Origin of the sequence: Leucobacter aridicollis, from assembly GCF_024399335.1 — a bacterium.
GTDB classification, from domain to species: domain Bacteria; phylum Actinomycetota; class Actinomycetes; order Actinomycetales; family Microbacteriaceae; genus Leucobacter; species Leucobacter aridicollis_A.
On sequence record NZ_CP075339.1, the window covers coordinates 2,924,768 to 3,604,182 of the forward strand.

General features: G+C 64.3%; 599 protein-coding genes, 9 tRNA genes, 3 rRNA genes, 6 pseudogenes and 1 riboswitch. Of the genes and pseudogenes, 227 read left to right on the forward strand and 390 right to left on the reverse strand.

The genetic code is table 11. The features are described from left to right. Window positions 1–17: 17 nt before the first annotated feature. Window positions 18–707, reverse strand: a complete 690-nt coding sequence (locus KI794_RS13145) for a metal-dependent transcriptional regulator (protein WP_119284945.1) — start codon at window positions 705–707, stop codon at window positions 18–20. Window positions 708–868: 161 nt separating this feature from the next. Between KI794_RS13145 and serC the strand changes: the two genes are divergently transcribed. After that, window positions 869–1,993 carry a phosphoserine transaminase gene (serC, locus tag KI794_RS13150; protein WP_119284946.1) on the forward strand — a complete coding sequence of 375 codons (1,125 nt, stop codon included), beginning with the start codon at window positions 869–871 and terminating at the stop codon, window positions 1,991–1,993. Window positions 1,994–2,089: 96 nt separating this feature from the next. Here serC and rlmB read toward each other — a convergent pair whose 3' ends face one another. From rlmB to phoU, 3 genes are read right to left on the reverse strand one after another with little or no spacing between them, the layout of a single operon-like run. Beyond that, the gene (rlmB, locus tag KI794_RS13155; RefSeq protein ID WP_255808359.1) at window positions 2,090–3,103 is read right to left on the reverse strand and encodes a 23S rRNA (guanosine(2251)-2'-O)-methyltransferase RlmB; all 1,014 of its coding nucleotides are present in this window, start codon (window positions 3,101–3,103) and stop codon (window positions 2,090–2,092) included. After that, a complete protein-coding gene (cysS, locus tag KI794_RS13160) occupies window positions 3,100–4,584 on the reverse strand; it encodes a cysteine--tRNA ligase (protein ID WP_255808360.1) in 1,485 nt (494 codons plus the stop codon). Before cysS ends, rlmB begins: the two co-directional genes overlap by 4 nt. 56 nt (window positions 4,585–4,640) lie before the next feature. Then, on the reverse strand, window positions 4,641–5,294 hold the full coding sequence (gene phoU, locus KI794_RS13165) for a phosphate signaling complex protein PhoU (RefSeq protein WP_119284949.1): 654 nt from the start codon (window positions 5,292–5,294) through the stop codon (window positions 4,641–4,643). 137 nt (window positions 5,295–5,431) lie between these two features. Here phoU and KI794_RS13170 point away from each other — a divergent pair, with 137 nt between their 5' ends. Further along, window positions 5,432–6,544 (forward strand): sensor histidine kinase, encoded by a 1,113-nt coding sequence (locus tag KI794_RS13170; RefSeq protein ID WP_119284950.1) that lies wholly within the window; start codon window positions 5,432–5,434, stop codon window positions 6,542–6,544. Beyond that, the gene (locus tag KI794_RS13175; protein WP_119284951.1) at window positions 6,544–7,236 is read left to right on the forward strand and encodes a response regulator transcription factor; all 693 of its coding nucleotides are present in this window, start codon (window positions 6,544–6,546) and stop codon (window positions 7,234–7,236) included. Before KI794_RS13170 ends, KI794_RS13175 begins: the two co-directional genes overlap by 1 nt. Before the next feature lie 89 nt (window positions 7,237–7,325). Here KI794_RS13175 and KI794_RS13180 read toward each other — a convergent pair whose 3' ends face one another. Next, window positions 7,326–7,961, reverse strand: coding sequence for a DNA modification methylase (locus KI794_RS13180; protein WP_255808361.1), 636 nt, complete (start codon window positions 7,959–7,961; stop codon window positions 7,326–7,328). A gap of 181 nt (window positions 7,962–8,142) precedes the next feature. Here KI794_RS13180 and KI794_RS13185 point away from each other — a divergent pair, with 181 nt between their 5' ends. Further along, window positions 8,143–8,628: a CarD family transcriptional regulator gene (locus KI794_RS13185; protein ID WP_042544077.1), complete on the forward strand. Its 486-nt coding sequence runs from the start codon at window positions 8,143–8,145 to the stop codon at window positions 8,626–8,628. A gap of 250 nt (window positions 8,629–8,878) precedes the next feature. Here KI794_RS13185 and KI794_RS13190 read toward each other — a convergent pair whose 3' ends face one another. Continuing rightward, a complete protein-coding gene (locus tag KI794_RS13190) occupies window positions 8,879–10,642 on the reverse strand; it encodes a proline--tRNA ligase (protein ID WP_119284952.1) in 1,764 nt (587 codons plus the stop codon). A gap of 28 nt (window positions 10,643–10,670) precedes the next feature. Between KI794_RS13190 and KI794_RS13195 the strand changes: the two genes are divergently transcribed. After that, window positions 10,671–12,188: a dolichyl-phosphate-mannose--protein mannosyltransferase gene (locus KI794_RS13195; RefSeq protein ID WP_255808362.1), complete on the forward strand. Its 1,518-nt coding sequence runs from the start codon at window positions 10,671–10,673 to the stop codon at window positions 12,186–12,188. A gap of 6 nt (window positions 12,189–12,194) precedes the next feature. Here the strand turns inward: KI794_RS13195 and KI794_RS13200 are convergent, their stop codons facing one another. Beyond that, window positions 12,195–13,166, reverse strand: a complete 972-nt coding sequence (locus tag KI794_RS13200) for an NAD(P)-dependent oxidoreductase (RefSeq protein ID WP_255808363.1) — start codon at window positions 13,164–13,166, stop codon at window positions 12,195–12,197. Window positions 13,167–13,233: 67 nt separating this feature from the next. Here KI794_RS13200 and KI794_RS13205 point away from each other — a divergent pair, with 67 nt between their 5' ends. After that, window positions 13,234–14,142 carry a LysR family transcriptional regulator gene (locus KI794_RS13205; protein ID WP_255808364.1) on the forward strand — a complete coding sequence of 303 codons (909 nt, stop codon included), beginning with the start codon at window positions 13,234–13,236 and terminating at the stop codon, window positions 14,140–14,142. A gap of 73 nt (window positions 14,143–14,215) precedes the next feature. Here KI794_RS13205 and KI794_RS13210 read toward each other — a convergent pair whose 3' ends face one another. From KI794_RS13210 to KI794_RS13220, 3 genes are all read right to left on the reverse strand, one after another. Then, the gene (locus KI794_RS13210) at window positions 14,216–15,565 is read right to left on the reverse strand and encodes an MFS transporter (RefSeq protein WP_255808365.1); all 1,350 of its coding nucleotides are present in this window, start codon (window positions 15,563–15,565) and stop codon (window positions 14,216–14,218) included. Between the two features lie 179 nt (window positions 15,566–15,744). Continuing rightward, a complete protein-coding gene (locus tag KI794_RS13215; protein ID WP_255808366.1) occupies window positions 15,745–17,085 on the reverse strand; it encodes an MFS transporter in 1,341 nt (446 codons plus the stop codon). 121 nt (window positions 17,086–17,206) lie between these two features. After that, window positions 17,207–18,859 carry a class I adenylate-forming enzyme family protein gene (locus tag KI794_RS13220; protein WP_255808367.1) on the reverse strand — a complete coding sequence of 551 codons (1,653 nt, stop codon included), beginning with the start codon at window positions 18,857–18,859 and terminating at the stop codon, window positions 17,207–17,209. A 179-nt stretch (window positions 18,860–19,038) separates the two neighbouring features. On the opposite strand from KI794_RS13220, the gene KI794_RS13225 reads away from it, so the two are divergent. Continuing rightward, the gene (locus KI794_RS13225; RefSeq protein WP_119284957.1) at window positions 19,039–19,632 is read left to right on the forward strand and encodes a TetR/AcrR family transcriptional regulator; all 594 of its coding nucleotides are present in this window, start codon (window positions 19,039–19,041) and stop codon (window positions 19,630–19,632) included. A gap of 49 nt (window positions 19,633–19,681) precedes the next feature. On the opposite strand, the gene KI794_RS13230 is transcribed toward KI794_RS13225, so the two are convergent. The 5 genes from KI794_RS13230 to KI794_RS13250 all read right to left on the reverse strand — a co-directional run bounded on the left by KI794_RS13230 (window position 19,682) and on the right by KI794_RS13250 (window position 25,066). Next, window positions 19,682–20,758 carry a phosphotransferase family protein gene (locus KI794_RS13230; RefSeq protein WP_255808368.1) on the reverse strand — a complete coding sequence of 359 codons (1,077 nt, stop codon included), beginning with the start codon at window positions 20,756–20,758 and terminating at the stop codon, window positions 19,682–19,684. Continuing rightward, complete coding sequence (locus KI794_RS13235) at window positions 20,755–21,996, reverse strand: acyl-CoA dehydrogenase family protein (RefSeq protein WP_255809769.1); 1,242 nt, start codon at window positions 21,994–21,996, stop codon at window positions 20,755–20,757. Before KI794_RS13235 ends, KI794_RS13230 begins: the two co-directional genes overlap by 4 nt. A gap of 5 nt (window positions 21,997–22,001) precedes the next feature. Next, window positions 22,002–22,778 carry an SDR family oxidoreductase gene (locus KI794_RS13240; protein ID WP_255808369.1) on the reverse strand — a complete coding sequence of 259 codons (777 nt, stop codon included), beginning with the start codon at window positions 22,776–22,778 and terminating at the stop codon, window positions 22,002–22,004. 144 nt (window positions 22,779–22,922) lie between these two features. Continuing rightward, window positions 22,923–23,597, reverse strand: coding sequence for a response regulator (locus KI794_RS13245; RefSeq protein WP_119284960.1), 675 nt, complete (start codon window positions 23,595–23,597; stop codon window positions 22,923–22,925). Further along, complete coding sequence (locus KI794_RS13250; protein ID WP_255808370.1) at window positions 23,594–25,066, reverse strand: ATP-binding protein; 1,473 nt, start codon at window positions 25,064–25,066, stop codon at window positions 23,594–23,596. The genes KI794_RS13245 and KI794_RS13250 overlap by 4 nt, the downstream gene beginning before the upstream one ends. A gap of 114 nt (window positions 25,067–25,180) precedes the next feature. Between KI794_RS13250 and KI794_RS13255 the strand changes: the two genes are divergently transcribed. Then, the gene (locus KI794_RS13255; protein ID WP_255808371.1) at window positions 25,181–26,905 is read left to right on the forward strand and encodes a PspC domain-containing protein; all 1,725 of its coding nucleotides are present in this window, start codon (window positions 25,181–25,183) and stop codon (window positions 26,903–26,905) included. Next, window positions 26,902–27,405 carry a hypothetical protein gene (locus tag KI794_RS13260; protein WP_255808372.1) on the forward strand — a complete coding sequence of 168 codons (504 nt, stop codon included), beginning with the start codon at window positions 26,902–26,904 and terminating at the stop codon, window positions 27,403–27,405. The genes KI794_RS13255 and KI794_RS13260 overlap by 4 nt, the downstream gene beginning before the upstream one ends. A gap of 156 nt (window positions 27,406–27,561) precedes the next feature. Here KI794_RS13260 and KI794_RS13265 read toward each other — a convergent pair. Further along, window positions 27,562–28,286: pseudogene (locus KI794_RS13265) on the reverse strand (IS5 family transposase); the annotation flags it as partial. A 122-nt stretch (window positions 28,287–28,408) separates the two neighbouring features. Then, window positions 28,409–29,917, reverse strand: coding sequence for a sensor histidine kinase (locus tag KI794_RS13270; RefSeq protein ID WP_119284966.1), 1,509 nt, complete (start codon window positions 29,915–29,917; stop codon window positions 28,409–28,411). A gap of 206 nt (window positions 29,918–30,123) precedes the next feature. On the opposite strand from KI794_RS13270, the gene KI794_RS13275 reads away from it, so the two are divergent. The 4 genes from KI794_RS13275 (at window position 30,124) to KI794_RS13290 (ending at window position 32,676) form a co-directional block, all read left to right on the forward strand. Continuing rightward, the gene (locus KI794_RS13275; RefSeq protein ID WP_255808373.1) at window positions 30,124–30,591 is read left to right on the forward strand and encodes an Rv3235 family protein; all 468 of its coding nucleotides are present in this window, start codon (window positions 30,124–30,126) and stop codon (window positions 30,589–30,591) included. A 163-nt stretch (window positions 30,592–30,754) separates the two neighbouring features. Continuing rightward, window positions 30,755–31,486, forward strand: coding sequence for a VIT1/CCC1 transporter family protein (locus KI794_RS13280; RefSeq protein WP_255808374.1), 732 nt, complete (start codon window positions 30,755–30,757; stop codon window positions 31,484–31,486). Between the two features lie 36 nt (window positions 31,487–31,522). Beyond that, window positions 31,523–31,861, forward strand: a complete 339-nt coding sequence (locus tag KI794_RS13285; protein WP_119285081.1) for an MGMT family protein — start codon at window positions 31,523–31,525, stop codon at window positions 31,859–31,861. After that, a complete protein-coding gene (locus tag KI794_RS13290) occupies window positions 31,858–32,676 on the forward strand; it encodes a LysR substrate-binding domain-containing protein (protein ID WP_119284969.1) in 819 nt (272 codons plus the stop codon). Before KI794_RS13285 ends, KI794_RS13290 begins: the two co-directional genes overlap by 4 nt. 60 nt (window positions 32,677–32,736) lie before the next feature. Here KI794_RS13290 and KI794_RS13295 read toward each other — a convergent pair whose 3' ends face one another. Beyond that, the gene (locus tag KI794_RS13295) at window positions 32,737–33,645 is read right to left on the reverse strand and encodes a DMT family transporter (protein ID WP_119284970.1); all 909 of its coding nucleotides are present in this window, start codon (window positions 33,643–33,645) and stop codon (window positions 32,737–32,739) included. 68 nt (window positions 33,646–33,713) lie between these two features. Between KI794_RS13295 and KI794_RS13300 the strand changes: the two genes are divergently transcribed. Further along, window positions 33,714–34,295, forward strand: a complete 582-nt coding sequence (locus tag KI794_RS13300) for a TetR/AcrR family transcriptional regulator (protein WP_119284971.1) — start codon at window positions 33,714–33,716, stop codon at window positions 34,293–34,295. Between the two features lie 27 nt (window positions 34,296–34,322). On the opposite strand, the gene KI794_RS13305 is transcribed toward KI794_RS13300, so the two are convergent. Both KI794_RS13305 and tdh read right to left on the reverse strand, forming a co-directional pair. Further along, window positions 34,323–35,510 (reverse strand): glycine C-acetyltransferase, encoded by a 1,188-nt coding sequence (locus KI794_RS13305; RefSeq protein ID WP_255808375.1) that lies wholly within the window; start codon window positions 35,508–35,510, stop codon window positions 34,323–34,325. Then, window positions 35,510–36,553 (reverse strand): L-threonine 3-dehydrogenase, encoded by a 1,044-nt coding sequence (gene tdh, locus KI794_RS13310; protein WP_255808376.1) that lies wholly within the window; start codon window positions 36,551–36,553, stop codon window positions 35,510–35,512. The genes KI794_RS13305 and tdh overlap by 1 nt, the downstream gene beginning before the upstream one ends. 86 nt (window positions 36,554–36,639) lie before the next feature. Here tdh and KI794_RS13315 point away from each other — a divergent pair, with 86 nt between their 5' ends. Continuing rightward, window positions 36,640–37,563 carry a LysR family transcriptional regulator gene (locus KI794_RS13315; protein WP_119284974.1) on the forward strand — a complete coding sequence of 308 codons (924 nt, stop codon included), beginning with the start codon at window positions 36,640–36,642 and terminating at the stop codon, window positions 37,561–37,563. Here KI794_RS13315 and ypfJ read toward each other — a convergent pair. After that, window positions 37,560–38,450, reverse strand: coding sequence for a KPN_02809 family neutral zinc metallopeptidase (ypfJ, locus tag KI794_RS13320; protein WP_255808377.1), 891 nt, complete (start codon window positions 38,448–38,450; stop codon window positions 37,560–37,562). The genes KI794_RS13315 and ypfJ overlap by 4 nt on opposite strands. Window positions 38,451–38,467: 17 nt before the next feature. Continuing rightward, window positions 38,468–40,159 (reverse strand): DUF885 domain-containing protein, encoded by a 1,692-nt coding sequence (locus KI794_RS13325; RefSeq protein WP_255808378.1) that lies wholly within the window; start codon window positions 40,157–40,159, stop codon window positions 38,468–38,470. Between the two features lie 64 nt (window positions 40,160–40,223). Between KI794_RS13325 and KI794_RS13330 the strand changes: the two genes are divergently transcribed. Next, window positions 40,224–40,817: a cupin domain-containing protein gene (locus KI794_RS13330; RefSeq protein WP_119284977.1), complete on the forward strand. Its 594-nt coding sequence runs from the start codon at window positions 40,224–40,226 to the stop codon at window positions 40,815–40,817. A 14-nt stretch (window positions 40,818–40,831) separates the two neighbouring features. On the opposite strand, the gene KI794_RS13335 is transcribed toward KI794_RS13330, so the two are convergent. After that, window positions 40,832–41,581, reverse strand: a complete 750-nt coding sequence (locus KI794_RS13335) for a DUF1028 domain-containing protein (protein WP_255808379.1) — start codon at window positions 41,579–41,581, stop codon at window positions 40,832–40,834. A 113-nt stretch (window positions 41,582–41,694) separates the two neighbouring features. Between KI794_RS13335 and KI794_RS13340 the strand changes: the two genes are divergently transcribed. Genes KI794_RS13340 through KI794_RS13355 form a run of 4 tightly spaced genes read left to right on the forward strand, consistent with a single transcriptional unit; the run spans window position 41,695 to window position 46,737 of the window. Next, complete coding sequence (locus KI794_RS13340; protein WP_255808380.1) at window positions 41,695–43,233, forward strand: ABC transporter substrate-binding protein; 1,539 nt, start codon at window positions 41,695–41,697, stop codon at window positions 43,231–43,233. Next, complete coding sequence (locus KI794_RS13345; RefSeq protein WP_255808381.1) at window positions 43,230–44,213, forward strand: ABC transporter permease; 984 nt, start codon at window positions 43,230–43,232, stop codon at window positions 44,211–44,213. The genes KI794_RS13340 and KI794_RS13345 overlap by 4 nt, the downstream gene beginning before the upstream one ends. Further along, window positions 44,210–45,124, forward strand: a complete 915-nt coding sequence (locus KI794_RS13350) for an ABC transporter permease (RefSeq protein WP_255808382.1) — start codon at window positions 44,210–44,212, stop codon at window positions 45,122–45,124. The genes KI794_RS13345 and KI794_RS13350 overlap by 4 nt, the downstream gene beginning before the upstream one ends. Beyond that, window positions 45,121–46,737, forward strand: a complete 1,617-nt coding sequence (locus KI794_RS13355; RefSeq protein ID WP_255808383.1) for an ABC transporter ATP-binding protein — start codon at window positions 45,121–45,123, stop codon at window positions 46,735–46,737. The genes KI794_RS13350 and KI794_RS13355 overlap by 4 nt, the downstream gene beginning before the upstream one ends. Here the strand turns inward: KI794_RS13355 and KI794_RS13360 are convergent. Both KI794_RS13360 and pip read right to left on the reverse strand, forming a co-directional pair. Continuing rightward, window positions 46,734–47,651: a glutaminase gene (locus KI794_RS13360; protein ID WP_119284983.1), complete on the reverse strand. Its 918-nt coding sequence runs from the start codon at window positions 47,649–47,651 to the stop codon at window positions 46,734–46,736. The genes KI794_RS13355 and KI794_RS13360 overlap by 4 nt on opposite strands. A gap of 30 nt (window positions 47,652–47,681) precedes the next feature. Further along, complete coding sequence (pip, locus tag KI794_RS13365; protein ID WP_255808384.1) at window positions 47,682–48,659, reverse strand: prolyl aminopeptidase; 978 nt, start codon at window positions 48,657–48,659, stop codon at window positions 47,682–47,684. Window positions 48,660–48,774: 115 nt separating this feature from the next. Between pip and KI794_RS13370 the strand changes: the two genes are divergently transcribed. The 4 genes from KI794_RS13370 to KI794_RS13385 are packed head-to-tail and all read left to right on the forward strand — an operon-like array spanning window position 48,775 to window position 51,089. After that, a complete protein-coding gene (locus tag KI794_RS13370) occupies window positions 48,775–49,101 on the forward strand; it encodes a PadR family transcriptional regulator (RefSeq protein ID WP_304941395.1) in 327 nt (108 codons plus the stop codon). A 49-nt stretch (window positions 49,102–49,150) separates the two neighbouring features. Further along, the gene (locus KI794_RS13375; RefSeq protein ID WP_119284985.1) at window positions 49,151–49,531 is read left to right on the forward strand and encodes a DUF1048 domain-containing protein; all 381 of its coding nucleotides are present in this window, start codon (window positions 49,151–49,153) and stop codon (window positions 49,529–49,531) included. Then, window positions 49,528–50,328, forward strand: coding sequence for an ABC transporter ATP-binding protein (locus KI794_RS13380; RefSeq protein ID WP_255808385.1), 801 nt, complete (start codon window positions 49,528–49,530; stop codon window positions 50,326–50,328). Before KI794_RS13375 ends, KI794_RS13380 begins: the two co-directional genes overlap by 4 nt. Next, on the forward strand, window positions 50,325–51,089 hold the full coding sequence (locus KI794_RS13385; protein WP_255808386.1) for an ABC transporter permease: 765 nt from the start codon (window positions 50,325–50,327) through the stop codon (window positions 51,087–51,089). The genes KI794_RS13380 and KI794_RS13385 overlap by 4 nt, the downstream gene beginning before the upstream one ends. A 72-nt stretch (window positions 51,090–51,161) precedes the next feature. Here KI794_RS13385 and KI794_RS13390 read toward each other — a convergent pair whose 3' ends face one another. The 3 genes from KI794_RS13390 to KI794_RS13400 form a co-directional block, all read right to left on the reverse strand. Next, complete coding sequence (locus KI794_RS13390) at window positions 51,162–53,240, reverse strand: acyl-CoA dehydrogenase family protein (protein ID WP_255808387.1); 2,079 nt, start codon at window positions 53,238–53,240, stop codon at window positions 51,162–51,164. A gap of 216 nt (window positions 53,241–53,456) precedes the next feature. Beyond that, on the reverse strand, window positions 53,457–55,157 hold the full coding sequence (locus tag KI794_RS13395; RefSeq protein WP_255808388.1) for a DEAD/DEAH box helicase: 1,701 nt from the start codon (window positions 55,155–55,157) through the stop codon (window positions 53,457–53,459). Window positions 55,158–55,160: 3 nt separating this feature from the next. After that, window positions 55,161–58,658 (reverse strand): efflux RND transporter permease subunit, encoded by a 3,498-nt coding sequence (locus KI794_RS13400; RefSeq protein ID WP_255808389.1) that lies wholly within the window; start codon window positions 58,656–58,658, stop codon window positions 55,161–55,163. 65 nt (window positions 58,659–58,723) lie between these two features. Between KI794_RS13400 and KI794_RS13405 the strand changes: the two genes are divergently transcribed. Next, complete coding sequence (locus KI794_RS13405; protein WP_370647820.1) at window positions 58,724–60,019, forward strand: DUF445 domain-containing protein; 1,296 nt, start codon at window positions 58,724–58,726, stop codon at window positions 60,017–60,019. 48 nt (window positions 60,020–60,067) lie between these two features. Here KI794_RS13405 and KI794_RS13410 read toward each other — a convergent pair whose 3' ends face one another. After that, the gene (locus tag KI794_RS13410) at window positions 60,068–60,712 is read right to left on the reverse strand and encodes a hypothetical protein (protein WP_119284992.1); all 645 of its coding nucleotides are present in this window, start codon (window positions 60,710–60,712) and stop codon (window positions 60,068–60,070) included. Window positions 60,713–60,840: 128 nt separating this feature from the next. Here KI794_RS13410 and KI794_RS13415 point away from each other — a divergent pair, with 128 nt between their 5' ends. Next, window positions 60,841–61,032, forward strand: a complete 192-nt coding sequence (locus KI794_RS13415; protein WP_119284993.1) for a DUF3073 domain-containing protein — start codon at window positions 60,841–60,843, stop codon at window positions 61,030–61,032. A 75-nt stretch (window positions 61,033–61,107) separates the two neighbouring features. Here KI794_RS13415 and KI794_RS13420 read toward each other — a convergent pair whose 3' ends face one another. From KI794_RS13420 to KI794_RS13430, 3 genes are all read right to left on the reverse strand, one after another. Beyond that, entirely contained in the window at window positions 61,108–61,848 is a 741-nt protein-coding gene (locus KI794_RS13420; protein WP_119284994.1) for a phosphoglyceromutase, read from the reverse strand. Between the two features lie 62 nt (window positions 61,849–61,910). Further along, complete coding sequence (ygfZ, locus tag KI794_RS13425) at window positions 61,911–63,023, reverse strand: CAF17-like 4Fe-4S cluster assembly/insertion protein YgfZ (protein ID WP_255808390.1); 1,113 nt, start codon at window positions 63,021–63,023, stop codon at window positions 61,911–61,913. 152 nt (window positions 63,024–63,175) lie between these two features. Then, complete coding sequence (locus KI794_RS13430; protein WP_255808391.1) at window positions 63,176–63,541, reverse strand: hypothetical protein; 366 nt, start codon at window positions 63,539–63,541, stop codon at window positions 63,176–63,178. Between KI794_RS13430 and KI794_RS13435 the strand changes: the two genes are divergently transcribed. The 9 genes from KI794_RS13435 to pstB all read left to right on the forward strand — a co-directional run bounded on the left by KI794_RS13435 (window position 63,540) and on the right by pstB (window position 73,491). Further along, window positions 63,540–64,283, forward strand: coding sequence for a winged helix-turn-helix domain-containing protein (locus tag KI794_RS13435; RefSeq protein ID WP_255808392.1), 744 nt, complete (start codon window positions 63,540–63,542; stop codon window positions 64,281–64,283). The two genes, KI794_RS13430 and KI794_RS13435, sit on opposite strands and share 2 nt — an antisense overlap. A gap of 19 nt (window positions 64,284–64,302) precedes the next feature. Further along, window positions 64,303–65,262, forward strand: coding sequence for a mycothiol synthase (gene mshD, locus KI794_RS13440; RefSeq protein ID WP_119284998.1), 960 nt, complete (start codon window positions 64,303–64,305; stop codon window positions 65,260–65,262). A 4-nt stretch (window positions 65,263–65,266) separates the two neighbouring features. After that, on the forward strand, window positions 65,267–67,390 hold the full coding sequence (locus tag KI794_RS13445) for an RNA degradosome polyphosphate kinase (protein ID WP_119284999.1): 2,124 nt from the start codon (window positions 65,267–65,269) through the stop codon (window positions 67,388–67,390). 4 nt (window positions 67,391–67,394) lie between these two features. Continuing rightward, window positions 67,395–68,348 (forward strand): NUDIX hydrolase, encoded by a 954-nt coding sequence (locus KI794_RS13450; RefSeq protein ID WP_255808393.1) that lies wholly within the window; start codon window positions 67,395–67,397, stop codon window positions 68,346–68,348. Between the two features lie 13 nt (window positions 68,349–68,361). Continuing rightward, window positions 68,362–69,258, forward strand: coding sequence for a diacylglycerol/lipid kinase family protein (locus KI794_RS13455; RefSeq protein WP_119285001.1), 897 nt, complete (start codon window positions 68,362–68,364; stop codon window positions 69,256–69,258). 397 nt (window positions 69,259–69,655) lie between these two features. Beyond that, window positions 69,656–70,759 (forward strand): phosphate ABC transporter substrate-binding protein PstS, encoded by a 1,104-nt coding sequence (gene pstS, locus KI794_RS13460; RefSeq protein WP_370647893.1) that lies wholly within the window; start codon window positions 69,656–69,658, stop codon window positions 70,757–70,759. Between the two features lie 100 nt (window positions 70,760–70,859). Beyond that, window positions 70,860–71,795 carry a phosphate ABC transporter permease subunit PstC gene (pstC, locus tag KI794_RS13465; protein ID WP_119285002.1) on the forward strand — a complete coding sequence of 312 codons (936 nt, stop codon included), beginning with the start codon at window positions 70,860–70,862 and terminating at the stop codon, window positions 71,793–71,795. Between the two features lie 2 nt (window positions 71,796–71,797). After that, window positions 71,798–72,682: a phosphate ABC transporter permease PstA gene (gene pstA, locus KI794_RS13470; protein WP_119285003.1), complete on the forward strand. Its 885-nt coding sequence runs from the start codon at window positions 71,798–71,800 to the stop codon at window positions 72,680–72,682. Window positions 72,683–72,711: 29 nt separating this feature from the next. Beyond that, window positions 72,712–73,491: a phosphate ABC transporter ATP-binding protein PstB gene (gene pstB / locus KI794_RS13475; protein ID WP_119285004.1), complete on the forward strand. Its 780-nt coding sequence runs from the start codon at window positions 72,712–72,714 to the stop codon at window positions 73,489–73,491. 378 nt (window positions 73,492–73,869) lie between these two features. Here pstB and KI794_RS13480 read toward each other — a convergent pair whose 3' ends face one another. Together KI794_RS13480 and KI794_RS13485 are read right to left on the reverse strand one after the other, a co-directional pair. Next, on the reverse strand, window positions 73,870–74,499 hold the full coding sequence (locus KI794_RS13480) for a hypothetical protein (RefSeq protein ID WP_255808395.1): 630 nt from the start codon (window positions 74,497–74,499) through the stop codon (window positions 73,870–73,872). 13 nt (window positions 74,500–74,512) lie between these two features. Further along, a complete protein-coding gene (locus tag KI794_RS13485) occupies window positions 74,513–75,064 on the reverse strand; it encodes a DUF308 domain-containing protein (RefSeq protein ID WP_255808396.1) in 552 nt (183 codons plus the stop codon). A gap of 208 nt (window positions 75,065–75,272) precedes the next feature. On the opposite strand from KI794_RS13485, the gene KI794_RS13490 reads away from it, so the two are divergent. Further along, a complete protein-coding gene (locus KI794_RS13490; protein WP_119285007.1) occupies window positions 75,273–75,536 on the forward strand; it encodes a GlsB/YeaQ/YmgE family stress response membrane protein in 264 nt (87 codons plus the stop codon). 68 nt (window positions 75,537–75,604) lie between these two features. On the opposite strand, the gene KI794_RS13495 is transcribed toward KI794_RS13490, so the two are convergent. From KI794_RS13495 to pdxS, 5 genes are all read right to left on the reverse strand, one after another. Beyond that, a tRNA-Lys gene (locus tag KI794_RS13495) sits at window positions 75,605–75,676 on the reverse strand. Window positions 75,677–75,713: 37 nt separating this feature from the next. Beyond that, the gene (locus KI794_RS13500) at window positions 75,714–76,664 is read right to left on the reverse strand and encodes an oxygenase MpaB family protein (RefSeq protein WP_255808397.1); all 951 of its coding nucleotides are present in this window, start codon (window positions 76,662–76,664) and stop codon (window positions 75,714–75,716) included. Window positions 76,665–76,765: 101 nt separating this feature from the next. Next, window positions 76,766–78,928, reverse strand: a complete 2,163-nt coding sequence (locus KI794_RS13505; RefSeq protein ID WP_255808398.1) for a helix-turn-helix transcriptional regulator — start codon at window positions 78,926–78,928, stop codon at window positions 76,766–76,768. 81 nt (window positions 78,929–79,009) lie between these two features. Continuing rightward, complete coding sequence (locus tag KI794_RS13510; protein ID WP_119285009.1) at window positions 79,010–79,636, reverse strand: LysE family transporter; 627 nt, start codon at window positions 79,634–79,636, stop codon at window positions 79,010–79,012. Window positions 79,637–79,675: 39 nt separating this feature from the next. Beyond that, window positions 79,676–80,584 (reverse strand): pyridoxal 5'-phosphate synthase lyase subunit PdxS, encoded by a 909-nt coding sequence (gene pdxS, locus KI794_RS13515; protein WP_119285010.1) that lies wholly within the window; start codon window positions 80,582–80,584, stop codon window positions 79,676–79,678. 143 nt (window positions 80,585–80,727) lie between these two features. Here pdxS and KI794_RS13520 point away from each other — a divergent pair, with 143 nt between their 5' ends. After that, on the forward strand, window positions 80,728–81,993 hold the full coding sequence (locus tag KI794_RS13520) for a glycoside hydrolase family 3 N-terminal domain-containing protein (protein WP_255808399.1): 1,266 nt from the start codon (window positions 80,728–80,730) through the stop codon (window positions 81,991–81,993). 74 nt (window positions 81,994–82,067) lie between these two features. Here KI794_RS13520 and KI794_RS13525 read toward each other — a convergent pair. From KI794_RS13525 to KI794_RS13535, 3 genes are all read right to left on the reverse strand, one after another. Continuing rightward, a tRNA-Ala gene (locus tag KI794_RS13525) sits at window positions 82,068–82,140 on the reverse strand. An 82-nt stretch (window positions 82,141–82,222) separates the two neighbouring features. Beyond that, the gene (locus tag KI794_RS13530; RefSeq protein WP_255808400.1) at window positions 82,223–83,041 is read right to left on the reverse strand and encodes a heme ABC transporter ATP-binding protein; all 819 of its coding nucleotides are present in this window, start codon (window positions 83,039–83,041) and stop codon (window positions 82,223–82,225) included. After that, entirely contained in the window at window positions 83,041–84,108 is a 1,068-nt protein-coding gene (locus tag KI794_RS13535) for a FecCD family ABC transporter permease (RefSeq protein WP_119285013.1), read from the reverse strand. Before KI794_RS13535 ends, KI794_RS13530 begins: the two co-directional genes overlap by 1 nt. 136 nt (window positions 84,109–84,244) lie before the next feature. Here KI794_RS13535 and KI794_RS13540 point away from each other — a divergent pair, with 136 nt between their 5' ends. The 3 genes from KI794_RS13540 to groL all read left to right on the forward strand — a co-directional run bounded on the left by KI794_RS13540 (window position 84,245) and on the right by groL (window position 88,022). Beyond that, a complete protein-coding gene (locus KI794_RS13540; RefSeq protein WP_119285014.1) occupies window positions 84,245–85,363 on the forward strand; it encodes a heme/hemin ABC transporter substrate-binding protein in 1,119 nt (372 codons plus the stop codon). 279 nt (window positions 85,364–85,642) lie between these two features. Next, window positions 85,643–86,242: a LytR C-terminal domain-containing protein gene (locus tag KI794_RS13545; protein ID WP_119285017.1), complete on the forward strand. Its 600-nt coding sequence runs from the start codon at window positions 85,643–85,645 to the stop codon at window positions 86,240–86,242. A 160-nt stretch (window positions 86,243–86,402) separates the two neighbouring features. After that, complete coding sequence (gene groL / locus KI794_RS13550; RefSeq protein WP_119285019.1) at window positions 86,403–88,022, forward strand: chaperonin GroEL; 1,620 nt, start codon at window positions 86,403–86,405, stop codon at window positions 88,020–88,022. Between the two features lie 113 nt (window positions 88,023–88,135). On the opposite strand, the gene KI794_RS13555 is transcribed toward groL, so the two are convergent. The 4 genes from KI794_RS13555 to KI794_RS13570 all read right to left on the reverse strand — a co-directional run bounded on the left by KI794_RS13555 (window position 88,136) and on the right by KI794_RS13570 (window position 96,281). Further along, entirely contained in the window at window positions 88,136–88,984 is an 849-nt protein-coding gene (locus tag KI794_RS13555; RefSeq protein ID WP_119285021.1) for an HtaA domain-containing protein, read from the reverse strand. Window positions 88,985–89,110: 126 nt separating this feature from the next. Then, a complete protein-coding gene (locus KI794_RS13560; RefSeq protein ID WP_255808401.1) occupies window positions 89,111–90,010 on the reverse strand; it encodes an HtaA domain-containing protein in 900 nt (299 codons plus the stop codon). Between the two features lie 66 nt (window positions 90,011–90,076). Beyond that, entirely contained in the window at window positions 90,077–93,154 is a 3,078-nt protein-coding gene (locus KI794_RS13565; protein ID WP_255808402.1) for an HtaA domain-containing protein, read from the reverse strand. A gap of 181 nt (window positions 93,155–93,335) precedes the next feature. Then, a complete protein-coding gene (locus KI794_RS13570; RefSeq protein ID WP_255808403.1) occupies window positions 93,336–96,281 on the reverse strand; it encodes an HtaA domain-containing protein in 2,946 nt (981 codons plus the stop codon). A 220-nt stretch (window positions 96,282–96,501) separates the two neighbouring features. Here KI794_RS13570 and msrB point away from each other — a divergent pair, with 220 nt between their 5' ends. Then, the gene (gene msrB, locus KI794_RS13575) at window positions 96,502–96,924 is read left to right on the forward strand and encodes a peptide-methionine (R)-S-oxide reductase MsrB (protein WP_255808404.1); all 423 of its coding nucleotides are present in this window, start codon (window positions 96,502–96,504) and stop codon (window positions 96,922–96,924) included. On the opposite strand, the gene KI794_RS13580 is transcribed toward msrB, so the two are convergent. From KI794_RS13580 to secA, 4 genes are all read right to left on the reverse strand, one after another. Then, on the reverse strand, window positions 96,921–97,862 hold the full coding sequence (locus KI794_RS13580) for a DMT family transporter (RefSeq protein WP_255808405.1): 942 nt from the start codon (window positions 97,860–97,862) through the stop codon (window positions 96,921–96,923). The genes msrB and KI794_RS13580 overlap by 4 nt on opposite strands. 97 nt (window positions 97,863–97,959) lie before the next feature. Continuing rightward, a tRNA-Thr gene (locus KI794_RS13585) sits at window positions 97,960–98,032 on the reverse strand. A 47-nt stretch (window positions 98,033–98,079) separates the two neighbouring features. Continuing rightward, window positions 98,080–99,033, reverse strand: a complete 954-nt coding sequence (locus KI794_RS13590) for a DsbA family protein (protein WP_119282837.1) — start codon at window positions 99,031–99,033, stop codon at window positions 98,080–98,082. A gap of 68 nt (window positions 99,034–99,101) precedes the next feature. Continuing rightward, on the reverse strand, window positions 99,102–101,861 hold the full coding sequence (gene secA / locus KI794_RS13595) for a preprotein translocase subunit SecA (RefSeq protein WP_255808406.1): 2,760 nt from the start codon (window positions 101,859–101,861) through the stop codon (window positions 99,102–99,104). Between the two features lie 157 nt (window positions 101,862–102,018). Between secA and KI794_RS13600 the strand changes: the two genes are divergently transcribed. The 3 genes from KI794_RS13600 (at window position 102,019) to KI794_RS13610 (ending at window position 104,832) form a co-directional block, all read left to right on the forward strand. Then, window positions 102,019–102,453, forward strand: coding sequence for a Fur family transcriptional regulator (locus KI794_RS13600; RefSeq protein WP_119282835.1), 435 nt, complete (start codon window positions 102,019–102,021; stop codon window positions 102,451–102,453). Between the two features lie 61 nt (window positions 102,454–102,514). Beyond that, window positions 102,515–103,975 carry a catalase gene (locus KI794_RS13605; protein ID WP_119282834.1) on the forward strand — a complete coding sequence of 487 codons (1,461 nt, stop codon included), beginning with the start codon at window positions 102,515–102,517 and terminating at the stop codon, window positions 103,973–103,975. Between the two features lie 83 nt (window positions 103,976–104,058). Then, window positions 104,059–104,832: a polyprenol monophosphomannose synthase gene (locus tag KI794_RS13610; RefSeq protein ID WP_255808407.1), complete on the forward strand. Its 774-nt coding sequence runs from the start codon at window positions 104,059–104,061 to the stop codon at window positions 104,830–104,832. 201 nt (window positions 104,833–105,033) lie between these two features. On the opposite strand, the gene hpf is transcribed toward KI794_RS13610, so the two are convergent. The 9 genes from hpf to KI794_RS13655 all read right to left on the reverse strand — a co-directional run bounded on the left by hpf (window position 105,034) and on the right by KI794_RS13655 (window position 116,454). Continuing rightward, entirely contained in the window at window positions 105,034–105,660 is a 627-nt protein-coding gene (hpf, locus tag KI794_RS13615; RefSeq protein WP_119282833.1) for a ribosome hibernation-promoting factor, HPF/YfiA family, read from the reverse strand. A 65-nt stretch (window positions 105,661–105,725) separates the two neighbouring features. Then, complete coding sequence (locus tag KI794_RS13620; protein ID WP_255808408.1) at window positions 105,726–106,580, reverse strand: ComF family protein; 855 nt, start codon at window positions 106,578–106,580, stop codon at window positions 105,726–105,728. Window positions 106,581–106,679: 99 nt separating this feature from the next. Continuing rightward, window positions 106,680–108,365, reverse strand: coding sequence for a GerMN domain-containing protein (locus KI794_RS13625; protein ID WP_119282831.1), 1,686 nt, complete (start codon window positions 108,363–108,365; stop codon window positions 106,680–106,682). Then, window positions 108,362–110,074, reverse strand: a complete 1,713-nt coding sequence (gene mtrB, locus KI794_RS13630) for an MtrAB system histidine kinase MtrB (protein ID WP_255808409.1) — start codon at window positions 110,072–110,074, stop codon at window positions 108,362–108,364. The genes KI794_RS13625 and mtrB overlap by 4 nt, the downstream gene beginning before the upstream one ends. 8 nt (window positions 110,075–110,082) lie before the next feature. Continuing rightward, window positions 110,083–110,766, reverse strand: a complete 684-nt coding sequence (gene mtrA / locus KI794_RS13635) for an MtrAB system response regulator MtrA (protein WP_121076900.1) — start codon at window positions 110,764–110,766, stop codon at window positions 110,083–110,085. A gap of 64 nt (window positions 110,767–110,830) precedes the next feature. After that, window positions 110,831–111,259, reverse strand: coding sequence for a metallopeptidase family protein (locus KI794_RS13640; RefSeq protein ID WP_255808410.1), 429 nt, complete (start codon window positions 111,257–111,259; stop codon window positions 110,831–110,833). 22 nt (window positions 111,260–111,281) lie between these two features. Further along, window positions 111,282–112,673, reverse strand: coding sequence for a DUF5719 family protein (locus KI794_RS13645; RefSeq protein WP_119282828.1), 1,392 nt, complete (start codon window positions 112,671–112,673; stop codon window positions 111,282–111,284). Then, window positions 112,674–116,075, reverse strand: a complete 3,402-nt coding sequence (locus tag KI794_RS13650; protein ID WP_255808411.1) for a glycosyltransferase — start codon at window positions 116,073–116,075, stop codon at window positions 112,674–112,676. A gap of 64 nt (window positions 116,076–116,139) precedes the next feature. After that, window positions 116,140–116,454 (reverse strand): WhiB family transcriptional regulator, encoded by a 315-nt coding sequence (locus tag KI794_RS13655; protein WP_119282826.1) that lies wholly within the window; start codon window positions 116,452–116,454, stop codon window positions 116,140–116,142. A gap of 168 nt (window positions 116,455–116,622) precedes the next feature. On the opposite strand from KI794_RS13655, the gene KI794_RS13660 reads away from it, so the two are divergent. From KI794_RS13660 to KI794_RS13730, 15 genes and pseudogenes are all read left to right on the forward strand, one after another. Next, window positions 116,623–117,483: an exodeoxyribonuclease III gene (locus KI794_RS13660; RefSeq protein WP_255808412.1), complete on the forward strand. Its 861-nt coding sequence runs from the start codon at window positions 116,623–116,625 to the stop codon at window positions 117,481–117,483. A gap of 56 nt (window positions 117,484–117,539) precedes the next feature. Beyond that, on the forward strand, window positions 117,540–118,544 hold the full coding sequence (gene trpS / locus KI794_RS13665; RefSeq protein ID WP_119282824.1) for a tryptophan--tRNA ligase: 1,005 nt from the start codon (window positions 117,540–117,542) through the stop codon (window positions 118,542–118,544). Between the two features lie 32 nt (window positions 118,545–118,576). After that, window positions 118,577–119,611 (forward strand): response regulator, encoded by a 1,035-nt coding sequence (locus tag KI794_RS13670; RefSeq protein WP_119282823.1) that lies wholly within the window; start codon window positions 118,577–118,579, stop codon window positions 119,609–119,611. After that, window positions 119,611–120,600, forward strand: coding sequence for an ATP-grasp domain-containing protein (locus KI794_RS13675; protein ID WP_255808413.1), 990 nt, complete (start codon window positions 119,611–119,613; stop codon window positions 120,598–120,600). The genes KI794_RS13670 and KI794_RS13675 overlap by 1 nt, the downstream gene beginning before the upstream one ends. Further along, on the forward strand, window positions 120,597–121,328 hold the full coding sequence (locus KI794_RS13680) for a PHP domain-containing protein (protein ID WP_255808414.1): 732 nt from the start codon (window positions 120,597–120,599) through the stop codon (window positions 121,326–121,328). Before KI794_RS13675 ends, KI794_RS13680 begins: the two co-directional genes overlap by 4 nt. Beyond that, window positions 121,325–122,803: a glycosyltransferase family 2 protein gene (locus KI794_RS13685; protein ID WP_119282820.1), complete on the forward strand. Its 1,479-nt coding sequence runs from the start codon at window positions 121,325–121,327 to the stop codon at window positions 122,801–122,803. The genes KI794_RS13680 and KI794_RS13685 overlap by 4 nt, the downstream gene beginning before the upstream one ends. Further along, window positions 122,800–122,931: a hypothetical protein gene (locus tag KI794_RS13690; protein ID WP_255808415.1), complete on the forward strand. Its 132-nt coding sequence runs from the start codon at window positions 122,800–122,802 to the stop codon at window positions 122,929–122,931. The genes KI794_RS13685 and KI794_RS13690 overlap by 4 nt, the downstream gene beginning before the upstream one ends. Further along, a complete protein-coding gene (locus tag KI794_RS13695; protein WP_119282819.1) occupies window positions 122,928–123,275 on the forward strand; it encodes a response regulator in 348 nt (115 codons plus the stop codon). Before KI794_RS13690 ends, KI794_RS13695 begins: the two co-directional genes overlap by 4 nt. After that, the gene (locus tag KI794_RS13700) at window positions 123,272–125,038 is read left to right on the forward strand and encodes a sensor histidine kinase (protein WP_255808416.1); all 1,767 of its coding nucleotides are present in this window, start codon (window positions 123,272–123,274) and stop codon (window positions 125,036–125,038) included. The genes KI794_RS13695 and KI794_RS13700 overlap by 4 nt, the downstream gene beginning before the upstream one ends. A 132-nt stretch (window positions 125,039–125,170) precedes the next feature. After that, window positions 125,171–125,317: riboswitch (FMN riboswitch) on the forward strand. Window positions 125,318–125,370: 53 nt separating this feature from the next. Beyond that, window positions 125,371–126,460: pseudogene (ribD, locus tag KI794_RS13705) on the forward strand (bifunctional diaminohydroxyphosphoribosylaminopyrimidine deaminase/5-amino-6-(5-phosphoribosylamino)uracil reductase RibD). Further along, complete coding sequence (locus KI794_RS13710) at window positions 126,460–127,089, forward strand: riboflavin synthase (protein WP_119282817.1); 630 nt, start codon at window positions 126,460–126,462, stop codon at window positions 127,087–127,089. The pseudogene ribD and the gene KI794_RS13710 overlap by 1 nt, the downstream one beginning before the upstream one ends. Window positions 127,090–127,131: 42 nt before the next feature. Further along, window positions 127,132–128,400 carry a GTP cyclohydrolase II gene (gene ribA, locus KI794_RS13715; RefSeq protein WP_119282816.1) on the forward strand — a complete coding sequence of 423 codons (1,269 nt, stop codon included), beginning with the start codon at window positions 127,132–127,134 and terminating at the stop codon, window positions 128,398–128,400. A gap of 55 nt (window positions 128,401–128,455) precedes the next feature. Continuing rightward, a complete protein-coding gene (ribH, locus tag KI794_RS13720) occupies window positions 128,456–128,959 on the forward strand; it encodes a 6,7-dimethyl-8-ribityllumazine synthase (RefSeq protein ID WP_255808417.1) in 504 nt (167 codons plus the stop codon). A gap of 154 nt (window positions 128,960–129,113) precedes the next feature. After that, complete coding sequence (locus KI794_RS13725; protein ID WP_255808418.1) at window positions 129,114–131,105, forward strand: ABC transporter ATP-binding protein; 1,992 nt, start codon at window positions 129,114–129,116, stop codon at window positions 131,103–131,105. Window positions 131,106–131,202: 97 nt separating this feature from the next. After that, window positions 131,203–131,970, forward strand: a complete 768-nt coding sequence (locus KI794_RS13730) for a helix-turn-helix transcriptional regulator (protein ID WP_119282813.1) — start codon at window positions 131,203–131,205, stop codon at window positions 131,968–131,970. 31 nt (window positions 131,971–132,001) lie between these two features. Here KI794_RS13730 and KI794_RS13735 read toward each other — a convergent pair whose 3' ends face one another. Further along, window positions 132,002–134,596 (reverse strand): collagenase, encoded by a 2,595-nt coding sequence (locus tag KI794_RS13735; RefSeq protein ID WP_255808419.1) that lies wholly within the window; start codon window positions 134,594–134,596, stop codon window positions 132,002–132,004. Between the two features lie 296 nt (window positions 134,597–134,892). Between KI794_RS13735 and KI794_RS13740 the strand changes: the two genes are divergently transcribed. Beyond that, window positions 134,893–135,603, forward strand: a complete 711-nt coding sequence (locus tag KI794_RS13740) for a helix-turn-helix transcriptional regulator (RefSeq protein ID WP_255808420.1) — start codon at window positions 134,893–134,895, stop codon at window positions 135,601–135,603. Here the strand turns inward: KI794_RS13740 and KI794_RS13745 are convergent. The 4 genes from KI794_RS13745 to KI794_RS13760 all read right to left on the reverse strand — a co-directional run bounded on the left by KI794_RS13745 (window position 135,600) and on the right by KI794_RS13760 (window position 137,973). Further along, window positions 135,600–136,724 (reverse strand): acyltransferase family protein, encoded by a 1,125-nt coding sequence (locus tag KI794_RS13745; RefSeq protein ID WP_370647894.1) that lies wholly within the window; start codon window positions 136,722–136,724, stop codon window positions 135,600–135,602. The genes KI794_RS13740 and KI794_RS13745 overlap by 4 nt on opposite strands. Window positions 136,725–136,726: 2 nt before the next feature. Next, window positions 136,727–137,539: a transcription termination/antitermination protein NusG gene (gene nusG / locus KI794_RS13750; protein WP_119282809.1), complete on the reverse strand. Its 813-nt coding sequence runs from the start codon at window positions 137,537–137,539 to the stop codon at window positions 136,727–136,729. A gap of 48 nt (window positions 137,540–137,587) precedes the next feature. Next, complete coding sequence (secE, locus tag KI794_RS13755) at window positions 137,588–137,857, reverse strand: preprotein translocase subunit SecE (protein ID WP_255808422.1); 270 nt, start codon at window positions 137,855–137,857, stop codon at window positions 137,588–137,590. A 40-nt stretch (window positions 137,858–137,897) separates the two neighbouring features. Further along, window positions 137,898–137,973 (reverse strand) — tRNA-Trp (locus KI794_RS13760). Between the two features lie 198 nt (window positions 137,974–138,171). Here KI794_RS13760 and KI794_RS13765 point away from each other — a divergent pair. Both KI794_RS13765 and KI794_RS13770 read left to right on the forward strand, forming a co-directional pair. Next, on the forward strand, window positions 138,172–139,374 hold the full coding sequence (locus tag KI794_RS13765; protein ID WP_255808423.1) for a pyridoxal phosphate-dependent aminotransferase: 1,203 nt from the start codon (window positions 138,172–138,174) through the stop codon (window positions 139,372–139,374). Between the two features lie 216 nt (window positions 139,375–139,590). Beyond that, window positions 139,591–140,637, forward strand: coding sequence for a helix-turn-helix domain-containing protein (locus KI794_RS13770; protein ID WP_255808424.1), 1,047 nt, complete (start codon window positions 139,591–139,593; stop codon window positions 140,635–140,637). Here KI794_RS13770 and manA read toward each other — a convergent pair. After that, the gene (gene manA, locus KI794_RS13775) at window positions 140,627–141,916 is read right to left on the reverse strand and encodes a mannose-6-phosphate isomerase, class I (protein ID WP_255808425.1); all 1,290 of its coding nucleotides are present in this window, start codon (window positions 141,914–141,916) and stop codon (window positions 140,627–140,629) included. The two genes, KI794_RS13770 and manA, sit on opposite strands and share 11 nt — an antisense overlap. Window positions 141,917–141,956: 40 nt before the next feature. Here manA and KI794_RS13780 point away from each other — a divergent pair, with 40 nt between their 5' ends. The 4 genes from KI794_RS13780 (at window position 141,957) to KI794_RS13795 (ending at window position 147,429) form a co-directional block, all read left to right on the forward strand. Then, window positions 141,957–143,342 (forward strand): O-antigen ligase family protein, encoded by a 1,386-nt coding sequence (locus KI794_RS13780; RefSeq protein WP_255808426.1) that lies wholly within the window; start codon window positions 141,957–141,959, stop codon window positions 143,340–143,342. A 50-nt stretch (window positions 143,343–143,392) separates the two neighbouring features. Continuing rightward, the gene (locus tag KI794_RS13785; protein ID WP_255808427.1) at window positions 143,393–143,749 is read left to right on the forward strand and encodes a hypothetical protein; all 357 of its coding nucleotides are present in this window, start codon (window positions 143,393–143,395) and stop codon (window positions 143,747–143,749) included. A gap of 139 nt (window positions 143,750–143,888) precedes the next feature. Next, the gene (locus KI794_RS13790) at window positions 143,889–145,790 is read left to right on the forward strand and encodes a glycosyltransferase (RefSeq protein WP_255808428.1); all 1,902 of its coding nucleotides are present in this window, start codon (window positions 143,889–143,891) and stop codon (window positions 145,788–145,790) included. Between the two features lie 109 nt (window positions 145,791–145,899). Then, the gene (locus tag KI794_RS13795) at window positions 145,900–147,429 is read left to right on the forward strand and encodes an alanine/glycine:cation symporter family protein (protein WP_255808429.1); all 1,530 of its coding nucleotides are present in this window, start codon (window positions 145,900–145,902) and stop codon (window positions 147,427–147,429) included. Between the two features lie 84 nt (window positions 147,430–147,513). On the opposite strand, the gene glf is transcribed toward KI794_RS13795, so the two are convergent. From glf to wecB, 4 genes are all read right to left on the reverse strand, one after another. Further along, complete coding sequence (gene glf / locus KI794_RS13800; protein WP_255808430.1) at window positions 147,514–148,653, reverse strand: UDP-galactopyranose mutase; 1,140 nt, start codon at window positions 148,651–148,653, stop codon at window positions 147,514–147,516. An 84-nt stretch (window positions 148,654–148,737) separates the two neighbouring features. Beyond that, window positions 148,738–150,033: a nucleotide sugar dehydrogenase gene (locus KI794_RS13805; protein WP_255808431.1), complete on the reverse strand. Its 1,296-nt coding sequence runs from the start codon at window positions 150,031–150,033 to the stop codon at window positions 148,738–148,740. A gap of 28 nt (window positions 150,034–150,061) precedes the next feature. Next, window positions 150,062–151,237, reverse strand: coding sequence for a hypothetical protein (locus KI794_RS13810; protein ID WP_255808432.1), 1,176 nt, complete (start codon window positions 151,235–151,237; stop codon window positions 150,062–150,064). Beyond that, on the reverse strand, window positions 151,234–152,304 hold the full coding sequence (gene wecB / locus KI794_RS13815) for a non-hydrolyzing UDP-N-acetylglucosamine 2-epimerase (protein ID WP_119282874.1): 1,071 nt from the start codon (window positions 152,302–152,304) through the stop codon (window positions 151,234–151,236). The genes KI794_RS13810 and wecB overlap by 4 nt, the downstream gene beginning before the upstream one ends. 114 nt (window positions 152,305–152,418) lie before the next feature. On the opposite strand from wecB, the gene KI794_RS13820 reads away from it, so the two are divergent. Further along, window positions 152,419–154,638 (forward strand): glycosyltransferase, encoded by a 2,220-nt coding sequence (locus KI794_RS13820; protein ID WP_255808433.1) that lies wholly within the window; start codon window positions 152,419–152,421, stop codon window positions 154,636–154,638. Window positions 154,639–154,656: 18 nt separating this feature from the next. On the opposite strand, the gene KI794_RS13825 is transcribed toward KI794_RS13820, so the two are convergent. From KI794_RS13825 to KI794_RS13865, 9 genes are all read right to left on the reverse strand, one after another. After that, window positions 154,657–156,573, reverse strand: coding sequence for a DUF6056 family protein (locus KI794_RS13825; protein WP_370647824.1), 1,917 nt, complete (start codon window positions 156,571–156,573; stop codon window positions 154,657–154,659). After that, window positions 156,570–157,559: a glycosyltransferase family 2 protein gene (locus KI794_RS13830; protein WP_255808434.1), complete on the reverse strand. Its 990-nt coding sequence runs from the start codon at window positions 157,557–157,559 to the stop codon at window positions 156,570–156,572. The genes KI794_RS13825 and KI794_RS13830 overlap by 4 nt, the downstream gene beginning before the upstream one ends. 27 nt (window positions 157,560–157,586) lie before the next feature. Further along, a complete protein-coding gene (locus tag KI794_RS13835) occupies window positions 157,587–158,759 on the reverse strand; it encodes a glycosyltransferase family 4 protein (protein WP_255808435.1) in 1,173 nt (390 codons plus the stop codon). A 162-nt stretch (window positions 158,760–158,921) separates the two neighbouring features. Continuing rightward, window positions 158,922–160,064: a glycosyltransferase family 1 protein gene (locus KI794_RS13840; protein ID WP_119282795.1), complete on the reverse strand. Its 1,143-nt coding sequence runs from the start codon at window positions 160,062–160,064 to the stop codon at window positions 158,922–158,924. Then, window positions 160,061–161,845 (reverse strand): ABC transporter ATP-binding protein, encoded by a 1,785-nt coding sequence (locus KI794_RS13845; protein ID WP_119282794.1) that lies wholly within the window; start codon window positions 161,843–161,845, stop codon window positions 160,061–160,063. Before KI794_RS13845 ends, KI794_RS13840 begins: the two co-directional genes overlap by 4 nt. Then, window positions 161,842–163,002: a glycosyltransferase family 4 protein gene (locus KI794_RS13850; protein ID WP_162921145.1), complete on the reverse strand. Its 1,161-nt coding sequence runs from the start codon at window positions 163,000–163,002 to the stop codon at window positions 161,842–161,844. Before KI794_RS13850 ends, KI794_RS13845 begins: the two co-directional genes overlap by 4 nt. Window positions 163,003–163,011: 9 nt before the next feature. After that, a complete protein-coding gene (locus KI794_RS13855; protein WP_119282792.1) occupies window positions 163,012–164,118 on the reverse strand; it encodes a DegT/DnrJ/EryC1/StrS family aminotransferase in 1,107 nt (368 codons plus the stop codon). A 124-nt stretch (window positions 164,119–164,242) separates the two neighbouring features. After that, a complete protein-coding gene (locus KI794_RS13860) occupies window positions 164,243–165,922 on the reverse strand; it encodes a cell wall-binding repeat-containing protein (RefSeq protein WP_119282791.1) in 1,680 nt (559 codons plus the stop codon). Next, window positions 165,919–167,670: an LGFP repeat-containing protein gene (locus KI794_RS13865; protein WP_255808436.1), complete on the reverse strand. Its 1,752-nt coding sequence runs from the start codon at window positions 167,668–167,670 to the stop codon at window positions 165,919–165,921. Before KI794_RS13865 ends, KI794_RS13860 begins: the two co-directional genes overlap by 4 nt. 106 nt (window positions 167,671–167,776) lie before the next feature. Between KI794_RS13865 and KI794_RS13870 the strand changes: the two genes are divergently transcribed. The 3 genes from KI794_RS13870 to KI794_RS13880 are packed head-to-tail and all read left to right on the forward strand — an operon-like array spanning window position 167,777 to window position 170,789. Continuing rightward, complete coding sequence (locus KI794_RS13870; RefSeq protein WP_119282789.1) at window positions 167,777–168,481, forward strand: glycosyltransferase family 2 protein; 705 nt, start codon at window positions 167,777–167,779, stop codon at window positions 168,479–168,481. 5 nt (window positions 168,482–168,486) lie between these two features. Further along, window positions 168,487–168,840 (forward strand): DUF2304 domain-containing protein, encoded by a 354-nt coding sequence (locus KI794_RS13875; RefSeq protein ID WP_119282788.1) that lies wholly within the window; start codon window positions 168,487–168,489, stop codon window positions 168,838–168,840. Continuing rightward, entirely contained in the window at window positions 168,837–170,789 is a 1,953-nt protein-coding gene (locus KI794_RS13880) for a DUF6541 family protein (protein ID WP_119282787.1), read from the forward strand. The genes KI794_RS13875 and KI794_RS13880 overlap by 4 nt, the downstream gene beginning before the upstream one ends. A 63-nt stretch (window positions 170,790–170,852) precedes the next feature. Here the strand turns inward: KI794_RS13880 and KI794_RS13885 are convergent, their stop codons facing one another. Genes KI794_RS13885 through KI794_RS13895 form a run of 3 tightly spaced genes read right to left on the reverse strand, consistent with a single transcriptional unit; the run spans window position 170,853 to window position 173,597 of the window. Beyond that, window positions 170,853–171,836, reverse strand: a complete 984-nt coding sequence (locus tag KI794_RS13885) for a glycosyltransferase family 2 protein (protein WP_255808437.1) — start codon at window positions 171,834–171,836, stop codon at window positions 170,853–170,855. Window positions 171,837–171,867: 31 nt separating this feature from the next. Further along, on the reverse strand, window positions 171,868–172,053 hold the full coding sequence (locus KI794_RS13890; RefSeq protein WP_255808438.1) for a DUF6752 domain-containing protein: 186 nt from the start codon (window positions 172,051–172,053) through the stop codon (window positions 171,868–171,870). Next, window positions 172,050–173,597 (reverse strand): class I SAM-dependent methyltransferase, encoded by a 1,548-nt coding sequence (locus KI794_RS13895; protein ID WP_255808439.1) that lies wholly within the window; start codon window positions 173,595–173,597, stop codon window positions 172,050–172,052. Before KI794_RS13895 ends, KI794_RS13890 begins: the two co-directional genes overlap by 4 nt. A gap of 96 nt (window positions 173,598–173,693) precedes the next feature. On the opposite strand from KI794_RS13895, the gene KI794_RS13900 reads away from it, so the two are divergent. Then, on the forward strand, window positions 173,694–174,560 hold the full coding sequence (locus KI794_RS13900; RefSeq protein ID WP_255808440.1) for an ABC transporter permease: 867 nt from the start codon (window positions 173,694–173,696) through the stop codon (window positions 174,558–174,560). Continuing rightward, window positions 174,544–175,671, forward strand: a complete 1,128-nt coding sequence (locus KI794_RS13905; RefSeq protein ID WP_119282784.1) for an ABC transporter ATP-binding protein — start codon at window positions 174,544–174,546, stop codon at window positions 175,669–175,671. Before KI794_RS13900 ends, KI794_RS13905 begins: the two co-directional genes overlap by 17 nt. On the opposite strand, the gene KI794_RS13910 is transcribed toward KI794_RS13905, so the two are convergent. Then, complete coding sequence (locus KI794_RS13910) at window positions 175,668–178,958, reverse strand: glycosyltransferase (RefSeq protein WP_255808441.1); 3,291 nt, start codon at window positions 178,956–178,958, stop codon at window positions 175,668–175,670. The genes KI794_RS13905 and KI794_RS13910 overlap by 4 nt on opposite strands. A gap of 604 nt (window positions 178,959–179,562) precedes the next feature. On the opposite strand from KI794_RS13910, the gene KI794_RS13915 reads away from it, so the two are divergent. Both KI794_RS13915 and KI794_RS13920 read left to right on the forward strand, forming a co-directional pair. After that, complete coding sequence (locus KI794_RS13915; protein ID WP_255808442.1) at window positions 179,563–180,552, forward strand: Gfo/Idh/MocA family protein; 990 nt, start codon at window positions 179,563–179,565, stop codon at window positions 180,550–180,552. Window positions 180,553–180,555: 3 nt separating this feature from the next. Continuing rightward, complete coding sequence (locus KI794_RS13920; protein WP_255808443.1) at window positions 180,556–181,290, forward strand: acyl-ACP--UDP-N- acetylglucosamine O-acyltransferase; 735 nt, start codon at window positions 180,556–180,558, stop codon at window positions 181,288–181,290. An 88-nt stretch (window positions 181,291–181,378) separates the two neighbouring features. Here the strand turns inward: KI794_RS13920 and KI794_RS13925 are convergent, their stop codons facing one another. The 3 genes from KI794_RS13925 to KI794_RS13935 all read right to left on the reverse strand — a co-directional run bounded on the left by KI794_RS13925 (window position 181,379) and on the right by KI794_RS13935 (window position 184,023). Next, the gene (locus tag KI794_RS13925; protein ID WP_119282780.1) at window positions 181,379–182,221 is read right to left on the reverse strand and encodes a glycosyltransferase; all 843 of its coding nucleotides are present in this window, start codon (window positions 182,219–182,221) and stop codon (window positions 181,379–181,381) included. Window positions 182,222–182,288: 67 nt separating this feature from the next. Beyond that, complete coding sequence (locus tag KI794_RS13930; protein ID WP_255808444.1) at window positions 182,289–182,789, reverse strand: helix-turn-helix domain-containing protein; 501 nt, start codon at window positions 182,787–182,789, stop codon at window positions 182,289–182,291. A 229-nt stretch (window positions 182,790–183,018) separates the two neighbouring features. Continuing rightward, window positions 183,019–184,023 carry an SDR family NAD(P)-dependent oxidoreductase gene (locus KI794_RS13935; protein ID WP_255808445.1) on the reverse strand — a complete coding sequence of 335 codons (1,005 nt, stop codon included), beginning with the start codon at window positions 184,021–184,023 and terminating at the stop codon, window positions 183,019–183,021. A 131-nt stretch (window positions 184,024–184,154) separates the two neighbouring features. Here KI794_RS13935 and KI794_RS13940 point away from each other — a divergent pair, with 131 nt between their 5' ends. Continuing rightward, complete coding sequence (locus KI794_RS13940) at window positions 184,155–184,712, forward strand: TetR/AcrR family transcriptional regulator (RefSeq protein WP_119282777.1); 558 nt, start codon at window positions 184,155–184,157, stop codon at window positions 184,710–184,712. A 15-nt stretch (window positions 184,713–184,727) separates the two neighbouring features. Here KI794_RS13940 and KI794_RS13945 read toward each other — a convergent pair whose 3' ends face one another. From KI794_RS13945 to galE, 3 genes are read right to left on the reverse strand one after another with little or no spacing between them, the layout of a single operon-like run. Further along, window positions 184,728–185,708 carry a glycosyltransferase gene (locus KI794_RS13945; protein ID WP_119282776.1) on the reverse strand — a complete coding sequence of 327 codons (981 nt, stop codon included), beginning with the start codon at window positions 185,706–185,708 and terminating at the stop codon, window positions 184,728–184,730. 48 nt (window positions 185,709–185,756) lie between these two features. Then, window positions 185,757–187,187 carry an LCP family protein gene (locus tag KI794_RS13950; RefSeq protein ID WP_119282775.1) on the reverse strand — a complete coding sequence of 477 codons (1,431 nt, stop codon included), beginning with the start codon at window positions 187,185–187,187 and terminating at the stop codon, window positions 185,757–185,759. Continuing rightward, entirely contained in the window at window positions 187,184–188,197 is a 1,014-nt protein-coding gene (galE, locus tag KI794_RS13955) for a UDP-glucose 4-epimerase GalE (RefSeq protein ID WP_255808446.1), read from the reverse strand. Before galE ends, KI794_RS13950 begins: the two co-directional genes overlap by 4 nt. A gap of 142 nt (window positions 188,198–188,339) precedes the next feature. Between galE and KI794_RS13960 the strand changes: the two genes are divergently transcribed. Continuing rightward, on the forward strand, window positions 188,340–189,473 hold the full coding sequence (locus KI794_RS13960; RefSeq protein ID WP_255808447.1) for a mannosyltransferase: 1,134 nt from the start codon (window positions 188,340–188,342) through the stop codon (window positions 189,471–189,473). Window positions 189,474–189,505: 32 nt separating this feature from the next. On the opposite strand, the gene purE is transcribed toward KI794_RS13960, so the two are convergent. The 4 genes from purE to KI794_RS13980 are packed head-to-tail and all read right to left on the reverse strand — an operon-like array spanning window position 189,506 to window position 198,538. Continuing rightward, window positions 189,506–190,018, reverse strand: coding sequence for a 5-(carboxyamino)imidazole ribonucleotide mutase (gene purE, locus KI794_RS13965; RefSeq protein WP_119282772.1), 513 nt, complete (start codon window positions 190,016–190,018; stop codon window positions 189,506–189,508). 36 nt (window positions 190,019–190,054) lie between these two features. Continuing rightward, complete coding sequence (locus KI794_RS13970) at window positions 190,055–191,236, reverse strand: 5-(carboxyamino)imidazole ribonucleotide synthase (protein WP_370647826.1); 1,182 nt, start codon at window positions 191,234–191,236, stop codon at window positions 190,055–190,057. 24 nt (window positions 191,237–191,260) lie between these two features. Next, complete coding sequence (locus KI794_RS13975) at window positions 191,261–192,211, reverse strand: YihY/virulence factor BrkB family protein (RefSeq protein WP_119282770.1); 951 nt, start codon at window positions 192,209–192,211, stop codon at window positions 191,261–191,263. 60 nt (window positions 192,212–192,271) lie between these two features. Continuing rightward, window positions 192,272–198,538 (reverse strand): DUF5979 domain-containing protein, encoded by a 6,267-nt coding sequence (locus tag KI794_RS13980; protein WP_255808449.1) that lies wholly within the window; start codon window positions 198,536–198,538, stop codon window positions 192,272–192,274. A 326-nt stretch (window positions 198,539–198,864) separates the two neighbouring features. On the opposite strand from KI794_RS13980, the gene KI794_RS13985 reads away from it, so the two are divergent. Together KI794_RS13985 and KI794_RS13990 are read left to right on the forward strand one after the other, a co-directional pair. After that, window positions 198,865–200,220 (forward strand): sigma-70 family RNA polymerase sigma factor, encoded by a 1,356-nt coding sequence (locus KI794_RS13985; protein ID WP_255808450.1) that lies wholly within the window; start codon window positions 198,865–198,867, stop codon window positions 200,218–200,220. Beyond that, complete coding sequence (locus KI794_RS13990; RefSeq protein WP_255808451.1) at window positions 200,217–200,513, forward strand: hypothetical protein; 297 nt, start codon at window positions 200,217–200,219, stop codon at window positions 200,511–200,513. Before KI794_RS13985 ends, KI794_RS13990 begins: the two co-directional genes overlap by 4 nt. 109 nt (window positions 200,514–200,622) lie before the next feature. Here KI794_RS13990 and KI794_RS13995 read toward each other — a convergent pair whose 3' ends face one another. Genes KI794_RS13995 through sdhC form a run of 4 tightly spaced genes read right to left on the reverse strand, consistent with a single transcriptional unit; the run spans window position 200,623 to window position 204,152 of the window. Continuing rightward, window positions 200,623–201,390: a succinate dehydrogenase iron-sulfur subunit gene (locus KI794_RS13995; RefSeq protein WP_119282767.1), complete on the reverse strand. Its 768-nt coding sequence runs from the start codon at window positions 201,388–201,390 to the stop codon at window positions 200,623–200,625. Window positions 201,391–201,393: 3 nt separating this feature from the next. Then, a complete protein-coding gene (gene sdhA / locus KI794_RS14000; protein ID WP_119282766.1) occupies window positions 201,394–203,226 on the reverse strand; it encodes a succinate dehydrogenase flavoprotein subunit in 1,833 nt (610 codons plus the stop codon). Window positions 203,227–203,272: 46 nt separating this feature from the next. Continuing rightward, window positions 203,273–203,716 (reverse strand): succinate dehydrogenase hydrophobic membrane anchor subunit, encoded by a 444-nt coding sequence (locus KI794_RS14005; RefSeq protein ID WP_119282765.1) that lies wholly within the window; start codon window positions 203,714–203,716, stop codon window positions 203,273–203,275. Between the two features lie 19 nt (window positions 203,717–203,735). Further along, window positions 203,736–204,152 carry a succinate dehydrogenase, cytochrome b556 subunit gene (gene sdhC / locus KI794_RS14010; RefSeq protein WP_119282764.1) on the reverse strand — a complete coding sequence of 139 codons (417 nt, stop codon included), beginning with the start codon at window positions 204,150–204,152 and terminating at the stop codon, window positions 203,736–203,738. Window positions 204,153–204,338: 186 nt separating this feature from the next. Here sdhC and KI794_RS14015 point away from each other — a divergent pair, with 186 nt between their 5' ends. Both KI794_RS14015 and aspS read left to right on the forward strand, forming a co-directional pair. Then, window positions 204,339–205,460 carry a mannose-1-phosphate guanylyltransferase gene (locus KI794_RS14015; RefSeq protein ID WP_119282763.1) on the forward strand — a complete coding sequence of 374 codons (1,122 nt, stop codon included), beginning with the start codon at window positions 204,339–204,341 and terminating at the stop codon, window positions 205,458–205,460. A gap of 327 nt (window positions 205,461–205,787) precedes the next feature. Further along, window positions 205,788–207,131, forward strand: a complete 1,344-nt coding sequence (aspS, locus tag KI794_RS14020) for an aspartate--tRNA(Asn) ligase (RefSeq protein WP_255808452.1) — start codon at window positions 205,788–205,790, stop codon at window positions 207,129–207,131. 43 nt (window positions 207,132–207,174) lie between these two features. Here the strand turns inward: aspS and KI794_RS14025 are convergent, their stop codons facing one another. The 7 genes from KI794_RS14025 to KI794_RS14055 are packed head-to-tail and all read right to left on the reverse strand — an operon-like array spanning window position 207,175 to window position 212,036. After that, complete coding sequence (locus tag KI794_RS14025) at window positions 207,175–207,711, reverse strand: hypothetical protein (protein ID WP_255808453.1); 537 nt, start codon at window positions 207,709–207,711, stop codon at window positions 207,175–207,177. Continuing rightward, window positions 207,708–208,946, reverse strand: coding sequence for a signal peptidase I (locus tag KI794_RS14030; RefSeq protein WP_255808454.1), 1,239 nt, complete (start codon window positions 208,944–208,946; stop codon window positions 207,708–207,710). The genes KI794_RS14025 and KI794_RS14030 overlap by 4 nt, the downstream gene beginning before the upstream one ends. Window positions 208,947–208,992: 46 nt before the next feature. Beyond that, the gene (locus KI794_RS14035) at window positions 208,993–209,637 is read right to left on the reverse strand and encodes a SipW-dependent-type signal peptide-containing protein (RefSeq protein WP_119282759.1); all 645 of its coding nucleotides are present in this window, start codon (window positions 209,635–209,637) and stop codon (window positions 208,993–208,995) included. A 5-nt stretch (window positions 209,638–209,642) separates the two neighbouring features. Beyond that, on the reverse strand, window positions 209,643–209,894 hold the full coding sequence (locus KI794_RS14040) for a hypothetical protein (protein WP_255808455.1): 252 nt from the start codon (window positions 209,892–209,894) through the stop codon (window positions 209,643–209,645). Beyond that, window positions 209,869–210,252: a SipW-dependent-type signal peptide-containing protein gene (locus KI794_RS14045; protein ID WP_255808456.1), complete on the reverse strand. Its 384-nt coding sequence runs from the start codon at window positions 210,250–210,252 to the stop codon at window positions 209,869–209,871. The genes KI794_RS14040 and KI794_RS14045 overlap by 26 nt, the downstream gene beginning before the upstream one ends. Before the next feature lie 60 nt (window positions 210,253–210,312). After that, the gene (locus tag KI794_RS14050; protein WP_119282757.1) at window positions 210,313–211,056 is read right to left on the reverse strand and encodes a class I SAM-dependent methyltransferase; all 744 of its coding nucleotides are present in this window, start codon (window positions 211,054–211,056) and stop codon (window positions 210,313–210,315) included. Further along, window positions 211,053–212,036 carry an NAD(P)/FAD-dependent oxidoreductase gene (locus tag KI794_RS14055; protein WP_255808457.1) on the reverse strand — a complete coding sequence of 328 codons (984 nt, stop codon included), beginning with the start codon at window positions 212,034–212,036 and terminating at the stop codon, window positions 211,053–211,055. The genes KI794_RS14050 and KI794_RS14055 overlap by 4 nt, the downstream gene beginning before the upstream one ends. Window positions 212,037–212,123: 87 nt before the next feature. Here KI794_RS14055 and KI794_RS14060 point away from each other — a divergent pair, with 87 nt between their 5' ends. Together KI794_RS14060 and KI794_RS14065 are read left to right on the forward strand one after the other, a co-directional pair. Further along, window positions 212,124–212,723 (forward strand): helix-turn-helix domain-containing protein, encoded by a 600-nt coding sequence (locus tag KI794_RS14060; RefSeq protein ID WP_255808458.1) that lies wholly within the window; start codon window positions 212,124–212,126, stop codon window positions 212,721–212,723. Next, window positions 212,707–213,867 (forward strand): FAD-dependent oxidoreductase, encoded by a 1,161-nt coding sequence (locus tag KI794_RS14065; RefSeq protein ID WP_255808459.1) that lies wholly within the window; start codon window positions 212,707–212,709, stop codon window positions 213,865–213,867. Before KI794_RS14060 ends, KI794_RS14065 begins: the two co-directional genes overlap by 17 nt. On the opposite strand, the gene KI794_RS14070 is transcribed toward KI794_RS14065, so the two are convergent. After that, window positions 213,809–214,015 (reverse strand): helix-turn-helix domain-containing protein, encoded by a 207-nt coding sequence (locus KI794_RS14070; RefSeq protein WP_255808460.1) that lies wholly within the window; start codon window positions 214,013–214,015, stop codon window positions 213,809–213,811. The two genes, KI794_RS14065 and KI794_RS14070, sit on opposite strands and share 59 nt — an antisense overlap. Before the next feature lie 46 nt (window positions 214,016–214,061). Here KI794_RS14070 and KI794_RS14075 point away from each other — a divergent pair. Further along, window positions 214,062–214,292 (forward strand): annotated as a pseudogene (locus tag KI794_RS14075) (VOC family protein); the annotation flags it as partial. A gap of 58 nt (window positions 214,293–214,350) precedes the next feature. Here the strand turns inward: KI794_RS14075 and KI794_RS14080 are convergent. The 8 genes from KI794_RS14080 to KI794_RS14115 form a co-directional block, all read right to left on the reverse strand. Continuing rightward, window positions 214,351–214,959 (reverse strand): hypothetical protein, encoded by a 609-nt coding sequence (locus tag KI794_RS14080; protein ID WP_255808461.1) that lies wholly within the window; start codon window positions 214,957–214,959, stop codon window positions 214,351–214,353. A gap of 135 nt (window positions 214,960–215,094) precedes the next feature. Next, on the reverse strand, window positions 215,095–215,694 hold the full coding sequence (locus KI794_RS14085; RefSeq protein ID WP_255808462.1) for a hypothetical protein: 600 nt from the start codon (window positions 215,692–215,694) through the stop codon (window positions 215,095–215,097). A gap of 140 nt (window positions 215,695–215,834) precedes the next feature. Further along, on the reverse strand, window positions 215,835–217,772 hold the full coding sequence (locus KI794_RS14090; RefSeq protein WP_255808463.1) for an alpha/beta hydrolase: 1,938 nt from the start codon (window positions 217,770–217,772) through the stop codon (window positions 215,835–215,837). A gap of 243 nt (window positions 217,773–218,015) precedes the next feature. Then, window positions 218,016–219,371, reverse strand: a complete 1,356-nt coding sequence (locus tag KI794_RS14095) for a GntP family permease (protein WP_119282749.1) — start codon at window positions 219,369–219,371, stop codon at window positions 218,016–218,018. Window positions 219,372–219,430: 59 nt separating this feature from the next. Then, window positions 219,431–220,600, reverse strand: a complete 1,170-nt coding sequence (locus tag KI794_RS14100) for a glycerate kinase (RefSeq protein WP_255808464.1) — start codon at window positions 220,598–220,600, stop codon at window positions 219,431–219,433. A 114-nt stretch (window positions 220,601–220,714) separates the two neighbouring features. Beyond that, window positions 220,715–221,881 (reverse strand): CdaR family transcriptional regulator, encoded by a 1,167-nt coding sequence (locus KI794_RS14105; RefSeq protein WP_255808465.1) that lies wholly within the window; start codon window positions 221,879–221,881, stop codon window positions 220,715–220,717. A 3-nt stretch (window positions 221,882–221,884) separates the two neighbouring features. Then, the gene (locus tag KI794_RS14110) at window positions 221,885–222,187 is read right to left on the reverse strand and encodes a Dabb family protein (RefSeq protein ID WP_255808466.1); all 303 of its coding nucleotides are present in this window, start codon (window positions 222,185–222,187) and stop codon (window positions 221,885–221,887) included. Between the two features lie 84 nt (window positions 222,188–222,271). Continuing rightward, complete coding sequence (locus tag KI794_RS14115; RefSeq protein ID WP_119282745.1) at window positions 222,272–222,562, reverse strand: glutaredoxin family protein; 291 nt, start codon at window positions 222,560–222,562, stop codon at window positions 222,272–222,274. Between the two features lie 91 nt (window positions 222,563–222,653). On the opposite strand from KI794_RS14115, the gene KI794_RS14120 reads away from it, so the two are divergent. Next, the gene (locus tag KI794_RS14120; protein ID WP_255808467.1) at window positions 222,654–223,247 is read left to right on the forward strand and encodes a hypothetical protein; all 594 of its coding nucleotides are present in this window, start codon (window positions 222,654–222,656) and stop codon (window positions 223,245–223,247) included. Between the two features lie 68 nt (window positions 223,248–223,315). Here the strand turns inward: KI794_RS14120 and KI794_RS14125 are convergent, their stop codons facing one another. Beyond that, window positions 223,316–223,414 carry a 30S ribosomal protein bS22 gene (locus tag KI794_RS14125; RefSeq protein WP_005504750.1) on the reverse strand — a complete coding sequence of 33 codons (99 nt, stop codon included), beginning with the start codon at window positions 223,412–223,414 and terminating at the stop codon, window positions 223,316–223,318. Window positions 223,415–223,514: 100 nt separating this feature from the next. Next, complete coding sequence (locus KI794_RS14130; RefSeq protein ID WP_119282743.1) at window positions 223,515–223,979, reverse strand: ArsR/SmtB family transcription factor; 465 nt, start codon at window positions 223,977–223,979, stop codon at window positions 223,515–223,517. 141 nt (window positions 223,980–224,120) lie between these two features. Between KI794_RS14130 and KI794_RS14135 the strand changes: the two genes are divergently transcribed. Both KI794_RS14135 and KI794_RS14140 read left to right on the forward strand, forming a co-directional pair. Beyond that, window positions 224,121–225,488: a TrkH family potassium uptake protein gene (locus tag KI794_RS14135; RefSeq protein ID WP_255808468.1), complete on the forward strand. Its 1,368-nt coding sequence runs from the start codon at window positions 224,121–224,123 to the stop codon at window positions 225,486–225,488. After that, window positions 225,481–226,146, forward strand: coding sequence for a potassium channel family protein (locus KI794_RS14140; RefSeq protein ID WP_119282741.1), 666 nt, complete (start codon window positions 225,481–225,483; stop codon window positions 226,144–226,146). The genes KI794_RS14135 and KI794_RS14140 overlap by 8 nt, the downstream gene beginning before the upstream one ends. A gap of 224 nt (window positions 226,147–226,370) precedes the next feature. On the opposite strand, the gene proC is transcribed toward KI794_RS14140, so the two are convergent. Beyond that, window positions 226,371–227,222, reverse strand: a complete 852-nt coding sequence (proC, locus tag KI794_RS14145) for a pyrroline-5-carboxylate reductase (RefSeq protein WP_255808469.1) — start codon at window positions 227,220–227,222, stop codon at window positions 226,371–226,373. Between the two features lie 206 nt (window positions 227,223–227,428). On the opposite strand from proC, the gene KI794_RS14150 reads away from it, so the two are divergent. The 6 genes from KI794_RS14150 to KI794_RS14175 all read left to right on the forward strand — a co-directional run bounded on the left by KI794_RS14150 (window position 227,429) and on the right by KI794_RS14175 (window position 232,867). Continuing rightward, window positions 227,429–228,391, forward strand: coding sequence for a cation diffusion facilitator family transporter (locus KI794_RS14150; protein ID WP_119282740.1), 963 nt, complete (start codon window positions 227,429–227,431; stop codon window positions 228,389–228,391). 4 nt (window positions 228,392–228,395) lie between these two features. Next, entirely contained in the window at window positions 228,396–228,665 is a 270-nt protein-coding gene (locus tag KI794_RS14155) for a DUF4031 domain-containing protein (protein WP_119282739.1), read from the forward strand. Between the two features lie 181 nt (window positions 228,666–228,846). Further along, window positions 228,847–229,989, forward strand: coding sequence for an ABC transporter substrate-binding protein (locus KI794_RS14160; protein ID WP_255808470.1), 1,143 nt, complete (start codon window positions 228,847–228,849; stop codon window positions 229,987–229,989). Window positions 229,990–230,050: 61 nt separating this feature from the next. Beyond that, a complete protein-coding gene (locus KI794_RS14165) occupies window positions 230,051–230,896 on the forward strand; it encodes an ABC transporter permease (protein ID WP_255808471.1) in 846 nt (281 codons plus the stop codon). After that, window positions 230,893–231,771, forward strand: a complete 879-nt coding sequence (locus tag KI794_RS14170) for an ABC transporter permease (RefSeq protein ID WP_255808472.1) — start codon at window positions 230,893–230,895, stop codon at window positions 231,769–231,771. The genes KI794_RS14165 and KI794_RS14170 overlap by 4 nt, the downstream gene beginning before the upstream one ends. Continuing rightward, entirely contained in the window at window positions 231,761–232,867 is a 1,107-nt protein-coding gene (locus tag KI794_RS14175; RefSeq protein WP_255808473.1) for an ABC transporter ATP-binding protein, read from the forward strand. The genes KI794_RS14170 and KI794_RS14175 overlap by 11 nt, the downstream gene beginning before the upstream one ends. A gap of 112 nt (window positions 232,868–232,979) precedes the next feature. On the opposite strand, the gene KI794_RS14180 is transcribed toward KI794_RS14175, so the two are convergent. Further along, a complete protein-coding gene (locus tag KI794_RS14180) occupies window positions 232,980–233,453 on the reverse strand; it encodes a nucleoside deaminase (protein WP_391504215.1) in 474 nt (157 codons plus the stop codon). A gap of 17 nt (window positions 233,454–233,470) precedes the next feature. Between KI794_RS14180 and upp the strand changes: the two genes are divergently transcribed. Further along, the gene (gene upp, locus KI794_RS14185; RefSeq protein WP_119282733.1) at window positions 233,471–234,106 is read left to right on the forward strand and encodes a uracil phosphoribosyltransferase; all 636 of its coding nucleotides are present in this window, start codon (window positions 233,471–233,473) and stop codon (window positions 234,104–234,106) included. Window positions 234,107–234,206: 100 nt separating this feature from the next. On the opposite strand, the gene KI794_RS14190 is transcribed toward upp, so the two are convergent. The 4 genes from KI794_RS14190 to KI794_RS14205 all read right to left on the reverse strand — a co-directional run bounded on the left by KI794_RS14190 (window position 234,207) and on the right by KI794_RS14205 (window position 239,323). Next, complete coding sequence (locus tag KI794_RS14190; protein WP_119282732.1) at window positions 234,207–235,160, reverse strand: aldo/keto reductase; 954 nt, start codon at window positions 235,158–235,160, stop codon at window positions 234,207–234,209. 43 nt (window positions 235,161–235,203) lie between these two features. After that, entirely contained in the window at window positions 235,204–236,121 is a 918-nt protein-coding gene (locus tag KI794_RS14195; RefSeq protein ID WP_119282871.1) for a glycerophosphodiester phosphodiesterase, read from the reverse strand. Window positions 236,122–236,295: 174 nt separating this feature from the next. Continuing rightward, entirely contained in the window at window positions 236,296–238,470 is a 2,175-nt protein-coding gene (locus tag KI794_RS14200) for an ATP-dependent Clp protease ATP-binding subunit (protein ID WP_255808474.1), read from the reverse strand. 127 nt (window positions 238,471–238,597) lie between these two features. Continuing rightward, window positions 238,598–239,323, reverse strand: coding sequence for an AAA family ATPase (locus tag KI794_RS14205; protein WP_255808475.1), 726 nt, complete (start codon window positions 239,321–239,323; stop codon window positions 238,598–238,600). A 220-nt stretch (window positions 239,324–239,543) separates the two neighbouring features. Here KI794_RS14205 and KI794_RS14210 point away from each other — a divergent pair, with 220 nt between their 5' ends. Then, window positions 239,544–240,587, forward strand: coding sequence for a threonine aldolase family protein (locus KI794_RS14210; protein WP_119282729.1), 1,044 nt, complete (start codon window positions 239,544–239,546; stop codon window positions 240,585–240,587). A gap of 57 nt (window positions 240,588–240,644) precedes the next feature. On the opposite strand, the gene KI794_RS14215 is transcribed toward KI794_RS14210, so the two are convergent. Beyond that, window positions 240,645–241,256, reverse strand: a complete 612-nt coding sequence (locus KI794_RS14215) for a LysE/ArgO family amino acid transporter (RefSeq protein ID WP_119282728.1) — start codon at window positions 241,254–241,256, stop codon at window positions 240,645–240,647. 91 nt (window positions 241,257–241,347) lie between these two features. On the opposite strand from KI794_RS14215, the gene KI794_RS14220 reads away from it, so the two are divergent. Together KI794_RS14220 and KI794_RS14225 are read left to right on the forward strand one after the other, a co-directional pair. Continuing rightward, window positions 241,348–242,253 (forward strand): LysR family transcriptional regulator ArgP, encoded by a 906-nt coding sequence (locus KI794_RS14220; RefSeq protein WP_119282727.1) that lies wholly within the window; start codon window positions 241,348–241,350, stop codon window positions 242,251–242,253. 65 nt (window positions 242,254–242,318) lie between these two features. Beyond that, window positions 242,319–242,894, forward strand: a complete 576-nt coding sequence (locus KI794_RS14225; protein WP_119282726.1) for a nitroreductase family protein — start codon at window positions 242,319–242,321, stop codon at window positions 242,892–242,894. A gap of 42 nt (window positions 242,895–242,936) precedes the next feature. Here KI794_RS14225 and KI794_RS14230 read toward each other — a convergent pair whose 3' ends face one another. The 10 genes from KI794_RS14230 to KI794_RS14275 all read right to left on the reverse strand — a co-directional run bounded on the left by KI794_RS14230 (window position 242,937) and on the right by KI794_RS14275 (window position 251,674). After that, window positions 242,937–243,356: a hypothetical protein gene (locus KI794_RS14230; RefSeq protein ID WP_119282725.1), complete on the reverse strand. Its 420-nt coding sequence runs from the start codon at window positions 243,354–243,356 to the stop codon at window positions 242,937–242,939. Between the two features lie 2 nt (window positions 243,357–243,358). Next, a complete protein-coding gene (locus KI794_RS14235; protein WP_119282724.1) occupies window positions 243,359–244,141 on the reverse strand; it encodes a uroporphyrinogen-III synthase in 783 nt (260 codons plus the stop codon). Window positions 244,142–244,344: 203 nt separating this feature from the next. Further along, entirely contained in the window at window positions 244,345–244,611 is a 267-nt protein-coding gene (locus KI794_RS14240; protein WP_119282723.1) for a DUF3618 domain-containing protein, read from the reverse strand. After that, on the reverse strand, window positions 244,608–245,069 hold the full coding sequence (locus KI794_RS14245; RefSeq protein ID WP_119282722.1) for a phage holin family protein: 462 nt from the start codon (window positions 245,067–245,069) through the stop codon (window positions 244,608–244,610). Before KI794_RS14245 ends, KI794_RS14240 begins: the two co-directional genes overlap by 4 nt. After that, window positions 245,066–245,371 (reverse strand): YtxH domain-containing protein, encoded by a 306-nt coding sequence (locus tag KI794_RS14250; RefSeq protein ID WP_162921139.1) that lies wholly within the window; start codon window positions 245,369–245,371, stop codon window positions 245,066–245,068. The genes KI794_RS14245 and KI794_RS14250 overlap by 4 nt, the downstream gene beginning before the upstream one ends. A gap of 112 nt (window positions 245,372–245,483) precedes the next feature. After that, on the reverse strand, window positions 245,484–246,860 hold the full coding sequence (locus tag KI794_RS14255) for a hypothetical protein (RefSeq protein WP_255808476.1): 1,377 nt from the start codon (window positions 246,858–246,860) through the stop codon (window positions 245,484–245,486). Next, a complete protein-coding gene (locus tag KI794_RS14260; protein WP_255808477.1) occupies window positions 246,857–248,083 on the reverse strand; it encodes a CPBP family intramembrane glutamic endopeptidase in 1,227 nt (408 codons plus the stop codon). Before KI794_RS14260 ends, KI794_RS14255 begins: the two co-directional genes overlap by 4 nt. Window positions 248,084–248,094: 11 nt before the next feature. Beyond that, window positions 248,095–249,480 (reverse strand): glycine--tRNA ligase, encoded by a 1,386-nt coding sequence (locus KI794_RS14265; RefSeq protein ID WP_119282718.1) that lies wholly within the window; start codon window positions 249,478–249,480, stop codon window positions 248,095–248,097. 231 nt (window positions 249,481–249,711) lie between these two features. After that, window positions 249,712–250,647 carry a 2-hydroxyacid dehydrogenase gene (locus tag KI794_RS14270; RefSeq protein WP_119282717.1) on the reverse strand — a complete coding sequence of 312 codons (936 nt, stop codon included), beginning with the start codon at window positions 250,645–250,647 and terminating at the stop codon, window positions 249,712–249,714. Window positions 250,648–250,717: 70 nt separating this feature from the next. Next, the gene (locus KI794_RS14275) at window positions 250,718–251,674 is read right to left on the reverse strand and encodes an alpha/beta hydrolase (protein WP_255808478.1); all 957 of its coding nucleotides are present in this window, start codon (window positions 251,672–251,674) and stop codon (window positions 250,718–250,720) included. 40 nt (window positions 251,675–251,714) lie between these two features. Here KI794_RS14275 and KI794_RS14280 point away from each other — a divergent pair, with 40 nt between their 5' ends. Next, the gene (locus tag KI794_RS14280; RefSeq protein WP_255808479.1) at window positions 251,715–252,599 is read left to right on the forward strand and encodes an alpha/beta fold hydrolase; all 885 of its coding nucleotides are present in this window, start codon (window positions 251,715–251,717) and stop codon (window positions 252,597–252,599) included. A gap of 39 nt (window positions 252,600–252,638) precedes the next feature. On the opposite strand, the gene KI794_RS14285 is transcribed toward KI794_RS14280, so the two are convergent. Further along, a complete protein-coding gene (locus KI794_RS14285; RefSeq protein ID WP_255808480.1) occupies window positions 252,639–253,325 on the reverse strand; it encodes a GntR family transcriptional regulator in 687 nt (228 codons plus the stop codon). A 147-nt stretch (window positions 253,326–253,472) separates the two neighbouring features. Here KI794_RS14285 and KI794_RS14290 point away from each other — a divergent pair, with 147 nt between their 5' ends. The 6 genes from KI794_RS14290 (at window position 253,473) to KI794_RS14315 (ending at window position 260,579) form a co-directional block, all read left to right on the forward strand. Continuing rightward, the gene (locus KI794_RS14290; protein ID WP_119282714.1) at window positions 253,473–254,765 is read left to right on the forward strand and encodes an NRAMP family divalent metal transporter; all 1,293 of its coding nucleotides are present in this window, start codon (window positions 253,473–253,475) and stop codon (window positions 254,763–254,765) included. A gap of 25 nt (window positions 254,766–254,790) precedes the next feature. Continuing rightward, on the forward strand, window positions 254,791–255,564 hold the full coding sequence (locus KI794_RS14295) for a LamB/YcsF family protein (protein WP_255808481.1): 774 nt from the start codon (window positions 254,791–254,793) through the stop codon (window positions 255,562–255,564). After that, on the forward strand, window positions 255,561–257,195 hold the full coding sequence (locus tag KI794_RS14300; protein ID WP_255808482.1) for a carboxyltransferase domain-containing protein: 1,635 nt from the start codon (window positions 255,561–255,563) through the stop codon (window positions 257,193–257,195). Before KI794_RS14295 ends, KI794_RS14300 begins: the two co-directional genes overlap by 4 nt. After that, complete coding sequence (locus KI794_RS14305) at window positions 257,192–258,934, forward strand: acetyl/propionyl/methylcrotonyl-CoA carboxylase subunit alpha (RefSeq protein ID WP_255808483.1); 1,743 nt, start codon at window positions 257,192–257,194, stop codon at window positions 258,932–258,934. The genes KI794_RS14300 and KI794_RS14305 overlap by 4 nt, the downstream gene beginning before the upstream one ends. Window positions 258,935–258,985: 51 nt before the next feature. Then, window positions 258,986–259,789 carry a putative hydro-lyase gene (locus KI794_RS14310; RefSeq protein WP_255808484.1) on the forward strand — a complete coding sequence of 268 codons (804 nt, stop codon included), beginning with the start codon at window positions 258,986–258,988 and terminating at the stop codon, window positions 259,787–259,789. A gap of 211 nt (window positions 259,790–260,000) precedes the next feature. Beyond that, window positions 260,001–260,579 (forward strand): hypothetical protein, encoded by a 579-nt coding sequence (locus tag KI794_RS14315; RefSeq protein ID WP_255808485.1) that lies wholly within the window; start codon window positions 260,001–260,003, stop codon window positions 260,577–260,579. Window positions 260,580–260,730: 151 nt separating this feature from the next. Here the strand turns inward: KI794_RS14315 and KI794_RS14320 are convergent, their stop codons facing one another. After that, entirely contained in the window at window positions 260,731–261,939 is a 1,209-nt protein-coding gene (locus tag KI794_RS14320) for an MFS transporter (protein WP_255809777.1), read from the reverse strand. Between the two features lie 156 nt (window positions 261,940–262,095). Between KI794_RS14320 and KI794_RS14325 the strand changes: the two genes are divergently transcribed. After that, window positions 262,096–263,145 (forward strand): lipoyl protein ligase domain-containing protein, encoded by a 1,050-nt coding sequence (locus KI794_RS14325; RefSeq protein WP_255808486.1) that lies wholly within the window; start codon window positions 262,096–262,098, stop codon window positions 263,143–263,145. A gap of 29 nt (window positions 263,146–263,174) precedes the next feature. Next, entirely contained in the window at window positions 263,175–263,531 is a 357-nt protein-coding gene (locus KI794_RS14330; RefSeq protein ID WP_119282707.1) for a VOC family protein, read from the forward strand. A gap of 215 nt (window positions 263,532–263,746) precedes the next feature. On the opposite strand, the gene KI794_RS14335 is transcribed toward KI794_RS14330, so the two are convergent. Together KI794_RS14335 and KI794_RS14340 are read right to left on the reverse strand one after the other, a co-directional pair. Beyond that, window positions 263,747–264,949 carry a cobalamin-independent methionine synthase II family protein gene (locus KI794_RS14335; RefSeq protein WP_119282706.1) on the reverse strand — a complete coding sequence of 401 codons (1,203 nt, stop codon included), beginning with the start codon at window positions 264,947–264,949 and terminating at the stop codon, window positions 263,747–263,749. Between the two features lie 78 nt (window positions 264,950–265,027). Further along, a complete protein-coding gene (locus tag KI794_RS14340) occupies window positions 265,028–266,002 on the reverse strand; it encodes a quinone oxidoreductase family protein (RefSeq protein WP_119282705.1) in 975 nt (324 codons plus the stop codon). A gap of 90 nt (window positions 266,003–266,092) precedes the next feature. Here KI794_RS14340 and KI794_RS14345 point away from each other — a divergent pair, with 90 nt between their 5' ends. Continuing rightward, the gene (locus KI794_RS14345; RefSeq protein WP_119282704.1) at window positions 266,093–267,379 is read left to right on the forward strand and encodes an MFS transporter; all 1,287 of its coding nucleotides are present in this window, start codon (window positions 266,093–266,095) and stop codon (window positions 267,377–267,379) included. On the opposite strand, the gene KI794_RS14350 is transcribed toward KI794_RS14345, so the two are convergent. Continuing rightward, entirely contained in the window at window positions 267,369–267,698 is a 330-nt protein-coding gene (locus tag KI794_RS14350; protein WP_119282703.1) for a hypothetical protein, read from the reverse strand. The two genes, KI794_RS14345 and KI794_RS14350, sit on opposite strands and share 11 nt — an antisense overlap. 60 nt (window positions 267,699–267,758) lie before the next feature. Here KI794_RS14350 and KI794_RS14355 point away from each other — a divergent pair, with 60 nt between their 5' ends. Beyond that, on the forward strand, window positions 267,759–268,970 hold the full coding sequence (locus tag KI794_RS14355) for an MFS transporter (protein ID WP_162921137.1): 1,212 nt from the start codon (window positions 267,759–267,761) through the stop codon (window positions 268,968–268,970). Between the two features lie 71 nt (window positions 268,971–269,041). Here KI794_RS14355 and KI794_RS14360 read toward each other — a convergent pair whose 3' ends face one another. Beyond that, the gene (locus KI794_RS14360; RefSeq protein WP_119282701.1) at window positions 269,042–270,211 is read right to left on the reverse strand and encodes an acetyl-CoA C-acyltransferase; all 1,170 of its coding nucleotides are present in this window, start codon (window positions 270,209–270,211) and stop codon (window positions 269,042–269,044) included. A gap of 241 nt (window positions 270,212–270,452) precedes the next feature. Here KI794_RS14360 and KI794_RS14365 point away from each other — a divergent pair, with 241 nt between their 5' ends. Then, window positions 270,453–271,673 carry a D-alanyl-D-alanine carboxypeptidase family protein gene (locus tag KI794_RS14365; protein WP_119282700.1) on the forward strand — a complete coding sequence of 407 codons (1,221 nt, stop codon included), beginning with the start codon at window positions 270,453–270,455 and terminating at the stop codon, window positions 271,671–271,673. Here the strand turns inward: KI794_RS14365 and KI794_RS14370 are convergent. The 6 genes from KI794_RS14370 to KI794_RS14395 all read right to left on the reverse strand — a co-directional run bounded on the left by KI794_RS14370 (window position 271,666) and on the right by KI794_RS14395 (window position 278,318). Next, window positions 271,666–272,727 carry an FUSC family protein gene (locus tag KI794_RS14370; protein WP_119282699.1) on the reverse strand — a complete coding sequence of 354 codons (1,062 nt, stop codon included), beginning with the start codon at window positions 272,725–272,727 and terminating at the stop codon, window positions 271,666–271,668. The genes KI794_RS14365 and KI794_RS14370 overlap by 8 nt on opposite strands. A gap of 171 nt (window positions 272,728–272,898) precedes the next feature. Next, window positions 272,899–274,149, reverse strand: a complete 1,251-nt coding sequence (locus KI794_RS14375; protein ID WP_119282698.1) for a M20 family metallo-hydrolase — start codon at window positions 274,147–274,149, stop codon at window positions 272,899–272,901. 20 nt (window positions 274,150–274,169) lie between these two features. Further along, window positions 274,170–275,864: a thiamine pyrophosphate-dependent enzyme gene (locus KI794_RS14380; protein WP_119282697.1), complete on the reverse strand. Its 1,695-nt coding sequence runs from the start codon at window positions 275,862–275,864 to the stop codon at window positions 274,170–274,172. 76 nt (window positions 275,865–275,940) lie between these two features. Beyond that, complete coding sequence (locus KI794_RS14385; protein ID WP_119282696.1) at window positions 275,941–276,585, reverse strand: RraA family protein; 645 nt, start codon at window positions 276,583–276,585, stop codon at window positions 275,941–275,943. A 3-nt stretch (window positions 276,586–276,588) separates the two neighbouring features. Further along, a complete protein-coding gene (locus KI794_RS14390; protein WP_119282695.1) occupies window positions 276,589–276,969 on the reverse strand; it encodes a RidA family protein in 381 nt (126 codons plus the stop codon). Then, window positions 276,966–278,318 (reverse strand): MFS transporter, encoded by a 1,353-nt coding sequence (locus KI794_RS14395; protein WP_255808487.1) that lies wholly within the window; start codon window positions 278,316–278,318, stop codon window positions 276,966–276,968. Before KI794_RS14395 ends, KI794_RS14390 begins: the two co-directional genes overlap by 4 nt. A 180-nt stretch (window positions 278,319–278,498) precedes the next feature. Here KI794_RS14395 and KI794_RS14400 point away from each other — a divergent pair, with 180 nt between their 5' ends. Both KI794_RS14400 and KI794_RS14405 read left to right on the forward strand, forming a co-directional pair. Next, window positions 278,499–279,695: a PucR family transcriptional regulator gene (locus KI794_RS14400; protein WP_119282694.1), complete on the forward strand. Its 1,197-nt coding sequence runs from the start codon at window positions 278,499–278,501 to the stop codon at window positions 279,693–279,695. Window positions 279,696–279,757: 62 nt separating this feature from the next. Next, window positions 279,758–280,213 (forward strand): TFIIB-type zinc ribbon-containing protein, encoded by a 456-nt coding sequence (locus KI794_RS14405; RefSeq protein ID WP_119282693.1) that lies wholly within the window; start codon window positions 279,758–279,760, stop codon window positions 280,211–280,213. Window positions 280,214–280,431: 218 nt separating this feature from the next. Here the strand turns inward: KI794_RS14405 and KI794_RS14410 are convergent, their stop codons facing one another. Next, window positions 280,432–281,313 (reverse strand): SDR family oxidoreductase, encoded by an 882-nt coding sequence (locus tag KI794_RS14410; protein ID WP_255808488.1) that lies wholly within the window; start codon window positions 281,311–281,313, stop codon window positions 280,432–280,434. Between the two features lie 212 nt (window positions 281,314–281,525). On the opposite strand from KI794_RS14410, the gene KI794_RS14415 reads away from it, so the two are divergent. After that, a complete protein-coding gene (locus KI794_RS14415; protein WP_119282691.1) occupies window positions 281,526–281,795 on the forward strand; it encodes a GlsB/YeaQ/YmgE family stress response membrane protein in 270 nt (89 codons plus the stop codon). 2 nt (window positions 281,796–281,797) lie between these two features. Further along, a complete protein-coding gene (locus tag KI794_RS14420) occupies window positions 281,798–282,049 on the forward strand; it encodes a hypothetical protein (protein ID WP_255808489.1) in 252 nt (83 codons plus the stop codon). Between the two features lie 121 nt (window positions 282,050–282,170). Here the strand turns inward: KI794_RS14420 and KI794_RS14425 are convergent, their stop codons facing one another. Further along, window positions 282,171–283,892, reverse strand: a complete 1,722-nt coding sequence (locus KI794_RS14425) for an AMP-binding protein (RefSeq protein ID WP_255808490.1) — start codon at window positions 283,890–283,892, stop codon at window positions 282,171–282,173. Between the two features lie 81 nt (window positions 283,893–283,973). Between KI794_RS14425 and KI794_RS14430 the strand changes: the two genes are divergently transcribed. Beyond that, window positions 283,974–286,745, forward strand: coding sequence for an RCC1 domain-containing protein (locus KI794_RS14430; protein ID WP_255809778.1), 2,772 nt, complete (start codon window positions 283,974–283,976; stop codon window positions 286,743–286,745). Between the two features lie 72 nt (window positions 286,746–286,817). Here the strand turns inward: KI794_RS14430 and KI794_RS14435 are convergent, their stop codons facing one another. Then, window positions 286,818–287,588 (reverse strand): IclR family transcriptional regulator, encoded by a 771-nt coding sequence (locus KI794_RS14435; RefSeq protein ID WP_119282687.1) that lies wholly within the window; start codon window positions 287,586–287,588, stop codon window positions 286,818–286,820. Window positions 287,589–287,700: 112 nt separating this feature from the next. On the opposite strand from KI794_RS14435, the gene KI794_RS14440 reads away from it, so the two are divergent. Next, complete coding sequence (locus KI794_RS14440) at window positions 287,701–288,378, forward strand: SDR family NAD(P)-dependent oxidoreductase (RefSeq protein WP_255808491.1); 678 nt, start codon at window positions 287,701–287,703, stop codon at window positions 288,376–288,378. Between the two features lie 55 nt (window positions 288,379–288,433). Here KI794_RS14440 and KI794_RS14445 read toward each other — a convergent pair whose 3' ends face one another. The 11 genes from KI794_RS14445 to KI794_RS14495 form a co-directional block, all read right to left on the reverse strand. Further along, window positions 288,434–289,654 carry a mandelate racemase/muconate lactonizing enzyme family protein gene (locus tag KI794_RS14445; RefSeq protein WP_255808492.1) on the reverse strand — a complete coding sequence of 407 codons (1,221 nt, stop codon included), beginning with the start codon at window positions 289,652–289,654 and terminating at the stop codon, window positions 288,434–288,436. Window positions 289,655–289,667: 13 nt separating this feature from the next. Continuing rightward, the gene (locus tag KI794_RS14450) at window positions 289,668–290,558 is read right to left on the reverse strand and encodes a hypothetical protein (protein WP_162921135.1); all 891 of its coding nucleotides are present in this window, start codon (window positions 290,556–290,558) and stop codon (window positions 289,668–289,670) included. Between the two features lie 65 nt (window positions 290,559–290,623). Then, complete coding sequence (locus tag KI794_RS14455) at window positions 290,624–291,475, reverse strand: SMP-30/gluconolactonase/LRE family protein (RefSeq protein WP_255808493.1); 852 nt, start codon at window positions 291,473–291,475, stop codon at window positions 290,624–290,626. Beyond that, complete coding sequence (locus KI794_RS14460; RefSeq protein ID WP_162921134.1) at window positions 291,472–292,254, reverse strand: SDR family NAD(P)-dependent oxidoreductase; 783 nt, start codon at window positions 292,252–292,254, stop codon at window positions 291,472–291,474. The genes KI794_RS14455 and KI794_RS14460 overlap by 4 nt, the downstream gene beginning before the upstream one ends. After that, complete coding sequence (locus KI794_RS14465) at window positions 292,247–292,948, reverse strand: GntR family transcriptional regulator (protein WP_162921133.1); 702 nt, start codon at window positions 292,946–292,948, stop codon at window positions 292,247–292,249. The genes KI794_RS14460 and KI794_RS14465 overlap by 8 nt, the downstream gene beginning before the upstream one ends. After that, window positions 292,948–293,664, reverse strand: coding sequence for a PIG-L deacetylase family protein (locus KI794_RS14470; protein WP_119282866.1), 717 nt, complete (start codon window positions 293,662–293,664; stop codon window positions 292,948–292,950). Before KI794_RS14470 ends, KI794_RS14465 begins: the two co-directional genes overlap by 1 nt. Window positions 293,665–293,689: 25 nt before the next feature. After that, entirely contained in the window at window positions 293,690–294,484 is a 795-nt protein-coding gene (locus KI794_RS14475; RefSeq protein ID WP_119282681.1) for an ABC transporter ATP-binding protein, read from the reverse strand. Continuing rightward, window positions 294,477–295,433, reverse strand: coding sequence for an ABC transporter ATP-binding protein (locus tag KI794_RS14480; protein ID WP_119282680.1), 957 nt, complete (start codon window positions 295,431–295,433; stop codon window positions 294,477–294,479). The genes KI794_RS14475 and KI794_RS14480 overlap by 8 nt, the downstream gene beginning before the upstream one ends. Next, window positions 295,430–296,380: an ABC transporter permease gene (locus tag KI794_RS14485; RefSeq protein WP_119282679.1), complete on the reverse strand. Its 951-nt coding sequence runs from the start codon at window positions 296,378–296,380 to the stop codon at window positions 295,430–295,432. Before KI794_RS14485 ends, KI794_RS14480 begins: the two co-directional genes overlap by 4 nt. Then, window positions 296,377–297,303 (reverse strand): ABC transporter permease, encoded by a 927-nt coding sequence (locus KI794_RS14490; RefSeq protein WP_119282678.1) that lies wholly within the window; start codon window positions 297,301–297,303, stop codon window positions 296,377–296,379. The genes KI794_RS14485 and KI794_RS14490 overlap by 4 nt, the downstream gene beginning before the upstream one ends. Before the next feature lie 55 nt (window positions 297,304–297,358). Next, entirely contained in the window at window positions 297,359–298,900 is a 1,542-nt protein-coding gene (locus KI794_RS14495) for an ABC transporter substrate-binding protein (protein ID WP_255808494.1), read from the reverse strand. Window positions 298,901–299,085: 185 nt separating this feature from the next. On the opposite strand from KI794_RS14495, the gene KI794_RS14500 reads away from it, so the two are divergent. After that, window positions 299,086–300,222: a mandelate racemase/muconate lactonizing enzyme family protein gene (locus tag KI794_RS14500; protein ID WP_119282676.1), complete on the forward strand. Its 1,137-nt coding sequence runs from the start codon at window positions 299,086–299,088 to the stop codon at window positions 300,220–300,222. A gap of 45 nt (window positions 300,223–300,267) precedes the next feature. On the opposite strand, the gene KI794_RS14505 is transcribed toward KI794_RS14500, so the two are convergent. Both KI794_RS14505 and KI794_RS14510 read right to left on the reverse strand, forming a co-directional pair. Further along, complete coding sequence (locus KI794_RS14505) at window positions 300,268–301,227, reverse strand: alpha/beta hydrolase (protein WP_255808495.1); 960 nt, start codon at window positions 301,225–301,227, stop codon at window positions 300,268–300,270. Between the two features lie 44 nt (window positions 301,228–301,271). Then, complete coding sequence (locus KI794_RS14510) at window positions 301,272–304,118, reverse strand: FAD-binding and (Fe-S)-binding domain-containing protein (RefSeq protein ID WP_255808496.1); 2,847 nt, start codon at window positions 304,116–304,118, stop codon at window positions 301,272–301,274. A gap of 135 nt (window positions 304,119–304,253) precedes the next feature. Here KI794_RS14510 and KI794_RS14515 point away from each other — a divergent pair, with 135 nt between their 5' ends. Then, window positions 304,254–304,937 carry a GntR family transcriptional regulator gene (locus KI794_RS14515; protein WP_119282865.1) on the forward strand — a complete coding sequence of 228 codons (684 nt, stop codon included), beginning with the start codon at window positions 304,254–304,256 and terminating at the stop codon, window positions 304,935–304,937. A 73-nt stretch (window positions 304,938–305,010) separates the two neighbouring features. Here KI794_RS14515 and KI794_RS14520 read toward each other — a convergent pair whose 3' ends face one another. From KI794_RS14520 to KI794_RS14565, 11 genes are all read right to left on the reverse strand, one after another. Further along, a complete protein-coding gene (locus KI794_RS14520) occupies window positions 305,011–305,787 on the reverse strand; it encodes an isocitrate lyase/PEP mutase family protein (protein ID WP_255808497.1) in 777 nt (258 codons plus the stop codon). A 284-nt stretch (window positions 305,788–306,071) separates the two neighbouring features. Next, on the reverse strand, window positions 306,072–308,399 hold the full coding sequence (locus tag KI794_RS14525) for an AAA family ATPase (RefSeq protein ID WP_255808498.1): 2,328 nt from the start codon (window positions 308,397–308,399) through the stop codon (window positions 306,072–306,074). Window positions 308,400–308,544: 145 nt separating this feature from the next. Continuing rightward, the gene (gene mobF, locus KI794_RS14530) at window positions 308,545–312,111 is read right to left on the reverse strand and encodes a MobF family relaxase (protein WP_255808499.1); all 3,567 of its coding nucleotides are present in this window, start codon (window positions 312,109–312,111) and stop codon (window positions 308,545–308,547) included. Window positions 312,112–312,296: 185 nt separating this feature from the next. After that, window positions 312,297–313,760, reverse strand: a complete 1,464-nt coding sequence (locus KI794_RS14535; RefSeq protein WP_255809779.1) for an McrC family protein — start codon at window positions 313,758–313,760, stop codon at window positions 312,297–312,299. Then, entirely contained in the window at window positions 313,741–315,324 is a 1,584-nt protein-coding gene (locus tag KI794_RS14540; RefSeq protein ID WP_255808500.1) for an McrB family protein, read from the reverse strand. The genes KI794_RS14535 and KI794_RS14540 overlap by 20 nt, the downstream gene beginning before the upstream one ends. A gap of 8 nt (window positions 315,325–315,332) precedes the next feature. Next, window positions 315,333–318,422 carry an Eco57I restriction-modification methylase domain-containing protein gene (locus KI794_RS14545; RefSeq protein ID WP_255808501.1) on the reverse strand — a complete coding sequence of 1,030 codons (3,090 nt, stop codon included), beginning with the start codon at window positions 318,420–318,422 and terminating at the stop codon, window positions 315,333–315,335. 164 nt (window positions 318,423–318,586) lie between these two features. Beyond that, complete coding sequence (locus tag KI794_RS14550; protein WP_255808502.1) at window positions 318,587–321,253, reverse strand: helicase-related protein; 2,667 nt, start codon at window positions 321,251–321,253, stop codon at window positions 318,587–318,589. Window positions 321,254–321,330: 77 nt separating this feature from the next. Continuing rightward, window positions 321,331–322,320, reverse strand: coding sequence for an IS481-like element IS5564 family transposase (locus KI794_RS14555; protein WP_167380529.1), 990 nt, complete (start codon window positions 322,318–322,320; stop codon window positions 321,331–321,333). Then, a complete protein-coding gene (gene cmx / locus KI794_RS14560) occupies window positions 322,320–323,495 on the reverse strand; it encodes a chloramphenicol efflux MFS transporter Cmx (RefSeq protein ID WP_047217927.1) in 1,176 nt (391 codons plus the stop codon). The genes KI794_RS14555 and cmx (KI794_RS14560) overlap by 1 nt, the downstream gene beginning before the upstream one ends. Window positions 323,496–323,516: 21 nt before the next feature. Next, the gene (locus KI794_RS16295; protein ID WP_011113070.1) at window positions 323,517–323,570 is read right to left on the reverse strand and encodes a chloramphenicol resistance leader peptide; all 54 of its coding nucleotides are present in this window, start codon (window positions 323,568–323,570) and stop codon (window positions 323,517–323,519) included. A 285-nt stretch (window positions 323,571–323,855) separates the two neighbouring features. Then, on the reverse strand, window positions 323,856–324,437 hold the full coding sequence (locus tag KI794_RS14565; protein WP_255808503.1) for a hypothetical protein: 582 nt from the start codon (window positions 324,435–324,437) through the stop codon (window positions 323,856–323,858). Between the two features lie 431 nt (window positions 324,438–324,868). Here KI794_RS14565 and KI794_RS14570 point away from each other — a divergent pair, with 431 nt between their 5' ends. The 10 genes and pseudogenes from KI794_RS14570 (at window position 324,869) to erm (ending at window position 332,386) form a co-directional block, all read left to right on the forward strand. After that, window positions 324,869–325,534, forward strand: a complete 666-nt coding sequence (locus KI794_RS14570; protein ID WP_190265262.1) for a DNA-processing protein DprA — start codon at window positions 324,869–324,871, stop codon at window positions 325,532–325,534. Between the two features lie 276 nt (window positions 325,535–325,810). Next, window positions 325,811–326,575 carry an IS6-like element IS6100 family transposase gene (locus tag KI794_RS14575; RefSeq protein WP_001389365.1) on the forward strand — a complete coding sequence of 255 codons (765 nt, stop codon included), beginning with the start codon at window positions 325,811–325,813 and terminating at the stop codon, window positions 326,573–326,575. A 321-nt stretch (window positions 326,576–326,896) separates the two neighbouring features. Then, a complete protein-coding gene (locus tag KI794_RS14585; RefSeq protein WP_001206356.1) occupies window positions 326,897–327,688 on the forward strand; it encodes an ANT(3'')-Ia family aminoglycoside nucleotidyltransferase AadA2 in 792 nt (263 codons plus the stop codon). Between the two features lie 75 nt (window positions 327,689–327,763). Continuing rightward, window positions 327,764–328,237 (forward strand): trimethoprim-resistant dihydrofolate reductase DfrA1, encoded by a 474-nt coding sequence (gene dfrA1, locus KI794_RS14590; protein WP_071846295.1) that lies wholly within the window; start codon window positions 327,764–327,766, stop codon window positions 328,235–328,237. Between the two features lie 191 nt (window positions 328,238–328,428). Then, window positions 328,429–328,776, forward strand: a complete 348-nt coding sequence (locus tag KI794_RS14595; protein WP_000679427.1) for a quaternary ammonium compound efflux SMR transporter QacE delta 1 — start codon at window positions 328,429–328,431, stop codon at window positions 328,774–328,776. After that, window positions 328,770–329,609: a sulfonamide-resistant dihydropteroate synthase Sul1 gene (sul1, locus tag KI794_RS14600; protein ID WP_000259031.1), complete on the forward strand. Its 840-nt coding sequence runs from the start codon at window positions 328,770–328,772 to the stop codon at window positions 329,607–329,609. The genes KI794_RS14595 and sul1 overlap by 7 nt, the downstream gene beginning before the upstream one ends. 127 nt (window positions 329,610–329,736) lie before the next feature. Next, window positions 329,737–330,237, forward strand: coding sequence for a GNAT family N-acetyltransferase (locus tag KI794_RS14605; RefSeq protein ID WP_000376623.1), 501 nt, complete (start codon window positions 329,737–329,739; stop codon window positions 330,235–330,237). 407 nt (window positions 330,238–330,644) lie between these two features. Next, window positions 330,645–331,022: pseudogene (locus KI794_RS14610) on the forward strand (transposase family protein); the annotation flags it as partial. A gap of 41 nt (window positions 331,023–331,063) precedes the next feature. Continuing rightward, window positions 331,064–331,357 (forward strand): hypothetical protein, encoded by a 294-nt coding sequence (locus KI794_RS14615; protein WP_255809806.1) that lies wholly within the window; start codon window positions 331,064–331,066, stop codon window positions 331,355–331,357. A gap of 267 nt (window positions 331,358–331,624) precedes the next feature. After that, the gene (gene erm / locus KI794_RS14620) at window positions 331,625–332,386 is read left to right on the forward strand and encodes a 23S ribosomal RNA methyltransferase Erm (protein WP_130108831.1); all 762 of its coding nucleotides are present in this window, start codon (window positions 331,625–331,627) and stop codon (window positions 332,384–332,386) included. A gap of 157 nt (window positions 332,387–332,543) precedes the next feature. Here erm and mobF (KI794_RS14625) read toward each other — a convergent pair whose 3' ends face one another. Continuing rightward, entirely contained in the window at window positions 332,544–335,093 is a 2,550-nt protein-coding gene (mobF, locus tag KI794_RS14625) for a MobF family relaxase (RefSeq protein WP_182815971.1), read from the reverse strand. On the opposite strand from mobF (KI794_RS14625), the gene KI794_RS14630 reads away from it, so the two are divergent. Beyond that, complete coding sequence (locus tag KI794_RS14630) at window positions 335,071–335,415, forward strand: hypothetical protein (protein ID WP_064846259.1); 345 nt, start codon at window positions 335,071–335,073, stop codon at window positions 335,413–335,415. The two genes, mobF (KI794_RS14625) and KI794_RS14630, sit on opposite strands and share 23 nt — an antisense overlap. A 320-nt stretch (window positions 335,416–335,735) precedes the next feature. On the opposite strand, the gene KI794_RS14635 is transcribed toward KI794_RS14630, so the two are convergent. Beyond that, the gene (locus KI794_RS14635; protein WP_010154754.1) at window positions 335,736–336,305 is read right to left on the reverse strand and encodes a TetR/AcrR family transcriptional regulator C-terminal domain-containing protein; all 570 of its coding nucleotides are present in this window, start codon (window positions 336,303–336,305) and stop codon (window positions 335,736–335,738) included. Between the two features lie 38 nt (window positions 336,306–336,343). Here KI794_RS14635 and tet(33) point away from each other — a divergent pair, with 38 nt between their 5' ends. After that, window positions 336,344–337,567 (forward strand): tetracycline efflux MFS transporter Tet(33), encoded by a 1,224-nt coding sequence (tet(33), locus tag KI794_RS14640; protein WP_255809780.1) that lies wholly within the window; start codon window positions 336,344–336,346, stop codon window positions 337,565–337,567. Window positions 337,568–338,385: 818 nt separating this feature from the next. On the opposite strand, the gene KI794_RS14645 is transcribed toward tet(33), so the two are convergent. The 11 genes from KI794_RS14645 to KI794_RS14690 form a co-directional block, all read right to left on the reverse strand. After that, the gene (locus KI794_RS14645) at window positions 338,386–339,375 is read right to left on the reverse strand and encodes an IS481-like element IS5564 family transposase (RefSeq protein ID WP_011273866.1); all 990 of its coding nucleotides are present in this window, start codon (window positions 339,373–339,375) and stop codon (window positions 338,386–338,388) included. Then, window positions 339,375–340,550: a chloramphenicol efflux MFS transporter Cmx gene (gene cmx / locus KI794_RS14650; RefSeq protein ID WP_047217927.1), complete on the reverse strand. Its 1,176-nt coding sequence runs from the start codon at window positions 340,548–340,550 to the stop codon at window positions 339,375–339,377. Before cmx (KI794_RS14650) ends, KI794_RS14645 begins: the two co-directional genes overlap by 1 nt. A gap of 21 nt (window positions 340,551–340,571) precedes the next feature. Beyond that, on the reverse strand, window positions 340,572–340,625 hold the full coding sequence (locus KI794_RS16300) for a chloramphenicol resistance leader peptide (protein WP_011113070.1): 54 nt from the start codon (window positions 340,623–340,625) through the stop codon (window positions 340,572–340,574). Between the two features lie 115 nt (window positions 340,626–340,740). Beyond that, window positions 340,741–341,454 carry a phospholipase D-like domain-containing protein gene (locus tag KI794_RS14655; RefSeq protein WP_255808504.1) on the reverse strand — a complete coding sequence of 238 codons (714 nt, stop codon included), beginning with the start codon at window positions 341,452–341,454 and terminating at the stop codon, window positions 340,741–340,743. A gap of 25 nt (window positions 341,455–341,479) precedes the next feature. After that, window positions 341,480–342,553 (reverse strand): hypothetical protein, encoded by a 1,074-nt coding sequence (locus KI794_RS14660; RefSeq protein ID WP_255808505.1) that lies wholly within the window; start codon window positions 342,551–342,553, stop codon window positions 341,480–341,482. Further along, window positions 342,550–343,143 (reverse strand): hypothetical protein, encoded by a 594-nt coding sequence (locus KI794_RS14665; RefSeq protein WP_255808506.1) that lies wholly within the window; start codon window positions 343,141–343,143, stop codon window positions 342,550–342,552. Before KI794_RS14665 ends, KI794_RS14660 begins: the two co-directional genes overlap by 4 nt. Window positions 343,144–343,230: 87 nt before the next feature. Beyond that, on the reverse strand, window positions 343,231–343,428 hold the full coding sequence (locus KI794_RS14670; protein WP_255808507.1) for a helix-turn-helix domain-containing protein: 198 nt from the start codon (window positions 343,426–343,428) through the stop codon (window positions 343,231–343,233). 113 nt (window positions 343,429–343,541) lie between these two features. Next, on the reverse strand, window positions 343,542–344,678 hold the full coding sequence (locus KI794_RS14675; protein ID WP_255808508.1) for an alpha/beta hydrolase: 1,137 nt from the start codon (window positions 344,676–344,678) through the stop codon (window positions 343,542–343,544). Beyond that, window positions 344,675–345,694, reverse strand: coding sequence for a DUF6545 domain-containing protein (locus KI794_RS14680; protein WP_255808509.1), 1,020 nt, complete (start codon window positions 345,692–345,694; stop codon window positions 344,675–344,677). The genes KI794_RS14675 and KI794_RS14680 overlap by 4 nt, the downstream gene beginning before the upstream one ends. After that, window positions 345,691–346,155 carry a hypothetical protein gene (locus tag KI794_RS14685; RefSeq protein ID WP_255808510.1) on the reverse strand — a complete coding sequence of 155 codons (465 nt, stop codon included), beginning with the start codon at window positions 346,153–346,155 and terminating at the stop codon, window positions 345,691–345,693. Before KI794_RS14685 ends, KI794_RS14680 begins: the two co-directional genes overlap by 4 nt. Before the next feature lie 61 nt (window positions 346,156–346,216). Next, window positions 346,217–346,648, reverse strand: a complete 432-nt coding sequence (locus tag KI794_RS14690) for a hypothetical protein (protein WP_188034668.1) — start codon at window positions 346,646–346,648, stop codon at window positions 346,217–346,219. A 387-nt stretch (window positions 346,649–347,035) separates the two neighbouring features. Here KI794_RS14690 and KI794_RS14695 point away from each other — a divergent pair, with 387 nt between their 5' ends. The 19 genes and pseudogenes from KI794_RS14695 (at window position 347,036) to KI794_RS14785 (ending at window position 365,207) form a co-directional block, all read left to right on the forward strand. Beyond that, window positions 347,036–348,118, forward strand: coding sequence for an ArdC-like ssDNA-binding domain-containing protein (locus tag KI794_RS14695; protein WP_255162119.1), 1,083 nt, complete (start codon window positions 347,036–347,038; stop codon window positions 348,116–348,118). After that, window positions 348,118–349,041: a bifunctional DNA primase/polymerase gene (locus tag KI794_RS14700; protein ID WP_255162121.1), complete on the forward strand. Its 924-nt coding sequence runs from the start codon at window positions 348,118–348,120 to the stop codon at window positions 349,039–349,041. Before KI794_RS14695 ends, KI794_RS14700 begins: the two co-directional genes overlap by 1 nt. Beyond that, complete coding sequence (locus KI794_RS14705; RefSeq protein WP_255162123.1) at window positions 349,038–349,643, forward strand: DUF2637 domain-containing protein; 606 nt, start codon at window positions 349,038–349,040, stop codon at window positions 349,641–349,643. Before KI794_RS14700 ends, KI794_RS14705 begins: the two co-directional genes overlap by 4 nt. Beyond that, window positions 349,640–350,011, forward strand: coding sequence for a hypothetical protein (locus KI794_RS14710; RefSeq protein ID WP_255808511.1), 372 nt, complete (start codon window positions 349,640–349,642; stop codon window positions 350,009–350,011). Before KI794_RS14705 ends, KI794_RS14710 begins: the two co-directional genes overlap by 4 nt. 96 nt (window positions 350,012–350,107) lie before the next feature. Then, window positions 350,108–350,962, forward strand: coding sequence for a hypothetical protein (locus KI794_RS14715; RefSeq protein ID WP_255162126.1), 855 nt, complete (start codon window positions 350,108–350,110; stop codon window positions 350,960–350,962). Continuing rightward, window positions 350,959–351,975, forward strand: a complete 1,017-nt coding sequence (locus tag KI794_RS14720) for a ParB N-terminal domain-containing protein (RefSeq protein WP_255162128.1) — start codon at window positions 350,959–350,961, stop codon at window positions 351,973–351,975. Before KI794_RS14715 ends, KI794_RS14720 begins: the two co-directional genes overlap by 4 nt. Before the next feature lie 30 nt (window positions 351,976–352,005). Beyond that, the gene (locus KI794_RS14725) at window positions 352,006–352,686 is read left to right on the forward strand and encodes a hypothetical protein (RefSeq protein WP_255162130.1); all 681 of its coding nucleotides are present in this window, start codon (window positions 352,006–352,008) and stop codon (window positions 352,684–352,686) included. A 12-nt stretch (window positions 352,687–352,698) separates the two neighbouring features. Continuing rightward, a pseudogene (locus tag KI794_RS14730) lies at window positions 352,699–353,865 on the forward strand (M23 family metallopeptidase); the annotation flags it as partial. A gap of 23 nt (window positions 353,866–353,888) precedes the next feature. Then, window positions 353,889–354,155, forward strand: coding sequence for a DUF6112 family protein (locus KI794_RS14735; protein WP_255162132.1), 267 nt, complete (start codon window positions 353,889–353,891; stop codon window positions 354,153–354,155). A gap of 171 nt (window positions 354,156–354,326) precedes the next feature. Next, window positions 354,327–354,599, forward strand: coding sequence for a DUF6112 family protein (locus KI794_RS14740; protein ID WP_223160667.1), 273 nt, complete (start codon window positions 354,327–354,329; stop codon window positions 354,597–354,599). A gap of 34 nt (window positions 354,600–354,633) precedes the next feature. Beyond that, the gene (locus tag KI794_RS14745) at window positions 354,634–356,043 is read left to right on the forward strand and encodes a conjugal transfer protein TrbL (RefSeq protein ID WP_255162134.1); all 1,410 of its coding nucleotides are present in this window, start codon (window positions 354,634–354,636) and stop codon (window positions 356,041–356,043) included. Between the two features lie 6 nt (window positions 356,044–356,049). Beyond that, window positions 356,050–357,516: an SCO6880 family protein gene (locus tag KI794_RS14750; protein WP_255162136.1), complete on the forward strand. Its 1,467-nt coding sequence runs from the start codon at window positions 356,050–356,052 to the stop codon at window positions 357,514–357,516. Between the two features lie 364 nt (window positions 357,517–357,880). Beyond that, window positions 357,881–359,248 carry an MFS transporter gene (locus KI794_RS14755; protein ID WP_255162138.1) on the forward strand — a complete coding sequence of 456 codons (1,368 nt, stop codon included), beginning with the start codon at window positions 357,881–357,883 and terminating at the stop codon, window positions 359,246–359,248. A gap of 238 nt (window positions 359,249–359,486) precedes the next feature. Then, window positions 359,487–360,260 (forward strand): hypothetical protein, encoded by a 774-nt coding sequence (locus KI794_RS14760; protein WP_255162140.1) that lies wholly within the window; start codon window positions 359,487–359,489, stop codon window positions 360,258–360,260. Continuing rightward, a complete protein-coding gene (locus KI794_RS14765; protein WP_255162143.1) occupies window positions 360,257–361,741 on the forward strand; it encodes an ATP-binding protein in 1,485 nt (494 codons plus the stop codon). Before KI794_RS14760 ends, KI794_RS14765 begins: the two co-directional genes overlap by 4 nt. A 33-nt stretch (window positions 361,742–361,774) precedes the next feature. After that, on the forward strand, window positions 361,775–362,308 hold the full coding sequence (locus KI794_RS14770) for a hypothetical protein (protein ID WP_188034653.1): 534 nt from the start codon (window positions 361,775–361,777) through the stop codon (window positions 362,306–362,308). Next, entirely contained in the window at window positions 362,305–364,083 is a 1,779-nt protein-coding gene (locus KI794_RS14775; RefSeq protein ID WP_255162147.1) for a type IV secretory system conjugative DNA transfer family protein, read from the forward strand. Before KI794_RS14770 ends, KI794_RS14775 begins: the two co-directional genes overlap by 4 nt. Window positions 364,084–364,163: 80 nt before the next feature. Then, entirely contained in the window at window positions 364,164–364,622 is a 459-nt protein-coding gene (locus KI794_RS14780; protein WP_255162149.1) for a single-stranded DNA-binding protein, read from the forward strand. An 18-nt stretch (window positions 364,623–364,640) separates the two neighbouring features. Beyond that, window positions 364,641–365,207 (forward strand): DUF4913 domain-containing protein, encoded by a 567-nt coding sequence (locus KI794_RS14785; RefSeq protein WP_255162151.1) that lies wholly within the window; start codon window positions 364,641–364,643, stop codon window positions 365,205–365,207. Between the two features lie 125 nt (window positions 365,208–365,332). Here KI794_RS14785 and KI794_RS14790 read toward each other — a convergent pair whose 3' ends face one another. The 3 genes from KI794_RS14790 to KI794_RS14800 all read right to left on the reverse strand — a co-directional run bounded on the left by KI794_RS14790 (window position 365,333) and on the right by KI794_RS14800 (window position 368,882). After that, complete coding sequence (locus KI794_RS14790) at window positions 365,333–366,601, reverse strand: MFS transporter (RefSeq protein ID WP_188034649.1); 1,269 nt, start codon at window positions 366,599–366,601, stop codon at window positions 365,333–365,335. Then, window positions 366,598–368,253 (reverse strand): ABC-F family ATP-binding cassette domain-containing protein, encoded by a 1,656-nt coding sequence (locus tag KI794_RS14795; protein WP_255162155.1) that lies wholly within the window; start codon window positions 368,251–368,253, stop codon window positions 366,598–366,600. The genes KI794_RS14790 and KI794_RS14795 overlap by 4 nt, the downstream gene beginning before the upstream one ends. Window positions 368,254–368,507: 254 nt before the next feature. Then, complete coding sequence (locus KI794_RS14800) at window positions 368,508–368,882, reverse strand: sulfate permease (RefSeq protein ID WP_255162158.1); 375 nt, start codon at window positions 368,880–368,882, stop codon at window positions 368,508–368,510. A 199-nt stretch (window positions 368,883–369,081) separates the two neighbouring features. On the opposite strand from KI794_RS14800, the gene KI794_RS14805 reads away from it, so the two are divergent. Continuing rightward, window positions 369,082–370,104, forward strand: a complete 1,023-nt coding sequence (locus KI794_RS14805; protein ID WP_255162161.1) for a DNA-processing protein DprA — start codon at window positions 369,082–369,084, stop codon at window positions 370,102–370,104. Here the strand turns inward: KI794_RS14805 and KI794_RS14810 are convergent. The 19 genes from KI794_RS14810 to rpmB form a co-directional block, all read right to left on the reverse strand. Then, window positions 370,043–370,249 carry an excisionase family DNA-binding protein gene (locus tag KI794_RS14810; RefSeq protein WP_255162163.1) on the reverse strand — a complete coding sequence of 69 codons (207 nt, stop codon included), beginning with the start codon at window positions 370,247–370,249 and terminating at the stop codon, window positions 370,043–370,045. The genes KI794_RS14805 and KI794_RS14810 overlap by 62 nt on opposite strands. Window positions 370,250–370,307: 58 nt before the next feature. Then, on the reverse strand, window positions 370,308–371,579 hold the full coding sequence (locus KI794_RS14815) for a tyrosine-type recombinase/integrase (protein WP_255162165.1): 1,272 nt from the start codon (window positions 371,577–371,579) through the stop codon (window positions 370,308–370,310). Window positions 371,580–371,941: 362 nt separating this feature from the next. Then, complete coding sequence (gene nrdF, locus KI794_RS14820; protein ID WP_119282672.1) at window positions 371,942–372,910, reverse strand: class 1b ribonucleoside-diphosphate reductase subunit beta; 969 nt, start codon at window positions 372,908–372,910, stop codon at window positions 371,942–371,944. Window positions 372,911–373,127: 217 nt separating this feature from the next. Next, window positions 373,128–374,702, reverse strand: a complete 1,575-nt coding sequence (locus KI794_RS14825; protein WP_255808512.1) for a tail fiber protein — start codon at window positions 374,700–374,702, stop codon at window positions 373,128–373,130. Window positions 374,703–374,959: 257 nt separating this feature from the next. Then, complete coding sequence (gene nrdE / locus KI794_RS14830) at window positions 374,960–377,101, reverse strand: class 1b ribonucleoside-diphosphate reductase subunit alpha (protein ID WP_162921150.1); 2,142 nt, start codon at window positions 377,099–377,101, stop codon at window positions 374,960–374,962. Next, a complete protein-coding gene (gene nrdI / locus KI794_RS14835) occupies window positions 377,101–377,502 on the reverse strand; it encodes a class Ib ribonucleoside-diphosphate reductase assembly flavoprotein NrdI (RefSeq protein ID WP_119282669.1) in 402 nt (133 codons plus the stop codon). Before nrdI ends, nrdE begins: the two co-directional genes overlap by 1 nt. Window positions 377,503–377,522: 20 nt before the next feature. Next, complete coding sequence (gene nrdH, locus KI794_RS14840; RefSeq protein WP_119282668.1) at window positions 377,523–377,756, reverse strand: glutaredoxin-like protein NrdH; 234 nt, start codon at window positions 377,754–377,756, stop codon at window positions 377,523–377,525. Between the two features lie 384 nt (window positions 377,757–378,140). Further along, window positions 378,141–378,554 (reverse strand): hypothetical protein, encoded by a 414-nt coding sequence (locus KI794_RS14845; RefSeq protein WP_255808513.1) that lies wholly within the window; start codon window positions 378,552–378,554, stop codon window positions 378,141–378,143. 55 nt (window positions 378,555–378,609) lie between these two features. Beyond that, window positions 378,610–379,068 (reverse strand): 23S rRNA (pseudouridine(1915)-N(3))-methyltransferase RlmH, encoded by a 459-nt coding sequence (rlmH, locus tag KI794_RS14850; RefSeq protein WP_255808514.1) that lies wholly within the window; start codon window positions 379,066–379,068, stop codon window positions 378,610–378,612. Next, window positions 379,065–380,294, reverse strand: a complete 1,230-nt coding sequence (locus KI794_RS14855; protein WP_119282666.1) for a pyridoxal phosphate-dependent aminotransferase — start codon at window positions 380,292–380,294, stop codon at window positions 379,065–379,067. The genes rlmH and KI794_RS14855 overlap by 4 nt, the downstream gene beginning before the upstream one ends. 29 nt (window positions 380,295–380,323) lie before the next feature. Next, the gene (locus tag KI794_RS14860; protein WP_119282665.1) at window positions 380,324–381,184 is read right to left on the reverse strand and encodes a hypothetical protein; all 861 of its coding nucleotides are present in this window, start codon (window positions 381,182–381,184) and stop codon (window positions 380,324–380,326) included. Continuing rightward, complete coding sequence (locus KI794_RS14865; protein ID WP_119282664.1) at window positions 381,181–381,879, reverse strand: response regulator; 699 nt, start codon at window positions 381,877–381,879, stop codon at window positions 381,181–381,183. Before KI794_RS14865 ends, KI794_RS14860 begins: the two co-directional genes overlap by 4 nt. Beyond that, window positions 381,867–383,201 (reverse strand): sensor histidine kinase, encoded by a 1,335-nt coding sequence (locus KI794_RS14870; RefSeq protein ID WP_255808515.1) that lies wholly within the window; start codon window positions 383,199–383,201, stop codon window positions 381,867–381,869. The genes KI794_RS14865 and KI794_RS14870 overlap by 13 nt, the downstream gene beginning before the upstream one ends. Before the next feature lie 141 nt (window positions 383,202–383,342). Beyond that, window positions 383,343–385,211 carry an ABC transporter ATP-binding protein gene (locus tag KI794_RS14875; protein WP_255809781.1) on the reverse strand — a complete coding sequence of 623 codons (1,869 nt, stop codon included), beginning with the start codon at window positions 385,209–385,211 and terminating at the stop codon, window positions 383,343–383,345. 115 nt (window positions 385,212–385,326) lie between these two features. Beyond that, window positions 385,327–386,823, reverse strand: coding sequence for a DHA2 family efflux MFS transporter permease subunit (locus tag KI794_RS14880; protein ID WP_255808516.1), 1,497 nt, complete (start codon window positions 386,821–386,823; stop codon window positions 385,327–385,329). Window positions 386,824–386,900: 77 nt separating this feature from the next. Further along, window positions 386,901–387,179, reverse strand: coding sequence for an HU family DNA-binding protein (locus KI794_RS14885; protein ID WP_042544305.1), 279 nt, complete (start codon window positions 387,177–387,179; stop codon window positions 386,901–386,903). 273 nt (window positions 387,180–387,452) lie between these two features. After that, complete coding sequence (rpsN, locus tag KI794_RS14890; RefSeq protein WP_042544304.1) at window positions 387,453–387,758, reverse strand: 30S ribosomal protein S14; 306 nt, start codon at window positions 387,756–387,758, stop codon at window positions 387,453–387,455. Between the two features lie 2 nt (window positions 387,759–387,760). Next, window positions 387,761–387,928, reverse strand: a complete 168-nt coding sequence (gene rpmG / locus KI794_RS14895; protein WP_119282662.1) for a 50S ribosomal protein L33 — start codon at window positions 387,926–387,928, stop codon at window positions 387,761–387,763. Continuing rightward, complete coding sequence (rpmB, locus tag KI794_RS14900) at window positions 387,928–388,164, reverse strand: 50S ribosomal protein L28 (RefSeq protein WP_119282661.1); 237 nt, start codon at window positions 388,162–388,164, stop codon at window positions 387,928–387,930. The genes rpmG and rpmB overlap by 1 nt, the downstream gene beginning before the upstream one ends. 205 nt (window positions 388,165–388,369) lie before the next feature. On the opposite strand from rpmB, the gene KI794_RS14905 reads away from it, so the two are divergent. After that, the gene (locus KI794_RS14905; RefSeq protein WP_255808517.1) at window positions 388,370–389,311 is read left to right on the forward strand and encodes a tRNA uridine(34) hydroxylase; all 942 of its coding nucleotides are present in this window, start codon (window positions 388,370–388,372) and stop codon (window positions 389,309–389,311) included. Window positions 389,312–389,395: 84 nt separating this feature from the next. Here KI794_RS14905 and KI794_RS14910 read toward each other — a convergent pair whose 3' ends face one another. Continuing rightward, entirely contained in the window at window positions 389,396–390,526 is a 1,131-nt protein-coding gene (locus KI794_RS14910) for an ABC transporter permease (RefSeq protein ID WP_255808518.1), read from the reverse strand. Further along, window positions 390,523–391,422 (reverse strand): ABC transporter ATP-binding protein, encoded by a 900-nt coding sequence (locus KI794_RS14915; protein ID WP_119282659.1) that lies wholly within the window; start codon window positions 391,420–391,422, stop codon window positions 390,523–390,525. Before KI794_RS14915 ends, KI794_RS14910 begins: the two co-directional genes overlap by 4 nt. Before the next feature lie 143 nt (window positions 391,423–391,565). Here KI794_RS14915 and KI794_RS14920 point away from each other — a divergent pair, with 143 nt between their 5' ends. Both KI794_RS14920 and KI794_RS14925 read left to right on the forward strand, forming a co-directional pair. Next, window positions 391,566–392,876, forward strand: a complete 1,311-nt coding sequence (locus tag KI794_RS14920; protein ID WP_255808519.1) for a sensor histidine kinase — start codon at window positions 391,566–391,568, stop codon at window positions 392,874–392,876. Then, window positions 392,873–393,583 (forward strand): response regulator, encoded by a 711-nt coding sequence (locus KI794_RS14925; protein WP_255808520.1) that lies wholly within the window; start codon window positions 392,873–392,875, stop codon window positions 393,581–393,583. The genes KI794_RS14920 and KI794_RS14925 overlap by 4 nt, the downstream gene beginning before the upstream one ends. A 73-nt stretch (window positions 393,584–393,656) precedes the next feature. On the opposite strand, the gene KI794_RS14930 is transcribed toward KI794_RS14925, so the two are convergent. Continuing rightward, a complete protein-coding gene (locus KI794_RS14930) occupies window positions 393,657–394,721 on the reverse strand; it encodes a biliverdin-producing heme oxygenase (protein ID WP_255809782.1) in 1,065 nt (354 codons plus the stop codon). A 175-nt stretch (window positions 394,722–394,896) separates the two neighbouring features. Here KI794_RS14930 and KI794_RS14935 point away from each other — a divergent pair, with 175 nt between their 5' ends. The 3 genes from KI794_RS14935 to KI794_RS14945 all read left to right on the forward strand — a co-directional run bounded on the left by KI794_RS14935 (window position 394,897) and on the right by KI794_RS14945 (window position 397,014). Then, window positions 394,897–396,120, forward strand: a complete 1,224-nt coding sequence (locus KI794_RS14935; RefSeq protein WP_255808521.1) for a serine hydrolase domain-containing protein — start codon at window positions 394,897–394,899, stop codon at window positions 396,118–396,120. Window positions 396,121–396,213: 93 nt separating this feature from the next. Then, window positions 396,214–396,287: transfer RNA gene (locus KI794_RS14940), tRNA-Gly, on the forward strand. Window positions 396,288–396,498: 211 nt separating this feature from the next. Continuing rightward, window positions 396,499–397,014, forward strand: a complete 516-nt coding sequence (locus KI794_RS14945; RefSeq protein WP_255808522.1) for a methylated-DNA--[protein]-cysteine S-methyltransferase — start codon at window positions 396,499–396,501, stop codon at window positions 397,012–397,014. On the opposite strand, the gene KI794_RS14950 is transcribed toward KI794_RS14945, so the two are convergent. Next, window positions 397,011–397,679 (reverse strand): TrmH family RNA methyltransferase, encoded by a 669-nt coding sequence (locus tag KI794_RS14950; RefSeq protein WP_255808523.1) that lies wholly within the window; start codon window positions 397,677–397,679, stop codon window positions 397,011–397,013. The genes KI794_RS14945 and KI794_RS14950 overlap by 4 nt on opposite strands. 60 nt (window positions 397,680–397,739) lie before the next feature. Continuing rightward, window positions 397,740–398,909 (reverse strand): MalY/PatB family protein, encoded by a 1,170-nt coding sequence (locus KI794_RS14955; protein ID WP_255808526.1) that lies wholly within the window; start codon window positions 398,907–398,909, stop codon window positions 397,740–397,742. A 429-nt stretch (window positions 398,910–399,338) separates the two neighbouring features. Here KI794_RS14955 and KI794_RS14960 point away from each other — a divergent pair, with 429 nt between their 5' ends. Together KI794_RS14960 and KI794_RS14965 are read left to right on the forward strand one after the other, a co-directional pair. Further along, window positions 399,339–400,007, forward strand: coding sequence for a winged helix-turn-helix domain-containing protein (locus KI794_RS14960; protein ID WP_255808527.1), 669 nt, complete (start codon window positions 399,339–399,341; stop codon window positions 400,005–400,007). A 104-nt stretch (window positions 400,008–400,111) separates the two neighbouring features. Further along, complete coding sequence (locus tag KI794_RS14965; protein WP_255808528.1) at window positions 400,112–400,786, forward strand: DUF4870 domain-containing protein; 675 nt, start codon at window positions 400,112–400,114, stop codon at window positions 400,784–400,786. Window positions 400,787–400,845: 59 nt separating this feature from the next. On the opposite strand, the gene KI794_RS14970 is transcribed toward KI794_RS14965, so the two are convergent. The 3 genes from KI794_RS14970 to KI794_RS14980 all read right to left on the reverse strand — a co-directional run bounded on the left by KI794_RS14970 (window position 400,846) and on the right by KI794_RS14980 (window position 402,850). After that, window positions 400,846–401,214: a TIGR02611 family protein gene (locus KI794_RS14970; RefSeq protein WP_255808529.1), complete on the reverse strand. Its 369-nt coding sequence runs from the start codon at window positions 401,212–401,214 to the stop codon at window positions 400,846–400,848. A gap of 105 nt (window positions 401,215–401,319) precedes the next feature. Then, window positions 401,320–402,030 carry a cache domain-containing protein gene (locus KI794_RS14975; RefSeq protein WP_255808530.1) on the reverse strand — a complete coding sequence of 237 codons (711 nt, stop codon included), beginning with the start codon at window positions 402,028–402,030 and terminating at the stop codon, window positions 401,320–401,322. Further along, a complete protein-coding gene (locus KI794_RS14980) occupies window positions 402,020–402,850 on the reverse strand; it encodes a FadR/GntR family transcriptional regulator (protein ID WP_255808532.1) in 831 nt (276 codons plus the stop codon). Before KI794_RS14980 ends, KI794_RS14975 begins: the two co-directional genes overlap by 11 nt. A gap of 155 nt (window positions 402,851–403,005) precedes the next feature. On the opposite strand from KI794_RS14980, the gene KI794_RS14985 reads away from it, so the two are divergent. From KI794_RS14985 to KI794_RS15010, 6 genes are all read left to right on the forward strand, one after another. Next, a complete protein-coding gene (locus KI794_RS14985; protein ID WP_119282651.1) occupies window positions 403,006–404,091 on the forward strand; it encodes an ABC transporter ATP-binding protein in 1,086 nt (361 codons plus the stop codon). An 83-nt stretch (window positions 404,092–404,174) separates the two neighbouring features. Further along, the gene (locus KI794_RS14990; protein ID WP_119282650.1) at window positions 404,175–405,356 is read left to right on the forward strand and encodes an ABC transporter substrate-binding protein; all 1,182 of its coding nucleotides are present in this window, start codon (window positions 404,175–404,177) and stop codon (window positions 405,354–405,356) included. A gap of 73 nt (window positions 405,357–405,429) precedes the next feature. Continuing rightward, window positions 405,430–406,314, forward strand: a complete 885-nt coding sequence (locus KI794_RS14995) for an ABC transporter permease (RefSeq protein ID WP_119282649.1) — start codon at window positions 405,430–405,432, stop codon at window positions 406,312–406,314. A gap of 17 nt (window positions 406,315–406,331) precedes the next feature. Then, window positions 406,332–407,135, forward strand: coding sequence for an ABC transporter permease (locus KI794_RS15000; RefSeq protein ID WP_119282648.1), 804 nt, complete (start codon window positions 406,332–406,334; stop codon window positions 407,133–407,135). A gap of 146 nt (window positions 407,136–407,281) precedes the next feature. Further along, on the forward strand, window positions 407,282–409,003 hold the full coding sequence (locus KI794_RS15005; RefSeq protein WP_119282647.1) for a DHA2 family efflux MFS transporter permease subunit: 1,722 nt from the start codon (window positions 407,282–407,284) through the stop codon (window positions 409,001–409,003). 8 nt (window positions 409,004–409,011) lie between these two features. Beyond that, window positions 409,012–409,524, forward strand: a complete 513-nt coding sequence (locus tag KI794_RS15010) for a MarR family winged helix-turn-helix transcriptional regulator (protein WP_119282646.1) — start codon at window positions 409,012–409,014, stop codon at window positions 409,522–409,524. A gap of 240 nt (window positions 409,525–409,764) precedes the next feature. On the opposite strand, the gene phnE is transcribed toward KI794_RS15010, so the two are convergent. Genes phnE through KI794_RS15030 form a run of 4 tightly spaced genes read right to left on the reverse strand, consistent with a single transcriptional unit; the run spans window position 409,765 to window position 413,455 of the window. Continuing rightward, on the reverse strand, window positions 409,765–410,583 hold the full coding sequence (gene phnE / locus KI794_RS15015; protein WP_119282645.1) for a phosphonate ABC transporter, permease protein PhnE: 819 nt from the start codon (window positions 410,581–410,583) through the stop codon (window positions 409,765–409,767). Between the two features lie 9 nt (window positions 410,584–410,592). Next, window positions 410,593–411,381: a phosphonate ABC transporter ATP-binding protein gene (locus KI794_RS15020; protein WP_255808533.1), complete on the reverse strand. Its 789-nt coding sequence runs from the start codon at window positions 411,379–411,381 to the stop codon at window positions 410,593–410,595. A 5-nt stretch (window positions 411,382–411,386) separates the two neighbouring features. Then, complete coding sequence (locus tag KI794_RS15025) at window positions 411,387–412,307, reverse strand: phosphate/phosphite/phosphonate ABC transporter substrate-binding protein (protein ID WP_119282643.1); 921 nt, start codon at window positions 412,305–412,307, stop codon at window positions 411,387–411,389. 38 nt (window positions 412,308–412,345) lie between these two features. Further along, window positions 412,346–413,455 (reverse strand): TIGR03364 family FAD-dependent oxidoreductase, encoded by a 1,110-nt coding sequence (locus tag KI794_RS15030; protein WP_119282642.1) that lies wholly within the window; start codon window positions 413,453–413,455, stop codon window positions 412,346–412,348. A gap of 164 nt (window positions 413,456–413,619) precedes the next feature. Here KI794_RS15030 and KI794_RS15035 point away from each other — a divergent pair, with 164 nt between their 5' ends. Then, window positions 413,620–414,396: a GntR family transcriptional regulator gene (locus tag KI794_RS15035; RefSeq protein ID WP_119282641.1), complete on the forward strand. Its 777-nt coding sequence runs from the start codon at window positions 413,620–413,622 to the stop codon at window positions 414,394–414,396. Then, complete coding sequence (locus KI794_RS15040; RefSeq protein WP_119282640.1) at window positions 414,393–415,109, forward strand: phosphonatase-like hydrolase; 717 nt, start codon at window positions 414,393–414,395, stop codon at window positions 415,107–415,109. Before KI794_RS15035 ends, KI794_RS15040 begins: the two co-directional genes overlap by 4 nt. 50 nt (window positions 415,110–415,159) lie before the next feature. Here the strand turns inward: KI794_RS15040 and KI794_RS15045 are convergent, their stop codons facing one another. From KI794_RS15045 to KI794_RS15080, 8 genes are all read right to left on the reverse strand, one after another. Beyond that, entirely contained in the window at window positions 415,160–416,350 is a 1,191-nt protein-coding gene (locus KI794_RS15045) for an MFS transporter (RefSeq protein WP_119282639.1), read from the reverse strand. 91 nt (window positions 416,351–416,441) lie between these two features. Continuing rightward, entirely contained in the window at window positions 416,442–417,551 is a 1,110-nt protein-coding gene (locus tag KI794_RS15050) for an ABC transporter substrate-binding protein (protein WP_119282638.1), read from the reverse strand. Between the two features lie 49 nt (window positions 417,552–417,600). Next, window positions 417,601–419,223, reverse strand: coding sequence for an ABC transporter permease (locus tag KI794_RS15055; protein WP_255808534.1), 1,623 nt, complete (start codon window positions 419,221–419,223; stop codon window positions 417,601–417,603). A gap of 152 nt (window positions 419,224–419,375) precedes the next feature. Next, window positions 419,376–420,491 (reverse strand): ABC transporter ATP-binding protein, encoded by a 1,116-nt coding sequence (locus KI794_RS15060; RefSeq protein ID WP_119282637.1) that lies wholly within the window; start codon window positions 420,489–420,491, stop codon window positions 419,376–419,378. Beyond that, window positions 420,488–421,291, reverse strand: coding sequence for an NAD(P)-dependent oxidoreductase (locus KI794_RS15065; protein ID WP_119282636.1), 804 nt, complete (start codon window positions 421,289–421,291; stop codon window positions 420,488–420,490). Before KI794_RS15065 ends, KI794_RS15060 begins: the two co-directional genes overlap by 4 nt. Before the next feature lie 112 nt (window positions 421,292–421,403). After that, entirely contained in the window at window positions 421,404–422,495 is a 1,092-nt protein-coding gene (locus KI794_RS15070; protein ID WP_119282635.1) for a PrpF domain-containing protein, read from the reverse strand. Continuing rightward, complete coding sequence (locus tag KI794_RS15075; protein ID WP_119282634.1) at window positions 422,461–423,162, reverse strand: 4-carboxy-4-hydroxy-2-oxoadipate aldolase/oxaloacetate decarboxylase; 702 nt, start codon at window positions 423,160–423,162, stop codon at window positions 422,461–422,463. Before KI794_RS15075 ends, KI794_RS15070 begins: the two co-directional genes overlap by 35 nt. Beyond that, complete coding sequence (locus tag KI794_RS15080; protein WP_119282633.1) at window positions 423,159–423,914, reverse strand: PIG-L deacetylase family protein; 756 nt, start codon at window positions 423,912–423,914, stop codon at window positions 423,159–423,161. The genes KI794_RS15075 and KI794_RS15080 overlap by 4 nt, the downstream gene beginning before the upstream one ends. A 210-nt stretch (window positions 423,915–424,124) precedes the next feature. On the opposite strand from KI794_RS15080, the gene KI794_RS15085 reads away from it, so the two are divergent. Then, entirely contained in the window at window positions 424,125–424,775 is a 651-nt protein-coding gene (locus KI794_RS15085; RefSeq protein ID WP_255808535.1) for a GntR family transcriptional regulator, read from the forward strand. 89 nt (window positions 424,776–424,864) lie between these two features. Here the strand turns inward: KI794_RS15085 and KI794_RS15090 are convergent, their stop codons facing one another. Both KI794_RS15090 and KI794_RS15095 read right to left on the reverse strand, forming a co-directional pair. Continuing rightward, on the reverse strand, window positions 424,865–425,557 hold the full coding sequence (locus KI794_RS15090; RefSeq protein ID WP_119282853.1) for an endonuclease/exonuclease/phosphatase family protein: 693 nt from the start codon (window positions 425,555–425,557) through the stop codon (window positions 424,865–424,867). 24 nt (window positions 425,558–425,581) lie between these two features. After that, on the reverse strand, window positions 425,582–426,517 hold the full coding sequence (locus tag KI794_RS15095; protein ID WP_119282632.1) for a LysR family transcriptional regulator: 936 nt from the start codon (window positions 426,515–426,517) through the stop codon (window positions 425,582–425,584). Between the two features lie 138 nt (window positions 426,518–426,655). On the opposite strand from KI794_RS15095, the gene KI794_RS15100 reads away from it, so the two are divergent. The 4 genes from KI794_RS15100 to KI794_RS15115 all read left to right on the forward strand — a co-directional run bounded on the left by KI794_RS15100 (window position 426,656) and on the right by KI794_RS15115 (window position 433,817). Continuing rightward, window positions 426,656–430,228, forward strand: a complete 3,573-nt coding sequence (locus tag KI794_RS15100) for a bifunctional proline dehydrogenase/L-glutamate gamma-semialdehyde dehydrogenase (RefSeq protein ID WP_255808536.1) — start codon at window positions 426,656–426,658, stop codon at window positions 430,226–430,228. Between the two features lie 157 nt (window positions 430,229–430,385). Beyond that, window positions 430,386–431,891, forward strand: coding sequence for a sodium/proline symporter PutP (putP, locus tag KI794_RS15105; RefSeq protein WP_119282631.1), 1,506 nt, complete (start codon window positions 430,386–430,388; stop codon window positions 431,889–431,891). Window positions 431,892–431,951: 60 nt separating this feature from the next. After that, window positions 431,952–432,989, forward strand: coding sequence for a proline racemase family protein (locus KI794_RS15110; RefSeq protein ID WP_119282630.1), 1,038 nt, complete (start codon window positions 431,952–431,954; stop codon window positions 432,987–432,989). Window positions 432,990–433,115: 126 nt separating this feature from the next. Continuing rightward, window positions 433,116–433,817, forward strand: coding sequence for a GntR family transcriptional regulator (locus tag KI794_RS15115; protein ID WP_119282851.1), 702 nt, complete (start codon window positions 433,116–433,118; stop codon window positions 433,815–433,817). Here KI794_RS15115 and KI794_RS15120 read toward each other — a convergent pair. From KI794_RS15120 to KI794_RS15150, 7 genes are all read right to left on the reverse strand, one after another. Beyond that, a complete protein-coding gene (locus tag KI794_RS15120; RefSeq protein ID WP_119282629.1) occupies window positions 433,814–434,998 on the reverse strand; it encodes a metal-dependent hydrolase family protein in 1,185 nt (394 codons plus the stop codon). The two genes, KI794_RS15115 and KI794_RS15120, sit on opposite strands and share 4 nt — an antisense overlap. Window positions 434,999–435,095: 97 nt before the next feature. Next, entirely contained in the window at window positions 435,096–436,802 is a 1,707-nt protein-coding gene (locus tag KI794_RS15125) for a hydantoinase B/oxoprolinase family protein (protein WP_255808537.1), read from the reverse strand. A 1-nt stretch (window position 436,803) separates the two neighbouring features. Further along, window positions 436,804–438,843, reverse strand: coding sequence for a hydantoinase/oxoprolinase family protein (locus KI794_RS15130; RefSeq protein ID WP_119282627.1), 2,040 nt, complete (start codon window positions 438,841–438,843; stop codon window positions 436,804–436,806). A gap of 34 nt (window positions 438,844–438,877) precedes the next feature. Then, complete coding sequence (locus tag KI794_RS15135; RefSeq protein WP_119282626.1) at window positions 438,878–439,861, reverse strand: ABC transporter permease; 984 nt, start codon at window positions 439,859–439,861, stop codon at window positions 438,878–438,880. Continuing rightward, window positions 439,858–441,387 (reverse strand): sugar ABC transporter ATP-binding protein, encoded by a 1,530-nt coding sequence (locus tag KI794_RS15140; protein WP_119282625.1) that lies wholly within the window; start codon window positions 441,385–441,387, stop codon window positions 439,858–439,860. The genes KI794_RS15135 and KI794_RS15140 overlap by 4 nt, the downstream gene beginning before the upstream one ends. A gap of 6 nt (window positions 441,388–441,393) precedes the next feature. Further along, window positions 441,394–442,422: a sugar ABC transporter substrate-binding protein gene (locus KI794_RS15145; protein ID WP_162921125.1), complete on the reverse strand. Its 1,029-nt coding sequence runs from the start codon at window positions 442,420–442,422 to the stop codon at window positions 441,394–441,396. A 46-nt stretch (window positions 442,423–442,468) separates the two neighbouring features. Beyond that, window positions 442,469–442,792 carry a hypothetical protein gene (locus KI794_RS15150; RefSeq protein ID WP_162921124.1) on the reverse strand — a complete coding sequence of 108 codons (324 nt, stop codon included), beginning with the start codon at window positions 442,790–442,792 and terminating at the stop codon, window positions 442,469–442,471. A 124-nt stretch (window positions 442,793–442,916) separates the two neighbouring features. On the opposite strand from KI794_RS15150, the gene KI794_RS15155 reads away from it, so the two are divergent. The 10 genes from KI794_RS15155 to KI794_RS15200 all read left to right on the forward strand — a co-directional run bounded on the left by KI794_RS15155 (window position 442,917) and on the right by KI794_RS15200 (window position 453,745). After that, entirely contained in the window at window positions 442,917–444,191 is a 1,275-nt protein-coding gene (locus KI794_RS15155; RefSeq protein WP_119282623.1) for a hypothetical protein, read from the forward strand. Then, complete coding sequence (locus KI794_RS15160) at window positions 444,188–445,273, forward strand: DUF917 domain-containing protein (protein WP_119282622.1); 1,086 nt, start codon at window positions 444,188–444,190, stop codon at window positions 445,271–445,273. Before KI794_RS15155 ends, KI794_RS15160 begins: the two co-directional genes overlap by 4 nt. Beyond that, window positions 445,270–446,760: a helix-turn-helix domain-containing protein gene (locus KI794_RS15165; protein WP_255808538.1), complete on the forward strand. Its 1,491-nt coding sequence runs from the start codon at window positions 445,270–445,272 to the stop codon at window positions 446,758–446,760. The genes KI794_RS15160 and KI794_RS15165 overlap by 4 nt, the downstream gene beginning before the upstream one ends. A gap of 147 nt (window positions 446,761–446,907) precedes the next feature. Then, window positions 446,908–447,813 (forward strand): dihydrodipicolinate synthase family protein, encoded by a 906-nt coding sequence (locus KI794_RS15170; RefSeq protein ID WP_119282620.1) that lies wholly within the window; start codon window positions 446,908–446,910, stop codon window positions 447,811–447,813. Between the two features lie 143 nt (window positions 447,814–447,956). Continuing rightward, window positions 447,957–448,964 (forward strand): proline racemase family protein, encoded by a 1,008-nt coding sequence (locus KI794_RS15175; protein ID WP_119282619.1) that lies wholly within the window; start codon window positions 447,957–447,959, stop codon window positions 448,962–448,964. Between the two features lie 5 nt (window positions 448,965–448,969). Beyond that, entirely contained in the window at window positions 448,970–449,941 is a 972-nt protein-coding gene (locus tag KI794_RS15180) for an ornithine cyclodeaminase family protein (RefSeq protein WP_255809783.1), read from the forward strand. An 18-nt stretch (window positions 449,942–449,959) separates the two neighbouring features. Continuing rightward, the gene (locus tag KI794_RS15185; protein WP_119282617.1) at window positions 449,960–450,670 is read left to right on the forward strand and encodes a GntR family transcriptional regulator; all 711 of its coding nucleotides are present in this window, start codon (window positions 449,960–449,962) and stop codon (window positions 450,668–450,670) included. After that, window positions 450,667–451,848, forward strand: a complete 1,182-nt coding sequence (locus KI794_RS15190; protein WP_255808539.1) for an NAD(P)/FAD-dependent oxidoreductase — start codon at window positions 450,667–450,669, stop codon at window positions 451,846–451,848. The genes KI794_RS15185 and KI794_RS15190 overlap by 4 nt, the downstream gene beginning before the upstream one ends. Then, a complete protein-coding gene (locus tag KI794_RS15195; RefSeq protein WP_255808540.1) occupies window positions 451,845–452,180 on the forward strand; it encodes a (2Fe-2S)-binding protein in 336 nt (111 codons plus the stop codon). The genes KI794_RS15190 and KI794_RS15195 overlap by 4 nt, the downstream gene beginning before the upstream one ends. Continuing rightward, a complete protein-coding gene (locus KI794_RS15200) occupies window positions 452,177–453,745 on the forward strand; it encodes an FAD/NAD(P)-dependent oxidoreductase (RefSeq protein ID WP_255808541.1) in 1,569 nt (522 codons plus the stop codon). The genes KI794_RS15195 and KI794_RS15200 overlap by 4 nt, the downstream gene beginning before the upstream one ends. Here the strand turns inward: KI794_RS15200 and KI794_RS15205 are convergent. The 7 genes from KI794_RS15205 to KI794_RS15235 form a co-directional block, all read right to left on the reverse strand. Further along, window positions 453,742–454,287 carry a ClbS/DfsB family four-helix bundle protein gene (locus KI794_RS15205; protein ID WP_255808542.1) on the reverse strand — a complete coding sequence of 182 codons (546 nt, stop codon included), beginning with the start codon at window positions 454,285–454,287 and terminating at the stop codon, window positions 453,742–453,744. The genes KI794_RS15200 and KI794_RS15205 overlap by 4 nt on opposite strands. 145 nt (window positions 454,288–454,432) lie before the next feature. Further along, window positions 454,433–455,362, reverse strand: coding sequence for a carbohydrate ABC transporter permease (locus KI794_RS15210; RefSeq protein ID WP_255808543.1), 930 nt, complete (start codon window positions 455,360–455,362; stop codon window positions 454,433–454,435). Next, window positions 455,359–456,300 (reverse strand): carbohydrate ABC transporter permease, encoded by a 942-nt coding sequence (locus KI794_RS15215; protein WP_119282611.1) that lies wholly within the window; start codon window positions 456,298–456,300, stop codon window positions 455,359–455,361. The genes KI794_RS15210 and KI794_RS15215 overlap by 4 nt, the downstream gene beginning before the upstream one ends. Before the next feature lie 46 nt (window positions 456,301–456,346). Then, window positions 456,347–457,675 (reverse strand): extracellular solute-binding protein, encoded by a 1,329-nt coding sequence (locus KI794_RS15220; protein ID WP_255808544.1) that lies wholly within the window; start codon window positions 457,673–457,675, stop codon window positions 456,347–456,349. Between the two features lie 126 nt (window positions 457,676–457,801). Continuing rightward, window positions 457,802–458,521 (reverse strand): PIG-L deacetylase family protein, encoded by a 720-nt coding sequence (locus KI794_RS15225; protein ID WP_119282610.1) that lies wholly within the window; start codon window positions 458,519–458,521, stop codon window positions 457,802–457,804. Next, window positions 458,518–459,519, reverse strand: a complete 1,002-nt coding sequence (locus KI794_RS15230) for a GNAT family N-acetyltransferase (protein WP_255808545.1) — start codon at window positions 459,517–459,519, stop codon at window positions 458,518–458,520. The genes KI794_RS15225 and KI794_RS15230 overlap by 4 nt, the downstream gene beginning before the upstream one ends. A gap of 105 nt (window positions 459,520–459,624) precedes the next feature. After that, window positions 459,625–460,503, reverse strand: coding sequence for a MurR/RpiR family transcriptional regulator (locus KI794_RS15235; RefSeq protein ID WP_119282609.1), 879 nt, complete (start codon window positions 460,501–460,503; stop codon window positions 459,625–459,627). A 158-nt stretch (window positions 460,504–460,661) separates the two neighbouring features. Between KI794_RS15235 and KI794_RS15240 the strand changes: the two genes are divergently transcribed. Next, on the forward strand, window positions 460,662–461,633 hold the full coding sequence (locus tag KI794_RS15240; protein WP_162921123.1) for an N-acetylglucosamine kinase: 972 nt from the start codon (window positions 460,662–460,664) through the stop codon (window positions 461,631–461,633). Further along, the gene (gene murQ / locus KI794_RS15245) at window positions 461,614–462,570 is read left to right on the forward strand and encodes an N-acetylmuramic acid 6-phosphate etherase (RefSeq protein WP_119282607.1); all 957 of its coding nucleotides are present in this window, start codon (window positions 461,614–461,616) and stop codon (window positions 462,568–462,570) included. The genes KI794_RS15240 and murQ overlap by 20 nt, the downstream gene beginning before the upstream one ends. A gap of 74 nt (window positions 462,571–462,644) precedes the next feature. Here the strand turns inward: murQ and KI794_RS15250 are convergent, their stop codons facing one another. The 19 genes from KI794_RS15250 to KI794_RS15340 all read right to left on the reverse strand — a co-directional run bounded on the left by KI794_RS15250 (window position 462,645) and on the right by KI794_RS15340 (window position 488,436). Next, window positions 462,645–463,355: an ABC transporter ATP-binding protein gene (locus tag KI794_RS15250; protein ID WP_255808546.1), complete on the reverse strand. Its 711-nt coding sequence runs from the start codon at window positions 463,353–463,355 to the stop codon at window positions 462,645–462,647. After that, window positions 463,348–464,187, reverse strand: coding sequence for an ABC transporter ATP-binding protein (locus KI794_RS15255; RefSeq protein ID WP_255808547.1), 840 nt, complete (start codon window positions 464,185–464,187; stop codon window positions 463,348–463,350). The genes KI794_RS15250 and KI794_RS15255 overlap by 8 nt, the downstream gene beginning before the upstream one ends. Continuing rightward, complete coding sequence (locus KI794_RS15260) at window positions 464,184–465,365, reverse strand: branched-chain amino acid ABC transporter permease (RefSeq protein ID WP_255808548.1); 1,182 nt, start codon at window positions 465,363–465,365, stop codon at window positions 464,184–464,186. Before KI794_RS15260 ends, KI794_RS15255 begins: the two co-directional genes overlap by 4 nt. 6 nt (window positions 465,366–465,371) lie before the next feature. Next, window positions 465,372–466,265 (reverse strand): branched-chain amino acid ABC transporter permease, encoded by an 894-nt coding sequence (locus KI794_RS15265; RefSeq protein WP_119282604.1) that lies wholly within the window; start codon window positions 466,263–466,265, stop codon window positions 465,372–465,374. Between the two features lie 84 nt (window positions 466,266–466,349). Beyond that, window positions 466,350–467,516, reverse strand: coding sequence for a branched-chain amino acid ABC transporter substrate-binding protein (locus tag KI794_RS15270; protein ID WP_119282603.1), 1,167 nt, complete (start codon window positions 467,514–467,516; stop codon window positions 466,350–466,352). A gap of 185 nt (window positions 467,517–467,701) precedes the next feature. After that, window positions 467,702–469,576, reverse strand: coding sequence for a DUF5684 domain-containing protein (locus tag KI794_RS15275; protein ID WP_255808549.1), 1,875 nt, complete (start codon window positions 469,574–469,576; stop codon window positions 467,702–467,704). A gap of 93 nt (window positions 469,577–469,669) precedes the next feature. Then, on the reverse strand, window positions 469,670–470,170 hold the full coding sequence (locus tag KI794_RS15280; RefSeq protein ID WP_119282601.1) for a hypothetical protein: 501 nt from the start codon (window positions 470,168–470,170) through the stop codon (window positions 469,670–469,672). Then, complete coding sequence (locus KI794_RS15285) at window positions 470,167–471,054, reverse strand: PP2C family protein-serine/threonine phosphatase (protein WP_255808550.1); 888 nt, start codon at window positions 471,052–471,054, stop codon at window positions 470,167–470,169. Before KI794_RS15285 ends, KI794_RS15280 begins: the two co-directional genes overlap by 4 nt. Continuing rightward, window positions 471,051–473,570, reverse strand: a complete 2,520-nt coding sequence (locus KI794_RS15290) for a DUF3488 domain-containing protein (protein ID WP_255808551.1) — start codon at window positions 473,568–473,570, stop codon at window positions 471,051–471,053. Before KI794_RS15290 ends, KI794_RS15285 begins: the two co-directional genes overlap by 4 nt. Continuing rightward, on the reverse strand, window positions 473,567–474,952 hold the full coding sequence (locus KI794_RS15295; protein ID WP_255808552.1) for a DUF58 domain-containing protein: 1,386 nt from the start codon (window positions 474,950–474,952) through the stop codon (window positions 473,567–473,569). Before KI794_RS15295 ends, KI794_RS15290 begins: the two co-directional genes overlap by 4 nt. Further along, on the reverse strand, window positions 474,949–475,953 hold the full coding sequence (locus tag KI794_RS15300; RefSeq protein WP_255808553.1) for an AAA family ATPase: 1,005 nt from the start codon (window positions 475,951–475,953) through the stop codon (window positions 474,949–474,951). The genes KI794_RS15295 and KI794_RS15300 overlap by 4 nt, the downstream gene beginning before the upstream one ends. Before the next feature lie 59 nt (window positions 475,954–476,012). Next, a complete protein-coding gene (locus KI794_RS15305) occupies window positions 476,013–481,967 on the reverse strand; it encodes an Ig-like domain-containing protein (protein WP_255808554.1) in 5,955 nt (1,984 codons plus the stop codon). Further along, on the reverse strand, window positions 481,964–483,100 hold the full coding sequence (locus KI794_RS15310; RefSeq protein ID WP_119282596.1) for a serine/threonine-protein kinase: 1,137 nt from the start codon (window positions 483,098–483,100) through the stop codon (window positions 481,964–481,966). Before KI794_RS15310 ends, KI794_RS15305 begins: the two co-directional genes overlap by 4 nt. 242 nt (window positions 483,101–483,342) lie before the next feature. After that, window positions 483,343–484,032, reverse strand: coding sequence for a 50S ribosomal protein L1 (rplA, locus tag KI794_RS15315; protein WP_119282595.1), 690 nt, complete (start codon window positions 484,030–484,032; stop codon window positions 483,343–483,345). A 10-nt stretch (window positions 484,033–484,042) separates the two neighbouring features. Next, window positions 484,043–484,471 (reverse strand): 50S ribosomal protein L11, encoded by a 429-nt coding sequence (gene rplK / locus KI794_RS15320; protein ID WP_119282594.1) that lies wholly within the window; start codon window positions 484,469–484,471, stop codon window positions 484,043–484,045. Window positions 484,472–484,678: 207 nt separating this feature from the next. After that, window positions 484,679–484,750: transfer RNA gene (locus KI794_RS15325), tRNA-Thr, on the reverse strand. Window positions 484,751–484,815: 65 nt separating this feature from the next. Further along, window positions 484,816–486,417 carry an alpha/beta hydrolase gene (locus tag KI794_RS15330; RefSeq protein ID WP_255808555.1) on the reverse strand — a complete coding sequence of 534 codons (1,602 nt, stop codon included), beginning with the start codon at window positions 486,415–486,417 and terminating at the stop codon, window positions 484,816–484,818. Beyond that, window positions 486,414–487,613, reverse strand: coding sequence for a DNA polymerase III subunit delta' (locus tag KI794_RS15335; RefSeq protein ID WP_255808556.1), 1,200 nt, complete (start codon window positions 487,611–487,613; stop codon window positions 486,414–486,416). The genes KI794_RS15330 and KI794_RS15335 overlap by 4 nt, the downstream gene beginning before the upstream one ends. Before the next feature lie 196 nt (window positions 487,614–487,809). Next, entirely contained in the window at window positions 487,810–488,436 is a 627-nt protein-coding gene (locus tag KI794_RS15340; RefSeq protein WP_255808557.1) for a YigZ family protein, read from the reverse strand. A gap of 102 nt (window positions 488,437–488,538) precedes the next feature. Between KI794_RS15340 and KI794_RS15345 the strand changes: the two genes are divergently transcribed. Then, window positions 488,539–488,928 (forward strand): RNA-binding S4 domain-containing protein, encoded by a 390-nt coding sequence (locus KI794_RS15345; RefSeq protein ID WP_119282590.1) that lies wholly within the window; start codon window positions 488,539–488,541, stop codon window positions 488,926–488,928. Next, entirely contained in the window at window positions 488,925–489,842 is a 918-nt protein-coding gene (locus KI794_RS15350; protein ID WP_119282589.1) for a 3-methyladenine DNA glycosylase, read from the forward strand. Before KI794_RS15345 ends, KI794_RS15350 begins: the two co-directional genes overlap by 4 nt. A 19-nt stretch (window positions 489,843–489,861) precedes the next feature. Here the strand turns inward: KI794_RS15350 and KI794_RS15355 are convergent, their stop codons facing one another. Together KI794_RS15355 and KI794_RS15360 are read right to left on the reverse strand one after the other, a co-directional pair. Then, window positions 489,862–491,583, reverse strand: a complete 1,722-nt coding sequence (locus KI794_RS15355) for an acyl-CoA dehydrogenase family protein (protein WP_255808558.1) — start codon at window positions 491,581–491,583, stop codon at window positions 489,862–489,864. A 72-nt stretch (window positions 491,584–491,655) separates the two neighbouring features. Next, window positions 491,656–492,339: a TetR/AcrR family transcriptional regulator gene (locus KI794_RS15360; protein ID WP_119282587.1), complete on the reverse strand. Its 684-nt coding sequence runs from the start codon at window positions 492,337–492,339 to the stop codon at window positions 491,656–491,658. A 183-nt stretch (window positions 492,340–492,522) separates the two neighbouring features. Here KI794_RS15360 and KI794_RS15365 point away from each other — a divergent pair, with 183 nt between their 5' ends. Then, window positions 492,523–494,073 carry a class I adenylate-forming enzyme family protein gene (locus KI794_RS15365; protein WP_255808559.1) on the forward strand — a complete coding sequence of 517 codons (1,551 nt, stop codon included), beginning with the start codon at window positions 492,523–492,525 and terminating at the stop codon, window positions 494,071–494,073. Window positions 494,074–494,177: 104 nt separating this feature from the next. Here KI794_RS15365 and KI794_RS15370 read toward each other — a convergent pair whose 3' ends face one another. The 10 genes from KI794_RS15370 to KI794_RS15415 form a co-directional block, all read right to left on the reverse strand. Continuing rightward, window positions 494,178–495,377 carry an Rv2578c family radical SAM protein gene (locus KI794_RS15370; RefSeq protein WP_255808560.1) on the reverse strand — a complete coding sequence of 400 codons (1,200 nt, stop codon included), beginning with the start codon at window positions 495,375–495,377 and terminating at the stop codon, window positions 494,178–494,180. A 40-nt stretch (window positions 495,378–495,417) separates the two neighbouring features. Next, on the reverse strand, window positions 495,418–497,328 hold the full coding sequence (locus KI794_RS15375; RefSeq protein ID WP_255808561.1) for a heavy metal translocating P-type ATPase: 1,911 nt from the start codon (window positions 497,326–497,328) through the stop codon (window positions 495,418–495,420). A gap of 214 nt (window positions 497,329–497,542) precedes the next feature. Further along, window positions 497,543–498,778: an alpha-hydroxy acid oxidase gene (locus tag KI794_RS15380; RefSeq protein WP_119282583.1), complete on the reverse strand. Its 1,236-nt coding sequence runs from the start codon at window positions 498,776–498,778 to the stop codon at window positions 497,543–497,545. Between the two features lie 36 nt (window positions 498,779–498,814). Then, window positions 498,815–500,128 carry an enolase C-terminal domain-like protein gene (locus tag KI794_RS15385; RefSeq protein WP_255808562.1) on the reverse strand — a complete coding sequence of 438 codons (1,314 nt, stop codon included), beginning with the start codon at window positions 500,126–500,128 and terminating at the stop codon, window positions 498,815–498,817. A 59-nt stretch (window positions 500,129–500,187) separates the two neighbouring features. Further along, window positions 500,188–500,994, reverse strand: a complete 807-nt coding sequence (locus tag KI794_RS15390) for an enoyl-CoA hydratase/isomerase family protein (protein ID WP_255808563.1) — start codon at window positions 500,992–500,994, stop codon at window positions 500,188–500,190. A gap of 10 nt (window positions 500,995–501,004) precedes the next feature. After that, entirely contained in the window at window positions 501,005–502,135 is a 1,131-nt protein-coding gene (locus KI794_RS15395) for a hypothetical protein (protein WP_255808564.1), read from the reverse strand. After that, window positions 502,132–503,358 carry a CaiB/BaiF CoA transferase family protein gene (locus KI794_RS15400; protein WP_255808565.1) on the reverse strand — a complete coding sequence of 409 codons (1,227 nt, stop codon included), beginning with the start codon at window positions 503,356–503,358 and terminating at the stop codon, window positions 502,132–502,134. The genes KI794_RS15395 and KI794_RS15400 overlap by 4 nt, the downstream gene beginning before the upstream one ends. After that, window positions 503,355–504,470, reverse strand: coding sequence for a Gfo/Idh/MocA family protein (locus KI794_RS15405; RefSeq protein ID WP_255808566.1), 1,116 nt, complete (start codon window positions 504,468–504,470; stop codon window positions 503,355–503,357). The genes KI794_RS15400 and KI794_RS15405 overlap by 4 nt, the downstream gene beginning before the upstream one ends. After that, window positions 504,467–505,429, reverse strand: a complete 963-nt coding sequence (locus KI794_RS15410) for an MBL fold metallo-hydrolase (protein WP_119282577.1) — start codon at window positions 505,427–505,429, stop codon at window positions 504,467–504,469. The genes KI794_RS15405 and KI794_RS15410 overlap by 4 nt, the downstream gene beginning before the upstream one ends. Window positions 505,430–505,431: 2 nt before the next feature. Continuing rightward, a complete protein-coding gene (locus tag KI794_RS15415; protein ID WP_119282576.1) occupies window positions 505,432–506,583 on the reverse strand; it encodes a mandelate racemase/muconate lactonizing enzyme family protein in 1,152 nt (383 codons plus the stop codon). Window positions 506,584–506,699: 116 nt separating this feature from the next. On the opposite strand from KI794_RS15415, the gene KI794_RS15420 reads away from it, so the two are divergent. Then, entirely contained in the window at window positions 506,700–507,443 is a 744-nt protein-coding gene (locus tag KI794_RS15420) for a FadR/GntR family transcriptional regulator (RefSeq protein WP_255808567.1), read from the forward strand. 26 nt (window positions 507,444–507,469) lie between these two features. Here KI794_RS15420 and KI794_RS15425 read toward each other — a convergent pair whose 3' ends face one another. The 10 genes from KI794_RS15425 to KI794_RS15470 form a co-directional block, all read right to left on the reverse strand. Next, window positions 507,470–508,465, reverse strand: coding sequence for an aldo/keto reductase (locus KI794_RS15425; RefSeq protein WP_255808568.1), 996 nt, complete (start codon window positions 508,463–508,465; stop codon window positions 507,470–507,472). Continuing rightward, the gene (locus tag KI794_RS15430) at window positions 508,462–509,322 is read right to left on the reverse strand and encodes an amidohydrolase family protein (protein WP_255808569.1); all 861 of its coding nucleotides are present in this window, start codon (window positions 509,320–509,322) and stop codon (window positions 508,462–508,464) included. The genes KI794_RS15425 and KI794_RS15430 overlap by 4 nt, the downstream gene beginning before the upstream one ends. Next, window positions 509,307–509,660 (reverse strand): L-rhamnose mutarotase, encoded by a 354-nt coding sequence (locus KI794_RS15435; protein ID WP_119282572.1) that lies wholly within the window; start codon window positions 509,658–509,660, stop codon window positions 509,307–509,309. The genes KI794_RS15430 and KI794_RS15435 overlap by 16 nt, the downstream gene beginning before the upstream one ends. Beyond that, window positions 509,657–510,574 (reverse strand): carbohydrate ABC transporter permease, encoded by a 918-nt coding sequence (locus KI794_RS15440; protein WP_255808570.1) that lies wholly within the window; start codon window positions 510,572–510,574, stop codon window positions 509,657–509,659. The genes KI794_RS15435 and KI794_RS15440 overlap by 4 nt, the downstream gene beginning before the upstream one ends. Next, a complete protein-coding gene (locus KI794_RS15445; RefSeq protein WP_255808571.1) occupies window positions 510,567–511,517 on the reverse strand; it encodes a carbohydrate ABC transporter permease in 951 nt (316 codons plus the stop codon). Before KI794_RS15445 ends, KI794_RS15440 begins: the two co-directional genes overlap by 8 nt. After that, window positions 511,518–512,879, reverse strand: coding sequence for an ABC transporter substrate-binding protein (locus tag KI794_RS15450; protein ID WP_119282571.1), 1,362 nt, complete (start codon window positions 512,877–512,879; stop codon window positions 511,518–511,520). It abuts the gene before it with no gap. Between the two features lie 202 nt (window positions 512,880–513,081). Then, window positions 513,082–514,242: a fumarylacetoacetate hydrolase family protein gene (locus KI794_RS15455; RefSeq protein WP_370647895.1), complete on the reverse strand. Its 1,161-nt coding sequence runs from the start codon at window positions 514,240–514,242 to the stop codon at window positions 513,082–513,084. 87 nt (window positions 514,243–514,329) lie between these two features. Then, window positions 514,330–515,085, reverse strand: coding sequence for an SDR family NAD(P)-dependent oxidoreductase (locus KI794_RS15460; protein ID WP_255808573.1), 756 nt, complete (start codon window positions 515,083–515,085; stop codon window positions 514,330–514,332). Further along, complete coding sequence (locus KI794_RS15465) at window positions 515,085–515,942, reverse strand: fumarylacetoacetate hydrolase family protein (RefSeq protein WP_255808574.1); 858 nt, start codon at window positions 515,940–515,942, stop codon at window positions 515,085–515,087. Before KI794_RS15465 ends, KI794_RS15460 begins: the two co-directional genes overlap by 1 nt. 126 nt (window positions 515,943–516,068) lie before the next feature. Continuing rightward, window positions 516,069–516,767 carry a FadR/GntR family transcriptional regulator gene (locus KI794_RS15470; protein WP_255808575.1) on the reverse strand — a complete coding sequence of 233 codons (699 nt, stop codon included), beginning with the start codon at window positions 516,765–516,767 and terminating at the stop codon, window positions 516,069–516,071. Between the two features lie 103 nt (window positions 516,768–516,870). Between KI794_RS15470 and KI794_RS15475 the strand changes: the two genes are divergently transcribed. Next, window positions 516,871–517,608: a GntR family transcriptional regulator gene (locus tag KI794_RS15475; protein ID WP_255808576.1), complete on the forward strand. Its 738-nt coding sequence runs from the start codon at window positions 516,871–516,873 to the stop codon at window positions 517,606–517,608. 9 nt (window positions 517,609–517,617) lie between these two features. Here KI794_RS15475 and KI794_RS15480 read toward each other — a convergent pair whose 3' ends face one another. The 8 genes from KI794_RS15480 to KI794_RS15515 are packed head-to-tail and all read right to left on the reverse strand — an operon-like array spanning window position 517,618 to window position 525,691. Next, window positions 517,618–517,941 carry an L-rhamnose mutarotase gene (locus tag KI794_RS15480; RefSeq protein ID WP_255808578.1) on the reverse strand — a complete coding sequence of 108 codons (324 nt, stop codon included), beginning with the start codon at window positions 517,939–517,941 and terminating at the stop codon, window positions 517,618–517,620. After that, window positions 517,938–518,660 carry a copper homeostasis protein CutC gene (locus KI794_RS15485; RefSeq protein ID WP_255808580.1) on the reverse strand — a complete coding sequence of 241 codons (723 nt, stop codon included), beginning with the start codon at window positions 518,658–518,660 and terminating at the stop codon, window positions 517,938–517,940. Before KI794_RS15485 ends, KI794_RS15480 begins: the two co-directional genes overlap by 4 nt. Window positions 518,661–518,670: 10 nt before the next feature. Continuing rightward, the gene (locus KI794_RS15490) at window positions 518,671–520,017 is read right to left on the reverse strand and encodes an alpha-L-fucosidase (protein ID WP_255808582.1); all 1,347 of its coding nucleotides are present in this window, start codon (window positions 520,015–520,017) and stop codon (window positions 518,671–518,673) included. 14 nt (window positions 520,018–520,031) lie between these two features. After that, a complete protein-coding gene (locus KI794_RS15495; protein ID WP_255809784.1) occupies window positions 520,032–521,564 on the reverse strand; it encodes a M81 family metallopeptidase in 1,533 nt (510 codons plus the stop codon). A gap of 29 nt (window positions 521,565–521,593) precedes the next feature. Continuing rightward, on the reverse strand, window positions 521,594–522,577 hold the full coding sequence (locus KI794_RS15500; protein ID WP_255808583.1) for an ROK family protein: 984 nt from the start codon (window positions 522,575–522,577) through the stop codon (window positions 521,594–521,596). Further along, window positions 522,574–523,503 (reverse strand): carbohydrate ABC transporter permease, encoded by a 930-nt coding sequence (locus KI794_RS15505; RefSeq protein WP_220663722.1) that lies wholly within the window; start codon window positions 523,501–523,503, stop codon window positions 522,574–522,576. Before KI794_RS15505 ends, KI794_RS15500 begins: the two co-directional genes overlap by 4 nt. After that, window positions 523,493–524,404, reverse strand: coding sequence for a carbohydrate ABC transporter permease (locus tag KI794_RS15510; protein WP_119282560.1), 912 nt, complete (start codon window positions 524,402–524,404; stop codon window positions 523,493–523,495). Before KI794_RS15510 ends, KI794_RS15505 begins: the two co-directional genes overlap by 11 nt. Before the next feature lie 30 nt (window positions 524,405–524,434). Further along, window positions 524,435–525,691 carry an ABC transporter substrate-binding protein gene (locus KI794_RS15515; protein ID WP_255808587.1) on the reverse strand — a complete coding sequence of 419 codons (1,257 nt, stop codon included), beginning with the start codon at window positions 525,689–525,691 and terminating at the stop codon, window positions 524,435–524,437. Window positions 525,692–525,899: 208 nt separating this feature from the next. Between KI794_RS15515 and KI794_RS15520 the strand changes: the two genes are divergently transcribed. Then, the gene (locus tag KI794_RS15520; RefSeq protein WP_255808588.1) at window positions 525,900–527,036 is read left to right on the forward strand and encodes an ROK family transcriptional regulator; all 1,137 of its coding nucleotides are present in this window, start codon (window positions 525,900–525,902) and stop codon (window positions 527,034–527,036) included. On the opposite strand, the gene KI794_RS15525 is transcribed toward KI794_RS15520, so the two are convergent. From KI794_RS15525 to KI794_RS15540, 4 genes are all read right to left on the reverse strand, one after another. Beyond that, a complete protein-coding gene (locus tag KI794_RS15525; protein ID WP_119282843.1) occupies window positions 527,037–528,317 on the reverse strand; it encodes an alpha-L-fucosidase in 1,281 nt (426 codons plus the stop codon). It abuts the gene before it with no gap. Window positions 528,318–528,543: 226 nt separating this feature from the next. Further along, on the reverse strand, window positions 528,544–528,852 hold the full coding sequence (locus KI794_RS15530) for a chorismate mutase (protein ID WP_255808591.1): 309 nt from the start codon (window positions 528,850–528,852) through the stop codon (window positions 528,544–528,546). A gap of 11 nt (window positions 528,853–528,863) precedes the next feature. Then, complete coding sequence (locus KI794_RS15535) at window positions 528,864–530,150, reverse strand: adenylosuccinate synthase (RefSeq protein ID WP_119282556.1); 1,287 nt, start codon at window positions 530,148–530,150, stop codon at window positions 528,864–528,866. 154 nt (window positions 530,151–530,304) lie between these two features. Then, complete coding sequence (locus tag KI794_RS15540) at window positions 530,305–530,790, reverse strand: Dps family protein (protein WP_370647896.1); 486 nt, start codon at window positions 530,788–530,790, stop codon at window positions 530,305–530,307. A gap of 169 nt (window positions 530,791–530,959) precedes the next feature. On the opposite strand from KI794_RS15540, the gene KI794_RS15545 reads away from it, so the two are divergent. Together KI794_RS15545 and KI794_RS15550 are read left to right on the forward strand one after the other, a co-directional pair. Then, window positions 530,960–531,940 carry an epimerase gene (locus tag KI794_RS15545; protein ID WP_255808592.1) on the forward strand — a complete coding sequence of 327 codons (981 nt, stop codon included), beginning with the start codon at window positions 530,960–530,962 and terminating at the stop codon, window positions 531,938–531,940. A gap of 206 nt (window positions 531,941–532,146) precedes the next feature. Then, on the forward strand, window positions 532,147–532,698 hold the full coding sequence (locus tag KI794_RS15550; RefSeq protein ID WP_370647832.1) for an HNH endonuclease: 552 nt from the start codon (window positions 532,147–532,149) through the stop codon (window positions 532,696–532,698). Window positions 532,699–532,722: 24 nt separating this feature from the next. On the opposite strand, the gene KI794_RS15555 is transcribed toward KI794_RS15550, so the two are convergent. The 4 genes from KI794_RS15555 to KI794_RS15570 form a co-directional block, all read right to left on the reverse strand. After that, window positions 532,723–533,493, reverse strand: a complete 771-nt coding sequence (locus KI794_RS15555) for a hypothetical protein (RefSeq protein WP_255808593.1) — start codon at window positions 533,491–533,493, stop codon at window positions 532,723–532,725. 74 nt (window positions 533,494–533,567) lie between these two features. Beyond that, window positions 533,568–533,981 carry a DUF3151 domain-containing protein gene (locus KI794_RS15560; RefSeq protein WP_255808594.1) on the reverse strand — a complete coding sequence of 138 codons (414 nt, stop codon included), beginning with the start codon at window positions 533,979–533,981 and terminating at the stop codon, window positions 533,568–533,570. Window positions 533,982–534,017: 36 nt separating this feature from the next. Further along, a complete protein-coding gene (locus KI794_RS15565; RefSeq protein WP_255808595.1) occupies window positions 534,018–534,758 on the reverse strand; it encodes a hypothetical protein in 741 nt (246 codons plus the stop codon). A 42-nt stretch (window positions 534,759–534,800) separates the two neighbouring features. Then, window positions 534,801–535,289, reverse strand: coding sequence for a YajQ family cyclic di-GMP-binding protein (locus tag KI794_RS15570; protein WP_119282538.1), 489 nt, complete (start codon window positions 535,287–535,289; stop codon window positions 534,801–534,803). 149 nt (window positions 535,290–535,438) lie between these two features. On the opposite strand from KI794_RS15570, the gene KI794_RS15575 reads away from it, so the two are divergent. The 7 genes from KI794_RS15575 to KI794_RS15605 all read left to right on the forward strand — a co-directional run bounded on the left by KI794_RS15575 (window position 535,439) and on the right by KI794_RS15605 (window position 543,156). Next, window positions 535,439–536,890: a dicarboxylate/amino acid:cation symporter gene (locus tag KI794_RS15575; protein WP_119282537.1), complete on the forward strand. Its 1,452-nt coding sequence runs from the start codon at window positions 535,439–535,441 to the stop codon at window positions 536,888–536,890. A gap of 99 nt (window positions 536,891–536,989) precedes the next feature. Next, window positions 536,990–537,538, forward strand: a complete 549-nt coding sequence (locus KI794_RS15580; protein ID WP_119282536.1) for a septum formation family protein — start codon at window positions 536,990–536,992, stop codon at window positions 537,536–537,538. A 47-nt stretch (window positions 537,539–537,585) separates the two neighbouring features. Continuing rightward, complete coding sequence (gene glsA / locus KI794_RS15585) at window positions 537,586–539,391, forward strand: glutaminase A (RefSeq protein WP_119282535.1); 1,806 nt, start codon at window positions 537,586–537,588, stop codon at window positions 539,389–539,391. Between the two features lie 210 nt (window positions 539,392–539,601). Then, window positions 539,602–540,207 carry an ABC transporter permease gene (locus KI794_RS15590; RefSeq protein WP_255808596.1) on the forward strand — a complete coding sequence of 202 codons (606 nt, stop codon included), beginning with the start codon at window positions 539,602–539,604 and terminating at the stop codon, window positions 540,205–540,207. Beyond that, the gene (locus tag KI794_RS15595) at window positions 540,204–541,394 is read left to right on the forward strand and encodes an ABC transporter ATP-binding protein (RefSeq protein ID WP_119282533.1); all 1,191 of its coding nucleotides are present in this window, start codon (window positions 540,204–540,206) and stop codon (window positions 541,392–541,394) included. The genes KI794_RS15590 and KI794_RS15595 overlap by 4 nt, the downstream gene beginning before the upstream one ends. Continuing rightward, window positions 541,391–542,188, forward strand: coding sequence for an ABC transporter permease (locus KI794_RS15600; RefSeq protein ID WP_119282532.1), 798 nt, complete (start codon window positions 541,391–541,393; stop codon window positions 542,186–542,188). The genes KI794_RS15595 and KI794_RS15600 overlap by 4 nt, the downstream gene beginning before the upstream one ends. 32 nt (window positions 542,189–542,220) lie before the next feature. Next, window positions 542,221–543,156: an ABC transporter substrate-binding protein gene (locus tag KI794_RS15605; protein WP_119282531.1), complete on the forward strand. Its 936-nt coding sequence runs from the start codon at window positions 542,221–542,223 to the stop codon at window positions 543,154–543,156. A gap of 76 nt (window positions 543,157–543,232) precedes the next feature. Here the strand turns inward: KI794_RS15605 and KI794_RS15610 are convergent, their stop codons facing one another. Continuing rightward, window positions 543,233–544,768, reverse strand: a complete 1,536-nt coding sequence (locus KI794_RS15610; protein ID WP_255809785.1) for an asparagine synthase-related protein — start codon at window positions 544,766–544,768, stop codon at window positions 543,233–543,235. A gap of 93 nt (window positions 544,769–544,861) precedes the next feature. Then, window positions 544,862–550,603 carry a CshA/CshB family fibrillar adhesin-related protein gene (locus KI794_RS15615; protein WP_255808598.1) on the reverse strand — a complete coding sequence of 1,914 codons (5,742 nt, stop codon included), beginning with the start codon at window positions 550,601–550,603 and terminating at the stop codon, window positions 544,862–544,864. 387 nt (window positions 550,604–550,990) lie between these two features. Here KI794_RS15615 and KI794_RS15620 point away from each other — a divergent pair, with 387 nt between their 5' ends. The 3 genes from KI794_RS15620 to KI794_RS15630 all read left to right on the forward strand — a co-directional run bounded on the left by KI794_RS15620 (window position 550,991) and on the right by KI794_RS15630 (window position 554,290). Further along, window positions 550,991–553,588 carry a helix-turn-helix transcriptional regulator gene (locus tag KI794_RS15620; protein WP_255808600.1) on the forward strand — a complete coding sequence of 866 codons (2,598 nt, stop codon included), beginning with the start codon at window positions 550,991–550,993 and terminating at the stop codon, window positions 553,586–553,588. A gap of 211 nt (window positions 553,589–553,799) precedes the next feature. Next, window positions 553,800–553,979 carry a hypothetical protein gene (locus KI794_RS15625; RefSeq protein WP_119282527.1) on the forward strand — a complete coding sequence of 60 codons (180 nt, stop codon included), beginning with the start codon at window positions 553,800–553,802 and terminating at the stop codon, window positions 553,977–553,979. Window positions 553,980–554,023: 44 nt separating this feature from the next. Beyond that, window positions 554,024–554,290 carry a DUF7218 family protein gene (locus KI794_RS15630; RefSeq protein WP_119282526.1) on the forward strand — a complete coding sequence of 89 codons (267 nt, stop codon included), beginning with the start codon at window positions 554,024–554,026 and terminating at the stop codon, window positions 554,288–554,290. On the opposite strand, the gene KI794_RS15635 is transcribed toward KI794_RS15630, so the two are convergent. From KI794_RS15635 to KI794_RS15675, 9 genes are all read right to left on the reverse strand, one after another. Continuing rightward, the gene (locus tag KI794_RS15635) at window positions 554,287–554,904 is read right to left on the reverse strand and encodes a mismatch-specific DNA-glycosylase (RefSeq protein WP_255808603.1); all 618 of its coding nucleotides are present in this window, start codon (window positions 554,902–554,904) and stop codon (window positions 554,287–554,289) included. The two genes, KI794_RS15630 and KI794_RS15635, sit on opposite strands and share 4 nt — an antisense overlap. Before the next feature lie 9 nt (window positions 554,905–554,913). Next, on the reverse strand, window positions 554,914–555,588 hold the full coding sequence (locus tag KI794_RS15640) for an esterase/lipase family protein (RefSeq protein WP_255808604.1): 675 nt from the start codon (window positions 555,586–555,588) through the stop codon (window positions 554,914–554,916). 143 nt (window positions 555,589–555,731) lie between these two features. Continuing rightward, window positions 555,732–555,848: ribosomal RNA gene (gene rrf / locus KI794_RS15645) — 5S ribosomal RNA — on the reverse strand. Window positions 555,849–555,980: 132 nt separating this feature from the next. Then, window positions 555,981–559,093 (reverse strand): 23S ribosomal RNA (locus tag KI794_RS15650). A gap of 441 nt (window positions 559,094–559,534) precedes the next feature. Continuing rightward, window positions 559,535–561,057: ribosomal RNA gene (locus KI794_RS15655) — 16S ribosomal RNA — on the reverse strand. The 16S, 23S and 5S rRNA genes sit together here, the layout of an rRNA operon. Window positions 561,058–561,635: 578 nt before the next feature. Then, window positions 561,636–562,475, reverse strand: a complete 840-nt coding sequence (locus KI794_RS15660) for a class C sortase (protein WP_255808606.1) — start codon at window positions 562,473–562,475, stop codon at window positions 561,636–561,638. Between the two features lie 235 nt (window positions 562,476–562,710). Beyond that, window positions 562,711–564,243: a SpaH/EbpB family LPXTG-anchored major pilin gene (locus KI794_RS15665; RefSeq protein WP_255808607.1), complete on the reverse strand. Its 1,533-nt coding sequence runs from the start codon at window positions 564,241–564,243 to the stop codon at window positions 562,711–562,713. Window positions 564,244–564,320: 77 nt separating this feature from the next. Then, on the reverse strand, window positions 564,321–568,187 hold the full coding sequence (locus KI794_RS15670; protein WP_255808608.1) for an MSCRAMM family protein: 3,867 nt from the start codon (window positions 568,185–568,187) through the stop codon (window positions 564,321–564,323). 163 nt (window positions 568,188–568,350) lie between these two features. Then, window positions 568,351–570,075, reverse strand: a complete 1,725-nt coding sequence (locus tag KI794_RS15675) for a sigma-70 family RNA polymerase sigma factor (RefSeq protein WP_255808609.1) — start codon at window positions 570,073–570,075, stop codon at window positions 568,351–568,353. 226 nt (window positions 570,076–570,301) lie between these two features. On the opposite strand from KI794_RS15675, the gene KI794_RS15680 reads away from it, so the two are divergent. Continuing rightward, entirely contained in the window at window positions 570,302–571,246 is a 945-nt protein-coding gene (locus KI794_RS15680; RefSeq protein WP_255808610.1) for an alpha/beta fold hydrolase, read from the forward strand. A gap of 55 nt (window positions 571,247–571,301) precedes the next feature. On the opposite strand, the gene KI794_RS15685 is transcribed toward KI794_RS15680, so the two are convergent. Then, window positions 571,302–572,360: a LacI family DNA-binding transcriptional regulator gene (locus KI794_RS15685; protein WP_119285503.1), complete on the reverse strand. Its 1,059-nt coding sequence runs from the start codon at window positions 572,358–572,360 to the stop codon at window positions 571,302–571,304. A 132-nt stretch (window positions 572,361–572,492) separates the two neighbouring features. Between KI794_RS15685 and uriH the strand changes: the two genes are divergently transcribed. From uriH to KI794_RS15700, 3 genes are all read left to right on the forward strand, one after another. After that, window positions 572,493–573,440 (forward strand): uridine-preferring nucleoside hydrolase UriH, encoded by a 948-nt coding sequence (uriH, locus tag KI794_RS15690; RefSeq protein ID WP_119285502.1) that lies wholly within the window; start codon window positions 572,493–572,495, stop codon window positions 573,438–573,440. After that, complete coding sequence (gene uriT, locus KI794_RS15695; RefSeq protein WP_255808611.1) at window positions 573,441–574,868, forward strand: uridine transporter UriT; 1,428 nt, start codon at window positions 573,441–573,443, stop codon at window positions 574,866–574,868. Window positions 574,869–574,984: 116 nt separating this feature from the next. After that, on the forward strand, window positions 574,985–575,932 hold the full coding sequence (locus KI794_RS15700) for a ribokinase (protein ID WP_119285500.1): 948 nt from the start codon (window positions 574,985–574,987) through the stop codon (window positions 575,930–575,932). 50 nt (window positions 575,933–575,982) lie between these two features. On the opposite strand, the gene KI794_RS15705 is transcribed toward KI794_RS15700, so the two are convergent. The 5 genes from KI794_RS15705 to KI794_RS15725 form a co-directional block, all read right to left on the reverse strand. After that, complete coding sequence (locus KI794_RS15705; RefSeq protein WP_255808612.1) at window positions 575,983–576,501, reverse strand: hypothetical protein; 519 nt, start codon at window positions 576,499–576,501, stop codon at window positions 575,983–575,985. A 187-nt stretch (window positions 576,502–576,688) separates the two neighbouring features. Then, window positions 576,689–577,207, reverse strand: a complete 519-nt coding sequence (locus KI794_RS15710) for a hypothetical protein (RefSeq protein ID WP_255808613.1) — start codon at window positions 577,205–577,207, stop codon at window positions 576,689–576,691. A 91-nt stretch (window positions 577,208–577,298) separates the two neighbouring features. Next, on the reverse strand, window positions 577,299–579,302 hold the full coding sequence (locus KI794_RS15715) for an alpha/beta hydrolase (RefSeq protein ID WP_255808614.1): 2,004 nt from the start codon (window positions 579,300–579,302) through the stop codon (window positions 577,299–577,301). A 256-nt stretch (window positions 579,303–579,558) separates the two neighbouring features. Further along, window positions 579,559–579,632: transfer RNA gene (locus KI794_RS15720), tRNA-Met, on the reverse strand. A 35-nt stretch (window positions 579,633–579,667) separates the two neighbouring features. Next, window positions 579,668–579,739, reverse strand: a tRNA-Thr gene (locus KI794_RS15725). Between the two features lie 208 nt (window positions 579,740–579,947). On the opposite strand from KI794_RS15725, the gene KI794_RS15730 reads away from it, so the two are divergent. Next, window positions 579,948–580,475: a hypothetical protein gene (locus KI794_RS15730; RefSeq protein WP_255808615.1), complete on the forward strand. Its 528-nt coding sequence runs from the start codon at window positions 579,948–579,950 to the stop codon at window positions 580,473–580,475. Here the strand turns inward: KI794_RS15730 and KI794_RS15735 are convergent, their stop codons facing one another. Both KI794_RS15735 and KI794_RS15740 read right to left on the reverse strand, forming a co-directional pair. Continuing rightward, window positions 580,476–582,536: a YhgE/Pip domain-containing protein gene (locus KI794_RS15735; protein WP_255808616.1), complete on the reverse strand. Its 2,061-nt coding sequence runs from the start codon at window positions 582,534–582,536 to the stop codon at window positions 580,476–580,478. Then, window positions 582,533–585,301 (reverse strand): MMPL family transporter, encoded by a 2,769-nt coding sequence (locus tag KI794_RS15740; protein WP_255808617.1) that lies wholly within the window; start codon window positions 585,299–585,301, stop codon window positions 582,533–582,535. The genes KI794_RS15735 and KI794_RS15740 overlap by 4 nt, the downstream gene beginning before the upstream one ends. Window positions 585,302–585,396: 95 nt before the next feature. Between KI794_RS15740 and KI794_RS15745 the strand changes: the two genes are divergently transcribed. Beyond that, complete coding sequence (locus KI794_RS15745; protein WP_119285495.1) at window positions 585,397–586,059, forward strand: TetR/AcrR family transcriptional regulator; 663 nt, start codon at window positions 585,397–585,399, stop codon at window positions 586,057–586,059. Window positions 586,060–586,128: 69 nt separating this feature from the next. Then, on the forward strand, window positions 586,129–586,734 hold the full coding sequence (dcd, locus tag KI794_RS15750; RefSeq protein WP_119285494.1) for a dCTP deaminase: 606 nt from the start codon (window positions 586,129–586,131) through the stop codon (window positions 586,732–586,734). 356 nt (window positions 586,735–587,090) lie between these two features. On the opposite strand, the gene KI794_RS15755 is transcribed toward dcd, so the two are convergent. From KI794_RS15755 to KI794_RS15780, 6 genes are all read right to left on the reverse strand, one after another. Then, window positions 587,091–587,597 (reverse strand): SRPBCC family protein, encoded by a 507-nt coding sequence (locus tag KI794_RS15755; RefSeq protein WP_119285493.1) that lies wholly within the window; start codon window positions 587,595–587,597, stop codon window positions 587,091–587,093. A gap of 143 nt (window positions 587,598–587,740) precedes the next feature. Continuing rightward, window positions 587,741–588,121 (reverse strand): RidA family protein, encoded by a 381-nt coding sequence (locus KI794_RS15760; protein ID WP_255808618.1) that lies wholly within the window; start codon window positions 588,119–588,121, stop codon window positions 587,741–587,743. Further along, the gene (locus KI794_RS15765) at window positions 588,118–589,287 is read right to left on the reverse strand and encodes an alpha-hydroxy acid oxidase (RefSeq protein ID WP_255808619.1); all 1,170 of its coding nucleotides are present in this window, start codon (window positions 589,285–589,287) and stop codon (window positions 588,118–588,120) included. The genes KI794_RS15760 and KI794_RS15765 overlap by 4 nt, the downstream gene beginning before the upstream one ends. Window positions 589,288–589,374: 87 nt before the next feature. After that, complete coding sequence (locus tag KI794_RS15770; RefSeq protein ID WP_119285517.1) at window positions 589,375–590,127, reverse strand: amino acid ABC transporter ATP-binding protein; 753 nt, start codon at window positions 590,125–590,127, stop codon at window positions 589,375–589,377. Window positions 590,128–590,156: 29 nt separating this feature from the next. Next, window positions 590,157–591,122 carry an amino acid ABC transporter permease gene (locus tag KI794_RS15775; RefSeq protein WP_119285490.1) on the reverse strand — a complete coding sequence of 322 codons (966 nt, stop codon included), beginning with the start codon at window positions 591,120–591,122 and terminating at the stop codon, window positions 590,157–590,159. Continuing rightward, complete coding sequence (locus KI794_RS15780; protein WP_255808620.1) at window positions 591,122–592,042, reverse strand: ABC transporter substrate-binding protein; 921 nt, start codon at window positions 592,040–592,042, stop codon at window positions 591,122–591,124. The genes KI794_RS15775 and KI794_RS15780 overlap by 1 nt, the downstream gene beginning before the upstream one ends. A gap of 245 nt (window positions 592,043–592,287) precedes the next feature. Between KI794_RS15780 and KI794_RS15785 the strand changes: the two genes are divergently transcribed. Further along, window positions 592,288–593,226 (forward strand): LysR family transcriptional regulator, encoded by a 939-nt coding sequence (locus KI794_RS15785; RefSeq protein WP_119285488.1) that lies wholly within the window; start codon window positions 592,288–592,290, stop codon window positions 593,224–593,226. Here the strand turns inward: KI794_RS15785 and KI794_RS15790 are convergent. Together KI794_RS15790 and KI794_RS15795 are read right to left on the reverse strand one after the other, a co-directional pair. After that, window positions 593,207–594,814 carry an aminotransferase class I/II-fold pyridoxal phosphate-dependent enzyme gene (locus tag KI794_RS15790; protein ID WP_304941396.1) on the reverse strand — a complete coding sequence of 536 codons (1,608 nt, stop codon included), beginning with the start codon at window positions 594,812–594,814 and terminating at the stop codon, window positions 593,207–593,209. The genes KI794_RS15785 and KI794_RS15790 overlap by 20 nt on opposite strands. A 27-nt stretch (window positions 594,815–594,841) precedes the next feature. Then, window positions 594,842–596,848: a cytochrome c oxidase assembly protein gene (locus KI794_RS15795; protein ID WP_255808621.1), complete on the reverse strand. Its 2,007-nt coding sequence runs from the start codon at window positions 596,846–596,848 to the stop codon at window positions 594,842–594,844. 50 nt (window positions 596,849–596,898) lie between these two features. On the opposite strand from KI794_RS15795, the gene KI794_RS15800 reads away from it, so the two are divergent. Then, window positions 596,899–597,606: a DUF1361 domain-containing protein gene (locus KI794_RS15800; protein WP_255808622.1), complete on the forward strand. Its 708-nt coding sequence runs from the start codon at window positions 596,899–596,901 to the stop codon at window positions 597,604–597,606. A 39-nt stretch (window positions 597,607–597,645) separates the two neighbouring features. On the opposite strand, the gene KI794_RS15805 is transcribed toward KI794_RS15800, so the two are convergent. Continuing rightward, window positions 597,646–599,166, reverse strand: a complete 1,521-nt coding sequence (locus KI794_RS15805) for an APC family permease (RefSeq protein ID WP_119285484.1) — start codon at window positions 599,164–599,166, stop codon at window positions 597,646–597,648. Between the two features lie 172 nt (window positions 599,167–599,338). Further along, the gene (locus KI794_RS15810; RefSeq protein ID WP_255808623.1) at window positions 599,339–600,352 is read right to left on the reverse strand and encodes a DUF2804 domain-containing protein; all 1,014 of its coding nucleotides are present in this window, start codon (window positions 600,350–600,352) and stop codon (window positions 599,339–599,341) included. A 223-nt stretch (window positions 600,353–600,575) separates the two neighbouring features. Between KI794_RS15810 and KI794_RS15815 the strand changes: the two genes are divergently transcribed. Further along, on the forward strand, window positions 600,576–601,529 hold the full coding sequence (locus KI794_RS15815; RefSeq protein ID WP_255808624.1) for an endo alpha-1,4 polygalactosaminidase: 954 nt from the start codon (window positions 600,576–600,578) through the stop codon (window positions 601,527–601,529). Here the strand turns inward: KI794_RS15815 and KI794_RS15820 are convergent. Together KI794_RS15820 and KI794_RS15825 are read right to left on the reverse strand one after the other, a co-directional pair. Beyond that, window positions 601,526–602,398 carry a VOC family protein gene (locus KI794_RS15820; RefSeq protein ID WP_255809786.1) on the reverse strand — a complete coding sequence of 291 codons (873 nt, stop codon included), beginning with the start codon at window positions 602,396–602,398 and terminating at the stop codon, window positions 601,526–601,528. The genes KI794_RS15815 and KI794_RS15820 overlap by 4 nt on opposite strands. A 134-nt stretch (window positions 602,399–602,532) precedes the next feature. Then, window positions 602,533–603,108, reverse strand: a complete 576-nt coding sequence (locus KI794_RS15825) for an NADPH-dependent F420 reductase (RefSeq protein ID WP_255808625.1) — start codon at window positions 603,106–603,108, stop codon at window positions 602,533–602,535. A 129-nt stretch (window positions 603,109–603,237) separates the two neighbouring features. Between KI794_RS15825 and KI794_RS15830 the strand changes: the two genes are divergently transcribed. Together KI794_RS15830 and KI794_RS15835 are read left to right on the forward strand one after the other, a co-directional pair. Then, a complete protein-coding gene (locus tag KI794_RS15830; protein ID WP_255808626.1) occupies window positions 603,238–603,807 on the forward strand; it encodes a MarR family winged helix-turn-helix transcriptional regulator in 570 nt (189 codons plus the stop codon). Next, window positions 603,804–604,640: a class I SAM-dependent methyltransferase gene (locus KI794_RS15835; RefSeq protein ID WP_255808627.1), complete on the forward strand. Its 837-nt coding sequence runs from the start codon at window positions 603,804–603,806 to the stop codon at window positions 604,638–604,640. Before KI794_RS15830 ends, KI794_RS15835 begins: the two co-directional genes overlap by 4 nt. Window positions 604,641–604,788: 148 nt before the next feature. Here KI794_RS15835 and KI794_RS15840 read toward each other — a convergent pair whose 3' ends face one another. Beyond that, window positions 604,789–605,367, reverse strand: coding sequence for a thymidine kinase (locus KI794_RS15840; protein WP_255808628.1), 579 nt, complete (start codon window positions 605,365–605,367; stop codon window positions 604,789–604,791). Window positions 605,368–606,156: 789 nt separating this feature from the next. Then, window positions 606,157–606,240: transfer RNA gene (locus tag KI794_RS15845), tRNA-Tyr, on the reverse strand. A gap of 93 nt (window positions 606,241–606,333) precedes the next feature. Between KI794_RS15845 and KI794_RS15850 the strand changes: the two genes are divergently transcribed. After that, window positions 606,334–606,846 carry a GNAT family N-acetyltransferase gene (locus KI794_RS15850; RefSeq protein ID WP_255808629.1) on the forward strand — a complete coding sequence of 171 codons (513 nt, stop codon included), beginning with the start codon at window positions 606,334–606,336 and terminating at the stop codon, window positions 606,844–606,846. Window positions 606,847–607,017: 171 nt separating this feature from the next. Here KI794_RS15850 and KI794_RS15855 read toward each other — a convergent pair whose 3' ends face one another. From KI794_RS15855 to KI794_RS15885, 7 genes are all read right to left on the reverse strand, one after another. After that, window positions 607,018–607,608, reverse strand: coding sequence for a hypothetical protein (locus KI794_RS15855; RefSeq protein ID WP_255808630.1), 591 nt, complete (start codon window positions 607,606–607,608; stop codon window positions 607,018–607,020). 50 nt (window positions 607,609–607,658) lie between these two features. Further along, entirely contained in the window at window positions 607,659–611,300 is a 3,642-nt protein-coding gene (locus KI794_RS15860; protein ID WP_255808631.1) for a proline dehydrogenase family protein, read from the reverse strand. Window positions 611,301–611,403: 103 nt separating this feature from the next. Next, window positions 611,404–612,396, reverse strand: a complete 993-nt coding sequence (locus KI794_RS15865; RefSeq protein ID WP_119285474.1) for an ABC transporter substrate-binding protein — start codon at window positions 612,394–612,396, stop codon at window positions 611,404–611,406. Window positions 612,397–612,561: 165 nt separating this feature from the next. After that, on the reverse strand, window positions 612,562–613,353 hold the full coding sequence (locus KI794_RS15870) for an ABC transporter ATP-binding protein (protein WP_119285473.1): 792 nt from the start codon (window positions 613,351–613,353) through the stop codon (window positions 612,562–612,564). 2 nt (window positions 613,354–613,355) lie between these two features. Beyond that, window positions 613,356–614,288 (reverse strand): ABC transporter permease, encoded by a 933-nt coding sequence (locus KI794_RS15875; protein WP_119285472.1) that lies wholly within the window; start codon window positions 614,286–614,288, stop codon window positions 613,356–613,358. A 64-nt stretch (window positions 614,289–614,352) separates the two neighbouring features. Beyond that, a complete protein-coding gene (hisC, locus tag KI794_RS15880) occupies window positions 614,353–615,429 on the reverse strand; it encodes a histidinol-phosphate transaminase (RefSeq protein WP_255808633.1) in 1,077 nt (358 codons plus the stop codon). A gap of 361 nt (window positions 615,430–615,790) precedes the next feature. After that, on the reverse strand, window positions 615,791–616,345 hold the full coding sequence (locus tag KI794_RS15885) for a YbhB/YbcL family Raf kinase inhibitor-like protein (protein ID WP_119285470.1): 555 nt from the start codon (window positions 616,343–616,345) through the stop codon (window positions 615,791–615,793). Window positions 616,346–616,445: 100 nt separating this feature from the next. Between KI794_RS15885 and KI794_RS15890 the strand changes: the two genes are divergently transcribed. Then, the gene (locus KI794_RS15890; protein WP_119285469.1) at window positions 616,446–617,222 is read left to right on the forward strand and encodes a FadR/GntR family transcriptional regulator; all 777 of its coding nucleotides are present in this window, start codon (window positions 616,446–616,448) and stop codon (window positions 617,220–617,222) included. On the opposite strand, the gene KI794_RS15895 is transcribed toward KI794_RS15890, so the two are convergent. Further along, entirely contained in the window at window positions 617,219–618,040 is an 822-nt protein-coding gene (locus KI794_RS15895) for a MerR family transcriptional regulator (RefSeq protein WP_255809787.1), read from the reverse strand. The genes KI794_RS15890 and KI794_RS15895 overlap by 4 nt on opposite strands. Window positions 618,041–618,188: 148 nt before the next feature. Between KI794_RS15895 and KI794_RS15900 the strand changes: the two genes are divergently transcribed. Beyond that, entirely contained in the window at window positions 618,189–618,947 is a 759-nt protein-coding gene (locus tag KI794_RS15900) for an SGNH/GDSL hydrolase family protein (protein ID WP_119285467.1), read from the forward strand. Between the two features lie 57 nt (window positions 618,948–619,004). On the opposite strand, the gene KI794_RS15905 is transcribed toward KI794_RS15900, so the two are convergent. The 11 genes from KI794_RS15905 to KI794_RS15955 form a co-directional block, all read right to left on the reverse strand. Beyond that, window positions 619,005–620,483 (reverse strand): peptide MFS transporter, encoded by a 1,479-nt coding sequence (locus tag KI794_RS15905; RefSeq protein WP_119285466.1) that lies wholly within the window; start codon window positions 620,481–620,483, stop codon window positions 619,005–619,007. Continuing rightward, on the reverse strand, window positions 620,480–621,922 hold the full coding sequence (locus KI794_RS15910; RefSeq protein WP_255808634.1) for an NAD(P)/FAD-dependent oxidoreductase: 1,443 nt from the start codon (window positions 621,920–621,922) through the stop codon (window positions 620,480–620,482). The genes KI794_RS15905 and KI794_RS15910 overlap by 4 nt, the downstream gene beginning before the upstream one ends. A gap of 121 nt (window positions 621,923–622,043) precedes the next feature. Further along, window positions 622,044–622,652 carry a helix-turn-helix domain-containing protein gene (locus KI794_RS15915; protein WP_255808635.1) on the reverse strand — a complete coding sequence of 203 codons (609 nt, stop codon included), beginning with the start codon at window positions 622,650–622,652 and terminating at the stop codon, window positions 622,044–622,046. 64 nt (window positions 622,653–622,716) lie between these two features. Next, window positions 622,717–623,115 carry a Fur family transcriptional regulator gene (locus KI794_RS15920; protein WP_255808636.1) on the reverse strand — a complete coding sequence of 133 codons (399 nt, stop codon included), beginning with the start codon at window positions 623,113–623,115 and terminating at the stop codon, window positions 622,717–622,719. Then, window positions 623,115–623,969 (reverse strand): metal ABC transporter permease, encoded by an 855-nt coding sequence (locus tag KI794_RS15925; protein ID WP_119285515.1) that lies wholly within the window; start codon window positions 623,967–623,969, stop codon window positions 623,115–623,117. The genes KI794_RS15920 and KI794_RS15925 overlap by 1 nt, the downstream gene beginning before the upstream one ends. Next, complete coding sequence (locus KI794_RS15930; RefSeq protein WP_255808637.1) at window positions 623,966–624,922, reverse strand: metal ABC transporter permease; 957 nt, start codon at window positions 624,920–624,922, stop codon at window positions 623,966–623,968. Before KI794_RS15930 ends, KI794_RS15925 begins: the two co-directional genes overlap by 4 nt. Beyond that, on the reverse strand, window positions 624,919–625,719 hold the full coding sequence (locus KI794_RS15935) for a metal ABC transporter ATP-binding protein (protein WP_119285462.1): 801 nt from the start codon (window positions 625,717–625,719) through the stop codon (window positions 624,919–624,921). The genes KI794_RS15930 and KI794_RS15935 overlap by 4 nt, the downstream gene beginning before the upstream one ends. Next, window positions 625,716–626,873: a metal ABC transporter substrate-binding protein gene (locus KI794_RS15940; protein WP_119285461.1), complete on the reverse strand. Its 1,158-nt coding sequence runs from the start codon at window positions 626,871–626,873 to the stop codon at window positions 625,716–625,718. The genes KI794_RS15935 and KI794_RS15940 overlap by 4 nt, the downstream gene beginning before the upstream one ends. Before the next feature lie 150 nt (window positions 626,874–627,023). Further along, the gene (locus KI794_RS15945; RefSeq protein ID WP_255808638.1) at window positions 627,024–627,638 is read right to left on the reverse strand and encodes a hypothetical protein; all 615 of its coding nucleotides are present in this window, start codon (window positions 627,636–627,638) and stop codon (window positions 627,024–627,026) included. Window positions 627,639–627,751: 113 nt separating this feature from the next. Then, window positions 627,752–628,360, reverse strand: coding sequence for a hypothetical protein (locus KI794_RS15950; RefSeq protein WP_255808639.1), 609 nt, complete (start codon window positions 628,358–628,360; stop codon window positions 627,752–627,754). Between the two features lie 95 nt (window positions 628,361–628,455). Beyond that, window positions 628,456–630,357, reverse strand: a complete 1,902-nt coding sequence (locus KI794_RS15955) for an alpha/beta hydrolase (protein WP_255808640.1) — start codon at window positions 630,355–630,357, stop codon at window positions 628,456–628,458. A gap of 397 nt (window positions 630,358–630,754) precedes the next feature. Between KI794_RS15955 and KI794_RS15960 the strand changes: the two genes are divergently transcribed. From KI794_RS15960 to KI794_RS15970, 3 genes are read left to right on the forward strand one after another with little or no spacing between them, the layout of a single operon-like run. Beyond that, complete coding sequence (locus KI794_RS15960) at window positions 630,755–631,171, forward strand: hypothetical protein (RefSeq protein ID WP_119285458.1); 417 nt, start codon at window positions 630,755–630,757, stop codon at window positions 631,169–631,171. Window positions 631,172–631,184: 13 nt separating this feature from the next. After that, a complete protein-coding gene (locus KI794_RS15965) occupies window positions 631,185–631,649 on the forward strand; it encodes a hypothetical protein (RefSeq protein WP_162921440.1) in 465 nt (154 codons plus the stop codon). A gap of 26 nt (window positions 631,650–631,675) precedes the next feature. After that, window positions 631,676–633,100, forward strand: coding sequence for an amidase (locus tag KI794_RS15970; RefSeq protein WP_255808642.1), 1,425 nt, complete (start codon window positions 631,676–631,678; stop codon window positions 633,098–633,100). 18 nt (window positions 633,101–633,118) lie between these two features. Here KI794_RS15970 and KI794_RS15975 read toward each other — a convergent pair whose 3' ends face one another. The 5 genes from KI794_RS15975 to KI794_RS15995 form a co-directional block, all read right to left on the reverse strand. After that, on the reverse strand, window positions 633,119–633,847 hold the full coding sequence (locus KI794_RS15975; protein ID WP_119285455.1) for a FadR/GntR family transcriptional regulator: 729 nt from the start codon (window positions 633,845–633,847) through the stop codon (window positions 633,119–633,121). 136 nt (window positions 633,848–633,983) lie between these two features. Next, window positions 633,984–634,763: an HpcH/HpaI aldolase family protein gene (locus KI794_RS15980; RefSeq protein WP_162921439.1), complete on the reverse strand. Its 780-nt coding sequence runs from the start codon at window positions 634,761–634,763 to the stop codon at window positions 633,984–633,986. Beyond that, window positions 634,760–635,854, reverse strand: coding sequence for a 2-keto-3-deoxygluconate permease (locus KI794_RS15985; protein WP_255808643.1), 1,095 nt, complete (start codon window positions 635,852–635,854; stop codon window positions 634,760–634,762). Before KI794_RS15985 ends, KI794_RS15980 begins: the two co-directional genes overlap by 4 nt. Before the next feature lie 32 nt (window positions 635,855–635,886). Next, on the reverse strand, window positions 635,887–637,248 hold the full coding sequence (locus tag KI794_RS15990; protein ID WP_119285453.1) for an NAD(P)H-dependent oxidoreductase: 1,362 nt from the start codon (window positions 637,246–637,248) through the stop codon (window positions 635,887–635,889). After that, entirely contained in the window at window positions 637,245–637,637 is a 393-nt protein-coding gene (locus tag KI794_RS15995; protein ID WP_255808644.1) for an NIPSNAP family protein, read from the reverse strand. The genes KI794_RS15990 and KI794_RS15995 overlap by 4 nt, the downstream gene beginning before the upstream one ends. A 178-nt stretch (window positions 637,638–637,815) precedes the next feature. Here KI794_RS15995 and KI794_RS16000 point away from each other — a divergent pair, with 178 nt between their 5' ends. From KI794_RS16000 to KI794_RS16010, 3 genes are read left to right on the forward strand one after another with little or no spacing between them, the layout of a single operon-like run. Beyond that, window positions 637,816–638,580 (forward strand): sulfite exporter TauE/SafE family protein, encoded by a 765-nt coding sequence (locus KI794_RS16000; RefSeq protein WP_255808645.1) that lies wholly within the window; start codon window positions 637,816–637,818, stop codon window positions 638,578–638,580. A gap of 55 nt (window positions 638,581–638,635) precedes the next feature. After that, complete coding sequence (locus KI794_RS16005) at window positions 638,636–638,845, forward strand: heavy-metal-associated domain-containing protein (protein WP_119285452.1); 210 nt, start codon at window positions 638,636–638,638, stop codon at window positions 638,843–638,845. Window positions 638,846–638,900: 55 nt separating this feature from the next. Next, entirely contained in the window at window positions 638,901–639,902 is a 1,002-nt protein-coding gene (locus KI794_RS16010) for a cation diffusion facilitator family transporter (protein WP_119285451.1), read from the forward strand. 13 nt (window positions 639,903–639,915) lie between these two features. On the opposite strand, the gene KI794_RS16015 is transcribed toward KI794_RS16010, so the two are convergent. The 16 genes from KI794_RS16015 to KI794_RS16090 form a co-directional block, all read right to left on the reverse strand. Then, on the reverse strand, window positions 639,916–640,938 hold the full coding sequence (locus KI794_RS16015; RefSeq protein WP_255808646.1) for an MBL fold metallo-hydrolase: 1,023 nt from the start codon (window positions 640,936–640,938) through the stop codon (window positions 639,916–639,918). 47 nt (window positions 640,939–640,985) lie between these two features. Then, a complete protein-coding gene (locus tag KI794_RS16020; RefSeq protein WP_119285449.1) occupies window positions 640,986–642,815 on the reverse strand; it encodes a cytochrome b/b6 domain-containing protein in 1,830 nt (609 codons plus the stop codon). Between the two features lie 5 nt (window positions 642,816–642,820). Beyond that, window positions 642,821–643,789, reverse strand: coding sequence for an electron transfer flavoprotein subunit alpha/FixB family protein (locus tag KI794_RS16025; RefSeq protein ID WP_255808647.1), 969 nt, complete (start codon window positions 643,787–643,789; stop codon window positions 642,821–642,823). Between the two features lie 19 nt (window positions 643,790–643,808). Continuing rightward, on the reverse strand, window positions 643,809–644,585 hold the full coding sequence (locus KI794_RS16030; protein ID WP_119285447.1) for an electron transfer flavoprotein subunit beta/FixA family protein: 777 nt from the start codon (window positions 644,583–644,585) through the stop codon (window positions 643,809–643,811). Between the two features lie 185 nt (window positions 644,586–644,770). Next, window positions 644,771–645,967, reverse strand: coding sequence for a bifunctional 2-methylcitrate synthase/citrate synthase (locus KI794_RS16035; RefSeq protein WP_119285446.1), 1,197 nt, complete (start codon window positions 645,965–645,967; stop codon window positions 644,771–644,773). Window positions 645,968–646,011: 44 nt separating this feature from the next. Then, a complete protein-coding gene (gene prpB, locus KI794_RS16040) occupies window positions 646,012–646,923 on the reverse strand; it encodes a methylisocitrate lyase (RefSeq protein ID WP_255808648.1) in 912 nt (303 codons plus the stop codon). Further along, the gene (locus tag KI794_RS16045) at window positions 646,923–648,446 is read right to left on the reverse strand and encodes an MmgE/PrpD family protein (protein WP_119285444.1); all 1,524 of its coding nucleotides are present in this window, start codon (window positions 648,444–648,446) and stop codon (window positions 646,923–646,925) included. Before KI794_RS16045 ends, prpB begins: the two co-directional genes overlap by 1 nt. After that, window positions 648,443–649,132, reverse strand: coding sequence for a GntR family transcriptional regulator (locus KI794_RS16050; RefSeq protein WP_119285443.1), 690 nt, complete (start codon window positions 649,130–649,132; stop codon window positions 648,443–648,445). Before KI794_RS16050 ends, KI794_RS16045 begins: the two co-directional genes overlap by 4 nt. Window positions 649,133–649,364: 232 nt before the next feature. Further along, complete coding sequence (locus KI794_RS16055; RefSeq protein WP_255808649.1) at window positions 649,365–650,312, reverse strand: ABC transporter substrate-binding protein; 948 nt, start codon at window positions 650,310–650,312, stop codon at window positions 649,365–649,367. Window positions 650,313–650,364: 52 nt separating this feature from the next. Continuing rightward, window positions 650,365–651,108: an ABC transporter permease gene (locus tag KI794_RS16060; protein ID WP_255808650.1), complete on the reverse strand. Its 744-nt coding sequence runs from the start codon at window positions 651,106–651,108 to the stop codon at window positions 650,365–650,367. Continuing rightward, on the reverse strand, window positions 651,105–651,731 hold the full coding sequence (locus KI794_RS16065; protein WP_255808651.1) for an ABC transporter permease: 627 nt from the start codon (window positions 651,729–651,731) through the stop codon (window positions 651,105–651,107). Before KI794_RS16065 ends, KI794_RS16060 begins: the two co-directional genes overlap by 4 nt. Window positions 651,732–651,739: 8 nt before the next feature. After that, a complete protein-coding gene (locus KI794_RS16070) occupies window positions 651,740–652,567 on the reverse strand; it encodes an ABC transporter ATP-binding protein (protein ID WP_119285439.1) in 828 nt (275 codons plus the stop codon). Between the two features lie 106 nt (window positions 652,568–652,673). Next, window positions 652,674–653,435, reverse strand: coding sequence for an SDR family NAD(P)-dependent oxidoreductase (locus tag KI794_RS16075; RefSeq protein WP_119285438.1), 762 nt, complete (start codon window positions 653,433–653,435; stop codon window positions 652,674–652,676). Between the two features lie 143 nt (window positions 653,436–653,578). Beyond that, entirely contained in the window at window positions 653,579–654,922 is a 1,344-nt protein-coding gene (locus tag KI794_RS16080; protein ID WP_255808652.1) for a dihydrolipoamide acetyltransferase family protein, read from the reverse strand. Between the two features lie 81 nt (window positions 654,923–655,003). Beyond that, on the reverse strand, window positions 655,004–656,032 hold the full coding sequence (locus KI794_RS16085; RefSeq protein WP_119285436.1) for an alpha-ketoacid dehydrogenase subunit beta: 1,029 nt from the start codon (window positions 656,030–656,032) through the stop codon (window positions 655,004–655,006). Beyond that, on the reverse strand, window positions 656,029–657,216 hold the full coding sequence (locus KI794_RS16090; protein ID WP_255808653.1) for a thiamine pyrophosphate-dependent enzyme: 1,188 nt from the start codon (window positions 657,214–657,216) through the stop codon (window positions 656,029–656,031). The genes KI794_RS16085 and KI794_RS16090 overlap by 4 nt, the downstream gene beginning before the upstream one ends. A gap of 95 nt (window positions 657,217–657,311) precedes the next feature. Between KI794_RS16090 and KI794_RS16095 the strand changes: the two genes are divergently transcribed. From KI794_RS16095 to KI794_RS16105, 3 genes are all read left to right on the forward strand, one after another. Beyond that, on the forward strand, window positions 657,312–657,719 hold the full coding sequence (locus KI794_RS16095) for a phage holin family protein (protein ID WP_119285434.1): 408 nt from the start codon (window positions 657,312–657,314) through the stop codon (window positions 657,717–657,719). Window positions 657,720–658,052: 333 nt separating this feature from the next. After that, a complete protein-coding gene (gene purB, locus KI794_RS16100; RefSeq protein WP_255808654.1) occupies window positions 658,053–659,432 on the forward strand; it encodes an adenylosuccinate lyase in 1,380 nt (459 codons plus the stop codon). A 46-nt stretch (window positions 659,433–659,478) separates the two neighbouring features. Next, complete coding sequence (locus tag KI794_RS16105) at window positions 659,479–660,324, forward strand: siderophore-interacting protein (RefSeq protein ID WP_119285432.1); 846 nt, start codon at window positions 659,479–659,481, stop codon at window positions 660,322–660,324. Window positions 660,325–660,400: 76 nt separating this feature from the next. Here KI794_RS16105 and KI794_RS16110 read toward each other — a convergent pair whose 3' ends face one another. From KI794_RS16110 to rpsF, 7 genes are all read right to left on the reverse strand, one after another. Further along, complete coding sequence (locus KI794_RS16110) at window positions 660,401–660,685, reverse strand: ABC transporter ATP-binding protein (protein ID WP_119285431.1); 285 nt, start codon at window positions 660,683–660,685, stop codon at window positions 660,401–660,403. Between the two features lie 49 nt (window positions 660,686–660,734). After that, a complete protein-coding gene (locus tag KI794_RS16115) occupies window positions 660,735–661,325 on the reverse strand; it encodes a hypothetical protein (RefSeq protein ID WP_255808655.1) in 591 nt (196 codons plus the stop codon). A 66-nt stretch (window positions 661,326–661,391) separates the two neighbouring features. After that, window positions 661,392–662,768 carry a replicative DNA helicase gene (dnaB, locus tag KI794_RS16120; RefSeq protein ID WP_119285429.1) on the reverse strand — a complete coding sequence of 459 codons (1,377 nt, stop codon included), beginning with the start codon at window positions 662,766–662,768 and terminating at the stop codon, window positions 661,392–661,394. A 575-nt stretch (window positions 662,769–663,343) separates the two neighbouring features. Continuing rightward, the gene (rplI, locus tag KI794_RS16125; RefSeq protein ID WP_121074850.1) at window positions 663,344–663,793 is read right to left on the reverse strand and encodes a 50S ribosomal protein L9; all 450 of its coding nucleotides are present in this window, start codon (window positions 663,791–663,793) and stop codon (window positions 663,344–663,346) included. A gap of 12 nt (window positions 663,794–663,805) precedes the next feature. Continuing rightward, window positions 663,806–664,066 carry a 30S ribosomal protein S18 gene (gene rpsR, locus KI794_RS16130; RefSeq protein WP_042545452.1) on the reverse strand — a complete coding sequence of 87 codons (261 nt, stop codon included), beginning with the start codon at window positions 664,064–664,066 and terminating at the stop codon, window positions 663,806–663,808. 54 nt (window positions 664,067–664,120) lie between these two features. Beyond that, window positions 664,121–664,663: a single-stranded DNA-binding protein gene (gene ssb / locus KI794_RS16135; protein ID WP_119285426.1), complete on the reverse strand. Its 543-nt coding sequence runs from the start codon at window positions 664,661–664,663 to the stop codon at window positions 664,121–664,123. A gap of 3 nt (window positions 664,664–664,666) precedes the next feature. Beyond that, window positions 664,667–665,029 (reverse strand): 30S ribosomal protein S6, encoded by a 363-nt coding sequence (gene rpsF / locus KI794_RS16140; RefSeq protein ID WP_119285425.1) that lies wholly within the window; start codon window positions 665,027–665,029, stop codon window positions 664,667–664,669. A 143-nt stretch (window positions 665,030–665,172) separates the two neighbouring features. Between rpsF and KI794_RS16145 the strand changes: the two genes are divergently transcribed. Then, window positions 665,173–666,423, forward strand: a complete 1,251-nt coding sequence (locus KI794_RS16145; RefSeq protein ID WP_119285424.1) for a glycosyltransferase — start codon at window positions 665,173–665,175, stop codon at window positions 666,421–666,423. Window positions 666,424–666,621: 198 nt separating this feature from the next. Here the strand turns inward: KI794_RS16145 and KI794_RS16150 are convergent, their stop codons facing one another. From KI794_RS16150 to KI794_RS16160, 3 genes are all read right to left on the reverse strand, one after another. Continuing rightward, window positions 666,622–667,689, reverse strand: a complete 1,068-nt coding sequence (locus KI794_RS16150) for an inositol-3-phosphate synthase (RefSeq protein WP_119285423.1) — start codon at window positions 667,687–667,689, stop codon at window positions 666,622–666,624. Window positions 667,690–667,789: 100 nt separating this feature from the next. After that, the gene (locus tag KI794_RS16155; protein WP_255808656.1) at window positions 667,790–668,578 is read right to left on the reverse strand and encodes a PIG-L family deacetylase; all 789 of its coding nucleotides are present in this window, start codon (window positions 668,576–668,578) and stop codon (window positions 667,790–667,792) included. Window positions 668,579–668,585: 7 nt separating this feature from the next. After that, entirely contained in the window at window positions 668,586–670,019 is a 1,434-nt protein-coding gene (locus KI794_RS16160; protein ID WP_119285421.1) for a CCA tRNA nucleotidyltransferase, read from the reverse strand. Window positions 670,020–670,083: 64 nt separating this feature from the next. Here KI794_RS16160 and KI794_RS16165 point away from each other — a divergent pair, with 64 nt between their 5' ends. The 3 genes from KI794_RS16165 to trxA are packed head-to-tail and all read left to right on the forward strand — an operon-like array spanning window position 670,084 to window position 673,705. Beyond that, window positions 670,084–672,339: a DUF6049 family protein gene (locus tag KI794_RS16165; RefSeq protein ID WP_255808657.1), complete on the forward strand. Its 2,256-nt coding sequence runs from the start codon at window positions 670,084–670,086 to the stop codon at window positions 672,337–672,339. 59 nt (window positions 672,340–672,398) lie between these two features. After that, window positions 672,399–673,352 (forward strand): thioredoxin-disulfide reductase, encoded by a 954-nt coding sequence (trxB, locus tag KI794_RS16170; protein ID WP_119285419.1) that lies wholly within the window; start codon window positions 672,399–672,401, stop codon window positions 673,350–673,352. A 29-nt stretch (window positions 673,353–673,381) separates the two neighbouring features. Next, on the forward strand, window positions 673,382–673,705 hold the full coding sequence (gene trxA / locus KI794_RS16175) for a thioredoxin (protein ID WP_119285418.1): 324 nt from the start codon (window positions 673,382–673,384) through the stop codon (window positions 673,703–673,705). A gap of 84 nt (window positions 673,706–673,789) precedes the next feature. Here the strand turns inward: trxA and KI794_RS16180 are convergent, their stop codons facing one another. From KI794_RS16180 to rpmH, 9 genes and pseudogenes are all read right to left on the reverse strand, one after another. Next, a complete protein-coding gene (locus tag KI794_RS16180; protein WP_119285417.1) occupies window positions 673,790–674,251 on the reverse strand; it encodes an SRPBCC family protein in 462 nt (153 codons plus the stop codon). Window positions 674,252–674,313: 62 nt separating this feature from the next. Then, entirely contained in the window at window positions 674,314–675,297 is a 984-nt protein-coding gene (locus KI794_RS16185) for a ParB/RepB/Spo0J family partition protein (protein WP_119285416.1), read from the reverse strand. Further along, window positions 675,294–676,196, reverse strand: a complete 903-nt coding sequence (locus KI794_RS16190; protein ID WP_119285415.1) for a ParA family protein — start codon at window positions 676,194–676,196, stop codon at window positions 675,294–675,296. Before KI794_RS16190 ends, KI794_RS16185 begins: the two co-directional genes overlap by 4 nt. Beyond that, window positions 676,189–676,790, reverse strand: a pseudogene (rsmG, locus tag KI794_RS16195) (16S rRNA (guanine(527)-N(7))-methyltransferase RsmG). Before rsmG ends, KI794_RS16190 begins: the two are co-directional and overlap by 8 nt. A 74-nt stretch (window positions 676,791–676,864) precedes the next feature. Continuing rightward, on the reverse strand, window positions 676,865–677,362 hold the full coding sequence (locus KI794_RS16200; RefSeq protein WP_119285413.1) for a Jag family protein: 498 nt from the start codon (window positions 677,360–677,362) through the stop codon (window positions 676,865–676,867). Window positions 677,363–677,370: 8 nt separating this feature from the next. Beyond that, complete coding sequence (yidC, locus tag KI794_RS16205; protein ID WP_119285412.1) at window positions 677,371–678,312, reverse strand: membrane protein insertase YidC; 942 nt, start codon at window positions 678,310–678,312, stop codon at window positions 677,371–677,373. A 4-nt stretch (window positions 678,313–678,316) separates the two neighbouring features. Further along, a complete protein-coding gene (gene yidD, locus KI794_RS16210) occupies window positions 678,317–678,625 on the reverse strand; it encodes a membrane protein insertion efficiency factor YidD (RefSeq protein WP_370647897.1) in 309 nt (102 codons plus the stop codon). Then, window positions 678,625–678,978, reverse strand: coding sequence for a ribonuclease P protein component (gene rnpA, locus KI794_RS16215; RefSeq protein WP_119285410.1), 354 nt, complete (start codon window positions 678,976–678,978; stop codon window positions 678,625–678,627). The genes yidD and rnpA overlap by 1 nt, the downstream gene beginning before the upstream one ends. 20 nt (window positions 678,979–678,998) lie before the next feature. Next, the gene (gene rpmH, locus KI794_RS16220; RefSeq protein WP_119285409.1) at window positions 678,999–679,136 is read right to left on the reverse strand and encodes a 50S ribosomal protein L34; all 138 of its coding nucleotides are present in this window, start codon (window positions 679,134–679,136) and stop codon (window positions 678,999–679,001) included. Between the last annotated feature and the right edge of the window lie 279 nt (window positions 679,137–679,415).

A 679,415-nucleotide genomic window follows, 5' to 3' on the forward strand; every position in this document is an offset into this window, starting at 1 on the left:
CGTAGACGCCGCCTCATCTATGAGACGAAAATGTGTGCCGCCACCTCCACAGGAATGTCGATGGCATCACTGTTTCCTTCCACCTGAACGCGCACGAGGTCGCCGGTGCGGGTGAAAGAAGCCTTGTTTCCGGGAAGGACGCCAGCGGCAGCGAGCTGAGACAGCAGCTCAGGCTCGTACTGCGCGGGCTCAGCGAGGCGCCGGATCGTCGCCTCGGAAGGGTTGTGCGGCTCGGCGAGCCAATCAAGCATGCCAAGCTCGCTCGCGCTCGCTGGCGGTGCGGGACGCGCGCCAAGCTCCTCGAGGCCCGGAATGCGGTTTCCGTAAGGTGACACAGTGGGGCGGTCGAGGATGCTGAGGAGCTTCCGTTCAACCTGCTCACTCATCACGTGCTCCCAGCGGCACGCCTCTTCGTGAACGAATTCCCACTCAAGCCCGATCACGTCGGCGAGCAGCCGCTCGGCGAGGCGGTGCTTACGCATGACGCGGATCGCGCGGGCGTGCCCTTCCTCCGTGAATGCGAGCTGCCGATCGTCGGTAACGACGACGAGCCCGAGGCGCTCCATGCGTGCAACCGTCTGCGAAACTGTCGGGCCGGAATGGCCGAGTCGCTCGGAAATCCGCGCGCGCAGCGGGACGATACCTTCTTCTTCGAGTTCGAGAATCGTTCGAAGGTACATCTCGGTAGTGTCAATCAGATCCGTCAATGTATATACCCCACCAGCCGTCTGCGTAGCCCCAGCTTACGACATGTTCGTGGCGGGCTCACGCAAGAGTTCAGCCACAGGGCCGCAGTATTCGGCCAGCTGAACCAAATCGCGAGCCCGTAGATGCCGAGCAAACGCGCATTAGTCCATACAATTAGGGCATGCCCGCGATTGAACTCCCATCCTCACTCATTCCCGCAGACGGACGTTTCGGTTGCGGCCCGTCGAAGATTCGGGACGAACAGCTGTCGTTCCTCGCAAGTCTGCAGCCAACGGTGCTCGGCACCTCGCATCGCCAGGCTCCCGTGAAGAACCTCGTCGGCTCGGTCCGTGAGGGCCTGTCGTCGCTCTTCCGTGCGCCCGAGGGCTACGAGATCCTTCTCGCCAACGGTGGCGCTACAACGTTCTGGGACTCGGCAGTGCATTCGCTCATCTCCCGCCGCAGCCAGCACCTCACCTTCGGCGAGTTCGGCGCAAAGTTCGGCGCGGCCGCTGCAGCCGCGCCGTTCCTCGAGGAGCCGATCATTCGCAAGGCCGACGCTGGCTCACGCTCCGAGCTCGCGCCGCAGGCTGGCGTCGATGTCTACGCGTACCCGCACAACGAAACCTCGACGGGCGTCATGGCCGAGGTCCGCCGCGCGGCTGGCCCCGATGTCGATCCCGGCGCGCTCACAGTCGTCGACGCGACGAGCGCCGCCGGCGGAATCGATTTCGACGCCGCCGAGACCGACGTCTACTATTTCTCGCCGCAGAAGAACTTCGCGTCTGACGGTGGACTATGGTTCGCGCTCGTTTCACCCGCCGCCATCGAGCGAATCGAGCAGCAGACAAACGGCGACCGCTACATCCCCGAGTCACTCAACCTGGCAGGCGCCCTGTCAAACTCTCGCCTGAACCAGACGCTCAACACTCCTGCGCTTGCGACGCTCGCGCTCATGGACGAGCAGGTGCGATGGATCAACGAGAACGGCGGCCTGAGCTGGGCCTCAGCGCGTACCGCCGAGTCCTCGGGCGTGCTCTACGAGTGGGCCGAGCGGTCCGAGGTTGCGACGCCGTTCGTGACGGACCCGGCGCACCGGTCGCAGGTCGTCGCGACGATCGACTTTGACGATTCGATCGACGCATCGGCAATCTCGACGGCGCTCCGTGAGAACGGCATCGTCGACACCGAGCCGTATCGCAAGCTTGGTCGCAATCAGCTTCGCATTGCGACATTCACGGCGATCGAACCCGACGATGTGCGCACCCTCACGGGCGCGATCGATTACATCCTCGAGCGCCTGTAACTGGCGCCTCGCCGCTGCCCACGCACACGGGCAACACGAGAAAGCCCCCGCCATATGGCGGGGGCTTTCTCGTCTCGCTACTTGAGCCGCGTGAAACTACTCGGTCGCCGCCTCTGCTGCGCGGAGCTTCGAAACCTCGTAGAGCGCCACAGACGCGGCGATGCCAGCGTTCAGCGACTCAGTGACCGCGGAGATCGGGATCGACACGATCGCATCGCACGTCTCAGTGACGAGGCGGGACACACCCTTGCCCTCACTTCCGACAACGATCACGAGCGGGCGTCCCGCGAGGTCGAGATTGGGAAGGCTCACGTCGCCGTCGCCGTCCAGCCCGACGACGAAGAGGCCCTGCTTCTTCAGCTCTTTCAGCGTCTGCGTCAGGTTCGATGCGCGAGCTACCGGGATACGCGCTGCGGCGCCTGCGGAGGTCTTCCACGAGGCCGAGTTCAAGCTCGCAGTGCGACGCTGAGGAACGATGACTCCCTGTCCGCCGAACGCGCCCACTGACCGAATGATCGCGCCGAGGTTGCGGGGATCGGTCACGCCATCGAGCGCCACGAAGAGCGGAGTCTCGTCGCGGTCGAGCACCTCCTCGAGGAGGTCCATCGGGTGCGCGTACTCCATCGGGGGAACCTTCAGCACAACGCCCTGGTGAACGGTGTCGCGGTCGGTCATCCGGTCGAGCTCTTGGCGCATCACTTCAAGCACGGCGACGCCGCGGTTTGTCGCGATGCGCATGATCTCGCGCATCCTGTCGTCCATGTCAACGCGCGCGGCTATGTAGAGCGTGGTTGCGGGGATCTTTGTACGCAGCGCCTCGAGCACTGCGTTGCGGCCGGTGACGAGTTCTGACTCGTCACTCTTGCGCTTGTTCTGCCCTTGGCCACCGCTTCCCCCGGCGCCGGATCCACCGCGCTGGTGGCGTGCCTTCGCGGCCTCATAGCGCTCGCGAGCGGCTTTCGCCTTCGCTGCGGGGTGGTACTCGCGGTCGGTCGCCTTCGGCGTGGGGCCTCGGCCCTCGAGCGCCTGGCGGCCCTGGCCACCCGATCCGACGCCCTTACCGAGCCCCTTCTTGCGTACGGCGCCTGTGCGCCCCTTCTTATTGGTCATGCGTGACTCCAGCGGGTTCCGGTCGGACTGTCTTCAAGGATGATTCCGGCTCCGGCAAGACGATCCCTGATCGCGTCGCTGGTGGCGAAGTCTTTGTTCGCGCGCGCTTCGGCACGCTGTTCGATAAGGCCGACTACGAGCGCGTCGAGCGCTGTATCGGCAGCGGCGTTCCCAGAAGCCGCGCCCCACAGACTATCGCGTGGATCGAGTCCAAGCACATCGAGCATCGCAACTACCTCGATCGCGCGGTGCAGCAGGGTATCGCCGTCGCCCGCGTCGATCGCAGAATTTCCGACACGAACCGCGTCGTGCAGCACCGCGAGCGCCTGCGGAATGGCGAAGTCGTCAAACATCGCGGCAGTGAACTCGGCGGGAAGTGACTCGGTCGTTGCCTTCCCAGCGAGCGGCGCCAGGTACAGCTGCGCGGCGGCCTCACCGGCTGCCCGATCCTCGGCGGCTCCGACAATGTACTCCTCGGCGCGCTCAAGGAACCCCTCGATGCGGTCGAAGGCGGCAGCCGCCTCGGCGAGGGAGCCGTCAGAGTATTCGAGTGTGGAGCGGTAGTGCGCAGCGCCAAGGAAGTAGCGAAGCACAACCGGGCGGGCCTCCGCGAGCAGGTCAGCCGCGAACAGCGAGTTGCCGAGCGATTTTGACATCTTCTGGCCGCCCGTGTTCACGAGGCCGTTGTGCACCCAGTGGTTCGCAAAGCCCTGCCCCGCTGCGCGCGACTGCGCAAGCTCGTTTTCGTGGTGCGGGAAGCGCAGGTCGAGGCCGCCGCCGTGAATGTCGAAGGAGTCGCCGAGGTAGCGTGCCGCCATCGCGGAGCATTCGATGTGCCACCCGGGTCGGCCGTCGCCCCACGGCGACGACCACGACGCGGTCTCGGGCTCGGTGTCGCGGTGGGCCTTCCAGAGCGCGAAGTCACGCGGATCCCGCTTTCCGACGGGCTCGGAGTCGGCGGCGTCTTCCATCTGGTCGCGCCGCTGCCTCGTAAGCGAGCCGTAATCCTCCCAGCTTGCGGTGTCGAAGTACACGCTCGCCGAGCCGTCGTTCGCCTGATAGGCGTGTCCGCGCTCAATGAGTTCGCTAATCAGCGCGACCATCTCACGGATGTTCGCTGTAGCGCGCGGCTCGTAGGTTGGGGCGAGCACGCCGAGCGCATCGTAGGCGGCGGTGAACTCTCGCTCGACGCGGTAGGCGAGCGCCCACCATTCCTCGGTGCCCCCGGCTTCGCGTGCAGCCCGCGCATTGTCGAGGATCTTGTCGTCAATGTCGGTGACGTTGCGGATCAGCGTCACATCGTGACCCGTCGCACGGAACCACCTGTACATCTGGTCATACACGAGCACACTACGCAGGTGGCCAATATGCGGCGCTGACTGCACGGTGGGACCGCAGACGTAGATGCCAACTTTGCCCGCCTGTTGCGGAACGAAGTCAACAATTGCCTGCTTGTGCGTGTCGTAGATGCGTTGTGTCACGCCACAAGCCTACCGTTTGCTGGTTCGCAGCCCACCGAATGTTTCGCCCGGGAGGGCTAGTCGAAGTCTGCTGCGATCTCGCCCGAGAAGAAGAACTGCATCTGCTTCGCGACACCGACGGCGTGATCGCCGAAGCGCTCGTGGTAGCGGCTCGCGAGTGTGGCGTCGACGAGCCCGAGCGCGTCGGCGTTCACCTTGTCGCTCAGCATCTTCGTGAAGACCTTCGCGTGCAGCTTGTCGAGATCATCTTCAAGGTCACGGATCTCAAGAATGATCGCGGGATTCTGCTCGCGGAGCAGCCTCACGACTGCCTCGGCCATCTCGACATCAAGGGCGCCCATGCGTGTAAAGACCTTGCGCAGTCCCTTCGGGATCGCACTGTCCGGGTAGCGGTAGCGCGCGAGCTCCGCGATGTGCTCTGCGAGGTCAGACATGCGCTCGAGCTCGGAGCTCATGCGCAGCGACGCGACGACGAGGCGCAGGTCGGAGGCGACGGGCTGCTGCCGCAGGAGAATGTCGAACGCGAGCTCGTCAAGGGCGAGCGCAAGCGCGTTCACCTCTTCCGAACGCTCGATAACGTTCTCGGCGAGCTCCGCATCTGAGTCGCCGAAGGCAGTCGTCGCCTCGCCGATCGATGTCTCAACGAGCTCTGCCATCAGAGCGAGTCGCTCCTGCAACTCACTCAGCGACTGCTGAAATACTGCGCGCATGATGTCCTTTCGTGGCCAACCTCTTGCGTTCTTACTTTCCCTGTCTCCGGTGAACTGTCCGTCACTACAAGGTAAACAGTGAGCGAACTCTTCACTACCCAGTGCGCGGATGGTTCGCTCCCGTTTACGATGAAGACATGCTCCAGCTTGCTGAGCTCCCCCAGAGCCATGGCCTTCCCGAGACTGCAACCGCAATCCTCGACGGACTCGACGTCTTCGCTGTCATTCTCGACCGTTCACTCACAGCTGTCTATGCGAACGACGTCGCGCGCCGGAGCGAAAGTCCCACCGAGCTCGGCCTGTTGCGCACGCTTGAGTTCCGCAAGCGCGCGACGAGCGTCTTCGAGAGCGGGATCCCGTCGCATCGCGACCCCAAGCCTGCGGACCCGGGTGCCCCAGTGCGCACGCACGTCGTTCGTATCGAGGGCGACTTCATCGCCGTCATCGCAGAGGATCTCGCGGAGGAGCAGCGGCTCACAGCCATGCGACGCGACTTCATTGCGAACGTTTCGCACGAGCTGAAGACCCCGATCGCCGCTGTCGGACTCCTCGCTGAGGCGGTGAAGGAGGCTGCCGACGATCCGGATCTGGTGCGCGAGTTCGCGGCGAGCCTCGTGAAGGAATCGAAGCGTCTCGCCGATCTCTCTCGCGACATCATTCAGTTGTCAGAGGCGCAGTCGACGCTGCGTCCCGAGCTCCTCGAGCCTGTCGACTTGCGCGCCGTAGTCGATGAGGAGATCGACGCGCACGAGAGCTTCGCGGAGCGCCGCGGCGTCGACCTGTTCTTCACTGACAGCTCAAACCCGAAGCGAACCTCCGTAATTCAGGGGCGCGCAAGCGCGATCGAGAGCTCGATCGCGAACATTCTGAGCAACGCGATCAGGCATTCACCTCCCGGCGCGACGGTCAGGATCAGGATCGCCCACAAGAAGCGTCACTTCACTGTCACCATCACCGACTCGGGCCCCGGAATCGCCGAGGAACACCTTGAGCGGATCTTCGAACGGTTCTACCGCGTCGACGGCGCGCGCAGTCGCGAGGACGGCGGTACTGGGCTTGGCCTGAGCATTGCCAGGCACTCGCTGCGCGCGCATGGCGGCGACGTGACTGTGCGCTCCACGCCGGGCGAGGGGGCCCGGTTCACGCTCTCATTCCCACTCAACGACATCCCGAAGAAGAAACGCGCAAAGCGTGTGAAGCGCACGCGCAAAGCCCTCAAGCAGCTCACAGACACGAAAGGACGCGTCTAGTGTCCCCAAGCATCCTCCTCGTCGAAGACGAAGAGTCAATCTCGAAGCCGCTCGCGTTCTTGCTCGAACGCGAGGGGTACAGCGTGACGGTCGTTGCCGACGGCAACGACGCTGTGCGTGCGTTCACCACGGACGGCGCCGACCTCGTGCTTCTCGATCTCATGCTGCCGGGGCTGCCCGGCACCGAGGTCTGCCGCGAGATCCGGCTCCGGTCTCAGGTGCCGATCATCATGCTCACCGCGAAGGACAGCGAAATCGATATCGTTGTCGGCCTCGAGCTCGGCGCCGACGACTACGTCACGAAGCCATATTCAACCCGCGAACTGCTCGCCCGCGTGCGAGCTGCGCTGCGCAGGGCCGTGCCAGCTGAAGAAGCTGCGGAAGAGGAAGACGGGGGTGCGCTCGAATCGCACGGCATCCGCCTGGACACTGACCGCCACACGGTGACGGTTCGGGGCAGTGAGATCGCAATGCCGCTGCGGGAGTTTGAGCTCCTCGAGCTCCTCATGCGCCACAGCGGACGCGTGCTCACCCGCGGTCAGCTCATTGACCGCGTCTGGGGCAGTGACTACTACGGCGACACGAAAACTCTCGATGTCCACGTGAAGCGGGTCAGGTCACGCATCGAGGAGGAGCCGGCGCAGCCAAAGCTCATCTCGACTGTCCGAGGCGTCGGCTACCGCTTCGGGTAGCCGACACACAGCAGCCACAAAGAAAGGCGCCCCGCGAGATTCACTCGCGGGGCGCCTGTCGTTCGCGCAGTCTTCGCGCTACAGCCGTGTTAGCCGGCCTTGCTCGTGAGCGCCTCGGCCGCCTCAGCGGCGACGCGGGTGGTGAACTCCTCGACGGTCTCGCCGGCTTCCTTCGCCGCGGCAGCAAGCTCGTCCTCGGTCATCTTCGCGAGGTCGGCAACGGAGATCGCGGGAACGGCGCCAGCGCCCTCGGGCAGCACGTAAGCCTGGTACTCCTTGAGCGTGCCATCGAGCAGCGGCACGTACTCGACGAGGTCGCCCGTTCCGTTGATCGTGAAGTACGTCTTCACGGTCTGGCCAGCCTGCAGCCCGTCGAGCGGGGTGACGAGCAACTCGTCGTCGCTGTCGGGGTTACCGAACGAGGTTGTTCCCTCGGGGGCAACGAAGTCGATAGTCGCGTCAGCGGTGTCGCTCGTCATGTTGAGCGACACGTTGGCCGGAGCGCCGGTCTCGTTGACCGCAGTGAAGACGAGGTTGAAGTTCTCGCCGGTCTCGTCAGCGACGAGCATGATGTTGCGCAGCGCAACTCCGTCTGAGGTGACCTGCACGCCATCGCTCGGGGCGTACTCGACGCCGGTAGCGTTGTGCGCGATCAGGCTGCACCCGCTCATGCCGAGCGTGAGCGCTGCTGCAAGTGCGAGTGAAGCGGCGATCCGATTCTTCAAGAGGGCCTCCGAGCCGTGTATGAACTGAAACGTGCGCGCCCGAAGCACGCAGACCTGCTTCAATACTATCCCTCGCGGGGAGTGCTTGCGACCTGCTCCGCGACGAGTCGCAAGATACACCAGCTTCCGGAGGGAGAGCTGTGGTATTCTAGTGGTTGGATTTACACCAAGGAGCAACTCGATGCAATTTGAGGTCGGAGAGACCGTCGTCTACCCCCACCACGGCGCAGCCAAGATCATCGAGGTGAAGAAGCGCAAACTCGGTGGCGAGGAGAAACTCTTCCTGAAGCTTCAGGTCGACCAGGGCGACCTGACAATCGAGGTCCCCGCAGAGAACTGCGATCTCGTCGGCGTTCGTGATGTGATCGATCAGGAGGGCCTCAAGGAGGTCTTCGAGGTGCTGCGCACCCCCTTCACCGAGGAGCCAACGAACTGGTCACGCCGGTTCAAGGCGAACACTGAGAAGCTCGCTTCGGGCGACGTCATCAAGGTATCTGAGGTCGTTCGTGATCTGTGGCGCCGCGACCAGGAAGTTCGTTCGCTGTCCGCTGGCGAGAAGCGCATGCTCGCGAAGGCTCGTCAGATCCTTGTCTCCGAGCTCGCACTCGCCGAGAAGACTGACGAAGAGAAGGCTGGCCTGATCCTCGACGAGGTTCTCGCCTCGTAACCCAGGTTTCGCGCTCCCGCGCTGATAAGGCCCCGACGTGCTCTGCACGCCGGGGCCTTGTCATGTGTTGGGCGGGGTGAGCTGCAGGCTCGTCCCGCTCACTCAATCAATACACACAGAGATCTGCAGTCCGTATGCGACCTCCGCGGGCGGAAGGCATACGAACTGCAGATTTCTAGTGGGACGGCCGACTGGTCAGTGGCGTTGGTTCGGCAGCGTTGGACCAGAAGTGTTGGCCCAGTGGCCGGCCCTAGGCGAACAGGCCAGGAACCTCCGCGAGCGCGACCTTGTCCTTCGTCCCAGCGGCGCGATCCCAGACCTCGGCGAAGCCCTCGGCCGCGTCTCGACCAACCACAACCACGCGCGGCACGCCGAGCAGCTCGGCGTCGCCGAACTTCACGCCAGGCGACACCTTGGGTCGATCGTCGAACAGCACATCGACTCGAGCGTCGGCGAGCGTCGCAACGAGATCCTCGGCGATTGCAAGCACCTCTGGGTCCTTGCCAGTCGCGACGACGTGCACGTCAAACGGTGCAATGGCCCGCGGCCACACGAGCCCGCGCTCGTCGTTGTTCAGTTCAGCGAGCGCAGCCATGATGCGCGTGACGCCAATGCCGTAGGAGCCCATAGTGACAGTGACAAGCTTGCCATTCTCGTCGAGTACCTTCAGGCCAAGCGCCTCAGCGTACTTGCGCCCGAGCTGGAACACGTGTCCAATTTCCATGCCGCGCGCGGTCTCAATCGGACCTGAGCCGTCGGGTGCGGGGTCACCCTCGCGCACCGTAGCGATCTCTGCGACGCCGTCAGCGGTGAAGTCACGCCCGGCGACGAGATGCGCGACGTGCTTCTCGTCCTCGTTCGCGCCCGTCACCCACGAGGTGCCGGCAACGACGCGGGGGTCGAGCAGGTACTTCACCCCAGTCGATCCCTCGAGGCCGAGCACGGGTGCATCAGCGAAGCCGGGGCCGATGTAGCCCTTCACGAGGCCCGGGTGCTTCGCGAAGTCAGCAGCCGTTGCGGGCTCGACCTCGCAGTTCGGGAACGCGACCTCGACACGCTTCATGTCCGCATCTCGGTCCCCCGGGATGCCGATGACGACGAGCGAGCGCTCGCCTTCGAGGTCGGTCACTGCGAGCACAACGTTCTTCAGGGTGTCCGCGGCGGTCCATTCGCGGCCGTCCTCGCGGGGCATCGTCGCGTTCACGTGTGCGACGAGCGTCTCAATTGTCGGGGTATTCGGCGAATCAAAAACGACAGCGGCAGGCTGGCCCTCGATTGGCAGTGCCTCGGGAACGGGGGTCTCGTAGGCCTCGACGTTTGCAGCGTATCCCCCTGCCGAACGCACGAACGTGTCTTCACCGATTGCGATCGGCAGCAGGAACTCCTCAGAGCGCGAGCCACCCATCGCCCCAGCGTCGGCCGAGACGATGACGTACTCGAGGCCGAGCCGCGTGAAGATGCGCTCGTATGCGTCGCGCTGCTTCTGGTAAGCGGCGTTCAGCCCCTCGTCGGAGACGTCGAAGGAGTACGCGTCCTTCATTGTGAACTCACGGCCGCGCAGCAGCCCCGCGCGGGGACGCGCCTCGTCACGGTACTTGTCCTGGATCTGGAACAACTGCAGGGGCAGGTCCTTGTAGGAGGTGACGATGTCCTTCACGAGCAGTGTGAAGGCCTCCTCGTGTGTGGGGGCGAGCAGGTGGTCGGCACCGTGCCTGTCTTTCAGACGGAACATGTTGTCGCCGTACTCTTCCCAACGGCCAGTGAGCTCGTAGGGTTCGCGCGGCAGCATTGCCGGGAAGTGAACCTCGTGAGCGCCGGCCGCGGCCATCTCCTCGCGAACGATCTGTTCGATCTTCGCCTTCACCCGGAGGCCGAGTGGCAGCCACGCGAACACGCCCGGTGATTGGCGGCGGATGTAGCCCGCACGCAGCAGCAGTTTGTGGCTCCGCGCTTCCTCGTCAGAGGGGTCTTCGCGCAGAGTCTTGAGAAAGTATGAGCTGAGCCGTGTGATCACTCTCCCATGCTAGCCGTAGGCTGAGCGTATGCCCGTCAGTTTGCGCAGGCGTCCACGCGTATTCGCCGCCGTTGGCGTCTTCGCTGTGCTCGCCGTCGCCGCGGTACTGCGGTTCTGGGCGCTGGGACGGCCTGGCACGCTCGTCTTCGACGAGCTGTACTACGTACGCGACGCGATCACGCAGCTCGCACACGGTTATCCGACCACTTGGCCCGACGATGACCCGGCGATGGCTGTTCGTTTCACTGACGAGCCATCGTTCGCGGTGCACCCGCCGCTCGGCAAGTGGATCATCGCGCTTGGCGTTGCGCTCTTCGGCGATGCATCAGGGTGGGGCTGGAGATCAGCGGTCGCGCTGACGGGGGTCGCGACTGTTGGCCTCACGATGCGCCTCGGGTGGCGGATCAGCAGAAGCGTCGGCGTCGCGCTCTTCGCGGGCCTGTTCCTCGCGATTGACGGCGTGCACGTTGTGCTCAGCCGGGTAGGCCTCCTCGATGGGATCTTGACGTTTTTCGTCGTGCTTGGGGCCCTCTTCATGTGGCGCGATCACGAGTGGGTGAGTGACCGGAGTAGGCTCACCCGCGGCGGACTGCCGGTGCTCTGGGCTCGACCGTGGCTCATCGCAGCCGCCGCCGCGTTCGGCTGTGCGGCCGCGGTGAAGTGGTCCGGACTCTATCCGCTTGCCGCGCTTCTGCTCCTCACCGCGGCACGCGACGCAACCGTGCGGTTCTCGGTCGCACGCGAGGCGCGTCGCCGACTCGGCTTGACGGCTGACCTCAGCGCACAGCAGCACGCGAACTACGCCAGGGCAACCGGAACCGCGCTCCTCCAGGCGCTCGCCACTGGCCTGCTCGCGATCCCTATCGCCGTTGCCGTCTACGTCGCGAACTGGTTCGGTTGGATCTTTACGTCGGGCGGCTGGGGCCGGGACTCGGGGTGGCTGACTGGCCTGTGGCAGTACCACGTCGATATGTTCGCCTGGCACTCCACTCTGTCGGCTCCACACCCCTACCAGGCACACCCACTCACCTGGCCTCTCGGTCTTCGCCCAACGGCGATGTACTTTGAAGCCCTCGACAGCGGTCTCGTGCAGTCGATCACGCCGATCCCGAATGCACTCATCACGTGGGGCGGCGTCGCCGCGCTTGTCGTACTCACCTGGTGGGTGCTCCGCGCACTCCGCACCCCAACGACCCTCGTTCGCTATCGGCCCATCGCGGCCCGCGGCGCTTACGCTGCCGCCTTCGTCGTCGTCTGCTACCTGTCGGGCTGGCTGCCCTGGGTGCTGACGTTCTCCCGGTCGGCGGTCTTCCAGTTCTACGCGGTCGTGCTCACACCCTTCTCAGCGCTCGCACTCGCCCTCGTCGTTGGCGTGATCTGCAAGCGTCGCGGCTCGCACGAGGAAACCTCGGGCCGCCGAATGGCTGTCGCGCTCTTCGTCGCGACAGCCATCATCTTCGCGGCACTGTTCTTCCCTGTCTGGTCAGGGATGCCGATCCCTGAGGGGTTCTGGCGTTGGCACCTGTGGATCCCGAGCTGGGGGTAGCACCCGCTACCTCTCGTCTGGGGTGTAGCCAGCTACCGCGCCGTCGGGCGAGGAGTACTTCACCACGAGACTCGAGTCTTTATGCCCGAGGCCCTCGGCGATGAGGCGGTCAAATTGAGCCATGGCAACCTGCGCGCCGGGAAGCGCGACACCCAAGTCTGCGCCGGCCTGCACCGCGAGCCCGATATCCTTCCTCGCGAGCTCGGCGCTGAACGTCGCGTCGAAATTCTGGTTTGCTGCCGCGCGTTCGACGATGCCAGGCACCGGGTACCACGTCTGCTGCGCCCACGACCTGCCTGAGGAGGCCGAGACGACGTCCCAGAAGACCTGTGGGTCGAGGCCGAGCTGGAGGGCAAGCTGTGAGCCCTCTGCGCACGCCTGCTGAGCGATGAAAAGCATCATGTTGTTCGCGATCTTCGCCGCAATGCCGGTCGTCGGCCCGCCCGTCGCGAAGATGTTGCCCGCCATCGGCTCGATGAGATCGCTCACGCGCGCGACGTGGCCCGGGTCACCGCCGAGCATGAACGCGAGCGTGCCGTCTGCAGCGCCCGCAGTGCCGCCCGAGACGGGCGCGTCGACGAACGCGAATCCGCACTCCCGCGAGCCCGCGTGGCACCATGTCGACGTCTCAATGTCAACTGTCGAGGAATCAAACAGCACAGCGCCCTCCTGCGCGTTCTCCCAGACGCCCTCGGCGCCCGCATACACGTGCCTGACGTGTTCGCCCTTCGGCAGCATCGTGATCACCGCATCGGCGGAGGCGACGGCCTCGGCGACTGTGGCCGCCGGCGTCACGCCCGCCGCCACAGCCTGCTCAAGCGCGGCCGGGCTCGGGTCTACCCCGACCACAGTGTGTCCCGCCGAAATGAGGTGCGCGCTCATTCGCGACCCCATGTTTCCCAACCCAATCCAGGCGATTGTTGCCATCGTGTCCTCCTTGACGTCTCTGGTGCTGGCTTCAGCCTGCCCAAGGACCAAGTGAGAATCAATACACAGAGACGACCCTTTCTTGCAATCGCTCCGTGCACTGACGCACAATGGCGGCATGCGACATCTTCGACCCGACCTCCAGCCAGAGGCGCTCATGACGTTCCTCGCGGTCGCCCGCCTTGGACGGTACACCGCGGCCGCAGACTCGCTTGGCATCAATCACTCCACCGTCTCCCGCCGGCTCGCGGCGCTCGAGGAGAGCCTCGGCGAGCGCGTTCTCGTTCGCACCCCGACCGGCTGGGAGCTGACCGATCTGGGGCATCAGGCAATGCTCGCTGCGGAAGAGATGGAGGCGGCCATCGGACGACTTGCCGCGCATGACAGCCCAAGCACAATCTCGGGCCTCGTTCGGATTGCCACCCCCGACGCGTTCGGCTCCGCCTGCGCGATTCCCGCCCTCGCACGGGTGCAAGAGAACCACCCAGACGTCGCGTTCGAGGTCATTGCCGCAACGCAACGCGTGCGGCAGCACAGGTCAGGCGTCGACATCGAGATAGTGGTGGGCAAGCCCGAGGTCTACAAGGCGTCGGCGCTGCGACTCTCCGGGTACACACTCGCGCTCTACGCGACCGATGACTACCTCGGGACATACGGCGAACCGCTCGCGCTCAAGGACCTCTCGGAGCACCGGCTGATCTACTACGTGGAGTCTGCGCTCCAGGTCGACGAACTCGATGCAGCACACCAGCGGCTCCCCCTCGGCAAGCCAAGCATCAGCTCGACGAGTGTCTTCGCCCATGTGTCGGCGACGCTCGAGTCCGCAGGAATCGGGATCCTCCCTGACTACCTCGCCGAACAGCACGGCGCGCTTCGACGGGTGCTCCCCACCGACTATGAGCATCGGGTGGACTACTGGGCAGTCGTGCGAGAAGAAGGATTTCGCAAGCCGGCAGTCGCACTCACGATTCAGGCGCTCGTTGACTACGCCGCCCCGAATCGGCCGGCGTCTGCCCAGAACGGGTGACCTTGGGTGTCAGCTGAGGCCCATCCTCAGCTGACACCACCTGGCAGTGCGCAGCTCGCGCTAGGCTGCCACGTCAGGCGAACCGCGCGCGGTCGGCGTTGTCGAGCTGCTTCAGGTCAATACCCTTGGTCTCCCGCAGCGACACCACCGCAACCAGCGTCACGACGCATGCCGCCGCGAGGTAGACAGCGACCGGTACGCTCGACCCTGTCCTCTTGAGCAGCTCGGCTGCGATGATCGGGGCGATAGAACCAGCCACGATCGAAGTCACCTGGTAGCCGAGCGAGACCCCTGAGTAGCGCATGCGCGTCGGGAACATTTCGGCCATGAGCGCCGGCTGCCCGGCGTACATCATGCCGTGACACAGAAGGCCAATGACGATCGCAATGACGATGGTCACCGTGTTTTGTGTGTCAAACATCGGGAAGGCGATGAACCCCCACCCCGCGGAGAGCACGGCGCCGATCCCGTACACCACACGCCTGCCGAGCGAATCTGCGAGGCGCCCGATCAGCGGAATCGCGATGAACTGCACGGCGTGCGCGATGAGCAGGAACCCGAGGATCGGGGTCGTCTCCATTCCAACGTGAATCGAGAGGTAGGTGATCGAAAAGGTGACGACGAGGTAGTACATGATGTTCTCGGCGAACCGAAGACCCATCGCCGTGAACACCTGGCGGGGGTAGTACCGAAACACCTCGACGAGTCCGTTCGTGCGCTTCTCGGCGACGACCTCGATCGCCTGCGACTCGGTGAAGATCGGCGCGTCTGTGACCTTCGTTCGCACGTAGTAGCCGACGGCGACAATAACGACAGAGAGCCAGAATCCGATGCGCCAACCCCAGGACAGGAACTGGTCAGCACTCAAGACACCCGAAAGCACCCACAACACGATTGTCGCGAGCAGGTTGCCAAGTGGCAGCGCTGCCTGCGGCCAGCTCGCCCAGAAGCCACGGTGATCCTTCGGCGCATGTTCGGCGACGAGCAACACGGCGCCGCCCCACTCCCCGCCGACGGCGAACCCCTGGAGAAATCTCAGGGTGACGAGCAGCGCCGGGGCCCAGTAACCGATCGTCTGGAATGTCGGCAAGCACCCCATGAGAAACGTGCTGAGTCCGACCAGAATGATGGCGACCTGCAGCAGCTTCTTACGACCGTACTTGTCACCGAAGTAGCCGAACACGACACCGCCGAGCGGGCGGGCGACGAAACCGACGGCGTAGGTTACGAACGCGGCAATTACCCCGTCGAGCGGCTCGTCGGTCTGCGGAAAGAAGATGAGGTTGAAGACGAGCGTCGCCGCTGACGTGTAGAGAAAGAACTCGTACCATTCGACGACGGTTCCCGCCATCGAGGCAACGACGACTCTGCGCAGCGCCCCGAGTTTCCCGGTGGGTTCGGTGCGTGAAGAATCCGCTGACATTGCTACCTCCTTGTAGCTCAGACACTGACTAACTTGATGCGTCCCCCGGGATGTCAATGCTGCTCGTTCCGCCACGCCCCTGCAACGGCTCTTCCCGCACCACTCATGCGCAAATTTGCACAGTGATAGGCAAGGCGCAGCTGACACCGGTACAGTGCTCGCCAGACGCCGCGTTCGCCCTACACCTTGCTGAGATCGATTCCTCTCGTCTCCGGCAACCGGGTCAGCGCCAAGAACGTGACTCCGCACAACACAATCACGTAGACGCTTGAGAGCCACCCGAGATCCATGCTGTTGAACAGTTGATTAAGGTACGGGGCAGAACCGCCAAACACCGCAACCGAGAATCCATACGCGATCCCGATGTTGCGCGTGCGTGTGGTTGTGGGGAAGATCTCAGACATGTAGCTCGAGAGCAGCGCGCCCGCTGACCCAACGATGAGCAACGCAACAGTCGATGCAACAAATAGTGTCCACGCCTTGTCCGAGATAAGGTTCATGAGCGGGAACTGCGCCAGTGCCATGGCAATCGTGAATCCGTACAGCACGGGCTTTCGCCCGATCCGATCTGACAGCCTGCCCCAGAATGGCAGCGCGATGCACGCGATGATCTGTGCAAGCACAATCGCCCAGTACGCGGACTGCGTGGCCATGCCGCGTTCAACTATCGCGTACGTTGAGACGTACGAGCTCCAGGTGTAGTGCGCCGACGTGATGCCTGTAACCATGCCGATCAGCAGCAATACTGAAACGAGTTGCCCACGAGGGCGCCCAGCGATCGCTGCGGCAGTGACCCGGGTCGCGGGCTCGCCGTCGTCCTTAAGGAGCTCTTCGACAGCTTCCTCCGCGAACACCTCGGACTCGATCATGCCGCGACGCAGCCACAATGCGACGAGCGCGAGGACCGCCCCCAGGAGGAACGGAATGCGCCACCCCCAAGCTGCAACTGCGCCTTCGTCAAGCACATTGGTGATCGCCCCTCCAAGGGAGTACGCAATGATTGTCCCTCCGAAGATTGCGACAAACACAACGCTTCCCCATTGACCCCGCTTGTGCCTGGGCGCGATCTCTGCGACGTACGAGTTCGCCGTCGCTGACTCGCCACCGTGTGCGAAACCCTGCACCATACGGGCAAGGAGCAACCCTACCGATGCCCAGATTCCCACTTGCGCGTAAGACGGCATCACGCCGATAGCGACAGAGGCGACGGCCATCGCAAGCATCGTGGTGATCAGGACAAATTTGCGACCCTTACGATCGGCCACAATGCCAAAGACGAGCCCCCCGAGCGGGCGCATGAGAAACCCTACGGCGAACACCGCAAACGTTGCAAGCAGGGCCGAGACAGGGTTCTCCGGGTTGAACATCATGCCAGCGATGAACGGCGCGAAGACCGCGTACGCGCTCCACTCGTACCACTCAAGTATCTGCCCCACACTGCTCGCGATCATCGAGCGGCGTTGCCCCGATGATACGCGCTGCCCCTGTTCTCTCTGGATATCGACTGTCTGAGTTGTCATGTCAGTGCTCCTTTGCATTGAGGTAGGTACTCGAATGGATCGTGGTCCTGTGAGGCGTTCGCGATCGTCTACACGTGGCCTTGAGCGGGTGCAGGCGCACCTGCACGAAGCCTCACCCTGCTCAGTCGCGCAGCGCTCGTCTCTGAATCTTGCCTGTCGCTGTCTTCGGGAGGTCAGGCAAAATGACAACTGTCTTCGGCGTTTTGTATGCAGCCAGACGAGCCTTCACATGGGCGCGGATCGCCTCGCTTGGCACCGCAAAGCCAGAGCGCAACGAGACGAATGCAACGACTTCTTCGCCGCTGTATGAGTTGGGTCGGCCCACGACTGCGGCTTCGCGCACAGCTTCGTGCTCGTACAACACGTCCTCGATTTCCCGGGGCCAGACTTTGTAGCCCGAGATGTTGATTTGGTCCTTCTTGCGATCGACGAGGTACACCCAGCCTTCTGCGTCGAGGATCGCAATGTCTCCAGTGCGCAACCAGCCGTTGACGATGGTTGCGGCGGTTGCTTCTGGCTTGTTCAGGTACCCCAAAGTCACGCTTGGCCCTGATATTTCGAGCTCGCCTTGGGCTCCAGCGGGGGCGAGCATTCCGGCTGCCTCACGTACTCGCACCCGCACTCCCGGCATCGGCACACCGATCGCGAGGGTTCCTGTTTCGCGCTCGATCGGCGCCTCTGAGCCGAGTGGTACCGCGATGCATGCTGACGCTGTCTCGGTCATGCCGTAGACATTTCGAATGTAGTGGCCGAAACGGGCTTTGAACCGTGCGACAGTCTCTGGCGGAACTGGCGCTCCACCGGAGAACACCGTGCGTAGCGAGCGGAAGTCGTCCACTCCCCCGGTCGGCAAGTCGAGCAGCGCGTTGTAGGCAGTGATCGACCCGCACACGTGCTCGATCCGGTAGTCGGCGACTGCCTCAAGGAAATGCTCTGGCGTGAGCCTGCCGATGAACACCAACTCAGCACCCGACACCAATGCAGTGACTGCAACTGCAACTGCAACTGCCCCGGTGATATGGAAGAGGGGCGCGATTGCAAGCACCCGCTCACTCGGACAGATGTTGAACCACTGGCGGGTCGCCTCTGCGGTCGCGAGGAGGTTGGCATGCGAAGCGATGGCGCCCTTGGGATCTCCTGTGGTGCCCGATGTGTAGGTTAGCAACGCAGGAGTTTCAGGAGACAATTCCACCTCACCGGGCGACTCCCCGCGATGCCGCGCAATGAGGTTGTATAGATCCGTCGCGGGAAGGTCACTGCCCGCAGGCCTCCCGAGTTCGCCCGGTACACGCTCAGTGCGCGCGTGAACCTCGTACTCCCGCGTTGTGAGCATCCACCCCGGAGCGAGGTCTCCGAGGTATGCGACGGCCGCCTCGATCGCTCCTTCGACGCCGACTATCCCAACAGGGCGAGCGTCAGCAACTATCGTCTTGAGTTCTCGCTGCTTGTACATCGGGTTCAGCACCAACGCCACTGCCCCCAGGCGCCAGAGTGCGAGCTTGAGCAGCACAAACTCAGGTACGTTTTGCAGTTGAATGCCGACGACATCGCCCCGTGCGACTCCGAGCTTCTGGAGTCCCACCGCGATCGCAGCCGAAGCGATGTTAACCGAGCGCGCAGAGTACTCGGAGTCGAAGTAGCGCAGCGCTGTCTCGTCAGGCGCTTCGGCCACTCGCCTGGCCCACGCGGTGGGCAGTGTATGAGCTGGTGGGACGTACTCGTGGCTGACGTGTTCGGGATACCACTGATGCCAGCGTTCCAAAGTGTCGATCATCGTTGATCCTTACCTGTGAAAGCAGTTTTTGTGCAGCAACTCAAATATTGCGTGCCGACCGATCACTCGCTCGGTCAACTATTCGTCCAAGTGTAACCAGGTAACTCACACAGATTCAACCCTTGGCGTGGTGCACGCCCCAGTTGCGCAGACTGCCCAAGCGTGGAAGTCTGACACCCATGACCGGGTCCCACTTTCCGCAGGCCATCGTCTTTGACGCGTGCTGCACTGCGGCGCTGTCATGCTTCGAGCAAAACGGCTTCCATGGCACGTCGATTCGACAGATAGCAAGCGCTGCGGGGCTCTCGGTGCCTGGCCTGTACCATCATTACCCATCGAAGGCTGCGCTCCTTGAGAAGCTCTGCGAGGTCTCGATGGGCGAGCTGCACACCGCGCTCGTACAGGCGCGCGACAGCGCCAAATCGACAATCGACCGCTTCAATCGTCTCGTTGCATGCCTGCTCGAGTTCCATGCCGAGTTCGGCGCGGTCGCGTTCGTGACCTACAGTGAGATCCGCGCGCTCGAGCCTGGTCCGCGAGCACAGCACATCGAGTCACGCCGCCGTGTTGAGCAATACATCACCGACGTCGTGACGGCTGGCGTCTCTGAGGGCATCTTCGAGACGTCCGAGCCCCGCCACGTTGCACGGGCGATCACTCATATCTGCCTCGGAGTGGCTCAGTGGTACAGGCCAGGCGGCCCGAGCTCAGTCGAAGAGATCATCGAGATCTACACGGGTATCTGCCAAGACGCTGCGCGCCACGTACGCTGAGTGCGTGCGTGGCGCGCCCCGGAACGCTCGCCCCGGAACCGACGCAAGCTCAGCGGGTCAGCTTCTGCGCCTGCTCCAAGACCTCTGGCACCGCGAGCTCAAGCGTGTGCGCGAAGGTGTCGCCTGGCCGTTCGCCCCTGCACCAGCGCGTGTAGATCGCTTCGAGAAAGACTGAAGCCTTCCAGAGCGCGAGCGCTTGGTACCAGCGCAGATCGCTGATGTCGAGGCCGGTACCCGACGCGTATCTCTCTGCAAGCTGATCGCGCGTCAGGTAGCCGGGTTCGCGCGTCGCGCTCGTGAGTTCCATCACCGTTCGCGGCGATGCGGGATCGCTGTATGTTGCGGTGAGGTAGCCGAGGTCGGCGAGCGGGTCGCCGAGCGTCGCCATCTCCCAGTCGAGCACGGCGAGCACGCTCGGCGGGCCTTCGGGTCGAAACATCACGTTGCCGAACCTGTAGTCACCGTGCACGAGCGCCGTGCGTTGCGTGGCTGGCCTGTGCCGTTCAAGCCACGCGCCAATCTCGGCGACGAGCGGGAGCTCGCGCTGCGACACCTGGGTTGCGAGACCTGTAAAGGTCTTCACCTGCCGTTCGAGATACCCGTCCGGCCTGCCGAACCCTGAGAGCCCGGCACGTTCGAGATCGACAGTGTGTATCTCGACGAGCGTGTCGACAAGCGCCTCCGATGCACCGCGCCTGCCTGCGGGCGAGTCGAACATTGCGGGCGTCTCGTCGAGCAGGATCGCGCCGTCGAGATACTCCATCACGTAGAAGGGCACCCCAAGCACCGCCGGGTCGGTGCAGACCGCGAGGATGTTGGGAGCTGGCGTACCTACGCGCCCCAGCCCCTGTTGCACGGTCGCCTCGCGGATCATGTCGTGCGTCGACTTTGGTAGCGGTGGCCGCGGGCCGCGGCGCAGCACGACTCGCGTGTCTCCCCTGTCGATGAGGTATGTGATGTTTGACTGCCCGTCGCCGATGCGCCGCCAGGCGATTTCACCCTCACCGATGCCGTGCTCGTCGAGGAACGCCGCAACGCGGTCAAGGACGAGAAGGGGTGGCATGGTGAAGCCTGCGGCGTCGGCGAGCGTCGCGACGACCTCGGAGTCCATCTCAGCGCAAGTCACAGCACACCCCAGGTGTCGGCGCCATGCTCGTCGACGCCGTCAAGGCGCGGCGCGCCCGCCTCAACCTCACGGCGCCTGCGCGATGATGCGCGCTTCGCGATCGCCCACTTATGGGTTTCGTTCGAGCCGTCGTAGATACGGAACGGGCGGACCTCGTTCGCGTAGGAGGCGAGCGGCAGCGCGTCTGTCACCCCGTCGCCACCGCAGATCTGGATCGCGCGGTCGATGATCCTGCCGATCGCGTCTGAGCAGTGCACCTTCGCGACGCCCGAGAGCGCCGCACCTGCCTCGGGGTCTCGTTCAAGCAGGGCGGCAGTGCGATCGATAATCGCCTCCGCGGTTGCGATGTCGATCTCCGACTGCGCAAGCATGTCTTGTGCGATACCGAGGCTTCGCAGCGGCGACCCAAACAGCTCTCGACTTGCCGCCCGGTCAAGGGCGATGTCCTGTGCTCGCTTGGCAAGGCCAAGCCACCGCATGCAGTGTGTGAGTCGCGCTGGGCCCAGCCTGACCTGCGCGTAGGTGAACCCCTCTCCAGGGGCCCCGAGAACGGCGTCGTCGGCGACAACGCAGTCCTCGAAATAGACGTGCGGGTGCCCGCCAGCGATCGCGGTATCGATCGCATTGATCGGGTTCCCCACGCGCACGCCTGGGTGATCCATGTCAACGAGAAACATCGTGGCGCCCTCGGGGAACCCCTCCTCTGGAACTGCTGGGGTGCGCACCATGAGAATGCAGTATGCAGCCCCCTCCGCGCCGCTGATGAAGCGTTTGTGGGCGTTGATCCGCCAGCCGCCCGCGACGCGTTCGGCAGTAGATCGGAGCGCGCGCGGATCGGACCCGGCGCCCGGGTGCGGTTCTGTCATTCCAAAACACGACCGCACCGCCCCCTCCCCGAGTGGGCGCAGGTAGCGCTCTTTCTGCGCGTCGGTGGCGATGAGCTCGAGCATGTGCATGTTGCCCTCATCGGGTGCCATGCAGTTCAGCACAGCTGGCCCGATCGGCGAGTAGCCCGCCTCCGTGAAGATCGCGGGCCAGTGTTCGAGGGGCACGCCCTGCCCGCCGTACTCTGTCGCGAGATGGGGCGCGAACACTCCAGCCTCACGTGCCTGCCGCATGAGCGACAGCCTCGTCTCGTCAGGCAACGTCGTTCCGGGCTTGGGTTCGGCAGGGACAACGACAGTGCGAATGAACTCCCGTGTGCGCAGCCGAATCGCCTCGTAGGGCTCGGGGAGCATGCCGGTCACGCTGCACCCCCGACCGAGAGCAGCCCGCCGTCAAGCACGAGCGTCTGCCCCGAAACCCAGGCCGCTTCGGGCGAAACGAGGTACGCGACGGCCCCGGCGATGTCTTCAGGGGTGCCGAGGCGTTTCAGCGGGTAGGCGGCCGCGACGTCGTCCTCGCGACCTTCGTAGAGCGCCTTGGCGAAGTCGGTCTTCACGACTGCCGGGGCGACCGCGTTCACGCGAACCTCTGGGCCGAGCTCAGCTGCGAGCGTCGTCGTCAGGTGGCAGACCGCGGCCTTGGTGACCCCGTACATGCCGATTCCGGGCGACGGGATGTAGCCCGTCACCGACGACAGGTTCACGATCGACCCGCCGTGCTGCGCGAAACCGAGGCTCTCGTGTCTGTAGGCGGCCTGCGACCAGGCGAGGGTCGAGACGATGTTCACCTCAATAATCTTGCGCGCAGCGTCGAGGTCAACCTCGATGAGCTTGCCGTAGATGGGGTTGATGCCAGCGTTGTTGACGAGAATGTCGAGGCGACCCCAGGCCGCGGCGACGCGGTCCATAACTTCCGCACGATGCTCTGGGTCATCTGCTTTGCCCGCGACTGCCAGTACTTGCCCCTCAGGGAGCGTTGCTGCGGCAGCAAGCAACGCATCCTCGGTCCGCGCGGTGATACACACATTTGCGCCGTCGGCAGCGAGCCTGGCGGCGATGGCGAGGCCGATCCCCCGGCTCGCGCCTGTCACGATTGCGGTCTTCCCCGCGAGCGGGAGGGTTTTCGTTTCCGTCATGTCAAACTCCATCGTTCAGTGAGAGCGCAGGGACGAACACCTCGTGCCGACCGATCAATCGCTCGGTACCGACTGTAGCCTGAGTGTGATTTCCCCCACAACTCCCATCGCCTGCCGCTCGAAAGCGCAGCATCGACTGCCGGGCTAGAGGAGGCGTTTGGATAGCGCCCACGCGGTGAGCTCGTGCCGGTTCGAGAGCTGCAGCTTGCGCAGCACGCTCGACACGTGCGTCTCGACAGTCTTCACCGACAAAAAGAGCTCGGCTGCAACCTCTTTGTAGGCGTATCCGCGCGCGATCATGCGCATGACCTCCTGCTCGCGGGCGGTGAGCCTATCGAGCTCGTCATCGGCGGCAGCAGTCTCACCGAGGCCCGTGCCGAACGCGTCAAGCACGAAACCCGCCAGGCGAGGTGAGAACACCGCGTCGCCGCCCCGAACGCGGAGCGCGGCGGCAGTCACCTCGGACCCCGAGGCCGTCTTCGTGAGGTACCCCCGAGCGCCGGCTCTGATGACACTGACGACATCGTCCGCAGCGTCCGAGACACTCAACGCGAGAAACCGGGTATTCGCGCTCACGCCAGCCAGGCGCTGCAACACTTCCGCGCCGCCGCCGCCAGCGCCGCCAGGCAAATGCACGTCGAGCAACACGACGTCGGGCGCGAGCCCGGGAATGAGCGCGACGGCCTCGTCGACAGTCGCGGCCTCCCCAACAACCTCGATCTCAGGGCCGAGCTCGGCCCTGAGCCCGGTGCGAAAGATCTGGTGGTCATCAACAATCACGACCGTGATCGCGGTCACGTCGTTCGTGGTCTCACTCACGAAACAACTCCTGTCCCTGCGTCGCCCGCAGCGTCCGTTTTCTGTTCCCGTGGCATCTCAAGGCGCACCGATGTGCCGCTGCCGCCGGGCCCTGGAACAATCTTCGCAGTCCCGCCCGCACGCGCCATCCGGCCAACGATGGAATCGCGCACACCCATGCGCCCCTCGGGGAGGCGATCAGGATCGAGTCCCGGCCCTCTGTCAGTGACATCGATCGAGACGCGCGCGGGGCTGACCTCCGCATACACCGTCACGTCCCCGCCCGCGTGCTGCGCGGCGTTCAGCATCGCCTCTCGCGCCGCAGCGACGATCGGCTCCGGCACGACAACCTCTGCTCCAACGCCGACGATCTCAAACCGCACCGGGTGCGCGTCCTCGAGCGCGGCCGAGTGCGCCCGCAGCTCCTCGAGGGCCGTCTCCTTCGGTGCAGTTACCCCACCGTCGGCGGCGCGGAACAGCCACTCACGCAGCTCCCGCTCCTGGCCGCGCGCGATTCGCGCGACCTCGCTCCCTGGGGCCGACCGCTGCTGAATCAGCGCAAGGGTCTGGAGGACCGAGTCGTGCAGGTGCGCGGCGATCTCAGACCGCTCAGCCTCACGTTCGCGGCCTGCCCGCTCCGCAATGAGCTCTCGGTTCAAGCGCAACAGCCACGGGGCGATTGCGAGCGCGACGCCCGCTAGCGCAGCAAGGGCAGCGGCGATCACTGTCCACACGCTCGGGCTCTCGGCTGTCACGAAGAACATGAGCACCCCAACCGCAACGAGGGAAAGCGCACCGAGCACGCGGGGAACGGGGTTCGACTCCGGCCGGTTTCGATCGGCGATCTGCCACCAGGTCAGGCCCACACCGACAAGCACGGCGAGTCCAGGGAGAATGATCGACAGGCGCAGCTCGATCCCGAATCGTTGGACGACAAGCAGCACCCCAACGACGAGCAGACAGGTGCCGAAGAGAAGCTCAGCAACCGGCCACCGCGTGCGTTGGCGTGTTGGGTCGGCGGGCCTGGCCGGTGCCCCAGCGACCTGGGGATGCATCTCTGCGTGCTGCGCGCGAGGCGACACGTGCTCCGTAGCAGCGCTCATCACCGCTCGTGACGCAGCCTCAGGGTCCGCCTGCGGCGTCGACGCAGGCCAGTCCTGTTTCTCGTGCGCAGACGGAGCTTGTCGCTTCGGAGGGTGTGGCGCGGAGGGTAGCTGGACCCCTGCCGCGCCCGGCCACAACGTTCCGCGCGTGAGCGCGCTCCGCATGGGCGCGACCCGCGTGTCCTGCTCGGCGAGCGGAACAGTTGCCCACAACCAGAGGTACAAGATGCCGCCCGCGCCGCCGGCAAGCAACGCCAGCAGCATGCCGATCCGCACGGCAAGCACCGGAACCCTCAGGTGCTCAGCAAGCCCACCGCACACGCCGGCGAGCAGCCGCTCGGACGGCGAGCGCGTGAGGAGTCGCGGGGTCGGGTTCGAACTTGCCATGCACCTATCAAAGCACTGAGTACCCCCGGACGGGGGCCTCAGGGCTACAAACCAGGGTGGGCTCAGGGTGAACCCTCATAGCCCCGAGGCGCCTGCCCGGGGCACACTCGAAGTATGAACCAGACACCCCTTCCTCACGGCAGCGCCCCGGGCGGCGCACCCCAGAACGCGCCGTTCGGCGCCGGCTTCTTCGCTTGGATCCGTGGCCTCGGCATCGGCCGGGGAGGCGACCGCTGGTTTGCCGGCGTCGCGGGCGGCATTGCGATGCGCGCCGGAATCGATCCGATCATCGTGCGCGGCATCTTCGTCGTACTCGCTGTGCTCGGCGGCCCAGGTATCGTGCTCTACCTCGCGGGCTGGCTATTGCTTCCAGATCAGGGCGGCAAGATCCACCTCGAGGAGGTATTCCGGGGGCGAGCAGGGACCGCGGCGGTCGTAGCAACTGTCGCGGTCGGCGTCTTCGTCGTCCTTCCGGTCTTCTTCAGGATCCTCGGCTTCACAACGATCGGCGGCTGGAACCTGTGGAACGCCTTCGGTCTGCCACACTGGCTTGTCACGACAATCTCGGTCCTCGTGTGGATCGGTGTCATCGCAGTCGCAGGGTTCTTGATCAGCAGGCTCTTCCTGGAACGCGGCCGCCGGGTGCGCGACGAATCACAGGCTCAATCGCCGAACGGGCAGCAGTCATTTGGTGAGGGAGCCTCGTGGTCGGCCGCCCCGGGTCAGTCCTGGGCCACCCCGCCAACGACAGGGGGCGCGGCCGACGCGCAGGCTACCCACGCGTTCGCATCTCCTCCCAGTGCGGCATCAACTGACGCGCCGTTTGCGGGAGCGGCACCGCAGCAGGATCAGCCCCCGACGACGCAGCTCCCCCAGCCTGCACCAGATTGGACGCAGCGCATCGCGGACAGCGCCGAGCGCGCAAGCGAGAAGGCAACGAAGTGGAGCGAGGACGTCGGCCGTCAGGCGGATGAGTGGAGTGCACGCTACGCAGCACAGCACGATCTCATGAAACTTGGCGCCGCACACGTCGTCATCACTCTCGCCATCGCGTTGCTTGCAGCGGGCGGCGCGGCATACATCGCGTTCGACATGCAGTTGAACCAGAATCTGGTACTCACCGCAGCTCTGCTCGGGGCCACCGGAGTCCTCGCGGTCTCGCTCATCGTCGCTGGTATTCGGGGCCGCCACACCGGCTGGGTGGGCTTCCTCGCGGCCTGCGGCGTGATCGCGCTCCTGTTCACGTCAATCATTCCCGACGGCTCACGCTTCCAGCCGTTTGGCACTGCGCTCGTGACGGCAGACGATCCAGGATCCGTGCTCATCGCTGGCACAACCGATGTCGACCTCACGACGCTCGACGACGTGAACGGTGCGAGCGACATGGAAGTGTGGCAGCTCGCTGGCCGCTCGGTAATCACGCTCCCCGAGGACGAGCCTGTACTCCTCACCATCCGACTGCTCGCGGGCTCGCTCGACGCGTCCGAGCTCAGCACAGGATCCTCATCGGCAGCCGGACCGTTCCTCTCTCGCACGATTGACACCCGTGTCGATCGCGATGACGACGCCGCACGGGTGACTGTCTACCTTCTCGCCGGTAGCGTGCGAGTGGAAGAAGCGCCAGCTTCAAACGAGAGCTTGAAACGCGCGGCCGACAGCGCGACGGCGAACCGCGCGGATCTGCGCGAGGAGCTGACCGACCTTCGCGAGGAAGAGAGCACTTTGCGCTCTGAACTTGATGAGCCGGGCCTCAGCGAGGTGCGCCAGGAGCGGCTCGAAAATACGCTTGACTTCACCCGCGACGAGATCGCAAAGCTAGAGAAGGAGCTCGCACGATGAGCACCGAGACGACCCCAGTACCCGAGCCGGCGCCGGGCGACGCAGAACAGACAGGTACCCCGGGTCTCGCGGCTGAGCAGCCTGGCGGCACGGCTCCGGCCGCGCAACTCGCGGACGACTCAGCGCCAGCCACTGAGCTCCCACCGATTCCTCCGGTGCCGCCAGTTCCGCCAGTCCCGCCCGTATCGACGACAGGTCAGTTCACGCCTGGCGCCGGGTACGCCCACACGTATCCTTCGGGCCAGCCCACACCGCCTCAGGTCCACACGACAGCGGCCCCAGCCCCCGTCCAGACGGCCGCGCGCAAGCCGAGACCGCGAACAAGCCCGATCGTCTGGGGCGCACTCATCCTTGTGTTCTGCGCCTACGTCGCGGTGCGCGCGGCTGGAGGGTCGATCGACGTGACCACGTGGCTCATCACCACGATTCTTGGGCTCGGGACACTGCTCCTCGTCGTCGGCGTAGCTGTGCTCGTGCGCACGTCGCGCGACAAGAACTAGGGTATGTCTCGTAGATGAGGTCTGCCCCAAGCGGGGCGCGACGGCAAGCTCAATTGCGAGACATGCCCTAGGCGCCGGCTGGCGACCTTGCGTGTCGTGGCTTGGGCCCCCTTCGGCCCGGCGAGGGCACCGCACCAGGCTCGAGACCGCCTACGACCACCGAGACCGCGCACCCTGCCACGACAGGGGATGCGGTCTCGGAGGCGAGATGCGGCCTCGGCCGGCGCCGGCGCCAACTCACTGGCCGGAGCCGGCGCAAAGGGCTAGGGCGCGTCTGTTCCCGCGGTTCAGGGATCACAGCCTCGATGCCACGCTTACGCAGGTGTGAACGATTCACTTGCGACGAGTACGCCTGATCGCCAAGCACCGCGTCGGGACGGCACCGGCGCCCGACCCGCAAATGCTCCAGCAACGGAATGAGTATCGGTGTATCGCCATCCTGCCCCGCCGAGCAGATCGTCACACGCGGCAGGCCTCTCTCAACAACCAGCTGATGCGTCTTCGTCGACAAGCCACCCCGGGAGCGGCCGATCGCGTGATCAGCTGGCTCGGTCAGAAGATTCTTGTAATTCGACGAAGCCCCTGTTGAGGCGCGTAATATTCGTCGCGTGTTGGTGCGCCCCGGCGATCGTGGAGTCCACGGAGATATCCCAGTCGATCAAACCGGCCCGGTCAGCATGCCCGAGCAGGCGGGCCTGTACTCGATCCCAGACGCCGTCATCGGCCATGCGCTTGTGCCACTGCCACACCGTCTGGTGCGGCCCGAACACTTCGGGGAGGTCACGCCACGCGATCCCGCACCGATACCGGCAGATGATTGCCTCGATCATCGTGCGGGCATCAGCGAACGGGCGCCCTTTCTTCCCGGTCAGGCCGGGCATCAGGTCTGCAATCAATGCCCATTGACCGTCTGAGACGAGCTGGAAACGTGACCCGGTTCCAGGTTCCCAGCCCTACCCAGAAACACTAAACCGACACACCCTAGCCCCGTCGTGCTGGCTCGCTAGCGCTCGACCTTCGCAATCGGCCGGGTCTGCGCGGCGAGCCAGTGCAGCGGAATATCAATCGCCACGCGGGTTCCGCCAGCAACGTCTGCGCCCCACTGGATCGTCCCGCCGAGCTCACCCTCGATGAGGGTACGCACGATCTGCGTGCCGAGCCCGTCGCCCACGGTGCCGCCTGGTAGCCCCGTTCCTGTGTCAATGACCTCAACGGCCAGCCGCTCCGGCGTACGGTCGGCCCGAATGAACACTTCGCCCTCGCGCCCGGCGAGCCCGTGCTCGACAGCGTTCGTGACGATCTCGGTGAGCGCGAGCGCGAGCGGTGTGGCGTACTCTGACGGCAGCTCGCCGAACTCGCCTTCCTTCCGCGGATGAACCGTGGTCCCGTGCAGGCTTGCAACCTCGGCTGCGAGCCCGAGCACTCGCTCAAACACGACGTCGAAGTCGACGATCTGCGCGAGCCCCGTCGACAGGGTGTCGTGCACCACTGCGATCGCGGCGACGCGGCGCATCGCCTGGCCGAGTACCTGCTTTGCTTCTTCACTCCGGGCCCTCCGGGCCTGCACACGGAGTAGTGAAGCGACAGTCTGGAGGTTGTTCTTCACCCGGTGGTGGATCTCGCGAATTGTCGCATCCTTGGTGATGAGCTCCTGGGCTTGCTGCCTGAGCTCGCTCACGTCGCGGGTGAGCACGACCCCACCGATCCGCTCGCCATCGCGGAACACGGGAATTGATCGCATCGCAACCGACAGCCCTCGGGCGAAGATCTCCGTTCGCTTGGCGACCTTGCCCTGGCTGATGAGCGGTAGCGACTCGTTCGTATCGAACTGCCCCTTCAGCACCTCAGAGAGCACCTCTGAGAAGTTCTGATCTTCGATCTCATCGCGGTAGCCGAGCATCGTGAAGGTTGTCTGCGTATTCGGGCTCACAAACGTCGCAATGCCCTCAAGATTCACCCGAACGAGCCCATCAGTTGCACGCGGAGCGCCCTGCTGTCCGCCGACTCCACCGGGGTTGGGAAACGCGCCGGTCTGAATCATTCCGAGGAGGTCGTTCGCAACCTCCCTAAAGGCGGCCGCGATACGTGACGCATGCTGCGTGTCGTGGGCGCTCGTGTGCACCGTCGCGACGGCGAACGGGCCGAAGACCTTGCCCTGGCTGTCGCGGCGGCTGATCGAGTACGCCGTCAGCTTCATCGGGTTCTCTTCGTACCACGCGGGAGAAGTCGAAGCAGCCGGCTTGCCGGTCTCGAGCGCCTGCTCGACGACCTCACGCCACTCGGGCCGAAGGAAATCACCGATCACGTCGCGGTAGAACAGCGTGATGTACCCGGCAGGTCGGCTGTGCGCGACGGCCAAGTAGTCGCCGTTCTCAGACGGGACCCACAGCACAATATCGCTGAGCGCGACGTCGGCGAGCAGTGGAAGGTCGAGCGCGAGCAGCTCAAGCCACTCGAGTTCCTCTTCCGTGAGATCCGAGTACTTTGTTGCAAGGTTTCGAAGGGTCGCCACGGTCTAAGCCTAGGGCACGCGACACAGTTTTCCCCGCTGCTCGCAACTCGCTTTCGCAGTCACCAGGCACGCAATTGCCAGGAAGCAAAGCACCACATCGAAGCACGCACTTGACCCGTTCGTACGCACCGCCCGTACCGTAAGGTTCACAGTTCAGCCGCCGAGGGGACAGCGGGTCATTTCGCCCGAGCCAGGGAGTCCCTTTCATGAGCATGCCGCTTTCCAGCGAACCACTCGAGCACGGCGATGGAGAAGCGCCCCCGCGACCGCTCCGTGCACTTGATGTAGACCCACCAAGGGCGGCCGCATTGCCTGATCCGCCGCAGATCGGCGTGCTTGCCCAGCTTGAGGCGCGAGTGATCGGCGCGATCGCAGTCTTCGCATTCGAGGCAGTCGAGGGAACACGCCAGGTCGCCCAGCTCGGCAAGTGGGTCACGACACGGGTCGCCGATGAACTGGATGAGGTGCGGCGCCTCAACGTTGAACGCAGGTCGCTTTATCACGATACCCGTCGCATCGTGCCAGTCGTCGGGCGCGTCCGCGCTACGAGCCCGACGGCCTGGGTGACGGAGGCGGCAGTGGTCCTCCTCACCCCCAGCAGATCCCGAGCCGTCGCCATGCGCTTCGAGGCGATTCGAGGGCGGTGGCAAGCGACCTCGATAACGGTGCTCTAAGAAAGCGTCGCACCGCGAGCGAAAGTTCGTTCAGCCGAACTCAAAATCGCAGGTTTACCGAGGTCGCAAACGGACTATTCCCTCAGGCAAAATCCCTGTTAACGTTGCACTTTGCGCCGCAGGCCAGCGCTATGCGGCAGTCGTTTTACTCAGAGAGCTCATCGTGAACCTTCCCACCGAATCGGATGACATTTCCCGCCCACACGACTACGACCATCGCCATGCCGATGTCTCATCGGGCTGGCTCCGCGCGACGGTGTTCGGCGCCATGGACGGCCTCGTCTCGAACATTGGTCTCATCGCCGGCATCGCCGCGGCTGGCGCGTCAAACACGATCGTCGCAATTACAGGAATCTCGGGCCTCATCGCTGGTGCGATCTCCATGGCCCTCGGCGAGTACACCTCGGTTCGCACCGCCAACGAGCAGCTCGACGCCGAGGTCGTCACCGAGCGCGAAGCGCACACCCGCAACCCGATCGGCGAGCAGGCTGAGCTCACGGTGCTGTTCTCGAATCTCGGGATGGAGCGAGAGACAGCAGAGATCGCGGCGTCGCAGGTGCACGCGAACAGCGAGAGCGCTGTGCGCGTGCACCTGGCCCACGAGCTCGGCCTCAGCCTCGATGACCGCCCATCCCCGTGGGTCGCGGCGTTCTCATCGCTACTCTCGTTCGGCATCGGCGCATTCATTCCGATCATCCCGTTTGTCTTCGGATTTGGAAATCTGTGGCTCGGCCTCGCATTCGGTGGCGCCGGCCTCCTGCTCGCTGGTGGTCTCGCCGCAACGACAACGAAGCGCAACTGGCTTGCAGGCGCCAGCCGCCAGCTCCTCTTCGGAGGCATCGCTGTCGCGGCGACCTACACGATCGGAAAGCTGCTGGGAGTCTCGGGTATCTAACCCTCAGCGGGGCCTCGCGGGCGTAGGCTAGTGCTCGTGCCCGATCCTGATTTCACCGAAGCGGTGCTTGCGATTGTCGAGCGGATCCCCGCTGGCAGAGTGATGACGTACGGTGATGTAGGGATCGCGGTTGGCTCTGAGGCCCCGCGCGCCGTAGGCCGCGTGATGGCCCTGTACGGCCACTCGGTGAGCTGGTGGCGAGTCGTTTCCGCGAGCGGCATGCCGCCCCAAGGGCACGAACGGCTCGCACTTCCGCACTATCGCGAGGAGGGCACGCCACTCAGGCGGGTCGAGTCACCCGACGAGTACCGCATCGCGCTCTCGGCAGCGCGGCTGCCCTATTCCCATGAAATCTATGCAGAGGTAGTGCTGTGACCGATACTCCCGAACCCACCGCCGCAGCCGAGATCCAACTTGGCTTCACGCGCGGGGTCGCCCCCAGCAAGTGGGTCAGGCGCTGGAACGCGATCTCGCCGGAGCAGCCGCTCAGCATTGTGCCGTTTCCGAAGCCATACGGCAGGCCCGAACATGCCGCCGACTTCGACATGATCCTCGAACGAACCGCGCCGGGCGGGACTCCGGTCGGGGCCGACGACGGCGCAGCACGCACCCACCATGCGCTCCGGCTGTACGACGAAGCCGTTGCGCTCGTGCTCCCAAAGGGACACGATTTCACGGGCAGGGAGTCAGTATCGATCGCTGATCTTGCCGAGGTGAGACTCCTCGACCACCCCGACCACGCGCCCGACTGGCCCGCCGCCGAGGCGTGGGAGGACCCAGCGTGGATGCCTGTCGACGTGCACGCCGCGCTCGACATCGTCGCGACTGGGCTGGGTGGCATCCTCATGCCTGCGCCGCTCGCCAGGCACATTGTCGATAAGCACGCCCACCTGACCGTGAGGCTTGAGGAGCCGATCGTCGGTGGTTCGATCTGGGCGAGCTGGCCTGTCGAGCGAGACGCCCCCGATATGCAGCACCTCGCCGGGGTCATGCGCGGCCGCACTGCGCGGTCCTCGCGCGGCGCGCAGGCCGACGCGCAGACGGCTCCGAAGGAGCCCAAGCGCAGGCAACAGCCGAAAGCGAAGGCGAAACCCAAGCTCAAACCGAACTCTCGTGGCGCTCAACTGCAGGCGGCCGCCGAGAAGCGTGAGCGTGAGAAGGCCGAGCGCCGGCGGGCGAAGCGCAAGTAGCGACGCCAGAAGCGGTGAGCTCCGCCGCACGATCGAACCCCCGTGAGAACGCTGCTGCGTTCAGCTGAGGCGCCTGCGCGCGGGCAGAGCGAACAGCACCAGGCTCGCACCGATGAGCACGACGCCCGCAATACCTCCTGCGGCGAGACGCTCACCGACGATCACCGCGGCGAACCCTGCCGCAATCACAGGCTCCGACAGGGTCAGCACTGTCGCCGAGGTCGCATCGATGTGTCTGAGCGCGAGTCCGAACAGCACATAGCCGAGAAACATCGGCACGAGCGCCATGTACGTGCCGACCCCAAACGCTTGCCACGAGCTCACAAGTGGGCCTCCCGTTGCGAAGAGCACAGGCATGAGCAGCACCCCGCCGAATCCGAACACCGCACCCATCGCGACGCGGGAGTCGACGCCGGGCCCGATCAGCCTATGAGCAGCCCATGCGTAGCCGGCGTAGCTCACGCCAGCGACTAGGCCGAGTCCGACGCCGAGACCTACCTGACCCGTGCCACCCGAATTCCCGTGACCGCCAAACACGCTGAGAACGGCCATACCCGCAAGGCCGAGCACTGCGGCCACGAGCCAGCGGCGCGATGGCCGCTTCCGATCAGTCGCCCAGTCGAGCAGCGCAGCAAACACTGGCGCGGAGCCAAGCGAGACGACAGTGCCAATCGTCACCCCGGCGGTGTGCATGCTGCTGTAGAACGCGAGTGGGTACGCGAAAACACCGAGCCCGCCAAAGAGTACGAGCGGCCATCGCGCTCGCAACTGTGGGAGCGCACGCACAAGGCCGCGCCCGGCGACCACCGCCTGCAGCAACCCGCCGACGCCGAGCGCAACGGCGCCGATCGCCAGCGGTCCAACCTCGGGCGCGAACGTCGCCGCCGTGCCCGTTGTTCCCCAGAGAACCGACGCCGCGAGGACAAGCACCACCCCGAGCCCGGGGCGGGTGTGAGTGGAATTGCGCATTCGTCAAGCATAGTAGACAGATCGGTCTACCTTGGTACACTTGTCGCGACACCGATCTTGGAGAGAGCGTGAACGGCAGAAGCACAGCCCGCACGAAACGCGAACCGGCGCGCGACAAACTGCTTCGTGCCGCAGCCGAGGAGTTCTACGCCAAGGGAGTGAGTGGAACCGGCATCGATACGATCATCGCGACCGCCGGCGTCGCGAAGAAGAGTCTCTACAACAACTTCGAGTCAAAAGAGACACTGATCGCCGCCTATCTCGAGGAGCGACACCGCGAGTGGCTCGCCTTGTTCTCCACGCGTCTCGCGCACGCCGACACCCCCGCAGACAGGGTACTCGCGGTGTTCGACGCGTACGCAGACCACGCGAACGCTGGGTACCGCGACGGCTGGCGGGGCTGTGGTCTACTCAACGCAGCGGCCGAGCTCCCCGTCGGTCACCCGGGGCGGGCCGCCGTGCGCGCACACAAGGACGAGGTCGAGCAGATACTGCGGCTGCACCTCGCCGAGATTTCTGACGCACCCGACGAGCTTGCCGCTCACCTGGCGCTCCTCCTCGAAGGCTCAATGGCGAAGTCCGGCCTCGAAGGCACTGACGCCTGGGTACTCACAGCACGCGGGCTCGCGGAGCGGCTGCTGCGCCCCTGAAAGCGCAGCTGCCGCCTCCTGGCCAGATCACTCGCCCGGTTGCACCGCGCGTGCCGCCTCGATGAACGCGGTCACGCAGGCCTTGATCTGCGACTCGGTGTGGGCCGCAGAGAGTTGCACGCGGATCCGCGCCTCGCCCCTGGGGACCACGGGGAAGCTGAAGGCCGTCACAAACACCCCTCGACGCTGCAGCTCAGTCGCGATCTGGGCGGTCACCGCAGCATCCCCGAACATCACAGGCACGATCGGATGGTTGCCTGGGAGCAGCTCAAAGCCCGCTTCCGTCATCAGCGCCCGGAAGAGCTCAGCGTTGTGCTGGAGCCGCACCCGCGCGTCACCGGCCCCCTCGACGAGATCGAGCGCGGCGAGCGATCCAGCGACAATCGCTGGAGCGAGGGTGTTCGAGAAGAGGTACGGCCTCGCGCGCTGGCGCAACAGCTGGACGATCTCGCTGTGCCCCGACACGTAGCCGCCAGAGGCCCCGCCGAGGGCCTTGCCGAGCGTGCCCGTGACGATGTCGACGCGGTCGGCAACTCCACAGAGCTCGGGGGTGCCTGCGCCAGTCTCCCCCATAAAGCCGACGGCGTGGGAGTCGTCTACGAGCACGAGCGCGTCATACTTGTCGGCGAGGTCGCAGATCGCCTCGAGCGGCGCGACAAAACCGTCCATCGAGAACACGCCGTCAGTCACGATCACTCGGAACCGGGCATCCGCAGCCTCCTGCAGGCGCGCTTCAAGCTCTGCCATGTCGCAGTTCGCGTACCGGTAGCGGCGGGCCTTGGATAGCCTGATGCCATCAATCAGCGACGCGTGGTTGAGCGCATCCGAGATGATCGCGTCCTCCGCACCAAACAGGGTCTCGAACACGCCGCCGTTCGCGTCGAAGCACGATGCGAAGAGGATCGTCTCTTGGGTCCCGAGAAACGTCGAGAGCCGCGTCTCAAGCTCAAGGTGCTGATCCTGCGTCCCGCAGATGAATCGCACGCTCGCCAGGCCGTATCCCCACTCGTCAAGCGCGGTGTGCGCCGCGGCGACGATGCTCGGATGGTCGGCAAGACCGAGGTAGTTGTTCGCACAGAAGTTCAGCACCTGGGTGTCGCCGACGGTGATCTCGGGACCCTGGGGCCCCGCTATCCCGCGCTCGCGCTTGAACAGGCCGGCGTCTTCGATCTCGGTGAGCTCTGTCGCGAGGTGTGCTTTGAATGCTCCGTACATTACAGTTCCGTCCAGTCGAGGATGATTTTTCCGGTTGTCGCCGAGCCTGCGGCCGCAAAGCCACGCTCCCAATCGCGCGCGGGGATCGTGTCGGCAATCACCGACGTGATGCGCGCCCGCAGCTGCTCGCTCGTCTCAAGCATCGCGGCCATTGCGTTCCACGTCTCAAACATCTCGCGCCCGTAGATGCCCTTCAGCGTGATCATGTGGGTCACCACCTTGGCCCAGTCGATGGCGAACTCGGCAGTTGGCAGCCCCAGCATCGCGATCCTGCCGCCGTGGTTCATGTTCTCGAGCATGCCTGGAAGCGCCGGGCTCGCGCCGCTCATCTCGAACCCGATGTCGAAGCCCTCACGCATACCAAGCTGCGTCTGCGCGTCACGAATCGACTCGGTCGCGACGTTGACTGTCGCGTGGGCGCCAAGGCCGCGCGCGAGCTCGAGGCGGGCGTCGCTGATGTCGGTCGCGACGACGTAGCGCGCGCCAACGTGCCTGGCGACGGCGACCGACATGAGCCCGATCGGGCCGCAGCCACTCACAAGCACGTCCTCGCCAACGAGCGGGAACGCGAGCGCCGTGTGCACCGCGTTTCCGAGCGGGTCAAAGATCGCGCCGAGCTCAGGCGAGATTGTGTCCGAGTGCACCCAGACGTTGCTTGCTGGCAACGACAGGTACTCTGCGAACGCACCGTCGCGGTGCAGGCCGAGCCCCTTCGTTCGGATGCACATCTGGCGGCGGCCAGCCCGACAGTTGCGGCACGTGCCGCAGACGATGTGCCCCTCGCCTGACACACGGTCACCGACGCGCACGTCGCACACTCCCGCACCGATCTCGACGACCTCGCCATAGAACTCGTGGCCTGGGATGAGCGGGGCTGCGATGTTGTTCGCCGCCCACGCGTCCCATTCAAGGATGTGCAAATCGGTACCGCAGATGCCGGTTCGCAAGACGCGGATGACGACATCGCCAGGGCCACACACAGGATCAGGGACCTCGCTCAGAACGAGGCCTGGCCCCGCCTCCGGTTTCATGAGTGCTCGCATACAGCTATTTCGCCATGGAACACAGTTCAGAACAAGATTGTCTTTCTTCAGATTTGATTAAGCTAGAGCTAAATAAAGGAGGCGCTGTGGAGATCTACCAACTCGAGATTCTGCGCGAACTCGGCACCCTCGGCAGCGTCACTGCGGTCGCCGACAGCCTGCGTGTGACCCCCTCCGCGGTCTCGCAACAGCTCAGCGCACTCCAGCGCGGCTTCAGGGCCCCACTCACCCGCCGGGACGGACGCACCCTCGTGCTCACCGAGGCCGGCTATGCGCTCGCCCGGGCCGGCACCGGCGTCATCGAGGCGATGGCAGCCGCGGCGGGCGCAGTCGAGGCCTTTGAACAAGAGCCCTCGGGAGTCGTCACAGTCAGTGGCTTCCACAGTGCCTCGCAGGCAATCTTCGGCGGACTGCTGAGCGAGCTGCGGGACATCGCCGCCGCCCCCGATCTCAGGCTGTCTGACGAGGACGTGGCGCAGGAGGAGTTTCCGCTGCTTACCGCAAGCTACGATCTGGTGATCGCGCACCGCCTTGAGCACAGCCCGCCGTGGCCCGAAACCGGGCTCAAGGTCATCCGGCTCGCGCAGGAGCCCCTCGACATTGCGCTCCCAGAGGGGCACCCACTCGCCGACCGCGAGCAGCTCACTCCAGCCGACGTCGCTGGCGAGGCCTGGGTCACAAGCCGCGCGGGCTACTCCCCTGACGACCTGCTCGGCGCCATCGCTGCCGTCGCAGACCAATCAGTCAAGGTCGTGCACCGTATCAACGACTACGGCTCAGTCGCCGCAATTGTCGCCACGGGCGATGCTATCGGCATGGTGCCGCGCTACACCGTCGGCTCAGCCCTTGCAGGGCTGGTGCTCCGACCGCTCGCTGGCGTCAACGCGACCCGCGCAATCGACATGCTGACACGCCCGGAGACACTGCACCGCCGCTCAGTGCAGGTCACGGTCACGGCGCTGCGCACCGCGATGAACAGACTCGTACAGGCGGGCGAAGCGAGGCGCTAGAGCTGGCTCGCTGGCACGTCGAACGTGCCACACGATGTCGGCCCCTGCTCGTAGCCGGTCATGAACCAACGCTGTCGCTGCTCGGAGGTGCCGTGCGTGAACCGCTCGGGATCAACGCGCATACCCGAGGACTGCATGATGTGGTCGTCGCCAACCGCGGCAGCAGCGCTCAGGGCATCGTTGATTTCAGACTGGGTGACGGGCTTCAAAAACGGAACGCCACTGTCGTCGGTGACGGTCTGAGCCGCCCCGACCCACGCACCCGCGAAGCAGTCGGCCTGCAGCTCAAGCCGCACCGAGCCCGACGTCGCGCCGGATTCGCGGCCCGCCTGGTTGAGCGAACCGGTGATGTTCGAGATGTGGTGGCCCCATTCGTGCGCGAGCACATACATCTCGGCAAGCGGTCCGCTCGAGGCGCCGTAGTCCGCGCGCAGGGTGTCAAAGAAGGCGGTGTCGACGTAGATTCGCTCCTCGGGCGGGCAGTAGAACGGACCAGTCGCGGCAGACGCGGTGCCGCACTGCGACTGGGTCTGGCCGCTGAAGAGCGCGACGGGCTGCGGACTGCGATAGTTGCCGACCTGAGTGTTCCAGTAGCGGTTGAGAGAATCGCTCGTCGCGGTCATGCGGCACTCAACGTTTGCGTTCGCGTCGGCACCCGTGTTGCAGTTCTCGACCGCAACGATCTCTTCGCTCGACGAGCTGCCACCGCCCGAGCTCAGCGCCGGCGCGAAGCCAGTGAGGTCAATTCCGAGCAGCTGTGACCCGAGAAACAGCACGAGCATGAGCCCAATGCCGCCACCGCCGACAGCCAGGCCGGTTCGGCGTCCGCTGCCGCTGCGCTTCTGCACCTGACTCGTGTCGATGCGAACGTTCTCGTTGAATGTCATGCTCGAATATTATCCCGTCAGCGGCGCATCGCCCACTGCAGGGTGTCGAGACCAAGCGTGCCAAGTGAGAGCGCTCGATCGTGAAACGATGCAAGCGTGAATCCCGGCTCTCGTTCTGCCTCCGCCCGCAGCCCGAGCCACAACCGTTCACCCAGCTTGTAGGAGCTCGCCTGGCCGGGCCAACCGAGGTACCGGAGCACCTCGAACCGCAGCGCCTCGGGGCGCATCGTCACGTTGTTCGCCATGAACTCGTACACGCGCTCAGCCGTCCAGACGCCGCCGTCTGGTGCGCGCTTACCAAGATGCAGGCCGATGTCGACGACCACCCGAGCGGCACGCATCCGTTGCGCATCGAGCATGCCGAGGCGGGCCCCGGGATCCTCGAGAAACCCAAGCTCGACCATGAGCCGCTCGGCATAGAGCGCCCAGCCCTCGAGGTGACCGGATGATCCCGCCCGGGTGCGCCGCCAGGCGTTCAACGTGTCCCTGCGGGCGACGGCGCCGCCGAGCTGCAGGTGATGTCCGGGCACGCCCTCGTGGTAGACCGTTGTAAGCTCGCGCCAGGTTCGAAATTCAGTCACTCCTGCTGGCACGGTCCACCACATGCTGCCCGGCCGACCGAAATCATCGCTGGGTGCCGTGTAGTAGATCCCGCCCTCCCGCGTCGGAGCGATGCGGCAGTCCAGCCTGCGGAGCTCGCTCGGGATCGCGAAGACCGGGCCGTCGAGAGCCTCAATGGCCTCGTCGCTCCGCTCCTGCAGCCACCGCTGCAAGGCGGCCTCCCCGTGAACGATTCTCCCGGGGTCTTCGTCGAGCAGAGCGATCGCCTGGGCCGGAGACGCTCCCGGCGAGATCTCAGCGGCCACCAATCGTTGCTCACCGGCTATCCGGTGGATCTCGGCGAGTGCCCACTCGTAGCACTCGTCGGCGTCGATCTCGGTGCCGAGGAAGTCTCGGGCGGCAAGAGCGTAGTTGTCGCGGCCGACGGCATCGCCTGTGTGAGTCTTGGGTGCGAGCCGCTCCCGCAGGTACCTCGCGAACGACGCGTAGGCGCGCGCGGCGCCAGCGGCTGCCGCACCGACCTCGGTTGCCAGAGCGCGGCCCGCCGCCGGCCAGGTGCGGGCTTCATAGGCGGCGGCCTCACCAAACCCTGGGAAGTACTCGGCCGCAAACCGATCTGCCTGAGCCGCGACGGCGAGCACCTGCCGCCGGGCGGGGCCGTTGCCGCGGGTCGCGCCGAGCTCCAGGGACTGCACATACCCAGCCAGCGCCGCAGGCACCGCAGCGAGTCGCGTGGCGATCGCGGTCCAGTCACCCTCCGTCGCCCGTGGCATGAGGTCGAACGCCTGACGAATGAGTTGTGCGGGCGTCTCGAGCACGGTCAGGTCTCGGAGCACGTGGCCTGCCTCGTATCGTGCGACCTGGATATCGAGCCGATCGCGCAGCTCGCGCGCCGTCACGGCGTCAGTACGATCGAGCGGGGTCGCACGCTCAAGTTCGATGAGCACCGCCCGGGCCTCGGCTGCCGCATGCGCAGCACCCTCAGGCGAGTAATCTCCAAAGGTCGTCGCCGATTCTGATCGACCGAGCTTCGTTCCGAGCACCGGATCGAGCGCGACCTCGGTGTCGAGCCAGCGCTCGGCGACAGCGTCGATTTCCGTGACGTGTCTGGAGCCAGAGGCCGCTCCGACTCGCTGCTGAATACTCATGGTCCGGTCACCTTTCTGCGGCGCCGGTGTGGGAGTGACCCGGCTGGGAGATTAGTCTGAGGGTGTGAGCAAGGAACGAGACGCCCCGAACGCAGAGGTCGCCGCACTGGGTCGCGAGCTGCGCGACGAGCGCCAACGGCAGGGATTGAGCCTGAATGCGTTGAGCCAACGCTCGGGAGTGAGCTTCGGCCTGATCAGCCAGCTCGAACGCGGCCTCGGCAACCCGTCGTTTCTCGCGCTGAAGCGGCTGACCGAGGCGCTCGGAATCCCGATCTCGCGCTTTCTTGACGGGGGCGCAGACCGCGACGACCTCGTGGTGCGCGCGGACGAGCGCACGCTGCTTCCGGTGCTCGAGAGCGAACCCAAAAGCCAGCTCGTCGTTCGCGAGTTGCTCACACCGGGCCGACGATCGTCGCTGCAGGTCATTCGCAGCACGCTGCCGCCGGGCTTTACCAACGAGGGCAAGGCGTTCAGACATCTCGGAACAGAGTGCGTTGTCGTCGAGTCCGGGACGCTCACGGTTGTTCATGGTGAGCGACGCGTTGTGCTGGAGCCGGGAGATGCCATGACGTACCCATGCTCGGTTCCGCACTGGTGGGCGAACACGACCGCAGAGCCGTGCGTCGTGCTCGGTGCAGTGACCCCGTTCGAGCAATAGCACCAGCCTGCGAGTCATCTGCCTGCCGCTCGGCGCTCGGCAAGGGCGAGCTCGAGCAGCCTCGCCAGCTCGTCGATCGGTCGCTCGTGATCATCAGCGCGTAGGTCGATCGCGAGCGGCTCGTCGTCCACCTCTACCGCATTCCAGGTCGCGGTTCTGCCCGGGCTGGACTGCCCGGTAGGTGTCGCCCCGGAAGGTACTGGTGAGACGCCGACAAGGATCGCTGCCGATTGCCTGCCACGAAGGTCTCCCCCTGCGGCGTCACCTGCGGCGAGCGCCGCGAGTACCCGTCGCGAGAAGTTCGCGAGTGCGCGGTCCCCCTCGGAAACGTCGAGCGCCGACGCATTCGTGCCTTCCGGGTAGCGTTCAAACGCGACGCACATTGCCTCGACAACCTCTGGCCCGGGAAGCAGATTGCCGAGCACGACGAAGCCTGCACCAGATTCACTTCCCGCCCACGCGGTACAGGCCTCGCCGGTGTGCGCCGCCGCGGCACCGTCCGCCGCCACGACCGCTGCCTGTCGCCATGCAGCGCCTGCATCCCACTCGGGGATTCGCGCGACGGCGCTCGATGGGGAGTCCCCCGCGGCGAGCGCGTCGAGCAGTCGTGAGCGAAGAGAACGGTTTGTGTATGCCTGGCTCGCTGCGGCGCCAATGCCGACTCTTACCGCCGGCACGCCAGCACCCACCGCGAGCGAACGACTCGCCGTTGCCGCGGCGAGGAGGCCCTTCGTTGGATCACTCGCCAGGATTGTAAATGTCATGTCGCTGCTTTCTCAGGTTGACGCGAGCCCGTTTTCGATGTTGACTATCGCAATAATGATGATTCCATCATAAAAATGATAATTCCGCCCACTCACGCAGAGGATCAGTGCCGATGAAGTCACGCACACTACTCCCAGGAGTCGCCCTACTGGGCGCCCTCGTTCTCGCAGGTTGCTCGACAGGCACCGCTGTCGACCTCGACGGTGGGAGCGCTGGCAGCACGCCAGGATCCGTGCTGTCGGCGGCAATCGCGGGCGAACCTGACCAACTCGACCCACACAAGACCACCGCCTACTTCTCGTTCGAGGTGCTCGAGAACGTCTTCGACACGCTCGTGCAACCCGACGAGAACCTCGAAATGCAGCCGGCGCTTGCCGAAAGCTGGGACCTCAGCGACGATCAGCTCACGTGGACCTTCCACCTCCGCGAGGGTGTGACATTCCACGACGGCTCACCGTTCACCTCAGCCGACGTCGCATACTCGCTCAGCCGCATCATCGACGAGGAGCTCGCAAATGCTTGGCGTCTCAGCGCCATCACAGGGATCGAGACCCCCGATGACGCCACAGTCGTCATCACAGTTGCCCAGCCGACCCCGAACCTCCTCTCAAGCCTTGGCGGGTTCAAGGGCATGGCGATTGTGCAGCAGGAGAACGTCGAGAGCGGCGACATCACCACGAAGCCGATCGGCACCGGGCCGTTCTCACTCACGAGCTACACCCAGGGCGACAGCATCAAACTCGCCGCGAACCCGGACTACTGGGACGGGGCACCCGAGATCGGCGGCGTGACGTTCTCGTTCCTCTCGGAAGGGAACACCGCCATCGCCGCGCTGAAGAGCGGAGAGATTGACTGGACTGACTCGATCCCCGCCCAGCAGATCGAGCAGCTTGGCGGCGACTCTGCCCTTGAAATCGGAGTTGAGCCGAGCACCGACTATTGGTATCTCGCACTGAACGAAGAGCACGAACCGTACGGCGATGTCCGTGTGCGCCAGGCAATCGCCTACGCCATCGACAGAGACGCGATCGCCCAGGTCACCAGCTACGGCACCGCGGCGACGAACCAGCTCGCCATCCCCAAGCAGAGCGCCTGGTACACCGAATTCGACGAGTTCAGCACAAACGTCGAGGAGTCCAAGAAGCTGCTCGCCGAGGCAGGAGTCGACGGGTCGTCACTCACCCTCGACCTACTCGCCTCCTCGGACTACCCAGAGACCGTCACCGCCGCGCAGGTCATCGCCGATAATCTCGCCCCACTCGGAATCGACGTCTCGATCCGGCAGCCCGACTTCGCGACGTGGCTCGACGAGCAAAACAGCGGCAACTTCGACATGCTCATGATGGCTTGGCTCGGCAACATCGACCCGGACGACTTCTACTACGCGCAGCACCACTCGAAGGGCGCGAGTAACGCACAGGGATACAGCAACCCCAAGGTAGACGAGCTGCTCGATGCCGGTCGGACCGAGACGAACGTCGACGCCCGCAAGAAGCTCTACGACGAGGCGGCGACACTCATCGCCCAAGAGGCAAGCTACATTTACCTTTACAACCCCTCGGTTGTGCAGGCCTGGCTCCCCGCAGTTGAGGGGTACGAAGTGCGCAGCGACAGGGCAGTCCGATTCAAGGATGTGAGCCTCGCCGAATGACGTCCACGCTGACGAGCCGAATCACAGGCTCGGCGACCCTGCGCTTCCTCGGGAAGCGGCTGCTCCACACATTCGTCGTGCTGCTCGGCGTACTCGTGCTCGTGTTTACGCTCATTCACCTGGTGCCGGGCGACCCTGTTCGAATCGCGCTCGGAACCCGGTACACGCAGGAATCGTATGACGCGCTTCGGGCCGCCTCGGGACTCGATAGGCCGCTCATCGAGCAGTTCTTCGCGTACGTCGGTCACGCCATCACAGGTGATCTCGGCGTCAGTTTCAGAAATGGTCAGCCGGTCACCGAGATCCTGCTCGAGCGGCTCCCGGCAACGCTGTCGCTCGCCGGCGTCGGGATGCTCATCGCGCTCCTCATCTCGATTCCTGCCGGAACGTTCTCGGCGCTGAAGGAGGGCACCGTTGGCGACGGCATCGTCCGAGTCTTCAGCCAGTTCGGTGTCTCGATTCCCGACTTCTGGATGGGCATGCTGCTCATCACGCTGTTTTCGACAATCCTCGGCTGGCTGCCGCCGTCTGGCTACGTCGCGTTCGGCGAGGATCCTGGCGAGTGGCTCAGGCGTGTGTTTACTCCCGCGCTGACAGTTGGCCTCGTCGCAGGTTCGATCATGACCCGCTATGTTCGGGGCGCGGTGCTCGAGGTCGCGGAGGCGGCGTACGTGCGCACGGCACGCTCGAAGGGTCTGCGACCCGCGGTCGTGACTGGCGTCCATATCGCCCGCAACGCCTTCATCCCGATTCTCACGATCACCGGCATCCAGCTTGCAACGATGCTCGGGGGTGTGCTCGTCGTCGAGGTCGTGTTCGCCTGGCCCGGGCTCGGCCGGCTCGTCTACGACTCGGTCGCCTCCCGCGACTACCCAGTCGTGCAAGGAGCGGTGCTGCTCATCGCCATCGCTTTCCTCGTCGTCAACCTCATTGTCGACGCACTGTATGCCCTCATCGACCCGAGGATCCGACTGTCATGACCGCTCCAGACACCGTCGCAATCGCGACCGCGCCCGCACTCGCTGATGGCAGTCGTCCGTCGGCCTTCCGACTGTTCCTCCGAAGCCCGGTGAGCCTCGTCGGTAGCATCGTGCTCCTCGTGATGATCGCTGCGGCGATCCTCGGGCCGGCACTGGCGCCCTACGGCGTGAACGAGACCGATATCGCCGGAGCGCTGAGGCCGCCGAGCGCCGAACACTGGTTTGGAACCGATGACCTCGGGCGAGACGTATTCTCGCGCGTCGTCATCGCCGCCCAGGTGTCGCTCCGTGTCGCGGTCGTGAGCGTCGCGATCGCGCTCGTCGTCGGGGTGCTCCTCGGCATCATCTCGGGCTATGCGGGCGGCTGGGCCGACGGTGTTCTCATGCGAATCGTTGACGTGATGTTCGCGTTCCCGATGCTCATCCTCGCGCTCGCGATTGTCGCGGTGCTCGGCCCCGGCGCAAACACCGCAACAATCGCGATCGGCGTGGTCTACGTGCCGATCTTCGCCCGCGTCGCCCGCGCCAGCACGCTGAGCGTGCGCTCAGAGCCGTTCGTTCGGGCGTCACAGACGATGGGAACGGGAGCCGGCAGGATCCTCGCGAAACATATCCTCCCGAACATCTCGGGTCCGATCATCGTGCAGACCTCACTTTCGCTCGCCTTCGCGATCCTGTCCGAGGCTGCACTCTCGTTCCTGGGTCTCGGCGTACAGCCGCCGCAGCCGTCGTGGGGCCGCATGCTCTTCGAGGCACAGTCCTTTCTCGGTTCTGCATGGTGGCTCGCTGTCTTCCCCGGCCTCGCGATCTTTCTCACCGTACTGTCATGCAACCTCGTCGGCGACGGCCTCCGTGACGTCCTCGACCCCAAGCAGCGCAGCGTTATCGAATCAAGGAGTGCTCGCCGATGAGCCAGACAAACACCCCGGTACTCTCCGTCCAAGACCTGTGCGTCACCATCGGCGGGACCGAGCTCGTGCACGGTATCTCGTTCGACGTCCACGACGGCCAGACCACCGGCATCGTCGGCGAGTCAGGTTCCGGCAAATCACTGAGCGTCCTCAGCGCCACCCGGCTGCTCGATCTCCCGCACCAGCGGGTGACCGGGCGGTCGCTGCTCCGCGGCGACGACCTTGTCACCGCCCCGAAGGCGCAGCTCAGGCGCGTGCACGGGCCGGAGGTGGGGTTCGTGTTCCAGGATCCAAGCACCTCCCTCAACCCGCTCCTCACGCTCGAACGGCAGCTCACGGAGGGCCCAGAGGCGCACCTCAGGCTCAGCCATCGCGCGGCACGCACCCGCGCGATCGAGCTACTTGAAGCCGTCGGACTCCCCGACCCAGAACGCAAACTGCAGGCGTATCCACACCAGCTCTCCGGCGGGCAGCGCCAGCGCGTGATGATCGCAATCGCGCTCGCCTGCGACCCCTCGCTACTCATCGCGGATGAGCCGACGACGGCGCTTGACGTCACGACGCAGGCGCAGATCATCGACCTCATCCGGGAGATGCAGCGCGAGCGCGGCATGGCGGTGGTGTGGATCAGCCACGACCTCGGGGTGATCGGGCAGGTCGCGACCGACGTCACCGTGCTGTACCGGGGCGACGCCGTCGAGCAGCAGCCGGTGCTCGATCTCTTCGACCGACCCGAGCACGACTACACGAAGCGGCTGCTCGCGAGCCGCCCCTCGCTGTCGAGTCCGCCACCCGAGCCAGCGCCCGTCGACGCCCAACCCGTACTCGAGGTTGCAGGCCTCAACGTCAAGTTTCCGGTGAAGTCCAAGACGGGCACAACCTGGGTGCACGCGGTGCGCGACGTGAGCTTCACGATCGCCCGCGGCACCACGCTCGGCCTCGTCGGCGAGTCAGGGTCTGGCAAGTCAACGATTGCCGGTGCGCTCACCGGGCAGGTAACTCCCGAGAGCGGGTCGGTCTCCCTCGGAGGCGCCGATGTCCTGACCGCCCGCGGAAAAGATTTGCGCAGCATCCGACGACGGCTCGCCATGGTCTTCCAAGACCCGTTCTCGGCACTGAACCCCCGAACGACGGTCTCAGAGGCGATCTCCGAGCCGCTCATCGTGCACGGCCTGCGCGAGGGCAAGCGCGCCCGCGCGGCCCGCGTCGCCGAGCTCCTCGAACAGGTCAACCTGCCTGCATCGTTCGCATCGCGCTACCCGCACGAGATGTCTGGCGGGCAACGGCAGCGGGTGTGCATTGCGCGCGCGCTCGCCTGCGAGCCTGAGCTCCTGGTCCTCGACGAGTCGACCGCATCTCTTGACGTTTCGATCCAGGCCGACGTCATGGATCTCCTGGGGCAGCTCCAACGCGAGCTCGGCTTGGCCTATCTCTTCATTGCACACGACCTCGCCGTCGTGCACGAGATGAGCCACGAGGTCATGGTGATGCGCCGTGGCGAGATCGTCGAGGCTGGCCCAAGCGAGGAGCTCTATGGGGCACCCCAGCACGAGTACACGCGATCGCTCCTCGCCGCGATCCCACCCACCAGGCCGGCCGCCGCGCTGAGCTAGAAGATCGACCAGTCGGTGCGCGCCGTGAGCTCGGCGAGCGCCGTCATGCCAGTCAGCGAGTTCCCCGAACCGTCGAGGCCCGGCCCCCACACGCAGATTGAGCACACGTCGGGGACGATCGCGAGGATGCCGCCGCCGACTCCGGACTTCCCTGGCAGGCCAACGCGGTAGGCAAACTCACCAGCCGCGTCGTAAAACCCTGAGGTCAGCATCACGGCGTTCACGCGCCGGGCCTGGTTCGAGCTCAGCAGCCGAGAGCCGTCAGCGCGCACGCCGCGCCGGGCGAGGAACGCACCGGCCGCGGCGAGATCCTCGCAGGTCATCGCGATCGCGCACTGATCGACGTAGCGTGCGAGCACAGCGTCGACGTCGTTGGTCAGATTCCCGAAGCTGCGCAACAGGTGCGCGATCGACGAGTTCCTGTCTGAATGGCTGAGCTCGGAGGCGGCCGTCAATGCGTCGACGGAGATGGCCGGGTTTCCTGACTCGGCCCTGACAAACTCGAGCACGGGCGAATCCTCGCCGGGGGTCAGGCCCAGCAGGTGATCCGCGACGACGAGGGCGCCCGCGTTCATGAACGGGTTCCGAGGGATGCCGCGCTTGTACTCGAGCTGCGCGAGCGAGTTAAACGCGGCGCCCGAAGGCTCGCGATTCACGCGCTGCCAGATCTCATCGCCATCCGCAGCCATGACGAGCGCGAGCGAGAAGACCTTCGAAATACTCTGGATCGAGAAGTCGACCGCGGCGTCACCAGCGGCGAATCGCTCGCCGTCCGTCGTCATGACGGCAATCCCGAACTGGTCGGGGTTCACTGCCGCGAGTCGCGGGATATAGTCGGCGACGCTTCCGCCGCCCATGACCGGCCGAACGGCCTCGTGCACCTCGTCAAGTACGCCCTGCAGATCACTCGCCATAGTGCCCCCAGTTTAGCGAAAAGCCCCAGCTCACTCCAGGTTTTTTGCGAAGCGATCCGTCGCGCGCACGAGCGCATCGACGATGCCAGGCTCGCTTGCGGCGTGCCCCGCATCGGCGACAATGTCGAACGAGGCCTCGGGCCAGGCGCGGTGGAGATCCCACGCGGTGCGCGCCGGCGTGCAGACGTCGTAGCGCCCCTGCACGATCGCGCCGGGGATGCCTGCAAGCTTGGCCGCGTTCGCGATGAGCTGCCCGTCTTCGAACCACCCGTTGTTCGAGAAGAAGTGGTTCTCGATGCGAGCGAACGCGACCGCGCCGGCGACGTCGGCGCGAGCTTCCGCGATGACCTCGGCGTCCGGGAGCAGGCGCACGGTCGCGTTCTCCCAGACCGTCCAGGCGACGCCGGCGGGCACGTGCACTGCAGGGTCAGGATCGGTGAGCCTGCGGCGATAGGCTGCGACAAGGTCGTCGCGCTCCTCCTCGGGGATCGCTGCAAGGTATTCCTCCCAGAAGTCGGGGAAGAGGTGCGAGGCGCCATCCTGATAGAACCAGTCGATCTCGCTCTTTCGCAGCGTGAAGATACCCCGCACGACGAGCTCGGTAACCCGCTCAGGGTGCGCCTCCGCATAGGCGAGCGAGAGCGTCGAGCCCCAGGAGCCGCCAAACACGAGCCACTTGTCGATACCAAGGTGGCCGCGCAGCCGCTCGATATCGGCGACGAAGTGCCAGGTGGTGATCGCCGACATGTCGGCGTCAGGCGCGCTCACGTGCGGAGTGGAGCGACCGCTTCCCCGCTGCTGCAGGAGCACGATGCGGTAGCGCTCAGGGTCGAAGTAGCGTCGGTAGTCCGCCGAGAGCACGCCGCCTGGTCCGCCGTGCAGGAAGATGGCTGGCTTCCCCTCGGGGTTCCCGCAGACTTCCCAGTACACCTCGTGGCCATCGCCGACGGGAAGCATCCCGTGATCGTATGGCTCAATGGGCGGGTACAGCGTGCGCAGTTCAGTCATTCCCCCAGCCTAGGGTGCCCCGCAAGCACCGGCTTGGTACTCGGTCTTGCTAAGTAGCGGTACTTAGTGTTACTTTATAGCGGTAGTCATTCACGCTAAGTAGAGGAGGTTGAGGTTGGCAAACCAACTCACCGAAATGCTGAAGGGCACCCTCGAGGGGATCGTTCTCGCGTTTCTTGCCACAGACCCCGCGTACGGGTACGAGATCACCACGCGCCTGCGCGACGAGGGGTTCGAAGACATCGCCGAGGGCACGGTGTACGCGCTGCTCGTGCGCATCGAGCAGCGCGGGCTCGTCGACGTTGCAAAGGTTCCGTCCGAGAAGGGGCCGCCCCGCAAGGTCTATTCGATTAATGAAACCGGACGCGCACAGCTCGCGGAGTTCTGGCAGACCTGGGACTTCCTAGCCGACCGCATCGCCCGGCTCCGCCCTCCGGCCTAGCCAGGCACCACCATCGAACACACACAAACACATTTTCAAGGAGACAATCATGGCCGCAAAGTGGATTGAAATGCTCACAGGCTCGCTCGAGCAGAAGAAGCAGTACCGGGAGCACATGGCGCGCCTCGACGCGCTTCCCGCCCCATACGGGGAGGCCGCGAAGGCAGTACAGCGCTACCTCACCTACGCTGGCGCCGCAGAAGACGGCGACACCCTCGTCACGATGATCGGCGATCACGTCGACCTCTGGGAACGGGCGGCGGTCGACGGCACCCCGGTCCGAGCGATCGTCGGAGACAACCCAGTCGAGTTTGCGGAGGAGTTCGCCAGGGCCTACGCGGGCAAGCAGTGGATCGACCGCGAGCGCAACCGGCTGACGCAGGCGATCGATGCCGCCGAGAAGAAACAACAGGAAGGTCAGGACTCATGACCGTCACGCACGCGGCCGCCATCAGCGTCGCGGGGGTCACAAAGTCATTCGGCGAACTCGCCGTGCTCCGAGGCGTCGACTTCGAGGTGAAGCCCGGCAGCATCTTCGCGCTGCTCGGCTCGAACGGTGCCGGGAAGACGACGCTCGTTCGCACCCTCGCCACGCTCACCGCGGCCGACGCGGGCAGCGCCATGGTCGCGGGCCACAGCGTCGCCGGGGCGCCGGCTGAGGTGCGCCGGGCGATCAGTCTGACCGGGCAGTTCGCCGCGGTCGACGAGATCCTCACAGGCCGTGAGAACCTCGCACTCATCGCGCGGCTGCGCCACCTCAACCGCCCCACCGAAATCGCCGACACGATGCTTGACAGGTTCGCGCTCACAGAGGCGGGCGACCGCAGGGCAGGGACCTACTCGGGCGGAATGCGACGCAGACTCGACATCGCGATGAGCCTCATCGGCGACCCGCAGGTGATCTTCCTCGATGAGCCGACCACGGGCCTCGACCCGCAATCGCGCATCGAAGTCTGGCAGACGATCCGAGAGCTCGCCCGAGGCGGCACCACGGTGATGTTGACAACTCAGTACCTCGACGAGGCGGAGCATCTCGCCGACCAGATCGCGATCCTGCACGAGGGCAAGATCATCCAGAACGGCACCTTGACCGAGCTCAAGGCCCTCCTGCCCGCCGCGAAAGTCGAGTACGTCGAGAAGCAGCCCTCCCTTGAGGACGTGTTTCTCACTCTTGTAGGCGAGGCCCCCGGGACGCCCGGAACAACCCGAGGAAAGGAACGGCCATGAGCTCGCATGCGCTCACGGATACAGGCGCGCTCACCGCGCGCTCGCTGAAGCACATCCTCCGAAGCCCCGACACGATCATCACGACGGCGGTCACCCCCGTGGCGCTCATGCTGCTCTTCGTCTTCGTACTCGGTGGCGCGATCAACACGGGCTCCAGCGACTCGTACATCAACTACATGTTGCCAGGCATTCTGCTCATCACGATTGCCTCAGGGATTGCGTACACCGCCTACAGACTGTTCCTCGACATGCAGGGCGGAATCTTCGAGCGGTTCCAGTCGATGCCAATCGCACGGTCGAGCGTGCTGTGGGCGCACGTATTCACGTCGCTCGCAGCCAACCTCGTTTCGATTGGGCTCGTGATCGGGGTGGCTTGCCTCCTCGGGTTCCGCACGAACGCGTCGTCTGTCGCGTGGCTCGCCGTCATCGGGATTCTCACCCTGTTCACGCTCGCGCTCACCTGGGTTGCGGTCATCGCCGGCCTGTCCGCGAAGACTGTCGACGGCGCGAGTGCGTTCAGCTACCCGCTCATCTTCCTGCCGTTCATCAGTTCCGCCTTCGTCCCGACAGCGAGCATGCCCGGACCGGTCGCCTGGTTCGCCGAGCACCAGCCAGTCACGGCAATCGTCGATTCGATCCGCAACCTGTTCGCAGGCGATCCCGTCGGGAGCGAGCTCTGGGTCGCCCTCGCCTGGCTCGTCGGCATCCTCGCGGTCGCGTACGGCACGGCGATCCTGATCTACCGGCGAAAGATCAGGTAGCCCCCAGCCATACGACAGCGCCCCGCAGCCAAACCGGCTGCGGGGCGCTGTCTGTACTGCGTCGTGCGGGAGTCAGCTCGCCGTCGCGGCGGCCTTCTCCGCTGCTTTCTCAGCAGCCTTCGCCTGTGCGCGAAGCTCCTTCTCGTGGACAGGCCAGAGACCGGCTGCCCGCTGCTCGTCGACGTAGTTCTGCGCCTCCTGCTGGCGCTCCTCCTCTATGCCAGTCGCGATCTCCGCGCGCAGTAGGGCGTCGTCAAGGCCGAAGGCGTCCACAAGGTCGAGCGCGTGCTCGCGGATACGGCCAAGCAGCCTATCGATGTACGCAGTGACCGACTCGGCGCGCTTGCCCGACATGCGTCCGTGCACGAGGTACCACGTCATGTTGCGCTCGATGACCGTGAGCCCGAACAGGTCGCGCAGCCAGGTCATCACCTGCTTCGTGCCCGGATCGCTGAGCTTGTCGACTTCCTCGGTGAACGCCTCCCACTGGAGCAGTTCAGCATGGGCGCGAGCGGCCTCGATGAGCTTGTGCTGCTGGGCATTGAACGCGTCTTCGCTGCGCGCGGCACGCTCAGCCTTCGGCACGTCCTTCGTTGCGTCGCGCAGCGCGCTCGCGACCTCGGCGACCATCGTCTCGACGCGGTCCGTGAGCAGCTCTCGCTGCGACTCCGCGCTGCGGAAGCTCTCGACCGAGCGAGCAGTCTGCCCGAAGTCGACGATGCTCTGGCCAAGCTGACGGAGCCCGAACCGGCTCACGCGGTCGCCGATCTGGCTCGCAGCAGCTCGGGCGAGCGCGGCCTTGTCGCCGCCCTTGAACTGCGCGGCGTAGTCAGTGAGCAGGCGCTTGCCGACGAGCTGCAGTAGCACAGTGTTGTCGCCCTCGAACGTGACGTAAATGTCGAGGTCGGCGCGCAAACCAGTCAGACGGTTCTTGGCCATGAAGCCCGCGCCGCCGCACGCCTCGCGCGCTTCCTGCAGCGTGTCGAGCGCGGCCCACGTCGAGAGCGATTTCAGCCCGGCGGCGAGGGTCTCGAGATCCTCACGGTTCTCATCAGTGTCCTTCACACCAGAGAACACCTCATCGAACACGGTGAGCAGCCGCTCGTGCGCGAACGCCATCGCGTAGGTCTCAGCAAGCCGCGGAAGCAGCCGCCGCTGGTGCTGGCCGTAGTCCATGAGCACCGTCTCGCGTCCCGATGCGCCAGGGAACTGGCGGCGCTGCGTGCCATAGCGGATCGCGATGGAAAGCGCCGCCTGCATCGCGCGCACGGCCGAGCCGTCGAGCGAGACGCGGCCCTGCACAAGCGTGCCAATCATCGTGAAGAAGCGCCGACCCGGGCTCTCGATATGCGAAGAGTAGGTGCCGTCAGCAGTGACATCACCGTAGCGGTTGAGCAGGTTCTCGCGCGGAATCCTGACATTCGTGAAGTGCAGGCGGCCGTTGTCGATGCCGTTCAGGCCGCCCTTCACGCCGTCGTCTTCGCTGCCGACACCGGGCAGCAGCTTGCCGTCAGGTGTGCGGATCGGAACGAAGAACGCGTGCACGCCGTGGTTGACGCCGCGCGTGATGAGCTGCGCGAAGACCACGGCGGCCTGACCGTGAAGCGCCGCGTTGCCGAGATAATCTTTCCACGCGCCCTTGAAAGGGGTGTGGATCTCGAACTCCTCGGATTCCGGATCGTAGGTCGCAGTCGTGCCAATGGAGGCGACATCCGAGCCGTGCCCGATCTCGGTCATCGCGAAGGCGCCGGGGAGCTTCAAACTCATCACGTCGGGCAGCCACTTCTCGTGGTGCGAGCGATTGCCGAGGTGCAGGATCGCTGAGCCAAACAGCCCCCACTGCACGCCACCCTTGATCTGCATCGAGGGGTCCGCGAGCACGAGCTCCTGGAACGCTGCGACGTTTCCACCGTGATTATCGCCGCCGCCAAGATACTTCGGGAAGGCGCGCTGAATCGCTCCCGCCTCGACAAGCTCATGGAGCTGGCTGAGCACCCGGATCCGGTGCTCATCCATCGGCTGCCCGGGAATCGTGTGCAGGCTCGGCCGTGAGCGCACGAGCTCCCTGGCTTCGAGGCGCTCGGTCTTCCACTTTCCGAGGAGCGCGTCGCTCACCTGCTGGACGTTGATGCGAGGGGCGTTGTCGGCCATCGATATCTCCAATTCGACCTGACGGCAGAGCCAGCCGGGAGCGAACGTCCACTGAGGTCGCCCGAGGGCCCGCCTGCCCTGATTATGGAGACAGGTTATGTCGACGTCGAGAAACCATCAACCGGCTCCGGGGCAGTCAACAACGAGTCCCAACAAGCCGAAGTTTGGACTTGTGCCAAATCTACAAATCCGGAATACGTTCCCTGTGCGGTATCTCTACTTGCGTCCGCTCGACTTTGGCCGCTTCTTAGGCTCGTACGCCTCGAAAACAAGCGGCTCAATGCCCGCTTCGTCGAGCATCTCCCGCGTCCGCTTCTGCCATGTCCGCGGGATAAGCGTTACCACCTGGCCCCCACGGCCTGCCCTGCCAGTTCGACCGGACCTGTGCACAAAAGTCTTCGCCTCCTGCGGAGGATCGAGCTGCACGACTGCGTCCACGTCGTCGATGTGAATACCTCGGGCCGCAACATCAGTCGCGACAAGCACGCGCGCCTTGCCAGTTGAGAACTCTTTCAGGTTGATCTCCCGGCGGGCCTGGCTGAGGTTGCCGTGCAGCGATGTCGCAGACACCCCCGCGGCGAGCAGCTCTTCCGTGATGCGCTCTGCATCCGCACGGGTCCGCGAGAACAACATCACTCGCCCAGGGATCTTCGCGAACTCAAGCACCGCCGCATCCTTGTCCTCGCGCATCACCATGTACACGCGGTGCGGCACCGTCGACACCGTTCGCGCGATCTCGTGCGCCGCGGGGTCTACGAGAAACTCGCCAACGAGCTCTTCGACGTCGCGGTCGAGTGTCGCCGAGAAGAGCAGCCGTTGGCCACCTCGTTCGGTCTGCCGCAGGGTCCACTGTGTCTCTTCGAGAAACCCGAGCTCGCAGAGATGATCTGCCTCGTCCACGATCGAGATCTGCACCTCGCGCAGGTCAAGCTTGCGCCGCTCGACGAGGTCACGGATGCGCCCCGGCGTGCCAATGACGATGTCGACGCCGCGCTCGAGGGCGTGCACCTGCGGCTCGCTCGGCGCTCCACCGACGAGCTGCGCGGTGTAGAACCCGACGGAGCGCGCGAGCGGCTGCACCGTGCGGTCGATCTGCAACGCAAGTTCACGCGTGGGGGCGAGGATCAGTGCCTTCGGCTTCCTGGTGGCGCCAGCCGATCCGCGCGAGACGCGCTCGCCACGCTTGGCCTGCTTGGGCTTCTTCGCTGCAGGCTCACCAAGCTTGCCCTCTGCTTTGAGCACGAGAAGCCGCTCGACAAGCGCTGCGCCGAATGCGATCGTCTTACCCGATCCTGTTTCGGCCCTGCCGAGCACATCGCGGCCTGCAATCGTGTCGGGAATCGTCGCAACCTGAATCGGGAACGGCGAATCGGCGCCGAGCTCGCCAAGTGTGCGCACGAGGTTCTGACCAAGGCCGAGATCTCGGAAGCTCCGGCCAGATGCGTCTTCGGCAGTCCAGACTTTCGGCGTGAAGTTTTGCAGGTTCTCTCCTGCCGGGCGTAGCCGCTTTGAGCCACGCTCGGACCCGCCGGGCCGCTGGGCGCGATCCTGCTGGGCTGCACCACGGCCGGCCTGGCCGCCCCTGCCGGCCTTGCCGCCGCTGCTGCTCTGTCCGCCGCGGGCGTCCCCGCCGCCTCTCGCGCTCTGGGCGTCCCTGCCGCCGCGGGCGTCCCCGCCGCCAGCAGAAGACCTGCGATCTGCCCTATCAATGCCCGAACCCCTGGAGGTCGGCATACCTTCTGCAGATTCAATATCTTGTGCGCCACGACGCCCACGATCCGAGCCACCCGAACCGCCGTGAGCTTTCTTGCCACCAGCGGCCGCTGCGGCGCCACCGTACTTGCGCTTCGGAGCCCTGGAGCGGTTCGGATCGTAGTTTGCCGGGGCCTTAAACCCTCTGCGCTTCTTCTGTGCCATGAGTTAGCTATCCCGCCCGTCTGTGGTGGCCGGGCGTTCATCGTCAGTGTCGGAGCCGGACGCAGATTCGGCCTCGGGCTGCGGCGGCTCGACGGCAGCGGGCGCGGCTGGATCCGAGTGTTCCGACGCAGCCAGTGCCGCGTGGTCAGACACCGCTGAAACCGCATTGTGCTCAGGAATCCCGTGCTCAGGCACGCCCGCCGCATCCGGAAGCGCCCCGAGGTCAGCCTCGATCGCTCCCCCGTGCGCACCAGCCACAGCGAGCTTCGCGGCGCGCCTGGTTGCCCGGCGCTCACGCGATTCCTCGCGCTTGCGCTCAACGAGGTAGTAGAGCGTCGGCAGTACGACGAGCGTCAGCACTGTCGATGAGAGCAGGCCACCGATGACGACAACTGCCAGCGGCTGCGAGATGAACCCGCCCTTGCCCGTGATGCCAAGCGCCATCGGCGTCAGCGCGAGGATTGTCGCGAGTGCGGTCATGACGATCGGCCTGAGACGCTGCAGCGAACCGTGGAGCACTGCGTCGCGCAGACTGTCGCCACGGTCGCGATACTGGTTCACGAGGTCGATCAGCACAATCGCGTTCGTCACGACAATGCCCACAAGCATCAGCACGCCGATGAGCGATGCGACGCCAAGTGGAATACCAGTCGCGATGAGCAGCAGCATCGCACCGGTCGCGGCGAATGGCACCGAGACGAGCAGCAGGAGTGGCTGTAGCAGGCTGCGGAACGTCGCAACCATCACCACGTAGACGATCAGGATCGCGGCGAGCAGCGCGATGCCGAGCTGCTGGAACGCTTCCTCCTGCTGTGACATCACGCCGCCGATGCTGGCGGACGCGCCGACGGGAAGATCAACGCTCTCGAGCGCGGCGGTGACCTGCACACCGGCGGCTCCGAGGTCGTCGCCCTTCGGAAGCGCAGACACCGTCACCATTCGAACGTTGTTCTCCGTGCGCACGGTCACGGGGCCGTCGGCGATCTCCACCGTCGCGAGCTCGTCGAGCCGCTTTTCACCGGCCCCAGTCTGAAGCTCCAGCGCTTTCACTCCTTCGACATCAGTCGGGGCTGTACCGAGGTCGAGGTATACGTTCACTGTTGAGTCGTCGATCGTGATGCGTCCGACCTGGCTCGGCTGCATGCTCTTCGCCGCCATGCCGCCCACCGCAGCCTCACTGAGCCCGGCCTCGGCGGCCTTCTCACGGTCAACCGAGACGCGAACGTAAGGCCGCGACATCGCGAGGTCACTCTCGACCTGCTGCAGCCCGTCCTGCTTCTTGAGGGCGGCGACGATGTCGTCGCTCGCCTCGGCGAGGGTTTCTTGGTCTTGCGCGGTCACGTTCACCTCGATCGCGCTCGACATTGACATGCCGCCGCCCGATTGACCGATCGCGAAGTCGCCAGCGTCCGAGATCTTATCGACGGCCGCGCGAATGTCGTCCTTGGCCTTCGCCTGGTCCGCGTCAGGGTCGAGCGTGAGCGAGTAGTTAATCGCTCCGTCGCCACCACCGCCGAACATCGCCATCATGCCGCCGGCCGAGCCGATCGTCACCTGGACGGTCTCGACCTCGTCGAGGGCTGAGAGTGCGTCTTCGACGCGTTCAGCCTGGGCGAGCTGCTCGTCGAGGCTCGCGCCTGGCGCCAGCGTCTGCGTGAGCCCGACCGAGTTCTGTTCGTCCTCGCTCATGAATGTCGTCTTCATGAGCGGTGTCGCGAGCACGGTGCCAGCGAGCACGAGCACCGAGAGGATCAGGGTGATGCCAGGCTTGCCGAGCGTCCACTCGATGATCGGGCGGTAGCCGCGCGCGAGCCAGTTGCCGCGGTGCTCGTTGTTCGTCGAATCAGCTGCGTCGGAGCCAGCAGCGGGGGCGGGCTTCGCCTCCGGCTTCAGGAACCAGTATGCGAGCACGGGAACGATTGTCAGCGACACGAGCAGCGACGCGGCGAGCGCAATCGTCACGGTGAATGCGAACGGCCTGAACAGCTCGCCGACCATGCCGCTGACGAAGGCCATCGGCAGGAATACGGCAACTGTCGTGATGGTCGCGGCCGTAATCGCACCAGCGACTTCGCGAACCGCGCGGAGGATCGCTGTCGCCCGATCCTCCCCTTCGACGAGGTCTCGTTTGATGTTCTCGATGACGACGATCGAGTCGTCGACGACGCGGCCAATCGAGATCGTGAGCGCGCCAAGCGTAAGCATGTTCAGCGTGTAGTCGGCGAAATTCAGTCCGACGAATGCGAGCAGCACCGAGGTGGGGATCGAGATGGCCGTCACGAGCGTCGCACGGACCGACATCAGGAAGACGAGGATCACGAGCACGGCAAACACGAGACCGAGCAGGCCCTCCGTCGTGAGCGACTCGATGGACTGCTCCACGTAGGGGGCCTGATCGAAGATCACGTTCAGCTTCACATCGCCGAGCTGCGTTGAGAGCTCGTCGAGCTTCTCCTGCACGACGTGCGAGACCTCGACTGTGTTCGCCTGTGACATCTTCGTCACTGCAATCGTGAGCGCGGGTTCGCCGTTGATACGCGAAATGCTCGTCACTGGGTTCGCTTCAAGCTTCACGTCGGCGACGTCGCCGATGGTGACGACATCGGGTAGCTTCGGCGCGGCGACGGCTTGGTCTGCGTCGGGCGCCTCGGTCGGCGGGAGTTGTGTACCTGGCTGCGCCTGTGCCTGTGCGGCCTGTTCAGCGAGCTGCTGCTGTGCCTGCAGCGCTTGCTGGTACGCCATGAAATCTTCGGTGCTGCGTGGCACCGGGATCGACGCGATGTCCTCAGCCGAGGTGAGCTCGGAACCGAGCTGCACGGCGAGCGTGTTCGTTTCGTCGTCGACAGTGCCGCCAGCGATGAGCACGCCGCTCTGCTGCAGCGCGTCCGTGATCCGCTGCTGGCTCATGCCAGCTTTGGCGAGCATGTCGGCGTTCGGAACGATGGTCACGCGGTCGCCGCGTGCACCCGACAGCTGCGCCTCTCGAACACCGTCGAGGTCGCCGATCTCCGGGACGACGACGCGCTCGATGAGCTTCGCGGTTTCTTCAGGATCCTCGCCGCTCGGGGGCGTGACAGCGATCTGAATCACGGGCAGGTCGTCGACGCTGCCGGCCACGACCTGCGTGTCCGCGGTCTCCGGAAGCATCTGCGAGATCCGGCTGACGGCGCGTTCGACCTTCTGCTCGGTGGCGGCGATGTCCACGCCGTAGGTGAACTGCGCGAGCACTACTGACATGCCTGTGCTCGATGTGGCCGTCGTGCTCTCGAGCTTCGGTACGCCGCGCAGCGCGGTCTCGACGGGACCCGACACATCGTTATTCACAACGTCTGGCGAGGCCCCGGGGTACGTCGTGATGACGGCGATAGCGGGGAACTCCACCGATGGCATGAGCTCCTGTTTGAGGGATGACATTCCGAGAAACCCGAAAACGGCGGCCACGATCGTCACGAGCGCAATGAGTGCCCGGTTTTTTAGGCTGAGCACTGTAAGAAACTGCATGTAGGAAATTATCCCACGGCTGACTGATAGCTTCGCGGAGATACAAGAAGTCGCATAATGGAGGGGTGCCACTGTTGAACCGACGTACGCTCGGAGCCGTCACCCCCGCCGACTTCGACCGTTTGCACGCGCTGAGACGGATGCAGGGCATCGCTGTCGGCCTGCTGATCCTCATGGCCGTCGTGTTCGTCTTCGCCTTTGCCTTCCAGGAGCGAATCCCCTGGCTCGGGTATGTCAGGGCCGCGAGTGAAGGCGGCATGGTTGGTGCGCTCGCGGACTGGTTCGCTGTGACGGCGCTGTTCAGACACCCGCTCGGCGTGCCTATCCCGCACACCAACCTCATCGCGAACAAAAAGGACGAGATCGGTGAGGGGCTCGGGGCGTTCATTGAGGAGAACTTCCTCGCCGACGACGTTGTGCACGACAAACTCTCCCAGATCAGCGGCGCGCGAATGGCTGGAGCCTGGCTTCGCGAAGCGGGGAACGCGAGGCGCGTGAGCGACATGGCTGCGGGCATCGGCCTCGGCGCGCTCACCGTGCTCGACGATCGCGACGTGCAGGATCTGGTTGAGTCGCTCGTGCGACGCCACATTGTTGACCCTGAATGGGGGCCGCTTCTCGGTCGGGCAACGGAGTCGTTCGTGACTGGCGGCCACCATGAGTCCCTCGTGGACCTCGCCGCGAGCCGACTCGAGTTGTGGCTCGTGCAGCACCCGCAGGCGTTTGACAAGGTCATCTCGTCACGGCTCCCCCAGTGGGTGCCGAGCATCGTCGACAAGTTCGTCGACCAGCGGTTGCACGCCGAGGCAGTGAAGTTCCTGCAGAACGTTTCAGCGGATGCGAACCATCCTGCACGCGCAGCAATCACCAAGTTTCTGCACGATCTCTCACGAGACCTCCAAGAGCAGGAGTCGCTGCAGCAGCAACTCGAATCGTTCAAACGCGAGGTCTTTGATAGCCCGCGAATTCGAGATCTCGCGGCGAGCACGTGGCAGACAGCGCGCGCGGCGATCGTCGACATGCTCGAGGACCCCGAAAGCGAGCTGCGCAGCCGCATCACTGCCGCAGTCTGCGATTTCGGGCGCAAGCTTGAAGAAGATGCAACGCTGCAATACAAGATCGATGTCTGGGTGATGAAGGTCGTCGAGTACCTCGTGCGAACATACAGGCACGATCTCGCGCAGGTCGTCACTGATACGGTCCAACGCTGGGACGCAAATGAGGCGGCTGAGAAGATCGAGCTGCAGGTCGGCAAAGATCTGCAGTTCATCCGCATCAACGGCACCGTGATCGGATCGCTCGCGGGCCTCGGTATCTTCACGATCGCGGAGCTCATCATCGCCCCTCTTGCGGGCCACTAGCCTCGCAGGAACGCCCGGAGAGGCCGCAGCGGCGCTGCGAACACCCGGCTACTCTGTGTAGGCGAACGGCAGGAGCATGTCCTGCACCCGCTCTTTCATCGCGGTGTGGTCGCTCCGCGTAGAAATCGCGCACCGCGACACGGTGCAGTCAAGGCCCTCTACGGTCGGCTCAGGCACAGTGAGCAACACCTCGAACGTACCCGTCGCCGCATCATCGTAGCCCTGCGTCGCAAAGGCGCGCCACGCCCAGTCGTTGGTGATCCAGGCGCTCGAGAGCGCCTCCTTCGCGGCGGCCTCGCCCTGTTCGGCGCCCTCGGGAATTCCCCCGAGGCAGGGGCCAGGCTTCACGTCGGGCGACGGCGGAATCGCACAGAAACCGACGTATATGCCGAGTCCGGCATCGAAGCCGCTCCCTGAGACGACAATCTGGTCGCCAGGCGCAAGCCCTTCGAGGTTCGCCGGTTCCCCGTCTGTCGTTGCGACCGAAATCGCCCGGGTTTTTCCGTCGGCGCCAGTTGCGCTCGACTCTGATTCGAAGCCCGTCGGGATTGTTTGCCCCGAGCTGCCGGTGTTCGAGTGCGTGAGAATTGGCACAAGAATCGCTGCAACGACGCCAAGAATCACGAGAAACAGCGCGAGAACTGAGAACAGAACGATGCGCTTTACCGAGCGGCGAGGTGCGGGCGAAGTCATGACCTCATGTTAGCGCCGCTGAGCGCGCTTCCCAACGTGCTAAGATCATGCCCATACGTCCATGATTGATTGAGTACTGCCTCGCGGGAGAAATCCTGTGGGGCCCGAAATGTGTAAGGGGGTCACGCATGGGGCGCGGCCGTCAGAAGGCAAAACACACTAAGGTAGCTCGGGAGCTGAAGTACTTCAGCCCAGCCACCAACTACTCGGAGCTTGAGCGCGAGCTCGCTTCGGGGCACCTCTCTGAAGAGGACCGTTGGGCTGATCTTGCCGACAAGTACAACGTAGAAGACGACGAGCCGGAAGACGACGACAAGTAGTCGCTTCCGACTCCCGCAGTGCGCTGGTTCTGGCCGCCTCATCGTAGTGAGGCGGCCAGAACCTTTCGCGTGGAGTTACTTGCCCTGAGCCGCGACGGCTGCTGCGCCTGCCGCTGCTGCCTCGGGGTCGAGGTAGCGGCCAGCGCCGGTCGGCGTGCCGTCTTCGTTGATCTCGTAGACGAGCGGCATGCCTGTCGGAATGTTGAGCGCCGCGATGTCCTCATCCGAGATTCCCTCGAGGTGCTTCACGAGCGCGCGGAGCGAGTTGCCGTGCGCCGTAACGAGCACTGTCTTGCCTGAGTTCAGCTCTGGGAGGATGCTGCTCTCCCAGTAGGGCACGAGACGAGTGACGACATCGGATAGGCACTCGGTGCGAGGAGCGTCACCGTCGATGCCCGCGTAGCGCGGGTCGTTTGCCTGCGACCACTCGTTCGAATCGTCGAGCACCGGCGGCGGCGTGTTGTACGAGCGACGCCACTCCATGAACTGCTCCTCGCCGTACTTCTGGAGCGTCTCAGCTTTGTCGAGCCCCTGCAGCGCACCGTAGTGGCGCTCGTTCAGCCGCCACGAGCGCTCGACAGGGATCCACATGCGATCGGCGGCCTCAAGCGCAAGGTTCGAGGTCTGAATCGCGCGGCTCAGCAGCGAGGTGAACAGCACGTCTGGGAGCATCCCTGACTCGGCGAGTAGCTTGCCAGCGGCTGCAGCCTCACCTCGCCCGCGCTCAGTGAGTCGCACATCGACCCATCCGGTGAACAGATTCTTTTCGTTCCACTCGCTCTGGCCGTGACGGAGCAGGATCAACGTGTTGGTCATGTTCCCAGCTTAGCGAGGTTCCTCAGGGCAGAGTGAGCGACATCGGGATTCGTGAGGGCGGGCTACAGTCGCTTCAGCTTTGGGATCGTGCGGGTAGCTCCCGCGTCGGTCGGCACAATCATCTCCTGCGCAGCAGAGATGACGCCCTCGACGGGTACCGATGGATCTGCGGCTTCGGTTCCCGCTCGCACCGCGAGGGTGACATCGCCTGGAACCGAACGCTTGAGCAATGCGAATGCAATCGCACCCCACTCGTAGTGGAGCGCAGCCCGAGTGATCCTGCCGACTGGCCGCGCCTCGGGGCTCGCAGCTTCGCCCTCGCGAAACACGAGCGCGCCTGCAACTGGCAACTCCCCCTCCGAACCGTCGAGGTGCAGCATGACGAGACGTCTGGGCGGGTGACCAAGGTTGTGGACCTTCGCGACCGTCTCCTGGCCGCGGTAGCACCCCTTCGTGAGGTGCACGGCGCTGCGGAGCCAGTCAAACTCGTGCGGGATCGCACGCTCGTCGACATCTGAAACGCGAGACGGGCGCCACGCTCTGATCTCGAGTGCGTCAAGGGACATGAGTCCAGCCGGTGCCACGGCACGAGACACCGCGGCGAGCCTGTCGACGGGCAACACGAACTGGATCGCACTCCAGTTCGCGCCCGCATGCTCCCCGTGCGCGTACTGGGCTCCACCCCGTGTCACCTCAGCCCAAGGGTCAACCCAGGCAACTGTTGGCTCAAAACCTTGCAGAACCTCGACGGCTGTTCCGCCTGCGAACGCGAGCACGGCTGCATAGTCGGCCGACACGTCTGCGACCTCGACTCGGAGCGCAAACCGCATTCTGTTGAGAAACGTGAAGAGCGGCTCAGCAGAACCTTCATCCACGAGCAGCCACGTGGTCTCGCCGTCATCGACCACACGCATCGCATGCTCGATCCGGCCGTTCGGGTCAAGCAGCAGCGTCTCGGTGCTCTCGCCGGGTGCAAGGTTCAGCAGCTGTTGGCTCGTCATCGAGTTCAACCAGCTCAACCGATCGGGGCCGCTCACCGTCACGATGCCGCGATGGGATAGATCGACCAGCGCATTGCCCTCGGCGAGCGCGCGCTGTTCTTGGAGGGGAGCGCCGTAGTGAAGAGCTACGGCCTCACCTACCGCTCCTGGAAGTGAAAGGAACGGGCTCGTCATCAGGGGACGCGCCTAGCGCTGGCCCTTGAAGAGGTTGTAGATAACCGTGCCGGAAACCCAAGCGATCGCGACGCCTGCGAGACCCAGCAGGCCGAGGAAGAAGAGTTCAAGAGCCAAAAGCATGGCCCCAGTCTAGCAAGTTATTGCGCGGGCTACGCGATGAGCGTACTCACGATGTCGATGACGGCGATTATCACCACGGACCCCGCAATACTGAAAGACAGCCTGCTAATAAAGCCTTCGCGCTGGGCAGTGCCGAGCTGTAGCGCAAACGTCACAAGCGTCGACACCCCGACGGCGAGCGCGAGCCACTGAAAGCGTGCCTCATCGACGAAGACCGTCACCAGCACACCGAAGACAGCTGCGACTGCCCACGCAATGATGAGTCGCGGCAGGTGCCACGACACCTGGGTCACCTGCTCGGCGTCGCTCGGAGTCATGCCCTCATCTTCCCACACCGGTGCCCGGACTGTCCGAGATAGGATGTTTCTCAAGTCACACTCGGGGAGGTCAGTCATGGAACTGCTCCTGCTCACCGCGGGCGATTCCCCATCGACCAGCGCCGTTCGCTCACGGGGCGGAAGGATCGACAGCACTCAGGGTGAGGCAGCCGGGCCACTTCCGGCGCTCGAACTTCTCGCGCACAAGGTCGCTATCGCGAGCCTCCAGGCGCCGCTTCAGGCCGCGCTCGCCTACGAGAACACCCCGCACAGGATCAACGCGATCCTGATCGACGGCACCGGCGACCCACGCGCCGCCCGCGCGGCAGCGGTCGCGCTCAGCGGGCGAACGCGGCTGCCTCGAATCGCGGTCCTTCGCGATGCGGCGCTCGCTGCGTTGTCGCCAGAATGGGACCTCGCCGACTTCATTACGCCTGAGGCGAGTCCAGCCGAGCTCGAAGCGCGATTGAGGCTTGTTTCCGCAGCCGAGGCCACCACTGCCAATAGCAGTGGCGCGTCGGCGGTCGAGGTATCGGGCGTCGAGATCGACGAGTCCAACTTCGTCGCGACGGTCCACGGACGCAAGCTCGACCTCACCTACAAGGAGTTCGAGCTGCTGCACTTTCTCGCGCTGCACCCGGCGCGGGTGTTCACCCGCGAGCAACTGCTCTCCGAGGTGTGGGGCACTGACTATTTCGGAGGCGCGCGTACTGTCGACGTCCACGTGCGGCGCCTCCGAGCAAAGCTCGGCGATCACGAGTCGCTTATCAGCACCGTCAGAGGAGTCGGGTATGGTTTCGCGCGAGGGCGTGGGGCCTAGAACGCGAGAGGAGCACGGCATGCGGGCAAGTAGTCTCAGAGCCAGACCAGGATCGGTTGACGACGCGCAGCCGCTCCTCGACCGCGCGGAGCAGGCCGACAGAAACTCACCTGTCTCTGACCAGGCGCTGCTTTCTGCAGTTCAAGAGCAGCGCGAACTGCGTGTGTTCACGCGGGTTGGCGACGCAGAGCCCCTCGCCGTCGGCATCGTCGGGCAGGGAGAACTCGACCTTGTCGTCGATCCTCCCGTGAGGGGTAATGGAGTCGGCACCGAGGCGCTCCGCATCCTCCTCGACTCACCGGCCGCGCGCGAACCAGCGCCCGGCGGCTCAACAGGGCCGCTCGCATGGGCGCACGGTGAGAACCCGGCAGCAACGGCGTTGCTCCGCGGGGCAGGGTTCGAGCCAGTCCGCTCCCTGTATCGCATGGCGCTCGATCCTGCGCGCCTCCCTGCCGGCGAGATAGACCCGTTCGCTGTCGAACTACCCTCTGGTTTCGAACTCCGCACGTTCGATGCGACGCCCAACGCCACGGGCGACGCGCATCCAGCTGACGCGCACGCCTGGGTGCACGTGAACTCGCGTGCCTTCGCATCACACCCCGAGCAGGGCAGGGTATCCCTCGAAGACTTCGCGCTGATGCGCGCCGAACCGTGGTTCGACCCTGAAGACCTGTTTCTCGTCGCAACTGCAGACACGAACCATACCGCCGGTTTCACCTGGGTGAAGACGCTGCGTGGCGAAGATGGCCTTGTCGAGACGGAACTCTACGTGATCGGCGTCGACCCTGACTTTGCTGGCACCGGGCTCGGCAAGGCGCTGCTCAAGGTCACGCTTGCCCGCATGGCGCACCACACGCCCAAGCGAATCACCCTCTACGTCGACGGCGACAACACGCGCGCGGTGGGCATGTACGAGGGCGCAGGGTTCACCATTGATTCACGAAGCACACAATGGCGCGGGCCACAGGTGTCAGAATAGAGCCATGAGCGAAGAGACCCGCGAGATCCCACTCATCGATGACGGGGTGCTGCCCGCAGATCGCTACATCGATCGCGAGCTGAGCTGGCTCGCGTTCAACCAGCGCGTGCTCGAACTCGCCGAAGACGAGACAGTGCCGCTGCTCGAACGTGCGAATTTCCTCGCGATCTTCGCGGCGAACCTCGACGAGTTCTTCATGGTGCGCGTCGCAGGCCTGAAACGCCGCATCCTCACCGGCCTCGCGGTGCCCACAAACGTCGGCACCGCACCAACCGACGTGCTCGCCGAGATCAACCGGCGGGCGTACGAGCTGCAACGGCGGCACGCACGCTGCTTCGCCGAGCAGGTGAAGCCCCAGCTCGCTGAGGCTGGCGTCCACATCGTTGAGTGGGAGGCCCTCGACGACGCTGACCGCGAGATCCTCACCGAGTACTACGAGCAGCGCATCTACCCGGTGCTCATGCCACTCGCTGTGGACCCTGCGCACCCGTTCCCGTACATCTCAGGCCGGGCACTGAACCTGTCTATTCGGGTTCACAACCCGAATACCGACAAGGTCGAGTTCGCGCGCCTGAAGGTGCCGCAGATGATCCCCAGGTACGTTCGTGTCGATCGCCGCGAGAGCGACGACAATGTGCGCTTCATCGCGCTCGAGGAGCTCATTGCGAACCAGCTCGACGGCCTGTTCCCAGGTATGAAGGTCATCGACGACCATGTCTTCCGTGTGACACGCAACGAAGACGTCGAGATCGAGGAAGACGAGACTGAGAACCTCATCCAGGCGCTCGAGAAGGAACTGTTGCGGCGCCGTTTTGGCCCGCCAATCCGGCTCGAGATCTCCGACGACCTCGACGACGCGACGCTTGAGCTGCTCGTGCGCGAGTTCGACATTGACGAGGAGCAGGTGTACACCCTGCCCGCCCCACTCGACCTCTCGGGGCTCTTCGCGCTGAGCGGACTGCGCCGGCCAGACTTGAAGTTCACACCGCACATTCCGGTGACTCACCCCGCCTTCCGCACGAGTTCGACGAGCGACAAGCCCGACATGTTCGCCGCGATCGCTCGTCGCGAAGTGCTCGTGCACCACCCGTACGAGTCGTTCGCCACGAGCGTGCAAGCGTTCATCGAGCAGGCGGCGACCGACCCAGACGTGCTCGCTATCAAGCAGACGCTGTACCGCACGTCTGGCGACAGCCCGATTGTCGCCGCGCTCATCAAGGCGGCTGAGGCGGGCAAGCAGGTACTCGCGCTCGTGGAGGTGAAGGCACGCTTCGATGAAGAAGCAAACATCACGTGGGCGCGCAAGCTTGAGCAAGCAGGCGTGCACGTCGTCTACGGCATTGTCGGGCTGAAGACGCACTGCAAGCTCGTCCAGGTGATTCGTGAGGAGAGCGGCAGGCTCACCCACTACTCCCACATTGGCACTGGCAACTACAACCCGAAGACGAGCCGCATATACGAAGACTTCGGCCTGTTCACTACGTCCCCCGACATCGGGCGTGACGCGACGAAGCTGTTCAACGTGCTGTCGGGCTATGCGATTGAGACTGACTACGACAGGCTGCTCGTCGCGCCTCTGCAGCTGCGAACCGGGCTCCTCGAACGCATCGAACGCGAGGCAGAGCACGCGCGAGCTGGGCGCCCAAGCGGTATCAGGCTGAAGGCGAACTCGATGGTTGACGAGGCGATCATCGACGCGCTCTATCGTGCAAGCCAGGCCGGTGTCCCTGTCGACGTGTGGGTTCGCGGCATCTGCTCGATCCGCGCTGGTGTGCCCGGACTCTCCGAGAACATCAGAGTGCGCTCGGTGCTTGGACGCTACCTCGAGCACTCACGCATCTACTGGTTCGAAAACGGCGGCGAGCGTGACGTTTTCATTGGCAGCGCTGACCTCATGCATCGCAATCTGGATCGCCGCATCGAGGTGCTCGTGAGCATCGTCGAACGCGACCACCTCGCCCGCATCGACCGCTTCTTCGGCTTCGCGTTCAGCGACGATGTCTCGTCGTGGCGCATGCTCCCCGACGGCACCTGGCAACGTCGCGTGGTGAGCGAAGAAGGCGAGCCCCTCCCAGACCTGCAGGATCTCGTGATGATCGATCGCACCCAAGCGAGGAGAGCGCGGTAACAGCGTGGCGAAACAGGTATTTGCGGCGGGCACGGTCCCGTGGCGGCGCGTGAAGAATGCTTCAGGCAAAGACGAGCTCATGGTGCTCCTCATCCACCGTCGCAAGCAGCGCGACGTGTCATTCCCAAAGGGAAAGCTCGACCCCGGTGAGAGCATGCCGCAGGCAGCTGTGCGCGAGACCCACGAAGAGACTGGGCTGCGGATCTCGCTCGGCGCGACGCTCGGCACGATCCACTACGACCTGCCTGGCGGCGGCACAAAGATTGTGCAGTATTGGGCTGCCGAGGTCACCCCAAAGACTGCTCTCGCCTCCACGTTTAAACCGAACTCTGAGGTGCAGGCGCTCGAGTGGGTTGCGGCGAGCGCCGCCCGCGACCTCCTGAGTTATCAGGCTGACCGCGAGCTGTTCGACGTGTTCACGCGTCTCGCCGCCCCCGGCCTGCTCGACACGTTCTCGGTGACCCTGCTGCGGCACGCAAAAGCGCAGGCACTCGGTGAGGAGTATCCGGCCGATCGCCTCCGACAGCTCACGCAGGGTGGCGAACGGCAGGCGCATACACTTGCCCCGATCCTCCGCTCGTTCGCGCCGAAACGCATCTACTCGTCAACTGCGACCCGCTGCCTCGAGACAGTCGCTCCCCTCGCCGAACTCATCAAGAAGGATGTGCGTGAACAGGAATGTCTGAGCCAAGACTTCGGGGACGAGGGCGATTTGACGCTCACGCGCAGGCTCATCGGCAAGATCGTGACGCGTGGCAAAAGTGCCGTCATCTGCAGCCATCTGCCTGTACTGCCAGACCTTGCTCGCGAGCTCGTGCTTGCGAGTGGTAGCCTTCCGGGCGAGTACGTCGAGGACGCTGCGCGGCTGCCACCTGCGGGGTTCTCCGTGTTCCACTTCTCCCGGTCCCGGCCAGGCGCCGGAATCCTCGGGGTAGAAACGTATCCGCTGAAACACTAGTCAGGGGTGAACAATGCGCGACGAAGCGCCATTCGGAGTCGTGGTGAATCCGCGGTCCGCGTTCGGTCGCGGCGCTCGCGTAGCTGGGCGGGTGCTGGCCGAGTTCGCCGCCGCCGGGGTTGCCGCCATCGAGATCTCTGGCAGTGACGGCGAGGACTGCCAAGCGAAGGTGCGACAGGCGTGCCGCGACGGACTCCGGGGCCTGGTGCTTGTCGGAGGGGATGGGCTCATTGGGCTCGTACTCCAGGTCGCAGAGGCCCGGGCGCTCCCGATTGGGGTGGTTCCCGCGGGCAGCGGCAACGACTTCGCCCGCCAGTTCGCGCTCGCGCACTCGCCTGAGGCCGCAGTCGCGCGGGTTCTTGCCGCAGAGGCTGCGCCCCTCGCTGTCGACCTTGGCGTAGTCGAACGCCCGGGCGCAGCCGAGCACTGGTTCGCCGGAGGGCTCTCGATCGGGCTTGACGCCGCAATCAACAGGAGAGCGAACTCGATCCGCGTGCCGCTTGGGCCGTTCAGGTACCACCTCGCGCTCATCGTCGAGATCCTCACGTTGAAGCACCGGCGATTCTCCGTGCGGATCGGCTCCTCAGCCCGCTCGTTCACCGGCGTCCTCGCGACCGTGATGAACACTCGAGCAATCGGCGGCGGCATCCCGCTCGCCCCCGGCGCCTCAGTGCACGACGGCAAGCTCGATCTCGTTGAGGTCACGTACGGCACGAAGCTTCGGCTGTTGAGCGTGCTCGGGCTGCTGGCCCGGGCACGCCACGAGCACCTCCCGGAGGTGACCATCACGCGGGCCGAGACTGTCTCAATCGACGCGGGCGATGAGATCGCCTACTCTGACGGCGAGCTCGTGGGCACCGGCCCGTTTGAGGTGCGAGTCGCACCGGGCGCCCTACGACTCCTGGCATAAGGGAGGCGGCCCGGCCCCTCGGCCCCTCCCCTGGCCCGGGCCCTGGGCCACCCCGCACCTGGGCCCGGGTCTGGGTCTGGGCCACCCCACCCCATCCCAACCCATCCCAACCCAACCCACCCCATCCCATCCCATCCCGCCCCTCGGAGAGTTGGCAGTTGTTGTCGTTCTGAGCGCGGTGTACCGACAACAACTGCCAACTCCTCCGCCGAGGGGCGCAGCTGTTGGCGCGCCCGACGGAGGGTGCCCTGGTTGGCGGTTTCCCCGACATCACTTCGAGTTCACCTCATGTTTACCTTCCTGTCGGCCGCCGGTCACACCCGATCCTTAGCGTTGACACCGTCAGGCACTCGCCCGGCATTCAGGATCACACCACATCAGAATGGACACGACGCTCGTGAAGTTCTCATCCACGATGAAGGCAGCCGCCGTCGGCGGCGCCGCCCTGCTTATCCTCACCGGCTGCGCGGCAAACGAAGCCGCTCCCGATACCGGCGAAGAGACAACCCCTTCGTCGCTCTCCGGCACCCTCTCGGGCGCTGGCGCATCGTCGCAGGACGCGGCGCAGCAGCAGGGCTGGATCGCCGGCTTCCAGACTGCAAACGCCGACGTCACGATCAACTACGATCCCTCGGGCTCGGGCGCTGGCCGCGAGTCGTTCCAGAAGGGCGCAGTCGCGTTCGCTGGCTCCGACCGTGCGTTTAAGGCCGAGGAAATCACGGCTGGTCCGTTTGACGCTTGCACCACGAGCGACATCGTTGAGATTCCCGCGTACATTTCGCCGATCGCCCTCGTGTTCAACGTCGACGGTGTCGACAACCTGAACCTCGACGCAGACACCATCGCGAAGATCTTCACGGGCGAGATCACGAAGTGGAACGACCCGGCAATCGCTTCGGCCAACGCCGACGCTACGCTGCCGGACCAGGCAATCGTGCCCGTGCACCGCTCCGACAAGTCGGGCACGACAGGCAACTTCACCGACTACCTCGCAGCAGCCGCGCCGTCCGCGTGGACCGCTGGCTCGGTCGAGGAGTGGCCGGCAGAGATCACCGGTGGCGAGGCAGCCCAGGGCACCTCGGGCGTCGTCGAGGCAGTCAAGGGCGGCGTGGGCACCATCGGCTACGCCGACGCTTCGAAGGCCGGCGACCTCGGCACCGTCTCTGTGAAGGTCGGCGACGAGTACGTCGCGTTCACCCCTGAGGCCGCTGCAGCTATCGTCGACGCGTCGCCGCTCGAGGAGGGTCGCACCGACCACGACCTCGCGATCGCCCTCGACCGCACAAGCACCGAGGAGGGCGTCTACCCGCTCGTTCTCGTGAGCTACCTCGTTGGCTGCGAGAAGTACGAGGACCCGGCAAACGCCGAGCTCGTGAAGTCGTACTTCGAGTACATCGTGAGCGCTGAGGGCCAGGACGTCGCGGCTGAGGCCGCCGGGTCGGCACCCATCTCGGACACGCTCCGTGAGAAGGCCAGCGCAGCGGTCGCGTCGATCAGCTAAGCCCCTCCTGGTGGATCCGGCGCCCGCGAGCGAAACGCCGGATCCACCAGGTTCCACCCGCTCTCAGCCTCACCCACTTCCACCGGAAGGCACTCCTCAAGTGACTGCATCCACGGCCACGCCGCGTCAAGTTCTTAGCCGCGGCGACCGAGTGTTCTCGCGCACGGCCATCGCCTCCGGCAGCATGATCCTCATCATCCTCGCCGCCGTCGCGATCTTCCTTATCGTGCAGAGCCTGCCCGCGTTCGTCGCTACGAGCGAAACCGCGTCGGTGCTCACAACAGACTTCTGGGGCTACGTCGGCCCCCTCGTGTTCGGCACCGTCTGGGCGGCCGTCCTCGCACTCATCATCGCGCTGCCGCTCTCGATCGGCATCGCACTCTTCATCTCGCACTACGCCCCTCGGAAGCTGTCCCAGTTTCTCGGCTACCTCATCGATCTGCTCTCGGCAGTGCCGAGCGTCGTGTACGGCCTCTGGGGCATCCTGGTGCTCGCGCCGGCCGTGCGGCCCGTCTACGTCTGGCTCAACGAGCACATGGGCTGGTTCCCGCTGTTCGGCGGCACCGCGAGCGGCACCGGGCGCACGATCCTCACCGCGGCCATCGTGCTCGCCGTGATGATCCTCCCGGTCATGACCGCGATCTCGCGCGAGGTCTTCCTGCAGGCGCCGAAGCTCAATGAGGAGGCCGCGCTCGCCCTCGGCGCGACGCGCTGGGAGATGATCCGCCTCTCGGTCCTCCCGTTTGCGAAGCCGGGTATCATCTCGGGCGCCATGCTCGGCCTCGGCCGCGCTCTCGGCGAGACCATGGCCGTCGCGATGGTGCTCTCCGCGAGCGGCATCGTCTCCTTCAAGCTGCTCACCTCCGACAACCCGTCCACGATCGCCGCAAACATCGCGCTCACGTTCCCCGAGGCGTACGGCGAAAACGTGAACGTGCTCATCGCGACGGGCCTCATCCTGTTCATCGTCACCTTCCTCGTGAACGCGCTCGCGCGGTGGATCGTGAGCCGTCAGACCGCGAAGACCGGAGCGTAATCATGTCCCTGACTGCAGCAGCAACGGCGGCCACCAAGCGTCGCAAGCTCACCGACAGGTTCGTCACCGTCCTCGTCACGGCCGCGTTCCTCGTCGCACTGATCCCCCTCATCTCGCTCGCGATCACCGTCGTCTCGAACGGCATCGCGCGCTTCGACCCCGAGTTCTTCTCGTCGTCGATGCGCAACGTCACCGGCGAGGGCGGCGGCGCGCTCCACGCGATGATCGGCACGCTCCTCATTACTCTCGCGGCCACCGTCATCTCGGTCCCGCTCGGGCTCATGACCTCGATCTACCTCGTCGAGTACGGCCGCGGCCGCCTCGCGAAGACAATCACCTTCCTCGTGGATGTCATGACGGGCATCCCCTCGATCGTCGCCGGCCTCTTCGCCTACGCGGCCTTCGTGCTCATCTTCGGGCCCGGCGTGCGCATGGGCATCATCGGCGCCGTGGCGCTGTCCGTGCTCATGATCCCGGTCGTCGTCCGTTCGAGCGAAGAGATGCTCAGGCTCGTGCCCGGCGAGCTCCGCGAGGCGTCGTACGCACTGGGCGTGCCGAAGTGGCGCACGATTCTGAAGGTGGTGCTCCCCACCTCGATGGCAGGCATCATGACGGGTGTCATGCTCGCGATCGCTCGCGTCATCGGCGAGACCGCTCCCCTACTCATCACCGCGGGCTTCACGGCAAGCATGAACTACAACCTGTTCAGCGACCGGATGCAGTCGCTCCCCGTGTACGTCTACACGCAGTTCGCGAACCAGGGCAACCCGGCATCCGCGTTCATCGAGCGCGCCTGGGCCGCCGCGCTCCTCCTCATCCTCATCGTGATGGCGCTCAACCTGTTAGCCCGCCTCATCGCTCGACGGTTCTCGGCCGTCGCACGCTGATCACAGACCACACCCACAGAAAGCAGCACATGTCGAAGCGCATCGAAGTTGAAGACCTCAACGTCTACTACTCGAAGTTCCTTGCAGTTGAAGACGTCTCGCTCACGATCGAGCCCCGCTCGGTCACCGCGTTCATCGGCCCCTCGGGCTGCGGCAAGTCGACCTTCCTCCGGACGCTGAACCGGATGCACGAGACGATCCCCGGCGCTCGAGTCGAGGGCAAGGTCATGCTGAACGACGAGGATCTCTACGCGCCAGGCGTCGACCCCGTGCTCGTTCGCCGCCAGGTTGGCATGGTGTTCCAGCGGCCGAACCCGTTCCCGACGATGTCGATCCGCGACAACGTGCTCGCGGGTGTGAAGCTCAACAACAAGCGCATCTCGAAGAGCGATGCTGACGAGCTTGTCGAGAAGTCGCTGCGCGGCGCGAACCTGTGGAACGAGGTGAAGGATCGCCTGGAGAAGCCCGGCGCGGGCCTGTCCGGCGGCCAGCAGCAGCGGCTCTGCATCGCGCGTGCGATCGCAGTCTCCCCCGAGGTGCTGCTGATGGATGAGCCCTGCTCGGCCCTCGACCCGATCTCAACGCTCGCGATCGAGGATCTCATCGCTGAACTCAAGCAGGAGTACACGATCGTCATCGTGACTCACAACATGCAGCAGGCGTCGCGCGTCTCGGACCGCACTGCCTTCTTCAACATCGCAGGTACCGGCAAGCCAGGCAAGCTCATCGAGTACAACGACACTGCGACGATCTTCGGCGCCCCGTCAGTCCAGGCGACTGAGGACTACGTCTCAGGTCGCTTCGGGTAGCCACGCCGGGCCTAGCGCCCGTAAGCGGTGCTGCTCGACCGCCTAATCGCCCGCCTGCACGCTCTGTGCGGGCGGGCGTTGTGCTTCCACCCGGCCGCGCGGCCATAACCCTGGGATCTGCAGCAGATATGCCAGCTTCGCAGCATCGGGGCATTTCTGCTGCATTTCCCATAGGCATGCACCGCGCGGCACAGTGGGCAGGCGCATACTTGCCAGTTCCAGAGCTACCCCCAGCCCCAGAACTACCCAATGGCACAAAAAGACCGAGCCGCAGAACGCCTCTCGGCGGAAGGCCGCTCGAAGCGGCGAATTTTGGAGCCCGGGGAACTGCGGCCCGGCACCACTAAGTGTACCCGCAGTTCAGTGTGAGCCAACGACTTAGCCGAGAGTACCGTCACGCCACCGCCTGGCGGCGCCGTCGAGCTCCCGAGCAATCGTCGAATACCTGAGCGCGCGAGTGGTGAGTTCTGTCCCGTGCGCTTCGTCGTGAACGTCCCGGTCATCGGCGAGTTCTGCTGCGCCCGCAGCCATCACACGGGAATATGCCGCAGCACGGTCAAGCGTCACCCCGAGATCACCGACGAAGGCGCCGCGGAGGATCCGGTCGCACAGCTCAGAAATCGTTTCGGGCGTGGCGGGCTCGACGGCGCCGACAACGATCGGGTCAATCGTACCGATCCTTCCCGAGCCCCTCGCGAACAGGTCGGCTGTGCCTTCAGCATCCGCGACGGTAATGCGCCGAAGCAGGTACAGGCGCCAGAGCACGCCCGCGAGCGAGTGCGGGCTTTCTCGCGCCCAGAGCTCAGCAATATCGTTGATTCCATCGCCCGCGGCGACGTCAACCACGCGGCGCACGATCTCGGGGTCTGCGACCTGCCGCACCCGGTGGAGCAAAGCCCACGAGGTCTCTTGCGCGAGCCTGTGGGCCGCTTCTGGATCGTCTGAGCCGATAATGCCGTCGAAAGCTGCTGACGGCTGCAGTATTGGTCGCTGGTGTTCTCGTGTCATACGGTGAGCCAGGTTACGCGCTTCCGCGCCGAAGCGCGACCGCCGCCCAGATCAGCGATCCCCCAATGAGGGTTGTCACCAGGCCCGCGGCGAACGCGGCAAGCACGAGCGCAAGCGACGGCCAGATGAGGGCGGCGACGCCGAGTGCAACAAGCACGGCTGGTATTGCAATGAATGCCCAGTGGAGCGACTGCCGCATGCGGATCGCAATCGCGAGCCAGACCGTCCCGACGAACAGCATCATCGCCGCGACGAACCCGACAAGCATGCTCACCGTCAGCTCGGGGAACGCGAGCGCGATGACTCCAAGCACGATGAAGAGAATCGCGGCGGGAGTACCAAACCCTCGGGCACGTGAGCCAACGAGCGTGGCAATGCCGTTACCGATCAGGGCCGCTCCAATCAGGAACGCGAGGATCCTGCTGGCGGCGAAGAACGGCCAGATGAGCAAGCTCAGGCCAATAAGCACTGTCACGATACCGACAGCGAGCGGCACGCCCCACGGGAAGTTGCGGGATGGTCGTCGGCCGGGCTGCGACCCTTCGGGGATAAGCTCCCAACTCATGCGGTGTCCCTTCGCTTCGGTGTCGCCACTCGGTCGGCGGTCAACTCGCCAGGCGCTACCTCAACTGTAAACGCCACAAGCTGAGGAGTGGGCTGCGTGCGCTTTCGGCGCAATCCAGGTCAACCAGGGCGGCTGTGAAAATCACAGACACCCTTGACTGACATTGGGAACGGAGAATAATTGGGAATCAAAGAGAAAGGGGAAACTCATGGGATTCTTAGCTTTCATCGTGCTCGGGCTCATCGCGGGGGCAATTGCCAAGGCGATCATGCCTGGCAAGAGTAGCGGCGGTTGGTTCGCCACACTGATACTCGGCGTTGTTGGCGCCGTTGTTGGCGGCTGGCTCGGCTCGCTCCTCTTCAACGCTCCGCTCCAGGAGTTCTGGTCATTGCAGACCTGGGCCCTCGCAATTGGCGGCGCGCTCGTCGTGTTGCTCATTTGGGGCATGATCACCGGACGCCGCAAGGAATAGTCCACGAAACGCGAAAAGGCCCGGCCAGGAAAATTATCCTGACCGGGCCTTTTCTTCAGTTTGCGTTGTGCCCCCAGTAGGGATCGAACCTACGACCTGCGGATTAAAAGTCCGTAGCTCTACCGCTGAGCTATAGGGGCCAACTCAAGTAGCTTAGCGGATTCGCGCGGCAGAAAATCACTTCACCCCATCGGCCCCGCGCACTTTTCGATACGGGTGAGTCTCGACCCTCGACGTAACTTCTGCGATCATGTCTGCCGCGGAAGCGTTCTGCCTCGCCGAATCGACGATTTTGCGCGTCGTCTTCGCTGCGGCGCTCAGGTTCATCGGGCGCCCCTCGATTCCAAACAGCAGCAGCGCCCAGTCGGGAAGCAGCGAAAGAATCCCGTCTTGGACGTTCACAGTGACCCAGGTCGCGACGGGGTTGCCGCTGAGCGACGGCTTGCGCAGGGAGCGCGAGAGCTCGGCTGCAGGCAGTGTCAGCGCCATCCAATCCTTGTTTGTCTCGATGTAGGCGTCGAGCTCAGCGCGAGTGCTCGGCAGGTAGCTCTCGTCTTCAATCTCCACGAGGCACGCTGCGACGTGCTGTTCAACGACGAAGCGATCCTGGTCTGCGCCCGAGAGCCCTGGGCCGAATGCGTCTGCGGCACGCAGCAGCCCGTATACAAGGGTGTTGTGGGTCCATGCGAGCCATTCCTCGTTGTCGGCACGAAGGATCTGACCGGTTCGCGGGTCGGTCCATGTGCTCGCAGCGTGCAGCCTGTTCACTGACTCTGCCGCCGCTTCCGCGTGAGCTCGGTCGCCGTAGACGATCGTGTCGAGGTACCTGCCAGTCCGCTCCCCGCGCCCCTCAACGTCCGCTAGGTAGTCACTGGTTTCGGCGAAGAGGCGCATCATCATGGGGTTGAGCGATTGCAGCAGGATCGCGGCGACGCCCCCGAGCTTTGAGGCAGGGTCTGCGAAGACCTTCCAGCTCACGCTGTCGGGCCCGAAGTATCCATTGTCTGACCGGTCCACAATGTCGTGTACTGACCCAGGTCCGTGCGCAACGGGGCACCCGCGGGTGGGAACCTGCGAAGTGTGGTCTGTTGGCAGTGGCGTGTCGGGGAGCGTTGCGTGGTCGGTCACGGGATGTCTTTCTCGGGTGTTTTTGCGCACGATTGTGTGCGCGCTTCACCACTATGGTCGAGAAGTCGACCTGACACACCGAACTGCGTAGGCCACGCGCCCTAATCGCGTAGGGGCATCTCGTCGACGAGCGGAAGCAATTGCCGCCTGTCGCTTACTCCGAGCTTCGCGTATGCCCGCTGCAGGTGTCCCTCGACCGTGCGCTGGGAGAGGAAGAGTTCTTCGGCGATCAACACGTTCGTGAGCCCGGCGGCCGCGCGCACGCACACGTCGATCTCGCGCGCAGTCAAAAGTGTCGGGTCGACTCGCACGCGGGCAAGCCGGGGAGTGTTGACGCCGGGCAACTGATCCGCGAGCTCCGCCGCCTGGGTGAGGAGCGCCTGCGCGCGCATCTTGTTTCCGTTCGCTCGTTCTATCCGAGACGCTTCCGACAGGAACTCTGCCGCGTATAGCGTGCGCCCGTCTGCGTACTGCGAGCTCGCGATGTCCTCGATGAGCGCCCCGTCGGGAAGCCGCCGGAGTGCGTCCGCAAGCTGCCCTTCGATGTCTTCGGCAGCGACTGCGAGGGCCTCGAAGCCGTCGAGCAGGCCAAGGCGCCACGCTTCGTGCGTGAGCCGCATCGTCACGAACGGCTGGCATTCTTTGCTCGCCCGGCCAAGCAGCGTGTCGAGCTCGACGCGGGCTGCGGCCGCGCCGTCGACAAGCAGGATCGCGCCGAGCGCCAGCCGTTCGGCCTCTGGGCGCAGCATCTGCCCGCTGCGAGCGGAGCCTGCCCGGTACATGGCGAGCATCTCGCCCGCCCCCGCTACGTCCTCGAGCATCGTCGCAGATGCGGCGCCGATCGCGGCGACGAACCCTGCAATCCCGAACGGGTCCCCGATCTCTGTGAGCGCGAGGACCTGGTGCGCGAGGTCGAGTGCTTCGACTGCACGCCCGCACTCGATGAGGGCGTGGGCGCGCGACGCGATGAAAAGCCCGTGGTCGAGGCCGAGCCTGTCCCAGTCGATTCCCACCACTCGAAAGGCATGGACGAGCTCGTGCGCGCCCTCGCAGACCAGGGCGAGGTGGAGCGAGTACAGCAGCGCGCCGCTGTCGGGGCCGCTCACCTGCTTCCAGAGGTCGCTTTCCAGCGCCGCGAAACCGCGCTCGAGTGCGGCGACGGGCTTCCCTGCGTAGCACTCGTGCGCCATAACGGCGGCGAGGAGCCCGAACCGGAGCGACGGCGAGAAGTCTTCGTTCGCCGCCCACTCCTCGAACTGGCCAGGGTCGATCTGTTCGCCGGCGTGGGCCCGCCACAGCGCCGCGGACGCCCGAAAATACTCGGTGTCCCCCGCCTGCGGTGTCAGGAGCCGCATCCCATGACCGTAATCGCCGGTTATCGCTTCGAGACGGCCGGCGAACAGTCTCGCCTCAGGGTCACCAGAAGCGATGAGCGGGGCAAGCAGCGCGGGAAGCTGCGTCTGATCGCCTTCGGGCACTCCTGTCGCCGCGCGTTCCCACCAATCGATGACCCGCTGCTGTGCCTCTGACGAGTCTTCGGCGACGTGTTCCCTCACGTAGACAAGGTAGCCGCGTGCGCTCACGAAGCTGCCTGCGCTCATCGCGGCGTCCGCGAGTCGAGAGAGCTCCCGTGGCACCCCGGCGACGGCGACGAGCAGGTGGGTGAGGGAGCTCGCGTTCACGAGCTGACCGAGCTGTGCCTCGAGCATCACCTTCGCGTCACCCTCGTTAATTGCGTGAAGCGTGAACTTCGCAGTTCCCGCGTGCGCGAGGAAGGCGCGAAATGCACTCGGCAGACTCGCCTCATCGCGAACCGCGATCACGAGCTGCACGGTGCCGACGCCAGCGAGCTGAGTGAGGATCGCGGCGGATGTCGGGTCGACGTACTCGGAATCATCGACAAAGACTCTGAGTGGCCGACCGGGGAATCGGTCGGCGAGCGCCTGCGACGTGCGGAGCGGGTCGGCCGCATACCCCGCGATCTCGGGCACTCGGGTCGCGAGAGGCGCGAGGTGCGAAAATGGGATTGGTGTAAGGGCTTCACTCCCGAGGACGGTGAGTGATTCGACGCCGAACTTCCTTGAGTCTGCGGCGAAGCGCCAGAGCAACGTCGAGCGACCGAATCCCTCGTCGCTGAGCACCGCGATCGCTGAGCCGGCGCGAAGCGCAGCGAACGCTCCCGTCTCGGCATCGATTCGAGACGGCAGGGGAGGCAGTGTAGCCGGTACCTGTGAACCACCTCCCTGTGGATTCACTTGGTGCATCTTGTCAGATTACAAGCCAAATAGAATGATTGACCCGAATCTGTAGTTCTGTGACGGGTGAAGATTCGGGGGTAGATACCCCTAGTGCATGAGCAGCAGCACCCCGGCGACGACAACAAACAGCGCGCCAAACACGATGTTCAGCACCCGCTGTCCTCTCACAGTCGACGCGAATCGCCCAAACGGCTTCGCTGCCGCTGCGAAGAAGAACCACATGACAAGCACATCTACCGCTACCGCCGTGGCACCCAAAATGACGTACTGCGGCAGCTGAGGCTGGTCGAGCCGCACGAACTGCGGGATGAACGCGAGGAAAAACACGATCGCTTTCGGGTTCAGCAGGTTCACCCACAGTCCCCGCAGCAGCATTGCGCGGTTGGTCACGTGTGGCACGACAGTGACATCGCCAGCGTCCGCCTGCCTCGGCCGAGTGAGCGCCATCCGTACACCGAGATAGACAAGGTATGCGGCTCCCGCATACCTGATGCCAGCGAACAGCGCCGGTGACTTCGCGACAAACACCCCAACGCCTGCGGCCACGATGACGATGTGCACGATGAGCGCGATCACCTGCCCGACGATTCCCCAGATCGACCGCCTCCAGCCGCTCGCAAGCGCGTTCGACATTGTGTTGATCGCACCGGCCCCCGGGGTGAGGCTAATAACGAGGCACGCGGTCAGCAGTGAGAGCCAGAGGGAAAACGACACCCGACAAGTGTATTCTCGTCGGGGGCCGCTCCCCCGCCGCTACCAGCCGCGTTCAGCGAGGCGGTGAGGCGCTGGAAGGTCGCTCACGTTAATGCCGACCATCGCCTCCCCCAGCCCGCGGGAGACCTCGGCGATGATGTCAGGATCGCGGAAGTTCTGTGTTGCCCGCACGATGGCGACTGCACGTTTTTCAGGGGCGTTCGACTTAAAGATCCCAGAGCCCACAAACACCCCGTCCGCCCCGAGCTGCATCATCATTGCCGCATCAGCCGGTGTCGCGATACCACCAGCGGTGAAGAGCGGCACCGGGAGCTTTCCTGTTGCGGCGACGTTGGCGACGAGTTCGTACGGCGCCTGCAGCTCCTTCGCCGCGACAAACAGCTCGTCGGCTCCGAGTGACACAAGCCCGCCTATTTCTGCCCGGATGGTGCGAATATGGCGCGTCGCTTCTGACACGTCACCGGTGCCAGCCTCACCCTTTGAGCGGATCATCGCCGCCCCCTCGGTGATGCGCCGCAGCGCCTCTCCGAGGTTCGTCGCTCCACACACAAACGGAACGTCGAACTCACGCTTGTTGATGTGATGGGTGTAGTCGGCGGGCGACAGCACCTCGCTCTCGTCGACGTAGTCAACTCCAAGGGCGGCGAGCACCTCGGCCTCGACGAAGTGGCCGATACGGGCCTTTGCCATCACCGGAATTGATACGGCTGCGCGAATCCCGTCGATGAGGTCAGGATCACTCATGCGGGCGACCCCGCCCTGCGCACGGATGTCCGCGGGCACCCGCTCGAGAGCCATCACCGCGACCGCTCCGGAGGCCTCCGCGATCTTCGCCTGCTCCGCGGTCACGACGTCCATGATGACGCCGCCGCGGAAACTGTTGGTGAGTGTTGCATGCTCGGCGTTGTGCGGTGTGAAAGTTGGCCTTGGGAGTGTCTGTTCGTTCATGGTGTCCACCCTCTCGAGCTTTTTGGTTTATCTCAAGGCCCACTTTCAGTGTGTTGGAACGAACCACTTGCTCGAGGTGAGCGGCGATCCTGACCAGCTATGCGTTCGCCCCGATGACGCTACGGCGCCCCTAGAATCTGGGTATGCGCCTCTCCCCTCACGACCTCCGCGCCAGGGCTGACGCCCGAGCGCGCGAGGTTGGCGTCCAGCTCCGGCCCAGACCCGTGTCGCCGCCGGTCCCCGCCCGCAGGACCCTCCGCTGGGCAGCCGTCGGCGCCCTCAGCGTCGCGCTATCGGCGGGCCTCATCGGGTGCGCCCCGGAACCCGCGGCGCCAGCGCCCTCGACCCCGACGACGGCCGCTCCCCCGCCTCCGCCCACTCCCGAGGAGCTCCGTGAGGCCGAAGCCGCACAGTGGGTCGCGGCGGCTTCGACGCGCGAGCTCGCGGGCAGCGTGATCATGGCCTCGATCCCGACGACAGACCCGGCCCAGCTCCGGGAGCTCATGACGAGCTCCGGTATCGGCGGCTTCATCATCATGGGAGCGAACGTTCCCGGCTCCCCCGAAGAGCTTGCCGCGCTCACTGCGGGGCTCACCGTTGACGCCACGATCCCTCCGCTCGTCGCAATCGACGAAGAAGGTGGGCTCGTCACCAGGCTTCCGTGGGACACGCTGCCAGGTGCAGACGAGCTGCGATCCGAACAGCAACAGGCGACGACCGACGCGTTCCGCGGCCGCGCGAACCTCCTTCGGTCGGCGGGCGTCAACGTCAACTTTGGCGTCGTCGCCGACGCCACCGCCGACGTTGCAAGCTTCATCTACCCCCGCTCCCTCGGCGACACCGGGAAGGACGCCGCCACACGCGTCACCGCGGCCGTCGCCGGCGAACGAGGGCTTGTCGCTTCAACGCTCAAGCACTTCCCCGGGCACGGGGCCACTCCGGCGGACTCGCACCAGGCGATCCCTGAGACCGCGCTCACGCTCACTGAGTGGCGCGCCGACACTGCAGTTCCGTTCGCCTCCGGCATCAACGCAGGCGCAGAACTTCTCATGTTCGGGCACCTCGCCTACACCGACGTCTCGCCGAAACCGGCGTCGCTCGCACCCGAATGGTATGCGCTCGCGCGCACCGAGCTCGGGTTCACAGGCGTCGCCGTCACCGACGATCTCGGCATGCTGCGCGCCAGTGGGATCCCCGAGTACCAGGATCCCGTAGCCACCACCGTCGCCGCCATTGCCGCCGGCGCCGACCTCGCACTCACCGTTATCGGAATGGATGCCCCGGGCGTTGCTGCTCTCGTCGACGGTGTCACTGCTGCGGCAGACACAGGTACCCTCCCCGAGGAACGGCTCCGCGAGGCGGCAACCAGAGTGACGCAGCTGCGGCTTGAACTCGCGGCGGCTGAATAGTCGGCCGGGCTCGGCCCGGGCGGCACCGGCCCCAGACAGGCAAGGAACACCCGCGAAATATGCACAGTGAATTGTGGATCCTAGGGGAATTGAACCCCTGACCTCGTCATTGCGAACGACGCGCTCTACCAACTGAGCTAAGGACCCGTGCGGGCATCGTGCCCGTACAGCGAACAACTTTATCAGCGCGCGACTGGGTGCGTAAAATTCGACGCGCGGCGGGCCGTGGCTACCCGGCGCGGTTGGGGAGCACGATCCGCTGGCCCGTCACCGGGTGGCGAATCACCTCGACAGGGGTGCGGTAGACGTCGGTCAGCACCTCAGCCTCAAGCACCTCGTCAGGCGCACCGTTCGCGACGATCTTGCCGTTTCGGAGCAGCGCGATCCTGTCGGAGTAGGCGCTCGCAAGGTTGAGGTCGTGCAACACGATGAGCACCGCATCCCCGGCTGCGGCGCGTTCGCGCGCGAGCGTCAGCACTGCCTCCTGGTGGCCGAGGTCGAGCGCCGCAGTCGGCTCGTCGAGCATGAGCACGCCGGTGCGTCCGGCGATGACGCGTGCGAACGCCGTGCGTGCACGCTCGCCTCCCGACAGCGACGGGACCCTACGGTGCCCGAGGTGACCGATGTCAGTCGCCGAGATCGCCTCACCGATCGCCTCATTGTCGTCATCTTCGAGCGGGGTGCGGCGCCACGGCGCTCGCCCCATCTCGACGACCTGGTGCACCGTGAACGGGAACAGCAGCTGGTTCTCCTGCAGCAGCACTGAGCGGCGGCGGGACAGGTCAACGAGAGACCATTCGTCGAGGGACTTGCCGCCGAACTCGACGCGGCCATCGTCTGGCTCAACATCACCAGAGAGCAGGCTCAGCAGGGTCGACTTGCCCGCACCGTTCGGGCCAAGAAGTGAGAGGACCTCGCCAGCGCGGAGGTCGAGCGAGACGCTGTCGAGCAGTTTCTTGCGGCCGCGTTCGATTGTGACAGAGGCGGCGGCGCAGACGACGGTGCCGCTGTCGGCGACCGTCGGAAGTGCGATGTGGCGAGCGTTCATTATCCCCACCCTCCCGAGCGCTTCCGTGTTCGTCTGAGCAGCCAGAAGAAGAACGGGCCACCGACGAGCGCCGTGAGAATGCCAATGGGGAGCTCGGCCATCGGCACGAGCGTACGCGCGGCAAGGTCGGCGAGCGTCATGAGGAGTGCGCCGGCGAGCGCGGTCGCTGTCACGAGCGGCAAATGTGCGGGGCCGAGGATCATGCGCATGAGGTGCGGGATGACGAGACCGACGAACGAGATGATGCCGGCGAACGCGACGGCTGCGCCGACGAGGAGCGAGACGACGAGGATCATGCCGATCCGCAGCAGCTCAACGTTGACGCCGAGGTGGCGAGCGTTTCGCTCGCCGAGCGCGAGAAGGTCAAGCTTTCGCGACGAAACGTAGGCGGCGAACAGGCCGATCGCGATGATCGGTGCGACGACGAGCACCTGCGACCAGCTCATTCCTTTCAGGCTTCCGAGCTGCCAGAAAACGATCGCCTCACGCGACTGGGTATCGCCCATGAACGTGAGCGCTGCAATCGCGGCACCGCCGATTGCGTTGACCGCGATACCTGTGAGCACAAGTGTGACGACCTCGGTGCGCCCTTCGGCCCGGCTCATCGAATAGACAATGAGCGTGGCGATGAGGCCAGTGAGGAAGGCGAGGATTGCCGTGGTCCACTGTCCAAAGACAGTGAGACCGAACACGATCGAGATGCCGGCGCCGACCGCGGCACCAGACGAGATGCCGATGACACCGGGTTCAGCGAGCGGGTTCCCGAAGATCGCCTGCATGATGAGGCCTGAAACCGAGAGGCCGACTCCGATGAGTACTGCCATTGCGACGCGCGGGAATCGGATCGCCCACAGTGCTTCGTCACCCGCGGGAACCGAGGGAAGCGGCAGCCAGTCGATGCCAATCCTGTGCAGGATCGAGCCGAGCACCTCCTGCGGCGGGATCGCGAGCTGACCCGTCCCGGCCGAGACGAGAACGCTCAACACGAGCAGCACTCCGAGGACGGCGAAGAGAATGGGTGCGCGACTACTCCGTCGTGTAGGCGAAGTGCGGCCTGTGTTATTCATGCTCGCGCGTGACGCTTTCTAGGAGATCCGGGCGCGTTGAAGCACCGTGTACATGCGAGTCTTCGAGAGAACTCACACTTCATCATATCTTCGTGAGGTTAAGCTTGCTCACGTCATACATACGAAAAGGGGATCGATGCTCAAGGCTCGCACTTCTCGCACCCGGGCGGCAGTCGCGCTCGCACTGGGTCTCGCCCTTGCCCTGACGGGCTGCCAAACGGCCGGGCCGAACTCGTCAACTGACGAAACTGAGACAGTCGAGCTGCCGCCACTCGCGTCGCTCACCCCGCTTGAGAACCCTCTCGATTACGAGGGCCCGACGACAGCGATTGTGGGGGCACCGTCAGTCACGCCCCTTGCCGACAAGCCGAAGGCGACACTTCCGGTGACCGTGCAGTCGCACGACCGCACCGGCGACGTGCCAGTCGAGGTGACCGACACGTCTCGGGTGCTCGCCATCTCGCTCACAGGGACCCTCGCTGACATCGTCTACAACCTTGGCCTCGGTGATCAGCTCATCGGACGCGACGCGACGACAACGTTCCCCGGCTCTGAAGATCTCCCACTCGTCGTGACTGGCGGCCACGATATCGAGGCAGAGTCCGTGCTTGGCCTCGAGCCCACAGTGATCTTCACGGACCTCAGCGTCGGCGGCATCGACTTCGTGAACGTCATGCGCAACGCAGGCGTGCCCGTCGTTGTCGTCAAGCGCTCGATCGATCCCGCTTCGGCGGCCGAGGCAACTCAGCAGCTCGCTGAAGGCCTCGGCGTCTCAGCGGCAGCGACCGAGCTGAACGCCAAGGTCGCCGACGCGATCGCTGCGAAAGAGGAAGAGGTCGCCCGCCTCATTCCCGCTGACGAGGCCAACCGGCCGCGGGTCGCGTTCCTGTACGTTCGCGGTGGCGCCGGGATCTACTACCTGTTCGGTGAAGGGAGCGGGGTCGATACGCTCCTGCAATCGCTCGGCGTCATCGACGTTGCCGAAGAGGCAGGCTGGAAGGGTGAGCGCCCGATGACAGACGAGGCGCTCGTGAAGATGGACCCTGACATCATCCTCGTGATGTCGAAGGGACTCACGAGCACTGAGGGCGTGGACGGCCTGATCGAGGCTCAGCCAAGCATCGCGCTCACGACAGCAGGCAAGAAGCGCAGGATCATCGACATCAACGACTCGATGCTGTTTGCGAGCGCTGGGCGCACCCCCGACGTTATCGACGCCCTCGCCCGTGCGATATATGCGCCGGACTCGCTCTAACGGGCGCACCGCGCTCGGCGGTCCGGCGCTGCCGACGCCCCCGGCGGCAGCCGACGTGCGAAGCACGGAGGAAGACTCGCTCTAGCGGGCGCACCGCGCTCGGCGGTCCGGCGCTGCCGACGCCCCGGGCGGCAGCCGACGTCGTGCGGGATTGGGCGGGGTGTGGGCCGCTCCGAAGACGTTCAGGATGCACGGTGTCAAGGCACTGTATTCTTGAGCGTTGAAACTCTCGGACGCCTGTTGGCGATCGAGTTTGGGTAGGGGACCTTGGAGACACGGGTGACAAAGGAACACGAGGCGGCGCACGGCGCACGTTCGCGACGCACCGCGGCTTCCGACTACCCGGCCGACAGGTTTGATGAGATCCCGGTCGGCGGCCGCATTGGCGCCCACCGCGTGACGGCTCAACCACGCGTGACCTGGCACTTCGTGCTCGGCGGACTGATTGGCGCTGCCTTGCTGACGACTATCGGCATTGTTGGTGTCACGATCGCGGGTTCGAGTGGCTCGCTGCCGCTGCCCTCTTCGCAGGGTCCGGCCGCCGCGGATACGAAAGTGAAACCTCAGCTCACGCCTGAGGCAACTGTCGCGGTGCTCGACGGAACGACCGCCGAAGGCGACATGGCCCAGGCGCTCGCGACGATCATCACCGACGAGAAGTGGGGAACGATTGTGCTTGCTGGCCCCGCCGCAGACACCGACAAAGAGATTTCAGCGGTCTTCTACTCAGATCCAGCGAACGAGCCCGCGGCGCTCGGGCTCGCCGAGAAGCTCGGCGGCGTTTCCACGTATCTCAACACCGAGTACGCCGAGGGCAACTCTGACCTCGTCGTGCTGATTGGCGCCGACTACGCCGGCCCCGGCAAGTCCGCGAAGTAGTTCGTATCTCCGTTCGCTGCAGGCGAGCGCCCCTCCTTGCACTCTCAGCACCTGAGTGCCAAAATTGGTGTTAGCAGTCGGATCGACTGAGTGCTAAACCTGGCGCAGAACCCCTACGGTTTCTGCAGCTTTCCCTAGACGTCCGGGAGGGGCGAATTACATGGCAAAGATGATTGCGTTTGACGAAGAGGCACGTCGCGGCCTTGAGCGGGGTCTCAACATCCTCGCTGACACTGTCAAGGTGACGCTGGGCCCGCGTGGCCGCAACGTCGTTCTTGAGAAGAAGTGGGGCGCCCCGACGATCACTAACGACGGCGTTTCGATCGCGAAGGAGATCGAGCTCGACGATCCGTACGAGAAGATCGGCGCTGAACTCGTCAAGGAGGTCGCAAAGAAGACCGACGACGTCGCAGGCGACGGCACCACCACCGCTACCGTGCTCGCACAGGCGCTCGTCCGTGAGGGCCTCCGCAACGTTGCTGCAGGCAGCGACCCCATCGCTCTGAAGAAGGGCATCGAGAAGGCTGTCGCGGCTGTCATCACCGAGCTGCACGCGCACTCGAAGGAGATCGAGACCACCGCCGAGATCGCTGCAACCGCTTCGATCTCCGCAGCTGACGAGCAGATCGGCGCGCTGATCGCCGAAGCTATCGACAAGGTCGGCAAGGAAGGCGTCGTCACCGTCGAGGAGTCGAACACGTTCGGCACCGAGCTCGAGCTCACCGAGGGCATGCGCTTCGACAAGGGCTACCTGTCGGCGTACTTCGTCACTGACGCTGACCGCCAGGAGGTCGTCTTCGAGGATCCGTACATCCTCGTCGTCAACAGCAAGGTCTCGAACATCAAGGACCTGCTCCCCGTCGTCGATCCGGTCATCCAGTCGGGCAAGCAGCTCCTCATCATTGCTGAGGACGTCGAGGGCGAAGCACTCGCGACCCTCGTGCTGAACAAGATCCGTGGCATCTTCAAGTCGGCAGCCGTGAAGGCTCCGGGCTTCGGCGATCGCCGCAAGGCAATGCTGCAGGACATCGCGATCCTCACCGGCGGCCAGGTCATCTCGGAAGAGGTCGGCCTGAAGCTCGAGAACGCAACGCTCGACATGCTCGGCACCGCTCGCAAGGTCATCATCACTAAGGATGAGACCACCATCGTTCAGGGTGGCGGCGAGAAGGAAGCAGTCGAGGGCCGCGTGCAGCAGATCCGCCGCGAGATCGACAACACCGATAGCGACTACGACCGTGAGAAGCTCCAGGAGCGCCTTGCGAAGCTCGCTGGTGGCGTTGCAGTCATCAAGGCTGGCGCTGCGACTGAGGTTGAGCTCAAGGAGCGCAAGCACCGTATCGAGGATGCAGTCCGTAACGCAAAGGCAGCTGTCGAGGAGGGCATCGTCCCCGGCGGCGGCGTCGCACTCATTCAGGCCGGCGCAAAGGCGTTCGCAAACCTCGAGCTCACCGGCGAAGAGGCTACCGGCGCGGCTATCGTGCAGGTAGCTATCGAGGCACCGCTCAAGCAGATCGCCCTCAACGCTGGCCTCGAGCCCGGCGTTGTCGCGCACAAGGTCTCTGAGCTGCCCGTTGGCCAGGGCCTGAACGCAGCTACCGGCGAGTACGTCGACATGCTCGCAGCCGGCATCAACGACCCGGTAAAGGTCACTCGTTCGGCTCTGCAGAACGCAGCGTCGATCGCAGGCCTGTTCCTCACCACTGAGGCAGTCGTTGCAGACAAGCCCGAGCCCGCTGCTCCCATGGCAGCTGACCCGGGTGCAGGCATGGACTTCTAAGTCCCGCTAGGCACAGGGCCGGTCACACCTTCTGGTGTGGCCGGCCCTTCGTCGTTCTCCCCCTTTTGGCCCGGCAACGGCAACACGCCTGGCGCCGTGGGTGAGCCGGCGGACTACTTCTCGGGCTTGCGCCCGCGCAGCAACAGCACTGTTGTTACCCCGATGCCGACGAGAGCAACGCCGCCGAGGGCAACGATCACCCATGGGATCTCGGGTCCGGCCTGACCAGCGGGATCGCCCGGCAGCACTTCTTCCTCGGGCGGTGCGGCAGTTCCTGTCGACACGGTGATGGCGCATCCGGGGAGCGTCAGCGAGACCGCGAGCGCGTCGAATGTTTCCCCTGGAGAGTAGTCGCCGTACTTGTTGTTGAAGGCCGCCGCACCAGCCTCGGTGAGATGGACGGGAGCCGCCTCAATCGAATAGCTCGAGCCGTCTCCTGTGTGCGCGCCAGCGATGTCAATATTTGCCGCGGTCACGGGTTCGAATACAAGCTCGCCGCCCTCAACGTCAGAGGCGGCCATCTCGAGCACGAGCTCTGCGGTTTTGGGGCTTGTGAATACGATCTGCGGGTTCCTGAGGTCCAACTGCATGAGTCCGCCGTGGCCCGTGAAGTGAATGCTCCCGGGGAACGTTACTGCTCCGCCCGAAAGGTCCTCGCGCACACCTCCGGTGCCGCTCGGCCAGGTGAACTGTGGGGTTTCGTAGGTCACGCCGCCCTCTGTGACCCACTCACCGCCCGCAATCGAGCCGCTGATGTAGTTACGGAAGCGCTCTTTGACGCCCCAGCGCAGCTCCGCCTCGCCCACAGCACACTCCCCCGCGGTAGCTGCAGTCGTATGCAGCGCGCCGCCCTCAGTGGGCCGCGCGAGGGCTGGCATGGCCGAGGCGGAGGCGAGGGCGCCTCCGAGAAGCGCGGCAGTCAGTCCGGCGGTGAGCGCGCGACATGCAGTGCGTCGGGTCAAGAGGTGCTCCTAGTGTTGCGGGCCGCGAGCGCAGCCTGAAACGAGAGTAGCAGCAGCCTCCTGCATACTTTCAGGGGCGGGGCGTAGCCCCCACGACTACACCCCGCCCCTTGCCTCCGGAGACCGCTACTCGGGGTCGCCGCCTGGCTGCGCCTCGGCCGATCCTTCGCCGCCTTCCTGAGGCTTCTTCTTTCGCCCGCCGATGAGCATTCCCGTCGTGAGCGCAATCACAACAAGCGCTGCGCCGCCGACGATGATCGGAAGCCATGGAATGCGGGCCTCAGCCGTAACTGGAGTCGCTTCCTCGGCAGGCTGCGCGGGCGTAGGCTCCGCAGTCGGCTCTGTGGCGGTTGTGGCGGTCGCCTCGCACCCGGTGGTCTCAAGGCTGAGCGTCACGGGGTCGAGTTCGGCTCCGGCCTCGTAGAAGCCGGCGAAGGCGGCGGCGCCAGAGTTTGTGAGGGATGCCTGCATTGCGCTGATCTCGAGCTTCTCGCCTTGCAGTGCGACTGCTGCCGGTGCGACGAGCTCGCCAACCCACTCTTGAGCCGTGTCGACGGTGACCTTGCCCTCCATATCTGTGCTCTTCGCGTCGAGCATGAGCGCAGCGTTCCCATCACCCTCGAACTCGATCGTCGGGTTCGCGAGGGTGAGGTCGAGAACTCCGTCGTGCCCGGTGAAGTGCACCGATCCTGCGAACGACACCTCACCGACGCCTGTCGCAGGGTCGAGCTCGCCGGCCCCACCCGTCCAGGTGAACTCGGGCGTCTCGTAGGTCACACCGTCGCCTGGCTCCCAGGAGCCGTTCGCGATCGAGCCGCTGATGTATGAGCGAAAGCTCGCTTTGACTCCCCACTTCAGCGTGCCACCGGTGATCTCGCAGCTGCCGGTGCCCGCTGGGGCGGCAGTTGACTGCGCAATGCTCGAGGGTGCCAGCGCCTGTGCGGCCGCAGGTGCGACGAGCATGGCTGCGACGACTGCCGCGCCCGAAACGGCCGCGCTAAGTCGAGAGGCTGCGCGTGATTTCACTGTGATTCTCCTTCGTCGGCGACCGCGATCCCGCAAGCCGCGCCACATCGTTTGAAGCCGTAGGGGCTATCGGTTGGCTGCCCGCTGTCGGACGGCGAGGGTCGTGGTGCAGCCGGCGATTGCGACGAGCGAGAGCGCGACGACCCACCACTCCCAGAGAGCCATTCCGGATCCGCCGGCGCCGAGCACAGGTCCCGCGCCCGTCGCCGCGGCGAGCGGCTGGGTGGTGACCTCCACAAGTTCTTCAGCCGACTTCTTCGCTTTCGCGTCCTTCGGGAGGATCGTGATCTTCGCTCCCACATCAGTGCTTCCCTGCAGCGTGAGCACGTGTGCGCCCGGCTGAATGTCGTCGGGAAGCTTGCCAGTCCAGTGCACGACGCCAAACTTGTCTGCAGTCGCCTCCTCGTCAAGCACGATCGGATCCGAGTAGAGCACCACGAGCACTCCCTCGTCTTCAGGGTCAAACCCTGCGGCCTGGATCTCGATGCGTGCGCCGGGAACGAGCTTGTCCTTGTCGGTGACAATCGTCAGGCCCTCGGTCGTGGGAGGCGTCGCTGCCGCGACACGCTTTTCCTTGGCGTCCTTACCTGCGACTGTCGAGCCGTAACTCACCTTGCTCGCCGCACCGACGGTGAAGGAGAGCGCGTCAAAAGCGATCGACTGGCTCGCGGACAAACCCATCAAACTTCCAACCACGGGAACATTTGACCAGGTGACCTCACCGCCAGACCCGACGGTCTTCGTGGCCCTGGACAGGTCGAGCTGCACAGAGCTGGGCCCGTACGAGCCCGAGTACCCTGTGGTCAGAGTGGCTGTTGCGGGCCCTGTTACAGTGATCGTCGGGTTGATGACGCTGAACATTGTCGTCCCATAGCCCTTGAAGGAGACCGACCCGGTGTAGTTCACCGTCCCTGTGTGGTTTTTCGCGTTCCAGGTACTCCCCGCCTGCGGGAAGAGGTACCCCGAGCCGACACCGCTGGTTGCTATCTCGCCGCCAGCACAGTGTTTGCCCGCTGTTGGGCAGGCGGCAGTATTTGACCTTGCCGTCGTGTAGCCGGCGAACTGCGACGAGATACCCCACTTCAAGGAGCCTGCACCCGGTGCAGCTGGCGGAGCGGTTGGCTTTGGAGTCACCGGCTTTGCTGCTGAGTCAATTGTCAGTTTGACGGAGTTCGAGTTTGAGTGGGAGTAGTTCTCACTGTCGGCAGGTTCAAACAGCGCCTGCGCTGTGTAGACGCCCTCCGGCAATTTGGTAGTAGCAAGCTTTGCGACACCGTTCGAAACGCTGACCGGCGAGCCAAGCTTGGTCGTGCCGTAGCTAAACGTCACCTTCCCGTCGATCCGCGGATTCACGGTTGCGGTGAACGTAACAGTTGCACCAACCTTCGCAGAGGCAGGGGTTGCCGAGAGCGTGACACTCGTTGGCTGCCTGTCAATAACAGTGAAGTCCCCTGGCAGCGAGAAGTTCAGCGGATCGAGCTCTGAGCCCTTCTCGTAAAAGCCCCCGAACGCAATCTCGCCCTCCGCGGTGAGACGAGCGCCCACGTTCGACCAGGAGAGCAGCCCGGAGTCGGTGTCAAGCTTCGGTACGCTCAACGACAGCTGCGCCATCGGGGTGTCGCGCAGAGTGAACTTCTTGCCGACGCTCTCCATCCCCTCAAAGGTGTAGCCATCGACATCCATGTGGAGCCGGCCGCTAGTGGGGGAAAGGATCTCGATACGCGGGTTCGTAAACTTCAGATCGAGAGCGTAGACGGTCTTCCCACCTACAGTCATTGGGTGCGACTGGAAATGTACACCGTTGCCTGAGCCGAATCCGACATTCGCCCGGGTTCCATCGTCTGCCGCAGTTCCGGTACCACCCGACCACAAATATGCACCCTTGGATTGCGGCTGCTTGGTCGTGCCAAGGAGCTGAGCACGTCCCTTGAACGCCGTGAAGTCGTAGATGTACTTGCGGAATGATTCGCGAACGCCCCACTCAAGTGTCGCATTCTCGATCTTGCTCGTTCCCCCAGACGCCGCAGTGACGCGCACCGAGTGCGCGGTCGACTCGGACGGGGCAAAAGCCTTCGGGTCCGCCGGAACGAAACGAGCCGTAATTGTGTGGGTTCCTGACTTGAGTTCAGCAGTCTGCAGCGTCGAACGGCCCTTTTGCGCTTCGACCGGCGCACCAAGTGGCTTGCCGTCCACCAAGAACTGGATTGAGCCCGAGGCGTTCTCGGGGCTGACATCCGCAATAAATGTCGCGGGCTTTCCGGCGGAAACGAGTGTCGTACTCGCCTCGTTCATTTTGACGCCGGTCTGCACGACCTCGGGGTTCTCACCGCCTGGGTTCTCACCGCCTGGGTTCTCACCGCCTGGGTTCTCACCGCCTGGGTTCTCACCACCTGGGTTCTCACCACCTGGATTCTCACCGCCGGTGTTCGGGCCCGCCTCAACGGGAAGTGTGAAGGTTACCGGATCCAGAGCCTCGCCCGGGGCGTAGAACGCCCCGCCACCGAAGGCCACAGATCCTTCCTCGGTCAGCACAGCCGAGGCATCCGTCCACGTCAATGTGGAACCGTCGACCGTTGGCTGTGGAAGCGTGAGTGACGCAATTGGAGCGTCAATCAACGAGAACGGCTCTCCGAGTTCAGTCGTGCTCTTAAACTCGAAGCCTTGTACGTCCATGCGCACCTCGCCCGTTGTGGGCGAGGTGACAACCACGCGCGGATTGGTAAATTCGGCGTCGAGCACGGCGACGCTCTGACCGTCAATCTGCATCGAGTGCCCGCGGAATTGAACACCGTTGCCCACGCCGAAGCTGACGTTGGCTTCAGAGCCATCGACGGCGCTCTCCCCCGACCCTTCACCCCAGTGATAGCTGCCCGAGGCCGTCGGGGCCGTTGACCCGAGCATCACGATGCTGCCCTGGGCGATTGGACCGCCAATGTACTTTCGAAACGACTCTTTAATGCCCCAGTCGAGTGATGCCCCGGCTACCGCACCTCGAGGCGCTGCCGCCTGAGCTGCATCAGCTACGACAGCGCTCAGGGAAGCCCCAAGAGCGAGCGCGATCGCAAGCGCGCCGCCCAGCACACGGCGTACGCGATCCCGGGCGGTGGCACGGCCAGATAGTGTTTCGGTGTGGTGGGTAGACACGCTAAATCCCTCCGGAAGCGCGAGCCATGGACCTCGAAGTGTCCGAGCCGCAATGCGCCCGATGCAGTGGTGGATAGAAGACTGTTTGGGTCGGGCGGCTGTTCCCGAACCGAAGGCGTGTGGCCCCTCCCGTCGATATCCGACGGGGTGGACCACACGCCTGCAGAGCCAACGAGAGACGCTACTCTGCGGTTTCGCCCTGGCGTCGACGGAGAACAATGACTCCAGCGCCGAGCAGCAGGAGCGCGCCAGCTGCGACGAACGCTGCGGTTGCCGGAGCAGAGCCACTGTTTGCAAGAGCCTTGCCCGTGTCTCCACCGGTCGCGCCCTTGCCTGGGTCAGTTCCAGGAGTGGTCGTGCCGGTATTGCCGCCCTCTGTCTCGCCACCCGTGACACTCTTTGCGACAACCTCAAAGGCGTTCTCAAAAGCGAACACTCGACCAGACTCATTGTCGGTTACGACGATGTCATGCGTTCCGACTTCGAAGTCGGCGGGCACGGTCCAGGTCGCCGTCACAAAGCCGTCAGCGTCCGTGGCGATGGGCTCCGGGAGCTCGACGACGTCCGAATGGATCTCGATCTTGAACTCGGTATCGGTCACAAACGGACCGATCTTGAGCTCGAGAGCCTCGCCAGGATTGATCTTCGCCTTGCCACTCGGTGCGCCGTTGATCAGCGCCACCGGCTGCGCGGCGAGCGTGATGCTCACTGGCTCGGAGGTTGAGGCGGCGAACACGTCCGTGTTGCTCGGCACAAACTTCGCCGTCACGGCGTTCGAGCCTGCGCCCAGTGCTGTGGTCTTGAGCGTTGCCTTACCCGCAGCTGCTTCTACCGCATCTCCGAGTACGACGCCGTTGTTCAGGAACTGCACGGCACCGGGGACCTCAGTCGGCACGGTGGCAGTGAATTCAATGGAATCACCTGCGTAAAGGGCACCGGCGGACGCCTCAACCTCAACAGTGGTCTCGTGCGCCGGAGCAAACTCAACCGCAGTCTTCGTCTCGAACGGAGCGTACTTCACGCCACCACCCGCGTACGTGTACACGCCATACGTGCCATCGGCAAGCGCCTTCGCGCTGTCCTTGCTCAGCTTCAGCGTCGTCTCAAACGAACCGTCAGCCTTCAACTCAACGCCACCCATCGCAGCGATAGTCGGCAGCTCAGCAGCCTGCACAGCCCACTTCGTGTCGAACGTCTTACGTGCCGACGACGGAGCGTTTGTTGACGGAGCCCACTGATCAGCGAACGAACCGAACACCACGTAAACGCCGCTGAACTTCCCAGCGAACGGCGGGTACTGCCCGTTCGTCACTGGAGCCTTCGGCAAGAACCCCGTACCGGTCACGGTCACGGTCTCGCCAGCCGGATCAATCCCGGAAGTCTTGGCAACAGTCACCTTCGGAGTCGGACGCTCAGTCACAGCAACAGACACCGCAGCAGACGTCGACGCGTTGTACGCATCAGTGTTCGCGGGAGTGAACTCAGCAGTCACATCGTTCGCGCCGACCTCAACAAGATCGTTCGTCTTCAGCACAGCCGAATCGTTCTGCACCTCGACGGGCTCACCAATCGCCTTGCCGTTGCTCTTGAACTGCACCGAACCAGCAACGCCCTTCGAAACCGCAGCAGTCAGCGTGACCTGGTCACCCGACACCAGCGACGCAGCGGACGCTTCAACCTCAACAGTGGTGTCCTGGGCTGGGACGGCAAATGTGATCTCGGTGTACGACTCGAACGGAGCGTACTTCACGCCACCACCAGCGTAGGTGTAGATGCCGTAGCGGCCGCCCTCTAGCTCCTTCGCCTCATCCTTTGTCAGCTTCAGGGTCGTCGAGAACGTTCCGTCAGCTTTCAGTTCGATACCGCCGCGGGCTGCGCCGCCAATCGTTGCGACGTCGGCTGCGTGCACTCCCCACTTGGTGTCAAGCGCCACGCGTGCGCTCGCAGGGGCATCCTTCGAGGGCTCCCAGTTCTCAGCGAACGAGCCGAATACGATGTAGGCGCCTGCGAACTTGCCAGCGAGCGGCTGACGAGTGCCGTTGGTCGCGGGAGCATCGGGGAGGAACCCTGTACCCGTTACGGTTACTGTCTCGCCATCCGGGTCGATCCCGGTTGCCTTTGAAACAGACACTGTAATCGGGTCGCGCTTTACCTTGACGTCGACGGTGACCTCTGCGGAGGCCGAGCCTGTAAATGCATCAGCGTCGGTCGGCACAAAGTTCGCCGTGATCTTCGCCGACCCGACGGGGAGGGTCTTGACGTCGAGCGAAGCAACGCCGTTGGTTACAGCAACAGGGGCTCCGAGCTGCGAACCGTTCGCCGCAAACGCCACGGTTCCTGCGGCGGCCACAGGAGCGACAGTCGCGGTGAGCTTTACGCTGTCCCCTTCGGTAACCGAGGATGCCGAAGCGGTGAGTGAGGTCGTGGTCTCCTCGGCTGGGACCTTCACGGTCACCGGCAGCGAGAACGTGACGGGGTCGAGCGCATCGCCAGCTTTGTAGAACGCGCCTCCGCCGAATGCGATCGCGCCATCAGCCGTGAGCTTCGCCGGGGCGTTCGTCCAGGTGCGCACGTCGCCTGCGACAGTCGGGGCGGGCAGTTCCAACGTCGCGATCGCCGCATCGCTCAGGCTGTATGGAGCACCGATCTCCGTGGTGCTCTTGAACTCGTAGCCTTCGACGTCCATGCGGAGCTCAGCAGTGGTCGCTGAAGTGACGACAATGTGCGGCGCGGAGAATGCCGCGTCGAGGACGTACCGGTCCTCTCCCTCGACCTTCAGACTGTGCCCCTGGAAGTGAACACCGTCTCCGGCTGCGAAGGCCACGTCTGCCGCGCTTCCGTCGGCGGCAGCCGTTCCTGAACCACCAGCCCAGCTAAACGTGCCGGAGCCGGTCTTCTGGGCGCCGCCGAGCATCGTGACCTGCCCCTTGGCGATCACGCTGGCAATGTAGTTGCGGAACGACTCCTTGACTCCCCATTCGAGGGTGGCGCCGGATACGGTGCCCTCTCCTGCTGCGGGGGCCGCGGTGGCCACCGTCGGGGCAAGAGCGAGGCCACTTGCGACGAGCAGTGCCGAGGTCAACGTCGCGATGAGCGACTTACCCTTTCGGCGCTCAGTGACTTTCATGCGTAAGCACTCCTTGTTCAGAACCTGGGCACGGCAAAACGCCGACGCCTGATACATCGGATCGAACTAAGGATGCCCTAAGCTCAATCTCCGGTGAATAGTCTGACGAATATCGTCTGATGATGCAAGCTGCAGATCAGACCTGAGCGAGTTTTCGTGCAAATTGCGCACAGTTCACGACGCGTATGCTTGAACCACACGAAGATCCTCGGAGGTCACCATGACTGCCATTGGCGAAGGCAACTACCCGTTCCAGCTCAGCGAGAGCGAGTGGCGCGAGCGCCTCACTCCCGACGAGTACGCGATCCTGCGCGAAGCAGCTACCGAGCGGGCCGGCACCGGCGAACTCCTCGGACAGTGGGGCGACGGACTCTACTCGTGCCGCGCGTGCGGCGCCGAACTCTTCCAGAGCGGCACCAAGTTTGAGTCGCACTGTGGGTGGCCGAGCTTTTACGAAAGCATCAACCCCGACGCCGTCGAGCTCCTCGAAGACACCTCGCTCGGGCAGGTTCGCACAGAGGTGCGCTGCGCCAACTGCGGGTCGCACCTCGGCCACGTGTTCCCCGACGGGTTCGGCACCCCGACAGGCAATCGGTTCTGCATGAACTCGCTTGCCCTCGGATTCGACGGCCCAGCAGCCTAGTTTCGGCCGAGCGGCTTGCTCGGCAACGCCGCGACGATCACCGCGACGAATGCGATCGCGGTTCCGAGCACTAGGGCTGGGGTGAGGCCTCCCGCAAGCGGGAAACCGATCTCAAACAGCATCGCAGCGATGAGCTGACCCGCCACGTTTGACATGCTCAAAAGCAGCACTCCTGCCCTGCGAACGAGCATCGCCGCGACTGCGATGAAGATCACGCCGACGACGCCGCCGCAATACATCCAGAACTCCGACGGCCACCTCGTGGGCCAGCCGTTAACGAGCACGGACACGAGCGCCACGGTTCCGAGCACTGCCGTACCGACAACGAAGTTCATGAACGTCGCAGTCACTGCGCTCTCTGCCGCAGCCCTGACGAGCCCGTTCACCATTGACTGGGCAGCCATGCCTGCACCGACAATCACAGGGACGAGCACGAGCAGCACGAGCCCTCCGTCGAGGCTCGCGGCGACCGTCACAATGACGGCGACGATCGCGAGCGTGGTACCGATGAGGCGCGTGGGCGTCGCGTTGATCCGACCGCCAGGCCCGAGCCCCAACCTGTCCATGAGCAGCCCGCCAGAGACCTGCCCGGCCACGATGCCCACGGTGAAGAGCGCAACGCCTGTGAGCGGCGCTATGAGGCCCTGCATCAGCACAAACGCTGCGCCACCAATGCCGCCAAGAAGCGCCCACACCGGAAGCCTGCCTGCAGATACCTCGTCACGCATCTTTCCAAGTCCCTCGCGGCCTCGCCGCGAGAAGATCAGCACGACCCCGATGAGCACGAGGCCGCCTCCGAAGGAGATCGCGGCCGCAAGGTAGCCGCTGCCGATCTCCTGGGCGAATCCGCCGTTGATCCTCGACTGCAGGGCGACGAGCATGCCTGCAAGGCCGGAGCCAAGAAGGGCTGCTGCGAGCTGATACTTGGAACGAGCCATTTTCCCAAGTCTACTCCCGCCGTACGCATGCGACGCCCGGCCCACACATAGGCCGCCAAACGCAGAATGGCCCCGCCGAAGCGGAGCCATTCATCTGAGCCCCCTATCGGACTCGAACCGATCACCTGCAGTTTACAAGGCTGCTGCTCTACCAGATGAGCTAAGGAGGCGTCTGGGGCGGCTACTGCCGCCCCTACCGATCATAGTCGGAATTTTGTTAGTCCGTTGCCACCTCGGCGGCACCGGCCTGCTCAATCTCACCCTTGATCTTCAACATGAAGGTCTCGAGCGAACCGTCGCGGCCCTCGCTCCACTGCTGCCCGTTCACGAGCACGAGCGGGGTCGACACGAGGCGCTGCGGCTTACCCTCAGGCTGGAGCTCGGTTGCACTCTGCGGCTGCAGCAGGCGCTGCCCCTCGGCGAGGCCCCAGATTCCCTCGCTTGCGGCGGTGTAATTCTCACTGAAGAACCCTCCGAATGGGCGCTCCTGGATGCAGCGCTGCAGCTCCTGGGTCGGCTCCGCACCGGCCGCTTCAGCCTGCTTCAGCAGTTCCTTGTCGTCGAGACCAGGGGTGCCCTCGGAGGGCTGAACCTCGGGGCTGAGGAGACGCTTGTGCAGCTCAAATGCAACATCTGGCTGCTGCTCAACAACGCAGCCAAATGCGTTCGCCGCGCGTGTCGAGTACTTCGTTCCAAGCGACTGTCCGTCGAGGAAGTTGATCGGGTACACCGCGAGATTCGCGTCGCCAGAGCCGACGTAGTTCTCGAGCATGACGCCGTTCTGCGCCTCGAAGTTGCCACACGCGGGGCACATGTAGTCGACATAGACGGTCACGTCGAGCGGCAGCTCGTCACGGTTGGTCTCTGGTGCGACGCGTTCTGCCTTCGGGTCCGAGAGCGCCGCAGACGGTACAACCTTCAGATCCTTAGTGAACACGGCCGCACCAGAAGCCATGTTCTTCGGGCCGGGTCCTGCGGGCTTCAGCGACTGCGTGAGCACGAGACCGACAATCGCGAGGATCGCGATAACGCCGAGCACGACGCCTCCCTGAACGTACAGGCGACGGCGCTTCTCGCGCTTCTTCTCGGCCTCGCGAGCGATCCGGGCCTGCTCGCGGGCCTGCGTGCGACGCTCGTTCTTCGATAGTCGCGACGTTGTGTCATTCGACATGGGTGTATTTCCTCCAGAGAAGCATCGAAAATCGATGCGTGGTCACAGTGAGCGCGGGTACGCGGCCGTTACTTCTTCTTGGCGCGACGCTGGGCGCGGTTCGCGGGGCCAGCCTCATCGGCGGGAACTTGCTGGCCAAACGCGCCTCGCGCGGTGGGCTGCGCCGGCTGCTTGGAGCCGCGCTTCTTGGCCTGCGAGTCATTGACTCCAGCGCCACTCACCTCGGGGGTGCCGTCAACATCGGGTGACGTGTAGCTCAGCTGGGTCTCGTCGGGCTTTGTCTGCTCGTCGAGTCCGCCACCCTCGAGGTGCACATGCCCCTCGTGGCCAGGCTCGTTCGGACGCACCTGGACTTCGAGGTTGTAGAGGAGGCCGGTCGACTCTTCCTTGATCTGGCCCATCATGCCCTCGAACATCGTGAAGCCCTCACGCTGGTATTCAACGAGCGGGTCTCGCTGCGCCATCGCGCGGAGGCCGATTCCCTCCTTGAGGTAGTCCATCTCGTAGAGGTGGTCGCGCCAGCGGCGATCAATTGTCGTCAGCACAACCCGTCGCTCAAGCTCGCGCATCGCCTCAGAGCCGAGCGACTCCTCGCGGGCGGCGTAGGCGACCTCTGCGTCGGACAGGATCTCGCGACGGAGGAACGCCTTGTCGACGCGCCCGTTCGGCGCCTCGGCGACGACCTCGTCAACGGTGAGAGCAATCGGGTACAGCTGCTTGAGATCTGACCAAAGCGCGTCAAAGTCCCAGTTCTCGTCGGCACCGTGTGAGTCAAGGATCGCGTCGATCGTCTGCTCGCGGAACGCGACCACCCGCTCCTCGATCGCCTCACCGTCGAGGATCTGGGCACGGTCGCCGTAGATTGCCTGGCGCTGACGGTTCAAGACGTCGTCATATTTCAGAACGTTTTTACGAATCTCAGCGTTGCGCGCCTCGACCTGGCTCTGCGCGCTCTGAATCGAGCGGGTCACCATCTTCGACTCGATTGCGAGATCGTCGGGGAAGCCGTCACGGTTCATGAGGGCGGCTGCCGCGCCCGAGTTGAACAGACGCATGAGGTCGTCGGCGAGCGAGAGGTAGAAGCGGCTTTCACCGGGATCGCCTTGACGGCCAGAGCGGCCGCGAAGCTGGTTGTCGATGCGGCGTGACTCGTGGCGCTCAGTGCCGAGCACATAGAGGCCGCCAGCCTCAAGAACCTTCTCAGCCTCGGTCGAGACGGCTTCCTTCACTGCCTCGAAGACTTCGTCCCAAGCTCCCTCGTAGGCTTCCGGATCCTCCTCAGTCGAGAACCCGCGCGCAGTCATCTCCTGCACAGCGAGGAACTCGGCGTTGCCGCCGAGCATAATGTCGGTACCGCGGCCTGCCATGTTTGTGGCGACAGTGACGGCACCGTATCGACCCGCCTGGGCGATAATCGCGGCCTCGCGTGCGTGGTTCTTCGCGTTCAGTACCTCGTGGCGGACGCCCTGCTTCGCGAGCTGGCGCGAGAGGTATTCGCTCTTCTCGACGCTCGTGGTACCGACGAGCACCGGCTGGCCCTTAGCGTGCCGCTCCGCGATGTCGTCGACGACCGCAGCGAACTTTGCTTCCTCGTTCTTGTAGACGAGGTCGGGTTGGTCGATGCGCTGCATCTTCTTGTTCGTGGGAATCGGAACGACGCCGAGCTTGTAGGTCGACATGAATTCGCCGGCCTCAGTCTCAGCGGTACCCGTCATGCCCGAGAGCTTGTCGTAGAGGCGGAAGAAGTTCTGCAGGGTGACTGTCGCGAGCATCTGGTTCTCTGCCTTGACCTGCACCCCTTCCTTCGCCTCGATAGCCTGGTGCATTCCTTCGTTGTAGCGACGCCCTGCAAGGATGCGACCCGTGTGCTCGTCAACGATCAGCACCTCACCGTTCAGTACGACGTAATCCTTGTCGCGCGTGAACAGGGCCTTCGCCTTGATCGAGTTGTTGAGGAACGAGATGAGTGGGGTGTTCACCGACTCGTAGAGGTTGGTGATACCAAGGTGATCCTCAACTTTTTCAATGCCAGGCTCGAGCACACCGACGGTGCGCTTCTTCTCGTCAACCTCGTAGTCGACGCCGGCCTCAAGGGTCTTCGCGATCCGGGCGAACTCGCCGAACCAGCGGTTGCCTTCTCCGGAAGACGGGCCCGAGATGATGAGCGGGGTACGCGCCTCGTCGATCAGGATCGAGTCGACCTCATCGATGATGGCGAAGAAGTGACCACGCTGGACCCGCTCGGCCGAGGTGCTCGCCATGTTGTCGCGGAGGTAGTCAAAGCCGAACTCGTTGTTCGTGCCATAGGTGATGTCCGCGTCGTACTGCTTGCGGCGCTCGACTGGGTCCTGGCCCGAAATGATGCAACCGGTTGTCATACCGAGCGCGCGGAAGACGCGGCCCATAAGCTCAGACTGGTAGCTCGCGAGGTAGTCGTTGACTGTAACGACGTGCACGCCCTTGCCTGCAAGCGCGTTGAGGTATGACGGCATTGTTGCGACGAGGGTCTTACCCTCACCAGTCTTCATCTCGGAGATGTTGCCGAGGTGCAGGTTCGCGCCACCCATTACCTGGACGTCGAATGGGCGAAGTCCAATTGTGCGCTTCGCGGCCTCGCGGACGGCGGCGAATGCCTCTGGCAGGAGGTCGTCGAGCGTCTCGCCAGCCTCAAGTCGCTTCCTGAACTCAGTTGTCTCCTCGCGCAGCTCCTCGTCGGTGAGGGCCTCAAACGAGGGTTCGAGATCATTGACCGTCTTGGCCAACCGCTCGAGCTTCTTGAGCGTGCGTCCTTCGCCGACGCGAAGGATCTTCTCGAGGACTGTCGCCACGTTGTGTCTCCTGTACGGTAGTGCGCGATGAGCTGCTGGGCAGGGCATCGTCGTTGCCCAATTGTGACAACTCCTCAGCTTAGCAACGGCTGTGTGCATTGCGCTGGGAATTCCTCCCTTCATTTGAATGATTCAAAATAAGGGCTACACTGGAAACATGCCCGCAACCGCCCCCGCCACCGAATCGGCGGCACGACTGAACGCCGTTGGCCTGCGCTCAACCGCGCCGCGTCGAGCCGTTCTTGAGGCGCTGCAGCCGGGCGGTCATCTTGACGCGAGCGAACTCTACGACCGCCTGAAGGACGATCTGCCAGGGACATCCTTGCAAGCCATTTACGGCGTTCTCACGGCCCTCGTTGAGGCAAACCTTGTGCGGCGCGTCACGCCAGCAGGCGGTTCCGCTAGGTACGAAGCACGAGTTGGCGATAACCATCACCACCTTCTTTGCCGGTCGTGCGGACGCCTTGAAGACGTCCCATGCGCAGTTGGCGCGGCTCCGTGCCTGACCCCTTCAGAAGACCATGGCTTCCAGATCGAAGCGGCCGAGGTCACCTTTCACGGCCTGTGTTCCGACTGTGTGCCCGTGGACTAGCACCTAGCTGTTCACCACATCCAGACTTCCATCCGACTCAACCCCCACGAAATGAGGCATCATGGCTGAGAACAAAACCCTGACGACCCAGACGGGTACCCCCGTCGCAGACAACGAGCACTCGCTCACCGTTGGGCCCGACGGCCCCACGGTACTGCACGATCACTACCTCCTCGAGAAGCTCGCATCGTTCAACCGTGAGCGCGTGCCTGAGCGCAACCCGCACGCAAAGGGCGGCGGCGCGTTCGGCGAGTTCGTCGTGACCGAGGACGTCTCGAAGTACACTCGCGCTGCAGTGTTCCAGCCCGGCGCCAAGGCAGAGACGCTCATCCGTTTCTCCTCCGTCGCTGGTGAGCAGGGCTCCCCTGACACCTGGCGCGACGTACGTGGCTTCTCGCTGCGTTTCTACACGCCCGAGGGCAACCTCGACATCGTCGGCAACAACACGCCGACGTTCTTCATCCGCGACGGCATCAAGTTCCCCGACTTCATCCACTCGCAGAAGCGCCTCGGCGCGTCTGGCCTGCGCGACGCAGACATGCAGTGGGACTTCTGGACGCTGTCGCCCGAGTCGGCTCACCAGGTCACCTACCTCATGGGTGACCGCGGCCTCTCGAAGAGCTGGCGCCACCTCAACGGCTACGGCTCACACACCTACCAGTGGATCAACGCCGAGGGCGAGCGCTTCTGGGTGAAGTATCACTTCATCTCCCAGCAGGGCGTCGAGCGCCTCTCGCCCGAAGAGGCAGAGAAGCTCGCAGGGTCGGATGCCGACTACTACCGCCGCGACCTGTTTGAGTCCATCGAACGAGGCGAGTTCCCGTCGTGGGACGTCTACGTGCAGGTCATGCCCTATGAAGAGGCAAAGACCTACCGTTTCAACCCGTTCGACCTCACGAAGGTGTGGCCAAAGGCTGACTACCCGCGCATCAAGGTCGGAACGTTCACACTGAACCGCAACCCTGAGAACTTCTTCGCTCAGATCGAGCAGGCCGCGTTCACGCCCGGTAACCAGGTTCCCGGCACAGGCATCTCGCCCGACAAGATGCTGATGGCTCGTGTCTTCTCGTACGCAGACGCCCACCGCCACCGCATCGGTGCAAACTTCAACCAGCTGCCTGTCAACCAGCCGCATGCCGGAGAGGTGAACAACTACCAGCACGAGGGCAGCATGCGCTACCACTTCAACAGCGCAGAGCACCGCACCTACTCGCCGAACTCGTACGGCCAGGCTGGCGGCCCGGTTGCCGATCCGGTTGCAGGTGTCGAGGCGAGCTGGGAGGCCGACGGCAGCCTCGTTCGCTCGGCTCACACGCTGCGCGCTGACGACGACGATTTCGGCCAGGCAGGCACGCTCTACCGCGACGTCTACTCGGCAGAAGAGAAGGCACGCTTCCACGAGGTGCTCGGCGGCCAGGCACAGGCAATTACCGTTGATCGCATCCGCGAGGCGTTCTTCCAGTACTGGACAAACGTCGACGCAGAGCTCGGCGCGATCCTGCGCGCGAACTACGCAGCCTAACCACGTCTGAGGGGCCGGGGCCAGCCGCAGTGGCTGGCCCCGGCCCCTCGCGTTTTCTAAACTCGGTCTGAAATGATTGGCACGTGCAGCATCCAATCGTCCCAGAGAGCGTGACTCACACGAGCGTCCTCGTCGTGCTGCCAACGTTCAATGAGCGGGACTCGCTTCGCGGAGTCGTTGCGACAGTGCTCGACGCCGTGCCCGGCGCCAACGTGCTCATTATTGACGACAACAGCCCTGACGGTACCGGCGAGATCGCAGACGACATCGCACACGTAGAGCCTCGTGTGACCGTGATGCACCGCGATGGCAAGCGTGGCCTTGGTACCGCGTATATTGCCGGGTTTCGCCTCGCAATCGACCTCGGCTACGACTATGTCGTCGAGATGGATTCCGACGGCTCACACCAACCTGGCGAGCTCCCGGCGCTTCTCGACGCCGCAGCCGCGGGGGCCGGCCTCGCAATCGGCACCAGGTGGATGCCCGGCGGCAAGATCGTGAACTGGCCGCGCCACCGCCGACTGCTGTCGCGCGGAGGGACCGCGTTCGCCCGCCTTGCGCTGCGGTCGCGGCTGCGGGACCTCACGAGCGGTTACCGCGTGCTCTCACACGAGTGCATTGAGCGGCTCGGACTGGAGACCATCGACTCCGAGGGCTACGCCTTCCAGGTCGAGACCGCGTGGCGCATCGAGCAGCTCGGCATTCCCGTCGCTGAGGTTCCCATCACCTTCGTGGAACGCACCACAGGCCGGTCGAAGATGTCGACGCGAATCATGTGGGAGGCGTTCTCAAACGTCACTCGCTGGGGTATCGAGACCCGCCGAGCGCGCTCGGGCAAGCCTGCCTTCCAGCACTAGGTCAAGCGCCCGCAGAGGCACGCCCTTCGCATGCAATCGACACTAGAACTGCAGAAATCCTCGGAAATCGACATTGAGACTGTAGATCCCAGGCTGTGTGGATGTGGCGACCGGCGCAAACGCGGCGGCCGCCCCCGAATGGGGACGGCCGCCTAGTAGCTCCTGCTGAATAGCTGTCTGCGTGACTAGCTGTCGGGGTGCCTAGCTGTCTGCGAGCGACAGCACGCCGTAGTTCCAACCCTTGCGGCGGTAGACAACGCTCGGCTTGTCAGTCTCGGCATCGATGAAGAGGAAGAAGTCGTGGCCGACAAGCTCCATCTGATCGACTGCATCTTCAACCGGAAGTCGCTCCGCCGGGAATTCCTTCGAGCGGATAACGACAGGCGAGTACGCCTCTTCGGCCTCAGCCACGACGGGTACCGAACCTGTCGCGACAGCGTCAATGATCTCGGCTGAAGCGGGCTGCAGGTCGACCACAGCAAAGTCATTCGCTGCCGCGTCGCCGAGCGAAGTCCGACCCCGGCCGCGGCGGTCCTGCGCACGATCCTTCGAGCGGCGGATGCGCTCGAGCACGCGACCGTAGGCGATGTCATAAGCGGCGTACTTGTCTGGCCCCACTGACTCGGCTCGAATCACCGGGCCCGGGCCGATCAGCGTAATCTCAACCCGGTCACCATGCTTTGGGCTCTTGTCACTGAGGCGCGATACACGTACCTCGAAGGCCTGTGCCTTCGGGAGCAACCCTGCTACCTTCTCGGTTTTTGACTCAACGTACTGTTCAAAGCGATCAGTAATCTCGACATTTCGTCCGTGGATGCTGACGTCCATGACGACCTCCCAGGTGACTCAGGCGGGTGGGCCGGTGTGGCGCACCACTACGCCTTTCTCGAACATTACCCCCTTTCGCCTGTGAGGTTCCACTCTGTTTTTTGTGGCGCGTCGCGACGCTCCGCCGAGCAGAGTGTCACAGCGCCGACGACAGGGACGCCTTCGGCTTCGAACACGGCGATCGCCGCCCGAAGCGTCGCGCCGGTCGTGGCAATGTCGTCAACAAGAATCACGCCCCGCCCGTTGAGTCTTCGCTCCGCATCGCGGCGAACCCTGATGAGCCTTGCATTTCGCTCTCGCGCAGCAGAGTCGAGCCCAACCTGCCCGACGCGGCCACGTCTCGGCACTAACAAGCGAAGGCGTTCACCTGGCAGCCGCCCCGACAGCAGCCCGGCACGCAGCATCACGTCGACGTGCCTGTACCCTCGTTCACGCTCGCGTCGCTTTCGAGACGGGAGGGGAACCCAGACTGGTGCCCGCGGGAGTGCGTCGCCAGCGCCGCGATCCAGCGCACGCTGCCTGTGGTGTTCTGCGGCGAGCGCGGCGCGAAGCGGCACAGCCAATCGGGGTCCCAGCATTGGCCCGAAACTGTATGCGCCGCGATGCTTATAGGCGAGCAGAACCGCCCGGAGAATCCCTTCATACGCTCCAGCGGCGAAGCCTGGCACCCCGAGTGCTGGGATCGCATGAACTTCGTCAGGTGGGGCGTCTGCTACCTCCACGGCACATGTAGAACAGAGCTCTCGATCCTGCCTGCCGCATCCGACGCACAAACTCGGCCAGACAAGCGCGAGGAGGTCGAGCCCAAGCTCTCGCAGCCACTCCAGGGCTCCCGTCAAGCGCGAGCCCCTGGCAGGAGCAATGTTCTGGGCCTCAGTTTCGGCCGGAGCCCCACGGGCGGCAACTTCTCGTTTCGGCATGAGCCAAGTTTCGTCTGGCAAGTGGTTGCGAGGCGGGCTCCCCGTCAGATTGTGGACAACCTCGGCCGCCGCCTGCCCCAACTCCTCCTGTGGAGCGAACTAGCCGCGCTTTGCGATCACTTCAACGTCGGCTGCGACGCGTTGCCAGCCGCTCGCTCCCTGGGGCGCAAACAGTTCCCCATTCTGGGTGAGCACTCTAATCTGGGCCCTGTTGCCGCCACCGAAGATTTCCTCCGCCTCGGGCACTGATCCCTGTTCGCTTGGAAAAGTTCCCGGCCCACCGACTGTGACCTTCCCTGCGCTCCCCTGCAAGGTGACTGCCACGAACCGGTTCTGATCGATCCAGTCGAAGTCGAGCGCCTCGCCACTCGCCCACAGCTCGATGTCTGCCTTCGGAGTGACCGCCGTCGGCATTCCGCCATCGGTTTCCCTGAGGATCCCGCCGACAAGCACGTAGCTCTTGCCACCGTCGTCAACGAGCGCGCCGATCATGCTGCCACCCGGCGCGATACCCACAGCCCGCACGTCGAGCCCTTCGAGCCAGGGAATGACGATGTCGTGTTGCTCCCCCGAGGCGTTCGCGACGTGCATCTTTGTTGGCGCTGATGCTGAGAGCGACCAGGTCCACAGGTCGTCGTCGACGTTTGGCGCCAGCGCGTCCTTCCGGCTGTCGACGACAGCTGTGAACCCTTGCGAGACGATGTGTACTCCCGCCTTGGTGCGCACGGCAGCGACGGTCTTGGAACGCGAGAGCGCAATCGCGTCGCCAGCGAGCTCTTCAACGACCGGGCTAATCCCGATCACTGGCTCGATCCCTGACGCCGTAAAGACGCCAAATTTTCCGTTCTGCACGCCCGCGAGCTTGGCTCCCACCTGCGACGGAGTCATGGGCGCGACTGCCTGCGGCTTTCCCTTGACCGGTGTCCCGTCGATGAGCAGCTCGACCCGGTTCACGCCCGAGACGCTCTGCAAGCTGGTCTGGAGTTGGAGCAGCATCTCTTCTTGCGCCTTGGGGTTATTCAATCCCTCGCCCTTGATATCGACCCGCGCAAGCCCGTCTTCGACGGTGACCGCATTCTTGGTGAGTGAGGTCCCTTCGGGGAAGCCTGAGCGAGCGACAAGCTCAAACCGTTCACTCGGGCCAGCGAGCAACGCGTTCACGATCTCCGTCGAGAGCGCAGCCCGCGACAGGAACCATCTGGTGTCGGGCACCAGCCGGTCGCCGGCACCAAGGAAGTTCACTTGGTGTTGCGACCAGATCGCGTCGAAGGTCGCGCGGTCAAGGATGACGCCAGCGGGGGCAGACGAAATCCTCCATTCATCGCCGACACGTGTGAACTCGAATCGGAGCTCGGTGCTCTCGCCGGCTTCAGTCAGCAGCAGCCGGCCCTCAGGGTCGACTTCGGCGACGACAGAGAGCATCAGCATGCCTGCCGCGTCGCCGTCTTGTCTGAACGGACGCGACCCCTCCCAGACGAGCACACCGAAGTATGGATCCCACTGATCGGCGTACTCGGGTGTGAGGTACTCGCGTGCGACAGAGTAGTCGTCAATCGGTGAGCGTGCCGCTGTGATGAACCCGCGAACCAGCTCCTCGGGTGTCGCGCCGGCCGACGGCCCAAACGCGCTGAACTGGAGGGCCTGCTCAGCTTGATTGATGTCAGTGAGTCCCGGCTGCACCGCACCGGAGCCTGGGATCGCAGCGCACGCGCTGAGCGTCAGGGTTGCGACGAGGGCGAATCCGAGGCCGGCACGCGACATGCGTCTGATCCTGCGCTTGGTCATGAGCGGCCCTCCTTTGGCGTCTTGATGCTCCGACGGAATGGGCGTTTCAACCAACCACCTGTTGTCTCACGCACGTCTGCTCCGCCCGCGACGTCCTCGGGGATGAGCGGTATCGGCGACACAAAGTCTGTCACGTCGTCACCGCGCGGCAGGGTGAGCCGGAAGCTCGTTCCAACGCCCTTCGCCGACCACACTTCTAGGAATCCGCCGTGGACCGCGGCGTCCTCTCGAGCAATCGCGAGGCCGAGTCCGGTCCCGCCGAGCGTGCGCTTGCGTGAGGGATCAGCGCGCCAAAACCTGTCAAAGACGTGGTCGACGTCGTCAGCGTCCATGCCCACTCCCCAGTCGCGCACCGCAACGGCAATTGCGTGGGCGTTCGAGTCGACTGTAACGACGATTGGCCGATCCTCACCGTGCTCGATCGCGTTGCCGACGAGGTTCGACACGATACGTCTGATGCGCCTCGCGTCGACGTCAACGGGCGTGTAGCCGCCGAGCGGCCGTACCTCGATCAGGCTCGATGAGAGCGGCCTGAGCGACGTCACGACCTCGTCGACAAGGTGGACGAGGTTCGTGGGCTCAGTCTCAAGCGTCACCCGCCCGGCGTCGTAGCGCGAGATCTCGAGCAGGTCGGTGAGGAGCGACTCGAACCGTCCAACCTGCGTGCTCAGCACTTCGACGGCACGCTGTTGGCCCGGCGCTAGGGAGTTCTGCTGCCCGCTGAGTACCTCGCTCGCGAGCCGGATAGTAGTGAGCGGCGTGCGCAACTCGTGCGACACGTCAGACACGAAACGCTGCTGCATCTCTGAGAGGTCGTCGAGCTCTTGAATGCGGGCTTGGAGCGTGTCGGCCATGTCGTTGAATCCCTCAGACAACACATCAAAATGCTCGTCGTGCTGCAGTGGCATGCGCGCATCCGCTTCACCTGCTGCGAGCCGCCGGCTCGTGTCTGCTGCCACGCGAATCGGGCGGAAGACAATCCGAGAAATCACCCAAACGAGCAGTCCGATGAACAGCATCATCCCTACCGCCGTGACAAACAGCGTGCGCTGAACGAACGAGAGCGTTTCCGCTGTCGCCGAGAGCTCGTATCCGATAAACAGGTCGAACACCCCGGCGCCCGCCGGGAACTTCAGGGACGAGCCAACGACTATGCCAGGTGCGTCTTTCGCCTCGCCGTCGCGAAACGTCACTGCCTGCCAATACTGGGGTTCCTCAGCAACAAGCACAGCCTCCGCGAGTTCCTCGCTCACTGCCTGACCGAGCGCCGATGGGGTACTCGCCACCGGGGATAGCTCGGGAAATGGCGCCTGGTTTTCTTGGCGCCTGATGTAGATCATCTGGCTCGACGACGTGTCCTGCACCGTTCGAAGCACAGAGGTTTGCAGTGACTGCAGGCCGCCCCTGTCGGCGGGATCGAACGAGTCGATCATGCGCTGCGCCTGCACCGTTGCGCGCGCTGAGTCCTGCAACGATTGTTCGAGGCGCGACGAGAACAGGTCGTTGCTCACGCTCGTGAGCAGGAACACACCGGCGATCGCGATCATCGCGCCAGTCACGAGACCCGTGATCGTCATCGTGCGGAGCATGAGCGACCGGCCCCACCGTGCGCGGAAGGGCCCGAGCACGGGTTGAGTCGCCTTGATCCACCGCAGCCTCAGGCGACGCCAAGTCCGCTGCATTCGACCGCGCGACCTTGGCTCAGTCATGCGAGCGACTATTCTGCGCGGGCACCAGCACGGTACCCAACCCCGCGCACGGTCGTCACGATCGCCGGGCGATCAGGATCGATCTCGATTTTCGCGCGCAGCCGCTGGACGTGAACATTCACGAGACGAGTATCGGCCTTGTACTGGTAGCCCCACACCTTCTCGAGCAGTACCTCACGAGTGAACACCTGCTGAGGCTTCCGCGCGAGAATCGCGAGGAGATCGAACTCGAGCGGTGTGAGGGCGATAACCTCGTCGCCGCGCTTCACCTCGTGGCCGGCGACGTCGATGTGCAGGTCGCCGATCATGAGGGTTTCGTTCGTATCTTCCTGCGGTTCGCGGAGGCGAGCGCGGATCCGAGCGATGAGCTCTGCAGGGTTGAACGGCTTGACGACATAGTCGTCTGCACCGACCTCGAGCCCGCGCACGACGTCGCGGGTGTCGGTGCGGGCCGTAAGCATGATGATGGGCACCCCGGATTCTGCACGAATCTGTTCGCAGACACCGATCCCATCGAGTCCTGGCAGCATCACATCGAGGAGTACAAGATCAGGGCGCGTCGCACGGAACTGCTCAACGGCTTCGAACCCGTCGTAGGCATGCTCGACAAGGAATCCTTCTCCTTGCAGCACCATGCTCAGCATCTCAGCGAGTGCTCTGTCATCATCCACTACGAGGATTCGTGCGCTCATGAGCCTATTATGACCGGTCGGCCTGGTAATCGTGCAACCAGCCCCCTCGGAAGGGGTGGAAAGCCTAGAAGTGGTCAAACCTGCCGGGTAGCAGTTCCCAAGGTTCACGTCCCAGGTACTCACACACAGCACGGTACACACAGTGCTCAATGAAGTAGCGACGGTGCTCGTCGTCATCAACGTGCAGCCCCTTGCTGCGTTGAATCGGCATTCGATAGAGCATGATGCTTGCTGCGTCTCGGTCGATCGAGTAAAGCATCGGCATTGAGCTCTCGCCTGCGGCAGCAGGCACGGTTTGGAAGCCGATCTGCACGCCGTGGAGTTCCTCGGGGAACGCTCGCTGCAAGAACTCGACCGCGCCGCGAGCGTCAGACTCGAACTTCTTCACCCTGCTCTGCGGATTCGCGAGCGCTGGTCCAGTGATTGACGAGCGGATCGGGCGACGCCCATGCCGTGTCTGGCGCCCGTGCGTACGCGGGGTCCTGGAAGTCATACCGTCCAGTCTACGGCCACCGCTAGCGCGTGTAGACCGTCAGCTGGCCCGTGTGCTCGGCGCGCGGCATGATTGGGTATCCGGCGATCGAGCCGCTCCCGACCATGCGAACTCCCGCGTGTACGGGCTCGGTGCTCGTGAGTGTGCGGCTGCCTGCCCCTGGCACGACAACGGCGGCTCCCGGCGCGACAGTGACCTGCTGCTCTTTGCCGCCTGCGACGGTGACCTCGGCGGGTACATCACCGGGGTTTGCGACGATGAGTTCGCCTCCTGGCGTCACCGGGGCTGCAGTTGGCGTATTCGCCGGAATCGTCGGGGCCGGCGCGAACCACTGGAAGTCGTGAGTCTCACCCGAGTTCGCGGCACCCTCGGCTCCCGCGAAGACAGGCACATCGGCGTCTACAACAATTGCGGTTGCGTCGTGCGGCCACGACTCAATCGCAAGCGCCCCCACGACGCGGGGTTCAAGCTCGATGACGCCGAGCTGCGTGCGAACACCCTTGGCGTCGATTGCTGAGACCGTACCGCTGCCTGCGACATCTCCTGGGGTGATCGCGTGCACGAGTACCGGGAAGCGGTCAGCTGGCCCAGTGTCAGTTGGTACCTCTTCGTGGTCGTGCGAGTCTTCGTTCGCGACTCCTGGAATGACGAGTAGCTGCTCGGGGCGAAGCTGCCGAGTGACTACGGAGGTTCCGACAGGGACGATGCCGTCCACTCGTGCGACCCCGAGGCTTGCCGAGACAGGTGCCCCCGTGCTTGTCACTCGCACTGCGAGGCGCTCTCGGTTGGGCGCATACCCGTTGAGCGAAACGATCTGTTCGGAGTTCGGGGCGACGATCACTCCCGAGGTTTGCACTGCGTCGATCTCGCCGTTCTCGTCAAACACGGTGATCTGCACGGTTGCGGGAACCTCGCTCGCGTTGCCTAGGCTGAGCGTCGTCGAGAGTCCGAGCGTGCTTGCTCCGCCGACGAGCCACTGCTCGTTGACGGGTTCGACGCACGCACTCGCGGTTGCGCCGCGGAGTGATGCTGAGGCGAGTTTCTGGCTTTGGGCGGCAGCAAGCGAGGCCTGCGCGGCGCCGGTGAGCACTCGAGCTCCACTCGCGGCTGCGCCCTCCCCTCCCCCGAGCGTGCCGAGTTCACCGTCTCCGCTCACGACCACAGTTGCCTCGCCTACCGGCACGGCGACGTCGGGGCGAGAAGGATCAGCGCCGAGCTCTGCGAATGCGCCAGCACACACAATACTGCGCTCGCCTGTCTGTGTCGTGCTCACCGTGACTGCGTGCGGGGCGCGCTCGACGCTCGGAAGCTGAACCGTTCCGAGGAGTAACACCCCGGCTGCGGCAGCTCCGGTGATGATGAGCCCTGTGAGCGCACGGGCGCCGCCGCGAACAAACCTCTCGCTTGTGCTCATCTACTTGCCCTCCCCGAGCTGCTCGTCTGCGTCTCGCGATTCTGCGTCTGTCGCTTCCTCGACGCCCGCATTCGGCGCGTCGACCGCTGCGGCCTGCGACGTCACGGCGAGGTGGGAATCCCCGTCAGGATCGGTCGAGCGCGCATCTTCCGCTGATCCAGCCGGTTCGGTGTCCCCCGCAGGATCAGCCGGGTCGATGTCCGTCGCTGGATCAGCCGGGTCGATGTCTTCGTCAGCTTCAGCTAGGACCTCGGCCGGTGACTCGTCGTCGGATTCTGCACCATCGCCAGCGTCGGAGAAGCCCTCAGCAGCCTCGGGCACCTCAGGTTCGGCAGGCCCCTGAGGTGCGTCAGGCCTCTCAACCGCCTCAGCCGCCTCGGACACGTCAGGTACCTCGGACACCTCAGACGCGGCAGGCGCGGCAGGCGCGGCAGATGCCTGCGGCTCGTCGCCCATATCCACGGCGGGGGCAGCCGTCTCAGTGACCTCGGCCCCGGCAACCGCGGGAACAGCCCCTTCCGCGACAGCGGAAGGTAGGGCTGCGCCTGCACCGGCGGTCACAGCGGCAGCGGCGCGGCGCTCTGCTCGCTTACTCGCGCGCTTGCGCACCCGCTTCGGACGCTTGCGTCGCTCAGGGCGCTCAACAACCTCGCCCGTGGGCAGCGCGAGCAGCAGCATTGCGAACAGCAGGACAAGCTGCGCGGTCCAGACAGTCTGCCCGCCGAACGAAGTCCCGACGAGCGCGGCAGACTCGTCCCCCTCAGCTTCATGGCCTGTTGCGGCATCTGAGACGCGCCAGAGGAGTCCCTGCTCGGTCGTACCGACGCTCGCGAGTTCGGGGTGCTGGTCGAGCGTGCGCTGGAGCTCGGTCTCCGCGCTCGGCTCATTCCCTGACCGCAGCAGCACGTAGGTGATGCGCTCGGCGTTCAGCGCGTCGGCGACGCTGCCGCCACCGATGCTCGCGAGCGAGCCGACGAGTTCGGCGAGTTGCTTGTCGTCGTCGGTCGGGTCAGAGAGGCGCGCGGAGGTGCGGAAATCGTCAAGCTCGATACCCTCGCCTGTCACAATTTCGGCGCGCATGGCTCCCTCACCTGACGCACTGAGTACGAGTGTGCGGGTGTTTGGGTTTTGTTCTCCAGCGACCTGGACGAGCGCGGGCATCCGAGACTCCCCTGGGCCCATCGGCACGTTGCCTGTGACAAGGCGCACCGCGATCGGCCCTGCAGCAACGACCGCTGCGACGAGCGCGACTGCGACGACCGCAGGCGCAGCACGTCGCGCCGTTTCGGCGCCGAGAGCTGCGAGCCCGAGTACGGCGAGCCAGTAGAGCACGAGGCCAGAACCCGTCCAGACCGCAATCGGGGTGTCACCCGACGTGGTGGGCATGAGCTGGGTTGATCCGACCGCCGCGACTATTCCGAGCCCACCGAACAGGGCATGCAGCAGCGTTGCAGCTACCTTGCCGGTGTAGAGGCCGAGCAGGGCCAGGAGTGCGATCGGAAGCATCAGCACGCCGACGAGGAGTGTCGCGGGTAGGTTACCGAGCCCGGCTGTCTCGAAGATGCGTCCCCAGCCGTCGAGGGCGAACTCTGGGAACCCGAGCAGCAGGTGCCAGGTCGTACCCGGTGTGTACGGCAGTGGGATCCCTGGGTCAGCGAGAAGGTCGAACGGTCGCCCGCCGAACACTGTCGCGATGATCTTCGGGCCGAAGAGCACGAGTGGAGCGATGGCGATCGACAGCACGCGCAGCGCGCCGCGCAGACTGGAGAATACGCCGACGACGAGGAAAACGAGCGCGACCGGGATGAGCACGGGGGCGCTCGCGAGGGCAACCGCAGCGAGCAGCGACGCAGTGCCAGCCCAGCTCCAGGACTCGCGACAGCGGGTGGCGGCGAGAAGCAACCACGGCATTACGACGGCCAGGATCAGCGTGGTGATTCGGCCCGAGGCGATCGAACCGAGCAGCACGGGGCTCAGAGCGAACCCGATGGCGACAACTGCCCGCGCCGCCCCCGACTCTGCAATCTGCGCCGCCCAGATCCAGGCGCCGAGCGCCGAGAGCGGAATTGCGATGATGAGCAGGATGACGAGCGCGTGCGAGGGGTTCCAGAACGTGACAGACCCGAGCACTGCGAGCACCCAGGCGAACGGGTCGGCGGGAACGCCGTCGAGTGTGCGGGTGTGATGCCAGAGCTCGCCGATAGGGCTGAGCGGCGCAAGGCCACCCCCGAACAGGCTCGTTTGGGCGATTGCCCACCAGGTAAGCGCGATCGCAGCCACCGCAGTAACCACGAGCACGGCGAGGCCGCCCGTCGAGACAAACCCGAGCTCTCGTGGAACACGCCCCTGGGCGGCAAGTATCGCCTCGCGGTCGATCATTCGCGCGGTGCGCACCGTCTTTCTGTCGGTGCGCAGTGGGCGCACCGCTGCCCAGCCGACGCGTGACGCCCGCTTCACTCGTTTGCGTGACGCGAGAAGCGCTTTCGGGCGGAAGAAGACTGTCAGCGCGGCGACGAACTCGCCGATCATGTTTCCTGGTTGCTCGCGAATCAGCGCCCAGAAGACGCGAACGATTGCGAGAAGTGGCAATCCGAGCCACATGAGAAACGCAGGGAGTGCTGACGCGTAGGCAATGCGCCGGTGCAGGTGTGCGGTTCGAGCTTGCCTGTGGGCGGTGCGGAGCACTCCGCGGGACCTGTCGATGTGCGGCCCGGCGACGCCGCTTCTGGCGAAGCGCACCCGCGACTCTGGCGACACTTCGACCCTGTAGCCGGCGAGACGGGTGCGCACACAGAAGTCGAGCGCGTCGTCATAACTCGTGAAGGCTGGGTCGAAGCCGCCGAGCTCGTCCCACACGTCGCGGCGAACGAGCATGCCGACAGGGCCGACGCCGAGCACGTCCTCAAGGTGGTCGTACTGTTGTTGGTCGAGCTCTTGCCTCCTCAGCAGCCAGCGAGAGCCAGTCGTCGTGAGACTCTGTCCGAGCTCAATGATGCGCTCGGGGTGATCCCAGTCCACGAGTTTCGGGCCGGCGACGGCAACTGACTGCGCGCGCTGCACGCTCGATAGGATCCGCTCGAGCGCCTCGGGCTCTGGGCAGGAGTCTTCACTCAGCAGCCAGATCCACTCTTCAGCCGGGTTTGATCCGGGAAGCACGGCGGAAAGCGCCGCGGCAACGGCGCGCCCGAATGACACGCGCGACGGGATGCCGATGACCCGCGACGCCTCGGCACCACCGAGGTTCGCGTGTACGAGCTGGGTGCCGACCCGCTCGGCGCCGCCGTTGTTGATGGCGACGATGGCGTTTGGGCGCCGCGTTTGAGAGGCGATCCCTGCGATCGTCTCATCGAGCCACTCCCCACCTTGAGAAGCGACAATGACTGCGGTAACTGTGCTGCGCATAACGCCGTCAGTCTAGAAGGGGTGGCATGGTTTCAAACTGGGGGCATGCCGAGGAGCGCAAAGCTCAGCCGGCCTCGCGGCGCAGCTTGCGGCGTTCGCGCTCTGAAAGCCCGCCCCAAATGCCGAACCGCTCGTCGTTCTCGAGCGCGTAGTCGAGGCACTCCGAGCGCACCTCGCATGTCTCACAGATTCGCTTCGCTTCGCGGGTCGACCCTCCCTTTTCTGGGAAGAACGATTCTGGGTCGGTCTGCGCGCAGAGCGCGTCAGACTGCCATGCAAGAGCCTCATCTTCTGCCTGACGGCGAATTCCTGGGGTGCCGAGAAATACCGGATCGACAAACCAGTCGCCGGGAACGCCTGGCCCTGAAGCTTGTTCCATGGGTGCGCTCCTTTCTCGAAATCTCTGCGTTTGCGACGCTGACACGCCGCATTACCTAAATAATTACACCCTTGTCATTCGTTGAATGTCAAGCCGGAGAGTCTAAACCCTCAAGTACTCGTTGAGGGTCAGTGGAGTGTCGCGTGTCGCACCTCTACACTTGATGCCATGTCTGAATCTCTTCGCGTCGCGTCGGTTAACGTCAACGGCATCCGGGCCGCCTACCGCAAAGGCATGGGCGACTGGCTCGCTGAACGGGACGTCGACGTGTTGGCGCTGCAGGAGGTGCGCGCGCAGGATGAGCACCTCGAGGAGTTCCTCGGTGCTGCGGGCTGGCACTGGCTGCACGACCCGTGCGAGATCAAGGGCCGCGCGGGCGTTGCGATCGCGAGCCGAGTTCCCGCGTTTGCGCACCGCGTCGGCCTGGGTGGAGCAGACGATCAGGATCGCGTGCAGTCATCAGGCCGCTGGCTCGAGGCCGACTTCGCGTTCGGCGACTCCCAGCTCACCATCGTCAGCAACTACACGCACTCGGGCGAAGTAGACACGCCGCGCCAGGAGGCAAAGTGGGCGTTTCTTGACGCCATGGGGGCGCGAATGATCGAGCTTGCAAGCGAGCGCGACTTCGCTGCGATCGTTGGGGATTTCAATGTCGGGCACCGCGAGCTCGACATCAAGAATTGGAAGGGCAACGTGAAGAAGAGCGGCTTCCTGCCCAGGGAGCGAGCATATTTCGACCGTTTCTTCGGCCCGCGCGGCGAGCTCGTCACCGGCGTCGACGGCTCTGAAGGTGAGGGATACGGCTGGGTCGACGTTGGGCGCACGTTTGCTGGCGAGGTCGATGGACCGTACTCGTGGTGGTCAAACCGCGGCCAGGCATTCGACAACGACACCGGCTGGCGCATCGACTACCACGTCGTGACCCCGCAGCTCGGCGAGCGGGTAGTCGATTACAAGATCGACCGCGCCGCGGCCTACGACGAGCGATGGTCGGATCACGCTCCAGTCGTCGTTGATTACCGCATCTGACCGCGTCGCCGCGGCCACGCGATCCATACTTCACACAGAAACACGTTAGATCTCACATGAGCGATTCAAAGCCAGTCATCTTTTCGGGCATGCAGCCCTCGAGCGATTCCCTCCAGCTCGGCAACTACATTGGCGCCCTGAGCCAGTGGACGAAAATGCAAGAGGACTACGACGCGATCTTCTGCGTCGTGAACCTGCACGCGATCACCGTGCCGCAGGACCCAGCAGAGCTTGCCATGCGCACCCGCCGCACCGCGGCACAGTACATCGCGGCAGGCATCGACCCCGCGAAGTCGACGCTGTTCATCCAGTCGCACGTTCCAGCGCACGCCGAGCTCGCGTGGGTGCTGAACACACTGACAGGGTTCGGTGAGGCCGGGCGTATGACGCAGTTCAAGGACAAGTCGCAGCGCCACGGCGCTGATGCAGCCTCTGTCGGACTGTTCACCTACCCGATTCTGATGGCGGCAGACATCCTGCTTTATCAGGCGGAGTCGGTGCCAGTCGGCGAAGACCAGCGCCAGCACGTCGAACTCACCCGCGATCTCGCAAACCGCTTCAACTCGCGCTTCGGCGACACCTTTGTGCTGCCAGAGGCACAGATTCCGAAGACGGTCGCAAAAATCTACGACCTGCAAAACCCAGCAGCAAAGATGTCGAAGTCGGCCGAGACCGAGGCAGGCCTCATCAAGGTGCTTGACCCTGCGAACGTCACCAAGAAGAAGATCATGCGCGCGGTCACCGACGACGGCGACGAGATTCGGTTCGACCGCGCGACTAAGCCGGGCGTCTCAAACCTGCTCACAATCTTCTCGGTGCTCGCCGAGCGCTCAATCGAGTCGATCGAGGAGGAGTTTGCGGGGCTCGGGTACGGTCACCTGAAGAAGGCCGTGGCCGAGGTCGTGGAAGACTCCCTCGCGCCAGTACGCGAGCGCACAACCGAGCTCATGGCCGATCCGGCTGAGCTCGATAGGCTGCTCGCACGCGGCGCTGAACGCGCGAACGAGATCGCAAACTCAACCCTCAATCTGGTCTATGACCGGGTCGGTCTGATGCGCTAAAGTCGAGCTAATTCGCTAGAGGGGGACGCGAGATGGCCGGGCTACACATACTCGTTGTCGACGACGATCCAGACGTCGCGCTCCTCGTAAAAACTGTGCTCGAGCGCCGGGCAGGAGCAACTGTCGCTGTCGCACACGACGCGGCTCGGGCGCTCGAGCAAGCGCGTGCGTCGCGCCCCGACATCGTCGTGACTGACATTGAGATGCCCGGCGCGAGCGGCATTGACCTCCTCACTGACATTCGCCGTGAGTTTCCCGGAGTTCCGGTACTCGTTATGACCGCGCACGTCTCCGTTGACTACGCCGTCTCGGCGCTCCGGGCACAGGCGGACGAGTTTCTGACGAAGCCGCTCGACAACACCCAACTCGTTGACGCAGTCACCCGCCTCGTCGAGGAGGCGCGCAGGCGCGGGCCTGGGCGTCGCCCCAATACCGTGCTCGCAGTTGGCGCGCACCCTGACGACGTCGAGATCGGAGTTGGCGGAATCCTCGCAGCTCACGCCGCCGCCGGCGACAGCATCACGATCCTGACCCTGTCGCGTGGCGCCCGCGGCGGAGACGCCGACAGCCGGCAGTTCGAGTCGCTCGCGGCTGCCGAATTGCTCGGCGCGCGCCTGTTTCTGAAAGACCTCGTCGACACCGAGATTCCGAACAGCGGGCAGACAGTGCGCCTGATCGAGGATGTCGTGCGAGAGGTCCAACCGACTGTCGTGTACACGCACTCGGGGAACGACAGGCATCAAGACCATCGCGCCGTGAGCGAGGCAACGATCGTCGCGACACGGAGCGTCGCTACCGTTGCCTGCTACCAGAGCCCGTCGGCGACGATCGATTTCAGACCGACACGGTTCGTGCGCATTGACGACTTCCTTGAGCGCAAGTTTGACTTACTCGCCTGTTTTGACTCGCAGGTGGCGAGCCGCGACTACCTCACACGCGACTTCGTCACAGCTACAGCGCGATACTGGACCAGGTTCGGCGGCGGCAGGGCGGTAGAACCCCTCGAAATTGTGCGTGAAAGCACTGAACTTGCGCACAGCTACGAACGCCTCAGGTTGGAGAACTAATGCCCACTCGCGTACTCGTCACCGGCGCGGGCGGGCCCGCCGGAGTCGCGGTGATTCGCTCGCTGCTTCGTAGGCCTGACCTCGAAGTCTTCGCAGCCGATATGGATGGCTGGGCGAGCGGGCTCTATCTCGTGCCAGCTGAACGGCGACGGCTAGTGCCGCCTGGGCGTGACGACTCGTTCGTCCCAGCGCTCGCGCAGCTCGTGTCCAGCGATGCGCTCGACCTCGTGATCTCGACAGTCGATGTTGAGCTCGTTGCTGTCGCTGACCGCAGGGATGAACTCGCGCCCGCAGTCCTCGCGGCGCCGAGCTCAGACACGCTGCGCGTGTGCCTCGACAAGCTGGCCCTCGCAGAGCGGTGCGCGTCGACGGGCAGATCGCCGCGAACCGTCGCTGCCGGCCCGGAAGCGCTCGCGATCGACTGGGAGTTCCCCGCCTTTGCAAAACCGCGCCAGGGTGCTGGCAGCCGCGGAATTCGCGTGGTGGCCGGCAGAGAGGCGCTTGAGGCGCTCCCGCTCGACGAGGGCCTCATTGTGCAGGATCTCCTCCCCGGAGACGAGTACTCGGTGGACGTCATTGCAGACGCAGCGGGGAACGTGGTCGCCGCCGTGCCGCGCACCCGCGCCCGCGTAGACTCGGGCGTCGCTATCGCCGGGCAAACCGTGCACGACTCTGAGCTTGAGGAAACCGCCGCAGCGATCGCTCGCGCGATCGGTCTGACCGGTGTGGCGAACGTCCAGCTGCGCCGAGACCGCGCCGGGCGCGCGATGCTGCTTGAAGTGAACCCCCGCTTCCCGGGTGCGCTCCCACTCACAATCTCAGCGGGTGTCGACATTCCATCGCTCGTTGTTGACTTGTTCCTCGGTAGGGATGTTCCGGCGAGCGTCGAATTCCGCGAGGTCGCGGCAGTGAGATTCCTCGAGGACATCGTCGTCGAGGTGTCAGACGTACTCGAGTCGGCGCACGCCGGCCACCAGGACGACGCATGAGCGAACCCACCGCAGACTCAGGGATTCTCGGCGGCGATTTCCACGTGCACTCAACGTTCTCGGATGACGCTCGCTCGTCTCTCGCCGAGAACGTCGCGGCAGCCGCAGCCGCGGGCCTCCACACGGTGCGCCTCGTCGACCACGTGCGGCAATCTACCTCCTGGGTCCCCGAATACCTCGCTGCCGTCGCGGCTCTCGAAGTTCCCGACGGCCTCACTGTTCTCACCGGTGTCGAAGCGAAGATGCTGACCACCGAAGGCGAGCTCGACATTCCTGCGTTGCCCGCCGGGATCGACAGGATCCTCATCGCCGACCACCAGTTCCCGACAGCTGCGGGCCCTGTCGGCCCCTCCGAGATCATCGAGCGCATCTCTGCGGGGTTGTCCCCCACTGACGCCCTCGACGACTGCATCGCCGCACTCATCGCCGCGATGGAGCGCTACCCAGGCAACCAGCTCGCCCACTGCTTCTCGATCCTGCCGAAAGTTGGACTCAGCGAGGATGACCTCTCGCGAGAGCACCTCGAAGCGTGGGCGCTGACCGCCGCGCGCACCGACACGTACGTTGAAGTCAACGAGAAGTGGGGCTGCCCTGGCCCGCGCGCGATCGCGGCTCTCCGGGCGGCCGGCGCGACGCTCATCGCCTCGACAGACAGCCACGACGCAGCGACTGTTGGCAGCTATTCCCGCGTGCGTGAGCTCCTGCTGAACGCCGAGGCCACGCCGTGAACGGGTTTCAGATCGCCCTCGCGGTCCTTCTGCTCGTGTGCGTGCTCGTTGGTACGCTGCCAGTGTTCAACACCGCGTTCCAGTTTCTCGTGCTCCCGTTCCACGCCGTTAAGAATCACTACCGGCGCGCGGCTCCGTTCACGCCAAACGTTGCGGTCATCGTTCCCGCTTGGAACGAGGGGCTCGTCATCGGAGCGTCGATCGACAGGCTCCTCACCCTCGACTACCCAGAAGACAAGCTGCGCATCTTCGTTGTCGACGACGCCTCAACCGACGACACTCCCGACGTTGTGCTCGCCCGCGCAGCACAGCATCCCGGTCGCGTCGTGCACCTCCGGCGCGAGGTTGGCGGAGAGGGCAAGGCGCACACCCTGAACCACGGGATCTCGAAGGTACTTGCGGAGCCGTGGGCCGAGGCTGTACTGATCATGGATGCCGACGTCATCTTCGCCCACGACTCGCTTGGCAAGCTCACGCGGCACCTCGCCGACGAACGCGTCGGAGCTGTCACCGCGTACATCGCCGAGGGATCTGCTGACCGCAACTACCTCACGCGGTTCATCGGCATCGAGTACGTCATCGCCCAGCTCGCTGCGCGCCGCGCACAGAACGTGCTCGGCGCCGTCGCCTGCCTCGCGGGAGGCGCCCAGTTGCACTCACGCGCGAATCTCGAAGCGATCGGCGGCCGGATTCCAACTGGCACGCTCGCTGAGGACACAATGACAACGTTCGAAAGCCAACTCACTGGCCGGAAGATGGTGTTCGAGCCGCACGCAGTCGTGCTCGCGGAAGAGCCCCGCACCGTCGACGCGTTGTGGAAGCAGCGTCTTCGCTGGGCCCGCGGAAACGTGCAGCTCACGTCGATCTACAAGCGGCTCTGGTTCCGCCCGAGCCGAACCCACAAGCTCGGGAGCATTCCGTTCGGCGTCGCCTGGTTCAGCATTCTGCTGCTGCCGGCGTTTCTCGTGCTCTCGGCCGCCGCACTGTTCGCGCTGCTGCTCCTGCACAGCGACATCGCCGAATCAGTCTTCAGGTTCATGTGGATCGTGGCCGCCTGCACCTACATGTACTCGATCCTCTTCGCTGTGCAACTCGACCCGCGCACCGCTCGCCACTCCTGGCGCGAGGCGCTCCTGTTTCCAGGCCTCGGGGCCATGGTCATCATGGCAGTCGCGTTGTTCCCCGGGGTGACAGACGCGGCACTCACCGAGTGGTTCGGCAGGCTCACCCCTGGCGACCGGTTCGTGACTTCGAGCATCCTGTACCTGTGGGGGCCGCTGTCGCTTCTCGGGGCGTGGCTCGCGCGCTGGGTCGAGCGGTTCACGGGCGGAAAGTTTGTCGCTGGTCTACTGATTTACGTGTGCGGCTATGGTTCACTCCTGTGTGCCATTACTGTTGATTCCTACATCAAGGAATGGCGCCGAGCAGACGCTTCTTGGGTGAAGACCGAGAAGGTTGGAAGGGTCGTTTCATGAGTACACGCGAATCAGATGAAGAGATTCGGCGCGACGCCAGGCGCGAGCTGCGGCTCGTACCGCAGGCGCTGATTGCACTCATCATCGTTGCCGCGGTAGCCATCGCGCGAGAGCTGTTGCTCCGATGAGCCCGAGCTTGCTTGCCCTCACCGTCGAGGACAACGCCGAGCAGACAGAGCTGCTGCGGCGCATGCTTGAGCGCGAGGGATACGAGGTCTTTTCAGCACCCGACGCTGAGACCGCGATCGCCGCCTTCCCTGATATCCAGCCGTCGCTCGCGATCGTTGACCTCAGGCTCCCCGGCGTCACCGGGAGCGAATGCATCGACATCTTGCGCTCCCGGTTTCCGAGCTGCCGCATCATCGTAAGCTCAGTGCTCGACGAAGACGAGTACCCGCGCGCAGACGCGTCGCTTCCCAAACCGTTTACAGGCGCAATGTTGCACGACCTACTTGCGGAGCTCACCCAGTGATCGACAGTCGAGAAGTCAGGTGGTACCGCAACTTCGATCAGCCGAGTCCGCTGCTCAAGCAGGCTCCGTCGGCTGTCGCGTTCTTGCTCGCCCTCACCACCGTGTTCCTCGTGCCAGGGCTTGCGCCCGTCGATGCCACGCTCATGCTGCTCTCCGGCGCGCTCATCGCCGGGGCCACAGTTTTCGCAGTGCTCCTGAGAGCGCGCGGGCATTTTCAGGGCCCAATCGTGCTCCTCATACCACTCGTCGACTTCCTCGGATTCGCCTTTTTCCGCGCGGCGACCGGCGCGGGTCAGTCGCTGTTCGCGACGCTCGTGCTCATCCCGATCGCATGGCTCGCGACCGCACCCGGTATTCGCCAGGTTGCAGTCGTTTTTGTGCTGAGTGCCGCGATGGTTTTCATCCCCTACATCACGCACCCGCCCGAGAACAGCACCGACCTGCTCCGCGGCATCATCGTCCCGCTCATCTACGCCACAGTGGCGGCGGTGATCAACGAGCTCGCCCGCCAGCAACGCGCGCGCGTGGAGCAGGCCGAGCGACTCGCCTCCGAGCGCACCCGCGCCCTCCGCGCGAACGAGCAGGCGCTCGCACAGCTCCGCGAGAGCGAAACCCGCTACCGAACCCTGCTCGAATCTCACGAGAGCCTCTGGGCAGCAATCACCGCCCAGGCCGTCATCGCGACGGACTGCAACGGCCTCGTCAGCGCCTGGAATCCAGGGGCTGAACGCATGTTGGGCCTCAGCGAAGCCGAGGCCCTCGATGACGTCAGTATCGACAGGTTCTTCTCCCCCGCAGTGCTCGCGGCGCTCGCGGGCACGCGCCCAGGCGATCCGCCAAGCACCCCAGCCGAGCCGAGTGTTCGCGCGCTTTTCGAGCTCGCAAACGCCGGCTCAACGCTCGACGAAGAACTCGAAATTCAGACGGCCGCCGGGAGCAGGATCCCGGCCAGGGTCACGGTCACGCGCAGAAACGACGGCGCAGGCAACCAACAGGGGTATCTACTCGTCGTCACTGACGAAACTCGCCAGGCTGAGGTCGCCCGGATGAAGGATGAGTTCGTCGGGATGATCTCGCACGAGCTTCGCACCCCGCTCAGCGCCATCATTGGGTTCCTCGACCTGCTGCGCAACGACCCCGAGCAGCCACTCGCAGACCAGCAGATCGAGTTCGTCGACATCATCGAGCGAAACGCAAAGCGCCTGCTCGCGCTCGTTGGCGACCTGCTCTTCACCGCGCAGGTTGAGTCGGGGAGATTCCCAATCACACCGCACCACGTCGATATCTACGACGCCCTCCGGCTTGCAACCGAATCGGCCCGGCCGCACGCTGAGGGCGAAGGCGTTGAGCTAAAGATCGACACTCCGGCGGAGCCGCTCTTCGTCATGGCGGACGGCGGCCGGCTCGGGCAGGCGATCGACAACCTCATCTCGAACGCGATCAAATTCACGCCACGCGGCGGTCGGGTGACGGTGGCGGGGATGCAACGCGATGGCGCAGTTGCGATCTCCGTGAGCGACACGGGCATCGGTATTCCGAAGGCCGAACAGGCAGACCTCTTCAACAGGTTCTTTCGGGCGTCCACCGCGACGCAGAACGCGATTCCCGGAGTTGGCCTCGGCCTCAACATCACGCACGCGATCGCGGTCGCTCACGGTGGCGACATCACAGTGGTGAGCGACGAGGGTGCCGGAACGACATTCGAGATGCGGCTGCCGCTCGCTCCACCCACACAAGCGATCCCGGTGGTACAGCGCGGCTGAGCCAGCTCAGCCGCGCCGCGAGCCTCTGTGGTCGAGCGAGCCGTCGCCAGAGTCATGTGCCTGCAGGGCGTCCCGCAGTGTTCGCCCGTAGCAATCCTGCACACATGGTGAGCGGGAGAGCGCTATGCTGAGGGGGTGTTCCGGGGTCGGTGGGATTCCGAACCGGCGGTGAAAGTCCGCGACCTCCGCATCCGCGGGGCTGAATCGGTGAAATTCCGATACCGACGGTGATGTGTGGGGCTTTGGCTCACGCACAAGTCCGGATAGGAGGAACGCGGGTGACTGAGGCGACGCCTTGAGCACCCCATACCCGGGCACCCGAAAGGGATGACATGCCTGCAGCGCACGCACTCTCACCACAGGTGATCGAGGCAGCAATGCGTCGTGGGCTTGCGCTTGCCGAGCGCGGCCCCGAGCGGGACGAGAACCCACAGGTTGGCTGCGTCATCCTCGACGACGCTGGCGCAACCGTTGCTGAGGGCTGGCATGAGGGAGCTGGCACCCCACACGCGGAGGTTATGGCGCTCGCATCGCTCCCCCATGACATCGACGCTGCTCGGCTGACAGCGGTCGTCACGCTCGAACCGTGCAATCACACGGGTCGTACGGGCCCGTGCGCTGAGGCGCTGCTTGCGCGCGGCATTGGAGCCGTCGCATTCGGGCTGTCTGACCCCGGGGCGGCGTCGAGCGGGGGCGGCGAGACGCTCCGCGCTGCCGGTGTCGCCGTCACCGGTGGTGTGCTCGCGGCAGAGGTCGGCGCATTCCTCGCTCCCTGGCTCGCACGGCAGGCGGGAGTGAACGATGACCGCTAGACCCACAGTGACCGTGAAGTGGGCGCAAACGATCGACGGCCGCGCAGCCGCCGCCGACGGCACAAGCCAGTGGATCAGTGGCCCAGCCGCCCGCGCCGACGTCCACGCGCGCCGTGCCGCGGCGGACGCGATCCTCATCGGCACAGGCACACTCCTCGCCGATGACCCGTCGCTCACGGCCCGAACACCAACCGGTGACTTGCTCGTCGAAGCCGCTGACCAACCGATTCCGGTCGTTGTCGGCGCGCGCGAGATTCCCTCTGGCGCGAAGGTGCTGCGCCACCCGGCGCTCGCTTCGAGCGGGTCGCTCCCCATTCGGCTCGCGGGTGCAGACCTTGCCGCCGACCTCGCGACGCTTCACGAGCGCGGGATCCGCTCCCTCTTCGTTGAGGGCGGACCGCATATCGTGAGCTCCCTACTCAGGCTCGGCCTCGTCGACGAACTGCTCATCTACGTCGCCCCCGCGCTGCTTGGCGGGCCACGGCTCGCGGTGAGCGACCTCGGCATCGACACGATGGCAGGCATCGCCAGGCTCTCGTTTTCGAGCGTCGAGCGCCTGGGTCCAGACCTCTTGATTGTTGCAACGCCCGAACCGAAGGAGACCCGCTAGTGTTCACCGGACTTATCGAAGAGATCGGCGAGATCGTCGCCATCGAGCCACTCGGCGACTCCCTCAGGCTCACAGTCGCTGGCCCGCTCGTCACGAGCGACGCAACCCACGGGGCCTCTATCGCCGTCTCTGGTGTCTGCCTGACGGTCATCGAACAGGGCGCGGACGAGACGGGCCGCGGCACTTTCAGCGCCGACGTCATGGCGCAGTCGATCAAGATGTCGACGCTCGGAGACCTCAGCGTCGGCAGCAAGGTCAACCTTGAGCGCGCGGCACGCCTCGATACCCGGCTCGGCGGCCACATCGTTCAGGGGCATGTTGACGGCACCGCGACGCTGCTCACCGTCGCAGACGGCGACGCCTGGCGTACGCTCCGTTTCGCGCTCTCCCGCGACCTCGCCCCGCTGCTCGTCGACAAGGGATCAGTGACGCTTTCAGGTACCTCACTCACGGTGTCGGCGATCTCGCCGGCAGCAGAGACTGAGCAGTGGTTCGAGGTCTCACTCATTCCCGAGACGCTCGAAGCGACAACACTCGGCGCGCTCAGCCCAGGCGATCGCGTCAACGTCGAAACCGATCTCATTGCCCGCCACGTCGAGCGCATGCTCAGCTTCACGCCGCAGGCGTAGCAAGCTGCTCCCACGATTCACACACACGCTAAAGGACATCGAATGACTACTGAACGTACCGAGGGTATCGCCTCGATCGACGAGGCCATCGCCGCGATCAAGGCCGGCCGCCCGGTCATCGTCGCAGACAACGAGAACCGTGAGAACGAGGGCGACGTGATCATCTCGGCCGAGCTCGCCTCAGCCGAGTGGATCGCGTGGACCGTGCACCGCTCGTCGGGGCTGCTCTGCGCCCCAATGACGAACGAGATCGCCGACAAGCTCGACCTCCCCATGATGGTTGAGCGCAACGAAGACGTGCGCGGCACTGCGTACACAGTCACCGTTGATGCAGCGCATGGCGTCACCACCGGCATCAGCGCGAGCGACCGCGCGACGACAGCGCGCGTACTTGCAAACCCCGACGCTGTTCCGACAGACGTGAATCGGCCCGGCCACATCCTGCCGCTCCGCGCCGTCGACGGCGGCGTGCGCGCCCGCGATGGCCACACTGAGGCCGCCGTGGAGCTCATGCGGCTCGCTGGGCTGCGCGAGGTAGCGATCATCGCCGAGATCGTCGCCGACGACGGTGAGATGATGCGTCTGCCGGGCCTCATCGAGCTTGGCGGCGCTGAAGGCGTTCCAGTCATCACGATCGAGCAGCTCATCGCGTACCTCAACGAGCACGACCCTGCAGGCACGCCCGCGGTGCAGGGACACTCGCGCCGCGTGAGCCTCCGGGCAGACACCCTGCTTCCCACCGAGCACGGAGACTTCCGCGCCCTCGCGTACCGTGACCGCCGTGCCGGGGTCGACCACGTCGCGCTCGTCGCTGCTGGACCAGACGGTGCGATGCCAGGCAAGGGCGCACTTGTCCGCGTTCACTCCGAGTGCATCACTGGTGAGGCATTCGGATCGCTCAAGTGCGAGTGCGGGCCGCAGCTCGACGCTGCGCTCGATCTCATTCACGAGCGCGGGGGCGTCGTCGTGTACCTCCGTGGCCAGGAGGGACGCGGGATCGGGCTCGCAAACAAGCTTCGCGCCTACCAGCTGCAGGAGAGCGGCGTCGACACTCTCGACGCGAACCTGCAGCTCGGACTCCCAGCTGACGCGCGCGACTACACGGCAGCTGCCGAGATCCTTTCCGACCTCGGCATCAGCGACGTGCGGCTGCTCACGAACAATCCCGATAAGGTTGCCCAGCTTGAGGCACACGGGCTTGCAGTGGCCGACAGGGTGCCGCTGTTCGTCGGAGTGACCGACGAGAACCGAGGCTACCTGCAGGCCAAGCGTGACCGAATGGGACACGCGCTGCCTGCGGGCGAACTCTAAACCGGCGCATTCGATACGCACGATCCACACGAGTTAAGAACAGAGGACACCAGAAATGAGTGGAGCAGGAGCCCCAACGCTCGCCGTCGACGCGACAGGGATGCGCGTCGCAATCATCGCAGGAAGCTGGCACACGGAGATCATGACAGGTCTCATCGCTGGCGCAGAGGCGTCAGTTGCCGCTTCGGGCGCCACGCACTCGCTCTTCAGGGTCGCGGGCGCGTTTGAATTGCCCGCAGCCGCTCAGGCAGCGCTCACTCCGGTGGCGCAGGGGGGCGGCGGGTTCGACGCGGCAGTCTGCCTCGGCGTCATCATTCGCGGCGGCACACCGCACTTCGAGTACGTCTCGAGCGCCGTGACCGACGGACTCACTCGCGTGCAGCTCGACACGAGCCGCCCCGTTGGCTTCGGCGTTCTCACGACAGACAATGAGCAGCAGGCGCTCGATCGTTCGGGCCTGCCAGGCTCCATCGAGTCGAAGGGTGTTGAGGCAGCCGAGGCTGCCCTGCACCTCGCTGACGCGATGCGGACGATCCGTGAGGCCGGCGCGGCCGCCTAGTCGCTTGCACCGAGCCAGGTGCGCGCTGCTCCGGGAGACCCCGGCTTCCCTGCAGCAGGGAAGCCGGGGTTTTGCGTCGTGGGCGCGTTCTGGCGGGGACAACTCCGCGACTTTCTCACAGCGCCCATGCACCACCGCTGGATAGAGTGAACGGGTGCCAGAATCTAACGCGCGACAGTCTGCTCAGCCAACCGACACCGTCTCGTCGGAGGCTCCCGGAGAGGCTCGCACGAGCGGGAAACGTCGCGGGCGCAGCGCACAGGCAAAGGGGCCTCGCGCATCGTTCAAGCAGCTCCTGCCGTACCTCTTCGAGCAGCGAGGCCTCCTCGCCTTCATCATCGCACTGAGCCTCGTGAGCGCGCTCGTATCGCTCTCTCAGCCACTCCTCGTCGGCCAGGTTATCGAGCGTGTCCAAGACTCTCGGCCGCTTGGCGTGCTCGTCGGCGTGCTTGTCGCCGTCGTCATCGTTGGCGCGCTACTCGACGGCTACCAGCACTACTTACTGCAGCGTATGGGCGAGGGAGTCGTGCTCCGCTCGCGGCGCAGGCTCATCGCGAAGATCCTGCACCTGCCGATCTCGGAGTTTGATCGCCGACGCACGGGCGACCTCGTGTCACGTGTCGGGTCAGACACGACACTTCTTCGAGCCGTGCTCACGCAGGGCCTTGTCGAAGCCGTCGGCGGCTCATTGCTCTTCGTGGGCGCGCTCATCGGCATGCTCGTCATCGATCCAGTGCTGTTCCTCATCACCTTCGGCATCATCGGGGTATCGCTCGTTGTCGTCGTCGCGCTTTCGAGCCGCATCCGGCCCGCGGTCGCGCAGGCGCAGGAGAAGGTGGGCGACCTCGCCGCGTCGGTCGACCGCGCGATCGGGTCGATGCGCACAATTCGTGCGGCGGGCGCCGCAGACCGCGAGCAGGTCGCAATCGTGCAGCAGGCGGAGGAGGCGTACGGCTTCGGCCTCAAGATCGCCCGGATCTCAGCTCTCATTGTTCCGATCTCGTTCATCGCGCTGCAGGTGTCGCTCCTCTCAGTGCTCGGCTTCGGCGGGTACCGCGTCGCATCTGGCGCAATCGAGATCAGCCAGCTCGTGACGTTCATCATCTTCCTCTTCATGATGGTGACCCCGCTGGGGCAGGCGTTCGGCGCCTTCTCCGCTGTGAACCAGGCGCTCGGCGCGCTCGGCCGCATCCAAGAGATCGACTCGCTCACTACAGAGACCGCAGGCGACGCCGACCTCTCCCCCTCAGGTGACCTCCTGCCCCTCGCAGAATCGCGGAGTGACGCGGCGCCGGCTATCCGGTTTGAGAACGTACGGTTCACGTATCGATCGGCTGCGCCCGACAGGGTCGACGCACGCGAGCTCGTGCGGAGACGCTCTGGCCGCGACGCCGCCGCGGTTCCCGCCGAGATTGTTGAGACGCCGGTGCTCCACGGGGTGTCATTCGATGTTCCACGTGGCACACGTGTCGCACTCGTCGGGCCATCGGGCGCAGGTAAGTCGACAGTGCTCGGGCTGATCGAGCGCTTCTACGATCCTGACTCGGGCGCCATCGAGCTGTTTGGCGTCGACCTGCGTTCGCTCGACCGCGGAGAGCTTCGTTCACAGCTCGGCTACGTCGAACAAGATGCGCCCGTGCTCGCCGGCACCCTCAGAGACAACCTCCTCCTCGCCTCCCCCACAGCGAGCGACGCCGCCTGTGAACGCGTGCTCAGGGCTGTCAATCTTGGTGGTCTTCTCGACCGGTCGGCAGCGACCGGTGGCCTCGAGAGCGGCCTCGACGCGCAGGTCGGCGAAAACGGCCTCATGCTCTCGGGCGGCGAGAAGCAGCGACTCGCGATTGCACGCGCACTGCTCACTGCCCCGCCGATCCTGCTGCTCGATGAATCAACTGCGTCGCTTGACGGAGTCAACGAGCGTCTGATGCGCGAGGCGCTCGACTCCGTTGCGACCGGCAGAACACTCGTCGTCATCGCGCATAGACTCTCGACAGTTGTCGACTCAGACAAGATCATCGTCGTGAACGATGGCGTCGTCATTGGTGAAGGCACACACGCCGAACTTGTCGCATCAGTGCCGCTGTACCGCGAGCTCGCCCAGCATCAGCTGCTGGTACCGAGGGGCCCAGAAGGTCCAACGAAGTAGCTGGCAGGTCCTTTCCCCGGCAGCCGTGTGTCATGTCACGTACCACGCGCCAAAACTGGGGATAATCGTCTGAGATTGCCCAGACGAGGACGTACAGATGGACGCTGCAGAGCTCACCGCACGGATCAAAGATCTCATCACGCTCGCCCGCGGCGACGGCGGCACACACGAGGGCGGGGATATCGGGCGCCCGGTGAGCTCACGCGACGAGGGAACCGCGCTCTTCTCTTCGCTGCAGCTCAACGCGCGCGAATCAGTGAGCGCCCTCGACAACGGAGACTACTGCGGCGACACAAACGGGCAGAGCCCCTCACAAGCAATCGCGCTCTCTGCCGGCATTCGGTACCGCGTGGTGTATTCGACAAGCATCTTCGAGCACGACGCACACCTCGAGGCGACGCTCGACGCCATCGCGCAGGGGGAGGAAGCCCGCGTCTCCGACCTCGTACCCTCCCGGCTAGTCATCCGCGACCGCTGTGAGGCCCTCGTCATCGCGAAAGGCTACCCCAACGTCAGTCCCCTCGGTTTTCACACGACGCACCCGGCGACAGTCGAATACCTGTGCGACCTGTTCGACGCGGTGTGGACCCGCGCTCTTCCGGTCTCGCCACCGCAGCTTGACGCTCAGGCAGCCCTGTCACCCGAGCAAGTCCAGTTGCTCCAGTATCTCGTGCTCGGACGCACGGATGCGAGCATCGCGCGCTCCCTCGGCGTCAGCGAGCGCACTGTGCAACGACAAGTCCAGGCGATCCAACATGCGCTCGGTGCGAAGGGTCGTTTTCACCTTGGTGTCTGTATCGGAGAGTATCTCGCCGGCCACGAGAACGTCCCGGTGCAGCTGGGCGCGGTGCCCGTGATCCCGTAGGCTCACGAGCACCGCGCCCAGTCAGCGGTTCTTAGAAGTGCGCGACAACGCTAACGTTGTCAAACGATTCAGCGCCGTAGAGAGTGACGTAGTTCCACCCCGAGGCTGGCCAATCGAGCACAACCTGCTCGTTGTTGCCCGCATTGGTCGAGCGTCCCTGGTGATTGTTCTGGCTCGCCCAGCCTCCACTGCCGACGTAGAGATCGGCGTTGCCTGTGCCGCCACCAGCAGTGATCGTGAGACGCGGCGTACCCTCGGGAACCCAAACCATGAGGTAGTCAGAGTCGCCCGCGCCGCCCGAGCGCTTCATCCGGCCGCACACCTGGCCGAGCGACCGGGTATCGGGGTCGTCGCAGACGGGGATCTCCCAGGTGTTCTCGCCGCCGGTTCCCGGGCCGGTCTCCTCATCGCCGACGACGGTCACCTTGCGGGTCGCCGATGCCGTCGCACCCTTGTTGTCGGTCACGGTGAGCTTCACCGTGAACTCACCAGCCGCGGCGTAGGTCACGACCGGGCTCTGCTCGGTCGAGGTCTCGCCGTTGCCGAACTCCCACGCCCAGCTTGCGATCGAGCCGTCGGCGTCCGTCGACCCGTCAGTCAGCGTCACCTGCAGGCCTTCAATAGCCGCGGTGAACGCCGCGGTCGGGGGCGTGTTGGTCGTCGGTTGCTCGCCGCCGAGCTCGACCCCGCAGTTGCCAGCGGCACACTCGGCGAGGTACCCGGCGAACTCGGCGTCGTACGACGTGCCGATGCTGTTCTTCAGGTACGCGCGGGCCGCGTTCCAGTCGCCCGAGCGGTAGTGTCCGAGCACGGTCTGCATCTCTGCCGGGTGCTTGTTCAGCATGAAACTCACCGCGAGGTAGCCCCACCGGTAGATGCGGTCGGTGCCGTGGTCGTACGTCGTGTCGAACAGCTCGCTGAGCTTGTACGTGCCTGCGGCCGCAAGATTCTGCGCCTCAGTGTAAGCAAGGCCACGGTAGTGGTACGAGATGTACTCGGCGAAGCCCTCAACCCACCAGATCGTCGGGGTAAGCATGTTCTCGCCGAAGTCACCGTGCATGTTGAAGCGGCCGTCGAGGTAGTGGGTGTACTCGTGGTTGAGGTTCCAGATCGCGAACGCAGGGCGCAGCCACTCGGCTTCGTACGCGATGAATCGCGCCTGGTTGTTCGCCTGTGACGGGTCGCCCTCGAGGTACATGCCACCATTGTTGGTGTCGATGTCGAACAGGGTGCCTGCGTACGACTGGTAGTCGTCGCTCGAGTCGAAGACAACGACTTCGATGTTCGTGTTGATGTCGCCGGGTACCGGGCCCGGGTCCTTCGCGACGGCGTGGAAGTACGCGTCCTGCGCGAGCAGACTGTTGCAGCTCTCGGTGAGCTGGCCCTGCGTCATCTCCTGCGCACGGATGGTGATGCTTGAGCTGCAGACGTGCGTAGCGGGAAGCACGAAGGCCTCGATCTGCTCTTGCAGGTCGCAGATGCCGTAGTAGCTGCAGTTGTCGCGATCGTACCAGTCGGCCATCGTGGCGACGGCAACCCACAGCGCCGAACCGGACCCTTCGAGGGTGTTCTCATCGAGAATCGCCTTGACGTGCGGCTTCGCGGCGGCTTTCACCTGCGGATCGCCGAGGAACCGGCCGAGTTCGCGGCCCGCGTTCGTCACGAGGTACGCGCGCGGCGTCTGCAGGAGGCCTGCGTTCGTGACGGTGAAGTTACGAAGCGTCTGCAGGATCGACGGGTCAGCCGCGACCGCGCTCACGAACGCAGGAACCTGGTGCCCGCGGAACAGCACGGTGTAGCTCGCATTCACGGCGTTCAGCATCCACCACGACGAGTCGTAGCTCGCGTTGTAATCGGTGAGCAGGTGCTTGACCACAAACAGGTACCGGTCGTTGAGCTCTGCGCTGTCGATCAGCGTCACGGCCTCGGAGAGCGTCTCGCCGTTCGCGTCAGAGACATCCTTCGAGTGCGGATTCGCAAAGAACGTGTCGAGCGCACCCGTCATTGCGGTGCGAAGCGCGTTCCCGTACGCTGGCACGCTTGCCGAGTTGTAGTACTGCACGTAGTAGCCCGCGCGTAGGAACAGCACGAACTGCGCCGCTGAGGTCGAGTTGTTGCCCGGGTAGGTCTCCGAGATCGTGCGCAGCGCGTTCGCGGCGCTCACCATCTTGGCCTCGGAGAAAACCTGAGCTGCCTGGCTGCCCGTTACCGAGAACAGCGTGTTGATACAGTCGGTGCTGCTTGCCGCGATGAGGTCCGTGAGCGCCCTGCCCGACGCAGCGGCGAAGTCAGCCTTCGTGCACTCTGCCTTCGCCGCACGCGCGCCCTGCGCCCGCTGCTTCTCGGAGCCCGCCTGCATGGAGGGGCGCTTGGGCGCCTCGAGTTCGTCGGTCGCTTCAACTCGCAGCGCTTCTGTATTCGCTGAAAGGGGCGGGAGTGCCGAGTCTTCTCCATCACTGTTTGGATTCAGCAGGCCTGAAATATACGCCGGCGCAGTTTCGTCCGCCGGCACTTCCGCCTCCCCCGTGGTGCCGAGCGCGGCTGCCGGTGCCGTAAAGGCGAGCCCCGCGCAGACCGCGATGCCGAGGAGCATCGTCGCTCCCCGCCGCATCGTTCGTGCTGTCATTATGTCCTTCTTCCTATCGTTCTGCGCACGATTGCGCGCGACCAGGCCGCCGCACTCCTGCCTCGATTCGGGCGCACCAAAACACCGCCCCCGCAGTACGCAGAAGCAGAGATGACTTGCCCTGCGGTCAGTGTGACACACGGCCGGAAGACCCGCCAAGGTCGGGAACACGTCACCTGGTGTCGGAGGTGCGCCACGAGCAGGTTGGGTCAGCGCTACCTAGAATGAACTATGAAGGCCACCCCGAAGTTGCGGGACGCAGCGCTCATCGCCCTCGGCTGGAAGGACAGCACACTGTGAATGTTGCACAACTCACAAGTCGCCTTGAGGCGTTGCTTCGAGAGGCAAGTGAAGCGCCGGAGCAGAGGGACGAGGATCCTCTGCTGCTCGGCAGCGAGGTTCGCACAGCGGGCGAGCTCCGCACCCGGTTTCTCGCGCTCGGAGCACAGGCGACGCAGACGCTCGATGTGTTGAGGGCAGCGCCAATGGCCGCGTTCGCGCACTGGGAGGCGTTGCCACCGCAGCGTCCCGCGAGCACTGTGCGTGTCCGGAGAGTACTTTCACCGACCGAAACCGGCTCCGCCGGAGAAGACTCGGTGCGCTTCTCGGAACTCGCTTCGATGCACCTGGTCATGCGCGACGGTGCCGAAGCGCTGCTAGCCGTGCCCGTGGAGGGGACCGCACACGGCGACGTTGTCCTCGCAATCCATGCAACGCACCCGGCCCTCGTCGACTATCTCATGGTGGTGTTCGAGAGCGCTTGGGCGCACGCCCTCCCGCAGGCGCACTCCCTCCCCGGACGGCTCGGCGACGGCTTCTCACAGGACGAGCTTGAGCTACTAGACCAGCTGCTCCTGGGACTCACGGATTCAAGCATCGCCCGCGAGCTTGGCCTCAGCGTTCGAACCGTGCAACGACGCGCGGGAGCCCTGCAGCGGCGCTTGGGTGTGAGCCGGAGGTTTCAGCTGGGTATGCGTGTCGGACTCGACGGCTTCCCGGCCCGCTAGCGAGTTTGGGCTTCGCCGCGGCCGAACATCCAGGCGAGGTTCGGCTCAACGATTGGTCTGAAGAGCGCCGAGACGGGCTTCGTCGACAGCAGGGCCGCGATCGCTATGGCTATGCCCGAGAGCGCCACGATGCCCAGCCAGCCGAGTTCGCCGACCGCACCTACGAAGCCAGACTCGCGCAGTGCCCACACGACGACTCCGTGCAGTAAGTAGACGTAGAGCGTGCGCGCGCCCCACACGGTGGCGATTGAGTGTGAACGCGACACAACAATGAGCAGTGCGAGCGTCATCGCGGCCGCAAGGAGCATGAGCAGGCCGACGACGAGCATTCCACCCGCTGCGAGCCCGAACCAGCCCGCCAGGCCGGAGCCGTTGGCGTTCCAACCACCGACCGGTGCGTGCTCGAACATCCACGAGTAACTGTCTCGGTGGGTCAACCACCTGTCGATACGCCAGAAACCCCTGACCCCACCGGGAAGCAGTGCAAACACGGCAAGCACCGCTGCCACTGCGCCCAGAAGCGCCCATGCGCCAGCGCGAAGAGACCTGCTTGGTGTCATGAACCAACTGCCCGAGAGCCAGCCGCGCTCACGAGCAAGCCAAGCGCCGACGAAGAATGGCAAGAACGCGAGCGTGCGCGCTGCAGAAAAGTTCACCCCAATTGCGGGCAGCAGCGGGGCAACGAGTGCGAGCGCGGTCGCGAGCAGAAGCGGATGCTTGAATCTTGCGATGTACGGCAGCAGGATGCGCATCGTGGCGAGGGTCACAAGGAACCACAGTGTCCACGCCGGACTCACCAAGAAGCTCTGACTGAGCTGTTTGCCTTCGACGAGCCCGCGCAGTACCGCCCAGATTCCCTCCCAGGCAAGCCAAACAACGACGAGCTGCACTGTCGACACGATCGCCTTCGGTGTGACCTCAGGCTTCGAAAACAGCCCCGACAGCACGATCATCGCAGGCATGTGGAACAGGTAGATGTACGCGTACAGCGCGAATCCGAGCTCGGTGTCAGTGCGAACTGTCGAGATCAAGTGCCCGATCACGACGAGCACAATAAGCGCAAAACGCGCGTTGTCCCAAAGGGCGACGCGCGTTTTAGCGGGTGAAGCTTGAGTAGCCAGGGCTAGACCATCTTCGTGACCTGGTCGAAGCCGAGCTCGACAGGGGTTTCGCGCTCGAAGAGCGACACCAGAACCGTGAGCTTCCCAGCAGCCGGGTTGATCTCGCTGATCGTGCCTGGGAGCCCCTCGAAGGAGCCCGACTTGATGGTGATTGTCTCGCCGATCTCGAAATCGATCTCGACCTGGCCCTGAGCCACCGCGTTTGCGGGAGCCTTGCCCTTTGCAGTCGCTGCAGGCTCGAGCTCGACGGTGCTCTTGAGCATCTCGAACGCCTCGTTGATGCGAAGCGGCACAGGATTGTGCGCGTTTCCGACGAAGCCTGTCACGCCGGGAGTGTGGCGCACGACGGACCAGGTGCTCTCAGTGAGGTTCATGCGAACGAGCACGTAGCCGGGGATGCGCACGCGGGTGACCATCTTGCGCTGGCCGTTCTTGACCTCCATGACCTCTTCCATCGGGACCTGGATTTCGTAGATGTCATCTACTGCACCCATGACCTCGCGACGGTTCCAGAGGTTGGACTTCACCTTGCGCTCGTAGCCGGCGTAGGTGTGAATCACGAACCACTTGCCCGGCCTGCGACGCAGGTCCTTCTTAAAAGCCTTGTACGGGTCTTCAGCGGACGCTTCCGCTTCGCCCGCTTCTGTCGACTCCTCGTCGACGATTGCGGTTGCGGCGGCCTCTGCCTCGTCGACCGAGTCGATATCGAGTGCGTCTTCGACTGCCGCGTCGACCTCTGGGTCGGCCACGTTCGCCAGCGCGTCAAGCGCCGCGTCGAGCTCTGACTCAGGTGTGGAGCTGTTCTCGGGCGTCATCTCAGTGGTGCCTTCTCGTTCGTTACGTGTGTGGTGGTCGTCTGGGCTCTAGCGAAGCGGAGTGCCGAAGACGAAGAGGGTGACCCAGCCGAAGGCCTGGTCGAGCACCCACACGAGCGCCATCATCACGACCACAAAGGCGAGCACGACGAGGGTGTACCTAACGAGCTCCTTGCGGGTCGGGGTAACGACCTTCTTCAGCTCCGAAAACACTTGCTGGATAAACAGGATGATTCGCCCGAAGAAGCCGCGTTTACGGTCATCCTTCTTCGCCGGCTCGACGTTGCCGCCGTTCTCAGCGAGTTCAATGCTGCTCATCGGGTTTGTCCTTTCAGTGCCCTGATCTAACGATCAGGCGTGGCAGGGCGGACAGGACTCGAACCTGCAACCTACGGTTTTGGAGACCGTTGCGCTACCAATTGCGCCACCACCCTAAAAGGGAGACTCCCGCTTTACGACTGCGTTTTGGGCACAACCGATAATGGCAGAAGTCAATGCCTAGGTACAAGACTACGCGATCCTGTGCTGCTTGTCGAACTGGGATTGTTTTCGGCCGCACGCCGGGTGCGCCGCGCCCTACACGCCACCACGCAGGATCCCACGGGCATGCGCTGAGGAGTAGTCTTAATCTCGTGACCGAAACCAACCGTTTGTCAAAGAAGATCGCCGCCATCGCAGAGTCAGCCACGCTCAAGGTTGATTCAAAGGCAAAAGCCCTCCAGGCCGAAGGCCGCCCAGTCATTAGCTTTGCCGCAGGCGAGCCTGACTTTGCGACCCCGGAACACATTGTTGACGCGGCACGCAAGGCCCTCGACGACCCCAAGAACTTCCGTTACACCCCCGCAGTCGGCCTTCCCGTGCTGCGCGAAGCAATCGTGCGGAAGACCAAGCGTGACTCGGGCCTCGACATCACGCCGGCTCAGGTCATCGTGACAAACGGCGGCAAGCACGCCGTCTACTCGGCCTTCCAGACAATCCTCGACCCGGGCGACGAAGTTATCCTTCCCGCCCCGTACTGGACGAGCTACTCCGAGGAGATCAAGCTCGCCGACGGTACAGCGGTTGAGGTCTTCGCTGGCGCCGACCAGGGCTACAAGGTCACTGTCGACCAGCTTGAGGCCGCTCGCACCGATCGCACCAAGGCACTGCTGTTCTGCTCGCCGTCGAACCCGACGGGCGCCGTGTACACGGCTGAGGAAACAACCGCTATCGGCGAGTGGGCGCTCGCAAACAACCTGCTCGTCGTCACCGACGAGATCTATCAGAACCTCACCTACGACGGCGTCCGCGCGATCTCGATCGTCGAGGCAGTCCCTGCGCTCGCAGACAACACCATCCTCGTGAACGGCGTTGCAAAGACCTACGCGATGACTGGCTGGCGCATCGGCTGGTTCATCGGCCCGGCAGATCTTGTCAAGGGTGCGGCGAACCTGCAGTCGCACATGACATCGAACATCAACAACATCGCGCAGATCGCCGCGGCAGCTGCTCTCGATGGCCCGCAGGAGCCGATTGAGGAGATGCGGCAGGCGTTCGATCGGCGTCGCGGTCTGATTGTTGAAGAGCTCAACAAGGTCCCAGGCTTCCACTGCCCCACCCCGGAGGGCGCGTTCTACGCCTATGTCGATGTGACCGCGGCGCTTGGCCGCGAGATCCGCGGGGTCACCCCAACGACATCGCTCGAACTTGCCGACCTGATTCTCTCTGAGGCAGAGGTCGCGGCAGTACCCGGTGAGGCCTTCGGCCCGTCGGGCTACCTGCGCTTCAGCTACGCACTCGGCGACGATGCAATTCTCGAGGGCGTTCGCCGCATCCAGGCGCTGCTCTCCGAGTAGCAGGCCGCGCTCTAGCGCACCTGACGCGCGAACGAGGGGTCCGGGACAATCGTCCCGGACCCTTCGTCGTCTGTGGAGCGATCTCGGAGACCGCGAGCGCGGATTCGTACCGGCACCCGGCGAGCGGTGCCGGATGGCACTGCGGCCTCAGCCAATCGTCCACGATGCCTGTGCACTCCTGACAGCAACAGGTGTCGCCGTGTTACCGTGTGCCGCATGGCGGGCATAACCGACGCAGTTCAATTCTTCGACGGACTCCTCACCGAGGCGCGCTCGCGCGAGGCAATCCTGTCTCAGGCGGCAGTTGCAATCCGTGGAACTGTCGCAGTGCGGTTCCCGGGCGGCAACCGTATCGTGAGAGTCAGCCCGGCAGCCGAGCCGCAGTTCACGAGGCAGCCAAACAGGGTGAACTACCACGGCCCAGACGGGATCCACGTCTGGCATCAGGACGCTGCAGACGGTGTGCCAGACGACTTTCTGCCGAGGCTCGCGGTCGCGCTGCGGATCGCAGCCCACTGGGACCGGGCACCCGGCGACGCCAACCACGCAATCCAGACGCTGTTTCGCCCAGAGACCGCCGCGGGCGCGAAGACCGCTGCCTTGGCGGAGCTCTCCCTGCTTGCGGAGCAGCCGATTCGGGTCCTCGCGATCGGGGGAAACGAGAAGCTCGCCGAGCACTTCGCCGAGCAGGGGGCTCGATCGAGCGAACTCTATGCCCGAATGCGGTACCCAAAGTACGAAGCTCTGCTCGTCTCAGCCTCGTTCACGCCCGAACGAGTTGGCCCGCCCCCGCAAGGAGTTCTCGCAGCCTTCAGCGGCGTATTTCCCGCTGACCGGGCGGATTGGGCGCTCCGCAACGCGCAGGACGCGTTGCGCTTCACATCGCTGTCGCGGCAACGAAGCCCGCTCCACCTTTCACGAGACGAGGGCTGGCGCAACGGCGGGGAGCTTCACAGCATCGCGGCGCTCACGAGCCTCCCGCGAGCGAAGCTTAGAACTCTTGAGGACGTGCAAATCCTCGAGCGTCTCAGGAAGGCCCACGGCGATCGCGTGCTGCACGTGCTCGAGGCGTTCGCCACCACTACCTCGGTACGAGGCGCGGGTTCAGAGCTCTACATGCACAGAAACACGGTGGCGCACTGGGTTCGCAAAGCCGAGCAGGCGTTCGGTTACTCGCTGTCGCAGCCGTACGCTCGGGCCGTACTGTTCGTGAGCCTGTGTATGCACCACCTCGTCTACCGCAGCCCCGAGATTACGGCGTAACTGCTGATCCGACAGTTGCGAGAAACACCTCGCCGCTTCCTGTCAGGTGGATGGGCTCGCCAGCAGAGACATACAGGGACTGCCCGCGAGCGGCGTTTGCCATCTCGGCCAGCTCCGCCTCCGGCCTCGAAACGAGTACCCGGCCTGCAGTCACGATGAGCACGAGCGGGGCGTGGGCCTCAACGACAACCTCTGTCGCAGCCCCCTCAAGGCGGGCGCCGCCGAGCGACGCAGCATCGCCAAACGCACCGACAGAACTGCCGTCGCTGTCGTGGGTAACGCGGGCCCTGAACAGGCGGAAGTCTGGCACCCCCGGGTCCCACTCGCAGAGACCGGCCGCGGCACGCCTGCCGAGCATTCGTGGCTCGCTCAACTCACCAAAGTCGAGGACGCGAAGCATCTCAGGAATGTCGACGTGTTTCTCGGTCAGGCCTGCGCGCAACACGTTGTCAGAAGCCGCCATCACCTCGACCGCGATCCCACCGAGGTATGCATGGAGCTGCCTGGCACCAAGGTAGACGGCTTCCCCGGGGGCGAGCCTCACGTGATGCAGCAGCAGCGATACGAGCGCCCCAGGGTCGTCAGGGTAGTGATCTGCGAGGCTCCGCAGGCACTCGAGCCGATCCGGATGGATTGCAGGTCGCGACCCAGCGCCGATTGCGTCCACAACTGCCCGCATCGCGTCACGCACCTCATCGGTGTCGGAGAACGCCCACCAAAGAAACTCCTCCCGCCCACGATCCGGGTCAGCGCCCACAAGTCTGTCGGCCACTGCCCAGAGCGCAGCCGCGCCGTGGGGCGCAGCTGCGGCGAGCGCACGGAGATCCATGATCGTGTCGCCGAGAGGCCTAAAACCGCTGAGAGCGGTGACCTCGCTGAGCGCGACAAGTAACTCGGGTTTGTGGTTCGGATCGCGGTAATTGCGAACCGGCGAATCAATTGGCACTCCCGCCGCGTTTTCCGCGGCGAAGCCAGCGCGCGCCTGGCGCTCGTCAGGGTGCGCCTGCAGCGACAGCGGCGCCCCGATAGCGAGCACCTTCAGGAGGAAGGGCAGCGGTCCGCCATTCACCCCATAGCGTTCCGGATCCTGCGAAATCAGCTCGATCAGCGTGTGCGGCACGGGGGTCGCCTTCGCGACGCTCGCCGGGCTCCCCGGATGATCCCCAAGCCACAGCTCGGCCTGCGGTTCACCTGTCGGCGCGTGGCCCAGCATCGCCGGAAGTGCATCGGTTGAGCCCCACGCATATGCGCGCGGAGTGTTCTCGATGAAGATCAGCACAATGCTCCCAGCGGTATCCCGATGCTCTACCATACCGGGTATGGCCAACAGCAAGACAAGACTCGGGGTGAGCGCGTACGCGATCGTCGTGTTTGTCTTCACACTCGCCAGCAACGGCGCACGAAACCTTCTCGGTTGGCCCGGCTTCATCGCTGCGGCAATCGTGCTCGCAGCCATCGGCGGCATCATGTTCCTGAAGATGCGACCAGAACGCTTTCGCTGGTACAGGCTACCCTCGCCGATCTACCTATTTCTCGCGCTCGCCGTGCTTTCGATCCTGTGGTCGCAGTACCGTCTTGAAAGCCTGCTTGGTGTCGTCGCGCAGCTCCTCACGACGCTCGTCGCCGTGGCCCTCGCGTTCATCCTCACCTGGCACGAGACCCTGCGCACCCTCGGCACCGCGCTTCGCTACGTGATCGGCCTCTCGTTCCTGTTCGAACTGTTCGTCGCCGTATTCGTGAAGCACCCGGTGCTGCCCTGGTGGCTCGAACTGACCGCGGAGCAGGAGGAGAAGACACCGAAGCTGCTCTACTGGAGCCGCGACCTGCTCTTCGAGGGCGGCCCCATCCAGGGGCTCGTCGGCAGCTCGACACTGTTCGGCTTCATCGGCCTCATCGGCCTCATCATCTTCGCAATCCAGCTGCGCGCGCGACTCATCACCCGGTTCGCCGGATGGTTCTGGGTCGCCATGTCGCTCGCCACGCTCGCGCTCACGCGCTCTGCGACCGTGACAGTCGCGCTCGTCGCCGTCGTCATCGCGCTCGCGTTCGCGCTGTGGGCGCGCCGCTCCGGGCCCGTCGGCAGGCTCCCGGTCTACATCACCGGGGCCGTCGTGCTCGCCGCGATCGCCGGCGTCGCATTGTTCGCGCGGACGTGGGTATTCTCGCTGCTCGGCAAGAGCAGCGACCTCACCGGCCGCGTCGACACCTGGGAAGGCGTCATCTCGCTCGCGCAGCAGCGTCCGTGGTTCGGGTGGGGCTGGATCAGCTACTGGGCCCCCTGGGTAGAGCCTTTCAAGTCACTCGACGTCCAGGGCGGCATCCAGGTCATGAGCGCCCACAATGCGTGGCTTGACGTCTGGCTACAACTCGGCATCGCCGGCCTCCTGCTGTTCGTTCCGCTCGTCGCCCTCACGCTCTGGCGCGTGTGGTTCCGTGCGGTCGACCAGCCGCGTCGAGGCTACGGCCCCCCGCTTCCATACGCGACGAGCGCCCTTTGGCCGTTCCTGCTCATGGTCGCGCTCGTCGTCCAGTCGTTTGCGGAGAGCCGGATCCTGATCGAAAGCGGCTGGCTCCTGCTCATCATGCTTGCGGCGAAGAGCCGCTTCGATTTCGAGCTGCCCTCGCTCGACGCCGAACCGCAGCGGGTGCCCTGGCGCCAAGTACCCATCCCGCGCGAGATCGCGCCCGCGACAACGGCTCGCTAGCGTTACCGCTCCGCGGCCGCCCGCGAGCCACGCTTGGTAGAATCGGGCACGTGAACCTCCCCTCCGAGCGCCTGCAGAAACTGCGGGACGACGCGCGCATCGAACGCGAGACTATCCTCGAGTATCGCGTGCGCGGAGGGCAGGACCCGGCTGTCGCATACGAAGAGACACCTGAGCTCGACGACTTTGTGGTCGCCGCCCTGCGCGACGAGCTCCTCGAAGACCGCGGGCAGCTTGCCGAGTACGGACTCGCCCGCCTCGCCGCGCAGTCATCGAGCCCAGACGCCGACACACACCGAGTAAACGCGGATCGGGTTGAGTTCGAGCTGCTTCGCGAGATCGCCGACTCAGTGCCAGAGCTCGCCATCGCCGTCTGGCGCGCCGCCGGCAAACTGAACGTGGAGTAGCCTGCGCGGGGCAGGGTGTGGCGCCGGCGTGAACATTTCACACCTCGCGCCCCGAGTTCCGCAGGCTCTCAGCCGGTCGAATTCCGCGAGGATAGAATAAGCCGGTCAGTACCCTGATCCGGAAGAGAGACGCCCCTAGATGCCGACTACGCTGCAGTCAATCGTGTTCCCGGTGTCACAGGACCCCGACGTCCTGCCGCTCTACGCCGATTCCGAGACCTGGACGAAGGTCGGCACCCGGCCCATCAGGCTGAGCAACAACGCGAGCATTGACAACGTCCTCTCGCGCTCGAGCGCCAGAGTGCGCGCGGGCCAGCGCGTTTCGTTCGCGAGCTACTTCAACGCGTTCCCCGCCGCATACTGGCAGCGGTGGACCGTCGTCACGAGCGTCACACTGTCGCTTCGCACAGTTGGCCGCGGCACCATCATCGTCTACCGGTCGAACGCGAACGGCGTGCCGCAGCGCGTCGCTTCCCACCAGGTCTCAGACTCGGCGTCGACGACCTTCGAGCTCCCCCTCACCTCGTTCAGCGACGGCGGTTGGTACTGGTTCGACCTCATCGCCAGCACCGAGGACCTCGTGCTCGACGGCGGCGACTGGTCAACCTCGGCTGAGCCCGTGCAGACGGGCAAGCTGAGCCTCGGCATGACAACGTACAACAAGCCCGACTACTGTGTCGCGACGCTCGCGAATATCGCCGAAAACCCTGCGCTTCTTGAGGGGATCGATCGCATCTTCCTCGTCGACCAGGGCACGCAGAAAGTACGCGACGAGGCAGGCTTCGATGAGGTCCAGGCGTCGCTCGGCGAACACCTGCAGGTCATCGAGCAGGGCAACCTTGGCGGCTCGGGCGGGTTCTCCCGCTCGATGTCCGAGACGCTCGAGCGCGAAGACACAGACTTCCTGCTGCTGCTCGATGACGATATCGAGTTCGAGACCGAAAGCGCCCTGCGCGCGCTGCAGTTCGGCAGGTTCAGCCGAGAGCCGGTCATCGTCGGCGGCCACATGTTTGATCTGCTCGACAAGCCTGTCATGCACGCATGGGCCGAGGTCGTACGTCCCGACCCGTTCATGTGGGGGCCATCGTTTGAAGAGCAGCACCGCCACGACTTCCGCAACCGCAACCTGCGCCAGACGAAGTGGATGCACGCGCGGCTCGACTCCGACTACAACGGCTGGTGGATGTGCATGATCCCGAAGCAGGTCATCGCCGAGATCGGACTCTCCCTGCCGGTCTTCATCAAGTGGGACGACGCCGAATATGGCCTGCGCGCAAAGGCAGCCGGATACCGGACAGTCTCGCTCCCCGGCGTCGCCCTGTGGCACGTGTCGTGGCTCGACAAAGACGACTCGCAAGACTGGCAGGCGTTCTTCCACACCCGCAACAGGCTCATCGCGGGCCTCTTGCACTCCGACCGCCCGAAGAGCGGGAAGCTGCTCCAAAACAGCGGCCGCCAAGACATTAAGAAGCTGCTGAACATGCAGTACTACGCGACCCAGCTCGCGGTCGACGGCATGCGTGCCGTGCTGCAGGGCCCGGCGTCGCTGCACGACGACATCTCGCGCGACATGCCTGCGGCCCGAGGACGGGCGAAGGACTTCCCCGAGACCCGCGTGTACCGCCCGGGCGACCCAGAGACCCCGGTGTCTCGCGGCGGCCGCGCGCTCCCCGAGCTGGCCGAGAAGCCGAAGGGGCCCGGCGGTCTCGGACTCGCACTGTTCACTCTTCGTATGGTGCCCCAGCACTGGCGGCGCGCGACGGTTCCCGAGGGCGAGCAGCCTGACCTCGAGTACGCGAAGCAGGGCGCACACTGGTGGCAGATCCCGCACCACGCGAACGTGATCGTCGGCGCCGCCGACGGTAGCGGCAAGATGTGGTACCGCCACGACCGGGCGAAGTTCCGCAGGCTGCTGCGCGAATCCCGCAGCCTGAGCAAGCAAATCGCGAAGAACTGGGACAGACTGGCGGCCGAGTACCGCGCTGCCCTCCCCCAGATGACCTCGGTCGAGGAGTGGCGGAAGACGTTCGACGGCCGCTAGCCTCTTCGCGCGGCTGCTTGCGCGCGACTGACGCTGCGTTGCTATGTTGGTTGTGACGCCCTTGGCGTCCGGCTCAACCACGCAACGACGCGAAAGACGGTGATGCACCTTGACCGAAAAGCTGCAGGAGATACTTGACACCATCGGCGGGGTGATTTGGGGGCCGTTCGTCCTTATCCCACTCCTGTTCCTCACCGGCCTGTATTTGACAGTCAGGCTCGGAGGTATCCAGTTTCTGCGGCTCGGGGCAGCGCTGAACCTCGGCCTGCTTCGGCGTAAGGACCCTGGAGCACAGGGCGACATCTCACAGTTCCAGGCGCTCACGACGGCCCTCGCGGCCACCGTCGGCACCGGCAACATCGTCGGCGTTGCGACAGCCATTGGGATCGGTGGCCCTGGCGCGTTGTTCTGGATGTGGATCACCGGCCTGCTCGGCATGGCCTCGAAGTACACCGAGGCATTCCTGGGCGTGCGCTACCGGCAGGCAGACGCGAAGGGCGAGCGCAACGGCGGACCACAGTACTACCTCGAGAAGGGCATCCGCGGGCCACTCGGCAAGATCCTCGGCTGGTCATTCACCATCTTCGCGGTGTTCGCCTGCTTCGGCATCGGTAACCTCACCCAGTCGAACTCGATCGCGGCCAACGTCGAGCACAGCTTCAACGTCCCCGTCTGGGTGACGGGCCTGATCCTGACCGCCTTCGCTTTCGTCGTGCTCGTCGGCGGCATCAAGTCGATCGGCAAGGTTACCGCCGGGTTCGTGCCGATCATGATCGTGTTCTACGTCGTCGCCGCGCTCTACATTCTCGGCGCGAACGTCGGCGAGGTGCCCGCCGCCCTCGCGACGATCTTCCACGACGCATTCACTGGCACAGCTGCTGCGGGCGGGTTCGCCGGTTCAGTGTTCATCATCGCCGTCCAGTACGGTTTCGCGCGCGGCATCTTCTCGAACGAGTCCGGCATGGGTTCGGCAGCGATCGCGGCCGCGGCCGCGCAGACGAGCCACCCAGTGCGCCAGGGCCTCGTGTCGATGACGCAGACCTTCATCGACACGATCATCGTCGTCACGATGACGGGCCTCGTGATCGTCACGACAGGCACGTACTCGCAAATCGATCCCGACACCAACGAGCAACTCTCCCCCGCCCTCATGACCGGCCAGGCGTTCTCGCATGGCCTTCCAGGCGAGTGGGGCCACTGGGTCGTGACCATCGGGCTCGTGATGTTCGCATTCTCGACAATCCTCGGGTGGGCCTACTACGGCGAGCGCAACATCGTACGAATCTTTGGTCGCAAGATCGCGATCCCGTTCCGGGTGGTGTTCTCGCTGATCGTATTCGTCGGCGCGACGACCCAGCTCGACATCGCGTGGTCGTTCTCGGACATGATGAACGGGCTCATGGCGATCCCGAACCTCATCGGCCTACTCATCCTCTCGGGCCTCGTCGCCCGCGAGACGCGTGCATACCTGAAGTTCGACCCGAAGCTCACGGCGACGCCCGAAGAGATCCAACAGGCCTTGGCAGACGAACCCGGCTACCAGGCGTGGCGCACTAGGGAGGCCGAGCTTGATCTCGAGGGCGGCAGAGAGCCGCAGACGCCCGCGACACGGAGCGTGCCGGTGCGGCAGGAGGAGTAACCGGAACACGAAACGGCCGGCCCCAGCGAGTAGTGGGGCCGGCCGTTCTCCGGTCGCTCGATGCGAGGCGACACACGATTAGGGTCAGATGACGCCGTCGAGCTTGTTGTTCCACATCGAAAGTGCCGAACCGATCGCCATGTGCATGTCGAGGTACTGGTAGGTGCCGAGACGCCCACCGAAGAACACCTGCGGCTCCTTGTCGGTGAGCTCACGGTACTTCAGCAGCCGCTCGCGATCCTCAGGCGTGTTCACCGGGTAATACGGCTCGTCCTCGCGCTCAGCGAAGCGCGAGTATTCGTGCATGATGACGGTCTTGTCGGTCGGGTAGTCGCGCTCCGGGTGGAAGTGACGGAACTCGTGAATGCGCGTGTACGGAACATCGGAGCCCGCGTAATTCATCACGCTCGTGCCCTGGAAATCACCGACAGGGAGCACCTGCTGCTCGAAATCGAGCGTGCGCCACCCGAGCTCACCCTCCGCATAGTCGAAGTAACGGTCAACGGGACCGGTGTACACGACGGGTACCTTACCGAGAACGGCAGCCTTGTTCAGCGGCTGTGACTCGTCGAAGAAATCAGTGTTCAGACGCACCTCAATGTTCGGGTGGTCAGCCATCTTCTCGAGCCATGCCGTGTAACCGTTGACAGGCAGGCCCTCATGGGTGTCATTGAAGTAGCGGTTGTCGTAGTTGTAGCGAACCGGGAGACGGCTGATGATCTCCGCGGGAAGCTCGGTAGTGGGTGTCTGCCACTGCTTCGACGTGTAATCGCGGATGAACGCTTCGTAGAGCGGGCGCCCGATGAGCGAGATGCCCTTCTCCTCGAGGTTCTGAGCGCTCTTCGTGTCGAACTCGCCCGCCTGTTCAGCGATCAGCGCGCGAGCCTCGTCCGGGCTGTAGGCGGCGCGGAAGAACTGGTTAATGGTGCCGAGGTTGATCGGCAGCGGGTAGACCTCGCCCTTGAAGTTCGAATACACCTTGTGCACGTAGCTCGTGAACTCAGTGAAGCGGTTCACGTACTCCCAGACAGTCTCGTTCGAGGTGTGGAAGAGGTGGGCGCCGTAGCGGTGCACCTCGATACCGGTCTCGGGCTCGGCCTCGGAGTAGGCGTTCCCTCCGATGTGATTGCGGCGGTCGATCACGACCACCTTCTTGCCGGCGCTTGCGGCGCGCTCGGCGATGGTGAGGCCAAAGAAACCAGAGCCAACTACGAGAAGATCCATGGGGTCTATTCTAAGGGGACTTTCACTTTGACCCCCTGGACGTGGCTGAAGCCAGCACCTGGCGGTGCTGGCTTCAGCAGAGACTTACGCGGATGCGCCAATCACGATCCTCGGCACGCCCTTCCATGCTGCCGGATCGGTGAAGTTGCGGCCATCTGCAAAGAGCTTGATTCCTGGGAAGCTCGCGGGCCCAAGTTCGCGATACTCGGCATGATCCGCCTGCAAGATGGCAACGTCAACTGCGTCGCCGATCTTGTGGGGCGTAAAGCCGAAAGCGGCAAGCTCATCATCCGAGAAGACAGGGTCGTGCACAGTCACGACTGCTCCTCGCCGTGTCAGTTCATCGACGGTTGGGAAGACCCCGGACACCGCCGTCTCCTTCACCCCACCGCGGTAGGACGCACCGAGCACGACCACACGCTGGCCGGCCAGCTCTCCAATGGTCTGCTCGACACGGTCCACAACGTAGGTTGGCATCGTCGCGTTGTAGTTGCGCGCGGTGCGCACGATATCAGCATCGGGATCTGTTGAGAGGTAGAGGCGGGGGTACACCGGGATACAGTGGCCTCCGACAGCGATTCCGGGCCGGTGAATGTGGCTAAATGGCTGCGAGTTGCAGGCCTCGATAACCTTGTAGACGTCGATACCGATTGTGTCCGCGTATCGTGCGAACTGGTTAGCAAGCCCGATGTTTACGTCGCGGTACGTTGTCTCAGCGAGCTTCGCCATCTCGGCTGCTTCAGCCGTGCCCATGTCCCAGACGCCGTTGGGCTGGCGCAGTTCCGGCCGCTCGTCAAACGTGAGGACCGACTCGTAAAACTCGATTGCTTTCTTCGTCCCGGCGTCGTTGAGCCCACCGACGAGCTTCGGGTATTTCTTCAGATCCTCGTAGACTCGGCCGGTGAGCACGCGCTCAGGAGAAAACACGAGGTGGAAGTCTTCACCCTCGGTCAGTCCAGAAACCTCTTCAATAAGTGGCTTCCAGCGGTTGCGAGTGGTGCCAACGGGGAGCGTCGTTTCGTACGAAATTAGCGTTCCCGGTGTGAGGTGCTCTGCGAGCGACGTGGTCGCAGCATCCATCCACTTGAAGTCAGGCTCCCAGGTCTCCTCATCGACGAGCAACGGTACGACGAGGACGACCGCATCGGCTCCAGGGATCGCGTCAGCATAGTCCGTGGTCGCGCGGAGCTTCCCAGAGGGCACCTGCTCGGCGAGCTTCTCTGCCAGGCCGGCTTCGCCCGGGAAGGGTTCAATACCCGAGTTGATGACGTCAACGAGCGCCTGGTTGACGTCAACGCCGACAACCTCGTGCCCCATCGATGCGAACTGGGTCGCGAGAGGAAGGCCAATTTTTCCGGTGGCTACGACTGCAATCTTCACACTCACAGTGTAGTCGCCACGCGACCTGCTACCCGTGAAGCAGCTCCGACACTCTCGCGCGGACCGGCGCAGATTGCGCCTCGAAACTCAACGGGCGGGCCGCGCGTTCCGCTGCACGCTTAAACTCAGCCAGCTGCGCGCTGTCAATCGACTCAATCGACCGCACGAGGTCTGCGACCTCGAACGTGTCACTGACGACGCCCAACCGGTATGCCTGCAGCTCTCGGACCATCTCCTCGCTCGGTCCGATGGCGAGCCCGAGGCGCGCTTGAACGTAGTCGAAGAATTTGTTCGGAAGGGTGAGCCGTGCATTCGTATGGGTCGGCGGAATCCAAAACACCCCGAGATCATAGGAGGCGAGGGTGTTGGGCAGTTCATGCGGCCGAACCGGATCGTTGAACGTGATGCGGGGGTCGCCGGCGGCGAGGGCTTGCAACTGGCGCAGGTGCTCCCCACCGTCACCCGCGGACACCAAATAGAGGTCGAGCGTGAATCTCTCCGGCAGTTCCAGGAACGCCCGAATCATCGACTCGAGCCCGCGCCCACTGATGGCAGCACCGCTGTGAACGCACCTGACAATTTCCGAGCCTTCGTGGTCACGCGCCTCGATGTCACGGAACGGGCCCGCATTCGTCATGAGCTGAGCGTCAACACCGAACCTGTCTCGGTACAACTCAACGATTCCCTCGGAGACCGTCGTTACGAGCGCAGCCCGGGGAAGATAAGTGTCGCAGAGGTGCACCATGAACGGAGCAACGAGCAGCCGCCACGAGGCGATATGGGTCCGTTCCTCCGGCGCCCACTCGTGCATGTCAGCCCACACGGGCGCCCCATCGGCGAGAGCAAACGCGAGATCGAGCACACGCGCGTCGTTGGCGACAACCAGGTCCCAGCCCGTTGCAGGGGCTGCAAGCGAGTCCCGCCCCACTTCGAGCACCCACCGCGCTGCGGGCGCCCCACATTCGGCCGCACGGTGCGCTCGCAGGGCAAGCTTTGCTACACCGGCGGGTGTTTGCGGGAGCGTCGCAAGCCCGTCCGGCACCCGCAGGTGATATGCCGCGCCGGCGGGCGTCGCCCCGAAACCGATCGAAGTCACCTCGCCAAGTTCGGCGAGCAACGAAATCTGGCGCAGCACACGGGCATCACGCTCAATCGGAGTCAGCGAGATGCACAAGATCCTCGCTGGCAAAGCTGGGGCGTTCATTTGCCGAAGTGGTCGAAGAGAGTCGCCACCGCGCGTTGCGAAGCATCGCCCGCCCCATACGGAGTAGCCTCAGAGGGCGCGGGGCGCTGCCTACTCACACCGGCACGAATTTCCTCCGCGGAGTTCGCTAGCACGTTCCAACCGAGGTCAACGGTCTCCACCCATTCGGTCTCTGTGCGCACAGTCGTACAGGGCACCCGCAGTAGGAAAGCTTCCTTTTGAAGGCCGCCCGAGTCGGTGATGATTCCCGCGCTCCCGAGCGCCGCGGCGATGAGCTCTGGGTATCCTAGAGAACCGTAGGCGGTGAGTGTTCCGGTGGTGAGCTCGATTCCGTGCTTCGCCGCCCGCGCCTGCACCCGAGGGTGTGCCAGCAGCAACACGGGCTTGTCGACGTGGGCTAGCGCCGCAACAATCTCGCTCAGTCGGCTGGGGTCGTCGGTGTTTTCAGCACGGTGGATCGTCGCGACGTAGTAGGAACCAGGCTCGCGGCCAACGAGAATATCGACCTCGGGCGGCGTTTTAGTCACCGTGTCGCGGACACGGAGCAGCACATCGGTCATCACGTCTCCCACGAGCGTTGAGCGCGACGCGAGACCTTCGGCTGCTAGGTGAGCCATCGCTCCCTCGGTGGGGGCGAGGCAGAGATCCGCAACGTGGTCAGTCAAGACCCGGTTGTGCTCTTCAGGCATCGCCCTGTTGAAGGACCGCAGCCCCGCTTCGAGATGCGCAACCGGGAGATGCAGCTTCGCCGCGCTGAGCGCAGCGGCCAAAGTCGAGTTCGTGTCGCCATAAACGAGCACGCAGTCTGGGGCGGCTTCGGTGAGGACGTCATCCATCTTCGCGAGCATCGCCCCGGTCTGCACGCCGTGGCTGCCCGAGCCGACCCCCAGATGGACGTCGGGGTCGGGAATACCAAGGTCCCGGAAAAAGACGTCGGACAGCATCGGATCGTAGTGCTGCCCGGTGTGGACGATGATGTGCTCGTGCCCTGCGGCCCGAATCGCTTCGTTGACCGGGGCGAGCTTGACGAACTGCGGTCGCGCACCCACTACGCTGAGAATCTTCACAGTGCGAGTGTACCGCTCCACAGGCTGAGCTTCCCGAGCCCGCTTGGCCTACCACGACTGGCTCACACAGAAGAGGTACTCGGATGCACCGGCTCTCGGTATCGTTGAACCACGATGGTTGACACGACTTCCGCGCCCGCTGGGCCAACGCTGCTACTCATCACCAGTTTCTTCCCGTTCGAATCTGGCGAAGAGTTCATTGAGGGTGAGATCGGCCGCCTGGCTGCGGAGTTCTCGGAGGTCCTCATCGCCCCCCTCTCTTACCGTTCAGGGATGACCCAGACACGCGATCTGCCCGCGAACGTCGGGGTTCTCCGGATCCCTCCGGGGCACCGGAGCGGCTCTGATGCTGCAGACGCCATCCGGTTCGCAGTTCGGCACCCGTGGCGCGCTCTGCGCTCGCTGTCCCGCGCTGTCGCGGATGGCGGGCTGCGCCCCTCACGAACCTGGGCAAATCTGCAGTTCGACCTTCTCAGCTCGCTCTTGGCCAGTGAACTCGCGCAACTACTTCCGGAGGGCTTTCTTCGTTCGCAGGACGCCGTCATCTACAGCTATTGGATGCACACGCAGGCGCGGACCGCGGTCGAACTGCGCGGCCTCATCAGACGTCCAAAGATCCCTCTCGTCACCCGCGGCCACGGCGGCGACATCTACACCGAGGCTCATCGGAGCGGGTTCCTCCCCCAGCGCGCCAGGATCGCCGCAGCGATGGCACGAATCTACCCGGTGTCGCGTAACGGCGCCGACTACCTGCGACGGCGCTTCCCATCAGCAAGGAACCGTATCTCCCCGCGCCGTCTCGGAGTCGCTGCCGCCCACAACCCGGGCAACCCCCAGCAAGCTGCCCAGCTGGTCATCACCTGCTCCTGGGTTCGCCCACTCAAACGTCTCGATCTGTTCGTCGACGCGCTGGCGCTCGCGCAGCAGTCCTTTCCACAGGCCCGCTGGGTGCATTTCGGGGGCGGCCCAGCCGAGGCGATGGCAGCGCTGCATGACCTCGCGACTGAACAACTCGCCCCTGGAAGCTTCGAGTTCGCAGGCGCCCTGACAAACTCCGAACTGCGCGCTCGCTATGGCGCGCAGCCGGCGACCGTGTTCGTCAATGTATCGGAGACCGAGGGCGTGCCCGTGTCTATCATGGAGGCGCTCGCCCAGGGGCTCCCGGTCATCGCCACAGACGTCGGAGGGAGCGCGGAGCTCATCGACGCTGACGCGGGCATGTTCGACGGGCTCCTCCCTGCACGGCCCAGTGCGCGCATTGTCGCCGACCGCCTCGAGACTTTGCTGAGCAGCCCGCCAGAGAGATTCGCTGACTACGTCAGCGCGAGCCTCACACACTGGCAATCCGAGTGGTCGAGCGAAACCAATTACACGGCTTTTGCGCGCGAGCTCGCCTCGCTGCCCAGGGGGTCGGCCGACACAGGTATCACCACCAACGCTCCCGCCGCTGCGCCGAGGCCTGACGTTGCGGCCCCAGCCCTACCCCACTGCAGCGTCGTTATCCCGTGCTACAACGGTGAGCAGACGCTGCCACGGCAGCTCGACGCGCTGCTGCGCCAGGACCCCAAGGTTGTTCGCGAGATCATCGTGGCTGACAACATGTCCACCGACGGCACCAAAGACGTCGTAGCCAGCTACGCCGCGCGAGATCCACGCGTAAAATACCACCACTCAGATCGTGGCCAGGGCCCCGTCTTCGCCCAGAACGATGGCGTTCGGGCGAGCACGCAACCGTTCGTCATGCTGTGCGGGGCCGACGATGAGGTTCAGCCCGGGTGGGCTGAGGGCTTCGCTGCGGAGTTTCGCGCGGGCGCCAAGATCGTCGGCTGCACCATTGTGCGAACTGCTGAGAACGGCGAAACGCTCGAGGAAATCTCGCAGCTCAGTGACGCATCGTGGCCCGGGTATCTCACGCTCGGCGGCGGTCAAGCAGGGTTCGCCAGACACGTGTTCGACGAGCTTGACGGGCTCGACGAGTCCTTCGCCGGTGCTGCCGAGGATGTCGATTTCTTCTGGCGTGCCCAGCTTGCGGGCTACGGGATCTCCTTCGCTCCGGACGCGAGATTCAACTATTACTCTCGCCCGACCGGTTCGGAGGTGTTGGCGCAGCGCCGTGGCTGGGGCCGCAGCCGCGCCCAGCTCTACGCGAAATACCGCAGTCTTGGGATGCCCCGGCGGAGCAGGTTCCTCGCGATCCCGATGATTCCCTGGTGTTTGCTCAGGTTGGCCCTCGCCGGAACCAACGAACACCGCCGCACCCAAGCACTCGCGGGTCTCGGCACCAACATTGGGGTGCTCGAGGGGTCGTTGAAATACCGCTGCTGGTACCTGTAGCGAAGTCTCTACTGCAGGCTAACTGCCAGCGCCACAAACGAATTCAGGTTTCACGATCACGAAGTCAGGCAGGCAGTAGCCGGGAGGTGTGTGCACGGGAACGACGCGGGTCCCCTGGTCGACCCCGTGCCATGCCCGGAAGCTGTTGAGTAGCCAATCGGTCTGCTTCCTCGGCGGGTTCTCCACTTCGACTGCCTGACTCACTACCAGCACCGGGGCCGCCAGCACCGAGATACTTGCCGTGGCGACGCTTACAGAGTCGAGCTGCGCCGCCCGCTCCGCGAGCATTGATTCGCGCAATGCGAGGCCCTGAAGCTGCACGTTTGCGGTTGCGAACGCAAACGGAGCGGCGACGCACACCGCAACCACACTGCCGGCAACCGCGACGACGCTGAGCCTCGCGCCGCGGGTTGCACTCCGCAGCACAGTAGCTGCCACCACCGCGACGATGTAGGCGCTGATGACCACCCCGAATCCCGGGACGGTGAAGTTGCGCAACGGCACAATGGGCGAGGCCACAGCGCTCACAGCGAACACTCCATACGTGCTCCCACAGAATATGGCGGCGGCAAGCGCGAGCCCGCGCAGCGCGAACCGCCGTACGGAGCTCGGCTCCGACAAGTTCATTGCGGTGATGACCCCGGCCACGAGCACGAGCAGCAGGATCCACCAGGTCAGCTGCGCTGTGAGCGTTTCATAGTGTTCGAAGGGGCCGAACAGTACCGCGCGCAGGCCGACCTCGTTGTCCACCGCGGCGCGACGCGCCATCGTCCCGGGCGACAGGAACACGACAAGAAATCCGCCGATTAGAGCGATGCAGGCGAGCAAGCTCAGCCGCAGGCGCGACCAATCGCGTCGGATGAACTCCCACACGAGCCAGAGCCCTGCAGCCGCTATCGCCAGCAGCGCAACCGGTTCGCTGAAAGCCTGCCCGGCCGCCAACACGAGCGCATAGCCACCAAGCACAAGCGGCCCTCTGCGTTCCCGCCGCGCCAGCGTGATCGTGAGGCCAAGGCTCACCAGGAATGCGACGAGCCCCCCAAGGTAGACGGTGCTCGAAGTGAGCCACAGGTAGCTGTCAAAGAGACTGGGCAGCGCGAGGAACGCCACCGCGGTGAGCACGCTGCCGAGCGCGACACTCAGCGTCACGATTCTGCGGGCGAGGGGCAGCAGCAATGCGAGAACCCATGCGAGTGCGACCGACAGAGACACGAAGAACAGGAAGGGAAATACCTGCAGCACGCGCTCGCCGAACAGCAGGAAGCCGACCGTGACGAGCGTGTTCTGCGATATCCTCCCGTTGTGTCCGCTGTAGTGTTCGCCGATGTACTGCAGTGCATTACCGGTATTGCGGATGCTGGCGAGGTAGGAGTAGTCATCGGCTACGAATGTCGCAGACAAGGAAAGCAGCATAAACACCGTCGCAAACCCCACAGAGAGGACGCCGAGTACCGCAGCGCCACGGTCTGCTCGGAGCACAGCGGCGGCCGTTCCAAACCTACGCGCGACAGCAGCCCCTACCCGGTCAGACGCAGTTCCGAAGATGACCGTACGGTAGAGGAAGAAGTTCCAGATGGTGGTGATTGCAAGCGCGATCGTCCGGGACCAGAACACCCCAATGGCGGGCGCAGCCCAGGCAGCGACAACGAGAGTGAACCCGTAGTTCAGGAACACCAGCAGAAGGTAGAACCCTGCCTGCGCGCCGAGAACGCCGCTGCTGCGCTCACGGTTTCCAAACGCCAGCAGTTTTTGCAGCACGAAGCTAAACGCGAGCCCGAGCCAGTAGCTCACCGTCACCGACGTCGCTGCGCCCTGTGACAGCAGCACCGCAGCCACGAACAGTACGGTCATTTCAAAGAGATAGCCGATACCCCCAACTAACACGTACCTCAGTGCCGTCGACCGTTCTAGCAGCGACCGGAGCCTGCCGATCACAGAGTGTCCTCCATCGGCCCCAAGCCCCGCGACCCAACACGGTCAACGACGTACAGGGGCCGGTTCTGCGCTTGGGCGTGGATATGCGCGAGGTACACCGCCATCATGCCCTGGGCAGTAAGCACAATCCCGACCATGAATGTCACGAAGATACCGAGTAGCGCCGCACCGCTGAAGCGCAGATGCAGCGGGTCGCCAAGCAAGAACTGCTCGACCCCGATAAAGACTCCGGCGAGCAGCGCGAGCAGCGTGCACGCAACACCGACATAACCAAAGAAGAATAGTGGCCGCAGGCTCATCGTAGTGAAGCTGTTGACCGCGAGGCCGAAAAGCTTGCCGACCGTGTAACTCGCATCGCCTGCGATCCGCGCTGGGGCGTCGAACTCGACGTACGCCCGCCGAAAGCCGAGCCAGTCGATGAGCCCCCGGGTGATTCGGTTCCGTTCCGTAAACCGAAGGAACTCGCGGCGCACGTCGCTGTCGATGAGCCGATAGTCCGTGGACCTCGGCACGGTCTGCATCTCGGAAATCGCGTTAAGGAGGCGGTAAAAAGACCGGGATCCGATGCGCTTCATCATGCCCTCGCGCTGGTTGCTTTGGCGCACCCCGACTACGACCTGCGCTCCGGCGCGCCACCGCGCAACAAACTCGCCAATGAGCGCCGGCGGGTGCTGCCCGTCCGCGTCCATGATCACTGTCGCTCCCCCGCGGGATTGTGCAATACCCGCGGTAACGGCGACCTCCTTGCCGAAATTGCGTGACAGATTGATTACTCGAACCCGACTGTCAGCGTCCGCGATCTCAGTCAGGAGTTCGAGCGTGGCGTCGGTGCTGCCGTCATTTACGTACACCACTTCGAAGGGAGCGTCGAGCTGTGTCTCCAATGCTGGCACGAGTACCTCTGCATGGAAGTACGCTATTCCGTCTTGCTCGTTATGCGCGGGCAGCACGACCGAAATCTCGGGGGGGCGCGGTCCGCGCGACATCGTTACTCGGCATGTTCGTCTCCCTAATTACCTCACTCGCTCGATCGCTGCCACGGCCCGCGAAGCAACACCACGCAGCGATACCTCACGGGCCGCCCACTTAGTGACAGCACGCCTGCGTTCGGGCAACACCGGTGCGTCGGCCGCGGCGATCATCGCTTCCGCGACCGCGACAGGATCGTAGGCTGCTGTCGTACCGATCGCGGCGCCGCAGACCTCCGAAGCGACAAACTCGACGCCGGGGCCGACACCCGCATACACCATCGGAGCGCCACACACCGCCGCGGTATAGAGCTTCGTCGGGAAGGCAAAATCGTACCCTTCACCCGGTCGTACACTCGCGAGTGCTGCCGTCGCCGTCTGTATGCGCGGCGCGAGTTCGGGGGCGGTCACCGTCGCTTCGAACGATACCGACCCTGCAACGCCAAGCCGTTCTGCGAGGCGCTGCAGGTTTTCCTGCTCGATCCCGCCACCCACAAATTCGAGCTTCGTGGAGGGGTGCGCTCGCAACACTGCCGGCAGTGCCTCGATAAACACGGCGGCCCCGTGAAGCTCGGATGCTGTCCCCGCATAGATAAACGTTGGCCGCGACGCGCCCGTGAAGTCGGGGGCGGCTGTGAGCGAAGCGCTGAGCAACTCCGCGTCCACGCCGTTGCCGACCGTCGTGACCGATGAACGAACGCCAAGCTCCGCGATGCGTTCTGTCACCCCGGCCGACACCGAGAGCACCAGCGCCGCCCCGTTGAGCGCGAACTTCTCCATTAGCCGCACAGCGGTGATGACAAGCTTCGACGCCCCCGTCTGTTGGGCAGCGTCAGACCACACATCAGCCGCATAGTACGCGTACGGCGTCCGGCGCAACGCGGCGGCGAGCCGAACAAAGACCCCCGTAGTAGGGGGCGGTTCCGTTATGATCATGTCCGCACGTCGCCCGAACAGAATTCGGAAGAACAGAGGCACATCAAAGCTTAGGTATTGCAGGTAGCCACGAACATATCCGCTACTATCTCGGAGCACGGGGAACCTAGACACGCTGTACGGACGGGCCACATCGTTTGCGTCCGCCGCGGCGCCGGGGCTCACCGTGAGCACGGTAACGTCGTGGCCGCCTTCGACGAACCCAGAGGCCAAAGCGCGCAACCGGTACGTGGCTGCGCTCGGCTCGGGATCGAAAATCCTGCTCGTAATTGTGATGCGCATGTGGGCTACCACTGCTCCCCTTCGCGTCGGAAGGACGCGCGGGCCAGCCGATCAGCGTGACATGCCTTCCTGGTCGAAGAAGGACCCACCACCATACGCGCTGTGTTCACCCTCAGAGTGTATCTCGCGACCCGTGGATACAGCCGTGGCAGTGACTCCGAGTTAGACAAGGATTCCCTCGACTGCACGCAGCCACACCCCGTGTTGCTGATCTGCGCTCAACTCTGCAGCGGCTTCTGCCGCGTTCGCCTTCCAACGCTTTATATCAGCCTCGTCGAGCCCGTCGAACACCGCGGTAACAGCGGCCTCGTCGAAGCCATCTGCCACCGCGCCGAGGTCGTAGCTGCGCAGCAGCTTCGCCATGTCAGCGGTGGGCCCGATGATCATGCCGAGGCGTGCCTGCACAAAATCAAAGAACTTATTCGGAAGCGCAAGCTCATTGTTCGTATTTGTCGGGGCCAAAATATGCACACCGACGTCATACGCATTCAGCGTTTCGACGAGTTCTGCGTTGGGCACGGGTGGGTGGATAGTGACCCGCGGGCCGAGCTCGGTTGCAAGCGCGAGGAGCTTCTGACCGAACTCACTGTGCTGCTGCGTGAGATACATATCGAGGGTGACGTTCGCGCGCGTGCGTGCAGCTGCGCGCATCATTACTTCGGGGCGCCGATTCTCGGCGGCGACCCCCGAGTGCACGAGCCGGATTGGGGTGTGTGCCGGCTGTGTCGTGAGTTCTGGCCGCAGCGGGGCCGCGTTCCACACCACACCGCAGGACAGCCCAAATTCCGCCTCGTATCGTTCTGCAATCGTGCCTGACACGGTGGTCACCGCACCGGCACGCGAGGCGCGGTTGCGCAGCAGCCACTGCTGGTAGGGCTTCCGCACCCGCACCCATACAGGTAAGTCGTCGCGGAGGCCAGGGTAGTACTCGTGGAGGTCGAGCAGCACCCGCCCCGGGTCGCTGACCGCGTAGGCGACGGAAAGCGTTTCGAGTTCATTTGCAACCACCGCGTCGAACTGCCTCCCGGCGAGGGCTGCGATGGCGTGCTGGGCTCGGAGGTCTGAGTGAAAGGCGAGCCGATACGCGTGGCTGCGAACCCAAAATGGCTCAAGGTAGCGCCGCGCCCCAGCTGCCGCAGCAACGCCGGTGCTCAACTGGATGTGCTCGATATCGTCGCGAACAGCCTCGCCGTAACCGCACGTGACGACACGGTATTCGTCGGCAAACAACAATGCCTGCTTCTTCACTCGTGCGTCTGCTGCTATGTCCGTGAAGCTGAGAATAAGTAGTGTCCGCTGAGTCATTCTGCAATCAATCCTGCGAGTTGTGCTTGAACTTTGAACTCTGGCACGCGCGCAACGACCTCATCGAACGTGCCGACAGCGAGCATCTCGCCGTCATGAATGTAGCAAACCTGGTCGTAGTCTCTGATCGTCGCGAGGCGGTGCGCGACAGTGATGAATGTGACGGCACCGTGGAGCTCGCGCATCGACTCGGTAATGCGGTTCTCGGTCGCAGTGTCGAGCGAGCTCGTGGCTTCGTCCATGACCATTACAAATGGGTCAGCGTACAGCGCGCGGGCAATCCCTAGGCGCTGTTGTTGGCCGCCAGAGATCGCGGCGCCGCGCTCGCCGATTCGCTCACGGATCCCGTCACCCCGAGTCACGAGCCCCTCGAGGTTGGCCCGGTGAAGCGCGGCAACGACTCGGTCCTCGTCATAGTCCATCTCCCAGGTCAGCGCCACATTCTGCGCGATCGAGGCATCGAATAGCGCGACGCGCTGCGGGACATAGCCCACGCGACGGCGCCACTGCAACATGACCGTGTCGAGGTCAACGGTGTCGATGGCAATCTCGCCGGATGTCGGGCTACTGAGGCCGAGCATCAAGTCAATGAGCGTAGATTTCCCTGACCCTGACGGGCCGACAATTGCGAGCGACGATCCGAACGGGATCCGCAGACTAATCCCGCGCAGCGCGTCCTGTTCCCCTCCCGGGTAGCGAAACGACACGTTCGAGAAGCAAAGCTCCCCGGGAGCTGCGGGCAGCAACTCGCGGTCCTCGCGCTCCTCGGTACGGATGCGCGGGTCTTCAATCGCCGTGAGTTCGCGGATGACGTCTCGGGCATAGGGCAAGTTTGCTGACGCCGTCGTGAAGCTCGACTGCACCGCGTTCATCGCCGGAATCATACGGAAGCCGGTGGCCGCGAACAGCGAGATCGCGACAACCGCGCCAGACACACCGCCCGTGAGGTACGCGCTCACCCCCACCACGACAAATCCTCCGATGAGGGCAGCTTCGAACCCGTATTTTGGCACGACGCTCAGGAATGACACGTTTGCACGCGCCCGGGTAGCGATGCGTCGATTCTTCGAGATCACGCGGCCAACCTCATCAAGCTTGTCGCGCAGAACCACTTCCTTGAGCGCGTCGACCATCTCCGTCATGATCGTTGCCACGCGGTACGCCGAATCACGGTTCACTCTGCCTGCCTGCTGCGATTTTCGAGTCACGACTACGAGCATGAGGAAGGAGATCGTACCGAGGTACACGAACGCCACGAGTGCGGTAACGGGCTGGGCAAGCACGAGAACCACGAGCACCGAGATAAACGTCAGCGCATTTCCGGGGACAAGTGACAGCGGCAGGATGAAACCCATCGTGGTATTCGCCATCGAGCTATCGACGATTCGGGTGACCTCGGCGGTACTGAGTTCCGAGCGCTTCTCCCAACTCGACCGGGTGTACCCGCGAAACAACGCGTCACCAACCTCGAGTTCATAGCGGGCGAATCGCCTCGTCGCGAACCAGTGCAGCGTCACGGCGAACACGCCCTTCAGGATGAATAGCACGCACACAAGCGCGACGATCCACACAGTGGCGCTTTCGGGCACCTCACCGTAGAAGGGAAGCTTGATCGGTTGCGCACTCGCAAGCGGCGTAATGATCAACACGATGAGCCCAAGCGCCGCCGTATCCAGGACGGCAAGTAACCCCGTCGCGATCGAATACCAGACGTAGTAGCGCCCGGCGCCCTTCGGCAGGAACCGGAACAGCTGCACCAGTGTCCCTACTAGGTTCTTCATGCCGTTTTCCCTTCATCAAGCCAGTCGGCGAGCACTCGCCCACTCCAGCTGCCGTCGTGAATCCGCCGGACGTAGTCCGGCCCTAAGGCGGCGACGCGCTGGGCCTCCACCGGGTCACTCAACGTCTGCCCCAACACTGTCACCAGCGTCTCATGGGTAGCCTCAATGATCGGCAGCTCCGCCCCGGTGAGTTCCAGCAGCCGGTGACGGTCCGGCACGTGCGAGATGAGGATTCGTCCCGCCGCCATTGCCTCGCACGCAGCGACCCCGTATGGCCCGCCACGGAATTGGTCGAGCACGACATCGGCGCCGCGGTAGAGGTCGACCATGGCCTCGTGGGAGACCCCACGCACACTGACGAAGTCGATGATGCCTTGCTCATGCAGCGCCCGCAGCTTCGGCTCGATGAGGTCGGTCCCCTTAATGACTGAACTCGACGGGACATGCACGACGCGAGGGACCCCACCGTGAGCGAGCGGAGGCGTCGTCGTGGCCCAAACCTCGGGCGAGATCACCACTGGCAGCCAGGTCGCGTTGGGGATATCGCTGAGCAGGTCGACCGTCGAGACAAAAACCCGACAGTTCGTACGTGCGAGGGTACGCCGGCTCCGAGCCGTGGTTTCAACGAGTGCAGCGGTGAGGTCGGAGTCGACAGCGAAAAACGAATCCGGTTCCGTGCGCATGTGCGCTGCCGGGTCTCGGATGTCGCTGCCGTGGAACACCAGGCCGACCTGCACTCCCTGCGCTGTCAGGCGTTCGACTTCCGCAGGTACGGTGTTGCTGCCGCTGCCAGCTAACACGCTCCGGTTCGACTCGATAAGCACTGCGCGATATCCACCAAGCGCCGCGAGCTGGCGTTGCTGCCAGGTAAGCGAGGCCGCCGCGTAGCCAAGGTGGGTGTGCATGTCCACAGGAAACGCGAACGGGTTCGTTGTCCCGAACTGCGCGCTCGTGACCGTGAATTCGGGGTGGGCTTCCTCAAGCGCCCTGGCCCACCGGTACGCCTGACCGGCGCTGTTCGCCGGGCCGATGAACACTCGTGACCGCGCGGAATCGGGCGGCGCGACGTCAGGAAAACCGACTCCACGCTGCCGCAGCCGAGCGAGAACGAGCCAGTTCCGCAAGCGTCCCCACACCGAGGCTCTGGCAGTGCCCATACCCAGTAGTCAGCCGCCGATCAGAGTGGATACGGCGTCGACAATTCGTGCAATGTCGGCTTCGGCCAACGAAGGGTGCACCGGCAGCGACAACACCTCGCGTGCCGCACGCTCGGTTTCGGGGAGGTCGAGTCCCGGGGCAAACTGCGCGAGCGATGGCAGTCGGTGATTCGGGATCGGGTAGTAAACGCCGCTCCCAATCGAGTACTCGTCTTTCAGCGCGGTGTGCAACCGATCACGTTCTCCAGCGTCAACGCGGATCGTGTACTGGTGGTACACGTGAACAGCTCCCGGAGCGACCGTCGGCGTCGTCACCCCAGAGATTTCAGCGAGCCCAGCGTCGAGCAAGGCAGCGTTACGCTGGCGCTGCGCCGTCCACGCATCAACTTTGGTGAGCTGGACCCGGCCGATCGCCGCATGAATGTCAGTCATTCGAGCGTTGAAGCCGATGGCCTCGTTCTCATATTGCTTCTCCATGCCCTGGTTCCGGAGCACTCGGACGTTGCGCGCAATCTCGCCAGTTGCGCAGCTCACCATGCCACCCTCACCCGATGTCATGTTCTTGGTCGGGTAGAGGCTGAACATTGCAAAGTCGCCGATGGTACCCACCGGACGGCCCTTCCAGCTGGCTCCGTGGGCCTGCGCGGCATCCTCGAAGATCGCGATGCCGTGCTCGTTCGCGATGGCTTCGATTTCGTCAACAAGGAAGGGGTGCCCATAGAGGTGCACGGGCATGATGCCTTTAGTCCGCGGCGTGATCGCGGCGCGCACAGCGGCGGGATCCAGCGTGAAGTACGTGGGCTCAATGTCGACGAACACCGGGGTAGCCCCCGACAACGCGACAGAGTTACCCGTCGCAGCGAACGTGAACGAGGGCACGATGACTTCGTCACCGGGTCCTACTCCGGCGGCGAGCAGGCCCAGGTGTTGGCCACTGGTACCAGAATTCACGGCAACCGTTTCTCGCCCTGAGACGAAGTGGTCAGCAAACTCGCGTTCGAAAGCGACAACTTCGGGGCCCTGGGCGATCATCCCGGACCGCAGCACGCGGTCGACGGCTTCGCGCTCTTCATCACCAATCAGTGGTTTGGCCGCGGGAATGAACTCCAAAGTCATGAGTCACCTTTCAAAGCATGAACGGCGTCCACCGTCCCTCCAACCAGGATAGCGCGGCGGCCCCTCGACAGTCGCCGAATACCGCAGTATGAAGCTCACTCACGGCCATGCGGGGCCTCGGCAGCTACTTGTTCAGCCCAGCACCAAGAAACACGACCGCTGCGGTTTTGCCGCCGGTAGTCTTCATCCCGATACTCACGTAGCCTCGAGCGCCGCCGTTCGGCAGGGTGAGCCAGCGGGTGCCCGCCCCAGTCGTCTGCATGAGTGCGAGCGCCCGGTCGGCCCGGTTACCGGAGCCGCTCACTACCGCTGTAGTCTGGTAGCGCACCCATGGCTGCTTGGCCCAGAGACCGGGCTGCTGCTTGGCCGGACCTGTACCGAGCTGACCAGCCCAGGACTGAGCTGGAGCGCCACGGTAACTGTCCGCGACACGGAGCGCCCCCAACTTTTCGGAGTACCTCGACGCGTTGATCTTCGCGTACATACGTTCGACAAGCTCCCAGTCGGCGGCCGAGACACCGCTCGGCTTCGTCATACACTCATTGCCGTTGCGCACCGTGTCTGCCAGCACCCCTGGCCCTCCGAGCAGGTAGGTGTCCGCCGGGGCAACGGCATCGTTCGCGGCGTAGCTTATGGTCGGCACACAGTCCGCGCGGGTGAGCAAGAGTACGCTCCCCCTCGCGCCGGCAGCAGCAGCCCCCGCGAGCGCGTCAGCAAAGCCCAATCCGTTCGCCCAATACGTCGATGACACCCCGGGCGCGTAAACACCTCGAGCAATCTTCGCCGCGGTGTCGTACCGGTCGATTCCGGCATAGCGGGTGACCGACCCAGAGCCGGCAAGTGACCGTTGCATCGCGGTGCTTACCGCCCCCGTGCCGCCGGCGATTCGCATCGAAGTGGCACCCAACCGTTTCAGTTCAGCGATCACGCTCGCGGGTGCCGACGCCGCGTTTCCGGGGACGAGCAGCACCGGCACCCTCAGCTTGCCAGCCGCAGCGGCTGCGGCGAGCGCGTCAGCGAAATCCGTTCCGGTGGCAACGAAGACATCCTTCGACGTCCGCCAGCCGTGCTTAGACACGGCGACTGCCGTCGTGTAGCGGTCTGTGCCCCCAAGCCTCACTGCGCTTCCAGCAAGATTGCGGGCCTGGTTGAAGACCGCGGCGGACACGACACCGTCACCGCCGACGACGATGACTTCCTTGGGCCGCAAGCGCTTCAGCTCGGCAAGGGTCTCCTGTGGCAAATGTGCATGGTCCGTGAGCAGCATCGGCGCCCCCAGTCTGGCCGAGAGCGCGCCAGCCGCCAACGAGTCAGGAAAATCCATGCCGTTGACGAGAATCACCGTGTCGGCGGTCTTCGGATAGGCGTGGCGCGATACCGCTGCTGCTGTGGCGTACCGGTTCGCGCCCGAGAGGCGAGTGTTGCGCGTCTCTGTGAACGGGGTCGCCGCGAGCGGCGCGGCACGCAACAGCTGGGGTGCGTCAGCAGTTGGCACGTCAGCCGTGCCAACCTCGTCGTCAGGGAGCGGCTCGCTGAGTTCCGGGTCCGCGGCTTCACCGTCAACCTCTACATCGGTTTCGGGGCCTGTCAGATCTTCGTCGCCCGGGGCGGGCAGGTTGGGGTCGAGACCATCGTTTGGTTCCCCTGACTCTGCCGGGAGCTTCGGATCCGACGGCACTTCAGGGGCCGCGTTGGTCATCGCTTGCGCGGGGGCATCGCCGGCCGGACCGCCGATCGCCGTTCCGAGGAGCCCTGCGAGCACGACCACGCCAAGGGCGGCACGGCTGAACTTCTTCGATGTCATACCGTGCCCCCTACTACCGATTCGCCAGCGCCGGGTTTCGTTCCCGGTGACGCGGGTGCACTTCCCTCGGTGAATACGACGCCGCGCGCGTTCGTCCAGACCCCGACACCCGAGCTAAAACTCATGCTGCATTCGGTTCCGGCGGCGTTGCAGATGTACCTCCCGTTCGGCCAGCCCCACGCGCTTGCCGGACCCCCGAGGCGAAGATACTCATCACCTAACGCCCCCGCCCTAAGCGACGCAACGCCGTGGGACGAGGAGAACATCGATCCGCGCTGGAAGTCAAGGCGCTTACCGCCCCCGTTTGCCGAGATACTCGTGACCTTGCCCGTCGGTGCACCGAGCGCATGCCCAACGCCCCCCTCTTCGATCCAGCGCGGCCCGAATGGGTGCGCAACGAGGAAAGTCTTGCCGTCACCACCGAGCCCAACGGTCCCCTTCTGGAACGCCTGGTAGTTTGCCCCACCTACGGGCTTTGCGGCGGCCGTGGGATAGCCCCAGCTTCCAGAGAAGCCGCCCGAGCTGTTCCAGGCGGCAACAAGTACCGTTGGGATAAGGAACACTCCCGAAGCTTTGGACTCTACGACCGAACCAGACTGGAACCGCATCACGTTATTGCCGGACGTCCCCTGGTTCGCCGCAGCCTCGAGCGGCCAGCCCCAAGACCCGGAAACGCCGCCGGCCTTGTTGAAGGCAGCGAGGATTGGGCTCGCCTTGGTCATCCCTGAGACCTTTGCGCCAGATGCGCGCGGTTCAAAGACGATCCCTCCCGCAAACTGTTGGCTCCTGCCACCGCCGTTTGCATTCGAGGTCACCGCGTTTGCGGTCGGCTTCCCGAGCCACTGCTGGTGCACAGTCCAATAGTCGAGAATCTTTCCGGTCGCCTCGAACTGGCCGTTGGGAGTACCGAACCATGCCTTGAACAGATTGAAAAAGTTGCGATTGCCATAGCTCGAACACTCGTCGCCCTCGCCCCAACCGGCGTCGAGCGAAGCCTTGTTCGGCTGATAGGGCGTGTAGATGTACAGCGCTGCGGTCGCACGGTTCTCGAGGTATACGTCTTTGCCTCCGCACGACACTTCGGTGTCCCATCGAATGAAACTAGTCGCATATGGCTTGTAGTTGTAGTTGTTCGGGAAAGCCTCGTAGACCTTCAGCTGCCACGCGGCACCGTACACCTGCTCGAAGAAGCCACCCTTCTTTGGGTCGCAGTTTGCGGTGCCCCCCGGCCCACTATCGGGGCAGGCATATCCCATAGCACTGGAGTATTGCGCGTTGTTCGGCCAAGGATCAGTGATGAGGCCCTGCTCTTTCTCAAGCATTACCAGCAGCGCTTGCTGACTGACCCCACAGGCTTTGCCGACCTTCGCAATGATCTGCGCCACGGTCTCGTTGCCTCCGCCAGCGTACGCGGCGCAGTACGCGTTCGAGGCGCGGGTCTGTGTCTTCGCGACGTAGTCCTTCGTACACTTGGACGCGAGCGTCGTTGGGCCGCCCCACATGACCTGTTTGCCGACCTCGTACCCAGGTCGGCCAAGCCAACACTCCGGTACCCGTTTATTCAGAAACGTTTGCACCTGCGCAGCTGTCATCGCGTTACCGTCATAAAACAGCGTGTCTGAGATAATGTTGCCAGCTTCGAAACCTGTCACTGGCGCGGCCTCAGCCGGCGCGGCGGAGGCGTTGGGCAGGAGCAGCGCGACCATCGCCACGAGTGCGAGTATGGCGTTTCGGGCTGACGAATTCACGGTTTCTCCCCTGCGCATCACCCCACCCTAATCTTCAACCGTAGGTTGAAACAAGCCATGTGTTGCTCACGATACGAAGAACCTCCCTATCTGCAAGAATAGAGGCATGAACCCAGGTGCCTCGGGCAGCCCAGCGCGCGCTCATGACGACACAGATGTCTGGGTCGTTATCCCGCTTTACAACGAAGCTGCGGTCATCGCGGAGGTGGTTGAGGGCTTGCTGCCCACATTCCCGAATGTCGTGTGTGTCGACGACGGCTCCACCGATGGTTCCGGAGTCATTGCAGCGGGTGCCGGGGCGCGCCTTGTTTCGCACCCCATCAACCTTGGTCAGGGTGCCGCGCTCCAAACCGGGTTCGACTTCGCTCTTGAACGGGACGCGCGATTCGTTGTCACGTTCGACGCTGACGGCCAGCATCGCGCCGAAGACGCCGTCGCCATGGTTGAGCGCGCGAGAACAGAGGACGTTGCGATTGTCTTCGGCTCCCGGTTTTTGGATGACAGAACTAATCCAGGTGTCCTCAAGAAGATTGTCCTTAAGACCGCGGTGTGGGTCACAAACGTCACGACCCGAACAAAACTCACTGACGCCCACAACGGCTTGCGGGTCATTCGAGAAGATGCACTACGGCAAATCAAGCTACGGCAAGACCGCATGGCACACGGTACCGAGATTGTCGTTCAGCTCGGGCGGACTGGGCTCCCGTTCGTCGAGCAGCCCGTTGAAGTCCTGTACACGGACTACTCCAAGGCCAAGGGCCAATCCTTACTTAACTCCGTCAACATTCTCGTTGACCTTCTGATTCGGTAGGCGACATGCTTTTCCAAGCGCTCCTCATTGCCCTTGTCATAATCATTACCGTGTTTGCAGTCCGGAGTTTGCCGGGCGAAAAGTCACTGGCGGTCAAGCGTCTCATCGCGCTTCTGTTCGTCGCCGCCGCGATTCTAGCGATCCTATTCCCCCAGTTGCTCTCCGCTGTTGCGAATTTCTTTGGAATCGGACGCGGCACCGATCTCCTGTTATACCTCTTTGTGGTTGCGGGTCTCGTCTTCGCAGTTCTCACGATTCGGGCGAAAGCAAGGAGCGACGCTCGCGTCACTGAGCTCGCTCGAGCCGTCGCACTCATGGAGGCTCGTCTCACTGAGCCGGAAGGCACACCCCGCCCGTGACCGAGTGGCTCGCCCTGCTGTTTCCGCTGACCTGCTCGCTCGCGCTGGTCGCGACCCTTGGGCTCCCCGCGGCCCTTGCTCTCGGGGCCCGGGGGTTCACACTCGCATTACTCACAATCCCGGCTGCGTTCGCGGTGATCTCCGTTGCGAGCATCGCGCTCCCGCTCGCGGGCCTCACGTGGACCCCCGTGACAGTCTGTGCTTCCGGTGTCGGGCTCGCACTGTTGCTGCTCATTGCGCGTCGCTGGCTCGGTTCTCAGAACGAGCCGCCAAGCCGGGCGGCCCGGTTCTGGCCTGTGTCAGCGGCGGCAGCCATCGGCGGGGCAGCAATCGCTGTGTCACTCGTGCTCGGAATCAAGGGGCCAAGCCACGTTTCACAGTCCTACGACGCGATCTTCCATCTCAACGCTGTCCGCTTCATCCTCGACACAGGCTCCGCTTCGCCGTTTGATATGACGTTGGCCACTTCGCCGGATGCTGCGGTGTACTACCCAACTCCTTGGCATGGCTTCGTCGCGCTCATCGTGCAACTATCTGGTGCCTCGATCCCGCTCGCCACAAACGCAGCGGTGTTCACAGTTGCCTGCGTCGTGTGGCCTATCGGCGCCGTCGCCCTCGGGCGTGCCGTCGCGGGGCCATCCATGCGTGTAACACTCGTGTCGGGAATACTCGCAGCGGCATTTCCGTCGTTTCCGCTTCTCCTCGTGCGATACGGGGTGCTCTATCCCAACCTCCTCGCGACCGCGCTCATCCCGTTCGCCTTCGTCGCTCTCCTCGCTCTGCTGAATCTCGGACCGGCGAGGACTTCATTTGCCGCGAGCAATGGCACGCGGATTGTTCTCTTTCTCGGAGCGCTCGGAGCAGCCTCAACAGCCCACCCCAACGCGTTCTTCGCGCTCGTAGTCGTCAGTCTCCCAGCTGTGTTCGTTTCCGCGTATCGTGGTTGGCGACGTCCTGGCCAAGAGCAGCTTGGGACAAGAGTGGCCATCGCGCTGGGCCTATTGGCATTATGTGGCGCGATCGGCTTCCTCTGGCTGCGCGCCACAACTTCCGATAACGGGTGGGAGGGCACCAAGAGTTTCCCAGCGGCCGTTTGGGACGCATTCGGCTCGAGCCCGCGTCTCGAAGGGCACGCCTGGGTGCTTACGGCGCTCGTTGTAATTGGCGCCATTATCGCCATCGGCCAACGGCGTCACCGGTGGCTTATTATCAGTTACGCCGCGCTGTTGCTGTTGTTTGGCGTAGCCAACGGCCTTCCCGCGAGTGCTTTGCGAACCGCACTCATTGGCCTGTGGTACAACGATGCCTGGCGGCTTGCAGCGATCCTGCCGCTCGCCGCAATTCCCCTTGCCGTCCTCGGGCTCTCCACGCTCGCCGCCCTCATCCATGTCGGATGGCTGCGTTGGCGCGCCCTGCTCGGCAGGGATCCTGCCACCGGCCGGGCCGCCGCCGCCGGCGCAGCAGTACTGCTAGCCCTCGCGGCTACTCAGGGCTCCGGGATCTACGCCGCAGTCCAGGCTGTGAGTTCACGTTACGATCCCGTCGGCAACCCCATCCTCCTCTCTGAAGACGAGGAGACATTGCTCAAGCGTTTGGATGAGCATGTGCCGGCCGACACCGTACTCGCGGCGAACCCGTGGAACGGCGGCTCGCTTGCTTACGCGATTAGTGACCGAGAGGTTCTAGTCGCGCATACGGGAGGCTTGTTGACCCCCGAGGTTGCGGAGCTGACTTCCAATCTCGCAGACGGTGGGGCCCGAGTCTGCGAACTCGCCGCAGATCTTAATGTGGAGTTCGTCCTTGACTTTGGTGAACGCTACGTGTTCCCGGGCACTCCTCGTGCTGAGCCCTTTGCGGGCATCAGCGGCGTCGAAGACAGCAGCATCCTCACGGAGGTCGACCGTGAGGGCGACGCCGTGCTCTTCGAAATCACCGGCTGCTCGCAGTAGCCGCCAGCCGTAGCGCTCAGCCTGGGGGCTCGCACTGGCAGCGAACGCTCGGGGTGCCCTGTCTTACTGGTAGATCGGGTTGTCAGGGAATCGAGGCTGAGGGTTAAACGAGCGCGCGTTGTTGAGCGCAGCCTTTATCCGTTTCTTGACGCCAGTAGCTACCTCTCCCTCACGCATTTCGGTAATGACGCGACGGTAGTACAGCAGATACGAAAGCCGACCCTCATTCCGAAGCCTGTATGAAGCCTGGTTGCGGGTGCCCTTCTCGAACTTCCACACATTTGACTCGTCAACCTGGCGGTAGTTCACGCCTGCATTGACCCCCATGTCGTGCACGACGACGCTGTCGAGGGCGATGATTCCGGCACCGTAGTGCCGCTCCAAGCGCTTCGTGTATTCCTTGTCATCGAACCAGATGAAGTACTCCCCCAGCGGGAGACCCTGTTCTTCGATCGCCCACCGGGGTACGAGCACCGAGACGAATGTGCACTCGGTCACCAACAACGAGTTCACACCCATGAGATACGCTCGGGGCCAATCCCAGGTCGTAATTGGGTTGTTCATCTCGCAGAGTGAGCCGTCAATGAACTTCACGAGTGAACACGCAAACGGGACCTCGTATCTGAGCGCCTGCGACGACTTGTGTCGCTGACGCAGCAGTACCTCAAGCGCTTCGGCCTCCGGATAGCAGTCATCGTCCATGATCCAGACGTAGTCAGCGCCAAGGTTGTACCCGTGCGCCATGCCGTATTCGAAACCGCCGGCACCGCCGAGGTTCTCGTCAAGGTGAAGGACTTTGAGTTTTGGCTCGTCGAGGCTATCGAGGTACTCTCTGGTTCCGTCCGTTGAGTTATTGTTCACGACAACAACCCACTCGCAAGCATGGCTTTGCGCGAGCACCGCAGCAAGCGTCTTGGGTAGCTTCTCGATCCGGTTGTACGTCACCACCACCGCGGCGACCTGACCAAGCTCGCCTGGAGCACTCCGGTTAGTGACGACGGGCACGGGTCGCGTGTTCGTTGGCTGCTCTGAAAATGATTCCGCCACGACTGGCCTTCCTATTTTGTTTGACCGTAGCTCAGTCTGCGGACTGAGCGGTTCCCGCGCCCGGCGTGAGGTGTTCCTCGATGAGATCGAGAATCTCGGCGACTCTGAGGCTGTCGCGACGGTACTCATCGAGTTCACGTTCGAGTTCATCGATGCGGGCAGCAAGACGCCGGTGTGCGGAGAATACGTTCAGCACCCGCTTGATTTGTTGCTTCACGAGGACTCCTTTTTCAGTGATTTGTCATACGAGAACCGAACGCCATAGGGTGCACGTGCCAGTTCCGTGCCCTGAGCTTGCAGTGCCACAATCTCAGCTCGAAGCCCGAACTCCGCAGCTCGATCGCGCAGCCAGCCTGGTTCAATTGCCCAGCTGGTTGGCTCATGCTGTGGACCGCTGAGGTCGCGTGCGCCGTAGAGCGTAGCGAGGGCTACGCCACCTGAGCGGAGGGCCATCCTCACGAAACGAAAGGCTTGCGGCATCCCGTGAGGCCCGAGGCCCTCAATGAGGTGGTTCGCGACGAGGTCAAACGCCCCGGTGATCCCTACGGTACGCGGCAGTGTCAGCGACCTGTTGCGGTACAGGTTGACGTGAGTTGGCTCCACTCCAGCCGCACCGCGGCCGGCGACAAGTTCCAAGGCCGCGGGCGAGTAGTCAGCAGCGATCACCGTACGATTGGTGTCTTCGCCGTACAGATCTGCGCTCAGCGCCCCAGCTCCTGCCCCGAGATCGATCACCCAGCGTGAACGAAGCTTGTCGTGTTGTTCGAGCAACCAGGCTCTGCCCGCTTGCCACCGCTCATCGGCTTCTAGCCCGCCCGTCTGATAGTGCTCGTTCCAAAAGTCTCGGGTGTAGTGGAAAGATCCGAACCAGTTTTGAAAGCGGCGGATCGTCGGTCGGGGCGTATGCAGCCGGTACCCAGGGATCGGGGTACGCCAGTTCTCGTCGTAATTGAGGACAAGCCACGCTTCCGGGTCTGCGGGTGCAGGGTATTCGCGACCTTGAATTGTCGTTGTTCCAAACGGCAGCATCTGGTCTTCACGCATCTTGCCGCGTACATGGAACGGCTGGTTAATACACCCGTCGTCAGTAAAGAAGGCTGCGAAGACGTCAACGTAGTGATCAAGCTGACCTTCAGGTCCGCGGAAGTACAGTTGCATATGCGTCGCGCTGTGGCGGACCAGTTCGTACCCCAGCGCTTCAAGCCGATGCCCGATGGCGAACCCTTCGGCGGCAACGTCGACGGGATTCGTGTGCGTTGAAAGATATGCGACGTCAGCGTCATCGTCGTGGGGCAGCAGTGCCCCGTCGCGCACGCCTCCCAGCAGCGTGCCGCCGACAACGAAAGGGCGTAGGCCCATGTGGGCGAGGTTGGCGATGACCTCTGCCGTACGGTCAAGGATCCGTTCCTGCACGCCAACGTTGCCGGCTTCTAAGGTCTTACCGAGCCTGCCCCACTTATTGAGCGCCAACGGGATCCCGTCTGCATCGGTAACTCGAGTATGCACTTGATCGTCGGTGAAGCTGACATCTACGGCGCCAAGCTCTAACTCACTGCCGGACTTCGCAAGACGAACGCGCGTGCTCCCAACGAGGTATGGAAGCAGCGGCTGCGGCCACTCGTGCTCGTCCCCGCGCGGGCGCCGACCCTCGCTGAGATCGATGGACCAGACGCGTTCCTCACCAAAGAAGATGTCAACCGAACGAACATCAGAGCCGAGCGCGGGTAGCGTGACTCCCGTGAGGTTTGCCGAAAACGTCATAACACCTCAATCCTGCTCATGAAATCGAAAACTGGCCGCGTACCATGGTAGCTGTCCTACGTCTGAACACAGGTATCAGCCAGTAGACTCTAGCCTGTGAGCGGAAACGAGATCTTGGACGACCCCGATTTTCAGAAGCCTGGGTCAAACCGTGGTCTTCTTGCGGTGTTCCGTCATCGGTACCTACTTTCGCTGCTCCTCAAAAAGGGAGTTGCAACGCGCTACCACGGCTCAGTGCTTGGTTGGGTGTGGTCGTATATTCGGCCGGCCGCGCAGTTCCTCATGTACTTTCTCGTTATCGGCGTGCTGCTCAACCAGAACCGCGGGGTCGAGCTGTTTCCGATCTACCTTTTTTCGGGCATCGTGGCGGTGAACCTATTCAGCGAGGCGCTGCGCAACACTACGAGTGCCATCATCGACAATAAGTCGCTGGTGAAGAAGATCTACCTTCCCAGAGCGCTGTTTCCCGTCGCCGCGCTCGGCGTTGGATTGATTCATTTCCTACCCCAGGTCGCGTTGCTACTTGTCGTCGCGATTATCTTCGGCTGGACGCTCGGCTGGATCCCGATCGTGGCCTTCCTCATCGGTGTTCTACTGATTCTCACGTTCTCGCTCGGGCTCGGTCTGTTTTTCGGCGCGATCAACGTCTCCTACAGGGACGCGAAAAACGTCGTCGACCTGATTCTGATGTTTGCGACTTGGGCCTCGCCCGTACTCTACAGCTGGGAGATGGTCCACGAGCGCGCCCCCGAATGGCTATACCACATCTACATGTCGAACCCGATGACGGCCGCTGTCGAGATGTTCCATACTGCGTTCTGGCTGCCGATGGCAGCCAGTGCTAATAGGCCGCCAGAGATGATCCTGCACACGCTCATCGCAGCTGGCGTTGCACTCGCCACTCTTCTCATCGGCCAATTTACGTTCAAGAAGCTGGAGGGTTCCTTTGCCCAAAACCTCTGATTCCCAGCAGAAGCCGGTCATTGTCTTTAAGGATGTCACAAAGACGTTCAAGATCAAGCACTCGCACTCGTTCAAACAGGCGTTCATCTTCGCGATCCAGGGCAAAGAGCTCTCGACTGATTTTCACGCTGTTGACGGCGTGAGCTTCGAGGTTACCGAAGGCGAGTCGGTAGCGCTTATGGGGCGAAACGGCTCTGGGAAGTCAACGACACTCAAGCTACTCTCGGGGGTTATGAATCCCGATGCCGGGCAGATCCGGACCCGTGGTCGGATCGCAGGGCTCCTTGAGGTCGGGGCTGGCTTCCACCCCGATCTCACTGGGCGCGAAAACGTGTACCTCAACGCCGCAATTCTCGGAATGAGTAAGGAGGAAACTGACGCACGCTTCCAAGACATTCTGGAGTTCTCCGAAATCGGAGATTTCATCGATACCGAGGTGAAACGATACTCGTCCGGCATGTACTCGCGGCTCGGTTTCTCGGTTGCTGTCCATACAGAGCTCGACACATTGCTCGTCGACGAGGTCCTGTCTGTTGGTGACGCCGAGTTTCGCAAGAAGTGCGAGCGCAAGATGCTCGAGCTCACAGCTCAGGGCAAGACGATGTTCATCGTCAGCCACAATGCGGGCCAAGTTCGCAAACTGTGCAAGCGAGGCATCGTCCTGGAACACGGGAAGATTGTCTTTGATGGACCCATTGAAGAAGCCATCGTGCGGCTCCAGTCCAATCCCGATGCACTGCTCACGGACTACCCCGTCGTCGGCGAGATCTATGAACTTTACTCTCATGATCCGAAGAAGTACGGCATGCCCCTCGGACCGCAGCAGGAGATTGAAGGCGATGCGCCTGGGTCCTATCAGCTCTTTGACACCGGTGTGATCACGAGCTACGTGGACCCCGCCACCGGTGAAGCCGTCACTCACGGACTATCCCGCGGCCATTTCCTCCCCGTGTATCTCAAGAACGGGGGCCCAGCCGGCCCGTGGGGTCTCATCGTGGCACCCCCTGCAGGCAGGCTCGAGGACTACGAAGAGCGCGTGATGCGTTTCACTCGCGGCGATGCAGTGTTCACACTGGACACCGGTATACATTTCAGGCCGACCCAGGTCTAGCGCGGCCCGTCTATAACAGCCTCGAGCGCAGCTCGTGCCGTATCGAGGTAGGCCTCTGCGTCGAAGTCTTCGGCTCCAACAATCGTTCCGCTCACAATTCGAGTGAGCCCCGTTACCATCCCCTCCACTGTCGGTGGAACGAGAAGCCCGAGCTTGCCCCCCTGCAGGACAGACGCGGGGCCTGGGATATCAGTCGAAACTACGGGAGTTCCCAGAGTCATGGCCTCGAGTGCCACGAGTGACTGACCCTCGTGCGTGGATGAGACGAACAGTACGTCTGCTTTGCTGATCACCGGGTACGGGTTTGCCCGGTATCCAGCAAACATTACACGGTCTCTGAGGCCGAGCTTCGATGCGAGAGCCTTCAACTCACTGCTCTTAGGTCCGTCTCCAAGGAACGTGGCAAACACCGCCGAGGTGTTCGAACTTGAGAACTCAGCGAGCGCGCGCAGGAATCCCTGATGGTTCTTTTCAGTCGAGAGTCGCCCCGCAACAACGACGTGTATTCCGGATCGCTGCATCCAATCAGCGACGTCAGTGTCTAGCTGCTCGGTGCCAAGCTCACGAATCAATGCAGGATTGATGGTGTTCGGTAGCTCGACATGACGTTCACGCGGGACACCGTACTGCAGCGCCAATGCTTCACGGTTGGCCTGCATCACTGACTCGCTGACTGACGGCAAGCTATCGAAGTGATCGAGGAGTTGACCAGTTGCGGCGAGCACAGGGAAGCGCACACTGCGTTCCATCTCGAATTCGTTGTGGAGTACCGAAACGGTTCTCGTCTCCTCGGGGAATCCTAGCCCGACAAGTGCAGTCTGGTAGAGGCCGTACCCGTCAAAATCTACGGCAGTCGCAAACCGGACGCCAGCAAAATGACGCCTTCGCTCACGCTGCATGAGTGAAGTTACCTGCCGTAGCGCGTGCTCGGTGAGCGGTTCCCGAAAGACCCTCAGCCTGTACCAGGCGTAGTTCTCGCGCCGGGTTGCAATCGTGGCGGACATCAACATCGTGAAATCGACGCGCTCGTGCACTTCTTCCGCGATCGGCGCGTTCGACGTGTTTCGGAGGGCGGCGTGCGGCAGGACTAGACGCGCCCTAGCGCTGATGTTTGGCGCGGTCGCTAGGAGGTTCCTGAGCGATCGTGTGATTCCGTTGGGGTTCAGGCTAACAACGTTGAGCGCGATACGATCAGACGGCGCAAATTCAGGTTCCCCAGCGCTGGAAAGCATAGCTTCAAGCACCCGAGCTGTCGCATGTCCATCCTCTTGTGCCCACAGCTCAACCGTCGGGGACCCGGCCCAATCCACCATCCTTGGGGCATCATTCAGCGCCGCAAGCAAGTCGTCCTCTGTACGCACGCTGATGCCCGGAACGTCATCAAGGTTGAAATACAAGCCACGCGTCCTGGCATACTCTTCAAAGTCGTAGACATACTTGATAATCGGACGATTCAGCGGTGCATAGTCGAAAATCAAACTTGAGTAGTCGGAGACCAAGACATCAGCCATCCCGAGAAGTTCATTCGTGTCGACCTCCTCAGGAGCAATGCTGACATTCTCTGGCAATTCGTCACCCGCAAGCTCCGCAGACAGGAAGTGGTGCACGCGCACGACCACGTGCACCCCCGGTGCTGACGCGAGACGCCTAACAGCGCCCGTAAAGGCTGCAGTGTCTTCGCGCACGGTGTCACTGGCGCCGCGCCAGGTCGGCGCATAGAACACGACCCGCGAGCCATCACCTACGCCTAGCCTGCTTCGGAGTTCGTCACGCTCGGCATCCGTCATGTTCATCGAGACATCGATGCGGGGCTGCCCAGTAATGTGGACTCGCGCTGCAACTACGTCCGCAACATCTTGTGTTTCGAGGAGGACGCGGGCCGTGTGCTGATTTGGAACAACCAGGTCAGTCGCCTGCAAGAGGTTGCGAGCGACGTTGCCGAACGCGAACGCGTCGCCGGGCACTTCGCGACCTAAGCGCTTCCACGGCACGCCGTGCCATGTGTTTATGTAGCGCTGCCCCTCGCGCCTCACATACCCAGGGGGGAAAGTGGTGTTGTTCACCAGAGTCGCGGCGGTCGCCAGGTGGCGGTAGTAGCCGTCGGAGTGGATGCGCACGAAACTCACGCGGGGATCACGGAGAAGGTCAGGATGGATCGTCGCCCCATCCCGGATTGCCCAGACATGGTGCAGGTCAGGTCGAGTCCGGCGAAGGGACTGGCACAACGCGAGTGGATTGCATGCAGTCTTCGCTCCATGGAACGATTCGTAGAGCACGACACTGGTGTCGAGGCTCAGTGTTTCTCGACGTTCAGCATAGAGTTCTGCGCGGGATGCTCGCGGCGGAGTGTCACGCGCCTCGAGTGGGTGCGGCAGGGGCATCTCCGTGCCACGCGCGAATGCCTCAAGGGCGTCGTCCTCACGCCCCACCCGTGCAAGAGCCACGCCGAGATTCCACTGAACTCGTGAATTGTTTACCCTTGTTGAGCTCGAGACTGCGAGTCGCTCGAGAACAGGAACGGCCGCTCCGAAGTCGCCTGCGCTCAACAAAGCTGCCGCATCCTTCGCAAGCTCAGTGTAGTGCGGGCTTGCTTCGGCTTCGAGTCCCGTGAGCTTGAAGTGTCTTGAATCTGCTTCACTCCAAATGCGAAGCGCAGTCGCGTTGTCACCGAGCGCCCGCGCAGTGCGCGCGTATTGTCGCCGCAGTGCAAGTTCCCGGAGCTGGGCAGTGCGTCTCGGCTTCACTTGACTGAGCGCCTCGGCATAAGAACTCGCGGCTGCAACCAGGTCACCGCTCAGTTCATGCGCAAGTCCGGTTAGTCCGGCATGTGACGCGGCTCCCCCGAGCGCCGCACCCACGGCGTCATCGGGTCTCTCGAGTCGTAGCAGGCTCTCAACGAGCAACCTGCGCCGCTCTCCCTCAACCTTGACTGAAGAGGCCATCGTGGCTGTCAGTGAGGCAACAGCCCTCGTCACGTCGCCCGCCGCAGCGTGAAGCTCCGACACCGCAAGCTCTGCCGAAAGCTCCAAGGGTCCGCGCCGAGCGGCCTGTTGATATGATCGTTCAGCACCCTCCCGGTCTCCGACTTCTTCGAGCGTCACCGCCAGGTGGTAATGATCTAGCCAGCTATTGCTTCCAACGACGAGCCTGGAGAGGTACGGAAGGGCTTCGCTAAACTGCCGAGCCTCGTAAAACTGGATGCCTACAACCTCGTCCCACTCCCGGTCTTTGCGGGCTGCCGGATCCAGCTCAAGGATACGGGATGCAGCCTCAATCGAGGGTGCCATGTTCCCACGTTCTCGCCTATTGCGAGCGACTTCTTTGAAAAGATCTACGGACTCAGGATCGAGCGCAAATCCCTGTGCGAGCGCCTGGTCCCCTCGCCAGTTTTGCCCGAAATCATACCAGACCTGCGCGCATGCAAGGCACCATGCTGCAGAGTTCGGCGCGTGCTTTGCCCAGAGCTCGTCGACGGCTGCAAGCACCTCAGCTCCGCGGCCCACTCTTCGAAGTTGACGCGCTGCAGGTCGCGCTGCAGGTGGAGTCTCGCGCAGCGCGGTAAGGAGGTTGTCGCCTAGGCGCACTGTCGCGCTAGAGAATCCAGCCCGCTTATCCAGCCCTTGATCTACAAGTTTCCGGAATGTAAAGAGGTGACGGCGCCATCGCTGGTCAGGCCTCGCAATTTGCAATGCGCGCTGGACACGGTTAACCAACATCTACCTCCGTTACAGGCGCGCATTATCATTACCGGGCCCCGTCGATTCTTGGACGCGGCCGCTATCGAACTCTAAATCACCCATGGCAGGGCTTCATGTGGAACGACATTCAACATACGCGCACTAAACTGTAAATAATACCTAAAATCTAACTGCACAATACGGGGAGAACGCCATGACGCTCCGCTTCGGCCTCATCGGCCTCGGAATGATGGGACGACACCATGCTCGTGTCGCCCGCGAAGTTGAGGGCGTCGAGCTCGTCGCCGTTGCAGACGCGATGGGCGACCCGCACGGTGTCGCTGGGAGTCTCCCGCTGTACGACTCGGTAGACGCGCTCATCGAGCACGGCGTCGATGCGGTCGTCGTCGCAGTTCCGACGCAGTTCCACGAGGAAGTCGGGTTGAAGCTCGCTGACGCTGGCGTGCACGCGCTCATCGAGAAGCCTGTGGCTCACTCGCTTGAGGCTGGAACTCGCCTCGTCGACGCTTTCGAGGCGAAGGGACTTGTTGGCGCTGTCGGGCACATCGAGCGGTTCAATCCTGCGCTCGTTAGCCTGCGCAAGCGGCTCGAGAACGGCGATCTCGGCGAGGTGTACCAGATCCACACGCGCCGCCAGGGACCATTCCCCGCGCGTATCGCCGACGTCGGCGTGATGAAAGATCTTGGTAGCCACGACGTCGATCTGACGGCCTGGCTCGCACGCTCCGATTACACCCAGGTAGCAGCGCAGACTGCGTTCCGTTCCGGCCGCGCCCACGAAGACATGGTGAGCATCTCCGCGAAGCTCGCGAACGGCATCATCACCGATCATGTTGTGAACTGGCTCACGCCGTTCAAGGAGCGCCTCACGCTCGTCACGGGCGAGCGCGGATCCTTCATCGCAGATACACTCACCGCCGACCTCACCTTCTATGAGAATGGCACGCACACCACGGAGTGGGAGGCTGTCACGTCGTTCCGCGGCGTGAGTGAAGGCACAGTTACTCGATTCCAGCTTGAGAAGCGCGAGCCGTTGAAGGCCGAGCATGAGGCATTCCGTGACAGGATTCTCGGCACCGCGACCGAGATCGTCACGCTTCGCGAGGGCCTGCAGGTGCTGCGCGTCTGTGAAGCCGCGCTCGAGTCCTCGAAGACTGGCGCGACAGTCACCCTCGAGGCGTAGCCCGTGGCTGACTCGCAGATTAGCCCCCTTGCAATTGTTGGGCCGGGCGTCGTACTCGGCGCCAATGTGACGATCGGTCCGGGTGCTGTGATCCTCGGTCCCTGCACCATTGAGGACAACGTGTGGATCGGTCCCGGTGCTCAGATCGGCGCACCCCCGGAAATGACTGATCAGCCGCAGAACGCCGCCTGGACTGGTGACCTCGCGCACGCGGGCGTTCGCATCAGCGCTGGCGCCGTCATCCGTGAGGGCGCCGTCATCCATCAGGGGAGCTACCGCGAGACGACGGTTGGCGCGGGCTCCTGGGTTCTCAACCGCGCATACCTCGCGCACGACGTGCTGCTTGGTGCTGGCACCACGGTTTCGGCGGGTGTCTCGATTGGCGGGCACTGCGTTATCGGCGACAGGGTCAACATCGGTATGAACGCGAGCGTTCACCAGCGTCGCTTCATTGGCGCTGGCAGCATGATTGGTATGGGAACCCCCGTTGCTCGCGACGTGCCACCCCATGCGAAGGCGTTTGGCGTGCCGGCTCGGGTGCGGGGAGTCAACACCGTCGGAATGTCCAGGCAGGGCATCCCCACTGCAGAAATTGACGCTCTCGTCGCCGCGTACACCGCGGGGGATCTTCTGCTCGCGCAGCTCGATTTCGGGCCATTCAGCCCTGCCCTCACGGCTGATCTCACCCAGTGGATCAATCAGCCGGACCGAAAGATGATGAACGCGGAGCTCAACTAGCCGATGTGGGTGGCGCCACCCACGGCTGCTGCCGAGTTGGCCGGGCGCCATCACTCCGTCGGGAATAGCACCGCGTACACCTCATTTACTATTTGTCGCCGGGTAGCCCCGAACCGACAAACTTGCGGAATAAGACCCGCTTGAGCGACGCTGGCATCAGGCGGTAGACGCCCTTGACGACAACGTTGCGGACGTACTGGGAGCGTGTAACGAAGCCGATCCGCAACATCTCTCGCTGCAGCGCCCATTCGGTCTTCGCCTCTTGCCAACCTCCGCGACGCGCGAACGCGCCAGCGCCGACGCGGTACTTCACGAGCGGCTCTGCGATGTTCTCCACCCTGGCCCCTGAGGCGATAAGTCGCACTCCAAGCCAGTAATCCTCCATCTTTCCGAGCGGTTGATAGCGGCCGATGGCGTCGAGCGCAGACACTCGATACATCATTGTCGGGTGGTTGAAGGGATTGTGTGTGCGAGCATGCTCTCGAATGCGGTCTGACCCGGTGGGCGGCACCCGGACGGCCGCGACCACGTTCGGGTCGGACTCAAATTCCACCATGCCGGTTCCAACAAGATCGAAGCCCTGTTCAATGAGTAGCCACTGCTTTTGAAAGCGCTGAGGGTCTGAGACGTCGTCGGCATCCATGCGGGCGACCACAGGATAGCCGCAGGCGTCGAGACCGGTGTTCAGAGCCTCGGTAAGTCCACGGTTCTCCGGGAGTCTCACGACCCTGACCGGGATCGGGCTGTCACGTTCGATGCGTTCAAGCTCCATCTGCAGCGGCGCAGGCACTGGCCCGTCTTGCACGATCACTGCCTCTGTGGGCCGCGCTGACTGTTCGTCGACACTGCTCGTAAAGGCGAGGCGCAGGAACGATGGATTGTCGCCGGCGTACACGGGCAGCAGGAGTGAGAATTCGGGGGCAGTCACCATAGCCTCACCAGCTTAGCTCGGCGAGCAATACAAGTCGCCAGAGCCGCCACCACCAAACCGTCGCGTGCTACTCGAGCGAGATCACGACGAAGCCGCCCTCGCCAGTCTCGACGCGCATGACCTCCCCAACGAGCCCACGCGTGATGTGATCCATGAGCGCCTCCGTGTCGATTGCCGGCGCATTGGCAAGGGCGGGGATACTCTCCCACAAGCTCAAGCCAAACTTCAGCAGTCCGACCGGCACGGTGACGACGATCGGCTTGGGCTCACTTGGATCCTCAATGCGCACGACGACTTTGGTCGCCGCGTGCGCTGCAGAGGTGACCCGTGCCCCGGGCAGCTCGTTCGACGTTCGCGAAAGCACCGCGGGGTCGCCCCCAAGCAGGTCGTCGACGGTACAATCAAGGGCCTCGGCGAGCGGCCGGAGCAGTCCAACGTCTGGCATCGACTGATCGGTCTCCCATTTCGATACCGCCTGCGCGGAGACCCCAAGCCTTCCCGCGAGCTCTTCCTGGGTCCACCCGCGTTGGCGTCGCGCTTCGGCGACGATCGCTCCGATTCCGGCCATGATCCGCTCCTTCGTCAATATTCACCATGTGTAGTGAGCGTATCGACTAGGAGTGACGGGTCGCCTAGAGAGCTACTTGTGCCGACGCACTCGCCGGTTGGACGAGTGAAGTCGAACAACCAGGGGTTGCGCCGCCTCAGCGAGACGCAACCTCGGGTTGGGCCGGGCCCGCCACAATGGGAACGGGGCCGGGCACCACGTCCCGGCCCGCAGCCCCGCCGCAGGCTCCCTACTGCACCGACCAGCCGCCGTCAGAGGTCAGGATCGCGCCGTTGATGTTCACGCCGTCGTCGCTGAGAAGGAACGTGATTGACGCAGCGAGCTGTTCTGCCGTTGCGACCGACGGGATCGCGTCTTGGAACGGCTTCAGTCTGGCGCTGCCGAACTCTGAGACGTTTGCAGGGAAGGGGATGCCGGTTGCAACGCCGCCGGGTGCGACGGCGTTGACGCGCAGTCCCTCGGTTGCGTACATGAACGCCGCGCTCTTGGTCAGGCCGATGACGCCGTGTTTGGAGGCTGTGTAGGCGTTACCTGATGCGTTGCCGCGGATGCCTGCCTCCGAGGAGATGTTGACGATTGAGCCAGCCCCGGCCACGCGCATCGCGGGCACGACGGCGCGGGTGAGCTTGAAGACTCCGGTGAGGTTGATACCGATGACGCGGTCCCAGATCTCGTCGCTCGTCTCATGGATCGGAGAGAAGTCGTCGTTCACTCCGGCGATGTTCGCGAGCCCGTCGATGCGCTCGCCGGCCGCCGCAAGGATCTTGTCGATGTCGGCTTGCTTGGTGACGTCGCCTGCGACGGGGACAACGCTCCCCTCCGGCGCATCGTTCGCGAGGTCGGCGAGCTTCTCGGCCGAGATATCGACGGCGACGACGCGGCCGCCCTCTCGCGCGATACGTGAGGCGGTCGCGCGGCCGATCCCGCTCGCGGCTCCAGTGACGATGACTGTCTTGCCGTCGAAGCGGCCACCGGTGACGCGCTCACGCCACGCCCCGCCCTCGGTGTCGTCAGGCAGTTCGCCGTCGTTGACTGAACGTACAAGATCGTCGACGACTGACTGGGGCATCTGCCCCTGGCTGAGGGCGACGAGCTGCTGCAAGGGGAGTGCGCGGACTGGGGTGAGTGACTCGGCGTCGCCTCCGGACTGCGAGAGCATCGCGCGAATTGCCGCGCCGCCCTCCGGGTGATCGAGCCACTCCCCGATTGTGCTGTTGGCGGTGAGCGTGGACATAGGGCCTCCCTCGTTGGGTGTCCCTGCCCTGCGCAGGGACGAACACACTCAGACTACTCCAACACGTGTCGGAGATGCCATGCGTTCGTTCGCGGCGTACAGGCGCCAGATTTCCTGCGAGAATCGAAGTCATGGATCCACGCGCGGCACACACCCAATCGCTTCTGCGCTCGGCAATCGTGACGCTCGCGTCAGATCGCCCGATCACCGAGATCACCGTCAAAGACATCATCGAGCTCGCGGGCGTGAACCGCTCGAGCTTCTATCAGCACTTTGAGAGCCGTGAGGAGCTCCTCGCCGTCGCGCTGGAGCATCTCGAGACCGAGATGGCGCGCGCCGACGAGCCTGTGATCATCACCGACGTTTCGAGACCGCCCGCAGAGCTTGTACGCTTCATGCACCACTTCGCAGACAACGCAGGCCTCTACCGGGGCGTCTTCGGCCCGAACGGCTCCGCGCTTGTCGTTGCTCGGGTACGCGCACGGATCCTTGAGCTCGTGCGCGCCGGGATCCTCATCTCACCGGAGTATCGCCGCCTCACCGACCTTCCGGTCGACATCGAGGCCGCAGGCACCTCGGGGGCGCTGCTCGGCGTGATCGAGGCCTGGCTCGCGCAGGATCCGCTGCCGGCGCCCGAGACGGCCGCAGACTGGATGTGGAGCGTCCTCACCCGGACGCGGCCGCTTTAGGCCTCTGCACGGCGACTAGGAGCGACGCTCGACCTTCTCGAGCCGCTCAATCTCGATCATCACGTCGACTGGCACGCCTGTGTCTCGGAGCACGTCACGCGTCGACCGTGGGTTCGTGCGCATGCCCTCGCGCCACCCCCGCTTCAAGCAGTCACGCAACTGGGGGCGGTCACTCGATGCCTTGAACGTGCGAACCCAGCGTCGCACGCTCGCACCGAAGTACAGGAACTTTTCCCAGCCGTACAGCGCATCTGAGCGGCGGAACACCCACAGCTTGTTGCGCACCTCGAAGAAGAAGCGGGGGCCAGGGTCGGCGTCGCTCGACCCTCGCTTCGCTGTCTTGTGCGTGACGACGGAGGCTGGCGTGTACACACCTCGGGCGCCACGAAGCAACCGTGCCGAGTATTCGAAGTCGTCGTTCCACAGGAAGTAGTCGGCGATCGGCAGCCCCAGCTCACGTACCCTGGCGGCGCGCAGAAACGCTGACACGAACGAGATGGATCGAATCTCCATGCCCCCCGCGGCCGCGGCACGCTCGCGCTCAGCCTGGCCTGCGCGGATCTTTGCCTTCGGCGTGTTCATCGGGTGGTCCTCGCCGTCGGTCCACACCACGCGCGAGCCCATCACGGCGAGGTCATCGCGGCCAGAGGCTCGGTAGCGCTCGTGCGTCTCAAGGGCGCCAGCGAGCGCGTCTGGCCCGGGCACGGTGTCGTCGTCCATGACCCAGACCCAGTCGGTCTCCTCGTCGACAACGGCGGCGGCGATACCGACGGCGAAGCCGCCCGCCCCGCCCGTGTTCTTGTCGAGCTTGATGAGCCGAGCGCACTCGCCCCATTCGGCGAGCCGCTCCTCAGCGAACTCGGTCGAGCCGTCTGTCGAGGCGTTGTCGACAACGACAAGCCTGTCGACGGGTCGCGACTGCGCCGCGAGCGCGTCGAGCGCCTCGCCGAGCAAATCGCGTCGGTTAAAGGCGACCAGTACTGCAGTGACCCGCATGACCACCCTTTCGTTGCACGTGAAACCCGACCTAGTCTAGGGGATCGATCACTGAGCATCACCCTCAGGCTGCGGGCTTGCTGCCGCGACGCCTTGCGCAACGAGGTCACGAATCACCGCATAGTCGGGCGCCTCGGGGTCAACCGTCGGCGGCACGAGCTCGACGTTCACGATCTCGTGACCGCGCGCCTTTCCAGCGAGGTCGACAAATCTGCCAAGCATCGAATCGGGAATATCAGTCTTCACGAGCTGGGTTCCTGCCGCGGCGATCTCTTGGAAGCGCAGCAGCACGTTCGCCGGGTTCATCTGGGCGAGGATCGCAGCCTGCAGGTCCCGCTGCCGCTGCATCCGGTCGTAGTCGCCGTTCGTCGATCCGTAGCGAGACCGGGCGAACCACTGGGCGTAGTAGCCGTTGAGGTGCTGCTCGCCAGGCTCGATCCACTCGTCGACGTTCACGAGCTCGCCAGTGTACTCGTCGATCCCGCCGCCGATGGGCAGCGGCTCGGGAACGTTCACGGTGACACCACCGAGTGCGTCGATGATGCTCGAGAATGCGTCCATGTTCAGCAGCACGAAGAACTGCGGGTCGAGTCCTGTGGCGCCCTGCACAGCGTCTTTCGTCGCCTCGATACCAGGTTCGGACCCCTGCTTCACAGCTTCGGGGTAGAGGCCCCCATACATGTCTGGGAAATCTTCAACCTCGGTATAGACGGCGTTGAGGTAGCACGTCGTGTAACAGCCTCCCCAGTCGCCGAACGAGTTGGGCGCGACGCCGAAACCGTAGGGGTGGATCGCCGCCATCGGAGACTCCTCAGGGAATGGCATCTCGATAAGCTCACGCGGCAGCCCAATGATCACCGACTGGCCGGTCTTCGCGTCGACACTCACGAGCGAGATCGAGTCAGGGCGCATACCCTCCCGGTCAGAGCCAGCGTCGGTTCCGAGCAGCAGGATGTTGTAGCGCCCGTCGATTGGGGCCACGGCGGGTGCGCCGATGAAGATACTCCCGATCGCGCCGCGACCAGAGTTAATGAGCGTCGCGGCCCACGCCGCGCCGGCGACGGGCACCAGGGTGAGGATCACCGAGAGCATGGCGACAGGCACCCGCCATTTCGGCTTCACTTTGACGAGCCGCGTGAGGCGGAGGGTGTCAATGCCGAGAACGAGCCACATGATGCCGACACCGACGACAAGCCACTGGAGCACGAGCAAGAACAGGCCGTTCGTGAGCACGGAGAGCGTCGCGGCGCGCGCGAACAGCAGCCCGAGGAGCGTGATCGCCGCGAACAGCAGCGCCCCGACAGTCACTCCGATGCCAAACCTGCCGAGCTTGCGATTGCCGGCGAGCAGCTGCGCGCTGCCAGGCAGCAAGAACCCGAGCACCACGAGCCACCGCGCGCGCTTGGTCATGAGCGGCGGCGACGACAGATCCGGGGTGCGGATCGGCCGTTCTAGGTCATAGTCAAGACTTACGCTCATACACCGTACCCGTCGGGGTTCGCAGACTGCCAGGCCCACGAATCCCTGCAGGCATCGGCGAGCGAGCGGCTCGTCTGCCACTCCAACTCGCGGTTCGCCTTCGCCGGGTTCGCAACCGTTTCGGCGACGTCGCCGTCGCGCCCTGGAACAACGACATATGGGATCTCCCGCCCCGCCGCCTCCCCGAAAGCACGAACGACGTCGAGCACGCTCGAGCCGGTGCCAGATCCGAGGTTGTAAGCAGTGACGCCTGCGGTCATCCGCTCAAGCGCCGCAACGTGCCCCTCGGCGAGGTCCATGACGTGAATGTAATCGCGGACGCCTGTTCCGTCGGGGGTCGGGTAGGTGTCTCCGAACACGCTGAGCTTCTCGCGTTTACCAACCGCGACCTGCGCAATGAATGGCATGAGATTGTTCGGAATCCCTGACGGGTCCTCTCCGATACGCCCAGAAGGGTGGGCCCCCACTGGGTTGAAGTAACGCAGCAGGACCGCCTCAAGTTCTGGCCACGACACCTGCGCGTCGCGAATGATCTGCTCGATCATCGCCTTCGACCAGCCATACGGGTTCGTGAGGCCAACCCCGGCAGGGTGTTCCTCATCCTGAGGAACGTACTGCGGGTCTCCGTACACAGTGGCGCTCGAGCTAAACACGAGCCTCGTGATTCCGCACTCGCGCATGAGGTCAAGCAAGTTGAGCGTCGAGTCGATGTTGACACGGTAGTAGCGTGTCGGCTGAGCAACTGACTCGCCAACGGCTTTGAGCCCAGCAAAATGCACGACGGCGTCGACTTCGAGCCCTGCGAACGCCGCCTCGGCGGCGGCGCGATCGGCGAGGTCGGCCTCGATCACCGGAATCTCGCGACCAGTGAGTTCCTCGACCCTGCGAACCGCCTCGCGGCTACTGTTCGAGAAATCGTCGAGCACGACGACCTCGTGGCCGCGCTCAAGGAGCACAAGGGCAGTGTGGGAGCCGATGTAGCCGGCCCCTCCGGTGAGCAGAACACGCATAGCAAGAGGCTACTTCACGTGATTGTGGAGAACCATGAGGCACTCCGTGAACTCTCAGGGCGCGCCGCACAGAAACTGCAATGGCAGCCCCGTAGAATAGCTCAAGGCAAGCAGTAAGTTAAGGTGCGTTTCGGAGGTGGGCATGGCGACTCTCAGCCTCATCGCCGAGCCCTTTCCCGATTGGGAAGCCCGCGTGCACTTCGCCGCAGCCGAAGATCTCGCGAACGCACTCGCTGCGACCGCGCCACGCAGCTGCAGCGCGCGCTTCCTCTCAGCCCGCGGCACGGTTCCGCCCGAGTTCAACTCACCACGGATCTCCGCGGAGCACCTGCCAATGGGCGCGAACGCACTGCCCATCCTGTGGCAGTCAAGCACGACCGCCCGCCCGCTCGACGGCGAGATGACCCACTCGGTGACACCGATGATCCCGCTGCGCTCCCGCGCAGAAGACGACGGCACGCAGACCACGGTGACTGTTCCGAACGGGCTCGCATGGGAAGCCCCAGATCTCCTGACCCCTGCGCAGGCACGGCTGACTCGGTCGTTCGTGAAGCGCGCTGCGCGCTACGCAGACGTGCTCATTACGACTTCGCACTCGACCGCGTCACTGCTCCAGGAACACTACGGGCACGACCTGCCAGTGCAGGTCATTCCGCCAGTTGCCCCCTCAGCATTTCTCGCGGCAGCCGACTCGGAATCGCGCCGCGAGCGTCTCGGTCTGCCCGAACGCTACCTCGTGACGACTGCGAATCTCGACGACCACGGCCGCCTGCAGTGGGTCCTTGACGCATACGAGTCAGACCCCTCGCTCCCCCACCTTGTTGTGGTCTCTGGTCTCGACCCTGTACAGCACGTGAAGGGCGCACCGCAGCCCGGCGACGTCGTCAGCAAGCTCCCAGCGAGCATTCGTGACAGAGTCACAGTTGTGCCTGGCGAGGACCTCTCCGACGTCGGGGCGATCCTCTCGGGCGCCGCGATGCTCCTCCAGCCCCAGTCGTTCGCAGGCACGGGATACACGATCGCCGCAGCCCTCATGGCTGGCGTTCCTGTGCTTCACGCGGGCTCAACAGCGTTCGACGAGCAGGTACTCGACGCCGGAATCGCCGAGCCAGAAGCTCCCGGTTTCATCACCGCACTCTCGCGCCTGTTTATCGCGAGTGCGGGTGACGGCACAAGCGAGCTGGAGCGGTTGACAGTCCATGCCGCAGACCGCGGTCGGAGCTACTCCTGGAACTCGGTCGCGTGGCAGCTCTGGGAGACGCACGCCCTCATCTAGGTCGCGTGTCGCTTTGGCCCTTGTCGCGCGGGTTACGCCGTGCCAGCGACCCGTGCCTGCAGGGCAGCGTTCTTCTCAGCGACCATGTCGGTGAGGCCCTGGGCGTACTCATCGAGCTTGGCGCGGAGCGCGTCGTCGCTCGTCGCAAGAATTCGGGCTGCAAGGATTCCAGCGTTCTTCGCGCCACCAATCGAGACCGTCGCGACGGGAATGCCACCTGGCATTTGCACGATTGAGAGCAGCGAATCCATACCGTCGAGCCGCGCGAGCGGCACAGGAACCCCGACGACTGGCAGCGAGGTCATCGAAGCGACCATGCCCGGAAGGTGGGCGGCGCCGCCTGCACCGGCGATGATGACACGCACGCCACGACCGGCTGCCTCGCGAGCGTAGCTCACCATCTTGTCGGGCGTCCGGTGCGCGCTCACGACCTCGACCTCGTGCGAGATTCCGAACTCGCGGAGCATGAGCACCGCGTCTTCCATCACGTTGAAGTCTGAGTCGGAGCCCATAATGACGCCGACGAGTGGTGCAGATTCGCTCATGCCCCTATCGTACCGGGCGGCCCGGGCTCCCTGATGCTACGCGAACCCGTCTGCCGCCGCGCGCGCCTCGGCGAGCGCGGTTTCGAGCGAGTCACCGACGACAGTCACGTGCCCCACCTTGCGTCCGGGGCGAGGCAGTTTCCCGTAGCTGTGAATCTTCGCGGCCGGGTGCGCTGCAAGCACCGCCGGGTACCGAACTGGCATTGGACCCTCGGCTGGCCCACCGAGCACATTCACCATCACCGCGAACGGCGCGGCCATTGCAGGGTCGCCGAGCGGCAGATCGGTGACGGCGCGAAGGTGCTGCTCGAACTGGCTCGTGACAGATCCCTCGATCGAGAAGTGACCGGAGTTGTGGGGGCGCATCGCGAGCTCGTTGACGAGCACGCGTCCGTCGCGAGTTTCGAACATCTCGACGGCGAGCACTCCGGTTGCGTCGACGCCCTCAGCGACGATCGCCCCGATTCGCGCGGCCTCCGCAGCGGTCGCCGGGTCAGACACCGGGGCGGGTGCGAGCACAACATCGCACACGCCATCGCGCTGGATCGTCTCGACGAGCGGCCACGCGCGGGTCTCCCCGGTGGGCCTACGGGCGATGAGCTGCGCGAGCTCTCGGGTGAAGTCAACGAGCTCCTCAGCGAGCAGGAATCCGCCGCGCGCGTCTTCGGCGAGCGCCGCGAACCAGTCGCGCACTTCGTCGGCCTGCGACACGACGCGTACGCCCTTCCCGTCGTAGCCGCCGCGGGCGGTCTTCACAACGGCGCGGCCCCCGTTCGCATCGATGAACGCCTGCAGCGACGATTCGTCGGCGACAGCGGCCCACGCGGGGATCGGAACGCCAAGTTCGGCAAGCTTCTCACGCATCAGGATCTTGTCTTGCGCATATTGCAGCGCGTGCGGGCGCGGGTGCACCTGCTTGCCGCGGCGCTCAAGCTCGGTGAGGATCTCGTGAGGCACGTGCTCGTGATCGAAGGTGATGACGTCGACGGTTTCGGCGAACGCGTACACAGTCTCTGGGTCGCGATAGTCGCCAACCATGTCGGCCGCCCGCTGGGCGCTCATGCCTTCGGTTTCGGCGAGCACTGAGATCTCGAGCCCCAGGTGGATTGCCGGCGGCACCATCATTCGGGCGAGCTGGCCACCGCCGATGACGCCGACGCGGATTGAGGTCTTCGCAGCAGGTTCCTGGTTCTCGCTCACCACACCATTCTGCCGCATTCGCGTCGGGCGCGGAGCCATAAGCTACTCGAAGAGCCTGAAGGCGTCGCTCGGCTCGCCTGACTCCGGAGTCCCGAGCCTTGGATCGAGACCTGTCGCGATCCAAGCGGAGGTGAGCAGTAGCGCCCGACAGATGAAGTTGAACCACAAGAGCAGACCAACGAAGATCGCGAACGGCGCAAGGAGCGGATTACTCGTCGCGCCTCCGAGCAGCGCGGTGCCGAGAAGCTTCAGGCCGAAAAGGGCTGCAGCGCCGACCATGCACCCGGTGATGAGGTTCCACCAGCCGATACGCACCTCGGCGAGGTAGCGGTGAATCGCGACGAGCACGAGCACGTCGAAGACGTACATCGCCCCGTAGCGAACGAATGTGCCGATACCGCCGAAGAACCAGTTGTCGGCGCTGACGCCGAGCCACGACAGCAGGAGGTCCGTGAGGTTCGAGCTCACGAGCACAAGCGCCGCCGACACGATGATCGCGATGAAGAATGCAACGGCAAGCGCAAAGTCGCGCACCTTGAGCAGCACCGCGTTGCGGTACTCCTTCACTTCAAGGCCGAAGATGATGCGGATCGACCGGCGGGTTCCAGTGAACCAGTTGATCGCGACCCAAACGAGCGACAGGCCGGCGATCACCGAAGTCCAGTCGAGCGCGCGAGTCTCGAGGAGCGATTGCACAGGCACCGCCGCGTCTGCACTGCCCTCTCCAAGCAGCCCTGGCACGAAGACGTTGATTTGTTCAATGATCGTGGCAAGCAGTTCTGGTTGGCCGCGCAGCATGATGCTGAAGACGCTGAACCCGACGACGAGGCCGGCAAACACGGCGAACAGCGCTTGATAGCTCATGCCCCCGGAGAGCACGCTTCCCCCGACGTCGGTAAAGTGCGAGAACGTTCGGTACGGCCGGGTGCGCTGAATGCGCTGCCAGATACTCATCCCGCGGGCGATCACACCTGGCCGCGGGCTTGCATTCATGTGAGCGAGTGTAGCGCGGGCGGGAGCACGTTTCATGTCCCCGCCCGCGCGTCACTTCAGCTACTGGCTGTGTCGCGCAGATCGTCGGGCCCGCGCCAAGCCTGCGAACGCCGTGCCCGCTCCAGCAAGCAACACGAGCATCGCAGCAGTTGCGAATGCCCAGACTCCGGCGCTGCCAGTCTCGGAGAGCGGCTCAGGTGTCACAGGCGGCTCCGGAGTGACAGGCGGCTCGGGATCAACAGGCGGCTCTGGATCTACAGGCGGCTCGGGGTCGACGGGCGGCTCGGGGTCGATGGGCGTGTACCCATTCACGAACTGCACTCGCGTCGGCGCAGCGTTGGCGCCCTCACGGATGTGAACCTCAGCCGTCGAGCCGTCAGCAGAAGGGAATACCCCTTCGCCAACGTCAATCGCCCGCACGTTCTCGCCGAATGCGCCGAGCGACCCGGCCTCCACGACCGAACAGTTGGCGCCAATCGGGATGCCGTCGACGGCCACAGCGCCATCGCGTGGCACCCAGACACGCGACTTCTCCCCCAGATCGAGTGCGACTCGCTCGGGCCCGGCGGCCAGACCGCTCGGTACTGTGCAGGCGAGGTCAATCGCGAACCGTTCTGGTGCACGGTCAGCGCCGAGCCCTGTGACTACCTTCGAGATCTCGAGCGTTCCGGTCTTCAGGGTGACTCCCGCGCGCTGCGGCGCGGCGGGGAGGTTCACGCGCACCCCGTTCGTTCCCCACCCGACGACACCGTGCTGGTTCCAGGCGAACTGGCGCTCAGTGAACTGCTCGAGTGTGGGGCGCAGCGCGTCGTCGGTGCCGCCGACGACGTTGACTGTCTCAAACTCGACAAGCACACTCTTGCCAGGCATGAGCGGTGATGCTTCCATGTCAACGCTGATCCGCAGGCCGGCAACCTCGGCAGCGTCGCCAGTGAAGTTCTCAAGTGGCGTCCACTCGTTCGCTGGGTTCGCGATTGTGTCGGCACACTCTGGGTCGTTGCCCCACTGGGACGTCCCCGGAGTGCCTCCCACACATGCTGCTGCATTCGTGGTGACTTCCGTGGTGTAGCTCGCCCCAGCTGGCAGGCCCGTCACCCGAATACCCGAGAGGTCTGCGAGGACGGGAGCGAATGTGCTGCCGCGCGACCCGCCGCCCGCGAGCATCGCGTCACCCGGCGCGCTGAGCATATCGACGATTGTCATGCGCGACAGCGCGTTCGTGCCTGAGTTGATGCTCTCGAGTTTCCAGGAGTCAGTCGCGCCGACCGCGGTATACGACGCGCATGGGCTGCGCGTGTAGTCGGAACCGACTGGCACGTAGTTGCCCGAAGCACACTCAGCTCCAGTGGCTGTGTCAAGCGCTCCGGATACGAGCTGTTCGCCAAGCGTCGGCACTGACTCGCCGCTGACTGTCTTTCGCGCTCCAACGACGGTACCGACTCGCGGCTGCACGTAGTTCGTGTTCGAACACCGGTTCGGTGCGTCGCTCGCGGCCGGAGCCTGCCCGTGTGCTGTGGGTTGTTCACAGACCGCGAGGGGCACGCCTGTCTCGACGACAACCTGATTGATCGCGCGGTCGCCCGCGGCGAGCGGCTCCATGATGAGACCGAGGGAGATCTCGACCTTCTCGCCGGGTTGCATGCGGGCATGCTTGCCCCAGTCGAAGACAAGGCTGCGTCCATCGTCCGAGAGGGTCACGGCTGGCGCGCCGCTCACACCGCTGACCCCGTTTGGCCCCGGCGTACTCGTCGCGGTCGGCGCAACGCCATCCCACGAGAGCGATTCGGGCAGCTCATCGGTCACCTTCGTGATCGGCAAGATACTGGTTCCGACGTTCGTGAACACGAGTTTCCACGGCGCGCTCGCGAGCGCTTCGACGCGGTGGGTCGACGTATCGTTCGGAGCCCGCTTTTCAACTCGAATGCCGTTCTCCCCCGGCGAGAACCTGACGTCGTCCACGTCGTTCGCGTCCGCCTCACCAAACGTCGTATTCGTCGCGGTCACCGTCGCGCGATTCACCACGCTGTCGGAGCGCCAGTTCACCTCGGCCCCGGGGCGCAGCTTCACACCAAACATCAACTTCGTGCTGCCCCACGAGGCATTCCAGGATTGCGCGCCTGCTGGGAAGACCGTCCCGTCCGCGCGATCAAACACGGCCGCGACGCCGCGCACCTCGCTGAGATCACCCGTGAAGTTCTCAAGGTTCAGCCACTCGTCAGCAACCCTCACCTGCAGGCGTACCCTGTCGGCGCCAGTCGGAAGCGCAGGGGTGTCAAGCGACACGAGCTGGAAACGTTCCCAGAAGGCTGGCGTCGCATCCTGAATCTTCAGCGTGTTGATGGGGGCCGTCGACCCGCGCGGATCTGCGGTGAGCTCCACCCGCACGGTGGCGCCGGGGTCGCTCTCGTAGACGGTGTCGTTCGTCCGGTCTGCGTGGACGACGGACACTGTCTTTTTCAGTCCAACGTTGACGGCTGCCTGGACGAGGGCGACGTTCGCGTCGTCACGCTTCGTTGGCTGCGCAGCTGGCGCCACGACCGCGTCCCAGCCGCGCGCGACGGCTTCGTTCGGCACGTTGACGACGCTGCCGAGCTCGCCGCCACGCACGGGTTCTCCGGAGAGCCGCTCGGTCGCCCTGAGCTGCACGTCAAGACGCATCACCAGATCGTCTCCGACCTCGATGCGGTTGCCGTTCGCTGCTGGATCGGTGCCCGAATACGTTGCCGCGATCCCGATAGCGTCCGGGAGCTTGGCGAGGAACTCGGCGTCTCCATCGAGCACCTGCTGCAGGGTCCACACGGAGGTTGTGCCCGCTGGGGTGCCGTCGTAGAGCCAGAGCTCGACTGTGCTCTCGTCGGAGTTGATCGCCGCGGGCAATTTCCCGAAGCTCACCCCTGTCAACGTGAACTCGTTGAAGTGGTTGCCGGATTGCGAGCCAACCTCTGCCTCGAAGTCTCGTCCCGTGAAGGGGCTCGCGTCGATTGTGAGCTCGTCTCCTGAGGCTGGATTCGCCGTGTCGGTCACTCGAATCTTGCCGAGGCGCATACCGCCGTTGGATTCGGCGGGGGCCGTCGACGAGTTCCGGGCAGTGAGCGTGAAACGGGCGCGAGGGTAATCGGCCTGGTCGATCTCGCCCGGGTTCGGGGTCACGAGGCGCACACTCTTGCTGGCATCTCCCCCGGGCAACGGTTCCACCCGCTTGGTGAGTGTCACGTTCGTCGCGCCGTCAAGGATCTGAATCGTGTCGTTTGCCCGCTCCGACACCGGCTGGCCGGTCTCGGGAACCGCGGTCACGCTGAAGACGTTGTCTACGCACCCGTCGCCGCCGCCCTCACAGTTGAACGAGGTGCCCGCCTCCTTCACCCACTTCACGGACCCATTGGCCGTGCGGGCGCGGTCGCGCAGTTGCCACTCAAGGGCGTACTCGCGAATTTCACCTGACGTACTCACGCCTGTCCCCGGCGCGGGCGCGGTGAGATCAGGATCAGCGCCCGCGTGCGCGGCCTCGCGTGCTTCGCGGTTCTCGCCGAGCACGAGTCGGACGCCGAGCGTTGTCGCCCGCTCGTCGGCGGTGAGCGTGTAGCCAACGAAGCCCTTCTCGTTCATCCAGCCGCTGCCAGGGGCGGGCACTGCGAGCCACTCGCTCCCGTTCCACAGCTCGACCGCGGTGACGGCGTCCCAGCGCAGCATCGCGTCATGGGCGACGCCGGCGGCATTTCCGGCGAAGTGGATTGGGCGAACGCGCGTCAGGTCGAAGGCCTCGAACACCGTGCCAGCGCCGGAAGCTGTTGGACTCGCTGGATCCTGTAGCAGAACTGTCGGGTAGGTTCCCGCAGTCAGCGCCCACGACTGGGTCGTAAAGGTTATCGCGCCTGACTGCGAGGTGAGGGCGCCGTGACCCCACGTCTTCTGCGCCCACAGCGCACCGTCATTGCCTGGCCCCGTGCCGGGGCGTGGGCGGACGCCAACCTGTACCTTGCTCGTCTCCGTGCCAGTGACGACGCGGTCGTCGAGCTTACCCTCAGCCGTCACGGTCGCGACGTTCTCGTATTTGACTGCCCGCTCGAAGTCTGTCGCCGTCGGAGTCGTCGCTTCGCTCCGCAGCGTCTGCCGCGCGGTGAAGGAGATGTTCGGTTTCACGAGCGTCGTCTGTGAGAAGCCCTCGGCGTTCGTGTACACGAATCTGATGCCCGTCGCACCCGACGGCACATCGATCGGTGTCGCCTCGTCGGGGTTGTGCGCGAGCGTCTTCCATGCGCCGTCCGCGTCCATGTAGCGGATCTCGAGGTCTGCCTGGGTGATCGGGTCGCCGCTGTTCGCTGGGCGTGTGATCGGGGGGAGAATCTGCTTCGCGTCGAAGGCGTCCCAGAAGGTGCCGTCGACAGTGAGCGCGTCCTCGACAACGATCTCGGTCGGCTTCGTCCGCCCTCCCTCAGTTTTCACTTCGGTGTCGAGTTGGACGACGACGTCCTGGCCCGCAGAGACGACCCCGGGGCCGACACGCTTCGTGATGCTCGTGTCGATGCGGGGCGCGACATACCCGACAGTTGCGCTTGCGATCGAGGTGTCCGGTTCGAGCCCCTCGCGCCCTCCGGTCACGGCGATAACGTTCTTGAGCTTCGCAGTCTGCCCCCCTGGGGCGACAAACGACTCGGCCGAGCTCGAGCCGAGTTCGTACCGCAGCTCGCTCGAGGCGCCTGGCTTGATCGCTCCTGTGAAGGTGAGTTCGAAGCCAGCGACGGTCTTGCCGGCAGCGGGGCCTGGCAATGCGGCTCCGGCGACGAGGTTGACAGGATCTTTCGTCCCGTCTGAATAGGACCAGGTGAGCGTCGCACCGGTCGCTCCGGCCGGCCACGCGGCCGCGGCGTCAGTCTGACCGAATCCTTCGAAACGGAGCTGGTCCCCGAAGAAGTCCTCGTGTGACCCTTCCGCAGGTTCTGCGATCGTGAGCGAGTCGAGCACAGTGCTCGCGGGCATGTCGCTGTTGATTGCACGCAGCACCACGCCAACGCTATCGCCGGCGGTCACGCCAGTCAGTTCATCGGTTTCGGCGCCACCAGGAGCTGCGAAGAATCGCTTTTGCGCGTCAACTCCGATGACCTGGGGAGACACGGCGAACGGCGCCTCGGCGTCTTTCGAGACAGGATCCTGACCATCGGCAGCCACTGTCGCCCGCACGTCGTTCGCGATCGCATAGCCATCGGAGAGTTCAGCGCCACTTGTGCGATGGGCGGCACGCTGCGTCGCAGCGAACTGCTGCGAGGCGACAGCCCCTGGCGCGATCGTTCCTTCGTAGTTCAGGCGCACGCCCCCGATGTCTGCGTTCGGGATCGATGCGTCCCATGCAACCCAGTTCCACGTGCCGTTGGCGAATCTGTACACGTCGACGGTGGCCGAAGTGGCACCCGTCGGAAGCTGCGTGGTGGGGTCAGCTGGGCTGACGAACCCAGCGAAGTCAATGTAGTTGAACGGATTGCCTTCCGGGAGCTCGGTGGCTCCCTCGGGGGCAAGCTCGGGCCTCGCCGGGTCCTGCAGACTCAACCGTGTCGCGGCGACGTTGGAGGCCTGTGTCGCCCGGATATCGAGTGTCGATTGGGCGCCTGGCTGGTAGCCCTGCGCGGCCGGCGCCCAGGTCTTCGCCGGGGCAACGTCGATGGCGATCGGATTGTCGACGGCGATCACTGCGCTGTCGGCCGCCTGGAGCTCCTGTGCCCCAGCCTTGGCCGTGAACGTAGCCGTGTTTGTCAGATCGCGCCTGAGCAGCGGGTCATCGGCTGCGAGTCCCTCTGGCACTGTCAGCGTGTATTCGAGGACGCCGGTGTCGCGGGTCGACATGCCGAGCCCCTCCGGGTTCGTTGCCCCGGCCTGCACTGGCCGCTCAACGCCGACGCTGATCACCCGCTCCGCCTGGGTCTGTCCAACGATTCCACCGACTGCCCCCTCCGGTGCAGCGCCGTCGGTGACCCCTGGAAGTGAGAGCGTGACGCCTGTGGTGCTTCCGCCGACGAGCGCCGTCAGGCCGCTGAGCTGCCAGCCTGCGAACTCCTCAGGAAGGACGTCGGTGACACGCACCGGGCCATCAGCGTCAGCGTCGTTCACTCGGAACTCGACCCAGTACGTTACCGAGTCGCCCGGCCGGAGATCGCGCACAGCGTCGACGTAGTCGCCATCGCCCTGTTTAATCTTCTTCGCAAGCATGATCGACGCGCCCTCGCTGGCCGCTGCCGGAGCTGCGCCGCTGCTTGCGACAACCGCAGTGCCAACGAGCATGGCGGTCAGCCCACCCGCGAGCAGTTTCGCCAGGGTGCGCCGCGCTTGTTGCCTCACGCGACGCCCCCTGAGATTCCCCAAATTCATGCGTTTCTCCCCTGTGTTCACCGTGTGTCCCCACACACGGAAGTACCCGGCTCCTGGCACTCGGATGCTCCTTGGGGGGATTCCTGACAGGAGCCGGGCAATAAGTAACACGGCGAAACCGCTGAATCGTGACGCTCGGTTGCAAATTAATAAATTTGCGGCGTCTCAACTCGCACATTCCCAGCCGCGTCAGGGATACTGTCAGCGGGGATTCACTCGCGCCTTCGGTTTTGGGAGATCGGATGCGCGGCACTCACGCGCGTGAGCGTGTTACGGGTGCGTAAAAGGGGGACTACTTGCGCAAGGAAGCACTCCGGCAGCGCGACGCGATGTCGGATGAGGAATTACTCGGTGTGTGCCGAGCAGGGGATGCCGAGGCGTTTGCCGCGCTCTGGGAACGGCACAGGAAAGCCGGCCTCACGGCGGCGCGCAACATCGCTCCCACGCTTGATCCCGAGGACCTCGTGTCGGATTCATACCTGCGCATCTTCGAGCTCGTGCGCGCAGGCCGCGGGCCAACCGGGGCCTTCAGGCCGTACCTGTATCAAGTCATCAGGTCAGCAGCAGCTGATCGCTTCAGGTCCGGCGAGCAGACGGGCGTCGAACTACCCGACATTCCCGATCTGCACGAGGCTGCCCCGTGGGAAGACAATGCCTTTGACCTGAACGCTGTCTCTGAGGCGTTCGCCACGCTCGGGCCGCGGTGGCAGGCAGTGCTCTGGTACACGGAGGTCGAGGGGATGCCTCCCCGTGAGGCGGCAAAACTGCTCGGCCTCTCAGCGAACAGCACCTCGGTGCTCGCGGGCCGCGCACGCGACGCACTGAAGTCGGCCTGGGTCGAAGCGCACGTGAACCGGGAGATCGCCGAGGGCGCGTGCAGGTTCACGCTCGAGCACTTGCAGCGGTTCCAGCGGGACAAGCTCACCGCGGGGCTCACGAGGCAAGTCGCGGCGCACCTCGACGACTGCGAGTCTTGCTCGCGGGCCGCGGGTGAGTATTCGACGCTGAACCGCCAGCTCGGCCTCGTGCTCGCATGGGTGAGTCTCGGCGGTGCCGGTACAGCGGCGCTCGCGAGCCAGCTTGACCTTGCAGGCAAGCTGGGTGCCGGTGGCGCGGGCATGTCAGGAGCTGCCTTTGGCCAGGGTGGCGGAGCAGGCGGCGCAGCAGGCGGAACCGGGCCTGCGGCATTCGCCTCGAGCCTCGGCAGCGTCGTCGGGTCGATCGGAGTTCCCGCGGCCGTGGGCGGCGCGACTCTGCTCACCGTGGCCGCAGTCGGCGTTGGCGTCGCCGCGTTTGCGCTTCCGAACGTGCTGAGTGCTGCGCCTGAGGCGACGCCACAGTCCGAGGTCAACCCTGTCGGCACGGCCTCAGAGCCAGGAGGCTCAAGCCATACGGGCGGCGCTGCGAGCTCCGGTTCAAAGCCCAAAACTACCCCCCCCCCCAAGCGGCGTCCGAGCCCGGAGCCGCGCGAATCGACGAGCTTTCGAACGGGCAAGCAGTGGAGCCACTCGCCGACGCGTCACCTGCTGAGACTAGCCTTGCTGAGAATCCTGCGCCGGCCCTCCCGCCAGCGCCTCAGCCCGACCCTGCGGCTCCCTCGACCCCAAGCAAGCCGCCAGTCACGCTGCCACCGACTCCAAAGCCACCAGTGACGGTTCCGCCAGAGGTCGACCCACCCGAAGTCGACCCACCCGAAGTCGACCCACCAGAAGTCGACCCACCCGAGGTCGACCCACCAGAAGTCGACCCGCCCGAGGTGGACCCTCCAGAGGTGGACCCACCCGAAGTCGACCCACCCGAGACTGGCCCGCCCGTCACTGAGTGCCCTGCGGGCTGGTGGCACCCCTGCAACTGGCCGCCGATCTCATGGCCGCCGCATTCGAAGCCGGCAATCGAGGTGTCGACGCTGCCAGCTGCGCCACACGACTCGACGTCGGCCAGCTGAGCCGCCCGCGTTTCGCCGGCGCTCCACGGTGCCGCCACTGGCACCAACGCAAAACGTCCCTCCTGCCAGAAGGCAGGGAGGGACGTTTTGCGTTGGCCGGAGCCGGGAGCTAGACAGTCACGCCGGTGCGGATCGCGGCCTTGACCTCGGCGATTGCCTTGGTGACCTGAATGCCGCGGGGGCATGCCTCGGAACAGTTGAAGGTGGTGCGGCAGCGCCACACGCCTTCCTTGTCGTTGAGGATGTCGAGACGGACCTGCGCGTTGTCGTCGCGCGAGTCGAAGATGAAGCGGTGCGCATTCACGATCGCCGCGGGGCCGAAGTACTGGCCGTCGGTCCAGAAGACAGGGCACGACGTGGTGCACGCTGCGCACAGAATGCACTTCGTGGTGTCGTCGAAGCGCTCGCGCGAAGCGATGTCCTGGATACGCTCCTTGCCGGGCTCGGCGGCAGTGTTCGCAACGAGGAACGGCTGCACCTCACGGAACGACGCGAAGAAGGGCTCCATGTCAACGATGAGGTCCTTCTCGAGGGGCAGGCCCTTGATCGCCTCGACGTAGATGGGCTTCGTGACGTCGAGATCCTTCACGAGCGTCTTGCAGGCGAGGCGGTTGCGGCCGTTGATGCGCATCGCATCCGAGCCGCAGATGCCGTGCGCGCAGGATCGACGGAACGACAGGGTTCCGTCCATGTCCCACTTGATCTTATGGAGCGCATCGAGGATACGGTCCGTCGGATACATCTCGACGTCGAAGTCTTCCCAGTAGGCGTCGCGGCCCGATTCAGGGTCAAAGCGGCGGATCAGGAGCGTAACGTTGAACGGCTTGATTTCTTCCACGGCGTTCTGGCCGGGTGCCTCAGTCGTGACAGCACTCATGGTTTAGTACTTCCTCTCCAGCGGCGGGTAACGCAACTCGCCCTGCTCGTCCTTCACCACGGTGACCGGCTTCCAATCCAGGCGGATGTGGTCCTCGGGGTTCGCCGAATGCGGGTCGCCCGTGAGGTAGGCCATCGTGTGCTTCATGTAGTTCTCGTCATCGCGGTCCGGATAGTCGTCGCGCATGTGTCCGCCACGGCTCTCCTTACGGTTACGTGCCGTGTAAGTGAGCACCTCTGCGAGGTCGAGAAGGAACCCGAGCTCGATCGCCTCAAGGAGGTCGGTGTTGTACCGCATGCCGCGATCCTGCACGCCGACGTTCTTGTAGCGCTCGCGCAGATCGTGAATCACGCCGAGCACCTCGGTGAGCGAATCCTCGGTGCGGAACACCTGGGCGCCACGGTCCATGGCTTCCTGCAGTTCACGCCGGATGTCTGAGACCCGCTCGGTACCGGTTCCGGTGCGGAAGCCCTCGACGAGCTCGCGGATCTCCTTCGCGGGATCAGCAGGCAGGTCGACAAACGGCGCGGTCTGAGCGTAGTCGGCGGCCGCGTTACCCGAACGCTTGCCGAACACGTTGATGTCGAGCAGCGAGTTCGTGCCGAGACGGTTCGAGCCGTGCACCGAAACGCAGGCGCACTCGCCGGCCGCGTAGAGGCCCGGAACAACCGTGTCGTTGTCCATCAGTACCTCTGCATCGACGTTCGTCGGAATGCCGCCCATTGCGTAGTGCGCCGTCGGGAAGACCGGAACCGGCTCGACGACGGGGTCCACGCCGAGGTAGGTGCGTGCGAACTCCGTGATGTCCGGGAGCTTCGTCTCGAGCACCTCTGCGCCCAGGTGGGTGCAGTCGAGGTAAACGTAGTCCTTGTTCGGGCCGGCGCCGCGGCCGTCAAGCACCTCCTGCACCATCGAGCGGGCGACGATGTCACGCGGAGCGAGATCCTTAATCGTCGGCGCGTAACGCTCCATGAAGCGCTCGCCGCTCGCGTTACGCAGGATCGCGCCCTCACCGCGCGCACCCTCTGTGAGGAGAATGCCGAGGCCAGCGAGGCCGGTCGGGTGGAACTGGTAGAACTCCATGTCCTCGAGCGGCAGACCCTTGCGCCAGATGATGCCAACGCCGTCACCCGTCAGAGTGTGCGCGTTCGACGTGGTCTTGAAGATCTTGCCGAAGCCGCCTGTCGCAAACACGATCGACTTCGCCTGGAACACGTGCAGCTGGCCGGTCGCGAGCTCGTAGGCCACGACACCTGCGGGCTTGCGATCCTTGCCCTCGCCCGTCATGACCAGGTCGAGCACGTAGAACTCGTTGTAGAAGTTGATGCCGAGCTTCACGCAGTTCTGGAACAGCGTCTGGAGAATCATGTGGCCGGTGCGGTCTGCCGCGTAGCACGCACGGCGCACAGCAGCCTTGCCGTGATCGCGGGTGTGCCCGCCGAAGCGGCGCTGGTCGATCTTGCCGTCAGCCGTACGGTTGAAGGGCAGACCCATGTTCTCGAGGTCGATGACCGCGTCGATCGCTTCCTTCGCGAGGATCTCAGCCGCGTCCTGGTCAACGAGGTAGTCGCCGCCCTTGACGGTGTCAAAGGTGTGCCACTCCCAGTTGTCTTCCTCAACGTTTGCGAGCGCTGCAGCCATGCCGCCCTGGGCTGCGCCGGTGTGCGAACGCGTCGGGTAGAGCTTCGAGATGACCGCGGTCTTCGCCTTCGGCCCCGCCTCGATCGCCGCTCGCATGCCCGCGCCGCCAGCCCCGACGATTACTACGTCGAACTGGTGGTAGGTCACGCCGTCCTTCACGGTGACGTCTTCGCCCTCATGAGTGTTCGTGGTCACTGGATTCCTAACTTTTCCGAATTCTGTACGTCTCGCTGCGGGCCGATTACTGGGCCGAGCAGAAGGAGGCTACGAGCGCGGGATCAGCCCCGGCCGGGCACGGATCGAAGGTGAAGATCACAAGCGTGCCGAGGAGGATGAGGAGTGCAGCCGACAGCCACACGAGCGTACGGAGCACCTTATTCAGGCGCGGGCGGACAACGTAGTCGTTGACGATCGTCCGCATGCCGTTCGCGCCGTGAATGAGTGCCAGCCACAGAAGCAGCAGGTCCCAGACCTTCCAGAACGGGTTCGCGAGCTTGCCGCCGACGAAGCCGAAATCGATTGCGCTGATGCCGTCGCCGATCATCAGGTTCGAGAACAGGTGTCCGAATACGAGCACGACGAGCAGAACGCCCGACACGCGCATGTAGATCCAGCCCCACTTTTCCCAGTTGGTGTTCTTCTTCGCCGGGGTCTTCGCGCGGGGCGCGTCAATTGTCATAGCCATGATTATTCTCCGCCCTCGCTTAGTGGCTGAACACGTTCATCAGGTGGCGCGGCAGGAAGCCGGCCATCGTTACGGCCCACATTGCAATGACTACCCAGAACATCACCTTGTGGTACTTGGCGCCCTTGCTCCAGTAGTCAACGAGGATGATGCGCAGGCCGTTGAACGCGTGGAACACGATCGCTGCGACGAGCACCGACTCTCCAAGCCCCATGATGGGTGTCTTGTACGCGCTCATGACGGCGTTGTATGCCTCCGGGCTGACACGAATGAGCGCCGTGTCGAGCACATGCACAAGCAGGAAGAAGAAGATCGCAACACCGGTGATGCGGTGCAAGACCCAGGACCACATGCCCTCGTTGCCGCGGTAGAGCGTACCGCCGCGTTGGGTTTTCTTCTTGGCCGCTGGAGCGGCTTCAGCGGGTAGGGCTGACACGAGCTTCCTCCTTGGTCGTCACGCTGCAAAGTCCAGATTCTTTGAGGAAGCGCCCGATATGCGGGCACGCCACATTGCTGAGAATTCTCTGCGACTTCCATTATGGCACTCTCTCGGGGTGTCTCGAACACCTCGGCGCGCGTCGGCGATACACGATCCCCTATGTGCGGTGATTAGGCTGGCTTCATGACCTCTCCAAACCCCGCGCTCGACAGGCTCACCTGCGTCATCCCCGCAGGCGGAGTTGGTTCGCGCCTGTGGCCCCTCTCCCGCGCGAACGCGCCAAAGTTTCTGCTCGACCTCACCGGTGCGGGCGACTCGCTGCTGTCCGCGACGTGGTCTCGCCTGACGCCCCTCGCGCCCTCCGAGCGCATCATGGTTGTCACCGGAAACGCGCATCGCGAATCTGTACTCGCGCAATTGCCAGACATCCTCCCCGAGAACCTCGTCACCGAAAGCGAGCCGAAGGACTCGTCGGCCGCAATCGGTCTCGCGGCCGCGATCCTTGAGCTGCGCGATCCCGACGCGATCCTGGGTTCGTTCGCAGCTGACCACGTGATTCGCGGTGACGTGCTGTTCCGTCGGGCGGTCGCGACCGCGGTTCGCGCGGCCGACCAGGGTTACATCGCCACGATCGGCATCCACCCGACGCACGCGGCGACTGGCTTCGGCTACATCTCGTGCGGCGAGGCCCGTACTGACCTTTCGCCGTTTGACCTGTACGACGTCACCGAGTTCGTCGAGAAGCCCGACGCAGCAACGGCCGAGGGCTACCTCAAAGCCGGCGGCTACCTGTGGAACGCGGGCATGTTCATCGCGAAAGCGTCTGTGCTGCTCGAACAGATGGCCCTCTCCGAGCCCGAGCTCGTCGACGCGCTGCGCGAGATCGCAGCGTCGTGGGGCAAAAAGCGCGGCGCGGAGGTGCGCGAACGCCTGTGGCCGACACTGCCGAAGATCGCCATTGACTACTCGGTCGCCGAACCGGCCGCCGCTGCCGGCAAGATGGTCTGCGTCGCCGCCCACTTTGAGTGGGACGACGTCGGCGACTTCGCCTCGGTCGCGAACCTGCTCACGCGCGGCAGGCCCTCCGACCTCGCCGTGCTCGGCGACGGCGCGCAGGTACTCTCTGACGCTTCGAGCGGAATCGTCGTCTCGGAGAGCGACCGTCTGGTCGCTCTCGTCGGAATGGAGGACGTCGTCGTCGTCGATACCGCGGACGTGCTCCTCGTCACGACGAAGGATCGCGCGCAAGACGTGAAACGCCTTGTCGAGCGGATGAAGGTCTCGGGGGGCGGCCACCTGCTCTAGGGCAGGCCCCCTGCCCTCCTTTTCTCGCTCCTGCCCGTACCTTTACGCCCTACCCCTACCTCTGCCCCTCCCCCCCCCTCCCCTTCTCCCAACCTCCACCTTCACCCCGACCCAACCCCCGCGCCACAGAGACTTTTCCTCGCAGAATGACCCGATTCCATCGGTAAGAAAGGGATGCTTTTGCAGGGTTGGGGCTGTTCCGCGGCCGACGGACGGGTGGAGCCGGGCCGGCCGGATGACGCCGGGCCGGGCCGACGCCATTGGCACGCGGAACCCCTGCAGAACGGTGCACACTGCACGCCTCCGCCGACCGAGTAGACTGTCGGGGTGACTGAGCGTGTATTGATTAAGGACCTGGCCGCACGCGTTGACGGCCCCGTACGCGTATCCGGCTGGGTTGAGAAGGTACGCGACCAGCGGTACGTGCAGTTTGTCGTGCTCCGCGACGAGTCGGGCGCAGTGCAGCTCGTCAACGGCGGCGTGCTTCGTGAGCCCGACCCCGAGAACCCGCGCTCCGACATCCTGGTGCCCCGCACGGCGACGATCTCCGAGCTCACACACGGCACCTTCGTGACCGTCGAGGGCGAGCTGCAGCACAACGAGCGTGTGAAGCTTGGCGGCGTCGAGATTCAGATCGAGACCATTGAGGTCGTCACCAAGGCACTCCCCGACAACCCTGTCGCAGACGACTCGAACATCGACGTGCGCCTCGACTGGCGCTTCCTCGACCTCCGCCGCCCCGAGCAGAACCTCGTGTTCCGCGTGCAGACAACCTTCTTGCACGCGCTGCGAAACGTCTGGGTTGAGCGCGGTTTCATCGAGATTCAGACCCCGAAGCTCATGGCATCGGCGTCGGAGTCACGCGCAGAACTCTTCGAGGTCGAGTACTTCGAGGGCAAGGCGTTCCTCGCGCAGAGCCCCCAGTTCTTCAAGCAGATGGCGCAGGCCGCTGGCTTCGGGGGCATCTTCGAGGTCGGCCCGGCGTTCCGCGCCGACCACTCGTTCACCTCGCGCCACGCGACCGAGTTCACTTCAATCGACACCGAGCTCAGCTGGATCGACTCCCACGAGGATGTCATGGAGATCCACGAGGAGCTCATTGTCGCGGGTCTTACCGCGGTGAAGGAGAAGCACGGCGAGGAGATCCAGAAGCTCTTCAATGTTGACCTGCAGGTTCCGGCTCGCCCCTTCCCCCGCATTCCCCTCGCTGAGGCGAAGGAGATCGTGAAGGCCCGCGGCTACGAGATCCCCCGCGCCGACGCCGATATGGACCCCGAAGGCGAGCGACAGATCGCCGCACACGTGAAGGAAGCCTTCGGGTCAGACTTCGTGTTCGTCACCGACTACGACGTCTCGATCCGCCCGTTCTACCACATGCGCAACGAAGAGAACCCCGAGCTCACCAAGAGCTACGACCTCATCTACCGCGGCACCGAGATCTCGACAGGCGCGCAGCGCGAGCACCGCATCGAGGTGCTCGAAGCGCAGGCGCGCGACAAGGGGATGGACCCAGCCGAGCTCAGCTTCTACCTCGACTTCTTCCGCTACGGCATGCCGTCGCACGGCGGGTTCGGCATGGGCCTGAACCGTGTGCTGATGCTCATGCTCGAGCAGCCCTCGATCCGCGAGACGACGTACCTGTTCCGCGGACCGAACCGCCTGCTTCCGTAGTAGATACAGCAGCAGTAACACCACTGAGTGAGGCCCCCAGGCGCTATGCGCTGGGGGCCTCACTCAGTGTGCAGGTCGGGTTCGCGCCAGCGAGTCCCATCGTCGCGGTGGCAACGAGCCACGAGGATCGCCACCCACCCGGACCAATGAACCGTACGGCAACGGTGGAGCTGCCACCAAGCAGGCCGCCAAGGAGCCCGCCGCTCGCGACTGTGGAGTATGCACTTGGCGTCCCCGTGGTCGACACGTTGCCGAGAAGAGCTGCGGTGAGTGGAAGCAAGAGCCCACCCGTCGAGTAGCCAAACTCAGCCTGCGCGAGGGTGTATCCGGTTGCTGTGGCGGGAGCCCTCCAGTTGACGGTGACCGTCGGTGACAGCCCGAGCAGGCCCGGCGTAGTGACGCAGGCGGCCGTACTGACTGGCGCGGGAACCGTGAGTGCGGTGAACACCCCTCGCGCAGCCTCTGCATCCGCCCAGGCGGCATCGGTGTCGCGCGCACCCGGGGCAAGTCCGACGAGCAGCACGAGCGGCAGCGCCGCTGCAAGCGCCCGCCGGCGCCCCCTCCGAGCTAGCGGGCTCACGACTCTCCCCTTCGTTCTCTGAATGCCGTCACGCCCGACGCTGTCGCGGCGGCGGCGAGACCAATCGCGACCGCCCCGCCTGCGAGGAGCCACGCCGGCTGGACCCCGCCGGTTGCCGGCAGCGCCGCGATAGGCCCCGGCTCCGCTGTCACGACCTCGCTGCCGCCGGCAGCGCGCAGGGTGAGTGTGACTGTCCCCGCGGCGACCTGCGGCACTGTTGCTGAGATCAGGTACCACCGCTCGCTGTCATTCGGGAGCACCGTCACGAGGCGCGGTGCCGCAACGATGTCGATCGTGCCGTCGCCGGAGACTTGCGTCTCAGCGCCCGGGCACTCGCCTGCCAGCCACTCAGTGTCGCACTCGCGGACGTCAAGCCGAAGCCCCAACGAGGCCGCCCCGGCGGCTTCGAGGGTGACCGATACTTCACCGGGCTCGGGCGAGTGTACCCGCACCCCCACTTGCCACAGCACCGGCACTGTCGGCCGCATCGTTCGCATCGCGACAGGATCGCCGATCGAGGTCAGCGTGATGTTTTTCCCCGCCGAAACGGCCCGCACCATGGTCTCGCCACGTTCATGGTCCGGCCCTGCTCCGAGCGCGGGGGCAGCACCGAGCGGCCCGGCCGCGCCTCCGAGAGCGAGCGCTGCGGTGAGGATGGCGAGGCTCGCCACCGGAGCGGCGTGCCGCGGGCCCGAACGCTCGTCGTCACGCTCGGTGGCCGAGGCGCCACTCCCCCGCTGATCCCGCCCTTTCGGCCAGAAGGCCCACGTGACGAGTGTCGCGGTTGCGACAGTCAGGATCCCGAGGACCATGGGGTTCGAGAACCAGACGATCAGCCGCGCGAGGTGCGGGACCGAGAACACGACGAGGCGTGCGGAGTCAATTGTGTACGGCGCAGGATCATCCGCCTCGTTCGCGTCGCCTCGCATGGTGATCGTCCGCGTTGGGCCGTCCCCCACGATACTCGTCACCCTGTGTGTCACGGGTAGCTGGCCCGGGCGATCAACAGTGATCACATCTCCCACCCTGATATCGGTCGCCGGGATCTCGCGGACGAGCGCGGCGGAGCCTGCCGGGATCGTGGGCGACATCGACCCTGTCTTGAACATGATGATCGAGACGTTCATGAGCGCCCCGAGCAAGACGAGCAGCACACAGAGCGCCCCGCCAAGCGCCGCGACGTTCAGCAGCGCGTTAGCTGCGATGGCGCGGACGCGCCGCCCGTCTCTCGTCATCCTGTGCCTGCCCCTTTCCGCCTGCCGGCGCTCCCCGCCTCGTCGGCTAACTCGACGAGGTTCCCGTGAATGTCCAGGTCGCGGTCGCGGTCAGTCCTTGGGCCGCGTTGGGGGTGCCGTCCGGCAGAGTCACCGCGAAGCAGTAGGTCACCGGTGAGCCCCCGGCGGCTGCAAGCGGCTGCGTGGTGCCCGATGCTGTCGACAGTGCGCTGTCGGAGGCCACGACGACCGTCCCGGCTGCGTATGTGGTCGACGTGCACTGGCTCCCAGCGGGAATGGTTCGCACCCCGTACCTCAGGTACGCCCCGAGCCCGGTGCCGGCGACCGTCGCGCCGCCGAGGGCAACGCTGCCTGGCACCGTGGTGTCGGTGGTCGTTCGCACGACGAATCGTGCGAACGTTGTCGTGCCAGGCGACATCGCGGTCGGCGAGATCGCGAACGAGAGCGCCGCGGGCGCAGATGCCGGATGGTCGGCGAACGCCGTCGCATCAGTGGACCCCTGGATCCCGAACTTGCTTGCGGCAAAGGTGCCTTGGGCGGTCTCAGTGTCGGTCCAGGCAGCAAGCGTCATGCTCCCGCCTATCCCCAGTACGAGCGCGCCCGCGAGGAGCGCGCGCACCTTGGTGAACGTTCCGGTCGTGTCTGGTCGACGTCCTCTCCGATGCGACCGCGGGCCGTCTCGCAGAGCCATGATCGCTAGAGTGTCGCGCCAGACTCAGCGCTGAACGTCCAGGTGATCGACCCGTCCGCGCCCTGTGCAAGGGTGTCGTCCGCGACTACTCGGAAGCAGAGGAACGCAGGTGCGGCAAGCGACGTGAGCTCGAACGTGGCCCCGTTGGCGTTGGTGCCTGCCCCGAAGGCTGCAGCGTCACAGGTCGTGCTCGTCGTGTACACGTAGCTCGCGGTGGTGCCCGGGATCGCGTCACTCACGTCCTGCGCGACTGTCACTTCGGCTTCGTAAGTCGATCCAGGCGAGAGGCGCACCGCGTAGCCGGCGTAGACCTGCGAGCCTGGCGCGAGGTTGTCTGCCCCCCACGGCAAAGCTCAACTGCGCGGGATCCCCAGAGGTCGGATTGTCGCTAAACACCGACCCGTCCTTCGACCCCTCGATGCCAAACGTGCCCGTCCCGAAGACGCCACGCACCCACTCGTTGTCGGTCCACGCGGCGAGCGTAACTGCCGCGCCGACGCCAAGCACGAGCCCACCCGCAAGAAGCGCGCGGGCCTTGGTCCAGCCGCGCCGCGACCGGATAGAAACTTCATTGTTGGTAGCAACCATGAGCAATACCCCCTTTGTATCAATCACCCAGCCATCCCCATGATGGATTGGCCACATGCTACGTCAATCCATCGGATTTCAACAGGTTCAGTCTGATGCTTCTCCGGTCAGACGCCGCGCGACAGTCACGATGTCGGTGGCAGCTACGCGCTCACCGCGGCTTGTCACTCCATCCCGAGCCCAAGATTCATTCACGACAACGTCCCAGTCAGTCGGGTCGAGCGCGAGGCCCGCAAGCTCGCTGGCGGGCGTTGGGAACGAGTCAGGGGCATGGTGGCAGTGGCCCGAGTCTTCGCCCGCTGCGGCTGCCGGCGGTGCCCCATGGGAGATCACAACGAGGTAGCCGCCTGGCACCACATGACGCGTTGCGGCGCGCAAGACATCAGTGCGGGGCAAGCGCACGGGCGACTGCAGAAAGCTTGCGGTGACGAGCTCGTACGCGTCACTGGCGCCAGCCGCGAATGTCTGCTCAGCCCATTCCGAGAGGTCGGTCACGAAAAAGTGTGGGCGCAGACCGCGAGCCTGTGCCTCGTCCTTGGCGCGCGCGACGGCCGTCGGAGACAGGTCAAGACCGGATGCGTCCCATCCTCGCTCAGCAAGCCAAAGTACGTCACCACCCTCCCCGCAGCCAAGGTCAAGGGAGCGAGGTTGCCAGCCTGCATCCCGCCCCCGAGGCCCGTCGTCGACGCAAGCCAGTGCCGATCCTGATGGGTCGACGTGCTCCGTGACAACTGCGGCGAGCGCGGCGTTCACGCTCCCCGACCAGACCCTCTCCACTCCGCCGTAGCGCTGCTCCCAGAACGCCGCGGGATCCTGCTCGTGCCCGCTCATGCGCGACCCGCTTCCGAGGCGGCGACTGCGTCGGAAAAGTCCTCTTCGACAAGCGCAAAGTTCACGGCTCCACCGGCCCCCGCCCCGGCCCCCATAGCCATCGGGACAGTCGCCATCGGTGCGACGACGTTTCCGGCCGCCCAGATGCGCGGGTGGCTTGTGCGGCCCATTGGGTCGACTGTGAGAAAGCTGCCGAATGGCGACTCCGCGCGGTCGAGTTCCAGCCCCGAGAGGAAGTCATCGTGTGCCTGCAGGCGACTCGCCGTAAAAATTGCGTCGATGCTGTGCGAGGCGCCGCCCGTTGTCGTCACGAGCATCTCGGCTGCGGCGCCCGAGGTCACGCTTGCCACAGGATCAGGCTCGACGCGTATTCCCCGTGCACGAAGCGCACGCTCGTCGGCGGCGTCAAGCTCGCCCAGCTCTGCACCGAACACGGTGACGTCGTCGCTCCACTGCCTGATGAGCTTCGCCTGGTGCATCGAGGCCGGAGAGGTCGCGAGCACCCCGAGACGGGCGCCGCGAACCTCCCAACCGTGGCAGTAGGGGCAATGCAGGACCGTGCGCCCCCAGCGCTCGGCGAGGCCAGGAATGCCCGGGAGCCTGTCGGTCACGCCCGTCGCCACCACAAGAGCGCGGGCGGTGAGTGCAGTGGCTCGGGGTGCGAGGTCACCATCGGCGCTTCCCCCGTCCGCTGATGTCGTAACGGCAAGCCTGTCCCCCGAGTCCCGCACTGTCGCGACGCGCGCCGCGAGAAACTCGACCCCGTACGTGCGTGCCTCACGGCGGCCGCGCTCGAGGAGTTCCAGCGGTGGGGTGCCGTCGAGCCCAAGGACGTTGTGCATGTGAGACGCGAACCGGTTGCGCGGCTGACCGGCGTCGATCACGAGGGTACGTCGAATCGAGCGTCCGAGAGCCTGCGCGGCGCTCAACCCGGCGGCGCCTGCGCCAATAACGATTGCGTCGAAGTCTGTGGTTTCCATACGTTCATGGTTCAGGATCGCATGCGATAATGGCAATTGGCATTGCGGTATTGGCAAGAAGTGGCACGCTGGACCCGGGAGGCACGCATGGACGAACTCACACAGCTCGGCCCGCGCCTGCGCGCTGCGCGCCAGCGCCGCGGCATGACGCTGGAGAACCTCGCCGGTCGTGCAGGCATGTCGGTGTCGACCCTGTCACGCCTCGAGTCAGGTAAACGCCAGGCCAGTCTCGAGCTGCTCCTTCCGTTGACAAGGCAGCTCGGCATCCGGGTCGACGACCTACTCGCGCCGCCCACCCGCGACCCGCGAGTTCACCGCACCCCGGTCACACGGGGCGGGATGACGATAGCCCCACTCACCAGGGCTGAGTCAGACGTTCGCGCATTCAAAATCACATACAGGCCAGACGCGCCGGTGCGAGAGCCTCAGGTTCACGACGGACACGAGTGGCTCTACGTGCTCTCGGGCAAACTCAGTCTTGAGCTTGGAGAACAGCACCTCACGCTCGAGCCTGGTGAGGCCGCCGAGTTCGACACCACTGTGCCGCACCGGATGCGAGCGGCGGGCGCACACCCTGTCGAGGTCATCAGCATCTTCAACGCCGCCGGCGAACGGGTCCACGTGCACTCACCGGCGAGCGCGCAACAGTCGGGCGAGATACGCTCGGAGCATGGGCACACAGACTGACCACATCATTGTCGGCGGCGGCATCATGGGGCTTTCGGCCGCCTGGCAGTTGGCCGAGCGCGGGGCGCGCGTCCACCTCATCGAGCAGTTCGACCCGCACCACGCGCGCGGCGCCTCGCACGGCTCGACGCGCAACATCAACAATGCGTATCACGAGGAGTTCTACCTCGACCTGTTCGACGAGGCGTTCGCGCTCTGGCGCGAGCTCGAAGCTGGTGTGTCATTTCCCCTCCTTGGCCTCCACGGCCTCGTTACGCAGGGCGACGAGACTGTCGTGCTTGCTGCGCACGATGCACTCGTCGCTCGCGGCGCCGACGTCGCTCTCCTCACGCCTGCCGAGGCTAGCGAGCACTGGGCTGGCATGCGATTCGCTGGGCCGGTCCTGCTCAGCCGACAGGCCGGAATCGGTTACGCTGCCCGGGCCCTCGACGCCCTCGAAGCGGCCGCGGTAAGCGCCGGAGTGACGATCGAGCGGCATGCGAGGGTGCGCGGCATCGACCCATCGACAGAACGCGTGCGCATCGAGGTCGAGGGAGCTGACGGCGCCGTACGAACAGTCGATGCCGAAGGCGCGATCGTTGCCGCCGGCGCGTGGTCCAAGCCACTGCTCGCGGGCCTCGTCGAGCTCCCGGAGCTCACCGTCACCGAGGAGCACCCGGCGCACTTCACCCCGCGCGACCCTGCCGTGCTGTGGCCATCGTTCAACCACATGTTCACCCCCGCGGAGCTCGATGTGCGGGGAGGCAACGTCTACGGCATGCCGAGCCCTGGCGAGGGCGTCAAGGTAGGCCTGCACGCGGTCGGCCACGTCGTCGATCCGGATCAGCGCACCTTCGCCGCAACGCCCGAAGTGCGTGCGGCGGTGCGCGAGCACGTCGCCGAGTGGTTCCCTGGGCTCGACCCCGACACCGGCGTCGAGATCAGCTGCACCTATACATCGACGCCGTCGGGGCGCTTCGTGCTCGACCGCGTCGGGCGCCTCACCGTCGCCGCCGGCTTCTCCGGCCACGGCTACAAGTTTGCCCCCGCGATCGGGCGGATCCTCGCGGACTCCGCTACCGGTGTCGCGCTCCCTCCGGAGGAGTTCAGGCTCCCCGCGCACGGGACCGGTACTCCCGAGGGGTCATCCCCAGAACAGCCTTGAAGTCGCGCGTGAAGTGTGCGTGATCGGCGTAGCCAGTCGCCGCGGCGATCTCGGCGATGCTTGCCGCACCGCCTGTGGCTGCGTCCTTGCCCGAACCGCCCCCGCGTAAGCACTCGGCAGCCTCCTGCAGCCGCCGCCGCTGAATCATTGAATGCAGCGAGAGCCCAAACGACCGCGCCGCGATCCGTTGCAGCTGCTACTCCCTCGGGCTCTACGTCAGCGATGCAGACGCCGTCGTTGCCCGAGCGCTCGCGGCCGGGGCAACGCTACACGAACCGCTCGCAAACTTCGTGTCTGGCGACCGCTTCGCAAGCATTCGCGACCCGTTTGGCGTGCGGTGGTCAGTCATGACCCGTATCGAAGACCTCTCAGAAGAAGAAAGCGCGGCGCGGGTGCGCGAATGGAGCAAGAGTTTCGGGGCATAGGCCTCGCGGCGAGGCTGCACGACCAAGGCCGGGCTGGTGCACACATGCATGGTCAAGTCTAACGAGCTTCGACGCTTTGCCCCCAGAGCTTAGGGCTATCCCATTTGGGGAACTCGACATACACGCCAGGCACAGACTCCTCACCCGGCGGGAAGAACGAATCCCGTGGTATTCGATGCCTGATGTCACTCGAAAGCTCATGACGGTCTGCCCAGAAGAGGCCACTCAGCACCTTGAGGTTGTACTGCCCGTTGTCCTGCACCTGATATACCAAGCTGAAGCCGTCATCAGTCACCCCACGGGCCTCAAACCGGTGTACGCCCAACCCAGTCCGGTTCTCCACATCGACAAGCTCGGCATCCCACCCCTTCGACTCGAAATACGCGACCATCGGCTCAGCGTCCTCACGGGCACCTTCCGCGCCCTCCGGCTCGATCCAACGACCAAGATCAATAAAGTAGGTGTTTCGGCTATCAGCACCAGGAAGCGGAATATCAGCACGCGGCCCTCCCCATGGGCCACCGGCGCCACCTGTGTGCCACCCCCAAACTCCGTCACTGACCTGCAACTGCGCCTCGGTCAAGAGCACGCGCGCACGCTCGTACCGCGCACCATACAAATCAAACCGCTGCTCGGCCGACAACCCAGCCACCTCAGCCCGAGTCATCCCCGACGAATCCTGAACACCCCAACTCGCCAGCCCCGACGAACACCCGACAAGACTCAGCGCCAACAGAGCCACCAGCGCTCCTGGGCGACAACCGCGGCGGGTAGCAGGAGAAGACATAGATTGAGTCACGGTCTACTTTTCATGCTCTTCCAGCTTCGGGTCACTCCACTTGGGAAACTCGACATACACGCCAGGGACCGACTCATCGTCTGGCGGGAAGAACGAATCCAGAGGTATCCGGTGGTTGATCTCTATGAGGAGCTCATGACGGTCCGCCCAGAAGAGGCCACTCATCACCGACAAGTTGTACTGCCCGTTGTCCTGCACCTGATACACCACGTTGAAGCCATCCTGAGTCACCGCACGAGCCTCAAACCTGTGAGGGCCGAGCCCGGTCTGGCTCTCAATATCGGCAAGCTCGGCATCCCACCCCTTCGACTCGAAATACGCGACCATCGGCTCAGCATCCTCACGAGCACCAACCGCCCCCTCCGGATGAATCGTGCGCGTCAAATCAATGTAATACGTGTTCCGGCTATCAGAACCCGGGAACGGGTATGCAGCATGAGGACCGCCCCGCGGTCCGCCAACACCGCCAGTCAGCCACCGCCACGGTCCAGGGGACAGCTGCAACTGTGCCTCGGTCAACAACTCGCGCGCACGCTCGTACCGCACACCATACAAATCAAACCGCTCCTCAGCAGACAACCCAGCCGCCTCAGCCCGAGTCATCCCTGACGAATCCTGAACACCCATACTCACCACTCCACCAATCCCTTCCGAACACCCAACCACGCCCAGCGCGAGGCCGGCAGCCGCCAGCGCAATCGAGAGCCGCGCGAACGCTCGCTTTAAGCCTGTCGTGTTTCGCATCACTTCTCCATCGTTCCGGCGAGCACAGCGCCACTCTCGCTGAGCGCGGTGGAGCCTACTGAGAGGTACCCAACCGTCCCGCTTAGGTTCAACGGACTCCACGAGTCCTCCTCAACGTACAGATTGTGCATCGTCGTGGCCTTAAGCGGAATGCCCCCTGGCCCCTCCGAGGCCTCCGCGCTGAGCGTGTCGAAGCCTGCGATATCGCCAGGGTCCAGGCCCTTCCCCCCGCCCTTGCCCATCCACGCGAGGTTGTCTCCCGAGGCGTGCACCGCGTACTTCTGAGTGGCGTTGATCTGGCCAGCCGTCGTGCCGTCAGCGACCCCGGCGGAGCCGAGCGTGACGAGCGCACCGACCTCAAAACTCGTCTGCTTCAGCGCCTGCACGGCGACAGTGGAGCCGTAGGAGTGGGCGAAGACCGCGAGCTGCTCGGGAGGGTTGCCATACTCGCCCCGGCTCGCGCTGATGCCGTTGAGGAACGAGGCGAGCTCCCTGGCGCCCGAATCGGCGTGACCGAGGTCTCGCACCTGGCCGACTGTTTTCGGAGAGCGATACCCGATCCAGTTCACCACGGCGAATGAGGCCGTGTCACTTTTGCGGAATGCATCCTCGTACAGCGCCTGGGCGGCCTTGTTGCCGTTGAACATGTCGCCGACGTCGGAGCCCATGCCCGAGGCGAGCACGCCGACGTTTGAAGCCACGTCGAGGTTGCCGAGAGAGATTCCCGCGACAAGTGCGCCGTCGTGGCTGCCCAGGCCGACCAACTGCACAACGGGATGACCGGGAGCGCCCTTGGCATCCTCATCAGCCTCACCCAGCGCGTCATTGATCGCTTTGAGCTGGCTGACGAACTCACTGTATGACACGTTCGCGAAGCCATCCGCCGCGCCGTTAAGCGAGGGGTGGCGGGAGTTCGCCGTACGCAACGGGTCGGTGAACCCCATCAGTTCGTAGGCGATCTTCCGGTTCTCGAGGGCGTACTCCAAGAACTCCCGCGAAGCGGCGTCTTGCGCCCAGGCAGGCAGCCCGCTCAGACTCGCAAGCGCGAGGAGCGCTTCGGGCGGCAGCAACCGCACGTCGGCTGGAGAAAGTCCGAGCGAGTTCCAGTACTCGGCCGCTTCTGCTGGCGAGAGCGCGCCGTCGAGCAGTTGCTTGAAGCGTGCACTCTCTGCGACGTCAAGCGCTGTCGCGCGTGCGAGAAGGTCGAGCCGCGCGTCGCTCAGGCTGCCCCCGCCCGCGCGCGCGAACTGGTCAGCGATACGGCCGATCCAGGTGGCGTCTGCGGTATTCTCGCTCACCATCCTCGGAAACCCGGAAACGAAAGACATCGTTCCGAACCGCAACCACGAACACGATGCGACGAAGCTGGCCCAGGCGTTCTGAACGGCCACGACGTGCTGTTCAAGGCGGGCGTCAAGCGAGCGCGAGCGGGAGACGAACGCGCGGAGTCGCGATGGATCAGCCGAGCTTCGCCCGCCGCGCCCGCCCCGACGAGCTGACCGGTCTCGCACCCCGGGCGCAAATGCCCCAGAGATCTCGGGAGGCGCGATCGCATACTCGGAAGGCTTGGGGTCGAGGGCCGCGGCGCTGTCGTAAGCCGCCCCGGTCGGGTCCGCCGCTCGTTCTGCCTGGCGCTGATCCTCACGGGCCTGCCATTCGGCGGTCTCCTGAAGCCGACGTCGCTCGTTCTCGGCACGACGCTTCGCTTCCCGAATCGCCAAAGTGAGATCCTCAAGCACACCAGCCAGTCGCAGCCTGTCTTCCAACTCCGCCGTTCGCGTCAACGCGAAAGCCTTCGAGTAGGCGCCCGCGAAGTTCACCATCGCAATTTCGGCCGCGGTGCTTCGCTCACCAGACTGGCCCCTAAGTGTGGATTCAGCACTGGTCAGCGCGTGAATCACGGCATCGGCCGCGGCATCATTGAACTCGATATTCAAGTCGCACGCTCCATATTCCCCGATCTACCGACATTTTCGACTCGACAGTATCCTCATTCCAGACATTCGATGCGTTTGTGTGTCAGTAATCAGCGCCAGTTTCCTACAGGCGTCAATAATAGCAACAAACAGAACAACTATTCGATTCTGTCCACAGGCGCACTGCAATGACGAAGCCCGGGCCCGCAGGCAGCAACGTGTGATCTGCCTGCGGGCCCGGGCTGAGCGCTCGGGGAAGGTGGACTACAGCATGATGAGGCTGATCACCCAGACCGCAACGAACGCGGAGACGCCCTGAATGAGCGTCGCCGGCGTCAGCGTGCGGTACGCGGTTGCGGTCGGGATTCGGCTGAACTGCGACACCACCCAGAAGTACGAGTCGTTTGCGTGCGAGACAACCATCGCACCCGCGCCGATCGCGAGTACCGAGAGCACGGCACCGATGTCGCTGCCGAGCCCGAGCGCTGGCAGCAGCGGCAGCATCATCGCAGACGTTGTCACCATCGCGACTGTCGACGATCCCTGCGCGGTCTTCAACGCCGCAGACACGATGAACGGCACCGCAATGCCGATGCCGAGCGTCGCGAGGTTGTCGGCGAGGAACGTGGTGATGCTGCTCTTGCCGAGCACGCCACCAAAGGCAGCGCCGGCCGCGGTGATCATAAGGATCGGTGCCGAGATCGTGATGCCGTCAGCGATCTGCGCGTTGAAGCGTTCGAGCTTGCCGTTGCCTCGCAGCAGGAAGATCGCGGCGATGAGTCCGAGCGCGAGCGCCACGACGGGGGTTCCGACGAAGTTCAGTGTGGCCGCGAAGCCGCCCTCGCCAAACGGGAGCCCGGGAAGCTTCGCGATCGACGCGAGGCAGATAAGCAGGATAGGAATCAGGATCGGCAGGAACGCGACAAAGCCGTTCGGGAGCTTGCCGTACGCGGCCCTGAGGTCCTCGTAGCTTTCCTCAACCTCGCCCTCGGCGAGCGGCAGCAGTTCAACGTCGCGCTTCAGGAAGGTGTTCGCGTAGAAGAGCGCCGCAAGGGCGGACACGGCGGCAACGATGAGGCCGAGGCCGATGAGCAGGCCGAGGTGAGAGTCGACTTCGAGGTTCGCGGCGGCAGCAAGCGGGCCGGGCGTCGGCGGCACGAGGGTGTGCGTTGCGTAGAGACCGGTCATCAGCGCGATCGACATCGCGACGAGCGATACCCCTGTTCGCTTCGCGATCGCTTTGCGCAGCGAGTTCAGGATCACGAACCCCGAGTCGCAGAACACCGGGATCGAGACGATGTACCCGATGACCGACATCGTGAGCGTCGGGAAGCGTGTTCCGATGAGCTTAATGAGCGCGTCAGCCATCGCGATCGCCGCACCCGAGCGTTCGAGGATCACACCGATCATCGTGCCGAAGAGGATCACGAGGCCGATGTTGCCAAGGGTCTTCCCGAACGACTCGGTGATTGTCGGAATGATCTCTTCAACCGGGAGTCCGAAGGCGAATGCCCCGATGAAGGCGGCGCCGAGCAGCGCGAGGAACGGGGATATCTTGAACTTGGCCGTGACCAGCACGATACTGGCGACGAGCACCAGGAGCACGATGAGATCGAGCACGGTTTCTCTCTTTCTTGAATGACGACTGTGTCAGTGTGTTGAGCCGCCCGACGGCTGTGTCAGGCGGTGGTCTCCTGCGAGATCGCGAGCGCGACAACATTCGCTGACGTCTCTGAGATCCGGGGCTCAGCGGCTGCGACGAGGTCGGCGAGACCAGTCGGGCCTGCGGCGATCGAGAACGCGGCGGTGATGCCCGCGGCCCGGCTCTCGGCTGCGGTGAGCGCGACAGAGCCGGCGATCACGACGAGCGGCACACCGGCGGGCCGGGTGCGCGCGACAAGGTCGACGACCTTGCCGTTCACCGACTGGGCGTCAAGTTGCCCTTCGCCAGTGAGCACGAGGGTCGCCCGCGCAAGAAGTTCGGGGAGCCCGATCGCTTCGGACACCAGGTCAGCCCCGGCAACCGTCTCCGCGCCGAGAAGCGCGACCGCGGTGAGGGCGATGCCGCCCGCTGCGCCGAAGCCTGGCCTATTTGTGTAATTCTCCGCTGGCAGGTCGTTGCGTTCTGCAAGCACGGTCGCGAGCCTCGCAAGCCCGGCATCGATCACGTCGATGTCCCCGGTGCTCGCGCCCTTCTGCGGGCCAAAGACCGCGGCGGCCCCGTCGGGCCCGCAGAGCGGAAATCCGACATCGACAGCAATCTTCCACGTCGCAGCCTGGGCCCGCGGGTCGAGCCCCGTCGCGTCGACCGCTGCGATCGAGCTGAGTCCCGCCGCGCCCGGCTTCACGTCGTTGCCACCGGCGTCGAGAAACCGGACGCCGAGCGCCCGCAGGATGCCGGTGCCCCCCTCGCTCGTCGCCGAGCCGCCAACCGAGAGCAGGATCTCGGTCACTCCGTGATCGAGCGCGTCGAGCACGAGCTGCCCGACGCCGAACGTGTCGGCCTCGAGTGGTCGAAGCGCCTCGTCGCTCACCCACGGCAAGCCGTTCGCCTCTGCCGCCTCGATGATCGCTGTCGCGCCGTCCGCACTCACGCCGTAGCGTGCCGTGCGCGGCCGGCCGAGCGCGTCGAGCACACGCGCATCGCGCGCTTCGACCCCCCACGCTGCGAGCAGGCCGTCGAGTGTGCCTTCCCCGCCATCTGCGAGCGGAATCTCGATGTACTCTGCCGCGTCGCCAAGCACCTCGCGAGCCCCCGCGATCATCGCGCGCGCTGCCGCATCGGCGGTGCAGCTGCCCTTGAACGAGTCGGGGGCTGCAACAATCACTGGGCGTTCTTTGCCTGGCATGCGTTTCAGCCTAGGAGCGCCGAGGGCTCCCGAACAGGTGCATAGCGCACCAATGATTACCTAAAGTGCGCACGCGACTGGTGCACTATGCACCACTTCGCGTGGGGTAGTGAGTCAGCGCGTGCGTGCGCTCGTCTCCCCAGCGGCCCGCTGAGCGGCGAGCGCAAGTGCGAGCACTGCCGCCTGCTCTGGAACTCGCACGTCAAAGCCGGTCCGCTCGGTGACAGTCAGAAGGTGACGCCGAACTGTGTTGCGGTGGGTATACCCAGAGCGCGAGAGTTCCGCAGCGGTCCCTGTCGCGAGGTAGGCCCCAAGCGTTTCGCGCTCGCCCGCGCTCAGATCCTGCAGCAAGCCGACAAGACTTTCTGTAAGCGTCGCCGGCAGCTGTGCTGCCGCGAGGTGCAGCAGGTGAGAGCTCGCAGCGCGCACGCCTGGCTTCAGCCACGTCGTGCGCTGAGCTGAGAGAGCGGCAAGCTGGTTTGCCTCGACCGCAAGTTTGGTCTCGCTGTGACACACACTGCCGTAGACAACGGCGGCCCCAGGCAGGAGCGCGCTGACTCGCTCGGCGAGCGCAGCGCCCGCCCCTGAACCCGCGGCGCTCCGACCATCGGTGGCGCGCTCGACACCACTCGCCAGCACCCACAGCACGCCACGTAGCGCGCCAACGACAACGTACGGCCCGAGGGCCCCGCGCAGTCGCGCGACCCTCGCCGAGTCGAATACCGCGGCGCCCGGCACTCCGCCGACTGCCGCGGCTGGAACCATGCCCGCGACAAGCACCCACGGGCCAGCCAGCGCAGGCGCGCGCTGACCGAGCGAGCCGATCGCGTCGAGCGGCCGCGAACCGTACACGAGCCGCGCGAGCACGTCGCGGTCGGCTGCATCTCGACGAGACTCCCCGGCGAGCTCAGATTCACGCTCAAACAAGAGCGCGATGGTGAGCACGAGCACAGGAGCCAGCGACTGCACCTTTTCGGGGGTGCCAGTGACGCCAACAACCCCGATCACCGTGCCGCGGTATTCGAGCGGAAGGTTCACTCCCGGCCGCTCACCCGACCGCACCGTCTCGGCGTACACGCTGACGGCCACGTTCGTTGCCGCGGCCTCCCGGGCGCCGGGATGCATCGTTCCCACACGCGTCGCATCACTTGAGGCGATGATGAACCCTTGGGCATCCATGAGGTTCAGATTCTCTTGAATAGCCGGCGCGAGCTCGTCAACGATCCGCTGCGCGAGCGCCGAGCTCAGGTGAATCTGCTGCGGCCGCGGCTCCGCGCTCATGAGTTAGACCTCGAAGTCGACCCCGGCACGACCTGCAGCGCGCTCCTTGACAAGAGCGACGACGGCGAGGTGGTCGGGATGGGTCGCGTACACGTCGAGTGCGGCCAGATCCTCGTGGTCGCTGGCAAGCACGAGGTCCCAGTTCGCGTCAGCGTTGTAGGCGTTGAGGTGCACCTCGAGCGACAGAATGCCTGGCACGGTCTGTGGCAGCGGGCGGAGCGCCTCAGCGATCTCCGCAGCCTGGCGCGCCCGGTCTTCCTGGGTCTCGCCATTCATTTTCCAGCTCACAATGTGGCGTACAGTCACGGGGTCTCCTTCAATCAGTGGGGGGCGCGCGACCCGAGTGGTCGAGCGCGACATGTGGTGCTGGGCTAGGGTGCGCCCGGCCGGTCAGCGCCGCCAGAACAGTTTCTTGTTCCCGGCGGCACGCCTGACCGCAGTCTCGAACTTCTCAGCGTCAACGTGCCAGATCGCGTGGCGCCTGTCGCCGATGCGTACCACGGGGATGTCTTCCGAGTGCAGGCGCGCCAACTCGGCGTCCTCAAGAATGTTCAGTTCTGCAAGCTCGGTGGCGACGCCGTCAGCAGCAAGCTCGGTGCGCACCCGCTCGACGACGTCCCGTGCGTCGTCACAGAGGTGACAGCCTGGCTTACCGATGAGGGTGATGCGAACTGGTTCCACGCTGCAAGTCTAGGCCGAGGAGCCGGGCCCCGTCGTCGCGCTCCACTCCAGGGCTCGCATCGGCACGACCGTGTTGGCTAGCCTGGGTGACATGCGCAGACCTATCCAGCTCTCCGTGACCGCGGCCGCGCTCGTGCTCCTCACCGGCTGCGGTGCCGCAGTCGGCGCAGGCGGAACTCCCGGCACTGACTCTGGCACCCCAGCAGGCCCAGGCCCGTCTGAGCCGCCCGAGCCGCAGTTCAGCTTCGAGCACGTATCGTCGTGCTCCCAGGTTGAGGCCGCGGTTCAGCCTTACATCGAAGGACTCGTCCCCAACGAGGCAAACGTCGTTGATGAATGGGGCGTCAGCTGTTCATGGGAGACGGCCGATGGCGAACTCGACCCAGCGAACATTAGATCGGTATCCGTGCAACTCGCGCCCGTTGAACGTGACGCAGAAGCGCCGGACCCGAGCCTGGTCGCACAGACCGAGGGAGGCGTCGTGATCGACGACACCTGGGTCACTTCGACAGGGGGCGTCGCCTTTTCGCTCACGCTCGGCACCGCGGTCGCCGGGGCCACCGCAACAACCGTGTGGGTGCCTGGTGTCGAGGCGACTATCGGCGGCGGCACATGGGATGGCTACCCGGCGCTGGACGGCCCAGCGGCGGTCGAGGTCGTGCGTGGGTTGATCACGCAGACCTGAGAAGCCGCCCGCGACGAAACAGCGGCCGGCAACGAAGTAATTCGTTGCCGGCCGCTGTTCAGTAGAAACTACTTCTTGTTGCGACGCTGGTGGCGAGTCTTCCGAAGCAGTTTGCGGTGCTTCTTCTTGGACATACGCTTGCGGCGCTTCTTGATTACTGAACCCATCAGTTACCTCACGTCTCTCGGGCCGTACGGGGCCTAACCGTAACGTGGCCCACAAGATCAACAGTCTACAACGCCAAGCTCGCTCGCGCGAACTGGCAGGTTACTCTCGCAGCTTAAACCGCGCGACGAGCTCCTTCACTCGGTGCTCGGCGACAGCCGCCGCGCGCCCGATGCGCTCCGCCGCGCTCGCCGCCTCCTCTGGCAGCACAGGCTCGTCGTCTTGCAGCCCGGCGGGACCCGTGAGCGAAGAACCATTGCCATCGAGGTACTCGACGGTTACCTCAGTCTCGAATCCGGCCGACAGGAACGGGATCACGAAGTCCTCGACCATTTCGAGCGGTTCGGCATTCAGCGAGTAGAACCGGTGCTGCCCCTCCTCGCGAACCGTGACGAGTTCGGCGTCGCGGAGCACCTTCAGGTGCTTCGAAACTGTAGGCTGGCTGATCTCAAGCTGGTTGACAATCTCGGAGACGCTCATCTCGGCATCGTCGACATGACGATCGAGCAGCACCTGCAAGATGTCACGTCTGGTCGCGTCTGCGATCACTCCGAAAATGTCTGGCATAGACACCAGGGTATCCCGACCAGTGTGTAGCATGACAACATTGACCCCAACCGTTCGCTGAAAGAAGGAGAAGTGAGCTCAAGCGCACTGACGAACAGGGCTCCCTTTCAGGGGAATAGGCCGTCGTGGTTTCATGCGCTCGTGCACACCACCCCTGCCCGGTTCGCGATCCTCGTCTTTACGAGCCTCGTAGCTATCTGGACGGCGCTGCTCGCACTCCCTATCTCAAGCGCGTCAGGCGAACTCACACCGCTCGCTGATGCGCTGTTCACCGCGGTATCTGCGATCTGCGTCACGGGCCTTTCTACGATTGACATGGCGACGCACTGGTCACTCTTCGGCGAGATCGTCATTCTGCTCGGCATTCAGATCGGCGGCGTCGGCGTTCTCACCATCGCAAGCCTGCTCGGCCTGACTGTCACCCGCCGACTCGGTCTGCGGCAGCGGCTCCTCGTCGCGAGCGACACGAACCCGAACCGCACTGCTCGCGGCGCCTCCGAGAGCCAGGCAGTTGGTCTCGGCGATATCGGCGGGCTCCTCTCGGCTGTCGCAATCAGCCTCCTCGTGATCGAGGCCGGTCTGACGCTGCTCATCACCCCCAGGCTGATGGCCGACGGCATGGACCTCTGGCATGCGCTGTGGAACGGGTTCTACCTCGCTGCCTCCGCCTTCACGAACACGGGCTTCGTCCCACTCGCGGGTGGGCTCGAGCCGTACCTTGGCGACTACTACCTACTCACAGTGCTCGCGCTCGGCGTCTTCCTCGGCAGCATCGGCTTCCCAGTGATCTTCGCGCTGTACAGGTATGTGGTGAAGGGGTCAGAGAAGCGCCGCCACATCGGCCTGCACGCGAAGCTCACGCTCGCGACAACACTCGTGTTCGTCATTCTTGGCTGGCTGCTCATCACCTCGCTCGAGTGGAATAACCCGGCGACGCTCGGCGCTGAGCCAGTCGGCCGCACCCTGTACGACGCGTGGTACATGTCGATCATGACGCGGTCGGGCGGCCTCGGCATCATCGACCCCATGGAGATGAACGGCTCAACGCGGCTCGTTATCGACATGCTGATGTTCGTCGGGGGCGGCTCCGCCTCGACCGCCGGCGGAATCAAGGTGACCACAATCGCCGTGCTGTTCCTCGCCGCCTACGCGGAGGCCCGCGGCTACCAAGACATGCAGGCGTTTGGCAGGAGGATCCCGACAGAGGTGCTCCGAGTGGCCGTGTCCGTGCTCATCTGGGGCGCGACCATCGTGCTCATTTCGACAACAGCCATCATGCACATCGCAGGCACGACCCTCGACGAGACGCTGTTCGAGGTGATCTCTGCGTTCGGCACGTGTGGGCTGAGCACCGGCCTCTCCGAGGCATTGCCAGACGCCGGCAAGTACGTTCTTGCGGCGACGATGTGGGCGGGCCGTGTCGGCACCGTTACCCTCGCTGCCGCCGTCGCTGCGACAAGCAGGTCGCGGCTCTTCAGGTTCCCAGAGGAAAGGCCGATCGTTGGTTGATATTCGAAGTGATGCGCCCGTCATCGTGATCGGGCTTGGGCGCTTTGGCGCCTCAACTGCTGGCCAGCTCGACAGGCAGGACCGCGAGGTCCTTGTCGTCGACAGCAATGCAGAGCTCGTGCAGAAGTGGTCCGATCGCGTGACCCACGCGGTGCAGGCCGACGCACGATCAATGGAGGCGCTGCAGCAAATCGGCGCCGACGAGTTTCAGATCGCGGTTGTCGCGACCGGCGCCTCAATCGAGTCGAGCGTGCTCATCGCCGCGAACCTCGTCGATCTCGGGGTGCCGCAGATCTGGGCGAAGGCGATTTCGCACTCGCACGGCAAGATTCTCGAGCGCATCGGCGTAAACCACGTCATTTACCCGGAGCGCGAGGCTGGCGAGCGAGTCGCGCACCTGCTCTCGGGGGCGATGCTCGACTTCATCCAGTTCGACGACAACTACGTCATCGCGAAAATGTACCCTCCGCGGTCAGTCCGCGGCCGCACGCTGCGCGAGAGCGGCGTGCGCACCCGGTACAGGGTGACGGTCGTCGGAGTAAAGACCCCGGGCGAGCCATTCACCCACGCGACGCAAGACACCATGATCTCGCGACACGACCTCATTATCGTGTCGGGAACCGCCGCTGACGTCGAGCGATTCGCGACGATCGGTTAGGGGCGCCCACCCGCCCGCACACCACCTGTCATCTGCACAAGAAATGCCAGAACACGACCGGACTGGCATATCGTGTGCAGATCCCACAGGAACCGGCGAACAACACGACGGAGGTCGGGCCTGAGGTCGGGTCGGAGGTCGGGTCGGAGATCGGACCTGAGGTCGGGCCGGAGGCAGCGGGAGACAGCGCCGGCGACACAGCCGGCGCCCACCCGCCTGACCCGCTACTCGCCCCGCTGCAGCTCCTCCGAGCGGCGAACGTTTGCGGCGAGCGCCCTGTCGAACAGTTCGCCCCAGTTCGCGTCCTGCAGCACGAACACTGCTTGCTCAGTCGTTCCCTTCGGGCTCGTCACGTTGCGGCGCAGCTGTGCGGGATCCTCACCGCTCTGCACGAGAAGCTCGGCCGCGCCCGACACTGTTCCGTTCACGAGTACTCGCGCCTGCTCGGGGGTGAATCCGCGACGGATTGCCGCCGCCGTCATCTCCTCGACGTACAGGAAGACGTAGGCGGGTCCAGATCCCGACACCGCAGCGACATCGTTGATCTGATCCTCGCGCACGACAATCACGTCGCCGACAGTCTCGAACAACTGCCTGACGGTCTCGACGGCCTCATCCGACGCTGATTCTCCTCCGGCGACGCCGGTGACGCCTCGTCCGAGGTGCGAGGGAGTGTTCGGCATCGCACGCACGACCTGCGCGCCTGGAAGCTCTGCCTCTATCTGTTCGCATGACACCCCGGCAGCGACGCTCACCACGATTGTTCCTGGAGCGATCTCGGAGGCGATGTCTTTCGCAACGCCCGCGATCATCCAGGGCTTGACCGCGAGCATCACGAGCTCGGCGTCTCGCACTGCAATCCGGTTCGCGTCAGCGTCTGTCTCAGCCGCGTATGCAACCACGTCGGCGGCGCCATCGAACTCGGAGGCACTCGCCGCCGAGTTCGTTGTCACGGTGATGGGAAGCTCGATGTCCACGTCGGGATTGCGGAGGCCCGAAAGGATCGCTCCGCCCATCGAGCCGACTCCGATCATTGCTGTGCGGGGAAGCGTTGCGGTCTCTGGCTGCGTCGTCATATGTCCAGTCTGCCCGACATCACGCTCCGCTTGTTCAGCGAGTCTCAAGAAATCGCACGCACGCCGATCTCATTGGCCGCTGACAGGTGGCGAATGAAGTACTGAAGATCGAGGGCAACGTTCCTGGGGCTTGCCGAGTGACTCCTGGCAAAGCATGTGGCTCCGCATACACTTGAGGCCGAAGGGCATTCAACCCAGGAGGCACAATGAGCAGTGAAGGTGGCAAGCGCGCGATCATCGCGGCGCTCCTCGCGAATGTTGGTATCGCCATTACGAAGTTCATCGCGTGGGCGCTTTCGGGCTCATCGGCGATGCTCGCGGAGGGCGTGCACTCGCTCGCCGACTCAGGCAACCAGCTCCTTCTCCTCATCGGCGGCCGCAAGGCGAAGCGCGCGCCCGACCGCGAGCACCCGTTCGGGTACGGCCGCGAGCGCTACGTCTACGCCTTCATCGTCGCTGTCGTGCTGTTCTCGGTCGGCGGTCTCTTCTCAATCTGGGAGGGCATCTCAAAGATCAGGGATCCGCACACCCTCGAGATGTGGTGGTTGCCCCTCGCCGTGCTCGCGATCGCGATCGTGCTCGAGAGCCTCTCGCTGCGCACCGCGATCAAGGAGAGCAGGCCGCTGAAGGGCAAGTCGACCTGGCTCTCGTTCATTCGCCGCTCGAAGTCGCCAGAGCTTCCGGTGATCCTGCTCGAGGACTTCGCCGCTCTCACCGGCCTGACGTTCGCTTTCATCGGCGTCGGCCTCACGGTCATCACGGGGAACACATTCTTCGACGCTGCAGCGACGATCCTCATCGGTCTGCTCCTCATCGCGGTCGCCGTCATCATCGGGCTCGAGACCAAGAGCCTGCTCGTCGGCGAAGGCGCAACCGAAGAGGACGTGAAGAAGATCCAACTCGCTCTCGCGGACGCGAAAGAGATCGACAGGATCATCCACATGAAGACCCTGTATCTCGGCCCCGATGAGATCATGGTCGCCGCGAAGGTCTCGCTCCCTGCGAGCACAACGATGTCTGAAGTTTCAGTCATCATCAACATGGCGGAGCGTCGTGTCCGCGAAGCGGTTCCAGCGGCGCGCGTGATCTATATCGAACCCGATGTGTGGCTCGACCCCAATCTGCCGACACCGACGACGAGCTCGATCGTCATGCTGTCCTCCGACTAGCACCATGGTGCTCATTGACGACCCCAGTTGGCCGGCACACGGCACGCTGTGGGCCCACCTCGTGAGCGACGACAATCTCGCAGAACTGCACGCGTTCGCCGCGGCCAACGGTATCCCCAAGCGAGGGTTCGACCACGACCACTACGACGTACCAGTGGAGCGGCACGCCGAGCTCGTTGCTGCCGGCGCCACACACGTCAGCGGGCACGAACTCGTGAGGCGTCTCATCGGTTCGGGCCTCCGGGTGACGATGCGGGAGCGGCGCGGACGCTAGCAACGCCTCGACTACGAGGAGTTTCGAGAACGCTTGCCGACCGTTTACCGAGCGTCAACGAACTCGTGAGCCCGCGTTCGCTGCGCCTTTCTATCGTTGACGCGTCAGATCGGGAAGTTCAGGATCGGGACGGCACACGCGCCGCCCGGGAGCATCCCGCGACGCTAACGAAAGGCTCACTGTGACTTCACGTGTCTTCTACCGCCGCGCCGCGCTCGCTGCCGGCGTTCTCGCGCTCACCGGCAGCCTCGCGGCGTGCTCGACGGGCGCTTCGGCTGAGGGCGGTGACGCGGCCGGTTCAGTCGACGCTGCCACCGCCACAAGCGCAGCCGACTTCGGCGGCATGGACGGGCTCATTGAGGCTGCGAAGGCCGAGGGTGAACTCAACGTCGTCGCGCTGCCGGAGGACTGGGCGAACTACGGCAAGATCATCGCCGGTTTCGAGGAGGCGTACGGGATCACCGTGAATTCCGCCTCGCCCGACGCGTCGAGCGCTGAGGAGATTCAGGCCGCCGAGAACCTCAAGGGTCAGGACACCGCACCCGATGTCTTCGATCTCGGAGCCGCGGTCGCGCTCGCGAACACCGACAAGTTCGCCGCCTACAAGGTCGAGAAGTGGGACGAGATCCCTGCGGAAAACAAGGAAGCTACCGGCCTCTGGGTGAACAACTACTCGGGCATCATGTCGATCGGCTACGACGCGGACAAGCTCTCGGAGCCCAAGAAGCTCGACGACCTGCTCGGGTCAGGGTTCAAGGGTGCGGTCGCGCTCAACGGCGACCCGACGCAGGCGGGTGCGGCGTTTGCCGCGGTGGGATCGATCTCTGCGCTGAACGGCGGGGGCGTCGACGACTTCGGCCCGGGCATCGACTTCGCACAGCAGCTCCGTGACGCTGGCAACTTCCTGACAGTCGACCCGACCCCCGCGACGATCGCCTCCGGCGAGACCCCGGTGGTCTTCGACTGGTCGTTCAATAACATCGCGGCCGCCGACGGCAAGCCGAGCTGGAAAACCACCGTGCTCGACGGCCCCGTCTATGTCTCGTTCTACAACGAGGCGATCAACGCCGACGCACCGCACCCCGCCGCTGCCCGCCTGTGGCAGGAGTGGATCTTCTCGGACGAGGCGCAGGCGCTGTTTCTTGAGGGCAACGCGGTACCTGTCAGGATCGACGCGCTCAAGGAAAGCGGCTCGGTCGACGAGTCACTCATCGAACAGGTGAGCTTCGGAACGAGCTCCGAGGACTGGGTCTCGCCCGATCAGGCGCAGACCGACGCCGCGAACGCGCTGCTCGCCGAGCGCTGGGCCGCGGTCGTCAAGTAGTGCATTGGCCTGTCCGCCGCGCTCGGCACGGCGGACAGGCCCTCGCGTTTCCGCCCTCCTCATGCGCAACTTCCTCGCGGCGCTCGGCCTCCTTCCGTTCGGCGCCTACGTTCTGCTGTTCCTCCTCGTTCCGACGGTCGTCGCCGTCGGATCAGGGTTCGTGTCAGACGGCAACCTCTCCCTCGCGAACCTGCCCGTACTGTTCGCGCCCGAGACCCTGTCAGCCTTCTGGGCGAGCATCTGGCTGAGCGCGGTCACCGCTATCGCCGGCGCCGTCGTTGGCGCGGTCCTCTGCTGGGCGCTCGCAGCGCTCCCCGAGCAGGGCCCCCTGCGGCGCGTCGTCGACTCCGCAAGCTCCGTCCTCGCACAGTTTGGCGGTGTGATGCTCGCCTTCGCCTTCATCGCGACGATCGGGAGCCAGGGCCTCATTACCGTGCTCCTCCGCGACCGGCTCGGAACCGACATCTACGCCGACGGGGTCTGGCTCTACGAGTTGCCGGGCCTCGTGCTCCCGTACCTGTACTTCCAGGTGCCGCTCATGGTCATCACGTTCCTCCCGGCGGTACTCGCGCTCCGCCAAGGCTGGGCTGAGGCCGTCGCGACCCTCGGCGGTCGCGGCGTGAGCTACTGGCTACGTGTCGGGATCCCGATCCTCACCCCCGCGTTCCTCGGCTCGCTGCTGCTGCTCTTCGCGAACGCCTTCTCGTCGTACGCGACGGCCGCGGCCCTCATCAGCCAGGGCTCGCAGATCGTGCCACTGAAGATTCGCGCCGCGCTCATCGGCGAGACTGGCGCCTCGCTCGCGTCGAACGCGGGCGTGCTTGCACTCGGCATGATCGTCATCATGACGATCGTGATGCTCGGCTACGGCCGCCTCATGGCCCGCACGGCGAGTTGGCAGGGATGAGCGCGGGCATCCCCGGGCGCCCCTCGCCCACCGTTGCGCGGCTTGTCGTCGCCGCCATCGGCCTTGTGTTTCTCATCCCGCTTGTCGCGATGCTCGAGTTCACCCTGCGCAACACCGCCGGTGGACACGACCTCTCGCACTGGGCGGCCCTCGTCGATCCTGACAAGGCCCGCGGCTACCGCATGCTCGCGCAGGGGATTCAGAACTCGCTGCTGCTCGCTGTGATCTCGCTCGGGATCGTGCTCGTGCTGTTCTTTCCGACAATCGTGCTCGTGCACCTCAGGTTCCCGCGGCTGCAGCGCGCGCTCGACCTGCTCACAGTGCTGCCGATCGCGATCCCGGCCATCGTGCTCGTCGTCGGCATCGCGCCGATCTACAGGGTCATCGGTCAGGCCGTCGGATCGGGGGTGTGGACGCTCGCCCTCGCCTACGGCGTGCTCGTGCTGCCGTTCGCATACCGGGCAATCGCCTCCGACCTCACCGGGATGGACGCGCGAGTCCGCGCCGAGGCAGCGCGCTCCCTCGGTGCGGGCTGGACGACAGTGCTCGTTCGCGTCATCGCCCCCGGGGTGCGGCGGGGGCTCCTCGCCGCCTCGCTCATCACGATCGCGATCGTGCTCGGGGAGTTCACAGTGTCGTCGCTGCTGAACCGGGTCACCCTGCAGACCGCGCTCCTGCAGATCTCAAAGTCAGACCCCTTCGTCGCGGTGGCGGTCGCACTCATCTCGCTCGTCGGGGCGTTCGTGCTGCTGCTCATCGTGAGCGCGACGGGCGGCCCGCCCCGGCGTCGACGCCCGCGCAGCATCCCCGGTCCCACCCGCGCGCACGCCGCAACGCGTGCGCCCCATCTCAAGGAGTCTGGCCGTGGCCGCTAACCCCACCGCTACCCCGTCACCAGTCCGCCTCGCGGGGGTGACAAAGTCTTACGGCTCGACCACAGTGCTGCACGGTGTCGACCTCGCCCTCGACCCTGGCGAGCTCGTCTGCCTGCTCGGCCCGTCGGGCTGTGGAAAGACGACGGCGCTGCGATGCATCGCCGGGCTCGAGCAGGTCTCGGGCGGACGGATCATGCTCGGCGACGACGACGTGACCAACGTTCCCGTCAGCCGTCGCGACATCGGCATGGTGTTTCAGCAGTACTCCCTGTTCCCGCACCTCTCAGTCGCGCGAAACGTCGAGTTTGGGCTGCGAATGCGGCGCGTCAACCGGGCCGAACGCGCGCGACGCGTTGGGGAAGTCCTCGAGATCGTCGGCCTCGATCATCTCGCCGAGCGGTTTCCGCACGAGCTGTCCGGCGGCCAGCAGCAGCGCGTCGCGCTCGCTCGGGCGCTCGTGACGCGACCACGCGCCTTGCTGCTCGACGAACCGCTCTCGGCCCTCGACGCGAAGGTTCGCGTTCGGCTGCGCGAGCAGATCCGGGCGATCCAGACCGAGCTCGGCATCAGCACCGTCTTCGTCACCCACGATCAGGAGGAAGCGCTCGCGATCTCAGACAGAGTCGCGGTGATGGAGTCGGGCAGGATCGCGCAGCTCGGTTCCCCGGAGGAGCTCTACCGGCGGCCAGCGTCTCCGTTCGTCGCCGACTTCGTTGGCCTCTCGAACCGGGTGACGGGTGTGCTCGACGTACGCCCAGACGGTGCGGTCGTGCGTGTGCAGGGCGCGGTGATCCCTGTGCTCGGGCAGGCGGGTTCGATTCCCGACGCAGGCACTGCAGTGACGGCGTACGTCCGGCCGGAGCACGTGCGGTTGACGGTCACGCGGCCGGGGGCGGACTCCGGTGGTGGTGCCGGTGGTGGTGCCGGTGCTGGCGGCACAGTCGTGTCGAGCGGGTTCCTCGGATCGATCAGGCGCACGGTTGTCGAACTCCACGACGGCACGACGATCGCGGCCCAGCACGGCGCAGACACGGCATACGCTGCGGGTGATCCCGTCTCAGTGTCGTTCGCGGACGAGCCTGTCGCCATCTCGTAGGCCCGCAGCTTTCGACACATCAACTTCGCGAACCCACATCCTCGATATGGGTTTCAAGGTGTGCACTCGAGAGATTGATGTGCTCGGGCGCAGGGGTGGCGCGGCAGCCCCGCTAGCGACGCTCCGAGAAGAACGCCTCGAGGAGGGCAGCGCACTCGTCCGCCCGCACACCGGCAGTAACCTCCGGGACAGGGTGCGGTAGCCTGCCGTCGCGCAGCAGGTCGTACACGCTCCCGACAGCGCCGGCCTTCACGTCCCACGCCCCGAACACGACCCGCGGCACCCGAGCGGCGAGGATGACCCCGGCGCACATCACGCACGGTTCAAGAGTGACGACGAGCGTGCACCCGTCGAGGATCCTGTCGCCGAGCGCGGCGGCCGCGGCACGGATGGCGATCACCTCAGCGTGACCCGTCGGGTCTGTGTTCGCTTCGCGGTCGTTCCGACCTGCCGCGATCACTGTCCCGTCAGGGCCAAGGATCACCGCCCCTACAGGGATCTCCCCCGCCGCTGCGGCCTCGCGAGCTGACTCGAGCGCGCGTTCCATCGCTGCAAGCTCGTCTGGTGATGGAGGGATGGTGGTCACGGCAATAGAATAGGCGTATGCGAGTCTTCGTTGCAGATCATCCACTGATCACACACAAACTGACGGTGCTGCGCGACGCGAAAACGCCGCAGCCCACGTTCCGCCTTCTCGTCGAAGAAATCATGACGCTGCTTGCCTACGAGGCAACCCGTGAGGTGCGCGTCGATCCCCTCGAGATCCAAACCCCTGTCGCCAAGACGACCGGGGTGCGACTCAGCGAGCCGCTCCCGCTCATCGTCCCGATTCTGCGCGCGGGCCTCGGCATGCTCGAGGGCATGGTGAAGCTCGTGCCGACGGCAGAGGTCGGGTTCCTTGGCATGGTCCGCGACGAGCAGACCCTTGAGCCGACGACCTACGCCGAGCGCCTGCCCGACTCGCTCGCTGGCCGCCAGTGCTTCGTGCTCGACCCGATGCTCGCGACAGGCGGCTCGCTCGCCGCAGCGATTGACTTCTTGTTCGCGCGCGGCGCCGACGACATCACCGCGATCTGCATCCTGGGAACGCCCGAGGGCGTCGAGGCGATGCGCAAGGCCGCGGGCGACCGCAACGTCACACTCGTGCTTGGCGCGCTCGACGAGGGTCTCGACGAGAACGCGTACATCGTTCCGGGTCTCGGCGACGCGGGTGACCGTCTCTACGGCACCGCAGAATAGCACCGGGCCAGCCCCGGTAGGTTTCCGAACCAAGCGAAGAGCCGCCAGCACCCCACTCGGGTGCTGGCGGCTCTTCGCGTTCAGGGGGCGGGAGACGCCTCTACGCAGCGGCTGCGCTCAGCGCGCGCAGATCCTCATCGCTCAGTTCGAGGTTCATCGACGCGAGGAGCGCGGCCAACTGACCCGTTGTGCGGGCGCTCGCGATCGGCCCTCCAACCGTCGGCTGCTGCCGCAACCATGCGAGCGACACACTCGCGACTTCAACGCCTTCGCGCTCCGCAATCGCGTCGAGCGCCTGGAGCACACTGCGCCCGCGGTCGTCGAGATAGCCGACGGCCTGCCCCGCACGGGGGCTCGCCCCTGCCTGCTCAGCGGCGGCGGCGTCCCTATACTTGCCCGCAAGAAACCCTTTGGCGAGCCCGAAGTACGGGAACACTGTGAGATTCTCGTCCGTTGCAACGTCGCGGAGCCCGTTCCTCTCGAAGTCGCGCTCAAGCAGGTTGTAGTGCGGCTGCAACGCGACGGGAAGGTGATAGCCACCAGCCCTGGCAATCTCGAACCACTCGGTGACGCGCTCGGCTGTGTAGTTCGAGACACCGATCGCGCGCACCTTGCCAGCGTCAACGAGCTCTGAAAACGCGGCGACGGTTTCTTCGAGCGGCGTGTCGGCGTCGTCAAAATGAGCGTAGTAGAGATCGATCATGTCTGTCCGTAGGCGAGCAAGCGACGCGTCTGCCGCCGCTCGAACGTTCGCGGCCGCGAGACCTGAGAACTCTGGATGCGTCGAGACCTTCGTTGCGATGGTCACGCGGTCACGGGTGCCGCGAGCCTGCAGCCACTCCCCGATGAGCGTCTCCGACTCGCCACCAGTGTTCCCGGGAACCCAGGCGGAGTAGCCGTCAGCCGTGTCAATGAAGTCTCCGCCACCCCGTACGAAGCCGTCGAGCACCTCGAACGACGCGTCGCGGTCTGCCGTCCAGCCGAACACATTCGCACCGAGGGCGAGCGGCGCGACCTCGAGTGCCGATTGACCGATGGGGACTCTCGTAACCATGTTGCTCCTTCGTCAGTGGCGCATGTGTGCACCCTCTGTGACGCTACACCGTTTCGCTCTGAGAGCGCCGCCAGCTGTCGAGCGCGACCGGGTCGTCGGTGATCATCAGGTCGATCCCGTGCGAGCGCGCCTGTTTCCACTGTTTCGCGGTATTGAGCGTGTACACCATGGTTCCGATCCCGAGCACTCGGGCTTCATCAACGAGCCCGAAGTCGGCTTCGAACACGCTCACGCGAGCGCCGATCGCCGAGATATTCAGAGACGCAGCGAGGTCGAGCGTCGGCCGATCCCATTCCCGGGTGAGCATCACCCGGGCGTAGTCAGGTGCAAGCGCGGCGAGGCGCTCGAGATTATCAACCTCGAACGACTCAAAAGCGACTCTATTCATCAGGTATCGAGCGTCGAGCATCGCCACCGCCCCAGCAACCTGCTCGTCGTTCCACGTTCCCTTCAATTCGATGAGGGCACGACTGTTCGTTGGAGCGAGCTCGTCGAGGAACGCCTCGAGCGTTGGTACCCGTTCGCCAGCAAATGCGCCGTCAAACCAAGATCCGGCGTCGAGTCCCTGGATCTGTGCCAGTGTGAGGTTCGCGACGGCTCCGGTGCCCGTCGTTGTCCTGTCAACCGTCGGGTCGTGCATGAGCACCGGGACGCCGTCAGCCGTGAGGTGCAAGTCGGCTTCGACAAAGTCGACGCCCTGCTCAAACGCGATCCGCATCGCCGCTAGCGTGTTCTCTGGCGCGAGTGCTGCCGCGCCACGGTGCGAGATGATCCCGAAGTCTTCCACCCTGCTGAGCGCGCCGTGGAGCTGCAGCACGCTGGCGCTCGCCGCATATGGGTTGGTTCCTAGGCCGGTGACGAGCATCACGACGAAGACGGCGGCGAGCAGCGCCGTCCGCGCCCCGCGCCGGCTGACGGGCCCTGTCTGTGCTGAGATCAGGCCGCCCGAAGTGCTAAACATGCGATACAAGTGGGGCTCCTGTCTCCGCGCTGCGTTGCGCGTGCCACTCACCCTATCGAATCCCGTTACCGTTTTGTGATTTTTCACTCGCGGTTGTCGCGCCGACCTCCCCCAGACGACGCAGAGCAAGAGGCCTGCCACAACTTCGCGTTGTGACAGGCCTCTGACTGACTGCTACGCCGCCGTGCCTGGCAGCAGCTCGAGACCCTCGCCGCCCGGTGCGACGTCAATCCTTGCGACATCGCCATCGCGGATCTCCCCGCCCAGAATCCCCCGAGCGAGCCGATCGTCGATTTCACGCTGCACGAGCCGCCGGAGCGGGCGCGCACCGTAGATCGGGTCGTAACCACGCTCCGCAAGCCAAGCTCGGGCGTCGGGAGTGACCGCGAGCGTGAGGCGGCGCTCAGCGAGCCTCGCCTGCAACCTGTCGATGGTGATCTCGACGATCTGCCCCAACGCGTCGACGGAGAGCGGATGGAAGATCACCATCTCGTCGAGTCTATTGACGAACTCTGGCTTGAACGCACGTCGCACCGTCTCCTGCACGGCCGCAACCTTCTCGGTCCAGGCCATGTCTGGATCAACAAGGTACTGGCTCCCCAGGTTCGAAGTGAGAATAAGGATCGTGTTGCGGAAGTCAACCGTGCGCCCCTGTCCGTCAGTGAGGCGGCCGTCATCGAGCACCTGCAAGAGCACGTCGAAGACCTCGGGGTGTGCCTTCTCAACCTCGTCGAGGAGCACCACGGAGTAGGGGCGCCGCCTGACGGCCTCGGTAAGCTGACCCCCCTGCTCGTAGCCAACGTAGCCTGGAGGGGCACCGACGAGGCGGGACACCGAATGCTTCTCGCCGTACTCGCTCATGTCGATGCGCACCATCGCGTGCTCATCGTCAAACAGGAACTCGGCAAGAGCCTTCGCAAGCTCAGTCTTGCCGACGCCAGTTGGTCCAAGGAACAAGAACGAGCCCGTTGGGCGGTTGGGGTCGGCGATGCCCGCACGCGTCCTGCGGACAGCGTCAGCGACGGCCCGCGAGGCCTCCTCCTGGCCGACGACCCGCTTCGAGAGTTCGTGCTCGAGCGCGAGCAGTTTCTCGGTCTCGCCCTGCATCAGACGCCCGACGGGGATACCGGTCCAGGCCGCGACAACTCCGGCGATGTCCTCGTCAGTCACCTGCTCGTTCACCATGCGCGGCTCACCGTCCGGTCCAGACGCCCCCTGCAGCTCCTCGCGCTCCGCTTCAGCAAGCTCCTTCTCAATGACCGGGATCTCGCCGTAGAGGAGCTTCGAGGCGCGCTCAAGGTTGCCCTCACGCTGCGCGCGCTCCGCGTCCATTCGCTTGTGATCGAGCTTCTCGCGGAGCTCACCAACCCGGTTCAGAGTGGCACGCTCGCGCTCCCACCGCGCTTCGAGCCCAGCAAGCTCGTTCTGTTTCTCAGTGAGGTCGGCCCGAAGCTTCGCGAGGCGCTCCTTCGACGCGTCGTCCTTTTCTTTCTTGAGCGCGAGCTCCTCGAGCTTCAGGCGATCAACCGCGCGCCGTAGCTCGTCGATTTCGAGCGGCGCAGAGTCGATTTCCATGCGTAGCCGAGACGCCGCCTCATCGATGAGGTCGATAGCCTTATCGGGCAGCTGTCGCGCTGTGATGTAGCGGTTCGAGAGCGACGCGGCAGCGACGAGGGCCGAGTCGGCGATCGTCACCTTGTGATGCGCCTCGTAGCGCTCCTTCAAACCGCGCAGAATAGCCACAGTGTCTTCGACAGATGGCTCGCCAACGTAGACCTGCTGGAAGCGCCGCTCAAGCGCTGCATCCTTCTCGATGTACTCACGGTACTCATCGAGCGTTGTCGCGCCGATCAGCCGCAGCTCGCCACGCGCCAGCATGGGTTTGAGCATCTGCGACGCTGCGACTGACGACTCCCCGCCACCGGCCCCCATGAGAGTGTGGAGCTCGTCAATGAAGGTGATGATCTGGCCGTTAGACTCCTTGATCTCGGCGAGCACGGCCTTCATGCGCTCCTCAAACTCGCCACGGTACTTCGCGCCAGCGATGAGCGCGGAGATATCGAGCGAGATGAGCTCTTTGCCCTTCAATGACTCGGCCACGTCGCCGGCGACGATGCGCTGGGCGAGCCCCTCGACGACGGCGGTCTTCCCAACGCCTGGTTCGCCAATAAGTACTGGGTTGTTCTTGGTGCGCCTGGTGAGCACCTGGCTGACGCGACGAATCTCACTGTCGCGTCCAATGACAGGGTCAAGCTTCCCTGAGCGCGCCACCTCGGTGAGGTTCACGCCGAACTGCTCGAGCGCGCTTTCCTTGCCTTCGCCTTCGGCTGGCTGCCAATTTGCCTGCATGATGTCCTTTCGTGATGAGCGGCACGACCGGCACCCGCGGCCGGCCAGAAAACCTGAGTCGATATGACTCAAGTTTAATCGCTGTCGCCATTTCACGCCAGTCCATCACCTGAGACTCTGCTGAGCGCTACTCGAGATGCCGCAGGTACCTGTCTGGCGCTGCCATGAACCTGCGCCAGGCGTCGACGATCTCAAGGTCGTCATAGCTCGACCGCCGCATTCCCCACTCACCGAGCTCATAAATGTCTGCCCCCGGCACAGCCGCGAGTACCGGCGAGTGCGTGGACAGAATGACCTGCGACCCGTTCGCCGCAAGCTCACTCATACGCGCAAGCAGCCCGAGCGAGTTCGTGAAGGAGAGCGCCGACTCAGGCTCGTCGAACACCCACAAGCCACGCACGCGCTCACGAGCTCCCAGATACTCAAGAAAGGACTCGCCATGGCTCTGATAGTTGTGGCGACCAAGTGGGCCGCTGTCTGCCGACTCAATCTCATACAGGTACCCAAAATGGCTGTGCATCGTCTCCGCCCGCAGAAACACCCCTTTACGCGATGCCCCAGCGCCTCGCGCAAGCTGCAGGTGAGACTCAAGCGGAGACTCACTCGCGAACGTTGAGTGCCTCGCGTTGTGTGTGCCACCCTCGGGGTTCAGTCCGTACGCCGCGGCGATGGCCTCAACTATTGTCGACTTGCCCGCACCGTTCTCGCCAACAAAGACAGTGATGGGTCCAAACTCAATGCCGACCTCAAGCAGCTGCCGCACCGCCGGGACCTGAGCGAACCACGCCTCACGGTCTGCCGGCGCTTGCGGATGCTCTTCGACCCAGCGCACAGGGAGTGAGTTCAGCGCCAAATGAGCCTCCTTGATATCTCGCGTCGCTCTGACCCTACGGTGCGGGTCGGACATCGGCGAGTGCTCACGGGCTCGGCAGGTCCGACCGCCACGCCTTGTATCTGCAGAAGATCTGTCCGGATCGCCGGGGAGCGGCATACCTACAGCCGATTGCATTCGGTGGGTTCTGCGCGGTTCGCGGAAGCCGGCCTCGACGTCTCCATGGGTTTAGGGTGAAAGGGTGACCGATTCCTTCGCAGCCCACCCACACGCATTCGCCTCAGACAACTGGGCAGGCGTTCACCCCGAGGTCATGGAGGCGATCGCAGCCGCCAACGTCGGACACGCAGTCGCCTACGGCGGGGACCCGTGGACGTCCGAGCTGCAGGGCCACGCCCGCAGGCTGTTCGGTCCGGAGGCCGAGATCTTCCCTGTGTTTAACGGCTCGGGAGCCAACGTCCTCGCACTCCAATCGGCGATCCCACGATGGGGCGCAGTCATCTGCGCCACAACGGCACACGTGAATACCGACGAGACAGGAGCACCCGAGAAGACGGGTGGGCTGAAGCTTCTGCAGGTCGACACCCCTGACGGCAAGCTCACTCCCCAGCTCGTGGATCGCGAGGCCTGGGGGTGGGGGTCGCAGCACCGCGCGCAGCCCCTTGCGGTGACGATCTCACAGACCACAGAGCTTGGCACGAGCTACACGCCTCAAGAGATCCGGGAGCTCGCCGATCACGCCCACGAGCACGGCATGCTGCTGCACATCGACGGCTCCAGGATCGGCGCTGCCGCCGCGCACCTCGGCACGAGCCTCGCCTCGATCTCCAGCGACGCCGGTGCCGACTTGCTCAGCCTCGGTGCGACGAAGAGTGGCGGGCTGGGGGCCGAAGCCGTCGTGCTCCTCCGGCAGGGAACAGGAGCTGGTATCGACTACCTGCGCAAGATCAACCTCCAGCTCGCATCGAAGATGCGCTTCGCTTCGGCCCAGCTCAATGCCCTCTATGGCGGCGACCTGTGGCTCCGGTCGGCAACTCATTCGAACGCGATGGCAGCTCGCCTCGCTGCTGGCATCGAGCAGTCTGCGGCAGCGGGAGTGCGGATCGCGTTCCCGGTCCAGTCAAACGCCGTGTTCGTTGAGCTTCCCGAGGCCGTCGCCGAGCGCGCTCAGCGCCGGTTCACCTTCGGCGCCTGGCCAACACAGCGCGGCCTGTACAGGTTGATGTGTGCGTGGGACACGACCGAGGCAGACGTCGATGAGCTGATCGGGTTGCTCGCGGAATAGCTTGCTGAGCCGCACACCGCGGCAGTGCTCGCGGCGCACAGGGACTTCGAGTCGACGCTAGATCCCACCGAACGCCAACCTCGCAGCAATAACAAGCATGATTGCGGCCACAACACCATCGAGAATCTGCCACGAGCGAGGGGTCGCGAAGAAGCGCGTGAGGGCGCGGGCGCCATAGCCGAGCGTAAAGAACCAGCCGATGCTCGCGACAGCACCACCGAGTGCGAACCACCACTTGCCTGGGTCCCCCTGAGCGTTGCCGATTGACCCCATGAGCACCATAGTGTCGAGGTACACGTGCGGGTTGAGGTAGGTGATCGCGAGGCAGGCGAGCACGACGCTCTTCAGCGACCGCGGCTCTCCTTGGCCGCCCGCAACCAGCACCTCAGGTTTCAGGGATCTCCGCGCCGCAGAATACGCGTACCAGAGCAAGAACGCGACACCGCCCCAGCGAACGATCTCAAGCACGAGCGGGGCCCGCTCGACGACAAGCCCGATTCCCGCGATGCCGAGGGTCTCGAGAAGTGCGTCGGTCAGGCCGCAGATCAGCACGACGGGGAGCACGTGTTCCCGCCGAATACCCTGACGCAGCACGAAGGCATTCTGCGCACCAATCGCCACGATGAGAGAGAGCCCGCTGCCGATACCTGTAAGAAAGGGAAGAATCACGAAGACGACGCTACGGGTCCGCGCAGGCGCCGCGCTAGTTCAGCGGAGTGAAAGATTCTGAAGTTACATAAGCTGTACTTAATATAGGGGTGTGGACCTTCCGATCGAACACCTCCGCACCCTCGCAGCCGTCATCGACGAGGGCTCTCTCGAGGGCGCGGCGCGGGCGCTGCACGTTTCACCCTCAGCGGTGAGCCAACGGGTTCGCAGCATGGAGGAGCGGGTTGGCACCGTCCTGCTCCTACGCACACGACCCGTCACCACGACAGCCGCTGGGGCAACCCTGCTTCGGGCAGCACGCCAGGTCTCCCGGGTCATCGACGACGCAGCTACGGAGCTCGACGAGAGCAGCACCCGAGGGTCGCTCGTCAAGCTCGTCATCAACGCAGATTCGCTCGCGACCTGGTTCGTCCCAGCGCTCGCCAGGGCAGCCGCGGCTACTGGGGCGCGCTTCGAGGTGCTGCGGGCAGACGAAACCGTCTCGACCGAGAAGCTCCGAAGCGGCGAGGTCATGGCTGCGCTCACGTCGACGGCTGAAGCGGTGCCCGGGTGCGTCTCTGAGCTCATCGGCGTCGATAGGTATTACGCGGTCGCTTCGCCCGGGTTCATTGCAGCTCACCTTCCGAACGGCCTCACCAAAGCCGCGCTCGAGCGCGCACCGATGGTGGAGTTCGACAGGCACGACATGTTCCAACAGCGGTTCCTCTCGAACCTCGGTCACGTCGAAATCGCGCCTCCGCGCCACTACGTGCCTTCCTCCGCCGAGTTTGCGACCGCCGTCGAACTCGGTATGGGGTGGGGCATGCTGCCGCGCCTCCAGTGCGCCCCGCAGCTCGCAACGGGAGCGCTCGTTGAGCTCGCACCAGACGAGCCGCTCGACCTCCCGCTGTACTGGCAGCGGTGGAACCTCAGATCGCCCGTCCTCGACGAGCTCTCGGCGATCATTGCCGACGAGGCCAAGCAGGCACTGAACTTCGCGAAGCCGGAATACAGCTAACGCCTTGGGCGTTCATTCAATCTGGCGAGGGAATACCCCCGCGATTCGTTTCACCCAGGAGATTCATGTCTGCGAAGCACGCAACTACAAGCGCACCGATTCTGAGCACCCTCACGGAGCGTTGGAGCCCTCGCGCGTTCGATAGCGACCACTCGCTACCCGAGAACGCACTGTTGAGCGCATTCGAGGCCGCTCGTTGGTCGCCAAGCGCGAACAACTCTCAGCCCTGGCGATTCATCGTTGCTCGCCGCGGCACCGAGTCCTTCGCCAAGATCGAGGCCACCCTCGCAGGGTTCAACTCAGCGTGGGCCGGCGCGGCATCTGCCCTCGTTGTGAACCTTGCTGTTGTCAAGAATGAGGCTGGCGAACCGCAGCGTTGGGCCGAGTACGACCTCGGTCAGGCAGTCGCGCACCTCTCGGTGCAGGCGCACAGCGAAGGTCTCTATGTGCACCAGATGGGTGGCTTTGATGCCGCGAAGATCAGCGAGGTGTTCGGCCTCGGTGACGACCTGCACGCGGTTTCGGTCATGACGATCGGCAAGCTCGGGCTGCCCGAGCAGCTCGCAGAGCCCCTCAAGGAGCGCGAACTCGCGCCGCGTTCGCGCCTAGAGGTCGATGATCTCATCATCGTGAACGACTAACACGCTCACGCCGCTTCACACGGCGCTAGAGGCCGGGGCCACCTACTCGGTGGTCTCCGCCTCGTAGGCCTCGCCGTCGAGCCGCAGCGCCCGCACGAGGTCGGCCGCGTGCACCGTCGAAATTATGACACGCGAGAAGGTATCAAACTCTCCGACCCAGCCACGGTTCTCGTCGGCCCCCTCAGGCACGTCGAGATCGATCACGACTGCCTCGCGTCCCCTCCGGGCAAGCAGAAAATCCCTACCTCCGCGCGTGCGCCAGGTCCCGTACGCCAGGCCGCGTGGAAGTCCCGCGCCGGGCGAGCGGATTCCGCGGATCCACACCCAGGGATCCTCAGTGATCACTGCCGAGCGGATCGCAGCGCGGTCGAGCACGACATCGCGCCTACGCAGAGCAACTGTCTTCTCAGCGGCAGTCAGCCGGATGATGACCCGGTCTGCGTGAACCTCAACCCGAGCCATCGCTAGTCCAGCATGTCGCTGTGGTCGATTGCAGACTCAACGGCTTCGATGATCGCATCGATCTCTGCCTGGCGATCTCCACGAGCGCCCGCGAGTTCAAGCTCCGCAGCGGCAGCGACGGTACTCTCGCCGACGCAGACAACGAGCGTGTCTGCAGGAAGCTGCGGGAACTGCTTGCGCACTTCCTCAGCGATCTTCGCGGAGGCGACGAGGATCGCGTTGATGCGCCCCGAGTCGATATCTTCGCGGATGTGCACCGAAGCCGGGACCCCGATGGTGCGGAATGCGAGAACCTGAGTGACGTCGTGGCCACGCTCGATGAGCCCAGTGGTGAGCACCGGCGTCGCAACGTCTGACCGGAGGGTGAGCACGCGCAACACCTCGCCCGAGTCGATCTCAGTCCATTCCTTCAGCAGCTGAAACGTTGTGTTGTTGTCTTCGTCTGGTGTGAGCGTGACGGGATAACCGGCCTCACGGAAGGCGACGGCAGTTGCCTCTCCAACGATGGCGACTTTCGTCCGCTCATGGAACACCGCACTGTGGTGCTTGAGCACGTCAGCGACCGTCGCACTCGTCGCCGTCATCCAATCAAATTCACCGGCTTCGAGGTCCTTCAGAGCCTCGACAAGCTTGTCTTCTTCGCTCGTATGCGAGAAGTCCACGAGCGGGGCGATAACCGTCTGAGCGCCACGATCACGCAGCGCCTGCGAGACAAGGTCACCCCAGATCCCACCGCGTGGAACAAGCACACGGAGGCCGCCGAGCAGCTTAGCCTGATCCGACATACACCCCACATCACTCGAAACGAACAAGAATCGCGCAATGGCGACTTCTTAAAAACACGACCCCGGCAGAGTCGTGTGTTCACCTATTCTCGCTCTGCGCCGGGCAAGACGCAAAACCGAGGGCCTGATCCAGCCGATTGCAACCGAGCTGTTACGCACGCATTCGCGCGGGCCGGTAACATTCGACCCGCCCCTGGCGGCGGTTACGACCTGAAATTGCGCCCCGCTCGCTTCGCTATCGCCCACACAATAACTCCAGCTGTGGCCGCAACCGCAACAACTCCAGCAACGAATACGAGCGGCCGCTCCCTCCGTTCTTCGCGAACGCGCAGACTGACTCGCTCGGTCGCATCGTCGATGCGCTTTGCGTAGTTCAACCTGTCACTGAGCTGCCCCAGCGTGTCGTAGAGCTCGGCGCGGGCTGCGTCGGCCTCCGCGATGCCGAGTTGCCTGCGTTCCTGCGGATTCATCGCTGGCCTCCCTGGGGATTCGCACCGTAGGCGGTGTCAGTTGTGTGCCCCGGCTTCGCGTCGGCGTTGAAGCGCACGTCGGAGAGCGCCGCCACGTCGTTTCCGACACGATCAAGTGTCTGCTCGGGAACCGGGTTTCCCCGCTGGATGAGCTTGAACCCGGCGAAGAGCGCTGCGGCCGCGAGCAACAACAGCCCGGCTGCCACCACAAGCGCGGCGAGCCACCACGGCCAGACGAGCGCGAGCGCCGCAATCGCCGCAATCACGAGCGCCTGCAGCATGAAGAAGATGAAGAACAGCGCCACAGCAACACCAGCCGCACCGATTCCCGCCTTCTTCGCGGCGCCAATCGCTTCCTGCTTCGCGTTGTTGTACTCAATCTTGGCGAGCGAGACTATCTGCTGCGGCAGGCGCGCAAGGAGCTCAAACGTCCCGGCCTCATCGCGTTTGCGACTCATGCCGGTGTCTCCCCCTGGGCGTCAACTGCGCGGGGCCCCCGCGACTCTGGTGAAGGCGCGTCACGATTTGGCTGGGTAGCCGCGACGAACGCAGACTTCGCTGCGCGCGATGCGGCGGCCTTGACGCTCTGGACTTGGTCATTGACCGAACCCTTCACTGCTGTCACGCCCTGTTGCACGAGCGGCGTCTCCCAGACCGCGATCGCTCCGCGCTTGATCTGCTCGTAGCGGGCGCGACCAGCGCGGGTGCCCAACACGTAACCGACTGCGGCTCCGATAACGAAACCTACTTTGCCTCTCATGCACTGCCTCCCGAGCGTCGTGTCCCCAGCCTACTCTTCACCGCCGGGTCCAAATACATTCCTGTTTCGAGATATACAGCCTACGCTGCGAGCATCTCAAAGACCACAGGCGTTATTCAGCGATACCTGTCAGCTTCCTCCGCAGGTGTACTGCCGCAGGCCTGAGTTCGGAGAGCGCGGCACCAAGTGAGCCTCCGTGGAGGTCCTCGCCTGCGAGGAGCAGAGTTGGATACTCTCGGTTCACTGCCTCGCGCGCCTCGCGACGTGCATCCCGCTCCGCATCAGTAGCGAACGGAGCTGCAAGCGTTGTGTGCGAGACGCTCGCCTCGGGCATCAATTGCACACCAAGCTTCTCGACAGCTTCCGCGATAGGGGGCTGACCGGTGCCACCGAGAGGCTCGGCGGGCCCGGTGAGCCGCAGCACCGATTCCCCCTCAGCGTCGGAGGTCAGTCGGGCTGCCCAGGGGTCGCCGGCAGCCGAAACGATCACCGCCAGGGCGTCCGTTCCCGCAACGACCCCGGATGGGAGCCCCTGAATGCGGGTTTCGGCATATTGACGTGTCGTCGTTGGCCGGGCTTCCGCGAGGAGAGAGTGCAGGGAAGTGCGGGGGGCATCAGTGACGATCTGCTCATCACGTGGCCACGCGACAGCGGCCTCCTGAGCACCGACCGAAGCAGTTGCCTCGACAGCGTCGAGCTCACCGATCACCGCATCGAACCGCTGAGTCGTGCCGCTATCGTCAGTGACGGCCCATCGACCATCTGATTCGCGCACACAGGCCGCCACCTCGCCAGCGAAGTGCTCCGCTCCAAACAGCCGGAGTCGCTCAACAAGGAGTTCCCCGAACCGTGGCCAGCCGCCATGAGGCTCAACGATCTGTTCACGTGAAGTGTGCTCGTCGAACTGGAGTTCGGCAGCGCCGCTCAGCGATCCTGCCCGGGTGAGCGCCTCGTTGAGGCCAGGCTCGACGAGTGCCGGCTCGGACCGGTGCGACTGCACCCCGAACCCCTCAACGACGAATGGCTCCACGAGAATCTCGCGCGCATTGCTCCCGAGACGCGAGTCAACAAGCGCACCGAAGTTGTGCTCCTTGCCGATGGTGAGGACAGGCTTCAGCCTGTCGAGATATGCCCGCAACGCGCCGCCAGTGCCAAGCAGCGCCATGCACGCCTTCGCGAGAGGCACCGGGGGTATTCCCCAGACTGAGCGCGCCGGGCTCGCGGCCCAGCCTCCTCCACGCGTGCGAAGCATCACGTTGGCGGCCTCGATCAGTCGCGGCGCTGCCTCAGGATTCGCTGCTCCATCTGCAGCGAGTGGCGCAGCGACCACGTCGAGCAACGCAGAAACCTCGCCGCCGGCGTGCCGCACCGGGATCTCGGGCAGCCTGACTACCGAGTCGACAATCACTACCGTGACGCCGACCTCGGCGAGGTCGAGCGCGGCGGCAAATGCTGAGATGCCGCCGCCGAGCAAGAGCACCCGACTCACGCGGCGCCCGCCCCACCATTCGCGACCGGCGCCGCGCGCCAGACACGGTCAATCCGCTCGCGACCGTAGCCGCGCTTCTTGAAGATGCGCACGACGAGCCAGGCGAACAGGGCGAGGCCCGCGATCTCGCCGATGACTGATTCGATGCCGCCCGAGCTCTCGACCTGCCCAGTGCTGCCGCTCAGACCCGCCGACATGAAGCCAAACGCCGCAATATTGTTGATGATGTGAATCGCGATGGCGGCCTCGAGGCCGCCAGTCTTCCACGTCAACCAGGCGGCAGTCAGACCCATCAGACCAACTGCCAGTAGGCCCCAGATGTCGTAGATGTGCATCGCAGCGAAGGCGAACGTTGAGAGCCCAATTGCGAGCCACGGCGATCGCATCCATGAACCGAGTACCTGCAGGAAAAGCCCCCTGAAGACGACTTCTTCGGCCGCGGCCTGGAACGGCACAAGAAGCAACACGAGGGCGAACGAGATCAGTGCAGCCGTCGCGTTAAACTCTGGCGCCTCGGCGGCGATAGGCTCAGCCGTCGGGTTGGCGACAAAGCTCTCAATCGCAAGTCCAAACAGGATTCCGACGCCGTTCATCACGATCACGCCGAGTACCGCTGCGGCAGTCGTGCGCCACAGGAGCCCCCACCGGATCCGCCCGGCAACAGACCACACCCTGCCGACGGGCCTGACCCCAAGCGCAAGCATCGCGAGCAGCACAGCCGGGATCATGAGCGCGACGGTGCCGAGGTTCAGCAGGATCGACAGTGGGTGCTGCGTGTCAAGGATCGGCGCGATCTGCATGAAGAGCGCATCGTTCACGTAGTCGGGGTCGAATGCAAGAAGCAGTGGCATCAGCGCGAGCGAGTACGCGATGTTCATCGCGAAGTAGATGCTCGCTGCAAGGACAAGCACGACCAGCGGTTTCCACCAGGCGTAGCGCGGGGCGCCGCGATAGAGCCGGTGGTACTCAAGCGGCTCGGTCTCAACCTCGACAAACTGCGGCTGCTGTTGCGCCCACGCCCACTGTGGGGAGACCGCAGGAGTACCAGCCGGCGGGTACTGCCCCTGTTGCGGGTACTGGGCCTGTTGCGGGTACGGCGCGTATTGAGGGTGCGGCACGTGAACGTCAGGGTGAGTCGGCGCCGGGACTGGCGTCGACTCACCCTGGGGCTCAGCCCCTCCGGTGCTTGGCGTGTGACCGTCGATCGGTGGGGGTTGCGTCATGGTTATCCCTGTTACGCGCCGCGAAGACGCTCTGCGAGGTAGGCGTGGAGCTCGGCGCGGGGCACGCGCTCCTGCTGCATGGTGTCGCGCTCGCGCACGGTCACAGCGTCGTCGTCGAGCGAGTCGAAGTCGACAGTGACGCAGAACGGAGTACCGATCTCGTCCTGGCGACGGTAGCGGCGACCGATCGCCCCCGAATCGTCGAAGTCGATGTTCCAGTCCTCGCGAAGATCCTGTGCGATCTCACGCGCGAGCGGCGACAGCTTCTCGTTTCGGCTGAGGGGCAGCACGGCCGCCTTCACGGGCGCGAGGCGCGGATCGAGCGCGAGCATCGTGCGGGTGTCGGTGCCACCCTTCGCGTTCGGCACCTCCTCTTCGCGGTAGGCGTCGACGAGGAAGGCCATGAGCGAGCGGGTGAGGCCCGCGGCAGGCTCGATAACGTACGGGGTGTAGCGCTCGTTCTTCGTCTGGTCAAAGAAGCTGAGGTCCTTGCCCGAGTGCTCCGAGTGCGTCGTGAGGTCGAAGTTCGTGCGGTTTGCGATGCCCTCGAGCTCGCCCCACTCGCTGCCCTGGAAACCGAAGCGGTACTCGATGTCAGCTGTGCGCTTTGAGTAGTGCGACAGCTTTTCTTTCGGGTGATCGTAGAAGCGCAGGTTCTCGGCATCGATGCCGAGGTCGACGTACCAGTTCATCCGCTCATTCATCCAGTACTCCTGCCACTCGTCATCAGTGCCAGGCTCGACGAAGAACTCCATCTCCATCTGCTCGAACTCGCGAGTGCGGAAGATGAAGTTTCCGGGGGTGATCTCGTTGCGGAAGCTCTTGCCGATCTGACCGATGCCGAAGGGAGGCTTCATGCGTGCCGACTGCAGCACGTTCGCGAAGTTCACGAAGATGCCCTGAGCGGTCTCGGGGCGCAGGTAGTGCAGCCCGGCCTCATCGTCGACGGGCCCGAGGTAGGTCTTCAGGAGGCCCGAGAATGCTCGGGGCTCAGTGAACTGACCGCGCGTGCCGCAGGCGACACAGACGACCTCAGAGAGGCCGTCCTTGGGTTCGCGGCCCTTCTTCTCCTCGAACTCCTCGATGAGGTGATCCTCGCGGTAGCGCTTGTGGCAGTTCAGGCACTCGACGAGCGGGTCGCTGAAGACCTCGACGTGACCCGACGCCTCCCAGACGCGCTTCGGAAGGATGACGCTTGAGTCGATGCCGACGACGTCGTCGCGGCGCTGAACCATCGCCTTCCACCACTGGCGCTTGATGTTCTCCTTGAGAGCGGTTCCCAGCGGGCCGTAGTCCCACGCTGAGCGCGACCCACCGTAGATCTCACCTGCTTGGAAGACGAAGCCGCGGTGGCGGGCGAGAGAGATGACCTTATCGAGGCGGGACTGTTCAGCCATGTGTGTATTCACTCCAAGGGGCAGACGGGGATCTTGGTTCGTGTCGGGCGCCGACTGGCGCGCACGGACCCCTCCATCCTAGCCCTCGACGTGTGAGTTCGACTGGGCATCACGCTTTCCCTGACGTGCCTGCCGGAGCGCCCCTCGTACCGTAGCCGGAATGCACGTGCAGCCCCACGGTCGAGACTGTCGGCGACGTGGGGCTGCACCGGAAAAGCGATTCAGTGCCTGTCAGCCACCCAAAACGATGTTCTCGGGGCGTTCCCCGGCACGAAGCTTTGAGATCTGCCTTGAGATCAGGGAGACCATGCGAGGCATCATCGCAGTCGAATCCCCTCCCGCGTGCGGCGTGATGAGGGCGTTCGGTAGTGACCACAGCGGGTGGTCGGCCGGGAGTGGCTCAGGGTCGGTGACGTCAAGCGCAGCTCGAAGGCGGCCCTTGGTGAGTTCTGCGACGAGATCGTCAGTCACGACGAGGGGCCCGCGGCCGACGTTCACGATGAGCGCGTCATCGGGCAGCGCCGCGAGAGCGGCGGCGTCGAACAGCCCTCGTGTCTCGTCGCTGAGCGGCAGACCCAGGATCAGCACCTCGGTCTGTGGCAGGAGTGTGTGCAACTCGTCGAGGCCGTGAACGTGCACGGTCTCCCCAGCAAGGTTTTGCTCGTCACGTGCGGACCGCGCGAGCCGTGTGATCTTCGTCTCGAACCCGGCAAGACGGGCTTCGATCGCCTTGCCGACACCGCCGTAGCCCACGATGAGCACGTTGCGATCTGCGAGGCTCGGGAAGGTCTGCAGCTCCCACTTGCCTTCAAGCCCGTCGCGAATGAATCGTGGCAGCCCGCGCTGTGAGGCGATCGCGAGCCCGACAGCGAGCTCAGCCGTGGCCGCCTCGTGCACCGAGGTCGCGTTCGCGAGCGTGTAGCCGCTCGGCAAGAACTTCTCGATGCCGTTGTAACCGATCGACTGCCACTGGATCAGCTGAGTCGAGACTTCCGCGACGTTGGCGAGCCTGCGAATGCCACCCCAGTATGGCGGCACAATGATGTCGATATGGGGTCGGGGAGCCGGGCCTTCAAGGTCCCATTCGACGATGTCGACGCCGTCGATCTCTCCAATCGCCTCACGCAGTCCCGGATCAGTCGGCAGTGACACAACGAAATCGCTCATTTCCCCAGTCTAGGGGCGCGGTGTGCTTCCCCGCTGCTCGGGTCTCGCGTGATCCGAATCGTGGCCGCGGCTAGGGCCCCAGGGTCGCCCGCAGCTCGCTCACGAAGTGCGCCATCGTTGCGGCCGCCTGCTCTCTTGCGCTGGCGGATTCTTCCGGCCGATTCAGGTAGCCGTGCACGGTGCCGGCTTCGATCGTCTCCGTCACGGTAACTCCCGCGGCCCGCAGTTGATCGGCGAATTCTTCGCCAGACGCGCGCAGCTCGTCGGCGTCGGCGTTGACAATGATTGTTGGAGGGAGAAGCGCGAGCCTCGCTGCGGGCAGCTCACCCGCGACAAGGGCGCCAGCGTCCCTCCCCTCACTTCCGAGGTAGAAGTCGTACATCTCGGCGATGCGATCCGCGCGGAACCGCCGCGCCTCAGGCAATGCTGCGACGGCGTCGGCAAGCTGCGGATCGACGCGCTGCGTGCGGTGCAGTGTCGGATACTCAAGGAGCAGGGCCGCCGCCGCGCGCTCGGGGGCCGTCTCAGCCTGCGCAAGCGTCGCGAGGGTCGCGAGATGGGCGCCGGCGCTCGCCCCTCCGACGACGAGCGGGCCGCCGTATTCCGCCCCAGCCCAGGCAACGACGGCGGCGACGTCGTTCGCCGGTGCTGGCGCCTTCACTGTTTCGCTCGCGAGCACGTAATCGACAGAGATGACTCGCAGACCAGCCGCCGCGAAACTGCGCGCCACCCAGTCGGCCTCTGGCCAGTCGAGCGTGCCCCGGATAAACGAGCCGCCGTGCGCCCAGACAAGCGTCGCCCAGGGCTCGGCGTCGCCCGCGGGCTCATAGCCGCGTACCGGAACCCGATCAGAACCGATGCGATTGATTCCACCGTCGGGGGCGGGCCCCGGCCCCGCGACTTCGAAGGACGTGACGCTCACACGACTCACAAGTTCATCTCCTTCAGCTTCGCTCGGCACGCACGCCGACAGCATGAGCATCGCCGCAAGCACGAGCGGTGCAGCCCGGAGCAACGATCGCCGCATTCCCACAGTATATTTGCGCCCGGTGCGCAAGAATGGAGCCATGAACGACCAGCACTCCCCCGGACGCCGCGACTTCACCTACACCGATGAACACGGCATCGAGATCAGCGCATACGCGTGGCTGCCCGATCCCGAACGGCAGCCTGAGCCTGTCGGCGCCGTGCAGATCTCACACGGCATTGGCGAGCACGCCCTGCGCTACGACAGCTTCGCGCGTTTCCTCGCGCGAGCGGGGCTTGCCGTGTACGCGAACGACCACCGCGGTCACGGCGAGACCGGCCGCCGCCAGCATGACGGCGACCTCGCGCTTCTCGGCAAGCTCGGACCGGGCGGCCTTCGCGCAGCAGAGGGGGTCATTCGGCAGCTCACTGGCATCATTCGGTCCGAGCACCCCGGACTGCGAGTCGCTCAGTTCGGTCATTCGTGGGGCTCGCTCATGACCCAGCGAATTCTCAACGATGCGCCCCGGCAGTGGGACGCCGTCGTGCTCTCGGGGAGCGCCTATCGGACGCCGCGGTTCATGGAGAGCGGGAATCTCAATGCCATGTGGGCGGACGCAGACGGGGCGAACGGCTTCGAGTGGTTGAGCCGCGACCCAGAAACGGCCGCCGCGTTCATCGCGGATCCCCTGTGCTTCGAGGCGAACGTCTTGAAGCTGTTCGGAGTCAGCGACGGACTGAGGCTATTCGGCACCCCTGGCGCCGGCCTCGCCGTCGACGTCCCGCTGCTCATCGTCTCTGGAAGTGACGACCCGCTCAGTCGCGCCGACGGGTTGCGTCGCCTCGCCGACGCCTACCGCGCCCGAGGCGTGCGCGACGTGGCACTCAAGGTGTACCCGGGCGCCCGTCACGAACTCCTCAACGAGACGAACCGCGAGGCGGTCTACACAGACCTCGCGACCTGGCTGCTCGAACACCTCGAATAGTCCTTCGAGTCCGCACGTGCCGCTATGCGCAAGCGCGTGTCAGCCAAGATCGAGGCGCTCGTAGCCCGCGAGCAGGATCCGCTCCGCGAGAAACAGATAGTCCTTCAGCTGCGCGGCCGCCTGCTCAGTCTGACCCGCCTCAAGCATCTCGACGATCTCAAGGTTTCGTTCGAGGAACGGGGCGTGGAGGTACTCGGGGTCGTCGATGAGTCCGAATGCGAGCCGGAGCTCGGCCGTCAGCTGGCCGTAGAGCCGGTTCAGGCGCGGGCTGTCGGCGAGCTCGAAGATTGCCTGGTGAAAGCGGATGTTCGCGCCAGCGATTGCCGGCCAATCGTCGCGCAGGCGAAACTCGAGCGCTTCCTCGACCGCGGCGCGCATCTTCGCGAGTGCTGGGTGGCGCGGTAGCGCCTCTGAGACGGCCTGGCATTCGATGAGCCGCCGCACTCGATACACGTCAATGATCGTGTTGATGTTGGGAATCGCGACGCACGCGCCGCGGTGAGGTACCTGGGTGATGAGGCCCTCTTGACTGAGGGTTCTGAAGGCCTCGCGCAGCGTGTTGCGCGAGATGCCCAGGGACTCGGCAAGCTTTGCCTCGGGGACGCGGTCGCCGGGTTTGAGTTCGCCGTCTGCGATCCGTCCACGGATCTCAGCTGCGGCTTCCATCGCCCTCGACACTGCCGCGGTTTCACCATCAGCCGGCGACGATTGGCGTGGGGACGACATGCGTGCAGTGTAGCAAGCACACCGCCTAGACCAGAGATTGTTGAGCAATCGTTCTTGCATTGTTCAAACAAACGTGTACGCTGATGGAACGGATTAGTCCACACTTCTGTCAAGCACGTGACGCAACGACGCGAAAGGCCCTCAGCGATGAGCACCTCACACTCCCCCGACCACGACGAGCCCGGCGGCACCCAGACCACCGTCCCCGGCCCAGCCACCGTCGCAAGCGGGGCGGTCGGCTTCGCGAAGGCCCGGCGATCCTCACTGCTCGGTGCAATCTTCCTGATGGCGACATCGGCCATCGGCCCCGGCTTCATCACCCAGACCGCGACTTTCACCGCGACGCTCGGCGCAGCATTCGCGTTCGGCATCCTCGTCTCGATCGTCATCGACTTCATCGTCCAGGCGAACATCTGGCAGATCATCACCCTCTCCGGCAAGCGCGCTGCTGAACTCGCGAACGCCGCCATTCCGTATTCCGGGTACCTCCTCTCGGTGCTCGTGATCCTCGGCGGCCTTGTGTTTAACATCGGGAACATCGCTGGCGCGGGGCTCGGACTGAACGCGCTGTTCGGGCTCGACCCGCGCATCGGTGGCGCGATCAGCGCCGCACTTGCGATCGCCATCTTCCTCTCGCACCGTGCGGGCCTCATCATGGACCGCACGATCATCGTCCTCGGCATCATGATGGTTGGCCTGACGATCGCCGTCGCGATCGTCGCAAACCCACCCGTCGGCGACGCGCTTCGGCAGACCGTACTGCCCGACAGCATCGACTTCGCCGCGATCACCACGATCGTCGGCGGCACAGTCGGCGGCTACATCACCTACGCCGGCGCACACAAACTGCTCGACTCGGGCACGACTGGCCCCGAGCACATCACACAGGTCACCCGTTCAGCATTCTTCGGCATCGCGGTGACCGGCGTCATGCGTTACGTGCTATTCCTTGCCTTCCTCGGGGTCACCGCAAGTGGCGTGATGCTTGATCTCGCCGCAAACCCCGCCGCACAGGCCTTTGAGGCCGCCGCTGGAACGTGGGGCATGCGCGCATTCGGCCTGGTCCTGTGGGCAGCCGCAATCTCGAGCGTGATCGGCGCAGCGTTCACCTCCGTATCGTTCATGACGGTGTTCAGCGCAAAGCTCGACATGCGCGCCCGGAACTGGGCGACAGTAATCTTCATCGCGGTCGGCCTGACCGTGTTCCTCATCATGGGAACGACCCCCGTCGCTCTCCTTGTCTTTGCTGGCGGCTTCAACGGCCTCATCCTGCCGATCGGTTTCACAGTGTTCATGTACATCGGGTGGTTCAGGCGCGACCTGCTCGGTGGGCACCGCATTCGGCTCTGGCTGCTCGTGCTCGGTACGCTCATGACAGCGCTCACCTGGTACATGGGGGCTGTCTCCTTCAGCTCCATCTTCAAGTTCCTCGGCGCATAGCCGCGCCACAGAGAAAGGGGCATCGATGTTACGCATCGATCTCAACAGCGACCTCGGCGAACACTACGGGCCGTGGCGCATGGGTGACGACGAAAGCATGCTTGAGACCGTCACCAGCGCGAACATCGCCTGCGGTTTCCATGCCGGCGACCCCAAAACTGCGCTCGCGACAGTGACGACCGCGTCCGCACGCGGGGTCTCAGTCGGGGCGCACGTCGCCTACCCGGATCTCGTTGGCTTCGGGCGGCGCCCGATGACGCTGCCAGCGGACGAGCTCGAGGCCGACATTATTTACCAGATAGGCGCGCTCAAAGCGATCGCCCACGCAGCAGGCACGCGGGTAAGCTACGTCAAGCCGCACGGCGCCCTCTATAACAGCATCGCCTTCAACGAAGCGGAGGCCGCAACAGTCATCTCGGCGATCAAGCGGGTCAGCCCTGAGCTCGCGCTTGTGTGCCTCGCGGGTTCGCCGCTCGTTGAGCAAGCGCGCGCCGCCGGACTTCGCGCCGTGCCCGAGGCATTCGCCGACCGCGCCTACGAACCGAGCGGGGCGCTCGTGTCGCGCGCCGAGCCGGGGGCTGTCATGCATGACCCGGAACTCGTTGCGGAGCGCATGCTGCGGCTCGTACAGCACGGCACCCTGGCGGCACGAGACGGCAGCACCGTCGCCGTCGAGGCCGAGTCGATCTGTGTGCACGGCGACAGCCCCGATGCCGTCGATATGGCGCGGGCAGTGCGCGCACGACTCCTCAACGCGGGCGTCGAACTCGCGGCCTTCAGCGGGCCGGCACACGCATGACGGTCGCTCGGCCTAGCGTCAAGCCGGCCGGAACCACTGCCGCGCTCATCGACTGCGGATCCCTGGAGAGTGCACTCCGCGTGTTCGCCGCGCTTGCGGTCGCGCGTGAGCACGGCGAGCTTCACGCGGACGAGCTCGTGCCCGCGGCCGAGACAGTACTGGTGCTCGGCGGCGCCGGCCACGACCCGCGAGCACTCGCCGCCGCCCTTCCCGCGCTGCTCGATCGCTCTGACACCGCAGCACGCACGCAGCACGCAGGCCCCGAGGTCGTCATCCCAGTGCACTACACGGGGCCAGACCTCGCTGAAGTTGCGTCCCTCACCGGCATGAGCGAGGACGCCGTCATCGCACGGCACACCGCCGCCAGCTATGTGGTCGCGTTCACCGGTTTCGCACCGGGCTTCGCCTACCTCTCCGGCGGCGACCCCGCCCTCGTCGTCCCCAGACGCGAGACGCCGAGACCGCGCATCCAGCCGGGAGCCGTCGGCCTCGCAGGCCAATTCTCCGGCGTCTACCCGCGTGAGAGCCCCGGCGGCTGGCAGATCATCGGCGCTACGAGCGCGCGGATGTGGGACACCGAGCGGGAACAGCCCGCGGTGCTTGTAGCGGGCGGCCGAGTCCGATTCACGGCGGTTCGCGAGGAGGCAAAGATCGCCGCTGTCCAGGCTTCGGCCCCGACGGCGCGCCGCGCCCCCGATGAGAATCTCCCAGCCGCGACTCTCCGCGTCGTAGACGCCGGGCTCCAGACCCTCGTACAAGACGCGGGCCGTCTCGGCGCCGCCGCAATGGGTGTGGGCCGCGCGGGAACCGCGATCCGCCGTTCCTATCGGCTTGGGAACGCGCTCGTCGGCAACGCCCCCGGCGCGGCAGCCCTTGAACTCAGTCACGGCGGCTTTGCTGCCGACGCCCTCGCAACCACAGTGCTCGCTCTCACCGGTGCGACGCGGGCGGGCCGCGTCACCGGTCCCTTTGGTGCACGGAATGTGCCCCACGGCGCCCCCTTCCGGCTCAGCGCAGGCGAGCGGCTCACACTTGGCGCCGCGGAGCGCGGGCTGCGCTCGATCCTCTCTTTGCGAGGGGGTATCGGTGGCGATGCCTTCCTCGGCAGCCGCGCGCGCGACACCCTCGCTGAACTCGGCCCCGCGCCGGTCGCCGTCGGCGACGAAATCCGTCCGGCGGGCGCGGCAACGTATGCGGTCGGCGCACCCACGGGGCAGGATCCTGACCTTCCCGCGCCGGGCGACGTCACGACGCTCCGGGTCATACTCGGCCCACGCGATGACTGGTTCGACGCCGAAGCCGTCGCTCGCCTCACAGGTCAATCCTGGATGGTCGCGCCGCAGAGCGACCGCGTCGGCGTGCGGCTCGCTGGCGAACCGCTCCGCCGAGACGAGGCTCACGCAGGCGTTGAGCTCCCGAGCGAGGGCGTCGTGCTCGGCGCTCTCCAGGTTCCACCCGACGGCCAGCCGGTGCTCTTCCTCGCAGACCACCCGCTTACCGGCGGCTACCCCGTCATCGCCGTCGTCCACGACGACGACGTCGACCTCGCCGCGCAGCTCACCCCGGGCAGCGCCGTGCGATTCACTCTCATCGCGGACGCGCCGCGCACACGAACGGAGACACGACAGTGACACTCACCAAGATCCTCATCGCGAACCGCGGGGAGATCGCCGTCCGCATCATCCGCGCAGCGAACGACGCCGGCATCGCGAGTGTCGCCGTGTACTCCGACGATGACGCAGACGCCCTGCACGTTCGCCTCGCTGACGAGGCCTACGCGCTGAACGGGGCCACCCCGGGTGAGAGCTACCTCAGCATCGAGAAACTCCTCGCCGTCGCGGCCCGGGCGGGCGTAGACGCTGTACACCCTGGGTACGGGTTCCTGTCCGAGCGCGCCGACTTCGCGACCGCAGTGCTCGATGCCGGTCTCACATGGATCGGACCAGACCCCCAAACCATCGAGACGCTCGGCGACAAAGCGCGCGCCCGCGCGCTCGCCGCGGAGGTTGGGGCACCCCTCGTTCCCGGCACGCCCGGTGCGGTTTCGGGCGTGGACGACGTCTTTGCGTTCGCCGACGAGCACGGCCTCCCGCTTGCAATCAAGGCGGTCTTCGGCGGCGGCGGTCGCGGCATGCGCGTCGTGCGGGAACGCGCGGACATCGCTGACGCCTACGACGCTGCGGTGCGCGAGGCAACCGCGGCCTTCGGCAAGGGCGACTGTCTCGTCGAACGTTTCCTCGACAGGCCCCGCCATATCGAGGCGCAAGTGCTCGGCGACCGGCACGGACGGATCGAAGTGCTCGGCACTCGCGACTGCTCGCTGCAGCGTCGCAATCAGAAGCTCGTAGAGGAGGCCCCAGCCCCCTTCATCTCAGACGAGCTTCGCGCACGGATCCACGACGCTGCCGCCGCGGTGTGCGCTGCAGCGAACTACGTCGGCGCTGGCACCGTCGAATTTCTCCTCGGCGACGACGGCACGCTGTCGTTTCTCGAGGTGAACACGCGCCTCCAGGTCGAACACCCCATCACCGAGGCAGTGACAGGCGTCGACCTCGTGCAGCAGCAGTTCATCATCGCCGCGGGCAACCCGATGACCGTGCCCGCCACGGTCCCTGCATTCGGGCACGCGTTCGAGTTCCGCATCAACGCGGAAGACCCCGGCCTCGGCTACCTCCCGACGCCGGGCACCATTGCGCGGCTCGAGCTACCCGCCGGCCCCGGCGTTCGCGTGGACTCCGGCGTATACCAGGGATACTCGGTGCCGGGTAGCTTCGACTCGATGCTCGCGAAACTCGTCGTATGGGGCGCAGACCGCGAGGAGGCGCTCCGGAGGTCACGGCGCGCGCTCGCCGAGTTCGTGGTCGATGGTGTCGCGACAGTGCTGCCCTTCCACAGGTCCGTCGTCGCTGACGACGCATTCACTGCGCCGGGCGGCGCGTTCGGGGTTCACACCCGCTGGATCGAGGAGGAATCCACGGCCGTGTTCGAGCCCGCGGCCGCCGTCCCAGCCCCAGGAGTGCCGCGACTCACACGCCTGCCGATCGAGCTCGACGGCAAGATCGTCGAGCTCGGGCTGCCCGAGAGCCTGCTCGCCCGGCTCGAGACTGGGGCCGTGACGCAGGGCGCCGGTGAAGCCGGTGAGGGCGCCGGAGAAGCCTCTGCCGGGGCGCTCACCGCCCCCTTCGCGTCCACCCTCGCGTCGTGGTCGGTCGCAGACGGCGCCGTCGTTCAGGCTGGCGACACGGTAGCGCTGCTTGAAGCGATGAAGATGGAGGTGCCCGTCAAGGCGCCTATCTCTGGCACGCTTCGATACGGCGCCGTCAGTGGCGTTGCGCTTGCGGCGGGCGCCTCGATCGGAAGCATTGACTAGCGGCCGTACCCGACCAACGTACGACTCACCAACGACGGTAGGAGGAACACCGTGCCCAACTCACTCGCAACCCCCGCTCAGCTGGCCGCAGCACGAGAGGCTCGGGCGGGCTATCGGGCGGGCCTCGTCGCGCCGACGAGCGGAGTCGCCCACGGCCTCGTCCAGGCAAACCTCATCTCGGTGCCGGCTGACTGGGCGTACGACGTGCTGCTGTACGCGCAGCGCAACCCCCAAGCGTGTCCGGTGCTCGAAGTACTGGATGCAGGCGCAACCGAGTCGCTGCTTGCTCCCGGCTCAGACCTTCGCACCGACATCCCGAAGTACCGGGTGTGGCGCAACGGTGAGCTTGCGGAGGAGCCGACCGACGCCTCTGCCGCCTGGGAGGAGCATCCCGACCTCGTTTCGTTTCTCATCGGCTGCAGCTTCACGTTCGAGGCCGGGCTCGTCGATGCGGGCATCGAGATCAGGCACCAAACCCTCGAGCGCAACGTGCCGATGTACCGCACGAATCGGCAGTGCGCGCCGGCGGGCAGGCTCGCCGGCGAGCTCGTCGTCTCGATGCGCCCCGTCCCTGGCGACCGCGTGGCGGACGCGGTGCGGATCTCGGGCCGTTACCCCGCCGTGCACGGCGCTCCCGTGCACGTTGGTGACGCCGCCGGTCTCGGTATCGCCGATGTGCAGGCGCCCGACTTCGGAGATTCCCCCGAGATTCGCGCCGGCGAGGTGCCTGTCTTCTGGGCCTGCGGCGTGACTCCTCAGGCAGCCATCATGGCGTCGAAGCCACCGTTCGCGCTCACGCACGCCCCCGGCTACATGTTCGTGACCGACGTGCCCGACGCGAACTACATGGTGTGAGGCGCGGGCGGTAGCGGCGGTCAGACCAGGCCGCCCTTCCCGCGGTTGCCGCCAAGTCCCAAGAAAAGCGACTCATGTATCTGATTTAGAATACGTAAGCAGCTAGGGTCGAGTCATGCCTCGCAAACGATACTCTTCGTCGGCCGCTCTGAGCAGGGCCGCCATCCTCACCTTGCTTGCCGCGGGTGTCTCTCTCACTGGCTGCAGCCCCGTGGCCGAGGTCTCGGCTCCAGAAGCCGACCCAGCAGAAGAACTCTTTGACAGTGAAGAGCTCGACCTGACTGCGAAGATCATCGCTGACGAGGCCCCAGATGATCTCTTCTGGAGCATTCCACAGCCGCTCCCTGACGGTTGGGAGGTTGAGGACTTCCCTGAGGAGCGAGTCGCTCAAGTGACGGTTTCACCGCACTGCATCATTCAGTTTCATCAGTCGGTTGGACATGCGGATCCGGATTCACCGGATTCGGCGGAAGTCGCCAGAGACTTCACGTTGGAACTCGGCCAGGAGGCGTTCCACACGGAAGTCACTGTGGAGGGGGAGCAGCCGGTGATGCTGGGGGCGTTCGTCAACGACGGAGCGTTGGAAGCCCAGTTTTCTTTCGCGAAGGCCAGTTTTGCTGCTGAAGCAGAACCGCAGCTCGGTGGAACGACATACGCCTATCGTGCTGGTACTTACGCGTTAATTGCATTCGCGGCCTGCGGTGATCACGAATACCCGAAGCAAGGCGAAGACATGCGCGCGTTCATCGAGAATTCTCGCGCAAGCGTCACCTTCGCTTCGGAAGAGTGAGCTCTACCAATCAGGAGCGCCGGTGTTCGCGAGATTCGCACCGGGGATGGGTGACAAGGTGTCCGTGAAGCACCATCTCTTACCGCATCCTTCATCCGCTCCGACCGGATGGCTCATTCCGTAAGGGCTCCATCTCACGAGAAGTCTCGGGTCAGGTCCGACCGTCCTTCCGCGGCATCCAGCGGAGGAACGCCCAGGTACCGAACAGCCCGATCACGCCCATCGCCGCAGTTGCGACCCCGATTGGGGCGACGGCAGCCATGCCCGAGAACAGCAAAGGCGCTGCGGCGGCGCCCGCGCTGGTGAGCGTGCGCCACGAGCCGAGGAAGGGCGCCGGGTTCTGCTTGGGAGCGAGGTCGGCGCCGAGCGTGAGCAGCAGTCCGCTTGATAGGCCGTTTGCAACTCCGATAGCGGCGGCGAGCGCAACGAACCACGAGGCTGCCGAGTCCCAGCCGCTCGTGAGCGAGAGCGTGAGAAACGCAACACTCATGATGAGCATCGACGGCACCACGGCCCACAGCCTGCCGAAGCGATCCATGACCTGGCCACTCGCGTAAAACAGCGCAAAGTCGAGTGCTCCCGAGATGCCGACAACGAGTGAGATCGTCTGGGCGTCGAGGCCGATCGCGACGCCCCAGATCGGCAGCACGACCTGGCGGGCTGCACGCAGCGCGGAGAGCGTGGACGCTGCGAGGCCGAGCCGGGCGAGCACGGCGCGGAACCTGATCATGGTGCTGAACACCCCGTCTTTTACGCCAGGGCTGTCTGGCAAGCTCACACCAGCGGTCGCTTCGCCGGTGACTGGCTCGCGCGCGCCTGCTTCGAACTCGCGCTCCGGGTCTGGGCCGAACCACACGAGCAACACTGTCGCGGCGAGGCACGCAATGAGGAACCAAATGACGGCGCTCTCGTGTCCGTTCGCCCCCAGCAGCAGCGCTCCGACAAACGGCCCGAGGAACATCCCGAAGCGGTAGCTCCCGCCAAGGAGCGCAAGCGCCCTGGCGCGGAAGTGGAACGGCACGTGCGTCGCCATGAACGAGTGCCTGGCGAGCCCGAACGCCGCGGCACAGAACCCATTGATAAAGATCGCGAGGGCAAGCACGCCGACATTCGAGGCGAACGGGAGCATCAGCGCGCCTGCGAGCGCGAGAAAACCTGAGACCACCATCGCCATGCGCTCGCCGACCTTCGCGACAAGCCACCCTGCCGGGATGTTTCCGCAGAGCTGCCCGACGACGAGCGCGGACGCGACAAGACCGGAGGTCGCGAGATCGGCCCCGGCGCGGGTCGCCATCGTGGGAATGAGCGGGATCAGCGCGCCTTGCCCGAGGGCGAACAGCAGTGTCGGCCCGTAGATCATTGGGGCGAGCCGCAGCAGAAACTTCGCGATCGGTTCAGCCACGACGGTTCCTGTTCATTCTCTTCACCTTACTCCTGCGGAACCCGCACGCCGCGCCAGCATGGCCCTCGCGAGCGCCGAGGAGTACCCTTGGGGGTACGGCACAAGGAGGGTGACATGCACGGCGAATACAAGGTTCCCGGGGGCAAGCTCGTTGTCGTCGACTTCGAAGTCGACGAGGGCAAGATCGTTGATTTCAGGCTCTCCGGAGACTTCTTCCTCGAACCCGACGAGGCCCTCCTCGACATCAACGCTGCGGTCGAAGGGATGAACCCGAACTCAACGATCGAGGAGTTTGCGAACGCCATCAGGCAGGCGCTCCCGAGCGAGGTGCATCTGCTCGGGTTCACCCCAGACTCTGTCGGCGTCGCCATCCGCCGCGGTGTCACCGGCGCCGCCCACTGGCGCGACTACGACTGGCAGATCGTCCGCGAGCCGGCAGTCGCACCCATGCTCAACGCTGCGCTTGACGAAGTGCTCACGACCGCAGTCGGCGAGGGGCTTCGCGGCCCGACGCTACGCATCTGGGAGTGGAACGAACCCGCAGTCATCATCGGCTCCTTCCAGTCGGTGAAAAACGAGGTCGACGAGGAGGCCGCTGCCGAGCATAACGCGACACTGGTGCGACGTATCTCGGGCGGTGGGGCCATGTATATGGAGCCCGAGGCGAGCATCACGTATGCGCTCTACATTCCCGGCGAGCTTGTGCGGGGGATGTCGTTCGCCGACTCATACGCGTACCTCGACGACTGGGTGCTCGAGGCACTGAAATCGCTCGGCATCGACGCCGTTTACAAGCCACTCAATGACATCACGAGCCCGCTTGGCAAGATCGGTGGGGCCGCACAGAAGCGGCTTGGCTCGGGGGCGATCCTGCACCACGTGACGATGGCGTATGACATGGATCCAACGGCGATGACGTCTGTTCTCAGGATCGGACGCGAGAAGCTCTCTGACAAGGGCACCGCGAGCGCGCAGAAGCGAGTCGACCCGCTGAAGAGCCAGACCGGCAAGACGCGCGAGGAGATCGTCGAGCGCATGATTGAGGTCTTCCAGCGTCGCCACGGCGGCGTGATGGGCGAGGTCACTGAGGGCGAGTGGGACGCAGCTGAGCGGCTCGTCGAGCAGAAGTTCTCAACCGAGGAGTGGCTGCGGCGCGTGCCGTAGCCTTCGACACACAATAAGGAGCAGCGCACATGATCCGACTCGGCATGGTCACCGTTGATACCGAAGACCCCCGGCCACTCGCGGCATGGTGGGCTGAGCGTCTCGGTGGCGAGATCGTGCACGATGCAGACGGCTGGTTTTGCATGGTGCGCGCCCCAGAGGCTGCAGTCGCGCTCGGCTTCCAGAAGGTCGAGGATCCGACCCCGGGCAAGAACCGCATGCACCTTGACTTCGACCGCACCCCTGACGTCGACCGCGATGTGATGGTCGCCGAGTGGGTCGCCGCAGGTGCGACCCATCTCGGGCGCCGCGGCGAGTCAGACTTCTCGTGGGACACGTTCGCCGACCCCGACGGCAACGAGTTCTGCATCGGCGACCCCCACTAGGGGCACCCGGGCACCGGGCACCGGGCACCGGGCACCGGGCTAACGCAACCACACGCCTCGCCTCCGTGGCGCGCTCCGTCACAGCGTATGGGATCTGCAGTTTCTATGCCGGACCCGCCGGGCGACCGGCATAGAAACTGCAGATCCCATGCGGTGTGAGTCAGCACGGCCCAGCCGGCGTGAGCACAGCTCAGGCGGCCAGGCCGCGAGGGCGCCTAAACGCGTGCTCGGCGCGCGCCCTCACCAAGCGCCTCGAGCTTCGCCCAAGCGATCTGGGGGTGCACGCGGCCACCGAGTCCGCAGTCTGTCGCCGCGATCACACGCTCCGGGCCGACAATCTTCGCGAAGCGCTCGATACGCTGCGCGACGAGGTCAGGGTGCTCGACGAGGTTCGTCGCGTGGCTCACAACGCCAGGCACGAGGATCAGGTCATCGGGGATGAGGTCTCGCTGCTCCTCCCAGACTGCCCACTCGTGCTCGTGACGCGCGTTCGCCGCCTCGAACGAGATCTGCCCGACGTTCGCGCCAAGCACTGTCTTCAGGATGTGCTTCAACTCGATGTCGGTCGTGTGCGGGCCGTGCCACGAACCCCAGCACAGGTGCAGTCTGATCTGCTCCTTCGGAAGCCCCTCGATGGCGCGGTTGATCGCGTCGACACGGATCTGCGTGAACGCGAGGTAGTCCTCGACGCTGGGCTCGGGGTTGATCTGATCCCAGTTCTCGGCGAGTGAAGGATCGTCGAGCTGCAGGATAAGGCCCGCGTCGGTCACTGCGCGGTACTCCTCACGCAGTGCAGAAGTCCATGCGTCAATGTGATCCTGCTCAGTTGCGTAGAACTCGTTCTCGATGCGCGCCGCCGAGCCAGGGGCGATCGCCGTGAGAAAGCCGCGTTCGCCTGGCTGCAACGCGGCGACGAGGTTGCGGGTGTCAGCTGCGATTGCGTCCTGACCGGTGTAGCTGATCGGGCCCGTCGTCGCGGGAAAGGCAGTCGCGTTTTTGCCAACGCTGATGCCGCCCTCAGGGTCCTGATATGCGGCGGCGAACGCCGTCCAGTCGCGGCGGTCGGGGAACGTTGTGAGACGCACGTTGCCAGGCTCGGACCGCACTGGCTCCTGACTGAAGATGTCTTTGCCAGTGATCTCGAGTCCCGCGGTGCGCTGGAACGAGTACGTCCACCATGCGCCGTAGTCGACAGCGTTCGACATCGCCTTACCAAACTCGCCGTCGCCTGGCTGGGTGATGCCCGCTTCGCGCTGCCTGTCGACGACGTCGCGGGTCGCTTCAGCTACGAGCGCCTCAAATTCGGGGGTCGACTTGAGCGTGAACCCGTCGTCTTCAAACGTGCGCGCGGCGTTCGCGGCAATGAGCGCTTCGGTGCGGGGAAGGCTACCTGCGGTGGTTGTCTCGATCCGTGTCATACCTCGAAGCTAGCCGGGGTTCGGTTGGGAGACCAGTTGCGTGACGCCAGATGACATTGCACAGGCGGCCGCGCCTGGCTACACCGTCAGAACGACCTTGCCAGTCGTTGCACGCCCCTCGAGCGCGCGATGCGCGTCGGCGGCCTCCGCGAGCGGGAACGAGGCTCCCACGCGCAGGTCGAGCGTGCCGGCTTTGAGCGCACCAAACAACTCGCCGTAGCGCCACGCGCGCTCTTCCTGACTGCGGAGGAAGTATGCGAGCGACGGCCGGGTCACGCTGAGCGCGCCACCGGCGTTCAACCGTTGGAGGTCGAACGGCGGTACCGGGCCGCTCGCTCCGCCGAAGAGCACCATGTTGCCGCGGACCTTCAGCGCGCGCAGTGAGTCGTCGAACGTGTCTTTACCGACACCGTCGTACACGACCGAGACCCCGTTGCCTTCAGTGAGCTCGCGGGCCCGCTCTGCGAACCCCTCATACGGGATCGCCTCGAATGCCCCCGCGGCGCGGCTCAGCTCGCGCTTGTCCTCGCTCGACGCCGTAGTGATGACGCGCACGTCGCGCGCGGCGAGCAGCTGGGTGAGCAGCAGGCCGACACCACCCGCGCCGGCGTGCAGCAGCACAGTCTCGCCCGCTTCGGGCCGTGATGACGACGTGCCAAGGTAGTGGGCGGTGAGGCCCTGCAGCGGTAGCGCCGCAGCCCGATCGTCGGTAAGCACTTCGGACAGTGAGTCGGGCACCCGAACGGCGGCTTCGGCGGCGACGATGAACTGCTCAGCGTAGGTCGCGCGGGCTTCGGCCGTGACAATCCGGTCGCCAACCTCAAAGCCCTCGACGCCCTCGCCGATCGCCGAGACCCTGCCCGTCGCCTCCGCGCCAGGGGTGAAGGGGAACTGCACGGGGTAGAGCCCGGATCGCTGGTAGGTCTCGATGAAGTTCACGCCGATCGCGGCGGTGTCGACGAGCAGTTCGCCCTCCCCCGCTTGCGGCGCCGCCGCATCAGCAATCTCGAGCACTTCTGGTCCGCCTGGCTGGTTCGCAACGATCGCACGCATGCTCCCAGCCTACGCGTGGAGAGGACTAAACTGCATCAAGCAAACTTAGCCCGGCACAATGCTCGCGGCCACACTGCACAAAGGATAAAGATGTCCGAAACACAGAATGCGCGCCCCAAGGTCGGCCGCGCATGGTTCACGCTCTTCACGCTCGGGTGGATCGTACTCTGGACCGCTCAGCTCACACCACTGCAGCTCCTACTGCCACTCCAGCTGGACACCCCCGACAGCGAGGCCGGCTGGGTGCGCGGCGTGATTTCGTCGGGCATCGTGCTCGGTGTCGGCGGCCTCGCAGGCGTGCTCGCAGGCCCGATCGCAGGGGCACTATCTGACAGACAATCAGGAGCGCGCCCCAAGCGCCGCCCCTGGGCGCTTGCCGGAGTGTGGATTGCGGCCGCGTGTCTCCTCCTCACCGGAGCGAGCACGAACGCGCTCGGAATTGGCGCAGCGTGGGTCGGCGTGTGTGTCGGCACAGCCGTCGCCTCGGCCGCGTTCGCCGCGATGATTGCCGACCAGCTCCCTCCCGAGCAGCGCGGCGCCGCATCCTCCGCAGCTTCCTCTGCGCAGGCACTCGGCATTGTCCTTGGGGTCGGCGCCGTCGTGCTGCTCGGGCTCAGCATCGCCGCGGGCTACGTCATGCTCGCGGTCGGTGTCGCGCTCATCGGCACGCTCACCGCGATCCTGCTGCCCGACCCGCCTGGTTCAGCGGCTGCGCCGCACGACGTGGCGAATCCACAAGCGCAGGGGCCGGCCTCACTTGGCGGTCGCAGCCTCGACTTCTTGCGCAACCGCGACTTCCGCCTCGTGCTCATCGGCAGGCTTGTGGTGAATGTCGGCAACGCGCTTGGAACCTCACTCTTCCTGTTCTTCCTGCTGTATGGGCTTCGGCAGGGGCACGCAGATGCTGAGGACAACCTGCTCATCGTCGTTGTCGTGTACACAGTGTTTGTCGTCGTCGCGTCGATCGCCGCGGGCCTTATCTCGGACAGGCTCGGGCGGAGGCGGGGTCTCGCACTTGCCGCAACTATCGTGCAAGCGTTCTCAGGAGTGATCCTTGTGCTCTCCCCCACGTTCAGCACGACGATCGTCGCGGCCGGCGTCATGGGCGTCGGCTACGGCGCGTTCTCAACGGTCGGCCTCGCATTCGCGACCGACGTGCTCCCGAGCGAGCGCGACCACGGCCGCGACCTCGGGCTTGTGAACACCGCGGCGGCACTCGGGCAGCTCCTCGGCCCAGTGATCGGGGCGCTGCTCGTCGCGCTCGTCGGAGGTTTCTGGCTTGTGTTCTCAGTCGCGGCGGTGCTTTCGGTCGCTGGCGGCTCGATCACCGTGCTCGCGCGCGAACGGCGCACGCCGATCCCTCACGCTACGGGATGAGCTCCCACCGCTCGCCGCTCAGCTCGCCCGTCGCGAGGTCGGTCATGGCGGCGAGCGCCTCCTCGCGCGTGAGTGCGTATTCCCAGGGGTAGTCGATGCCCTGGCCGCCGACGGTCAGGTCGACGGTCTCCTCGTCGTCGATGTCCTCGCGCAGTGTGCGCGCGTTCGCGATGCGCGACCCGCCGCCCGCCGAAGCCGTCACGACGAAGAGGTCTGGGCCGCCCCCAATCATCGCGTCCCACTCCCCCAGAGAGAACGTAAGCAGGGTGTGCTCCCGACCGTCGAGCGCGTCGATCTTCCAGTCGTGAGAGTGATTCATACTGACAGTATCGCCGATAAGGCGACGAAATACGCGCCCGGGAGCGGATAGCATCGGGGAGTGAGTAGCCCATCGAAACGCCTCGTGTGGCAGTTCGTCGCCGTCTTCCTCGTCGCACTCAATATGCGCATGACGATCGCCGGCGTCGGTCCGCTGCTGAACGATATCGCGGAGAGCCGCGGGGTGAGCGCAGGGTCCCTCGGTCTGCTCGCGTCGATCCCGCTGCTCACCTGGGCTGTGGTCTCGCCCCTCGCGCAGACAGTCGCGGCCAAGATCGGCATGGATCGCACAATCACCGTGTCGCTTGGCGCCCTCGCTCTCGGAACGCTGTGGCGCTCCCTCGATTTCTCGGGCGCGAACCTGTGGCTCGGCACCGTGCTCATCGGGGCGGCGCTTGCTGTTGCGAACGTGCTCATGCCCGCAATCGTGAAGCGTGATTTCGGGTCGCGCACGCCCGCTGTGATGGGGGTGTACTCCGCCGCGCTTGGCGGAGCTGCAGGGATCGGCACTGCAATCGCGATCCCTGTGTCGCGGGCCGAGATCGCGGGTGAGCCCCTCGGGTGGCAGGCCGGGCTCCTTGCCACTGGGTGTACGATCCCGATCGCGCTCATCGCCTGGATTCTCATCGTGGAGCGAGATTCCCGCCGCGCTGCCCTCGCCGCGCCAGCATCGCCCGACCCCGCGCCGCGCGTTGGCCGCGCAGTGTGGCGGTCAAGAACCGCCTGGGTACTTGCGTGTTACATGGGGGCGCAGTCGACGTCGTTCTACATCTTCGCCACGTGGATCGCCCCGATCATGTTCTCCCGAGGCGCGACAGCGGCGGTCACTAGCACCGGGATCACACTCTTCCACCTCTGCGGAATGCTTGGGTCGCTTGCTGCGCCGCTCGTTTTGCGTTTCGACGGCAGGTCGCTGCTGCAAGTTGCCCTCCCGGTGATCCAGCTTGTCGGCGTGCTCGGATTGATCCTCGCCCCGTCCGCGACATTTGTGTGGATCGTTGCACTCGGGCTGTGCTGCGGCGCCGCGCTGAGCGTGTCGCTCACGCTCATCGCGCAGCGTTCGCCCGATGCGCACACCGCCGCCGCAGTCTCTGGCATGTCTCAGGCAGTTGGATACAGCATCGCCGCGCTCGGTCCCGTACTCTTCGGGCTGGCACACGATCTCAGTGGTGGCTGGGCGCTGCCCTTCGTCGTCGCGATGGCGGGGCTTGCGCTGTTGTTCACCGCGGGCTGGATCCTCCGCGACGGGCGCACGGTGCAGCTACCGACGTAGCGCACCCACATAGCGAGCGGGGAGGGAGCCCGGTGTGGGCTCCCTCCCCGCTCGCGTGGTGCGCGGTCGCGTTACAGTGCTCGAAGCACGACAGCCGATCCCTGGCCTCCACCGCCGCAGATGCCGACGGCGCCGAGCGAGCCTGAACCCGCCTCGGCGAGCTGGCGCGCGAGCGTGCCGACGATGCGGGCGCCTGAGGCGCCGATCGGGTGGCCGAGCGCGATCGCGCCGCCGTGCTGATTCACGATCGCGGGATCGATGCCGAGCTCGCGGGTCGACTGGATGCCGACGGCAGCAAACGCCTCGTTGATCTCGACGGCGGCGAGCTCGCTGGCTTCGTGACCGGCCTTCGCGAGCGCCGCGGCGATCGCACGCGACGGCTGCGAGTGCAGCTGCGAGTCTGGGCCGGCGACGAACGCGGTAGCTTCGACGCTTGCGATTGGCGTGAGCCCAAGCCGCTCGGCCGCGGCCTCACTGACGATGACGAGCGCAGCTGCGCCGTCGGTGATCTGCGACGCGTTGCCAGCAGTGATCGTGCCGTCTTTCGCGAACGCCGGGCGCAGACCTGCGAGACCTTCTGCGGTCGTGTCGGCGCGGACGCCGTCGTCCGCGGAGACGACTGTCTCTCCGCGACGAGTCTTGACAGTGTATGGAGCGATCTCTTCCGCGAGGAACTCTGCCGAGGCGGCGGCGCGCTGGTGTGATGCGGCCGAGAACGCGTCCTGCTCCTCACGGGTGAGCTGCAGCGGGGCGTTGCCGGTCTCAGTGAGCGCGCCCATCGCGACCTGGTCAAACGCGTCAGTCAGGCCGTCGTGCTCGACGGTGTCAATGAGCGTCGCAGGCCCATACTTCGTGCCGGCGCGCAGCGGCATGACGTGGGGGGCAAGCGTCATCGATTCCTGGCCGACGGCGAGCACGACGTCGGCCTCGCCCGAATTGATGAGCCTGACGGCCTGCGAAACAGCTTCGGTACCCGAGAGGCATACAGCGTTCAGGGTGATTGCAGGAACCCCCATCGGCACGCCTGCGGCGACGGCGGTCTGACGAGCCGGGTTCTGACCGGCACCGCCCTGCAATACCTGCCCGGCGACAACCGTGTCGACTTTGTCCGCGGCGACACCTGCGCGCTCGAGCGCAGCCTTCGCCGCGTGCGCTCCAAGCGCGACCGCCGTCTCCCCGGCGAACTGCCCGGTAAACTTCGTGAACGGCGTACGTGCGTAGCCCGCGATGAGTGCGGTCATGGAAATCCTCCTCGATTACGACGGTCGTCTCTTCTTTCATTGTGCCTGCTCTGCACTGAAGATGCACGCATTCCTTGCCCAGGAAAGGCGAGGAAGACTGGGCAAAAGTGAACAATTCGCGCCGCTTTGTTCGGGCCCACATCTGAGCCCGCTGAAGGCTAGGCTATTCGACATGCGAACGAACCGGCCGGAACTTCGGTCGCGGGCCGTGCGCCACACCACACCTCTCGGATAGCGAGTTATGCAAACGCCACACCCCACCCGCACGACCCGCATTCGCCGCGCCTCAATTGCCGTACTCGCCACCGTCGTCGCGCTCTGCGGTGGCTACGTCGCCGCCTGCGCGCTCGTGCCCGTACCCGCGCCGACGGTGCAACTTGAGGCTCAGTCTCCCCGGGTCTTCACTGTCGACGAGTCGGCAGTGCAAGACGCAGTTGACGGGTACGGCCGGCCGAGCGCGGTCGGGTGGCTCGACGGCGAGGAGGTGTGGGCGAACGACGACGAGGCGCAGCCGCTCGCGAGCATCACGAAGCTCATCACCGTGCTCGTCGGGCAGGAGGCCGAGCCGCTCGGACAAGGCGAAGACGGGCCAACGCACACCTGGAGCGCTGCCGACGTCGAGCTCCAAGACGAGCTGCAGGAAATCGACGGCATCGCCTTCCCCATCCCAGAGGGCACCGAGGTCACCCGCAAGCAGATGCTCATGCTCGCGCTCATCCCCTCGGCGAACGACTTCGCGACTGCCTATGCCCACTCGATTTTTGGTGACAACGCCGGGTTCGTTTCTGCGGTGGCCGACTGGGCGGAACGAAACGGCCTTGACTCGCTCGCGGTGCGGGAGCCAAGCGGCATGGACGATGGCAACGTCGCGAGCCCAGCAGACGTCGTGCGGATCGCGCGGCTCGCGCTGAAAGACCCTGTGCTCGCCGAGATCGTGTCGACCGAGCGAGCGACGATGCCGTGGGGTATCGGCGAGGTCGAGAACACGAACCCGTTGCTCGGCGCGATGACGGGCGCCGTCGGTGTCAAGACTGGACACACCGACGTCGCTGGCTACAACCTTGCCGCGGCTGCTTCGGGCTCCTACGCTGACAGGGAGCTGACCCGCATCGCCGTCGTGCTCGGCCGAGACACCCAGGACGAGCGCGCGCGTGACGCCCGCGCCCTGCTCAATAGGCTTGGGGACACCCCGGAACGACTAGCTGTCGCAAGCACCGGCGAGTACCTCGGCCAAATCACCTCAATCGACGGGCAGCTCATCGAGTTGAGCGCAGACGAGACAGTCGACGCCGTGCTCGTTCCCGGCGAGGAGCTCACCCGAACGATCGACGCAACTGGCGCGAACATCACAATCGCTGGGCCCACCGGCGACATGAGCGTCGCCGTGCGGCGGGATGGCTCGATCGAGGATCCCACGCTGCTGTGGCGTCTCACTCACCCGCGCGAGCTGTTCTTCAGGTAGCGCGCCGCTCTCGGAGCACCCCCGAGGCCATCGCGAGCGCTGACCCGAACGCAGTATCGACGAAGCGCTCGACGGCAGCCGATGCATGGTCGGCGCTACCTGTCGCGGCACCGACAATGAACAGCACGAGCGGCGTGATGAAGATGAGCGCGAGTCCGTAGTTACGCACGACGACGAGTTCGATCACGAACTGCAGCGCGGGCAGCACAAGCACGAACGCCCACGGCAGCTCGGCAAGCGGGGCAATGACGAGGTAGACGGCGGCCCCAACAAGCGTGCCAAGCGTGCGATGCAACCCGCGGGCGAACGAGTGGTTTGGCACGGTGCTCAGGCCGATGACGGCGACGCCCGACGCAACCGTCCAGTACGCACGCGCAGGATCGAGCCACAGCACACTCACAACGGCGCCGATCGCAGCCACGAGAAAGACGCGCAGCACCAGAAACCACTCGCCACGACCGAGCCATGGGCCCGGCATGATCTCGCGTAGCGGACGCGCGTGCACCAGACGTTTCCGCTCGCGTGCGAGCGGAACAAGCGCGACGAGGTACGAGAACGCGAGACCGCAGGCGAGCGCGGCAAGAAGCGCGACCGGCTCGACGCTTCGCGCGCCCTCGCGCACCGCAGTGATCTGGCCGGCGAGCCCGTACACGAGCACGAAGAACACCGGGCCGGGCGGGCCGACGCGGTACGCAAACGCGAACGCACTCGCGAGCACAGCGACGACTACGAGTCCTACCGCGCTCAGCCACGGCACCGGCGCCAGCACAGACCCGGCGGCGGCGCACGCGAGCAGCACCGCCCCGATCACCGGCAGCGCCCGCGCACGCTCGGTCGCCGGGTTGCCCGCAAAGAACAGCGCGAGGAACGCGCCAGCGCTCACCTGCAGGCCCAGATCGGGCCGACCGACGAGCGTGAGCAGCGCGAGGGGAACGCCCATCGACAGTGCAGCGCGCAGTGCGATCCAGTGTCGCTTCCCCGGCCCGGGCGCGAGCTCTACGAGGCTGCGCAGGGCAGCGACAAGCACTTGCACTGCGCCACGCGGCTCGCCCATTCGTCCCTCTCAGAAGCGCCAACCGCGGGCGCGATCGCTGCCGAAAACGTTGAAACGCGGAAGGGGGACGGCGCCCAGCATGCAGACGCGGCCCGGATCCCGAGGTCTCTCACCTCAGTGTATCCGGGCCGCGCAGCGCCGAGCCGGGAACGCCTAAGCTCGGCGCCCCGATCAGGCGACGAGTGCGCCCGACGCGAGCCTGCCGATCACGCCCGTGAGGTGGTCGACGCCAGCGACGAGGTCTTCGTCGCGCGTGTACTCGTTGAGGTTGTGCGAGACGCCGTCGACGCTCGGCACGAACAGCATCACTGTCGGCACGAGATCCTTCATGTTTGTCGAATCGTGGCCAGCCACGGTCATCACGCGGTCGTGCGTGAGCCCGAGCTCCTCCGCGACCTCACGGGCGAGTGAGACGCCGTCCTCCGGGTACGGGTTCTGATCCCAGCTGTGCTCGGCGACGATCTCGATCTCGACTCGATCCTCACGCTGCACGCGCTCGATGACGGCCATGAGCCGCTCGTGCGCCGCGCGGATGACCTCGGCGCTCGGCGAGCGGAGGTCGAGCAGCAGCCGCACGTCGCTCGCAACGACGACGGGCGAGTTCGGGTATACCGTGAGTTCACCGCACGCGGTGTGCAGCGCCTCGGGCTCGAACTCGTCGACGAGCTCGCGCGCGGCGACGACGAGCCGCGCCGCGCCGAGCAGCGCGTCGCGGCGGTCGGCCATGAGCGTCGAGCCCGAGTGCGCCTGCTCGCCCTTCACGCGGAAGTCGTATTTGTGCGCGGCCCAGGTGGCGTTGACGAGGCCAATGGTGACCCCGTCCTCTTCCATGCTGCGGCCCTGCTGCACGTGGATCTCAGCGTATGAGGCAACGTCGAGGCCCGCGAGGTCGCCGCGCTCCCCGATCGCATCGAGCGCGTCGCGCACGGTGATCCCCTTCGGGTCCTCCGTCGCGAGCGCCTCATCGATCGTCAGCTTGTCCGTGAAGACGCTCGAGCCCATCATCGAGGGCTTAAAGCGCGAGCCCTCCTCGTTGAACCAGTTCACGACCGCGAGGTTGAAGCGCGCCTGCTCGGGGTTCGCGCGCAGCTCGTCGGCGACGCGGAAGCAGGCGTGGGCCGAGGCCATCACGCCGTACGCGCCGTCGAAACGGCCCGCGGTCGGCTGCGAGTCCATGTGCGAGCCCGTGAGCACGTAGGGCGCGCCTGGCACGAGCTCGAGGAGCCCGAACTGGTTGCCGATCGCGTCCCGCTTCACCGTGAAGCCGCGCGACTCGAGCAGCTCGGCGAACCACTTGCGCTGTTCTCCGTCGGCGGCACTCGCGGCCTGCCTCTCGACGCCGTTCGTGCCCGCTACCGCGCCGAAGCGCGAGTGGATCGCCCAGTCGGCGAGGAACGATTCGCTTGCAGTCTGATCAGTCACTGTCTGTCCTTTCGAATCGCTCAGTCGCGAGAGATGCCGGTTGCAGGGACGTCGCTCGAGGCCGGCGGCATCACGGTGTCGGGGATCAGCACGTGGATGAGCGCGGGAGCGTCAGCGGCGAGTGCGCGATCGAGAGCGGGGCCGAACTCCTCAGTGCGCTCGACGCGCTCACCGTGCCCGCCGAAGGAGCGCATCCAGTCGGCGAAATCGGGGTTCGCCATGCGGGTGCCCGAGCGGCGGCCGGGGTAGTGGTTCTCCTGGTGCTGCACAATCGTGCCGTAGATCTCGTTGTCGATGACGATGACGAGGGGCTTCGCGCCGTGCGCGACGGCTGTCGCGATCTCCTGGCCGTTCATGAGGAAGTCGCCGTCGCCGCAGACCGCGACGACGTTCCGCTCGGGGAAGATGAGTGAGCCTGCGACGGCAGCCGGAACTGCGAGTCCCATCGCGCCGTTGCGGGCCCCAACGAGGCTCGCCGGGGTGAGGTGCTTCACGAATCGGTGGGCCCAGATCGTCGCGTTACCCGCGCCGAACGTGAGTACCGCCTGGCCCTGCAGGCGGTCGTCGAGCTCGCCAAAGGCGACGCCCAAGTCCATCTGCTGCGCGACGCCATCGATCGAGGCGTCGGCGCGGTGCGCCTCGGTCGCGAGCTGCGCCTGGGCGCGGCCTGCCATCCAAGCGTCGTCGCGGCCACCGCGGGCTGCGCTCGCGTCAACGCCCGAGAGCGCTTCAACGAACGTCGCGGGGGTTGCGAGCACGTGCTTGTCGGTGCGGCCGGAGTGCATCGTCGCGTCTGGGTCGGCGGTCACGAGCACAGTCTCGGCGTCGAAGCCCTGCGTGTAGCCGTCGCTCAGCACGTCGGCGCGGCCGCAGCCGACGAAAATGAGCATGTCGGCGTTGATGTAGCCCTCGGCGACAGCATCGGTGCGCCCGTAACCGAGCCAACCGGCCCAGGCCCCGCCAACGTGCGGCACCGCATCGTAGGCGCGCCAATCGCAAAACACGGGGACGCCTGCAGCTTCAGCGAACGCCATGAGCACGGCGCCCTGGCCCTCGTGCCAGCCATCGCCGCCAACGACGATCGCGGGACGCTCAGCCTTCGCGAGCCGCCCGACGAGCGCGTCAATCTCCGCGGGGTGCGGAGCCGGTGCGGGGGGAGCGACCGGAAGGGCTACGGCGGGGGCCGCGGGGAGCACGAGCACGTCTTCGGGGAGCCCGATCACGACGGGCCCGGGGCGGCCCGACGCAGCGATCCGCATCGCCTCAGCAACGAGCTCGCCTGCGCGGTCGGGGTTGTCGATCGTCATGACGCGCTTCGCTGTCGAGCCGAACCACCCGGTGAGCGAGAACTCCTGGAACGCGTCGCGCTCGCGGTCGTTCACAGGCACGAGCCCAACGAACAGCACGAGCGGAGTCGCGTCCTGGTACGCCGTGTGCACGGCAATCATTGCGTTCGCGGCGCCGGGCCCGCGCGTGACCATTGCGATGCCGGGGCGGCCCGTCAGGCGGCCCTCGGCGAGCGCCATGAAGCCGGCGCCACCCTCCTGGCGGCAGACCACGGTCTCGACGCCCGAGTCGTGCAGGCCATCGAGCACGTCGAGGTAGCTCTCGCCGGGCACCGCGTACACGCGCTCGATGCCGTGCGCCTCGAGCGTGCGGACGATGAGGTGCCCTGCCGAGTGCTGTGCTGCGTCAGGTGCGTGCTGCGTGGTCATGGTCTCTCCTTGTGAAGCGGTGCGACGCGTCGTCGCGGAATTCGAAGTATCGGTCGGCGGTGCCAAGCGGGCGCGGTCAGGCGTCGCCGGTGGCGAGGATCGCCGACAGGGGCTCGCCCGAGCTGATGCGCGCAACGAGCGCGGGCTCCGCCGCGTCAGACGCGAGGGCAGCGTCAAGCACGTCGTCGCCTGGGCCCTCAGGCGGCAGGATCAGGATCCCCTGGGCGTCGCCCAGCACGAGGTCCCCAGGGCGCACTGTCACGCCGGCAACCTCGATCACCCGATCCAGCGCGCCGTCGACTTCGCCCGCGAGGGCGCCCGAGCGCTTGGTCGTGCGCGCAGTGAGGCCCGTCGCGAATACGGGGAGCCGATCCTGCAGCTCGCGCAGCGCCGCCTGGTCAGTGACCGGGCCGTCGACGACGATACCCGCCGCACCCTGCGCGATCGCGGCGTGGGCGGTGACCGCGCCGACCGGGGCGTGCCCGCGACCGGCAACGCGGATCACGAGCACATCGCCCGGTTCAAGCGCGAGCAGCGCGCGGTTCACCGCGAACGCGTCAGGCTCGGTGAGATCGAGCGTGCGGGCGCGCCCCACGAGCTGGGGGCCGCGGTTCATCGGGCGGAGATCTTGATCGCAGAATCCATCCTCGAGGAAGTGCCCGAGCGTCGGAATCTCGACGCTTGTGAGCGCCGCGATCAGTTCATCGGTGGATCGACTCATTGGTTAGGCCTCCTCACGTACGACGGCGACGCACTCAATCTCGAACGGAATGTCCCAGATGTCTACGCACACCGTCGTGCGCGCAGGCTTCGCGTCGCCGAAGTACTCGGCGTAGATCCGGTTGAACGGGTCCCGCTGCTCGGGCGCCGTGAGGTAGGCGTTCACCTTCACCACGAGATCGAGGCCCGAGCCAGCGGTCTCGAGGACGGAGCGGAGGTTTTCGATGCAGACACGCACCTGATCCTCGAACTCCGCGGGCGCGGTGCCGTCTGCGTGAAACGGCACCTGCCCCGTCGTGAACACCAACCCGTTCGCGACGACAGCCTGCGAGTAGGGTCCGATCGCCGGGGCGAGCCCCGGCGCCGAGTCGATCCGCCGAATCAATGGTCGACCGAGATTGCAGTCGTAGCGCCCACGCGGTCGATGTCGCGCTTGTGGTTATCGCTCAGCAGGAACAGCGCAACGAACGACAGTACTGCCGCGGCGGCGATGTACCAGGCGATCGAGTCGCTCTGGCCGGTAAGGTCGAGCAGCCACACGGTGATCGCGGGGGTGATTGCCGAGCCGAGCAGGCCCGAGAGCATGTAAGAGATCGAGAGCCCCGAGTAGCGCACCTTCGAGCCAAAGAGCTCGGCGAGGAACGTCGCGATCGGGCCGTAGTTCGCTGAGAACGCGACCATCATCAGACCGTACGCAAGGAACACTGCACCGGTGTTGCCGGTGTTGATGAGCCAGAAGAACGGGAATGCGAGGAGCGCCTCGGCTGCGATACCCGCCGCGATGATCGGCTTGCGACCGTACTTGTCCGAGAGCTTGCCGAAGAACGGGATGAGGAACAGGCCGAGGAGGCAGGAGACGAGCACAACCCAGAGCATGAGGTTCGCCGAGAAGCCCTTCTCGCTCGTGCCGTAGTTCATGCCTGAGGCGACCATAAGCGTGAACGTCGAACCAGTCGAGAGGGTCGCGATACCACCGAGCACAACCTGCTTCCAGTAGTGCTTCATGAGGTACGCAAACGGCAGCTTCGCCTTCGCGCCCTGCTCGCGGACCTGCTGGAAGCTCGGGGTCTCCTCGATGTTCAGGCGGATGTAGATGCCGACCGCAACGAGCAGGATCGAGGCGATGAACGGAACACGCCAGCCCCACGAGATGAGCGCCTCCTGCGACACCGAGGCGGTGACGATGAGGAACGCGACGTTCGCGAGCAGCGTGCCGAACGGAACGCCGACCTGCACGAGCGAGCCATACCAGCCGCGCTTGTTCTCGGGCGCGTGCTCAACGGTCATGAGCACCGCGCCGCCCCACTCGCCGCCAAGGGCGAGGCCCTGGATGATGCGGAGTGTCAGCAGGATGAACGGCGCGGCAATGCCGATCGTGTTGTAGTCGGGAACGAGGCCGATCGCGAGGGTCGCCGCGCCCATCGTGAGCAGCGAGACGAGCAGCATCGACTTGCGGCCGAGGCGGTCGCCGAAGTGGCCGAACAGGATCGCGCCGACGGTACGCGCGACGTAGGCCGCTGCGAACGTCAGGAACGACAGGATCGTGCCGACGGCCGGGGGCAGGTCGGGGAAGAAGACCTGGTTGAAGACGAGGGCCGAGGCGGTTCCGAATAGGAACAGGTCGTACCATTCAACAGTCGTTCCGATGACGCTCGCCGTGGCGATCTTTCGCATCTTGGACTGGTCAAGGCGTGCGTTTGGGACAGCCTCGTCCGTAGCTAGCTGTGCAGTCATTGTTTCCTCCATGGAATACGTGTTGGGCACGTCGCTGGCCCACCTATCAACGTTCGCCTGTTCTCGCGAAAGCGGCAATCGACATTCGCACACGGTTGACCCCGCAGATTATGCATCTGCACATCCTCGTTCAAGTTTGCGCCCCAAAGTGACGTTTGGAGTGTGTAAAGATTCAATATTATGGAAGCGACGGCCGGCGAGGGAGATGCGACAGTGACACGCACAGTGACGAGCGAGGCACCCCAGGATCAGTGGTGGATCACGACCCTCGCCGACCTCCGCGACGACATGGACGCGCTCGTCGACGATTTCGTTGCACGCCTCCAGGCCGTCGGGAGCGGCTACGAGGATATCTCAGCCAGCGATATCCGCGCGACCGCGCGCGAGACGCTGACGCTACTCATCACCGAACTCCGCGGCGAACCGCTCCCCGAGCACCTGCAAGATCTCCCCCAGCGACTTGGCGTGCGGCGCGCTCGTCAGGGGGTCGATCGCGACAGGCTCCTCGAGGCCGTGCGCCTCGACTACCGCGTGCTGTGGGCGGGACTCACCCGAGTCGTCTCAGCCGAAGACGCCGCCCTCCTCGTCGCGCACGCAGAGGTCGTGCTCTCCACGGTTGAGGACTACATCAGCGAGGTCCAGGTCGCATTTCTCAACGAGCTCGACACACTCGCGCTCGACTCCCGGGCCGCCGAGACGCGGGCGATCGCGAGGCTCCTCGCTGCCGAACGCCCCGAGGATGTTGCCGCCGAGGTCGCGGAAGAGCTCGGCACTCCGCTCGACGCCGAGTACGAGGTGGTGCTCGTGCCATCTGCCGACGCAGCCAGCGCCCACAGGCTCGTCGCCGACCTACAGCACACGCGCGCCCGTTTCCTCGTCTGGGACTTCGACGACGGCGTGCTCTTTGTCAGGCCGCGTGCCGACGTCCTCGGGCGACACCCGCTCGCCGCCACGCGGGGGGTCGTCGTCGACGAGATCGCGGGTCTCGCCGGGGTGGCTGAGGCGGCTCGCCTCGCCCATCTGCTGGCGCCCTACGCCCCCGATGGGCGGCTCAGCGACGAGCACGAACTCTGGCCACCTGTCGCCGCTGACGCCCTCGCGCCCATCCTTCCCGGGCTCAGCCCCGCGGCCGTCGCCGGACTCGGGTCGGTCTCCCCTGGCGATCGCGGTCGACTCATTGACACATTCCTCGCGTACTGCGAAACAGGATCGGTGAAGCTCACCGCTGAGGCCGGGTTCGTGCACCGCAACACCGTCGTCAACAGGCTTCGCGCGTTCCATGACCTCACAGGCATGGACCCGACAGTGCCTCGCGACGCAGCCAGGGCGCTGATCGCGCTGTCGGGCGCGCGCGATCCTGATCTCGAGTCCCTTTGAATCCGCCCTGAGAGTGGCCCCGTCCCAGGTATTTCGCGGCCCGCTTTCTCTACGCTGAAGCCATGAACTGCCCTAGCGACGGAACAACCCTGCTCATGAGTGAGCGTCAGGGAATCGAGATCGACTACTGCCCCCAGTGCCGCGGCATCTGGCTCGACCGCGGCGAGCTCGACAAGATCCTTGAGCGCGCGCAGGCCGAGGCCGAGGCCTTCGCCGGGCAGCAGGCCCCGCAACACCAGGCCCCACAGCCGCCCGCAGCCCCGGCGGCTCCCGCCGCACCCAGTCCCGCGCCGCCGCTCGGCGACCACTACTCACAGCCGGTGCCGCCGCAGCCCACAGGGTATGGCGACCGCGGCTACGGCGAGCGTGAGTACGATCGGCGCGACCGAGGCTACGACCGCGACCGCGACGACCGGAAGCCCCGCTACGACGACCGCAGCCGTGGCGGCTACGGTGACCCGCGCTACCGCAAGAAGAAGAGCCCGTTCGAGTTCCTCGGCGATATCTTCGACTCCTAGGCGCTCGCGCCACTGGGGCGGTGGCCCAGGGTTCGGGGCACACCGGCTCTTGAGTGCCGAGCCCCCCGAACGCTGAGCCCGGGCTTGCGTGCCGTCGCCCCACGGGGAAGCCCCTTTCATGCAAGACACCCCCTTCTCCTCAGTTGGTAAGGGGGTGTCTTGCATGAAAGGGGCTCTGCGGCGAGGCTACGCGGTCGCGAGCCGCCAGCCTGCTCCCACTAGGGGTGCCGCCCGCCCGTGACTGGCAGCACCGCCCCGGACACGTAAGACGCCTCTTCCGACGCGAGATACACGTACGCACCTGCGAGCTCCGCGGGCTGTGCGGGTCGCCCCAGCGGCGTGTTGTCGCCGAAGTGCTCCTGCTTCTCGTCCCACCCCGTCGCGGGAATCAGCGGCGTCCAGACCGGGCCGGGCGCCACGGCGTTCACCCGCACGCCGCGCTCGCCCTGCTGCTCCGCGAGGGCGCGCGTGAACCCCACGAGCGCGGCCTTCGTCATTGCATAGTCGAGCAGGTCCGGGCTCGGCTCAAACGACTGGATCGATGCGGTCACAATGATGCTCGCACCGGGCGTGAGGCGCGGCGCCGCCTCGCGGACGAGCAGCAGCGGCGCAACAAGGTTGGTCTCAAACACCGTGAGCACCGCCTCCCGGTCGATCTGCGCGTCCGCGTCGCGTCGGCGTTGCGTGCCCGCGTTCAGCACAAGAACGTCCAGGCCGCCAAGCTCGACGACGGTGTCGCGCACCGTCTCCACGCAGGTCGACTCGTCGCGCAGATCGCCGGGGAGCAGCACGCACCGGGAGCCCTCTGCTTCAACGAGCCGCCGCGTCTCGAGCGCATCGGCCTCCTCCTCGGGCAGGTACCCGATCGCGACGTCGGCACCCTCACGGGCGTACGCGAGCGCGACCGCCCGGCCGATGCCGGAGTCTCCGCCAGTGATGAGCGCTCGCGCCCCCGTAAGCCGGGCACTGCCCCGGTAGCTATGTTCGCCGTGGTCGGGCTGCGGAATCATCGGTCCCGTCAAGCCGGGCTGCGACTCCTGTGGCTGCTTCGCCCACGGTGGCCTCGGGTACTTCGTTCGCGGGTCCACGTGCGGTGTCATGATTGCCTCCCTCGCTCTCGATAACGTGTGGTTCGAGCTTCCCTTTCACAGCGCGACTCCCCAACCCCTTGAATTCCCAGCATTCAGCCGCGACCACGCACGAAATACCACAGGCGTATCGCGAAACACAACCCCCTCGCCGCCGCCCTTGCCCGGGCGTACCGTATCTTTCACGCCTCAACGAAAGTCGTTCGGCGGGAAGGAGCAGCACCATGAGCTTCATCGCATTTCTTATTCTCGGCCTCATCGCGGGTGCTATCGCAAAGGCGCTACTGCCAGGCGAACACGGCGGAGGCTGGTTCATGACGCTACTGCTCGGCGTTGTCGGAGCGATGGTCGGCGGCTGGCTCGGCGGCATGCTGTTCGGTGCCAACCTCGGCGAGTTCTGGTCGATTGAATCCTGGCTGGTCGCAATCGGCGGCTCGGTCGTCGTACTACTCGTCTTCGGCATGATCACGGGCGGCCGCAGGCGGGAGGCGTAACCATGACACAGTCTGATTCCACGACGCACACGGACTCCACTCAGCGGACGGCCGACGAACCCAGCACCGTCACCGTTGAGACTGGCAAGGGGTCAGCTCACGCCCTGAACGACGTCGCGAGCGACCCTGCCCACGACACCCACCTCGGTTCAGACTGGACCGCCGAGGGCGGCGCGGTCCCGTCTGGCCCCGCAACGGCAGCACCCGAGCACGGACGCGAAGCTGACCGCGGCGACGAGACCAGCGGAGGGTAACCCCGCCCGTCACCCCAGCGGGTCCCCCTAGGCGTTCAGTTCTCCGCTGGCCAGTATGCCCCGCCCGACACGGGCGGGGCATACTCATGCGCGCTGGGTCCGGTGCGGACTAGGGCCCGGGCTATACCTCAGGATCGACCTTGGCGCGCACGGCGTTGCGGTCGGCAACGAGCGTATCCCGGACGGTCCGACGGAGCACCTTGCCGATCAGTGACTTCGGCAGCTCCTCCCACACAACGTACGTGCTCGGACGCTTGAACTCGGCGAGGTGCTCGCGGGCGGCTTCACGAGCGGCGCCCTCATCGAAGGTTGCACCCTCTTCGAGCACCACAACCGCGGTAACGATCTCGGCTCCGCTGCCACGCGCGACACCGACGACAGCGCTCTCAGCGACGCCGGGCACCGTGTTCACGACGCGCTCGACCTCGCTCGGAGAGACGTTGAAACCTCCAGTAATGATGAGCTCTTTCTTGCGGTCGACGACGGTGACGAAGCCGTCCTCATCCTGCACCACAAGATCCCCGGTACGGAGCCAGCCACCTTCAAGTAGGGTTGCTGCCGTCTCCTCTGGCCGGTTCCAGTACCCCTGGAAGACCTGCGGCCCGGCAATGAGCAGCTCTCCGACCTCGCCGAGTTCGACCTGCTCGGTCGGCTCGTCGGGATTCACGACACGAATATCGGTCGAAGGGAATGGGATGCCGATGGCTCCGATCCTGCGCGCGTCGCTGAAGGGGTTCGCAAGCGCGACCGGACTTGTCTCAGTGAGCCCGTAGCCCTCGTTCAGCATGCTGCCAGCGAGCGCCTCCCACCGGTTCACTACCGCGGGAGTAAGCGTCATCGCGCCAGAGATCGCGTAAACAACGCCTGAGAGGTCGAGCTTGCCGTCGCGCGCAACGCGGGCGAGGCGGTCAAACATTGGCGGCACCGCTGGCACGAAGGTCGGCGGGAAGCGCTTCGCTGCCTGTGAGACAAGCTCGGGGTCAAAGGTCGGAAACAGCACCGCGCGCGAGCCAGTCTCGATCGAATAGATGATCGACAGCAGCACGCCAAAAGAGTGGAACATCGGGAGGAGGCCGTAGATCGACCCCTCGCCGCGGGTGAAGTCAGGCATCCACGCCGCCCCCTGACGGGCATTCGCCCACAGGTTGCCGTGCGAGATCATCGCGCCCTTCGGTGTGCCCGTCGTGCCCGAAGTGTACTGCAGGCAGGCAATGTCATCGCGGCCTGGCCGGGGGTGGCTTGCCGGGAGAAGCTGGGCGCGCTCGAGATCCACGAACGCCACGGTTCCCGTCGTCTCCGCCCAGAGCTTCGCCCGCCCCTCGCGCGCCTTGGCGATCGGCAGGCGAAGCGCTGCCCGGGTCGCAAACGGCATCGCCCGGGTAACGTCGACCGCGACGACGGTCTCGATGCCAAGATCCTTGGGCAGCGACTGCACGGTCCCGACGACGTTCGTCCAGGCGATGACAACGCTCGCGCGGTGGTCGCGGAACTGCGTTTCGAGCTCGTCGCGGGTGTACAGCGGGTTGTGCTCGACGACGATCGCGCCGAGCCTAAGCACAGCGTAGAACGCGATGACGTGCTGAGGGGCGTTCGGCATGATGAGCGCAACACGATCGCCCGTGCCAACGCCGAGGTCCGCGAGGCCTTGCGCCACCCGGGAGACCCGCTCTCCGAGCTCGCGGTAGGTAACAGTCCGGCCAAAGAAGCTGATCGCGTCGCGGTCCGCCCACTGCGCGCAGCGCTCGTCGAGCAAGTCGGCGAGGGATCCTGTGACTGGCTCGATGTCAATCGGCGTGCCCGTGGCATAGAACCGATTCCACTCGCGCGTTTCATTCAGATGCATGAATACTAGGGTACCCATGGCCGACACCAACGTTGTACGATGACCGGAAGCTATGCATTTACTAGGAATTGGGGCGTGGGGATGCGGCAGCTGAAATTCGTGCAGGCCATGGCAGGGGCGGCCCTATCGGCTGTGCTTGCTGTAACTCCGGCAGCGGGGGCGGCTTCACTGACCCCTGCGGAGGGGCCACTTCTCGGCGGCCAAACAGTGAGCATCGACGTCCCATCTCCCCCTGCGCCACCCAAGATTGTGCGCATCAGCGGGGGCAACCACTCGTCACTTGCGATCGGTGAGGACGGGCGCGTGTACGGCTGGGGTGGCAACGGAGCCGACGAGATTGGCGCCGAAGAATCAGGGTCCAAGACCGTTCCGGTACGGTCCCAGACCCCCGCAGGCGTCACCTTTGACGACGTCGCTGTCGGAACCTTCACGTCCTATGCAGTCGGGAGCGACGGCAAGTCGTACGCCTGGGGCAGAGGCGAGTACGGCGCCCTTGGTGACGGGTCCACACAAGGGCGACGATCGCTTCCAGCAGAGCTTGCTCCTCCAGGCGGTGTTCAATTTGCCAAAATCATCGCCGGAAACGACCACGCGTTCGGCATCGACTCTGCCGGGAACGCATACGGGTGGGGTTTGAACCTCAACCACCAGCTCGGCGACGGCACCTACAACTATCTGCAGCCCACCCCGGTCCCGGTAATGATGCCAACGGGCGTCACGTTCACCGACCTGAGCGCCCTCGCAGACCACACACTGGCGGTCGGCAGCGATGGCAACACCTACGCTTGGGGCACGAACTCCTACGGACTCCTCGGAACATCCGCGTTCCCGCGCCCGCTCAACAAGCCGACCAAGGTCACCACTCCCAGAGGCGTGAGCTATACGCAGGTGGCAGCCGGGTGGGACTTCTCAGTCGCACTCGGCGACGACAAACAGCTCTACTCGTGGGGCTCCAACTACAACGGTGTGCTGGGAACTGGAGCCAACACCGCGGATAGTCGCGTGCCTGTCAAAGTGGCGACACCTGCTGGCGTGCTCTTCGAACGCGTCGTCTCAGGCGGCGATCACACACTCGCGCTCACAGTCGACGGCGACATCTACGCCTGGGGTTCGAACGCCTCGGGCGAACTCGGCAACGGCGCAACGTCGTCTGCAGGCAATTCGACCCCAACGCTCGTACGCGCTCCAGCCGGCGTCAGCTTCATCGGCATCTCCGCGGGCGCAGGCACTTCGTTCGCGCGCGGCAGTGACGGACTCTCGTACAGCTGGGGAAGTAATTCGTTCGGTCAACTCGGAGACGGTACCCGAGACGACCTCCCAACTCCGTCACCTGTGCTCCCACCCGAGATGAAGGCGAAAGTCACGGGTGTCACGTTCGGGGCGCATCCCGGGACCCACATCACGCACGATGCCACCGGAAGCGCCACTGTGCAAACGCCAGCTGGCGACGAGTATGGCGCGGTGGATGTGGAGGTCGATTGGGCTGTCAACGGCGAGCCGCAAGACTCGATCACGCTCCCACGGGGATACCTATACGGTGACCTTCCAACGGTGACGGCGCCCGCTTCCCAGGACTCCCGTCTTGGCGCCGAGGCCACGTTCTCGACCCAGGCGACTGGAAGTCCCGCGCCGCAACTCACTTGGGAGTACTTGGTGGACGACGGGGCAGGCTGGCGGTCAGTCGAGGCCGACCCAGCAGTCAGCGTTTCAAACGACTCGCAATCGATTACCGTCCTTGTCGGCCCCGAACACGTGAACGTCGACTACCGCGTCGTCGCAACAAACGCGCTTGGCACCGAGATCACGCAGCCGGCCGGGCTGCGAGTTCCCACACGAACAGTCACGTTCGACGCAGCGGGCGGATCAGAAGTTCAATCACAGGCTGTCCTCGCAGGTGGAGCAGTGGCCGAGCCCGACACGACGCCCGTGCGTGACGGATTCACTTTCACAGGGTGGACCCTCGACGGCGCAATCTACGACTTCGGCGCCCCCGTCGACAGGGACATCACGCTCATTGCCGGATGGCAAGAAGACATTATTGAAATGCACAGCGTGACGTTTGACCCGGCAAACGGCAACGACGCGTTTACGACCCAAGTACCCCACGGTGAGTCAGTCTCAGCGCCGGCAGACCCCGTTCGCGAAGCGTTCGAGTTTACTGGCTGGCTGCTTGACGGCGCCCCGTACGACTTTGCGACGCCCATCGTCGCAGACGTCACCCTGACGGCGGGATGGCAAGCAGCACCTCTCCCCATTTACACGGTGAGGTTCGACCCGGGAAACGGTGAAGCTCCGACCACCCAGGAGATCGTCTCAGGTGAGCCAGTCCTGCAGCCGCAGCCCCCAGCTCGTGATGGCTACATCTTCGCAGGCTGGCTGCTTGACGGCACAGAGTACGACTTCGACCTGCCAGTGACGACCGATCTCAACCTGTCGGCGCAGTGGGAAAAAGCACCTGCTACGCACTTCACAGTCACCTTTGACCCTGCAAACGGCAGCGATGCGTTCACTCAGCACGTGCAAAGCGGCGCCCCCGTGGTGAAACCAGACGCTCCCGCCCGAGCTGGCTTCACGTTCACGGCGTGGCTCGCTGACGGCGACGTCTACGACTTCGCGTCGCCCGTGATAGGCGACCTGCAGCTCACGGCCGGGTGGGAGCCTGCCGTCGTGCCGCCGATAACCAAGCCGCCGGTGACCCCGGCGCTAGCGCCTCAACCTCCAGTGACCTCGCCCAAACCCGGCATCGCTGAGTCCGGCAGCGAGGCCGCAGGCATGCTCACGAGCGCTGCCCTATTGTTCGGGCTCGGTCTTGCCTGCTTGGCCGTCGCCAACCGCAGACGGCAGGCGCGGTAGCGCCTCGCAGCGGGGGTCCCGGAAAGCCACGGTTGAGCTGCCACTCCCCGTAGACCCGGCTGGGGCTGTCTGCTACGTACGCGAGAAATCGACCGCGAGGCTCCCCAATTCGTCACGGATCTCGTCAATCCGGCGAATAAGCGAACTGACCGATGTGCGCACCGCGATAGCACTCACGCTCACTGCGCCGTCGATTCGGCCCGGGACGTGAAGCGCAATGGGAACAGCGATGCACTCAACACCGACCTCGCTCTCTTGCTCGTCGAGCGCGTATCCACGAGCTCTGCACAGCTCGAGCTCGCGCCAGAGCGCATCCGCGTTTGTGACGGTGGCCTGCGTACGGGCGGTCAACGACCTGGCCCCTACCCAGTCGTCGAAGCCCCCGCGGTCACGGTATCGCTCGGCGAGGAGCACTTTACCCACCCCCGTGGCGTGAGCGGGGTTACGCCCTCCGATCACTGACGTTAGTCTCATACTTCCGCCCGGAGGGTCGGCTTTTGCGCGGTAGACAACCTCGCCGCCGTCGAGAACCGCGAAGTGAGTTGTCTCTCCAAACCTCTCAGCAAGACGCGTGAGAACCGGGTTGATCCTCGCACCTTCGGGGCGCTGCTCGTGAACTGAAAAAGCAAGGCGCAGGAGCTCGTCGCCAAGCTCATAGCCCCCAGAGGGGTTCTGAAGCGCAAACCCGCGTTTTCTCAGCGTCGATAGCGCACGGTGCACGCTTGACTTTGGCTCGCCCAAGACAGACGCGAGTTCTTCGAGCGTCGCCCCACGAGGATGTCGGCCCAGCTCACTCAGAACCACCAAGACTCGGTCTGCACCAACCGCTCGTTCTTCAGGCATGTGTCCTCCAGGATGATCAGCCTACTAGCTCGCGGAGTTCAAATAATTGGCATCCGATTCTATCTATTGGAATATAATCACATCACAGTGCCCACAACAGGAAAGGACAACGATGTCTCTGACAGCAGTAGTGACCGGAGGACTGAGCGGCCTCGGAGCGGCGACAGCCGCCAGGCTCGGCGCCGATGGCGTGGACGTCATCACCATGGACATATCGCCGCTCGCCGACGTCCAAGTCGACGTGAGCGACCCGAACGCGGTCGCTCAAGCTGCCAGGCAGGTTGGGCCAATTAGCATCCTCATCAACAGCGCGGGAATCGTGGGTGACAGCGCGCCGACATGGGAGATCACCGACGAAAACTGGACGCGAACCCTCGCGGTCAATCTCACAGGCACATTCAACATGTGCCGGGCATTTGCACCGGGCATGATCGAGGCAGGCTGGGGCCGCATCGTCAACATCGCAAGCATGGCTGGCAAAGATGGCAACCCAAACATGGCCCCGTATTCTGCGTCGAAGGCCGCAGTGATCGGGCTCACCAAAACCCTTGGCAAAGAGCTGGCTCCCCACGGCGTCCTCGCGAACGTGGTCGCCCCCGCCGTGGTCGCGACCTCCATGAATGACCACACCGCGCCAGAAGTGCTCGCACACATCACAAGCCTCATCCCGATGGGACGCATCGGGAAGGCCGAGGAAGTCGCCGAACTCATCGCATGGCTGAGCTCTGACAAATGCAGCTTCTCGACGGGCGCTGTTTACGACATCAGCGGCGGTCGGGCAACCTACTAGCTGGCGAGCGCACCGGGTCCGTCGCCGCGGGCGCGCGACCCGGCGCACTCCAAGTTCACACCGCCACTGCGGTCAATAGCTCCCCACCAACCCGGATCTCGACGTCGCGCAGGTACTGTCCCACCCCCGCAAGATCAACCGAGACCCCAAGACCCGGCCCCCCGGGCGCGCTGACCCGCCGCTCAGCGTCGGGTTCGAGCGCGACAGTCGTAACTGCACGAGCGAGCGGACTCAACGCCAGCGGGAACTCGCACAGCGCGCTGCTCGCCTGGCCGGCAAAGGCGTGGAGCGATGCGGCGAGCGCGAGGTGCGACGTGAACGAGTGGTTCACGTACGTCACCCCTTCAGCTGCAGCAAAGTCCGCAACCTCCTTCGAAGCCCCGATTCCACCAACGCGGCCCGTGTCGATCTGCACGAACCGGACGCCACCGAAGCGGATGAGGTTCTTCGCCATCTCCGGGTTATGCGATGCTTCCCCACCCGCAAGCGAAACGTTCGGTGATCGCCGTGCGAGCTCGGCGTGCGCGCGATAATCGTATGGACTGAATGGCTCCTCGAGCCAGAGCACCCCCGACTCTTCGAGTAGCGGGATCCGCAAGGACGCTGCGTCAACATCGTCATCCCAGATCTGGCCGGCGTCGACCATTAATTGGGCCCCGCCGATGCCATCACGCGCGGCACGCAGTTGATCCCGGTCTGCCTCAAGGGCCCCGCCACCGAAGCCACCCCAGCCGAACTTCACCGCGGTGTAGCCCGCGGCGACTGCGTCGTTACCTCGCTTATACGTTTCTTCGGGGGTCGCGCCAAAAAGCAGCGAGGCATACGGCTGCTTCGAAAGGTTCTGCTCGTAACCAAGCAGCTGCCACACAGGGAGCCCGTGGTGTTTGCCAAGCAAGTCCCAGAGCGCCATCTCTACTCCAGACCAAGTGTGCGCGGCCTGCAGGAGATCCATGCTGTTGCGTCGAAGGTTGGCGCTGAGCCGCGCAATATCCGCGGGCTGCTCGATGGTTTCCCCGAGTACAGACGCGGCAACCGGCTGGCACACGCCGTGCGAACGGGGGGTCACGAAGGCGGCGATAGAAACGAGCGGCGAGGCTTCGCACTCCCCCCACCCCTCAAGGCCGGAGTCTGAGCGCACCCGCACGAGAAGCGCGTCCTGGCTCCCATCAGCGTCGAGCGTTACCTCCGGCATTGCCGCATAAAAAAAGTCGACCGCGTTGATCTGCACGCCGTCCTCCGTTCCCTCACCTTTGAGCATCGAATCAACAACAATCACATATTGTTAACAGTTAACTATATGCCGAAATGGGGCGCACATCCCACGACACTGCGAGGTACCACTTCACCGTTTCTCCCTGCCGCACAACGCGCAGGGCGTCCGCCGCACGAGCGTCATCACGTGTCCGCCCCGGAGTCGACATCATCTCTATCCCGAAGACGTCGCCTCGCCATGGCGATGCGGGCGGGCGAAAGTGTCGCCAAAAAAGCAAGTTCGGCGTCGCCCCCATGTCCGAGCGCACGCTCACCTTGCCGCCCAACCGTGGAACCGAGATCTCGACACACGGGTCTGCAAGCCTGACGCACAAGTGATCGTGCGAAGCGTCTGGCTCCACAGGAACGAGGTCGACTCGCGCGACACCGCCACCGACGACCTCCGCGTGCGGCCACACGAATTCCTGTCCGGCTGCGAAACGGTTCGCGCCAGGCTCGGAGACCTCGTTCGTCGTGTGGGCGCCGTCAGCCTCCACCAACACCGTGCCTCCGCCGAACACCTCCCTGGAAAAACAGGGATGCTCACCGAAGCTCACCTCGCGATCCCCCGCGCGGACATTTGTGACCTCGGTGTCAACACGCACTGTGTTCTCAGTGAGGCGCAGTGTTCGCACCGCCTCAAAGCCGTCGGTTTCCAGGGTGCACGACAGGGTGGCGTCGCCCTGGTGCACGACCTTCCAGGCTTCGCGGGGGAAGCTTCCATGCATCTGTTCGCCCGAATCTAAGACGCCAGGGATGCCTGCGTTCGGAAACATCCCGAACCAGCCTCCAGCGAACACCTGCTCATCAAACGGGTCTGCCTCGCTCGTCGCGGTGGCCGGGCGATCGAAGTCGTGGAGGGGCCCGTCCTGGCGCTGCCACAGGAGATTTGCCCCGTGACTTTGGGGAACTATTTCAGTGATGAGCATCCCGTGCCCCGGCAGGCACACAACGCGTAAGTCTGCGTTCTGAAGCACAATGCGGCGGCCCACTGTCACGTCTCCGCGATGGCAGCGCGGATAACGAACATGCAGCCCGCAAGAGGCTCGCGTTCCCAGTCGTCGTCGCCGAAGCCCTCAGCGGCCGTGGTCACGTACAGGTTGCTGCCAACAAATTCGCACGCGGTGACCTGAGACACAGGGAGGGAAAACTCACCCAACTTGTCGCCAGAAAGCGAGAACCTGTCCACTCTGCCGGCCCCGTAGCACGCGACCCAGAGGTTGCCGTCTGGGCCAATTGCAAGTCCATCTGGCAGTTCCGAGGCGTATTCGATGAGCACCTCCCGTTCGCTCCATCGTTCGCCCGCAGCGCTCGTCGGCACACGGTAGACGCGCTGCTCGATGCTCTCAGCGAAAAAGAGCCACGCCCCGTCTGGGCTCCATGCAAGCCCGTTCGGAATCGTCAGGCCGGTTGCGACGACTCGCTGCTCACCCCCGCCTTCAATCGCGACGAGCGAACCGGCCCCCACAGATTCGTCAGCCGCCATCCTTCCGACGTACAGCCTCCCCCACGGATCGCGTCGCGCGTCGTTCGAGATGAGCCCCCGCTCTCCGCCGCCAAACAAAGCTTCGGGTGCGCCCACGCTCTGCGCATCAGTCCGCCACAGGTACACCCCCTCGCCACCGATGAGCGAAAACTCGCCGCCGAGTCGCGGGAGCGCGGCGCCGAGTGGCGCAACGCCAGTCTCGTAGGTCGTCACGCTTCCGAGCACCGGATCAAGCAGGAACAGGCGCCCTGATTGAATATCGACCCACGAAAGCGTGCCAGTGTCCGGTGACCATATCGGCGCTTCGAGTAGCGTGCCGCGAGGCGCGCCAAGTACACGTTCAGCTCGTGCCGCACTCATACCGCGGTCAATCCGCCGTCAACAGTGAAGACCCCGCCGGTGCAGTAGCCAGCCTGATCACTCAGCAAGAAGAGACCCATCGCGGCGATTTCAGCTGATCGCCCGACTCGGCGCTGCGGAATCGCCTGAACTTCTTGCTCGAGCTTTGCCTCGTCGCGCATCACGAAATCGTTAATCGGAGTATCGATGAGCCCAGGCCAGACAACATTCACACGAATGCCGTGAGCCGCATACTCGTTCGCCATGACTCGGCCGAGCCCTGTTACGGCTGCCTTGCTCGCGCTGTACGCGTGGTGTCCGAGTTCCATTCCGAAATGGCCTGTCGGCGAGCCAATAAGTACGATGCTTGCCGATCCCGGCGTCGCACGGAGCATCGCGCCGACGGCGGCGCGGGAGACACGCATCGTGCCGCCTGCGTTCACGTCGACGACCCTGTGCCACACGGCATCAGCGAGACTGTCTACGGCGGCGTCAGTCTCAGGCTCGATTCCCGCAGAGACAACGAGCCCGTTCGGCGCACCGAACTCTTCGCAGGCGGCCAACACCCAGGCGTCAACGCTCGCAGTATCGGTGACATCCACACGTGAGGCGCTCAGACGGTCACTATTTACCCCGTCGCGGAGCGCCTCAACAGCGTCGAGTGCCACATCGGCAACCGAGACTCGGCACCCCTGAGCGAGCAGCGCGCTCACGGTGGCGAGACCAATGCCGCTGCCGCCACCGCTCACGAGCACGTGCGTATCGTGGAGGCTGCGGTAGATGACTGTCGGCTCAGTCACTGCGGACCTCACTGCCTTGTTTTCGCCCAAGCAGCCGAATCGGCGATGCCAGAACATGCTCATCAAGCATCTCGAGCGCGGCCGTCAGGTCTCCACCGCGGATCACCGCAAGCAGTTGAACATGCTCGTCCACAATGATTCCCGGATGCTCGTGAAGCGACCCAAGCTGGTAAAACCCCGCTCGAATGCGCGGCTCGATCGTCGACCACAACTGCTCGGCGTGGTAGTCATCAGACATCTTGATGATGTATGAGTGGAACTCGACGTCCAGATCGACAAGCTTCTGCAGTTGCTCTGGGCCGCCCGCCTCCACGGTTTCTGTCATCTGATCGATGATGTGCTGCAGCGCATCGATGTCGCGTTGCTGCAGCACCCTGAGCGCGCCCTCGAGCGCGAACTTCTCGAGTACGTACCGCACGGGAAGTAGGATCCCCCGCAAGTCGGCGTCTGAGATCTCGACGACGATCGCCCCCTTGAACGCCTCAACGACGATCAACCCGTCCTTCTCGAGCTGCCGCAACGCCTCGCGCACGGGGCCGCGGCTGATCCCAAATTCCTTGGCAATCGATTCCTCCGCGATGCGTGCCCCCGGGCTAATCTCGCCTCGGATCACTCTGCCTCGCAGAATGTCAGTCAGCTCTTGCGAGATCGTCAGGCGGTCACGCAGCACGCGCGCTTCCTGCTCTTTGGCCATCAGTTCACTCCGATCACATTCGGCAACATTTCCCATCCACCAACCCTCGGATGGTCACCCAGAAGTTGGAAACCCTCTGCAAACTGCACGCCGGCCTCGCGCCCGCGCTGCTGCGCCATACGGGTCGAGTCGTCGTCCATGTCAGTTTCGAAGATCCGTTCCATCCACGCTACCTGGCTCACGTGCTGCGCGAGCATCTCCTTGCGCCGTTCAATCACTGAAGTGATGTCGACGTAGCCTTCGGGCACAAAGTTTTGACCCTGGTAGGTGTCCATGATGAATGTTGTGGGGACTTCTGCGGGCGGGAACGCGGTTTCGATGAGCGGCACGCTCGCCGGGATCCTCGCGTCGCGAGCAATCGTTCCAGCGATCCGGTGATCGGGGTGATAGTCCTGCTCGCTCAGAATGAACATCAGGTCCGGCTGCGCCTCGCGGATCGCGTCTATGAAGCTCAGTCGGGTTTCCCTGTTACTGAACAAGAATTCGTCGTCGTAGCCCATCCAGATGAGCTTCGCCCCGATGAGCTCGCATGCCGCGAGCGCCTCAGCGTGCCGCATCTCGGCGATCTCCTCCTTCGTGCCGGTCGGGTGCCCGATCTCCCCTTTCGTGGCGATCGCGACAAACACCTCGTGCCCGGCGTCAGCGAGCAGGATCAAGGTGCCCGCGCAGAAGTTCTCGATGTCATCGGGGTGGGCCCCAATTGCTAGTACCTTCATCGTCTTCACTCTTTCTTTCTCAGTGTTAGAGAACGTCTACTGATCCACGAGCTGGATCGAAATGTGGAACCGCCGCGATGAGGTCCCGCGTGTATTGCGCTGTGGGGGCCGCGAAGATCTTGTCAACGTTTCCTTCTTCGACGATCTGTCCCTGCTTCATCACAATGATCCGGTCAGAGAGATACTTCACCACGCGAAGGTCGTGCGACACGAAGATGTAAGCAACGTCGAGCCTGTCGCGAAGCTCGAGCAGCAAGTTCAGGATCTGCGCCTGTACCGACACGTCGAGCCCGGAGGTGATCTCGTCACAAATAATCAGGCGCGGCTGCATAATTAACGCACGAGCGAGGCTAATGCGCTGGCGCTGGCCACCGCTGAACACAGCCGGATAGCTCTGTGCGTCTGCAGCACGAAGCCCCACCTCTTCGAGAACCTGAGCAACTCGAGCGTCGCGATCCTTCGGGCTTCCCTCTCCCCTCAGGTCGAGCGAGTCTCCAACAGTCTGGCGCACTGTGAGGTGCGGCGCGAGCGATCCGTACGGATCCTGAAACACGTACTGGACGTCGTCTCTCAGCGTTCGGAAATCACCGCGAGTGCGCACTTGGGTCCCGTTGAAGTAGAGCTCGCCTGAGGTCACGTGCTCGATGCCAACGAGCATGCGTGAGACTGTGCTCTTACCCGACCCGCTCTCTCCGACGAGCCCGACGATCTCGCCAGACGCCACAGTCAACGTCACGTCGTCGACTGCCACAAGCGGAGCCCGCTGGCCGGGGATCCGGTACTCTCGCCGCAGGTGCTCGCCTCGCAAAATCTCAACCATCTGAGGCCCCTCTCGTCTCTGTCGGCACTCTGACGACGTGCTCGACGCTTCCGTCAACCGACTTCATGGTGCTCGCCTGGCGGGTTGCAGACATCCGTGGCCGCACTGCCGTGTATGGCTTGAGCGGTTCAGCCTTGGTGCTGTTGAGCGTCGGTGCGGCGTCGATGAGACCTCGTGTGTACGGATGCTGTGGATTATTCAGAATGCTCTCAACCGGGCCCGACTCGACGATTTGGCCCGCATACATGACCATCACCCTGTCTGCGACGGCGCCAATGACGCCAAGGTCGTGGCTCACGAAGAGACAGCCAAAGCCATCGCTTTCGATCCGTGAACGAATCAGGTTGAGAATCCCCTCCTGCACACTCACATCGAGGTTCGTTGTCGGCTCATCTGCAACGACAAAGCGGGGCTTGCATGCGAGCGCCATAGCGATGCACACACGCTGCTTGAGCCCGCCTGAAAGTTGGAACGGGAACGAGTTGAATCGTTCGCGAGGGTTTGGAAACCCGACGTCGTTGAGCGCCTCGATCGCACGCTCCTCCGCCGTCTTCTTCGTCATCGTCCCGTGCGCCCGCAAGACGTCGACGAGCTGCTTCTTGACTGTGCGAGTCGGGTTCAGCGCTGCTGACGGATCTTGAAAAATCATCGACAGCTCCGCACCGCGAAGCCTGCGCAGTTCAGCGTCGGTGAGCGCGGTCAGGTCATCTCCCATGAACCGAACCTCACCCGAGCGAACATGGAGCCCCTCGGGGAGCAGGCCCATCGTCGTGAGCCCAGTGAGGGACTTGCCTGATCCTGACTCGCCAACGAGCCCGACACATTCGCCGGGTCGCACTTGCAGGTCGAGTTCGTGCACGAGCGCGGGCGCATCGGGCGACACAGACCCGAGCGAAACCGAGAGGCCCTGCACGTCAATAATGGGGACGGCGCCCTGGATATTGGTCACAGCGAGGACATCCCTTCAATCACGCGATTTGCCGAGGTCAGCGGGCCGTCGGGCGCCGCGTTCTGCTCCGCATTCAGTGGGTCTTCAGCTCCGCTATCGACCGCGCGGAGCTTCTGGCGTTTGCGAACGATCGCCTCGAGTGAAGTGCCGAGCCCAATCATTGCTGCGCAGGTAATCGCGATCATGATGCCTGGGAGCGTAGTTAGCCACCAGGCGTCGGCCATGTACGACTTGCCTTCGAGGAGCACGCCACCCCACGAAGCGGTTGGCGGCTGGATACCAAGTCCGAGGAACGACAGTGTCGACTCCATCACAATCATCGCGGAGGCCTGGAGTGGTGCGATCGTCAGTACGACGGGAAGCACAGTCGGTCCGATGTAGCGAAACAGCACTCTCCCGCCGCCGGCGCCGACCATCTCGGCCGCCCGCACGTAGTCTTTCGCTCGCTCACCAACTGCGACCGAACGCACAACGCGTGCGGCAGAGGCCCAGCCTGCGAGCATCATGAGGACAATGAGCACGCCGAGCGAGGTCCCGACCGCGCTCACAATGACGATCGCGAGGATCACGTAGGGCAGCGCCATCTGCACGTCAATGAGTCGCTCAACCGTCCAGCGCACTCCTGGCTGCGACGAGCTTGCAAGCAGGCCAGCCAAGACGCCTATGACGATCGACCCTGTCATGCCGATGAGCGCAACAGGCAGCGAAATTCGGCCGCCATTGACGATCCGGCTCAGCAGGTCACGCCCGAGGCTATCGGTTCCGAGCAGATGCCCGTCGCTGAGCGGCGGGAGTAGCCGCGACGCAAGTTCTTGCGCGTTCGGGTCAGGCAAGAAAAACGGCCAAACGAACGACATGAGGATGATGGCGACAAGCACGCTTGAGCTGACCCAAAACAGCGGGGTTGTCAGGGCAACCGCTGATGCCCGGTTCTTCGTCTTCATCATGCAGCCTTTCCGAGCCGGACACGGGGGTTCACCACGGTGTACAGCAGATCAACAATGAGGTTGATGAGCACGAACGTAATTGCCGCGATGATCGTCACTCCCTGGATCAGGGGATAGTCACGGGCGTTCATCGCGTTGAGCGCCACGCTTCCGAGGCCTGGATAGTTAAAGACCATCTCAGCGACGATGACACCACCGAGAACGGTTCCCATGTCGACACCGATTACAGTCATGAGCGGCAGGACTGCGTTTCGGTAGACATACACGAACCCAATCTTTGTCTCGGAGAGACCGAAGGCCCGGGCGGATCGCACGTAGTCTTCACCGAGCTCCTTGCGCACCCCGCTGATGAGCACGCGCATCTGGGAGGGGAGGATGCTCAACGTGAGCGCTGTGACTGGGAGCACGAGACTCTTCCAGTTGTCGAGCCCGCCGGGAGGAAGCCAGGCAAAATTCATCGCGAACACCGAGATCAAGAGCAGCGATACCCAGAAGAGAGGCGCGCTCTGACCGATAATCGCAAGCAGCGAGCTGAAGCGCGCGACGAGGCTGCCTGGGTTTCGAGCCGACAGCGTACCCAGGACTGTCGCGAGAACGAACGAAATTGCGAGCGCGATACCGCCGAGCAGCAGCGTGTTGCTCAGTGCTGGGAGCAGGATCTCAAGCACTGGAACTTCGTAGCGAAAGCTTGTGCCAAAGTCACCCCGGAACATGCCACCGATCGTCGTGAAGAGCTGCGTGATGATGGGTTTGTCAGTGCCGAACTGTTCGCGATAGGCCTGCAGCACTGACTCCTGCGTGAAGACTTGCCCGCGGATGCGGGCCGGGTCACCGGCAGTCAGCCGGAGCGCGAAGAAGGCTCCCACCGAGATCACGCAGACAACGATTGCGGCCTGTCCGATACGTGAAAGTACATATCTCAAAGTGGGTGCCTCCTTCGGCTCCTGGCAAAACCCCCGGCACCTTCCGGGGAGGGCACTACTTGGCTACTGACGCGTTACGGAGAAGCGGCTCCCCAATGAGGGGATTGCGCTCGTACCCGGTGACTCGATTGTTGACGAGCGTCGTCCACGTCTCGTCGCTCAGCCACAGCGTCAGCTGGTTGTCCCACATGTACGTCGCCGCAGCGTTGATTGCCGCGTTACGCGCGTCGCCCACCGTGGAGTTCTGCGCGCCCACAAGCTCGTCAACCTCCGGGTCGGCCATGTTGAACACTGCCTCACCAGTCGCCCCGGTGAACGTTGCAAGGATGAAGCTTGGGTCGTTGTTGAACGATGCAAGCGTGTTCATGCTGAGGTCATACTGCGGGTAGCTCGTGCGGAACTCACCCACCTCAAGCTGCGTCACTTCAACCTCGATACCAACATCCTTGAGGTTCTGCGCGATCGCCTGGTCAATCTCAAGCTGGCCGGGGACGAGGGTGCTCGTCGCCATCGTCAGCTTTAGCCCCTCGGCCTTACCTGCCTCAGCAAGCAGGCTCTTCGCCTTTTCTGGGTTGAACTCGAACTTCTCATTCGCCGGCTCGTAGCTGTCGAGTGTCGTCGGGATCGCGTTGAAACCGACAGGGTTGACACCGTGCATGATGCTTGCAGCGATGCCTTCTCGATCCACGGCATAGGCAAGCGCCTGCCTTACCTTGACGTCCGCAAGCGGCCCATTGTGCTGGTAAATCATCACGATCTGCGACGGGGGCGACACCGATTCAACAGTGATGTCGCTGTTGTCCTTGACAGCGTTGACGTAGTTCGGGCCGGTTCGCGTGGTGATGTCTACCTGGCCTGCGAGCAGCGCGTTTTGTCGCGCGTCAGCATCGGCGATGTAGCGAAGTACGACACCGTCGTTCTTCGGAGCCCCACCCCAGTAGTCAGCATTCGCTTCGAGCGTGATGTCGTCGTTCGAGTACGAGACAAACTTGTACGGGCCACTCCCGTTTGCCGTGCTCTTGAAGTTCTCTGGCGATTCGATGTCGGCCTTCGCAAGGATCGACACGGCTGCAAGGGAGTTCTCGAGCGGGCCAAACGGCTGCTCCGTGCGCACAGTCACAACGTCGCCCTCTGCGCTCGCTTCGCCCGCAGTAAGCAAGATTGATTTCGCGAGGGGCTCGCTCCCTGGGACCATGAGGCGGTTCAGGGAGGCGACGACATCGTCTACGGTAACCGGGGTACCGTCGTGGAACTTAGCGTCCGTACGCACAGTGAGCTTCATCTCAGTGTCACTGACCCACTCCCACTCGGTCGCCAGGTTTGGGCCGATCTTGCCCTGTGCGTCCATCGAAAGCAGCGTGTCATAGACGAGCGATGCAACCTGCTCGTCGACAAGCCCGAACGAGGCAGCCGGGTCCCAGTAGGCAGCCGTCGGAGGCTCAGCGTTGGCGACGATGATCTGACCGCCACGGCTTTCACCGGTGTCTCCTCCCTCGGTGGCGGGCGAGCTGCATGCGCTCAGCGTCAGGGCCGCCGATGCGAGCACCGCGATTCCCGCGAGCTTCCACCGCCCCCGCATTACTCGTTCTAGCCTCATTGCAAAACTCCTGTTCGTCATTGAACTTTTGGACGTTGGCAGGCGTGAAACGGCTGCCGAGTACCGATCATAGCGTAGACTGTCGACTGTTAACAATCACGTTTTAAAACTGTTATCCTGCATCAAGTACTGCGACTTCCCAGCTCTCGACGATGAGAGCGCGACGAGAGAAAGTGTTCCTATCAATGAAGATTCGTAACGTAGTAAGCGCGGGGCTTATCGGCGCAACCCCCAAAGGCGGGTGGGCAAACGAGCTCAATCCAAATGACTCACTGCACACGCTTATTGCAGTTCACACGGATGACGGTCTCACGGGGCTCGGAAGTGTATTCACTCACCAGGACCTCGTCGCAGGATCCCTCTCAGTGCTGCGAGATCTGCTCGTTGGCGAGGAGCTTGACTCTCCGTCGGCGATGACCGAAAGGCTCCACCAGGCAACGTTCTGGATGGGCCGCGGCGGCTCCATCACGCACACGATAAGCGGCATCAACATGGCGCTCTGGGACGTGTTCGGTCAACATGCCGGCCTCCCTGTCAGCCGCCTGCTCGGCGGCGATCACCGGAGCAAGGTTCGCCCGTACGCCTCGTTGCTCATGGATGAACCGAGCGTCATGGTGCCACGACTCGAGGGATACGCTTCAGAGGGGTTTCGCGCATTCAAGATCGGCTGGGGCAGCTTCGGCAGAGACAGCGCGGCGACAGACGAGCGCATCGTCGCCGCAGCCCGCGAAGCAGTTGGCCCTGACGCCTTACTCGCCGTCGACGCGGGCGGCAGCGACGGATTCTGGCCCCACGGCTACAAGTGGGCACTCAACACTTCACACATGCTCCACGATTACGGCGTTGCCTGGTTCGAGGAGGCGCTCTCACCCGATGATCTCGCCGGTTTCACTGAGCTCACCAAACACTCAAGGGTGCCCATAAGCGGCGCGGAGACGCTGACGCGCCGCCAGAGCTTCACGCCATTCATTGACGCCCGCGCTTTCGACATCATCCAACCAGACGTCACCAAAGTGGGCGGCCTCGACGAGTCCCTCGCGGTCGGCAGGCGAGCCGAGGAGGCGGGGATGCGCCTCATTCCACACGGTTGGAATACGGCGGTTGGCCTCGCTGCAGACCTGCACACTGCAGCCGCGCTGCCGCGCACAGACCTCGTGGAGTACTGCACAGGCTCCGCATACATCGACGACATCGTCGAAGACGGCTGGCGCCTCGACGAGAATGGGCTCCTCGACATTCCTTCCGGTCCGGGACTCGGCATTTCGTGGGATCGCGACGAGATCAAGAAGTACACGGGTGGCGCTTCACTGTTTCTCGAGTAGCGAGATGTGAGCACGGGACACACTCGGCGCGCAAAGCGCCAAGGCTCAGGCCTCGGCGCGCAGTGACGCAACAAGCGCGCCGAGTGCGTCTGAGATCTCGTCGATCGTGGTGTCGACCTCTGGCACGACACTCATCATGTCGTAGCTACCGTGTACGAGCCCGGCGAACTCCAGGTAGTCGACCTCGACCCCGGCTGCGGCGAGTCGCGCCGCATACGCACGGTTCTCGTCGCGAAGAGGGTCGTACTCTGCGGCGGCAATGATTGCAGGCGCCGCAGTTGCAAGGCGACTTGAAGCGATGGGGCTGATCAGCGGGTTATCCGGGGAAGTACCGTCTGGGAGATACTGCTCGATTGCCCAGACGATGTCAGCCCACTCAACAAAACACCCGACACCGTTCTCAACGCGAGACGGATAGCGCCCCGGCGAGACGTCGAGGTCGACAACTGGGTACAGCAACACCTGCCCCTCGGCACTCTCACGCTCCGTCACGGCGAGAATCGCGGCGAGGTTTCCTCCAGCACTGTCTCCGCCGACGATCACCGGGCCCTCGCCGCCGAGCTCAGCGCGGTGTTCGCACGCCCAGTGGAGGGCAGCTGTCGCGTCATTCAGGGCTGCGGGCCACGGATGTTCCGGGGCGAGGGCGTAGTCAACGACAAGCACCGCAACGCGTGCCCTCGCGCACAGCGCTCGGACGAGAGCGTCAGCGGTTGCAATGCTGCCTGTCACCCACCCACCACCGTGGTACCAGACGAGCGTCGCCTGGCTCACGGCGTTCACTGGCCGGTACAGGCGAGCAGGGATCAGGCCGAACGGGCCAGGAATCTGAGCTGGGGTCGGAGCTGCAACAGCATCACGCGACGCCATGGGCGCAAAGGCTTCAATGTCGGCCTCGTGAAACCGTCTCGCGTCTTCGATCGCAACCGGCGCAGCGCCCGGTCGCGCGTAGTCGACATCAGCCTCCTTCAGCTCAATCAGTCTGACAATGGCTGACACAATCGGCATCCAGCTTTCCCTTCTTCGTCTGCGGTCACCACGGCGGGCGGCCGCTAGCGCGTTGCCTCTTCGAGTAGCTCAATCACGTGCCTGTACCGTTTGCCGGTTGCCCGAGACATGCCGATCTCGCAGGTGCGGTTCGCAGACACGTAGGCATCAAACTCGCCGAGTTGCGTGTGCACCTCACGGAGTTCTTCGGCTTCACGCATAGTGGCGCTCTCAGTGAGCTCTGGATGCAGCATGCCGCGGTCGCCGGCGAACGCACAGCACCCCCACTCATCGGGGACAAAGACCTCGTCAGCTGCAAACTCCGCAATCGCAGTGAGTGATGACGTTGCGCCAAGTGCTGTCGTCGAACACGTCGGATGCACCGCGATGCGAGCGAAGCTCAGTGTCCGGGTCAGCTTCGGGAGCGCCTCACGGGCGACGAACGTCGTTGCGTCTTCGACGCGCAGCCGCCGAAACTCCGGGTGATCCTCGAGCGCCGCACGCAACATGACTTCCACGCCCTCGGTGCACGAGGCCGCATCGCAGATGACGGGCAGCTCCCCCTCGCGACTCGCCTGCCAGAGGGCTGAGAGCGTGCGCTCCGACATCAGGCCATAGCCCTCCACTTGCCCTTTCGACTTCCACGGGGTGCCACAGCACAGGCCGCTGTCTGCCAAAGGCACCGCGTATGGGATCCCCGCCCGGTCGAGCACTGAACGAAGCGCGCTCCTGGACCCCGGATGGTCTGCGGCGGGCCCGAACATCTCACCGATACAGGCCGCGAAGAACACGACCTCGGCAGGAGCGTCGGTGCTCCCCAGCCCGAGATCCTTCTTGGCCGAGCTTCCGCCTCTCGGGAGGCCCGCATCGTAGAGTGGCACTCGGTCGCTGCCAAGCAGCGCACGCCCGACTTGCGTCACCCCGCGAACAATCGGCGCAGGCGTGGCTTTCGCCACAGTGAGCGCCGCGCCGCCAATCGAGGTGACTACGCCCCAGTGTTTTGCAGCAGCGCCCCACGCTGCGGATTCGACTCTGCCGGCTGACTCTGATCGCAGTCGCCGAACGAGATCTCCCGTATTGATGCCGACTGGGCAGGCGACACCGCACATGCCGTCAACCGCGCAGGTCTGCACGCCGTCGTACTCGTACGAGTCCTTCAGCTCTGCGGCGAGCGCCGCGTCACCGCGCTCCTCAGCGGCCGCGATATCGCGCCGCAGAACGATCCGCTGGCGCGGCGTCAGCGTGAGATCCTTACTCGGGCATGTTGGTTCGCAGTATCCGCATTCAACACAGCGATCGACCTCCGGTTCAACCTTGGGCGACAGCTTGAGGTGCTGCAGGTACGAGTCAGCTTCTTCTGAGAGCACGACACCCGGGTTCAGTAACCCGCTCGGGTCAATGAGTCGCTTGATCGCCCACATGAGATCTGTGAGCTCGTCGCCGTATTGCCTCCGAACGAAGGGTGCCATCACCCTGCCAGTCCCATGCTCTGCTTTGAGGGAGCCCCCCTGCGAGAGAATCAGCTCGACCATGTCTTCGACGAACCCTTTGTGGCGGGCAACCCCGCCTTCGGTATCGAAACGTTCGGTCAGCATGAAGTGGATGTTGCCGTCCTTCGCGTGTCCGAAAATGACGGCATCGTCGTAACCGTGCGTAGCGAACAACTCGGCGAGCCCTTCGCACGTCGCGAACAGGCGATCGACAGGCACGACAACATCCTCGAGGAGCGCCGTCGTCCCTGAGGGCCTGGCCCCCGCAACAGCCGTATAGAGCCCCTTCCGCACATGCCAGAGTGACGCACGCTCTCCTGGGTCTTCCGTGAGCGTGGCGGGCGTGAGCAACTCGAGATCCTGAAGCGCACGAACCGCTCGCTCGCTGCGGCGGCGCAACTCGTCAGCGTCACCGGCGTGAATCTCCACGAGGTATGCCGCCTGCTGCTCGACACAAATGTCAGTGATGGTTGTCGGCACATCCGGCAGTCCCTGCGCCACACGAAGCGATGTAGAGTCAAGAAGCTCGATCGTCGCGAACCCAACTTCAACGAGGCGCGGCAGCGCGGCTGTAGCCACTGCGAGCGAGGGGAAGACGAGCAGTCCTGTTGCGACAGCGGGCAGGATCGGAACCGTCGCAAACCGCGCTTCCGCGACGAACGCGAGGGTCCCTTCGCTTCCGATTACGAGGTGCTCAAGGATACGCACCGGGTCATCGAAATCGAGCAGCGCGTTGATGCCATATCCCATCGTGTTCTTCATCGCAAAGAATGCCTGAACTCTGGCGGTGAGCTCGGGTTTCGCGCGCAACTCATCACGAAGCTCGGCGAGCCCTGTAAAGATCTCAGGCTCCTGCTCACGCAAGTGCTCTGACGCGTGCGGGTCGCCGGTGTCGAGAATCGTGCCACTCGGCAGCACAAGCAGGAGCGACTCGACGGTCTGATAGCTATTGGCTTCGATGCCGCACGCCATTCCGCTGGAGTTGTTCGCGATGACCCCGCCAATCGTGCAGGCAATCTCGCTCGCCGGGTCTGGCCCGAGCTTGCGGCCATGCCGAAGGAGCCTGGTGTTCACCTGGCGAACGGTCGCGCCAGGTTCGGCGGCAACTCGCACTCCGCCGTCAGCGACTCGGATGCCCCTGAAATTGCGCCTTGTATCGACGAGAATCTCACCGCTCACCCCCTGCCCAGACAGGCTCGTGCCCCCGGAGCGGAACGTCACGCTCACCCCGGCTTCACTCGCCGCCTGAAATATCTCCGCAACCCCATCGGCGTCGTGTGGAACGAGCACTTCGTGTGGGACCAGCAGATAATGCGAGGCGTCGTGCGCGTACGAAAAACGATCGATTGACCGAGTCAACTTCTCGGTTGCCCCACTCGTCAAGCGGCGCAACGGGGAATCGATTCGTACCGTTGAAGTCATGTGGTGAACCCCTTCGTTCCAGACGCGTCGTCGCCGTGCGAGGCAAAGCGCATCCGTGGCTCGAACCCGAACCAACCCCCGCCTCAAGGATTGTCTGACAACTATACCTGGATGACGATGCGATACGCTACTGACATGACCGCCCCACCACCACAGCTCCCCGGGTTCGGCAGCGCGCTTCAGATCCGCGGCGTGGTCGATGCAGTCGCGGCTCAGTTAAGAGAAGCGATCTTTGCGGGCACACTCCCGCCGGGTGCCGCTGTCACTGAGGCGCTCGTCGCTTCGGAATTTGGCATCGCAAGGCCAAGCGCGAAGGCCGCAATCGAGAAGGTCACTGCCGAGGGCCTCCTCCAACGGACTGCGAACAGAAGCGCCCGCGTGCTGACAATCGACACCGAAGACGTGCACGACATCTACCAGACCAGGAGAAGACTCGAATCGGCGGCGCTGCGGGACCTCGCCTCGACACTTCACGCGCCAGAGCGAGCGAGAATCGCGAACGAACACATCCGGGCGCTACGGGCCGAACACCCAAGTGAAATCATCGACCACGATCTCGAGTTCCATCTCGCGATCATCGACGCCCTCGATAGCGCTCGCATGAGCGCATCGTACCGACGCATCCTGTCAGAGGTTCGACTCTGCATGGCGCAGGTCCAGGGCAGGCAGCTGCTGCACCCCGACCTGATCGGGGATGAGCACTCCCGAATCCTCGCCGCGCTTCAGCTCGGCGACGCAGAATCTGCCTGCGAGCACCTCACAACACACCTAGGGCGCGCGGAGTCGCTTCTTGTGGAGTCCCTCACCCACGAAGAGTGACGAGTAGCCCACCACCGCGGGCCTCTCATACGCACCCTCAAGCGATGCCTGGATCCAGGGCTCGAACGCCAGCTCAGTTGAGCGGACGCACCGAGGCCGGAATTGCTCCGTCAGCGTAGAGATCGATCGCGAGATCCTGATACGCCGTGAGCGCAACCCGCTGGGTCATCGGCCCGTAGGAGATGCGGGCGACCCCGAGCTCCTCGTACTCGCCCGCAGTGAGCGCGCCCGGCAGCCCAATGACGCTGATCTTCCGCTCTCCGATGCCATCAACGAGCTTGCGAGTTGTGTCGGCGTCGAGCACGCCGGGGACGAACACGACGTCTGCGCCGGCAGCGAGGTACGCGCGGCCGCGCTCGATTGCGTCGGCGATGGATTCCTCGAGCGGGCGTCCGCCCGCGCGCACGAACGCGTCGGTGCGCGCATTGAGAGCAAACGGCACGCCTTCGACTGCCCCAGCCGCGACGACCGCCTCGATCTCCGAGACAAACTCCGACAGCGGCCGCAGTCGATCCTCGATATTTGCGCCGACAGCACCAACGCCAATGGCGCGGCGTGCGACCTCACCCGCGTCGCCGTAGCCCGCATCAAGGTCTGCACTCACGGGCAGGTCACCGGCAGCCTCAACGATGCGCCCAACCATGTCAAGGGTGAGTTCGAGGGGAATCTCCCCGTCGGCGTAGCCGAACGTGGCCGCAATCGAGTGCCCGGCGGTCGCGATCGCACGCGTCTCGGGCAGAGCCGCGACGGCCTTCGCCGAGATCGCGTCCCAGACATTGACGACGCGAAGAATCTCGGGTGCTGCGTGCAGTTCAGAGAGGCGCTGAGCCTTGGATGCCTGGGTAGTCATGTGGCCACGCTACCAATCGACGCGGTGCGGCGAAACCCCCCGCGCTGGGGGCTTGCTGGCAATGCAGTGAGCCCCACTCACGATAGATCGCGAGCGGGGCTCAAATCCCAAAGCCGACGTCCGGGTTTTAGAAGTCCCAGTACTCGTCATGGGCCGCGTGATCACGCGGAACTTCGGAGGTTGCAGCGGGGCCGTGCCCTCTGCGTGCCACTCTGAAATAGGCTCTGTGTCCACCGGTGTCCAGCAGTTCGTGGCACGCCTCGATTCTACCTCGCACGGGCCAGTCAGGCCTCTAGCGCACCCTGGTATTCAAGTTTCTCAAGGTGTTTGAGGCTCCTCAGCTGTTCCAGGAAGGAGTTGTAGTCGTCCACATTCTTAAGTGGATCGCTCGTCAATTTGAAGTCACGCCGCAACCTAGTGGTCCTCGCATGGACTACGTCTCCAGCAAAGGTGTCGTCAACTGCGGCATCAATTCGTTTGAGCGTTGAAAGTGCACGATCCCGAGTACAGCCGCCAGCAAAATCGATCGAGAACGTCTCGATGATGCGTTGGAGCCGCTGGTCTCGACGCGCATCTGCTTCCCGCTCGCGAGCGAGGGCAAGTGTGTCCGCGAGCACCTGGATCAATGCCGCAAAGTTCTTCTGCAACGCGGGTGCACCGTTTGGCATCGCCCCACCGGCACTATCAGCATCGGCGAGCAGGGCAAGCAACTCCTTCGCGAAGCCAGCTTTGGCAATCCCAGTGTCGAATACCGCCTGAAACGCATCGGCAAGTGCGTCCCAGTGGCTGCCGTCGTGTGTACTCAGGCGACCTCTCACTCCCTCTTCTGTCAGGGCCTTAGTTGACTCTTCGTCAGCCCCAAGGAACGAGCGCGCGTATCGCCTGGCTGCAGCTACAGCAATGTTCGTGGGGATGATGTCTTCCGGCTCTCGCACCGTAACGCCATCCGCAATAGTGAGGTCTGCATCGCGTGCCCAATCGGCAAGATTGATTACGAGGTCATCGGAAACCGTGGGCCTGCCATGTGCACCGCCTCGCTGAATCTGCCTCTGCATCGTCTCGCCAGACGTGTCGCCGTCAATGAGGACTGCGCACGCAGGCTTAATCTGGTCCCGACCACGCGCGAGATAGAGCATGTAGGGCACGTTCGATCCTCCGTGGACGATAGTGACCTGGTTTAGGTCGAGGCACTGACTCGGTGGCATTCCTCCACGAAGCAGACGCGCATTCATCCCTGCGAGCAACACCTGATCTGAAATTCCTTCGACGAAGAGATTGTCACCACCTATGAAGGCAGTCTCGGCGACAAAGGCACCTAGTGACGTTCGCAACGGCTCATAGTGGTTACGAGTTGCATCTTTCACGAGGCGAGTACCCTCATCACGGACACCCTTGTCCACAACACGGACGCGATGACCAGCGTTTCTGTTGATCAGGAACGGAGAGTGTGTGACATAGACCACTTGATCCTCGCGATCAGAGTCATCAGGACGTGCATGGTGTTCGAGAACTCTGAGCAGATCCTGCTGTCCCAGTGCCGAAAGGTATGCATCGGGTTCGTCCATGAGAAGAACCTCAGGAACCCCGGCAGGCCTATCGTGTGCCAGTAGCTGGACATAGTAGCTAAGGAAGTATCGAAGTCCTCGGCTCCGCTCGGTAAATGAATAGTCTGTGCCTGTCCGATCGCGAATCGTGAATACGAGTTCGTGTTCGCGTGGGGAGACACGGAGCTGAAACTCCGGATCCTGGGTCCACCAACGTGAGATGTTCAAATGCCTGGCGATGGAGTTATTCATCTCCTGGATCAATCCGTTCACCAGCCCTTCGCGCTCCTCGGCGATAGCCTTCTGCAGTTCGACGAAGCTCGACCGTTCAATGCGAGCGACATGAACTAGCAGGTCTACGCCAAGCTTCTGGGCGGCAGCTTCATGCACTTCTACCTGACGCGGGATGAGACTTGCGGCCTGCGCCTGCACATCAGTCTCAGACGTCAGGGCAGAAAGAATCTGCATCAAGCGTGAACGCTCCTTGCGACTGCGCACATCCGCTTCATCCTGAGCGAGCGCTGCGATAGAGACTGAGTCGGGGAGCGCAATCTCAGTCTCTAGCTCATGCGGATGCGGAAGCATCGCTTGGATAATGTCCGATTGTTCCGATGAAAGTGTGACGCGCTGATCCTCTCCATCGACCACAACATTTACGCCTGGCTCCTGGCGCAAGAGAAGCAAGTTTCCGCTTTTCTGAAGTGGAATCTCATGTTCCGCTAGAGTTGCGGACTCCTCATTCGTCGGAGTCACAGTGAGTCCAACCTCAGGAAAGAGGCGTGATCCGTTCTCGACGGAGAAGAGTGATGACGAGCGGCAGAAGTCCCTCTGAAGTAGTCCGTCTCCGGTGAGTGCGATCTTGACTGCGTCGAGTAAGTGCGTCTTGCCGGATTCGTTTGCACCAACAACCGCAGTGACATCGGGTTCGATTGGTACCCGAACGTGAGGCATCCACCCGTCATTCTCCATCAGCTGCCAATCTTTGGCCGCGCCACCGGGCGTGGCCTTAAGTTCGTAGTCAAAGTTGAATGACTTGTAGAACCTAATCCACACCTCTCGAATCCTCATTTATGCGCCTCCGCTCGCTTCCTGCGCGACCCCGTCGGTGCGCTTACATTCCACGATAGGGCCGACCACCGACATTCGAACGAAGTATCGGATCTCTCACCTGATTCGGTTAACCGCGTAGGCCGATATCTGCCGAGGACAGGCATCAGATAGTTCCACGAGACTCGCGAGTCTGAACCGGCCGCCGCCGATCCGATTCTCGACGTCGTTGGATCGCATCCACCTGGGACGAGCGACATGCTGATACCGCTACCTCTGCCCGAGCGCGGTCTAGAGCTTGAATCGCGGTTTCTGGAAGGGGGCCAAGTGCAGTCAAGGTCGTTACCTTGTATCGATCACGGTACGCGGCCACACTACGCGCTGCTTGTCGCCACGTTGCGGCCCGCCGCTGGTCCGAAGGCTCGGCACCGAGAGATACAGTCCAGGGCTCTGAATTGGCGACGGCGGCAGCGAGCACTGCGTCTGCCCGCTCTTTGATCAACTCCGCCCGCTCCATGAGTGCACGTTGCATCTCCTCACTCATCGCGCCAGCTACTTCGGGAATGAGTCCAGCGATGAGCCGCGCGGGCTTCTTGCCACGCGGCGACCCGGCGGGTTGCGCGGTTGCCGCGGCGACTCGATGTCTGAGCACCGCGGCGATGTCGTCGGCGTCACCGAAGTCTCGGGCACGGACCAGACGTGCCAACAGCACATCTACGTCATGGTGATTGGCCTCAGCCCGGCGCAGCTCAGCGGAAAGTGGCCCGAACGCATCAGAATCGACCACACTCTCCGCTTGCTCAGGGCTCAGCCCAGAGGCCCGGACCAGCGATGCCCACCGGTCGCGCTGCGCGGCAGCGGCGATCGTCTCGTACTCGGCGGCGAGCTGGGCGATGGTTCCCCAGGTCTCTTGCTCGGCGGTGAGGGTCTCGTGCGCGGACAACTCGGCACCCACGTGTTGGAGCACGCCACTCATAACGCTCTCCGCGGTGGCCTCCCCGCTATCGCCGGGGTGTGGACCTGAGTGGGAGTCATCGGGCTTATCGAGTGCGACGTAGGCGACGTTGGCGTCGCGGCCTCGGGTCATTGCGACGTACAGGCTCTCGCGCGTCAGGGAAGCATCCACAAGTACGTGCGCAGTGTCGGTCGTAAGGCCCTGGGCGCGGAAGGAGGTGACGGCGTACCCGAGGTCGACGTGCTCAGCGACGTAGTCTGCCGGGAGCAGCAGGTTGGCTCCTCGCGAGCGCCCTTCGCGTCGTATGAGCATCGAACCGTCCGTGCGGACATCGAGAACGCGCCACCGGTCACCATTGCGTACCCAGCTCCCACCTGACCGGAGCCGCCGATCGTTCTTACGCGTGATCACGACGTCGCCGTTCGCCGCTTGGGTGCCGTCATGCAGGTCGGCCTCGCGCGGGCCACGCACAACACCATCGAGGATCAGGTCTGTCCGTGCCCGCACGTTGAGCGCAGTGACCGACTCGTTCGAGTCCGAGACGAGCACGGTCACCCGCCCGGCGAGTTGGTCCGTCCGCCACGCCGCGTACGCGGCCTCAATCATGGTTTCGGTACCACCCTCAACGATGCGATCGTGCTTAGCGTAGATATCGAGCACTTCGACGTGACCGTGGCGGAGGTCGAGGGAGGCGCGCTTCTCCCACTCGTGTGTGAAGCGGTGCACGTCGACAAGTTCGGCGACGTCGTCACGGTCGTGAGCGAGGAGCCCGAACGCACCGCCCGCGTCCACGGCTTGGAGCTGGGCGTAGTCACCGACGAGCAGCACTTTCGCCCCGGCATCCGCGGCGAGCTGGGTGATGCGGTCGAGTGACAGTGTTCCGGCGAGGGATGCTTCGTCGATGATGACAAGCTGGTTCGCGTTGAACGTCTCACCGGTTTGGAGGTGTGTCTGCCACCACTTCACGGTGTTCTCCGTCGCGATTTCAAGGTCTTCACCGAGCACCTGCGCCGCGCCGGATGATGGCGCGAGACCAACAACCGAGCCTGGGCCGTGTTCCTTTTCCCACGCCTGCCGGAGCACGCTCATCGCTGTCGTCTTTCCTGCTCCGGCAGGTCCGACCAGCACGTCGATCGCGCGTCCAGATACGGCGATCCTCACCAGTGCGGATGCTTGATCAGCCCCGAGCATCCGTCGCTCATTGTCAGGCTTCCGCGCGGCTCGTTCGATGGTCGCCAGCGGAATCGTCGGTCCCGACATTGTGCGCGACAGCTGGAGCAATCGGTCCTCTGCGTCGAGCAGTTCCCCGGAGGAGAAGACCGTGGAGTTCTTCGGGCGGAACACCGACGACTCATCGGCTCGACGGAACACTGCGGGGCTGGAGGCCAGCTCAGGTGGCGTCAGCCGGAACGATGCACCCTCGGCAGCATCCACAACCATCCCGATCACCGCCTCACGATCGCGCATGCTCGCAAAGCGGTACCCCATCGTCTGCCGTGCCGCCTCGGCGGTGAGGTTCCAGCGTCGCCAGGTCGAGCGCTTCTCCCCCACTGTTGCGACCACGCTCGAACCGAGGTTCGCGATGACGTCCAGTGGCATGTCGTCAGCGCGCAACAGCAGCGGCGCATCGTTGGTCACGACCGTTCGTGCCCAGCTCGTCGCGTCGTCGTCCAGGATCGCCCCGGCGCGTTGCCTCCACCGGTCGGTGAGGTCAGCGAGCGAATGGATCTCTTTCTCCGGCCGCGTCGTGAGTGTCGCCTGGGCACGCAGCTTGATGATCGTCGCGCAGGACGGTTGCCTGCCATGCTTCTCGACATACGCCGCGATGAGACGATCCTTCTCCTCATCAATGTGTCTCGAACGAGACGAAAACGCATCGATTAGAGCCTGGGGCACTGACGCAATACTCCACGCCGGGTTTCGGTCGCGACCACGCTCGCGGGATTCCCATTCGACCCCCAGCGTGCGTGTGAGGTGATCGGCGAACACCGCCTCGTGCAGCTCAGAGAGCGCCACCGTCGCTGCGTGCATCGGTCGGCTGTCCAAGCTACGCCACTTATTGTCGAGCACGGTCTGGACCTTGTTGCTGATCACGACGTGGGTGTGCAGGTGAGGATCGCCCGCCCGCGAGTCGTAGTGGTCGTACACCGTCGCGATCAGACCCTGCACGTCGACCTGCGCAACGGCACCGTCGCCCGGGGTTGCACCGGCGCGCGTCGCTGCAACTTCGCGCTCCATGAACGCAACCACCTCTGCAACCGCCGCATGGTGCGCATCAACGATGAGCGATTGCGTACCCGCGTCGGCCACGGCCCACAGCACCGAAGCGGACTTCGGGATTGAAAACGTGTAGTCGTACCCCGCGACCGCTCGACGTGTCCCTCGCGCTGACTCCTCAGCTTCGATCGCCGCCACTTCTCTGCCGCGTGCCGCCGCGCTGAGGTCCGGCGCGAGTGCGGCGACACGTTCGGCGATCCGCTCATTCTTTGGCTTGTACTGCGGATACGCCCGCCCCAGCGGCTCGCCTGTGATGGGGTCGCGGCCCATGCCAATGAGGAGCTGGAGCTGTGCCTCGGAGACCTCTTCGCCCACTGCGAGCCGTCCGTCTCCAAGCGCAGCAAGGCCGTCGCCCATCCATCTGCCGGGTGGCGTGCCGTCGGCGTTGTAGTAGCGCGTCAGGGGTGTTGAGAGGTCGCGGTCACCGTCCCCGGCGGCGACGGTGCGCAGCAGGTACTTGTAGCCATCGCCCGCCGACATGAGCCTCATCGACACCGTCATTCGTGCCCACCTTTCCTCCGTCATGGAGGAGGTGAACATGCGGCATCTTAGGCGTCGCGCACTCGTCGCGGAAGGCGGCGTTCCTCGATCTGCCAGACGCGTGGTGCCTGCTGATCTGGCAGATCAAGGTCGGAAGCCTTCTCTGGCCTTCGCAAATCCTCAAGAGGGCTGCCTTGCGAGGTGATTCAAGCGACAACCGAGTTATCGACTGCAGCACTGGCCCGAATTGAAGAAGCGATCAGCGACGCGAGGCGTTCGAGATACGAGCGCCAGGTCAGGTCCGTTATCACGTCGTAACGACTCGGGAAGGGGAGCTCGATGAGGCGGAGGTGGAAAACAGGCTCCGTCGCCCTGAGCAGCACCGAACGAGTACCTCCCGCCGCCGCACCGCGCACTGGATAGAAGACCGCGGCGCCTTCCGGCTTGCCGATTCGTGGCGCATCCGCCGTGTGGCTGTAAGCGAAGAGCTGGTAGGCGTCGGCGGCTCCGATTCCGGACTCATCCAACTTGTACTTCGCGTCGGCGAGGATCGTCCTACCGTCGAGGTCGAAGTAAAAGTCAGCGTTCCCGCGCTCTCCGCCTATCCACGGCGACTCCACCGAGAGCTGTTCGGAAACCGTGCCCCGATCCGCGCACATCCGGAGCGCGTCAGCAAGCACCTGCTCCCACCACTTGTCCATGTAGAGGCTGATGCTGATCGCGTGCGCAGTCGAAGATTCCTGGCCCTTCGGCATGATCGCCTTGCGACCAAGGACCTCGGCACTGAGGTCGAGGGCGGGCTTCCAGGAGCGATCGAGCGAAGATATGGCGAGGCGACCGTATGCCAGAAGCGCCCGCTCCCGGTCAAGAATGCTGACGGAGTCCAGCCGCCGTGCGAAGTCGATGGCGCGCGACCGAAGCGGGGTAGCAATCGTTGAGAAGACAGTCGGGGCGGGATCGGTGGCGACGACTCGAAGCGCGGCGAGGACGATTCTCAGGACGTCCGTGTCGGTCGACAGCTCATCAAAGGTCGATTCGACCGCGGGTTGTCCGGTGAGGATCGACAGCGCGATGCCCTGAGCTGACAGTTTCCCGCGCGGCGTACTCAGCGTCTCAGTGTGGGTCCGGTACCGCGGCCTGGCCCGATCGATAACTCGACCAACCTCCTCAAGGAACATCTGCTGAGTGACGATCCTCAGCAGTGATGCTTCCGGAGTCCCCTGGTACCCGGCATCGCCGACCGAAGAGCGCTGCCGTCTCGCCAGCAACATCAGCCGGACGGCATCCTCAAGACTCCCGGCTGCAGTCGACCTCTTGGAGCCCTCAATGGCATTCACCTGACGAACGCGTTCCAGGAGGTAGCCGTCGCGAGCGGCACTTTCCCCTCCCAACCCACCGGTGGTCTCGAGCAACCCCTGCGCGATCCGCTCCCGTGCGGTTGGTTGGGTGACGATCTCAACGACGTCGAGTTCGAAGAGGGTAACGTGGGTCGACGTTCCCGGGGTGTGCAGCATCACGGAGGCGATGCCACGCCCGTCAGCCCAAGGCTTTGGCAGCACCGTGAACGTCACCGCACCCCCCGAGCCATCGTCTAGGACCGCGAATCCCGCGCGCGCGCCACGGGGGCTCGCCTTGATAGCGATGCGAACGTTACCCGCCCGCGCTCGCATAAGCAGCACCACTCTCTGTCCCGTCCTCGACATCGCCCGTTATCGGAGTAGTCGGCGCGTACTCCTCGATTGTCAGACCGCTCGTGAGACCGAAGCCGGCCTTCACGATCTGCAGGCCGAGCTGTGCATGCATGAACCGTTCGAACGCCGCAAGACCGTCGAGCACCACTGCCTCGACTTCGGTAGGCAAGTTCTCGCGCACCCAAGCCTCACGGAGCCGCGCGACCAAGAGTTGTGGAACGAACGCCTGCGTCACCGTGTCGATGAGCTGCGGGAGGATCGAGTAGCGCCAAACGACGCGCTCTCCACCATCGCCCCGACCTGGCTCCGTCGTACGGAAGGCGCCGAAGCTCCTTCCGGAACTGTCAGCTTTCGAAGTTCCGGAATAGAATGACCGATCAACGAATGACTTGAGAACGGAATCCTTCGCACCAGCGAATGGCGTGTATTCGAGGCGAAGTCGCCGAACGCCAAGTGGGCTGAGCACCATCACGCCGTCGTTAAAGCCCTGCACGGGTAGCCTGCCGCCAGCATCGTCGAGAGTGTCCAGGCGGGAGTTGCCGGGTCGACACAACTTCACCTGCGTATACGTATGTCCGAGGTATTCGACCTCGATCGGCACGACGTTCGCGCCGTTGTCGAGCTGATCTGCAGTGAGGGGAGCGGCAATCGCGGTGAGTAGCAGGTCCACCCAGTCCTTTTTCGGTAGCTGAACCTGCGTCGCACCTCCACCAGCACCCGCAGTGTCGCGAGTTTCCGTCCAATAGCCCGCCAGCCCGGGTACCCGCACATCCAGCTCGAAAAGGTAGCTGTGACCCAGTGTGCTGTCTGGCCCAAGAGCAGCCCGCAGCGCCGTATTGAGCTGATCTAGTGCGTCCACCGATCGCGAGATGACCTCCTCTCCGACCTCAGGCAATGCGGAAACAAGGCGGTCTCTGAGAGCGTCTCCTGCCAACGGCTCAGCGCGAACGAACGCAAAACGACGTCGGAGCGCTGAGTCGAGCGGTGCGATCGAGCGATCCGAAGAGTTCATCGTTCCGAGGATGTAGAGGTTGTCCGGTACACCTAGCGTCAGGTTCGAGTATGCAAGTTGGGTGGCGGCACCACCCAACCAGCAGTCATCGTGGTTTGGTTCTGACTTGGTGCACTTTGGGTCATGCGAGAAACGCTTGGACGCCTCTAGCCCGAGCAGAAGGTCGCCGAGAACCTTTGAAACGTTCGCCCGATTAATCTCATCGATCAGCACGAGAAAGTCGCGATCTGGCTGCGATCGCGCCTCACGTATCCACTCACGGAAGACGCCAGGGAGGAGCTCAAAACCCTTAGGCGAACCATCCGCGTTGTAGCGAATGCCTTCAACAAACTCTTCGTATCCGGTGCTCGGATGAAACGTGATCGCCCAGTGCCCGCTACCATCGGCAGTTCGACCGTTGCCGTCAACACCCTTCATTCGCGGCCAGGCCGCGGCGATCTCCGCAATCGAAAATGACTTTCCCGTACCGGGTGGTCCTTCAAGAATTACATTCTTGAAGACTTGAAGCGCGCTGATCGCTTCGTCAATCATCCCGCCTGTCATCCTTCATGCTCTCCCTGTGGTTTAGGAAATTCACGACTGGCGACACCCGCGTCGAGGAACGGGTCGCGACGGAGCGTGCCCGGGCGGTCCCCCGTCGGCTTATAAACGCAAGCGTAGGCGTGTTCCAAGGCCGGGAGAAGCTCCTCGAACCCAAGCTCCTCGGCGATGACCTGGTCGATCTCGTCTGTTATGTCACGCATCTCGGAGAGCACATAGTTCCCCATATACTTCCCCGCATACGGAGTAAAAAGCATGTGGTTCGGGAAGTCACCAACCAGTCTCGTAGCCGCAGCCGACAGTCGGGATTTTCCAGCCTCGCTGAAGCGCGACGGATCAACAGGGATTTTGCCCAGCACTATGTTCGTGAGATGAAAATCATCGCCGGTCGAGTACCACCAGACGAAGGCAAACTTAGACGCCGCAATCGCGAGGAAAAGCAGAGCCGCCGCATCGTTGTCCACAGACACTCGTGAACCGCCAGTCTGCTCGGCGGTACGGCCGTCCCGCTCGTATGCGGGCGGCTCCTTAAGGTAGACCGATAGCCAGTAGAGCGGGACCTGCTTAAACCCGACCGAGGCTGAGCCCGACTTACGGCGCACCAGACCACCGAGCGCACCCGGTACCGCGTCGGCCCGTTTCACCAACTCAAGGTAGCCCTCACTCGTCACGCGTAGCCACCCGAACTTGGACCTGACCCCTGCCGGAAGCGCGAAATACTGTAGCGTTTCGAAGAGTGCCGGTCGGTAAGCCTCGTACCAGCGGTGCGTCTTGGTGACGTAGAGCTCCTTCTCGCCGTCTCCACGGTGTCCAACGACGACCGTGCTCCGCACACCGAGACCGGCGCTAAAGAGCGCCGCGGGATTCCGAGAGAAGTTGCTCACCCAGAGCCGACCGAAGCGGGTCTCGAGGACGTCACGCAGCTTCGCGTAATCGTCACTGAAGCTCGCCGAGATCGGAATGATGAGCGCCATCCGACCGTCCGGCCCGGTGATCTGCGCGGCTCGCTCGGTGCACGGGGCATAGATGTCCGGGAGAGCATCCGTCTTGAAGCCTTTATAGGAGTATTCTGTGATGTCCTTCTTTTTTATGTAGGGCGGGTTACCGATGACCACGTCGAATCCATCGCGGTCGAAGACTTCGGGGAACTCGATAAACCAGTGGAACGGGCGCGTGCCGAGGACCCAATCGTCGAAACTGCTCTTTCGCTTCTCGATGGCATAATACTGTTGGTTGGTCTCGGCACGAGCCTTCTCCAGCACCGACCTCAGGCGGGCCCTGCACGCCTTGACGGCCGCCGCGTCATCGGCTTCCTGCGCCTGACGAAAGGCGCTGTACGCAGCCTTGACCAGCTCCGAGGACTCGCGCGCCTGCGAGGAATTGTCGTCTACGACGAGTAGCCCGTCGCTCGCGATGTCAATCTCGTCCGGAGTGCGAGCGCCGACGAGCATGTTCCCTGCCTTGATGTTGAAATCAAGGTCTGGGAGCGGCTCGATCTTCTTCGGGTCCGAGATCGCTGAAGCGAGCTTGAGGAAGAGGCGCAGGCGCGCCACTTCAACCGCTTCGGGCATGATATCGACGCCGTACAGGTTCGCCAAACAGGCGTGCTTGAGTAGAAAGTAGCCTCGTCCGCCTTTGTGCCCGTCCACGTCGTCGCGGAGCGCGTCGAGCTCGGGGTCAACACCACGCTCGGCGAGATCCATGGTTTCGAGCAGAGCCTCGTACACCGGCATAAGCAGGTTCAGCGCCGCGAAGAGAAACGCGCCCGAGCCGCAGGTCGGGTCGATGATGTGCAGTTCGGTCAGCGCAACCCAGATCGCCCGCAGCTTCGCCGGGTCAGAGATCCGCTTGATCGCATCGACCGCAAGCGCCTCGATGTTTATATTCGCCGATACAGCGGCATCGACGGTTGAGATTTCCCCAGCAGCCAGCCGATCACGGGTAACAGAGAGGTAGTCGCGCCGTGCATCGATCTCCCACCAGCTCTCTCCAGGCAGGGCGTACTGAGCATCGACTTCACCAAGCCACGACGGGCGTCGGTTAGAAACACGCTCAGCCTCGATCTTTGCCGGGATCGGATACTCAGTTCCATGACGCAGCGAGTCCCAAATGTACCGCTCAGGGTCGGACGCTAAGAGGTCCCACACTGGAACGCCGATCTTCTCCAAGTGTGACACGATCACCGGGAGGAGCGTCGACCGGGTCATGAAGTGGGTGACATCGTCCTTCGTGTAGTACGCACCCATCTGTTTCGAGTTGACGAACTGCTCGAAGATGTATCCGAGGACATCCGGGTTGATCTCGTCGTTCGCTGCCGGAGCGGTATCGAGGTGCCAGGTGTACTCGGAGAAGAACCCTAGGATACGCTCGAACGCAGTATCGGGGATCGTGATCTCCCCGCCGAATTCCTCCTCGATTGACGTCGGCCCGAACAAGCCACCGTTCACGTAGGGGACTTCGCCGAGGATACGCTCGATCTCCGGGTCGGAGATAGTCTGGTCCTTCTCATTGAGCTTCTCGAAGAACAGCGGTAGAAGCGCGTCACGGTAGAAACCGTAGTATTGGTCGCGTCCACGGAGCTGCTGCACCCCCTGGAGGGTGTGCTCCAAGTACCAGAGGTCGCCGTTCAGGAACTCCTTCTTCTGCATGAAGTAGAGGAACATGAGCCGGTTGAGAAGAGTGGTCGAGTATGCCTTTGCAAAGCCTTCGGTAAGACCGGCGATCTCCTTCGCAAGGTTCTGATGCTCCTTCGCAAAGCGGTCGTAGAACTTCTTCGTGACGTTCGACGCATCAAAATGGCCGTGGATGCGGTCGAGGACGTCGGTCAGGTGGAAGCCCTTCTGGTGGTCCTCCTGCGTGAATATCAGCCCGGCGAGACGTTGCGCCATGAACGCGGGAAGCACGCCCGGCGTGGTTGCCACTCGCTCGAACGTAGTCGTACCGGCGGCGGTGGTCCGAGGCCAGTGCCAGTACCAGTAGTCGGAAGCTTGGAAGAGCTCCATGCACTCCGCAGAGAGCGGTGTCAGGGCGTTGTGGACTGCCTTCATTTCCTTCGGCGTCGGCTTCGTGTCGCAGGCGACGGTGTACACACGGAAGCCTTTCAGCTGCGCCGCCACCTCCGGAACGAAAGTCACCTCTTCGATCTCGACAGGTGCAACCGTGCCGCTCGGTGCATCCCAGAAGAGCTCTGAAACGAAGACGCCGGTCAGGCCCTCGGTCGTGAAGCGCTTCTGCATCGCCGCGGTTTTCGTCGTTACTGCCCCCACTGGTCGACCTCTTCAGCGATCCCGACCGGGTTGAACCCCATCGAGGTGATGACCTGGACGCGATCGGCGCCTAGGTCTCGGATATCGAGCAGCAAATTGTCGTCATTCATCATGAGTAGCCGATCTATTAAGTCGTCTGGATCACCGAGAATGCGAGCGGCTCGGAGGACGCCGACGACATCCTTCTTCGCGGACTCTCGGATCGGGCTAGCGTTGACCGCGTCAATGAGTTCGCTCACCCTGGCACGGGTAATGGTGGCGATATCGACGCGATCGACCTGCCGTTTGAGGAAGTCGTAGAGTTGCTTCCGCAGGCCATGGTTCAGTAACACGGTGTTCTGCTTCACCTGTTCCGTCATGTTGTCGGCGGCGCGTTGCATGAAGTCAAATTGCGCACTCAACGCTTCAGCGGCGACTTCAGCGTAGGCACTCTCGGTCAGCTTGAGCGCCTCCATCGGGGTCAACAGCTTCATCTCTGAGCTTGTTGTATGGATCAGTAGGTCAGTGCCAGCGTCAGTGCGCCCGTATGTGATCGCGCTCGGTGATCCGTCGACCTCGATCGCCTTGGTCGAGAACACAAGATCTTTGAGGGTCTTGGCGATCTCTCGATCCTGTGGCGCTGCCTTCTCCCAGATACCAAGCGCGTAGGACGAGGCGTCGACTTCGCCTTCGTCCTCTCCGAGATTAGCCTTGCCGTTGAAAAGCCCCGAGACGTCGATAGTGAAGTCGTCATCCTCGAAAAACTGCTCGCCTCCGCCGAGGATCTGGTGCGCGTTCTTGAGGCGCTTCTGCAGCCGCTCCCGCAGCCTAATGACAGCCTCAACACCGTCCTGCGGCAGGAAGGAAATGACGCGAATCGTGTCCGCTTTTTGCCCGACGCGATCAACACGACCAGCTCGCTGGATGACCTTGATGATCGTCCATGGCAAGTCCCAGTTCACAACGATCGCTGAATCCTGCAAGTTCTGCCCCTCGCTAAGAACATCGGTCGTGAGGAGCACGTCAACCTCGGTCTCACCCTTCGGCAACCCGCCCAGGTGCTCGTTCGCCTTCGGCGCGAACCTGCGTGCCACCTTCACCGCATCGCCCGACTGACCACTGACCGATGCGATCGACCGCTTCGTCCACCGTGGCAAATGCGCGGCAATGTAGTCGACCGTGTCCTTGTACTCGCTGAAGACCAGTACCTTCTCGTCTTCTGACAGTCCGTTGATAAGATCGGCGAGCGCTCTCAGCTTAGTGTCGTCTTCAGGCTTCCAAACACCGAAGGCATCGAGGAGATCCTGCAGAATGTCTGAGTCCTCACGGAGGTCCTCCAGGAGCTTCGTCTTGTCGAAGAGCTGCGGGCGGGCCCACTTGATTCCGGCAGGCTTCTTCGCCGTGAGCTCCTTGTAAGCACCCTCGGCATAGTCGAGCCATTGTTGCCTGGCCCACTTGATGCCCCAGGCTGCGGATGCAGCATCCGATAGCTCGTCGTCAGCATCGGCGTCGTAGTCTACGTCGTCGAGGTCGAAGTACTTGTCGGAGAAATTGCCGAGTGGGATCTTGAGGTCGTTGGACAGTGCGTGGTCGAGCATCGCGTTCCGAGCAACCATTCGCTTCACTGTGAGGATAAACGCATGCGCACTGGAGGTGAGACGCTTGAGTGCCGTGGTACGAATGAAGCCCGCGGCCGCCTGAATAGACTTCTCCAAGTCGGCGATGAGCTCCTTTTCGGCCTTGTCTCTGCCCTCGATATCCTCCTTAAGGTACTTGCCGAGCTGGTACCGGGCGTAGGTTAGATGCTCGACTGCGTCGAAGGTGTCCTCTGTCGCGAGCGCGTCATTCGGGTCTGTCGCGCCACCGGGGTACTTGAGGCCCTCGGGGATGCGCTTAGGGAAGCGGAAGGTCGTCCCATCCGGGAACTTCAGGATAATGTCGCCAGTCTTCTCGTCTTTCTCGCCGTAATTCGTCTCCAGGAACTTCCGCGTGCGTCGAACGAGAAACTCGCTGAGGAGACGCTGCCAGTCCTCGTTTTGTTCCGACTGGTCGAACGCGGCCAGGCTGTCGAGGCGCCCTCCAGTCTTCTTGGCAATCTCTTGGGCGCCCTTTCCTGGTCCCTTGATTGCGTCGAGTTCCGCGATGTGTTTGTCAGGGCGGATGCCTAGTGGCTCGTCCCAATCGAGCTTCAGACCAAGCTGGCCGCCGATGTCCTTGTGGCGGGCGTTGAACATCGTCGCTGTGAGCAACACAACCTTGCTGTCGTTATCGGCGACGTAGGTGTGGATCGCATCCCATGCCTTGCGGAGTCGGTTCCGCAGGTTGTGTGACTCATCAATGAGGACGATCCGGTAGCGCCGCAGGTCGGGTAGCTCGCGGTCCACCAAGCTGAGGCTAATGACCTTGCCAGGGATGTGGAAGCGATGAAGGTGCTCCTCCCACATCTTCACGAGATTCTTCGGTGCGATAACGAGGACGCTCTCCCCGACGGTTGCTGCGATGGCCGTACCGGTGAGTGTCTTACCAAGACCCACCACGTCGCCGATCACGGCGACGCCCTTGCGCTCAAGTAGACGCGTCGCAACTTGGACCGCGCTTATCTGGTGCGGCAGCAGTACCTTCTTGACTTCCGGCGGGATGTCTTCGGTAACACCCTCGCGCGCGTCCCGAGACAACTCGAACGCAAGACGAAGGTATACGTAATAGGGGCTTGGCTGCTCCAGCCGGATGCACGACTCCTCGAGAACTCGCTCTAGCTGTGATGTCCAGGGACGTTGTTGAGTCGGTCGAAGGGTACGCCGCCAATCGCAGAGTGGTGTCGGTGGTGGTTGTAGAAGTGGAGCCAGCCGGGCAGCGCCAGGCGTCGTTCGGCCTCTGAACCGTAAAACCTGGCATAGGCCCAGCCGTCCCCGAGCGTGCGGTGGAATCGCTCGATCTTCCCGTTCGTCTGCGGCCGGTAGGGGCGTGTCCGCTTGTGTCGGATGCCGAGCCGAGCGCAGAAGTCCCTCCATGCGTGGGATCTGTATGCCGACCCGTTGTCGGATAGGACTCGCTCGACGGTCACGCCTCGTTCGGCGAACCAGGCCACGGCGCGTTCGAGAACTCCCACCGCTGTGCTCGCCTGCTCATCCGACCAGATTTCTGCGTATGCGACGCGGGAGTGGTCGTCGATGACTGTGTGAACGAACGCCGTCCCGGTGCGCGGCTTGTGATCTTTTCCTCGTGGTAATCCCGGAGTCGCGAGCTTGTTCCGTGCGCCTTGCTGCCGACCTACGTAACGATGTCCACCGCCGTCGGGGATGTTGCCGAACTTCGTGACATCGACATGAATCAACGATCCCGGATGAGGATGCTCATATCGCCGCAATGGCTCGCCAGTGACACGATCGATATGCGAGAGGCGGTTCACGCGGCAACGGACGAGGACCGCGTGAACAGTCGACGTCGAGAGACCAAGTCGCGCAGCGATCTGGGCTGGCCCCAGTCGAAGCCGCCAGCGCAGGTTGATGATCTTCTTCTTGACATGCTCGGGCGTCCTGCCTGGGATCCGGTGCGGCTTGCTGGAGCGATCCTGCATCCCAAACTCACCCTCTTCCCGGTAGCGGCCTGCCCATTTCCGGGCAGTGATCGGGGAGACCATGAACATCTTTGCGGCGATCGTGGCCGGATAGCCGTCTTCGACAATCAGCCGGGCTAACCGGAGACGGGCACGAGGAGTGAGAAGAGCGTTCGGATGGGTCATCAATTGGCCTCCGCCGCGGTCTTCGTAAGCGCGCGTCTGGTGAGAAGCATGATGACGAGAGCGATCGCTGTCAGCACCGAAGCGACCCAAACCGGCGCGAGCAGCCCCAGCCCGGTCGCGAGCCCGAGCGCACCAAGCACGGGCCCCGCTGCAGCTCCGATATTCAATGCTGCGGTTGCGTACGAACCGCCCATCGTTGGCGCACCCGATGCTGCATACAGCACACGCGTGATCAGAGTACTGCCGACGCCGAACGACAGGAATCCCTGAACGAGGACGAGGACGATAAGCGCGACGGGATGAGATGCGACCACTGCCAACACGATCCAGCCTGTCAGCAATAGCGGTCCGCCGACTGCGAGCACGAGGCCAGGTCGTTGATCTGATAGTCGTCCTGCGATCGTGACGCCAAGGAACGATCCGATGCCGAACATCACCAGCGCGACGGACACCCACGCTTCGGCCAAGCCCGCGGTCTCGGTCACGATGGGTGCCAGGAAGGTGAATGCCGCAAAGGTCCCTCCGTTGATCAGCGCTCCGAGTACCATGGCCAGGATGAGCCGCGGCGTCGCCAACTGGCTGAGCTCGACACGGAGCCTTGGTGAGGTCGCGCTAGTCTCGCTCCGACCAACATTGTTCGTGACGCCACGAATGACTCCAACGGCCGCGGGAATACAGAGGATGGCGATCGCCCAGAACGTCGTTCGCCAGCCCAGCGCTGTGCCGAGCAGTGCCCCGGCGGGGACGCCCACGACGGTTGCGATCGTCGTGCCGGAGAGCAGGATCGACAGTGCACGCCCCTTCTGGTTCGCTGGCACGAGGGTAGTGGCCGTGCTCAGTGCTACGGCGAGGAATCCTGCGTTTGCGAGAGCGCTGAGCACCCGGGTGATGAGCAGGAGAGAGAACACTGGTGTCATCGCTCCGATGACGTGGCTTCCCGCGAACACGAGAAGGCAAACGATCAATGTGAGCCGCGGTGGCCAACGGCGAGCGAATGCCGCCATCACTGGCGCGCCGACGACCATACCGACTGCGAATGCGGAGGTCAGCAGGCCCGCAGTGCCGACCGAGACGTCAAGTTCGGTCGCGATCGCGGGGAGCAATCCCGCGAGCATGAATTCTGAAGTGCCCATGACGAAGACCGCCAGGGCAAGCATGTAGAGGGCAAAAGGCATCGAGTACTCCGAGGTGTGAGATCAAGAAATGGTTCTTCTTGTCACCACGGCCAGCGCCCCGGGTACGCCAGACATACGCCCACACAGATCGTGGGCGTCGTAACTAGTGGTTCAAGGGGCTGGCGGTGTGACCGACAACCCCTGACCTGTCTGATTCGGGACTCGACATGCCCCAAACTCTAACATGCCTTCAATGGCGAGCGGTCTGGACAGATACTTCTTGAATCGGCACGGTGTCATTACGGGCGGGGGCCAGAACAACGTCCCTGGACATCACAACTAGGGCTGCACGCTGGGAACGTCTATGCACGCTGCACTCACGATCCTCTCTCACTCGGAGAACTCGCCCAGCTCACCGGATCAGACGCAGCTCACACGGTACAGACACTTACCCGACTCATCGAAGCCGACGTGCTGCTGCTCAGTCGTGACGGCTGGCGCAAGCCCGCCGCCGACCGCCGCGACGCAGCGGCCGACGCCCGTGGCGTAACTGGACGCCTGGCAGCTCGCGCCGAGCGCTACGCCGTCGAGCGCGAACTGTGGGCTTGGTGGTGCGCCGAGCTGGACTGGATGAACACGCCCCGAGCTGAACGCCCGAAGCGCCCCGCACCAGGTCAGCTCGTGCTCGTGCCTGACCTTGGCCCAGCCCCTCACCCGATCCACCCTCGTACTGCTAACGGCCGCGCCGACTATCGCGCCGCCCGCTGCATCATCACCGGCACTACTCCCCCAGCTCGACCCCGACCCGTGCCCGTATCCGATGCCGAACGCCTCATCATGGACATACTCGGTGCCAAGCCGATTGCGACAATGCCGCTCCCCGGTTCCCACGACGAGACGCAACCAGATTCCCTCGAAGGCAAAGCGCAGCGCAGCGGAGCGCGGCAGCCCTATCGTGAGCGAACCGACCGCAATACCACTGTTCGCTTTGTCGGATGACACACAGGCCGCCCCCTGACGGAGCAGGCGGCAGCATGTGGACACCGACGCAGAGACTTACCTGCCCACAATGTGCACAGCCCAGCTATTGCGGGGCTGGCCTGCACACAGTGAGGACAGCTAAGCAGTAACACGAGGGTCACACCGCGACCCCGAAAGCAGTGCAGCTCGAAGAGCTGCACCAGGTGACGGCCGCAGCGCGGCCGCAGTGTTTGAACGCTTCGCATTTTTAGCCGTGAAGCCTTCGGCAGCATACGTTCGCTCCACCTCCGCGCAAGTGCTTTCGCGGCATATCCTCGCTCGCTGCGCTCGCTCCGGTATTCCACGGTCACTTGCACTCCGGCTGCGCTCTCTGCGCGGCACATTCGTGCCTTCACGGCAAAAAACGTGAGGGATAAGGGGAACTACCCCGACCCGCTCGGAAGGAGCACACCATGTCTGATCTGGCAACGCTTACCGCCCATTCGCACCCGGCATTCTTCGGCCGACTGAGCGCTATCGGCACCACCGCCCCAACGCGCATTTGGGCACGCGGCGACCTGTCGCTGCTCGACCAGCTCGACCAGACCGTGAACATCGACGGATCGCGCGCCAGCACCGCCTACGGCACGCAGATCACGGCCGAGTTCGTCGCTGACCTCGCACGCGATTACGTCACCATGACGGGCACCGCCTACGGCATCAACGCGGCCGCCGCCCGCGCAGCGCTCGCCCAGGGCGACCGACTCATAATCTGGCAGGCATCCGGCCACGGCCGACCCTACCCCGAGGCTCACCGGCAGCTCATCGACACCATCGAGGCCGCACCGAACACGCTGCTGCTCACCGCAGTTGAACCGGGCGCAGCACCCACCCGATTCCGGTTCATTGAGCGCTCGCGCCTGGCAGCCCTCGCCGCAGGAACAACGCTCATCACCGAGGCAGGCGCGCGCAGTGGCGCACTGCTCGGTGCACGCATCGCACACGCCGCAGGCCGCAACGTCGCAGCGATCCCCGGCCCGATCACCAGCGCCGCCAGCGCAGGATCACACCAGCTCATCAGCGACGGCGTAGCTCGACTCGCAGCCACCCCCAAGCAGGTGCGCCAGCTCATCCCGTGACCAGGCAAGCCCTAATAGGCCGATAAGACCTATTAGGGCCGCAGCTAGTCTGCGTATTGCATCAGATGAATCACCACGGTCCCCCGGGCGACATGGTGCTGCGAGACGTCTGGCGAGGGCTCTGACCTGCGCAGATGCCTCTCCGTACACGATGTCGAGCAGCGGTAAGGCGCCCGGGGCTGTGCGTGGACGCGTTTGAGCCGGTTACGCAGACAGGCTCTGTTGCAAAAATCGTGAAGCTTGAGCATGCTTGGCGGAGATTGGACGGACGGAACGATGACGGATTTCAAGTGGCGCCATTTCCAGGGTGATGTGATCCTGTGGGCGGTGCGCTGGTATTGTCGCTATCCGATCAGCTATCGCGACCTTGAGGAAATGCTGGCGGAACGCGGCATTTCGGTCGACCATACGACGATCTATCGCTGGGTCCAGTGCTACGCCCCGGAGATGGAGAAGCGGCTGCGCTGGTTCTGGCGGCGTGGCTTTGATCCGAGCTGGCGCCTGGATGAAACCTACGTCAAGGTGCGGGGCAAGTGGACCTACCTGTACCGGGCAGTCGACAAGCGGGGCGACACGATCGATTTCTACCTGTCGCCGACCCGCAGCGCCAAGGCAGCGAAGCGGTTCCTGGGCAAGGCCCTGCGAGGCCTGAAGCACTGGGAAAAGCCTGCCACGCTCAATACCGACAAAGCGCCGAGCTATGGTGCAGCGATCACCGAATTGAAGCGCGAAGGAAAGCTGGACCGGGAGACGGCCCACCGGCAGGTGAAGTATCTCAATAACGTGATCGAGGCCGATCACGGAAAGCTCAAGATACTGATCAAGCCGGTGCGCGGTTTCAAATCGATCCCCACGGCCTATGCCACGATCAAGGGATTCGAAGTCATGCGAGCCCTGCGCAAAGGACAGGCTCGCCCCTGGTGCCTGCAGCCCGGCATCAGGGGCGAGGTGCGCCTTGTGGAGAGAGCTTTTGGCATTGGGCCCTCGGCGCTGACGGAGGCCATGGGCATGCTCAACCACCATTTCGCAGCAGCCGCCTGATCGGCGCAGAGCGACAGCCTACCTCTGACTGCCGCCAATCTTTGCAACAGAGCCACCCAGTGGACATAAGCCTGTTCGGTTCGTAAGCTATAATGCAAGTAGCGTATGCGCTCACGCAACTGGTCCAGAACCTTGACCGAACGCAGCGGTGGTAACGGCGCAGTGGCGGTTTTCATGGCTTGTTATGACTGTTTTTTTGTACAGTCTATGCCTCGGGCATCCAAGCAGCAAGCGCGTTACGCCGTGGGTCGATGTTTGATGTTATGGAGCAGCAACGATGTTACGCAGCAGGGCAGTCGCCCTAAAACAAAGTTAGACATCATGAGGGAAGCGGTGACCATCGAAATTTCGAACCAACTATCAGAGGTGCTAAGCGTCATTGAGCGCCATCTGGAATCAACGTTGCTGGCCGTGCATTTGTACGGCTCCGCAGTGGATGGCGGCCTGAAGCCATACAGCGATATTGATTTGTTGGTTACTGTGGCCGTAAAGCTTGATGAAACGACGCGGCGAGCATTGCTCAATGACCTTATGGAGGCTTCGGCTTTCCCTGGCGAGAGCGAGACGCTCCGCGCTATAGAAGTCACCCTTGTCGTGCATGACGACATCATCCCGTGGCGTTATCCGGCTAAGCGCGAGCTGCAATTTGGAGAATGGCAGCGCAATGACATTCTTGCGGGTATCTTCGAGCCAGCCATGATCGACATTGATCTAGCTATCCTGCTTACAAAAGCAAGAGAACATAGCGTTGCCTTGGTAGGTCCGGCAGCGGAGGAATTCTTTGACCCGGTTCCTGAACAGGATCTATTCGAGGCGCTGAGGGAAACCTTGAAGCTATGGAACTCGCAGCCCGACTGGGCCGGCGATGAGCGAAATGTAGTGCTTACGTTGTCCCGCATTTGGTACAGCGCAATAACCGGCAAAATCGCGCCGAAGGATGTCGCTGCCGACTGGGCAATAAAACGCCTACCTGCCCAGTATCAGCCCGTCTTACTTGAAGCTAAGCAAGCTTATCTGGGACAAAAAGAAGATCACTTGGCCTCACGCGCAGATCACTTGGAAGAATTTATTCGCTTTGTGAAAGGCGAGATCATCAAGTCAGTTGGTAAATGATGTCTAACAATTCGTTCAAGCCGACCGCGCTACGCGCGGCGGCTTAACTCCGGCGTTAACCTCTGAGGAAGAATTGTGAAACTATCACTAATGGTAGCTATATCGAAGAATGGAGTTATCGGGAATGGCCCTGATATTCCATGGAGTGCCAAAGGTGAACAGCTCCTGTTTAAAGCTATTACCTATAACCAATGGCTGTTGGTTGGACGCAAGACTTTTGAATCAATGGGAGCATTACCCAACCGAAAGTATGCGGTCGTAACACGTTCAAGTTTTACATCTGACAATGAGAACGTATTGATCTTTCCATCAATTAAAGATGCTTTAACCAACCTAAAGAAAATAACGGATCATGTCATTGTTTCAGGTGGTGGGGAGATATACAAAAGCCTGATCGATCAAGTAGATACACTACATATATCTACAATAGACATCGAGCCGGAAGGTGATGTTTACTTTCCTGAAATCCCCAGCAATTTTAGGCCAGTTTTTACCCAAGACTTCGCCTCTAACATAAATTATAGTTACCAAATCTGGAAAAAGGGTTAACAAGTGGCAGCAACGGATTCGCAAACCTGTCACGCCTTTTGTACCAAAAGCCGCGCCAGGTTTGCGATCCGCTGTGCCAGGCGTTAGATGCACTAAGCACATAATTGCTCACAGCCAAACTATCAGGTCAAGTCTGCTTTTATTATTTTTAAGCGTGCATAATAAGCCCTACACAAATTGGGAGATATATCATGAAAGGCTGGCTTTTTCTTGTTATCGCAATAGTTGGCGAAGTAATCGCAACATCCGCATTAAAATCTAGCGAGGGCTTTACTAAGCTTGCCCCTTCCGCCGTTGTCATAATCGGTTATGGCATCGCATTTTATTTTCTTTCTCTGGTTCTGAAATCCATCCCTGTCGGTGTTGCTTATGCAGTCTGGTCGGGACTCGGCGTCGTCATAATTACAGCCATTGCCTGGTTGCTTCATGGGCAAAAGCTTGATGCGTGGGGCTTTGTAGGTATGGGGCTCATAATTGCTGCCTTTTTGCTCGCCCGATCCCCATCGTGGAAGTCGCTGCGGAGGCCGACGCCATGGTGACGGTGTTCGGCATTCTGAATCTCACCGAGGACTCCTTCTTCGATGAGAGCCGGCGGCTAGACCCCGCCGGCGCTGTCACCGCGGCGATCGAAATGCTGCGAGTCGGATCAGACGTCGTGGATGTCGGACCGGCCGCCAGCCATCCGGACGCGAGGCCTGTATCGCCGGCCGATGAGATCAGACGTATTGCGCCGCTCTTAGACGCCCTGTCCGATCAGATGCACCGTGTTTCAATCGACAGCTTCCAACCGGAAACCCAGCGCTATGCGCTCAAGCGCGGCGTGGGCTACCTGAACGATATCCAAGGATTTCCTGACCCTGCGCTCTATCCCGATATTGCTGAGGCGGACTGCAGGCTGGTGGTTATGCACTCAGCGCAGCGGGATGGCATCGCCACCCGCACCGGTCACCTTCGACCCGAAGACGCGCTCGACGAGATTGTGCGGTTCTTCGAGGCGCGGGTTTCCGCCTTGCGACGGAGCGGGGTCGCTGCCGACCGGCTCATCCTCGATCCGGGGATGGGATTTTTCTTGAGCCCCGCACCGGAAACATCGCTGCACGTGCTGTCGAACCTTCAAAAGCTGAAGTCGGCGTTGGGGCTTCCGCTATTGGTCTCGGTGTCGCGGAAATCCTTCTTGGGCGCCACCGTTGGCCTTCCTGTAAAGGATCTGGGTCCAGCGAGCCTTGCGGCGGAACTTCACGCGATCGGCAATGGCGCTGACTACGTCCGCACCCACGCGCCTGGAGATCTGCGAAGCGCAATCACCTTCTCGGAAACCCTCGCGAAATTTCGCAGTCGCGACGCCAGAGACCGAGGGTTAGATCATGCCTAGCATTCACCTTCCGGCCGCCCGCTAGCGGACCCTGGTCAGGTTCCGCGAAGGTGGGCGCAGACATGCTGGGCTCGTCAGGATCAAACTGCACTATGAGGCGGCGGTTCATACCGCGCCAGGGGAGCGAATGGACAGCGAGGAGCCTCCGAACGTTCGGGTCGCCTGCTCGGGTGATATCGACGAGGTTGTGCGGCTGATGCACGACGCTGCGGCGTGGATGTCCGCCAAGGGAACGCCCGCCTGGGACGTCGCGCGGATCGACCGGACATTCGCGGAGACCTTCGTCCTGAGATCCGAGCTCCTAGTCGCGAGTTGCAGCGACGGCATCGTCGGCTGTTGCACCTTGTCGGCCGAGGATCCCGAGTTCTGGCCCGACGCCCTCAAGGGGGAGGCCGCATATCTGCACAAGCTCGCGGTGCGACGGACACATGCGGGCCGGGGTGTCAGCTCCGCGCTGATCGAGGCTTGCCGCCATGCCGCGCGAACGCAGGGGTGCGCCAAGCTGCGGCTCGACTGCCACCCGAACCTGCGTGGCCTATACGAGCGGCTCGGATTCACCCACGTCGACACTTTCAATCCCGGCTGGGATCCAACCTTCATCGCAGAACGCCTAGAACTCGAAATCTAACGTCCGTTCGGGCATCGAGGTCCATGTCGGGGTGGGACGGGCCCGTGGCTTCAAGATCACTTGCAGTCCGACCGCGATGTCTTGGTTGCGCGAGAGGTTGTCGATATGGCTCTGTTGCAAAAATCGTGAAGCTTGAGCATGCTTGGCGGAGATTGGACGGACGGAACGATGACGGATTTCAAGTGGCGCCATTTCCAGGGTGATGTGAGGCTCTGTTGCAAAAATCGTGAAGCTTGAGCATGCTTGGCGGAGATTGGACGGACGGAACGATGACGGATTTCAAGTGGCGCCATTTCCGGCTCTTGTGACTGATCCGTGGGTGGGTTGAGCGTGCTGAGAGCAGGACACGCCGTTCCTGGTCTAGGTTCTGAGGTGTTGAATCTCCAAAACCGAACCCAGAGAACGGCGTGCAAGAAACTACCCTATGGCGGCGTGTGCTCGGAGTCGAGCAGACGACCGTGATCGAGACCATCGAGTATGACGATGATGCGGGCATCGTGACCGCTCACGTACGCCCCTCGAAGAGATTGAAACCCCGCTGCGGGAGATGCGGCGCGGTCGCTGGCCGCTACGACCAGGGTGAGGGGCGCAGACGCTGGAGGGCTCTCGATCTTGGAACAGTGCCAACGTATCTCGAGGCCGAAGCCCCCAGGGTTCGCTGCGCTGAGCATGGGGTCACGGTTGCGCAGGTGCCCTGGGCTCGTCATGGGGCTGGGCACACCAGGTTCTTCGATGACCAGACCGCGTGGCTGGCAACGGTGACGTCGAAGAGCGCGGCGACCGAGGAAAAACCTCGCGGCGACACAAGCAAGAACGGTTCGCATTGTTGGCTCGTGAAATTGGAACCGAGCAAGCACGCAGCGATCAGTTCGGAATGCGCACCGTCAACCCACAGCGTGCCGCCCGAGACGCCCTCACGCGAGCAACATTGGCGCGCGCCGAAGCCGACGAACTCCGCAACCTCTCAGTCAACGACGCTGCACGAATCATTGCAGCCAAGCGGGCCGAGCAGGAACAGACACGACGGCTGTTGGAGCAGCGAGAGCGGCAACTCAACCCGTTCCAGCGCACCACCCCCGGCAGCGACCCAGGTCGTGACGGGCCAGCACGCGGCCTGTGATTCCCGGGTTTGCTGCTCCGATGAACTCTGTGCTGCGATCGGGTAAGATGATCGGCATGGGTAACTTGATTTGCGTGTTCGCTGTGACGCACACGCTTGCTGTTCGCGACCGCCGCGCCTGACGGCGCGCCTCGCTGAACGCTTCGCGCGTCGTCCATCCGAGAGACCATTCGCGTCTCGGAACGGCGATTTTGCGCATCCATTTTCTCCGTCTGCGCTCTGCCCTGTTTCCGAGGCGTTCCATCCTTTCTTTCTTGGAGCGCGAACATGCCTCGTTCATCCCACGGTGGCCGCCACGAACTCGGCCAAAACTTCCTCATCCACACACCCACAATCAGCAAGATCACCGCTCTAGTCACCGCGACGAAAGGGCCGATACTCGAACTTGGCGCTGGAGACGGCGCACTCACGAGACCTCTCGCCCAGCTCGGCAGGCCGGTGACCGCGATTGACCTCGATGAGCACCGGATCGCTGGCCTCCGCCGCGCGCTGCCGGATGTGAAAATCAATCACGCCGACGCGCTCACCGTCCCTCTCGACCACCCCGTGATCGTGGGGAACATCCCCTTCCATCTCACCACCCCGATCCTGCGCCGACTTCTCCGCGTCGGCACCTGGACTCAGGCGGTGCTCCTTACGCAATGGGAGGTCGCCCGCAAACGCTGCGGGATCGGTGGCTCCACCATGTTGACCGCACAAACCGCGCCCTGGTTCACCTTCGACCTCCACGGCCGGGTTCCCTCCTGGGGTTTCCGACCACGCCCCAGCGTCGATGGCGGCATCATCCAGATCAGCAGGCGCAAAGATCCGCTGATTCCCGGCTCGCAGCGCACCCGGTACCAACAGTTCGTACGCGCGGTATTCACCGGCCGAGGCAGAACCCTCGACCGTGTCATCGCGAACGCGAGCCACATCGACCCCGGCCGAGCCCGGCAACTCCTGAGGCAGTGCGGCGTCGATACACGCGCACTGCCGAGGGACCTGACACCGGAGCAGTGGGCCGGAATCTGGAACGCGATACCTGAGTAGCCACCCCCAGAGCCACCATGCACGACACAACTTTCGCGATTCGTGGTCTCTCGGCCCGCGATGACGAGTCGGTCGCGTGAGCGTCCTCACGGCGACCGGTAGAATAGAACCGCGCGCACGCGCACGTTCACAGGTGAGTGTGTTTGGGGAACCTCGGCTAGCCGAGGTCGACGTGCTCGGCGACGTAGCTCACGGGCAGCGTGATCGTGGTGCGCCGCTTCGATCCTGCCCGCCGCACGGTGAGGGATCCGTCGTCGTTCGCATGGGCGACGTGCCAGCGGTCGCCGTTTTTCACCCAGCTTCGCCCGAGCGAGAGGCGCCGATTGTTCTCGCGGGTGATGATGAGATCTCCGCGGGAAACTTCGTTGCCGTCATGGAGTTTGACGCCGTCCACAGCGACGTCGCCCTGGAGGATTCGGTCGGTGCGGGCGCGGGTGTTGAGCGCAGAGACCGTGTCGAGGGTTTCCGCGATCAGCACCGTGCTCTTTCCCGCTGCGAGGTCTGTGCGCCAGGCTTGGTAGGCGGCTTCGAGAATCTCGTCATATCCGCCCGGCGTGACGCGCTGGTGCGCAATGTAGGTATCGATGACGTCGGTGTCGCCGATCCGCAACTGCAGGGACGCCTGCTTCTCCCAGTCGTTTCGGAAGCGACGCACATCGACCAGTTCCGGGGCGTCGCCGCGGTCACGCACGAGCATCCCGAACGCGCCGCCCGCGTCCACCGCTGCGAGTTGCGCCCAATCGCCCACGAGCAGCACTTTCGCGCCGACCTGCTGGGCGTGACTGGTGATGGCATCGAGCGCGAACGTGCCACCCAAGGAGGCTTCGTCGATGATGACGAGCTGTCCGCGCGTGAGGTTCCATTTCCCGAGGCGATGCTCATGCAGCCACTTCGCCGTGTTCTCCGTCCCGATCTCCAGATCCCCGGCGAGGACGTCGGCGGCAGCGGCCGAGGGCGCGAGCCCGGTCACCGAGCCTGGCCCGTAGCGTCGCTCCCAGGCTCGGCGCAGGGCACGCATCGTTGTGGTCTTCCCAGTCCCTGCGGGGCCGACGAGTACGTCGAGGACGCGGCCGGAGACGCCGATCTTCGCGATCGCCTGCTCCTGGTCCACCGACAGGGTGTGCCCGTCGCGGTTCTTCGTTCTGGCAGCGTCCTCGATCCATGCCAGCGGTACGGTCGGCGCCGACCGATCATTCGACGCGCCAAGGAGTCGGTCTTCTGCCGCGAGCACCTGCTCGGAGGAGAACACCGTTCCGGCTTTGGGTCGGAACACGCTCGACCCGTCCGCGCGACGAAACAGCGAGGGGCTCTTCGCGAGCTCGGGCGGAGTGAGGCGCAGCGAGACCCGTTCTGCGGCATCGACGATCTGCTGGGTGATGACGTCCCGGTCGTTCGCGGACGCGAAGCGGAGAGCCATCGTCTGTCGCACGGCCTCCGCGTGGAGGTTCCACCGTTTCCACGTCGCTCGCCGGTCACCGACCTGCTGCACCACGACCTCGGCGACCTCCTCGAGATCCTCCAACGGGATATCGTCTGCCCGCAGCAACGGTTCGTGCTCACTACCGGCGAGCAGTGCCGACGCCCAGGTTGGCGCGTCCTCACCCAGCAACGCGGTCGCGCGTTCTCGCCACTGGGAGGTGAGATCGCTGAGAGAGTGCTGCTGCTTCGGGGGCCGAGTCTCGAGCGTGGCCTGCTGCCGGAACTGCCACACCAGCTTCGGGGACGGCTGCCTCCCGTGCTTCGAGACGTAGTCGTCGACCAGCCGGTCTTTGACCTGCTCGATATCGCGAGTACGGGAAGAGAACTCGTCCATCAGCTCCTGCGGCACGCCAACGATCTCCCACGCCGTGGAGCGCCCCGCACCGCGCTCACGGGCTTCCCACCCGACGCCGAGGATCTGAGTGAGATGGTCCGAGAGGACCGCGTTGTAATGCTCCGATAGGCCGGTGACGGCGGCGTGGATAGCGCGAGAATCGAGCGTGCGCCACTTCCCGTCATGAGCTGCTTGCACGCGGTTGGCGACGACAATGTGCGTGTGGAGTTGTGGATCCGCGGCCCGAGAATCGTAATGATCGTAGGCAGTCGCAATCACACCCCGCACGTCGACTTGCGCGACGGCGCCACGCGCCCCTTTCGCGCCGACCCTGGTCATCGCGACGTCGCGCTCGAGTAGGGCGATCATGTCTCGGATCGCTGCGTGGTGAGCTTGGGCAATGAGTGCTTGCGTGCCGCCGTCGGCAACTGCCCAGAGGGTCGAGACGGACTTCGGGACCGAGAACGTGAGATCGAACCCTGCGACCGGCGCATTCGTTGGCTTCTGTGCTTCCTCCGCCTCGATCAGCGCTTGCTGCGCGGTACGCTCACCTGCGGTAAGGGACTTCGGGAGCTGATCGAGGCGGCGCTGCGTCCGCTCGCCCGCGGTGGCAAACTTTCGGTACGGACGCCCCAGTTGCTCGCCGCTGTTCGGATCCTGCCCGTGCCCCATGAGGCGCCGTAACTGCTCCTCGCTCACCGAGGCACCGACGGCGATCTCTCCGGCGAGTCCTGGGAGGCCGGCCCCGAGCCAGATGCCGGGAGGCGTTCCTGCTTCAAGGTAGTACCTTGTCAGCGCTGACGACGCATCGCGATCCCCGTCGCCAGCGACAACTGCGTTCAGCAGGTACCGGTACCCGTCCCCAGCGGTCATGACCCTGATCGAGATCGTCACACTGGGCAGGTGCGCCGCAGATCTTGGGATCTACCCTCGGAAGGCGGAGAGCGCGATGTTTGCGTCAATGCAGGGAGATAGCGAAGAGCGCGCTTCAACGGAGATGCTCGAATGGGTCCACGACGGATTGGACTCCGTGGTCGCGGCAGACGTAGACGATTCACACGCCGTACCCGTCGGCGCCGCTCGGCTCGGGGTCGCATTCTGCGCGGCAGACGTTACAGAGCCGGTGCTCGTTGCTCCCCCAGACCGTGACCTCGATATCGTCGGGGATCTCCATTCCGTCGAACTCCATATGCGGAGGTTAGCTGTCGCGGATTGAGTCGTGTCAAGATGCGGCACCGATGCTAAACCGCCGTTACCTATGGTCATCGCGCCGGTCACGCACTCGACGCTTAGTTCTTGAGGTACTCGAGGACGGCGATGACGCGCTTGTTTCCTGTGCGCTCGTTAAGGTCGAGCATGGTGAAGATGCTGCTGATGTGCCGTTCCGCGATCGCGACGCGACATGCATACGGTCCCTGATTTGCTCGTTAGTGAGCTCCGTAGCCATGAGCAAAACGTCAGTATCGCGGAGGAGCTGCTGCGGGAGCGGGAAAGGATTGACCTTACTGACGCAGAGACCCAAAGCGCGAGCATCCCTCATCGCTTTGATGCCAGCCCTTCAACCATTGCAACTAACCCGAACTCGAAATCTAGGTCTTGATCGACAGGCTCACATCCGTTGTCGAGCGCTGTTTGTTCTTCTAGTACGAAACCGACCGTATAGCGGCTGATAGCCATGAGAGCTCGGACCGCAGAGACCTCAGCGAATCCTTCGGACACGAGAAACTCGATCTGACTTTCGGGGGCATCCGAGCCCGCTGGCATCTGGTCACTCTTTTGACGGTGAAACTCTGCGTGCAGCCGTGCTCCATCCCGGACTGCCAGAAGCGCTGTCCGGAAGCTCCGCGCGTTGCGCAGGAGAAAGTCGTCCCAGCGCTCCCCTGACTCTGGGAGTGAGGCGTGGTGTTCGCGATCAAGCACATCAGCTGCGAGCGATCCGAGCAGGTGGCCCTTTGTCCGAAAGTGCCAGTAGAGCGCTGGCTGCTGCACCCGCAGATGCGCAGCCAGCGCCCGCGTGGTGAAACCGTCGATCCCCGTGTTATTGAGCACATGCCTCGCACCGCGCAAGACTGCTGCACGATCGAGTCGCGCTTGTTTCTGAGCCATGCTTGCACTTTATCATCGATAACTTTATCGTTGATAAGGTGTCATCTCTCACTTCCGCTCGTGGCTCGTTGGCCACGGTCCTCATCACTGCCAGCCTCGATGCCGCCGGAATGGGCCTGGTGATGCCGATCCTCCCCGCACTGCTAGACCATGCAGGCGTCCCCGCTGATGCGGTTCCGCTGAACGTCGGTGTACTGATCGCGCTCTACGCGATAATGCAGTTCGCCTTTGCCCCCATACTGGGAAGGCTGTCGGACCGGTTCGGCCGCCGCCGGGTGCTGCTCGCTTCTCTAGCCGGCGCAACCGTCGACTATCTCGTGCTCGCCACGACCTCCACGCTGTGGGTGTTCTATATCGCCCGCGCAGTGGCTGGGATAACCGGAGCGACCAATGCGGTCACCGCCACCGTGATCGCCGACATCACGCCACCCCACCAGCGCGCCAAGCGTTTCGGTTTACTCAGTGCCTGCTATGGCGGCGGAATGATCGCGGGGCCAGCCATGGGTGGACTGTTCGGTGCCATCTCGCCACATCTGCCGTTTTTGCTCGCTGCTCTTCTCTCAGCGAGCAATCTGGCACTCACCTTTATCTTGTTACGCGAGACCCGTCCTGATTCCCCTGCGCGCTCTGCGTCGCTCGCTCAGCATCGTGGTCGCCCCGGCCTCAGCGCGGTGCCTGGGATTACCTTCCTATTAGTCGCATTCGGCCTTGTTCAATTCATTGGGCAGGCTCCAGGTGCGACCTGGGTGCTGTTTACTGAACACCGCCTCGACTGGAGTCCCGTCGAAGTTGGAATCTCCCTGTCCGTCTTCGGGATCGTACAGGTTCTCGTGCAGGCCCTCCTTACTGGCCGCATCGTGGAGTGGATCGGTGAGGCAAAAACAGTCATCATCGGGTGTGTTACCGACGCCTTGGGTCTCGTAGGCCTGGCGATTGTCACTGACGCATTTTCCATGGCGCCTATCTTGGCGGCACTGGGGATCGGTGGCATCGGCCTCCCCGCTCTGCAAACCCTTCTCTCCCAGCGCGTCGATGAACAGCACCAAGGGCGCCTCCAGGGTGTGCTCGCCAGCATCAACAGCGTCACATCGATCTTCGGACCGGTCGCTTTCACAACGATCTTCGCGCTCACTTACATCAACGCCGACGGCTTCCTCTGGCTCTGCGCCGCAGCACTCTACGTGCCCTGCGTGATTCTCATCATGCGTGGTACAGCAGCGTCCCCGAAGTTCGGCTCATGGGCGAGCGGCGACTCGATGTGAGTTGTGAGACGTGAGCAGGAGCAACACGGCGGCGACACTGCTTCGCCATGGCCGACTAGCGAGACGGCGCCACCGGGAAACTCGGCATCATCTACCAAGGACAGGTCAGCTGGGAGCCTGATAGACCCATCGAAATGTGCGTGCCGATCGCGGAGAAAGGCCGGGCGCATCGGATCGAGCCATAGCACCATGAGTCTTCACGGAAGTGCGTTGACGGAGACTTCGTTGTGAACCGGGCCAAGGGAGAGCTGGAGGCCCTCTCCGAGTGGCTTGCCGATGACATGAGCTGGACGCTCATCGAGAAATCCACACACAGCGGCCCCAGTGCAGCCCGAGAGGTGCGCCCGCCGTTCTCCCGAGCGGGTGGAGGTCATTTCTGTCGTCACCCACGGACGACGCGCTTCCTGCGACGGCTACCTCGAGGCTGGAGGAATGCGCGTCCGTTTCAGCCATGCGTTCCGCTTCGTCAGCACCCCCAAGACCGCGATGATCGCAGAACTGCGACGCTACTGCATCGAGACGCAGGTTGACTGAGGCCTGTGCGGACAGCACGAACGACCCTTAAGCCCGTAATCTGGGAACCGCAGAAACTACCCGATCGAAACGCAACTACTTTGCCGGCCCTACGGGGTTGGCTCGCGGTCGTCGTCCTTGGCCGCGACCGTGCGCAGGAGGTGCTTGTAGCCATCCCTCGCGATCATCACGCGCATCGAAACCGTCACGACGCTACTGCCTTCGACGATCAGGGGAGCGGGGACTGATCGCGGACGCGCTGTCCACTTTGGTTAAAAGATTGCGCCGCTGTAGACGACCGCCATCTAGATGTGATGTCCAGGGACGTTGTTGAGTCGGTCGAAGGGTACGCCGCCAATCGCAGAGTGGTGTCGGTGGTGGTTGTAGAAGTGGAGCCAGCCGGGCAGCGCCAGGCGTCGTTCGGCCTCTGAACCGTAAAACCTGGCATAGGCCCAGCCGTCCCCGAGCGTGCGGTGGAATCGCTCGATCTTCCCGTTCGTCTGCGGCCGGTAGGGGCGTGTCCGCTTGTGTCGGATGCCGAGCCGAGCGCAGAAGTCCCTCCATGCGTGGGATCTGTATGCCGACCCGTTGTCGGATAGGACTCGCTCGACGGTCACGCCTCGTTCGGCGAACCAGGCCACGGCGCGTTCGAGAACTCCCACCGCTGTGCTCGCCTGCTCATCCGACCAGATTTCTGCGTATGCGACGCGGGAGTGGTCGTCGATGACTGTGTGAACGAACGCCGTCCCGGTGCGCGGCTTGTGATCTTTTCCTCGTGGTAATCCCGGAGTCGCGAGCTTGTTCCGTGCGCCTTGCTGCCGACCTACGTAACGATGTCCACCGCCGTCGGGGATGTTGCCGAACTTCGTGACATCGACATGAATCAACGATCCCGGATGAGGATGCTCATATCGCCGCAATGGCTCGCCAGTGACACGATCGATATGCGAGAGGCGGTTCACGCGGCAACGGACGAGGACCGCGTGAACAGTCGACGTCGAGAGACCAAGTCGCGCAGCGATCTGGGCTGGCCCCAGTCGAAGCCGCCAGCGCAGGTTGATGATCTTCTTCTTGACATGCTCGGGCGTCCTGCCTGGGATCCGGTGCGGCTTGCTGGAGCGATCCTGCATCCCAAACTCACCCTCTTCCCGGTAGCGGCCTGCCCATTTCCGGGCAGTGATCGGGGAGACCATGAACATCTTTGCGGCGATCGTGGCCGGATAGCCGTCTTCGACAATCAGCCGGGCTAACCGGAGACGGGCACGAGGAGTGAGAAGAGCGTTCGGATGGGTCATCAATTGGCCTCCGCCGCGGTCTTCGTAAGCGCGCGTCTGGTGAGAAGCATGATGACGAGAGCGATCGCTGTCAGCACCGAAGCGACCCAAACCGGCGCGAGCAGCCCCAGCCCGGTCGCGAGCCCGAGCGCACCAAGCACGGGCCCCGCTGCAGCTCCGATATTCAATGCTGCGGTTGCGTACGAACCGCCCATCGTTGGCGCACCCGATGCTGCATACAGCACACGCGTGATCAGAGTACTGCCGACGCCGAACGACAGGAATCCCTGAACGAGGACGAGGACGATAAGCGCGACGGGATGAGATGCGACCACTGCCAACACGATCCAGCCTGTCAGCAATAGCGGTCCGCCGACTGCGAGCACGAGGCCAGGTCGTTGATCTGATAGTCGTCCTGCGATCGTGACGCCAAGGAACGATCCGATGCCGAACATCACCAGCGCGACGGACACCCACGCTTCGGCCAAGCCCGCGGTCTCGGTCACGATGGGTGCCAGGAAGGTGAATGCCGCAAAGGTCCCTCCGTTGATCAGCGCTCCGAGTACCATGGCCAGGATGAGCCGCGGCGTCGCCAACTGGCTGAGCTCGACACGGAGCCTTGGTGAGGTCGCGCTAGTCTCGCTCCGACCAACATTGTTCGTGACGCCACGAATGACTCCAACGGCCGCGGGAATACAGAGGATGGCGATCGCCCAGAACGTCGTTCGCCAGCCCAGCGCTGTGCCGAGCAGTGCCCCGGCGGGGACGCCCACGACGGTTGCGATCGTCGTGCCGGAGAGCAGGATCGACAGTGCACGCCCCTTCTGGTTCGCTGGCACGAGGGTAGTGGCCGTGCTCAGTGCTACGGCGAGGAATCCTGCGTTTGCGAGAGCGCTGAGCACCCGGGTGATGAGCAGGAGAGAGAACACTGGTGTCATCGCTCCGATGACGTGGCTTCCCGCGAACACGAGAAGGCAAACGATCAATGTGAGCCGCGGTGGCCAACGGCGAGCGAATGCCGCCATCACTGGCGCGCCGACGACCATACCGACTGCGAATGCGGAGGTCAGCAGGCCCGCAGTGCCGACCGAGACGTCAAGTTCGGTCGCGATCGCGGGGAGCAATCCCGCGAGCATGAATTCTGAAGTGCCCATGACGAAGACCGCCAGGGCAAGCATGTAGAGGGCAAAAGGCATCGAGTACTCCGAGGTGTGAGATCAAGAAATGGTTCTTCTTGTCACCACGGCCAGCGCCCCGGGTACGCCAGACATACGCCCACACAGATCGTGGGCGTCGTAACTAGTGGTTCAAGGGGCTGGCGGTGTGACCGACAACCCCTGACCTGTCTGATTCGGGACTCGACATGCCCCAAACTCTAACATGCCTTCAATGGCGAGCGGTCTGGACAGATACTTCTTGAATCGGCACGGTGTCATTACGGGCGGGGGCCAGAACAACGTCCCTGGACATCACATCTAGCTCACGAGTGATGTCAATTGAGAAGTGATCATCCCAGTGCGCGTCGAACCACTCCGAAAGCTCGTCTGCAACCCGCTGATCGGTCTCCTCCAGGCTTAGTTCACCTTGCTTGATGAGTCCGGCTGCGGTGAAGTTTGATGAGCCAACTATTGCGCGCCGATTCTGCATCCCAGCGGCCTCATGAGTGATGTATAGCTTCGCATGCAGCGGGTCACGGGCCGCGAACTTCACTTGGAGTAGGCCGTCGGCAAGGTCCCTCTGAAGCTGGCGCAATCCAGCCATCTCAGCCCTTGACGGCACACCCCAGGTGAGCTGACGAGCAAAGTCGAGAACTGCCTGGTTCGCCCGGTTGACGGCAGTACTCATGTCCACGAGCTGTGGGCTGCCTTCGACAGACAGTCTGACCGATTCCTCGGTCGACATTGCCATACCAACTAGAAGTCGCACCTGATTGCGGCCGTCCGGCTTGGGCTGCTGCATCTTGCCGATCGCCTCACGGACGAGCCGCCAGCCACGGAGGTTGAAGTAGCCAACGCAGGCGTCAAAGGCATGCGCGTGCGGAAGCGCCTCATTGAGTGCATCTACAAGGCTGATGTCCTCATTGTCGATGATCTTGCTCATTCGTTACTACTCCCTGCTATCCGACCTACGCGTTCAAGTGCCCAGCGAACCACTGGTCCGGGCGGACTATTGCGACACGCTCGACCTCGTGTACGCCGTCGATAACAAGGACATCCCCGTAAGTTGTGATCTGAAAGGACGTGCCGTTCTCCATGGTGGCGGCAACATCCGATCCCAACCGGTCGCCGGAGTCGACGTCGACGATCTCGTCACCATCGACGACATAGAAGTGCGGCGTGAAGAACCCCCGGGCGATGTCGCCCTCAGGGTCGGGGCCGAGATAGCCGAGCAATCGCGGCGTTGTGCCGATGAACCCGCCAACGGCCCCGTCTGTGTCGATCCACAACTCGCGGCCACGCGGTTCGACCGCAGTCCAGGCGCGCACCTTGTCCGCGAAGTCGCCGGTAACTCTGGAACGCACGGACTCCATCGTTTCGGGGTGCACTACGTCACCCGCACGAGTCATGCGATAACGCAGCTCCGGGATGAGGCCGACCCAGGTGCCGCCGATGCTCGGTCGCGGCAAGTCCTCTGGTGCGTCAAGCGGCTCGGGCTCGGCCACGGCAGGAACCGCCACGGCCGAACTCGCCACGGCATCCGTGGGATAGCGTCCGGTGCGCAGGTCGCTCAGGCGCTCAATCAGCACATCGATGCGTCCGGCGATGTGCATGTCGCTGGTCTGCACGAATCCGCGCACGACCTTGGCCGCTTCTTCGAGCTGAGCGGTAGTCGGATCGTCACCGAAGTGGAACCACGTATTCCTCGCGGCGAGGATCTTCTTCGCGGCAGCTTGCTTCTGAAACTGCCTGCCGAACACGCTCAGATACGGTGAATCTTGCTCGTGGATGTAGTCGCGGAGGATCACGCCGGGATCCTGCGGCTCGAAACGGTGGTTGGGACGCCAGTTCTTGGGGTCCGCTTGCTTGAGTTCAGCAATCCGCGAGGAGAACCATTTCGGGCCGAGTTCGTCTTTCAGCATGAAGTGTGAGGTCACGTACAGATCCCAGCCGAAGGCACGCATCAACGTGAAATAGCCCTTGATGAGTTCGCCCGGCGTTTCATCCTCAGGCAGTTCGATGGTGACGTCGATGCCGCTCATGCATTCGCGCTTTCTGCAGCATCCTTGCCGTGCCCCGTCATTATTGGCATGACCCGAGTTAGGGCGTACGCCGCAAAAAGGGCGGCTGGGGCATCCGTGGGAACTTCGAGCGCTGGTTCCGCCTTGAACCTGGAAGCGCTCGGGAACAGAACGCCATATTCGCCCGTCCGCGTGGCACCCAACTCGTGCAAGCGCGCCTGAGAGTCACCTTGAGCCCAAACATCGATCTGTGACCACTCGACAGCTGCGCCTGTGGCACGACCGTTCGCACCGTATCTCAATGCCCGGAGACGGGCGATGAGTTTGTCCTCGACTAGCTTGGGGGAGATTGCACCCGCGTCCGCGAGTCGCTCGTAGTCGACCGGGCCCGCGAGGACTTCCGCAAAACCTAGTGAGATCTCGTCCAAGTCATCCCAGTGCACCAAAGAAACCTGAGCGCGTAAGCCATCGTTCGCCTTCAAGTTTGCGAGAACTGCGGTTGCAGGGCGTGCGAGCTTGTCGCCACGCCATTGGCTCGGGGGCACCATCTCTATCGCGTGCTCACCGTCAAGCAGGTCCACGCTCACGTGGCCGACTACAAAGCTCTGCATTGAGTGCCTCCTTTCGAAAATGGGCAGTAGATCAAGGTATGCGTGACCACCGACATTGATGCCGGTGGCGGCGTGGCGGGCGCGTAGTCAGGACGGCTTGGACTCCTCCGGTGCGGCTGCGCCGCCTCGGCGGACCCAGTCATCGATCTCGCTCGCTTGGAACTTCCAGAGGCGCCCGATCTTGTGGGCAGGCATACTCTTGTCGGCGATCCAGGTGTAGACGGTGTCTTTGGTGACACCAAGATGGGAGGCGATGTCGTCGGCAGACAGCCACGGCTCCGTCACGTTGATCCTCCCTCTCAGCCCGTATGGGCAGTCACTCCGATGCTATCGGAGTAGTACCGGGTTGAGTAGGGTTTTTCCGGGTGTGGTCCGGCGAGGCTCAGCAAGTTACCGATTCAACCGGTCAGCCGCTTTATTATCCAAGTATTGGCTGTCGATCGCCATCGCTGTGGATCAGAGTTCCACGCCATCGTGTGACCTGCGTCGAAGGTCTCCAGCTGCACGAGGTCTGGACGCTTTTTCGCGAGCGCGGACGAGGTCTTGATGGGAACTGAATCATCGTTGGCCCCGTGCAGGATCAGCGTCGGCACGGAGAGTTCGATGGCGCGCGCTACCCAATCGGACTCGCGAATCGGGATCCGGCCTGGAAGTCCGGTCAGTCTGGAGAGACGAGCACTGGTCAGCCACGGGACCGCGAGCAGCCCTGCACTGCGTGGGAACCCGGCGCGCTGGCAGTTGGCTTTGATGACCTCGACCCAGTTGAGTACCGGTGAGTCAAGCACGAGCCCTGCTACCAGTGGCGCATAGTCTGACCGATGCGCAATCTGCAGTGCAATCGCAGCGCCCATAGACCAACCGAACAGCACGATCCGTTCTGCACCGCGGCGCACCGCATAGCTGATCGCAGCCTCGACGTCTTCGGTTTCGGCGGCGCCGAGCGTGGAGCGACCGGATCCTTCCGTGGGCCCTTCACCGTCGTTGCGGTAGCTCACCACGAGCGAAGTAAGCCCCAGTTCCGTCGCGACCTGCACACCGCGGAGGGTGCCCGCTCGGGGGCTGCCAAGACCGTGAACGTGAATCGCCCAGATCGATGTGTCACCGTTGATTCGCCAAGCTGGCGCCAGGCCGACGGCGGTGCTGATGACGACGTCGCTCGCATCGAGCCCGGCATCGGTGGGCGAACCGAAGTAGATGCCGCTCCACGAGACTCGATCGCCTTCTCGCGGCGTGAGCCCTGGTGACAATCCCGCGACGACGCGGGCGACTTGGTTCTGGCCGCGATCCTCAACCTCGCTGCCAAGTTGCGCCCATCCGCCGTGCTCAAACCAGAGATTATACGTGCCGGGCGCTCCGGTGTCGGGAGTGCGGTCGAGTATGAGAAGTCGGCCATCGCCATCGCCCTCAACACCACGCAATGTCAGGTTGAAACGGCGTGGCCCGACTGGTGCTGTTAGCTTCCGCGCGATCGTCCACCCCAGGGCTGCACCAACCGCACCGGCCATAGCACCGCCGATCGCGAGCTGCCGCTTCATGCGTGCTCCATGCTGCTGTCGCCGCGATCCGCGCGCAAAACGATGCGCGCTACGCCAGAGTCGAGTCCCAACAGCTGCGCCTCGGCCCGTTCCAGGAGAGCTTCTTCAGCAGGCGTCACCTCGAATGTCACCCGTGGATCGATCATGGCGTCACGAATCTCAACCACTTCGCGATGCAATCGTCCTTCAGGATCGTCAAGACTGGCGCCGAGGGCATCAGTACTGCTGAGCCCGGGGCGAACGCTCGTGGCCCGCTGCCAGAGCGGTTCCAGCTCCCCCGTGATCTGCGCTATCTGCGCGCGCCGTGTGCGTTCACGCAACGACCTGACAACTGGTTGCCCCGCGAACCCGGCGCACAAGAACAGGAAAGTGAGCAGCGAGAGCGGCCCGTATACTTCGCCGAACGTGCTCATCAGTTCCAGGTGACTCGCGACATGTGCTACATCCATTACGAGGACCACGACGGCCAAACCGACGCCGCACGCCGAGCCAAGGAGCAGGAGGAGTGCGGGGATGCGCTGAATGCCGGTGCCGACGCGAAGTTGGCGTGCCGCCAACGCAAACATGGCCGCCAGGACGATGCCGCAGTAGGTGAAGCCGATCATTGAGTAGGCGGCCGTTACCGGCTGGTCGCCGAGGTCAAGCATGAATGTCGCGGTCGACGCCCCGCGGTCGATGAAAAAGAACAACACCGTCGTCGTGACCAGGGCAAGGATCAGGGCGGGGCGCCCGACGGCTGCTCGCACCAAGCGGGGACGATACTCACCAGCCTTCATCGCCGCGCGGCCCAGAAAGAAGAGCCCAATCATCAAGAGCGCGTCGGAAAGCAGAGTCGTGATGTTCGTTCCGCCAAGGAAAGGATCGACGGCCAGGTAGATCGCATCAACGTTGAGGGTCATCGCGATCGCGATCGTGACCGATGCGTACGTAATGCTGCGGTCTGGGCGCCCTCGTCGCAGGATCAGCAGGCTCGCGACGAGAACCCACATGAGGATCGCAACGAGCGTCTGGATCATCCGAAGACCTCGAAGTAGCGAGACTCCGCGAAAGCGGACCCTCGGATCCCTGCCGCGAGCCGGTCCGCGAGAGACTCCGCGGCAATCTCGGTGTCGGAATCAAGGTCCTGCCGCCTGAGCAGGCGGGCGCGAGTGTGCGGAGGAATGTCAGGCAGGAGCACGTCCGTCTCTGTGCACTCGTCGCCGTCGCAGTGGCCCAGGATCATGTGTGACAGCTCGTGCAGCACAAACTGCTGGCGATGCAGAGCCGAATCAGTGCGAGCGTGGATGATGATGTCGTCTGCGTCGGTGGTGAGCCACACCGCACACAGGCCGTCGTGATCGCCGATCTCGGCAAGCTCGACGATACGCAGGCGACGCCTCCTCCGTTGCTGCACGACACCGTAGAGATCGTCGAAGGTGAAGACACTGCCGAGGGCAAGATCCGAGACGGCCGTGGAGACGACCTGTTCGATATTCACGTTGCGCTCACCTCCTTCGAGGGCACTTCGCGGCATCGACTCGGCTACGTGAGCGACGCCGTCATTGCTTATCTGTGTGTGTCATTTCCTCATCCAGGAATTTGCTGATTGCTTGGAGCGCCTTCGGTGAAATGTCTCCAAGAGTGCGTGCCGCATACGACTTCACCTTCGCCGCACGCATCGAGCGCACGAGATCGAGCTGTGCGCTCACCTTCTCGGGAACTACGGCGTCGTTCGCGCCGATCAAGAAGTCGGTGTCGACGTCGAAGAACGATGCAAGCCCGGCAAAGACGGCGGGGTCTTGAACGTACCGGTGCCCATTGACCATGTACGTCCAGCGCGACCGTGACAGGTTGGTGCCGCGATCCCGGAGAAACGCCGCAATCTGCGAGTAGGTCGGCTCGGAGCCGGTCTCGGCGATTGCAACATCGAGCAACAGCCGCAGGCGCTTCGCAAGATCCGCGGCCGCAGCGGTGCTCTCGTCGTCGGTCATGCGCGCTGACCTCCTTCGCTCGCGGTGAGAAGCATCCTCGGCAGGGTAATCCCGGCACGTTACGCATGCTCAATATAGCCGTTGAGCATGAACAAATCAAGGGTTGCGCATGTTCAACGGTCGATGTTAGAAACGAAGCCCCGCACGTTTTGAGCATGCTCAACGCCCGGGAGTCTCTGGACCCTTCGATCACTCTTAGGGAGGTGAACCATGCCCAGATTCTGGCTGCCCACGCATTGTCGACCGCAATCGCGCCGAAACGAGTCGCTACGTCGTGCGGTTGGAACCCGCAGGGGCATCCGCAGAGTTCGTGGAGTCGCTCGCCCACCTCACCGGTGTATCGCCACGCACTCCTGCGACGTGGCGCGCCGGAGAGGAGGGCACCCGATGGTGTCGACAGAGGAACGCCGTGCCACCCGCGAAGCGAAGCTCGACGAGCTGCACGAGAAACTCACCGAAGCGGTGGAAAAGCTAGTTTCCGGCGAAGACTGGGCAGCTGCGCTCCGGTTCGCAGCCAGGTTCCGCAGCCGCTCGTTCAACAACACACTGCTCATCTGGATGCAGCACACCGCCGCTTTCGAAGCGGGACTCGTGTCCGAGCCGATGCCGTCATATGTGGCCGGGTACAAGCAATGGCAGCAGTTGGGCCGTCAGGTCGAGAGGGGGCAGCCTGGATATCAGATTCTCGCTCCGGTGACCGGTCGGTTCGCGTCGGCGACGCCTGCGGATCCAGCGTCGTGGCGGCGGCTCAACCGATTCGAAAAGCCTCGACCGAGCGAGGAAGTCCGCTCGAAGATGATCGGCGTTCGCCCCGCCTACGTGTGGGACGCGGCGCAAACTTCTGGCGACGCACTTCCAACTCCACCTGCGCCAACGCTACTGAAGGGTGACGCACCAGAGGGCCTCTGGGCGGGGTTGGCCGAGCGAATTGAGGCGGCAGGCTTTCAGCTCCTCAATGTGGAACACGAAGGCCTGATCCACGGGGCGAACGGCGTCACGGACTACATGGAGAAGACCGTCAAGGTCCGCGAGAACATGGATCCCGCCGCGCGCGTGAAGACGCTTGCGCACGAACTCGCCCATGTGCTGATGCACGGCCCTGATCAAGATGCCGCGCGGCAACACCGGGGAGTCGGCGAGGTGGAGGCCGAGTCCGTCGCGCTCATGATTGGCGCTGCACACGGGATGGACACCGGCGACTACACCATCCCCTATGTCACTTCGTGGGCTGCAAACGTCGACGGCCAGGAACCCGCGGAGATCGTGCGTGCGACCGGAGAACGAGTGCGCGCCACCGCCATGAAAATCCTCGACCAGCTGGACACGCAGATGATCGGCGACGGCACGCCCCCTGGGCTCGATCGCACCGCCGGGCGCACGAACTCCGCCCCCGCCGGGCGCGCGAACGTCGCACCAACGAGCGCGGCCAGCCCAGGGCAGGCTGCAGCGCCCGAATCGCGAGGTCTGTGATGAGCGCGGCAGACTCGTTCGTTCAGGTCCTCGACCGAACGGGCCACGAGAAAGCACTCGGTCGAAGCGCACTCGCGTTGGTAGCGAGAGGCATCCCGGTCTTCCCATGTGCCGCTGGCGGGAAGCGCCCCGCTGTCGCGGGAGGATTTCACGCAGCGAGCGCCGAAGCCGACCTGGTGTGGCGTTGGTGGACTGCGATGCCCAACGGGAACATTGGGATGCCGACGGGCGCAGCCTCGGGCCTCGTTGTCGTCGATGTCGACGTGCACGGCGCTGTCGACGGATACTCGGCGCTGGAGCGTGCGCGACGCGAAGGGCTGGTGGATGGCTGGGTCGCAGCGGTGGAAACGCCCTCGGGTGGCCTGCACCTGTACTTCCCTGCGAGCGGCGATACGGACCAGAGGTCTTGGCAGTCGGCGCGAGCGGGAATCGACTTCCGCGGCGACGGCGGCTACATCATTGTGCCGCCCTCGGCACGAGCCATCGAGGGTGAAACGCGCCGCTACACGACTTTGCAACTCGCTCACAGAATGGGTCATCCGCTCGACGCACAGCGCCTTCGAGACTTCTTGGATCCTCCGCGGCGAGCCGCGGGCCCGGGCGATGCAGTCTCTGAGATGGCGCCCGCTGATCTCACGCGATTGGCATGTTGGGTATCCCGTCTCCAAGAAGGCGAGCGGAATCACGGCGTCTTCTGGGCAGCCTGCAAAATGGCGGAGAAAGATGTCCCCACAGGCGCGGCGCTCGACGCTCTGACGGCCGCGGGTGCGTCTGCTGGGCTCAGCGAGCGCGAAGTGACGACGACCGTCCGCTCGGCCTATCGAGCCGTGCAGGGCCGGTCATCTCAACGATTACCCGCGAGCGAACCGATGACCCGACCCCACCGACCACGACCGATCACAGATTCTCGGGCCTTGGCATGAGGACCATTCGGGCCCGCCGATCGGCGATCATCACCGCTGTCGCGGGCACGGTCTTCATCGCTGCAGGCGCGTTCTGGCTATCGTTCACCTCCCTGGCGGATCTCGCGGCCCGCTCGGGCATCGGCGCGGGTCAGGCATGGGCATGGCCGCTCATTGTCGACGGCGTCATCGTGGTATCAACCGTTGCAGTTGTTGCCCTCGCCGGGTCACGCTCCGCCTGGTACCCGTGGACGCTGCTTGCTGGAGCTGCTGCGGTTTCGGTGACGGCGAACTCGATCCATGCGGTGGTCGCCGCCGATGCCGACGTTCCAAGCGTGCTCGCCGCGGCTGTCGCTGCCGTTCCACCGGTGGTGCTGTTGGCAATCACGCACTTGACGGTGCTGCTCATGCGCACGCCGGTTGCCGCTACGGAGCGCTCCGAAGACGCGCCCCTCTCGCCCCAGGAACAGGCGACCGCCTTGCGTGACGAAGGGTGGTCGAACAAGCGCATCGCGCGCGAGCTGGACGTGCATCCGTCGACCGTCGGTCGCTGGTTCGCGAGCGTACCTACCGAACATGAACGGGCGCGTTCCGCACCCGACGAAACTGAGGACGCGACATGAACGAGAACACGGCCGACGTTAGCAACCACCCCAGCGATGCGCACGCCATCGATGTCACGACGAGGCACGAAGCGGCCGAGTTGGCGAGGCTCCGCAATCAGCGCAGGGGCTCGATACGCGATCCTGCGACATACCGAGGACGCGGTGTCGAATGGGTACGCCCGACCGACCTGGTGGCTCGCAGCAGCGCACGAGTGGCCGGTGCGGGGATCAATTTCCAGTCCGAGCTACATCGGCGCACGCGCGCAGCGGCACAGGACGGCACCCGGCGCATCGCCGAACGTGCACGCCACCTCCCTCCCCTATCGGCGTTTGGGCGCGGCGCCACGCGACCGGATGCGGGCCGCAGCCCGATCGGCACCGCCTGATCGTGAAGAGCGGACATCGTCATGGGCACCTCATCAGCATCCAACCTCCCCAATCGGGAGCGGGTGCGCACCTGCGTAGCAGGAGGTGCTCTTGTCATGACCACTCACTATTCCCCGTCGCACCCTGGCGAGGACTTCACCACGAGCGAAGGGTTGCGCGCACTGCTGCACCGGTTGCACCAGTCGGGCGCCCACGCATGGAAGCACGACCGCGTAGCCGCTGAACTCGCCGCGTTCGCTGCCGAGAAGTATGGAGCGCTCGCTCGGAAACACGGGCTCGACCCGTGGGAGGCCGCGTCCGCAGCCTTCGACGTGATGCGTACTCGTTCGGCGCGCGAAGCTGACGACCCCTGGGCCGTCGTCACTCGCGGCGTGCAGATCACCTGCATCGCCGAAGAGCGCGGGCAGGGGCTGCTGTGCGCCACGCACCAAGCTCGCCGCCCGCACGTCTCCGCATTCCATGACCCTGAACGATTCGCCGACCGCGAGAATCCTCTCGCCGACTACCATCCCGCGTTCCATGTGGTCGACAACTACCTCGAAACCGATGCTGACGACGCCGACAAGAATGACGAGGTAGGCACCGCCAGACAGGCGATCGAGGTCTCAATCGGGTTGTTTGCGACGTTGGGCTGGCCTGAAAGTACGACACGGGCCGCGATCGAGCACGTGTGCGGCGCGATCGCACAAGCAGGGTCTCGGCAGAGCGCCTACGAAGTGCTGCGCCGCGACAAGCATGCTCGCGCGCTCCTCGATCTTCCCGGCGATGCGTGGTCTGCCCTGCTGCACGCACTGCTCGGACACCCGAACCCCGCGTATCGCGCAACGAGCACCGGCCGCGGCATCCTCCTTCGCATCCTTGTCGGCGAGACTCTTCCTGACCTGCTGCTCGATGACGACCTCGTGTCGATCATCGTGACGTCCGCGCCCAAACACGGGAGCGGACGATGAGCACGCATGACGGGCACATTGAGCTGGAGCGAGCTGTCGACTCAATCCACGTTGGCCATCGTCACCGCAGGGATCTCGGGGAACTCGCTCTCCTCGCCGCGTCGATCGAACGGGATGGATTGCTGCAACCGATCACCGTGACGCCGGAGGGCAATCTCGTGTGTGGTGCCCGTCGGCTGGCCGCGATCAAGCGACTGGGATGGATGCACGTCAAAGTCTGGGTGCGCTCGGGGATCTCGGGAGAACTCGCGCACCTGCTTGCTGAGCAGGATGACAATGCGCTGCACAAGTCGCTCACCCAGCTGGAGAATGCCGCGTTGTACCGGGAGATCAAGACGTTGATGGCTGAGGATGCCGCCCGTCGCCAAGAAGCATCACGATTCAGCACCGAGAATCAGCCGGGAAATGACGGTGCCGCAAAATTTGCGGCACCGTCAGACTCTGTCGGAGACGCGCGCGAGCAGGCTGCCGCCATGATCCCGGAGGGCGCCTCGCACACGACGCTGGAGAAGATCAACTACCTGCAGCAGATGGCGGAAGACGAAAGTCAGCCCGACTCCGTGCGCGAAGGCGTCACGGCCGAGCTGAAACTCATCGGCTCAGGCGCTCCCGTGCACCCGAGCTTCCAGCGTGCTCGGCAGCTCGTGACCGCAGCACAACCCGATGGTGACGTTATGGATGTGGCGAAGCTGGCTGAGGAAGCACTCGCGCGTATCAAGACCGCTCCAAAGCCCAAACGACGACCTTCACCGACCGCGCTGACCTCGCGCGTCGACGGCGACGAGCCGTGGCCGATTCGCGCATTCGTCGTCACGTGGACGGAACTCGACGGCTGGTGGCGACACTTCGACGTCGATGAACTGGCCCACCAACTGAGTGACGCCGAGATCGAGATGTTCCTGCACGTTGTTGAAGCCACCGTTCAGGTTGCGGAGCAACTCCGTGCCGCGCGGGACATCGATCGGGCGGACGCCGAGTCGGCGACCCAGGTGGGGAACCTTCGCGCCCTCTGAACCGAGACTAATGCGGCGCACCTGTCCCGCATGAAGCTTCCTACCGCTCCCCGCGCACGCCGCACTCTGATCGCCCTCATCGCGGCTCTGTCGCTGGCGATCCTTGTCTCTGGCATCGGCATCTACGGACTCATCATCGGTTCAGGGCAACCCTCCGAGTGGAACGATCCTCCATCGTCAAGTGCTGCCCCGCACACAGAACCTTCTCGTGAGCCGACCTCACCACCTCGGATCCCGTCGATCCCACGTACCGCCGACGCCGAGGCGTTCGCACGCAGCGTCGCCGCAGCGCTGTTCACCTGGGACACCGGCAGTGGGTTCCTGCCGCTCGACTACACCGCAGTCATCCTCGACGTCGCCGACCCGACCGGCTTCGAACAGTCGGGACTCGCCGCCGACATCGCTACCTACCTGCCCACGCAGAGCGCGTGGGCGCAGCTGCGACCGTACGCGACGACGCAGCGTTTGGAGATCACCTCAGTGTTCGTGCCGGATGCCTGGGCTGACGCGGTCGCGCAGGCTCGCCCAGGGCAGCTGCCCGACGGCGCCGCCGCTTACACGATCGAGGGCATCCGCCATCGATCCGGCGTGTGGAATGGCGACCCGGTCAGCGCGGAGCAGCCGGTCGCGTTCACGATCTTCATGGCGTGCCCGGCCGACGACCCTTGCTATGTCCTACGGCTCTCGCAATTGAACACTCCGCTGCGTTAGGACGACTGGCTCATGATGAAGAAGCTCGCGATCGCAGTGGTCGCCTTGATGTTGCTCGCACCGACCCTCGGGCTCGTCACCGTCGGACTGGTGGCGAATCCTGCTGTCATCTCATGTCTTGCCTCGTCGGGGCTCACCGTCGGTAACGTGCCGGACTCTCTCGTGGTCACGACCGCAAATGGCGAGACGTTCTCCCTGGACAAGCAGCAGCTCACGCACGCTACGACGATCATCACCGTCGGATCGAGCATCGACGGTGTCACGAGGGATGCCATCCAGATTGCACTGATGGCGGCGCTGACCGAGTCGACGCTTCGACAGCTTGCGAACACCGGCGCCTACCCCGAGTCCGGCAACTATCCGAACGATGGGAATGGCTCCGATCACGACTCACTCGGCCTGTTCCAGATGCGACCGCAATCGGGCTGGGGCTCGGTCGCGGAGCTGATGGATCCCGAGTATCAAGCCAAAGCATTTTTCGGCGGCCCGACCGGCCCCAACTACCCCTCGCCCCGTGGTCTTCTGGACATCCCCGGCTGGCAGAGCATGGGCAAGGGCGAAGTCGCGCAAGCCGTCGAAGTGTCTGCGTACCCCGACCGGTACAACAACTACGAGCCCGTCGCCGAGACGATCCTCACGACACTCACGCGTGGCACATCGGCAGCGACGACGACGCCAACGGCCCCTTCGTCGCCTGTCGTCGACGTGGCGGAGGCCTCGCGCGTCGTGTTCCCCTTGCCGGAGGGAACCTGGGTACACACCAGTGATTTCGGTCCGCGTACCGATCCCCTCACCGGCGAGAGTGCCTTCCACAGCGGCACGGACTTCGCAGCGCCGGATGGGACACCGATCCTCGCCGCGGCCGACGGGGTCGTAACGGTTGCCGAGTTCTCTGGAGGCTACGGCGGCCTCATCGTGATCGAGCACCGCCTCGGCGGCGTGACGGTCGCGACCGCCTATGCGCACATGTGGCAGCACGGCATCCACGTCACCGTCGGCGAGCGCGTCATCGCGGGGCAACACATCGGCGATGTGGGGTCATCCGGGCGCTCAACGGGCCCTCATTTGCACTTCGAGGTTCGACCAGGTGGAACGAACGGCGAAGCAGTGGATGCCGCGAAGTGGCTCAATGATCACAACGCCGCAGATCTCCCCGAAGCTACGGCAGGAGCCGGATGTTCCGCTCTCGGAGGCGGCCTCTGATGAACGTGTTTCCTGACTTCGGCAGCCTCAGCGGCATCGGTGATCTCAGAGCCGTGATCGGCGCGATGCTCACCATCATCCTGATCGTCGCAGTACTCATGATCATCATCAGCGCGATCACCTGGGCGATCGCCACGTCGACGGGCAACCCGGGAGTCGCCGCGAAGGCGCGTGCCGGGGTCTTTGTCGCGCTCGGAGCAGCGATCCTCGCCGGTGGCGGCGTCACGTGGGTGAACTGGCTCATCAACATCGGCGGACAGCTGTAGTACTGCTGTTGGCCTCAGGCCCTGGCGGGAACTCTCGCCAGGGCCCGTTTTATTGCGTGTGACGGAGTGCGCACCTGGCTCTCGACCCTGTTTCGTCACCGCCGCGGGCGGTGCTCACGCCAAGGAGCCACCGTGTTCGAACTCATCACGACCCTCACCGCAGTTCTGCCGATGAACATCGACGTGACGCCCAACGACTCGGGGTTACCCGGGATCGGACAGTTGCGCGTCATCGTCGGCGCCGTCATGACGATCGGGCTGATCCTGTCCGTGCTCGCCCTGATCGTGTCGGCGATCGTGTGGGGATTCGGGGCGAACTCGTCCAATCCCCACCTCGCCTCCCGCGGCAAGCTCGGCGTACTCGTCTCCTGTGGCGCCGCCATCATCTGCGGTGCCTCCGTGACGCTGATCAACTTCTTCTGGAACGTCGGGCAGCAGGTGTGAGCTTCTTGAATCCCCCAACTTCGAGAGCAATGCCATGAGTGTCTGTGATATCCCCGTCATCGCCAATGTGTGCGACGCGGTCGGTGAAGGCGCCGCAACGCTGGTGTCTGCCCCATTCGACTGGCTGGCCGCGACGATGGGGCAAGCCGCCGGATGGCTCATCGCAGCCATGTGGACCATCTTCGACAGCACCACCCTCGTCGACGTCCAGTCGCAGGGCTACCTCGACGTCTACAACCTGCTCTTCGGTATCGGTGTCTTCATTGTGCTGCTCTTTTTCTGCTTCCAACTCATCCTGGGCCTGATCCGGCGCGAACCTGCTGCGCTCTCACGCGCGGCGCTCGGGGCAGCAAAGGCCGTGCTTGGTTCGTTCGTCGTCATCACGCTGACGGCAACGGCGCTGGAGATCGTCGACCAGCTCTCCATCGGCATCGTCCAAGCCGCGGGAGAAACAACCGAAACGATGGGCGATAAGATCGCGCTCCTCACGGCAGGCCTCACCACGATCAATATCGCTGCGCCCGGCGTCGGAGCGATCATCACGATCTTCCTCGCTGGGCTCATGATCTGCGCGGTCGCGATTGTCTGGTTCTCACTCATCATTCGCAAAGCTCTGCTGCTCGTGGCAATTGTGCTTGCGCCGATCGCCTTCGCGGGCGCTGCATGGGATGTCACTCGCGGATGGATCGGCAAATGGGTGGCGTTCGTCGTCGCCCTGATCGTGTCCAAGCTCGTGCTGGTCGTCGTGTTCCTCGTCGCCATCACTCAGGTCTCGACACCGATCGAAGCTGACCTCGCCTCCGTGACCGAACCGATCTCGGGCATTGTGCTGCTGTTCATCGCCGCGTTCGCGCCCTACATGGTTTACCGATTCATTTCGTTCTTGGGTTTCGATCTCTACCAGGCGATGGGAAGCGAGCAGGAAGCGAAGAACGCCGTCAACCGGCCCGTTCCTGTTCCGTCGAAGCCGCAAGGCGACGGCGTGAAGAAGGTCCTTGATGGCGGTTCCGGGGGTGGTTCCGGCGGTAGTTCCGGCGCAACTCCCGCATCGAGCGGTGCGGGAGGCGCAACGGCCCCAGCGGGAGCGAGTACCAGCAGGGCAGCCGCCGGTGCCAAGGCGGGAACCGGCGCGAGCGGAAGTGCTGGAGCCAGCGCTGGAGCCGGAGCGGGCGCTGGTGCTGGAGCTGCCGCGGCGGCCGGGCCTGCAGCAGCCGTGATCATCGGAGCCGAAGTTGTCAAGGGCGCAGCGACCGCCGGGCCGAAGCTCGGGCAGGCGATCGGCGGCACCGCCGAAACAGCGATGACCGGCGCAGGTGAAATCGGGGCTGCCCCGTCTGCGACGCCGACTGCAACAGCGGCTCCCTCTGTGCCGCAACCGCCAGCACCACGATCAGACCCCGCACCGCCCAGCACCCCGCGGCCCCGGCCAAACGGCAAGGAGTGACCGATCATGCCGAAGAATCACGACGTTCCACGCGCCGGTGACCTCGTCCCGGTGAAGTTTTCGCGACTGACCCGCCGAGGGGTCCTGCTCGGGCTGTCGCTGTCGCAACTTGTCGCTCTCGGCCTCGGGGTCGGCACGCTCGTGTGGGCGTTCTACGCTGGCGGCGGGATTCTCATCGCGTTCTCCGCACCCGTGTGGCTTGCCGCGGCGGCCGTGGTGTGGATCCGGATCGCGGGGCGCGCGGTCGTCGAGTGGATCCCCGTAGTCATCTGGTGGATATGGAAGACCACTGGCGGGCAACTTCTCTACCGTCGACGAGTTGTGAAACCTCGGCCCGCGGGGACTCTCGCGCTTCCCGGCGACATGGCGCGGCTCCGCGAGTACGACGACCCCGCCACCGGCGCAGGAATGGTGCATGATCCGACCGCTGAAACGCTCACGGCGATCGTTGCCGTCTCGCATCCCGCATTCGTGCTCCTCGACCCCGGCGAACAGGAACGCCGAGTCAGCTCGTGGAGCCGGGTGCTCGCAACCGTCTGCCGCTCAGGACGCATCTCGATGCTCCAGGTGCTGGAACGCACGCTGCCCGACTCTGGGACAGGGCTTGCCGAATGGTGGGCATCACACGGCAACGCCGACGCCTCCTGGGCCTCGACCACGTATGCCGAGCTGATCGACCGCGCCGGGCCCGCCGGAGAACGTCACGCGACCACGCTGTCTCTCTCCCTCGACATGCGTGCGGCATCCCGCCAGATCCGCACAGCCGGTGGTGGCATTCGTGGCGCGGCAGCTGTGCTGCGTCAAGAAATGTCGACGCTGATTGCCGCGTTGCGGTCAGCCGATCTCTCGCCGTCATCCTGGTTGACGTGTGGCGAGATCGCGGTCATTCTCCGATCGGCGTACGACCCGGCCGTCGCGGCGACGCTTGAACGCCACGGTGAACTTGGTCAGTCGCTCGCCACTGCAGGACCCGTGGCCGTTAACGAGTCCTGGTCGAGGCTGCGCACCGACTCGGCCTTCCACGCAGTGCTGTGGATCTCGGAATGGCCAAGGTCGATGGTGTACCCCGGGTTTCTCGCGCCGCTGCTGCTCTCAACCGGGATCCAGCGATCGTTCTCGCTTCTGTGCACCCCAATGCGCTCCGATCAGGCGGCGCGCGACATCCGTAAGAAGAAGACCGAGTACATCTCGGACGCTGCCCAGCGTCAGCGGATCGGCCAGATCGAGGATGCATCGCAGACGGCAGAGTTTCACGACGTGCTCCAGCAAGAGGCCGACCTCACTGCCGGGCACGGAGTACTCCGCTACACGGGTCTCGTCTCTGTCTCAGCACGTACCGCAGACGACCTCGACGCCGCAGTCGCCGCCATCGAGCAAGCCGCCATCCAAGCCTCCTGCGAGACGCGACTCCTCGTCGGCCAGCAGGCACAGGCATTCACCGCCGCCGCGCTGCCTCTGTGCCGGGTGGTGTGAGCAGGACCTCGAAGTCGCAGCTCATGGATGCGGTTCGATAGTTGATCGTCATGACCGCCAGTCGGAAGGATTACTCCTGGCCGCACGTTTCGGGCAACCTCGGCGTCATGTAGCCGCGGTCATATGGTATTCGCCTGAGTACTGGATCAACACCTGATATCTTAGGGTGCATGTCTGGCGCTTCTGCCGCGGCCGCCGCCGCTGTTACGAGGACGCTCCGCTAGCGGCGGGGCGATCTACCCTCTGACGTTTCCGTCGCTTCGTAGTTAGTCCGGAGCGGTGTTTTTTGCTGCCCGGAGTTCATCTTTCGAACAACGGAGCATTCGTGTCCTTTCGCATTTCCTTGCACCGGGATAGATCATCGGTGCGTGCATGGCTTGTCCTTGTCTGTCTATCCCTCCTGCAGTTCTTCATCGCCGTCGACGTCACCGTCGTGAACGTCGCACTGCCTTCCATCGGCGCCGAGTTCGGCGCATCAGAGAGTCAACTGACCTGGGTTGTGGTCGCCTACACGATCACGGGAGGTGGCCTACTCATGCTGGGTGGGCGCCTCGGCGACGTGTTCGGCAGGAGACGCGTGCTCCTGACCGGCACCGCGATCTTCGGCGCGGCATCCTTGCTGGCTGGGATCGCATGGTCATTCCCGATTCTCGTCGCCGCTCGATTGCTGCAGGGGGTCGGTGAAGCGCTTGCGCTCCCCGCAGCGATGGCGGCCATCGTCATGCTCTTCCCCGAAGGGCGCGGACGATCACGGGCCCTGAGTGTCTGGGCAGCAGTCGCCAGCTGTGGCCTCGTGCTCGGATTCGTGCTCTCCGGGGTCATCACCGAGTTCTATGGCTGGCGATGGATCTTCCTTGTGGCGATTCCGTTCGTTTTGCTCGTGCTCGTCACAGCGGGCATCCTCCTCCCCGCTGGAAACGCGGCGAAGTCCGCTCCGCTCGACCTTCCTGGCGCCATCTTGCTCACCGCGACGCCGCTGCTGTTCGTGTTCGGAATTATCGAAGCAGGCTCGGGTGCGCATACCGCGACCTGGGTCGCCGCACTTGCTGGCTCGTTTGTCTGCGCCGCATTATTCGTCGTGGTTGAGCGACGTGCAGCGAATCCTTTGGTGCCGATGACGTTTTTCCGCAACCAGACGCGAGTCCTCGCGAACGGAGCCACCGCGCTTTTGAGTGCCGCATTGTCAACGTCGTTCCTGCTCTTCACCTTCTACCTGCAAGAACGTCTGGGGCTCAGCCCGCTGGCGACAGGATTCACGCTCATCCCCTTGGCCGTCTCGCTCGTGATCGCGGCGACGTTCGTGCCCAGGTTGCTCGACCGTTGGGGCGCGCGTGCGTGCATCCTCGCTGGCCTCGTGTTCACGGCACTGGCGATGGGCACCATCGCGATCGTCGTGCACATGCATGGACCAGCACCAGCGATGATTCCCGCGATGATTCTTATTGCCGCAGGCATGGGCTTCGGTCTGGTTGGTCTCCAGTACGCGGCGGTGAGCGGCGTCACCGACCAAGATGCCGGGATCGCTTCTGGTGTCCAGCGAGCCTCCGATCAATTAGGCGGATCAACCGGCATCGCCCTCTACTTGGGCATCGGTTTTGCGCCCGCGTTCACCGGGGATGCGCCGTACCTGGTCAGCAGTGCCCTCGCCGTGATCGGGCTTATCGCCGCAGGAGCGCTCACTTCACGCATCGTGCTTCCGAGCACGCGGGAGCACCGGGCAATTTCCCAATAGGCACTCGACCCTTCCATCTCCGGCTGGCGTCTGGTCGGCCTGCTTTGGGTCCGCACTCAAAGCAGGACGACCCACGCAGTTATCCCGAGGGCCCGATGCCGTCACACTTCAGTGGCAATCGGCTTGCGAGATCGCTCTGACCTTACGGTCACTGCCGGTTTCAAGTGATCGTGACCGGTACCTGGGATGCGCACCTGATGGTCATCAATGCCGCCATCGAAAGTCAAAAGGATTCCCAATGCCAACGTTCTACGATCCCGGCGCCGATGCCGGTGAAGCATCCGAGGCGCTGCGCGGGCTCGCGCATGCATCACGCAACTTCGAGAACCCCCAGGATCTCTATGGCGTGCTCGGCGACCTGCTGTCGGGTGTCCGTTCGCTGAGGCAGGTGCTCGATCAGCTCGCTACTGCCCACATCAGCAATCGTGCCCGAGCGTTCGACGATCACGGTGACCATGCCGTTGGATCAACAGACGCGCTCGCTGCCGCCGATCAGCTGCACCAGGCGGCGACATTCATCGACCAAGCCGAGGAGCGACTGAACGCTGCGACATCCGCAGCGAGTCGTGTCTCCTGGCACAACGCGCCCGCGACAGACATCACCCCGGCAGCTCGGTGGATCAACGTCGTCTTCATACAAGGTGAAGAAGCCGACGAAGTGCTCGACATGATCGACGCCGACGGCCCTGCTGCCGGGCTCGACCACCTCAAGAACTGGGATTACGGAGACGAGACTACGAACGCGGCGATGGAGAACGGGTATGTCTACGACGTGCCGCCCAGCGGACCGTTGGATCACGAGCGGCGCGACGGTGACTACCACCTCACCTACAGTCACAGCTTCGACCACGTCGCCCTGTATCGACGCCACACCATCGACGCCGAAGACGGACTTCCGAACGAGTCGCGCGGCCTCGATGCGCACCCAGTGGCGCCGCGCCAACAGCGGGCATCCTGGTTCGAACCAGCAAACATCACGGCTCTAAAGCAGCAGCGAGGGTTGGGGCTATGAACTGGAATGACGCCGAGCGGCTCCATACGGCTGTCCTCGTTGCTCCAGCTTCCGAGAAGCGTCGAGTGCGCAAGCAGCGTCAAAAGGCGGCCGCAAAGCTACAGGCCAAGCAGCAGCACTCTGAACGCGAAGAAACTCGCGCGAAATATCTTACCGAGCTGGCTGAGCGTCGGGGTACGTCGTATATTTCCGCCGCTGGCGAGCCTGGTCCGGCTCAGCTGCGTTCACCAGGCCGGTTCCGTCTGCCCCGACATCAGGACACGTCTGCCACCCTCGCGGGGGCGTACCCATTCCTCGCGGAGGGCGGACTCGGTTCCGATGGCGTCTTCGTCGGCCAGGATCTGTACTCCGGTGGTTCCTTCGTCTACGACCCGTGGGTGCTGTACGCCCGTGGCATCATCACCGCTCCGAACCTCGTGCTCGCGGGCATCGTAGGCTCCGGGAAGTCCAGCCTTGCAAAGAGCCTCTACACACGGTCCCTCCCATTCGGGCGCCGCGTCTACGTGCCAGGTGACCCGAAGGGCGAACACACGGCCGTCGCCGAAGCCGTCGGCGGGCGTGCAATCGTGCTCGGGCACGGGCTTGCCGCACGGCTCAACCCTCTCGACGAGGGTTACCGCCCCTCTGGCATGAGCGACGAGAGCTGGGCGTCCACCGTCGCGTCTCGGCGCCGCGACCTGATCGGCGCACTCGCTGAGACGGTACTGACGCGACCCCTCACCCCGCTGGAGCACACGGCGATCGACACCGCGCTTACCGAGGTCGTGCGCAGCAACGACGTACCGATCCTTCCGATGGTCGTCGAACACATCCTCGCCCCCACCCCGCACGCAGACCCTGACGGCAGACTCGCCGAAGACGGGCGGCTCGTCGGGCATGCACTCCGAAGGCTTGTTGCGGGAGATCTCGCCGGGCTATTCGACGGCCCGTCAACCGTGACCTTCGATCCGACGCTACCGATGATCTCGCTCGACCTTTCACGGGTGACCGAGAACTCCACGCTGATCTCGGTGCTCATGACCTGCTCCTCTGCGTGGATGGAGTCTGCACTGCTCGATCCCAACGGCGGCCAACGCTGGTGCATCTACGACGAGGCCTGGCGGCTCATGTCCCACCCCGCACTGCTGCGACGGATGGACGCTCACTGGCGACTCGCACGTCACTACGGGATCGCGAACATGCTGATCTTCCACAAGCTCACTGACCTGGAGAACGTCGGTGACCAGGGGTCCGCCATGCGTGCCCTCGCCAACAGTCTGTTGGCCAATGCCGAGACGAGAATCATCTACCGGCAGGAATCCGACCAGCTCGGCGTCACCGCCGGAGCGCTTGGACTCACCGGTACGGAGCAGAAGCTGCTGCCGGGCCTCGGCGTGGGACAGGGGCTCTGGCGCATCAAGGATCGCTCGTTCGTCTGCCAGCACCAATTACACCCCGACGAGCTGGCACTCTTCGACACGACAGGTCGGATGGTGGGCTGAGTGCGCGCGGAGGCTCTGACGCACCTTCGCGGTATGAGCAAACGCAACACCAGAGATTCGTCGCCAGAGTCCTCCGTCAACCTTCCGATCGCCAGCATCCACGTCGATGAACGCGGTGCGATGCGCGTCTCCCTCGATGGCAGAGAGTTCCCGCCTACGGGTCCGGCGTCCGAGTGGGATAGGGCTCGTTTCGGTGAACTGCTCGACGCACTTTCCGCGCACCGCACGCGAACAGTTCGTGTCGAGGTGCGGGAGTACGACGGCTCCGTGTTCACCGACATTGTCCACGCCACGCGGCGCGAGCGCATGGCAGCAGAGCCTCCGGTACCCGATGCCACGCGGCGAGCGCGCCATCGGCCAACACATGAGCTGATCGAGGTTCGTGGTGCCGGTTTCATTCCCGGCGAAGACGTGACGGTCGCGCTCTCGGTCTCGAGCGCGGAAGGTGCCGCTGACGGCACAGCTCGTGCAGCTATCGATCTCAGTCAGGTTGCGGATGAGAACGCAGAGTTCCTGCTGATCGGGCGCGTATCTGGCGTCATCGTCGCTGAGCGGTTGCCAGCATGACCAGCGCCCAGTCTCATAGCCGCGGTCTTGGGGATGAGCTGACCAACGCCCTCATAATTGGCCTCTTCGCACTTTTCGGTATCGCTGCCGTGCTCCGCGGGGCCGGTTCGATCGCAGCCTTTCTGACTGGTGCTGAACGACCGGAGGTCGGTTTCGCCGGTGGCGTCAACGTGATCTTTGCCCCTGCTGATCCCGCCGCTGCTCTCGGGGCACCCGGCCTCAATACAGCTGTCTACTGGGTCGTAGCATCCCTTCTTCTCGGTTTGCTCACCACCGCGATTGTGTGGGTCTGGGCTCGGATACGACGCCATACTCGGGCCGTCACTTCCGACCCCCGCAAGCTTCAAGGGACCGCGAGCGGGCACGACGTCGCATCCAGCGCCTCCTCGAAGGCGCTCCTTCGTCGTGCTGCGACGCTGCGTCCTTCGCTTGAGCACCCGAAGCCGGAGGATGTGGGCTTCTTGCTTGGTCGCTCGCACGGCAAGCAGATCTGGGCGAGCGTCGAAGATTCGATCCTGTTGATCGGTCCGCCGCGCTCAGGTAAGGGGCTGCATATCGTGATCCCGGCGATCCTTGACGCGCCAGGCGCAGTCGTCACAACGTCCACTCGGCCCGACAACCTTACGGTGACGCTCAAGGCACGAGAGCGACTTGGCCCTGTCGCGGTCTTCGACCCACAGCACCTGGCCGAAGGCGTTCCCGCCGGTCTGCGATGGTCTCCCATCCGAGGCTGCGAAGATCCGCTCACCGCGATGATTCGGGCGACTGGTCTCGCAGCGGCCACCGAACTCTCGTCCGGTGGCGTCGAAGGCGGCGGCTTCTGGGAGGGCAAGACCCGAGTCGCGCTGCAAGCGCTCCTCCACGCTGCGGCGCTCGATAACAGAACTCCGGCGGAACTCTTCCGCTGGACACTCGACCCTGCGGTGGCAGCCGAGGCCGTTGCGATCCTCACCGGCTCACCTCTCGCCGCGACGGGATGGGCAGAATCATTGGAAGCGATGCTCGATGCTGATCCGCGCACTCGCGACAGCATCTGGCAGGGCGTCTCGCTCGCTCTGGCCTCGCTCGCCGACCCCAGGGTGTTGGACGCGGTAAGCCCGACCGAGGGTGAGCACTTCGATCCGGAGCAGTTCATTCGCAGCCGCGGCACGCTGTACCTGCTCGCGACCGGAGCTGGCGCCGGAAACAGCGCTGCGCTGGTTGCCGCCTTCGTCGAAGACCTCGTTGAGACTGCTCGCCGCATGGCGGCACGATCGCCCGGTGCACGACTCGATCCCCCGCTCCTGCTCGCGCTCGATGAGATTGGGAACCTCGCGCCACTCCCTTCACTGCCGACACTCATGGCCGAAGGCGGCGGCACCGGCATCACGACGATGCCTGTGCTCCAATCGCTCGCCCAAGCACGCGACAAGTGGTCAGAGAATCAGGCGGCTGCGATCTGGGACGCAAGCATCGCGAAGATCATCCTCGGCGGTGCATCAAACTCTCGCGATCTCCAGGACCTCTCCACCCTCATCGGTGAGCGTGACGCGTTCACTGACTCCGTCACGCTTGGCGACTACGGTTCACGCTCCAATCAGCGCTCTGTCCGCAGATTGTCTATCTTGCCGCCGGATCGGATTCGGACGCTCCCCTTCGGTATCGGCGTGATCCTGCTCCGATCGACGGCACCCATCATCACCGATCTGCATCCATGGCCGAAACGTGCTGACGGAGAGAAGCTCCTTCTCGATCGCTCGGCGATGGAAGCTCTGCTGGAGCACCCCAAGCTTTAACAAGCACGGGTGACGACCGTGCACCTACCTGTCGCAACGGCCGAACAAACGCGGCCGCCTGACCAGACAGGAAGAGCATCATGTCGATCCACACACAAGAGTCCGTCTCGGGATTCGTCACCTCAGAACCGCAGCTGACAGTCTCGGCCAACGGGAACCCCCGCCTCTACTTCCGTTTCGGGCAGGAGCACTTCCGCCGCGAGGAGGACGGCACCTTCACACAACTGGAGTCGAGCTTTCACCACCTCGTCATGTTCGGGCGTTCCGCCGAACGCGCTTCAGAGCGATTCTCCAAAGGCGACAACTTCATTGCCGAGGGATACCAGCGGCCCGTGAGCTACGAGCGCGAAGGTCAAAGCGTTGAGAGCGAGGAGTTCGTCGCGAAGCGCATCGGCCACGATGCCGCACGCACCCGCTACGAAGTCGACCGCTCACCCCGTAAGGCAGCTTCGCGGAGCAGCGCCGACAAAGAACAGCGCCGCGCATTCGCACCTCGATCCTCTGGGACCGTAAACGGTGCCCCATCTCTCGGGCACTGAGCCGGATCGGAGCAGCACATGAACGAGCACAGCGCCCCCGGCGAGGGTAACGAGAACATCCAGGCTGAGCAGTTTGAGCCGGATCTCGTCGCAGAGCCACCGCATCCCATCAACTGGAATCTACTCACATCGCAAGACCTTGAGGAAGAACTTCTCGAACTCAATCGCTGGGTGAATTGGCTCCGCACCGAGTACGGCCTGCCCGCCGCAGTGATTCCACCGGTATGGCATCGTCACCCCGAGCTGCTCTGGGAGCTTTCCGCCCTCCACCTGCATTGGCTATGCGCCTACGACCCCAACCAAGACGGCTCAGCACCGTTCGGATGGCACCGCGACTTCGCAGAGGCTCGTCAGCGTCTGCGCGACTGGGTGACGGCCAGCGGCACGCGGCTTGACCGAGATCGACCGACGCGGCAAACCGTCTGGCCAGGCGAGGAACGCACCGTCCACATCGTGGAGGAGGCCATCATGGATCGGGATGCTGACTTCGTACAGTTCGTGCTCGAACAGGTTGAGGCGCGTAGGGCCGCAGAGGATGCGTTCTACGCAAGCATCGGCGCGAGAACGGATGAGACGCCCAATTGAGGTCGTCTGATCGACGAGCCCCCGGTTGAGATGGATGCGTGCTTCATTCGCAGAGTGCCGCCAGCAGGATGGATTGATCCTCGTCGACGCTTGCGGTGGTCCGCTCGACACCCGACTTGCTTCCTTCAGCCAGCGTCCAACGGGTGCTCCTCTTCGGTCTGCCGCATCCGTCCTGCCAGGAGCGCGATCACCGCGAGAATCGGTGGAACGGCCCCAGCGATCACGAAAATTGCGGGGATCGGCACCAGCAACGAGAGCGGTCCGGCAACGGCGATCGACACGGGCATGAACGCGATCGAGACGAAGAAGTCGAGGCTGGCGACCCGCCCGATCATGTCCAGCGGCACCAACCGTTGCAGCAACGTGCCCCATACGACCACGCCCGCGCCTGTGAGCGCACCGACGAGGAAGAGCGCTGCGAGCATCAAGAGGAGGTTGTCGACAACGCCGATGACCACCAAGGGAAGGGTGCCAACACCCCAGCAGAGAATCATGAATGTCAGGTAGCGGCGTGGGAGCTTCAGGGATGAGACGATCAGCGAGCCGACGGCGCCCCCGATCCCATACGCGGCCAGGAGGAACCCGAAGGTGGCTTCAGCTTCCACGAATCGGTCGCGAGTAAGGAACGGCAGAAGCACCTCGATCGGTCCTTGGATGATGAGCGCGAGCCCCGAACCGAAGATGAGCGTCCACAGGAGCCAGCGCGTGCGAACGACATATCCCACGCCCGCTCGGAGATCGCGCCAGACACTCACTCGTTCTTCGAGCGGCGTGACCGAGGGGTGCTCGTCGCGTCGGCTGAGGAACAGGGTGATGACGAAAGCGATCATGTATGAGGCTGCGACGATGACGACGCCGATGGCCGGGAAGAAGATGCCGACGATGACGCCGCCAAGCGCTGGTCCGAGCCCTTGCCCCATCGTCGGCCTGAGCGCACCTTCGAGCCCGTTCGCGGCCAGCAGCTGATCGGGTGGGAGTACCTGCGGCAGGTACGCACTATACGCCGGGTAGAAGAAGGCGCTGCCTGCCCCCATTGCGAAGGACGCGACACCGACATGCCAGAGTTCGACGTTGCCGGTGAGCGAGAGGACTGCGACGGCCGATATGACGGCCGCAATCACTCCCTGAACGGTAATGATAATGCGGCGCTTGGACAACCGGTCTGCGACGACACCACCAACGATCGAGAACGCGAAGAGGCCCAGGCTCATCCCGGTCGCGACAGCTGAGAGCGCAAGCGGACTATCATCGAGCGCAAGCACTTGGAACACCATGACGATGGTCCACATGCCAGTCCCGAAGACCTCGATGCCGACCGCGGCAAACAACAGTCGGTAGTCCCGTGAAGTCAGGGGGCGAAGTGCGCGCACTCGGCGGAGACTCTTGCTTTTCATACCCGCACCTCACTTTCTGCCATCGCGCTGAGTTGCAGCTGCGGCCAGGCGGCAACGTCGCGAAGAAGCTGACGGTCATGCGTCGACACGACCACCGCCGCCTGGGTTGCTCCGAGCGCCTCGGTGAGTTCATCGACGAGCGCGATCGAGAGGTGATTAGTGGGTTCGTCGAGCAACAACACGTGCGGGCGGGCCGCGAGAACTAAAGCCAGGTCGAGGCGACGCTGTTGCCCCATCGAGAGTTCACCGACGCGTTTACCTGCCTCGCGTGAGCGGAGTAGGCCGAGGCCTGACAGGCCGACCGCCTCCGACGCACGTACCGTTCCTGCAGAGACCAGCCCGTCGACGTGATTCGCGTATACGTCGCTCGCTCGGAGGTCTCGCGGTAGAGCCGTCTCTTGCCGAAGGAAGCCTACCCGTGTACTGCGGGACGCGCGAACGGTTCCAGTGTCCGCTGAGAGTTCACCCGCCGTTACGCTCAAGAGTGTTGATTTGCCTGCCCCGTTCGGCCCGGTCACCGCGAGTCTGGAGCGGTGCGACAGCGTGAACGACACCGGCTCTGCCAGTCGTCCGTCGACACTGACTTGCTCAACACTCAGGAGTGCCGCGCCGGTTCGCGTGGGCAGCTCAGGGAACCGGAAATGCTGCGGCGGTTCCGGCACGGTCACCGCATGCGCTTCGAGTGCTTCCTGACGTCGGTGTACGCTCTGCACCAGCCCGCCCGCGCGAGTCGCGCGACCGTGTTTGTTCGTACCCTTCTCGGGTCGCCACCCCGACACGAGTCGGTTCTGGGCAGCACTCAAACTGTCCTGCAGCCGCGCGTGCTCAGATTGCTGGCGCTCGTATTCCTGCTCCCAACGCTCCCGTTCGGCGACGCGCCCCTCACGGTACCCGTCATACCCGTTGCCATACACGCGCGGGCGCTTATCAGGTGTCGGATCGAGGTCGACGATCGTCTCGGCGACGTCGGCCAAGAGCGCTCGATCATGACTGACGATGACGATACCGCCACTGCGCGCTTTGAGCTGTGTGGTCAAGAATTCGAGCCCACTGCGGTCGAGATGGTTCGTGGGCTCGTCGAGCAGGAGAAAGTCGTCATCGGCACCCAAGAGGCACGCTAATCGCACCCGGTACCGTTGACCCACAGAGAGATCGGCGAGCAATCTGTCCATGTCAGTCTCAGCTTCGAGCGCTTCGAGCGCGACCTGCACGCGACGCTCGGCATCCCATGCATTCAGTGCTTCGGCATGCTCTAGCGATGTTTCATACTGCTCAGCGGCGTCAGCACTGCCTTCTGCGAGGGCGACGGCGGCATCGTCGAGGGCTGCCAAGGCAGCGAGCGATTCGGCAATTGCCTCCGCGACGGCCTGCCCGACGGTTCGGTGGTCGGAGGCTTCCATCTCCTGTTCAGCGAGACCGAGCGTGCCGATGCGTTGGACTTCGCCACCGTCCGGCGGCAGGGTGCCCGCAAGTACGTGCAGGAGTGTGGATTTGCCACGGCCGTTCTCTCCAACGATCGCTACGCGAGACGAAGCAGTGATGACGAGATCGACATGGTTGAGAACTGATGTGGCGCCTCGCATGACGGAAACGTCGGAGGCGGTAAGTTGCGCGCGATGGCGCGCCGGAATATGACGTGTGGGGGTAAGCATTCGAATCCTTCGGAACGACGCACCACGAAAAACCGTGAGGCAACGAGTACGTCAATGACGGCGACCTCAAAAGGGTCAGAACGAGCGACCGCCGCTGGCTCGGATATTCTCAACGAGCGCGGTAGGCCTGCTCCGTCATTACAGGAAGTACAAATGCATGCACCTAGTCTACCTCATAGAACATAGGCTCACCGAAAGAAGCCCAGTCGCTCATCATGTGGCGAAACGCTCCCTGCTGTGCGAACTTACCGGTTCTATGAACCCCTGACAAGCGATCGATTTCCTATCGGAAGCGACTTAGACTCGGTCGCAGCCTCTCGCCCTTCAATCCTCTCCCGATACCGAGCACGGCTCAGAAGTGCCACGCTGATCGGGCCGATCGCGATGAATTTCAACGCGTTCCAGACGCACAGTAGGACGACGAGGTTGAACCATCCTGGCGCGCCGTCGCCGATCGCAGATGAGCACCAATGCGCCAGCACGATGTACGGCGCGGCCAAGAGCATCGCGGGAATGCCCCATTTCAGGCCACGGCGCTGCCGGATCCGGCCCAACACAATGTTCGTGGGTGCGTATCGCTGCAGGACTGCGTAGATGAAGCTGCTGACCGTCAAAATCAAACGGATCATGATGGGGCCTCTCGTCACGCGTCGATCTCCGTCGAGGAAGCAGCATGTGAATCGAGCGCCCGAGAGGGCCGCCCCGAAGGGCCCGCAGAGTTGAGAACCTGCTTCGTCTCCCAGGGTACGCCTGCTCCGCATGAGGCAACAAGGGGGGGGCAGCATTCGCGCACCTTCTCAGTGAGATCTCACCTCGAAGGAGGCCATCATGCCAACGCTCTCGAACCTCGCTACAGATGAGCGAACTGCCCGCCAAGTGCTGTCATTGATCGGCACTCCGAACGACGCCGCAACGGGCGCACTCCTCGAACGAGTCGGTGGGGTCGAGCTGATCGCTCTGATCGAGCGCGACACCGCGATTCCCGGGATGGATCGAGTCGAGGCAGCAGTCTGGCGAGATCGATTGCAATCACGAGCGAATCCCGATCAGGTGGCCTCGCGGTTGCTCGCTGAGAACGACTATCGGGTGCTTGTACCCGAGGACTCAGAGTGGCCCGCCGCCCTCAACGATCTCCGCGAGCGAGCCCCGTACGCGCTCTGGGCTGCGGGACACGCAGAACTCCTCATCGCGCAGCCTTCCCACCTGATCACGATCACTGGCGCCCGGGCAGCGACCGCTTACGGCGTGCACGTTGCCGAGGACATCTCCAGCGAGCTGGCTCGAAATGGCAAGACCCTCGTCGCCGGTGCTGCCTACGGTATCGAAAGCTCCGTGCACAGGTCCGCGCTCATCGAGAGCGGCAACACGATCGCGGTGCTTGCCTCAGGCGTCGACCGCCCATACCCCGCAGGTCATGCAGACCTCATTGTGAGCGTGTCACGCCAAGGTCTGGTGCTCTCTGAGCTACCGCCCGGTGTCAGCCCGACCCGGCAGCGTTTTCTGGATCGTTCGCGCATTCTCGCCGCGCTCTCTGGTGCCACCATCGTCGTTGAAGCGGGGTTTCGGTCTGGAACGCTGCACACAGCGCGGGAGGCCGTACTCCTGGGTCGCATCGTTGGCGCTGTCCCCGGGCCCGTTACCTCCGCCGCCAGCGCCGGTACGAATCACCTGCTGCAGGACGGGAGCGCGCACGTCGTCACCAATGCATCGGACGTCACGCGGATGCTTGACACTGCGAACACCCCCAAGCGGAGTGTCATCCACCTGGGTGCGTCGCGTGCTGTAGCCGCTATCTCATCGTTGGGATCTCCACGACGAGACTCTTTCGCAGTTCATCCAGGTCAACCCTGATGAGGCGCCCGACCCGGTACCCGCGAACCGTGCCGTCGGAGATTCGGCGCCGGATCGTCTTGACTGAGACACCCAGGCTTTCGGCCGCGACGGCCAGTGAGACCAGGTCGGGTTCGTGCTCTTCGCTGCGAGTTCGAGAGTTCATGGCAGTGCCTTCCTGTGGATGGATTGGTGTTACCTCACAGGTGTCCGCGGCTGTCCGCTTACGACTCCTTCCCCGCGTTCTTCTTCCGGTCAAGGGTCGCTGCGACGCGTGCACTCATCCGATCCGCCAGTTCTCGGTCGCGATTCATTGTGGCGTGCTGATATCGCAGCACGATGTGAATGTCGGCGTGCCCGCCCCTGCGCATCAGCTCGGCGAGCGTCGCTCCTTCTTGAGCGAAGATCGTCAGCCCAGTGTGACGCAGATCATGGAATCGGAAACGGTGCGGCAATCCCTCAACTCCGTCGCGGACGTCGGCCCAGACGTAGCCCCACCGCGTGTTCGACAGCGGCATGGCGCCGCGGCTGCTTGCCGGGATCAGCGGAGCCTTGTCTTCGGTTGCGACGTGATCTTTGAGGTGCTGCTTCAGCCGATCGGTCATGAGCTTCGGGATGCTCAGCGACCGCTTGCCCGCTTCACTCTTCAGATCTGTGTAGTCGCCGGTGTTGGCGTTCAGCTGACGTCGCACGTGCAGAGTCGCGCTGCCGTCGTCATGCCACTCGACATCACGCCGTTGCAACCCCAGGCATTCCCCACGGCGCAACTGACACCAGGCGGCGAGCTGCACCATGATCGCCCACTGATCCGGAACCGCTTGATACAAGGCCTCAACCTGTTTCGGTGTGATGATGTCCTCGCTCTCATCATGGTCGGCATCATGGCGAACCGATTCCTGGCGAGGAATCGAAACGCTTGGCGCCGCAGGAATGATGCCGTCGCGAGCTGCTTGCCGCAGGATCATCATGAGCACGATGAGTACGGGCCGCGTGATGCCATTGAACTTCGACTTCGGGTTCAGCGGCGCTGGGATCTGGTCGAGCCGATCTGTCATTACACGGATGCGGTTGACGTCGATATCCCTCATCGGAGTGTCTCCGAACTCAGGAATGAGATAGCCAGAGACCTTGCCCTGATACGAGCGGACGGTCCCGACGGCACGTATCTTGCCGCTTCGGTTGGGCTCCGTCTTGATCATCTGCAGCCACCGTTTCGAGTACGCCTCGAACCCCATCGACCGACTCTGCTCGGCGGCAGTCTCGGCGCGGCGTCGCTCCGCAATGACTTCTGGCGGCTCCCACAAGCCGAGCGAGATCTTCGAGTGCATCGACGCGAGCCATTTCCGCGCATCGGTCTTCGTGACGAACGTAAGCGCCTTGTCGTCCTCAGTTCGCGCTGGGTACATCTCGCCATCTGGCGCGGGATAGCGGGCCTGCCAACGACCCGACGGAAGCTTGCGCAAGCTACCCCACGTCTCTCGTTTCGTCCCGCTCATGATGCCCTCCCGTGTACTCGGATGGACGCGGTTGGACCCTCGTGCCACTCCGTGCCACTAGATCCGTCTGAACCACAAAACCCGCGTGTTTCCGCGGATCCTGAGGCATCGCCTGAGCCTCGTATGGCACGAAGTGGCACGGCCTCGGCGGTGTGCCGACCCCAGATTTCGGGTGGCTGGCCTCCTCGCTTCCATGGGGAAGGTGTGCGCGTGCCATCCACGTGCCACTCTGAACGGACACTCCTGGTCATTTCTGTTCTCCTCTGTCGTTTGACAGAGGGCACGAAAAGGCCCGAACCCGCGAGATTTCGCGGATCCGGGCCTCTGACCAGGCTTTTCAGCCGGGGCTTCTCAGAAAACTTCTAGAAGTCCCAGTCCTCGTCTTCGGTGGCCTCAGCCTTGCCGATGACGTACGACGAGCCTGAGCCACTAAAGAAGTCGTGGTTTTCGTCAGCGTTCGGTGAGAGCGCCGAGAGGATCGCCGGGTTCACGTCGGTCATTTCCTTCGGGAACATCGGGTCGTAGCCGAGGTTCATCAGCGCCTTGTTCGCGTTGTAGTGAAGGAACTTCTTGACGTCTTCGGTAAGGCCTACGGGATCGTACAGATCCTGCGTGTAGAGGATCTCGTTTTCGTAGAGGTCGTACAGGAGCGCGAGGGTGTACTCCTTGAGCTCCTCCTGACGCTCGGGGGTCTCCTTCGCGACCGCAAGCTGGTACTTGTAGCCGATGTAGTAGCCATGCACGGCCTCGTCGCGAATGATGAGGCGGATGAGGTCTGCGGTGTTCGTGAGCTTCGCCTTCGAGGACCAGTAGATCGGTAGGTAGAAGCCCGAGTAGAACAGGAACGACTCGAGCAGCGTCGATGCGACCTTGCGCTTCAGCGGGTCGTCACCCTCGTAGTAGTCGACGATGATCTGGGCCTTCTTCTGCAGCGCCGTGTTCTCCGTCGACCAGCGGAACGCGTCATCGATCTCCTGCGTCGACGCGAGCGTCGAGAAGATCGAAGAGTAGCTCTTCGCGTGCACCGACTCCATGAACGCGATGTTCGTGTAGACGGCCTCCTCATGCGGGGTGATCGCGTCGGGGATCAGCGAAACAGCGCCGACGGTGCCCTGGATCGTGTCGAGCAGGGTCAGCCCGGTGAAGACCCGCATGGTGAGCAGCTGCTCATCAGGGGTGAGCGTCGCCCACGACTGCACGTCGTTCGAGAGCGGCACCTTTTCGGGGAGCCAGAAGTTGTTCACCAGACGGTTCCAGACCTCAAGGTCCTTCTCGTCCTCGATGCGGTTCCAGTTAATTGCCTGAACTGCATGGCCCAGCTTGAAGTTCATCGATTCCCTCTGCTCTCTCACTTACTCGCACCGCACGCCCGGCCAGGGCGAAACGCGAAGTTTGGTGGCAAACTCGGGGCTCCGCGCTGTGCGCGCGAATACCGCCGAGGCACCCTCAAATCCTACCCGTTTCGCCCAACCAATGTCTGCGCCGCTCCGAGAGATTCTCAACTACATGTTGTGGTGCGCAAGCCCACGCACCGCAACATAATGTGGCCTAGTCACGTGACGGGAAGATGCCGTACACGCAGATGGAATACGTCATATTGTTTGGCGCCAGCCCGCGCATGTCTGGCAGGGCAAACGTAGCTCTACCGTCTCCGCCATAAGTGTTCCCGAACAGCGAGTACAGCGCCGAGAAACTCTGGATGGAGAGTATCTGCCCGTTGGCTGGCATCCCGTCCGCCACCGCGCCAGCGGTCAGGAGCACCGAGCCGATCATGCACTCGGTGGCGCGGCCCGCGGCTGCCCGCTGCGTGTTCGTGCCGAAGAGCTTTTGCAGGTCACTGTTTCCTGCCGCGCCCGTTGACCCCGGGAAGCCCTGCGGCCCTGTCGCACCGGTCGCGCCCTTCGCCGCGAGCAGCGCCCAGGCGCTTGTGTCAGTTGGAGCTACGCCAGAGAAGCTCTCGTCGCGAGTGGCAACATACGTCGACCCTTCGAATTCGACGACGCTTGCGGGAGCAATGCCCGAGTACTCTGCCGCGGCGTCGTACGAGCCAACAAATGCCCAGGGGGCGACGCCCGCGAGCCCCTGAATGCCTTGGATGCCCTGCGCGCCCTGGGCACCAGCGGTTCCCCGCGCGCCAGCCTCCCCGTCTACGCCATCTCGACCCGCAGCGCCGTCCGCGCCTGTCTCGCCTTTTTCACCACGCTCGCCTTTCAGCCCAGCTGCCGCGATCAGGATCCAGTCAGAGGGCGACGCCGCAGGCGCGGCCCCGATTGACGATCGTGCTGCCACGTACGTCGACCCTTCAAAGGTGACGAGCGAAGTCGGCGGGCCCGCGGTGTAGGTTGCCGTCGGGCTCCATTCAGAGACGGAGTCCCACGCGGCGACGCCATCCTTGCCCGCCGCACCGGTGGTACCGGCCTCACCCCTCTCACCACGCTCACCCTGGATGCCTTGGATGCCCTGAATGCCCTGGGCGCCAACCGCGCCAGATGCACCGTCAGCACCGTCGCGTCCGGCAGCACCGTCGCGCCCAGCGGCACCGTCCTTGCCTGCCGCGCCATCCTTGCCAGCCGCCCCATCGCGCCCTGCCGCGCCATCCTTGCCTGCGGCGCCGTCCTTACCTGCGGCGCCGTCCTTGCCGTCAGCCCCGTCCGCGCCCTGGGTTCCTGCCGGGCCCGCCGCCCCGGCGGGCCCGGCAGCGCCGTTTGCTCCCCGTGCTCCGGCAGCGCCGGCGTTTCCCTGCGCTCCTGCAGCCCCCCGCTCCCCTGACGCGCCGGGAGTTCCAGCCGCACCATCGCGTCCGTGAGATCCAGGCTCCCCAGCGGCGCCGTTCTTCCCTGGAGCGCCGGCCTTGCCATCCGCGCCATCCAGACCGTCCGCGCCATCTGTTCCCGGCTCGGGCTCGGCGCTCTGCCACGCCACCGGCACGAGGCCGCTGCCGCACGTGTCACCCGCGTCAGCGAGCGTCAGTGTCCCATCAGCCGCGCTGAGGCAGCCCTGCATCGGGCTTCCTTCGCGCAGCGTGCCGCCACTCGAAATTGCGGTCGCGGCGACAGCGCCGAGGCCCCCCGAGAGCAAGCCCACCGCAACGCATGCGGCAAGCACTTTTCCTGGAACATTCATCTCGACTCCCCCATGTCAATCCGAGTACGCCGCGCCTCTACGCGCGGGCAACACTCCATTTCACTGGGTCTACGGGCCTTCACGCCAGATTTCGGGCAAATCTGCGCAATTTGCATGCGGCCATGCGCTTCTTGCACGCGACCCCGGTGAGGAAGCCAGCGCCATCAGTCGCCCCCGGCCAGGATCAGGTCGCACCGAACAACGCGCAAACGGGGCGCCCTTCCGAAGAAGGACGCCCCGTTCTTGCTCGCGAGGAGTTACAGCATGCAGCTGACGCACTCGGTCATGTCAGTGCCCTCGAGCGCGAGCTGGCGAAGGCGGATGTAGTAGATCGTCTTGATGCCCTTGCGCCATGCGTAGATCTGCGCCTTGTTGATGTCGCGCGTCGTCGCCGTGTCCTTAAAGAACAGCGTCAGCGAGAGACCCTGATCGACGTGCTGCGTTGCCGCTGCGTAGGTGTCGATGATCTTCTCGGGGCCGATCTCGTACGCATCTTCGTAGTACTCGAGGTTGTCGTTCGTCATGAACGGCGCCGGGTAGTACACACGACCGAGCTTGCCTTCCTTACGGATCTCAACCTTCGAGGCGATCGGGTGGATCGAGCTCGTCGAGTTGTTGATGTAGGAGATCGAGCCAGTCGGCGGCACAGCCTGCAGGTTCTGGTTGTAGATGCCGTGCTTCATGACGCTTGCCTTCAGCTGGCGCCAGTCTTCCTGCGTCGGGATCGCAACGGCCGCGTCGGCGAAGAGCTCGCGAACGCGCTCGGTCGCGGGCTCCCACACCTCGTCGGTGTACTTATCGAAGAACTCGCCCGACGCGTACTTCGAATCTTCGAAGCCGCCGAACACCTGCTTGCGCTCAATCGCGATCTTGTTCGACGCCGTGAGCGCGTGGAACAGCACCGTGTAGAAGTAGATGTTCGTGAAGTCGATGCCTTCTTCTGAACCGTAGTGGATGTGCTCGCGAGCGAGGTAGCCGTGCAGGTTCATCTGGCCGAGGCCGATGGCGTGCGACTGGGCATTGCCGTCTTCAATCGAGCGCACCGAGCTGATCGCGCTCATGTCGCTCACTGCGGTCAGCGAGCGGATCGCAAGGTCGACGGTCTCGCCGAAGTTGCCGCCGTCCATCGCCATGGCGATGTTCATCGAGCCAAGGTTGCAGGAGATGTCCTTGCCGATGTCGCGGTAGCTGAGGTCCTCGTTGTATGTGGTCGGGGTGTTGACCTGCAAGATCTCAGAGCAGAGGTTCGACATGTTGATGCGGCCCTTGATCGGGTTCGCCTTATTCACCGTGTCTTCGAACACGATGTACGGGTAGCCCGACTCGAACTGCAGCTCGGCGACCGTCTGGAAGAAGTGACGCGCACTGATCTTCGTCTTCGAGATGCGCGAGTCGTTGACCATTTCGTAGTAATGCTCGGTCACCGAGATGTCGCCGAATGGCACACCGTAGACCTTCTCAACGTCGTACGGCGAGAAGAGATACATGTCCTCGTTCTTCTTCGCGAGTTCGAAGGTGATGTCGGGTACGACGACACCGAGCGAGAGCGTCTTAATACGGATCTTCTCGTCAGCGTTCTCGCGCTTGGTGTCGAGGAACTTCATGATGTCGGGGTGGTGGGCCGACAGGTAGACCGCGCCGGCGCCCTGACGCGCACCGAGCTGGTTCGCGTAGCTGAAGCTGTCTTCGAGGAGCTTCATCACGGGGATGATGCCCGACGACTGGTTCTCGATCTTCTTGATCGGGGCGCCCGCCTCGCGAATGTTCGAAAGCGAGAGCGCCACGCCACCGCCGCGCTTCGAGAGCTGCAGCGAGGAGTTGATGCCGCGCGAGATCGACTCCATGTTGTCTTCGACACGGAGCAGGAAGCAGGAGACGAGCTCGCCGCGCTGTGCCTTGCCCATGTTCAAGAACGTCGGGGTCGCCGGCTGGAACCGGCCGGAGATCATCTCGCGCATGAAGCCGCGCGCGAGCTCCTGGTCGCCCTGAGCGAGCCCGAGCGAGACCATCACAACGCGATCTTCGAAACGCTCGAGGTAGCGCTTGCCGTCGAACGTCTTCAGCGCGTACGACGTGAAGAACTTGAACGCTCCGAGGAACGCGGGGAAGCGGAACTTCAGTGCGTATGCCTCGTCGGTGAGCTGCTCGATGAACTTCGTCGAGTACTGGTCGAGCAGTTCCTTCTCGTAGTAGTCGTTGTCGATGAGGTAGCGCAGGCGCTCCTCGAAGTTGTGGAAGAACACCATGTTCTGATTGACGTGCTGCAGGAAGTACTGCCGCGCGGCCTCGCGATCCTTGTCGAACTGGATCTTGCCGTCTGCGTCGTACAGATTGAGCATCGCGTTCAGCGAGTGGTAGTCCATCTCGCTGATCTTCGACGATTCAAGCCCCGGCTCCATCACTGCTGTTTCCAAAACTTTTCCAATCCTTCTTGGACGGCTGTCACATCGTCCGGTGTTCCAAAGAGTTCAAATCGATACAGGAAAGGGACCTGGCATTTGCGGGCGATAATGTCGCCCGCAATGCCGTAGGCCTCTCCAAAGTTAGTGTTTCCCGCCGCCATCACCCCCCGAATCAGTGACCTGTTCTGCTCGTCGTTGAGGAACTTGATCACCTGTTTCGGAACCGCACGGAGGGCGGGTCCACCACCATAGGTTGGCACGAGCAGCACATATGGTTCTGTGACCTGCAAGTGCTCTTCTCGCGCATACAGCGGAATGCGTTTCGCGGGGACACCGAGCTTCTCGATGAAGCGGTGCGTGTTCCCCGAGACGCTGGAGAAGTACACCAGATTGCTCACGGCGACCTCACACCCTCGCGTTAGAGAAGTCGACCAGCAAGCTCCGCGATCTTGTCGGGGCGGAAGCCCGACCAGTGCTCGTCGTCGGTCACGACAACCGGCGCCTGGAGGTAACCAAGCTCCTTGACTGCCTGCAGCGCCGCCTCGTCCTCAGAGAGGTCGTGAACTTCGTATTCGATGCCCTTGCTGTCGAGAGCGCGGTAGGTTGCCGTGCACTGAACGCACGACGGCTTGGTGTAGACCGTTACTGCCATTTTTATGCCCTTCCCTCAAAAGTCTCAGCTCGTGTGAGCCACAACATCTAGTGAACCACACCGAGGCCGACCACAAGATGATGTAGTTACACCGATGTAGTTTTCCACGGCCTTTCCACCGAATTTTTGGTCGATCTGGGGACAACTTTTGGCTCGTTTCCGCCCTCGCCCGATGGTTATCCACAGGCTGGGGAGGCAAAAAGAATTTTCATCCACCCCACCCTCTCGGCGTGTCGGAGTCGAAGCCAGTCCTCTGTGTAGTGAAACACCAATGAGGCCCCTTTTATGCCCGTATCAAGGCGCGACGAGAGGCTCGATTTTCACCCCAGCGTCACGTGCGCTGACCCCGCTGCGGGCGGCGTCGCCGCCGATAGACGCCAGCGCCTAGTCGACCGCTATCGGCCACAACAGCTCCGTCCCATCGGGCTGGAACCAGCGCAGCACGAGCATCGCATCGTGAGCCGCGGTCGCCTCGTCAGCACGCGCCCCGCGGACCGCAACCCGAATGCGAGAGCCGGGATGCACAGTCGTCGGTAATGACAGCCCGAGCATCCCTGCCCCAGATAGGGCGAAGCGCACCGAGTGAGCGACCTCTGCCCCGCAATGCTCGATCTCAATCACACCGAGCCGTCGCCGCACAACGTTCCATGGCACCGGCACAGCATGCGGGGTGCTGCCCGACTGATCGGAGCCCCCGGGGCCGGAGCCAGAACCGAGCTCAGGGCTCGCCCTCGCCCCACTCGCAGACGCGAGAACGCGCGCGGGCATCGTTCTGGTGCTGAGCCGGAAGGGTGACATGCGGTGAGGCTACAGGGGGCCTCAGACACTCGACGGGCCCGCCGGTCACAGCCGGCTACACGTGATGGTACGGACGGCCTGCGGCGATCTCCTGCGCCCTGTAGAGCTGCTCGGCAAGGATGAGCCGCACAAGCTGGTGCGGAAACACGAGCTTCGACAGGCTCCACACGAATTGAGCACGACTCCGCACGCTGTCGTCGACCCCATAGGCGCCGCCAATCACTATGACGACATGCTTGCCCTGTCCAAGCGCTCCTTGCAGCCGATCGGCGAGCGCCGGTGAGTCGACGTTTGCGCCGCGCTCGTCGAGCAGCACGAGAAACGCATCACGGTCGACCCGCTGGAGAATCCGCTCAGACTCCTCTACCCGCGCAGCATCGCCATCTCGGGCGGAGTGCGGAAGCAGCTGCCACGACACATCGAACGGCTTACGCAGCCGCTTCTCGTATCTGTCGATGCCGTCCTTCACCCAGGCCTCGTGCTTCTTGCCGACGGCGAGCACCTTGACGCTCACGGCACCCGCACTGTGCCAAGGTACTCGGCGATCCGCCCGATCGCTTCCTCGAGCACCGATACCTCGGGGAGCGTCACGAACCGCAAGTGATCCGGCGTCGGCAGGTTGAACCCGCGGCCGTTTGTCACGAGCACCCGCGTTGCGCGAAGCAGGTTGATCACGAACGCCTGGTCGTCCTCAATGGGGTATCGCTCGGGGTCGAGGCGCGGGAACAGGTACATGGCACCTCCCGGCAGTTCGCATGTCACACCGGGAATCTCGGTGAGCAGGCGGTGAGCGACGTCTCGCTGCTCAAGGAGTCTCCCGCCCGGGGCACACAGCGTATCGATTGACGACTCGATCTCGAGCGCCACAGGGATCGCGTACTGCGCTGGGGCATTTGAACACATGCGCATATTCGCGAGCAGCGTGAGCCCCTCAAGGAAGTCGGCAGCGCGCTCCCTGTCGCCCGACGCGACTACCCAGCCGGCACGGTACCCGGCGACGCGCTGCGCCTTCGAGAGCCCGCTGAACGTCAGGCACAGCGTCTCGGTCACGTGCAGGGCCGCGTGTTCGTGAGTCGCGCCGTCGTACAGGATCCGGTCGTAGATCTCGTCGGCCATGAGCACGAGCCCGTGCCGTTCGGCAAGAGCCGCGAAGCCGCGAACGAGCTCCGGCGAGTACACAGCACCCGTCGGGTTGTTCGGATTAATGAGCACGATGCCCTTGGTCTGTGGCGTGATGAGCGCCTCGATCTCAGCGAGGTTCGGCATCCAGCCGTTCGACTCGTCGCAGGGGTAATGCACCGCGCGGCCGCCCTGCAGCGTGACTTGCGCGGTCCACAGCGGGTAGTCAGGGGCGGGAACGAGGATCTCATCGCCGCGGCTCACAAGCGCCTGCAGCACGAGCGAGATGAGCTCGCTTACGCCGTTGCCGAGGTACACGTCCTCGGGGCTGACGTCGGCGACGCCAATCGCGGTGTAGTGGTTCGCGACTGCCTCGCGGGCGGGCAAGATCCCACGGGAGTCAGTGTAGCCCTGCGCGTGCGGGAGCGCGGCCCGCAGTGCCTCGACGATCTCCGGCGGCGCCTCAAATCCGAACGGGGCAGGATTGCCGATGTTGAGTTTGAGGATCTGTTCGCCGCCGCGTTCGAGCCGCTCCGCCTCCTGGAGGATCGGCCCGCGCACGTCGTAGCGTACGCCGGCGAGCTTACTGGACTGAGTAATCTGTCGCGTCTTCGAGCTCACGGGCCGAGTTTACTCCCCTCAGTGGCGGGCTATCTTGTCGCGCGGAGCAAAATATCGCCGAGTTCCACTTGCGCAGAGATCTTGTGAGGCGCACCAGGGGTGGTCGTGAGGCGGTTCTCGATCGTCCCGATGCCGCCCCGCTGCACGACGTCGTACACGCCGTCTGGCACCTCAAGCGAGATGGACCCCGCGCTCACGTTCAGGCCAACGTCGACAGGCTGCGCGCCGGTGAGTCGCAGATCGAGATCGCCGAGCGACACGTCGGCGTCGACTGTCTGAACGTCCGAGAGTTCGCCCTGCACCGTACCGACGCCGACGGTCGCGTTCAGGCTTGTCGCAGAGCCAGAGACTGTCGCCTCGCCGGCGTCGACCTTCAGGTTGAGCTCGCCGAACCTCCCTGCCGCCTGCACCTCACCGACCCCGACCCGAATGTCAGCGTCGATGGTGCGGTCTGCGAGCTCGTTCGGTAGCGTAAGCGTCGCCTGAACGTGCTGGCCGCGGTTGCTCGGGCACACCCCAAGGAAGCAGAAGCCCGAGCGGTCGACCTTCGGCGCCCGCACGGTGATGCTGTCGCCAGCACGGTCCAGCTCCCACTTGTCGGCGGAACCACCGCGGGCTTCGAGCGTCGCTCCCTCGACCGCGCCAAACTGGAGGGTGAGTTCCGCGACGCCAACGTTGAGGTCGAGGTCCGTGACCCCGGTCGCGTCAATCATCGTTCCCGCCGCGGACTGCGACAGCTCCACCCGCTGCGATGACAGCGCCATCCCGACAGCCGCTGAGGCCCCGAGCCCGAGAAGGACAACGCCGCCGACAACGGCTGTGACGATCCCGACGACGCCGATCCCGCGCTTGGGTGAGGCCGGACCTGTCGGTGCAGGGTGCATGGTCATGAGGTGAATCCTGTCTGTGGAATGTGAGTGGTGGCGGCACCGGGGCCACCAGTACTTTGCAGGTGAGCGATCGCTGCGAGTACCCGGCGGTTGCCCGACTCGTCTTGGTCAAGCTCAAGTTTCTGGAAAATCGCCGTGATGTGCTTCTCAACGCTCGCCTCTGAAACGAACAATTGAGCCGCAATCGCCTGGTTCGATCTGCCCTCGGCGAGCACCGCAAGCACGGTCCGCTCACGAGCTGTCAGGCGCTCCATCTTTGCGTCCTTGCTTCGCCTCGTGAGCAGCTGTGCAACGACCTCTGGGTCAAGTACGGTGGCGCCGCCAGCAATCCGATCGATAGCCTGGGCAAACTCCGCGACGTCTGCGACACGATCCTTCAGCAGGTATCCGAACGCCCCGCCATGTCCCGAAATGAGCTCGCTCGCGTACCGCTCCTCAACGTACTGCGAGAGCACAAGCACAGGCAGCTGCGGGTGTCGCGCACGCAGTTCGAGGGCGAGTCGGATGCCCTCGTCGCTGAACGTCGGGGGCATCCGAACGTCGAGAATGCAGAGGTCCGGGCGATCCTGATCGACTGCTTCAGCCACCCCGATCGTGTCTGCGAATGCGCCGACAACCTCGTGGCCCGAATGCTCGAGCAACCGCACGAGCCCCTCACGGAGCAGAACCGAGTCCTCGCAAATCAGGATGCGCACGGGACACTCACCTCCAGCGACGTCGGGCCGCCGAGCGGACTATCGAGCCTGAAGGTGCCACCCGCAGCGAGCACGCGGTTGGTGATGCCGTCAAGGCCTCCACCGGGAATCACGCGGGCGCCACCGACGCCGTTGTCCTCAACCCTCGCCCACAACGTCCCCGTGTCACGGAGGCGGACGGTCACGCGCACTTCGCGGGCGCGCGAATGCTTCGAGGCGTTCGTCAGTGACTCTGCGATGACGAAATAGACCGCGGTCTCGGCTTCGCGACTGCACCTACCCTCGAACCGCACGTCAAGCGTCACCGGCACGTGAGACCGACCCGCGAGAGCCGACAGTGCCGCATCGAGGCCGCGATCGTCGAGCACAGACGGGTTGATCCCGCGCGCGAGCTGACGCAGCTCAGTGATCGCGGCCTTCGTCGACGTGTGAGCCTCCGCGATGAGCGCCTTCGCGCTATCCGGGTCAGCATCGATCTGCTGCTGCGCAAGGCCGAGCGTCATGCCGACCGACACCAACCGCGGCTGCACTCCGTCATGCAGGTCTCGTTCGAGACGCGTCCGCTCGAGGTCCGCGGCACGCACAGCTCCAGCGCGCTGCTGCTCCGACAACTCCGCTGCCGCTTGCAGGTGCTCTGCCTCGGCGCCAGCACGGGCGATCCAGACCGTGAGCACCCTGTGCAGCAGCGCGAGCCCGACCATCGCCGCCGCGCACAGCACCGCGACGATCGCGAACGCAAACCACGGAAGATCAGCAATGAACGGAGCGAGAAGCAGCCCAGAGTTTGGGTGATACTCGACCGCACCGCCAGTCGCCGTCAGGATCGCGGCAGAAACGCCCCACACCAAGTTTTGCGCGCAGATGAGAAAGAACAGTCCGAGAAAAGTCGCGACCGCGAAGCTCGCGATCGCCTGCCACATGCGGCCCTCTACACACTGTGCCCACATCATGCGCAGGAAGCCACCAAACCCAGGCGCACGCTGCTGTACGGCGCGGAGCGGCGGAATGCCGAGAGCATAGAGCCCATCGACACGCTCAGTCTCACACCAGGCGGCCCCGAACAGCACGTAGACGAGGGCGATAAGAAACAGCAGGCCGATGCCGAACACCAGTGTCAGGCCAAGCCCGACGCCAAGCAACGCAAACACTGTGACGAAGAGGGCCCACCCCAGCAGTCCGAGCGCAGCGAGGTGCAGCATGGTGAGCGCGATCCTCAACGGGGGCTTCTCCCCCTGGGGGCGCTTCGCTGCTAGCTGCGTGCCGGCCGCGGGCCTCGCTGCGGCGGGTGAGTGAGGGGCCGGTGCCCAGGGCTCGCTTGTCATACTTCTACGTTAGAGCGCGCACGCGAGTACCCCTACCCCGCTGGCCCGAGAACCGTGTTCGGGTTTTCCCTACCCTGTCGCAACGCGCGGCGCCAGGCCGGGCGCTGCGGCATGGAGGATGCGCACCGCGCGCCAGCCGGGCTAGCTCTGCTGCGCGTAGAGCTCGGCGTACGCCCCACCCATCGCGAGCAGCTCCCTGTGCGTCCCCTGCTCGAGAATGCGGCCCGCGCCGAGCACGAAGATCCGATCCGCGCCTTCCACAGTCGAAAGCCTGTGCGCGATTGCCACGGTCGTGCGCCCCTCGCGCGCGTCGTCGAGTGCCCGCTGCACAATGCGCTCGTTGACGGTGTCGAGTGCGCTCGTCGCCTCGTCGAGCACGAGCACTCGCGGATTCTTCAGCAGTACGCGTGCGATTGCGATGCGCTGCTTCTCGCCGCCCGAGAGCCGGTACCCGCGCTCTCCGACAATCGTCTCGTACCCGTCCGCGAACGAGACGATCGTGTCGTGGATATTCGCAAGCTTCGCCGCTCTCGCCACCTCTTCGTCAGTCGCGTCGGGCTTCGCGTAGCGCAGGTTGTCTGCGATGGAGGCATGAAACAGGTAGGGCTCCTGCGTGACAACGCCGATGCGATCCATCAGCGCTTCCTGCTTGAGCTCGCGCACGTCGTCACCGCCGTAGGTCACCGAACCACCGGTCACGTCGTACAGTCGCGGGATCAGCGAGCCGATTGTCGTCTTACCTGATCCTGACGCGCCGACGAACGCGACGAATTCGCCGGGTTCAATGACGAACGAGACGTTGTCGATCGTTGGTCGGTCGTCTGGCCCGGCATCGGGATAAGCGAATACAACGTCATCGAAGACGATACGGCCAGCCCGGCCCGGCTCCTCGGTCGGTTCAAGGGCGTCAGGCTTGTCGACGATCTGCGGCGTGAGGTCGAGATACTCGAAGATGCGCGCAAACAGGGCGCTCGAGGTCTGCAAGTCGAGAGCGACACGCATGAGCGCCATCAGCGGGAACAGCAGCCGCGACTGGATCGTGGTGAATGCGACGATCGTGCCGGCGGTGATGCCTGCGTCGAGGCCCCGACCGGTCGCGCGTTCGATGAGCCAGCCCGACACGAGGTAGACGATCGCTGGGACCGCTGAGAGGAAGACGTTTACGAGCGCGAAGAAGACCTGGCCGCTCATCGCCTGCTTCACCTGAAGTGCAATCTGATTGCGGTTCTCGCTCGCGTAGCGCTCTGTTTCGGTGCTCTGGCGGGAGTACGTTTTCGCGAGCAGCACGCCCGAAACTGACAGCGCCTCCTGCGTGATTGCAGTCATCTCTGACAACGACTCCTGCGTTTTCCCGGCGATCCTGGCGCGCACCTGGCCGACCCGACGCTGCGCGATGACGAGCACTGGCATCAAGATGAGTGCGATGATCGTCAGCTTCCAACTGAGCAGAATCATCGCCACAGCCGCCGCGATCACTGTCACGGTATTGCCGATCACGTTCGAGACTGTGTTTGTCAGCACGTTTGCGACGCCGCCGACGTCGTTCTGCAGCCGCGATTGGATGATGCCTGTCTTGGTGCGGGTGAAGAACCCGAGTTCCATCGACTGCAGGTGCGAGAACAGCTTCACCCGCAGATCACCCATGACCCGGTTACCAACGCGGGCGGTGAAGTAGGTCTGTACGACGCCGATGAGTGCCGAGACCACGAAGACGACGATCATCGCCCCAACGAGCCAGGTAAGCACTGGCATGTTCGGTCCGCTGCCGTCGACGGGGAACAGCCCGTCGTCGAAGACCCGCTGGGTGATGAGCGGCGGCATGATGCCGAGCGCCGCCGAGATCAGTACGAGCACGACGATGATGCTCAATGGGCCGCGGTAGGGCTTAAAGAGCTCGGCGATCCTGCGCCCAAGGTTCGCGACCTTCGGAGCGGCCTCGTTCAGCTTCCGCTGTGCCTCGAAGTCACCGCCAGATACCCTGCCCCCGCGGCCACCGCCGCCTCCACCCATGCTCATGAGTTGAGCGTACCGGCAGGCGGCTCGAATCGTCGCTACGTCGTGCGATCAACTTTCGGGCGCACTGTTCAGCCCGGCCTGGCGGGCGCCCACGCGCTGCGTCCGGGTCTTAGCTCGCCTCGGTCGGGCCATCGACGACCATGACAGGCCCGGTCCTTGGCGGGCGCGGAGCGAACAGCAGCGTGAGCGCCGCACCGATCGCGATCACCGCGACCGGAAGCAGGATCGACTGTCCCATCGCGGCCGCAAATCCGTCCTGTAGCTGCGGCGGCAGCTGCCCTCCGGCGCCGCCCACCGCAGCCCCGTCACCAAGTTCGGCGGAGAGTCGGGAGGCCATGAGCGCCGTGATCGAGGCCGAGCCGAGCACCGCGCCGACCTGTCGGCTCGTGTTGTACACACCTGAGCCGGCGCCGGCGAGCTCGAGCGGCAGATTGAATGTCGTGATCGCCGACAGCGGCCCCCACATTCCGGCGTTTGCGACGCCAAGGATTGCGCTCGGAATGAGCAGCAGCCAGATCGGGGTGCCGGGCTTCAGCATGACGAAGTACAGGAGCATCCCAGCCGCGAGCAGCAGCAGGCCCGCTGTGGCAATGCGGCGCGGGTCGCCGCGGTCGATCAAGATCCCGGCGGGCCGCGCGAGCGCCGCCGACAGCACCGCCATCGGCACGAGCATGAGCGCCGATTCGGTCGGGGTAAGGCCGCGAACGAGTTGGAAGAAGAACATCAGCGGCATGCCCATGCTCGTCACCGCGAAGCCCACCGTGATGATCGTCGACGTGCCGACGGAGAAGTTGCGGTCGCGGAAGATGCGAAGCGGCAACAGCGGCTCACCGCGCTGTACGCGTTGCCACCAAATGAACAGCCCGAGCACGACGATACCGACGCCGATGAGCAGCCAGACGGAGATCGGACCCCAGATCTGCCCCCAATCGAAGTTCTCGCCCTCTTGAATACCGAAGACGACGAGGAACATGCCGACCGCGCTGAGCACGACGCCGAGCCAGTCCATCCGATGCGCGTGCGTTTCGAGCCTCGGCACGTACTTCAACGCGAGCACGAACGCGACAACCGCGACAGGCACGTTGATGAAGAAGATCCACTCCCACCCGACTGAGTCGATGAGGAACCCGCCAAGGATAGGTCCAACAAGCGTCGCAACGCCGGCGGTAATTCCCCAGACAGCCATCGCCTGGCCGCGCTCGCGGGGTGCGAAGATGCGGGTGATCACCGACATCGTCTGCGGTGTCATGAGCGCCGCGCCGAAACCTTGGAAGACGCGCGCTACAACAAGTGCCTCGATCGTCGGCGCGAGGCCGCACGCGAGCGATGACACAGCGAAGACGGTGAGTCCGATGAGGTACACACGACGCGGGCCGAACCTGTCGCCGAGCCTGCCGGTGATGAGCAGCGGGACTGCATACGCGAGCAGGTAGGCGCTCGTCGCCCAGAGCGTCGCCGTCATGTCCGTATTGAGGCTCTTCATGATCGTCGGGTTCGCGACAGACACGATCGTCGTGTCGATGAGGATCATGAAGAATCCGAGGACGAGCGTCCAGAGCGCGGCCCACGGGCGAATCTCTGACGGGTCAGTAAAGTTCTTGCGCACCGCACTAGCTTACGCCTCGAAAAACGACGAACCCCCGCGCCGGCGGCAGCCGGGCGGGGGTTCGTGAAAAGCGAAAGCTACTTCACGGCAGCCTTGAGCTTCGAGCCAACCGACACCTTGACGCGCTTGCCAGCGGGGATGTCGATGGTCTCGCCGGTGCGCGGGTTGCGGCCGGTACGAGCAGCGGTGGTCGCGGTCTCGAACGAGAGCCAGCCGGGGATCGAAACCTTCTCGCCTGCAGCGACAGTCTCGGAAACAGCCGCGAACAGGCCGTCGAGCACGTTCGAAACTGCTGCCTGGCTCTGGCCAGTCTCAGCGGCGATCTTTGCGACGAGCTCAGTCTTGTTGAGTGCCATGTTGTGTCCTTTCAGGGCGGTGACCGTTGGCCTGCCGGCCCCTGATCTATTCGGGGTGTCACCTCCGCTAAAGAGGTTCCGATCAGTTTGATCGGTATGAATCTACCCTACGTTTGCCAAAAAGCGGCGCGATTACGCGGATTTCTTTGGACTGCGTGTCGTATTCGCTATTGGAGAACACTTCGGGAAGACGTGCAGAGGGGCGAGACCGACCAGAAACTGATCAGTCCCGCCCCTCTGAAGATGCGGTGCTACCGGCTTACAACCGAGCGATTACCAGCTCGACTTGGTGATGCCGGGGAGCTCGCCACGGTGTGCCATGTCGCGGAAGCGAACACGCGAAACACCGTACTTCGTCAGCACGCCACGGGGGCGGCCGTCGATGACGTCGCGGCTCCGAACGCGCACGGGCGACGCGTTGCGGGGAAGCTTCTGCAGGCCCACACGAGCAGCCTCACGGCTCTCATCGGTGCCGTTGGGGTCAATGAGCGCCTTCTTGAGCTCGAGACGCTTCTCAGCGTAACGCGCAACAATCGCCTGGCGCTGCTTGTTCTTCGCAATCATGCTCTTCTTAGCCATGCTTAGCGCTCCTCTCGGAATTCGACGTGCTTACGGATAACCGGATCGTACTTCTTGAGCACGAGGCGATCGGGGGTGTTACGACGGTTCTTCTTGGTCACGTAGGTGTAACCAGTGCCTGCCGTCGAACGGAGCTTGATGATCGGACGTACGTCCTTATCCTTAGCCATTAGAACTTCACCCCACGCTTCTTCAGGTCAGCGACCACAGCCTCGATGCCACGGGCATCGATAACCTTGATGCCCTTAGCCGACAGGGTGAGGGTCACCTTGCGGCCGAGCGAGGGCACGAAGTAGGTCTTCTTCTGGATGTTCGGATCGAACCGACGCTTGGTGCGACGGTGCGAGTGCGAAATGTTGTGTCCGAAGCCGGGAACGGCGCCGGTCACCTGGCACACTGCTGCCATGATGTTTCCTCTCATACCGTGAGACCGGACGGCCTCACCCAAGATTTCTTGTCTGCGGGACCCGCCGAGGCAAGCCTCCGGTAACGGTTCCTGCGGTGCGTGCACTGGGACGGCGCACGACCAAGGGTCAAGCTTACGCGAATCTGACCGACAGCGCAACGCGCCCAGGAACCCGCACACATGTCAACGACGTACCATGGAGGGTGTGAGCCACCCAAAGATCCTGCTGTACTACGCGTTTGCCCCCGTCGCCGACCCCGAGGCTGCGATGCTGTGGCAGCGCGAACTCTGCGAGTCCCTCGGCCTGCGCGGCCGCATCATCATCTCCAAGCACGGCATCAACGGCACCGTCGGCGGCGAGATCGACGCGTGCAAGCAGTACCTCAAGCGCACCCGCGAGTACGGCCCCTTCTCGGGCCTCGACGTGAAGTGGAGTGAGGGGAGTGGCTTCGACGCGACCGAACCGACGCTCCTCAAGGGCGTCGATCGCAGCGTGCCGTGGCAGGCAATCTCCGACTTCCCGAAGCTCAGCGTGAAGGTGCGTGATGAGCTCGTCGCGTTCGGTATTCCCGAGGAGACCGTCGTTGACGAGAACGGCGTCGTTGGCGGCGGCGTGCACCTCTCGCCCGAAAAGGTGAACGAGCTCGTCGCCGAGCGCGGTGACGACGTCGTCTTCTTCGACGGCCGCAACGCATGGGAGGCCGAGGTCGGCAAGTTCAAGGGCGCCATCGTGCCTGACGTGCGCACGACTCACGACTTCATCGCACAGATCGAATCGGGTGCGTTCGACGACATCAAGGGCAAACCTATAGTCACCTACTGCACCGGGGGCATTCGCTGCGAGATCCTCTCAGCTGCGATGGTCGCGCGCGGCTTTGAGGAGGTCTACCAGATCGACGGCGGCATCGTCCGCTATGGCGAGGCCTTCGGCAACGACGGCCTCTGGGAGGGCTCGCTCGCGGTCTTCGACGGCCGCGAGACGATGGACTTCGCGCCCGGAGCGGCGGTGATCGGCGTCTGCGCCGAATGCGGCGCCCCCACAGCCAACCTCGTCGACTGTGCCGAGAACTCCTGTCGCACGCGCTTCGTTGCCTGCGCGTCGCACGATGCGCCCCGCTGCGAGGCGCATCTACTCACACGCGCGTAGGCGTAACGGAACAGCAACTGCGCAACGACGAAGCGCCCGAGGGATCACTCCCCCGGGCGCTTCGTCGTATGGCTACCGCCGCGGTTAGCCCTTGATCGCGTCAGCGAGCTTCACGCGGGCACCCGTGCGCATGATCGAGTTCTCGTAGATCCTGGAACCGGCCCAGAGCACGATCCCGATCGAGATCACGAGCACGCCGAGCGACACGATCGGCTCCCACCACGCGGCGTCTCCGAAGTAGAGGCGCATCGGCATCGCGGTCGGCGCCGAGAACGGCACGTAGCTCATCACGGTGAGCACCTGCGGGTTGTCGAAGAAGAAGATGATCAGGAAGAACGGGATCATCACGAGCATCATGACAGGGCTCGTCACCGAGCCGATGTCTTCCTGCCGCGACACGAGCGCGGCAGCCGCTGCGTACATCGCCGCAAGCAGCACGAAGCCGAAGGCGAAGAGGATCCCGAACCAGATGAGCGCGGTCCCAAGCTCCCCGAGCAGGATGTCTTGCCCTGTCGCGAGCATGCCGACGGAGGCGAGGGCAAGCGTCGCGACGACGGTGCCGAGCGCGAGAATGCTGTTGCCGAGGATCTTGCCTGCGAGCATTGTGCGCGCGGAGATCGTGGCGAGCAGGATCTCGACGATGCGGGTCTGCTTCTCCTCGACGACGCTCTGCGCGATCGTCGTGCCGAAGGTGAGGGCGGTCATGTAGAAGACCATGCCGAAGCCCATCGCGATGAGGTAGCCGAGCATGAAGCTCGTCTCACTCGGGTCGAGCAGTTCGATTGTTGGGGACGCCGAGAGCGCCTGGACGAGGTCGCCAGGTGGGCTGTCGTTCGCGATGACAGTCAGGCCAACAGGCGTGTCTCCGCCCGACACGATTGCGGCCTCGACATCGCCGTCACGGACGAGCTTTTCGGCAGCCGCGCGATCCGCGACCTCGGTCACTTCGAACCCCTCGGCGAGGCCGCTCGCAGTCTCACCAGAGACCGTCCCCTCGGCGACGGCGATCTTCGTCGGCCCGCCGAAACCGCCGTTCTGCGAGACGAGGCCGCCAATCACGACGCCGGCGAGCACGACAAGCAGCAGGATCGCCGTCGAGATAAGAAACGCCTTGCTGCGCAGCCGAGTCATGATTTCGCGCTCGGCGACGATCCAGGCGCCCTGCGGGGCACTCAGCTGGCGGTGGCTAGCTGTCTGCTTCAATGTGTCGGTCATCGGACTACCTCCTTGAAGATCTGGGCGAGTGACGGGGTGACAGGGGCGAAGCTCTTCACCACTGTCGCGTCGCGCTGCACGGCGAGGGCGAGCACTGCCTGTGCTGCTTCGTCGCTATCGGCGTCGAACCTTGCGAAGCCGCCGTCGAGGTGCGTCACCGAGACGCCCGGCTGCTCGCGCACCCAGCCGGCGTCGGCTGCTGGCCCGGCGAGCTCGAGCTCGAACACGCGTCCGGCGTGCTCGGCGCGGAGGCCTTCGCGGGACCCCTGCGCGCGGATCTGGCCGCCGCCAATGACGACGACGTCGTCGCACAGGCGCTCAACGATGTCGAGCTGGTGGGACGAGAAGAGCACTGGGGCGCCCTTGGCCGCGTAGTCCTGCAGCACCCCGAGCACGACCTCTACAGCCATCGGGTCGAGGCCCGAGAACGGCTCGTCGAGCACGAGCGCGATGGGCTCGTGGACGAGCGCTGCGGCGATCTGCGCGCGCTGCTGGTTGCCGAGCGACAGGCTCTCGAGGTTGTCGCCCGCCCGCTCCGCGAGTCCGAGCCTGTCGAGCAGTGCGGTCGCGGACTCGCGTGCCGCCGCCGTCGACATGCCGTGGAGACGGCCGAGGTAGACGAGCTGTTCGAGCACCGCCATCTTCGGATACAGCCCGCGCTCCTCGGGCATGTATCCGATGCGCGCGCGATCGCCAGCCGTGATGGGCTGACCGTTCAGGCTCACAGTGCCGCTGTCTGCTGAGAGCACACCGAGCAGGATCCGCATTGTCGTCGTCTTGCCGGCGCCGTTCGCGCCGACGAAGCCTGTCATCCTGCCGCTCTCGACGCGGAAGCTCACGTCGTCGAGCACCTTGCGGTCGCCGAAGCTGCGGGAAATTCCTACGATGTCAATCATCTCGCTCCTTTCGTTGCCACCAGGCTACGGGGAGCGAAGGGCCCGCCACCTCCCCCACACGGCTGAATCTGTCGCGCCCGGAACGGCGCCGCTCAGCCACCAGGTGGAGGTAACGCCTCCGCCGAGCGCCTACGCTTGAAATCATGAGAGCGCATTCACCCCCATCCGCGCACGCGCAATGGGCGCGGCCACGTCCGGGCCGCGCAGATCTCCGCGGCGACGCACTGCTGGCCCTTGCACTCGCAATTGGGGCGACGACAACGTCGCTGCTCTACGCTCGGACAGGCATCTACGAAGAGCAGCCCGCCCTGTGGCTCTGGGTCCTCGGGCTCGCGCTCTGCACGCTCCCGCTCGCGGCCCGCCGCGTCGCCCCGATCCCAGTCGCGCTCGTCGTCGCCGCCGGGTTCTTCGTCTGCGGTCAGTTCGGCGTGCCAGAGGTGCTCGTCATCAACATCTGCCTGTTCATCGCGATCTACACGGTGACCGCGTGGGAGCCGCGCCGCACCCTCGCAGCGTGGAGCCTCATCGCGATCACCGCGGCGATGATGATCTGGCTCGTCGTCTCGCTCATCATCGCTTCCTCGTCGACAGAGGACTTCCTGGGCGCACCTCGCTACGGGATCTTCTCCGCATACGCTACGTTCGCCGTGATCCAGATCATCACGAACCTGCTCTACTTTGGTGGCGCGATCTGGTTCGGTCTGCGCGCCTGGCGGGCTGCACGCACCGCGACGAAGCTCACCGCGCAGGGCAAGGAGCTCGACCTCGAACGCCAGACCAGTGCAGCGCAGGCAGTCGCGCTTGACCGCATCGCGGTCGCCCGCGAGCTTCACGACGTCGTCGCGCACCACGTCTCAGTGATGGGGATCCAGGCAGCTGCTGCACGGCGAAGCCTCGAGCGCGACCCAGAGCAGGCTGCCGCTGCTCTCGCGGTCGTCGAGGAGAGCGCGCATGCGACAGTCGAGGAGCTCCGCCGACTCGTGCACACCCTTCGAACGCCTGAGAATGAGGATAGTTCGAGCACCGTCGGCATCGCCCAGCTCTCGGTACTCGTTGAGGAGTCGCAGGGAGCGGGCGTGCCAACAACGCTCATTGTCGCGGGCACGCCGCGGCCGCTCCCGATGCTCGTCGATGTCACGCTCTACCGCGTCGTGCAGGAGGCGCTCACGAACGTGCGCAAGCACGCTGGGCGGGGCGCAGAGGCCGCGGTGCGCCTGCGCTTCATGGATGACGCAGTAGAGGTCGAGGTAACCGACGACGGCATTGCACGCCGCCTCACGAGCCGCGGCGTGCGGGCGTCTGACGCCCCCGCTGGCACAGGGCTTGGGTTGCGCGGCATGCGCGAGCGCGTCGGCGCGGTTGGCGGCGCGATTTCGGCAGAGCGGCGAGAACGCGAGGGCTTCATGGTGCGCGCCCGAGTCCCGCTCTCCAACCGGCAGGTGGTGGCCGCATGACGGGACTCGCACCTTCGAGCCCACCGGTTCGAGTTTTGCTCGTCGACGACCAAGCGCTCGTCCGTTCGGGGTTTCGCATCATCCTCGAGTCTGAGCCTGACATCGAAGTTGTCGGCGAGGCGGAGACCGGCGTGCAGGCGATCGCGCTCGCTGCCTCGCTCACCCCCGACGTGATCTGCATGGACGTCGAGATGCCTGAGATGAACGGGATCGACGCGTCTCGCGCCATCCTCCAGGCGGAGGGCACGCTCCCGGCAGTACTTGTGCTGACCACGTTCGGGCACGACGAGTACCTGTTCGACGCCCTCGCCGCGGGCGTGAGCGGGTTCCTCCTGAAGACGTCGCGGGCAGAGCAGCTCATTGAGGCCGTTCGAGTCGTGGCAGCTGGCGGCTCGCTCCTCGGCCCAGAGGTCACGGGTGCCGTGCTCGCTCGCGTGCGCAATACGGAGGCACCCGAGGCTACCGAACTGCCAGCCTCGAGCGCGAGCCCCGACGACACGCTTGAGTCGGCGATGGCTACGGCGGGCCTCACGCCGCGCGAGCGAGCTGTGCTTCTGTTGCTCGCAGAGGGCCGCACGAACGCTGAGATCGCTGGCGAGCTCTTCCTCGGCGAGGCGACAGTGAAGACTCACGTCTCAAACGTTTTGCAGAAGCTCGAGGTGCGCGACAGGCTCCAGGCGGTCGTCTGGGCGCACACGCGCACCTAGCTGCACACCGAAAGGCGGGTCAGGATCGGTGATCCTGACCCGCCTTTTCGCTCGCGTGGGAGAGCCGAACGCCCTACGCCGCGGCCTTCTGCTTTGCGAGGTCGACGAAGACGGCGGTGTTGAAGCCGTACGCAACGCGCACCTCTTCGATCATCCGCTGCTGCTCGTCTGCGCTGAGCGACTCCCCGAGGCTGTCGAGGCCATCGCGGTAGGTCTCCTTGAACGCTTTGAGGTCGCCGAGCGACTCGAAGTTGTAGAACTCAATGCCAGCGCCATCGAAACCGTGCTGGCGCGCGACTCGCTTAGCGATGATCTGGCCGCCCGACAGGTCTCCGAGGTAGCGGGTGTAGTGGTGCGCCACGATCCCGGGGAGCCAGCCCTCCGCCGCGACCTCGCGGATCCGCGCGGCGTACTCGGCGCTCGCGGGCACGGGGGTGATCTCGTCGCGCCAGTTCGCGCCGAGAAGGTGCTCGAGGTCAACCTCGAGCGTTCCAAGGCGCACGAGCGCTGCGGGATGCAGGCCAGCGTACGCAGGATCGGCGGCGAGCTGCTGCGAAGCCTCTTCGAGTGCCTCGTACATAAAGAAGTGCTGGATGACGAGGTCGATATAATCCTGCTTCGTCGCGACACCACGCATGATGTCCTCCATGAAGTTCGCGCCCTCGCTACTCGAGTGATCGGACCACGAGCTCTCACGGATGACACGAGAGAACGGCTTGGGGCCGTCAGCCTCGGGTTCGGCCGCGTGCGGGTTGGCGCCGTGCGCGTGCGGGTTCGCGCCATGCGGGTTCGCGCCGCCGTGGCCGCCGTGGCCGCCGTGCTCATGGCCACCAGCTGGCTTGTGCTCCTCGCGCGCAGGCACACCAAGCTTCGCGCAGGCGGCCTTGTACAGCTCGACGACCTGGCGACGCACCTGAGGGCGATCAGTGATTGGGGCGGTCGGCCACTCAACGCGCAGGTCGTGTTCCCCCTGCGCGTCAGTCACTCGCCACATCCCGGCGCGCTCGTCGAGCCCCACCATCGTGCTCGCAGTCGCCTCGGGGTAGCCGAATGCCTTCGCGATGAGCAAACTGTCATCGACGTGGTCATCATTCATGTGGCCCGTAACAGCAGAAATCACTGCGGCATCAAAATTCATCACATCTTTCATTCTACGCTCTTGTCGCGTGCAATGAGACTGAGAGTTCCACAGCGCCCCGCGGCGCTCAGCGACACCGAGACTTGCACGGAGTATCATCGAATTTCGTGCTCCCGCGCGCCCGCGGGTCGAGATTGGCGGTTTCGTGTTTTCAAGAGTCAAACGAGTTGGCCCAGTGGCGGCGCTCAGCATGCTTGCTGTGGTTGGCCTCACCCTGACCGCCTGCACCGGCAGCGAAGCCGGTACCGGAAACTCCGACCAGAACACTGTGAGCCCCGAGCTCGCAGCCGCCGTCGACGACGCAGTCGCGAACGCGCTTGCGCTCAGCGGCTCGACGGAAGCCGTCGTAGGCGTGTGGCAGGGCGACGACAAGGCCTACGTTCGCGGCTACGGTGAGGGCGTCACCGCTGCGACGACATTCCGCGGCGCACAGGCCTCACAGCCAGTCATGTGCGCGCTGTTGCTCGACCTTGTTGGCAAAGACCAGCTCGCCCTCGGACGCCAGGTATCGAAGGACCTGCCCCGCCAGGCAGGCATCGCCGACATTACCTATGCGCAGCTCTGCGATCAGACATCGGCGCTCGCCGACTTCAAGGGTGGCTTCACGGAGCGATTCACGAACAACCCCACCCGCTCGTGGCCCGAGCAGGAGCTCATCGCAAACGGCCTCGCCCGCTCGCCGCTCGCTTGGCCCGGCAAGAATGTCTACATGTCAGACACAAACGCAGTGCTGCTCGATCGCGCGATCCGCCTGAACGAGAACCGCGACACCTACGATCTGCTGCAGGAGCACGTGTTCGGCCCCTCCGGCATGACGTCGACGTCGTACCCTGACAACTTCGCCGAGACCGAGATTCCGGCGGGCAGCATGACGCCGCTCACCTACCCGAGCGCCGACAACAAGCCTGTGTGCGATGCTGGCGCTACAGAGATCACCGCACTCTCACCGACGATGATCCGGGGCGCGGGCGCGACGCTCACGACAGTCACTGACCTCAAGGATTTCTACAAGAAGTACCTCTCGGGCGGCTTCGGCGATGAGAAGGCGTCGAAGCACGTGACCGAGTTCCAGCCTGCCAAGAACCCAGATCGCGACGAAGAGGGCAATCCGAAAGAGGAGCCCGACACCGCCGGAACTCAGATCGGATTCGGCATCGAAAAGGTCGGCCCCCTGCAGGGCCGTGCGGGCGCGATGACCGGATCACTCACCGCGGCGTACGCTGACCCAGCGACTGGGCTGTCTGTCGTTGTTGCGCTGAACAACTCATCCGCTGGCGCCGCGTTCTCGCAGGCTCTCGCCTTCCAGCTCGCCGCGATCTCGGGGGCCGAGCTCCCGTGGTCGGCCGAGGACCAGGGCGGCAGGCTCTCTGAGCTCGCCGTCTGCCAGCCAGAGGGATAGTTTCGACCCGGAGTGTCGTCTCGGTGGCGAAGCGGCACTCCGGATTCTGCTACGCTCATATCGGTCGGGCTTTTGCCCCGGCTTGCCCCACCCGGGGCCGTCGTCTAATGGTAAGACATCAGCTTCCCAAGCTGAGAACGCGGGTTCGATTCCCGTCGGCCCCTCCAGTGCTTCATTTCGTGCGTCGCCCGGCCACTGCGGCAGCTCGCTGGCATCTTTCGCGCCGGTGATCGCAGGTGTTCGACGCATTGCTATGCGATCGGTCGACCGTATGCCGAATTCGGCTCGCTGAGGCATTCCGTCTACCGATTCCAGACACTGCGACCGGCGTCGCCGCTGTCCCGCTCTAGCTCGGCCCACCGCATTACAATTGGCGCCATGAGTTCGAGGCACGGCACCTTCACAACGTCCCTTGGAGATCTGCTGTTCGTCGCCGAGGGCGATGCACTGACAGGCGTCTACTTCCCTGAGCACCGATACCCGCCAGAGCCCGAAGCAATCGGCGAAGATCTCGGCACCGAACCGAACGATCCAGTGCTCACGGAGGCAGCACGCCAGCTCCGGCAGTACCTCGCCGGAGACCGCGTCGAGTTCAACATCGCTCTCGCGCCGCAAGGCGACAACTTCTCGCAGCAGGTGTGGGCGATGCTGCAGCAGATTCCCTACGGCACCACAACAACCTACGGCGAGCTCGCCGCCTCCCTCGGCAACCGAGCGCTTGCGCAGCGGGTCGGCCAGGCGGTCGGCCACAACCCTGTCAGTGTCGTGATTCCGTGCCACCGAGTGCTCGGTGCTGACGGCTCGCTCACCGGATTTGCCGGCGGGCTCGAACGCAAGCGGACCCTGCTGGCGCTCGAGGAGCCAGCGGCCGCAGACGCAGGGCGGCTGTTCTAGCCCAATCGCGGCACCTGGGCAGAGCGGGCAGTCACCCATGAGTACATCGCAACTGCCGCGGCGGCCGAAGCGTTGATCGAGCGCGTCGATCCATACTGCGTGATCTCGACGACGGCCTCAGCCGCAGCGATCGCCTCATCAGAGAGCCCGGGGCCCTCCTGGCCGAAGAGCATGACGCAGCGCTCCGGCCAATCGAACGTCTCCATCGGTACGCAGCCAGGCACATTGTCGATCGCGATAATCGGGATGCCCTCACCCCTGGCCCACTCCACAAGCGCTGCGATGTCCTCCCGGTGTTCGACGTGCTGGTAGCGGTCGGTCACCATCGCGCCGCGCTTGTTCCACCGCCGGCGACCGACGATCTGCACGCTGTCGGCGGCAAACGCGTTCGCGCTTCGCACGATCGAACCGATGTTCATGTCGTGCTGCCAATTCTCAATGGCCACGTGAAACGGGTGGCGTTGCTCGTCAAGGTCGGCGACGATCGCCTCCATCCGCCAGTAGCGGTAGCGGTCGACGACGTTGCGGGTGTCGCCGTTCTCGAGCAGCTCTGGGTCGTAATGGTCATCGGTCGGCCAGGCCTCCCGTCCACCCGGCCACGGGCCAACGCCCGCGGTAGTTCGTTCGGGGTGGGTCTCTGGGACAGGCAGTGGGGTCTCGCTCACGCGTCCATTCTCCCAGGCCAGCGAGGGGGCAGGCACCGCGCGATCAAGGCCCTCGCGCAGCTAGCGGGACCCGAACGCCTCACCCATACGCTGAATTGCCTCGCGCATGAGCGGGCGCGGCATCGCGAAGATGAAGCGCACGCTCCCCACGCCTGCGGCACCACACGCACTGCCGTCAGTGAGCCCAACCCCGGCGTGCTCCCTGAAAAAGTCAGCAGGGTTCTCGAGTCCTGTCTCACTGAAGTCGAGCCAGCCTACGTATGTCGCCTCGGGATGTGTCAGTTTCACTCCTGGGAGGTGCGCCGCGACAAGATCGACGAGCTCGTCACGGTTTCCTTGCAGATAGCTCAACACTTCGCTGAGCCACTGATCGCCGTGCTCGAACGCAGCTGCGCTGCCGACAAGCCCGAGGGTGGCAGTCCCCCGGCCCGCCCAGTACCCAATCTCATCCATTGTCGCCTGGTCCGCGGGATTCGAGACTATGAGCTGGGCGCACTTGAGGCCCGGGAGGTTCCACGCCTTCGAGGCCGCGGTCGCGGTGATCGTGTGCCCTGCAGCTACATCGCCGATCGTCGCATATGACACAAGCTCGTTGCCCTCGAAGACGAGCGGAGCCCAGATCTCATCCGAGAATACCCGGCCCCCGTTGCGATCAACGAGATCACAGATCTCCTGAAGCTCCACGCGCGTGAACACGCGCCCGATCGGGTTGAAGGGGTTACACAGCACTAGGATGCCGCCGCCGGCGTCGAACGCGTCTTGCAACGCCACGATGTCGAAGCGCCAAACGCCGCCCTCATTCCGCAGCGGAACCTCGATCACCTCGCGCCCGAGTGACTCGGGGACTGAGAGGAAGGGCATGTACGACGGTGTGGGGACGATGATTTTCGAGCCTGGCGCTGAGAACTTCGCAATTGCGATCTCGTACGCGGTAATGACGTCGGGCACTGGGAACACCTGCTCGGCTGTCGCTGACCAACCGTGTAGCCTGCGAAGGCGCGCGGCCGTCGCCTCCTGCAACTGCGCCCGATACTTCGGTGGTGTGTAGCCAAACGCCCCCTCGTCGACCGCCGCGTGCAGGGCCCGCTGAATAACTGGCGCGACACCAAAGTCCATCTCGGCGATAAACGCTCCCATGATGGCCGGATCGGCCCACTTCGTTCCGCCAATCTGCCGCAGGTCCGCCGCGGTCGTGGCGTCTACACGCGCAGCAAACGACTCAATACTCATCGCAGTGTGTCCCTTCACAGGCCCGACGGCCTGCTCCCCATTCTGGCGGATGCGGTGCAGAACCGACCTGACTGTCGTGCCGCGTTGAGCCAGGATCCTCACCCCCGGTTCGCTTGAGATCACATCAATTCGTACTTTTCTTCTTGACACCGGGCGAAACGCCCGCTTAACTTAGCGTCATGCATACTTTCGTTCGCACCCAGTCCGCCTCCGAGGTGAACTTTGGGATGACCGGCATGATGATGTCCGGTCGCGACGGTATGTGCTGCCGAATGTGCAAGTAGCCGACACACACGACTCCACCACTTCTGGCGCCCAGCATTCACGGGCCGCGCGATAGTTCTCATCGCCACGTCTGCCCCGCTCGGGAAGCCGCACCCCATTCGCAGCAATGCTCCACTTTGGAGCACACCAAAGGACTTCATCATCATGGCTCTCACCGCCACCCTTCCCACCCAGCAGACCGTCACCTCGCCCGCCGCTCAGCCGCGAGCGACTGAAAACGAGGTTCGCGGCTTCGCGCTGTACGTCGGCCTCTCCGAGGACAAGCTCAACTCTTCCGATCCGTCAATCGGCGCAGTAGTGAGCGAGATCAAGCGCCTCGTCGCTCAGCTCGCTCCGAACGCCGAGACGTACGCGGCCGTTGCGCTCGCCCCTGCAGGCACCGGCGGTCGCGACGTCGATGTCGTTCGCCTCGCGCTTGGCGACCCCGCCGCCGCTCATGCGCACCGCAAACCGCAGCCAAGCGCTGACCGCGCGGCAAGCGGCGTGGTGCTCGACCTGTCGCGCAAGCGCGTGCTGCTCGACAACGTCACTGCGAACCTGACATTCCGTGAGTTCGAACTGCTGCAGTTCTTGGTGCTCCGCGAGGGTCGCACTGTGGGCCGCGACGAGATCATCGACACACTGTGGGCAGACGCCGAGGGCGAGGAAATCCCGAGCGCCCGCACGATCGATGTGCACGTGCGCCGCCTGCGCGTCAAGCTCGCCCACTACCAAGACATCGTGCGCACGGTGCGCGGCACGGGTTACCGATTCGACCGCCACGCAGACGTCTCGATCCTGCCCGCTTCGTCGCCAAGCCCAGATTTCATCTAGGCCAGCCACGGCGTTCGCTGTAGTCTCGAAGTACCGCATTGTGGGTCGTCAGTTGACGGCGCGCAGAATCGTGCGCACGCAGCAACACGAAGGAGAAGGCTCCGATGACTACGCTTCCCCCTGAAGATAACGAGCAGGTGCCAGGCACCGTGGGCGATCCGTCCGCCACACCGCCTGTCGACCCGTCGGCTCCCGCTGCCGCGCCTGACGCCCAGCAGCCGACTCCGCCAGCGAGTTTTCCCGAGCCGCAGCAGCCCGCAGCACCGCAGCAGCCTGGAGCTCCGACGCCCCCTCCGGGCTACGGCGCCCCGCAGCAGCCCGGGTACGGCGCACCAGGGCAGCCGGCGTATGGCGCCCCACAGCCCGGATACGGCGCTCCACAGCAACCCGGGTACGGTGCCCCACAGCAGCCCGGATACGGGTACTACCAGCCGCAACAGGGACAGCAAGACCCGCTGCCGAACCTCACGGCGAGCTACTGGCTCTCGGTGTTCTTCCTGTTCATTCCGGCGCTCATCTTCTACCTCATCGAGAGCCCCCGCGCGACGCCACAGGTCCGCGCGCTGCACGCGGCGAACCTGAACTTCTCGCTGCTGCGCTCGGCCCTGTTCGTGCTTGGCTGGATTCTGACAATCGTTCCGATCCTCGGCCCGATGCTCCTCGGCCTCGCGCACCTCGCAGGCTTCATCTTCCACATCATGGCAGCGGCGAAGCTCAACGAGACCTACCGCAGCGGTGGAGGGGATCCGTTCCTCTTCAACATTCCGATGGTGAAGTAGCGACAGGCACACTCAACGCCGAAGGGCGGCAGCGCTCAGTCTCTGCCGCCCTTCGGCGTTTATGCGTCTGTGAGGCCTGGGCCCGCTGACCGTGCGCGCTTTGCAGCGCGGGACGCACGCCAGGCATTCCAGCGTTCCCAGAACCGTGCGAGCGCACGTCTGAGCCACCCCAGCATCCGTCGGGCCCAGTGATACTCGGAGCCGAGCACAGTCAGTCCAAGGAAGACGATCAGCCACCCTGGGCCCGGTAACGGCACAAGGATCAGCCCGATGATGACGATAAGCCCACCGAGCACCGTAATGACGACCCGGTAGAGCGCATCGAGCCACGGATACTTCCGGATCGCGGCGCGCCAGCGCGCCATAAACCGGGCGATGGGCTTCCCCAATCGCTGCGCCTTGTCGGCGTCGTCTTCCGGTCTCGTCACGGTTTCGAGCGTATGCGTTTCGGCTGAAAAGTTACCTGTGGCTCAGGGTTCGGCAAGGGTCGTCTCAGGGGTGCTTCAGGGGTGCAAGAGCGCCCCGCGTTCGAGCTACTTCGGCGCAACGAGCGCGAACGGGTAGCGCGCTGATCGCACTACGTTCAGAGACTCGTCCCCAGGCTCGGAATCGTCGGAGCCGACACCCCGCATGCGGTCGCCAGTCTCGCGATCCGGGTCGGTTGACACGACGACCCTGCCGTGCGCGTTCACGAGTGCGGCGCCAGCAATCCCACGGATGCTTGGGAGCAGCGACTCTTCGATTCCGGCGACGAGCACGTCGGCGCAGGCAACTCCCCAAAACTCGCCATCAACAACGACTGGGATCGCCGAAGTAAGGGTGATCTCGTTTGAGCACAGGTAGTCGACGAACGGGCCCGCGATATGCGGCTCACCCGTCTGTTTGGGCACCCGGAACCACTCGAGCCTTGCGAGATCGATAACGGCCTGGCCTGGTCCGAACGTCGACGAGGCCAGCAGGTGCCGATCGGCTCCCTGCCACCAGGCGAGCGGGTTGCCCTCGGCGACGACAGCCGCGCTGCCGCAGAAGCCAGCGCCGTAGAGCGGGCGCTCCTCCGCGTCGAGCACCCCGAATGCGCCGTCGCGTGTGAGCTCGGCGAGCGCCGGACCTGTCAGCGGGCGCTGAGCGGCCCGCAGGTCGCGCTCGAGCTCAGGCATCCAAGCCTGCAGCGGCGCGAACACGCCGTCGAAGAAGGCGTCGACCACGGCAATGCCGTCGGCCAGTTGATTCGCGTCACTGCTCATCTCGATTCTCCCGTTCGCGTCGTCTGCGTCGCGCCTCAAGTGTGCCACGAAGATCGGAATTTCGGGAACCCGCGTGCAGATCGGCGCGGAAGGCAATGAGCCAGCGTACCGAACCTCGAACACTTTCACGTACCGCCGAGCGCGCCGCCTGCACGTCGCCCGCCCGCGTCGCCTCGACCTGCGCCACAATCGCGGCGTGCGTGTGTTGTCGCGCCTCGTCGTCGAGGTCCTGCAACGCGAGCAACGGGGTGAACTCGGTCTGCAGCCTGACATGCTCGTTGGTGAGCCGCACTGACTGACTGAGGGCAGCAAGCTCGAGCTGCACCTCGGTGATTCTGCGTCGCCATTCGGCTGTTGGCGCGTCGCCCGACTCCGCGAGCACGTCTGCGACGATCTCAAGCTCCTCTGCGGTGGCGCGGAGACACGCATACTCGGCGCAGGCGGCGGAGACGACCTCGTAGTGCACGCCGAGGTCGGCGATCGCGACTCGTGATTCTGCGAGCAGCGTGCGCGCATTGACCTCCTCAACGGCGGCGGGGCTTGGTCGCACGAAGCTGCCGCCGTTTCTGCCACGTCTGGTCTCAATGAGGTCGCGGTGCCGCAGTTCGCTGAGTGCCTCGCGGACGGTGACGACTGCGACACCGAGGAGCGTCGAGAGTTCGTTTTCGCTCGGCAGCCGCTCACCCTCGGTGAACGCACCAACTGAGATCGCTTGCACGAGGCGCGAGACCACCATGTCTGTGCGCCCCTCCTCGCCGATGGGGGCAAATGCCGCCGTTCGCAGTCGACTCGGGGTCGCACCGTGCACTTGTGTGGTCAAGGGCGCGCCTCCATTCAGGGGCCGGGATTGAGCCCACGTACTTAAGCGTAATCAAAACGTGACGCCGAAGATGAGTTTGTGCTTAAAACATCTAATCCCCTATGTTATTGTTCTAACCAACCTGATCGACAACGACGTTGAGGAGCAGCGGCATCATGCCCCACACACCAAGCACCGAGCCCACAAGCGCAGTTTCACTGCGCGGCGTGCACAAGCATTTCGGCGATGTCACCGCGGTGAAAGACCTCAACATCGAGATCCGGGCCGGCGAGTTCTTCTCGATGCTCGGCCCCTCGGGCTCTGGCAAGACCACCGTGCTGCGCATGATCGCCGGCTTCGAGGAGCCGACCTCAGGCGAGATCCTCCTCCACGGAACAGACGTCACCCGCGCGGCGCCGTTCGACCGCGAAGTCAACACCGTGTTCCAGGACTACGCGCTCTTCCCCCACCTCACCATTGCCGAGAACGTCGCCTACGGGCTGAAGGTCCGTGGTGTCTCAAAATCCGAGCGCGCCCAGCTCGTCTCAGAAGCTCTCGAGCAAGTCCGTCTCGGTCACGTCGCGACTCGGCTCCCCTCGCAACTCTCGGGCGGTCAGCGCCAGCGCATCGCGCTCGCCCGCGCGCTCATCCTCCGACCAAAGGTCTTGCTCCTCGACGAGCCCCTCGGCGCGCTCGATAAACAACTGCGCGAACATATGCAGGTCGAACTCAAGCAGATCCAACGCGAAGTCGGCATCACCTTCATCTTCGTCACCCACGATCAGGAGGAAGCGCTCACGCTCTCCGATCGCGTCGCCGTGTTCAACAACGGCAAGATCGAACAGGTCGGTTCGCCCCGCGAGGTGTACGAGTTCCCAGAGACCGAGTTCGTTGCAGGCTTCCTCGGCGTCACGAACCTGCTCCCCGCAGAGCTCTCACTCGCACTCCTCGGTGAATCAGCAACGCACAGCCTCCGCCCCGAGCGCGTGCAACTTGCTGACCCGACCGCGCCAGTCGAGCCGGGCACCGTGGCGATTCCTGCAACTGTCGCCGAGACCGTGTACGCGGGCGCACACACCCGCTACCTCCTCGACACCGCCGATGGCACGCGCATCATTTCCGAGAAGCAGAACTCGCACACGCCACGCACCGAGGCGAGCATCCGCCGCGGCGACACCGTGAGCGTCCGCTTCGATCGGGGTCACGCGACCCCGATCCCCACCGCGCAGGCCCCTGCGGCGAGCGCGCCGCAGCCTGCCTGACCCGCGCCTAGCAGGATCCTCGCCTCTCAACGAGCCCTCAGTCCCCTCACGAAACCACACTCATCCCCTACAAAGGAGTACCGATGAACAAGAAACTACTCGCCGCACCGATCGCCATGGCGGCGGTGCTCGGCCTCGCCCTCACGGGTTGCTCGACAGACGGCGCCCAGCCCGACGGTGACGGCGGTCTCCAGATCGACGTCCCCGAGGTTCCGATGATGGAAAAGCTCGGTGACACCGAGAAGGAGCTGAACATCGTCGCCTGGTCTGGCTTCGTTGAGCCAGCCTGGGCCGACAAGTTCACCGCCGACACCGGTTGCGTCGTCAACCGCAAGGTGGCGGCAACCTCCGACGAGATGGTTCAGCTCATGCGCACCGGCGAGTACGACCTCGTCTCAGCTTCTGGAGACGCGAGCCTCCGCCTCATCGTCGACGGCAACGTGCAGCCACTGAACACCGAACTCATCCCGAACTTCGGCGACGACATCGTCGAGGGAATGAAGGGCCAGCTGTACGACACGCTGAACGGCAACGTCTACGGCATCCCGATCGGCCGTGGCGCGAACATCCTCGAGTACAACAGCGAGGTCGTGACTGAGACGCCCGACAGCTGGAGCGTTGTTTGGGAAGAGGACAGCCCCTACGCCGGGAAGATTGCAGCTTACGACAGCCCCATCTACATCGCTGACGCGGCGATCTACCTCATGGAGCACCAGCCCGACCTCGGCATCACCAACCCGTACGCCCTCGATCAGGATCAGCTGAAGGCCGCGACCGACCTACTCAAGCAGCAAAACAAGATGGTCTCGGAGTACTGGTCGCCAGCAACCAACGTGACGTCGTTCACAGGCGGCAACTCGGTCGTCGGAACCTCCTGGGAGGTGCTGCGCAAGGCGACGCAGGACGACAAGTTCAAGAGCGTCCTCCCCAAGGAGGGCGCGACAGGCTGGTCTGACGCGTGGATGCTCGCGACAGACGCGAAGAGCCCGAACTGTGCGTACGCGTGGATGGACTACACATCCGCTCCTGACGTTAACGGCGCGATCGCAATGAACTTTGGCATGGGCCCAGCAAACGGCGCATTCTGCGACATCAGCGATGAGGCGAAGGCGCACTGCGACTACTTCAACGCGACAGACGAGGAGTACTACAAGCAGGTGTGGTTCTGGACGACCCCTATCGACCAGTGCCTCGATGGCCGCACCGACGTGAAGTGCACGAACTACCAGGACTGGACGAACGCCTGGGCGACAGTCAAGGGCTAGCGAGCCCAGCGGGGCGCCCACGGGCGCCCCGCACCCCCTCTTCTTTCCACCCCACCCCGTCAGCGAGGACACCGTGAGCATCCAGTCAGCTCTTCAACGCAAGCCGCGGCCCATCTCGACCGCGCTCTACCGCCATCCGAAGGGCAGACTCGCGTCGCTCCTCACACTCCCGATGACCTGGCTCGTTGGCGTCTACATCCTGTCGCTCGCAATCATGCTCGTGACGGCGTTCTGGACGACCGACCCGTTCACGTCACGCGTGAAGCCCGGATTCACGCTCGACAACTTCGCGCAGCTCGCGACGGTGCCGGCCTACGGCATGACGGCGCTTCGCACCCTCGGCATCGCTCTCGCGGTCACGCTCATCTGTGCCGCCTTCTCAGTGCCGCTCGCGGTCTTCATGTCGCAGGTCGCAGGTCCGAAGCTCCGCGCCGTGCTCGCCGTGCTCGTCACCCTCCCCCTCTGGGCCGGCTACCTCGTGAAGGTCATCGGCATGCGCCTCGTCTGGACCGAGAACGGCTTCTTCAACTGGGCGCTTGAGCCCCTTGGCATCTCGGGTCCCGGGCTCGGGGTACTGACGGTCACGCTCACCCTCGTCTACCTGTGGTTCCCGTACATGGCGATCCCCGTTTACACCGCCGTCGCGCAAATCCCGCCGAACCTCTTCGACGCCTCCTCAGACCTCGGCGCCCGCGGCTTCCGCACGATCCGCACAGTCGTCGCGCCGCTGCTCATGCCGTCGCTCATCGCCGGGTCCATCTTCACCTTCTCGCTGAGTCTCGGCGACTACATCTCGGCGATGTACGTCGGCGGGTCGACACAGATGATCGGGAGCATCATCGCGCAGAACATCAACCTCAATCCGCCGCTCGCCGCCGCGTTCTCGTTCGTGCCGATCGTGCTCGTCATCGTCTACCTCGGGGCCGTCCGCCGCACTGGCGCCCTCAACAACCTCTAAGCCGAAGGGAGCAGGCAATGCTTCGACTGAACCGCGGAACCAAGGTCGCGCTTGGCGCCATCACCGTCGTCGTCCTCGGGTTTCTCTACATCCCGATGTTCGTGATCATCATGAACTCGTTCAACTCGGGCAGGGTCTCCGGCTGGCCAATTCCCGGTTTCTCGCTCGAGTGGTGGGGCAAGGCGCTCACGAACCCGGCCATGCACGCCGCGTTTGTGAACTCAGTGATAGTCGCATCCGTCGCGACAGCGTTCGCGCTCGTCCTCGGCACGCTCGCCGCGTTCGCCCTCCAACGCTTCAAGTTCTTCGGCCAGAACACGGTGAACCTGCTCATCGTGCTGCCGATCACGCTGCCCGGCATCGTCACCGGTGTCGCGCTCTCGAACACCTTCCACCAGGTGCTGAAGCCGATGGGGATCCATGTCGGGTACTGGGGCATGATCATCGCGCACGCAACCTTCTGCGTGGTCATGGTCTTCAACAACGTCATCGCACGCCTGCGTCGCATGAACCCGAACCTCGAGGAGGCGTCGGCAGACCTCGGGGCAGGCATCGGCCAGACGTTCCGCCTCATCACGTTCCCGCAGTTTCGGCCAGCGTTTATCGCGGGCGGCCTGCTCGCGTTCGCGCTGTCGTTTGATGAGATCGTCGTCACCATCTTCACCGCGCCTCCCGGCACGGAAACCCTGCCGCTGTGGATCATGAACCAGATGGGCAGACCGAACGAGGTCAACCAGGTGAACGTCGTTGCGACGCTCATGATCCTGCTGTCGCTCATTCCCGTGTATTTCTCGCAGCGAGCGCAGCGCCAGGACAAGTAACTGCCCGCGGGCACACCAGGATCCGATCGCGGCCGCTGCGAGCTTCTCAGGGAGCTCGCAGCGGCCGCTTTGGCGTTAGTTGACTTGCATCAACCATCGCTATATAGTTGACCGTCATCAACTTTTGAGAGGACCCCCTCACCCGAATGAGCCGCACCACCCCCGCTGCCACAGCACAAGAAGAGCAACCCGAGATCCTGACGGGCCGCGCGAAGAACCTCGCCCTCGCGGGCCTGTTCCTCGCGAACTTCGTCTCGATGCTCGCCATGAACGTCGTTGGCACCTCGATGCCGATCATCATCGCCGACATCGGCGGCACCCAGGCCGCCTTCACCTGGGTCGTCACCGCGACGATGCTCGCGAGCGCCATCGCCACCCCGATCTGGGGCAAGCTCGCCGACCTCACGAGCAAGAAAATGCTCCTGCAGGTCGCACTCATCATCTTTATCCTCGCGTCGGCACTCGCCGGGTTCGCACAGGATCCCACCTGGCTCATCACCTTCCGCGTCTTCCAGGGCATCGGCGTCGGCGGCCTCGGCGCGCTCGCGCAGATCGTTCTCGCCGAGATCGTGAGCCCCCGCGAACGTGGCAAGTACATGGGCATCCTCGGCGCGATCATGGCTGTCGCGACAGTCGGCGGACCGCTCCTTGGCGGCCTGCTCACCGACACCATCGGCTGGCGCTGGAACTTCTACGTCGCTGCGCCAATCGCGATCGTCGCGATCATCATGCTGCAGCGCACGCTGCACCTCCCAACCGCGAAGCGCAAGATCAAAATCGACTACTGGGGCGCAGCCCTCATCTCGCTCGGCTTCTCGAGCCTGCTCATCTGGGTCACGCTCGCCGGCTCGAACTTCGAGTGGCTCTCGTGGCAGTCAGCCCTGATGGTCGGTGGCGGTATCGCCGCGCTCGTCATCGCCGTGTTTGTCGAGCTTAAGGTCGACGAGCCTTTGATCCCGATGACGCTGTTCAAGAACCGCACGTTCACGATGGCCTCGATCGCCTCAATCGCTGTCGGCCTCGCCATGATGGGTACCGCCGTCTTCCTGGGCCAGTACATGCAGCTCGCCCGCGGCCGATCCGTCATCGAGTCGAGCCTGCTCACCCTTCCGATGATGGCGGGCGTGCTCATCTCGTCGACGATCGTCGGACAGATCATCACCCGTACCGGCAAGTGGAAGCGCTACATGGTCGCGGGAGCCATCGCGCTTCTCGCCGGCATGCTCCTGATGGGGCAGCTGCGCTACGACACGAACTACTGGTACGTCGGCATCTCGATGGCAATCATGGGCGCCGGCGTCGGCATGACAATGCAGAACCTCGTGCTTGTCACCCAGAACACTGTCTCGCCACTTGAAATGGGCGTCGCGAGTTCGTCGGTGACATTCTTCCGCACCGTCGGCGGCACCGCAGGTATCTCGGTCATGGGCGCGGTGCTCGCGCACCAGGTGACCGACTACGTCACCGAGGGACTTGCGAAGCTCGCGCCGAAGGATCTCGCCGGAGCCGAAGCGCTCGCAGGCGGCAAACTGCCAAAGATCGCTGAGCTCACCGCTCCGATCCGCGACGTCGTCGAGTCGGCCTACGGACACGCGATCGGCAACATCTTCCTCGCGGCGTCGCCAGTCGCGATCGTCGCCCTGATTGCGATCATCATGCTGCCGAACCTTCCGCTCAACAACAAGAGCAACGCTGAGCGGATCGCTGAACTGCAAGAAGCAGAGGCGGCGCTCGAAGCAGAGGGATCGTCGGACGCTACCGGTGGGTCCGCGGGCACGAGGACCGTCGATAGAGTTCTTATCGACACCACCGGACCGATCATGGTTCCGCACCACCGCCCAGGCACGGACCGCACGGCCGAACGATAGGACACACAATGTCTTCCATATCCCCCGAAGAGGAGACTGTCGCAGGAATCATCACCGAGTTCACCGAGGCGTTCGCGTTCTCGCGAACCCGGTGGACTCGGTACGCCAACGAGGTGAGCGCAGAGCTCAGCGGCGTGAGCATGCTCGTGCTACAGATCGTGTTTCGGCGCGGGCCGATCACGGCGACGGGGGTGAGCCACTGGCTCGACATGGATAAGTCGCTCGTGAGCAGGCACGTTGCGAAGCTGCGCGATCTCGACCTCGTCATCGCGACGGAGTCGCCGGAGGACCGCCGCGTGCAGCTGCTCACCGTCAGCGATCACGCGACCGAGCTCCTCAGCGGGGTGCGGGAGCGGTGGACAAACGCATACCGCGAGCGCCTCGTCGACTGGAGCCAGGAAGAACTCGAGGCGCTTCGCGCTGGCCTTCACAGGTTCAACGCGTCTGCCGACAAGCTGCCAGCGGACGGGCCCGACGCGCGCTGCTCCAAGCACTCAGGGGAGGGAGACTCGGCGGCCTAGGCCAGCCAGCCGGACTGGCCACCCTCTCCGGGCTCCTCGGCTGGCCCACTTCGGCTGCCCCGGCCCGGCCGCCCTACCCCGCCCCACCCCGGACGGCCTACCCCGCCCCCTCCGAGAGTTGGCAGTTGTGGTCGCCTCGCGACAGGGTGAGGCGACAACAACTGCCAACTCGGGAGCGGGAGCGGGAGTGGGCCCGTGCTCAGGCTGGGCCGGGGCTCGTGCCCGCGCCTACGCCCGCTACTACTGGAGGCGCTTGCGGATCCAGGCAGACGCGAGATCGACCGCAATGATCACGATGAGAATGATGATGAGGTAGGTCAGCATCTCATCGAACTGGAACGTCTTAATCGCCTTGTTGATGAGCAGCCCGATGCCGCCAGCCCCCACGAGGCCAAGCACGAGCGACGAGCGCACATTCACGTCGAAGCGATAGAGCAGCAGGCCGGTGAGCTGCGGGAGCACGTTTGGGATGGTCGCGTTCGCGACAACCTGCCAGCGCGAGGCACCCGCGGTGCGCAGCGCCTGCTCGGGGCCCTGATCCACGTCCTCCATCGCCTCCGCCCAGAGCTTGCCCATCACGCCCGTGTTGTGGCAGATGAGGGCGAGCACGCCAGCGAACGGCCCGAGCCCGACCGCTGTCACAAAGATCAGCGCGAACACGATGTCGGGCACCGCGCGGAAGAACGAGAGGATGCTGCGCGCGACCTGGTACACGGCCTGATTCGGCGTTGTCGTGCGCGCCGCGAACACGGCGAGGAGAAGCGCGAACGGCACAGACACCGTCGTGCCAAGCAGGCCGACCCAGAGCGTCGTGAGCGCGCCGCCGATACCCTTCTGCAACACCTCAGGGCTCAGGTCTGGAGGGAACGCCTCCGAGATGAAGTTCGCCATGCCCTTCGCGCCGGTGACGAGCGCCTCAGGTCGAAACTCGGTGGCCTGGAACGCAAACACGTGCAGGACGATGAGCACGACAACGATCACCGACCACGAGCCCGCGCGGTAGACAGTCTTCGGATCGCGCGGCACCTCGAGGCGGGTGGGGGCTGTGCTGTGGGTCACTTGGGGGTCCTAGAGGTAGAGGGCTGCGAGCTCGGCGTCGTCGAGATCTGAGACCGGGCAGTCGAATACGAGGTGGCCGTCACGGAGTCCGATAACGCGGTCGGCGTAGGCGCGGGCGAGGTGGGGCTGGTGCAGCACGGCGGCGACGCCGAGCCCCTCCTCGACGGCGAGCTGCCTGAGCAACCGCATGACGTCGTCTGCCGCGCGCGGGTCGAGCGCCGACACGGGCTCGTCGGCGAGGATCATGCGGGGGCGCTGGCAGAGTGCGCGCGCGATCGCGACGCGCTGCTGCTGCCCGCCAGAGAGGCTGTCGGCCCGGTCGTGAGCGCGATCGGCGACGCCGACGCGCTCGAGGCATGCCATCGCCTCCTCCTTCAGCTCCGCACCATAAAGGGGCGGAATCGAGCGCCAGGCCGGGAGCCTTGAGAAGCCACCAGCGCACACGTTCTGGAGCGCCGTGCGGCGGGGGACGAGATGGATCTTCTGGAAGACTGTCGCAGCCGAGCGGCGGGCCTCGGCCCGCCTGGCTGCGCTCGCCTCGTTGAGGCGGACGCCAGCGATCTCGATGTCGCCGGAGTCCGCCTCAATGATGCCGTTCACCGCGCGCAGCGTCGTCGACTTCCCGGAGCCGTTCGCACCGAGAAACGCGACGACCTCGCCTGCGTGGACGCGCATGCTCATGTCGCTGAGCACGACGCGGCCGCCGAAGCTCTTCGAGATCGCCTGGACGTCGAGCAGCACCTCCGGCTCGGAGGCGTGGGCAGCGGGAGTGCCCGGGCTGTGCACGGTGATTGTCATAGGGGTTACACGTCCTTTTCGGTGAGGCCCATGGTCTCGGCGAGGTCGAACAGCGGCTTGTAGGTCTCGTTCGTGACCGGGATCAGCGGCCCAGCGGGATCGACACCGAGGAAGCCGGAGACCTTCTCGACGTCAGCCGCGTCGAGGCTGAGCAGCGCCTCCGAGACAGCGTCCTTGAACTCCTGCGGCATGTTGCCGCGCACGGTGATCGGGTCGTTCGGGATCTCCTCGGACTTCCACACCTGGCGGAACTTCGACTCATCGAACGTTCCCTCAGCGGTCGCTGTCGCGAGCGTCTGGGAGTTGATCTGCGCCGCGTCGACGGTGCCGTTGACGAGCGCAAGCAGCGCCTCGGGGTGGCCGCCTGCGTAGTCAGCGGTCACGTCCTCGTCGATGCCAGCGTCCTTCAGCGCCGACATCGGCAGTGCGTCGCCCGATGTCGATCCGGGACTACCGAGGGCGAGGGTCTTCCCCTTCAGGTCCTCGATCGTCTGGATCGGCGAGTCCTTCGGCACCCAGATGCCGCCCGTGTAGGTTGTTGGCTTGCCGTCAGCGTCGCCGAACGAGACCATCGCAGTCGCGTCTGCGCGCTGATTCGCGAACACGAAGCCGAGCGGGCCGAACTGGGCGATCTCGAGCTGGTCGTTTTCCATCGCGAGTACCTCTGCCGCGTAGTCCTCGGTGATCGAGACCTCGACCTCGCAGTCGAGCTTCTCTGAGAGCGCCGCTGCGAGGGTCTGGTAGGCCGGCTCAAGGCGCTCGGGATCCTCGTAGGGAAGGATGCCGAAGCGGATCTTGCCGTCGGGGCAGGTCACGCTCGCCGTGTCGGCGTTCGCGCCACTGTCGTCGGCGGATGCCGAGCAGCCCGTGAGCCCGAGCCCGATGAGCGCGACCGCCGAAGCGGCGAGGATTGTGTTCTTCTTCACGATTCTCCTTGGGTGTGTGTTTGTGAAGCAGGTCTAGGTCAGAATGTGGCGATCGTGCGGGCTCCGAGGGCGGGGCCGACGGTCATCCCGATCCCGGTCGTGACGCTTACGACCGAGACGCCAGGGATCGGCTCCTCGCGCAGCAGCTCGCGTTCCGAGCTGGAGGCGTAGATTCCCTGCCAGCGCTCGAGCACCTCGAGCCGGGGAGCTCCAAGCAGCTCCGCCGCATCTGCGAGCAGCAAGTCGGACCAACGCTCATTCAGAAACGGGGGCGCGGCATCGAAGTAGTCGTGCGAGTCGCCAACGAGGAGTGTGCCGTCGGCCTGCTGCGTGAACATCACGTTCGCGCCAATCTCAAGCAGCTCGGGGCGGAGCCGCTCGGTCTCGGCCCGCAGCGCGTCCTGCGCGGGTCCGGCGAATGCGCCGTATCGCAGCATCGATGTCCCGCTGAGCACTGCCGGGCCGAGGCCCATGTCGTGCGGCGCGCGCACGCGGGCCATTTGTAGCACGCACTCACTGACATCACCTGCGAGATCCGGGAACAACCTGCCAACGAGGTGGCCCGCTGCGACGATGACGCGATCCGCAGCAATGTCCCCGCGGCTCGTCTCGAGCGTGAGGTGTTGGCCCTCGCGGACCCCGTGCAACGTCGTGCCGAACCGGACCTCGCCCCGCTCGTGATCGGCGATCCAGCGCGCGAGATCGGCGACGACCGTGCGCGGGTTCGCAGTGAGATCGCCCGCCAGCAACAGCCCGGAGCGGATCTCGCCCGGGGCCGCGAGGCGAAGCTGCTCCGCGGCCTGCCCAGCGGTGAGCAGCCCGCGCTCATCGGCGTCTTTCCGGCCGGCGAGCTCAACGAGCACGGCTTCCTCAGCTTCCGAGCGGGCAATGACGAGCGTGCCCGACACCCGCGCCTCGATGCCCACCCGCTCGGCGAGCGCGCGCCAGATCGGGTTCGCCTCGCGGGCGAGCTCGCCAACCTCGCCAGCCTGCACCGACGTGCAGACGTGCCCGAAGTTGCGGATGCTTGCGAGCACCGCCGCCGAGTCCTGCTCGATAACGGTGACGCGGTAGCCGGCGTCGAGGGCGGCAACCGCGTGGGAGAGGCCCACGATCCCGGCGCCGACGATTGCGATGTGCGAAGTCATGGTTCGAGAATGCGGGTTCAAAAGTAGTCATGACAACTTTTTTCGAGCCTGTTCGCGGAACGTTCACCGACGCGTTTTCTGGCCAGAAAACGCTCACCGATCGTTCACCTTGACGGCACCAATCGACCCCGAAATCGGTATCGACAAGTTGTACGCTGACCAGCATGACCGAGAATCAGCCGCTGCATATCCAGCTCTATGAAGAGATGGCAAGGCGTATTCGCTCCGGCCAGTGGCAGACCGGGCAACGCGTGCCAAGTGAGAAATCACTCGTCGCCGAGTTCGGCACTTCTCGCGGTCCCGTGCGTCAGGCACTGGCGGCGCTGCGTGCCGAAGGCGCGATCACCGGGGGTCGAGGAGCACCGCCGAGGGTCCAGCGCGGAGTGCCGTCGCAGTCATTCGGCACGTTCTTGTCATTCACTGAGTGGGCGAGGCTCTCGGGCTTTACACCAGGCCAGCACGTCGTCGAGGCCGTCAAGCGGCCCGCGACCGAGACCGTCGCACGCGAGCTCGGCGTGAAGCCAGAGGACACGGTGATTGAGATCGTGCGGCTACGCACACTCGACGGCGAGCCGGCACTCTTCGAGCGCACGTCGTTCGCGTATGAGATCGGCTGCCACATGCTCACCGCAGACTTCGACGGCGGGAGCATCTACCAGGAGCTCGCCCGCATCGGCGTAGTCCCTGCCCGAGCGCGCCACGTCATCGACGCCGTTGCAGCGCACCCGCTCGACGCCGAGTGGCTCCGCGTTTCCCCAGGCTACCCACTGCTGCGCGCACGCCGCACGTCAACGACTGTGGACGGCACCGTCATCGAGTACGCAGACGACAGACACCTCCCCTCCATGACAACGTTCGCCATCGAAAACACGGCGGCGCACCGAACCCAGCTCGTCCGCGAACCCGCGAACAGCTCAACCCTTATAAAGGACCACGCATGATCTCCCTCGCAGCATTCGACATGGCAGGCACCACAATCAACGACGGCGGCGCCGTCTACCGTGCGCTCGAAGACTCAGTCACCGAGGCTGGTGTCGCTGTCTCCCCCGAAAATCTGCAAACCTGGATGGGGGTGGAGAAGCGGGAGGCAATCACCGCGCTCATTGAGCTCGGTGGCGGGGTCGCCGACGAGGATCTTGTGGGAGCGACATTCGCCCGCTTCCGCGCGCTGCTCGACGAGTACTACACGGCGGAGCCGCCAACCCCAGTCGACGGCGTCCCCGAAGCGATCGCCGCGCTCCAATCAGCGGGAATCAAGGTTGCTCTCACCACTGGATTCTCGCGTGAGGTCGCAGAGGGCATCCTCGCCGGGCTCGGGTGGACTGTCGGCCCAGCGGACGCCACCGAAACTGGGGCAAGTGCTCCCGCGGGCTCCGTTCGCGTCGACGCACTGTCATGCGGCGACGACGTGGCTGCCGGGCGGCCCGCGCCGTTCATGATTCACCGAGTCATGGAGGCAACAGGGGTGACCGACGTCGCGAACGTGCTCGTCGCTGGAGACACCGCGGTCGACGTACGCTCGGGCCTGAACTCGGGAGCGGCGATCTCAATCGGCGTGCTCAGCGGCAAGCTCGACCGGGCAAGCCTCGAGGCCGAACGCCCGACAGCGGTGCTCGACTCGGTGGCGGCGATCCCCGAATACCTCGGCGTGTAGGAGAAGGCGGCGGGTGGCGGGGCGTAACTTCCGCGAGGCCCGCCACCATCTCACCGTGTGTCGTTCGGGGCGGCACGCGACAGCGCCGCCGCCGCCAAGAGCCCCGCGCCAACTGCGGTGAACACGCTGCCCGCCCCGCCAAAAGAAGAGATCCCCGCGGCAATAAGTGGCACACCAGTCTGGCCGATCCTGTTCCCGAGCAGCCGCAGCGACGCGGCCGTGCTTCGTTGATCCAGTGTGGTGATGAGCGTCATCCATGACATGGTGAGCGGCTGCACGGTGCCAGCCGCAAAGCCGTAGAGCGCACAGGCCAAGAGAATCGCCGGCACCGGTAAAGGCAGCACAAAGCTGACGAGCGCTATCCCCGCGAGACCGCTGCCCCCGATAAGCACCGGTCTACGACCAAATCTGCGCGTCATCGCTGAGAGGGTGAGACGCGACAGCATCGTTGCTGCTCCACGCGCGACGAGCATCGCGCTCACCCAGCCAGCCGAGATGCCACGACTCTCTGCAAGCAACGGCAGATACATGATCGCAATGTCGAGCGAGGTCAGCACGATCGAGCTCGTGTACAGTGCGGCAGGCACCCCCGGGCTGCGCAATAACTGCACGGCGCCTCCACCAGTACCCGCCCGCCCGCCGGCTCTGCTTGGCGGAATCCCACATGAAAGCCCGAAAATGATCACGGCGCCCCCAAAGCAGAGCCACGCAATCTCGGTAAGTGCGGGGGCGGTGTTGAGCGCGCCGGGCGTTGGTGTGAACGGGCGGATCAGCAGCAGCAGAGGGCCGAGCATCTGCCCTGTCGACGTCGCGAGCGTATACATTCCGAACGCGAAGTCGAGTCTGCCTCCCTGCGCCACGCTCATCACCCAGCTCTGCTCGCCTACGACCGAAAACAACACACCACAGCCAATCAAAGCTGATGCAGCAATCAAGCCCAGCGGGTTTTCTCCAACGACGAGCACAACGAGTATGGCAAGCACGAATGCGACAGCGCCGATCACCAGCGATGTTCGCTCCCCGAACCGTCGCACTAGCGCTCCGGACGGGAGTGCGAGGAGCAATGGAGGCAATGCGAATGCTGCGGCCGAGTAACCGAGCCATGCGCCGTCTTTGCCGAGCGCGAGCATTTCGTATGCGATCGCCGCGCGCAGTCCATAACTCAATACCTGCACGAGTGCCGCGTGCACGAGCAACGAAGTGTGGGCATGGTCTGTACCGCTCTGGAACCGAGGGCTCATGGCGATGTCTCCTCTACAAACAGTGGTGGGCCGCAGCTGAAGCGTTCGGCTTCAATTGCGGCCCACCGAGCTTGAGCGTGGCGGCTCAGGGCTAACCGGTGTAGTCGAAAATCTGCATCCAGAGCTTCGCGTCCGCCTCAAGGTTTGCAAGCGACTCGTCAAGTGTTGAACGGTACAGGAAGCCTGAATCAAGCGCCGGCAGTTCCACATCACCGATCGTTGGGTTTGGAGCTTTCTCGTTGACCGGGTAGTCACCGATCGAGGCTGCAAGTGATTGGCCGCTTGCCGACAGCAGCCAGTTCATGAATACTGTCGCGGCGTTCGAGCGTGAAGTCGACTGTGTTTGCCCGAGATAGAACGGGTAGGCAGCAGCCCCTTCTTCGGGCATCGCGATAGTAATCGGAGCGCCAGCGATAATCGCCGAGTAGGCCGTTCCGATCGGCACCATGCCAACGCCAATCTCGCCGCGCGCTAGGGCATCCGTGAGGTTGGCTGACGAATCAAAGACGCGCGGGTCATTCGCAGCGAGATCCTTCATCCATTTCTCACCGAGCTTGTCGAACTGGAAACGCGTAAGCGCTGCCGTGCTGCCGCCCGCACCTACCTGCACGAGGCCGACTTGCCCCTTGTACTCGGCCGAAGTGAGATCTGCCCAGTTGTCGGGGGCGTCGGCCTCCGCGATCACCTGGTTGTTGTACCCAAAGCTGTACACCCTGTCGAAGCTGTTGTAGTAGAGCCCCTCGTCGAATGCCGCACCTTCAATCAGGGATCCTGCTACATCGTCGGTAAGTTCAGTCTTCTGGAAAACCTCATCTTCCGCGAGCGCAACGATGAGGTCTTCGCCCGAGATACGCACAATGTCTGCGCCGAGTTTGCCGGCAGCGTTCTCGCTGAGGATTCGCTCCTGCAGCTTGTTCGGCGCCAGGCGCACAATCTCAACTGGAATGTCTGTCAGCTCCGTAAAGGCATCAGTGACTTCCTTCTCAGAAACCTCACTCGCCCCTGTGTAGAAGACCAGGGTGCCTTCTTGCTTTGCGGCTTCATATACCTCCGCTGATGCGACAAGCTCTCCGTCAACCACAAGATCACCACCAGCGGCAGGCGCAGGAGTTTCTTGGCCGTTGTCGGAGGCCGAGCAGCCTGCGAGGAGAAGTCCAAGGGACGCGGCAACCGCCATCCCCCGAAGGATCCGTGTTTTCATTGCATTTCCTCTCTGAAATGTGGTTCTTTGTCGAGGTACGTATGGAGAGTTATGACGTTCGCTGGCGTTCTTCGCCGAACCGACGCGCAAGCCAGGCAAGCAGGAATATAAGGACGCAGTAGAGCACACTCGTCGCAGCACTACTCTGGAGAATTCCGTTCTCGTAGTTATCAAAGATCACGATCGAGAGCAGCCTTGTATCGGTGGTGAACAAGAACAGCGGCACTGTCAGTTCACGCATCGACAACATGAGGAGCAACAGGAACGTCGATGTCAGCGGAACGCGTAAGAGGGGCACCGTCACTCGCCAAATCGCTCGGACGCGGTTTGCACCATGCATAACTGCGCTGTCTTCAAGGTCTTGATGAATCTGCAGAATTCCCGCGCTCGCCCCCTGAAACCCCTGCGGCATCTGAGCGGCAGTGAACGCGATCACCATTACGACAAGCGTCCCGTAAACGGGGAGTGGAATGAGCAGCCAGGTCCATAGCAGGCCGAGACCGAGCACAATCGCGGGGACTGCGAGCGGAATCATGCTGATGTAACCGAGACCAGCTCGCCCAGGAATCCGTGTGCGGTTAACAACATAGGAGACGATGAATGCAAGCACAGTACCGATAACTGCAGCCGAGATCGAGACAACAAGCGAGTTCGTCGTCGCTTTGTGAACAGTCGAGTTGGTCAGCACGTCGGCAAACGCATTGAAGTTCAGGTTCCCCGCCTGGATCGATCCGACCACGCTCGCAACATAGGGAGAATCATGCATCGCCACGAAGATGAGCGCGCCGATCGGCAAAACTGCAGTGACAACAAAGTACAGAGCGCCGAGGATGAGGGCGGGAATGCGGAACCAACCCAGGTCTACCTTCGCCGGCTTCAGCCCCTTGCCTGACACAGTGGTGAACGTTCGTTTCGAGATCACTCGCCGCTGTATGGCAGTGACAATGAGCACTACGGCCACGAGCGCAATCGCAACGGCCGCCGCTTCGTTGCCGCGAGAGGGCGCGGAGTTCATGAGCCTGAAAATGTACGTTGGGAGCGTATCAAGTCCACCGGCGGAGCCAATCATCTGCGCCACCGGAAAGTTCTCAACTGTCAGCGTAAAGATCAGGATTGCTGCGCCAAGAATAGCCGGCGTCGCAAGCGGGAAGGTCACACGCCGCAGGACCTGACCGGGGGTTGCACCGTGCACGCGAGCCGACTCTTCGAGATCCGGGTTCATCAGGCTAAACGAGGCATGAATCAACAGGAAGGCGTACGGAGCGTAATAGATCCCCAAGAGTACGATGAGGCCTGGCAGCGTATAGATGTTCATGAACGGGGCCAGCCCGAGGTCTCGAGCCAGAATGTTCAGCAGTCCCGCATTGGGCCCGCCAAGTAGCCCCCAGGCTAGGGCGCCGACAAAGCTTGGAAGAAACATCGGCATGAGGCCTGCGAAGTACAGAAATTTGCGCGCCGGCGCGTTCGTTCGCGCGGTGACGAAGGCCAGGAAACCACCGCACAGGAGCGCCACAGCCGAGCCGCCTATGCCGACGATCAACGAGTTACCCGCCGCCCGCATCGCCCCCGTTCCGAACACGGTACTGAAGTTCGACAGCGTGAAATTCGACAACGAGATGTTCCCGGGTCGCGGGGTCTCAGACGTGAGCGCTGAAAGAACGACGAGCGCCACAGGGAGCAGAATCAGGATCCCAAGAACTCCGTAGAGGGCAACGATGCCAGCAACTTTTCGAGGTTGAGCTTGCGCCGAAGAGGCGCCTCGCGTTTTTACCCCTCGCGGCGTCGTAATTACGCCTGTGGCATCGGATGGTGAGGTCTGTATGGTCACGCTGCACGCTCCTGCACGCGTTCACCGAGCTCGGGCGCCTCCGTTGGAAGGACCTGTACAGCCTCGACTGGCAGGTGAACACGCACGCGCTCTCCTTCGCGAGTGCGATTCGCCTGCTGCTTCGTGCCGAGGACGTCAAGTTCAACACCAGGGGCGATTCTGACCCGGAAGGTTGCAGTCGGCCCGAGGAACTCACGGGCAATAATCTCGCCCTCAAGTGTATTCGCGGACTCCGCCGGCACGTCATCACCGAGAAGAATGTCTTCAGCACGAATGCAGGCTCGCAGCTCATCAGCGCGGTGATCGTAGGGTCCGACCTGGATCGCAACATCGCTGCTTTCAAGGCCAACACTCCGGGTGCCGAGTGAGCGCACCGGAATGATGTTCGCCACCCCGAGAAAGTCGGCGATGGACGCACTGAGGGGTCGCCCATAGATCTCGTCCGGGCGGCCAATCTGCACGATCCTGCCAAACTGCATCATTGCAATATGGTCGGCGAGCGCAAGCGCTTCTTCTTGATCATGAGTCACGTAAACCGCGGTCAATCCAAGTCGGTGCTGTAGTTCACGGAGGTCCGTGCGCAGCCGATGCCTGAGGCGCGCGTCGAGGTTCGAGAGTGGCTCGTCGAGCAGCATGACCGACGGCTCCATGACGATCGAACGGGCCAGCGCAACGCGCTGCATCTGCCCGCCGGAGAGCATGCTCGCGCCGCGGTCAGCAAAGCCGTCGAGCCCAACTACTGAGATCGCTTCTGCGACTCTACGGGAGACCTCAGCTTTGGGAAGCTTCTTCATCCGCAAGGGAAACGCCACATTCTCGAACACACTCATGTGCGGCCAGATTGCATAGGACTGAAACACCATGCCAATGTTGCGTTTGTGTGAAGGGCGGTTGATCCCCCTCTCAGCGTCGAATAGAACTTCCCCGTCGACAGATATCCTTCCCTCGTCGGGTGTCTCGAGGCCAGCAATGCAGCGCATCGTGCTCGTCTTTCCGCACCCTGACTGACCAAGCAGAACCAGCGCTTCGCCCTGTTCAATTTCAAGGCTCAGATTTCGGACAGCGACGGAGTCACCGTAGCTGAGCGTGAGATTCTCAATACTGATTGTCATGCGCGAGCTCCTTCGCTTGTGTGCGCTGCGTCTGCCGTCGCGAGCAACTGATCGAACCACTGGATCGTAGCGGTACTCATCCACGTAGGTTGGCCGAGATCCTCGAGGTATTCTTTTGCGTCCGCGACTTCATGTGCACGCCGCGCAGCGTGCGTGGTTGAGCCATCAATCAGCCGCTGGATTAGTGCCTCCGCATCGCCGGAGAGCTCGGCCACGATCTGTTCGCGGAGCCATGTCTCGGCGCCCGCCAGTTCAGCTGCGCCTACGCTTTCAATAACGACCGCAGCCAGGCCTTTCATGAAGACACTGCGCAGCAGCTTTCTCCCGGCGGCTTCACCGGCCTTTCCATCAACCACCTGGACTGGCGTATCCGCAGCCTTGACGAGCTCGTCAAATCGCGCTGCGCCGAGGCCACTAGCCATGAGCGGGGTGCGGACGCCGGAGCGGGGAACAGGCGCAAGCACAGCCACGTCTGCGAACAGCACACCGCTGGCAGAGGCTTCGCTTTCAAGCTGTTCCTTGAGTGCGGGACTGCCAGTGTTGAGGTCTGCGTACACGGCCCCCGCGGCCATGCCTGCGAAGGCTTCGTTCGCCACAGCTGCCGCCGCCCGTGCTCCAACCAGGCTCACTACGAGTTCAGCACCAGAAAGGGCGGCAGTGAGTTCAGCCTCCTGGCGGATGCCAGGCTCACCAACAGTGGCGAACGGGTCGTACCCGGCGACCGCAAAGCCAGCGTCCCGAAATCCGCGGGCATAGATCGCTCCAGCCTCGCCGAGACCGAGTATTGCAACGATTGTCATCTTTGACTCCTGATTTGCGTGATGTTCATCGACGCTAGTTGATGTTTTCAATATCGGCAAGCATTTCGTTAACAATTTAGATAACACAATTGTCACGTCTTGCTCGCGGAGCTTACGCCCCGGCCGGAACTGGGAAGACTCGTCCTTCAAACAGCTTTCGAGCGGTGCGTGTCGAAACGGAACTTCCTTGCCACTCTCCGTCCGCCCCCAGCCGAGTCTTGACGTTAGATGCGAAGATTCCAGCTGCATGCTCAATGAGAATTTCGTTCCCGTGGACGCCCCACTCCGAGCCCACAGCACCCGGGATCGTAGTCGCCGCCGCAACGCTTGCGGCCATGAGCACCCCGATGGAGCGGTGAGCTCGATGCGGAATGAGGGCGCGAACCGTGATGGACCCGTCGGTTCGCGGAGGCGCAACGAACATCATCTTCGGCACCGAAAGCGCTGCGACGTTCCCGAGCCCCATGAGCCGTCCAGCTGCAAGCCTGATCGATTCGACCCGGTCTCGCACCGCGTCCAAGGCTTCCAGCTCTTCGGGGCTCTCGTACCCCGAGATCCCAAGATCGCTCGCCCGGATTACGACGACTGGCATTCCGTTGTCAATGAGTGTGACGCTGGTGCCCAGTACGTCCTGAGCGGGAAGGCCGGTCGGCAACAGCTTTCCGCTGCCGTGCACCTCGATGACGATCGGACAACCAGTTCCAGGGACGCCATCGAGTGCATAGTCGCCGTCATAGCGAAGCCTGCCGTCCTCGGTTGCGAGACTCACCGTCGCGAGATCTCCCGTATTGAGAAGGCGAACGACGGCGGTTGTTCGTCCGGCGCGTGGAGTGAGAATTCCGCGCTCGATCGCGAACGGGACAACGCCAGCAAGCAGATTTCCACAGGTCTGCGCCCGGCTCACCTCGCCAGATTCGACTGCCACCTGAAGAAATTCATAGACGAGGTCCACTCCGACTTCCGCACTTGGGGAAACAACGGCGACTTTGCTTGACAGCGGGTGAGCACCACCAATCCCATCGATCTGTTGAGGGTCGGGGCTTCCGAGAATTCTCTTTGCAAGATCAGCGCGGGCACACTCGTCGCTGGGCACCTCGGAGCCAAGTAGGAATGCACCTTTGGACGTTCCACCGCGCATCCAGACACATGGGATGCCCACTAGGCCGGGGTCATCGGCCACGGCTGATCTCCTGCTGTGCCACATACGTTACACCGAGTTCTGCGAGCAGTGGTCGCAACCCGTTGTGGTCGAGACTGAGCACCCCCTGCTCGTAGGCCGCACGAGCAACCACTTCGCGCGCGACGCGCGCTCGAGAACTCTCGAGCACTCGCGCGAGTTGAGCGCGCGGAACGCACACGACCCCATCGTCGTCAGCAACAATGACATCCCCGGCATCAATTTGGGCTCCGCCGACAACGATTGGCACGTTGACACTACCGCCGGTGGCCTTCACGGTTCCCTGCGCATTCTGGGCGCCAGCCCAGGCATGAAAACCCATTTCACGCAGCTCGGCGACGTCCCTGACCCCTCCCGAGGTAATAATCCCGCGCACCCCGCGGCGCTGCAACGCTGTTGCGAAGAGTTCCCCGAATGACCCGTCAAGCGAGGGCGACACGGTCGTCACAACGAGCACGTCCCCCGGCTCGCACTGCTCCACAGCAGCATGAATCATGAGGTTGTCACCCGGCCAACACTGCACAGTGACAGCACTGCCAGCCAAACGTGCACCGTGCTGCACCGGCCGAACACTTGGGCCAACAAGCCCGCACCGTCCCATCGCCTCGTGAACGGTTGCGACGCCCAATTCGCCGAGCTCAGCGATCGCATTGGAGTCTGCACGGGCGATGTCCGTCACAATCACATGATTCATGAAAGCTCCCCTGTCACCTGGGGGAAGAAACGAACGTAAGCCTCTCCCTTTGTCTCGTGCGGTAGACCAAGGTTCGGGCCCGCGTTTCGCTTGACTTGCACGCCCCTGCGCACCGCGAGATCCGTGTAGTAAGACCACATGTGCTTCTGCGCCGGCATGCACTCCATCGCACGACGCTTCCTGTCGAAGGACTCGGTGATGTCGAGCAGGAGGTTTGGCTTGAAGTCGCACTGCTCAGATTGATGCGGCTCAAAGAAAAACACGGGCGGTGCACCGATGATTTCCTCCTCCGAGGGAAACGAACCGTCTGAGTTCTGCACGCCGATGGCCTGCGCGAGTACCCTTGCCTGAAGCGCCATGCGAGCCGCAGTTGGGTGATCTTCGTTATAGGGATCAGCGAGCGGGTGAGTCAGTACGACTGTGGGTTGTGTGCGCCGAAACACGTCCACAAGTCGCGAAATCGCTTCCTGAGATTCGACGAGCGGGTAGTCGCCGAGATCCAGAAACTCGATATCTGCGCCGAGCTCAGCTGCCGCGGCCTCGGCCTCCGCGCGGCGCAAAGCCTTAATTTCTGCCAGGCTCTTACCCTGCAACCACTGGCTCGCGGATTCACCGCGCTCGCCATAGGAGAGGCAAACTACGGTGGCACGTTCGCCCTTCAGCGCAGCTGCGGCGATAGCGCCGCCAGCCCGCCAGACGAAGTCGCCCGCGTGGGCGCTAATGACAAGCAATGACGGTGTGGTCTGTGACAAGTGTGGTTCCTCCTCGAACTCACGTCGGAATACAACAGCAAAGTGCGCTACCGACAGCGGGCTTTGGTCACTACCCAAACACACAACACAAAATTGGTCAAGAAATTGTTTACAATTTTGCTTTAAGGGCGCCCATCGATGGCGCACGGGCAGTAAGCTCGAACGTACGCCGCACCTCGACCCGGAGACCCCGCCCAGTAAGGACTGCACGTGACGACTGAAACTGCACCGAAGCAGACAAGCGCACTCGACGACGCCATCGCTGCCATTCGAGATTCAATCTTGCAGGGTGAGTTCTCCCCGCAGCAGCGCCTCGTCGAAGTCGATCTGTGCGAACAGCTCGGCGTCTCACGCGCTGTGGTTCGAAATGCTCTCCTAAAGCTGACCACGGAGGGACTTGTCGAACATCTCCCGAACCGTGGGGTTCGCGTGAGGGCAATCACACTTGAAGAAGCGATCGAAATCGTGGAAACGCGTGCAGCGCTTGAGTCCTTGGGCGCCAGGAAGGCAGCCCAGCGGGTCTCACCTGAAGCCCGCCAACACCTTACATCTCTGCGCGAGGGCATCGTCGCTGCTGTTGAATCGGGCAACCTCGCCGAGTACTCCGCCCTTCACCAGCAGCTCGATCAATTCATTCGCGAGCTCTCTGGACACACCACTTCCTCTCAGATTCTTGAGCGCCTGCAGGCTCAGGGCGCCAGGCACCAATTCCGCCTCAGCTTCCGCCCCGGCCGGGCGGCCACGTCCGCTCCGGAGCACCTCGCAATCATTGACGCCCTCCTGGCAGAGGATCCCGATGCGGCAGCGGCGGCTACCGTAGCGCACCTAGACGGCGTCATCGCAGCAATGCGAGAAGGGTAGCCCCAGCCCATAGCCTCCAACTCCGTTATTGCACCCCAAACGCATGAGGCAGGTGGGATGCAATAGGCAATTTGGGCCAGGCAGCGGCGCTAGGCCGCGAGCGGCACGAGCGCCTCGTGGCGCTGCGCCGTCACCATGATCGGCAGATGGTCAGAGGAGCCGCGGCCCAGAGTCTGCACGCGGGCGATCTCGAACCCCGTCGAGGTGACGAAGTCGTAGTGACCCCGGAAGAGCAGGTACCGGTTGTACGTGCGCTTATCTGAGAAGTTTGTGTCGTAGCCCGATGCACGTACGTGCTCCATGAGGCGGTTATGGAAGACGGGGTAGTTGTAGTCGCCGACCATGATGGAGGGCAGGCCCGGGCCGATGGCCGCGAGCTCATCTATCGCTGCACTAATCTGCACGCGACGCAGCGAATTGCGCGCGGTGAGGGGTGCCGCGTGGAACGAGGCTGCCATGAAATCGGAGCCTGTCTCGCGGTCGTGGATGCGGGCGCCGAGCAGTCGCTCGTGCGCGGGCGACAGCACACGGTCGTGCAGCGACTTCTTGAGCTGGAATGCCTGAGCAGACCGCACGTCGAAGCGTTCTGCGTCGACGTACATTGCGAGCCCGAGCCGGTTCTTCTCAGTCGCGCGCACCAGGGAGAGCGATCCGATACGCGAGGGGAGGTTCACGGTGTCGGCCTCTTGGAGGCAGAGGAGTTCTGCTCCGTGATTGTCGACGAGGGTAGCGAGTTCACCGATGGCGCGGTTCTTGCGCAGGTTGTAACTAATCGTCTTCACTCGGCCAAGCATACGTCGCGAATCCTATGGTTCAACCGTGTATGTGTTTTCTGCGGATTTTGCCAGCGAAGCGGCCTCAATTGCGAGAGTTTCTCGTACCGCGAGCACAGCTGGCGACTCGGCGTTCGAGATGCGCGCCGCTGTGAAGATGGATCGATGGGGGTCTCCGGGCAGGTCGACCATCCGCAACCTGGTCTCGGCGCGCACGAGGCCAGGCAGCAGTGCGACCGCGTTACCCGATTCAATGAGCCGCACGTGGGCTTGGAGATCGGCGGTTTCGTAGCGCACATCGGGCTCAAATCCGGCCGTCCGGCAGGCCTGCTCAGCCCAGTGCCTTGACGCGGCACCCCGCGGCTCCATGACCCACGGTAAGGACGCCGCGTCTTCGAGCCGCTCGACGGTGTCGAACTCGGCGTCGCCGGCGCCGAGACGCGGGAGCGCGAGCTGGATCGCGTCGAATGTGAGCGGCGCGTGATCGAGCCCCGCGAACTGGGCTGGCGCGTGGCCCGGATATTGTTCGGCGACGACGAGGTCGAAGCCGCGCACGCTCGTCTCGTGGAGGGCGGTCTCGGGCTCGTGCTGCACCATCTCGACGCGCAGGCTCGGATAGTCGGTACGCAGCCGCCTGAGGGCTTGCGGCATGATCGCAAGCACGGCGGTCTGGAACACCGCGACGCGGACCGACCCGGCGACCTCCCCACGCACTCGGTGGGCGGCGGTCTCGGCTCGCTCAAGGCCTGCGAGCAGCTCGGCGGTCTCGGCGACGAGGGCCTCGGCCGCAGCGGTGAGCTCGAGCGTTCTGCCGACCCGGCGAAGGAGCGGCGTTCCGACCTCTTTTTCGAGCAGCGCGAGCTGCTGCGAGACGGCCGACGGGCTGTAGTTCAGCGCCTCTGCGACCTGCACAACGGTGCCGCGGGCGGAGAGTTCCCAGAGCAAACGCAGACGTTTCATCTCGAGCATTGAACGCTCCCCTCAATCATTAAGTCCCACTTCATATTATTGCTCAGAAAGGATCGCTTTACTTCAAGCTTCGGAGGATTCACACTTAGCTCATCGGGAATGGGCCCGGCGCATCCGCGCGCCCGGCCGCACCCACGTATGAAAGGACCGCCGTTGTCTCAGGCAACCCCACGCCCCCAGGATCTCGCGAACGAGGCAGTCGCTCTCGCACAAAAGTGGATCACTGAAGCAGCCACTATTCCGGCTGACGCGTCAGCCGCCCGCCTCGCAGGTGTGCTCAAGGATCCCAACGGCCTCGACTTCACCGTCGGGTTTGTCGACGGTGTGGTGCGCCCGGAAGACCTTGACGTAGCGGCGAAGAAGCTCAAGGAGCTCGTTCCGCTGACCCCAGGCTTCCTCCCCGGCATCATGAAGGGCGCAATCGGCCTCGGTGGCGCGTTCGCGAAGCCGATGCCCGGCGTCGTCGTGCCGATCGCCCGCAAGGTGCTGCGCCAGATGGTCAGCCACCTCATTATTGACGCGAGCGACTCGAAGCTCGGCCCCGCGATCGCGAAGATCAAGCGTGACGGTGTTCGCCTGAACGTGAACCTCCTCGGCGAGGCTATCCTCGGCCAGGGCGAGGCGGAGCGTCGCCTCGCTGGCACCCACAAGCTGCTCGCACGCCCCGACGTCGACTACGTCTCGATCAAGGTGTCGTCGACTGTGGCTCCGCATAACCACTGGGCGTTTGACGAGGCGATCGAGCACATCGAGAGCCAGCTCGTGCCGCTCTTCGAGCGCGCGGCAGCAGCATCGCCGAAGAAGTTCATCAACCTCGACATGGAAGAGTACAAGGATCTCGACCTCACCCTCGAGGTCTTCACCCGCATCCTCGACCGCCCCGAGTTCCTCGACCTCGAGGCAGGCATCGTGCTGCAGGCGTACCTGCCCGACGCCCTCGGCGCGATGATTCGCCTGCAGGAGTGGTCGGCGAAGCGCGTCGCCCGCGGCGGTGCCGCGATCAAGGTGCGTCTCGTAAAGGGCGCGAACCTTCCGATGGAGCTCGTCGACGCCGCCGTCCACGGCTGGCCGGCAGCGACCTGGGGCACCAAGCAGGATTCAGACACCAGCTACAAGGCTGTGCTCGACTACGCGCTGACCCCCGAGCACGTGAAGAACGTGCGCGTCGGCGTCGCGGGCCACAACCTCTTCGACCTCGCCCTCGCGTGGCTACTCGCCAAGGGCCGCGGCGCAACCGACGGCCTCGAGGTTGAGATGCTGCTTGGCATGGCGACCGGCCAGGCCGAGGCCGTGCGCCGCGAGGTTGGCTCGCTGCTGCTCTACGTTCCCGTCGTGCACCCCGCAGAGTTCGACGTCGCGATCGCCTACTTGATCCGCCGCCTCGAAGAGGGCGCGAGCCAGGACAACTTCATGTCGGCCGTGTTCGAGCTGAACGACAACGCGCAGCTCTTCGAGCGCGAGAAGACGCGCTTCCTCGCGTCGCTCGGTGAGCTCGAGCACATCACCGCAGACGGCGACCCCGCAAACTACGCTGTACCCCCGTCGAACCGCGTGCAGGATCGCCGCGCCTACGACCAGGCCGGTGCTGAAGCGCGCGTCGAGGCGCTCGTCGAGAAGGGTCGCAAGGGCGAGTTCGACAACACCCCCGACAGCGATCCGGATCTCCCCGGAAACCACGTCTGGGGCCGTGAGATCGCCGACCGCATGGTCGCGTCGAAGCTCGGCGACAACCTGGTTTCGGAGGCGCTCGTCGAGTCCGCTGAGGACCTCGATGAGATCATCGCACGCGGCGTCGCTGCAGCCGATGGCTGGCAGGCGCTCGGCGCAGACGAGCGAGCACGCATCCTGTACCGTGCAGGCGAGAAGCTCGAAGCGCGCCGTGCACAGCTGCTCGAGGTCATGGGCTCCGAGTGCGGCAAGACCCTCGACCAGGGCGACCCCGAGGTCTCGGAGGCGATCGACTTCGCGAACTACTACGCGATGCTCGGCCAGGTCATCGGCCAGGTCGACGGCGCAAAGTACAAGTCGCAGAAGCTCACCGCCGTGATCCCGCCGTGGAACTTCCCCGTCGCGATCCCCGCAGGCGGCGCGCTGTCGGCGCTCGCGGCAGGCTCGTCGGTCATCATCAAGCCCGCATCGAACTCGGCGCGCTCCGGCGCGGTCATGATCGAGGCGCTGTGGGAAGCGGGAGTCCCCCGCGACGTGCTGCAGTTTGTGCAGTTCGCTGACCGTGCTCTCGGTTCGAAGCTCGTCGCTGACCCCCGCGTTGACCGCCTGATCCTCACCGGCGCGTACGAGACAGCGGTGAACTTCCGTGAGCTCCGTGCCGACCTGCCGATCCTCGCTGAGACGAGCGGCAAGAACGCGATCATCGTCACCCCGAACGCCGATTTGGATCTCGCTGCGAAGGACGTCGTGCAGTCGGCGTTCGGCCACGCGGGGCAGAAGTGCTCGGCGGCATCGCTCGTGATCCTCGTCGGTTCGGTCGCGACCTCGAAGCGCTTCCGTGGCCAGCTCATCGACGCAGCTCGCTCGCTGAAGGTCGGAACCCCGGAGAACCTCGAGACGCAGATGGGCACGATCATCACCGCCCCCGACGGCAAGCTCAAGCGCGGCCTCACGACCCTCAGCGCCGGCGAGAAGTGGCTCATCGAGCCGAAGCCACTCGAGAGCGACAGCCCCCTCGCCCTCGACAAGAAGGGCGGCAACAAGCTCTGGAGCCCGGGCGTCCGCGAAGGCGTGAAGCGCGGCTCCGAGTACCACCTCACCGAGTACTTCGGCCCGATCCTCGGCATCATGACCGCTGCGACGCTCGACGAGGCGATCGACATCGTCAACGAGATCGACTACGGCCTCACGAGCGGCCTGCACTCGCTCGACCGTGACGAGATGGCGCTCTGGCTCGACCGCATTGAGGCCGGAAACCTCTACGTCAACCGCGGCATCACCGGCGCGATCGTTCGCCGCCAGTCGTTCGGCGGCTGGAAGAAGTCCGCGATCGGTGCTGGTACCAAGGCTGGCGGCCCGAGCTACCTGTACGGCCTCGGCGAGTGGGAGGACGCACCGGTATCGGCAGCGCTGACCGCGCCGCGCCCGGCGGCTGCCCCAATCCTCACCGCCGCCCAGCAGGCAGGCGTCGCTGGGGCGGAGCTTGAGTGGCTCCGCGCCGCGCTCGGCACCGACGCTGCTGCGTGGGAGTCTGAGTTCGGGATCGCCCGCGACGCCTCGGGCGTCGGCGTTGAGCGCAACCTGCTCCGCTACCGTGCAGTGCCGGTGACTGTGCGCGCGGCAGCAGATGCGCCAATCCACAAGGTGATCCGCACTGTCGCCGCGGGCGTCGCCGCGGGCTCACGACCCACGCTCAGCACCCCGACCGCGCTGCCCGAGCCGATCGCGAAGGCGTTCAAGGCGGCAGGAGTCGAGGTCGTATTCGAGGACGACGCCGCCTGGGCCGCACGCCTCGGCCGCGTCGCGTCGCAGGATGGCCCGAACGCGAGCGCTCGCATCCGCCTCATCGCGGGCGCAAGCCGCGCCGAAGGCCTCGCCGCGATCACTGCTGCGACGGGCGGCAAGCCCGACATCGCAGTGTATGGTGGCGACGTCGTGTCGGCGGGCCGCGTTGAGATGCTGCCGTTCATGCACGAGCAGGCTGTCTCAATCACCGCGCACCGGTTCGGCACGCCGAACAAACTCTCCGAGGGCCTGATCTAAGGTTTTCGGCCGCAGAGGGGTCGGGACCCGCAAGGATCCCGACCCCTCTGCGTATCCTGGGCTGGATTGGAATCGCTCACCAGCCCAGGGCCCCTTCCAACAAAGAACCCACACCCAGCAGCTCCGCCCCAACGCAACCAACGGAAAGGCGACACCGATGTCTGACCAGTTCTTCCTCTACCTCGCGCTCGGAATCTACTTCGCAGCCATGCTCTTCATCGGCTGGCTCGCGTTCAGGCGAACCAGCGACCACGAGGGCTACATGCTTGCTGGCCGCGGGCTTCCGCCGTGGGTCGCCGCCCTCTCCGCCGGCGCCTCAGACATGTCTGGCTGGCTCATCATGGGTCTCCCGGGCGCGATCTTCGCGACCGGTCTCATCGAGGGCTGGATCGCCGTGGGCCTCCTCATCGGCTCCTACCTCAACTGGCGGCTCGTCGCACCACGCCTACGCGCCTACTCCGAGGTCTCGCGCAACTCGATCACCGTGCCGAGCTTCTTCGAGAACCGCACGCGCGACCGCTCGCACCTGTTGCGCAGCATCTCGAGCGTCATCATCCTCGTCTTCTTCACCCTCTACGCCTCGTCTGGCATGGTCGCCGGCGGCAAGTTCTTCGAGAGCGCGTTCGGCGGCGACTACTTCGTCGGCATGCTCCTCGTCACCGCTGTGACGCTCGGCTACACCCTCTTCGGCGGCTTCCTCGGTGCCTCGCTCACCGACGTCGTGCAGGGCCTGATGATGGTCGTCGCGCTCGTCGTGGTGCCAGTCATCGCGATCATCACGATCGGCGGTTGGGGCGAGACAGTCAGCATCGTCGAGACGGTCGGCGCGGCGAACCTGTCGCTCTTCGGCGGCGGCAGCATGACGACGAGCGCCGTGGTGCTCGTTGTCGCCTCGGGCCTCGCCTGGGGGCTCGGCTACTTCGGGCAGCCGCACATCATCGTGCGGTTCATGGCGCTGCGAACCCCAGGCGAGGCGAAGTCAGCTCGTCGCATCGCGACGTCATGGCAGTTCCTCTCGCTCGCCGGCGCTGTTGCGGCAGGCCTCGTCGGCATCGCCTACTTCGACAAATTCGGGGGCGCACCCAGCGATCCTGAGACCATCGTGCTGCTGCTTGCGCAGGTGCTCCTGCACCCCCTCGTCTCAGGGCTCGTACTCGCTGCGGTTCTCGCCGCGATCATGAGCACGCTTTCGAGCCAGCTCATCGTCTGCTCGTCTGCCCTCGTCGAGGATCTCTACAAGATCATGCGCAAGACGCCCCCGAGCGAAAAGACGCTCGTCATCCTCGGTCGCCTCGGCGTCCTCGCCGTCGCCGTCGTCGCCGCGCTCCTGGCGATCAGCCCGAACGACTCGATTCTTGGCCTCGTCAGCTTCGCGTGGGCCGGCTTCGGCGCAGCCTTCGGCCCCGTCGTGCTGCTCAGCCTGTACTGGCGGAAGCTCACGAACTGGGGCGCTATATCAGGCATGCTTGTTGGCGCCGTCTCTGTCTTCGTCTGGAAGGCCTTCGACACCGGGCTCTACGAGCTGCTGCCCGCGTTCATCCTCGCCCTCGCGACAGCCATGATCGTGAGCCTTTTCACGTTTAAGCACGACGCAGAGATCGACACCGAATTTACGACGACCATGAGTCTCGTAATCCCTGGCGCCACAAGCGCCGAAAAGTAACCCCGGTTAAGCGGGGCTTCCCCGCCTAGCCCACCACTACGTTCCGAAAGACAAGCCGCAATGACGCAGTCACCCTCCAGCCTGACCTGGATCCACACCACCGACTACCACACGGCCGGTGAGCCGTTCCGCATCGTCCATGAGGGGCTCCCCGAGCTTCCCGGGGAAACGGTCGGGGAGCGTCGCATCGCGGCGATCGACAATGCGAACGGGGTCGACGATCTTCGGGCGCTGCTCTGCAACGAACCGCGCGGCCACGCAGACATGTACGGCGGCTTCATCACCCCGCCCGACGACGAGGGCGCGGCGTTCGGCGTGCTCTTCTGGCATAAGGACGGCTTCTCGACGGCCTGCGGGCACGGCACCATCGCGCTCGGCGTGTGGGCAACCGATACCGGCCTCGTCGAGAGCGACCCCGACGGTATTACCGAGGTCGTCATCGACGTACCCTCGGGCCGCGTCGCCGCGCTCATTGAGCGCTCGGGGGGCAAGCTCGTGGGCGCGACCTTCAGAAACGTCGCCTCGCACGTCATCGCGCGCGGCGTTTCAGTGCAGACCTCGCGCGGCGAAGTGACAGCTGACTTCAGCTATTCAGGCGCGATCTACGCGTCAGTGCGCGCGCAAGATCTCGGCCTGTCGGTCGAGCCCGAACAGTACACCGAGCTCATCGCGCTCGGCCGTGAGATCAAGTGGGCACTCAACGAGTCGCCCGAAGCGCAGTTCGCCGACGACCCCCGCCTGTCTGGCGTCTACGGCACGATCCTCTGGGACGACCTCGGCCGCGGCGACGACGGACCCAAGCAACGCAACATCACAGTCTTCGCTGACGGTGAGGTCGACCGCTCCCCCTGCGGGTCGGGCACGGGCGCGCGCGTCGCTCTCCTCGCCGACAGCGGGATCCTTGGCGCCACCGAAACACTCGAGCACCGTTCCATCGTCGACACAGTGTTTTCGGCACGATGGGAGGCTGGCGAGGCGCGCGCCGATGGCACCGCGACGGTGATTCCGCTCGTCACGGGCACCGCGTACCAGACCGGCGAACACCGGTTCATGCTCGACCCTGCCGACGACCTCGGCACCGGATTCACCCTGCGCTAAACACTCATCCAAGGCAAGTGGCCGGAGGGGTTTCTTCCGGCCACTTGCTGCCTCCTCAGCGCTGTCACGGGCTGCGCGGTATAGAGTTTCTGCCACGAGAGTGGAGAGGCAACGCCTGTGATCGAGATGCTACGGTTCCCGCCAAAGACGTTGCGGGAACAGGCGCTCGTCGAGCTGCGATCGCTCCTCGTGTCAGGCGCGCTGAAGCCGGGAGAGGTCTACTCGGCGACAGCGATCGCCGCAGAGCTTGGAGTCTCACACGGACCCGTGCGCGAGGCGATGCTGTCGCTCGTGAACGACGGCATGATGGAGGTCGTACGCAACCGCGGGTTCCGGGTCGTCACGATCAGCCGGCGCGATCGTGAGAACATCGCCGAGATTCGAACGCTTCTCGAAGTGCCGTCGATGATGAAGCTTGCGGGCTCACCCCTGGTGCGTGAGCGCGCCGACGAATTCTCCACGATCGTCGACAAGTTCTTCGCTGCCGCCGAAGACGAAGACATCCTGGCCTTCTTCGACGCAGACCGAGAGTTCCACCTTGGTCTTCTCGCGCTGCTCGACAACGCACGTCTCACCGAATTCATTGGCACCCTGCGCGACCAAACCAGACAGTACGGAATCTACGAGCTCGCGGTGCGGGGAGAGCTCGCGGCCTCGGCGCAGGATCACCGAAACATCCTCGACGCGCTCTTAGACGGCGACGTGGAGGCCGTCGAGCGGCTCATGCTCGGCCACCTCCAATACCTGCGGTGGAGCCGGTGGACGTTTCCGGACCTTGAGGCCTCTGTGGAGCCCGACGTGGAGGGCACGGAAGCGGGCCCCCGTTAATCGATCGCGCGGCCGCCCTGAACGATCGCGAGCCGAGCTGCGGGCTCCGAGAGCGCTGCCGCGACCTCGAGCGGGTTCTCAGAGAGCAGCAGGGCGTCGCCGTAGCTGCCTGGCACGAGCGAGCCGGCCCGCACGTCGCCGATGAGCGCCGCGTTCACCTCGGTGAGCGAGCGAATCGTCTCAGCCGGGCCCGCTGCCTCCGTCTGGAGTTTCACGCCGCGAAGCTGGTCGTCTTCAAGGTCACCCATGAGGTCGCTGCCGAAGCCGACCTGCACACCTGCGGCGAGCGCGAGCTGTACTGCCTCTTGCCCCTTCGAGAGGACCTCGGAGTTCTTCGCGAGCGAGATCTCATTCAGCCCGATCTCGGCGCCGCGTCGATCCATTGCATCGTAGGCGGCGAGGGTTGGCACAAGGAAGGCGCCCTTCGCGGCCATGGCCTCGGCGGTTACGGAGTCGATGAGGTTGCCGTGTTCGATCGAACGCACCCCGTTCTCGATCGAGTGCATCACGGCCTCAGAGGAGTATGCGTGTGCTGCGACATAGCTGCCGCGGCGGGCGGCCTCTTCGGTGACGGCCCGCACCTCCTCCGGTGAATACTGCGGGATGCGGAGCGGGTCGGCGAGCGAGAAGACGCCGCCCGAGGTCATGATCTTGATCGCGTGCGCGCCCGTGCGCAGGCGGTTCCGCACTGCAAGCCGGAGCGCGTCGACACCATCGACGACCTCACACATATGGCCGTGCGAAAAGCAGATGTCGACGTGCTCTGCGCGAGGGTCGCCGTGGCCACCCGTCTGGCTCAGCGCCGGCCCGGTGAAGAGGTAGCGGGGCGAGTTGAACAGGGAAGCGTCAATGGCGCGCGCGAGACCGATGTCTCCGCCAGCTACGTCGCGCACCGTCGTGAAACCACGCTTCAGCGCTTTCTCAAGCCTGCGGGTGCCGTTGATTGCGGCGTAGCTGAGCGGACCGCGCTCGTTCTCGAGACCGTCCATGCTTGTCGCGTAAGCGTGGAAGTGCGCGTCGATGAGCCCCGGTAGCAGCCAGCCACCTCTCGCATCGAGCTGTTCGGCGCCTTCAACCGGCGTATCGACCACAAGCCCGTCGGCAATATGCACATCGCGCGGGGCGAAGCCGTTGCCGTCCCACACCTGCGCGCCAAGAATCGAAAGCGATTGCGTCTTCAACGTGTCTCCTCCATGTGACGGCAGACAAATCCTGCCCTTGGTGAATTCTGTCAGATAGGTGTCGCGGGTAGGCCCGCGACACCTATCACCGAGTGTGCTAGCGAGCGCGCACCGCCGCGGTGGCGGCCTCGTCGACTACAAAATCTGCCCCAATCACGACCCCGTAGTCTCGGGTGGCAGACTCTGGCGAAACAAACCCGTTGCGCACGTCGCGGGCGACCGCAGCTGGGTCCCGCTCAAGCGGATTACCGTAGCCACCACCGCCACCCGTTGCGTTGACGAGCACATCACCGGCGTCGAGATGGTTGTAGCTTCCACCCTGAATCACTTCGCGTGGGGTGCCCGGGTTGAGCACAATTTGATTGGGCTGGCCCTCGGCGCCTCCCGCGATCGACCACGGCGCGGTCTTCGTTTTGTAGACCAGGCAGATGCCTGTCGCAGGCGCGGTAAAGCGGTACGTACGGGTGACTCCGACGCCGCCGCGGAACTTTCCCGCCCCACCCGTGTCTGGCCGGTAGCCGTAGTGGTCGATAATCATCGAGGATTTTGTTTCGAGCACCTCGACGGGGTTGTTGCGGCACCCTGGCTCCGACAGGTGCATAATGCCGTCTTCACCGTCATGGTGGGCGGTGCCACCGTAGCCGACGGCCTCGTTCGTAGCTTCTTGCCAAGGCTCACCGGTGCGGGGATTCACGCCGAGGCCCATCATCGAGCACACATCTCCGCCAGAGCAGGCTGGGACGAGGTCGGGCATCCCCTGCGAAAGTGCCTTCAGGATCACTTCGCCCGCGAGCAGCCCAGTCCACAGCGTAAACGTCGGCATCGGCGGAACCGCGTGCATCACTGAACCGGGAACGGTGACGACGCGCAGCGGCGCGAAGTTCCCCGCGACAACAGGGGAATCGGGTGTAGTGAGCGACTTAAAGATGAGACTTGATAGCGCCTCAGTCTGTCCGACGGGGAGGTTGATAGGCCCCTCGACGTTGTCAGCTGAACCGGTCCAGTCGACGACCATTTCTTCATCGGTCACGGTCACCGTGCACTGGAGTTTCACCAGCTGATCCTTCGATATGCCGTCGTCGTCAACGTAGTCGACCGCTGTCCAGGTACCCTTGGGCAGCTTCTTGAGAGCAAGCTTCGCCAGACGCTCACCGTGCTCATTGATGGTGTTCATCGCCTCCTCGAGGACGGCAACACCGTACTTCGCCGCAAGTTCCTGTGTCCGCTTGACACCGGTCACGCACGCTGAGACTTGCGCTTGGATATCGCCAATCGTGTGCTTCGGCATGCGGCTGTTGAACCTGACGATGTTAAACACATCGTCGTTCTTCACGCCTCGACGGTAGAGCTTTGATGCGGGCATCACCAGCCCCTCTTGCGAGCGGTCCGTGGAATCGAGCACGTACCCTGGATCCTTTTGATGCAGGTCGGTGATGTGGACGCGGCATGAGGCGAAACCGATGAGCTTGTCCTCTGCATGAATCGGCGCGAACACGAGGGGGTCAAGCGTGTGTGCGCTCGACCAGTAGGGGTAGTTGATGATGAACACGTCTCCGGGTTCCATCGCATCAACCCCGAGAAAATCCATCGAATGCTTGATTCCCGCGTCGTTGCCACGCGTGAACACCGCGATGCCGGGAGCATCCGCGACAACGTCTCCGTTCGCATCATGGATGCCAATACCGTAGTCGTGGATCTCGTAGACCACAGTGTTATAAGCCGTCCGGCAGAGGTTTCTGGCGATCTCTTCGGCCGCTGCGAGGAGGCCGTGCCTGATGATCTCGGTGGTGATTGCGTCAGCCATCTCAGGCTCCCTTCTGAATTGAAATGACGAGTTCGCCGTAGCTGCCGACCTCGAGTCGGTCACCCGCGTGCAGCACGGTAGTCGCCGTGTGTTCCGTAACGACGGCAGGCCCTTCGATGACATCACCGGCGAGCAGCTCTTCCCGAGCTACGAGCGAGTACTCGGCCTCACTCTCGTCGGGGAGCGTCACAACACGAGTCGTGGTGGGATAACTCTCCCCTGCCGGTCGGGCGGCAACCCGCGGCAGGTCTGGCTTGTCGACGATGCCAACCGCGTGCAGCCGGAGCGTCGTGATCTCGATGGGGTCGTCCATAGTGTGCCCGTACTGCCGGAGGTGAAGCCTGTCGAACTCTCCACGAATGGCTGTACGCGGGTCAGCACCGTCGGCCGGGTAGTCGACCGTCACCGAGTGCTCCTGACCCGAGTACCGTACGGCGACGACTCTGTTAAACGCGCGACGCTCGGCACCGAACCCCTCGAGCTCGAGCGCTTCGGCGGCCTCCGCCTCCATGTCGGCGTAGAGTGCGTCGGCGGCGGCAGCGTCGAGCTCATCGAGCGCCTGGATCGTCGTCCGCGAATAGTCGTGCTGAACGTCGGCCATGAGCATGCCGAGCGCGGAGAACGCCCCCTGCCCCGGCGGCACGATGACTTCGGGAACCCCCAGCTCCCGCGCCACGTCGACGGCAACGAGCCCGCCGCCGCCGCCGAATGAAAGCAGAGCGAAGTCCTTGGGATCGTGGCCAAGCTCAATGGTGATTGCCCGCACCGCACCGACAATCTTGGTGTTCGAGATCTGCACCATGCCGCGCGCAAGCTGCGTGACGGACAGGCCAAGAGTCTCGGCGATCGGCTCAAGCGCCGAGATGGACTTGTCGCGCGCCAGCGTCAACTCCCCGCCGAGCGGTGTGTCGACGCCGAGGTAGCCGATAGCGAGCGCTGCATCTGTGAACGTCGGTTGTGTGCCTCCGCGCCCGTATGCAGCGGGACCGGGGACTGCGCCGGCACTCTTCGGCCCGACCTGTAGCGCACCTGCTTCATCGAGGTAGCCGAGCGAACCGCCGCCAGCGCCAATCGTGTGAATATAGAGCGACGGCGTGTTGATGGGGAGGCCCTCGAACTCGGCGCCGTGATAGAGCACAGGCGCACTGTCCAGCACGAGGGATGCGTCGAGACTGGTACCGCCCATATCAATTGTGATGAGGTTCGGCCGATCGATCAGTCGCGAGAATCCGCCGGCGCCAACGACGCCCCCTGCTGGACCGGAGAGGATCAAGTTCACCGGCTGTTCGCGGGCCGCCGATGCGGTCATAGCGCCGCCGCCAGAGCGTGACATCAGGAACCGGCCCTCGAAACCGCGTTCAGCGAGTTCATCCTCGAGGGCGCGGAGGTAGCTTCGCATGATGGGTTTGATGTAGGCGTCGAGCACCGCAGTGCTTGTGCGCTCGTATTCGCGATACTCGCGTGAGAGCTCGTTCGAGAGCGTCACCTCAACCCCTGGCGCCTCCTCCTCGAGGATCGTCCGCATCTGGAGCTCGTGCTCAGGGTTCGCGTACGCATGCAGGAACGCGACGGCGACCGCGTCGTAGCCGCGCTTCGCGATCTCCCGCGCGACTGCGCGAGCATCATCCTCATCGAGCGGGGCCACCACACTGCCGTCAAACATACTGCGCTCAGTGACCTCGAAGGTGTCGTAGCGCTCCAGCAGTGGCTCCGGCTTCTGGTACGCGAAGTCGTACATAACGGTGCGGTCCGTACGCCCGAGGAGATAGACGTCTCGAAACCCGCGAGTACCGATGATGGCGATACGGGCGCCGGAACGGGTGAGCAGCGAGTTGAGGCCGAGGGTGGAACCGTGGTTGAACGTCTCGACCGTGCTGGGATCGGCCTCGGCTTTGTCAAACGCCGCGAGCACGCCCGCCGTCGGTTCCGACGGCGTCGTCGGAACCTTTTCGAACCGCAGTTCGCCTGTTTCTGGCACAAGTTTCACTACGTCGGTAAAGGTGCCTCCGACATCGATCGCTACGCGAACCTGATGTGACATGAGATGTGTACTCCTGTGAATTGTTGGGGGTGGACTATCGCTTGGTACGGCCGGCGGCTGCGAGGCCGACCGCTGCGAGAATGATGAAACCGGTGACCATGTCCTTGAGCTGTGGGTTCAGATCGAGCAGGTCGAATCCGTTTCCGATCAGTGCGATCAGGAAGACGCCTGCAATCGAACGCCACACGGCCCCCACACCGCCGTAGATGCTCGTGCCGCCAAGGATCACCGCGGCGATCGCCGAGAGTTCGAGCCCGGCGCCGGCGAGGGGTTGCCCGGAGGCGATTCTGGAGACCCCGATGGCTGCTGCGGTACCAGCCGCGAGCCCCGAGAGCATGAAGACAAAGATTCGGGTGCGGGTGACGCTAATTCCAGAAAGCTCGGCGGCCTCCGCGTTGCCGCCAACGGCATAGACGTGACGGCCAAATACCGTTCGGGACAACAGCAGCCAGAACGCGCCGGCGATGACGATCATGACGAACACCGCGACAAACACTCCGCCCACGCGGTCGCGCCCCAGCGCGGTGAATCCCGGAGTGGTGACCGTGATCAGGCTGCCACCGGTGATGAGTACCGCGATCGTCGTGAAGATCATCGACGAGGCCAGCGTTGCGAGAAATGAATGGACCCGGAGTTTGGTGATCACGGCGCCGTTAAACGTGCCGAGAATGAGGCCGACCACCGGTGCTGCGGCGAGCGCGACCACGACGTTTCCAGTCGACACTGCGAGCCAGGCGGATACGACGCCAGCCACTCCATAGATCGCGCCCGTTGACAGGTCGAAGTTCCCCGACACGATCACGAAGGTACCCGCCGATGCAATGATCACCAGTGGAGCGTTCTGGTTCAGGATGTTGACGATGTTGCCGAACGTAAAGAACGACGGCGACAGGATGGCTAGGGCAATGATGACCGCACCGAGCAGGATGAGAACGGCGTATTCGATTGCGATCTCGCCAAGCGAGAATCGCTTGCGTTCTCGCGTCTGCGTGGCGGTGGTGTTGGCAGCCTGGCTCATGCTGCTGACTCCTCTTCAGAAGGAACGTGGAAGAGCTGGAACAGCACATCATCCACTGTGGTGTCGGCGGGAATAATCTCTCCCATGGTCTTGCCGTCGGAGACGAGGTAGGCCCGGTGCGCGAGCTCCATGATTTCCTCGTGTTCCGACGAGATGAGCAGGATCCCGATGCCCTGCTCGGCGAGCCGTGCGATGAGCTCATAGATCGTGCGTTTAGCGCCAACATCGACGCCGCGGGTAGGCTCGTCGAGCACAATGACCCTCGGGTTCGTTGCGAGCGCCTTCGCAAGCAGCGCCTTCTGCTGGTTTCCGCCCGAGAACCACGAGACTGGAAGCTCGATGTTCGGCGGGCGCATCTCGAGCGCCCTCGCGAGCGATTCCGCATCCGCACGCTCCTTACGAAGTCGCACGACGCCCGAGGCTGAGACCGAGCGAAGGCTCGACAGCGATATGTTCTCTCGAACGGAACGCTGCAGCACGAGGCCGTCGCGATGACGGTCCTCCGAAACGAGCACGAATCCTCGCTCGATCGATGCACGTGGCGAGTGCTTGAGTACTTGATTGCCCGCAATCTCCACTGTCCCCGCGCGCAGTCTGTCGACGCCAAAGATTGCGCGAGCGCACTCCGAGCGCCCACTACCAACGAGGCCGAGAAGCCCGACGACTTCGCCCGGTCGCACGACGAACGACATGTCGGCCACGCCGGTGTCGGTCGCGATTCCGTTTGCGACGAGCACGGGTGGGACCGCCGTATCGATCGGGGCCGGACGTTCGGGGTAAGCCTGACCGAGCGAACGGCCAAGCATCGCGGTCACCACGTCTTGTTTTGTCACCGCCGCGGCGTCGACGGTGTCGATCCGTCGGCCATCGCGCATGATGGTGATTCGGTCCGAGACGTTGAGCACTGAGTCGAGAAAGTGTGACACGTAGATGACGCAGCATCCTCGGTCACGAAGTGTGCGCATCAGCGCTTCGAGTTGCTCCATCTCTTTGGCGGTGAGAGACGATGTCGGCTCGTCCATCACGATGACTCGCGCGTCACGGGCGAGGGCCCGCATGATCTCGACCTTCTGCTGGTCGGCTATCCGCAAGTCGCGAACGCGCGCGTGCGGGTCGAGTCCAAAGCGGATCTCGGTTTCCAGGGCGGCGAAGCGCTCCGCCAGGTTGCGGCGTTCCCACCCCAACCGGTGCTGCTCTGTTCCCAGGAACACGTTTTGGGCGACGGAGAGGTCAGGCACGAGCGCGAGCTCTTGAGCGATCATGGCGATGCCGCGGCGCTGCGCGATCCCTGGATTCCACCGTTCGACCGGGGCTCCCTCCACAAGGAGCTCGCCCCAGTCTGCGGCGTAGATTCCGGCAATCACTTTGCCGAGCGTGGACTTGCCCGCACCATTTTCCCCGACGAACGCGTGAATCTCGCCCGACGACACGCTCAGCGACACCTCATTGAGCGCCTGGGTTCCACCAAAGCGCTTGCTGATCTCACGCAGCTCAACGAGCGGCGTGCGCTCCGGAGAAGTGTTCATCGTGAATCAGCCGTTCCATTCGCCGGTGAACTCCGGCGCGGCTTCAAGCACTGCCCGGTCCGCGATCGGTCCAACTGCCACGAGGCTGTCTGCGTCGACCACGACCTCGACCTCGTTCCCGAGAATCGAATTCATGATCTGCTCGAGTGCCGCTTCACCCATGGAAACGGGGTAGTTCAGGAAGTCGTTCGTCCATTTCCCATCACGAACAGCCTGCACGCCCTCTGTCGTTCCGCCGCCACCGGTGAGGAAGACGGTCGAGGGATCGATACCGGCGTTCTCAAGTGCGATCTGCGCGCCCATGGTCTGCTGATCCGCGTTACTGAGGATGCCGTTGAGGTCAGGATTGGCCTGGAGCAAGTTTGAGACCGCGGTGAGCGACTTGTCGCGGTCATAGGCGCCTTCGAGCGTCCCAACCACCGTGATGTTCTTGTGCTCTTCAATGACGGCGTCCCATGCGGCAACGCGCTCCACGTCGAGCGGAGAATTCAGCAGGCCGGCAAGGTAGCCGATCTTGCACGGATCAATGTCTTTGCAGTATTCGACGACTGTTTCAGCCTGCAGTTTCGCGCCGTTCGCCGGGGGTGAAGCTACCGTCGTAACCACCCCTTCAACTTGCGGTTGCATTTCGCTGATCTCCGGCCCGATGGGGTTGAGCACTGCGGCGACGGGCTTGGGGTTTGCGAGGGGGAACGCTGCGGCGAGGGCCGGACCGTCATGAGGGACAACGATGATGCCGTCAGTCCCGCCACTCGTGCCCGCGTTCTGCAGCTGTGAGAGCTGGGTGTTGGCGTCGAACTGGCCATCCTGAATCTTGGTCTTTATCGTGATTCCGAGATCTTCAGACAGTTCCTTGGCCTTCCGCTCGACGCCCTCGTAGACGGCCTGGTTGTAGCCGTTCTGCGAGGAGGAGGCGAGCACGACGACCTCATAGGTGTCGCCTCCGGCTCCGCCAGAATCGGCCGAGCATCCGACCAGTGACGCCCCAATAGCGAGGACCGATAGGCCGGCGAACAGGGTTTTGGTGTGCTTCATTGCATCTCCACTCTGTGGGTGTATGTGAGGGTGTGGGTACGGTGAGTCAGTATGTGTTCGGCTTTGCGACGCTGTGGTCGATTTCGAAGGTGCGGCCGATGCCGATGCGGGCGCCGTCCAGCAGACGCTCGAGGTCTGGACCGGTGCGACCTCGGTTGGGGTGATCGATCCATTCCTGGTATGCGGCCTCATCGGGCCACACCGCCGTGACGAGAATCTCCCCGCTGCCATCCGTCGCGACCGAAATCTCAGACGCCACCGCCCGCGTGAGATCGAGCGACTCCTGGAGGATCTGCTCTGAGCGATACAACTGCACGACTGCCGGCGCGCGCCCTTCGAGCGGGGTGAGGGTGAGGAGGGTGCGAATCATGTGTCAAACTCCGTTGTGACAGGACCTGGGATCTCGTGAGACGCTACTCCGCCGCGACACAACACCAGCATGCATTTTGCCTGGACTGTGACATTGCACCAGTGCATTTTGCTATCGTCGCTCCATGAGGTTCGGTCTTCACTGCGCCGGCGACCGCGTTGTCGCCGCCACATTCGCTCGCGGAGTTCTCCGCGATCACCGCACCGTGCCCGTCATCTCAGGTGACCCGCTCACCGCTGCCGTGAGCCTACTCACTGGACTTCCCCAGACCGATTCCCGGCGCATGGGTTCGCCTGAGGTCGCCAGCTTCACGTTCGAAGTCTCCGAAATCCTGCGACCCGATGTGACGACCCCCGTCCATCTCGTACGAGTCAGCCCTCGCTCGGCTCAGGGGTCCCTTGATCCGTTCACCCTGCCGTGGCTTGCCACGACCGGGGCCGCTGGGCCCCGGATCCTGCATCTCCCCGGAGGGCACAACGCGAGGGGGCAGGAGATCGTTTCGCTCGACGCAGCGGCCCTCGCGCATCTCTCCCCTGCGACGCGTAGCGCTCCGCGCTTCGTGGTGACGGCGGTGGGCTCGCTTCTCAACCCGGCACACGAATTGCGAGTTGGCTCCGAGCTCCAAAGCCGGTTTCCGGGCGCGAATATCGAATACTCTCACCAGTTCCACCACACCTCATTCGCCGTTCGGGAACGAACTGCGTTTCTGAATCTTGCACTGCGGGAACGTGCCGAGAGCATCGTCACGGCACTGTCCGTCGCCGCACGCGGCGCGTATCCTGGCGCACGCCTGTTTGTCGCCACGAACTGCGGCGGCAGCATCCCCCTGACCAGGCTTGCCGCGACACCCGTCGACGCGCTCGCGTCCCTTCATGCAACGCAGGCGATGGGTGCCGCTGCCGTCTCAGGCGCGACTTCCGGAACCCTCACGTTCGAGGTCGGTGGGGAACGACGATGGTGCGAACTCTCTTATGGGATCCCCTCGGTCGTACCAGCCCTGCACAGTGCGACGTTTGGCAAACTCGCCACGCCGGCGAGCAATGTGAGATTCGGCGCCAGAATCGTTGCGAGCGCAGCAACAGCTGCCGGCCATCACGACTCGACAGTGGCTGAGGGCGAATCGTTCGCCGCGGCTGGGGCCGCCCGGATGCCGAGAGTCGACTGGCTTATGACGCTACTGCAGAGTCGCAACGAAGCAGAGATGCTCCGTTCAAAGGAGGCGGCCGAAGCCAGGCTGCACGCGCGACTCGTGTCCACAGGCGTTCCGCCGGAACACGTCCGAACTGTTGAGTCGCTCGTCACGGCAACGAGCTACGGCAACCCCGAAGTTATCGCGTTGCGCATTCGAGCGATCGCTGATGAAGACCGGCCCCTTGCGCGAGAGGGCGTTCAAGCATGACTCAACTCACGAACGATGACCTGCAGCACCTCGCAACCGGATCACAGTTCCTCGCCTGTTCGGTCGACGCCGACTGGCTCGCAGAGGCGTTCCAGCGAGTACAAATGCATGTGGCGAACGGGCTCAGCCTGCCGCCACTCGTCGCGGCTAGTCAGCTTCCTGACGACGCCCAAACGGTCTCGGTTGGCTTCGTCAACAATGGGTTGCCGCCGTCGGACCTGCACCCGGTCGGAGACGAGTTTGTGAGGAGCGTTCGCGAACTTGAAGCCGAACTTGGGGTGACCTTTGCCGGACTCATCCCGCTCGCGGGGGCGAACATCAACGTGATTGTCGCCGTCGAGACCGCGATGCTCCTTGGGGTTCCGGTCATTGATGCCGACCAGATGGGTCGAGTGTTCTCGCTGCTGTATCAATCGGTGTTTACGCTCGCCGGGCTTCCTGCCGGGCCGCTGGCCGCCACCGGCGCCGCAGGAGAATCCGCTGTCGTGCGCGTCTCTGATCCGCTTCGGGCCGAACGGCTCGTTCGCGCGCTGGCTGGCGAATTCGGCGGCTGGTCAGCGACCGCGCTCTATCCGATGACCGCCGCGACGCTCCGGCAACACGGCCTGCACGGCACGCTTCGCAGGAACATTCGTATCGGGAGCATTATCCACAGTGATGCTCCGCTGGACACGCGGTATCGACGACTCATGACCGAGGAAGGCATCCGCCGGATGATCCACGCGCGCGTGACAGACGTCACTGGGCTCTCACGCCCAGCGCCCCCCGGCCAGCCCGACCGTCCATCAACCGTCATGTTCGAGGAGATTGGTACCGGAAAGATCGTCCAGCTCGAGATCCAAAACGAATTGCTCATGCTCATGGTCGACGGCGCGGTCGAGGCGGTCATGCCCGACATCATCACCATGATGGATCCTGAGAGCGAGCGGGTAGCGAGCTTCGAAGATCTCTGGGTTGGGCACCGACTAGATCTGATGGTGCTCCCTGCCGCTCCCGAGTGGTACACCGAGGCGGGTCTCGCGCTCGCCGGCCCAGATGCTCATCACATTTTGCTTCGAACCAGGCAACGGAGGCAGCGATGATTCAACGCGCCCAGCAGTCCGTCACGCTGCGAACGCTCCTCGCGCAGCCTATGCGGATCGAACTCACCCAGCTCTGCGCCGCCGCGGACTCCCGCCCCGTTCGAACCATTGTGGTGATCTCTGACATCGACGAGATCACCTCGATCGAGCCAGACACCGTCGTTCTGCTCAGCGCGGACGTCGCGCGCGGCAGCTGGATGGTATCGGCTGCCCTCCGCTACGCCTGGGAACGGAACGCATGTGCGCTCATCGTGCCCGAGCGGCTACTGAACCCCAGCGTCGTCCAACTCGCAGAGCGATTCCAAGTTTCGTTGTTCACAACGCCCGCCTCGATCACAGCGGCCGCGATCGAGGTTGCGTCCGGTCTGGGGTTTGCCAGAGCACAACTCGTATCGACGCTGCACAGGCTCACGGCTCTCGTTGAGGCAAGTGAAGAAATCAATGAGATTCTCACCCTTGCGTCCGAGTGGCTGGAAGGTGCGCGCGTGGAGCTTGAGTCGGCTGGTGCGGTCGTGCGCACGGCGACGAGTCGCACCGCGCGGAGCTCAGCGCTCGGCCTGAATGTCCCCGGTCGGGTATCGGTACCTGTCGGAGCCGGCCCCACGAGCGCAGATCAATTGGTGACCGAAGTTCAACTGGCGTCGCGGGATCGGGCCGCCGCCGTACTGGAGATCTGCGCCACCAAGCTTCGCGCGCTCCTCGCGGAAGCTGAGCTTGCGGCGCTGCACCGATCGCTTCCGACGCTCGGCGTCGCAGTGCTTACCGGAAGCGAACCGCGACTGCCGAGGCAACCACGCGTCTCTCCCTGGCCGGATCACCCTGAGACGGCGAACGAGTACGTGGTGGTGTGCATTCTCTCTGAGCACATTGAGCGGCATGGTGCTGCGTTGCACCAGGTGTGGTTGGCCGAGTTCCGTGGAAGCAGTCTCATACGAGCCTCTGACGGGTGGCTTGCCGTTCTGCCGGTTCATGAGTCGAACAGCGACCGCCTTCTCGAACGGGTCCGGCACCGTCTCGGTGATTTGCACCTGCTCGACCTGCGTATCGGCGAGTCGCTGCGCCACGTTGGGGCGAGCGCCCTGCAAGGTGCGATACGCGAAGCTTGGCTCGCTGCTCGCGTCGCCGAGGCGAACGACCAACACACCGTCGTACGCTATGGAGAGATCCCGGAGGCACTCGTTCCGCACCTGTTGCCGCCTGCCTTCGCACGGGACACACTTGAGGTCCGTTACCCGGGCCTGTTCGGAGACGCCCATCGAGACGAACTCATCAGGCTATATATCGAATACGCTGCGCACCTCGGTTCAACCACGGAGACAGCCTCCGCGCTTGGCATCCATCGGAACACTGTGAAGCAGCGGCTCGCGCGGCTTCAAGAACTCGGGGTGCCAGTACATCAACCAGAAACAGCATTGGGGCTCCACCTCCTGTTCGCAGGATTTCGCGACTCCGAGGCCAGCCCCGACCGAATACAGCTGGCGCCCTGACCAGCCGAGGGCTGCGGTCGCCGCGAGAAACCGGCCCGCTGCAACAACCTTCTTGCGTTCCCCGCCGAACCTGGGTAACCTGTGCAATGTCACACACTACGTGCGGCCCAAGAACTCCCCACACCCACCTCCGAAAGGAACATCTCAATGGCTGAGAAGAAGCCCTGGCACGGCGTCATCGTCGCGTCCGCACTCCCGTTCAAGGAAGACCTCTCCGTCGACTACGACAAGTTCGCAGCGCACGTCCAGTTCCTCGCCGATAACGGCTGCGACGGCATCGCGCCCAATGGCTCGCTTGGCGAGTACCAGAACCTCACCCCGGAAGAGCGCGGGAAGGTCATCGAGGTCGCCGTTGACGCTGCGCCCGAGGGCTTCTCGGTGATGGCCGGCGTCGGCGCGTACGGCGCGATGGAATCACTCCGCTGGGCAGAGCAGGCTGCAAACGTTGGCGCCGACTGCGTCATGCTGCTCCCCCCGAACACGTACCGCGCGAACCGCGAGCAGGTCAAGCACCACTACGCGACAGTCGCGCAGGCTGGCCTCCCGATCGTCGGCTACAACAACCCGATCGACACGAAAGTCGACCTCGTGCCCGACCTCATCGCCGAGATCCACGAGGCTGGCCACATGGTGGGCGTCAAGGAGTTCACCGGTGACCCCCGCCGCATCTACGAGATCCAGGAACTCGCTCCAAACATCGACATCCTCATCGGCACCGACGACTCGGTTCTCGAGGTCGGCATTGCCGGCGCCGTCGGATGGGTTGCCGGATACCCGAATGCCATCCCGCAGGCGACGGTCGAGCTCTTCAAGCTCTCGACGTCGGGCAACGTCGCCGACCTCGAGCGTGCAAAGGTGATCTACCGCGATCTCCACTCGCTGCTCCGTTGGGATACCAAGACCGAGTTCGTCGAGTCGATCAAGCTGTCCATGGACGAGCTTGGCCTGTACGGTGGCCCGTGCCGCCCGCCGCGCCTGCCGCTCGCCAAGGAGGTCGCCGACAAGATCATCGCCGACACCCGCGCAGCTGCAGACAAGGGCTACGGCAAGTAGCAAATCGAAGTACCCTCGGGATGGATCGTGCAGCGTTGGTGTGGCACGATCCATCCCGGTTTTCGGGATCCCTCCCGAACACACAGATTCAACGAAGCATCCACGCAGGCTCCTCGTAGCCGCACTCCTCAGAAAGGCCGCCGATGCGCACCTCCCGCGTTTACCACGCAGTCGATTCGCACACCGAGGGCATGCCCACTCGCGTCATCACCGGGGGCGCACCTGTCTTCCCTGGCGAGTCGATGGCAGAGCGCCGCACCTGGTTCATGGAGAACAACGACGAGCTCCGCGAACTACTCATGTTTGAGCCCCGCGGCCACGCCTCCATGAGCGGCGCAATCTTGCAGCCGCCGACACGTCCTGACTGCGACTGGGGCGTGCTCTACATTGAGGTTTCGGGCTGCCTCCCGATGTGCGGCCACGGCACGATTGGCGTTGCGACGGTGCTCGTCGAGACAGGCATGGTCGAGGTCACGGAGCCCGTCACCACGATCCGGCTCGACACCCCTGCGGGGCTCGTCATCGCCGAGGTTGCAGTGACCGATGGTCACGCTGACAGCGTCACGATCACGAATGTCCCATCGTACTCCGAGCGCCTCGACGCGACGGTTGAGGTTCCGGGTCTCGGTACCGTGACCTACGACCTCGCGTTCGGCGGCAACTTCTACGCGATCGTCGAGCTGGAGAAGCTGGGCATCGAATTCCGTGAGGATCGGTCGAACAAGGACGAGCTCTTGAAGGCCGGCCTCGCGATCATGGACGCGATCAACGAGGCAGATGCGCCCGTGCATCCAGAGCGCCCAGATATCCGCGACTGCCACCACGTGTACCTCCAGGCCCCGGGTTCGACCGCTGAGCGCTCGCGCCACGCGATGGCAATTTACCCGGGCTGGTTTGACCGTTCGCCATGCGGCACCGGCACCAGCGCGCGCATGGCCCAGCTCCACGCCCGAGGCGAGCTTGCTCTCGACACCGACTTTCTCAACGAGTCATACATTGGTTCGCGTTTCGTCGGCCGCCTCATCGAAGAGACGACTGTCGCCGGCCGCCCCGCTGTCGTCCCAAAGATCACCGGCCGTGCCTGGGTAACTGGCACGGCGCAATACATGCTTGACCCGTCCGACCCATTCCAGAAGGGATTCCTGCTGTGACAGCAATGCCGAGTATCGATTTCTTCTCAGCCGACGAGGTGCGAGAGCTCCTCACGTTCGAGACCGCGATCGGCGCGCTCGAGTCAGCGCTAGCGACGGGGCTCAGTCCCGAGGACGATGGGCCGCGCCTCTTCGCCGACGCCCCAGATGGCGAGTTCTTGCTGATGCCTGCGCAGAGCGCGACGTTCAGCGGCGTCAAGGCGCTCACCATCGCTCCCTCGAATCCGGATCGCGGGCTCGAGAAAATCCAGGGACTGTACCTGCTGTACTCGTCTGACACGCTCGCTCCCATCGCTGTCATGGAGGGGTCTTGCCTCACGGCGATCCGCACCCCCTCGGTCACGCTCACCGCAATCCGCCACCTCGCCAGGCTCGCCCCGGAGGGGGCCAGGCTCGGCACCGACCCACGGATTCTCCTGTTCGGCGCGGGAACCCAGGCAATCGAGCACATCCGCGCCGCGCTCGTCGACTTCCCAGACGCAACCTTTGAGGTCGTCGGCAGACGGCCCGAGCGCATCGCAGCGATGATCGACGAACTCGCCGTGGATCCGGCGACCACGCAAGTCCGGGTCACCGCCGCAGACGACACCGACGCGGCGGTAGCCGCCGCCGATATCATCATCCTCACAACGACCGCGACCACCCCCGTCTTTGACGGTAGCCTCGTCAGCGACAACGCGATCGTGGCCGCGACTGGCACGCACGGCCTCGACGCCCGCGAGGTAGACGATGCACTCGTCTCGCGAGCGGATGTTGCAGTCGAGGGGCGCGGGTCTGCGAGGCGCGAGAACGGCAACCTCGCGACCGCGTTCGATGAGGCCCGCTGGACGTCAGCCCCACCCGCGAACCTCCAGGATCTCGTGCTCGGCAACTTCACACGCACACCTGGCCGCCCCGCGTTCTATACCGGCGTTGGGATGTCGTGGGAGGATCTTGTGTGCGCGAGCGCTGTTTACACAGCGCGCCAGCGCCCCTAGCCACCACAGGAGCCCTCTATGTCGACACAGCCTTCGCCCTCACGCCGCCTCACCCCGCTGAAGCGGCCACTCAACCTGCGCGAGACAGTACTCGAGCAGCTGCGAACCGCCATCATTACCGGCGAGATCGCAGAGGGCTCGCTCGTCTCTGCGCCAACCCTCGGGCAGGCGCTCGGAGTCTCGGCGACCCCGGTTCGCGAGGCCATGATGGACCTCGCGCGCGAGGGCCTTGTTGAGACGATTAAGAACAAGGGTTTCAGGATCACCGCGATGACTGACAAGGAACTCGATGACCTGGCGGCGATCCGTCTGCTCCTCGAGCCCCCGTCGATGCCTGCCGCAATCGGAAGGCTCTCGGATGAGGACTTCGAGGAGCTCGAACGACTCGCTGATGCCTGCCTCACCGCCGCCGAGACCGAAGACCTGCAGGGGTATCTCGGCTTCGACCGCGAGTTTCACCACTTCATCCTCAGCCACATTGACAACCCACAGCTCACCGAGCTCGCCACTTCGCTGCGTACGCGCACCCGCCTCTACGGGCTCAAAGAACTCGCAAGCAAGGGTCGCCTCGGCGACAGCGCCCGCGAGCACCACACGCTCATCGAGCTCTTGCGGGCCGGAGACGGCGCCGGCGCCGAACAACTCATGCGAGACCACATCGGTCACGCGCGACGCGTCTGGGCGACTGGATCGGAGGAGCATGACACCCAGGACGGAGTTGGTTCGTGAGCGAACGCGCTGACGTACTCATTATCGGTGCCGGCATTATCGGCGCCGCGACCGCATACTTTGCGACGCTGCAGGGTCTGTCGGTCACGGTTGTCGAGCGGGGCCTCCCCGCGAGTGGCACTACGTCTCGCTGCGAGGGCAACATTCTCGTCTCAGACAAGGAGCTTGGCCCCGAACTCGAGCTCATGCAGTACTCCCTCCATGTCTGGAAGGGCGAGCTTTCGGAGTTCGGCCACCTCTGGGAGTTCGAGGCCAAGGGCGGCATCATCGTTGCTTCACGTGAAACAAGTCTCGCCTCACTCGATCGAGTCACCACGTCACAGCGGTCGCACGGCATCGTCGCCGAGCCCCTCGACATTCCGGCGCTTCGCGCGCTCGAGCCGCACGTCACGGATCGCGCCCTCGGCGCTGCGTTCTATCCTGAGGACAGCCAGGTCCAACCCATTCTCGCCGCCTCCCACTTGCTGCGCCTCGCACGGGAGCGTGGCGCGCACCTCGTCGTAAACGCACCAGTCACCGACCTCCTTCGTGACGGGGACCGTGTGACGGGCGTGCGCACACCCAAGGGTGAATTCTCTGCGGCGCATATAGTCAACGCTGCTGGCACATGGGCGCCAGAGGTCGCGGCTCTCGCCGGCGTAAATGTCCCGGTGAATCCCAGGCGTGGCTTTGTTCTCGTGACCGAGCCGCTCCCTCCGATGGTGCACCACAAGGTCTATGCCGCAGAGTACATAGACAATGTCGGCAGCGGCGACGCATCGCTGCAGTCGTCGCCAGTCGTAGAGGGTACTCCAGCCGGAACGATTCTCATCGGATCGAGCCGCGAGCGCATCGGCTTCGACAGCACTGTCAGCCCCGACGCGCTGCGCCAGATCGCGGCAAACGCAATCGAACTCTTCCCGTTCCTCGAACGCACGCGGATCCTCCGCCACTACCACGGCTTCCGTCCCTTCTGCCCCGACCACCTCCCGGTGATCGGCCACGACCCGCGAGCGCCTGGGCTGTGGCACGCAGCCGGCCACGAGGGCGCAGGCATCGGTCTCTCGGTCGGCACAGGCAAGCTCCTTGGCCAAGCACTCGCCGGGATCACTCCAGATATGCCCCTAACGGAATTTCGACCCGAACGCTTCGATGAGCCAGGGTTCGCGAACCACGACGCAACGGAGGCGCACGCATGAGCTCGCAGCCCAGAGACCCAGCGCAGAGCGAGATTCACGCGACCTTCGAAGGCGATCCAATACGTTGCGCTCCCGGAGCGAGCGTCGCCGCCGCACTCATCGCGACAGGCAAGCGTGGCTGGCGCGAAACCCGAAGCGGCGCCTCCCGCGGCCTCTTCTGCGGCATCGGCGTCTGCTTTGACTGCCTCGTCGAGATCGACGGGGAATCGGGGCAGCGCTCGTGCATGGTCCCACTCAAGGAGGGAATGGACGTGAGAGGGGCGACGGGCCCCGGCGGCGACGCTGAGGCCACTGGATCAGCGACTGAGCTCGACGCGGAGGGCGGAGCATGAGCACACAGGCCCCCACCAATGCACACGTGTCGCGCCCGACAGGGCGGGCCCCCAAGTTCGACGTCGCAGTCGTCGGCGCTGGGCCAGCCGGTCTCGCGGCCGCCGCGGCCGCCGCAGACAACGGCGCACGCGTTGCCGTCATCGACTCCGCAGAGCAGCCCGGCGGGCAGTACTGGCGTCACCGCTCCGAGGCTGCAGGCGCGCCCGAAGCAGGCGAGTTCCACCACGGGTGGAAGCAGTACCTCGGGCTGCGCGCCAGATTCGATGCGGGCCTAGCTGACGGCAGGATCACCTTCTTTCCATCAACAAGCGTGTGGATGGCGCGGGCGCTCTCCCACAGCGATGTGTTCGCCCTCGAACTCGCACCGGCTCACGGCGGCGGGCAGAGCAGGGTTCCCTCGATTCGTGCGGCGTCGCTCGTGCTCGCGACAGGAGGCTACGACAGGCAGCTCCCAGTTCCCGGCTGGCAACTTCCTGGCGTCATGGCGGCAGGCGGAATCCAGGCTTTTGTGAAGCAGAACGGGATGCTCCCCGGCTCTCGTTTCGTCATCGCGGGCACTGGCCCCTTCCTCCTTCCAGTCGCCGCCAACATCACCCAGGCCGGCGGTGCTGTCGCGGCGGTACTCGAATCGGCCTCGCTCGCGGGCTGGCTTCCCCGTGCCCACCGCGCAGCGGGAGTCCCTGCGAAAGCAATCGAGGGCGCCGGGTACGTGGCTACGTTCCTCAAACACCAGATCCCGTACCGGGTTCGCACGGTGATCACCGAGATCCTCGGCACCGACTGCGTCACCGGTGTGCGCACCGCTCGGGTCCGTTCCACCGGCGAGGCGATTCCTGGCAGCGAGCGCGAGCTCACAGGCATTGACGGCGTCGGGCTTGGCTGGGGCTTCACCCCGCAGCTTGAACTGCCGATACAGCTCGGGGTCGAGACGCGCGTCGACGTCGACGGATCGCTCGTGGGAATCGTTGACGAGACCGGACTCTCGTCGGTACCAGGTCTCTACCTCGCTGGCGAGATCACCGGCGTCGGAGGCGCCCCGTTGTCGGTGCTCGAGGGCGAGATTGCAGGACGTTCAGCAGCTGTCGAGACGCTCGGAACACGCCGGGCCAAAGCTGCCGGCCACACGGCGACGCCTGGGCACGGATCATCGACTGCCCTCGACGCGGTGACGGGCGCCGAACGGCGGGCACTCGCTCGACACCGCGGTTTCGCCGAAGCGATGCACCTCGCGCACCCAGTGCCAGCTGGCTGGGCAGACAGGCTCACCCCAGAGACAACTGTCTGCCGCTGCGAAGAAGTCTCCTACGGCGAACTCGACCACGCACACGGCGAACTTGCGGCGGAGGATCTGAGAACCGAGAAGGGTCTCACTCGCGCGGGAATGGGATGGTGCCAGGGCAGGGTCTGCGGCTTCGCCGTATCGTGCCTCTCGGCAGGCGCGGGCCGCGTCGGTGCCGACGCCGTGCCCGTTCCGGCCGCGGCGGCGCAGTCGCTCGCGCAGTCGGCGAAGCGTCCGGTAGCGCAGCCGCTCCCGCTCAGCGCGCTGCGGGACTTGGAGGACTAACCCGCGGTCCGCGCGCCGCGCCGCGCCGCTCGCAGTTTCTTCACCGCCCAGTCGTAGTGACTTGACGTCGCCGATACGCAATACGATCCAAGCGACGTCGTCCCGGTCCAGGGATAGAACTTCTTCACGAAGAGTTCGTCGTTGGTATGCCCGTCGATGAGGGCCATCACGGCCGCATGGCTGTCTCCGAACTCTCGGAGGGCGTCGGCGAGGCTCGTCGACTCGTGCGCATCACGGAATTCGACATTCATGCCTGCGTAGTCCCGCCAGGTGTATGGCGAGGGCAGAAACGTCGACGGCTTCCCGCCCTCATTCGCCGCGACCCAGTCTCGCAGCAACCCGTGCCACGCAGTGAGGTGCACGATAACATCGCGCACGCAACGGTCGCGCGCCCAGTGAGCCTCCGACTTCGCAAAACCTGGGCCGTAATTGAGGGGGCCCTCCCGCTCGGCGTCGCTCATCTCCGCGATCAGCGCCACGAGCGTGTCGTACCCTGCCTCTGCAGCCTGCAGAAGCTCTGCACGGGTGGTGGGTCTCGCCATCGCTGGCCTCCGCTCGATCGCGCCGGGCCCAACGATTCAGAGGCCCGGTTCTGCCCCCAGGGTAACGCGAGCGGGTCTCCTTCGCGACCGCCCGTCGTTGTCAGACAATCGGTGTCAGGCCTCCGCACGGGTCCTCGTATTTGGCTCAGCCCTTCACACCGCTACTCGCGATGCCCTGCACGAAGACCCGCTGCGCGATGAGGAACACGATGAGCGTCGGGAGTGACGCGATGAGGGCCCCAGCGACCACTACGTTCTGATACTCAAAGCTCATCGTGTACGACATCAGGCGGTTGATCGTGAGCACAACAGGATATAGCGCCTCAGATTTCAGGATGGACAGCGGCCAGATGAAGTTGTTCCAGGCGTAGACGAACATGAAGACGCCGAGCGTGACAACGGCAGGCTTGAGCATCGGCAGCACAAACTGCCACACGATCCTCAGCTCGCCTGCGCCGTCCATACGGGCAGCCTCGATGATCTCGTCGGGAAGGTCGGCGATGAACTGCCGCATGAGGAAGATGCCGAACGGATTCGCGAGCCACGGCAGCATCACCCCGAGATAGCTATCATCGAGGCCCATGCTGCTCACCAAGTAGTAGAGCGGCACGAGCGTGACCACGGGCGGCAGGAACATCGTCGCGACAACGGCCCAGAACAGCGTGTCACGGCCGCGGAACTGGTGCTTGGCGAAGACGTAGCCCGCAAGCACGCTGGTAACGAGCACCGAGAGCGTCGTGCCGCCCGCGATGAGCAGGCTGTTGAGCATGGATTGCAGGAAAGGCACCTCTGTAAGCGCGGTGACGACCGGGTCGAGTGTGGGCTGCGCGGGGAACCATGTGGGTGGCACACTCGAGAACTCACCGGGCGTCTTGAACGCCGAGATGACCAACCAGTAGAGCGGGAACAGTGGGACCACGGCGACAAGCACGAGCGCCGCGTAGAGGAACGCTGTCTGCCACCGCTTTGGTGAACTCCGCCGAGGATGTGGCACAGCAGGCGCTCTGCCCGTCGACTCGCGCAGCAAGATCGCGTGGGTGGTATCTGCTGCGGCGCCTGGCACTGTCGCGTTCATTTCTTCCTCCCACGGAGTGCGACTCCAAGCAGGGCGCCGATCACCAGAATTGTCATGAACAGCGTCACCGCGAGTGCACTCGATTCGCCGGCGAGGCCATAAGAGAATGCAGATCGCTGAATCTCGTATGAAATCGTGTTGGTTGACCCGGCAGGGCCGCCCTGGGTAAGTAGATAGATCGGGTCGAATACCTGGATTGAGTTGATGAAGGTCATGAGGATCACGAAGAACAGCGTCTTGCTGAGCATCGGGATAGTGATTGACCAGGTCTGCCGAATAATTCCAGCTCCGTCGATGCGGGCTGCCTCGTAGAGGTCGCCTGGGATCTGTGTGAGCCCCGCAACGAGCAGGATCACGTAGTAGCCGAGCATCTGCCAGACATTGAAGATGACGAGTGAGATGAGTGCCCACGACGGGTCACTCAACCATCCAGGTGGGGTGATGCCAATGCTCTGAAGCATCGTCGAGAGCGGGCCGTAGCCAGGTGCATAAATGTTGCTCCAGATGATCACAATTGCGATTGTCGGGATCACGTAGGTCGAGAACAGGATTACCCGAATAAGGTTCTGCCCGCGCAGCTTCGGAAAGTACAGCAGCATCGCGATGAGTAGACCAAGCGGGACCGTGATGACGATGCTCAGCACGACATAGACGCCCGTGTTGAGCATCGCCTGCGTCCGGTTCGAATCGGCGAACAGTGTCGCGTAGTTGTCGAGGCCGACCCAGGTCATTTCCGTGATCGGGGTGAACATCGACCACTCGTGCAGGCTGATGACCACCGTCATGACGATTGGCACCACCGTGAAGATGGTAATGATGATGAGCGCGGGGCTGAGGAACAGGGCAGACCAGCGGCCCTGGCCTTGCCCGCTGCGGCGTTTGGGGTGCTGCACCGGCGAGGAGAGCGTCCCCGCCGGTGCAGCGTGTGTGGTCGTCACGACAGTAAAGTGCCTTCTTCTCGTAGGTGTCGCTTGCAGCTCGCGGCTACTTCTGGGCTTTCTCGAGAGCAGCGTCAACGTCGGCTGCAGCCTTGGTCATCGCTTCTTCGCCCGTGACCTGGCCGTTGAGCAGCGCCTCGATTTGCTTTTGGAGAGCATCGGCAGCGGCCTGCCCGCCGATGACGGTCGGAAACGGCGTTGCGTCTTCGAGCGCCCCGACGTAGGAGGAGAGGAAGGGAGTGTCGAGCTTTGCGGCGTTTGCCTCAAGGTCAGATGCTCGGCTGGGGAGGATGCCCATTGAGAGCAGGATGTCGGCCATCGCCGACGAGCCAGCCTCGCCCGAGTCTGCGCCGTTGAGCCAGGTGAGGAACTCCCAGGCGGCAGCGCGCTTCTCGTCTGATGCCTTTGCGTTGACGGTCGTCATCCACGAGTATGAGATTGAAGACGATTTGGTGCCACTGGGGCCGACCGGAATCGGCGATGTCGCGACGTTTGCAAATTTTTCGCCCATGCTGTCCTTCAGCGCCGACTCCCACCAGTTCGCCATGATGATCATGCCGGTCTTGCCGTTCGTGAAGTTGTCGAGGTATGGGCCGGTCGTGTTTGCGTTCGCAGTCGACTTTGCCGGGTCGGTGAGCTTGTCCTTCACCAACTGCTCGTAGAGCTCAGCGGTCTCGATCGCTGCCGGCTCGGTGAGCGCCGATGCGGTGCCGTCCTCGTTGAGGAAGGTGCCGCCGTTGGATGCAAGCAACGACAGGAACGGGTGGATCGCGCCCGATCCCCACCCTGTAATGAAGCCGATGCCCTGCTGGTCGTCGGTCGTGAGCTTCTTGGCATCCGCGACAAGGTCGTCCCATGTCTCCGGGGCCCCGTCGACGCCGGCGGCATCGAACAGCGCCGTGTTGCGGTTCAGTTGGTAGAGGTCGACCTCGTTGGGCACGCCGTAGACCTTGCCGTCTGAGCTGGCCGCGGCGATGAGGTTTTCGGGCCAGTTCGCCGTCACCTCAGCAGCCGCGGCCTCGGGTGCCGCGTCGGCGAGGCCATCGCGCACGAGCTCTGGCAGCCACAGGTCGTAGATGCCGGTAATCGTCGGGCCGTCAGCGGACGCCCCCTGGGTGCGCAGCGTCGAGAGCAGGTTGCCGAATGGGACCGCCTGAACATCGACGCTGATGCCGGGGTGGTCTGTCGCGAACTCGGCGGCAGCGTCCTTGAGCATCGTGACCTGTTCGGGGCCCCAGTGCGTAAGGAACGTGATCTTGGTGTCGCCCCCAGCGTCTCCGCCCGAGTCACCCGACGGACCCGAGCTGCACGCGGTGAACGCAAGTGCAGCTGTGATTCCAATTGCGGCTGCCTGCGCAAATTTCTTTCGTTTCACGATCGTTCCTTTCACGTTCCGCCGTCGCTGGCGAACGCTGTTGTGAGTGTGCTGGTGGTGTGAATGTTGGTGTACCTGGCTCCCTGGGGAGGATTCCGAGCGGGTATCCTGACGTGTCGCGCGTGGTTAGGGCCCCGCGAGCGTGAACTTCTCAGTTCCGGCGGATCGGAACGCGCATGCCCGCTCGTGGCCGACGAGGCAGCCTTTCACACGCATGAGCGCCTCGTAGTAGTCGATGAAGCGGAATCCGTAGGTCTCTCCCCTGGCGAAGGCGTGCTCGGAGATCCCGTCGAGCCAGCGTTGGAATGCGGGCTCAGGAATCGGCACGAAGACGTCCGCTTCGAAGCCCTCCATGTCCTCCCAGTTCTCGGCGTGAAGTATCTGCGGCACCGAGTGTCTGGGCAGCGGCTCCTCTTCGATCGGGATTGACGCGAGGAATGCCGCGCGGAGGGCCGCGGCCGCGGCGCGCTCGTGGTCACGGTGCATCGAGTGCAGCCAGTGAGTGATGAGCACGTCCGGCTTCGCCTCGCGGATCACGTGCGCGATCTGTTCTGCGACTGCCTCGTCGTCGGGCAGGAACCCGTCGCTGTAGTCGAGCACGATGAGTTCTGCACCGATAGCGTCTGCGAAGTGGCGTGCCTCGGCGAGTTTTTGTTCCCGGTAGACGGAGGGGACGAGCGTTGGGTGGCCGCGCTCTCCGTAGGTGCAGTCGATGATGATCGCGCGGGCACCTTCGAGCACCATCTTCGCGAGGGTGGGGCCGGCCGTGAGCTCCATGTCGCCGATGTGTCCGCCGACCGCGATGACTGTCTTTCCAGCGTGCTCCCCGTTCGCGTGTTCGGTCATGCTGCGCCGCCTTCCGTTGCGGTGGGTGCGCCGAGTTCGGCGCGGAGAATACTGAAGGTGCGGCTGATGCCGAATCCGGTCTTCGCGTACAGCTGCGATGCCGCGGAGCCGAAGTCTGCCCACAGGAACCAGGCGCTGTGCGCACCGAGCGCGCACATGCGCTCAAGTGTGACGTGGAGCAGCGCCTTGCCGAGCCCAGTGCCGCGGCTCTCGGGAACGACGCCGAATGGGCCGAAGCGCTCGATTACGCCCTCGTAGGTGCCGTGCATCGCCCAGCCGAGCAGGGTGCCCGCGGGATCGCGGGCGACGATGATGCGTTCGAGTGGGAGGCCCGACACCGCGCCCTCGCGGATCGCGCGCGCCCAGTCTGAATTGAAGCGCTCACCGGCCATCTGGATGAGCGGCACGAGTTCGTCGCGGGTTGGGCTCGAGAAGGTATAGCCGCGTTCGATAAGGCCGTCAACGAGCCCGCGCGCTTCGGCGGGCATCTCGTAGCCAATGAGCGAGCGGTCCATGGCGCTCGGGCGCTCGATCTCGGTGAAGCCGAGGGAGGTGAGCAGCTCGGCTGCCTCGGGGTATCGCTCGATGTCGAGCCCGGGGAGTACGTAGTTTGGCGTGTATGCGGAGAACACGACCTCTGTGCGCCCGTGACCCGCGAGCCACTCCATCGCGCGGGAAACGAGTGAGCGTCCGAGCCCGGCACCACGCGCGTTCTGGGTCACGAAGAAGAACGGGATCCACCCGCGCTCGGGCTCGAGGTCGCTGCCATCGTGTGCGATTCTGCGGCGCACCGCGTAGCTCGCCCCGACGATCTCGCCGCCCTGTTCTGCGACGAAGAGGCCTTCTGCGTCGAAGTTTCGGTCGAGCAGCACGAGCTCGCTGAACCGGTTGGCGGTCATCCCGTCTTGGGGTGCCGCGCGGGTCCAGGCTGCGGCGATGCGCGGCCCGTCACCGACCGCGAAGGTGCGGATCGCTGCGGGGAATGCTGGCTCGGACACTACTTGCCTTTCGTCGGGTGGAGGATCGCCGACGCGACCCTCCTCGGTCGTGAGCTTGAATGTACCCACCCAAAACGGGGATTGTCAAGAATTTTCAGAATCGAACTAGATTTCGGAGTTTTTTTCCGAACCGTGCATTCTGGTCGCAGCCTCGCGAGTCACCTTGAGCGCATCAACCGTCTCATCGAAGCGCCGCTGGGCAACTCCCGCGAACACGCAATCGACTACCGCGAGCTGGGCTATGCGGCTCACCATTGCTCCAGCCCGGAACGCGGTTTCGCGCACCTCGGTAAACAACGTCTCGTTCGCGACCTCATTGAGCGCCGAACCGCGAGCGCTCGTCACACCGACGGTGCTCGCGCCGGAGCGTGCGGCCTCACGCAGGAACGCAACGGTCTCCTGCGTCTCGCCGCGGTGCGAAAACCCGATTGCAACCGTCCGCGCACCGGGCAGCGCAGCGGCGGCGAGCGCCTCGTGTGGATCGCCAAGCACAAACGCGTTTCTGCCGATGCGAAACAGCTTGTGCTGCAGGTCTTCGGCGATGAAGTGGCTCGCACCGACACCGAACAGGAGCACCCGATCGGAAGCGTCAACTGCCGAGACGACGCGCTCAAGCGCGTCGTAATCGAGGCGGGCGACGGTCTCCTGGATCGCAAGAATCTCAAGCGAGGAAATCTTTGCCGCCATCTCTCGCAGCGAATCAGTGGCGGCAATGTCGGAACCGTAGTTCAGCGACGGGCCAAACTGCGCGAACTCACGCCCAAGCTCGGTCGCGAGTTCAATCTTGAGCTGCGAGTACCCACTCAGTCCGAGTGCTCGGCAGAAGCGAACCACCGACGCCTCAGACGTCTCGCAGCGCATCGCGAGATCGCTGATCGTGCTCTCAAGCACGATTGCGGGGCGCTCACGCACCACCTCCGCGATGCGACGCGTCGACGGGGGCAAGGTTTGGGCGACCGCTTCGATCGTTGACTGTATGCTCATTGCACTCCCTCGTGTATGCGGGTCGCGCGCGCGTCCCACCTCGAGTATGGCGCACACCCGACCTGCTGCGAAATTTTTTTCCACACTTTCATCAAATTGTGTAGTACATTTTCAGGCACCGCCGGCCACAGGGGTCCGGCCCCAGCCGGAGGAAATGCGTGACCACCCAGCCCAGCCAGACAAGCGTGCTGTGCCTCGACCTCGGCAAGACGCGAGCCCGTGCCGAGCTCCACGCAGCCGACGGCACGCTGCTCACCGGCCCAGACGGCGCACCCCTCAGCGCGGAGAGTGTCGGAGTTGCAGCGGGGTCGCGCGTCGGGACGGACTCGGCCGCAGCGCTCGCTGAGCTTGCCAGCGAGCTGCTCACCCGCGCCACGGCTGGGGCGCCGCTCACCCCCGGGCAGATCCGCATCGGGGCCGGAGTCGCTGGCGCACTCACGAACACAGCCGTCGGAGCGCATGTCGCGACAACTCTCGCCGCAGGCTGCAGCGCACACGCCGCAGCGACCTCAGACGTCGTCACCGCCCACGTCGGAGCTCTTGGCGGCGAACCGGGCACCGTACTGGTCGTCGGCACCGGCGCTGTTGCCCTCGGGCTTGACACCGCCGGCGCACTCCGTCGCGTCGACGGTTGGGGGCCAGAGCTCGGTGACCTCGGGAGCGGCAGTTGGCTCGGGCGCCGCGCGCTGCGCAGAGCCCTCGCCGAGCGCGACGGTACGGCCACCGCCTCGGGCATCCGCGCAGCCATCGATGATCTCACCGGCGGCGCAGACCCAGTCGCCTGGCTCGCTGCCGCCCCGAACACGGCACGCAGGCTCGCATCTGCGGCCCCGCCACTGCTCGATCTCGCCGCGGCTGGCGACCACACGGCCACGCAAATTGCCGACGAGGCGATTGGGCTTCTCGTCTCGAGCGCCCTGGCGGCGAGCTCCCCCGGCGACCCGGTTGCGCTCCTCGGCGGCATCACGTCACACGCCTGGTTCGGGCAGGCGCTTCGCGAGGCGCTCGCTGCCGGCGGACTCACGCCGACAATGCCACTGGGCAGCGCCATCGACGGCGCCCGACTCGTCGCGCTCCACACCGATCTTCCCCACGAAAGGCACATTCACCGTGCAGACCCCAGCAGCTGACCCCAAAGTGCGCGCGGAGCTGCGCGCAGAGCTCCTTAGCCTCACCACGGAGGCGGCCCGCTCTGACGCGGCAGACCTCGACGAGCTCGACACGCTCGAACTCGTGCTCGCGATGAACCGTGAGGACGCGATCGTACCCGGCATCGTCGCCAGTCAGGCCGATGACATCGCCCGAGCAGTCGACGGCATCGCCAATCGCCTTGCCCGCGGTGGGAGGCTCTTCTACCTCGGCGCCGGCACACCCGGTCGAATTGGCGTGCTCGACGCGAGCGAATGCCCACCAACCTTCGGCACTGATCCCAGTCTCGTCGTCGGGCTCATCGCAGGCGGGCATGACGCGATCCTCACGGCAATCGAGCACGCAGAGGACGACGATACGGCAGCACGGGCCGAGCTTGCTGCGCTCGACCTCAGCGAGCTCGACACCGTCGTCGGGCTGTCCGCTTCCGGGCGCACCCCGTACGTAGTTGGCGGGCTACTCGCGGCTCGAGAGGTCGGCGCATTGACAGTTTCTGTTGCCTCAAATGCAGGTTCACCGATCGCGGCGATCGCTGACGTCGCAATCGACGTCGTTGTCGGCCCCGAATTTGTCGCGGGCTCAACGCGCCTGAAGTCGGGCACTGCGCAAAAGCTTGTGCTCAACATGCTGAGCACGCTGAGCATGATACGCCTTGGCAAGACGTACCAGGGCGTCATGGTCGACCTGCGGGCAACCAATGAAAAGCTTGTCGCGAGGTCGGAACTTACAGTCATGCGCGCTACCGGCGCCGACGCTTCAAGCGCGAGTGTGGCGCTCGCCGCTGCAGACGGCGGGGTGAAAGAAGCGATACTGATGCTGAAGACTGGCGCAGGTCGCCCAGAGACCACGCGGGCGCTTCAGGAGGCCCGCGGGATTCTCCGCCTCGCGATCGAGGCGCTCACCCCACCGGTTGCCTAGATAACGCAGCGAGGACACACGGTCCCAGAGAAACAGCGGCTGGGCATGGCGAGACGCCAGGCCCAGCCGCATTGCTACGCTCCGAGGTACGCCTCGATCACGCGCGGATCCTCAGCAAGCTCCGCAGCCGGCCCCTGCAGCGTGACCCGCCCAGACTCGAGCACATACGCCCTGTCGGCGATCTTCAGTGCAGCCTTCGCGTTCTGCTCCACGAGTAGCACCGTAGTCCCCTGCTTATTCACCTCGCGGATGATTTCCATCACTTGCTTCACGATGAGCGGCGCGAGCCCCATCGAGGGCTCGTCGAGCAGAAGCAGCTTCGGCCCGCCGACGAGCGCCCGCCCGAGCGCGAGCATCTGCTGCTCGCCTCCCGAGAGCGTACCGCCCTGTTGATCGCGGCGCTCGGCGAGGCGCGGCATCAGCTCGTATGCGTGGGCCGCGCGTTCCGCGATGATCTTCTGATCCTTCACGAGATAGCCGCCGATGAGAAGGTTCTCGTGCACAGTCATCGTCGAGAAGACGCGGCGCCCCTCGGGGATGTGCAGCAGACCTGCCTCGACCATGTCCCACGGTTGGAGCTTGGTGAGATCCTTGTCGCCCCAGGTCACGCGGCCGTTGCGCGGCCGCTCGAGGCCCGAGAGCATCGAGAGCGTCGAGGTCTTTCCGGCGCCGTTGTTGCCAAGCAGCGAAACGATTTCTCCCTCGTTCACCTCGAGGCTCAGCCCGCGCAGGGCGTGCACTCGGTTGTAGTAGAGGTCTACGTCTTCGAGTACGAGGTTACTCATCCTCTTCCTCCCCTAGGTATGCAGCGATGACGACCGGGTCGGTCTTCACCTCGGCTGGCGTGCCATCGGCGATCTCCTTGCCGTAGTTGAGCACGACCACGCGCTCGGAGATCTCCATGACGAGGCCCATGTCGTGCTCAATGAGCACAATCGAGACGCCGAGGTCACGGATCTTGCGAATGAGCTCCATAAGCTCGTTCTTCTCGTTGTGATTGAGGCCGGCTCCGGGCTCGTCGAGCAGGAGCAACTTCGGCTGCGTAGCGAGCGCCCGCGCGATCTCCACGCGGCGCTGCTCGCCGTAGGGCAGCTGGGTGACGAGCAACTCGTCGTCGGCACGGAAGCCGACAAAGTCGAGCCAGCCGCGCGCATCCTCAGTGCACTGCGCCTCACTGCGCTTGTAGCGCGGCGTGTGCAGCATCGCATCGAAGACGTTTTGCCCGAGGTGCGAGTGCATCCCGGTCTTCACGTTCTCGAGCACACTCATATCGCGGAACAGGCGCACGTTCTGGAACGTGCGGGCCATACCGCGCTTCGTGATGTGCGACGGCTTCTTTCGCGTGACTGATTCGCCGTCGAAGACAACGGAGCCCGCGTTCGGGCGGTAGAAGCCCGAAATGCAGTTAAATGCGCTCGTCTTGCCCGCACCGTTCGGCCCGATCACCGAGACGATTTCGCCCTCGTGCACCGAGAAGGAAAGGCCCGCGACGGCTTTGATTCCGCCGAACGAGACCGCGAGGCCCTGCACGTCGAGGAGCACTCGGCGGGAGTCGCTCGCCGGCGCGCCGCCGTCTGCGTTACGTACCGACGCAATGGTTGCGTGAGTGTCGCTCATCGCCCACTCTCCTCTTCGTTCGAGTTGCCAGCGATTTCAGGGGCAGCTTGACCATCTGTCTCACCGTCATAGTCGGCTCCGACGCCAACTACGGATACTGCGGCCGTAGGCGGGATCTCGGGGATCTCACGTTTCTTCAGGAACGGCAGAACCGCGTTCGCTGGCCAGATTCCCTTTGGCCTGAAGATCATCGCGACGACGAGCAGCACGCCAAAGAGCAGGAAGCGCCATTCTGAAAACTCGCGGAGGAACTCGGGCGCGAGCGACACGAAGAGCGCTCCGATGATCACGCCGGGGGTGGATCCCATGCCGCCGAGTACGACTGCCATGAGTACGAGCGCCGAGTAAAGAAATTCGAAGCTGTTCGGTGAGATTGCAGACAGGTGACTTGCCATGAGCGTGCCCGCGAACCCGCCCCAGACTGCGCCGATGATGTACGCTGCGAGCTTTGTCGTGTAGCCGTTGATACCCATCGCCTCGCTCACGTCCTCATCGTCGCGCACCGACTTCCAGGCACGACCAAGCTTGCCCTTGCCGAGGCGCGAGACGGCGACGACCGCGAGGCCAATGCCGACGAACAGCACGAAGTAGTAGAGCAGGATCTTTGAGCTGAAGTGCACGCCACCGATATCGAGACCGTCAGCGAACGACCACCCAAAGAACCGCCAGGTTGGGATCCCGTGGATGCCAGAGGGGCCACCAGTGATTTTCAGGTTGTTGGCTGTGATGCGAATGATTTCGCCGAAGCCGAGCGTGACGATTGCGAGATAGTCCGAACGCAGGCGAAGCGTTGGCCCGCCGATGACGACACCGGCGATAATGCAGGCGAGCACGACGAACGGGATCGTCTCGAGCATCGACAGCCCGAACTGCGTCGTCAAGACTCCGCTCGTGTATGCGCCAACGGCCATGAACGCGATGTAGCCGAGGTCGAGCAGGCCTGCATAGCCGACAACAACGTTCAGACCCATCGCGAGCACGATGTAGATCATCGCCGAGGTCAGGATCGAGATGATGTAGGGCGTCGCCGTGATGAACGGGAGCACCGCAGCGGCGACGAAGAGCACAAGCCCGACGAGCTTCATGAAGCGGTCGGGGGCGAGGAGACCCGAGACCGGGGCGGGCCGCTCTAGGTAGGGCTTTGGCGCCTGCAGGCGCGGAACTGTGACACGTGCCATTGTCGATCACACCCTCTCTACGACGCGCTCGCCGAGCAGGCCGGTGGGTCGGAACACAAGGAAAAGGATGAGGAACCCGAAGGCGAAGACGTCGCGCCACTGGCCCCCGAACCACGAGGTGCCAAAGGATTCGAGGAGGCCGAGCACGATGCCGCCGAGCATCGCTCCGTAGAGGTTGCCGATGCCCCCGATCACCGCCGCGGTGAAGGCTTTCAGCCCGATGACGAAGCCCATCAGGAAGTCGATGGTGCCGTAGTAGGCGGCTGCCATGACGCCTGCGGCTCCGGCGAGCGCCGATCCGATGAAGAATGTGCGCGAAATGACGCGGTTCACATTCACACCCATGAGCAGCGATGCCTTCTGGTCGAGGGCGATTGCGCGCATGGCGCGCCCTTCGCGGGAGTGCATGACGTAGCGCTGCAACCCGAACATGAGGAGTGCGGCGACGACCATCAGCACGATCTGCGGCATCGTGATGCGCGCGCCGAGAATCATCACGGGTTCGCCCTGCAGGCGGATGGGGAAGACGAGCGGGCTCGCGCCGAAGATCTGGCGGACCGCGTACTCGAGGGTGAAGGAGACACCGACAGCAGTGATGAGCGCCGCGAGCCGCGGGCTCGTGCGGAGCGGCCGGTATGCGATGCGCTCGATGGCGACACCAATGCCGCCGGTGAGCAGCATCGTGATGAGCAGCACGAGCAGCAGGATCGGGATCGAGCCAAGCCCGAAGAGTCCGGTGAATCCGCCGAGCACGACGAAGGCCAGGAAGGATCCGAGCATGTAGAGGTCACCGTGGGCAAAGTTGAGCAGCTTGATGATGCCGTACACCATGCTGTAGCCGAGGGCGACGAGGGCATAGAACGAGCCTACGAACAGGCCGTTCCAAATGAGTTGGAACACAGGAGAACCTCTCTGCGACGTTGAGGAGGGGTTGAGGTGGAACCGCGACCGGCCGCCGCGTCTGGCGGCCGGTCGCACGGTCCCTTAGGACAGGTCGTCGGAAAGGACGAACGCGCCGTTCTCGCCTGTCGGGGATACGATCACGAAGCCGCCGCCCTCGCGTGAGCCGTCCTTCGCGAACGTGAGGTCGCCCGACAGCAGCGGGAATGCCTTCAGCCCGAGCAGCGCCTTGTCGACTGCTTCAGCGTCGGTGCTGCCAGCATCTGTCATCGCCTGCGCGATCGCCTTCACTGCCTCGTAGGTCTGCATCGAGTAGGGGCCGGGATCTGCCTTCGCGAGTTCGGTGTAGGCCTTCACCCATGCGTCGCCGCCCTCAAGCATGTCGGGGGTGCGGGTAAACGTGCCGAACACGTTCTCGATAGCGGGGCCCGCGATCGCTGCGAGCTGCGCGTCGACAGAACCGTCACCGACGAGGATCGTGCCGTCGTAGCCGGCGGCACGCAGCTGATCGATGAGCAGCCCGCCCGCCTGGTAGTACCCGGTCCAGTAGATGAAGTCGGGGTTCGCAGCAATGATGCTGTTGATGTTCGCGCCGAAGTCCTTCTCGTCGGGATTCACCGACTCGCGCTTCGCGATGTTCAGGCTGCCTGCCTGTTCTTCGAACGCATTCGCGAGGTCGACCGAGTAGTCGGTGTTGTCGTCGATGAGCACGACCGATTTCGCGCCGAGTTTCTCGGCGTAGGCGACCGCAGCTTTGCCTTGCTGGGTGCCAGTGCCGTTGATGAGGAAGGCGCCCTGGCCGACGAGCTTGGTGGAGTTCGCTGCCGGGATCACCATCGAGATACCGGCCTCCTTGAACACAGGGAGCGTGGGGAGCGTGGCGCCGGAGCAGTAGCCGCCTACCGAGCCTTCGACTCCCGCGCTGACGAGCTTGTTCGCAGCAGCGACGGCCGCGGTCGCGTCGCACCCGTCGTCTTCTGTCACGAGCTCGAGCTCGCGACCGTCGACGCCGCCGTCTTCGTTGATCTCGTCGATTGCGAGTTGCGCGCCGAACTTCATGTAGTCGCCGAATGCAGCTTCCGAACCTGAGAACGGCGCGAGCATGCCGAGCTTGATCGGGCCATCACTCGACCCACCGCTATCGCCGCCAGCAAGACCGCCCGAGCAGCCCGAGAGTACGAGTGCTGCTGAAGCAGCGATCGCGCCGAAGGCCGCAAGGCGCCGCACGCGGGAGTGTGAACGTGAAATCATTGACGATTCCTTCCAATCATTCATCATTGAATATTGAGCGGGAGTGCGGTTGGCGAAGCGCAGACCGTCGTTGGCCGTGAGCGCGACACCCGCAGGTACCCGTCAGTGCAATGTTACTGATTTAGAAGAAGAGCGCAAATGATTGAGGTCACGATTACGACACGGTCGCAATCGTGACCTCGGCGTTACTCGGCGATCACTACCCGCGCTTCAAGCGTGCCGATCAGCACATCGCCGGTAACCGGCGCGGGGGCACCCGGCTCGAGCTCGACCTGGTTCCCTGCCGAATCAGTGACGAACACGCCGTTCGTGGAGTTCAGGTCCTCGATCGTCCACGAATCACCAGACCGACGGAGACGCGCGTGCGACTTTGAGAGCGTCCGGGTGGGGTCGTTCACGACGAGCACCTCGGAGCCATCGAGCGCGACGGGCTTGCGACCCAACACGATGTCATCACCGAGGAGGTCAAGTTGCTGACCATCCGGAAGTTCAAGCACCCAACGATCCCGTTTTGCCACGACGACAGTGCTATCGAGGTCGTCATCAAGACCAAGAATCGACTGCGCGCTGAGATGCGAGGGGGCAACTCGCGGGGCCGCGACCGGCGGCGTCGGGGCCGGCGCAGTGGGAGCCGCAGGCGTGGCGGGAGCTGCAGGCGTGGCGGGAGCTGCAGGCGTGGCGGGGGCCACGGGCGCAGCAGGGGCGGCGACTGGCTCGGGCGCTGATGCGGGTGCGGGTGCTACCTGGGGCGCAGGAGGCTCTGCTTGCACAGGTGCTGGCGGCGCTGCCTGGACCGGATGCGCCGACCGCTGTGGCGGTGAGAACGGCAGCCCCGCCGGGTCCAGTTCAAGGCTTGCAGCGTCCATTGATGTTGCTTTGGGCTTGGGCCAGTCGGCCCCAGAAGCGACTGTCGTCGCCGGCCGAGGATCTTCAGCAGACGCGCCCTCGGCGGCCGGCTTGTGCGCCGGGGCGTCTGACTCAGCCCAAAAGTCTGGAAGCGGGACTCTGGCGGCAACCGGGGTGGACACGACCTGCGGCACTGTCCTCGGCGCAACTGCGTCAGGCTTCTGTGGCGCGTCCTGGCCCCCGGCGGGCGCAATCGGATCAGCCGAGGACGCCACGGGCGGGGCGGTAGGCTGCGCCACGGGCGGGGCGGAAGGCTGCGCCACGGGCGGGGCGGAAGGCACAGAGGGTTCCGCTGTCGCACGCCGAGGCGGTGCCGCCTCGGGCCACGAGAACGGCCGCAAGTTCTGCCCAGCGCCGAGCCCGGTCTCACGGGCGGGAACCTCTTCGCCAGCAAGGCGCAGGAAGTTGCCCTCGGTTGTCTTGCCGAAACCCCAAGGGTTGAGCTCCTCGGCGTTCGCCTCAGGAGCCGCAGTTTCCGCTCGATTCGCGGCAGGGAGCGGCGTTCCCCCCGGGGCGACGGGCACGACAGGTGAAACAGGAACGGCGGGCCGCTGGACGGGCGGCACGACGGGGGCGGCTGCCCGGTCGCTCGTCGGCGTGGGCTGCTGAGGGGAGAAGTTCTGGGGCACGGGCGGCATCGTGAACTGGCCCTGGGTTGCGGTGGGTTGTGGACTACCCTCCGGTCGCAGCAGCGGGTAAACCTGACCATCCGCGCCGTACTCGACGAGCCCGGCACCTGCCGCGTACCGTCCGCCAGTGCTTCCGGTGGCGTAGCCGCGATCCTGAATCTTGCTGCCAAGCAAGGTCGCCCACAATGGGGCAACGAGTGCACCAAGCACAGTCATTCCTGCGCCCTCGCCGTGCTCACGGTTCAACCTGTGCATCGCGATCACGGACATGACGTACGCGACAGCTCCAACCCCTGGAACAAGCGTGAGCACCGCCGTCCATCCGGGCAGACCACCGCGTTCGATCAGCCGCCATTGGTTCCAAATGGGAATCCAACCGTGAGCTGCGGGGAGCCCAATCATGGGGAAGAGCCGTGCGAGTGACCAGAGGTACCAAACGTAGATCCCGATCCCGACAAGCGACCAGACACCGAAGATCGCGATGACGGCCCCGCCGAAACCCGGGAATCCCATATCGTTGGACATATTTTCCTCACCTCACGCAGCAAACTTTGCTGTAACAACGGTACATCGGTCCGCAACGGTTGATGTGCACGCGCGGCAATCCTAATGAGTGAGCTAGAGCAGCATGGTGACGATCCACCACACGCCGGACACTGCGAGCGCAGCTACCGCAGCGCCCCCAACGAACGCGAAAATCGCGAAGCGACGATTCATCGCGGTGAGCGACGGCAGGTCAGCGCGGGCGGCAACCGGGAGGACGTAGCCCGCCGGAGGATCGCCGAGCCCAGTACTCAGCTCGCTCTCCGGGGCGGCGACGCCCTGCTTCTCGGACCGCCGGCCGTACATTACCGGCAGGCTCGAACGCACTCCCTCCCGGGGGCGATCATCATCAACTATCGGAAACGGCGACGCGGGCGCGCGGCGACGAGCATCGATAGGTGGCTTGAACATCTGGGCAAGAAGCTCGGGGGAAGGCTGCTCGACAGGTTCGGGGACTGGCGCACCGGGCTGCGCCCGCGCCGCCCGCGAGCGGCCTGCATCGTCACGCCCGTGCGACGCCGTGACAGGCTCGGTCCGTTCGACGTCGCCGTTGATGCCGTCGGGGTCGCCGCTCACGAGGCCTGCTCACTGTCGTGCGCCGCACTCGTCGAGGCTGCGTCCGCAGACATCAAAGCGCCCTCAGATGCGCTCGGCGCCTCGCTCCGTTGTCGGGGCACTGGCCGCGTTGCGGTCACCGTCTTTCCGTCATCAGTCTCTTCGTCTGTACCGTCGTCAACGTGCCAACTGCGGCCGCCGACAACAGTGTCAAGCACGATAACTGAGATGTTGTCGCGGCCCCCGGCATCGTTCGCGCGGTGCACAAGTTCGGCGGCGACTGCGTCGGCACGGCCTCCCATGGTCAGCACCGCTCGAATCTCTTCGTCAGCAAGTTCCGAAGTCAGCCCATCTGAGCAGATGAGCAGACGCGACCCAGTCTCCACGGGAAGCAGCCAGGAATCAGCTGTCGAATCACTCGATCCAAGCGCTCGAGTGATGATGTTCCGCGGCGGCAGCTCTGCCCCTGCGTCACCGCGCCGCACCTCCTCAACGAGCGAGTGGTCGACGGTGATCTGCCGTAGCTCTGAGCCGCGGTGCATGTAGACGCGCGAGTCACCAATGTTCAACACAAGCCAGTGCAGTTCGCCGTCATGGGTGACAAGGATGGCTCCGGTCAGCGTGCAGCCAGCCCCACGTTCCCGCCCGGCCGCGACCTCGGCGACAGCGAGACGAGCTGCGTTCAGCACCTCACCGGCAAGCGCGACAGATGACGGTTGACCGCGCTGAACCTGTTCAGCAAACACCGCAATCGCGGCCTGGCTCGCAAGGTCTCCCGCTTCGTGACCACCCATGCCATCGGCGACAAGGAAGCACGGTGTCTCGGCGAGCACCGAATCCTCGTTCACCTGGCGTAAGCGCCCGACGTCAGTCAGCGTCGCGTAGTCGAGCTCGACGCTGTTCATGAGCTGGCTCCTTCGTTTCGGGGAGTGGGGCGGGGGCGGCTACGAGCCGATGCGGAAGCGATGAATGACCCGAGCCAGTACTGGGAGCGTAGTCTGCCCCAGAACCCGAGCCGTGCATCACGTTCGCGGATGTGCTCGCGCACTACCGCCCACAGGTGATCGGCGGCCTCATCCGACACCCCCTCGCGAGCGTACACTGCCTGGTCTACGGTCGCAGCGATCCACGCCCCGTGCTGCGACATCACGCCGGCCTCAGAGAGCTCGGCGACGATGTCGGATCGGCTGCCGCCAAAGCGAGGGCGGTTGCCTGTGTCGGTGCAGTGGTCGACGAGCTCATTCCACGCCCCGAGCGCACGCAGCTCTGGCAGCGGCTGCCGGGCGCGCGCCCGTCGGCGCACTCGTTTGACGAGCGGAATGAAGAGCAACGCGAGAGCCAAGAGCGCTGCAGCTGCGGCGAGCAGCAGCCCAGTTCGAACCAGCGGCCAGACACCACGGTCGGCCTGCCGCTCAGGCTCGTCCTCAGCAGTGCCGTCGTCGTTGGACGAGCCGACGGGCGGGTCACTTTCGCTCGCATCGCGCTCCTCAGGAGTTGTCGGGAACTCGGGGAGCTGCTCACCCTTCTGCACGAGTAGCGGCGGCACCTCGGTCTGCGGCGAAACGTCGAGCGGCGCCCAGACCCCGTCGGCGCCCTTCGCCTCAATCCACGCTGCAACATGTCTGCCCTCGCACACATCTGCACACGCGGGCACTCCCGGCACTCCGGCAGACTCGGCTCCCACCCGAACGCCCACGACAACTCGAGAGTCGTACCCGAGCGCACGTGCGAGCAATGCGGCTGCCGTCGCAAATTGCTCGTCGTCGCCTATCGCTGCGACGAGCTCCTCGTCGGGAGCCCGATCCCCTGCAGCTTCCTGTTGCTCGATGAGCTGCGAGAACAGCTGCTCGACGCGCGCGGTCGAGTGGCCCCCTGGGCTTGATACGAACGAGGTCGGTGCGTCTGCACCAGACTCAGTCAACCACGCGTTCTCGCCGTCGCCGTCGGTGAGTGAATGACTGAGGTAGCCGCGCGCCCGCAGGCTGTTGATTGCAGACTCAAGCCCGCTCGCGGTGGGCGAGACACCCTGCATCTCAAGCCACCGCGTCAGTTGCGGGAATTCCTCGCTGTCAATGAGTGGCTGCGTGTGCGCTGGCGCCGCGCCAAGCACTGGGTCGGGCGCTGCCGACACCGTCGCGGTGAACGCATCACCAGCCTTCAGCCCCGCTGCGGTTGGTACCGCAACCGCAGCGCCCGTATCGCGATTGACGTAAAAACTGTCGGCGAGTTCAGCCGCGCGTGGTCCGCGGAACTGCGGCGGTGCCGCAAGCGGCGTCGCGAGCGGCACCCAGACGCCCGTGTATCCCTGCCCGATTCGCACTGTCATCTTCGCGGGGTCGGTCACGCTCGATCCGCTCGGGAACCGGGTGAACCTGCCGGTGCCGCCGGGGTCGCCGACGAAGAAATCGACGCCGTCGTAGCCGTCGAGCACGGCGATGCGGAGTCGACTCGGAAGGGCCCCGGCACCCTCCACGCTGAAGAGCTCGTCTCTGAGCGAGTCATCGCGCTTAAACGACCGGTACTCCGCAAGCGGACTCACATGCTCACGCACGACGACTTCAGGATCAACACTGTCGCGAGGCACCGCCCGGGTGCTCCCTGACAGCGCTGGGGCGGCAACCGCCCCGACCGTTACAGCCAGGGCAGCGACGAGCAGCGCGGATCCGCCACGTGCGAGCGTATTCCGGCGCGCAGCACCGACCCCAGCACCGCCGCCCGGTGCTGCCGCCCGCGCGATCCTGCCTCGCTTGAGCGCATCCCTCCGGTCGCGGCCGGCGGCCCACACCATCCAAGCCGCCGCAGCGGCTACCGCTCCAATCCACAGTCCGGTCTCGCGAGGCGCCACCACTGTGAGCGGGCCGATGCCGAGCGGCGAGCTCACCGCGGACGAGCCAAATACAGTTCCGAACACCGAGAGTGCGAGCATCGGAAGGGCAGCGAACACCGCAGCGCGGCGGCCGCCTCGGGCGAGCGCCGTTGACGCGGCCACGACAACGAACACAAGGGTGAAGAGGGGCACAAGCACGGTCTGATAGCTTCCGACAGGAAGCGTCAGCGTGAGGAGCTGTTTCCAACCAAGCGCGACGGCTGCGAGCGCGTCACCGAGTCCGCGAAGGATCCCCCAGACATCAGGCCCCGACGCCAATACCTGTGGAGTCGCCACAGGCAGCACGAGCGCAACGAACGCGAGCACGAGGGCGACGAGCGTGAAGCCGCCCCAGCGCAGAGCTGTCCCGAGCCACACGATAGCGAAGGCGGCCATTGCGGCAACGCCAACCGTGATCCAGAGCTGTGCCGTCTCGTAGATTGGCCACGCAGCAGCCACGGCGAGAACGACTGCAGTGGCCGCGAGAGCGGCGGCCCCAAACGTGCCGCCCGCGCCCTGACTGGCCCCGGTCTTACGCCGCTCGACGCGATTCACAGCAGCCCTCCCCGCGCCTGAAGTTGCGGGAGATCGGTGAGGGCACCGACGGTGAAGAACACGCTGCCGTCCGTGAGTCGCGCTGCAGGCTCGGCGAGAGTCTCGCACCTGACAACTGCAACTGCGATGCCCTGCGGCAGGGCGACGACCGCCCTGCGCAGCCGCGTGAGGTCGGGCGCCGACCCCGTGACAATCGTGACAATCGAGAGCTGGCGCCGCGACTCAGCGAGGCTCCGCGCAAGCCACTCGATTGGCGGCGGCTCCTCTGGAGCGACAAGTTCTGCCCAGGCGTCGAGCAGTTGCTCTGGAGTGTGAGAGGGGAGTTCGACGAGACCGCCAAGACGCGGAGCCTTCGCCCTCGCTTGCCAGCCCGCACCCCGAGCGATGAACCGCTCTCGCCCCTCGCGCACTGCTTGCACTGAGATCGACGCCGCGACGCTGACGCCGAGCTCGAACTCATCTGCTGTTTCGTACGAGTCGAGGTCGGCGTCGAAGAGCACGGCAGCTCTTGCCGTCTGAGATTCCTCGTACTGGCGCACCATCAGCGTGCCGCTTTTCGCCGTCGATTTCCAGTGCACGTGGCGCAGTGGGTCGCCAGGAAGGTAGTCGCGCACCGCATGGAATGAGAGGTCGGCGTCGGTGAGGCGCGAGCTCGCGGCGCCCTCGAGGTCGCGGACCATGCCCGCTGAGCCTGGCGGGAGCGTGGCAGTCTGCGGGTGAACACGCACCAGGTGGGTGTCCCGCCACGTGACTTCTCTGCGGAGCAGCCCGAGTGGGTCGCGTCTGGCGAGGGTCAGCGGCCCCACGGCGATGACCCCGCGCTTCGCCGCTTCAACAGCGACGGGCAGCTCGACGCTCGCGAGACCGGCAATGAACGGAACGGCCACCTCCCTGAGAGCATCGCCTACTGGCAGCTCAGCGGTCGCGGGCAAGGCAGGCCGCCGGCTCGCATTTTCGACGGCTACACGCACTTCAACTGCCGAACCCGCGACGACGCGCAGTCGGTCGACGCTAATGCGAACGAGGTAGGCGCGGTTGCCGAGCAGGAACGGCAGCGCGACTGCCAGCAGCACGCCGAACACGATGCCAACGAACCACGCCTCGACCCAGCCAAACAGCGCCCCAAGGGCACAGCCAATGAGTAGCGCGGCGATCGCCAGCCAGCCAGCAGGCGTGACCGCGCTCGTCGCCCGTCGCGTCACCCTGCGCAGCCGGCTGCGCGTCACCCGCCACGCACGGCGCACACGCGTGCCCCGAATGCCACGGCGCACCGACGCTTCAGCTAGCGGCCGCGTGGAGGTGTCCCCGGCGCGGGTGGTTCCGTGCGTCTGCGTGCGGCTCCACCCGCCCCGGTCGGGGGCGCGGGAGGTGTCCTGCTTCACGTCGCGCCGTTCTCCTGCGGAAGCGGGATGTCGAGCAGGATCCGGCCGACGACGTCGGCAGCGCTCACACCGTCGAACTCTGCTTCGGGTTCGAGTACGAGCCTGTGCGCGAGCGTCACAAGCGCGAGGTCGCGCACGTCGTCTGGGGTAACAAAGTGCCTGCCGTGCGCCGCCGCCCATGCCGAGGCGAGGCGCACAAGCGCGACAGTTCCACGAACGCTCGCCCCGAGCCTCACCTCGCGGGCGCGCCGTGTGGCTTCGACGATCCGCACCGCGTAGTCCGCAACAACCGGGCCAACGTGCACGCGGCGGGTGAACTGCTGCGCCTGGGTCACCATCGCCGTTGTCACGGCGGGGCGGATCTCCTCCTGATCCGTTCGGGTTCCCTGCAGGATCCGCATCATTGCCGCATCATCGGGATAGCCGATGGAGCTCTTGATCATGAAGCGGTCAAGCTGCGCCTCAGGCAGCCGGTAGGTGCCTGCCTGTTCAATGGGGTTCTGGGTGGCGATCACCGTGAACGGGGTGCCCACTTCGTGAGTCTTACCGTCGACAGTGACGTGGCCTTCCTCCATTACTTCGAGCAGCGCCGACTGTGTCTTTGGGCTTGCCCGGTTGATCTCGTCGGCGAGAACGACGTTCGCGAAGATCGGGCCGGCATGGAACTCGAACGCACCGTTTCGCTGGTCGAAGACAGAGACGCCCGTCACGTCTCCTGGCAGCAGGTCTGGGGTGAACTGGATGCGCGATGATGTTCCCTGGATCACCTGGCCGAGGGCGCGCGACAGGGCGGTCTTGCCCGTACCAGGCACGTCCTCCAGGAGCACGTGGCCGCCCGCAAGCACCGTCGAGAGCACGAGTTCCACAACCCTCCGCTTGCCGTGGATCACCTGCTCGATCGAGTCAGCGCACGCTTCAAATACCTGCGCCACCCACTGGGCTTGTTCCGGTGTCAATGTCGCCGAGTCGGCCTGGCGTTGCGATGCGGTGTCAGTGCTCATGGGTTCCTTTGGGTTGAGCTGGCTGGGAGAGTCGGAGGTGTGGCGCCTGCACGCGCCTGCTATTGAGTTGCACAAGCCGCTCCCTGGAACGTTACCGGGTTCCACTGCCCAGCAGGCCATGCGATCTCGACATCGGCTCCCGTCACAGTGACGGTCGGAGTACCCGGAGCGTCTCCCTCGACACGGAAGCTCGCAGCCGGGTCGCCGGCAGCTGGCACGCACTCGACGATCTGGGTGACGCGCACACCGCCAGGCCCGCCGTCGCGAGGCGCGACCTGCACCTCCGGCGAGCAGCGGCCGGCCGCCGGTGCACCGACGCACTGCTTCACGGAGAGGGAGCCAGATATCGGTGCCCGCGTCAGCGTGTCAACATCGCCGTTGCTGAAGTAGAGGCGGGCCGCGCTGTGAGTTCCCGAGAACACGGGCTGAGCAGCGATGCCGCTGTACTCCCGCACGCTTCCAGTTCCTGTCGCGTCGGGGGCGACGACGTAGCCCTGCGAGACGACAGGCGCCTCGGGCGTCCCGCCAACCCACACTGAAGTCAGCTGCGCAGTTGTCGTACCGAACTCAGTTGTCGCGCACATGACTCCGGAGTACTGCGAGAACTTTGTGAGGCCGGTGAACTTCGGGGACGACTGTGTGCACCTCGGCTGCCCGGCGCCCTCGCGGGAGAGCCCGAAGGTGTACTCAATCTTGGGCCCGTGATTTTGGCCCCACTCTTCATACTCGATGGTGGCAGCCCCGGCTCCCGCGGCGTCTGGCACGATCCTGCTCGCGGCGGCGATCGGGGCGCCGGCGACTGTCACAACCGCCGTCCCTGCGCTTCCCTGCCCTGACCCGGAGTACCCGGGTGGGATCTCGCCGTCCTCAGGGATGACGCTCAGCGTCTGTTGGCCGACGGGAAGCTGTTGCACGCTGCGGCGGCCAACCTCAATTGCCTGATTGTCGCCGACACTCAGCCTGAACGTCCTGGCCGTGTCCGAGCCGCTGATGCGGACATCCACTTTGCCCTGCGTCGTGGAAGTATTCGCCTTATCGGAGACCTGGGTGGCCTCGACCTTCGGCGCTGAAGGCGGGGCGTACGCCCAGGTCGTTGCACCGTTCGCAGTGCGATCGGAAGCTCCAACGCTGTTCACTGCCCGCGCATAATATGTGCGCTGGTTCGCCTTGCCAGGCTGCAGCCCGGTCACTGTGCATGTCGCGGAGCTACCTGCCAGCGAACAACTGCCCGCGGCAGCTCCGCTGCTCGTCACGAGTTCAACCCCCGTGACGGCGGGGTGCGCGGACTGCGGGTTGAGCGCGACGCTCAAGGTCACGCCGTCGGCGCTCGCCCCCGTCGGAAGAACGCTCACCGGCGCGCGAGGCACGCCCTGAGCATCGAGTTCAATGCTTCCCTCGCCAAGCCTGCCCTGCGCGTCTCGCACCGTGTAACCAACGGTGCACCGACCACCCGGCCCACGGTCGTCTGCCCAGGCCACTGAAATCCCGGTGTCGCTCGCCCGCCGCACCGTCGCAACTGCGCACCCGGAGGAAGAAACACTCTCGACCTTCAAGCCGCCGCCCTGCTTGCCTGCGAACGGATCGTACTCCCCGGCAGCACCGATCACGTTCGTGGCGCAGTTCGACCCGACCGTGCACCGCAGCTCCACGGTCGCGCCGCGCGGGGTGTCGCGCGGGAGCTGTCCGACCCGAAGCACGAGCTGCGCGCGGGATTCTCCTGCGCCCGCTACCGCGACCGTCAAGCTCTCTTGGCTTCCAGGGGTCGCATCTGCCCGCGCCTCGACTGTGACCGACGTGCCCGAGGCTCGCACGTCAAACTTCGAGCTCGATCCCGAAACCGAGAACTTGAGCCTCGACGCGTCGCCCGCGCGGTTGCCCTCCCACCTCACCATGTCGGCGAGGTCGATTTGCTCTGTAGCTCCAGGCGACACGGTCCGCGTGAGCGGATCGAGCTTCACGACTGGCTCGCGTGGCACGATCGTCACTGGGACGGGGAGCGATGTCCATGCTGTCTGACCGGCGAGCCGCACGTCGATCACGCAGACATCTGACCACGGCGCTTCTGACCCGGCCGAGTACTGCAGGGTGTCTGGTGACGTAGCCGCGCAGCTCGCCCCTGTGCGCCCGACAGGGAAGGTCGTCTGCTTCAGCTCTACGGTGTCGCCCGCCCCGACATCAACGAGGGTTGGCACAGTCGCCTGCACAGTCTTGTTTTCGTCGACTGACAGCGGCGCGAGCCCCTGTCGAAGCGTCAGACGAAGGTCATCGAGTGGGGGCACAATCAGAAACCCGTAGCTCGCGACCTTGGCACCCGCGGCGTCGGTGCCGCTCAGCTTGAACGCAACGAGGTCGCCCTCAGGCTTGTAGGCACCTAGAATCCGGTTTCCCTTCACCGTGTAGCCGGGTGTCGTCTCTTCCCAGAGCGAGAGCTTGAGACCCGCGACATCGCCTGCCGCCCATCGCACCTTGTCGGTCACAACGTCGACGCCGCCTCTGGCAAGGTCGTGCCTGTCGCGCACGCTCATCACTGTGTCTGTCACTGACGGCGCCTGCGACCCGACTCGGTCGGATGTCTGCACGAGGATAAGTCCGTCTGCGGTGCTCGACGAGGCGCTCGACTGCACTGTGTACCGGTACGAGATCGTCCCGGGTTCATCGCCCGAAACGACCGCGACGCGGCCCCGCTTCATTTCCGATAGGTCGATCCTGGCAGCGGCACGCGCGTAGTCAGGGTGCTTTGAGCCCCCTGGAAGATTCGGCTCGACAGTGAGGATGGACAGGTTGCCGCCAGCCGGGTCAATGTCGTTATCGAGCGGCGAGATCGTCACCGGAGCTTCTGAACCGAGCGCTACCCGCACGTAGTCACTTGAGACGATCGGCGCGCCGGTCTCCTGCTGAGCAGCGACGATGACTCGGATCAGAGCCTCCCCAGTCCCTCCCCTGCCGTCCTGCACGGTGTACGTCACGGTATGCAGGCCGGCCTCCGCATCGCCCGTTACTGACACCGAGATTGAGTTTCCTGCAGGTGTGATCGCTGCAGCGACGTGCGAGTCCTCGCCCTGGGAGACGCCGGTCAGGCGCACACGATCGCCATCGGGGTCAACGCCCGACAGCGGTACGCGAACCTCGGCAACGCCGCCTGGCGACACGCGCGTGGTGAGCTCGCGCGGGTGCGGGTTCGAATTCGCACCCTTCGGAATCACGCGCACAGTCACAGTTCCTGTGTCACTCGCTTCGGGCGACGAGGCGCCGTAGGTCGTGTAGGGGAGCTCGTACGTTCCAGCCTTCTCGGGGGCGAGGTAGCGAAGAACGCTGCCTGAGGCGAACGCGAGCTCCCCCCGAGTGCCAGATCCAGTGATCTCGGGGTGCAACACGAGCCGCTCGCCAGGCGCCGACACGTCATTATCGAGCACCCGGATGTCGACGACGTCGCCTGCTCGAACGGTAGCGGTATCGGCGACCGCGATGGCGCCACCGAGACTCGCCTCTGGCACCTGGAACACCGTGAGCCGACCCGTCGTCTGCGCATCCCCCTCAGTGACGACAACGTCGGCGGCACCGATGCGTCCAGCCGACCCATCCTCCGTACTGCCAGCGACCCGAACCTTCGAGTGGTCAATCACCTCTGCCCTGAGTTGACCGTCGACGACGTTTGCCGACGCGACAGTCAGAGCGCGGGAGCCAGCGCCGGCGATCGCCTCAAGCACCTCAATTGTCGAGTCGGCGAATGGCCGCACGAATGCTCGAAGTGGCGGGAGCGTGAGCGGGGCACCATCGTCTGTCGCCGTCACCCTGACAATGCCCGTGAGTTCTGCGCCAGTCCCGACGTCCGTGAGGCTGGCCGAGAGCAACGCCTGACCTGCGCTTGCTGCTGCAATCTCGACTGTCCCGTCTGCTGGCTTCGCTGTCGCCCGTACGCGGTCACTGCCGCTCAACACGTTGACGTCTCGCACCACGAATGAGCCTGAGCCGCCAGACACGCGTGCGAGCAGGTTCAACGTCGTGACAGACCCGACCTCGGTACTCACCGCGGTGCCGACGAACTTCGCCACAGCGTTTGGCTGCACTGCGACCTGAAGATCGCGGCGCGCTTCAGAGCCGTGCGCGTCCTTCACGATGATCCGCAGCATGATCTCAGACGCCCCGGCGTTCGGGTCGAGGTGTTTCACCGCGAGTCTGCCGTCGGCGGTAACCATCGCGCGAGCCGGATCCTCTGGGCGGAGCATCTCAACACCGGCGAGCTGCATCGGGTCGCCCTCGGGGTCAACCCAGCCCTCCAGGATCGGGTGCACAAGCGTCCCGCCGGGGGCGATCTCTGGCACACCCCACTCAAGCTGGCACCCAATGACCGGGCACCACTCAGGGGCTGTGTTCACGCTGTCGTCGACGACAGTAAGCTTCACCGTCGCGGCCTTCGAGCTCAGGGCGCCATCGGTGACTCGGTAGCTAAAGCTCGCTGAGCCAGAAGCGCCAGCCGCCTGCCGAAACATCAGCGACTGGGAGTCGGGCAGCAGCTCGACACTCCCAAACGCTTCAGGCAGCGGCGACTCGCTGAGCGACTCGGGAACGATCGTGAGCACGTCGCGCTTGTTCGCGTCGTAGTCGTTGAGCAGCACCTGCAGCTGCGCAGGCTCGCTCGCACGGACGCCAAAGGCGTCGTCCTGCGCGACAGGCGCGACCTGTTCCGTAACCTCGTCGACGACGACGGTACCGCGATCCTCTTTCGGCGGATCCGAAATCGTCCACTGGGAGAGCGGAATCAGCCTCCCCTCGGGCAGGGTCCAGAGCATGCCACTGCGAGTCTCACCGAGCACCGCCCGCTCCCCGTTCGAGAAGAACGTCGGCTCCGGGTCTCCGATCGTGCCCGCGGCTTCGTCGAAGCCCAGCGGTTCGAGCCCAGCCTGCGCCGTCGCGTCGCTCCGCCACAGCGTTCCGCCGGCCTGGTCAATCCATGCGGCGACCCGCGAATTTCCCGCGGCACTCGGCCGCGCGGGGACTCCCGAGGTCTCGGCGATCCGCTCGGGCTCGCCAGTGGCTGGCACACGCCAGAGTCCCGCCGTGTCGGCGATGAGCGCCGCAGTGCCGCCCCCGGCGCCTGGCCCGTCGCCTTCGCCGCTCCACTGCAGTCTCGCCGCGCCCGCAATCTCGATTTTCTGAGGCTCGCTGCCTGCACGAAACACGCTGCCGCTCGCAGCATCAAACACGACCCAGTCGCCGGAAACGATGGCGAGTTCGGGATCGGTAAGTCCAGTCGCGGCAGCCGGCAGCGTCACCCCGCTGCGGAACCGTTCTGATCCAATGTCGTACTGCAGCAACGTGTCACTGCTCGACGAGTAGAGGGCAACCGTACCCGAAGCGTCGAGCGCCGCAGCGTCAGCGAGGAACTCGAGCGCGGGATCCTGATCGTTGGACTCGCCCGCAGACTTCAGGTCGAGCTGCGTGAGTGAACCAGCATCCGGGCCGATGAACACTTTGCCAGTATCCGTTCGCACGAGAAGGTGCTCGCCCGCGCCGATGACCTCCTCGGCGCCTTCGGGGAGCGGAGTTGCCGCGGAACCAAGTGTGGGCTGCTTGCCGACCCCTGCACCCTCGGCCGCCTCACTGTCGACCCCGGCTGCAGGCTCCGTAGCGTCACCAGCTCCTGGTTGATCCTCTCCGCCGCGTGCCCGGTCGTCTGACAGGTCTTCAGGGCTGGCCGCATCGATGTGCCAGGCCTGTCCGTTTCCGTGGCTCAGCACCACACCGTCAGCCCCTCGCTGCACCACGCCGGAGGGCTCGCTCACCTTTCGAACGGTATCAATCTCGCCGGTTTCGGTGTTCACCCGCGCGTACTGGCCTGCGTCGCGCATCACCCAGACGCTCGGTTCGGCGCGTGGCGTCTCGCGAGAGTCAAACCCGCTCGAGATCACGCCGACCGTTGCGACCACGGCCACGGCTGCGACACCAGCGATCCAGCCGCGGGCGCGAGCCGAACCTGGCCGACGCGCTCGCTCGCGTTGCGACTGCTGGCTCATAGCCCGCCGCCAAGCGTCGCCCACAGCACTGCGCCAACCGCTATGACGACGCCGACGCCAATGCTGGCGCCGAGCAGTCCTGCCTTCACAGGCGAGAGCGGAGCCCGGTCGTGAACCACGCCGTCACGATCCGCGCCCCTGCGCTCCTCAAGTAGCCGCGCGCGTTCCTCCGCGCGTGAGGTCGCGCCGACTGTGCTCACCACTGGCCCACGAGTTCCAGCCGGGATACTCTCGACGCGCGGCAGCCATGCCTCGGCGACAACTTCAAGGGGCGTTACCTCAAACGCGTAGTGGCGTTGCAGCTCCTGCAACGCCTCGCCGAACTCGCGCATCGACCCAAATCTCTCGGCCGGCGTGCGACCAAGCGCGCGCGCCATGACCCTGTCGAACAGTTCATAGCCCTGTGCTCCTGGCACTGGGACGTACTTGGCCTTCGAAATCCGATCGGCAAGCTTCGACCTTGTGTTCTGCGCGCGGTCAGGCAGTTCGAATGGAGACCTGCCAGCTGCAAACGTATACAGTGTCGCACCGAGCGCCCACACCTCAGTCGCAACCGAACCACTCACCTTGAGGCTCAGCACCTCCGGGGCAGACCAGGGGATCGACATCGCGACCTCGGCCTCCTCAGGCTGACCGCGCTTCGTCACGTACGCGATGCCGAAGTCGGCGAGCACAGGCTTGCCGAGCGTTGTGAGTAGCACGTTCGAGGGCTTGATGTCTCGATGCAGCACTCCAGCGCGGTGCGCCGTCTCAAGCGCACCAGCGATACGTACGCCCGCATCGAGCACATCCGACAGCTGAGCCGGCTGGCCCTTCGTGAGCGCCCCCATCGACGCAGGGCAGTACTCCATCGCGATGTACGGCGAACCGTCGAGCGAAATGCTCGCCTGGTAGATCGTGACGACTGAGGGATGGCTCGAGAGACGCGCCATCACGTCTGCCTCGCCCTCGAACACCTCGCGCAACCTGGCAGCGTTCGGGGCCCCCTGCCCCGCGTCGAGTACCTTTACCGCGACGACGCGCCGAGGCATGTCCTGCTCGTAGAGGTGCACCTGGGCGAAACCGCCTGACCCGAGGGGTCGCACGTAAGAGAACCCCGGGATACCGGGTGGGCGGAGCTGCTGCTCAGCCATCTCACTGCTCCACCGAACGTGCCTGCGCACGGACGGTGAATTCGGCGACAAACATACAGCTATCTTACGCAGTGAGTGACGGCGGCGCGCCCGGGCCGCACCGGGTTGTGGACAAGTTAAGCGGGCCTCACCTGAGCCCACGCCAGGCGGCACGCCGTCACGGGCCCCGCATACGCGAAAACGGCCCCACCACCGAAGTGGCGGGGCCGTTCCCGCTGAAGCGTAACGCCTCGGCTCGAACCTTAGAGGCCCGAAACGTCGAGCGGAATGCCAGGACCAAAGGTGGTCGAGACAGCGCCCTTGATGACGTACTTGCCCTTTGCCGAAGCAGGCTTGAGACGCACGATCTCATCGAGAACCGACGAGATGTTGTCGTTGAGCTGCTCTTCCGAGAACGAAGCCTTGCCGACGATGAAGTGCACGTTAGCGTGCTTGTCGACGCGGAACTCGATCTTGCCGCCCTTGATGTCGGTGACAGCCTTAGCGGTGTCCATCGTGACGGTGCCGGTCTTCGGGTTCGGCATCAGACCACGGGGGCCGAGAACCTTACCGAGACGACCGACCTTGCCCATGAGCTCGGGGGTCGAGACAGCCGAATCGAAGTCGGTGTAGCCAGCGGCCACCTTCTCGATGAGCTCATCTCCGCCGACCTCGTCAGCGCCAGCGGCGAGAGCAGCCTCAGCTGCCGGGCCGTTCGCGAACACGATGACGCGTGCGGTCTTGCCGGTGCCGTGGGGAAGGTTCACGGTGCCGCGAACCATCTGATCGGCCTTACGGGGGTCGACGCCGAGACGAACAGCAACCTCAACGGTCGCGTCGGTCTTTGCCGAACCGGTCTCCTTCGCCAGGGCGACTGCCTCGGCGGGAGTGTAGAACTTGTCTGCCTGAATCTTTGCGGCAGCGGCGCGGTACGCCTTCGACTTCTGTGCCATGTTCGTACCCTTACTCGACCGTGATGCCCATGGAGCGAGCGGTGCCCGCGATGATCTTCGCTGCTGCGTCGATGTCGTTCGCGTTCAGGTCAGCCTTCTTCTGCTCGGCGATCTGGCGAACCTGCTCAGCGGTAACCTTCGCAACCTTGACGGTGTGCGGGGTACCCGAGCCCTTCTGAACGCCGGCAGCCTTCTTGAGGAGCTCCGCCGCCGGCGGGGTCTTCAGGATGAAGGTGAACGAGCGATCCTCGTAGACGGTGATCTCCACGGGAACAACGTTGCCGCGCTGGGATTCAGTCGCAGCGTTGTACGCCTTGCAGAACTCCATGATGTTGACGCCGTGCTGACCCAGAGCGGGACCCACGGGGGGTGCCGGGTTGGCGGCGCCGGCTGCGATCTGAAGCTTAATCAGACCGGTAACCTTCTTGGCTTTTGCCATGATTGTTTCCTTTCGCCGAACGAGCGCGGTCGCGCTCGTTCTCCCGCCTCGCCGGCCGTTCCGGCGCGCGGTGTTGTTGCAGCCGCGAGAACTCACGGACACAAACCTCAATAGTTTAGCGGATCACGCCCATTCCCGCACCTCCACCGAGAAACACGCAAACGGCCCGGCCAGATGTTTCCATCCGGTCCGGGCCGTTTGTATCTGAGCCGCCTGTCGGATTTGAACCGACGACCTGTTCTTTACGAGGGAACTGCTCTACCCCTGAGCTAAGGCGGCCTGGTGCAACTTGCGCTGCACACAAGCGAAAACTCTAGCACGAATGCCGAGTCAATTTCGCCCACCTACCTGCAGGTCGCACCCGATTCGGGAACCGCACCATCGACAAAGTAGCTCTCGACAATGTCGTTCACGCATCCGCTCTGCCCGTACGCGGTGTGCCCCTCGCCTTCAAACCTAACGAGCACGCCGCTCTCGAGCTGCTCGGCAAGCGCCTCGGCCCAGCGATACGGGGTCGCAGGATCGCCGGTTGTTCCAATCACCAGGATGGGATCGGCGCCCTCGGCGCGCACCGCCATGCGTTCCTGCACCCCCTTCACGGGCCACCCCGCGCATGAGACGTCGCCGAAGCCCTGGAACTTGCCGATTGTCGGCGCGATCTGCTCGAGCTCGGCCGCCTCCTCACGCATTCGCTCAGGGTCAACTGAGTTCGGATAGTCGAGGCAGTTAATCGCCTGGAACGCCTCCGTGGAGTTGTCGAGATACTCGCCGTCGAGCCTGCCGTAGTAGGAGTCGGCGAGCGAGAATGCGATATCAGCGTTGCCGTCGGCCACGTTCGCGAAGAGCGAGTTGAGGTAGCCCCAGTTCGACTCCGAATAGAGCGGGGTGATGATTGCTGTCAGCATCGTTGACGCTGTAAGCGTGCGCCCGTCGGAAGCGACGAGCGGCTGCTTGTCTACATCGTCGAGCATGTCACCGATCTGTGCCATCGCCTCGTCGACAGTGCCAGTCAAGGGGCACTCCTTGCCGGCGAGGCACGCCTCAACGTAGCTCCGAAGCGCGAGCTCAAACCCGCGGGTCTGCTCGCGTACAACGTCGGCCTCGCTCGCCGTCGGGTCGAGCACGCCGTCGAGCACGAGCCTGCCGACCTTCTCCGGGTACATCTCTGCGTAGCGCGCGCCAATATGGGTCCCGTATGAGTACCCGAGGTAGTTCAGCTGCGCATCGCCCTGGATCTCGCGCAGCATGTCGAGATCGCGCACTGTCGAGATTGTGTCGACGTGACCGAGCAGCTCACCCGTGTTCTTCAGGCAGGCCTCTCCGAACTCGCGAGAGGAGGCCTCGGCTTCCTCAATCCACTTCGCGCTCCCGCGCTCGGCCGTGCTGTCGCTGACCCCGAACAGATACTCGTCCATTTCTTTGGCGCTCAGGCACGTCACCGGACTCGAGGCTCCGACGCCCCGCGGGTCCCACCCAACGACGTCGAAGCTGCGCTGCAGTGGTGCGCCGGCTGCCGAATCTAGGGCATTTCGCACGAAGTCAGCGCCAGAGGCGCCAGGGCCGCCAGGATTCACAAACAGCGTTCCGAGCGAGTCGCCACCCGTGGCGGGGTGCTTCACCATCCGCAGCCGGATCGTCTCGCCCTCGGGCTCATCCCAGTCGAGCGGCGCGCGAACATCGGCACACTCAAAGCCGTCGCCACAGTCGGTCCACTTCGGCACCTGCTCCCCAAACGCCCCGCCCACGGGCTGGGCGGGAAGCTCGAGTTCGACCTCCGTTGGCCGCTGCACGGTGGGCTGGAACAACTGCCACACGCCTGTCAGCGACACGACGAGACCGACGATCACCAGCACGACACCGATGACAAGCACCCAGCGTTTCCACGGTGACCGCCGCCTGCTGCTTTCCTGGTCGTCTGGCCACGGGGCAAGTTCTGGCGCGCTCACGATTTCAACACCTTGTTGTCAGCCATCACAATCCGCGCAAACAGCGCCTCAAGAACCAGTCCGGGAGTGATGGCACGGCTGAGCCGCTCACGCGCCTCCTCTGTCGCCGACACCACGGCGAGCGCCTGCTCAGGGCTCCATCGCTCGGCCAGATCGCGAATCGCGGCGCCCGATTCGGCGTTCACGAGCTGCGGCAGCCCAGCAGCCGACCCGGCGTCTTCCCCGCCGTCAGCGGACTCGCCAACAGCGCCCAGTGTGGAGAGCAAGACGTCGCGGTAGAGCGACAGCAGGTCGGTCAGGATCCGATCAATGCCATCACGCAGGCTCCGCTTCCGACGCCGCTCCTGGTCTTCCTCGAGCGCTTTCATCTGTGAGCGAAGCTTCGGCGGGATCGCAGCGCCCGGAGCGATGCCGAGGTTGCGCATCGCGTCCTCCCGCTCGCTCGCATCGAGCTGCTCGGTCATCGCGTCGGCGTCTGCCTGAGCGATCGTCACAAGCGAGGCTGCGACGGCCATGGCATCGCCCAGCGTGTGTGCAGTCAACGCCCCGGTAATCGATCGCTCGCGCCGGTTCATCGATTCGGGATCGCTCGCGAGCCGTCGCGCCATACCGATGTGGCTCTGCGCAAGCCTGGCGGCCCGCTCCGCGAGAGCAGGCTCAACGCCATCACGTTCGATAAGCAGTCTCGTCACATCTGCGACGCTTGGAGTCACGAGGCGAACTGAGCGCGTGCGTGAGCGGATGGTCGGCAGCAGGTCTGCTTCGCTGGGAGCGCACAGCACCCAGATAGTGCGCTCGGGCGGCTCCTCGATTGCCTTCAGAAGGACGTTTGAGGTGTGCTCGGTCATCCGATCCGCATCCTCAATCACGATGACCCTGTAGCGGCCCTCGCTCGGGGCGTAGTGAGCCGTCGTCACGATCTCACGGGCGCTGTCAATGCGGATCACGGCTGCCTGCGTTGTGAGCGCAGCAAAGTCTGGGTGCGTGCGGCCACGCACCTGGGCGAACACTCGCTCACGGTCGGACTCCTCACGGGCAATCAACGCGGCGGCGAAGCGGTAGGCGAGGTTCGAACGGCCGGAGCCGGGTGGGCCCGTGATGAGCCATGCGTGCGCGGGCCCGCCATCCGGGCCTGCCGCGCGCGACAGCGCCTCAACGGCCGCGGGCTGCCCGACAATCTCAGACCAGAAATCCATGCCGCAAGGCTATCGCCTCCCACCGACGCCCAGACTGGCAATGTGGAGGTTTCCGCCCGCACGGCGGCGCTGCACCCGCGGATCCGCGCAAGACATGTAGCCTTCGCGAGGCTCGAGCATATCTCCTGCAGATCCCAGATGTTCTGGCGCACCAAAACAGTTGGTTCACGAGAGCCAGCGCTCCCCCGGGTCCGGCTTACAGGTCCACGTATCTGGCGGCTCCCCGAGTCACTTCCGCAGCACCCGCACTGAGCTCTGCGGCGAGCGCCTGGAGCCCCGAGACCTCCTCCTCGGCGACGGCGAAGCGCTGCAACACAGTGTCGCTGTACTCGGCATCGCCAACCGAATACCCACGACGCCGTGCCTCAGCCTCGATCTGGGCAGCAACCTCGTAGCTCGCGTCGACAGCGACCTCGTGGCGAAGCCCGCGGCGCACCCGCTTACCTTCAAGCACGGCGCCCGCGACTGAGGCCCGGTACGCTCTGGTGAGCCCTCCGGCGCCAAGCAGCACACCGCCGAAGTAGCGCGTGACGACAGCAACGACGTCGCTGAGCCCTGCCGATACGATCGCGTCGAGCATGGGAGCGCCCGCCGTGCCGCTCGGCTCTCCGTCGTCGTTGGAACGCTGCACCCGACCGTCTGGCCCGAGCACGAACGCGGAGCAGTGGTGCCTCGCCCTCGGGTGCTCCGCACGAACGTCGGCGATGACTGCCCTCGCCGCGTCCTCATTCTCGACTCGTTCGAGCCGTGTGAGAAATCGCGAGCGTGAGATCTCGATCTCGGTCTCCACGCGGCCAGCGATCGTCTCGTACTCAGCAGCCATGCCCCTATCGTGTCACGTTCCTGGTGCTCGAGCGCGGCCGACGTCCGCGGCGACGCCCGGTGGCGACACGGGCAATCCAGCCCGCCACGTTACGATCGATGCGTGACTTCAGTGCGTGTGGACAGTTGGGTGTGGGCCGTTCGGCTTGCGAAGACCCGCAGCCAGGCGACGGCCGCGTGCCGCGCCGGGCACGTGCGCGTGAACGACGCCCCGGCGAAGGCCTCACAGCCTGTCAGGATCGGCGACATCGTCCGCACCCGTCTGCACAGCATCGAACGCATCTACAGGGTGACTGGTCTCGCGACCAGGCGCGGGAGCGCCACGGAGGCAGCGACGAACTTTGAGGATCTCACTCCTCCTGCCCCACCGCGCGTCGAACGCCCCATGACTGTGTACCGTGACCCGGGTGCGGGGCGGCCAACCAAGCGCGACCGCCGCGAACTCGAGAGGCTGCGTGGCCGCGAGACCTTCCTTCGTTCGGACGACGAATGAGTGTGGCAATCGCGCGCGACGAGTGGCGCGTACGCGAGGCGGGGCATGAGGCCCGCGCCGACGCCCTCACAGCCGGGCATCGGGCGCGCAGGCTTCGGGGCGAGACGCATCCGATCGAAGACTTCCTGTTCACCTACTACCCGTTTAAGCCCGCCGAGCTGCGCCGATGGCACCCGGGAGCAGGCGTCTCCCTTGCAGGCGCACAGGGTCGGGCCGACTGGCGGTACTACACCGTCGCGCCTGACGGACTGGCAACTGTCGATCTGGCTTCGTTCTTCACGAAGCGCGGGCAGACAGTGGGCTACGTCGAAGGGCTGCTCGCAGCAACGCTGGATCGCACCCCACAGTTCGGCTGCTTCGGCCTTCACGAGTGGGCGATGGTCTACAGCCTCACCCCTGAAGAGCTGCGGCACACGAGGCTGCCGCTACGCATCGGTCACGCGGCGACCGACGCAGTTGTCGAGTCGCACACGATCGGCTGTAGCCACTTCGATGCCTACCGCTTTTTCACTCCGAAGGCCGCACCACTGAACCGCCTCTCGCCGACGCGCGAGACGCAACCCGAAATGGAACAGTCAGGCTGTCTACACGCCGGCATGGACATCTACAAGTGGGTCACGAAGCTCGGCCCGATCATCCCAGGCGAGCTGCTGCTTGACGCGTTCGAGTTCGCGCGCGACATCCGGTTCGTTGACATGCAGGCTTCGCCCTACGACGTCACCGGATTTGTCGACAATGAGGGAGTTGAACTCGAGCCGATCCCGATCGAGACGACCCGCGGGAAACAGGAGTACGTTCGTCGCCAGCGCGAGTTCGCTGAGCGTGGCAACGTGCTCAGACAGCGCGTACTCGACGCAATCGCGGCCGCGCGCGAGGCCGCCGAGGTTCCCGCGCGCGCGGCCGCTACGGGCTAGAACTGCCCAGCTGGCGTGCTCAGTGCCTGGCGAGGATAGCCGCGTGATCGGTGCCAGCCGGCAGCACCCCGTAGTCGATACCGCGATCCTCTCCGAGGCGTGCACCGATAAACGCATCGGCGCTCGCTGAGGGGGCATACCTGAGCATCAACCCGGCCTGGAGCGCGAGCCCCATGGCGCCGACAAGGCGGCGAGCACCGGCCTGTGCGACGTCGGGGGCCGCGCCGGCGATCTCAGAGAGCTCGCGCTGCACGCGCGTGCGCAATGCATCGAAGCGAGAGTCCGCTCCCGAAGCGAGCGCGAGCTCGGCATCGAACGCTGCGACGCTCTCGGGTTCGCGGGTGAGCGCCCGAAGTACGTCGAGCGCAATGACGTTGCCCGACCCCTCCCAGATCGCGCTCACTGGCTGCTCGCGGTAGCGCATGGCGAGCGGGAAGTCTTCCGTATAGCCGTTGCCGCCGAGGCACTCCATCGCCTCATAGGCGTGGGCAGGCCCGCGCTTCGTCACTCGATACTTGGCGACCGCAGTCGCGAGTCGCCTGAACGCCTGCTCCTGCGCGTCCGCGCCATCCTCGTGGGCAGCGGCGAGCCGCATCGCGAGCAGTGTGGACGCCTCAGATTCGAGCGCAAGATCAGTGACTACCCCGGTCATCGCCGGCTGGTCAACGAGCGTGCGCCCAAATGCTTCGCGGTGCCGCACGTGCCACAGCGCCTCCGCAACGGCTTGGCGCATACCCGCCGCGGTGCCGAGCACACAGTCGAGCCGCGTGCGCGCAACCATCTCAATGATCGTGCGCACCCCTCGGCCCTGTTCGCCGACGGGATAGGCGACGGTGCCGTCGAGCTCGATCTCGCTTGATGCGTTCGACTTGTTTCCGAGCTTGTTTTTCAACCGCTGCACGCGAAACTCGTTGCGCGTGCCGTCCTCAAACACACGGGGGACGAAGAAGCAGCTGATCCGCCCCTCCGGATCGCCCTCATCACGCGCCAGCACAAGGAAGGCGTCGGACATCGGTGCCGAGCAGAACCACTTGTGCCCGGTGAGTAGCGCGCCTCCTTCAACACGGCGCGCTACGGTCTCGTTCGCCCGCACATCCGAGCCGCCCTGCTTCTCGGTCATCGCCATTCCCATGAGCACGCCCGGCTTCTCGCCTGGACTGCGGAGCGCCCCGTCGTAGCCGGTTTTGAAGAGGCGTGGGAGCCAGGTTCTCGCGAGCTCTGGCTGCTGTTCGAGTGCGGGCACGACGGCGTGCGTCATGGAGACTGGGCAGGCGTGGCCCGGCTCGATCTGACCGTAGAGCGAGAACGTGGCGGCACGCGCAACATGCGCGCCGGGTCTAGGGTTCGCCCACGCCGAGGTATGCGCCCCGTCTGCGACCGCCGCACTGATGATGCGATGGTACGACGGGTGGTAGCGCACCTCATCGATTCGGTTGCCACGATGGTCAAAGCTCACAAGCTCCGGACCCTCTGCGTTTGCGAGCTTCGCGTCCTCTTGAAACTCCGCGGTGCCGACATGGGCGCCAGTCGCGACGAGCGTGTCGTCGGCCCAACCGGCACCGAACGCCTGCACTGCATCACGCAACACCGGGAAGTCGACATACTCGTTGACTCCGACTCGCTCAGGCGGCTGGTTCTTCACGGCGTGCGTACGGCCAACGGGGGCTGGACGCAGCGGGGCGCTGGCGGCAGGCGGTGCGCTTTCCTGAGGAGTTGCGTGAGTAACTGTTGCGGTTGACATCGGTGTCTCCTTCGAACGTACTTTGCGTGGGGTGGTGGCTGAAGCGGCGGTTAGGGCGTTCTCGACTCGCGGTTAGGGCGTTCTCGACTCGCGGCTCCGGCTCAGCAGGCCGGATCGCTCTCGCGACGCGAACCCAGCGAGGCGCAGGCACGCAGCGGCAAGCGAGTCGAGCACCTCGCTGGTGTCTGCCTCGGATCGGCCACCCGCTGCAGGCGAGAGCGGCCGGATGAAGGCCTCACCGAGCGCCCCGACGATCGCCGGGGCGAGGAGGTCAATCCGCTCCGTAGACAGTGTTCCCTCGGCAACGCCATCGGCGAGCACCTCAGCAACAGTCTCGGTGTAGGCGCGTCTAAACAACAGGCGCTCGCGCTCAACGCCGACGTCTGCGGCCTCGAAGAGCAGGGCCATCGCGAGCGTTCTCCCGCGGAGCGCACGCGCCCCGAACACGCGTACGAGCGCGTCCAGCCGCTGGTCAGCTGGTGTCTCGAACCGGGCATCCGTACCGAATGCAACGGCCGCGCGAACAACCTCGAGTTCGATCCCTGCGGCCCGGTCAAAAATGGCCGCGGTAAGAGCGGTCTTATCGGGAAAGTACGTGTATACCGTTCCAGTCGAGACACCCGCGCGGTCGGCCACTCTGGCGATTGTCGCAGCCGAGAACCCGCCCTCCGCGACGAGGCCAAGGCCAGCGTCGATGAGCGCCGCGCTTCGTGCGGCGCGGTGCCGCTCAGTGCGTTCGGTGCTTCGGTACGCCATCGGATCCTGCTTTCTCCGGGCGGCCCATCATCGGCCGCTGCGAGGTCGCCCTCTCGTGTGAAGGCCGAACTGCGCCTTTCGCAAACAATTGAATCATGGTTCAATTGTTTGCGAAAGGGGCGGCGTCGACATTGCTCCGCCCCCTTTCGCCGCTCAACACCGTCGTTGACCTAGGAGGACCAGATGGATCTCAGCAGCATGCTCGAAAGCACCGCGAGAAAGTTTCCGCACAAGGAGGCAATCGTCGCGGCCGACCGCCGCTACACGTTCACCGAACTCGTCGAACACTCGCGACGCGCTGCACGCGTCTTCCGAGACGCAGGCTTGACGCGCGGAGCATACGTGCCAGTCATCACACTCAACACCCCCGGATTCGTCTTTGCGGCGTTCGGGCTGTGGCGCGCGGGCATGGCTCTCGCGCCCGTCAACCATAAACTCACGGCCCCCGAGCTGCGATTCCTCATCTCGCACTGCGGCGCCGAGGTCGGGGTCGTCGATGCGACACTCCTCGAGACCGCGCGCCAGGCGGCTCCTAGCGTGCGCTGGCTCGTCACCGAAGCCGAAAGCTTCCCGGGGATTGATGTCGAACCCGGCAACGACTTCGACGCGCTCGTCGCGGCTGCCGAGCCGTGGGACGGCGTCGCCGTCAGCGAAACCGAAACCGCCGAGCTGCTGTACACCTCCGGCACCACGAGCGACCCCAAGGGGTGCATCCACTCACACCGCGGCATCACGACTGTCGCCGCGTACTGCGCGATCAGCGGCGGGCTGCAGACATCAGACCGGTTTCTGATCGCGATGCCCATTTGGCACTCGTCCCCTCTCAACAACTGGTTCCTCCCAATGATGTTGCTCGGCGGCACGGCGGTGCTGCTGCGCGAGTACCATCCACTCGAGTTCCTGCGAACCATCGAGCAAGAACGGGTCACCGCCTTCTTCGGTCCGGCGATTGCCTACCTTGCGCCGCTCCAAGCGACGAAGGCGGCCGGAATCAAGTGGGACGCATTCGACCTCTCGAGTGCACGCATCTGGTTTGCTGGCGGCGCTCCAATCGGCAAGGACACCATGCAAACGATGCGCGCAGCATACCCGTCGGGTGGCTTCCAACAGGTCTACGGAATGAGCGAGATGGGGCCCGTCGGCACGGTCCTCCGCCCAGAGGATCAGGAACGCAAGGCAGGCTCCGTCGGTCACGCCGGCATGCCGGGCGTCGACATCCGCGTCGTCACGCGCGAGGGCCGCGATGCACTGCCAGGCGAAACCGGCGAGATCTGGATGCGATCGGACACGCGCATGGTCGGTTACCTCGGCAATGACGAGGCCACCGCACAGGCATTCGAGGGCGACTGGTACAAGTCAGGCGACCTCGCGCGACTCGACGACGACGGCTACCTCTTTATTGCCGACCGCATCAACGACATGATCATCTCGGGCGGCGAAAACGTATACACGCTCGAGGTCGAAAACGCGGCGCGCGAGCACCCGGGCGTCGCCGACATCGCCGTGGTGTCGAAGCCACACCCCGAGTGGGGCGAAACCGTCGTCGCAGTTGTCGTTCCAACGGCAGACGGCGGGCCCACGCTCGAAGAACTGCGCGAGTTTCTCGGCGCACGTCTCGCACGCTACAAGGTGCCCCGCGACCTTGTAGTGATCGACACGCTCCCGCGCAACCCCTCGGGCAAGGTGCTCAAACACAGGCTTCGCGCCCTCGTACGGGAGGGCGTCGCGGCGTAGCGCACAGTGCCGCGGCAACCCAGCAGGCACAGTCGGGATCGGGCTCGGGCTCGGGCTCGGGCTCGGGCTCGGGCTCGGGCCAGCAACTCACACGTCGGCTTCGCTCAGAACAGCGTCAACGCTGGGGCACCTGGCACTTCATCCCACAGGGGCAACGCCGCGCTTTCGCCGGTGCTCGGCAGCTGTCGCGCGCCACGCCTTGCACGTGCGCCTACAGCGGGTTCCGACCCCCCTGTCGGAGCCCGCGCGCCGGCCGCAGCGATGGGCGGGTACGGGTCGCGGCTGCGCCTCGCGTTCCCCGTGAACTCGAGTCCGTACTTGCGAATGAGCGGCCGGATTCGGCCCGCGAGCTCTAGCCTGTACGCCTGCGTCGCCTTGCTCGACGACCCCGGGTAGAGCCGGTGGTATGCGGGCACAAGATCTGGATACTCACGCCCAAGCCAGGCGAAGAACCAGGGCCTTACCGCCGACCGCAGGTGCAGCGCCCCGTACATGACCGAACGCGCGCCCGCCTCTCGGATGTCGCGTAGCAGCGGCTCGAGGCTGCCGACGGAGTCAGTGAGATATGGCAGCACTGGCATCACAAAGACGTCGACCTCAAGTCCCGCGGCGCGCGCTGCCGCAACAGTGTCGAGGCGGGCCCTCGTCGTCGGGGTCCCTGGTTCAATCGACTGCTGCAGGGCGTTGTCTCCAACCGCGATCGACATGGCGAGCTCGACAGGAACACGCGTCGACGCCTCCGCGAGCAGCGGCACGTCCCTGCGAAGCAGCGTGCCCTTGGTGAGAATCGAGATAGGAGTCTTGCGGGCTGCGAGCGCCTCGATAATCCCAGGAAGCAGCGCATACCGACCCTCGGCCCGCTGATAGGGGTCGGTGTTCGTGCCGAGGGCGACCATCTCGCGCCGCCACGACGGCCTAGCAAGTTCGCGCCCCAGCACCTCTGCCACGTTCACCTTCACGACAATCTGCGAGTCGAAATCGGCGCCAGCATCGAAGTCGAGATACTGATGCGAGCCGCGCGCGAAACAGTAGACGCAGGCGTGCGAGCAACCACGGTAGGGATTAATCGTCCAGGCAAATGGCATCGACGACCCCTGGGGCACCCGATTGAGGGCGCTCTTTGCGAGCACCTCGTGAAAGACCATGCCCGCGAACTCGGGCGCCCGAGTGGTACGCAAGTGGCCAGGGATCGCCGCAACCTCGGCGAGCTCCAAACCGGGCAGCGCGGCCGCGACCGAGCCGCCTGCGTTCGCCTGTGCGGCGCCGATCCTGATTGACCCGGCGCTCTGTCCGCTCCACCTCATGGATTCATTCGAACATATGTTCGAATGAATCGCAAGTGGGTTAGCCCACTCGCCCGGCTCCGGAGCCTGGGGAGGTCCGGCGTTTCCCACGGATCGCGCGGAGCGCCCACAGGATCGCAACCAAGTCGACAACCTCCTGCATCCACGCGCCGACAATCGCGGGGAGGAACCCGAACGCAGCGACGAGCATCAGACCGACACTCACTGCGATACCCATCCAGATGCTCTCGAGAGCGATGCGCACAGTGTCCTTGCCAATACGCACCGCCTCCCCGACTCCATCGATCCTGTCGAAACGGTTCACCACGTCGGCCGACTCGCTTGCCGCCGTCGAACCGCGCGCGCCCATGGCGAAGCCAACGTCGGCCGCAGCAAGCACGGGGGCGTCGTTGAGCCCGTCACCCACCATGATGAGGGGCCGTGGTTGAAGCTCGCTGGCGATCCGAACCTTGTCGGCCGGACTGCACTCGGCATACACCTCATCGATACCGGCCTGCGCAGCCATCGCGTTTGCGGTCGCCGGGACATCGCCCGTGACCATCGCGAATCGTTCGACTCCGAGCCCGCGGAGCTCGCGCAACACCTCAGGCGCCTCCGGCCGCAACTCGTCACGCATGACGAGCGTGCCGAGGAAGCGGTCGTCGAGCGCGACGTAGATCGCAAGCTCACCCGCGTCGAGCGCTGTCACCCGTAAACCAGGCGCCGCCTGGGCAACCCAACTCGGTTTGCCGACACGCACCGTCCCCGCAGCGACGACTGCCTCGACACCGTTCGTCGCACTCTCCGCGGCCGATTCGACGGGAAGGAGCGCGATGCCGCGCGCCTTCACTGCTCCGACGACCGCGCTCGCGAGCACGTGCGAGGAGTACACCTCGGCGCTTGCGGCGAGCTGCAGCAGCTCCTCCTCTGACACACCGGCGGCCGGGCGAACCTCACGCGGTTCCGGCTTGCCCGTCGTGAGCGTGCCCGTCTTGTCGAAGGCCGCCGAGCGCACCTTCGCGAGCTGCTCGAGCGTGCCGCCGCCCTTCACAATCAGCCCACTCTTCGCCGCCCGGCTCATGCCGCCAAGGAACGCGACTGGCGCCGCAATGAGCAGCGGACACGGCGTCGCGACGACGAGCACCTCGGCGAATCGAACGGGGTCGCCGCTCACAAGCCACGCCGCTCCAGCGATCACCAACGCGACGACCGTGAACGGAAGCGCGTACCTGTCGGCGAGCCGGACCGTCTTCGCACGGCTTCCCTGCGCCTGCTCAACCAGGTCGACGATCTGCTGATACTTGCTGTCTTTCGAGGTCGCGGCAGCGCGCATCGTGATCGCTGTTGATCCATTCACGACGCCGCTCGCGACGCGCTCATCGGCGGCACGCAGCACGGGAAGACTCTCGCCCGTGAGCGAAGACTCGTCAAACTCGGCGGAGCCACCGAGCAGGATCGCGTCGACAGGGACAAGCTCTCCAGGCCGCACGAGCAGGTGATCACCGACATTGATCTCGCTGACGGGAACAGTCTCGGTGCGCTCTTCCTCCGCGACGCCAGCTGGAACTCCAGACCCGGATGCCGCCGGGGCGAGGAGCAGCCTGGTGGCCTGCTGCGGCGCACGCTTCAGCAGGGCCGTGAGCTCTTGTTTAGACCTGTTCTCGGCGTAGTCCTCGAGGGCCTCGCCGCCGGTAATCATCAGGACGACAATGAGCGCCGCCCACGGTTCGCCGACGCTCACTGCGGCCACGATGGCGATAACCGCGAGGATGTCCAACCCGGCATGACCCCGGAGGAGCTGCCGAACCATCTCGTACGCCTGCCATGCGGCGATCACTAGCGCGTAGCCGCCGACAAGCCACGGGGCGAAGTCACGCCATGGCGTCGCAAGCAGCGCGAGGCCCACAGCACCGACAACGAGGGTCAGCACGACTGCCGGATATGCCTTCGCACCGCGCACGATGAAGTTCATAGCCCCATCCTGCTACCTCCAGGCAAACTCGGGCAACATGCGTGCGCGAAGTGTTCGGGCACCTCGGCTCCTTCGGCCGCTCCGCTCGCGCCCTCCGCGGCCGCCCCTCCTCCGCCCTTTCCCCCTATTCTCCGCAGCACCCCAATTCCCGGGGGACTTTGGGAGCGCAGAGCAAAACTGGGTGGGTCGAGATCGCGCCGACGGCGCGGGAAGCCTACTGGCCGCGTGGAATCAGGCGCTGCAGCTGCGTCACGTGTGCCGGGGTGAGCTCTTCAAGTGACTTCACCTCGAGCAGCTTCATCGTGCGCACGATCTGGTCGGAGAGGATCGCGATCATGCGATCCACCCCCTCGCGCCCGCCCGCCATGAGGCCGTAGAGATAGGCGCGCCCGACGAGCGTGAACTTCGCGCCCATCGCGATCGAGGCGACAATGTCAGCGCCGTTCATGATGCCTGTGTCGATCGCGATCTCGGTGTGGTGACCCACCTCGCGGGCGACCTCAGGCAGCAGGTGGAACGGGATCGGCGCGCGGTCAAGCTGGCGCCCACCGTGGTTCGACAGGATGATGCCGTCGACGCCGAGGTCGACGAGCTTTTTCGAGTCCTCGACGTTCTGCACGCCCTTCACGACGAGCTTGCCGGGCCACATCGAGCGGATGATGTCGAGGTCTTCGAATGAGATTGACGGGTCCATCGCAGAGTCGAGCAGTTCGCCGACGGTGCCGCCTGTCGACGAGAGCGATGCGAACTCGAGTTTCTTGGTTGTAAGGAAGTCCCACCACCACCACGGGCGGGGGATCGCGTTCGCGATTGTGCCGAGCGACAGCTGCGGCGGGATCGAGAAGCCGTTGCGTGCGTCGCGCAGCCTGGCGCCGGCGACTGGCGTATCAACGGTAAACATGAGGGTGTCGAACCCGGCTGCCGCGGCACGCTCGACGAGACCGTATGAAATCTCACGCTGCCGCATAACGTAGAGCTGGAACCAGTTGCGGCCGTTCGGGTTCGTCGCCTTCACATCTTCGATCGAGGTTGTGCCGAGCGTCGACAGCGTGAATGGGATGCCGGCGGCAGCTGCCGCACCAGCGCCGGCGATCTCGCCCTCGGTCTGCATCAGCCGCGTGAACCCTGTCGGCGCAATGCCGAAGGGCATCGCCGATTCGCCGCCGAAGATCTGCGCGCGGGTGTCGACAGTCGAGACGTCTTTCAGAATCGAGGGGTGAAACTCGATGTCTTCAAACGCCTGTCGAGCACGACTGAGCGACAGTTCTCCCTCTGCTGAGCCGTCGGTGTAGTCGAAGGCCGCCTTTGGGGTGCGCCGCTTCGCGATGCGCTGCAGATCGTAGATCGTGAGCGCGCCATCGAGTCGACGCTTCTTCCCGTTGAGTTCAGGTTTCTTGAACTTCATGAGATCGAGGATCTCTGTGGGGCGCGGGAACTGTCTCTGTACCACTTTGCGCAGCCTTCCTATTGTCGAAATGAATTGGGGTTAGATGCGGCCTGAAGCCCGCAACTCCACCCACCCAGCACCACCAGGGAACACCCACCGATCACGCGACGCCTCAAGCATCTCAGCACCCGTCCCAGCCATCACGGGAGCAACATAACTCCCATCAACCACCCGAGCAGGCTCAACAAAGTGCTCATGCAGGTGATCAACAAACTCAACCCGCTTCCACCCAATCTCGCCAGTCAACGACGCGTAATCAAAGAACGAGTAATGCTGCACCAACTCGCACAACCCCACACCACCAGCGTGGGGGCACACAGGCACACCAAACTTCTTCGCCATCACCAAAATCGCAAGATTCTCATTCACCCCAGCAACACGCGTCGAATCAAGCTGCAACACGTCAAGCGACCCAGCCTGCAACATCTGCTTAAAGATGATCCGGTTCATCACCGCCTCACCAGTGGCAACCTTGATCGGAGCAACTCCTCGACGAATATCAGCGTGGCCAAGCACATCATCAGTGCTCGTTGGCTCCTCGATCCAGAACGGATCAAACTCAGAAAGCGCGTTCGTCCACGCGATCGCCTCGTCAACCTCCCACCGCTGGTTCGCATCGATCGAGATCCGAATGTCCGGACCCACCGCCTCACGCGCAAGACGCATCCTACGCACGTCATCTTCAAGGCTCGTGCCAACCTTCAGCTTGATCATGTCGTACCCGGCAGCAACCGCTTCCTTCGACAACCGCACAAGCTTCTCGTCCGAGTACCCCAGCCAACCAGGCGTCGTCGTGTAAGCGGGATGCCCATTCGCGGCAAGCTCAGCCAGCCGTTCAGCTTTCCCAGCCTCACCCGCCCGCAAGATCTCGAGCGCCTCGTCAGGCGTCAACGCATTCTGAATGTGCGTGAAATCAATCGCCGAAACAATCTCTTCCGGGCTCATCTCGGCAAGCAGCCGCCACAGCGGCTTCCCCTCGCGCTTCGCCCGCACATCCCACAACGTGTTAATGACCGCGCCGGCAGCCATGTGCGAAACACCCTTCTCCGGGCCAAGCCACCTGAGCTGCGAATCATGCACGAGCCGCTTCGCCGCGGCCCCCAAATCATTCACCAGATCATCAAGCTCAAGCCCAACAAGCCTGGCACCGTAACTCTCGATCGCTTTCGCAACGATCTCGTTTCCACGCCCAGCAGTAAACACGAGACCATACCCGCGCTCACCGTTATCGGCTTCAAGCACCGCATACGCAGCCGAGTAATCAGGATCAACATTGACAGCGTCAGAACCGTCAAGCTCAAGCGAAGTGGGGAAGCGCACATCGTAGCTACGCACCGAAGTAACAACAGGCATGTTCAGAATCCTATACGACCTTGCAATTTCCTACACGATTAATTGCGACGCTGCTGTGTTTAGCGACGCGAGAACACGCCCTGGCGTTTTTCGGCGAACGCGCGACGCCCTTCAGCGGCATCCTCTGTCGCGAATGTCACGGTCTGCAGCTCACGCTCGAAGCGCACCGCTTCCTCCTGCGGCAGGTTCGCGGCCGCGCGCAGGTTCGCCTTCGCAGTTTCTGCGGCGATCGGCGGGCGCGATGCGATCGTTGCCGCGAGCTCGCTCGCGCGCGCGAGCAGCTCGTCGGCCGGCAGCACCTCGGTCACGAGCCCCCACGCGAGGGCACGCGCAGCGTCGATCGAGTCGCCGGTAAGGAGCATCGTGGCCGCGTTCGACTGTCCGATCGAGGCGGCGAGAAACGCACTCATGCCTCCGCCGCCGATCCAGCCGAGCTTGATCTCGGGGGCCGCGAACGTCGCCGCCTCCGAAGCGAGTCGAATGTCGCACGACAGCGCAGTCTCGAGGCCGCCACCGAGGGCGTAGCCGTTCACCGCGGCGATGATCGGTTTGCGGCTTTCGCGCAGCGCATCGCAGTAGTCTCGGCGGTTGCGAAAGTCCCAGGGTGTCGCGTACGTGTCGAGGGTGCGAATGTCGCTGCCGGCGCTGAAGGCGCGTTCGCCGGCGCCCGTGAGGATGATCACGCGCACGTTCGCATCGTCGTTGAGCTCGTGGATGATGCGCTCGAGGTCAGCGCTCATCGCAGGGGTCACGGCATTGAGCTTGTTGGGCCTGTCGAGAGTGATCGTCGCGACGTGACCGTCAATGTCGAGGCCAATGCGCCCATCTATCGTTTCGCCTGCCGCGGCCTGGGTGGAGAGAGTCATCGCAAAGTCCTTAGGTCTGGGGTTGGAGCGGGGGAATTGTGACGCCCGCCAGGGTACGTGCATACTCGCCCTGCACCGCGCGCCAGGCACCCGCGGCGTCGGCGGCGGCGACGTGTTCGCGCAGCAGCCCTGAGGCGGTCGCCTGAAACGCGGTGAAGCCTGGAAGACGCGGCCGCACCCACGATTCGTCGAGCGTGCGCCGCGTCGCGGTGTAGAAGTCACCGGCCGCTCGGTTCACCTCGGCGTTATGCCAGGCCGCCCCATTCGAGGGTTGGCCTGAGTGCTCGGGGATGAGCGTTGCTTGAGTGAGGGGGTGCATGAGCCAGCTGAGCAGAGCGACGAGCTGCGGGTCTGGCGTCGTGCGGGCCGAGATGGCGAGCCCCGTGCCACCGATGACTGAGCCGATGCGACCGCCCGGCCCTTCGGGGGCGTCGCCGAATGCGATCGACCCGGGCCCCGAGGCGTAGTTCACATAGCCGTAGACGAGTGGCACGTATGCCACGTCGCGCTCCGCGCGCATGCGCTCGAGCAGTTGAATCGGGTTGAGCTCGGCCGTGCCTGAGGGCGCGGTCCGCGACAGCTCGATGAGGATCTGCGCGGCCTCGACCCCCACCCGCTCAGACACGAGTTCGCCGGCGCCGTCGACCGCGGGCTCCTCACCGAGGGCGACGCAGATCGACAGGTAGCTGAGCATCGCGTGTGGGCCCGCAAGGTTCGGGGCGACAGGCTCGCGCCGTGCGAGCCGAAGCACGTCGTCCCATGTGCGGGGCGCCTCAGCGACCCGCTCAGGCAGGCGCGCAGACACCTGGCTCGCGGCGTCGAGCGGCAGCGCCCACGTCTTGCCGTGCGCCTCGTAGGAGGCAAGGCTCGGCCCGACGGCGTCGGCCGAGACCCGCTCGATCTCGGCGGCGCCTAGCCACGACTCGACCGGGCTGAGCGCGCCGCCAGCGAGCGCGTCGCCGAGGTGCGGGTGGTCAATCACGAGCACGTCGTAGCGGGCGGCGAGATCCTCAATCGGGCTCGACTCAAAGCCCTCAAGGGAGTGCACGTCCCACTCGATGAGCCCCGGAGCCGCGAGCGCCGCACGCTCGAGCGCCGCGCGCCCGCGCGGGTGATCCCAGGTGAGCCCGCGATATGTCACGCGGTTACTCCGGCGGGAAGCAGCGTCTCGGCAACCGTGCCCTGCGCGATCAGCGCGTCGATGCGGTCCTCCGCGATGCCCACCTCGGCAAGCACTTCACGCGAATGCTCCCCCACAAGCGGCGCGCCACGGGTGATGCGCGCGGGAGTGCGGTCAAAGCGGTACGGAAAGCCGGGCGTGCGGACAGTGCCCTCGGTCGGGTGCTCGTATTCGACGAAGGTGCCGTTGTGCGCGATTTGCGGATCGTTCACGAGATCCTCGTAGCCATACACCGGGCCGACCCAAATGCCTGCCGCACCGAGCTTGTCGAGCCAGTGCTCGCTCGTCTCGAGCGCGAGCCGCTCCTGCACCCCGCGGTACATCTCGTCGCGCTTCGTCCACCCCTCGACCTCGCCGCTCCAGCCCACAAAGCCTGGTTCGCCGATGAGCTCACCAAGCACCGCTGGCTCGGCGAACGCGAGGGCGATGAAGCCGTCGGCGGTCTTGAAGATGCCGTACGGGGCGCGAATGTAGCTGTGCGCGTGCGGCTCCGCGGAGCGGGCCTGCGGCACACCGCCGACCGTATACACCGAGAGCTCCTGCATCTGCAGCGTCGTCAGCGCATCGAGCATGTTCACCGTCACGAGCTGACCTTCACCTGTGCGCTCGCGGTGCAGGAGCGCGGCGAGCACACCCTCGAAGGCGGTCGACGCAGTGATGGCGTCGGCGAGGAACTGGCCGGCGGGCGTCGGTGGCTCACCCTCGCGGCCCGCGGAGAGCAGCGCGCCGCTCATCGCCTGCAGCAACAGGTCCTGGCCAGGACGGTCGCGGTACGGGCCGTCCTCGCCGTAGCCCGAGATCGAAACGTAGACGATGCCAGGGTTCACGGCGCGCAGCGACTCGTAGTCGACGCCGAGTCGGCCGGCGACACCAGGCCGGTAATTCTGCAGAAACACGTCGGCCTCGGCGACGAGGGCGAGGAGCGCCTCGCGCCCCTCCTGCGCTTTGAGGTCAAGCGCGACCGACCGCTTGTTGCGGTTGAGTGACAGGAACGAAACATTGATTTCGTTCCCCGGGGCTCCCCCGGCCGCGGTGTGCCGCTGCCATTCGCCTGAGGTCGGCTCGACTTTGATGACATCGGCGCCGAGATCGCCGAGTCGCTGGGCCGCGAAGGGGCCAGCCATGGCGATCGAGCAGTCGAGCACACGGTAGCCAGCAAGCACTGCTGGTGCAGGGGTGGTCATGATGTTGTCCTCCGGGATGGGGTGAGTGCCTCGTGCAGCGGCGGGAGCAGTATCTCGGCGCCGCCAGCGGCGGCCGAGCGGTGCATGGCGTCGATGAGTTCGACAGAGCGCGCGGCAACGCGGGCGTCTGAGTGGTTCTCGGTCTCGCGGCCAGTGAGCAGGTCGACAAAGCGCGCAGGCGGGGCGAGGCACTCGTAGCCCCCTGCTCCGGGCTCGATCTCAAGGTCCCACCGCTTCCCGTCGTAGCGGTGCAGCGACACCCGCTCGCGCTCAGTGTCGAGCATGAGCACACCTTCTGAACCGAAAACGCGGATGTCGACCTGGTAGGGATCCTCGTCGGGAAGCGTCGCGGCTCCCGACAGCGCACCGAGCGCGCCGCCCTCAAACCCGAGCACCGCCGAGTTGAACAGATCGACCGCCGCTCCTGGCGCCGTCATCTTCGAGATGACGCTCTCGGCGCGCAGCCCGGTCAGACAGAACAGCAGCGCGCTCGAGTGGGTGACCTGGCCGTGCGCGTAGCCGCCGCCGCGCTCGGGCGACTGCCATGTGCTCGCCTGCGGGCCCGCGGTGTTCGAGTCCCACCGGCTGCGAATATCGTCGGGGTTGCCTGCGAAGAGCCCGCGCGTCGGCGAAGCCATGTGGCACAGCACGTGCTGAATCTCGCCAAGGTGGCCGGCGTCGACGAGGCGCTTCGCCGCGATCGTGAACGGCTTATAGTTCCACCCGTACGGCACCAGCACATGCGTGCCGGCCGCTTCGCTTCTGCGCACGAGCTCCCACGCGCTCGCTGCGTCGAGGCTCACGGGCTTCTCGACTTGGACGTGAAGTCCGCGGTCGATTGCCCGGAGGGCATGCTCGACGTGCAGATCATGCGGGGTCGTAATCACGACACCGTCGAGGTCTGCGTCAAGCAGCTCGTCGTAGTCCTCAGTCGCGAAGCCGAATCCGAACTCATCTCGCACGGCGCCGAGCGTCGGCCCCTGGCCGCACACACCCACAAGCTCGACATCGTCGCGCGCTGCGTAGATCGGGAAGTGGTTACTTGTCGCCCACCAACCAGCGCCGATCGCACCGATTCTCGCTTTGCGCCCCGCGGGCAGCGCCGCGCTCATCGCGCGAGCTCCCAGTGACGCCTGCCGTCGCGCATCAATTCGCGCACAATGCCACGATCCCGGAGCCGCTCGAGGTTTCCAGTGACCGGGAAAATCGAGTAGTCGAGGGCTGCTGCGGGCCAAGGCCCGAGCGCCGCGCCTGCCGCTCGAATGACAGTGAGCGTGGACGCAGGCTCGGCAACTGTGTCGAGGGCCGCGAGGATCGCGCCGTCGACCTCAGCAACATAGTGTTCGCTATCGTCGAGAAACTCAGCTACCGCCTTGCCTTCGTACACAGGGTAGTGCGCGGTCAGAAGCAGATCCGCGTCAAAACCACGCACCTTGGCAATCGTCTGGAGATAGTCATCCGTGTCCCGGTAGGTGGGTGGGAACGCAGGAGCTCCGCTCGCCGTTGGAACAGTCCGGCCAAGCACTGCGTCGCTGATCGCGAGCGCTTTGTTGTGCTCGTCCCAGAGCGCGAGGTGACCGGGGCTGTGCCCTGGCACGTGAACCACTCGAACGCTGCGGCCGCCAAGGTCGAACTCTTCACCGCCGCGTAGCTCCCCATCGAGCGCCACGAGATCACTGTCAGCACGCACTGCAGCTGTCGTCGCGGGCGGGTCATCAAACCCATCGACCGCGGCAAACTCGCCGTAGCGTTCGGCGATGAGAAGCTCGACGTCTTCGGTCAGCGCACGATCGAGACCGTGCGCGAGCAGTGTGACGCCCGGAATGGCGTCACGAAGCGCGCCGTTGCCTCCCGTGTGGTCGAAGTCACAGTGGCTGTTGATCGCCCAACGAATGCTGCTCGGATCAATGCCGTCTGCAGCGAGCGCTGGGAGCAGGGTGCCGGTGACTGAGTCGCGGACTCCCGTGTCGAACAGCAGCGCGGCGTCGGTGCCAACGAAAAGGTAGAGCGCAACAAACCGCTCTCCAAGTGGGGCGACGTAGCGGTGCAGCCCTGGCCGAATTTCACTCATCGCTACCGCTCCGTTCCGTCAAGAATGAGGCGAAGGCCCGCCCGCTCCGGGCGCATGTGCGGGCCGGCTGGATTACTCCATCCCTCACCGGTTGCGGCCGCGGCGATGCTCTCCTCATCGATGGTGATGCCTGAGCCGGGGGCGTCGCTCAGAATGATTCCGCCGTCGTGGAACTCATGGTCGACCGCAAGGCCTGGCGCGAACACTGTGTCTTGCACTTCGGTCGTGAGGTGATTTGGCACGGCGGCAGCAGCGGCGGCAACCGCTGGATTCGCGTTGTAGCCGACGATGCTCACCGGAATATCGTGCGCGTCTGCGGCGAGCGCGAGCCTCAGGAAGTGGGTGATGCCCCAGACCGCACCCGCCTGGGCGATATCTGGCGCCCCCGCGTCGAAGAATGGCCTGAACTGGTCGATTCCAGTGAGGTTTTCGCCTGTGGCGACTGCTGAGCGCACCTGCGAGGAGAGTCGGGCGTGGCCGGCGACGTCCCAGCGGCGCACTGGTTCTTCGATCCAGAGCAGGTCGTGGCGCTCCTCGATTGCGGAGATGTAACGCACAGCCTGCTTGGGCTGCCAGGACTCGTTCGCGTCGAGCATCAGGCCGGGCCGGCTCGTGTGCGCTGAGAGCGCATCGGCCATGATCTGTAGCCGCCTGAGGTCCGCGTCAAGGTCGAGCCCGCCCTTGAGCTTGCCGGCGACGTAGCCGCGCTCAGCGTACCCGGCGTAGAGATCGGCGAGCTGCTCGTCTGGTAGGGCGATGTCGAGCCCGGATGCGTATCCCGGCACGAACCGATCGCGCCCACCGAGAAGTCGCCAGAGGGGCTCGTTCGCCGCCTTTGCTTTGATATCCCAGAGCGCCGCGTCGAGAGTCGCGATTCCCCCGTAGGTTGCGCCGGAGTGGCCTGATTTGAATACCTGCGCGACCATCCTGTCGAACAGCGAGCCCACGCTGCGGGGGTCTTCTCCGAGGATCGCGGGGAAGATCCTCTCGAGGTCTGCGTGCGAGCCGACGCCGACGCCCTCGATGCCTGCATCGGTCTCAACGATCACAATCGGGGATTCGGTGACGGCCGGGTTGATGTGCCCGTTTGCGTCCCCGATGGGCCGCTGCCAATCGTGGCGCGTGTGCAGGGTCCTGTACCCGGTGATCTTCATATCGTCCTTGATGCCGCTCGATTACACTTAACATACATCATACGACTTATGACTCACTTTGGCGAGCCCAGCTCGCCTTGCGTCATACGTCGCACCTTTATCGCTAGACTCGCCCCATGCCCCCGCTTCCCCAGCAGCCCAAGACTCTCGGTGCTCCGCGCACCCCGACGGCACGGTTCGGCACGATCGTCGTACACGACCTCGTCACAGCAATCGTCGTCGGCGATTTCCAAGCTGGCGAACTGCTTCCAAGCGAGACAGAACTCTGCGACCACTTCGGCGTGAGTCGCACCGTGATCCGCGAGTCGATCAAGCGGCTCGAAGAGAAAGGGATGGTCTCGGTCGCTCAGGGACGGGGAACAGTCGTCACCGAGCAGCACGACTGGAACATCCTCGACAGAGTCGTGCTCACCGTGATGATCGAGAATGACGCTGAACTCGGCATCCTCGACGAGATCGCAACGGTCCGCGCTGAACTTGAGTCAGGTATGGCTGGCCGGGCCGCCGCCCGCAGGGACGATGCCGCTATCGGGGAACTCGTTGCAGCCCACGAACACCTCGAGGCGACAATCGCCGACGCCGAGGAATTCGCGGCGAGCGACGTCGAGTTCCACGCAGCTGTGATGGCCATCGCCGGCGACAGGCTCGCGCAGGGCATCGCCAGAACCCTCACGAGCCGCGCACGTGACAATGCCCGCTTTTACGGTGCCCCCGGGCCCGAGGCAATGCCCGCCACCGTCGAAGAGCACAAGCGCATCCTCGACGCCATCATTGCAGGCGACAGCGAGACAGCCGCCCGCGAAATGAACGATCACATTACCCAGGCCTGGGAACGCCGCCGGATCCCTGCAGGTAGTTAACTGCGGGAGCCGAACGCCCGCGGAAGCTACGCGAGCCCAACAGTTCGCGGGTCGACGAGCCCGTGCTCGACAAGATCGCTCCACAGCGCCCCAGGAATATCGGCAGCGAAGCGGCTGAGGTTCGCTCGCACTTGCTCGGCGCTGCGCATTCCGAGCGCAACGCCCGCGACAGCCCTGTGCAGGAGAGGGAACGCGAGTGCGGCCTCTGGCAGCGAAACCCCGTGCCGCTCGCAGACATCAGCGAGCAGATTCGCCCGCCCAAGCAGTTCAGCTGGTGCGGGCAGATAGTCATAGGTAGCGTCGGCGGGCGGACGCGGGGCGGCAAGCAGACCAGAGTTGTACACGGCTACCGCGATCACCGAGGCGCCGGCCGCACTCGCCGGCTCGAGCACGTCGTCAAGCGCGCCCTGCTCGAGCAGCGTATAGCGACCAGCAAGCATGACCACATCGATGAGGCCATCGCCGAGCAGCGCGGCGAGACCAGCGGACTGATTCGTGCCGACACCCACCGCCGCAACGAGGCCCTCAGCTTTGAGCACGGATAGGGCCTCAAGCCCCTCTCGCGCCGCGCCTGGATAGGCCGCGTCTGGGTCGTGCACGAACACGGCGTCGACCCTGTCCACCCCGAGTCGCTCGAGACTCCCCTCAAGCGACCTGCGAACGCCATCGAGACTAAAGTCCCACTCTCGGGTGAGCGTGTCAGGCACCGCGAACCCCTCGTCGCGGCCACGCGGCGTCGGGTTCGACACGAGGAGTCGCCCGACTTTCGTGGAAAGCTGAAACTCCTCGCGCGGATAGCACGCGAGCGCCTCACCGATCCGTCGCTCTGACAGGCCAAGCCCGTAGTGCGGCGCGGTGTCGAACGAGCGGATCCCGCCCTCCCACGCGGCCGATACCGCGCCCGCCGCCTCGGCGTCGGTTGTCTCGCGATACAGGTTGCCGAGTGACGCTCCCCCAAACCCCACAGGGGTCGTCCACGCGGTTGTCGAGCCAAGAACTACTCGCTCGAGCTCCCCCCTCATCGCGCTGCCCGCGCCGCGAAGCTGGCTGCGTAAACGGCTTGGGCTGTGCCAGCGAAAACGCGCTCGCGTTCAGCGACTGTGAGACGAGCGGTGGCAGCGCGAACGCTGTCAACCCAACCGCCGTACCCCTCATCGCTCAACCGCACGAGGGGCCAGTCGGAGCCGAACATTGCCCGGTTCGCGCCAAACGCGTCAAGCGCCACGGCGAGTGCGGCTTCTGCCGTGGTGTTCGTAGCCAAGCCCGAAAGCTTACAGACCGTGTTCGGTAGCGCCGCGAGTCGCCGAAGGTCCGCTTCCCACACCGCCCTCCCTGCCGCGTCACTCGGCGGGTTGCCTGCATGGTCGAGCACGAATGTCGCCTCCGGGACCCGCCCAGCGAGCGCTGTGGCCGCGGGAAGCTGGTGCGCACGCACGACGAGGTCACAGGTGAGCCCATGCGCCGCGACTACACGGATACCGCTGGCGACATCATCGCGGGCGAGCCAGCCGGGATCCGGATCGACGTGCGCGAGGTGCCGAACGCCGCAGAGAGAAGCGGCGGCTGGGTGCTCGCCTATGTCGTTCAGCTGCGCTTCGACGTCAGCCGTGAGATCGACCCAGCCGACGACTCGATGCCCGCGCGACGACGATACGACGGCGTCAAGGAGAAAGCGCGTCTCGGCAAGCGAGTTGTTCGCCTGCACGAGCACCGCGCTGCCAACCGCATGCGTCGCGAGTACCTCATCCAGATCGTCAACCGCGAAGTCACGGTCGATTGCAGCCATACTCTCGCCAACGATCCACTCCTGGGGTGTTACCGCAAGGTCCCACAGGTGGCAGTGCGCATCAATCACGCCGACAGCTAGTCCATGTGCCATGCCATCTCCATCTCACGCCACCCAGTCGCGGCCACAGCCGCACCGAACGGCACCTGACAGGGATCCGTGTGCGTCCACCATTCGCGACTCGTTTCGTCTGCCTGCACGCGGGCCATATCGGCCTCGTAGTCGTCACCGACATAGTCGTAGACGCCGAAGAGCGTGTCATCGACGATGAAGATCGAATAGTTGTGTATTCCGTTCTCGCGCATCGCTTCCTCGACACGCGGCCACACTGCGCGATGCAATTCGAGATACGCAGCGCGCTTCTCGGGCAGCACGTTCACGACGAAGCCGAACCGTCTAGCGCTACCGCCGCAGACCGGGTATCCCGTCATCCCTTCGTTCCGCCCGCTGTCATGCCACTCACGAGGAAGCGCTGGCTGAACAGGAAGATGATGAGGATGGGAAGGATCGACAGGAGCGTGGCGAGTGCAAGCGTCGGCAGTTCAATCACGCTCGTTGCAGCAGTCGTCGGGTTGAACTGCGGAACGTTCGCAAGCATGTTCGCGAGGCCCACCTGCACGGGGGACTTCGTCCCTCCGACCATAAGGAACGGCAGGAAGTAGTTGTTCCAGTTCCCGGTGAAGTTGAAGAACCCCGTCAACGCGATCACCGGCGCCGCGAGCGGCATGGCGATCTGCGCAAACACGCGGAGCTCCCCCGCGCCGTCGATACGGGCAGCGTTCAGCAGGTCGCGCGATACCGTCGTCGAGAAATAGATGTAGGTGAGGTAGACGCCGAACGGGAAGAAGGAGAACGGGAGGATCACCGCAAGCGGGGTCCCGATGAGCTTCAGAGCCGAGAGTTCCAGGAAGATCGGCAAGACGAGCGCCGTATTGGGAATCAGCATGACAACGAGCGTCGTCATCAGGAGTGTCTTGCGCCCCTTGAAGTCCGTCAGGGCGAGCGCATAGCCTGCCGGAATCGTGACGATGAGCATGATGAGGATCGCGCCGAACGAGTACAGCGTCGAGTTGCCGAGCCATGTCAGAAAGACGCCGTCCTGAAACCCGAAGAGCGAGTTCCAGTTCGCGGCGAGCTGCTCAACCGAACCAAACGAGAAGGGCCCGTCGAGCAAGAGCTGCTTCGGGTTCTTCGTTGGGGCAAGGAGCAGCCACACGATCGGCAGAATAAAGAAGACCGCGAAGCCGATGAGCACGACCCCGATCGTCACCCGAGAGAGCCACTGCTTCGGGTCGACTGCTGCGCGCGCGCCGCCGCGCTTCTGTGAGACCTGTTCGCTAGTCACTTTCAAACAACTTTCCGCGGAAGATGAAGATCGACGAGAGGATCAGCGCGATCGCGAGCAGCACGATCGAGATTGCCGCTGAGCCTGAGAAGTCGTTCTGCCTGAACGCATAGAGGTAGGCGAGCTGATTGAGTGAGTAGTCTTCGGGCACGACGCCGCGCGTCGCCTGCGAGAGGATTCGTGGCTCGACGAAGAGCTGAGTTCCCGCCGCGAGGCTCATCACTCCCATGTAGGAGATCCACTTCGTCATCATCGGCAGCTGGATGTGCCATGCGGTCTGCACAGCGTTCGCCCCGTCGATTCGCGCGGCTTCCATCACCTCGGCGTCGATGTTATTGAGCGCACCGTACATGATGACGATCCAGGAACCGGCGCCAGTCCAGAACGCAATGATCGTAAAGATGACTGGGAGGTTGTCGATCGAGACAGTACGCACGAGCGTGTCCAGACCGATCCCGCGGAGTAGGCCCGCGACGGGGCTCACAGTCGGGTCGAGCAGAAACAGCCAGAGCATCACGCTTGAGGCGCCGGCGATTGCCCCCGGAATGTAGTACAAGAATCGCGCGCTCGCCGATACCCATCGCACCTTGATCGCATGCACGATCAGCGCGAGGGCGACCACGACGACGATCAGGCTGATGAGCCAGAACAGAATGTAGACAGCGACGTGGGTTGCGGCTGGCCAGAACCTGTAGTCGGCGAAGATGCGGGTGAAGTTCTCAAAGCCAACGAATGCGCCGTTTCGCGTAAACGAGAGGTACAGCGCGTAGAGCGCTGGGACGATGCCGAACGCAAGCAGCAGCAGCGTGTAGCCGCTGATGAAGATCTGGCCGAACCGCGCTTCGCGGTGCCGCAGCGATGTGCGCTGCCTGGGTACTGCCCGCCGCCGACGCGGCCCGTTTTGGGCCGCGTCGGCGAGCAGGATTGTGCGGGTTTCAGACAATTACTTCACCGTGTACCCGTTGACCGTGGCTTCATTCTTCAGCTTCTCTTCCCAGGCTGGGAGCAGCGACTCGATCGTCTTTCCCTCGGCAACGCCGGGGATCACAACTGTTGCCCAGGCGGTTTCGGGGCTCCACTTCGTGACCGACCAGCCTGACCAGATTGAATCGGCCGCGGACGTCATGATCTCCTTGAAGTCGGCGTTCACGAAGTAGTTGGTCTCCTCGAGCTTCGCGAGCCAGCCCTCCGCCGCCGCCGTGTATGCGGGGTAGGCAGCCGAGGCTTCAACCTGGAACTCCGGTGCACTCGTCACGAATGTCATGAACTCGGCAACAGCCGCGAGGTTCTTGCTGTGGCTGGATGCGTACCAGATTCCGCCGCCAACGTTGCCCGTGGCAACCTCGCCGCCTTCCCACTTGAGCGGCGCCGCTACGCCAATCTTGCCCGCGGGAGTTGCAAGTGCGCCCTGGAAGATAGCTCCCGTGTACCACACCGGCCCAGGCAGAGCCACGATCTTGTCCGCGTACTTGTCGGCAAACGTCGCGCTAAAGAAGCTGTCCTGCACGAGGGTGCCATTTTGCAGCATGCGGTCAAGGATCTTGGTGATCTTCTGAGTGTTCTTGTCAGAGGTGTCGGTAGAGAACTCTGTCCCTTCAGCTTGGAAGACTGGCGACTCGGTGCCGCCGTAGTAGACATAAGTCATGAAAGCGTCACCAAGGCTTCCGAGAATGTATCCCGGGTGCTCCTCTGCAAGTTTGTCGCCCAGTTGGCCATACTCTTCCCACGTGGTGGGAACTTCGTAGCCGAACTCATCGAGCAGGTCCTGGTTGTAGTAGGTCACCACCTGCGCAAGGTCGTTGCGAAGCCCGTAGACGGTACCGTCGACGGTGCCATAGTCGAGCGATCCCGCAGCGAAGCCCGCAAGGAACTCATCAGATAGGAGGCCCTTGTTCAGCGGTGCGGCAAATGGCTGCACACCATTTGTCTCCTGTGACGCCCAGATCGCGTCGTTCTGCTGCGACGAGAACACGACGTCCGGCCAGCCCTCGCCTGATTGGTCCATGAGAGCGACCTTCGTCTGGAAGGTACCTGAGCCACCCGCATTGCCGTCGTACACCTCGTACTCGACGGCAATATCTGGGTGCGCCTCTCGGAACGCAGCGATCGCGGGCTCGCGCGACGCGTCTACCCACACCGTGATCGGGCTGTCGGCTACCTGTTCTGCCGCCGCGAAGCCGAATTCCGACTCGTCGGCGCCGCCGCCAGCACCCGAGGCGCAGCCCGTGAGAGCAAGGGCGCCGGCGAGCAGCGCACTCCCCACTGCGAGCAACTGGGTACGACGGGAGATTGTTTGCTTTGGCATGTCGGTCCTTTGCTGGTCGACGTCGTTGACGACTAATGTTCCGGTCGGAATAAAGTTATTACATCATACGTGTGACCTTAGGCACAAGTGCGCGCTCAATCTCCCCCCAAGGCTGACGAAAAAGAGCGTGGCGCGGGACGCACACACTGCTCCCGAGCCACGCTCACTCTATTTGGTGGCAGTTCAATAACTGCCCCATCGACTACCCCTCAGCGGCGATCCTCCGCTGCCCCGCCATGAACTCGCGAAGCCCAACCGACCATCGCGGCAGCTCAGACATTCGTCGAACCGTGTTTCGCAGCGTCCCCAGATGTGGGCTACGAATCGTGACACTGTCCCCATACTCGTGGGTAAACCCAAGACCAGGCTCGCCACGGTCCGCCGTCGGGGCAAACAGGGTCCCAGTGAACAACACAAACCCATCGGGGTACTGATGATGCTCACCGTAGGTTGCGTCGACAAGATCCTCGAACGGCCGACTGATCCGCGCGACCGAGTTCACGCCAGTCATCACGTACCCATCCACGCCCTCAACTCTGAGCTCGATGTCCTCGCTCCGCACCGACTCAAGGGTGAAGTGCTCGTCGAACAGCCGCAAGAACGGCCCGACCGCGCTTGAGGCATTGTTGTCCTTTGCCTTTCCAAGCAGCAGCGCGCTCCGCCCCTCCACGTCGCGCAGGTTCACGTCGTTGCCAAGCGTGACACCGCGAATCTCGCCACGCGAGTTCACCGACAGCACGAGCTCTGGCTCAGGGTTGTTCCATGCCGAGAAGTCGGGGACACCAATACCCGCGCCGACTCCGACAGACGCGAGCACAGGCGCCTTCGAGAACACCTCGGGGTCAGGGCCGATTCCAACCTCAAGATACTGCGACCAGAACCCGCGATCCTGCAACACGCGCTTCGCATCGAGCGCCGCGGCCGAGCCAGGCTGGAGCGAGGCAAGGTCCCCTCCGATCGCCGCGGCAACTTCCGCTCGCACCGCCGAGGCGGCCGCCGGATCGCCCCCACAGCGCTCCTCGATGACGCGTTCTACCATCGAGTCAACGAAGGTGACGCCGCACGCCTTCACAACCTGCAGGTCAATCGGCGCGAGCAAGTGCGGTCGCTCAGTATCGCCCGCAAAGCTCGCCTCGAGCACCTCATCAAGGCTCCAGCGATGCGTTGACTCTGTTTCTCGGAGGCGAGCGACAGGGTCAAGCTCATCAAGCAAGTCAGAGACGGTGGCGATGTCTCGGCTCAGGTCTACAAGCTCATCTCCGCGCACGACCGCGACTCGCCCAGCACGAACCACCGGGTCCCATACTCGGGCTATGAGCGTCGCCTCCGCAGCGTCGACAGGGAGCACATCAATTGATTTCAACACCGTTGTCCTTTCAAATTCTTGCAGCAAGGCCGCCGCTCCCCTGCTCTCGGCAGGAGCGCGGCGGCCCGAGTGTGGAGGCGTGAGTTACGCCGTCGGCCGAAGCCGCAGTCCGTCCATACCGCCGTCGACGGCGATCGCGGTGCCCGTCGTGGATCCAGCGAGCGGGCTCGCGAGGTAGGCGACCGCGGCCGCAACCTCCTCGGGCTGCACGAGCCGCAGGTGCGGCTGGCGCGCCTCAAGCGCTGCGCGCTCCGCCGCTGGGTCCGGTGCCGAGTCCAACAGCCGCTGCACCCAGGGCGTGTTTGCCGTCCCGGGGTTCACGCAGTTCACGCGGATTCCCTCGCGAAGGTGGTCGGCAGCCATCTGCAGCGTGAGCGAGTAGACGGCTCCCTTTGACGCGCCGTAGAGCGCGCGCTCGGGAAGCCCGGCCGTAACAGCGATCGACGCCGTGTTGACGATCGCCGCCGACGGCGACTTACGCAGCCATGGCAGCGCTGCGCGCGAGACGCGAACGAGCCCGAGCACGTTGATGTTCAGCACGCGCATCCACTCAGCGTCGTCGTTGGCCTCGATTGTGCCCTGCGCGCCGACGCCAGCATTGTTCACGACAATGTCGATGCGGCCGAAGCGCTCGGCAACTGCTTGAATCCCGGCGTTCACGCTGTCGGTGTCAGCGATATCGACACGTACGGCGAACACGCCAGCTGGAACGTTCTCGGTGTTCAGGTCGAACACAACCGCTTCGGCACCGCCCGCGCGGAATCTGTCGACGATCGCGGCTCCGATACCCGAGGCCCCACCCGTGACGATCGCTACGAGTCCTGCAAACTCTCCGCTCATCAGTTCGCCTCCTCGTACGCGACGTACTCCTGACGCTGGCCGCCGAGGCCGTCAATCGACACCTCGACGACGTCGCCTGCCGAGAGGTAGGGGAACCGGCCAGAGAGCGCGACGCCCTCAGGGGTGCCGGTGAGCACAAGGTCGCCCGGCTCAAGCACCATGTACTGGCTCAGCTCGTGCACGATGTGCGCGATGCTAAAGATCATGTCTGAGGTCGACGAGTCCTGCCGAGTCTCGCCGTTCACGCTGCTCCGCAAGCGAACGTTCTGGGCGTCAATCTCATCGCGGGTGACGAGCCAGGGGCCAGTCGGCGAGAAACCGGGGGCAGACTTGCCCTTGCCCCACTGGCCTCCCGACAGGTCGATCTGCCAGGTGCGCTCCGATAGGTCGTTCACCACGACGTACCCCGCGATGTACTCCTCGGCCGCCTCGAGTGACTCGATGTAGCTCGCGCGCTTGCCGATCACGATGCCAAGCTCGACCTCCCAGTCGGTCTTCACGCTTCCCTTCGGAATGACGACGACGTCGTTCGGCCCAACAACCGTGTTGGGCAGCTTGTTGAAGATGACCATGTTCTCGGGCGGCGCGGAGCCTGATTCGGCGGCGTGCGCGGCGTAGTTCATGCCGACGCACACGACAGCGGAGGGTCGCGCGATGGGCGCGCCGACGCGCATCTCGGCTGCGCCCTCAAGCACTGGCAACTCGCCAGCGTCGAGTAGGCGCTGAACCTCGGCGGTACCCGCCTCGAGGAATGCGCCGTCAATCTTCGCCGTGATGGCACGCAGGTCGTACGTGGCCGAGTCGGTCACGAGGGCGGGAATTTCAGCCCCAATGGGACCAAGCTGGGCGAACTTCATTGAACACTCGTTTCTCGCAAAGGTGGGATGTTTACAAGAAACTGTACCCGAATCCAGGCGTGAACCGCACCGAAACACCTACAAATAAGCTGAATATCCCTGCAGCCAGCCCCAAAAGTGGGATCTCTAAGACTGTGCCGTGCCAGCCGGAGCCACGGTTGCCTCCCGCAACCAGCTCTCGATGCCCGCGATATGCGCAGTCATGAGCGCCGCGGCAAGCTCAGAGTCGCCTGCGGCGATTGCCTGAGCAATCGCGCGATGCTCAGACACCGTTCGACCGGTCGCGCCATCCTGCGTGAGCGCGCGCCAAACGCGCGCGCGCACTGTGTGGGCAGCGAGTGACTCGACGAGGCTCGACAGGTACCCGTTGCCGACCGCAGCGACGATCGCGCGGTGAAAGTCGGAGTCGTGGCGCACGAGCGCATCGGTGTCGGTCTCCTCGCTCACGCTCGCGACCTCGCGTTCCAGGTCGGCGATCGCCTGAGCGTCCATGACACGAGCCGCCTGCGCCGCGGCCTGCGGCTCGAGCATTCGCCGCACCGCGAACATCTCAAGCACCGAATCGTCGCTGTGCAGGTCTGCAGCGAAGTTCATTACCTCGAGCAGCATGCTCGGCTCGAGGCTCGTCACGTAGGTGCCGTCGCCGCGCCGCACGTCGAGGACCCGAATCACCTCGAGTGCCTTCACGGCCTCGCGCAGCGAGTTCCGGGAGGCGCCGAGCAGCTCACCGAGCTCCTTCTCCGGGGGCAATCTGTCGCCAGGCGCGAGATCCCCGGTCCGGATCATTTCCTTAATGCGAAAGATCACATCGTCAGTGACTGCCATGCTTTCGATCCTAGAGGAGGACGCCCGCCACGATTCCCCATTACGCTTGACAGCGCAGGCACCAGCAGGGGTGACCGCGCATACTCCCGAGGGGATCTCATCCATGGCTTCACACCCGGATCACTCACAGGCTGACCCGCACGCCTTCGCGTCGGTGTACGAACTGATCCGGTCGCGTGTGCTTCGCGAGGAGATCCCGCCGAACGCGCGCATCAACATTGACGCGCTTGCCCGCGAGCTCGAGGTGTCCTCGACCCCCGTGCGGGAAGCCCTCAGGCAGCTCCAGGGCGACAACCTCGTCGTGCAGGAGCCTGGTCGTGGCTATCGAACGACGCCGATCTTGAACGCCGCTGAGCTTCGCGAGCTGTTCGAGTTCAGGCTGCTCGTCGAGCCGTGGGCGGCAAAGATCGCCGCCACCGACAGGCTACAAAACCCCGGCTACGTGCTTGAGCGGGAGATCGCAGACATCACCGACCTCATCGGCCGACAGGCTGACATTCGATACGAACTCATGGACCACGACATCAGGTTTCACGACGCGATCCTCAGCAGCACAGGCAACGAGGTGTTGCGCACCGCCTACTCGCAGACTCACTGCCATCTTCACGCATTCAGACTGCACCCTGGCGAGCGCACCGGGCAGTACACAGTCGCCGAGCATCGGGTCATCCACGAGGCGATTCGCAGCCGCGAACCAGAAGCCGCCGAGCAGGCAATGCGCGATCACCTCACCGCCGCCTACCTGAGGTTTGAGGTCGCGCACGGGGTGAATTCGGGTGCGCCGTACTTGCCGGGAGCCCATCAGGATCGGCCCGCACCGACAACCTCGCTCGCCCTCTGACTGGGCGAGCTACTCGTGGTGGAAGACCTCGGGCAGCTCGGTCCACCAGTCGCCCTCTGCACGGTCGGGAAGCGGCTGCTGCAGCGGTTGCTGCACTGACCACCACCGCTGCGTTTCGGGGTCTGCGGCCATTTTCGCCATGTCGGCTTCGTAGTCGTCGCCCACGTACTCGAAGTACGAGAACAGCAGTTCGCCGTGGCGAAAGATCGAATAGTTCTGAATGTTGCTCGCGGTGATTCGTTCAAGTACAGTCGGCCAGACGGCGGCGTGATAGCGCTCGTACGCCTCGCGATGCTCTGCTGGCAGGCCGATGACCTGCGCCACCCGCTTCATCGCGCGCTCCCGGCCAGCGCCGCGGCAGCGGCACCGACAATTCCAGCGTCTGTGACGTCGAACTCAGGGGCACCACCCCCTGGGCCGCTCGGGGCCGTACTCGTCGAGGGGCGCTTCGCCGAGAGATGGATCGCGGCGATCCCAGTCGCCACGAGCGTCGGGATCGCGTCGACTGTCACTCCGCCACCGGCCATAATGTCGAGTCTGTCTGCCGCGGCTTCGACGAGACGCGCGAGCGTTTCGGCGCCGTCGAGGCTCTGCGCGGCACCACCGGAGGTGAGTATCCGCGTGACGCCCGCGTCGACGAGCGACTCGAGCACTCCCTCCGGCTGCGCAAGAGTGTCGATCGCACGATGGAACACGAGATCGGCAGCGCCTGCCGCGTCGCGCCAGCGCGCGAGCGCCTCGGTGTCGACGAGCCCGGCCTCAGTGAGCGCGCCGACGACAACGCCGCCGGCTCCTCGCTTCGTCGCTTCGGCAATGTCACGGCTCACAAGCTCGATCTCGTCGGCGTCGTAGACGAAGCCACCGGGCCTTGGCCGCACGAGCACTGCGATCCGCTCGCCGCCGACGGCGTCGACAACCTGTTCAATCGTGCCGATCGAGGGAGTCAGCCCGCCGACGCCGAGCGCCTGGCAGAGCTCCAGGCGATCCGCACCAGCTCCGATCGCGGTGCGGGCACCGGCGACGTCTTGGACGGCAATTTCGAGGAGAGTCATACTGTGATCCTTACACGTTGACTGTGAGCATCGCGACAGGCTCGGCGCGAAGACCAGCGGGGATCGAGACGCGAACGACGCCGTCGGCGCCGGTCTGCTGCACCGCCGCGCTCCCGTCGGCCCAGACGGCGTCGCGACCCGCGAGCTCGGCTGGCAGCTCGACCTCGCCAACCTCGGGCTCCATGACGTGCACGTGCACCGCCCCGGCCGACGTTGTGTACCGGCGAGAGACGCCGACGCGCTCCTCGGCACGGGTCCACGGCCTGGTGCCATAGATGCCCTCGCCATTGACGTTGAGCCACGCCCCCATCTCGCGCATCGCTTGGAGCTGCAGCGGCGGGATCTCGCCGGCGGCGGTGGGTCCGACGTTGATGAGCAGGTTGCCGTTCTTCGAGACAACATCTACGAGGTGGCGCACGAGCTGCGTGCCCGACAGTGAATGCTTCTCGCTCTCGTCTTGGTTGAACCCAAACGAGAACCCGAGGCCGCGCGTCGACTCCCACGGCTGCTGCTGGATCTCTGCAACGTTCGTGTACTCGCGCGTGAGGTAGCCGTGGTAGGGCACACCCCAGCGGTCGTTGACGACGCCGTCTGGGACGGCATCGAAGTAGCGCCCAAGCAGCGACGCAACGCCATAGTCCTCGTGACCTTTGCCGCCGTCAGGCCAGTCGATGTCGTTCCAGAGCACGTCCGGCGAGAAGCGCGCGATGAGCTCGTCGACCTGCTCGGCCGAGTAGCGTGAGAAGGCGGGGTCGTTGCGACGGAACCTGAACAGGTCGGTGTCCGACTCGATCGGCGGAAAGTCACTCACGTGCCAGTCGAGGGCCCCAGAGAAGTAGACGCCGAAGCGGGCGTTTGCGCGACGCGTTGCGTCATGCAGCTCGCCGATGAGGTTACGCTTTGGGCCGCGGGCGACCGAATTGAACCCAGTCGTCTCGGTGTCCCAGAGACAGAATCCCTCGTGGTGCTTCGTGACGGGAACGATGTACTTCGCCCCGGCTCCGAGCAGCTCACCCACGAACTGCTCGGCGTCGAACGCGGCCGCGTCCCAGCGGTCCGCGAGATCCTCGTAGCTCACGCCGGGCCCGTAGACCTCCTGATGGCGCTCCCACGTCGGGCTCCCCGCGATGCGCACAGTGTTCCCGTACCACTCGGCGTACTGGTGCCAGGCGTACGCATCCTCCGTCGGAATGAACCGCTCGCCGTGCTCGACTGCCCAGGCAGGAACCGAGTACAGGCCCCAGTGAATGAAAAATCCAAGCTTCGCATCGCGGTACCAGTCAGGCACGCCGTTCGTTGGGTAGATCGGGGCATTGTCGCCGAAGTCTGGTCCGACCCGAGACTCAAAGTTCATCATGAGAGGAGAGCTCCTTAATCGTCTTCGCCACGGCGGCCGACGACAGCCGTGAGTGCGGGCGTCCCGCTGGTATCGAACGGGTAGACCCCCGAAGCGAGCTTGTGGTGGCCGAGCCGCAGCAGATCCTGATCCACGCCGCCCGGGGTGAGCGCGAGCGTCCACCCGCGCTGCAGGTCGTAGAGTTCTGGCTCGAGGTAGCCAATCTTCACGACGACGATGTCTGCCGCTTCGGGGTCGAGCCCGAGCATGCGGAAGTCGTCGAGGTGGTGGAAGGGTTTGCGCCGCTCGGTGATGATCGCATGCACGCCGCCGACAGCGATGACAACCTGCGTGCCAGCGTCGGGGTCGCCGTCGGTGATTGAGAAGACAGTGCCCCTGAGCTCTGCCGGGCCACTCGGGCCTGCATCGACTCGCGCGCCGGCGGTCACCAGCACGTCGGCGCCAACACCTGCAGCCACTGCCTGTGCGACCGCATCGGCGTCGAAGATTGACGCGACAAGCGTCGTGACGTCGCCGTTCGTGAGTTCCTCTCGCTTCACGAGTTCGGTGAGCGTCCAGGTGACATCGCCAGCACCGCCAGCCGTCGGGTTGTCGCCAGAATCCGAGATGAGGTATGGGCGAGCGGCACCAGGAGCGAGGGCGTTCTCGAGCGCCCCATCGAGCGAGGCGGTCTCTGCAACGAACACGAAGTCCTCACGGGCGTCCCAGTACATCCTGGCAACGCGTTCGGCCTCTCGAGCAATGACCTCACTGTCGTCGCCGGTAACGACGACGTAGGCCTGGCAGCGCGGCTCGTCTGCCCACGCGTAGCCCACCCAGACGGCGGCGTCGACGACGCCATCGAGCGCCTCGATGCCTGGTAGCTCGGCGTAGATGCTCCGCGCGGGCTCGAGCCGGGTACTCGTTTTCTCGCCAGGCAGCAGCACGGGCACGGGAACCCAGGCCTTCAGCGGCCGACGCGCGAGCGGATCGGTGCCGTGCTCGCCGCGGAGCCGCGTGAGCAGCGCGTGCACCGCCCGCTCCTTCGTATTCAGCCAGTCCTCGTGTGGGGCCATGCGGTAGCAGGTGAGTAGGTCGACGGCGTCGCGGAGCGTCTCGGAGACGTTGCCGTGGAGGTCCATCGACGTCGTCACGAGGGTGTCGGGGCCGAGGGCCTCGCGCACCGCGGTCGCGAGGTCGCCCTCGGCGTCGACCATGCCCTGCACGCTCATCGCGCCGTGGATGTCGAAGAAGAAGCCATCGAAAGGGCCCTCGGTGCGGATCGCGTCGAGAATCGCCTGCCTCATGCGCTGATACGTCGCGGGGGCGACGGCGCCGCCAGGCAGCGAACGGCCGTGGTAAAGCGGCACCCACTCGGCGGCGTCGCCGAGCTCGCGCCCCTCCTCCAGGAACGGGTAGTACCCGCGCAGGTCTGCGCCTGTCCTGATCGTGAACGCCTCGTCGCCGGAGACGTGCGGGGAGAAGGTGCTCGATTCGATCGATATGCCCGCGATCCCGATCCGGGGCCTCGCCATGCCGCCCTCGGACAGCTCAGGCAGGGGCCCCATCCAGATCTCGTGTGCGTCAAGGTCGTTCTTCACCGTGCGGCTCCTTCACTTGTCTGTGTGCTCAACTGTGCGTGGGCGAGGGTCGCCCTGAGAAGCTTTTGCGCCGACGCTGCAGCGCCGAGCGCGACGGCGTCGCCGCCGCGCTTCGCCCGCTGGATCCGGAGCGGGGTTCCGGTGATTGGCGCCGCGGTCCGCAGCGTCTCATCCATCACCGGCGAGAGCAGATCCCACGCGTGCGAGACCCCACCCCCGACAATCACCTCGGCGACGTCAAGGAGGGTCGACATCGACGAGCAGGCGAGCGCGACCGCTCGCCCAGCGTTCTCGAACACGGCGCGCGCGTCGGCATCGCCCGCGCGCGCCCGATCCGCAATCTCCTTCGCCGTCAACCCGGACACTCCCGTGCGCTCCGCGTAGCGCAGCCCGATCGACGTCCCCGATGCGAGCGTCTCAAGGTGACCGGTCTGCTTGCAGGTGCAGACGAGGTCGCTGTACCCAGGGGTGTGGCCGATCTCGCCGGCGCCGCCGCGGGCGCCGCGACGGAGCGTGCCATCAAGGATGAGCGCGCCGCCGACTCCGGTCCCGAGCATGACTCCGAAGGCGTCGGGTTCGGCGTGCGCATCGAACGAAACCTCCCCGAGCAGGAACGCGTTGACGTCGTTCTCGATTGCGATCGGAACGCCAAGGAGCTCCTCGAGTCGTGTGCGCAGCGGGAAGCCGACCCAGTCAACGAATGTCGAGGACGCCGCGGTCACCACACCCGTGTCGTAGTCGAAGACCCCGGCCGCACCAACGCCCGCAGCGCAGAGCGTGCCACCGCTCTCGCCGAGCAGGTCGGAGGTGAGGCGGGCAGCCGTCGCAGCCATCGCTTCGCCGCCCTGCTTCGCCGGCGCGACGGCCGAGCCGCGGGCGAGGATCTCGCCCGCGGCGTCGACGAGCACGACAGCGATCTTGGTGCCACCAATATCGATTCCTGCGAAGACGCCCGGGTGAGTGTCTGCTGTGTGCGTCATCGTCCGCCGAGACCTGCCATCGCAATGCCTTTCACGAGGTGCTTCTGCAGCGCGATCACCAGGATCGTCGTCGGGATCATTGAGATGATCGCTGCGGCCATCTGCAGGTCCCACCGCGTGCCGGTGAGGCCCGAGAAGCTCGCGAGACCAATCGGAAGTGTGCCACGCGCCGAAAGGTCGACGGTCACAATGAGCGGCCACAGGTAGCTGTTCCAGAAGCTCATGAACGTGAAGACAGACAGCACCGCCACAGCCGACTTCGACAGTGGCAGAATGATGCGCAGGAACGTGCGGATCGGGCCCGCGCCGTCGATGCGCGCGGCCTCCTCGAGTTCGTACGGGATGCCGCGGAAGAACTGCCGCATGAGGAATGTGCCGAACGCCGTGAACGCGAACGGGAAGATCAGCGCGGGGTAGGTGTCAACCCAGTTGAACCACTGCATGACCTGGAACATGGGGATCACAAGGACCTCAGCGGGAACCATCATCGTTGCGAGGAAGATCACGAAGACCGCGTCGCGGCCTTTCCAGCGCAGTCGGCCGAACGCGTAGCCAGCCGTCGTCGACACGACGAGCACGACGAGGGTGCCCGCGACCGCGACGAAGAGCGAGTTGCCGATGTACGTCCAGAACGGCCCGAACTCGAATACCTCGGCGAAGTTCGACCAGCGAATCTCGGAGCCGAAGAGGCTCGGAGGCATCGCGAACATCTCACCGTTCGGCTTGAGCGCCGAGAAGAACGCGTAGATGAGAGGCAGCATGAACAGCGCAGCGGCGACGTAAATGCTGATGTGGGCGATGACGAGCCGGATGCGCTCGCCTGGGGTCATCGGCTCGCGCGAACGCTTCTTGGCCCCCCGCACCGCGGCCTCGCCGCCGGCAGCGGCGACAGCCATCACCCGTGTTGCGTTGAGATCAGTGCTCATAGTGCACCCACTTCTTCTGCAGTCGGAACTGGACCGCGGTGATGATGATGATCAGCGCGAACAGAATCCACGCACCGGCGGCGGCGAGGCCGAGTTCCTGGTACTTGAATCCCTGGTTGTAGATCCACATGACGAGAGGGGCGGTGGCGTTGCCTGGCCCGCCGCCCGTGAGCATTTGCGGCTGCACGAAGACTTGCAGCGACGTGATCATCGTCATGATCGTTGCGAAGAAGATCGACGGGGAGATCATGGGGATCGTCACGCTCCAGAGCAGGCGGAAGCCCTTCGCGCCATCGATGCGGGCTGCCTCCATCACGCTCTCGGGGAGCTGCTCAAGCGCCGCCGAGAAGATGAGCATGTTGTAGCCGAGGCCCTGCCAGACGCTCATGACGACGACCATAATCATCGCCCAGTTCTTGTCTGCGAGGAAGTTCGGCAGCTCGAGGCCGAACCATGTCTGCGCGAGCCCGTTAAAGAGGCCCTGCGGCTGCAGGAGCATCTTCCACACGAGCACGTTCGCGACCATCGGGGTGACGACAGGGATGAAGAAGAGCACCCGCAGCGCGCCGCGGCCACGAATCCTCGGGCCGAGAGCGACTGCGAGCAGCAGCGAGAGAATCACGCTTGCAGGCACGTAAAGCACCGTGTACACGAGTGTGTTTCGAAGCGCGGGCATGAATGCCGGATCCTCGAAGAGACGGGCGTAATTCCCGATCCCGATGAAGGTGCGTTCGCCAAACGTCGGCCAGTTGAAGAAGCTCATCACTACGGACAAGACAACCGGAACGATCGTAAACAGGGCGAGGCCCACCAGGGCCGGGCTTGCAAAGCCCAGCGCCTGGCGCGCCTCCATCTTGGCGAACGACCGACGGCTGCGCTGGCGCGCCTGCAATGTGGTCATTCTCTGCTACTTACCTAGTTGTGTGCTGAATCAGTTGCTGAACTGCTTCTGAGCAGTCTCGAGCACGGTGCGCATGTCGGCCTGACCGTTGTAGACGCTCACGAGTTCGGGCTGCACGAAGGTGCCGACCTTTGCCCAGTTGTCTGAGACGCGCTGTCCCTCAACGTCCTTGAACGCCTCATCGAAGACTGCCTGCACGTCGTCACGGTACGCCTCATCGAGCGACTCGAAGTAGAGCGGCTGGCTCTCGGCGCGTGCCGGGTAGCTGCGGCCCGACGATGCAACGTAATCCTGTGCATCCTTGCTGAGCAGCGAGCCCATGACCTTGAGCGCCGCTTCCTTGTTTTCGCAGGTCTCGGCAATGCCGAAGCCCGAGCCAAGCACGAGGCTGAGGTTGCCGTTTGCGCCCGTAGGTAGCGGAGCGAGGCCCGCCTTGAAGCCTGCGTCGTTGGTGAGGTAGCCAACTGCGTTCCAGGTGCCGTCGACGGCCATCGCTGCGTTCTCGCCGGTGAACTGGTTCTCGCCCCAGCCGCCGTCGGATGCCGATGCGACGGGTGCCGCGACCTTCTGCTCGGTGACGAGCGACGCGTACCACTCGGCAGCATCGGTGAATGCCGAGTCGCCGATCTGCAGCTCGCCGTCCTCGGTGACGGGCTGGGTACCCGACTTCGCGATCGGGAGCGCCTGCCATTGGAAGTCACCCATGCCGATGCCGAAGCCGTACTTGCCGCCAGCGGTCGCCTTCTTGGCGGTGGCCTCGAAGTCCTCGAAGCTCCAGCCGGCCTTCGGCAGATCAGCGCCCGCGGCCGTCAGCTGATCCTCGTTGTAGTACGTGACCATGGTGGAGACGTCGAACGGCAGGCCGTACATGTTGCCCTTGTTCTCGAGGATCTCGGTCGCGCCCGGCGCGAAGTCATCCTTGCTCAGGCCGGCGGTCTTCAAATCCTCGTCAGTGAGCTTCACGAAGCCGTCGGTGTAGCTGGAGAGCATGCCGCTGTTCATGCCGGTGACGCAGGCCATGTTGCCCGATGCCATGTTGGTGGTGAGCTTCGTGAAGAAGTCGCCCCACGGCGCGGTGCGAAGCTCAATCTTCAGATCAGGGTTCTGCTCCTGAGCGATCTTGAGCTGCTCGTTGAGCGCGGTCGTGTCATCTTCCGAGCCAGCCCACATGTCGACGACGATCGTGTTGTCGTCCTTGGGTGCTGATCCGCTGCCGCTGCAGCCTGTGAGCACTGCGGCCGCTCCCACGGTCATGGCGACGAGTGGCACCAGGTTAATCTTCTTCATTGAACGCCTCCTCAGGCATCGGATAAGTTTGTTCGAGTATCGAACAAAGTTTGTTCGACTTCGACAGATGTCATACTGCCAGAAGATTCGCATCCCGACAAATACCAGTTTTTTGGCAGCGCCGAATCGAAACATTCACGCGGATACGGCCTTTCTTTCCGTGGATAGTACGGGCTAGGCTTCTACCAAGATCGAAGAAAGTTGGAACGTGCCACTCTCCCCGAACCCCCTCGATGACCAGAATCGTCGGATCGTCGAGCTTGTCGCCGGCGGGCAGGCGGCTTCGCGCAGCGAGCTTGCCAAGATCCTCGACGTCGCCGTCTCGACAGTTTCCCTGCGCGTGCAGACGCTCATCGACGCCGATGTACTACGCGAGGACGGCCACGGCAATTCGAGCGGGGGCAGGCGGCCGCGCCGGCTGCGCGTGAATGTCGCGGAGGCCCGGATCCTTGCCGCCGAGCTCGGCGGCGGCCACGCCCGCATCGGCCTCCTCGACCTCACGGGCAAACTTTACGCGTCCGAGACAATCCAGATCAACATCGCCGCCGGCCCGGAAGAGACCCTGAAGAAGGTCGCAGCGGGCTGCCGAGCACTCGCAGGTGACACCGAGATCCGTGCAGTCGGAATCGCTCTTCCAGGGCCCGTGCGGCCCCAAACCGGCAGCGTCGATCAGCCGTCACGCATGCCCGGCTGGCAGGGGTACAGGGTGCGCGAGCGACTCACCGAGCTCCTCGGGGTCCCGGCTGTTGTCGACAACGACGCGAACCTCATGGCACTCGGAGAGCACCACAGGCGGCTCTCCCCTGCCGAGGACAGCATCACAGTCAAGGCAGGCACCGCGATCGGTAGTGGAATTATCGTGCAGGGCGCGATCCACCGCGGCGCGACAGCCGCGGCCGGCGATATCACGCATACGCAGATCGACCCGACGCTCAACGAGCCCTGCTCCTGCGGAAACCGCGGCTGCCTCGAGACGGTCGCAAGCGGCGCAAGCCTCGTGCGGCAAATGGGCGAGCTTGGTCATCAGGTGCCAGACGCAGCTGCTGTCCTCGCACTCGCGCGAGATGGCGACCCGACCGCGACGACGCTCATCCGCACCGCGGGAACCCATCTCGGCCAGGCACTCTCTGGCGTCGTGAACTTCTTCAACCCGCACGCGGTGTTCCTCACCGGGAGCCTGAGCGCGAGCGAGCCGTTCATCGCCGCAGTACGCAGTCGCGTCTACGAGGCCTGCCACCCGCTCGCGACGCAGACGCTACTCATCGAGGCTGCCGCGTCCGGGCAAGACGCGGCACTGTACGGTGCGGCACGAATTGCGCTCGACGCCGTCGACCTCACCGCGTAGTTAGGCCCCATCGACGAGGCGTAGCTCGATGACGGGCATGAGCACGTCAGGGCGCTGCACTGGCAGGTGCACGGTGAGCGTGCCCGCAGGCTGCCCGGCTGCCTCCATCTGCGAACCCTCCGAGCTCGGGTCGCTCTCCGACGTGCGCAACCAGGAGCCGTCGTTCAACAGGCGAGTAAACCTCACTTTGCCCGCGAGGCCAGGCAGGTGCACGTACCCGAGCGGCCAGCTGGCCATGTGCAGATAGAGCCGGTCGCCACGGCGGGTGTAGGTGCCCTCGCGAGGCGGCGCGAATCCGGCGTGGCCGGCGCCCACAATCGCGTCGCGGTGAAGGGCGGTCCACTCACCGAGCGTCTCGAGCACGGCTCGGTCTCGGGGTGAGATCGCACCGCGCCCGTCTGGCCCGATGTTCAACAGCATGTTCCCGCCCATCGAGACCGAGTCGGTGAGCATCTGCGCAAGCAGTGGCGCTGACTTCTGGTCAAGGTTGTCGCGATGGTACCCCCACGATCCATTGATCGTCTGACACGCTTCCCACCTCACCAGCTCGCCACCGCGACGCACGGGCTCAGTCGGCTGGTACTGCTCGGGCGTGTAGAAGTCGCCGGGAATTCCGAGGCGGTCGTTCACGAGCATGTTCGGCTGGAGCTCGCGGCACATCGCGAGCATCGCCTCAGAGTCCCAGTCGGCGGGCCCCTTGCCGTCCCACCCGTCCTTGTGCTCCGGGTAGCTGAAATCGAAGAACATGTAGTCGATCTGCCCGTACTCGGTCAGCAGCTCGCGCAGTTGCGCGTGCATGAAGGCGCGGTAGCGCCCCATATCTCGGCCTGCATTGAGCTCGTGGGCGTTCTCGTCGTCGCGACGTGGATGTACCCAGTCGACGAGGAAGTCGGGGTGGTGCCAGTCAATAAGCGAGAAGTACAAGCCAACACGAAGCCCCGCCGCGCGAAGCGCGTCAACGTGCTCGCGCACAAGGTCTCGCCCGCAAACTGCGTGTGCGGTGAAATCCGACTGGCGCGAGTTCCACAGCGCGAAGCCCTCGTGGTGCTTCGTGGTCAACACTACGTAGCCTGCGCCGAGTTGCTGTGCCTGGCGCGCGATCTCACCGGCGTCGAAGCGATCCGGATCGAAGTTCTCGACGTATGGCAGGTACTCGGCGTCAGTGAGACGCTCGTAGTTCTGCACCCACTCGTGGCGGGCGGCGACGCTGTACGCCCCGAAGTGCACAAACATGCCGAGGCGCGCCTCGTCAAACCACTGATGCTCAGGCTGTGAAGACATGCGCACAATCTTCACACAGTTCTTTTGAGCGCGCTCGTCAAATCTCTCCCGGCGCGTGGGCTCGCTCAGCCCCCACCCGATCACCGGCGGGTGCGCCACCCAGGCGTGGCCTCACCCATCCCTCCAAATACTCTTGTGCCCCCGTTCTTTCGCGAAGAATGGGGGCACAAAAGTGATTGAGTAAAAATGAAGGTCCCGAGCAGCCGGGGCACATCTGGCGACTGGGCTATGCCTCGTCGCGCGAGTCGGCGGCGATAGCAGTGTGGTGCTGGATCACCTCGGCAACAACAAAGTTGAACCACTTCTCGGCGAACTCAGGGTCGAGGTTCGCGTCCTCTGCGAGGCTCCGCAACCTAGCGATCTGCCGCGCCTCGCGGGCGGGGTCAGCGGGAGGCATCGCGTGCTCAGCCTTCAACTGGCCGACCTCCTGCGTGCACCGAAACCGCTCCGCGAGCATGTGCACGAGGGCGGCGTCGATGTTATCGATGCTCGAACGGAGTCGCCCGAGGCGCTCCTCAGGAGTGGGGCTCGTCATCGCTCTCCTTCTTAGCTCAGCAGGTCGTGCAGCTCGACAACCTGCTCGCGCTCCGGACCAACGCCGACGGCCGAGAACCTGGCGCCGCTCATCGCTTCGAGCGCGCGGATGTAGTCCTGCGCGTTCTTCGGCAGTTCCTCAAACGAGCGGCAGTCCGAGATGTCCTCGTCCCAGCCAGGGAACTCCTGGTAGATCGGCTTCGCGTGGTGGAAGTCTGACTGGTTCACGGGCATGTCGTCGTGGCGAACGCCGTTCACGTCGTAGGCCACGCACACGGGAATCGACTTAATGCCCGAGAGCACATCGAGCTTCGTGAGAACGAAGTCGGTGACGCCGTTGATGCGGGCCGCGTAGCGTGCCATCGGAGCGTCGTACCAGCCGCACCGGCGCGCGCGACCGGTGGTGACGCCAAACTCGCCGCCCTTGGTCTGCAGGAACTCGCCCATCTCGTCGAATAGCTCGGTCGGGAATGGCCCCGATCCGACACGGGTCGTGTACGCCTTGATAACCGCGATGATGCGGTCGATCTTGTGCGGCGGAACGCCCGAACCCGTCGCGGCACCGCCGGAGGTCGCGTTCGAGCTGGTGACGAACGGGTAGGTGCCGTGATCGATGTCGAGCATCGTCGCCTGGCCAGCCTCGTACAGCACTGTCTTGTCATCGGCGAGCGCGTTGTGCAGCAGCAGGCCGGTGTCGCACACCATCGGCTCGAGGAGCTCGCGGTACGCGAGCAGGTCGTTCACAACCTCGTCGGCGTCGATCGCACGCCGGTTGTAAATCTTGACGAGCACCTGGTTCTTGAAGTCGAGCGCGGCTTCGACCTTCTGTCGAAGGATGCCCTCGTCGAAGATGTCTTGAATGCGGATGCCGACGCGGTTGATCTTGTCTGCGTAGGCAGGCCCGATGCCGCGACCTGTCGTGCCAATCTGGCGCTTTCCGAGGAAACGCTCGGTGACCTTGTCGAGGGTCCGGTGGTACTCGGTAATCACGTGCGCGTTCGCGCTCACCTTGAGCTTCGAGACGTCGACGCCGCGCTCCTTGAGCGCGTCGAGCTCAAGCTTGAGCACCGCGAGGTCAACGACAACACCGTTAGCGATCACCGGAACGACGCCCGGTGTCAGAATGCCCGATGGGAGCAGGTGCAACGCGTATTTCTGGTCGCCAATGACAACCGTGTGACCGGCGTTGTTACCGCCGTTGAACTTTACGACGTAGTCAACGCGGCTCCCGAGCAGGTCGGTTGCGCGACCCTTTCCCTCATCGCCCCATTGGGCACCGGTGATCAGTACAGCGGGCATCTCAGCCCCTTCCTTCGCACTAGGCAGATACCGAGCCAGTCTAGCGGAGCCGCGCTTTCCATGCCCGGCAGGCGTAACACGAACGCCCCGCGGCGCCTCCTGACGGTGTGTCGGGGGCGCCGCGGGGCGTTCGCGAGCGGCTGCGGCGACGTGCCTACGCTTCGGCGATGTGGGAGTGCAGGAACCAGCGATCCTTATCGAGCTGCTGGGCGATCGCGATCGCGATGTCCTGACTCACGGGGTCAATCTCCTCAAGCCCCTCAATCGCGCGATAGATCGTCGCGAGCGTCGCGTCGAGCTGGGCGACCATTTCGCGCACCGTGACGTCAGACTGCTGGAAACCTGGCGACAGCTCGGGAGTCGTCGTACGCGATGCGACCGTCGCGATGCGCGAGTCGACGGGAAGGCCGAGGGCGACGATCCGCTCGGCAACCTCGTCAGCGCCAGCCTGGGCATTCGCGACGACGGTGTCGAGGAACTCGTGAACCCCGATGAAGTTCGCTCCGCGCACGTGCCAGTGGGCCTGCTTGGCGTTGACGTGGAGGGCGACGAGATCCTGAACGACCGGGCTCAGGTATTGCGCGACCCCACTCGGGCGGTTCATGTCGCCCTGCGCGGCCGGGATGCGGGCTTCTTGCATTGTCATACTGGCTTCCCTTCTCTCGGGAGCGCCCGTACGTGCCGGGCACTCGGTGTTGTCTAGGTTACGCGGAGAGTCTGGGCGCTGGCCTCAGAGTTCGATGAGTGTTTGCCAGGCGCTGGCTAGGCTATGACTAAGCCGACACGGGCCGTTCACTGCGAGGGGGATCATGGCACGCAGACGCATCGTCATCGGAGGCGCATCAGGGTTTCTCGGGTCGAGGCTCCGTCACGAACTCACCCAAGACGGATGGGAGGTCGTAACAATCGGCAGGGCCAGGGCTGACGCGTCGTGGGACGACAAGGCCGCTATCCTCAGCCTCGTTGACGGGGCCGACGCAGTAATCGGACTCGCTGGCAAGAGCGTTGACTGCCGCTACAACGACGCGAACCGTGACGAGATCCTGCGTTCTCGCGTCGACACCACTCGCGCGCTGTCGGAAGCGATTGCGGCGAGCACCGCACCGCCCAGAGTGTGGTTGAACTCGAGCACGGCCACGATTTACAGGCACGCCATGGACCGCCCACACACCGAGGCGAACGGCGAACTTGGGGCGGGTTTCTCGGTCGACGTCGCGCGCAACTGGGAGCGGGAGTTCTTCGCCGCCGACCTGCCGGGTACCCGCCGCGTCGCCCTCAGGATCGCGATCGCCATCGGAGACGGCCCCGCCACGAACACGCTATTCAGGCTCGCCAGACTCGGCGTCGGCGGGCCACAGTACGACGGCCCGTGGTTCCCGCACCGCCGCTACCGGGGCATCGGCCCCGAGCCGACCGAGCCGACCGCGAGCTGGCACCGCACCCGCGGCCGACAGCGTTTCAGCTGGGTGCACATTGACGACATCGTTGGCGCGGTGCGCTTCGCGCTGCAGAGCGAAACCCTCAGCGGTCCAGTGAACGTAGCGTCGCCGGGCCCGAGCGACAACCGCACAGTCATGCGGGCGCTTCGGCGGACTGTCGGGGCGTGGTTCGGGCTGCCCGCATTCCGCTGGATGCTTGAGCCGGCGACGTGGGTGCTGCGCACCGAGTCTGAGATGGTGCTCAAGAGCCGCTGGGTTGTACCCGAGAAACTTCTCGCAGCGGGCTACGAGTTCACGTGGACCGAGATTGAGCCGGCTCTGCGCGACGTGTGGGAGGGGCGGCGGGGATAACGCCGAGGGCTCGGGCCCTGTGCTGGCCCGGCCCGGCCCACCTGGCCCGGCCCGCCCGGCCCGGCCCGGCCCACCTGGCCCGGCCCGCCCGGCCCGCCCGGCCCGCCCGGCCCGCCGAAGAGCATCTTCTCTGCAAGAGGACCCGAACGCGACCGCCGGGAGGCGGCTCTTTTGCGGGGAACAGGCTGTTTGGCAAGGCTCAGCCAGTGACAGAGCGCGGCATCGACAGTGCGCAGCAGCCGACACCAAGCCCGGACGCCCCAAGCTGCGGGTACGGTGGAGGGGTGCAGTCCCGTCGTAAGTACCCCAAGACGAGGTCGGCCGCGACGAGCGCCCGCTACGCGAAGCGGCGCAAGAATCGGCTCGCCCGCGTCGACAACGACCTCACTGACGATCAGTGGCAGACCCTGCTCGAGGCGTGGGGATGCTGCGCCTACTGCCAGGGCGACGGCGCCGCGCTGCAACGCGACTGCGTGCAGCCGGTCTCGCGCGGCGGCCGGTACACGCTCGGAAACGTCGTGCCAGCCTGCGCCTCGTGCAACGCAAGCAAGCACAACTCCGAGGTCACCAGCTGGCTCAGGCGCAAGAAGCTCGACGAACGAGCATTCCTGCTGCGGCACGCGACGATTCTGCAGCAGCTGCTCCCGGATCCTGAACCAGACGGCAGACAGCTGGCCGAGCCCGAGGCTAGTGCCCTCGACACGCCTCCCGTCGCATTGCACGACGACGTGCCACCCCACCCAGAGCACCACGCTTAGGCGGCCGCGCCGCCCGTCAATTGGTTAGGCGTCGAGCCTGAGCGACAGCAGCATCCGCTTCGCCTTCGCGTAGTCTTCGGTCTGCATGAACGCGCGCGCCTCGTCCATCGAGCCGAAGTGTTTCGTTGCATCACTGATGCTCACTTGGAGCGTGTCAGCGAATCTAACCAAGGCCGATTCCGTTTGCAACAGATTGTAGTAGAAGCAGTACGGCGCGCCCAGCGATGTGTCGCTCACTGCCATCGTCGCGAACACGCCCTCCGCGTGAGCGTTCTCAATAGCCCGATAGGTGAACTGCGTCGGGGTCGTGCCGGGTAGGGCGTCGCCGTATCGCACGTAGCCCGGAATCTCGACAGGCACCGACTCGAGTTCGGTCACAGTCAGAAAGCTCGACTCGTCTGGCCCGCTGGCGTCACCCCCGCAGCCTCCGCCGAGCCCCATGACCTTGCGGGCGTACGTGAGCTGCAGGTCGCCTTCCTCGTCGACGACATCGAACAGGTAGATTTCGTGCTCGGGCTCCGACCGCTCGCTCTCGACGACGCTCCACCCCGGCGCGACCTCAAAGCTGCCAACGGTCCGAGGGTCTGAGAAGCGCTCCCACTGCGCCTCAGGTTCCGGGGCGGGTTCTTCAGTCGGCTCAGGTGAGGGCTTCGGCGACGGCTTCGAGGTAGTCGGCTTTGGAGCCGGCTCCGAGCTCGGCGCGCAAGCGCTGAGTATCAGGGCCGCGGCAAGCGCGCCAATCGCGACGGCCGTGACGGACGCGCGTCTCCACCGGCTTCCGGGCGCGGGGCTCATAGCCCGATCCTAGGGGAGGACAGTACGCGCGGCCAGAAATGTGCTCTCGGGGGCTCCAAGGCCACCGAATCTCGCTATTCGGCCTCGATTGCGTCGATCGCGGTCGCGTCCGCGCCGTTCAAGAACTCGGTGAGGCGCTCGACCTCGTGCGTCTCGCCGATCGCTGCGGCGCCTCGGCGCAGCGCGTAGAGCGCCCGCAGTACTCCGCGGTTGGGCTCGTGCGACCACGGTACAGGCCCGGCGCCTCGCCAGCCAGCCTTGCGGAGCGAGTCGAGGCCGCGGTGATACCCCACGCGGGCGAACGCGTACGCGCCGATCTCGTCGTCGGCCGCTGCCGCGCGGTCTGCGAGCACGGCCCAGGCGAGCGGGGAATCAGGGTGCGCCCGCACGACCTGTTCGGGGTCTGCGCCGGCGGCGAGCGCGGCCGTCACGTCCGCGTCGGGAGCGAGCAGTGTGGGTTCTGGGCCGAGGAGGTTCTCACCGATCATGTCGCCAGTGTAGCGACAGCGCCGACCCAGGAGCGGCTACTCAGTAAAGGACAGAGAAGAGAGGACCCGGACGAGTTGTTCGTACTCCGCCGTATCTGCGTATTCCTTGGCTTCCTCGACTGAACCGAACAACCAGGGGGACGCGGCGGGATCAAACGAGTCAACCTGGAGCTGAGTCGCGAACATCGCGAGCCCAGCATCCGTATGCAACAGGTTGTAATACATGCACGCCTCGGGCGGGATGTCGTCAGAGAGCGAAAGGCTCGCGAGGGCGCCATCCTCGACCTCTGAGATGCGGTAGACGACTCGCGGAGCGACGAGTGGCGCAGGGGTCTCTGCCGCCGCGACGTAGCCCTGCAGCTCGACGCTCCGCGTATCTGCTTCCTGGATTCGCAGTACCGGGAGCTCCTGACATGCGCCACCGAGTCCCTGCACTCGGCTCGCAAACGTCAGGAGTTGCCTGCCCTCAGGGTCGATCACCCCAAACTGAAACGCGCCGATCTCAGCGTTGCCTCCGAGATCAGCGACGGTCCACCCGGGAGGCACTTCGAACGAGTGAGGCAGGCGCGAGTCGGTGAACCGCACCCAGGGCTCCTCACTAGGCGTCGGTTCCGGCTCTGGGCTCGTGGCCGGTGTCGGTTGCGGGCTCTCGGGCGCGGGTTGTGGTGAGCACCCGGCAAGCACCGCGCCCACGACGAGGATCGCGACGACGCCCACCACCGTAGCGAGAATTTGCGCGTATCGCTGAGCGCGCGAAAGGGCCCCAGATGCTCTCATAGCCTTAGCTTAGAGCGCAGCCGGGGCCAGCGCGGGTGCAGCCTAGCGGTAGTTCACGAACTGGAGGGCGACGTCGATGTCTGCGCCCTTCAGCAGCGCCATCGTCTCCTGCAGGTCGTCGCGGCTCTTCGAACTGACTCGTAGTTCATCGCCCTGGATCTGGCTCTTCACGCTCTTCGGGCCCTCGTCGCGGATGAGCTTGTTGAGCTTCTTCGCGGTCGCCTGGTCAATGCCCTCCTTGAGCTTCGACTCAATGCGGTACTCCTTGCCGCTCGGGTAAGGCTCACCCGAGTCGAGCACCTTCAGCGACATGCCACGCTTGATGATCTTTGACTGCAGCACGTCGAGGACGGCGTTCGCACGCTCCTCGGTATTCGCCTTGATCAGGATGGTGTCGCCGGAGTAGGTAACGTCGGCACCAACGCCCTTGAAGTCGTAGCGCTGCTCGACCTCCTTGCGGGCCTGGTTCACTGCATTCTCGACCTCCATGGAGTCGATCTTGCTCACAACGTCAAATGAGGAATCAGCCATGCCCTAAGCGTAGACGAAAGCTCGCACATTGCGCAGCGATCACATACATGCGTCACGAAACGTAATGTCTGTCATAACGGTAGCGAATCTATTGGTACGATCGTTGTTTGTCGCCCACACCCGGCGCGACTCGCCTCGAAAGGATCACCATGTCGTCTTCGACAGCACCGCCCGTCCCCTCAGCGCAGCCGGCTGCGCCTCCAGCGGAACCCGGGAAGCGTCGCCTGCCGAAATGGATGACCTCCTTTGGCTGGCAGATTCTCGCCGCGCTCGTGCTTGGCCTGGTGCTCGGAACCATCGCCCTCAACCTCGGCCCTGACGCGGAAGGCAATCCGAACGGGCTGCACGCAACGCTGAAGGTCATCGGCTCGAGCTACGTCACGCTGCTGCGCGCGGCCGTCGTACCGCTCATTTTCACTGCGATCGTCTCGAGCATTGTCGGGCTCCGCAAGGTCACGAACGCCGCCCGCCTCGCCGGCCAGACGCTTTTGTGGTTCGCGATCACCGCACTCATCGCCGTCGCCATCGGCATCACACTCGGCGTCACGCTACGCCCCGGCGCCGCCGCTTCGGGCTCTGAGCTAACCCCGTCTGACCCGTACACCGTCGGCACCTGGTGGAACTTCCTCACCGGCCTCGTGCCCCAGAACTTCCTCGGCCTCGGTATCTCCGGCGGAGTCGACCTTGAGACAGGCGCGCTCACGGCAAACGCGAGCTTCAACGTGTTGCAGGTCATCGTCGTGTCAGCAGCGGTCGGCATCGCCGCGCTGAAGATCGGCCATAAGGCCGAACCGTTCATCGCGCTCACCGAATCCGCACTTACGATCATTCAGAAGGTGCTCTGGTGGATCATTCGGATCGCACCGATCGGCACCCTCGGCCTCATCGGCAACGCGATCGTCGAGTACGGCTGGGGCAAGATGGGCACGCTCACGCTGTTTGTCGCGGTACTCTACCTCGGGCTCGCGATCGTGCTGTTCGTCGTCTACCCGGTTCTCGTGAAGGCTCACGGCCTCTCGATCCGACAGTACTTCTCGGGAGTGTGGCCCGCGGTGCAGCTCGGCTTCGTCAGCCGCTCGTCGATCGGCACATTGCCGCTCACCCAGCGCGTGACCGAACGTAACCTCGGTGTGCCCCGCGGCTACGCCTCATTCGCGGTGCCGCTCGGCGCGACGACCAAGATGGACGGCTGCGCCGCGATCTACCCGGCCGTCGCCGCCATCTTCATCGCCCAGTTCTTCGGCATCGAACTGTCGCTCGTTCAGTACCTGCTGATCGCCCTCGTATCTGTCGTCGGCTCTGCGGCAACCGCTGGCACGACTGGCGCGACAGTGATGCTCACACTCACGCTCTCCACGCTCGGCCTGCCTCTTGAGGGCGTCGGCCTGCTCCTTGCGGTCGACCCGATCATCGACATGGGCCGCACCGCGGTGAACGTCGCTGGCCAGGCGCTCGTGCCGACAATTGTCGCGAAGCGCGAGGGGATCCTCGACGAGGAGCTCTACAACGCCCCGCGCCAGGGCCTTGCGTTCGACAACTCGGACACCGAGGACGAGCCCGCTCACGACCAGGCGGTCGAACCGGCAGGGGCCGGCCGCTAGTCCCGTCTCGGCCGTCACCCGCTTCGCCCCGTGCACCTGGCTCGCCAGGCGCACGGGGCGTCTTGCGTCATGAACCTCCGGTTAAGGTAGGTACGCACATTGGAACGCCCTTGCGAAAGCGCAGGGAACGAAAGGACAAGCAAAATTACTCTGTCACGCACCCGCCTCCGTTCAGCAACCGGGGCAACCCTTGCAACGCTCCTGCTGCTTCCCGCCCTCGCTGGCTGCAGCATCTTCCCCGTAACGGCAGTCGAACGCGACGACTCGGGTGCAGTAACCGAACAGTCGCAGGCGTCGGTCGACCAGATCGCGGTAGGCGACTGCATGGACTCAACCGACGACTCCGTCGTGTACGACGTTCCGGTGGTGCCCTGCGCGGAGGAGCACGACGAAGAGATCTTCGGCGAGTTCGAGCTCGCTGGCGAAACGTTCCCTGAGGCTGCCGCGCTCGAGGAAGAGAGCAATGACAAGTGCATCGCAATGTTCAACGAGTTTGTCGGCATCGACTACTTCGATTCCGAACTCGACTTCTACACCCTCACGCCGACCGAGGACGGCTGGAACGAGTTTAACGACCGCACCGTGAACTGCGTCATCGTTGACCCGGCGGGGAAGATCACCGGCAGCCTGAAGGGCGCGGCCCGCTAGGTCCCAGCGCGCACAGCTGCGCTGGTGGCACAGTTACACTCCGAAGTATGGAATCACCAGTACTGAGCTACCTTCGCAGCGTGCACGCCGAACTGGCGGAGCTGCGCGACGGCGTCCCGTATGCGGTCGGGCCGTCGAGCGCAGACCTTGATCCCTCCGACTTTGGCATCGCCCTCGCGACCGTTGACGGTCACGTCTACGAGGTAGGAACCACACGCAAGCAGTTCTCGCTGCAGTCGATCTCAAAGCCGTTGAGCTACGGGTTCGCAATCGCCGAGCTCGGCATGGATGCTGTCGATGCGCACGTCGACGTTGAGCCATCGGGCGATCCATTCAACGAGATCTCGTCGAGCCCGGAGACCGGGAGACCCGCGAACGCGATGATCAATGCTGGCGCGATCGCAGTCGCCTCGCTCATCAAGGGTTCGGGCGGGCGCACCCCAATTCAACGCATTGAGCACACTTACTCCGAGTTCGCTGCCCGCAAGCTTCGCAGTGACGGCCGCGAGTACCGGGCCGAGCGCGCGCGCAGCGATAGGAACCACGGGCTCGCCTACCTCCTCAGCGCCGCGGGCGTCGTCGAGGGCGACCCCACTCGCGCGCTCGAAACCTACCTGCGCCAGTGCACAGTGCAGGTCGACTGCCGCGACCTTGCGATGATCGCGGCGACGCTTGCTTCTGGCGGCACGAACCCGGTGACAGGCACCGAGGTGCTCCCTTACGAGGCAGTCGAGCGTGTGCTGTCAGTCATGATGACCTCAGGAATGTACGACGACGCCGGGGACTGGGCGACGAGTGTCGGACTGCCGGCGAAGTCAGGCGTCGGCGGTGGAATCATCGCTGTGCTCCCGGGCCAGGTTGGGCTCGCGGTCTACTCGCCCCCGCTCGACACGCACGGCAACAGTGTGCGCGGCGCGGCAGCGTGCCGCCGCATTTCGTCAGACCTCCAGATGCATTTTGTGCGCTCGGCGCGCCAGGGGCGGTCAGCGATCCGCTCGATCCGCACGATCGACACGGAGCCGTCGAACATCCGTCGAACCGAGGCCGCTGCAGACGTACTGCAGGAGCAGAGCGAGCGGGCGCTCGTGATTGAGCTCGCGGGCGACCTGTTCTTCGCGGGCACTGAGACAGTCGTGCGTGAGTTGAGCTCCCTCGGCGACGAGATCGATGTCGTTGTCATTGACGTTCGCGACGTCGACGAGGTCGGCGATGCCGGGATCCGCATGATCAACGCGGTGTTCCAAGACTTCAGAGACAACGGGCGCGAGATTCTGCTCGTTGATCCCGACGATGTGCTCGATGGCGTCGACACGCGTGGCATCACAATATTCGACTCGCGCGATCGCGCAATCGCCGAGTGCGAGCACCGCCTGCTCGAGCGCTACGGTGGCCCAGAGGCAATGCCCCGCGCCGTCTCCGTAGTCGATTCCCCCGTGCTCGCGCCGCTCACCCCAGCCGATGCCGACGCGCTGGCGGCGCACATGAGCCGTCGCCACTACGACGACGGCGAGGTGATTCGTCGCGTGGGGCAGCGTTTCGGCGGCGTGTTCTTCATCCTCTCGGGCACCATCAGCATCGTCGCTTCCCACACAGACGGCACGAGGTTCCGGCTACGCACCCTCGGCGCTGGGATGACGTTCGGCGAACTCGCGCTCGGCGAGGACGACCGGCAGGAGACCACGGCGAAGGCCGAGGGTCCCGTCGAGCTCATGGTGCTGACCGCAGACGAGATCGAGGCGCTTGAGGAACGCGATCCTGCCCTTGCTGTGCAGCTGTGGCGTGCGCTCGCCCGCGACGCCTACATGCGCGTCGACCGCTTCAGCCGCGCAAACGCGGCGCGTATCCGAGACTGATCGATAGGCGCTGAGTACGCCCCTGAACTGGGGAAACGTCGTGCTGTACAATAGGTTCTTGTGGAAATTAATCCTCCTCCCCGTCGCTAACACTCTGGTTTCTTGAGTGGCGCCAACACCTTCGAGCACAACGAAGCGCGAGAACGATGAGGGCGGACAGCGAAAGGGACTGTGAGTTTTCTCGAATTTTTAATCAAGCGCGCAGACGACATGCTCGAAATGGGCATCGGCCATGCCGCAGTTGTCGGGATATCTGTGCTCCTCGCCACGGTATTCGGCGTAGCGCTCGGCGTCCTCACGCACCGCAACGAGCGGGCGCGTGACTTCACCCTTGCCGTCTCGGGAGCGATGCTGACGATCCCGTCGTTTGCCCTCTTCATCCTGTTGCTCGGCCCCCTCGGCCTTGGCGCGAAGCCCGTCGTCGTGGCGCTCACGATGTATGGCCTCATGCCGATCATCCGCAACACTGTCGCTGGCTTGAACGGGGTCGACCCGGCGATCACCGAGTCTGCCCGCGGGATGGGGCTCACCCGAGCACAGCGACTCTTCCGCATCGAGTTGCCCCTCGCTTGGCCTGTCATCATCACGGGCGTCCGCGTGACCACGCTGTCACTGCTCGGCATAGCCGCGATCGGGTCGATCGTGAACGGGCCTGGCTTCGGAAACTTCATATTCACCGGCCTCGCACGCGTCGGCACCCCCGTGGCGATCAATTTCGTGCTCGCGGGGGCGCTCGGCGTCGTCATCCTGGCCATTCTGTCTGACGTGCTGTTCCACATTGTGCGTCGACTCACGACTTCTAAGGGAATCCGATGACTGAACAGCCCACGACAACCGAGACCGTGATGATCAACCTCCAGGGGCTCACCAAGCGCTATCCCGGCCAGGATCGCAACGCTGTCGACAGCCTCGACCTTGAGATTCGCGCCGGTGAGATCGTCGTGCTTGTTGGCCCGTCTGGCTGCGGCAAGACGACGACAATGAAGATGATCAACAGGATCATCGAACCCTCTGGCGGGCGGATCATGCTCGACGGTGAAGACGTCACTCAGGTGAATCCAGACAAGCTCAGGCGCCGCATCGGCTACGTCATCCAGCAAATCGGGCTGTTCCCGCACATGACGATCGGTGAGAACATCGCGACAGTGCCGAAGCTTCTCGGCTGGGACAAGGCTCGCACCGCGAAACGCGTCGACGAGCTCCTCACGATGGTGAGCCTCGACCCTGCCGAGTACCGTGACCGGTACCCAAAACAGTTGTCTGGCGGCCAGCAGCAGCGTATCGGCGTCGCGCGTGCGCTCGGCGCGGACCCAGACGTGCTGCTCATGGACGAACCGTTCGGGGCGATCGATCCGATCACACGCGATAGGTTGCAGAACGAGCTGCTTCGCATGCAGGCCGAGATGCGCAAGACGATCGTGTTTGTCACGCACGACATCGACGAGGCGATCAAGCTCGGTGACCGCATCGCGATCCTGCAGGAAGGATCGCGCATCGCACAGTACGACACGCCAGAGCAGATCCTGACCGCGCCCGCGAATGAGTTCGTGAAGAACTTCATCGGTCGCGGCGCCTCGCTGAAACGGCTCGGGCTCACGCGCGTCTCAGACATCGCGCTCCGCGAATGGCCGACGGTGGCAGCAGGCGAGTCTGCAGAGGCGGCACTCGAACAGCTTCGCCATGCCGCAGAGAGCGCGCTCCTTGTGCTCGACGCCGCTGGGCGACCGATCCGATGGGTTGACGCCGATGAGCTCAAGGCAGCCGCAGGCCGACCCCTCGCCGAGCTCGGCACGTCGGTGAACCACATGGAGCCACACGCCACACTGTCTGACGTGTTGAACGCCCTCATCACCTCACGCCACAGCGTCACTGCGGTTGTTGATGGCACGGGCGCATACATCGGCGTTGCCGACTTCGAACAGATCCACGACACGATCCGCGCGATGCGCAGTCGCGCAGTCGGCGAAGCCCGTGCGGGCCTTCAGGACGAGGAGCACGGATGAGCGTCGTCGACGTCGCCGCGGCAAGCCGCGTCCAATCGGGAGGCGGCGCGGGAAGCACAGGGCGCTGGCGCAAGGCAGCCGGGCGCTACCTCACCATGCCGCTCGTGCTCGCGGCCGTCTGCCTCGCGCTCTACGCCTACGTCTCCAGCCAGACACTCGACACGATCGAGGCGCGTGCGCTGAGCACCGAGCGGCTCACCACTGCGATCTGGCAGCACGTCCAGTTGACCGCTGTCTCGACGCTCTGCACGCTTGTCATCGCTGTGCCCCTCGGTGTCCTGCTGAGCAGACGGTTTGCGCGCTGGTTCCGCCCGTATCTCATCACCCTGCTCACACTGGGCCAGGCAGTTCCGACGATCGCCATCCTGGTGATCCTCGCCGTCGCGTTCCTGTTTCTCGGTTTTAACGCGGCGATCGTCGGCCTCACCGCCTACGCGATCGTGCCGGTGCTGCTGAACACGATCGTCGGCCTCGAGCAGGTCGACAGGTCGGTGCTCGAGGCGGGCCGTGGGATGGGAATGTCTCGCTTCACTGTCCTGCGGAAGATTGAGCTGCCGCTCGCGGTACCAGTGATCCTTGCGGGGATTCGCACCGCCCTCGTCATCAACGTCGGCACTGCAACGCTCGTGACCTACATCAACGCGGGCGGGCTCGGTGACGTTATTGTCGCTGGCCTCACCACCAACCGGTTCGTCGTACAGCTTGTTGGCGCAACGCTGACCGCCGTGCTCGCGCTCACGATCGACTATCTCGCGGGGCTCGCCGAAGACATTCTGCGGCCGCGCGGACTCTAGACTCACCATCCATCAACTCAGAGGAGACACTCATGAAGACCTCACGTAAGGCGCTCGCGGTTCTCGCAGCAGGCGCGGGCATCGCGCTCGCGCTCACCGGCTGCAGTACCGGCGATTCCAAGGCGCCAGCCGCCGACGGCGAGCTTTCGGGCGCCAGCATCACCGTTGGCTCGAAGGAGTTCACCGAGTCACACGTGCTCGCGCAGATCACCGCGCTCGCGCTCGAGAATGCAGGCGCCAAGATCACCGACCAGACTGGCATTTCTGGCAGCGCGACGGTTCGCGAAGCGCTGGTCTCGAACGAGATCGACATCTACTGGGACTACACGGGTACCGGCTGGGTGAACGTGCTCGGCAACACGACCGAAGACCTTCCCGAAGATCTCTACGCTGCGGTAGCTGAGGCGGACGCGGCCAACGGAATCGCTTGGCTTGAGCCTGCGAATTTTGAGAACACGTACCGCGTCGCGGTGAAGAGCGACTTCGCGAAGGAACACAGCATCTCAACGATGTCAGACGTCGCAGCCTACGTGAATAAGAACCCGAAGGATGCTGCGATCTGCGCGGCAAGCGAGTTCATCAACCGCGATGACGGGCTCCCGGGCCTCCAGGACGCCTACGGGTTCAAGTTCTCGGAGATCGTCGAGCTTGACCTGAACCTCATCTACACGCAGATCGGCGACTCGTGCTCGTTCGGCGAGGTGTTCTCAACCGACGCGCGCGTGATCTCGAATGACCTCACTGTCATCGATGACGACAAGCAGTTCTTCGTGGAGTACGCCGGAGCTGTGACGCTGCGTCAGGAGACGCTCGACGAGTACCCGGCGATCGCGACAATTCTTGCCCCCATCTCGGAGGCACTCACGAACGAAGCGATCACCGAGCTCAACGGTAAGGTCGACAACGACGGTGAGGATCCCCGCGACGTCGCCGAGGAGTGGCTGACCGCCGAGGGGTTCATCTCGTAACCCAGCAGCGACACCAACACGGCGGCCGGGGAGGAACGTTCCTCCCCGGCCGCCGCGTCGTTTCTGCCGGCCTCGGCTACGCTTCGACGAAGCGCCCGACCGTGCGTTGGGCGTCGATCCCTGGGAGCGCTTGCGAGAAGATACGGTAGTAGGCGAGCTCCTCTGCGGTGCGAAGCGGCGGGTCGAGCTCGGGGGCCGCTGCACGCAGCTCGTCCGGCGTTACCTCTGTCGCCTTCGGCACCGCCGAGAAGTGGTCGCCGAGCACATCGTTCATGCCTGTGCCCTCGCCGAACTGCTCCTTGCGACGCCAGAGCACCTCGTCGGGCAGCCAGCCGTCGAACGCGCGCCGAAGCAGCCACTTCGCGGGGCGCTTCTCACTGATGAGTTTCCACTCCGGCGGCAGCGCCATCGCAAGCTCAACGACGTCGAGATCCAAAAACGGGAGCCGCGGCTCGAGGCCGTGCGCCCCGGCGACCCTATCGACCCGTTGCAGGCCACCAGCGTGCATGCCGTCGAGCGTGTCGAGTAGTTCGCCGTGGAGAGCCGCGCCGTCGGTGTGCCTGCCGAAGTGCGAGTACCCGGCGTAGAGCTCGTCTGCCCCCTCGCCCGCGAGCACGACAGTGACGTGCTCGGCGGCGAGCGCCGCTACAAGATGGTGCGGTACGGCGGAATGTACGAGCTTCGGGTCGAACGATTCGAGCTCACCGATGATTGTGGGCAACAGCTCTATCGCGTGCTCCGCGGTGTACGTGAGTTCGTGGTGGTCGGTGCCAACGTGCTGAGCGACAAGCTTCGCAGCGGCGAGGTCGCGGCTGCCGGCGAGCCCGACGGAGAAGCTCGGCAGCGTCACCCCGCGTTGTGCTGCGAGCCGCGCCGCGATCGCGGCGATGATGCTCGAATCTACGCCGCCCGAGAGGAGTATTCCGACTGGCCTGCGCGCGTCGAGCGTCTCACCGACAGCGCGAATGAGTGTCTCCCGCACAGCGTCGAACACCCACGCAGGCGGTTCTTCGTCGGCCGCTCGACTCTGTAACAGGACCGGCACGGTAGACACCGCTGCGGGGTCGGCGACGAGACCACCGCTCGGAGTCCAGGCGTGACCGGGAGGGAAGGGCTCGACGAACTCGCGCCATTCTTCATCAAATGCTTTCATCTCAGACGCGAACAGCGTCGTCGCACCCCGCCTTGCCCAGTACAGCGGCGCGATTCCGAGAACGTCACGAACGACCGCAAATTCTCCGGCCTCGCCTGCGATGGCAAGCGCGAACGTGCCCCACAGTCGGGTGAAGGCTGCGACCCCGTCTCGAGCGTAGAGCCGCAGGGCGGCCTCCAGGTCGGAACCTGTTGCAAATCCGGCGTCGCCGAGTACCTGCCGGATGCGCCGATGGTTGTAAATCACCCCGTCGCCGACAAGCCAGAGCCCCGCATCAGGGGCCGACAGCGGCGGCGGGTTCGCCCCGGGGTCCATGACCGCAAGGTGGTGTGTCCCGATCCAGGCCTCACCGACCCGCTTCACACCGCGGCCGTGCGGGCCCCTGTGCTGCATTCGGTCGAGCATTCGCTGCCCGAGGTGTTCATCAAACGGTCCGTACGCGGCAACGATGGCCGACATCACGATCACTTCCTTGGAGAGAGTTCCGACGAACCTCCAGGCTATCGGCTGCCGCTGCGGGCGCGCTCTGAACCAGCGCGCCCGCAGTGCGGCTTAGCTGTCGGTCGGCTCTGAGGCCTCGCCTGCACTGTCGGCCCGCGAGGAGGCACGCCCGCGCCTGACCAGGAGCAACGCAGCACCGAGCAGGATCACTGCCCCACCGCCGAGCAGCCAGGGCAGGGTGCTCGCGCCACCCGTCTCCTCGAGCGGCGGAACTGGCTGCTCCGGCGTCGGAGACACTGGGTTTTCGGTGCACAGCGTCGATTCAGGCTCGCAGACAGTCGGCGGAGTCACGCCAGGCTTCAGCACGAAGTTGCCGAGAACGTCATCGCCTCGGTCGGCGTCGGGAAGCACCCTCACCGTGTAGGTGACGTTGACTGTCTCGCCTGGGTGCAGTTCGCCTCCGATCAGGATCTTGTCGCCGACGAGCGTCGCCGAGAGCAGCTCGCTGTCGCTATCTGGCCCTGACACGAGGGTCGCGTCGTCGAGCACGCCACCGAGGTGATCCTCGTACGCGACCTCGCCAGGAGCGTTTCCGAGGTTCGAGAATGTCAGCGTGTAGGAGAGATCCTGGCCGGCAACGACAGTGGTTCCCGACTCGGGGTCAACGCCCTTCGTCACGACGAGGTCGGCCGCGGGATGCGTGGTGCACGAGTCGTCGCCGGGCTCACAGGTGGTCGGCGGCTCGGTGCCCTCACCGAACACGAAGTTCGCGAGTTGGTTGTTGCCTGTGCTCTCGCGCTCAGTGTCGGGCTTGACCTTCACGCGGTACGCGACGGTGCCTGTCGCACCGGCCTCGAGCGATCCTGTCACGATGATCTCGTTCTCAGTCGGACCTGAGGCTTCAAGCCCCTCGCTGGCTGCGAGCGAGCCATCAACGAAATCGGCGTCGTCGAGTACGTCACGCAGGGTGTCGCGATAGGCAACCTTCCCGGCCGCAGTTCCAATGTTTTCAAACTGCAGCGTGTAGCCAACTTCTTGCCCCTCGACGACGGGCTCGCCCGAAGCCGGGTCAGAGAGTTTCTTCGCCACGACGTTTGGCATCGGGTTGACTGTACAGTGCCAGTCGGTCGGCAGGCACTCGGTCGGCGGCTCGCCACCACTCTCAATGACATGGTTGCCGAGCTGATTTGGAGTCGTTCCTGTGGGAGCTTCGCCCTCTGGCACCCGTTCGGCGTCAGGCTTCACTTTCACCTTGTAAGTGACAGTTGTCTCAGTGTCGGGCGCAAGTGTGCCGGTGACCCGGATCTCATCGCCCGCGAGAACTGCCTTGAGCGCTGTCGTGTCGACTTCGAGCGATCCCTCGACGAAGTTCGCGTCGTCAAGCACGTCGGTCAGGGTGTCGACGAAGTCAACACGCTTCTCGGCGGGGCTCCAGTTGTGGAACCAGAGCGTGTAGGTCACGACCTGATCGGCCTCTACCGGCGTGCCGGAGGCTGGATCGGCGCTCTTGTCGACGTCGAGCTCGGGTACCACAGCGGGGTGGTCGGTGCAGCGCGGGTTCTCCGGGAGGCAGAGCGCAGGCACCTCCTCGCCAGGGGTGAGCAGGTAGTTCGTCAGTCGGGCGCCGTGGTCGATGCCGACCTTCACCCTCGCTGTGTACGTCACAGTCACGGTGTCGCCCGGCGCGATGGGGCCAGCGACGTCGATGCCGTCGCCGCTCAGCGTCGCGGTCGCACTTGATCCCTCGCCCTGCGCGACTGTCGGGCCGCGGACGATATCCGCAGCGTCCAGGACCTCTGCAAGGTTGTCGCGATATGCGAGTGCGCCAGCACCGGTACCGGTGTTCGCGAAGGTGAGGGTGTACCGGACCTCGTCGCCCTCGTGCAGCACTGTCCCTGAGGCAGGATCGGAGCCCTTCGCGGGCTCAATGGCAGGGAACACGACAGGGTGCTCTGTGCAGTTCTCTGCCTCAGGGTCACACACAGGGTCCTCGCCGGTCTCGACGACAACGTTGCCGAGGACGTCGTTGCCGCGCTGACCGTCAGCGTTGACAGTGACCTCGTAGCTGACTGTCACAGTTGCGCCGGCCGCCAGCCGACCGGTCACCCGAAGCTCATCGCCAGTGAGTGTCGGAGTCAGCGACGCGTCGGACGAGGCAGGCTGCGCGGTGATCCCAGCGTCGTCGAGCACATCACTCAGATTGTCTGTGTAGTCGACGTCGCCGGGCGCAGTGCCTGTGTTCGTAAACGTCAGCGTGTACTTCACAGCCTGGCCGGCAACAACCTCGGTTCCTGTCTCCGGGTCTGACGACTTCTTCACCGAGACGTCAGCTGACTCCGCCGGGTGTGTGGTGCAGAGATCATCACCAGGCTCACACGTCGTCGGCGGCTCAACTCCCTCCTCGAACAAGAAGTTCGCGAGCTGCTCGTTCCCACGCTCGCCATCAGCCTTCACCTTGACCGTGTAACTCACATTCGCCTTCGCGCCAGCAGCAATCGACCCCGAAATCGGGAACAACCCAGTCGCCTCATCAATCACACCAACAAGCGCGCCAGCAGGATCAACAACCGGCCCGGCCACAAGCTCAGCATCATCAAGCACGTCACTGAGATCATCGACATGGTTCACCGCTGCAGGCGCCTTCCCAGTCGAATTATCAAACGTCAACGTGTACGTCACTTCTTGACCAGCGATCACAGACTCACCAGAAGCGGGGCCCGCTGATTTCGAAACCTTCAGGTCGGGCTTCTCGACGGGGTGCGTCGTGCACGTGTCGTCGCCAGGCTCACACGTGGTCGGCGGCTCGCTACCCTCCTCGAACACGAAGTTCGCGAGCTGCTCGTTGCCGCGCTCATCCTCGGCCTTCACCTCGGCGGAATACGTCACAGTGATTGTCTCGCCCGCCGGCACAGCACCTGTCACACTCAGAGTTGCCCCTGTTCGCACAGGAACGAGCCCAGGCGCCGACGCCACCGGCTCAACCGAAATATCGGCATCGTCGATCACGTCACTGAGATCATCGACGTGGTTCACTGCCGCTGGGGCGCTGCCCGTCGAGTTGTCGAACGTGAGTGTGTACTTCACCACATCTCCCGCAATGACTGCCTGCCCTGATTCGGGGGCGGCAGCCTTCGACACGCGAAGCTCGGGCTTCTCGACAGGGTGAGTCGTACACGTGTCGTCACCAGGCTCACACGTCGTCGGCGGTTCAGCGCCCTCCTCGAACACGAAGTTCGCGAGCTGCTCGTCCCCTCGCTCGCCGTCGTTGTTCACTGTGACGCCGTAGCTCACCGTGATGCGCTCTCCCGCAGGGACTTTGCCCGCGATTGTCAGCGTCTCACCGTCACGTGCGGGCGTGAGACCTGCAGCCGATGCTGTCGGCTCGGTGGTGACTGTCGCGTCATCGAGTACGCCAGTGAGATCATCGACATGGTTGACAGTGGCGGGCGCTCCGCCGTCGGTGTTGTCGAAGGCCAGCGTGTACTTCACTTCCTGGCCAGCGACAACGGCCGAACCAGAGGTCGGATCTGCCGACTTACTCACGACGAGCTTCGGCAGCTCGACAGGGTGCGTGGTGCAGAGCTCATCTCCCGGCTCACAGACCTCGGGCGGTGTCGTGCTGCCCTCGGTAACAACGTTCACAAGCGCCGGCGTTCCTGCTTCCGGGGGCGTTATCGGGTCGTGCACGCGCACCACATACTCGACGCGGCCGCCGTTCTTCGGGTGCATCTGCCCGGTCACGCGAATGCTCTGCGTAGCGTCGTCGTATGCCGCTTCGATTGAATACTCTTCTGGCGCGGGTGGGGGCGGGCTCCCCGGGACGAACGCGCCGTAAATCTTGATGCTTGCTGGGTCGAGGTCAGCGTACTTCAGCACCTCCGTGAGGTGGTCCGTGTAGTCCACGGGCGCGATCGCGGTGCCGTTGTTCTCCAGATCAATCCGGTACGTGATCGTCTGGCCGGGCCGCACTACCTGTCCATCGCCCGGAAGCGAGCCTTTCTTCACCTCAAGGTCGGCGCCGAGTACCTCGTGCGTCGTGCAGCGTGGGTTGCTAGCGAGGCACTCGTCGGTCTCCTCATCGGGAAAGGGCTCTCCATCGTCGTCAACGTGCAGCAGGTAGTTCTCTAGGACGTCGCCAGCAGCGGCGGCGGCCTTGACCGTCACCTTGTAGGTGATGTTGACGATCTGCCCGGGTTGAAGAGCTCCAGTGATGTCGAGGCGCGCCGGGCTTCCAGTTGGGCCGTCACCGACGACTTGGATGCCGTGCGGATCTGGCCCATCGAGTGATTCAATTGAAATCGAGCCGGGCACGAAGTCGGCCTTATCAAGCACACCGCCGATGAAATCGTCGTACACAATGTTGCCCGGAACCTCGCCGATGTTCCGAAGGGTCAGGGTGTAGGTGATCTCTTCTCCGGGCAGCACTGGCGAGCCCGAGAGCGGATCCGATTCTTTGAACGCTTCGATCAGTGGGACGCCGAGCGCGTAGTCCTCGACTTCGCCCGCCGAACCAATGCCTGTTGGCACGAGCACGCCGGTGGGGTTCAGGCCGTCGACCGATGCCGCGATTCGCAGGCGGAGGTACACGACGGGCGAATAGGCGCCTTCAGCGGGCCCAAGTTCCGCGAGGTCAGGCCATTCGAGCGTCGCTGACCCTCCGGCGCACTCCGCAATGGTCGACCGTTCGGTGTCAGGGTCGAAGGCCCCGTCGCGGTTCCAGTCGAGCCAGCCAGCCACGTAGCCGTCTCCGCGGCACTCAACGATGAGGGGATCACCGTCGTTGAACAGCTGCCCCTCTTCCGCGCGCGGGAGCGCGTCGAGCGGAATTGCGTCCTCGTCACTTCCGGGGAAGGTCCCGTCATCCAGATCCCTTCCAGTCTCGTCATCGAGCAGGGCATCCCAGCTGTGAAGGTGATGGGTTTCGGCGTCGATCCGCTCGCCAAGCGTCAGCGGAGATTCCCCCGGCGCTCCAAGTTCGAAGTCGTCGGCGAACACGTCACGCGGAGCATCGCCCCTGTGAATCTCGGTGCCGGTCCACTCGGGCTGGAAGATCGCTCCTGCCGCGCCGAAGGAAGCAGGAGCATCGCCGAAGTCGACGCTCATCACCATTCCGAGCGCGACGGCGCTGTGCCCTCCGCCATTCATCGACACATGCGCGGAGGTCGCGCCCTCCATGAAGCCGACAGCCATCGGCCCAAAACCTTCGCTCGCCCACCCGATGCACTCGTAGCGGGCGGGGTCGAACCGCAGCCCGCCCTCGGCGGTGGGCGTTGCCATCGTGGTGTCTTCAGCGGGGCAGCTCGCGTTCTTCGCGCGATCGATAATTCGCCAGGTCACGTCGGTGCCGACCGGGCGCGGATCGACCTGGATCCACTCGTCCGTCGCATTGCTCGAGGATTCGGCGTCGGCAACAACAAGCCCCTGCAGCGGAATCTCTGTCGTCACTCCCGCTGAGGTGACGTATGTCGCGGAACAGTCGAAGAGGAAGTCTGCAGCAGCACCAAACTGCGTGTTGGTGATGCCATTCACCATCGTGTTCGCGGTTCCGGGGCCGCCCTGGTAGTAGAGCCGCGAGAGCCCGTCGCCAGCGAACTCGCCTGAGCGGTAGGTGCTGACCTCGCCGTGAATCCCCGAGATCGTGCACGTCGAAACGATTGTGTCGTCGCCGATCTCGCGTTCATTGGTGTACGTCTGCCCTTCGGCAATCGGCATGCCCGGTTCCCCGAACGTGAACCAGTCGATCGATGCGCGGTGGTCGCCGGTGCCACCCGATGCAAATTCAGCCTGCGCTGCCACAGGTGGTACTACGAGCGAGCCGACGACAACCACGGCGCCGACCAGGGCTGACAGCACCGGCCTCAGTCTCAACCTGCGCTTTCGGCTGGCGCGTTTGGTTCCCTCAGTCATGCGTCCCCCCAACCCCTGCGACATCCCGAATGTGCCGCGTTCGCCCGCAATGTCGGTGCGTGAACAGTTCGACCGACTCCGTGTCAATGACCGTTCACTTCTTTTACGGGCTGCCTGCAAATATACACAGCCAATCGGCTTCTGCATATGGGCAGGTCGCCGGTGCCGCCGCAGAAACTTGCGGCACAACGTTCGCAGCATCTTGCCACGACGTAGCGGATGCAATAGCGCCCAACTTCCGTATAACATTCAAGAACACGGTGCACCCGCAGTGGCTGCACAGCAACCCCGGTCGGACACAGCGATGTCGACGGCGCAGAAGGAAGCGGTGGCATGCGCGCAAAGGAACTGAGCAAGCTACTCCATCACGCGCGTCGTCACGAGAGCGTACGCCTTGTATCAAGCAAAGAGTTCGGCCGAACGACGCTCCTTGCAGAGCTCGAATCGGCGTTGAATGCGCAGGGATTCACCGTTATCAGGATCGCCGGCGAACCGACCCTTGCCACGACGCGCTACGGCGCTTTGCGGCAAGCATTGTCTTCCGGGGACCGCCTCGCGCCGCAGATCACCCCCAGCGAAGCACGCGATATCATCGCGATCGAACTCAGCCGCTCTCCCAGCCCCGTGATCCTCATCGACGATGCCGAGTGGCTCGATCTGCACTCGGCTGAGGCCATCGCCCCGCTGTTTGAGCGTGATGGCGTGTCGGGAGTGTTTGTCACCCCGCCGTTCCAGAACCTGTCCGCTGAGCAACGAGTCATTGCCCACATGCTGCGCGCTGAAGCTCGTGTAGAGCTTTCCGCGCTCAGTTTTGAGCAGGTCGGCGTGCTCTCCCAACGCTTTTTGCAGGGCAACGTCAGTCCGGAAATTGCCTCGGAGATCTTCTCGATGTCGTCGGGCATCACTGGCGTCGCAGCCGACATTCTCCGCACAACCCAGGCCGCCGGCCAGCTCATCCAGCATCCCGATCGCTGGATCTCAACAGAGCGCAGCCTGTGGAACGAAGGCCTCGAGGAGATCATCGAACGCCTCCTGGCGCCTCTCGACGACACCTCGATTCGGCTCCTGCACGCGCTGTCACTCGTCGGGGATCTCGCGGCCGACGAGTTTCAGAACTTTGATCCGGTCTCCGCTGACAGACTGTCACGCAGCGGTCTCGTAACGGTGTTTCGCGACCCGCATGGGCGCTCACGCGTCTCACCACGCCCCGCGCTCGTTGCCGACTACTTCCGGCAACGTCCCATCGACTTGCAGCACATCGCGGCACGCGAGTTGCTGAGCCGGTATGCGGCGGTACACAAGGAGCAGGTTGACTCAGGCGTCGAGCTCACGGCCCTGCGCGCGGACTTCTACTCGATGCATTCTGATACGGAAGAGACCCACAATGCAGGCTTGGCTCGCTTCTTGCGGGAGCAGACCGAGCATAGGCTGGTTGTATCTGGGCGCGAGTGGCGACGCAATCAGGATCCGGCTCGGGCCCTTGCGTACCTCGACACTCTCCTGCAGTCAGGCACCTACGTCGCGACGGCTGTCGAGGTTCTTGAACGAACCTCGCCAGATGCAGCATCGGATTCCGAGCTGCTGCAGCTCGCCTTGCATGAGCAAATACTTCGGCAACAAGACATCGCGCTGCCACTTCGACACTCGGAGGCGCTCCGGAAGCTGCACCCGAGCTTCGCGCCAGCCCTCGATGCTTACGACATGTACCTGCTGTTTGGGCGTGAAGGCCTGAGGCCCGAGGTCAAACGCTGGCTGAAGCGTTCCGACACGGATCCCGTCGGGTTCACTCGGACCATTGCCGCCTACATCCGAACGACCTCGGGCGAGGTGCTCTCTGAAGCAGAAATCGCTGAGCCGGCAGGCTCCCTGCCGATTCAGCGAGTGATCTCGGAGCAGAGCCGCCTCGTGACGCTCGCCCGCCGGGCAGTCGCGATGGACGCGGTTGAGGAGTTCCTGACGGACCCCCTGAGCCTCGGTCCTGGCGATGATCCGGTTCCGTTCCTGGTCAACTCCTACGTTCGAGCACAGCTTCTGCTCGGTATCGGTCGAGTGACTGCGGCCCGTCAGATCCTCAGTCAGGCCCTTTCGATCGGCGATCTGGATCTGCGCTACGGCGCACTGTACGCTGCAATGCTGCGGTGGTCAGCGTTTCTCCATTTCCGCGACGGACGCGCCGACATCGCAACCGCGCTGCTCAGCGAGAGTAGGGGCTACTCTGCGCTGCGGGGCCCGCTCCCTGCGATGCGGCCGGAGTTTGGTGATGCGCTCGAGGTTCTTCTCACTGGCGACCGGCAAGCTGCAGGTCGGATCTTCTATGGCGAGGCTCTTGAGTGCTACGAGCATTCTTTCTTTGACGCCGCTTGGTCCTCGGCACGCTTCGCCTTTCAACTCGCTCCCTCGGAGGAAACGCTTGAGGTTCTCGAGCGAATCAGTGCGAAGGACCCGTTTGTCTGGACAAGGCCGTTGATCAAGTTCGCGCGCGCTGCGCTGCGTCAGGATCCGAAACTGATGGTGCATCTTGGGGAGCTCGTCACCCAGTCTGAGCTCACGACGGCGGCTGATTTCCTCGAGGACGTCGAATATGCGCAGCAGGAAGCAGGTATTGTCCCCTCGGCAGACTATGCGCGTGCAGTCTCCGAAGCCCACCAGTCCTTCCAGATCTACCGGGAGCCACTGAGCCACGTCGTTGTCCGAGAACCAGTGCGATGGGTCGAGACGCTGACGCCACGCGAGCGCGAGATCGCCCCGTTGACAGCAACGCTCAGCAATCGTGAGATTGCTGAGCGGCTGACGCTGAGCGTCCGAACCGTTGAAAATCACATCGCCAGGTCCATGAAGAAGCTCGGCATCTCGTCTCGCGGCGAGCTGAGCGCGGCGGTGTCTAACGCGCCCAAGAGTGGCAGCGCAACGGGAACAGGCGACGTCGCTTAGTTTCGGCGACCCCACGGCGGGCCACGGTCTCCCGTTCCGCCAAGTGGCATCCCCAGTCGTATTCGTCCCCTAGTTCACAGGACACTCTCGAACGATACCCACACGATGTGGAGGCTTTCGCTGCTACGGTCGTAGACACCCAACAGACCTAACGTTCCGTTCTGGGGAGTGCTGACAAGTACATCCCGGATCGGAGGACGGGAGAGGCAAGATGCGAGACTCAACGCGCCCCAGGCCCGGCGGTGCGACCGGCCCTGACGAAAGCACAGAACTCGACGACCACGAGGGCGCCGATGCGTTCGAAACCCGCGATGCTGCTCAGAGTGAGCCGAGGAAGGGTTCAACTGAGCGCCAGGACGAGGAGATCATCACGCTCGATACGCCTGACTAAGGGGCGAACGCCACATCAGCAAGCGAAGGGGAAGGAAGCTGGAGATGCCACAACAGCAGACGCCACAGTTGAAGGACCCAGAACTTTACGACCGGCTACGTGCCGAGGGAAACTCTGAAGAGAAGGCCGCAAGGATCTCCAATGCCGCCGCGCGGGAGGGGCGGCAGGCGCTCGGCCGACGAGGCGGTGAGGCGAAAGACTACGAGGATCGCACCGTGCAAGAACTGCGCGAGCGTGCGAAGGAGCTCGGCCTCACTGGCTACTCGCGCAAACGCAAGGCCGAACTCATTCGAATGCTGCGCGAGCACTAACCGGAGAACACCGCCCGCCACTTCTCGGCAAGTGTGTCCACGTTCTCGTGCGCGTTGAGACCACTGGGCTGCGGCACTACCCACAGCTCGACACCGCGTGGCCAACCCTCGATGCGTGAGGAATCCTGCTTGCCGAGTACTGCCTTGGGCTGACCAAAGGCGATCCTGAACGCGGTGATTCCCGCGACGGCGACCCGCTCCGGCTGGAGCTCCGTGACAACGCCTAACAACCTGTCTGCGCCGGAGATCAGCTCGGCTCGGCTGAGCTCGTCGGCTCGCGCAGTGGCGCGGCCGACAAGATTTGTAATGCCGATACCAGCGCCAATCAGCGCCCGCTCGTCAGCCTCGCTGAGACCGCGCGAGGCATCGACGAGGGTGTCGGTGAGGCCCGCGCGATACAACGCGGGCCAGAAGCGGTTTCCCGGTCGCGCGAAGGGCGCGTTTACTGCGGCGGTCCACAGGCCCGGATTCACTCCGACGATGAGCAGTCGGAGACGCTTACCTCCGGCCTTCGGAAGCACGTCGTCGAGCGCGTTCGCGTCGAGACCCGCGAACCTGGCCAGGTCCGCTGTCGTGGGCTTGCGCCCACCCATTGGCGAGGGTCGTCGATCCATGCTCAAATCCTACGACGTGGACTTCAAGACTTCCGCCCGGGCCGCTGGGTCGCCGAGTACACGAAAGTGCCCGCCGGTTGGCAACTTGACGTTCTTCGCACCGGCGAGAAAGCTTCCCTCTGGGATGTGCGGGTCGAAGCTCGGGAAGATCGACACGATCTTGGCGTTCGCCTCAACGGCGCGGGCCAGCGAGACCATCGTCTCGCTCGTGGGGGCGAGCGCACGAAGCGATCGATTCAACAAGTACGTCGCGTAGCGAGAGCCGCCGAATGGCGTCGAGATGGTGATGACGATGCGCACCCGCGCCGCTGCGTCGCCAAAGGCGAGCAGGTGTTTCGCGATGAGGCCGCCCTTGCTATGCGCAACAAGTGCGACGTTGGTCAGGTTCTCCCGTTGGAGATATGAACCGAGCATGTTCGCCCCTTCGATGACCGGAACCCGATTTCGGCCGAGGCCGGGAACGATGTGGACTGGATGACCGTTCGCATGAAGCTCGCGGACGAGCGGAAGCATGAACTTCCAAGACTCGTAGACCCCGGGCAAGATGACCACAGGAGCTTGTTCACCGTCGAGAAATTCTTCGGGCTTGGGCCCGGGGAGTAAGGAACGAACCTGCCAAGCAGCTGCGTACCCATAGTCGAGCGCCCACCAGTACGCCTTACGCAACCGGCCAACGCCTGTCATGCAGCCCCCAAAACCCTCGGGCGGCGCACCCATTCCGTGCCCCACACTGGCTATCGTAGCTTCACTGCGGTGCGGGTGGACAAAGGTCCCTGAAATGACGAAAGCCCCGGAGCGCAATTGCTCCGGGGCTTTCCCAACAAAATGTTCGGCGGTGTCCTACTCTCCCACGAGGTCCCCCTCGCAGTACCATCGGCGCTGTCAGCCTTAGCTTCCGGGTTCGGAATGTGACCGGGCGTTTCCCTGACGCTATAACCACCGAAACTCTATTGACATGAAACCAACCCCGACCAGGCACGTAACGTGCTGGGGTTGTGGCCATACGTCAAGAACCACAAAGTAGACGCGAACATCGTTACAACACTTTACTCATGCCCCAAAACACTATTTGGGATGAAGTCAAGTCATCGGCTTATTAGTACCAGTCAGCTCCACACGTTACCGCGCTTCCACATCTGGCCTATCAACCCAGTCATCTACTGGGAGCCTCACAGGAGTAAACTCCTACGGAAATCTCATCTTGAGGCCGGCTTCCCGCTTAGATGCTTTCAGCGGTTATCCATCCCGAACGTAGCCAACCAGCCATGCCCTTGGCAGAACAACTGGCACACCAGAGGTTCGTCCAACCCGGTCCTCTCGTACTAGGGTCAGATCCTCTCAAATTTCCAACGCGCGCAGAGGATAGGGACCGAACTGTCTCACGACGTTCTAAACCCAGCTCGCGTACCGCTTTAATGGGCGAACAGCCCAACCCTTGGGACCGACTCCAGCCCCAGGATGCGACGAGCCGACATCGAGGTGCCAAACCATGCCGTCGATATGGACTCTTGGGCAAGATCAGCCTGTTATCCCCGAGGTACCTTTTATCCGTTGAGCGACAGCGCTTCCACAAGCCACTGCCGGATCACTAGTCCCGACTTTCGTCCCTGCTCGACCTGTCAGTCTCACAGTCAAGCTCCCTTGTGCACTTACACTCGCCACCTGATTGCCAACCAGGTTGAGGGAACCTTTGGGCGCCTCCGTTACTTTTTGGGAGGCAACCGCCCCAGTTAAACTACCCACCAGGCACTGTCCGAAAACCCGATCAGGGTTCGTCGTTAGATATCCAATATGACCAGAGTGGTATTTCAACAATGACTCCACGAACACTAGCGTGCCCGCTTCACAGTCTCCCACCTATCCTACACAAGCCACACCGAACACCAATACCAAGCTGTAGTAAAGGTCACGGGGTCTTTCCGTCCTTCTGCGCGTAACGAGCATCTTTACTCGTACTGCAATTTCGCCGAGTTTACGGTGGAGACAGCTGGGGAATCGTTACGCCATTCGTGCAGGTCGGAACTTACCCGACAAGGAATTTCGCTACCTTAGGATGGTTATAGTTACCACCGCCGTTTACTGGGGCTTAAATTCACAGCTTCGCAGACAAGTCTGCTAACCGCTCCTCTTAACCTTCCAGCACCGGGCAGGCGTCAGTCCGTATACGTCCACTTGCGTGTTAGCACGGACCTGTGTTTTTAGTAAACAGTCGTTCCCCACTGGTCTCTGCGGCCACCACACCCTTTCCGGAGCAAAGCCCGTATAAGTGGATGGCCCCCCTTCTCCCGAAGTTACGGGGGCATTTTGCCGAGTTCCTTCACCATAATTATCTCGAGCTCCTTAGTATTCTCTACCTGACCACCTGTGTCGGTTTGGGGTACGGGCAACTAGCAACCTCACGTCGATGCTTTTCTCGGCAGCATAGGATCAATGACTTCCCCATACGGGTCCCCATCGCATCTCACCCTTATATGCGGGACGGATTTGCCTATCCCGCAGGCTACATGCTTAGCCCGGGACAACCATCGCCCGGGATCACCTACCTTCCTGCGTCACACCTCACGCTCACCACCCCAGTTCGGGTTCGCAGCCGCCACCCCACATCACCCGAAGGATCCATGAAGCTTTGGTTTGCTTAGCACTACTAGTTAGGTCTTGAACGGTTACCAGCCGGTACGGGAATATCAACCCGTTGTCCATCGACTACGCCTGTCGGCCTCGCCTTAGGTCCCGACTTACCCAGGGAAGATTAGCTTGACCCTGGAACCCTTGGTCTTCCGGAGGACGGGTTTCTCACCCGTCTTTCGCTACTCATGCCTGCATTCTCACTCGTGTGGCATCCACGGCTGGTTCACACCGCCGCTTCACTCGCCACACGACGCTCTCCTACCCATCCATACGGCTGGACCACGAAGGCCTACCTGTTATATGAATGCCACAACTTCGGTGGCGTGCTTGAGCCCCGTTACATTGTCGGCGCGGAATCACTTGACCAGTGAGCTATTACGCACTCTTTCAAGGATGGCTGCTTCTAAGCCAACCTCCTGGTTGTCACAGCAACTCCACATCCTTTTCCACTTAGCACGCGCTTTGGGACCTTAGATGGTGATCTGGGTTGTTTCCCTCTCGACTATGAAGCTTATCCCCCACAGTCTCACTGCTGCGCTCTCACTTACCGGCATTCGGAGTTTAGCTGACGTCAGTAACCTTGTAGGGCCCATCGGCCATCCAGTAGCTCTACCTCCGGCAAGAAACACGCAACGCTGCACCTAAATGCATTTCGGAGAGAACCAGCTATCACGAAGTTTGATTGGCCTTTCACCCCTATCCACAGCTCATCCCCTCAGTTTTCAACCTAAGTGGGTTCGGCCCTCCACGCGCTCTTACACGCGCTTCAGCCTGGCCATGGATAGATCACTTCGCTTCGGGTCTAGGACATGCGACTGAATCGCCCTATTCAGACTCGCTTTCGCTACGGCTTCCCCACACGGGTTAACCTCGCCACATATCGCTAACTCGCAGGCTCATTCTTCAAAAGGCACGCTGTCACAGCAACAAGGCTGCTCCAACGGATTGTAAGCAAACGGTTTCAGGTACTATTTCACTCCCCTCCCGGGGTACTTTTCACCTTTCCCTCACGGTACTAGTCCGCTATCGGTCATCTGGGAGTATTTAGGCTTATCAGGTGGTCCTGACAGATTCACACGGGATTTCTCGGGCCCCGTGCTACTTGGGATACGCCTCGCGCAGCCAGATCATTTCGGGTACGGGACTCTCACCCACTCCGGTCCGCCGTTCCAAGCGGTTCCCCTATAACCTGAACATTCACGCTAGAAGCATGGCAGCGCTCCTTGAAACGTCCCACAACCCCGATGATGCAACCCCTGCCAGGTATCACACACCACCGGTTTAGCCTCATCCGGGTTCGCTCGCCACTACTACCGGAATCACATGTTGTTTTCTCTTCCTGTGGGTACTGAGATGTTTCACTTCCCCACGTTCCCTCTACCCGCCCTATATATTCAGGCGGGAGTCACCAGCTACGCACGCGCGCTGGCGGGGTTTCCCCATTCGGAAATCCTCGGATCACAGCCCGTTTATCGGCTCCCCGAGGCTTATCGCAGATTACTACGTCCTTCTTCGGCTCCAGATGCCAAGGCATCCACCGTTTGCTCTTCGAAACTTGAAATCACATAAGTAAATTATTTAGAAACACGTAAGATCCGAAAATCTCACGTGACCAATGAGACACACACCACAACCTCGAAAGGTCAGGTGCGTGTATCGAAGATGCTCGCGTCCACTGTGTAGTTCTCAACGTACGGTCAATCCCTGGACAACTAGACAACACGTTCTAGACACCAGGGCTGAAGAAACCAAGCACCACCAACACCCAAAAAGCATCAGCAGGTCTGGGTCTCCAGGACCCAACAGTATGCACTTAATGAAGCAATCACCAACTCACCCAAGCTTTCCTCCCACACCCGTAAAAAACGGACATGATGTACTCACACCGGCGAGCTAATCACAGCTTGCTTTATCAAATGTTCCACCCATGAGCGGTTACGCATCACACGATCGGTGATGAACGCACCATTCTGCAGCAACCATGTTGCTGAGTGCTCCTTAGAAAGGAGGTGATCCAGCCGCACCTTCCGGTACGGCTACCTTGTTACGACTTAGTCCTAATCACCAGTCCCACCTTCGACGGCTCCCTCCACAAGGGTTAGGCCACCGGCTTCGGGTGTTACCGACTTTCATGACTTGACGGGCGGTGTGTACAAGGCCCGGGAACGTATTCACCGCAGCGTTGCTGATCTGCGATTACTAGCGACTCCGACTTCATGGGGTCGAGTTGCAGACCCCAATCCGAACTGAGACCGACTTTTTGGGATTCGCTCCACCTCGCGGTATCGCAGCCCTTTGTATCGGCCATTGTAGCATGCGTGAAGCCCAAGACATAAGGGGCATGATGATTTGACGTCATCCCCACCTTCCTCCGTGTTGACCACGGCAGTATCCCATGAGTTCCCACCATAACGTGCTGGCAACATAGGACGAGGGTTGCGCTCGTTGCCGGACTTAACCGAACATCTCACGACACGAGCTGACGACAACCATGCACCACCTGTAACCGAGTGTCCAAAGAGTTCTGTATCTCTACAGCGTTCTCGGTTATGTCAAGCCTTGGTAAGGTTCTTCGCGTTGCATCGAATTAATCCGCATGCTCCGCCGCTTGTGCGGGCCCCCGTCAATTCCTTTGAGTTTTAGCCTTGCGGCCGTACTCCCCAGGCGGGGAACTTAATGCGTTAGCTACGACACAGAACCCGTGGAACAGGCCCTACATCTAGTTCCCAACGTTTACGGCATGGACTACCAGGGTATCTAATCCTGTTCGCTCCCCATGCTTTCGCTCCTCAGCGTCAGTAGCGGCCCAGAGATCTGCCTTCGCCATCGGTGTTCCTCCTGATATCTGCGCATTCCACCGCTACACCAGGAATTCCAATCTCCCCTACCGCACTCTAGCTTGCCCGTACCCACTGCAGGCCCGGGGTTGAGCCCCGGGATTTCACAGCAGACGCGACAAGCCGCCTACGAGCTCTTTACGCCCAATAATTCCGGACAACGCTTGCACCCTACGTATTACCGCGGCTGCTGGCACGTAGTTAGCCGGTGCTTTTTCTGCAGGTACCGTCACTTTCGCTTCTTCCCTACTAAAAGAGGTTTACAACCCGAAGGCCGTCATCCCTCACGCGGCGTTGCTGCATCAGGCTTGCGCCCATTGTGCAATATTCCCCACTGCTGCCTCCCGTAGGAGTCTGGGCCGTGTCTCAGTCCCAGTGTGGCCGGTCACCCTCTCAGGCCGGCTACCCGTCGTCGCCATGGTGAGCCATTACCTCACCATCTAGCTGATAGGCCGCGAGTCCATCCAGAACCGATAAATCTTTCCACCTACACACCATGCGGTGATAGGTCGTATCCAGTATTAGACACCGTTTCCAGTGCTTATCCCAGAGTTCAGGGCAGGTTACTCACGTGTTACTCACCCGTTCGCCACTCTTCCACCCAGCAAGCTGGGCTTCATCGTTCGACTTGCATGTGTTAAGCACGCCGCCAGCGTTCGTCCTGAGCCAGGATCAAACTCTCCGTAAAAAATTACATGCCCACACACACAGCGGAATAAGCCATGCAAGCGAGCGAGTTTAACCTGACAACAGAAACTCATCAATACTGACGAAATTTCTTTGTTATCCAAAAAAGGAATCTCCAACACCAAACCAGAAAGCTTGATGCCGGGGATAATAAATTGGCATTTGACAATTTAAGTGCACACTATTGAGTTCTCAAGATCCAGACACTCACCGTACTCACCCTGAGGCTTTCCGAAGAGCAACTTTTCTATCTTAGACCACCCAGACGCTTTCCCGCAAATCCGTGCCGGCAGCATTCCTGCTACCACCCGAACCCGCCCGGACACATTCCGAAGAACAGTCACATCGAGGTGAAGATGAATCCCATTTTCCCTACCCGCTTTACAAACCAAACTGCGGTTCAAGTGGGGGTGTTGTGTGAGAGATCCTTGCAGCCAGTCGCGATTTCCGCGCCGGCCAACAGATGAATACATTACGCGGGAAACACGCAACACACAAATCGGCGTTCGTTCGACTCTCAAGAACCCAATGAACACAACGAAGTGCCCTCATTGTCGGGCGTGGCGGATCTCTCCTTGGTCACCGCTTCGGCCTGGGTGTATCTGGCCGGGTCGTCCAGCGAACATACATGGCGCCAACCGCTATAGCTCCGACGAATCCAGCGGCCCACCACGGGAACCCAGGAAGGCCCGACGGGGTACCCGCCGCCGCAATGTCTTTCACTGGTGTGGGAGTAATGCGCTCGCCCGTCACGAGAATGCGGTGACTGTTCACCCCGAGTGGGGTGCAGGTAATAAGCGTGACAAGGTCGCGGCCGGCGACTTGGTGGAGCGTCTCGGTCTGATCGGGCTCCACAACGAGTATCTCCGTGACCCTGTACGTCAGCACCTCACCGAACGTCTCTAGCGTGAAGGTGTCACCGTTCTTCACCCGGTCAAGGTCGGTGAACATCCGTGAGCTCGCGAGCCCCCGGTGACCTGTGATGACTGAACGGGTGCTCCGCCCCCCGACAGGAAGCGACGTGCCCTCAAGGTGCCCTAAGCCACGCAGCAATGTGTCATCATCAGTGCCGTGGGCGATCGGCAGATCTACGTTGATCGTCGGTATTCGCAATCGTGACATCACGCCACTCGGAGTTTTGAGCTGCGCACGGTAGTCCTGCGGCAGCCCACTCATTTCGCCGTTGCCCACCGCCACATTCACACCAGCGGCAAGCAGTGCGCCCGCTGACAGCGCCTCGTTGTATGCCCGAGCAGCGGTGAGCTGAGTCGCGACATCGGGTTTGACCTCGTCTATCTCCGCGTCATATAGGCCGACCAGCGAGGACTGGTTCACCTGCGAGAACCAGGACGCTGTGGTTGGGTACAGCAGCACACTCACCCCGAGAAGCCAGCAGGTCAGCGTTAACCAAGCGCTCACGCTGACACGTCGTCGTGCCAGCCTCGAGCCGCGCGTACGGTCGCGGCGCAGCGCTTCGGGCCCCCGTGCAGTTTCATCGTCAGAGTGATCGGCTGGCTGGGTCACGCAGCTTCCCTTCCATGGGGTAAGACAGGGTATCGCCGGCTCGGCGCGAGGGGTGGGGGCGCACCGAACCGGCGAGTCTAGGGGCGGATGGGCGACACTCGGCCGCCCACCCGGGAGGCTACGCCTGGCTCTACTGGCGGCGGCGTGCGACGAGCACGGATCCTGCCGCAACCGAGACGAGCGCGAGGCCACCGATGACCATCAGGATCTGGCCTGCGCCACCGGTGAGGGGCAGCTCAGGGACTTCCTGCTGCTTGTTGGCAATCTCCTTCGAGACCACAGTAACCTCGCCGGCCTTCACAATGACCTCGGACTTGGCGGCGTCACCCGTAGGCAGAACGAACCCATTCGGGGCCTTCGTCTCAACGAGCACGTAGCAACGCTCCTGAAGACCGTTGGTCATGGTGCCGCCGTTGAGCTCATCGTCGCCGATCCAGAGACCGGGGATGGAGATCTCGCCGTTGGCTGCCGACGTAACGGTGTAAGCGCTTCCGTCTGCCTTGGTCACCGGAACGAGGTCAGCGTCTGCGAGGCAGTCAGCTGCCTTGTTGCTCATGAGTACGGTGAACTCGGCCCCCTGCAGGCCCTTGCCGCTCTTGTCGGCGTCGACTTTCTTGAGGAGCGCGCCGCCCCAGCGCGTCCACACCTCGTTGGTCGGGGTGCCCGGGTTTCCGTCGCCATCCACGTCGAGGTCGTTAACGTTAACGCCCGCCTGGTTGGCGATCTCGCCGTTTCCCAGTGACTCTACGGTTGCAACGAAGTCAACCTTGACGACTTCACCGGCCTTCAGCGTTGCCTTCGCCCCGGTGAGGGTTACGGTCAGCGTGTGCTGAACGGGCGTGCCGCCGGTCGTCCACGCAGCGGTGTAGTCGGTTCCTTCAACCAGGGGCCGACCGTCGATCGATACGACCGGCGCCACGCTGCCCGACAGGCGGGGATCAAGCGTGTCGGTGATGATGAACTTCGTGTAGACGTCGCCGTCGACGGCCGGTGCCTTCTGAGAGATCGAGTAGTTCACGTCTGCGCCGAGTACAAATCCATTGTTCGGCTGGTTCTGGATCGTCTTCGTGGGCAGATCACCAACGTCGTTCTTCGGGTACAGGTTCACGTCGTAAACCCAGGTGCCATCGCCCTCGCCCGTGTTGATGCCAGGGGTCGGCAGGGTCACGATGAACGGCTCAGAAAGCTTGGTGACGGTTGCCGGAGCAGACTTCTCGCGAACGAGGTATGCGCCGAGCGGCAGGTCGCCGCTCTTCGCGATGCCGCCAACCGTTGCGGGCAGCTCAGTGCAGCCGGTGAGCGAGAGCGAGCCAAGCGCAGCGCCGGATCGCGCCGCGACGAGGTCCGCGCTCGATACGGCCTTCAACGTGTCCCAGCCAGCGTTGGTGCCGCTGAGCAGGTCAACACCGTTGATCGAGCAGTACTCGAACACGACGCCGTCGATCGGCTTCGACGTCGGGTTCGTTCCGGTACCGCCAGGGTTCTGGGCCCCGCCACCGGGGTTCTCAAACTTGTGGACAGTCAGCGACCCGAGGCGCTCGGCGTCAATGTTGTCCGCCTGAGCGGCGGAGCCACCGACGAGAATCCCGAGGACCCCGACGGCGAGCGCCGCGGAGGCCGCAATGCCGCGGCGCAACGCGCGCGGGGCAGTGTTCTGAGACATGGGTATTCCTTTCTGAACTACCGTTGTTCGGCAGGTTGGCACCGGGGGCGGCGTCTCCGCCCCCGGAAGTGAGTTGGTTAGATAAGTCGACGTGCTCTGACCGAGCGCACTGCAAATACGCACATCAGTACGAGGAATGCTCCGCCGCCAAGCATGAAAAGGAAGGTCCCTACACCGCCGGTGAGCGGGAGTTCAGGTACCTCGACCTGGTGATTCACGATGCCCTCCAGATCCACCGCGGTATCCCCCACGACGGTGACTTCAATTGGCGTATCGAGCTTCACGAACCCAGCCGGAGCCTGCGTCTCCACGAGGTGGTAGGTGCCTGGCGGTACATTCGTGAGCCTGAACTTTCCGGCGAGCGGGTCAGTGTCGTGACCGGCACATTCCTCAGCAGAGTCGGCGACACAGTCGCTCAGTGACATCACGGATCCGCCGGGAACTGGCTTCCCTGCTGAGTCGACCGGCACAAGATCCCAGTTGGAGCCCGCGAGACGCGTTCCAGCTGTATCCACCTTCTCCCAGGACAGATCTACTCCGGGTTTGAAGTTCGCAATCGTGCCGAGCTCGTACGTCCAACTGTCTCGGTCCAGATTGCCCTCACCAAGCGTGAACCTGATGGGCTGGCTGGCGAGCACGAAGCCCGAGGGGGCTTTGGTCTCAACAAGCTCGTACGTGCCCCACGGAATAGCGCTGAGAGTGAACTTGCCAGCGGCCGGATCGCGATCTTCACCACAAGTTCCTCCAGTGCAGTCAACGATCGTGCGCGGCCACTCACCAGGGGGCATTATGCCCCCCTGCGGAACAACAGGCGTAAGGGTCCACTCCGAACCGGCGAGGAGCGTCGTGGCATTCGCGCCATCTACCTTTTTCCATGCGAGGTCGGGCGTGAGCTGCAGTCCAACCCGCTGTGCCTCACTCGGAAGCATGGGAACGCCGTTCGAAGTACGCTTCGCGGCAATGGCGACGTTGTTCCATGCGGTGCCAGTCAGGTCGCCGCCAGAAGCAACGGCTGGGAAGGTGCCCGTGTAGGTGTCGCCGGGCGACCAGACCATGGCGTCAAAGTCGAGGCGGATCGCGGTGACGGATGCCCAGTCTCCCGCAACGTCAGTTGCCCAATCATTCGTGCAGTTCGCAGGCGCACTGGTGAGTGTGCCCGTGCCCTTGCCAGCGAGTTCGCCTCGGCAGGGTTCGGTGGCTTTCGAGTACTGCACCGTGGCGCCTGCAGGCAGCCCGGTAACGGGGCCAGTCATCCGGACGTTGAACTCTGAACCTCGCGCGTCTGCGCCGGGCTTCGCGCCGTGGTCACCCACGCGCGGCAGCATGTCGTAGACCACCACGTCACGCATATCAACGTTGCCGGTGTTCCTCACCGGAATGCGGTAGGTAGCCTCGCCATCGCGGTCTGTCGAACCGATACCGGGGGCGGGGATGAACTCGTTGTCGCGGGTGCCGCGCACCTCCTTTACGGAATTCATTCCTGGCCCTTCGACCACGGTGTACGGTTTCTTACCGCGACAGCCGGTGTCGGCGTCGGGGCCCTGCACGGCGTTATTGAAGCTCAGGTCGGCCCAGCTCTTCTGGGGGTCAAGTATCTTCGGGTCGGCATAGCTCCCCGGGCTTTCGCACACCAGGTACCCGGTCGCCGCTTCCTTCGCCTGCACAAGCATGTAGTTCTCGTAGGTATTGACTGGGGTGTTGTCGCGCACTCGCGCATCAAAGCCGATCTCGACCTGGTCGTTCAGCGCGAGCCCGCCGCCCTCCGGCACATTCGGGAAGTCGATAACCACCTGGGTACGGGTCACTCCGCCAACCACCACGTCCCTCAAGGTGAGACGAGGCTCGCCGAGCTTCGCGAGGACCGCCTCGGCGGCGGCGCCGCTCTTGCCCGACACGTTGAGGTACACAGGATTACTCGGGTCCTTCGGCGAATACACGAGGTTCGCTGGAAGGATCTCGGTGATGGTGGGGGTAAAGGTATATGGCCTGCCGGTAGACACCTGCCCGTACCAGTTATCGCGCTGCGTGACGACCTCGACGCGCACGGGGTCTCCGGGTTCGAGCGAAGGCTGGTTCCCCTTCATGCCGTCGTCCGTCACGACGTCGGGGTTATACATGCGCTTCTCGGCGTAGACGTTCACCGGGTCGCGTGCCACCCGCGTGTACCCGCAGCGTCCCTCCTTATTCGAATCGACGACGGAACCATTTCTCGTCATCGAACCGCCGTTCCAGCGCACGGTATTGTCCGCCGTGCAGTTCTCGATGGTCACCCAGAGCGGGTGCTGCGAAGCGGGTGTGACGCCGGCCTGCGGGGTCTGCCCTACAGTCTCCACTTCCCCACTAGTCATGAAGTGTGGCTGGTAGACACCATCGCGCACCGCATCCGAATTATCGAGCGGAATGTCATTGCTCACGCTACCGAAGAGGAAAAGGCTTCCCTTCGTTCCGCCCTTCACCGGGTTCTCGTCAAGCCAGAACTTGGTGATCCACTCTCCGGCGCCCATAGAAATCGGCTGCCCTGCATCCAGACCATCGCAGAACCGCATCGAGCTATCGCCCGCAACCATGCCCTCTGCGATTGTGCAGACTCCGACCCTGCCTTGGTTCGTCTGCCAGTTCACCTTCAGCTCAGACATGCTGCCGTTTGAGCCGAAGGAGACATCACGATACGCCGGGGTGGCACACGAGATATCGTTTGTATCGGTCGGCGAAGTCCACCCACAGGGCAGCATGTCGACGAGCGACCAGGTTCCTCGTGCGTTGCCCGTTCCCGCGATCGAGTAGTCGTGAAGGTAGCCGCGAACGTAGTCTCCCCCGGCAAAGGTTCCACCGCGCCATAGCTGCCGCGAGGCCTTGTTCGACTGCGCATAGGAGATGCCCTTCTGCACCGTGAACTCGCCGTCTGCACCGATCTGCAGGTAGTGCGTCACGCTTGTCTCGTCTGAGAGGGGCGCGCCCGTTGCCCAAGTCTTCGCAGTGACCGCGACCTCGTTGGTCTGCGGGAGCTGCTGGTTTGCATCGTTGGTGAAACGATCCTCAGGGAAGTTCACCGTCACGAGAAGCGTCTTCCCGAAGGTGGACGGGTCACATTTGGCTTGACCGTTCTCGACCTTGGCGGTCTTCCCGAGATCCCAGGTAACGGTGTGGGTAGCTGCATCGTAGACGCCACCTGCCGAAGCAGACTGAAACACCGTGCGTGGCGGAAGTGTATCGGTCACCTTCACGTCTTCCATGGCCCAGAGGCCAAGGGTGTTGCACATGTTCGAGTAGGGTGTGAACCCTCCGCTTGCGTTCCACTGCTGCGGGTAGCCAACCTTGACCTCGTAGGTGGCATCGCTGCCGACGTAGGGGTCTTCCTGAGGGGCGAACTTCGTCTTCACAACCTGAATATCGGCAGCCGAACGCACGACAGCCGGTTCAGAAGTCTCCTCAACTGACTGCGAGTTCGCGGAGAAGGTGGCCGTCGGAGTCATCGCCGTGCCGTCTGGAGTGACCCAGTTCTCCGTCTGCAGCGTAAACGTCACCGTGCCGGTGTTGGCGCCTGCCATCGTGGCGGGGAAGTGCCACACGATCTTGCGGTCAGCGCCCGTACCGACGACCCCAACTGGAAAGGTCTGGGCTGGGGTACCGAACCGAACGGGCGTAAAGCTCGTCACGGCGAACTGCATGTTGCCTGGCTGACCGAGCGGCACCGGCACCTCAAGTGAGGCACCGGAGCAGCCGTTCGAGACACCGCCGCACTGCCACTGCACCTCGAAAGTCACAGTCTCGCCAGCTGTCACCTCCACGTCAGTGGGTGCCGGATGGATATCCACGGTCAGGTCGTTGCCTGCGGCGAGCGCCGGCCCCCCAACGCCCGTGAGCACCACGAGTGCGCTCAGCACCGCGCCAATAATGCCGGCAGTCCACTTCGACCGTCGTCCCTTTCGACGTGCAGCAGTCACTGCTTCCCCCTTGAGTCTTCATCTTTGAAACCAAACATGGCCCCAACGTAATTAAAGAGCTCCCGGAGGAAATAATGTGACGCAGTTTGTGAAAAGTTTTTCAGAAGTTTTTGGAGAGCTTTCTGCTTCCATATTTTTGCGGATGTTCCCGCCGATGGCCTGCCTACCCTCGCCGCGGTCTCGCGGCGACCACGAGGCCACCCGCAACGAGCAGCAGCGCCCCGCCGCCGGCGATCAGCAGCTGGCCACTTTGGCCGGTTCTCGCCAGCCACGATCCGGGCTCCGCGGTGTTCGGTATGGTGACGCTCTCCACTGCCTCAGCCGTGTCCCAGCCGCGAACGATGATCTCGCTGCGGGCCGCCTGACCGATGGGGAGCAGATAGCCAGTAGGGGCCACAATTTCCTCAAGTACATAGCAGCGGGCCGACAGCCCGCTCGAGAACTTGCCGCCATCGATCTCGTCGTCCCCGACCCACAGAGGCGGAATTTCGAGCACTCCGTTCTTGCCACTCTCAATGACCATCGCCTCACCGTCGTCGCCCACGACCGGTGTCAGTTGCTGCGCAGTTCGACAGCCCTCGGGCTGCTCGCTCGCCCAGAGCAAAAACTTCGCCCCCGGCAGCCCGATCGCCGCGTCGCGCGCGTCAACTTTCACCACCGCTGCGGTACCCCACCTCGTCCATACGGTGTTCGTTGGCGTACCGGGCACACCGTCACCATCGAGGTCCAGGTCATTCACGTTGACATGCCCCGTGTTCGGGATCTCGGCGGACTCCGTGGGCATCGACTCGAAACCGGCTGGGACCCCCTCGCCGGGGAGCATGTCTTCGCCCTCGGAGGCAGCGTCGCCGCGAGTTGACCCGACGTAGCCTTCAGCCACTGTGCCACCCGGCCCAGCTGCTGTGGTCTCCGAGCTTCCACCACCCGCTGAACCAGCCACATCGCGGTCGACGTCGCCAGCTCCGTCGCCTGGCTCCGTCGGACCCTGCAAGGGACTAGTCGGCAGTTCAGAGACGTCAGTCGTGCCCTGCAATGCCGGAATCGCTACTCCAGCAGCCACAACCAATGCTCCCGCAGAAGCGCACGCGGCGGCCGTCAGAAGCGCTTTGCGCTTCCACCCGCGCTCCATCGCAATCACACCGGTACTTACCATGCCAATGACGCTCGCTTGCTCAGCAAAGCGGCGCCACCGAGCTTTGCACTGCGGGCAGCCTTCGACGTGAGCAGAGGCCCGAGCGGCCTTCCGGCTCCCCTTACGCCCCCAGCGCATCTCGCTGAAGTCACTCACGCAGGCGGCGCAATCAGCCGCGAGCCCCCTCGGTGGGTGCATCTGTTTCAGCCAAGAGCGCTTCAGCCCTTCGCGTGCGCGCTTCAACAGAACCGAAGTCGAGTTCGGGGTGAGCTCAAGGTCAGCTGCAACTTCTTGGACTGGCTTTCCGGCGACATCGACCGCCAGAATCACATGCTTCCAACGCAGCGGCAAATCGTCGAGCGCCGCTGCCGCAGCGTCTTGCTCTTCGAGGTCGGCAAGGTGGTCGTCACTCGCTCCGCTCTCAAGCTTTTCGGCGTCGAAATCGTCGAGCGATATCTCTCGGTTATCGGCACGCCAGTGTTTCGAGAGCTGCGATGTAATTGTGCGAAACAGGTAACTGGTGAACGACTCAGTAGGGCCGCCTCCATCGAGCAATGCGCGGTAGATCGAGTCAAACGCGTCAGATACCGCATCCTCGGCGTACGTCACGTCTTTGCGCTTCGCCCACCCCACAGCAACCGCGTGGTACCGCTCCCAGAGAGTCGCGAGCGGCCACGCCTCACCGCTACGGATCAGGTCGCACAACTCACTGTCCGTAATCGACTCGGCCCCGCTCGGCCCTCGCTCGTCAATCACGTGGGTCATGCTACCAAGCGCGCAAAACAGCGCAACTCCGTGTCCTCGAACACGGCGCGCGCATGACAACGAGCACGAACACAGCCAAGAAACTCAGGATGCTGCGCCTATGACATCTGTCATGGGAGCAGATGACATTGAGACACTTCTCCGCACTTGAAAAGTGTTGTGGACTTGGAACACATCACAGCGTGTGCCTGGCACAAGCGTTTCGAACCGAGGACCAATGCGCAAACCACTCAAGATCATCCTGCCCACCGTCGCCGTGCTGGCTGCGGTGCCAGTTCTCGCCGTCGCAACGAGCGCGATCTTCAACGCCATCGCGACGAAGTCAGACCTCGCCGCGATCACCCCGTACGGTGAATTCGTGCAGGTCGCGGGCAAGCGTATGAACGTTGTTGATACGGGTACCGGCGATGAGACCATCGTGCTGCTTCCCGGCCTCGGTACCGCCGCCCCCGCGCTCGACTTCGAGCCTCTCGTAGCAGAGCTTCGGGCCACGCATCGTGTCATCGCCATCGAGCCGTTGGGGACTGGACTCAGCGACCAGGCAGACACTCCCCGCACCGCCGCGCACATCGTCGAGGAGGTGCACGAGGCGCTGCAGCAGCTCGGCGTCGAGAAGTACGTGCTGATGGGGCACTCGATCGCAGGCATCTACGCGCTCGAGTACAGCGCACGGTATGCAGATGAGCTCGTCGCGTTCGTTGGAATCGACAGCAGCGTCCCGGGCCAGCCCGGCTCAACTGACGAAGTGGCAACCGATGGCCTCGCGGCGCTGAACCACCTCGGCATCATCCGCGTCCTCTCCGCGATATCGGGTGACCCGTACGCGGGCATGCAGTTTGACGACGAGACAAAGCGGCAGATGCGACTGCTGTCGACGAAGAACTCAATGGGTCCAGCGATCCTCGACGAGATGCGGCTCGCTCCCGAGAACTTCGCCGCGCTGCGTGACGCGCGGTTCCCCGAGTCGCTCCCCGTGCTCTTGCTTGTCGCGACAGAAGACACCGAAGTCGCCGGGTGGGTCGATCTGCACGAGCAGCAGGCCGAGACGGTCGCACATGGCGAGATGAAACTCTTCGCGGGCGGGCACTACCTGCACCACACTCACTCGCCAGAGATCGCCGCCGAGACGACTGCGTTCCTTGCGGATCTCACCGCAGGTTGACTCGGGGCCGCGGCACCTAACCCCTTGCGGGCGTCGCCGCGTGGAGCCCGCGTGCCTAGGCCGAATCGCGCACGATGAGACGCGCGCCAATCAGGGGGGCTGCCGCGGGCGCAGCGGTGGGCGGGCTGGGCTCGTGATCCTGATCGTCGCCCTCGGCGCGCTGTGCCATAAGCGCGCGCACCGCGCCGCGACCGAGAGCTTCGCCTGGCAGCTCGACCGTCGTGAGCGCCGGCGAAACGATCGCTGAGGCTGGCAGGTTGTCGAATCCGCTGACCGCGAGGGTGCCTGGCACGCTGATTCCGAGCTCGCGGGCAGCGCCAAGCACGCCATAGGCGTGCGAATCGGTTGCGCACACGAGCGCCGTCACGCCCGCGTCGCGCCACCGCGGCCAGTGCTCCGCGAACACCGTGGCGGCGCCATCAGGATCGATGAGGCTTGCCGCCTCGGGAATCGCGACGTACTCCATACCGTGTTCGGCTGCCCCGCGTTCGACAAGCGAGCGGCGCAGTTCGAAGGTCTCGGTTCGCGTGAGGCTGTCGAGGTAGCCGATGCGGGTGTGTCCGCGGTCGGCGAGGTGCGCGAGCAGTGCGCCGATACCGCCTGTCAGGTCGAAGTTCACGGTCGGCGCCTGCGTCTCGCGGCCCGGCGCATCGAGCAGTACGAGCGGTGCACCGGCAGGCAGGTCGCGAAGAAACTCGTCGTCTGGCGCCTCGACAAGCAAGCCGGCTGGGCGGAGTGCAACGAGCCGGTGCACGTCTGCGGCGCTCGGGTTGCGCCCCTCCCCCGTGACCGAGAGCAGCAGCTGGTACTCATTGCCAAGCTCTGCTTTGATTCCCGAGATGACTCGACCGTAGAACGGGTTCGAGAGGTCGGGGGCGACGAGGATCACGATGTTCGAGGTGCCTTTTGCAAGCGATGAGGCGGTGTGGTCAACAACGTAGCCGAGCTCTCGCACCGCTGAGAGCACCCGTTCGATGTTCGTCTGCGAAACACGACCGGCGGTTTTGCCGTTCACAACGAGCGACACCGTGGCTGTCGACGTACCAGCCAGCTCGGCCACCTCAGCGGCCGTCACTCGTGCCGGCCGTGGCGAGATAGCTTCGGGTCGAGACATCCTTTCATTCTAGCCGCGGGTGGCCGCGCACCGGGTTGCAACGTCAAGCGCTTTGCGTGTTATCGTAAAGCGCTTGACGTACCTAACCCGCCCGCCCGCGCCCGCGCGAGCAACGGCCCCAAGGATGTGGAATTGACTAAGAAGATCATTCTCGACTGTGACCCCGGACACGACGATGCCGTAGCCCTGCTGCTTGCGCACGGCAACCCAGAGATCGAGCTGCTTGCCGTGACAACCGTTGTCGGTAACCAGACACTTCCGAAGGTGACGCGCAATGCGCTCTCAGTCGCCCGCGTCGCAGGCATCACCGGCGTTCCATTCGCAGCAGGAGCCGCGCGTCCGCTCGTGCGAAACATCGAAGTCGCCCCCGACATCCACGGCGAATCGGGCCTCGACGGGCCAGTGCTCCCCGAGCCCGAGATCGAGCTCGACCCACGCCACGCGATCGACCTCATCATCGACACTGTCATGGCCCACGAGCCCGGCACCGTCACCCTCGTACCCACCGGCGGCCTCACAAACATCGCAATGGCGGTGCGCAAGGAGCCCCGTATTGCCGAGCGCGTGAAGGAGGTCGTGCTCATGGGTGGCGGCTACCACGTCGGCAACTGGTCGGCCGTCGCCGAATTCAACATCAAGATTGACCCCGAGGCCGCACACATCGTCTTTAACGAGCAGTGGCCCGTTGTTATGGTCGGCCTCGATCTCACCCACCAGGCGCTCGCGACTGACAAGGTCGCAGCCCAGATCGCGGCCGTCGGCACGAAGCCCGCGAAGTTCGTCGGCGAACTGCTCGACTTCTTCGCGCTCGCGTACAAAGACGCCCAGGGCTTCGACGCTCCCCCAGTACACGACCCCTGCGCGGTCGCCTACGTCATCGACCCGACGATCGTGAAGACCGTGAAGGTGCCAATCGACATCGAGCTCACCGGCACACACACGCTCGGCATGACCGTCGCCGACTTCCGCGCCGAGGCCCCCGAGGACTGCACCACCTGGGCCGCGACCGAGCTCGACGCTCCCCGATTCTGGAACCTCGTCACCGAGGCGCTCGAAAACATTGGCGAGGTCGACTTCTAAATGACAACCATCACTCACAAGCCAGCAGTGCGCGTTGGCTCGCTCATGGTCGCGCTGCTGGCAGCGTGCGTCGCGTTCCAGCTCAACGCCTCCATGCTCAGCCCTGCGCTCGTCACCATGGCGAAAGAGCTGAACACCGACGACGCGACGATCGGCCTGTCTCAGACGATGTTCTTCACCGCAGCGGCGCTCTTCTCGTTGTTCCTCCCCCGTCTGTCGGACATCTTGGGTCGCAAGCGCGTGCTCGTCGGCATGCTCGCGATCATGGCTGTCGGAACCGTCATCGCCGCGCTCGCAGTAAACGTCGAGATGCTCTTCGTCGGCCGCATCATCCAGGGCGTCACCGGCCCCGTGGTTCCGGTAACGCTGCTCATGCTGCGACACGAGATTCAAGATCCGAAGCGCTACGGCACAATGATGGGTGTCATCACCGCTGTCAACGGTGGCATCGCCGGCATCGACGCGCTCGCTGGCGGCTGGCTCGTCGCGAACCACGGCTTCCGATCAGTCTTCTGGACGATGACCGCCGTCGCCGTGATCGCGATCGTCTTCGTGCTCGTGTGGGCCCCCGAAAGCCGCCCCTCGAAGGACACGAAGATGGACTGGCTCGGCGTCGTTCCCCTCGTCGTGTCGATCGGCTCGTTCCTCACCTTCCTGAACTTCCTCGGGGCTGTGAACGACAGCAACTGGTTCATCATCTGGGCGCTGCCTCTCATCGGCCTCGCATCCTTCTGGGCATTCTGGGCGCTCGAGTCAAAGATCGCCGCACCGCTCATCCCGCCGCACTACCTGAAGCAGCGGTCGAGCTGGGCGCTGCTCGTCACAACGCTGCTCACCATGACCGGCGTCTTCGCGGTTGTGAACGGCCTCGTCGCCTCGATCGCGCAGAACTCAGAAGCCGGGTTCGGGCTCGGCGCCGATCTCACATCGCTCTGGTTCCTCATGCCGTACGCTGTCGCGGGCTGGATCGTCGGCCCGTTCGCCGGACGCCTCGCGCCGACGTTCGGATACCTGAACGTCATGCGTGTCGGCATGCTCGGCACCATCGTCGGCACCATCGTGATGGCGTTCGTCGGCGTCCATTCGCTGCCCGTGCTCATCGTCACCACGATCCTGCTCGGCATTACCTACGCAGGCATCGGCAACATCATGCTCAACGGCCTCGGCATCGTGCTGTCACCGAAGGACAACCCCGGCTTCCTCCCCGGCCTGAACGCTGGCGCGTTCAACCTCGGCGCCGGGGTCAGCTTCGCGATCCTGCCCGCCGTGCAGCTACTGTTCACCTCGGCCGACGACCCGACGTCGACAACCGGATACAGCGCCGGCATGCTCGCGGGCGCCGCAATCTCGATCCTCGGCTTCGCGATGAGCTTCCTCATCCCGGCACCGACGGACGCCGAGGTCGCGGCACCAACAGCCGGGAAGTAACACCAACCCACGTATTCTAGGAGCGGGTTCCCGCCGGCCTCGGCCGGTCGGGGACCCGCCCGCTGCATCACCCGCCCGCGCGAGAGCACCCGTGCGGGCCGAGAAAGGACCTCACCATGACCGACGGCCTCATTCTTGTGGTTGGTTCGCTGAACGCAGACCTGGTGGTGCAGACCGCACGCTTCCCGCAACCGGGCGAGACGCTCACTGGCTCCGAGCTACGTGTCATTCCCGGCGGCAAGGGCGCGAACCAGGCCGTCGCGGCCGGCCGCCTCGGGGGCAACGTGGCGATGGTTGGTGCGCTCGGCGCCGACGCGAACGGCACGCTGCTGCGCGAGTCCGTCGAAGCGTCGGGAGTCAATACGTCTCACGTCGCCTCGCTCGACGGCGTCGCCACTGGCACCGCAGTGATCACCGTCGACGGGGCCGGCGAGAACACGATCATTGTCTCGCCGGGAGCAAACGGCAAGCTCGGGATCACCGAACTCGACAATGCGGCCGAACTCTTCGAGCGCGCCGCGATCCTCTGCCTGAGCCTCGAAGTTGGCCTCGACGTCGTGCTCGAGGCTGCCCGCCGCGCCCGCGCTGCCGGCGCCCGCGTGCTCCTGAACCTCTCCCCATACGGCCCCGTACCCGACGAACTGCTCAGCCTCACGAACATCCTGCTCATCAACGAGCACGAGGCCGCCGATCTGCTCGGCCTCACCCCCGAGCAGGTGCTCGCCGAGGGCGGCAAGCACACGCGTGCTGCGCTCACCGAGCGCGGGATCCCGCGCGCCGTCGTGACCGCGGGCGCCGCAGGCAGCATCGTGTTTGATGGCGCGACGCGTGACGGCGCAGACGCGGTTCCGGTCCCATCACCGAAGGTTACCGCCGTCGACACGACGGGCTGCGGTGATGCATTCATGGGTTCGCTCGCGCTCCGCCTCGCGGCCGGCGACCACCTCGCCGTCGCAGCGGGCTACGCGGCGACCGTCGGCAGCTTCGCCGCGACCCGGGCTGGCGCGCAAGCTTCCTACCCGACGCCCGAGGAGCTCGCTGAGTTCTTGGCTGCGCGCGGGTAGTGGCGCTTTAGGTATCTATGTGGTGCCGGTCGACAGCACCCCCACGATAGCTATTGGTTTTTCTTGCGGTCGGCTTCTTCTGCGAGCCTGCGGTGTTCGTCGAATTTCTCGCCGATCTCTGATTCGGGGACCATGACATCGTCGCCGGGGAGCACCTCGCCCCGGTCACGCGCGGCACTATCCTCACGGTTAAACTCCACATACAGCCCTGGCGAGCACGGCGCAATCGCACCGATCCGGTAGGAGCGCTCTACTGCACTCGTGTTAAAGCTCGCACGCAGTACCGGTCCGCCGGAGCCGTATACGACAGGCCAGTCAGTGTCTTCGCCAGTCATGAACACTGTCATCCCGAGAGACTCCCAGTACGCTGCCATCTTTTTCGCGTCGGCGCGATGATCGTCTCCCTCCGGGGCCCAATAAGCGTACTGATACTGGCTCGCGTTGTCGGGATCACCCTCACACGGGGCCGCGTATGCAGTACCGCGTGCCCACCATCCGGTCACGTCGAGCTGTTGTGCTGAGTCTTGCACCAACTGAACGACCTTGTCACGGCCCTCTCGTGCAGTCATTACTGGTTCCTCCTCCTGTGTGCCACATCCAGCCAGCAGGACTGATGCGAGTAGTACCGTCATGATTGCCGCGCCGATACGCGCCCCAGTTCTACCAGCCATGCGTTCCGAGTCCCATCTGTGCTTCCTGCATCTGAGTCGGCCTGGGCGCCACAGGCACCGCCAAGACCGACTCCCCCGACGACAGCTATTCGCTCTTCTTGCGGTCAGCTTCTTCTGCGAGCCTGCGGTGTTCGTCGAACTTCTCGCCGATCTCTGATTCGGGGACCTTCACGTCGTCACCGGGGAGCACCTCGCCCCGGTCACGCACGGCACTATCCTCACGGTTAAACTCCACATACAGCCCTGGCGAGCACGGCGCAATCGCGTCGATATGGTACGAACGATCCGCGCCCAGCGTGTCGAAGCTCGCACGCAGCACCGGCCCCCCTCTGCCGAACACCATCGGAGCGCTGCCGTCTTGCCCAGTGGTGTACACCGTCATCCCCAAGGATTCCCAATACTCAGCCATTCGCTTCGCGTCCGCTTGCGGGTCGTCTCCTTCGGGAGCCCAATAGTGATAGACATACTGGCTTGCGTTGTCAGGGTCGCCTTCGCACGGGATCGCAGACGCGGTTCCGCGTGCCCACCATCCGGTCACGTCGAGCTGTTGTGCTGAGTCTTTCACCAACTGAACGACCTTGTCACGGCCCTCTCGTGCAGTCATTACTGGTTCCTCCTCCTGTGTGCCACATCCAGCCAGCAGGACCGATGCGAGTAGTACCGTGACGATTCCCGCGCCGATACGCGCCCCAGTTCTACCAACCATGCTGTCCGAGTCCCATCTGTGCCTCCTGCATTTGAGTCGGCCCCAACGGCACATAGTCGGTAATATCGTCTGTCTCGCCCTTGATTGCTCGCGCGGTGTTCTTGAGGGATTCGGTGCCGGGGCTGAAGTATCCGCCGCCGCCCTTGATGAGTGGGTCATGGCCGACGACCGGGTCGCCGGCGTCGCCCCCGGTGTCCACACCGAACGCCTGCCCGCCGAACTCTGGTTTCATAGGGTCAACCTTGTGATCGCGGCTGAAGTCGCGCCCGGCCCACGCCCACTCGTCTCCCGTGTCGGGGTCGATCACCATCCTGTCTCTCGCGTTCCCGGAATACACTTTGTCGGCGTTGAGCTGCGACGCGCTCGTGACCGTGTCGGGGAGACCTGCGGAGCCGAGCATGATGAAGTTGTTCACCTTTACGCCCGGCATTGTGAGCGCAACCGCGGCCGTGGTGGTGCCGTACGAGTGCGCGACAATATCCAGTTGCGGCATCGACCCGCCCCGCACCGCCGCCAGCCCCCGAAGCGCGGCCGCGAGACTGTTGCCGCCCGCGACCGCCCGTTTCGAGTCGAGCACCCCAAGATCAGGGTCGTCCCAGCTCGGGCTCGGTGGTGTCTCGTAACCGATCCACGCAACCACAGCGCTCCCCTCAGGGAGTTCCCAGTGGAGGTTTTGGGCCGCGTTTGTCCAACCGGTCATCCTGGTCGTGTCGCTTCCCATGCCCGGGATCGCGTACGCGACACTCGTGGCGGTATCGAGGTTCCCGATCGAAACAGCCGCAAGTGGTGGCTGGTCCTGAGTCAACGCAATCAGGAACCTGGCAGCGCCATCGTCAGCCGGCTCGAGCGCGAGGCTAATGTTCTCAAGGGCCGCGAGCTGCGTTTGAAGCACCGACACATCCACGCCGGCAGCCTGAAGCTTCTCGATCTCCAATTGAACGTCCTCGATCGCTGCAGTCAGCGCGACCTTGTTCGCGTAGTCGCGTGCGCCATACGGGATCCCCTCAAGGTTCCCAAAGAGCACGGCAAACCCGTCAAGCAGCAGCTTCTGCTGCTCTGAGAACGGGTCCTCGGAGCCAGCTGGCGGGTTCATTCCCTGCCACCAGGAATTGATCTCCACCGGGTCCATGAACTCCAAGCGACGCATCAACCCGGGGGAAGCTTGGAAGAGTATCGCAATCTCTTCAGCCGTGAGGGCCGACAGCGCCGCAAGCAGATCGGCGTCACTCATCGGATGCACTGCAGTCACCGAGAGATCAATCACCGCGTTTGAGAGTATCCCGCCACCGGCGGCTTCGAACGCGGCAGCGACACCATCAATCCAGTCAACATCCCGCCGGTTCTCGTTCAGGAACTGTTGGAAGCCTGCCAGAAATGTCGTCGACTCGACCCGCGCCCATGAACACGACGCACCAAACGCGGACCACGCTCGACGCACCAACGACAGTTGGGACTCGAGGTCAATGTTGCTCGTGCCGCTCTGCGACACAAACGTGCGCAACTTCGCCGGGTCCGCAGAAGACTTCCCGGGCCCCGCCCCAGTAGCCCGCCGGGTTCGTTGCTGCGCGGTGAAGGAAGCCGAAATGGTTGGCGGTTGGATCGGGATCTCGGACGGGCGCGGATCGAAGAACGAATCTACGCCGGCGGTGAAGCTGTCGCCGAACGCGTCGGTCTGACGTCGCTGTTCCCGTTCTGCCTCACGCATCCGCCAATCAGCGACCTCCTTGAGCCGCTCGCGTTCTTCGCGCGCCTTTACCACCGTCTGCTTGACGGCCTCGGCAAGCTCATAGAGCACGCGGGCAAGTCTCACGCGGTCACGCTTCTCTGTTGCGACTGCGAGCCGAAACAGCGTTCCGTACGCACCCACGAAGTCCTCCATCGCGCGCTCGGCGGCTCCGTTACGAAAGAGGCTCTGGTCACGTAAGGCATCGTCTGCGGTTTCGAGCGTACGAATCAGCTCGTTGGCAGTAGCGGTGTCGAATTGGATCGACATGGGATCACACCCTTCGGGTCTTCGGCGCACAAGAGGCTGGAGCTTCTTCGCATCAAAAGAAAAGGGAGAAACCATTTCTGGTTCCTCCCCCACGTTTACCTTACGACACGACGACGAATGTGGCGCAATTCTGCACACCTCGGATGCGCAACCCGCCAGCTCAACCGAGAAGCAGGGCTTCCCGGCGAGCCCGCCACCAGCACACGCAGAACAACAAAACCCCCGGCAGAACCGGGGGTTTTACTGTGACTCTCTGTAGCTGAGGCGGGGCTCGATCCCGCGACCTCACGATTATGAGTCGTGCGCTCTAACCAGCTGAGCTACTCAGCCAAACTGGCCCGCACGGATGCGAGCCAGAGAGTCAGAGCCCCGACCGGGACTTGAACCCGGGACCCCTTCCTTACCATGGAAGTGCTCTACCGCTGAGCTATCAGGGCGTAGCCGCGCGAACGCGACAACCGTTAGAGCGTACCACCTCGCGAGGGCGAATGCGAATTCGCGTACCATCGCCCGGGCGTGCCGCACGAGGGCGGCACAGATCGGGGCGATCTCCACGGTTTCGCGACGCCCAGCTTGGTAAAGTTACGGCGAACTGCGGTCGCATTCGCGGGCCCGCACAGAGCGCGTGTTTCGATGGGAGTCAGCGTGAAGAGTGTGTTCGTCGCCGTCATGGGTGTGGTGCTCGCGGCGTGGATGTCTGCAGGCCGCTGGCTGTTCGGAATCGGCGGCAGCCTCACCTGGTGGTACGTGCCGGCGATCGGTCTCACCTATGCGATCCTGCTCATCTGTGTCGGCCACCGCATGGCTGTCACCGAGCGGCGCGGGCGGCGCCTAAGCCGCTCGGTGTGGGTCACACTGATCCTGTCATGGGTCTGCGCGATCGGCTTCGGGTTTACCGTACCCGACAACGTTGGCGGCGAACTCGTCTCCATCATCAGCCACGCTGCCGGTTCGCAGTTCTCGGCGGAGATGTCGATCGCACTGTGCAACCCGCTCGGGATCATCGCATTCGCATTGGCGTTCTTCACGCTGGGCATTGCGATCGCCAACGGCAAGGACCCGCGCCCCGAAGAGGACGAGCTGCTCGACGCGGCATACGGCGAGGACGGCATGGTGCCGCACCCGCTCGCAGAAACCGCGCATGCGGGCGACGAACCGCCCGCACGCGGCTAGTTAGGCTCGCCGCTCTCGCGCCACAGCCCAGGCCGTGAGCGCGACGCCCGCCGCGCCCCACAGCGCGAGCAGCGCCGCCGCTGCCCCGGCCCCGCTCACCCCTGCGGCGAGCGCCTGGAAGCCGGTGAAGGCCGCACCGATCGGGCTCGCGTCGCCGACGGCTGAGAGCAGCCCCGGCACGGTTGAGACGATCCCGACGGTGAATGCGACGACGAGCAGCGCGAACGCGAGGAACCGGCCAAACCCGCCGAACCTGGCGGAGAGGCCCTGCACGATGAGCGCGAACGCGACCCCTGCGAGCACGGCGAGGCCGAAGAAACCAGCGCCCTGCCCAAAGTCGTATCGCAGCGCGAGCGGGAGCACGATGCCGGCGATCGCTCCCTGGGCCGCGCCGAGCAGCACCGCAGGCAGTGCGCTTCGCAGCGTGATCGCGAATACTCCCTTGGCGGCGTCACGGGTGCGCGACCAGAGCGGTGCGAGCACGAGGAACGCCGCGAGCGCGCCAGCCCAGAGGGCGATCCCCGCGAAAAGCGGCACACCCGAGGAGTTGAACAGCTCGTCGCTTCCACCCTCCTGCTTCACCGATTCGACGGCGGTCTCAGCCATCACCTGACGCTCAGCCTCTGTGTAGTTCGGGATCTGGGAGGCCGCCTCCCCGAGGCCCGACGCGAGCGTCTTCGTGCCCTTGGCCGCGGCGTCAGCGCCCTCCGCGAGCTTCCCCGCACCATCGGCGAGTTCGCCGGCGCCCGTCGCGACCTGCGAGACGCCTCCGGCGAGCTGGTTCGCGCCATCCGCCAGCGCTGGCGCCTGGCCCGCGAGCTGCGAGACGCCCCCGGAGAATGCCGACATCCCACCGGCAAACTCGCCGACGCCCGCGGCGAAGTTCTCGGCACCCGTCGCGAGCTCGGCCTGCCCGTTCGCCGAAGCCCGGGCGCCGCTCGCGAGGTCGGCTCCCGCGTTTCGCAGTTGCACGAGCTGTGACTCGGTGCTGCCGCTTGCGGCAGCGGTCACCTCGGCGATTGCCTGGTCGACAGTCGCGAGCAGCGTCGCCTTCGGGTACTCGGGCGGGAACAGCTCGTCGGGGAGTGCTTCGATGCCTGCCCGCAGTTGCTGCAGCGGCTCGAGCGCCTGGCCTGCACCGGCGATGATGGGCTCGAGCACGCTGTTCACAAGCCCCGTGTACTGCTCGACACCCGAGGCCAGCTGGGCGCCGCCGTTCGCAGAGTCGCGCGTGCCCTGGGCCAGTTCGGCGGCCCCGCCTGCGAGCCCGGCTGCGGCCCCTTCGAGCCCGGTCGCGCCGGCGGCGAGTTCCTGGGTGCCTGCTGCGAGCTGCGATGCGCCGCCTGCGAGCTGTTGGGCACCTCCCGAGAGTTCCTGCACGCCTGCGGCGAGGCCGGTGGTGCCCTCCGCGAGATCGCTCGTGCCGTCTGCGAGTTGCGTGCCGCCGTCGGCGAGCTTGGTCGCGCCGTCGGCTGCCTCGCTGACCCCATCGTGGAGGGAGCTCATTCCAACGAACACGTTGCCGACGAACTGCTCGCCGAGCTGCTGGTTGAGCACCCGGGTCGCGGTTTGGGTGACGATGCCTGAGAGCGCTGAGTCGAGGAGTCTGCCCTGCGTACTCTCGGCGATCTCAATCGTCGCTGTCCGCGCTCCGTTAGGGCCGTCTGCGAGCGACGTCGCCGCCGCCGAGAAGTCCTTCGGGATGGTGATGCTCGTCGCGAAACGGCCGTCTTTCAGGCCAGCCGCAGCGTCTTCCGCGTCGGTGAGCACCCAGGTGAAGTTGTGGCGCGATTCCTCCGCGCTTGCAGCGGTGTCGTCGCTATCCGAGCCGCCTGCGATGAGCTCGGCTGCGAGTACGCGGCCGAGTGGCACAAGCTGCCCCTCGACTTCAACGGGCTCGTCGGCGTTCACAACAGCTGCGGTGACTGTCTCGAGGCGTTCACTCGGGTTCCAGAGCCCCCAGACGAACAGACCAGCGACAGTGAGAGGCACCAAGAGCAAACCAAGCAGTGTCGTCCAGCTGATGCGCTTGCCGCGCAGCGGGGTGAGTGCGGGGGTCATCGTGCGCCCTCCATTTCGAGGCGTTCGGCGTGCGGTGAAGTGAGTGAGACAGCGGCGTGACCGTCGGGCAGCAGGCGCTCGGCGAGGGCCTGGCTGCCAAGCACAACGAGGATAGGCGGAGCACTGTCCCTGCCACGGTCGACGTGCCATGCGGCGAGCGCGGAACGCGCGTCGGTGATGGCGGTGGGCGACGGCGGCGCGAGCTCGGCGTCGCGAAGGTCGAGGACCAGTACCGTCGGGGAATCACGGAGCGCCTGTCTGAGCGTGGCGGCGTCTGCCCATGCCGTACGCGCGCGCAGCGAGCTCGCGCGCTCGGGAAGCAACAGACCGTCGACCTTCAGCGTGCCGGCGACGATCCTTCCCCTGCCGCTGAGCGCCTGCGCGAGCGGGAAGCTCGCCGGATCTCTCGGGTCAAGCACGAGCGCTTCTCCGTCGCCTACCCGAAGGTCGCGCGCGGTGACGTTTGCGTCGCGACCACGCAACGTGAGCCGCTCCGACGCGACCCGCGCTGCAGGCATATCGGCTGGCCAGTCTGCGTGCTCGATCTCGCGGGCAAGACCCTCACCCTCGACGTCGAATGACGGGAGCACCTTCGCGAGCCAGCGCGGCATCTTCCAGGCGCGCTCGCCCAGGAGCGCGAGCACGGCTGGTACGAGCGTCATGCGCACAATGAACGCGTCGACGAACACGCCGACTGCGAGGCCGAGCGCGATGACCTTGATGCTCGGGTCACCCGCGGGCACAAAGGCGGCGAACACGGCGATCATGATGAGAGCGGCCGCGGTCACGACCTTCGCGGACCCCACGAACCCGCGGCGGATCGCGCGCTGGGCGTCGCCCCCGTGCACATACTCCTCCCGCATGCGGGCGACGAGGAAGACCTCGTAGTCCATCGCAAGCCCAAAGAGCACCCCCATGAGGATGATCGGCATGAAGCTGAGCACAGGCCCCGTCGAACTGACGTTCAGGATCTCGGAGAGCCAGCCCCACTGGAACACCGCGACGACCGCGCCGAACGCGACGCCGACTGAAAGCAGGTACCCGAGTGTCGCCTTGATTGGCACCCACACCGACCTGAACACCATCGCGAGCAGCACGAGCGAGAGCCCGACGACGAAGATGCCGAATGGTAGGAGCGCTGTCATGAGCTGGGCGGAGACGTCGATGCCGACCGCGGTGAAGCCAGTGACGGCGAGGCTCACGCCGTACTTCTTCTCCCATTCGTCGTGGTGGCTGCGGAGCTCGTTAACGAGTTCGGTTGTGCTCGCGGCGTGCGCCCCCTCTTCTGGGATGACCTGGATGATGCCGGTGTCGGCTCCAGGGTTCGGGGTCGCAAGCGGCACGTCGGCGACGCCTGGCACACGCTCGACCTCCCGCTTCAGGTCATCCATGAGGCCGAGCGGGTCGGTGCTCGAAATGATCGAGCCTGTGAGGAGCAGCGGGGCGTTGAACCCCTCGCCGAAGTGCTCGCCGGTGAGCTCGTGGGTCACACGTGCCGGGTCGTCGGCCTCGAGCGACGTCGCGTCGGGCAGCGCGAGGCGCAGCTGGAGGGCGGGGATCGAGCCGACGCCGAGCGCGATAAGCACTGCGAGAATCGTGACGACAGGACGTTTCGTGGCGCCACGCACCCAGCCAGCGAAGAACCTGTCGGCGCGAGTCTGTTCGGGGACAATCGGCTCGGATCCGGGCCCCTCGGCGCCTTCCCCCGTCACCGTCTTGGGGCGGTGCTTGCGGGGCAGGATCCTGATTCCCGCCATCGACAGCACCGCGGGCGTGAGGGTGATCGCGATGAGCACAGCGACCGCCACCGCAGCCGCGGCCGCGACACCGAGCGCCGTGAGGAACGGGATCCGCGCGACGGCGAGGCCGACGAGCGCGATGATGACAGTGAGACCAGCGAACACGACGGCCGAACCCGACGTGGCCGTCGCCCGCGCGATCGACTCACGAACGCTGAGACCAGCGCGCAACTGCTCCTGGTGCCGGCTCACGATGAAGAGGGTGTAGTCGATGCCGACCGCGAGCCCAAGCATGAGCGCGAGCATCGGCGTCGTCGAAGTGAGATCGACGAACGCAGTCACGAAGAACAGTCCCGCGATTGAGACGCCGACGCCGATCATCGCGATGAGGAGCGGCATCCCTGCCGCGATGAGCGAGCCCAGCGTGAGGATCAGCACGACAAAGGCGACAACCACCCCGATCGCCTCGGTGGGGCTCAAGCCGGGAACCGCGGCCGAGAACATCTCGCCGCCGTACGCAACCTCGGCGTCGGCGGGGAGCCGCTCTCTGAGGTCGTCGGTCACGGCGGCGATCCCGTCGACTGTCGCGTCTGCAACGGCAGTCATCTCGCCCTCGACCTGCACGCGCATGAGAAGCGCGCGGCCGTCTGGAGAGATTTCAGTGTTCGCAGCGGCTGCCTCGCCCGTGCCGAACGGGGTGAGGACACCGGTGACGCCAGGCAGGGGCTCGAGCTCATCGGCCGCGCCAATGACGGCCTCGCGGTACGTGTCAGTCTCGAGGTCCCCGCTTTCGGGGGCGACGACGATGATCGTGGCGCTCGTCCCGCTCACCTCGGGAAATGTGTGCGACAGCGACGTGATCGCGTCTTGCGCCTCGGTGCCGGGGATCGTGATCGGCGCGTCTGCGCCCTTGCCGAGCGTGAGCGCCCCGGTCGCGAGGAGGGCGAGTAGGACGAGCCATATCGTCAGCACGAACCACTTCGCCTGAGCGGCCCAGCGCCCGAGGGCATAGAGTGCGGAAGACATGCGTTCCCCTTGGTCGAGCTTCGGATACAGGAGTGTATCCATTTCGATACAGTACTGTATTCGTTGAGCCTGTCGAAAAACTGTGAGGAGGCAACATGTCTGATCCGCAATCTGCGCCGGACGCCGACCACGTGAGCGCCCGCCGCCGCGAGACCCGCAGCAGACTTCTCGACGCCGCGGCCGAGGTGTTCGCCGAGTTCGGTATCCAGGGAGCCTCAGTCGAACGCATCTGCGCTCGCGCCGACTTCACCCGCGGCGCGTTCTACTCGAACTTCTCGTCCAAGGAAGAACTCTTCCTTGCGCTGCTCGGGCGCGAGTACGAACAGCGCGCCGAGCAGATTCGCATCCGCGCCGCCGAGCTCACCGAGTGCTTGCAGCTAAGCCCCGAGCCGCCCACCAGAGAAGACGCAGCCGGCTACGTGACGACGTTCCTCTCCCCCAGCGGCAACGAGACGAGCTGGTTCACCCTCGAGACAGAGTTTCTGCTGCTCGCCCTGCGCCACCCAGAGGGCGAGGTGCAGCACGTCGACTTCAACCTCCAGTTCCGCTCCGAGCTCAGCAACGTCGTCGAAAGCATCGTGCACGCCGCCGGCCGTCGCTTCATCATCCCCGTCGATCGGGCGCTCACGATCCTCGCCGGCGGCTACGAGCGGGCAGTGCGCGTGAGCGCTCTCAGTGGGTTTGATGCGCCCGAAGGGGTCAACGAACTCGGCGACAGGTTCGCAGAACTGCTCTTCACGATCACCGAGCCGGTCTAGACGCCCCTTGCCGCCAGTGCCCGCGTGACCTCCGGGGCAACTGGTGGGTGCTGCGGGTAAGATGAATCCGTGCTGCTTTCAGACCGCGATATCAATGCCGAGCTCGGCGCAGGCCGCATCAAGCTCTCTCCGAGCGAACCCTCGATGGTCCAGCCGTCGAGCGTCGACGTACGGTTCGACCGCTTCGTGCGCCTCTTCGACAACCACAAGTACGCGCTCATCGACCCCGCAGAAGACCAGCCCGAGCTGACCCGAATGGTCGAGGTGGATCCCGAAGAGGGCTTCATCCTGCACCCCGGAGAGTTCGTGCTCGGTTCGACCTATGAACTCGTCGGCCTCCCTGACGATATCGCAGCACGCCTGGAGGGAAAGAGCTCGCTCGGCCGGCTCGGCCTCCTCACCCACTCGACCGCGGGCTTCATCGACCCCGGGTTCGAGGGGCACATCACGCTTGAGCTCTCGAACGTCTCGACGCTGCCGATTCGCCTCTGGCCCGGCATGAAGATCGGCCAGCTGTGCTTCTTCAGGCTGTCGTCACCCGCAGAGCGCCCATACGGGGCGGGCGCGACCTTCTCACGTTACCTCGGCCAGCGCGGCCCGACAGCTTCACGCTCGCACATGAACTTCCACCGCGCCGACGTGACAGGCACTGACGAGGGCGCCCGGGGGGCATAGTTCCTGCGCGGCCACACCGTACCAATGGGATCGGCCCGGCCGGGCCCACCGTGCCCACCGTACCAATGGGATCGGCGCTAGACATGCCACTCCGCCGAGGCTGGGGCATACGAACTGCAGATCCCATGTCTAAGAGCTGAGTGCTGCCAAGAACCCTGAGCCCCAACAGTCGAACCGGCCCCACCGTACCAATGGGATCGACACTAGACATGCCACTCCGCCGAGGCTGAGGCATACGAACTGCAGATCCCATGCCTAAGAGCTGAGGTCATTAAACGCCAAGGTCCCGAAGTGCCGAGGCATGCCAGGAACCCTGAGCCCGAAACCTCACGGGGCTCAGCATGTAGCGACCAGGCCTACTCGGCCCCGCCGGGTTGCTCGGATTGTTCGCCCTCACCGGCCTGCGCGCCAGTTTCCCCCTCCGCGATTCGCAATACCTCGTCGAGGAAGACCTGCCACCCCTCGAGCGTCGCCGCCTTCTGCTCGTGCGGGAAGTCAGGCGTTTCCTGGGTCATTTGCAGCGCAGCGCCACCGTCGGCCGAGACCACGGTAACGGTAACGAGTACCTCCGGTGCGTCCTCGCCTGGCACGTCGGTGAGTGTGAAGTCAAAGTGCATCGGTGGCTGCACCTTGACGAACCCGCCCTGCCAGTCGATCGTGTTGCCGTCGGGCAGCACCATCGTCGCACGCCACCTGCCACCTTCGACCGCGTTGAATTCGAGCCGGTCCGCAGGCACCTCGACGTCAGTCCCGCCGAACCAGCTCGCGAACGACTCTGCCTCACTCAGCGCGGCAAACACGGCCTCGGGGGAGGCCGAAGTTGCCCGATCGATGACGATGCCAGTCTGTGTAACGCCGGTCATGATGGCCCCTCTCCGAGAAGTCAGGCTTACGCCCCTGGGTTACGACACTACTGCCGCCGCCACTTCCGCGACTACCCCTGAAGCGAAGGTCCTCTCCCTCATTCTGCGGCGCAGGCCTCTAGCGTATGGCCGCGGCCGTAGTATCAGACCGCCGCGATAGCCGTGAGCTCAACGAGCATCCCCGGCCGAGCGAGCGCGGCGATACCAACGGCGCAGCGCACAGGCCGCGGTCCAGAGAAGTGCTTTGCATAGACTTCGTTGAAGCCTGCGCGATCGCGCGCGATGTCAGTGAGGTAGATCGTGAGGTGCAGCACCCGATCGAGCGAGGATCCAGCGTCGCTGAGCACTCTCGCCAGTTCAACGAGCGCGGCCTCGGACTGCTCCTCAATCGCCGTCCCAGCGAGCTCGCCCTCAGCGTTCAGCGGGATCACGGTCGCGAAGGCCTGTCCACCGTGAACTGTCACGTCACTCGAAAGGGCACCGTCGGCTTCGCTTGGGTCTGGCAACCGCACGATGTCGCTCATCGCGCGCCTCCACGCCAGGTGTTGCGACGAATCTCGGGCCCAGCGAGCGCAGGGTCGGCAACACCGCAGAAACCCATTGCCTGCTCAAACTCAGATGTGAGCTGAGCAATCAGTTTCGCGACGGCAGCCTCACCGCCGGCAGCAAGCGCATACGCGACTGAGCGACCCAGGCCAACGGCCGTGGCGCCCGCGCTCATCATCGCGAGCGCGTCGTGGCCCCGCGTCACACCGCCGTCAGCGTAGACTTCGGCGCGCCCATCGACGGCCTCGACAACTTCCTCGATGACGCTCACAGTAGACGGCTGGCGATCGAACTGGCGCCCGCCGTGATTTGAGACGAAGATCGCGTCTACGCCGAGGTCGAGGGCACGTTTTGCGTCTTCGGCGCACATGACACCCTTGAGCACGATCTTGCCCTGCCAGTTCTCACGCGTCTTCGCCAGGTCCCGCCACGAGACCGTGACGTCCTCGTTCTCCGCCATCCACGGCTTCATCTGCGACATCTTGAGCGGTCTACCGTTGATGGTGTAGTTCCCGTAGGTGACCTTGCGCCCGAACAGAATGTTCGCGACCCAAGCGGGACGGAGGGCGCAGGAGATCATGTCTGGGATCGACAGCCGGGGCGGTAGGTTGTTCAACCCGTGGTGCAGGTCGCGCTCACGCTTGTCGCCAAACACGCAGTCGCCGGGAAGCACAAGCACGTCGATGGCGTGCTTCCGCAGGTTCTCGAGGTGGCGCTCGGTGTGCTCGCGGTTCTTCCAGTAGTTCACCTGTCCCCATACCCGCCCGGGCTCTGCCGCAGCGACGACCTCGTCGAGGGTGACTCCGGACCACGCCGAGTGGATAAAGGTTCCCCCAGCCCGAGTAATCGCGCGGGCGACCCCGACATCCGCGTGGGGATGCATCATGCCGAGCATCCCCATCGGTGACACAAAGAACGGAATCTCAGATTGCCGTCCCAGCATGGAAACCGCCGTGTGCGAGCCCTCAAGTTCGGCAAGCGTGCGCTGTTTGAATTCGACGGCGCGAAGGTCGGCCGTGTTTCTTGCGACGGTGATCTCGTCAAGCACACCGCCCTCGAGAAAGTCGAACACCATCTTGGGGAGTCGGCGCTTAGCGGCGCCCTTCATGTCTTCTGCGCTGACAACGCGTGAGGAGGTGGTCATTGAGCTTCTTTCAGTGTGATGGTTGGGAGCGCGGGCGCGCCGAATACACCCCAGGGCCGCGACCCGTGGGGGAAACGAGGAGCTCAGCTACAGGACTTTGCCGAGGAAGGCCTTCGTGCGCGGGTGTTGAGGGTTGCCAAGCACCTCGTGTGGATCGCCCGCTTCGACAACGACGCCACCGTCCATAAAGACGAGCGTGTCGGCGACTTCGCGGGCGAAGCCCATCTCGTGCGTCACTACGACCATGGTCATCCCGCTCGCCGCGAGCTCCTTCATGACCTCAAGCACCTCACCGACTAGCTCGGGATCGAGCGCGCTCGTCGGCTCGTCAAACAGCATGAGCTTTGGCTCCATCGCGAGCGCGCGGGCAATTGCGACACGCTGTTGCTGCCCGCCAGACAGCTGCGACGGGTAAAAGTCGGCCCTGTCGGCAAGGCCGACCCGAGCGAGAAGTTCGTGCGCCCGTGCACGTGCCTGTGCTTTTGAGATCCGGGTAACGAGGACCGGCGCCTCCATGACGTTCTCGAGCGCGGTCATATGCGGAAAAAGATTGAACCTCTGAAACACCATGCCGATGCTCCGTCGTTGCTTCGCCGCTTCCCGCGGGTGCAGCTCGTAGAGCTTGCCGCCATGTTCGCGGTACCCGACCATCTGCCCGTCGACGAGCAGCCTGCCTGCGTTCACTTTCTCGAGGTGGTTAATGCACCGGAGAAAGGTGGACTTGCCCGAGCCGGAGGGGCCAACGAGACAGAGCACCTCGCCTGGCAACACCGTCAGCGAAATATCTTTCAACACTTCGTTCGAGCCGTAGCTCTTCGAGACTCCGTCGGCGACAACCATCGGGATCTGTTCAGTTGCGGTCGCCTGACTCACCGGTCACGCTCCTCTGCACTCATGAGGGTCACTGCCTCTGTGATCGGGCCGGGGTTTGGCGGCAGCCGCTTCGTCCGGCGAGAGTTCGGGGCGCCGTGCACGCCTCGAGCGAAGTGACGCTCGAGGAAGTGCTGGCCAACACTCAGCACCGAGACGACGACAAGGTACCAGAAGCAGGCAACAACGAGCAGCGGGATTTGCTGGAAGTTCTGGGAGTAGATCGCCTGCACCGAAGTGAGTAGCTCGGGGACAGCGATAACTGAGACGAGTGAGGTCGCCTTGAGCATGTTGATCACCTCATTGCCAGTCGGCGGAATAATGACCCGCAGGGCTTGCGGGAGCACGATTCGCCGGAGCGTCTGCTGGTTCGTCAGCCCAAGCGCGTGGGCGGCCTCTGCCTGGCCCCGGTCAACCGAAGACATTCCTGCCCGAACAATCTCAGCCATGTACGCAGCCTCCGACAATCCAAGCGCCAGGAGCGCCGCGGTGGTCTGGGTGATGAGTGCGTTCGTGTCGAACGCGAACAGCTCCGGCCCCCAGGGCACACCGATGATGATCTGCGGCACGATCGCCGCGAGAAAGTACCAGACGAGGATCTGCACAAGCAGCGGGACGCCGCGAAACAGCCAGATGAAGAACCAGCTGATCGTTGCGAGAATTGGGTTGTCGGACTGACGCATGACGGCGATCAGAATTCCGCCAACGATTCCAATTGCCATCGCCACGACGGTGAGCCAGATCGTCGTGAAGAGCCCCTCGAGCACCGTGGGCGCAAAGAGGTACTTTCCGACCGTCGGCCACTGCATCCGCTCGTTCGTGATCCATGCCTGCATGAGGAAGAACACGACAAATGCGAGGATGCCCGCGGTCACCCATCGGCCGGGGCGACGCAGCGGGATCGCCTGGATCGCGCCGCTGCCGCCGCCCACTGCTGAGGAAGAAAGAGTCGTCTGGTGGGACATTACTTGCCGCCGTTGATGGTGGCCTCGGAGATCGAACCGTCCTGGAGGCCGTACTTCGCGAGGATCTCGTCGTATGTGCCGTCGTCCATGAGCTTCTGGAGCGCGCCCTGTACTGCCTCGGCAAGCTTGTCGTCGTCCTTCGGAATGAGGATCCCGTAGGGCTTGAGGTTCATCGGCGTTCCGGTGGCGACCAGGGCTCCGTCAGACTTGTCGGCTTGGAAGGCGATGGTCGGGGTGCCACCAAGGAAGGCCTGCGTTCGGCCCGTAACGACGGACTGCAAGCACGCTACAGTATCGGGGAACTCGAGGACACTGATCGCTGCCTCGCCCGAGTCAACGCATGTCTGCGACTGTTCCGCGGCGATGTCGACCTGACCGGTGCCGGACTCAACCGCGATCGCCTGACCGCAGAGCGCGTCGAGCTCGGTGAACTTCTTCGCGTTCTCCGACTTCACGAGCATGGTTGTGCTCGTGTTGAAGTAGTCGACGAAGGTCACCTGTTCCTGACGCTCAGCGGTATCGAGCATCGCCTGGATCGCGATGTCGAAGCGGTCTGCCTGAATGCCGCTGATGAGGCTGTCAAACGCGACCTTCGTGAGCTCGGCCTTCACTCCGAGCACCTCACCGATGGCGGTGATGAGCTCCGGCTCCGCACCGGTGATCGTCTTGTTATCTTCCGCCAGCATCTCCAGCGGCGGATAGTCGTCGCTCGTCGCAACACGGAGCGTTCCCGCGTCTTGAATGTCCGCGGGAAGAAGCGCGGCAAGCGCATCGTCCCGAACGATGCTCGAGGCATCCTCGGGCTTGGGCTCAGGTGAGTTGCTGCACGCGGCAAGGCCAGCAGCGAGCATCGCAGCTGCTGTAGCCGCCGCTGCGATGCGGCGGAGTGCAAGCTTCGGTGAGTGTGTCGTGAGTGTCATGAAGCTGGATTCCCTTCGTTGGTATTCGCCTCTGCAGATAAGTGTGAGGGAGAGATCGCGAGATTCAAAGTTAGCCAGAATGCGCATTTATGCACACTTGAAACACATTTTCTGATGCTCATCCCAACGCGCCTCTAGACACCAGCTGCTCCTGCCAGGCAAACCTTCCTATACGACTCTCCGGGGGAGTCGGGGCGAGATATTCGCCATTGTGATGCTCTACGTGCGATAGCTAAGCTGAGGCGATGCTCACCCCAACGCAGCTCAAGGCAATTCGAGAAGTCGTGAACACCGGCTCACTGCGGGCCGCCGCGGCTCGGCTCGGCTACAGCCCCTCCGCAGTGTCGCAGCAGATCTCGTCAATCGAACGGCTCTGGGATGTACCCCTCCTTGAACGCACGGCGCGAAGCATCCGACCAACGGCAGCGGGCGCCCAACTCGCGAGGCAGGCGACGCGCATTCTCGCCGACCTCGACGCCGTCGAGGACGAGATGCGCTCATACGCTTCCGCCGATCTCGGGCGCCTGCACGTTGGTAGCTTCTGGTCGGCCGGCTTCCGACTCGTACCAGCCGTGCTGCTTGAGCTCCTGCAGGGCCGACCCGACGTCGACATTAGATACGAAGAGGGTGACTGGCAGACCACACTGCCCGCTGTGGAAGAGGGAGAGTTGGACCTCGCCGTCGTCGCGCAGTACGGCACGGTGCCGCGCACCTACTCGCCAGACCTCTCTGCTGAACTGATCATGGAAGAGCCCCTGTTTGTTCTGCTGCCCGATGGCCACCGGCTCGCCCGCCGAAACGAGATCAGGGTAAGTGACCTCGCCGACGAGCGGTGGATCTGCGCCGGTGAAGACACAGATGCGGCTGGCTCATTGCACCACATCTGCGCCGCCGCGGGTTTCCGCCCCGAGATCATCTTCCGCACCGACGACTACAACCTTCCGATTGAGCTCGTTCGCAATGGCCTCGGAGTAGCCATCGTGCCTCAGCTCGCAACGGTTGATTCAATGCAGGTGCGGCGTATCCAGCTCGCGAATCCCGCGTACGTCCGCAAGGTCTACGCGGTGCACCGCGCGGTCGACAGCAACCCCCTGATCGATTCGGCGGTCACGGCACTTCGACACGCCGCCGCTGACATCGAGCAGCGGCTCGAGACAGAGCCGGTCACTGCGTTCGCAATGTGACCCCCGGCGAACCTGGCTCCAAGACGACTCGCACTGCGTCGACGTTTGAGTCAACCGCGCCCCGCACATACCCGATTGGCGACGCCGCCACGGCCCGCAGAAACTCGAGCGCCTCTCGCGTAATGCGCTCGCCTGGCACAATGTTCGGAACGCCGGGCGGGTACGCAGCGAGCGCGTCCGCGGACACGCGACCAACCGCCGCCGACCAGTCCACGACCTCGGTGCCCGCGAAGTAGGCGGCGCGGGGCGTCATCACCCGCGTGCCCGGGGCTGGGAGCGCGGGCACCGCCGGCGGTACGCCGTCTGGGGTCGCCGCGTCCCGTCCCTCGCCGGCTTCCGCAACCGCACGGTCGAGCACGGCGACCATCGCCCGGAAGAGCCTGTCGACGTCGAGTTCCTTGCCTGGGCCGAAGAATGCGACGACGGCTGCCGATGTCGCGATCTCAAGCAGAATCCCGTGGTCGCGTGCGAGGGCTGCTCGCATCTCGTAGCCCGAGACCCCACTGCGCGACAGCCCAATTGAGACGCGCAGCGGGTCAGCACGCAGCACGCTCGGGTACTCGCCGAACTCGTCGCTCACAAGGGTGAAGCGTTCGTCAGCGCGAAGGAGCGAGCGGAGCCGCTCCGCGAGCGCGACACTCTCGCCGATGCGCCGTGTCTCGCGCACGAGGCTCCGTCTCGCGATGTCGAGGGATCCGAGCAGCAGCGAGCTCGCGCTCGTCGTCTGCGTGAGGGTGAAGGCCCGCTCAAGTGCGGGCTCGAGCGCGTCGGCGAACTGCCCATCTGCGAGCAGTAGCATCGCAGACTGGCCGAGGCTGCCGCCCATTTTGTGGGTGCTCGTCACCGCGATGTCTGCTCCGAGCGTCGTTGGAAAGTCGGGGAGTTCGGGGTGGAAGCCGAAGTGGGCGCCCCATGCTGCGTCGACGATGAGCGGCACCCCGTTGGCGTGCGCGACGGCAGCGAGTCCGGCGATGTCCGAGACCGCGCCAAAATAGCTCGGTGAGATCACGTACGCGGCTTGGGGCCGGTCTCCCCGTTCGGCGGCTCGGCCGAACGCCTCTTCGAGCAGAGCGGGGGTGAGACCGTGGTTGATGCCGTGCGTGGCATCAAACTCTGGAAATACCCATTCGGGCGCGAGGCCGGTGACGACGAGTCCGTCGAGAAAGCTCGAGTGGGCGCTGCGCTGCGCGACGACGACGTCTGGGCCACGCTCTATCGACGGCGCGGGCGCGTCAGCGCTGCCCCCGGCGCCGGCTGCACCGACTCCGATGACAGCCATCCGGTTGCCCTGCGACGACCCGTTGGCGAGAAACCATGCCCGCCGCGCACCCCAGGCGTCGGCCGCGAGGTCGAGCGCTTGAGCGAGCGGACTATTCTCGCCCGAGTCGATGCCGTCGACGAGCTGCGGAATGTCGTGCCGAAGCGCCAACTCACCGGCGAACTCGGCGAGGTCGCCCGACATCCCAGCGGCTGTTGCCGCGTGGCCGGGCACCATGAACATCAGCGGATCCTGATCAGCATGACGCTGCAGCGCCTCCGCGTATGGCGCGCGATCGTGGTCGCGCCGTGGATCCTGCGCCTGCTTCATTGCTTGCCCTACCCCGTTCGGTTATGGTTATCGCCGCGTTTCGCTTCGCGCCTCGCGGGCGGTGTCGCGCGCAGCCTGGGCTGCGAGCATCGCGTTGTACGCCTCAAGTTCAGAGTCACCGGAGCGTTCTTCTGCCCGATCCTTGCGCTTCTGTTCCTTCGTATCGCTGCGAGACCATTGCACGGCGACAACGAGCGCGAGCGCGAGCGTCGGTAGCTCGCCGATGCCCCACGCGATGCCGCCGCCAGTCGCCTGGTCCTCGAGCGGAGTCGCACCCCAGGTGCGGCCCATCGATCCGAACCAGTCGGCAACGAAGAGGGAGTCGCCAGTCATCATCGTGACGCCGAAGAACGCGTGCGACGCCATCGTTGCGAACAGAATCACGAGCCGGATCGGGTACGGTGCACGGTTCGGGATCGGGTCGACACCAATCATCGTCAGGCTGAAAAGGTAGCCGGAGATGAGGAAGTGGATGATCATCCACTGGTGTCCGAGGTGCTCGGCCATCGCCCACCTGAGGATCGGCGAGAAGTAGAACACCCACAGTGACCCGACGAAGATCGCGGCGGCAACAACCGGGTTCGTCACAAACTTTGACCACGGCGTCTGCAGCCCCCACATGATCCATTCGCGGGTGCCCCAGGAGCCGTCGGTGCGCTTGTCGGTCGCGCGCAGCGCGAGCGTCACCGGTGCGCCAAGCACGAGCACGAGCGGGATGAGCATCGTGAACATCATGTGCCCGAGCATGTGCACGCTGAAGAGGTACTGCTCGTATGCGTTGAAGGCGCCGTTTGTCGCGTAGAAGAGGAAGAGCATGCCGCTGACCCAGGCGATGGTGCGGCCGATGGGCCAGCTGTCACCGCGGCGGCGCAGTCGCAGCACACCGGCGATGTAAAACGCGATGCCGAAGAATGCGACGAGCCCCCAAGCGAGGTCGAACTTCCACTCGGTGAGGTAGCTCATCGGAGTGAGCTCGGGGGGCAGCGGGTCGCCGGTCAGGATCTCGGCAGGCGACGCCCCCACAGCCTCGCCGGCGGGTTCGAGCGGCACCGGGGTGGCGGTGCGGCCGAGCGCGCCGGCGATGCCGCTCGCGAGGCCCATGACCGCGAGCTCGGCGACGACGAACCAGGCGAACACCCGCATTCCGCGGTCGCTCTTTTCAATGCGCGGGATGAGGCGCTGGCGGTGCAGCGCACCGAACGCGCCGAGCGCAACGAGCGACACTGTCTTCAGGATGATGAGCTGACCGTACCCCGTGCCGAAGAGGGCATCGAGGTCGCCGATGCGGAGCCAGGCGCTCACCACGCCAGACGCGCTCACCGCGATAAACGCGAGCAGCGCGATCGAGGAGTAGCGGGAGACGAGGATCGCGAGGCGCTCGCGAGTCACTGACTTCGCAACGAAGATGAGCACGAGGAGCCCGCCGAGCCAGACCGCAGCGCCGACGAGGTGGACGAGGAGCGAGTTCACCGCCTGGCTGTGACCAGAAGCTCCCGCAGCGTGACCCTGCTGAGCGAGCGGCAGCGTGGTGAGCAGGCCGAGCACGAGCACGAGCAGGGTCATGCGCCGACCGCGCACAGCGAAGGCAAACACTGTCACGAGCGCCGCGATGAGCAGTTCCCAGAGCCACAGCTGGCCAATCTCAACTTCGGTGACGAACTGCGCGAGGCCCGCGCCGAACGCTGCGGAGCCCGAGAACGGCATCGTCGTGATGTCTGAGTAGGTGAGAATGAGCGTCGCGCCGGAGGCGACGGTAAGCACAGCTGCCGAGCCCGCCGCGACATCCATCGCAATACGGTACTCGGGGCGGTCAACCGCGAATGCCCACACAGCCATCACCAGCGAACCGACGAGGCCGGCGACTGAGACGTTGACGAGGGTACGCAGCAGCGGCACGCCGTAACGCACGAGGGCGCCAGGGTCGGCGAGGTCTCGCTCGTTCGCAGCCCCACCAATCGACAGCCCCCAAAAGAGGGCGGCGAACGTCGCCGCCAGGAGCACGGCAGGGGCAATCACGCGAATCAAACGGGGCACCCCCCTAGCCTACGCGGGCGCGCCTGACTGCCCGCACCTAAGCTGAATGCATGCTGTTCCTTTTCATCGGCGCCGCGATCCTGAACGTCTACGCCGCGACTCTCGTGATCCTGCGCGCCGCCGTCTACCGAACCAGACTGTACCGGCCAATGCTCTGGAACATCATGCTCTCGGTGCTGCCGATCCTGCTCCTCGCCCTCGCGTTTATCGCGCTCGTCGGGCTGTTGCCCGTCAACAGGGTGCTCGCCTTTGCGAGCGTGACCGTGCTCGGCGTGGTGTGGCTGCTCATGCTGCCGAACACGAGCTACCTCATCACCGAATTGAACCAGTCTCATCGCGCCGACGACGACCCGGTTCCGCTGTGGTACGACATCATCCTCGTGATCTCGCTCGCGATGAGTGGGGTGATCAACACGATCGTCAACGTGTTCGTCGCGCAACTGCTGTACTCGGTCGTGATGTTCGACGACCGCGCCGTCTCCTTTTTCAGGCCGCGCGCGATGATCGCGCTCGCTGTCGTGCTGCTGCTCGTCGGCCTCGGCATGTACCTCGGGCGCTATCTGCGTCTGAACAGTTGGGATGTGCGTCACCCGAGCGCGCTTATCGAGAAGGTCGTCGCTCATTTCAAGGTGCGCGGCAACGCGCTCGCCTGCTTCGGGTTCACTCTCACGTACGCACTTTTCATCGGGATTCTCTATCTCACGATTGTGACGCCAATTGTTGTCGGCTTGTACGAGCTCGAGCTCGCCCGCCAATAGATCAGGCGAGCGAGCTCGAGAGGGCGTACACGGGGAAGACTAGCCGCGTGGCGCCTGCACCTCAACGCGGCCTGTGCGCCGACGAATCTCGGCCGCGACCTCTCGCGCGTCACCCTCGGGCGCTGTCGACTGCTTGTCGGGGCGTGCGAGGAACAGATACAGCAGGCCAGAGACGAGCACGACGGCGAGGCCGATGAGCACGACGTAGTTCTGGAAGAACGTGCCGCCCTCGCCAGGCTTCGCGAGCAGGATGATCGCGAACACCCCGTAGGCGAGCGCTGCAATGTTCACGACCATGCCGAGGCGTCCGAGCGTGAACGGCCCCGCAGGCTTCCATCCCTTGAACCGCTGACGCAGCGCGGCGAGCACAACCATCTGGAACGCGACGTAGATGCCGAGGATCGCGAACGAGGTGACAGGCACGAGCAGGCCGTCGTTGAAGTAGATGAGCACGCAGATGAGCGCCGGCACCGTGCACGCGACGATGAGCGCGTTCGTTGGAACCTTGCTGCGCTCAGAGACTTTCGACAGCCAGGTGTGGCCGGGAAGCATGCCGTCGCGGGCGAACGAGTACAGCAGTCGCGAAGCCGCAGCTTGCAGGCTGAGCACGCACGAAACAAACGCGAGCACAGTCACGACGAGGAACACCTTCGCCCCGACGGTGCCGAGCGTCGATTCGAGGATCGCGGGGATCGGGTCGGTGATCTCACCCGAGACGATGCCCTCGAGATCCGGGGCTGCGAGCACGTATCCGGCGAACGAGAAGAGAGCGGAGACCGCGCCGACGAGGATCGTCATCATCATCGCCCGGGGAATACGCCTCGCGGGGTCGGCGACCTCTTCTGCGACGTCACCGCAGGCCTCGAAGCCGTAGAACAGGAAGAGGCCCGCGAGCGCTGAGGCGAGAAAGACTGGCACGTACGAGCCGTCGCCTTCGGTTCCCATCGTGTCGAAGAACACCGAGAACTCGTGCTTGCGCTGGAAGAGCAGCAGGTAGAGACCGAGCCCAATCACGCCGACGAGTTCGGCAGCAAGACCGATTCTGGCGATGCGCGCGAGCCACTTTGTGCCAGAGAAGTTGATCGCGAGCGCGAACAGCAGGAGGCCAAGCCCCGTGAAGAGCGTCGTCTCAGCGTTCAGTTCGATGCCGAACAGGCTCGTGATGAACCCTGCCCCAAACTCGGCGACCGAGGTGATCGTCACGATCATCGCCCAGATGTAGACCCAGGCAGCCATCCACGCGTAGCGCCTCCCCCAGAGGCGGCGCGCCCACGGGTAGACGCCACCGTGAATCGGGTACTGCGAGACGACCTCGCCGAACACAAGCGAGACGAGGAGCTGGCCGCACGCAACGATGACGATCCACCAAATCGAGGGCGGTCCGCCCGTCGAGAGGGCCATCGCGAGCAGCGAGTAGACGCCGACGAGCGGCGAGAGGTACGTGAACCCGAGGGCAAAGTTTGCCCACAGGCTCATGGAGCGGTCGAACTTGCCCTCGTAGCCGAGCACTGAGAGGTGCTCGTCGTCGGCGAGCCGCGCCTCCGGTGGGGTTGCAGACATAACGATGCCTTGCCTTTCTGATCTTCGTTGATCTGGGCTCTCCCGAGCCCTGAGAGCATCGTAGGGCTCAGGCCCCCACGGCGCTTCCGTGACTTCGCCCGGCCAATCGTGCGCAGGGTGTGCAAAGAAGGCGCTGCGGAATTCGGGAAAGTGTGTTTCACCCCCGGAATTGCTACCAGCGGTTGCGCACGTCCTCGGCCCAGCCGGTGATCCCCTCAAAACAGATCTCTTCGCCCGCCGCGGTTCTGAACGTGCCCGCCCACTCGCCAAAGCACTGGTCAGTTCGCCCTGCGAGCACTCCGAAGTTCGTCTGGCTATGTTTCACGTGAAAAGGGGTGAAGACAGCGTTAAACCCGCCGCCGTGCACACGCCAGGGGCGCCGCCAATTGTGCGAGTCGTACTCCCAGACAGTCTCGCCGTGAATCTTGTGCATCACGCCATCGACGAAGAACGCGTTCTCCGAGACGCCGGTTCCCGCTGTCCATCGCGCGCCGACCTGCACGCCGATGACCCTGCCGCACGCCCTGCCAGATCCGGCTCCCCAGTTCCAGGCGATGCTGTACGGCCAGCGGCCACGGCCGTGGTCGAGCACCGCCCAGCTCTCGCCCGTGGGCAGGCGAAACTCGTCAGCGCCGATCCGCAGAGTACCCGTCGCGGGCCTGGCGACGTCCTTCACCGTGTACTGAAAGCGCGTCTCGCTCCAGGGAACGACAAGGGCAAGCCGCTCATGGCCCTCCGGCAGCTCCGCGACGACGTCGAACGAGGCGCCGTCGATCTCGGCACGAATACGCGTGCCGCCAGGCACCTCGTCGATGTCAATCGAGAGACCGTCAGAGCGCATACTCGACGAGCCTTCCTCGAGACTCGCAGCGAGCACAGCACCACGCGGGGGGATCACGGCCCCAGCTTTGCCCCACTCCTTACCGGTCTCACGGTCGAGCACCCACACTTCGGGAACGCAGGCATAGTCGATTGCCGACACTGTCGCCGCGAGAATGTGGGTTGGAGTGACGACGTTCCAGTACTCCCACCGCTTGTTCCTCCCGCGACCAGCACCAAGCCCGCTCGTGTCAATGATCGGCTGTGTCGCCCAGCCGACAGCCTGGCGGTTCAGCTTGCCGTCGGCCGCGACGAGCGCCGTCGGCGCCTGAATCGCGGGCTCAGTGATCGCCCCGTGCTCGTGCATTCAGTGTGTCTCCCGCGCCTCAGACGCCGCTGCCAGCTCGCCCCCGCGAGGCAAGGCTTCGTCGTCGTTCATGGAGCGAGTCTAGTCCTGCATACTCGCGTCGTTGCCCCTGTAATGAGGGAGTCGGGCGCTATTTGTGAACCCCCGCAGCCGGATCCGAAATACTTGACAGCGCGGTCAAGTCACGGGCGGCGAGCGCGAGACGCTCTCGGGGAGGAGCAACATGAGACGCACGAAGGCACACGCGCGGGCAACGGCGCGGGTGAATGCCGCCACTCATGTGCCCCGAATCCCTCCGGCCGCCTTAGCCCCAGGGGCGCGGCTTGTCGCCGTCGGCGCGATTGCGGTGGCGGTAAGCCTCGCGGGCTGCACGGCACCGGGCGAGGATCCGAGGGTGACATCTGGCGACCCCGCTCCGACGCGAAAAGCTGCCATCGCCCTCCCGCCCGAGGGCGCGTCCCCCGACTACCAGCTCGGCGGGGCGTACGACCCTGCGCCCAGTGTCGGGATCGTTGCCCGCGACCGGAGCGCTGAGCCGGTTCCCGGCGTCTACTCCATCTGCTACGTCAACGGGTTCCAGACGCAGCCAGACGAGCTTGCGCTGTGGCCGGCCGACACGCTGTTGCGGGATGCCGGGGGTGAGCTCTTCATCGATCCTGACTGGCCCGATGAGGTGCTGCTCGACACGTCGACAAGCCAGGCGCGCGCTGAGATCCACACGCTCGTGAGCGACTGGATTGCGGGCTGCGCGAGCGCCGGCTACGACGCCGTCGAGTTCGACAACCTCGACACGTATACGCGCTCAGACGGTGCGCTCACGTTCGAGGACAACCTCGCGCTCGCTGCGGCGCTCGTCGAGACCGCCCACGAGCACGGCCTCGCCGCAGGCCAGAAGAACTCACCCGCCGACGCCGCCACGCTGCGGGAACGAGCGGGATTCGATTTCGCCGTCACCGAGGAGTGCAGCTTCTTCGACGAGTGTGGCGCGTACACAAGCGTCTACGGCACGCGGGTCATCGATATCGAGTACACCGACGCGCTGCCACGCCCCTTCAGCGAGATGTGCGCCCACCCCGACGCCCCCGCATCGATGGTGTTGCGCGACAAGCAGCTCAGCACCCCGGGCAGCGCCAGCTATGCATTCGAGCTGTGCCCGCACGGGGCGCCTGCACGCTAGTTCTGGCTCAGAAGATCGTCGGCGCTCGCCCCCGGCAGCGCGAGAGTCACCTGTGTTCCCCACGGGTCGGCGACAACGACTGCCCTGCCGGTGTCCTTGAACGCAAGCCCTCGGCCACGCAAGCGCGCCGCGAGCGCGTCGAGATCCTCCCTGCCAGGCAGCGTAATCGCGACGTCCGCGAGCCCGAGACGCGCAGCGCGAGGCCCCACCCCCTGACTGTTCCAGATATTCATCGCGACGTGATGATGGTACCCGCCCGCAGAGGCGAACAGCGCCGTCGGGATGCCAGTTGCTGTGGCCTCAAAGCCGAGCGCGTCGACGTAGAACTCCCGCGCACGCGCGACATTTCCGACCTGCAGGTGCACGTGACCCACGCTCCCAGCCTGCAGCGCCGCGTCAACGAGCACGCTCTCATCGAGGTGCGCTTGCAGGTACGCATTAGGGTCGAGAAACAGGGTGTCCATGCGTATCTCGTCGCCGTCGTAGCGCCACGTGTCGCGGGGCCTGTCGACGTAGAGCTCGATGCCGTTGCCCTCTGGGTCGGTGAAGTAGAAGGCCTCGCTCACGAGGTGGTCACTTGAACCAGCGAAGCGGCTCCGCGGATCCTGCGCCGCGCGGTAGACGGTCGCGGCGAGACTTGCCGCGTCCGCGAACAGAAAGGCTGTGTGAAAAAGACCAGCGTCGCGCGGGTTGAGCTCTGGCAGATCTGGCGTGTGAACCAGCCGGACGAGCGGGGCGCCGCCACGTCCGAGCACGCGGTGCACATGCCCGCCGAGAACCCGCTCCTCGATCGGTACGAGGGCGAGCGCCTGCTCGTAGTAGTCGCTCATGAGTTCGAGGTTGCCGACGCGAAGCGTCACCGCGTCCATCGCGAGGCCCGCCGAGAGCGTGCGCTCTGGCACCTGGGGTGTCTGCTGCTGTTCCACGATTGCCTTTCATATGGCGGGGCGGCGGCTCTCCCGCCGGCCCGCCCTCGCCCGGGATTGCTCCGGGGTGTCAGTAGTTAGTTATTGACGGCGAAGCCGCCGGCCCACGAGATCTTCTCGGCTGCGGCGAGCGTGAGCTGCAGGAAGCCGATCGCTTCAAGCTCGTGCGCCCGCTGCAGCGAGCCTGCATCGATTGCCGCGAGGCCTCCCGCGGTGACCGCGGCCACGAGCGTGCTCTTTGCCTCGGTGTCGTCGCCCGCAACGAGAACGGTTGTCTGCGTTTCGCCGACCTTGCCCGACGTGAGTGTCGCAGCGAAGTTCGTGTTGAACGCCTTCAGAACCTTGGCAGCGGGAAGCGCGCGCTGCAGTTCAGCAGCGGCCGAGCTGCCGGTTGGCACGACGAGCTCGTCGAAGGTCTCGAAATTCAACGGGTTCGAAATATCGACGACGACCTTGCCGGCGAGCTTGTCACCGTGGCTCGCGACGATGTCGGCAATTGCCGGGTACGGGACGGCGAGGATCACGACGTCGCCCTGCACATCGGCTCCCGTGTCCGCACTTCCGATGTGCGCGACTGTCGCGCCGCCCGCGGTAAGCACGCCCGCGATTGCGGTTGCCATGTTGCCTGTGCCGAAGATTGTGAAGTTGGTCATGTGCATCTCCCTTGTCGTGAGGTGTCTCGTTACGGACGAGGCGGTGACCACACCCCGTTTAGTTGTAGGTACAACCATATGATAAACGTGTTTTACTTGCAAGTGCAACTAAATTGCTAGAATGGGCGCATGAGCCCCTCTCTATCGCACCCAGAACGCGTGGCGATCGCTCGGCTGCACGCGATACTCGAACTGCTGCCAACAGCGCTCGACAAGCGACTGGGCGACGCGGGCGTGACCGCGTTCGAGCACACGCTGCTCAGCGCCCTGGCCGAACACGAGGCGCGGCGCATGCGACTCAGCGAACTGGCCCGCAAGACAAACGCAACACTCCCGCGCATCTCGCGAGTGGCGACGTCGCTCGAGAAGCGGGGCCTCATCGAGCGGACGCCCTGCCCCGAAGACGGCCGCGCAACAAACGCAGTACTCACCGATGCCGGGGCGAACGCGCACGAGCGCTCCCGTGGGCTCTACGACGACGCGGTGCGTGAACTCGTGCTTTCGGGCCTCACTCAGCTCCCGGGCGACGGGGTGACGCAGCTGAGCGACCTGACACTCGCCGTGCTCACAAGCCTTGATCCTGACCACCCGCGCGCCACCGACGCGCCTGGAGAACCGGCATGCGCGGCCGACCCGGCAGACAAGATCGACCAGACCACCTGTGCAGCCGACCCTGCACCAGAAAGCTTAAGCGCATGAACACATCTGACTACCTCGCCGCGAACGAAGCAAATTGGGACAACCGGGCGCCGCTTCACGCCGCTCGAGACGGCTCAGGATACGGCGTCGACACGTACATCGACGACCAGGCCGCCCTCTCTGACGTCGTCACCTTCGATCGCCCGCTGCTTGGCGATATTCGGGGACTCACAGCCGTGCATCTCCAGTGCCACATTGGCACCGACACGATCTCGCTCGCCCGACTCGGCGCCACCGTCACAGGACTCGACTTTTCTGGCGAATCAGTCGCCGAAGCTCGCAAGCTCGCCGCCGAAGCCGGCGACGCGGTTGAGTTCGTACAGTCCGACGTGCACCGCGCCCTCGACGTGCTGCCGGCAGGCGCGTTCGACCTCGTCTACACGGGCGTCGGCGCGCTCTGCTGGCTCCCACGCGTCCAGGACTGGGCCAGGGTCGTCGCCGGGCTTCTCGCCCCGGGGGGAACGCTCCACCTGCGCGAAGCACACCCGACCCTCTGGGCAATGGACGAGTCAGTCACCACCGATCTCACCCTGCGCTACCCGTACTTCGAACACGTCGAGCCCCTCGAATGGGACGACACCGAGACATACGTAGAGACATCCACGGCACTGACCTCGACAAAGACCTACGAGTGGAACCACTCGCTCGGCGAGATCATCACCGCGCTCATCGACAATGGGCTGCGCATCGAAACACTCGTCGAGCACCAGAGCGTCCCCTGGGAAGCGCTACCAGGGCAGATGACCCTCGGCGAGGACGGCGAGTGGCGCCTCACGACCCGCGCTGGCGTCGCACCCCTGAGCTACACGCTGCGCGCGGTAAAACCGGCGTAGGCCGCGTCGTCGCGGTGGGTGCCGCGGTGGGCGTCACGGTGAGGTCGCGATCGACGCCGCGGCCGGCGTCGCTCGGCATCACGGTCGGCGCCGCGAGAGGGCTCGGGCCGGGCGCCGCGGTCGGGTTCCCCGCCCGGCTCGCCATTACTCAGTCCCAGCTCGCGCCCGCCGCAGTGCGCTCGCGCTGGTGGCAGGCGGCACACACCGACTCGTACTCGACAGAGCCGTCGTCGATCGCAACCTGGTCGCCGTCGAACACAGGAGTGCCTGACACCTTGCGCAGGTTCATCGTCGCCTTCGAACCGCACCGGCAGAGGGTACGGATCTCTTCGATCTCGTGCGCCACACTCAGCAGTCGTGCGGCGCCTGGGAAGTTATCGCCGCGAAAGTCTGTGCGCAGACCGTAAGCGATAACGGTGATGCCCACGCGAACGGCGACGTCGAGTAGTTCGTTGACCTGGCGGCTCGACAGGAACTGTGCCTCGTCGACGAGAATCACGTCGTGCCGCGCCTTCACGGCAGGCAGCGACTCCCCGTCGACCCAGAGGAAGTCGACAGCACGCTCGACGCCCAACCGCGAGATGACACGGTCTCCGCCTTTCGAGTCGACAGCTGGCTTCACGATCAGAATCTGCTTTCCAAGCGATTCGTAATTGTGCCCCACCTGCAGGAGGGCGACGCTCTTCCCAGCGTTCATCGCCGCGTAGCGGAAATGCAGTTTTGCCATGCAGCGACTTTACCGCGTCGCCGTGACTCGACGCCGCGCGGTGCTCGTCTGCGGCCCAGTCCGGCTCTCCGCGAACCGGCGGTTTCGGCTACCTATGGGTGAGTAAAGCGAGGCGAACACCTGTTTCGAATTACAAAAATGTAATTTACGAATCCCTGTTCTAACGGTTTTGAAAGATCCTGCTCATCGGCGACTTTTCCACAGGCCCGTGTGGACAAGTTGTGGACATTCCTCGAAATTAAGCTATGAGTTATCCACATTGTTGGGGATAAGTTGTGGAATCTTGGCCTGCGACTGGCCATCGAAGCTCTAGGGGCCTGGGGGTCTGGGGTCTGGGGTCTGGGGTCTGGGGTCTGGGGCCTGGGGGCCTGAGGGCCTGAGGGCCTGAGTCTCTGTGGCTCCGGGGGCCTGAGGGCCTGGGGGCCTGAGTCTCTGTGGCTCCGGGGGCACTGGGGCTCCGGCCCTTCAGGGTTCAGGCACTCCAGCTCTCCGGCCCCGCACCCGCGCGCCCTTTCTGCACCGACGACCCTCGCCACTGCATACGTTTCTTGCAGCGGTACACGTTAATTTGCGTTGGGAAGGTGTGTTCTCGCGGAAAACATATGCATCGGCGCGAAGTGATGGCCGGGTCGGGACCGGAGAGGGTTGAGCAGGAAGAGGCCGGGACCGTGCGGAGCGGGCTGGGATCAGTGCACACCGCGGCGATCGGGGTATGTCGCTCCCCAAATAGCCATCAATCCCAAACGCAAAAAACCCGGCCAGACTTTCGTCTGACCGGGCATTTTCAGGTGGTGGCGGGTGCGTGATTCGAACACGCGAAGCTTACGCGTCTGATTTACAGTCAGATCCCTTTGGCCGCTCGGGCAACCCGCCTTGGTCGCGTTACCACGACCAGGGAATAACATTACCGGCTAGACGGCCCGAACGGAAATCGAAACGTATCCCGGGGCGTGCGAAGATCATTCCATGCCTACTCTTGCCCCCGAGTACACAGTCCATTGGGTCCGCGGTCTCGACGCACTACCGGTTCGCACCTTCCACAACATTGCCAGACTTCGGCAAGAGGTCTTCGTCGTCGAGCAGGACTGCGTCTACCTCGACCTCGATGGCCGCGATATGGAGCCAGCGACCGAGCAGTTCTGGGTGAGCTGGGATGCCACGCTCAGCACGGCGCCGGGTTCAGCGGTCGCCGCGGACAGCAGCGCTCCCGTCGTGGCTGCGACCCTCCGGGTGCTCGACGAAGGCGAGCGCGAGCCTGGGTTGCGAGCGATCGGTCGAGTCGTGACGAGCCCCGACCACCGCGGAAAGGCGCTCGCAGCTGCGCTCATGGAGGCAGTGCTCGCGGCGCACGGCGACGAGCCCCTTGTGCTTGAGGCCCAGTCTCACCTCACCGGATGGTACGGCAAGTTTGGGTTCGAGATCGCGGGCGATGAATACCTCGAGGACGGCATCCCCCATACGCCGATGCGCCGGGCCTAGGGGGCGGAAGCCGCAAGCCAGACGGGCTAGCCCCGCGGTCCTCGCAGGCTGGTGCCACGGGCCTAGCGGGCGGAAGCCGCAGGAGGCACGGGCAGGATCCGCAGACGAGGCAGGCGGGCCCTGCAAGCGAGACGGCCGGACCACGGCACGCAAGCCCTGCGGCCGCGGACACTACCGTTCGAGGCCGTACCCCTCGAGCGCGTCGAGCCAGGCATCCGCTGTCGCATCGTCAAACGGCGCTACCTGCTCCCGCACCCGCATCTCGAGAACGAGCGCGAGCTGCTCGAGCCGATCCATCACGTCGCGCGGGTAGCCATATAGCTTCGAGTGTTCAGCCCACTCGTCGCGGTCGTCGACCCAGGTGCCGCGTTCACCTTCAACCCGCACCACGTCAAGGTCGATGTCGATGCCGGTGACAAGCTCTGGATTGTCGCTCCACCTAACCTCCCAACCGAGGTCAATGTAGATGCGCATGCCTTTGTGATGATTTCGGTTCACGGTCAACGCAAAGTCGGGGTGCGCGATTCCTGCGCCCGCAAAGGCAGAACCAGGGCCGGCCGCCGGCACGAGCGTGACGCAGGCGCCGCCGACAGCGTACGCTCGGCCCGGCCGCTCACTCCACCAGCCCGTCGGCTGCCCGACCCAGTCACCCCACTTGTCTGACCCGAGGTAGACGCAATCATGTCGCCAGTGCGGAGAGCCGTCCCACTTTCGCCACTGGAAGACCATTGGGGTACCTGGTGTTGGTCGCGACGTGTGCACAGGCCGAGTCTAACGAGGGGCGTTGGGTCCGTGCGCGGGCAGGGGCAACGCTAGTCGAGCAGCGCGTCGAGCCCCGGCGCCCGCTCGGCGAGTCCGTGTCGCTCGGCGCGAGCGGAGATTGATTGCTCCCGCAGCAGGGTCAGCAGTTCGACAGGGCCTGCCATGGTCACGGGCTCAGCCCAGAGTGCGGCGCGGTCGAGCCCTCCCATCCACTCTGCGACCCGTACCCGGTCGCCGCCGATGAGTCGCACGCGAGCCGCGTCTGACCCACCTGGGCCGCGCGGCCCCTCCGCGGCGAGTCGCTCAAGCCAGGCCTCGTCGCGTTCGAGTGACACGTCGATGCCCTGCGAGTCGAGGAGGTCGCTGACTGCCTGCGGGAGCACTGCGCCAGTTGAGACGGCGACGGGTGCGCGCACGAGAAGCGCTGCCGCGAGCACTCTGATAAGCCCTGAGAGCGCCCCATCTTCAGCGAGCCTCACCTGCACAACGACGGGCGCTGTTCGCAGGGCATTGCGTTCGATCCCGAGCCCGATCCCGTCGGCGATGGCGCCGAGATCGGTCTGCCACGTCAGCTGGTCAGAGAGCGCGGCCCTGCGGAGCTCGTCGAACTCTTCATATGCGAGAGCCGGCTGCGCGGCCTCGATGAGCAGCGCAACCTCGGGGGCGAGCCCGCGGAGGTGGAGGGTATCGCTTCGCTGGCCAGGGCGCCGCTCCCAGGATCCCTGCGCGACAAGCCAGTGAGGGCCGCCGCCGAGCGCTGGAAGCCCCATGACGGCGTCGTTCCAGCCGCCGAACGGCTGCCGTTCCACACGCGCTGCGCTGCTTGAGCGGTTGATCGACACCGAAGCCGCCTCGATTCCGGCGAGCCAGGAGCGAACCTCTCCGTCGTCCCACGACTGGATCGCGGCGACGGCGCCGCTTCCTGCTGCGTTCTGCTGCGACACGGCCTCACCGAGCAGCTGAGCGCTGCTGATGCCGATGACGGGAAGTCCGCGGGCGTCGTCCCAGAACGGGGATCCAGGCGAGACGCCGATGCGCACACCGGGCCGCCAGAGCAGGCCCTCGTCGTCCAGCTGCTCTGGCTCGACAAGCCACTCCTCGCCCGGGCCGAGCTCGGTCAGCGCAGCGAGGCCGGCTGCACTCGGAACCGTTGGGAGTGGGCCGATGTCGAAGGCGAGCGGATCGTCGCCGAGTGGCCTCGCCGAGTCACCGACACGGAGTCGTCGCACCGCATCAGCGAGCCCGGCCCGGAAGCCGCGCGAGCGGGAGACGCTCGCAAGCAAGACGACCATGTTTGTGCTGCCGAGCGACGTCTGCGTGCCGCGGAAGGCCGAGTCGATAATGTCGGGAATTGCCCGCTCCCGCTCTGCCGAGGGGGTGACGAGCACCGAGCCGCGGGAAGTGAAGTGGCCCTCGACGCGAAGATCTGGCCGGTGCCTGGCGAGTGATCTCCCGAGCTCACGCCCTCCCAGTACGACAGCGCGGTCGACGTGGGGGCTCGCGCCGAGCGCGGCGAACGCCTCCTCGTCGGCGACGCTCACGGTTTCGACAGCGCCGGGGGTGAGACCGCCCACCTCCCACTCCTCAACGCATGAGGTGGCGGCGGCGTGCATGTCTGGTGAGACCGCCCAGAGCGCGCCCGCGCCACTTCCGAGCACGGCGAGCACCGCTGCGGCCTGCGTAGCGAGCGGGGCCGTGACGTCGCCGACAACGAGCACAAGCTTGTCTGGCACGAACGTCGCCCCGCGCACAACGCGGAGCCCGTCGGCGAGCTGCGCCGCGTAGCGGGCTGAGTCGATGATGTGGTTCACGGCGGCGTCGAGCTCGCGCATGGGGGCGCCGGTGCACGCGGCGAGGTCGGTGATGAGGCGGTCACGGGCAGCGGCGGTCGCGAGTGCGACGCGTCGCAGGCGAACCGCGCGGCCTTCATGTCGGAGCTCCGACCACCGCGTCGCTGCCTGCCGCGCGAGCGTCGCGGCGGCATCAGGATCCAGATCTGCCTGCGTCAACGCGACTGTCTCGTCGAGCCGTTCGCCGCGCAGCACGATCTCTCCCGCCTGGCGAAGCAGCCCGCGGGCCCATTCGCGGTTTGCGGCAAGGCTCCCGTCAGTCGGCGGCTCATTTGCGAAACCTGTGCGTGAGACGACGGGGATCGCGTGCTGTGGAGCGACGGCCTCAAGAATCACCTCTCCCGTGGCGTTCCGCGCAAGGCCGAGAACAGCGGCTGTCAGGCCGCCGGTGTCGTGGGTCGCCGGCTCGTCGGGGGCGCGGTAGAAGAGTGCACTGTCGCGCTCCGTCGGGTCCCACTCGCGGGCGCGCTGCTGCGTTCGATGGCTTGCCGCCGGCGGCTCTGCAGCGAGCGCGGCAGCCTTCCGAAAGACCTCGTCCGTCAGGTGAGTTGGGTCAGGATCGGCGGCCTCCGCGAGAAGTCCAACCAAATAGCCGAGCAGTTCGGCATACTCCCCCTTCGGGGTCACGGGAAGGCGCAGCCGCACATCTGGCACGGCGTTCTCGTCGTTCACGAGCGCGGCAGCGAGGCCGGGGGCGAGGCCGCACCGCAATTGAAGCGCGTACAGCTTGTCGGAGCCGAGCCTCGTCGCGGCCGCAATGGTCGCCGCGGCGATGCGCGGATCCTCAGTCGCGACAATGGGCCGCAGCACCGATGCCCGGCTCGGCTGCAGGGCGACCTCGATGAGACGCAACAACTGGGCGGCACGCTCAACCGGCTCCTCGATCACGGCGACAGGCAGACCGCTCTGGATCGATGCGACCCGCTCAGCCGCCGCAACGTCGCCGAGCCCAATCACAACATCGACGGGTGCGCCGCCGTCTGCAACACGTCGGCGCGCGAATCGATGGATCGCTGCGTAGGTCTCCCAGGAGTCTGGTAGCTCAGCGAACAGCCGCACACCAACCTCGAGCCTGTCGAGCTCGGAACAGCCAAACGCTCTGGTGAGGAACTCGGTCAGCCGCTTCGCCCAGACCGTGTCTCGTGGCTCAACGAGGAGACGTACGCCGTGCTCACGCGCCGCCTCAAGCACTGGCCGTACTCGCTCAACTGCAAGCGCGAGGTCTGCCTCTATGCTCCACTCGTCGGCACCAGGCACGAGTCGCGCAGGATCAAACGCGAGCTCCCGAACCGCCGGCTGTGCTGCGAGCGTGAGGAGGCGCTCAACTTCCCGCTTGCCGCCTTCGTCACCGAACACCTCGGCGCCAGTCAGCGACACGAGTACCGAGTGCCCCCGCTCTTTGTGCACCCGAACAGCGTCGGAGAGCGCCGACATGCGACCCGAGAACTTGAGCTGGAGCAGCACGTCTGGAAGCCGGGCGAGCAGGTTCTTGCGCGCGGCCGGACGCACGACCCACGGCAGCCCGAGCGACGCGACACCGCCAGCGCGAAGCAGCAGTCTGTCGCGAGTCGGCATGCTCTCAGGCAGCTCACCTTTCGAGACCCCACGCAGGCCGACTGCCGCGGTAAACGCGTCAGATGTGCCGAAGAGCGAATCAATGAGGCGCCGGGTAAAGTCGAGGCTCTCAGGGCTCGTCGCGAGCTCTCCGAGCAGGCCTGTGCGGGGCGAGTGATGACGCCCGTCGACGTCAGGCAGCGCACTCTCCCAGGCGCTCACGCGCTGGCGTGTGGCCTCCGCGACAGACTCCCACACCGACTCGACGTTCACCTGCTCGTCTCCCATGACCCCACTCTAGGGCTGGCGCCTCGCGAAATACCGTGAACACGCGAATGCCCCCGCGCGCCAAGCGGCGCGCGGGGGCATTCGAAACCGGAAACTCCCGGAGTTACTCGACCTTCTCGGCCTCGGCGAGGATCGCCTCGGGGATGGTTGCGCCCATCCGCTTCGCGGCTGCCTCGTTCACGACGTACGCGAACTCGTTCGAGACCTCGACAGGCATTGTCGCGGGGTCTGCGCCCTCGAGCACCTTCAGTGCCATCTCGCCTGTCTGGTAGCCGAGCTTCGTGTAGTCAATACCGAGGGTGATGACCGCGCCGCCCTCGACGGTGCCTGCCTCGGCACCGATAACTGGGATCTGCTTGTCTTCAGCGACCTGCACGAGCGATGCGATGCCCGCGACAACCATGTTGTCGGTCGGCACATAGATCGCGTCGACGTCACCGAGCGCCTCGGTCGCCGCAGCGATATCGTTCGCGGTGGTGACTGTCTTCGTCACGACCTCAAGGCCGAGCGGGCCAGCGGCCTCGGTGACTGCGTCAACCTGCACCTGCGAGTTGACCTCGCCCGATGCGTAGACAATGCCGACCTTCTTCGCGCCGGGAGCGACCTCCTTGAGCAGCGCAAGCTGCTCATCGAAGGGCGCAAGGTCGCTGGTGCCAGTGACGTTGCCGCCCGGTGCTTCGTTCGACTCGACGAGCTGGCCTTCGACAGCGTCGGTGACAGCGGTGAAGAGGATCGGCTTGTCGGTGATCGCCTGAGCAGCGGTCTGCGCTGCAGGCGTCGCCACGGCGAGCACGAGATCAAGATCTGAGGAAGCGAAGCCCTGCGCGATGGTGACGGCGGTTGCCTGATCACCATTCGCGTTCTGGTCGTCCCACTCGACCTCGACGCCCGCGTCGTCAAACGCCTGCTTGAAGCCGGCGGTCGCCGCGTCAAGCGCGGGGTGCTGCACGAACTGGCTCACACCGATCTTGTACGAGGCCTTCGCCTCGTCACCCGAATCGGTTGCGGCGGGGCTGGAGCAGGCGCTCAGCGTCAGCGCCGCGACGGCGAGGCCGGCGAGCGCGATGCCTGAGCGGCGGAACGAGGTCAGTCGCATAGTAAAACGGTCCTTCGTGAGTATGCCGCTGCAACACCGCAACGGCAGGGGAAAACAACAAGGGCTTTGCTGTTTCCAGCATCGTACCCTGACAGGGGCTCCCCCAAACTCGCGCCGCGGCGCAACAGTTACGCAAACGAGACGGGACGGGGCCGAGCGCGAGCGCTAAGCCAGCAGCGCGCGGTCGTCGAAGCTCGCGCCCTTGATCTTCGCGAACTCGGCAAGCAGCATCGGCACGGTGAGCTTCGACTTCTCCTCGGCGTTCGCCTCGAACACGATGCGTCCCTCGTGCATCATGACAAGCCTGTTGCCAAGCGTGATTGCCTGTTCCATGTTGTGCGTCACCATGAGCGTCGTGAGGTTGCCCTCCGCGACGATGCGCTCGGTGAGGGTCGTCACAAGCGCCGCACGCTGCGGGTCAAGCGCCGCGGTGTGCTCGTCGAGCAGCAGGATCCGCGGCTGCGTGAACCCAGCCATGAGCAGCGACAAGGCTTGACGCTGCCCACCCGAGAGCAGGCCGACCTTCGCCGTGAGACGGTTCTCAAGCCCGAGCTCGAGCGATTCGAGCTCGGTGGCGAACGCCTCGCGGCGGGCCTTTGTGATGCCCCGGTGCAGACCGCGGCGCTTGCCTCGCTGCAGGGCGAGCGCGAGGTTCTGTTCGATGGTGAGGTCGGGGGCTGTGCCCGCCATCGGATCCTGGAAGACGCGACCGACGTATCGGGCCCGCTTGAACTCTTTCAGTTTCGAGACTGAAGCGCCGTCGATCCTGATCTCGCCGGTGTCGATCGGGTAGCGGCCCGAGATCGTGTTCAACAGCGTTGACTTGCCCGCGCCGTTCGAACCGATGACAGTTACGAAATCGCCCTCTGCGAGCTCGAGGTTGAGTTCGACGAGCGCACGGCGCTCGTTCACCGTGCCCGCAAAGAATGTCTTAGAGATGTTCGCGATGCTCAGCATGATTACGCTCCCGTCGTCGCGGCCGCGGCCGGCTGGGTCATGATGTCGGATCGCTTGTTCCCGCGGTTCTTGAACGACGGGATGCGCTTCAAGAACCCCCAACGTGGCAGCAGCAGGGCAGCGATCACGAGGAGCGCAGTCATGAGCTTCATATCGTCTTGGTTGAAGCCGATACGCAACGCGCCGAAGATGATGATGCGGTAGAGCACCGCGCCGACGACGACTGCGAGGGTTGCGAGCCAGATCCAGCGCTGCCCGAGCAGCGCCTGACCGAGAATCACTGAGGCGAGGCCGACGAGGATCACACCGATGCCCATGCTGATATCAGCGACACCGTTGTACTGCGCGATGAGCGCGCCGGCAAGGCCGACGAGGCCGTTCGAAAGCGACAGGGTCAGGATCTTCATGCCGTCGGTGTTCACGCCGAACGAGCGGATCATCTGCTCGTTGTTGCCAGTCGCCTGGATCGCGAGACCAAGATCGGTCGACAGGAACCAATCAACGAGCAGCTTGATCGCAAAGACGACGACGAGGAAGATCAGTACGACATACCAGGTCTTGCCCATCCATCCGGCCTCACGCAGTGGGCTAATGAGCGTCTCCTCGCGGAGAAACGGTAGGTTCGACTTACCCATAATGCGCAGGTTGATCGACCACAGCGCGATCATTGTGAGAATGCCGGCGAGCAGACCGTCGATCTTGCCCTTGGTGTGCAGGATGCCGGTGATCGCGCCCGCGATCATGCCAGTCACGCCACCCGCGAGCGTCGCAAGCAGCGGGCTCTGGCCGGCGTGAATGAGCGCCGCAGCAGTCGCCGCGCCAGTCGTCAGGCTGCCGTCGACAGTGAGATCTGGGAAGTTCAGCACGCGGAACGTGAGATAGACCCCAAGGGCGAAAATGCCGTAGAGAAGTCCGACTTCAATTGCGCCTATCAATTCGCGCCTCCTGCTGTGTAGTGTTCATGCTCGTCTGCTCCGGCGTGAAAGCCGAGAGTAGCCCCTAGAGCAGCGCCGCCGCCGCTGAAGAGACCTCGATCACTGCGTCATTCTCATGACGCGCACCGATGGAGATGCGAATTCCATCACCTGAGAAGCAGCGTACCGAAACTCCGCGTTCCGCGAAGACTTCGCTGACTGCGTCGCTCGCGGCGCCCGCCGGAATCCACACAAAGTTCGCCTGTGAGTCGAGCACAGGCAGGCCCGCCGTACGAAGCGCGGTTGTGACGCGATCGCGCTCGGAGACGAGCACGTCGATGCGTTCCTGCAGCTCATCCTCGGCCGCGAGCGACGCAACCCCGCCGGCCTGGGCGAGAGCGCTGAGCGCAAACGGCACTGCCGCCTTGCGCAGCGCGTCAGCGACCTCGGGCTGCGCAACAGCGTAGCCAAGGCGCAACCCGGCGAGGCCGTACGCCTTCGAGAAGGTGTGCAGCACGGCGACATTCGGGTAGCGTCCGAAGAAATCGAGGCCGACTACCGAATCCTCCTCGACGTTGAAGTGCACGTATGCCTCATCGAGCACGACGAGCACGTTGTCAGGAACCTGCTGCATGAACGCCTCGACAGCCGCCTGAGAGACAGTCGTGCCCGTCGGATTGTTCGGGTTGCAGACAAAGATGAGCTTCGTGCGGTCGGTGATCGCGGCAGCCATGGCGGGCAAGTCGTGAGCGCCATCCGAGGTGAGTGGCACCTGCACCGGGGTCGCGCCAGCAAGCTGGACAAGGATCGGGTAGGCCTCGAACGACCGCCACGCGTACATCACCTCATCGCCAGCACCGGCGAGAGCGTGAATGAGCTGCGCGGCGACCTCGACTGAGCCAGCGCCGAAGGCAATGTTCTCGGGCGCGACATCAAGCCTCGCTGCGAGCGCCGCCGTGAGCTCGGGGGCAGCGATACTCGGGTAACGATTCACCGACGTTGGAAGCGCTGCGGCGAGCGCCTCGAGCACTGAGGGTAGCGGATCGTAGGGGTTCTCGTTCGACGAGAGCTTCGCGCTCAGGCCGTCTGGGCCGAGCTGTGCTGGCTTTCCTGCACGGTAGGAAGGGATGCTCTCGAACCCTGAACGGATCGACACTGACATAGAGGGAACTCGCTTTCAAAGAGGCTGGGTCAATCCTACGCACCCGCGCGAGCGCCGCCCAGCACAAGCGGTACACCCGCCGAAGCCAATGGACTTCACCACCGGTTCGCTCAGCCGCAGAGCAGCAGATCCGCAGATCACATGTCCATCCCCGTCTCACCGGGAATATCTACTGCAGATCACATGGGTATGCGCCTGCAGTCGGGCGGCGGTGCGAGGCGACTTCCGCCCAAAGATCTGTGATCTGCAGTTCGAATGCCCCCCTCCTCGCCGAAGAGGCATATCTGCTGCAGATCACAGATCTAGCGGCCGGAGCCAGGGCAGGCGGACGGCACAGGGCGCAAGGCCAGCACCGAAGTCCCTAAGCTGCGCCGCCGAACTCGCCGGTTGCGACGATGATCGCGCGGGCAAGCACCGCGTCACGCATCATGAAGCCGAGCACTGCTGGAGTCGCCTGCGGATCGATGTCAATGTGGTCGACGTCGAGCGCGTGCACGACGAACCAGTAGTGGTGCACGCCGGTACCCTCGGGTGGCCCCGCTCCAACGAATGCGGGCTCGCGCTGCTCGTTCGGCATCGTGATCGCGCCCTCGGGCAAGAGTGCCCCGCCGAGAGCCCCTGCCCCGGCAGGAAGATCTGTGACTGTCGCCGGAATGTTTGCGACCGCCCAGTGCCAGAAACCAGACCCTGTTGGGGCGTCTGGGTCGAAGCAGGTCACAGCGAAACTCTTTGTCTCGGCTGGGAAACCGGACCAGCTCAGTTGTGGCGAGCGGTTCGATCCACCGGCGCCCTCACCGTAGAGCTCGGCGGGCAACGGCTCGCCGTCTTGAATGTCGGCGCTGACGAGGGTGAACCCTGGCTTCTCCGGCATCCCGGCGTACGGGTTCAACGCGCCGCGACTCGGGTGACTTGTCATGGTCGCTACGCTACCTGGGAACACACGTTCTGGAAAGCCACGAACCGATAGACTGGCCTGAATATCAGCGACGCAGCAGCGATGTGGATTGGAGTGCAGCATGGCGGTCACAACCGGTTCGGAGCGTGCCCGTGGCGCGCTCTCGTACCTTCGCCGCAAGATCTCAACGGGCGAGTGGGCGGTGGGTGAGCGAATCCCCATCGAGCCTGAGCTCGCAGATCAGATGGGCGTGGGCCGTTCAACCGTTCGCGAGGCCGTCCGCTCGCTCGCAAGCATGGGCATGCTCGAGACGGCCCCCGGCCGCGGCACCTTCGTGCGTTCCGCGTCGCCGACCAGCTCGCTGCTCGACGAGTTCCTCGCGGACTTCTCGCTTGAGGAGATCCTGAGCTACCGTCGTGCGCTCGAGATCGAGGCTGCGCAGCAGGCTGCACTGCATCGCTCCGACGAAGACCTGGCCGCGCTCGAACAGGCGACGATTGAAGAGGTCGGCTGCTCACGCTGCCCCGTCCTCAGCCTCACGGACTCGGGGGAGGGCGCGTTTGACAGCCGGTTCCACCGCCTGATCTTTGACGCCGCGAAGAACCGGCTACTCGCCGCGCTCTACGCAGGCATCAACGACCAGCTGCGCACGCCCCAGCACCGCGGCCGCCTCGCAAACGTTGCAACCGGGGCCGAGATGGAGCGAGACCACCAGCGCGTGCTCGAGGCCATCCGCAAGCGTGACTTCATCGACGCGGTGCACGCGATGGTTGATCACGTCGATCACGACGTCGTCATCGTGAACGAGCAGCAGGAGGTCGTCCCGCCGCTCGCCCGCACACCTGAGCAGCAGCAGCGCATCGACGACGTGCGCGACGGCCGCCCGGCGGTCGTCTAGCCGCCGAGAGTTTCCTCCCCCGCGGCGCCGTCGAGATACGCGTGCAGTGCATCGCGAACGAGTGTCGCACCAGCGGCCCCGCCGTAGTTCGCGGCGAAGCGCTCGTCTGCAACGTACATCTCACCGAGGCCCCGCACGTAGTGCTCGAACGCCTCTCCCGTCGGCGCTCCTGGCACCCCACGAAGCCACTTGGCGTGACGCTCAGCGAGCGCCTGCGCACGCTCGGACGTGGGATCCTCACCGTCGTTCATCGCCGTCACCCAGTCGGCGTTCAGCGCCGCGACCTGATCCTGCCACCCCTGCTGCTGCTCGGCGCTCATGCTGCGCCACCAGCTGTCGCTCTTCGCATAGGCGTTCTCACCCCAGCGTTCAATGACTTCTTCCTTGTGCTTCGTATGATCGAAGCCGTCAAACATGTTGGCCTCCATGAGCCCGTTCCCTTCGTGTTGTGTGGTGAGCGCGGCAATTGTGCGCCGAACGGCACCGATCTGGCGGTCGATCCGCGCCCGCTCTTGTTCGAGCAGGCCGAGGTGCGCGTCGAGCACTCGGGCCTCGGCGAACGCGACTGCATCGGCAGTCCCGCCGAGGTCGCTCCCCGCGTCTTGTGCGGCGAGCACCTCTGCGATTCGGTCGAGCCCTAGCCCGAGCTCGCGCAGCAGCAGCACTCGCTGCAGCCGGACGAGCGACCGGTCGTCGTAGTACCGGTAGCCGTTGTGGCCGACACGCGTCGGCCGAACAAGCCCGAGCGCGTCGTAGTGCCGCAGCGTGCGTGACGTTGTGCCCGCCGCGCGGGCGATCTCCTGGATCGAATACTCCACTGCCGTCTCCACTTCGTCGCTCAAGGCGCACACTCCGTGCGCCCGTATCTCACGGTAGAACTTGACGCTACGTCAAGGTCAAGCGATATGCCAGAACTCGTTCTCGCGCGCGGGCAGCGCACCGCCCGACCAGGCGTAGGCTAAAGCAATGGCAACCATCCGATTCGTCGCTATTGGAGACAGCTTTACCGAGGGAGTTGGTGACGAACAGCCCGACGGCAGCGTGCGCGGCTGGGCCGACCTCGTCGCGCAGGGACTCGCCGATGCGACCGGAGAGCCCATCGAGTACGCCAACCTCGCAATCCGCGGCAGGCTACTCGCCCCGATCCTCGCCGAACAGCTCGAACCGGCGATCGAGCTCGGGCCGACGATCCTGAGTTTCAATGGCGGCGGTAACGACATGCTCCGCCCAGGCACCGACATGGCCTCGATCATCGCGGCGACCGAGGGCGCTCTCATCCGCATCCAGCAGGCCGGCATCGAGCCGCTGCTGCTCGCGGGCGCGAACCCGACCGGTGGGCTCCCCTCGGGCGGCAGCGTGAGCAGGAAAGGCAGCGAACTGACCCGTGCGGCCGGTGATGTCGCACGCCGGCTTGGGGTCAAGTTCTCGAACAACTGGGACGATGCCGAACTCGCGGGAAGTCAGTACTGGTCGATCGACCGCCTCCATCTCGCGCCCATCGGCCACCACCGCGTCGCCGCAAACGTTCTCCGAACCCTCGGTCACGAACCCCCCGCCGACTGGGTGACAACCGCCGCCCCGAAGGCGGCCCCGACGGCCCGCGATCAGCTGCGCTACACCCGTGAACACGTGTTGCCGTGGATTGGCCGCCGTCTCACCGGCCGATCCAGCGGCGACGGCCGGACTGCGAAGTACCCGGAGTTTGTGACGATCAATCCTCGGTAAGGGCTGTGCCCCCTGCCCGAGCAACGCGCGATCAGGGGGCACAGTCGAGGGGTGGCGCTACTGTCCGGACGACAGCCAGCGACTGAGGGGCCTGCGTGCAACAATCAGCACCGCCCCAAGCACCAGACCGGTTGCCGACACGATCGAGAAGTAGGCGGGTGATTCGATCGCGGCGAACAGCTGGCCAAGCAGGCCAGAAAGCGACGAGCCAAGCGCAAGGGTGAGGAAGTTCAGGCCAACCATCTGCGACTTGAACGACTTCGGGCCAATCTGCGTCGCGACCGACAGGCCGATCGGGCCAACGAAGACCTCGGACGATCCCGCCATCGCCATGAACAGCAGAATGAGCGCGAGCGGGATGAATGCGTCGCCGGTCGCCTGCGAAATGATGAGCAGGAACAGGTAGGCGCAGCCAATCTGCACGAGACCGATGCCGAACTTGGTGACCGGCGACGGCTGGCGCGACCCCATGCTGTTCCAGAGCTTCGCGATGAGCGGCGTGATGAGCACGGCCGCGAGTGGGCTCACCGTCGTGATCCATGCGACGGGGAACGTCCAGTCACCAATCTGCAGGTTAATCCGCTCGGTGATGAGGATCGAGATCGCAGTGAACTTCTGGAAAAGCAGTCCGAAGTAGATGCCCGAGAAAAGGAACAGCGGAAGGTAGGCGAGCACACGGCTGCGCTCGTCTCGGGTGACGCTGCGTGACGTGCACATGGTGATGAAGTAGGCTGCCGCGGCGAGCAACGCAAGGACCGTCGTCGTGCTCGCGAGGTTCTCGGCTCGCAGCATCCCCGACCAGATCGCGCCGCCGAGCGCCAACAAGCCGAGCACGGCTACGCCGGCGAACACCGGGTACTTGCCTCGCGGCAGGGGGTTGTTCACAGCGGATGCCCGCTCCGGGAGCTTCTTCCACGACACGAGATACTGTACGAGCGCGCCGGCCATGCCGACCGCAGCCAGGCCAAAGCCCCAGTGGAAGCCGTACTCGTTCTGCACCCAGCCGGTCGTGAGCGGTCCGACAACCGCCCCGATGTTGATCGCCATGTAGAAGTACGAGAAGCTGACGTCGCGTTCCTGCTGCGGGCGTCCCTCAACGAGGAAGCCAACGATCGAGGTGATGTTGGTCTTGAGCGCACCGGTGCCAATGACGATGAGCACGAGCCCGATGCCGAGTCCGCCGAGCCCCTGGGCGAATGCGAGCACGATGTGGCCCGCCATGATGACGATGGCGCCGAAGAGCACCATGAGCTTTGGCGCCACGAGGCGGTCGCCGAACCAGGCACCGATCACCTGAGCGAGGTAGACGGCGCCACCGTAAGCCCCGACGATTCCTGCCGCGGCCGCTGGCGCGACCTCAAGGCCGCCATCGGCGAGGGAGTAGAGCAGATAGAAGGAGAGAATCCCCTGGAGCCCGTAGAACGAGTAGCGTTCCCACAGCTCCGTGAAGGCCATGCTCCAGACGCCGCGCGGAAGCTGAGCCTTGCGCGGGGGCGGTACAGTGTCAGCCGTTGGGGTGGTAATCGAGTGGGTCATTCGTGCAGCCCTGCCAATCGTGATCCAAATCGTGCGATGAGTGAGGTGTTTTCGGAGTTCCGTGCTTCTTCCCACGCGTCAGCCACTCCGAACAGGCTGTACATGGCGTGGACGCCGACCCACCGGATCGGCTCGGGCTCCCAGATGCCGGAGTTGTGATCGTTCCAGGGCAGTTGGGTCAGCCCGGTCGTCTTCCCCTCAACTCGATCCAGCAGCGTGCGGGCTGCAAGGTTCGTTGCGGTGACGCCGTGACCCGCGTAGCCACGCGCATTTCCGATACCCGTCGCGGGGTCGAAGTAGATGCCCGCACACCAGTCGCGGGTGACGCCGATCGCTCCGCGCCACGCGTGATCGATCTCAATGTTGGCGCTGGGGAAGAAGAAGTCGAGGCGATCCTTCAGCGTCTTGATGGTTCTCGCGTCGACGACGCCCTCGCCTGGGAGGCCTGAGGCGTAGGCGTACGGCGTCCCGCGCCCACCAATGGCAATCCGATTGTCTGCGGTGCGCTGGGCGTACACGAAGGTGTGCGCGCCGTCGTTCAGGCACTCGCGACCGTCCCAGCCGATGCGTGACCAGTCTGCGTCGCTGAGGGGCTTGGTGACGATCATGGAGGAGTTCACGGGAATGACCTCGCGGCGGCCGAAACCTGGGCCCTCGCTCTCGACCGTTCCGGTGAACGCCTCAAGGCAGCTCAGAATGACCCGCCCGCGCACAATTCCGCGCGTCGTTGTCGCCGCGTGAGGGTCGATGCGCTCGACCTCAGCGTGTTCGCGAATGGTGACTCCCTTCGCCTCAACCACGTCGGCGAGGCCACGTGTGAGCTTTGCCGGGTCCACACGCGCAGTGTCGCGGTAGTACATTCCGCCCAGCGCCGGAACGATGCCGATGCGTTCCTTGAGCGCGGCGGCGTCGAGTAGCTCGATCGACTCTGGCTCGTAACCGTTTTCAAGGTTCGCGCGGTATGTCGCCTGCAGCCGCTTCAATGCCGCAGGTGTTGTCGCTGCCTGCAGTTGGCCGCCGCGGTGCTGATCCGCGCCGATGCCTTCGACGTCGAGCACGCGCAGGGTCTCTGTGATCGCCGCGCTCATCTCGTGCTGAAATGCGCGAACGGCGCTCTTCCCGTCGAGGCCGCGCTTGTTCATCGCTTTGGCGTACACGGCACGGTTACCGGGGATGAGCGTCGACACCCATCCTCCGTTGCGGCCCGAGCCCCCGTACCCGACCTCGTGAGAGTCAAGCACCGTGATACGCCACTCCGGGTGCGCGGTCGCCGCGTAGTAGGCAGTCCATAGCCCAGTCATTCCGCCGCCGACGATGACAAGATCCTGTTCTTCGCTAGGAAGTGCACTGCGCCGGGACGGCGCGGAGGCACGGGCAGGGATGGCTGATTCGGGATTGCGCATCCAATGCGAGATCTCGCCGTTCGTGTAGTGAGTCACCTTCGTGGTGTCCTTCCCAGTAGTTGTGTCGGTGCAAAATGTGCACGGCAAAGCAGCGCCGTGGCGCGTCGAACAGCGCCGACCTCTGTCAGCGGTTCATTCAGTTATTGAAAGCGGGGTATCAGTAAGTCGGGGGCGCCATTGTCCAGAGCACACGAGCTTGCGCGGTGCCGCTTGCTTCGACCACTCGGTGCGGCTCGCTGCTGTTGTAATGCAGGGAATCGAGTTCGCCGAGTTCGTAGGTGTCGTCCCCGACCGTGACGGTGACCCGCCCCGAGAGCACGACGAGCACTTCCTCTGACGCGCCGTGCGTGTACTGCCCTTCACCCGTCGATCCGCCGGGTTCGAAGAGCCCGATCAGCACCTCCAGGTGGTCGAAGTGCGATGGGGTGAGCTTCAGTTTTGTCGCTCCGTTGCCGAACGCAAACCCCTGTGCGTCGCGGAACCGCTGCACTCGGCTGCTCGCTTCGGCCTCCGGCGCATCGAACAGGTCGCCGACGCCGAGCTTCAGTACGGCGCAAATGCTCTGCAGTGCGCGCACGCTCCCGTTGGAGTAGCCTCGCTCGATCTGCGAGATGAACCCCTGCGTGAGGCCGCTGCCCTCGGCCACGTCTTTGAGGGTGAGGCCGAGCGCGCGCCGACGCCGCTTGAGGCGTGCTCCGACGGTGGAGCCGCCGTGGGCCTCGTTGCGTGGCTCGTCGGCGAGTTCCACAGGGTCATTCATTGACATGCTGCGAATCTAACACAGCTTTGATATTTGTACAAAAAACTTTACTGGCGCTCCGGCCAGTCGGTCACCGCTCGAGCGCGGAGCACTCAGGGCACAGCCCGAACAGGTCGACGACGTGGCCGATCTCGGTGAATCCGTGCTCTGCGCCGACACGGCCAGCCCAGTCTTCGACGACTGTCGCAGCGAGCTCGCGAGTCTCTCCACAGCGGCGGCACACGAGGTGATGATGATGCGCCGATGTCTCGCACGACCGAAACAGCGTCTCGCCCCCTGGCGACTGCAACGAGTCGGCGTCTCCGACCTCCGCGAGGTGCGCGAGTGCGCGGTAGACCGTCGCGAGGCCGACCGTCGAGCCGCCATCCTTCAGCCGCCTGTGGAGTTCTTGGGCGCTCACGAACCCGGGCGCATCGACGAGTTCGACGCGCACCGCTTCGCGCTGCCAGGTGTTTCGCTTCGGCTGCATCACTCACCTCCCGTGATCACTGCAGCTGGAGTCTTCCCCTCTAAGCTACCGGAGAGCGGGTTCGAACGCCGCCTGAGCAGCATCGACGCGCCGAGCGCGAGCACGTACACCGCAGTAGCGGCGAGGCCGATCGCGCCGCCTGCGGCAATATTCCACTCGCGCGACGCCCACAGTCCGAGCAGTCCGCTCACGACTCCGAGCACGGCAGCGATAGGGGGCACCCAGGCGATTGTCGGCGCGAGCAACCGCGCTGCGGCCGCTGGGGCAATCAGGATCGCGACACCCAGGATCGCCCCCACCGCTGGCATCGACACCACAACCGATGCGGCGATGATGCCGACGACGACGAACTCCACCGGGCCAGAGCGGAAACCCGCTGCCGTGAACCCCGCTGGGTCGAACGTGTGGAAGAGAATCCGCCTGCCGAACACTGCAAGCGCGACGAGCGAGACAACCAGCACTGCCGCTGTCGCCGAAATGTCGACGAAGGTCACGCTGAGTGGCGATCCAACGAGCAGCGCGTCGACAGGAACGCCGAGGCCGGGGTTCGCGCTCGACAGCAACGCGCCGAGCGCGAAACCGAGCGCGAGCACGATCCCGCTCGAGACCTGCCCGCCCTGTCGCGGCACGCGAGACAGCACTCCCATGAGCAGCACGAGCAACGCAGCGAAGAGCGCCTGCCCGATCAGCAAGTTCCACCCCGCGAGCGCGAAGATCACGCCCCCCGGGAACGTCGCGTGACTCAACGCAATCGCAAAGAAGGAACGACCACGAAACACGATCAGGGTGCCGGCGACACCGGCGAGCAACCCGAGAAGTGCCAGTTCCAGTGCAGCCATAGCAAAGTAGCTCACGGGCACACCCCCACGTTGGCGTTCGACACGGTGGACTCGGTGGCGGCTACCCGCCGTGCGCGCGCTCGCTTTGCGCTGTGCACCGCCTGGGAGGCCACCACTGCGACGCCGTAAAGGGCAACGAGGGCGAGCACGATGAGGGCGCCGGGTGACGCCGAGACCGACCCGCGAAGCGACCATTCGAAGGAACCCCAGAGCCCAGCAACCCCCGAGGCGAACGTCACGACCGCCGCAGCGGGCGCGAGCAGCGCAAGGCGGCGGGTGAGGAGCCGCGCAACGGCAACAGGGACGACGAGGATCGCGACAACCATGAGCACCCCGAGCGCCTGCACGCCGGCGACGACGAGCAGCGCGACGGCAACGTTCAACGCAAGGTCTGTACGAAACGCGCTAAAGCCCGCGGCGTCGAACCCTGCGCGGTCGAACGCCCGATACAGCTGCGCGCGGCGAGTCAGCGCGATGATCACGATCGCGACGACACCGACGACAGCGATCTGGATAAGCTGCGCCGCGGTCACTGTCAGGATCCGCCCGAACAGCAACTCCTGCAGCTGTGAGACGTAGCTGTCGCCCCGCGAAACAAGCACAATGCCGAGACTGAACAGCCCCGTGAGCACGACTGCGATCCCTGCGTCACGGGCCGCAACGCTGCCTGACCCTCGTGCGGTTTCGCGCCCCAGGAGGGTAAACAGTAGCGCCGCGACGAGCGCGGCTCCGAGCGCGCCGGGCAACAGCCCTGCGGTGCCTCCGACGAGCGAACCAATCACGAGCCCCGGAAAGACTGCGTGCACGAGCCCGTCGCTCACGAATTCGAGCTCACGGAAGTTGATGAATACCCCGACGATCGCCGCCGCCACCGCGAGCACCGCGATCGCGATGATCGCGCGCTGCATGAACGGCAGCGCAAAGATGGTCGCGAGCCCCGGCGCCGCCTGAGCGAGCCAGCCGGTCACGGCGCATCAACCTCTCGGGTTGTCGTGACTGTGTGTGCATCGAGCTCGACAGTGGAGTCGTGGAACGCGTGTTGCACTGCATCAAGCGTGAGGGCGTCTTCAAGTGTGCCGAACGCCGCCGGGTGACCGGGCTCTCCGGGCTCGTGTCCACTCGCGAGCAACAGCACGTGAGTGCAGGCTGCCTTCGCGATCTCAAGGTCGTGCGTTGACACGATGACCGTTCGCCCCTCGTCGCGCTGCCGCGCAACGAGGGCGAGCAGCATTTCGCGATTCTCTCGGTCGAGACCGTTGAACGGCTCGTCGAGCAGCAGGAGGCGCGGGTTTGAGACGAGCGCGCGAGCCAAGATCGCCCGCTGCTGTTGGCCGCCCGAGAGCTCGCCAAAGATGCGGCCAGCGAAGGCTTCCAGTCCCACGAGGCGAATCGCGTTCGCGATTGCTTCCCGCCCGGCTTTGCCGATCCGACCGAACGCGCCGACCTCCCGGTACAGCCCCATGCTCACCACGGTGCGCACGGTGACGGGAAGGCTCGTGTCGCGCGCGTCGGATTGCGGGAGTGTACCGACGCTGCGGCGAGCAGCTGTCGGTGACTCACCGAGCACGCGCACCGTCCCACCGGTGAGGTCCGCGAGCCCGAGAATGCCGCGCAACAGCGTGGACTTCCCCGAACCGTTGGGCCCAATGAGCGCGACTGCAGCGCCTGACGGCACGTCGAGCGTCAGGCTCTGCACCCGAGTCTCGCCGCCGTAGCCGAAGGACGCCCCGGCAAGCGCAAGGGCTACTTCAGCGTTGTCTGTCATGAATGCTCCCCCAGGCCCTTCGGAACGGGGCCAGGCGTCACACCCCAGGCTTCGAGGATAACGCGGGTGTTGTGCACAGTGGCGTCGACATACGTTTCTGCCCCGCTCCCTGCGGCGCCAAGCGAGTCAGCATACAGCGCATCGCTGTCAACGACGGTGATGCCGGTTTCGCGCGCGATCGTCTGCGCGAGTTTCGGGCTCATCGACGACTCAACAAAAATCGCCCGCACCCCGCGCTCTCGGATCTTCGCGCTGAGAGCATCAAGCTCAGCGGCGCTCGGCTCGGCGTTGTCTTCAAAGCTCGGCATGATCGCGCCGGCGTAGGCAATGTCGTAGTCGTGGAGGAAGTAGCGGAGCGAGTCGTGACCGCTGACGAGCACACGATCCGCTGCCGGCACGCCCGCAAACTGCTCGCTGACCCACTCATCGAGCGTGGTGAGCTGCTCCTCGAGCTCCGCAGCGCGTTGTGTGTAATCGGCCGCGTGGGCAGGATCCGCGTGGGCGAGCCCACGCGCGACCTCGGCTGCCATGCCGCTCGCGTACCGCGGAGATGTCCAGAGGTGCGGGTTCACGTCGCCGTGATCGTGCCCGTCATGCCCAGCTTCTTCATCGCCGTGGTCGTGCCCCTCGTGGCCTGCCTCCTCGTCGGCGTGGTCATGGTCGGCTTCGCCTACAGCCCCATCTGCGGCTTCGTGATCGGCGTGGTCGTGGTCGTGATCGTGCTCAGGCGTCTCGCCGGTCTCCGCCTCGCGCTCGCCCTCGGCGGTGATCGCTTTCGCTTCAGCGAGGTCGATGCCGTCGGAGGCAGTGACAAGCTCACCGCTAAAGCCCGACGCTTCGATTGCCGAATCGATGAAGCCTTCAAGTTCTGCACCGTTCACAATCAGCACGTCTGCCTGGCTCATGGCAACGAGCTCCTTGGGAGACGGGTCGAAGTGGTGAGCTGACGCACCCGGCTGGAGCAGGCTCGTCAGCGAGATGTCGTCGCCGCCGATCTGGCTGGCGAAGTCAGCAAGCTGTGTCGTGGTTGCGACGACGGCCAGGGTGTCGCTGTTCGCCCCCTCAGCCGCGGGAGTGCATGCGCTGAGCGCGAGGACTGCGGCGAGCGCCGGGACAACGATTACTCCGCGACGGGAGTGTGAGAGCTTGGACATACAACACCTTCTAAATGAGAACGAGTCTCATTCTATGTGCGAATGAGAACGGTTCGCAACAAGGTGGCGTGCCGGGGCGCCGGCTCGGTCGCCCAGCTCGGGGTTGTCGGCAAGCATGCAGTCGACTTTTGCGCGCTTGTCGGGCTTCGCTTACTCGGTCACGGGCGGATACTTCTCAAGCGCATCCCACGCAGGGAACGGACGATACACCCCGGGCAGCAGATGCACGAACTTGTCCTCAGCCGCATCAAACGTGTCACCATGCGCACGCGCCGCATCCTCAGCATCCAAGCGTTCATGGATCGCATCATTTGTCTTCCGGAGCGCCCCCCAGTACACAGGTGAAAGTACTGAGAGATAGAGTTCCCCGTCGTTGTAGTCACGGATCTCATACCAGTATCCATCAGGGTCAGTGACAGTCAAGCGCGTGTTCTCGGAAGACATGGGCTCTTGCGCGACATCCCAACCACGCTGGGCCCACATCTGCCTGATTTCCTCGAGCGTCACATGCGTCACATCGTCATACGAGTATCGCCGAAAGATGCTGTAGTAATAGCTGTTATCCCGCGTATCGCCCACCAATTCACCCCCCAGGGCAAACCCCGACCCCGGGATCACCCCAGAATCGACACTGCTCGCCCGCCACTCTCCGGCATAGATGTCCTGCTGCATCGCAGTCACCCGCTCATACAGCGCAACGTAGCGTTCGCCAGCAAGCGCATACTGAACCTCAAGCGACCTCCCAAGGGATTCCTCTTCAGTCATCCCAGCGCCATCTCGCGCACCCTCACCTGCACCACACCCTGCCAAGACCACCGCGGCAAGAAACGCCAGGGCAAGGCTGAGCCCAGCACGCCTCACTACAGACACGACCTCGCCTACTCGGTCACGGGCGGATACTTCTCAAGCGCATCCCACGCCGGGAACGGGCGATACGTGCCAGGCAGCAGCCGGGCAAAACCATCGACACGCGCGTACTTACTCCCATGAACACCAGCGGCAGACTCCGCCTCCCCGCGCTCAATAACCGCCGCAGCGAGAGCATCAGGGTCGCCCCAATAGGCCGGGGAACTCGCAATAAGTGTCAACATACCGTCGTCTTCTTGGGCTGTTAGCGAGAACCCCCCAGGAGTAACGGTCGCCACCCGACTGTAGCCAGCAAAGGGACCGGAGACTTTGGTTTCCCATCCGCGCTCACGCCAATCATCCGCAACACGTTGAATCAGTGCTTCAAGGCTGCCCTCGACGGCATGGTAGCGATGCAACCTGAACACGTAACTATTGTCATTGCTTGCGCCCGACATAAATGGGGCGAATCCCTCTCCTCCCATAGGCACAAAGTCTGCCCCAACACCACTGTCTTCCCACTCATCAACGAAATAGCCATTCTGCACTTCGGCCAGAAGCTCGCTAACCTCGGAATATCGCCGCGCAGCCGCCGCATACTGCTCCTCAAGTGATCGCGCAAAGGCAGCTTCCATCGCCACTCCCCCTCCATCAAGTACAGGTTCTGGTGGCGCCCCACAACCTGACGTCCCCATCGCGATTGTGAGCACCAACGCGATCAAGATTGGTCTTCGTATCACTGTTGGATATCGCCTTTCATCACCCTTTTGAGCTGGAAAATGGTACTTGAGTCTGGATGAAAGTAGCCGACGTTCGGGGCCAAGGGGTCGAGAGCTTCGCCCTCTGCAAATGTGCCGATGTTGTGCTTTGTGACCGCCAAACCACCGCCGTTGCCACCTGACGGAAACTCGACCGCGCCGTCGAGGTCCAATGGGTCTACGCGTCCTGTGAACCTGATCCCTCCAAGCTCATCCGCCGGAGTAAAGACCCGAGCTCCCGTAGCTTGCCCGATTCCTGCCACAGGGTCCCGCTCGGAGACAGTCGCGTATATCTCACTGACGCCGAGGTCTCTTGCCGAGGTCCCCGGTTTCAACCCCGCTGAACCGACAGCAACGTAGGCGTGCACATCTGCTTTCGTGGTCTTGAGCGCCTCCGCAGCAACGTTAGTGCCGTAAGAATGCCCAATGACCACAAGCCGATCAATCGGGTTGTTCGCGCGCTGAGCGGCAATCCCGTCCAAGAAACTCGAGAGGTACGCCCCACCTTTGTCTGCACGTCGTTGGAGCCACTCAGTAGGCAAACCGGGGGATTGATATCCCATCCAGGTCACCATCGCATAGCCCGGCTCGCGACTCAGTATCTCGTTGAAGCCGCGAAGCGGGTCGCTGATTCCCTGCACCTCGGAATCCATGCCAGAAGCAAGCACACCGACGTTAGTGGCCGTGTCGAGGTTTCCCATCGATATGCCCGCGGAGACGCCGCCGTCATGCCTGCCAAACGCCACCAACTGCACGATGGCCCCTGCGGTGCCGCCGCCGAGAAGCCCTTCAGCGCGTGAGAGCCCGGTCTGTATCGCAAGGAGGTCCTTCTCAAACTCCGCAAGAGAACGCTCCCCCGGTTCGAACCCCATCCGCGCGTACGCCGCGGCGGGGTTTTCAGGGTGTTCCTCGTCGAGCGCCCACTCCAGCGCATGCCGCCCAGCCTTGTCCATCACCCAAAACGGGATCCCATCCAGACACGCAAGCTCAAACGAGTACCGCTCAATGAGACGCTCAAGGTTGAACCCCTTCGAAGCAGCAAGAAGCGCCCATATCTGCGCGACCTCGGCGGGCGACAGCTTTGGATCAAACAGCGCATCAGTGAACACGCCAGGGTTGTCAGCGCCAAGCGCGAGCATGATGTCGAAGTCGCCAAGTGTCCCGCTCCCCGCGCTCTCGAACGCCGCCGCAATCGACGAGATCCACCGCTCATCCGACACGTTCTCATCAACGAAGCGAGAGAACCCTGTCAATAGGGTCGCGACCGAAGCCGGCGCCCACGAACACGAGTTCGCATAGGCTGCCACGGCCATCTGCAGCGCAGAAAGCCCGTCGCGCATATTCCGGGTGACCAACTGCGACCGCGCGGCAAACCCGCGAAGCGCTACCGGATCAGCAGACGTCGTCCCGCCCGATCCTGCCCCGCCAGCGTACCGACCACGCGATCTCGGGCCGAACACGGCAGTGATCGGCGGCGGGCTGACAGGCATCGTGTCGGGTTCAAGCCCCACGAATGTATCAAACGTCGTCACGCCGAGCGCACCAAGCGCGTCTTGGCTCCGAACAAGTTCCGCGGCCTCCACTTTGGCCCGCCACTCCTCGTGCGCGGCAATCCGCTCCCGCTCCTTCACTGCGGCAGCAATCGCCCTATCGGTCGCTTCGGCGAGATCCTCGAGCTTCCCCGACAGGCTTCCTCGATCCGCCGACTCAATGCCGCACGCGTCAGTAAACCGCTTCGCATAACCGCCTTTGAACTCCATGCACGCGTCATTAATGGCGAGTGATCTTTCCCACCCTGCACGATGCAGCATCGTCGACACGTCACGAAACGTACGCGCGAGTCGGTTGGCGGTCGATTCGTCGAACTGAATATCAGCCATTGCCGCCCTCCGTCACCGCTCATTCGGAGTCGCCAGAGACGACCACCTACGCAAAAGGGGGAAAGCCGTGACCGGCTTTCCCCCAACGATCGCAACTATACGCCCACGCAGACAAATGTTGTCAACTTTCGTCAGGTCATGTTCGCTAATTGCACGCGCCGAGACAACCCACGACCGCCTGCCACGCAAGAGCTCCTACAGTTGACGTGCGTCCAAGCAGGTTTCTCGGCATCCACAAGTTCCGCCACGCAATTCGCGCGCCACTCTACTCGAACCTCATACCTTCTTGACTCCCCCGTCACCCCCGGGGCTAGCATGGCCGTACCCACCATCGTGTAGAGGAGCGGACGTGTCACTACCCCAAAGTTCACGGCGCCGGATCGGGCCGGCGGTCGCCATGACTCTCGCCATCCTCGGTTCGCTCGCGCTCCTCGCTGGTTTCGTGTTCCAGGTTGCCACCGCGAGCCCCGGTGTCAGCTCAAAGCCGTCAGAGCGGGTGGTCGAGTTCATCAATGAATCGCTGTCGGGTGCCACAATTCAGGCCGAGGCCGGCGAGTTGCGCCCAGAGACCCTCACCGTGCTTGAGCAGACAGATGAGGGCGTCGTTGCAGTCGCCTTCCTCACCACGAAAGATGCTCTCGGCATCGGCGTGTACCCGGCGAAGGGAGGCGCCTCAAGCGTCAGCCCTGCAGGGCTCAGGCAAAACAGCCTGCAGGCAATGATCCCTGGCGACGAGTCGACCAGAAACTACGAACTCTCGGTCCGCCGGGTGGGCACCGGCGACGAGTTCGAGCACACCTTTACCGCGAAGTGACGGGACAACACCGATGGCAACGACGCGCAGACGCCTCGCCCCAGCGGCGGCAATGACCGCTGCAGTGCTCGGGTCACTCCTGCTCGGCGGCGGCGCAATAGTTCAGCTGCGCGCTCAGGCCCAAGCGCACGCCGTCGATGTCGCGCACGCTACCGCAATCGAGAACATTCGCGAGCGCCTGCTCGCGCCCTCCGGCCTCCTCGTCGGTGTGCTTGCCAACGACACTCCACGCATGGATACCCTCGAGGTTCTGGAGGTCACGCCGGACGGTGTCACTGCCTATGCGCTGATAACTGGCGACGATGTGCTCGTCATTGGGCTCCTGTCGCCAGCCGACGCGGTTGCAATGTCCTCGAGCCCAGGCATCCAACGGGAGGGGGTCTCGGCAACGCTCGACATCGGCGACGGCCGCCACACCTACGACCTCGATGTCTGGCGCGAGGGCACCGGTTTCGGGCACGAACTCATCGTGCAGTAATTCCCCGCGCCGCGTACGATCGGAGCATGGAACCCCTCGCGCCGTCGCCTGGACCCTTCGAATCCGCCGTCGCGCTCCGCGACGCGCTCCGTCGAGGTGAGGTCATCGCGGTCGAGGCCGCCGAGTACTACCTTGGACGGATCAGTGAGCGCGCAGACCTGGGGGCGTTCATCGCGGTGACGGCCGACGAGGCGCTCCTCGAAGCTCGTGCGGCCGATGTCAGCCTGCACGCTAAGCGGACGGCCGGCGCCGACGAGGGCGCGGCGGGAAGTACGCGGCAGCCGCTGCTCGGGGTGCCGATCGCACACAAGGACATCGTTGACGTCGCCGGCGCGAAGACATCGTTCGGCACCGCCATCAGGCCGCCCCAGCTCGCAGCTGCCGATCATCCAGTCGTAGCTGGGCTTCGCGCCGCGGGCACGATCTCACTCGGCAAGACCCAGGTGCCTGAGTTCGGCCTCAACTGCTACTCCGAGAACCTCATCGCACCTCCAGCTCGCAATCCGCATGACCTCGAGCGCACCCCCGGCGGGTCGAGCGGCGGCAGTGCTGCGGCAGTTGCCGCTGGTGTGCTGCCCGTCGCGCCTGGAACCGACGGCGGCGGGTCGATCCGGATCCCAGCGCTCGCGTGCGGTCTCATCGGCCTGAAGCCAGGGCTCGGGGCGGTGCCCGGAGACGTCACGAACGGCTACGAAGATGTCTTTGGCGCCCCCATTCTCACAGTCTCGGGCCCGCTCGCGCGCACCCCGCTTGATGCGGCGATTCTCATGGACGCAATGGTCGCCGAAGCTGCCAGGGGGAGCTACGAGCTAGCAGTGCTGCGCTCAGACGACGTCAGGGGGCTCACCGTGGCCGCGAGCACATCATCCCCGTTTGCGCCAGCGCTCGACATCACAGTCTCGGCCGACGCCCTTCGCGCGTTCGAGGAGGCAGCTGCCCGGCTTCAGGCGCTCGGGCACGGTGTCGACCAGGCCGACTTCGTCTACGACCCGGAGTACTTCGACTTCTTTTCGGAGGGTTGGATCGCGAGTCTCTCGCTCATCGACCTGACGCCCGACCAGGTTGAACTGCTCGCTCCGATCACGCGCGAAATGCGTGAGCGCGCGCTGTCGCGCTCACTGCCGCAGCACAAGGAGAGCGCTGCGCGACTTCGCGGCTTCGGTCGCGAGGCTCGCGAGCTCTGGGGTCGGACCGACATTGTCTTGACTCCCGGGCTTGCGATGGCGCCGCCCCGCATCGGCGAGTTCTCCTCGCTCCCGGGCTCCGAAGACTATAAGCGACAGTGCCAGCTGACGCCGTTCACCTCAATGGTCAACGTAGCGGGCTTGCCAGCCATCGCGGTTCCCATCACCGTCGACAGTACCGGCCTCCCGGTCGGGGTGCAGCTCATCGGTCGGCAGGGCAGCGAGGCGCAGCTCCTCGCTCTCGCGGAGCAGCTCACCGCGTTCTAGGCGCGCTCGGCGCCTGAGTTAGGCGGCCGCGTCACCGAGCGTCGCCCGCAGCATGTCGGTGACCTCGTGAATGTGGGCGCCCATCGTCTCGCCAGCAGCCTGCGCATCTCCCGCGCGGATCGCCTCAAACACCGCCCGGTGTTGCGCAATGAGCGCGTCGTTCCCCTGCGCGCGCTCGACGACGCGGACAACCCAGACCGCGAGCAGCGACTTGATGTTCAGGAGGATCGCTGAGAGAGCGGAGTTCGCAGCCGCCCTCGCAATGGCGAGGTGGAACGCGTTGTCGGCACTCGCGAATGCTTCAGGGTTCTCCGCGCTCTCCATCCTGACGAGCAGTCCTTCAAGTTCCGTGAGGTCCGCGTCGCTCCGGCGCTCAGCCGCGAGACCGGCAAGCGCAACCTCGGTGTAGTACCGCGCTTCGATGAGTTCGTCTGCCTCGCGGGTGCCGAGCAGCACGCCCCACGACACCACCTGCGGCAGGATACTGCTCGGGGCGGTCGAGAGATAGGTGCCGTCGCCGGGGCGGATGTCGATGAAGCCGATGATGTCGAGGCACTTGAGCGCCTCGCGTAGCGGCGACCGGCCAACGCCAAGGAGCTCAACGAGTCTGCGCTCAGGGGGCAGCTTGTCGCCGGGCTTCATGCCCAGGCTCACGGTGCTCTGCACGACGTGCTGAACGATGTCGGCGACCGAGGTACGGCGAGCATCACCTACCGCGGGAAAGACAGGATCAGACAGAGCAATCACCCTTCCTCATGCGTGACGCCCCGCGCCGAGCCGCCACTTCGTTCTTGGAGCGATGATACAGGCCGCACCCAAGCGGGGGTGCGGCCTGTATCTATCCTGACACCGGAGATCACTCCCGGGTGCGCGAAAGGGGCGGCTAGAACCAGCGGTGCCCGACGGTGTCCTTGCCGAGCTCGCCGGCCATCTGCTTGATCTGGCGGATCATGAGGCCGATGTCTGAGCCGAGCGAGACCATGCCGAATCCCTGGTCTCGGCGCTGGATTGCCTCGTCTGTGTGACGGGCCACGATGCCTGAGCCAATCCCCCTTTCCTTCGCTCGGCGCAGGATGTCGAGGTTGATTTCGGTGACGCCAGGGCCTTCCCACTCTCCGACCGCACCGCGGCTCGCCGACATGTCGCCGGGACCGAGGAAGATCGCCTCGATGCCGTCGACGCCGAGAATCTCGTCAAGGTTGTCGTACGATTTCTGCGTCTCGATCATCGGAATGAAGAGCAGCTCGTCGTTCGCTGTCTTCACGTAGTTCTCGAGATCCAGACCCCATTTCACCGACCGCTCACCACCGATGCCGCGGCGCCCGATGGGCGGGTAGTAGAAGTGGTCGTATGCGGCCTTCACCTCGTCTGCGCTGTCGACGAGGGGCAGCACGATGCCGTGCGCGCCGACGTCGAGCGCCCGCTTGATCGGCTCGAGATCTTGCGATGGCGGGCGAACAAGCACGGTCATGTCTGTGCCGCGCGCGGCCTGCAGGTGGCCCTGAATGTCTTTGAAGTTCAGGTAGCCGTGCTCCATGTCGATGCAGATCCAGTCGATCCCGAGCATCCCAGCAACCTCGGTCACCGCGGACGCCTCGGAGGTCACCCAGAGACCAAATGCGGTCTCCCCTGCTGCGAGCTTATGGCGGAGCTTCTCGTTCAACTCATTACCTTTCGTTCGTCGGCCGCGGCGTTCGCGCCCGATGTGTGGGTGTCTTCCGTGTGCCTTCGGAAGTTCCATTCGTCCTCGGCCTGCGGCGACGTGCCGCGCTTCAGCTGCCACTTGGAGACCCAAGCAACAAGGAAGGGGACGAGGATCGCGGTGGTGATGACGGCGGCGGCGATCTGCGATGTCGCGATCGCCTGGATCGACTCGTAGCTCGGGTCGACGAGCGCAACTGCCGCCGGTGTCGCGATCGCATTGCCAGCGGTCGTTGACTCGGCCGCACCGGCGATGACGTTGCGGGCGCGCTTCGGGCGGCCACGCAGCACATGCACGAGGTACAGCAGCCCCATGCTCGCGGCGGCGACAATTGTGAGCGAGAAGAGGCCAAGGAGCACGCCCTGCAGGCCCGACTGCGGCAGCGCCGCGAAGTCGATACCGCGGCCGACGATGAAACCGAGGAACGGGATGAGGAGCAGCTCGCCTGGCTTCAGGAAGTTGCGGGCGGTGGGGCTCACGTTGCCGACGATGAATCCGATGACGAGCGGGAGCAGGATCCCGACGAGCATCTCGGCAGGGAACGACGCGAGGCCAGCAGCTCCAAGCGCGATGAGCGTGATGAACGGGCCGTCGTTGATCGACAGCACCGACACTGCGCCGCGGTCGCTAAGGTTGCCGAACTGCTTCGTGAGCGCGACGTACAGGGTCGAGTTCGAGTTCGTGATCGCCGCAATGAGCGCGAGCGGAGTGAGCCCCCAGAGCACGCCGCCGGGGACAAGGAACGCCACGCCGAGGCCGATCGCGATGCCGACGCCGACCTTTGCGGTGAGCACGACGACGCCCTTCTCGAGCGTCACGGCTCCCTGCCGAAAGTCGAGCTGCGCGCCCATACAGAAGAAGAACAGCCCAAGGAGGGCGCCGACGCCGTCGCGGAAGAGCGCCGTCGTGAAGCTGCCGATGTCGAGTAGTTCGGGGAAGAAGGTGTTAATAATGGCGCCGAGAAACAGCGGGTAGATCATGAGCGCGCCAGGCACGCTTCCGACGAGCTTCCCGAGTCGCTTGAGCGGCCCAGTGGTAGTGGTTTCGGTCAAGACTCACTCCTTCGTGAGATGTGGCTGACGGCCTAGGCGGCCGCGGTGGATCGGGCCTCGCGTGCCCTGGCTTCGAGTTCGCGGCGCACCTCGACCGCGATCGTGTCGGCGGGGAGTTCGACGTCGTCCCAGCTGACTGGCTGGCCCTTCGCGACCGCGCGAACGACCTTCGCTCCATGCGCGAGCCCCATCGGCAGGCAGCGCCCGTCGAGGGATCGCTCGGCGCTCGTGAGCGCACCGCGCACCGTGTAGCCGCCCTCGCCGTCGAGCACGTCTCCAGGGGCGAGGTCGCGCTTGGCCACGCTGATGACGTCGCCGATGAACGCCTTCGGAGCGCCAGTCGCCTCTCCGCGCAGCACGGCGGAGGCGATGCTCACCCCGAGTTCCATGCCGATCATGTGGTACGGCCGATACAGGGATGCGAACTCACCACTCGGGTCGGTGATCACGCCGTACTCGGTGAAGCACGCTGCCGCATATTCGGTCCGCGCCTTGAACGTGACGTATACGCCCCAGCGCAGGTCGCGCGCAATCTCGCTGCCATCACGCTCGAGGCTCGAGACGACCTCAACAGTTCCGCTCTGCCGCAGCACTCCACCGCGATCGGCGGGGATGAGTTCACTCGAGAGGTCGTCGACGCTCACTGGCGGGAACCGCAGCCCGTCGGCATCGGGGACGAGTCCGGTGGCGTTTGCGACGGCCGCCATCTCGATGGCTGACTTCGTGCCGTCGATGAACGAGTTGAACATCTGTGGGTTCATCCCGCCGGCCTGCGCCTGCTCCTCGGTGAGGCCGTAGTAGCCCCATACGGTCTCGGGCGTCGACTCCTCATACTCGGGAAGGTACTTGGTGCCCTTGCCCGCGGCGACAACCTCGTAGCCGACGGTGCGGCACCAGTCGACCATCTCGGAAATAAGCGCGGGCTGGTCGCCATAGGCCATTGAGTAGACGACGCCAGCGGCGTCTGCCTTCTCCTTGAGGATCGGGCCGACCATGCAATCCGCTTCGACATTCACCATGATGATGTGCTTGCCGTGCTCGATTGCGGCGAGGGCGTGCTTCGTGCCGACGAGCGGATTTCCAGTCACTTCGAGGATGACCTCGACGTGCTCGCTCGACACGAGCTCCATCGAGTCGGTGACGACCGCAGTGCGGCCGCTCTCGCGAGCCTCATCAAGGGTAATTCGGCCGTAGCGCTCGGCGTCCCAGCCGGTGCGCGCGAGGGAGGCCTCCGCCCGGGCCGGGTCGAGCTCGGCGACACCGATAACGTGGAACTCGGGTTGCCCGGCGGCCTGGGTAAGAAACATCGAGGCGAACTTCCCTGCGCCGATGACACCGACCCGGATCGGGCCCGCCGCCTGTGCTCGCTGCTGCATCAGGTCGTAGAGGTTCATGCGAGTTCTCCTGCCTGGCCGGCGAGGCCAAAATTGAAGGCGGTCAGCTCGTCAGCCGGGGCGACCGGCAGCTCACGGATGGGCGAGAACGATGTCGGCGTCATGATTGTGTTGTCCCAGCGGACGATCATCGGTCGAACGACGTCGATGCACGCCTGCCACTCTGGGTCTGCGGCGAGCGCCGCCCGCCGCGCTGCACGGTCATTCAGGTCGGTGAACGCCCAGAGGTGGCGCACCTGATTCTGCGTGCCGAACTCGGTCGTGAAATAGCCGAGGAAACCCTCGAGAATACGCTTCTGCGCTGGTAAACCGAGGCGCTCGTAGTTCGCAAGGAACTCCGCCATCGGTATGCCCGGGTTGATGTCGTAGGTGCGCATTTCGACGATCACGCACGCCTCCTTTTCGCTTCGTTGCGGGTTCATGTCCGTTGATATTCCGCGGGAGTTGCCTCCACCAGAGCGAAACATCAACCGGTCGATGTTTAGCATAGAGGTCCAGACTGACTCCGTCAACATCGGCCCACAATCGGGTCGGAGCACGACACACGACAGTCGGTAGAGTGTCGGCATGACCCCGTCGCAGTTCGAGCTCGCCCCCCAGGCGTGGGGCCTGCTGCTCGTCGCAGCGGTGCTCGTTGGCGTCTCGAAGACAGCGCTGCCAGGGATCAATACGATCTCCATCGCGATCTTTGCTGCCGTGCTGCCAGCGAAGGCCTCGACGGGGGCGCTGCTCCTGCTCCTCATCGTCGGCGACGTATTCGCGCTCGTGAGCTACCGGAGGGAGGCCGACTGGCGGGCCCTTCTGCGCCTCATCCCATTCGCCGCGCTCGGACTCGGCCTTGGGGCGCTGTTCCTTGCACTCACGAACGACGGGTCGGTGCGTCGGGTCATCGGTGCGATCCTGCTCGTACTCATTGGCGTGACGCTGTGGCAGCGATGGCACCCGCGCGCCGCCGAACCACATCCCGCCGAGCCCTCTCACGCCGCCGCGCGCGCCGGGTTCGGAACGCTCGGCGGGTTCACGACGATGGTCGCGAACGCCGGCGGCCCGGTCATGTCGCTCTACTTCCTGTCCGCACGGCTTCCAGTGGCGACCTTCCTCGGCACCGCCGCCTGGTTCTTCGCCGCAATCAACCTCACCAAGCTCCCGATTTCAATCAGCCTCGGCCTCATTACCCCCGCGACGCTCGAGCTCGACCTATTACTCGTTCCCGGCGTGGTCGCCGGCGCCTTCCTCGGGCGCCTGATCGCCGCGCGCATTCGCCAGCGCACCTTCGAGTGGGCAGTGATCGCTGGTACCTCCCTCGGCGCGCTCTACCTGCTGCTGAGCTAGGACGCATCACGGCCCACATTGCCGAAGTACCCCCTCGGGGTATAGCGTGAGTGACATGCACACGATCGATTTCTCTGTCACCGGAATGACCTGCGGAAACTGCGAAAACCACGTACGCGAGGAGGTCGGCGAGGTGCCCGGCGCCCGGGTCCTCGAGGTGAACGCGACGTCGGGCCTGCTGCGCGTCGAGTCCGAGACCCCCCTCGACGTCGCGGCCGTGATCGCGGCGGTCGACGAGGCTGGCTACGAGGCAACGGTCGTCTAGCCGGGCGTGGATACGACCCGCGACACGATGAGGGAAGCCAGGTAACATGCGAAGCATGGATGAGCCGAATTGCGACCCCGAGTTTAGCCCCGGCCATCCGTCGGCCCCCGCTGGCGGCGGAGAGAGCCACGCCGGCCATTCGCACGGGCTCGAGGGCGCAGCGACGGCGACGGGCAAGCACCGCACACGCCTGATCCTGGTACTTGCGATCACACTCAGCGTGTTTCTGGTGCAGCTTGTTGGCGCCTTCATCTCGAAGTCGCTCTCGCTCCTTGCCGACTCCGGCCACATGCTGACCGACGCCACCGGCGTCGCGATCGCCCTGCTCGCGAGCATCATTGCGACGCTGCCGGCCAACTCGAAACGGACCTACGGCTATCTCCGGGTGGAGGTGCTCGCCGCGCTCGCAAACGGCATCGTGCTCGGCGTCATCGCCGTCGTCATCTTCGTGCAGGCGATCTCGCGCTTCGGTTCCGAGGTCGAAGTGCAGTCGACACCAATGCTCATCGCGGCGGTGATCGGCGCGGCAGCGAACCTCGTGTCCCTGCTTATTTTGCGCTCGGGCCAGAAGGAGAGCCTCAACGTTCGCGGAGCCTATCTCGAGGTACTCGGCGACCTCCTCGGCTCGCTTGCAGTCATCGTCGCTGGCATCATCATTGCCGTCACGGGCTGGATGATGGTCGACCAGATTGCGTCGATCGCGATTGCGCTGCTCATCGCACCGCGCGCCTACAGTCTCCTTCGCGACGTTGTTTCCGTACTCCTCGAGGCGACGCCAAAGGACTTCGATGTCAACGCAGCGCGCGATCATATGCTCGCGGTGCCTGGCGTCGTCGAGGTGCACGACGTGCACGCGTGGACGATCACCTCGGGCGTCCCGGCGTTTTCGGCCCACGTCACCATTACTGATGACTCGTGGAGCGAACGCGGGTATCACGCGGTACTCGACGAGCTCAAGGCCTGCCTCGTCGAGCACTTCAACCTTGAACACTCCACGCTGCAGCTCGAACCAGAAAGCCACGACATACCGAGCCTACGGCTGCACACCCACGACTAGCGCGCGATGGGGCTTACTGGCGCGCGGCTGCTGTGCGAACGACGCGCGCGTAGTGCATGTCGGTCTGGGCGAGCGCTGAGACGCGAGAGACGATCGGCAGATTCTCCCACCCGCCCGTCCACGAGAGCTTACCGGCGAGCTGCCAAACGGTCAGACCCGGCTCGGCAGACAGACACTCGGCTGCCTGCCGCGTGCGGGCCTCGTGATGCTCGCGAATCTCGGCACAGCGCGATCCGAGTGGCGCGAACCGGAAGCCGTGCCCGGGCAACGCCTCTGCTCCGGCGTACGGCGCGAGCTTCTCAAGCGACTCGTAATACTCACCCAGCGGATCCGCGGTGCGTTTCCCACCAAGCGCGACTCCGGGATTGATCAGCGGTAGCACGTGGTCTCCCGTGAACACCGCATCGGCGTCTTCGAGCGCGAGGCAGATGTGGCCAGTAGTGTGGCCGGGCGTGTGAATCACGAAGGCGCGGTAACGTCCGAGGTCAAGCGTGTCTCCGTCGGCGAGCTCGTCGTCAACGACCACCGTCGCACCGAAATCAGCTCGCGAGTTCGCGATGGCGAGGAGCTGCTCCCGCCATTCCTCGGGCACTCCCCACTCCCCAAGCATGTCGCCAACATCGTGCCCTGCCGAGAACTGGAGCCCCTCTCGGATCGCCGCTGCTTCGTCAGCGTGCATGCGCACCCGGGCGCCCGATGCCTCACGAATCCGGTTCGCAAGGCCGGTGTGGTCAAAGTGCAGGTGGGTGAGGGTCACCGTCTCGATATCGGCGAGCTCGCGGTCCAGCGACGCGATCGCCTCGCCAAACGCCGCCCAGTTCGCGTCGGTGTCGAGCCCTGCGTCGACAACGTGCACCGCACGCGAACCATCGCCAGCGAGGATCGCATAGCTGAACGCGTAAGGGGGCTGCATGCCAGGCATATCCAGGGCGATGGCGTGGATCCCTGGACGGACCTCCTCGATCGGCGGAATCGTTCCGGCGCGAAGCGCGTTCCGCTGGTTATCGCTTGTCGTGCGAACGGGATCCACTGCCATACCTCCTGATACGGTGCTGCGTTGTGCGCGAGCGCTGCTCGGCAAGGTTAGCGGTTGCTGACCTTGCCGAACAGGTTCGCGATTGGCGCGACGAGCAGCGGTCGCGTGAGGAACCAGGCGATCGCGATGAGCGCGAGACCTGCCGTGAACATCCAGAACCCGAACCAGCCAGCCCCGTCATTGCCTGCGTACATATGGTTGAGATTCCGCAGCGCACCCGTCGTGAGTACCAGGAACACGTGGACGATCACGAAGAACACAAAGAACAGCATCGTCGGGTAGTGCAGCGCCCGCGCAAGCGGAGCCGGGAAGACCTTGTCGAGCTTCTCGTTGTTCTTTGGCCACCACTCGCTCATCCGAAGCCCGGTGAGCGCAGCAACCGGTGCCGCGATGAACACGATGACGAAGTACATGATCTGCTGTAGCGCGTTGTAGTTCACCCAACCGTTCTCGACAGGCCAATCGAGCGTGAGGTACTGCAACATCGCCGATGCCGCGTTCGGGAAGACTTCCCAACTCGTCGGCACAATGCGCGCCCAGTGCCCGGTGACGAACAACAGCACAACAAAGATGATGCCGTTTGCGAGCCAGAGCAGATCGATGCTCGTGTGCAGCCACAGATGGATCGAGATCTTCTTGCCGCCCTTCTTCGGCGTGAAGAAGGCGTCAGGCTTCTGCTGATGGCGCACCGTGAGGCCCGTGCGGACAATCAGCACCATGAAGAACAGGTTCAGGTAGTGCGTCCAGCGCGCCCATGCGGGGAAACCCTCGTCGGGTTCGTACGCCGGATGGTACTCGCCCGGGTACCGCTCAAGGAACTCTGGAACTCCGGGAAGCGTGGTCACGCCGCGTGCTGCAAGCACTATGAGGCCAGCGAACGCGACAAGCCCGACAAGGCCCAGCGACCCGAGTTTCACCCACTGCGAGAGCGACCGCGACCCGATCATCTTCGGCTCTCGCACCGGCTTGTCTGGCTTCGCTGCGGGTGCCGGCGCGGCCTGCTGAGCCGCCGGAGCGGGCGCCGGAGCTGCAGCGGCCGGAGCCTGAGTTGCAGGGGCGGGAGCCTGAGTTGCGGGGGCGGGAACCGGGGCAGCCGTCGCGGGTGTACCGCTCGCTGCGGCAGGCGCCGGAATAGCTGCGGGCTGAGTGGGGACAGGCGTCTCAGCATGTGGCGGGGTGGCCGCAGGCGCTGCGGTGGGCACCGGCGCCGCCTGCGCGGCGGCAGACTGGGCGGCTGCGCGCTCGGGCGCGAGGCCCTCTGGCGGCCAAGGGTCGCCGCCGGCGACGCGAGGCAGCCCGCGGCGAAGCGGGGTGGTACCGAACACGACAGGGGCGGCAGGAGCACCGGCGGCAACCGAAGAGCCTGGAGCCTCGGGTGGCGCGGCGCTCAGCGCACTCGCGGGCACAGCCGCAACAGCCTCAGCGACTGGCGCTGTTGCTGGTGCGGCAGCCGCTGCAGCGGGCACAGCGCCCGCAGCAGGACCCGCGGAGGCCGGCACCGCCGTGCCAGCTGGCGCGAGCCCCTCGGGCGGCCACGGTTCTCCCCCGGCGACGCGGGGAAGTCCGCGGCGGAGCGGTACGGAGCTCAGCGCCGTTGCCGTTCCCGTAGCCGCGGAAGCCGCAGCGGGCGCGGGGGTCGCGAGGTCGGCCGGAGCGTCAGCAACTACAGGAGCCACCGCCTCGGCGGCCTCGACTGGGGTCGAGGCGTCGCCGGGAGTTTGCGTAGGAGCGGGCTGGGTCGGTGCTGGCTGCGCACCAACTGGCTCGTGCGCGAGCGCGACGGCTGGCGCACCTGCCAGCGCCCCGGTGGGCGGCCAGGGCTCGCCCCCTGGGACGCGGGGCAACCCGCTCCGTATCGTCTGGGAGTAGCTCGCCATCGCTGCTACTGCCTAGCTTCGAGGGCTGCGAGGAGCTGTGGCACGACAGTGAACACGTCGCCGACAACGCCGAAGTCGGCGACGTCGAAGATCGGCGCATCGCCGTCTTTGTTGATCGCGACGATGTTTTTTGCTGTCTGCATTCCCGCGCGGTGCTGGATCGCGCCCGAGATGCCGAGGGCGATGTACAACTGAGGGGAGACCGAGACGCCTGTCTGTCCGACCTGGTACGAGCTGGGAACGAAGCCCGCGTCGACTGCAGCGCGGGAAGCGCCGACAGCTGCGCCGAGGGCGTCAGCGAGCTGCGCGACGAGCTCGAACTGCTCTTTCGAGCCGAGTCCGCGGCCACCGGAGACCACCCGAGCCGCTCCGCGGAGTTCGGGACGCGAAGAAACCTCGGTCACGGCTTCGAACGAGTCAATGCGCGCAGCGGGTGCGCCCGAGTCGGTCACTGTGAGTGGCTCGGCTGATGCTGTCTGAGCCTCGGCGCGCGCGTCGACGGCGCCCTGCCGGATTGTGACAACGGGTGCGCCGAACGTCGGCGCCGACGTGACGTTGTACGCGCCGCCGTAGACCGAGTGCTGTGCGACGACTCCGAGATCGTCTCGCGCGACACCGACAGCGTCGACCGCAAGAGCAGACTTGCTTCGCACAGCGAACCGGGCCGCGGTGTCGCGACCGTTCACGGAGTTCGAGACCAGCACGGCGTCTGGTTCAACGAGGGCAGCGGCGGCCTGGAGCGCGTCGACGGCAAACGTGCCGAGCGTCGCGGTATCAGTCGGTGTCGCGACGAGCACCCGCGTTGCACCGAGTGCAGCCGCATCGGCGGCGAGCGCCTCGGGGCCAACCACGAGCGCGACGGGTGTACCCGCCTGCGAAGCAGCACCGAGCAGGCCTGCGGCGGCGTCCTCAAGGCCGCCAGATGCTTGCGGTTCGAGGACGACAAGGATCGAGTCCTGTGCAAATTCAGCCATGATCTGTTTCCCTTCGTCCCTATACCAGTCGGTTCTCGATGAGATAGTTGGCGAGCTGTGTGCCTGCATCGCCCTCATCAACGATCTTCACGCCCGCGGCTCGGGCAGGCTTCTCGGCTACGGCGGTCATGATCGAGCGTGCCGCAGCCGGATCTTCGGCGTCGACGCCAAGATCCGCGAGCGAGACAACCTCGAGCGGCTTCTTCTTCGCGGCCATGATGCCCTTGAAGTTTGCGAAGCGCGCCTCTGGCAGCGCCTCGGTGATCGAGATCACGGCCGGCAAATCGGCGGAAACTTTCTGCAGCCCGCCATCAACAGGGCGTACGCCCGAAACTGCGGAGGCTGAGATCGCCACCTCGCTCAGGCCAGTGAGGCCCGGCACGCGCAGGTGTTCAGCGAGCATCGCGGGGATAGCGCCGCCCGAGCCGTCAGTTGAAGCGTTGCCAGCGATGACGAGGTCGAAACCCGCACGAGTGATCGCTTTCGCGAGCACCTCTGCGGTCAAGCCGAGGTCAGCCCCGAGCAACGCTTCGTCGACGACGTGCACCGCCGAGTGCGCGCCCATGCCGAGCGCTTTGCGGATCGAGCCGCTCGCCCCTTCGGGTGCGAGCGTCAGCACGACGACCTCGGTACCTTCGTTCGCGTCGGCGAAAGAGAGTGCCGCCTCAAGCGCGCGCTCGCCGATCTCGTCAAGAACGGTGTCGGAGGCTGCACGGTCTGCGATTCCGGTTTCAAGGTTCAGTTTGCGATCCCCGTATGTATCGGGAACCTCCTTGACCAGCACGACAATCTTCATCGATTCTCCTTAACTCGGCCTCGCGGCCTGAGATCTCGTTCGGGCCGCTGCGCCGCCCAGCGCCCGGGTAGAGCGCGTGATTTCCTCGTAAACGCATCATACGTGAGGGAATGCCTCAAAGTGGAAATTGTTGCGCGACCCACCTGATTCGCCCCTCGCACAGCCGGTTGGGCTGTGGTGTTCTGCTAGCCCCGCTCCTCCGGGCGCTCCGCCGCGGCGAGGGCCTCAGCGTCGGCGACGTATCCGTCTATGTGGCGCTCGTCGACACCGTTGTAGGCCGACAGTGGGCGGATGAGCGCGTTCGACGCCGTCTGCTCCATGATGTGCGCGGTCCAGCCAGTCACGCGCGAGGCGATGAACAGCGGCGTGAACGTGAGGGTGTCGAATCCGATGAGGTTGTACGCGGGGCCCGACGGGTAGTCGAGGTTCGGGTAGATGCCTTTTCGCGACACGAACTCCCCCTCGAGCGCGTCGTAGAGTGCAGCAACGTCAGGCCGGTCGTAGTGCTCAACGAGCGTGTCGAGCGCGGCCTTCATCGTCGGCACACGCGAGTCGCCACGCTTGTAGACCCTGTGCCCAAAGCCCATGATCTTTCGCTTTTCGGCGAGCGCCTCGTCGAGCCAAGCGGTGACCTTCTCGGCCTCGCCGATCTCGTCGAAGATATGCATCACTGCCTCGTTTGCGCCGCCGTGGAGCGGCCCCTTCAACGCTCCGATCGCGCCGACGACCGCCGAGTAGAGGTCAGACAGCGTCGAGGTAATGACGCGCGCAGTGAAGGTTGAGGCGTTGAACGAGTGCTCGGCGTACAGGGTCATCGAGCGGTTGAACGCATCGACGACGACCTCGTCAGCTTCCTCTCCGAAGGTCATCCATAGGAAGTTCGCCGCGTAGTCGAGGTCGTCGCGTGGCTCCACGAGTTCCTCACCCCGTCGGCGCCGCTGGCCGTAGGCGACGATCGCGGGCAGCGCAGCGTAGAGCCTCACGCTCCTGGCCAGGTTCTCTTCGGGGCTGCCTGCAGCGTCAAGCACAGATCCTGACCCCGACACGTCGGATGCGCCGATGACGCTGACCGCCGTACGCACCTCGTCCATCGGGTGCGCCGCAAGCGGCAGCAGATCGATCGCTGCCTTGACGTTGGCGGCGAGCGCTCGGTGCTTGCGCTCCTCCGCCCGCAACTCGGCAAGCTGAGCATCGCTCGGCAGCTCGCCGTTCCAGAGCAGGTACGCGACGGCCTCAAATGGCTGCGTAGCCGCGAGCTCCTGCACGGGATAGCCCCGATACAGCAGGCTATTGCTCTCTGGGTTGACCTTCGAAATCGCCGTGAAATCGGCGACGACCCCGGCGAGGCCCTTCTGAATCTGTGCTGCCTGGTTCTCAGTCACGGTAAGCTCCTTCGCTTGTGCTGCTGCGGGCGGTGAGAGCGCGGCTAGCGCTCCACCTCGAAATTGAACACGCTGGTGTCGAAGTGGTTGTACCCCTCGTAGTCAACCAGGTCGTAGAGGTCAGCGCGATGCTGCATCTCATCGAGCTTGGACTTCAGCGAGCCCTCCTCGATGATCGTGTCGAGCGCGCGGCCCGTCGCCCCCATCGAGATGCGGAGCATCGACACTGGCCAAATCACGATGTTCATGCCGACGTCGGCGAGCTGCTGCGTTGTGAATAGCTCGCTCTTGCCGAACTCAGTCATGTTCGCGAGCAGCGGCACGTCGACCGCGCCGCGGATCGCTTCGAACTCCTCGAGCGTGCGCATCGCCTCGGGGAAGATCGCGTCGGCGCCGGCGTCAACGAGCGCCTTCGCGCGATCCTTCGCGAGCTCGAGGCCGTGCGGGCCGTCGGCGGTCGCGCGAATGTCGGTGCGCGCCATGATGAGGAAGTTCTCGTCGCGCCTCGCGTCGCGCGCCGCGCGGATGCGCTTGGTCGCGGTGCCCTCGTCAACGACTGCCTTGCCATCGAGATGGCCGCAGCGCTTCGGGTTGATCTGATCCTCGATGTGCGCGCCTGCGAGGCCCGCGTTCTCGAGCTCCTGGATCGTGCGGGCGACGTTCATCGGCTCGCCGAAGCCGGTGTCTGCGTCGATGATCGCCGGCAGATCCGTCATCCGCGCGATCTGCTCGCCGCGGCCGGCGACCTCGGTGAGCGTCGTGAGGCCAATGTCGGGCAGGCCAAGATCAGCGGCGAGCACTGCGCCCGAGATGTAGACTCCCTCGAACCCCTTCTGCTCGATCATGCGGGCTGACAGCGGGTTGAACGCGCCTGGAAAGCGCAGCAGCTCCCCCGTAGCGAGCCGCTCGCGGAACAACCGGCGCTTCTCGGCCGGCGGTGTCTTGGAGTACAGCATTAGAAGAGTCCCTTCGGGGCGGAGGCGAGGTCGATGACGCCTGCCTTCGCAACGATGTTCAGCTCGCGCACCTCGTCGGCCGAGAGCTCGGGCAGGCGCTGCACGAGATCGAGGAATCGCTCGATCTCGGCGGGCTCGAGCACGGGCTCGGCCAGCAGACGGAACTTCGCGATGTAGTTGTCGCGGGCGAACGGTCGCGCGCCGAGCGGGTGCGCGTCTGCGACAGCGATCTCGTCGACAATCTTTGTGCCGTCGGCGAGCTCGATCTCGACGCGGCCGCCGAACGCCTTCTCGTCGGGATCCTCGGAGTGGTAGCGGCGCGTCCACTCGGCGTCCTCGGCCGTAGTGATCTTGTTCCACAGCTCGACGGTGTCGGCGCGGTGTGCGCGCTCCGGGGTGTACGAGTCGACGTGGTGCCAGCCGCCATCCTGCAGCGCGACCGCGAAGATGTACGGGATCGAGTGGTCGAGTGTTTCACGTGAAGCATTCGGGTCGTACTTCTGCGGGTCGTTCGCGCCCGAGCCGATGACGTAGTGCGTGTGGTGGCTCGTGTGCAGCACGACGCTCTTCACGTTCGCGACGTCGAGCAGCTCCGGGTGCTCGCCGTGCAGCTTGCGGGCGAGGTCGATCCAGGCCTGCGCCTGGTACTCGGCCGAGTGCTCCTTTGTATAGCTGTCGAGGATCGCCCGCTTCGGCTCACCCTTCGCAGGCAGCGGCACGGCGTACTTCGCGTCGGGGCCGTCAAGCATCCAGGCGATAACACCGTCCTCGCCTTCGTAGATCGGGCTCGGCGAGGTCTGACCGCGCATCGCGCGATCCACCGCCTCAACCGCCATCTTGCCGGCGAACGCGGGAGCGTGCGCCTTCCAGGTCGAAATCTCGCCCTTGCGCGACTGACGCGTCGCGGTGGTCGTGTGCAGGCCCTGGGCTACAGCCTGGTAAATCGTCTCGGTGTCGAGGCCGAGCAGCGTGCCGATGCCGGCGGCGGCCGACGGGCCGATGTGCGCGACGTGGTCGATCTTATGCTTGTGCAGGCAGATCGCGCGCACGAGGTCCATCTGGATCTCGTAGCCGGTTGCGATCGCACGAACGAGCGCTCGGCCGTCCTTGCCAACGTGCTGCGCGACAGCGAGGATCGGCGGGATATTGTCGCCTGGGTGCGAGTACTCGGCCGCGAGGAACGTGTCGTGGTAGTCGAGCTCGCGCACTGCAACGCCATTCGCCCAGGCCGCCCACTCGGGGCTCGTGCGCTCGGCGTCAAGGCCGAACACCGAGGCCCCCTTGCCGCCTGTGGAGACAGGGTGGCTGAGCGCCTGCGCACGGGAGGCGACGATGGGGCCGCGCGTGAGCGAAGCTGCGGCGACCGAGGCGTTGTCGATGATGCGGTTGATGATCATGTCGAGCACGTCGGCGTCGACCTCGACGGGGTCGACGGCGACCTCGGCGATCTTCCAAGCGAGCTGGTCTTCACGCTCAAGCGTCTCTTCGCTCTTGTATACGCGAACGTTGTGAATGACAGTCATAGTGTTGTCCCTTCAGACGGTGATGCTGTGCTGTGGATGTCGCCACTCACACCGGAGGTACCGAGCGACGCAAGAATCGCGGCGAGCGCGTTATGCAGGTGAACGTGTGTGGCGTGGGCCGCGAGCTCGCCGTCGCCGGCTGCGATTGCCCGGGCGATAAGCGTGTGCTCGGCGACCGAGGCTTGAAGTCTCGCGCGGTTGTCGCGTGCGAGCCGTCGGGCGCGGGCGAGGTGCGTGCGGATCGTGCGGAGCGCACTCGTGAAGTACTGGTTGTCGACGGCCTCGTCGAGCGCGGCATCGAAGCGGGCGATGAGCTCATAATAGGAATCAGCCGCCACTTCCCCGCTCTCGGGGTGGGCCGCCGCAAACGCATCGGCGAGCTCGCCAAACACAGCAGGATCACCCTTCGCGGCCGCAATCCTCGCGGTGTTCTCCTCAAGCGCGCGCCTGACCTCGAACAGTGCCCGGATGTCATCGGCTTCAAAGTCGGAGACGACAGTAACGCGCGGCGAGAGCTGGGCGGCGAGCCCATTCGAGATGAGCCTACCAATAGCCTCGCGGGCCGGCGTACGGCTCACGCCGAGGCGGGCCGCCTGCTCAACCTCACCGAGAACGGTCCCGGGCGCGAGCGCACCGCGCTGGATCTCCTCAAGGAGGGTCGCATACGCCCGATCGCTAGCTCGCACGACTCACCTCCGGTCACGACGCTTCAGTGCCGCCATCAGCTAGCGTATACACTCACGGGAGAAAAAGCGACCCCTGGTTCTCTTTAGTTCCAAGAATGCATACATTCTTGGCGCGTTGGTTATTGATTGGCAACGGCCCAGCAGCAGCTATCGCTACGGATTGACGTAGTTCAGGCGCCCAAACTGCGCCAATCCACAGAGAGCGCGGCGGGGAATGAAGTGTTCGGCCGGGTCAGCCGACGAGGCCATTGTCCTTGAGCCAGCCGGCGGCAATCTTCGCGGCCGGCGCCTGGTCCTGTGCGGACTTCGCTCCGAGCTGCTGCAGGTCCTCTGCGGTCAGCGCCGCGGAGACCTTATCAATGATGGCCGCAGCGTCTGCGTCCACCTTGTCGGAGACCACGGGCACCACGTGCGACGCGAGGAACAGCCCCTCCGGATCGGCGAGCACCACGAGGTCGCCGTCCGCGAAAACAGGGTCGGCCGAGTAGAGATCAACAATCTGCACCTGGCCGTCGCGCAGCGCCTTCACCGTGAGAGGCCCGCCCGAATCTTCAATGGGGGTGAAGGACACATCGACACCGTAGACGTCCTTGAGTCCTGTCGGACCGTAGGGGCGCTTCTCGAGTTCGGAGTTTCCGCCAAGGGTGAGATTCTCAACGCCAGCGAGGTCACCGATCTCGGTGAGATCGTGCTGCTTCGCAAACTCACTCGTCACGACATACGAATCCTGGTCGGAGGCCTCGGACTGTGCGAGCAGCCGCAGCCCGTCCGGCAGCGCAGTCTCGAGGGCGCTGTATACCTCGTCGGCCGAAGTCGCCGTCGCGTCGGCGTCGAGATACTGCAAGAGGTTGCCCGTGTACTCGGGGAACACGTCGATGGACCCGGCCTCGATCTCGGGCATGTAGACCTCGCGCTGACCGATGCGCAGCTGGCGGTCAACCGTGAACCCGCCGTCTTCGAGTGCTTGCGCGTAGAGTTCGGCGACGATCTCGTTGGAGTAGTAGTCCTGCGAGCCGACGACGAGCGTCTGGTTTGCGCCACCGTCGCTCCCGGAGCCCCCGGCCCCCTCCCCCTCGTCGAGCGGGTCGGCTGCCGCGCACGCGGAAAGCAGTGTCACCCCCGCGAGTGCGAGCGCGGCGAGCGCTCCGATCCGTCGTGGTGTGCGTGATGGTGTGTGCATCTTCGTCTCCCAATCAGGTTGTTGCAGTTGCGGTGGTGAACTTCGTGGCGGGTCAGTCTGTCAGGTGTTGCGCGAGTCGGTCGGCCGTTTCAGGGCCAGTGGGCGAGCTCCCAGCTGCGCTTTCCATGGCGGTGCCTCGCGCTGTCAGACGTGCGGCTGCGGCGCGCTGCAACGTGGCGAGCAGGATCTCGAGGATGAGCGCGAGCGCGATGACGAGGAGCGCGGCGCCGAGCATCTGCCCGTAGTCGCGGGTCTTCAGGCCGGTGAAGAGGTACCTGCCAAGACCGACGTCAGCCGTGTACGCGGCGAGCGTCGCCGTCGCGACGACCTGTAGCACCGCCGCACGTACTCCGCCAATAATGACAGGCAGTGCCAGCGGCACCTCGACCTGCCAAATCACCTGCGCGGGCCGCATCCCGATTGCACGTGCGGCTTGGGATGTCTCACTTGGAACCGCCTGCACGCCAGAGTAGGCTCCCGCAAGCAGCGATGGGATCGCGAGTACAACGAGCGCAATGAGCGGCGCCGAGAGTCCGATCCCAAACCACAGCGCGCACACCGTGAGCACGCCGAGCGTCGGCAGCGCCCTGGCGGCCCCCGTGACCGCGCCGATCGCGCCGACGCCGCGTCGAGTATGGCCGATGAGCACCCCAGTTGGAAGCGCGATGAGTGCCGCGATCCCGACGGCGAATACGGACACCCAGAGGTGTTCGCCGATGCGGGCCGGGATGCCGCTGGCGCCCACCCAGTTCGCACCGTCGGCGAGCCAGGCGAACGCGTCCGCGAAGAGCTTCATGCCGCCACCTTCCGCCAAGGCGTGAGCACGCGGCCGAGCAGCAGCAGCAGCCCGTCAAGGACGAGCGCGAGCACGATCGTCGCGACAATGCCCGTCAGCACCTCGCCGAATATCCCGCGCTGGAACCCGTCGGTGAGGAGCGTCCCCAGGCTCGAGACGCCGATCAACGCCCCAACAGTGACGAGGCTGATCGTCGACACCGCGACAACCCGCACCCCTGCGAGGATGACCGGAAGCGCGAGCGGCAGGTCGACACGCCAGAAAACCGAGATGCGCGAGAACCCGATCGCGAGCGAGGCGTCACGCACTGTCGTGTCGACCGATGCAAAGCCGTCAGCTGCGCTCCGGACAAGCAGTGCGACGCCATAGAGGGTGAGGGCGATGATCATGTTCGCGTCAGATCGCAGGGGAACCCCGACAAGCGCTGGGATGATGATCAGCAGTGGCAAGGCCGGAATCGCGTACAGCAGCGTCGCGACGCTCGAGAGCGCCCCACCGAACTTGCCGTACCTAAACGCGAGCCGCCCGATCGGGATCGCGATGAGGGTCGCGAGCAGGATCGCTGGGAGGCTCAGCTGCAGGTGGGCCCAGGCGAGGTCAATCACCTGCGGCCAGTTCTGCATGAGCCACTTCACTGCTCGATCACTCCGAGTGGTCTCCCGGCCGTGTCAAACACGATCCGTTTGCCATCGATCTCTCTCGTGGTGAGTTTGCGTGCCTCGGGTTGCCCGTCTGGGGTCTCCGTTCCGATGAAGTTGCGTACGAAATCGTCCGCGGGGCTCGCGAGAATATCTGCCGGTGTACCGCACTGGGCGACCTCGCCACCAGCGCGCAGCACAACGACCTCATCTCCGAGCCTGAAGGCTTCATCGATGTCGTGGGTCACGAACAGAATCGTTTTGCCGAGCTCGCGCTGCAGTCTGCCGAGCTCAGCCTGTAGCTCGCGCCGCACGATCGGGTCGACCGCCCCAAACGGCTCGTCCATCAGCAAGATGTTTGGATCAGGCACGAGGGCGCGAGCGACTCCGACGCGTTGCTGCTGCCCGCCCGAGAGCTGCGCCGGAAAACGTCGCCCGAGGTCGGCGCTCAAGCCCACACGTTCGAGCATCTCGTTCGCGAGAGCGCGTGCTTTTGCCTTCGGGGTGCCGTTCAAGACAGCGACTGTCGCCACATTGTCGAGCACCGAGCGGTGCGGAAGCAGCCCGCCCTGCTGCAACACGTAGCCGATCGAGCGCCGCAGTCTGACAGGGTCTGTCGCCGAGACGTCTTGGTCATCGATCCACACAGTTCCGCTCGTCGGGTCGACCATGCGGTTCACCATGCGCAGCAGCGTGGTTTTGCCGCTTCCTGAGGAGCCGACAAACACCGTCGTCTGGTGCGACGGAATTGTCAGCGAGAACTCCCCGACCGCCCGCGTGCCGTCGGGATACGTCTTGGTGACAGCATCGAATCGAATCATCCGCTACCACCCCCCAAGGTTCGTCGGGTGCTGATGCACCCCGGTTGGAACTGTGCCCAAACCTAGCACCCGCCCCCGACAAACCGAGCTGAAAATCAGGTAAAAGCTACTTCGGTCCCATGCGAAGGGCGCCGTCCATGCGGATGGTCTCGCCGTTCAGGTAGTCGTGTTCGGCAATCATCACGACAAGCTGCGCGAACTCGTCAGGCCGGGCGAGCCGCGCCGGGAACGGGACCGAAGCCGACAGTGAGGCGTTGACTTCCGGGCCAAGCGCTTCGAGCAGAGGCGTCGCCACGATGCCCGGAGCGATCGTGTTCACGCGAATGCCGTTGCGGGCAAGGTCGCGCGCGGCAGTGATGCCCATGCCGACAACTGCGCCCTTCGAAGCGGCGTACGCAATCTGCCCGATCTGTCCCTCGTACGCCGCGACCGATGCCGTGTTCACGATGAGGCCACGCTGGCCCGACTCGTCAACCGCGTCCTGCTCAGCCATGATCTCGGCCGCGAGGCGCAGCACGTTGAAGGTGCCAGTGACATTGATATCAAGCGTGCGCTTGAACGTCTCGAGATCGTGCACACCCTTCGACGAAAGGATACGCTTCGCCGGCGCAATGCCCGCGCAGTTCACGACGAGGCGGATCGGAGGCTCGCCAGCGTGCAGCTTCAGCGCTGCAGCGACATCCTCCTCGCTCGTCACGTCGGCAGCGACGTAGCGAACTCCAGGCGCGGGCTCCCCCGCCTTTTCAATCGAAGCCGCGAGATCGAGGCCGACGACGGTTGCTCCTCGACTTGCGAGGAGCGCGGCAGTCGCCGCCCCCAACCCCGATGCCGCACCGGTAATGACTGCGGTAGTTTCTTCAAGCTGCATAGTGCTTCCTCGTCTCTCGGCCGCCATGGCCGTCACGATCGGCGCGCTCCACAATTCACTTCGGAGCGGCACAGGTGTTCACGCTGTACAGCCGATCCTAGGCGCATCGGGTGCGCCACCGTGCACAGTCTCGCGGCTGAGCACTAGTCAAGCAGCAGCGCAGGCTCCTCGAGCACCGAGGCGACGTCGGCGACAAAACGAGAAATCACGTCGCCGTCAACAACGCGGTGGTCGAACGATCCACCGACTGTCGTCACCATCCGTGGCCGCACCTGGCCGTCGACAACCCAAGGCTTTTCCTTGATGGTGCCCATCGCCATGATTGCGACCTCGCCAGGGTTCAAGATTGGCGTGCCGAAATCCATCCCAAATACGCCGATGTTCGTCAGGGTGATAGTGCCCTGTTGCATCTCCTCGGGCTTCGTGCGGCCCTCGCGCGCAGTGATTGTGAGCTGCTCGATGGCCTGGGCGAGCTCCCGCAAGCTGAGCTCCTGGGCCTCCTTGATGTTCGGCACGATGAGCCCGCGCGGGGTCGCAGCGGCGATACCGAGGTTCACGAAGTGGTGGCGGATGATTTCGGTCTCGGTGAAAGTCGAGTTGATTTCGGGGTTTCGGCGAATCGCCCACAGCATCGCCTTCGCGAAGATGAGAAGCGGCGACACCTTAATTCCGGCGAAGTCTGTCGAGGTCTTCAGACGCCGCACAAACTCCATCGTGCGCGTCGCGTCGACGTCGGTGAAGACGCCAACGTGGGGCGCCTCGAACGCGCTCGTCACCATTGCCTTCGCGATCTGCTTGCGCATGCCCTTGAGCGGGATCCGCTCCTCGCGAACTGCAGGCACCTCAGGCGTTGAAAGGTTGCGGAACAGGCTCGCCTGCGACCCATGGCGCACCACGTCGTCGCGGAGGATCTCGCCACCAATTCCCGTGCCTGAGACCTCAGTGAGGTCGACGCCGAGATCCTTCGCGAGCTTCCGGATCGGGGGCTTCGCGATCACCGGCGACGCAGCGGCGACTGGAATCGGAGGCGTCGACAGCAGCGGCTCGCCCCCACTCCGGCGTCGCGAACGGACCTTGCCGGCGGTGCCATACCCCACCAGCACCGCACCGCCCTCATCGTCGGCGGCTGCGCCAGGTTCGGCGGGCTTCGCCGACGCGCCTGACGGGGCCGGAGCAGCCGGCGTCGCGGGAGCAGCCTCGGCGGGCTTCGCCGGCGCGTCCGCACCGGGATCCTGATCCGCTGCGCCCTCGGCCCGCACGCGCATGATCGGCTGACCGACCGGGACAGTCTCCCCCACCTCGGCGAGGAGCTCCGTGACGACGCCCGTGAACGGCGACGGCAACTCGACGAGCGACTTGGCGGTCTCGATCTCACAGATCACCTGATTGAGCACGACCGTGTCGCCAGGCGCGACCTGCCAGATGACAATCTCTGCCTCGGTGAGGCCTTCACCGACATCGGGAAGGGGGAACGTCATGTCGCTCATCGAAGGCTCCTTTGGGTTGCTTCGTGGTCAGTAATTGTGTTCGTCCCGACGTGCGGGCAGGGGTGCGGCCGCGGCGGACCGTCAGTAGTGCATCGTGCGGTCGACTGCTTCGAGGATACGGTCTGCGTCGGGCAGGAACATTCCCTCGAGCCTGGCAGGCGGGAACGGCACGTCGTAGCCCGAGACGCGTAGCACGGGCGCCTGGAGCGAGTAGAACGCGTGCTCGGCCACGTGCGCGGCGAGTTCGCTGCCCAAGCTGACGTTGCCCGAAGCCTCCTGCGCAACGACGAGGCGCCCCGTCTTCCGCACTGACTCGAGTAGCGGCGCGTAGTCGACTGGCGAGATGCTGCGGAGGTCGACGACCTCGATGCTCGTGCCCTCGGCACGCGCGACCTCGGCGGCCTCAAGCGCGGCGGTGACCATTGCGCCGAACGCGACGATCGTGCAGTCGGTTCCCTCACGGGCGACCCGGCTGTCGTGCAACTGCGCGGTCGGAGCGGTCGGATCGACCTCACCCTTCATCCAGTACTTTGCCTTCGGCTCGAAGAACAGCACTGGATCCTGCGACTGGATCGCCTGCTGGATCATCCAGTAGGCGTCGTTTGGCGTTGAGGGAGCGACGACTCGCAGGCCCGGGGTGTGCGCGAAGTACGCTTCGGGGCTCTCCTGGTGGTGCTCGACGGCGCCGATGTGCCCGCCGTACGGGACGCGAATGACGATCGGCATCGGCACCTTGCCGTCGTGCCGGTTCGTGATCTTCGCGAGCTGCGTCACGATCTGATTGAACGCGGGGAAGATGAAGCCTTCGAACTGGATCTCGATGACCGGACGGTAGCCGCGCATCGCAAGCCCGATGGCGTTGCCGACGATGCCTGCCTCCGCGAGCGGGGTGTCGAGCACGCGCGCCGATCCAAAATCGGCCTGAAGCTTGTCGGTGACACGGAAGACGCCGCCCAGGGGGCCGATGTCCTCGCCCATGAGCAAGACCTTCTCGTCGGCGGCCATCGCGGCCCGCAAGCCCTCGTTGATGGCTCGCGCGATCGGCAGCTCCGTGCGCTCGGTGAGCGTCTGGACGCTGGGCGCCGTGGATGTTGCTACTGCACCGGTCATGCTGAAATCTCCTCGCCGGCCTCGAATGAAGATTCGTAGCGTTCGAGCCAGGCACGCTGCTCTTCGATGCGCGGGTGCGCCTCGGTGTACACGTTCGCGAACATCGAGTCGGCGTCAGGCGGCGGCAACTGCAGGATCGCGTCGCGCACGCGCTTCGCCTCTCGATCGGCGACCTCGGCCACCTCGGCAAAGAATGCGTCGTCGACTCCCTGCTCACGCAGGTAAGCCTCCATGCGCGCGACCGGGTCGCGATCTCGCCACTCCTCGAGTTCCGACTTCTCACGGTAGCGCGTCGGGTCGTCACTCGTCGTGTGTGCCCCGATCCGGTAGGTCAGTGCCTCGATGTAGCCCGGGCCTGCCCCCTCGCGCGCGAGGCGCATGAACCTGCGGCCGACGGCGTACGCGGCGAGCGGGTCGTTGCCGTCGATCTGCACAGCGCGGATGCCGAAACCGAGTGCGCGGCGGTACAGCGGGGTACGGCTCTGCCGCTCGAACGGCACCGAGATCGCCCAGCCGTTGTTTTGGACAACGAAGACCGCCGGGGTCTGGTAGCTCGCCGCGAAGATCATAGCTTCGTTCGCGTCGCCCTGGCTCGATGTGCCATCGCCGTAGAACGCCATTGTCGCTTCGCCTGTCGCGATGCCCCGCTCGCCAGCGTCCATCGCCGCAGTGCCGACCCGGAGCTTCGCGTCGAGCAGCTGCCCAAGTGCGTATCCGCTCGCGTGCTGCGCCTGCGCGGCAAGCACGAGAGTGTACAGGTGGAAGTTGCCGTTCGCGGGATCCGTGACATCCCACCCGCCGTGCGTGAAGCCACGGAACAGTTTCAGCAGTTCAACAAAGCTCACGCCGCGCACCTTCGCGACGGTGTGCTCGCGGTATGCGGGGAAGATGTGATCCTGCGGCTCGGTGGCGTGCGCGAGGCCGACCTGGCAGCCCTCTTGCCCGATGCTTGGAACCCACAGGGCGAGCTGCCCTTGGCGCTGCAGGTGGGTCGCCTCCGTGTCGAACGCACGGGTTTCGACCATGTCGCGGTACCACTGCTTGAAATCTTCGATACCAACGCCGTCAAGCTCCGCTGCGTAGTCTGCTGCGGAGCTTGACGGGGAGTACCGACCTTCGGCGTCTAGGAAGCGAATCGGCTCTGGATCCACCATGTTAACGGCGAGCTTTGGGGTCTGGCTCATAGTGCTCAAGTGTAGTGAGAGGGGTCATTCCGACTGGGATATATCAACGTCGGCGCTAGTGGCCGACGCACAGCGATTGCTGCAAGAATTGGTGCATGCGGTCAATCATGCGAGTACTTGTCAGCACGTTCGCGCTGTGGCTCACGACGCTCATCGTCGGCGGGTCGGGCCCGCGCGGGTTCTGGATCGAGCCGATCAATGACGACCCGTACTCCCCCATCATCACGATGCTCCTCGTCGCGCTCGTGTTCGGCCTCGTGAACGGCACGCTCGGCAAGGTCGTGCGCATCGTGTCGATTCCGCTCTACATCATCACGCTCGGCCTGTTCGGCCTCATCGTGAACGGAATTCTCATCTCGGTCATCGCATGGCTCTCCGGTCTCGCCGGTTTCGGGCTGCACGTCGATGGCTTCTGGTGGGGTGTACTCGGCGCGATCGTGATGTCGGTGCTCGCGAGCATCATGAACGGTCTGCTCGGCACGAATCGCAAGCGCAAGCGCTAACGACCGCCCCGCTGATGACACGGGGTCATCGGCGACACCTCGAGGCCCGCGATTGAACGTCGCGCGGCGCTGTTCGGCGCGCCCTCCGACACGGAGTCACACGAAACCGCGCGAAGTTTTCCACACCGTATCCACAACCACTCCACAACCTATCCACCGACTTATCAACAGGGTGTTGAACAGCTCGAACCCTTATTACACAACGATAATTACACCGTTGTCATTCGATCTGTGCATAGTTATCCACATTCGCGATCCCGTGAAATGTGCACAGTTGCCCTCATGGGAGAATGGTCGGGTACGTTCACCCGCAACTCACACAACGGAGAACCCATGACCAGCCTGCCCCCGCAGCCCATCAGCCCCCTCGACGGACGCTATCGGAAGGCGGTCGAAGGGCTTGGCGACACCCTCTCCGAGGCCGGGCTGAACAAGGCTCGCGTACACGTCGAGGTCGAATGGCTCGCCTACCTGACCACGCACTCGCTACTCGGTGGGACACCGATGGGCGACGCGCAGCTCGCAGCATTGCGCGAGTGGGCGCAGAACTTCGGCCAGGCCGAGATCGACGAGCTAGCCGAGACCGAGAAGACCACCCAGCACGACGTGAAGGCCGTGGAGTATCTCGTCCGAGCACGTCTCGAGGCGCAGGGACTCGGTCACCTCGCAGAGCTCACCCACGTGTGCTGCACGAGTGAAGACATCAACAACCTCTCGTACGCGCTTACCGTCAAGCAGGCTGTCGCAGACGTGTGGCGCCCGAAGTTCGTCGCAGTCATCGACGAACTCGAGCGCCAGGCTCAGAACTACAAAGACCTCGCGATGATGAGCCGCACGCATGGCCAGCCTGCGACCCCCACCACGCTTGGCAAGGAGCTTGCGGTCTTCGTACACAGGCTCCGCCGCCAGCTGCGCCAGATCGATCAGATCGAGTACCTCGGGAAATTCTCGGGCGCGACGGGCACGTTCGCAGCGCACCTCGCTGCAGACCCGAGTGCTGACTGGGAAACGATCTCCCGCGAGTTCGTCGAGGGGCTTGGCCTGACCTGGAACCCACTCACGACCCAGATCGAGTCACACGACTGGCAGGCCGAGCTCTACTCGCGCATGGCGCACGCCAACCGCATCCTGCACAACCTTGCGACAGACGTGTGGAGCTACATCTCGATCGGCTACTTCCGCCAGACCCCCGTCGCGGGCGCGACGGGCTCCTCGACGATGCCGCACAAGGTCAATCCGATCCGGTTCGAGAACGCCGAGGCCAACCTGGAGCTCTCCAACGCGCTGCTCGACTCGCTCGCAGAGACGCTCGTCACGAGCCGCTGGCAGCGCGACCTCACCGATTCGTCGGCGCAGCGCAACATTGGCGTCGCGTTCGGGCATTCGGTGCTCGCACTCGACAACATCCTCAAGGGGCTCGGACAGATCGACGCGGCCCCCGAGGTACTTGCGGCGGATCTCGACGCGAACTGGGAGGTACTCGGCGAGGCGATTCAGACAGTGATCCGCGCGGAGGTGACCGCAGGCCGCTCCACGATCAGCGACCCGTACGCCGCGCTCAAGGATCTCACACGGGGCCGCCGCATCGGCCAGGCCGAGCTCGTCGTGTTCGTTCAGGGCCTCGAAATCGGAGACGAGGCGAAGCAGCGCCTGCTCGCGCTCACGCCCGCAGGCTACGTCGGCAGCGCGGCACAACTTCTCAGCTACCTCTGACGCGGTGAGGCTTGCCGGTGTCCCGGCTCTGCGCCAGGGTTGAAGTATGAGTCAGCAGGCACGCTTTGAACGCGAACGCACGATGTACCGGTTTACCGCACGCGAAGTTACGGTGCAGGCCATCTCGCGGCCAGTACCGGCGATCGCTCGCGTGACGCTCGCCGGGCCCGACCTGTATGACTTCGAGTCGACGGGGCCCGGCGACCACGCGAAGATCTTCTTCCCGCACCCCTTCACGGGAGAACTCGTCGCACCCGTCGCGGCTGGCCCCGGCGAGGACGGTATCGTCCGGCCCGACGGCCAGACGTTCGGCCGCGACTTCACGCCGCTCAACGTTCGGGATGAAGCCGGAGGGCGCGTCTTCGACCTTGACTTCTTCCTGCACGACGACCCCGGACCGGCATCCGCGTGGGCGGAGCGCGCAGCGGTCGGAGACCGCATCGTCGTCGTCGGGCCACGCGGCACCCAGAGCGTTCCGACGGGCATCGCGTCACTGCTCTGCCTCGTTGATCCGACTGCGCTGCCCGCAACCGTACGCTGGATCAACGCGCTGCCCGAGGACACTGAGGTCGAGGTGATCGCCGACGTCGACTACGACGCCCTCGACTGGGTAGAAGAGTACCTCCGCGAGGGAACCGGACGCGAAATCCTCGTGCGCGAGCCGCTCGGTGGCCTCGATCAGGCCCTGCTCGACAGCGAGATCACGGACGAGACCTTCGTGTTCGCCGCCGGTGATGCGAACCGCCTCATCCCGCTCCGGCGCGTGATCCGCGACGAGCTCGGGCTCCCCCGCGCGCAGTACCAGATCAGCGGCTATTGGCGGCGTGGTGAGGCGAACTTCGACCATCACGGGCCGATCGACCCGAGCGATCCGGAGTCGATCGAGGACTAGCCGCTCCCGCGCAGACAGAGGCCCGGGGTGTCCGCAGACGCAGACGCCCCGGGCCAATTTCTGCTCAGCGTGTGGCCTAGTGCCAGTCGCCCTCGGGCTTCTTCAGGTCCTTGCGAGCCTCGAGGTCTTCGTCGCTGGGCTTGCCGCCGAGGCCGAGCAGGGCCACGAACAGCAGCGACACGATGAACGCGATGGCTGTAAAGATGAGGGCGAGCACGATGGAGCGCGACGCCATGAGGACGATGAGACCCGCGAACACCGCGAGCACTCCCGAGAAGCCCAGTAGTTCGAGGGGCTTGAGGCGATCACGACGCGACGGGTTCATCGGTTCCTGGGGCGTGTGGTCTGAGGGGTTAGTCATCGGTCGCTTTCTACGATTCGGCTAGGACATTGGCGGCGTGCAGATCCGCCTAGGCATTGACAGTCGACCCCTGGTTCAGCGGGTCGGCGTCGGCTGCGGTTCGCGTGTCGAACGACGCGATCCCGAGGAAGACTCCGGCAATGATTGCGTACGCGCCGAAGAACCCAATCACGGCGACGAGGTCTCCCCGCGCAAGCAGCACGGTCACGGCGAGCAGAATGCCTGCCGCCCCAATGAGCGCAGCATCCTGCCGCGTTCCCGGCTGCACGACCATGGCGACAAACTCGAGCAGGGCAGTCACCAGTGCCCAGGCCGCAATCACGACAGCGAACGCGAGCTCGGTGCTGAGCACTGTGAGAAAGACCGCCGCGGCAACCGAGATAGTCCCAAGCGCGACCGCGATGGCGCCGCCGCCGCGCGCGCGACGCTGAAGCGCCTCGACAATGTGCACGATCCCGATCGCGACAAGGGCCGCGACAACGACCGCGAGGTCAAAGGCGAATCGTTCGTGGAAAGTCGCGCTGAAAGTAACGACGAGACCAACGGTGAGCAAGAGCACAGCTCGAAGGACGCGTACCCATTTCGGTGGGAGGAGTGCCGTGCCTGACGGTCGCGATACGGTGCCTTCGGCGATTGACATTGTGCTCCCTCCCTGCCTCGTGGATTGTATCTTGTCTCGCTGCGAAAGATCGTGGGAGCGAGCTCGCTACATTCCCTGGGGCATGTCCTGGAAGCGCGAGTAGTGGCCCTGGAAGGCAACGGTGACAGTGCCGGTGGGCCCGTTACGCTGCTTCGCCAGAATGAAGTCAGCCTCGCCAGCGCGCGGATGGTCGCGGTCGCTTGCAGCCTCACGGTGAAGCAGGATCACCATGTCGGCGTCTTGCTCGAGCGAGCCCGACTCGCGAAGGTCGCTGATCGCGGGCATCTTGTCGGCACGCTGCTCAGACGCACGGTTGAGCTGGGACAGCGCGATGACCGGGACGTCAAGCTCTTTCGAGAGCAGCTTCAGCGCACGCGAGAACTCGCTGACCTCCTGCTGTCGGCTCTCAACTTTCTTACCGCTTGACAGCAGCTGCAGGTAGTCAATGACGACCATCTTGAGGCCGTGCTGCTGCTTCAGCCGTCGGCACTTCGCACGGATCTCAACGAGCGTGAGGTTCGGGCTGTCGTCAATGTACAGCGGCGACTCTGAGATGCGCGCCTGCGTGGCCGCGAGCTTTTGGAAGTCGCGGCTGTCGAGGGCGCCCTTACGCAGGGTCTGCATCGGGATGGAAGCTTCGGCCGCGAGCAAACGCATCGCGATCTCGGCGCGACCCATCTCGAGCGAGAAGAAGACCGTCGGAGCCAGGGCGTGCACGGAGGCGTGGCGGGCCACGTCGAGCGCAAGCGTTGACTTACCCATCGCGGGTCGCGCGGCGATGATGATCATCTGGCCGCCGGCAAAACCATTCGTCATCGCATCGAGCTCGCTGAAGCCGGTTGGCACTCCGAGCATGCCGTCTGGCTGCGAGGTCGCCTTGTGGATCTCCTCCATCGCGGCATCCACTGCGAGCGAGAGCGGCACGTAGTCTTCGCTCTGCGACTCACCCGTGACGCCATAAATCTCTGACTGGGCGACATTCACAAGGTCGAGAGCTTCACCCTCGCCCGCGTATCCCATCTGCACGATGCGGGTACCGGCCTCGACGAGGCGGCGAAGGAGCGCCTTCTCGCCCACGATGTCCGCATAGAAACCCGCGTTGGCGGCGGTCGGAACGATGCTCGTCAGTGTGTGGAGGTACTCGGCGCCACCCGCCCGCTGCAGATCGCCAGACTTTGAAAGCGCGTCGGTGACGGTGATAACGTCGGTCGGCTCGCCCTGGGAGTAAAGCGACAGCACCGACTCGTAGATAACTTCGTGCTTTGGCACGTAGAAGTCTGAGCCGCGCAGCACACCAGTGACGTCAGCCACAGCGTCCTTGGACAGCAGCATGCCACCGATCGCGCTCTGCTCCGCGAGCAGGTCGTATGGCGGGGTGCGCTCGTAATCGCCGCCGCGCTGTTCTTCGTCAGGCGACGCGATACCCAGGTGTGCGATGGACAAGCTGTATTGCTCCTTCGGTGAGGCCTAACCTCGTTACCTTCTGATGACATACCAGACCTCAGACATTCACCGTAGGTGCAGTGTCCGTATGGCTCAAATGCGCGGGTTGTCCACCTGTGGATAACCATGTGGAGAAGCGACGAAGAATCGCCAGAACTTGTCCACACGAGTGGGGATAACTTGTGGACAGATTCTCGACTTTTCCCGAAACCCGCCGTCTGATCTGGGGTTTATTGTTTCCACACAATCAAAGTTATTCAACCTTAAAGTACAACTTGAATGTTGCCGGAACTCCGGGCGTGTGGACAACTCTGTCCGCCAATTGGGAAGGTGCAGCGTGCTGCAGCTGTGGACCGCAACGCGCGCTGTTCACGAAGCGTTCATCGGCGCCAACGCGCGCCACAAGGCCCGTTCAGCGGCCCAGAAGAGGCCCGCTAGGGCTGACCACCAGAAACGCCGCCAGAAGGCGTACAGGGCGCCGTGTACGGACCTCGGCATCTGGGGAACTCACCTCACACAACAAAGCGGGGCCGGTTCCAAAATGGAACCGGCCCCGCTTGTGAGCGTGAAAACGCTTAGCGCTGCGTGATGACCTGGAGGGTCACCTCTGCGTCGACACCCTCGTGAAGGTGGATCGTCGCCTTGTACTCGCCGGTCGACTTGATCGACGGAAGCGAGATCTTGCGCTTGTCGACCTCGCCAATGCCAGCCTCTGACACGGCAGCTGCAACTGCAGCCGGCTTGATTGCGCCGAAGAGTCGCCCGCCAACCCCAGCCTTGGAGTGGAGACGGATCTTGCCAGCCTCGAGCGACGCCTTGAGTGCCTGCGCGTCCTCAACCGAAGCGAGAGCGCGTGCCTCGCGAGCAGCCTGCAGCTGTGCAACCTGAGCCGCGCCACCGCGGGTCCAGTGCACTGCGTAGCCCTGCGGTACGAGGTAGTTGCGAGCGTAGCCAGTCTTGACGTCTACGACGTCACCGGCAGAACCGAGGCCACGGACCTCGTGCGTGAGAATTACTTTCGCCATGATGCTCTCTCCTTAGCGGCCGGAACCGGCGTAGGGGAGGAGAGCCATCTCGCGGGCATTCTTCACTGCCTTCGCGATCAAACGCTGCTCCTGAACGGATACGCCGGTGATGCGGCGGGCGCGGATCTTTCCACGCTCTGAAATGAACTTGCGAAGCGTCTGGACGTCCTTGTAATCAATGACGCCAACGGTCTGCTTCTTTGCGGGTGCTGCCGCCTTCGCGTTCTTGCCGCGAGCCGGCTTGCGGCTTGCACCGCTTGACTTGCCTGCCATGTTGGTCTCTTTTCGTAATGCGTCCCGGTACGCGCCCGGAACAAAATTGCTGTCTTAGAAGGGCTGCTCGTCGTCGAACCCGCCACCGAAATCGGAGGAGTTGTTCGACGCGGATCCGCCCTGGCCCGAATTGGTCCAGGGGTTATCCTGCTGCTGCTGGGGCTGTGCCCAGCCCGACTGACCCTGGGGCTGACCGCCACCAGCGCCACCGAAGCCGCCAACCTGCCCACGCGCAGCGCCTCGCGTCACCTGTGCGGTGGCGAAGCGGAGCGACGGCCCAACCTCTTCGACCTCAAGGTCGAGTGAGGTGCGCTGCTGGCCCTGGTTGTCGGTGTAGCTGCGCTGGGTCAGGCGACCCTGCACAATGACTCGCATGCCCTTCGTGAGCGAAGCCGCAATATTGTCGGCGTACTCACCGTAAGCGCGGCAGCCAAGCCACAGCGCTTCGCCGTCCGACCAGTCGCCGGACTGGCGATCGCGCACGCGCGGGGTCGAGGCGATACGGAAGGTCACCCACGACTTGCCGGCCTGACTCACGCGAGGCTCGGGATCGGCAACAAGGTTGCCGACGACAGTGATCAGCGGCTCTCCGGCCATGAGTTATGCACTCGCCTTCGCAGCAGCGCGAGCTGCCTTAGCCTGGTCACGCTTCGACTGAGCTGCACGCTGAGCGATGAGCTCGTCTGCGCGGAGCACCTTCGTGCGGAGAACAGCCTCAGAGATACCGAGCTGACGATCGAGCTCAGCGGTAGCCTCGGGGGTCGCGGTGAAGTTCACCACAACGTAGATGCCCTCGGCCTGCTTGTTGATCTCGTATGCCAGGCGACGCTTGCCCCAGATGTCGACGTTCTCGATCTCGCCATTCGCGTTCGTAATGACGGAGAGGAACTTCTCCATGCTAGGAGCCACGGTGCGCTCGTCGATACCGGGATCGAGGATCACCATGAGTTCGTAAGGATGCATTACTGACCCACCTCCTTCGGACTTCACGGCCACAGGATTTCTGTGACAGGAGGGTGTTTTTGCATCGTGCCTGAGCCCCAAACCGAATGTTCGGCGCACAGACAACCTAAGAAGCCTACCATCTTCAGCCCTAAAGTGGAGCCATGCGGATCGCTCTCATCTCGATGCACACGTCTCCATCGGAAATTCCCGGCTCTGGTGACGCTGGTGGGATGAACGTTGTCGTCGCAGAAGCCGCCCGTGCCCTCGGGGCGCGGGGGCACGAGGTCGTCGTCGCGACCCGAGCGACGGAGGCGCTTGCTGCCGGGGAGTATCAGCTCTTGAGCGATGACTCTCACGGCGCACCTGTGACGCTCGTCGCCCTCACAGCGGGCCCGCCACAGCTGTCGAAGGCCGAGATGCCGGGCGTGACATCTGAGTTCGCGGTCGAGCTCCGCCGCCTGGGCAGCTTCGATGCCGTGCATGCGCACTACTGGCTCAGCGGTATCGCCGCGCGTGAAGCCTGGGCGGCGGGCGGAACAGGAATTGCCGTGACGTTCCACACGATTGCCGCGCAAAAGAACGCCAACCTAGCCGCCGGCGATTCACCGGAGCCGGAAGCGCGCCTCGCGGGGGAGCGGCTACTCGCGGAAACGAGCTTCGTCATCGCCGGTAGCCAAAGCGAGCTCAGTGGGGTGATCGACTGGTACGGGGCGCCACGCGCCGGCGGTTCGGTCGTGCACCCCGGCGTCGATACTCGGCTCTTCAGCCCGCGAGCGCAGGGCGCAGTGGGTCGGGCAAGCGCGGGGTTCGAACCGCTCCGAGGAGATCGCACGCTGGGCGTTGAGCCGCACCGCATCACAGTGCTTGGCAGAATCCAGCCGCTCAAAGGCCAAGATCTCGCTGTTCGGGCTGCGGGGGAGCTGGCGAGGCGCGATCCTGAACTCTTCGCCCATACCGAGTGGGTGATTGCGGGCGAGCCCACACCGGGCGCAGAAGGCTACGCGGCGGATCTGCGCGTGCTCGCCGATCGAGAAGGAGTTCTGGATCGCTTCAGGTTTCTCCCCGCCCAGTCTCGGGCAGACGCCGCGGGATTGCTTGCCTCAAGCACACTCGTTCTCGTGCCCTCCCACTCGGAAACATTCGGGCTCACCGCGCTTGAGGCCGGCGCCTGCGGTGTACCGGTCGTCGCCGCCGGGCACACTGGCCTGGTTGAGGCAGTACCCCACGATGTTGCCGGGATCCATCTTGGCGACCGCGATCCAGCTACCTGGGCCGCTGCGATTGCCACTCTGCTACACGACGACGCGCGCCGGGCCCGGCTCGGCGCAAGCGCGCGGGCTCACGCAGTCAGTCACGACTGGCGAGCGCACGCCGCGGCGCTTGAGCGCTGCTACTCGCAGCTCGCGCGCTGACCCTCGCCCAACGCTCCCAAAGCTCCCAAAGCTCCCAAAGCTCCCAACGAGTGTTGGCAGTTGTGGTCGCTTGGCGCAAGCTCAAGCGACCACAACTGCCAACTCTGGAAGCTCGGCCGGACAGGCCGGAAGGCGGGGCGGCCGGGTATGCCGGGTAAGCGGGCGAGCCGGCGTACGCGCCGAGCCTGCCAATACTGCCTAGGCGCCGGCGATAAATGCCTCGAGCTCGGCTCGGGCCTCCTCGTCAGGCTTCTGCACCGGCGGGGACTTCATAAAGTACGCCGACGCGGCCTCGACCGGTCCGCCGTGCCCGCGGTCGAGTGCGACCTTCGCGGTGCGGATCGCGTCGATCATCGTGCCTGCCGAGTTGGGGGAGTCCCACACCTCAAGCTTGTATTCGAGCATCATCGGCACATCGCCGAACCCGCGGCCTTCGAGACGTACGAAAGCGAACTTGCGATCCTCAAGCCACGGCACATGGTCGCTCGGCCCGACGTGGACGTCCTCTGCCGGAAGATCTGCCGAGATGTTCGAGGTAACTGCCTGCGTCTTCGAGATCTTCTTCGAGTGCAGGCGGCTGCGCTCAAGCATGTTCTTGAAGTCCATGTTGCCGCCGACATTCAGCTGATAGGTGTGGTCAAGCGCGATGCCACGGCTTTCGAGCAGACGGGCGAGCACACGGTGGGTGATCGTCGCCCCAACCTGGCTCTTAATATCGTCTCCAACGATTGGCAGCCCTGCCTCGGTGAACTTTGCCGCCCACTCGGGGTCGCTTGCGACGAACACAGGAATGGCGTTGACGAACGCAACACCAGCTTCAAGTGCTGCCTGCGCGTAAAACTTCACTGCTTCCTCGCTGCCGACTGGCAGATAGCATGCGAGCACCTCAGCGCCAGAGTCGCGCAGTGCCTGCGCGACATCGACGGGTGTTGCGGTCGACTCGACAACCTCGTCGCGGTAGTACATGCCAAGGCCGTCGTACGTCGGAGCGCGGAGCACCTCGAGGCCAATGTGGGGCACATCCGAGAACTTGATCGTGTTGTTGCGCCCGGCCCAAATAGCCTCAGAGAGGTCTTTTCCGACCTTCTCTGCGTCGACGTCGAATGCCGCAACGAACTCAAGATCAGACACGTGGTACCCGCCGAGGCGAACGTGCATGAGCCCGGGAACCTCGGCGTCATCTGCGGCGTCGCGGTAGTACTCGACACCCTGCACGAGCGAACTCACGCAGTTTCCAATTCCCGCGAGGGCAACCTTCACACTCATCGAAACCCCATATTTCTCTCTCCGGCGGCCAATAGGCCCAACCGTCTAGTGTAATCGCCCAGGCTGGGCGTTCATCCTGCGCCGCGAACGGCGAACATGGCTACCCGGGATGTCGGAGCCGGAATGCTTCAACAGGCGAGATCGCCTGGCGCTGCCCGCCAACATGGACGATCTCGTCGCCTTCGACCGTCAGCTGAGTCGCGTACGCCCGCAGCGCGACGACTTTTCTCCCAAGCCACGGCGCCACGTCGTGTGCCTCGGTTGTTCCTCCGTCGGTCCCAGTATCGGGCTCGTCGACCGTGTCAATGTCAGTCACGATCTCCCAGAACGGAAGATCAAGCGCGATCGCGACGGCGCGCGCGATCCGGTGCGCATGGACGTGGTCCGGATGACCGTAGCCACCCCCGTCGTCGTAGCTCACAATCGCCCCTGCACCGGCCTCGTTCGCCGCGGCGAAGAGGTCGTTCAAAGACTCGACCGCAGGCACAACCGTGAGCGCGTCAACGGTTGCGTCGGCGCTGGGCCCGGCTTGCCCGGAGGCAAGCCACTCCATCCCTGAATCCTCGTAGATCGTCGGCTGGAGCCCCTCGGCCCGCGCCGGCGCAACTCCAAGAAACGCATGACGTTCGACCCCGAGCATCGCGAGCGCGGCAGAAAGCTCGGCTTGCCTGTGCGGGGCGAGGCCGTCTGTCCCTGCCAGGTGGGCGAGTGGGCCGTCAACAACTTCGCCGCGCTCGCCCCTGGTGAGCGTGACAACGAGTGGCTCGCGCCCGGCTTCAGACAGCGCGGCGAGCGTGCCGCCAGTCGTAATCGTCTCGTCGTCGGGATGAGCGTGCACGAACATCACGCGTGTCGCGCCCGAAAACCACTGTGCAGGATCTGTAGTCACGCTAGCCCTAACTCTCTGCGCCCTCGGTCTGTTCCCGATACCAAGACAGAAGTCTCTCTGCCGCAGCTTCCTCCCCGATGACCCCCTCGTCGAGGCGGAGTTCAAGGAGGAAAGAGTACGCGCGGCCCACGAGGGGGCCAGGCGGAATCTCGAGCAGTCGCATGATCGCGGCGCCATCAAGCTCCGGGCGCACGGCGGCGAGCTGCTCCTCTTCGGCAAGCGCCGCGATACGACGTTCAATGTCGTCGTACGCATGTTCAAGACGCTCGGCCTTGCGCCGGTTACGCGTCGTCACATCCGCGCGGGTGAGGATGTGCAGCTGTTCGAGTTCTCCGCCCGCGTCCCTGACGTAGCGGCGCACCGCCGAGTCGGTCCACTGCTGATCGCTGTAGCCGAAGAATCGAAGGTGAAGTTCCACGAGCCGCGCCACCCGCTTGATCGTCGTGTTATCGAAACGCAGCTCACGCAGGCGTTTGCGTGTCAGCTTCGCGCCGACAATGTCGTGGTGGTGAAAAGTGACACCGCCGTGCTCAAATCGCCTCGTCGCTGGCTTGCCGATGTCGTGCAACAGCGCTGCGAGACGCACAACGAGGTCAGGCACAAACGGTTGACCTGAGTCACCCGCGTGCCGAGAGTGCTCGAGCTCAATGGCCTGAGTCAGCACCGTCAAGCTGTGCTCATACACGTCTTTGTGCCTGCCATGGTCGTCCTGCGTCGTGACGAGAGCGACAAGCTCGGGCAGGAACCGCTCGGCGAGCCCCGTGTCAACAAGGAGCCGGATGCCAGGAACCGGATCGGTGGTGAGCAGGAGCTTCGTGAATTCATCGCGCACCCGCTCCGCGGAGATGATGTCGAGCCTGTCAGCAAACCGCACCATCGCGGCTTCGGTCTCTTCGGCAACCTCGAACCCAAGCTGCGAGGCAAACCTCGCCGCACGCAGCATTCGGAGCGGATCGTCGGTGAACGATGCTTCCGCCGAGGCAGGGGTGACGATGCGTCCGGCCACGAGGTCCTCGACACCGCCCGACACATCGACAAGCCGAAGCTCAGGAAGCATGAGGGCAAGCGCGTTGATTGTAAAGTCGCGTCGAACAAGGTCGCCATCAATGGAGTCGCCGAAGCTCACCTCGGGCTTGCGCGAGTCGTCGCGGTAGGTCTCGGCACGATAGGTGGTGATCTCCACCTGTTCGCCGAAGATCTGCGCAGCAATCGTGCCAAAGTCTCGGCCGATGTCCCAGATGTTGTTGGTAAGCGTCTCCAAGATCGCACGCGTCTGCTCCGGTCGCGCCGAAGTCGTGAAGTCGAGGTCTGTAACGCGGCGACCTAACATCGCGTCGCGCACTGGACCGCCAACCAGCGCGAATTCAAACCCGGCCTCCGCGAACGCCGTCGCAAGGGTGGCAACGGGCCGCGACTCGGCGATTCGGCGAAGTTCGATCATTGATTCGGCAAGAGAAAGCACCCACTCAGGGTACCGGTGCCCAGACATCTCTACACTTACACTCATGCGACTTCTCCGGCGACCGAGGGCAGTAGCGGCTGCGTTGATCGTTGCCGCACTGCTCGCTGGCGGCACTCCCGCCGCCCTTGCCGCGGTCGTTGAACGCGCGGCAGAAACCCCGCCCGGGGGCGGGGCTGTCGACAGTGATGAGGTCGAGCAACCAGAGCTGCGGCTCATCGTCGCACCAGAAACACCGATCGTTGAGAGCACCGCGACCGAGGTCAAGTTCACCGTGCTGCTGCAAAACTCGGGCGAGCTGAGCGTCCCTGAGGGGTCAGTGGAGTTAGCCATCGGTGACCGCCTGACCGGGAGCTCGGCGATCCCTCGCCCTGAGGAGCTCGCTGCGACTGCGGATGCGCCGCCGCTCGACTCGGAGGCGAGCGCGGTAGACGGGGCCGGCGACGCAAAGGGGCAAGGCCCCGACGCCGACGCCGAACGCGCAGCCCCGCAGCGCACGGTGCTCGCGACCGCCGCGATCGACGCGATCGCCGGCGGAAAGGAGCAGACCGCGACGGTCACAGTTTCGCTCACAGATATTCCCTCATTCACTTCAACGGGGCATGGCGTCTATCCCGTCTACGCGACATACCGCGCGAGCGATTCGGGGTCGGCTGCGAGCCTGTCTGCATTTTCCCCGATTGTGTGGAGCGGCCCGCACCAGGCAGACGCCGCGGTCGACCTGACGTCGGTTGTTCCACTCACTCTGTCCACGAAAGTGCAGTCACTGCCGACGCGGGCCCAGCTCGCCAGCGAAACGCCTCGCCTCGATGCGCTCGTCGATTTCGCGACGCGCACGCAGGCCGTGCTCGCGATCGACCCGCGGTACGTCGCCGCAGTCCGCGCTTACGGAACTGAGGCACCGCAGCCTGCTCGAGATCTTGTCGCGCGGCTCGAGTCGACCTCGCTGTCGACATTCATGCTGCAATTCGGCGATGCGGATCCTGCTGCGCAGTCGGCCCTTGGTGCCACTGAGCTGCTCCAGCCCGAAGGCTTCGAGTTCGTCACGCGCTTCGGCGCGTGGGAGCCCACTGTCGATGCAGCGAACCCTGATGGCGCGCCCGATGTAACGAACAGCGACGCAGCTGCGAATCCTGCGGCGACACCGAGCGTAGAGGACGCGGAGGGCGAGGGAGAGCCAGACAGCCCCGACGAGAGCGCCGAGGCTCCGTCTGACGAGGCGCTTGCCGAATGGTCGACTGGTCTCGCAGGTGCTTGGCCAGGCCCGGGCCAGGTCGGCTCCGGCACCTTGAATCTGCTGCGCAGCTCAGGGATCGATTTCACAGTTCTGCGCTCAGATAACGTCGCTCTGACTGGCGGACCACGGGCTGGCCTCGGGGAAGGTGGGAGTGCGCTCGTCACCGACGCCGAGCTTGACGCCGGTGTTCAGCTCGCGCTTGCGGGTGCGACCGATGCCGAGCGGGCGCTTGGCGCGGCCCAGGCAGCTGCGCGCCTGACGCTCGCAGCTGATTCAGAGGTGAAGGGGATTGTCCTCGGTGTCGACCGGGGCGGCTCTGCGGCACACGAACACCCCGAACGTGTGCTCGCAGACCTCACGACCCAGCGGTGGGTCAAGTCAATCGCGCACACCGCTCAGAGCGAGGGCACCGCAACGCTGAGGGCTCAGGCTCCAACCGAAGAGAGGGTGGAGCTGCTTGCCGAGGCTGTCGACAACGAGGCCAGCGTGCTCGAAGCGCGCGCCACTCTCGTGAATCCCGAGTATCTCGACAGTTACCAGAGAATGCGTCTCCTCACGTTGTTCTCAACAGGCTATTCGGCCCCTGAAGCTGACTTCCCGGAGGTCGCCAGGCAGTTCGCGAAGCGCGACGCAGAACTCCACGATGGTGTCAGGCTCGTCGGGACGAAGCGGGCGCAGCTCGTCGGCGGGTCAACCAAGATCCCGATCCAGCTTCGCAACTCCCTCCCGTTCGACGCCGTTGTCACTCTCGAGGTCTCACCCACTTCCGCTGCGCTCAGCCTTCCCGAACGCACCTTTCGCGACATTCAGCTGCCCGAGGACTCGAGCGAACGGGTGCTCGTTCCGGCAACAAGTCGGGTCTCATCCGGCGACTCCGCGCTGCTGCTCTCGGTAACGAGCACCGATGGCGAATACACCGCGTCAACCGGGCGGCTCGAGGTGACAATCAGCAGTGCCGTTGAGACTGTCGCGATCGCGCTACTCGGCTCCGCGGCTGCACTGCTGTTCGGGTTCGGGATCTGGCGAAGCATCCGCAGACGACGCACACTCAGCGCGGGGGAATAGTGCGCCTTTAGGATGGGTTGTACCGCCTATCAGCCACACGGCACAGCATAAGGAGAATCATGCGCGAGGTCATCATTATCGGCTCGGGCCCTGCCGGGTTTACTGCAGCAATCTACGCTGCGCGAGCTGAACTCTCGCCGCAGCTTTTCGCGAGCCAGGTGAGCATGGGCGGCGAGCTCATGAACACGACTGAGGTCGAGAACTTCCCCGGCTTCCCGGAGGGGATCCAGGGCCCCGATCTCATGCAGAAGATGCAGGAGCAGGCCGAGCGTTTTGGCACGGAGGTCGTCTACGACGATATTGCGGAGGTCGACTTCTCCGGCGAGATCAAGCGCGTGACCGATACAACCGGTACCGTGCATGAAGCCCGCTCCATCATCTTCGCGACGGGTTCTGCCTACCGCAAGCTTGGCGTTGAGGGCGAGGAGCGTCTCTCCGGTCACGGGGTCTCCTGGTGCGCAACCTGCGACGGATTCTTCTTCCGCGACAAGACAATCGCGGTTGTCGGCGGCGGCGACTCAGCGATGGAGGAGGCAACCTTCCTCACTCGATTCGCGAAGAAGGTCTACGTCATTCACCGCCGCGATTCGCTCAAGGCGTCGAAGATCATGCAGCAGCGCGCATTCGACAACGAGAAGATCGAGTTCATCTGGAACTCCGAGGTCACCGAAATCCACGGCGAGGGTTCGGCAGACCGACTCAGCCTGCGCAACACAGTAGACGGCTCAGTCAGCGAGCTTCCCATCGAGGGACTGTTCATCGCGGTCGGAAACGATCCACGTACACACCTTGTGCACGGCAAGCTCGACCTCACCGACGAAGGCACCATTGCCGTCGAGGGGCGGACATCGCTCACTTCGGTCCCTGGCGTTTTCGCTGCGGGTGACGTCATCGATCCGAGCTACCGCCAGGCAATCACGGCTGCAGCATCTGGCACCGTCGCGGCGCTTGACGCCGAGCGGTACCTCGCTGCAGTCGAAGACGCCAGCGTCGCCGTACCAGTCGCAGGCTAACCAGCAGTCAGAGCAGAAGGAGTTTCACTATGAACGAGCCAATCAACGTTGACGAGCAGACCTTCGAGAAGGTCGTGCTGCAGAGCGAGATCCCAGTTCTCGTCGATTTCTGGGCCGCGTGGTGCGGGCCCTGCCGGGCTGTGGCACCCGTACTCGCTGAGATCGCTCAGGAGCAGGAGGGCAAGATCCTCATCGCCAAGCTCAATGTCGACGAGAACCCAGCACTCGCCGCGCAGTACCGCATCACCTCCATCCCCGCGATGAAGGTCTTCAAAGGCGGCAGCGAGGTCCACGAGATCATCGGCGCAATGCCCAAGCAGATGATCGAGAACGAGCTCACCGGCATCATCTGAGCACGGTGACAACGGGGGAGGCCCCGGACAGCTTAACGGCTGTCCGGGGCCTCCTTTGTTGTTGCCTGCGGGAGTAGTTTCGACCTAGTCGTGGGCAGCTGCCGTGTCCTCGGCGAGTTCAGCGAGTCTGTCGATCGAAGCACGAAGCGTCTCCGGCGTGTTCGCGCGCGCTCGTTCGAATCTGGCCGGATCAGTGAGCTCTGACCAGTCGTAACTGTGGCGCACCAGGGTTCCACCAGTTGTCGGCTCGAGTTCCCACCGCCAGAGATGTCCTGGCGCCGATTCACCGACGGGGGAGGGCCGCCACGCGATGAGTCGTCCCTCGGTGAATTCTACGACGTGGTTTTCTCGCACGCGATCACCGATATTCGTCATCACAAACACGTCGCCGACCGCACGGACACGTTGGCCGGGGGCAGCGCTCGAGAGGTTGTTGTTCCCGTCCCATCTGGGCTGCGCTGCGGGGTCGGCGATGAGCTCAAAGAGCGCCTCGGGCGACGCAGCAATGAACCGTGTCGCTGAAATCTGTCGTTCTGAGTCTTCCATCGCCCCAGTCAAACACCTTCACCTGCGTGAGTTTTCAGGAGAACCCTCGCCGGCGAAACCTGTTAGTTAAAGCCCGGATCTCCGAGTTCGTCAAGAATGCGCTTGAGGTCAGCGATCGTCGCGAATTCGATCGCGATCTGCCCCTTCTTGGCGCCAAGTTTGACTGACACTCTTGTGTCAAACCGATCGCCAAGCCTGTCGGCGATCTCGCTCAACTGCGCCTGCACGGCGCCTGGACGCGCCTTCGGCGTCTTTTGCTTGGGCGTCTCGCTTGCGATGGCTTCGGCTGCGCGCACCGAGAGCCCCTCATTCACGATGCGATCCGACAGCGACTGCATCGCGTGAACGTTTCCGTCGAGGGCGAGGATCGCGCGGGCGTGCCCGGCAGTCAACACGCCAGCAGCGACTCGGGTCTGCACGGGTTCTGGCAGCTTCAAGAGTCGGATCGTATTTGAGATCTGGGGGCGGGACCGGCCGATACGCTCGGCAAGCTGCTCTTGGGTGATGCCAAAGTCGGCCAACAGTTGCTGGTACGCAGAGGCTTCCTCAAGTGGGTTCAGTTGAGCGCGGTGCAGGTTCTCAAGGAGCGCGTCCCGCAGCATGTGTTCGTCAGCTGTCGACCGAACGATTGCGGGAATAGTGTCGCGGCCGGCACGCTTTGACGCGCGAAGACGGCGCTCGCCCATGATGAGCTCATACTTCGCGCCCGAGCGCGGCTTCGGCGAAATCTCGCGGACAACGATGGGCTGGAACACGCCGAATTCACGCACAGAGTGAGTGAGTTCCTCGAGTGCCTCTTCGTCGAACTCGGTGCGCGGCTGAAGCTTGTTCGGAACGATATCTGTGACGCTCAGCGAACGCAGCTCCGCTCCGGGAACTTCGAGGAGCTCCGCCTCCTGCTCAGCTGCCTCAGCGTTTGCCGCGGCCGCCGCCGCTGCACCGGCGGCTGGGAAGAACACGTCGACCGGACGCTCGCCCTCGCTGGGGGACTGCGGAATCAGAGCGCCAATGCCGCGGCCAAGACCACTCCGCTTCTTCGCTGTCATCCCTGGTCTCCCTTGTCAGTATTCGTCGTGGGCGCGCCGCGTTCGGCGACCTCGGCAGCTGCTTCGAGATACGCGAGGGCTCCGATGGAGCCGCTGTCGTACTCGTGGACAGTCTGGCCGTAGCTTGGTGCCTCCGAGATCCGCACTGATCTGGGAATTACTGCATCGAGCACTTCCTCGGGGAAGTGCTGACGTACCTCGTTCGCCACTTCCTGAGCAAGATTCGTGCGGGCGTCGTACATCGTGAGCAGGATCGTGGAGACCCGAAGTTCAGGGTTCAGGTGTTTCTGGATCAGCTGAATGTTTCCGAGGAGCTGGCTGAGGCCCTCAAGTGCGTAGTATTCGCACTGGATCGGGATCAACACTTCTCCACCTGCGACGAAGGCGTTCACTGTCAAGAGCCCCAGCGAGGGAGGGCAGTCAATGAAGACATAGTGGTACTCGCGTGTTGAGCCCTTCAAAAAAGCGTCGAGTGCCGTGCGCAGGCGCTGCTCCCGAGCGACAAGGGAGACGAGCTCGATCTCAGCCCCGGCAAGATTGATTGTCGATGGGACACACATCAGGTTGTCGTGATCGCTCGAGACTTGAATTGCCTCTTCAATCGACGCTTCGCCGAGAAGAACCTCATACACGCTCGTAATCTCGGGGCGGTGAGGGACGCCGAGGGCCGTCGACGCGTTTCCTTGCGGGTCAAGATCAATGACGAGCACGTTCGCGCCGCGCCGCGCGAGGGCAGAGGCGAGATTCACGGTTGTTGTCGTCTTGCCGACGCCACCCTTTTGGTTTGAGACCGTAATGATTCGAGTCTCAGAGGGCAGGGGAGACGGCGTGCTCGCAAGTCGCTTGCGGCGCTTGATCTTGTCTTCCAGATGGTCGGCGACGAGTGGTTTCTCAGCCATGAGTACCTACTTTAGCGCGGAAGACCCGGGTGCTCTCAGCGAGTTGCTCTGCGCCAAGTTCGAGCACCTCAATATCGCGTACCTTGTGCCGCCGCAACACCTTTTGGGCTGCTTCAATCTCGTCATGGATCGCAGCACCCTTGAGGAATAGCAGTTCTCCCCCTTCCCGGAGGAGTGGGACTGTCAGTGGCACGAGCTTCTTGAGCGCCGTCACTGCCCGTGCTGTGATCTGGTCGGCTTCAAACGCGCCGTGGAACTCTTCTGCCCGTCCGCGCTTCACATGGGTGTTCGCAAGCTCGAGGCGCTCGATCTGTTCATTCAGCCACACACACACCTACGTTCCATCGGTTCAACAAGAAACACTTCGACGTCCGGCCGAATGATGCCAAGGACAAGGCCAGGCATGCCGCCGCCCGTTCCGATGTCGGCGACGCGACCGCCCTCGCGCAGGAGGGGTGCGAGAACCGCACTGTTGAGAATGTGGCGCGTCCACAATCGGGGCAGCTCGAGTGGACCGATGAGTCCAAGCTCCTCGCCTCGAGCGGCGAGATCGGTAGCGAATGCGCGCAGCGTTTCGATCTGCTTGCCAGCCATTTCAGCGGCGGCTGCAGGCTCGGTCTCAAGCAGAGCGCTCTGGCCCCCGTCGTCCTGTTTCACGTGAAACCTATCTAGGCTGCGCGGATAACGAGACGCCGGCCTTTGCCTTCGCCCTGCGACTCTGAGTGGTATCCGCGCTCAGCGACCTGGTCGTGCACGAGCTTACGCTCGTAGGAGGACATCGGTTCAAGACGCACCTCATCGCGGCCAGCCGCAATCTGCGCAATCGCCGCGTCGACCATGCCCGTCAGCTGCTCTTCGCGAGCAACCCGCGATCCGGCCACGTCGATGATGAGGCGTGAGAATCGACCTGTCTTCGCCTGAACCGCGAGTCGGGTCAGGTCTTGCAGGGCCTGAACGGTGTCAGGCGCGGCAATGCGATCGATGCTCACACCACCGCCAGTGACCGAAACGTAGGCGCGGCCGTTCTCCACGGTGATGTCGAGATCTCCGTCAAGGTCTGCGATATCAAGCAGACCTTCGAGGTAGTCGGCGGCGAGATCGCCGTCGGCCTCGAGGGTTTCGAGGCTCAGCTCCTCGGTCTCCACGACTTCGCGCTCTTCAGTCACGGCCGTCCTCACTTCTTCTTCTTGGCGCGCTTTGCGCTGATGGGCTGCTGACGCTGGCCTTGTTGCTGCGGCGATGCCTCATTGCTTGCCTCAGGTGCGTCCTCAGTCAGCTTACCCTTTGCCTTGAGTCGAGCCTGGCGTGCACGCCACGCCTCGGAGCCGGGGTTCGGCATGGTGTTGATAACGATGCCCTGCTGTGCCATCGTCCAGATGTTCGAGGTCATCCAGTAGATGTTGAGTGCGAGCGGGAATGTGACGCCCGAGAACAGGAACGCGAACGGGATGATGTAGAGCAGGATCTTCTGCTGGCGGTACATCGGCGAGTTCTTGGTCTCATCAGAGACGTTCTTCGACATGATCTGCAGTTGTGTGAAGAACTGCGACGCGATCATAAGGACGACGATGGAGCCAAGCAGGCCAACGACAACCCAGTTTTGAGATTCCCAGCCCTGGGTAAAGTTCATCTTCAGGGGAGCGCCGAAGATCGAAGCCTGGTTAAAGCTGTCAGTGAGCTCGCGGTCCATCAGGCCGATGCCGACAGTGTTTTCTGATGCCTTACGGAGCACGTAGAAGAGCGAGAAGAAGACTGGCATCTGGATCAGGATCGGGAGGCACGACGAGAACGGATTGGTGCCGTGCTTCTTGTAGAGCGCCATGGTCTCGCGACTCATCGCCTCGCGCGAGAACTGGTCGTTCTTGCCCTTGTACTTTGCCTGGATCTTCTTCATCTCAGGCTGGATGTCCATCATCCTGCGCTGCGACTTGATCTGGCGCACGGTAACTGGGATGAGCGCAGAGCGGACGACGACCACGAGGCCGATGATCGAAAGCACCCACGTCAGGCCGCTCTCGGCACTCATGCCAAGAGTGGTGAAGAGTTGATGCCAGAGTACGAGGACGACCTCAACAAGCCACCTCAGTGGCCAGAGAATTGTCTCAAAGAAGTTCACTGGATCAGGCCTTTCGGATGCGGGGGCGGACGAATCCGCTTGAATTTATGTCAAAGTACATGGCCCTGCGCTGAGGTACATCATCGATACCACCAGCGCTGAACGGGTTGCAGCGGAGTAACCGCCAGATCGTCAACGCGAGTCCGGTGAGGAATCCGCGCTGCTGATACGCCTCCATAGAGTACCGGGAACACGATGGATAATACCTGCAGACTTCACCATAGAGTGGCGAAATCACGCGTCGGTACAGCTTCATGATGGCTATCGCGCCATTCCGAGGCAGTAGCCAGAGTTCGAGCAAGAGACGCTTCATCACTCGGACTGGATCCTGCGGACCGATCGTCGCATCTCGTGTCTCAGCTCATCAAACGAGGCTGAAGCAGATTTCGGCAGTGCTCTGAAGACGATGTCGACACCGCTAACCCCGTCACGGATGAACTCTTCTGTGACTGACTTCATCCTTCGCCGAAGGAGGTTGCGCGTCACAGCGTTTCCCACTGCTTTCGAGATGATGAAGCCGAATCTAGCGGAGGTATCCGTTGGATTGTCGCCGATAGAACGAGGAACCGCGTAGGTAATGCACAATGCACCACCTACGCGGTTCCCTGTTCTGACAATTCGGCGATAGTCCTCGCCACGAGTCACTCGATTATGCCTAGCAGGCATGATGACTCAGCGGCCAGAAACTACGCGGAAAGCTTCGCGCGGCCCTTGCCACGGCGCGCAGTGATGATCGCACGGCCTGCACGGGTGCGCATGCGTGCACGGAAACCGTGGACCTTTGCGCGACGGCGGTTGTTGGGCTGGAAGGTACGCTTGCTCATAGTTCAGGACTCCGTGACTTTATGGTATGAATCCCCAGGGTTACGACCCAGGGAAAGTCGGTTTTGGGCAAGCGAGAAACGAGCTGCTGCCCATACAAGGTACTTACCTTACGCCCATATTCGTGACTCGTCAAAGTCTGGCATCTCGGAAGTTACTTACAGGCCAATCCTTGCCTGTGGATAATGTGCGGTTGAGCGCGTAGATTTCGCGCCAATGGGTACACTTAGCTGTGGATAACCTCACCCCTGCCGTACCCGTGAATCACCAAGAAGAAGTAG

What these genes read in the sequence shown, in the direction of transcription:
- KI794_RS15870 (WP_119285473.1), bottom strand. Translation starts at nt 613,353, where the DNA reads ATGCTGAGCATCGCGAACATCTCTAAGACATTCTTTGCGGGCACGGTG.
- KI794_RS14920 (WP_255808519.1), top strand. Translation starts at nt 391,566, where the DNA reads ATGAGAGCGCATTCACCCCCATCCGCGCACGCGCAATGGGCGCGGCCA.
- serC (WP_119284946.1), top strand. Translation starts at nt 869, where the DNA reads ATGCCCGCGATTGAACTCCCATCCTCACTCATTCCCGCAGACGGACGT.
- KI794_RS14780 (WP_255162149.1), top strand. Translation starts at nt 364,164, where the DNA reads ATGTCGATCCACACACAAGAGTCCGTCTCGGGATTCGTCACCTCAGAA.
- KI794_RS15130 (WP_119282627.1), bottom strand. Translation starts at nt 438,843, where the DNA reads ATGTCACATCAGGTTCGCGTAGCGATCGATGTCGGAGGCACCTTTACC.
- KI794_RS16180 (WP_119285417.1), bottom strand. Translation starts at nt 674,251, where the DNA reads ATGGAAGACTCAGAACGACAGATTTCAGCGACACGGTTCATTGCTGCG.
- KI794_RS15850 (WP_255808629.1), top strand. Translation starts at nt 606,334, where the DNA reads ATGCCTACTCTTGCCCCCGAGTACACAGTCCATTGGGTCCGCGGTCTC.
- putP (WP_119282631.1), top strand. Translation starts at nt 430,386, where the DNA reads ATGTCTGACCAGTTCTTCCTCTACCTCGCGCTCGGAATCTACTTCGCA.
- KI794_RS14475 (WP_119282681.1), bottom strand. Translation starts at nt 294,484, where the DNA reads ATGGTTGAGATTTTGCGAGGCGAGCACCTGCGGCGAGAGTACCGGATC.
- KI794_RS13390 (WP_255808387.1), bottom strand. Translation starts at nt 53,240, where the DNA reads ATGGCCGACAACGCCCCTCGCATCAACGTCCAGCAGGTGAGCGACGCG.
- KI794_RS14675 (WP_255808508.1), bottom strand. Translation starts at nt 344,678, where the DNA reads ATGAAGCGGCAGCTCGCGATCGGCGGTGCTATGGCCGGTGCGGTTGGT.
- KI794_RS15955 (WP_255808640.1), bottom strand. Translation starts at nt 630,357, where the DNA reads ATGGCTGATATTCAGTTCGACGAATCGACCGCCAACCGACTCGCGCGT.
- KI794_RS15770 (WP_119285517.1), bottom strand. Translation starts at nt 590,127, where the DNA reads ATGGTTGTCGCCGACGGAGTCTCGAAGAGCTACGGCTCGAACGAAGTG.
- KI794_RS15035 (WP_119282641.1), top strand. Translation starts at nt 413,620, where the DNA reads ATGACCGAGAATCAGCCGCTGCATATCCAGCTCTATGAAGAGATGGCA.
- KI794_RS13455 (WP_119285001.1), top strand. Translation starts at nt 68,362, where the DNA reads ATGCGCGACGAAGCGCCATTCGGAGTCGTGGTGAATCCGCGGTCCGCG.
- rplA (WP_119282595.1), bottom strand. Translation starts at nt 484,032, where the DNA reads ATGGCACAGAAGTCGAAGGCGTACCGCGCCGCTGCCGCAAAGATTCAG.
- KI794_RS13490 (WP_119285007.1), top strand. Translation starts at nt 75,273, where the DNA reads ATGGGATTCTTAGCTTTCATCGTGCTCGGGCTCATCGCGGGGGCAATT.
- glf (WP_255808430.1), bottom strand. Translation starts at nt 148,653, where the DNA reads ATGGATCTTCTCGTAGTTGGCTCTGGTTTCTTTGGCCTCACCATCGCC.
- ribH (WP_255808417.1), top strand. Translation starts at nt 128,456, where the DNA reads ATGAGTGGAGCAGGAGCCCCAACGCTCGCCGTCGACGCGACAGGGATG.
- KI794_RS15555 (WP_255808593.1), bottom strand. Translation starts at nt 533,493, where the DNA reads ATGAGCCCCGCGCCCGGAAGCCGGTGGAGACGCGCGTCCGTCACGGCC.
- KI794_RS16065 (WP_255808651.1), bottom strand. Translation starts at nt 651,731, where the DNA reads ATGCAGAACTGGCCGCAGGTGATTGACCTCGCCTGGGCCCACCTGCAG.
- KI794_RS14665 (WP_255808506.1), bottom strand. Translation starts at nt 343,143, where the DNA reads ATGCAGAGCTTTGTAGTCGGCCACGTGAGCGTGGACCTGCTTGACGGT.
- KI794_RS13850 (WP_162921145.1), bottom strand. Translation starts at nt 163,002, where the DNA reads ATGGGCACTGCCAGAGCCTCGGTGTGGGGACGCTTGCGGAACTGGCTC.
- KI794_RS14235 (WP_119282724.1), bottom strand. Translation starts at nt 244,141, where the DNA reads ATGTCGGATCAGGCTAAGCTGCTCGGCGGCCTCCGTGTGCTTGTTCCA.
- KI794_RS14585 (WP_001206356.1), top strand. Translation starts at nt 326,897, where the DNA reads ATGAGGGAAGCGGTGACCATCGAAATTTCGAACCAACTATCAGAGGTG.
- KI794_RS13195 (WP_255808362.1), top strand. Translation starts at nt 10,671, where the DNA reads ATGCCCGTCAGTTTGCGCAGGCGTCCACGCGTATTCGCCGCCGTTGGC.
- KI794_RS14470 (WP_119282866.1), bottom strand. Translation starts at nt 293,664, where the DNA reads ATGAAGGTACTAGCAATTGGGGCCCACCCCGATGACATCGAGAACTTC.
- KI794_RS15125 (WP_255808537.1), bottom strand. Translation starts at nt 436,802, where the DNA reads ATGGCTGACGCAATCACCACCGAGATCATCAGGCACGGCCTCCTCGCA.
- KI794_RS14645 (WP_011273866.1), bottom strand. Translation starts at nt 339,375, where the DNA reads ATGACCCATCCGAACGCTCTTCTCACTCCTCGTGCCCGTCTCCGGTTA.
- KI794_RS14605 (WP_000376623.1), top strand. Translation starts at nt 329,737, where the DNA reads ATGGACAGCGAGGAGCCTCCGAACGTTCGGGTCGCCTGCTCGGGTGAT.
- KI794_RS13625 (WP_119282831.1), bottom strand. Translation starts at nt 108,365, where the DNA reads ATGACCAAGCGCAGGATCAGACGCATGTCGCGTGCCGGCCTCGGATTC.
- KI794_RS16160 (WP_119285421.1), bottom strand. Translation starts at nt 670,019, where the DNA reads ATGATCGAACTTCGCCGAATCGCCGAGTCGCGGCCCGTTGCCACCCTT.
- KI794_RS14395 (WP_255808487.1), bottom strand. Translation starts at nt 278,318, where the DNA reads ATGACTGCACAGCTAGCTACGGACGAGGCTGTCCCAAACGCACGCCTT.
- KI794_RS13350 (WP_255808382.1), top strand. Translation starts at nt 44,210, where the DNA reads ATGACCGCTCCAGACACCGTCGCAATCGCGACCGCGCCCGCACTCGCT.
- KI794_RS14350 (WP_119282703.1), bottom strand. Translation starts at nt 267,698, where the DNA reads ATGAATCACTCTCACGACTGGAAGATCGACGCGCTCGACGGTCGGGAG.
- KI794_RS15635 (WP_255808603.1), bottom strand. Translation starts at nt 554,904, where the DNA reads ATGGATCGACGACCCTCGCCAATGGGTGGGCGCAAGCCCACGACAGCG.
- KI794_RS15060 (WP_119282637.1), bottom strand. Translation starts at nt 420,491, where the DNA reads ATGACAATCAGTATTGAGAATCTCACGCTCAGCTACGGTGACTCCGTC.
- KI794_RS14860 (WP_119282665.1), bottom strand. Translation starts at nt 381,184, where the DNA reads ATGACCATGCACCCTGCACCGACAGGTCCGGCCTCACCCAAGCGCGGG.
- KI794_RS15545 (WP_255808592.1), top strand. Translation starts at nt 530,960, where the DNA reads ATGGCACGCAGACGCATCGTCATCGGAGGCGCATCAGGGTTTCTCGGG.
- KI794_RS14910 (WP_255808518.1), bottom strand. Translation starts at nt 390,526, where the DNA reads ATGACCGACACATTGAAGCAGACAGCTAGCCACCGCCAGCTGAGTGCC.
- hpf (WP_119282833.1), bottom strand. Translation starts at nt 105,660, where the DNA reads ATGGACGTCAGCATCCACGGACGAAATGTCGAGATTACTGATCGCTTT.
- KI794_RS15640 (WP_255808604.1), bottom strand. Translation starts at nt 555,588, where the DNA reads ATGACAGGCGTTGGCCGGTTGCGTAAGGCGTACTGGTGGGCGCTCGAC.
- KI794_RS13605 (WP_119282834.1), top strand. Translation starts at nt 102,515, where the DNA reads ATGGCTGAGAACAAAACCCTGACGACCCAGACGGGTACCCCCGTCGCA.
- KI794_RS15250 (WP_255808546.1), bottom strand. Translation starts at nt 463,355, where the DNA reads ATGAGTAACCTCGTACTCGAAGACGTAGACCTCTACTACAACCGAGTG.
- KI794_RS13260 (WP_255808372.1), top strand. Translation starts at nt 26,902, where the DNA reads ATGAGCACCGAGACGACCCCAGTACCCGAGCCGGCGCCGGGCGACGCA.
- rpsF (WP_119285425.1), bottom strand. Translation starts at nt 665,029, where the DNA reads ATGCATCCTTACGAACTCATGGTGATCCTCGATCCCGGTATCGACGAG.
- KI794_RS15735 (WP_255808616.1), bottom strand. Translation starts at nt 582,536, where the DNA reads ATGACCCCCGCACTCACCCCGCTGCGCGGCAAGCGCATCAGCTGGACG.
- KI794_RS13420 (WP_119284994.1), bottom strand. Translation starts at nt 61,848, where the DNA reads ATGACCAACACGTTGATCCTGCTCCGTCACGGCCAGAGCGAGTGGAAC.
- KI794_RS15710 (WP_255808613.1), bottom strand. Translation starts at nt 577,207, where the DNA reads ATGACTGCACGAGAGGGCCGTGACAAGGTCGTTCAGTTGGTGAAAGAC.
- KI794_RS15830 (WP_255808626.1), top strand. Translation starts at nt 603,238, where the DNA reads ATGAGCCCCTCTCTATCGCACCCAGAACGCGTGGCGATCGCTCGGCTG.
- KI794_RS13770 (WP_255808424.1), top strand. Translation starts at nt 139,591, where the DNA reads ATGGCGGGCATAACCGACGCAGTTCAATTCTTCGACGGACTCCTCACC.
- KI794_RS14370 (WP_119282699.1), bottom strand. Translation starts at nt 272,727, where the DNA reads ATGGGCGAGCCGCGTGGCGCAGTGCAAGTGCTTGTCGCTGCCCTGCGC.
- KI794_RS15835 (WP_255808627.1), top strand. Translation starts at nt 603,804, where the DNA reads ATGAACACATCTGACTACCTCGCCGCGAACGAAGCAAATTGGGACAAC.
- KI794_RS14405 (WP_119282693.1), top strand. Translation starts at nt 279,758, where the DNA reads ATGAACTGCCCTAGCGACGGAACAACCCTGCTCATGAGTGAGCGTCAG.
- KI794_RS14710 (WP_255808511.1), top strand. Translation starts at nt 349,640, where the DNA reads ATGAACGAGAACACGGCCGACGTTAGCAACCACCCCAGCGATGCGCAC.
- KI794_RS15815 (WP_255808624.1), top strand. Translation starts at nt 600,576, where the DNA reads ATGAGACGCACGAAGGCACACGCGCGGGCAACGGCGCGGGTGAATGCC.
- KI794_RS13170 (WP_119284950.1), top strand. Translation starts at nt 5,432, where the DNA reads ATGCTCCAGCTTGCTGAGCTCCCCCAGAGCCATGGCCTTCCCGAGACT.
- KI794_RS15745 (WP_119285495.1), top strand. Translation starts at nt 585,397, where the DNA reads ATGTCTGATCCGCAATCTGCGCCGGACGCCGACCACGTGAGCGCCCGC.
- KI794_RS14595 (WP_000679427.1), top strand. Translation starts at nt 328,429, where the DNA reads ATGAAAGGCTGGCTTTTTCTTGTTATCGCAATAGTTGGCGAAGTAATC.
- KI794_RS14455 (WP_255808493.1), bottom strand. Translation starts at nt 291,475, where the DNA reads ATGAGTGCGGCACGAGCTGAACGTGTACTTGGCGCGCCTCGCGGCACG.
- KI794_RS15900 (WP_119285467.1), top strand. Translation starts at nt 618,189, where the DNA reads ATGGCAACCATCCGATTCGTCGCTATTGGAGACAGCTTTACCGAGGGA.
- KI794_RS14925 (WP_255808520.1), top strand. Translation starts at nt 392,873, where the DNA reads ATGACGGGACTCGCACCTTCGAGCCCACCGGTTCGAGTTTTGCTCGTC.
- ygfZ (WP_255808390.1), bottom strand. Translation starts at nt 63,023, where the DNA reads ATGACGAGCCCGTTCCTTTCACTTCCAGGAGCGGTAGGTGAGGCCGTA.
- KI794_RS14335 (WP_119282706.1), bottom strand. Translation starts at nt 264,949, where the DNA reads ATGACACGGATCGAGACAACCACCGCAGGTAGCCTTCCCCGCACCGAA.
- KI794_RS15560 (WP_255808594.1), bottom strand. Translation starts at nt 533,981, where the DNA reads ATGATCGGTGAGAACCTCCTCGGCCCAGAACCCACACTGCTCGCTCCC.
- KI794_RS14630 (WP_064846259.1), top strand. Translation starts at nt 335,071, where the DNA reads ATGACCCTGATCGAGATCGTCACACTGGGCAGGTGCGCCGCAGATCTT.
- KI794_RS15790 (WP_304941396.1), bottom strand. Translation starts at nt 594,814, where the DNA reads ATGAAGCAGGCGCAGGATCCACGGCGCGACCACGATCGCGCGCCATAC.
- KI794_RS15355 (WP_255808558.1), bottom strand. Translation starts at nt 491,583, where the DNA reads ATGTCAACCGCAACAGTTACTCACGCAACTCCTCAGGAAAGCGCACCG.
- KI794_RS13915 (WP_255808442.1), top strand. Translation starts at nt 179,563, where the DNA reads ATGACGCTCCGCTTCGGCCTCATCGGCCTCGGAATGATGGGACGACAC.
- KI794_RS13940 (WP_119282777.1), top strand. Translation starts at nt 184,155, where the DNA reads ATGGATCCACGCGCGGCACACACCCAATCGCTTCTGCGCTCGGCAATC.
- KI794_RS16080 (WP_255808652.1), bottom strand. Translation starts at nt 654,922, where the DNA reads ATGAGCGACATGACGTTCCCCCTTCCCGATGTCGGTGAAGGCCTCACC.
- KI794_RS13255 (WP_255808371.1), top strand. Translation starts at nt 25,181, where the DNA reads ATGAACCAGACACCCCTTCCTCACGGCAGCGCCCCGGGCGGCGCACCC.
- KI794_RS13620 (WP_255808408.1), bottom strand. Translation starts at nt 106,580, where the DNA reads ATGCCGAAACGAGAAGTTGCCGCCCGTGGGGCTCCGGCCGAAACTGAG.
- KI794_RS15305 (WP_255808554.1), bottom strand. Translation starts at nt 481,967, where the DNA reads ATGAGCCAGCAGTCGCAACGCGAGCGAGCGCGTCGGCCAGGTTCGGCT.
- KI794_RS13655 (WP_119282826.1), bottom strand. Translation starts at nt 116,454, where the DNA reads ATGGAACAAGCTTCAGGGCCAGGCGTTCCCGGCGACTGGTTTGTCGAT.
- KI794_RS14705 (WP_255162123.1), top strand. Translation starts at nt 349,038, where the DNA reads ATGAGGACCATTCGGGCCCGCCGATCGGCGATCATCACCGCTGTCGCG.
- KI794_RS13325 (WP_255808378.1), bottom strand. Translation starts at nt 40,159, where the DNA reads ATGAGTATTCAGCAGCGAGTCGGAGCGGCCTCTGGCTCCAGACACGTC.
- KI794_RS13305 (WP_255808375.1), bottom strand. Translation starts at nt 35,510, where the DNA reads ATGTACGGAGCATTCAAAGCACACCTCGCGACAGAGCTCACCGAGATC.
- KI794_RS14720 (WP_255162128.1), top strand. Translation starts at nt 350,959, where the DNA reads ATGAGCACGCATGACGGGCACATTGAGCTGGAGCGAGCTGTCGACTCA.
- KI794_RS13215 (WP_255808366.1), bottom strand. Translation starts at nt 17,085, where the DNA reads ATGACAACTCAGACAGTCGATATCCAGAGAGAACAGGGGCAGCGCGTA.
- KI794_RS16010 (WP_119285451.1), top strand. Translation starts at nt 638,901, where the DNA reads ATGGATGAGCCGAATTGCGACCCCGAGTTTAGCCCCGGCCATCCGTCG.
- KI794_RS15940 (WP_119285461.1), bottom strand. Translation starts at nt 626,873, where the DNA reads ATGTCCAAGCTCTCACACTCCCGTCGCGGAGTAATCGTTGTCCCGGCG.
- KI794_RS14505 (WP_255808495.1), bottom strand. Translation starts at nt 301,227, where the DNA reads ATGCCGATTGTGTCAGCCATTGTCAGACTGATTGAGCTGAAGGAGGCT.
- KI794_RS16015 (WP_255808646.1), bottom strand. Translation starts at nt 640,938, where the DNA reads ATGGCAGTGGATCCCGTTCGCACGACAAGCGATAACCAGCGGAACGCG.
- KI794_RS15920 (WP_255808636.1), bottom strand. Translation starts at nt 623,115, where the DNA reads ATGCAGCCGAAGCGAAACACCTGGCAGCGCGAAGCGGTGCGCGTCGAA.
- KI794_RS13820 (WP_255808433.1), top strand. Translation starts at nt 152,419, where the DNA reads ATGGTTGACACGACTTCCGCGCCCGCTGGGCCAACGCTGCTACTCATC.
- KI794_RS15340 (WP_255808557.1), bottom strand. Translation starts at nt 488,436, where the DNA reads ATGGCTGCTGAGTACGAGACGATCGCTGGCCGCGTGGAGACCGAGATC.
- rpmB (WP_119282661.1), bottom strand. Translation starts at nt 388,164, where the DNA reads ATGGCAGCAGTGTGCCAGGTGACCGGCGCCGTTCCCGGCTTCGGACAC.
- KI794_RS15140 (WP_119282625.1), bottom strand. Translation starts at nt 441,387, where the DNA reads ATGAACACTTCTCCGGAGCGCACGCCGCTCGTTGAGCTGCGTGAGATC.
- KI794_RS14715 (WP_255162126.1), top strand. Translation starts at nt 350,108, where the DNA reads ATGACCACTCACTATTCCCCGTCGCACCCTGGCGAGGACTTCACCACG.
- KI794_RS13340 (WP_255808380.1), top strand. Translation starts at nt 41,695, where the DNA reads ATGAAGTCACGCACACTACTCCCAGGAGTCGCCCTACTGGGCGCCCTC.
- KI794_RS15865 (WP_119285474.1), bottom strand. Translation starts at nt 612,396, where the DNA reads ATGCGACTGACCTCGTTCCGCCGCTCAGGCATCGCGCTCGCCGGCCTC.
- KI794_RS13480 (WP_255808395.1), bottom strand. Translation starts at nt 74,499, where the DNA reads ATGACACGAGAACACCAGCGACCAATACTGCAGCCGTCAGCAGCTTTC.
- KI794_RS15225 (WP_119282610.1), bottom strand. Translation starts at nt 458,521, where the DNA reads ATGACCGAACACGCGAACGGGGAGCACGCTGGAAAGACAGTCATCGCG.
- KI794_RS15205 (WP_255808542.1), bottom strand. Translation starts at nt 454,287, where the DNA reads ATGGCGAGACCCACCACCCGTGCAGAGCTTCTGCAGGCTGCAGAGGCA.
- KI794_RS16075 (WP_119285438.1), bottom strand. Translation starts at nt 653,435, where the DNA reads ATGCAGCTTGAAGAAACTACCGCAGTCATTACCGGTGCGGCATCGGGG.
- KI794_RS15705 (WP_255808612.1), bottom strand. Translation starts at nt 576,501, where the DNA reads ATGACTGCACGAGAGGGCCGTGACAAGGTCGTTCAGTTGGTGCAAGAC.
- pip (WP_255808384.1), bottom strand. Translation starts at nt 48,659, where the DNA reads ATGACTGAACTGCGCACGCTGTACCCGCCCATTGAGCCATACGATCAC.
- KI794_RS14975 (WP_255808530.1), bottom strand. Translation starts at nt 402,030, where the DNA reads ATGAGCAGTGACGCGAATCAACTGGCCGACGGCATTGCCGTGGTCGAC.
- KI794_RS14300 (WP_255808482.1), top strand. Translation starts at nt 255,561, where the DNA reads ATGACGGTCGCTCGGCCTAGCGTCAAGCCGGCCGGAACCACTGCCGCG.
- KI794_RS14725 (WP_255162130.1), top strand. Translation starts at nt 352,006, where the DNA reads ATGAAGCTTCCTACCGCTCCCCGCGCACGCCGCACTCTGATCGCCCTC.
- KI794_RS15170 (WP_119282620.1), top strand. Translation starts at nt 446,908, where the DNA reads ATGGCTGAGAAGAAGCCCTGGCACGGCGTCATCGTCGCGTCCGCACTC.
- KI794_RS14165 (WP_255808471.1), top strand. Translation starts at nt 230,051, where the DNA reads ATGCGCAACTTCCTCGCGGCGCTCGGCCTCCTTCCGTTCGGCGCCTAC.
- ypfJ (WP_255808377.1), bottom strand. Translation starts at nt 38,450, where the DNA reads ATGACATTCAACGAGAACGTTCGCATCGACACGAGTCAGGTGCAGAAG.
- KI794_RS15335 (WP_255808556.1), bottom strand. Translation starts at nt 487,613, where the DNA reads ATGGATTTCTGGTCTGAGATTGTCGGGCAGCCCGCGGCCGTTGAGGCG.
- KI794_RS15890 (WP_119285469.1), top strand. Translation starts at nt 616,446, where the DNA reads ATGGCGGTCACAACCGGTTCGGAGCGTGCCCGTGGCGCGCTCTCGTAC.
- KI794_RS14360 (WP_119282701.1), bottom strand. Translation starts at nt 270,211, where the DNA reads ATGACCGCACTCATCGCGGGCTACGCACGTACGCCGTTCACGAAGTTT.
- KI794_RS13930 (WP_255808444.1), bottom strand. Translation starts at nt 182,789, where the DNA reads ATGGCCGGAATCGGAGCGATCGTCGCCGAAGCGCGACGCCAACGCGGG.
- KI794_RS13640 (WP_255808410.1), bottom strand. Translation starts at nt 111,259, where the DNA reads ATGACTTCCAGGACCCCGCGTACGCACGGGCGCCAGACACGGCATGGG.
- KI794_RS13530 (WP_255808400.1), bottom strand. Translation starts at nt 83,041, where the DNA reads ATGAACGCTCGCCACATCGCACTTCCGACGGTCGCCGACAGCGGCACC.
- KI794_RS14785 (WP_255162151.1), top strand. Translation starts at nt 364,641, where the DNA reads ATGAACGAGCACAGCGCCCCCGGCGAGGGTAACGAGAACATCCAGGCT.
- KI794_RS13395 (WP_255808388.1), bottom strand. Translation starts at nt 55,157, where the DNA reads ATGGCACAGAAGAAGCGCAGAGGGTTTAAGGCCCCGGCAAACTACGAT.
- KI794_RS14485 (WP_119282679.1), bottom strand. Translation starts at nt 296,380, where the DNA reads ATGATGAAGACGAAGAACCGGGCATCAGCGGTTGCCCTGACAACCCCG.
- KI794_RS15960 (WP_119285458.1), top strand. Translation starts at nt 630,755, where the DNA reads ATGACTCTCGCCATCCTCGGTTCGCTCGCGCTCCTCGCTGGTTTCGTG.
- KI794_RS16020 (WP_119285449.1), bottom strand. Translation starts at nt 642,815, where the DNA reads ATGGCGAGCTACTCCCAGACGATACGGAGCGGGTTGCCCCGCGTCCCA.
- KI794_RS15785 (WP_119285488.1), top strand. Translation starts at nt 592,288, where the DNA reads ATGCTCACCCCAACGCAGCTCAAGGCAATTCGAGAAGTCGTGAACACC.
- KI794_RS13580 (WP_255808405.1), bottom strand. Translation starts at nt 97,862, where the DNA reads ATGGCTCGTTCCAAGTATCAGCTCGCAGCAGCCCTTCTTGGCTCCGGC.
- KI794_RS14260 (WP_255808477.1), bottom strand. Translation starts at nt 248,083, where the DNA reads ATGACGCAACCCCCACCGATCGACGGTCACACGCCAAGCACCGGAGGG.
- KI794_RS13875 (WP_119282788.1), top strand. Translation starts at nt 168,487, where the DNA reads ATGCTTTTCCAAGCGCTCCTCATTGCCCTTGTCATAATCATTACCGTG.
- KI794_RS15300 (WP_255808553.1), bottom strand. Translation starts at nt 475,953, where the DNA reads ATGAGCACTGACACCGCATCGCAACGCCAGGCCGACTCGGCGACATTG.
- rnpA (WP_119285410.1), bottom strand. Translation starts at nt 678,978, where the DNA reads ATGCCTGCTAGGCATAATCGAGTGACTCGTGGCGAGGACTATCGCCGA.
- KI794_RS15405 (WP_255808566.1), bottom strand. Translation starts at nt 504,470, where the DNA reads ATGAGCGCGGCGCTGCCCGCGGGGCGCAAAGCGAGAATCGGTGCGATC.
- pstB (WP_119285004.1), top strand. Translation starts at nt 72,712, where the DNA reads ATGTCGAAGCGCATCGAAGTTGAAGACCTCAACGTCTACTACTCGAAG.
- KI794_RS13675 (WP_255808413.1), top strand. Translation starts at nt 119,611, where the DNA reads ATGCCCACTCGCGTACTCGTCACCGGCGCGGGCGGGCCCGCCGGAGTC.
- KI794_RS15010 (WP_119282646.1), top strand. Translation starts at nt 409,012, where the DNA reads ATGTCTTCCATATCCCCCGAAGAGGAGACTGTCGCAGGAATCATCACC.
- KI794_RS13840 (WP_119282795.1), bottom strand. Translation starts at nt 160,064, where the DNA reads ATGACTCAGCGGACACTACTTATTCTCAGCTTCACGGACATAGCAGCA.
- rpsR (WP_042545452.1), bottom strand. Translation starts at nt 664,066, where the DNA reads ATGGCAGGCAAGTCAAGCGGTGCAAGCCGCAAGCCGGCTCGCGGCAAG.
- KI794_RS14265 (WP_119282718.1), bottom strand. Translation starts at nt 249,480, where the DNA reads ATGGCTGAACAGTCCCGCCTCGATAAGGTCATCTCTCTCGCCCGCCAC.
- KI794_RS13830 (WP_255808434.1), bottom strand. Translation starts at nt 157,559, where the DNA reads ATGTCGCGCGGACCGCGCCCCCCCGAGATTTCGGTCGTGCTGCCCGCG.
- galE (WP_255808446.1), bottom strand. Translation starts at nt 188,197, where the DNA reads ATGCGTGTTCTGCTCACCGGAGGGGCCGGCTACATCGGCTCCCACACT.
- yidD (WP_370647897.1), bottom strand. Translation starts at nt 678,625, where the DNA reads ATGAAGCGTCTCTTGCTCGAACTCTGGCTACTGCCTCGGAATGGCGCG.
- KI794_RS14700 (WP_255162121.1), top strand. Translation starts at nt 348,118, where the DNA reads ATGAGCGCGGCAGACTCGTTCGTTCAGGTCCTCGACCGAACGGGCCAC.
- KI794_RS14100 (WP_255808464.1), bottom strand. Translation starts at nt 220,600, where the DNA reads ATGCCAGGCAAAGAACGCCCAGTGATTGTTGCAGCCCCCGACTCGTTC.
- KI794_RS15495 (WP_255809784.1), bottom strand. Translation starts at nt 521,564, where the DNA reads ATGGGGCCCCTGCCTGAGCTGTCCGAGGGCGGCATGGCGAGGCCCCGG.
- KI794_RS14120 (WP_255808467.1), top strand. Translation starts at nt 222,654, where the DNA reads ATGCGCAGACCTATCCAGCTCTCCGTGACCGCGGCCGCGCTCGTGCTC.
- KI794_RS15375 (WP_255808561.1), bottom strand. Translation starts at nt 497,328, where the DNA reads ATGAACTTCATCGTGCGCGGTGCGAAGGCATATCCGGCAGTCGTGCTG.
- KI794_RS15050 (WP_119282638.1), bottom strand. Translation starts at nt 417,551, where the DNA reads ATGAAAACACGGATCCTTCGGGGGATGGCGGTTGCCGCGTCCCTTGGA.
- KI794_RS13385 (WP_255808386.1), top strand. Translation starts at nt 50,325, where the DNA reads ATGAGCTCGCATGCGCTCACGGATACAGGCGCGCTCACCGCGCGCTCG.
- KI794_RS14325 (WP_255808486.1), top strand. Translation starts at nt 262,096, where the DNA reads ATGCACGGCGAATACAAGGTTCCCGGGGGCAAGCTCGTTGTCGTCGAC.
- KI794_RS14425 (WP_255808490.1), bottom strand. Translation starts at nt 283,892, where the DNA reads ATGCATCTGAATGAAACGCGCGAGTGGAATCGGTTCTATGCCACGGGC.
- KI794_RS15590 (WP_255808596.1), top strand. Translation starts at nt 539,602, where the DNA reads ATGCTCGAAATGGGCATCGGCCATGCCGCAGTTGTCGGGATATCTGTG.
- KI794_RS15625 (WP_119282527.1), top strand. Translation starts at nt 553,800, where the DNA reads ATGCGAGACTCAACGCGCCCCAGGCCCGGCGGTGCGACCGGCCCTGAC.
- mshD (WP_119284998.1), top strand. Translation starts at nt 64,303, where the DNA reads ATGCGGGCAAGTAGTCTCAGAGCCAGACCAGGATCGGTTGACGACGCG.
- KI794_RS15020 (WP_255808533.1), bottom strand. Translation starts at nt 411,381, where the DNA reads ATGACAATCACCGTGCACAGCCCGGGCACTCCCGCTGCCCACGCCTCC.
- cmx (WP_047217927.1), bottom strand. Translation starts at nt 340,550, where the DNA reads ATGCCTTTTGCCCTCTACATGCTTGCCCTGGCGGTCTTCGTCATGGGC.
- KI794_RS14520 (WP_255808497.1), bottom strand. Translation starts at nt 305,787, where the DNA reads ATGACTACCCAGGCATCCAAGGCTCAGCGCCTCTCTGAACTGCACGCA.
- KI794_RS13945 (WP_119282776.1), bottom strand. Translation starts at nt 185,708, where the DNA reads ATGCGGGTCACTGCAGTACTGGTCGCCTTTAACCGACGCGATTTGCTC.
- KI794_RS14770 (WP_188034653.1), top strand. Translation starts at nt 361,775, where the DNA reads ATGAGCAAACGCAACACCAGAGATTCGTCGCCAGAGTCCTCCGTCAAC.
- KI794_RS15400 (WP_255808565.1), bottom strand. Translation starts at nt 503,358, where the DNA reads ATGACCACCCCTGCACCAGCAGTGCTTGCTGGCTACCGTGTGCTCGAC.
- KI794_RS16165 (WP_255808657.1), top strand. Translation starts at nt 670,084, where the DNA reads ATGCGACTTCTCCGGCGACCGAGGGCAGTAGCGGCTGCGTTGATCGTT.
- KI794_RS15165 (WP_255808538.1), top strand. Translation starts at nt 445,270, where the DNA reads ATGATTCAACGCGCCCAGCAGTCCGTCACGCTGCGAACGCTCCTCGCG.
- KI794_RS15150 (WP_162921124.1), bottom strand. Translation starts at nt 442,792, where the DNA reads ATGATTCGCACCCTCCTCACCCTCACCCCGCTCGAAGGGCGCGCGCCG.
- KI794_RS14735 (WP_255162132.1), top strand. Translation starts at nt 353,889, where the DNA reads ATGAACGTGTTTCCTGACTTCGGCAGCCTCAGCGGCATCGGTGATCTC.
- trpS (WP_119282824.1), top strand. Translation starts at nt 117,540, where the DNA reads ATGAGCGATTCAAAGCCAGTCATCTTTTCGGGCATGCAGCCCTCGAGC.
- KI794_RS15235 (WP_119282609.1), bottom strand. Translation starts at nt 460,503, where the DNA reads ATGAGCATACAGTCAACGATCGAAGCGGTCGCCCAAACCTTGCCCCCG.
- glsA (WP_119282535.1), top strand. Translation starts at nt 537,586, where the DNA reads ATGGAATCACCAGTACTGAGCTACCTTCGCAGCGTGCACGCCGAACTG.
- KI794_RS15255 (WP_255808547.1), bottom strand. Translation starts at nt 464,187, where the DNA reads ATGAGCGACACTCACGCAACCATTGCGTCGGTACGTAACGCAGACGGC.
- KI794_RS13995 (WP_119282767.1), bottom strand. Translation starts at nt 201,390, where the DNA reads ATGAGTGCTGTCACGACTGAGGCACCCGGCCAGAACGCCGTGGAAGAA.
- KI794_RS15530 (WP_255808591.1), bottom strand. Translation starts at nt 528,852, where the DNA reads ATGACGAGCCCCACTCCTGAGGAGCGCCTCGGGCGACTCCGTTCGAGC.
- KI794_RS15935 (WP_119285462.1), bottom strand. Translation starts at nt 625,719, where the DNA reads ATGACAGACAACGCTGAAGTAGCCCTTGCGCTTGCCGGGGCGTCCTTC.
- KI794_RS15605 (WP_119282531.1), top strand. Translation starts at nt 542,221, where the DNA reads ATGAAGACCTCACGTAAGGCGCTCGCGGTTCTCGCAGCAGGCGCGGGC.
- KI794_RS13680 (WP_255808414.1), top strand. Translation starts at nt 120,597, where the DNA reads ATGAGCGAACCCACCGCAGACTCAGGGATTCTCGGCGGCGATTTCCAC.
- KI794_RS14695 (WP_255162119.1), top strand. Translation starts at nt 347,036, where the DNA reads ATGGTGTCGACAGAGGAACGCCGTGCCACCCGCGAAGCGAAGCTCGAC.
- nrdE (WP_162921150.1), bottom strand. Translation starts at nt 377,101, where the DNA reads ATGGAGCCGGGGCTTGAATCGTCGAAGATCAGCGAGATGGACTACCAC.
- KI794_RS15160 (WP_119282622.1), top strand. Translation starts at nt 444,188, where the DNA reads ATGACTCAACTCACGAACGATGACCTGCAGCACCTCGCAACCGGATCA.
- KI794_RS14775 (WP_255162147.1), top strand. Translation starts at nt 362,305, where the DNA reads ATGACCAGCGCCCAGTCTCATAGCCGCGGTCTTGGGGATGAGCTGACC.
- KI794_RS15175 (WP_119282619.1), top strand. Translation starts at nt 447,957, where the DNA reads ATGCGCACCTCCCGCGTTTACCACGCAGTCGATTCGCACACCGAGGGC.
- KI794_RS15095 (WP_119282632.1), bottom strand. Translation starts at nt 426,517, where the DNA reads ATGCTCGAGATGAAACGTCTGCGTTTGCTCTGGGAACTCTCCGCCCGC.
- KI794_RS14635 (WP_010154754.1), bottom strand. Translation starts at nt 336,305, where the DNA reads ATGGCTCAGAAACAAGCGCGACTCGATCGTGCAGCAGTCTTGCGCGGT.
- KI794_RS15420 (WP_255808567.1), top strand. Translation starts at nt 506,700, where the DNA reads ATGCCCCCGCTTCCCCAGCAGCCCAAGACTCTCGGTGCTCCGCGCACC.
- KI794_RS14285 (WP_255808480.1), bottom strand. Translation starts at nt 253,325, where the DNA reads ATGTCGTCCCCACGCCAATCGTCGCCGGCTGATGGTGAAACCGCGGCA.
- KI794_RS14195 (WP_119282871.1), bottom strand. Translation starts at nt 236,121, where the DNA reads ATGTTTAGCACTTCGGGCGGCCTGATCTCAGCACAGACAGGGCCCGTC.
- KI794_RS14450 (WP_162921135.1), bottom strand. Translation starts at nt 290,558, where the DNA reads ATGCTCATCACTGAAATAGTTCCCCAAAGTCACGGGGCAAATCTCCTG.
- KI794_RS14740 (WP_223160667.1), top strand. Translation starts at nt 354,327, where the DNA reads ATGAACATCGACGTGACGCCCAACGACTCGGGGTTACCCGGGATCGGA.
- KI794_RS14340 (WP_119282705.1), bottom strand. Translation starts at nt 266,002, where the DNA reads ATGCGTGCGATCGTTGCGAACCAGCCAGGCGGACCAGAAGTGCTCGAG.
- KI794_RS13220 (WP_255808367.1), bottom strand. Translation starts at nt 18,859, where the DNA reads ATGATCGACACTTTGGAACGCTGGCATCAGTGGTATCCCGAACACGTC.
- KI794_RS16025 (WP_255808647.1), bottom strand. Translation starts at nt 643,789, where the DNA reads ATGGCTGAATTTGCACAGGACTCGATCCTTGTCGTCCTCGAACCGCAA.
- KI794_RS14555 (WP_167380529.1), bottom strand. Translation starts at nt 322,320, where the DNA reads ATGACCCATCCGAACGCTCTTCTCACTCCTCGTGCCCGTCTCCGGTTA.
- KI794_RS15595 (WP_119282533.1), top strand. Translation starts at nt 540,204, where the DNA reads ATGACTGAACAGCCCACGACAACCGAGACCGTGATGATCAACCTCCAG.
- KI794_RS14515 (WP_119282865.1), top strand. Translation starts at nt 304,254, where the DNA reads ATGACCGCCCCACCACCACAGCTCCCCGGGTTCGGCAGCGCGCTTCAG.
- KI794_RS14320 (WP_255809777.1), bottom strand. Translation starts at nt 261,939, where the DNA reads ATGATCTACGGGCCGACACTGCTGTTCGCCCTCGGGCAAGGCGCGCTG.
- KI794_RS14680 (WP_255808509.1), bottom strand. Translation starts at nt 345,694, where the DNA reads ATGATCCAGACGCTCGTTGCGATCCTCATGTGGGTTCTCGTCGCGAGC.
- sul1 (WP_000259031.1), top strand. Translation starts at nt 328,770, where the DNA reads ATGGTGACGGTGTTCGGCATTCTGAATCTCACCGAGGACTCCTTCTTC.
- KI794_RS15840 (WP_255808628.1), bottom strand. Translation starts at nt 605,367, where the DNA reads ATGGCAAAACTGCATTTCCGCTACGCGGCGATGAACGCTGGGAAGAGC.
- KI794_RS14525 (WP_255808498.1), bottom strand. Translation starts at nt 308,399, where the DNA reads ATGAGGATTCGAGAGGTGTGGATTAGGTTCTACAAGTCATTCAACTTT.
- KI794_RS14385 (WP_119282696.1), bottom strand. Translation starts at nt 276,585, where the DNA reads ATGAGTCGATCCACCGATGAACTGATCGCGGCGCTCACAAGCGTCGAG.
- KI794_RS13275 (WP_255808373.1), top strand. Translation starts at nt 30,124, where the DNA reads ATGAGCATGCCGCTTTCCAGCGAACCACTCGAGCACGGCGATGGAGAA.
- KI794_RS15210 (WP_255808543.1), bottom strand. Translation starts at nt 455,362, where the DNA reads ATGAACGCGACAGTGCCAGGCGCCGCAGCAGATACCACCCACGCGATC.
- KI794_RS14810 (WP_255162163.1), bottom strand. Translation starts at nt 370,249, where the DNA reads ATGAACTCTCGAACTCGCAGCGAAGAGCACGAACCCGACCTGGTCTCA.
- KI794_RS15610 (WP_255809785.1), bottom strand. Translation starts at nt 544,768, where the DNA reads ATGTCGGCCATCGTTGCCGCGTACGGACCGTTTGATGAACACCTCGGG.
- KI794_RS14230 (WP_119282725.1), bottom strand. Translation starts at nt 243,356, where the DNA reads ATGGCTCGGGTTGAGGTTCACGCAGACCGGGTCATCATCCGGCTGACT.
- KI794_RS13975 (WP_119282770.1), bottom strand. Translation starts at nt 192,211, where the DNA reads ATGAATGCAAGCCCGCGGCCAGGTGTGATCGCCCGCGGGATGAGTATC.
- KI794_RS15030 (WP_119282642.1), bottom strand. Translation starts at nt 413,455, where the DNA reads ATGACTTCGCACATCGCAATCGTCGGCGCCGGGATCGTGGGCCTCTCC.
- KI794_RS15435 (WP_119282572.1), bottom strand. Translation starts at nt 509,660, where the DNA reads ATGACGGGATACCCGGTCTGCGGCGGTAGCGCTAGACGGTTCGGCTTC.
- KI794_RS13430 (WP_255808391.1), bottom strand. Translation starts at nt 63,541, where the DNA reads ATGACTGACCTCCCCGAGTGTGACTTGAGAAACATCCTATCTCGGACA.
- KI794_RS15475 (WP_255808576.1), top strand. Translation starts at nt 516,871, where the DNA reads ATGGCTTCACACCCGGATCACTCACAGGCTGACCCGCACGCCTTCGCG.
- KI794_RS15180 (WP_255809783.1), top strand. Translation starts at nt 448,970, where the DNA reads ATGCCGAGTATCGATTTCTTCTCAGCCGACGAGGTGCGAGAGCTCCTC.
- KI794_RS13205 (WP_255808364.1), top strand. Translation starts at nt 13,234, where the DNA reads ATGCGACATCTTCGACCCGACCTCCAGCCAGAGGCGCTCATGACGTTC.
- KI794_RS15185 (WP_119282617.1), top strand. Translation starts at nt 449,960, where the DNA reads ATGTCGACACAGCCTTCGCCCTCACGCCGCCTCACCCCGCTGAAGCGG.
- mtrB (WP_255808409.1), bottom strand. Translation starts at nt 110,074, where the DNA reads ATGACTGAGCCAAGGTCGCGCGGTCGAATGCAGCGGACTTGGCGTCGC.
- KI794_RS13250 (WP_255808370.1), bottom strand. Translation starts at nt 25,066, where the DNA reads ATGGCAAGTTCGAACCCGACCCCGCGACTCCTCACGCGCTCGCCGTCC.
- KI794_RS16150 (WP_119285423.1), bottom strand. Translation starts at nt 667,689, where the DNA reads ATGAGTGTGAAGGTTGCCCTCGCGGGAATTGGAAACTGCGTGAGTTCG.
- KI794_RS14280 (WP_255808479.1), top strand. Translation starts at nt 251,715, where the DNA reads ATGAACGACCAGCACTCCCCCGGACGCCGCGACTTCACCTACACCGAT.
- KI794_RS16000 (WP_255808645.1), top strand. Translation starts at nt 637,816, where the DNA reads ATGACCCCGTCGCAGTTCGAGCTCGCCCCCCAGGCGTGGGGCCTGCTG.
- KI794_RS14875 (WP_255809781.1), bottom strand. Translation starts at nt 385,211, where the DNA reads ATGGGTGGAGGCGGCGGTGGCCGCGGGGGCAGGGTATCTGGCGGTGAC.
- KI794_RS15510 (WP_119282560.1), bottom strand. Translation starts at nt 524,404, where the DNA reads ATGACCACATTGCAGGCGCGCCAGCGCAGCCGTCGGTCGTTCGCCAAG.
- rpmH (WP_119285409.1), bottom strand. Translation starts at nt 679,136, where the DNA reads ATGAGCAAGCGTACCTTCCAGCCCAACAACCGCCGTCGCGCAAAGGTC.
- prpB (WP_255808648.1), bottom strand. Translation starts at nt 646,923, where the DNA reads ATGCTGTACTCCAAGACACCGCCGGCCGAGAAGCGCCGGTTGTTCCGC.
- KI794_RS13445 (WP_119284999.1), top strand. Translation starts at nt 65,267, where the DNA reads ATGAGCGAAGAGACCCGCGAGATCCCACTCATCGATGACGGGGTGCTG.
- KI794_RS13690 (WP_255808415.1), top strand. Translation starts at nt 122,800, where the DNA reads ATGAGTACACGCGAATCAGATGAAGAGATTCGGCGCGACGCCAGGCGC.
- KI794_RS15715 (WP_255808614.1), bottom strand. Translation starts at nt 579,302, where the DNA reads ATGTCGATCCAATTCGACACCGCTACTGCCAACGAGCTGATTCGTACG.
- KI794_RS14070 (WP_255808460.1), bottom strand. Translation starts at nt 214,015, where the DNA reads ATGATTCAGCGGCGGCGGCTGCAGGAGGCTGCCGAGTGCTTACGCGGG.
- KI794_RS14510 (WP_255808496.1), bottom strand. Translation starts at nt 304,118, where the DNA reads ATGACTTCAACGGTACGAATCGATTCCCCGTTGCGCCGCTTGACGAGT.
- KI794_RS14965 (WP_255808528.1), top strand. Translation starts at nt 400,112, where the DNA reads ATGACTACGCTTCCCCCTGAAGATAACGAGCAGGTGCCAGGCACCGTG.
- KI794_RS16090 (WP_255808653.1), bottom strand. Translation starts at nt 657,216, where the DNA reads ATGAGCCAGACCCCAAAGCTCGCCGTTAACATGGTGGATCCAGAGCCG.
- KI794_RS15755 (WP_119285493.1), bottom strand. Translation starts at nt 587,597, where the DNA reads ATGACCGGCGTTACACAGACTGGCATCGTCATCGATCGGGCAACTTCG.
- KI794_RS14790 (WP_188034649.1), bottom strand. Translation starts at nt 366,601, where the DNA reads ATGAAAAGCAAGAGTCTCCGCCGAGTGCGCGCACTTCGCCCCCTGACT.
- KI794_RS14275 (WP_255808478.1), bottom strand. Translation starts at nt 251,674, where the DNA reads ATGCGGCGATCGTTGCTCCGGGCTGCACCGCTCGTGCTTGCGGCGATG.
- KI794_RS15430 (WP_255808569.1), bottom strand. Translation starts at nt 509,322, where the DNA reads ATGGCACATGGACTAGCTGTCGGCGTGATTGATGCGCACTGCCACCTG.
- rlmB (WP_255808359.1), bottom strand. Translation starts at nt 3,103, where the DNA reads ATGACCAATAAGAAGGGGCGCACAGGCGCCGTACGCAAGAAGGGGCTC.
- KI794_RS13570 (WP_255808403.1), bottom strand. Translation starts at nt 96,281, where the DNA reads ATGAAAGTCACTGAGCGCCGAAAGGGTAAGTCGCTCATCGCGACGTTG.
- KI794_RS15540 (WP_370647896.1), bottom strand. Translation starts at nt 530,790, where the DNA reads ATGCAAGAAGCCCGCATCCCGGCCGCGCAGGGCGACATGAACCGCCCG.
- KI794_RS13935 (WP_255808445.1), bottom strand. Translation starts at nt 184,023, where the DNA reads ATGTCCACGCTCACCGCCAACAGCACAATCGGGGAGTGGCTCGATCAC.
- KI794_RS13240 (WP_255808369.1), bottom strand. Translation starts at nt 22,778, where the DNA reads ATGACGGAAACGAAAACCCTCCCGCTCGCGGGGAAGACCGCAATCGTG.
- KI794_RS13695 (WP_119282819.1), top strand. Translation starts at nt 122,928, where the DNA reads ATGAGCCCGAGCTTGCTTGCCCTCACCGTCGAGGACAACGCCGAGCAG.
- upp (WP_119282733.1), top strand. Translation starts at nt 233,471, where the DNA reads ATGCGAGTCTTCGTTGCAGATCATCCACTGATCACACACAAACTGACG.
- KI794_RS13410 (WP_119284992.1), bottom strand. Translation starts at nt 60,712, where the DNA reads ATGACTTCGCCCGCACCTCGCCGCTCGGTAAAGCGCATCGTTCTGTTC.
- KI794_RS15885 (WP_119285470.1), bottom strand. Translation starts at nt 616,345, where the DNA reads ATGACAAGTCACCCGAGTCGCGGCGCGTTGAACCCGTACGCCGGGATG.
- KI794_RS13355 (WP_255808383.1), top strand. Translation starts at nt 45,121, where the DNA reads ATGAGCCAGACAAACACCCCGGTACTCTCCGTCCAAGACCTGTGCGTC.
- KI794_RS16145 (WP_119285424.1), top strand. Translation starts at nt 665,173, where the DNA reads ATGCGGATCGCTCTCATCTCGATGCACACGTCTCCATCGGAAATTCCC.
- KI794_RS13810 (WP_255808432.1), bottom strand. Translation starts at nt 151,237, where the DNA reads ATGAACGCCCCAGCTTTGCCAGCGAGGATCTTGTGCATCTCGCTGACT.
- KI794_RS14085 (WP_255808462.1), bottom strand. Translation starts at nt 215,694, where the DNA reads ATGACTCGGGCTGAGGCGGCTGGGTTGTCTGCTGAGGAGCGGTTTGAT.
- KI794_RS14155 (WP_119282739.1), top strand. Translation starts at nt 228,396, where the DNA reads ATGGTGCTCATTGACGACCCCAGTTGGCCGGCACACGGCACGCTGTGG.
- KI794_RS14015 (WP_119282763.1), top strand. Translation starts at nt 204,339, where the DNA reads ATGACCTCTCCAAACCCCGCGCTCGACAGGCTCACCTGCGTCATCCCC.
- KI794_RS14225 (WP_119282726.1), top strand. Translation starts at nt 242,319, where the DNA reads ATGTCTGCGAAGCACGCAACTACAAGCGCACCGATTCTGAGCACCCTC.
- KI794_RS14985 (WP_119282651.1), top strand. Translation starts at nt 403,006, where the DNA reads ATGCCCCACACACCAAGCACCGAGCCCACAAGCGCAGTTTCACTGCGC.
- KI794_RS14380 (WP_119282697.1), bottom strand. Translation starts at nt 275,864, where the DNA reads ATGACCACGCAGCACGCACCTGACGCAGCACAGCACTCGGCAGGGCAC.
- KI794_RS15820 (WP_255809786.1), bottom strand. Translation starts at nt 602,398, where the DNA reads ATGGACGCGGTGACGCTTCGCGTCGGCAACCTCGAACTCATGAGCGAC.
- KI794_RS14660 (WP_255808505.1), bottom strand. Translation starts at nt 342,553, where the DNA reads ATGAGCGGCATCGACGTCACCATCGAACTGCCTGAGGATGAAACGCCG.
- KI794_RS16185 (WP_119285416.1), bottom strand. Translation starts at nt 675,297, where the DNA reads ATGACAGCGAAGAAGCGGAGTGGTCTTGGCCGCGGCATTGGCGCTCTG.
- KI794_RS14750 (WP_255162136.1), top strand. Translation starts at nt 356,050, where the DNA reads ATGCCGAAGAATCACGACGTTCCACGCGCCGGTGACCTCGTCCCGGTG.
- mobF (WP_255808499.1), bottom strand. Translation starts at nt 312,111, where the DNA reads ATGACGGTGTCGATGAGGCTCATGTCGGCGGGCGATGGCTACAAGTAC.
- KI794_RS15450 (WP_119282571.1), bottom strand. Translation starts at nt 512,879, where the DNA reads ATGCCAAAGCAAACAATCTCCCGTCGTACCCAGTTGCTCGCAGTGGGG.
- KI794_RS14955 (WP_255808526.1), bottom strand. Translation starts at nt 398,909, where the DNA reads ATGAGTATTGAGTCGTTTGCTGCGCGTGTAGACGCCACGACCGCGGCG.
- KI794_RS13660 (WP_255808412.1), top strand. Translation starts at nt 116,623, where the DNA reads ATGTCTGAATCTCTTCGCGTCGCGTCGGTTAACGTCAACGGCATCCGG.
- KI794_RS14825 (WP_255808512.1), bottom strand. Translation starts at nt 374,702, where the DNA reads ATGAATGTTCCAGGAAAAGTGCTTGCCGCATGCGTTGCGGTGGGCTTG.
- KI794_RS14060 (WP_255808458.1), top strand. Translation starts at nt 212,124, where the DNA reads ATGGACGAACTCACACAGCTCGGCCCGCGCCTGCGCGCTGCGCGCCAG.
- KI794_RS15680 (WP_255808610.1), top strand. Translation starts at nt 570,302, where the DNA reads ATGCGCAAACCACTCAAGATCATCCTGCCCACCGTCGCCGTGCTGGCT.
- hisC (WP_255808633.1), bottom strand. Translation starts at nt 615,429, where the DNA reads ATGTCAGTGTCGATCCGTTCAGGGTTCGAGAGCATCCCTTCCTACCGT.
- KI794_RS15415 (WP_119282576.1), bottom strand. Translation starts at nt 506,583, where the DNA reads ATGAAGATCACCGGGTACAGGACCCTGCACACGCGCCACGATTGGCAG.
- KI794_RS13910 (WP_255808441.1), bottom strand. Translation starts at nt 178,958, where the DNA reads ATGGCACCCTCGATTGAGGCTGCATCCCGTATCCTTGAGCTGGATCCG.
- KI794_RS14270 (WP_119282717.1), bottom strand. Translation starts at nt 250,647, where the DNA reads ATGAGCGATTTCGTTGTGTCACTGCCGACTGATCCGGGACTGCGTGAG.
- KI794_RS13535 (WP_119285013.1), bottom strand. Translation starts at nt 84,108, where the DNA reads ATGAATAACACAGGCCGCACTTCGCCTACACGACGGAGTAGTCGCGCA.
- KI794_RS14990 (WP_119282650.1), top strand. Translation starts at nt 404,175, where the DNA reads ATGAACAAGAAACTACTCGCCGCACCGATCGCCATGGCGGCGGTGCTC.
- KI794_RS14080 (WP_255808461.1), bottom strand. Translation starts at nt 214,959, where the DNA reads ATGACTCGGGCTGAGGTGGCTGGGTTGTCGGCCGAGCAGCGGTTTGAT.
- KI794_RS13670 (WP_119282823.1), top strand. Translation starts at nt 118,577, where the DNA reads ATGGCCGGGCTACACATACTCGTTGTCGACGACGATCCAGACGTCGCG.
- KI794_RS14190 (WP_119282732.1), bottom strand. Translation starts at nt 235,160, where the DNA reads ATGGTTACGAGAGTCCCCATCGGTCAATCGGCACTCGAGGTCGCGCCG.
- KI794_RS14440 (WP_255808491.1), top strand. Translation starts at nt 287,701, where the DNA reads ATGTCTCTGACAGCAGTAGTGACCGGAGGACTGAGCGGCCTCGGAGCG.
- mtrA (WP_121076900.1), bottom strand. Translation starts at nt 110,766, where the DNA reads ATGAGCGCACGAATCCTCGTAGTGGATGATGACAGAGCACTCGCTGAG.
- KI794_RS15600 (WP_119282532.1), top strand. Translation starts at nt 541,391, where the DNA reads ATGAGCGTCGTCGACGTCGCCGCGGCAAGCCGCGTCCAATCGGGAGGC.
- KI794_RS13345 (WP_255808381.1), top strand. Translation starts at nt 43,230, where the DNA reads ATGACGTCCACGCTGACGAGCCGAATCACAGGCTCGGCGACCCTGCGC.
- KI794_RS13225 (WP_119284957.1), top strand. Translation starts at nt 19,039, where the DNA reads ATGACCGGGTCCCACTTTCCGCAGGCCATCGTCTTTGACGCGTGCTGC.
- KI794_RS15005 (WP_119282647.1), top strand. Translation starts at nt 407,282, where the DNA reads ATGAGCCGCACCACCCCCGCTGCCACAGCACAAGAAGAGCAACCCGAG.
- KI794_RS14885 (WP_042544305.1), bottom strand. Translation starts at nt 387,179, where the DNA reads ATGGCACTCAACAAGACTGAGCTCGTCGCAAAGATCGCCGCTGAGACT.
- KI794_RS15965 (WP_162921440.1), top strand. Translation starts at nt 631,185, where the DNA reads ATGGCAACGACGCGCAGACGCCTCGCCCCAGCGGCGGCAATGACCGCT.
- KI794_RS15360 (WP_119282587.1), bottom strand. Translation starts at nt 492,339, where the DNA reads ATGGCGTACCGAAGCACCGAACGCACTGAGCGGCACCGCGCCGCACGA.
- KI794_RS15915 (WP_255808635.1), bottom strand. Translation starts at nt 622,652, where the DNA reads ATGTCAATGAATGACCCTGTGGAACTCGCCGACGAGCCACGCAACGAG.
- KI794_RS15100 (WP_255808536.1), top strand. Translation starts at nt 426,656, where the DNA reads ATGAAAGGACCGCCGTTGTCTCAGGCAACCCCACGCCCCCAGGATCTC.
- KI794_RS14570 (WP_190265262.1), top strand. Translation starts at nt 324,869, where the DNA reads ATGTCTGATCTGGCAACGCTTACCGCCCATTCGCACCCGGCATTCTTC.
- KI794_RS14245 (WP_119282722.1), bottom strand. Translation starts at nt 245,069, where the DNA reads ATGAGTCGCAAACGCGATGAGGCCGGGACGTTTGAGCTCCTTGCGCGC.
- KI794_RS14295 (WP_255808481.1), top strand. Translation starts at nt 254,791, where the DNA reads ATGTTACGCATCGATCTCAACAGCGACCTCGGCGAACACTACGGGCCG.
- rplI (WP_121074850.1), bottom strand. Translation starts at nt 663,793, where the DNA reads ATGGCGAAAGTAATTCTCACGCACGAGGTCCGTGGCCTCGGTTCTGCC.
- KI794_RS15135 (WP_119282626.1), bottom strand. Translation starts at nt 439,861, where the DNA reads ATGAGCCAGGCTGCCAACACCACCGCCACGCAGACGCGAGAACGCAAG.
- KI794_RS13415 (WP_119284993.1), top strand. Translation starts at nt 60,841, where the DNA reads ATGGGGCGCGGCCGTCAGAAGGCAAAACACACTAAGGTAGCTCGGGAG.
- KI794_RS14575 (WP_001389365.1), top strand. Translation starts at nt 325,811, where the DNA reads ATGACGGATTTCAAGTGGCGCCATTTCCAGGGTGATGTGATCCTGTGG.
- nusG (WP_119282809.1), bottom strand. Translation starts at nt 137,539, where the DNA reads ATGACGCCCGAGAACAGCTCCACACCTGAGTCAGAGCTCGACGCGGCG.
- KI794_RS15515 (WP_255808587.1), bottom strand. Translation starts at nt 525,691, where the DNA reads ATGAAGAAGATTAACCTGGTGCCACTCGTCGCCATGACCGTGGGAGCG.
- KI794_RS13960 (WP_255808447.1), top strand. Translation starts at nt 188,340, where the DNA reads ATGGCGACTCTCAGCCTCATCGCCGAGCCCTTTCCCGATTGGGAAGCC.
- KI794_RS14330 (WP_119282707.1), top strand. Translation starts at nt 263,175, where the DNA reads ATGATCCGACTCGGCATGGTCACCGTTGATACCGAAGACCCCCGGCCA.
- KI794_RS15045 (WP_119282639.1), bottom strand. Translation starts at nt 416,350, where the DNA reads ATGAGCCCTCGGTTCCAGAGCGGTACAGACCATGCCCACACTTCGTTG.
- KI794_RS15480 (WP_255808578.1), bottom strand. Translation starts at nt 517,941, where the DNA reads ATGAAGCGGGTGGCGCAGGTCATCGGCCTGCCAGCAGAGCATCGCGAG.
- KI794_RS14420 (WP_255808489.1), top strand. Translation starts at nt 281,798, where the DNA reads ATGACACAGTCTGATTCCACGACGCACACGGACTCCACTCAGCGGACG.
- KI794_RS13735 (WP_255808419.1), bottom strand. Translation starts at nt 134,596, where the DNA reads ATGACAGCACGAACGATGCGGCGGGGAGCGACGATGCTCCTCGGCATC.
- KI794_RS14250 (WP_162921139.1), bottom strand. Translation starts at nt 245,371, where the DNA reads ATGAGAGGCAAAGTAGGTTTCGTTATCGGAGCCGCAGTCGGTTACGTG.
- KI794_RS14805 (WP_255162161.1), top strand. Translation starts at nt 369,082, where the DNA reads ATGCCAACGCTCTCGAACCTCGCTACAGATGAGCGAACTGCCCGCCAA.
- ssb (WP_119285426.1), bottom strand. Translation starts at nt 664,663, where the DNA reads ATGGCCGGAGAGCCGCTGATCACTGTCGTCGGCAACCTTGTTGCCGAT.
- KI794_RS14845 (WP_255808513.1), bottom strand. Translation starts at nt 378,554, where the DNA reads ATGTCACCCTTCCGGCTCAGCACCAGAACGATGCCCGCGCGCGTTCTC.
- KI794_RS15065 (WP_119282636.1), bottom strand. Translation starts at nt 421,291, where the DNA reads ATGACAATCGTTGCAATACTCGGTCTCGGCGAGGCTGGAGCGATCTAT.
- KI794_RS15760 (WP_255808618.1), bottom strand. Translation starts at nt 588,121, where the DNA reads ATGAGCGACATCGTGCGGTTGCCAGACCCAAGCGAAGCCGACGGTGCC.
- KI794_RS15700 (WP_119285500.1), top strand. Translation starts at nt 574,985, where the DNA reads ATGACCGACGGCCTCATTCTTGTGGTTGGTTCGCTGAACGCAGACCTG.
- purE (WP_119282772.1), bottom strand. Translation starts at nt 190,018, where the DNA reads ATGAGCGAATCTGCACCACTCGTCGGCGTCATTATGGGCTCCGACTCA.
- KI794_RS14915 (WP_119282659.1), bottom strand. Translation starts at nt 391,422, where the DNA reads ATGATTGACATCGTAGGAATTTCCCGCAGCTTCGGCGACCGCAAGGTG.
- KI794_RS13540 (WP_119285014.1), top strand. Translation starts at nt 84,245, where the DNA reads ATGCTCAAGGCTCGCACTTCTCGCACCCGGGCGGCAGTCGCGCTCGCA.
- KI794_RS14365 (WP_119282700.1), top strand. Translation starts at nt 270,453, where the DNA reads ATGCAAACGCCACACCCCACCCGCACGACCCGCATTCGCCGCGCCTCA.
- rpsN (WP_042544304.1), bottom strand. Translation starts at nt 387,758, where the DNA reads ATGGCTAAGAAGAGCATGATTGCGAAGAACAAGCAGCGCCAGGCGATT.
- KI794_RS15500 (WP_255808583.1), bottom strand. Translation starts at nt 522,577, where the DNA reads ATGACGCACACAGCAGACACTCACCCGGGCGTCTTCGCAGGAATCGAT.
- KI794_RS14535 (WP_255809779.1), bottom strand. Translation starts at nt 313,760, where the DNA reads ATGCGAGCGCGGGCGGGTAACGTTCGCATCGCTATCAAGGCGAGCCCC.
- KI794_RS15685 (WP_119285503.1), bottom strand. Translation starts at nt 572,360, where the DNA reads ATGTCTCGACCCGAAGCTATCTCGCCACGGCCGGCACGAGTGACGGCC.
- purB (WP_255808654.1), top strand. Translation starts at nt 658,053, where the DNA reads ATGACCAGCCTGCCCCCGCAGCCCATCAGCCCCCTCGACGGACGCTAT.
- KI794_RS13645 (WP_119282828.1), bottom strand. Translation starts at nt 112,673, where the DNA reads ATGAGCACAAGCGAGAGGTTTGTTCGCGGCGGCGCCCGTGCGCTCACA.
- groL (WP_119285019.1), top strand. Translation starts at nt 86,403, where the DNA reads ATGGCAAAGATGATTGCGTTTGACGAAGAGGCACGTCGCGGCCTTGAG.
- KI794_RS13870 (WP_119282789.1), top strand. Translation starts at nt 167,777, where the DNA reads ATGAACCCAGGTGCCTCGGGCAGCCCAGCGCGCGCTCATGACGACACA.
- KI794_RS14005 (WP_119282765.1), bottom strand. Translation starts at nt 203,716, where the DNA reads ATGGCTATGACAATTGACGCGCCCCGCGCGAAGACCCCGGCGAAGAAG.
- KI794_RS13210 (WP_255808365.1), bottom strand. Translation starts at nt 15,565, where the DNA reads ATGTCAGCGGATTCTTCACGCACCGAACCCACCGGGAAACTCGGGGCG.
- KI794_RS16030 (WP_119285447.1), bottom strand. Translation starts at nt 644,585, where the DNA reads ATGAAGATTGTCGTGCTGGTCAAGGAGGTTCCCGATACATACGGGGAT.
- KI794_RS14105 (WP_255808465.1), bottom strand. Translation starts at nt 221,881, where the DNA reads ATGAGCGCGGAGCCGCGGCCGCAGCAGATTCACCTGAGCTCGGCGCTC.
- KI794_RS15110 (WP_119282630.1), top strand. Translation starts at nt 431,952, where the DNA reads ATGACGCAGTCACCCTCCAGCCTGACCTGGATCCACACCACCGACTAC.
- KI794_RS15275 (WP_255808549.1), bottom strand. Translation starts at nt 469,576, where the DNA reads ATGTCCAACGATATGGGATTCCCGGGTTTCGGCGGGGCCGTCATCGCG.
- KI794_RS13600 (WP_119282835.1), top strand. Translation starts at nt 102,019, where the DNA reads ATGCCCGCAACCGCCCCCGCCACCGAATCGGCGGCACGACTGAACGCC.
- KI794_RS13185 (WP_042544077.1), top strand. Translation starts at nt 8,143, where the DNA reads ATGCAATTTGAGGTCGGAGAGACCGTCGTCTACCCCCACCACGGCGCA.
- KI794_RS14930 (WP_255809782.1), bottom strand. Translation starts at nt 394,721, where the DNA reads ATGAATTTTGATGCCGCAGTGATTTCTGCTGTTACGGGCCACATGAAT.
- KI794_RS15810 (WP_255808623.1), bottom strand. Translation starts at nt 600,352, where the DNA reads ATGCACGAGCACGGGGCGATCACTGAGCCCGCGATTCAGGCGCCGACG.
- KI794_RS15905 (WP_119285466.1), bottom strand. Translation starts at nt 620,483, where the DNA reads ATGACCCACTCGATTACCACCCCAACGGCTGACACTGTACCGCCCCCG.
- KI794_RS16110 (WP_119285431.1), bottom strand. Translation starts at nt 660,685, where the DNA reads ATGACTAACCCCTCAGACCACACGCCCCAGGAACCGATGAACCCGTCG.
- nrdF (WP_119282672.1), bottom strand. Translation starts at nt 372,910, where the DNA reads ATGAACTTCAAGCTGGGCCATGCAGTTCAGGCAATTAACTGGAACCGC.
- KI794_RS13375 (WP_119284985.1), top strand. Translation starts at nt 49,151, where the DNA reads ATGGCCGCAAAGTGGATTGAAATGCTCACAGGCTCGCTCGAGCAGAAG.
- KI794_RS15505 (WP_220663722.1), bottom strand. Translation starts at nt 523,503, where the DNA reads ATGAGCACTGATCTCAACGCAACACGGGTGATGGCTGTCGCCGCTGCC.
- KI794_RS15565 (WP_255808595.1), bottom strand. Translation starts at nt 534,758, where the DNA reads ATGAGAGCATCTGGGGCCCTTTCGCGCGCTCAGCGATACGCGCAAATT.
- KI794_RS15780 (WP_255808620.1), bottom strand. Translation starts at nt 592,042, where the DNA reads ATGACACTCACGACACACTCACCGAAGCTTGCACTCCGCCGCATCGCA.
- KI794_RS14345 (WP_119282704.1), top strand. Translation starts at nt 266,093, where the DNA reads ATGTCCGAAACACAGAATGCGCGCCCCAAGGTCGGCCGCGCATGGTTC.
- KI794_RS13970 (WP_370647826.1), bottom strand. Translation starts at nt 191,236, where the DNA reads ATGCGGCAGAATGGTGTGGTGAGCGAGAACCAGGAACCTGCTGCGAAG.
- KI794_RS15470 (WP_255808575.1), bottom strand. Translation starts at nt 516,767, where the DNA reads ATGGCAGTCACTGACGATGTGATCTTTCGCATTAAGGAAATGATCCGG.
- cmx (WP_047217927.1), bottom strand. Translation starts at nt 323,495, where the DNA reads ATGCCTTTTGCCCTCTACATGCTTGCCCTGGCGGTCTTCGTCATGGGC.
- KI794_RS13860 (WP_119282791.1), bottom strand. Translation starts at nt 165,922, where the DNA reads ATGACATCGAAGAAGTTCAGCCGTGCCGCCCTTGGCGTGGTCGTGCTC.
- KI794_RS15370 (WP_255808560.1), bottom strand. Translation starts at nt 495,377, where the DNA reads ATGAGGTGGAGCGGACAGAGCGCCGGGTCAATCAGGATCGGCGCCGCA.
- KI794_RS14760 (WP_255162140.1), top strand. Translation starts at nt 359,487, where the DNA reads ATGCCAACGTTCTACGATCCCGGCGCCGATGCCGGTGAAGCATCCGAG.
- KI794_RS14410 (WP_255808488.1), bottom strand. Translation starts at nt 281,313, where the DNA reads ATGACACCGCACGTGGACCCGCGAACGAAGTACCCGAGGCCACCGTGG.
- pdxS (WP_119285010.1), bottom strand. Translation starts at nt 80,584, where the DNA reads ATGAACGAACAGACACTCCCAAGGCCAACTTTCACACCGCACAACGCC.
- KI794_RS14500 (WP_119282676.1), top strand. Translation starts at nt 299,086, where the DNA reads ATGAAGATTCGTAACGTAGTAAGCGCGGGGCTTATCGGCGCAACCCCC.
- KI794_RS13505 (WP_255808398.1), bottom strand. Translation starts at nt 78,928, where the DNA reads ATGCACCAAGTGAATCCACAGGGAGGTGGTTCACAGGTACCGGCTACA.
- KI794_RS15525 (WP_119282843.1), bottom strand. Translation starts at nt 528,317, where the DNA reads ATGTCTTCACAGCCTGAGCATCAGTGGTTTGACGAGGCGCGCCTCGGC.
- KI794_RS16095 (WP_119285434.1), top strand. Translation starts at nt 657,312, where the DNA reads ATGCGGTCAATCATGCGAGTACTTGTCAGCACGTTCGCGCTGTGGCTC.
- KI794_RS15145 (WP_162921125.1), bottom strand. Translation starts at nt 442,422, where the DNA reads ATGAAGCACACCAAAACCCTGTTCGCCGGCCTATCGGTCCTCGCTATT.
- KI794_RS15410 (WP_119282577.1), bottom strand. Translation starts at nt 505,429, where the DNA reads ATGAGTGAAATTCGGCCAGGGCTGCACCGCTACGTCGCCCCACTTGGA.
- KI794_RS15775 (WP_119285490.1), bottom strand. Translation starts at nt 591,122, where the DNA reads ATGTCCCACCAGACGACTCTTTCTTCCTCAGCAGTGGGCGGCGGCAGC.
- KI794_RS13435 (WP_255808392.1), top strand. Translation starts at nt 63,540, where the DNA reads ATGGAACTGCTCCTGCTCACCGCGGGCGATTCCCCATCGACCAGCGCC.
- KI794_RS13780 (WP_255808426.1), top strand. Translation starts at nt 141,957, where the DNA reads ATGGCCAACAGCAAGACAAGACTCGGGGTGAGCGCGTACGCGATCGTC.
- KI794_RS14800 (WP_255162158.1), bottom strand. Translation starts at nt 368,882, where the DNA reads ATGATCCGTTTGATTTTGACGGTCAGCAGCTTCATCTACGCAGTCCTG.
- KI794_RS15115 (WP_119282851.1), top strand. Translation starts at nt 433,116, where the DNA reads ATGCTACGGTTCCCGCCAAAGACGTTGCGGGAACAGGCGCTCGTCGAG.
- KI794_RS14170 (WP_255808472.1), top strand. Translation starts at nt 230,893, where the DNA reads ATGAGCGCGGGCATCCCCGGGCGCCCCTCGCCCACCGTTGCGCGGCTT.
- KI794_RS15385 (WP_255808562.1), bottom strand. Translation starts at nt 500,128, where the DNA reads ATGCCTGTTGTTACTTCGGTGCGTAGCTACGATGTGCGCTTCCCCACT.
- rplK (WP_119282594.1), bottom strand. Translation starts at nt 484,471, where the DNA reads ATGGCAAAAGCCAAGAAGGTTACCGGTCTGATTAAGCTTCAGATCGCA.
- KI794_RS15365 (WP_255808559.1), top strand. Translation starts at nt 492,523, where the DNA reads ATGGATCTCAGCAGCATGCTCGAAAGCACCGCGAGAAAGTTTCCGCAC.
- KI794_RS13895 (WP_255808439.1), bottom strand. Translation starts at nt 173,597, where the DNA reads ATGACGTTTTCGGCAAACCTCACGGGAGTCACGCTACCCGCGCTCGGC.
- trxA (WP_119285418.1), top strand. Translation starts at nt 673,382, where the DNA reads ATGAACGAGCCAATCAACGTTGACGAGCAGACCTTCGAGAAGGTCGTG.
- KI794_RS14415 (WP_119282691.1), top strand. Translation starts at nt 281,526, where the DNA reads ATGAGCTTCATCGCATTTCTTATTCTCGGCCTCATCGCGGGTGCTATC.
- KI794_RS15860 (WP_255808631.1), bottom strand. Translation starts at nt 611,300, where the DNA reads ATGGGAGACGAGCAGGTGAACGTCGAGTCGGTGTGGGAGTCTGTCGCG.
- KI794_RS14745 (WP_255162134.1), top strand. Translation starts at nt 354,634, where the DNA reads ATGAGTGTCTGTGATATCCCCGTCATCGCCAATGTGTGCGACGCGGTC.
- KI794_RS14690 (WP_188034668.1), bottom strand. Translation starts at nt 346,648, where the DNA reads ATGACCGACGACGAGAGCACCGCTGCGGCCGCGGATCTTGCGAAGCGC.
- KI794_RS15040 (WP_119282640.1), top strand. Translation starts at nt 414,393, where the DNA reads ATGATCTCCCTCGCAGCATTCGACATGGCAGGCACCACAATCAACGAC.
- KI794_RS13520 (WP_255808399.1), top strand. Translation starts at nt 80,728, where the DNA reads ATGCGCCTCTCCCCTCACGACCTCCGCGCCAGGGCTGACGCCCGAGCG.
- KI794_RS15970 (WP_255808642.1), top strand. Translation starts at nt 631,676, where the DNA reads ATGGAACCCCTCGCGCCGTCGCCTGGACCCTTCGAATCCGCCGTCGCG.
- KI794_RS14400 (WP_119282694.1), top strand. Translation starts at nt 278,499, where the DNA reads ATGGAAGCGACGGCCGGCGAGGGAGATGCGACAGTGACACGCACAGTG.
- KI794_RS14035 (WP_119282759.1), bottom strand. Translation starts at nt 209,637, where the DNA reads ATGGCTCTGCGAGACGGCCCGCGGTCGCATCGGAGAGGACGTCGACCA.
- KI794_RS15535 (WP_119282556.1), bottom strand. Translation starts at nt 530,150, where the DNA reads ATGCCCGCTGTACTGATCACCGGTGCCCAATGGGGCGATGAGGGAAAG.
- KI794_RS15800 (WP_255808622.1), top strand. Translation starts at nt 596,899, where the DNA reads ATGCTGTTCCTTTTCATCGGCGCCGCGATCCTGAACGTCTACGCCGCG.
- KI794_RS15990 (WP_119285453.1), bottom strand. Translation starts at nt 637,248, where the DNA reads ATGAACCTCTACGACCTGATGCAGCAGCGAGCACAGGCGGCGGGCCCG.
- KI794_RS15575 (WP_119282537.1), top strand. Translation starts at nt 535,439, where the DNA reads ATGTCGTCTTCGACAGCACCGCCCGTCCCCTCAGCGCAGCCGGCTGCG.
- KI794_RS14290 (WP_119282714.1), top strand. Translation starts at nt 253,473, where the DNA reads ATGAGCACCTCACACTCCCCCGACCACGACGAGCCCGGCGGCACCCAG.
- phoU (WP_119284949.1), bottom strand. Translation starts at nt 5,294, where the DNA reads ATGCGCGCAGTATTTCAGCAGTCGCTGAGTGAGTTGCAGGAGCGACTC.
- KI794_RS14495 (WP_255808494.1), bottom strand. Translation starts at nt 298,900, where the DNA reads ATGAGGCTAGAACGAGTAATGCGGGGGCGGTGGAAGCTCGCGGGAATC.
- KI794_RS13590 (WP_119282837.1), bottom strand. Translation starts at nt 99,033, where the DNA reads ATGTCGAATGACACAACGTCGCGACTATCGAAGAACGAGCGTCGCACG.
- KI794_RS15945 (WP_255808638.1), bottom strand. Translation starts at nt 627,638, where the DNA reads ATGACTGAAGAGGAATCCCTTGGGAGGTCGCTTGAGGTTCAGTATGCG.
- KI794_RS13400 (WP_255808389.1), bottom strand. Translation starts at nt 58,658, where the DNA reads ATGCAGTTTCTTACAGTGCTCAGCCTAAAAAACCGGGCACTCATTGCG.
- KI794_RS14870 (WP_255808515.1), bottom strand. Translation starts at nt 383,201, where the DNA reads ATGACAAGCGAGCCCTGGGCACCGGCCCCTCACTCACCCGCCGCAGCG.
- KI794_RS15000 (WP_119282648.1), top strand. Translation starts at nt 406,332, where the DNA reads ATGCTTCGACTGAACCGCGGAACCAAGGTCGCGCTTGGCGCCATCACC.
- KI794_RS14765 (WP_255162143.1), top strand. Translation starts at nt 360,257, where the DNA reads ATGAACTGGAATGACGCCGAGCGGCTCCATACGGCTGTCCTCGTTGCT.
- KI794_RS14055 (WP_255808457.1), bottom strand. Translation starts at nt 212,036, where the DNA reads ATGGAAACCACAGACTTCGACGCAATCGTTATTGGCGCAGGCGCCGCC.
- KI794_RS16115 (WP_255808655.1), bottom strand. Translation starts at nt 661,325, where the DNA reads ATGTCAATCGCCGAAGGCACCGTATCGCGACCGTCAGGCACGGCACTC.
- KI794_RS16105 (WP_119285432.1), top strand. Translation starts at nt 659,479, where the DNA reads ATGAGTCAGCAGGCACGCTTTGAACGCGAACGCACGATGTACCGGTTT.
- KI794_RS15805 (WP_119285484.1), bottom strand. Translation starts at nt 599,166, where the DNA reads ATGTCTGCAACCCCACCGGAGGCGCGGCTCGCCGACGACGAGCACCTC.
- KI794_RS14030 (WP_255808454.1), bottom strand. Translation starts at nt 208,946, where the DNA reads ATGACGAGAGACGGGCGGCGCGTCCGCGCCATCGCAGCTAACGCGCTG.
- KI794_RS15460 (WP_255808573.1), bottom strand. Translation starts at nt 515,085, where the DNA reads ATGAGCGGAGAGTTTGCAGGACTCGTAGCGATCGTCACGGGTGGGGCC.
- KI794_RS14815 (WP_255162165.1), bottom strand. Translation starts at nt 371,579, where the DNA reads ATGAGCGGGACGAAACGAGAGACGTGGGGTAGCTTGCGCAAGCTTCCG.
- rpmG (WP_119282662.1), bottom strand. Translation starts at nt 387,928, where the DNA reads ATGGCTAAGGATAAGGACGTACGTCCGATCATCAAGCTCCGTTCGACG.
- KI794_RS13845 (WP_119282794.1), bottom strand. Translation starts at nt 161,845, where the DNA reads ATGAAGAACCTAGTAGGGACACTGGTGCAGCTGTTCCGGTTCCTGCCG.
- KI794_RS15195 (WP_255808540.1), top strand. Translation starts at nt 451,845, where the DNA reads ATGAGCTCGCAGCCCAGAGACCCAGCGCAGAGCGAGATTCACGCGACC.
- KI794_RS14795 (WP_255162155.1), bottom strand. Translation starts at nt 368,253, where the DNA reads ATGCTTACCCCCACACGTCATATTCCGGCGCGCCATCGCGCGCAACTT.
- KI794_RS14465 (WP_162921133.1), bottom strand. Translation starts at nt 292,948, where the DNA reads ATGGCCAAAGAGCAGGAAGCGCGCGTGCTGCGTGACCGCCTGACGATC.
- KI794_RS16055 (WP_255808649.1), bottom strand. Translation starts at nt 650,312, where the DNA reads ATGCACACACCATCACGCACACCACGACGGATCGGAGCGCTCGCCGCG.
- pstA (WP_119285003.1), top strand. Translation starts at nt 71,798, where the DNA reads ATGTCCCTGACTGCAGCAGCAACGGCGGCCACCAAGCGTCGCAAGCTC.
- KI794_RS16070 (WP_119285439.1), bottom strand. Translation starts at nt 652,567, where the DNA reads ATGATTCGATTCGATGCTGTCACCAAGACGTATCCCGACGGCACGCGG.
- tdh (WP_255808376.1), bottom strand. Translation starts at nt 36,553, where the DNA reads ATGCGAGCACTCATGAAACCGGAGGCGGGGCCAGGCCTCGTTCTGAGC.
- KI794_RS15740 (WP_255808617.1), bottom strand. Translation starts at nt 585,301, where the DNA reads ATGTCTTCCGCACTCTATGCCCTCGGGCGCTGGGCCGCTCAGGCGAAG.
- KI794_RS13485 (WP_255808396.1), bottom strand. Translation starts at nt 75,064, where the DNA reads ATGAGTTGGGAGCTTATCCCCGAAGGGTCGCAGCCCGGCCGACGACCA.
- KI794_RS13650 (WP_255808411.1), bottom strand. Translation starts at nt 116,075, where the DNA reads ATGCGCAGCACAGTTACCGCAGTCATTGTCGCTTCTCAAGGTGGGGAG.
- KI794_RS14240 (WP_119282723.1), bottom strand. Translation starts at nt 244,611, where the DNA reads ATGAATCCGCAGGAACGCAGGCAACTCGGCATCGCGGAGGCCGACGCA.
- KI794_RS13730 (WP_119282813.1), top strand. Translation starts at nt 131,203, where the DNA reads ATGGACGCTGCAGAGCTCACCGCACGGATCAAAGATCTCATCACGCTC.
- KI794_RS15155 (WP_119282623.1), top strand. Translation starts at nt 442,917, where the DNA reads ATGAGGTTCGGTCTTCACTGCGCCGGCGACCGCGTTGTCGCCGCCACA.
- KI794_RS15570 (WP_119282538.1), bottom strand. Translation starts at nt 535,289, where the DNA reads ATGGCTGATTCCTCATTTGACGTTGTGAGCAAGATCGACTCCATGGAG.
- proC (WP_255808469.1), bottom strand. Translation starts at nt 227,222, where the DNA reads ATGACGACGCAGCCAGAGACCGCAACGCTTCCCCGCACAGCAATGATC.
- uriT (WP_255808611.1), top strand. Translation starts at nt 573,441, where the DNA reads ATGACAACCATCACTCACAAGCCAGCAGTGCGCGTTGGCTCGCTCATG.
- KI794_RS15075 (WP_119282634.1), bottom strand. Translation starts at nt 423,162, where the DNA reads ATGAATCATGTGATTGTGACGGACATCGCCCGTGCAGACTCCAATGCG.
- KI794_RS15465 (WP_255808574.1), bottom strand. Translation starts at nt 515,942, where the DNA reads ATGAAGTTCGCCCAGCTTGGTCCCATTGGGGCTGAAATTCCCGCCCTC.
- KI794_RS13790 (WP_255808428.1), top strand. Translation starts at nt 143,889, where the DNA reads ATGCCGACTACGCTGCAGTCAATCGTGTTCCCGGTGTCACAGGACCCC.
- KI794_RS14435 (WP_119282687.1), bottom strand. Translation starts at nt 287,588, where the DNA reads ATGCCTGAAGAACGAGCGGTTGGTGCAGACCGAGTCTTGGTGGTTCTG.
- KI794_RS14960 (WP_255808527.1), top strand. Translation starts at nt 399,339, where the DNA reads ATGGCTCTCACCGCCACCCTTCCCACCCAGCAGACCGTCACCTCGCCC.
- KI794_RS14130 (WP_119282743.1), bottom strand. Translation starts at nt 223,979, where the DNA reads ATGCCAGACATTTTCGGAGTGATCGCAGACGCGACCAGACGTGACATC.
- KI794_RS14430 (WP_255809778.1), top strand. Translation starts at nt 283,974, where the DNA reads ATGCGGCAGCTGAAATTCGTGCAGGCCATGGCAGGGGCGGCCCTATCG.
- KI794_RS14050 (WP_119282757.1), bottom strand. Translation starts at nt 211,056, where the DNA reads ATGAGCGGGCACGAGCAGGATCCCGCGGCGTTCTGGGAGCAGCGCTAC.
- KI794_RS15310 (WP_119282596.1), bottom strand. Translation starts at nt 483,100, where the DNA reads ATGGCTGAGCAGCAGCTCCGCCCACCCGGTATCCCGGGGTTCTCTTAC.
- KI794_RS13835 (WP_255808435.1), bottom strand. Translation starts at nt 158,759, where the DNA reads ATGCGCATCACAATTACGAGCAGGATTTTCGATCCCGAGCCGAGCGCA.
- KI794_RS15630 (WP_119282526.1), top strand. Translation starts at nt 554,024, where the DNA reads ATGCCACAACAGCAGACGCCACAGTTGAAGGACCCAGAACTTTACGAC.
- KI794_RS14655 (WP_255808504.1), bottom strand. Translation starts at nt 341,454, where the DNA reads ATGAGCAAGATCATCGACAATGAGGACATCAGCCTTGTAGATGCACTC.
- KI794_RS13380 (WP_255808385.1), top strand. Translation starts at nt 49,528, where the DNA reads ATGACCGTCACGCACGCGGCCGCCATCAGCGTCGCGGGGGTCACAAAG.
- KI794_RS16190 (WP_119285415.1), bottom strand. Translation starts at nt 676,196, where the DNA reads ATGGCTGAGAAACCACTCGTCGCCGACCATCTGGAAGACAAGATCAAG.
- KI794_RS15485 (WP_255808580.1), bottom strand. Translation starts at nt 518,660, where the DNA reads ATGACTCTCCTCGAAATTGCCGTCCAAGACGTCGCCGGTGCCCGCACC.
- KI794_RS15665 (WP_255808607.1), bottom strand. Translation starts at nt 564,243, where the DNA reads ATGTCTCAGAACACTGCCCCGCGCGCGTTGCGCCGCGGCATTGCGGCC.
- KI794_RS13950 (WP_119282775.1), bottom strand. Translation starts at nt 187,187, where the DNA reads ATGAGCGTAAGTCTTGACTATGACCTAGAACGGCCGATCCGCACCCCG.
- KI794_RS16005 (WP_119285452.1), top strand. Translation starts at nt 638,636, where the DNA reads ATGCACACGATCGATTTCTCTGTCACCGGAATGACCTGCGGAAACTGC.
- KI794_RS13235 (WP_255809769.1), bottom strand. Translation starts at nt 21,996, where the DNA reads ATGCTCCCCGAGCCCTACGAGGCGATTCGGCTGCGCACACGGGAGTTC.
- KI794_RS14150 (WP_119282740.1), top strand. Translation starts at nt 227,429, where the DNA reads ATGAGCAGTGAAGGTGGCAAGCGCGCGATCATCGCGGCGCTCCTCGCG.
- KI794_RS14945 (WP_255808522.1), top strand. Translation starts at nt 396,499, where the DNA reads ATGAGTTCGAGGCACGGCACCTTCACAACGTCCCTTGGAGATCTGCTG.
- KI794_RS16085 (WP_119285436.1), bottom strand. Translation starts at nt 656,032, where the DNA reads ATGACCGGTGCAGTAGCAACATCCACGGCGCCCAGCGTCCAGACGCTC.
- KI794_RS15070 (WP_119282635.1), bottom strand. Translation starts at nt 422,495, where the DNA reads ATGTGGCACAGCAGGAGATCAGCCGTGGCCGATGACCCCGGCCTAGTG.
- KI794_RS14065 (WP_255808459.1), top strand. Translation starts at nt 212,707, where the DNA reads ATGGGCACACAGACTGACCACATCATTGTCGGCGGCGGCATCATGGGG.
- KI794_RS15350 (WP_119282589.1), top strand. Translation starts at nt 488,925, where the DNA reads ATGAGTGTGGCAATCGCGCGCGACGAGTGGCGCGTACGCGAGGCGGGG.
- KI794_RS13925 (WP_119282780.1), bottom strand. Translation starts at nt 182,221, where the DNA reads ATGGTGACTGCCCCCGAATTCTCACTCCTGCTGCCCGTGTACGCCGGC.
- trxB (WP_119285419.1), top strand. Translation starts at nt 672,399, where the DNA reads ATGCGCGAGGTCATCATTATCGGCTCGGGCCCTGCCGGGTTTACTGCA.
- KI794_RS15825 (WP_255808625.1), bottom strand. Translation starts at nt 603,108, where the DNA reads ATGACCAACTTCACAATCTTCGGCACAGGCAACATGGCAACCGCAATC.
- KI794_RS15425 (WP_255808568.1), bottom strand. Translation starts at nt 508,465, where the DNA reads ATGAGGGGGGAGCTCGAGCGAGTAGTTCTTGGCTCGACAACCGCGTGG.
- KI794_RS13855 (WP_119282792.1), bottom strand. Translation starts at nt 164,118, where the DNA reads ATGACTTTGGAGTTCATTCCCGCGGCCAAACCACTGATTGGTGATGAA.
- KI794_RS15390 (WP_255808563.1), bottom strand. Translation starts at nt 500,994, where the DNA reads ATGACTCTCTCCACCCAGGCCGCGGCAGGCGAAACGATAGATGGGCGC.
- KI794_RS15285 (WP_255808550.1), bottom strand. Translation starts at nt 471,054, where the DNA reads ATGAACAGCGTCGAGCTCGACTACGCGACGCTGACTGACGTCGGGCGC.
- KI794_RS15490 (WP_255808582.1), bottom strand. Translation starts at nt 520,017, where the DNA reads ATGATGAACTTTGAGTCTCGGGTCGGACCAGACTTCGGCGACAATGCC.
- nrdH (WP_119282668.1), bottom strand. Translation starts at nt 377,756, where the DNA reads ATGGCAGTAACGGTCTACACCAAGCCGTCGTGCGTTCAGTGCACGGCA.
- KI794_RS15260 (WP_255808548.1), bottom strand. Translation starts at nt 465,365, where the DNA reads ATGGCACGTGTCACAGTTCCGCGCCTGCAGGCGCCAAAGCCCTACCTA.
- KI794_RS15620 (WP_255808600.1), top strand. Translation starts at nt 550,991, where the DNA reads ATGCGCGCAAAGGAACTGAGCAAGCTACTCCATCACGCGCGTCGTCAC.
- KI794_RS14540 (WP_255808500.1), bottom strand. Translation starts at nt 315,324, where the DNA reads ATGATTGACGAAGCGATCAGCGCGCTTCAAGTCTTCAAGAATGTAATT.
- KI794_RS15200 (WP_255808541.1), top strand. Translation starts at nt 452,177, where the DNA reads ATGAGCACACAGGCCCCCACCAATGCACACGTGTCGCGCCCGACAGGG.
- KI794_RS16045 (WP_119285444.1), bottom strand. Translation starts at nt 648,446, where the DNA reads ATGACTGTCATTCACAACGTTCGCGTATACAAGAGCGAAGAGACGCTT.
- KI794_RS15270 (WP_119282603.1), bottom strand. Translation starts at nt 467,516, where the DNA reads ATGATTTCACGTTCACACTCCCGCGTGCGGCGCCTTGCGGCCTTCGGC.
- KI794_RS16060 (WP_255808650.1), bottom strand. Translation starts at nt 651,108, where the DNA reads ATGAAGCTCTTCGCGGACGCGTTCGCCTGGCTCGCCGACGGTGCGAAC.
- KI794_RS13335 (WP_255808379.1), bottom strand. Translation starts at nt 41,581, where the DNA reads ATGACATTTACAATCCTGGCGAGTGATCCAACGAAGGGCCTCCTCGCC.
- KI794_RS13295 (WP_119284970.1), bottom strand. Translation starts at nt 33,645, where the DNA reads ATGCGCAATTCCACTCACACCCGCCCCGGGCTCGGGGTGGTGCTTGTC.
- KI794_RS13360 (WP_119284983.1), bottom strand. Translation starts at nt 47,651, where the DNA reads ATGGCGAGTGATCTGCAGGGCGTACTTGACGAGGTGCACGAGGCCGTT.
- KI794_RS15765 (WP_255808619.1), bottom strand. Translation starts at nt 589,287, where the DNA reads ATGACCACCTCCTCACGCGTTGTCAGCGCAGAAGACATGAAGGGCGCC.
- KI794_RS14200 (WP_255808474.1), bottom strand. Translation starts at nt 238,470, where the DNA reads ATGCAGGCAAATTGGCAGCCAGCCGAAGGCGAAGGCAAGGAAAGCGCG.
- KI794_RS14125 (WP_005504750.1), bottom strand. Translation starts at nt 223,414, where the DNA reads ATGGGTTCAGTAATCAAGAAGCGCCGCAAGCGTATGTCCAAGAAGAAG.
- ribA (WP_119282816.1), top strand. Translation starts at nt 127,132, where the DNA reads ATGACTACTGAACGTACCGAGGGTATCGCCTCGATCGACGAGGCCATC.
- secE (WP_255808422.1), bottom strand. Translation starts at nt 137,857, where the DNA reads ATGAGCAGCATTGAACTCGCTGAGAACGGCGGCAACGTCGAGCCGGCG.
- msrB (WP_255808404.1), top strand. Translation starts at nt 96,502, where the DNA reads ATGACTGCCATTGGCGAAGGCAACTACCCGTTCCAGCTCAGCGAGAGC.
- erm (WP_130108831.1), top strand. Translation starts at nt 331,625, where the DNA reads ATGCCTCGTTCATCCCACGGTGGCCGCCACGAACTCGGCCAAAACTTC.